The following is a 922,746-nucleotide window of genomic DNA, read 5'->3' as shown; positions in this document are numbered from 1 at the left end:
GGGCGAGCATCGCGGCGAGCAGCGCGGCCTCCACCACGAGCAGGCCACCCAGCCGCAGGGCGCTGACCTGGTGCCAGATGCCGCGCACCATGCCCTCGCTGAACGCGGTGTAGACGACGAGCAGGATCGAGCCGCGGTCGACGAACCCGAGCACCTTCTTGTGCCGGGTCACGAAGCCCCCGATCCAGCGGCGCAACAGTTGCCCCGCGACGAACGGCACGAGCAGTTGCAGCACGATCGTCACCAGCGAGTGCGCCGAGAAGCCGGCCCCGCTGTTGCCGAGCAGCACCGCCGCGAGCAGCGGGGTCAGCACGATCCCGATCAGCGAGGAGAAGGAGCCGGCGCAGATCGCGGCGGGCACGTTGCCGCGGGCGATGGAGGTGAAGGCGATCGACGACTGGATGGTCGACGGGACGAGGGTGAGGAAGAGCAGGCCCTGGTAGAGCGGCTGGTCGAGCAGGACCGGGACCAGCCCGCGCGCGGCCAGACCGAGCAGCGGGAACACGACGAAGGTGCAGGCCAGCACGGTGGTGTGCAGCCGCCAGTGCTTCAGTCCGTCGAGCGCCTCGCGGGCGGAGAGCCGGGCGCCGTACAGGAAGAAGAGAAAGGCGATGGCGGCGGTGGAGGCGCCGGAGGCCACGTGCGCGGCGGCCCCGCGGGCCGGCAGCAGCGCGGCCAGACCCACCGTCGCCAGCAGCAGCACGATGTACGGGTCGATCGGCATCCGACTGGGCCGGCGCAGGCGTTTCACGGTGCTCCACTCGTCGATTCTCGGTACTTGGCTTCTCGGCGCCCGACCGCACCCGCCCGCATCCGACCGCGCTCACCGGCCCTCGTCCGTGCTCGGCAGCGCTTGTCGGTGCTTGTCGGTGCTTGGCGGCGCTTGTCGGCGCTCTCGTCCGCTCCATGCTCCTCTCCCCCCGGCGATCGGGAAACCGCGACACCGCTCTGACTGTCATCACGTTCCGCGATGAGCGCGGGTAGCCTGGGGCCGTGTACGACCCCGCTCAGCTGCGTACGTTCCTCGCGGTCTCCCAGACGCTCAGCTTCACCCGGGCGGCCCGGCGGCTCGGGCTGCGCCAGTCGACCGTCAGCCAGCACGTGCGGCGGCTGGAGGACGCCACCGGACGGGCGCTGTTCACCCGGGACACCCACTCGGTCGAGCTGACCGAGGACGGCGAGGCCATGCTCGGGTTCGCCCGCCGGATCCTGGAGGTGCACGAGCAGGCCACGGCGTTCTTCACCGGCACCCGGGTGCGCGGCCGGCTCCGCTTCGGCGCCTCGGAGGACTTCGTGCTGACCCGGCTGCCGGAGATCCTGGAGGGCTTCCGCCACGCGCACCCCGAGGTCGACCTGGAGCTGACGGTGGAGCTGTCGGGCACCCTGCACGAGCAGCTCGCCGCCGGGAAACTGGACCTGGTGCTGGCCAAGCGGCGCCCGCAGGACCCCCGGGGGGAACCGGTCTGGCACGACCGGCTGGTGTGGATCGGCGCGCGGCGGCTGCGCCTGGATCCCGGGCGCCCGGTGCCGCTGATCGTCTATCCGCCGCCGGGGATCACCCGGGCGCTCGCCTTCCGGGCGCTGGAGCGGCAGGGCCGCCCCTGGCACGTCGTGTGCACCAGCGGAAGCCTCAACGGGCTGATCGCCGCCGCCCGTGCGGGCCTCGGGGTGATGGCCCACGCGCGCGGACTGGTCCCGCCGGGCCTGGTGCCGGTCCCGGAGCGGGCCGGGCTGCCGGAGCTGGGCGGGGTCGACTTCGTCCTGGTCCACGGCCGCCACCGCCCCTCGGCCCAGCACGCGGCCGACGCGCTGGCCGCGGCGGTCCTCGCCGGGGGCGAGGGCCTCCACCACCGCTGACCGGCCCTCCCCCGCCCCGGCCCGCTCCCCGCCCCCGACCCCGTCAGTGCGCCGGGCGCGGATACGTGAGCTGTTTGACGCGCCGCAGATACGGCGTGGCCTCCACGTGCCGGACGCCCGGCAGGGCGCCCAGGGGGCCGCTGAGGTAGGCGTACAGGCCCGCCGTGTCCCGCGCCACCAGGGTCGCCATGATGTTCGACTGCCCCGCGGTGGCCGTGACATAGGCGATCTCCGTGTGGGCGGCGAGGGCCTGCCCGACGGAGTGCAGGGCGGCGGGCGCGGTGGTGATCCACAGGGCGGCGCCGATGCGCTGGCCGAGGGTCTCGGGGTGGTACTCGACGTCGATGTAGAGGGCGCCGGAGGCGACGAGCGCGGACAGCCGGCGCTTGACGGCGGACTCGGAGCGGCCGGTGGCGCGCTGGAGTTCGGGCAGCCCGGCCCGGCCGTCGCGCTCCAGGACGGCGACCAGCGGTTCGTCCTCGGGGTCGATGCGGGGTGGTCCGGCGGTGGGGACCGGGGCGGGCAGCAGGGCAGCGCGTTCGGCGTCGGTGAGCGCGCGGAACTTGCGCAGCCAGCCGTCCGGGCCGCCGAAGAAGCGGTGCAGCAGCTGGTGGGCGCGGATCTCCACGATGCTGGGGGTGCGCGGCAGCTTGCCGAGGAGCAGGTCGTCGCGGTCACCGGCGCTGCGCGGCCGCATCCCGCAGACCACCTCGGTGCCGCCGGACGCGAGCCCGATCCAGCTGGTGTCGGGGCGTTTGGCGAGCGCGTCGGCGATCGTCTGGGCGGTGTCCGGGACGCAGCGCAGCCGCAGCATCCACTGGTCCTGCCCGAGCCGTTCGGGGTCGCGGACCGCCACCACCCGCAGCCCGCCCTCGGCGCTCAGCCTGCGGTAGCGGCGGGCCACGGTCTGGTCGGAGACGCCGAGCACCGCGCCGATCCGGCTGAAGGAGGCCCGTCCATTGACCTCCAGCGCGGACAGGATCCGCAGGTCGAGCCGGTCGAACAGGTCCGAGTCCAGCACCGGCGGCGCGATGGCTCCGACGGAGGATTCCACTGTGACTGTCCTCTCCGCTGTCGGGTTCCGGCGCTCACCGGCCGCTCTCCGCCGGGATCCGCCGTGCGCCGCCCATCGTACGGGGGAGGCGCGCGGGCCCCGGTCCGGCGCGGAGTACCGGGTGACGGAGTACCGGGTGACGAGGAACGAGGGAGAGACATGCGTACGTGGGGGCCGCTGGCGGCGGTGTGCCTGGGCACGTTCATGCTGTTGCTGGACGTGACGATCGTGGTCGTCGCGCTGCCGGACGTGGCGCGGGCGCTGGACGCGTCGCTGGGCGATCTGCAATGGGTGGTGGACGGCTACGCGCTGGCGCTGGCCGCGCTGCTGCTGGGGCTGGGGGCGGCGGCCGACGCGCTCGGGCGGCGGCGGGTGCATGTGGCCGGAGTGATGCTGTTCGCGGTGGCGTCGCTGCTGTGCGGCCTCGCGTCCGGGCCGGGCACGCTGGTGGCGGCGCGGGCCGTGCAGGGGGTGGGCGCCGCGGCGATGTTCGCGACGACGCTGCCGCTGCTCGGCTCGGTCTACCAGGGGCGGCAGCGGTCGGCGGCGCTCGGTGTGTGGGGCGCGGTGAGCGGCGGTGCCGCGGCGGTCGGGCCGGTGCTGGGCGGGGTGCTCACGGAGGGGCCCGGCTGGCGGTGGATCTTCTTCGTGAACCTTCCGGTGAGCGTCGCGTCGATCTGGCTGACCCTGCGGCTGGTCCCGGAGTCGAAGGGGCGCGCGGGGGCGCGGATCGACTGGGTGGGCACGGTGGCCTTCGCCGCCTTCGCGGGCGGGGCGACGTACGCCGTGGTGCGGGCCGGGGAGGACGGCTGGGCTTCCGCGGCGACGCTGGGCGCCTCGGCGCCGGCCGTGGTGGCGCTGGTGTGCTTCGTGCTGGTGGAGCGCCGGGCGGCGCATCCGCTGCTCGATCTGTCGCTGCTGCGGGTGCCCGCGTTCGTGGGGGTGATGGCGGGCGGGTTCGTCTTCAACGGAGTGGCGTTCGGGACGACGCCGTACCTGTCGCTGTGGATGCAGACGCTGCTGGGCATGAGCCCGGTGCGGGCCGGTCTGACGCTGCTGCCGATGACGGTGGCCGCGATGGTGGTCGCGATCGCGGCCGGACGGCTGCTGCACGGGGCACCGGCGCGCCGGACGATCGGCGGCGGGCTGCTGCTGATCGGCGCGGGGTGCCTGGCGCAGGCGGTGCTGGGCGCGGGCTCGACGTGGACGGCGCTGATCCCGGGGTTCGTGCTGGTCGGTGCGGGCACCGGGCTCGTCTCGCCGACCGTCGCCGGTGCGGCGCTGGCCGCGGTGCCCCCGGAGCGGGCCGGTATGGCGGGCGGCGCGGTGAACACCGTGCGGCAGCTCGGGTACGCGCTCGGGGTGGCCGTGGCCGGAACCGTACTGGCCTCGCGGATGCGGGACACGCTGCCGCGCGAGGCGGCGCACACACTGGCGGGCGGCGGCGCCGGGGCGCTGCGCGGCTCGTTCCCGGAGCACACGCTGCGGGCGGCCTTCGCCTCGGGTCTCGACGCGGCGCTGGTGGTGGCCGGGTGCGCGGGGCTGGCGGCGGCGGTGCTGGTGGCGGTGCTGGTCCGGCCGCCGCGCGGCCCCCGGGGCGCGGCGGCCCGGTCCGGGGCGCGCCCGCTGCCGGGGAAGCGGCCGGGGAAGGAGACGGTGTCCCACGGGTGACCGGGCGTCCGTCCGCCAATACGTCCATGCGTCCGCCCGCCCGTCCGCCCGGCCGCCCGGCCGCCCGGCCGCCCGTCGATCCGGGCGCCAGTCGATCCGGGCGCCTTTACACCCGTACACCGTCCGCCGGAGGTGCCGATCCGGCCACGGAAGGGTCAGGGGGTCGTACAGATTCGGTGGAGATACCGGCACCGAAACTCACTGAACCGTGGGATCTTCTGTCCGGCCCTGCCCCATGTGAGCGCTTTTTCCGCCGCTGACCTGGGCGGACGCCACCACCGTCCGCTTCCGGTCCGCCCCGGGGCCCCGGTTTCCGTGGGGTAGCTTTCACGGCGCTGTGCGGAGCGTCACGGGCGTCCGGGAGTCGGACCGGAGCGGGAACGGGAGCGGGAGCGGGGTTTGCGCGAGTTCACCAGCCCTCCGTCGGCGTCGGCACCGCCGGTGGGCGGCCTGGCCGACGTCGTGTTCCAGCATGCCGAGGACGACCCGTCGCACATCGCGCTCGGCCGCAAGGACGCCTCGGGCGGCTGGCGCGAGGTGACCTCCGCCGGCTTCCGCGACGAGGTGCTGGCCCTCGCCAAGGGACTGCTCGCCCAGGGCGTGCGCTTCGGCGACCGGGTCGCGATCATGTCGCGCACCCGCTACGAGTGGACGCTGTTCGACTTCGCGCTGTGGACCATCGGCGCCCAGGTGGTGCCGGTGTACCCCACCTCCTCGGCCGAGCAGTGCTTCTGGATGCTGTACGACGCGGAGGTGTCGGCGGCGGTCGTGGAGCACGAGGACCACGCCATGACGATCGCCACCGTGATCGACCGGCTGCCCCGCCTCGGCAGGCTGTGGCAGCTCGACGCGGGCGCGGTGCGGGAGCTGAACGAGGCGGGCACGCACCTGGACGACGAGGTGGTGCACCGGCACCGCGAGGCGGTGACGCCGGAGTCGGTCGCCACGGTCATCTACACCTCCGGCACCACCGGCCGCCCCAAGGGCTGCGTCCTCACCCACGGCAACTTCATGACCGAGGCGGACACGGTCCTCGACCGCTGGGAGCCGGTGTTCCACTCGCGCCGCGGCGACGAGGCGTCGACGCTGCTGTTCCTGCCGCTCGCGCACGTCTTCGGCCGGATGGTGGAGGTGGCCGCGGTCCGCGGCCGGGTGCGTTTCGGCCATCAGCCGCACCTGCACGCCGCCGCGCTGCTGCCGGACCTCCAGGCGTTCCGGCCGACGTTCGTCCTGGCGGTGCCGTACATCTTCGAGAAGGTGTTCAACGCGGCCCGGCGCAAGGCGGAGAAGGAGGGCCGGGAGGGGGCCTTCGAGAAGGCCGTGGACGTGGCCGTGAAGTACGCGGACGCGGTCGAGGCGAAGGCGTGGGGCATCGGGCCGGGCCCGTCGGCCGCGCTGCGCGTGCAGCACCAGCTCTTCGACAAACTCGTGTACGCCAAGGTGCGCGCCGCGATGGGCGGCCGGATCCGCAACGCGATGTCCGGCGGCTCGGGCATGGACCGGCGGCTCGGCCTGTTCTTCGCGGGCGCCGGGGTGCAGATCTACGAGGGCTACGGGCTGACCGAGACGACGGCGGCGGCCACCGCCAACCCACCCGACCGCACCCGCTACGGCACGGTCGGGCAGCCGATCCCGGGGGTCACCGTGCACCTCGCCGACGACGGCGAGGTCTGGCTGCGCGGCGGCAATGTCTTCCAGGGCTATCTGAACGACCCCAAGGCCACCGACGAGGCGCTGCACGACGGCTGGCTGGCCACCGGTGACCTCGGCGTCCTCGACGACGACGGCTACCTCACCATCACCGGCCGCAAGAAGGAGATCCTGGTGACCTCCGGCGGCAAGAGCGTGGCGCCGGGTGTGCTGGAGGAGCGGGTGCGCGACCATCCGCTGGTCGCGCAGTGCATCGTCGTCGGCAACGACCGCCCGTACATCGCCGCCCTGGTCACCCTGGACCACGAGGCAGTCGAGCACTGGCTCCGGATGCGCGACAAGCCGCGGCGCAGCCCCGCCGAGCTGGTGCACGACGCGGACCTGGAGACCGAGGTGCGGCGCGCGGTGGTCGCCGCGAACACCCTGGTGTCCCAGACCGAGTCCATCCGCACCTTCCGCATCCTCGCCCAGCCCTTCACCGAGGAGCACGGGCTGCTGACGCCGTCCCTGAAGCTGAAGCGCCGGGCGATCGAGGACGCGTACGCGGCCGAGGTGGAGGCGCTGTACCGGGGGTGAGCCCCGGGTGCGGGTGAGCTCGCGCGGGCTCGCGCGGTGGTGATTCCGGCCGGATCGCACGGTCAGGAATGCGGCACGGCTCGTGATCGTTGACGATAGGAGTACCACTTCACGTCGACCGAAGGATCCACACCTCGTGAGCAGCCAGGTCCCCCCGATCATCCTCAACAACGGCGTCGAGATGCCCCAGCTGGGCTTCGGCGTCTGGCAGGTGCCGGACGACGAGGCAGAGCGCGCGGTCACCACCGCTCTGGAGGCCGGGTACCGCAGCATCGACACCGCGGCGATCTACGGCAACGAAGAGGGCACCGGCCGGGCCGTCGCCGCCTCCGGCCTGCCGCGCGAGGACCTCTTCGTCACCACGAAACTCTGGAACGGCGACCAGGGGTACGACAGCACCCTGCGCGCCTTCGACACGTCCCTGGCCAAGCTCGGCCTGGAGTACGTGGACCTGTACCTGATCCACTGGCCGATGCCGTCCAAGGGCACCTATGTGGACACGTACAAGGCGTTCGAGAAGCTGCTCGCCGACGGCCGGGTCCGGGCGATCGGCACCTCCAACTTCCTGCCGGAGCACCTGCGGGAGCTGATCGCCGAGACCTCGGTGATCCCGGCGGTCAACCAGATCGAGCTGCACCCGCACCTCCAGCAGCGCGCCGCCCGCGAGTACCACGCGGAGCAGGGCATCGCGACCGAGGCGTGGTCGCCGCTGGGCTCGGGCAAGGGCCTGCTGGAGGTCCCGGCGATCGTGGCGATCGCGCGCAAGCACGGCCGCACCCCGGCCCAGGTGGTGCTGCGCTGGCACCTCCAGCTCGGCAACATCGTGATCCCGAAGTCGGTGACGCCGTCCCGGATCAAGGAGAACATCGAGGTGTTCGACTTCAGCCTGGACGACGAGGACCTCGCGGCGATCAGCGCCCTGAACGAGGACCGGCGGCTCGGTCCGCATCCGGCGGAGTTCGAGGTCGTCTGACCCGGCGGGCCGGCCCCGGCCCGTTCCTCCCGAGTGCCCCGGCACCACCGCCGCACGGCGGTGGCGGCGGGGCACTTCCCGTCCCCGCGGTCCGAACATCCCCGTACGCCACCCTTGACGCGCACATGGCCAAGGGGCCACCTTGTATCGCACCCGGTCAGGAAAGTTTCCTAACAGAAGGGTTCCCCCCACCGTGCGCGTACGAACTCTGGCCCTCGCCGCCGCCTCCGGAGCCGCCCTGCTCGCCGCCGGAGTGCTCCCCGCCAACGCCTCCGGCGCCACCGCGCCCCGCGCCGCCCAGGAGGGCTCGGTCAGCGCGGCCGACCTGCTCGCCAAGGTGAAGTCCTGTTCGCAGATCTCCAACGGCAAGTACAAGACCGACGACGAGACCTCGGCCACCGTCCCCGTGTGCGGCAAGAACGGCGCGGTGTTCTGGAAGGCCGACATGGACATCGACTGCGACGGGCAGCGCACCACCAACTGCAACGAGGACCGCGACCCCTGGTACCAGGACGACACGCGGTTCCACCAGTCCGACGGCAAGCCGCTCAAGGCGGAGTCGCTGCCGTACGTCGTGGTGCCCAGCTCCAGCAGCATCTGGAACTACGCCGACTCCGGCATCAAGGGCGGCGGCGTGGTCGCCGTCATCTACAACAACAAGGTCGAGTACGCCGTCGTCGGCGACACCGGACCGAACAAGATCATCGGCGAGGCGTCGTACGCCACCGCCAAGGCCCTCGGTATCGACCCCGACCCGGAGACCGGCGGTGCCGACTCCGGCGTGACGTACATCCTGTTCAAGAACTCCAAGGCGTCGCCCATCGAGAGCCACAGCGCGGCCGTCACCCTCGGCGACCAGCTCGCCAAGCAGTTCATCGCGGCCAACTGAGCGGCCGGGGCGGGCGGGTCCGGTGCACGGCACCGGGCCCCGCCCGCCCCCGTCCGCGGTGCCGTGCGCTTCATGCCATATGTGTCCGGCCATACGCGTCGGGCCATACGTGCCGGGCCGTACGCGTCGGGCCGTACGCGTCGGGCCGTACGCGTCGGGCCGTACGCGTCGGGCCGTGGGCGTCAGGCGGTGCGGACGGCCGTGTGCACGGTGTGCGCCTTCAGTACGAAGACGTCCTTCCTGCGGTGCACGCTCGCCTCGTCCTCCGGGTCCAGCAGCCGGTCGAGGGCGGCCAGGTCGTCGGCGGCGAGTTCCTCGGCCGTGCCCTCCCGCATCCGGGCCAGGGTCGCGGCCACATAGGCGCGGGCCGGCCCGGAGACCGGGGCCGGCAGGTCCAGCAGGAAGGTGCGGGTGCCGGTGGGCTTCAGCCCTGCCGAGGCCAGCAGCTCCGGCCAGTCCTCGGTCTCGGCGACCGAGCCCGGCAGCCCCTCCCGCATCCGGGTGAACCACTCGGCCTCGACGGCGTCCAGCCGGGCCTGGAGCCCGGGGCGGCCGAAGCCGATGTCGCGGGGCAGGAAGCGGGCCGGCAGACCGCCCTCCAGCAGGGCGAGCGTGCCGCCGGGAGCCAGCCGCTCGGCGAACGCGGCCAGCGCGGCCCGCTGGTCGCCCAGGTGGTGCAGGCTGTTGCTGGCCCACAGGAGGTCGGCCGGGTAGCCCACCTCGTCCAGCGCCCCGGGCAGTTCACCGGTCACCGTGGTGAGGCGGTCGGCCAGGCCCAGCCGGCCGGCGCGGGCGCGGGCCAGCTCCAGCAGCGGGGCCGAGCCGTCCACCGCCGCCACCCGGGCGCCCGGGAACGCCTCGGCGAACAGACAGGACACCACGCCGGGACCGCTTCCCGCGTCCACGATCAGACCGGGCTCGGGCGCCAGCTCGCCCAGCCAGGCCATCGCCTCCCGGTACATCGGGGCGAACAGCTCCGCCTGGGACTCCAGCAGCGGCGCCAGCACGGCCCAGTCGAGGTCGCCGTGATCGTGGTGGTGCCCGGGGCGGGCCCCCTGGGCACCATCCTGGTGGCCGTGCTGGCCGTGCTGGCCGTGGTGGTGCGGACCCTGGTGGCCCGCGTGCTCCTGCGCCATGGTGGTCTGCCTCTCGTCTCGGTGCGGCCAGCGTGCGCCGCCGCCCCGCGCCGGGGCCAGTTCCCTTGCCGGGACCGCAAAAAACAGGCACGGATTTCCGCTCCTGGCAACGAGCGGCGGGGACCTGCGGTGCGGCCGGGTGATCCGCCGGGGCCGGTCCGGACCGGCCCCGGCGGATCACCCGCGCTCCCTCGGTCAGGGCAGCGGCGGGTAGGCGTTCTGCATCAGCTGCCGGAACTGGGCGGAGAACCAGTGCCCGGCCAGCGGCGCGTCGGCCAGCGCGCCCGAGGGACTGTTGCCGTTGCGCGCGTTGCCCCCGTACGTCGGGTCGCACATCCGGTCGAAGCCCTTGCCCTCGTCGTTGGAGACGGCGGAGCTGGACCCGTCCGACTCCCCCGGCGGCTTCACCCACACATAGGCGTCGATCCCGGCGGCCGGGGCCGCCACCGGCCGTTCGCCGAGCCCCGCACCGCTCTGGTTGCACCAGTTGCCCGCGTGGACACGGCGGTCGACACGGCCCCCGTCGACATAGGCGTCCACCGAGGTCAGCGGCCCGGCCCCGGCCGGACGCGCGGAGCCGCCCCAGCCGTTGCGGGAGGTGTCGATCAGCATGCCGATGCCGGAGTCGAACCCGGCCGCCACCAACTGGCTCCGCAGCGCCTGGGCGTAGGACTGCTCGTCCACGTACTGGTTCCAGTCCACCCACTTGGACTGGCGCACGGTCTGTCCGTTCACGCTGTCGGTGATCTTGAGGTACGGCTCGGTCGTGGGGCTGTAGTTGGCCGTGTTGACGATGAAGCCGGCCACGTCGCCCACGCTCGCGCCGTTGCTGGTCGCTGCGGCACGGAACTCCTGCACGGACGGGCCGAGATTGGAGTCCCAGCCCAGCCAGCCGTGGTGGGCGGCGTCGATGTAGTTGTAGACGTTGGGGACGGCGCCGAGCCTGCTCAGGGCGTAGCCGACGCCCTTCTCGTAGTTGCCGTTGGCCTTCATGGTCACGCAGGCGTCGGTGGTCGTGTCGGTGCCGCCGGCGTTGGTGACCAGGTTGGGCAGCGAGTCGGGTTCGATCACGGTGGCGATGCGCAGCCCGGCGTACTCGGGGTCGGCCAGGATCGCCGCGATCGGGTCGATGTACTCGGTCTCGTACCTGCCGAGGTCGGCGGGGCCGAGTTCGCCGTTGGAGGCGAGGGCCGCGCAGTCGCGTCCCGGCAGGTCGTAGACGACCAGCTGGACGACGAGTTCGCCCGATCCCTTCTGCTTCAGCGCCTCGTCGAGGTGGTCGCGCAGGCCCATGCCGCCGTCGACGCCCCCGATGGCGGCGATCCGGTCGAGCCAGACGGCGGTGGGCTGGCCGGCGACACGGCTGCCGCCCGGTTCGGCTGCGGCCTTCGCGGACCACTCGGGGTTCACATAGACCTTGGCGCCCTCGTACGGGTTGGCCACGCGTCCGCTCGGGTCGGTGCCGCCGCCGGGGCCGGTCGTGCCGCCGCCGGGGTCGGTCGTGCCGCCGCCCGGGTCCGTGGTGCCGCCGCCCGGGTCCGTGGTGCCGTCGCCGACGATGTCGCAGGCCGCTCCGTCGAGGGTGAAGGCGGCCGGGACGGCGTTGGTGCCGCTGTAGGTGCCCTGGAAGCCGAAGGTGGCGCCGGCGCCGGGGGCGAGGGTGCCGTTGTAGCTCTCGTTGGCGGCGGTGACGGCGGTACCGCTCTGGGTGATCCGCGCGTTCCAGCCGCTGGTGACCTTCTGGTCCCCGGCGTAGGACCACTTCAGGGTCCAGGCCGACTTGGCGGCGCCGTGGTTGGTGACGGTGACGGCGGCCGTGAAGCCGGTGTTCCACTGGTTCTGCACCTGGTAGTCGACGGTGCAGGGCGCGGCGGCGGCGCTCGCGCCCGCGGGTACGGCGGTGAGCGCCAGCCCCGTGCCCCCGGCGACCAGGGTCAGGGCGGCGAGCATCGCTGTTCTGCTGCGGCTCATGGGTGGGGGACTCCTCCTGTGGGATGGGACCTGGGACCTGCTGACGTGCCGGTGCCGCGGGGATCCGCGCGACCGGCACACGGGCGTCCGGCGCGCCCGGCGTACGGAAGGGGCGTGCCGGCGGGGAGAGGTGTGTCAGGGGGTGCGGGCGCGCAGGTGACCGCGCGGTCCGGCGGCCGGGCGGCCGGGGTCCGGGAAGGCGCCGTCGTCGCACCGGCCCGTGCGGGCGGGCGGCGGCGAGGAGCGGGAAGAGCGGGGGTGGCGCATGAGCGACTCCTTGCAGACCGGGCGCGTCGCGAGGGACGCACCGACTGATGGAACCGCTCCCACTGGTGCGAGTGAAGGTAGCGCCAAGTCCCGCCGGAGAACAGGGGGCCGGTGACTTTCCGTTGCCTTTTCGTCAGCGTTCCGTCGGCGTTCCGTCGGCGCCCCGCCGGTCCTGCGCCGATTTCCCGACGTCACGGCCTGTCAGCCGGGGCTCGCATGTTTTCGCCTCGTCCAGCTCTTGACCGTGCCCTGACACATCCGCACTATGGGAGCGCTCCCACTGGTCAAGGTCTGTCGTTCCTCCCCCGTTGTCCGAGCCGCACGGAGAGGATCCCCCGCCCATGCCTCCCTGACATCAGCAGGACGCCGAGCACCGCCCGCGTGCACGCCCGGCGTGCGGGAACAGCGCGGGCCGGACGCTCAGCCGTCGGCCGGCCTGCGGAACGCCCGCAGGCTGAAGACCGGGTCAGGCCGCGGCCGGTCCTGGTCGGGAAGGGCCGCCAGCCGGGCGGCGAAGCCGTCGGCGAGCGGGTCGCCCGGCGGCAGCGTGACGAACCAGCCGCGCCGCAGGTCGGCGACGGTGCCGCGCGGGCTGCGGCCCTGGCCGAGGCCGGGGAAGCGGGCCTGTCCGGCCGGGACCAGGCCGTGCGCCGCGGCGTGCCCGGCGACCAGCCGGGCCTCGTCGCGGGCGGGGCTGGGCGGCCGGGAGGCGAGGGCGGCGTCGATGTCGCTGCCCACGTTGTGCGCGGCGGCCTTGTCGACCGTGGTGACGTACACCCCGCCGGGGCGCAGCACCCGGGCGCACTCGGCGACCATGGCGCGGGCGTCGGCGTCGCTCGGGGCGAGGTGCAGGAGCCAGACGCTGACGACCGCGTCGAAGGCGCCGTCCGGGAAGGGCAGGTGCCGCAGGTCGGCGCGGACGACGGCGCCGGGCAGCCGCGCCGCGGCCCGGCGGGTCATCTCGGGCGCCAGGTCCACGCCGGTCACCCGTCTCCAGGGGCGGGCGGCGGCGAGGCGGCGGGTGACGATGCCGGTGCCGCAGCCGGCGTCCAGCAGGTCCGTGCCGCCCGGGTCGAGCAGGCTCAGGACGGCGTCGGCCGCGGCGGCCGCCCGGGGCTCGCCGCCGCGCGCCGCGTCGTAGCGTTCGGCTTCCTCGTCGTAGTCCAGCACGCGGTTCCCCCCTGGTCCTGGCGTGGTTCAGCTCGCTCCGTGGGCCGGTGCGAGGTCCTGGACGCGGCGGGCGAGCCGGAGGTCCAGTTCGGTGACGGCGCCGCCCGCGCTGTGCGTGTTCACGCTCAGCTGGACGGTGTGGTAACCGAGGGTGAGGTCGGAGTGGTGGTCGAGTTCGTCCTGCACCTGGGCGATGTGCACCACGAGCGCGGCCGCCGCGATGTGCGAGCCGAGCCGGTAGGTGCGGGTCAGGCGGTCCCCGTCGAGGGACCAGCCGGGCAGTTCGGCCAGCCGGTCCTCGATCTCCTGGTGCGGCAGCGGTGCGACGGCCATGGGCCGGCTCCCTTCCTGGGCGCCGCGGGGCGGCGCGCACCCGCGGCGGCAATCTCGGGGCCTGCCGGTGCGGCCTGCCCCGTTCAGCCTCCCACAGGAAGGCCGCCGGGAACCGGCCCGGCGGGTACGGCGAGTACGGCGAGTACGGCGGGCGTCAGCCGGGCAGGCACGCGGCCGCGAGGTCGTCGGCCAGGACGGCGATCCGGGCCCGTCCCTCCACGCGCTCCACCCAGGCGTGCGGCAGGGCGTGGTCGCCGTGCCGGGCGCCGAGGATGTTCCCGCAGACCGACCCGGTGGAGTCGCTGTCGCCCGAGTGGTTGACGGCCAGCAGCAGCGCCTCCTCGGTCCCGGGGGCGGCGAGGGCCGCGTAGACGCCGATGGCCAGGGCCTCCTCGGCGATCCAGCCGGCGCCGAGCCGCTCCACCTGTTCCGCGCTCGGGGTGCCCTCGGCGGCCAGGTCGAGGGCCTGGGTGAGGGCGGCGGTGGTCTCCTCGTGGCCGGGGTGGCGGCCGAGCAGGCGCAGCGCGCGCAGCACCGCGCCCTCCACGGACTCCCCGTCCACCAGGTGCGCGACGATCGCGGCGAGGGCGCCGGCCGCGTAGTAGCCGGTGGGGTGGCCGTGGGTCGTCTGGGCGCAGCGGGCGGCGCTGTCGAAGGCCTGCTCGGCGGTGGCGCCGGTGAGCCCGAAGGGCGCCGAGCGCATCACGGCGCCGCAGCCCTTGGAGTCGGAGTTGACGGGTCCGGGCGGACCGAACGGGGCGGCCGGGTCGGGCACGAGGTCCAGGGCGAGGCCGGACAGGCAGGCGTTGCCGGGCGCGCGCCGGGAGTACAGCCACCCTTCGGTGACCAGTCCGCCGCGCGGGCCCGCGTAGGAGCCGCCGGAGGGCTGGGCGAGTTCGCTCTCGTGCGGTCCGGTGCGGCGCTGGGTCTCCAGCCAGCGTTCGTAGGCCCAGCGCACCAGCCGGAAACCGGCGCTGCCCAGGCGCGGGCCGTGGCCCTGCTGGTGTGCCTGGCGCAGGCCCTCGACGGTGAACAGGGTCATCTGGGTGTCGTCGCTGACCAGGCCGACGGCACCGGCCCCGGCGGGCGCGGTGACCAGGCCGGTGAGGCCGCGCGGGCCGTGGGTGGCCCGGATCCGCTCCAGGGTGCTGAACTCGATCGGGTAGCCGAGGGCGTCACCGACGGCGCCGCCCAGCAGGCAGCCGCGGACCCTCGCCCGGTACATGGCCACCGCTTCCCCGGACGGCTTCCCCAGCTCGTTCATGCGGTCACTCCTCGACAGCGCTTCGACTACGGTCGTACGTATGACCATTCTCGCGACCGGTGACGTCCGGGTTCCCACCGCCCCCTCGGGCCGCGGTGCGGGGCCGCTGCTGCGGGCCTGGCGGGAGCGGCGGCGGATCAGCCAGCTGGAGCTGGCGCTGCGCGCCGACTCCTCGGCCCGGCACATCAGTTTCGTCGAGACGGGCCGCTCCCGGCCGAGTGAGGAGATGGTGCTGCGGCTGGCGGAGCATCTGGAGGTGCCGGTGCGCGAGCGCAACGCGCTGCTGCTGGCGGCCGGTTACGCCCCGCGCTATCCGGAGACCCCGCTGGACGATCCGGCGCTGGGCACGCTGCGGGAGGGGCTGGAGCGGCTGATCCAGGGGTACGAGCCGTATCCGGCGCTGGTGGTGGACGCGGTGTACGACGTGGTGACGGCGAACCGCGGGGTGGCGATGCTGCTGGAGGGCGTCCCGGAGCGGCTGCTCGCGCCGCCGCTGAACGCGATGCGGCTGACGCTCCACCCGGAGGGTCTGGCGCCGCGCATCCGCAATCTGCGCGAGTGGCGGGGGCATCTGCTGGCGCAGATGGAGCGGCAGATCGCGCTGGACCGCTCGGACGCGCTGCGCGCGCTGTACGAGGAGGTGGCGGCGTACCCGGTGCCGGAACCGGAGCCGGGCGGCGTCCCGGAGGAACCGGCCGGTGACGTGCCGTACTTCGCGCTGCCGATGCGGATCGAGCACGAGGGCCGGGTGCTGTCGTTCGTGTCGTCGATCTCCACGTTCAACACGCCCATGGACGTGACGGTGGCGGAGCTGGCGATCGAGACGTTCCTGCCCGCCGACCCGGCGACGGTGAAGTACCTTCGTTCGCTGTCGGCCTGAGGTGGTGTGACAGACTGCTGCGCGGTTGTCGGCGCATGTCGGGAGGCGTGGCGTGAGTGAGCGGCGGCCCGCGCCCACCGTGGGCCAGGTGGTGCTCGGCAGAAGGCTCCAGGAGCTGCGGGAGGCGGCCGGCCGCACCCGCGAGGAGGCCGCGCAGGTGCTGCGGGTGACCGCGGCGACGGTGCGGCGCATGGAGCTGGCCGAGGTCTCCCTGAAGATCCCCTATGTGCAGATGCTGCTGGCGACGTACGGGGTGGGCGAGGCGGAGGCGGCCACCTTCGTGCGGCTGGCCGAGGAGGCCAACGAGCCGGGCTGGTGGCAGCGGTTCCACGACGTGCTGCCGGAGTGGTTCAGCCTGTACGTGAGCCTGGAGGGAGCGGCCCGGCTGATCCGCTCCTACGAGCCGCACTTCGTGCCCGGACTGCTCCAGACCGAGGAGTACGCGCGCGCCGTGCTGGAGGCCGGGACGGTGGGGCAGACGGGCCCGGAGGCCATCGAGCGGCATGTGTCGCTGCGCATGGCCCGCCAGGAGCTGCTGGAGCGCCCGGACGCGCCGCACCTGTGGGTGATCGTCGAGGAGACGGTGCTGCTGCGGCCGGTGAGCATCCGCAGCGCGGTGATGCGCGAGCAACTGGACAAGCTGCTGGAGTACACCGAGCGGGACCGGGTGACGGTGCAGGTCGCGGAGTTCGCGGACGGCCCGCATCCGGGGACGTACGCGCCGTTCTCGCTGTTCCGCTTCGCCGAGCCGGAGCTGCCCGACCTGGTCTACACCGAGTATCTGACCGGCGCGCTGTATCTGGACTCGCGCAAGGAGGTCTCCGCGCATCTGGAGGTCCTCGACCACATGACGGCCCGCGCGGCGACCGCCGAGCGCACCCGCAAGCTGCTGCGGGAGTGCCGCGAGAGGTACTGACCGGGGGACGACCGAGGAGCCGTACGACGGGTCCGGCCGGACCGGACGCCCGCGCGCCTCGGCACCGGCCGTCCGCACCCGGTGCGGGTCTACGGCCGGTGGCCGGGCGGCGAGGGCGACCACCCGGTGGACGAGGAACCGGGCCGCCGGGTCCCGGCCGTCGGCGGCACCGCGTGCGCGGGGCGCGGGGCGCGGGTCGACCTGGCGGTCCATGCAACGGGCGACCCGGGTGGCCGCCGAGGCGGGGACGCGGCAGTGTGGACGACGCGCACGGTCTGGGTGCGGCGTTACGTCGACGCCCTGGCCCCGGGCAGTCATCTGCCGCTGTCGCAGGGGACACGACACCGGACCTGAACCCGGAGGCGGCGGGCCGGGCCCCCGAGCTGTTCCCTCCCAAGGGGGGCGGCCGGAGTCGGCGGACGTGGCCGCGCGGGCGGGGGGTGCCTCTATGTCCTTCGTCAAGCGAGGCGAGGGCTGCGGGGTTCGTAGAAGGTTCCGTCGCGGAGCATGGCGAACAGGACGCTGATGCGGTGGCGGGCGAGTCGGAGGAGGGCCTGGGTGTGGGTTTTGCCGCGGGCTCGGCAGCGGTCGTAGTAGGTGCGGGAGGCGGGGGTCGTGGAGGGCTGCGAACGCGGAGAGGAACATCGCGCGTTTGAGCTGCCGGTTGCCGCCTCTGGGGGCGTGCTCGCCGTGGAGCGACGTGCCGGACTGGCGGGTTGCCGGGGCAAGGCCGGCGTAGGAGGCCAGGTGGGCGGCGGTGGGAAAGCTGCTGCCGTCGCCGATGGTGGCCAGGAGGACTGCGGCGGTCCTGACGCCGATGCCGGGCATCGAGGTCAGGACCTGGGAAAGAGGGTGGGCCTCCAGCAGTGCCTCGATCCGCGTTTCCAGGGCCCGGCGTTGTTCGTGGACGGCGGCCAGCGACTTCGCCAGCGACGGCACGATCACGTCGAGGGTGCCGGTGCCCGGGACGACGACGGTCTGCTCGTCGAGCGCGGTGAAGATGTCGTCGACCAGCCGCTCGGCCATGCGCGGCGCCCGGGGCCGGACGACCTCGACCAGTTTGCGGCGGCCCGCTTTGCGGAGTGCTTGTGGGGATCCGTAGCGCTCGAGGAGCCAGGTCACTGCCGGATGGTCCAGGCGCGGGCCCAGGACGCGTTCGAGGCTGGGGTGGAACTGGGTGAGCAGGCCGCGGATGCGGTTGGAGGTGCGGTTGGCCTCGCCGGCGAGGTCCTGGTCGAAGCCGGCGAGCATGGTCAGCTCGGCGGTGACCTCGTCGGTCAGGTCGAGGGTGCGCAGGGTGTGGGGCATGGTGCGGGCGGCGTCCGCGATGACGGCGGCGTCCTTCGCGTCGGTCTTGGCTTCGCCGGGGTAGAGGTCGGCAATCCTGCGCATCGCCAGGCCGGGCAGGTAGGCGACCTGACAGTCGGCGTCCCGGGCGACGGTCAGCGGCAGGGCGCCGATGGAGGCGGGCTGGTCCACGACCACCAGGACGGTGCCGAACTTGGCCTTCAGCTTGTCGAAGACCGCCCGCAGCTTCGGTTCGCTGTTCGGCAGCGGCTTGTCGAAGACCGTCTTCCCGGCCGGGGTCAGTCCGTGTCCGTGATGGGTCTGCTTGCCGACGTCCAGGCCCAGGAAGACGCCCACCCCGTCGATGCTGATCACCGTGCCCCCACATGTGTCGACGTGTGCCGGCCCCGAGGTCGGGAGCCGTTCTCGCGCAGCCACGTTATGCAGACCTGCCGCCCGCGAGCAGCCGGGCATTTCGCCCGGCCAGGCGGTGGCCGGACCTCTGATCAGCGTCTCCGACGGCACCCCTCGGGCCCGGTGACACCACCCCCCAGGTCATCCGATCGACAGGGGGCAACAGTCATGCCGGGCCCGGAGGCCAGCGGCCCTCTTGCAGGACCGCGAAGAAGATAACGGGGCATCTGCCGGTGTACGCGGGCACGGCCGGCCGACCCTGGCCCGGGGCGCCCGTACGGAGGCCGCCGGGGCGTCGGCCCCGCGCGCGGGTCAGGAGGTGCCGTCCTTCGGCGCCCGGCCGTCGTCGCGTTCGCCGCCCGTGCCGCGGTCGTCGTCGACGATCTCCGCGTCCACCACGCCCTCGTCGTCCTGGGTGCCGCCGGTCCCGGCCGGTCCGGTGCCGCCCTCGGGCGGGCTCTGCTGCTGTGCCTGGGCGTACAGGGCCTGGCCCATCTGCTGGCTGACGGCGGCGAGCCGGTCGACGCCGGTGCGCAGGGCGGTGGTGTCGGCGTTCTTCTCCAGCAGGGACTTCACCTCGGCGGCGGCCGCCTCGACCTCGCTCCTGGTCGCGGCGGGCACCCGGTCCCCGTTGTCGCGCAGGAACTTCTCGGTCTGGTAGACGAGTTGCTCGGCCTGGTTGCGGGTCTCGGCGGCCTCGCGGCGGGCGCGGTCCTCCTCGGCGTACTGCTCGGCCTCGCGCATCATGCGGTCGATGTCGTCCTTGGGCAGGGCGGAGCCGCCGGTGACGGTCATCTTCTGCTCGCGGCCGGTGGCGAGGTCCTTGGCGGACACGTGCATGATGCCGTTGGCGTCGATGTCGAAGGCGACCTCGATCTGCGGCACCCCGCGCGGGGCGGGCGGCAGCCCGGTGAGGTCGAAGACGCCGAGCTTCTTGTTGTAGGCGGCGATCTCGCGTTCGCCCTGGTAGACCTGGATGCCGACCGAGGGCTGGTTGTCCTCGGCGGTGGTGAAGATCTCCGAGCGCCGGGTGGGGATCGTGGTGTTGCGCTCGATCAGTCTGGTCATGATGCCGCCCTTGGTCTCGATGCCGAGGGACAGCGGGGTGACGTCGAGCAGCAGCACGTCCTTGACGTCGCCGCGGATCACCCCGGCCTGGAGGGCGGCGCCGACGGCGACCACCTCGTCGGGGTTGACGCCCTTGTGCGGGTCCTTGCCGGTGAGTTCGCGGACCAGGTCGGTGACGGCGGGCATCCGGGTGGAGCCGCCGACGAGGATCACGTGGTCGATGGCGGACAGCTTGACGCCCGCGTCCTGGACGGCCTGGTGGAACGGCTTCTCGCAGCGTTCCAGGAGATCGGCGGTGAGTTCCTGGAACTGGGCGCGGGTGAGTTTCTCGTCCAGGTGCAGCGGGCCCTCGGCGGAGGCCGTGATGTAGGGCAGGTTGATGGAGGTCTCGGTGGACGAGGACAGCTCGATCTTGGCCTTCTCGGCGGCCTCGCGCAGCCGCTGCACCGCCATCTTGTCGGTGCGCAGATCGATCCCGTACTGCCCCTGGAACCGGCTCGCCAGGTGCTCGACGATCCGCTGGTCCCAGTCGTCGCCGCCCAGGTGAGTGTCGCCGTTGGTGGCCTTGACCTCGATGACGCCGTCACCGATCTCCAGCAGGGACACGTCGAAGGTGCCGCCGCCGAGGTCGAAGACGAGGACGGTCTGCTCCTCGCCCCGGTCCAGGCCGTAGGCGAGCGCGGCGGCCGTGGGCTCGTTGATGATCCGGAGCACCTTGAGACCGGCGATGTCCCCGGCCTCCTTGGTCGCCTGCCGCTGGGCGTCGTCGAAGTAGGCGGGCACGGTGATCACCGCGTCGGTGACGTCCTCGCCGAGGTAGGACTCGGCGTCCCGCTTGAGCTTCTGGAGCACCCGCGCGGACAGCTCCTGCGCCCGGTAGCGGGTGCCGTCGACCGACCCCTCCTCCGGGAAGCGCCAGTGGGCGTCGCCCATGTGGCGTTTGACGGAGCGGGCGGTGCGGTCCACGTTCGTCACCGCCTGCCGCTTGGCGACCTCGCCGACGAGCACCTCGCCGCTCTTGGCGAACGCCACGACCGACGGGGTGGTCCGCGCGCCCTCCGCGTTGGCGACGACCGTGGGTTCGCCGCCCTCCAGGACGGCCACCACCGAGTTCGTCGTCCCGAGATCGATCCCGACCGCGCGTGCCATGGCCGTCCCCTTTCCCTGCTTTCCCTGCGCTGCTTTCCCTGCGCTTCTTTCCCTGCTTCCCCTGCGCTTCTTTCCCTGCTCTTCCGCCGCTTTCCGCCACTGTGCTCCGCCTCGTCCGGGTACCCAGGCGGGCGGGGAACACGACGGCGCCGCGCCCCCCTTCGCGAGAAGCGGGGGCGCGGCGCCGGGCGATCCGGGGACGCGTCAGGCGAGCTTGGCGTCCAGGGTGATCGTCGTGCCGGTCAGGGCCTGGCTGACCGGGCAGTTCTTCTTGGCGTCCTCGGCGGCGGCGACGAACGCGTCGTTGTCGATGCCGGGGACGGAGCCCTCGACGGTCAGATGGATGCCGGTGATGCCCTCACCGGGCTGGAAGGTCACGTCCGCCTTGGTCTCGATCTTGGTGGGCGGGGTGCCGGCACCGGCCAGGCCGTGCGACAGCGCCATCGAGAAGCAGCTGGAGTGGGCGGCGGCGATCAGCTCCTCGGGGCTGGTCCTCCCGTTGGCCTGCTCGGCGCGCGACGGCCACGACACCGGCTGCTCGCCGATACCGGAGGAGTCGAAGGTGACGACGCCGTTGCCCTGAAGCAGGTTGCCTTCCCAGACGGTGTGAGCGGTGCGCGTGGTTGCCACGGTGTGTTCCATACCTTTCGCCTAGGTACCCGTTTCCGGGGTTCGTTCGCCCCCATCCGATCACATCCGCGCCGCGCGTACCCGCCGAACGGGGTGCGCCGCCCGACGTTCTCCGTCCGGCCTCGTGCGCGGGCCGAGCGGTCAGGCGGCCCGCTCCTCCTCCGGCCGGGCCGGACGCGGCACCCGCGGGGCGGCCTCGGCGTCGGCGGCGGCCTCCGCCAGCCAGCGGCGCAGGACCCGGTGGACCTGCTCCGCGCCGACGATCTCGGCGCCGCCCTCGGCCGGCGGGGAGCACAGCAGCGGCGACAGCAGGAACGGGCGGCCCTGCTGCCCGCCGAGCCCGCCGTGGGAGCCGATCTGCTCCTCGAAGGCGAGCACCTCGCCGTCGTCCGGGTCGTGGCAGGAGTTGACCATGATGTCGGCGGTGTGCGGGAAGGAGTGGGTGCGGCGCACCGCGTCGGCCGCGCCGGGCCCGAACACGGCCAGCGGTCCGGGGTCGGTGTCGAGGGCGGCGAGGGGTGTCTCAGCGCCGCGCGCGCCGAGCACCACGCCGCCGTGCTCCTCGCTGCGCACCAGCAGGAAGCCGATGCCGGGGTGGTTGGCGAGGGTGGGCAGCAGCGCGGGGTGGCGGGCGTCGATCTCCTCGCGGCTCATGCGGTGCGGGACGTCCGGGAAGGAGACCAGGCCCAGGTTGCCGGAGGCCAGGACGACGGGTTCGCTGCGGCGGCCGGCGGGCCGCCGCTCCCGCGGCTCCTCGGCCGGGCGGCGCAGCGCGGCGCGTACGGCGGCCCGCGCCTCGGCGCCGCTGCGGGTGCGCTCGGCCCTGCGGGGCACATGCAGTCCGCAGCCGGCCCGGACCAGGTCGCCGAGGGTGAGTCCGTAGCGGGCGTGGAAGGTCTCGCCGGGGCTCTGCCCGTGGTCGGACAGGACGACGATCCGGTAGGGGCGCGGGGCGTGCTCGGCGACCTTCTCGATCAGCGCCAGGGAGCGGTCCAGGCGGCGCAGCACCTTCGCGGCGTCCCTGCTGTGCGGTCCGGAGTGGTGGGCGACCTCGTCGTAGGCGACCAGGTCGGCGTAGACGGCGGTGCGGCCCGCGAGCAGGTCGCCCACCACGGCGGCCACGACGACGTCCCGTTCGACGACGGTCGCGAAGGCGCGGACGAGCGGGTAGAGGCCGCCGCGGGAGACGCGCGGGCGCTGCCCCCGCATCCGGGCGCGCAGCGACTCGCCGATCTCGCGGCCGACCTCGGCGCCGAAGGACAGGGCGGTGCGCACCGCGTTGGCGGGGTCGCAGAAGTAGGCGAAGTAGCCCGCGCGGGAGCGGGTGCCGCGGCCGCGGCGGGCGGAGACGGACAGCACGAGGGCGAGTTCCCCGGCGCCGCCGCTGAACAGGTTGCCGCGGCTCGCGCCGTCGTCGCCGAGGAGTCCGCCGTCGCCGGTGCGGGCGACGGCGCGGCGCTGGAGTTCGACCGCGCTCGACGGCCGGTTGCAGACCATGACCTCGCCGGTGTCCTTCTCGTACCAGCGGAAGGCGGGGACGTCGTGGTTGCTGCCGTGCAGGATGCCGAGCTGGCTCGCGCCGGTCTGGCTGGACCAGTCGGTGCGCCAGGGCGTGAGCCGGTGGGTGGGCGGGTGCGCCGGGGTGATGTCCGGGGCGGTGTCCGGGCCCGTGCCCTTGCCGTTGCCCGTGCCGGTGCCCAGCCAGCGGGCGACGGTCGGCATGAGGCCCCGGTCCACGGCGTCCCGCAGCACGTCGTGGCCGACGCCGTCGAGCTGGATCAGGACCGTGCCGGGCGTGCCCGAGCAGGGCGGCTGCCGTCTGCGGCGGCGGTCGGCGAGCCGGTGGAGTCTGCGCCGGTACGCCTCGTCGTCGCGCACGGCGAGGGCGCCGCCGGTGGCGGAGGCCACCGCGGACATCACCGCGGCCACGATGACGGCGGTCTCGGGGGCCGCCTGCGGGTTCCCGGAGGGATTGACGCGCAGGGCGAGCAGGAGCAGCGAGCCGTTGAGGAAGAACACCAGCAGGCCGAGGACCAGCGCGGGCACGAGCAGCAGCAGCCGGACCAGCAGCGGCCAGACGACGGCCGAGAGCACACCGAAGGCACCGGCACCCAGGGCCGCGGTCACCGCGATGGTGGTCGCGCTGTCGCCGTCGGCCGACTGGAGCCGGAAGTCCGGCAGGATCCCGGCGAGCACCAGCATGGTGACCGTGGAGACGGCCCACACCGTGATGCTCCGTCCCGCCTGACTGGCGGCCCGCCGCCACCACCCGCCTCGCACGTCCGCACCTCACGTCCCGGCCCGGGTCGTCCGCACGGGCCCGGTCCAGCTTGTCACACGGCGGGAGCGCACCGGCCCGTCGTCCACAGGCCGCGGCAAGGCACCGTCCCGTTGTCCACAGGCGGCCGGGCCCGTCGGGCCGGGCGGCGCGTCACAGCCGGTCAGCGGCCGTCGTAGCCCGCCGTCGGCATGGACAGGCGGCGGTGGACGCGGGCCTTCATCTGGGCGTCGTAGCAGGGTTCGGCGGTGCCGACCGTCTCCACGCGCACCCCGCGCCGCGCGCACTCCGCGGTGAACTCCTCCACGGAGGACAGCGCCCGCTCCAGCACCCGGCGGCTGGGCGCCACGAACAGGTCCAGACCCGGCCGTACGCCCTCCCACAGGGCGCGGTGGTCGGTGCGCAGCCCGCCCACGAGCAGTTCCCGCGCGATCACATAGCCGTGCTCGGCGGCCCAGCGCGCGCACATCGCGTGCTGACTGCGGGAGTCCACGAGGAAGGGGTCCTCGTTCAGCTCCTCCAGGGGGGTCAGACTGGCGATCGCCGTCACACGGACCGGCGTCGCGACGCCCTGGCCGCGAGCGTCCCGCACATCTCCCATGGAGTCTCCCTCACCTCCGGGTTCTGCCCGCCGACCCTACCCCTGCACGTAGGCTCAGGGGGAGTCGCGCGAAGGAGGCAAAGAAGGTGCCGGTGGAGATCACCTGGTGGGGTCACGCGACGTGCACGGTCGAGGATTCGGGCGTGCGTGTGCTCACCGATCCGCTGTTCGCCCGCCGGCTCGCGCATCTGCGCCGCCGCCGGGGCGCACCCCCGCCGCCGGACGCCTGGCGGGCCGACCTCGCGCTCGTCTCCCATCTGCACGCCGACCATCTGCACCTCCCCTCGCTGGCCCGGCTCGCCCCGGGCACCCGTGTGCTGGTGCCGCGCGGCGCGGCGCGGGCGGTGCCGGGGCTGCGCCGGCTGGCCGGGCTGCGGATCACCGAGGTGGCGCCCGGTGACCGGTTCGAGGCGGGCGGGCTCGTGGTCCGGGTGGTGCCCGCGCGCCACGACGGGCGGCGGCTGCCCGTGGGACCGCACCGCTCACCTGCGCTCGGCTACGTCGTCGAGGGCGCCGCCCGGACGTACTTCGCCGGGGACACCGGTCTGTTCGAGACGATGGCCGAGGAGGTCGGGCCGGTGGACGTGGCGCTGCTGCCCGTGGGCGGCTGGGGGCCGTACCTCGGGGAAGGCCATCTGGACGCCGGGCGGGCGGCGCAGGCACTGGCCCGGCTCGCGCCGCGCAGCGCCGTCCCGGTGCACTACGGCACGTACTGGCCGATCGGGATGGACGCCGTGCGCCCCCATGAGTTCTACGCGCCGGGCGAGGAGTTCGTGCGCCATGCCGCGCTGCGCGCGCCCCAGGTGGCGGTGCACCGGCTCGGGCACGGGGAGAGCGTACGGCCGGAGGTCGCCCGGTGATACGGCTCGCCGCCGCCGTCACGACGGTGGTGCCGCCGGAGTCCACCCAGCAGGCGCTCGGCTATCCCTCGCTGTTCCTGCTGGTGCTCATCGGGGCGCTGGTACCGGTGGTGCCGACCGGGGCGCTGGTCAGTTCGGCGGCGGTGGTCGCCGTGCACCAGACGGCGCCGTTCTCGCTGGGGCTGGTGTTCGTGACGGCGTCGCTGGCCGCGTTCCTCGGGGACGCCGCGCTGTACTGGCTGGGGCGGCGCGGGCTCGGCTCGAAGAACGGCTCGCGCTGGCTGGAGGCGATCCGCTCGCGCGCCCCCGAGGACCGGCTCGCGCAGGCGCAGGAGAAGCTCACCGAGCACGGTGTGGCGGTGCTGGTCCTGTCCCGGCTGGTGCCGGCCGGGCGCATACCGGTGATGCTGGCCTGCCTGCTGGCCGGCTGGCCGCTGCGCCGCTTCTCCCGGGGCAACCTGCCCGCCTGTCTCGCCTGGGCGGCGACGTACCAGGTGATCGGCATCCTCGGCGGGTCGCTGTTCCGGGAGCCGTGGGAGGGCGTGGCCGCCGCGATCGCCGTGACCGTGCTGGTCGGCGCGGCCCCGGCGGTGTGGCGCCGGCTGCGCCGCTCGGCGCCGGTGCACCGCTCGGGCTGACCAGGAGGGGCGGGCCAGGGCCCTGCCGAGAGTGCGCGGGGATGCCTGGCGAGGCCGCGCGCCGGTCAGGACGGCAGGACCGCCGAGGCGCCCACCGGAAGGTCCCACAGGTCCTCGCGGGCCAGGCCCGCCCGGTGCCAGGCGGCGCGGACGCGGGTGAGGGGTTCCAGCACGGGCTCGGCGGAGAGCACGAAGGTGCCCCAGTGCATCGGGGCCATCCGGCGCGCGCCGAGGTCCTGGGCGGCGCGGACTGCCTCCTCCGGGTCGCAGTGCACGTCGCTGAGCCACCAGCGCGGGTCGTAGGCGCCGATGGGGAGCAGGGCCAGGTCGATGCCGGGGTAGCGGCGGCCGATGCGTTCGAACCAGTGGCCGTAGCCCGTGTCGCCCGCGAAGTACACGCGCTGCCCGTCGGGTGCGGTGAGCACCCAGCCGCCCCACAGGCTGCGGCAGGTGTCGGTGAGGGTGCGCTTGGACCAGTGGTGGGCGGGGACGAAGTCGACGCGTACCCCCGACAGTTCGGCCGCCTCCCACCAGTCCAGCTCGGTGACGCGGGTGAACCGGCGGCGGTGGAACCAGCGGCCGAGTCCGGCGGGCACGAACACAGGGGTGTCGCGCGGGAGCCTGCGCAGGGTCGGGGCGTCCAGGTGGTCGTAGTGGTTGTGGCTGACGACGACCGCGTCGACGGGCGGCAGCGCCTCCCAGGGGACGCCGACGGGGGTGATGCGGGCGGGGGTGCCGACGATGCGGCGGGACCACACCGGGTCGGTCAGGACGGTCAGCCCGCCGATCCGCACCACCCAGCTGGCGTGCCCGGCCCAGGTGACGGCGACGGTGCGGTGGTCCACGCGGGGCAGCGGCCCCGGCTCGTACGGCAGCAGCGGGACGTCGGCCAGTCCCTCCCGGCCCGGCCGTACCGCGCCCTCCCGGGCGAACCGGGCGAGGGCCTTGAGACCGGGCAGCGGGGCGGTGAGCCGGTCGTGGAAGGCGCGCGGCCACACCCGCCGCTCCCCCAGCGGGCGCGGTTCGGCCAGCGGCGGGAACGGGGCGGGGGCGGGAGCGCCGCCGGGGCGGGTGGCCGTGGGGGCGGCGGTCGGGGTCGGCTCGGTGGTCGCGGTCGCGGTCGGGGTCTTGGTCGGGGTCGTGGTCGGCTCGGACTGCTGCGTCATCGAGGAGGCTCCCATCGCTGAGCGTCGTCACGGAGACCGTCGAAGACGGACCTCAAGGAGATCAACGCGCTTCGCGGGTGCGGCAGTTCCAGCGGATCGGGGCACGTGAGGCACGCCGCGCGTTCCTCGTCCGTGCCGCCGAGCAGGTCCGCGCAGGACAGCCGGACCCGCAGGGGGCCGAGGCCGTCCCCGAACCGGTGGCCGCCGGGCGCGGCGATGCCCAGCCGGGCGCCGAGGAAGTCCTCCAGTTCCTGCGCGTCGCCGACCCCGAGGGCGGTGAGCGCGGGGCGCAGCGGGCCGAGGTCGGCGTACAGGTGGCGGCCCGCCTGCGGCGGCGGTGCCAGGGCGCCCGCGGCGACCACAGCGGCGTGCGCGGCGCGGGCCACGCGCGCGTGCAGGCGCACGGTGGCGGCCCGGCGCTCGGTCACGGGCGCGGGTTCGTCCAGCGCGTAGGCGGCAGCGGCGGCGACGGGTTCGGCGATCCGGGCGTCCAGCGCGGTGAGGACGTCGAGCACGCGCGCGTGCAGGGCGTCGCCGGTGGCGCCGGCCGGGAAGCGGGCGAGGGCGGCGGGCCAGCCGGCCGGCAGGAAGGCCCCGGCGAGGTCGGTGACGACGGTGACCCGCTCGGGCAGCATCTCGGCGGGGCTGAGCAGCACCGTGCCGTGCGGCGCGTGCACGGTGTCGCGCCAGGTCTCGTCGGCCACCAGGTGCAGTCCCTCGCCCGCCGCGGCCTCGACGGTCTGGTGCAGCAGTTCCGGCGGGGCCACGGTGGCGGTCGGGTCGTCCGCGACGGACAGCACCAGCAGCCGCGGGTCACCGCCCTCGGCGCGGACCCTGCGCACGGTCTCCAGCAGGGCGTACGGGTCCGGTACGCCGCCGCTCCCGGCCGGTGTCGCGACGGAGAAGGCGGGCCTGCCGAGCAGCCGCGCGGACGGCGCCCACCAGGCGGCGCAGGGCCGGGGCACGAGGACGTCGCCGCCGAGCGCGGCGGTCAGGGCGAGCAGCAGCGACGGGGCGCCGGGCGCGGCCGCCACCCGCTCGGGCCGGGTCGCGAGCCCGCGCCGCGCCCAGTATCCGGCGGCGGCGTCCAGGAGCGCGGCGGCGCCGCCGATCGGCCGGTCGCGGCGCCGGCCCGCGGCGGCGGCCAGCGCCTCGCACAGCTCCGGCAGCACCGGCAGCCCGTCGTCGGGCAGCGCCGAGGGCCCGTAGCGCACCGGCCCGTGGCCCCGCCCCTCGGGGACCGTCCGCCGCATGGCCGCCACCTCCGCGCAGTCCCTGACTCCCGGCCGGACACCGGGTCCGGCCCGGCTGCCGTGCCGGACACCGTGCCCTGCCTCCGTGGTGCCGTACGGGCCCGGCGCTTCGGGCTCGGGCCGTCCGGCGGCACCCGGCACCGCCGGTCCGCCGCCGCGTCCCGCACGGAAGAGGTTCCCGCACGGTCCGGACCGGCACACCTGGCGTGCGGGTACCCCGCGGACCGGCCTCCCATGGGAGGCCGGTCGCGGCGCGGCGGGTGCGGCGGCCGCGGAGCGCTCGGTTCCACGCGGGGGCATGCCGTGTCCCGCGGGCCCGGTCAGCCGTCCGCCCGCCTGCGCCGCCACATCCGGTGGGCGGCACCGCAGAGCGCGCTCGCGACGAGGAGGCCGCCGCCGATCAGGGCGGGCAGGGACGCGGTGAAGGAACCGCCCGTACCGGCCTGCACCCCGTGCTCGGCCGCCGCCCCCTGGCACGAGTCGTCCGCCCCCGGCCGGTCGTCCCCGCCGCCGTACCCGCTCCTGCCCGGGACGCCGCCGGGTCCGCCGTCCCGGTCCGCGCCCATGTCCCCGGCGCAGCCGGAACCCGGGGTGCGGCCCGACTGGTCGCGCGGAGGCGTGTCGCGGCCCGGGGCCCGGGTGGCGGCCTCGTCCCGGCCGGGCGCACGCGAGGGCGTGGCGTGGGGCGTCTGGTCCCGGCCGTCCTGGGCCGGGGAGGTGCCGTGCGCGGGGTCGTACGCGTACGGGGACGGGCCGGTGACCGGGTCGCCGGGCACGGTGCCGACCTGGGGGCCGGTGTCGGCGAGCGGGTCCTGAAGGGGGTCCGGGGAGGCCGCCTCGCGGGCCGGGTCGTGGGCCAGCGCGTCCTGGAGCACCGGGTCGTCGGCGGGGTCCTGGAGCGCGCCGTCGTCCCCGCCGGACACGTCCGGCGGGTCGGGTACGCGGGCGGGGGCCGGGGCGGCGTCCCGGACTCCCGCACCCGGCCCGCCGTCCGGCGGACCGTCCTGCGCGGGCGTGGGCCCGACCGCCGCGCCGCTCCGCGCCCCGGCCGCACGGACCCCGGCGCCCGTGCTCCCCACCTTCACGGCTGCGTCTTTCACATCTTTCGCGTCTTTCACGACCCCGACGTCGCCGACCGCCCGTACCCCTCCGGCCCGACCGGCATCACCACCACCGCGGACACCGCCTCCCGCGCAGGAACCGGCCTCCGGCAGCCCGCGACCGGCGGCGTCCGCCGCGACCGGCCCGGCCGTCGCCGGGGCGCAGGCCGCGCGGCCCACGAGGGCAGCGCCGGGGCCCGCCGCCCGCCGGACGGGGTCCGGGGGCACGGCCGGGGACGCGGCGGCGGCCTGCGCGGCGGAGCCCGCTATGAGCCCCAGCGCGGCCAGGGCGGCGGCGGGCAGGACGCGGGGGGCGGTACGGCGCATGGGCGGAACTCCTCGGACCGGCGGACGACGGACGACGGACGGTGAGCGGTGAGCGGTGAGCGGTGAGCGGTGAGCGACGGACACTGCGGCACGGGACGGACGGCGGGCGGCGGACAGCGGGGCACGGGACTGGACGGCGGGCGGCGGACAGTGGGGCACGGGACGGACGGCAGACAGAGGGCAGGGCCAGGGGCCCGGAAGAGGCGAGCGCGGTGGCCGTGCCTCTCCCTTCCGCCATCACAGCCCCGGGCGCCGCCCGGCGCGCGCGGCCGGGCACCATTCGCGGGACGGCGGCGGCCTATCGGGTGACCTCGCGCGCCGGTGGGCGGCGCGGGCTCCGGCGTGTTCCGGCGGGCGCCGCGGGCTGCGGCATCCGGTCCGGAAAGGCCGTGTCGGCCCGGCGTGCACGGGTACGCGGCAGCCACCCCCGACGATCTGGAGGGAGACATGCAGCGAGGCAGCGACCGGCTGAGTGTCCACCGTGACGACGAGATGAAGCACGAGTTGCAGGGCCTGCTCCGGTCCGGCCATCCCACGCGGAGCGAGGAGTGGCACGACCCGGAGCCGACCGCCGAGGACGACCCCGAGGTGTGGGGCGGACCGGTGGCCCCGGGCGGCTCCCGGGCCTCCCTGGAGACCGTGCGCCTGGAGCTGGCCAGGATCCTCGGCCGCAGCGCCTTCCCGGCGGACCCGGGCGAGCTGGCCCGCGTACTGCGCCGCAAGAACGCGCCGGACGCGCTGGCCGACGCCGTGGAGCGGCTGCCGCGCCGGACGCGGTACGCCAACGTCCAGGAGCTGGCCGAGGAAGTGACCCACCACGAACGCGCCTAGGACCTGGCCGACAGGCGGCGGAACGACTCCGAACAGGCGACGGAAGGACTCCGAACCATCATGCGCATCGCATTTCTGACCGCACCCGAGGGCGTGGAGCAGATCGAACTGACCGAGCCGTGGAAGGCCGCGAAGGGCGCCGGGCACGAACCCGTGCTGGTGTCCACGCGGGCGGGCGAGGTCCAGGGCTTCGACCACCTGGACAAGGCGGACACGTTCCCGGTCGACGAGGTCGTCGGGGAGACCTCCGCCGACTCGTTCGACGCGCTGGTCCTGCCGGGCGGCGTGGCCAACCCCGACTTCCTGCGCACGGACGAGCGGGCCGTGGCGTTCGTCAAGGGCTTCTTCGACCGGGGCAGGCCGGTGGCGGCGATCTGCCACGCGCCCTGGACCCTGGTCGAGGCCGATGTCGTGCGCGACCGCGTGCTGACCTCCTGGCCGAGCCTGCGCACGGACATCCGCAACGCGGGCGGCACCTGGGTCGACGAGCAGGTGCAGATCTGCACGAACGGCCCGAACACGCTGGTCACCAGCCGCAAGCCGGACGACCTCAAGGCGTTCGACGAGGCGTTCCTCGACGTGCTCGCGCAGCAGGGGCCGACCGGCGGCTGAGCCGGTCGCCGGCGCGGCGCGGACAGCCTCCGCCGTGCCCGCCGCCCGCGGCCGTGCAGAGCGGCGAGCGGGCCGGCGGGCACGGCTGCGCCCGTCGCCGGGGCGAGAGCCCACCGGGACGCCCGGACACTCACGGGACGCCCGGACACTCACCGGTACGCCGGACGCTCACCGGTACGGGGCCAGTTCGGGGCCTCAGCGCTCCCGGCGCTCCCGCGCGCCCTCCCGGGTCCGCCCCGCCGCGACCAGCCGCCGCGGGTTGCGCCGCAGGAACTCGCCCTCCAGCTGGGCCATACGGCCGTTGTGGGCCCGCAACGCGTCGTCGGAGCCGTACAGCAGGGTGTCGTGGCGCGTGCGGTGGATGGTCTCCAGCTCCTTCATGAGCTGCTGGTCGTCCAGGCGGCCCGGGTCGACTCCGGTCATGGTGGTGCCCCGCTCGTCGTGTTCGTCCATGCGGCCCGGGTACCCGCCCGGCGCACACCGCCACCGAACGGCACCCGGGAGGGAGCCATGGATCTCGCCTTTCTCCATCCACTGTACGAACACCCGGGCCCCTGGGCGTCGGTGTACGTCGACACCTCCCGTCCCACGCAGGACAGCGCGCGCGAGCTGCGTCTGACGGCGCGGGCGATGGCCGGCGACCTGGCGCAGCGGGGCGCGGACGAGGCGACCTGCCGGGCCGTGGAGGAGGCGGTCGAGGAGCTGCGCCACTCCCCCGACCCGCACGGGAGGGCCTTCTTCGCACGGGCCGGGACGATCGTCCTGGACCCGCGTCTCGCCCGGCCACCGCTGGGCGGCAGCCGGGCCGAGTGGGGTCCGCTGCCCCGGGTGGGGCCGCTGCTCGACCTGGCGGGCGAGGACCCGGTCGCGATCGTGGCCTACGTCGACCGCAAGGGCGCCGACTTCGAGCTGCGCAGCGCGCTGGGCCGCCGGGAGGCGGGCACGGTGACGGGGCGGCAGTGGCCGCTGCACCGCACGAGCAGCGCCGACTGGTCGGAGCGGCACTTCCAGCTGAAGGTCGAGAACACCTGGGAGCACAACGCCGCCGAGATCGCCGACGCGCTCAGCGTCTGCCAGGACGAGACCCGGGCCGATCTGATGATCATGGTCGGTGAGCAGCGGGAGCGGCACGAGGTGCGCGAACGGCTGCCGGAGCGGCTGCACGACCGCGTGGTGGAGGCCACCCACGGCTTCGGGAGCAGGCTGCTGGACGAGGACGTGGAGCAACTGCGCGCCGAGCACGTACGCGACCGGATCGACGGGGAGCTGGACCGGTTCCGGGCCGCCCGCGCACCCGACGACGCGGGCCGCGCCGGTGCCGTGGAAGGGGTGCCCGCGCTGGTCGAGGCGGCCCGCGAGCACCGTATCGAGGAGCTGCTGATCCGTCCCGAGGCGGCGGACGCCCACCGCGAGGTGTGGGTCGGCGAGGACCCCGACCAGCTGGCGGCGCGCCGCGGGGAGCTGCGGACGCTCGGTGAGCGGCACGTGTGGGCGACGCGCGCGGACGACGCCCTGATCCGCGCGGCGGTGACCACGGACGCCGCGGCCCTTTCCCTGACGCCGGTGTGCCCCCTGCCGACGGGCGCCGCGCCGGCCGGGGGCCTGGGCGCCCTCCTGCGCTGGCGCTGAGCACTCCTCCGCCTTCTCACCGCCGGTCCGGCCGCGCAGGAGGGGCTACCGGGCCCGCTCCACACGCCGCTCGTCCCAGACCGGTTCCGCCGTCTCGCGGAGCCGGCCGTCGCTGCCGAAGACCAGGTAGCGGTCGAAGGAGCGGGCGAACCAGCGGTCGTGAGTGACGGCGAGGACGGTGCCCTCGTACGCCTCCAGGCCCTCCTGGAGGGCCTCGGCGGACTCCAGGTCGAGGTTGTCGGTGGGCTCGTCCAGGAGCAGGGCGGTGGCGCCCGCCAGTTCGAGCAGCAGGATCTGGAAGCGGGCCTGCTGGCCGCCGGAGAGCCGGTCGAAGGACTGCTCGGCCTGGCCGGTCAGCTCGTAGCGGCGCAGCCGGGACATGGCGGCGCCCCGGTCCTGGGAGTGCTCGGTCCACAGGATGTCCAGAAGGGTGCGCCCGACCAGCTCGGGATGGGCGTGGGTCTGGGCGAAGTGGCCGGGCTCCACGCGCGCGCCCAGCTTCCACGCGCCCGTGTGCGCGACGTCCCCGCCCGCCAGCAGCCGCAGGAAGTGCGACTTGCCGGAGCCGTTGGAGCCGAGGACGGCGACCCGTTCGCCGTAGAAGACCTCCAGGTCGAACGGTTTCATCAGGCCGGTCAGCTCCAGGCCCTGGCAGGTGACGGCCCGGATGCCGGTGCGGCCGCCCTTGAGCCGCATCCGGATGTCCTGCTCGCGCGGCGGCTCCGGCGGCGGCCCGGCCTCCTCGAACTTGCGCAGCCGGGTCTGGGCGGCCTGGTAGCGGGAGGCCAGCTCATGGCTGACGCTGGCGGCCTGGCGCAGGTTCAGCACCAGCTTCTTCAGCTGGGCGTGCTTCTCGTCCCAGCGCCTGCGCAGCTCCTCGAAGCGGGCGAAGCGCTCGCGCCGGGCCTCGTGGTAGGTGGCGAAGCCACCGCCGTGCACCCAGGCGTCGGCGCCGGCCGGTCCCGGCTCGACCGAGACGATCTTCTCGGCGGCGCGGGCGAGCAGTTCCCGGTCGTGGGAGACGAACAGGACGGTCTTGCGGGTCTCCCGCAGCCGCTCCTCCAGCCAGCGCTTGCCGGGCACGTCGAGGTAGTTGTCGGGCTCGTCGAGCAGCAGCACCTCGTCGGTGCCGCGCAGCAGCGCCTCCAGGACCAGCCGCTTCTGCTCGCCGCCGGACAGGGTGCGCACCTGCCGCCACTGCGCCTTCTCGTAGGGCACGCCGAGCGCGGCGGTGGTGCACATGTCCCACAGGGTCTCGGCCTCGTAGCCGCGGGCCTCGGCCCAGTCGGCGAGCGCCTGGGCGTACCCCAGCTGGGCGGCCTCGTCGTCGACGGTCATCAGGGCGTGCTCGGCGGCGTCGACGGCGCGGGCGGCCTCCCGCACGCGCGGCGGCGCGACCGACACCAGCAGGTCGCGTACGGTCGTCTCGTCCCGGACCGAGCCGACGAACTGGCGCATCACGCCCAGGCCGCCGCTGACGGTGACGGTGCCGCCGTGCGGTTTCAGCTCGCCGGAGACCAGCCGCAGCAGGGTCGTCTTGCCCGCTCCGTTGGGCCCGACGAGGGCGACCACCGCTCCCTCGCCCACCCGGAAGGACACGTCGCCGAGGAGCGTCCTCCCGTCGGGCAGGTGGTACTCCAGGTGCGCGGCTTCCAGATGTCCCATGGTCACGCATTGTGCGGGCGCGCCCGGGGCGGCGGCAAACCCTTAACGGGTCACCGGCCCGCACGCCCGGTCATCCGGCGTCGACCGGGCGGCCCGCGGGTCCGCCCTCGCGCGCGGGCGTGACGAGCGCGCCCGCCCAGGACAGCGCCTGCCACCCGTCGTCGGGCGAGCCCTCCAGGACGACCACGCCGGTGTTGCGCAGCGGGTGGGCGGCGGCGAAGTCCGCGTCCAGGTTGCGGGCGCGGACGGCGGTCCACAGGCGGATGGCCGCGCCGTGGCTGACCATGGCGACGGTCCGGGCGCCGCTGCCCGCGGCCTCGGCGACGACCGCGTCGTAGCGGGCCAGCGCCTCGGCGCCGCTCTCGCCGCCCGGTCCCGGCATCCGCAGGTCGCGCTCGCCGTCCGCCCAGGCCAGGACCGTACGCATGTAGAGCCGGCCGCGTTCGGTGTCGCCCGGTTCGCGCTCCAGGTCGCCTGCGGCCAGTTCGCGGATGCCGTCGCGGATGTGCACGCCGAGGCCGCGGGCGGCGGCGAGCGGGGCGGCGGTGAGCTGGGTGCGCACCAGGGTGGAGGCGTACAGCGCCTCGATGTCCTCGTCGGCGAGCGCCTCGGGCAGCGCGGCTGCCTGCCGGGTGCCGAGTTCGGTCAGGCCGGGCCCCGGGGCGGCCGTGTCCAGCAGCGAGGCGACGTTGGACGGGGTCTCGCCGTGGCGGACGAGGAGCAGGCGCATAGGTGGTCCCGGGTGCGGAGGCAGTGGCGTGCCGTGCGCGCCCGGGGCGGGGTCCGGCCCGCGCACAAGAAACGGCCGCTTCAGGGTAACGGTGCCTGTATGAGCCCAGACCTCGACCTCACCTCCCCCGCCGCCGCGGGCCGCGGCGCCCGTACCGGCCTGACCCGGCTGCTCGCCGCGGACGCGTGGCTGTTCCGCGCGGCGGCCGGACGCCGCTGGCCGGGCGCGGGCCCGGTGCTGCCCCGGCTGAGCCGGAGCGCCGACCACGGCGTGCTGTGGTTCGCGACGGCGGCGGCGGTCGCGGCCAGCCGCAGCCCGCGCGCCCGCCGGGCCGCCGTACGGGGCCTGGCCTCGCTGGGGCTGGCCTCGCTGACCGTGAACACGCTCGGCAAGCGCTCGGTGCGCAGGCCGCGCCCGGACCTGGGCCCGGTGCCGCTGGTGCGCCGACTGGGGCGGCAGCCGATCACCACCTCCTTCCCGTCCGGGCACGCGGCCTCCGCCGCCGCCTTCGCGACCGGGGTGGCCCTGGAGTCCCCGGGGTGGGGCGCGGCGGTGGCGCCGCTGGCCGTCTCGGTGGCGGCCTCCCGCGTCTACACCGGCGTCCACTTCCCGAGCGACGTGCTGGCGGGCGCGGCCCTCGGGGCGGGAGCCGCGTTCGCCGTACGGGGACTGGTCCCGGCGCGCGCCCAGCTGGTGCCGCCCGCCCGGCCGCGCGCCGAGGTGCCCGCGCTGGCGGAGGGCGAGGGGCTGGTGCTGGTCGCCAACGACGCCTCCGGCACCTCGGACCGGGCCCGCGCCCTGCTGGACGTGTTGCCGAAGGCGGAGGTCGTCGAGTGCGCGCCGGAGGACGTCGGGGACGCGCTGGAGGAGGCGGCGGGCCGGGCCGTGGTGCTCGGTGTGTGCGGCGGCGACGGCACCGTGAACACCGCCGCCCGGACGGCCCTGCGCCATGGCCTGCCGCTCGCGGTGCTGCCCGGCGGCACGCTCAACCACTTCGCGTACGACCTGGGCGTGGAGGACGCCAAGGACCTGGGCCGGGCGGTGCGGCGCGGGCACGGGGTGCGGGTGGACGTGGGCCGCTTCACCTCGGGGCGCGGGCAGGGGATCTTCCTCAACACCTTCAGTCTCGGGGTGTACCCGGAGCTGGTGCGGCTGCGCGAGCGGTGGACGGACCGGATCGGCGGCTGGCCGGCCGGGGTGCTGGCGGCGCTGCGGGTGCTGCGCGCGGACCGCCATCCGCTGGAGGCGGAGGTGCAGGGCCGCTGCCGCCCGATGTGGCTGCTGTTCGCCGGGAACGGCACCTACCACCGCATGGGGCTCGCGCCGGGCCGCCGCCTCGACCTGGCCGACGGGGTGCTGGACGTCCGGGTGGTGCACGGGGGCCGCAGGCCCGCGCTGCGGCTGCTGTCGGCCGCGCTCGCGGGCCCGCTCACGCGCTCCCCCGCCCACGCGGCCGTCCAGGTGCGCCGGCTGCGGCTGGCCGGTCTGGAGCCGGGCACCCTCCTCGCCTACGACGGTGAGGTCACCGAGGTGGAGGGCGAAGTGCGCCTGGAGAAGCTGCCCGAGGCGCTGACGGTCTACCGGCCGCTGCCCGGCGCCTGACCGCATCGGCACTGCCGAACCGTCAGTCCGTATGGTGAAACGCAGGTCTCATCATTCGGCATGCGCGCGTACCGTGATCCGTACCGCCCCGGGGCCGCGCGGCCCGTGCGGGGACAGGTCAGGAGAAGGGGTACCGCCATGCCGGAACCGCGGGAGACGGCCGTCTACACCCATGGGCACCACGAGTCCGTGCTGCGCTCGCACACCTGGCGCACCGCCGCCAACTCGGCGGCCTACCTGCTCGGTTCGCTCAAGCCGCACATGAAGGTGCTGGACATCGGCTGCGGCCCCGGCACCATCACCGCCGACCTGGCGGAACTGGTGCCCGACGGCCATGTCACGGGCGTCGACCGGGCGCCGGGCGTCCTGGAGCAGGCCCGCGCCACGGCGGCCGGACGGGGACTCGGCAACATCGACTTCGCCGTGGCGGACGTGCACGCCCTGGACTACCCGGACGACACGTTCTGCGTGGTCCACGCCCATCAGGTGCTCCAGCACGTCGGGGATCCGGTGCGGGCGCTGCGCGAGATGCGGCGCGTGACGCGGCCCGGCGGGATCGTCGCGGTCCGGGACGCGGACTACGCGGCGATGACCTGGTACCCCGAGATGGCGGGTCTTGACGACTGGCTGGACCTGTACCGGCGGGTGGCGCGGGCCAACGGCGGCGAGCCGGACGCGGGGCGGCGGCTGCGCTCCTGGGCGCTGCGGGCGGGCTTCCCGGAGTCCGCGGTGGCGGCGACCTCCGGCACCTGGACCTACGCCACCGCCGAGGAGCGGGAGTGGTGGAGCGGGCTGTGGGCCGACCGCACACTGGCGTCGGCCTACGCCGAGCGGGCCACCGCCGGCGGCCACGCCACCGAGGAGGAGCTGCGGGCCGTGTCCGGAGCCTGGCGCGCGTGGGGGCGGCGGGAGGACGGCTGGTTCGCGGTCCTGCACGGAGAGGTTCTGTGCCGCAAGGAAGGCTGATTCCCTCGCGGACTCTCCGACTCCCCCGGCCCCGGAGCGTTCCCGGTCGTCCCGGTTCGTTCCCGGTCGTCCCCGGGGCATTGCCAGGTCATTGCCGGGTCATTGCCGGGTCATTGCCGGGGAAGCAGCGGTCCCAGCGGCCCGAGGTCCAGATTCAGGTCCTCGGGCCGCAGTCCGTAGCGGTCGCGCAGCTCGGCCATGCGGTCCTCCAGCAGCATCAGCGTCAGACCGATCCGCTCCTCCTGGTCCTCGGACAGGTCCCCCACGTCGAAGCGGCGCACGGCCTGCCGCTCCATGAGCTGGCGCAGCAGCTCGACCACGGTGAGGACGAGCTTGACCAGGTCGCGTTCGACGGTGTCGGGTTCCAGCTCCAGACGCTTGCGCGCGCTCACGACGGTTCCTCCAGGGGTTCGCGGGGCTCCTGCGGCCCTTCGACGGCCATGAGAGGGTCGAACGGCGAGGGAACCTGTGCGTTCACCGAGCTGATCAGCGCGTTCAGGTCGATCCGGACCAGGTCGACGTCCGCAATCCGCAGCGTGACGTCGCCCGTGATGACGACCCCGCCGGCCAGCAGCCGGTCCAGCAGGTCGACCAGGGCGATCTCCCGGCGCTCGATGACGGTCATGGGTTCTCCCCGGCATCACCCTCGGGGTTCTCCCCGGCGAACGAGTACGCAGCCCAGGGGCCCGTCAGTTCCACCCGCAGCCCCGGTGCCTCGTCCTTCGTGCGGTCCACGAGTTCCACGAACTCCTCGGAATGCGCGCGCGGCACCAGATAGGCGGCGTTGAGCACGTTCTGCCCGGCGGCGCCGGAGAGCGCGGGATTCTGCGGGGCGTGCAGCCGGGACTCCTCGGCGAACGCCGACAGCTTGCCGTGCAGCCGGGTGGCGAACGTCTCGGCCCGCTGCCACCGGTCCTCGTGGGCCCGGGACTCCTGCCGCCGCTGCCGCAGATAGTCCCGGCCGGACGCGGGCCTGCGCCCGGCGCCCGCGGCCGCCGGCTCCTCGGACCGCTCGGGCTCCACATACACCTTGACGCCCCACTCCACCCGGCCCTGGAGGCGCTCCAGGGTCCGCCGGAAGTGCTCCTCGCGGGACTCGATCATCGCGCGTACCCCGCTGTCGTCCCGGAAGACCGTGGCCAGCCGCAGCGGGAGCGGGGTGGTGACGACGGTGAGCGCGTCGATGACGCCCTGATGGGCGCGGGCGGTGGCGGCGAGCCAGTCCAGGTCCTCCAGACGGGCGCGCAGCGCCTCCTCGGAGAAGTCCCGTTCCGGCACCTCACTGACGACGGCGACCAGGCCGTGGTGGGTCAGCGACTTGGCCGGCGCGCCCGCGACCCCGGTCAGCTGCGCCTGGAGGGGCGCGCCGAGGGGGCGGCAGACGGCGTAGACGTACCGCAGTCCCGTCATGGTGCCTCCTTGCGGACCGTGCTGCCCTGTTCCAGTTCCTCGAGACGCGCCAGCCGCTCGCGCAGCGCGGCGTTCTCCCGGGTGAGCTCGTCGCGGCGGGCCCGGGAGGAGAGCGCCGGGTCGCTCTCCCACCAGTCGATGCCCATCTCCTTGGCCTTGTCCACCGAGGCGACGACCAGCCGGAGCTTGATCGTGAGCAGTTCGATGTCGAGCAGGTTGATCCGGATGTCGCCCGCGATGACGACCCCCTTGTCCAGCACCCGCTCCAGGATGTCGGCCAGATTGGCGCCGCTTCCCGAGCCGTACGGGTCCGGCAGCCTGCTCGGGGTCGTCATCGACGGCTCCCGCCCTCGGCGTACTCGTCCTCGTACTCGGCGTCTTCCTCGGCGTCTTCCTCTTCCGCTCCGCCCTCGTCGGCGTCCGCCGCCTCGTCCTCCGCGTCGCTCTCCTCCTCGCCCTCGGGCTCGTCTTCGTACTCGTCCTCCGCCTCGTCCTCGTACTCGGGTCCCTCGCCCTCGGGCTCCTCCTCGGGCTCCTCCTCGGGCTCCTCCTCGGACTCGTAGGACTCCTCCTGGTCCTCCTCGGTGCCCTCGGCCTTCTCCTCCTCGGCGACCGCGTCCTCGTGGCTCTGGACGACCTCGCCGTCGCGGATCTCCCCGCGCCAGCCGTCCTCCGCCTCGCCCTTGAGGGTGATGAAGCGGGCGAAGTTCTTCAGGTCGAGCCGGGCGCGGCGGCCCTGGGCCCGCCAGATGTTGCCGGTCTTCTCGAAGAATCCGCTGGGGTAGTACTCCATGACCAGCAGGACGCGGGTCAGGTTCTCCTCCAGCTCGTGGAACGAGACGACCCCCTTCGTGGTGCCCTTGGCGCCCTCCGACGTCCACTGGACGCGGTAGTCGGGGATCTGCTCGACGGTGTGGGCCTTCCAGCTCCGGCTGGACCAGAAGATCTTCGCCTGCCAGTCGGAGTGCGTGTCGTCGGCGCGGCTCGCGCTCTTGACGCCCTTGGCGAAGGTGCTGAAGTCCTGGAACTGGGTCCACTGGTCGTAGGCGGTGCGCAGCGGGACGCCGACGTCGACGGACTCGATGATGACGATCGGCTTGTTGCCACCGCCGCGTTTGCCCTTGCCCTTGCCCTTGCCGCCGCCCAGGTTCTTCAGGGCGCCCATCACACTGTCCTTGGCGTGCGAGGCGCCCAGCTCCAGCACGGAGCGCACCGGCCCCTTGCCCTCGGCGACCTTCCGGCCGCCTTCGAGGGCGAGGCGCGCGAAGCCGGGGCTGTTGCCCTCGGCGATGTCGTTGAGCTTCCCGGTGGTCTCGCCGAGCTTGCGGCCGAGGCCGGCCAGCAGCCGCTCGGCCTGGGCGGACAGGTACTCCTGCGCCTCCGCCTTGAGCCGGTCGGCGGCCTCGCTGTGGGCCAGGTCGCCCAGCGGGCTGCCCTTGGCCGCTCCGCCCGCCGTCCTGCCCGCGGTCGAGGCCGCGGATCCCAAGGTCTCGGTCATCGTTCACCGCCGCCCTTCGCCGACCTGGACCGGGCGGCGCCGGAAGCCCGGCCGGCCGCGGCCGTCTTCTTCGCCGCCGCCTTGCGGGCCGGGGCTGTCTTCTTCGCCGCCGCCTTGCGGGCGGGGGCCTTCTTCGCCGCCTTCTCGGCGGGCTCCGCGGCCGGTGCCTTGCGGGCGGCCTTCTTCGCGGGGTCCGCGGGGCTCTTCTTCGCGGGCGCCTTCCTCCGGGACTCCTCCCGCGCGTCCTGCCCCTGGTCCTCGTCGGCCTCGCGGCCCTCGCCGCGGTCCTCGTAGTCGTCGTCGCCGCCGTCGCCGTCGTCGCCGTCCTGGCGCCCGTCCTCGGCCCCGTCGCCGGAGCCGCCGTCCGGCACCGCGCCGGCCAGTTCGTCGCGCACCTGGGCCGTACGGCCGTGCAGCCGGTCGGCGAGTGCCGTCATCTGCCGCTCGACCATCGCCCCGGAGGCCGCCTTGCTGACACCCCGCAGGTCCTGGCGCAGCTGGTCCCCGATCTCCTTGAACTGGGGGTTGTCCTTGAGCTGCTGGTTGAGCAGGTCCGCCAGGGCGCGCGGACCGAGGTTCAGCTTCTTGCCCGCGACCAGGCTGCCCACCGCGAAGGCGAGTTTCGCCTTCTTCGTCCGCCCCAGCAGATATCCGGCCCCTACCGCGAGGCCCAGTCCCACTCGGTTCATCGTGCCGTCCCCTCACCCGTCCCCGCGCCGCCGCGCAGGCCGATCTCCAGCCGGTCCAGAAGCTCGTCCTCCTGGCGGTCGAACTCCTCCTCGGTGATCTCCTCCGCCTCCAGACGCTCCTCCAGCCGTGCCAGCTCGGCCCGGACGGTGGCCGGGTCGTAGTAGATGCGCTCCGCCTCGCGCAGCACCTGTCTGATCGCCCAGGAGCTGCCGCGCGCCGGTGCGAACGGCAGCAGCAGCACCTCCGAGATCAGTCCCATGGCGTCACTCCGCTCCCGCGTCGGCTCCCGCCGCTGTGCCCGCGGGCTCGGCCGGGCCTGGCTCGACGAAGCTGTAGGGCGGCAACGGGCCGTTGACGCGCAATTCGAGATGGGGCAGGTCCTTGCGGGCCTGTTCGGCGGCCTCCAGGAAGCCGGCCGCCTCGTCCCGGCCGACCAGGAAGGAGGCGTTGACGAGCCAGCCCGTGGACGCCGGGCCCTCGCTGACCGCCGCCGCGTGCGACTCGACCGCCCGGATCACCAGGGCGCCGTCCTCCGCCTCCCGGGCCTTGACGGCCGCGGCGACCATCTCGCCCAGCCTGATCTTGTCGTCGTAACTGCCGCCGCCGGCCTGCCGGTTGGCCTCGGCCTGGGCCCTGATCTCCGGGTTGTCGGCCATCACGTGGTGCAGGACGGCCTCCTCCACATGGCTGGCCTTGATGTTGTACTCGACCTTGCCGTCCAGTGCCCGCAGGCGTTCCTTGTAGTGCTCGGCGCGCTCGGTGAGCACACCGGTGACGGCGTCGTCGTCCGGTGCGACGCTGCCGAACCGCATGGGCAGCACACAGCCGGCGGCGCCCGCCTCCCCGAGCACGCCCTGGTGGGCGAGGAGTTCCCGGCGCTTGGGGCGCAGGTCCTCGGGTGCGTCGCTGACCACGGCGGCCAGTTCGCCCGCCGTCAGGACGCGGACCGGCCGGGGCGGGTCGCCGATGCCGGTCAGTCCCTCGGGCAGCGCGGGGTGCGAGGCGGCGGTGATGCCGTAGACGTACGTGCTCACTCCTGCTCCTCCTTCCGGCGCGCCGAGGACGTCCTGCGCGGTCGCGGACGGGACTCCGACTCGCCCGAGCTCTCGGAGCGGGCCTGCTTGAAGGCGTCGGAGACGGTCTGGGCGGCGCCGGACAGCGCCCCCTTGGACTTGCCGCGCGCGCCGGACTCGGTGACCTCGCCGACGAGGTCCGGCAGGCCCGGACTCTTGTGCGGGCCGGACTCCAGGTCGAGCCGGTTGCACGCCTCGGCGAAGCGCAGATATGTGTCGACGCTGGCCACGACGACGCGTACGTCGATCTTCAGGATCTCGATGCCCACCAGCGAAACCCGCACGAACGCGTCGATCACCAGTCCCCTGTCGAGGACGAGTTCCAGTACGTCGTAGAGGCCACTGCTGCCGCCTCCACCACCGGACGTCTGTGCCGGGACAACGGTCATGCCGACCGTGCCTCCTCTTCTCGTGTGAGGGTGTGTTTCCCGTGTGGAAAAAGGTGTGTTTTCCGTGTGAAAATGGATTGCCTCGGGCTGCCCCGGAGGTCACCGGCCGCCGTGCTTGCGGGCGTCGGACCGGCCGCGTTCGTAGCGGCTCAGCCGCCGGTATCCGGTGAGCTGGCCCTCGGGGTCGAGTTCGACCTCGTAGCTCGCCATCAGGCTCATCGTGTCGGGCACGCGGGCCAGTTCCAGGACCTCCAGCTCCAGCGACCAGCCGTCCCCGGTCCGCTCGAAACTCGTGACGGACTCCGGGACGAGGCCGGTCAGCTCGCCGAACTGGGCGCGCGCCTCGCGCAGCACCTCCATCGGCCGGGGCCGCGGCGAGGCCTGGCGGTCCTCGTGGTGGCCGCTGCCCGACTGCTGTGACTTCTGTGTTTTCTGAGGCTTCTGTGCTGTCTGGGATCCCCGGGGCTTCCGGGGCTCTTGTGGTTCCTGCGACTCCGCCGCGTTCTCCGGCTCTTCCGGATCCTCCGGCTCTTCTGGGGTCTCTGTGTTCGCCATGACCACCTCTCCTCTTCGTGTGGCCGCAGGTTCCTTGGCCAAACCTCAGTCACGCAGCGCATCCAGCCGCCGCCGGGCGGGACCCAGCGCCCGGCCGCGTGCGGGCAGCCCGGACCAGGGCCGCGTGCGGGCCTGGTCGACGGCGTCGGCGACAGTCCAGCGCCGCGGCCCGAGCGCCGGATCGTCGAGCTGGTCCCAGGAGAGGGGTATCGCGACGGGCGCGCCCGGCCGGGCCCGTACGGCGTAGGGCGCCACCGCGGTCTGGGCGTAGCCGTTGCGCTGGACGTCCAGGTAGAGCCGCTCGCCGCGGTCCTTCTTGCGGGCCGCGGTGGTGAACCGGTCGGGGTGGCCGGCGACCAGCAGTCCGGCGGTGTCCCGGGCGAACTCCCGCACCTCGTCGAAGCCGCACCGCCCGTCGAGGCGCACGGTCACGTGCAGTCCGCGGGACCCGGTGGTCATCAGGGCCGCGGGCAGGCCCAGCTCGTCCAGGAGCGTGCCCAGCAGCCGGGCCGCCTCGCGCACCGGCGCGAAGTCGTCGCCGGACGGGTCGAGGTCGAAGATCATCAGGTCCGGCCGCTCGGGCGCGCGGGCCCGGGAGAGCCAGCGGTGCGGGGTCAGGCACGCCTGGTCCGCGAGGTACACCAGGGTGGCGGTGTCGTCGCAGACGGTGTGCGTGACGGTGCCGTCCTCCTTGGCGACCTCGGCGCGGGTGATCCAGTCCGGGTAGTACGCGGGCGTGTTCTTCTGCATGAAGACGGGGCCGTCCAGGCCGTCCGGGCGGCGCTCCAGCATCAGCGGCCGGCCGCGCAGGTGGGGCAGCATGAAGGGGGCCACGGCGCGGTAGTGGCCGACCAGGTCGGCCTTGGTGTAGGCGGGGCAGCCCGCGGTGGCCGGGAACAGAACCTTGTCCGGCCGGTGCACCTCGAGGGTGCGCCGGCCGGCCCGTACCGTGCGGGGGCTTCCGCTCACGGCACCACCGCTTCCTCCACCAGGAGCCGGGCGGAGGCGGCGATGGACTCCGCGTCGATGCCCGCCGCGTGCAGCTGCTCGGCGGGAGTGGCCGAGCCCGGCATGCTGCGCACCGCGAGCCGGACCAGGCGGGGCACCGGGCGGCCGTCGAGGAAGGCGTCGAGCACCGCGTCGCCGATGCCGCCCTCCTCCCGGTGGTCCTCGACCGTGAGCAGGCACCCGGTGTCCTCGGCGGCCTGGCGCAGGGTGGCCCGGTCGACGGGCTTGACGGAGTACAGGTCGACGACGCGCACGGGGATGCCCTCCCGGTCCAGGGAGTCGGCGGCGGAGAGCGCCTCGTGCAGGGTGACCCCCGCGGCGACGATCGTCAGCCGGTCCCGGTCCGAGGAGCGCAGCACCTTGCTGCCGCCGACCGGGAACTCCTCGTCGGGCCCGTACAGCACCGGGCTCTCGCCGCGCGAGGTGCGCAGATAGCGGATGCCGTCCAGGCCGGCCATCGCGGCGACGAGCCGCGCGGTCTGGTTGGCGTCGCACGGGTAGAGCACGGTCGAACCGTGCACGGTCCGCATCATGGCCAGGTCCTCCAGGCCCATCTGGCTGGGCCCGTCCTCGCCGATCGACACGCCCGCGTGCGAGCCGTTGAGGTTGATCCCGGAACCGCTGACGGCGGCCATCCGCACGAAGTCGTACGCCCGGGTCAGGAACGCCGCGAACGTGGAGGCGTACGGCACCCAGCCGCGCCGGGCCATGCCGACCGCCGTGGCGACCATCTGCTGCTCGGCGATGTAGCACTCGAAGTAGCGGTCGGGGTGTTCCTTGGCGAAGAACTCCGAGCGGGTGGAGTCGCCGACCTCGCCGTCCAGGGCCACCACGTCGCCGCGCGCGGTGCCGAGCGCGGCCAGCGCGTGTCCGTAGGCGTCGCGGGTGGCGACCTGCTCGCCGCGCTCCCAGCGGGGCAGTTCGAGGCTGCCGTCGCCCACGGCGTGCAGGGAGCGCGCGGAGGGCGGTTCGTGGACCTGGACGCGCAGGTCGCGCGGGCCGCCGAGTTCCTCGATCGCCTCGTCGGCGTCCTTCAGCGGCTTGCCGTGCAGTCCCTCGCGGTCCTCGGTGTCCTTGACGCCCTTGCCCTTGAGGGTGCGGGCGATGATCGCGGTGGGCTGGCCCTTGGTGGAGGCGGCCTCGCCATAGGCCCGGTCGATCGCGTCCACGTCGTGGCCGTCGATCTCGATCGTGTGCCAGTCGAAGGCGCGGAAGCGGCGGGCGTAGGCGTCCAGGTCGTGGCCGTGCCGGGTGGGACCGCGCTGGCCGAGCCGGTTGACGTCCACGATCACGGTCAGGTTGTCCAGGTGCTCGTACCCGGCGTGCTCGGCGGCCTCCCAGATCGATCCCTCGGCCATCTCGCTGTCGCCGCACAGCACCCAGACGCGGTAGTCGGCGTGGTCGAGGCGCTTGCCCGCCAGGGCGATGCCGACACCGATGGGCAGGCCCTGGCCGAGCGACCCGGTGGCGGTCTCCACCCACGGCAGCCGTTGCGGGGTGGGGTGGCCCTCCAGACGGCTGCCCAGCTTGCGGAAGGTGAGCAGTTCGTCGTCGTCGACGGCGCCGGCCGCCTTGTAGGCGGAGTACAGCAGCGGGGAGGCGTGCCCCTTGGACAGCACGAAGCGGTCGTTGCCGGGGTGTTCGGGCCGGTCGAAGTCGTAGCGCAGATGGTGGGCGAGCAGGACCGCCATCAGGTCGGCGGCCGACATGGAGGACGTGGGGTGCCCGGAGCCCGCCGCGGCGGCGGCCCGCACACTGTCGACGCGCAACTGCTGGCCGAGGTCGACGAGTTCGGCGTGGTTCATGAGTCTCCTTCCGCGGGGATGTCGGCCCGCTTGACCGGGCCGGGAGCGGGGTGGTGCTCGTGGTGCGCCGCCGGGCCGGGGTCGGGGCCCCTCGGGCTGTGCCGGCGCGCGGACCGGTTCGGCACGGACTCCCGGCCGGTCTCCGGGGGCCGCTTCGCACCGGTCCCGGGGCCGGACCGGCCGGACCGGGAGCCGGTCTCCGGGGCCGGGGTGTGCGGTGCCGGAGTGTGCGGTGCCGGAGTGTGCGGTGCCGGAGTGTGCGGTGCCGGTTCGGCGCCCGCCAGTTGGGCCTTCTCGGTGTTGTCGATGATCTCGGTGACGCTCTCGCCTTCCGCGCCCTCCGCGCCCTCCGCGCCGTCTGCTGCGTCCTTGCCGTCCTCGCCGTCCTTGCTGTCCTTGCCGTCCTTGCCGTCCTTGCAGGTCCCGCCGCTTCTGCCGCCCGGCCCGCCGCCCACCCGGGCCAGTTCCGGGGAGGCGGTGTCCAGCGGCACGGACCAGGACCGTACGAGTCCCAACTGGACGGCCTGGCGCGGCAGTACACCGCCCAGCAGCCAGTCGGCGGCCACCCGGACCCGGTTGCCCGGCATCGCGGCCAGGTGGTAGCCGCGGGTGACGGCGGCGGCCGGCAGCCCGGACAGCGGGAGGCCCAGCGGGTTGGCGGCGGCCCGCGCACCGCCGAGGTCCACGACGAAGCCCAGGTCGCGGTGGCGGTAGGGCCGCCGTGCGCAGGCGCCGAGCGAGGCGGCGACGTTGATCGCGGCGATCCGGCCGTGCCGCCAGGCGTGCTGGGCGGTCATCGGGGTGAAGGAGCCGGGGTGGTGGGCGTCGGGCACGGCCGCCGCGTCGCCGCAGGCGAACACCTCGGGCCGTCCCGGCACCTGGAGGTAGGGGTCCACGACGATCCGGCCGCGTTCCAGGTCCTGCCCGGTGCTCTCCACCAGCGGGTCGGGGCGTACGCCCACGCACCACACGAGGGTGCGGGTCGGCACGAACCCGCCGTCCGTCAGCAGCACCCCCTCGTGGGTGGCCTCCTTCACCGAGGTGCCCATGCGCACCTCGACGCCCCGGTCCCGCAGCGCCCGGTCGGCGGTGCGCGAGAGCCGCTCGTCCAGCTCGGGCAGGACGCGCTCCGCGATGTCCAGGAGCAGCCAGCGGGGCCGCGTCCCGTGGTGCGGCGGGAGCCCGTGCGCCTGCGCGTCGGTGTACATCTTGCCGTGCGCGGCCACCTCGGTCCCGGTGTAGCCCGCGCCGACCACGACGAAGGTGCGGCGGGCGGCACGGAGCGCGGGATCGTCCTCCGCGGCGGCCAGTTCCATCTGGCGGGTCACGTGGTCGCGCAGGTACAGCGCCTCGGGCAGGCCGCGGAAGCCGTGCGCGTGCTCGGCGACACCGGGGACCGGGAGCAGCTTGTTGACGCTGCCGACCGCCAGCACCAGCCGGTCGTAGCCGAGCGTGCCCGGATCCCCCTCGGGGCCGGTGAAGTGCACGGTGCGCGCGTCCAGGTCGACCCGGCCGGCCTCGCCGAGCACCAGGCGGACCCCGGGCAGGGCGGCGGAGAGCGAGACGGCGACCCGGCGCGGCTCCAGCACACCCGCGGCCACCTGGGGCAGCAGCGGCACGTACAGGAAGTAGTCGGTCGGGTTCAGCACGGTGATGTCGGCCCTGTTCCGGGACATCCGGGACAGGGTCCGGGCCGCGTGGAAACCGGCGAAACCGGCGCCCACGATCACGATGCGGGGTCGACCCACGGTTCGCCTCCTCCGGCGCTCTGGCGTACCTGGTACGGAGCTTTCCGCGTCCCCCGGGCCGGGGCGCCCAAACGTGTGCGCGGCCCGGCGCCGCGCGCCCCCGCCCGGCGGTCCCACGCCGGTTTCCGTCCCCTCGCCCGGGTACTCGGGTGCGCGGTCCCGCCCGCCCCTTCGTGGAGGTTCGCCCCATGCCCGAGTACGGCTACTTCCTGTCCTGCGAGCAGCACAGCCCGGCGGAACTCGTCGAGCAGGCCAGAATGGCCGAGCAGGCCGGATTCGAAGCCCTGTGGATCTCCGACCACTACCATCCGTGGAACGGCGCGCAGGGTCAGAGCGCGTTCGTGTGGTCGGTGATCGGGGCGCTGTCCGAGGCGGTGTCGCTGCCCGTCGAGACGGCGGTGACCTGTCCCACGGTGCGGATGCACCCGGCCGTGGTGGCGCAGGCCGCGGCGACCGCCGCGGTGATGGCCGAGGGCGGCTTCCGGCTCGGTGTGGGCACCGGGGAGGCGCTCAACGAGCACATCCTCGGCGACCGCTGGCCGCCCGCGCATGTCCGCCTGGAGATGCTGGAGGAGGCGATCCAGGTGATGCGCCGGCTGTTCACGGGCAAGGAGGTGAACCATCACGGCACGCACTACACGGTGGAGAACGCCCGCCTGTACACGGTCCCCGAGGAGCCGGTGCCGATCGACGTCTCCGGCTTCGGCCCGAAGGCGACCTCGCTCGCGGCGCGGGTGGGCGACGGGTACATCACGATGACGCCGGACGAGGAGATGGTCACGCAGTACCGCAAGGGCGGGGGCGGGGCCAAGCTCGTCAGCGGCGGGACGAAGGTGTGCTTCGGGCACGACCGCGAGGAGTGCGTCCGCACCGTGCACCGGCTGTGGTACAACGAGCAACTGCCCGGCGAGATGGGCCAGGTGCTGCCCACACCCCGCCATTTCGAGCAGCTGGAGCCGCTGGTCACCGAGGACATGGTCCGTGCCAACGTGGTGTGCGGCGACGACGCGGACCGGCATGCGGCCACGCTGCGGGAGTACGCCGACGCGGGCTTCGACCGGGTGTACGTCAACCAGATCGGCCCCGACCGGCGCGGCTTCTTCGACTTCTACCGTACGAAGGTGCTGCCGCAGCTCCCGCACTGACGCGCCCCGCCCGCACCGGCGTCCGCCCCATCGAGATCAAGGCGGACGCCGGATGCTGCTGTCGGGGTGCCGCTCAGGACACGTCGTCCCCCCGGGTGTGCGGCGGACGCGGCACGGCGGGCGGGCTCGGCGGCATCGGCGGCACGTGCGAGGCCGCCGGGTGCGGCGCACGGGCCGCCTCCGGACCGCCCGCCACCCCCGCTGCCGCTGTTCCCGGTGCCGCCCCCGGTGCCCCCGGCCGCGCGGCGCGGCGCAGCGCATAGGCCGCCGCGCCCAGCACCGCCGCCGTGATCAGGGCGGCGGCCCAGCCGGGCAGTCCGATCGCGAGGGCCAGTCCCACGGCGAGCGCGACGGCCGCGCCCGCGTACAGGGCGACCGCGCCCGACGCGGCGTACAGCAGGGCCGTACGGCGCTGCCTGCGGGCCTGCTCGCGCAGTTCGTCGCGCACCGTCTCGCGCGCCACCTGCGCCAGTTCGTCGACCAGGTGCTTGTCCAGATGCTCCATGTGTTCGAGGCGCTCCATGGAGCTGCGGGTACCCGCGCATGGACGCGTCACGCGTGGCCGGTCCGGCGGCCCCGCGGCAGTCGGCGCAAACGATCTCCGCCGGGCCGGGCGTCCAACTAGGCTCCCTGGCATGGAGATTCTGGGAACCAGCCTGCGCGTCTGCGTCGACGACCTGGAGACCGCCGTCCCCTTCTACGAACGTCTGGCGGGCACCCCGGCCCTCCGGTTCGAGCGCGGCGGGGTGCGGGTGGCCGCGGTCGGCTGCTTTCTGCTGATGAGCGGGCCCGCGGCCGAGCTGGAGGTGCTGCGCAAGGTGTCGGCGACGATCGCCGTGGCGGACGTCGAGGAGGCGGCCCGGGTGCTGACCTCGCTCGGCGCCCGGGTGATCGCGGGCCCGGTCGGCACCCCGGCGGGCCGCAATCTCATCGCCGTGCATCCGGACGGGTCGGTGTACGAGTACGTGGACCGCCGCGGCTGACCGGCACCGGGGCGCCCGCCCAGGGCGGTCAGTGCGACGACGGCCGCATCCGGAAGTCGTGGCGCTCCGGCAGCGGTGTGCCCACCGCCCGTTCCCACACCCGGCCGATCCGCTCGTCGCCCTCCCTGAGGTCGGCGACCTCGAAGCCGTCCTCGAAGACGGCGCGGGCGCGGTCGCGGTGCCCCTCCGCGAGCAGCAGTTCGGCCTCCAGCAGCCGGAACCGGCCGCGTGCGCGGGTGGCGGCGCGCAGCCGGTCCCACACGGACCGCGCACCGGCCGCCCGGCCCGAGTGCAGCAGCGCCTCGATCGCCTCGCGGCCCAGGGCGGCGACGGCGACGGCGGCGCTGACGTCGCCGTCCTCCCCGTCCTCCCCGTCCTCCCCGTCCTCCCCGTCCTGCCCGTCCTGCCCGGTGGCGGCGCGGCACAGGTCGTCGAACGCCTCGGTGTACCGGTCGGCGGCCCGCTCGTGGTGGCCCGCCTCCTGGTCGGCGACGGCCAGGCAGCGCAGCGACGGCCAGCGCAGCGCGGCGCGTTCGAGGGCGCGCTCCCAACTGCGCACCGCCTGCGCGCGGTCGCCCGCGTGCCACTGGGCGACACCGAGGTGGTACTCGGCCAGCGGACCGACGGGCGCCGTCTCCAGCAGGTCCCGCCAGTGCGGGGCGACCAGGCTCTCGCCGGGCGGGTCCTGCCGGTGCCGCTCGGGGAAGGAGCCGGTGCGCAGCAGTTCCCGCCAGGGCTCCTGGGCGGCGCCGAGGGCGGACTCGGAGAACGGCGTGCCGGGCAGCTTCCAGCCGGAGCGCAGGACTTCGAGCGCGCCCCAGCCGGACCCGGCGCTGAGGATCTCCTCCGGTTCGGTGTCGGCGTACGGCCGCCAGGCGGCGTGGGCGGCCTCGACGGCCGCGCGCGGCAGGACCTCTTCGAGACGCTCCTCGGTGCGCCGTACGGCGGCGTCCCACTCCCCCGCCGGGGCGGGCGCGTCGAGCGGTCCGTAGGACTCCAGCCACGCCACCTCGCTCTCCGGCTCCAGGCGTACGTGTTCGAGCTGGGTGCGGGCCAGACCGGCCTGGATCTCGCAGTAGCCGCCGGTGCCGGGCTCGGTCAGCCACTGCTGCCAGCGCCGTCCGCCGGGCCCGGAGCCCCAGACGAACAGCTTGCGCCCGCGCAGCGCGTCGGTGGAGGTCTGCACCAGACCCGTGCCGTCCTCGTCGAGGGCGGCGATCCAGCGGCGCCGCTCGTCGGGCACCTCGTAGAAGTAGTCGGCGGCGTAAGGGCTGTTGAGGGGGTAGGTGCGGTCGGTGCCGTCGTGTTCGGGGACGGGGACGCGGGTGAGGCGGCGTTCGTAGCCGATGGGGGTACCTCCCACGCCGTTCAGGCAGTGGGGGAGCCATGCCTCGTCGGCCGGGGCGAGGACCCGGCGCTCCTCGGGGACGGCGATGTTGGACCACCAGTAGGTGGGCACGGGCCGCTCGTGCGGGTTGCGGACGCGGACGCCGACGTGCAGGAAGTCGGAGCCCTCGGGCAGCCACAGGTCCACCTGGAAGGGCAGGTCGCGCAGCCGCTCCCACTCCCACAGGCGCAGCATGGCGCCGCCGTCCGGGGCGGGGACGCGGGCGGCGTGCACGGGTGCGCAGGACAGGGTGGTGTGCCCGGTGGCGCCGATGTTCCACTCGATGCCGCCGGAGAACCAGGCGCCGTTGAGGGCGAAGTTGGCGGGCTGCAACACCGGGTTGCGGTAGAGGAGTTCGCGGCCGGTGGACTTGTGCACGAGGGAGGCGACGCGGCCGCCGAGGCCGGGCAGGACGGTGGCGCGCAGCCGGTCGTTCTCCAGGACGAGGGCGTCGACGGCGGCCGGCCGCCGGGTGCGGCCGTAGCCGTCGCGGATCCGCGCGGGCAGCAGGCTGTGCAGGGGGGCGTAGCCGATCTGCCGGGCCATGTCGTGCGGCAGGCCGGCCCGGTCCCGGTCCTCGATGCGGTGCGCCTCGTCGAGCGGGCGCAGCGCGGGCAGCGGGTTGTCCGGGCCCAGTGGTGCGGCGGGGAGCGTCAGTACCTCACGTCGGATCGTCGTCACGATCACCATGGAACCCGGTGAGCGGGGAGCTGACCAGGGGCGGCACACGTCAGGATTGCGCAAAGCGTGCGGGCGGGCCCGTGCCGGGCGGCGGGGAAATCCCGTGGGCCGCGGCCCGGCGGGCGACGTACAGTCGGGGCTTCGGCCGTGTCCGCGCGCGCGGACACGCACGGCACCGAGGAGTACGGGACGCGATGAGCGAGCAGCACACCTACCGGGTCATCGTCCGGGGTACCTGGGACGGGCTGACCGACGAGGCGCGGGCGCGGCTGCTCGCCGAGGCGGGCGACCACGGCATGACGAGCATGCGGTTCACCGAGGAGGGTTCGCTGTCCTACGAACCGGTTCCGCTGAAGCACTTCTCGATGCGCTACGTGGTGGTGTCGGACGCCGCGGACGGCGAGGAGATGGCGGCGGCGCTCGCGGAGGACCGCGCGGAGGGTGCGCTGCGGGCGCTCGGCTGCGGCTTCCGGGACCTGCGTTCGACCGTCACCGACCTGGACACGATGAAGATCAACCGGAAGTCGGCGTCCCGGCGCTGAGCGCCCGGCGTTCCTGGTCGCGCCAGGCCCCGTCGGCGTACGGCGTCTTCGGCGAGCAGCCCTCCCGCCGGAAGCCTCAGGAGCGGGCGAGCGCGAGGGAGGCCGTGTTGTTGATGCTGATGGGTCCGGCGATGGCGCCGCCGGGTCTCTCGCAGAACCAGGAACCCGGCCCGGTCCTCGTCCGTGATCAGCCGGGCCCCTCGGCGGGACGCGGTGTGCGGCGTTCCGCCGGGCTGCGCGGGCACCGGTGGCGCCGGTCAGCGCAGCGCGGGTGTGTCCAGCGTCAAGGTGCCCGCGTCCGCGTCGAGTTCGGCGGCCACCCCGAAGGGCATCGTGCGGGCGCCCGCGCAGTGCCCGAACCCGAAGTCGGCCGCGACGGGCACACCGAGTCCGCCCAGCCGGTCGGCGAGCAGCGCGCGCACCCGCTCGGGTTCGCCGCAGTCCTTCCACGAGCCGAGCAGCACCCCGCCGACCCGCTCCAGCCAGCCGGCCCGCAGCAGTTGCGTGAGGTAGCGGTCCAGGCGGTACGGTTCCTCGCCGACGTCCTCCAGGCAGAGCAGGCCACCGGCGGCGGACGGCCGGGCGTGCGGCGTGCCGAGGTCGGCGGCGAGCAGGGCGAGGCAGCCGCCGAGCGTGACGCCCCGGGCCCGCCCGGGGACGAGGGCCGTCCCGTCGGAGGGGATCACCCGGACCGCTTCGGGCGTGAACAGGGTGGCCCGCAGATGCTCCTGCGCGCGGGCGTTCTTGAGGAAGTCGATCCCGGCGGCCATGGGCCCGTGCAGGGTGGCCAGGCCCAGCCGGACGGCGAACGCCTCGTGCAGCGCGGTGATGTCGCTGAAGCCGACGAACACCTTGGGCCCGGCCGCGCGCATGGCCTCCCAGTCGAGCAGGTCGGCCATGCGCTGCGCCCCGTAGCCGCCCCGGGCGCACAGCACCGCGTCCACCGACGGGTCGCACCAGGCCCGCTGGAGGTCGGCGGCCCGGTCGGCGTCGGCCCCGGCGAGATAGGCGAACTCCTCGTGCCGGTCGAGCACATGGGGTGCCACGACCGGGTCCAGGTCCCAGCCGCGCAGTACGTCGAGACCGGACTGGAGCCGTTCCTCGGGGACGGGCCCGCTGGGGGCGACCACGGCGACGCGGGCGCCGGGGGCGAGCCGGGCGGGACGCAGCAGTTCCTTCATGTGCCCAGCTCCAGGGTGGGGATCCCGGCCGGCTCCAGGCCGAACACCTGGGCGTACAGGGAGAGTTCGGCCTCCAGGGCGCGCACCATCGTCTCGGCCCGCCGGAAGCCGTGCCCCTCCCCCTCGAAGGTGAGGTAGGCGTGCGGTACGTCGCGTCCGCGGAGCCGGGCGAGGAAACGTTCGCACTGCACGGGCGGGCAGATCACGTCGTCCAGGCCCTGGAGCAGCAGGAACGGCGCGGTGATCCGGTCGGCGTGCTCGGCGGGCGAACGCTCGGCGTACCGCTCGGGCACCTCGGCGAGCGGTCCCACCAGGCTCTCCAGGTACTGCGACTCGAAGTCGTGCGTCTCCCCCGTGCCCCAGCCCGTCAGATCGAGGATCGGGTAGAGGACGGTGCCGCAGGCGTAGACGTCGGTGCCGGTCAGCGAGGCCGCGGTGGTCCAGCCGCCCGCGCTGCCGCCCCGGATCGCCAGCCGGTCGCGGTCGGCGGTGCCCTCGTCGGCGAGGGCGAGCGCGACGGCCGCGCAGTCCTCGACGTCGACGACGCCCCACTGTTCGCGCAGCCGCTCGCGGTACTCGCGGCCGTATCCGGTGGAGCCGCCGTAGTTCACCTCGGCGACGCCGATGCCGCGTGAGGTGAAGTAGGCGATCTCCAGGTCGAGGACGAGCGGGGACCGGCTGGTGGGCCCGCCGTGCGCCCACACCACGTAGGGCGGCAGTTCCCCGGCGGGCGCGGAGAGGCCGGGGTGGTGCGGCGGGTAGACGTGGGCGTGCACCTCGCGGCCGCCCGGTCCGGTGAAGGTGCGCACCCGCGGTTCGGGGTAGTGGGCGGGGTCGACCGGGTCGCGGTGGGCGGCGCCGACGACGCGGGCCCGTCCGGTGCGGGTGTCCAGTTCGACGACCTCGTGGGAGCCGTGCGGTCCGGCGCCGACGCCGATCACCCGCCCGCCGTGCACCGCGAGAGTGGCGTCGAACTCGCCCCAGGGCCCGGCCGCGTCGACGACCTCGCCGCTCTCCGGGTCGAGTATGCCGAGGGCGGTGGCGCCGCGGCCGTGCACGACGGCGACGAGACCGCTGTCCAGCGGCGCGAACCAGCGCTGCCCGAGCTTCCACAGCGGCCCGGCGAACTCCTCCTCGCGCGGGCACAGCGGACGCCCGTCGCGGTAGAGGTTCCACCAGCCGCCGCGGTCGCTCGCGTACAGCAGGGAGCCGTCGGCGGCCCAGTCCGCCTGGGCGACGGACTCCTCGGGGCCGCCGGCGACGGTTCGGGGCGCGGTGAGGCGGCCGTCGTCGCTGACGTCGGCGACCAGGAGTTCGGTGCCGTCCCAGGGCATCCTCGGGTGGTCCCAGGCCAGCCAGGCGGCCCGGCGCCCGTCCGGCGACAGGCGCGGCCCGGTCACGAACCGGTGCCGTTCGGCGGTCAGTTCGCGCACCGCGTCCCGGTCCTCGGCGGCCGATCCGTCCAGCGGTACGGCGGCCGGGACGCGCCGCACGTCGGTGGGTCCCTCGCCGGTGAACTCCTCCAGTACGCACCAGACTTCGCCGCGGTCGACGAGCAACTGCGGCTCGGCCCAGCGCAGTCCGCCGCCCACCGCGGAGACGGGGGTGAGCGGGCGCGGGGTGCCGCCGGGCTCGTGGCGGTAGAGCCGCTGGTCGGCGAAGTTCACGAAGACGACCAGCGGGGTGCCGTCCACGACCGTCCCGTCCCAGGGCCGGCCGCCGTACTCGATGACCCTGCTGCGCACGTTCCACGGCGGCGGCAGGACCGGCTCCTCGGTGCCGTCGGCACCCCGCCGCACCAGCGTCCGCCGCCCGCCCTCGGCGGGCCGGGGCGCGGTCCACCACACCTCGTCGCCGACGAAACCCACGAACTCCGGCTTTCCGTCGTGCGCGGCGGCGAGCGCCGCGTCGATCGGCGAGGGCCAGGAACCGTACGGCAGGGTCTCCACTGTTTCCTTCTCCCAACTCGCTCAGGACGTCCGCAGGAAGCGGTCGAGCACACGGACACCGAAGTGCAGCGCCTCGACGGGGACACGTTCGTCGACGCCGTGGAACAGCGCGTCGTAGTCGAAGCCCGCGGGCAGTTTCAGCGGCGAGAAGCCGTAGCCGGTGATGCCGAGCCGCGAGAACTGCTTGGCGTCGGTGCCGCCCGCCATGCAGTACGGCACGACATGGCCCTCGGGCGCGAACTCCTGGACGGCGGCGCGCATCGCGGCGAACGTCGGGGAGTCGACGGGGGCCTGGATCGCCACCTCGCGGTGGTGGAACTCCCAGTCCACGTCGGGCCCGGTGAGCCGGTCCAGGGTGGCGCGGAACTCGTCCTCGCCGCCGGGCAGATACCGTCCGTCGACATGGGCGACGGCCTCGCCCGGGATGACGTTCACCTTGTAACCGGCGTCCAGCATGGTCGGGTTGGCGCTGTTGCGCAGCGTCGCCTCCACCAGGCGGGCGGCGGGGCCGAGCTTGTCGAGCAGCACGTCCACGCCGTCCGCGCCGTCCGCGCCGTCCGCGCTGTCCAGGCTGGCCGGCTCGGCCTCCAGGCCGTACAGGGCGGCCAGTTCGGTGAGGGCGGCGCGGACCGTGGGGGTGAGCCGCAGCGGCCACTGGTGGGCACCGATCCGGGTGATCGCGGCGGCGAGCCGGGTCACCGCGTTCTCCGTGTTCACACGGGAGCCGTGGCCGGCCCGGCCGCGCGCGGTCAGCTTCAGCCAGGCGGTGCCGCGCTCCCCGGCGGCGATCGGGTAGATCTGCCGTCCGGCGCCGTCGTGGAAGGTGTACGCGCCGGACTCGCTGATGCCCTCGGTGCAGCCCTCGAACAGCTCGGGGTGCTCCTCGGCGAGGAATCCGGAGCCGTCCTCGGCGCTGGCCTCCTCGTCGGCGGTGAAGGCGACGACCAGGTCCCGGCGGGGCCGCACCCCCTGGCGGGCCCAGGAGCGGACCACCGCGAGGATCATCGCGTCCATGTTCTTCATGTCGACGGCGCCCCGGCCCCACACGACACCGTCGCGGACCTCGCCGGAGAACGGGTGCACGCTCCAGTCCGCCGCCTGGGCCGGCACCACATCGAGATGACCGTGGACGAGCAGGGCGGGCGCGGACGGGTCGGTGCCCTCGATCCGGGCGACCACATTGGTCCGGCCCGGGGTCCGCTCCAGGAGCACCGGCCGCGTACCGGCCGCCGCGAGCTGCTCGGCGGCGTACTCGGCTGCCGGGCGCTCGCGGCAGTCGCCGCCGCCCCGGTTGGTGGTGTCGATGCGGATCAGGTCGGAGGTGAAGCGGACGACCTCGTCCAGTGCCTGCGCGTCAGCCATACTGCTCCTCGATGGCGGCCGAAGCGATCGTGGTGACCGCCTTGAACGTGCGGATTCCCTCGTACATGGTCGCGCTGGTGTAGGCCACCTTGCGCTCACCGGCCCGGGTGACGCCCGGCACCACGGTGGCGGCCATGGCCAGGTGCTCGGCGTCGAACTCGACCGCGACGGTGAACGGGCCGCCCGCGACCGGCGGACGGCGCACCGCCAGGGCGGCCGCCTCACGGGCCGCCGCGCGGATGTCGGCGGCGGTGCGGGCCGGGGTGCGGCACACCGCCGCGTACCGCGACACATGGTCCTTGACGGCGACCTTCAGCGCCTCGGGCGCGTACCCGAGCGCGTCCTCGCAGGCCACGTCGTCGCCGGTGACGAGGACCACCGGCACGCCGTACTCGGCGACCACATGCGCGTTGAGCAGTCCCTCGCTGGCCCGTACGTCGTCGATCCACACCCCGGTGATGGAGTTGGCCAGGTAGGTGTGGGCGAGGACGCCCTCCATGCCGGCGCCCGCGTGGTAGCCGACGAAGGCGATGCCGTCCACGTCGCCGTGCTGCACGCCCTCCACCATGGACAGCGACTTGTGCCGCCCGGTGAGCATCTGCGCCCGGTCGTCCAGCTCTTCGAGCAGCAGGTTGCGCATCGACCAGTGGGCCTCGTTGATGAGGACCTCGTCGGCGCCGCCGTCGAGGAAGCCGAGCACCGCGGCGTTGACGTCCGAGGTGAACATCGACCGGCACCGCTCCCACTGCGGCGTCCCCGGCAGCACATCGGCCGGCCAGGTCACACCGGTGGCGCCCTCCATGTCCGCGCTGATGAGGATCTTCATGGGGCGCCAGGTTACGCGCCGGGGCTGCAACTTCCTACCAGGTGGAGCGCAGGAAACGGAACGCCCCGAGCCTGGCGCCGACGAGCCCGGATCACTAGGTTTAAACTCGAACTCCCGAACGGGAGTTCACCCAGCAGAAGGAGTTCGCTTCCGTGGCGTCCCACCGTCGACCCAAACAGCCCAGCCGTGCCCGGGTGACCATGCTCACCACCGCGGCAGCCGCCGCCGTCGCGATCAGCGCGCAGTCGGCCAACGCGGCACCGAGCGAGAAGCCCAGCAAGGACGAGGTCAAGTCCAAGGTCGACACGCTCTACGAGCAGGCGGAGCAGGCCACCGAGAAGTACAACGGGGCCAAGGAGAAGCAGGAGAAGCTCCAGAAGGAGATCTCCACCATCCAGGACAACGTCGCCCGCGGCCAGCAGGACCTCAACAAGCTGCGCGACGGCCTCGGTTCGATGGCCGCGGGCCAGTACCGCAGCGGCGGCATCGACCCCTCCCTCCAGCTATTCCTGTCCTCGCACCCGGACGAGTACCTGGACAAGGCCGCCACCCTCAGCCAGGTCAGCGGGCAGCAGGCCGACTCCCTGAAGAAGATCCAGGACAAGCAGCGCCAGCTCGCCCAGCAGCGCGCCGAGGCCACCGGCAAGCTCAGGGACCTCGCCGCCACCCGCACCGAACTGGGCCGCCAGAAGCAGCAGGTCCAGGGCAAGCTGGCCGAGGCGCGGCAGTTGCTGAACACGCTCACCGCGCAGGAGAAGCAGCAGCTCGCCCAGGCCGAGCAGACCCGAGCCACCCGCGGCACCGAGCGGGTCGACCTGGGCAACATCACCCCGGGCAGCGGCCACGCGGGCGCCGCCTTCGCCGCCGCCCAGTCGAAGATCGGCAGCCCGTACCAGTACGCCCACAACGGGCCCTCGACCTTCGACTGCTCGGGCCTGACCTCCTGGGCCTACGCCCAGGCGAACATCACCATCCCGCGCCAGTCCGAGGCCCAGGCCAACGCCGGCCAGCGCATCTACTCGCAGAGCCAGCTCCAGATCGGCGACCTGGTCTTCTTCTACGGCGACCTGCACCACGTCGGCCTGTACGCGGGCAAGGGCATGGTCCTGCACGCCCCGCACACCGGCGCCGTCGTGCGGTACGAGTCGATGAGCAACATGCCGTACCAGTTCGGCGTCCGCATCTGACACGGCGTCGGTCCGGCCGTCCTCCGGCCGGGCCGCACCGCACCGTGCCGTGCCGTGCCCGCCGGAGGGTCAGGCGGCCTTCTGGGACGCGGCGGCCTCGGGACGCAGATCGGCCAGGGTGAGCCGGTGCGCCGGCGGGTCGGGCAGGACGGTGTGCGCGGTGGTGGCGAGGTCCGGGCCGACGTGCAGGAGTTCGCCCGGTGCCATGAGGCGCCAGCCGGGGTTGTCGTCCATGCGTTCGCTGGCGACGACCACGGCGGGCAGCCCGGCCAGGTCGGCCGAGTGCACCCGCATCCGCCCCCGGGCCCCGCTGTGGTCGAGGTGGCGTCCCCCGTGCGGGCCGCCCACCGGGCGCTCCAGCACATACAGCTCGTGGGTGTCGGGGTAGCGCAGCGCCCACAGTTCGTCCGGGGTGACGAGGATCAGATTGAGGGCGTAGACGGGCAGGTTCGCGGCGATCCAGCCGGCCGCCCGCCGGACACCGGCGCCCACGTCGCCGCCGTGCTCGCGGATCTCGCGGGTGATGAGCGCGAAGAACCGCTCGGAGTCGGTGTCACCGGTCACCAGTGACCGGTCGGCGCCCAGGTGCGCGTCGAGCCGGTCCAGGCCCTCGATGACGCCGTTGTGCGCGAACAGCCGCCCGTCCTGCGCGAACGGATGGGTGTTGCGCGCGTCCAGGCCGCCCGTCGAGGCGTAGCGGATGTGCGCGAGGAAGGTGGCGGACTCCGCCCGCCGGGCGTCCTCGGCGAACGCCCGGTCCTCGAAGGCGGCGATCGGGGCCTTGTCGATCCGCGGGGTGCCGTCCGGGGCGAAGTAGCCGAGGCCGGTGCCGTCCGGGTCCCGGTGGCTCTGCTTGCTGAGGCTGTCGGGGGCGTCCAGGAGCCAGAAGGTGGCGCGGGTGCGGCGCGGGGCGCTGCTGAGGCCGAACAGACGGCACATCGGGTACCTCCTCGGTCAGTCGCGGCCGGGGCTGCGTGGGTTCTTGGTCTCCGCGCCGTGCGCGAACCCGCCGGCGTCGTCGGCGGTGCGGTGCGGCTCGTTCTGCTTGTCCAGCCGGGGCAGGACGCGGCGCAGATCGGCCAGGAGCAGATCGGCGAGGTCGTGGCTGAAGCCGTTGCGGACCACGATCCGCAGCACGGCCAGATCGGTGCGGTTCTTCGGGAAGGTGTACGCGGGCACCAGCCAGCCGCTCTCGCGCAGCGCGGCGGAGACGTCGAAGACACTGAAGTGGTCGGTGCCCGCGCTCATCCGGAACGCGAAGACCGGGATCTCGCTGCCGTCCGTGATCAGCTCGAACGGGCCGAGCCGCGCGATCTCGGCGGCGAGCCGGGTGGCGACGTCGCGGCAGGTCTGCTGGACGCGCCGGTAGCCCTCGAAGCCCAGCCGCAGGAAGTTGTAGTACTGCGCGACGACCTGGGCGCCGGGCCGGGAGAAGTTCAGCGCGAAGGTCGGCATGTCGCCGCCGAGGTAGTTGACGTGGAAGACGAGGTCGTCGGGGAGGGCCTTCTTGTCCCGCCACAGGGCCCAGCCGACGCCGGGCATGACGAGCCCGTACTTGTGCCCGGAGGTGTTGATGGAGGCGACCCGCGGCAGCCGGAAGTCCCACTCCAGGTCCGGGTCGAGGAAGGGCGCGATCATCGCGCCGGAGGCGCCGTCGACATGGATCGGGATGTCCAGGCCGGTGCGGGCCTGGAGGTCGTCGAGCGCGGCGGCGATGGCGGCGACGGGCTCGTAGCTGCCGTCGAAGGTGGAACCGAGGACCGCGACCACCCCGATGGTGTTCTCGTCGCACAGCTCGACGGCCTGCTCGGGGGTGAGGTGGTAGCGGTCCCCCTCCATCGGAACGTAGCGCGGCTCGACCTCGAAGTAGTCGGCGAACTTCTCCCAGCAGATCTGGACGTTGATGCCCATGACCAGGTTGGGCCGGTCGGCGGGCTTGCCCTCGGCGCGGCGCCGGTGCTGCCAGCGGCGCTTGAGCGCGAGCCCGCCCAGCATGGCCGCCTCGCTGGAACCGGTGGTGGAGCAGCCGATCGCCCGGCGCGGGTCCTCGGCGTGCCAGAGCCGGGCGAGCATGTGGACGCACCGCGTCTCGACCTCGGCGGTCTGCGGGTACTCGTCCTTGTCGATCATGTTCTTCTCGGCGCACTCGTCCATCAGCCGCCGCGCCTGCGGCTCGGCCCAGGTGGAGACGAACGTCGCCAGGTTCTGCCGGGCGTTGCCGTCGAGCATCAGCTCGTCGTGCACGATCTGGTACGCCGTGTCCGGGTCCATCTCCGCCCGGGGCAGCGCGTACCGCGGCACCTGAAGGGGCTCGCGGCTGAAGACCGGGTTGACCGCCAGATCACGGCTGTCGCCCCGGTCGTCACGAGAATGCCTCACCGTCATGCGCGCTCCGTCCTCCGCCTGTCGTCGGTGTACCTGGGGCCGGCCCGGTCGAGGGTGCTCGCCGCTACCGCTCCAGGAAGTCGAAGAGCCGCTCCCAGCGGTCGGTGATCGCGTCCGGGTCGAAGCGCCGCACACTCCGCAGGGCCTGCTCGCCCATCCGGTCGCGCAGTTCCTCGTCGGACATCAGCCGCACCAGATGGCGGGCGAGCTCGGAGGTGTTGCCGGGCCGGGCCAGCAGCCCGTCCTCCTCGTGGCCGACGATCTCGCGGACGCCGGGCGCGCAGTCGAAGGCGACACAGGGCACCCCGCTCGCCATCGCCTCCAGCAGCACCAGCGGGAAGCCCTCGCCGCGGGAGGACTGCACGAAGACGGAGGAGGCGCGCAGCGCGCCGGGCACGTCGTCGGTCTGCCCGGCGAAGTCCACCGAGTCCTCGACGCCCAGTTCGGCGCACCGGCGGCGCAGGTCGGCCTCGGACTCGCCGCGGCCGTAGATCCGCAGGGTCCAGCCGGGCTGCTGGGGCGCGGCCTCGGCCCAGGCGTCCAGGAGCAGGTCGACGCCCTTCTCGTGGGAGAGCCGGCCGATGCTCGCCACGACCTTCTCGGTGCGCGGGGACGGCGCGCCGGGGGCCAGGGGCAGCGGGTTCGGCATGAAGCCGAGGTTGTTCATGCCCTCGCCGACCCAGCGGTCGGCGTCCTCCTGGGTGAGGGCCAGCAGCCGGTCGACGGTGCCGTAGTACTTCTTCACCCGGCCGAAGCGGGACGACTTGCGGGCCGTCTCGAAGGACTCGTGGGTCATGCCGATCACGGTGTGCCCGGCGGTGTCCGCGAGGGCCACCCACTCCATCGCCCACACCTGCGTGACGATGATGACCGCGCCGGGCGCTGCGGCCCGGAAGAGGCCGGTGAGGCGGCTCGCGGCGGCGCGCATGTGGGCGTCGTGGCGGCGCACGGCCGGGTCGGCGGAGCCGAGCAGTCGGCGGGGGCGCGGGCGGCCCGGCGGGCGGCGGGCGTACAGCGTGACGGTGCGGAACGGCGGGTTCTCGCCGAGGTCCATCGGGTGTCCGGCCGGGGCGATGCCGGCGATGGTGACCCGGTGGCCGCGGCCCGCGAGCAGTGTCGCGAGCTGGGCCTGCCAGCGGCCGACGCCGCCGAGTTCGTCGACCTCGTTGGCCACGAAGAAGATGTCGCGCTGGGTCATCGGGCCTCTCCCGCGGGGCCGAAGAAACGGTCCACGATCTGCGCCGCGGCGTCCCCGCGGTCGTACTCGCCGTACTTGTCCACGAACTCCTTCAGCCGCGCCTCGTACGTGGCGTGCACGGCGTCCAGGTCGCCGATGGCGGCGAACAGCTCCTCCGGTGTGCGCGGTGCCGGGCCCGGCGCCTCCGCGAGCAGGTCGAAGTAGGTGCCGCGGGTGTCCCCGGCGTACTCCTCCCAGTCGTGGACGTAGAACACCAGGGGGCGCTGGAGCAGGGCGTAGTCGAACATCACCGAGGAGTAGTCGGTGATCAGGGCGTCGGCGAGCAGCAGCAGCGGGGTGATGTCCGGCTCCGCGCTGACGTCGATGACGCGCCCGGCCACCGAGGGGGGCAGGGTGAGCCGGTTGAGGTAGTGGGCGCGCACCAGCAGGACGTGGTCGTCGCCGAAGCGGTCGGCGTACTCCTCGACGTCAAAGGGGAACGCGAAGTCCCGTACCCGGCCGTCGCGGTGGGCGCGGAAGGTGGGCGCGTACAGCAGCACCTTCTTGGCCGGGTCGATGCCGAGGCGCTCGGCGAGGCGCCGGGCCCGGGGGTCGGGCGCGGTGGACTCGCGGGCGCGGACCAGGGCGTCGTTGCGCGGGTAGCCGGTGCGCAGGAGCTTGTGCTCGGGGATGCGGTAGGCGCGGGCGAGGGTGCGCACATCGTGCTCGCTGCGGACCACGAAGTGGTCGAAGCGGTCCAGGGCCTGCTGGTAGGAGCGCTGCTCCTGCTCGGACTGCATGCGCTGGGAGGGCTCGTCGAAGCCCATCCGCTTGAGCGCGGAGCCGTGCCAGGTCTGGATGTACGTCGTGCCGGGTCGCTTGGCCAGGCGCAGCGGGAAGCCCTGGTTGTCGATCCAGAACTCGGCCTGGGCGAGCGCCTTGAGGTACCGCCACGACCAGCGGCGCACCAGCTCGGCGTCCTCGGGGAAGCCCTTGGGCCTCTCGCCCGCGTAGGACCAGATGGCGGTGACGGGCACCTCGCGGCGGCGCAGCTCCTCGTAGATGGCGCGGGGGCTGTCGCTGTACTGCTTGCCGAGGTGGCTCTCCAGGACGACGGTGCCCTTGCGGATGGGCAGCCTGGTCAGCATGCGTTCGTAGACCTGGAGCTTGCGGGCGCCGGAGTTCAGGTCGCGGCGCACGGCGCGCAGCTTGCGGTAGGCGCCCTTGGCGGCGCGCGCGGGGCGGCCGTGCAGGTTGCGCCGGACGGCGGCGTGTCCGGCGCGGGCGGCCTGGCCGTGCTGGGCGAGCCGGAAGGCGAGGTGGCCCTTGGCGGACACCTGGGCCTCGATGCGGTCGGCCAGCAGCCGGGTCAGCCGCGGCCGGACGGGCAGGGCCTCGGTGTTCTCCAGGTCGACCGTGCCGACGGTGAGCCGGCTGGTGGTCCTGGTGCCGTCCGCGGTGAGGTGCAGCCGGACGTCCCAGACGTCGTCGATGATCCCGAGCGGCCGCAGGCGGCGGCTCAGGGGCACCTCGGCCCGCCAGGCGATGGTGTCGCCCTCGTGGCTGAGGGCGGTGACCGGGAAGCTGAACGTCTGCAGGCTGCGCCGCCTGGCCCGGAACTCCAGCTCGGCCGAGAGCTTCGCGCCGGGGGCGATGACACCCAGCGGGTTGACGATCTCCCCGGCGAGCCGGACGTCCCCGTCGTGCGCGGTGTAGTCGGTGAGCCGGTTGCGCAGGGACATCTGGTTCAGGCGCTTGGCGTGGTAGCCGAGGGTGGTGACGTCCAGTACGGCGCGCATCTCGGGGTCGTCGAGGTGGCGGTCGGTCCAGTAGATCCGGCCGTCCCGCTCGGCCAGCGGGGTGGCGATCTTGTGCCGGTTGATCAGGGTGTCGATGGCCGGCATCAGGCCGGCCCAGTCCTCGCGCAGCAGCAGCTGGGCGCAGATGGCGTGGACGCGGTCCAGCTCGGCGTAGGCGGCCTCGGGGAAGTCCTGGACGTAATCGCGGGCCAGTTCGGCGAAGCCGTGCCGGTAGTCGTCGTCGAGGAAGGGCAGTTCCCGCAGGTAGAGCACGAGGTCGTGCTTGAGGAACTTGATGTCCTTCCACAGCTTCAGCCGCTCCTGGCCCTGGCGGTCCAGGAGGGCGTCGATCCGGCGGTGGATCTCGACCCGGTCGGCGAAGTTCCTGATCTCGCCGCGCCGGTTGCTGATCGACTTGGCGGCGGTCTTCTCGACCACGTTCCAGTGGTAGACCGTGTTCGGGATCAGGGTGATGCGCCGGGCGGCCAGATACGCCTGGGCGGAGAACAGCAGGTCCTCGTAGTGGATGCCGCGCGGGAAGGCCAGGTCGTTGTCGACGAGGAAGCCTCGCCGGTAGCACTTGTTGGTCGACAGGGTGTCGAAGACGAACAGGTCGGGCAGCTCGGCGACCGATTCGAGGGTGCGGGTGGTGCGGTACATCCACGGGTACCAGGCGACGCGCTTGCCGTGCCGGTTGTCGGTGTACACCCGGACGCACAGGCCGGAGACGAGGTCGGCCTCGGTGCGGTCGGCGGCCTCGACCATGTTGCGGCACGCGTTGCGTTCCAGCGTGTCGTCGCTGTCCAGGAACATCACGTACCGGCCGCGGGCGGCCTTGACGCCCTGGTTGCGGGGCTCGCCGCAGCCGCCGCTGTTCTCCGGGAGCCGGATGGCGCGCACCGTGCCGGGGTGGGCCGCGGCGAGCGCCTGCGCGACAGCGAAGGAGCCGTCCGTCGAGCAGTCGTCGGCGATGATCACCTCGACATTGCGCAGAGTTTGCTCGAGAACGGAACCGACGGCCGTGGAAAGTCGCTCCTCGTCGTTGTAGACGATGACGACAACACTCACGTCCGGCTCGGGCGCGACGCTCGACACGGCCACCTCTCGTCTCTGTACCGTGGGGGGTTTGCGATGGGGCGGACGCCACCCTACAACCCGTAGGGTCCGCACCGGCCCCCGCCCCCTTCAAACTACGTCAATGCGACAATACGCCGCTCCGCTGACACGCTGGGTCGCGGACCGCGCGTCCGTCCGCCGCCGGGCACGCCCGCCGCGCGTCGGCGCGCACGCGGGTCGGCCGGGCGGCGCGGGGGCGCGAACTGCGGCCCGCCGGGCGGTACTTCACCGTACGCCGGGGCGGCGGCCCGGGGCTCGACGGTACCGTGCCGCCGCGGCACCGGTCCGCCGGGTCCCGGGCCGCCGGGTCCCGGGCCGCCGGGTCCCGGGCCGCCGGGTCCCGGGCCGCCCGGGGGTCACCTGTGGATCACGGGCGGCACGGGTCAGTCCTCGTGACCGAGCTGGAGATCGCGTTCGGTGCGTCCGCCGCCCGCGACCTGGAGCACCGTGGCGACCGGCGGGTACCCGGCCGCGATCACGGTGTACTCGCCGGAGGACAGGTCCACGAACCGGAACGTTCCGTCGGGTCCGGTGGTGAGTGTGTCGACGACGTTGCCCGCCGCGTCGAGCAGCGTCACGCGCGCGTCCTCGACGACACGGCCGCCGCTCGCCCGTACGGTGCCGCGCAGTACGGCGCCGCCCGCCAGCTCGACGTCCTGGCGGGTCTCGCGGGCGGCCTGCACGCTGACCGGCAGCGCGGCCGGGCGGAAGGCGGGCGCGCTGGCGGCGAGGGTGTACTCCCCCGCGACCAGCTCCGTGATGACGTAGCCGCCCTCGCGTCCGCTGCGGGTGCTGGCGACGACCTCGCCGTGCACATTGGTGAGGGTGACGGTGGCCTCGCGCACCGGGCTGCCGTCCGCGGTGCACACGGTGCCCGCCAGGCGTCCGGCGCCGCCGAGGACCACGTCGAGTTCCACGGGGCGCTCGCCGACGGTCACCGAGACGGCCTGCGGCTGGTGGCCGCCGGCCGAGGCGATCAGGACGTACGAGCCGCTGCCCGGCGTGGACAGCGCGTACCGGCCGTCCTCGCCGCTCGCGCCCCGCCCGATCTGGAGGCCGCCGACGTCGATCAGCGTGAGGGCCGCGCGCGGCACGACGGTCCCGTCCGCGTGCTGCACCGTGCCGCACACGGGGACTCCGGCCGGGTGGGGCACCCGGGCCGGCGGCACGTCGGCGGGGACGTACGCCACCGGCTCGGTCTCGAAGGCGGCCGGGGCGTGGGTGTTGTGGGACACCAGCGGTTTCTCCTTGAGGAAGAAGGCGATGATCAGGCCGAGGACGAGCACCGGGACCAGATAGAGGAAGATGCGCGGCATGGCGTCGGCGTACGCCCGGATGTAGGCGTCGCGCAGGGCCGGCGGCAGCGCGCGGACCGTCTGGGGGGTGATCGACTCGGGGTCGGGGAGGGCGGCGCCCGCGCGCGCGGGCAGGCGCTCGCGCAGGGCGTCGGCGAGGCGGCCGGCGAAGAGGGTGCCGAAGACGGCGGCGCCGACGCTGCCGCCGATCTGCCGGAAGTAGTTGTTGGCGCTGGTCGCGGTGCCGAGGTCGGCGGGGCGCACGGAGTTCTGCACGGCGAGCACGAGGACCGGCATCACCAGGCCGATCCCGGCGCCGAGGACGGCCATCCACAGGCTGTACGCCGCGCGGGAGGTGTCGACCTCCAGACGGGACAGCAGCCACATGCCGACGGCGGACAGGGCGCTGCCGAGCAGCGGGTACATCCGGTAGCGGCCGGTGTGGCTGATGAGCTGGCCGGAGACGATCGACGCCACCACGATGCCGCCCATCATGGGCAGCATCAGCAGTCCGGACTCGGTGGCCGAGGCGCCGTCGACCATCTGGAGGAAGGTCGGCAGATAGCTGGCCGCGCCGAACAGGGCGACGCCGATGACCAGGCCGACCAGGCCGCTGATGTTGAAGACGGAGTCGCGGAAGAGCCGCAGCGGGATCAGGGGCTCGGCGGCGAAGCGCTCGGCGACGACGAAGAGGACGCTGGCGGCGGCGGCGCCCGCGCCCAGGCCCAGGATGACGCGGGACCCCCAGGCGTACTCCGTGCCGCCCCAGCTGGTCAGCAGGACCGCGCAGGTGGAGGCGGCGCCGAGCAGCAGGGTGCCGAGGAAGTCGAAGCGCGCCCTGGTGCGCGGCCGGGGCAGCTTCAGCACCAGGGTGACGACGAGCAGCGTGACCAGGCCGAAGGGCACGTTGACGTAGAAGCACCAGCGCCAGGACAGGTGGTCGGTGAAGTAGCCGCCGAGCAGGGGTCCGGCGACGGAGGCCAGTCCGAAGGCGGCGCCGATGAGCCCCATGAACCGGCCGCGCTGCCGGGGCGGCACGATGTCCGCGATGATCGCCTGGACGCCGATCATCAGACCGCCGGCGCCGAGCCCCTGCACGGCGCGGTAGGCGATCAGCTGGTCCATGCTCTGCGCCCGGCCGGCCAGCGCGGAGCCGATGACGAAGACCGCGATGGCGAACTGGAAGACGCCCTTGCGGCCGACCAGGTCGCCGAGCTTGCCGTAGACGGGCAGTCCCACGGTGGCCGTGAGCAGATAGGCGGTGATCGCCCACGACATCTTGTCCAGGCCGTGCAGTTCCCCGACGACCTTGGGGAGCGCGGTGGCGACGATCATCTGATCCAGGGCGGCCAGCAGCAGCGCGAGCATCAGACCGACGAAGACCAGCCGGACCCGCCGCGGGCTGAGGGCGTCGGCGCCGGCCGGGGGCGCGGCGGGGTCCGGGCCGGCCGCGACGGGATGCGGACCGGTCGCGGCGCGGGTCCCGGCCCGCGCCACGACCGGTTCGTCCTGCGCCAGAGTGATCCCGCCCACGTGTCCTTCTCCCTCGTCGCACCGTCGCGCTCGTCGCACTCGCGCGGATTGCGCGCGTAAAGCGACAACTGCGGACAGCGCGCCGGGTTACGGCGCCGGGCGGGGCGGTGCGGAGATCACCCGAACCGGTGAAGGAGTCAACATGGGCGGGGAAGAGGCGAGTTGCCCCGGCGGTGCTACTTCTCGACCTCGGTGGCGAGGTTGGCGAGCAGGGCTTCGTAGATCCGGCCGAGGCCCTTGGGGGCGAACGTCTTCTCGAAGAAGCCGCCGATACCGCCCGCGCCCTGCCAGGTGGTGGTGACGAGGACCCGGGAGCTGCCCTCGCCGGCCGGGGTGACCCGCCAGGTGGTCACCATGGACGAGTTGCGGTCCTTCTCGACCAGTTCGCCGTCGGTGGGCTCGCTGACCTCCAGGAGGCAGTCGCGGATCCGCTTGCTGGTGGCCTGGAGCTTCCAGTGGACGAGGGTGCCCTCGCCGTCGCCGCCCTCACGTACCTCGTACTCGCTGAAGTGCTGGGGCAGCAACCGCCCGCGGGTGCCGCTGTAGTCGGCGAGGGCGTCGAACACCTTCTCCGCGTCCGCCGCGACGACCCGCTCCGTAGTGGCCTCGACCTGCGCCATGGGGTTCCTCCAGGACATCCGTTCTCAGGGTGGGGGGCAAGCCAACCACCCCGCTCGCCGGGCACCCAAATCGGGGTGCGGCAAGTGATCGGACCCGGCGCGCGGGGCGATCGGGAACGGTGCCGGAACGGCCCGGCCGCGGTCGTCCGCACGATCAAGGGAACAAGTGTTCTATTCTGTGGGCAGTGCTACCGAGGAGGCGTCATGCGCTGGGACAACCTCACAGCGGGCCCCGTGAACCCCGAAGACCCGGCGGGCCCGGCAGAACCGGCAGACTCCCGGGACCCCGGCGAGCCCGCCGTCGAACACGGCCGGGCGGACGCGGCGCTGTTCGGCGCCGACGCGGTCACGGTCCGCACGTTCGACACCCCGGAATTCGCCGGGATCACCTTCCACGAGGTCCGGGCCCGTTCGATCGTCAACCGGGTGCCCGGCGCCTCCCGGATGCCGTTCGAATGGACGGTCAACCCCTATCGGGGCTGCACGCACGCGTGCGTCTACTGCTTCGCCCGCAAGACGCACAGCTATCTGGACCTGGACACGGGCCTCGGCTTCGACACCCAGATCGTGGTCAAGGTGAACGCCCCCGAGCTGCTGCGCCGCCAGCTCTCCGCCCGCCGCTGGCGGGGCGAGCACATCGCGATGGGCACCAACGTCGACTGCTACCAGCGCGCCGAGGGCCGCTACCGGCTGATGCCGGGCATCATCTCCGCGCTGCGCGATCACGCGAACCCGTTCTCGATCCTGACCAAGGGCACGCTGATCCTGCGCGACCTCGATCTGCTGAAGCAGGCCAACGAGGTCACCGACGTGGGCATCTCGGTCTCCGTGGGCTTCACCGACCCCGGGCTGTGGCGCACCGTGGAGCCGGGCACGCCCGCGCCGGAACGCCGCCTGGACGTCGTGCGCACCCTCGGCGAGCACGGCATCGGCTGCGGGGTGCTGATGGCGCCGGTGATCCCCTTCCTCGGTGACGACCCGGCCCAGCTGCGGGCGACGGTGCGGGCGATCGCGGCGGCGGGCGCCACCTCCGTCACACCGCTGACGCTGCACCTGCGGCCCGGCGCCCGCGAATGGTTCATGGCCTGGCTCGCCGCGCACCACCCGCATCTGGTGCGCCGCTACGAGCGCCTGTACGCCGACGGCTCCTACGCCCCCAAGTGGTACCAGCGCCGCATCACCGGCCAGGTGCACGAACTGGCCCAGGAGTACGGCATCGGCCCCGCGCGCGCGGGAGCGGCCCGCCGCATCCGCCCGGACCGGCCGCTCGCGCATCCGGCGGACACGGCCGGGCCGAGCGAGCCCGTACAGCTCTCGCTCCTCTGAGACGGTGCCGGTGATCGTTCGAGGGCACCGGCCCGACCAATCGGGTCAATAAGGTTCATAATGCGGCGCACCGGAGGCGCCTTCCGGGACGATGCGGCGAGGATCGCGGGACGCGCGGTCCGCAGCCTCTCCGTCCTGGGAGGACGCATGAGAAGACGCGCCGCCGTACTGTGCGGTGCCGCGCTCGTCGTGGCCGGCTCTGTCACCGCCGCCCCCGCCGACGCGCGCACCGCGCACCCCGCAGCCGCCCCGACCGCCGGGATCAGCTGGAAGAAGTGCGGCACCACCGACCGTCCGACCCTCCAGTGCGGCACCGTGCGGGTGCCGCTGGACCGCCGCGCCCCGTCCGGGCGGCAGGTCTCGCTGGCACTGACCCGCATCCCGCACACCGCGCGGACCTCTCAGGGCCCGCTGCTGGTCAACCCCGGCGGCCCCGGGGGCAGCGGGCTCTCCCTCGCCGCCTTCGTCGCCTCGGCGCTGCCGAAGGCGGTCGCGGCCCAGTACGACGTCGTCGGCTTCGACCCGCGCGGGGTGGGCGAGAGCGGCCCGGCGCTGGACTGCGCGCCGGGCCACTTCAAGGCGGTGCGCCCGGACTCGGTGCCCGCCACCCCGGCCCTCGAACAGGCCGGCCTCGCGCGGGTGCGCTCCTTCGCCGACGCCTGCGCGCGCAAGTACGCGAGCGTGCTGCCCCACATCGACACCGTGGACGCGGCCCGGGACATGGACGCCGTCCGCGAGGCCCTCGGGGCGCCGCGGCTCAGCTACTTCGGCTATTCCTACGGCACCTACCTCGGCGCGGTGTACGCCAAGCTGTACCCGCACCGGGTGCGCCGCCTGGTGCTGGACTCGGTCGTCGACCCGGCCGGGATCTGGTACGAGGACAACCTGCGGCAGGACGTGGCGTTCGACGCCCGCCACCGGGCGTTCCTGGCCTGGGTCGCCCGCAACGACGCCGCCTACGGGCTGGGCACCGATCCGGCGGTGGTCGAGGCGAAGTGGTACGCGATGCGGGCGGCGCTCGCGCGCGAGCCCGCGGGCGGGAAGGTGGGCGCCTCCGAACTGGAGGACACCTTCATGCCCGGCGGCTACTACAACGGCTACTGGCCGCTGCTCGCCCAGGCGTTCGCCGCGTACGCGAAGGACGGGAAGAGCGACGCGCTGGTCGCGGCCTACGACGACCTCGGCGCCGTGGACGCCTCCGGGGACAACGGCTACAGCGTCTACACGGCGGTGCAGTGCCGTGACGCCGCCTGGCCGCGCGACTGGCGGCAGTGGCGCGCGGACACCTGGGCGGTGCACGACAAGGCGCCGTTCATGGCCTGGAACAACGCCTGGTACAACGCGTCGTGCGCGTTCTGGCCGGTACCCGCCGAGCGTCCTCTGGACATCGCCAACGACGCGCTGCCACCGGTGCTCCTGTTCCAGGCGACCGACGACGCCGCCACGCCGTACGAGGGCGGGGTACGGGTGCACCGGATGCTGGCCGGGTCCCGGCTGGTCGTCGAGGAGGGCGGCGGCAACCACGGCGTCACGCTGAGCGGGAACACCTGCCTGGACGGGCATCTGGCGGCGTATCTGCGCGACGGCACCGTGCCGCGCGCCCAAGGCGGCGCGGCGGCCGACGCCGTGTGCCCGAAGACGCCCGACCCGAAACCGCTGAGCGGCAAGGCCGCGGCGCCCGCGCACGGCACGGGTGGGGCGCGCGGGGCCGCGGCCCTGCACGACCTGGTCCGCTTCCGCGGCTGACCACCTGACGCACCCTCGGGGCGGGGGCGGGGTCCGGCTGTCACACCCATGGTCCACCATGGGGGCATGAGCGAGCTGACCAGAATTCCCGCGCCCGAGGGCGTCGCCCCCGCACCCCCGTACTCCCACGTCGTCATGGGCACCGGCCGCCTCATCGCCGTCTCGGGCCAGCTCGCCCTGGACGAGGACGGGCGGCTGGTCGGCGAGGGCGACCCGGCGGCCCAGGCCCGCCAGGTCTTCGAGAACCTGCGCCGCTGCCTGGCCGCCGCGGGCGCCGGCTTCGACGACGTCGTCAAACTCACCTACTTCGTCACGGACATCGCCCACCTCCCCGCCATCCGCACGGCCCGCGCCGCCCACATACCCGACGATCGCCTCCCCGCCTCCTCCGCCGTCCAGGTCGCCGCCCTGGTGCGCCCCGAATTCCTGATGGAGATCGAGGCGTTCGCGGTCGTGAGCGGGTGAGCGGGTGAGCGGGTGAGCGGACCCCGGGTGCGCGAGACGGCCCTCGCCGGCTGCGACCGCGTGGCCGAGATCCGCGTCCACGGCTGGCGCACCGCGTACCGGGACCTGATGCCGCGCTCCTTCCTGGACGCGCTCAGCGTGGAGCGGGACGCCGAGCTGCGCCGCGCTCTGCTCGCGCGGGAAGACAGCAGGACGGTCGACCTGGTCGCCGTGGGAGCGCCTCCCGGCGAGCCGGGGCAGCCGGGGCAGCCGGGCGGGGACGGTGAAGTCCTGGGCCGGGCCTGCCACGGACCCCACCGGGACGGTGAGGTCGCCACCGATGACGCCGAGTTGTACGCCCTCTACGTCGATCCGCGGTGGCACGGCCACGGCATCGGGCACGGGCTGCCGGCGGAGTCCGTGCGCCGGTGCGCCGCGGCCAGACACCGCGGATGTCCCCGTGGGTGGTGGAGGGCAACACCCGCGCCCGGCGCTTCTACGAACGCGCCGGGTTCCGGGCCGACGGTGCCGTCGTCTCCTCCGAGGGTCGACGGTGTCGCCGTGCCCGAGGTGCGGTATGTCCGGGGGCTGAGCGGCTGAATGTCCGGGGGCTGAGCGGCTGAGGCGCGGTCAGTTGCGTTTCGGGAGACGGGCCAGGGCGTGGACCGCCGCTTCGGCCAGCGGGGGGTGGGCCAGGGCCTCGTCGAGGACCGGGCGGGCGCGGGCGTCGCCCAGGGCGCCGAGGCCCTCCACACAGGCCAGCGCCACCCGGCGGTAGGGGTCGTGCGGGTGCAGCCGGCGGCGCAGGGTGGTGATCAGCGCGGGCACGGACTCCGGGGCGCGCAGGGTGACGAGCAGGCGCACGGGGTGCAGGGCGTAGGCGACGCGGAGTTCGTTGGTGGCGAGGGCCGCCGCCGCGCGGGCCGTGCGGGGGTCGCCGAGGCGGCCCAGGGCGTACGCGGCGCTCGCGCAGCGCGGCGGGTCGCGGTGGTTGAGCAGCAGGACGAGGGACTCGAAGGCGCGCCGGTCACCCGCGAGGCCCAGCCGGAAAGCGGCCAGTTCCCTGGCCCACAGCGGCCGTCCCGCGGCGGTCAGGACGGCGGCCAGCTCGTCCGGGTCCTCGGTCCGCGCCAGTCGCCGGTACTCGGCCGTCCCTCCGGACTCCTGCCGTAAGCGTTCCGTGAGTGATCGCAACTCTTCGTCCACGAAGGCCACGATAGAGGCGTGCCGGGCCGCACGGGACACCCCGCGCGCAGCAAACTCAGGGGGCTAGCGCGCTCGTTACCCACGGGTTAAGCTCAGACGAGCGAGTTACCCACTCGCATCGACTCGTGGCGGCCTGGTGACGCAGCCACCGCGAGTGCCGTCGGTCCGGTGCCCCCTGGTACCGGCGCGTGTACCGCTGTACGACCCGGCTCCGGGACAGAGCCGGCCGGCCTCGTGCCGCACGGGCGTGTGCGCGTCCGCGGCGCGGGCTCCCGGGCGTGTGCGCCAGGACCTGACGGTCCTCGGCAGCCCGGCAACACCCGCACCCCCTCCCTCCGCACCCGGTGCGCCCGCTCGGCGCACCCGGTCGCGTTCCCAGTCGTCACCCCTCATTCCTGGAGTCCCGCGATGGCCGCTCCCCGCCCCGACACCCCCCTGTCCCCGCTCAAGACCGTGGCCGTCGTCGGCCTCGGCACCATGGGCACCGGCATCACCGAGGTCCTGGCCCGCGCCGGCCGCGAGGTCGTCGGCATCGACATCGACGAGGCCGCGACCGCCCGGTCCGTCGCCGCCCTGGAGTCCTCCACCGCCCGCGCCGTGGCGCGCGGCCGGCTGACCGAGCAGGAGCGCGCGGACGTCCTCGCCCGCGTGCGCACCTCGGCCGATCTGTCCGCCGCCGCCGACGCCGACCTGGTCATCGAGGTCGCGCCGGAGTCGTACGAGATCAAGCAGCAGATCTTCCGCGAGCTGGACCGCGTCGTGCGGCCCGGGACCATCCTGGCGACCGGCACCAACGCGCTGTCGGTGACCCGGCTCGCCGCCGACTCGGCCCGTCCCGAGCGCGTGCTCGGCCTGCACTTCTTCAACCCGGCCCCGGCGATGCGGCTGGTGGAGGTGGTCTCCTCGGTGCTGACCTCGCCACAGGCCGTCGCCGCCGTCACCGACCTCGCCGCCGAACTGGGCAAGGAGCCGGTCGCGGTCGGCGACCGGCCCGGATTCGTCGCCGACGGGCTGCTGTTCGGCTACCTCAACCAGGCCGCCGCGATGTACGAGGCCAAGTACGCCTCACGGGAGGACATCGACGCCGCGATGCGGCTCGGCTGCGGCCTGCCGATGGGCCCGCTCGCCCTGCTCGACCTGATCGGCGTGGACACCGCGCGCACCGTCCTGGAGGCCATGTACGCCGCCTCGCACGACCGGCTGCACGCGCCCGCGCCGATCCTCAGGCAGCTCAGCGAGGCGGGCCTGACCGGCCGCAAGGCGGGGCGCGGCTTCTACACCTACGAGTCGCCGGGCAGCGGCACCCTCGTGCGGGACGCCCTCACCCCGCCGGAGGGCGACGCGCCCGCCCCCGGCCGGCCCGTGCGCGTGATCGGGGTGGCCGGCTCGGGCACCATGGCGTCGGGCATCGCGGAGGTGTTCGCGAAGGCGGGCTACGAGGTGGTGCTCGCCGCGCGCACCGCCGGGAAGGCGGAGGCGGCCAGGGCCCGGATCGGCGGCTCGCTGGCGCGCTCGGTGGACCGGGGCCGGATGAGCGCCGAGACCGCCGCGCAGGCCCTCGACCGGATCACGGCCACCGGCACGTACGACGACTTCGCGGACGTCGACCTGGCGGTGGAGGCCGTCGCCGAGGACCTGGCCGTCAAGCAGCAGGTGTTCGCGACGCTGGACAAGGTCTGCAGGCCGGGCGCGGTGCTCGCCACCACCACGTCCTCGCTGCCGGTGATCGCCTGCGCCCGTGCCACCTCGCGCCCGCAGGACGTGGTCGGCATGCACTTCTTCAACCCGGCCCCGGCCATGAAGCTCGTCGAGGTGGTGCGCACGGTGCTGACGGCGGACGACGCCCACGCCACGGTCCGCGAGGTGTGCGCCGAGGTCCGCAAGCACCCGGTGGACTGCGGCGACCGGGCCGGTTTCATCGTCAACGCGCTGCTGTTCCCGTACCTCAACAACGCGATCAAGATGGTCCAGGAGCACTACGCGAGCCTCGACGACATCGACGCGGCGATGAAGCTGGGCGGCGGCTATCCGATGGGGCCCTTCGAACTGCTGGACGTGGTCGGTCTGGACGTCTCGCTGGCCATCGAGAAGGTGCTGCACCGCGAGTTCCGCGACCCGGGCCTGGCCCCGGCGCCCCTGCTGGAGCATCTGGTGGCCGCGGGCTGCCTCGGCCGCAAGACGGGCCGCGGCTTCCGTGAGCATGCCCGGCGCTGACCGCTCCGGCGGCCGGTCCCGGCCCGCGGAGGGACGATCGCGGCCGGCAGAGGAGCGGTGCGGGCCGGGCAGCGAGCGGTTCCGGGCCGCGAGGGAGTGGGGCGGTCTGCTGGACCCGGCCGCCCCGCCCCCGCCCGGCCAGGGTGGTGAAGGCCGGGGACCTGCGCATCGGGCCGCGCCCATGCAGTACGTTCAGGTCATGCCCCAGCCCGCCAAGTCCTCACGCACCCCCGCCACGCCCGACGCGCCGGAGAGCGCCGCGGGCTCCCGCGCCGCCGCGCAACGGCTCAAGATGCGCCGGGAGCTGGCCGCCGCCGCGATGGAGCTGTTCGCGACGAAGGGGTACGAGGCGACCACGGTCGACGAGATCGCCGCGGCGGCCGGGGTCGCCCGCCGCACCTTCTTCCGCCACTTCCGCTCCAAGGAAGAGGCGATCTTCCCCGACCACGACGACACCCTGATCCGGGCCGAGGCGGTGCTGAACGCCGCCCCCGCGCACGAGCATCCGCTCGACACGGTGTGCCGCGGCATCAAGGAGGTCATGAAGATGTACGCGGCGCGGCCGGAGATCTCGGTCGCCCGCTACAAGCTGACCCGCGAGGTGCCCACGCTGCGCGAGGCGGAGATCGCCTCGGTGGCCCGCTACGAGCGGCTGTTCACCCGCTATCTGCTGGGGCACTTCGACGAGCGGGCGCACGCCGACGACGCCAACGACGATCCGCTGCTGGCCGAGGTCGCCGCCTCGGCGGTGGTCACGGCGCACAACCACGTGCTGCGGCGCTGGCTGCGGGCGGACGGCCGGGGCGACGTGGAGACCCAGCTCGACCACGCGTTCGCGATCGTCCGCAGGACCTTCGGGACCGGGATCGGGGCCGGCCGCACCACGGCGGCGCCGGCCACCGCCGCCTCCTCGGCCGGGGCGCCCGGAGCGCCCGTGTCGCCCGCCGCCGTCTCCCGGCAGGGCGAGGTGCTGGTGACGGTCGCCCGGACCGACGCCCCGCTGGACGAGGTCATGCGCGCCATCGAGGAGGCACTGAGGGAGCGCTGAGCCACGACCGCTGTGCCGACGGCCACCCCCTCGGGGGTGGCCGTTTTGGTGTGTCCGGGCCTGTTTTCGAGCGATCCTCCACCCGCGCACGATCGATCATCGCTCATCTGTCGGGTAAAGATTTCACCTGAGCGCAATATCTGGCACTCAGTGCCTTGTCAGCTGACACGCGGTGTCATACGTTGAAGGTGTCCGGGCTGTCCCGGCAGGCCCACCGCCTGCGCGCCCTGACGCCTGCGTCACAGGCACCCTCCCGCGCCACAAAGCGCCGCCACGCACCAGCCGCCGCACCCGCGGCAACCGCCGGACCGACGGCACCTCCTCTGCACCCCTCAGCAGCACCGACGTACCCCTCAGCGCCCCTCCCTCAGGGCGCTCACCGCCGGAGGCAACACCGTGACCGTGAAGGACATCCTGGACGCGATCCAGTCCCCGGACGCCACGTCCGCCGACTTCGCCGCCCTGCCGCTCCCCGAGTCGTACCGCGCGATCACCGTGCACAAGGACGAGACGGAGATGTTCGCCGGGCTGGAGACCCGCGACAAGGACCCGCGCAAGTCGCTGCACCTCGACGAGGTGCCCCTGCCCGAACTCGGGCCGGGCGAGGCCCTGGTGGCCGTCATGGCCTCCTCGGTCAACTACAACTCGGTGTGGACCTCGATCTTCGAGCCGCTGTCCACGTTCGGCTTCCTGGAGCGCTACGGCAAGGTCAGCGAGCTGACCCGCCGCCACGACCTGCCGTACCACATCATCGGTTCCGACCTCGCGGGCGTGGTCCTGCGCACCGGGCCCGGCGTCAACGCCTGGCACCCCGGCGACGAGGTCGTCGCGCACTGCCTGTCCGTCGAACTGGAGTCGTCCGACGGCCACAACGACACCATGCTCGACCCCGAGCAGCGCATCTGGGGCTTCGAGACCAACTTCGGCGGCCTGGCAGAGCTCGCACTGGTGAAGTCCAACCAGCTGATGCCCAAGCCGGACCACCTCAGCTGGGAGGAGGCCGCCGCCCCCGGCCTGGTCAACTCCACCGCCTACCGCCAGCTCGTCTCCCGCAACGGCGCCGGCATGAAGCAGGGCGACAACGTGCTCATCTGGGGCGCGAGCGGCGGACTCGGCTCGTACGCCACGCAGTTCGCGCTGGCCGGCGGCGCCACCCCGATCTGTGTCGTCTCCTCGCCGCAGAAGGCCGAGCTGTGCCGGGCCATGGGCGCCGAGGCGATCATCGACCGCACCGCCGAGGACTTCCGGTTCTGGAGGAACGAGCACGAGCAGGACCCGCGCGAGTGGAAGCGCTTCGGCAAGCGCATCCGCGAACTCACCGGCGGCGAGGACGTCGACATCGTCTTCGAGCACCCCGGCCGCGAGACCTTCGGCGCCTCCGTCTACGTCACCCGCAAGGGGGGCACCATCGTCACCTGCGCCTCCACCTCGGGCTACCACCACGAGTACGACAACCGCTACCTGTGGATGTCGCTGAAGCGCATCATCGGCTCGCACTTCGCCAACTACCGCGAGGCGTGGGAGGCCAACCGCCTGATCGCCAAGGGGAAGATCCACCCGACGCTCTCCAAGGTCTACGCCCTGGAGGACACCGGGCAGGCCGCCCACGACGTGCACCGCAACGCCCACCAGGGCAAGGTCGGCGTGCTCTGCATGGCCCCCGAGGAGGGCCTCGGGGTGCGCGACACGGAGCTGCGCGCCCGGCACGCCGACGCCATCAACCGCTTCCGGAACGTCTGAGGGACCCATGACTGAGCGTCAGACCGCGCAGCCGCCGAAGGAGCGCGACCGGCCCTGGCTCATGCGCACCTACGCCGGCCACTCCACGGCCGAGGCGTCCAACGAGCTGTACCGGCGCAACCTCGCCAAGGGCCAGACCGGCCTGTCGGTGGCGTTCGACCTGCCGACGCAGACCGGCTACGACCCCGACCACGTCCTCGCGCGCGGCGAGGTCGGCCGGGTCGGCGTGCCGGTCGCGCACCTCGGTGACATGCGCCGGCTGTTCCGGGACATCCCCCTGGAGCAGATGAACACCTCGATGACCATCAACGCCACCGCGATGTGGCTGCTGGCGCTCTACCAGGTCGTCGCCGAGGAGCAGGGCGCGGACATCACCCGGCTCCAGGGCACGACCCAGAACGACATCGTCAAGGAGTACCTGTCCCGGGGCACCCATGTGTTCCCGCCGGGTCCCTCGCTGCGCCTGACGACGGACATGATCGCGTACACCGTCTCCCACATCCCCCGGTGGAACCCGATCAACATCTGCAGCTACCACCTCCAGGAGGCCGGGGCCACACCGGTGCAGGAGATCGCCTATGCGATGTCCACGGCGATCGCCGTCCTGGACGCGGTGCGCGACAGCGGCCAGGTGCCGCCGGAGCGCATGGGCGAGGTGGTGGGCCGGATCTCCTTCTTCGTGAACGCGGGGGTCCGCTTCATCGAGGAGATGTGCAAGATGCGCGCCTTCGGCCGCATCTGGGACCAGGTCACCCGGGAGCGCTACGGCATCGAGAACCCGAAGCACCGCCGCTTCCGCTACGGCGTCCAGGTCAACTCGCTCGGCCTGACCGAGGCGCAGCCGGAGAACAACGTCCAGCGGATCGTCCTGGAGATGCTGGCCGTCACCCTCTCCAAGGACGCCCGCGCCCGCGCCGTGCAGCTGCCGGCCTGGAACGAGGCCCTGGGCCTGCCCCGCCCCTGGGACCAGCAGTGGTCGCTGCGCATCCAGCAGGTGCTCGCCTACGAGTCCGACCTGCTGGAGTACGACGACATCTTCGAGGGTTCGAAGGTGATCGAGACGAAGGTGGACGAGCTGGTCCGCCCGGTGCTCGGCGAGATGGACCACATCCAGCGCCTCGGCGGCGCGCTGGCCGCCGTGGAGTCCGGCTATCTGAAGTCGCAGCTGGTCGCCTCGCACGCCGAGCGCCGGGGCCGGATCGAGTCCGGCCAGGAGAAGATCATCGGCGTCAACGTCTTCGAGGGCACCGAGCCGAACCCGCTCACCGCCGATCTCGACACGGCGATCCAGACGGTGGACCCGGCGGTCGAGGACCGCGTCGTCGAGGCGGTCGAGCAGTGGCGCACCACGCGACAGGAGTCCTCCGACCGGCAGGGCATGGGCGATCCGTTCCACTTCCCGACCGTGCGGCAGGCGCTCGACCGGCTCAAGGAGGCGGCCGCGGGCACGGAGAACCTGATGGAGGCCACTCTGGAGTGCGCCCGCGCCGGGGTGACGACCGGCGAGTGGGCCGGGGCGCTGCGCGAGGTGTTCGGCGAGTTCCGGGCGCCGACCGGGGTGTCGTCCGCGCCGGTGGCCGTCACCGCCGAGGAGGGCTCGGCCCTGTCCGGGGTGCGTCGCAAGGTGGACCTGACCGCGCGCGAACTGGGCGTGGGCAAGCTGCGCTTCCTGGTCGGCAAGCCGGGTCTCGACGGCCACTCCAACGGCGCCGAGCAGATCGCCGTACGGGCCCGTGACGCCGGGTTCGAGGTGGTCTACCAGGGCATCCGGCTCACCCCCGAGCAGATCGTGGACGCGGCGCTCGCCGAGGACGTGCACGCGGTCGGCCTGTCCATCCTGTCCGGCTCGCACGCGCGGCTGGTGCCGGACGTGCTGGAGCGGCTGCGTGTGGCCGGTGCCACAGACATCCCGGTGATCGCCGGTGGCATCATCCCAGGCGGTGACGCCGAACAGCTGAGGGCCGCCGGAGTGGCCGCCGTCTTCACCCCGAAGGACTTCGACATCACCGGCATCATCGGTCGCATCGTCGACGAGATCCGGAAAGCGAACAAGCTCGACCCCCTGGAGGTTCCCGTATGACCAGCCCCGCTCCCCAGGCCGACCGTCTGCGTCCGCGGCGCTCGTGCCTGGCCGTCCCGGGCAGCAACCCGCGCTTCCTGGAGAAGGCGCAGGGACTTCCCGCCGACCAGGTCTTCCTGGACCTGGAGGACGCGTGCGCGCCGCTGGCCAAGCCCGAGGCGCGGCACACCATCGTCAAGTTCCTCAACGAGGGCGACTGGACGGGCAAGACCCGGGTGGTCCGGGTCAACGACTGGACGACCGAGTGGACGTACCGGGACGTCGTCACCGTGGTGGAGGGCGCCGGCCAGAACCTGGACTGCGTCATGCTGCCCAAGGTGCAGAGCGCCCAGCAGGTGGTGGCGCTCGACCTGCTGCTGACGCAGATCGAGAAGACCATGGGCTTCGAGGTGGGCCGTATCGGCATCGAGGCGCAGATCGAGAACGCGCAGGGCCTCAACCACGTCAACGAGATCGCCGCGGCCTCCCCGCGCCTGGAGACGATCGTCTTCGGACCGGCCGACTTCATGGCCTCCATCAACATGAAGACGCTGGTCGTGGGCGAGCAGCCGCCGGGCTATCCGGCGGACGCCTACCACTACATCCTGATGAAGATCCTGATGGCCGCCCGCGCCCACGACCTCCAGGCGATCGACGGCCCCTATCTCCAGATCCGCGACGTCGACGGCTTCCGCACGGTCGCGGGGCGCGCCGCCGCGCTCGGCTTCGACGGCAAGTGGGTGCTGCACCCCGGCCAGGTCGAGGCCGCCAACGAGGTCTTCTCGCCCTCGCAGGAGGACTACGACCACGCCGAGCTGATCCTGGACGCGTACGAGTACTGCACGTCCGAGGCGGGCGGCAAGAAGGGCTCGGCGATGCTCGGCGACGAGATGATCGACGAGGCCAGCCGCAAGATGGCCCTGGTCGTGGCGGGCAAGGGACGGGCGGCCGGGATGCGGCGCACGTCGAAGTTCGAGATCCCGGAGGGCTGAGCGCGATGCGGTTCGGACGCACCTACGAGGAGTTCGAGGTCGGCGCGGTCTACAAGCACTGGCCCGGCAAGACGGTCACCGAGTACGACGACCATCTGTTCTGTCTGCTCACCATGAACCACCACCCGCTCCACCTGGACGCGCACTACGCCGAGTCGACGACGGACTTCGGCAGGAACGTCGTCGTGGGCAACTACATCTACTCGCTGCTGCTCGGCATGTCCGTGCCGGACGTCTCCGGCAAGGCGATCGCCAACCTGGAGATCGAGTCGCTCAGGCACGTGGCGCCGACCTTCCACGGCGACACGCTCTACGGCGAGACGACGGTGCTGGACAAGTGGCCGTCGAAGTCGAAGGACGACCGCGGCATCGTGCACGTCGAGACCAAGGGCTACAAGCAGGACGGCACCCTCGTGTGCGTCTTCCGCCGCAAGGTGATGGTGCCGACCGGGACGTACATCGAGGAGCGCGGCTGGGGGCCCCTCCCAGGCCATTCAGGCACTGGGGGAGAGCAGCCCGGCCGGCCCGAGCTGAAGGAACAGGGGAAGTAGATGAGCCGTCTCGCCCAGACCCACGGTCTCACCGACGTCCAGCAGGAGATCGTCTCCACCGTGCGGGACTTCGTCGACAAGGAGATCATCCCGGTCGCGACCGAGCTGGAGCACCGCGACGAGTACCCGCAGCAGATCGTGGACGGCCTCAAGGAGCTGGGGCTGTTCGGTCTGATGATCCCCGAGGAGTACGGGGGCCTGGGCGAGTCGCTGCTGACGTACGCGCTGTGCGTGGAGGAGATCGCGCGCGGCTGGATGTCGGTGTCCGGCATCATCAACACCCACTTCATCGTCGCGTACATGCTCAAGCAGCACGGGACGCGGGAGCAGAAGGACCACTTCCTGCCGAGGATGGCCCTCGGCGACATCCGCGGCGCCTTCTCGATGTCGGAGCCGGCGCTCGGCTCGGACGTGTCGGCCATCACGTCCAAGGCGGTGCGCGACGGCGACGAGTACGTCCTGACCGGGCAGAAGATGTGGCTGACCAACGGCGGTACGTCCTCGCTGGTCGCGGTGCTGGTGCGCAGTGACGAGGGTCACCCCGAGGGGACGGCCCCGCACAAGTCGATGACGACCTTCCTGGTGGAGAAGGAGCCCGGCTTCGGCGAGGTCCGGCCCGGTCTGACCATTCCCGGGAAGATCGACAAGATGGGCTACAAGGGCGTCGACACCACCGAGCTGATCATGGACGGGCTGCGGGTCCCGGCCGACCGGGTGCTCGGCGGCGCCACCGGCCGGGGCTTCTACCAGATGATGGACGGGGTCGAGGTCGGCCGGGTGAACGTGGCGGCCCGCGGCTGCGGGGTCGCCCGGCGCGCCTTCGAGCTGGGTGTGGGCTACGCCCAGCAGCGGCACACCTTCGGCAAGCCGATCGCCCGGCACCAGGCCATCCAGTTCAAGCTGGCGGAGATGGCCACCAAGGTCGAGGCGGCCCATGCGATGATGGTGAACGCGGCCCGGAAGAAGGATTCCGGACAGCGCAACGACCTGGAGGCGGGCATGGCGAAATACCTGGCCTCCGAGTACTGCAAGGAGGTCGTCGAGGACGCCTTCCGGATCCACGGCGGCTACGGCTTCTCCAAGGAGTACGAGATCGAGCGCCTGTACCGCGAGGCGCCGATGCTGCTCATCGGTGAAGGTACCGCCGAGATCCAGAAAATGATCATCGGCCGGCGACTGCTCGAAGAGTATCGAATCCAGGGCTGAATGTCCGCATACGGGGTGTTTTCACCGAGAAGAAGATCACACCCCGTCAGCGGTCTTCGGCCGCCGACTCGGCTTCCCGGCTTACCCAGTTGTGGCCCTTAACCGCTACGATCGCGGAAAGCCGCCGTCCCCCGTCGAGAGCGCGGCATCATCCGCTACGAAGGTCATCCATGCCCCACAGCCAAACCTCTGCACCTCGCGACAGCCTCGCCGGCGTACGCCTCGCGCGCGGAGCATCGCCGTGGCTTCTGCCGACCGTCGCCACCGCAGCCGTCAGCCTGGTCCGCGCCCGCCGCTCGGGCGTGGCCAAGGCCGTGGCCGTCCCCGCCACCGCGCTCGCGGCGGGGATGCTGTGGTTCTTCCGCGACCCCGAGCGCGAGATCGCCCAGGGCCGGGTCATCTCGCCCGCCGACGGTGTGGTGCAGAGCATCATGCCGTGGAAGGACGGCCGTACCCGCGTCGCCATCTTCATGAGCCCGCTGAACGTCCATGTGAACCGCGCCCCGCTCTCCGGCACGGTCACCTCGGTCGAACACGTCCCCGGCGGGTTCGTTCCGGCGTTCAACAAGGAGAGCGAGAACAACGAGCGGGTCGTCTGGCACTTCGACACCGAGCTCGGCGACATCGAGATGATCCAGATCGCCGGCGCGGTGGCCCGCCGCATCGTCCCCTACATCCCGTCCGGCACCAAGGTCGAGCAGGGCGAGCGGATCGGTCTGATCCGCTTCGGCTCCCGCGTCGACCTGTACCTGCCCGAGGGTGTGGAGGTCGCGGTCGAGGTCGGCCAGAAGACCGTGGCTGGGGTGACTCGCATTGACCGTGATTGATCCAGAGACCCAGGCCGGCTGGGTGCCCGAGGCCGACGAGCTGGACGACGAGGAGGAGATGCCTCTCTCGCTCCGCCTCTCGATAGCGGACACCCTCACCCTGGGCAACGCCACGTGCGGCTTCATGGCCGTCTACTTCACCACCACCGGCATCCTGATCCCGCACCTCACCGGGAGCCAGGAGAACGGCATGGCCCGGCACAGCGCCGCCACGGCGGTCATCCTGATGCTGTGCGCGGCGGTCTTCGACCTGTTCGACGGCCTGGTGGCGCGCAAGCTGCGCTCCTCCCCCATGGGAGCGGAGCTGGACAACCTCTCCGACCTGATCAGCTTCGGCCTGGCCCCGGCGTACTTCGTCCTGGTCTACGGCATGGTCGCCGACGACGCCCACCAGCGGATGGCGGCGCTCGGCGCGATCGTGGTGCTCCTCGCGGTCGTCCTGCGCCTGGCCAGATTCTCCTGCGTGACCATGAAGGACGGCGTCTTCCAGGGCATGCCCTCGCCGTTCGGCGCACTGACGGTGGTCTCCGTCGTCCTGCTGGAGCTGCCCTTCGTGGCGACGCTGCTGGCGATCGTGGGCACCGCGTGGCTGATGGTGAGCCGCGTGGAGTACCCGAAGCCGCGGGGCCGCCTCGCGGTGGCGATGCTCTCCTGGATCGTGCTGTCCATGGGCCTGCTGGCCGCCTGGGCCTTCGACGCCCCGAGCGGTCAGCTGCTGCTCCAGACCGGCTGTGCGCTCCAGCTGGTGATGGGCGCGGTCATCCCGCTGTTCGCCACGGCCCGCCGGGTGAACAACTTCCGCGACAACCGGCGCGAGGCACGCGCGGCCCAGTTGCCGTAGCCGCCGCGACCCGCGAGAGGGAAGGGCCCCGGAACCGTACGGTTCCGGGGCCCTTCCCTCTTACGTGCGGCAGCTCAGCCCAGGAAGTCCGCGCCGATGCGCTCGGCGACCCGCTCCAAGATCGGACCGGCCTGCGCGATGCACCGGGCCACGTCCGGCTCGATGTCCGTCAGCGCGTACGCCCGGCGGATTCCCGCCCGGCCCAGCGCCTCCGGTGCCAGCGCGAGCCGCCCGCACACCGCGACGACCTCCTTGCCGGCCGCGCGCGCGGCGGCGGCGACCCCGGCCGGCGCCTTGCCGTGCAGGGTCTGCTCGTCCAGCGAACCCTCGCCGGTGATCACCAGGGACGCCCGCTCCAGCGCGGGCGCGAAGCCGAGCACATCGAGCATGACCTCGATCCCGGCGCGGAACCGGGCGCCGACGATCAGCGCGCCGTAACCGATGCCGCCGGCCGCCCCGGCGCCGGGCGAGGCCGCGTACGCGGCGGCCCGGGGCCCGATCGCCTCCTCCAGCACCTTCGCGTAGTGCGCGAGGGCCGCGTCCAGGGCCGCCACGTCCTCGGGCGAGGCGCCCTTCTGCGGCCCGTAGACCGCCGGGGCGCCCTTCGGGCCGGTCAGCGGATTGTCGACGTCGCTGGCGAGCACGAACTCGGTCTCGGCGAGCCGCGGGTCCAGGTCCGACAGATCCGCGTGCGCGAGATCGGCGAGACCGCCGCCGCCGGGCGCGAGCGGCGTACCGTCGGCGCGCCGGAAGCGCGCGCCCAGCGCGGACAGCATGCCCGCGCCGCCGTCCGTGGTCGCGCTGCCGCCGACGCCGAAGACCAGGGTGCGCGCCCCCGCGTCGAGCGCGGCCCGCAGCAGCTCGCCCGAGCCGTACGTGGACGCGGTCAGCGGCGCGAACACTCCCTCCGGGAGCCGCTGCAACCCGCTGGCCTCGGCCATCTCCACGACGGCGGTGTCGCCGCGCAGCGCGAACGCCGCCGTCACCTGCTCGCCGAGGGGCCCGGCGACCCGTACCTCCCGGCGCTCGAAACCGGCCGCGACCGCCGCGTCCACGGTGCCGTCCCCGCCGTCGGCCACGGGCAGCGCCTCGACCTCCAGGTCCGGCACGACCCTGCGCAACCCGGCCGTCACCCGCTCGGCGACCTGTACGGCCGTCAGCGAGCCCTTGAACTTGTCCGCGGCAACCAGCACCCTGCGGGTGCCCTGCACTGGAGCGTCCGCCACCTTGCATTCCCCTTGCTCTCCGGGCCCCGCACGTCAGGGGGCCAGTCGCGCCGCTGCGACCATAACCGGCGACGCCCCCCGCCGTCATGCCCCGCCCGCCGGCTGAGAAGGGGCGGACGGCCCGGGAGCGGGCCCGCCCGTGACCTCGGCGGCCCCGGCGGTGCCACCCCCGCTACCCTTCGTCGGATGACGACTCCTGACCTCCCCGACTACGCCACCTACATCGCCGGTCTCCCCCGCGTCCTGGCCGGTGCCGCCACCCTCTTCCGCGACGAGCGGGGCCGCGTGCTGCTCGTCGAGCCCAACTACCGGGACGGGTGGACGCTGCCGGGCGGCACCATCGAGTCGGACACCGGCGAGAGCCCCCGCCAGGGAGCCCGCCGCGAGACGCTGGAGGAGATCGGCCTGGACCGCGAACCGGGCCGGCTGCTCGCGGTCGACTGGGTGCCCGGCACCGCCCGGCCGCCGCTGGTCGCCTACGTCTACGACGGCGGGGTCCTGGCCGCGGAGGACCTGAAGGCGATCCGGCTCCAGGAGGAGGAACTGCTCTCCTGGCGCCTGGTGGCACGCGACGACCTCGCCGCCCATCTGCCGGGGTCCCTGGGCCGCCGTGTCCTGACCGCCCTCGACGTGCTCACCCGCGGCGGCGACACGGCGGAACTGGAGAACGGCCACCGCGTCGGCTGACCCGGCACCGGCCACCGGGCCGCCGCCGGGCCGCTTCCGGATATCCGTTCGCCCGGCCGCCCGGCCCGCCCTACCCTCGGTCGCATGACCAAGCCCCTCGTCGCCCTGCTCAGCGGGGCCGGGATCTCCACCGACTCCGGCATCCCGGACTACCGCGGCCCGAACGGGGTCTGGCGCAAGGACCCCGAGGCCGAGAAGCTCGTGACGTACACGTACTACATGGGCGATCCGGAGATCCGGCGGCGGTCCTGGCAGCTGCGGCGCAAGAACCGCGCGCTGACGGCCGAGCCGAACGCCGCGCACCGGGCCGTGGCCGAGCTGGAGCGGGCCGGGGTGCCGGTCCGGGTGATCACGCAGAACGTGGACGGGCTGCACCAGCTCGCCGGGATGCCCGCGCGCAAGGTGCTGGAACTGCACGGCAGCGTGCGCTCCGTCGTCTGCACGCGGTGTCACGCGCGCGGCTCCATGGCCGACGCCCTCGCCCGGGTCGAGGCGGGCGAGGACGATCCGCCGTGCCGGGAGTGCGGGGGGATCCTGAAGTCGGCCACGGTGATGTTCGGCGAACGGCTCGATCCGGTCGTGCTGGGCGAGGCCGTCGCGATCACCAAGGCGTGCCAGGTGTTCATCGCCGTCGGGACCAGCCTCCAGGTGCAGCCGGCGGCCGGGCTGGCCGCTCTCGCCGCCGAGCACGGCGCCCGGCTCGTCATCGTCAACGCCGAGCCGACCCCGTACGACGGCATCGCCGACGAGGTGATCCGCGAGCCCATCGGGACGGCCCTGCCCGCGCTGCTGGCCGCTCTGCGCGACGGCGGCGCCCGAGGCGCCTGAGGGCGGGGCGGGCAGGGGGGCCGGTCAGGGCGGGCGGACCTCAGAAGAGGCCGGCGCCGGCGCCCTGTTCGAAGTCGAGCAGGCGGCGCTTGCGGGCGAGGCCGCCGCCGTAGCCGGTGAGGCTGCCGCCGGCGCCGATGACGCGGTGGCAGGGGACGATGATGCCGATGGGGTTCTTGCCGTTGGCGAGGCCGACCGCGCGGGAGGCCCCGGGGGCGCCGAGGGCGTGGGCGAGTTCGCCGTAGGTGCGGGTCTCGCCGTACGGGATCCGGCGCAGCTGCTCCCAGACCCGGCGCTGGAAGGGCGTCCCGGCCAGCCGCAGGGGGAGGGTGAACTCCCGCAGGCGGCCGGAGAAGTAGGCGTCGAGCTGGTCCGCCGCCGCGCCGAGGGGTCCGGTGCCGTCAGCGGGTTCACCGAAGGACTCCTGGGGCGGGCGGTGGCGCTGGTCGGTCATGTACAGACCGCACAGGACCCCGTCGTCGGCGACGAGGGTGAGCGGGCCGTAGGGGCTGTCGATGACGGTGTGCTGCTTCATGGCGGTGCGTCCTCGCACGGGCGGATCGGACGGGCGGGTGGGACAGGCAGGTGGGACGGGCGGGTGGAACAGGCAGGTGGGACAGGCTCGGCGGGCGGGTCAGACGGGCAGGAAGTTGATCGGGTGGTTGTCGGTGGCCCACAGGTACTGCACGGCGTAGGCCCGCCAGGGGCGCCAGGCGGCGGCGCGCGCGGTGAGGGCGGCCGGGGTGGACGGCAGGCCCAGCTCCCGGGCGGCGCGGCGGATGCCGAGGTCGGTGGGGAGGAAGGCGTCCGGGTCGCCGAGGGCGCGCATCGCGATGACGTCGGCCGTCCAGGGGCCGAAGCCGGGCAGGGCCAGGAGCTGGGCGCGGGTCTCGGGCCAGTCGCTCTCCACGCCCAGACGCAGGCTGCCGTCCGCGAGCCGGCCGACCAGGGTGGTGAAGGTGGCGCGCCGGGTTCGGGGCATGGCCAGCGACTCCGGGTCGAGGGCGGCCAGTGCCCCGGGGGCGGGGAAGAGATGGGTGAGGCCGCCCTCGGGGTCGTCGACGGGCTCGCCGTGCGCGGTGACCAGGCGGGCCGCGTGGGTGCGCGCGGCGGCCGTGGAGACCTGCTGGCCGAGCACGGCCCGGACGGCGAACTCGGCCTCGTCGACCGTGCGCGGCACACGGCGGCCGGGAGCCTTGTCGACCAGGGGCGCGAGCACGGGGTCGGCGCGCAGCTGGTCGTCGACGGCGACCGGGTCGGCGTCGAGGTCGAGCATCCGGCGGCAGCGGCTGATGGCGACGGGCAGATCCCGCAGATCGCTGAGGGTGAGCCGGCAGGCGATGTGGTCCGGGCGCGGGGTGAGCGCGGTGATGCCGTGGCCGTAGGGCAGCCGCAGCGTCCGGCGGAAGGCGCCGTCGCGCCACTCCTCGACGCCGGGGACGGCGGTGGCCGCGAGATGGCCGAAGAGGTTGTCCGGGTTGAGCGGGGCGCGGAAGGGGAGGCGCAGGGTGAGCGCGCCCGGGGCGGCGGGCTGCGCCGCCCGGCCGGCGGGGGCCTTCGGCGCGCGGGTGCGCAGGTCGCTCGGGGTGAGCGCGAAGACCTCCCGCACGGTGTCGTTGAAGGAGCGGATCGAGGAGAAGCCGGCGGCGAAGGCGATCTCCGCCATCGGCAGCGCGGTGGTCTCGATCAGCAGCCGGGCGGTCTGGGCGCGCTGGGCGCGGGCGAGCGCGAGCGGTCCCGCGCCGAGTTCGGCCAGGAGCTGGCGTTCGATCTGGCGGGTGCTGTAGCCGAGGCGGGTGGCGAGGCCCGGTACGCCGTCGCGGTCCACGACGCCGTCGGCGATGAGCCGCATGGCGCGCGCCACCAGGTCCGCGCGCCGGTTCCACTCCGGTGAGCCGGGGCTCGTGTCGGGGCGGCAGCGTGTGCAGGCGCGGAACCCGGCCTGCTGGCAGGAGGCCGCGCTCGGCAGGAAGGTCATGTTCTCCGGCTTGGGCGGCACGGCGGGGCAGCTGGGCCGGCAGTAGATGCGAGTGGTCAGGACGGCGGTGAAGAACCAGCCGTCGAAGCGTGCGTCCTTGGACTGGACGGCGCGTACGCAGCGCGTCCGGTCGGTGTGCATCCCCTTCTGCATGGCTCCAGGAAACAGCATCGGCGCCCCGCTGGGCTGGCGAGAATCCGACATGGACCTTGCGTGCCCAGGGCGGCTCCGGATCACGCCCCGGGAGACGGCCCTCCTCCCCCTCCTCCCCCCCTCCCCCTTCTCCGGCCGCTCCTCCACCGCGCCCCGCCGCTCCCCCGGCTGCTCCGGGGTGGGCCGGTGCCGGGCGCCGTCGCGGTGCGCGGCGCCCGGCCGGACTCAGGTGGACGCCTGGCCGCTGTCCTTCAGGGCGCCCCAGCCGTGCCAGCGGTCCACCTCGATCCACGCGCTGACGCGGGGCCGGACCCGGTCGGGGTAGGGCTCGCCGGTGTAGTGCCGGGCGATCCGGTCGATGTCGGCCAGGCCGTCGTCCGGGCGCAGCTCGGCGACCCGGCCGATCAGGGTGACGTGCGTGTACCAGTCGTCGCCGTTCAGGACGGTGAGGGTGACGCGCGGGTCGCGGCGCAGATGCCCGAGGCGCACCCGGCCCTCGTCCAGGCTGATCAGCACGCGCGGGTCGTCCCACACGTACCAGGTGGGCGTGGACACCGGCGCGCCGTCCGCGCGCAGGGTGGCCATGACACAGGGGTTGGGACGGCGCAGCAGGGCGACGGCCTCGGCGGGCAGCGGGGGCTTGGACATGAGGCGGCTCCTGTGGGGTGGGGGGAGGCGTTCCGTCGGTCGTGAGGTCATGAGGTCATGAGGTCATAAGGTCGTGAGGTCATGCGGTCGTGAGGGCTGGGCTTGGGGATCATCGTGCCCGTCCCGGCCGCCGGTGCGGCGGGGCGGGGGGTCCGGGGGCGGGGTGTCCGGGGGCCGGGGGTCCGATCGGGTCGGCTCAGTCGAGCTGGGCCGCGAACGCCTGGTACGCCGGTTCGTCGAAAAGGACGAACCTGATCTCCGCCACCGCGGTCCGCGTCCCGCGCACCGTCTCGACGGCGACGCGGGCGGCGTCGTCGAGCGGCCAGCGGTAGACACCGGTGGAGATCGCGGGGAAAGCGACCGTACGGGCGCCCAGCTCGTCGGCGACGCGCAGGGACTCGCGGTAGCAGGAGGCGAGGAGCGCCGGGTCGCTGCCCGGCCCCTGGTACACCGGGCCGACGGTGTGGATCACCCAGCGGGCGTCCAGCGCGCCCGCCGTGGTGGCGACGGCCTGTCCGGTGGGCAGCCCCCTGCCGTACCGGGAGGCTCGCAGGGCGCGGCACTCCTCCAGGACGGCGGGTCCGCCGCGGCGGTGGATGGCGCCGTCGACCCCGCCGCCGCCGAGCAGGGAGGAGTTGGCGGCGTTGACGAGGGCGTCGGCGCTCTGCCGGGTGATGTCGCCGCGGACGAGGACGAGGGCGGGAGCGGACGGGGGCACGGGCGCGGGACCATGGGTCATGTCTGGCGCAGCCTCCTCCACACGGCCTTGGCCGCGTTGTGCCCGGACATGCCGTGCACACCCGGTCCCGGCGGGGTGGCCGAGGAGCAGATGAAGACGGCCGGGTGCGGGGTGTGGTACGGGAACAGGGTGAGCCTGGGCCGCAGCAGGATCTGGAGCCCGGAGACCGCGCCGGTCGCGATGTCGCCGCCGACGTAGTTGGCGTTGCGGTGGGCGAGCTGGGCCGGGCCCGCGGTGGCGCGGGCGAGGACGCGGTCGCGGAAACCGGGGGCGAAGCGCTCCAGTTGGCGTTCGATGGCGTCGGTGAGGTCGCCGTCCCAGCCGGCCGGCACATGTCCGTACGCCCAGAAGACATGCTTGCCCTCGGGGGCGCGGGTGGGGTCCACGACCGTGGGCTGGACGGTGATGAGGAAGGGTCTCTCGGGTGCGCGGCCCTCGCGGGCGGCGGCGCGCAGGGCGGTGCCGATCTCGGCGCTGTCCGCCCCGATCTGCACGGTCCCGGCGGTGCGGGCCTCCTCGGCGGTCCACGGGACGGGTCCGTCCAGCGCGTAGTCGATCTTGAAGACGCCGGGTCCGTACCGGTACGCGTCGTAGTAGCGGCCGAGTCCGGCGATCCGGGCCAGGGCGGTGGGCGAGGTGTCGAAGACGTAGGCGCGGGCGGGCGGCAGGTCGTCCAGGCGCTTGACCTCGTAGTCGGTGTGCACGGCGCCGCCGAGGTCATTGAGGTACGCGGCGAGGGCGTCGGAGATCGACTGGGAGCCGCCGCGGGCCAGCGGCCAGCCGCGGGCGTGCGCGGCCAGGCAGAAGACCAGGCCGACGGCGCTGGTGGCCAACCCGCCCAGGGGGGCCATGACATGGGCGACGAGTCCGGCGAAGAGCGTCCTGGCCCGCTCGTCGCGGAAGCGGCGGCTCAGCCAGGTCGAGGGGGGCAGTCCGGCGAGTCCGAAGCGGGCGAGGGTGACCGGGTCGCGGGGCAGTGCGGTCAGCGGCAGGGACATGAAGTCCCGGGCCAGGGTGTCCCAGTGGGGCAGGAACGGCTGGACGAGCCTGCGGTACGTGCCCGCGTCGCGCGCGCCGAAGGAGGCCGCGGTCTCGGCGACGGAGCGGGCCAGGACGGCCGCGGTGCCGTCCGGGAAGGGGTGGGCCATGGGCAGCTCGGGATGGAGCCACTCCAGCCCGTACCGCTCCAGGGGAAGGGCGCGGAACGCCGGTGAGTTGACGGCGAGCGGGTGGGCGGCCGAGCACGGGTCGTGCCGGAAGCCGGGGAGGGTCAGCTCCTCGGTGCGGGCGCCGCCGCCGACCGTGCCGCGCGCCTCGAACACAGCTGTGGAGAAGCCGCGGCGGGCCAGCTCCACGGCGGCGGTCAGGCCGTTCGGCCCCGCGCCCACCACCACGACATCGAGCATCGACGGCACCTTCGGACCCCTTCGTCAGCCGATGGCCACGCGGACCTGTCGTCGGGGGCCAGGATATGCCGCCGCACCGACACACCCGACCGCAGGGCGCCACGGCCGACCGGGGCACCCGCCGGACCCACCGGGCGGCAACCGGAGCGACCGCGCACGCCCGCGCACGCCCCGGCCGGGGAGGGGCAGGATCGAGTGGGCCGGCGGTCTCAGACGGGACAGCGGACTCGGACGGGACAGCGGACTCGGACGGGACAGCGGACTCGGACGGAACGGCGGGCTCGGACGAGGCGGCGGACTCGGACGGGACCGGCCGATCTCCCCTCACGCGGCGGTCCGCGCCCAGCTCACCCACCGATCCGCGCCCTGCTCACCCACCGGCCAGCCCCCTGCTCACCCACCGGTCAGCCCCCTGCTCATCCAGCGGCCAGCGCCTCGATCACCCGGCGGGCGGTGGCCTCGTCCCGCGCGGCGGTGAACGGCAGGGCGTTGCCCCCGGTGAGGCGGAACGGCTCGCCGGTGCGGGTCAGCTGGATGCCGCCCGCCTCCTCGACCAGCAGCAGACCGGCCGCGTGGTCCCAGGCTGCCTCCCAGGTGAACGCGGTGGCGTCCAACGCGCCGCTCGCGACGGCGAGATACTCCAGCCCGGCCGAGCCGCAGGGGCGCGGCGCCAGGCCGTCGGTGCGCAGACCGCGCAGGGTGCGCTTCTGCTCGTTGGTGGTGTAGTCCGGGTGGGAGTGCGCCACTTCGAGGGCGCGGCCCGGCTCGGGGCTGCCGGAGCGCAGCGGCCGGCCGTCGAGGCGGGCGCCGTGCCCGCGGACGGCGGTGGCGAGCCGGTCCTGCGCCGGGGCGTAGGTCCAGGAGGCCAGGACCGCGCCGCGCAGGGTGAGGGCGACCAGCGTGCAGAAGCCGGGGTCGCCGTGCACGAACTGCCGGGTGCCGTCGACCGGGTCCACGATCCAGACCGGAACGTCGGCGCCTATCGCGTCGTAGACCGCCGGGTCGGCGTGCACCGCTTCCTCGCCGACGACCAGGGAGCCGGGCAGCAGGTCGGCGAGCGTGTCGGTGAGATAGCGCTCGGCGAGCCGGTCCGCGTCCGTGACCAGGTCGTGCGGTCCGGACTTCTGGTCGACCTCGTGCTCGGCGAGCCGTCGGAAGCGGGGCATGATCTCGGCCGCGGCGGCCTTGCGGACCGCCTCCTCGACGTCGGACGAGCGCTCCGCGAGAAACTCTTCGATGGTTTCCGTCTCTTCGATCATGCCTCCATGAGAGCACAGCCCACTGACAACGCCCCCCGCACCGGTGTATTCCAGGTGGAATCACCGTGAACTCCCGGCGCCGACCGCCCGAAGCCCGCTACCCCTTCTATCCCGTTCCGTCCCATTCCGGCCGCCGTGTGAAGCCCCCTCAGCGGCCGACCGCGTAGCCCTGCATCCCGCGCGGGTTGGCCGCCGCCGACAGGATGCCGGTGCGCGGGTCCCGGGCGACCGCGCACAGCCGCCCCTCCGACCAGGCGCCGCCGACCGTGACGTCGTGTCCGCGGCGGCGCAGCCCGGCGACGACCTCCGGGTCCGTACGGGACTCCACGGTGACGGACCCGGGGCGCATGCCGCGCGGGTAGAAGGACCCGGGGAAGGAGTCGTTGTGCCAGTTCGGGGCGTCGACGGCGCCTTGCAGGTCGAGGCCGCCGCGGACGGCGGGGCGCAGCGCGAGGGCCAGGAAGAAGTGCAGTTGCCACTGGTCCTGCTGGTCGCCGCCGGGTGTGCCGAAGGCCAGGACGGGTTCGCCGTCGCGCAGGGCGAGCGAGGGCGTGAGGGTGGTACGCGGCCGGCGGCCGGGCGTCAGAGTGTTCGGCAGACCCTCCTCCAGCCAGGTCATCTGGAGCCGGGTGCCGAGCGGGAAGCCGAGTTCGGGGACGACGGGGTTGGACTGGAGCCAGCCGCCGCTGGGCGTGGCGGCGACCATGTTGCCCCAGCGGTCGACGACGTCGAGGTGGCAGGTGTCGCCGCGGGTCGCGCCGTCCGCGCCGACCTCGGGTTCGCCCGGCACGGGCGAGGTGGAGGGCTTGGCGACGGTGGGCTCGCCGACCCCCAGGGCGTCGAAGTCGCCGGGCTCGGCGGCGGCCCGGCAGGCGTGCGCGCTCAGCCGCGGCTCGCGCCCGTCCGGACTGCCGGGGCGCAGCTCGTAGGAGGCCCGCTCCCCGACCAGGGCGCGCCGTCCGGCGTTGTAGGCGTCGCCGAGCAGCGTGTCCAACGGTACGTCGGCGGCGTCCCCGTACCAGGCCTCCCGGTCGGCCATCGCGAGTTTGCAGTTCTCGATGAGGAGATGGACGTAGTCGGCCGAACCGTGGACCGGCGGCTCGGGCGGCAGCAGGGCGAGCTGCTGGAGGAAGGCGGGCCCCTGGCTCCAGGGTCCGGCCTTGCACAGGGTCCAGCCGTTCCAGTCGTACGTCACCGGGTCCTCGTACGTCGCGGACCAGCCGGCGAGGTCGGCGGCCGTGAGGGTGCCGGTGTGGTGTGCGCCGCTGGTGTCCAGCGTGGGGCGGCGGGCCTGGCGGACCAGTGCCTCGGCGATGAAGCCGGAGCGCCACACCTCGCGCGCGGCGTCGATCCGCGCCTCCCGGTCCCCGGCTCCCGCCGTCTCGGCCAGCAGCCGCTTCCAGGTGGCGGCGAGCGCGGGGTTGCGCAGCGGTTCGCCGGGACGGGGCGCCCGGCCGCCGGGCAGGTAGACCTCGGCCGAGGACGTCCACTCGGTCTCGAACAGCTCCCGCACCGTCTCGACGGTCTCCCCCACGCGCTCCACCGGCGGGTGCCCGTGCTCGGCGTATCCGATGGCGTACGCCAGGACGTCGTCGAGCGGCTTGGTGCCGTGGTCACGCAGGAGCAGCAGCCAGGCGTCGAAGGCGCCCGGGACGGCGGCGGCGAGCGGCCCCGTGCCCGGCACCAGATCGAGTCCGAGCCCCCGGTAGTGCGCGGCGCTCGCCCCCGCCGGGGCGACCCCCTGCCCGCACAGCACCCGCACCGCACCGCCCGCCGGGGCGAGCAGGATCGGCACCTCCCCGGCCGGTCCGTTGAGATGCGGCTCCACCACATGCAGCACGAACGCCCCGGCCACGGCCGCGTCGAACGCGTTCCCGCCGCCCTCCAGCACGGCCATAGCCGACTGCGAGGCCAGCCAGTGCGTGGAGGACACCATGCCGAAGGTGCCCTGGAGGGTGGGGCGGGTGGTGAACAATCTGCCTCTCACCTCACTGTCCGCTGGTGTCGACATGAATGAGCGACCGCAGGACCGACGGCCGTGAACAGGTTCCACAGAGTCCCTCAGAGGTCGTCCCCATGTGCGGCATCAGTTATCCCGTGGTGCGGTCGAGTACTTCGATGGCATCCGACGGCGCTCGTACGGACACTGCCCCCACCGCCCAGACCGTGGCCGTCGCAAAGTACGCAACGGAAGCCCACTCCTCTCCCCCTCCATCACCCCGGGCATTTCCGAGCCGCTCTCAACTCTCTGGACGTTTGTTCCTGGCGGCTGCGGCGCCGGCCTCCATGGCCAGGCCGCCCCACACCGCGTAGTGATCCGGCTCGGATCCGGTGGTCTCCGGCTCCACCACCGCCGGACCGGGCGCGAAACAGCCGGCCCAGCCGTCCCTTTCCATGGGCTCCGCCGCAGACCCAGGCCCTCACCGACTTCATCCGCACCCGACCCATACAGGACACCGTCTGATGACCACACCCCACGCCCCGCGCCTCCCGCCGCAGCCGTGCCAACGGCGACGGCACCGTCTACCAGCCCAAGGACGGACGCTGGGAAGCCGCCGGATACGTCCTCGCCCCCGGCAACACCCGCAAGCGCATCCGCGTCTACGGCACCACCCGCAAGGATGCGCTCGCCAAGCTCACCGAGAAGATCGCCACCAGCAACCGCGGCGTCCCCATACCCACCGCACAAGGCAGTGTCGCCGCCTACCTGACGTACTGGCTGGAGAACGTCGCCGTCCACCAGCTCCGCGAGACCGCCCACACCCGCTACACCACCTGCGTCACCCAGTACCTCATTCCCGGTTCGGGTAAAAGGAAGTTCGCCAAGCTCGCCACCGAGGGCGTCCGCACCTCGCTGATCGGGCTGCGGACCGTCTGCCAGTGCTGCGCGCGGCATCGACGCCGACGCCAGCCCGACGCCCAGGCCGACCGTCGGCCGCGCTGCTGCGCCGTCGGGAGGTGCTGCCGCAAGCACCTCTCCCCGCCGACCCTCGCCTACGTCCGCTCCGTCCTCAAGTCCGCGCTGAAGCACGCTGTCCGTGAGGAGGAGATCCCGCGCAACGTCGCCCGCAACGTCCGCACCGGCGCTCCGCGCCCCGCCGCTTCGCCCCCCTCACCGCCGACGAAGCCCGGCACTTCCTCGCCGCCGCCCACGGCCACCGTTTCCAGACTCTGTTTGTACTCGCCCTTCGCACCGGCCCCGCAAGGGCGAACTCCTCGGCCTGCGCTGGGAAGACCTCGACCGCGACAACGACACCGCCAGCATCCGTCGCACGCTCCAGCGCACCTGCACCGGCGGCCTTACCACCCTGCCGACCAACACCAACAGCTCAGAACGCCGCATCGCCCTCCCAGCCCCTTGCCTCATCTCACTCACGGCGCACCGTGACCAGCAGGCTCGCAAGAAGCACCAGGCCAGCGCAGACTGGATGGACAGCGGCTCGTCTCCACCCACCTGGACGGCCACCCCATTCCACACGCTGCTGCACCGCTCCCGCATGCGGGCGATCCGGTTCCACGACCTATGGCACTCGACCGCGACGTTCCTCCTGGAGTAGAGCGTCGAACTCGTCGCCATCAAGGAACTGTTGGGGCATGCCACATCGGCGTCACCGCGACGGTGTACGCACACGTCCGCCTCCGCCTCCAGCGCCAGGCCATCGACCTCCTCAGTCAGACCCTCCAGACCCGCGCGAAGCCTGCCGCGAACTCCGACGGCGACGACGATCAGTTGCCTTGTGCAGCACTCGTCCGCTGACGTTGCCGTCAGAACACATGAAATACCCCACCGGAGAACACTTCGGCGGGGTATTTCATTGGCGTCGGCGAATCAAATCAAATTTCGCCTCGGCGGCCACAAAATCAGCAGTGTCCCGATTTAGCTAGATCGCCACGACCGGCCGCTTCAACTACTAGATCAGAGCGGAGGAACAAGCACAATAAGGAAATTGGGAACCTCCGTCGGTTCGGAATAGACGCGGACGCGAGTAGGCCCTGGCGTCAATCCGATTGTGACAAGGCTGTCCCCAGGGACATCTCGGACACGGAGTCGGCCATACTGGAATTCCAGGGTGCCGTCAAAGAACCTCACCAGACCCTCTGGCTCTTCCTCCCCTTCTTGAACCTCGATTGAAACGAGGCCATCCATCGCGTGCACAACGCCGACAGTGACAGACCTAGTCGGGTCAGGCTCCGCAAGCTCGCCAGATGAACCGATCTCTGCGCTCAGCGACCTGTCTGCGTCCTCGATGAGGATCACTCCGTTGGGGGCAGCAAACTGCAAGGCTGCAAGCTTCTCGTTCATCGTCACTCCTCGGGCAATCCATTGGGTCGCGGAGCATATGGGACTCCGCTACCAGCCGGCATGTGACCCACGAGCCCTCCCTGACGGCTGGAACAGGCTATGCAGTGAAGGTACAGCCGCTGCGGCGTTCCCGGCAGAACGAACCTGGAAACTGGCTGATGATCCGGAGTCCAGTTAGGACGCCCCGGCGAAGTAGCCCCACAACTGTGGCAACCAAACCAGTCTCCGATCCGATTGATCGCATCCTTTTCGGCTTGCGTAAAGCGCTGGGACTGAGAACGTGCAGGTATTGATTCGACTGCATACGGACTCGGCTTAGTGAGGTCACAGAGGGGACTATAAAACGATTGGTGTAACTCCTGATCAAGGAAGATGCATCGATGACCAGCGACGACGTGACCGAGGCCGAGCCTGTCAAGGCCGCTGAGCCGCAGCCGGCGAAGTAGGTGGACGACCAACTCATCGACGAGTTGGTCGGCCGCGCTCAAGCTGAGGGCCTGCAGCTGACCGGTGAGGGTGGGCTGTTCCAGCAGCTGACCAAGCGGCTTCTGGAGTCCGCCCTGGAAGGCGAGATCACCGACCACCTTGGCTATGACAAGCACGGTCCCGCCGGGAAGAACGGCGGCAACAGCCGCAACGGGACCCGGGCCAGGACCGTGCTGACGGACGTCGGCCCGGTCGAGACAGCTATGCCCCGCGACCGCGAGGGCAGCTTTGAACCGAAGATCGTCAAGAAGCGGCACAAGCGCCTGACCGGCGTGGACGAGATGGTGATCTCGCTGTCCGCGAAGGGCCTGACCACCGGCGAGGTCCAGGCCCGTCTGGCCGAGGTCCACGGCGTCGAGGTCTCCCGCCAGACCATCTCCACGATCACCGACGAGGTCATGGACGGCATGGCCGAGTGGCAGAACCGGCCCCTCGGCCCGGTCTGTCCGGTGATCTTCATCGACGCGGTCCACGTGAAGATCCGCGACGGTGCCGTCGCGGATCGGCCGGTCTGCGTGGCCCTGGCCGTCACCGTCGGGGGCCGACGGGACATTCTGGGGCTGCGGGCCGGCGACGGCGGCCAGGGTGCCGAGCACTGGATGCATGTCCTGACCGAGATCAAGAACCGCGGCGTGAACGATGTCCTCATGCTGGTCTGCGACGGACTCAAGGGCCTGCCTGAGGCGGTCGAGGCCGTCTGGCCCCGCACCACCGTCCAGACCTGCGTGGTCCACCTGCTGCGGAACTCCGTCCGCCATGCCGCCCGCCAGGACTGGGACAAGATCGCCCGCCTCCTCAAGCCCGTCCACACCGCCGCGACCGAGGAAGCCGCACTCGAGCGGTTCGCGGAGTTCGCCGACGCGTGGGGCAAGAAGCATCCGGCGATCGTCCGGCTCTGGGAGAACGCCTGGGAGGAGTTCACTCCGTTCCTCCGGTCCGACACCGAGATCCGCCGCATCGTCTGCACCACGAACGCCATCGAGTCCCGTGAACGCCCGGATTCGGCGGGCAGTCAAGGCTCGCGAGCACTTCCCGAACGAGCAGGCCGCCTTGAAGTGCGTCCACATGGCGATCATGTCGCTGGACCCGACCGGCAAGGGCCAGGCCCGCTGGACCATGCGCTGGAAGACCGCCCTGAACGCCGTCGACATCACCTTCGACGGCCGCCTCTCCGCAGCCCGTCAGTACCCCTCACCTCAACAACCCCAGTTACACCGCCCATTTGACAGGCCCACGACGAGTGGACCCGCGACGACGGCGACGACCCGCCGCTGTGCGGAGCCACCGTCCGCTGACGTTGCCGTCAACTACTGCCGTCACCGCATGCAGAGGCCCCGCCAGGGCGCACCTGGCGGGGCCTCATTTTTGCTGACGCTAACAGATCTTCTGCTTACCCGTGCGCCTCAGCGCCTGTCACTCCGCAAAAACCGGATTAAGCCAGACTGCCACCAGATTACCGTTGTCGACACCCAAGACAGTTCCGCTAGCGATTTGGACGAACTTAGCATAGGATCATACGAAACCCACCACCTGTCTCCAGGAACCTCGAAAGAAACCCCAGGCTCGAAAGAGTGGTCCGACGAGATGAATACCCGCCCGGGATTGAACTGTGGAGCAGCCAACTCGGCCACCACACCCGGGACGTTCGGGAAGTATCCCCAGGCGAACAGGACTTCCCGGGACTCAATATCGACCTCAAGTTGGAGCGTGCCGATCAGCACACTCGCAACCCCTACCGAGCCGAGCCTCTCGCTCAACGACTCCCCGCTCTGCGCACTGAAAGAGAATCCGTACTCGGACTCGTCGTAGGTGAGGACACCCTCAAGAGGAGATCCGTCTTGGATGGAGAATTTCATTTCGGGCTAGCCTTTTGTGCTCTTGAAGAGGAAGTGGACGATTCTGTTGGAATTTGCGTCGATGTTGAGCTCCCAGATCCCGTTGCTTCCGTTCATCGTTCCGGGCGTTCTCCACTCGACGACTCCAGGAGCGCCACGGGGATCCATCCTAGGCGCAGATCCCTCCATGATCTCCCGAAGGAGCATCCCGTTATTGCCGTTCATGTATGGACGTGCTGCCTTACCGAAGTTCGGGGCTTCGACGTCCCGAGTACCAGCAATGTCCCAGGTGTGATTTTCGACGGTCTTGGTCATCGAAATGTTCTCGACATCGATCTTCGACGCCAGATCCGAGACGTCACAGTTGCTGTTGTGAACGAGAACCGGAGTCTCGCCCGCCAGCACATAGTACGTGTGTTACGCGACCCCTCTCTATCTGCGTATTCGCAGATCAGCGGTGGTTTCGGGTTTCGCTGGTGTCCGTGGTTGTGCGGGGGAATCCGTCGGTGTTGCCATCGCTACTGCCGTCAGAGGGTCCTGGCCGCGCGGTCGCGCTATACCCGAAGCGGTGCTGGCCCAGGGGGCTTTACTGCCACGCTCCGGGCTCGGCGCGGAGGAGGGTGCGGGTGGTCTGTTCGTACAGCTCGTGGCCGGTGGCGGCGCAATGGCCTGCGATCCAGCGGGTCAGAGGTGACACCGCAGTTGTGGTCATCGCCGGTGACGCACTCCGCCGTGACGGTCGGCAGAGCCATGGCGTCCGGAACGGTGGTCACGTGGTACTCGCGGAATCGAAAGAGGCCACGGGCAGTCCTGCGGGCCGGTGCGCCGGTGTTCGTGGCGTCAGGCATCTTCGCTCGCTTCCTCATCCTCCTGCGGGCCCGGGAGGCGTTGTCCGCGTGAGTCGGCGGCCCGGAGTGCGTCGGAGAGGGCTTCGGTCAACCGGCGGGCCAGCCAGCGGTATTCGGTCGCCGTCAGGATCTTCGCGCCGGGGGCTGTGGTGTCTCGGGCGTACTCCAGCAGTTCCTTGCCCATGCCGAGTTGCACCGACTCCATGTTGTCGGCGAGGGCGGCGAGGTAGCCGCGGACGTCGGTGCTGAGGTAGCAGGGTTTCCCCTCGGCGGTGGCCCACGGCAGCAGGCGCGGCCCCTGCATAGCGGGTCCCTCTGGCCATGGCGTCGCGTGCTCAGCCATCGTGTTGCCCTCTCCTCGACTCGATCCGGGGTTGTTGATCAGCGTCTCGCTGGCGTGGACCTTGCGGAGGAGCCAGCGTGTCTGCCTTGATGTCTGCCAAGCTGGTGGGGTGCGCGAGACGGTCGGGGAACTGGTGAGGCGGGCGCGTCTGGCGCGTGGTTGGAGTCAGCGGCGGCTCGCCGAGTCGCTGGCTGAGGCTGCTCCTGGGCGCGTTCCGCCGACGCGAAATGACGTGTCCCGTTGGGAGTCGGGACGCGGTCTCCGCGGGAGCTCCCTCGAACAGCACCGCGAACGGCAGCGTCAGGAACGCGAAGCGGCGGGAAGCCGCTGGAAAGCGAGCGGCTACGTCTTCACCCGGCCCGACGGCTCCCCGATCGAGGGAGCTACCCTCACCAGGCACTTCAACACCCTGCTCCGCCGCGCACAGCTACGCCGCATCCGTTTCCACGATCTCCGGCACTCGGCGGCGACCCTCCTCCTGGAGCAGGGCGTCGAACTCGTCGCGATCAAAGAGCTGTTGGGGCACGCCCACATCGGCGTCACCGCCACCGTGTACGCCCACGTCCGGCTCCGCCTCCAACGCGACGCCATCAACCTCCTCGGCCACGCCCTCCGCAACCCCAGCGAGACCACCAGCAAGCCCAACGACGGCCACAAGCCACCCTCCTGCGCAACCCCCGTCCGCTGACGTTGCCGTCAACTACTGCTGTCAGACACCGCTACGGCCCCACCGGGAACATTCGGTGGGGCCGAAATAACTTTGTATACAAGTAGAATCTACGCCTCACCTGACGAGAACGAAACACTGTCAGCCCATTCCCAAAAAGCCCGAGACGCAGCCTCTTCTCGTTCGAGGAGGCCGATAAGACTAGCAACGTCGAAGCCAATCGGAACGTCGATTGCAGCGTGCCTATCACCACTCCACTCGCTCAACAGGCCGAGCCGCGAAATCTCAATATCAAACTCCCTCGCTACGCTTGAAGCGCTCGGTGTTTCCAACAGGAAAACCCGCAGGGCTCTCCGCCCTGACTTGCGGACCACGTGGGCGACCGTGGTGCCGTCCGGGGAAAGAGTAACGATATCTCCGAGGGAAATACCGTAAACCCGGAAAGGGATGCAGCATAGCTCAAGTGAACCGTCTTCAAGCTTCTTGAGCCAAAGCTGTTCTACCTCTCCCTCCAATCCGAACGGCGCGAGATCGGCCCGTGCGATGTAGTCGCTGTCGCCCCGGCGAACTGGGCTCTCATGGACAATGAACTTCATGTGACGCTCCAGGTCGAATCCGGATGGAAGGTGGCTACAGTCCCACGCAGTCTAGGCGGTCGGGCGACGCGACCACGCGCCCCCGCCCAGCGAGATGGCCCGCGACGGCCGATCTTCCTCCCAGTCGTCGCGGGCCATCTCTCACCTACACACCCCTAGGGCGGTGTCATTCTCGAAGGCCACCACGGCGGCGGCCAGGAACCAGTGTAATTGGGTGGAGGGTTCAATGGAGCCAATCGATCCCTCTTCGAGCTATTGCAGAATGTGCAAGCCGGCGTGGTATTCGCATCGGTGAGGTCACCGCCACCGATCCTAGGCTCGACGTGGTCAATCGCCGTGGCTGGATTCGTCCGGCAATACGAGCACAACGGGGCGGTCGTCCCAGGAGCCGCATTCTTACCGACATCGTAATCCTTGAGGAGGTTTGGCGGAATCCTCTTCCCGGCACCAGCGCCACCACTCGAACCAGCTGGGATATCGTAAATCGGCTCACCATTCACGCCACAACCAATCGGAGAATTGGTGTTGTGAACTAGAACAGGCGTGCTGCCAGCGAGTACATAGTACGTGTGAAGATTCGCGACCGTCAGGTTGTACATGTCCGCTGCGCCCTTGACGTGGCGGACTGCAGCGACCTTGACATGCCGGGCGTCGACGGTGTTGAGGTTGTCCCCCACCGCGAGGTCGGCAGTGTCGACCCACTTCTTCTTGGTGTCGTCCCAGAAGGGGTGGTGGGCCGTGGTGTGCAGGGTCGACTTCCGCCCCAGGGGATCCTGGACGGTCAGGTCCACAAGATCGGCGTCGTGGTGTACGTGTTTGGCCGTGACCGTGCGGGCGGCTTCGTGTCTCCCCGTCTCCGGGTCAGCCGCCTCGACCTCGTCCCCGGCCTTGACATCAGAGATCTTCTTGGCCCTGCCGTTCTTCAGCAGAACAGGTGTGTCGGGTTTGAAGCTGTTGCGCCCGGTGATGCAACTGAGGGATCCCTGCGTCTTGCCCCCTCCAAGGAAACCCCTGAACATCTTCAGTGCGCCATTCGCGTCGACCAGTTGGGACAGCGCTTCGCGATAATTTCCCTGCCGGGCTGAATTGTACGCCAGGATGGTATTGGTGAGTGGAGTCAGCTCCGGGTTGACAATCGCTACGGCCCCCACCACGTCGGTCCATTTGGTGTGGGCGGGGCTGCCGTATTCCCAGTTGCATCCGACGCACGCACTACGGTACCAGCGCTTGCCGTTCTTGCTTTCGTCGTAGCTCTGCCAGATCCACCCGCTCCTGGTCTTCTGCCAGGACTCGTGATAATCCTTCTCTTCATGACTCGGCGAATTATCAGGCTCGCATCTGCTGGTATTTCCCCCGCAGATACCTTCGGGCCGTGTTCCAGCCGGGTCACTGAGGCTGACCGGATTGTTGTCGCCGTAGGTGTAGCCGTTGATCTGTTGTGGGTCGTTGAGGTCCATAAGTGGGTCGACGCTGATGAAACGTCCCGTTGACGGGTCGTATTCGCGTGCGCCCAAGTGGACCAGGCCTGTATCCGCATCATTGGTACCGCCGACGAATCCCTTGTCGCCCGCCCATTTGGGTGGCTGGGTGCCTCGGGGGCCGCCGAAAATGTTTGTCTTGCGGTGCGTGACCTCTTGCGCAGCGTCGGCGGTGACTTCGGTGGTGGCGGTGCCGTGCTGATCCGAGAGGAGGAAGAAGAGCTTGCCTCCGGTACGCACGGCGAGGGCACCGCCGGCAGTGTAATAGCGGGTTCCGGTGACGGTCCCGGACTCGTCCCTGTGAAGTTCGTTGCCGTTGGGCAGGTACAGAGTGGTGCCGGTGGAGTCCCGCCGGACGAGACGCTGGCCGTCGGCGTCGTAGAGGTATCCGCTGCTCGCGGTTCCCTGAGCAACGTTCTTCAGATGTCCTTCGTCGTCCCAGGAAAACCTCTGGACCGTGCCGGAGCCGGCGCTGCGCGTCTCGAGGTTCCCTGCGGAGTCATAGGTGAAGGTCTCGTCGTGTGCGTCGGTCCCGGACTGCGAGACGGCGGGCAGGTCATGGGTGCCCGACCGCGGGGCCGTGTATGTGCGGATCGTGTCGTTCGCCGGCCCGGAGGGAGTCTGATGCTGCGTCTCCGTCCTGCGGTTGCCCACCGCGTCGTAGGTGTAACTGGTCCAGTAGGCGTCAGGGCCGCCGACGACAGCATTCGACGGAGCTGACGCGCACACGGTGCCGGTACCGGTCCAGGCGTCGGTGATGCGCCCCAGCAGATCGAGGGTGAAGCACTGGGTGTCGGTCGTGCGCGCTGCGTCCTGACCGTATGCGGTCGCGACAGCGGTGACGAGGCCTGCGGGGTTGTAGGTGTACTGCGCGTCGTCGATCCGCTGGGGCGCGACCTCGCGGTCATTGTAGGTATGGACCAGTTGGCCGGTGTGTTCGTCGAACTCGTTGCTGGTGAACAGCCGTTGACCGAAGGCCCCCAGTTGTTGCCGGGTGTTGCGGCCATAGTGGTCGTAGGTCATACCCGACACGAGCGGATCGGATCCCGCACCGACGGTGGACAGCAGGCCGGAGACGGACAGGTAGGAGTTGGCGACCTTTTCGGGCGGAAGACCGCCGATGCCTGGTTGCTGCGTCCAGAGCACCTGACCGGTGTTGGGGTTGTAGGAGGTCGTCCACTTGTAGACGCCCGCCAGTGGGCCCTCGGTGTCAGGAACGGTGATCTGGGAGCCGATCGGCTCGTAGAGAGCGTTGTACGACGTGACCGCCGACTCGTATGCTCCGCCGTCGACCCATCGAGTCGACGTCGCCGGTTGCCCCTTGCCGTTCGAAGCCGTGTCGTATGTCCACGAGGCGAGCTTCGTGGTGTCTTTCCTCAGTGCGGTCTTGCGGCCGAGTGCGTCGTAGTCGGTGTGCAGGGTGATCCCCCTGCCGACATCCGTGGTGTCGGTGGCTCGATCGCCCTTGTCGTAGACGGTGGTCGTGGTGCCCTTGTCCGGGTCCTTCGTTTCCGTCCGACGGCCACGGACGTCATAGACGTAACTCCACTGCGCACCCGAGGGGTCAGTGACGAGGTCCAGGAGACCCCGCTTGTCGTAGCGGTAGGTCGTCGACTGTGATGCCGTTCGTTCGGCATTGGTGTACTGCCTGAGCTCGACCGTACGGCCGCGGGCATCGACGACCGTGGTGGTCGGGGTTCCGCCTCGGGGAGGAATCACGGTCGTGGTGTCGCCGCCGTACACGGTGACCGACCGCTTCGTCTCGTCGCCGAACCTCTTGGAGATGACAGCGGTGGCACGGCCGGCACCGTCGTACTCGGTGTCTGTCGAAGCCGGATAGTTCAGCTCTTGTCCCGTGACGGGAACCGCTTCCGGAGATCCGTCGGCGAAATAGGTACCGGAAGTCCGCCAAACAAGGCCACGCGAGTCGTAGAGAGTCTCCGTCACGAGGCGCCCGGCACCGTCCGGGGACCGTGCCTGGGTCTGCAGGGGTCGCATGAGACCGTCGGCGAACGAGTAGGAGGTGTCGAACCTGCTGTCGTGCGTCAGGACCTTGGTCGTGGTGACGATCGGAGCGTCATTTCGTACGAGGTAGTCGAATGCGTAATTCGGCGAGTCCGGGGAGGTCGCCGCCGACCGAGTGGGGAGCCAGACCTTGGTGGTACGGCCCAGCGGGTCGTACGCCGTCGTGGTGATCCTGCCGTTGGCATCCTCCACCTGGACGGGCTGCCCGCGAAGCGGATCAAGCGTGGTCGTGGTGGTGTGGCCGAGCGGATTGGTGGCGGTGGAACTGGTCGGCGCCTCGCCGGTGGCGGGGAGATACGTCGTCGTACTCGTCTTGCCGTACGCGTCGCTTGCGGCGAGAGCGCGGCCGTACTGGTCGTAGCAGAGCTGGTTCTTGTTCGGCCCGCACGAGCCCGGGACGCTGGAGGTGACCTCGTAGTCACTTCCTGTGCCGTTGACCCGCTCGGTCCGGGTGATGTCGCCAATGGTCGGAACGGCTCCGAACGACTTGCCGTCGTAGGAGGTACGGACATCGTCGACGACGTCAGCCGGTCGGCTCACGGCTGCGCCACAAGGCACTGCGACCTTCTCCACCCGTGCGACGAGGTCAAGTAGATGCTCGTCCGCGTTACGGGCGTAAGTGGTAGTGGTGCACGTCTCGTCACCTGCCTTGGAGGTGTCCCCTGTCTCGAAGACTGATGCCACCAGGCCGTACGAGTCGAAAGTCCGGTCGGTCTCCGTGACCCGCGTCTTGCCGCCCGATATCGTGGTGCGGGTCTCCTCCTTGCCGATATCCACCATGTAGGCGTTGAGGTCTGGCAGGCCAGGGCGGACCCGGGTCGCCGTAACACCGGATCGCCATGGTGTGTAGGACGTGGAGGTGACCGTCTGAGACGTGTTGTCGCCGTTGTACGTGGACTGTTCTCGGAGCTGACCGGCGAACTGCTCACGATCGGTGACGTTGGCACCGGTGGAGTCGGCGACCTCCTTGCCGTCCAGTCCTCGGAAGTAGCGCTTCTCACTCAACAGAAGCGGGTCGGATCCGGCTCCGGAGCGTATCTGCACTCGCCCGTAGCCACGGGCCGTGGAGTAAGTCCGGTCCTCGGCCTTGGTGAATTCGTCCGTACTCTTGGACCAGGCAGCACCGTCGAGGTAACTGTAGGTAGTGATTTTGTCTGGGGTGCTGGCGACGTTATCGCCTTCCAGAACGCGCGTCACCACATAGGAGTTGAACCAATCCTTCTTGGCCGTTTCGCCCTCGAAGGCCCATTTGATGGGATAGCAGCGAGTCGCGTTGGCACTGTCCTCCGGAGGCAGGGTCGAAGCGGTGCAGTCGGACTTGCTGTAGTAGACGGCGATCGTGCCGCCTGTCTCGGTGGTGATCTGTGAGAGACGCAGACGGACGAACGGCGCGAGGCCGTCGCCCAGCGCGTCCACCCGGTTGGCCAACTGCTCACCGCTGAAGGTGACGGGCGGCAGTGCGGCCGTGCCGCCGGTCTTGCCGACGTGGGTGATGGACTGCAACCACATGGGGGTGGAGATTCCGTCGCCAGCTGCGGGAAAGCCCTGCGCCAGCTGCCAGACGTCTACGTCTTCGTATGCTCCCCCCGTCAATACCCTGGTGGTGATCGTGGAAAGGCGCTTGCGGGTCCAAAAACTTGGAGCGTTCTGGCCCTTGCACTCCGTGGCATCGGGCTTGCAGTAAAGATCGAATGGCACGTCGGGCCAGTTACCGGCGTTCTTCTCGTCAAAGGTGCTGCAGGCAGTGAGGCACCTCTCGCTCACCCCGAAGTCCACCCGCCCCATGGCCTTAGCCGTGTACACGGTGCCGGAGCGCAACCCATAGTCGATGTGATTCAGGTAGGCAGCCCGGTCGTAAGGGGTCACAGTACTCTTACCGGTGGACTGTGACCAGTTCCGGCCGTAACTGTTTGACTCTTTGTTCCAGTAGAAAGCCATCGCGTTGCCATGGGTGTCGACCACGTAGTCGAGCTGCCAACGCCATGCTTGCTGGCACCAGGCATCCGAGAAGGCCGGCTTGTAGCAAGGCTCGCCGGACTGGTTACCGAACACGGGCATGGTGAGGGTGGAATCGGTGACCGGGTCATCCTCTGCCGAGCCGTGATCACTCCATCCCGGCAGATGGTTCAGGCCGAAGAAATACTGAGTTCCGTCCTGGGTCGTGATCTTCCAATGCTCACCAACCCCGTCGACGCCGTCGACACCCTTGTCGCCGTTGACCGCTCCCGTGAGCTTCTCGACCTTCTCGCCCGAGTCGGTCGCCGGGTGCCAGCCCTTGCCTTTTTCCCAGACCAGGTCGGTGTACGTACCGTTCAGGGAGAGGATGGCATTGTCGTTGTACCAGCAGAGGTCCCCGACCTTGCTCGTGTTGGTCCCGCCTGTCTGATCGTCGTTGCACACCTTGTACCGACGCTCGATATAGCCAGGCTCCCATGACCAACCGTCACCGACCCAAGACGGTTGGTTGTTGCTCGCCGCGGTGCGCCCGTCGACGGACTGCGAGCTGTAACTCAAAGCGACGGGCGGCTTCTGCCCACCCGGCACATCGGGAACTTCTATGGGGTAGGACCAGGTGAACGCCCCGGTCGAACCGCCGGCGCTCCAATTCCCTGAAGCCGTCAAGGGAGTCGCCCGGTAGTTACCGGTCGTTCCTTCCACGCCGGCGGTAGCCGCCAGCACCGTCGGGACGGCAGCCGCCTCATCCTGGCCCTTGACCCGCGCCGACGACGTCGGGGCGATCTGCGCCGTCAGACGGCCGGTCCTCGGGTCGTTCGTCGTCCGCAGAGGTGTGCCGATCCGGCACTTGCTCAGCTGCGGCGTGCTCCATGCGCAGGCAGGCATGCGGACCAGTCGCAGCCGCGCGGCCCAGTCACCGCCGTAGGCGTTGCGAAGGGCGGAGTAGTCGACCTCCACTCGCAACTTCCTCTGACGGGACGAGTCGACATCTCGCTCAAGGGTCATCAGCAGCCCGTCGATGCCTGCCTGACGTGCCGTCTCCCGATCCGCGAGCGCCACCTTCAGTTTGCCGGGTGCTTTCAGGGCAGCCGAACCGCGCCCGCCGGACAGCTCGCCGAAATACAGCGGCAGTGTGCCCGCGCGCCGAACCCCGCCGTCGCTCAGTTCGACCTCGGCCGCACCCTTCGAGGGCCAGGCAACCTGCGGGGGCTGACGCCACGCGTGCTCTGCCGCGGCATCGGGCCGCTTGCTTCCCCCCGCTCTCACCGGCTGCACCGGCACAGCCCTGGGCTGTTTCAGCTGCGGCAGCGAGATCCCCCGCTCGTTCCCGGTAACAGCAACCGAATCGGCCGGAACCATGCCCGCCATCACCACGGCAGCCAGCGAAACTGCCCATGCACGCACGCCGAAGCGTCTCACGCGCCCCTCCCCAGTGATCCGCAAGATCAACCTTTGGAAGGTAACAGGACTGTGCCTCTACAGGGCAGCATTTAGTCGCCAATTTCTTGGTCAGACCGAACAGCTTGCCCTAATTTCACTCCAAAGCATGCTCATTAACTGCATGATGACGCACACACCACAAAAAGAGTCGATTTGCGCTTTTTCGGCTGAACCATACTGGAAAAGTGTCACGAAGTGAGCGAATTTCCGGCTCCGCAGATATAGTTCCGGGCGACTTGTCGAGTCGAAAGGATTGACATGCGAAAGATGAGGCCCGGACAGGGATGTCCGGGAAGCGAGAAATCCGACTGGCAGGCGGTGAAGGGGCGATTCTTTTCCGCCATTGTCTGCTTCTCGCTTGCCGCTGCGATTGCCACCCCCTGGGCAGTTTCGCTCCCGACACCCGCCGCCGCCGCGCCGGCGGAGGCAGACCCGGTCGGCGACGGTTCGATGAGCGAGGAGGAGTACGCGCTCGAGCAGGCTGTCGTCACCGGTCACCCCTACGAACTGGTTTCGGCGCGCACCGAGACCACGGACACCTGGGCCCTGCCCGACCGAAGCTGGTCCGTGAAGCGGTACAGCACCCCGGTCCGGCTCCTGCGCAACGGCGCGTGGGTGCCCACGGATCCCACACTGGCCTTCGCCGCCGACGGAAGTGTTGCTCCCCAGGCGTCCACCGTCGACGTGAGGTTCTCCGGTGGCGGCAGCGGTCCGCTCCTCACCGGGGTCAGGGACGGCCGGACGCTTTCTCTGACCTGGACGACGGCACTGCCCAAGCCGACACTCGACGGCAACGTAGCCACTTACAGCGAAGTGCTGCCGGGCGTCGATCTCCAGCTCAAGGCGGAGGTGGAAGGGTTCTCACAGCTTCTTGTCGTCAAGAACGCCCAGGCGGCCACTAATCCAGCACTCGCGTCGCTGAAGTACAAGCTGGACACCGTGGGCCTGGACATATCGACCGATCCTGAAACGGGAAGTGTCACTGCGGTGAATCCCGCAGGACAGACGATTTTCACCAGCCCCTCACCGCTCATGTGGGACTCCTCGACCATCTCTTCCGCTTCCACTTCCGCTGCCCGTGCGACCGCCGCAAAATCGGAGGTTGGTTCACCGGACGAGGGCTTCGACCCTCCGCCCGGCACACAGGAAGCCCAGATGTCTACCACGGTTTCGGGAGACACGCTGGAGATCAGGCCGGACGAGGGCCTGCTGACCGGCGGCGACACCACCTACCCCGTATTCATCGATCCATCCTGGGCCTGGGGTGAGAAGCAGAATTGGACACGCGTCTACAAGCACTACCCGAACACCTCCTTCTGGAACACCAAAGATCCCGTGCGAGTCGGCTACGAGGCACAGTCGGGGGGCTCCGACCGCGTCTCCGAGTCCTTCCTCCAACTGGACACCAGCGAGACCAAGCACACGCAGGTGAAGAATTCGGTCCTGCGAATCCGCAACATTTGGTCCTGGTCATGCAAGGCGCGCCCCGTGGAACTATGGCTCACCTCCGCCATAAACAACAAGACGACATGGAACCATCGACCCCAAAAAAAGGCTAAAGTATACACGGTCAATGAGTCCAAGGGCTGGGGAAAGGATTGCGCGGCCGGAAATCTAGAGTTCGACACCACTGCTCAGATCCGGGACGCAGCCTCGAAAGGCCAGTCGAATATCACCTTCGGACTTTACGCATCGGACGAGACCGACACATTCGGTTGGAAGAAGTTCGATCCGAAGACCGCAGTTTTGGAAACCATATACAACAATATACCGAAGCCCCCGACCGAAATGGGCACGAACCCCCGCACAGACTGCAAGGCCGGTGGGCTGATCGGCAACGCGCGGGTCAGCCTCTACGCGAGGATCGACGACAAGGACGCCGGGAACCTCACCGCCGAGTTCCAAATTCTCAAGGCAGGCTCCGACACACCGTCCGCCAGTACGTCCCTGCCTGCTGCAAACGGGAAGATCGCCACCTGGCTGGTCCCGGATGCCTCGCTGACGAGCGGCGACTGGACCTGGAGAGTACGGGCAAAGGACCAGGACGGCGCGCCCTCTCCCTGGTCCCCGACATGCAAGTTCGCCGTGGACCGTACACGGCCGAGCAAGCCCCCGGTGATCAACTCGGCGGACGGCAAGTTCCCCTCCGGTGAGAACGGTTGGCCCACCGCAACCGGGAAAGCACGCGACACAGGTACCTTCTCGTTCTCGGCAAACGGCGTGACCGACGTCAGCCACTACGTCTGGTGGACCGACTACGACCCCAGCCTCCACGAAGCCCAGTCAGACGTCGCCGCCACCGTACGTCCGCCCGGCTACGGGCCTCACTTCGTCTACGCCTACAGCGTCGACCGGGCCGGAAACCGATCCGACACCGCGACATACCTGTATTACGCCGGCCGCTCCCAGGAGCGCGACGGGCCGACTGATCTCAACGGCGATGCCAACAGCGACATCTGGAGCACGGACTCGAACGGCACACTGCTCACCTACGCAGGTCAGGGCAACGGCACCTTCGCCACGGCCACGAACGGTGGCAGGCCTTTCGAAGGCTCAAGTATCGGTTCGCGTGGTGACTGGGGCCAAGACGGCTACAACGATCTGATCGCCCTGGAGTACAACAGCGCCGAGAAGAAGAAACTGCTGCGGATCTATCCCAACGACGGCAGCGGCGTCATCAGCGACGAATCCACCGAGCTCGCGGTGTCGTGTCCTACGGTTGACGAGGATCTGGGTTGCGTCGGCGATGACAAATGGACCGGAGACGATCACTGGTACAACGCCGAACAGGTCATCACGCCGGGCGACATCAATGGCGACAACGCTCCGGACCTTCTCGTCAAGCAAGGAAAGTACCTTTGGGCCTATTACGGCTCACAGTCTGCCAACCTGCTGGACCTCTACGGTGCGCCCGTACTCGTCGGCGGAGCCGACTGGAACAAATTCACCGTGATCGCACCGGGTGATCTCAACGGTGACAACATGGCCGACCTATGGTTGCGCGAGGACGCCACAGGTGACATCTGGAGGTCGTACGGCAACAAGGGCAGCAACGGGCGTCTCGACCCGACGACGTGGGGCGACACCGCCGCTCGGGTCAAGATCGCTTCTGGCTACCCTGCCTCCAGCTATCCCGTCATCGGCTCCGTCGGTGACGTCACCGGCGATGGACTGCCGGATCTATGGGCACGTAAGAACGACAACACCATGCTCGGCTGGTACGGCACAGTTCCCGGAGCCGACAACAAGTCGATCGGAGCCTCCTTCGTCATCGACGGCATCACTGGTGGAGCGCGTATCCCGACGGGCACCACTCTCACCGCAGATCAGTCACTGACCGCTCGATCCAACAGGCTCACCATGCAGGGCGACGGCAATCTCACCGTCACTTCCCACGCCGGCAAGGTGATCTGGCAGACCAACACCGCGGGCAATCCTGGCGCAACGGCTCTGATGCAGAGCGACGGAAATCTCACGGTGATCAGCAGTTCGGGCAGCAGGCTCTGGAGCAGCAACTTGGTCCGGTCGGCCGCCGATGGCCCAGGCATCGTCACCCCCGAACTCACCGACAACGGCTACGCCGTCCTCCAGGACCGCGGAAACCTCGTGCTCTACAACGCCAAGGGCCAGTCCGTCTGGGCCGCTGGAACGGAGACCAGACATGATTACAACAATGACGGGCGCAGCGACATCGGTGTCTGGTACGACTACGCCGACGGGCACTCGGCCACTCACACGTTCCTGACGAACACAGACGGGACGTTCCAGAAGCCCTTCATCTCGTACCAGTCTGTTGCCGGGAACTGGCCCAAGCAGAGCACCAAGACATTCACGGGTGACTTCAACGGGGACGGAATCGGTGATGTGGCAGTACTCCGGTCCTACGACAGCAACCACACCATCCGGCTGTTCACCGCGTTGGGGAAGGCCGACGGAACTCTCGGCACACCTTCTCCGTCCTGGACGTCACAGCCTAACAACTGGTCGTTGCAGCATATGACCCTGCAAGCCGGAGACTTCAACGGCGACGGCCGCGACGATCTCATGGCCTGGTACGACTACGCCGACGGCCACGACACACTCTTCACCTTCACCACCGATGTCCGCGGAGGCTTCAACGTTCCCTTTCCCTCCCTCAACCTGCTCGCTGGGGTATGGGAGACCTCCCGCAGCAAATTCGTCACCGGTGACTTCGACGGTGACGGCCGCGACGACCTCGGGGCCCTGTACGGGTACGCCGACGGCTCCCTCAAGATGCACACCCTGCGCACCACCCCGACCGGCGGATTCACCGCAAGCGTCGTCTCATGGGGCAGCACGATCGCCCGTTGGGGCGACTGGCACCGTACCTATGTCCATCCGGGCGACTTCAACGGTGACGGCATCGACGACGTCACTGCTTGGTACGACTACGCGGACGGCCACGATGCTCTGCACACTCTGATCAGTACCGGTACACGAGGAGGCGAGTTCGCCACTCCGACTCAGGGGTGGGAATCAGCGGCCGGCAACTGGTCCTACTCCCAGATGAAGATCGTCGCCGGCGACTACGACGGCGACGGCCGCGACGACCTCGGCGCCGTCTACGGGTACGCCGACGGCTCCGTCCGCATGTTCACCTGGACCGCGACCGCCCCTGGTGGCTTCAACCCCGCCGTACCCGGCTGGAGCACCGCAACCGGGTGGACCTTCAGCGACTTCACGCTGATCCGTCCCTACAGCTGAGCGAGGGCCGAGTCCGTTCCGCAGCAGGGCGCCGCCCCGGTCGGTGTGACCGAAGAGTCGCTGGGGCGGCGCCCGACGGACCGGGATTCGTGGTCCGTTTGCGCCACGGTTCTCATGCGGAGGGCCCGCTGCCCGGCGTCTCGCGGTTGCGGAGTGGGCGCGTGACCTGTTTGGCGACGCAGGCCGGCATGCCCTCCACGGTGAGGGCGGGACGCGGTCCGGTGGGTGCGGGGTCGGCCGGTGGGTGGGCCGCGAGGCGGCGGAAGGCGCCGGGCGGCATGCCGACCAGTTCGGTGAAGCGGGTGGTGAAGGTGCCCAGCGAGGCGCAGCCGACGGTGAAGCACACCTCGGTGACGCTGAGTTCGCCGCGGCGCAGCAGGGCCGCCGCGCGCTCGATGCGGCGCGTCATCAGGTACGCGTACGGCGACTCGCCGTAGGCCGCCCGGAACTGCCGGCTGAGGTGTCCGGCCGAGATGTTCTCCCCACGGGCGAGCGCCTCCACGTTCAGCGGCTGCGCGTACTCGCGGTCGATCCGGTCGCGGATGCGGCGCAGCCGGGCGAGGTCGGTCAGGCGTTGCGCCTCGACGCGGGCGTCGCGCCAGTCGGGCCGGCACATGGGCAACTCCCCTTTCCCGTGGGATGGTTCAGCGCAGTTCCTGGATGCGGACCAGGTTGCCCGCGGGGTCGCGGAAGGCGCAGTCGCGGATGCCGTACGGCTGCTCGGTCGGCTCCTGGACGACCTCGGTGTCACCGGCCTGCACCCTCTCGAAGGTACCGTCGAGGTCGGGGGTGGCCAGCAGGATCCAGCCGTAGGTGCCCTTGGCCATCATCTCGGCGATGGTGCGCCGTTCGTCCTCGGTGACGCCGGGGTCGGCGGCGGGCGGTGCCAGGAGAAGGGACGTACCCGGCTGACCGGCCGGGCCGACCGTGATCCAGCGCATCCGGCCCTGCCCGACATCGCTGCGCACCTCGAAGCCGAGGACGTCGCGGTAGAAGGCGAGCGACGCGTCCGGGTCGTCGTGCGGCAGAACGGTCGTGTGAATGATGATGTCCATGACGGCAGGCTAGGCGGCCGTCCCGCCCCGCGCTTCTCGATTCCTGATCACCGGCGGCCGTCGGCGGTCGCCTCGGTGCCGCGCAGCGGGAGTGTCTCGGCCTTGGCCCGCATCTCGGCGGCGCGGCGCACCCGCAGGGCGTCGAGGAGGTCCGCCGCCAGGGACCAGTTGGCCCGCGCCTGCTCGCTCCTGCCCTGCTCCAGCTGGGCGGAGGCGAGGTGGTCCAGGACGTCGGCGCGGTTGTAGTCGTCGTGCTGTTCCTCCCACAGGCGCAGCGATCTCTCGTAGCCGGCGACGGCGGCGTCGAGGTCTCCCAGGCCCTGCTGGGCGTAGCCGATGGCGTCCCAGGCGCCGGCCTGGAACTTGACGTCGCCCACCGCCCGCAGCAGGGGCAGTGCCTCCTCGCAGGTGGCGATGGCCTCCTCGTAGGCGCCGGTGTGGGCGAGGACCCAGCCGATGTTGCTGAGAGTGGACGCCACCCCTTCGCGGTTGCGCGCCACGCGGTACAGCTCCAGGGCCCGGCGCGGATGCTCCAGCGCCTCGGCGAAGCGGCCCTGGCGGATGCGGAAGAAGCCGATCTCGCACACGATGCGGGCGCGCAGCTCCAGCGGCACCCGGGGCAGCTCCCCGAGGAGCACCTCGATCTGCTCGTCGACCTCGTCGGTGTGCCCGGTCTCCAGGAGCGCGCGGGTCAGGTTGGAGCGGCTGCGCACGGTGGCGACCGGGTCGCCGAGCGCGAGTCCGGCCTCCAGGCCGATCCGCGCGGCGGGCATCTCCTCGGCCCAGCGGCCCACGATCACGTTGTAGGCGATCCACTCGCGCGCGCAGGCGCCGCGCAGGCGCAGCAGCCGCGGATCCTCCAGGGACTGGAGGGCGGGCCCCACGGCCGGCTCCTCCTGGCGGTACCAGTCCAGTGCCTCGTCGCGGCTGTCGATCGCGACGTGGACGATGCCCTCCAGAGGTTCCTCGGCGGGCTCGGGTTCCAGCCAGGAGGAGTGCCGGTTGGCCAGGTGGGCGTTGTGCCGCAGATAGTCCAGCAGGCGTGCCTGGGCGCCGACGCGGTCGTCCTGCTCCTCGGCCGCGAGTTCGCCGCCGTAGTCCCGTACGAGGTCGTGCAGGACGTAGCGGCCGTCGGCGTCGCGGGCGAGCAGGCTCGCCGAGGTCAGCTCCCGCAGGCAGCGGCGGGCCGCCGGCATCTCGACGCCCGCGAGCGAGGCGGCGGCCTCGGCGGTGGCGCTGGGGCCGGGGGTGCAGGCACAGGTGGCGGAAGAAGCGGGCCGCGTCATCGGTGAGCGCCCGGTAGGACCAGGAGAAGACCGCGCGGACGTCGGCGCGCTGGTCGTCGGCGGCGAAGGCATCCAGCCGGGGCCTGGACTCCTTCAGCTCGCGTGCCGCCAGTCTGAGCCGCATCCGGGGCGCGGCGCTCAGCTGGGCGCCGACCACGGCGACCGCGAGCGGCAGGAACCCGCACAGCTCGACCAGCTCGGCCGCCGCGGCGGGTTCCGCCCGGCAGCGCTCCTCGCCGATCCGGGCCGCGAGCGCCTCCAGCGCCTCCTGCGGCGTCCAGACGTCGAGGCTGATGACGAAGGCGCCCTCGGCGGCGGCCAGGCCGGCCAGCCGGTTGCGCGAGGTCACGATGGTCAGGCAGCCCGCGGAGGCGGGCAGCAGCAGCCTGACCTGCTCGGCGTCGGCCGCGTTGTCCAGGACGGCGATCAGTTGCCGGGAGGCGGTCTTCTCCCTGAACAGGGCGCTGCGCCGCTCGGTGCTGGCGGGGATGTCGCCGCTGGGCACGCCGAGGGCGCGCAGGAATCCGCCGAGGGCCTCGCCGGGGTCGAGGGGGCGTTCGGAGGCCTCGAAGCCGCGCAGGTTCACGTACAGCTGGCCGTCGGGGAAGCGGTCGGCGACCTGGTGCGCCCAGTGCACCGCGAGGGCCGTCTTGCCGACGCCGGCCATGCCGCCGATGGCGGAGACGACGAGATGCCTGCCGTGGGGTGCCACGTCGCCGGTGATGCCCCGGGCGGCCGCGACGGCGGTCTCGCGGCTGCGGAACACCGCGAGGTCGGGCGGCAGTTGCCGGGGCACCGTGGCGTGGGCGGCGGGCGGGTGACGGACTGGAGCAGCCGGCGCCGCTCGTCCTCGTCCAGTTCGAGCGCGTCCATCAGCTCGGTCAGCGTCGACTGGCGGGGCAGGCTGTGGCCGCGTTCGATGTCGCTGATGGCCCGCACGCTCACGCCGGACGCCTCGGCGAGGCCCTCCAACGTCAGCAGGGAACGCTGCCGCGCCTCGCGCAGCAGCCCGCCGAACGCCTTCTTGTCCATCCTCACCCCACCGGATCCCGCACCGGCGGACCGGCCGGGGCCGCGCCGGGGCTACAGGGAAGAGGAGGAAACTAGCACAGTTGTGGATTGAACGTTCAGGGTGTTCCGGTGGCCAGGACGTGCCCGGCGGTGCGGACGGCGGCCCGCTCGCGGGCGCGGTGCCGGTCCAGTTCGGCGCGGTGGCCGGCGATCACGCGTTCCTGGGCGCGTATGTCCAGGGCGCGCACCGTGCCGAGGTAGCCGGTGCGCTGTTTGCAGCGGGCGTCGGCGACGGCCGTGCGCTTCTCGGTCTCGGTGGGCAGGTCCGCCTCGCCGCGCCCGCCGGAGAGCCGCAGCCGCAGTTCCTCCTCGCGGCGGTCGTCGCCGCGCTGGGCGTCGGCGGGGGTGGCGTAGTGATAGCCGGCGCCGCGCATGCAGGCCGACCAGGTCCGGTCGGCCCGCCGCCAGGCCGGGTCCTGCTCGGCGCTGCGGCGGCTCTCGCCCCGCAGGACCGACACCGGGTCGGGTTCGGTGCGGGGGCCGGTGCCGCGGATCCGCCGCTCGGCCTGGCCCAGGCAGCCCCCGTCGGGGACCGGCCTCTCGTGCGCGCGGGCGGGCCCGCCGTCCGCCGAACTGCCGGTGAGGGCCACGTACTCGGGCATCGTCCAGGTCTTCGCGCGGACGTGGGCGCGGTACGCGGCGAGGGCGCCCCGGTAGCCGTGGGCGGCGGCGTCCTCGGGGTCCTGGACGCCGTAGCGGTGGGCGTCGTCGCTGACGGCCACCAGGGTGAGGACCGTCCCGGAGGCGTCGGCGGGGCGCTGCGGCCAGCCCGGCGGGTGGTACGGGTCCACGTCGGCGAGGCTGTCGAAGCCGAGGCGGCGCATGCACTGCGCGGCGAGCGTCCAGCGGGCGGCGGTGACCGTGTCCTGCTCGGCGTCCGTCAGCTCGAAGGCGTCCAGCGGCTGGGCGTCCCGGCCGCCCGCCGTGGGGCCGCCCGGGGGCCAGGTCCCGGGCCGGTCGCCGCACAGGGTGAGGCCGAGGCCCGCGGCGAGGAGCAGGACGAGAGGGAGGGCTCTGCGCATCCGCTCAGCCGATCAGGGCGACACGGCAGGGGGCTGTGACGGAAGCCACAGTTCCGGGTCACAGGGGCATCACAGCGGGCGGGAACACCGGGGCCGTGCCGGGCGTTGGTCCCTGCGGCAGCAAGGGAGGCCCGGGAAGTGCACGGTGAGTACAAGGTGCCCGGCGGCAAGCTCGTCGTCGTGGACGTGGAGTCCGAGGACGGCGTGCTGCGGCGGGTGCGCGTGGCGGGAGATTTCTTCCTGGAGCCGGACGAGGCGCTCGACGCGGTGAACGGCGCGCTGGAGGGCGCACCGGCGGACACCGACGCGGCGGGCCTGGCCGCCCGGATCGACGCCGCGCTGCCCGCGGGCACGGTCATGTACGGGCTGACCTCGGAGGGCGTCGGCATCGCGGTGCGCCGGGCGCTGGCCCACGCCACCGACTGGACCGACTACGACTGGCAGCTGATCCACGAGGGCCCGCAGGCACCCGCGCTGCACATGGCGCTGGACGAGGTGCTGACCGCCGAGGTCGCGGCCGGGCGGCGGCCCCCGACACTGCGGGTGTGGGAGTGGGGCGCCCCCGCGGTGATCATCGGCAGCTTCCAGTCGCTGCGCAACGAGGTGGACGCCGAGGGCGCCGCGCGGCACGGCATCGAGGTGGTGCGGCGGATCTCCGGCGGCGGCGCGATGTTCGTCGAGCCCGGCAACACCATCACCTACTCCCTCTCGGTGCCCGAGGCGCTGGTGCAGGGGCTCTCCTTCCAGGACAGCTACGCCTACCTCGACGACTGGGTGCTCGGCGCCCTGGGCGACATGGGCATCCGCGCCTGGTACCAGCCGCTGAACGACATCGCCACCGACCAGGGCAAGATCGCGGGCGCCGCGCAGAAGCGGATCGTCGGGCCGGGCGGCGGGCCCGGTGCGGTGCTGCACCACGTGACCATGTCGTACGACATCGACGCCGACAAGATGCTCGACGTGCTGCGGATCGGGCGGGAGAAGCTGTCCGACAAGGGCACGCGGAGCGCGAAGAAGCGGGTGGATCCGCTGCGGCGGCAGACCGGTCTGGCGCGCGAGGCCGTCATCGAGCGGATGATCGAGTCCTTCAACGGGCGGTACGGCCTGACGGCGGGCAAGGTCACCGACGAGGAGCTGGCCCGCGCCCAGGAGCTGGCACGCACGAAGTTCGGCGGGCCCGAGTGGACGGCGCGTGTGCCGTGACACGCTGACCGGACGGCCTGTCCCGGTTGCCCTCCGGGAGGCCGCCGGTGCCGGGCTCAGTGATCGGGCGGGCACGGAGCGAGTTGGCACTTCCGCCGCACAGGCGGGCGTGTGACACTGTCGTCCCCGTCCGCCATCCGGACGGCCCCCGCATCGTCCGTCCCCCCACACGAGAAGTGTGCCGTGCGTGAACTCCCCCTGCCGCTCGCGCTGTCCGCGCGGCTGGCCCCGGTCGTCGTCCTCGCCTGTGCCGGCTGGGCGCTGACGTCCGGCCCGCTGGCTTCCCCGTCCGACGGCGGGCCCGAGGCGGGCGGAGCGGGGGCCGGCACCACCGGCACCCGGTCGGCCTCCTCGTCCGGTGCGCCCGGACCCTCCTCCGCGCCGTCCTCGTCCGCCGGTGCCGCCGTCTACACGACGGCTCCCGCGCCGTGCACCGCCATCTCGGCGAAGACCGTCGGGGCCCTGGTGCCGGGGGCGAAGACGGCGGGCAAGGAGATCGCCTCGACGGACAGGAACGTCCGCCGCACCTGCTCCTGGAACGCGCTCAAGGGCTACGACTACCGCTGGCTGGACGTGTCCTTCGAGGTGATGCGGTCCCAGGAGGCGGCGACCACCGCCTACCAGCAGCGGACCGGTGAGAAGAGCGGCGGCGGCGCGGTGCCCGGCCTCGGCGACGCCGCGTACTCCGTCGTGAACCTCACCACCGAGGACAAGCAGCAGACCCGGGAGGGCGTGGTCCTGGTGCGGGCCGCCAACGCGCTGGTGGTCGTGACGTACAACGGCAGCGACTTCGAGTCGAAGAAGGCCCCCGACACCGACGTGATCAACAAGGGCGCCATCAAGGCGGCCAAGGAGGCGGTGGCCGCGCTGCTGGGCAGCCGGTCCCAGGGGAACTGAGGACCGGCTGCCCGGCCGCGCGCCGACCGCCCGGCGGCGTGCCGTCTCTCACCCGGCCTCCCGCGCCTCCCGCACCTTCCGCGCCTCCTGCCCCTCCTGTCCGGCGGTCCGGCCGCGCAGTCCGGGCAGGGTCAGCAGCAGGTAGAGCGCGGCCGAGGTGCCGAGGCCCACCGCCCAGCCGTAGTCGGCCAGCGGCCGCAGCGCCGGGACGGGGCGGCCGTCGACGAGCGGATGGAAGTCGGCGCCGCCGACGGCCAGCACGCCGCCCACCGAGAAGGCGGTGACCGCCCGCCAGTTCCAGCCGCCCGCGTACCAGTAGCGTCCGCCCGCGCGGTACAGGTCGGCCAGCGCCAGGCGGCAGCGGCGCACCACCCAGTAGTCGGCGACGAGAATGCCCGCCACCGTGCCGAGCAGCCCGCCGACCAGGCCCAGCCAGGTGAAGATGTAGCCCTGCGGGTCGGCGTACAGCTTCCACGGGCAGATCGCCACCGCGAGCACGGCCGTGATCAGGGCGCCGGTGCGGAAACTCACCTTGCGCGGCGCCACGTTGGAGAAGTCGAACGCCGGGGAGACCAGGTTGGCGGCGATGTTCACCGAGAGCGTCGCCACCAGCACGGTCACCAGCGCGTACAGCAGTCCGGCCACGTTGTCCGTCTTCGCCGCCAACTGCACCGGGTCCCAGACCGGTTCGCCGTACACCGCCTGGGAACCGGAGGTGACCAGCACCGACAGGAACGCGAACAGCGTCATGGTGGTGGGCAGTCCGAGGGCCTGTCCCCAGGTCTGCGCCCGCTGGCTCCTGCCGTAGCGGGTGAAGTCCGGGATGTTCAGGGACAGCGTCGACCAGAAGCCGATCATGCCCATCAGGGAGGGGGCGAACAGCTTCCAGAAGTCCGCTCCCCAGCCCAGCTTCGAGGGCTGGTCGAAGAGCGGGCCGAAGCCGCCGGCCTCGACGCTCATCCACCACAGCATCACGAACGCGCCGACCAGGACGAACGGCGCCGCCCAGTTCTCGAACCGGCGGATGGTGTCCATGCCCCGGTGGATGATCGCCACCTGGATCGCCCAGAACACCGCGAACGACAGCCACATCGTCCAGGCGTACCCGCCCACCCGGGAGGCGTCCGTCCAGCCGTCGCCGATCAGCTTCCCGGCCAGCAGGTAGATCGCCTCGCCGCCGATCCAGGTCTGGATGCCGAACCAGCCGCAGGCCACCAACGCCCGTACCACGGCGGGCAGGTTGGCGCCGCGCACGCCGAAGGAGGCACGCGCGAACACCGGGAACGGGATGCCGTAGCGCGGTCCGGCATGGCCGGTGAGCAGCATCGGCACCAGCACGATCAGATTGGCCGCGGCGATGGTGAACACCGCCTGCTTCCAGTCCATGCCGACGGCGATCAGCCCGGAGGCGAGGGTCCAGGAGGCCGTGTTGTGGGCCATGCCGACCCACAGGGCGGAGAAGTTGTAGGTGGTCCAGGTGCGTCCCGCCACCGGGACCGGGAGCAGGTCGGCGTTGGCGTAGGGGCCGGTGGGCGGTGCGGTGCCGGGGGCGAGTTCCACCCGCCCGTCGGGCAGGGTGACCTGGGTGGACGGCGGTATGCCCGGGGACGCGGTGTCGGTCATGGGGTGCTCCCGGTCGGCAGGAGTGCGGGCTATCTGGGGTCGACGGCGGGGATGACCTCGCGGCCGTACGCGTCGATCACGGCTTCGCGCGCGTCGTGCATGGCGTACAGGGCGAACTGGTCGACGCCCAGGTCGCGCAGCGCGTTCAGCTTCTCGATGTGCCGTTCGGCCGGTCCGACGACGCAGAACCGGTCGACGATCTCGTCGGGCACGAACTCGGTGTCCGGGTTGCCGCTGCGCCCGTGGTGGGCGTAGTCGTAGCCCTGGCGGGCCTTGATGTAGTCGGTGAGTGCCTCGGGCACGGCGGCGGAGTGCTCGCCGTAGCGGGCGACCAGGTCGGCGACGTGGTTGCCGACCATCCCGCCGAACCACCGGCACTGGTCGCGGGCGTGGGCGAGCGCGGCGGGCGAGTCGTCGTCGGTGACGTAGGCGGGGGCGGCCACGCAGATCCGCACCTCGGCCGGATCGCGTCCGGCGGCGGCCGCGGCGTCCTTGACCGCCTTGACCATGTACTCGGTGAGATAGAGGTCGGAGAGCTGGAGGATGAAGCCGTCGGCCTCCTCGCCGGTCATCTTCAGCGCCTTGGGCCCGTACGCGGCCATCCAGACGGGCACCTCGGCGCCCGGACGGATCCAGGGGAACCGGACGACCGTGCCGCCGAGGTCGGCCTCCTCTCCCCTGCCGAGTGCCCGGATGACCTTCATGGCCTCGCTGATCCGGGCCAGGGTGTTGGGCTTGCGGCCGGCCACGCGCATCGCGGAGTCGCCGCGTCCGATGCCGCAGACCGTGCGGTTGCCGAACATGTCGTTGAGGGTGGCGAAGGTGGAGGCGGTCACCTCCCAGGTGCGGGTGGACGGGTTGGTGACCATCGGGCCGACGGTCAGGTGCCGGGTCCGCGCCAGGATCTGGCTGTAGATGACGAACGGTTCCTGCCAGAGCACGGCGGAGTCGAAGGTCCAGCCGTAGCGGAAGCCGTTCTCCTCGGCGCGCCGCATCAGGTCGATGACACGGGAGGCCGGCGGGTCGGTCTGGAGGACGAGTCCGAAGTCCATGGGCACCGCTCCTAGTCGAGGTACTGGCAGGTGGAGCGCGGGGTGTAGACGCCGTGGCCGGCGTGTCCGGTGTACGCGCGCTCGGTGATGACGGGCTCGCCGCGCGACAGGACGGTCTCCACCCGGCCGGTGACGCGCCGGCCCTCGTACGCCGAGTAGTCGACGTTCATGTGGTGGGTGCGCGCGGAGACGACCTGTTCGGCGTGCGGGTCGTAGATGACGACGTCGGCGTCGGCGCCGGGCGCGAGGGTGCCCTTCTTCGGGTACAGGCCGAACATCCGGGCCGGGGCGGCGCAGGCGATGTCGATCCAGCGGCGGCGCGTGAGACGGCCGTCGACGACGGCCTGGTGGAGCAGGTCCATGCGGTTCTCCACGCCCGGCAGTCCGTTGGGGATCCGGGAGAAGTCGCCGCGGCCCAGCTCCTTCTGGCCGCTGAAGCAGAACGGGCAGTGGTCGGTGGAGACCACCTGGAGGTCGTCGGAGCGCAGCCCGCGCCACAGGGCGGCCTGGTGGTCCCGGGGCCGCAGCGGGGTGCTGCACACGTACTTGGCACCCTCGAAGTCCGGCTCGGCGAGGTTGTCGGTGGACAGGAACAGGTACTGCGGGCAGGTCTCGCCGAAGACGGGCAGCCCCTCGTCGCGGGCCCGGGTCAGCTCGGCGACCGCCTCGCGCGCCGAGACGTGCACGACGTACAGCGGCGCGCCCGCCACCTGGGCCAGCCGGATCGCGCGGTGGGTGGCCTCGGCCTCCAGCAGGGCCTTGCGGACCTCGCCGTGGAAGCGCGGGTCGCTCTCGCCGCGGGCGAGGGCCTGTTCGGCCAGGACGTCGATGGCGATGCCGTTCTCGGCGTGCATCATGATCAGCCCGCCGTTGTCCGCGGCCCGCTGCATGGCGCGCAGGATCTGCCCGTCGTCGCTGTAGAAGACGCCGGGGTAGGCCATGAACTGCTTGAAGGAGGTCACCCCCTCCTCCACCAGCAGGTCCATCTCCTTGAGCGTCTCCTCGCGCACATCGGAGACGATCATGTGGAAGCCGTAGTCGATGGCGCAGTTGCCCTCGGCCTTGGCGTGCCAGGCGTCCAGTCCCTCGCGCAGGGTGCCGCCCTTGGTCTGGATCGCGAAGTCCACGACGGTGGTGGTGCCGCCCCAGGCGGCGGCCCGGGTACCGGTCTCGAAGGTGTCGGAGGCGTAGGTGCCGCCGAAGGGCATCTCCATGTGGGTGTGGGCGTCGACGCCGCCCGGGATGACGTACTTGCCGGTGGCGTCGAGGGTCCGTTCGGCGGTGAACGCCTCGGCGGCCGGGGTGCCGGTGGCGGCGAGCGCGGCGATGCGGCCGTCCTCGATCAGGACGTCGGCGTGGATCTCGTCGGCGGCGGTGACGACGAGGCCGCCGCGGATGACGGTACGGCTCATGCTCCCTCTCCTTCCGGTCGTGCGGGCACGGCGGGTCCGGGGTGCCGGTCAGGGCGCGGTCAGCGGCGTGTACGCGCCCGGCGCCCGGTCGCGGTAGAACTGCCAGCGGTCGCGGACCTCGCGCAGCTTGGCCAGGTCCAGGTCGCGCACGAGGAGTTCGGACTCCTTGTCGCTCGCCACCTCGCCGACGAACTGGGCCTCGGGGTCGACGAAGTAGGAGGTGCCGTAGAAGTCGTCGTCGCCCAGTTCCTCGATGCCGACGCGGTTGATCGCGCCGACGAAGTACTCGTTGGCGACGGCGGCGGCGGGCTGCTCCAGCTGCCACAGGTAGCCGGACAGGCCGCGCGAGGTGGCCGAGGGGTTGAAGACGATCTCGGCGCCGGACAGGCCCAGCGCCCGCCAGCCCTCGGGGAAGTGCCGGTCGTAGCAGATGTAGACGCCGACCTTGCCGACGGCGGTGTCGAAGACGGGCCAGCCGCTGTTGCCGGGGCGGAAGTAGAACTTCTCCCAGAAGCCGTGCACCTGCGGGATGTGGGTCTTGCGGTACTTGCCGAGGTAGCTGCCGTCGGCGTCGAGCACGGCCGCGGTGTTGTAGAGGACGCCGGGCTGCTCCTCCTCGTACATCGGCAGGACGAGGACCAGGTTCAGTTCCCGGGCGAGTTCCTGGAAGCGCCGGACGGTGGGGCCGTCCGGGATCCGCTCGGCGTACTCGTAGAACGCGGGGTCCTGCACCTGGCAGAAGTACGGGCCGTAGAACAGCTCCTGGAAGCACAGGATCTGGGCGCCCTGGGCGGCCGCGTCGCGGGCCGCCTGCTCGTGCGCCCTGATCATGGACTCCTTGTCGCCGGTCCAGGCGGCCTGGAAGAGGGCGGCACGGATCACTCGGCTCATCGGGACCTCCGCTGCTCGGTCGGTGTGGGGTGAGCGTAGGGAGGCGGCGGGCCCGGTTTTGAGGTGCACGGTGTCACGTCCGCGCGGGCGGGACGTGCCACCGTGTCACCCTGGCGCCGTCCCATGTCCCACCGCCGTTTCCCCTGGTCGTCGCGGGATGCGCTGCCGTTCAGCGCTGCTGCGCATCATGCGCGAGGAGCGCGATGTGCACGGACGCGGCCTGCTCGAAGTCGTCGAGGTCCACCCCGAGGCGGCCCTGTATGGCTTCCAGACGGCGGTACAGGGCGGGCCGCGAGACATGGTGCAGCCGGGCGGTGCGGGACTTGTTGCGGCCGGTGGCGAGGTAGGTGCGCAGGACGTCCAGCAGGTCGTGGGCGGTGCCCGTGGCGGTGGCCTCGCACAGGAGTCCGTCCAGTTCCCGTTCGGCGAAGGACTGGACCCGCGGGTCGTCGCGCAGCAGCCGCATCAGGCCGCGCAGATGGACGTCGCCGAGCCGGACGACGGCCGGCAGGTCACGCGCCGTGGCGGAGTCCGCCACCGCGTCCGCCACATGCCGGGCCTCGCGCAGTCCGGCGGGCACCTCGTCCCAGTCGGTCCGGGCGGCCGCCGCTGCGACCACGGCCCGCACCCGGCCGGACGTCCCGCCCGCCCGCGCCCGCGCCGCGCCGGGGTCCGGCCCGTGGCCCGGCGGGGGCGGTGCGCCGGTGCCGGTGTCCGGTCCGGCCACCGGTCCCGGCCTGGCCGCCTCCCGGTGCAGACGGGCCGCGAAGTGGGCGGTGAGGGCGTCGGCGTCCTGGTCGCGGGGCAGGCTGAGGAGGATCGCGGTGAGGCCGTCGGACAGCTCGGCGACGAGTCCGGGCAGGCCCAGCAGGCGCAGCAGCCGGTCGAGGCCGGCCGGTTCGGCGCCGCGCGCCACCAGGGGCACGAAGGTGCGCCGGTTGACGGGCAGTCCGGCCGCCCGCGCCCGGGGCAGCAGCTGCCGTGCCGGTACGGCCTCGCCGACCAGGTCGGTCAGCAGGCTCTGCGCGGACTGCTCCTCCCAGGTGCCGCCGCCGTGGCCGCCGAGCATGCGGTGCAGGACCAGGGCCTCGGCGGCACGGTCGGCCAGCAGCCGCCCGGTGGCGGCGTCGCCGCGGTGGCCGCAGAGCACCAGCCGGCCCCAGATCTCCCCGCGCCCGCCGAGCCCGGCGCGGATCCAGCCGTCGCCCTCGCTGCCGCCTGCCTGCCGGGCGATCCGCTCCCAGTCGCGCAGCACGTCGTCGACCGCGGAGCGCTCCCCGGCCGTGGCGAGCACCCGGTGGGCGAGGTTGGTGACGACGACGGGGCAGGCGCTGTGCCGGGCGATCTCGTCGAGCAGCGCCTGGAGCGGGGCGCCCGCGGTGATCAGCGCGGTGAGCGCGGTGCGCACCGCCTCCGAGAGGCTGACCGAGGCGAACTTCTGCCGCACCAGCCGGGACTGCACCTCCTCGGTCAGCTCGGCGAACGGGAAGGGCCGGTGCAGGACCACCAGCGGCAGCCCGCACCGCTCGGCGGCGCGGCGCATCATGTCGGGCGGCGCGGGGAAGGCCCGGCCGAGGCCGAGGACCACGGCGGCGGCGTCCGCCCGGTGCAGCGAGCGGATGTACTCGGCCTGCTTCTCCTCGTCCCCGGCGAGCAGCACCCCGGTGGTGAGGACCATCTCGCCGCCGCTGAGCATCACGCCGACGTCCGCCGCCTCGGCGACGTGCACCCAGCGCACCGGCCGGTCGAGCCGGTCCGCGCCCGCCACCACCTCCGGCTCCCCGGCGAGGACCCGTTCCAGGGTGAGGACCTGGCGCACGGACAGGGCGGTCTCCGGCGCCGTCCGGGGGACCGGTCCCGGGCGGTCGCGGGCGGTCAGGGATCCGGCGTGGGCTGCCGGAGGACCGGCGGGGGCTGCCGGAGGACCGGCGGGGGCTGCCGAAAGTCCGCCGTGAGCTGCCGGGGGACCGTCGTGGGCTGCCGAAAGTCCGCCGTGAGCGGTCAGGGGTCCGTCGTGAGCTGCCGGAAGTCCGCCGTGGGCGGTCAGGGGGCCGCCGTGGGCTGCCGGGGGCCCGCCGTGAGCTGCCGGGGGCCCGCCGTGGGCGGTCAGGGGTCCGTCGGGGGCGGTGGTCATGGGCGACACTCCCCTCTTTCTCGTCCTTCTCGCGGCGCTCCTCCCCCGGCCGGGTCCCGCCCGGGGGCCGCGTGTGCGTTCAGTACGCCGCGCGCAGCGCGTCCTCCAGCAGGGCGGCGCCCTCCTCGGCCTCCGCGACGGTCAGCGACAGCGGCGGGGCGATGCGCAGGGCGCTGGTGGCGTGGCCGCCGCCCTTGCCGATGAGCAGGCCGCGCTCGCGGGCCGCCTCCAGCACGGCGGCGGCCGCCCGCGGGTCGGCCTCGTCGGTGCCGGGTCTGACCAGTTCGACGCCGATCATGAGTCCGCGGCCGCGCACCTCGCGTACGCCGGGCAGCCGGGCGGCGACGGCCCGCAGCCGCTCGATGAGCAGGCCGCCGACCCGGCGCGCGTTGCCCTGGAGGTCGTGTTCGACCAGGTGGTTGAGGTTGGCGAGGCCCGCGGCCATGGTGATCTGGGTGCCGCCGAAGGTGGAGATGCTGTTGGCGTCCAGGCAGTTCATGATCTCGGCGCGGGCGACGACCCCGCCGATGGACATGCCGTTGCCGATGCCCTTGGCGAAGGTGACGATGTCCGGCGGTCCGCTGCGGCCGTGCGCCTGCCAGCCCCAGAAGTGGTCGCCGGTGCGGCCCCAGCCGGTCTGCACCTCGTCGGCGATCCACAGGACGCCGTGCTCCGCGAGGACCTCGCGGAAGGCCGCGTACAGGCCGTCGGGCGGGGAGGTGAAGCCGCCGACGCCCTGGATCGGTTCGGCGATGAGCGCGGCGGGCGGCCGGGTGTGGCCGAGGAGGTCCCTGAGGTCCTCGACGCAGGCCGCGACGAAGCCGGCGTCGTCCAGGTGGGCGAAGGGTCCGCGGGTGCGGACGCCGCCGTGGACGTAGAGCGTCTGGAGCGGGGAGAGGGAGCTGGGCGACCAGGAGCGGTTGCCGGTGACGCCGATCGCGCTGAAGGAGCGGCCGTGGTAGCTGTTGCGCATGGCCAGGACCGTGTTGCTGCGCCGGAGGGCGGTGGCCAGCAGCAGCGCGGTGTCGTTGGCCTCGGTGCCCGAGGTGGTGAAGAACACCCGGGCGTCCGGGATGCCGCTCAACTGGGCGATGCGTTCGGCCAGTTCGACCATCGGCCGGTTGAGGTAGAGGGTCGAGGAGTGCACGATCCTGGCGGCCTGCTCGCTCACCGCCTTGGTGACCTCGGGCAGCGCGTGGGCGGTCATGGTGGTCAGGATCCCGCCGAAGAAGTCCAGGTAGCGGCGGCCCGCCGCGTCCCAGACGTACCGGCCCTCGCCGTGGGTGATCTCCAGCGGGTCCTCGTAGTAGAGGGAGAGCCAGTCGGGCAGGACGGCCCGGTGACGGTCGTAGAGGTCGTTCACGGCGTCCCTCCTCGTACGCCCGGCCCGCGCGGGCCGGGGAGGCGATCGGGTCACTGCGCGGCGGACATGGCGCGGGAGAGTCCTCTACGCCCGTAGAACAGGCCCGGGGGCACGAACGTAAGCCTCCTGGCGCCCCTTGCCAAGACCATCGTCGTGAACCCGCGGAGTCGATCGTGTTTCACACTCCGCCGGGTGAGCCCGCGGCCTCTGCCGGGCCCGGCAGGGCGTGCTCACACCTGGACGGGCACGCACCGGCCCACCAGTTCGTCCATGGACAGGCCCAGGGCGTGCGCCAGGGCGGCGACCGTGAAGAACGCCGGGGTCGGCGCCCGGCCGGTCTCGATCTTGCGCAGGGTCTCCGCCGAGATGCCCGCGCTCGCCGCGACCTCGGCCATGCTGCGGCTCCCGCGCGCCTCGCGCAGCAACCGCCCGAGACGCTCGCCGCGCTCGTGCTCTTCCGGAGTGAGAGGGGTGCGCACCATGACGCCATCCTAGCGCGTCGGCCGGTATTGAAATACCGGTATAGTAATTGGCATGGTGGAACTGAAGACAGACACATCGATCGACGCCATGCACGAGACCGGCCAGGTCGTCGCGCGCGGACTCACCGCCGCCCGCGAGGCCGCCGCGGTGGGGGTCTCCCTGCTGGAGCTGAACGAGGTCGCGCACGACGTGCTGCGCGAGGCCGGGGCGACCTCGCCCTTCCTCGGCTACCGGCCCTCCTTCGCCCCGACCCCCTTCCCGGCGGTGCTCTGCGTCTCGGTGAACGACGCGATCGTGCACGGCGTCCCGACCCGCTACCGGCTGCGCGACGGCGACCTGGTCTCCCTGGACTTCGGCGCCCACCTGGGCGGCTGGGCGGGCGACTCCGCGCTCAGCTTCACCGTCGGCCGGGCGCGTCCCGCCGACGCCCGGCTGATCGAGACCGCCGAGCGGGCCCTGGCAGCCGGCATCGGCGCTGCCGTCGTCGGCAACCGCGTCGGGGACATCGCCCACGCCATCGGCACGGTGTGCCGTACGGCGGGCTACGGCATCCCGCAGGACTTCGGCGGCCACGGCGTGGGCCGCCACATGCACGAGGACCCCGGCGTCCCCAACGAGGGCCGCCCCGGCCGCGGCATGCCGCTGCGCCACGGCATGGTCCTCGCCATCGAGCCCATGCTGATCGGCGGCGGCACCGACGGGTACCACCCGGCTCCCGACGGCTGGACCCTGTGCACGGACGACGGCTCCCGCGCCGCCCACGTCGAGCACACGGTCGCGATCACCGACGACGGCCCGCGCGTCCTCACCCAGCGGTAGCCCGGCACCTCGGCAGCCGCGCCCGCCCCCGCCCCCGCGCTCGACGTGCCCGCCCGCTCCCGCGCCCGACGTGCCCGGACAAATGGGACGTGTCATCGTGGCATGACCGCATCTCATCCGGTTACCCGTCGAAAGCCACCCGTCAGCGAAGGAACGGAAAGCGATGACCAGCGGCTTCGTCGGCCCGGAGGGCGAGGGCGACCCCTTCGGCGAATTCTTCGCCCGGTTCTTCGGCGGCACCCGCCCCGGGCCCCGGCACGTCGACATCGGCAGGCTCCTCAGCCGGCCCGCCCGCGAACTCGTCAAGGGCGCGGCCCAGTACGCCGCCGACCACGGCAGCCGGGACCTGGACACCGAGCACCTGCTGCGCGCGGCGCTCGCCACCGAACCCACCCGCTCCCTGCTCAGCAGGTCGGGCGCGGACCCGGACTCGCTCGCCACCCAGATCGACGAGCGGTCCGGGCCCGTGCAGAACCCACCGGGCGACGCCTCCCCGCCCCCCGCGCTGTCCCTCACCCCGGCCGTCAAGCGTGCCCTGCTGGACGCGCACGACATGGCACGGGCCGGCGGCGCCGGCTACATCGGCCCGGAGCACGTGCTCAGCGCGCTGGCCGCCAATCCCGACTCGGCGGCCGGGCACATCCTGAACGCGGCCCGCTTCGCCGCCTCCGGTCTGCCGCCCGAGCAGCCGGACACCGCGGCGGCGCCGGGCGCCGAGCGGCAGCGGCCCACCGGCACGCCCACCCTGGACAAGTACGGCCGCGATCTCACCGAGCTGGCCCGGCAGGGCCGGGTCGACCCGGTGATCGGACGGGACCAGGAGATCGAGCAGACCGTCGAGGTGCTGTCCCGGCGCGGGAAGAACAACCCCGTGCTGATCGGGGACGCGGGCGTCGGCAAGACGGCCATCGTCGAGGGGCTCGCCCAGCGCATCGCCGACGGCGACGTGCCCGACATCCTGCTCGGCCGCCGGGTGGTGGCCCTGGACCTGACGGGCGTGGTCGCCGGCACCCGCTACCGCGGCGACTTCGAGGAGCGCCTGAACACCATCGTCACCGAGATCCGCACCCACTCCGACCAGCTGATCGTCTTCATCGACGAACTGCACACCGTGGTCGGCGCGGGCGGCGGCGGCGAAGGCGGCTCGCTGGACGCGGGCAACATCCTCAAGCCCGCCCTGGCCCGCGGCGAGCTGCACATCGTGGGCGCCACCACCCTGGAGGAGTACCGGCGCATCGAGAAGGACGCGGCGCTGGCCCGCCGCTTCCAGCCCATCCTGGTCCCGGAGCCGACCCCGGCGGACGCCATCGAGATCCTGCGCGGGCTGCGCGACCGCTACGAGGCCCACCACCAGGTCCGCTACACCGACGAGGCCCTGGTGGCGGCCGTGGAGCTGTCCGACCGCTATCTGACCGACCGGCGGCTGCCGGACAAGGCCATCGACCTGATCGACCAGGCGGGCGCGCGGGTACGGCTGCGGGCCCGCACCAAGGGCACGGACGTACGGGCCCTGGAGCGCGAGGCGGAGCAGCTCGCCTGCGACAAGGACCAGGCCGTCGCGGACGAGCAGTACGAGCGGGCCACCGAGCTGCGCGACCGCATCGGGGAGCTGAAGCGGCGCATCGCCGAGGCGGGCGGCGGCGAGGAGGCCGACGAGGGCCAGCACCTGGAGGTGACCGCCGAGGCAGTCGCCGAGGTGGTGTCCCGGCAGACCGGCATCCCGGTCAGCAGCCTCACCCAGGAGGAGAAGGAACGCCTGCTCGGCCTGGAGGAGCATCTGCACCGGCGGGTGGTCGGCCAGGACGAGGCGGTCGCCGTGGTCTCCGAGGCCGTACTGCGCTCCCGTGCCGGGCTCGCCAGCCCCGACCGGCCGATCGGCAGCTTCCTGTTCCTCGGGCCGACCGGCGTCGGCAAGACCGAGCTGGCCCGCGCGCTGGCCGAGGCGCTGTTCGGCAGCGAGGACCGCATGGTCCGCCTCGACATGAGCGAGTACCAGGAACGGCACACCGTCAGCCGCCTGGTGGGCGCCCCGCCCGGCTACGTCGGCCACGAGGAGGCCGGGCAGCTCACCGAGGTGGTGCGCCGTCACCCGTACTCGCTGCTGCTGCTCGACGAGGTGGAGAAGGCGCACCCGGACGTCTTCAACATCCTGCTCCAGGTGCTCGACGACGGGCGGCTGACCGACTCCCAGGGCCGCACGGTGGACTTCACCAACACCGTCATCGTGATGACCAGCAACCTCGGTTCGGAGGCCATCACCCGGCGCGGCGCGGGGATCGGGTTCGGCGCGGGCGGTGCGGAGGCCGACGAGGAGGCGCGGCGCGAGCAGATCCTGCGCCCGCTGCGCGAGCACTTCCGGCCCGAGTTCCTGAACCGCATCGACGAGATCGTCGTCTTCCGGCAGCTCAGCGCCGAGCAGTTGCGGCAGATCACCGATCTGCTGCTGGAGCGCACCCGGCGGCTGCTGCACGCCCAGGGCGTGGCCGTGGAGTTCACCGACGCGGCCGTCGAGTGGCTGGCGCGGCGCGGTTACCAGCCGGAGTACGGGGCGCGGCCGCTGCGCCGCACCATCCAGCGCGAGGTCGACAACCGGCTGTCCCGGCTGCTGCTGGACGGGCGGCTCGGCGAGGGCAGCCGGGTCACGGTGGACGTCGAGGACGACCGCCTCGCCTTCCGCACCGAGAACGGGGAGGCCGGGGACCGGGAAGCGGCCCCCGCCCCCGTCGAGTGACGGAGCCCGGCGCACGCGCGGGGGCCCCGGACGGTGAACTGCCTTCCGGGGCCCTCGCGTCGGGTGTGTTCCGGTGGCCTGCCGGTCCGGGTGGGCGGCGGCCTCCGGCCTACCGGTCCGGGTGGACGACCATCGCCGAGCCGCCGCCCCTGCGCACCTTCTCCGCCGCCGCCAGCCACCTGCCGTCCGGCAGGCGCTGCACCCCGGTGGCCGCGCCGATCTCCGGGTTGAGCTTGAAGGAGTGGCCGATCGCCTCCAGTTGCTTCCTCGACGGACTGTCGTAGAGGGCGGGTTCGAGTTCGGTCTGCGCCGCGTTGCGCTGGCTGGCGCGGGGCGCGGCGATCGCGTCGACCAGCGGCAGATGCCGGTCGAGGAGCCCGGTGAGGGTCTGGAGCACGGTGGTGATGATGGTCGCGCCGCCGGGTGAACCCACCGCCGCCACCGGCCGGTTGGCGCCGTCCAGCACGATCGTCGGCGCGATGGAGGAGCGCGGCCGCTTGCCGGGACCGGGCAGGTTCGGGTCGTGCACCGCCGGATTGGCGGGGGTGAAGGAGAAGTCGGTCAGCTCGTTGTTGAGCAGGAAGCCCCGGCCGGGGACGGTGATGCCGCTGCCGCCGGTCTGCTCGATGGTGAGCGTGTAGGAGACCACGTTGCCCCACCGGTCGGCGGTGGTCAGATGGGTGGTGTTCTCGCCCTCGTAGGTGGTGGGCGCGGCGGTGCCGCCGGTGCCGCAGGCGGCGGGCCGGCCCGGGTCGCCGGGCGCGAGCGGGCTGGTGAGGACGGCGTCGTCCTTGATCAGGCAGGCCCGGGAGTCAGCGAACCGCTGGGAGAGCAGCCCGGCGGTGGGGACCTTCTCGAAGGAGGGGTCGCCGACCCAGCGTCCGCGGTCGGCGAAGGCGATCCGGCTCGCCTCGATGAAGTGGTGCAGGTACTGGACCTCGCTCGCCCTGGACAGCTTCGTGTTCTCCAGGATGTTCAGCGCCTCGCCGACGGTGGTGCCGCCGGAGGAGGAGGGCGCGATGGAGTACACGTTCAGACCGCGGTAGGACGTGCGCGTCGGGGCCTGGAGCTTGGCGCGGTAGACCGCGAGGTCCTTCTCGGTGAGCTTGCCGGGCCGGGCGTTCCAGCCCGAGGCGGGGTCGACGGGCGGGTGCTCGACCGTGTCGACGATCTCGTCGGCGAGGGCGCCGTGGTAGAGCGCGCCGACGCCCTTGCGGGCCAGTTCCGCGTAGGTGCGGGCGAGGTCGGGGTTCTTGAGGACCGAGCCGACGGCGGGGAGCGCGCCGTTCGGCAGGAAGAGCTTCGCGGTGTCCGGGAAGGCGCGGAAGCGGGTCTCGTTGGCGGCCGTCTGCGAGCGGAAGGTGTCGTCGACGGTGAAGCCGTCGCGGGCCAGCCGCTCGGCGGGCCCGAGCACCGTACCGAGCCGCTTGCTGCCCCACTCGTCCAGGGCCTTCTGCCAGGTGGCGGCCGTGCCGGGGGTGCCGACGCTCAGCCCGCTGGTGACGGCGTCGTCGAAGGAGAGCGGCTTGCCGTTCTCCTTGAACAGGTCCTCGTCGGCGCTGAGCGGCGCGGTCTCGCGGCCGTCGATCGTGTGCACCGTGCGGGTCCTGGCGTCGTAGTAGACGAAGTAGCCGCCTCCGCCGATGCCCGACGAGTAGGGCTCGGTGACGCCGAGGGCGGCGGCGGTGGCCACGGCCGCGTCGACCGCGTTGCCGCCCTTCTTCAGCACCTCGATGCCGGCCGCGGTGGCGTCGGCGTCGACGCTGGCCACGGCGCCGCCGCGGCCGACGGCGACGGGCACCTTCTTCCCCGCCGTCCCGGCCGGTGTCCGGCCCGTGTCCGGGTGCGCGGCGGGCGGCGCCGCCGCTCCCACCGACACCACGGCGGCACAGACCGCGAGAACCGTCAGCTTCCGTGTTCCTGGGCGACGCATCCGCACCTCCAGTCAGAGACCGTCCGTGCAGCCTATGGCATTGCCATGATCGCGTCAGGACCGTCTCGAACACAGTACCGTCCGAGCCGCTAGCATGCGCGGCCATGAACGACGACGTGCGCAACATCGTCCTGGGCGTGGTCGCCGCCGGCGTCAGCGCCGCGCTCGGCTGGCTGGCCCGTACGTTCCTGTGGCGGCGCGGGCTCCGCCGCAAGCAGGCGTTCTTCGGGCTGCCCGACAACTCCGAGTCGCTGCTGGTCGTCAACCGCGACCCGGCCGCGAGCGAACCGGCCGTCCACCGATTCGACGTCTTCGCGCTGATCGAACTGTCCGCGCTGATCAAGGAGTGCGGTGCGCACCTCCAGGTGGTCACCCAGGACATGGTCCATCAAGGGGTGGGCGAGCGCACGGAGTTCTGCGTGGGCGGGCCCGGTTCCAATCGCCGGATGCTGGCCCACATGGCGGCCATGCTCCCCGGGGTCCGCGTCAACATCGACCCGGAACCGGGCCCGGACCGGGGCGCCTTCCAGATCGGCACCGAGCGCTACCGGATGGACCCGGGCGTCACGGAGCATGTGCTGCTGGCCCGCCTGGTTCCGGGAGAGCGCCGCGAGGCACGGCCCGTGTTCCTCTTCTGCGGCCAGCGCGCCATCGACAACCAGGCCGCGACCCGCTATCTGGCCCGCCACCACGAGCGGCTCGCCCGCAAGTACGGCACGCGCCCCTTCGTGCTGCTGCTGAAGGTGGTCAGCTCCCAGTCCTACGGCCCCGATGTGGTCGAGCTCGTCGCGGACGTGACCCGCGCGGCCCAGGCACCGCTGCCGGCCCCGGCCGATCCCGCCGCGAGCACAACCCGCCCGGCGCGCAGCTGACCTTCTTCTCGCCTGCGGACGGTGCGGAGTGGCTGTCCGTACCGCCGCGCGAGCAGTGATCTCCGGCTGCCGCCGGCCGGGTATGGCTCTGTGGACCGCTGCCCCCTGCGACGGTCGCGAACGCCATATCGTAGTCGAGGTTCGGCGCGATGGGCCCGCCGACGTGGAGGAAGGGCCCCGGGCGACGGCGCCGGGGCGGCCCGGATCCGGCTTTGCGACGGTTGCAGCAACCGCCGTACGGCGCCGGTTCCGGCCGGTCCGCTGCCGTGTCTCAGCCCTCGGCGACCTCCGCGTACAACTGGGACAGTTCCGGTACGCCCTCCTCGGCCCAGGTGTGTCCGGCCTCCACCACGACGATCTCCCGGCCGGAGGCCAGCCGTACGACGGGGTGGCCGCTCGGCCACAACTCCCAGACGGCGCCCGGCACGGTGCGCACGATGACCGTGCCCAGATAGAGCCCGGCGTCGATGCCCAGCCACGACACCGTCTCGGCGTCGTCCCGCCAGCGCGGCAGCAGCTGGTCCAGCGCCTCCAGGGAGGCGGGCGACTCGTCGAGCCGGACCCCGGACGCGGCCACCAGGGCGCGCAACTGTTCGCAGGTGGAAAAGAGAGAGGCGAGATCCTCCGGGGCCGGGGGTCCCTCCCCGGCCGTGACCACCGTGACGCCGACGGCCGTCGCGTGCCGCTTGTGCCAGTTGCCCGTGAAGCGGAAACCCATGCACCCAGCGTGGCACCGCGGCCACCGTCCGCGCCACAGGGCGGCACGGACGGCGCGTCCCGGGTGCCGCCGGTCCGCAGCGGCGTCGGGCCCGCGGCGATGCCGGGTCCGCGGCGGTGCGCCGGGTCCTCAGCGGTGCGCCGACCCGGGGCGATGCCTCGGCCCGGGGCTACACGTCCAGGTCGACCACCACGGGCGCGTGGTCCGAGGCGCCCTTGCCCTTGCGTTCCTCACGGTCGACGTAGGAGTCGGTGACCGCCTTGGCGAAGGGCTCGTTGCCGTAGACCAGGTCGATGCGCATGCCGCGGTTCTTCGGGAAGCAGAGCTGGCGGTAGTCCCAGTACGTGTACGGGTGGTCGTACTTCAGGGGCCGGGGCACCACGTCGGACAGGCCCGCCTCGCGCAGGGAGGCGAGGGCGGCGCGCTCGGCGGGGGTGACGTGGGTGGCGCCCTCGAAGGCCGCGCGGTCGTAGACGTCGTCGTCGGTCGGCGCGACGTTGTAGTCGCCGAGGACGGCGAAGGGGCGACTGCCGGCGGCGTCGCCCGCGACGGCCGCCCGCAGCGCCTCGAACCACTGGAGCTTGTAGGCGTAGTGCGGGTGGTCCACCTCGCGGCCGTTGGGCACGTACACCGACCAGACGCGCAGCGGGCCGCAGGTCGCGGAGACGGCGCGGGGCTCCTGGACGCCGTCGTAGCCAGGGTCTCCGGGCAGGCCCTTGACCACGTCGTCGAGGCCGACGCGGGAGAGCACCGCCACGCCGTTCCACCGGCCGGTGGCGTGGACCGCCGCCTCGTAGCCCAGCTCGCGCAGGGGTTCGAACGGGAACTGGTCCTCGGCGATCTTGGCCTCCTGGAGGCAGAGCACGTCGGTGCCGCTGCTCTCCAGCCAGGCGAGCAGCCTGGGGAGGCGGGCGGTGATCGAGTTCACGTTCCAGGTCGCGATGCGCATGCCTCACAACCTACCCGCCGCGACTGACAAGCCCGCCCGCGTCCGTTCACACGTCGGCGGAGTCCCCCGGCGTCAGCCGCAGGTGCTCGGCGCCGCCCAGGCTGCCGATCTGGTGGTCGTAGATCGGGCGGGCCAGGTCGGTCAGAAGGGCGTCGTGGATGTCGTAGGCCCGGCGCGGTTTGACCTCGCGGACGTACTCGATCACCTCGGCGATCTTGTTCCAGGGGGCCATCACGGGCAGCATCAGCGTCTCGACCGGCTGGTCGGGCACGGTGAGCGCGTCGCCCGGGTGGAAGATCTTGCCGCCGTCGATCAGATAACCGACGTTGGTGATGCGCGGGATGTCCGGGTGGATCACGGCGTGCAGCTCGCCGTGCACCTGCACGTCGAAACCGGCCGCGGTGAAGGTGTCCCCGTGGCCCACGGTGTGCACCCGGCCCGGGAAGGCCGCCGAGATCTGCTCCGCCACCGACCGCAGCGTCCAGATCCCGGCGCCCGGGTTCGCCTCCAGGCCGGCCCGCAGCCGGTCCTCGGCGAAGTGATCCAGGTGCTCGTGCGTGACCAGGATCGCGTCGGCGCCGACCGCGGCGTCCTCCTCACTAAAGGTGCCGGGGTCGATGACGAGCGTCCGCCCGTCCTTCTCCAGGCGGACACAGGCGTGCGACTTCTTCGTGAGCTTCATGGCTCCCATCCTGCCGCGCGGGGCGCACGGACGGCGCGGCGGAACTGGTGCTCCTGGCACCCGGCTGGACGATCACCCCGCTCCGTGGGGCCCGGAGTCCCGGAGTCCGGGGCCCGGACTGTCCTCCGGAGCGCGGGCTCGGTGTCACTCCGTGGGGGTCGTCTCCTCCTGTATGACCCGCTGGGCCACCCGGAAGGCGCTGCCCGCGGCCGGCATCCCGCAGTAGACCGCCGTCTGGAGCAGCACCTCCTTGATCTCGTCGGGGGTGAGGCCGTTGCGCAGCGCGGCCCGGGTGTGGGCGGCCAGGTCGTCGAGATGGCCTCCGGCGACCAGGGCGGTGAGGGCGACGCAGCTGCGAGTGCGCCGGTCGAGCCCCGGGCGGCCCCAGACACCGCCCCAGGTGCTGCGGGTCAGGAACTCCTGGAAGTCCCCGCCGAACTCGTCGGCCTGCGCCAGCTCCCGGTCGACGTGCGCGTCGCCCAGCACCTCGCGCCGGATCTTGAGTCCGGTGTCGTACGCGTCCGGCCCGCCGGCGGGCTGCGGCGGCACCGCCGCCGGGGCGATCTCGGCGATCGGCGCGCTCTGCGGGGCCTGCGCGGGGGCGGCCAGTACGGGCCTCGGCGGGGCCGCGACGATCGCCATCTGGCCGGTGCTCGACTCGAAGGCGGGCTGCCACGCCGTGGAGAAGTGCCGCACCAGCAGGTCGGTCACGGCGGCGGGCTGCTCGACCGGCACCAGGTGGGAGGCGCCCGGCACGACGGCGAGCCGCGCGTCCCTGATCCCGGCGACCAGGGTGCGGGCCTCGGCGGGACCGGTGACCTGGTCCTCGGAGCCGACCAGCACCAGCGTCGGCACGCCCACCCGGCCGAGTTCGGCGCGGACGTCGAAGGAGGCGAGCGCCTCGCAGGCGGCGATGTAGCAGCCGGGGTCGGTGGTGCGCACCATCTGCACGGCCCAGTCGGTGATCGCGGGCTGGGCGGAGGCGAACCCGGTGGTGAACCAGCGGTCCGGGGAGCTGCGGGCGATGGGGTCGAGCCCGTTGGTCCGGACGATCACCCCGCGCTGGCGGAACTCGTCCGCCGTGCCGAACCGGGGCGAGGCCGCGATCAGGGCGAGCGAGGCGAGCCGCTCCGGGTGCCGCAGCGCCAGCTCGACGCCGATCGCGCCGCCGAGGGCGCAGCCGGCGTAGCCGAAGCGCTGCACCCCGAGCCCTTCGAGGGTCGCCAGCAGCCGGTCGGTCAGGTCCCCCACCGACCCGGCCGGATGCGCGGGCGCGCCCCCGTGCCCCGGCAGATCGAACCGGAAGACCCGCCACTGCTGCGTCAGCTCGGGCACCTGCCGGTCCCACATGTGCCATGTGGTACCCAGTGAGGGACCGAGGATCAGGACGGGAGCCTCTTCTGGCCCGTCAAAGCGGTATTGCAGGGTGTTCGACGGTGTCTCACTCACGCCGTAGACCCTCTCACGACTCACAAAATCTCACACAGCCGAAGGAAGCCAGCTGGCCCGATGCATCTGCGGCTCGGCTCGTCGAGCACCGCCGACGGCCTCATCGATCGGGTCCGAGCATCTCAGGATACACGGGCGCCGTTGACGCAGCGTGTCCTGCTGGCCGCGCTCGCGTCTGGTCCCCGCGTCGACACACTGCTTCCTTCGTCAACATAGCTGCCGACAGTTCCCAGTTTGCAGCAAAGCGTGTGGCACCGTCCCGAAGGCCGGGACGGGGAGGCGAGAATCCGTTCGGGCCACTCCGGTCAGCACCCGATAGCCCCCCTTGGGATACGCCGCCGGCCTCACGGGCGACCGTTCACCCCGCCGTGCAGGCGATCCCATGCGGTGGCGGCTTCGCGGAGGTCTTCCATATCTGGCTTCACGTACCACTTGTTCGCAAGTACGGTCTCGGTCGATCCGGTGATCGGCGGCGATGCTGAGGCTGAAGTCAGAGCCTGAGATCGACCGCGGCTGCCTCTCCCGTGCCACCAGCAGTCTGCACGCGTATCGACTCGGGCGGCAGCTGCTCGCTCTCTGCCCTCCGACTGGATGGAAACAACAGGGCACCACAGCCCGGAGCCGTCGATCGGTCACAGCTCGGTCAGAAGCACATGGCAGCGTGTCCAGTGGACCCTCCAGTCGCCATCGGGCGTGGTGTAGGCGGCCTCCCGCACCCGTTCCGTCGCCTGTTCCAGGTGGCTCCGCAGCATCCCCGTTCCTTCGGCGAAGTCGTCCACAACCGTCAGAACGCAGCCGACTTCCTCCTGGTACACCAGAGCCTCGCCTTCCTTGCAGAATCCACCCGACATCGAAGTCGTGAGCGCTCAATGGGTCAGGAACGGTACGTCGAGGAACCCAACCAGGTACTGTCCCCTGGGAAGTACCAGGGCGACGTCTCCCAGGCACCCCGCGCTCCCGCCGCCCAACCGTGGGCTCAGCCCGCTGCCGGGCCGCTGTGGCCGCTGCACCAGCGGCTGGCGAGGCGGCGGCCTACTACGAGATCGCCGACAACCACCTGCAGCGCAGCGTGTCCGGCGAGGAGGGCGAGGACGGCGGGGGGAACTCCTTCTCTTCGTGCTGGTCATCGTGGTGGTGCTGGCGTTGGGTCCGCTGTTCCTCGGAGCATGGATGGTGCGCCTTGCAACGGCGGTCGGCAGGAGCCTCACGCACGGCAGGTTCGTACTTCTGATGGAGGTTCCCTGGCTGGCTGTTCGACGGAGACATGGCGGCGTGGATCACGGTCGTGGGCACCGCGGGCGCGCTCAGCCTCTGGTACGGCCTGACTCTGCGGGACGAGGCGCGCTGGCGCCGTGGGGACGCTGAGCCGACGTAGCCGCATGGCATCGCACTCCGGCCGCCGGTGAGTACAGGTAGCGTCGGTTGCCAGGTCGGTGGCGTGGGTTCCTGGACGAGAGGGCTGAGGGGACCGTGGATGTCCGTGGGAAGCCCTATGGTCGTTCCTGCGCCGCAACCGAATCAGTCACCGAGGGGGGAGACGATGCAGGCGAAGGAGACGTTGTTCGCTGATCTCATGCAGGGGAGGGCCCAGCAGTTCCAGGTGCCTCTCTATCAGCGGACGTATTCCTGGACGGAGAAACAGCTGGGACAACTGTGGAGTGACATCCTGGAGCAGGCGGAGCTGCTGGAGTCCGGGGACAAGGCGAGCACGCACTTCCTTGGTTCCGTCGTGCTCGCGCCGTCTCCGCAGAACGAGGCGACGTTCCCCCGCTGGCTTGTCGTCGACGGTCAGCAGCGGCTGACCACGCTCTCCCTCGCCCTGGCCGCGGTCCGCGATCACATCGCGGACACCGATCCGGAGGAGGCCGAGCGCATCGACGAGGAATACTTGATCAACAAGCGCAAAGCCGGCAACGACCACTTCCGGCTGCTGCCGACACAGGCCGACCGGCCGCAGTTCGCCGCGCACGTCCGAGGGCCAGGCGTGGAGCAGAATGTCGGTGGAAGCGTCGCGACGGCCTATGCCTTCTTCCGCCGCAAGCTCGTCGCGGCGGCCGATCCGGCTGCCCCGCAGGATGTGTTCCGTATCGAGCAGGCCATCACCTCACGGCTCACACTGGTGGCGGTGACCGCCGAGCGCGGGGACAACGTGCACCGCATCTTCGAGTCGCTCAACAACACCGGCCTCAAGCTCAGCCAGGCCGACCTGCTGCGCAACTACCTGTTCATGCGGCTTTCCACCCGCAGTGAGCACGTTTACGAAACCTACTGGCTGCCCCTGCAGGACAGTCTGAGCAACGACGAGCTCGAACAGCTCATGTGGCTCCAGCTGGTGCTCGACGGGGACGACCGGGTGCGTCGCCAGGACCTGTATGCGGCTCAGCAGCAGCGCTTCGAGCGCGGGGAGGTGAGCGAAGAGGAGATCGAGGCGTACATCAGGGAGCTGCACCGTCGCGGCGCTCTCTTCCGCCGGCTGCTCCACCCCGAAGAGGAGCCGGACGCGGCGGTCCGCGCCCATCTGCACCGTCTGGACACCTGGCAGGCCCAGGTCACCTATCCCGCGCTCATGCTGCTGCTCGACCGGCGCGAGAGCGGGGAGCTCGACTCCGCGGACACGGCCCGCGCGATGTCGTACATCGAGAGCTTCCTGGTACGCCGGATGATCGGCCGGGTACCGACGAACAACCTCAACAGGATCTTCCAGGCCATGCCCGGACAGCTCCCACTCGACATGCCGGTCGCCGACGGCCTGCACCAGCTCCTCTCCGCCACCAACCGCTTCTGGCCCGACGACGAAGAGCTGCGGGAGAAGATCCGGACCGCGCCCTTCTACCAGTACGGGCGCTGGCACCAGCGCAAGCTGGTGCTGCAGCGGTTGGAGGAGAGCTACGAACATCCCGAGCCGGTGGACTTCGCCGCCGCGCAGCTCACCATCGAGCACGTCATGCCGCAGTCTCCCGGCAGTGAGTGGATCCGGATGCTGAGCGAGGACGTGGCCGACGGGGAGAGCGCGGAGGACCTCCACTCCCGGTTGCAGCACACGCTCGGGAACCTGACACTCACCGCGGTCAACTCGGAGCTGTCGAACCACCCCTTCGAGCGCAAGCAGGACTTGCTGCAGAGCAGCCACCTGGAGATGAACCGCCGCATCGCCGCCACCGAGCGCTGGGGTGCGAAGGAGATCCGCGCCCGCGCCGACGAACTCGCCGACCGTGCGATCGCGGTGTGGCCGGCCCCGCTGCGCGGAGTGGGCCGCGCGGAACGCAGCCGCGACTGGCAGCTCGTCCACCAGGTCCTCGCCGCGCTCCCCCACGGCACCTGGACCTCGTACGGAGACCTCGCCGCGTTCGTCGGCTCCGGCGCCCAGGCCGTGGGCAACCACCTGGCCAACGCTCGCGGAGTGGCATACGGGTACCGGGTCCTCACCTCCGAGGGCAAGGTCTCCGACGGCTTCCGGTGGGCGGCGCCCCAGGAGGCTGGGAACAACGACGTCCGCGCCCGGCTGGCCGCCGACGGCGTCCGCTTCACGGCCACCGGGTCCGCCGACCCGGCCCAGCGGCTCACCGCCGACGACCTCGCCGCGCTGCTCGCCGGCACGGACGACGACCGAATGGACAGTGAGGGCACCGCTCAGGACGTCACCATGGAGGCGCCTGGCGAGGAGACCCGTGCCGAGCGGTTCTTCCGCCAGCTCACCGCGGACGACTCCCCCGAAACGGTCGAAGCGGTGCGCGCGCTCTTCGCTCACTGGGAGGGACTCGGCGGCTGGATCGGTCACGGCGCGGGTCGCCACACCACCAGCGCGTTCCTCATGCTCGGCGAAGCGGGCAGCCCCGGCCGCGGCGTCTGGCCGATGACGCTCTACCCCGGCACCGGGCGCGGCGGCACGGCGGAAATCGTCTTCCAGTACCTCGCCACGAGGGAGCCGTTCACCGACCGCCCACTGCGCGCCGAACTTCTCACGCGTCTCAACGCTCTGGACGGCGTCGACATCCCGGAGGGCAAGCTGGAGCTGCGCCCGAACATCCGGCTGTCCCTGCTGGAGAAGGAGCGCAACCGCGAAGTCCTCGCTGAGACGCTGACGTGGTTCCGAGACCGGTGGGAAGACCGGGGCACGTCCTGAGGAAAGTTGCGGTGAGCGGGACCAGGTGCTTCCTGACGGCAGGAGACCGGACGGGCCCGCCGTTCGCACCGGCGCCCCGCGGCATGGGGCGTGCGGTGTACGCGATACGCGCCTCGTGCGGTCATGTGGAGCAAGGAACGCTGCGGTCTCCAGCTCGCATTCACGCAGACCGCACGGTCCGGGTTCGTCGTGGGCATGGGGCGGGGTGGGCCTGATCTGACCCGCCTGTCCGTCTGAGGCCGTGATCAGGTCGAAGAGCGGGACGGGGGTCCCTCCGGTTTACTTCCAGGACTAAGGTGTAGGTCTGGTGAAGGCCGCTTGGGGACATGCGGGGCGTCGAGAGGATATGTGCGGTTCATGAACGGGGTGCCCGAGCAGATCGGCCGATATGTGGTCGAGCGGGAGCTGGGCTCGGGGGGAATGGGCGAGGTCTACCTGGCCTTCTCGCCCGCCGGCGACCCGGTCGCCGTGAAACTGATCCGCCCCGATCGGCTGGACCCGGCCACCCGGGCGCGCTTCGAGAAGGAAGCGCTCATCGCCAGGACAGTGGTGGGGACCAACCGAGTCGCCCGGTTTCTCGACGCCGATCCCTACGCGGAGCGGCCTTGGCTGGCCATGGAATACGTGCCGGGCCAGACGCTCCTGACGTACGTGGACGGACGCGGTCCGCTGTCCGCTCCCTTGGTGGCGAGCCTCGGCGCCCTGCTGGCGGAAGGGCTTCAGGCCGTCCATACGGCCGGGCTGCTCCACCGCGACCTGAAGCCGCAGAACGTCATGCTGGGTGCGTACGGCCCCATCCTGATCGACTTCGGCCTCGGGGCGTTCCTCGACACCGCCAAGGACACGTTGTCCCACAGCGGAATGATCATCGGCACCGTGCGGTGCATGCCGCCCGAGCAGGCTCTGGGGCGGACGAAGGTCGAGGAGTCCGCCGACGTGTACGGGCTCGGCACGGTGCTGCTGTACGCGGCCACCGGGCACTACCCCTACGACGGAGCGCGCTGGGAGGCGATCGTCGGGCAGGTCGCCAGTCCCGACCACGCCCCGGACCTGAGCGGGCTCCCGCAGGCCCTGGTACCACTGATCGGCTCCATGCTGGCCCACGACCCGGTCGACCGGCCCTCCCTCGATGCGGTGATGGCCGGATGCACGAACGTGCTGTCCGCGGCGGCCCTGTCTCCCATGGCGGCCCGGCACGCCCTGATCGACGCCACCGCGGTGGACGGGACGGTATCGGCCCCCGGGAATGAACCGGCAGGGACAGGAACGTGGAAGAGGATCGCCGAGCAGGCGGCCGAGCTCGGCGATGACGAGTCGGCCGGGCCTCTGGACAGCCCTCGGCCGACCGCGCCGCAACCGGATGGGGAGGACGCCTCCGAGGCTGAGAACGTGCCCAGCCCGTCCGCGGACAGCACGGCGGCGTCCCCGGCCCCGGTGGCCGATGTTCCCGCGCCCGTACCCATAGCTCGGAAGCCGGGACGGCCACCCGCGTCACAGCGCGTGGCCGAGGAGCTGCGGAGTCGGTACGCCGCCCAGCCCGGCCTCTGAGCCCCGGCTTCCGGCGAAGCCGCGGGGCGGTGTCAGTGGGGCGCGGTACAGGCAGGCAGCATGGACACGGACGAACCGTGCACGACGGTGGTCCAGGAAGATCAAGGGCGGGAAATGGAGCAGCACGTGACCACCGTTGCGGAGGCCGATGACAGCCAGGGCGTGCTCGACGTGGTGAGTGAGGACGGGCTCGCGCTCGACGCGTCGGGGGATGTGGCACGGCCGGGGGGCGGAGCGGTCGCCTATGCTCCGGGCGCCCAGGTCCGGGTCCGTGACGAGCAGTGGCTCGTCCGGAAGGTCGCGGCCACCGCCCGGGACGGCTGGATGGTGGAGGTCACCGGCGTCTCCTCGTTCGTGCGGGGCACCGACGCCGTCTTCTACAGCCTGCTCGACGACATCCAGGTGCTCGACCCGCGGAGGACCGAGCTGGTCTGCGACGACTCCCCCAATCACCGCAAGGCGCGCCTCTACCTGGAGGCCGTGATCCGCAAGACGGCGCTGCCCCAGACCGAGCACGGGCTCGCGCTGGCCGACAGCTTCCTGATGGACAAGCAGACCCACCAGCTGCGGCCGGCCCAACTCGCCCTCTCGATGAAGAACCCGCAGCCGCGCGTGCTCATCGCGGACGTGGTGGGCCTCGGTAAGACACTGGAGATCGGCATCCTGCTGGCCGAGCTGATCCGGCGCGGGCGGGGCGAGCGCATTCTCGTGGTCTCACCTGCGCACGTCCTGGAGCAGTTCCAGCGCGAGCTGTGGACCCGGTTCTCCATCCCGCTCGTCCGGCTCGACTCCACGGGCATCCAGCGCATCCAGCAGGACATCCCGGCAGGGCGGAACCCGTTTGCGTACTTCAAGCGGGCGATCATCTCCGTGGACACGCTCAAGAGCGACGTGTACGCCCACCACCTGGACTCAACCGAGTGGGACGCCGTCGTAATCGACGAGTCCCACAACCTGGTGAACCGCGGTACGAAGAACAACGACCTCGCCCGCCTGCTGGCCCGCCGCACCGACGCGCTGATCCTCGCCTCGGCAACTCCGCACAACGGCGAGACCGAGTCGTTCGCCGAGTTGATCAAGATGCTGGACGAGGCCGCGATCGCGAACACCTCGGACTATGAGGTGAAGGACCTGGACCACCTCTACATCCGGCGCACCAAGACGGACAAGGAGGTGCGGGACTCCCTCAAGGGTGTGTGGGCCGACCGCGGCCCGTCCGAGCTGGTCCCCGCGCAGGCCACCGAGAAGGAGCGCGCGGTCTTCGAGGAGCTGGCCGCCCGCTGGATCCCGCGTGACCCGACCGCCTCCTCGGTCTGCGCCGACCCGCTCGCCGCGTACAACTTCTTCAAGGCCTTCCTCTCCTCGCACAAGGCGCTCCAGAAGTCACTGGATGCACGGCGCCGCTACCTGGCCGGCCCCGCGAAGGTGAGGAAGGGCGAGGACCTGGCCGCCCGCGAGGCCGCCCTGCGGGTCGAGCGCGAGGCGATCGTGGAGCTGGAGCGGCTGGCCGACGAGATCGGTGACGAGGACTCGGCGAAGCTGGACGCGCTGGTCGAGCAGCTGAAGAAGATCGGGGTCGGTCCGGGCTCGGACACCCGCGTCGTCGTCTTCTCCGAGCGCATTCCCACCCTGACATGGCTCGCCGAGGCCGTCCCCGCCCGGCTCGGGTTCCAGAAGAGCGGCTCTGTCGAGGCGGGCGACAAGAAGAACCGGCCCTGGCTGGCGTACGGCGGCGTGGTGCAGGTGATGCACGGCGAGGCCACCAACGAGGACGAGCAGAAGCGGATCGTCGAGAAGTTCGGGCTACGCGACGACCCGGTGCGCATCCTGTTCACAGGCGACGTCGCCTCCGAGGGTGTCAACCTCCACCAGGAATGCCACCAGCTCATCCACTACGACCTGCCCTGGTCGCTGATCCGCATCGAGCAGCGCAACGGCCGTGTGGACCGCTACGGACAGAAGGAGAAGCCGCAGTTCCGCGCTCTGGTGCTCACCAGCGACGTGGAGTGGCGCCGCGCCCCGGAGACCGGTGAGGCCCTGCCGCTCGACGACCGGCTGGTCGGCGCCAAGCTCCTCGAGCGCGAGGCGGAAGCGCACCGGATCGACGGCTCGGCCGAGGCGGTCACCGGCCTGTACCGGGCGCAGGAGGAGGAGAACCGCCTCACCCGCGACCTGCTCGCCGGCCGCACCGTGGAGGAGTCCATCAAGCGCTCCAGCGGCAGCGCCCCGTCGATGCTCAGCAGGATGATGGGCAACATCGGCGCCAAGTCGGCCCAGGACGACATCGCGTACGCGACGGTCCCGAGCGTGTTCCGCTCCACCTCCGCGTACTTCGAGGAGGCTCTGCGCCAGATCTGCCCGACCGGGGCGGACAACGAGCTCAAGCTGCGCCACGAGGACGACGGCACCATCGCGTTCGAGCCGCCGGCCGACCTCCAGTACCGCTTCAAGGCACTGCCCAAGTCGTACCTGACTGAGCAGAACATCCTGCCCACGAGCAAGGCCCCAGGCCGGCTCCGGATCACCTTCGACAAGCGGCTCGGCGAGCAGCGGCTGAAGGCGGCCCGCGAGTCCTCCAAGACCCAGTGGCCCAACGTCGGGTACGTCTCGGACGTGCATCCCGTGCTGGACTGGGTGACCGACAAGGCCCTGGCATCTCTGCGTCACGACGAGGCGTTCGTCCTCGCGTACCGTCCCGACGCCACTGCGGCGGCCAAGCTGGACTCCCGCCTTCCGGCCGAGCTGACCGGCCCGGTCTACCTGGTGCAGGGCATCCACTCCAACGCGCTGGGCCGTCCCACCGTGGTGGAGTGGATGGCCGTCGTCGGCCTGCCCGCCGCGCCCCGCGTCGTACGGATGGACGCGGCCTTCCTCGACGCGTGCGGCGTCGGTCCGAAGATGCCTGGCCGCGCCGTCCCCCGGGAGGAGCGCGAGGTGCTGCAGCGCCTCGTTCCCGTGGCGGTCGACGAGGCCGCGCGGTACCTGCGCGAGCAGGAGGCGGAGTACGCGCGCAGGATCGAGGAGATGCTCGCCCCGTACGAGAAGCGCGTGACGCGATGGCAGCAGGACGCCCTGTTCGCCTCCGCCCGCTCGGCGAAGGGCCGCAACGACGTGAACCTCACGGCGAGCCGCCGCAAGACGCTGATCAAGTCATTGAAGACCTCCGGGGCACCCATGCTGCGCCTGCTGTGCGTCCTGGAGCCCCTGTCCGCCGCCGCTGGAGACACCACCCGATGAGCACCGACTTCGACTCCTTCTCCAACCGCGGCGAGTACCTGTCGGCGCACTACTTCGCCGAGCAGCTGGGCCAGGACCTCAAGAAGGGGCTCTTCGCCACCTGGACCGGCCGCGAGACCGACGAGAAGGACCCGCGTGCCACGCCCAGGGAGATGCTGCGCGCCCTGCGCGGCACGTACCTGTCGGAGGAGTTCCGCAACTTCTTCGCCGAACGCGCCAAGCTGGACGCCGAGGACGACGTCGACGAGAACAGCGCCGCCGCCGGAGCCCGTCTCAACACCTACAACGACGGCGACTGGTGCGAGCGGCTCGGCGCCTGGCACGACAAGGTGCTCGGGGCCCTCGGATTCTCCGGCGGCGCCGAGCGGCGGCAGCTGGCCGTCCACCGCGCCGGACGCGAGCACACCGTCGCCACGGCCTGGCACGGTGACGGCATCGTGGCCGTCGAGTGCGGCTGGGCCGCCGGGAATGACACGGCCCTGGACGCAGCCGGCCCCGGCCGGCTGCGGCACCCGCTGCGGGTGAGCGGCAGCGAGGTCTACGAGACCGGCCAGTCCCTCGCCACCTGGCTCTTCCAGAGCGAGCTGGGCGAGCCCGGTGGGGAGCCGCCCCGCTTCGTGCTGCTGCTCTGCGGCGGCGTCCTCGTCCTGGCCGACCGCCAGGTGTGGGGCGAGGGCCGCTTCCTGGCCGCCAACCTCGACGCCGCGCTGGAGCGCAACGACCGCAAGCAGGGCGGCGAACTGGCCACCATCGCCGCCCTGTTCAGCCACGACATGCTCGCCCCCGCCGAGGACGGCAAGGGGCCGGGCATCGACGCCCTGGTCAAGGCATCCCGCGACAACGCGGTCGGCGTCTCCGGGGAGCTGCGCGAGGGCCTGCAGCGCTCGGTCGAGATCATCGCCAACGAGGTCCTGGACCGGCTGGAGGAGGCCGATGTCGAGCCTCGTCAGATCGAGGACCCGAAGCTGCCGTTCGCCAAGGAACTCACCCACGAATCGCTGCGCTACCTCTACCGCATCCTGTTCCTGCTGTACGCCGAGGCCCGCCCGGAGCTGGGTATCCTGCCCGCTGACGACGGCACCTACGAGGCCGGCTACTCGGTGGCGCGGCTGCGGGAGCTGGTCGAGCGCGACGAACAACTCGTCGAGGAGGAGGCCCGCAACGGCTTCCACCTCTTCGCCTCCCTCGACGTCTTGTTCAACAAGGTCAACCACGGCCACCGTCCGTATGGCACCGAGCCCGACGACGAGCTGCCGGACGACGACGAGGAGACCCGCAAGCTCAAGGCCAAGCGCCGCAGCGAGGACCGCGGTCTGCGCTTCGAGCCGCTGCGCAGCGAGCTCTTCGAGCCCAAGTCCATCCGCCTCATCGGCCGCGGTGTCCTCGACCCTCGCAGCGACGAGGACACCGAGCCGAGGTGGCTGGACCTGCGGCTGCGCAACAGCGCCCTGCACGAGGTGCTGCGGCTGCTGACGATGAAGAAGGCCAAGCGGCGCGGGGAACGCGGCGGCTTCATCTCCTACCGCAACCTCGGCATCAACCAGCTCGGCGCCGTGTACGAGGGCCTGATGTCGTACACCGGCATCATCGCCGAGGAGGGGCTGTCCGAGGTCGCCAAGGGCGGCGACCCGGAGAAGGGCTCCTGGCTGGTGCCCGCGCACCGTTTGAAGGAGTACCCGGAGAAGACCTGGGTCGAGTACGACGAGCACGACGCGGTCAAAGGCCTGCGCGGCCCGAAGAAGTACAAGGTGGGCGAGTTCGTCTACCGGCTGGCGGGCCGCGACCGCGAGACGTCCGCCTCGTACTACACCCCCGAGTCCCTGACCAAGGTCACCGTCGAGCTGGCGCTCAAGCACCTCCTCGACCAGGAGCGCGACGAGAGCGGCGAGATCGTCCGGACGCGGGCCTCGGAGCTGCTGAAGTACAAGATCTGCGAGCCCGCGCTGGGCTCCGGCGCGTTCCTCAACGAGGCGATCAACCAGGTCGCCGAGGAGTACCTGCGCCGCCGACAGGACGAGCTGGGCGTCTCCGTCCCGGCCGCGGACGCGCTGACGGAGAAGCAGAAGATCAAGGCGTACGTCGCCCTGCACAACGCGTACGGCGTCGACCTGAACGCCACGGGAGTGGAGCTGGCCGAGGTCTCGCTGTGGCTCAACACCATGCACCCGGGGATGCGGGCGCCGTGGTTCGGCCTGCACCTGCGGCGGGGCAACTCGCTGATCGGCGGACGGCGGGCGGTGTACGCGGGCGAGGACGTCGTCTCCCCAGCCAAGGCCTGGCTCGCGGCGAAGAACACCCTGGCACCGACGCCGCTGCCGTTCCTCAAGGACGGCGAGCCACAGCCGCTGCCCGAGGACGCGGTGCACCAGTTCCTGCTACCGACCCCCGGATGGGCGGCGGTGACCGGCTCGAAGGAGGCCAGGGAGCTCGCCAAGGACCAAGTGGCGCAGCTGGCCGCCTGGAAGAAGGGCATCCTCCAGCGCCCCAAGCGCAGCACCGCGCACCTGAACAAGGACGGCACGCCCAAGCTCGACAAGGCGGGCAAGCCGAGGAAGGAAGCGTCCTCCCAGTTCACCCGGCTGCGGGACGCGGCCAAGCGGGCCGAGTTCCTGTGGTCGCTCGTCATCAAGCGCATGCAGCTCTCCGAGGCGGCGATCGCGCGGAAGATCGACGTGTGGGGCGCGGCGCCGGACGACCCCGAGTACGACTTCCTGCGAACGGCGGCGGGCGCGGTACCGAAGGAGCAGGTCATGACCGACCTGTTCCTGGCCACCGAGACGCCGTACTGGCGGCTGAAGAAAGTCATGGACGCCTGGTGCGCCCTGTGGTTCTGGCCGGCGGAGAAGGCGTCCCTGCTGGACGGCACGGACGGGGTGTACGACGACACGGTGCCGGCGGTGGCCTCGGCGGACGCGCTGGGTGATCTGTTGGGGGTGCCGCTGGTCGGTGGGGAGGCGGGAGCGGTCTCTCCGGGAGGGGGGAGCGAGTCCGCGGCGACGATCCCGGGGCCGCGCTTCACCGAGCAGACCATGCTGTTCGCGTCGAGGCCGACGCAGGGCACCCTGACGTCCGCCCTGGCGGAGGACGAGCCGCTCATCGACCTCCAGACGGTGGAGGCGGCCGGTCAGTCCAGGCGCAATGCGCCGAAGCAGTCCAAGCAGCGGACCTGGCGGGACACCATCCCGCTGGTCGAGCTGGACGACTGGCTGGACTTCCTCGAAGCCCTCCTGGGCACGGTCGACCCCGACGAGGAGAACCTGATCACCGAGTTCGACAACCTGGACGCGCTCAAGGACTTCGAGAAGAACCTCCCCCGCCTGATGGGGATGGACCTCGCGGACCCGGAGACCCGCTTCCCTTGGATGCACACGGTCACCAACATCGCGGAGGAACAGGGATTCCTGCACTGGGAGTTGGACTTCGCGCTGGTCTTCGCGCAGGGCGGCGGGTTCGATCTGCAGGTGGGTAACCCGCCTTGGGTGCGGCCCCGATGGAACGAGAGTTCGGTGCTGGCTGAGCATGAGCCGTGGTTCGCACTGACTGAGCGAGCGTCGACTGCGGAGAAGCACGAGCGGCGGGCTGAGCTTCTGCGGCTGCCGACGGTCCGTCAGCACGTGCTCGACGAGCTGACCAACGTCTCTGGGCAAGTAGCGGTCTTGGGAGCGTCGCAGCTCTACCCCTTGCTAACCGGCACGCAGCCGGACCTGTATCGGGCCTTCATGTGCCAGGTGTGGGACCACGTGTCGGCGTCGGGAACCACGGGGCTGGTTCACCCCGACAGCCACTTCACCGGCGACAAGGAAGGCGCGCTGCGGGAAGCTGCCTACCGGCGGCTGCGTGTTCACGGCGACTTCGTCAACTCGGGACAGAAGTTCTTCCCGCGACCGGTGGGCGACACCGCTCACTTCGGTGTGCACGTGTACGGCCGTCAGCAGCAGATCGTGTTCGACCACCTGTCCTGGCTGGTCTCGGCAGACGCCTTGCGGTTCTCCGCCACGCATGACGGCAGTGGCGAGGTGCCTGGCATCCGGTACCGCAACGGCGAGTTCGACGAGCGACCGCACCGGTCGCGGGTAGTCCGAGTCGATACGGGCCTGCTGGCTGTATGGCAGCGTCTGCTGGATGAAGAAGACAAACCGGTTGAACAGGCACGGCTGCTTTTCCCTGTGAGCATCGCGGAAACCACCGCCATTGCGTCGCTGGCAGACTACCCAATGCGTTTGGGGAGCCTCTCACCCGAAATCACCGATGGCTGTACCGAGGTGACCTCTAAAGCAAATGGCTTGATCGACTACAATCGGGCGTCCGGCTCTGACGGATCGGAATACACACCTAAGGCATGGCGCGAGGTGATCCTGAAGGGGACCCAGTTGAGTGTCGCAACCCCTGCCTTCAAGCGCCATGACGCAAACAGTAACGATCCGTTCGGCATCGACCTAGTATCTCTTTCAGAGAGCTTTGTCCCTGATTCCGCCTTCGTTCGCATCAAAAACAAGACGATCGATTACCTCGCCGATCAAGATAGGTGGCTTTCTAAAGATGCGCTGAAGCGTCTACGGCATAGCGAGACAGCACACAGATGGGCCAAGCAGGAGATCGCCCAGACCCGAAAAATCCCGCTGGAGGACGTTGATACTAAGAGCATTAATACCATGCTCGCTAAATGGGCACACCGCAGGCACACTTCCTTCCAGCGGCTTGCATGGCGCCGCCAAATTGCCCCCAATACGGAACGCGCTCTGTATGCTGCTCTAATTCCACCCGGAACCGCCCACGTGGATACTGTCTATAGCCTTGCCATGCAAGACACTCGCATGACCGCTCTAGTGGCTGGCTTTTGGGCTTCCCTCCCTCTGGATTACTTTCTGCGTATCACTGGACGTAGCGATCTCCGAGGCGCTGGAGCAAAGGCAATGCCCGCGCCTCGCCAAGGCCACCCGCTGGCCGCAGCTCTACTGCTCCGCACCCTCCGCCTGAACTGCCTCACCACCGCCTACGCCGACCTCTGGCGAGAGCTCTACGACCCCACCTGGCCCGCCTACGAGCCCTGGGCCCTGCCCTGGCCCGGCCTGCAGCCGCTCCAAGACGTCACCGCCGACTGGCGCCCCGACACCCCCCTCCGCACGGAACGTGCCCGCAGGTCCGCCCTCGTCGAGATCGACGCCCTCGTCGCCGTCTGGCTCGGCATGGACGCCGACGCGCTCATCGCCGCCTACCGCGGCCGGTTCCCCGTGCTGCAGAAGTACGAGGCCGTGACCTGGTTCGACGCCGAGGGCTGGAAGCTCGCGGGTAACGCCCGCACCATCGGTCAGCGCCAGACCAAGGAGACCTGGGGCCAGTTCGAGGCGTACCTCGCCGACCCCGACAACAACCCTGTCCCGGACGGCTACACCGCCCCCTTCTACAAGGCCGACCGGGAGAAGGAGATGCGTGAGGCGCACGCCTACTTCCAGAAGCGGCTGGACGACGCCGTCGCCCATGGTGAGTGGGACCCGGTGAAGCAGGAGGTGCCCACCCCGTGAGGCCGACGCTCGAAGCGCAGGGGCTCAAGGAGAGCCTGCTTCAGTACCTCTCGACGACCTACGCGCTGACCGACGAAGGCGCCCGGGAGTCGCTGCACCGGTTCCTCGGGGACGAGACGTCCGGCATGTTCCGGGGGCCGTTCCTGCGGATACGGACGCCGTTCACGCAGGCCGACGACTCCTGGAAGGAACTGCTGGACTGGCGGCGGACGGACGGCTGGACCCCGTACGCCCACCAGGCGAAGGCGTTCCAGCGGCTGTCGTCCGCACGCGGACGGACCCCGCGGCCGACCCTCGTCACGACCGGTACCGGCTCCGGCAAGACCGAGTCGTTCCTCTACCCGGTCCTGGACCACTGCGCGCGCGAGCGCGACGCGGGGAACCAAGGCATCAAGGCCGTCTTCCTGTACCCGATGAACGCGCTCGCCACCGACCAGGCACAGCGCATCAACGACCTGCTGTGCGAGTACGACGCCGATCTCGGCAAGCTCCGCGCCGGCCTGTACATCGGCGACCGGGCGGAGACGAAGTACGACCGGGTCTACACTCGCCGCTCCGACATGTGGGTGTCGCCGCCGGACATCCTGATCACGAACTACAAGATGCTGGACCTGCTCCTCCAGCGCTCCCAGGACGCCGCGTTGTGGAACGGCGCGGACATCCGGTACGTCGTCGTGGACGAGTTCCACACCTACGACGGCGCCCAGGGCACCGACGTGGCCATGCTGCTGCGACGTCTGGCCGCCGCAGTCGGGGCGTCGGAACCCGGAAACCCGCTGGGGCGGATCTGTCCGGTCGCCACCTCCGCGACCCTCGCTTCCGGAAAGGACGGGGACGGCGTGCGCCGGCTCCTCACCGTCGCCACCCAGGTCTTCGGGACCGAGTTCACCGAGGACGCGATCATCGGTGAGGACCGGCAGAGCGTCGACGAATTCCTTCCGCCCGACGACTTCGACCCGGCGCTGCCGGATCCCTCCCCGGACGAACTGGCGCTGCTGCCCGATCCGACCCTCGGCAGTGATGAGTTCGCTCACCTCGTCGAGACACTGACGGGCACCTGCGATGCGGACCCGTTCCTGCTGGGCCGGAACCTGAAGCGGCACACGCTCACCTCCGCCGTCATGCAGGCGCTCGACGGCGAGGTCCGCACCACCGGCGAAGTGCTCGACCTGATGTGGCGCAAAGGCGCGCGTTCGTGGGGCAGGACCATCACCGAGCGGCCCGAGGTCGCCGCCTCCGCCCTCGCCCGCTTCGTCGCGCTGATGGCCGTCGCCCGCGATCCCGAGTCGACTCCGGAGCGTCCGCGGCCCTTGGTGCAGATCGAGGTGCACCAGTGGGCCCGCTCGGTCTCCCGCCTTGTACGGGGCGTGCTGCCGTGGCCGAAAGCTGAGTTCCAGTGGGACGCTGCCGGCGCGTCGGACCGGCAGGGTGACCAGCACGCCCGGACGGCGCCGGTCACCACGGCAACTGGGGGCCAGGCCTCGAACCTGTTCCTGCCCGCCGTGTACTGCCGTGACTGCGGGCGTTCGGGCTGGGCGGTGTTCTCCCCCGGAGACGGACGACACCCATGTCCAGGTCGACTCGCACAAAATCCGGCGGGCCTCGGTCAGCCAGGACAAGATGCGGGTGCGCAACCTGATCGCAGCGACAGACGCCGAGGCCCGCGAGGGCTCCGGCACCGCGCCGATGGCTTCGGCCGGGCGAGGCGCGGACGGCGGCCGCGGCACGTCCGTTCTCTCCTCGGGCCGGGGCGGGCAGTTGCGCGTGCTGGACGGGCCGAACCGAAAACTACGCCTGCCCGATCCCGTCAGGGACTACGCCTCCTCGACCGGACAGCCGCGCCCGGCGGCCGGCGACTCCGCCTTCGTCCTGGTGAACCTGGGTGAAACGGCGAACACGGCGGCCCGAGGAGGACTGGTGCCCGGCGTGCGGGTCGCGCAACGCGATCCGCTTCCTCGGCACCGGTGCGGCGGCGCTTGCCGCGGCCTCGGTCACCCAGCTCTTCACGGGGGGTGAGATGGACGAGGAGCAGGGCGAGGGCAAGACGCTGATGTTCAACGACTCTGTGCAGGACGCCGCGCACCGGGCCGGGTTCGTGGCCTCCCGCTCGTATACCTTCTCGCTGCGCGCCCTGTTCAAGAAGCACCTGTCCGAGAACCGGCCGACCGCGCTCAACGACCTGATCGCGGACGTCGTCGCGGCCACCACCGACCGCACGACGCTCGCCGCCGTCGTCCCGACCGACCTGCACGACGTCGCGGGCGTCCAACGGCTGCTGTCCGGCCAGGGCCGAGGCGGCGACCGCAGGACATGGAACCTGATCGGTGAGCGCTTCGCGTTCGAGGCCCTGATGGAGTTCGGCTTCCGCTCCCGCAACGGCCGGACCCTGGAGCTGACCCGTACGGCGGCGGCCCAGGTACGCATCGCGGACGTGACGGCGGCGGTCGCGGTCGTCAAGGCCGCGCATCTGGCCGAGGAGGGCCCGCGCGGCGGGCTGCCGCCCGTCGAACAGGACGACGCCCGCTACCTGGCGTTCCTGCGGATCTTCCTGGAGCGGCTGCGCACCAGAGGCGCGATCGGCCACAAGTGGCTGGACGGCTATCTGAAGGAGGCCGGGACCAGCCGCTACTTCATCTGGGGCAGGCGGCCGGTCGGCATGCGCGCCTTCCCCAGGGGCGTCGCGGCGCCGGTGTTCCTCCTAGACCAGCCCAAGGCCAAGAGCGAGTTCGACTTCGCCACGGGACGGCTGTCCTGGTACGAGCGGTGGGCACAGCGCTGCCTGGATCTGCCCCGCGAGCAGACGGCCGGGTTCTGGAACCGGCTGCTGCCGGACCTGGTGGCGGCCGGACTGCTTTCGGTGCGCACCCCGGCCGACAGCAGCCTGCGGATCTACGGGCTGCAGCCGGGCGCCATCGACGTGCGGCTCCTCGCCGACGACATCGTCAACGACGCCTTCGTGCGCTGCCCGGTCTGTTTCTGGGAGCAGACGGTCCACCCGGACGTCCTGGACCAGTGGCACGGCCAGCCGTGCCCGTCGTACCGCTGCCGCAGGGGCCGCCTGGTCGCCGGGAACCGCCCCGAGGAGCTGGGCAGGCACCACCGGGACCGGAACCACCGAGATGACTACTACCGGCGCCTGTACCGCAAAGCGGGCACCTACCAAGTGATCACCGCAGAGCACACCGGCATGCTCACCCGCCCGGAGAGGGAGCGGGTCGAGGCGGCGTTCAAGCACGGCACCGGCTTCAAGGACCCCAACGTGCTGTCTTGCACGCCCACCCTGGAGATGGGCATCGACATCGGCGACCTGTCCGCCGTCGTGCTGGCCGCGCTGCCGCGCCGGCCCGCCAACTACGCCCAGCAGGTGGGCCGGGCCGGGCGGCGTACGGGCAACGCGTTCCTGCTGACCATTCCCGACCGCAGCCGCCGCGACCTGTACTTCCTCGACCAGCCGCGCGAGATGATCGCCGGCCGGATCGTGCCGCCGGGCAGTCATCTGTCGGCGATCGAGATCCTGCGCCGCCAGTACCTGGCCCACCTGCTGGACCTGGCCGCGCGCGGGCGCCTGCCGCGTCCTGACGGCAAGCCCCTGGCCGCGATCCCGCCCCGGGCCCCGGAGCTGTTCGGCCCCTCGGGCTACCTCGCCGACCTGGTCGAGGCCGCCCTCGCCCATGCTGACCAGCTCGTCGACGGATTCCTGGGGTTGTTCCCCAGCGGAGTGAGCGACCAGGCACGGGCCGAACTGCGCGACTACGCCACCCGCAAGCTGCGCAGCGCGGCTGAGGAGGCCGAACGGCAGTGGCGGCGCGGTGAGGAGGTGCTGCGCCGCCGGTTGAAGATGATCGGCGAGGCACGCGACGAACTGCACGACAGCGACGACGAACAGGCCCGGCAGAAGGCCGAGCTGGACGCCGAGCACCGGTCGGTCGGCAAACGGCTGCTGTCGCTCGGACTCACCACCGCCCAGCAGGCCCTGTGCGACCTCGGGCTGCTGCCGAACTACGCCCTCATCGACGCGGCGACCACGCTGAACGCCACGCTGTACTGGCCGGACGGCGCTGACGAGAAGACCGGCAGGGAGACGTACAGGTCCAAGCCGCGCGCCTACGAGCGGCCACGCCGCTACGCCTTGTCCGAATTCGCGCCCGGTAACACGTTCTACGTCAACGGCTACAAGCACCAGGTCACCGGCCTGGAGATCGGGACCGCCACCGATCCCGACTGGCGGCTGTGGCGGTTCTGCCAGGAGTGCGGGTACGTGCGCACCCAGAACGCCCAGGACGACCGCTCGCCGTGCCCGCGCTGCCGCAGCGCCCGGATCGCTGACGACGGCTCCTGCCTCCACAAGGTCGTCGAGCCTGTCGTCGTCACCTCCCGGGACAAGCGGGAGGACGCCCGGATCAGCGATGACAAGGACGACCGCGAGCAGCGCCACTACACGGTGATCGACGCGGTCGACATCGCGCTGGAGGACATCGAGCCGAAGACGTCCTGGCGGCATCAGACCCAGGCGTTCGGCATCGACTTCTGCCGCACGGCACTCATCCGGCGGATCAACGTCGGCCCGATGCGGTTCGACGCCAAGGCTGAGGACGACTTCGCCGGGCACAGTGTGCGGATGGCGCCCTTTCACGTCTGCACGGGCTGCGGCGCGGCGACGGCCGACGGGCGGCCCGTCTTCGACCACGACACCGACGCCCTGGACTCCGCGGCGGCGCGCAATCCCAAGCTCAAGCACCACCAGCCGTGGTGTCCGCTGCGTCGGGGGAAGAAGCCGCAGAGCGTGCCGCAGGAACCGGTGCTGCTCGCCCACCAGCTGCGCACCGAGGCGCTGCGGGTGCTGCTGCCGGCCGCCACCGTCCTGGTCGACGAGAAGATCCACTCCTTCCGGGCAGCCCTGCGCCTCGGCGTCGACCATCACTTCGGTGGCGATCCGCAGCATCTGGACTCGACTCTGGCGCGCATGCCCGACAAGGCCACCGGCGAGACACGGCACTTCCTGGTGCTCTTCGACCGCCTGCCGGGTGGCACCGGTTACCTGCACCGGCTCACCGACCCGGCGCACTTCCGGGCCGCCCTCGCCGACGCACGGCGGGCGCTGCTGAAGTGCCCCTGCCGCGACGAGGGCCAGCTCGCCTGCCACCGCTGTCTGCACCGCTACACCGAGGAACGGCACCAGGACATCGTGTCGCGCCTCGAGGCCCTGCAGATCATCAACGATCTGCTGGGCCCGGTCGACCAGGACGGCGAGCCGGTGCTCGGCGAGGACGGGCACCCCGTCGACCTGTGGAAGGTCGCGCAGTTGCCCAGCACGGACCTGATCGGCTTGGACAAGCAGGTCGAGTCCGATCTGGAGGCCCGGTTCCTTGCCGCGCTGCGGACGTGGACCGGCGGGGAACAGGACGCCGTACTGGAGGAGAGCAGTACGGCCAGCGGCTACCTGCGCTTCAGCCAGGGCGCCAACTGGCGGCTCACGGCACAGCGGGACATGGAGTTCACCCGTACCGACTTCACCTTCGAGTCCACGGACGGCCCCAAGGAGTACGTCACCGTCTACCTCGACGGCCACCGCTACCATGCCACTCGCGCCCATAACCGGATCGCAGCGGACTGCGACAAACGCAACCAGCTGCGGAGCAGCAACCACATCGTCTTCCAGCTCACCTGGGACGACCTGGAGCTGTTCGAGAAGGGCGAGGCCGCGAAGGCCGAGCCGGTCTGGCCGCCGTACCCGCGCAGCGCTCAGGACGCGGCCAAGGACTGGTACGAGGAGATGGGCGGCGAGCGTGCCGAGTTCCCGGAGGCCGTGTTCGCCAACCCCGTCGACACGCTCCTCGCCTACCTGCGCGAGCCGGCCAAGGAGCGCTGGGGACGCCGTGCCAGGGCTCTGGTGGGCGGTCTCATGGCCGAGCCCGCCGCCCTGGCGATGCAGGCGGACCGTTCCCAGGCGCGCCAGGTGCTGAGGTCCGCGCTCGATGCGTACGGCGCGGGCCGGGAGCCGTTGTCCGCAGAGCCCGTCACGGGGGACGGGGCCGTCCTGGTGCTCCGCGCGACCGACGGGTACGGCCTGTCCCTCCTCTTCACCGTCGACGCGAGCGACGGCGAGGACGCGAACGCGGTGCGGTGGAGCGCGCTCGCCGTGTTGGACGACCGTGACGAGGTCCTGGGCACCGACGAGCACAAGCTGCGCTGGCGATCCTGGCTGTACTGGTCGAACCTGCTCCAGTTCCTCGCGTTCGCCGGCGGGGACGGCGTGCAGCTGGCCGGAAGCCGTGCGCGCACCTTCCCCGTCGATGTACTCGCCGTCACCGGCGGTATCGGCGAGCTCGACTCGCTCATCGCCGTCCGCCGGCCGCGGGAACTGCCGACGGCGGTGGCACAGGACGCGCCTGCCGCCACCGCCTCCGGGGCGGAAGCCGGCGACTCCGTGGCCGAGCAGGCCGTCGCCCGGCTGCTGCGCGACGCCGCCTGGGACGAGGACATCCTTCCACTGCTGGAAGAGGACGAGCCGGATTCGGCGCTCACACGGCTCGGCCGCGAGCTCGCCGGACACGGCAAGCAGGCCCCCGTCTTCGGCTTCGAGCTCGGTGAGCGCGGCTGGCAAGCCGACTTCGCCTGGCAGGAGCCCGGCGTCCGGGTCGCCGTCGTCGCCGCACCGCACGGCGAGGACGACGAGGAAGCCCTCCGGCGCGACCATGCCTACGCCGACGCGGGGTGGACGGTCCGTACGGCGGCCGACTGGCTCGTCCACCTCGACTCTCTCATCGGCGCGCTTCCCGACGTTCCGCAAGCGCGCGGTACCAATGACGCGCCCGACTCCTTCAACTTCCCCCGCGACGGAAGGCAGAACTGATTCCATGGCCGCCCGGCTCAGCCTGTACCAGAAGGCCGAACAGGAGCTGTACAAGCTCGACCGCTCGGTCAAGGGCAAGTTCTACGACTTCTGCCACCGCTTCCGCGAGGACCCGGACCACCCCGGCCTGGACCTCAAGCCCCTCAAGGGCGACGGCCGGGTCTTCCGCGCCAGGATCGACCCGTCCTACCGCGCCCTGCTGGCCAGGGCCGGTGTCGACGACAAGGGCCAGGAGAACTGGCTCGTCATCGCGGTACGCCACCGCAAGCACGTCTATGAGGAACTCTCGGTCGCGATCAACAGGATCACGGGCGAGATCGAGTTCGTGGACCTCTCCGTCGTGGGCGGGAGCGTGCTGCAGCGCGCGGGCATCACCCTCACCCCCACCGAACCCGAGCCGGCTCCGGAACCCGCACCCGAGCCCGCGCCGGCCGTCGCCGAACCCCTCCTCACCGGTGTCACCGCCGACGACCTACGAGACCTGGGCGTCGCCGACCAGCTCATCGACCTGGCGCTCGCCGTCACCGACAGCGACGAGCTCGACCAGCTGGTCGCAGGCGCGCCGCTGCTGTCCAAGGACATCCTGTACGGGCTCGCCGCCGGCATGTCCCTCGACGAGGTCCGCAAGGAGATCACCGCCCCGGTCAAGGTCGACCTCGGCCAGGACTACGAGCAGGACCTCGGTGCCGCGCTCGCCCGCACCACCGTCACCACCATCGACGCCGACATCCAGGCAGCCCTGGAAGAGGGCGACTTCCGCGCCTGGAAGGTCTTCCTGCACCCCACCCAGGCCAGACTCGTCAACCGCGCCTACAACGGGCCGGCCCGCGTCTCCGGCGGTCCGGGCACCGGCAAGACGATCGTCGCCCTGCACAGGGTCGAGCACCTCGCGCGGCAGCTGTCGCCCGGGCACAACAAGCCCATCCTCCTGACGACGTTCACGAAGAACCTCACCACCGACCTGCGCGCCCGGCTCGCCTCACTGATGGACCCCGAACTGCTCGCCCGCGTCGAGATCGCCCACATCGACCAGCTCGCCGCGCGTGTCCTCAGCGAGAACGCCGTCAAGGGTGCAGCCAGGCAGCGCGTCTACGACAGCGCCGCACTCAACGTGCTGCGCCAGTTGCTGCTCGAACTCGACGAGCGCCGCTGGGACGCCGAGTTCCTCTACGAGGAATGGGATCAGGTGCTCCTCGGACAGTCCATCGGCAACCGGAAGGCGTACTTCGAAGCCCGCCGCGCCGGCCGCGGCCGTTCCGTCACCCGGCCCGAGCGGGCCCAGATCTGGAAGATCCTGGAGCAGTTCACCGCCCGCCTGGACAAGGAGGGTCTGGAGACCTGGGGGCAGGCCGCCGAGCGCGCCGCCCGCCTCGAGATGGAGCGCGACGCCAAGATCAGGGCCCGGCAGGAACACAAGGAAGCCGTCGGCGGCAAGGACCTCGTCCACCGCGACGACGGCTCCGGCATGCACTTCCTGCACCACCGCTACCGCCACATCGTCGTCGACGAGGCCCAGGATCTGCGCGCCGCCCACTGGAAGATGCTACGCGCCATGGTCGCCCCCGGCGCCGACGACCTGTTCATCGCCGGCGACACGCACCAGCGCATCTACGACCAGCAGGTCACCCTGGGCACCGTCGGCATCCACATCCGCGGCCGCTCGTCCAGGCTCACCCTCAGCTACCGCACCACGAAGGAGATCCTCTCCCGGGCCATGCAGGTGGTGAACCTCAACGGCAAGAAGCTCGCCTACGACGACCTCGACGACAGCACCGACAACCTCGACGGATACCGCTCCGTCCTGCGCGGCCCCGTGCCCGACCTGGTGCCCTGCGTCTCCTGGGACGACGAACTCGAACGGCTCGCCGCCACGCTGACCGCCTGGCGCGAGGAGATCGCGACGGGCAACGGCGGCACCGGCCCGCGCCGCGACCCGCGCGGCAGCATCGCCGTGTGCGTCGCGGAACGGGACATGGTCAGCCAGGTGATGTTCCACTTGGCCACCAAGGCGGGGATCACCGTCGCCGAACTCACCAAGGACGGCCCCAAGGGCGACGGCGAGGTGCACGTCGGCACGATGCACCGTTTCAAGGGCCTCGAGTACCAGAAGCTGGCCATCGTCGGAGCCCGCGACGGCGTCATCCCCCGCACGGCGGTGATCGAGCGCTACCGCACCACCGACCCCCAGCGCTGCGCCCGCGAGGAGCTCAGGGCACGCTCGCTGCTCTTCGTGGCCGCGACCCGAGCCCGCGACGCCCTCCACATCAGCTGGCACGACAAGCCGAGCCCGTACCTGCCGATCTGAGCCGAGTTCCGGGTCCGGGGCATTCGGGAGGAGAACACGGTCATACCGTGCCCCAACGCCGGGGTGGCGACGCGGCCCCAGGTCAGTGCGCACTACAGGGCGGCCTCCGCACACGTCTTGGGCCCTGCTCCCCCGAAGCTACGGCGAAGTGACAAGTAGCTCTCTATAGCAGATCCTGGATGTGCTTGTCAGCGTTTTTGATCTTCTGAGCCCATCAGGGAGCGCGTTCTCGGCGAGTTTGATCCGGCCCATGGCTACTGGAGGGAGCGCGGGGTGCCGCAGGAGTGGGGCCGAAGAACCAGATCGAGGTCTGGAGGCTGCTGGAGGAGGATCAGGAGCGGCTGCGGAAGAAGTCGGGGACGAACCGGTTGGGGTAGCGGACCGCCCCGCTGTACGAGCGGGCCCGTTCCGCCGCCGGCGTCCTGGCGAAGACGCCACGCATGACGTACGCCACGGCGACGGTGTCCACGGCGGCCAGGAGGACGTCGACCGCCGGCCGCACCCGCGCCCACACCGCCGCGGTCGCCATCCGCGCCCACTCTGCGAGCCGCGGCTCATCCCCATGCCCGCCCTGACTCCCGACGCCCCGCGTGCCACCGCCGAACAACTCACGGCGCGCCCCGGCACGAGCAGTGCGTCTACGTCTGCGACATCGTCTGGAACGAGTGGCGGTCCGTCGCTGGCGGGGATGGTTCGGGAAATCGGTCTCGCCGGTGGTTCAGCTCCGCCCGGACGGTCTCACCGCCCGGGGGGTAAGGGTCGCTGGTGGCCGGCTTGTCAGTCTTGGTCGTGGAGGCCGTGGATCCGAAGTCGCCTCCGCCGCTCGCGACGGAACCGACGATGCCGATCAGGACGAACAGTGCGACGACATCCCACGGGCACGACGACTTGTTTGCGTTGCGCGATTTAAATAGATCTGTTGCCGACGCCCACGCCTCTTCGGTCCGTGTGCACCCGGCCGCGTGCGGGGAGCAACCGGGCCCGTCCGACAGACTGCGGACCTTCGGTGCCGTCGTCCAGGCCCTGCGTGTTCCGGGTTGAGCAGGGCGGAGCTCGGGGAGTTGCTCTGTTTCTCCAACCGCACGGTCCGCTGCTGTCGGAGGCGCAGGCGGTCGCCCGGCCGCAGCGACAGAGGATGCTGTACGAGCGCCACGACGTTCCGTTCAGCTTCATCGTCGAGGAGCACGTGTTCCGGCGGAGGCTGGGCGGTACCGGAGTGATGCGTGGGCTGTTCGACCACGCGCTGGAGCGGGGCGCGGTACGCGGGGTTCGCGGCGGGAGCCCGAGTCGCGTTCGTCCCGGCGGTCGCGTGACCACGTTCACTGCCAGGACACCGGCCCGCCGGGTCAGTCGGCGGTCGGCCTGACAAGCTTCTCTGCCTCGGCGCGGAGGCTCTTGATTTCCTCCAACGCTGTTTCACGCACAGCCGTGATCTCCGAACCCGGCTTCGTGAGCCCGCTGAGCGACTGCTCCACCTCCGCGATCCACTCGTTCAGGTGCTGTCGGCCAGCGTCAGTAAGACAGGTCCGCTGTCTGCGTGCTTCTTCGTCGTAGTGATCCCTGATCATCTTCCGGCGCTTGTTGAGCGTCCTCCACTTGCCTTGGTCCTGCGCGACACTCAGCAAGTCCATCGTCGGCCCCATGGCCGCCAGCACCCACTGCACCTTGCCAGCCGCACTGGCGACCTTGTCGGTCGCCTTGCCTTTGCCCCAGGGCTTGAACTTCTTCGGACCGTTGGTGATCTTCCCGTTGGCGTCGAGCAACTTCTGGCCGACTCTGCTCTTGTTGAGCCAAGCGGCGATGTCGGAGGCCACGCTTCCCTGCTCGCCACCGCCGTCCGCGACCTTCACGACCCATTCGTGCAGCGTTCCCGTGGCCGCCTTCGCGGCCTTCTCCGCGGCTTCCCTGACCGCACGTGCAAGCGGTGATTCGTCATCCGGGGACGCGTCGATCGTCGTCTCGGGTGCGTCGAGGTCGTTCACCCAGGCTTCAGGCTCAGGTACTCCGATTCCGTACTCGGAGACCAGCGCATCGAACGCTGTCCGCATCGATGAAGCGAACTTGGCGTCGAACTCGGCGCTCGCACGCATCAGTTCTTCGACGACATCACCAGCGACGCCGACGGAGACCTTGTCATCCTTCTCCGAGACGCCGGCAGCAAGCCTTCTTCCCGCTGTTCTGAGTTTGGCGGCGACGACGTCGCTTCCCCTCTCCAGCGTGCTCAGCACACCCTCCTTCGCCTGGAAGATCGCGTCATCGACCTTCTTCGCGGTCTCCGCGGCCCTGAGTTCCTCGCCGTCCAGCACCCACATCCCCTCGGCGTCCGCCAGAACCCGGAGGAGTTCGAACGCCTGCGCCCGGGGCCGGACACCGCTGACACCAGGCGCGGTGATTCTCCGCAACTCGGCTGTGAGGGTGTCGATGCCGCTCTCCGCGACAAGCAACTCACGCTGAGCGGCCGTGAGGTCGGGGTCGTTGACCGCATCGACGTAGTCGCGGGCGTCGGTCGGGACGATCGGGACACGGTCGGCGAAGGGACCGAGCCGCTCGCGGATCTCGTCGAGGATGACGTCCCGATCACTGTTCTCGGCGTTCATCTTGTTGACGACGACCACACTTCGGTCAGCGAACCCGTCGGCGTCGAGCGCACGCAGAATCGCCCCGGTCTCCGCTTCGCCCGGTAGCTCGCTCGTTGTCACGATCATCAGGGCGTCAGCGCCACGCACACCTCGCCGCGCCGCGTCGGAATGCTCGTCGTTGCCCGACAGCGTGCCAGGCAGGTCGACCAGCGTCACGCCGTTCCACCGGTAAGGCGTCGCCTCGTGTGTCTTGGGGGCCGCGTCGACGAGTTCCTCGACCTCGGACGGCGGGAGCCGGAGCAGCGCCGCGATGAGCGTCGACTTCCCGGCGCTGTACGGGCCCAGGAGCGCGATGCGCAGCGGACTCGTGTCCGCACGGGGCAGGCCCTCTGCCAGGTCCCGAGTCCGCGGGTGAGCGTTCAGGACACTCTCAGCCCGTGCACTCAGCGCGGGTACGAAGGCGTTCAGGCCCTCGTCGCTCTCCGCTGCGTCAACCGGATTGCCGTCAGTCATCTGTGTTCCCATCGTGTGCACTGCGGATCTCGATCCGCTCGGTGAGGACATCCGCGAGCCGCTCCTGCAAGCACGCCCACACATCCGCGACGCTGGACGCGTCGGTCCAGACGCGAAGTTCGACGCCTGGCGTTCGCCGTGCCGAGCGGACGGTCGCCGGATCCCTATCCGCAAGGGTCAGGAGCCGACGCACCAGTACGAGGTCGATCGCATCAAGGGCGGAGCGCACGCCCGACCGCAGCTGACGGAGCTGCTGGAACCGGCCCCGTGTGCGAGCGATGTCCGCGAACTGAGCTTCGAACTGGACACCAACCTGAGTCGTCGTGTCGTCAACGATCCGAGCCACCTGTGCTTCGCGCCCGCCGAACACCTCATCGAGCCTGGCCTCGGCTGCGGCCGTTGTCTCGCTGCTCCACTCGTCCCTCGCCTGTCGCAGGCGATCAACCTCGCCGCTCACCGCCTTCGCCGCTCCGACCAGGGGCGTCAGTACGTAATCCGCGACCACCACGGGAGGGGGAGCCAGCTTCTTGGGGATCCCCTTCGCGGCGACGGAGCCCAAGAGGGCTGCCCCCGCCCCTTTGGCGGCGGCCGCGCTCACGCTGCCGGCCTTCGCGTCAGGACGCGGTCGTACTTCCAGGTGCTCGTCCTCCTGCGGATCCGGGGCGCTTGCCCGCGCGCGCAGAACCTTCCCCCGTTTCCGCGTCTCCCGCTCGAGCTCACATTCGAGACTCGAGACGAGTGCCTCCAGCTTCAGACCGGTGACGAAGTCGCTCCACCGCTGCGCGTGATCCGCGCCGCCCAGCTCCCGAACCACTTCCGGCAACCGCTCTTTGGCACGGTGCCGCTCGGCTTCGAGCCGGTCGCGTGTGTTCCGGCCCACGGTCCGGAAGGCTTCGAGCAGCCCGGCTTGTTCACTCGGCGCCGAGCGTTCGAGTTCGCCAAGAGCGAGGTCGATGTGGGGGAGTTCCTCGATCAGCCGACCGTGGATCGCGGCGAGCGGCGTCCGTACGCCTTCGGCCAGCCGGACGGCACGAAGGGGAATCGCGCGCTCGGCCAGGAGCTGTTCGAGGGAGCGCTCCAGGTCCGGAAGCCTGCTCGCCCGAAGGGCCTTGTCCGCCAGCTCGCGATCCTCTGTGGACAGCGCCTCGTGCGCGGCGCCGGAGTGGACCGCGAGGATGACGGGCGGCGCGACTCCGACCGCTGTGGCGACCTGTTCGATCCGGGCGGCGTGCCCGGCCACCGACTTGAACTCTCTGTTCGGGCGTTCGGCGAAGAGCTCAAGACGGACAGGCGTGTTGACCAGTCCCTTCACATTGACGACAGCCAGCAGAGGTTTCCCCGAGAGAAGAAGCCGCTGGAGTTCGGCGGACTCCTCCTCGCGCAACGTGTCGGCGTAGTTCCAGATGACCGCGTCGGCGACGTCGCACGCGGCCTGGGCATGCTGGGCGTCGAAGTCGTCGTCCTTCGCGGCGACGCCGGGCGTGTCGAGGTAGGTCACGGAGCCGATATCGAACGCGGAGGTCTTCCGTGTGGTGCGGTGTGCGCCTCGCCCGATCCCGGTCCGGTCCGCATCGCGCGTGAGGGCTTTGCGGAGCGTGGTCTTCCCGGACTTGGTCCTGCCGACGATGGCCACGAGCAGCCTGCCTCTGACCGCGGGCAGGGGCCGTATGGCATCGCGCAGTTCGCGCTCGAGTGTTCCGATGCGACCGATGACCCCCAAGAGGTCCTCGCTCTCCATCGCGTGCTCGGAGTACGGCGTCCGCTTCAGGTCGGCTTCCACTTCGGCCCGAAGAGCGGACTGGATATCGCGGTAGTCCGAACGGCTCGTGTCCACTGCCCCGGACGGCAGCGCCAGTTCCCCGACCAGAGGATCGAGGGCTTCACGGAGTCCGGGATCGGCTCTCCGTGCGTCCATGGCCGCTGCCACGCGGTCGAACAACGCGGCGTTCCTCGTGTACCAGGACTCCAGAGCGCGCAGCTGGTCGGCGTCGTGCCGGGAGGCGACCGCCAGGAGCCCTGTCACGAGCCGTGCGGCCGAACTCTTGGCAGGTGGCGCGGGCAGGGAAGCGATCGGAGCCACGGAGGCCGTCACTGCGTGTTCGATCACAGCCCGCGCGTCGTCCGCCGCGAGCAGCTCCAGAGCGCTTCCCGGCACGGCACCGGTGTCGCGGGCCTCGATCGCCCACACCAAGGCGTCACGCCGGTCGGATCTGAACCCGGACCGCGCGTCCGGCCCGAGCCAGCGCCACCACCCTGGTCGTACAGAGAGGAACGCTTCGTAGGCCTTCTCCGCCGCGACGAAGTCCCGCACCTTCTCAAGCCGCGTCACCAGATCCCGGTTCCGCAGATCCCGCGCTGCCGAGATGCTGTGCTGGAGGACGAGTTCCCGCGCGGCTGCCGCCTGCCGGATGATGCGAGGACGGCTCAGATCGGCCAGCGCGCTGTCGACATCGATCTCGCGGATCGACTGCCAGATCTCCTCGGGCCAGTCCTGGCCCGCGCGACTGCATGGTTCAAGGGCTTCGGGCAGCAGCCGTTCCGCGACCGCCACCGCCGCGAGGTCCGACCGAAGCGCGTCCACCGGCACACCATCAAGCGTACGAAGACGAGGCAGTAGTCCTTCGAGGTGCGTCAACTCCCGCAGGGCTCTGGCCTCTCCCAGCGTCGGAATCCCGCCCCGGGCTATGGCCAGACGAACCAGTTCGTGTTCCTCGACGCACGCCGCCACGGCCTCTGAGACCCACGGAAGAGTGCTCCCGGACGGAGGCAGGTCGGAACACCCGCACGCCTGGGCCACCGTGTGCAGGTTTTCGGCGAGCCACCGGAGCGCGGCCTGCCCGGCCATGGCGTCGACACCCAACGGTTCGAGCAGGAGGGCCAGCATCTCGGTTCGGAGGCTCGTCGTCCTGTCGTGCACTGCCCGGTCACTCACCGCTACTCCTCATGAGGGCGGTGGTACCGGAACGTGGGGAGCGGGCCGGGGCCCGGGGGAATCAGGGCTTGGGGCTGCCGAGGCACCGTCGCCTGTGCGATCCGGTGGCGGGGCGGCACGCAGGTGCGCGGCGTGAACACCCACCTGCCCTGGGTCAGGGTGGCCCCGAGTACCCGGTCCTTGTTCCGCAACCAGGAGTATCTGCCCTGCAGTTCGACGTAGTTGTCGTTGGTGACGACGGTTCCGTGCGTGTCCTCCGCGATCGCTGTGACAAGCGCGTCGCCCTTGCCCTCGGTTCCGGCCGGAGGCTGGATGAGGTCCCCCTTGCCGAGCGCCGCGGCGACCGCCGCGCGTTCCTCCTCCGCGACCTTGTGCCGGAACGTGGCATCGACGACCACATGGAGCACGGCGTCGGGATACCGCGACGTGAGGGCGTCGCGCGCGGACAGCAGCTGGGCGTAGGACGGCCGGTCGTCGTTGCCGTACACACCGGGTTGCCGCGGTGATCTGCCGATCCACGCCAGGTTGGAGCCGTCCACCACGAGCACCGCGGGACCCGGGCCCGTGGCTCGCTTCCGCATCCGTGCCAGCAGTGGGCTGGTGATCGTGGTGTTGCCCGCGAGCAGATCATCGAGTTCCCGGCGTACCGCTGGCGTCGGACCGCCGGAACTGAAGCTCTTGATCTCCTCGTTCAGCACCTCCTCGCCGGTGCGCTCAAGGGTTGCCCTGACGTGCAGGAGGCCGTTCGTGTCGTACGTGTACTCCAGTAGGAAGCGGGAGTCCTCACGAGCGCGCGGATCCGCGTAGGTGAGACGGAGATTCGTCAACTGCACGTTGTCGGGGTGGTCCAGGGGCCGGTCCGGGTCGCCTTCCCAGATCTCCACGGCGAGGCTGCGGGCGTTGTCCCGGCGCGGCGTGTAGTTCTTGCGCTCCTTCCAGGGCAGCGGCGAGTTGCGCGGGATGATCTGACTGAACTTCCGCTGTCCGGTGTCGTCCATGACGACCGTGCCCAGGGCGTGGCTCGTTGCCACCTGGATCACGCCGTCGGCCTCCCCTGACAGCACAGCCGCCGCGATGGAGGCGCCGCGGGCCACCGTCGTCATGGGATCGCACAGGTCGACACCGACGGGCTGCTGCTGCATGACCTCGGCGACCGCCGCCCGCACGCTCGGGATGTGGCTCGTGCCGCCGATCATCAGCACCGCGTCCACGTCCAGCGGCGCCATGTGCAGGTCGGTGAGGCACTGTTGGACCGGCACCAGAGCGCGGTCCACGAGGTCGGTGATGGCGTCCTCCAGTTCCTCCTGCCACACCTCGACGACGTCACCGTCCGGAGTTCTGACGGTGACCGAGTCCTCGGAAGACAGGCGGATCTTGCTGCGCTCCACGTCAAGACCGAACTGCCGCTCCTGCGCGGGCGTCCACGCCGATCGCGCCGCAGCCCGTTCGAGGACGAGGTCGCGCAGCCGACGGTCGATCTCGAGACCGCCCAGCTCGGTGACACCCCGTGACGCGAGCTCCTCGAAGAAGCCGTCCTGGTAGTCGAGCACGGTGACGTCGATCGTGCCGCCACCCCAGTCGAAGACCAGAATCGTGCGGGCCTCCTGCAACTCGTGCACGTACGAGATCGCGGCCGCAGTCGGCTCGTTGAGCAGAGCCAGGACCTCGATTCCCGCGAACTGCGCTGCGGCACGCGTGCGGTAGCGCGCGGCACCCGTGGCGTTGGCGGGCACGGTGATCACGGCGCGGTCGATCGCGGTGAGGTTGTGCTCCGCGCCCTTCCGCATGGCCTGGAACACCCCGGCGGCCACCGTCGTGGCCGCGAACCTGCGGCCATGGATCGTGACGTACTCGTCGCTCTTGAGGAGTCGCTTGCAGGCCTCGGCCGCCTCCTCCGAGCGAAGCTTGGCCTCCCAGCCGAACAGAGCGCCCCGGCGCAGCGAACTCATGCCCACCACCGACGGAAAGAGATACTCGAAGCCGGGATGGCGCCAGTCGGCGTCGATGTGGTGAGCGTCCAGCAGCAGTACGTCGGCGTCGTCACCCAGCCACTGGGCGACGACGGAGTTGGTGGTGCCGAAGTCGATCCCGGTGGCGGTCACACGCCCTCTCCGTTCGCCGTGTCGTCGTCACCGGTGGGGTGGTCCGCTCCGTCCGGCACGGGCAGGCGCCGCAGTTGTCCCGACAGCACCAGCTTGCCGGTGGACTGGTCCACATAGGCCGGACGCAGCACCTCGAACGCTTCACCGTCGCCTTCCACCACCACGAACAACTCGCGTTCGCCGTCCGGTGAGTCCACGCAGCGCACGCCTTGGTCCAGCAGGGCGGTACGGATGCCCTTCCGAAGCGAACGGGCGCTCTGGTTGGGCGCGCCCGCCAGCAGATCGACCTCGACCATCCGGGCCACGTACTCCTCCCGGGAGCGGAACGCCTCCAGCACGGCCTGACGCAAGGCAGCCGTCACAGCGGCCTGTGTGGGCCGCTCCTGTTCCGGGAGCGCCGTCAGGAGCTCGGTCGCCCGCTCGGTGAAGCGGGAGAGCAGCATCGGGGGACTGAGCAGTTCCTCGGGGCGGTAGTAGGTGAGCTGTGAGTCCTCGGGGGCATCGGCTGCCGCCCGCCGCTTCTCCCGTCGATGTTTCAGACCGTTGTTGCCCTTAGGGGTGACCCTCGTGGGCGCCGCTGTGGTCTTCCGCCGGCTGCGAGGCACCTTTTTCACTGTGTGTGCATCCTTGCGTTGCGATCGGGGCGCCGAGGCGCGCTGAGCAGGTGGGGCAGCAGACCCGCCATCGCCCGCTCTCGCACGAGCGCCAGGCTCTTTGGGGACTGAGGCGTCGTCCGCCTGGTCAGCGGGGCCAGGGGCGGGACCAGACTGACCGGCACCTCGTCCGGAAGCGCGAACACGTCCAGGTCGAGCGGCAGCACGAAGAAACCGGACCAGACCTCGTCGCGCTCGGCGTCTCTGATGCGTTTCATCGCGCTGTTGAGCCGCGCGCTCATGTCCACGTCGTGCACATGCTCCCGGCGGAGGTCCCGGTAGCGCGTCTCCCAGCTCTCCGCGCCGTGGGGCAGCCCAAGGTCCAGATAGGGATTGGACGCCGCCGGTCGGTCGTTGCGGGGAACCGTCCGACGCTGCCGGACCATGCGGAGGTTGGACTCGGCGGACGTGTGCGATGCGCTGATCTCCTCCAGGACGGCGGCCGCGGCGTCCAGATCCTCCCGGAGCAGCAGCGTGTACGCATGGAGGTTGAGGGCCTCGGCCCGGTAGGCCGGATCAACGGTCTCGAACGACACCAGTTTGTCTGTCTGCGCCGACGCTCGCACGAGGTCGTTCAGACACAGCAGGTCGTAGGCCTGACGCAGGGCCATGAGCGCGTGCAGCGGCGACCGCGCCGGGTTGACGGCCGCCTTGGGCTCCCACAGAGAGAAGATGAGCCGCCACAGGCCCCTGTCCTCCCATATGTCCCGGTCCCAGTGGCCGACGGCGACTCCGTCCAGGAGCCGACGCAGCCGGAGGACCAGATCGCGGGGCAGGCTCCACTCGAGCTCCTTCACCACTGAGGTGTCGCCGTCGGCAACTCGCTCCAGGAGGTCGTAGACGTCACCGGCCCGGGGCAATGGCTCGTAGCCTGCGAGGAACGCGTCACGCCGCTGCCGGGCGGTCCACTCCAGCGCGGTCGCCTGCTCGGTGGTCACCTGATCGGGAACCAGCCGGGCCTTGAGGTACGTGTGCTCCACCTCTTCGGCCCGGTACTGCCAAGGCTGGTGCTCCGGGCCGACCGCGCCGGCGTCTATGAGGTCATCGAGGATGCTGATCGGTATCCAGGGCAACACACGCGGCAGCATGCGAGGCGGGAATGCGATGGCTGTGCCATTCGCCGCGAGCGCGGTGAGGAGAGCGAAGGCCCCGGCCGGGTCCTCGCTCCCGGGAACGGCGAGTGTGTTGTCTCCCGATGCCAGGGCGGTGAGCCGTTGCTCCCCGACCTCCGACAGCCACAGGAAGCCGCCGGCGTGGACCGCTGTGAGCGTCGTGGCAACCGTGGCCGGGTCAGCCTGTTCGAGGACGTCCCGCACAGCGGGGAGCAGCCGGTCGTCCGGTTCGTCGCGCAGGGCGTGGGCCAGGGCGTCGTGCGTCGCGTCGTGTGCGAAGGAAGCGAGTTGCTGGAGTACGGCGTGGGCCTGCAATACCGCCTGGGCTCCGAACACCCCGACCTTTCGCCACCTGCGCACGGTGAACCCGTCGACTCCCGCGGCCGCGCTCTGGGCGTCCCGGCGCTCCCTGAGTGCCTTCAGCCGTTCCCGCTCTCGGGCCACGGCCTCGGCCCTGCGCATCGAAGCCGACTGCCCCGGACCGCTTGCCGACGGCGGGCTTGTCACTGTCTGAGCCCTTCGTGGCGGGGGCCGTGGCCCTGAGACGAGGTGAGGGGCGAGGTGTAGGTCTCGCCGTCCGTGAGGGGCTTGTCCAGGCTCAGGCCGGCGGTGGCCGTGCGGTCGTACTCCATGAGGACGAGCCGCTTGGTGCGGTACTCGCCGTACTTGGCGATCTCGTTGTTCTTCAGGCCACCCGACTCCGACTGGAAGGTCTCCAGGATGTAGTCGGTATCTTCGGCGGAGATGCCGTACAGGTGGAAGAAGCAGGCTTCCGATTCCGTACGCAGTCGGATCCGTCGTGCTTCGTCCCAGCGGAACGGTTCACCCGCGTCGCCCAGGTCGTGGGCGAGGAGGGTCACGTCGTAGGCCTCGTAGGCGAGTTCGCTGCCGATGACGCGCCCGATGCGGAATCTGCCGTCGACGAGCTCGTGAGTCACTGCCGCTCCTCTGTTCTCTGCACGCGTCCCACCGTCCCCCGGGTGAACGCGCCCCCCTCTGCACGCTGCCGCGCGGCCCATCATTTCAGAACTGAGGGCGCGACGCGGTCGTCGGTAGACGGTGCCGCCGAACGCCTGTATCACTGAGGTGCGCCATCGCGTCCACAGCTCGGTCAGCGACAGCTCGGTGCGCTGGGCGAGCAGGTCTGGTCGGCGGCCTGGCAGGCCAGCGCGTAGTCGGCCCGCTCCCCCGGCGGGTGCCCCTGCCGTTCCTCGTAGTTGGCGGTGAGGGTCCGCCGCATGTTGAAGCAACTGATCTACGCAGACCCCTACCCGCTGTGCTCGCAACCGATGGAGCCCAAGTTCCGCAGCACCGTTCCTGCCAGTCGAGATGGCCTCGGCCATGAGGCGGTCGTCCCCGCGCCCGTGGGGGTAGCTCCCCACGCAATAACCTCGATGCGGAGCAGTCGCTGTCGTCCCCGCGCCTGCGAGGGTAGCTCCCGCCAGCGTCGTCTTGGACCAGTACGCCGTGGGTCGTCCCCGCGCCTGCGTCGAGGCCCCCTTCTCCCGCGTGAAGAATTTACAAGATCCTCCGCGACTGCCGGCAACGCGGCGACAGCCTCCACCGCGCCGTCCAGGCAGTCGCCCGCATACGCAACCTCGCCCTCGCGGCATGACCGCACAGCCCCGGGCACCCACTCCGACCTGCCTGATCACGGCCTTTTGCAACACCCTTCAGCCGGAGCCGCATAACCCGTGTGCAGGGTCAGGGGTCAAGGCCCATTGAGACGACCGCAAAAGTTCAGCGCCGCTCCGCCAGAAATGGAGCCGGTATGTGACTCAAGTCCCGGCGGTCCTCCTGAACCAGCCGGTAGACCTCACGGGCCACATACCGGTTCAGGCAACGGATGACCTCCCGCTGCGTCTTGCCCTCCATCACGCGTCGCTCGTAGTACGCCTGAGTCCGCGCATCCCAACGCAGCCGACTCAACACGATTCGGTGCAGCGCAGCGTTCGCCCGCCGGTTCTCGCCGCGATTGAGCCAGCGATGCTGCCTGTTCCCGGACGAGTACTCCACCGGGCTCGCTCCGCACAACGCGGCAAATGCCTCACCGCGCAGGCGGCCGTTGTCGTCACCCATGGCGGTCAGCAATACCGCTGCGCTATGCGGGCCGATGCCCACTGCGTCGATGGGAGAAGAGATAGCGCGACAGGTCCGCGCCGTAGTTACCGGAGGATTCCGCTCCGGCGCGACGGATGCCACCCAAATGAGTCGCCCAGGCGTGCAGGTGCTGATAACGACTCACAGCGGCCGGGAAACGCTCGATTCCCAGAGTTCTTTCGGTCACGGCAAGAACGGCCGCAACACGAAAATCGCCATGCATTTCCACTCCGAGTACCGCCTCCGTGGCGCCCGAGGGAGGTTCTGTGGAGCGGGCAGATTCTGGTGAAATGATCGCCCTCCATTGGTGGTTCACCATGTTCGCAGTGCCGTCGGCCCGGACAAGCGGTCACCAGTGAGAAAGTGCACGTACGCCGTGCAAGACAGTGCTCTGGACACGCTTGCCCGACCCTGCGCCCCAGCGCACCGCCCGACCCCGTGAACGACGCAGGATCATCAGGAAACTTTGGTCCAGAAATATCAGGAGTCAGCTCCGACGCTGCGACGGTACTCCTCCATCTTTCCCGCCCCCCCCGCCCGCCGTACACACAAGCACTCCCCCGTGACAGGCACATTGATGCGCGGCAGTGCTCACGCCCTCAGGGGCGCGAGATCGCGCCCTCTTGAGAGACCACACGCCCGCGCACGCTGCACGCATGGGCGGTCTGCATTCCCGCATGAGTCTGATAACTGCGGGCATGAAACAGGCTCGATACCGACGGTGGCGGACGACACTTCAGTGCCGCCATGATACGGCGATCTCTTCACATCGCCTTCTCCACCAGCAGCAGGGGCGATGCTCCGCTAAAGCGCGGGGCGGCCTGGGATAACGGACGTGAGGGCCCAGGCCACGGGAACATTTCAGCGAACCGTCGGTTAGCCAAACCGGCAGCTTCGCGGACAATTGAGGGCTACCGCGCTTACCCGGCCTGCGCACTGCATACCTGACACGAAGCGCCCCCAACGAAAGAAGCCGATGCACATACGGGAGAGTGGGCCTGTGAGCGCCCAATATTGTCTGCGCACATTCGTGCCACATGGAACGGAACGGGGAGCGTGGAGGGCGCCTCAAGGGCGCTTGGATTCTCACGGGCCAAGGGATACGACCTGATCCGCAGCGGGCAGTTTCCGTGCCATGTGCCGCGCATCGGGCGTAAGACACGTGTCGTCACGGCGTTCCTACTCCGCGTCCTCGAAAGCGGAGATCTGACTACAACAATGCCCGCGCCAGATGCCCCCGATCCCTAGGCCAGTTACTGCGGCCTCCACCTACAGTAACTTCCGGCGGGACCTCGTCGTCTCATGGACGCCCCTATACTGACTTCGGCTCGTCAGGGTGAACTTCGGCGAAGTCCCTGATGGGTTCGGAGTGGCTCCTGTATCCCGTGGTGGGTGAGGTATGCGGATGGGGGCAGACTGACCCCTGCGGGACGGCAGCGCCGGGAGTCGGTGCGGATGCAGGCGGCCGAGCTGTTTGAGCAGAAGATCAAGCCGCCGGGGGTGGCACGGCGCCTGAGGGTGAGTGCGAAGTCGGCCTACCAGTGGCATCAGTTGTGGCGGGACGGCGGCGTGCAGGCGCTGACTTCCCGTGGCCCGAGTGGATCGCGGTGCCGTCTGTCCCCGCGCTGCCTGGAGAAGTTGGCCGCGTATCTGGAGCAGGGTCCGGCCGCCCATGGCTGGGTGGAGGACCAGGTGTGGACCGCATCGAGGGTGGCCACGCTGATCGGCAGGAAGTTCCACGTCTCCTACAGCGTCTCGGGTGCCACTCGGCTGATGCACCGGCTCGGCTTCTTCGCGTCGGCCGTTTCCGGTCACGCCTCCGGGACGGCCTCCAGGCCGCTCAGCGCGTCGACCGGGTCCGGGGCCGGGGTGCCGCGCGGCCACCAGTCGTCGCGGCCGGGTTCGGACTCGTACGCGTACCAGAGGTGGTCCCTGCCCAGGCGGAGCTGGAGCCGGCCGACGGGGTGGGTGAGGCGGTTGCGGTGGGGGCGGAAAGGCGGCAGGCCGGCGGCGAGGAGCAGGGGGCGGGCCCGGTCGAAGCGGCCGGCCGGAGGGTCCCAGGGATCCTCCAGGACCGCGAGCCCCTCGGCGCCGCCCTGGCGCCAGGCGGCCACCGCGCGGGCCAGCTCCGCCGTGGTGCGGCCGGTGGCCGAGGCGAGCGAGGCGTAGAGGGAGCGGGTGGCGGCGGTCAGTCCGGAGCCGGGTCGGGCCGCGGCCAGGCGCACCGCGTCCTGCCAGAGCGTCAGCCCGCCGACCGGATCGCGGCCGGTGGTGAGCAGGGCGTGGGCGCGGGCGGCCGCGTCGGTCGCCAACTGGTCCAGGGCGAACGGGTCCGGGCCGCCCGGTGCCGACGGATACGCCGGGGGCTGCCCGGGGTGCGGCGGGGGCGGCAGCGGGGCGGGCAGCGGCAGCGGGCGGCGCGCGAGGGCTTCGGTGGCCCGCTCCCCCGGCAGCGGCTCCGGGGCCCGGCCCTGCGCGTCGCGGGCGGCACGGGCCGCGCTGCGCCGGGACAGGGCGTCCAGCAGTTCCCGCTCGCCCCGGCCGCGGAGCAGCAGCAGGACGAAGGGGTCGGCGTCCAGCAGCCGCGCCGTCTGGTAGCACAGGGCCGCCGCGTGCTTGCAGGGGTGGCCGCGGTCGGGGCAGGAGCAGTGCGGGTCGAGGTCGTACGGGCCGGGCAGCAGCGGGACACCGCAGTCCGCCAGGGACTGCGGCATCTCCTTGTCCAGGAGCGCGGCGATATGACCGGGCCGCTCGGCGGCGGCGTCCAGGAACCGGTCCCACTCGGCGTCGTCCAGGGTGCGCATCCGCACCTGGACGCGGTACGGACGCGGACGGCTGCCCTGTACGTACGCGAGGACCAGGCCGGGGGTCACGGTGATGGCGTCCACATGGCCGGTGCGCGCGTAGTCACGGCCCCGGGCCAGCCGGGCCGCGTCCAGCGCGCCGTCCTCCAGGGCGCTCGTCCATGCCTCGCCCCACCAGGTCTGTGCGAAACCGGGTCCCGTCCGGCCTTCCGGGGCGGTGGCGGGCGGCGCGGGGAGCGCCGGAAAGGTGCGGCGCAGTTCGCCGTCACGGCGGGGGGAGGCCATGCCGCCGGGGGCGCGCACGGCGGGATGGGACGCGGTGGGCTGGGGACTGGTGGGGTGGGCGCTGGTGACTTGAGCGCTGGTGGGCTGCGGACTGGTGGGCCCGGCCGGGGCGGGGTCGCCTTCGGGGGTGGCCGTGGTGCCGGTCCCCGTGCCGGGGGGTGCGTCCTCGGTGCTGTCGTCCGGTTCGTCGTCCGTCTCCGCTGCCGGGGGCATCCGGAAGGCGTGCGCGAGGAGTTCCGCCACGGCGCGGACGGGGGCGGAGGTGCCGGGGGCGGAGGTGCCGGGGCCGGTGTCCGGGGCTCCGTCGCCCGGTCCGCCGACGCCCTCCGCCCGGCCGCCGGTTCGAGGCAGGCGGGCGCGGGACGTGCCGGGCTGTGCGGCCGTACGGCGTGACGGGCGGGCGTCGCGGGCGGTACGCGTGCCACGGGCGGCGGCCGGCCGGGGCCGCGCCCCTCCCTCGGCCGGCGCGGACGGCTGCTCCTCCTCCGGTCCGCCTCGGGCGCGCGCCGCGCGCAGGGCCTCGCGCGCGATGTCGGCGGGGCGGGCGCCGGTGGTCTTCGCCGGTGCGGGGTGGTCTGGCGCCAGGGTGTCCGGCGGGGGGGACGGGGCCGGTTCGGTGTGCTGCGGGGTCGGGGGCTGTGCCGAGGACGGGGATGGGGCCGGGGCCGGGGCCGCGGCCGACTGTGCTGTGCGCCGTAGGGCCGCGCGCGCCGCGTCGCCCGGCCGCGACGGCTCCTGTGACAGGCGTGGCCGCTGCGGCGGCGACGGCTGTTCCGGGGACGGCTCGGTGACCGATTCCGGTCGCCCTTCGGATCCCGGCTCCTCGGCCCCGTCCGGCGCGGAAGCGGTCGGGTCGACGGACCGCGTGGTCGGTGTGCCGGGCGGCTGCGGTCGATGCCGTCGCGCCGCTCGCAGCGCCTCGCGCGCCACGTCACCGGGGCGTGGCGGCTGAGGCTCCGCGGGCGTGCGCGGCCCAGGAGCGTCGGAGGTCTCGGAGGCAGCAGAGGCTTCGGTCCGCGTCGGCTCGGCTCCGCCGACCGCGTCCGACCGTCCAGTACGTCCAGCACGCCCGGTCTGTTCGGTCTGTTCGGTCGTGTGCATCAGGCCCCCCTCCGCAGCGACACTAGGTCGGACAGCTCCCGGTCGGACAGCTCGGTGAGGGCGGACTCGCCGGTGCCGAGGACGGCCTCGGCCAGGGCGCGCTTCGCGGCGAGCATCTCGGCGATGCGGTCCTCGACGGTGCCCTCGGTGATGAGGCGGTGGACCTGGACGGGCTGGGTCTGGCCGATGCGGTAGGCGCGGTCGGTGGCCTGTTCCTCGACGGCCGGGTTCCACCATCGGTCGAAGTGGACGACATGGCCCGCGCGGGTGAGGTTCAGGCCGGTGCCGGCCGCCTTCAGGGAGAGGACGAGGACGGGGGTGGCGCCCTCCTGGAAGCGGTCCACCATGCGTTCGCGCTCGGGGACCGGGGTGCCGCCGTGGAGCAGGTCGACGGGGACCGCGCGGGCGGCGAGATGGGAGGTGATCAGCCGGGCCATGCCCACGTACTGGGTGAAGACGAGGGCGGAGCCGTCCTCGGCGAGCAGGGTGTCCAGCAGTTCGTCGAGCAGGGCGAGCTTGCCCGAGCGGGCCGCCGCCCGGTCGCCGCCGGGCATGTCCCCGTCCTTCAGGTAGAGGGCCGGGTGGTCGCAGATCTGCTTGAGCGAGGTGAGCAGTTTGAGGACCAGGCCGCGGCGGGCGATGCCCTGCGCGGTCTCGATGGCCAGCATCGATTCCCGTACCACCGCCTCGTAGAGCGCGGCCTGTTCGCGGGTGAGCGGGACCGGGTGGTCGGTCTCGGTCTTGGGCGGCAGCTCGGGGACGATGCCCGGGTCGGACTTCCTGCGGCGCAGCAGGAAGGGCCGCACCAGCCGGGCCAGCCGCCGGGCGGCGTCCTCGTCCTCGCCGTTCTCCACGGCGCGTGCGTGGCGGGCGCGGAAGGAGGTGAGGGGGCCGAGGAGGCCGGGGGTGGTCCAGTCGAGGAGGGCCCACAGTTCGGAGAGGTTGTTCTCCACTGGGGTGCCGGTCAGGGCGACGCGGGCGGGCGACGGGATCGTGCGCAGGGCCTTCGCGGTCGCCGAGTGGGGGTTCTTGACGTGCTGTGCCTCGTCCGCGACGACCAGACCCCAGGGCTGCTCGGCGAGCAGGGGCGCGGTCGAGCGCATGGTGCCGTACGTGGTGAGGACGAAGCCGCCGTCGAGGCCGTCCAGGGTGCGGTCCGGGCCGTGGAAGCGGCGGACGGGGACGCCGGGCGCGAACCGGGTGATCTCCCGCTGCCAGTTGCCCAGCAGGGAGGCCGGGCAGACCACCAGGGTGGGTTCGCGGCGGGCCCGCTTCAGATGCAGGGCGATGAGGGTGACGGTCTTGCCGAGGCCCATGTCGTCGGCGAGGCAGCCGCCGAGGCCGAGGGAGGTCATGAGGTCGAGCCAGCCGAGGCCGTGCAGCTGGTAGTCGCGCAGGGTGGCGCGCAGGCCCGGGGGCGGTTCGGCCGGGCGTACGCCCGCGGTGATGCGGTCGCGCAGGGCGGCGAGGGCACCGACCGGCACGGCCTCGACCGTCTCGCCGTCGACCTCGGTGGTGCCGGTGAGGGCGGCGGAGAGCGCGTCGACCGGGTCGAGCAGGCCCAGGTCGCGGCGGCGGGCCTTGCGGACCAGGGCCGGGTCGACCAGGACCCAGCGGTCCCGGAGCCGGACGACCGGGCGGTGGGCCTCGGCGAGGGCGTCCATCTCGGCCTCGGTGAGCGGGTCGCCGCCGAGCGCGAGCTGCCAGGAGAAGCGCAGCAGTTCCTCGCTCTCGAAGAAGCCGGTGCCGTCGGTCGCGGAGCCGGGAGCGGACCGCACGACCGCGGTCGCGGTGAGGTCGTCGGCCAGGTCGCGCGGCCAGTGCACGGCGACGCCGGCCGCCGCCAGCCGGGTCGCGGCGACGCCGAGCAGTTCGCCCGCCTCCTCCTCGGACAGGGCGAGCACGTCGGGCACGTCCTGCTCGGCGAGCCGGTCGAGCGGCGGCCAGACCCGGGCCGCGCGGCGCACGGCCAGGGCGGCGTCCACGCGCGCGCGGGGGCCGAACGCCGCGTCGGCCTCGCCCGCCCACAGGGACGTCGCGTCGGCGACGAGGGTGGGGTCGGCGAGGCTGTGCACCTGGACGATCGCGGTGCCCGACCTGCGCGTCGGCCGTCCGCCGACGCCGCCCGCCGGGCTGTCCGCCGGGTCCGCGTCGAAGAGGTCGTACGCCGACAGGTCCAGGCGCAGGGAGATCCGGACTCCGGCGTCCGTGCCCGCGGCGACCTGGGCCGCCCAGTCCTGCGCGGCCGGGAGGTGCTGGGGAGCGCGGTGGGCGAAGGGCCGGCCCGCGGTGTGCGGGGCGGCCGGGGTGCGGGGCAGGGTGTCGGCGACGGCGTCGAGGAAGGCGCGCAGCAGCGCTTCCGGTTCCGGCAGCCGGAGCGGGCCGGTGCCGGGCAGCGGCACGGCGTGTCCCTCGGGGGGCAGGGCCGCGGCGACGGCCCGCAGGTGGGCGATGTCGTCGGGGTCGAGCGGCCCGGCCCGCCAGGCGTCGTGTCCGGTGGCGGTCAGGCCCGGCAGGAGGCGGCCCCGCGCGCTCAGCCGCAGCGCGTGCAGGGCGGCGGCGCCCCAGCAGGCCGTGGCGGGGTGGGCGGCGGGGTCGTGGCGGGCACGCAGCAGGTGGGGCAGGGCCGCCTCGATCGGCAGGGACAGGGCGGGGACGGTCCTGCGGCGGAGGGCGGCGCCGTGCGGCCGGACCACCGTGAGGGTCGTGGGGACGGGCGGGGCGCCGACGGCAGGTGGGACGGGTCCCGGCAGGGCGTCGGAGGCCGGCGCGTCCGGGTCCCACAGGACGATGCGGCCTTCGCGCGGCAGCGGCGCGGGCGCGAAGACGGCGGGGAGGCGGACGGACACGGCGGGTCCGTGCGCCGCCAGTGCCGAACCGGAGCCTCCGGCCGCGCCGGACATCCCCGGCGAGCCCGGCATTCCCGGCGAGACAGGCGTCCCCGGCGAGCCGGGTGTCCCGGCCGCCCCGAGCCGTCCCGCCCCGGGCACGCCCGGCCCGGGGACGGTCCCGGTCGTCTCCGTCACGGCCATGTCGCTCATACGTCCTGTCACCTCCCGCTCGCCGGTCGAGTCAGTCGTCTTCGACTCTACGGTCGGGGTCTGACAATCGGCTCCGGGCCCGGTCAGGGGACCGTCTGGGAGACCACGTAGACCATGGGCAGCACCGGGTCGGCGAAGTTCACCATGATGTCCTGGCTGGGCGCGGGGTTCTCCTGGCCGTGGCTGAGGCCGTACCAGGATCCGGGGCCCTTGAAGTTCCAGCCGGTGATGTCGCGGTCCCGGTGGCCGAAGCTGATCTCGCCCTTCTTGAGGTCGCCGCGGTTGACCCCCATGGCCTCCAGGAAGGTGTCGAGTCCGGGCTGCGTGGTGCGGAACTGGACGTAGAGGCGGCTGGTCTTCCAGTTGTTGGTCTCGTAGGAGGCGACCCGGTCGGCGGGGTGCGGGATGGGGACCTGGTAGAGCCGGCGCTGCACCTTGGCCGGGTAGGTGGGGGTGAGGCCGGTCGCCGCGTACTTGGCCTCCTTGTCCTTGCCGCTGGCGCGGCTCTGGGCGGCGGAGAGGACCAGATAGCCGGCCGGGACGCCGATGAGCAGCATGATGATCAGCAGGGTGAGCGCCCGGCGGCGGTCGCGGTGGCGGCGGTCCTCGGCGGGCGGGGACGGCGGTTCGTCCGGCGGCGCGGCCTGGCGGGGCACGGACATCGTCACAGCGCCTCCCGGGCGTCGTGGCGGGACTGCGCGTACCGCTCGTAGCGCTCGTGGCGCTCCACCCGGCGGCGCTTGGCGCGGCGGAAGCGGCGGGCGACCAGCCGGGCGAGGTCGGCGGCGCCGACCATGCCGGCCTCGGGGCCGAGCTGGGCGCGCACGACGCGGGCCTCGGGGCGGTAGCCGCGGCCGGTGAGGTGGCGCTTGAAGGCGTCCCGGGCGGGGCCGATGAGCAGGTCGTCGGCCGCGGAGACGCCGCCGCCGACGACGAAGCAGGACGGGTCGAGGGCGGCGGCGAGGTTGGCGATGCCGACGCCGAGCCACTGGCCGATGTCCTGGAGGAGTTCGACGCACATGGCGTCGCCCCCCCGGGCCAGCTCGGTGATCATCGGACCGGTGATCTCGGAGATGCTGCCCTTGACGTGCTCGATGAGGCCGTAGGCGACCGGGGAGTCGGCCGCGGCCAGTTCGCGGGCCTCGCGCACCAGGGCGTTGCCGGAGCTGTACTGCTCCCAGCAGCCGCGGTTGCCGCACGGGCAGCGGTGGCCGCCGGGCACCACCTGCATGTGCCCGAACTCGCCGGCCACGCCGTACTTGCCCCGCTTGACCTGGCCGTCCTCCAGGATCGCGCCGCCGATGCCGGTGCCCAGCGTGATCATGACGAGGTGGTCCTCGCCGCGGCCGGCGCCGAAGCGCCACTCGGCCCAGGCGGCGGCGTTGGCGTCGTTGTCGACCAGGACGGGCACCGACAGGCGCTCGGAGAGGCGGTCGCGCAGCGGTTCGTTGCGCCAGGACAGGTGGGGGGCGAAGAGCACGCGGTTGCGGTCGGCGTCGACCCAGCCGGCCGCGCCGATGCCGACGGCGTGCACGTCGTGCCGGTCGGAGAGGTCAAGGACCAGTTCGGCGATGGTGTCCTCGACGACCTTCGGGCTCTTGGACTTGTCGGGGGTCTCCGTGCGCAGCCGCTCCAGGATGTTGCCGTCGGCGTCGACGACGCCCGCCATCACCTTGGTGCCGCCGATGTCGATGCCGACCGTGGGGACCCGGGGCGCCGTCAGGTGGGAACGGCGCTCCCTGGTGCCCACGGTGCGCAGGACCGTGGCCCGGCGGGAGCCGATGGGGGCGGTGAGGTCGCGGTAGGTGCTCATCGGCCCCGATTCTGCCGCACGCGCGGTGTGCGTGTCGTACGGGGCACCGGGCGGCCGGTGCCCCGGGCGGGCTCCACGCGCGCGCGTGGAGGTGCGCCGCCCGCCCAGCCGCTCTCCTCAGGGAGTGCTTTTCTCCAGCTCGTGCCGGAGGTCGTCGAGTTCGCTGCCGCCCGCCATCTGCCGGGTCAGTTCGTCGAGGGTGATCTCGTCCCGTGTGTGATGGCCCACCATGGTGCCCCGCTTCAGCAGGACGAAGCGGTCACCCACGAGGTACGCGTGATGCGGGTTGTGGGTGATGAGTACGACACCCAGCCCCTGGTCGCGAGCCGCGGCCACATACTTCAGGACGACGCCGGACTGCTTCACACCGAGCGCCGCGGTGGGCTCGTCGAGGACGAGCACCTTCGCGCCGAAGTGAACCGCCCGCGCGATGGCCACGCACTGGCGTTCGCCGCCCGAAAGGGTACCGATGGGCTGGTCGACGTCCCTGAGGTCGATGCCCATGCGCAGCAGTTCGGCGTGTGTGGTGCGGCGCATGAGGTCGACGTCCATGCGCTTGAAGGGGCCGGTGCCCCGGGTGGGTTCCGAGCCGAGGAAGAAGTTGCGCCAGACCGGCATCAGGCCGACGACGGCCAGGTCCTGGTAGACGGTCGCGATGCCCCGGTCCAGGGCCTCGCGCGGGGAGGACAGGGTGGTCTCCTCCCCTTCGACGCGCAGCACGCCGCCGTCGTGCCGGTGCAGTCCCGCGATCATCTTGATCAGCGTGGACTTGCCCGCGCCGTTGTCGCCGAGGACGCAGGTGATCTCCCCGGCGTGCACCTGGAGGGAGACGCCTTCGAGGGCGCGGACGGTGCCGTAGTGCTTGCTGACGCCGGACAGCTCCACCAGGGGCGTGCGTGTGTCGGTCTGCGTCATGTGGTGGCCTCCGCCCGCTTGCGGACCCAGGCGTTGAGCAGGGTCGCCAGGAGCAGCATCGCTCCGAGGAAGAACTTGAACCAGTCGGGGTTCCACTCGGCGAAGACGATGCCCTTGCTGGTCATGCCGAACAGCAGCGCGCCGACCGCCGAGCCGATGGCGCTGCCGTAGCCGCCGGTGATCAGACAGCCGCCGATGACGGCGGCGATGATGTAGATCAGCTCGTTGCCGACGCCCTCGCCGGACTGCACGGCGTCGAAGGAGAACAGCAGGTGCTGGCCGGAGATCCAGGCGCCGAGGGCCACGCCCATGTACAGGCCGATCTTGGTCCGGGTGACCGGGACGCCGACCGCGCGGGCGGCGTCCTGGTTGCCGCCGACGGCGAAGATCCAGTTGCCGGTGCGGGTGCGCAGCAGGATCCAGGAGGCGACGGCCACCAGGGCGAGCCACCACAGGATGGTGATCTTGAAGTCGACGCCGCCGACGCTGAGCGTGGAGGCGAAGACGGCGTGGGCGGCCGGGAAGCCCTCCATGTCGCCGATGGTCTTGGTGGAGACCGTGCCGTCGATCAGTTTGGTGAAGCCGAGGTTCATGCCGGTCAGCATCAGGAAGGTGCCCAGCGTGATGATGAAGCTGGGCAGTCTGGTGCGGGTGAGCATGAAGCCGTTGAACGCGCCGATGGCGAGGGTGACCAGCAGGGAGACGCCGACGCCGACCCATACGTTGGCGGTCAGCTGGTAGCTGAACATCGACGACAGGAGCGCGGAGGAGGTCACCATGACGCCCGCGGACAGGTCGAACTCGCCGCCGATCATCAGCAGCGCGACCGGTACGGCCATGATGCCGATGGTGGAGGACGCGTACAGCACGGTGCTGAGGCTGGAGGCGCGGACGAATCCGTCGGCGATGACGGCGAAGAAGACGAAGACGGCGACGGCGCCGACGACCGAGCCCAGCTCGGGCCGGGCGAGCAGCTTGCGCAGCGGGGAGGTGCGCAGCAGCCGTTCGTCGGCGACCGCCTCGGCCCGGTTCGCGGTCGCGCTCATCGGGTGCCCCGCTGCGCGTACTGCTCCAGGGCGCCGGCCTGGTCCTTGGTGACGATCTGCGGGCCGGTGAGCACCGGCTTGCCGCCGCCGAGGACGTCGGCGTTGTACTTGTAGAGCCACAGCAGGTCGACGGCCTGGTAGCCCTGGAGGTAGGGCTGCTGGTCGACGGCGAAGCCGAGGGTGCCGTCCTTCAGTTCGGCGGCGACCTTGGCGTTGAGGTCGAAGGTGTCGATCTCGGCCTTGCTGCCCGCGTCCTGCTTCGCCTTCACGGCGGTGTCCGCGTAGGGCGCGCCGAGGGTGACGACGGCGTCGACGGCCTTGTCGGCCTGGAGCTTGGCGCCGACCGCGGACTGCACGTCGGGCATGTTGGTGCCGTTGACGTAGAGGTTGTCGACCTTGCCGGAGAAGGTCTTGGCGACTCCGGCGCAGCGCTGCTCGTGGCCGACGTTGCCCTGCTCGTGCAGGACGCAGAGGACCTTCTGCCTGCCGCGCTTGTTCAGCTCCTCGCCGACGGCCTCACCGGCGACGGTCTCGTCCTGGCCGACGTGGGTGAGCGCGCCGAACGCCTTGGACTCGGCGGAGCCGGAGTTCACGGTGATCACCGGGATGCCGGCCTTCTCGGCGCGGGTCACGGCGGCCTTCATGGCGTCGGGCTTGGCGAGCGTGACGATGATGCCGTCGACCTTCTTGTCCACCGCTGCGTCCACGAGCTGCGCCTGTTGCTGCGCCTCGTCGTCGTGGGAGTACAGGAAGTTGATGTTGTCCTTGACCGCGGCCTGCTTGGCACCGTTCTGCACGATGTCCCAGAAGGTGTCGCCGTCCCCGGAGTGGGTGATCATCGCGAAGGTCCAGCGGGGGGTGTTCACCGCCGCCCGGCCCTGGGCCGCCGCGGCCTTGCGGGCGTCCTCCGCCCGCTTGCCGCCGGTGCTGCTGCATCCCGCGAGGGACAGCGACAGCGCCCCTGCGAGCGCCATGCCTACCCAGGTTGGAAACCGTGCCACGAGGCCGTGCCCTTCTCGCCGTGTTCGAACGTACGCGCGGGGCCGATGAGCGTTCCATCAGCCCCGAACATCGCATTATCTGACACGAGCGTACGAGGGTGAGAGGCCGGGCCGTGTGCCCTGGCTCACTTGTCCGGACATTGTGACGACCCGGGGGTCTGCGTTCAAGACCGTACGAGCAGCTGGAATTCGAAGGAATAGCGGGACGGCCGGTAGGTGTGGGTGCCGAACTCCACCGCGCGACCGGTGTCGTCGAACGTGACGCGTTCCATGGTGAGCAGCGGGGAGCCCTCGCTCTCGCCGAGCCGCTCGGCCTCGGGCGCGGAGGCGGCGCGGGCGCCGATGGACTGCCGGGCGCTGTGCAGGGTGATCCCGGCCGAGCGCAGCAGGCGGTACAGGCCGGTGGCCTCCAGCCGCCCGGTGTCCAGGTCGAGCAGACCGGCCGGCAACTGGTTGACCAGGTACGCCATCGGCTCGCCGTGGGTGAGGCGCAGCCGCTCCACCCGGTGCACCTCGTCCCCCTCGGCCACCCCGAGCGCGGCGGCGGCCTCGGCGGACGCGGGCACGACGGTGTTGACCAGGACACTGCTGGTCGGGCGCTGCCCGGCCGCCTCCAGGTCGTCGTAGAGGCTGCTCAGCTCCAGCGGGCGTCTGACCTGGCTGTGCACGACCTGGGTGCCGACACCGCGGCGGCGCACCAGCAGGCCCTTGTCGACGAGCGACTGGATGGCCTGGCGGACGGTGGGACGGGACAGGCCGAGCCGCGCGGCCAGTTCGATCTCGTTGCCCAGCAGGCTGCCCGGCGTCAGGGCGCCCCGCTCGATCGCCGCCTCCAGCTGCTGTGCCAGCTGGTAGTACAGCGGCACGGGGGAACTCCGGTCGACGCCGAGCGCGAGCGACACGGTGGGGTCCACATCTGGTTTGGGCACCCGCCGAGCGTAGCCCGGTGGCCGGTTGACGGGAAGTCGTGTAGTCAGATTGTCCTGACATACAGATTGACAGGGTCAGGGGTGGGCCCCCACTTTGTTCCCATGCGCATCGGGATCATCGGAACGGGCCGGATCGGCACCGTTCACGCGAACACGCTCAGCCGCCACCGCGAGGTCGGCTCACTGATCCTCACGGACGCCGATCCGGCGCGGGCCCAGGCTCTGGCGCACCGGCTGGGCGAGACGGCCGCGCCCGGCGCCGACGAGATCTTCACCTGGGGCGTCGACGCGGTGGTGATCAGCACGACGACCCAGGCGCACGCCGACCTGATCGGCCGGGCCGCGCGCTCCGGACTCCCGGTGTTCTGCGAGAAGCCGATCGCCCTGGACCTGCCGGGCACCCTGCGGGCGCTCACCGAGGTGGCGGCGGCCGGGACGGTCCTCCAGATGGGCTTCCAGCGCCGCTTCGACCCGGGGTACGCCGGTGCGCGCGCGGCGGTGCGCGCGGGACGGCTCGGGCGCCTGCACACCGTGCGCGCGCTGACCTCGGACCGCACACCGCCGCCGGCCGACTGGCTGCCGCTGTCCGGCGGCCTGTTCCGCGACACGCTGATCCACGACTTCGACGCGCTGCGCTGGGTGACCGGCCAGGAGATCACCGAGGTGTACGCCCGGGGCTCCGACGCCGGTCCCGCCATGTTCCGGGAGGCCGGTGACGTCGACACCGGCGCGGCGGTGCTCACCCTGGACGACGGCACCCTCGCCACCGCGACGGCGACCCGGCTGAACGGCGCCGGCTACGACGTCCGTATGGAGCTGGCCGGGGAACGCGACCAGATCGTCGTCGGCCTCGACGACCGTACGCCGATCGCGTCCACCGAACCGACCGGGCCGCCGGCCGCGGACAAGCCGTGGACCGGGTTCCTGGAGCGCTTCGGCCCCGCCTACGAGGCCGAGCTGAACGCCTTCGTCGACGTCCTGCTCGGCCAGCGCACCAACCCCTGCGACGGCCACGAGGCTCTCCAGGCGCTCCGGATCGCCGAGGCGTGCGAGCGGTCCCGCCGCGAGCACCGGCCGGTGCGGCTGGCGGAAATCCCGGACGGCACGGCGGGCGGCTGAACGGGCCGCGGCCGACCAGCCGGTGGCCCGGTCCGCCGTGGCTACCAGCGGACCGGCAGGCTCCTGGTGCCGCGGATCAGCATGCCCGGGAGCCATTCGCCCGGCGGGCCGTCCAGTGCGAGGGCGGGGGCGCGGCGCAGGAGTGTGTGCAGGGCCGTACGGGCCTCCAGACGGGCCAGCGGGGCGCCCAGGCAGTAGTGGATGCCGTGACCGAAGGCGAGGTGGCCGCGGGTGTCGCGGTGCGGGTCGAAGCGGTCCGGCGCCGGATGGCGGGCGCCGTCCCGGCCGGCCGCCGCGAGCCCGATCAGCACCGGCTCGCCCTGCGCGATGGCGGTGCCGCCGATCTCCAGCGGCCGGGCCGCGTAGCGGAAGGTGGCGTTCTCCACCGGGCCCTCGTAGCGCAGGGTCTCCTCCACGGCGGCGTCCACGAGCGCGGGGTCGGCGCGCACCTCGGCGAGCTGCGCGGGGTGTCTGAGCAGGGTGTGCACGGTGTTGGTGATGAGATTGACCGTGGTCTCGTGGCCCGCGATGAGCAGCAGGAAGGCCATGCCGCGCAGCTCCCCGGGGGAGAGCCGGTCGCCGTCCTCCGCCGTGGTGCGGATCAGCGCGCTCAGCAGGTCGTCGGCGGGGCCCGCGACCCGCTTGTCCTCGATCAGCTCGGTGAGATAGGCGCCGAGCCGCTCCACGGAGCCGAGGAAGCCCTCCTCGCTGGTGGGCGCCACGAACTCGTTCGACATGTCCCGGAACGCGGTCCGGTCCATCTCCGGCACCCCGAGCAGCTCGCAGATGACCGTGATCGGCAGCGGATAGGAGAACGCCTCCACCAGATCCGCCCGCCCCAGCGGCAGCATCGCGTCCAGCAGCTCATCGGTGATCGCCTGGATCCGGGGCCGCATCGCCTCGATGCGCCGTGCGGTGAACGCGCGGGTGACCAGGGACCGCAGCCGGGTGTGGTGCGGCGGGTCGGCGATCAGCAGATGCCGGCCGATCGCCTCCTCCTCTATGGGCCGGATGTCGAGTCCGGCGACGTCCTTGGCGAGCCGCGGGTCGGCGAGGGCGGCGCGGGCCTCCTCGTGGCCGACGACGAGCCAGGTGTCGTAGCTCTCCGGTGGTGGCAGCCGCACCCGGTGGACCGGGCCGAGTGCGCGCAGTTCGGCGTAGACGGTGTGGGGGTCCGTGCGGAACCCCTCGCCGTACTCCGCCAGATCGATCACGTCCGCCATGCTCGCTCCCCTCCGGGGCGCGCGCACCGTCCGGCACCGCCCCGTGTCCCATACAACGCGGGGCGGCGGGGCGAAGTGCCCCCGCCGCGCGCCCTCTTCGGGACGCCCCTCAGCCCGCTTCCTCGTCGAGCAGTCCCGCGTCATGGGCCAGCAGGGCGATCTGCACCCGGTTGTTGAGGGAGAGCTTGGCGAGGATGCGGGAGACGTGTGTCTTGACGGTGGCGACGCTCATGTAGAGCTCGCCCGCTATCTGGGCGTTGGCCAGGCCCTGTCCGACCCGGACGGCCACCTCGCGCTCGCGCGCGTTGAGCGCGGTGAGGCGCTCACGCGCGCGGGTGCGCCGGTCCTCGCCCGCGCCGCCCGCACCGCCCGCGGCGTGCCGGATGAGCTGGCGGGTGACCGTGGGCGAGAGCACCGGGTCACCGGCGGCCACCCGGCGCACCGCGGCGACGATCTCGGCCGGCGGGGTGTCCTTGAGGACGAACCCGGCGGCGCCCGCGCGCAGCGCGCGCAGCACCTGGTCGTCGGCGTGGAAGGTGGTCAGGACCACGACCTGCGGCGCCTTCGGACGGGCGCGCAGGCGCTCCGTCGCGGTCAGCCCGTCCATGCCCGGCATGCGGACGTCCATCAGGACGACGTCCGGCCGGGAGCGCTCGACCAGTGCCTCCACCTCGTGCCCGTCGGCCGCCTCGCCGACGATCTCGATGTCGTCCGCGCCTCCCATCATGAAGGACAGACCGGCTCTCACCAGCGGGTCGTCGTCGACGAGGAGCACTCGGATCGCGGTCATGGGCCAAGCCAATCAAAACGCCCGCGCGGTGACCACACCGGCTCGCCGCCCCGCACCGGACGGCCGCCGGCGGCCCGGCCGGTCCCCCGCCGCCCCGGCCGCCGGGCGAGCGCCGTCACGCCGGCCACGGCAGGAGCGCCTTGACCTCGAATCCGCCCTCCGGGGTCGGCCCGTGGCGCAGGGTGCCGCCGGCCAGCGCGGCCCGCTCGGTCAGGCCGATCAGCCCCTGGCCCGAACCGGGGACGTGCGGGACCTCCCCCTCGGGCGGCGGATTGCGCACGTGCACGGCGAGGTCCCGGCCGGGTGCGCCGGTGACGGTCACCGCGACCTGTGCGCCGGGGGCGTGCTTGCGGGCGTTGGTCAGCGCCTCCTGCGCGATGCGGTAGGCGGTGCGGCCCACGGAGGCGGGCACGGCGGCCGGGTCGGTGACCTGTCCGGTCAGCACCACCTTCATGCCGGCCTCCCGCGACTCGGCCACCAGCGCATCCAGCGCCGCGAGGGTGGGCTGCGGGCGGCCCGCGTCGTCGGAGTCGCCCGCGCGCAGTACGCCGATGATCTCCCGCAGGTCCTGGAGGGCCTCGTGCGCGCTCTCCCGGATGACCCCGGCGGCCCGCGCGACCTCCTCGCGAGGCGCGTCGGGCCGGAACTCCAGGGCGCCCGCGTGCACGCTCAGCAGGGTCAGCCGGTGCGCGAGGACGTCGTGCATCTCCCGGGCGATGGCCTCGCGGGCGAGCCGCTGCGCCTGCTCGGCGCGCAGCCGCGCCTCCGTCTCGGCGCGCCGCGCCCGGTCCCGCAGGCTCAGCATGAGCTGCCGCTTGGACCGCACGAACATGCCCCAGCCCATGACCGACAAGGTCAGCAGCACGGCGAAGGCGAGGACGGCCGGGTAGGACAGGTCGGGGTCGGGGCGCAGCCAGTAGTAGAGCGGGAGCAGCGCGAGCTGTGCGCCGCCGACCCAGGCCCCGTACCGGAGGGGGCGGTGCACGGTGAGTGTGAACAGGGCGAGCAGACCGGCGCCGCCCGCGGTGTTCGAGACCAGGCCGACGGGGACCATGGCGACCGCCAGCGCGAAGGGCCACCGGCGGCGCAGCCAGAGCGCGGCGCAGGCCAGCGCCCCGATCACCTGGTCGGCGAGGGAGAAGGCGCGCGGCAGGTGCTCCGCGTCGAGCGAGCTCGCGGCGGCGAGCCCGAGGAGGACGGCCAGGAAGAAGCAGAGGAAGTCGACGATCCAGTCGCGCGCCGTGCGCCGGGGCCGGCCGCCGCCGCTGGTGCCGGGGTCGAGTTCGTCGGCCACGGCGGACGGCAGCCACCACCGCCGTCCGGCGAACGCCACCGGCTCCTGGAGCGTCGTGTCAGTCTTCACAGTCGACAAATCTACGCAACGCGGGTGGCCCGCTTCACGGGTCCGGAACGGTTGTGCGACCAAAGTCGCGACGCAGGAGACTTCCGGCTCACCGGCCCGGCGGGAACGTAGACCTCCGGCGGCCGGACCGCGCCCCGCGGCCGATGCGCGCGGGCGTCCGGCGGGGGGAGGCTCGCTTCCATGAAGAAGGTTCTGGAGGTCGCCGGGTTCGTCGCCGTGGCGCAGGGCGTACTGGGTTTCGTGCAGGATTTCACCCACTGGCACGTGGGCATGGTGCAGCGCCTGTCCTTTCTCCATGGCTACGAGGTGTTCGCGAGCTTCGTGCTGATCGTGCTGGGCTGCGCCCTGTTCGCCGCCGCCGAGGGCCGCGGGCGGTGAGGCACCGCGGCTCTGCGGCGGCGGCCGTGCGGGCCGTGCTCAGCAGCCGAAGTCGACCAGGTCGAACGTCGCGTAGTGGTCGGCGGTGTAGTAGTCCTCCTGGTTCTTCTCACCGGTGACGATCCGTCGCGCGCCGCGGGTGGGGGAACCGGGGGTGACGACGGTGTACTCGTGGTAGTAGCCGCTGGACCGGCTGGGCAGGACGCCTTCGCGGTTCTGGAAGACGACGCCGTCCTGGTCGTAGGGGAAGGGTCCGCCCTGGTCGATCAGGTCGAGCGTGTGGTGCGCCTGGGAGGGCAGGTCGCCGTAGCAGATGCTGCCGACCGAGGCCGTGGCGGCGCCGGCCGGGGCGGCGGCGGAGACGGTGCCGCCCACGAGGAGGGCGGACAGGAGGGCGCCTGCGGCGCCGATGCGGGTCATGCGTGGGGGGAATCTCATGCCTCATGATGACGCGCGTAGACAGTGGCATGTCAATGACAAGACTGTGGAGCTTCCCGGCATGTCCGGTGAATTCACCGGCCGTTGACCGAAGGCGGTCAGGTGTTCCCGGGACGTTCACGCGAGCCGCTCTTCCGGGGGCGCTCCCGGGCGCTTTCCCGGCCCACGTCGGCGTCCGAAGGCCGCCAGCGCCGGGGCGGCCCGGCCGCTGGGATGGGGGCATGACTTCGACAGCTTCTGCTTCTGCTTCTGGTTCTACTTCTGGTCCTGCTCCTGGTCCTGCGACCACGCCCGCTGCTTCCGGGGCTTCGCGGTGGCCCCTCGACGGCAGAGTGGCGCTCGTGACCGGCGGCAGCCGTGGCATCGGCGCGGCGACGGCGGTGCGGCTGGCCCGCGCGGGCGCCGATGTGGCGCTCACCTATGTGAACGGCAAGGACGCGGCGGACGAGGTGGTCCGGACCGTACGGGGACTCGGACGGCGGGCGGTGGCCCTGCGCGCGGACGCGGCCGACCCGGCGCAGGCGTCGGCCGTGGTCGACCGCGCGGCCGACGCACTGGGCACCCTCGACGTGCTGGTGAACAACGCGGGCGTGGGCGTGCTGGGCCCGGTGGAGAGCCTCTCGCTCGCCGATGTGGACCGGGTGCTCGCGGTGAACGTGCGCGCCGTCTTCCTGGCCTGCCGCGCCGCCGCCGTACGGATGGCGGACGGCGGCCGGATCATCACCATCGGCACCTGCATGACCCAGCGCGTGCCGGGGCCCGGCGGCACCCTCTACGCGACCGGCAAGTCCGCCCTGATCGGTCTGACCAAGGCGTTCGCCCGGGAGCTGGGACCGCGCGCGATCACCGCGAACCTCGTCCACCCGGGTCCGATCGACACCGACATGAACCCGGCCGACGGGCCGCTCGCCCCCGGCCAGGCGGCCATGACGGCGCTGGGCCGCTTCGGCACCGCCGACGAGGTGGCGTCCATGGTCGCGTTCCTCGCGGGAGCCGACGCGGCCTATGTCACCGGCGCGGAGTTTGCGGTGGACGGCGGGCACGCCGCGTGAGCCGAGGCCCCTCGGGCGGCGGGGCGCACCGGTGCTGTCGGGCCGGTGCGCCCCGCCGCCGCGGGCCGGGAGCGGGGCGGGTCAGCCGCCCAGCTCCTGGTGGCGGGCGGCCAGGCCCGCGGCGCCGTCCTCGGTCAGCGCACCGAACAGGCGCAGCCGGGAGATGCCGCCGTCCGGGAAGATGTCCACGCGCGCGTGCGTGCCGACGACGGGCTCGGGCAGGACGAAGCGGTGGTTGGTGTCGGGCTGGCAGCGGGTGCGCGGCAGCACCTCGCGCCACTCGCCGTCCTCGCCGTCCTTGACGGACACCGAGGCCCAGCCCGCGCTGTTGCCCTTGAGGTAGGCGGTGTCGATCTCCAGGGCGCGGATCTCGGACCGGGCGACCAGCCGGTAGCGGATCCAGTCGTTGCCCTGGTCGCGGCGGCGCCGGGTCTCCCAGCCGTCGTCCATCTTGCGGGAGCGGCCCGGCTGGATGGTGTTGGTGGCGGGCGAGTAGAAGAGGTTGGAGGCGTCCTCGACCCGGCCGCCGTTCTCCAGGGCGACCACGTCGAGGGTGCCGAGCGCCGCCAGCCACGCCGGGTCGGGGACGACCTCGCCGTACACGCGCAGCCGCGCGATGCCGCCGTCCGGGTGCTGGTTGACGCGCAGGTGCGTGAAGCGCTGCTCGACGCCGACCTCGAAGCCATTGGCCGCGTGGCCGCCGATCGGGGTGCGCGGGACGAGGGTCGTCCACTTGACGTCGTCGGCGAGGAGTTCCGCCGGGGAGGGCGAGCCCGCCACGCAGGTGCCCTCGACCGACACGGCCTGCGGGTAGTTGCCGCGGAAGTGGGCGGTGTCGACGACGACACCGCGCACGACGCCGGGCGCGCCGAGGCGGACCAGCGCCCAGTCGTGGTCGTCCTCGGTGGGCCAGGGGTGCTCGGCGGACACACCGCGGCGGCGGCGGGTCTCCCAGCCGTCCATGACCTTGCCCTTGTGCCCGAAGTGCTCCGGGTCGAACTCGGCGCGCTCGGGCACCAGCAGGTTCTCTCGCTGGGCGAAGAACTCGTCGTTGGCGGCGACGACACCGGCGCCGAGCCGGCGGTCGGCGAGGTTGGCGTACTGGGTGAAGGGGAAGTCGGCGGTGCGGTAGTCCGCGTACGGGTCACCGCCTCCGTAGGGGTTCGCGTCGCCGGTGAAACGAGGAGTCGCCGTCACGGTGATCAGTGCTTCCTTTCGGGAGTCGGCCGGTGCGGTGGGGGCGCGGGTGCGGGAACGGGTCACGCGTCCGCGCGTACGGGAGGTGGCTCAGTGGGGCCTGGTCAGCAGCCGGCCCTTCGGCTCGGTGAACTCGCCGTCCGCGACGATGCGTTCACCGCGCAGCCAGGTGGACCTGACCACGCCGTGCAGCGTGCGGCCCGCGTAGGCGGTGACGCGGTTGCGGTGCTGGAGTGCCGCCGGGTCGACGGTGAAGGTCTCCTCGGGGGCGAGCACGGCGAAGTCGGCGTCCCGGCCGGGCTCGATGGCGCCCTTGCGGTCGAGGCCGACGAGGGCGGCGGTGCGGGCGGACATCCAGCGTACGACGTCCTCCAGGCCGTACCCGCGCTCGCGCGCCTCGGTCCAGACGGCGGCCAGGCTGAGCTGGAGGGAGGAGATGCCGCCCCAGGCGGTCGCGAAGTCGCCGGTCTTCAGGTCGGCGGTGGAGGGCGAGTGGTCGGTGACGACGCAGTCGATGGTGCCGTCGGCCAGCGCCTGCCAGAGCAGGTCCTGGTTGGCGGCCTCTCGGATCGGCGGGCAGCACTTGAACTCGCTGGCGCCGTCCGGCACTTCCTCCGCGGTCAGGGTCAGGTAGTGCGGGCAGGTCTCGACGGTGATCCGTACACCCTCGGCCCTGGCCTCGGCGATCAGCGGCAGCGCGTCGCTGGAGGAGAGGTGCAGTACGTGCACGCGCGCGTCCAGCCGCTTCGCCTCGGCGATCAGGGTGGCGATGGCGGTGTCCTCGGCGTCGCGCGGCCGGGAGGCGAGGAAGTCGGTGTACCGGGGGCCGCCGTGCTGCGGGGCGGCGTCCAGGTGGTGCGGGTCCTCGGCGTGCACGATCAGCAGACCGCCGAAGCCGGCCGTCTCGGCGAGCGAGGTGGCCAGCGCCTCCCGGGTCAGGTGCGGGAACTCGTCCACGCCGGAGGGCGAGAGGAACGCCTTGAAGCCGAAGACCCCGGCGTCGTGCAGCGGGCGCAGGTCCTTGACGTTGCCGGGCAGGGCACCGCCCCAGAAGCCGACGTCGATGTGCGCCTTGTCCCGGGCCACGTCCTGCTTGATCCGCAGGTTGTCCACGGTGGTGGTGGGCGGCAGGGAGTTGAGGGGCATGTCGATCAGGGTGGTGATGCCGCCGGCCGCCGCGGCGCGGGTGGCGGTCCAGAAGCCCTCCCACTCGGTGCGGCCGGGGTCGTTCACATGGACGTGGGTGTCGACCAGACCGGGCAGCAGCACGTCGTCGCCGAGGTCCTCCAGACGGGCACCGGCGGGGACCTCGGCGTCATGGGGCAGGACGGCCGTGATCGTGCCGCCGGTGACCGCGACGGACGCGGCGCGCGTCCCCTCGGGCGTGATGACTCGTGTCGAGCGCAGCACCAGTTCGGCGTCGGACACCGGGACCCCTCTCTTCTCGTCTCTTCTCGTCTCTTTGCCGGCTCTTCGCCGCCGCCGCGGGCCCGGGAGGCGGATCGCGCGGGCCCGGGGGCGGGTCGCGCGGCGCCGTCGGTCCGCGGACGCGCGGAGCCGGGACACGTGAGAACACAGACGTGACGACAAACGTGACTACAGACGTACGGGTACAGGGATGGGCAGGTGAAATACGCCCATTTACACCCATGTAACGGACTTCAACGTTCTGTTGAAGGAGTCTTCACTCCCGCCCTCACCCCGTCAAGAGGCACACTGCTGGACAGCCGGCCGGCGCGTACACTCTGGACGTTTCCACAAAGCGGAATTAGAATTCCAACAGACAGAACGTAGTTCCGTACAGGCAGGGAGTCAACCGGCCCCCGGGTAGGCTTTGGCCCTTCCTGCCCGCCCCGAAAGGAACGCGCCGTGCCGACGTCCAGCGCCAGCACCACCGACTCCGCCAAGTCCTCCGCGAGCGGTGGGGTCCAGTCCCTCGAGCGCGCCTTCGATCTGCTCGAGCGGATGGCGGACGCGGGCGGCGAGGTGGGCCTCAGCGAGCTGTCCGCGGCCAGCGGCCTGCCCCTGCCGACCATCCACCGCCTGATGCGCACGCTCGTGGCCTGCGGCTACGTCCGCCAGCAGCCGAACCGGCGGTACGCGCTCGGCCCCCGGCTGATCCGCCTGGGCGAGTCGGCCTCGCGGCTGCTGGGCACCTGGGCCCGCCCCTACCTCGCCCGGCTGGTCGACGAGACCGGCGAGACGGCGAACATGGCACTGCTCGACGGCGACGAGATCGTGTACGTGGCGCAGGTGCCCTCCAAGCACTCGATGCGGATGTTCACCGAGGTGGGCCGGCGGGTGCTGCCGCACTCGACGGGCGTGGGCAAGGCACTGCTGGCGCACACCCCGGACCACGAGGTGCGCGCCCTGCTCGCCCGGACCGGCATGCCCGCCACCACCGAGAAGACGATCACCACCCCCGAGGGCTTCCTCGCGGCCCTGGCGGACGTGCGCGAGCTGGGGTACGCCATGGACGACAACGAGCAGGAGATAGGAGTCCGCTGCCTCGCGGTCACCGTGCCCGACTCCCCCACCGCCGCCGCGATCTCCATCTCGGGCCCGGCCGGCCGGGTCACGGAGGCCGCGACCGAGCGCATCGTCCCGGTGCTCCAGCAGGTGGCGGCGGAGCTGTCCCAGGCACTGACCAGCGCCGGTCCGGCGGCCTGAGCCACCCGGCCAGGACCGCCGCGCCCACGCCGGGGGCCGATGCCCTCAGGCGGTGGTCGCCGCCGCCGCGGTGAGCCGTCCGTCCCGCATCTCCCGTACCGCGTCCACGGCGTCGAGGTGGGCGCGGTCGTGGGTGACCAGGACCGTGGCGGTGCCCCGGTCGCGGGTGAGACGGGTCAGCAGGCCGAGGACGGCCGCGCCGCGTTCCTGGTCCAGGGCGCTGGTGGGTTCGTCGACGAGCAGCACCGAGGGCTCGTTCATCAGCGCGCGGGCGATGTTCACCCGCTGCCGCTGGCCGCCGGAGAGCTGGTGCGGGCGGCGGTGCGCCTGATCGGCGAGGCCGACCGCGGCCAGCAGGTCCCGGGCGCGGGAGCCCGCCGCCCGGCGGCCGTCCAGGCGGGCCATCAGCTCCAGCTGCTCCAGCGCCGTCAAGGACGGCAGCAGGTTCGGCTGCTGGAAGACGATCCCGATGTCGCGGCGGCGCAGTACGGCCCGCTCGGCGGCGCTCAGCAGCCCGGTGGGCACGCCCGCCACCCGCACGCTTCCGCTGTCCGGGGTGATGAGCGTGGCCGCGACCGCGAGCAGGCTCGACTTGCCCGATCCGGAGGGCCCGGCCACGGCCGTGACCGTGCCCGCGGGCACCTCCAGGCTCACCCGGTCCAGCGCGGTCAGCCGGCTGTCGCCGTCGGGGTAGGTCAGGGTCACGTCGTCCAGCAGCAGGCTCATCGCACGCCTCCCAGCGCGGTCAGCGGATCGACGGCGGTGATCCGCCGCACGGACAGTCCCGCGCCCAGCGCACCGAGGGCGGTCATCACCGCGGCGGGCACCAGGACGGTGGGCAGGTCGAGCACGAAGGGCACCGTCCCACCGCGCACCAGCGCGCCCGCCAGGCAGGCCAGCCCGGTGCCCAGCGCGGTGCCCGCGGCCAGCAGGACCAGCGCCTGCCCCAGGGCGTCGGCCAGCAGATGGCGGGTGGAGGCGCCGAGCGCCTTGAGCACGGCGATGTCGGGCGAGCGCTGGATCGTCCACACCGTGAAGAAGGCCCCGACGACCAGCGCGGAGATGACGAAGAGGAAGCCGCGCATCAGTTGCAGGGAGCCGTTCTCCGCCTGGTAGGAGCCGATGGCCGTCAGGGCGTCGTCCCTGGTGAGCGTGCGGGTGCCGGCGGCGCGGTCCCCGGCGGCCAGGTCGGCGCCGTGCGCGCGCAGCGCGATCACGGTCGCCCGGCCGCCGTCCCACGCCGTCCACACCACGGGCACATGGCTGTAGGAGGAGCGCCCGGAGACGGCCGCCACCGTCCAGGACCGCTCGCCGAGCCGGATCCGGTCCCCGGCACCGGCGCCCAGCGCGGCGGCCGCCCCGGCCGACAGCACCGCGTGTCCGGGCGCGACGCCGGACGGGGCGAGTCCGGAGGCGGGGCGTACGGCGAACACCGCCAGCGCCGCCCTGCGCCCGCCCGCGCCGGTGCCCGCGCCGGTGCCCGCGCCCGTGCCCGCCTCGGCGGTGGCGTCGACGGTGCGGATCGCGACCGGTTCGGCGTACGGCACCCGCCGGGACCACCGGTCCACGGCCTCGGGGGCGAGCGACGAGCCGGTGAACGACACCGCCTGCCCGGCCGGCGGCGCGGCGAAGGCGAGATGGTCGGCGGACAGCCCCTTCACCGCCGAGGTGTTCTCCTCGGCAAGCCCGGCGGTCAGCCCGGACAGCAGCCCCACGAGCAGGGTGATCAGTGCGACCACGGCTCCCATCAGGGCGAACCGCCCCTTGGCGAACCGGAGGTCTCTCCATGCGACGAACATGTGCCCAAGCCTCGGCCGCGCACCCCTCGCCGGGCATCGCCCCGGGGCACGCTCGTGCCGGTCCGAAGGGAGCAGCCGTCTTTCCACCTTTCGGTTGACCGGCGCGGCGCCCGGCCCGCTTACGCTGGACGGGCCATGGACCTCCGCCCCCGCTCCCCCGTCGCCGTCATCCTGCGCCTGTGCCTGTACGCCCTGTTCGCGGGGCTGCTCGGGCTCGCCGCGGCCCATGCGACGGGACCCGGCACGGTGGCGGCGGCGCTCGGCACGGGCGCGGTGTTCGCCTTCGGTGTGCTCCAGCCCGCCGTGCTGCGCTCCCGGCGCCGGTCGGCGGTGTGGCTCGCGGCGCTCGGCGCGGCCTGGCTGGTCCTGCTGGCGTACTCCCCCCAGGCCGTGTGGGCGGCGTTCCCGCTGTACTTTCTGCTGCTGCATCTGCTGCCGGTGCGCTGGGGCCTGCCCGCGGTCGCGGCGACCGCGGCGGCGGCCATCGCCGGGTTCGCCGGACACGCGGAGCGGATCAACGCGGGGGTGTTCATCGGCCCGCTGCTCGGCGCGGCGGTCGCCGTGGCCACGGTCCTCGGCTACGAGGCCCTGTACCGGGAGAGCGAGCGGCGCCGCGAGCTGATCGAGGAGCTGGTGGCCACCCGCGCGGACCTGGCCGCCGCCGAACGGGCCGCGGGCACGCTCGCCGAGCGGGAGCGGCTGGCCCGGGAGATCCACGACACGCTCGCCCAGGGCCTGTCCAGCATCCAGTTGCTGCTGCGCGCCGCCCAGCGCGAGGTGCCCGCCGGTTCGCCGGCCGCCGCGCACATCGAGCAGGCCCGCGGCGCCGCGCAGGACAATCTCACCGAGGCCCGCCGTTTCGTCCGCGCCCTGACCCCGCCCGACCTGGAGCACGGCTCACTCACCGGCGCGCTGGAACGGCTCTGCTCGCGCGCGGTGGGCCCGCCCGCGGTCCGCTTCTCGGTGAGCGGCAGCCCGGCGGCGCTGCCCACTCCGTACGAGGTGGCGCTGCTGCGGATCGCGCAGTCGGCGCTCGGCAACACCCTGCGGCACGCCCGCGCCGCCCGTGCGGAGGTCACGCTGAGCTTCATGGACACGGCGGTGGCGCTGGACGTCGTCGACGACGGGACGGGCTTCGTGCCGGACGCGGTGCCGGCGGGCGCGGGAGCGGGGGGCGCGGGGGCCGCGGGCGGGCGCCGGACGGAGTCCCCGCGCGCCGGAGAGGACGGCGGTTTCGGGCTGCCCGCGATGCGCTCGCGCGCCGAGGCGCTGGGCGGCACGTTCGCGGTGGAGTCCGCGCCGGGCCAGGGCACGGCGGTGGCGGTCACCCTGCCCTGGCCGGTGGCCCGGGACACGGGAGGCGGCGCGTGAGCGTGCGGCTGCTGCTCGCGGACGACCACCCGGTGGTCCGCGCCGGTCTCAAGGCGGTGCTGTCCGCCGAGCCCGACTTCGAGATCGTCGCGGAGGCGCCGACGGCGGAGCGCGCGGTGGAGCTGGCCGCCGAGGGCGGGGTCGACGTGGTGCTGATGGATCTCCAGTTCGGCCCGCGGGGGATGCACGGCGCGGAGGCCACGGCGGCGATCACCGCCCGGCCCGGCGCCCCGCGCGTCCTGGTGCTCACCACGTACGACACCGACGCGGACATCCTGGCGGCGGTGGAGGCCGGGGCGGCGGGCTATCTGCTGAAGGACGCGCCGCCGCAGGAGCTGGCCGCGGCGGTGCGCACCGCCGCCTCCGGCCGTTCGGCGCTGGCCCCGGCGGTCGCCCACCGGCTGATGGACCGGATGCGCACACCGGCCGCCGCGCTCAGCCGCCGTGAGCTGGAGGTCCTGGAACTGGTCCGCGACGGCCTGTCCAACCTGGAGATCAGCAAGCGCCTGTTCCTGAGCCAGGCCACGGTGAAGTCCCATCTGGTGCACGTCTACGCCAAGCTGGGCGTCGACTCCCGTACGGCGGCCGTGGCGGCGGCCACCGAGCAGGGGCTCGTACGGCGGCGCAGGCCCTGAGGCACGGGTCCCGGGGGTGGCCCGGGGGTGGAGGACCCCGACGGCGCCCTCGGCGCACACGCCCGGGAGGCGTACGCGGCGCGGAGGCGTACGCGGCGCAGAGGCGTGCGTGACCCGCAGGCTTAGGTGACCCGCAGGCTTACGCGGCGCGGAGGCGTACGTGACCCGCGGGCGTACGTGCCCCGCAGGCGTACGCGGCGCGCGAGCCCTCGATGTGCGGCGCGCGCCCCCGGGCGCGTACGTCAGCGCAGCGGCGGCGGTCCGAACAGGTCCACCGCGGCGCGCACCTCGGCCAGGCCGGGGCGCAGGGCGCTGACGGAGCCGATCGAGCCGGCGATCAGCAGCAGGGAGCGGCGCAGCCGGGGAATCTCGGGGATGCCCGGAGCGGTCGCCGCCGAGAGCGCGGCGAGTGCCGCGAGCTCGTCCTCGGCTATCGCGCGGTCGGGGAACTCCCCTGGATGCGCGGCGAGTTCACGACGCAGACGGGATACGGCGGCGCGCAGCCCCACCACCCTCGGATCCTCTTTGCCGCCGGTCACCGGCCGCTGTTCCAAGCTCCGCAACACAGCCCTCCCCCTCGCACGTCGCCGCGCGCAGTCCCCGGACCCGGGTCAGTAAACGCCACCGGAACGGGGTGCGCCAGCGTGCGGACCGAAATTCAGCCTCGCTCGCCCGGCGCGTTCGACGGGCCGTCAGGTATGCAGGACGTATGACACGTACGGATGACGAGGTGGCCGGTCTCGTCCTGGCGGCCGGCGGCGGCCGGCGGCTCGGCGGCCGGCCCAAGGCACTGCTCACCCACCGGGGCCGGCCGCTGGTGGAGCACGCGGTCGGGGTGCTGCGCGCGGCGGGCTGCGCGCGGGTGCACGTGGTGCTGGGCGCGCGGGCGGACGAGGTGCGGCGGCGGGCCCGGCTGGAGGGCTGTGTGCTCGTGGACAACGCGGACTGGGAGCAGGGCATGGGCTCCTCGCTGCGGGCCGGACTGGATTCGCTCGCGGGTTCGGGGGCGCGGGCGGCGCTGGTCTCGCTCGTGGACCAGCCCGGCATCGGAGCCGTGGCGGCGGCCCGGGTGCGGGCGGCGTTCCGGGACGAGACGTCGCTGGTCTCGGCGGCGTACGACGGGGTGCGCGGGCATCCGGTCCTCTTCGGCGCCGCGCACTGGGCGGGGATCGCGGCGAGTGCCACCGGCGACCGGGGGGCACGCGGCTATCTGAAGGAGCACGCCGGGCGGATCGTCCTGATCGAGTGCGCGGACGTGGCGCAGCCCTACGACATCGACACGGAAGCGGACCTGGCGCACCTGGAGTGAACGGGCTGGCACCGAGCGCCAGCTTCCCTCGACTCAGAGAATCTCGACATCAACAAACCATTGAAGTTCCACGATAAGGAAACTACTATCCACTGATCAGAAGCACCCGACCGCACAGCGGGTGCGAATCGCCCCATTCGTACTCCTTGGCACCCGGTGCCACCGCTGAAGGAAGTGACAGCTCATGTCCGCACCAGCGCCGTCCCCGCTGGCCATCGTCGACGCCGAGCCCCTGCCCCGGCAGGAGGAGGTCCTCTCCGACGCGGCGCTCGCCTTCGTGGCGGAGCTGCACCGGCGGTTCACGCCGCGCCGCGACGAACTGCTCGCCCGCCGCGCCGAGCGCCGCGCCGAGATCGCCCGTACCTCCACCCTCGACTTCCTCCCGGAGACGGCCGCGATCCGCGCGGACGACTCCTGGAAGGTCGCCCCCGCCCCCGCGGCCCTGGACGACCGCCGGGTCGAGATCACCGGTCCCACCGACCGGAAGATGACCATCAACGCCCTCAACTCGGGCGCCAGGGTCTGGCTCGCCGACTTCGAGGACGCCTCCGCCCCCACTTGGGAGAACGTCGTCCTCGGCCAGCTCAATCTGATCGACGCCTACACCCGCAGCATCGACTTCACCGACCCGCGGTCCGGCAAGTCGTACGCGCTGCGCCCGGCCGGCGAACTCGCCACCGTCGTCACCCGCCCGCGCGGCTGGCACCTGGACGAGCGCCACCTCGTCGACGCCGACGGCAGGCCGGTCCCCGGCGCCCTCGTCGACTTCGGCCTGTACTTCTTCCACAACGCGCGGCGCCTGATCGACCTCGGCAAGGGTCCGTACTTCTACCTGCCCAAGACGGAGTCGCACCTGGAGGCCCGCCTCTGGAACGAGATCTTCGTCTTCGCCCAGGACGCGCTCGGCATCCCGCAGGGCACCGTGCGCGCCACCGTGCTGATCGAGACGATCACGGCCGCGTACGAGATGGAGGAGATCCTCTACGAACTGCGCGACCACGCCTCCGGGTTGAACGCCGGCCGCTGGGACTACCTGTTCTCCATCGTCAAGAACTTCCGTGACGGCGGCGAGAAGTTCGTCCTGCCCGACCGCAACGCGGTGACGATGACCGCCCCGTTCATGCGCGCGTACACCGAACTGCTGGTGCGCACCTGCCACAAGCGCGGTGCGCACGCCATCGGCGGCATGGCGGCGTTCATCCCGTCCCGCAAGGACCCCGAGGTCAACAAGGTCGCCTTCGAGAAGGTCCGCGCCGACAAGGACCGCGAGGCCGGCGACGGCTTCGACGGCTCCTGGGTCGCCCACCCCGACCTGGTGCCGATCGCCATGGAGTCCTTCGACAAGGTGCTCGGCGACCGGCCGAACCAGAAGGACCGGCTGCGCGAGGACGTGCACGTCGAGGCGGCCGACCTGATCGCGGTCGACTCGCTCGACGCCAAGCCGACCTACCCGGGCCTGGTCAACGCCGTGCAGGTGGGCATCCGTTACATCGAGGCGTGGCTGCGCGGCCTCGGCGCGGTGGCCATCTTCAACCTGATGGAGGACGCGGCCACCGCCGAGATCTCCCGCTCGCAGATCTGGCAGTGGATCAACGCGGGCGTCGAGTTCGAGAACGGCGAGAAGGCCACGCCCGAGCTGGCCCGCAAGGTCGCCGCCGAGGAGCTGGAGAACATCCGCGCGGAGATCGGCGACGACGCCTTCGCCGCCGGTCACTGGAAGCAGGCCCACGACCTGCTGCTCCAGGTCTCCCTCGACGAGGACTACGCGGACTTCCTGACCCTGCCCGCCTACCAGCAGCTCAAGGGCTGACCGGCGGCGGCGTCACGGCCGTACGGCCCGGAGGCGATACCCCCCCCGCCGGGCCGTACGGCCATTCGCCCCTCCTCGGCCTTCTCCTCAGTCCTCGCGCCCCAGGTGCACGGACCAGTCCTGCTCCGCGGCCGGCTTGCCGTGCAGGTCAGGGACCCGCTTGAGCCAGTCCGGCCGCCCCCGCTGCGCGCGCGCCGCGCGCCGGGCCTCCTCGGCGGCCAGTTCGTCGTGCCCGGGGAAGTCCGTGGGCAGCCAGGACGCGGAGGCCCGCACGCGCGCGTGCAGATGCCGGACGTAGGTCTCGCGCACCTCCTCGGGCGCGCGGAACCCCGGCTCGTCCCGCAGCCAGCCGTCCGGCACCTGGGCGACGACCTCGCGCAGCAGCTCCTCGGTCACCCGCGGGGCCAGCTCGGCGTCGGCCGCGCGCACATCGGGCGCGTACCGGCCGAGCGCGTGGTGCCGGAAGTCGTACGCCTTGCCCGGTGCCGTCAGGTCCCAGCGGTGGTGGAAGACCAGCGCGGCGCCGTGATCGATGAGCCACAGGCGCGGCGGCGCGACCCCGAGGGTCGGCCAGACCATCAGATTGGAGCTGTGGACCGTCCGGTCGACGTTCGCGGTCAGCGCGTCCAGCCAGACGATCCGCCCCGCCTCCAGCGGATCCACCGGGAACGTCCGCGCCACCTCCGGGGTGAGGTCCCGCGCCCCCGGCAGATAGTCCATCCCCAGGTTGACCCCCGCGCTCGCCCCGTGCAGCTCCCGCACCTCCTGGTACGGCTCGTGCGCGGCGATGGCCGGATCGAAGTGCACCAGCACCAGCTCCGGGAACCGCAGCCCGAGCGCACGCGCCAGTTCCCCGACGATCACCTCGGCGACCAGCGCCTTGCGCCCCTGCGCGGAGCCGGTGAACTTGACGACGTACGTCCCGAGGTCGTCGGCCTCGACGATCCCCGGCACCGACCCGCCCGAGCGCAGCGGCGCGAGATAGCGGGTGGCGGTGACCTCGGTCAGCATGGCGGTACACCCCTCGTCCCCGGTCTGCGGCGTGCAGTGCGCATAGTGACCGAGCGTAACAGCCGGGGAGGACGCCTCGGGCGCGGGCGCTTGACCTTACCCTCAAGGGCAAGGTTTAGCGTTCTTCGAGGTGAGAGGCGCGCGAATCGGCGAACTGGCCCGGCGGGCGGGTGTGACGACCAAGGCGGTGCGCTACTACGAATCGCTGGGGCTGCTCGCGCCGGTGCGGCTGGCCAACGGCTATCGGGACTACGGCGAGCACGACGTACGGCTCGCGCGAGAGATCCGGGCGCTGAGTCTCCTCGGCATCCCTGTCGAGGCGACACGGCCGTTCCTGGAGTGCCTGGCCCTGGGGCACCGGCACGCGGACGACTGCCCGGCCGCGCTGGCCGGGTACCGGGACGCCATCGACGAGCTCACGCGGCGGATCGAGGGCCTCACCGCCCGCCGGGCGGCGCTGGTGACGCACCTGCACCGGGCCGCCCACCGCAACAGCCGCCTGTCACCGACCGAAGGAGAGGAACCGATGACCGATTACACGCGCCTGCCTGCCGGCCTGCCCGTTCCCGAGGACGACGGGGCCGCCGACCACCTGCGCGGGGCGCGGATGCCGCAGCTGGAACTCCGTGCCACCGACGGCGCCACCGTCGGCCTCGACGCGCTGGGCGCGGGTCGCACGGTGCTCTACGTCTACCCGCTCACGGGCCGCCCCGGCACCGATCTGCCCGAGGGCTGGAACTCCATCCCCGGCGCCCGTGGCTGCACCGCCGAGGCGTGCGGCTTCCGTGACCACCACCAGGACCTGCTCGCAGCCGGCGCCGCCCGGGTGTACGGCCTCTCCGGTCAGGACGGCGACTACCAGCGCGAGGTCATCGAGCGGCTCCGCCTGCCCTTCCGGATGCTGTCCGACCCCGCACGGAGCCTGGCTCGGGCACTGGACCTCCCCACGTTCACCACCGGCGGGCAGACGCTCTACAGGCGGCTCACCCTGATCATCGAGGACAGCGTGATCGAGCACGTCTTCTACCCGATCTTCCCTCCGGACAGGCATGCCGGCCAGGTCCTGGCCTGGCTCGGCGACAACACTCACCGGCCCTGACACATCGGGACAGCTGTCGCCGAAGCCCGGGATGACGCGGAAGGCGTACGCCCTCAACGGAACGGGGCCGAGGCGGAGCACTCCCGTCGAAGGGCACCGGATCCACCGGGCAGGGTGCCCGCCCCGATCGTCGTCGGCCGCCTCCTCCGGCGGCCCACCGTCGGCCACGGGCCTCAGACGTGGAGTTCCGGCGGGAAACCGGTCCAGCGCAGCCCGGCGGGGAGATGGCCGGTGTCGTTGAAGAGGAGAACCGCCGGGGGCCGCTCGGGTGTGTAGCGGATGACGGTCAGGGCCGCGTGGGCATGGTTGATGCCCAGCCATCGCCACTTCGGCGCCTCGAAGGCGGCCCGGACGAGCCAGCCGACGAGGAAGTTGTGCGTGACGACGAGTTCGTGGCGCGGTTCGTCTCCGCCGACGGGCCCGGTGAACTCCGCGAGTGCCTTCGCCGCCAGCCCGGGACCCTGTTGGCGCTCCTCGGCCGTGAACCGGTCCAGGAACTCGCCCCAGTCATCGGCGGCCTCCGGCGGCAGTTCCGCCCGCGTCGGCAGGTAGGGGACGTAGTCGCCCGCCGCTTCGGAACGGTGGCAGGGAACTCCGTCGAGCTGCTCACCGGCCAGCCGGGCGGTCTGTTCGGCACGGGCGAGGGGTCCGTGGTGGATCGCAGTCAGCGGGATCCCGCGGAGCCGCTGGCCCAGCAGGGCGGCCTGGCGGCGGCCCGTGTCCGTCAGTTCGCTCTCGTCCGGCGACGCCTCGCCGTGACGCGCGAGATAGAGGTAGCGGGCGGCCGTACCGGTCATGGACGCGTCCTTCGAAGAAGTAGATCTTGCGGACCCACGGAAGGACGCCGGCCCACGCGGACCGGTTCCAGCAGGGCCGGCGCCGTCTCCGGTCCGGCGCGCCCGCCCCGGCGACGGACACTGGATCTCCGGACGTGTCCCGCCTTACGGTGGCGCCATGACCAGTGATCGGACAGCGCCCGCCGTGCCCGTCCCGGCTTTCGAACTCCCTTACTACGTCGCTGTCTTCACCACGGTGCGGACCCCGGACCAGGACGGCTACCGCGAGACCGACGACCGTATGGAAGAGCTGGTGAAGGAGGTCCCGGGGTACCTGGGGATGGACCATGCGCAGACCCCCGGCGGGCTGGGCATCACGGTCGGCTACTTCCGCGACGCGGAAGCCCTCGCGCGGTGGCGGGGCGACGCCGAGCACCGCGCGGCGCAGAAGCGCGGGCGGGCCCAGTGGTACGAGACCTACACGCTGCACGTGGCGAAGGTCGAGCGCAGCCACGGCTTCACGCGGGCCCAGGCGCCGGGCGTGCGCGGCGACGGGGAGACCGCGTGACGGCGGACCGGTTCCCGGATCCCGGCGATCCGGAACGCGACCTCGACTGCGCGGTCTTCGTGGCGGTGCCCTACCGGGACGAGCTGTGGGAGCGGGTGGCCCGCGCGGTCCCGGGCGCGGTGCGCCGGGGCAGGACCCTGCATCTGCCGTCGCTGCGGGCCGACTGGGGGCGCAACGACCACGCGGGGGACGGCCTGCCCGACGACGACTTCATCGGCTGGCCCTCCGTCCTGGTCTGCGAGCCGGTCGACGACCCCCCGGCCGCCGAGATGATCGACGCGGTCTCGCGGCTCCTGACCGCCTTCTGGACGCTGGAGGTGCGCGCCGTGGCCAGTTGCGACTACGAGCGGGAGCTGCCGGCCGACGGCGGCGCTCGGTACTGCCGCCCGCCCTGGCCGCCGGCGGCCCCGCCCCCGCCTCCGACCGGGTGAGCCGCCGGGACGGGCCCTGCCGGGTGCCTATCCGCCGGCCAGCGGGTTGGGCAGCGGGCGGTAGCGGGCGTCGGCGCCGTCCGCGCCCGTCCAGCGCAGCAGCAGGTTGGTCTTGCCCGGCAGGGTCGGCGCGGTCAGCAGGGCGGGCACCTCGGGCAGGGCGTGCCGGGACAGCTCCTGCCGGACGGCGGGCCACGGGTCGAAGCCCGGACGGCGTTCGGCCAGGGCGGCGGCGATCTCGGCGAGGTGGTTGACGACCAGGCAGTACACCAGCCGCTCCCAGCCGGCCGCCCGGTCCACCTCGGAGAGCAGCTTGACGCCCTCCGCGTCCCGGAACAGCGCCTGCACGGGCAGCCCGGCGCCGTCCAGGGCGACCAGCGAGTTCTGCAGGTGCGCCTCCAGCACCACTCCGTGCCGCGCGAAGGCGGTGAGGGCCGGGGGCACGACCTGGCGCAGATACGCCGCCCACCACACCGCCGGATCCAGCGGGCCGTCCAGCGGATTGCCGGCGAACTCCTCGGTCAGGGCGGCGGCGAGCAGCGGGGTCGCGCCGGGCAGCAGATGCCGCCGCAGTCCGTCGCGGACGACGACCGCGAGTTCCTCGAAGGCGAAGGCGGCGGTGCGGTGGCCGCGGTCGCTCAGCCAGGCGGCCGGTCCGCCGAGCCGGGCGAAGGCGGCGGTGACCGCTGTGTCGGTGCGGCGCAGTGTCAGCAGGTCGTGCCGCCACAGCCGCCGTACGTCGTTGGTGATGCGCACGTCCAGGCTGAACTTCAGGAACAGGTCGGCCTCCGGCACGTGGACGGTGCGGATCGCGGCGGTGGGCCGCACGTCGAAGCCGGTCGTGCCCAGCCGCAGCAGCCGTCCGTCGGCGAACGCCCCGGCCAGGGCCTCGGCCGCCAGGTCGAGCTGCCAGGGGTGGGCGGGCAGCAGCCGGTAGCCGGGCGGGGCCTGGCCGAGGGCGTCCAGCGCCGAGGTGTCGCCCTCCTCCACGACCTGGTCCTCGCGCAGCCCGAGCAGCACCAGCGGGAAACGGGCGTACGCCTCGGGCGCGTACGGCAGCCAGGAGGTGACCGGGCCGCCGCCGCGCGCCTTGGGCGCCGGGTGGCAGGGGTGCCCGGTGACGAGGGACTGCTCGGAGCGGGTGTAGAGGTCCCCGGGCGGCGCGGTCCGCTCCCGGGCGGCGAGCAGTGCCGCCACCGCCTCCCGGCTGTCGATCATCTCGGCGGAGAGTTCGTCGTTGGTGACGCCGGTGTGACGGCGCAGTTCGTCGGCGACCAGTTTGACCAGTTCGGTGTGGCCGAGCCGCTGCCAGCGGCCGTCGGCGGCCACCTCGGGCGCGGCGGGGCGCCGCCCGGCGCGCACCCGCAGCAGCCGCCCGGTGCCCGGCAGCCGGTAGAGGGCGTGCCCGGCCGGTCCGCGCCGTCCGGCCTGCTCGGGCTGGCCGTTCCCGTGCTCCGGGCAGGGGTGTGCCACCTCGCGGATCAGGCAGTTCAGCAGGGGCGCGACGGCGTGGGCGTCGGCGCGCGCGCCGTTGTCGGCGGCGGACGCGCCGGTGCCGTCGGTGGGGGGCGTCAGCTCCATGCGTTCCATTCGTTCCATACGTCCACACGGTGCGAAGGTGATCAGTATGTCTGCCCGCGCGCTACCGTGGCGCCCGCGCGTCCGATCCGTACCCGAGGAGCCCGACCGTGCACCGTCTCCCGACCGCAGAGGCCGAGATCGGCGAGGAACTGGCCGTGGTGCGTCCCGGCCTCGTCCCACGGTACGCGCGCGAACTGGCCGGCGCGCGGGCTGCCGTGCTCACCCGGCTGTGGCGGGCGCTGGCGCACGAGCCGCTGCCGTGGATCGGCGGCCGGGAGCGGGTGCGGGACGCCCTGGTGCTGCGGCTGTCCGACGGCCGGGTGCTGGAGGGGCCGCCGGCCGACCCGTACGCGACGGACGCGTACGTCACCGCCGTGCGCCTCGACGGCGAGGTCCACGACGATCCGGCGCGGCTGACGACCGCCCTCGCGGTGCCGCACGGCGGCGCGCTGGCCGCCGAACTCGCGCACAGCGCGGCGTCGTTGGCGCTGTCCCGCGCGGACCGGCCGTCGCCCGCCGGGGGGCCGCTCCCGCCGGAGGAGTGGCCCGGCCGGGACTGGGAGTGGGAGCAGCGGGTGGTCGACGGCCATCCCTTCCACCCCAACTGCCGGTCCCGGCCCGGTTTCTCGGTGGCCGAGCAGCTGGCGTACGGCCCGGAGCACCGGCCTGTGGTGGAGCTGCGGCTGCTGCCGGTCGCCGCCCGGGAGTGCCTGGTGACCGGGGAGTGGCCGCGGGAACTGCGGGACGGCGGGCGCCTGTTGATGCCGGTGCACCCGTGGCAGGCGGAGCATGTGCTCAAGCGGCCCGGCGAGGGCGACCGGCTCGCCGCGCATCCGCTGATGTCGCTGCGCACCCTGGCCCTGCCGGACGGCCCGCACGTCAAGACGGCGCTGTCGGCGCGGCTGACGTCGTCGGTGAGGGACATCTCGGTCGGTTCGGTGACCGCCTCGGCGGTCCTGTCGGCGTTCGCGCAGGACCTGGCGGCCCGCACCGGCGGTCTGCTGCACCTCACCCGCACCCTCGGCGCGGCCACCGCGCACTCCCCCGACCTGGCGGCCCTGTGGCGCGAGTCGCCGCAGGAGTACGTCCGTCCCGGCGAGCGCGTCCTGCCGGTGGCGGCCCTGCCGGGCACCGGGCTGCCGGACTCCCCCGCCTGGCTGGCCGGCTTCACCCGGCTCGCGCTCACCGCCGGTCTCGGCCTGCTGGAGCTGGGCGTGGCGCTGGAGGCGCACGGCCAGAACCTGCTGGTGGTGCTCTCCCCCTCCGGTGCGCCGCTGCGCCTGGTCTACCGCGACCTGGCCGACATCCGGGTCAGCCCCGCCCGGCTGGCCCGGCACGGCATCGCGGTCCCCGCGCTGCCCGAGCGCAACCTCACCGACGACCCCACCGCACTGCGCCGCAAGCTGTTCGGCTCGCTGGTGGCGGGCGCGCTGGCCGGTGCGGCGGGCTCCGGTCCGGCGCTGTGCGCGGCCCTGGAGGCGGCCCTGCCGGACCTGCCGCGCACGGCGGACGTCCGCGCCCTGCGCGAGGAGCCGCTGCCCGTCAAGGCGTTGACGCTGATGCGGCTCTCCCCCGGCCGCAGCGGCGACATCTGGACCGAGCTGCCCCGGCCGGGCGCGACCGGACTGTGACCTTCCGTCCGGCTATGAGACAACTTTCCGGCCAAACAACGGCGTTGTGGTCCTCATCACGCCGCGGCGGTGTAGCTGTGGGGCGTTCGTCGGACACCCACGGCCCCGAGAGCGGAAGATGACTGACGTCGACAGCAGTGACGGTCTGATGAAGCCGATCCGTCCCGAACAGCTCGACCCGGGTGCGGTGATCGCGCAGTCGCTGGACAACCAATGGGTCCCGGCGCAGCTCACACGGCAGATGATCGAGCGGGGCGAGTCCCTCGACCAGGTCGGCCTGCTGCGCCGCCAGGAGGTGCGGGCCGAGTACTTCCGCAGCCTGATCAACGCCGGCCAGGTCGTGATCAACCGCGCGTACTTCTACAACAACGACGCGATCAACTGCGACCTCGTGGAGCAGGGCGAGTCCCGCACGGCGCACCAGCGGCTGCTCGCCTCGGGGGCGATCGTGCCCTTCCTGCTCGGTGAGCGGCATCCGGCCGAGGAGCCGCCGGGCCGTCTGCATGTGCGGCGCGACGGGTTCACGGCCTGGCAGGAGACCCTGGAGGGGCTGCCCGCCACGGACCGGGTGCGCTGTGTGCGCATGTCCTGGGACGACTCGGCGGACGACCACGAGAACCGGGAGAGCACCCGGCTGCGGCTGTTCCAGCCGTTCGCCGAGAAGGTGCAGGGCCTGACCGCCAAGGACATCGACGTCCTGGCCGCCCAGACGGGGGTGGCCCGCGAGGACGCGGACCGGTTCGGGCGGCGACTCGGCGAGGTGGTCGCCTTCAGCAACGACCTCAGGGTCAGCCGGCGGCCCGTGGTGCGCAACGCCCTGTACGAGGAGTTCGTGACGGTCCCCGGGACCAATGTCGCCGAGGGCAGGTACGACCGGAGCAAGCCCTTCGCGGCGCAGATCAAGCAGCTCCTCGACCTCGTCTACAACGTCAACCTGGCGGACGCGCTGGGCCGTTACCCGCTCACGCCCGGCGACAGCCTGCGGCGCGTGGTGCTCCAGGAGGCCCGGGAGGCGCGGGCCGCCACCGGTTTCGTCGAGGACCCCGAGCATCTGCTGACGTTCCTGCGGCGGCACGCCTTCGCCGCGGTCCAGGACCGGCTGACGCCCGCCGCGGTCAACGCGCTCACCCTCCAGGACATCTGGCGGCTGCGGCAGACCTCCGTGTGGAACGAGTACGTGCGGGCGTTCGGCGCGCTCACCGCCGCTCCCGACACCTTCGACGAGCGGGTGGGGCAGGTCTTCGACCGCTACGTAGGGCTCAACTCGGAAATCCTCAGGCTGGCCAGGAAGCGCGAGCGGGCCAGACCCGCCCCGTGGCGGCCGGTCGTGGAGGTCGTCGTCACCGTGGGGGCGGCCGTGTTCACCGCCGTCAGCGGCAGCGACCTGTGGGAGGTGGCGGGTTCGGTCCTGCCGCTCACGGTGAGCGGTTCGCTGACGGGCTCGGTGCAGCTGGTGCTGCGCAACCGGATCGCCGGGCGGCAGGAACAGAGGTTCGCCCGGGAGATCGCCTCCGTGCGGCTGGCGAGTGAACGAGAATGGACCCAGTTCCACGATCTGGTGCGGCGCCTGCCCGGCTACCGGGACGCGTCGGGCCCCGCCCCGACCGGCACGGCGTCCGCCACCACCCAGGACAACGAAGACCTGCCCGAGTACTGAGAAGGCCGGAGTCAGCCCTTGCACTGCCCGCGGAGCATCCCATGAACCGGTACGAGGCCCTGCGGCGGGCCGTTCCGCGGTGGTTCCGCGACGAACCGGGGGGCATCGGCATCCTCACGGACCCCGCCCTGGTCCGCCGGGCCCGGCGCCAGGTCACGGCGGCCGGACGGCAGCCGGCAAGGGGCTTCCTGGGGACCCTGCGGGCCCGGCTCGCGGTGCTGCTGCGGCCGGTTCCCGCGGGCGTGGTGTCGGCCAACCGCCATCTGTGGTACCTGCGCGACCCGGTGCGTTTCCCGGACGGGCGGCTGGGCCTGTACGACCGGCTGCTGCCGCCGCCGGACGCCTCCCCGGGCGTGGTGGTCCTGCCGCTGCTCGGCCCGGAGAGCGATGTCGTGCTGATCGAGCACTTCCGGCACGCCACGCGGACCCGGCACTGGGAGGTGGTGCGCGGTTTCGGGGACCCGGGGGCCGGTGGCGAGGAGAACGTCACGCGGGAGCTCCGGGAGGAGATCGCGGCGGTGCCCACGGCGGTGGTCCCGCTCGGCGGACTCCATCCGGACACCGGGCTGCTGGCCCACCGCGTCGAGCTGTACGCCGCCCGGGTGGACGGCTTCGGCGACCCGGAGCGAGGCGAGGCGATCGACCGGATCCGCGCGGTGCCGTGGGCCGAGGCCGAGGCGATGGTGGCGGACGGGCGGATCACCGACGGGTTCACGGTCGCGGTGCTCTACCGGGCGCGGCTGGCGGGCCTGTTCGGCAAGGAGCCGGGGCCGGGGGCGGAGTAGGCCGCCGCCGCTCGTTTTGGAGCAACCACCGTCGGGTCAATAGGATCCGCCGATGATCACAAGACAACGGCTGGCGGCAGGAGTCTGTGCTCTGCTCGCCGCCCTGACGGCCGGGATCGCCTTTCCCGCCGGCGCGGTCGCCGACGAACCGGACGGCCGGGCAGCGCCGAAGGTCGAACTCGTCCTGGACGTCAGCGGCTCCATGCGCGCACGGGACATCGACGGCGGGACGCGGATGGCCGCGGCCAAGCAGGCCTTCAACGAGGTGCTGGACGCGACCCCCGAGGAGGTCCGGCTCGGCATCCGCACCCTCGGCGCCAACTACCGCGGCGACGACCGCAAGACGGGCTGCAAGGACACCGCGCAGCTCTACCCGGTCGGCCCGCTGAACCGCACCGAGGCGAAGGCGGCGGTGGCCACCCTGGCGCCGACCGGCTGGACCCCGATCGGGCCCGCGCTGCTGAAGGCGGCGACCGATCTGGAGGGCGGCGACGGCGCCCGCCGTATCGTGCTGATCAGCGACGGCGAGGACACCTGCCAGCCGCTGGACCCGTGCGAGGTGGCCCGCGAGATAGCCGCCAAGGGCATCGGCCTGACCATCGACACCCTGGGCCTGGTGCCGGACGCCAAGACCCGTGACCAGCTCAGCTGCATCGCCGACGCGACCGGCGGCACCTACACCTCCGTCCGGCACAAGGAGGAACTGTCCGACCGGGTCGGTCAGTTGGTGGACCGCGCCGCCGACCCGGTGGTGACGCCGGTCGCCACCCAGGGCGCCGCCGACTGCACCAGGGCGCCCGCGCTCAAGTCGGGCCTGTACACCGACCGCGAGGAGTTCGGGCAGCAGCGCTGGTACCGGGTGGACGTCAAGCCCGGCCAGGAGCTTCGGGCCTCGGTCAGCGTCGCCGACGACCGCGCCGTGCGCCCCGACCACGGGATGCTGCTGCGGGCGGTGACCGTGCACGGGCGGGAGATCGTGCGCGGGGAGGCGGCCGGCACCGGCCGCACCGACGTGGTCTCCACGGGCCTGCGCTATCCGAAGCCGAAGAGCGACGACGACAACGCCCCGGCGGAGACGGTGTGTCTCCAGGTCACCAACTCCTTCGCGCCGACCGCCGGGGTGAAGACCACGCCGGGTCTGCCGCTGGAGCTGACCGTGGACGTGGTGGGCGCCCCCGACCCGTCGGGCGACGTGGCGGCGTTCGGACTCGGCCGCGGCTGGTGGCTGCTCGGCCTCCTGGTGCTGACCGGCTTCCTCGCCGGAGTGATCTGGGGCTGGCTCTCGCGCTGGCGCGTGGCGATCTGGAGGACCAACTGATGCGTCTCACCCGTGCGTTCGGCGCCGCGCTGCTCGTCCTGGGGCTTGCGGCGGCCCCCGCGGCGGCCGACTCCTCGCCCTCGGCGAGCCCGTCCGGCGACAGCAAGGCCCCCTCCCAGGCGGGCACCTCCTTCCGTACGGCGACGGAGATCGAGCAGGGGCAGCGGGCGACCGCGAGCGCCTCCACCGGCGACTACCTGTACTGGTCGTTCCCCGCGGACGCCGGTCAGCGCCCCACCGTGCACGCGACGGTGAAGCTGCCCGAGCAGCACACCACGCAGACCTGGCAGGTCGACGTCTACGACGGGCTGCGCCGCCGCCAGTCGTGCCAGTACGGCGCCCAGACCCGCACCGCCGCGGCGGGCACCGCCTCGGTGGAGCTGGCCTGCGTCCTGCGCACGGTCCGCGCCTGGTCGGAGCCGTGGGCCAACGACCCGCTGCCCGGCACGTACTACATCCGGCTCACCGTGGTCGGCCTCCAGGCGTCGGACCTGGGCCTGCCGGTGAGCGCCGAGGTCCGGGCGGAGTCCAAGCACATCGGCGGCCCCGCGGCCGTGGACGGTTCGCTGTCCCAGCCGCTGGTCCCCGGGATCGCGGTCACCTCGCAGCACGACGGCGGTGACAGCGGCGACGGCAAGAAGAAGACGGCGGTGCTGTCGAGCATCGAGCCGGACGGCGGCTGGTCCTCGGGCTGGTGGTCCGACCGGTGGGTGTGGTCCGGGATCGGTGCCGTGCTGGCCGCGCTCGCGGGCATCGGCGGCTACGCGCTGACGCGGGGTTCCGGACGGCCGTCTCGGGTGCCGCCCGGCGCCTGACGGTACGTCACCCCACTGATCCAGGAGGTCCGTTCCGCGTCGGCGGGGCGGGCCTTCGCCGTGCCTCCCGCAGGTGCGTCACGCCTCCCGCAGGGACTTGGCGAGCGGGCCGTCCCCGGTGACGGTCACCCGGCCCGCGCGCACCGCGTCCGCGAGGTCCAGCTCCCCGCGCGCGATCTCCGCGCAGGTGGCGGAGTCGAGGGACAGGCGGGCGTCGGGCTCCCGGGGGGCGGGCCCGTCGCCGTACACGGCTCCCGCCTCCTCCCGCGGGTGCAGGTGGAAGACGCCCTTCTCCAGGCGTACTTCGACGATGCCGTCGCCCGCCAGCGCGCCCAGCAGGGGCAGCGCGAACCAGTGCGCGCGCACCGCGTCGGTGGGGCGCGGCTCGCCCAGCTCCGCCCGCCCCCACTCCCCCAGCGTCCGCAGCACGGGCAGCAACGCACGCCCGCGCGCGGTGAGTTCGTAGACATGGGCGGCCCCGGGCGGCGGCAGCCGGCGCCTGCTCGTCAGCCCGTCGCGCTCCATGTCCTTCAGCCGGGAGGCGAGGACGTCGGTGCTCACCCCGGGCAGATCGGCGTGCAGGTCCGTGTAGCGGCGGGGACCGGCGAGCAGTTCCCGGACGATCAGCAGGGTCCAGCGGTCGCCGACCGCGTCGAGCGCGCGGGCCGCGGAGCAGTACTGGTCGTAGCTTCGGCGAGGTGACATGCGACGCAGTCTAGACATGTTGTTGGACTTTCCAAGCTCGCACTTGGTAAAACCAAGCAACAACACGAACCGGAGGGGCGCATGGAGTTCCGGCAGTCGAGCAAGCTCAACGAGGTCTGTTACGAGATCCGCGGCCCGGTGATCGAGCACGCCAACGCGCTGGAGGAGGCGGGCCACAGCGTGCTGCGCCTGAACACCGGCAACCCGGCGCTCTTCGGTTTCGAGGCGCCCGAGGAGATCGTCCAGGACATGATCCGGATGCTCCCGCGGGCGCACGGCTACACCGACTCGCGCGGGGTCCTCTCCGCCCGCCGCGCGGTCGCCCAGCGCTACCAGGCACGCGGCCTGGAGGTCGGCGTCGACGACGTCTTCCTCGGCAACGGCGTCTCGGAGCTGGTCTCCATGGCCGTACAGGCGCTGCTGGAGGACGGCGACGAGGTACTGGTCCCCGCCCCGGACTACCCGCTGTGGACGGCCGTGACCACCCTGGCCGGCGGCAAGGCGGTCCACTACCTGTGCGACGAGCGGGCCGACTGGTACCCGGACCTGGACGACATGGCGTCGAAGATCACCGACCGGACCAGGGCCGTCGTGATCATCAACCCCAACAACCCGACGGGCGCGGTCTATCCGAAGGAGATCCTGGAGGGCATCCTCGACCTCGCCCGCAGGCACGGCCTGATGGTGTTCGCCGACGAGATCTACGACCAGATCCTCTACGACGACGCCGTGCACCACTCGACGGCCGCGCTCGCGCCCGACCTGGTGGTCCTGACCTTCTGCGGCCTGTCGAAGACGTACCGCGTGGCCGGGTTCCGCTCCGGCTGGCTGGTCGTGACCGGACCCCGGCAGCGCGCCAAGGACTATCTGGAGGGCCTGACCATGCTGGCCTCCATGCGCCTGTGCCCCAACGCGCCCGCGCAGTACGCCATCCAGGCCGCGCTCGGCGGCCGCCAGTCCATCGGCGAGCTGACCGTGCCCGGCGGCAGGCTGCACGAGCAGCGGAACATCGCCTGGGAGAAGCTCAACGAGATCCCGGGCGTCTCCTGTGTCAAGCCCCGGGGCGCCCTGTACGCGTTCGCCCGGCTCGACCCAACGGTCCACAAGATCCACGACGACGAGAGGTTCGTCCTGGACCTGCTGCTCCGCGAGAAGATCCAGATCGTGCAGGGCACCGGCTTCAACTGGCCCACGCCCGACCACTTCCGCATCCTGACGCTCCCTCACGCGGATGTGCTGGAGACGGCGATCAGCAGGATCGGGCGGTTCCTCGACGGCTACCGGCAGTAGTGCCGGTGATCGCTCGGCGAGATCCCGTAGGCCGCCTTGAACGCGCGGGTGAAGGCGGAGGGGTGGGGCATTCCGCACCGCGCGGCGACGGCGTGGATCGGCAGGGCGCTCAGGGCCGGGTCGACGAGATCGCGGTACGCCTTCGCCAGCCGCTGCCGGCGGATGTACGCGGCGAGGGTCGTGCCCTGCGAGCCGCGGGTGAAGAGCCGGTGCAGATAGCTGACGGAGACGTGGTGCGCCGCGGCGACCTTCGACGGGGTCAGGCCGGGGTCGTGCAGGTGCCGCCGGACGAAGGCGCGCACATCGTGGAGCATGGCCCGGTGCCGCGTCTCCTCCGGCAGCGCGTCCTCGGCGTCCAGCTCCCGCGCCAGGCAGGCGGACAGCAGGTCGACCGCCACGGCGCCGAGCCGGGTCGCCTCGGCGGGCCGGAGCGCGGGCAGTTGGCGGTCCAGGGTGAGCAGGAACGCCGCCAGTACCGCGCCCGTGCCCTGCTGTCCCGACAGCACCCGGCCGAGCAGGTGGCGGACCCGGTGCGGCGGGATGGGCAGGGACGACGCCGGGAGGTCGATGCCGATCCCCTCGGCGCGCGGTGGCGCCCCTCCGGTGCCGGGGGTGCCGGCGAACCAGGAATCGTAGGGCTGTGAGCTGCTCACCAGGTGGAAGTGGCCCGGCGTGAGCCGCTGTGTCCCTCCCGGGCCGACCGAGGCCACGGTTCCGTGGCCGGCCGTCAGCATCGTCAGGTGGTAGAGCTCGTCGTCGCACCGGCGGATCATCCGCTCGGTCCGCCTGACCCGTATCGAGGGGAACGCCGTCCTCAGGACGGCCACGGGCCCGAGCTGCGCCTGCCGCACGGTCGCGCTGAAGGTGGTGACATGGTCGCTGGTCATCTCGGCGGCCCGTGACCGCCCCATCACCTCCCGCCAGTGCTCGAAGCACTCGACCCCGTCCAGGACGTCGCTCCCGGCCGTCTCGGGTGTCACCGGCATCTCGTTCTCCCATCGCCCCTCCCCTCCTCCTGGCGGCCGCGAGGGAAGAAGTACTTCACAGGTGAACAAGCGTATCGGCTCGAATCCGCGGGTCCCGTGGCGCGGGAGGTGGCCGTATCGGCTCTTGTGTGGACGCGATGGCAACAAGAGTCGACTCTGTGTCAACTCGGCGGAGCGGCTCCTTGGCATGCTTCCCCGTGCGGCGCCGGTCCCGTACGGCTCGGGCCGTCAGGGGCCCACCTGTACGGGGGACAGGTGGACCCCTGGCCGGCACCGCGGTGAACGGCCCCGTACCGGCCGTACGGCGCACTCCGGCTGCGGACCTCCCCGGGCCGTGTCAGGGTGTCGTCGGCGGCGACGCGGCGACAGGGAAGGGACGGCCGGCATGGGTGACCTCTTTCTCGTCCGGCACGGGGAGACCGCGTGGTCGCGCTCCGGGCGGCACACCGGCCGTACGGACGTGCCGCTCACCGAGCACGGGCGGGAGGAGGCGCGCCGGCTGGTGCCGCTGATCCGGTCGCACCGCATCGGCGCCGCGTTCGTCAGCCCGCTCCAGCGGGCCCGGGAGACGGCCGAGCTGATCGGTGTGCCGGACGCCCGCATCGACGCCGACCTGCGGGAGTGGGACTACGGGGGCTACGAGGGGGTGACGACGCCCGAGATCCAGCGGACCCGGCCCGGCTGGTTCCTGTTCACCGACGGGGTCGCGCCGGGCCCGCCGGAGCACCCCGGCGAGACGGTGGAGCAGGTCGGGGAGCGCGCCGACCGGATGCTGGCCAAGGTGGACGCCGCGTTCGCGAACACCGAGGGCGTCGTGCTGCTCGTCGCGCACGGGCACTTCCTGCGGGTGCTGACGGCCCGGCGGCTGGGTCTGCCCCCGGCCTCGGGCGCGCTGTTCCAGCTCGCCACCGGCACAGTGTGCCGGCTGGGCACGGAACACGACCGGCCGGTGGTCGCGGGCTGGAACATCCGGCCGCCCGCACCGGCCGGATCATCGCACTGAGGGTCCGTTCAGAAAACCACGGCGCGTTGTCAGACCCGCGCCGTAGCCTTCTGATCGGGCCGGAGATTCCTTCCCGGTCCGCTCGCCCATGCCGGGCCCCGGGGAGGGAGCACGCCGTGACACGACCGCCGACCGCCGCGCAGCGCCGGGTCGTCGACGCCGCCGATCCGGTGACCGGGCGGCTGCGGGGCACCGAGGCGCAGCTCGCGGCCCTGGTGGCGCGCGGGCTGGCCTTCCGGCACCCGCGCCCGCCGCACGACCACTTCCTGACCCCGGCGGGCCACCGGATACGCGAGACGGGGCCCGCACCGGCTGCCTCCGCTCCCCCACCGGCTGCCTCCGGTCCCCCGGCGGACACCCCGCCGCCCGCCGGTGTGTTCGCCGCCCGGGTCGGCGGCGAGGAGGACGAGGAAGCGGCGGGGACGGCGGGGGCCTCCGACGGGGCCGCGCGGGCGCGTGAGGTGCACAGTGCCTGGCAGGGGCTGCTGGAGCTGCGCCGGATGACCAACCCGGACGGCGCGGTGGAGCGGCCGTGCGGCTGGGAGCGGGCGCATCTGGTGCGGGCCGCCGCGCTGGCCCTGGAGGCGGCCGGGCTCCGTCCGGCGGGAGCGGCGGCCGACGGTTACCGGGTGCGGGCGACCCCGCAGCCCGAGGCGGTCGCGGTGTACGCGCCGGACGCGGAGCCGCTGGCGGCCTGCGCGGCGGCGCTGGAGCGGGCGGGCTGGCAGCCCGGCGTGTGCACGGAGCCGCGGACCCGGGTGCGCTACCTGCTGGCCTCCCCGCGCCGGGTGTGAGGGGCGTGCCAGGATCGGGGCGGTCGGACGAGGACAGACGTCACCGGCGTGACGTGCGAGAAGGGGATGCAGTGAGCGAGCCGTTTTCCGTCCCGGTGACCGTCCGGGGCTACGAGACCGATGTGCAGGGGCATCTCAACCAGGCCGTGTACCTCAACTACGCGGAGCACGCACGCTGGTCGCTGCTCCAGGCGGCCGGCATCAGCCAGAGCGGCCTGATCGCCACGGGCGTGGGACCGGTGGCGCTGGAGACGACCATCGGCTTCCGGCGGGAGCTGCTCGCCGGTGACGAGGCCGTGGTGAGCTGTGTGTTCGAGTGGGGCGAGGGCAAGACGTTCCGGATACGGCAGACCGTCCGCAAGGCCGACGGCACGGTGGCCGCGGAGATCACCGCGGTCGGCGGGCTGCTGGACCTGAAGGCGCGCAGACTGGTGGCCGCTCCCCGGGACCGGTTCCGGGACCTCGCGGAGGATCCGGTGCTGCTGGGCCTGTGAGACCGCCGCGCGGTGCCGCCCGCGGGGGTGCGGCACCGGGCGGTGCCGCACCCCCGCGGGCGGGCGCGGTCAGTGCGTGGGGGCCGGCTGGGCGGCCTCCGCGATCTCCGTGCCGCTCTCCATCGGGTGGGTGACGTCCTCCGCGTCCTGGCCCTTGCCGATGTGGTTGAAGAGCAGGTTCAGCGCGACGGCCACGACGCAGCCGGTGGAGATGCCCGAGTCCAGGACGATCCGGGCGGTCTCGGGGAAGGCGTGGTAGAACTCCGGCGCGGTGATCGGGATGATGCCGGCGGCGAGCGAGACGGCGACGATCAGGACGTTGTTGTCCTTGTCCAGGCCCGCCCTGACCAGCGTCTGGATACCGCTGGCGGCCACCGAGCCGAACAGCACCACGCCCGCGCCGCCCAGCACCGGCCGCGGTACGACGGCGATGAGGGAGGCGGCGGCCGGGCACAGGCCCATCAGCACCAGGAAGCCGCCGCCCGCGGCGACCACGTAGCGGCTGCGGATGCGGGTCATCGCGACCAGGCCGATGTTCTGGGCGAAGGCGCTGCACATGAAGCCGTTGAACAGGGGGCTGAGGGCGGAGCCGAGGGTGTCGGCGCGCAGGCCCGCAGCGATGGTCCGCTCGTCCGCCGGGCGTTCGACGATCTCGCCGAGGGCGAGCATGTCGGCGGTGGACTCGGTCATGCAGACCACCATGACGACGCACATCGACAGGATCGCGGCGACCTGGAACTGCGGGGCGCCGAAGTGGAAGGGCGTCGGGAAGCCGACCACGTCGGCGTCGGCGACCGGGCCGAAGTCGGTGGCGCCGAACGGGATGGCGACCAGGGTGCCCAGGACCAGGCCGATCAGGACGGCGATCTGCTTGACGAAGCCGCGGGTGAAGCGGCGCAGCAGCAGGACCAGCAGAAGGGTGATGCCGGCCAGGGTCAGATTGGTGGCCGAGCCGTAGTCGTGCGCGGCCGGGTTGGGGCCCTGGGCCCAGCCGAAGGCGACCGGCAGCAGGGAGACACCGATGAGGGTGATCACGCTGCCGGTGACGACCGGCGGGAAGAAGCGGATGGCCTTGCAGAACAGCGGGGCGCAGAGGAAGCCGAGGAGTCCGGCGACGATGACCGCGCCGAAGATGACCGGCAGCGCGTCGGACTTGTCCTTGGTGGAGGCGACGATCGCGGTCATCGGGGCGACACCGGCGAAGGTGACGCCGTTGACGAAGGGCAGCCGGGCGCCGATCTTCCAGATGCCGAGCGTCTGGAGGAAGGTGGCGAGGCCCGCGGTGAACAGGCAGGCGCCGGTGAGGAAGGTGAGGTCACGGGCGCTCAGGCCGATGGCCGCGCCGACGATCAGGGGCGGGGCGACGACCCCCGCGTACATGGCGGCCACGTGCTGGAGGCCGCTGGTCGCCATCTTCAGGGCGGGGAGCTTCTCGTCGACTGGGTGGACGGGTGTCCTGGCTGGCGCGTCCGGCGCGTCGGCGGTCGGTGCGGGCACGGCGGTTCCTCCGGTCGGTTGTCACGTCGGCTCCGACGTGGGTGTCAAGGAGGTGATGCGTGGGCGTGGGGGGCCTCCCGCGCGAGCGGGACCGGGAGCTCACGAGCGGGACCGAGAGCTGGGGAGGGGGCGGCCGGCGGACGGGCCGCTCCGGGTGACGGTGACCGGCCCGGGGCGCGCGTGTGCACGCGCGCCCCGGGGGCGGCCGCCGCGGACCCCGCTCGGGTCCGCGGCCACCGGCCGGGAGCCGTCCCTCCTGGCCGGAGTTCTTCGTCCGGCGGGGCCGCTTCGTGCTGTGCGGCCGGCCGGGACCGGGTCAGTGCTGTGCGGCGATCCGCGCCAGACGGCGGGCCTCTTCGCGGGTGGCGTGCGCGATGGCGTCCTCGTCGGCGTGGAGCAGGCGGCCGTTCTCGACGATCTGCCGGCCGTTGACGAAGGAGGCGGTGACCGGGGCGGCGGCGCCGAAGACCAGAGCGGTCACCGGGTCCGCGATGGAGGCGTGGGCCAGGGTGTCCAGCTTCCACAGCACGAGGTCGGCGAGCTTGCCGGCCTCCAGGGAGCCGGTCTGCCCGGCCCGGCCCAGGACCTGGGCGCCGCCGTAGGTGCCCAGGCGCAGCGCCTGCCGGGCGTTCAGGGCCGCCTCGCGGTGCGCGCCGAGACGGTTGATCAGCAGCGCGTTGCGCAGTTCGGTGTGGAGTTCACCGGACTCGTTGGAGGCGGTGCCGTCGACGCCGAGGCCGACCGGGACGCCCGCGGCGAGCATGTCCGGGACCCGGGCGATGCCGGCCGCGAGGCGGGCGTTGGAGGACGGGCAGTGCGCCACGCCGGTCTTCGTGCGGCCGAAGGCGGCGATGTCGGAGTCGGTCATGTGGACGCAGTGCGCCATCCACACGTCCTCGCCGAGCCAGCCCGTCGACTCGAAGTAGTCGGTGGGGCCCATGCCGAACAGCTCGTGGCAGAACTTCTCCTCCTCCACGGTCTCCGAGCCGTGGGTGTGCAGGCGCACCCCGAGCCGCCGGGCGAGTTCGGCGCCCTGGCGCATCAGTTCGGTGGAGACGGAGAAGGGCGAGCAGGGGGCGACGGCCACCTGGGTCATGGCGTCGAAGGAGGCGTCATGGTGCTTCTTGACGGTCTCCTCGGTGGCGGCGAGGGCGCCCTCCAGCGTCTCCACGGCGAAGTCGGGCGGCAGCCCGCCGTCCTTCTCGCTGCGGTCCATCGAGCCGCGGGCCAGCGTGAACCGGACGCCCATCTCGGAGGCGGCCCGGATGATCGCGCCGGACAGGTCGCCGGAGCCCCGCGGGAAGACGTAGTGGTGGTCCATGGCGGTGGTCACCCCGCCGCGGGCCATCATGGCGAGCGACCCCTGCGCCGCCGCGTACACCATCTCCTCGTCGATGCGGGCCCATGTGGGGTAGAGCGCGACGAGCCAGTTGAACAGGTTGTGGTCGGTGGCCAGGCCCCGGGTGATCCACTGGTAGAAGTGGTGGTGGGTGTTGACCAGGCCGGGGGTGACGAGGTGGCCGCCGGCGTCGATGCGCCGTGTCACGTCCGCCAGGCCGGCGGGGGCCGGTCCGGCGCCGACGGACTCGATCCTGTTCCCGGCGATGACGAGGTGTCCGGAGGCGTACTCGGTGTCGTTCGCGTCGACGGTCGCGATGGCGGCGTTCTCGATGACGATGCGCTGGGCTGCCGATGGTGCCATGGCGCTTTCCTTGTCTTTCGGTGGCGGCCCGTGGACGGGGATGGCCCACGGGGAGGGCACGGCAGGACCCTAGGAGGATTTGAGTGCCGGGGCCGTGCGGCTCCGGGTGCCGAGATGGTGGAAGAAGAGGTTGAGCAGGACGGCGACGAGTGCGCCGGCGCTGATCCCGGAGCCCAGGACGGTCTGCGCCCAGGCCGGGAACTCGGCGTAGAAGGTGGGCGCGGCCAGCGGGATGATGCCGGCGCCCAGGGCGACGGCGACCAGGATGATGTTGGAGCTGTCGTCGAGTCCGGCCTCGGAGAGCGTACGGATGCCGCTGACCGCGATGGAGCCGAACAGGACGATGCCCGCGCCGCCCAGCACCGGCATGGGCACCAGGGAGACCACCGCGCCGAGCACGGGGAAGGCGCCGAGGACGAGCAGGGCGGCACCGGCGGTGGCGACGACGTAGCGGCTGCGCACCCGGGTCAGCGAGACGACGCCGACGTTCTGGGCGAAGGCCGAGGTGGGGAAGCCGCCGAAGACGGGGCCGAGCAGGGTGGCGATGCCGTCGGTGCGCAGTCCGCGGGTGATGGTGCGGGCGTCGGCGCGGCGGTCGCAGATCTCGCCGAGGGCGAGCATCCCGGCGCTGGACTCGGTCATCAGCACCAGCATCACGATGCACAGGGAGAGGATCGCGGCGGGCTCGAAGACGGGGGCGCCGAAGGCGAAGGGGGTGGGCAGCGCGGCGACGGGTGCGGAGCGGATGCCGCTGAAGTCGGCCATCCCGAAGGGCATGGCGGCCAGCGTGCCGATCAACAGGCCGAAGAGCAGGGCGACTTGCTTGACGAAGCCGCGGCCGAAGCGCTGGATCAGCAGGATGACGACCAGCGTGAAGGCGGCCAGCGCGAGGTTCCTCATGGAGCCGAAGTCGGCGGCGGTCTTGTCGCCGCCCTGGGCCCAGCCGACCGGCACGGGCATCAGGGTGACCCCGATGAGGGTGATCACCACACCGGTGACCAGCGGCGGGAAGTAGCGCAGCAGGCGCCCGAAGAACGGCCCGACGGCCAGGCAGAAGACGCCGGCGACCATCACCGCGCCGTAGACGGCGGGGAGTTGGCGGCCCGGTGAGTTGGTCTCGGCGATCGCGAGGATGGGGGCGATGCCCGCGGAGGAGGCGGCGTTGACGAAGGGCAGGCGGTTGCCGACCACACCCTTGACGCCGATGGTCTGGAGAACGGTGGCCACGCCGGCGATGAGCAGGGAGGCGGCGATCAGCCGGGTGCGGGCCGCGATGTCGAGCCCGCAGGCCTGGCCGATGATGAGCGGAGGAGTGACAACGCCCGCGTACATCGCGGCGATGTGCTGGAGCGCGGCGGGGACGAGCCGCGAGGGGTGGAGCTTCTCGTCCACCGGGTGCACGGACGTGACGGCGTCCTCGGTGTGCACCGGCGGGGTGGAACAGGAGCCTTTCGCCGGCTCCGTTGCAGGCTGTGCCATGGTGTTCCCTCCGGTGTGGCGTGCCGCCGGCCCGGTGGGGCCGGGCCGGCGGCACGCGTCCCGCGTCAGAGGTTGGTCATGTCGACCGGGATGAGTTGCTCGGCTCCGTCGCGCAGGATGGTGGCCTCGATCAGGCCGTAGGGGCGGTCGGCGGCGTAGTAGACGGCGCCGTCCTTGGCCTCGTTGTCGATCCCGAACGGCGAGAGGTCCGAACGGAAGTGGTGCTTGTTGGGCATCGAGAAGCGGATCTCGTCGACCTCGTCACGGGAGTTCAGCACCCGTACGCCCATCTCGAACAGGGTCTGCTGGAGGGAGTACGAGTAGGTCTCGGCGAACGCCTGGAGGGCGTGCTTGCGCACTCCGCCGTAGGAGCGGTCCCAGTCGGGGGCGTGCGAGTCGACGCCGTCCCAGTTGTGCCGCCACCAGGTGGCGACGGTGGTGGCGAGGATGCGGTCGTGGTCCTCGGGCAGGGTGGTGTACTTGTCCTTCAGGAAGCCGAAGAACTCGGAGTTGGTCGAGTTCAGGACGGTGAGGTCCTTGAACCCGGAGAGCACCTGGATGCCGTGGCCGTCGTAGGTGATCTGCGCGACGCGGGTCTCCTGGCCCTTGCGGACGAAGGAGTGGGCGATCTCGTCGGCGCCGACGAAGCGGGCGCCGCCCTTGGAGGTCTCGATCCGCTCCCAGGAGTACTCCTCGATGCGGATGCGGGCCCGGTGGATGGGCTCGTTGTGGTCCACGAAGTGGCGGGCGAGCTTGACGCCGAGGTCCTCGGCGCTCTGGATCCCGTGCTCCTTGGCGAAGGCGAACACCGTGTTCTTGGTGGTGTCGGTCGGCAGGACGTTCGCGTTGGAACCGCTGCGGTGGACCTCCTCCATGTCGCCGGAGAGGGCGACGGAGACGTTCAGGTCCTTGATGTGGTGCGTGTCGCCGTCCCGCGTGATCTTGACGACGCGGTTCTCTGCCTTGCCGTACTGGTTCTGTCCCAGGACGAAACGGGTCATGTGTCGGTCAGCTCCCTCGGTAAACGGAGTAGCCGAACGGGTTGAGCAGCAGCGGAACGTGGTAGTGCTCCCCGGGCACCACCGCGAAGGCGATGGTCACCTCGGGGAAGAACACCGGCCGGCCGTTCTCGCTGTCCCGGAGCGCGGGGGCGTCCTGCTGGGCCGCGGCTTGTTTCTTGGCGAAGTACGTCTCGGTGTCGAAGCCGAGCCGCACGTGTGTGGTCCCCTCCGGCAGGGCCGGCAGGTCCTTGCACCGCCCGTCCGCGTCGGTCGCGGAGCCGCCGAGCGTCTGCCAGTCCGCGTCCCGGCCCGAGCGGGCGGAGAGCTGGACGGCGACGCCCCCGGCGGGGCGGCCGACGCTGGTGTCCAGGATGTGGGTGGACACGGAGGCGGTGGTCTCGGTGCTCATGGTTTCCTCTTCGGGCGTCTTCGAGAGGTGCTCAGGCGTCTTCGAGCAGGCGCGCGAGCCGGATGCGGTTGATCTTCCCCAGCTCGGTGCGGACGATCTCCCGTTCCTGCTCCGGCGCGTTGCCGATCCGCTCCTTCACCGCGTCCCGCATCTGCTCACCGGTCCGGCCGGTGGCGCAGATGAGGAACACATGGCCGAACTTCTCCTGGTAGGCCAGGTTCAGTTCGAGCATCTCCTCCTTGAGGGCCTCGGAGGCGCCGGCCATACCGCTCTGTTCGCGGGCCGAGGTCGGGTCGCCGGGCTTGGGGCGGCCGATCGGCGGGTGGCCGGACATGGCCTGTGCGAGGTCCGCCGCCGTCAGCTCGGCCATGGCGGCGTCACTGGCGGTGTACAGGTCCTCGGCACTGGCGTGGGGGCGGGCGGCGAGCAGCCGCTCGGCCCATGCCGTGGAGGCGCACGCCTCCAGGAGCGCGGCGCGGGCCGCGGCATCCGGGAGAGTGTTGAAGCGGGCGAGGCCCGACGGCGTGGAAGTCGTAGTCACGGGAGCCTCCGTGGCCGCGAACGGCCTGTGTGCTGAACGGGCTGCGGATAGCTAACGCTCTCCGAAACACTGCGTCAACAGTTTGTTGAAAATTCCGCGCAAAGCCCGGAGAGGCCCCGCTGCACTCCTCCCGGTCGGGGCGGCTCAGCCCTCCTTGTCCCGGTTGAGGTAGTTGTAGACGGTGAAGCGGCTGACCCCGAGCGCGCTCGCCACGGTCTCCACCCCGTGCCGCACGGAGAAGGCGCCGCGCGCCTCCAGGACCCGTACGATCTCCTGCTTGGACCTGCGGTCCAGGTCGGCGAGCGGCACACCCTCGCGGCGCTCCATGGCGGCCAGGATGTGGTCGAGGGAGTCGGCCAGCTGGGGCAGGCGCACACCGACGGCGTCCACCCCCTCCCAGGCGAGCACGACGTCGTCGGGTCCGGCCTGCTCCGGCGGGAGCAGCTCGCCGCCGATCGCGTCGATCAGCGGTTTCACGGCCGCGATGAACGGCTCCTGACCGGTCACCTATCGCCCTCCCCGATCACGTTGACCTGGAGCGAGATCCGGGTGGCGCCCGCCGCGAGGCTCCTGCGCAGCAGGGTGTCCACGGCGCTCAGCACGGCGTCGGCGCCGCCTTCCGCGGTGTTGCCGAAGGGGCCGACGTCCACGGCGTCCAGCGCGGCGCCCTCCACGACCTCGCGGGCCACCACCGCGTGCGCGGGGGCCTGGTCCAGGTCGAAGGGTTCGGTCGTGAACTCCACTCTCAATCGCACGCGCTCAACCTAACGCGCAAGGCCGGTTTCCGGGCGGGTCCGGGCGATCCGGGGACCGTCCGCCGCCGGCGCCCTCTTGACAAGCCGCGACACCCGACGGCAGTCTTCCATTAAGCAGAAACGAACTTCCGTCATACGGAATAACGACACGGAAGGGAGCGCGGCCCCGATGGGATTCGCAGACCAGCGCTTCAACGTCAACCTGTCGATCCTCTTCACGGAACTCCCGCTCCTGGAGCGCCCCGCGGCCGCCGCCGCGGCCGGCTTCACCGCGGTCGAGCTGTGGTGGCCCTGGATCGACACCCCCACCCCCGAGCAGTCCGAGCTGGACGCCCTCAGGAAGGCGATCGAGGACGCGGGCGTCCGGCTCACCGGCCTGAACTTCTACGCCGGCAGGCTCCCCGGCCCCGACCGCGGCGCCCTGTCGATCCCCGGCGAGGAGTCGGAGCGGTTCCGCGCCAACATCGACATGGCCGTGGAACTCGCCCGCTCGCTGGGCTGCACGGCGCTCAACGCGCTGTACGGCAACCGGGTCGAGGGCGTGGACCCGGCCGAGCAGGACGCGCTCGCCCTGGAGAACCTGGTCCTGGCGGCCCGCGCCGCCGACCGGATCGGCGCGACCGTCCTGATCGAGGCCCTGAACAAGCCCGAGTCGCCGCTGTGCCCGCTGGTGAGCGCGCCCGCCGCCGTCGAGGTCGTGGACCGGGTGAACGCCGCGACCGGCCTGGGCAACGCCCGCTTCCTGATGGACCTGTACCACCTGTCGATGAACGGCGAGGACCTGCCCGCGGTGATCGACCGGTACGCCGCGAGGACCGGGCATGTGCAGATCGCCGACAACCCCGGGCGCGGCGCCCCCGGCACCGGCTCGCTGCCCCTGGAGGACCTGCTCGACCGGCTCGCCAGGGCCGGTTACGACGGGTGGGTCGGCCTGGAGTACAAGCCCGGCGACCGGCCGAGCGCCGAGACCTTCGACTGGCTGCCCGCCGGCGCCCGCGCGGCCCGCTGACCCTCCAAGACACCAGAGCTTTTCAGAGAGGCACCCCCGTCATGAGCACTCTTCCCAAGGTTTCCTGGATCGGCCTCGGCATCATGGGCTCCCCCATGTCCGAGAACCTGATCAAGGCGGGCTACCAGGTCACCGGCTTCACCCTGGAGCAGGAGAAGCTGGACCGGCTGACCGCCGCCGGCGGCACCGCGGCCGGTTCGATCGCCGAGGCGGTCGCGGACGCCGACGTGATCATCACGATGGTGCCCGCCTCCCCGCAGGTCGAGGCCATCGCCTACGGTCCGGACGGCATCCTGGAGAACGCGCGCTCCGGCGCGCTCCTGATCGACATGTCCTCGATCACCCCGCAGACCTCGATCGACCTGGCGAAGGCCGCGCAGGACAAGGGCATCCGCGTGCTGGACGCCCCCGTCTCCGGCGGTGAGGCGGGCGCGATCGAGGCGGTGCTGTCCATCATGGTCGGCGGCGGTCAGGCCGACTTCGACGAGGCCAAGCCGCTCTTCGACGCCCTGGGCCGGACCATCGTGCTGTGCGGTCCGCACGGCTCGGGCCAGACCGTGAAGGCGGCCAACCAGCTGATCGTCGCGGTGAACATCCAGGCGTGCGCCGAGGCCGTGGTCTTCCTGGAGAAGTCCGGCGTGGACCTCGCGGCGGCCCTGGACGTGCTGAACGGCGGGCTGGCCGGCTCCACCGTGCTGACCCGCAAGAAGGACAACTTCCTCGACCGGGACTTCAAGCCGGGCTTCCGCATCGACCTGCACCACAAGGACATGGGCATCGTCACCGACGCCGCCCGCGGCGTCGGCGCGGCCCTGCCGGTCGGCGCCGTGGTCGCCCAGCTGGTCGCCTCGCTGCGCGCCCAGGGCGACGGCGGTCTGGACCACTCGGCCCTGCTGCGGGCCGTGGAGCGCCTGTCCGGCGCCCGGGTCTGACCGGCGCCCCCGCAGGCCGGTCCCACAGCTCCGGGGGACGCCGCCGCCGACACCTGTCCTGTCGCGCCCAGGCGGCGGCGTCCACCCGGTCAGCCTCCGGCAGCAGCCCCGCGCGCGGGAATTCAACAAACTGTTGACGTCCCGAACGCCCAAATCTAGGCTCCACGAAGCGGAAACAAGTTTCCGCTGCCCCTCGCATGGAAGGTCCACGATGTCGCAGCGCGTGCTCACGACCGAGTCCGGCGCCCCGGTCGCCGACAACCAGAACTCCGCCTCCGCCGGCATCGGCGGCCCGCTCCTCCTCCAGGACCAGCACCTCCTGGAGAAGCTGGCGCGCTTCAACCGCGAGCGCATCCCGGAGCGCGTGGTGCACGCCCGCGGCTCGGGCGCCTACGGCCACTTCGAGGTGACCGACGACGTCACCGGGTTCACCCACGCCGCCTTCCTGGACACGATCGGCAAGCGCACCGAGGTGTTCGCGCGCTTCTCCACGGTGGCCGACAGCCTCGGCGGCGCGGACGCGGTGCGCGACCCGCGCGGCTTCGCGCTGAAGTTCTACACCGAGGAGGGCAACTACGACCTCGTCGGCAACAACACCCCGGTGTTCTTCATCAAGGACCCGATCAAGTTCCCCGACTTCATCCACTCGCAGAAGCGCGACCCGTTCACCGGCCGCCAGGAGCCGGACAACGTCTGGGACTTCTGGGCGCACGCCCCCGAGGCCACGCACCAGGTGACCTGGCTGATGGGCGACCGCGGCATCCCGGCGTCGTACCGCCACATGAACGGCTACGGCTCGCACACCTACCAGTGGACGAACGCCGAGGGCGAGGCGTTCTTCGTCAAGTACCACTTCAAGACGGACCAGGGCATCCGCTGCCTGACCGCCGAGCAGGCCCAGGAACTCGCCGGCAAGGACGGCAGCTCCCACCAGACCGACCTGCTTCAGGCCATCGAGCGCGGGGTGCACCCGTCCTGGACGCTGTACGTCCAGCTCATGCCCGCGGCTCAGGCGGACGGCTACCGCTTCAACCCGTTCGACCTGACCAAGGTGTGGCCGCACCGGGACTACCCGCTCCAGCGGGTGGGCCGCCTGGTCCTGGACCGCAACCCCGACAATGTGTTCGCCGAGGTCGAGCAGGCCGCGTTCTCCCCGAACAACTTCGTGCCCGGCATCGGCCCGTCCCCGGACAAGATGCTCCAGGGCCGGCTGTTCGCCTACGCCGACGCGCACCGCTACCGCCTGGGCGTCAACCACACCCAGCTCGCGGTGAACGCCCCCAGGGCCGTGCCCGGCGGCGCCGCTAACTACGGCCGGGACGGTCTGATGGCGGCCAACTCCCAGGGCCGGCACGCCAAGAACTACGAGCCGAACTCCTACGACGGCCCGGTCGAGACCGGCCGGCCGCTCGCCGCGCCGCTGGCCGTCAGCGGCCACACCGGCACCCACGAGGCGCCGGCGCACACCAAGGACGACGACTTCGTGCAGGCGGGCGAGCTGTACCGGCTGATGTCCGAGGCCGAGAAGGAGCGCCTGGTCGCGAACATCGCGGGCGGTCTCTCGCAGGTCTCCCGCCAGGACGTCGTCGAGAAGAACCTCGCACACTTCCACGCCGCCGACCCCGAGTACGGCAAGCGCGTGGAGGAGGCGGTCCGCGCCCTGCGCGAGGACTGACCCACCAGCCGCGTCCGGCTGCCCGACGGGGAGGTCGGGAGCCGGACGCGTACGCCCCGCGCGGGCGCCGGGCGACCCGGATGAGGGGTGGCCGCCCGGCGCCCCGCGGTCAGGGCGAGGACCGCGGCGGAATCCCCGTGGCCCGGCTTCCAGCGAGGCCGGGGACGCACGGGAGATGCGAGCCAGTGCGGTGGTGAAGGCACCGGAACCGTCTTCTCGACCAGAGGGAAGCGCTTCCGGGGCCGTCGCGCCCGCCGCGGTCCCAGCCCCTCCCCCCTCCCCCTTCTTTTTTCCCTCTCTCTTCTTCCTCTTCTCTCCATGTTCTTCCGCCCCGCGCCCGCGCGAGGCGGTCCCGACTCCGTCCGGCGGCGCGAATGTCCTGTCGCGCCCAGTCTCGCGCCGCCGGGCGGGTTCCACCGCCGGAGAGCTCACCGGGCCGGGCGGTGCCGGATGCGGACGGTCCCGCATCCGGTGCCGCCCGGCCCGGCGTCGTCCGTCCCGGCCCCCGGGGTGCGGACCGGCCCGTCCGGCGGGAGCCTGGGGGCATGGCACACCCCACGCAGCATCCGCACATCGTGGTGCACTCCCCCGCGCTGGACGGCTCCCGCCGGGTCACCGAGGACGACGTGACCCTCGGGCTCGCCTCCCACCTGGACGACGTCATCGAGATCCTCCGGCTGGCAGACCTGGACCGCATCGAGGTCGAGGAGAGCGACCTCATCGAGTGGCAGGGAGGCGGCCCCGACGAGTGGCCCGGCATGGAAGAGCACCCGGAGGGCTGACCCGGCGCGCGTACGGCAGGGGACGTAGGCCGACTACGGCATGCTCAAATCAAGCTCTGAACCGGGCCCGGACAGGCTTCGGACACCCCCCGACCGGGGCACTCACTCAGGAGACGGGGCCCGCCGACACGGGGGCGGCGGGCCCCCGATCCCGTTGTCCGGCGCCCGATTTCACGGTGAACGTGTGGACAACGTATGTTGATCGAGCAGGGTGATCTCCGATTCGTCTCCATAGTGTGACTAATATGCACGCGTCGTAGCACGGATCAGAAATGACCGGCCGTCAGGCCGGCCCTCGTCAAGGAGCATCGCCCTGCGCACGCGCGCGTCACGGCGGACGAGCTCGAAGTCCCTCTCCCTGCGGACCGCTCTGCTCATCCTCGCCTTCGTCCCAGGTGTCGCCCTGGCCGCCCTCTGGGCGGTCACCAGCGGCCAGACCTTCTTCGACTTCCAGCGCCAGGCGGCCCAGGGGCGGCTGGCGGAGAAAGCCGGCCAGCCCTCCAACGCCGTGTACTACAACCTCCAGGAGGAACGGCGGCTCAGCGCCGAGCGGCTGGCCGGGCAGGCCGGCGCCGCCGAGGCGCTCACCCGGCAACGGCACTCGACCGACGGCGCGGTGGCGACGTTCCTGTCGCTCTCCGACGACTCGGCCGTGGGCGACGCCCCCGCCGAGGTGCGGGACGCCGTCGCCGACGCCCGGCAGGCGATCGGGAAGCTGTCCGAGCAGCGGTCCCTCGTCGACGACGGCGACGCCGACCAGCAGGAGGCGGTGTACCGCTACTACACGGACCTGATCTCCGTGGACCTCAAGCTGTTCACGGCGCTGAGCCATGTCGACAACGGCCGGATCACCACCGCCTCGCAGCCGCTCGTCGACCTCTTCTGGACCAAGGAGATGGTCTCCCGCTCCGACGCGCTGCTGGCCCGCGGCTGGAGCCGGGGCAGGCTGAGCGCCACGGACTACCAGCAGGTGCAACAGGCCGTCCTGGACCAGTCGTTCCTCCAGAACGCGAAGCTCACCCCCTATCTGCCCGCCGACCTGGTGGCGGTCTGGCAGAAGATGACCTCCGGGGCCGCCTGGCAGAGCAAGACCCGCGTCGAGCAGACCCTGCTGCACCCCGCGGCGCCCGACGCGTCGGGGAACGTCCGGCTGCCCGCCGACCGGCAGAAGCCCTGGCGGCTCGCGATGGACGCCCTCAAGCCCCAGCTCGAAGGGGTCATCGAGGAGCGCACCGACCAGGTCGTCGCCGAGGGCAAGGACAGCGTGCTCTCCCTGCTGCGCCGCCTGGTGCTGACCTCGCTGATCGGCCTGGCCGCCGTGGTCGCCGTCATCCTCACCACCTGGCGCCTGACCCGCAGCCTGCGGCTGCGCATCCGCCGCCTCCAGGAACAGGCCGAGGCGCTGGAGAAGGCGCTCCCCGAGGTCGTGGAACGGCTGGGCCGGGGCGAGGAGATCGACGTCGAGACCGAGGCACGGGCCATCCGGCCGCAGGCCGAGGACGGCGCGGCCGACGAACTGACCCGGCTCGGGCAGGCGCTCAACCTCGCGCGCACCAGCGCCCTCCAGGCCGCGGTCAACCAGGCGGACCAGCACCGCGGTTTCGAGCGACTGCTCCAGCGCATCGCCCGCCGCACCCAACAGCTCATCGGACAGCAGCTGAAGAAGCTGGACGAGATGGAGCGCAGGCACGAGGACTCCGAGGTGCTGGACGGCCTCTTCGACCTGGACCACCTCACCGCCCGGCTGCGGCGCTACGAGGAGAACCTCGTCATCCTCTCCGGCGGTACGCCGCACCGGCGCTGGCGCAAGCCGGTCGCCCTGCTCGACGTGATGCGCTCGGCCCAGGGCGAGGTGCAGGACTACCAGCGGGTCGTCCTCGATCTCGACGGCAGCCCGTGGCTGGCGGCCCGCGCGGTGGGACCCGTCTCGCACGTGCTGGCGGAACTGATCGAGAACGCCCTCGCCTTCTCCCGTCCGCCGAGCCCCGTCGAGGTGCGGGCGGCGACGGTCAGCCGCGGCCTCGCCATCGAGGTCGAGGACCGCGGCCTGGGCATGGACGAGGAGCAACTGGCCGAGGCCAACGCCCTGATGCTCCGTCCGCCCCGGCTCGACATCCTGGCGCACGCCGAGGACATCCGGCTCGGCCTGCACGTGGTCGCCCGGCTCGCGGCCCAGTACGGCCTGGGCGTGGAGTTCCGTTCCTCCGCCTATGGCGGCACCCGCGTCGTCGTCCTGGTCCCGGGCGAGCTGACCGTCGCCGAACCGGCGCCGCGCGGCCCGGTGGGCGTACCCGCCCCGGAGCCGGTGCCCGCGGCGGCGACGGCGACGGCCGGCCCCCAGGACCCGCTGCCCTCGCGGCGCCAGGGCCAGGCCCTGGCCGCCGTCACCCCGCTCGTCCCGCACACCGCGGCGGCGCCCGCACCGGGTGAGCCGGCCGAACCGGCGTACGCCGCTCCCGTCCGGGACGACGACGCCTACGCCGGTGCCGGTACCGCCCACGGCCGGGACGACGTCTACGCCGGTCCGGGCCGGGAAGCCCCGTACCCCGGCGCGGGGCAGCCCCCCACCGGGCCCTCCGACCTCTTCACCCCGCCGGACGCGCCCTTCCCCGGCGCCACGGACCACGCGCGGCACGAGATCCCGGCCCCGCTCCCGGCTCCGGAGGGCGGCCGGGTCCCGTACGGCCGGGCTGCGCACCCGCCCGCGGCCCCGGACGCCTTCGGCGCCCACCCGCACCCCGGACCGGACGCGGGCGGGTACGGCGACCAGAGCGCGTACGGCAACGCACAGACGTACGGCGATCAGGGTGCGTACGGCGACCAGGGCCGGTACGCCGGCCCGGCTCCGTACCAGCAGGGGGCGAACCCGTACCCCGTGCCGGAGCAGCCGGCGCACACCACGCCGCCCGCACCGGCCGCACCGGCCGAGGAGCCGGGGCACCCGGTGCGGTACGTGACACCGCTGCCCTCCCACACGGGCACCAGCGCGCCGCTGCCGCCGGCCCCCGGTGCAGAGCCGCCGCTGCCGCGCCGCGTCCGGCAGGCCAGCCTGGTCGACGAACTCCGGCTGGACCCCGGCGCCCAGAACGACGCGGCACAGCCGCCGCGCTGGCAGGACGACCCGATGCTCCGGCCCGTACCGCGCCGTGCCGGAGCCACGATCGGCGCCTTCCAGCGCCGCTCGCGCGCGGCGCGGGCGAACGCCGAGCCGCCGGCCCCCGCGCCCGGCACGCCCGGCCACCCCACGAGAGATGAGGACGGATCATGACACGTACCACCGCAACCCACCAGGACCTCGACTGGCTGCTCGACGGCCTGGTCGACTCGGTCGCCGAGACCAGGAACGCGGTCCTGCTCTCCGACGACGGCCTGGTCGTCAGCCACTCGCGGAGCATCGGCCGGTCGGACGCGGAGCGGCTGGCCGCCATCTGCACCGGTCAGCAGAGCCTGGCCCGCGGCGTCGGCCAGCTCTTCCGCGGCGGTGCGGTGCACCAGGTGATCGTCGAATTGTCCGACCTGTGGCTGTTCATCATCTCCGCTGGCCAGGGCACGCACCTGGCGGTGGTCGCCTCCCAGGACGTCGACGCCGAGGTGATGTCGCTGGCCATGCACAACCTCGTCCAGCAGGTCGGGCAGAAGCTGGGGACCGCGGTCCGCGGGGAGTTCGACGCCTTCGGGACCGGACCGCGCCCGTGAACACGCACTGGGAGCACGAGGACACGGGGGACGACGCCGAGGAGAGCATGGTGCGCCCCTACACCATCACCCGCGGCCGGACCGCTCCCGAACGCGACGACCTGACCCTGATCACGGTGCTCAGCACGCTGGACGAACCCCTCGACGAGCGGGGCGCCCCGCTGCGTCCGGGCAGGCTCCAGCCGGAGCACCGGCTCATCCTCGCCCGCTGCCGCCGCCCCGTCGCCGTGGCGGAGGTCGCCGCCGGGCTCGATCTGCCCGTGTCGGTGACCAAGATCCTGGTGGGCGATCTGGTCAGCCAGGGCCTGCTGGGCGCCCGCGCGCCGATCTCGGTGGCGTGGGCGGCGGGCGGCGCAGACCGGCGGCTGCTGGCCGCCGTCCGTGACGGACTTCGGAGACTGTAGAACACCATGAGCAACAGACAGGCGGACCCCGCCGCCGTCAAGATCCTTGTCGCCGGCGGGTTCGGCGTCGGCAAGACCACCCTGGTGGGTGCGGTCAGCGAGGTCACTCCGCTGCGCACCGAGGAGTACATGACGCAGGCCAGCGTCGGCGTCGACGACCTCGCGGGCATCCGCGAGAAGGAGACGACGACCGTCGCCCTGGACTTCGGACGCATCACGATCAGCGACGAGGTCGTCGTCTACCTCTTCGGCACCCCGGGCCAGGAACGCTTCTGGTTCATGTGGAACGACCTCGTCAACGGCGCCCTCGGCGGTGTCGTCATCGCGGACACCCGGCGCCTGGAGACCAGCTTCGCCTCGATCGACTTCTTCGAGAGCCGGGGCATCCCGTTCGTGGTCGCCATCAACTGCTTCCACGGCCACAACACCCGTACGGCGGTGGAGATCAGGACGGCGCTCGACCTCGATCCGCAGGTCCCGCTGCTGATCGGCGACGTCAGGCAGCGCGAGTTCGCCAAGGAGACGCTGCTCGCCCTGGTCGACCACCTGATGAGCCTGCCGGTCCCGGCCGGTTGAACCACCCCTTCTGTTCCCCCTGTTCCCCTCTTCGCTCCCCTCTTCTTCTCTTTCCCTCTTCCTCGTTCTGGAGACACCCGAGATGACGACACCCCTGCACGTGCTGATCCACGGTGGTGGCATCGGCGGACTCACTCTGGCCACGGCGCTGGCCCGGCGCGGTCACACCGTGGAGGTGGTCGAGGCCCGGCACGAACTGGACGCGCTCGGGGTCGGCATCATCCAGCCGTCCAACGCGCTGCACGCCATGGACGAGATCGGGGTGCTCGACGACTGCCTGCGGGCCGGCTTCGAGTGGGAGGTGCTCACCATCGCCGACCCGACGGGCACCACCCTGGCCGAGATACCGCAGCCGCGCATGGGCGACACCCCGTCCAACAACGGCATCCCGCGCCCGGCACTGGCCCGGGTGCTCGGCGCCGCGGCGACAGCGGCCGGCGCCACGATCCGCTTCTCGGCCACCATCACCGAACTCACCGACGACGGCGCGGGCGTCGACGTCACCCTGTCGGACGGCTCCTCGGGCCGCTGGGACGTGGTGGTCGGTTTCGACGGCATCGGCTCGCCGCTGCGCTCCCGGCTGTACGGCGACCGGTACACCCCGCAGTACACGGGGTTCGCCAACTGGCGGGTGACCGTGCCGCGGCTGCCCGAGGTGCGGGGTGTGGTGATGGGGGTCGCCGGGCAGGAGGCGAAGGCGCTGCTCACCCCGATCACGGACGAACTGATGTACCTGGGCGCGGTGTTCGCCGAGGCCGAGGACTTCCGGCCGGACCCGGAGCGCGCCCTGGAGCAGTTGCGGGAGCGGCTGGCCGCCTTCTCGGGCCCCGTGGCCCAGGCGCTCGCCTCGGTCACCGACCCCGCCGGTGTGGTCTACTCCCGTATTTCCCAGGTGACGGTCGAGGAGGCGTGGCACGTGGGCCGGGTCGTGCTGGCCGGTGACGCGGCGCACGCGAGCACCCCGCACCTGGCCCAGGGCGCGGCCATGGCGGTCGAGGACGCGGTGGTGCTGGCCCACGCGCTGGACGCCCAGGCCGATGTGCCCGGCGCGCTCAAGGCGTGGGAGGAGCGGCGCCGGCCCCGGGCCATGTGGGTGCAGGCGCTCTCGCGCGCGGTGCTCAAGCAGGAGATGGGCGCCGCGACGACGCCCGAGGAGGACGAGCTGCTGAAGGTGGGCGTCCCGGGCGCCGCGCACGTCCTGGTCAAGCCCTACTGACCGGCCCGGCCGGGTACGACCGACGGCCCGCCGCCCCGCACGGGGGCGGCGGGCCGTCGCCGTCTCACGGACCCTTCGGCACCGCCCGGACGTCGCCCGGCTCGACGGCCGTGCTCAGACCTTCAGCGGCTCGACGGCGTGCTCAGACCCTCAGTGGCTTGAGGGCCGTGCTCAGACCTTCAGCGGCTTGAGGGCCGTGCTCAGACCTTCAGCGGCTTGAGGGCCGTGCTCAGACCTTCAGCGGCTTGAGGGCCGTGGGCGCGTGCTGCGGCTCGGTGGCCAGTTCCTCGAACTCCACGACGTTGCTGATGTCGTTGGTGCCCGACATGGAGATGTTGGTGACGCGCTCCAGGATCGCCTCGACGACGACCGGCACCCGGTGCTCGGCGGCGAGCTTCTTGGCCTCCTCGAAGGCGGCGCCCAGTTCGTTCGGGTCGGTGACCCGGATCGCCTTGCAGCCCAGGCCCTCGGCGACCCGGACGTGGTCGACGCCGTAGACGCCCAGCTCGGGAGCGTTGATGTTCTCGAACTCCAGCTTGACCTGGAAGTCGATGTCGAACGCCCGCTGCGCCTGCCGGATCAGGCCCAGGTAGGAGTTGTTCACCAGGACGTGGATGTAGGGGATCTTGTGCTGCGCGCCCACGGCCAGTTCCTCCAGCATGAACTGGAAGTCGTAGTCGCCGGAGAGGGCCACGACCGGGGACTCCGGGTCGGCCTTGGCGACGCCGAGGGCGGCCGGGACGGTCCAGCCGAGCGGTCCGGCCTGGCCGCAGTTGATCCAGTGCCGCGGCCGGTAGACGTGCAGCATCTGGGCGCCGGCGATCTGGGAGAGGCCGATGGTGGAGACGTAGCGCGTCTCCGGGCCGAAGGCCTTGTTCATCTCCTCGTAGACGCGCTGCGGCTTGATCGGGATGTCGTCGAAGTGCGTACGGCGCTGGAGGGTGGCCTTGCGCTCCTGCGCGGCGGCGGCCCAAGCGGAGCGGTCGGGCAGCCTGCCGGCCGCCTTCAGCTCCCGGGCCACCTCGACGAACAGCTTCAGCGCGGCCTTGGCGTCGGAGGCGATGCCGTAGTCCGGGGCGAAGATCTTGCCGATCTGGGTCGGTTCGACGTCGACGTGGACGAAGGTGCGCCCGGCGGTGTAGACGTCGAGCTTGCCGGTGTGGCGGTTGGCCCAGCGGTTGCCGATGCCGAGGACGAAGTCGGACTCCAGGAAGGTCGCGTTGCCGTAGCGGTGCGAGGTCTGGAGGCCGACCATGCCGGCGTTCAGCTCGTGGTCGTCGGGGAGGATGCCCCAGCCCATCAGGGTCGGCACGACCGGGGTGCCGGTCAGCTCGGCGAACTCGACCAGGAGGTCGGCGGCGTCGGCGTTGATGATTCCGCCGCCGGCCACGATCAGCGGCCGTTCGGAGGCGGTCAGCATGCCGATCGCCTTCTCGATCTGGGCGCGGCTGGCGGCCGGCTTGTAGACGGGCAGCGGCTCGTAGGTGTCCGGGTCGAACTCGATCTCGGTGAGCTGGACGTCGATCGGCAGGTCGATGAGGACCGGGCCGGGGCGGCCGGAGCGCATCAGGTGGAACGCCTGCTGGAAGACGCCCGGGACCTGGGCGGCCTCCAGGACGGTGACGGCCATCTTGGTCACCGGCTTGGCGATGGAGGCGATGTCGACGGCCTGGAAGTCCTCCTTGTGGATCACCGCGGTCGGGGCCTGGCCCGTGATGCACAGGATCGGGATGGAGTCCCCGATGGCCGAGTAGAGGCCGGTGATCATGTCGGTGCCGGCCGGTCCCGAGGTGCCGATGCAGACGCCGATGTTGCCCGGGTGGGTGCGGGTGTAGCCCTCGGCCATGTGCGAGGCGCCCTCGACATGGCGGGCGAGGGTGTGGCCGATGCCTCCGGAGGCCTTGAGCGCCGCGTAGAAGGGGTTGATCGCCGCGCCCGGCACACCGAACGCGTCCGTGACGCCCTCGCGCTTGAGGATCTCAACTGCCGCGCGGGCAGCGGTCATTCGAGCCATCGAGTACTCCTGCTTCGGCTGTCTTCTGCTGTCTCGGCTGCCGGATTCGCACTCCGTCGCGCCCCGCGGTGAGCTTCTTCCGTACTTCCGTATAGCGGAAAGTAGTTTCTACGATCTGGAAGCAATGTAAGCGGGCGCCCGAGAGGCGTCAAGGGAGGAGGGAGCGGACCGGCCGCGGCAGGGCAGGCGTGAGCGCCCGCCGGGCGGCTGCCCGGCGGGGCCGAGGCGCGCGGACGCGCGCGAAGAGGAGAGAAGAAGAGGAGAGGGGAAGAGAAGAGAGGAGAAGAGAGGAGGGGGGAGGGAGGAGGGGAGGCGGGAGGAGGCGAGGACGGCGCGGAACAGGGCGGCGCGGTGCGGTGCGTCGTGGTGCGGGGCAGGCCGGGGCGACGGTCGCCACGCGCCCGGCCTGCCCGTTCTCCCGCCCCCACACGGCGGGATCCACGGTCGGGCCCGGAGGGTTCCGGGTGTCAGGAAACTTTCCTAACAGAAGAGGGATACTGAAACCGGACCCGCCCCGTCAAGGGATACGACCGGATGCCCGCGGGATCCGCCGGGACCGTTGACAGGCGCGCGCCACAGGGCGTACCTATTCCGTCGGCGGCCTGGCGCGGACGTTCCGAACCCGACGCGCTCACCCGTCCGCACCCGTGCGGACAGCGGTGCCCCGGCCGTCCGCGGTCCCATGCCGCTTTCCTTGCCTGTTGCTGCACGCGCACGTCCCGCGACGCACCCCCACACCGCGCCGCACCGGACCCCGGCCTGCCGCAAGTCGCCCAGGCGCTGCTCACCTCTGTTGTCCGGGGGCCCCTCGCCCCTCCTCAAGGAGATCAGCATGACGCCTACCCCACCCCTGAGGCCGCCCGTGCGCCCCGGCCGCCGTGCCCGGCGCACCGCCGTCGCGGCCGGCACGAGCATGGCGCTGGCCCTGCTCGGACTGACCGCCGCGGCCGGCGCCCCCAGCGCGCAGGCCGAACCGTCCGCAGCGTCCGCCGCCGTGCCCGCGACGTTCACCGCGAGCGGTGTCCCCAAGCTCGACCACGTCGTGGTGGTCATGGAGGAGAACAAGTTCTACGAGGACGTGATCGGCAGCTCCCAGGCGCCGTACATCAACTCCCTGGCCAAGCAGGGCGCTTCGTTCTCCGACTTCCACGGCGTCGTCCACCCCAGCCAGGGCAACTACGTGGCGCTCTTCTCGGGTTCCACGCACGGCATCAAGGACGACGACTGCCCGCACGACTACTCCTCCGACAACCTCGGCAACCAACTCCTCACCCACGGCAAGACGTTCGTGGGCTACTCCGAGGACCTGCCGTCCGACGGGTCGAAGGACTGCGGTGACGACGGCGACAGCGGCTACGCGCGCAAGCACAACGGCTGGGTCGACTTCAAGAACGTCCCGGCCTCCTCCAACCTGCGCATGAGCCGCTTCCCCTCGGACTACAGCAAGCTGCCCGACGTCTCGTTCGTGACGCCGAACCTCACCAACGACATGCACGACGGCACCGTGCGCGAGGGTGACGACTGGCTGCGCAAGAACCTGGACGGGTACGTCCAGTGGGCCAGGACGCACAACAGCGCGCTGGTGCTGACCTGGGACGAGGACGACAGCGACGACGACGTCAACCACATCCCGACGCTGGTGGTCGGCGCCCATGTCAAGCAGGGCTACAAGGGCAAGAGCCGCGGCGACCTCTACTCGCTGCTGCGCACCCTGGAGGACATGCACGGGCTGCCCGCGCTGGGCGAGGCGGCCTCGCGCCAGCCGCTCACCGACATCTGGGACGACGGCGGCACCACCCCGCCCGGCTCCTCGGACGACCTGGCGCTGAACCGGCCCACCAAGACCTCCTCCACCGAGAGCACCTCCTACTCCGGTGCCAAGGCGGTGGACGGCGACCCGGCCACCCGCTGGGCCAGCAAGGAGGGTTCGGACCCGCAGTGGATCCAGGTGGACCTGGGCGCGGACACCGACATCAACCGGGTGAAGCTCACCTGGGAGGACGCCTACGCCAAGGCGTACACGGTGCAGACCTCGAAGGACGGCTCCTCCTGGTCGACGGTGTACTCCACGACCAGCGGCGACGGCGGCACCGACGACCTCACGGTCAGCGGGAAGGGCCGGTACGTGCGCGTGAACGGCACCAAGCGCGGTACGTCGTACGGGTATTCGCTGTACGGCTTCGAGGTGTACGGCAAGGCGGGCTCCTCCACCACGCCGCCGGTGGAGTCCGGGGCCGACCTGACCGACCCGGCCAAGAAGGAGATCGCGATGGAGCTGGTCTCCAGTGCGGAGAACTCCTCCCTGGACTGGAAGGCCCAGTACACCTACATCGAGGACATCGACGACGGCCGCGGCTACACCGGGGGCATCGTCGGCTTCTGCTCGGGCACCGGCGACATGCTCGACCTGGTCGAGCACTACACCGACCTGAAGCCGGACAACGCGCTGGCGAAGTACCTGCCCGCGCTGCGCAAGGTCAACGGCAGCGACTCGCACTCCGGTCTGGGCTCGGCGTTCGTCTCGGCCTGGCACACCGCGGCCAAGGACGCCGTGTTCCGGCAGGCGCAGGACGACGAGCGCGACCGGGTCTACTTCGACCCGGCCGTCCGGCAGGCCAAGGCCGACGGGCTCCAGGCGCTGGGCCAGTTCGCGTACTACGACGCGATCGTGATGCACGGTCCCGGCGACGACGCGACCAGCTTCGGCGGCATCCGGGCGACCGCGCTGCGGCACGCCAAGCCGCCGTCCCAGGGCGGTGACGAGACGGCGTACCTGAACGCGTTCCTGGACGCGCGGGTGGCCGCGATGAAGACCGAGGAGGCGCACAGCGACACCAGCAGGGTCGACGCCGAGCAGCGTGTCTTCCTCAAGGCCGGCAACCTCCGGCTGAACCCGCCGCTGAAGTGGAAGGTCTACGGCGACCCGTACGAGATCGACGGCTGACCCGACCGAACGCCCCGGGCCCGCCGGCCGCCGCGCCGGCGGGCCCCTGTCCGGGCGACACCCCCCACGACGGGACAGGCACGAGAGGACACGTCAGCCATGTACATCTCATCGAGCCGGGCGACCGCGACCCCCCGGTCCCCCGGAACCGGCACCGAAACCGACCCGGCCACCGCCACCGGCGCCGCAGGTCCGGAAGGCCCGGCCGGTCCGGCCGGGCCGGGAGCACCGGCGGAACCGGGTGCCCCGCCGAAGGCCACGGCCCGGACCCGTGCCACCGCCCGGGTCTCCCCCAATGTGCTCGCGCTCGGCTCGGTCAGCCTGGTCACCGACATCTCCTCCGAGATGATCACCGCGGTGCTGCCCATGTACGTCATCTTCACCCTGGGCCTCAGCCCCCTCCAGTTCGGCGCGCTCAACGGCATGTACGTCGGGGTGACCGCGCTGGTGCGGGTGGCCGGCGGGCACGCGGCCGACCACTGGCAGCGCCGCAAACTGGTCGCGGGCGGCGGCTACGCGCTCTCCGCGGTGTGCAAACTGGGCCTGCTGGCGGCGGGTTCCTCGGTGCCGGTGCTCGGCGCCGTGATCGCCGCCGACCGTACCGGCAAGGGCCTGCGCACCGGCCCGCGCGACGCGCTGATCTCGCTGAGCAGCACCCCGCAGGCCCTGGGCCGCTCCTTCGGCGTGCACCGGGCGCTGGACACCGTGGGCGCCTTCCTCGGTCCGCTGGTGGCCTTCGCGCTGCTGCTGGCCACGCCCGGCCGCTACGACACCGTGTTCGTGGTGAGCTTCGGCATCGCCGCGCTCGGTGTGCTGATGCTGGTCCTGCTGGTCCGCGAGCGGCGCACCCCGGCACCGGCCGGAGCTCCCGCCGAACGGGCGGGCCTGCGCGATGTGCTGGCGCTGCTGCGCCATCGCGCCTATCTGCGGGTGGGCCTGGCCGCGGTGCTCCTGTCCGCGGTGGTCATCGGCGACTCGTTCGTCTATCTGCTCCTCCAGGAGCGGCTGGGCGTGCCCGAGCAGTACTTCCCGCTGCTGCCGCTCGGCACGGCGGGCGGCTATCTGCTGCTCGCGGTGCCCATGGGCCGGCTGGCCGACCGGGTGGGCCGGCTGCGGGTGTTCGCGGCCGGTCATGTCGCGCTGCTGGCGGGCTGTCTGCTGCTGTTCCTGCCGTGGGGCGGGATCGCGCCGATCGTCGCGGTGCTGGCCCTGCACGGCGTGTTCTACGCCTCGACGGACGGGGTGCTGATGGCCGCGGTCGGCCCGATGGTGCCCGAGCGGCTGCGGGCGGGCGGCCTGTCCCTGATCCAGACCGCCCAGTCGGTGGCCGCGCTGGCCGCCTCGGTGCTGTTCGGGGCCTGCTGGTCGCTGTGGGGGCTGCGCACCGCGCTGGCCGCGGCGCTGGTCGCCCTGGCCGTGGCGAGCGCGCTCGCGGTGTGGATCCTGCCCTGGCGCACCGAGCGGCGAGGTCTTGACGGGGCGGCCGGGACGGACAGGACGGCCGGGAACACCGAGGCCACCGGCACCGGCACCGAGGCCGCGGCCGCGGCCAGGGGCCGGGAGAACAGCGAGGGGAACGCCGAGTGAGCGGCAGGGCAAGGCTGTTGACGGTCGTCGCGGCCGTCCTGCTGGTGGTGGGCGCCAGCACCGGATATGTGTGGCACGTACGCGGCGGTACGAAGGCGGACACCGGGAGCGGGACCGTCCGGCTGGACGCGCGGGGGCGGATCCTGTTCCGCGACACCGCCCCGGGGTCCGGGTTCGGCAAGGTGGCGACCGTACCGCTGGACCGGCCCGGTGCCGCCCGCACGGTCGGCGGCACCCGCTGCGACCGGGTCTACGCGGCCCGGGGCACCGGGGTGTGCCTCCAGCGCACCGGCCCGGTGCCGGGCACCTATGTCACGGTGCTGGACCGCGAGCTGAACCGGGTCCGCCGGGTACGCACCGAGGGCTTCCCCAACCGGGCCCGGGTCTCCGGGGACGGCCGGATGCTGTCGTGGACGATGTTCGTGCGCGGTGACTCCTATCTGCGCGACGACTTCTCCACCCGCACCGGCATCCTGGACACCCGGACCGGCAGGCTGACCGGGAACATCGAGCGGATCCCGCTCACCCTGGACGGCCGTCCCTACGAGGCCGCCGACGTCAACTACTGGGGCGTGACGTTCGCGTCCGACGACAACACCTTCTACGCCACGGTGCGCACCGCGGGCCGCACCTATCTGGTCCGCGGCGACTACCGCGCGTGGACGGCGCGCACCCTGCGGCAGAACGCCGAGTGCCCGTCGCTGTCGCCGGACGGGACGCGTCTGGTGTTCAAGAAGCGGGTCAGCGCGGGCAGCGGGCGGCCGTGGCGGCTGTACTCGCTGGACCTGGCGACCATGCGGGAGACACCGCTGGCCGAGGCGCGCAGCGTGGACGACCAGGCGGCCTGGCTGGACGGGCACACCGTGATGTACGGGCTGCCCCGCCACGGCGGCGGCTGGGACGTGTGGTCCGTCCCGGCCGACGGGAGCGGGGCGCCGCGGCTGCTCATCCGAGACGCGAGTTCTCCGGCGGTGCTGCCGCGATGACGGCGCCGGCCGCGGCGGTGGTGGCGGCACCGCCGTGGTCGGCGCGCAGTTCGACCTTGCGCACCTTGCCGGACACCGTCATCGGGAAGGACTCCAGGACGCTCAGCCGGCTGGGCACCTTGTAGTGCGCGAGCCGGCCCCGGCAGAAGGACCGCACCTCCTCCAGGGTCGGCGGGTCGGCCGCGTCGAGCGGGATCACACAGGCCAGGACCTCCTCGCCGTACTCCTCGTGCGGTACGCCGACGACCTGGACGTCGCGGATCTTCGGGTGGCCGTACAGGAACTCCTCGATCTCGCGCGGGTAGATGTTCTCGCCGCCGCGGATGATCATGTCCTTGATGCGGCCGACGATCTCCACATAGCCGTCCTCGCGCATCACGGCGAGGTCGCCGGTGTGCATCCAGCGGCCGGGGTCGACGACCTCGTCGGTGCGCACCGGGTCCTCCCAGTAGCCGAGCATCACGCTGTAGCCGCGGGTGCACAGTTCGCCCGCCGTGCCGCGCGGCACGGTGGCCCCGGACGGGTCGACGACCTTGACCTCCAGGTGCGGCAGCACCCGGCCGACGGTGGCGGTGCGGTGTTCGAGGTCGTCGTCGGCGCGGGTCTGGAGGGACACCGGGGAGGTCTCGGTCATGCCGTAGCAGATGGAGACCTCGGCCATGTGCATCTCGGCGACCACCCGCTTCATCACCTCCACCGGGCAGGGGGAGCCCGCCATGATGCCGGTGCGCAGGGTGGACAGGTCGAAGGAGGCGAAGCCGGGGAGGTTCAGCTCGGCGATGAACATGGTCGGGACGCCGTAGAGCGAGGTGCAGCGCTCGCGCTGGACCGCCTCCAGGGTGGCCTCGGCGTCGAAGGACGGGGCAGGGACGACGACGCACGCGCCGTGCGAGGTGGCCGCCAGGTTGCCCATCACCATGCCGAAGCAGTGGTAGAAGGGCACCGGGACGCAGATCCGGTCCTGCTCGGTGTAGTTGACCAACTCCCCCACGAAATAGCCGTTGTTGAGGATGTTGTGGTGGGAGAGGGTGGCGCCCTTGGGGAAGCCGGTGGTGCCCGAGGTGTACTGGATGTTGATGGGGTCGTCGCAGGACAACTCGGCGGCGCGCTCGTCGAGTTCGTCCGCGTGCTCGGGTGTGCCGCGGGCGATCAGCTCGTCCCAGGTGGGGTCGCCGATGTAGACGGTCCGGGTCAGCCGGGGGCAGGCGCCGCGCACCTCCTCGACCATCGCCCGGTAGTCGCTGCTCTTGTACCGCAGCGAGGCGAAGAGCAGGGAGATGCCCGCCTGCTTCAGGACGTACTCGACCTCGTGGGTGCGGTAGGCCGGGTTGATGTTGACCATGACGGCGCCGATGCGGGCGGTGGCGTACTGGACGAGCATCCACTCGGCGCAGTTGACGGCCCAGATGCCCACCCGGTCGCCCTTGGCGACGCCGGTGGCCAGCAGCGCGAGCGCCAGCCGGTCGACGTCGGCGGCGAACTCGGCGTAGGTCCAGCGCCGCCCGGAGGGGACGTCGACCAGGGCCTCCCGCTCGGGCCAGGCGGCGACGGCCCGGTCCAGGTTCTCGCCGATGGTGTCGCCGAGCAGGGCCGTGCCGCCGGTCCCGTGGCTGTACGACAGTGCGGAAGTCACCGGAAGTCCTCCTCGCGGTACTCGTGGTCGGAGCCCTGGGCCGTGGCCTCGCGCAGTTCGATCCGGCGGATCTTGCCGGAGACCGTCTTGGGCAGATCCCCGAACTCCAGGCGGCGCAGCCGCTTGTAGGGGGCGAGGACCTTGCGGGAGTGCTCGAAGAGCACCTTGGCGGTGTCCGGGCCCGGCTCCCAGCCCTCGGCCAGCACCACGTACGCCTTGGGCACGGCCAGGCGCACCGCGTCGGGGGCGGGCACCACGGCCGCCTCCGCCACCGCCTCGTGCTCCAGCAGGGCGCTCTCCAGCTCGAACGGGCTGATCTTGTAGTCGGACGCCTTGAAGACGTCGTCGGAGCGGCCGATGTAGGTCAGATAGCCGTCCGCGTCGCGGGAGGCCACGTCCCCGGTGCGGTAGTAGCCGCCGGCCATGGACGCGGCGGTGAGGTCGGCGTCGCCGTGGTAGCCGGCCATCAGGCCGACCGGGCGGGCGGACAGGTCGAGCGCGATCTCGCCCTCGGCGGCGCCCGGCGCCCCGGAGACCGGGTCGAGCAGTTCGACGCGGAAGCCGGGGCTGGGCCGTCCCATGGAACCCGACTTCAGCACCTGGCCGGGGCTGTTGGAGACCTGCACGGCCGTCTCGGTCTGCCCGAACCCGTCCCGGACGGTGACGCCCCAGGCCCGCCTGACCTGCTCGATGACCTCCGGGTTGAGCGGTTCGCCGGCCGCGGCGACCTCGCGCGGCGGGGTGGCGAGACAGCCCAGGTCGGCCTGGATCAGCATGCGCCACACGGTCGGCGGGGCGCAGAAGGTGGTGACGCCGACGCGGTCCATCTCGGACATCAGCCGGCCCGCGTCGAAGCGCGTGTAGTTGTGGATGAAGACGGTCGCCTCGGCGTTCCACGGCGCGAACAGGTTGGACCAGGCGTGCTTGGCCCAGCCGGGCGAGGAGATGTTCAGATGCACGTCGCCGGGTTTCAGGCCGATCCAGTACATGGTCGCCAGATGCCCGATCGGGTACGAGGTGTGGGTGTGCTCGACCAGCTTGGGGCGGGCGGTGGTGCCCGAGGTGAAGTAGAGCATCAGCGGGTCGTCGGCGAGGGTCGGGCCGTCCGGCAGGAACCCGGCCGGTGACGCGTACGCGTCCTCGTACGGTTCCCAGCCCTCCTCGGGCAGCCCGCCGACCGCGATCCGGGTGTAGGCGCCGGGCACCTCGGCGAACTTGGCGGTGTCCTCGGCGCGCGCGATCACGTGCCGGACCCGGCCGCGCTCGACGCGGTCGCGCAGGTCGGCGGGGCCGAGCAGCGGGGTGGCCGGGATGACGACCGCGCGCAGCTTCATCGCGGCGAGCGCGGTCTCCCACAGCTCGGCCTGGTTGCCCAGCATCACCAGGATGCGGTCCTCGGCGCCGACGCCCCGCGCGCGCAGCCGGTTCGCGACCCGGTCGGAGCGCTCGGACAGCTCGGCGAAGGAGAGCCGGACCTCGGTGCCGTCCTCCTCGGCGATGTGCAGGGCGGTGCGGTCGTTGCCCTCGGCGATGACGTCGAACCAGTCCAGCGCCCAGTTGAACTGCTGGGGCCGGGGCCACTCGAAACCGGCGCAGGCCGTGGTGTAGTCCTCTCGGTGCGCCAGCAGGAAGTCCCGTGCCCCGCGGAAGGTCTCCGTCGCCGTCGTCATCTGTCCTCCATGTGCGGTCCAGCATCCGGACCATTGCCGTGCGGCTCGGCTCCATCGTGTAATCCGTGATGCAGGTCTCACTACCCCCGAACGGGGGTGTGGTGGGCGCGGGACCGTGACGAAGGGGCGAGCGGGTGACGGCGGACGGGTCCGGGGCGGCGGAGATCCGGGGTGCGCTGGTACGGCTGCGGCATGCGACGGGCCTTCCGGTCGCCTTCGGCGGCCTGGTCGAGCCGGGCCGGCCACGGGTGCGCATCAGCGAGCTGACGGGGACCTCGACGCTCGCGCTGAGCGCGCTCGCGGTGGTCTCGGGCAACGGTCTCGGCGGGCGGGCGGTGGCGCTGGCCCGCCCGTGCGCGGTGACGGACTACTCGCTGTCCCGGCAGATCAGCCACGAGTACGACGGGCCGGTGGCCGCCGAGGGCCTGCGGTCGATCCTGGCGGTGCCGGTGGTGGTACGGCGCCGGGTGCGGGGCGTGCTGTACGGCGCCCTGCGCACGGCCCACCCGCTGGGCGACCGCACGCTGAGCGCGGCGGTGGCGGCGGCCCGGGACGTGGAACAGGCGCTGGTGGTGCGCGAGGAGGCGCAGGGGCTGCTGGCCGCCGCCGCACCGGAGCCGGGGGCCGGGACCGGGACCGGGGAGAGCGGGGCCGTCTGGGAGCAGGTCCGCGAGGCGCACGCGGCGCTGCGCGCCCTGGCCCCGCGGATCGGCGACCCGGCCCTGCGCGCCGAACTGCTGGCGGCGTGCGGGCTGCTGACCGTGGCGGAGGAGCCGGAGTCCGGGGTGCGGCTGGCGCCCCGGGAGGTCGACGTGCTCGCCTGTGTGGCCGCCGGCGCGACCAACGCGGGCGCCGCCGCCCGGCTGGGCCTGGGCGCCGAGACGGTGAAGGGCTATCTCCGCTCGGCCATGCGCAAACTGGGCGCGCACACCCGTGGCGAGGCGGTCGCCGCGGCCCGCCGGGCGGGGGTGCTGCCGTAGCCCGCAGGCGCCGCCGCGGACGGCGAGCCGCGCCCCGCGGGCGCCGCGGCGGGCGGAGAGCGGTGGCCCGCGAGCGCCGCGGCGGGCGGAAATGCGCGGCACCGGGAGTACCGTCGGTCAGATGGTCGCGGTACGGTCGAGGGACCGTGCGGAGGGCAAGCGTATTCCATCGGCACGGCCCCGAATTACGCCGTGCCACCGCCGCTGTTATTTCCCTCACCACCCCGGCAGTCCGGAATTCACCGGCTCGATGCCTAGAATTTGGCCCGGACACGACACGAGGGGAGCGGTGACCGTGCGACGGGACTCCAAGGACCCTGCGGGCTGCCGCTCCGACCTGGTCATCGGCCGGGCCGAACCGTCCGCCGCCGCCCGTGAGCAGCTCGGACGCGGCGGGAGTGTGCTGCTGCACGGACCGGCCGGAATAGGAAAGTCGACGGTGCTGCGGGCATTGGCGGCGGAATACTCCGCCGCGGCCCGCACCGTTCTGCGCTGCTCCGCCACCGAGTCCGAATCCCATCTGCCGTTCCTGGCCCTGGCCGATCTCTTTGGTCTGGTCCTTCCGGAGGTGGCCGGGGAACTGCCCGCGGCCCAGCGCACCGCACTGGAGTCGGCGCTCACCGGACGCGGCGAGTCCACCCTCCAGCGCGACGGGCTCGCGCTGCGCCTGGCCGTGCTCTCCACCCTGCGCGCGCTCGCCGCGCGCGGCCCGGTCCTGATCGTCGCCGACGACCTCCAGTGGCTGGATCCGGCCAGCGCGGAACTTCTCGGGTTCGCCGCCCGCCGACTGGGCGGCACCCCCGTACGCATGCTGTGCGCGGTGCGCACCGAGGACCAGGACTACGCCCGCCAGCTGCGCGCCTGCCCGCCCGACACCCTCTCCGTGCGGCTGGGCCCGCTCTCCCGCGCCCAGGTCTCCGCGCTGCTCGACCACCGCGGCTACACCGGGCTGCCCCGCTCCACGGTCCGCGAGATCCACCGCACCAGCGGCGGCAACCCGCTGTTCGCGCTGGAGCTGGGCCGGGCGCTCGCCGAGAGCCCCGCCTCGCCCCGGCCCGGCGAACCGCTGCCGGTGCCGACCTCGCTGCGCGCCCTGGTGCTCAGCCGGCTGGAGATGCTGTCCGAGGAGGCCCGCCGCACCCTCCTGGTGGCCAGCGCGGGCGCCCGGCCCACCCCGGCGCTGCTGCACGCGGCCGGCCGGGAGAACGCCGAGGCCGAGTGCGCCCAGGCCGCCGGGCTCGGACTGCTGGCCACCGAACCGGAGGGCCCCGCCGTCCGGTTCGCGCATCCGCTGATCTCCGCCGCGCTGTACGCCGAGGCGCCCGCCCAGGAGCGGCGGGCCGTGCACGCGGCGCTGTCCACCGCGGCCTCCGACCCGATCGAACGCGCCCGCCATCTGGCCCTGGCCACCACCGGCACCGACCCGGACGTGGCCGCCCGGCTGGCCGAGGCCGCCGCGCTGGCCCGCGACCGCGGCGCCCCCTCGGTGGCCGCCTCGCTCGGGCTGCTCGCCGCCCGGCACACCCCGGCCGACGGTGAACCGGGCCCCGACGAACGGCGGTTGGCGGCCGCCGAGGACGCCATCACGGCCGGTGAGGTGGACCTCGCCCGGGACATCGCCCGGGAGGTGCTGACCCGGGCCGCCGTGCCCGCCCAGCGGGTGCGGGCCTGGATGGTGGTGGTCGAGGCCGCCGGGCAGGCCCTCGGGGACGTGGACGCGGTCTTCCCGCAGGCGCTCGCCGACGCCGGTGACGACCCCGGGCTGCTCGCCCAGGTCCACTACCAGCTCGCCTGGCGGGCCCTGGTCGTCGAGGGCGACTTCGCCGAGGCCCGCCAGGAGGCCGCGCACGCCGCCGAACTGGCCGCGCGCGGCCGGGACCGGCGCACCGAGCTGATGGCGCTGGCCTTCCAGGCGTCCACCGAGACCCTGATGGGCCATCCCGACGCCGCGGAGACCATCGCCCGCGCCACCCAGGAGCCCCAGGACCCCTACGTGGCCTGCCACCACAACGGCGTCGGCTCGGCCCGCTACCGCTGGCTGCTGATGAGCGACCGGCTCACCGAGGCGCGGGCCACCATCACCGCGCTGCTCGGCGAGGTGCGGCGGCGCGGCATGGTGGAGAGCGAGGTGCACTACCTGCGGCTGCTCGCCGAGACCGAACTGCGCGCCGGGCACTGCGGGCGCGCCCTTGACCTGGCCCGCGAGAGCCTGCGGCTGGCCCGGGACACCGGGATCGGCGAGGGCGCCTCCGCCATGCTGGCCTGCTTCGCCGAGGCGTCCGGCGGGGACACCGAACGGGCGCTGGGCCTGGCCCGGGACGCGGTCAGGCTCGCCGAGGAGGACGGCGACCAGATGTACCTCTCGCGCGCGCTGGCGGCCCTCGGCTACGCCCAGTTCGTCGCGGGCGACGCGCGGGCGTGCGCGGCGACGCTGCGCCGGGTGCGGGAGCTGGAGCAGGGCCTCGGCATCACCGACCCGGCCCGGGGCCGCTGGCACGGCGACCTGGCGGAGGCGCTGGTGCTGGCCGGCGAGCCGGCCGAGGCCCAGCAGGTCATCGACACGGCCCGCGCCCACGCGCTGCGGCTGGGCCGCGAGAGCGTGCTCGCCGTGCTGGACCGGGCGGAGGCGCTGGTCCGCGCGGCCCACGGCGAGACCGAGGCGGCCGTGGCCCGGCTGACGTCCGCGCAGGACCGGCTGGCCAAGCTGGGCAACGGCCTGGAGGAGGCGCGGGCCGCCTTCGCGCTCGCCGGGCTGCACACCGTCCCGCGCGCGCCCGGTGCCGCCCGCGCGCCGGGCGCCGCGGCCCCGGGCCCCGCCGCGTACGACGAGGCGGCGCGCCTGTTCCGGCGCTGCCGGGCCCGGCCGTGGCTGCGCCGGGTGGACGCCGCCGCCTCGGCCCGTCCGGCCCGGCCGGAGCCCGAGGCGGTGCCGCCGGTGCTGGACGGACTGGCCTCGATGGAGCGTCAGGTCGCCTCCCTCGTCATGGAGGGCGCGACCAACCGGGAGATCGCCGGGCGGCTCTTCATCAGCGTCAAGACGGTGGAGGCGACCCTGACCCGGGTCTACCGCAAGCTGGGCATCCGTTCGCGCGTCGACATCGTCCGTTTGGCGGCAGGCCGGCGCGCGAAGTGAGCACGGCCCGGGTTGACTGACCGGGTGGAACACAGTGCGGACGGCCGCGGTCACCGGTGCGGGGCCACCGAGGGTTTTCCCTGTGCGGGCGGGCTAGGGGGTTCCCTCATTGGGGCCGTGCGGGACGGGCCCTAGCGTGAAGGACGTGCCGCTCGCCCGGATCCACGGGAGTCCGGACCGGGTCCCTCGGCCCGCCCGGTCCCCCGCACCTGTGCGACCCCCCACCGGCCAGCCCACGAGGAGACGCATGTTCGGCCTCACCCGCGTCCGACCCAGGCGACTGGGACGCGCCGCCGCCGCGCTGTCGGCCGGTGCCGCCACCGCGCTGCTCACCGCGCCCGGAGCGGCCGCCGCCGTACCGGAGTCCGTCGTCGGCGGCACACCGACCACGACCTCGGCGTACCCCTTCGTCATGCAGGTCACGGACGCGTCCGGCAAGCAGTTCTGCGGGGGCACGCTGGTGGCGGCCAGGAAGGTGGTCACCGCGGCGCACTGCGTGGCCGGGGAGAGCGCGGGCGGGGTGCGGGTGGTCGGGGGCCGCACGAACCTGCACGGCAGCGACGGCAGGGTCGGCAAGGTCAGCGGCATCTGGGTCGACCCGGACTTCACGGACGCCGCGAGCGGTTCCGACGTGGCCGTGCTGACGCTGGCGGCGGCGATGCCGTACACCCCGGCGCCGTACGTCTCGGCCGCGGACACCTCGGTGTACGCGCCCGGCAGCACCGGACGGGTGCTGGGCTGGGGCACCACCGCCGAAGGCGGCGGCGCCTCCGAGCAGTTGCGGACGGCGACCGTCCCGGTGATGTCCGACACCGGGTGCGCGGACGCCTACGGCTCCGACTTCGTCGCGAGCGACATGGTTTGCGCCGGGTACGACTCCGGCGGCACAGACACCTGCCAGGGCGACAGCGGCGGTCCCCTGCTAGTCGGGGGCGTCCTGGCAGGGATCACTTCATGGGGCGACGGCTGCGCCCAGGCGGGCCGGCCGGGTGTCTACACCCGGCTGGCCACGTTCTCGGACCTGGTCACCGCGCAGCTCGGCTCCTGAGGTCTCCCGGGGCTGGTCCCCCGGGGTGCGACCAGGGGGCGCTGCGGGCCTCCACGAGCGGCCCGCAGCGCCCCCTCCAACGCCCGGCACCCGCGGCCCGGCCTCGCATCACGTCCGGACGGCGGCACGGAACCGGATGCCGTACGCCTCCCCGGGGCGCGGCCGGCGTGCAGCCGCTCGCCGCCCTCCTCCGCCCCGGCCTGACGCTGGGCGCGGGTCGGTTCGCCGGACGGCTCGACGACGAGGAGTTCGGTGCCGTGACCGTCGCCGAACCGGTGCTCGGCGGTGGTCAGGGCGACCTGGCCGCCACGGCCCCACAGCCCGCGCGGGGTGGGCGAGCCGGGCGAGGTCGACGCCGGTGAGTCCCTCGTGGAACTGGGCCGGTTCGCGGGTGCGGGCGCTCTGCACGAGGGCGCGAAGGGCCAGGCAGTCGGCGGCGGTGTGGATGTCCAGGGTCGACCGCGGGGTGACGATGCGGGCCACGGCCCGGTCGGCCATCAGCCCGGCCAGATGCGGCACGAAGCCGTCCAGGCGGGCGGCCGGCGCGTAATACGGCGGCCGGACGTTCTGCGTCTGGAGCCCGACGAGCTGGCCGACGGCGGCTTCGGCGGGCAACGGCGAGCGGCACGGCGGCAGTTGGCGGGTGAAAGTTGCGCGAGCGTCCGTGTACGCGTCTCCCAGTGCGGCGCGGGAGGCGGCGAGGTCGTGCCAGCGCACGCGCAGGGGGCGGTCGCTGTTCCGGCGCAGGGAGCGCAGGCAGTCGTGGAGCGCGTCGAGGTTGGAACCGAAGTAGCCGCCCGGCCCGTTGACCGCTTCTCCGAGGGCGCAGTAGAAGGATTCCTTGGTGGTGAGGGCAGAGCCGTCGAGCACGGCCGTCTCGGTGGTGCCGTACCGCGTGGCGCGGCGGCCGGAGGTGAACCAGGCCGTCTGGACCACGTGCAGCCAGCTTCCGTGCGTCCGGGCCGGCCCGCGGGCCCACTCGCCGGGTCCGGCCGGACCGCCCTCGGCCCACAGCGGCCAGATCCGGCCCGCATCGGGGTACTCGCAGGTGTGGCCGAGGAAGTCCCAGTCGGCGCCGGGTCGTTCACCGGCGCCGGAGGAGGGGTCCGGCAGCACGGGCGACACCCGGCCGATGACGTACTCACCGACCGCGCTGCCGTCCCGGCCGACCACCTCCAGCCGCGCGTCCTCGGTCCGGGCAGCGGACCGGGTCCGGACGGCGGCCCGGCGGCGGTGTTCAGAGTGTCCGGCCCGTCCAGCCCGTCCAGCCCGTCCAGCGCCGGACGGTGATCTCGACGACCGCGCCGTCCGGTGGCTGGGCCGCGTACTGCGGGTAGGTGTGCCGCAGGAGTTCCAGCGCGCCCAGGCGCGGGACTGACGTGGCGTCAGGTCTGTCCGGTGGCAGGATGCGGGCGTGGCCGTCGGCGCGGGCCCACCACAGCCGGGTCCAGTCCTCGTCGTAGGCGTCGGCGAGCAGGCACACGGCCGGGTGGGCAGCGATGTTGCGCAGGCGTCGCAGGGCGGTGGTGGTCTTCGGCTTGTGGTCGACCGCCGTCACGATCGTGTCGCCGCGCACGGCGAACACCACCGGCACCAGGTGCGGGCGGCCGTCCGGGCCGACCGTGGCCAGGTGCGCCACCCGTGCGGCCGCGAACCGCCGCCGGGCCTCTCGCGCGTCCAGACGTGGCACGTCGGGGCCTCCTTCACCGCCGGGTGAGCGCGTCCCGCCTCCGGGTACCCCCTCGGAGCCGTACGGGGCGGACAATGAGGTCCGTACGCCGAGGTGAGGGCGACGAAGGGAGACGCATGCCGGGGCTCGCGGTTCCGCTGTGGGACGTGGCCAATGGACAGGGACTGCGCCAGCTCGCCGAGCTGGGGCTCGCGCTGCTGCTGTCGAGCCTGATCGGCTGGGAGCGGGAGGCGCACCAGAAGAGCGCGGGGCTGCGCACCCACACTCTGGTCGGGGTCGCCAGCGCGCTGATGATGGAGGTGTCGCAGCACGGGTTCACCAATGTGCTGGGCCTGGACCACGTGTCCTTCGACCCGTCCCGGGTGGCGGCCCAGATCGTCTCCGGCATCGGCTTCATCGGTGGCGGCCTGATCTTCGTACGGCGGGACGCGGTGCGCGGGCTGACGACCGCCGCCACCATCTGGCTGACCTGTGCCGTGGGCATGGCCTGCGGGGGCGGTCTGCCGATCCTGGCGCTGGCCACGACGGTGCTGCACTTCCTGGTGGTGCGCGGCTATCCCCGGCTCTCCGGCCGGCTCACCCGCCGCGGCGTGCCGGGCACGGTGGAGGTGCGGCTGACGTATCTGACGGGCCGGGCGCTGCTGCCGCGGCTGATGGAGCGGTGCACCGGCCGGGGCTTTCGCATCCTGGAGTTCAAGGCCGACCGGCTGCCCGGCCGCACCGACGCCGCCGCCCGGGTACTGCTGCGCCTGGAGGGCACCGCCGACACCGGGCTGCTGGCGTCCGAGCTGTTCCAGGAGGACGGCGTCGTCGACGTGGAGCTGGACCTCGGCGCGGAGGACGAGCAGGACGCTTAGCCCCCGCTCCCCTTTTCCCACTCCCCTGCTCCCCGGTCGCCGGTGCGTGCATGGCGCCGGGCCGGGCGGGCACCCGGGGCGCACTGTGCACCAGGAACGACAGCGCCAGGAACGCCGGGACCGGGAACAGCACGGCTCGCGCACGCTGCTCACCGGCTGGTTCAGCTTCCCGGACGGGGAGGCGACCGCCGGGGACGTGCTCGCGCTGCGCCGCGTGGAGGACGTGCTGCGCCGGGCGGGCGTGGCCTACGACGTCGCCTGGAGCCCCGGATTCCGGCCGGGCGCGCTGCACCTGGCCGATCTGTCGCCCGCGCGCTACGGACATCTGGTGTTCGTGTGCGGTCCGCTGCACGGGCCGCAGGTGGCCCGGCTGCACCGGCGGTTCGCGCACTGTGTGCGGATCGCCGTGGGCACCTCGGTGCCCGACCCCGGCAGCGAGGCCGTCACCGGCTTCCACCGGGTGCTGGCCCGGGACGCCCCGGGCGCCGGGCCCCTACCGGACCTGGCGGCCTCGGCGCCCGCGCTCCCGGCCCGGCCGGTGGTCGGGGTGATCCTCACGCACGGGCAGCACGAGTACGGCGCGGCCCGGCGGCACGGCGCGGTCGCCGCGGCGGTGACGGGCTGGCTGCACGGCAAGGACTGCGCGCGCCTGGAACTGGAGACCCGGCTCGACGCGCACGACTGGCGGCTGTGCGCCACCCCCGCGCAGCTGGAGTCCGTGCTGCGGCGCCTCGACCTCGTCGTCACCGACCGGCTGCACGGGCTGGTGCTCGCGCTGCGCGCGGGTACACCGGCGCTGGCGGTGGACCCGGTCGCCGGGGGTGCGAAGGTGAGCGCCCAGGCGCGGGCCTGCGGCTGGCCGGCGCTGGTGGCGGCCGAGCGCCTGGAGTCGGCCGGCGCGGTGGAGCTGGAGCGCTGGTGGGGCTGGTGCCTGACGTCGGGACGGGTGGCAGCGCGGCAGGCGCGGGACGAGTTCGCGGCGGGCGCGGGCCCGGACGGGGCCGAGGAGCTGCCCGCGCTGCTGGGGGCGCGGGAGCGGGGCCCGCGGCGGGCCCGTCACGGTTAGCCGCAGGACCGCGCGGGCACCCGGAACGGGACGCGGCAGGCAGCTCGGTCCCCGTAGGAGCAACAGTGTCGACATACCGACTTCCCGATCACGAGCAGCGGATCCTGGACGAGATAGAACGCGCTCTGAGCCGTGACCGCAGACTGGCCCGGCGGCTGAGCGCCACGCACCGGCGCCGTGGCCCCGACCCGGCCCGGGTGGCGGCCTACGCGCCGCGGCCCGTGACCGTGATCGCGCTGCTCGCGGTGGCCGTGGCCCTCCTCGCGGCCGGGGTCGCCACCGGCGAGCCGGGGGTGATCTGGGCGTTCGCCGCGGTGTGGCCGGCCGCGCTGTTCGCGGCCCTGCGCCTGTGGTGCCATCGGGCGCGGATACGCTGACCGGCGCCGCACCGGATTCGTCCCGCACCCGATACGTCCCGCGCCGCGCCCGGCAGGTCCGGCCGGGCGGTCTCAGGACGCGGTGGCCCCCGCCCCGGTCGTCAGCAGGCGCAGCGCCTCGTGGGACGGGCTGCCGGGCTCCGCGGTGAGCACCATCAGGCGCTGGCCCGAGTCGTCCGGGCTGTTCCAGGTGTCGCAGTCGAGCGTGAGGTCCCCGGCCACGGGGTGCCGGTACTGCTTGGTGCCGTGGCTGGAGGTGGTGACGCGGCGTTCGGTCCACCAGGCGCGGAAGTCGGGGTCCGCGGCGGAGAGTTCGGCGACGAGCCGCCCGAGGCCGGGGTCGTCGGGGCCGGCCGCGCCGCCCATGCGCAGGGCGGCGACGGTGTCGCGCGCGTCGTGCCGCCACTCGCGGTGCGTCCCGCGCACCACCGGGTCGGTGAACATCAGGCGCACATAGTTGCGCCGGTCCCGCGGTATCTCCGCGAAGTCGGTGTAGAGGGCCACCGCCGCCGCGTCCCAGGCCAGGACGTCCAGATGCCTGCCCAGGACGATCGCCGGGGCACCGGGGAGCTGGGCGAGCAGGCGCCGCAGCGCGGGCCGTACGCGCTGGGCAGGGCGCCGCCGGTCCGGGCGGGCGTCGGTCTTGCCCGCCGGCTTGTACAGGTACGTCTCCTGGTCCTCGTCCAGGCGCAGCGCGCGGGCCGGCACGGCGAGCACGGACGCGGAGGCGGGGGCCCGGCCCTGTTCCAGCCGCGTGTAGTGGTCGACGCTGATCGCGGCGATCCGCGCGACCTCCTCGCGGCGCAGTCCGGCGACCTTGCGGCGGGACTCGGCCGGGGGCAGCCCGAACGCGTCCGGCGCCAGCACGGCCCGGCGGGCCTTGAGGAAGGCCCCGAGTTCGCGGGGGTCGGCTGCCGTGTCCACGGCTCCATTGTCACCCGGTGCGCGGGCGGCGCCCGGCCGACCGCGCCCCGGCCGCGCCCCGGTGCGCGGTCAGCCGGTGTAGCGGCGGGCCTTCGACCGGCGCTGGCTCTCCTCCAGGAGCCGCAGCCCGTCCTCCACCTGCGGCGGCAGCACCCGCCGCTCGCGCAGCACCCACGGCAGGGCGCCGGCCGCCTCGGCGAAGGCACGCAGCGACGCGGTGTCGCGCGGCACCGTGCGCGCCAGATGGGCGGTACGGCGCAGCGCGGGACCGAGCGGGCGGCGCAGCCAGGTGAACCACAGGGTGTTGCGGATGCCGTCCCGGCGGCGGCGCGTCGGGTCCCGTACCTCGGAGGGCTGGTGATGGATCGTCAGCTCCTCGGCGTACGTCAGCCACCAGCCGTCCGCCGCCAGGTCGGCGGCCAGCAGTTCCTCCTCGCCGCCGAGCCACAGCCGCGGGTGGAAGCCGCCGGCCCGGCGGAACGCGTCGGTGCGCAGGACGGTCGCCGCCGCGAGGAAGGAGCCCAGCGCCGGGCCGGGCAGCCAGCGGGGGCCGGGCACGGGCGAGTTGCGCAGTTCCTCGACGATCGGGTCCTCGGTGCCGTCCGGCTCGACGACGATGCGGGCGGTGACCGCGCCGAGCGCGGCGTGCCGGTCGAGCAGGTCGGCGGCGCCGGCCAGCGCGCCGGGCGCCCACCAGGAGTCGTCGTCGCAGAAGGCCACGTAGGGGGTGCGGACCCGGCGCACGGCCAGGTTGCGGCCCACCGCGCCGAGGTTGCGGCCGGGGCGCAGCAGCAGGACGCGCGGATGGTGGCGGGCCACGGCGGCGGAGGTGCCGTCGGTGGAGCCGTTGTCGGTGACGATCACCGCGGGCCGCTCGGGGAGTTCGGCGAGGCGGTCCAGGGTGCGCAGGAGTTCGTCGCGGCGGTTGTGGGTGATGACCACGACGGTGGTGCGCGGGTCGGTCACGGGGTGCCTCCCCGGTCCTGGTCCAGTTCCCGTACGGCGCGTTCGACGTACGGGGGAAGGGGGTGCCGGGCGCGCAGGGCGCGGGGCAGGCGGTGCAGCGCCTCGCGCAGGGCGCGGCGGGCGTCCGGGTCGTGGCGGGCGTCGGCGGCCAGGGCGCGGGTGCGGGCGAGGGCGTGTGGCAGCGGGCGGCGCAGCCAGGCGGTGAGGAGTTCGTTGCGGCGTACCAGGGCCCCGCGGCCGGTGCGCGGGCCGGACGCCGGGTGGTGGTGGGCGACCACCTCGGGGCAGTGGGTGACGCCCCAGCCGCGGGCGGCGAGGTCGTAGGCGAGCAGGGTCTCCTCGCCGCCGAAGAACAGCAGCGGGTGGAAGCCGCCCGCGTCGAGGTAGGCGGTGCGGCGGGTGACGGCGGCGCAGGCGAGGAAGCCGAGCACCTGGGTGCCGGGCAGGTCGGTGGCACGGCCGAGCGGCGAGTCGGCGAGCACCTTGTCCAGCGGGTCGGGTTCGTCCTCGGGACCGACGAGGGTGCGGGCGGCGAGCAGGCCGAGCCGGGGATGGCGCTCCAGCAGGCGTACGGCCTCGGCGAGCGCGCCCGGTTCCCACCAGGAGTCGTCGTCGCTGAAGGCCACGTAGGGCGTGTGCAGGGCGCGGACGCCGTGGGTGCGGGCGCAGGCGCCCCGGTTGGACGGCAGGGCCAGGACGCGGACCTGTGGGAAGTCGCGGGCCAGGCGGGCACGGGTGTCGTCGGTGGAGGCGTTGTCGGCGACCACGATCTCGGGGTGTTCGGGCAGGTCGAGCAGGTGGCGCAGGGTCACGGCGAGGCCGGCCGAGCGGTTGCGGGTGGCGATGACCACGCCGACGGGTGCGTGTTCCATGTCCGGGTCGTCCTTCGGTCGTCCTGCGGGTGTCCTCGGTCAGCGCGCCGGTCCGGGGAGCGCGTCGAGGGCGTCCAGGGCTTCGTCGGGGCTGATCCTCAGCAGCGCCGGGTCGGGGTCGCTTCCGTGCGGGTCGCCCTCCGGGCCGTGCCAGAGGGCGCGGTGGCGGGGGTCGCCCGGCGGCGGGCCCCAGCGGCTGGGCGGGACCGGGCCGCACAGGGTCACCGACGGGGTGGCGTGGGCGACGGCGAGGTGCGCGATGCCGGTGTCGCCGCTGAGGACGGCGCGGGCGGCGGCGACGAGCGCCGAGAGCCGGCCCAGCGGCAGGCCGCCGGCGAACACGTCGGTGCCGGGCAGCCCCGCCCGCGCGGCCACGGCCGCTGCCAGGCCGGACTCGTCCGGCCCGCCGGTGACGACGACGCGGTGGCCGCGGGCGCGGGCCGCGGCGGCGACGGCCGCGAACCGGTCGGGCGGCCAGCGGCGCGCGGGAGAGCCCGCACCGGGGTGCACGACGAGCGCGCCCGGGGCCGGGGAGGGCTCCGCCGGGCGGGGCAGCCGCAGGTCGGCGGGGTCGGCGTCGACGCCGTACCAGCGCAGCAGCCGGCACCAGCGGTCCCGTTCGTGCTCCTCGGCGAACCAGTTCGGGCCCTCGATGCCCGGGGTCCAGGGGTGCGCGAACGCGAACAGCCGTGCGGGGCGGAGCGCGGCGAGCAGGCGGTGGCTGGGCGGACCGTTGCCGTGCAGGTCGACGGCGACGTCCGGGGGCGGCCCGGCCCAGGCCAGCTCACCGGGTACGGCGCGGCCGGGCGCCGAGGCGGGCAGCAGCCGGTCGACGGCGCCCGTCGCCGCGACGAGCGGCGCCAGCTCCCGCGGCGCGGCGAGCACGATCTCGTACCCCGGGAACCCCCGCCGCAGGGCACGCAGCGCCGGTACACCCGCCAGCAGATCCCCGACCCCGAGGGCGCGTAGGACGAGCAGACGGGGCGGGCGGGGCGGCTGGGAGGAGGTGCGGGGCGCGGGCGAGGGCGCGGTGTCCGGGGCCGTGGGGGTGGTGGGGACCACGGGGGCGGTGCCGCGGTCGGCCGTACGAGGTGAGGAGGACGCCCCGACGCGCCGGGCGCCGGGCTCCTGGGGTGCGAGGGAGGTGCCTGCGGGAACGGTGCTCAGAGGAGGCCCCTCGGCCGCGGAGACCGCGCTTCGCGCTCCCGCCGCCGGCGGATCGGCGGCGGCACGGGACACGGTGGCTCCGCGCGGTGGGCCGTGACGCCCGGTACGGGTGATCCGGGGTCCCGGCGACGCGCCCCGCAGGGCGGTGTCCGGCCCGGCGCCGCCGGACCGCGGCACCTGGGCGGCCCCCGCCGGACCGGCGAGCCCCGCCGCACCGGCCGACCGCGGCGCAACCGCGGACCGCGGCGTGCCGTCCCCGTGCCGGGCCGCGCCCCTCACCGTGCTCCCTCCGCCGCCCGTGCCAGCAGTGCCGTGGAGGAGTGGCCGTCCAGGTACGGGAGCAGGACGGCCTGGCCGCCCCACTCCTGGAGGAGGGCGGCCTCGGGGAGTTCGGCGCCTGCGTAGTCGCCGCCCTTGACCCAGACGTCGGGGCGGAGGGCGGCGAGGAGGCGTTCGGGGGTCTCCTCATCGAAGACGGCGACGGCGTCCACGCAGGCCAGGGCGCGCAGGACGCGCAGGCGGTCGGCGAGCGGGTTGACGGGGCGGCCCTCGCCCTTGCGGCGCCGTACGGAGGAGTCGGAGTTGACGCAGACGACGAGGCAGTCGCCGATGCGCCGGGCGGCCTGGAGCAGGCCGACGTGTCCGGCGTGCAGCAGGTCGAAGCAGCCGCCCGCGGCGACGACGGTGCCGCCGGCGGCGCGGACCCGGGCGATCAGCTCGGCGGGGTCGTCCCGGCGCGGCGGGGCGGCCGGGGCGTGCGCGGCGCGCGAAGCGTCCAGCAGTCCGCCCGCCCCGCCCGCGCCGACGAACGCGCTCGCCGCGGTGACGGCGCCCTCGACGGCCTCCTCCACGAGCGCGCCGTCCGCGAGGAGTCCGGCCGCGGTGGCGGCGAAGCGGTCCCCGGCGCCGCACGGGTCTCCGTGGTGGGCGACGGTGGCCGGTACCAGCAGCGGGTGCTCGCCGTAGGAGAGCAGGGCGCCGCGGTCGCCGAGGGTCACCGTGACGGCGGCGACGCGCCAGTGCCGTACCAGCGCGGCGGCCTCGTGGGCGACGGTGCGCAGGGCGCTGCCCGCGCCGCCGGACCCGGCGCCGTCCCCGGAAGCGGAGGCCGGGGCGCGGTCCGCTTCCGCGTCCGCCGGGCGCAGCGCCGTGGCGAAGCCGTGGGCCTCCGCGCGGGCCGGGGTGGCCAGGCGGGTGCCCGGTACCGGCGGGCCGCCGCGCGGGTGCGGGTCCCACAGGACGGGGGGCCGGCGCCCGAGTTCGGCGCGCAGGGCGTCCGCGGCGCCACGTCCGTAGTCGGAGACGAGGACGGCCGCCGCCCCGGCGAGCGCCGCCCGCGCCTCTTCGGTGGCGCGCCGGGCGCGGCCGGAGCCGTGGTCGAGGCGGACCACGGGGCGGCCCTGGGCCAGGACGCGGGTCTTCTCGGAGATCTCGCCGCTCATCGGGAGCGGCACGAGGGTGAGCCAGGGTTCCAGCAGGCGGCGCAGTTCGCGCGCGGCCGGGCCGTCGTCCAGGCCGGTGACCAGGGTGACGTCGCGGCCGTCGCGGGCGGCGAGGTAGGCCGTGAGCGCGGCGCCGCCCGGCCGCAGCCGTTCCGCGCAGTCGGCGACGACGGGGACGGGCGCGTCGGGTGCGAGCCGGTCGGCGTGTCCGGTGAGGTCGCGGTCCAGCAGGGCGTCGCCGACCACGACCAGGGGTGCCTTGCCCGTCATGTCACCTCCCGCCCCGCTGGAGGGCGTCCTGTTCGAGGGCGCCGTCGAAGGCCGCGCAGAGCATGTGCACGGCGACCAGGTGGAGTTCCTGCACGGTGGCCGTGGAGGGGCCGTCGGCGCACAGCGCCTCGTCGCTGCCGGCGCTGAGCGGGTTGGGTGCCGGGCCGGTCAGCGCCCACACCCGCAGTCCGGCCGCGCGTCCCGCGTCGGCCGCCGAGAGCAGGTTGGCGCTGGCGCCGCTGGTGGACAGCAGCATCAGTACGTCGCCGGGCCTGCCGTGGGCGCGCACCTGGCGGGCGAACACCTCGTCGACGCCGTAGTCGTTGGCGATGGCGGTGGTGCTGGAGGTGTCGGCGTGCAGGGCGATCGCCGAGTAGGCGGGGCGGTCGTCGCGGTAGCGGCCGACGAGTTCGGCGGTGAGGTGCTGGGCCTGGGCGGCGCTGCCGCCGTTGCCCGCGGCGAGCAGCCGCCCGCCGCCGCCGAGGACGGCGGCGAGGCGTTCGCCCCAGCGCTGGGTGATGTGCGCGTGGCCGCGGAACCGGCCCAGGGCGGTGAGGAGTTCGTCGCAGTGGCCGACGACGGCCGGGGTCTGTGTGCTCATGGCGTCACCTCCGCGGGTGCGGTGGGGGTGCGGTGGGGCAGGGAGGCTCTGTGGGGGCCGGCGGCCCGGCGGACGGTGCCGTGTCAGGCCACCTCCGACCTGACCGCGCGGCCCGCGGTGACCTGCCGGTAGACCTGTTCGGCGCCGTCGGCGACGCGCCCCCAGGTGAACAGGGTCAGCACGCGTTCGCGGCCGGCCGTCCCGTAGCGGCGGCGGGTGCGGTCGCTGCCGAGCAGGTCGCGTACGGCGGCGGCGAGCGCCGGGGTGTCGCCCTCGGGGACGAGGCGGCCGGTGCGCCGGTCGGCGACCGAGTCGCGGTGGCCGCCGACGTCGTGGGCGACGACGGGAACGGCGCACGCCATCGCCTCCAGCGGCACGATCCCGAACGGCTCGTAGGTCGGGGTGCACAGCACCAGGTCGGCGCTGCGCATCAGGGCGGGCATCAGGGCCGGGTCGACGGCGCCGAGCAGCCGCACCCGGTCGCCGACGCCCTCGCGCCGGGCGAGGTCGAGCAGCCGCCGGGCCTCGGGGTCGGTGCCGACACCCGCGCGGGGCGGGCCCCCGGCGATGAGCAGTTCGGCGCCGGGGATCCTGGTGAGGGCGCGGATCGCCTGGTCGTAGCCCTTGCGGCGGACCAGCCGGCCGCAGGACAGCAGCCGGTGCCGGTGGCTGCGCTCGGGCGCGGTCGCGGTGTCCGCGTCGGGGTGGAAGTGGGCGGAGTCGACGCCGCAGGGGACGACGGAGACCCGGCTCGGGGAGACGCCCAGGCCCGCGAGTTCGTGCACCTCGTCGGAGCAGGTGGCCAGGACACGGTCGCAGGTGCGGCCGATCTGCCGTTCCACACCGATGCGTTCGGGCGGGCTGGTGTCCTCGCTGCCCTGGTGGCGGCGCTTGACGGTGCCGAGGGCGTGGAAGGTCTGGACGACGGGGACGCCGTGCGGGCCCGCGCCGAGCAGGGACGCCATGCCGGACATCCAGAAGTGCGCGTGCACCACGTCGGGCCGGCCCTTGCGCCAGGCGCGGGCCAGTTGGGCGCCGAAGGACGGCATGTGCGCGAACAGGTCGTCCTTGGGCAGGACTTCGGGCGGTCCGGCCGCTATGTGCTCGACGACGGCGCCGCCGGGCAGCGGTACCCGCTCGGGCAGGTGCGGGTCGTCGCGCCGGGTGTAGACGGTGACGTCGTGGCCGCGGCGCGCCAACTCCTCGGTGAGCCGGGCGACGTACACGTTCTGGCCACCGGCGTCGACCCCGCCGAGCGCGGCCAGCGGGCTGGCGTGCTCGGACACCATGGCGATCCTCATCGGGTGACCTCCTTCAGCAGCCGCTCCCAGTCGTCCAGGAAGCGGGTCAGTCCGTAGCGGGCGAGCGCGGCGGCGCGTGCCGCCTCCCCGGCCGTACGGGCGTACAGCGGGTCGGCGACGAAGTCCCGTACGGCGTCGGTCAGTACGTCGATCCGGTTGGACACCACTCCGGCGCCGGGCGGGACCGCCTCGGTGACCTCGGTGGTGGCGAGGGCGACCACGGGCATACCCAGGTGCATCGCCTCCAGCAGGGACAGGCCGAGGGAGGTCCAGCGGACCGGGTGGAGGTAGAGGCGGCGCCGGGCCATCTCCCGGTGCAGCTCGCGCTGGACGAGTTCGTGGCCGCGGCACCGGCCGGGCGGCAGGCCCAGGTGGGCGGCGATCGTGTCGGTGCCCATGCCGAAGACGTCCAGCGGGGCGGCCCGCGCGAACGCGGGCAGCAGGTCGGTGCCGGTGGTGCGGCCGCGCCGGACCGGCTCGTTGACGACGACGGCCGCGTGCGGCACCTCGCCGGTCCACAGCGGGCCGGGGTCGACGATGCCGTGCTCGACGACGGCGGTGTCGGCCGCTCCGGCGTCCCACATCAGCCGGTTGAAGTGGGTGACGTGGACGAGCGGGATGCCCGGGGGCAGGTCGGCGACGGGGTGCCGGGTGTCGGGCACGTTCCCGTGGGGGGCGTTGTGCTCCAGGTACACCATGGGCGGGGTGCGGCCGAGCCACCGCCGTACCAGCTCGTACTCGTGCGGGCGTTGCAGCACCACGAGGTCGATGCCGGCGTCCGGGAGCTGTTCCGGGGGGAGTTCGAGCACCGAGTCCGGCCAGTCGAAGGTGCGGGCGCGGCCGAGGCCGTCGGGTCCGCGGCCGGGGGTGACGGGCACGACGTAGGTGTGCGGGCCCTGGACGAACGCGGTGGTCCAGGAACCGTGCACGTGCCAGATGAGGATCCTCACGGCTGCATCACCTTCTCCACGGCGGCGAGCACGTCGGTGGCGGTCACCGATTCCAGGCAGGGGTGTCCGGGCACCGGGCAGGTGCGGGCGCGGCTGTCGGCGCACGGGGCGCTCTGGTCGCCGAGCAGGACGTACGGGACGCCGTAGGGGCGCCAGCGCTCGGCGGGCACGACCGGCGCGAACAGGGAGACGACGGGGGTGCCGACGGCGGCGGCGAGGTGGGCGGGGCCGGTGTTGCCGGTGACGACGGCGCGGGCGCCCGCGAGGACCCCCGGCGAGTTCGGGCGCCTGGGTCCGGCCGCCCAGGTCCAGGCCGTGCGTGCCCGCGGCCTCGGCGGTCAGCTCCCGCTCGCCCGCTCCCCCGGTGACGACCACCCGGTGCCCGGCCGCGGCCAGTTCGCGTACGGCCTGGGCGCAGCGCCGGGTGCTCCAGGCACGGGCGGGCACGCTCGCCCCCGGGTGCAGGACGACGTACGGCTCTTCTCCGGTGAGGTGCGCCGTGTCCGGCGGGGGCAGCACGCGCAGCCGTCCGTCGTCGGCGCGCGGGAACCCGGCGGCCTCGGCGAGGTCGAGGGCGGCCTCGGCCTCGTGGGCGTGCGGGGCGCGCTGGTGGCGTACGTCCAGCAGGGAGCCGGGGTGGTCCACGCTGTCCGCGGCGATGAACCCGACCCCGGCCAGCCGTAGCAGCAGTGCGGTGGGCAGCGGGGACTGGTGGAAGGAGGTGAGGACGAGCGCGGTGTCGGCGTCGACGGCGTCGAGCAGCTTCTCGATCTCCGGCCGGTCGACGGGCGGTGGCTCGAACCCGGCCCAGGGCGCGTCCCAGACCAGGATGTCGTCGATGCCGGGCAGCATCCGCGCGGCCGGTTCCCCGCGCGGCCCGCACAGCAGGGTGACCCGCTCGGCGCGCGCCGCGACGGCCCGCACGGCGGGCCCGGCGAGCAGTACGTCGCCGAAGCTGTCGAGGCGGCTGACGAGTGCCTTCATCGCCGCCTCCGTCCGCCGGGCGCGCCCGCGCCGGTCCGGCCGCCGGATCCGCTCGTGCCGGTCCGTCCGGCGGCGGCCGGGACGGCGGGCGCCGCGGCGGCGCGGGGTGCGGCGCCGCCGGTGCCGGTGCCGGTGCCGGTCCAGGGGTCGGTCAGGGCCGTGCGGACCGCCGTCAGCAGGTCCGGGGCCGTGCGGGGGGCGACGGCGGTCTCCTGGGGGCGGGTGACCGGGGTGGGGACGAGGATGCCGCGGGCCCCGGCGCGACGGGCCGCCTCCATGTCGGAGCCGATGTCGCCGATGACGACGGTGTCGGCGGGCGGCACGCACAGCCGCCCCGCCGCCCACAGGATCAGGCCCGGCTGCGGCTTGCGGCAGCGGCAGCCGTCGCCGGGGCCGTGCGGGCAGACGGCCCACACGTCGAAGGGGCCGAGCAGCGCGTCGACGCGCGCGTGGACGCGGCGGACGTCGGCGACCGAGATCAGGCCGCGGGCCACGCCCGACTGGTTGGTGACGACGCCGGTGGCGACACCGTGCGCGCGCAGCAGCCGCACGGCCTCGCGCGCGCCCTCGACGGGCCGGACCCGGTCGGGGTCGCCGTTGTAGGGGACGTCCTCGACGAGGGTGCCGTCGCGGTCGAACAGGACGGCGCGGACCGGGTTCACGGGGCCACCTCCCGCCAGGCGGGGGCGGCGCGGTGGCGCCAGCGTCCGCTGAGCCAGTGCCAGGTGGCGGCGGGCGGGATGAGGACGCTGGTGACGGCCATGGTGGTGACCTCGTCGCGGGTGCGCGGACCGGGCAGGATCCGGGAGCGGGCGAACTCGGCGGTGCCGGCCGCCCAGCCGAGCGCGGCGAGCGCGGCGGGCCGGGGCCGCCCGGCCGCGGCGAGCGCGCAGGCGGCGACGCCCGCGGCGGTCACGGCGAGGTGGGCGCGGATGCGCCCGCGCGGGGCCACCGCCCGCTGCCACCAGCCGGGGCCGTGCAGCCGCAGCATCAGCGCGTCGTCGGCGTTGCCGCGCTGGGCACGCAGGGACACCCAGCGGTCGGCGGGGCGTACGGGGTGGCGGGTGGTGCGGCGGCCCTGCCGGATGCGCCACCCGGCGTCGAGGACGCGCAGCGCGAGGTCGGCGTCCTCGCGGAAGGCGCGCCGGAAGCGTTCGTCGAACCCGCCGACCTGCGCCAGCGCGTCGGTGCGGTACGCCATGTCGGCGGTGATCCAGCGGGCCCCGGCCAGTCCGGCGGTGCCGCGCTCCCAGTCGGTGGGGCGCCGCTCGCCGGGCAGCGGCACCGCGATGACGCCCTGGACGGCGGCGGTGTCCTCGTCCGCCTCGGCCAGGTCCTCGCTGAGCTGGTCGCACCAGTGCGGGCCGACCTGGACGTCGTCGTCGAGGAAGGCGACCCAGGGCGCGGTGACGGCGCGCAGCCCGGTGTTGCGGGCGGCGGCGGGTCCGCGTCCGCCGCTGGTGAGCACGGTGGTGCGCGGGCGCAGGTCGCCCAGCACGGCCAACGCGTGCTCCAGCGCGCCCGGTTCGGGCTCGCCGCGGTCGTCGACGAGGACGATCTCGTCGGGCCGGGGCCCGTGCGCGGCGGCGAGCGCGGCCAGGCAGTCGGCGAGGGTGTCCCGGGCGAGCGTGGGGACCACCACGGCGTAGGCGGGGTGCGTGAGGGTGCCGTTCATGCGTACGCCCTCGCCCTGCGCACCGCGTACGGGCCGAGCGCCAGCAGGTCGACGGGGGCGGAGCCGAAGCACTCCAGGGCGTCGCGCGGGTCGTCGACCATGGGGCGGCCCGCGGTGTTGAGGCTGGTGTTGACGACGACGGGCAGCCCGGTGCGCCGTTCGAAGCCGCGCAGCATCCGGGCGACGAGGGGTTCGTCGCGCTCGTCGACGGTCTGGATGCGGGCGGTGCCGTCGACGTGCACCACGGCGGGGATCCGGTCGCGCCAGTCGCGGTGGACGTCGTGCACGAAGAGCATGTACGGGCTGGGCAGCGGCCCCTCGAACAGCTCGTGGGCGCGGTCGGCCAGCACCATGGGGGCGACCGGGCGGAACTCCTCGCGGCCCTTGACCCGGTTGAGCCGCTCCAGGTTGTCGGACCGGCCGGGGTGGGCGAGCAGGGAGCGGTGGCCGAGGGCGCGCGGCCCGTACTCGCTGCGGCCCTGGAACCAGGCGACGACGCCGTCGCGGGCCAGTTCCTCCGCGACCGTCTCGGCGATGTCGTCGGGCCGTTCGTAGGGCACACCGGCCTCCTCCAGCCGGTGGCGCAGTTCCTCGTCGCTCCAGCCGCGGCCGAGGGCGGCGCCGGGCATGGGCGCGGGGACGGCGCCCTCGCTCGCGGCCAGGTAGAGGGCGCCGCCGAGCGCGGTGCCGGCGTCACCGGCGGCGGGCTGCGCCCACACGTGCCGGTACGGGCCCCGCGCGGCGATCTTCGAGTTGGCGACGCAGTTGAGGGCGACGCCGCCTGCCAGGGCGAGGGCGTCGCCGCCGGCCTCGCGGTGCAGCCAGTGGACGAGTTCCAGCAGGACCTCCTCCAGGGCGGCCTGGCAGCTGGCGGCGAGGTCGGCGTGGTCCTGGGTCCAGGGTTCGTCCTTGCCGCGCGGCGGGGCGAGGTCCGCCCAGTCGACGCCGTGGGCGCGGAAGCCGCCGTCGCCGGTGGCGTGGACGTGGGTGCGCAGCCGGGGCAGGAAGCGGGGCCTGCCGTAGGAGGCGAGCGCCATGACCTTGTACTCGTCGCTGCTGCGCAGGAAGCCGAGGTGGGCGGTCAGCTCCTCGTAGAGCAGGCCGAGGGAGTGGGGCAGCGCCTGGGCGGCGAGGGTGTCGAGCTTGCCGTCGTGGAAGCGGCCCGCCAGGTGGGAGGCGGCCTCGCCGCGGCCGTCCAGGACGAGGACGGCGCTGTCGGGGTGCGGGGAGGCGGGCCCGGCTGAGGCGGCGTGCGCGATGTGGTGCGGTACGAAGACGACCTTGGCCGGGTCCAGGCCGGGCAGGGCCTCGGCGAGGAACTCGGGGGCGCGGCGGGCGTACTCCTGGCGCAGCGGGTCCCACGGGTCGAAGAGACCGAGTTCGGCGGCGGGGCGGGCCAGGGCCGGGTCGTAGGAGTAGGTGACGGCGTCCAGCTCGGCGGGGCGCAGTCCCGCGTGCTCCAGGCACCAGCGGGCGGAGAGTTCCGGCAGTTCCCAGGCGGAGAACGGCACCGGGCGCTTGCCGTGCTTGCGGCGGCTGAAGCGCTCCTCCTCGCCGGCCGCGACCGTCTCGCCGTCGACGACGAGGGCGGCGGCGGGGTCGTGGAACAGGGCGTTGATTCCAAGGATGCGCATGGGGGTGGGCTCCGTCCCGTTGCGGCGGGGTCCTGCGGGGCCGGTCGGACCTACTGGAACTTCTTGGACATTCCGGGCTTCTGAGTGCCGCGCCTCAGCTGTCTCAAACACCTGAAGACGACTCGGCACCGTACGGCTCCGCTCACGCTGCGTGAGCGGGCCGCCGGGGGCGGCTTCAGGCCGCGACCGACTGCGCGAACCAGCCGATGGTGCGTTCCAGGCCCTCGGCCCAGGGCACGCGGGGCTGCCAGCCGAGCCGTTCCCGGGCGAGCCGGGTGTCGGGGCGGCGGCGGCCGGGGTCGTCCACGGGCCGGTCGACGAACCTGATGCGGGAGGCGGAGCCGGTCAGCTCCACGACCCGGCGGGCCAGCTCCAGCACGGTGATCTCGTCGGCGCCGCCGATGTTGACCGGGCCGGTCTCGTCGGCCGCGGCCAGGGCGAGGACGCCGCGGACGGTGTCGTCGACGTAGCACAGCGACCGGGTCTGGCCGCCGTCGCCCGCCACGGTGAGGGGGGCGCCGTCCAGGGCCTGGGCGATGAAGGTGGGCACGGCGCGGCCGTCGCCGGTGCGCATCCGGGGGCCGTAGGTGTTGAAGATGCGCACGATGGCGGCGTCGGTGCCGTGGACCTGGCGGTCCGCGGTGACCAGCGCCTCGGCGAAGCGCTTGGACTCGTCGTAGACGCTGCGCGGGCCGACCGGGTTGACGTTGCCCCAGTAGGTCTCGCGCTGCGGGTGCTCCAGCGGGTCGCCGTAGACCTCGGAGGTGGAGGCGAGCAGGAAGCGGGCGCCGTCGGCGCGGGCGCGTTCCAGGACGTTGCGGGTGCCGGTGCTGCCGACGTCCAGGGTCTCCAGGGGCAGCCGCAGATAGTCGGCGGGCGAGGCCGGGCAGGCGAAGTGCAGGACCAGGTCGAAGGTGCCGGGCAGCGCGCGCAGGGCGCCGGGGTCGGTGGCGTCGGCGCGCACGAAGCGGAAGCCGGGGCGCCGTTCCAGCTCGGCCACGTTGGCGAGGCTGCCGGTGGCCAGGTTGTCCAGGCAGACGACGCCGGTGCCGGCGTCGAGCAGCCGCGCGCACAGATGGGATCCGACGAAACCGGCCCCGCCGGTCACCAGGGCCCGGCGCCAGATGCGTCCGCTCACAGGGCTCTCCTCCCTCTCGCCTCTCACTTCTCGCCGCCGCCCATGCGCCGGCGTCATGTGTCGGCTTGAGTAACCCGGTGACGGAACGGCACACATCACCACGTTTCCGGCAGATCACATGTACGACGTTCAGCTATTCGACCCCGCTATACACTGCGTCTATAGCGTCTCTGTAGAGTCCCCGGCATGCCTTCCTTGACCAAGAAGACCTGCACGAACGGGAGAACCGGGAAAACGGGGACGAGGTCCCGCGTGATCGCCGCACTCGTCGCCGCGGCCGGCCTGACGCTCGCGCTGAGCGGCTGCACCACAGTGGACGCGACCAGTCCGAGCACGGCCAGGACCCAGGCGGCGGACGGCGCGCCGGGCCGCTTCGGCTCGGTGGACTGCCGCCAGGCCAAGTGCATCGCGCTGACCTTCGACGCCGGTCCGAGCGAGAACTCCGCGCGGCTGCTCGACATCCTGAAGGAGAAGAAGGTGCCCGCCACCTTCTTCCTGCTCGGGGCGCGGCACATCGACACGTACCCGGAACTGGTCAAGCGGATGGCGGCCGAGGGCCACGAGGTGGCCAGCCACACCTGGGACCACGAGATCCTCACCGAGATATCCGAGGCGAAGATACGCGACGAGCTGAAGCGGCCCAACGACGCGATCGAACGCCTCATCGGGCACAAGCCCACCCTGATGCGCCCGCCGCAGGGCCGGACCAACGACACCGTGCAGCGGATCTCCAAGGAGATGGGCATGTCGGAGGTCCTGTGGAGCGTGACCGCGAAGGACTACACGACGACCGACTCCGAGCTGATCAAGAAGAGGGTCCTCGACCAGTCCTCCCGTGACGGGATCATCCTGCTGCACGACATCTACAAGGGCACGGTGCCCGCCGTCCCCGGCATCATCGACGCGCTGAAGGAGCGCGGGTACGTGTTCGTCACCGTGCCCCAGCTCCTGGCCCCGGGCAAGCCGGTGCCGGGCAAGGTGTACCGCCCTTAGGGCCTGTCGTCCGGATCGGGCCAGGGCGCGTCGCGGGCGTCGAGCACGCGCAGGAACCGCAGCCCCGGCCGGCCGGTGATGCTCACCTCGCCCGTCTCGGCGAAGCCGTTGCGGGCGAGCACGGTCCTGGACGCCGGGTTGTCCAGCGTGGTGACCGCGGTCAGTTCCCGCAGCCCGTACGCGGTGGCGGCCAGCCGGCACACCTCCCGTACGGCCGCCGTCGCGACACCCCGTCCGGCGGCCCGCTCGCCGACGCGGTAGCCCAGTTCGGCACGGCCGTCGGCGACGTCGACGAGGTTCACCCGGCCGAGGATCGTGCCCTCGGTGTCCAGGACCAGATGGAAGTGGCAGACACCGGCGTCCTGTTCGGCGAGCCGGGCCCGGTGCACACCGGCGAACCCGGCGAAGTACGCGTCCCCGCGGTCCGAGATCGTCCGGGTGAACCAGCGCCGGTTCTCCCGCTCGAAGGCGAGGAGCGCGTCGGCGTGGTCGGGGCGCAGCCGCTCCAGTGTCAGCATGGGCGCAGCATACGGCCGCCCCGGGTGGCCCGGCCGCGGTCGGGTGGCCGCGGGGCCGCGGCTGTCTACGATCGTGCCGTGGTCACCTTCTGCCTGGAACGCACGCCGTCGCTGGCCCCGGACGAGACCTGGCGGCGGCTCACCGAGTGGCCGCGGCACGGCGGCGCGGTCCCGCTGACCCGCGTCACCGTGCTCACCCCGGCGCCCACCGGCGAGGGCACCCGCTTCGTGGCCCGGACCGGCCTCGGCCCGCTGGGCTTCGACGACCCCATGGAGGTCACCCTCTGGCGCCCGCCCGCCGGTGGTGAGCCGGGCCTGTGCCGGCTGGAGAAGCGGGGCCGGGTGATCCTCGGCCGGGCGGAGATCGAGGTGCGGCAGGACTCCGGCGGCCGTACGCGGGTGCGCTGGCGGGAGGAGCTGCGGGTGCGGTTCCTGCCCGCCCTCTTCGATCCGCTGCTGGACCGCGCGGCGCGGGCTGTGTTCGGCCGGGCGGTGGACGGGCTGCTGCGCCGCCCCTGAACGCGCCTGCCGTCCGGGGCGCTACGGCCGCCCGTCCACCGCCTCTTCCCGCTCCGGCAGCGGCGCCCACGGTCCGCGGGCGGCGGTCGCCAGGAGCAGCCGCTCGCGGGGCGGTTCGGGGCCGACGGGGCGCCAGAGGAGGTCGGTGTCGGTGGCGGCACCGGCGCGGGTGCGCAGCGCGACCAGGTCGTCGTGGCCGAGCAGCGCGTGCCGGAACAGACCGTGGCTGCCGGTGTCCTCGACGAGGAGGCCGGGGTGCCAGCCGTGCCGCGCGAGCCGCTCGCGGACGGCCGAGGCGTAGCCGGGGGCCCGCCGCCCGGGGAACCACAGCAGCCGCTGCCCCGCCAGATCGTCCCAGGTCAGCTCGGTGTGTCCGGCCAGCGGATGGCGGTGGCCCAGCAGCACGCCGAGGGGCTCGTCGGCGAGGGTGCGCAGATCGAGGCCCGCCGTGTCGTCCACCGGTGCGCGCAGGATGCCGTAGGCCAGGGCTCCGGTGCGCAGCAGTTCGCCCTGGCGGGCGGAGTCGGCCTGTTCGTGGACCAGCCGCAGTGGCCGGGCACCGGTCAGGATCCGCTCGGCGCGGCGCAGCACCTCCCCCGGTACGCCCCGGCAGACGCCGAGCGCCGCGGTCACCGGGACGGCGCGGGCCGCGGCGACCGAGGAGCCCAGCGCGTCCAGCGCCCGGCGGACCCCGGCCAGCAGCAGCCGGCCCGCCTCGGTGAGCTCCATGCCCCGGGGCAGCCGCCGGAACAGCGGTGCGCCCACGCGCCGTTCGAGCTGCTTGATCTGCTGGCTCAGGCTGGGCTGGGCGATCCGCAGCCGCCGCGCGGCCTCCGTGACGGTGCCCGCCTCGGCGACGGCGGCGAAGTACCGCAGCGGGCGCAGCTCCAGTTCGGGGATCTCCTCCGGCTCATCCATAGGCGCCAGCCTATGGCTACCCGGCTGACCGGTCCTGGTGCGGGGCGGTCCGCGTGCCCTTGAGTGGAGCCATGTACGTCATCGTGTTCCGATACCAGGCCCCGCTGGAGACCGTCGACTCCCTCAAGGAGGCTCACTACACCCACCCCGAGGGGGTGTTCGCACAGGGCCTGGCCCAGGTCGCCGGGCCGCTGGAGCCGCGCCGGGGCGGGGTGGTCCTGGCCGAGGGCCCGCGCGAGGTGGTCGAGGCCGCCGTCGCCGCGGACCCCTTCGTCACCAGCGGCGCGGCCACCGCGGAGATCCTCTGCTTCCGCCCGACATGGCGGCGCGGCGGTTCCTCCTGACCGGAGCGCGGTCGCGCACCGGTGTCATGGCTCAGGTCCGGGAACGCCGCAAGCGCGCACCGCGATGCGAACTCCGCTGCGGCGGGCTGCATCTGACCGTCCAACCGTTCCCGCCGGGGGACGCGTGCGTCCCCCGGCCCGGCGGGGCCACCCCGCCTGCCCCGCCTAGGCGACCGAGCCGATGCGGGCCGCCGGCCGGGTCGCCGGGTCGTGGTGGATGGGGGTGTGCGCGCCGGTCAGGGAGACGCCGCTGCCGCCGCGGCGGGCGGCCACGATCTCGGCGGCGATGGACAGCGCGGTCTCCTCGGGGGTGCGGGCGCCCAGGTCGAGGCCGATGGGGGACCTGAGGCGGGCGAGTTCCAGTTCGCTCACGCCGACCTCGCGCAGGCGCGCGTTGCGGTCCAGGTGGGTGCGCCGGGAGCCCATGGCGCCGACGTAGGCGACCGGCAGCCGCAGGGCGAGTTCCAGCAGGGGTACGTCGAACTTGGCGTCGTGGGTGAGGACGCACAGCACGGTACGGCCGTCGACCTGGGTGTCCGCCAGGTAGCGGTGGGGCCACTCGACGACGATCTCGTCGGCCTCCGGGAAGCGGGCGCGGGTGGCGAAGACGGGGCGGGCGTCGCAGACGGTGACGCGGTAGCCGAGGAAGCGGCCGATCCGTACCAGCGCGGAGGCGAAGTCGATGGCGCCGAAGACGATCATGCGGGGCGGCGGTACGGAGGACTCGACGAGGAGGGTGAGCGGGGAGCCGCAGCGCGATCCCCGTTCGCCGATCTCCACGGTGCCGGTGCGGCCGGCGTCGAGCAGGGCGGCCGTCTCGGCGGCGGCCGTGCGGTCCAGTTCGGGGTGGCCGCCGAAGCCGCCCTCGTGGGTGCCGTCCGGGTGCACCAGCAGGGCGCGGCCCGTCAGTTCGGCCGGTCCGGACACGATCCGGGCCAGGGCCGCCGCCCGGCCCCGGGCGGCGGCGGTCAGCGCGGCGGCGAGCACCGGACGGACCGGGTCGCCGGCCCGTACCGGTGTGACCAGGATGTCGATGACTCCGCCGCAGGTCAGGCCGACGGCGAAGGCGTCCTCGTCGCTGTAGCCGAACCGCTCCAGGACGCTCTCGCCGTCCTGGAGGGCCTGTCGGCACAGCTCGTAGACCGCGCCCTCCACACAGCCGCCGGAGACCGAGCCGATCGCGGTGCCGTCGGCGTCCACCGCGAGGGCGGCGCCGGGCTGGCGCGGGGCGCTGCCGCCGACGGCCACCACGGTGGCGACGGCGAAGTCACGGCCCTGCTCGACCCACCGGTCCAGCTCCTCGGCGATGTCCAGCATCTGTCGTTCTCCTTACAGCGGTCGGGTGGAGGGCGCGGGGCTCGGTCAGTGGACGCCGAGCCAGCCCTCGATCGGGTTGAGGGCGAAGTACACGAGGAAGACCGCCGTCAGGACCCACATGAAGGCCCCGATCTCCCGGGTCTTGCCCTGGGCGACCTTGATGACCGTGTACGAGACCACACCGGCGGCGACGCCGGGCGTGATGGAGTACGTGAACGGCATGATGACCACGGTCAGGAAGACCGGGATCGCGGTGGCGCGGTCGCCCCAGTCGACGTGCCGGGCGTTCATCATCATCATCGCGCCGATGACGACGAGGGCGGCGGAGGCGACCTCGGAGGGGACGATCGCGGTGATCGGGGTGAAGAAGAGGCAGGCCGCGAAGAAGAGGCCGGTGATCACGGAGGAGAAGCCCGTGCGGGCGCCCTCCCCCACGCCGGTGGCGGACTCGACGAAGACGGACTGTCCCGAGCCGCCCGCGACACCGCCGACCACGCCGCCGGCGCCGTCGATGAACAGCGCCTTGGACAGGCCGGGCATCCGGCCCTTGTCGTCGGCGAGGTTCGCCTCGGTGCCGACGCCGATGATGGTGGCCATCGCGTCGAAGAAGCCGGCCAGGACCAGCGTGAAGACGATCACGGTGACCGTCATGACGCCGACGTCGCCCCAGCCGCTGAAGGACACGTGCCCGAAGAGCGAGAAGTCGGGCATGGACACGGGGCTGCCGTGGAGTTCGGGGGCGCCGTTCACCCACTGCTTGGCGTCGATGGCGCCGGTCGCGTTCAGGACCGCCGCCACGGCGGTGCCGCCCACGATGCCGATGAGGATGGCGCCGGGGATGTTGCGGGCCTGGAGCGCGAAGATCAGCAGCAGGGTGGCGGCGAAGAGCAGCACCGGCCAGCCGGACAGCTCACCGCCGGGTCCGAGGACGACGGGGCCGCCGCCGGGCGACGGGTTGCGGCCGACGAATCCGGCCTTCACCAGTCCGATGAAGGCGATGAACAGGCCGATGCCCATGGTGATGCCGTGCTTGAGCGGCAGCGGGATCGCGTTCATGATCATCTCGCGCAGGCCGGTGACGACCAGCAGCATGATGACCACGCCGTAGGCCACGCACATGCCCATGGCCTGCGGCCAGGTCATGTTCGGCGCCACCTGGGTGGAGATCACCCCGGACACCGAGAGTCCGGCGGCCAGGGCGAGCGGCACCTTGCCGACGAAGCCCATGAGCAGCGTGGTGAACGCCGCGCCGAGCGCCGTCGCGGTGATCAGGGCCTTCTGGCCCAGGGTGTCCCCGGCGACGTCCTTGCCGGAGAGGATGACGGGGTTGAGCAGCAGGATGTACGCCATCGCCATGAAGGTGGTGACGCCGCCGCGCACTTCACGCGCGATCGTGGAACCCCGCCGGGTGATGTGGAAGTACCGGTCGAGCCAGGACCGTCCCGCCGGGACGCGGCTGCCCGCGCCCGCGTCTTCGGCGGCGGTCCTCGGCTCCACAGACTGCTGGGTCATGGGGCCAACTCCCAAGGTTCATAGGTGCACCCGTGAAAGCCCTTCCTGGGCACGGGATTTGGGAATGGACGGCCCGGGGGACGGCCCGAGACGAACTGGTGCTGGTACTTCAAGGGCCGCGAGCGGAGCGGAACTCGAAGGGGGTGCGGGGGGAGTGCTCCGGGCGGCGCGGAAGTGTGACGTTCCGGTGCGCCGCCCGGAGGGTCTGCCGGTTCTCCGGTCCGGGCCGGCCGGAACCCGTGGGCCCGGCCGCTCCGTTCCGGAGTCCTACGCCCGGCCGGTCAGGTGCTCGGGCCGGACGGGGGTGCGGGGGAGTTCGAGACCGGTCGCGTTCCGGATCGCCGCGAGGACGGCCGGGGTGGACGACAGGGTGGGAGCCTCGCCGATGCCGCGCAGCCCGTACGGGGCGTGCTCGTCGGCGAGTTCGAGCACGTCGACCGGGATGGTCGGGGTGTCGAGGATGGTGGGGAGCAGGTAGTCCGTGAAGGAGGGATTGCGGACCTTCGCCGTCTTGGGGTCGACGATGATCTCCTCCATGATGGCGATGCCCAGGCCCTGGGTGGTGCCGCCCTGGATCTGCCCGATGACGGAGAGCGGGTTGAGCGCCTTGCCGACGTCCTGCGCGCAGGCCAGTTCGACGACCTTGACCAGGCCGAGTTCGGTGTCGACCTCGACGACGGCGCGGTGCGCGGCGAAGGAGTACTGCACATGGCCGTTGCCCTGGCCGGTGCGCAGGTCGAACGCCTCGGTGGGCCGGTGGCGCCACTCCGCCTCGATCTCCACGGCCTCGTCCTCCAGGACGTCGGCCAGGTCGGCGAGGACCTCGCCGCCGTCGGTCACCACCTTGCCGCCCTCCAGCAGGAGTTCGGCGGTGGCCCAGGCGGGGTGGTAGGAGCCGAACTTGCGCCGGCCGATCTCCAGGACCCGTTCGCGCACCAGCTCGCAGGAGTTCTTGACGGCGCCGCCGGTGACGTACGTCTGCCGGGAGGCCGAGGTGGAACCCGCCGAACCGACCTGGGTGTCGGCCGGGTGGATGGTCACCTGGGTGACGCCCAGCTCGGTGCGGGCGATCTGGGCGTGCACGGTGACGCCGCCCTGGCCGACCTCCGCCATGGCCGTGTGCACGGTGGCGACGGCCTCGCCGCCCACCACCTCCATGCGCACCTTGGCGGTGGAGTAGTCGTCGAAGCCCTCGGAGAAGCCGACGTTCTTGATGCCGACCGCGTAGCCGACACCGCGGACGACGCCCTCGCCGTGCGTGGTGTTGGACAGTCCGCCGGGCAGCTGGCGCACGTCGGCGCCCTCGCTGGACTCCCACTGCCGCTCGGGCGGCAGCGGCATCGCCTTGACACGGCGCAGCAGTTCGGCGACCGGGGCCGGGGAGTCGACCGGCTGCCCGGTCGGCATGATCGTCCCCTGCTCCATGGCGTTGAGCCGGCGGAACTCCACCCGGTCCATGCCCACCTTGTCGGCGAGCTTGTCCATCTGCGCCTCGTAGGCGAAGCACGCCTGGACCGCGCCGAAGCCGCGCATGGCGCCGCAGGGCGGGTTGTTGGTGTAGAGGGCGATGGCCTCGATGTCCACGTCGTCGATGACGTACGGTCCCGCCGACAGCGAGGAGGCGTTGCCGACGACCGCCGGGGAGGCGGAGGCGTAGGCGCCGCCGTCCAGCACGATCCGGCACTTCATGTGGGTGAGCTTGCCGTCCTTGGTGGCGCCGTGCTCGTAGTGCAGCCGGGCCGGGTGGCGGTGGACGTGCCCGAAGAAGGACTCGAACCGGTTGTAGACGATCTTGACGGGCTTGCCGGTGCGCAGCGCCAGCAGACAGGCGTGGATCTGCATCGACAGGTCCTCGCGCCCGCCGAAGGCGCCGCCGACGCCGGCCAGGGTCATGCGGACCTTGTCCTCGGGCAGGCCGAGGACGGGCGCGATCTGGCGCAGGTCGGAGTGGAGCCACTGGGTGGCGACGTAGAGGTGGACGCCGCCGTCCTCCTCGGGCACGGCGAGGCCGGACTCCGGGCCGAGGAACGCCTGGTCCTGCATGCCGAAGTAGTAGTCGCCCTCGACGATGAAGTCGGCCTTCTTCGCGGCCTCGTCGGCATTGCCGCGCACGATCGGCTGGCGGTGCACGATGTTGGGGTGCGGGACGTGGCCGATGACGGGGGCACCCCCTGGACCGGAGCCTGCCGGAGGTCCTTGGGGGAGGTCGACGCGCGTCTCGTGGACGAGGACGGCGTCCGGGGCGGTCGCGGATGCCTCGTCGGTGATGACGGGCAGCTCCTTGTACTCCACCTTGATCTTGGCGGCGGCGCGGCGCGCGGTCTCGGGGTGGTCGGCGGCCACGATGGCGACCGGTTCGCCGTGGTGGCGCACCTTGCCGTGGGCGAGCACCGGGGTGTCCTGGATCTCCAGGCCGTAGTGCTTCGTCTCGGCGGGCAGGTCGTCGTAGGTCAGCACGGCGTACACGCCGGACAGGGCGAGCGCCTCGGAGACGTCGATGGAGACGATCTCGGCGTGCGCGACGGTGGAGCGCAGGATCTGGCCCCAGAGCATGTCCTCGTGCCACATGTCGGACGAGTACGCGAACTCGCCGGTGACCTTGAGGATGCCGTCGGGCCGGAGCGTGGACTCGCCGACACCGCCCTTGGTGCGGTAGCCCTGGGTGAGTTTGGTGGGAGCACCGTTGGCCGTGGTCATGTCAGACCCCCTCGGACTGGCGGGCGGCCGCCAGGCGCACCGCGTCCATGATCTTCTCGTAGCCCGTGCAGCGGCACAGGTTGCCCGACAGCGCCTCGCGGATGTCCGCGTCGGTCGGGTTGGCGTTGCGTTCGAGCATCTCGTCGGCGGCGACCAGCAGGCCGGGCGTGCAGAAGCCGCACTGGACGGCGCCCGCGTCGATGAACGCCTGCTGCACCGGGGACAGTTCGGTGCCCTCGCCGGTCTGCGAGTCGGTGCCCTGGGCGCGCCAGCCCTTGGCCTCGTCCAGCGAGGTGCCGCAGGCGCCGCTCGCGCAGCCGGCGCCCTCGGCGCGCTGCCGGGCGAAGTCCGCCAGGCCCTCGACGGTCACGACCTCGCGGCCCTGCGCCTGTCCGGCCGCGACCAGGCAGGAGCACACCGGCACGCCGTCCAGGCGCACCGTGCACGAGCCGCACTCGCCCTGTTCGCAGGCGTTCTTGGAGCCGGGCAGGCCCAGGCGCTCGCGCAGCACGTAGAGCAGCGACTCGCCCTCCCAGACGTCGTCGGCCTCCTGCGGGCGTCCGTTGACGGTGAAGTTGACGCGCATCACGCAGCTCCCTCGGTGGCGCGGCGGGTGCCGCGGTACGACTCCCAGGTCCAGGTGAGTGTCCGGCGGGCCATCACGCCGACCGCGTGGCGGCGGTAGCTCGCGGTGCCCCGGACGTCGTCGATCGGGTTGCAGGCGGCGGCGCACAGCTCGGCGAACTGCTTGGCCACCGACGGAGTGATGATCTTCCCGTTGTCCCAGAAGCCGCCCTCCTCCAGGGCCGCGGCCAGGAACTCCTCGGCGGCGGCGGCCCGCACCGGGGTGGGGGCGGCCGAGCCGATGCCGGTGCGGACGGTGCGGGTCCCGGGGTGCAGGGCGATACCGAAGGCGCAGACCGCGATGACCATGGCGTTGCGGGTGCCGACCTTGGAGTACTGCTGCGGGCCGTCCGCCTTCTTGATGTGCACCGCGCGGATCAGCTCGTCCGGCGCGAGGGCGTTGCGCTTGACGCCGGTGTAGAACTCGTCGATCGGGATGCGGCGGGTGCCGCGCACCGACTCGGCCTCGACCTCGGCGCCCGCGGCGAGCAGGGCGGGGTGGGCGTCACCGGCGGGAGAGGCCGTGCCGAGGTTGCCGCCGACGCCGCCGCGGTTGCGGATCTGCGGGGAGGCCACCGTGTGCGAGGCGAGCGCCAGGCCGGGCAGCTCGGCACGGAGACTGTCCATGATGCTGGTGTAGGGCACCGAGGCCCCCAGCCGCACGCTGTCCTCGCCGACCTCCCACTCGTAGAGGTCTCCGATGCGGTTGAGGTCGAGGAGGTACTCGGGCCGGCGGTGGTCGAAGTTGATCTCGACCATCACGTCGGTGCCGCCCGCGATCGGTACAGCGGTGGGGTGCTCGGCCTTCGCGGCGAGCGCCTCCTCCCAGCTGGCGGGGCGAAGGAAGTCCATGACCGGCTCTCTTCTTCGTCTCGGAAGGTCGTACAGATTGAGCCAATCCGTGTGCGGCGGGCCAGGCTCGTTCATGTGCTGTTCACGTGGAGTGGAGTCAGTACACAACCGAGTACTCCGGCGGGGTCAGTCACCGAAACCATGAAGGGTTTGGCTGGCCGCGGGATGCATCTTGTAGATTCGTATGAACGAAGGCCGTCACCCGCATCTTCGTTTCCCCCGGGAAACAGAGGTCACGGCCCGGCGGGGCCCCACCAGCGGCCGAGTCGCCGGCCGGCCATCGGGCGGTCCCCTCGCCCACAAGATCCATCATAGATTTCGAGACAAGAGAACGGCGGCGACGAGACATGCGGCTGCGCGCACTGCTGGACACCGACGCGCTGGGCCTGAAACTGCTCGGCGGCGAGGAGGAGCTGGACCGCACCGTCCGCGGTGTGATGACCACCGACCTGCGCGATCCGAGCCGCTACCTCTCCGGCGGCGAGCTGGTGCTGACGGGCCTGGCCTGGCGCCGGGACGCCGCCGACGCCGAGCCGTTCGTCCGCACCCTGGTGCAGGCCCAGGTCGCCGCGCTGGCCGCGGGCGAGGCCGAGCTGGGCGAGGTGCCCGAGGACCTGGTGCTGGCCTGCGCCCGGCACCGGCTGCCGCTGTTCGCGGTGCACGAGTCGGTGGCGTTCGCGACGATCACCGAGCACGTGGTGCGGCAGGTCTCCGGCGAGCGCGCGGGCGATCTCGCGGCCGTGGTGGACCGGCACCGCCGGATGATGACCGCGGGACCGGCGGGCGGCGGCCCGGACGTGGTCCTCGACCTGCTCGGCTCCGACCTGGACCTGCGGGCCTGGCTGCTCTCCCCCGCCGGACGGCTGATCGCCGGACCCAAGGTCGGCGGGCCCGCGCTGCCCCCGCAGACCTGCCGGACGCTGGCCGCCGGGCAGCTGGCGGCCGCCCGCACCGGACGGCGCGGACCGCACCGGGTCACGCTGGAGGGCACGACGTACTCGCTGTTCCCCATCCCGCGGCGGCGGGCGCGCCCCAGGCCGGACGGGACGTGCGCGAGACGGTGCTGTCGGACTGGCTGCTGGCCGTCGAGGCGGACGCCGGCGACTGGGCCGAGGAGCGGCTCGACCTGCTCCAGGGCGTCACCCAGCTGATCGCGGTCGAGCGGGACCGGCGGGACGCGGCGCGCACGGTGCGCCGACGGCTCGCGCAGGAAGTGCTCGAGCTGGTGCAGAGCGGCGCGCCGCCCGCCGAGATCGCCGCGCGGCTGCGGGTGGCCGCGCCGGTGCTGCTGCCCGGCCTCGGCTCGGCCCCGCACTGGCAGGTCGTGGTGGCCCGCGTCGAGTGGGACGGCCGCGGCGAGGAGAGCGGCCCCATCGCCCAGTCCCTGCTGGAGGAGATCCTGGTCGACCCGCACAGCACCGGCCCCGAGCCGTCCGACCGGATAGCCGTCGCGCACAGCGGCGGCGAGGCCATCGCCCTGGTGCCGCTCCCCGCCGTCCCCGCCGAGCAGGAAGGCCCGGGAGCCGGGATCCTCGCGGACGCGCTGCTGCGCTCCGTGCGGGACCCGCTGGCCGCCGGTCTGGACGACGACGGGCGGCTCACCCTCGGCGTCAGCGCGGCCGTGCACTCCGCCGAGGGGCTGCGCGGCGCCCTGGAGGAGGCCCGGCACGCCCGCCGGGTCGCGGCGGCACGCCCCGGCCGGGTCTGCGCGGCCGGGCACCAGGAGCTGGCCTCGCACGTGCTGCTGCTGCCGTTCGTCCCGGACGACGTGCGCCGCGCCTTCACCGCGCGGCTGCTGGACCCGCTGCGCGACTACGACCGCAGGCACCGCGCGGAGCTGATCCCGACCCTGGAGGCGTTCCTCGACTGCGACGGCTCCTGGACGCGCTGCGCGACCCGGCTCCACCTGCACGTCAACACGCTGCGCTACCGGGTCGGGCGGATCGAGCAGTTGACGGGCCGTGACCTGTCGCGCCTGGAGGACAAGCTGGACTTCTTCCTGGCCCTGCGCATGAGCTGAGGCCGGCGCGCGGGCCGCCGCCGGTGGCGCGTACCGGCCACCGTCCCACGACTTTGTGAAATCCTTCACCCGCCCCCTTGGCCGGGCCGCCGGATCCATGCTGAGATGCGGCCACCACTCAAGGCTCGAAGGCGTGCTCGGGGAGGGCAACGTGGCGCATACCGCCATGTCTGGTAACGGAACGACCGCTGGTGACGATCCACTCCAGACCGCGGTATGGCGGCTGCGCTCACGCGCGTGCTGGGCCGACGCGGCCGCGCTGCTGCCGGTGGGCACCGCCGCCGCAGCGCTCCAGCGCACCGTGCTGCTGGTGGAGCGCTGCCTGTACACCGAGGCGGGCTGGGAGGAGGCCGAGGACGCGCTGCGCACCGCGGAGGCGCTGGCCCACTCCGACGAGGAGCGCGGCGCCGCCGCTTGTGAACGCGGGTACTTGGCCTACTCCGCGACGCTGCACGGCGTACGGGACCGGGCCGACGAGGCGCGCTCGGCGCTCGGCCGGGCCGCCGCGCTGATCGAGCCGGGCGGGGCGGGGCGGGCGCTGCTGGACTTCCGGCGCGGGCTGATCGCGGAGAACCTGACCCGCTCCGCGCAGGCCGCGCGCGCCGCCTACCGCCGCGCCCACGCGGGCGCCACCGCCCGGCCCGACCCGCTGCTGCTCTCCTTCACCTGGCGCCATCTGGCCGGACTCGCCCTGCGCGAGGGCGAGTTGGCCGAGGCCCGGCACGGGTTCGCCGAGTCCCTGCGGATCCGCGAGGAACTGGGATACCTGGTCGGCACCGCCCCCGCCCTGGTCTCCCTGGCCGACACCGAGGAGGAGCCCGAGGCGTCCCGGCTGCGCGAGGAGGCCCGCCGGCTGTTCCGCCTGCTGGGCGGCGTGCCCACCTGGCTGTCCCGGCAGCTCGCCCCACCACCGGGCGCGGCCACGGCCTGATCCCCCAGGGCCACGGCCCGATCCGGCGGGCACGGGACCGCCCGGCGAGCACGGGCCCATCCGGGGAGCACGGGACCGCCCGGCGAGCACGGGCCCATCCGGGGAGCACGGGACCGCCCGGCGAGCACGGGACCGTCCGGCGGGCGCGGGCGCCCGGTCCGCGCCGGTCAGCCGGGGGTGGCGAAGTGGGCGTCCACCAGGGCGCGCACCGCGGCGCCGTCGCGGGCGATCAGGGCGTCCAGGAGGGCGCCGTGCTCGGCGGCGTCGGCGACCAGACCGGCGCGGGCGGCGCGCGCGAGGGCGCCGGGCGGCGGCCACTGGGCCCGCCGGTGCAGGTCGCCGGCGACCCGGACGAGCTGCTCGTTGCCGGACAGGGCCAGCACGGCGCCGTGGAAGGCGCGGTCGGCCTCGGCGTAGGCGGCCGGGCTGCCCGAGGACGCGGCCCGGACGGTGGCCTCGGCCAGCGGGCGCAGCCCGGCCCAGCGTCCGGCGGGCACGGTGCCGGCCAGCCGGAGCAGCACGGGCACCTCGACCAGGGCCCGCACCTCGGCCAGCTCGGCGGCCTCGCGGGCGTCGCGCTCCACCACGCGGAAGCCGCGGTTGGGCACCACCTCGACGGCGCCCTCCAGTGTGAGCTGCTGCATCGCCTCGCGCACCGGGGTCGCCGACACCCCGAGCCGTTCGCCGAGCGCGGGCGCCGAGTACAGCTCGCCGGGCCGCAGCTCCCCCGTCACCAGGGCCGTGCGCAGCGCGTCGAGGACCTGTCCGCGCACGGAGGCGCGCCGCACCTCCCGTGGCGGCGGCACCGCCGGTACCGTGCGCGAGATTCCCGCCCCGGCGGGGGCCGGTATGCCCTGCTCCACGGTCCTCCTCCGGGTCCGCTCGTCTGTTCCGCCCTGGCATGAGGCCATATGACGCGATTCAGGACGACGAGTTGTCACTCGTCCGTCAAGGCACCTTAGGCGCAAGGGGCCGAGGGTTCACATTCCGGAGAAGTTGAGTAAGGTAAGGCTTACCTCTCACCCAGCAGCCCTTCGAACGCTGATCGGCGGTCCCGCATGCCTGTGCACCCTTCGGCCGTGGCGGACGCCTACGCCCGCCTCACCGAGGCCCTCCCGTCCTTCACGGTGACGGAGACCGGCCCGGCGGACGAGGCCCCCGCCGGGGGCGCCTGGGTGTCGGCCGCGGCCCTCGCGGCGGGCGGCGACGCCCTGGACGCGTATCTGGCCTGGGACGACGCACAGGTCCTGCGGGACTACGGCACCCCGGCCCGCCCGGACGTGGTGGCGAGCTTCGGACTGCACCGGTACGCCTGGCCGGCCTGCCTGCTGTTCACGATCCCGTGGTTCCTGCACCGCCGCGTGCCGTATCTGCCCCCGGAGCGCGTCTGGTACGACCGCACCGCCGGCCGCATGGCCGTGCGCCCCGGCTCCTTCGCCTGCCTGCCGGACGACCCGGCGGCAGCCCTGCCCGGCGCCCGCGTGGTGCCCGACGAGGACACCCTGCGGGCCGAGGTGCGGGCGGCCGTCGCCGAGCACCTGGAACCGCTGCTCGCCGGGTTCGGACCGCGCATGCGGCGGCGCGGCCGGGCCATGTGGGGCATGGCGACCGACGAGGTCGTCGAGGGCCTGCACTACGTAGCCCAGCTGCTCGGCGAGCAGGAGCGGGCCCGGCGGGAGCTGGAGCTGCTGCTGCCCGGCACCACCCGCCCCTTCGTCGGCTCGACGGCCTTCCGCGAGCCGGCCGGGCCCGGCGACACGGCCTCGCCCGCCCGGGACCGGGTCAGCTGCTGCATGTTCTACACCGTGCGCCCCGAGGAGATCTGCGCCGGCTGCCCGCGCACCTGCGGCACGACCAGGGCCCCCAAACTCACCGCCGCCGCGGCCGCTTGAGCCTCCTGACCGCCCGTCAGGCGGTACGGAGCACAGCCGTGCGTCCCGTAAGATCATCCGCGAACAGGGCACCCTTGCGGGCACCGCGGTCACGGGAGATTCACGATTTCCCCACCCGGCACGGGAACTTTCCGCGGAACCATCCGTACGGGTAGTCTTATTCGAACTCAACTCCCGCCCCTCATGCGGCAGTTCGAGCAGAACGCCGTCCTCGGGCAGCCCCTTGCACCCCCTTGGCGGTCTCTTGCCCCGAAACCCCCTGAGGGCCGGTGGGATTGGGACACTATGGCGGGCGTTACGCCCTATCCCCATGCAAGGGACCCCAGATGAGACTGACCGACATATCGCTGAACTGGCTGCTTCCGGGCGCCGTACTGCTCCTGGGCGTGCTGGCGGCGGTGGCGGTGCTCGCGCGCGGCAAGCGGTCCGAAGGGAAGACGAGCACGGACGACTCGTGGGAGCGCAGCGAGGAGCGCCGCAGGCGCAAGGAGGCGGTCTACGGCACCGCCTCCTACGTCCTGCTGTTCTGCTGCGCGGCGGTCGCCGCGGCCCTCTCCTTCCACGGCCTGGTCGGCTTCGGCGAGCAGAACCTCGGCCTGACCGAAGGCTGGCAGTACCTGGTGCCGTTCGGCCTGGACGGCGCCGCGATGTTCTGCTCCGTGCTCGCGGTGCGCGAGGCCAGCCACGGTGACGCGGCGCTCGGCTCCCGCCTGCTGGTGTGGCTCTTCGCCGCTGCCGCCGCCTGGTTCAACTGGGTGCACGCGCCCCGGGGCGTCGACCACGCGGGCGCGCCCCAGTTCTTCGCCGGCATGTCGCTGTCCGCGGCGGTCCTCTTCGACCGCGCGCTGAAGCAGACCCGCCGGGCCGCCCTGCGCGAGCAGGGCCTGGTCCCGCGGCCGCTGCCGCAGATCCGTATCGTCCGCTGGCTGCGGGCCCCCCGGGAGACCTACCGCGCCTGGTCGCTGATGCTCCTGGAGAACGTGCGCAGCCTGGACGAGGCGGTCGAGGAGGTCCGCGAGGACGCCCGGCAGAAGGAGGAGAACCGGCGGCTGCGGCGCGAGCACGACCGGGTGGAGCGCGCCCAGCTCAAGGCGATCAGCCGGGGCCACCGCGGCTTTCCCGGCCGGGGCGGCCGGCAGGGCGAGGCACAGGCCCTGGAGCGCGGCTCCTCCCAGGCCGCCACGGAGCCTGCCATAGCGGCGGAACCGCTTCCGGTGCGCGCCAGGCCCTCGCTCCAGCCCGTCCGCAAGGGCGGTGACGCCATCACCGTCGACCTCACCGCGGAGGACGACACACAGGCGCTGCCGCGGCTGGACTCGCTGGAGCGCAAGCTCAAGGACCTGGAGCAGCAGTTCGGCTGAGGGTCGTACGGTCACCGAGTGACCGTGGGGGAAGGGGGCGCGGACCGCGAGGTCCGGGCCCCCTCCCCGTTGTCCGGGCCCGCGCCGCCCCGCCGTCCGTCGTCCGGCGCCCGGCTTCCGTCCCGGGTCAGGCGGCCCGCCCGCCCAGCTCGAACCAGACGGACTTGCCGATCTCGTGCGGGCACACGCCCCAGTCGTCCGCGAGGGACTCGACCAGCACCAGTCCCCTGCCGTTGGTGTCCTCGGCGGCGACCGGCACCCGCGGCCGCGGTCCCCTGGCCACGAAGTCCCGTACCTCCACGCGCAGTCCGTCCGGGGAGACGGTGGCCGTCAGGATCGCGTCGTCGTCGGTGTGCACCAGCGCGTTGGTCACCAGTTCGCTGGTGAGCAGCTCGGCGACCTCCGACCGCTCCGGCGGCCCCCAGCGGTGCAGCAGCTCCCGCAGCGCCCGCCTGGCCTCGGGCACCGCCCGCAGATCCGCGCGGCCCAGCCGGCGTCTCAGCTGCGACGCCGCCGCCCGGTCCGCCTCACGGTCCGCCTCTCCGAATTTCTCGTCCCCCGCCGTCCTCACCGGGGAGGCCCCCGCCGTCATGGGCCCGCCCCCTCGTGCCTGACTCGTCATCTCCCCCGCCCGCGTGCCGATGTCGGTTCCCCTCCAGCTCGAACACGTTCACGGGGATCCATGCCCCGTGAGGTCCGGGGCAGTCATGTCGAATCGTCAACGACCGTGTGTTCGGCCATGTCCGGGCACTCCCGGCAGCGCCCCACGGGGGCGTCGCGGACCGCCCTGCCGTGGGCCCCGGGCAGGGCCGGTGCCCCACCGGACGCGCCCGGGATGCCCGGCCGCCCGGCCCGCGGTTCCCGGGCCGGGCCGCCGCCGCCCGCACCCGGCCGATTCCGGCCACGCATGGGCCCGTACGGGTCTGTACGGGCCTGTACGGACACTCATGGTCGCTCAGGTGTACGACAGCCGGGCGGACGCGCCGCGGCCGGAACTTGGCCGGAGTACGACGCTCTCCACGGGGGCGCCCTCAGGGCCGCGGCACGTTGCGCAGGTTCGACCGGGCCATCTGGAGCATCCGCCCCACCCCGCCGTCGAGCACGATCTTGGACGCCGACAGGGCGAAGCCGGACACCATCTCGGCGCTGATCTTCGGCGGGATGGACAGGGCGTTGGGGTCGGTGACGACGTCCACCAGCGCGGGACCCTTGTGTTTGAACGCGTCCTTCAGGGCGCCCGCCAGCTCCTTGGGTTTCTCCACCCGGACACCGTGCGCGCCGCAGGCACGGGCGACGGCGGCGAAGTCCGGGTTCTTGTTGGTGGTGCCGTACGAGGGCAGGCCCGCGACCAGCATCTCCAGCTCCACCATGCCGAGCGAGGAGTTGTTGAACAGCACCACCTTCACCGGCAGGTCGTACTGGACCAGGGTCAGGAAGTCCCCCATCAGCATGGCGAAGCCGCCGTCCCCGGACAGCGAGACCACCTGCCGGTTCCGGTCGGTGAACTGGGCGCCGATCGCCATCGGCAGCGCGTTCGCCATGGACCCGTGCGAGAAGGAACCGATGATCCGGCGGCGCCCGTTGGGCGAGAGATAGCGGGCGCCCCACACGTTGCACATGCCGGTGTCGATGGTGAACACGGCGTCGTCGGCGGCGAGGTCGTCCAGTACGGCGGCCACGTACTCGGGATGGATCGGGACGTGCTTGTCGACCTTGCGCGTGTACGCCTTGACGACCCCCTCCAGCGCGTCCGTGTGCTTCTTGAGCATCCGGTCCAGGAACCGCCGGTTCGTCTTCTCCCGCACCCGGGGGATCAGACAGCGCAGCGTCTCCCTCACATCGCCCCACACGGCCAGGTCGAGCTTGGACCGCCGGCCCAGCACCTCGGGCCGCACGTCGACCTGTGCGATCTGCACGTCGTCGGGCAGGAACGCGTTGTACGGGAAGTCCGTGCCGAGCAGGATCAGCAGGTCGCACTCGTGGGTGGCCTCGTAGGCGGCGCCGTAGCCGAGCAGCCCGCTCATCCCGACGTCGTACGGATTGTCGTACTGGATCCACTCCTTGCCGCGCAGCGCGTGCCCCACCGGTGACTTGACCTTCCCGGCGAACTCCATCACCTCGGCGTGCGCGCCCGCCGTGCCGCTGCCGCAGAACAGGGTGACCTTGCCGGCCGCGTCGATCATCCGGACCAGCCGGTCGATCTCCGCGTCGCCGGGCCGGACGGTGGGCCGCGAGGTCACGATGGCGGTCTCGGCGGCCTTGTCGGGCGCCGGCTCGGCCGCGATGTCGCCGGGCAGCGTGACGACGCTGACCCCGCTGCGGCCCACCGCGTGCTGGATGGCGGTGTCCAGCAGCCGGGGCATCTGCTTGGCGCTGGAGATCAGCTCGCTGTAGTGGCTGCATTCCTGGAACAGCCGGTCGGGATGCGTCTCCTGGAAGTAGCCGAGGCCGATCTCGCTGGACGGGATGTGCGAGGCGAGGGCGAGCACCGGGGCCATGGAGCGGTGGGCGTCGTACAGACCGTTGATGAGGTGCAGGTTGCCGGGGCCGCAGGAGCCGGCACAGGCCGTCAGCTTCCCGGTGATCTGTGCCTCGGCACCGGCCGCGAACGCGGCGGTCTCCTCGTGGCGTACGTGGATCCAGTCGATGGCGGAGTTGCGCCGGACCGCGTCGACGACCGGGTTGAGGCTGTCCCCGACGACGCCGTACAGGCGTTTGACACCGGCACGGACGAGGATGTCGACGAACTGCTCTGCGACGTTCTGCTTGGCCATGCTCCCGGTACCCTTCGGTCTTTGGCCGACTGCCGCCGACCACTGCGGACTCCTGGGTCCATGAATTCACAGCCCCGTCGCTCACGCCTCCCAGATGGCGGCGGCGCTGCGGTCGTCCGCGTAGCCCTTCACCCGCACCTGGGCGTCCGCGAGGAACGCGGCGAGACCCGGCACGGCGGAACCGGCCCACCGCCGGGCGAGATACACGCCCAGTTCGGCCTCGCCGCGCAGCGGCTCGGCGAGGCCGCCGGTGCACATCAGGAGGGTGTCACCCGGCCGGGCTACCCCGGCACGGAAGCGGAAGGGCTCCGCGTGGGGCGGCCGAGACTCCTCCGCGTGCGCGGACCGCGGGTCCTGCGGGGCCGGGGCGCCGAGATCCAGGGTGAACGGGTCGGTGGGCCCGGCGGCCTGTCCGGACGGCTCGGGCGGACCCAGCGACTCGGGCGGCTGCGGCGGGTGGGGAGGCTGCGGCCGCTGGTGGGGGCCCGGCTGTCCGGACGGGTCCGGTTCGTCGGTGACACGGGGTTCGATGTCCTGCCAGGCACCGTCCCGCAGCCGGAAGAGGCCGCCCCCGCCCACCCCGAAGAAGACCCGCGTCCGGCAGTGCGGGTCGGCGGGCAGCAGCAGACAGCGCAGCGTGGCCGCGTACTCCTCCGGGGCCAGGCCCTGTTCCACGGCGCTGGCGCGGAGTCTGCCCAGGCTGCGGTCGGTGAGCCGCTGGAGACCGGACTTCAGCTCACCGCGCCGGGCCGCCCGGATGTCCTCGGCCAGCCGGACGTGACTGCGGCCGACCGCCCGCGCGATCCACCGGCACACCTCGGCCGCCGCGCGGTGCGCGCCCGGTCTCGCGCGCACGCCGGTGGCCATCGCGACGAGGATCAGCGCCTGCTCGCCCGCGCCGAAGCGCGCGGTGAGCAGCGCGTCCCGGCGCGGCTCGCCCCGGTAGCGCGGCGAATCGCCGCGGACCGAGACGGCACGCAGCGTACAGGCGCCGTACCGGGCGCCGTCCACCACGGTGTCCGGGACCAGATCGTCGAGCGCGTCGGGGTCGGCGGCCGGGAGCGCGGTGGGCTCGGCGTCGTACGTCGGCGGCCCGGACCCCACGTGGGCGACGACGAGCGAGGCGGGGGCCGGCGGGCCGTCGGGGCCGTCGGGCCCGGTCGGCGGGGACGGGGGCGCGGCCGGTGGGGCCTCCCAGGGGGCCCGCTGCCACCAGGAGGCCGGTCCGGGACCCGGCCCGCCGGGAGCCGGCCCGTCGAGACCCGGCCCGTCCGGAGCCGGTCCGTCCGGAGCCGCAGCGGGGCGCGGGGCTGCCGCCGGGGATCCGGTGGGGGCTCCGGTGCCGGATGCCGTTCCAGCGCCGGATGCCGTCAGTCGCATGGTCGGCGGGCCGTCCGCGAGCAGGTCCGGGCACATGTCTGGTTCCGGGTCCAGTGCCGGTGCCCGTGCCGGGTCCAGGTCCGGTACCGGGTCCAGGTCCGATGCCGGGTCCAGGTGCGGGTCCGGGCCCAGGTGCGGGTCCGGAACGGGATCCTGGCCTCGGCCGGAGTTCTGGTCCTGCCCCTGCTCCCGGCCCCTGTCCAGGCCGTTGCCCAGTCCCAGTCCCTGGTCCTGGCCCACGTCCCGGTCCAGGTCCAGGTCCAGGGCCGGACAGGGGTACGGGCCCGGGTCCAGATCCAGGTCCGGGCGGTCGGACCGGTCCCCCTCCCCCGCAGGAACTGCGGCCGGGCCCGCGGCCCGGTCCAGCGCCCCGGACGCCGAGGCGAAACGGTCGTCCAGGGAATCGGCCGCGGCCGTGGGACCCGTGTCCTCGGTGGAGTCGTCGTACAACTGCCGCCACCAGTCGTCCTCATGACCGGTGGGCCTTCCCCCCTGCTGGCTCATGCCCCCGATTGTTCACCGCGCGGGCCGGAGGAAAACGGGGCATCGGGAAAATCCGGCCCCGGCGGACGACCGGAACGGCCTGCCGGGCTACGTATCGAACTCATGTACGGAAGGTGCCGCCGGGCGGTCCCACCCCCCACGGGAGAACCGCCCGGCGACGTCTGGTGGACCCGGGTCAGGGTCAGGTTCCGGACGGCCGGAACCAGGCCGTCCAAGAGGTCCGCGGCCGCCGGTCGCGGCTGCCGGACCGAGTCGTACGGCGAGCCGCGCGCCGGTGTGCGCGCTGAGGCGTGCGCCGGAGTGGCCGGCCGTGTCCCCGCAGGCCACCCGCGTGGGCCACCCCGGCGAGGCCGGCTGACGAGCCGCCGTCACCGGCTCCTCGGTGGTGCCACCTTGTCAGGATGACCAGGGCTACGGCGATGATGTTGGGCGGCGGGTTTGCGCCGTGGCTGTTTCCCGCCACCGCGGCCCGCCGCCGGCCGGCGGCGGGCGACCGGCGACAGGACCCGAAGAGCCTGAAGAGGAGGAACCGCAGCTGATGCTGGCAGCGATAGGGCTGGACGAGAGGCACGAGTCGGCGTACCGGGCGCTGGTGGCGGTGGGCGCCGCCGACGTGCCCGACCTCGCCCGGCGGCTGATGCTCGGCGAGCACGACACCGAGCGCGCCCTGCGCCGGCTGGAGCGGCACGGGCTCGCGGCCCAGTCCTCGGCCCGGCCGGGCCGCTGGGTCGCCGCCCCGCCCGGGGTGGCGCTCGGCGCGCTGCTCACCCAGCAGCGGCACGAGCTGGAGAAGGCGGAGCTGGCCGCCGCGCTGCTCGCCGAGGAGTACCGCGCGGCGGCGGCCGAGCCGTCGGTGCACGATCTGATCGAGGTGGTCACCGGCGCCTCCGCGGTCGCCCAGCGCTTCCTCCAGTTGCAACTGGGCGCGGCCGACGAGGTGTGCGCCCTGGTCACCGGCAATCCGATGGTGGTCTCCGGGATGGAGAACGACGCCGAGGAGCAGGCGGCGGGCCGCGGTGTGCGCTACCGGGTGGTGGTCGAGCGCGCGGTGCTCGACCTGCCGCACGGCATCACGGAGCTGACCGCCGCGCTGGGCCGCGACGAACGGGTGCGGGTCGTCGACGAGGTGCCGACCAAACTGGTCGTCGCGGACCGGGCGCTGGCCATGGTGCCGCTCACCTCCCGCATGGCGGAGCCCGCCGCGCTCGTCGTGCACTCCAGCGGTCTGCTGGAGCTGCTGTCGGGGCTGTTCGAGTCGGTGTGGCGGGGCGCGCTGCCGCTGCGCCTCGGCGCGTCCGGTGTCGTCGAGCAGGGCCCGCACGCCCCGGACGCCACCGACCTCCAGGTGCTCTCCCTGCTCCTGGCGGGGCTGACCGACGCGAGCGTCGCCAAACAGCTCGACCTGGGCCTGCGGACGGTGCAGCGGCGGGTGAAACGGCTGATGGAGCTGACCGGTGTGAGCACCCGACTGCAACTGGGCTGGCACGCCTACGAACGCGGCTGGGTGGCCCGGGAACCGCACGATGTGTGACCCGCCGGGCGGCCCGCCCGGCAGGTGGGCCGGGCCGGGCCGCCCGTTCGCGGCGTGCCCCGGGGAGGGCGCGGTGCGCCGGCCGCTTCCGAGGTGCTTGGCTGCTGCCATGACCGAATTCACCGAGGCGGAGCGCGCCTATCTGAGGACCCAGCGGCTGGGGCGGCTGGCCACCGTCGATCCGCGCGGCCAGCCGCAGGCCAACCCCGTCGGCTTCTTCCCGCAGGACGACGGCACCATCCTGATCGGCGGCCAGGCGATGGGCCGGACGAAGAAGTGGCGCAATCTGCGGCAGAACCCCAAGGTCGCCCTGGTCGTCGACGACATCGTCAGCCTCGACCCCTGGAAGGTGCGCGGCGTGGACATCCGCGGCGAGGCCGAACTCCTCACCGGGACGCACACCCTGGGTCCGCGGTTCAGCGAGGAGGTGATCCGCGTCCATCCGCGGTGGATCCACAGCTGGGGGCTGGACGACGGCCGGGACGGCTGACCCCGGGGCCCGGCCCACGGCGGCGGTACGTCCTACGGCAGCGGTACGCCCTCCAGCGCGAGCAGCCGCACCTTGCGGTCCAGCCCGCCGGCGTACCCGGTGAGCGTGCCGTTGGCGCCGATCACCCGGTGGCAGGGGCGCACCACGAGCAGCGGGTTGGCGCCGATGGCGCCGCCGACGGCGCGCACGGCCGCCCGGGAGGCCCCGATCCGCGCGGCGATCTCACCGTACGTCGTGGTCGTGCCGTACGGGACGGCGTCCAGCGCGGCCCACACCCGCTCCCGGAACGCGGTGCCCTCGCTGCGCAGCGGCAGGGCGAACTCCCTGAGTTCACCGGCGAAGTAGGCCCGCAACTGCTCCTCGGCCGCCCGGAACGGGCCGGTGTCGTGCCGCCAGTCGTCCCGCACGGTGCGTCCGCCCTTCTGGCCGGGCACGGACAGGGAGGTGAGGACACCGTCCGTGTCGGCGGTCAGGAGCAGTTGTCCGAGCGGGCTGTCGCAGCGCGTCCAGTAGGTCGCTCCCGCCTCGGCGAGGGGGGCGCCGGGGGCCTCGATGACGGTCTCCATGCTGGTCACGGTGGTCACGGTGGTCACGGTGTCTCCAAGTCGTCTGCCACCCGCAGGTGGAGGAGTGCGTACGAGCGCCAGGGGCGCCAGTGGTCGGGGACCGGCACGCCGGGCGGGGCCACGTCGGGGTCGCCGAGGGCGCGGGTGCGGACGGCGGCGGCCGTGGCGGCGTCCAGGCCGGGCACCGCGAGCAGCGCCCGGTGCGCCTCGTCCCGGTCGGCGCCGGGGTCCAGCCGTACCGCGCCGTCGGCGAGGGCGGCGGCCAGCGCGCCGAGGGTACCGCCGGGCTCGGCGCCCGCGAGCGCGGCGGGTTCCGGGAACAGATGGGTCAGCGTGCCGCAGGGCGCGTCGAGCGCCTTGCCGTGGCGCCGCACCATTTCCCCGGCCGCCTCCGGTCCCGTCAGCGCCCGCAGCGCCGTCTCGTCGGGGTCGGCGGAACCCGGCGACCGCAGTCCCGGCCTGGCCGCGACCAGCGGGGCCAGCCGGGGGTCGGCGCCGAGCCGTTCGTCGACGGCGTACGGATCGGCGTCGAGGTCGAACAGCCGCCGCAGCCGCTGGACGGCCGTCGTCAGGTCGCGCGGGTCGGTCAGGTGCAGCCGGGCCTCCAGCCAGCCGCCCGGGTGGGCGCAGGAGGCGGTGCGCGGTCCGCCGGGGCGCTCGTCGACGGCGACGGTCCCGGTGCCGTGGGGCAGCCGCAGGGTCCGCCGGTACGTACGCGCGCCCGGCCGGCCGCTCACCTCCTCGACGCCGGGCACGGCCTCGCGGCTCAGCAGGTCGAAGACGGGTCCGACCTGGTAGGGGCCGCGGTGGGCGAGCCGCAGCGGTATTCCGGCGGTGGGCGTGGCCGCCCGCCGGTGCCTGGTGCGGGGCGCGGCGGCCCGCAGCTCGCTCGGGGTCGCGGCGTAGACCTCCCGGATCGTGTCGTTGAACTGCCGCACGCTGGCGAACCCGGCCGCGAAGGCGATCTCGGTCACCGGCAGACCGGTGGTCTGGAGCAGCACCCGGGCGGTGTGCGCGCGCTGCGCGCGGGCGAGGGCGACCGGCCCGGCGCCCACCTCGGCGGTGAGCTGGCGCTGCACCTGCCGTGCGCTGTAACCGAGCCGGGCGGCGAGCCCGCCCACGCCCTCGCGGTCGATCACGCCGTCGCCGATCAGCCGCATGGCCCGGCCGACTACGTCGGCCCGCACGTTCCACGCGGCCGAGCCGGGCACCGCGTCCGGCCGGCACCGCCGGCAGGCGCGGAAGCCCGCGCCCTGGGCGGCGGCGGCCGTGGCGTAGTAGCGCACATTGCGTTGTTTCGGGGTCACGGCCGGGCAGCTGGGACGGCAGTAGATCCCGGTCGTCTCGACGGCGAAGAAGAACTCTCCGTCGAACCGGCCGTCCCGGCTACGGACCGCCTCGTACCTGGTGTCCTCGTCCATCACACCGTCCAGTGTCCGCCCCCCTGCCGTCCTCGGCTGGCGGGAATCGGACACGGGCTTCGAGGCCGCTGCCAGGCTCCGCCGCGGCCCCGCTATCCCCAGCGCCCCCGCTTCGCCTCCATGGCGGCCCGGCCCTCCGCCCCCTTGCGCTTCCAGTCGCGGCGGATCTCCGCCCGCAGCCGCGCGTCGGTCTTGGCGACGATGCGCTGGTTCTCGCGCATCAGCTTGCGGTAGCTCTCCAGCCGCCGCTCGGGCAGCTCGCCCGAGTCGATGGCGGCCAGCACCGCGCAGCCCGGCTCGCTGAGATGGGCGCAGTCCTGGAACCGGCACCCCCCGGCCAGCTCCTCGATCTCGGCGAACACCTGTCCGACACCGCTCTCGGCGTCCCACAGGCCGACCCCGCGCAGCCCCGGCGTGTCGATCAGTACGCCGCCGCCGGGCAGGGCGAGCAGATTGCGGGTGGTGGTGGTGTGCCGGCCCTTGCCGTCGACGTCCCGGGCGGCCCGCACCTCCATCACCTCCTCGCCCAGCAGCGCGTTGGCGAGGGTCGACTTGCCCGCACCGGACTGCCCCAGCAGCACGGACGTGCCCCCGGAGACGGCGGCGAGGAGCGCGTCGAGCCCCTCCCCCGCCATCGAGCTGACCGCGAGCACCGGCACCCCGGGCGCCGCCGTCTCCACGTCCTGGACGAGGTACGACAGCGCCACCGGGTCGGGCACCAGATCCGCCTTGGTCAGCACGACCAGCGGCTGCGCGCCCGACTCCCAGGCCAGCGCGAGGAACCGCTCGATCCGGCCGAGGTCCACCTCGACGGCCAGCGACACGGCGACGATCGCGTGGTCCACGTTGGCGGCGAGGATCTGCCCCTCGGACCGCTTGGAGGAGGTGGAGCGCAGGAAGGCGGTCCGGCGCGGCAGGTACGTACGGACGTAGCGCGGGTTGCCGCCGGGTTCGACGGCGACCCAGTCACCGGTGCACACCACCCGCATCGGATCGTGCGGCGTCACGAACGCGGTGTCCGCGCGCAGCACACCGCCCGCGGTGACGACGTCGCACTGCCCGCGGTCGACCCGCACCACCCGCCCGGCGAGCAGCCCCTGCTCACCGTACGGGCCGAACTCCGCCGCCCAGCCCTCGTCCCAGCCGTACCGGACGAGCGCCGCCTCACCGGCGGAGGAGGGAGCGGAGGAGGAAGAAGACGCGGAGGAAGAACTGGCGGAAGAAGAAGCAGAAGAAGACGAAGCATGGAGAAACAAGGGGAACCCTTCACAGGGCGGCCCCGGGCTCGCGCAGATGCGCGCTGGGAGAAGAGGTCAGCCGGAGACCGCGGAGATGCAGTGGATGCTCTGGTGGTTGCGGGCAGCGCCCATCACGGAGACAGCCATGGGTCACACCTCCTGGTCGGATCCGGTCGACGGGGGCGGCGGCAGCCGATGGCCACCGCCCGTTGCGTCCCTCACCCTAGGGACTCGCTCCTCCCCCGCGCCACGGAATTTCCCTCAGCCGACAGCCAGCAGGATCACCAGCCCGATGAACGCCGCGAATGTGCCCGCGATGGCCCACAGCACCCAACTGGCCGGCCGCGACGGGGACGCCGCTCCTCCGACGCGCTCCTCCGGGTGCCCCGCTTCCGTACCGGCGGGACCGCCACGCTTGATCACGTCCTCCAGGACCTGCTGCCACAGGCCGGGCGGCAGGTCGGGCACCGGATGGCGCCCCGGCTTGAGGAACGCGCCCCTGAGCCAGTTGCCCGAGGCGCCCTCCCGGGCGTGGTCCATCTTGTGCAGCAGTTCCCGCAGATCCTGGAAGTAGCGCACGTCCCTGGCCCAGGGGGCGACGGCCCAGTGGAACACCTCCACCGCCCGCTCGGTCATCTCCACCAGGGAGATGTCGTCGGCCCCCGGGCCCCGCGGTCCGAAGTACAGGCCCTTGCGCAGCGCCTCCGCGCACAGTTCGTGGTGCATCTCCTCGCTGCGCTCGTTCCAGCGCTCGGGCTTGCCCAGCTCGGTCAGCAGCAGCCCCAGAGAACTCTGCGGAAGCTGCTCGGAGCGCAGTTCGGCCAGCAGGAACTCGTCGGGCTGCTCGCTCAGGGCAGACGCCAGGGTCCTGCGCCATTGACGGTCACCGGGCCGGCGGTCGCGCAGCGCCCGGCTGAGGTCGGACGCCCCTGCGGCGGCCGGGACGCCCGTTCCGCCCGGCGTCGGACCGTCCCCGGGCACGGGCGTCCGGGGGGCGGCGGATGCCGGTGCGGGGCCCGGAGGGTACGTCGGGTGGTACGGGGCCGGGGGGTGGACCTCAAGGTGTCCGGCCGCCGTCTGTCCGGGCGGACGGGTGGGGGGCGGGGGTGACGGGGGCGACGACGGTGGCGGCGGTGCGGATCCCGGGTGCCCGGCGGCCCCGGACCCGGCCGGTCCGGGCCCGGCTTGCCCCGGCAGCACCGCGGGCGCGCGCCCACCGACCCAGCCGGTGCGGTCGGGGCGGCCGGGGTGGCCGGGGTGGCCGGGGTGACCGGACGGGTCGAGGTGGTCCGGGCGCTCGGGGTGGTCGGGCCGGGGCCGGTCAGGGTGGTCGGGCCCGGCCGGCCGGCCGGACCGGTCGGCCGGGGCGGTCGGAGTGGCCGGGAGGACCGGGGCGGGCCGGTCGGCCTCGCCGACCGTGCCGTCCCGGGGATCCCGTTCAGTCCCGCCGGCCCAGACGCCCCTGTCACCCCTCCCGCCCCTCGCGCCCCTCGCGTCTCTGTCGTCCCCAGCGTCCCGGGCGTCCCGGGCGTTCCCTTCGGTCGGGGCGTCCCGTTCGCGTGGGTCGAGCCGTGCGGGAGTAACGGGCCGGTCGGAGCGCTCCGGGTGCTCCGGGCGCTCCGGGTGCTCTGGGTGCCTTGGGTGCTCTGGATGCTCCGGGCGCTCGAAGCCTTCGGGCCATTCGGCCCGGCGGGGCCGGTCGGTCTCCTCGGGGCGTTCGCCGCCGAGAAGGCTGGACCGGGTCGCGGGGCGGGGGGCCACGGGCCGGGAGTCCAGGATGTCCCGGAGGTGGGCTCTGCGAAGGGGCCAGTCCAGGGAGCGCCCGTCGGGGAGGTCGTCGACCAGGTGGGGGACGCCCGGGAGGCCGTCCGGGTGGTCGAGGAGGTACTTGACCAGTTGGGCGGCCTCGCGGCCGAAGTGGAGGTCCTCCGGCCTGCGGCCCATGACCCGGGCCAGCGGGCCCGAGCCGCCGGTGTCGGTTTCCCAGCGCGGTACGGCGGTCAGCCGCAGCGGGTGGGTGTCCGTGGTGTCGTACGTGGCGAACGTCCACTCGTGGCCGAGCCAGGAGCCGAAGAGCAGGAACAGGCCGAGGTAGACCAGCGGCACGGCGGCCCGGTCCGGCCAGGGGATGGGCGTGCGTTCCTCCAGGAGCAGCGAGACCCGCTGGGTGGGGTCGCGCAGCAGCTCCGCCGTGATCTGGGTGAGCGCGTGTCTGACCTCGGGCAGCCCGCCCAGCATGTCGGGCAGCCGGGCAATGGCCAGGTCGTTGAGCTCGGCGGCGTCGACCACCGACTTGTGTCCCGAGGCCCGCTCGGCCTGTTCCCGGGTGCTCCAGCCGCCGTGGGCGAGGCCCAGGCACTGGCGGGTCTTGAGGGTGCCGGGCGGACCGACCAGGACATGGCTGACCGTGCTGGGCCGGCCGCCCGGGTCGGTGGTGGGCCAGCGCTGGACGAGCATGACGTGCTCGTCGCTGGACACGGTGCGGACGACGCTCGGGCGGGCCGCCGCGCCGGACATCCACAGCAGCGGGCCCAGTTCACGGCCCAGCTCGGCGGCTCGCTCGGGCGTGCAGGAATGGGCGACGGCGTTCATGCCGGTGCCCTGGCGTCCGTGGTTGCCGTCCCAGCGGAAGACGACCTGGTGCACCGGGTCCCGGTCCTGGAAGTCGCTCACTGATCGTCCCCTCCGGCCGGTCCTCCGGCTCCCGCGGATCGTGCTCTTCGCCGCTGCCCGGGTACGGTCTCGAACCCGGGTGTCTCCCCCACCGCGAGCGCCTCCGCGCCCCCGGGCACCTCGATCAGCCCGTGCATCGCCAGCAGCGCCAGCAGCGGTTCCAGCACTCGCCGGGGCCCGGTGCCCGCCGGGTAGCGGCCGCGGTCCTCCTGGCCGCCGGTGGCGGAGGCGATGTGCAGGGTGCAGCGGCGCATCGTGTCGAAGGGCCGTAGCCACGCCTGGCCCGCGTACCGGCGCAGCAGGCTGTGCACGTCCCGGCTCTCCGCCCGCACCAGCGCGGGATCGAGAGCGGTGGCGGGCGGGCGGCTCAGCCAGCGGTCGACGGGCGGCTGGAACCGCAGCAGGTCGGCCTTGCCGAGCACCATGGCGGCCGGGACGTCGAGGTACGGGCCGTTCTTCGGCAGCCGGTCCAGGACGGTCCCGAAGGCGAGGTCGCCGTCGCGGTTCACCTCCACCCCCCAGCGCTGCCTGGCGTGGTCCAGCGTGGGCAGCGGCAGCGCCAGCGCCGGGTCCACGACGAAGACCAGGGCGTCGACGCCGAGCAGGAACCGCAGGGCCGAGTCGGTCCGCACCAGGTCCTCGCCGCCGAGGTCGAAGAAGGCGACGGGACGCACCTGGCCGCGGGCGTCGGTGATCAGCAGGGACTCCACGAAGCGGGCGAAGTCGTCCAGGCCGAGGGCTGCGGTGTGGTCCAGCACATTGCCGTTGCGCAGCGGCTGCACGCGTTCGCGGACGAAGCGGGCGTGCTGTTCCGGGTTGACCGACTGCCAGGTCAGGCCGAACGGCTCCAGGCCGCCGTCGGTGATCGCGGCGATCATCTGGGTGAGCAGATGGCTCTTGCCGGTCGAGGACTGCCCGACCATCGCGACGGTCAGCGGCCGGCCGTTCATCAGGTACGGGACGGGGATGACGTGTTCGGGGAAGTCCGGGTCGGCCGTGCACTTCTGGACCGCGCCGCGCATGACGTCGTCGCGGACGACCGGGTTGGTGATGCCGGAGACGTCCAGCGGCTTGCGGTACTGCATCTTGTTGTCGGCCACGAACAGTTTGCTCAGGTCGAGCTGGATGGTCTGGAGGCAGTAGGGGCACAGGACTTCGCCGGTGCCGTGCCCGGCGTCCGGGCCGCTCTCCTCGCCGGGGCGGGCGAGCGGGACCTGCCGCTTGAGGCGCAGCGCCTCCTCGAACGCCTCCCGGTGCGGGCGCGTCTCGTCGGCGGGCACGAGGAGCCGGAGGCGCTCGACCTCTCCCGGCCGCAGCACGTCGAGCACCTGGGCGGGTGTGGGCCGACCGCCCGCGCGCGGGGCGAAGGCGGCGCGGAACGTCCGGTCGAGCACCCGGTGTTCGCCGAGGTCGGCGGGCGGCCCCTCGGCCGGTCCGTCCCGTCCGGTCACCAGCCGGTAGAGCAGCTGTGCCGCGCTCCACACCGCGTCCCGCGAGTCCACGGTGCCCTCGCCGAGGCGCTGTTCGGGCGAGGCGTACGGTGCCGCGCCCCACGGGGCCCGCTGCCGTCCCGCCCGTTCGACCGCGTCCAGGCCCCAGAGCTGGAGTTCGCGGCTGTTCCACAGGACCGTCTCCGGAGAGATCCCCCGCGGCACCAGGCCCTGCCCGTCCAGCAGGACCAGGGCCCGCATCAGGGCCCTGGTGAAGTCCTGCTGTTCGCTCGCGGGGATCACCTGGGTCAGCGCCACGCGTTTCCCGCGCGGCGGGGCGTACAGCAGGAAGGGCTCCGCCGTGTCCAGTTCGTACCCGACGACCTGCGGGAACAGCGATTCGCAGCCGGTGCCGGCGAACGCGCGGTGCAGGTGCAGCGCGGTGCCGGTCTCGTTCTCCAGCAGGGTGCGGGTGGCCGGGTCGGCGGCGCCGGGGACGGCCAGGCGCACCTGGACGCACCGCTCCGCCTTGTCGTCCAGGATGCAGTTGCGGATCAGCGGGGGCTCCAGCCGGTCCCGGCGGGCCTCGGGGCCGAAGCGGGCGGGAGCGCTGCGGCGCCGGCCCTCGGGGGTGGTGAACGCGAGCTTCACGGGCGGCGGACCGCCCTGTCCCGGTCCGGTGGGATGTGTGGTGCTCGTCACCGGCGGCCCTCTCCTTCGTACCCGTGCCCGTCGGTGCCGTACTCGCCGGTCCCGTACTCGCCGGTGCCGTACTGGCCGCCGTCGTGCTCGTACGACGGCCCCGCCTCATATGACGGCCCCGCCTCGTACGTCGGCCCTGTCTCGTACGTCGGCCGTGTCCCGTACGGTTCGGGCGTGCCGTGCTGGGGGCGGACGCTGTCCACCACCTCCGGCCGCAGCGGGGTCAGCCGGACCAGGCCGGCGTACCGTCCCGACGACGTCCACAGCACGTCCGCGGGCTGGCCGGAGCCGTCCGCCTCCCAGGCCCGCTCGATCTCGGCGCGCACCGCCCGCGGCGCGAACCTGATCCACACCCCCGCCCCCGGGTTCCGGTCGAGCAGGGCGCCCTGCTCGGGCGAGGAGAGCTGGACCACGGCCTGCCGGTCCGCCTCCGCGCCGACCAGCCGCGCGGGCCGGTACGGGTCGGTGCCGAGCAGCCCGGCCGAACCGGGGCGGACCCGGCGCGGCGCGGCGAACGGTGGCGCGGCCAGGACGCCGTTGCGGCTGAGGTGGTGCCGGGCCGCGGACAGCAGCAGCCGGACGCGTTCCTCGGTGCGGCCGACGGCGGAGGTGCCGCCCTGGTCGTGCGTGACCGAGCCCCAGTAGGGGGCCAGCGCCTCAAGGGCCGCGTCCGTCAGGTCCCCGGCCAGGGTGGTGACCAGGTCCGGGCCGCCCTCGCCGTTCTCCCGGTCCAGCCAGCGCGGCGCCGATTCCGTGTCCTGCGGGGCTCTCGTCTCCCCGGCCCGGCCGCCCGCCGGGCCCGCGCCCCATGAGCCGTCCGCCGCCGGTTCCCCCCCGGGGTCGTCGAAGGGGTCGCTCCCGGCGGCGTACATGCGCGTCCAGTCGGCTTCCTCGTCGTCGTACCCGCCGGTGTCCTTCAGCGTGGAGGGCTCGTCGATCCAGCCGCCCTCGGCGTCCACGTCGCCGGTGACGTGCGGGGCGCCGCCGTCCGGGGCGCGCCGCTCGTCGGGCCGTGCCACGGCCTCGGTCTCGGCGGCGGCGGCCGTCGCCCGCAGCACCCCGGCCACGGACCGGGCCGCGTCCGCGCAGTACAGGCGCTCCTCGACGGCCCAGTGCTCATGGACCGCCTCCGCGAGCAGCGCGTCGAGGCTGTCCAGGGAGCGCCGCAGTACGGCGGTCACCCGGCCGGGGCCCCAGGCGTCGGCCGCCGTCCGCCAGAGCCTGCGCGCCGTCTCCGCCGAGAGGGCGAGCCCCAGCAGCAGCCCGATGGTGCCCAGCCACACCGGCGGCTCGGTCGCGTACGCCGCGCCCGCGGCGGCCACCGCGCCGCCCAGCGCCGCGACCCGGGGCGCCACGGCCCAGCGGCCGCGCCGGCCCGAGCCCCGCAGCCGGGACGCGCCGAGCGCCGCCACGGCGGCGAACAGCGCCGGAACGGCCAGCGCCAGCGGGAGGAACGGCCAGCACCACAGGGCGCCGAGCACTCCGGCCCCGGCGGCGGCGAGGCCGGCCAGGGGCGGTCCGGGGACCGCAGCGGCGGCCCCGGACAGGTCGCCGGGGGGCCGGCCCGGCGGCTGCGGGAGGGCGGCGAGCTTCGGCAGCAGCGCCGAACCCGGCAGCGGCTCCACGCGTCCGGCGAGGCCGGTGAAGCGCTGCGCCACCGCGCGCAGGGAGAAGCCCTGCTCCAGCAGTCTGACCGCGAAGTCCTTCAGGCCCGCGCCGATGGCCAGGCGCGCCTGGTGGGCCGGCTCGGCGGCGCCCCGCGCGGCCGGCACCCCCAGGCCGAGGGCGGCGAAGCGGGCGGTGGAGTCGGCGGTGGACCGCGCCGACCCGCCGCCGCTGCGCAGGGCCGTGTCCACCAGCTCGCGGTACTCGCCGAGGGCCTGGCGCGCCTGTTCGACGTCCGTCTCGAAGGAGGCGCGGCGCGCGGGCCGCAGCAGCCCGGGGACGCTCCCCAGCCCGGCCAGGGCCTCCTCGGCGTGGTCGAGGGCGTCCGCGCAGGCGCGGTACGCCTCGTCCGCGACCCCGCCGCGGATCCGGTGCGGCTGGTCCCGGCCGCCCCGGGCCGTGACCAGGTCACGCAGCGCCACGGGCAGGTCCACGCCGGAGGAGGCGGTCGCCATGACGTCGGTGGGCAGTTCGGTGTCCTCGCCCGCGAACCGGGTGAGCGCGGCGCGCCAGGCCCGGTCGCGCACCTCCGGCGGCAGGTCCTGCTCCAGCAGCCGTACGCCGGGCGCCGCGGCGGCCTCGGGCAGCGAGCAGGTCTTCTCCAGCACCTCGTCGTACAGGCTCCGCACCGACAGCACGTCCACCAGGACCGCCAGGGCCTCCGGGTCGTCCGGCGCGGGGTGTTCCAGCGCGGTGCGGGCCGAGCGCAGGTCACCGGCCCAGAGCAGGCCGGTGTTCGAGGAGCGCAGCGCGGCCGGCCGGCGCAGCCGCCTGTCGGGCTGGAACGCCTCGTCGTCACGGGCGTACGAGCCCGGGGCGCTGCCCACCAGCAGCACCAGCAGGCTGACCGAGCCCACGGCCGGGTAGCCGACGAGCAGTTTGTACTGCTTCTGGTGGTCGGTGAGTCCGGCCGGGGTGTCGATCACCAGGAACCTGGGGCTGTCGGGTTCCGGCAGCCCGGCGCGGCCCAGCTGCCGGGCGACCCGGGCCCGCAGCGCCGCCGCGTTGTCCAGTTCGGCGGCCCCGGCGCGCAGGTCCAGGTGGATGATCTCGCACGGGTCCTCGGGGACGCCTGAGCTGTCGGGAGTGCTCACTGGGCGTCACCGTCCCAGGGGTTGGGCCGGTCGCGGTCGCGGGACCGGTCGTCGTCGGCGGCGTCGGCGTAGGACGCCCGCGGGTCGGCGGGTTCGTCCCACGGCGCCCGGCGGAGACGGACGTCCTCGTCACCGGGCTCGTCGCGGTCCCCCGCGTCCCGGTCCCGGCGGCGGTCGTCCGTACGGTGCTCGTCCGCCCGGTAATCGTCCGCTCGGTACCCGTCCGTGCGGTACTCGTCCGTACGGCGGTCGTCGGCGCGAGGGGCGTCCTCGGCGGGGCGGCGGGTGCTGCCGGTCCCGGGCTTGTCGAAGTCGAAGGAGGGGCGGTCGCCGCTCCGGCCGCGGTCGCCGCTCTCGGGCGGTTCGTACTCGTTGCGCCGCGGTTCGTACGCGCCGGGCGTGCCGTACGCGCCGCGGGCGCGGTCGCGGTCGGCCCGCCGCCCCTCACCCCGTTCGCCGCGTCCGGCCCGCTCCTCGCGCTCGGCCCGCTCGTCGCGGTAGCGGTCCGCGTGTCCGTCGCCGTACCGCTCCTCCTCGTCCCGGTCCGTGCCGGGACGGGCCCCGCGGCGCCGGTCGGAGCCGGAGCGGTCACCCTCGTACCGGTCGCTCTCGTACCGGTCGCCCTCGTAACGGTCCTCACGGACCGGCGCCGGGTCGCGGTGTGCGGCGCGGGGGCCGACACCGTCGCGGGCCGCTGTGCCGTAGTCGTCGGCCGGTTCGGCCCACACGTCCCGGGTGTCCCGGGCTTCCCGGGTGTCCCGGACGGCTTTCTCACGCTCGGCGCGCCGGGTGACGGGTGCCGTGCCGAAGTCGTCGTCCTCGGGCACCGCGCGGCGCGGCGCGGGGAGGGCGTCCCGGTCCTGGCGGGGCCGGGCGGGCAGCCCGCCGCGTACGTGCTCCAGAAGGGTGCGCAGGGTCGGCTGGACGGCGCGCTGGTCGCCGAACTCCTTGTCCAGGGCGGCCGGGAGGGTCTCCGCCCAGAACTCCCAGAGCGGCCGCACCCAGCCCTCGACGCGTTCGCCGCCGCGCTCACGGCGGTCCGCCAGCAGCTCCAGCTGGCGCGGGGCGATCTTCTCGACCAGTTCGACGAAGAGAGGGTGGGGTTCGCTGCCCGTGCGGGCCAGGCCGAGCGGCTGGGCACCCATCAGCTCGCGGCAGTAGTCCTCCACGGTCGACTCGTCGTCGAGGACGGTCCAGCGCTCGTAGGAGCGCAGCAGTTCCGCCCAGCTCGACACGCCGCCGGGGAAGTCGCCGAGGCGCAGCCGGACGCCGGGCACGTCCGGGGCCTTCTCGGGGAACAGGCGCAGCCTGACCCGCTGCGGCGAGGCCGGTTCCCCGTCCAGCACGTCGACCTGGCCGTTCCACAGGCAGCACAGCAACCGGTGCAGGATGGTGCGCCGGTCCTCCTCGGCGCTGACCATCCAGGTGTCGCGGAAGCCGAGCCGCTGGCGCCACCGCAGGACGTCCTGTGCCTGCTCGTTCTCCTTGGCGCGGGCCCACTGGCGCAGCACCTTGCGGGCCTCGGGCACCTGGGTGAGGCTCATCTCGCTGCGGAAGAGGACGACGGTGACGGAGTCGCTCTCCACGCCCCGGTACTCCACGGAGTTCTTGGCGTCCGAGGGCAGCCGCAGCGTCTTGCCGAGGAACTCCTGCACCTCGTCCACGGCCGTCACCCGGGGGTGGGTGACCAGGACCCGCAGCGGTCCGGTGCCCTCCGGGGCGAAGCCCACCGGCAGCAGCCCGGCCAGCTTGCGGCCGAACATGTCGAGCGCGTCCTTGCTGACCTGGTCGCGGGCGTCGGTGTCGCCCGCCGCCGCGGCCAGCAGGGTGCCCATGGCCGGGAGCAGCGGACGCTCCTCCAGATGGGTGCCGCTCTCGGCGAACAGCCGGGTGACGCGGCCCTCCAGCTGGCTCTTGATCCGGGCGACGGCGCCCTCCGGGTCGCGGCGGCTGACGGTGTGCACCTGGCGCCAGGTGTCGCCGTCGATCAGTTTGAGCAGCAGTGTGGAGACGTGGTCCTGATCGCGCAGTCCCTCGCGGCGCAGCAGCCGGTCGACCACGTCGTCGTAGAAGTGGTTGAGGTTGCGCTGCGGCGGCAGCAGGTAGGAGATGCCGGTGCGGTCGTCGTAGAGTTCGCGGGCCTTCTGCTGGGCCGCCTTGGGCTCCTGGTCGCTGTGGCGGCGGAAGGCCCGGACGAGGCGGTCGAGGTCGACGCCCGCCACGTCGGCCTGGGGCTGCCAGTGCTGCTGCTGGTCGCGCCAGGCCTCGTGCCAGATCGAGCGGCAGCGCCACTGGTACCAGGTGTTCTGCTCCTGGAGGGCGGCCTGTACGTCGTCGTCGCCCCAGCGCGCGGGCGCGAGTCCGCCCAACTGGCCCTTGATGCGCGGGATCTTGGGCGGCTGCTCGGTGACGCCCGGCGGGCGCTGCGGGGCGCGGGCGCGGTTGTCCAGCATGCCGAGGAAGCCGAGCCGGGTGATCTGCTCGTCGCTGTCCGGCACGCCCCGCACGACGCGTTCGACGAGGAACGGGTCGGCGCTCTGGAGGAGCTTGTCGATGGCGGGGCGCGGGGAGAAGCGGTCGGCCATCACGGCTGCCTGCCGGCCGGCCTCGGCGCGCAGGTCGGACAGCAGGGCCTGCATGTCGGCGACGCGCTGGCCGAGGGCCTGTTCTATGTTCCGGCCGCCGCGGGGCAGCGGTTCGGGTTCGGGCACGGGCAACTGCCGCCGTTCCCACAGCTCTTCGAGGTGGGAGTCCGCGAAGAGCCGGCGGATCATCGGGGCGGCGCCCTCGCGCAGTTCGACGCGCGGCCGTTCCACCAGGTTCGTGACGGCCTCGCGCAGCATGCGTCCGGCCACGAGGTCGGCGAGCTGGTCCATGGGGGCGGTCATGGCGGCGACCAGGCTGGTGGAGACGCCCCGCCTGCCGATGCCGGTGGGTGAGACGGAACTGCGGGCCACGCCGCGGTTGATGAAGCTGGCGGCGAAGGTCTGGTAGTCGTCGTCGGTGGCCATCTTGCGGCCCTGGGTGCTGCGGCCGTCGCCCAGTTCGGTGCCGATCAGCGACATCACCAGGGAGACGATGGAGCGGCGCAGGTCGTCGGCGCGGATCCCGGCGGTGGGGCTGAAGAGGAACGCGGTGGGCAGGATGCCGGTGCGCAGCCGGATCGGTGTGGTGCCCGGGTAGCGGATGCCGAACTTGGCCTCGTGGTCGAGGTCGCCGATCTCGGCGCGTTCGCTCGGCGCGTTCTGCTGGTCCACCAGGCGGAACAGGTCGACCAGGGCACGGGCGGCGTTGAGTTCGGCCTCGCGCCCGCCGCCGGTGGCGGCGGAGAACGAGGACGGCATCACCACGAGCGGGTAGATCTTCACACCGTCGAAGCGGCGTAGCTGGAAGGCGTAGTTGATGAGGTGGAGGTAGTCGAGGAAGATCCCGGCGCCGGTGCCGCCGGCCACCGAGAAGGCGACGAAGACATCGCAGCCGTTGACCTTGCCGCCGCCCAGTTCGCTGAGGTCGCCCGCCGCCTTGGCCATGGCGTCGATCGCCTGGAGCAGCGGTTCGAGGACCGGGGCGAGGCTGTGGCGCAGGGTCGCGAAGAGGGCGGCGCGGCCCACGGTGGGCAGTTGGCCGGCGCCGTTGTGCAGCGGGGTGACCTCGGGTTCGCCGATGATCGGCGGGAGCCAGCCGGCCACCTCCTCGCGCAGGCTAGCCCGGAGCATCTTGGTCACCTCGGGCGAACTGTCGAAGTTGGGCAGCAGGTTGTGGGTGGCCCGTGAGGTGCGGGAGTAGGCGGCGCGCAGCGACGGGTCGACATTGAACTGGGGCAGCCGCTGGAGGTCCGACTCGCTGTAGTCGGCGTACACGAACTGGAGGCAGTCGGGCAGTTGGAAGGGGGCGTGGCCGCTGAGCCGGCTGAGCGCCATGCCGTCGGGGCCGCACAGTTCGACGCGGAGCCGGCGTTCCAGTTCGGCGCCGACCAGTCCGCCGGTGCCGCCCAGGCCGACGAAGAGCATCGGCTGGAAGATCTTCATGGTTTCCTCCCCGCTCGCGGCCGGGCCGGCCGCGGTTCGTGCTCGGTGCGTTCGTGGATGGCGTGCGGCGCGGCGGCCGCGATGTCCGCCGCGCGCGGGCCGGTCACAGGTAGTCCTCGTAGGCGCCGCCGCCGCTGCCGCCGTCGGGGGCGGGGACGGTGGCGGACCGGGACGCTCTGCCGCCCGAGGGGGTGTCCTCGGCCAGTTCCAGGTGGAGCAGGTCGGTGAGCGCGACACGGCCGCCGACCCGCAGCGGGGTCCGGCCGCCCTGGGTGCGCAGGACCGCTCCGCCCTCGGGGTTGCGCCGGACGGCGTACGGGCCGTGGGCGCGCTTCTCCAGGCGGGGGCTGCGGTGCGCCTCGGCGACGGCGAACTCGTACCACTGCTTCTTGTTGCCGTGTCCGGCCTTGTGCTCGCTCAGCACGTCGCCGTCCTCGGAGACCAGGCGCAGCCTGAGGCCGTACGGGTCGCGGCGACGGCGGCGCAGCCCGATCCAGGCGGCGACGAGGGCGGCGGCGACCACGAGGGCGACGGCCGCGCCGACGAACGCCCACCAGAACCGGTCCCAGATGCCGGGCTCGGGGGTCACCCGCAGGGACAGCGGGGACGCCACGAGGGCGCGGTCGCCGTCGGTGGTGTCGGTGACCCGGACGGTGGCGGCGAGGCTCAGTCCGTCGCCGAGGCGGTTGCCGAAGACGCTCGCCGGGGCCACCTCGACGCTGACCTCGCGGGTGCCGGACTCGCCGGGCTTGAGGATGAGCTGCGCGGGGCTGAGGGTGAGCAGCCCGGTGCGGACGTCGGCGGTGGTCAGGCGCAGGGTGTGCGCGGTGGAGGTGGTGTTGTGGACGGCGAGGGTGCCGGTGACGGTGGCGCCGGGGTGGGTGTCGGCGGCGGGCAGGTCGAGCGCGGCGGTGACGGGCGGTGTGCCGGGCGCCACGTCGACGCCCAGGTCGCGGGTGTCGGCCTTGAGCCCGGAGGCGGTGAGGGTGGCGCTCACCTTCAGGGTCCCGCGGGCGGCGGCGGGTATCCGCACGGTGCCGGTGAAGTCGCCGTCGCCCGCGGTGCGGTCGGGCGCGGTGCCGTCGTCGGCCAGGCGCAGCGGCAGCGCGGTGATCCCGGTCCCGGTCAGTTCACCGGCCACGCGCAGGCCGGCGTAGTCGCGCGGGTCCTTGATCTCGTAGCCCTCGCGGGTCTGGAGGCGCATGGTGACGGTGACCTTGTCGCCGGTCTGCGGCGAGGGCGGGTCGGCGGTCAGGGCACCGCGCAGTTCGCCCTGCCACAGCACGCTGACGGCGACGGGCAGGGAGCGGTGCCCCTCGGGTGCCTCGGCCTTGACCTTCCAGGTGCCGGGCAGCGGGTCGACGACCTTGAGGGCCTCCACCGGGCCCGAGCCGCCGGCGAGTTCGAAGGCGGAGTTCTCGTAGGTGCCGTGGGTGGGCACCTTGTGGCCCCGCGGGTCGAAGTAGGTGATCTCGACGGCGGGGTCGCCCTTGTCGACGACGATGCTGCCCACGGTCGCCAGCGGGGAGATGCCGATCTCCAGGGTGGCGGGCGGGCGTTTGCTGGGGCCCTGTTCGTGGCGCAGGCAGTGGGCGGCGGCGAAGATCTCCTCCAGGGTGGCGCCGATGTCCTTGGCGCCGGACACCTTGTGCGCCTTGGGCGCGGCGGAGGGCAGGGCGACGCAGCCCTTCTGGTAGCCGCCGGCGGCCATCCGGTCGAGCTGCTGCTTGTCCGGGTCGGGGCCGAAGCCGAGCGGCCAGACCTGCACGCCGTGGGCTGCGGCGTTCGCCAGTTCCTGCTTGAGCTGGCGTTCGCCCTCGGCGGTGCGGTGGGCGGGGTCGCCGTAGGCGGGGCTGCCGGTGACGTCCAGTTTCCCGTCGGTGAGCAGGAACAGCACGCGGGGCTGGGCCGGGTCGGTGCCGTCGGTGAGGTCGTGCACGCCCTGGCGTATCGCGCTCGGGAAGTCGGTGCCGGTGCCCTCGTCCTTCTTGCGGGCGCGCAGCTTGCCCACACAGGCGTCGATACTCTCGCGGCCCGCCGCGTCCAGGCCGGTGCGCGGGCAGACCGGGTCCACGGCGCGCTGGTCGGCGGACTCGGCGGCGGCGAACCCGTAGACCGTGACGTGCGAGTCGGAGGAGACGTCGCCGAGCGCGATGCGCGCGGCGGCGGCCTTCTCGGCCTTCAGGTCGGCGGCGGCGAGGCTGGCCGACTCGTCCACGGCCACGGCGTAGTTGACGGCCGGGAACGCCGGGACGGCGTCCGCCGCCGGCACCGGGTCCCGGCCGGCAGGTGCCAGCAGCGACATGAGCACCGCGGTGCCGCCCAGCACCGAGACCGCGGCGCGGCGCACCCGGCTCCTGCCTGTCTGCCGTCTTCCCGTGACTCTTCCCACGGCGTCCCCTGTTTCGTCGTTCGTGTCTGTCTTCGGTGCGGGGTGCGGGCCCCGCCGCGCGCGTCAGCGCGAGGCGAGGCCCCAGACCAGTGCCAGTGCCGAGGAGGGGGCGAGCGAGCCCACTCCCCAGCGGATGGCCCGGTACTTGGCGGACAGGATCGAGCTGACGTCCACCGCCTGGACGAGCAGCCACCGGGTGGGGTCGCGGCCGGCCTCGGCGACCCGGGCGGACAGTCCCGCGAGGTCGCGGGGCGCCACCAGGTCGCCGAAGTACGTCACCCCGTCCCCGCCGCGTACGGTGCCGGTGCGCGGCAGCAGCGCGCCGACCAGCGCGCCGACCGCGACGGCCCAGAACACCCCGGCGAGCACCAGCCACACGTCCGCGGGGCCGTGCCAGCCGGGTGTGCCGTGCCAGCCGACCAGGAACGCGGGCAGGGCCAGCGTCCCGGACAGCAGGACGGCGGCTTTCGAGTCGGCGCGTCCGAGGTCCTCGCGGACCGTGCCGAGCAGCCGCTCGGCGATGCGCTCCTCCGCCCGGTCGTGGCTGTGCCGACCCCCGTTCGGCACGGGCACGACCGGGTCGGAGGAGGTTCGGGGGCCCCCGTCGGCGGTCACCGGTCCTCGTCCGCCCAGGACCAGCCGTCGTCCCGGGAGCGGCGGGGTGCGCGGTCCGGGTCGTCCTCGTACGGGTCGTACGGCTCGGGCCGGTGGACCCGCGGGGGCGGATCCTCGTCGTAGCCGTCGGCCGGGCGGCGGTCCGTACGGTCGGGCCGGTCGCCTCCGCGGCCGGATCCGCGGTCCGACCCGCGGCCGGATCCGTGGTCCGATCCGCGGCCGGGTCCGCGGTCGGGTCCGCGGTCGGGTCCGCGGTCGGGTCCGCGGTCGGGTCCGGGCTCGTCCCACGGCGACCGGTCGCGCGGCGGCCTGCGCCGGGGCGGGTCGTCCGAGGCCCAGTCCGGGGTGAACGGCCGCTCGCCGCCCGGCTCCAGCGAGCGCGGCTGCCGGCGGGCGGGCACCGCGCCGATGGGGCCCTGGAGGGGACGTCCGCGGCCCTGGTTGAGCAGGTTGAGGACCTGGGTCTCCACGTCGGCGGCGTGCAGTTCGCCCGCCATGGCCATGGAGTACAGCCGGTCCAGGCGGTCCTTCTCGTCCTGCCTGCCCTCCTGGCGGATCTTCTCCAGGAAGTCCTTGGCCCCGTCCGGGTCGGCGGCCAGCATGTAGGTGAGCTGCTCCATGTCGCCGCCGCGCAGCATCCGCCGGAACTCCTCCTGGCGCACCCGGGTCACCTCGGCGTCGGCGTACACCTCGCGCTTCTTCTGCGCGTACGTGATGGCCTCGTCGTCCACCCCGAGCCGGACGTAGAGCCGTACCCGCAGCCCGAGTTCGGAGCCCAGGTCGCTCCACCGGCCGCCGACGCACTCCTGGGTCACGACCCGGTTGGCCTGGTCGGCCTCGGTGACCTGGTAGCCGAGGGTGACCTCGCGCAGCCGTTCCAGCACCGGCGCGGTGAGCCGTTTGGCGACATCGGTCACCACGTTCACGGCGACCAGGTGGGGGTCGGTGGCCTCCCACTCGATGTCCACCTCGGCCTTGAAGAAGCTGGTCCCGCCGGCCGCCGGCAGTTCCAGGCCGAGGGTGCTCACGAACGTGCCCTGGGCGATCTCGCACACCGTGTACGGCCGGGCCAGGGCGCGCTTGCCGACGTGCTGGATCCCGGCGACGGTGATCACGCTGTAGCCGCCGTTGCGGTAGAAGACCACGGAGGCCCGCTGCGCGCTGACCGGCGGATACCCGCCCGTCGGCGCGTACTCCCGCAGGAACGGCCCCGCGGGCGGGCCCTCGTTCCCGGCGGCCCGCTTCTCGTCGTCAGCCATGCCTCTCCTCCTCGCGCGTCCTCTCCCGGCGGGTCCGCTCCGGGCGGGTCCCTTCCTCGCTCCGCGCCGAGGGGCGCGGGCGCGGGGGCGGGGTCACGGCGAGCCACCACAGGTCGCGCGCGCGTGCGTCGGGGAGCGGCTTCTCCGGGTCGTTCATCATGCGGCGCAGCAGCCAGTCGAGACGGCGCCGGTCGTACTCGTCGGCGGCCAGCGCGGGCAGCAGCGCCGCCAGCCCCGGCCGGGTCCACTCGGTGCCGTCCTTGCGCACCGCCGACCGCAGCAGGGACTCCAGCGCGTCCGTCGCCACCTCCTGGGAGCGCGCGGTGTTCTGCGCCGTCCACATCAGGTCGGCCATGGGCTCGACGAGTTCGGGGCGGTCGGCGGCGAGGGCGAGCGGCAGCGGCCAGTCGCCGCGGCCGGCGGGCCGCGCGTCGGGGGCGTCCGTCAGCATCTCGTCGACCGTGGTCAGGGCGAGCCGGACGGTGGTGACGAGGCCGAGGTCCTGGTACGGCTCGCGCTTGTGGTGGGTCCACTCGGCCATGCGGGCGAGCACCTGGGCCGCGTCCGGCAGCGTCAGCAGCCGGACGACGTTGAAGCTCGCGACCGCGAGCTGGTCGCCGTCGCCGTGGATGCCGATGCGGGCCAGGGCGTCCAGGGTCTCGTCGGTGCTCTCGGCGGCGTTGCCGTAGCCGAGGGCCATCGCGGCACTCCAGCGCAGCGACTTGGTGCCGTGCCTGCTCCAGTCGCCGACGATCCGGTGCACGGCCTTGCGGTGCGAGTCGTGCCGGGCGGCCTGGTCGAGCGTGGTGGCCGCGAAGATCCGGCGCAGCGGGGTGGGTGCCTCGGCGAGCGGGCGCACCAGTTCGGTGTAGCCGTGGTCGAAGTCCCGTACGCACAGCTCGCCGGCGGCGACGGCGGCGCGCATCCACACCTGGGGGCGCGGGTCGTCGGCGAGCTGGCGCAGCCAGCGCACCACCGGGCCGCGGGCCGGGAAGTGCCGGTCCCACAGTTCGGTGAGGACCGCCGCGGGCAGCGCGGAGCCCCGGTACCAGATCAGCCGGGCGGGTACGTCGACTCCGGCGACCTCGACCCGGCCGTCGCGCACCTCGGCCCGGGACAGCGCGACGTCGGCGTCCGGGTCGTCGCAGAACAGCGGGCGGGCCGGGGTGTTGTCCGGGTCGCACTGCACGGACAGTTCCCAGGTCAGCAGGTGGGCGGCGGCGGCCACGGCGCTGTGCGGGGCGCCGCCGAGGACGGCGAGGGCGATCCGGAAGGCCACCGGGTGGAACAGCTCGGCGGTGCCCGGCCGTCCCGGTTTCCCGTCCGTCCCCACCGCCGGTGCGGGCGCGGTGAGCGCGCGGTCCACCCCGGCGAACCACTCCTGGGCCTGGGCGGCGGCCAGGCTGCGGCAGCCGGACAGCAGGTCCTCGCGGGTGACGTCGCCGAGCACGTGCCCGGCCAGCAGCGAGGCGAGCAGTTCGGCCTCGGCGGGGCGCAGGTCGTCCAGGCCGAGGGCGTCCTTGACGTCGGCGCGGGCGTACAACTCCTCGCTCCGGGCGAGCAGTTCGGCGGGTTCCGGGCCGTCGGCGCCCGGCGCGGCGGCATGGTGCTCCAGCCGTTCGCGCAGCCGGGTGCGCAGGAGTTCCGCGGTGGGCGCGGGCGGGCAGAGCATGCCGTACCGGCCGGCGAGCAGCGGGCCCGCGGCCGAGCCGAGGGTGACCACGACCACCGCGAAGGCTTCCCGGCGGGCCAGCGCGGCGGCCAGCTGATCGAGGTCCATCTCGGCCGGGAGCGGGCCCCCGGGCCGGTCCAGGGGCACCTCCAGCAGATAGCCGCGGCTCTCGGTGTGCTGGTCGGCGCTCGGCTCGCCCAGGGAGTCGGCCAGTTTGCGCAGCCCGTCGTCGTCCGGGTCGACGCGGCGCACCCGGTGGCCGTTCCCGGTCTCCGGCCCGGTGGTGCCGGGCCCGCTGATGGTGACCTCGTCGAGCAGGGAGAGCGCGGTGCTGGTGCGGCCGGTGCCGGGGGCCGCGCCGAGCACCAGCAGGCGGCGGGCCCGCAGCGCGGTGCGCAACTGGACGTAGCCGGCGGGTTCCACATGGACGAGACGCAGCCGGTGCAGCTCCTCGTCGGGTACGGGACCGCTGCGCATGCCCGCGCCGACGCGGCGGCTGTCCAGCATCAGGTTGACGTCGCCGATGAGGGCGCTGTGGAAGTAGGAGCGGTCGAAACTGGTGAAGTCGCGTCCTACGTCGAACAGTTGCTGGATCGCGCGGCGGGCGCGGGCGGCGGCGGCGAGGTCGGTGGGGCCGTCCTCGCTCTCCTCCTCGGCGAGCGGATCGCGGGTGAGCTCCCTGAACCGCCCCGCGGCGCGCTCGCGTTCGCGCTCGCGCTCGCGCTCCTCCCGCTCCTCCTGTTCCTTGTCCTTGCTCCTTTCGTCCTTGCTCCTTTCGTCCTTGCTCTTGTCCTTGTCGCCGTCCCCGTGCTCGGCGGCGTCCTTGCCGGGGGCGTCCCGCTTGCCCGCCGGGCGCCTGCCCGCGCCGGACCCGCCGTCGTCGCGGGACCGTTCGCGCCTGCCGTGCCGCTCGTCGCCCTTCGGGGAGCGGCCCTCGTCCGGCCTCTCCCGGCGTGCGGGGCGCTCCGGCGCGTCCTGGGCCGGGCCGTCCGCCTGCGGTTCGTCGCTCACTCGGCTCAGCCCCTCCCCCGGTCGGCGTCGCGGTCGGTGACCCGGCCGATGTGCACGCGGTCGTGGTAGACGTTGCCGCTGTGCTCGGACATGTCGCCCTGCACGGTGTACTGCGTCCGGGGCGCCTCGGAGGGTGATGCCTCCGACGGGACGTCATCAACCTTCTGTACGGCATCCGTTCGCTCGTTCCCGGGCGTCGGAGCCTCGGCGGGCGGATCGGCGGGCGGGTCGGCGGGGAGCTGCGGGGCGGGTCTGCCGGGCAGGTGGAACCAGGCGGTGACCTCGCCCTCCTTGAGGCCGAGCCGGGCGGCGGTGTGGCGCTCGGGCTCGATGAACTTGCCGCCGCTGCTGACCACGTCCTCGTACAGGGACGAGGAGGTCACCAGGACCAGGTCGGCGCCCTCGGCGTCCAGCAGCCGCCGGGCGGGCGCGGAGTCGGCGAGCCGGCAGGCGAGGTCGACCGCGCGTCCGCTGATGCCCCGCCCGTCGTGGCGGACCGGGCCGACGTGCATGCCGATCCGCAGCCCCAGCGGGACGCGCAGACCGCGGTTCTCGTCCCGCAGCTTCTCGTGCACCTCGACGAGCCACAGGCCGAGCATGCGGCTGGCCGCGATCCGGCCCTGCACCGCCACCAGGACACCGTCACCGCGGTCCTCCAGGTGCAGGGCGTCCCGGGCGACCGCGGCGTGGGCGAACGCCGTCTCCAGCACCCGGTAGATGCGGGCGCGCATCCGCTGCTTGTCGACGTCGTCGTACTGACCGGATCGTCTGGCGTCGACACTGATCACCAACTCGTAGTGTTCCTCGGTGAGTCCGGTGGCGTCGTGGTTCACCCGTGTCCCCCTGCGGTGTTCTGTGCGCTTGCCGAAGAAGAGGTGGCGGTCCTCCCGTCCCTCCGGAGCCTCCTCCTGGGGGCGGGGGGACGTCTGTAGCCGTTTACACACGGCGGGGATCTACTCCTGGTGGCCGTCCGCGAGGAGCGCGAGCAGCCCGGGGTCGAGGATCTCCACCATCCGGTTGCCGGTGCGCACGACGTTCTGGGTGCGCAGCAGGCGCAGGGCCTTGGCGACGGCCTCGCGGGTGGCGCCGACCGTGGCGGCCAGTTCGTCCTGGGCGAGGTGGACGACGGGCCCGGCCGGGCGGATGCCGCTCGCGGGGCCCGCCCGGGAGGAGGGGGCATAGGGGCCCGAGGGCGCGGCCGAGGAGAGTTCGGTGAGCCGGCTGGCGAGGCGTTGCAGCACGGTGAGGGAGGCGAGCGCGGACCGTTCCTGGTCGGCGCTGCGGAGCCGGAAGGCGAGCTGGCGTATGACCAGACCGCTGACGCGGGGCTGGAGGGCGAGGAAGCGGCGGAAGGCGTCCCCGGGTATGACCTGGGCCTCGGCCGGTCCGAGCGCGCGTACGGTGGCGCTGCGCGGATGCGGGTCCAGGGCGGCCATCTCGCCGAGGAGTTCGCCGGGGCCGCGCAGTCCGAGGATGAGCCGGGTGGCGCCGCGGTCGGTGGAGACGGAGACGGTCACCCAGCCGGATATCATGATCATCACATGGGTGGACCGGTCGCCCTCGGTCAGGAGATGGCCGTCGGCCGGGTAGCTCCGGCGGCTGCCGAGCGCCATCACACTCTCGCGTTCCGGGGGCGTCAGGGCGTGCGCGAATGCCAGCTCATCGCCGAGCAGCCCCATGCCACGCCCCCCGCCGCAGTCCGGATGCCTGTGCCTCGTTGGCGATGATGGTGACAGAGAGTCGATTCAGGACGAGTGAATTACGCCACATTGGCATACCGGCCGGTAACAGCGGACTCGGCAGGTAGATCGCTTCCAGGGCCCCGCTTCCCCCGTCGCCCCGGCTCTCCTCTCCCGCTCCCTGCCCGCGGCGCGGCCCGTCCGCACGCGGACGACGGTGAGGTCAGCACCGGCGCGACGGCTCTCCGCGGCGCGGTCGTCGTGAATCGGCCGATGAGCCGCCTTTGGCGAAAACTCAGGTTTTCCCGTCGCGGAAGCGGTGACGACGCCGTGTCGAGCACGTGAGAGTACGGTGACGCACCGGCCACCGGACGCGTTCCGCTTGCCGTGCCGGTGCGCGGACCCGCCCCGCCGCTCGGTCCTGTCGGCGGGGCGATCCGGCGGCCACTCCATCCTGCCGGGGGTGATCCGGCGGCCGGTCAGTCCTGCCGAGGGGGCGATCCGGCGACCGCTCAGTCCTGCCGAGGGGTGATCCGGCGGCCGGTCAGCCGCTCCGGGCGGATCCTGATCCACAGGTCGCGGGGGCCGCCCGCCCAGGGCGTGGAGCGGGCCCGCTCCTCCAGGCGGCGCACCGCGTCCGGATCGGTGACGGCCTCGCCGCGGCCGACGGCGAGCACGCTCCACCCCCGGCTCATCGCGTCGTCGATGTGGTCGACCTCGAAGGCCGCCTCGGCGCCCGCCGCCTCGGCGGGGGCGGAGCCGGGGGCGGTGCGGAAGACCAGGTCGCCGTCCACCACGTCGTAGTTGACCGGGAAGACGGCCGGGCCCCGGGACGTGGACAGCGCGAGCCGGCCCACACCGTGCGTGGACAGCAGCTCACGGCACTCCTCGGGACCGAGGTCGCGCAGCTCTGGCCGCGGCAGGGCGTATCCCTGGCCGGGCGGGAGGTCCTGGCCGCCGCCGCGCAGCGCGTCGAGCGTGGTGCCCAGCACATCGGCCAGGCGCAGCAGCGTCGCCGGGTTGGGGTCGGAGGGGTACTCCTCCAGATACGCGAGGTACTGCGGGGACATCCGCGCGCGGTCGGCCGTCTCCTCGACGCTGAGCCCGCACCGCTCCCGGGCGGCCGTCAGCCGGCGCCCGATGTCCCCGGGGCGCCCCGGACGCGCCTCGGCAGGCGGCGCCCCGGAGGAGCCGTGCGCGGAGGGAGGCGCCGGGGCGTCGTCCGGTCCGGACAGGTGGTCGATGTGCGCGTCGGGGCCGGGGAACACCAGCGTCACCTCACCCGTGTCGGACCAGCGCACGTCGTAGGGCGGCGTGCCGTCCTCGTGGTGCAGGGCGACGATCTCGCCGTCGCGCCGGGTGGCACCGGTGGCCGGGCTCTCCACGACGAGCCGGTCGCCTGGCTGAGCGTGCATGGCCGCGCCCTCCCTCGTCAGGGGTCGGTCCGCTCTCCAGGATCGCCCGCGCTCCCCTCCGGCGCCAACGGACCGCTCAGCCCGTCGCGCAGTCCTGGCCGTCGAGCGTGAAGTCGTACGGCGCGGAGTTGCCGCCGTGCCGGGAGCCGACGAAGCCGAAGGTGACGGTGGAGCCCGCGGCGACGGAGGCGTTGTACCGCGCGGCGGTGGCGGTGACACGGGAGCCGCTCTGGGCGGCCGTGGCGTCCCACATGCGGGTGACGCGCTGGCCGTCGCCGAAGGTCCAGGCGAGCCGCCAGGTGTCCAGCGGGCGGCCGGTGGTGACGGTGACGGTGGCCTCGAAACCGTCGGTCCACTGGTCGACGACGTGGTAGCCGACCCGGCAGGCCGCCGGGTCGGGCCCGGTCGGTCCGGGCGTGCCGGCGACGGCCGAGGGGGTGCCCTGGGGCTCGGGGTCGGGGTCGTCCCCCGAGGGCACGGGCGCCTCGGTGCCGGTGAGGGACCCGCCGGGACCGGAGGCGGACGCCGAGGAGGCCGGGGCCGGGCCGTCGCCGGGGGCCTGGTCCGCCTTGTGGTCGGCGGGCGGCGGGGTGACGGCGGCGGCCGTCCGGCGGTCCGTGGCGCCGTGCGCCGCGTCGTCGGCCGCGCCGTCGAACGGCATCAGCGACACCGTCAGGGCCACCGCCGACAGCACCACGGCGGCGGCCAGCAGCCCGCCGCGCACCAGGCGCGCCCGCACCGCCCCCGGCTGCCCCGGGCCCCCGTCCGCCGCGCCGGGCGCGGGCCGGCGCGCGCCGAGGCGTACGTCGGCGGCCCGGCGGCGCCGCTCCAGATAGGCGAGGCCGCCCCAGCCGATCACGCCCTGGGCGAGGGCGACGGGCAGGGCGCCCGCGCGCGGCTGGAGGCAGGCGGCGGCCTCCGCGCAGCGGGCGCAGGTGGCGAGGTGGCGGGAGAGGTCCTCGGGGACCCTCAGGGGCGCGGCGGAGCGGGTGACCGCGTCCAGCAGCCGGGCGTAGCCGCGGCACTCGCTGTCCAGCGGCGAGTCGAGGTGGGCGCGGCGGCAGCGGTCCCGGAACAGGGCGCGCACCTGCTCCAGTCCCTCCGACACCCCGGCCGGGTCGAGGCCGAGCCGCCGGGCCACCACGACCAGGGGCAGCGCCTCCACCTCGGCCAGCCACAGCAGCGCCGCGTCCGCCTCCTGGAGGTCGCGCAGCCCGCGCAGCGCCAGCGGACGGTGCCGGGGCGGGCCCGGATAGCGGGCGGCCTGCGGGGAGTTGAGCCACAGCCGCAGGTCGTTGTCGAGCCGGTCGCCGAGCCCGGCACGCTCCCAGGCGGCCGCGGTGGTGCGCACCGCGGTCAGCATCAGCGGTACGGCGGGCAGCCGGGGCGTACGGCGGCCGCGTAACGCCCCGGCGTCGGCGGCGCGCACCTCGCGCAGGCCGAGCGCGAAGGACTCGGTGGCCAGTTCCCCGGCCGCCGCGGAACCGGAGGCGCACAGGCCGGCGTAGGAGAGCACCGCGTCCCAGCACTCGGCCGGCAGCGCGGCCTCGGCGGCGTCCTGGGGGCTCGGCTGGTCGGGCATGGGGCTCCTGCGTCCACGGGCGGGAATCGACCGGCCCCGGTCCTGGGCCCTGACGGCGGGCGGTTCGCGGGGATGCGCGAGCTTTTCACGTCCGCGGCACGGCTGACAAGGCGCGTGTCCGCCCGCCGTGGCGCACGGATGCCCGTGCGGGCGCCCGCCCGCACGTCAGCCGCTCCGTGCCCGCCTTCCGCGGCGCCCGCCGCGCGTCACCCTCCTGTGTGTCTCCCGTACACGGTCCTGGGTCGCGCCGCGCTCCGGTACGTACGCCGCGCGGGCTTCGGACGCGCCGTTCAGGCCCCGGCCCCGCTGGGCTCGGCCGCGTCCTGCCCGGTGCTCTCCCGCTCGTCGTCCCGCGCGGGCAGGCTGTCCATGAAGGAGCTGACGGAGAAGACCGCCCGGCCGGGTCCGGGCGGGCCGTAGCCGGGGGGCGAGGAGAGGCCGAAGTCGTCCATGGTGGCGCGGTAGGCCTCCAGCAGACGGATGTGGTACTCCAGCGGCGCGCCCTGCGGGTTGGCCTTGCCGAGCGGGGTGGTGGGCTCGGGGCACCAGGTGGTGAAGCGGGGCGTGATGCCGTGGGACATGAAGAAGCGCAGGCCCTCGGTGGTGGACGCGATGGCCTCGTCGACGGTGGTGAATCCGAAGGGCTCCGCCATCTCCACGCCCGCCACGAAGTTGGGGATGACGTTGCGGGCGCCGAAGATGTCGGCGGAGTCGAGGATCCGCTTGTGCCACTCGTCGCGGCCGACGTAGCGCTCCTTGCCGGGGCAGTACATCTTGAACAGATACTCGTCCCACACCTCGAAGTTGGGGTGGTAGATCTGCACGCCGTAGTCCTTGAACCGCTGCACGTCGTCCCGGGGCAGCGCCTGGGCGACGACCTTGCCGATCCAGCGGCCGGGGAAGCGCTCCTCGATGGCCTTGGCGTAGTGGCCGTAGAAGTCGGCCTCGTCGCGCCCTGCGACGGTCTTGGTGATGGCGCCGCCGGTGAGGGTGTAGGCGGTGGACGCCTTCTGGGTGTCGTACCGGTCGATGATCTCCAGCGCCTCCAGGACCTCCTCCACGTCCTTGACGCCGGTGTAGGGCCGACCGGCCGCCTTGTGCTGGCGCCAGTTGTGGTTGATGTCGCAGTACTGGCACTCCTCCTTGGCGCCGAAGTACTGGCAGACCCGGAAGACGGTGAGGTAGATCAGGTAGCCCCACTGGATGGTGGGCGCCACCTCCATCACGGACTTCCCGTTGGAGAGGGTGTGCCGGTAGTACTCCGGCATGGGCGGCACACCGACGTCGGCGATCCGCTTCCCGTCGAGGTAGAGCCCGAGCAGGCCCTCCTCGTCGGCGGCCACCCGGTAGGGCGAGGCGGGATTCACCCGTACGGAGACGACGGTGCGCCGCAGGCCGTACGGACCGCCGGTGAGGATGATCTCCTCGGGCGGGCGGCGCAGCGCGGCCTCGCCCAGCTCGGGCAGGGTGCTGTGGTCGAAGGAGAAGATGAAGTACGACTTCGGTTTCACCTCCCCGCTCTCGTTGTCGCTGAGCGCGGAGGGGTCGAAGGCCACACCGCCTCGCAGCAGGTCCTCCTTGAAGACCGCTTCGCGCGGCACGTGCGGGAAGCGCTCCATCAGATCCTCGACCAGCGCGGTACGGCTGCCCATCCCGTCTCTCCTCCCAGCTCCGACGTACGACTCCTCACGGTATGCCCCCGCGTGCGGGCGGGCGGTGCCGGGTCCCCCGCCGGCGCACGGCGCGCTCCGTCCGGCACCTCGCCGGGCAGCTCGCCCGGTACCCCGCCCACCAATTAGTATGCTCGGTTGACAAATATGGCGGGAGGGGCGGGACGATGGCCGGGGCCGTGACCAACTGGGCGGGCAACATCACCTACAGCACCGGGCGGGTGCACCGGCCCGGGTCGGCCGACGCCCTGCGGGCGCTGGTCGCCGGGAGCACGAAGGTGCGCGCCCTGGGCAGCGGGCACTCCTTCAACACGATCGCCGACCCGGGCGCCGACGGCGTGCTCCTCTCGCTCGCGGCGCTGCCGCCCGAGGTGGAGGTGGACACCGCGGCCCGCACGGTCCGGGTCGGCGGCGGGGTGCGGTACGCGCAGCTGGCCCGCCGGGTCCACGGGCACGGCCTCGCGCTGGCCAACATGGCCTCGCTGCCGCACATCTCCGTGGCCGGGTCGGTGGCGACCGGCACGCACGGCTCCGGCGTGGCCAACGGACCGCTGGCCGCCGCCGTCCGCGAGGTGGAACTCGTCACGGCGGACGGCTCCACGGTACGGATCGGGCGGGGCGACGCCCGGTTCGGCGGGGCCGTCACCTCCCTCGGGGCGCTCGGCGTCGTCACCGCGCTGGTCCTCGACCTGGAGCCGGCCTACGCCGTGGAGCAGCACGTGTTCACCGAACTCCCCCTGGAGGGGCTGGACTTCGAGGCGGTGGCCGGTGCCGCGTACAGCGTCAGCCTGTTCACCGACTGGCGGGACGCGGGGTTCCGGCAGGTGTGGCTCAAGCGGCGCACCGACCAGCCCCTCGCGGACTTCCCGTGGGCGGTGCCCGCGAAGGCCGCGCTGCACCCGGTGCCCGGGATGCCGGCGGACAACTGCACCGCGCAGCACGGCGTGCCGGGCCCCTGGCACGAGCGGCTGCCGCACTTCCGGGCGGAGTTCACCCCGAGCAGCGGCGCCGAACTCCAGTCGGAGTACCTGCTGCCGCGCGGCGACGCCCTGGCGGCCCTGCGCGCCGTCGAGGCGGTCCGGGACGCGGTGGCGCCGGTGCTCCAAACCTGCGAGGTGCGCACCGTCGCCGCCGACGGGCAGTGGCTGAGCCCGAGCCACGGACGGGACTCGGTGGCGCTGCACTTCACCTGGGTCGAGGACACCGCGGCGGTGCTCCCGGCCGTACGGCGCCTGGAGGCGGCGCTGGAGCCGTTCGGCCCGCGTCCGCACTGGGGCAAGGTGTTCACCCTGCCGGCCGCCGCGCTGCGCGAGCGCTGTCCGCGGCTGGCGGACTTCCGGGCGCTGGCCCGCGAACTGGATCCCGCCGGGAAGTTCACCAACGCCTTCGTCCGCGATCTGCTCAACGGCTGAGACGCGCGGCCGTCCCTTGATTCCTGGCGGTCCAAGGCTGCACCCTAGAGACTCTAGGCAACAGGTGTCGCTGGGACAGCCCGAGGGGACGGAACCGTATGGCCCGAGCCGGACTCACCGCCGACCGCGTCGTCGCGGCGGCGGCCGAACTCGCCGACGAGGCCGGGCTCGACGGCGTCAGCCTGTCCGCGCTGGCCCGGCGCTTCGGCGTCAAGGACGCGAGTCTGTACTCGCACGTGAAGAACCTCCAGGACCTCCGCACCCGGCTGGCCCTGCTGGCCGGCGGCGAGATGATCGAGGCCATCGCCGCGGCCGTGGCGGGCCGGGCCGGCAGGGACGCGCTGGCCGCGTTCGCCGGTGCCTACCGGGAGTACGCGCACCGGCACCCCGGCCGGTACGCGGCCACCCGGCTGCGGATCGACCCGGCCCTCGTCACCGACCTCTCCGCCATGCGGCGCACCACCGAGATCACCTACGGGATGCTGCGCGCCTACGGCCTGGAGGAACCCGACCTCACCGACGCGGTGCGCCTGCTGCGCAGCACCTTCGACGGCTTCTGCGCGCTGGAGGCCGCGGGCGGCTTCAACGCGGCCCGGGACGTGGACGCGTCCTGGGACAAGGCCGTCGACGCTCTGCACACCGCCCTCACCCACTGGCCCAGGGAGCATCCGCGACATGACTGACACCGACGGCACCCGCGCGTACCACGACGTCCGGGGCGGCGGCCCCGTCCTGCTCGTCCTGCCGGGCGGGGCCGGGCACCCGATGGGGCTCGACGCGCTGACGGCCCGCCTGGCCCGGCGCTTCACCGTCGTCACCCACGACCCGCTCGGCCTCGCCCACGGCCGCCTCGGGCTGCCCGTCGCCGACCAGCGGCCCGGGGACTGGAGCGAGAGCGCCCTCCGGGTGCTGGACGAGGTGTCGCCCGGCGGCGAGCCCGCGTACGTCTTCGGCACGAGCGCGGGCGGTGTCGTGGCCCTCGATCTGTGGGCCCGGCACCCGGAGCGGCTGCGGCACGTCGTCGCGCACGAGCCGCCCTGCGTGGCGGCACTGCCGGACGGGGCGGCGCTGCGGGCCCGCTTCCGCGAGGTCCGCGCCGTCCACCGCACGGCCGGTCCGGCGGCCGCCGCGTCCCTGCTGACCGCCGTCCTGGAGGAACGCGCCCCCGATCCCGCCCCCGGCCCCGCGCCCGCCGCCGCCCCCCAACCCCTGACCCGCGAGGAGGAACTCGCCTCCCCCATGGCGATCTTCCTGGCCCATGTCCTGGTGCCCTTCACGGCCCACGGTCTTCCCGTACGGGGCCCCGGCGCGGGCGCGTCCCTCACCCTGGCCGCAGGCGAGACCTCCCGCGGCCTGCTGCTGCACCGCACCGCGACGGCCCTCGCCGAGCGGCTGGGCGCGGGCCTCGCCGCGTTCCCCGGCGGCCATCTCGGCGCGCTCGAACACCCGGAGGACTTCGCGGACCGGCTCACCGCCGTGTTCGACCGGGCCCCGGCCCGCCCGGAGGCCGGGCGCGGCTGAGATGCCGCGCGCCCCCTGTCCGGCCCGCCGGGGACGACCATGGACAATACGTCCATGCGCATCCGAGCCGTACGCACCGCCGAACTGCCCCTGCTCCAGGACATCGAGAGGGCCGCGGGGCTGTGCTTCGCGGACGTCGGCATGCCGGAGATCGCGGCGGACGAGCCGCCCGCGCTCGACGAGCTGGCCCGCCACCAGGAGGCCGGTCTCGCCTGGGTGGCGACCGACGAAGCCGACGCCCCGGTCGCCTATCTGATCGCCGACCGCGTGGACGGCGCCCTGCACGTCGAACAGGTCTCGGTGCACCCGGCGCACGCCCGCCGCGGCATCGGCCGGTCGCTGCTGGAGCACCTGGCGGACCGTGCCAGGGCCGAGGGCGCGACCGCCCTCACCCTCACCACCTTCGCCGAGGTGCCGTGGAACGCCCCCTACTACGCGCGCTGCGGCTTCGCGCCCCTGGCCGACAGCGCGCTCACCCCCGGGCTGCGCGAGATCCGCGCCCACGAGGCCGCCCTCGGCCTGGACCGGTGGCCGCGGCTCTGCATGCGCCGCACCCTGTGACCCCGGCCGGCCGCCCCGCCGGGGCGCTCAGTCGAGGCAGAACTCGTTGCCCTCGATGTCCCGCATCAGGATGCACGACTCGTCGTACTCGTCGGCGAGCAGCACGCGGTCACGGGTCGCGCCCAGCGCCACGAGCCGCTCGCACTCGGCCTCCAGCGCGGCCAGCCGCTCCGCTCCCGCCAGCCCGGTGCCGACACGCACATCGAGGTGCACCCGGTTCTTGACGACCTTGCCCTCGGGGACGCGCTGGAAGTACAGCCGCGGCCCCACGCCCGAGGGGTCACCGCAGACGAACCCCGCGCCCTGCCGCTCGGGCGGCAGCGACCGCCCGTACGCGTCCCAGCTCCCGAACCCCTCCGGCGGCGGTGGCACGACATACCCCAGCACCTCGCACCAGAACCGGGCCACGCGCTCGGGCTCCGCGCAGTCGAACGTGATCTGAACCTTCTTGACCGTGGGCATCGGCGCACCTTAGCAGGGGAGTTCGAGCAGTTCCGGGAGTTTTTCCGGCCCTACTCCAGCATGCGTTCCGCGTCGTCCGGAACCCAGGGGAAGGGCACGTCGGGCCATCGTGCGCGGGTCCAGGGCCCGAGGTCGAGCGCGAGGACGGCGTCGCCGAAGACCCGCGGCGGCCGGTAGCGGTGGACGGTGACGTAGTGCGTGATCAGGAACGGGGCGGCGTAGGCGATGCCGGGCCCACCGGGGACGCGGATCTCCCCGTTCCCCTCCGGGGCTCCGGGCCCCGGGCACAGGTCGCACTCGTGCACGCCCAGGCAGACGTTCATCCACTGGATCTCCTGAACGGCCCTCAGCTTGTCCACGAATCCCGGGGGGACCGCTCCGGTCGGATACGGCCTGCCCGCCTCCAGCCATCCGACGTTCAGACGGGCGTACGCCGGCCGGTACCAGAGCGCGTGGAAACCCGACTCCCTGTCCGTGAAGGCGTCGTGGTCCAGGTAGGCGTACGTGCTGAGGTCCTCGTAGAACACCCCGGTGCTCAGCCTGCCGTCTCGGCGGCGGAGCGCTCCACGCAGAACTCGTTGCCCTCGGGGTCGGTGAGGACGGCCCAGCCCCGGCCGTCCGGGCGGCGGCGGTCGTCGGTCAGGGTGGCGCCGAGGGCGAGGAGGCGTTCGATCTCCTGGTCGCGGGTGCGGTCCTGGGGCTGGAGGTCGAGGTGGACGCGGTTCTTGGCCCGCTTGGGGTCGGGCACGCGGACGAACAGCAGGCCCGCGCCCTCGATCAGCGCCTCCGGGTCGCCCGGGTGGTCGTCGTCGTGCAGCGGCAGGTCCAGCACCTGGGACCAGAAGCGGGCCAGGATGTAGGGGTCGGAGCAGTCGATGGTCACATGGCGGATCCTGGAGGTCATGCGGGACATCGTGGCAGCCGCCCGGAAGCCGGTGAAACGGGTTTTCGGCGCGGCCGGAACACGTCAGGAGCAGATCGTGCCGCGCGCCGGGGGCGTGCCGTCGAGGAGGTAGGTGTCGACGGCCCCGGTCGCGCAGTCGTCGTAGCCGTAGGTCCCGGCGATCCGGGCGGCGGGACGGTCGGGGCAGCGCTCGGTTAGCGTCGTGGCATGACATGTGGCACGGGCGGCGCGGCCTCGGACGGTCCCGCCGGGACTCTCGCCGAGGCCCTGGCCGTCGGGACGGTGGTGCTCGACGGCGGGATGTCCAACCAGCTGGAGGCGGCCGGGCACGACCTCGGGGACGAGCTGTGGTCGGCCCGGCTGCTGGCGGAGCGGCCCGAGGCGGTCACCGAGGCGCACCTCGCCTATCTGGAGGCGGGCGCGGACGTGCTGATCACCGCCACCTACCAGGCCACCTTCGAGGGGCTGGCGCGGCGCGGGTTCGGCCGGGAGCGGGCCGGCGCGCTCATGGCGTCCGGTGTCGCTCTGGCGCGGGAGGCGGTGGCGCGGGCGCGGGCGCGCGGGGTGGCGCGCCCGCTCTGGGTGGCCGCGTCGGCGGGTCCCTACGGGGCGATGCTCGCGGACGGTTCGGAGTACCGGGGGCGCTACGGGCTCAGCGTCGCCGAGCTGGAGCGCTTCCACCGGCCCCGGCTGGAGGCGCTGGCCGCCGCCCGGCCCGACGTGCTCGCCCTGGAGACGGTCCCGGACACCGACGAGGCGGTGGCCCTACTGCGGGCCGTGCGGGGCCTCGGGGTGCCGGCCTGGCTGTCGTACACGGTGGACGGCTCGCGCACCCGGGCCGGGCAGCCCCTGGAGGAGGCGTTCGGCGCGGTCGCCGACGCGGACGAGGTGATCGCGGCCGGGGTGAACTGCTGTGCGCCCGAGGACGTGGCGGACGCCGTCGCGGTGGCCGCGCGGGTCACCGGCAAGCCGGTGGTGGCCTACCCCAACAGCGGGGAGAGCTGGGACGCCACGGCCCGCTCCTGGACCGGGCGCTCCACCTTCACCCCGGCCCTGGTCCACCGCTGGCGCGCCTCGGGCGCACGCCTGATCGGCGGCTGCTGCCGGGTCGGCCCGCCGGTGATCGGCCGGATCGCCCGCTCTCTGGGGGCCGGGTGACCCGCCCTCCCCTGCCCGGGGGGCCGCGGTTCACGTTCCGCGGACACCGCCCGAGCGGCGCAGGCGCCGTATCACCGCGCGGAGTTCCGCGGCGCGGGCCGGGGAGCCGTCGGCCGCGGGGGGCGGGGCGGGAAGCGCGGGCAGGGGGTCGGGGACCGCGGCGGCGGGCGGGGCGGTCCACAGGGCCAGTTCGGCGTCCCGGGGGCCGTACGCGGTGTGCGCGGGGCCGTCGCCGAAGACCCGGACCGGGTGGTCCGGGCCCCAGGCCGCCCAGCCGGGGTCGCCGTCGGCGGCGAAGCGGACCCAGGCCGCGTGCATCGCGTCGGCCAGTTCCTGCGGGGCGCCCTCGCCCGCGAGCCGGCGCGCGTCGGGGACGTCGCCGGTGTCGAAGACGAAGCCCAGTTCCAGGGCGTGGCAGGCGCCGAGGCCGGGCAGCCGGGACGGCCAGGCGAACTCGTACAGGTGGGCGGCGCCCGGCCGGGCCTCGGCCAGCCGGTGCAGGGGGCGGCGCAGCATGTGGTCGGTGACCAGCTGGCCGACGATCTCGGCGGCGCCCGCGCGGGGCCGCAGCGACCGGTAGCCGCGCACCACCTCGTGTCCGCAGTGGCAGCGGGCCATGGCACCGGCCAGGGCGACCGCGCCGAGCCGGTCGACGCGCTCGATGAGGCCGCCCGGCACCAGCCACAGCCGGTACTCGTCGCGGGTCCAGCCCATGAGCAGGTCGGCGTCGCGTGCCGCCTCCCCCTCGATCAGCGCCTCCAGCGGATCGCGCGGGACGAGGTCGCCGTCGACGACGATGCCGAAGGCGGGGCCGCCGAGGACCGGGCTGCTGAGCCTGCCCGTCTCGGCCTGGGTGCGCAGCAGCAGCTCGCGGTCGACGGCGGCGAACGCCTCGGCGGTGGCGGGCACCTTCAGCCGGGCCGCCATCCGCCGCACCATGCGCCGCACCCTGTCCCGGCCGGACGCCTCCGGCGCACCGCTCTGGAGCACGGCCCGCCGGAACAGTCCCTGGGCCTGCGGGGCGGCGATCAGGGCGCCGACGCTGATGGCGCCCGCCGACTGGCCGCACAGGGTGATCCGGCCGGGGTCGCCGCCGAAGGCGCCGATCGCCTCGTGCACCCAGCGCAGCGCGGCGAGCTGGTCGCGCAGACCGGCGTTGGCGGGGGCGTCCGGGAACAGCCCGTAGCCCTCCACACCCAGCCGGTAGTTGACGGAGACGAGGACGACCCCGTCGCGGGCGAAGGAGTGGCCCTCGTAGACGGGCACGGCCGAGGAGCCCCGGGTCAGCGCCCCGCCGTGCAGCCACACCAGCACGGGCAGCCGGGCGCCGGGGTCCGGTTCGGGCGTCCACACGTTGAGGTTGAGGCAGTCGTCGCCGGGAACGGCCGGATCGGACAGGTACGGGGCGAAGGCGTCGGAGTACGGGGGCTTGGGCGCGGTCGGGCCGTAGACCTGCGCGTCGCGCACGCCGTCCCAGGGCTCGGGCGGCTCGGGCGGCCGGAACCGCCGGGGGCCGAAGGGGGGCGCCGCGTACGGGATGCCCCGGAAGGCCGCGACCCCGTGTTCGTACCGTCCGCGTACCGCCCCGTACGGCGTTGCCACCACGGGAGCCGTCCGGTCCGCCGCCATGTGACCACCAGCCCTTCAGCGCGCTCGCACCCCGCTCGTGCGCGGGCGTCAGCGCTCGCGCACCGGTACCTCAAGAGCACCACGGCGGTGCGCGGTATTCCGCCGCTCGGGCCCGGAACGGGGCTGTCCGGAGTACGGCAGCCTGCTCGGTGCCGCTCGCGCGGCGCCCCATCGCCACCGGAGCCACCACCGGAGTCACCACCGGAGCCGACGCCGGGGTCGGCTCCGGGACCGACGCCGGGGCCCTCACCCGGGCCGTCACCGGGGCCGCCCCGCACGGCGGCGCCCGGTGCGGTCCGTGTCGCTGTCGTCGCTGCCGCTGTCGCTCAGTCGCCGTCCTCCTCCCCGTCGCGGCCCACGCCCATGAGGGCCTCGATGGCGTCGACGGCGCTGCCGTCGTGGTCGCTGCCCGCGGTGCCGTGGCCGGTCTGGAGGTTGGCCGTGCGGTCGACCTCCAGGATGGAGTCGGAGTGCGAGTTGTCCAGGACGGTGATGAGGCTGCCGGCCGCCGCGGCGGGGGCCGCACCCGCCACCAGGGCCAGGGCCAGGACGGCCGCGGTGCGCAGCCGGGGCGGGCGGGCGCTCACACGCCCACGCCTTCTTCCGCGCCCGCCTGCGCGCCCACCGCCGGTGCGCCCACGCCCGCCCGCGCGCCCGCGCGTACGGGACGCCGGTGCGCCAGGTTGCGCTCCAGCAGGCTGGTCGCGGCCTGTACGCCCACGCCGCCGGCCGCGTCCACCTCGGGCAACCGGCCGTCGGCGCGGCGCAGTTCGGCGAGCGCGGAGTCCATCGCCTGGTGGGCGGCGAACAGGCACGGGGTGCTGTAGATCGCGACGTCCACACCCAGCTCGGACAGCTCGCCCAGCGACAGGCGCGGCGACTTCCCGCCGCCGATCTGGTTGAACAGCAGCGGCTTGTCGCCGACCACGGCGCGCACCCGGCGGATCCAGTCGACGGAGCGGATCCCGTCGACCAGGATGACGTCCGCCTCGGTCGCGGCCAGCGCCTCGGCCCGCAGCAGGATGTCGGCCTCGTCGGTGGCGTCGGTCCGCGCCACCACGACCAGGTCCTGCCGGGTGGCCAGCACCTTCTCCAGCTTGGCGAGGTACTCGTCGAGCGGCAGCACCTGCTTGCCGTCGGCGTGTCCGCAGCGGCGGGGCCGCTTCTGGTCCTCCAGGATCACCCCGGACGCCCCGATGCGCTCCAGCCCCTCCACCACGTGGCAGGCGACCTCCGCGTCGACATAGCCGTCGTCGATGTCCACCAGCAGGTGGTGGGCGGGGAAGGCGCCCCGCAGCCGCTGGACGAACGCCACCATGTCCGGCCAGGCGATGAACCCGATGTCCGGCAGGCCGTAGTAGGAGGCGGCGAAGCCGAATCCGGAGACGAACATGCCGTCGTAGTGCTCGGCGGCGATCGACGCCGAGTACATGTCGTACACACCGATCAGCGGGGTGGTACCCGGCCCGGCGATCTGCGCGCGCAGCTTCTTGCCGTAGGTCAACGTGACTCCTCTGATGGGGGGTCGGGCGCGGGGCGCGCCCTCAGGAGCGGCCGGATTCCGGTGGCCGGCGGCACCCGGTCCTTTGCCGAGACATAAGCATCCCTAGACCGCACCGAGAGCGGTACTTGAGATGCCCTTTACTCACTCGGACGGGCGTACGCCGTCACCGGAGAAACGTCACTGACCGGCGTGTCGCGGAGCCGGGTTGATGAGCGCCCCGGGGACCGGCGGGAGGGCGGCGGCGTCGCGGAGGTGTCCGATTCCTTCAAGACCGGGTGCCGGGGCCGCGCCTACGGTGACGGCATGACTCCACGATTCGCCGTGGTCGGCCTGGTCGCCTCGGACCTGGCCGCCTCGCTCGCCTTCTACCGCCGCCTCGGGCTCGTCTTTCCCGAGGACGCCGAACAACAGCCGCACGTCGAGGCCGAGTTGCCCGGCGGTCTCACCCTCGCGCTGGACACCGAGGACACCGTCCGCTCCTTCCATCCGGACTGGCGCCCGCCGGCCGGGGGCGGCCGGTGCGCGCTCGCCTTCCACTGCGGCACACCCGCCGAGGTGGACGCCCTCTACGCCGACCTGGCCGGCGCCGGGTACCACGGGGAGCTGAAGCCGTGGGACGCGTTCTGGGGGATGCGGTACGCGGTCGTGCACGACCCGGACGGCAACGGCGTCGACCTGTTCGCCCCGCTGCCCGCACCCAGCGCGTAGCGCCCGCACCCCCCGCGCGGAGCCCGCGCCTGCCGAGTGGCACTCGCGGCGCTGTCAGCGCCCACCCAGAAGTCCGCTCAGCGGCATCCCGGCCAACTCCCTCACGTCCCGGGCCAGATGCGCCTGGTCGGCGAAGCCCGCGCGGAGGGCCGTCTGCGCGAACGGGACTCCGCTCCGGGCCAGTGCCAGGGCGCGCTGCAACCGCAGCACCCGGGCCAGCGTCTTGGGCCCGTAGCCGAAGGCGGCCAGGGAGTGGCGGTGCAACCAGCGCGCGCCCACGCCGAGTTCGTCGGCGGTAGCGGCGACCGGGCGGCCCGCGTCCAGCGCCGCGACCAGGCGCCGCAGCCGCGGGTCCGGCGGCCCGGTGCGTTCCGCGCGTTCCAGGGCCGCGGCCTCCAGTGCGGCGGCCGGGTCCGCCGCCGCCTCCAGGCGGGCGCGCAGCCGCCGCACCTCGGCGGCGGGCCACAGCTCGGCCAGGTCGGTCCGCCGGTCGCGCAGTTCGTGCGCGGGCACCCCGAGCCAGCCGGGCGCGGTGCCGGGGAAGAACCGCAGCCCGGTCCAGTGCGCGGGCGGGCCGCCGGGGGCGTGAGCCCGGGTGTCGGGCCCGGCGACGAGCAGCCGGCCCTCGCTCCACAGCAGGTCCATGCAGCCGTCGGGCAGGACGAGCCCTGCCCCGGCGCCGGACCCGCCGGGTGTCTTCGTCCACAGCACCGCGCCCGGCAGCCGCGCGGGCCGCTCGGCGTACCCGCCCGGCGCCCGGCCGGCGCGCACGGACGCGGGCGCGGGCGCAGGAGCGGGCGCAGGCGCAGGAGCGTGCGCGGGAGCGGGGGCCGCACGCGCCCCGCGCGCCGCCTCCACAGCGTCCGCCGGGACCACGGGGACCACCGAGTTCACCGGCTCCGGCGAGGCCACCGGGCCCACCGGGCCCACCGGACGGGCGCCGTACACCCTGCTCACCCGCCCGCGCGCGCCGCCCCCGCGCGCGCCGTCCGCGTCCGGTGCTCCTGCGGGCTGACGCCGTAGGAGCGTTTGAACGCCGTGGAGAGCGCGAAGGCGCTGCCGTAGCCGACCAGGCGGGCGACGGCGGCGATGGTGTCGTCGGTGTCGCGCAGCCGGTCGGCGGCCAGCGCGAGCCGCCAGTTCGTCAGGTACGCCATCGGCGGCTCCCCGACCAGCGCGGTGAAGCGGCGGGCCAGCGCCGCCCTGGACACCCCGGCCTTCGCGGCGAGCGCGGCGACCGTCCAGGGGTGCGCCGGGTCGTCCTGGACGAGCCGCAGCACCGGGCCGACGACCGGGTCGGCGAGCGCCCCGTACCAGGCGGGCGCCGCCGCGTCGGGCCGGGCGAACCAGGTCCGCAGCGCGGCGATGACCAGCAGGTCGAGGAGCCGGTCGAGGACGACCTCCTGGCCGGGCTCGTCGCGCACGATCTCGTCGGCGAGCACCGGGGTGAGCGGGCACGTCCACATGTCCGAGGCCAGGGTCAGCAGCGGGGGCAGCGCGTCCAGCAGCCGGCCGTTGATCTCGCCCTTCATGAGGTAGGTGCCGATCAGCACCACCGTGCCGCCGTCGAGGCGGTCGCCCCAGGTGCGTACGCCGAGGTCCATGGAGCCGTTCAGCGAACGGCCGTCGGGGTAGGCGCACTCGCCGCCGGGCAGGATCAGCGCCTGCGGGGCGGTGCCGGGATCGTCGGCGCAGGTGTACGGGCCGGGGCCGCGCGCGATGGCCAGGTCGCCGGGGCCCAGCCGCACCCGCTCGCCGGTGTCCGGCATGATCCAGGCGTGGCCGCGGATCATCAGCATCACCGTGAGCGGGGCCTCGTCCTCGACGCGTACGGCCCACGGCGGGTCGAGGCAGGCGCGGATCATGAAGGCGCCGCGCGCGCGGGGGCCCTCCAGGAGGCCGGCGAGTGCGTCCATGGGGACAGCGTAGACGCGCGCTTATGCGGGTGAGCGGTTCGGCGATGGATCCCGTGCGGGGCAGGGCAGTTGACTGCTCCCATGACACAGAACACGCAGGGCACGGACGGTACAGAGGTCGGGCAGGGCACGCAGGACGCGGTCCGTGCGGCGGGCACGGGCGGGGCGCGGGCGGCGACGGTGGTGGTCACCGGCGCGTCCGGCCGTACGGGGAGCCGGGTCGCCGCGGCGGCCGCGGCGGCGGGGCTGACGGTGCGGGCGGCGTGCCGGGCGCAGGGATTCGACTGGCACGACGAGACGACCTGGGCGCCGGTGCTGCGCGGCGCGGACGCCGCCTACCTGATGTATCCGTCGGACATCGGCGCGCCGGACGCGGCACAGCGGGTGGGGAGCCTGGCCCGCGAGGCGGTCGCGCTCGGGGTGGAGCGGCTGGTGCTGCTGTCGGCGCGGGGCGAGGAGCAGGCCCTGCCCGCCGAGGAGGCGCTGCGCGCTTCGGGGGCCCGGTGGACGGTGGTGCGCGCCGCGTGGTTCGCGCAGAACCTCAGCGAGGGCCCGCTCCTCACGGAGCTGCGGGAGAGCGGGGAACTGGTGTTCCCGGCCGGTGACGTGCGCGAGCCGTTCGTCGACGTACGGGACATCGCGGACGTCGTCGTGACGGCGCTGACCTCGGGCGACCGCTGGACCGGGCGGATCGTCGAGGTGTCCGGGCCGCGGCTGCTGACGTTCGGCGAGGCGGTCGCGGAAGTCGCCGCCGCCGCCGGGCGCGAGCTGGTGTACCGGCCGGTGCCGGCGCGGGCGTACGGGGAGGCGCTGGCCGGGTTCGGGGTGCCCGCCGAGGAGGTGGAGTTCCTGGTCGGTCTGTTCGGGACGCTGCTGGACGGGCGCAACGCGCACCTGTCGGACGGGGTGCGGCAGGTGCTGGGGCGCGCGCCGCGCGACTTCGCCGACTTCGCCCGGGAGGCGGCGGCCGCCGGGGTGTGGAAGCAGCCCTGACCGCGCCCCGGGGCGGTCACTTGTCGGGCTGGGCGCCGTCGCTGTCGTCCTTGTGCGGGCCGCGCACGTGGGCGCTGCGGGCGTGGGCGCGCAGGCGCGCGGTCACGTCCTCCGGGGGCAGGAAGCGCGACCAGCGCTCGGGGAACTCGGAGGGCATGTCGGCGTCGTCGGTCTCGTCCATGTCGTCCATGTCCTCCAGGCCGTCCGGGTCGCCGAGGGATGCGCGGTACGCCTCGCGGGCGGCGGCGGCGCGTGCGACGTACTCGGCGATCTGCGCCTCGCGCACCCGCTCGTTGGCGGCGCGGGCCGCGGCGGTCGCGGCGGCCGGCCAGACCCGGTCGATGGCGGCGTTGACCGCGGCCCCGACGAGGACGGCGAACGCGGACACACCGATCCACAGCAGCACGGCGACCGGCGCGGCCAGCGATCCGTAGATGGTGGGGCCCTCGACGGTGCTGGTGAGGTAGATGCGCAGCAGGAAGCTGCACACCACCCACATGGCCAGGGCCACCAGCGCGCCGGGCACGTCCTCGATCCAGGGGGAGCGCACGGGGACGGACACGTGGTAGAGCGTGGTCAGGAAGGCGACCGACAGGACGATGACCACCGGCCAGTACAGGACCTGCACGACGGTCGTCGACCACGGCACGATCCGTACCACCGCGTCCGGTCCCGCCACCATCAGCGGCAGCGCGACCGACCCGATGAGCAGGGCGACGACGAAGAGCAGGAAGGCCATCAGGCGGGTCCTGACGATGCCGCGCACCCCGTCCAGGCCGTACATCACGGTGATCGTGTCGATGAAGACGTTGACCGCGCGGGAGCCCGACCACAGCGCGAACACGAACCCGATGGAGATCACGTCCGGGCGGCCGCCCTGCATCACGTCCCGCAGGATCGGCTGGGTGATCTCCTTGACGCCCTGGTCGGACAGGACGGTGCGGGAGGCGTCCATGATGTTGCGCTCCAGGCTGGCGATGGTGTGCGCGCCGGTCCAGGAGTCGACGTAGAAGAGCAGGGCGATCAGGCTGAGCAGCAGGGGCGGCACGGAGAGCAGGGTGAAGAACGCGGCCTCGGCGGCGAGGCCGAGGATGCGGTACTCCATGCACGAGTTGACGGTGTCCTTGAGCAGCAGCCAGGCGGTCCTGCGCTTGGAGACGTTCCGGTAGAGGGCGCGGGCCCGGTGGAAACGGCCGGTCGGCCTGTCGGGGGTGTCACTGGCTGGCTGCACGACCCAAAGGTATCCCTGTCCCGGCCCGTCCCCCTCATCCACGGGCGCCGCTCCGCGATCTTCGGCGGTCCGCCGCCGCCCCGGCGGGGGACGGTACGGCGCCCCGCCGGGCCCGGTGCCCGTCCGGGGCCGCCGATGTGGTGACGGCGGTCGTGGCGCGGGTAGGTTCCGTGCCATGGCAGCCAGCACTCATTCCGTGACCAACCAGGTGCCGCCGCTGGTCGGCTACGACCTCTTCGCCGCCGACCGGGCCCTGTCCGAGGCGGTCGGGCGGCATGTCGCCCCCGGTCTGCTCGACGAGGTGCGCGCCGAGCTGTCGGCGCTCGGCCGGGCCGCGGGCTCGGCCCAGGTCCAGGAGTGGGGCGCGCAGGCGAACGAGAACCCGCCCCGGCTGCGCACCCACGACCGCTACGGCCGGCGGATCGACGAGGTGGACTTCCACCCGGCCTGGCACCGGCTGCTCGGCAAGGGCGTCTCGGCCGGTCTGACGGCCGCCTGGACCCGGCCCGCCGGTCAGGTGCGGCGGGCGGCGGCCTTCCTGGTGTGGACGCAGGCCGAGGCGGGCAACTGCTGCCCGCTGTCGATGACCCACGCGGCGGTGCCCGCGCTGCGCGCCGACCCCGCGCTGGCCGCCGAGTGGGAGCCGCGGCTGACGTCCATGGTGTACGACCGCGGGCTGCGTCCGGCCGCGCGGAAGGCCGGCGCCCTGTTCGGGATGGCCATGACGGAGAAGCAGGGCGGCAGCGATGTGCGCGCCGGTACGACGCGGGCCCGGCCGCTGGCCGAGGACGGCACCTACGAGCTGCGCGGGCACAAGTGGTTCTGCTCGGCGCCGATGTCGGACGGCTTCCTGGTGCTCGCACAGGCTCCCGGCGGGCTGACCTGCTTCCTCGTGCCCCGGGTGCTGGCGGACGGCACGCGCAACGTGTTCCTGGTCCAGCGGCTGAAGGACAAGCTGGGCAACCGGTCCAACGCCTCCGCCGAGGTCGAGTTCGACGGGACGTGGGCGCGCCGGGTCGGCGAGGAGGGGCGCGGGGTGTCCGTCATCATCGAGATGGTGGCGGCGACCCGGCTGGACTGCGCGCTCGGCTCGGCGGGGCTGATGCGGCAGGCGGTGGCGCAGGCGGTGCACCACTGCACGTACCGGGAGGCGTTCGGCGGGCCGCTCGCCGGCCGGCCGCTGATGCGCAACGTACTGGCCGACCTGGCGCTGGAGTCGGAGGCGGCCACCGTGCTGGCCCTGCGGCTCGCGGCGGCCCGGGACGACGACGGCGAGCAGGAGCGGGCGCTGCTGCGGATCGCGGTGCCGGTGGCCAAGTACTGGGTGACCAAGCGGTGCGCGCCGGTCGTGGTGGAGGCCGCGGAGTGCCTGGGCGGCAACGGGTACGTGGAGGAGTCCGGACTGCCCAGGCTGGTGCGGGAGTCGCCGCTGAACTCGGTCTGGGAGGGCGCGGGCAATGTGCAGGCGCTGGACGTGCTGCGGGCGCTGCGGCGCGAGCCGCGGGCGTTCGACGCCTTTCTGCGCGAGGTGGGTCTGGCGCGCGGCGCCGACCACCGGCTCGACGCCGCCGTCAAGGACCTGCTCACCGAACTGGCCGACCTGGACGGCATCGAGGCGCGCGCCCGGCGGGTGGTGGAGCGGATGGCGCTGGTCCTCCAGGGCGCGCTGCTCGTCCGGTACGCACCGCCCGAGGTCGCCGACGTGTTCTGCGCCTCCCGCCTCGGCGGCGACCACGGCACGGCGCTGGGCACCCTCCCGCACACGCTGGACCTGGCCGCGCTGGTGGAACGCGCCCGCCCGGTGGTCTGAGCGCGGCGGGTCACGGAGGGGCGCGGGGGGCGCGGGGGTGCGTCGGGGCGCGGCGAGGGCGGCGGGCGGCCGGAACACCGGCGGCCGGGCGCGTACGGGTGGTGGCCGGGACCGGGCCCGCGCCGCGCCGAACCCCTGCCGCGCCGACCCCCTGTACCTCCTCCGCCTCCGTCTCCACCTCCTCACGTGCCTCCTCACGTGCCTCCTCGCGGTGCACCGGTCCGGGCGCGGCGCGGTGGGTTCGGCCGCCGAGGTGTCCGGCGGCCCGGCACGCACAGTGACCGTCCGGACCGAGATGCCGTGGGTGCGGCGCTGTCCGGGCGTACTGCTCGAACACCGGCCCGACCGGTGCGGTGAGAACACCGGGGCGCGCGTGCCGCTCCCCCGCGACCGGCGCGATCTGCTGCCGTACCCGGCCGCTCCCGCGGTGTGCCGGGGCCGGGCGGCGTCCGCCGTGTCCCGAAGAGGGCGGCGGGGCAAGGAATCCAGGGGTGCGGGCACGGCATCTCGGGGCCGTTTGCCGGGTCTTCGCCATACGGCGCGCCGGACTGCCGTAGCATCACTGTGGGTCGCCCCATCCGCTCCTCGCTCAACGCTGGGAACCCGCGGCGCAGTTGGCCCGCCCGGTCGGCAGGCGTCCCGGAGGCGAACCGAGCCCTGGACTAGGGGGGTTGGATGAAGCAACGCGGGCGACACCGCCGGCGCAGGCAGGGCAGGGCGCTGCGCGCCGTGCTGGCCGGTGCCGGACTGGCCCTGACCGCCGCCGCCACGCTGATCAGCGCCTCGCAGGCCACGGTCACCGACGATCCCGGCGCGCTCAGGCCGCTCACGTCGGCCGCCGAACTGGGCGGGCTGCGGCTGACCGAACAGCCCGTCCCGGCCGGTTCGCTGGACCGGCTCGCCGCGGCGATGGGCCGACCGGTCGACGCGGGCACGGTGCTCGGCGACACCGACCGCACCCTGCGCGACGCCGACGACTGCACGGGCACGGAGCGCAGGGCCCTGCCCGTCGAGCCGTCGGCCGCCCGCGCGTACTGCTGGGACACCGAGGACGCCGAGGACGCGGAAACCCGGGAATGGCGGCCGCAGTCGGTGGCCACCTCCGGGGACGCGGACGGCGGCAGCCGGTGGGGCGCGCACCGGGTGATCCTGTCCGGCTGGACGCACCGCGGCGACGACGCGGACCCCCGCCGTATGGCCAAGGTGGCGTTCGTCGACGCCGCCGACCCGGCCCGCCTCACCTACACCTGGGCGCTGCTCGCCGTCCCGGTGGACGGCGGACGCGACTACCGCGCGCTCGCCTCCCGTGTGTCGGGCATGGTCCGCTACCGGGACAAGCTGCTGGTCACCGCCTCCGGCGACGGCCGGCAGGCGCTCTACGTCTACGACCTGCGCCGCATCCAGCGCGCCACCGTCACCGAGGACGCCGTCGGCCGGGTGCCGGGCGGCTGGTCCGCGCACGGCTACCGCTGGGTGCTCCCGGCGGTAGCCACCTACCGTCCGGCCGAGGGCGCCTGCGGCCGACCGGCGAGCGCGGCCGGTTCGTCCGGTTCATCCGGTACGGCCGGCACGTCCCGGGCATCCGGCGCATCCGGCCGGGACGGCGTCGCCCCGGCCTGCCCGAGCAGCCTCTCCCTGGATAGCAGTTCCGTACCGGACAGCCTGGTCGCGGGCGAGACGACCCGCACGGACGGCGACCGGCGCACCCGGCTGTGGCGCTACTCCTTCAGCGCGGACCCGGCCCGCTCCGGGCTGCTGGCCGCCGACGCCACCGGGACGGTCCGGGCGGAGGAGGCGTACGAGACGGATGCGCCGGGCGTGCGCGGGGTGCTGTCGCACCGCACGGGCCCGGCCGGCCACACCGACTGGTACCTGGGCCGGACGGCCGGGAAGCGGGGCGGGCACGGCACGCTGTGGCGGCAGGACACCCAGGGCGCCGAGGCGACCGAGTGCGGCACCTCGGACGACACGCACCGCTGCTGGGGCGACGGCGTCGGCTCCCTGTCCTACGCTCCGGCGACCGGCGAACTGTGGTCGGTGTCCGGGCGGACCCTGTTCGCGGTGCCGCTGTCCGCACTCGAACACGAGCTGCACTAGACCCACCGGGGCGGCCCGGCCCGCGCGATCGACAGGAGCCCCGGCCGGATGATTCCCTGGCCGGCATGACGAACATCGCCGTGACCACCTGGTCCCTGGAGCAGACCGCGCCGACCGACCTGCTGCCGGCCAGCGCGCCCGAGGGGGACGTCCGGATCGTCCGCGCCGAGGTGCCCTCCCCCGAGTTCAACCGCTTCCTGTACGCGTCGGTGGGCGGCGACATCCGCTGGACGGACCGGCTCGGCTGGACGTACGCGCGGTGGCGGGAGTACCTGGAGCGTCCGGCGGTCGAGACCTGGGTGGCGTACGACCGGGGCACACCGGCGGGCTACATCGAGCTGGAGGCACAGGACGACGGGGTCGTGGAGATCGTCTACTTCGGCCTGATCCCCGCCTTCCGGGGCCGCCGGATCGGCGGGCACCTGCTGTCGTACGGCACCGCCCGCGCCTGGGACCTGGCGGACCGCTGGCCGGGACTGGCGCCGACCAAGCGGGTGTGGGTGCACACGTGCAGCGAGGACGGCGAGCACGCGATGGACAACTACCAGCGGCGCGGGTTCGTCCTGTTCGACACCAAGGTCGAGGAGGAGCCGGCGCTCACCGCTCCGGGCCCCTGGCCTGGCGCGTTCCCGGCCTGAGGGCCACCCGCCCACGGCCCGTTCCCGGGCCGGACAACCGCTTTCCCCACCGCGGCTCCACTGTGACCGACGACACCCTTGTCCACACTCCGGGACAAGGGTGTCCACACTTTGGATAAAGGTGGACTGTGTCCAGATCGCCGTGCCACGCTGCCGTCATGTCTGGAACTGGAACCGCCTTGGTGAGCCGACGGCACGTCGACCACGGCCGCATGTCCAGCGCCATCTGTCCGGCGAGCTGACTCGCCCGCAGTGGCCTGGGGCCACGGGCACAGCACCACCGGATCTTCAGCCTCCTCCCTCCCGAGCGCAATGACGCGCCTGCCTGCCTGACTGCCCATGCGCCCGCATCCGCGCAGGTCAGAGCCGCATCTTCCGCTGTCCCGAAGGACGTATCACCATGGCCGCCGCCGCTTCACAGAACTCCGTCGCGCCCCGCCGCAAGGTGAGCCGCCACCGTGGCGAGGGCCAATGGGCCGCGGGGCACCTGACCCCGCTCAACGGCAACGAGCAGCTCAAGAAGGACGACGACGGTCTCAATGTGCGGACACGCATTGAGACGATCTACTCCAAGCGCGGATTCCACGCCATCGACCCCAACGACCTGCGGGGGCGCTTCCGTTGGTGGGGGCTGTACACCCAGCGCCGCCCCGGGATCGACGGCGGGCGCACCGGCCTCCTGGAGCCCGAGGAGCTGGAGGACGAGTACTTCATGATGCGCGTCCGCATCACGGGCGGACGGCTCACCACCGAGCAGCTGCGGGCCATCGGCGAGGTCGCCGAGACCTACGCGCGGGGCACCGCGGACATCACCGACCGGCAGAACATCCAGTTCCACTGGGTGCGCATCGAGGACGTGCCCGCCATCTGGGAGCGCCTGGAGGCGGTCGGGCTGTCCACCACCGAGGCGTGCGGCGACTGCCCGCGCGGCATGCTCGGCTCCCCGGTCGCGGGTGTCGCCGAGGACGAGATCATCGACGGCACGGCGGCCCTGGACGAGATCGTCCGCCGCTACATCGGCGACCCGCGCTTCTCCAACCTGCCGCGCAAGTTCAAGACGGCCGTCTCCGGCTCGCCGCTCCTCGACGTGGCGCACGAGATCAACGACATCTCCTTCGTCGGCGTGATCCACCCCGAGCACGGCCCCGGCTTCGACCTGTGGGTCGGCGGCGGCCTGTCCACCAACCCCCGGTTCGGGGTGCGGCTGGGCGCCTGGGTGCCCGAGGCCGAGGTGCCCGACGTCTGGGAGGGCGTCACCTCGATCTTCCGCGACTACGGCTACCGGCGGCTGCGCAACCGGGCCCGGCTGAAGTTCCTGATCGCCGACTGGGGCGCGGAGAAGTTCCGCCAGGTGCTGGAGGACGAGTACCTCGGGCGCAAGCTGATCGACGGGCCCGCGCCCGAGATGCCCGCCCGGCAGTGGCGCGACCACATCGGCGTGCACCGCCAGAAGGACGGCCGCTTCTACGTCGGTTTCGCCCCGCGCGTGGGCCGGATGGACGGCTCGCTGCTCACCAAGGTCGCCGCGCTGGCCGAGGAGCACGGCTCCGGGCGGGTCTCCACCACCGTCGAGCAGAAGATGATCGTCCTGGATGTGCCCCAGGACCGGGTCGACTCGCTGGTCGACGGTCTTGAGGCGCTGGACCTGCGGGTCAGCCCCTCCCCCTTCCGGCGCGGCACCATGGCCTGCACGGGCATCGAGTTCTGCAAGCTCGCCATCGTGGAGACCAAGGAGCGCGGCAGCGACCTCATCGACGAACTGGAGCGCCGGCTGCCCGACTTCGAGGAGCCGGTCACCATCAACCTCAACGGCTGCCCGAACGCCTGCGCCCGTATCCAGACCGCGGACATCGGTCTCAAGGGGCAGTTGGTCACCGACGCCGAGGGCAACCAGGTCGGCGGCTACCAGGTGCACCTGGGCGGCGCGCTCGGCCTCGAACCGTCCTTCGGCCGCAAGGTCCGCGGTCTGAAGGTGACCTCCGCCGAACTGCCCGACTACATCGAGCGGGTCCTCAAGCGCTTCCAGGCGGAGCGCGCGGACGGCGAGCGCTTCGCGGCCTGGGCGGCACGGGCCTCGGAAGAGGCCCTGTCGTGAGCGAGCGGGCCGCGCCCTTCTACTGCCCCTACTGCGGCGAGGAGGACCTGCGTCCCGGAGAGCAGGGCCACGGCGCCTGGGAATGCGGGGCGTGCAACCGGGCCTTCCAGCTGAAGTTCCTCGGGCTGCTGGCCCGGGGCTTCACGGGAAGTGCCGACGACGGAGGGGACAAGCGCACATGACGGCCGTTCAGGACGAGTGCACGGACGAGGAGTTGAAGGAGCTGGCCGAGCGGGCGGGCCGCGAGATGGAGGACGCCTCCGCGCCGGAGATCCTCCGGTGGGCCGCCGACACCTTCGGCGAGCGGTTCTGCGTGACCTCCTCCATGGAGGACGCGGTCGTCGCCCACCTCGCCTCCCGGGCCATGCCCGGCGTGGACGTGGTGTTCCTCGACACCGGCTACCACTTCCCGGAGACCATCGGCACCCGCGACGCGGTCGAGGCCGTGATGGACGTGCGCGTCATCACCCTCACCCCGCGCCAGACGGTCGCCGAGCAGGACGCCGAGTACGGTCCGAGGCTGCACGACCGCGACCCCGACCTGTGCTGCGCGCTGCGCAAGGTGGGCCCGCTCCAGGAGGGCCTGGCGGGCTACCGGGCGTGGGCGACCGGGCTGCGCCGCGACGAGTCCCCGACCCGGGCGCACACCCCCGTGGTCGGCTGGGACGAGAAGCGGCGCAAGGTCAAGGTCTCCCCGATCGCCCGCTGGACCCAGGACGACGTGGACGCCTACGTCACCGAGCACGGCGTGCTCACCAACCCGCTGCTGATGGACGGCTACGGCTCCGTCGGCTGCGCGCCCTGCACCCGCAGGCTGCTGGCGGGCGAGGACGCGCGCGCCGGCCGCTGGGCGGGCCGCGCCAAGACCGAGTGCGGACTGCACGGCTGACCGTGACCGAGATACAGGAGACACACGTGACGACCGGAGCCACCGTCTGGCTCACGGGTCTGCCGAGCGCCGGCAAGACCACCATCGCGCACGAGCTGGCCACCCGGCTCCGCGAGGAGGGCCACCGCGTCGAGGTCCTCGACGGCGACGAGATCCGCGAGTTCCTCTCCGCGGGCCTCGGCTTCGACCGCGCGGACCGGCACACCAACGTGCAGCGCATCGGCTTCGTCGCCGAACTGCTCGCCCGCAACGGCGTCCTCGCGCTGGTCCCGGTGATCGCGCCGTACACGGAGAGCCGGGACGCGGTGCGCACGCGGCACGTGAAGAACGGCACGGCCTATGTCGAGGTCCATGTGGCGACCCCGGTCGAGGTGTGCTCCGTACGCGATGTGAAGGGCCTGTACGCCAAGCAGGCGGCGGGCGAGCTGACCGGTCTGACGGGCGTCGACGACCCCTACGAGGAGCCGGTGTCGCCCGATCTGCGGATCGAGTCGCAGCACCAGAGCGTGCAGGAGTCCGCGGCATCGGTGTACGCGCTGCTCAGCGAAAGGGGACTGGCATGACGACGACCGTCACCGAGACCGAGGAGGGCACGGCCGGGCCGTACGCCCTCTCGCATCTGGACGCGTTGGAGTCGGAGGCGGTGCACATCTTCCGTGAGGTGGCGGGGGAGTTCGAGAATCCGGTGATCCTGTTCTCCGGGGGCAAGGACTCGATCCTGATGCTGCGTCTGGCGTTGAAGGCGTTCGCTCCGGCGCCGGTGCCGTTCGCGCTGCTGCATGTGGACACCGGTCACAACTTCCCCGAGGTGCTGGCCTACCGGGACCGCACGGTCCAGCGGTACGGGCTGCGGCTGCATGTGGCGTCGGTGCAGGACTACATCGACCGGGGTGTGCTGCGCGAACGCGCGGACGGGACGCGCAATCCGCTGCAGACCCTGCCGCTGACGGAGAGGATCCGCACCGAGCGGTTCGACGCGGTGTTCGGCGGGGGGCGCCGCGACGAGGAGAAGGCACGGGCCAAGGAGCGGGTGTTCTCACTGCGCGACGAGTTCTCCCAGTGGGACCCGCGCCGCCAGCGCCCCGAGCTGTGGAACCTCTACAACGGACGCCACGCACCGGGCGAGCACGTACGCGTGTTCCCGCTGTCGAACTGGACCGAGCTGGACGTGTGGCAGTACATCGCCCGCGAGGACATCGACCTGCCCGCCATCTACTACGCGCACGAACGCGAGGTGTTCGAGCGGGGCGGGATGTGGCTGACCGCCGGACAGTGGGGCGGCCCGCGCCAGGGCGAGAGGGTGGAGAAGCGGCAGGTCCGCTACCGCACGGTCGGCGACATGTCCTGCACCGGCGCCGTCGACTCCGACGCCACCACCATCGAGAAGGTCATCACCGAGATCGCCGCCTCCCGCCTCACCGAACGCGGCGCCACCCGCGCCGACGACAAGCTCTCCGAAGCCGCGATGGAAGACCGCAAACGCGAGGGGTACTTCTAGAGATGACCACCGTGACACCCGAACACCTCGCGGCCACCACCCTGCTGCGCTTCGCCACCGCCGGATCCGTCGACGACGGCAAGTCCACCCTCGTCGGCCGCCTCCTGCACGACTCCAAGTCCGTCCTGACCGACCAGCTCGAAGCCGTCGAACGCGCCTCCGCCGGCCGCGGCCAGGACGGACCCGACCTGGCCCTGCTCACCGACGGCCTGCGCGCCGAGCGGGGAGCAGGGCATCACCATCGACGTCGCCTACCGCTACTTCGCCACGCCCCGGCGCCGGTTCATCCTGGCCGACACTCCGGGGCATGTGCAGTACACGCGGAACATGGTCACCGGTGCCTCCACCGCCGAACTGACCGTGATCCTGGTCGATGCCCGCAACGGTGTCGTCGAGCAGACCCGCCGTCATGCCGCGATCGCCGCTGCTGCGGGTGCCGCACGTGGTGCTGGCGGTGAACAAGATGGACCTGGTGGGCTACCGGGAGCCGGTGTTCGCGGCCATCGCGAAGGAGTTCACGGCGTACGCGACCGAGCTGGGCGTCCCCGAGGTCACGGCCGTCCCGATCTCCGCGCTGGCCGGGGACAACGTGGTGGAACCCTCCGCGGTCATGGACTGGTACGGCGGACCCACCGTCCTCGAACACCTGGAGACCGTCCCGGTCAGCCACGACCTGGCGCACTGCCACGCCCGGCTGCCCGTGCAGTACGTGATCCGGCCGCAGACCGCCGAGCACCCCGACTACCGCGGGTACGCCGGGCAGATCGCCGCGGGCTCCTTCCGCGTCGGTGAGGAGGTCACCGTGCTGCCCTCCGGGCGCACCTCGCGGATCTCCGGCATCGACCTGCTGGGCGAACCGGTCGAGGCGGCCTGGACGACGCAGTCGGTGACGGTGCTGCTGGAGGACGACATCGACGTCTCGCGCGGCGACCTGATCGTGCCGAGCCAGGACGCGCCGGCCACCACCCAGGACGTCGAGGCGACCGTCTGCCATGTGGCCGACGCCCCGCTGACCGTCGGCCACCGGGTGCTCCTCAAGCACGGCACCCGCACGGTCAAGGCGATCGTCAAGGACATCCCGTCCCGGCTCACCCTGGACGACCTGTCGCTGCACCCGCACCCGGGACAGCTCGCCGCCAACGACATCGGCCGGGTCAAGATCCGCACCGCCGAGCCCCTGCCGGTCGACTCCTACGCCGACTCGCGCCGCACCGGCTCCTTCATCCTGATCGACCCCGCCGACGGCACCACCCTGACCGCGGGCATGGTCGGCGAGTCGTTCGCCGCGCCCGACCCCGTCAAGGACGCCGCCGACGAGGGCGGCTGGGACTTCTGACGATGAACTGCTTCGATTACTACTCGCTGTTCGCCAAGGAGGGCGGCCGGGTCGGCAGCGGTGCCCTCGGCAGCGGGCAGGGCGGAGTGGCGCGATGTGTGCGCTGACGTACGCGCACCGCTCGCGCGCCCTCACCCCCCACCGCAGTAGACGAAGACCTGCCGACCTCCCGGCCACGACCTGAGAGACCGTGACCGCCGGGCCTCCGAGAGGACAGCCTCCCGTGCCTGTCAACCGCTCGACCACCTTGCGCCGCGGCCTCGCCGTGGCCACCGCGCTTCCGCTGCTCGCCCTGGCTGCCTGCAGCTACGGCTCCAAGGCCGCGGACGACCCCGCCGACCAGAAGATCGCGGCGGGCGCCCAGAAGACCGACGGCCTGGACTCCGTCAAGATCGGCTACTTCGGCAACGTGACCCACGCGACCGCCCTGGTGGGGGTGCAGAAGGGCTTCTTCCAGAAGGCGCTGGGCGCCACCAAGGCCAAGTACCAGGTCTTCAACGCCGGTCCGTCCGAGATCGAGGCGCTGAACTCCGGTTCCGTCGACATCGGCTGGATCGGCCCGTCCCCCGCGATCAACGGCTACACCAAGTCGGACGGCAAGAGCCTGCGCATCATCGGCGGTTCGGCCTCCGGCGGCGTCAAGCTGGTGGTGAACCCGGACAAGATCAAGTCCGTCGCGGACGTCAAGGGCAAGAAGATCGCCACCCCGCAGCTGGGCAACACCCAGGACGTGGCGCTGCTCAACTGGATCGCCGAGCAGGGCTGGAAGGTCGACGCGCTAAGCGGCAAGGGCGACGTGTCGGTGGTCCGCACCGACAACAAGGTCACCCCGGACGCCTACAAGGCCGGTTCCCTGGACGGCGCCTGGGTGCCGGAGCCGACCGCCTCCAAGCTGGTCGCCGAGGGCGCCAAGGTGCTGCTGGACGAGTCCGCGCTGTGGCCGGACAAGAAGTTCGTGATCACGAACATCATCGTGTCGCAGAAGTTCCTGAAGGCGCACCCCAAGGCCGTCGAGGCGGTCCTGAAGGCGTCCGTCGACACCAACAAGTGGATCAACGCCAACCCGGACGAGGCGAAGGCGGCGGCCAACAAGCAGCTCGCGGCCGACTCCGGCAAGGCACTGCCCACCGACATCCTCGACCCGGCGTGGCAGTCCATCAAGATCACCGATGATCCGCTGGCCGCCACCCTGGAGAGCCAGGCGCAGCACGCCGTGAAGGCCGGCCTGCTCAAGCAGCCCGAGCTGAACGGCATCTACGACCTCACCCTCCTGAACAAGGTGCTCAAGGCCGAGGGCGAGCCCACCGTCAGCGACGCCGGTCTCGGCGTCAAGCAGCACTCCTAGCCCACGAGTTCCCAGGAGGTGACGACCATGGCCACGACCACTCTCGCCAAGGCCCCCGAGGCCGTCGAACACGCGGCACGCCTCGAGCATGTCTCGAAGTCCTTCGCGGCTCCGCGCGGGCAGCAGCTCGTGCTGGACGACATCAGTCTCGATGTCGCCCCGGGCGAGTTCGTCACCCTCCTGGGGGCCTCGGGGTGCGGCAAGTCCACCCTGCTGAACCTGGTGGCGGGTCTGGACCGGCCCAGCGCCGGGTCCATCACCACGGACGGCCGGCCCGCGCTGATGTTCCAGGAGCACGCCCTGTTCCCGTGGCTGACCGCGGGCAAGAACATCGAACTGGCCCTGCGGCTGCGGGGCGTGACCAAGCAGGACCGGCGCGGCCGCGCCGAGGAACTGCTCGCGCTGGTCCGGCTCTCGGGCGCGTACGGCAAGCGGGTGCACGAGCTGTCGGGCGGGATGCGGCAGCGGGTGGCGCTGGCCCGCGCGCTCGCCCAGGAGAGCAACCTGCTGCTGATGGACGAGCCGTTCGCCGCGCTCGACGCCATCACCCGGGACGTGCTGCACGACGAGCTGACCCGGATCTGGCAGGAGACCGGCGTCTCGGTGCTGTTCGTGACGCACAACGTGCGCGAGGCGGTGCGGCTCGCGCAGCGCGTGGTGCTGCTGTCCTCCCGGCCGGGGCGGGTGGCCCGCCAGTGGACGGTGGACATCCCGCAGCCGCGCCGCATCGAGGACGCGCCCGTCGCGGAACTGTCCCTGGAGATCACCGAAGTACTGCGTGGGGAGATCCGCCGCCATGGCCAGCACTGAGACGACACCGGCGCGCGACGCCGAACCGGACGGCCGGGACGAGGGCCTGGGCGGGGTCGAGGCCGGACTCGACGCGCTGGAGGACACCCCGGGCGGCCGTACCCCGCTGCGGAAGACCTTCACCGACAAGATCCTGCCGCCGATCACGGCGGTCGTGGTGGTCCTGCTGCTGTGGCAGGGGCTGATCACCTTCCATGTGGTCGACGACCCGACCAAGCTGCCCTCCCCCGCCGACGTGAGCCGCGAGTTCAAGGACGCCTGGCTCCAGGGCACCCTGCTCGGCTTCATCTGGACCTCCGTCTCGCGCGGTCTGCTGGGCTTCCTGTTCGCGCTGGCCATCGGCACCCCGCTGGGCCTGGTGGTGGCCCGGGTGAAGTTCGTGCGCGCGGCCATCGGACCGGTGCTGTCGGGGCTCCAGTCGCTGCCGTCGGTGGCGTGGGTGCCGCCCGCGGTGATCTGGCTGGGCCTGAACAACTCGATGATGTACGCGGTGATCCTGCTCGGCGCGGTGCCCTCCATCGCCAACGGCCTGGTGTCCGGCATCGACCAGGTGCCGCCGCTGTTCCTGCGGGCGGGCCGCACCATGGGCGCGACCGGGCTGCGGGGCGCGTGGCACATCGTGCTGCCGGCCGCGCTGCCCGGCTATCTGGCGGGGCTGAAGCAGGGCTGGGCCTTCTCCTGGCGCTCGCTGATGGCGGCGGAGATCATCGCCTCCTCGCCCGACCTGGGCATCGGTCTGGGCGCGCTGCTGGAGAACGGCCGCAACGCCAGCTCCATGTCGCTGGTCTTCCAGGCCATCGTCCTCATCCTGTTCGTCGGCATCGCCATCGACCTGCTGATCTTCAGTCCGCTGGAGCGGTGGGTGCTGCGCAGCCGCGGTCTCTTCGTGAAGAGCTGAACGCCCATGTCCGCGCAGCCCGTCCTCCTCGTCGTCGCCCACGGCAGCCGCGATCCGCGGCATGCCGCGACCGTGTACGCCCTGGTGCGCCGGGTGCGGGCGCTGCGCCCGCACCTGCGGGTGGAGACCGGTTTCCTGGACTTCAACGTGCCGTCCGTACCGGCCGTCCTGGAGTCGCTGGCGGCCGACGGCGTACGGGACGTGGTGGCGCTGCCGCTGCTGCTGACCCGCGCCTTCCACGCCAAGGCGGACATCCCGGCGGTGCTGCGCCATGCGCCGCCGCGGCTGCGGATCCGGCAGGCCGACGTGCTGGGGCCCTCGCCGCTGCTGACGGCGGCCCTGGAACGGCGGCTGCGCGAGGCGGGGCTCGCCCCCGCCGACAGGTCCTCGACCGGGGTCGTGCTGGCCTCGGCGGGGTCCTCCGACCCGGAGGCGATCGCAGTGATCGCAGACATCGCGCGGGAGTGGCGGCGCACCGGTTGGTGTGCCGTGCGGCCTGCGTTCGCCTCCGCCTGCCTGCCGCGCACCGAGGACGCGGTGCGCGAGCTGCGGGAGCAGGGCTGTGCGCGGGTGGCCGTCGCCCCCTACGTCCTGGCGCCCGGCTTCCTCCCGGACCGGATCGCCCGGGGCGCGGCCGGCGCCGATGTCCTCGCCGAGGTGCTCGGCCCGGCCCCCGAGGTGGCCCGGGTGCTGCTGGAGCGCTACGACGCGGCGCGGCTGCCGAGGGTGGCGGCCGTGGGCGCTTAGGACCTGTCCTGGGCGCCTCTCGCGGGGGTCGCTATCGTGGCGGCCAAGGTCGAGAGGAGAGGGGTCGGTCGCGATGGCGGACGGCTTGGCGTGGATGGGTGAGCACTGGTACAGCGGTGCGGTCGCCAAGGACGGGATGCTCTCGGACATCAGCCTCACGGCGGTGCGGGGCGTGGACCCGGTGGACTTCGCGGTGCGCCTCGGTGCCGACCGGGCCATGGCCGAACGCCCGCCGCTGTTCAAGGACTTCGACCGGCTGAGTGTGGATCTGGGCGACAGCGTGGCGATGTTCGGCCGCGCCGGCGAGTGGTCGTACGTCCTGGAGGTCGAGCGGTCCACCTGGCACCTGGTCCTCCTGGACCGGCTGGGCCAGGACACCCTGCTGGGACCGGGCGAGGAACTCGTGTGCCTGGACCGCTTCCTGGACGAGGAGCCGTGGGTGTGCCAGGTCGACGCGGCGGGCGAGGTGGGTGCGGGCGGGCTCGGTGACAGCCTGCTGGAGAGCGCCGTCGCGGTCGAGGACCGGCTCGGGGCGTTCGCCGGGCTGGACGCGGCCATGCGCCGGGCCGGTGCGGTGCGGGACACCTTCCCCGGCTGCGAGGACCCCGAGGACGAGGCGGAGGAGCTGGCGAAGCGGCTGTTCGCGGCGGTGGGCGACGAGCTCGGGCTGTCGCTGCCGCGCCGGGAGATCGAGCTGGGCCTGCTGCCCGCGGTGCATCTGCCCTCACCGGTGTGAGCCGCGGCGGGGGCGCCGTGCCCGCTCGGCACGGCGCCCCCGGTGAGTGAGTGAGTGAGTGAGGTGGTGCTGCTACTGGTTGTTCGCGGTCATGGTGCACCGCACGGCGGTCGCGCTGTCCTCGGAGCACGCCGCGCGCACGTTGGTGTCCAGCCAGTACGGATCCCGGTCCAGCAGGCGCTGGTTGGCGTTGAAGGAGCCGAAGGCGGCCATCGAACCGCTGTTGTCGTTGCCGGAGATCGCGGACCGCCCGCAGACCTCCTTCCACGTCGGGGTGTGGCCGTCGATGTTGAACAGGTGCACGGTGCCGCCCTGCTTGCTCGCCAGGGTCTGCACACAGGCGTCACCGCTGCCGACCGGGTTCAGGCCGCCCGCGAGCGAGGGCATGCCGCCGCTGTTGTAGGTGGCGTTGAACGCGAACTCGTCGCAGTTCAGCTCCTTGTCCGTGGCGCCGTTGAGGGCGCTGGTGTCGCCGTTGGCGGCCGCCCATCCGGTGGGGCAGATCACCGTCCGGTTGCCGCTGATGTCGCCGTCGGGCAGGAAGTACAGCGGCTTGCTGTCGGCCTTGCTGCCGGGGTGGTTGGACAGCTTGTGCTGGATGAGCCAGGCGTGCGACGAGGCCTGCGGGTACTTGGCCGCGTTGAAGGTGTAGGTCGGCACGTAGTTGTGGAACACGCAGCCGGTCGTCGGCACCTTGCTGACGATCTTGGTGTTGTCGCAGCGGATCTGGTCGGGAGCCCCGCCGTTCTCCAGGTCGCCGCCCGCGACGTCCATGAAGACCGCGGGGGTCGTCTGCACCGTCTGGCCGGGGATCTTCGGGTTGCCCTGGAGGGCGACCGCGACGCCGAGCTTCATCACCTGCGGCTTGCTGGTGTTCGGCCCGGACAGGTCCGGCGCCCAGAGGTAGGAGGCGTCGGCAAAGACGCTGTGGTGGTCACCGGGCACCCAGGCGGCCGCGCCGGTCCAGCCGCTGACGTTCTGGACGCCGCAGTTGCCGGAGGGCTCGCAGTCGATCTTCGGGGCGTCCAGGGTGAACGCGGGGATGGTCGCCGGGACGTCCACGTCGGTGACGTTGATCCGCTCGGTGATGTTCCCCGACTTCGGGTCCAGCTTGCGCTCGTTGACCACCAGCGCCTTCACGGTGCCCACGGGGGCGTCGTTGAGGGTCGCCTCCCACGCCATGGTGAACGAGGAGCACTCCTCGAAGCGCGTCGTCCACAGCCCCTTGCGCGGGGCGGCCGGGTCGCAGTCGCTGACCAGGGACGCCTGCGCGGCGGCCCGCTGCCGGGCGCCGGCCGCCCGGTGGAGGGTGAAGTTGCGGCCGTCGTAGGGCTCGGCGCTGCCGCACACCTTCACCCCGTCGGACGAGGTGGTGCAGTGGGTTCCGGACGTCCCGAGGACGGTGGAGGGGGTGCGGCTCGCGCCGGCCGCGGTCTGCCACGGGGAGGCGGGTGCCAGGGTGTCGGTGTACGGCTGCGCGGTCTGGTCCGGGTTCGCCGCCGAGGCGTTGGGGGCCGGCAGGGCGAGGTCGACGGGCATCCTGACGCGGAAGCGCGCCCACGGCGACCACGACGTCTCGTACAGGCCGCTTTCCTTGGCGTAGGCGGAGGTGTGGAAGACGTAGTCGGTGTTCGGCTTCAGCCGGCCCGCCCCCACGCTCACGGAGGCGGTGGCACCGGACTTGACGAAGTCGGACACCAGGACGCCGTACTGGTTGTCGCTGATCTTCACCTGGGTCTTGGCGTTGCCCGCGGAGTCGGCGGTCCAGACCTCGAAGGTGAGGTTGGCGGTGCCGCCGTCGGCGTTGGTCACGGTGTTGCTCAGCTTGACCTTGGGGGTGCTGACCTGCCAGACGCCGGAGGCGTCCTTCTTGCCCGGCCCCGCCGAGGGGTTCTTGCCCGACACCGGCCGGGACGCCGCGGCGGCGGTGGCCTTCAGCGCGGGCCCGGCGGCCGGCCGGGACGACGGCGCGGCGTTCGGGTCCGGGTTGCGCACGAAACCGCCGCCGTCGGCCGCGGTCGCGCTCGCCATCCCGGATCCCGCGAACAGCAGCGCCGCGGTGGCGACGGCTGCCCGGTGAAGGATGAGCTTTCTTCTGGACGTACCAGACAAGACGTTTCCCTTCTGGCTCCGTCCCATGGGTCCCCCCGGGGCGGAGCTGGTTCCTTCTCTGCTGCTTCCCGTACACGGGTGCCGGTCCGCTCGTGCCGCTCGCGCCCACGGCGACGAGGCCCGGCCGCGACGTCCGTGCGACGCCGCCGCACCTTCCTATGCCGACGGGCACATGACAAGCCAGCAGATAAACCACGGCGCACCGGACAAGGAAGGCGCAACGCGACTGTGTCCATCCCCATGTTTGGCCGTGGTTGTGCGCTCGGGCGTGAAGGTTCCATGGGGATCGGCGGCGTGCACCGGCCGGAAGGTGACGGTCAGTCGAAGCGCAGGGAACCCGTGCGGGTGCGCTTGAGTTCGAAGAAGTCGGGGTGCGCCGCCAGGACCCGGAAGCTGTCGAAGAGCCGGGCCGCCTCGGTGCCGCGCGGCACCGCCCGCAGGACCGGTCCGAACCAGACCGTGCCGTCGACATGGAGGGTCGGCGTGCCGACATAGCCGCCGGAGCCGGGTTCCGTGCCCGCCCGGTGGCTGCGGCGCACGGCGTCGTCGTACGCCGGGTCGTGCGCGGCGCGCGCCAGGTCGGCGGGCAGGCCGAGTTCGGCCAGGGAGTCGGCGACGACCGCGTCGAAGTCGTCCTGGCCGCCCTCGTGGATGCGGGTGCCGAACGCGGTGTAGAGGTCGCGCAGGACGACGTCCCCGTGGCCCTCGCCGAGCCGTTCGGCGGCGGCCACGGCCACCCGCACCGGGCCGATCGACCGGTCGACGAGGTCGCGGTACCAGTCGGGCAGGTCGTTGCCGGTGTTGTGCAGGTGGAGGCTCATCACGTGGAAGCGGAGGTCGAGCGGGCGCTGCCGCTCGACCTCCAGCAGCCAGCGGGAGGTGATCCAGGCGAAGGGACAGGCCGGGTCGAAGAAGAAGTCCACCCGCGCGGGCGCGGTGGTGTCCCCGCCGGACCGGCCGGACCGGCCTTGCTGGTCGTGTCGGTCCGGCTGGTCGTGCTGATCGGGCTGGTCGGACTGGTCGTGCTGACTGGGCTGGTCGGGCTGACCGGAGTGCGTCATACCGACGACGCTAGGCGCCGGGCGGTACCGGGGCACGGCCCAATCAGCGGCTCGTTTCCTGGTCCTCTTCGACCGCCCGGTCGGCGAGGCGGACCAGTTCCGCGATCGGCAGCGACCCGGCCTCCCGGCGTTCGGCGGCGAAGGCGCCGGCCAGCCGTTGCAGCAGTTCGTTGAGCGGGACCGGCACGCCGTGCAGCCGCCCCAGCAGGACGATCTCGCCGTTGAGGTGGTCCGCCTCGATGCTGCCGGTGCCCCGGGTGAGGGACTGCCACGAGGAGCCGCCGCCGCGCGGGACACCGGGCAGCGGCACCAGGGTCATCCGGCCCTCGCGGGCCGCCTGCTGCTCCTTCTCGCTCGCGTACGCGATCCCGGCCGCGTCCAGCACCGCCTCCCCCTCGGCGCGCACCCTGGCGTACAGCTCTCGCGCCGCCTCGCTCTCCAGGGGGCCGCTGACGGCCTCCATGGCGTTGGCGAGGTTGCTCAGGAGCTTGGCGTACTGCCAGCGGGCCACGTCCGGGACGACCGGTGCCCCCAGCCGGGACGCCTCCAGGTCGGCGGCGATCGCCCGCAGGGTGTCGTCGGTGCCGTGCGGGTACCGGCCCAGGTGGAGGATGCCGGTCAGGGGGCTTCCGGCGGCGGAGACGGCGCCGGGTTCCAGGTGGGTGGCGGGCAGCCAGATGCAGACGCCGTACACCCGGCGGAAGCGGCGCAGGGCGCGGCGCTGCCCCTCGACGCCGTTCTGGGCGCACAGCAGCGGCAGCCGCTCGGCCGCCGTGCCGCCGCCCTCGACCGGCGCCGGTCCCCAGGCGTCGAGCGCCGCCTCGGTGTCCTGTGTCTTGACGGCCAGGATCAGTACGTCGTCGGCGCGCAGCGCGCCCAGTGCCGCGGGTCCGTCCACGGCGGGCAGCCGCAGGACCGTTTCGCCGTCCGGCACCGTCAGCCGCAGCCCGTCCGCGCGCAGTGCCGCGAGGTGCGCGCCGCGCGCGACGAGCACCACCTCGCGCCCGCTCTGCGCGAGCCGCCCCCCGACCGCTCCGCCGACCGCCCCTGCCCCGATGATGATGTAGCGCATGGGAGGAGCCTCCCACAGCGCCGGCCGTGGTCCGTCGAGAGATCCAGGAGTTTCCGTGCAGCCCTTCGATTCCTTCCTCCTCGGCGGCGAGCTGCCCGTGCGCCGGCTCGGCTATGGCACCGCGCAGCTCACCGGCCCCGGCTACTGGGGCCCGCGCGGTGCCGCCCGGGACGCGGTGGCGGTGCTGCGGCGGGCGGTGGAGCGCGGGGTGACCCTGATCGACACCGCCGACAACTACGGCCCCGACATCGCCGAGGAGTTGGTGGCCGAGGCGCTGCACCCCTACCCGGAGGCCGTGGTGGTGGCCACCAAGGGCGGGGTGGTGCGCACCGGTCCCGCCGCCTGGCACGTGGACGGGCGGCCGGAGGCGCTGCGCGCGACGTGCGAGGCGAGTCTGCGCCGGCTGCGCCGGGAGCGGATCGACCTGTACCAGCTGCACCGGCTGGATCCGGCGGTGCCCCTGACCGAACAACTGGGCGCGCTGGCCGAGTTGCGGACCGAGGGCAAGATCCGGCACATCGGTCTGGACACCGTCACCGCGGACCAGCTCACCGCCGCGCTGGAGGTGACGGAGGTGGTCTCGGTGCAGAACCGCTACCACCTGCTCGACCGGGCCGGAGAGCCGCTGCTGCGGCTGTGCGAGGCGCGCGGCATCGCCTTCCTGCCGTGGTTCCCGCTGGGCAACGGGGAGTTGACCGGGCACCCGGTGTGCGCGGAGACCGCCGCCCGGCACGGGGCCGCGCCGGGACAGATCGCGCTGGCCTGGCTGCTGCACCACTCCCCCGTGCTCTGCCCGACCCCGGGCACGGGCACGCTCGGTCATCTGGAGGAGAACCTGGACGCGGCCGAGGTGCGGCTCACGGCGCCCGACCTGGCCCGCCTCGACGCCCTCGCCGCTCCCGCCCACCGCGGTTGACCTTGCCCCCGGGGCAGGGTGGAGCGTCGCGGCATGGACCAGAGATATCTGCGGCAGACGCCGTACAGCGATCCCGGCGGGCTCGACGTGCGGGCGCTGCCGCGCGATCCCGGCCGGCTGGCGGGGCTCGTACGGGACCTGATCATCCACCGGGGCGAGGGCGAGCGGTTCGGCTGGACGGTCCCCCGCGACCGGCTGCAACATGACGCGGAGGCGCGGTACGTCACCGACATCCTCCGCCTGCTGGCCGAGCGCGGCGCCGCTCCGCTCACCGAACCCCGGCCGCCCGCACAGCGGTTCGTGGGCACCTGCCGGGACTTCGCCCTGCTGCACTGCTCGCTGCTGCGGGCGACCGGGACGCCCGCCCGGATCCGCTGCGGCTTCGCCACATACTTCGAGGACGGCTGCTTCGCCGACCACTGGGTCACCGAGTTCCGCACGCCGCAGGGCACGTGGCGGCTGGCCGACGCCCAGCTCCACCACACCTACGAGGGCCTGGACTTCGATCCCGTGGACGTGCCGCGCGACCGGTTCCTGGCGGCGGCGGACGCCTGGCGGGCCTGCCGCTCGGGGCGGGCCGACCCGCGGCGGTTCGGTGTGATCGGCCTGGAGGGGGTCGCCGGGCTGTGGTTCGTCGGCGCCGACCTGCTGCGCGACCTGGCCGCGCTGAACGGCGTCGAACTGCTCCCCTGGGACATGTGGGGCCCGGGGGCGGCCGACGACTCGGCGCTCGACGCGGCGCACCTCGCCCTCCTCGACACCGTCGCCGCCGCCCGCACCGAGGAGGAACTGCGGGAGCTGTACGCCCGGGAGGCGCGGCTCACCGTCCCGGAGGTGATCACCTCGTACACCACGCACACCGGGGTGCGGGAGGTCACCCTGCGGTCAGCTCCACGAGTCTGAGGACGGTGTTCCAGTTGCGGCTGGTGGCGATCAGGCCCTTGTTCACCCCGGCCCCGGACAGCCGCTGGGCGAGCCGGGAGCGGCCGATGCCGTCGGGCGCGTAGAGGTACAGGGCCCGGTCGCCGAGCCGGAACTCCTCGGGCAGGAAGGCGGCCCGGTCGATGCCCTCGTAGCGGGCCGGGCCGGGGTCCGCGGAGAAGTAGGTGACGTGGAGCTGGCGGGGCTCCAGAGCGGCGGCCGGGAAGGGGCACGCCTCGACGACGGCCCGCAGATAGGCGTGGTCGCGCACCAGGACGTCCACCGGGAAGCCGAACCGCTGCTCGACCGCCGCCCCGAGCCGGGCCGCGAGCGCCTCCTCGTCGCCGTCCGCCGCGGTGAAGACGGCCTGGCCGCTCTGGAGGTGCGTGCGGACGTCCCCGAGGCCCAGCTCGCCCATCAGGGCACGCAGCCCGGCCATCGGGAGCTTCCGGCTGCCGCCCACGTTGATCCCGCGCAGCAGCGCCGCGTACGTCGTCATCGCCTCAGCCTAGGGCCTCTCGTTTGGATCAGGCCGGGCTCGCTCCCCCGACCCTGATCAACTGCCCCGAGAGGCCCGGGTAGATGTAAGGGGCCGGGGTCCTCCCTGGTGCGGAGGGGGCGGGGACCCGGGGGAGGAGCGGCGGCGGTCGCGGTTCACCTGGCGGTACGACGATCCGGGCGCGGGCGGCCCCTAGCGTCGTTCCCGGAGGGTGGCGGCAGGGGGCCGCCGCCGCGCACGAGCCCCGTGGAACACCGCCGTCGGGGCCTGGAGGGGACAGGGCCGTCATGGGGAGACGAGGGGGCGGGGCCGTCATGGGACGACCGGACGCACGGGTACGGGGGTTCGCCGCGCGGGCGGGCGGCTGGAGCGCCCGGCACCGCTGGGCGGCGGTGGGCATCTGGGTGCTGTTCGTCGTCCTGGCGCTGGGGCTCGGCCCGGCCGCCGGGCGGCTCGACGTCAAGGACAGCGACCAGCTCAAGGGCGAGACACACACCGCCGCGAAGATCATCAAGGACGCGGGGATCAAGGAGCCGGCGGGCGAGAGCGTCCTGGTGCAGGCGAGGGACGGCTCCGTCAGGGCCACCGACGCCGCCTTCCGGGCCGCGGTCGCCGACGTGGTGAAGGCGGTCGGGGCCACCGGCGAGGTCACGGGGGTGAAGTCGCCGTACACGACGGGGACGGTCTCCGAGGACGGCCGCAGCGCGCTGGTGCAGTTCGACATGCGCGGTGACGCGGAGAGCGCGGGCGAGCGCGTCGGGACCGTACTGGACGCCGTCGGGAGGGTGCAGCGCGCGCACTCCTCGCTGCGGGTCGAGGAGATCGGCGCCGCCAGCATGAACAAGCAGTACTCCGACGCCTTCGGCAACGACTTCAAGCAGGCCGAGTACTCGGCCGTGCCGGTCGCGCTGGGCATCCTGCTGATCGCCTTCGGCGCGCTGGTCGCGGCGCTGCTGCCGGTGGCCCTCGCCGTCACCGCGATCATGGCGACGATGGGTCTGATGGGCCTCGTCAGCCACCTCCAGCCGATGAGCGACACCGCCAACTCGGTGATGCTGCTGGTCGGTATGGCGGTCGGGGTCGACTACTGCCTGTTCTATCTGCGCCGCGAGCGCGAGGAGCGGGCCGCCGGGCGCGACGCGGGAACCGCGCTGCGCATCGCCGCGGCCACCAGCGGCCGGGCGATCGTCGTCTCCGGGGTCACGGTGTGCGTGGCCATGGCGGGCATGCTGTTCACCGGGCTCGCCGAGTTCGAGGCGATGGGTCTGGCCTCGCTGATCGTGGTGGCGGTGGCCATGGTCGGTTCCGTCACCGTGCTGCCCGCGCTGCTGTCGCTGCTGGGCGAGCGGGTGGAGAAGGGCCGGCTGCCGTTCCTGCGGCGGCGCGGGAGCGGGCCACGGGAGAGCAGGTTCTGGGCGGCCGTGGTGCGCCGGGTGCTGGCCCGGCCGGTGGTGTCGGTGGCGGTGGCGCTCGGCGCGCTGCTGGCGGTGGCCGCGCCGGCGCTGGGCATGAAGACGTCCCAGCTGACGCTGGACCAGGAGTTCGGTGACTCGCTGCCCATCGTGCAGACGTACCAGCGGGTCAACGAGGCGTTCCCGGGCGGCTCGCAGCCCGCGCAGGTGGTGGTCTCGGCGCGGGACATCCAGGCACCCGAGGTGCGCTCCGCGCTGGCGGAGTTCAAGGAGCGGGCGATCGGCTCGGGCGCCTCGCGCGGTCCGGTGGACGTCAAGGTGTACGCGGAGCGCAACGTCGCCCTGGTGTCGGTGCCGCTGGTCGGCGGCTCCGACTACGACCGGGCCGGCGCGAGCCTGGAGAAGCTGCGCGAGGAGGTGCGACCGGCCACGCTCGGCGCGGTGGCGGGGGTGCGGGCGCCGGTCACCGGGCAGGTGGCGGGCTCCCACGACTTCAACGACCAGCTCGTCGGCTCGGTCGTCCCGGTCTTCGTGTTCGTGGTGGTCTTCGCCTTCCTGCTGATGCTGCTGTCGTTCCGCTCGCTGACGGTCGCCGTCACCTCGATCGTGCTGAACCTGCTGTCGGTGGGCGCGGCCTACGGCATCCTGGTCGCCGTCTTCCAGCACGGCTGGGGCGCGTCCCTGGTCGGCGCCCACGGCGTCGGCGCGATCGTCACCTGGCTGCCGCTGTTCCTGTTCGTGATCCTGTTCGGCCTGTCGATGGACTACCACGTGTTCGTGGTCTCCCGGATCCGCGAGGCGCGGGCGCGCGGGCGCGGCACCCGGGACGCCATCCAGCACGGTGTGGTCACCACGGCGGGGGTCGTCACCAGCGCCGCCGTCATCATGGTCGCCGTGTTCGCGATCTTCGGGACGCTGTCCATGCAGTCCATGAAGCAGATGGGCGTGGGCCTGGCCGCCGCGGTCCTGATCGACGCCACCGTGATCCGCGGTGTGCTGCTGCCCGCGGTGATGTCCCTGCTGGGCGAGCGCAACTGGTACCTGCCCAGGTGGCTGCGCCGGATGCCCGACCTCACCCACGACGAGGCGCCCGAGCCGGTGGTCCGGCCGGTCCCGGAGGACCGGGGCGAGCCGGTCGGCGTGTGAGCCGCTGACCCGCGGCCGGTGTGCGGCGGTGGGCCCGCCGGTTCCGAGGGGAACCGGCGGGCCCTCGCGCGTCCCGGTCTGGCCGGTCAGGCGCCGGCGCGGACCGCCGCGAGTTCGGCCTCGATCAGGTCGGCCGCCCGGCGGGTGCCGCCCTCCCCGGCCATCTCCTCGCGGATCTGTGCCAGCCGCCGCGCCACCTCGGGGTCGCCGACCAGGGCGAGGGCGTTCTCGCGCAGCGCCTCGGCGGTGGCCTCCTCGGTGGGCAGCTGCCGGGCGACGCCGAGCGCCTGGAGCATGTCGGCGTTGCCGAACTGGTCGACGGCCTGCGGTACGGCGATCATCGGGGTGCCGGTGGCCAGCCCCTCCTGGCTGCCGCCCGCCCCGGCGTGGGTGACGAACAGGTCGGCCTGCTTGAGGACGGCCAGTTGCGGGACCCAGGAGCGGACCTCCACGTTGTCCGGTACGTCGCCCAGTTCGGCGGGGTCGACGTGGCGGCCGATCTGGAGCACCAGGTGCCAGCCGGGCAGGGTGCCGAACGCCTCCACGCAGGCGCGGTAGAAGGCGGGCTGCTTGGTGAAGGACGAGCCCAGCGAGACGAGGACGACCTTGTCGGCGCCGGCGGGCCGCTGCCAGTCGCCCTCGGCGCTCCGGTCGCCCTGGCAGGCGCCGACGAAGGTGTACGTCGTCTCGTCCACCCGGTCGGCGTTCGGCTGGAGCGCCTTCGGGATGAGCACCAGGGAGCGGGCGGGGCGCCCGGCGAACACGTCGGGGTGCAGGGTGATGCCGTTCTCCTCCAGCCAGGCGCCGAAGCGGGCGTAGTAGGCCCGGCCGCGCTCGGTCTGGAGGGGCTCGCGCCACATCGGCTCGGCGATCTCCTGCTCGTAGCCCTCCCAGGCGACGAGGTTCGGGGAGAGCGAGACGACGGGCACGCCCCAGCGGTGGCCCAGGACCCGGGCCGGGTAGGAGGTGATGTCGTGCAGGACGAGGTCCGGTTCGTCGCCCTCGTAGGCGTCGAGGAGCTGCGGGAGCGCCTGGATCGCGTCGGCGAGGAACGGCTCGACGTTGTCCAGCAGGGTGCTCCCCCAGGCTTCCGGGTCGGCGTCGGGCCCCGGCAGGGTGCTGTTCCACAGCTTGGGTTCGGCGCCGGTCTCCGCGACCTTCTCCGCGAAGGACGGCGGGATGGCGTACGTCACCCGGTGGCCCCGCGCGACGAGTTCGCGGATCACCTCCAGGCTGGGGTTCACGTGGCCGTGGGCGGCGACGGAGAACATGGCGATGTGCGCGGGAGTGGTCATGTCCCCGACCCTAGGCGAGACGAGACGTCTCGTACAACTCATTTCAGCGCTGGTAGCGGGCGAGGACGCGATTGCCGTCCCGTTCCAGCCGTTCACGCAGCTCACCGAGGCCGATGGCCCCGCTGTAGTACTCCTGGAACGCCGGTGTCGCGACCTTGTCCTTCCACTCCGCGTAGCCCCGCACGGACTGCGCGGGCGCGCTGCGCAGCCCGGCGGCGAGGGCGGTGCCGGTCGCCCAGCCGTAGCGCTCCGTGTGCAGGGCGGGGTCCTTCAGGGCCCGGGTGCCGGTGGGCAGCATCCAGTCGCCGAGGGCCAGGCGCACCATGTGGCCGGGGCGGAGCAGGAAGCCGAGGAACGCGGCGGCCTCCTTCTTGTGCGGGCTGTCGGCCGCGACGGACAGCGTCTGCGGGCTGACGCCCTGGGCGGGTCCGCCGGCGCCGGCCGGGGCGGGCAGCACCCGCCAGGCGAAGCCCTTCGGCGCCTGCTGCTCGATCTGCTGACGGTAGGAGAAGCCGAGCGGCACCATCGCGTACCGGCCCGCGAAGAAGCCGGGCAGGGTGTCGGAGCCGCCGCTGCCCAGCGTCGTCGGGGAGGCGCTGCGGTCGGCGCCGATCTGGGCGCGGACGGTGCGCGGCACCACCTGGTCGGCGTCCTCGAACCGCACGGTGACCTTGCCGTCCGCGTCCCGGTGGAACAGCCGCCCGCCGGTGGACAGCGACAGGTTGAGCGTGGCGGAGACGGGTTCCTTCAGCGGCCAGGCCACCCCGTATCTCCCGGGGCCGCTCAGCCTCTTCGCCACCTGCCGGAACTCCTCCCAGCTCCAGGGCGCGGCGGGCGTCGGTATCCGCACGCCGGCCCGGTCCAGCAGCCGGGAGTTGGCGATGAGCACCCAGGGCTCCTGGAGGAACGGCACGCCGTAGACGCCGCCGCCGAAGGTGGCCGTCTCCCAGCTCCGCCCCGGTATGTCCGCCGTCAGGTCCCGGGGCAGCAGCCCGGTCAGGTCGGCGAGGTAGCCGCCGTGGGCGAAGTCGGCGAGGTCGTCGGAGGCGTCATGGACGATGTCGGGCGCCTCGCCGCCCTCGAAGGCGGTGAGCAGTTGGTCGTGGACGCTGTCCCAGCTGCCCTGGACGTACTCGACGCGGATGTCCGGATGGGCGGCGTTCCACTCCGCCACCAGCGCCTTGGTGGCCGCGACGGACTCCCGCTGCCAGGCCGGCGACTGGAAGCGCAGGGTGATCGGGCCGCCGTCGGCGCGGGGGTCGGCGGTGCAGCCGGCCAGCAGCACGGCGAGGACCAGGGCCACGGCCGCGGCGGCGCGGGCGCGCATCAGCTCTTCACCGCCCCGGCGAGCAGCCCGCCCGTGATCCGCCGCTGGACGATCGCGAAGACCACGAGGGAGGGCAGGGTGGCGAGGAAGGCCGCGGCGGCGAGCGGCCCGAGGTCCGCGACGCCCTCGGCGCCGATGAAGTGGGTGAGGACGACGGGCAGCGTCTGCTTCTCGGGGGACTTCAGCAGCACCAGCGCGAAGAAGAACTCGTTCCACGCGGTGACGAAGGCGAACAGCGCGGTGGCCGCGATGCCCGGCGCGAGCAGCGGCGCCGTCACCGACACCAGCGTCCGCAGCCGTCCGGCGCCGTCCACCGCCGCGGCCTCCTCCAGTTCGGCCGGGACGGCGCGGACGTATCCGGCGAGCATCCACAGCGCGAACGGCAGCGACCACACCACGTGGACCAGGACCAGACCGGCGAGGGAGTCGATCAGCCGCAGCTCCTTGAGGACGAGGAAGAGCGGGATGATCAGCAGGACGAAGGGGAACGCCTGGCTGACCACCACCCAGCCGGTGGCGGCGCGCGCCAGCCGCCCGCGGCCACGCGCCATGACGTAGGCCATCGGGGTGGCGAGCAGCACGGCGATCACCGCCGCGCCGAACGCGGCCAGCAGGGAGTTGAGCGCGGCGTGCGGCAGCGGCTGCTCGTCGAAGGCCAGCCGGAAGTTGCCGAGGGTGGGGTGGCGCGGGATCCAGGTGGGGTGCGCGGCGGCCAGTTCGCGCGGGGGTTTGAACGCGGTGGACAGCAGCCACAGGAACGGCAGGGCCAGGAAGGCGAGATAGGCGAGCAGCGCGGCGTACTGTCCCGCGCGGGCGCCGGGCGAAGTCCTCATGCCCGTCACGTCCGGTCACCTCCCTTCAGTCGGCCGGCGAGGAAGACCGCCAGCAGCACCGAGACGACGGCGACCATGACGCAGCCCATCGCCGCCGCGTATCCGAACTGCCCGTAGCGGAAGGCCTCCTCGTAGGCGAAGAGCATGGGCAGCCGGGTCCGGCCGCCCGGTCCGCCGTTGGTCAGCACATAGACCAGGGCGAAGGAATTGAAGTTCCAGATCAGGTTGAGCGCGCTGATGGCGAGGGCGACGGGTCTGAGGGCGGGCCAGGTGACCGCGCGGAAGCGGCGCCAGGCTCCGGCGCCGTCCACGGCGGCGGCCTCGTGCAGTTCGCGCGGGGTGTTCTGGAGGCCGGCGAGCAGGGCGACGGTGGTCTGCGGCATCCCGGCCCACACACCGGCCACGACGACGGCGGGCAGCGCCGTGGCCGGGTCGCCGAGCCAGTCGTGGCCGCCGCCGAGGCCGAGGCCGCGCAGCGTCTCGCCGAGGATGCCGGCGTCGGGGTGGTAGAGGAGCCGCCACATGATGCCGACGACGACCTCGGGCATCGCCCAGGGCACGATGGCCAGGGCGCGGGCCGCCCAGCGCAGCCGCAGGTCCTGGTCGAGCAGGAGGGCGAGACCGAGCGCGAGCAGGAACTGCGCCGCCGTGACCGTGAGCGCCCACACGAGTCCGATCCGGAACGACTCCCGGAACAGCCGGTCGTGCGCCAGGTCCTGGAAGTTGAGGGTGCCGGTCCACCGGGTGGGCTCGGTGCGGCCGGACTGGGCGTCGGTGAAGGCGAGCAGCACGCCGTGCAGCAGCGGGCCGACGCTCAGGACCAGGATGGGCACGAGCGCGGGCAGCACCAGGAACCAGGCACCGGGCCCGTGCGGGCCCCGCCCGGGTCGGGGCGCCCCGCGCACCGGCGGTCGTGCCTCGGTCACCGCTGTCACGTGATCAACCCCCTGGTCGGCCGGGGCGGGCCCGGTCATGGTCGTGAAGGCGCGGTGCCCCGTCAAGAGCCCGCGCACACGCTCCCACCTGTACGAATGCGACACTGTCCGGCGGAGAACGGGATCCGGGCGGACACGGAGGCGGGCGACATGGACGAGGCGAGGGCGCGCGAGGTGCTGGTCGCTGCCGGGGTGCTGCCGGTCCCGGCGGCGCGCGGGGCGCGGCTGCTGGCGCTGGGCGAGAACGCGGTGTTCGCCGCCGGTGACCTGGTGGTCAAGGTGGGCCGCGACGCCGAACTGTTCGACCGGGCCGGCCGCGAGCTGGCGGTGGCCGAGTGGCTGGCCGGGGCCGGGGTGCCCGCGGTCCGGGCGGCCGACCCGCGGGCGCGGCTCGTCGAGGGTCATCCGGTGACCGTGTGGCACCGGCTCCCGGATCCGGTGCGTCCGGCCGAGCCGGGTGACCTCGCTCCCCTGCTCCGGGCCGTCCACGCCCTGCCCGCCCCGGACTTCCCGCTGCCGCCGCGCGAACTGCTGGGCGGGGTGGAGCGCTGGCTGCGGCTCGCGGGCGACGCGATCGACCCGGCGGACGCGGCGTATCTGCGCGAGCGTCGCGACGGTTTCGCCCCGGCCGCCGCCGCGCTCGCCCCGCAGCTGCCGCCCGGCCCGATCCACGGCGACGCGCTGCCCCGCAATGTGCACATCGGCCCGGACGGACCGGTCCTGGTCGACCTGGAGACCTTCTCCTTCGACCTGCGCGAGCACGACCTGGTGGTGCTGGCGCTGTCCCGGGACCGCTACGGGCTGCCCGCCGCCGCCTACGACTCCTTCACCTCGGGCTACGGCTGGGACGTACGGGAGTGGGCGGGGTGCACGGTGCTGCGCGGGGCGCGGGAGACGGCCAGTTGCGCCTGGGTCGCCCAGCACGCGCCGAGCAACCCCAGGGCGCTGGCCGAGTTCGAACGCCGGGTGGCGTCGCTGCGGGACGGGGACGAGTCGGTGCGCTGGTACCCCTTCTGAGCCGCCCCGGCGCGCCCCGCCCCTCCGCGCGCCGCTCCTGTCGCCCCGGGGGCCGTCAGACGGTCTCGCCCGCGGGCTGCCGCAGCGGCCAGGTCCCGTCGACCACCGCTCCCGCGTCGCCCTTGCGGCGCAGGAAGCTCTGGAAGTCCGCCGCCCAGGCCGCGTACCACTCGATCTGACGGCGGTGCAGCTCCGCCGGGCCGAGGGCCGCGACCTTCGGGTGGCGGCCGGCTATCGCCCCGGCCAGCCGGGCCGCCGCGAGCGCGTCCGCCGAGGCATCGTGCGCGGAGCCGAGGACCACGCCGTACTCCGTGCAGACGGCCTGGAGGGTGCGCTTGCCGCGTCGGTAGCGGTCGACCGAGCGGTCGATGGTGTACGGGTCGACGACCGGGCCCGGCTCGGCCCCGCCCAGGCGGTCGCCGAGCGACGGCAGCCCGTGGCGCCGCAGTTCGGCGGCGAGCAGGGTCAGGTCGAAGGCCGCGTTGTACGCCACGACGGGCACGCCCGCCCTCCAGTACCCGGTCAGCGCCTCCGCCACCGCGTCGGCGACCCGGTCGGCCGGGGCGCCCTCGGCGGCGGCCCGCTCATTGCTGATGCCGTGCACGGCGACCGCGTCCTCGGGGATCGGGACCCCCGGGTCGGCCAGCCACTGCCGGTGGCCGAGCGGCTCTCCTCCTCTGACCTCGATCACGGCCGCCGTGACGATGCGCGCCTCGTGCGGATCCGTCCCGGTCGTCTCCAGGTCGAAGCCGATCAGCAGCTCCTGGTGCCAGCCCATGGCGGCCCCCCTTCTCGGTGGTGCTTCCCCCAGTGGTCCCCACCTTCGCACGGGCCACTGACAACGCGAGGAGCGCGTTCCGCTGATCGGCGGGATGATTCAGGACACTGGGCGCGAATCGGTCCACATCAGCTCGAACTCCTCGCGGTAGGTGGAGAAGAGGCCGCCTTCGCCCACGTCGCCCACCTCGTCCGGCTTGACCGTCCTGGTCCCGTGCCTGTTCCCGTTGCGCAGCACGAACACCGGCGCCTCCATGCCCCGGCTGCGCCGCAGGTGCGACTGGACGACCGCGACGCCATCGGAGCCGTCGCCGTCCACCAGGTAGGCCGTCAGGCGCGGTGTCTCGTCGTAGACCTGGATCTCGAAGGCGTCCGGGTCGCGCAGCCGGGAGCGCACCCGGCGCATGTGCAGGATGCCCATCTCCACCGACCGGCTCAGCTCGCCGCGCTTGAGGCCCAGTTCCCGCTCGCGCCGCTTGACCGCGCTGGAGGCCGGGTTCAGGAACAGCAGCCGCACCCGGCAGCCGGACTCGGCCAGCCGCACCAGGCGGCGGCCGGAGAAGTTCTGCACCAGCAGGTTCAGGCCGATGCCCATGGCGTCCAGGCGGCGGGCGCCGCCGAAGATGTCCTCGGCCGGGAACTGCCGCAGCAGCCGCACCCGGTCCGGGTGCACGGCGACCACGTCCGCGTACCGGTCGCCGACCAGGTCCTCCACGGCGTCCACCGGCAGCCGCCGGGCCGAGGGCACGTCGCCGCCGGTGCCGAGGATCTCCAGCAGCCGCGCGGAGGCGCGCTCGGCCTGGCTGAGCACGGCCTTGGACAGGGCGCGGTTGCGCGAGACGACGTTGCGGGTGACCTCCAGCTCGTCCAGGGCGAGTTCGACGTCCCGGCGCTCGTCGAGGTACGGCTCGAAGCAGGGCCAGTGCTGCACCATCAGCTCGCGCAGCTGGGGCAGGGTGAGGAAGCTGATGACATTGTCGTCGGCCGGGTCGAGCAGATAGCCCTTGCGGCGGCTGACCTCCCGGACCGCGACGGCGCGCTGCACCCACTCCTGCCCGGCCGGTCCGGCGGCGGCGACCACCCAGTCGTCGCCGTGGACGGGCTCGTAGACGGGCCGCAGCACGGCCGAGACGACCGAGCGCAGCCGCTGTTCGACGAGGTTCAGCCAGATGTAGGCCCGGCCGGCCCGCTGGGCGCGGGTGCGCACCTCGCGCCAGGCGTCCGCGTCCCAGTCCAGCTCCGGGCCGATGGCACCCGCGTCCATCGGCCGGGCCAGGGACACCGCGCCGGGCGGGACGTCTGCGGAGTTCCCCTCGTGACCCTCGTCACCAGGGGGAAGCTCCAGGCCTCCCGAGCCCACCCGTGCACCGCCTTCCGCTCCCCCGAGCATCCCCGTCCCAACGATCAAGGAAGGGTACTCCGGGAGCGGTACCGGGTGCAGCCGGATGGACAGCTCCTTTCCCAACTTCCCCCGGTCACTCACGTGTTCCGGCCGCGACGGGCGGCGCGGTGAGCGGATTCACGGGGTTGACGGGAGCGGCGGACCCGGCGCCGGGGTTTTCGAACAGCTTCGGACAGAACGCGGCCGGACGACGCACCCGTGGCGAAGTCATAGGTGGCGGCCGCACTTTCGGGGACACTCGGGCCAGGGGCGCCACCCGGGGCGCCGCACACCACAGAGGGTCGTGTCCATGCAGGTCTGGCCTGGAGAGGCGTATCCGCTCGGCGCCACGTACGACGGCGCCGGCACCAACTTCGCGGTCTTCACGGAGGCCGCGGACCGAGTGGAGCTGTGTCTGCTGCACGACGACGGCTCGGAGACGGCGGTGGAGCTGCGGGAGAGCGACGCGTTCGTCCGGCACGCGTACCTGCCGGGCGTGATGCCCGGCCAGCGGTACGGGTTCCGCGCGCACGGTCCGTACGCCCCGGAGCGCGGGCTGCGCTGCAACTCGGCGAAGCTGCTGCTGGATCCGTACGCGCGTGCGATCAGCGGCTCGGTCCGGTGGGGCGAGGAGGTCTACGGCTACCACTTCGGCGACCCCGGCCGCCGCAACGACCTGGACTCCGCCCCGCACACCATGACGTCGGTGGTGGTGAACCCGTACTTCGACTGGGGCGACGACCGTCCGCCGCGCCGCGGCTACCACGAGACGGTGATCTACGAGGCGCACGTCAAGGGCCTCACCATGCGCCACCCGGGGCTGCCCGAGGAGCTGCGCGGCACCTACGCGGCACTGGCCCACCCGGCGGTCATCGAACACCTGACGGAGCTGGGGGTGACGGCCCTGGAGCTGATGCCCGTACACCAGTTCGTCAACGACCACCGTCTGGTGGACATGGGCCTGAACAACTACTGGGGCTACAACACCATCGGCTTCTTCGCCCCGCACAACGCGTACACCTCCTGGGGCGACCGCGGGCAGCAGGTCCTGGAGTTCAAGTCGGCGGTCAGGGCGCTGCACGAGGCCGGGATCGAGGTCATCCTCGACGTGGTCTACAACCACACCGCGGAGGGCAACCACCTGGGCCCGACCCTGTCCTTCAAGGGCCTCGACAACCCGCGCTACTACCGCCTCGCGGACGACCCGCGCCACTACACGGACACCACCGGCACCGGGAACTCCCTGCTGATGCGGTCCCCGCACGTGCTCCAGCTGATCATGGACTCGCTGCGCTACTGGGTCACCGAGATGCATGTGGACGGCTTCCGCTTCGACCTGGCGGCCACCCTGGCGCGGCAGTTCCACGAGGTGGACCGGCTGTCGTCGTTCTTCGACCTGGTGCAGCAGGACCCGGTGGTCTCCCAGGTGAAGCTGATCGCCGAGCCCTGGGACGTGGGCGAGGGCGGCTACCAGGTGGGCAACTTCCCGCCGCTGTGGACCGAGTGGAACGGCAAGTACCGCGACACCGTACGGGACCTGTGGCGCGGCGAGCCACGGGCGCTGGCGGAGTTCGCCTCCCGGCTGACCGGCTCCTCCGACCTCTACCAGGACGACGGCCGCCGCCCGCTGGCCTCGATCAACTTCGTCACCTGCCACGACGGCTTCACCCTGCACGACCTGGTGGCCTACAACGACAAGCACAACGCGGCCAACGGCGAGGACAACCGGGACGGCGAGAGCCACAACCGGTCCTGGAACTGCGGGACCGAGGGCCCCACCGACGACCCGGAGGTGCGGGAGCTGCGGGCCCGGCAGATGCGCAACTTCCTCTCCACGCTGATGCTGTCCCAGGGCGTGCCGATGATCAGCCACGGCGACGAGTTCGCGCGCACCCAGCGGGGCAACAACAACGCCTACTGCCAGGACAACGAACTGGCCTGGGTGCGCTGGCCGGAGCCCGGCGAGCCGGACGGCGAGCTGCTGGAGTTCGTCCGGGCGATGGCCCGGCTGCGCAAGGAGCACCCGGTCTTCCGGCGGCGCCGCTTCTTCCACGGGCGGCCGGTGGAGGGCACCCACGACGAGCTCTCGGACATCGCCTGGTTCACCCCGGAGGGCAAGGAGATGACCCAGCGGGACTGGGACTCCGCGTCGGCCTCCGCGCTGACCGTGTTCCTCAACGGCAACGCGATCTCCGAGCCGGGCCAGCGCGGCGAGCGGATCACCGACGACTCGTTCCTGCTGATGTTCAACGCGGCGGCCCGGCCCCTGGACTTCGTCGTGCCGGTCGACCACGGGCGCCAGTGGCGGGTGGTCGTGGACACCGCCCGCTCCGTCCCGGTCCCGCCCGGCACCGGCCGCGGCGCGCAGGCGGGCGACCGGCTCACCCTCACGGACCGGAGCCTGGTCGTCCTGCAACGCCCGGCGTAGTCCTCCGGGCGCGGTCGTCGGCGCCCACGCGCGCGGGGAGGGTGTCCGGCGAGGCGGGCGCGCGGGGCACCGGCCGCGCCGCCAGCGCGAGCACCGCGGCGAGCGCGGCCGCCGTGCTCGCCACGGCGAAGGCGGCGCCGGGCCCGTGGGCACCGGCCAGCCGGCCGCAGACGGCGACGGCGACGGCCTGCCCGGCGACGATCGCGCTCGTCGCGTACGCCATCGCCTCGGCGAGCCGGGCGGGCGGCACCGCGCGCTCGGTCAGCGCGAACACCGTGATCAAATGCGGGGCGTAGGCCACCCCGAGCACGGTCACCACGGTGTACAGCGCGGCCAGGCCATGGGTGACCAGGAGCGGCAGGGACAGCGCGAACGCCGCCGCCGTGGCCGTCCGCCATCTGGCCCGCAGTCCGAAGCGGGCGGGCAGCGCCGCCATGGACAGCCCGGCGACCGCGCTCATCACCCCCATGGCGGCGTACACCAGACCGGCCTGGTCCTCGTGGCCCAGCCGCCCGGTCAGCGCGGTGATGCCCGCCTGGCAGGCGCCGAACATCGCCCCCTGGAGGGCCAGCGCCGCCCGCAGCGCGTGCACGGCGCGCGGCATGCGCGGACGACGGCCGGTGTCCTCGCCGCGGCCGGCACGCGCGCGTGCGTCGGCCCTCCGCCCGGCACGCGCGCGTAGGACGGGCGGCCGTCCGCCACGCGCGCGCGTGGCGGCCCGGTGGCCGCTGGCGGCCGGGCGGGTCGCCGCGGCCGTCGGGTGCAGGGCGAAGCCGGTGCCGCACACCGCCACCAGCACCGCCGCCGCGCCCAGGGCGTACGCCGGGTGCGCGAGGACCGAGGCGACACCGACCAGGGCGGGGCCGAGGACGAACGAGATCTCGTCGAGGGTGCTCTCGAAGGAGAGCGCCGCGCCCACCGTGTCCTCGGACGCCCCGGCCCCGCGGGCGAGGGCGACGAGGCGGGCGCGGGCCAGCGGGCCGATCAGCGGTACGGTCGCGCCCGCGCCCGCGCCCAGCAGCGCGAGCGCGGGCGCGCCGAGCCCCGCGAGCGCCCCGGCGACCAGCGCGGTGATCGCCACCGCGTTGGCCCAGGCGAACAGCAGCACGACGGCGCGCTGTCCGTGCCGGTCGGCGAGCCGCCCCACGAGGGGCCCGCACGAGACCTGCCCGAGGGCGAGCGCTCCTCCGGTCAATCCGGCGGCGGCCAGCGAGTCACTCGTCCGGGCGACCAGCAGCACACTGCCGAACTGGATGGTGGCCGTGGGCAGCCGCCCGGGGAACGACACCGCAGGAAGCAGCGGTCCGGTCAGGCCGATCACGTCACGGTAGGTCTCCCGGGCGCCGCGCCGCCGCGCTGTGGTCATCGTCCGAAGCTAGCCATTCACACCGCGCACGTGGACGGACCGATGACACGAAACCGGGCCAGGCGGGTACGTAGCATCGCATGACACCCGAGCACCCCGTACCCGCCGTGCCCACGGCCACCTACCGGCTCCAGCTCCAGCCCGCGTTCCCGTTCGAGGCCGCCGCGGCGGCCGTGCCGTACCTGGCGTCGCTCGGCGTCTCGCACCTGCACCTCTCCCCCGTCCTGGAGGCCGTCCCGGGTTCGCCGCACGGGTACGACGTGGTGGACCACTCGCGGGTGCGCGGCGAACTCGGCGGCGAGGAGGGGCTGCGCGCGCTGGCGCGCACCGCGCGGGAGCACGGTCTCGGCCTGATCGTGGACATCGTGCCGAACCACATGGCGATGGTCCCGCGGCACAACCCCGCCCTGTGGGACGTGCTGCGGGAGGGTCCCGCGTCCGCGTACGCCCGCTGGTTCGACATCGACTGGGAGGCCGGGGGCGGCAAGGTGCTGCTGCCGGTGCTCGGCGGCCCGGTCGGCGCGGAGGCCGGGCAGCTGAAGGCGGACGGCGACGTGCTGCGCTACTACGACCACGCCTTCCCGCTGCGGGCGGGCACCGCGCACCTGCCGCTGCCGGAGCTGCTGGACGCGCAGTGGTACCGGCCGGTGTGGTGGCGGCTGGCCCGTACGGAGCTGAACTACCGCCGCTTCTTCAGCATCTCGGAGCTGATCGGGGTGCGGGTGGAGGACCCGGAGGTGTTCGACGCGACCCACGGCAAGATCCTCCAGCTGCTGCGCGAGGGCGTGGTCGACGGGCTGCGGATCGACCACCCCGACGGCCTCGCCGACCCCGACGGCTACCTCGCCCGGCTGCACCGGGCGAGCGGCGGCCGCTGGACGGTGGTGGAGAAGATCCTCTCCGCGGGTGAGCACCTGCCGCCCTCCTGGCCGGTCGCGGGCACCACCGGGTACGACGCCCTGCGGCACGCCGACGGGCTGTTCACCGATCCGGCCGGCGCGGACGAACTGCTGGACCACTACCGGAGCTTCGCCGCCCCGCAGACCGACCGCGGCGGCGACTGGGCGGCCACGGTCCGGCGGGCCGCGTACCAGGTGATCGGCCACGAGCTGGCCGCCGAGAGCGCGCGGCTGACCCGCGCCGCGGACCGGGTGTGCTCGTCCGCGCCCGACCCGGCGCTGCGCGACCGCGCGCCGTGGGCGCTGCGCACCGCGCTCCAGGAGCTGCTGGTCCGTCTGGAGGTGTACCGGCCCTACGCCTCCGTGGACGCGGCCTCGGTGGTCACCGAGGAGGCCGCCGGACGGGCCCGGCTCGCCTTCGCCGTGCCCGAGGAGGCCGACGCCGTGGACGTGGTGCGCGACCTGGTGGTCGGCCGGGCCGGCGAGGGTGCGGGGGCGGCGGAGCTGCGGACCCGGTTCGCGCAGGCCGCCTCCGCGCTGCGCGCGAAGTCCGTGGAGGACACCGCGTACTACCGGTACGTGCCGCTGCTGTCGGCCAACGAGGTCGGCGGGGACCCGGGGCGCCCGGCCGTGCCGCCCGAGGACTTCCACGCGTACTGCGCGCGCGTGCAGCGCGACTGGCCCGGGACCGGGACGGTGGTCACCACGCACGACACCAAGCGCAGCGCGGACGTGCGGGCGGCCCTGACCGTGCTGACCCAGTGCCCGGGGCGCTGGGCACGGCTGCTGGCCGAGGTGACCGGCGAGGACGCGCTCGTGCCCGACGCGCAACTGGCGTGGGCGGCCTGGCAGACGGTGTTCGGGCTGGGTCCCGCCGATCCGGAGCGGGTGCGCGGCGCGCTGCTGAAGCATGTGCGCGAGGCGGGTCTGTACACGAGCTGGACGGAGCGCGAGGCGGCGTACGAGAAGGCGGTGGAGCGGTTCGTCGCCGAGGGGCCGTGCGGGGCGCCGGGCGCGCGGGTGAGCGCCTTCCGCGACGAGCTGGAGGCCCATGTCGCGGCCAATGTGCTGGGCACGGCCCTGGTGCACCTGACGATGCCGGGCGTGCCCGATCTCTACCAGGGCACGGAGGCCGAGTACCGGGCGCTGGTCGACCCGGACAACCGGCGGCCCGTGGACCTGCCGCCCGCCGACGCGGGGGTCAAGGGCGCGCTGACGGCGGCGGCGCTGCGGCTGCGGGGGCGCCGGCCCGAGGTGTTCGGCGCCGCGGGGACGTACGAGCCGCTGCGCGCCGAGGGCCCGGCGGCGGAGCACTGCGCGGCCTTCACACGCTCCGGTGAGGTGGTCACGGCCGTGACCCGGCTGTCGCTGCGCCTGGCGGAGGCGGGCGGCTGGCGCGGCACCCGGCTGCCGCTGCCGCCGGGCCGCTGGGCGGACGTCCTGGCTCCGGGACGGCACTTCGAGGGGCACGCGCGCGTGGCGGAGCTGTTCGCGGCGCTGCCGGTGGCGCTGCTGGAACGGGTCGGCGGACCGGCCGGCGAGGACTGAGCGCGGGGCGCCGGGAGGGGGTGCCCGGTCCGTCGTCGAGCATGCCCTTGACAGCCGTCACCGGCCGTGGGGTACTGCGGAATGCGAAACCGGGCGGACGCGTACGGGGGTGAGTCCTCTGCCGGAGACGCGCTACCCCAGTGTGCCCGAACTGGTGGCCGGTGCCCGAGCGCTGGCCGCGCACCGGCCGGACCTGTGCGCCCTCGACCGGGTCGGTCTCTCCCGGGCGGGCCGGCCGCTGCACCTGCTGTCCGTGGGGCACGCCCGCCGGGCCGTGCTGGTGGTCGCGGGCGCGCACGCCAACGAGCCCGCGGGCGGTTCGACGCTCCTGGCGCTGGCCCGGCGGGTGCGGGACGAGCGGGAGCTGCGGGCGGACACCTCCTGGCACTTCCTGCTCTGCGCCGACCCGGACGGGGCGAGCCTGCACGTGACCCCGGCGCCGCGCACGCTGCTCGACTACCACCTGGGCTTCTTCCGGCCGGCCGGGGCCGAGCAGCCGGAGTGGTCGCCGTCCGTGCTGCCGCCCGGCCGGCTGCCGCCCGAGACCCGGGCGCTGACCGGGGTGATCGACGCGCTGCGCCCCTACCTCCAGGTGACGCTGCACGGCACCGAGCTGGGCGGCAGCTGGGTGCAGCTCACCCGCGACGTGCCCGGTCTGGCGGAACCTTTCTGCAAATCGGCGGCGGAGCTGCGCATCCCCATCGAGACGGGGGCCTGCGACGCGGCGGGCTGGCCCGTCTCCGGGCCCGGGGTGCGGGTGATGCCGGCGCCCGGCGCGGCCCCGGCCCACCCGAGCCTGCCCGACGACGCCCGGCACAGCACCTGGTACCACGCGCACCGCCACGGCGGTCTGACGGCGGTCGTGGAGATCCCGATGTGGGCGAGCGACCTGGTCGACGACCCGGCACCGCACCCCGCGCCCGAGGCGGAGCTGCGGCGGCTGGCCGCCCGGCTGCTGCGGGACGCGCGGGCGGTGGAGGCGGTGCTCGCCGACGCGCTGCCCCGGCTGCGGGGCGCCGACGGGCCGCTGCTGCGCGCGGCCCGCTGGGGTCTCGGCGTGGTGCCGGGGCTGGCGGCGGACTGGACGGACGGCCCGCCCGCCGACACGAGCAGGGCCTACGTCGGCAGTGTGGACGCCTTCGGCCGGCGGCTGCCGCTGCGGGCCGCCGCGATGCTGCTGCGGGTGCTGCGCGCGGCCGACGACCGGGCGGCACCGGCGCTCGCCCGTCTCGTGGCGACCTGGAGCGTGGCCTTCGCCGACCGGTTCCGGGCCCGCTGGGTGCCGCTGGAGCACCAGGTGGAGCACCAGTCCCGCACGGTGGTGGAGACGGCCCGCCACGCCCGTGACGTGGCCGGCTGACGGTGGCGGCGCGGACGCCCGCGCCGCCACCGGTACGGGAGGCCCGCCCCGCCGCGCGCCGCTCACGCGTCCAGCGCGAACACGTCCCCCGTCCGGGCGTTCATCTCGCAGCCGTTGGCGAAGGTCTCCGTGTAGTCGACCGCGCGGCCCTGCCACTCGCCGCGCGCCTGCACGGTCACCGGCGCGTAGATCATCGAACAGAACGCGTCCTTGCGGGGGATGCCCCGGATGTCGCCGCGCGCCGAGCGCAGCTCCGCGCACGCCTCGGCCGCGTGGGCGTGGCCGTGCGGCGGGTCGCACAGCAGCAGGGTGCCGCGCGTGTCGCCGCCGCCGGAACGGGTGTCGCCGTGGGTGACGGTGACATAGAGCCAGTCGCCCCGGTCGTGGTGCCGGGCCCACCCGGCCGCCTGGGCCGGGACCGCCGTGCCCGCGAGGAGGACCGCCGCGGCCGGCACTGCCCGGCGCAGCCACCGGGTCGTCGCCTTGCTGATGAAGTGGGTCATGGCGGGTGTATCGGCACACCGGTGCGCCGCCCCCAGTCCGGCTCACCCGAACGGGAGCGCCCCCGCCCGGCGCGCGGACCGCGTCAGTGCGCCGACAGCCGGTAGGACACCTGCCCGAAGCCGACCTGGTCGCCCTCGCGGACGACGGCCGCGCCGGTCACCCGCCGCCCGTTGACGGTGGTCCCGTTGGTCGAGCCGAGGTCGCGCAGGACCCACAGGCCGCTCTGGTGGCGCAGCTCGGCGTGGGTGCGCGAGACCGTCTCGTGGTTGAGCCGCAGTCCGCTCGCCGGGTCGCGCCCGATGCGCAGCGGATGTCCGCTGTCCGCGTGCGGCAGCAGCAGCTTGGGCAGCCGCTCGGACTGCCAGGCCCGGCGCAGCCGCACGGTGAAGCCGGAGACGGCCCCGACGGCGCCGAACAGCGCGCGCGAGAGCCGTCCCTCGGTGGACAGGTCCGAGGTGAGCACGGCGAGCTCGTCCGGGCGGCGGGCGGCCAGCGCCCGTTCCATGCGGTGCGCGAACGTGTCGTACGACAGCCGGCCGGCCGCGACGCCGTCGCGCAGCACCTCCAGCGCCCGGTCGCGCTCCGCGTCGGACACCCGCGCGGAATGGGTGTGGAACTCGAAGGACGACGTCACGCTGGTGATTGTCGGACAACCGGCCCGGGGTGTCCAGAAAACGGGAACGGCGCCGCGGTGTGCCGAGTTGACGACATCTCCCGCGAAAGGGTGGAACCGAAAGCGGACTGATCGTCTTTGCAGGACCATGGGGACGCCAACACGGTGAAGCAGACGAAGGGGAACCGTCCGTGCATTTCGAGGTGTGGGCACCGCAGGCCGGCCGGGTGACGCTCCGGTGCGACGGCGCCACGCGCGCGCTGGAGCCCGATCCGGAGCGTCCTGGCTGGTGGAGCGGCGAGGCCGAGGCGCGGGACGGCTCGCGCTACGGCTTCGCCCTGGACGACGGCCCGGTGCTGCCCGATCCGCGCTCGCGGCGGCAGCCGGACGGACCGGACGGCCTGAGCGCCGTCGTCGACCAGGGGCGGCACACCTGGCGCGGCGACGGCTGGGCCGGGCGCCCGCTGCCCGGGGCCGTGCTCTACGAGCTGCACGTCGGCACGTACACACCCGAGGGCACCTTCGACGCCGCCGCGGGCCGCCTGGAGCACCTGGTGGAACTGGGCGTCACGCACGTGGAGCTGATGCCGGTGTGCCCGTTCCCCGGGCGGCACGGCTGGGGGTACGACGGGGTGTCGCTGTGGGCGGTGCACGAGCCCTACGGCGGCCCCGAGGGGCTGAAGCGCTTCGTCGACCGGGCGCACGAGCTGGGCCTCGGCGTGGTCCTGGACGTGGTGCACAACCACCTGGGCCCGTCCGGCAACCACCTGCCGAAGTTCGGGCCGTACTTCACCGACACCCACCACACGCCCTGGGGCTCGGCCGTCAACCTGGACGCGCCCGGCTCCGACGAGGTGCGCGACTACCTCCTGGGCAGCGCCCTGGCCTGGCTGCGCGACTACCGGCTGGACGGGCTGCGCCTGGACGCGGTGCACGCGCTCGTGGACACCCGCGCCCGGCACTTCCTGGAGGAGCTGTCGGCGGCCGTGGACGCGCTCGCGGCGGACCTGGGCCGGCCGCTGTTCCTCATCGGCGAGTCGGACCTGAACGACCCGCGGCTGATCACCCCGCGCGCGGAGCACGGCCTCGGGCTGCACGCCCAGTGGAGCGACGACTTCCACCACGCGGTGCACACCGCCGTCACCGGCGAGTCGCAGGCGTACTACGCCGACTTCGCGCGCGCCCCGCTCGCCGCGCTCGCCAAGACCCTCACCGGCGGCTACTTCCACGACGGGACGTACTCCAGCTTCCGGGGCCGCCACCACGGCCGCCCGCTGGACCGCACCCGCACCGCCGGGCACCGGCTGCTCGGCTACAGCCAGACCCACGACCAGATCGGCAACCGGGCCCGGGGCGACCGGCTGTCGGGGCTGCTGGCGGACGCCCCCGGGCTGCTGGCGTGCGCGGCGACACTGACGCTGACCGCGCCGTTCACGCCGATGCTCTTCATGGGCGAGGAGTGGGCGGCGGGCACACCGTGGCAGTTCTTCACCGACCACACCGACCCGGAGCTGGCCGAGGCGGTGCGCCAGGGGCGGCGCCGGGAGTTCGGGGCACACGGCTGGGCGGCGCAGGACGTGCCCGACCCGCAGGACCCGGCGACCCGGGACCGCTCCTGCCTCGACTGGTCGGAGCCCGGACGCGAGCCGCACGCGCGCGTGCTGGACTGGTACCGGCGGCTGATCGCGCTGCGCCGCGGGCTGCCCGACCTGACCGATCCGGACCTCGCCGCCACCCGGGTCGCCCACGACGAGGAGGCCGGCTGGCTGGCCTTCCGGCGCGGGGACGTACGGGTGGCCGTCAACCTGGGCAGCGCGACGGCGGCGATCCCGCTGGGCACCCGTCCGGCCCGGGTGCTCGCCGCCTGGGAGCCGGTCGAGGCGCCCGGCGGGACGGGGCTGCTGCGGCTGCCCGGCCGCTCCTGCGTGGTGCTGGCGCAGAGCTGAGCGCGGCCCGCCCCGCGCGGCTAAGGCTGCCCGCCCCCGGCGCCTTCCTGCCCGTCGTCCTGCGTGTCGTCCTGCGTGTCGTCCTGCGTGTCGCCCTGTTTGCCGTCCTGCTCGCCCTCTTCGCGGAACTCGGTGACCCGCTCCAGCAGGATCGCCTCCCAGGAGTGGCGCAGCTGGACGCGCAGCAGCGGCAGCGGGCTCTCGTCGCGGCCCGCCAGGCGGCCGGCGAGGCGGACCACCGTGTCGCAGCGGGCCAGCCACAGGCCGCGCAGGCAGGGGCGGGCGCCGTAGCCCGCGAGGGTGGCCGCGCGCACGGCGGCCGGTGATCCCACGGCCAGGGCGAGCCCGGCGATGTCCTCGGCGGGGTCGCCGATCACCGCGTCCGTCCAGTCCAGGACGCCGCGGACCCGGCCGTCCGGGGAGAGCACCAGGTGCTCGCCCTTGAGGTCGTGGTGGACGAGGACGGCGGCGTGGGACTGGGCGGCCAGCTGGGCCGCGGCGGGCGCGGAGAGCTGGGCCATCCGCGCGGGTTCGAACTCGTCGGCCGCGCCGAGCTCCTCCGCGGCGTGCACGGCCATCCGGCGCAGCGCCTCCAGGGAGCGGGGCGCGGTGCGCGGGACGCCGAGCGTCCCGGCCTGCCGCACGGGCACCGCGCGCAGCCCGGCCAGCAGCCCGGCCAGGTCGTCCTCGCCGAGCGCGGAGACGTCCAGCTCGTCGGCCGTGCCGCCGGTGATCCTGGTGTCCAGGGTGTACGCAAGTCCGGGCGCCCACTCGCCGTGCGCGGCGCTCGTGGGGACGGCCACCGGCAGGTGCGGGCGGGCCAGATCGCGCAGGCGCAGTTCGCGGCGCAGCCGCGCCGAGGCGTCGCGGTCGGGGGCCAGCCGCAGCACATGGCGCGCGCCGACCCACCAGGTGGAGTGCTCACCGCCCGTGGTGACGGGCCGTACCTCGGGCACCCCGGCGGCGGCGTAGCCGTCGCACGGGGCGTCGGGGAGCAGGGTGCGGACCAGCCTGCGGACGCTGTCCGCCGTGGGTGTCGGTGCCTGGGTCATCGTCGCGCCGTGTCGTCGGGTCGGGTCGGGTCGGGTGGAATCAGTCGGCGGATCAGTCCACCAGGACCAGCTCCCGGGTGGTGTCGTTGAGGCGGCGGCCCCCGTCCGCGGTGACCGTCACGATGTCCTCGATCCGGACCCCGAAGCGGCCGGGCAGATAGATGCCGGGTTCCACGGAGAAGCACATGCCGGGCACGAGGGGCTGCCGCTCCCCCTCGATCATGTACGGCGGCTCATGGGTGGTGACGCCGATGCCGTGGCCGGTGCGGTGGATGAAGTACTCGCCGTAGCCCGCCTCGGCGATGACCGCGCGGGCGGCCCGGTCCACGTCCTGGCAGGCCGCGCCCGGCCGTACGGCCGCGAAGCCCGCCTCCTGGGCCTCGCGCACGACGTCGTGCACCCGGCGCTCCTCGTCGGTGGGTTCGCCCACGTGCACGGTGCGGGTGGTGTCGGAGCCGTAGCCGTCCTTGAGCCCGCCGAAGTCGAGGACGACCATGTCGCCGTGTTCGATGACCCGGTCCCCCACCTCGTGGTGCGGGTCGGCGCCGTTGGGCCCGGAGCCGACGATGGTGAAGTCGACCTGGGAGTGGCCGAAGCGCCGCAGCAGGTCGGCGAGGTCGGCGCCCACCTCGCGCTCGCGGCGCCCGGCGAAGCGTACGTGCCTGATCTCCTCGAACGTGCGGTCGGCGGCGGCGCCCGCGGCGGCGAGCAGGTCGAGCTCGGCCGGGTCCTTCACGGCGCGGAGCATCGGCAGGGCCTCGGTGAGGGCGGCGTAGGAGGTGCCGGGCAGGGTCTGCTGGAGGCCGAGCAGGTGCAGGGCCCAGGCGTTGTCGCTGACGCCGAAGCGGCCGCGGCCGTCGAGGAGGGCGGCGGTGAGGGCGTAGGGGTCCTTGCCGTCGGTCCAGTCCCGCAGGGTCAGCGCGGGGGCGCCGGTGGCCTGGGCGGCGTCCGGGGCCTCCAGGGTGGGCACGACGAGGACGGGGTCGCGGCCGGGGACCAGGACCAGCAGGGTGAGCCGTTCGGTGGCGGCGGGCGGCGCGTAGCCGGTGAGCCACACCAGGTCGGGTCCGGGGGCGACGAGCAGTCCGGCCAGTCCGGCGTCCGCCGCCGCGCGCTCGGCGCGCGCCATCCGGGCCCGGTAGTCGTCGGCGGTGAAGGGCGCGGGCGCGGTGCCGGTCATCCGGGCCTCCGTGTGCGGCTGAAGGGGCGGGTGGGACGAACAGTCGGGCGTCGGGCAGGGCCCACGGGCAGCATCCTGCCCGCGCGGAGTGGGCGGCGCGAGCCGGTCGGTCCGGCCGTCCGCTCCCTCCTCCATCCTCGCTGCCCGGGTGTCCGCACGACCACCGCTTTCCCGGACTCGATCTCACGGTCGGGGCTCGCACGGCCATGAGCGCTGATGGCGTGATCACCGTCAGCCACGAGGACACCCTGAAGGACGACCTGACGGAAGACCGTCCAGAAGACCTGCCGGGACGGCCTGACGCGACGATCTGGACGGCGGCCGTCGATCCGACGACGGGGGGCGTGCGGCCGTACCCGTCGTCACGTACGCGGCGTGGTCAGGTGACGACGCCCGGGGTGACGTCCAGCTGCTGGTAGCCCCCACCGCGGTGGCGCACGGTCAGCACCACCGAACGGCCGGGGTCGGCCTTCGCCACCGCGCGCGCGAGGTCGGCCGCCGAGTCGATCCGCGTCCGGTCGAACACGAGCAGCACATCGCCGCGGACCAGCCCGGCCGAGTAGCCGGGGCCCGGCACATGGACGCCGACGACCCGCGCCCCGGGCTTCCCGTCGTCCACCGCCTCCACCCCGAGGGTCGGCCCCACCGGAACCGGCGCCGACCGCACCGCCGCGGCACCCTCCGGGCCGGTTCCGGACCCGGCCCCGGAACCGGAAGCCGACACCGCCGGGGCCGCCGCCGGACCCGCGAGGCCCGCGTGCCGCTGGGCCTCGGCCAGCCTGCTCGCACCGATCACCGTGGCGCCCACCGCGCCCAGCCCTACCCCGGCCAGCAGCAGCACCAGCCCGGCGCACAGGCCGCACAGCGCGCCCGCGAACCGGCGGCCGGGCCGCCGCTGGCCGGTGCCGGAAGGGCTCCGCTCGCGCGAGACGCCGCCCGCGGGCTCGGCACCGGGCAGGGGCTTGGGACGCAACGCAGTCTGTTCCATTCGTTCTCCTCCGGCTGGTGCCTACCCGGCGACCTGGTCCGCCACGAGCCACGAAAGGGTGAGCACGCGCCACGAAAGAGTGAGAACACGGGCGCCTGCCACGTTCGGCCGTATGAGCGATCACCTCCTGCGGCTGCTGCGGGACAGCCCGCGTCTGGCCGAACTGGCGGCCTTTCCCTTCGCGTTCGACCTCGCGGGCGCCGAACACGTCGAGGAGGTACGGCTCGCCGACGGCGGACCGCTCGAACCGGTCGCGGGCGACGGCTCGGGCGGCACGTACTTCGTGTGCGGCGACGGCTCCGTGCTCTGCGCTCCGCGCTCGGACTGCCCGAGCACTCCCCGGTGGAACTCGTCGCCCTGCTGCACGAGTCGCTGCTGCGCACCGAGCCCGGCTTCCTGCTGCTCAACGCCGAGGAGGGGTGCGCCTACCGCCTGCTGGACCCGCTGCCCCGGCCGGCGCTGCGCGAGGTGGTCCTCGCCCACGCCCCGGACACCGGCGCCCTCGTCGCGGCCGGTCCGGACGAGGACGGCGCGTCGCTGTTCACCTGGGCCGGGCACGCCCTGGACCTGGGGCTGACGGAGCACGCGCGGGCCGCCCTGATCCGCGCGCTCGACGAGATCGTCATGAACCAGGGCGCGCCGCGCCGGACCGGCGCGCCCGGCAGTCGCGCACGGCCCTGGACCGCCCCGCCACCACCACGGCCGCCGTCACCGGGCGGCGCTGAACCGGATGCGGTCCGGCGCCGGTTCAGCTCCGGCCCGGCTTCTGTTCAGCCGACGGGCAGCGCGCGGGCCGGGGCCGGCAGCACGGGAGCCGGCGGGTGGTCCGGGAGGAAGGTGTGGGCGCGGCGGCCCAGCCACTCGGCCTTGTAGCGGTTGACGCTGCGGTGCCAGTTGAGGATGCCCGCCAGCCAGTTGCGCAGGTCGGCCACATAGCCGTCCATGGTCGCCCGCGCCTCGTCGGACAGCGCGAAGTCGTCGCAGACGACGGGAAGTTCGTGTGCCACGACATGCTCGAACTGGCGCATCCGCTGGGTCATCAGGTCGTGCACCACGGTCAGCGCCGCCGGGTAGTCGATGCCGAAGAAGTGCTGCACGACGAGGATCCCGTTGTGGATCTCGCCCTCGTACTCGATCTCCTTCTGGTAGGAGAAGACGTCGTTGAGCAGGCAGGCGTAGTCCATGGCGGCGTTCTCCAGGGACCGGACCGGGCCGCTGCGGTACACCTCGGGCGGGATCGACGGGCCGTGTCCCAGCCGGCACAGGCTCAGGGTGAGGTCGGAGCCGAAGGTGGCACGCCGCATCTCCAGGTAGTCGACGGGGTCGGGCACCCGGTTCTGCAACTGGTTGGCCAGCTCCCACACCCAGCTCTCGGTCATCGAGTCGATGGCCTGCTTGAAGGTGCGCCGCTGGCCGGGGGTCATCTCGGCGGTGGTCCGCGCCCACAGGTCGGACAGGCCCCGTTCCATGGCGTTGCCGGGGACGGCGGCCTCCTCGCCGTCGACCGGCATGCAGGCCGACAGACGGGCGGTGGTCAGCCGGGCGGCGGCGAGGTCGCGGCGGTGGCCGTAGACCAGCGGGTAGTAGTCGTCGCCGTAGGTGCCCCAGGCGAGCCACTGCGCGCTGAGGTCCAGGGCCTCGGGTGTCGCGTCCGGGTCGAGTCCGGCCGAGCACAGCGCCAGGTCGTAGGCGTCGAGCTTGTCCTCGTCCCAGACGCCCTCGGCGAGGATCCCCATGCGGTGGCACCAGTCGGCGAGCCGCAGCCGGGAGCGGTCCAGATGCGGGCACAGCTCCAGCCGGAAGGGCATGTAGAGGTCGGGGATGCGCGAGGGGCCGACCTTCTCGTACGGGACGTGGCTGTGGGCGCGCAGCCGTTCGGCGCCGGCCGCGGCGAGCAGCGCGGCCATGTCGACGCCCGAGGTGCCGGGCCCGGTCGGGGCCTGCCAGGGGTTGGCGGGGCGCGCGCGTTCGTTCATGTACCGGCTGGAGCGGGTGTGCCATTCGTGGCCGCCGGACTGCCAGTCCTGGAGCCCCTTGGTGTACGCCGCCACCGCCGCGACCTGGTCGGGGGTGAGGCCCTTCTCCACGGCCAGGGCGGGCACTTCGGTGAACGCGGTGTGCTCGAACTGGTGCAGCCGCGAGGTGAGGACGTCGTTGACGGTGTCGGCGGCCTCCTGGGTGGTGCAGCCGAAGAAGGTCTCCAGGACGAGCACGCCGTTGCTCAGCTCGCCCTCGTCCTCGACCTCCCGCTGGTAGGAGAAGAGGTCGTTGCGCAGGTGCACGGCGTCGGAGAAGGTCTCCATCAGCACCCGCAGCGGCCTGGAACCGGCGACGGCGGCGGGCACTTCGGCGGTGGCGTACTCCACGAGCCCGGCCGACCAGGGGGCGCCGCCGACCTTGCGGCGCATCTCGATGTACTCGACGGGGTTGGCGACCCGCCCCTCGTTGATGTTGGACAGCTCCCACAGGGACTCGTTCAGCAGGTGCTCGGTGGCCACCGCGAACCGGCGGCGCCAGTCGGCCGACATCGCGGGGACCGTACGCGCCCACAGGTCGGCCAGGCCCGCCTCCACCGGGTTCTGCGGCTCGGGCACCTCGGCGGTGTCGTCCAGGGGCATGAACAGGGGCAGCCGGTCCAGGTACGCCTTGCCGCCGGTCCGGTCCTGGCTGCGCTTGAAGGTCTCCAGGAAGTGGTCGTCGAAGAAGAAGACCCACACGTACCAGTCGGTGATGAGGGAGAGGGCGGGGCCGTCGCAGTCGGGATGGGTGTAGGCACAGAGCAGTCCGTAGTCGTGCGCGTCGAGGTCGGACTGCTCCCAGATCCCGGAGCCCTCCAGCATGCCCATGTCGCGGGCCCAGCGCGTGGCATGGGCGCGGGCCTCGTCCAGGTGCGGGTTCAGCCGCGCCGGGTGCGGCAGGTAGAAGTGCGGGAGTTCGAAGGGCTGCTGCGTCATGGCCGGGCCCTACCCGGGACGCTCCGGGACCATCCTCCGCCACCCATTCGATCACACCATCGCGTGAATCACCGCCGAACACCCTTCCCGCGGGGGCCGGTTCCGGCAGGCGCCTCCGGCGGCCGGGCCGCCCCGGCCCGGCCGGGTCCGGCCGCGGTCAATCGTGGTCCAGTTCGGCTCACCGGGGACCAGGTCGGCTCAGCCGGGCTCAGGTCGGCTCAGCCGGGCTCGATGTCGCGCTCCAGCTGCACCGCCAGGCTCAGATAGCGAGGCCGCCGGGGCACGGGCACCAGGCCGCGGATCAGCAGGTGCCACATCTCGGCCGTCCGGCGCGGCAGCCGGGCCACCGGCTCCAGCGGGCGGCCGGTGACACGGGTGCCGACGAAGAAGGAGACCAGGGAGCGCGCCGCGGCCTGGACGTCGACGTCGGGATGGATGTCGGCCTCCTTGACCGCGCCCAGCAGCCGGTGCGTGGCGATCTCCAGCCACTCGGTGAAGGGGTGGCGCAGCGGCGCGCGCACCTCGACCCCGCCGGTGGCGAGCCGCAGTCCCGCACGGGCGATCGGCCCCTCCACGGAGAGCCGGGTGAACGCGAAGGTGATGCGCATCAGCGCTTCCAGGGACGAGCAGTTCCGCCCCTCCACCTCTCCGGTCACCTGCCGCAGGGCCGCGGCCTGCAACTCCATGATGGCGTGGGCCAGATCGTCCTTGGCCGCGAAGTGGAAGTACAGGGCACCCTTGGTGACCTGCGCGTGTTCGACGATGTCACTGAGGCTCGTCCGTTCGTAGCCGTTCCGGTCGAACAGGTCGGCAGCCGCCGTGATGATCGTCGAGCGCGTCTGCTCGGCCCGTAACTGCCTCGCCATGGCCAGAACACTCCAGGGATGTAACGAACGGGGCATGCTGTTTGTTTCTCGTTCGAGCCTACGATAGCCCACTCGCCCGGTCCGTCACCAGGCGAACGGCAGTCCCGTTTACCCCGAATAATCAGCGGAAAAGCCCTCAAAGCAAGGCGAAAGCAGACTCGATAAAAACAGGGCGCGCGGTTTTATTTTGATCAACGTGGGCGCGGCACGGGGGCCACACGTCGACATCGGCGCACGCGCACGTCGGTCCGCCGCGCGGCGGCACTCGACGGTGCACGGGAAGAGGTCCGCCGCCGCACTCCACGCCTCGCCATGGACGCGATCGTAGCGGCGGCGGCCGGAGGCCCCTCGCGGACCGGTCCCGGCCTCACGGGCGGCGGGCGGAACTTATCCGGCGCCCCGCTAGTTTCTACGTTGCTGTAGATCTGACCTGACCGTCCCGGCCGCACCGGTTCCCGTGCGCGGCCGGTGCGGACTTCCGACCTTTTGGAGAGCGACCATGGCCCTGTGGGACCGCATCAAGGACTCCGCGACGCAGATGCAGACCCAGTTGACGGCGAAGAAGAACGACCTGAAGAGCGGTGCGTTCCGCGACGCGAGCATGGCGATGTGCGCGCTCGTGGCCGCCGCCGACGGCACCGTCGACCCCTCGGAGCGGCAGCGCGTCGCCCAGCTGATCGCCACCAACGAGGTCCTGCAGAACTTCCCCGCCGACGATCTGCGCCGCCGTTTCGAGGACAATCTGAACAAGCTGACCGCCGACTTCGCCTTCGGCAAGGTGAGCGTGCTCCAGGAGATCGCCAAGGCGAAGAAGAAGCCCGCCGAGGCCCGCGCGGTCGTGCAGATCGGCATCGTCATCGGCGGCGCGGACGGCGACTTCGACAAGACCGAGCAGGCCGTGGTCCGCGAGGCGTGCTACGCGCTGGACCTGCCGCCGCACGAGTTCGACCTCTGAGCGGCCCGGTCGGGGCGATGGCGGCACGCGGGCGGCGGTGGACCCGGCCGGTCCGGCGGAACCGGACGGCCGCCGCGCCCGGGTGCGCGCCGCCGGTGTGCGGTCACAGCCCGGCCAGCACCGGGAGGAGCCGGGTGGCGGCCGTGACGTCGGCCGTCAGCGGCCGGTCCTCCGTACCGGCCGGCAGCGCGGCGGCGGCCACGGCGAACACCGCGCGGCGCGGCGGCTCCCGGAAGCAGCGCAACGCGCGCACGGCGGTGACCAGTTCGCAGGCCAGGACGGTCGCGTAGGCGTCCGCCGCGCGCAGGGTCTGGCGGGCCGCCTGGGGCGCGAAGCTGGCCGCCTCCTCCAGTCCGTGGGAGAGCACCGCGTGACCGGCCGAGGCGGGCAGCGCGCAGGCACGCAGCTCGGCCAGGGCCGAGTTGGCGGTGTACTCCAGGATCATGGTGCCGGAGCTGCCGGCCGGTCCGGAGGCGAGGAAGGCGGGCAGTCCGGTGAGGTCCGGGCGGCCGAGCGCGGTGAGGCGGGCGGCGGACAGCTGGGCGGTCTGGAGCAGCGCGAGGTTGAGTCCGTCCAGGGCGAGGCTCAGCGGAGCGGCGTAGAAGCCGCCGTGGTGGTGGGCGGTGGTGCCGTCGGCGCCGATGAGCGGGTTCTCCGAGGGGCAGTTGACCTCGGCCCGCACGACACGGCGCAGCGCGTCCGCCGCGTCCAGCGCGGGACCGTGCGCCTGCGGGAAGGCCCTGAATCCGAACGGGTCCTGGATCCGGCGCGCACCGCCGCTGCCCGTCCCCCCGGGCTCTCCGAGCAGTCGCCGCACCTCGGCGGCGGCACGGGTGGCTCCCGGGTAGGGGCGCAGGGCGTGCACCTCGGGAGCGTACGCCTCCAGCGAACCGGAGACGGCGGCCAGCGAGAGGGCCGCCACGGCGTGGGTGGCCCGCAGCAGCACGTCGAGGTCGTGGCAGCCCAGGGCCGCCTGGCCGAGGGTGAGCGCGTTGCTGCTGAGCAGCGCGAGCGCGTCACCGGGCCGCAGGACGACCGGAGCGGGCAGCTCGGGGACGACGGGCGCGACCACGGCGGGGCTCGTGGCGGCGGCCGCGGTGGCCGGTGCGGGGCCGGTGGGTGCGGCGGCCGGTGCGGGGCCGGTGGGCGGCGCGGGCGTGGACGGCCCGCCCGCGCCGTCCGGGACGGCGGCGGGGCCGGGGGCGGGAGCGGCTCCAGGGTCGGAAGCGGAAGCGGGGCCGGGGGCGGGGGCGGCGGTCCGCCAGGGGCGTTCACCGATCAGGGTCAGGCCCGTCTGGGCCAGGGCCGTCAAATCGCCGGTGCCGAGACCGCCGTACTCGTTGACGGCCGGGTGGACGCCGAGGCGCAGCGCCTCGGCGAGGGCGGTGACGAAAGCGGGCTGGATGCCGGAGCCGCCGGCCAGGAGCTGGTTGGCGCGGACCGCCAGCATCGCCCGGACATGGCGGGCGGGCAGCTCGGCGCCCGCGCCGCCCGCGTGACTGCGCAGCAGCCGCAGGCCGTGCCCGGTCCCTTCCGGATCCTCCACCGGCACCGAGCGGTGCGCGCCGACCCCGGTGCCGCGGCCGTAGAGCCGGCCGGCGCGGGCCAGCCGGTCCGCCGCCTTCCAGGAGCGGTGGGCACGCGCCAGCGCCTCGGCCGGTACGACGGGTTCGGCCGAGGCGTCGGCGAGGCGGACCACGTCGTCCAGGGTCAGCTCGCGCCCGTCCAGCACGACGCGGGCCCGGCCCGCTTCCCGGGGCGCCCACGCCGTGCTGCTCATCCCTGCGTCCTGATGGTCCTGTGTTCCGGTGGTCCCGCGGTGGCGCCGTGCTCCCGCGGTGGTGCGGTCCGCGCCGGTGCGCGGTGGCGGGTCAGACGAGGCCGGCCGACTTCAGCCACGCCTTGGCGACGTCCAGCGGGTCCTTGTTCTGCGACTGCACCTGGGTGTCCAGATCCAGCAGGGTCGCCGTGTCCAGCTTGGCGGAGAGCGCGTTGAGCGCGTCGACGCCCTTCTTGTCCAGACCGCTCTTGTGGACGAGCGGCTGCACGTTCTCGAAACCGAAGAGGTTCTTCGGGTCCTGGAGGACGACGAACTTCTCCTTGGCGATGGTCGGGTCCGTGGTGAACACGTCCGCCGCCTGCACGGTGTCCTTCTTCAGCGCGGCCTGGGTCAGCGGGCCGCCCGCGTCCAGCGCCTTGAAGGACTTGAACTCCAGGCCGTACAGCGACTTCAGGCCCAGCAGGCCCTGCTGCCGGGTCTGGAACTCCGGCGAGCCGCCGATGACCATGTCCTTCGCCGCGTCCTTGAGGTCGGCGATGGAGGACTTGTCGGTCAGCTTGTACTTGTCCGCCGTCGCGGCGTTGACGGTGACCGAGTCCTTGTTCTGCGCGGGCGAGGGCTCCAGCAGCGTCAGCTTGGGGTCGAGCTTGGCGCCGATCGCGGCCGTGGTGGCGGCGACCGTCTTGGGAGCGGCGTCCTTGTCGAGATAGGCCAGCAGCGCCCCGTTGTACTCGGGCAGCACGGTGACGGAGCCGTTCTTGAGCAGGCCGTAGGTGGTCTCGCGGCTGCCGATGTTGTGCTTGTAGGTGACCTTGACGCCCTTCGCCTTCAGGGCCTCGCCGTAGATGTCGGCGAGCAGGATGCTCTCGGCGAAGTTGTTGGAGCCGACGACGACGCTGTCGCCACTGGCCTTGCCGCCCGCGAGCGGGTCGCTGCCGGACTTGTCGTCGGAGGACGAACACCCGGCGACGAGTGCGGCGGTGGCGGCGAGGGTGACGACGGCCGTGCCGGTGCGCCTCGTGCTGGACCTGGTGCTCTTCGCGTAAGAAGTCACAATTCTCGTTCCGGGTCGGAAAGTCATGGGGGCGGTACATGGACGGTGCGAGCCGCGTGGGCCGCCTGAACTACGGGGACAAACACGTACGGCATGCGGAACGCCGCACTTTACTGATCCAATCCAGCCGCTTCTCGATCGGTCAAGGGCAGCCAGGTCACCGATTGGCGTCGATCCTGGCGCACTTGTGAAGCGCAAGCGATTGCTTCGTAATGCATTCTTGACATGGGACGCGTCGGACCGGGCTGCGAAGAAGCGATAGATTCCAGCGCAGTTGACATCGGTCACAGCGGTGGACTCGGGCCGCTCCGGTGTCGTCGCGCATCATCGTTGTCACGACCGTCCGGGTGGAGACACCCGTCGAAGGAGGCCCGGTGTCCACGAACGAGGTGGACGCGCCCGCCCGGCAGGTCCCGCCGCCGCCCCCGGCCGGCGGCATCAGGGGATTCGCCGACCGGTGGCCCTTCCGGCGCAAGCTCAACGTCCTGGTCGGTGTCCCGCTCGCCGTGGTCGGCCTGCTGCTCGCCTACCTCATCGCCGGGCAGGTCGGCCAGGCCCGGGACGCGGCGGCCGCCGCCCGGCTGGTGCGGGACAGCGCGCAGGTCGCCGCGCTCGTCGACCGGGTGGAGGCCGAGCACCAGCAGGCCGTCCTGCTCTCCGTGCGCTACGAGGCCAAGGGCGTCGGCTCCCGGCCCTCCGCCACCGCCTACCGCGCGGCGCAGGCCGCCGTCGACGCCCAGGTGGCCGCCGTCCGGCGGGCGTTCGGCGACCGGCTGCCCGCCACCGAGGCGCAGGCCCTGAAGGAGATCGAGGGCCTGACCAGTCTGCGCGACACCGTGGAGCAGAGCTATCTGCCCGCCGACAACATCGACCCGGCCTACACCGGCGCCGCCAAGAACCTGATCGACGGTCTCGGCCTCGACCGCAACCCGGCGCTGGCCGCCACCTTCACCGGCAATCTGCTGGACTCCCTGCTGCGCGCCGACGCCGCCCACAGCTCCTTCGAGACGAGCGTGTTCTCGGCGACGACCGGTGACACCAACGCGCTGATCGAGTTCACCGGCGCGGTCGGCGCCTACGAGCTGTACACCTACCAGGCCGACCGCTTCACCCGGTTCGCCACCGCCGCCCAGGCCGACCGGCTCGCGGGCATGGAGCACACCGCCGACCAGCGCCGGATCGCCGAGGCGTACGCCGAACTCCAGATCGACCCGAGCGGTCTGCAGGCCAACACCCCGGACAAGATCCGGCGGGCCTTCCAGGACGCGCTGGCCGACTACCCGTCCTACCCCCGGCAGGCCGCCGCCCGGCTCCAGATCGCCTCCTCACTCATCGGCGAGATCGCCGACACCGCCGACACCGCCTCGTCCGACGCGTGGTGGCGCGCCGCCGGGCTGCTGGCCGCCGCGCTGCTCGGCTTCCTGTTCTGGCTCGGCTTCTCGGTGGCCGTGCGCCGCTCGGTGGTCCGGCCGGTGCAGGCACTGACCGGGGCGGCGCAGGAGGTCTCCGCCGCCACCGGACGGGAGCTGGCCCGGGTCGCCGACGACGACGCCGACGACAGCGGACCGCCCCGGCTGAGGGACGTGCCGGTCACCGCACGCGACGAGATCGGCGACCTCGCGACGGCCTTCAACCAGGTGCAGACCACCGCCGCCGCACTGCTGGAGCGCCAGGTGCTCAGCCGCCGCAACGTCGCCGAGATGTTCGGCAACGTCGGCCGCCGGGTCAGCAACCTCACCACCCGCCAGCTCGCGCTGATCGACGCGGTCGAGCGCGGCGAGACCGACCCGGCCCTGCTCGAACGCCTCTACTCCATCGACCACATCGCCGTACGCCTGCGGCGCAACGCCGACAGCCTGATGCTGCTGGCCGGCATCCGCGAGACCGTCCTGGACGCCGGACCCGCCGCCCTGACCAACGTGGTGCGGGCCGCGCTCGGCCAGATCGAGGGCTATCAGCGGGTACGGCTGTACGCCGAGACCGAGGTCATGGTGGCGCCGGACATCATCGGCGACCTCACGCTGATGGTGGCCGAACTCCTGGAGAACGCCGTGTCGTTCTCCCCGGCGGGCAGCCCCGTCGAGGTCACCGTGCGCTCGAACGCCGAGGGCGCGTCGATCGCGGTCGCCGACCACGGTCTGGGGATGAGCGCCGAGCGCCTCGCCGAGGAGAACGCCCGGCTGATCCGCCGCGAACGCCTCGACGTGGTGCCGACCAAGGTGCTGGGCCTGTTCGTGGTGGGCACGCTGGCCCGCCGCTGGGAGATCGAGGTCGCCCTGACCCGCACCCCGGGCGGCGGTGTCACGGCCGAGGTCGTGATCCCGTCCGCCCTGCTGCTGTCACTGAGCGCGGTGGCCATGGCGGGCCCGGCGGAGGCCGCGGGAACGGCCGGACGGCGGACCGGCGCGGACACCGCGCCCGGGGCGGCCCCCGCTGACGCGCCCGGCGCCGCCGGAGCGTCCGGTGCCGGCGGACCCAGGCCCGCGACCGCCGTGGCGCCCGCGCACGCCCCGGCCGACGAGGACGAACCCGGCCCGCTCCCGCGCCGGCTGCCCCGGCGCGAGCCCGCCGACGAGGTCACGGCCGGTCCCGGCACGAGCGACACCGATACGACCGGTACCGATACGACCGGCACTGGCACGATCGGCTCCGGTACGGCCGGTGCCGGTACGGCCGGAGAGGCGGCGGTCGAGACCGTACCCGCCCCCGAACCCCCGGCGGCGCCCGCCCCGTTCATCCCCCGGGCCCGCAAGGAGGCCACGCCCATGGAAGCGGCGCCCGACCGGACGGCGTCCGGCCCGGAACCCGCCTCCCGGCCCCTGCGCCGGCGGGTGCGCGGCGCGACCCTGCGCACCACGGCGGACGCCTCCGCCGCGAACGCCCACGAGAGCGCGCGGCCGGCCGACGCCGAGGCCGTACGGTCCGCGCTGGAGGAGTTCGAGGAGGCGGTGGAGCGCGCCCACCGCGACACCGCCACCCCGCCCGCCACCCCGCCCGTCGGCCCGGAGGACGCCGGCCCGCCGGACACCGCCCCGCCCGCCTCTCCCCCCGCCTCTTCGCGTCCCGCCACCCCCGGCACGCCCCGCCAGAACGACCTCCCGGAAGGAGCCGAGCAGTGAGCACGTCGACAGGTGACACTCCGACGGGAGGCACCACGCCGACCGATCTGCAGGCCGCCGCAGCCGACTTCACCTGGCTGCTCAACCGCTTCGCGACCGAGACCGCAGGTGTCGTCGACGCCATCGCGGTCTCCTCCGACGGTCTGCTCATCGCGGTCTCGCAACTGCGCGAGCACGCGGACTCCGAGCGGCTGGCCGCCATCGTCTCCGGCATCACCAGCCTGGCCGCCGGTGCCTCCGGCAACTACCGCCTCGGCGCCCTCAACAAGGTCATCATCGACCTGGAGGGCGGCCACGTCCTGGTCTCCGCGATCGGCAGCGGCGCGGTGCTCGGCGTGGTCACCGACAAGGAGGCCAAGCTCGGCAACATCGCCTACGAGATGACGCTGTTCGCCAACCGGGCCGGTGCCGCGCTCAGCCCGCAGCTCGTCCTGGAACTGAAGAACAACGTCGGCGCCACGTCGGCGCGCTGACCGGCCACCGCCGGTCGAGGAAGGAAGTAGGACCCATGGCGGACGGCTCCCCGCCCCCGGGAGGTGACCCGGTGGGCCCCGCCCCCGCCGTACGGCCGTTCCTGGTCACGGCCGGCCGGGTGGCGCCCACCGCCGCGGGCCGGCCGGTGCCCGTGGAGACCCAGGTGGTGGCCACCACCGCCGGGCTCGCGGCGCTGGACGGCCTCTCCTTCGAACAGCGTGACATCATCGCGGCCTGCCGCGTGCCGCAGTCCATCGCGGAACTCGCGGCCCGGCTGCGGCTGCACCTCAACGTGGTACGGGTGCTCGCCGAGGACCTGCGGGCCGCCGGGCAGCTGACGGTGCACGTGCCCGACTCCGGCGCCACCCACGACGCCTCCGTCCTGCGCAGGGTTATCGATGGCCTGCGGGCCATCCCCGACTCCCGGGGAGTACTCCGTGACACCGACTGAACAACTCGCCCGCGGTGCCGCCGCCGGGGCGGCCGGGCAGAGCGCCGTACGGCCGCCGCTGCCGGTCAAAATGGTGATCGCGGGCGGCTTCGGCGTGGGGAAGACCACCGCGGTCGGCTCCATCTCCGAGATCGAGCCGCTGACCACCGAGGCGGCCATCACCGAGGTCGCCGCGGGCGTCGACGACCTCACCCACACACCGCGCAAGACGACCACCACGGTCGCCATGGACTTCGGCTGCCTCACCATCGACCCGACGCTGAAGCTGTACCTGTTCGGCACGCCCGGACAGGAGCGGTTCGGGTTCATGTGGGACGACATCGTGGAGGGCGCGGTCGGCGGCCTCGTCATCGTCGACACCCGGCGCCTGGACGACTGCTACGCGGCCGTCGACTACTTCGAGCACCGGCAGATCCCGTTCGCGGTGGCGCTCAACGCCTTCGACGGCCGCGTGGAGCACTCCCTCGAAGAGGTCCGCTGGGCACTCGACGTGTCCGAGCACGTCCCGGTGGTCGTCTTCGACGCCCGTGAGCGCGGCTCGGTGCGCGACGCGCTGCTGGTGGTGCTGGAACTGGCGCTGGCCAGGACCGGGGCCTGACGGCGGCCCGGCGCGGGCGCGGCGGGCCGCGCCCGCCCGGTCCCCGCGCCGGACTGCCCGTCGTCGGGTGCCCCGCGCCGGGCAGCGGGTGTCAGGCGCCGCGCCGTACGCCCCGGGACACCGCGAACCGCGCCGCCGCCCAGAACAGCACCAGGGTCACCAGCGCGAGACCGGCGACCAGACTGGCGCCGCCCACCACCTTCTCGTAGTTGCGCTGGTAGAGCCCGTCGATGACATAGCGGCCCAGGCCGCCGATGCCGACGTAGGCGGCGATCGTCGCCGTGGACACGATCTGGATGGCGCCCGAGCGCAGGCCGCTCAGGACCAGCGGGAGCGCGACGGGCAGTTCGACCTGGAAGAGGATCCGCGACTCCTGCATGCCCATGCCGCGGGCCGCGTCCACCGGCGACGGGTCGACCGAGCGCATCGACTCGTAGGTGGTCACCAGGATCGGCGGGACGGCGAGGACGACCAGCGGCACCATGACGGGCAGCAGCCCGAAGCCGACCAGGATGGTCATCAGGACGAGCAGTCCGAAGCTGGGCAGCGCGCGCCCGGCGGTGGCGAGGAAGGCGAGCGTGTTGCCGCCGCGCCCGTAGTGCCCGGTGACCAGGCCGACGGGCAGCCCGATGGCGGCGGCGATGCCGAGCGCGATCAGGCAGTACCGCAGGTGCTCGGCGAGCCGGGTGGGGATGCCGTCGTAGCCGTGCCAGTGGGCGCTGTCGCTGAAGAAGGCGTTGACGAAGTGCAGTACGTTCACCGGGCGGCGTCCTTCGGTGCGGGTGCGGCCGGCTCCGGCTCGGCCTGCGGTCCGCGGCGGCGGGTGCCGCGCGGCATCCACGGGGTCAGCAGGAGCCGTACGCCGACCAGCGCGGCGTCGGCGAGGATGGCCAGGGCCGCCGTGGTGACCACGGAGTTCACCGCCAGCTCGGGGCGGTGGTAGATGTTCGCGTCGTTGAGCAGGTTGCCGAGCGCGCCCTGATTGCCGATCAGCATGCCCACGCTGACCAGGGAGATGCTGGACACGGTCGCCACCCGCAGACCGGCGAAGATGGCGGGCACCGCGATCGGCAGCTGCACCTGGAAGTAGCGCCGTACGGGGCCGAGGCCCATGGCGGTGGCGGCGGCCAGCGTCTCCTGCGGCACCGCGCGCACACCGTCGACGATGGCCGGGACGAGCACCACCAGGCTGTAGACGGCGAGCGGGATCATCACCGTCAGCTCGGTCTGGCCGGTGTAGTCGATGAGGAAGACGATGAAGGCCAGCGACGGGACGGCGTACAGCACGGTCGTCAGACCGAGCACCGGCGGGTAGAGCCAGCGGAAGCGCACGCACAGCTGGGCGATCGGCAGGGAGACCAGGAGTCCGGCCAGGACCGGCAGCAGCGCCTCGCGCAGATGCAGGCCGATCAGTCCGAACCAGCTGTGCTGGAGGTCGCTCGGCAGGTCGAAGAAGCGGTTCATCCGGCGACCCTGGCGTCGGTGGCGGCGTCCTTGTGGCCCTCGGCGTGGGCGGCGCGGATGGCGGCGCCGATGGCCTGCTGCGAGACCACCCCGGCCGCGCGTCCCGACTCGTCCACGGCGACCGCCCAGCCGGTCGGCGAGAGCACCGCGCAGTCCAGGGCGGCGCGCAGCGACTCGCCCCGCGCGAAGGGCCGCCCGTGGGGCAGCAGCCGGTCCTGGTCGATCCGGCCGGGCGTCAGACCGTCGGGGTCACTCCAGCCGAGGGGGCGTCCTTCGAGGTCGGTGACGAGGAGGTAGGGCACGTCGGCCCGGGTGCGGGCGGCGATCTGCTCGGCGGTGGAGTCGACGGCGACGATCGGCCCGGTCAGCAGCTCCAGTTCGTCGGTGCCGAAGAAGGAGAGCCGGCGGATGCCCCGGTCGGTGCCGAGGAAGTCCTCGACGAAGGCGTCGGCGGGGTGCGTCAGCAGCTCGGCGGGCGGGGCGTACTGGGCGAGCCGGCCGCCGGTGCGCAGCACCGCGACCATGGTGCCGAGCTTGATGGCCTCGTCGATGTCGTGGGTGACGAAGACGATGGTCTTGCCCAGCTCGCCCTGGATGCGGAGCAGTTCCTCCTGGAGCCCCTTGCGCACCACGGGGTCGACGGCGGAGAACGGCTCGTCCATCAGCAGTACCGGCGGATCGGCGGCGAGCGCCCGCGCCACGCCGACGCGCTGCTGCTGGCCGCCGGAGAGCTGGTAGGGGTAGCGCTTGGCGAGCGCCGCGTCGAGGCCGACGCGCTCCATCAACTCCACCGCGCGCGCCCGGGACTTCTGCTTGCTCCAGCCCAGCAGGCGGGGCACGGTCGCGATGTTGTCGACGATGGTGCGGTGCTGGAAGAGCCCGGCGTTCTGGATGACGTAACCCATCGACCGGCGCAGGGTGTTGACGGGCTGTTCCCTGATGTCGGCGCCGTCGAGGAGGATGCGGCCCTCGCTCGGGTCCACCATGCGGTTGATCATGCGGAGCGTGGTGGTCTTTCCGCAGCCGGACGGTCCGACGAGGACGGTGATCGAACGGTCCGGTATCTCCAGCGAGAGCCGGTCGACCGCCACGGTGCCGTCCGGGTACCGCTTGGTGACTGAATCTATGCGTATCAAAACGCCGCATACCCTTCGGGTCTGGCAGGAGTTGCCCGCTCTCGGCCACGGTCGCGCGGGCCGTTGCGGAGAGAGTCTAGACGCCTGTGATTGCGGCGGGGTTGCGGCATCGGTGCCGGGCCGGGGCCCCGGGACAGGGGCGCACGGCCGTACGCCGCCCCGGTGCACGGCCGTACGCCGCTGCCGGGCGCGGGAGACCGCCGGACTCCACGGCGGAGCCACCGGGTCCCGGAACCCCCGCGTCCCGGCGCCCCGGGGCGCGCGGGGCCGCCGCCCTGGGAACGGCCGCCCCCCTACGCGCCTGGCACAGGACGAGATCCGGCCGCCCGCGCGCAGGGCGCGGCCTCTGCCGGTCCACGCGCCGGGCGCGCCCGGAGGCCGCACCTCCGGTCCGCGCACCGGACCGCCCGCCGGGGCCGTCGGACCGGTCGGCGGGCGGGTGCGGTGCGGGACGCGGGATGTGGGTTGTCGTGCGGTGCGGTGCGGGTCGCGTCGGGAGGGGAATCGGTCGGGATCAGGTGCGGCCGGGGCCTCCGCTGCCGAAGGAGCCGCTGCCGCCCGGGGCCCAGCGGCTGCGGTGCTGGTCCTGGCTGCGGCGGGTGCCGGCGCCGTGCAGTTCGTGCGGCAGGATCCGCTTGCCGTCGTCGCCGCAGTGCACCTCGTCCGGCTCGCGCTTCTCGCTGATCTCCTCGATCGCGCCGGTGACCGGAAGGTGCGGCTGCTCGGACGTCTCGGGCCGCTTGGGCTCGCGGCGCATCACGCCGATGCCCATGCCCACGGCCCAGACGAGCGCCACCACGACGACGAGCCCGCCGATGAAGGCACCGAACGTGGCCCAGATGTGCGGCGCCACGGCCAGTACGACGTTGGACGCTGTGCCCATGTCTTCCACCCGCCTCTGCGGAGATGCGGCGAAACAACCGGTGGCGCCAACGACGCCACCTGTGTCCTATATTGTCCCACCACAATCAGTGTCCCACCACAGCGGACCGCCGCAAAGCGCCGTGGGCGACGGCCCGCTCAGCCCTCCGCGGGCCGCAGCCGCAGCGAGATGCTGTTGATGCAGTAGCGCTGGTCGGTCGGGGTCGGATACCCCTCGCCCTCGAACACATGTCCGAGATGCGAGCCGCAGCGCGCGCACCGCACCTCGGTGCGCACCATGCCGTGGGACCGGTCGTGCAGCAGCTCCACGGCGTCGCTGTCCTTCGGGTCGAAGAAGGACGGCCAGCCGCAGTGGGACTCGAACTTGGTGTCCGAGGTGAACAGCTCGGCGCCGCACGCCCGGCAGGAGTAGACACCCTCGGTCTTGGTGTCGGTGTACTCACCGGTGAAGGCGGGCTCGGTCGCGGCCTGCCGCAGCACGGCGTACTCGGCCGGGTTCAGCTCCGCGCGCCACTGCTCGTCCGGCTTCTCCACGTCGTACGCCATGAGCCCTCAGCTCCTCACTCAGTTCTTCAGACGGTCCAGGATGCACGGTCCGAGGTCGGTGACGTCGCCCGCGCCCATGGTGAGAACAAGATCACCGCCCTTCGCCATTCCCGCGACCGCGTCCGGCACCTCGGCCTTGTCGTGGACCGCGGTGACGTCGGCGCCCGCGGCCCGTGCCGCCTCGATGATCAGCTCGCTGGTGACGCCGGGGATGGGGTCCTCGCGGGCCGGGTAGATGTCCAGCACCACGCAGGCGTCGGCCAGCGCCAGCGCCTGCCCCATCTCCTTGCCCAGCTCCTGGGTGCGGGAGAACAGGTGCGGCTGGAAGACGACCAGGATCCGGGCGTCGCCCACGGCGCCGCGCATGGCCTCCAGGTCGGCCGTCATCTCGGTGGGGTGGTGGGCGTAGGAGTCGATCACCTGGACACCGGCGGCCTCGCCCTTGAGCTGGAGGCGGCGCTTGACACCGGTGTAGGCCGCGAGCGCCGGGGCCAGCTCGGCGGCCGGGATCCCGAGGGCGGCACCTGCGGCCAGCGCGGCGACCGCGTTGTGCGCGTAGTGGCGGCCGGGCACCGAGACCGTGAAGGTCAGTTCGGCGCCGTCCAGCAGGACGGTGACCTCGCTGCGCAGCCCCTGCGGCCGCACGGACAGGACGCGCACGTCGGCGTCCTCGGACTCGCCGTACGTCACCGTGCGCACCGAGCCCGCCAGGCGCCGGGTCAGCTCGCGGGCGCCCTCGTGGTCGGCGGTGATCACCAGCGTGCCGCCGGGCACGATCTTCCCGGCGAAGGTCTCGAAGGACTCGTAGATCTCGTCCATCGAGGCGTAGTTGGCGTGGTGGTCGAGTTCCACGTTGAGGACGATGGCGACCTCGGGAGCGTACTTGTGGAAGCTGCGGTCGGACTCGTCCGCCTCGGCGACGAAGATCTCGCCGGTGCCGTGCAGCGCGTTGGAGCCGGGGGCGTCCAGGTCGCCGCCGATGGCGTACGAGGGCTCCCGGCCCAGCGCGGTGAGGGAGACGGCCAGCATCGAGGTGGTGGTGGTCTTGCCGTGGGTGCCGGCCACCGCGATCGGGCGCAGGCCGTGCATCAGGGCGGCCAGCGCGTCGGAGCGGTGGACGACCGGGATGCCCAGCTCGGCCGCGCGCACCAGCTCCGGGTTGTCCGGCCGGATCGCCGAGGAGACGACGACGCAGGTCGCGTCGTCGGCGAGGTGCCCGGCCGCGTGCCCGATGTGCACCGTGGCGCCCAGCGCGCGCAGCGCCTCGGCGGTCGCCGACTCCTTGGCGTCGCTGCCGGCCACCTCGGCGCCGCGCTGGGCGAGGATCTTGGCGATGCCCGACATTCCGGCGCCGCCGATGCCGATGAAGTGCGGTCGGTCCATGGCGGTAGGAAGGCCGGGTGCCATGCGCTGTTCTCCCCAGGTGGTGCGGCAGCTGTACGAGGTGCGCCGGCCGCGGGCGCGGGGCGCCGCCCCAGCCTATGCCTTGCTGTGGGAGAACAGCTTCAGGACCGGCACGCCGACCTTGTGGCGGGCCCGGGAGGCCCAGTCGCGGTGGAAGAACTCCTCCACATAGTGCGGATCGGTGAGCACGATCACCTCGTCGGCGCCCACCTCGGCGACCAGGGACTTCAGCGCGTCCAGCGGGTGGTCCTCGACGAGTCTGCCGTCGGCCTGCCGGCCGGCGGCGTGCAGCGCGGTCAGGGAGACCTCCAGGGCCTGTTCGCCCTCGGGCTTGGCCGCCTCGCCCTCCGGGGTGCCGCCCTCGCGCGCGGCCTCGTCGATCTCGCCGAGCGCGATGTCGTCGATGGCCCGCAGCAGCCGGTCGGCCTGGTCGCCGCGCGGCTGGAGCAGTACGTGGAAGGCGACCTGCTCCTCCCCGTGCAATGTGGTGACGAACTCCACGTCGGCGGACGTCAGGGCCTTCTCGATCATCAGTACGCTTGTGAACACCAGACGCCCTTTCTCGTGTGAGGGCCGCGCCCTCTCTGCTACCTCCGTGTGGGCCGAAGCAGCCCCCGCAGAAACCATCCTGCCCTGTGATCGCACGGGTATCGCGGCTTTTCCTCCGCCTGCCACCACCTGAACGGAATTACCAATTCCGTTTCCTGGACACGGCGGGCCGCGCACCGCTCGCCGCGGATCCTCCGGGGCCGCCGTCAGGCCCGCCGGTACCGGCTGAACAGGAAACCCTCCTCCTCCAGCAGGGACGCCAGGGCGAACCGGTGCGGGACGGCGACCGAGGGGCCGCCGGCGATGCGCTGCGCGTCGCCCGCGGTGAGCATCGGCGCGACGGTCAGGCACAGCTCGTCGAGAACGCCGGAGGCGACCAGCTGGCCGAGCAGCCGCGGGCCGCCCTCGGTCAGCAGCCGCGTGTGCCCGAGACCGGCCAGCGCCCGCACGGCCCGCGGCGGGTCCACCCCGACCCCGTCACCGGCGACCACCACCCGGGCGCCCGCCTTCTCGGCCGCCGCGATGCGGTCCGGGGCCGCCGCCGCTCCGGTGAGGACCAGCGTGGGCACCAGGGGCGAGGTGAACAGCGGCAGCGAGAAGTCCAGTTCGAGACTGGCGGTGACGACCGCGATGGCCGGGGCGGGGCCCTGCCCGGCCGCCGCCCGCAGCGCGGCGAACTCCGGCCGCGCCCGCGCCGGGCGATAGCCCTCCTGCCGTACGGTCTCGGCGCCGACCACCACCACGTCGGCCAGCGCCCGCAGGGTGCCGAAGATCCGCATGTCGGCGGCGCCGGAGATGGGCTGCGAACGGCCCTCGTGCTGCGCCGCCCCGTCCAGCGTGGAGACCATGTTGGCCCGCAGCCAGGCCGTACCGCCGCCCGGCGCGGGCTCGGGATAGGCGTAGGCGGCGGCCAGCTCGGCCAGGGTCCACTCCCGGTCCGCGAGGGCGTCCGGCACACTCCCCGGGCCGGTCCCGTCGGCCCCCTTCGCTGGCTGGGCTGGTGTTTCTTCGGTCACAGGGAACAGGCGTCGCATGCCGTGCAGTGTTCCACGCGCCTTACCATGGGGAACCGTGTCGTCCTCCACAGCCGGCTCCCGGCTCAGCCCCGTGACCGGTGCCGCCCCCGCCGCCCCCTTCTCCCTGTGCGCCCGCGAGCCGCACGTCCCGGCGGACCGGCTGGTCGCCGAGATGGTGCCGCCGCCGCGGTTCGACTCGGTCCGCTTCGCCACGTACATCCCGGACCCGAAGCAGCCGACGCAGACGGAGGCCGTGCGGGTCCTGGAGGGCTTCGCCGCCGGACTCGGCGGCGCGCACGCCGCCGGTCCCGCCCGGCGCGGGCTCTTCGGCTTCGGCCGCGCCAAGGCCCCCAAGGTGCCCGCCGGGCCCCGCGGCGTCTATCTGGACGGGGGCTACGGCGTCGGCAAGACGCACCTGCTGGCCTCCCTGTGGCACGCCACCCCGGCCGAGCCCGCCCTGAAGGCGTTCGGCACCTTCGTGGAGCTGACCAACCTGGTCGGCGCCCTCGGCTTCCAGCAGACGGTCCGGACGCTGTCCGGGCACCGGCTGCTGTGCATCGACGAGTTCGAGCTGGACGACCCCGGGGACACCGTGCTCGTCTCCACCCTGCTCGGCCGGCTGGTCGACGCGGGCGTCGCGCTCGCCGCCACCTCCAACACCCTGCCGGGCAAGCTCGGCGAGGGCCGGTTCGCCGCCGCCGACTTCCTGCGCGAGATCCAGGGCCTGTCGGCGCACTTCCGCCCGCTGCGCATCGACGGCGAGGACTACCGCCACCGCGGCCTGCCCGAGGCACCGGCCCCGTTCTCCGACGAGCAGGTCACCAAGGCGGCGCACGCCACCGAGAACGCCTCCCTCGACGACTTCACCGACCTGCTGGGACACCTGGCCCGGGTGCACCCCAGCCGCTACGGCGCGCTCACCGACGGCCTCGGGGCCGTCTGCCTGACCGGGGTCGGCCCGGTGCCGGACCAGTCGACCGCGCTGCGGCTGGTGGTCCTCGCCGACCGGCTCTACGACCGCGAGGTGCCCGTCCTGGCCTCCGGACGGCCCTTCGACCGGCTGTTCAGCGAGGAGATGCTGAACGGCGGCTACCGCAAGAAGTACTTCCGCGCGATATCCCGGCTCACCGCGCTCGCCCGGGACGCCAAGGTCCTCGTCGAACCCTCCTGACCGGCGGCCCCGCCCGTCCGCTCCCGGCCGCCGGGACCGTGGCGCTCCGGGGACTCGACCGTCCTCTCGGGCCGGGCCTATCGTGGAGTGAGGCCCGGCAACGGGCGCGGGACGACTGCCGAGGAGTCGTCATCATGCTTCAGGACGTACTGACCGCCGTGGTCGCCGCGGGCTGCGCCGGTCTCGTGTACCTCGCGGCGGCGGCCCGGGTCGTCAAACAGTACGAGCGCGGGGTGGTGCTGCGGCTCGGCCGGTTCGTCGGCCCGCGCGATCCCGGCTTCACCATGATCGTGCCGTTCGTGGACCGGCTGTACAAGGTCAACATGCAGATCGTCACGCTGCCGATCCCCGCCCAGGAGGGCATCACCCGGGACAACGTGACCGTGCGGGTGGACGCGGTCGTCTACTTCAAGGTGGTCGACCCGGCCAGCGCGGTCATCCAGGTCGAGGACTACCGGTTCGCGGTGTCCCAGATGGCCCAGACCTCGCTGCGTTCGATCATCGGCAAGAGCGACCTGGACGATCTGCTGTCCAACCGGGAGAAGCTCAACCAGGGCCTGGAGCTGATGATCGACAGCCCGGCGATCGGCTGGGGCGTGCAGATCGACCGGGTGGAGATCAAGGACGTCTCCCTGCCGGACACGATGAAGCGGTCCATGGCCCGGCAGGCGGAGGCCGACCGGGAGCGGCGGGCCCGGATCATCAACGCCGACGCGGAGTTCCAGGCGTCGAAGAAACTGGCCGAGGCGGCCCAGCAGATGGCCGACACACCGGCCGCGCTGCAACTGCGGCTGCTCCAGACGGTGACCGCGGTGGCCACCGAGAAGAACTCCACCCTGGTCCTGCCCTTCCCGGTCGAGCTCCTGCGCTTCCTGGAACGGGCCCACCAGCAGCCACCGGGCCCCGCCGGGACCGCAGCGCCCGCGGCACCGGCACCGCCCGCGCCACCGGCGCACGCCCTCGGCAACGGCGACGCCCCGGCCGGGGAGCCTCCCCCGGCCGCGCCCGGCGGCACCGCCGTACCGGGCGCACCCGACGGGCCTCCGGCCGAGGCACCGTTCGATCCCCCGGCCGACGCCGCCTCGGTGACCCCGGTCAGGGCGGCGGCCGACGCCGCGGCACCCGACCGCCCCGAGCACTGACCCGCCCGTCCGCTCCTCCCGCGCCCGGCCGATCCGCCCCGTCGTGACCCGCCCGGTCGTGACCCGCCTGCGACGGGGTACCCGGCAGCCATGGACGACGCACAGCGGCAGGAACAGCACCCCGGGCAGGCGCACGGGCGGCGGCGTGTCAACGGCTCGTACTGGGTCGAGACGGCCCCGGGCCCCGAGCGCCCTGCGCTCGCCGAGGACCTGGACGTGGACGTGGTCGTGATCGGTGCCGGCATGGCCGGGCTCAGCACGGCGTACGAGCTGACGCGGGCGGGGCTCGGCGTGGCGGTGCTGGAGGCGCGGCGGGTGGCGGCGGGCGTCACCGGGCACACCACGGCCAAACTGACCGCGCTGCACACCCTGATCTACGACCGGCTGCGCCGGACCCGGGACGCGCGGGCGGCCGAGCTGTACGCGCGCTCGCAGTCGGAGGCGGTCGAGCGCGCCTGGTCGCTGGTGGACGAGCTCGGCATCGAGTGCGAGTGGGAGACCCGCAGCGCGTACACCTACGTCCGGGACGCGGACCGGGTGGCCGAGGTGCGCGCCGAGGCGGAGGCGGCCCGGGAGGCGGGTCTCGCGGCGTCGTTCGTGACGGAGACCGGGCTGCCGTTCCCGGTGGCGGGCGCGGTGCGGGTGGCCGGGCAGGCGCAGTTCCATCCGCGCAAGTACCTGCTGGCCCTGACGGCGGACCTGGTGGCGCGGGGCGGCCGGGTCTTCGAGAACACCGTCGTGCGGGGCCTGTCGGAGGGCGAGCCGTGCCGGGTGACGACCGCGGGGGGCGCCACGGTGCGGGCCCGGCACGTGGTGGTCGCCACGCACTACCCGGTGTTCGACCGGGCGCTGCTGTTCGCCCGGCTCGCCCCGCGCCGCGAGCTGGTCGTGGCCGGATCGGTCGACGCCGCCGAGGACCCGGACGGCATGTACATCACCCCGGAGGAGAACACCCGTTCGGTACGGACGGCACCGTACGGCACGGACGGACAGCGCCTGCTCGTGGTCACCGGCGAGCACTTCACCCCGGGCACCGGCGACAGCCAGGCACGCTTCGACCGGCTGGCGGCCTGGGCGGGAGAGCACTTCCCGGGCGCCGACCTCGCGCACTCGTGGGCGACCCAGGACATCGACCCGACCGACACCGTGGCGATGGTCGGCCCGCTGCACCAGGCGGCCCGCAACACCTATGTGGCGACCGGCTTCGGCGGCTGGGGACTGAGCGGCGGCATCATGGCGGGCGGACTGCTCACGGCCCTGATCACCGGGCGGGACTGCCCGTGGCGCGAGCTGTACGACCCGCGCCGGCTGCGGACGGCCGTCCGGGAGGCGCCGACGTTCCTGAGGAACCAGGCCGAGGTCGCCCGGCACTTCGTCGGCGACCGGCTGCGCCCCTCCCCGCCCGTCGAGGCGATCGCACCCGGCGAGGGCGCCGTGGTCCGGTCCGGCCTGGACCACCTCGCGGTGTACCGCGACGACGAGGGCACCGCCCACACACTGTCCGCCCGCTGCACGCACCTGGGCTGCCTGGTCGCCTTCGACTCCGCCGAGCGCGCCTGGGAGTGCCCCTGCCACGGCTCGCGCTTCGACACCGAGGGCAGGGTGCTCCAGGGCCCGGCGACCGAGCCGCTGGAGCGGCGGGAGCTGTGAGCCACCGCGGCCGGAGCCGCCCCGGGCCGGGATCCGCCCCGGCCGCGGCGGGCCGTTCGGTGGGTGACCACCGGCCGGGTGACCGCACGGCCCCGCTGCCGTTCATATGACTGGAAGACGTCCTACTTTCGTCGGGTGATCCCACTTGTACGACGTATCGCCCGTTATGCCGCCGCCGGCGTCCTGAGCACCGCGCTCGCCTCCCTCGCCGCCTGCGGCTCCGCCCAGAGCACCCAGGCCGCCCGCGCCGGGCACCCGGATTCCCCCGCCTCCCCCTCGTCCGCGGCCCCCGCGAAGCCCTCCCCCACCGCGCCGTCCAAGCCGCCCCGCCTCACCCCCGGGCCCGGCGGGCTGACGCCCGTGTTCACGCACGGCCCCCGGGACCAGGGCAAGACCGTCGCCTTCACCTTCGACGCCGACATGACCGCCGACGAGGGGCGGCGCGCGGCCTCCGGCGAACACTTCGACAACCCGGAGCTGATCGCCGCGCTGCGCGCGCTCAAGGTGCCCGCCACCGTGTTCATGACCGGCAAGTGGGCGGAGACGTACCCCGAAGAGGCCCGTTCCATCGGCACGGACCCGCTGTTCGAACTCGCCAACCACTCCTACAGCCACTACGCGTTCACCCGTGACTGCTACGGCCTGCCGACCGTCACCGCCGACCAGGTCCGCCCCGACGTGGAACGCGCGTACACGGCCTTCGCCAAGGCGGGCGTCCCGCACCCGATGCCCTACCTCCGCTTCCCCGGCGGCTGCTACGACTCCCAGGTGCTGCGCACGCTCGCGCCCCTCGGCGTCACCGCCGTGCAGTGGGACGTGGTGAGCGGCGACGCGTTCGCCACCGACGCGGACGCCGTGGTCCGGCAGGTGCTCGACGGGGTGAAGCCCGGCTCGGTCGTGGTCATGCACTGCACGCGCAGCGCCGCCCCGACCACCGAGCGCGTGGTCCGGGCGGTCGTACCGGAGCTGCGCAAGCAGGGCTACCGCTTCGTGAAGGTGTCCGACATGATCGGCGCCTCGGCGGGCCGCACCTGAGTCCTACGCTGGAACCATGAGCGTGGACCACGGGACCGGCACGAACGGCACGAACGACACGAACGGCGGCGGCGCGGCCCGCGGGGACGGCGGCACCGGCTGCTGCCCGACCGACGCGACCCGGCCGCCCAGGGCCGACGGGCCGCCGTACGCGGAGTGCGTGCTGTGCCGGGAACCGACCGAGTACCCGGAGTCGTACAAGGGGATCACCCTCTGCCCGGTCTGCGAGTGGCAGGAGGCGCAGCGCACGGCCTGCTCGGGCTGACCTCCGCCGCTCCGGCGGTCCCTCCACCGGGTGCACCGGGCGCGTGCCGCGGTTGGCACACTGGGGTGCGTGACCTATGAGACCTCCGTTCCCGAGAGCCCGTTCCGTGCCGAGCCCAGCGCCCGGGACGAGGCGCCGCAGTTCGTACTGCCGCTGGTCGTCCGGATCGAGCGGGCCGCTCCCCCGGCCCGTACCGACGCGCTGGAGACGGCGGCCCGCGCGGTGCTGGTGCTGCTGAGCGACGAGCGCGCCCTCGGTGACGGCGCCTGGGCACAGGCGGTGCGGGACTGGCAGGACGCCCGGATCCGCAAGGTGGTGCGGCGGGCGCGCGGCGCGGAGTGGCGGCGAGCCGAGGCGCTGGACGGCGTCACGGTCACCGGAGCCGCCGCCGAGGTACGGGTCTTCCCGCCCGTGCCGCTGGACGGCTGGCCCAAGGACCTGGTCAAGCTCCAGGTCTCCGGCACCGACCTGGACGACCCGGAGCCGCCCGCCCGGCCCGCGCCCGGCACGCCGGTCCTGTGGTTCAACCCGGGCCTCGAGATGTCCGCGGGCAAGGCGATGGCCCAGGCCGGGCACGGCGCCCAGCTCGCCTGGTGGGAGCTGACCGACGAGCGGCGCGCGGCCTGGCGGGACGCCGGCTTCCCGCTCGCCGTGCGCACCGCCGCCCCCGGCCGGTGGCGCGAACTGGTGGACAGCGGGCTGACGTTGGTGCGGGACGCGGGCTTCACCGAGATCGCGCCCGGCTCGTGCACGGTGGTCGCCGACCATCCGGCGCTGCGGTAGCCACGGCCGGGGCCGCACCGGGAAACCTCAGATGTTGCTCTGAAGGAGTCCGCCGCGCGGTTCACCGCCGCCCGGCGGGGCCATACCCCTCGGGTGCGCCGTGCGCGGACGTCGGTGCGCGGGGCGGGGGGACGCGGGGACGAGGGACGAGGGGGACGAGGGACTCATGGAACGACTGGGGACGGGCATCGGATGGCGCCCGGAGATCGCGGACGCCGTGGAACGCATGCCGGGCCTCGACTGGGTCGAGGCCGTGGCCGAGAACGTGTGCCCGGATCATCTGCCCGCGTCGCTGCGGCGGCTGCGCGAGCGCGGGGTGACGGTGGTGCCGCACGGCGTCTCGCTCGGACTCGGCGGCGGCGAACGCCCCGACGAGGGGCGGCTGAAGGCGCTCGCCGAGCGGGCCCAGGCCCTCGGCTCGCCGCTGGTGACGGAGCACATCGCCTTCGTCCGGGCGGGCGGCCCGCTGACCGCGTCGGACCGGATCGAGGCGGGCCACCTGCTGCCCGTGCCGCGCACCCGCGACGCCCTCGACGTGCTGTGCGAGAACATCCGCATCGCGCAGGACGCGCTGCCCGTGCCGCTCGCCGTGGAGAACATCGCCGCGCTGCTGGCCTGGCCCGGCGAGGAGCTGACCGAGGGGCAGTTCCTGTACGAGCTGGCGGACCGCACCGGCGTGGGGCTGCTGATCGACGTGGCCAATCTGCACACCAACCACGTCAACCAGGGCGAGGACCCGGCCGAGGCGCTGTCCGAACTGCCGCTGGAGGCACTGGCGTACGTCCATGTGGCGGGCGGCTTCGAACGGGACGGCGTCTGGCACGACAGCCACGCCCACCCGGTCCCCCGGCCGGTGCTCGACATCCTGACCGACCTCGCCTCGCGCGTCGCCCCGCCGGGGGTCCTGCTGGAACGCGACGAGAACTTCCCGGCGCCGGAGGTGCTGAAGGGGGAACTGGACGCCATCGCGGAGGCGGTGGAACGCGGGCGCGCGGCGGCTACGGGGCGACCGCGCGGCACCGCCGCCGCCCGGACCGGCACCGGCACCGACGCCGGCTCCCGGCTCGTCAGCGCCACCGTCCCGGGCCCCCGCTCCGGCTGCTCCGCCCCGGACGCCGCTTCCGGGACCGGGACCGGTACTGGTACCGGTACCGCTTCCGGGTCCAGTTCCGGTTCCGGGTCCGAGCCCGTCCGGCAGCGGCTGGCGCTCGCGCAGACCGCGCTGCTGTCGGCGCTGGTGGCGGGGACGCCCGCGCCGGAGGGGTTCGACCGGGCGCGGCTCGGGGTCCAGGCGCGGGCGCTGGCGTCGAAGCGGGCGGGTGTCGTGGCCAAGGTGGCACCGGAGCTGCCGGTCATCCTCGGGGACGGGTACCGGCCCGCCTTCCTCGCCTACGCGCAGCGGCACCCGATGCGCGGCGGCTACCGGCTGGACGCGATGGCGTTCGCGGAGTCCCTGCTGCTGGCCGGGCGGCCCGAGGACCCCGCGGCCCGCCGGAAGCTGCACCACTGGTGGCGGGAGCGCTCGGGGCCCGTCCCGAGGTCGCGCAGGCCGGCGGTCCGGGTGGCGCGGGCGGCGCGCCGGATGCTGCTGCGCGGCACCGGGAGGACTTCACACACCGGGCACACCTCGTCCGCGATGTGAAAAGGCGATGGATTTTCCCAGGTCACTGGCATAGAAACAGGTCATGCTCTGGGTTCTCCTCCTGCTCCCGGCCTGGGTCGTCGCCGGTGTGGCCTGTACGCGGCTGTGCCTGGCCGCCGTTCGCGCGGCGGCCGAAGAGACCCGGGACCCGGTGGTGGACCGGGACCACGACCTCACGCTGTACGAGGCGGCGTTCCTGTCCGGCGGCCCCGCCCGGGTCGCCGACGTCACGCTGGTCGCCATGGCACGCGAGCGCAGGCTGCTGCTCGCGCACACCGGCTGGGCCACCGTCGTCGACCCGTGCGGGCGGGACGAGATGGAGCGGTCCGTCATAGGGGCCATCGGCCCCGAGGGGCAGTCCCGGATCGCTCCCGTACGGTCCGCGACGGCCGCCGCCGAACCCGTCCGCGGGCTCGCCGAGCGGCTGGTGCACGCCGGGCTCGCCGTACCGGAGGACGCGCCGGGCGCGTCGGTGGCGGCCGGGACGCGCGGGGTGCGGGCCGCCGCGCTCACCGTGACCGCGCTGGGCGTGGCCGCACTGCTGCTGCCCGCCCCGACCGGGATGCCGCGCCCGCTGATCGCCCTGTGGTTCGCGCTCCCGCTGGCGCTCACCGCGGGCTGCCTCGCCATCGCCCGGTTCGAGATCCACCCGTCCGCGCGCTGGGCGTCCCCGGCGGGGCAGCACCTGCTCAGCTCCCTGGCCCGGCGCGCGCACCGCACCGGCGACGAACGCGCCTACCTGGCCTCCGTGGCCGTACGGGGCATCCGCGCGATCGGCGAACCGGAACTGCGCGCGGCCTTCGCCCATCGCGACCAGCCCTACCGGGAGTGACCGGCCGGGCAGACCGGGACCGGCCCGGCGGGAGTGAAGCCGCCGGGCATCCGCACGCGCAGGCGTGCACTCCGCGCGCCCCGCAGGCCGCGCGCCGGGGCGTGCGGCCCGCGGGAGGGGCGCATCGGGCGCACCCGCGGCGACACCGGCCGCCGGTGCTTGCCTTCGCGCGCGAGTGGCCGAAGCATCCCTTGGTGCCGCCGTGCGCCGAAGGGATACGCCGATGAGAGCCGCCGCCGTCCACACGGTCGCCGCGTCCTTGGTCCTGACCGCCCTGGCCGCCGCCCCCTCGGGCGGCGCTCCCCGGGCGGCCGACGGCCCAGGTGTGCACGCGATTCCCGAAGTGCCCGGCGGGGCGGCCGAGTTGCGGGGCACGGCCGTGGCCGCCGCACGCGCCCGGGTGGCGGGCATCGGGTTCGGCGCCTGTCCGGGCGGGCGGGACCTGCCCGCCGTCATGGAGTGCGGGACCGTCTCCGTGCCGCTCGACTACGCGCGCCCCGACGGCCCGCAGATCCGCCTCACCGTCAGCCGGGCGCGGGCCGGCGGCCGGGACCCGGCCGCCGCCGGGCGGCGGGTGCCGCGCCAGGGCGCCCTCGTCTTCAACCCGGGCGGGCCGGGCGGCGACGGCATGTCGTTCCCGCTGATCGGGCTGCTGCCGGAGTGGAAGCGGGTCGCGGCCGCCTACGACCTCGTCGGCTACGCCCCGCGCGGGGTGGGCCGCTCGGCTCCGCTGTCCTGCGAGGACCCGAAGAGCTTCTTCAAGGGGCCGGACCCGGCGCCGACGCACCCCTCGGCGGCGTACAAGCGCCGCCGCGTGGCCGAGGCCAGGGCCTACGCCCAGGGGTGCGCCCGGCGCACGGGCGCCGCCCTGCGCTTCTACACCTCCCTCGCCAACGCCCGCGACCTGGAGGTGCTGCGGGCGGCGCTCGGCGAGGACCGGCTGACCTTCATGGGCGCCTCCTACGGCACTTATCTGGGCGCGCTGTACGCGACGCTGTTCCCGGCGCATGTGCGGCGGATGGTCCTCGACTCGGCGGTGGACCCGGACCCGTCCCGGGTCTGGTACCGCGACAACCTCGACCAGTCGGCCGCGTTCGAGACCCGCTGGGCGGACTTCCGGGACTGGGTGGCCCGGCACGACGACGTGTACGGTCTCGGCCGCAGCGCGCGGGCGGTGCGCGCGGCCTACGAGCGGGCGCGCACCCGGCTGGCCGCGCGTCCGGCGGGCGGCACGGTGGGACCGGCGCAGTTGCAGGGCGCCCTGCTGAACGCGGGCTACTACGACGACTTCTGGCCGGGGGCCGCCGAGGCTCTCTCGGCCTATCTGAGGGGCGACGAGAAGCCGCTGGTCGCGCTGGCCGCGCCGTACCGGGCGGGGGCCGCCGAGGCGGAGAACAGCGCCGCCGTCTACACGGCCGTGGAGTGCAACGACGCGCCCTGGCCGGGCGACTTCCGGGTCTGGGACCGGGACAACACGCGGCTCGCGCGGGTGGCGCCGTTCGAGACCTGGGGCAATGTGTGGGCGAATCTGCCCTGCGCCTACTGGCCGGTGCCCCGGCAGCGGCCGCTGGACGTGCGGACCGTGCCGGGCGCGCTGCCGCCCACGCTGGTCCTGGCCGCCGAACGGGACGCGGCCACCCCCTACGCGGGCGCGCTGGAACTGCGGCGGCGGCTGGCCGGCTCCGTGCTGGTGACCGAGCGGGGCGCGGGCACGCACGGCATCGCGTACGGCCCGAACCGGTGCGTCGACGCGCGGGTGGACGCGTATCTGCTGGAAGGGCGGCTGCCGGACCGGGACGCGGACTGCGCCGCGCGCCCCGAGCCGCTGCCGGGCCGGCCGACCTTCCAGGAGAACCGGGCGCGCGAGCTGCGGGACGCCCTGGGGCGGAAGGACGGCCGGGGGCCGGCCGGGACCTGACCGGGAGCGGTCAGGCGAGCCCGGCGACCAGGTCCGCCACGTCCTTGCGGCGGCCGGTGAAGAACGGCACCTCCTCGCGCACGTGCCTGCGGGCCTCCGAGCCGCGCAGGTGGCGCATGAGGTCGACGATGCGGTGCAGTTCGTCGGCCTCGAAGGCGAGGATCCACTCGTAGTCGCCCAGGGAGAAGGACGCGACGGTGTTCGCCCGGACGTCCGGGTAGCCGCGGGCCATCTTGCCGTGGTCGGCGAGCATCCGGCGGCGGTCCTCGTCGGGCAGCAGGTACCAGTCGTAGGAGCGGACGAACGGGTAGACGCTGACGTAGTCGCGCGCCGTCTCGTCGGCGAGGAACGCCGGGATGTGCGAGCGGTTGAACTCGGCGGGCCGGTGCAGCGCCATGTTCGACCACACGGGCTCCAGCGCGCGGCCGAGCCGGGTGCGGCGGAAGCGGCTGTACGCGTCCTGGAGCAGGTCGCTGGTCTCGGCGTGCCACCAGATCAGGATGTCGGCGTCGGCGCGCATCCCGGACAGGTCGTAGGTCCCGCGGACGGTCACGTCCTTCGCGGCGAGCTGGTCGAACAGCTCCTGGACCTCGTCGGCGTAGCCGGTGCGGTCCTCGGGGAGGACGTCCTTCAGCTTGAAGACGGACCACAGGGTGTAGCGGATGACCTCGTTGAGGTCCTTGGCCAGCTTGCCCTTGTTCGGGATCCGGCCGGCGTCGGTGGTGGAGGCGTCGTCACTCATGGGGCTATTCTCCCGCTCCGCCGTGCAGACTCCGCACCGGGTGGGCGGTGAGTTCCCGCACGGCCGCGAGGTCGCCCGCGAGCTGGTCCACGGCGGCGTTCGCGCTCGCCACGCAGGCGGGGATGCCGACGCCGTCGTAGGCGGCGCCGCACACCGCGAGGCCCGGGAGCCGGGCGACGTGGTCGCGGATCCGGGCCACGCGCGCGTGGTGGCCGACCGGGTACTGGGGCAGTCCGCCGTCCCAGCGGGTGACACGGGTGCGCAGCGGTACGGCGTCCAGGCCGGTGGCCGCGCGCAGGTCGCGGCGGGAGAGGTCCACCAGGCCGGCGTCGTCGCGGTCCAGGATCTCCGTCTCGCCGTACCGGCCGACCGAGGTGCGCAGCACCAGCACGTCCGGGTCCTCCTCGGCGATCCAGCCCCACTTGCGGGAGGCGAAGGTCGACGCCTTGATGGTGTGTCCGTCGACGGGCGGCACGAGGAAGCCGCTGCCCTCGGGCAGCGCGGCGCCGGCACGGCGGTAGGCGAGGGTGATCAGGGCCATGGAGGCGTACTCGACGGTCCGCAGCTCGGCCGCCGCGCCCGGGGACTCGGTCTCCAGCAGGGCGGCGGCGGCGGGCGCGGGGGTGGCGACGACGACCGCGTCGGCGTGCAGGACGCGGTCCCCGGCGAGCAGGCGCCAGCCGCCCTTTGGGGTCCTGCGCAGTCCGCTCGCCGGGGTGCCGGTCAGGATCTCGCCGCCGCGCGCCCGTACGGAGGCGGCGACCGCGAGCGGCAGCGTGCCGACGCCGCCCTCGATGCCCAGGAAGACCGGGCCGGTGGCCGGTGTCCGCGCCGCGCGGTCCTGGAGGGCGCGGACCGCCTCGGTCAGGGAGGTGTGGGCGCGGGCGGCCTCGAAGAGCTGGGGCACCGCCGAGCGCATCGAGATGCGGTGGGCGTCGCCCGCGTAGACCCCGCCGAGCAGCGGTTCGACCAGGCGGTCGACGACCTCGCGGCCCAGCCGCTCGGCGACGTACGCGCCGACCGCCACGTCGTCGCCGACCTCGGTGCGCGGCAGTTCGGCGTCGCGCTCGATACGGGCCAGGCCCTCGGCGGAGAGGATCCCGGCGAGGGCGGCAGCGGTGCCGGGCACGCCCATCACATGGCCTTTGGGCATCGGGCGCAGGGCGCCGCGGGTCCACAGGGAGGCGGTCGCGGTGGCGGGCGGCCGGAGCCGGTCGGCGAGGCCCACCTCGCGGGCGAGGCCCACGGCCTCGGGCCGCCGGGCCAGCATCGACTCGGCACCCAGGTCGACGCGGACGCCCGCGATCTCGCCGGGCAGCAGCTTGCCGCCGACGCGGTCGGCGGCCTCCAGCACGGTCACCCGCGCGCCGCGCTCCAGCAGCCGGTGCGCGGCGGCCAGCCCCGCGATCCCGCCTCCGACGACGACGACCTGCCGCGTGTCCGTGCCCGTTGCGCTCATGGCCTCCACTCTCTCAGACCCGTCCGGCGCGCCCGCGGGGCCCCGGTGTCCGGGACGAGTCCTGACCGTGACCGCATCGGGACCGCGCACCGGCAACGCATCGGACCGCCGCCGAGTCGAAGGAACGTCAGAGGTCACCACGCCCCGGGGGGTACGCGACACATGCGCGCACAGCACCGCGCTCGACGCTCCGTTCGAGCCATATCCGCTTCTCCGTCCGCTTCTCCGTCCGCTTCTCCGTCTGCTTCGCCGTCCGCGTCCCGGTCCGCCGCCAGGACCGCTGCCGCTTCGACCGGTGTGCTGCTCGCGGCGGCGCTCGCGCTCACCGGGTGCGGCGAATCCGGCGGTTCCGGCAGTTCCTCCCACAAGGCCGCCGGGAGCGCGGCCCAGCGGGGCGTCCCGGCCAGCGGGAACGGCGGCGGAGGGTACGCCGACCGGGGCACCGCGCCCGGTGCCGGGGCCACCACCGCGCCGAAGGCCCCGGCCGCCCGGATCGTCCGCACGGCCTCGCTGACGGTGGAGGTGCGGGACGTGGCGAAGGCCCTCGCCACGGCGCGCGCGGCGGCCCAGGATGCCGGGGGCTACGTGGGCGACGAGAACACCGACCGGGACGCCGAGGGACACGAGCGGACGCGGGTCGTGCTGCGGGTGCCGGTGGACCGCTACGACGCGCTCCTCGCCCGTCTTGAGGGCACCGGGCGGCTGGTCGAGCGGTCGGCCAAGGCCGAGGACGTCACCGGCCAGGTCGTGGACGTCGACAGCCGGATCCGGTCGCAGCGCGCCAGCGTGGCCCGGGTCCGCGCGCTCATGGACAAGGCCGGCAGCCTCGGCGACGTCGTCTCCCTGGAGAGCGAACTGAGCCGCCGCGAGGCCGATCTGGAGGCGCTGCTCGCCCAGCAGGCGTCCCTGAAGGACCGTACGAGCCTGGCCACCGTCACCCTGTCGCTGTCCTCGGCGTCCGCGCCGGCGCACGAGCCCGCGGACGACGGTCCCGGGTTCCTGGACGCGCTGGCGGGCGGCTGGCACGTGTTCGTGACCGTGGTCCGCTGGCTCGCCCTCGCCCTGGGCGCGGTGCTGCCCTTCGCCGCCGCGGCGGCCCTTCTCACCGTGCTCTGGCTCCGGGCCGTACGCCCGCGCCTGCCCCGCCACGCCCCCTCCGGAGCGCCGGTGACCGCCCTGGGACCGCTCGGCGCCCCGGCTCCGGCGGGCCCCGGCCTGCCGGTCCACCCGGCGACCCCGACAGCCCCGGCGACCGCTGCCGGTACGGACGGCACCGGTACGGACGGCACCGGTACGGACGGCACCGGTACGGAAGGCGGCGGTACGGAAGGCGGCGGTGCGGACGGCGGCCGGGAGCGGTGAACGCGGCCGTCGTAGCGTGTGCGCATGAGCATGAGCGACGGCACGGGCACGGACGGCGGCGGACGGCGGGAACGGCTGGTCGTGATCGGGGGCGATGCCGCGGGGATGTCCGCGGCGTCGCAGGCCCGGCGGCTGCGCGGACCGGACGAGCTGGAGATCGTGGCGTTCGAACGCGGCCACTTCAGCTCGTACTCGGCCTGCGGGATCCCCTACTGGGTGAGCGGTGACGTCGAGGAGCGGGATCAGCTGATCGCGCGCACGCCCGAGGAGCACCGCGCGCGCGGCATCGACCTGCGGATGCGCACCGAGGTCACGGAGATCGACGCGGCCGGGCGCCGGGTCCGCGCGCGGGACGCCGTGTCGGGGGCCGAGTCCTGGACGTCGTACGACAAGCTCGTCGTCGCGACCGGGGCCCGGCCGGTGCGCCCGGAGCTGCCCGGTATCGACGCGCCCGGGGTGTACGGCGTGCAGACCCTGGACGACGGCGAGGAACTGCTCGACGGCCTGGCCCGCACCCGGGGCCGCCGGGCGGTCGTGGTGGGCGCGGGTTACATCGGCGTGGAGATGGCCGAGGCGCTGATCAAACGCGGCTACGAGGTGACGGTCGTCAACCGGGGCGCGGAACCGATGGCGACGCTCGACCCGGACATGGGCCGCCTGGTGCGCGAGGCGATGACGGGCCTGGGCATCACCATGGTGGGCGGCACCGAGGTGACCGGGGTGCTGACCGGGGAGGACGGGCGGGTGCGGGCGGTGGCCACCGGCGACGCCGAGTACCCGGCGGACGTGGTGGTGCTGGGCATCGGGGTGCGGCCCGAGACGTCGCTGGCGCGGGCGGCGGGGCTGCCGCTCGGCGACCACGGCGGGCTGCTCACGGACCGGGCGATGCGGGTGCGCGGGCACGAGGACATCTGGGCGGGCGGCGACTGCGTCGAGGTGCTCGACCTGGTCTCCGGGCAGCAGCGGCACGTGCCGCTCGGCACCCACGCCAACAAGCAGGGCCAGGTCATCGGCACCAACGCGGGCGGCGGCTACGCCACCTTCCCGGGCGTGGTCGGGACCGCGGTGAGCAAGGTGTGCGACCTGGAGATCGCCCGGACCGGGCTGCGGGAGCGGGACGCCCGGCGCGTCGGGCTGCGCTTCGAGACGGTCACCGTCGAGTCGACCAGCCGGGCGGGCTACTACCCGGGGGCCTCCCCGATGACCGTGAAGATGCTCGCCGAGCGGCGCACGGGCCGGCTGCTGGGGGTCCAGATCGTGGGCCGGGAGGGTGCGGCCAAGCGGGTCGACATCGCCGCCGTGGCGCTCACGGCGGGGCTGACCGTGGAGCAGATGACCGCGCTGGACCTCGGCTACGCGCCGCCGTTCTCCCCGGTGTGGGACCCGGTGCTGGTGGCGGCCCGCAAGGCGGCCGCCGCGGTCGACCGGGCGCGCTGATCCGGCGGGCCGGTTCACCGGGCGCATCCCGGGAAGGACTTCTTCGTGGTCATCCCCGTCCATGACGTCAATCCGGTGCGGCGCACCCCCTGGGTGACGTACGCCCTGATCGTCGCGAACGTCGTCGTGTTCCTCGCCACGCCGGGCGTCACCGGCTCGGTGACCGGGGGCGGCTCGCTGGCGCAGCTGTGCCATCTGGAGGCGTTCACGCAGCACTACGCGCTGGTGCCGCGCGAGCTGATCCACGGCCGGGTGCCGTCGCTGGTGCCGACGGGCGCGACCGGGGTGGGCGTGCACGGTCCCGGCTGCGTGCTGGGCCCTCCGGGCTACCACAAGTCGCCGGTGCTGTCGGTGCTGACCTCGATGTTCCTGCACGGGAGCTGGCTGCACCTGCTGGGGAACATGCTGTTCCTGTTCATCTTCGGCAACAACGTCGAGGACCGGATGGGCCGCGTCCGCTTCCTGCTGTTCTACGTGGTGTGCGGGTACGCGGCCGGGTACGGCTTCGCCCTGCTGGACGCGGATTCCGGCCAGCCGCTGATCGGCGCCTCGGGGGCGATCGCCGGGGTCCTCGGCGCCTATCTGGTGCTCTATCCCCGGGCCCGGGTCTGGGTCCTGGTGCCGTTCCTGATCTTCCTGCCGCTGCGTCTTCCGGCCTGGATGGTGCTGGGGTTCTGGTTCGTGCTCCAGGCGTTCTACTCCGCGGGCGAGGGCGTCTCCGACGCGGGCACCGTGGCGTACACCGCCCATGTGTTCGGCTTCGTCGTGGGCATGCTGCTCGCGCTGCCGCTGCGCCCCGGCACGCCGCCCCCGCCGGAGCCGCGCGGTCTGCTGTTCGGCCGGCGGGCCCGGACCGGCTGGTGACCGCCGGCCGGTGAGGGCCGCCGGGGGTACCCCTGACCCCCCGGAGTCCGGCCGGACCTGTTGACGCATTGGTCCAGACCTTCTACGTTGTGGGCGCCCCGATCGAAGGCGGCAGCGCGCCGTGTCCCGGCCCGCCGGCCTGCCTCCCCTCCCGGCACACGCACGCGCACGCGCACGGTTCACCTCACCCCTGTACCACCCATCACCACAGGGAGAGCCATGTTCCACAGGCGCAGACCACTTTCCGAGAGAGGGCCGGACCGCGGGCGAGGACCGCTGTCCGGCATCAGGACGCCGCGCCGGCCCGGCTCAGGGGCCGGACGGCTGCGGCGGCGGATCGCCGCCCTGGGCGCGACCCTGGTCCTGCCGCTGGCCGGACTCACCGCCCTCGCCGCGCCCGCCCACGCGGCCGGCACCCTCACCGCGACCTTCTCCTCCCAGGACAACGGCTCCGGCTGGCAGGGCAAGTACGTCGTCCACAACAGCGGCTCCGCCGCCGCCAGCGGCTGGACCCTGGAGTTCGACCTCCCGGCCGGGGCGACCCTGACCAGCAACTACTACGCCGACGTCACGGTCTCCGGGCAGCATGTGACCGCGAAGAACGCCTACTACAACGGGAACGTCCCGGCCGGCGGCAGCACCGAGCCGTACAGCTACTGGTTCACCGCGACCGGCAAGGCCGCCGCGCCGACCGGCTGCACCATCAACGGCGACAAGTGCGACGGCAGCCCCGACGTCCCGCCGACCGCGCCCGGCACCCCCAAGGCGACCGCGGTCACCGCGCACTCGGTGGCGCTGAGCTGGACCGCGGCCCAGCCGGGCGACCACACCGTGGCCTCCTACGACGTGCTGAGCGGCACGAACACCGTGGCCACCGTCACCGGCACCTCGGCGACCGTGACCGGCCTGACCCCGGCGACGAACTACACGTACACCGTGCGGGCCAAGGACACCCGCGGCAACATCGGACCGGCCAGCCAGCCGCTGACCGTGAAGACGGTGGACCCGTCGACCGACCCGACACCGCCGACCGCGCCGGGCAACCTGCGCTCCACCGGCAAGACCTCGTACAGCGTCGGCCTGGCCTGGGACAAGGCCACCGACAACGTGGGTGTGGCCGCCTACGACGTCTACCGCGGCAGCACGCTGGCGAAGTCGGTCGGCGCGGACACCACGACGGCCACGGTGGACGGCCTCTCCCCGGCCACCGCCTACACCTTCACCGTCAAGGCCCGCGACACCGCGGACAACCCGTCGCCCGCCTCGAACGCGGTGAAGGTCACCACCGACGACGTGGCCGGGCAGGGCAAGCAGCTCAAGGTGGGCTACTTCGTCCAGTGGGGCATCTACGGCCGTCAGTACTTCGTGAAGAACCTGGACACCTCCGGTGCCGCCGCCAAGCTTGACGTCGTCAACTACGCCTTCGAGAACCTGGATTCGAAGGACCTCACCTGCAAGGCGGGCGTCACCAAGGGCACGTCCACCGACCCGGAGGACCCGGACCAGGGCACCGACGCGGGTGACGCGGACGCCGACTACGCGCGCCCGATGTCCGCCGACCAGTCGGTCGACGGCGTCGCCGACGACGGCTGGGGCAAACTGCGCGGCAACCTCAACCAGTTGAAGAAGCTCAAGGCCAAGTACCCCAAGCTGAAGATCGTCGCGTCGATCGGCGGCTGGACGTACTCGAAGTTCTTCTCCGACGCCGCCGCCACCCAGGCCAGCCGGGAGAAGCTCGTCAAGTCCTGCATCGACGTGTGGATCAAGGGCAACCTGCCCGTCTACAACGGCGCGGGCGGCCCCGGCACCGCGGCCGGCATCTTCGACGGCTTCGACATCGACTGGGAGTGGCCGGGCTCCGAGGGCCACCCGGGCAACCACTACGGCACCCAGGACAAGGACAACCTGACCGCGCTGCTCGCCGAGTTCCGCAAGCAGCTCGACGCGCTCGGCGGCGAGCACAAGCTGCTGACCGCGTTCACCCCGGCCGACCCGGCGAAGATCGCCGCCGGCTGGGACCTGGGCCGGATCTTCGACTCCCTCGACTACGCCGATGTCCAGGGCTACGACTTCCACGGCTCGGGCAGCGACAACTCCTGGGAGCCCAACCGCACCGGTGACGCGTCCAACCTGTACACGGACGCGCAGGACCCCTACTCGTTCCACTTCAGCATCGAGAACGCCATCCAGGCGTACCTAGACGCCGGGGTCAACCCGCGCAAGCTGGCCGTGGGCTTCCCGTTCTACGGGCGCGGCTGGCAGGGCGTCACCGACGGCGGCGCGGCCGGTGAGTGGCAGGCCGCGAACGGCGCGGCGCCCGGCCAGTTCGACACCGAGGCCGGGGTGCGCGGCTACAACAACCTGATCGCCAGCTTCCCGTCGATGACCGTCCACCACGACGAGCAGTCGGTGTCGACGTTCGGCTACACCGGCGCGAACGGCCAGTGGTGGTCCTTCGACGACGCCTGGTCGATCGGGAAGAAGACGGCCTGGATCAAGTCCAAGGGGCTGCTGGGCGGCTTCGTGTGGGAGATGTCCGGTGACACCTCGAACGGTCAGCTGATGACCGCGCTCGACACCGGGCTGAAGTAGCGGAGCGGGCCGGCCCGGGACTCCGGGCCGGCCGGGAACTCCCGGGCGGGCGGCCGGCGGACCGCCCGCCCGGGTCCGTGCGGGTCCGTCCGTCCGAACGGCGGCCGCCTCAGCGGGCGGTGCGGGTGTGCACGTACTCCACGAGCCGGGTCAGCGCGTCCGGGTCGGTGGACGGCATGACCCCGTGGCCGAGGTTGAAGACATGGCCGTCCAGGCCCTGAGCCGCCGCCAGCACCTCGCGCGTCTTGTCCTCCACGGCCTCGCGGGTCGCGAACAGCACGGTCGGGTCGAGGTTGCCCTGGAGCGCCTTGCCGGGGCCGACCCGGCGGGCGGCCTCGTCCAGCGGGACCCGCCAGTCGACACCGACGACGTCCGCGCCCGCCTCGCCCATCAGGCCCAGCAGCTCACCGGTGCCGACGCCGAAGTGGATGCGCGGGACGCCGTACCCGGCGACGGCCTCGAAGACCTTCGCGGAGGCGGGCAGCACCGAGCGGCGGTAGTCGGCGGGGGCCAGCGCGCCGGCCCAGGAGTCGAAGAGCTGCACGGCGCTCGCGCCCGCCTCGATCTGCACCTTGAGGAAGGCGGCCGTGATGGCGGCGAGCCGGTCCAGCAGGTCGGCCCAGAGCTCCGGGTCGCCGTACATCATCGCCTTGGCGTTCTCGTACGTGCGCGAGGGGCCGCCCTCCACGAGGTAGCTCGCGAGGGTGAACGGCGCCCCGGCGAAGCCGATCAGCGGGGTGGCGCCCAGCTCGCCGGTGAGCAGGCCGATCGCCTCGGTGACGTAGGAGACGTCCTCGGGGGTCAGGTCGCGCAGCCGGGCCAGGTCCGCGCGGGTGCGCACCGGGCGCTCGACGACCGGGCCCACGCCCGGCTTGATGTCGAGGTCGATGCCGATGGCCTTCAGCGGGACGACGATGTCGCTGAAGTAGATCGCCGCGTCCACGCCGTGCCGGCGGACCGGCTGGAGGGTGATCTCGGTGACCAGGTCGGGCCGCATGCAGGAGTCCAGCATGCCGATGCCCTCGCGCACCTTGCGGTACTCCGGCAGCGAGCGCCCGGCCTGCCGCATGAACCACACGGGCGTGTGCGGCACCGGTTCGCGCCGGCACGCCCTGAGGAACGCGGAGTCGTGGGCGGCCGTCGGCGGCCGGTGGCTGGCAGGCGTCTCGTTGGCACTCACGCGAGCAAGTTTCGCACGGCGCCGGGGGCGCGCGGGCCGCGGTGTGCGGCCCCCGGGCGGCGCTCCTGCCTGCGGCGGGGTGTCTTGCCCTGCACAAAGGCCCGGTTCCCCTTAATCTTCCCGGCATGGCTGCGGCTCAGGGACGACTGTCGGACGGCGCTGGCGGGATGGACGACGCGAAGGGGGCGAAGAAGGAGGCGAAAGACGGCGACGGGAATGCGGGCAGGGCGGATCAGGTGCCGTTGCCGTTCAGGGCTGCCGTCGACGCGCTGAGAGCCGCGCGGCTGCGGCCGCAGGTGGAGATCGACCAGGTACCGCCGCCGCAGCGGCTGGCGCCGTACGCGTACGCGCTGGAGGCCACCGTCGTCGACGGCGAGCAGGACCTCGCCGACGGCCGGCTGGTGCTGCTGCACGACCCGGCCGGGCACGACGCGTGGCGGGGCACGTTCCGGCTGGTGACCCTGGTGCGCGCGGAGCTGGAGCCGGAGATGGCCGCGGATCCGCTGCTGCCGGAGGTGTGCTGGTCCTGGCTGACCGGGGCGCTCCAGGCGCGCGGGCTGACGTACGGGGAGCCGAGCGGCACGGTCACCCGGGCCGGTTCGCACTACTTCGGCGGACTGTCGGCGCGGCCGCCGGCCTCGCAGATCGAGATCCGGGCCTCCTGGACCCCGCGCGAGAGCCTGGGCGGGGTGCCGGACACGGGGGCGCATCTGGCCTCCTGGTGCGATCTGCTGGCCCAGGTGGCGGGGCTGCCGCCGGCCGGGCCGGGTGACGCGTCCGTGGTGACACTGCCGCAGCGACGGGATCCGCAGTCGCGCTGAGCCACGCCGACCGACGGCTCCTGTCCTTCCCCTTCGTCCCTCCTTTCCTCTCTTTCCTCTCTTTTCCCTCTCCTTCTCCTTCGAACGGCCCGGACGGAACACCGTCCGGGCCGTTCGCCGTGCCGGGCCCCGTGCGCCGTCCCCGCCGCCGTCCGGCGTCTTACCGGTCCCTTGCCGTGTCTTTGTCGATACGGCCACTTTCGGGCAGGTAACGACCCCGAACGGCCCCGAGTGAACCGATTCGACCTTCGGATGATCGACAGTATGTCCGAATTGAACGCATTGTTACTCACCAGATCGTGATCATTCTCTAAAGGACAAGGGGTTTGATGCCGAAGACGACTGTGACCTAGCAAGCACGGTTCGTACCGGCTTCCTCCCCACAAGCCGGCCCCGTCCCCCACCCCCCAGGAGGCCTGGTGTCCGTTCTCCTCGAGCAGCCCGCAAGCCTGGTCGCCTACCGCCCGAACAAGCCGACCGCCATGGTCGTCGTGGCGGACCCGCGCGTCCGGTCCACCGTCACCCGTCATCTGTGGGCGCTCGGAGTCCGTGACGTCATCGAGGCGTCGTCCGTCGCGGAGGCCCGTCCGCGCATCGGCAACCCGCGCGACATCTGCGTCGCCGACGTGCACCTGCCCGACGGCTCCGGGCTCACCCTGCTCTCCGAGACCCGAGCCGCCGGCTGGCCCAACGGCCTGGCCCTGTCCGCCGCCGACGACATCGGCGCCGTCCGCAACGCCCTCGCGGGCGGAGTGAAGGGCTACGTCGTCACCGGCACCCGTACCAACCTCGGACTGCCCACCCGGCCCGGCGCCGCCCCCATCGGCGCCGCCCGGCTGCACCGCCGCCCCCCGGGCGCCCCGAGCCACCCGGGCGGCTACCGCGAACTGTCCGGCCGCGAGGTCGAGGTGCTGCGGCTGGTCGCCGAGGGCCAGTCGAACAAGGCGATCGGCGTCTCGATGGGCCTGTCCGCCCTCACCGTCAAGAGCCACCTGGCCCGCATCGCCCGCAAGCTCGGCACCGGCGACCGCGCCGGGATGGTCGCCGTGGCCCTGCGCACCGGCATCATCCACTGACCCCGCCCGGCGCCCGGCCGCCCACGCTCCCCCGATCGGCCGTCCGCCCGTCACTCCACCGCCCGATCCCGCGAATCCCCCGACCCCCCGCCGTCCGGTTCGGCGCCCCACCGCGTCCGGCCCCCGGGCACCGGCCTGTCCCGTGTACCGGCCGTGAACCGGACGTGTCCCCGACCTGACCGGTTCACGACCCCCGGCGCCCGCCGACGGAACGTTCCGTCGGCGGGCGCCGCCCATCCACCGATACCCTTGACAGGTGACCGACGCCCAAGAAACCGCAGCAGACAGCCCACTGCGCACCACCGGAGGCGCCCCTCCGGACGACGGCGGAACTCCTGACACCGGGGCGCCGGTCCCCTTGCTCGAACCGCGCGAGGGCATTCCGGCCGTGATCGCCTCCCCCGAGGCGCTCGCCGAGGCGGTCGCCGCCTTCGCCGCCGGCTCGGGCCCCGTCGCCGTCGACGCCGAGCGCGCCTCCGGCTACCGCTACGGCCAGCGCGCCTATCTGGTCCAGCTGCGCCGCCAGGGCGCCGGGACCGCGCTGATCGACCCCGTCGGCTGCCCCGACCTCTCCGCCCTCGGCGAGGCGCTCACCGGCGTCGAGTGGGTGCTGCACGCGGCGACCCAGGACCTGCCGTGCCTGCGCGAGATAGGCATGGTCCCCACCCGCCTGTTCGACACCGAACTGGCGGGCCGGCTGGCCGGATTCCCGCGCGTGGGCCTGGGCGCCATGGTCGAGAACGTCCTCGGCTTCGTCCTGGAGAAGGGCCACTCCGCCGTCGACTGGTCCACCCGCCCGCTGCCCGAGCCCTGGCTGCGCTACGCCGCCCTCGACGTGGAGCTCCTCGTCGACCTGCGCGACGCGCTGGAGAAGGAGCTGGACCGGCAGGGCAAGCTGGACTGGGCGCTCCAGGAGTTCGACGCCATCGCCTCCGCGCCACCCCCCGAGCCCCGCAAGGACCCCTGGCGGCGCACCTCCGGGATGCACAAGGTGCGGCGCAGGCGGCAGCTCGCCGTCGTACGGGAGCTGTGGGAGACCCGGGACCGGATCGCCCAGCGCCGGGACGTCTCCCCCGGCAAGGTGCTCCCGGACGCCGCCATCGTGCAGGCCGCGCTCGCCGTGCCCGCCAATGTGCACGCGCTGGCCGCGCTGAACGGCTTCGGGCACCGCACCGGGCGGCGCCAGCTGGAGCAGTGGCAGGCCGCGGTGGACCGGGCCAGGGCGCTGCCCGAGACGGCGCTGCCGCAGCAGGGCCAGCAGGTGACCGGTCCCCCGCCGCCGCGGGCCTGGGCCGACAAGGACCCGGAGGCGGCGCAGCGGCTGAGCGCCGCCCGCGCCGCGGTCTCCGCGCTCGCCGAACGGCTGAACCTGCCCCAGGAGAACCTGGTCGCGCCGGACACGGTGCGCCGGCTGTGCTGGGAGCCGCCGAAGCCGGCCGACGAGGCGGCCGTGGGCGCGGCCCTTGCCGGGTACGGCGCGCGGCCGTGGCAGGTGGAGCTGGCGACGCCCTCGCTGGTCGCCGCGCTGGCTGGTGCGGGCGCCCAGACGCCGTAAGGGCGCGTGCCAGGGAGCGGGTGCGGGTCGCGTGGTGGTTGCTCGCGCAGTTCCCCGCGCCCCTTCCGGGGCGTTCCGGTGCCGTGGGGTGTGATGTTCGCCGCTTGGGGCGGGGGGACTGGGCAGTTACATTACCCGCGAGTAGCATGAGCGCTGAGCGCGCGCTCAGCTCCGCGCGCCGCAGCAGTGCCATCCCGCACCCTGGAGGAGAGCCATCGTGCCTCGTACCGTCAGGGACGTCGTCTTCGTCGACGGCGTCCGCACCCCGTTCGGCAAGGCGGGCCCGAAGGGCATCTACCACGAGACCCGCGCCGACGACCTCGTCGTGAAGGCGATCCGGGAGCTGCTGCGCCGCAACCCCGGGCTCGACCCGAAGAAGGTCGACGAGGTCGCCGTCGCCGCGACCACGCAGATCGGCGACCAGGGCCTGACCATCGGGCGCACGGCGGGCATCCTGGCGGGCCTGCCCACCTCGGTGCCCGGCTACTCGATCGACCGCATGTGCGCGGGCGCGCTGACCGCCGTGACCACGGTGGCCGGCTCGGTCGCCTTCGGCGCGTACGACGTGGCCATCGCGGGCGGTGTGGAGCACATGGGACGCCACCCCATGGGTGAGGGCGTCGACCCCAACCCGCGCTTCGTCAGCGAGAAGCTGGTCGACGAGTCCGCGCTGTTCATGGGCATGACCGCGGAGAACCTGCACGACCGGTACCCGGGGATCACCAAGCTGCGTGCCGACGAGTACGCGGTGCGCTCCCAGGAGAAGGCCGCCAAGGCGTACGCGAACGGGAAGATCCAGGCCGACCTGGTGCCGATCTCGGTGCGCCGCACCAGCCCCGAGGGCGGCGAGACCGGCTGGGGTCTCGTCACCGCCGACGAGCCGATGCGTCCGGGCACCACCCTGGAGAACCTGGCCGGACTCAAGACGCCGTTCCGGGTGCACGGCCGGGTCACCGCGGGCAACGCGGCCGGTCTGAACGACGGCGCCACCGCCTCCGTGATCGCCAGCGAGGAGTTCGCCCGCGCGAACGGCCTGCCGGTCAAGATGCGCCTGGTCTCCTACGCCTTCGCGGGCGTGGAGCCCGAGGTCATGGGCTACGGCCCGATCCCGGCGACCGAGAAGGCGCTCGCCAAGGCCGGTCTGGCCATCTCCGACATCGGTCTGTTCGAGATCAACGAGGCCTTCGCCGTGCAGGTGCTGGCCTTCCTGGAGCACTACGGCATCGCGGACGACGACGCGCGCGTCAACCAGTACGGCGGCGCCATCGCCTTCGGTCACCCGCTCGCCTCCTCCGGTGTCCGGCTGATGACGCAGCTGGCCCGGCAGTTCGAGGAGCAGCCGCACGTCCGCTACGGCCTGACCACGATGTGCGTCGGCTTCGGCATGGGCGCGACGGTCATCTGGGAGAACCCGCACTTCGAGAGCGCTGCCGGAGGCGACAAGTGAGCACCACCACGGAACTCCTGAAGGGCGCGGCCGAGCTGTTCCCGGGCGAGGTCGTCACCCAGGCGCACGTACGCCACTTCGACCTGCCGCTGGGTGCGGGCCGCTTCGCGCTCATCACCCTGGACAACGGCCTGGACCACACCAAGCCGACCACCTTCGGACCGGCCTCGCTGGCGAACCTGGACGCCGCGATCGACCAGGTCGAGAAGGAGGCCGCGGACGGCACCCTCGTCGGCGTCGGCATCACCGGCAAGCCGTTCATCTTCGCGGTCGGCGCCGACCTCAAGGGCGTCGAGCTGCTGGAGCGGCACGAGGACGCGCTCGCCATCGGCAGGGGCGGCCACGAGGTCTTCAAGCGGCTGGCGAAGCTGGCCGTGCCGACCTTCGCGTACTACAACGGCGCGGCCATGGGCGGCGGTGTCGAGGTCGGTCTGCACTGCACCTACCGCACGGTCTCCGCCGCGCTGCCGGCGTTCTCGCTGCCCGAGGTCTTCCTCGGTCTGGTGCCCGGCTGGGGCGGCTGCACCCTGCTGCCGAACCTGATCGGCGCGGACAACGCGGTCACGGTCGTCATCGAGAACAGCCTCAACCAGAACCGGCAGCTCAAGGGCAAGCAGGTCTACGAACTCGGCATCGCGGACGCGCTGTTCGAGGGCGCCGACTTCCTGGAGCAGTCGCTGATCTGGACGGCGTCCGTCCTCAAGGGCGAGATCGCCGTGGAGCGCCCCGCGGTCGACCGCGGCGAGGCGTGGGACCGGGCCGTCGCGCGCGGCCGGGCCATCGCCGACTCCAAGGTGCACGGCGCGGCCCCGGCCGCCTACCGCGCCCTGGAGATCGTCGCCGCCGCGAAGGACGGCGACCTCCAGGCCGGTTTCGACGCCGAGGACCGGGCCCTCGCGGACCTGATCATGGGCGGTGAACTGCGCGCCGGTATCTACTCGTTCAACCTGGTGCAGAAGCGCGGCAAGCGCCCCGCCGGTGCCCCGGACAAGAACCTGGCCCGTCCGGTGACCAAGGTCGGCGTGGTGGGCGCGGGCCTGATGGCCTCTCAGCTCGCCCTGCTCTTCCTGCGCCGCCTGGAGGTCCCGGTCGTCCTCACGGACATCGACCAGGACCGTATCGACAAGGGTGTGGGCTACGTCCACGCCGAGATCGACAAGCTGCTGGGCAAGGGCCGGATCAACCAGGACAAGGCCAACCGCCTCAAGGCGCTGGTGACCGGTGTCCTGGACAAGGCCGAGGGCTTCGCGGACGCCGACTTCGTCATCGAGGCGGTGTTCGAGGAGATGGGCGTCAAGCAGCAGGTGTTCGCCGAGGTCGAGGCGGTCGCCCCGGCGCACGCGATCCTCGCCACCAACACCTCGTCCCTGTCGGTGTCGGAGATGGCCTCGAAGCTGAAGAACCCGGAGCGGGTCGTCGGCTTCCACTTCTTCAACCCGGTCGCGATCCTGCCGCTGCTGGAGATCGTGCGCGGCGAGCGGACCGACGACGCCTCCCTGGCGACCGCGTTCGCGGTGGCCCGGAAGCTGAAGAAGACCGCGGTGCTGGTCAAGGACGCCCCGGCGTTCGTGGTCAACCGCATCCTGACCCGCTTCATGGGCGAGATCCAGAACGTCATCGACGAGGGCACCCCGGTGGAGGTGGCGGAGAAGGCGGTCGAGCCGCTCGGTCTGCCGATGTCCCCGCTGGTGCTGCTGGAGCTGGTCGGCCCGGCGATCGGGCTGCATGTCTCCGAGACCCTCAACCGGGCGTTCCCGGAGCGCTTCACGGTCTCCCCGAACCTCAAGGCGGTCGTCGGGGCCGGCAAGCGCGGCTTCTACGTCTACGACAGCGGCAAGCCCGAGCTGGACCCCGAGGTCGCCGCGCTGCTGGAGCAGGGCGACACCGTCCTGACCGAGGAGCAGGTGCGGGCCCGGGTGCTCGACGCGGTGGCCCAGGAGATCGGGCTCATGCTGGAGGAGGGCGTCGTCGCCGAGGCGCAGGACATCGACCTGTGCCTGATCACCGGCGCGGGCTGGCCCTTCCACCTGGGCGGCATCACGCCGTACCTGGATCGCGAGGGCGTCAGCGAGCGGGTCAACGGCAAGCGGTTCCTGGCGCCGGGCGTGGCGTCGGTCCCGGTGTGACCGATCCGCACTGACGGGGTGTGCCGCACGGACCAGCGCCGTGCGGCACACCCCTTTCCCGTGCGTGGGAGGCTGAGCGCATGACGGAGGACGGAGCGGGCGCGGTGCCGCCGCTGCTGGTGGTCGTGGACGGGGCCAATGTCGTGGGGTCCGTGCCGGACGGCTGGTGGCGCGACCGGCGCGGAGCCGCCGAGCGGCTGCGGGACCGGCTGGCGGCCCACGCGGGTCCGGGGCTGCCCGGACATCCCGGGCCGGTGGAGATCGTGCTGGTCGTCGAGGGCGCCGCCCGGGGCGTGCGGCCGGTTCCGGGGGTGCGGGTGGAGGCGGCGCCCGGCAGCGGCGACGACCTGGTGGTGGCGCTGGTCGAAGAGGCCGCGGGCCGCCCGGTGCTGGTGGTGACGGCGGACCGGGAACTGCGCCGCCGGGTGGCGGAGCGGGGCGCCGAGGTCACCGGTCCGCGTACGGTACGGGGCTGAGCCGCGCCCGCGCGGGCGGGCTACGGCGTCCCGCCGGGGGGCGGCCCGCCGGGCGGGGTGTCCGCCGCCGCGCGGGCGCGCTGGGCGAGGCGGCTGTGCGAGCGGCCGTAGAGGAAGTAGACGACGAAGCCGATCGCCATCCAGACGGCGAACCGCAGCCAGGTCTCGGCGGGCAGGTTCAGCATCAGCCACAGCGAGGCGAGGACGGAGACGACCGGCACGAAGGGCACCAGCGGGGTGCGGAAGGCGCGGTGCAGGTCGGGGCGGGTCCTGCGGAGGATGATCACGCTCAGCGCGACGACGATGAAGGCGAACAGAGTGCCGATGTTCACCAGTTCGGCCAGTTCGCTCAGGCTGGTGAAGCCCGCCACGATCGCGATGATCGCGCCGAGCAGGATGGTCGGCCGGTAAGGGGTGCGGAAGCGCGGGTGGGTGTGCGAGAAGAAGCGGGGCAGCAGACCGTCCCGGCTCATCGCGAAGAACACCCGGGCCTGACCGAGCAGCAGGATCATGCACACCGTGGTCAGGCCGATCGCGGCGCCGAAGCTGATCAGCCCCGCGAACCAGGGGTGCCCGGTGGACTTGAACGCGTCGGCGAGCGGCGCGTCCACGGACAGCCTGCTGTACTTCTGCATGCCGGTGACCACGATGGACACGGCCACGTACAGGGCGGTGCAGATGACCAGTGAGCCGAGGATGCCGCGCGGCACGTCGCGCTGCGGGTTGCGGGTCTCCTCGGCCGCCGTGGCGACCACGTCGAAGCCGATGAAGGCGAAGAAGACCACGGAGGCGGCGGTGAAGATGCCCATCACGCCGAAGTCCGAGGGCGCCCAGCCGAACATGAGCTGGACCAGTGGGGCCTGGAGGTCGCCGCCCGCCGTGACCGGCCGGGCCTTGGGGATGAACGGGTCGTAGTTGCCGCCCTTGACGAAGAAGGCACCGGCGATGATCACCACGAGCACCACCGCCACCTTGATCGCCACGACGACCGCGGTGACCCGTGCGGAGAGCTTCATGCCGACCACGAGGATGGCGGTGAGGACCAGGACCAGGACGGCGGCGAGGATGTCGAAGCCGAAGCCGGAGGCGGCGTCCCGGCCGCCGAGGTAGGCGGGCAGGTGCCAGCCCGCGTTGTCGAGCAGCGAGTGGATGTAGCCGGACCAGCCGACGGCCACCACCGCCGTGCCGAGCGCGAGTTCGAGCACCAGGTCCCAGCCGATGATCCAGGCCGGGAACTCGCCGAGCGAGGCGTAGGAGAAGGTGTACGCCGATCCGGCGACCGGGACCGTGGAGGCGAACTCGGCATAGCACAGCGCGGCGAGCGCGCACACCACGCCGGCCACCACGAACGACAGCGACACGGCCGGTCCCGCGGTGTTGCGGGCGGCCGTGCCGGTGAGGACGAAGATGCCGGTGCCGATGATGACACCGACGCCGAAGACGGTCAGGTCGAGGGCGGACAGCGACTTGCGCAGCGCGTGCTCGGGGTCCTCGGTGTCCTGGATCGACTGCTCGATGTTCTTCGTCCGGAACAGCGAATCGGTCACGGGCCTACCTCCCACGCTGCTCGCCTCGACCTGGCTCGACGTGATCGAGAGGGCTGGGGACGCGAATGTCCCGGCACTGGCAGGTTCACTCAGAAGGACCGGTTCCGCCACCTGTGGGAGGGTGACGGAACCGGTCCTTCCGGTGTGCGCGGGGTGTGGCTGCCCGCCGGTCAGTCGCGGGCGGGCTGCACCGCCTGGTCGACGTCGGCCGCCGTCCGCGCGAAGCGGCCGTCCAGCTCGGAGACCAGGCCGGTCACCTGGCGGGCGATGTCGGGCGCGGTCAGGCCGATCTCCGCCATGACCTCGGCGCGCGAGGCGTGGTCGAGGAAGCGCGGCGGGATGCCGAAGTCGCGCAGCGGCACGTCGACGCCCGCGTCGCGCAGCGCCTGGGCGATCGTGGAGCCGACACCGCCGACGCGGGAGTTGTCCTCGACGGTGACGACCACGCGGTGCCGCTCCGCCAGCGGGGCCATGGCCTCGTCGACGGGCTTGACCCAGCGCGGGTCGACGACCGTCGTGGAGATGCCCTGCTTGTCCAGCAGCGCCGCGATCTCCAGGCACATCGGGGCGAGCGCGCCGACGGAGACGAGCAGCACGTCGGGGGTGGCGGTGCCGGGCTCGCGCAGGACGTCCATGCCGCCCACCCGGCCCACGGCGGGCACGGCGGGGCCGACGGCGCCCTTGGAGAAGCGGACCACGGTGGGCGCGTCGTCGACCGCGACGGCCTCGCGCAGCTGGGCGCGGACCTGGTCGGCGTCGCGCGGGGCGGCCAGCCGGAGGCCGGGCACGACCTGGAGGATCGACATGTCCCACATGCCGTTGTGGGAGGCGCCGTCGGTGCCGGTGACCCCGGCCCGGTCCAGGACGAAGGTGACGCCGCACTTGTGCAGGGCCACGTCCATCAGCACCTGGTCGAAGGCGCGGTTGAGGAAGGTGGCGTAGACCGCGAAGACCGGGTGCACGCCCGCGTGGGCGAGGCCGGCGGCGGAGACCGCGCCGTGCTGCTCGGCGATGCCGACGTCGTAGACCCGGTCGGGGAAGGCCTTGGCGAACTTGTCCAGGCCGACCGGCTGGAGCATGGCCGCCGTGATGGCGACGATGTCCTCGCGCTCCTTGCCGAGCCTGACCATCTCCTCGCCGAAGACGGAGGTCCAGTCGGCGCCGGAGGCGGCGATCGGCAGGCCCGTGTCCGGGTGGATCTTGCCCACGGCGTGGAAGCGGTCGGCCTCGTCCTGGAGGGCGGGCTGGTAGCCGCGGCCCTTCTCGGTGAGGCAGTGCACGATGACCGGGCCGCCGAAGCGCTTGGCGCGCGTCAGCGCGGACTCCAGGGCCTCGATGTCGTGGCCGTCGATCGGGCCGACGTACTTGAGGCCCAGGTCCTCGAACATGCCCTGCGGGGTGATGAAGTCCTTCAGGCCCTTCTTGGCGCCGTGCAGCGTCTCGTACAGCGGGCGGCCGACGACCGGGGTGCGCTCCAGGACCTCGCGGGTGCGGGCGAGGAAGCGCTCGTAGCCGTCGGTGGTGCGCAGAGTGGCCAGGTGGTCGGCGAGGCCGCCGATGGTGGGCGCGTAGGAGCGCTCGTTGTCGTTGACGACGATGACGAGCGGGCGGTCCTTGGCGGCGGCGATGTTGTTCAGCGCCTCCCAGGCCATGCCGCCGGTCAGGGCGCCGTCGCCGATGACGGCGGCGACCTGGCTGTCGCGCCGCAGGATCTGGTTGCCCTTGGCGATGCCGTCGGCCCAGCCGAGCACCGTGGAGGCGTGGCTGTTCTCGATGACGTCGTGCTCGGACTCGGCCTGCGCGGGGTAGCCGGACAGGCCGCCCTTCATCTTCAGCCGGGAGAAGTCCTGACGGCCGGTGAGCAGCTTGTGCACATAGGACTGGTGGCCGGTGTCCCAGAGCACCTTGTCCTTCGGCGAGTGGAAGACCCGGTGCAGGGCGATGGTCAGCTCCACCACACCGAGGTTGGGGCCGAGGTGACCGCCGGTCTTGGACACGGCGTCGACCAGGAAGGTCCGGATCTCCTCCGCCAGCTGGTCCAGCTCCTCCATGCTGAGCCGGTCCAGATCGCGCGGTCCCCTGATGCGGGTCAGCAGCGGCACCCGTGCCTCCTTGCAGTAGAGCTGATCGAGCTGTTGCCGGGCTTGTCGAGTCTAATGTTCCGCTCGGGCGCCCTGCGGCCGGGCGGTGCGTCGTAGGTCACGCGAACGGCTGTACCCCGGCCGGGGCCGTTCCATGGCCGGGGCCGGGCACCGGCTTTCCCGACGCGGCTGTGCCCGGCACCGCAGGGGCGCCGGGCACAGGTGTTCGGGTCGGTCGCGGTCAGGCGCGGCCGGCCGTCTTCTGGGTCTTGCGGGTGACCGAGTCGATGACGACGGTGGCCAGCAGGACCGCCGCGGTGATCATGTACTTCACCGGCTCGGCGATGGACTCCAGCTGGAGGCCGTACTGGATCGAGACGATGACGAGGACACCGAGGAGCGCGTTCCAGGTGCGCCCGCGGCCGCCGAAGAGGGACGTGCCGCCGATGACGGCCGCCGCGATGGCGTTCATCAGCAGGTCACCGGTGCCGGCGCTCTGGTTGGCCGAGGCGATCTTGGAGGCCAGGAAGAGGCCGCCGATCGCGGCGAAGCCGCCCGAGATGCCGAAGACGGAGATCCGGATGGCGGTGACGTTGATGCCCGCGCGGCGGGACGCCTCGACGCTGCCGCCGAGCGCGAAGATCTTCCGGCCGAAGGCGGTGCGGCGCAGCAGGAAGTCGGTGCCGATCAGGAACACCAGGAAGATCACCGTGGCCAGCGGCAGCCCCTTGTACTGGTTGTACATGAAGGCGGCGGCGAAGGAGATCACGGCGAGCAGCACGGTGCGCAGGACGGTGTCGCTGAGCGGGCGGGAGGGGATGCCCGCGGCCTCCCGGCGGCGGTTGCCGAGGAAGGAGGTGACGAAGAACACCACGACCACGATCAGGGCCAGCCCGTAGGCGGCGGCCACGTCCGCGAAGAAGTACGTCGTCAGCTTGCCGATCAGGCCGTCGCTGTCGAGGTTGATGGTGCCCTGGGCGCCCAGGATCTTGAGCATGAAGCCGAGCCAGAACAGCAGGCCGGCCAGGGTCACGGCGAAGGCGGGGGCGCCCAGCACCGCGAAGAAGAAGCCGTGGGCCGCGCCGATGGCCGCGCCCGCGGCGACGGCGATGAGCACGGCGGCCCACTCGGGCCAGCCCTGGTTGACCGCGAGGACGGCGGCCAGGGCGCTGCCCGCGCCGCTGACGGAGCCGACCGACAGGTCGATCTCGCCGAGCAGCAGCACGAAGACGATGCCGACGGAGATCATGCCCGTGCCGACCATCGTGACGGTGATGTCGCTCAGGTTCTGCGCGGACAGGAACTGCGAGTTGAGGCTCTGGAAGACGACGCAGATGATGATCAGGCCGAGGATGACCGGGAGCGAGCCCAGTTCACCGGCCTTCATCTTGCGCTTGAACTCGCCGAAGTAGCCGGCCAGTCCCTGCTCGCGCACCAGGAGGCGCGGGTCGACGGCGGTCACCGCCGCGGCCGCGGCCTCGGTGTTCTCCACGGTCGGCCCGTCCTGCGCGGTGGCGGAGGTCTTGTCGATGCTCACTTGGATACCTCCCCGTTCGCGCGCGCCGCACGGCGGGTCACGGCGTTGTCGGTGGCGCCGGTGATGGCGGAGATGATCTCCTCCTGCGAGGTCGTCCTGACCTCGAAGACACCGTTGTTGCGGCCCAGTCGAAGGACGGCGACCTTGTCCGCCACGGCCTTCACGTCGGCCATGTTGTGGCTGATCAGGATGACGGCGTGGCCGCGCTCGCGCAGCCGCTCGACGAGGTCGAGCACCTGGGCGGTCTGCTCGACGCCGAGGGCGGCGGTGGGCTCGTCCAGGATGACCAGCTTGGGCTCGCCGAGCATGGAGCGGGCGATGGCCACGACCTGGCGCTGGCCGCCGGAGAGCGAGGCGATCGGGATGCGCACGCTCGGGATGCGGATCGACAGGGTGCGCAGCAGCTCCTGGGAGCGGCGCTCCATCTCGACCTCGTCGAGCACGCCGAACCGTTTCAGTTCGCGGCCCAGGTAGAGGTTGCCGACGACGTCGATGTTGTCGCACAGCGCGAGGTCCTGGTAGACGGTCGCGATGCCGAGGCTCTGGGCGTCGTGCGGCTTGCCGATCTGGACGGGCCTGCCGTCCCACTCGATGACGCCCTCGTCGATGGGGTGGACGCCGGCGATCGTCTTGACCAGCGTGGACTTTCCGGCGCCGTTGTCGCCGACCAGGGCGACCACCTCACCGGCGTGGACCTCAAGCTCTACGTCGGTGAGCGCCTGAACGGCACCGAACCGCTTGGAGACCCCGCGCAACGCCAGCACGGGCGTAGCGGACACGTGAACCATCTCCTTCGCCGCCTGACCCGGCGGGAGGTTGTGCAGAAGTTTGGGGGGAGGGTGTTCCGTCCGGCGCCCCGCGCCGAGCTTGCGGGGCTGAATGGCGCGCGGGGCGCCGGCGGAGCCATGGGGCGGCCGCGGTCCGTGCGGGAGGTCGCTGGCGACTCCCGCTGCGGACCGGTGCGGGCCGCTCGACGGCGGTCCGGTGGGACCGGCGTGTGCGGTCCCGGCCGGGCCGCTTACTTGACGCCGGCCTTGTCGCAGTCGGCCTTGTACTTGCCGGTGCAGATCTGGGCGGCGGTGTAGAAGCCCTCCTTGATGACCGTCTCGTTGACGTTGTCCTTGGTCAGCGAGATGACCGGGACCAGCAGCGCCGGGACGCCCTTGGCGCTGTCGCTGTCGACCTTGGTCTTGGCGATCGAGTCCAGGCTGGTGCCCTTGGCGAGGGCGACCGCCATCTCGGCGGCGACGTTCGCCTCGGTCGGGTAGGACTTGAAGATGCTCATGTTCTGCTCGCCCGCGAGGATGCGCTGCACACCGGCGAGTTCGGCGTCCTGGCCGGTGACCGGGACGCTGATGCCCGCGGCCTTCAGGGCGGTGATGGCGCCGCCGGCCATGCCGTCGTTGGCGGAGTAGACGCCCGCGATGTTCTTGGCGCCGATCGCGGAGATCGCCGCCTCCATCTCGGAGTTGGCGTTGTCCGGCGACCACTCCTTGGTGTCGTACTCCTTGGCGATGGTCACCTTGCCGTCGAGGGCGGAGTGGGCGCCCTTCTTGAACTGGGCGGCGTTCGGGTCGGTCACCGAGCCGTTGATCATGACGATCTTGCTCGCCTTGGTGGCCTTGCTGCCCATGGCCTTCAGCAGCGCCTCGCCCTGCGCCTTGCCGACCTCTTCGTTGTCGAAGGTGGTGAAGGCGTCGATGGGGCCCTCGGCCAGGCGGTCGTAGGCGACGACCTTGATGCCCTGGTCCTTGGCCTTCTGGATGGAGTTCTTGATGGCCTTGGCGTCCACCGCGTCCACGATGAGCACGTCCACCTTGTTGGTGATCATCGTGTCGACCTGCTGGCTCTGCAGGTTGGCGTTCTGCTGGGCGTTGTTGTAGAAGACCTTGCCCTTGTTGTTCGTCAGCTCCGCGACCTTCTTCTCGATCAGGGGCTTGTCGAACTGCTCGTAACGAGCGGTCTTGTTCTCCGGCAGCAGCAGGCCGACCTTGATGTCGTCGCCCTTCTTGGCCGCGGGGGCGGACGACGAGGTGTCCTTGTCCTTGGACTCCTTGGCACTGCCACAGGCGGCGAGCGAGACGGCCATGGCACCAGCGGCAACGGCGAAGGCCGCACGACGCATACGCGTGTTCACTTCCTCAAACCTCCCTGACGAGGCCGCGTCGTTGCGGCCGAGGTGGCTGGAAGTCAACTCGGCCGCACGTGCGGCGTCAAGAAGTAAATCCTTAACGAGATGGCAACGGTGCCATACGTTCTCTAAGTGAAGGCAGGGGTCGCCGCGGTCAGGGTTCCGTCCAAAAGGGTCGAATCCCCCATCTCGCTGAGCGCCAGCGCGAGGGCGCCCAGCACCTCCGCACGGCCGCCGAGTGCCCCGGGGAGCACGGACAGTTGACGGGCGGCGCTGGGGATGGCGTAGCGGCCCACGGACTCCCGGATGGGGCCGAGGACCAGCTCGCCCGCCTCCGCGAGATCACCGCCGAGGACCACCCGGCTCGGGTTGAGCAGGTTGCAGAGATTGGCCACCCCGCTGCCGATGTGCCGGCCGACGTCGGCGATCACCCGGCGGCAGCCCGGGTCCCCGTCCCGGGCCAGCCGCACCACGCCCTCCATGGTCAGCTCGGTGCCGTGGCTCGGCTGGAGCAGCGGCAGCACGTAGCGGGCGGCGGTGAAGGTCTCCAGGCAGCCGCGGTTGCCGCAGCGGCAGACCGGTCCCGCCTCGTCGAGCGTGATGTGCCCGATCTCGCCTGCGGTGCCGCCGGGGCCGCGGTAGATCTTGCCGTTGATCACCAGGCCGGCGCCCACACCGCTGGCGATCTTGATGTACGCCAGGTCGCGCACCCCGCGCCCGCTGCCCCAGACCAGCTCGCCGAGGGCGCCGAGGTTGGCGTCGTTGTCCACGTGCACGGGGACGCCGAGGCGCCCGCGCAGCTCCTCGGCGGGCTTGATGCCGCCCCAGCCCGGCAGGATCGCGGTGGAGCCCAGCGTGCCGGACTCCACGTCGATCGGTCCGGGCACGCCGAGGCCCACCCCGGCGATCTTGGCGCGGTCCACCCCGGTCGCCGTGATCAGCCGGCTGACCAGCTCCTCGGCCCGGTCGAAGCCCTCACTGGAGGAGGCGTCCACGTCCAGCGGCTCGGACTCCTCGGCGAGCACCTGGTGGGCCAGGTTCCCGATCGCGACCCGCAAATGGGTGTGCCCGAAGTCGACCCCTATGACGATCCCGGCGTCCCCGCTCAGGGACACGCTGCGGGCCCGGCGCCCGCCCGCCGACGTGGGGGTGACCTGGACCGTCCCCCCGTCCTTCAGCTCCCGCACGATGTTGGAGACCGTCGCCGCGGACAGACCCGTGGTCCGCGCGATCTCCGCCTGGGTGAGGGATCCGGCAAGACGCACGGCACGTACGACCCGCTCCAGGTTGGCTCGGTGCAGCGACGACTGCGACCCTGGAGTCTCCACGACGACCTCCTGAGCGCGGGGCCGCTTCGGCGAGGCCCCGTCCATGTCCAACAAGTGAACTCTAAGATGAGCCGTTCGGGTCGCCTCCCGTCAAGAGGTTGAACCGTTTCAAGGGCCACGGAGAATGACACTGGCATGCACAGGACAGCACGTCAGGGCACCGGAAACCGTCTCGCGGACATGCAGAGGACCGCCCCCGGCATATCGCCGGGGGCGGTCCTGGAGCGGCGGGGCCTCGCGGCCCCCGAAACTATTTCAGCGCACCTGCGGTGAGCCCCTGCACCACCTGTCGCTGGAAGATGATGTACGCCGCCAGCACCGGCAGCATCGCCATCACCAGACCCGCGAAAAGGCCCGACCAGTCGCCCTTGTAACCCTGGCTGACGGCCAGCTGGACCAGGCCCTGGGTGAGGACGCGTTTGTCCGGGTCGGTGTTCAGCACGGTCGGCAGGATGTACTGGTTCCACTGCCCCAGGAAATTGAAGATCCCGACGCTGATCAGGCCGGGCTTCGCCATCGGCAGCATGATCTGGAAGAACGTCCGGGTGTGCGAGGCACCGTCCACGAAGGCGGCCTCCGCCACCGAACTGGGCAGCGACCGGAAGAACGCCGTCAGGAAGAACACCGTGAAGGGCAGCGAATAGGCGATATAGACCAGGATCAGCCCGTGGATGGTGTTCAGCAGCCCCATGTTGTTCACGACGTAGAACAGCGGGACCAGCGCCAGAATGACGGGAAAACTCATGCCGGCGATGAACAGGTAATAGATGAACCGGTTGCCCGGGAATTCGAAGCGGGCCAGTACGTAGGCCGCCATCGAGCCGAGCACCAGCGTGCCCACGAGCGAGCCGCCGACCACCAGGACGGTGTTCAGGAAGTAGTCGCTCATATGGGCGTCGTTCCACGCCCGGGACCAGTTGTCGAAGTGCAGCTTGTCGGGCAGCGCCCAGGGCGAGCTGAAGATGGCCCCGTCGGACTTGAAGGAGGTCATCACCGCCCACACCAGCGGCAGCACGACCATGATCGCCCAGATGATCAGGACCCCGTGCGAGAAGACGTTGAGGATCCCGCCCTCCTTCTTCTGGCGGGGCTCCTTCTTCGCGCCGGGGGTGCCGGTCTTGGTGACGGCGACGCCGGACTCGGCCGGCACGGGGGCGGGGGTCTCGGTGGTTTCCATGCTCAGAACTCCAGCCGCTCGCGCCGGCCCAGCTTCATCACGAGGGCCGAGAAGGCCAGCGTGACGACGAGCAGGGCGACGCCGATCGTGGTGGCGTAGGCGGCCTGACCGTCACGGAACGCCTTCTGGTACACGTACAGGACCATGACGGTGGTCGAGTAGTCGGGGCCGCCGGGGCCGGTCGTCATGATCTGCACGACGGCGAACGACTCCGCGCCGAGCGCGAGGATGCCCATGTAGACCCAGCCGGACTGCACGGTGTCCCACAGCAGCGGCAGGGTGATGCGGAAGAAGGTGGTGAAGCGGCTCGCGCCGTCCAGCAGCGCCGCCTCGTACAGGTCCGCCGGGATGGAGGCCATCGCCGCCGAGAAGAGCACCACGAAGAAGCCGGTGGTCGACCAGACGAGCACGGCCATGACGCACCACAGGGCCAGGTTCGGGTCGCCCAGCCACAGCGGCTGGAGGCTGCCGAGCCCGATCCCGCGCAGCAGGGAGTTGATCGCCCCGCTGTCCGGGTTGTAGGCGAAGGCGAAGAGCAGGGCGACGATGGCGATCGACAGCACCTGCGGGAAGAAGTAGACGATCTTGTAGAAGGAGGAGCCGCGGACACCGCTGATCGCCGGTCCGCCCCTTCTGCGCCGCCCGCCGACATTGATCATGAAGGAGAAGAACAGCGCCAGCCCGATCGTCACCACCGGCAGTACCAGGGCGAACACCAGGCTGTGCTGCAACGACTTCCAGAAGATCTCGTCGTCGAACATCCGCTTGTAGTTGTCGACGCCGACCATCTTGAAGTCGGGACTCAGGCCCGTCCAGTCCGTGAACGAGTAGTAGATGGACTGGATGAACGGCCAGACGACGAAGAGCGCGTACAGCCCCAGGGGTACCACCAGGAACCCCACGATGAACCGGTACTTGCCGTGCTGCATTGCTAGCGACCCCGATCTGAAGGGCGGGCGGTGCCGCCAGGGTCCGTCCGGCGGCCTGACCGACCGCCGGACGGACCCTGATGACGAGCCCTCACTGGTGCTTGTAGTGCTTGATCGACGTGTCCTTGGCGGCCTCGTCGGCGAAGCCCTGGATCTTCTTGATGGTCTCCGCCGGGGTGGCACGGCCGGCCATCATCTCGCCGAGACCGGACACACCGATCTTCTCCTTCTGGAGCTGCACGTACCAGTCCTGCATGCGCGGGTTCACCACATTGGTGCCCGCCTTCTCCAGCGCCGCCACACCCGACTTCAGACCGGGGGTCAGGTCGATGCCGGTGGTGCCGCCGTTGTACGCGGTCAGCGACTTCACCTTGGCGGTGAAGTTCTTGGAGGACGCCTCGCTGAGCATGATGCGCAGCTGCTCCATGCCGCCCTCGGTGTTCGCGGCCTTGGCCGGGACGATGAAGGGCTCGCCGCCGGAGGCCCAGATCGTGCCGAACGGCATCTTGTCGGAGCTGTCGAGGCCGGTGGGCGCGGAGACGGCGAGGTCGAAGTCCTTGGGGATGACGTTCGCGGACTCGTTCTCCACCCAGGAGCCGTTCGGGATGAACAGCGCGTTGCCCTTGGCCCACGCGGTCTGCGACTGGATGTGGTCGAGACCGGGGGTGCCCTTGAGGATGAAGCCCTTCTTGTACAGCTCGTAGTACGCCTCGAAACAGGCCTTGACGGCCGGGTGCTTCCAGGCGTTCGGCTCCAGGTTGTCGATGGCGTCCAGGACCTCGCGGCCGCCGACCTTGCCGATCATCGGGTAGAGCGAGAACGGCAGGTAGTACGGGTACTTGCCCGCGTAGGTCCAGCCGGCCATGCCCTTGGCCTTGGCCTTGGTGCAGACCTTGATCATCTCGTCCCAGGTCTCCGGGTACTTCTCGTCCAGCGCGTCCAGCGCCTTCTGGGAGTACCAGACACCGTAGACGGTGTAGGCGTAGTAGAAGATCCAGACCGGCTTGCCGTCGAACTGGCCCATCTCGACGATGCCCGGCCGCAGCGTGTCACGGACCTTCTTGCTCGGGTCGTCGTAGGACGGCGCGTCCAGCAGCGGGGTGAGGTCCGCCAGCTGGTTCTTGCCGACCAGCACACCCATGTCCATCTGCTCGGCGCCGGAGTTGTCGATGAGGTCCGGCGGGTTGCCCTGGTTGAACCGGGGCTGGAGCGTGGACTGGATCTTCTGGGTGGTGGTGAACTTCACCTTCGCCTTCGGGAAGTTCTTCTGGTAGATCCCGGTCGCGTCCTTGGCGTACTCCGAGCCGAAGCCGCCGTCGAAGAGGACGAATTCCATCTGCGCGGTGTCGTTGACACCGAGCGGATTCTTCGCCGTCTTCTTGCCCGCCTTGGCCTTGTCCTGGCCGTCGCCACCGCCGCTGGCGCAGGCGGACAGGAAGCTCATCGCGGGCACGGACGCGAGTCCGAGGGCCGCGGACCTCTTGATGAGGGAACGGCGGCCGACGCCCCCGTGGTTCTCGGCGGAAGTGGATCCCATGCGCAAGTCCTCGCCTTCTCCAGGACTCAGGCGGTGAACCGGATCCTCCCCGGCACCGCGGTAGGCCAAGCTGGGTCATGCAAAAAGTACTTCGTTGCGTCATCCACCGGGAGCGCTGGGAAAACAAGGAGGCCGACGCGTTTCGCACGTCAAACCACCTTTCCGGCTCCCCCCGGCGGCCGCGGCCGAGCAGTCGAACGGCTTCGCGGACGCCGACAGGTATAGTCCACTTCAGGCGGACGGAGCAAGATCGAACGCAAGGTTCACTGTCGGTCTTTTCCGAGTTGAGACCTCACGGAAATATGAACCCCCTGTGGGGGTCCTTGACGGAAATATCCGGGACTTCACGCCCGAATGCCGCACCCAACACCCTTGACATCCCTGGCCACTTGACTCCCTACTGGTGCTTGCGCCGAATTTGACAACGTTGTCCGGCGCCAGAAGAACCAGGGAGGGTGCCCTCATATGCAGCGCAGAGTACGGCACAGATGGGGTCCGGCGGTCGTGGTCACGGCCGCCTTCGCCTTGGCCGCGGGTTCCCAGGGGGCGGCGGTGGCCCTGCCGGGCAAGGCCCCGGCGGCGGACCGGGAGTTCACGTCCTCGTTCGAGTCCGGCGACCCGGCACCGGACTGGCTGAACACGGTCGACACCGGGCGGGACGGCGGCAAGCGCGCCTCGGGCGTGGACGGCGGCTACAGCACCGGTATCCCGGGCAATGTGGACGACCATGTCACCGGGTTGCGGGCCAGCGCCGAGAACAGCGGCTCGGGCGAGGTGAAGGAGAACCTGGTCGACAGCGAGCCGGGCACCAAATGGCTCGCGTTCGAATCCACCGGCTGGGTGGAGTTCGACCTCGACAAACCCATAAAAATCACTCGATACGCTCTCACGTCCGCCAATGACTACGGCGAGCGCGACCCGAAGGACTGGACGCTCCAGGGCTCCGCCGACGGCAAGGACTGGAAGACCGTCGACAGCCGCTCCGGGGAATCCTTCGCCCAGCGGCTCCAGACGAAGACCTATGACCTCGCCGCGCCGGCCGAGTACCAGCACTTCCGGCTCGACATCAGCAAGAACAACGGCGCCTCGGGCATACTCCAGCTCGCCGATGTGCAGTTCTCCACCGGAGACGACGGCGGGTCCACCCCGCCGGACATGCTCTCACTGGTCGACCGCGGCCCCAGCGGCTCGCCGACCGCGAAGGCCGGCGCCGGCTACACCGGCACCCGGGCCCTGCGCTACGCCGGCCGGCACACCGCCAAGGGCCGCGCCTACTCGTACAACAAGATCTTCGACGTGAACGTCAAGGTCACCCGGGACACCCAGCTGTCCTACCGCCTCTTCCCGTCGATGGCCGACGGCGACCGCGACTACGACGCCACGAACGTCTCCGTCGACCTCGCCTTCACCGACGGCACCTATCTGAGCCGTCTCGGCGCCACCGACCAGCACGGCTTCGGACTGAGCCCGCAGGCGCAGGGCGCCGCCAAGACGCTCTACGTCAACCAGTGGAACAACGTCTCCTCGCGGATCGGGTCGGTCGCGGCCGGCAAGACCGTCGACCGCGTCCTGCTCGCCTACGACTCCCCCACCGGCCCGGCGAAGTTCCGCGGCTGGCTGGACGACGTGTCGATCAAGCAGGCCGCTCCCGAGCGCCCCAAGGCGCACCTGGCCGACTACGCGCTGACCACCCGCGGCACCAACTCCAGCGGCAGCTTCTCGCGCGGCAACAACTTCCCCGCGACCGCCGTGCCGCACGGCTTCAACTTCTGGACCCCGGTCACCAACGCGGGTTCGCAGAGCTGGCTGTACGAATACGCACGTGCGAACAACAGCGACAACCTGCCCACCATCCAGGCGTTCGCCGCCAGCCACGAGCCCAGCCCGTGGATGGGCGACCGGCAGACCTTCCAGGTGATGCCGTCGGCCGCGTCCGGCACCCCGGACACCGGCCGGGCCGCCCGCGCGCTGCCCTTCCGGCACGAGAAGGAGACCGCGCACCCCTACTACTACGGCGTCACCTTCGAGAACGGCGTCAAGGCCGAGATGGCCCCGACCGACCACGCGGCGGCGCTGCGCTTCACCTACCCCGGTGACGACGCCAGCGTCCTGTTCGACAACGTCACCGACCAGGCCGGCCTGACCCTGGACAAGGAGCACGGTGTCGTCACCGGCTTCTCGGACGTGAAGTCCGGGCTGTCCACCGGCGCCACCCGGCTCTTCGTCTACGGCGTCTTCGACAAGCCCGTCAAGGACGGCGCGTCCTCCGGCGTCAAGGGCTACCTCCGCTTCGACGCGGGCAGGAGCCGCAGCGTCACGCTGCGCCTGGCCACCTCGCTGATCAGCGTCGACCAGGCCAAGGACAACCTGCGCCAGGAGATCCCGGCGGGCACCTCCTTCGGCACGGTCGAGCACCGCGCCCAGCGCACCTGGGACAAGCTGCTCGGCAAGGTCGAGGTCCAGGGCGCCACCCCGGACCAGCTGACCACGCTGTACTCCAGCATGTACCGGCTGTACCTGTACCCGAACTCGGGCTTCGAGAAGGTCGGCGGCAAGGACCGCTACGCCTCCCCGTTCTCGGCGATGACCGGCGAGGACACGCCGACGCGGACCGGCGCGAAGATCGTCGACGGCAAGGTGTACGTCAACAACGGCTTCTGGGACACCTACCGCACCACCTGGCCCGCGTACTCGCTGCTGACGCCCTCGCAGGCCGGTGAGATGGTCGACGGGTTCGTGCAGGGCTACAAGGACGGCGGCTGGACCTCCCGCTGGTCCTCACCCGGCTACGCCGACCTGATGACGGGCACCTCCTCGGACGTGGCGTTCGCCGACGCGTATGTCAAGGGCGTCCCCATGGACGCGAAGGCGGCGTACGACGCGGCCGTCAAGAACGCCACCGTGGTGCCCCCGTCCTCCGGGGTGGGCCGCAAGGGCATGAGCACCTCGCCCTTCCTCGGCTACACCAGCACCGCCACCGGTGAGGGCCTGTCCTGGGCCATGGAGGGCTACGTCAACGACTACGGCATCGCCAAGATGGGCGAGGCCCTCTACAGGAAGACCGGGCAGAAGCACTACCAGGACGAGGCGCAGTACTTCCTCAACCGCGCCCAGGACTACGTGAAGATGTTCGACCCGAAGGCCGGCTTCTTCCAGGGCAAGGACGCCAAGGGCAACTGGCGCGTCGACTCCGCGAAGTACGACCCGCGCGTGTGGGGCTACGACTACACGGAGACGGACGGCTGGGGCTACGCCTTCACCGCCCCGCAGGACAGCCGGGGCCTGGCCAACCTGTACGGCGGCCAGAAGGGCCTGGCGGACAAGCTCGACACGTACTTCGCCACCCCGGAGACGGCCACCTCCGAGTTCGCCGGATCCTACGGCGGGATCATCCACGAGATGACCGAGGCGCGGGACGTGCGGATGGGCCAGTACGGCCACTCCAACCAGGTCGCCCACCACGTCACGTACATGTACGACGCGGCCGGGCAGCCCTGGAAGGCGCAGGAGAAGATCCGCGAGGTCCTCTCCCGGCTGTACGTGGGCAGTGAGATCGGCCAGGGCTACCACGGCGACGAGGACAACGGCGAGCAGTCGGCCTGGTACCTCTTCTCCTCGCTCGGCTTCTACCCGCTGGTCATGGGCAGCGGCGAGTACGCGATAGGCAGCCCGCTGTTCACCAAGGCGACCGTGCACCTGGAGAACGGCCACGACCTGGTCGTCAAGGCGCCGCGCAACAGCGCCCGGAACATCTATGTGCAGGGCGTCCGGTTCAACGGCAAGAAGTGGGACTCGACGAACCTGCCGCACTCGCTGCTGTCCAAGGGCGGGGTCCTGGAGTTCGACATGGGCCCGCGGCCCTCGAAGTGGGGCACCGGCAAGAACGCGGCGCCGGTGTCGATCACGACCGGCGACAAGGCGCCCGCCCCGCGCGCGGACGTGCTCAAGGGCGAGGGCGCGCTGTTCGACGACACCTCGGCCACGGACGCCACGGTGACCTCGGTGGACCTGCCGGTGACCGGCGCCGCCAAGGCCGTCCAGTACACGCTGACCTCGTCGGGCGACCGCACGAAGGCGCCGAAGGGCTGGACGCTCCAGGCGTCGGCGGACGGCACGCACTTCAGGACGCTGGACCGGCGCTCGGGCGAGTCCTTCGCCTGGGACAAGCAGACCCGGCCGTTCACCATAGCCTCGCCGGGCACGTACCAGAAGTACCGGCTGGTGCTCGACGGTTCCGCGACGCTGGCGGAGGTGGAGCTGCTGGCCTGACGCGCACCCGGTGCGCGGCACAGCACAAGGGGCGGGTCCCGGCGGGCCCGCCCCTTCGTGCTGCCGCCGTGCGGCTCAGCCGGTCACTTCACCGCGAGGGCGAAGACGTGCAGGTCGGTGTCGGACGGCAGCTTCACCGAGCGGATCCGCTTGCCCGCCGGGGCCGTGAAGGGCCGGGTGGCGAACACATAGGTGGCCACCGGGTCCTTGTCGGCGCCCGCGACATTGCGGTACGCGGTCTTCGCGACCACCGTGTTGCCGTACTGGACGGTGCCGCCGCCCCCGCCGACGGTCCAGTCGGTGAAGGCGAGGTCGGTCTCGGCCGTGGTGCCGTCGGTGTAGGTGACGGTGGCCTTGGCCTGCTGGTTGCCGTTGACCGCGCTGCCCACGAAGGACAGGGCGGACGCGGGCGCGTCCAGGGTGATGCTCTGGCCGGCCGCGGAGACGTTGTCGGGGCGGCCGTCGGGCGAGCCGGGCCAGGTGAAGGCGAGGCCGTCCGCGGTGCCCCGGCCGCCGGCGGTGAGACCGGCCGCGGCGAGGGCCTGGCGGGAGTAGCTCCAGCCGCCGCCGTCGTAGTCGGCCTCGTCGTGGTCGCCGGTGTCGTCGGAGACCCCGGTGTTGTCGCGGGCGGCGAGCAGGGTGCCGGGGGCCGCGACGGTGAGGGCCACGGGCTGCTCGTAGGACTGCTCGCCGGAGGTCACCGTGACACGCGCGTCGTAGTAGCCCTGCGCGGTGTCCTTCCCGGCGGTGAGGGTGATCTTCTGCGCGCCGCCGGTGACGGTGCCCTCGGCGGGGCTCGCCGTGACACCGGCCGGGGTGCTGACGCGGAAGTGCGCCTCGGGTCCCCGGCCGCCGTTCAGCGCCAGGGCGCGGACGGTGACCTCGGCGCTCTCACCGGGGGCGAGCGTCGCCGTGGTCGGGCCCACGCCGATCTGGTACGGCTGCTCGCCCTGCCGGAAGGACGGCGGCGCGGCGGACGGGGCGCTGCCCCAGGCGCGGTTCGGGGTCGAGGAGAGGGTGTAGTCCAGGCGTCCGCCGTCGCGGACGAAGGAGGCGGGCAGCCACGGCCGGTCGCTGGTGCGGCCGTTGACCTTCAGGGACTGCACGTAGGGCGATCCGGCCGCCGCTCCCCGGGCGCGCACGGAGATGTCGTTGCCCTGCGGGCGGTGGATCTCGGCGCGCTCGAACAGCGGGGAGGCGAGGACCAGTTCGGAGCGGGAGGGCACCTGCGGGTACATGCCGAGCGCGGAGAAGACGTACCAGGCGGACATGGCGCCCAGGTCGTCGTTGCCGGGGATGCCGCCGGGCTCGGTGGTCCACAGCTGCCGCATGGCGGCGCGGACGGTCTCCTGCGCCTTGTAGGGGGCGCCCGCGTAGTCGTAGAGGTAGGGGACGTTGATGGACGGCTCGTTGTCCATGGCGGCCTTGTCGCCGCCCTGGCCGGTGAAGGCCCAGCCGCCGTCGGCCGTGTGGAAGAAGGCGTCGAGGCGGTCGAGGGCCGCGTCCCGGCCGCCCATGGCCGCGAACAGTCCGGCCGGATCGTGCTGGACCATCCAGGTGTACTGGGCGGCCGTGCCCTCGACGAAGCCGTTGCCGGTGTCCGGGGTGAAGCCGGTCACCCAGCTGCCGTCGGCCTTGCGGTTGGCGATGTAGCCGCCGGCGGGTGTGGCGGCGACGTTGAAGTTGTTCTGCCACCACTGGGCGCGGCCGGCGAAGGCGTCCGCTGTCCTCTTCTGCCCGGCCGCCGCGGCGAGCTGGGAGAGGGAGAAGTCCGCCGTGGACATCTCCAGGGTCTCGGCGGCGCCGCCCCAGGCGTTGGAGACGGACGGCATGTAGTGCAGCTTGAGGTACTTGTCCAGGGAGGGCCGCTGACCGGCGGAGAGCACCGGCTTGCCGGCCGGCGAGAGGTCCTGCTCCGTCGGTACGGTGGCCGCCTTCACCAGGGAGGCCAGCGCGCCCCTGAGGTCGAAGTCGGTGCCGCCGAAGGCGCGGATGCCGGCCAGCGCGGTGGGCGAGGGGTCGCCGTTCATGACGTGGGTGCCGCTCGCGCCGTGCAGCCAGCGGTCCCACACGCCGCCGTTCTGCCGGGACAGCTCGTACAGCGACTGGGCGATGTCGGAGCCGGTGCGCGGGCTGAGCAGGGTGAGCAGCTGCACCTGGTCGCGGTAGACGTCCCAGCCGGAGAAGGTGCCGTACTGCGCCTGGTGGCCGCGGGCGACGGTGTGCACCTTGTCGTCCGGGCCCCGGTAGCGGCGGTCGGTGTCGCTGATGACGTTGGGGTGCAGCAGGGCGTGGTAGAGCGCGGTGTAGAAGGTGGTGCGCTCGTCGGTGGTGCCGCCGCCGACCTGGATCGCGCCCAGCCGTTCGCGCCAGGCGCGGCGGGCCGCGTCGCGGACGGCGTCGAAGGAGCGGCGGGGCGGGTTCTCGGCGGCGAGGTTGGCCGCCGCGCCGGCCTGGCTGACGTAGGAGATGCCGACCTTGACGCCGACCGGGCCGGTGCCGGGCGCGAACTCGACGTAGCCGCCGGCGCCCTTGCCCGCCACCGGCCGTCCTCCGTGCGAGAAGCCGCCGGTGCCGCCGGTGGCCTTGGTGGCGCCGGGGGTCAGCTTGTCGTCCTGCCAGGTGCCGGTGGCGGTGAAGGGCCGGTCGAAGCGGGCGGTGAAGTGGAGGGTGTAGTAGGCCCGCTGGCCCTCCGGGTCGAGGTAGCCGCAGAAGTTGCCGGAGGTGACCGAGCCGGACACGGTGCGGGTGGCCGGGTCGATGGTGACCGAGGAGTCGGTGGAGCCCAGCTCGGAGTTGGCGGTGCGGATCAGGAGCGAGGCGGGCTTGTCCGCGGGGTAGGTGAAGCGCGCCGAGCCGGTGCGGGCGGTCGCGGCGAGGTCGGCGGTGACCCCGGAGGCGAGGCCGACCTTGTAGTGGCCCGGTTCGGCCTGCTCGTCGCGGTGCTGGAAGTCGGCGGCGTAGACGGCGTCCTTGGTGTCGCTCGCCGGTGAGGTGGTGACCTTCCCGGCGTACGGGAAGAACGGGATGTCACCGCTGCCGCCCGCGCAGCCGGTGCCGGACATGTGGGTGAGGCTGAAGCCGCGGATGCGGGTGGCGTCGTAGTGGTAACCGCCGGGGGCGGTGGTGCGGGTGGCGTCGCCGCGGGTGTTCTCCGGGCTGAAGGAGAACATGCCGAAGGGCGTGACGGCGCCCGGGAAGGTGTCGCCGCCGTTCTTGGTGCCGATCAGCGGATCGACGTACGGCGTCGGGTCCTTCACCAGGGCGGGCCCGGATCTGCCGGGCGCGGTGGTCGCCGCGAGGGCGGGCGTGGCGCCGCCGGCCGCGAGTACCGCGGCCAGCAGCAGGGACATGGGACGGAAACGCATGACGCGGCCCCTCCTCCTTCAGGACGGGTCGCGCACCACGGAGCACACAAGCCGCAGGGACAGTAGCGCGCGCCGGTGGTACAGCGGAAGACCGCGCGCTCCACCGGCGTGTGCCGCGCCCCCTGGTGGACGGCGGTCGGCCAAGGTGCTTGACATCGTTGTCCGTTACGGCGGTACAGTCATGTACAGACCAGTCAGACAACGTTGTCGCACCACGGCACCACAAGCCAGCACTGCCCCGGACCGGCGTCGTCCCCCGGCGCCCGCCCGGCTGCTCGCGGACCCGGCGGGCACGCTCCCCCGGCCGCCGCGCCCCGCACGCGCGAGGGCCGCACCCCCTTCGCCGGGGGTGCGGCCCGAGTGCGCCCGTGCGCCTGCCGGTTACTTGCGGATCAGGCTGCGCAGCACGTGCTGAGACATGCTTCCGCTACTCGGTAGTTCTGCAGGATTTCGAGGATGATGGCATTCTGGCAATGATCCTCGCATCAGATCGCCACAATGACCATGGATTCCGGGCATGGAGAGTACACTTGGCCGGGTTTGCCTACCGCTGACGCAGCACCTCGACACGCGCGACACGGGTGAGTCAACGTGCTTCATTGGCGATTGTCGGCGGCGTGAGGTCTCAGGAGATGCTTGACGGTTTGCGCTCTGGAGATGGTTGACTTGTTCGGCTGAACGCCCGCTGTCCCACCTGCCAGCGCAGCAGGGTTGCTTCCGTCGGAGTCATGGAGATGCAGCAGCTGGCCGAGTACCGCAACCGGGCTGCCCTCGAAGTGCTCGGCGGATCTCCCATGAGCTGTCCGGCTGCGGGCTGGAGTCGGCCCCGTCGCGGGCAACGGCTCACCGGGTGCTGTGCCGCATGGCCTGGTCCGTTCCCAGGAACAGCAGCAGCCGCGCACGTACCGCCGATGGCAGCGTGAGGCGCCGCTGTACCTGCGGCAGAAGGACCTGGTTGAAATGGGGCAATTGCTGGGTCCATCAGCTGCAGCAGGCAACACAGCCGAGAACAGCAGCGATACACCACGGTCAGTTCGACACTCGGCACGCACGGCCGTGAGCGTGGAGCACGCCCCACAAATCAGAGCGCTTCGCGAACACAATGGCCTCGCCACCCGGCCTCTCCGGCCGTACTCGAGGACCTTCCGGCCGTACTCGAGGACCTCCGGAAGGCGGGAGCCGCCGAGGCCCAGGGCGCGCCTCCGCTGTCACAGGCGCAAGTCGACTGGATCGTCGCCATCCTGCGCCAGGTAGGCTCTCGGACCAGTGCACGTCATGGACGCGGAGCGCCACGCCGGACATCTGGAGGGCCGCAGGAGCGGTACTCGACACCGGCGGAACAGGGCGCGGTCACGCTCCTCTCGCGTTAGCGCTCGCCCACTGCCGCAGCGCGATCCCGCCGGTCTGGTTCTCCCTGATCGCGACCGAGGCGGACCTACTACCGGGATGGCACCGGCGATGCTGGTGATCGCCGGATGCGCGCTCACCGACGATGTGCGACGCTGCGACGCCCGCCTACTTCGTCTCGTTCGGGTGGCTCGTGTGCACCTGCTCAAGGAAGACCGTGCGCTCGTGGACGTAGAACCAGATGCGCGCGGTGCCTTTCGCAGTGGGTTTGTGCTGCCACCGCTCATGGGTCGCGCCGCCACGCTCGATGACGCCGAGCTCACCCTTGAGCCGATAGTTCGTCGGCGTCGTGGACAGCGGCGTCCGCGTGAGAAAATCCCAGGTCTCCGTCATGGGGTTGCGGATCGTCGCGACGAGGTCGCGCCATCCCTTCTGCGCGTCGGCTGTGGCGAAGCGGATCTCGTACTCGATCTTCTTCGGAGGGCGAGGAACCAGCTCACCCTTCCTGGCGGCCGCCACGGCTACGGACGCTCCACGGTCTCATCGTCGTCGAGCCACTCCAGACCGGCGCTGCCGCTGCTGAGCCCGGCCGCGACGGCGGTGGCCGTCTCCTTCCACGAGGTAAGCTCTCCGATCGCAAGGTGCGGCTGGCTGGTGGAGAAAGACGCGCGCGCCGCATCGACGAGGTCCTGCGCGCAGGACTCCCGGTCGGCCGGCGACAGCGCGAGCATCCAAGGGAAGACCTTGGACATCCGCTCGGCGAGCGATCCGCGGTCGTCGAGGGCGACGGTGATGAGCTGCGCGGCAAAGTCCAGCAAGCGGACACGACCCTCGGCCTCGCGCTGCGACATCAGGACCAGAGCCTCGCCGTCGCGCCGGGTCACCGTCACGGGGTGGTCCTCGGCCTCGGCGAAGACCTCGGCGGAGTGCTTGCTCAGGTCCGAGGAGCGCCGAGTCGCCACGGGGAGTTCCGCTGCGGTGGTCATGGATCCATAGTATTCGGAACGTATTCGGAAGTCCAGTGGAGGCTGTGGAGTGCGTGCGCCAGACTCGACCTCCGGATGCGGTCCGATGTCAGATCTCAGCTTTCCTCGATGCTTGGATAAGACCGACCGCACAGCCGGTCGATCATCGAGATGGGGAGCGGATTCACAGAGCCGCCTACCAGCCATGCATGAATCAGGTCGCGGGTCTCGTCCGTGGGCAGCGCTGGTGCACATCCAGGGGATCGACTACCGGGTTCGCAGCGCGGAAGAGCGCGCTGCGAAGGAGAGCAATGGAGGCTCCACGGCATGAAGTACAAGAACGAAGCCGAGATCATGCGCGCGCTCGGGATCGACACCTGGAGGCACCTCTCCAAGGAGAAGATGGTCAGGTTCGCGGCCATGATGCCTGACATGGACACCGAAGTGGCCATGAAGATCGTCGAACAGTTCCCCGAGTTCAGGAAGTTCGCCACGGACGCCTTCGGCGCCATCGAGAAGGCCCACGAGGCCACGCTCGCGGACGGCAGGCACAGCCTGGATCAGGTCTACCAGGCCCTCCGGGAGAACCGGGAGATCTTCGAGCGGGAACTCCGCAGGGACGACCTGACCTGGGAGCAGAGGAAGCACCTCCTCGAACTCATCCAGGAAACGGCAAGACTTGCTTCTCAGAAGGACACCGAGCACAAACGCCACGTGGACGGTCTGCTGAGGAAGACCATGGTCGGTGTCGGTTCCGCGCTCGCTCTGGGTGTGGTCTTCGTCGGAGGCCGGATCTTGGCCCAAGGCAAGGAAGAACCCGATGACACCGGGGAGTCGTGAGACCCGATGGGCGGCGCCGTCCCGTGATCTCGGTGACCGTCTCGTCGACCGGGCCGCGCCGGGTTATGACCCCCGCCGAGCGCGGGGGCGTTGTCAGTGGCGTGCGTCAGACTCGGAGCACGGCACACACCGTGCCGACCGTCTGTCCACGCACCTCACTCCTCTCCACCCGCAAGGAGCGGTCATGGCACATCTGCACAAGCAGTTCGACGACTTGCTCACCCTAATCAACGTAGATCCCGATGTCCTCACAGCGACGCGCGAACGTCTCGCGCTGGCACGCACCTTGGCAGAGCAGCACCCCGAGGGCCGTACGTCGTACAGCTCGGGTTCGATCCCCGTGGGCACCCACATCCAGCCGCACGCGGGAGCGGTCAGCGACGGGGACGGCGGGATCATCCTGGACCGTGTCCGGCACCCGGAGCTCGGTCCTGACGGCGAGGGGGAGGCCCCGCACGCCGTCACCGACGAACTCGTCGCGTTCATCGGTCCGAGGCTCCGCGACCCGGAGCGCACCCCGTCCTACCCCAAGGCGCGGGTGTGCACCTCCCGGCGGGGCCTCAAGATTCACTTCGGCGCTCCGGTCAACGGCACGGATGTCACGGTCGATCTCATCGTAGCGCTGCGCCGCCGCGAGGGGCGCGGGCTCTGGATCCCCGACCTGGAGCGGGCCCCGGGCTCCAAGAAGTCCTGGAGTGCCAGCGACCCCCGGGGCCAGGTGGAGCTGCTGACGTCCGGCGCCGACGCCCTGCGGCGCACCCGGCGCCGCGCCATCCGCATCCTCAAGGCGTGGAATGCTCAGGCCACGAAGCCAGGCTTCTCCTCGCACCAACTCTCCGTGTGGGCTTACGAGTTCGTCGAGTCGGGAATGGGCCTCGTCGGCGCGGTCCACACGGTGCTGCTGAAGGCCGCCCTGCGCCTCCAGCGCGGCGAGCCGACCAAGGATCCGCGCTCCGTCTCGCCCGACCTCAAGCCGCTGATCCCCGGTGCGGACGCCGAGCGGCGGCTGCGGGTCGCCGCCGACCAGCTCGCGAAGGCCATCGCCGATCCCGACGACATCGACACGGTGGCGGAGGTCCTGGAGCATCTCTTCCCCAAGACGATGCGTGAACGCGAGCGCGCCTTCTCCGCCGCCTCCACTCCCCTGAGCACCACCGCCAGCCTCGGTCTCGCGGGCGCGAGCCTGCTCATCCCGAAGACGCGCTCGTGGCGGGAGGACACGGCCGTTGAGCGGTGACGGGCGTCCCGCGCGCCGTCCTTGGTTCGCCCGTCCCATGGCCCGCGCCGAGCTGCTGACCGGGATGCGCTCAACGGGGCTCGACGTGCGCGAGGTGGACAGGCCCGCCGACTTCGCGTCCGGGTTCACCGTCCAGGTCTACCCGCACGTTCGGATCCTGCCCTCACACAGCCTCCGCATCGTCTTCGCCCCCGGCGATCCGGCATTCCCCCGCGTCCATGCACGCGGACCCGACTGCCCCGCCCACCGCAACCCCGACGGTTCCCTCTGCCTCTGGTACCCGAAGGACGCGCCCTCGCGCCGCTGGTCGCCCGGTGACGGCGGCCGGCTCCTCGTCGCGATCATCGTCCGCCATCTGCGATGGGAATCTGCCTATCGCGCCACCAACATCTGGCCGGGCTTCGAAGCACCCCACGGCCATGGTTCGCCGGGCCTCGACGAACAGGACCACATCATTGGCTGACGCGATCAAGGTCTTCGGCCCCTACGCCGCCGTTCTCGCCGCACTCGTGACCGGCCTCGTCCTCGGCGTCCAGGCGCGGATCAGCCGCAGCGCCCAGCTGCGGGAGCGGAAGCAGGAACTGTTCGCGAGCGCGTACGAGGTGAGCATCCAGTACGCGGAGATGGCCTACGCCGTGCGGCGCCGCCGCGCGGACGCCGCCGCCGAGGAGCGCGTCCGCCTGTCGGAGCAGCTGCGGGAGATCCAGGCCGGACTGACCTGGCACGAGGCGTGGGTCCGCTTCGAGGCCCCGGAGGTGGGCGCCGCATATGACGAACTCGTCGCCCGTACGCGGACGGTGGTCGGACAGAGCATGAAGGATGCGTGGCTCTCGCCCCCAGTGGCGGACGACACGGCGATGGTGATCCCGACGTCGGTCATCGACCTGCGGGCGCTGGCGGATGTCCGCGAGCGGTACATGGCCGCAGTGGAGGCACACCTTCGCCCTCGGGGACGCTCCCGCCTCCTTCGCCCGCGCGTCCCGCGCCCGCGCCGCGCTATGCCAACCCCACCCGCGTCTGCTCCCCCGGCCGCTGGGACGGCCCCGGGTGCTTCCGGCGGCCCGGCGGACGGGTCGCCATGAGACGAAATGCTCGTACGCCCCCGTCCCGAGCCCCTCTCCCTCCCCCTGACCTACACAACCTTCACCACCCCCTCCCGCCGGAGGCAGTTGACCACACACATACGCGCATTCCGTCTCACCCTCGCCCGCAACATCAAAAGGCCCGCCATGACCGTGACCCTCGGCGACCTCCTCTCTATCGCCCTCCTCGCCGCCTCCGACGGCGGGCTACTGCGTGTCAGAGCGCTCGCCCACGCCTCGCAGTACGCGGCAGCAAGCCCTGCGGCGGCCACCAGAACCAGTGCTATCCATTCTCGTCAGCATCGCATCACGCATGACGGTCGAGCAGCTCAGTCTCCGGGCGGGGGGGGTGTGTGACGTGCATGCTCTTCAAGATGCAGACGTTGCGCCTTCTGGAAGCGGTGCGCGCCGGGGAGCACGTTGCGATTCGCGGAATCTACGATGGCCTCGACGGTCGCGATACGGCGGCACTCGACCGGGGTAGCGAAAGCGGATGGGAACGACTTTCCCAAGCCGGCATCGCCTCCGCGGTCAGTATGACGACGCAGCATGTTGTGGACAGCGGCCTCGTACGTTCCGACGTGAAGGGCCTTCGCCCGATGGCGCGCGGCCCACGCGGCAACCCGCTGCTCTCCACCCACCATCTTGCGGGTCTCGGGAGTCAAGACGGCTGCCGGGGCGAAGTCCCGCGTCGGTCAGTCCGGCTGCGTGCTCGTGTGGTACCAGGAGAACTGCGCGACCCTGTCGTCTTCGAGCGCTGGATCGCCGGAGTCTAGCGTCACCCGAGGCGAGTCCTCGTGCTCGCAGGTAATGCCGCAGCCGGGGCAGGTCTCCTGCGCCTGCTCCCACCGATCGATCCAGTCCGGTTCGACGCGCCACCGATGATCGCAGCGCCCACAAAGTATCTGCCGCTCGCGCGTGAAGTCGATCCGCCGTTCCACGGCACCATTCTCCGGAAGCGTCCGACGGAGAACCAGCCTCAGCCAAGGTCTCGAAGCCGCCGGAACGCCGCTTCCGCGGCATCTGCTTCGTCGCGGAGCTTCCGCGACGACACGCAACTGCAGCACATCGCCTAACGGCGCTCCTTCGCCACACGCTCGCAGGAACAGAAGAACCCCGCACCTGATACAGGTGCGGGGTTCTTCGTCGTCGTAGGATGCTCAGCTGCACCCCGGGAACAGATCGCGTGCGTTCGTGATCGCCCGCGCACCTTCCCCCCGGCGAGCGCGAGGGCCGCACCCCCTTCGCCGGGGGTGCGGCCCGAGTGCGCCCGTGCGCCTGCCGGTTACTTGCGGATCAGGCTGCGCAGCACGTACTGCATGATGCCGCCGTTGCGGTAGTAGTCCGCCTCGCCGGGGGTGTCGATGCGGACGACCGCGTCGAACTCGACACCGGTGTCGGTGGTGACCTTCACCGTGCGCGGGGTGGTGCCGTTGTTCAGCTCCTCGACACCAGTGAAGGAGAAGGTCTCCTCGCCGGTCAGGCCGAGGGACTCGGCCGTGCGGCCCTCGGGGAACTGGAGCGGCAGGACGCCCATGCCGATGAGGTTGGAGCGGTGGATGCGCTCGTAGGACTCGGCGATGACGGCCTTGACGCCGAGCAGCGCGGTGCCCTTGGCGGCCCAGTCGCGGGACGAGCCGGAGCCGTACTCCTTGCCCGCGAGGACGACCAGCGGGATGCCCTGGTCGATGTAGTTGCGGGAGGCGTCGTAGATGAAGGAGACCGGCGCGCCCTCCTGGGTGAAGTCGCGCGTGTAGCCGCCCTCGGTGCCCGGCGCGATCTGGTTGCGCAGGCGGATGTTGGCGAACGTGCCGCGGATCATGACCTCGTGGTTGCCCCGGCGCGAGCCGTAGGAGTTGAAGTCACGACGCTCCACACCGTGCTCGGTGAGGTACTTGCCGGCCGGGGTGTCGGCCTTGATGGCGCCGGCCGGGGAGATGTGGTCGGTGGTGACCGAGTCGCCCAGCTTGGCCAGCACCCGGGCGCCGGAGATGTCGGAGACCGGGGTGGTCTCCATCGTCATGCCTTCGAAGTACGGGGGCTTGCGGACGTAGGTCGACTCGGCGTCCCACTCGAAGGTGTTGCCGGTCGGGATCGGCAGCGCCTGCCACTGCGCGTCGCCGGCGAAGACGTCCTGGTAGGACTTGTTGAACATGTCCTCGCCGATGGCGTTGGCCACGACGTCGTTGACCTCGGCCTCGGAGGGCCAGACGTCCTTCAGGTAGACCGGGTTGCCGTCCTGGTCGGTGCCGAGGGCGTCCTTGGTGATGTCCACCTTCATGGAGCCCGCCAGGGCGTACGCGACGACCAGCGGCGGGGACGCCAGGTAGTTCATCTTGACGTCGGGGTTGATCCGGCCCTCGAAGTTGCGGTTGCCGGACAGCACCGAGGTGACGGCCAGGTCGTGCTCGTTGACCGCCCGGGAGACCTCCTCCGGCAGCGGGCCGGAGTTGCCGATGCAGGTGGTGCAGCCGTAGCCGACCAGGTTGAAGCCGACCTTGTCGAGGTACGGGGTCAGGCCCGCCTTGTCGAAGTAGTCGGTGACGACCTTGGACCCGGGGGCGAGGGTGGTCTTGACCCACGGCTTGCGGGTCAGGCCCTTCTCGACCGCCTTCTTGGCCACCAGGGCGGCGGCGACCATGACGTACGGGTTGGAGGTGTTGGTGCAGGAGGTGATGGCCGCGACCGTCACCGCACCGTGGTCCAGCGTGTAGGTCGTGCCGTCGGGGGCGGTGACCTGGACCGGGTTGGACGGCGCGCCGTTCGGGGTGACGGCCGGGGAGTCGGAGGCCGGGAAGGACTCCTTGCCCGCCTCGTCCACGACGTCCACGTAGTTGAGGACGTCCGACTTGAACTGCTGGGCGGCGTTGGCCAGGACGATGCGGTCCTGCGGGCGCTTGGGACCGGCGATGGACGGGACCACCGTGGAGAGGTCCAGCTCCAGCTTCTCGGAGAAGTCCGGCTCGGCCTTCGGGTCAAGCCAGAGGCCCTGCTCCTTGGCGTACGCCTCGACCAGCGCGACCTGCTGGTCGCTGCGGCCGGTCAGCCGCAGGTACTTCAGGGTCTCGTCGTCGATCGGGAAGATCGCGGCGGTGGAGCCGAACTCCGGCGACATGTTGCCGATGGTGGCGCGGTTGGCCAGGGAGGTGGCGGCCACGCCCTCGCCGTAGAACTCGACGAACTTGCCGACCACGCCGTGCTTGCGCAGCATCTCGGTGATGGTCAGCACCAGGTCGGTGGCGGTGGTGCCGGCCGGGAGCTCGCCGGTCAGCTTGAAGCCGACGACGCGCGGGATCAGCATGGAGACCGGCTGGCCGAGCATCGCGGCCTCGGCCTCGATGCCGCCGACGCCCCAGCCGAGGACGCCGAGGCCGTTGACCATGGTGGTGTGCGAGTCGGTGCCGACCAGAGTGTCGGGGTAGGCCTTGCCGTCACGGACCATGACGACGCGGGCCAGCTTCTCGATGTTGACCTGGTGGACGATGCCGGTGCCCGGCGGGACGACCTTGAACTCGTCGAAGGCGGTCTGGCCCCAGCGCAGGAACTGGTAGCGCTCGCGGTTGCGGCCGTACTCCAGCTCGACGTTCTGCTGGAAGGCGTCGTTGGTGCCGAACTTGTCGGCGATGACGGAGTGGTCGATGACCAGCTCGGCCGGGGCCAGCGGGTTGATCTTCGCCGGGTCGCCGCCCAGCTCCTTCACGGCCTCGCGCATGGTCGCGAGGTCCACGACGCACGGGACACCGGTGAAGTCCTGCATGATCACACGGGCCGGCGTGAACTGGATCTCCTGCGACGGCTGGGCCTGGGAGTCCCAGGTGCCGAGGGCGCGGATGTGGTCGGCGGTGATGTTCGCGCCGTCCTCGGTGCGGAGCAGGTTCTCCAGCAGCACCTTCAGGCTGTAAGGCAGTCGGGCCGAGCCCTCGACCTTGTCAAGCCGGAAGATCTCGTACGACTCGTCGCCCACCTGCAGCGTGCTGCGGGCGTCGAAGCTGTTCGCCGACACGACAGTCTCCTTCATTGATGTGCGCGTACCACCACGATCCTGCCGCCACGCCAACTCGGCCAGTCCGCTAAGGTAGACCTAAGTTAGGTAGCCCTTACCCAGGTGACGGCGGTGGTGCTCCTCGGCAGATATCTCGATGTCGAGATAACTCTAGTACATGAGACCCGGAAGGTCATGCGCGCCCCGCGCCAGAGGCCCGTTCCGGAGTTCAGACACGCCCCGACGCACCCCGGGCCGCCCGCCGCGCGACCGCGCCGAAACCCCGCGACACACCCACCACAACAGCGGATGTCGTACGACATCGGGCGATTTGCCGGGTCCGTTCGAGTGACGCGGAACCCTTGTGAGCAGGGCGGACTGACGGCACATCACCCGAACGGACCCCCCGAGAGGTGCCATCTCATATCTGAGATAACCTCAACCCCATGGCAGACGACTACCTCGTACGCATCGGCAAGCTCATCCGCGACGCCCGGCAGCACCGCGGCTGGACGCAGGCGCAGCTCGCCGAGGCGCTCGGCACCAGCCAGAGCGCCGTCAATCGCATCGAGCGCGGCAACCAGAACATCAGCCTTGAGATGATCGCCCGGATCGGCGAAGCGCTCGACAGTGAGATCGTCTCGCTCGGCTACGCGGGCCCGATGCATCTGCGGGTGGTCGGCGGCCGCCGGCTGTCCGGCGCCATCGACGTGAAGACCAGCAAGAACGCGTGCGTGGCGCTGCTGTGCGCCTCGCTGCTCAACAAGGGGCGCACGGTGCTGCGCCGGGTGGCCCGGATCGAGGAGGTCTACCGCCTCCTGGAGGTGCTGGGCTCCATCGGCGTGCGCACCCGCTGGATCAACGACGGCACCGACCTGGAGATCGTGCCGCCGGCCGACCTCGACCTGGGCACCATCGACGCCGAGGCCGCCGTCCGCACCCGCTCCATCATCATGTTCCTCGGTCCGCTGCTGCACCGCCTGGACCGCTTCAAGCTGCCCTACGCGGGCGGCTGCGACCTCGGTACGCGCACCATCGAGCCGCACATGATCGCGCTGCGCCGGTTCGGTCTGGACGTGGCCGCGACGGAGGGGCAGTACCACGCCGTGGTCGACCGCTCCGTCCGCCCGGACCGGCCGATCGTGCTGACCGAGCGCGGGGACACGGTGACCGAGAACGCGCTGCTGGCCGCCGCCCGGCACGACGGCGTGACCGTCATCCGCAACGCCTCCTCCAACTACATGGTCCAGGACCTGTGCTTCTTCCTGGAGGCGCTGGGCGTGCGGGTGGAGGGCATCGGCACCACCACGCTCACCGTGCACGGCGTGCCCGTCATCGACGTCGACGTCGACTACTCCCCCTCCGAGGACCCGGTGGAGGCGATGAGCCTGGTGGCCGCCGCCGTCGTCACGGAGTCCGAACTGACGGTCCGCCGCGTCCCGATCGAGTTCCTGGAGATCGAACTGGCGGTCCTGGAGGAGATGGGCCTCGACCACGACCGCACGCCCGAGTACGTCGCGGACAACGGCCGCACCCGCCTGGTGGACCTCACCGTCCGGCCCTCCAAGCTGGAGGCGCCGATCGACAAGATCCACCCCATGCCGTTCCCCGGCCTGAACATCGACAACGTGCCCTTCTTCGCCGCCATCGCGGCCACCGCCCAGGGCAAGACCCTCATCCACGACTGGGTCTACGACAACCGCGCCATCTATCTGACGGACCTCAACCGCCTCGGCGGCCGCCTCCAGCTCCTCGACCCGCACCGCGTCCTGGTCGAGGGCCCCACCCGCTGGCGCGCCGCCGAGATGATGTGCCCGCCGGCCCTGCGCCCCGCCGTCGTCGTCCTCCTCGCCATGATGGCCGCCGAGGGCACGTCCGTGCTGCGCAACGTGTACGTCATCAACCGCGGTTACGAGGATCTCGCGGAGCGGCTGAACTCGATCGGGGCGCAGATCGAGATCTTCCGGGACATCTGAGACCCGTCAGAAAAAAATACCGCCAAACCCCTCCTGATCTGCGTGTATCCGAGGCAGGAGGGGTTTCGCTCGGGCTCTGTGGGACTTCTCAGGGACTTTTGATCCAAGGCCCGAGACTGCGGGCCTCACGGACCGGGGGAACGGACTGCCCGGCACTCCAGGTGATGCGTCACCGGAAGGGCGTCGGCCTACGCAGGTCATGGAAAGGCAGAGTTGAGGGCCGGTTCTTCGGCTCACCGCCCCGCTGTCACGCCCAGGCACCAGGCACGAGCCCGTCCCCCTCACTGCGGGCACAAGCGGCGCATCACGACTCGTACCCCTACCCCGGCGGCCATAATGGAGGCATGTCCTCCATCCCACAGCACTCCGAATCAGCGCGGAGCCGCCTCCCAGGGGCGGTCGCCGAGGATCTCGCGCTGTACCGGGAGAAGTTCCGGCGGCGTCTACCGAAGTCGCTGGACGAGCTGCACGGCCCGGCCCAAGGGATCGTGGAGCTGCCGCTGCACATCGCCTGGTCGGGGATGACCTCGTACGACATGGGCAAGCCTCGTCAGCGCATGGGCCTGTACCGCACTGTCCTGCACGAGGGCCTGCACGACGACCTGCCCCGTTACCTCAACCAGGACCTGCTCCTCCAACTGTGGCCGGTGCTGCGCACCCTCGTCGGCCGCACCGTGCGCACAGTGTGGGAAGACGCCTTCCCACAGCTCGCCTCGCGCACACGGGCAGCCGCGTGACGGACATGCCGGAGCTGCACGTGCGGCTTCTGGCGGATGTGATCGCGCTCGGCTCGCCGTATCCCCTGGTTCTCACCGGCGGGTATGCCGTGCGGGCGCACCGTCTCGTGAACCGGCCCAGCCAGGACCTCGACGTCGCCACCGAGAACCCGGCACCCATGGCCGACATCGCCGCCGCACTCCGCGCCGGCCTGGAAGCTCGCGGCTGGACGGTGCACGCGCTGGAGACCGCTCCGCTGTCCGCCCGCTTCACCGTGACCGACCCTGTCACCGGGCAGGACTGCGAAGTCGACATCCTCAAGGAGATCTTCTGGCGACCGGTCGCCGAGAGCCTGTACGGGCCCGTCCTCGCGGAGGAGGACGTGATCGGGACCAAGGTTCGCGCCCTCGCCGACCGTGGAGCGCCCCGCGACCTGATCGACGTGTACGCAGCCTCCCGCCGCTGGGCCAATGCCCAGCTCGAGGAGTTCGGCCGCCGCCACGCCCGCGGCCGCTTCGAGCGCGAAGATCTGCAATCAAACCTCACAGGCGCCGAGTGGACCGACGACGACGCCTTCGCCGCCTATGGACTCGATGACGCCACCATCACCGCTCTCCGTACGTGGGCCGTGGAGTGGGCCGACGACCTCGCGGTCCGTCTCCTCGAAGAGGCCGATGATCCGGACATCGAGTAATCACGTCCGAATCGGATCGCATCTGCAAGCAATCGAAGCAAGAACCGGGGAATGAGCAGGGGGCTTGTTCCACGTCAAGCATGCCGGGCAGATTCGGGGCACAGGTCAGCCGGAGGTCAAGCTCCCATCCCCTATTTGCGTGGCTGATCCACTGGAGCCGACCCTCGTGCGTCCCTACGCGCTCGCCTCCATGGCCTCGGCCTGGAAGTCGGCGTGAAAACAGGACTGTGTGCCGTGCGGGCCATGTCAAGCCCCGGGTTTCGTGAAGACTGAGTTAACTGGATTTCTTGAGTGACGCAGCAGGTTCGGCCGCGAGGTAGTGGGTACCTTCGTGCTCGGCCGGGGTGACGTGGCCGAGAACTCCATCAAGGCGGCGCTGGTTGAACCGGTCGGCGTACTCGACGACCGCGACTTCGACATCGTTGATGCCGGTCCACGACCCCTGGTTTCGGATCAGTTCGGCCTTGAACAAGCTGTTGAACGCCTCGGCCAGGGTGTTGTCATACGAGCCACCCTTAAGAACCGACCGAGGCCAGTGCCGGCTCCCGTTCGAGGCGTTCCGTGTAGCGCAGAGCGCGATATTGGACGCCGGGGTCCGAGTGGTGCGTAAGGCCGTTGAGGTCGGCGCCGGTGTGCCGACGGCGCCAGATCGCCATCTCTGGCACGTCAAGGGTGAGGACGCTATGGAGGGAGGTGGCGGCCTGCCAGCCGACGGCTATGCGGGAGAAGACGTCGCCGACGAAGGCGGCGTAGACCCAGCCGGAGAAGGTTCGGATATGGGTGATGACCGCGACCCACAGCTGGTTCGGCGTGCCCGCGGTGAACTGCCGCTCGACCAGATCAGCGGGCCGGGCTGTCCCAGCCGCGAGGCGGGTGGTGCGCAGCTCTTGGCCCAGATCACTCCACGCGGTCCGACCGCACACATGAGCCAATCGACCGTGCAACGGGCCACCGTGAACCCCCTCGGGTATCAGGGCAGCGTGGACCTTGCAGCCCGAACCAGCCACTACAAACGACGCGGACACAGTCCGTGAACTGACCAGCCGTCACGGCAAGCACCGTTGCAGTACTAGCGGGGGCTAAGAGAGCATCTGATCAATATTCACGCGGATGTGAGTGGGATGTCCGTTTCGATTCGCCACGTTGGTGCCGATTCTCCGGTCAGTTCGCGGGACATTTTGTTAGACATCGGCCACCGTCGGCCCAGACCTTCGCCACTGAGGGGTGGGCGGCGGCCAGGTCGTCGAGCAGGAACTTGCCGCCGGTGGTGCCGTGCACATTCGCGGCGGTGACCAGCACGGCCAGGACCAGGCCGAGGGTGTCGGTGATGACGTGTCGCTTGCGCCCTTTGATCTTCTTGCCGGCGTCGATGCCCTGGCTGGTCTCGGCCACGTGTGCCGAAGTCTCCACGCTCTGCGCGTCGATCACAGCCGCGGTCGGCTGAGCGCTGCGACCGTGGGATCGACGGATCTCGTCGCGTAACAGGTCGTGGACCTGCTGGGTGGTGCCGTCGGCTTCCCACTTGGCGTGGTAGTCGTAGACGGTCTTGTACGGCGGGAAGTCGTGGGGCAGGTATTCCCACGGGGTACCGGTGCTGTTGACATAGAGGATCGCGTTGACGGTCTCCCGCAGCTCGTGTACCCGGGCCGCCGTGCCGGGACCGGTTCTCCTGGCTCGCCAGGCGACGAAGACGGGTTCGATCAAGGCCCAGCGGGCGTCGGAGACATCACTGCGGTACGGACGACGAGCACTCACACCCCGCCCAACGACCGCCAACACCAACAGTCACAAAAACATCCCTAACTACCAACTACATAGATCAGACGCTCTCTAATTGGCGGCCCTGCGCGGGCGGCCCACGTTCTCCTCCAGGAAGCGGCCCAGGGTGTCGTCCACCTTGTTTTCGACGGCCAGTTGGTGGCAGGCCTGCCGACCGCTGCTGGTGGCGCTGATCATCTCGCTGCGGCCGCCCTTGACGATCAGATAGTCGCAGCCGAAGAGGTACTCCAGGAACTTACGGGCCAGCGGCACGTTCCGCTCGGCGGCGCCCCGCTGCTGGACCCCACGGCGCTGGTGCTGCGCCCCGTCTGCGAGGACCTTGCAGATCTTCTGGATGACCTCGAAGTCGGGGTTGGTGGCGAACACGTAGTACGGGTTGACGTCATCGGTGATCGCACCCTGCGCCCGCAGATGGCCCACGAGGTACTCTCCGGTGATGATCTGGGTGCCCCGGGAGGTCTTGATTACGGCGGTCGAGTCCCGGTCCAGGTCGGTGAAGTCGGCCTCGGCACACCGCAGGCCGGTGATGTCGCAGTCCATGATGAGGGCCCGCTCGAACGAGGCCCCGTCGGCCACCGCCTGGGACAGATTGCACGCCTCGAAGATCGAGTCGGAGAAGTTGGACCGCTCGATCCGGGCCCCGCGGAAGGAGACCCCCGACAGTTCGGTCTCGGAGGCGCTCAGCCGGTGCAGGTCCGAGGGCCGGGCGTCGACGGAGAAGTCCACCTGGCTCAGCCGGGACTTGGAGATGTCCAAACGAGGGCCGACGATCCGGGCGAGGATGTCCCGCTTGTCTTCGGTGGCGGGGGCGTTCTGGAGAAGGGCGGGCCAGAGCAGCGTCAGGATGCGGTCCAGGCTCTTGCTGTAGCTGCGGTTGGGCCAGCCCATGGCGAGCTGCGCGAGGGAGCCCTCCAGGACGTCCTTCGGCATCGACCGGGCGAAGGTCAGCATCGCGTCGGTGAGCTGGATCTGCCGGGGCAGTGAGCGACCTGCCTGGTGCTCGCTGACCATGAAGGTGAGGGCGAGGTACTCACGCAGGGAGTTGTGCGAGAACTGCCAGGCGTACTCGCCGGGTTCACGCGAGCGGGTGAGCGTAGAGGAGGAGCGCAGGTCGTCGAAGAGGGCGTCGGCGGCATCGGCGGCGTCAACGGCCCGTTGTTTGGCGAGATAGCCGGGGAAGCGCTCTTCGATGAGTTCCCGGAAGGCGGCCTCGCGGATCGACCGGCGGCTCTCGGAAGAGAGCCGGACCGCGAGATGCTGGAGAAACTCAAGGCGGTCCGACGGGGGGATGTTCTTCACCCGGGCCCAGTCACGCAGCATCAACTTGTTGATGATCAGCTCGTAGATCTGCCACTCGGTGAGCTTGCCCCCGCTGCCGCTGGCCTCATCGCGTTTGAGTTCCTCGACGACGTCCAAGAGATAGCTGACGATGACAGGTTTGCCGCTGAGGGAGTGCTCGCGGGTGCTCTCGGGGCGGAAGACCCGGCTGAGGATGCCGGTGACCGCCTTCTCGCCCGCAGGGTCGTCCCCGAGGCGTTTCTTCACCAGATGGAACGTCTGGTCCGGACTGAGGTCGCGCAGTTGCCGCTCGGCGCGCTGGATGACGAACTGCTCCAGCATCCGGTCGACCTGCTGCTCCTGTTTCAGAACCTCCTTGTCGAGGGCGGCGGCGCCGATCTGGGGCCGGGTGTCGAGGTTCCGGTAGAGCACCTCGAAGACCTGGAGTTCCTCGGCCTCGGTGAAGTAGTTGGGCCGACTGGTGAGGATACCCCGGACGCCGTCGCCGGAGAGTTCGGTGAGCGCCTGCAGGCAGGCTCTACGTTCCCTCACGTTGAGGAACTGGGCCATCTCGTCGTAGCCGTCGAGGATAAGCATGACACGCCCGTTGGCGATCATGGACTCCACGAAGCTGATGTTGAGGTGGGCCAATTCGTTGCGGTCGAGGAAGTGGTGGAGCAGGCCCCGGGCGTCGAACTGGCGACTGAAGTCCCTGAGTTCCACCCGGAACGGCAGCCTGGTCAGTCGGCCCTCGCGGTAGTCGCTCATCCAGCGCCGCTGGAGGACCCGGGTGAGGGCAGTCTTCCCCGTGCCGTACTCGCCGACGACCACCACCCAGCGGGACGGCTCGGCGTCGTCGCCCACCCAGCGGGTCAGCCACTCCGTGGCGCGGTGCACGCCTTGGTCGTCGTCGAAGTCGGGTTCCTCGTAGACCTGGTCAAGGTCGCGCAGGGACTCGGCGAAGTCACCGTCCCCCAGGACGTGCTCGATATACGGGTCGGTGCGCTCAAACTGCCGGAAAAGTTCCTGGAAAGTGTAGACCAGAATTCCTTCCATTTTCGCATATTCGCGCGCCTCGTCGGTGAATCCACCTGACGACACGAGAACCTGCTGCGAACCGAGCACCTGTTTCCGCGCCATGGCCAGTTTCGCCATCAGCCCCTCATGCTTGACCATGTTCACATGATCGATCGTGACTTCAATGAATACCTTCTGCTCGACCAGTCCCGCCATCTGTTTTGCAAGGAGCGGGAAAACCACGTCATGGACGGTGACATCCTCGGTGACCGAGTAGCCGTTCGACTCGAAGAGCCAGGCCACCGCGCGGGGCAAGGTCTGCTCGGTATAAGTGAAGTCCACTGATCAACCCCCCGGTTCCGTGTACTTTCACCCGCCAGCATAGTGGCCCGTGGAGCGCCTGTCTGCGCGTAGCACCGAGTGCAATCTACCCGATATCGGGTTATTTCCCATCAGATATGATGAATACTCGAAGAGTGCGACGCCATATACTGCCGCTGCTCACTTCATGGACCTGGGGGGAACATGGAAACGCCAGCCGCGACCCACCGCTGTTTCTACATAGCGCCGATCGGAGCGACGGGCTCGGACATCCGGCGACGCAGCGACCAGATTCTCCGACACATCGTGAAACCAGCCGCCCTGGACTGTGGATATCAGGCGACCAGGGCAGACGAGATCGACTCCTCGGGGCTGATCAGCACACAGGTCCTCGAGCGGATTCTCGGCGACGGACTGGTGATCGCCGATCTGACCGACCAGAACCCGAACGTCTTCTACGAACTCGCGGTGCGGCACACCACGGGCAAGCCCTTCATCCAGATCATCTCCGAGGGCCAGACCATTCCGTTCGACGTACAGGGTCTGCGGACCATCGAACTGGACCACCGCGATCTGGACAGCGCCGCTGAGGCCCGGGAGGCGATCGTTCGGGCAATCAAGGCCGTCGAGGCGGGCGAGGCCGTGAACACACCCATGACGTACACGATGGATCTCGCCGAACTCCGCAGCTCGGACAAGGCGGAAGAGCGCGGGGTGGCGGACATCCTCGAGGTGGTCAAGGGCATCCAGCGGCAGCTCAGCCGACCCGCCAACGAGACCTCTACCCGGCACGACCTGGCCCTCCTCCAGAACGTCATCGGGATATGGGTCCAGCAGGGCCACCTCCAGCGAGACAGCCTGATGGTCCTCATGGGCGAGCTGAAGTCAAAGAACGGCTCCGCCTGGCTCCAGGACCTAATGCACAGCACGTCCCCGGGGACCATGGCCTCGGCGCAGGACGTTTGAGCAGCCCCCGTACACCTCCGTACGTTCCTCCCGCAGAAGAGAAGAGAGTGCCGTGACCGACGACCAGAGCCTGCGCAGCTCCGATCTCCCCGAACTCTTCCGGGTTGCCGACGCCGCCTCCCTGGAAGGGCAGCGGCTCTACATCCGCGGCACCCGGCTCAGGCTCGTCCTGGCGGTCACCGCCGCGGTCCTCGCCGCCGTCAGCCTGGAGATTGGGGACGGCTGGGACCTGCCCGCGCTGATCGTGGCCGTCGTGTTCCTCGGGACGCTGGTCCTGGAGATCTGGTTGTTGGGCCGCAGCCCCGAGCGGGACTGGTACGACGGCAGGGCGCTCGCGGAGTCCGTGAAGACACTCTCTTGGCGGTACGCCGTCGCCGCCACCCCGTTCTCGGCGTCCTTGTCCGACGAGGAAGCCGAACGGCACTACGTCTCCGAGGCCGAGAAGCTCATTGACGACGCCCCGGCGACGTCCGTCATCGTGACCGCGCCGCTCGGTGTCACCGACGTGATGTGCGACCTCCGGCACACCGGCCTCACCATCCGCCGGGACCTCTATCTGAAGAACCGCATCGGCGACCAGCTCACCTGGTACTCCACCAAGGCCCGCTTCAACGCGAACCGGGCGCGCCGCTGGCGGCTGGCTCTCATCCTCATCGAGGCCCTCGGGGTGATCGCCGCCGCGCTGCGGGCCTTCGGTGTCGTCGATGTCGACCTGCCCGGCATCCTCGCCGCGCTGCTGGGCGTCGGGACGGCATGGCTGGCGGTCCGCCAGTACGACGCTCAGTCACGGGCATACGCTTTCGCCGCCAAGGACCTCGGCACCATCCACAACGGGCTTCGCACCATCGACTCCGAGACCGAGTGGGCCGTGCACGCGGCCGACGCCGAGGAGGCGATCAGCCGCGAGCACACCATGTGGCGGGCCTCCCGCGGGGCGTACGGCGGATGACGGCCCCGGCAGTCAGCGCGCCAGCCACACCATGGTGTGCGGGCCCAGCCGGCCGTCGTCTAGCAGCGCGCCGCTCAGCAGGACCTCGCCTGCTGGGAGGTCGACGTCAAAACCGGGACAGATTGGTGACGCAGCACCAGCCCGCCGACCGGTCGAACCGCAGTACTCCGTCCGGCGCCTCGTCCGGCCAGGTCAGCGTCTTCCCATCGAGCAGCTTGCGGTGCAGCCTGAGGGCCGCGCGGTACAACTTCGGGGTGGAGCCCGCCGCCCCGTCCTGTGCCTCGCCAGAGTACTCAGCGAAGGCGAGCGGCTGCGGCAGCCAGGCACCGGCCAGGCCGAAACCGTACGACGGCCCGTCCTACGTCCAGGGCAGCGCCACCCGGCAGCCGGCACGGCCCTTGCCGACACGTCCGGTCTGCTCCCAGATTGGGTCTCGGAGGACCTCGGTGGGCGAATTGGCCACCGAGGACAGGCACAGTTCCTCGTCCTGGTAGACGTAGGCCGCGCCGGACAGCGCCAGCATGATTGCTCAAGGAGAGTTCCAAAGCGAAGACCGCCGAGACCCACCTCAAAGAGGCCGGAGGTCGCACGAACCCTGGCCAGCCGACATGCGGATGAGTCCTCCGCCGCACTACTGGCACGGATCGCTGAGCTGACAGGACAGAAGGAGGAGACCCAGGCTGACTTCGAAGTTTCGTGACGGTACACCGACTCTACCGGTGGACCGTCACGAAACTTCGAGGCTAGGGCGCCCGAGGCTTGTAAGACAACGCCGGCTCCCTGCCGCCAGCAGCGGCCACAGAGTCATCGTCGATCACCAGGAACCCACGATCCCGCAAGGCATCTCCTGAGCGCCAGTCACCCGACACCAAGGTTCCAGCACCCTCGTGACGAACAGGGCGCTCGTCGAGCTCGCCTGGCGTACAGGGCTGAAAGGGCGCCCGTCCAGCAGTGGGAGTCCTCTGGGACTTTTCTGGGACTTCCGGCTGCGTCAACGGGCACGGGCGTGAAACAACCGAAAGGCCATTTCCGCAGGTCAGCGGCACATGATCGGCCGAGGGCGCGGGCCACAGCCCCAACCGGTCTCTCCCGGGGCATCCATGGGGCGCCTCCGGGACTCTGCGACGATGACCCCATGGACGAGGAAGTCACTCCCATTCTCCGCGTCGAGGACGCCGCGGCGGCGGTCGCCTGGTACGAGCGGCTGGGCTTCGCCCAACAGTCCGAACACCGATTCGAGCCGGGGTTCCCCGCGTTCGTCGAGGTCGCCCGGGGCCGCATGCGGCTGTTCCTGTCCGAGCACGAGGGCGATGCCCGGCCCGACACGTTGGTCTACCTCCGTGTTCGTGATGTCGAGGCCGTCGCCGCCGAGTTCGGTGTGCGGGTGGACGATGCTCCGTGGGCGCGTGAGATCGAGCTGCGCGACCCCGACGGCAACCGGCTGCGGATCGGCACGCCGAGGGAATGACCGCCGCCGTCGGCGCGCGGCACGGAAGCCGTGTCGGCGGCTGGGCGCGTACGCGTCCACGGGGTCCGTGGCGACGGGGGGGCGGCGCCTGCCGCGGGTCGTGCGCCGACGAGGCGTCAGCTCAGGAGCTCGTGGGCCATCTCGATCATCGCGCGGGCCGCGGTGCCGGGGCGGTGGGCGCTCGGGACGGCCAGGGAGAGGGGCCAGTCGAGGTCGGCGTCGCGGACGGTGAGGACGGCGACGCCCTCGGCGGCGCCGAGGGAGAAGCGGGGCAGGAGGGCCACGCCCAGGCCGTGGCGTACGTAGTCGGCACCGGTGGCGATGTCGGTGTTCTCGACGGTGACGCGGCGGGGCACGGAGGCGGCGGCGAAGGCGCGGTCGGCCACGGTGCGGTTGCCGTAGCCCAACGGGGAGTCCACGAAGTCGAGTCCGGTCAGCTCGGCGATGGAGACACTGCCCCGCCCGGCCAGCGGATGGCCGGCCGGGACCACGAGGTCGAGCACCGAACTGGTGAGGTGCGTCAGCGAGATGCCGTCCGGGCAGGGGCCCGGCAGGGAGACGAAGGCCAGGTCGAGACGGCGGTCGAGCAGGGCCTCGACCAGGCCCTGGGAGCCGGTGGGCACGGCGCTGGTCCGGAGCAGCACGCCGGGGTGGCGGCGGTGGAACTCGCCGAGCAGTGCGGGGAGGTCGAGCAGCCGGACCGAGGTCAGGGTGCCCAGGCGCAGGGTGCCGCGCAGCCCGCCGCGGACCTCGGCGACCGCGTCGGCGGCCTCCTGGGCGGCGTGCAGCGCGGCGCGTGCGCGCGGGAGCAGCGCGGCACCGGCGTCGGTGAGCAGCACCCGCTTGGAGTTGCGGTCCAGCAGGGGTGCGCCCAGCTCGCGTTCGAGGCTCTTGATCGTGCTGGAGACCGCGGACTGGACGATGTGCAGCCGGGCGGCAGCGCGGGTGAAGTTCGCCTCGTCGGCCACGGCGACGAAGCAGGCGAGCTGGCGCAGTTCCATGGCTCGATCATCTCATCCAGAGATGGTCACGGTCTCCAGCTTTCGTTGGACGAGATGATCGCCGCGGACCGACGCTGTGGGATGTCCGACCCTCCCCGCTCGCCCCAGGTCTGGAGCACTCCCCCATGGCGCAGTCGATCTCCGCGGCACCCGAACACCGGGCCGCGTCCGTGTCCGGCGGCACGAAGGGCGGCTCCCGGCGCCATGGTGCCGGGTTCTCGCTCATCGCGTTCGTGTTCCTGACGGCGATGGCCTTCTCCACCGTCCCCACCCCCCTGTACCCGCTGTACATGGCGAAGGACGGCTTCTCCACGTTCATGGTCACCGTCGTCTTCGCCGCCTACGCGGTGGGTGTCGTGATCAGCCTGGTCCTGGCGGGGCACATATCCGACTGGGTCGGCCGCAAGAAGGTGCTCGTGGCCGCGATCGGCCTGGAACTGATCGCCGCCGTGCTCTTCATGACGAGCACCTCGCTGCCCGTCCTGCTGACCGCCCGGGTCGTCACCGGTCTCGGCGTCGGCATGGTCACCGCCACGGCGACGGCCCATCTGCACGACCTGCACGCCGCGCACCGGCCCGGGGCCTCCAGCCAGCGTTTCGAGCTGGTGTCGACCGCGGCCAACATCGGCGGCCTGGGCGTCGGGCCGCTCGTCTCGGGCCTCCTGGCGCAGTGGGCCGGCGGTCCGCTGCGCACCCCGTACCTGGTGTTCGCCGCCCTGCTGCTGGTGAGCCTCGCCGCCGTCGCACTGGCGCCCGAGACGGTCGAGGAGCAGCTCGTCAGGCCCGCCTACCGGCCCCAGCGGATCTCGGTCGACGGCGACCGCGCCCGGTACGCCGCGGCGGCGGCCGCCGGGTTCGCGTCCTTCGCCGTCCTCGGGCTCTTCACCTCCGTGGCCCCGGGCTTCGTCGCCGGTTCCCTGCACCACCCCTCGCGGGCGCTGGCCGGGCTGATCGTGTTCGCCGTCTACGGCGCCTCGGCCACCGCGCAGAGCCTCACCGCCGGGCTGAGCACCGCCGCCCGGCGCGGACTCGGGCTGCTCGCGCAGGCGGCCGGCGCGGTCACGCTCGTCGTCGGCACGCACACCGCCGACCTGGCCACCTTCCTCGTGGGCGGCGTCGTCGCCGGGACCGGCGCGGGCGTGCTGTTCAAGGCGTCCCTCGGCACGGTCGCCGCGCTGGCCACGCCCGCCAAGCGCAGCGAGGCCCTCGCCGGGCTGTTCCTGATCTCCTACCTCGGTCTGGCCGTGCCCGTCGTCGCCGTCGGCGTGGCCTCGCGCTCCTTGCCCATGCCGGACGTGCTGACCTGGTTCACCGCCGTGCTGCTGGTCCTCCTCGGTGCGGTCGCCGTCCTGTCCCGGCGCCGCCCGGCCGCCGCCGTCTGAGGCGGTACGGCCCGCTTCTGTGCCGCCCGCTTCTGTGCCGCCCGCTTCTGTGCCGCCCGCTTCTGTACGGTGGCCCCGACGCTCCCCGACCATCCGCCGAGCCCCCCGCAGGAGTTCCCGTGTCCGTCGATGACCGCGAGGACGGCGTGCCCGCCGTGCAGGATCGGGGCGGCAGGCCCGTACGGCTCTCCAGCCGCCCGCGTACGGACCGGCCGCCCGTGCCGCACGCGGCCGTCGGGGTGGGGGCCGTCGTCCTCGGCGAGCGGGGCCTGCTGCTGGGGCGCCATCGCCACGGGACGTACGAACTGCCGGGCGGCACCGTGGAGCCCGGGGAGTCCCTGGAAGAGACCGTGGTGCGGGAACTCGCGGAGGAGACCGGGCTGCGCGCCGGGACCGAGGACGTCTCCCTGCTCGGCACGCTCGTCGACCATGTCGAGGACGTGGTGCGGATCACCGTGGGCGCGGTGGTGCACGCCTGGACGGGCACACCGTCCACCCAGCCGGACGAGCGGGTGGGCGACTGGGACTGGTATCCGCTGGACGGGCTGCCCGACGGCCTGTTCGTGTGCAGCGCGCAGATCCTCACCGCGTGGCGCCCCGGTCTGCCCGTCGACCACACCCCGGCGCACTTCACCCCGTACGCGTCCCGCGCGCCGCGCTCGCCGGACGTCTCGCGCGTGCCCGGCGCCCGGACCCCGTAGCCGCCGGGCGCCGCCGCGTCCGGCTCCGGACACGGCGGCGCCGCCGCACCCTGCCCGCTCCCGCCGGGGCGGATGGGGAGGAGTGCGGCGGCGTGCGCCAGGGGTCCGGTTCCGGTCTCCGGGGTTCGGGGGTCGGTCTCCGGGGCCCGGGGTTCGGGGTTCGGTCTCCGGGGCCCGGGGTTCGGGGTTCGGTCTCCGGGGCCCGGGGTTCGGGTCCCGGGGCCGGTGCCCGGGTCAGGACTCGGTGGCCGGTCGCGGGACCAGCAGGTGGACGACACCGGCGACCACGGCGATGGCGACGCCGGTCAGGCACAGTGCGCGGGCGGTGACGTCCTGGTCGATGAGGATGCCGCCGAGGGCGGCGCCGAGCGCCTGACCGAGGTAGATGCCGGAGGAGTTGAAGGAGATGACGACGCTGGGCAGCGTCGGCACCAGCTCCGTCAGCCGGTGGTTGTTGGGCGTGGCCAGGGCCCAGCCGGCGGCGCCGTTGAGCGCCATCACGATGATCACCGGCACGATCGAGGTGCAGACCGTCAGCAGGGCGAGGGTCACCACCAGCAGGACGACGGCGTAGGTGAGGGTGCGGGTCGCGCCCAGGCGGTCGGTGAGGAAGCCGCTGCCGAAGGAGCCGAAGATGCCGCCGAAGCCCCAGGCGAGCAGTGCGGTGGCGAGGGCGGTGCCGTGGATGTGGGCGATGTCCCCGAGCACGGTCGAGGTGTACGTGTAGACCATGATGCTGGCGCCGCTGGCCAGCAGCATGAACAGGACCATGACGACGACCCGGCGGTTGGCCAGCACCGCGAACCGCTGCGCGAGCGGGATGGCCGGCGGGATCGGCAGGGCGGGCAGCACGGCCAGGACACCGAGCAGCGCCAGCGCGCCGACGGCCGCGACGAAGACGAGGCTGGCCTCCCAGGACACGTGCTGTCCGATGGCCGTGCCGACGGGGACGCCTAAGACGGTGCCCACCGTCAGGCCGCCGAGGATCACCGACAGGGCGCGCCCGCGGGCGGCCGGTCCGGCGAGCGCGGCCGCGGCGGCGGAGGCGTTGGGCGTGTACAGGGCCGCGCCCAGACCCGCGACGACCCGCGCCACCAGCAGCAGCGTCAGGTTCGGTGCGACGGCGGAGGCGAGGTTGGCGAGGACGAACAGGGCGAGCGCGACCGCCAGCAGGGGCTTGCGGGGCAGCCGGCTGGTCAGCACGGCCAGGAAGGGCGCCGCCAGGCCGTAGGTCAGGGCGAAGGCGGTGATGGTCTGGCCGGCGGCGCCGGTGGAGACGTGCAGACCGTCGGCGATCTGCGGCAGGATGCCGGCCAGGACGAAGGAGTCCGTGCCCATGGCGAAGGAGCCGAGGGCGAGTACGGCGACGGGCCTTCCCCAGGACGGCGCTGCCGTGGTGGGGCTCTTCGTGCCCGTGGTGGTCGATTCGGTAGTCACACAAGAAGCGTGGCGCTTGTCGCGATGGGGGTACAGAGGGCCAATCATGCTGGTGTAATGACCACCAGGACACGCCCGGAAGGCGGATGCTTGGATGGCCGGCATGCAGCGAGAACTTCTGGCGGCGTTCCTCAGGTCCCGACGGGAAGCACTCTCCCCCGAACAGCTCGGGTTGAACCCAGGACCGCGCCGCCGCACGCCGGGGCTGCGCCGCGAGGAGGTCGCCCAGCTCTCCGGCGTCAGCCTGACCTGGTACACCTGGCTGGAGCAGGGCCGGGACATCCGGGTGAGCCGCCAGGTCCTGGAAGCGCTCGCCCAGACGCTCCAGCTCACCCCGGACGAGCGGCGGCACCTGTTCACCCTGGCGGAGACGGCGCTGCCGGTCGAGCCGCCGCGGCCCGCGACGGTCCACCCGACCCTGCGCAAGCTGGTGCAGACCCTCGACCCCAACCCGGCGCACGTCATCAACGACCGCTGGGACGTGCTGGCCGCCAACCGCGGCTACGCCTCCCTGGTGGGCGGTCTGGAACAGCTGCCGCAGGAGGAACGCAACAGCATCTGGCTGCTGTTCACCCGCCCGCAGATGCAGTCGCTCCTGGTCGACTGGCAGAACGAGGTGCGCGACATCCTCGGCCAGTTCCGCATCGCCGTCGGGCAGCACCCCGACGATCCGCGCACCGCCGCGCTGATCGACACGCTGACCCGGTCCAGCGGCCAGTTCCGCGCCCTGTGGTCCGAGCATCCCGTACGGGCGTTCCGGCCGACCATGAAGCGCTTCAGCCATCCGACGGCCGGGCGGCTGGATCTCAACTACACCAAACTGGACGTGGCGGAGGCGCCCGGCCAGCACCTGGTGGTGTTCATGCCCGCGTCCGAGACGGACGAGCGGTCGCTGGCCCGGCTGGTCGCCGAGTCCCCGCAGGAGGCGCTGCTCTAGGACCTGTCCCCGGGGCGTGCCGGGAGCAAGGCGCTCCCGGGGACGGTGCCGGTGACCGGCCGCCGCCGTGCCGTGGTGGCCGCGGACAGGGCCAGGGCCGCCAGTGCCTCGGGGGCGCCCGCCTGGCCGCGGGCTCCGGGGAAGGCGTTGATGTCGACGATCAGGGCGGTGCCGTCGCCGCGGTCGATGATGTCGACGCCGTAGACCTCCAGGGCGAAGACCTCGCCGACCCGGTGGGCGAGGGCGGCCCAGCCGGGCGGCAGGGCGTCAGCGGCGAGCGGCACGGTGGGGCCCCGCCCCTCGGGGGAGAGTTCGGAGCGGCGCAGGGCGGCGAAGAGGCGGCCGCCCACCACCCAGAGTTTGTGGTCCCAGCCGTTGTTGGGCGCGAAGTCCTGGACGACGACCGGTTCTCGCGGGTGCGCGGCGGCGAGCCGGGCCAGTGGTGCGGCGCCGTCGACGCGGGCCACCAGATCGTGCCGCCTGCTGTGCCGGCTCTTGATCACCACGGGCGCGGACGGCGGTGGTCCGGCGGCCAGTTCGGCGAGCGCGGCGAGGGTGCGGGTGGCCGCGAAGGGCAGTCCGGCGCGCCGGGCGTGCTCGGCCATGGCCGTGCGGTCCTGGCACAGCGCCGTCGCCGCGGCCGAGTTGACCACGGGCGCGCCGCGCCGCTCCAGTGCGCGGGCGAGACGGAGGGCGCCGGGTGTGCGCGCCTTCAGGAGGTAGACGTCGGCGAGCGGCCCGGCGGCGTCGGCCGTCTCCGGGTGCAGGACGTCCACCTGGTGTGCGGGGGTGAGCAGCGCGGTCGCGTCGGCCAGCAGGGGGTGGCCGGGGTCCGCGGTGACCAGGCCGATCCTCATGCGGTCTCGCCCACCGTGACGGGGACCTGTCCGGGCAGGTGGGGCAGCGTCACCGGCAGCGCGGGCGCGGGCGGCTCCGTCCGCTGCGCCGCGGGACCGGCGTCGGGGCCGGGGACGGCGTCGAGTCCCGGCGCGGGCGCGGGGGCCGGGGTGTCCGTGCGGGCGGCCAGTTCGAGTACGGCGCGGGCGACGCGGGACACCGCGTCGGGGACCTGGCGGAAGCTCGGGAAGTCGTTCACGTCGACGACCACGGGACCGTCGGGGCCGAGCACCACGTCCACGCCGTACAGGTCGAGGCCGTAGACGGCGCCGACGCGGGCGGCCAGCGCGGCGACCTCCGCCGAAAGGGGTACGCGGCGTTCGCGCAGAGCGTGTTCGGGGTGGAGCGGGGAGCGGCGCTCGGTCGCGTACAGCTCACCGGCGACGCTGTACACCTTGACGTCGGTGCCCGGGTTGGGCACGTACGGCTGGGCGATGAGCAGGCCCTCACCGGCCAGTTGGGGCAGGAGCGCGGCGAGCCGGTCCGGTGCGGGGACCAGGTGCACCGCCCGGCCCGAGCTGCCGTCGGCGGGCTTGACGACGAGCGGGTACTCGGACGGCGGTATCTCGGCGAGCAGTTCGGGGCGGGCCGCCGCGTACGTCCGGGGCAGCGGGAGTCCGCGGCTGCGGCCGATGGCGGCGGCGAGCGCCTTGTCGCGTACGCCGCGTATGGAGCGGGCGTCGTTGACGGTGGTCGTCCCGGCGGCCGCCGCGGCTTCGAGCAGGGTGAGTCCCGGGCCGCCGGAGACCGTCTTGAGCACCCAGGCGTCGTGGGCGCCGGTGCGCAGTTCCTCCGTCATGTCCAGCAGGGAGCCGCCCGGCCGCACCACGTCCACCTGGTGTCCCCAGGAGGTCAGCCGGCGGATCACCTCGACCGGCATGCCGTCGCGGCGGTACTGCTCCTCCACCAGAAAGCAGAGCTTCATCGATCTTCCCCGTAACCGCCGGGCGCCGGCCCTTGTCGCCGGCGCCCTGTGACGTCCTGTGGCGACACAGGATGTCATGGACCGTCAGGCGGGCGGGTGGCGGCTTCCCCGCCCGGGTGCGCGGGCGGCCGGGGAGGCCGCCGTGCCGTGGTGCGGCCGGGGCTCAGACGCGGGTCAGGGTGACGTCCTGCTGTCCGACCGCGTGGAAGCGGGGCATCAGCGGCAGCCCGCCCTGGGTGGTGAGTTCCATGACGGTGGCCTCGACGCGGGCCGCGCCCGGGTCCAGGGCGTCCGCGGGGGCGCCCGTGTTGGACCAGGTGTGCCGGGCGCCGTCGCAGACCGCGCGGGTGCCGCCGATGCCGTAGCGGGTGGGTGAGTCGTTTCTGCTGAGGGCGGAGCTGACGAAGACCGGGCCGTCGGCGCCGGTGCAGCGGTAGGTGCCGGAGAGCGTCACGGTGCCGTCGGCCGCCAGGCGGGCGGTCGGGTCGACGGTGACGGTGTCGGTGCCGGTGCCGGTGTCGGTGCCGTCCGCGGCCGTCGCCGCGTGCGGTGCGCTCAGGAGCAGCGCGGCGGCGGCCAGTCCGAGGGCGCCGAGCAGAGGTCGTACCGGGGTGAGGGACATCGGGTGCCTCCCGGGGCGGGTGAGCGGAACGGGGGCCTCCACTGGTACCCGGCGGCCCGGCGTTCCGCCGTGATCCTCACCCCTTCGGTGGCGAGTCCGCGCCCCTGTGGCCTCAGGCGAGGACCGCGAGACCGTCGATCTCCACCATCGCCTCCTCGTCCCACAGGCGTACGACCTGTACGACCGCCATCGCCGGGTAGTCGCGGCCCGCCAGTTCGCGCCAGAGGCGGCCGAGGGCGGGCGCGTGGGCGCGGTAGGCGGCGACGTCGGTGGCGTAGACGGTGACGCGGGCGAGGTCGGCGGGGGTGCCGCCGGCGGCGCGCAGGGCGGTGAGGAGGTTGGTGAGGGCCGTCGCGAACTGCTCGGGCAGGGTGGTGCCGGTCACCTTGCCGTCCGCGTCCAGCGCGGTCTGCCCGGCCAGGAACACCACGCGGGAGCCGGTGGCGACGACGGCGTGCGAGAAGCCGGTGGGCGGGGACAGCTCGGGCGGGTTGACGCGCCGGACGGTCACGGGGCCTCCTGGGTCGCGAGCCGGGCGTAGGTCTCCTTGGCGATGATCGAGCGCTGGACCTCGCTGGCGCCCTCGTAGATCCGGGGCGCGCGCACCTCGCGGTAGAGGTGTTCGAGGAGGTGGCCGCGGCGCAGGGCGCGGGCGCCGTGCAGTTGGACGGCCGCGTCGACGACGTACTGCGCGGTCTCGGTGGCGAGCAGTTTGGCCATGGCCGAGCGCCGGGGCACGTCCGGGTCCCCGGCGTCGTACGCGGTGGCCGCCGCGTACACCATCAGGCGGGCCGCCTCCGTGCGCAGGGACATCTCGGCCACCCGGTGGGCGACGGCCTGGAGGTCGCTGAGCCTGCCGCCGAAGGCGTCGCGCCGCGCGGTGTGCGCCACGGTCGCCTCCAGCGCCGCCTGCGCCATGCCGACGGCGAACGCGCCGACGCTCGGGCGGAACAGGTTGAGGGTGCCCATCGCGACGCGGAACCCCCGGTCCGGCTCGCCGAGCACGTCGTCGCCGGTGACGGGGACGCCGTCGAAGTCGAGCGTGCCGATGGGGTGCGGGGAGAGCATCTCCAGGGCGCTGCCGGTGAGCCCGGGGCGGTCGGCCGGGACCAGGAACGCGGTCACGCCCCGGGCACCGGCGCCGGGCGTGGTGCGGGCGAAGACGGTGTAGAGATCGGCCTCGGGGGCGTTGGAGATCCAGCACTTGGTCCCGGTGAGCCGCCAGCGGCGGGGGCCGTCGGGGCGGGCGGCGAGGGACCCGCCGGTGCCGTCCGGGGCGGTGGTCCCGCGCTGCTCCCCCCGGCCGTCCACCTCCGGTGCGGTGCCCGCCTCCGGCTCCGCGCGCAGGGCCAGGGCCGCCGCGTCCGAGCCCGCTCCCGGCTCGCTCAGCGCGAACGCCGCCACCGCCTCGCCCGCCGCCACCGCGGGCAGCCAGCGGGCGCGCTGGGCGGGGGTGCCGTGGGCGTGGACCGGGTGGGCGCCCAGGCCCTGGAGGGCGAGGGCGGTCTCGGCCTCGGTGCAGCTCCGGGCGAGGGACTCGCGCATGAGGCAGAGGTCCAGCGCGCCGGAAGTGAACAGGCGTTCGAGTAAGCCGAGGCGGCCCAGCTCGGCGAGGAGCGGGCGGTTGACGCGGCCCGGCTCGCCCTTCTCCGCGAGGGGCCGCAGCCGGTCGGCGGCCTGTGCGCGCAGTTCGGCACACCAGGCGATCCGGTCCGGTTCGAGCGAGAATGCGGGCATTCGCCGGTCCTCCCTCCCCCGGGGCGACCGGGGTCCACGGCCACCGTATCGCGCCCCGTTGACTGTCGTCATCAACACGATACGCTCCCTGTGCGAGCCCACCACGACAAGGGGGCGAACCGCCATGAACCCGACGGATCCCAGCTGGGACGACACCAGGGCGGACATCGGGGAGACCGAGTCCGCCGGTGCCGGGGGCGGCCCGCGGCCGCCGGTTCCCTCGGCCCACGTCGACACCTTCGCGCGCGACCATCTGCCGCCCCCGGACCAGTGGCCGCGGCTGCGCTTCGAACTGCCGGAGCTGCGCTACCCGGACCGGCTGAACTGCGCCGCCGAACTCCTCCACCCGGCCGGCACCCCCGGCACGCGCCCGGTGTTCCGCACCCCCGCGGGAGCGGTCTGGACGTACGCCGACCTGCGCGCCCACGTCGACCGCGTCGCGCGGATCCTCACCGCCGACCTCGGTGTGGTGCCCGGCAACCGGGTGCTGCTGCGCGGGCCGACCACGCCCTGGCTGGCCGCCTGCTGGCTCGCCGTCCTCAAGGCGGGCGCCGTCGCCGTCACCGTGCTCGCCCAGCAGCGGGCCCACGAACTGCGCACGATCTGCGAGATCGCCCGGGTCCGGCACGCGCTGTGCGACGTACGGGCCGTCGACGACCTGGTCAAGGCGGAGGTCCCCGGGCTCTCGATCACCGCGTACGGCGGGGACGCGCCCGACGACCTGCTGCGCCGCGCCGTGTCCGAGGTGCCCTTCCGGGCGGTGGACACCGCCGCCGACGACGTGGCGCTCATCGCCTTCACCTCCGGCACGACCGGGCGGCCCAAGGGCTGTGTGCACTTCCACCGGGACGTCCTGGCCGTCGCGGACACCTTCTCCCGGCATGTGCTCAGGCCGCGCGCGGACGACGTGTTCGCGGGCAGCCCCCCGCTCGGGTTCACCTTCGGCCTCGGCGGTCTGGTGGTCTTCCCGCTGCGGGCGGGCGCCAGCGCCCTGCTGCTCGAACAGGGCCGTCCCGAGCAGCTGCTCGCGGCCGTCACCGAGCACCGGGTGTCCGTGCTGTTCACCGCCCCCACCGCCTACCGCACGATGCTCGACCGGCTCGGCACCCAGGACCTCTCCTCGCTGCGCCGCTGCGTGTCGGCGGGCGAGAACCTGCCCGCGGCCACCTGGCACGCCTGGCACGAGCGCACCGGCCTGCGCATCATCAACGGCATCGGCGCCACCGAGCTGCTGCACATCTTCGTCTCGGCCGCCGACGACGACATCAGACCCGGCGCGACCGGACTGCCCGTACCGGGGTGGCACGCGCGCGTGCAGGACGAGTACGGCCGGCCGGTGCCCGACGGGGAGCCGGGACTGCTCGCCGTCCAGGGGCCCGTCGGCTGCCGCTATCTGGCGGACCCGCGGCAGCACGCGTACGTGCGCGACGGCTGGAACCTCACCGGGGACACCTATGTCCGCGACTCCGACGGGTACTTCCGCTACGTCGCCCGCGCCGACGACATGATCATCTCGGCCGGGTACAACATCGCCGGGCCGGAGGTCGAGGACGCCCTGCTGCGCCACCCGGACGTGGTCGAGGCGGCGGTCGTGGGACGGCCCGACGACGCGCGTGGCGAGGTCGTGGTGGCCTACGCCGTGCTGCGGCGGGGCGCGGCCCGGGACGCGGAGGCGCTGCGCGCCTTCGTCAAGTCCGAGCTGGCGCCGTACAAGTGCCCGCGCGAGATCGTGTTCCTGGACGCGCTGCCGCGCACGGCCACCGGCAAGCTCCAGCGCTTCCGGCTGCGCACGGCCACCGGCGGGGCCGCGGACGCCGACCCGGACGCCGGTGACCAGCGGTGACAGCCACGACCTAAAATGATCAACGTGTCCGAGCAGCCCGTACCGCATGCCCCGAGGTCCCTCATCGTCACGCTCTACGGGGCGTACGGCCGCTTCGCGCCCGGCCCGGTGCCGGTCGCCGAACTGATCCGGCTGCTGGCCGCTGTCGGGGTGGACGCGCCGTCCGTGCGCTCCTCGGTGTCCCGGCTCAAGCGCCGCGGGCTGCTGCTCCCCGCGCGCACCGCGCAGGGCGCGGCGGGCTACGAACTCTCGCCACAGGCACGGCAGTTGCTGGAGGACGGCGACCGCCGCGTGTACGCCGACGCGCCGCCGGACGACGCGGGCTGGGTGCTGGCGGTGTTCTCCGTACCGGAGTCGGAGCGGCAGAAGCGCCATGTGCTGCGCTCGCGGCTGGCCGGGCTCGGCTTCGGCACGGCGGCGCCGGGCGTGTGGATCGCCCCGGCCAGGCTGCACGAGGAGACCCGGCACACGCTGCGGCGGCTGCGGCTGGACGCGTACGTGGACTTCTTCCGCGGCGAGCACCTGGGGTTCGCACCGACCGCCGAGGCGGTGGGCCGCTGGTGGGACCTGGCGGCGATCGCCGCGGAGCACGAGGCGTTCCTGGACCGGCACGCGGGCGTGCTGCGGGCGTGGGAGCGGCGGGCGGACACCCCGCCCGAGGAGGCGTACCGCGACTACCTCCTCGCCCTGGACTCCTGGCGCCATCTGCCCTACACCGACCCGGGTCTGCCGGCCCGGCTGCTCCCGGCCGGCTGGCCCGGCGCCCGCTCGGCCGCCGTCTTCCGGGCTCTGCACGAGCGGCTGCGGGACGCGGGCGCCGAGTTCGCCGATCTGGCCTGAGGACGGGCCTCGTCAACCGCCCGGCCTGATGCGTGACTTGGGGTCGTCCGCGCGGCCGGTGCGCGGGGGTCTGCTGCCCGCGCGGTAGGGGGCGGGCCAGACGGCGCCGGGGCCCTGGTAGCCCTGTTCGGCGGCGGCGTGCAGGGTCCAGTGCGGGTCGTACAGATGCGGGCGGGCCAGCGCGCACAGGTCCGTGCGTCCGGCCAGGATCAGGGAGTTGACGTCGTCCCAGGAGGAGATCGCGCCGACCGCGATCACCGGGACCTTCGCCTCGTTGCGGATGCGGTCGGCGAAGGGCGTCTGGTACGACCGCCCGAACTCGGGCCGCTCGTCGGCGACCACCTGTCCGGTGGAGACGTCGACGGCGTCGGCGCCGTGCGCGGCGAAGGCGCGGGCGATGGCCACGGCGTCCTCGGCCCCAGTGCCGCCCTCGGCCCAGTCGGTGGCGGAGACGCGTACGGTCATGGGCCGCTCCTCGGGCCACACCGCGCGCACCGCGTCGAAGACCTCCAGCGGGAAGCGCAGCCGTTTGTCCAGGGAGCCGCCGTAGGCGTCGGTGCGGTGGTTGGTCAGCGGTGAGAGGAAGCCGGAGAGCAGATAGCCGTGGGCGCAGTGCAGTTCGAGCAGGTCGAAGCCGGCCCGCGCGGCGCGCCAGGCGGCGGAGGTGAACTGCTCGCGGACATCGGTGAGCTGGGCCCGGGTGAGCTGCCGGGGGACCTGGCTCCGGGGCGTGTACGGCAGCGGGGAGGCGGCCGCCAGCGGCCAGTTGCCCTCGGGCAGCGGCTCGTCCATGCCCTCCCACATCAGCCGGGTCGAGCCCTTGCGTCCGCTGTGGCCGAGCTGGACGCCGATCGCGGTGCCGGGCGCCTGCCGGTGCACGAAGTCGGTGATCCGCCGCCAGGACTCGGTCTGCCGTCCGGTCCACAGGCCGGCGCAGCCGGGGGTGATCCGCCCCTCGGGGCTCACGCACACCATCTCGGTCATCACCAGGCCCGCGCCGCCCAGGGCGCGGGCGCCCAGGTGCACCAGGTGGAAGTCGCCGGGCACGCCGTCGACCGCGGAGTACATGTCCATCGGCGAGACGACGACCCGGTTGCGCAGGGTCAGCCCGCGCAGCCGGAACGGGGTGAACATCGGGGGTGTGCCGGGCGGGCAGCCGAACTCGCGCTCCACGGACTCGGTGAAGGCGGCGTCGCGCAGCCGGAGGTTGCCGTGGGTGACGCGGCGGCTGCGGGTGAGCAGGTTGAAGGCGAACTGGCGGGGCGGGCGGTCGAGGTACAGGGCGAGGTTCTCGAACCACTCCAGGCTGGCCCGCGCGGCGCGCTGGGTGGAGGCGACGACCGGGGCGCGCTCCTGCTCGTAGGCCGTCAACGCCTGTTCGAGCGTGCGTTGTCCGGTGAGGCAGGCAGTGAGGGAGAGGGCGTCCTCGACGGCGAGTTTGGTGCCGGAGCCGATGGAGAAGTGGGCGGTGTGCGCGGCGTCGCCGAGCAGCACCAGATTGCCGTGCGACCAGCGCTCGTTGACCACCGTGCGGAAGGTGGTCCAGGCCGAGTCGCGCGAGCGCAGCGGGCGTCCGCCGAGCGCTTCGGCGAAGATCTTGGCGCAGCGCTCGACGGAGCCCTGCTCGTCCAGGGCGTCGAACCCGGCGGCCCGCCACACCTCTTCGCGCATCTCGACGATCACGGTGGACGCGTCCGCCGCGTAGGGGTAGCCGTGCAGCTGCATCGCACCGTGCTCGGTCTCGGCGATCTCGAAGCGGAACGCGTCGAAGGCGAAGTCGGCGGCGAGCCAGATGTAGCGGCAGCGGTGGCCGGTGATCCGGGGCCGGAACACGTCGGCGTGGGCGGTGCGGACGGCGCTGTGCACCCCGTCGGCGGCGACGACGAGGTCGTACTCGCGCGTCAGCCGGCCGGTGTCCGGGGCCGGGGTGCGGAAGCGCAGGTCGACGCCGAGTTCGCGGCAGCGTTCGTGCAGGATCCGCAGCAGGCGGTGCCGGCCGAGCGCGGCGAAGCCGTGGCCGCCGGAGGTGTGCCGGGTGCCCCGGTGGACGATGTCGATGGCGTCCCAGCGGACGAACTCCCGCTGGAGCGAGCGGTGGACGGCCGGGTCGGCGTGTTCGATGCCGCCGAGGGTCTCGTCGGAGAGCACGACGCCGAAGCCGAAGGTGTCGTCGGGGGCGTTGCGCTCCCAGAGGGTGATCTCGCGGGCCGGATCGAGCCGTTTCAGCAGGGCCGCCGTACAGAGCCCGCCGGGTCCGCCGCCGATGACGGCGACCCGCCTCGCAGCGGTCATCGCCCGCTCACCTCCCCTGCCACTTCGGCGGGCGCTTCTCGGTGAAGGCGGCGTGGAACTCGGCGTAGTCCGCGCCGTTCATCAGCAGGGCCTGGGTGGCGGCGTCCAGCTCCACGGCGGCCGACAGCGGCATGTCCAGTTCGGCCGTGAGCAGGGCCTTGGTCTGGGCGTGGGCGAGGGCGGGGCCGTCGGCGAGCCGGCGGGCCAGGGCACCGGCCGCCTCGTCGGCACGCCCTTCCTCGGTCAACTCGCTGATCAGGCCGATGCGTTCGGCCTCGGGGGCGCGGACCGGCCCGCCGAGCATCAGCAGCCGGGTGGCGTGGCCGAGGCCGACCACGCGGGGCAGCAGATAGGCGGCGCCCATGTCGCCGCCGGAGAGGCCGACGCGGGTGAACAGGAAGGCGAAGCGGGCGCTGGGGTCGGCGACGCGGAAGTCGGCGGCCAGCGCCAGCACGGCCCCGGCGCCCGCCGCGACACCGTGCACGGCCGCGACCACCGGGAACGGGCATTCGCGCACGGCGCGGACCACCTGGCCGGTCATCCGGTTGAAGTCGAGCAGTTCGGCGGTGTCCATGGCCAGGGTGGCGCCGATGATCTCGTCGACGTCGCCGCCCGAGCAGAAGCCGCGCCCCTCCCCGGCCAGCACCAGGGCGCGCACGGCCCGCTCCCGGGACAGCTCGGCGAGCAGGTCGCGCAGGTCGGCGTAGGCGCCGAAGGTGAGGGCGTTGAGCTTGTCGGGGCGGGCCAGGGTGACCGTGGCGACGCCGTCGTCCAGCACCACGCGCAGATGGCGCCACGCGGAGGTGCGGGCGGCGGAACCGGTGAAGGGACTCATGACGTACGGCCTCCTCGGCGGCTGTCCGTTTCGTCCAGGGCGTCCGGGTCGTCCGGCGCCGGTGGTGCCGCGCCCGGCGCTCGCTCCGAAGCTATCACTCATCCGTGACTGTCGTCACGAGGGCGCGATAGAGCCTGTGACAATGTGGCCGCCGTCCCGGGCTTCGTCACAGCTCCTCGATGGGGCGGTAACGGCGGGAGGGCGCCGGGCGGGAGAGGCGTTCCCAGGGGTAGTGCCCTCCGTGCCGGGGCCCGGATCCCGGCACGGAGGGCACCGGGAGCCGCCGCCGACGGCCCCCGTACCATTCCCTCGTCGAGAGCAGGACAGCCTGATGGTGACCACCGGTGCGGCCTGCGTCATGAACGGACACACGTTGCACGAGCCCCCCGCCTCCGCCTGGCGCATCGCGCTGCCGCACTCGGCCGCCGCCGTCCCGGTGGCCCGCGCCCTGGTCCGTACGGCGCTGGCCGAACGGGAGCACACGGCCGACAGCGACACCGCGGAGCTGCTCACGGCCGAACTGGTCGCCAACGCCGTGGAGCACACCGCGGGCGGCGGCCCGATAGAGCTGCTGCTGGAGCTGGAGCCGGGCGGCTGCCGGGTGGAGGTGCGCGACCCGGATCCGGCGCCGCCGGGCGCCCTGACCCGGCCCGGTCTCGCCCCGCCCGATCCGTGGCGGGAGGACGGGCGCGGTCTGCTGCTGATCCGGGCGCTCAGCTCGTCCTGCGGGCACCGGCCGACCGCGTCGGGCAAGGCGGTGTGGTTCCGGCTGGCCGCGCCGCCCCGGGAGCCGCGCCCCGCGTGAGCGGCGCCGGGGAGACCAGAGAGACCCGGGAGAACGGCCGGGCGGGGGTCAGCCGCGCGCCAGGGTGGCGACCAGGACCGCCTTGATGGTGTGCAGGCGGTTCTCGGCCTCGTCGAAGACGACCGAGTGCGCCGACTCGAAGACCTCGTCGGTGACCTCCAGCGAGCGCAGCCCGTACCGCTCGTGGATCTCCCGGCCGACCGCGGTGCCGAGGTCGTGGAAGGCGGGCAGGCAGTGCAGGAACTTCACGTCCGGCTCGCCGGTGGCGCGCAGCACGTCCATGGTCACCGCGTACGGGCCCAGCGCCTCGATGCGCTCGGCCCAGACGTCCTTGGGCTCGCCCATGGAGACCCAGACGTCGGTGGCGACGAAGCCGGCGCCGCGCACGCCCTCCTCCACGGACTCGGTGAGGGTGATCCGGGCCCCGCTGGCGGCGGCCAGCTCGCGCGCCCGGTCGACGACGTCCTGAGCGGGCCAGTAGGTCTTGGGGGCGACGAGCCGGACGTCCATGCCGAGCAGGGCGCCGGTGACCAGATAGGAGTTGCCCATGTTGAAGCGGGCGTCGCCGAGGTAGGCGAAGGCGGTCTCGGTGAGCGGCCGGGCACTGTGCTCGGTCATGGTGAGCACGTCGGCGAGCATCTGGGTGGGGTGCCAGTCGTCGGTGAGCCCGTTGTAGACGGGCACACCGGCGTGCGCGGCCAGTTCCTCGACGGCCGCCTGGCTGTCCCCGCGGAACTCGATCGCGTCGAACATCCGGCCGAGCACCCGGGCGGTGTCCTTCAGGGACTCCTTGTGCCCGATCTGCGACCCGGACGAGTCGAGATACGTGGTCGAGGCGCCCTGGTCGGCGGCGGCGACCTCGAACGCGCAGCGGGTGCGGGTCGAGGTCTTCTCGAAGATCAGCGCGATGTTCCGCCCGGTGAGGTGGCGCGTCTCCGTCCCGGCCTTCTTGGCCGCCTTCAGCTCGGCGGCCAGCTCGATCAGACCGCGGAACTCCTCCCCGGTGAGGTCCAGCTCCTTGAGGAAGTGGCGGCCGGCGAGGGCGGTCGGGACTGTCGCCATGGGGCGCTCCAACAGATGAGGGACAGGGACTGTTGGAATTCTATGCGAGGCTCAGAATTTCTATTCGACGGGATCCCGCTCCACGGGGCAGCTCATGCAGCGCGGCCCGCCCCGGCCCCGCCCCAGCTCGCTGCCGGGGATCTCGATCACCTCGATCCCCTGTTTGCGCAGATGGGTGTTGGTGGTGGCGTTGCGCTCGTAGGCGACGACCACGCCCGGCTCCACCGCGAGCACATTGCAGCCGTCGTCCCACTGCTCGCGCTCGGCCGCGTGCACGTCCTGGGTGGCGGTCAGCACCCGGATCCCGTCCAGTCCGAGCGCGGCGGCGATCGCCCGGTGCATGTGCTCGGGCGGATGGTCGGTGACCTTCAGCTCCTTGTCGCCCACGCCCGGCTCGATGGTGTACGAGCGGAGCGTGCCGAGCCCGGCGTACTGGGTGAAGGTGTCCGCGCCGATCATGGTCATCACCGTGTCCAGGTGCATGAACGCGCGCCGCTTGGGCATGTCGAGCGCCACGATGGTGCGCGCCGAACCGGCGGCGAACAGCTTGTGCGCCAGCATCTCCACGGCCTGCGGGGTGGTCCGCTCGCTCATCCCGATGAGCACCGCGCCGTTGCCGATGACCAGTACGTCCCCGCCCTCGATGGTGGACGGGTAGTCGGCCTGTCCCTGCGACCACAGGTGGAACGCCTCGTCGGCGAAGAGCGGGTGGTGGCGGTAGATCGCCTCGAAGTGCACGGTCTCGCGCTGCCGGGCGGGCAGCCGCATGGCGTTGATGGAGACGCCGTCGTAGATCCAGGCGGAGGTGTCGCGGGTGAAGAGGTGGTTGGGCAGCGGATCGAGGAGGAAGTCGTCCAGGTCCATGACGTGGAACCGCACGGAGGCGGGCTCGGCGTGCCCGGCCAGGAACTCCCTCTTGGTCATGCCGCCGACCAGCGCCTCGGCCAGTTCCCGCGCGTCCAGCGTCTCGAACGCGGCCCGCAGGTGGTCGGTGGCGAGCGGGCCGTACTCCTTCTCGTCGAAGACGCGGTCCAGGACCAGCGACCGGGCCGGGGCGATCCCCATCGTCTCGGTCAGCAGCTCGCCGAAGAGGTGCACGGCGACCCCGCGGTCGCGCAGCACGTCGGCGAACCCGTCGTGCTCGGCGCGCGCCCGGCGCACCCACAGCACGTCGTCGAAGAGAAGGGCGTCCTTGTTGCTGGGCGTGAGCCTCTTGAGCTCCAGGTCCGGGCGGTGCAGGATGACGCGGCGCAGCCGCCCGGCCTCGGAGTCGACATGGAATCCCATGCCTCCATCCTGACCACTGCCGGGCGGCTTCACCCCCCTGCTCCGCCGATTCCGCCGCACTCCCCGGTTCGGGCCGCGTGTGCGCGGCCCGGTCCCGGCCGGGTCCGGTCAGAGCCGGGGGTCCACCGGCTCCGACTCCAGGGCGAGCACCGCGAACACCGCCTCGTGCACCCGCCACAGCGGTTCACCGTCCGCCAGCCGGTCCAGGGCCTCGAGACCGAGGGCGTACTCGCGGATCGCCAGCGAGCGCTTGTGGTGGAGGAAGCGCTGCCGCAGCCTGGCGAGGTTGTCCGGGCGGGTGTACTCGGGGCCGTAGATGATCCGCAGGTACTCCCGGCCGCGGCACTTGACGCCCGGCTGGACCAGCCGGCCCTCCGGGGTGCGCACCAGCGCGCCGAGCGGCTTGACGACCATGCCCTCGCCGCCGCGTCCGGTCATCTCCAGCCACCAGTCGACTCCGGCGCGCACCGACTCGGGGTCGGCGGTGTCGACGTACAGGCGGCGGGTGACCTGGAGCAGCCCGCTGGTGTCGTGCTCCACGAGCCGGTCCACCAGCGCGAGCTGCTCGTCGTGCGGCAGCGCGGCCAGGCTGCGGCCCCGCACGGCCAGGAGCTGGAACGGCGCCAGGCGGACGCCCTCCAGACCCTCGGTGGGCCAGCAGTACCGGCGGTAGGCGGCGGTGAACGCGGCGGCGTCCTCGGCCCGCCCGCGCTGGCGCTCCAGCAGACCGGCGACGTCGACGCCCCGGGCCGCGGCGCCCTCCAGCGCGGCCAGCGCCCCGGGGAAGGCGGCACCGGCGGCCGCGCCGACCGCCGCGTACTGCGAACGCAGCAGACCGGACGCCTTCAGCGACCACGGCATCAGCTCGGCGTCCAGGAGCAGCCAGTCGGTGTCCAGCTCGCTCCACAGCCCGGCGTCGCCGGCCGCCGTGCGCAGCCGGCCGAGGATCTCCTCGGTGACCGCCGGGTCGTCGAAGAACGGGCGGCCGGTACGGGTGTAGAGGGCGCCCGTGGGGCCGTCCACGCCGAAGCGCTCGCGTGCCGCGCCGGCGTCCCGGCACACCAGGGCCACCGCCCGCGAGCCCATGTGCTTCTCCTCGCACACCACCCGCGCCACGCCGTCCTCCCGGTACTGGGCGAAAGCCTCGGCCGGGTGCTCCAGGTAGCCGTCCTCGCGTGAGGTGGCGGTCGGCGCCATGGTGGGCGGCAGGTAGGGCAGCAGCCGCGGGTCGACGGCGAAGCGGCTCATCACCTCCAGGGCCGCCGCCGCGTTCTCCTCGCGGACGGCCACCCGGCCGGTGTGCCGGGTCTCCACGCCGCGCCGGCCCTGCACGTCGCCGAGGTCCAGCGGACGCCCGTCGTGCCCGCCGGGCGCCTCGGAGCGCAGCGGTCTGACCGGCTCGTACCAGACCTGTTCGGCCGGTACGTCGACCAGCTCGCGCTCCGGCCAGCGCAGCGCGGTCAGCCTGCCGCCGAACACGGCGCCGGTGTCCAGGCACAGGGTGTTGTTGAGCCAGGTGGCCTCCGGGACGGGGGTGTGGCCGTAGACCACGGCCGCCGAGCCCCGGTAGTCCTCCGCCCACGGGTAGCGCACCGGCAGGCCGAACTCGTCGGTCTCGCCGGTGGTCTCGCCGTACAGGGCGTGCGAGCGGACCCGGCCGGAGGTGCGGCCGTGGTACTTCTCGGGCAGCCCCGCGTGGCAGACCACCAGCCGGCCGCCGTCGAGCACGTAGTGGCTGACCAGGCCGTCGATGAACTCCCGTACCTCCGCGCGGAACTCCTCGCTCTCCCGCTCCATCTGCGCGACCGTCTCGGCCAGTCCGTGGGTGTGCTGGACGGTGCGGCCCTTGAGGTGGCGGCCGAACTTGTTCTCGTGGTTGCCCGGGACGCACAGCGCGGTACCGGACTTCACCATGCCCATCACGCGGCGCAGCACGGCGGGCGAGTCGGGGCCGCGGTCGACGAGGTCGCCGACGAAGACCGCGGTACGGCCCTCGGGGTGGACGCCGTCGGTGTAGCCCAGCCTGCCGAGCAGGGCCTCCAGTTCGGCGGCGCAGCCGTGCACGTCGCCGATGATGTCGAAGGGGCCGGTGAGGTGGGTGAGGTCGTTGAAGCGCTTCTCGGTGACGACGGTGGCGTGCTCGGCCTCCTCCTCGCCGCGCAGTACGTGCACCTTGCGGAAGCCCTCGCGCTCCAGGTGGCGCAGCGAGCGGCGCAGTTCGCGGATGTGCCGCTGGACGACCCGGCGGGGCAGCCCGGCCCGGTCGGCGCGGGCCGCGTTGCGCGCGGTGCAGACCTCCTCGGGCAGGTCCAGGACGATGGCGATCGGCAGCACATCGTGCCGCCTGGCCAGGTCGATCAGCTGCCGCCGGGCGTCCTGCTGGACGCTGGTGGCGTCGACGACGGTCCGGCGGCCCGCTGCGAGCCGCTTGCCCGCGATGTAGTGCAGGACGTCGAAGGCGTCGCGGCTGGCGCTCTGGTCGTTCTCGTCGTCGCTGACCAGGCCCCGGCAGAAGTCCGAGGAGAGGACCTCGGTGGGCTTGAAGTGGCGGCGCGCGAAGGTGGACTTGCCCGAGCCGGTGGCGCCGACGAGGACGACGAGGGAGAGGTCGGTGACGGGCAGCACGCGTCCCCGCGTGGTGCCGCTGGTCTCGTTCTCGTGCTCGTTCTCCGGTGTGCCGGTCATGCCGCCTTCGCCTCCTTCTCGTCGGTCTTCTCGTGCTGCTCGTGCTGCTCGCGGGTCCCGCGGGGCTCGTGGGGCCGCTCGCCGGACGCGAGGGTGAACACGGCCATCTGGGTGGGCGGGCCCACCTCGGGGTCGTCGGGGCCGACGGGCCGGAACCCGACGGTGTAGCCGTGCCGGGCCGCGACCTCCCCCGCCCAGGTGCGGAACTGCTCCCGGGTCCACTCGAAGCGGTGGTCGCCGTGCCGGACGTGCCCGGCGGGCAGCGTCTCCCAGCGGACGTTGTACTCGACGTTCGGCGTGGTGACCAGGACCGTACGGGGCCGGGCGGCGCCGAACACCGCGTACTCCAGGGCGGGCAGCCGGGGCAGGTCGAGGTGTTCGACCACCTCGCTGAGCACGGCCGCGTCGTACCCCTTGAGCTGCTTGTCGGTGTAGACGAGCGAGCCCTGCCGGAGCGTGACGCGCGCGGCCTGCCGCTCCCCCATCCGGTCCAGCCTGAGGCGCCGTGCGGCGATGGTGAGCGCCCGCACCGACACATCGACGCCGACGATCTCGGTGTAGCGGACGTCCTTGAGCAGCGCCTGCACCAACTGGCCCTGGCCGCAGCCGAGGTCGAGCACCCGGGCGGCGCCCGCCGCGGCCAGCTCGGCGAGGATCGCCTCGCGCCGCTGGACGGCGAGCGGGACGGACCGCTCCCCGGTACCGGCTCCGGTCTCCGTGTCGGCGCCCGGCCCGCCGTCGGCGCCGGTCCCGGGACCGGCTTCGGTCCCGTCGCCCGCTCCGGTGTCGGTGCCGGTGCCGGTAGGGGGCTCGGTGTCGGTGTCGGCCGCCACCGCGTTGTCGATCTCCTCGACGGCGCTGTCGTCCGACTCGGCCAGCCGCGCCAGTTCCAGCCGCTCCCTGGCCTGCCGGGTCAGCGACCAGCGGCGGCTGAGGTAGCGGCTGGTGATCAGGTGCTGCTCCGGGTGCGCGGGCAGCCAGCCCTCGCCCGCCCGCAGCAGCTTGTCGACCTCGTCGGGGGCGACCCAGTAGTGCTTGGCGTCGTCGAGGACGGGCAGCAGCACATACAGGTGGCGCAGGGCCTCGGCGAGGGTGACGGTGTCCGAGTCCAGCACCAGGCGCACATAGCGGGAGTCGCCCCACTGCGGGAACCGGGTGTCCAGCGGTACGGCGTCGGCCGTCACCGTCCAGCCGAGCGGGGCGAACAGCCGCTGCACCAGGGCCGCTCCGCCGCGCGCGGGCAGGGCCGGTATCTCGATGCGCAACGGGCGTGGCTGTCCCGGCAGTTCGGGCCGGGCGCGGCACACACCGCGCAGCGCGCTGGAGAACACCGCGCTCAGCGCCACGGCGAGCAGCGAGGAGGCCGCGTAGGGGCGGTCGTTGACGTACTGCGCGAGCGCGGCGTCGGGTGCGCCGCCGCGGCCGCCCCTGCCCTTGCTCCGCCGCACCAGCGCCACCGCGTCGACCTCCAGCAGCAGCGCCGCCGTGCAGCGTTCGTCGTCCGCCTCGGGGTAGAGGACGTGCGCGGTGCCGAAGGAGGTGGAGAACGCCTGCGCCTTGCCGGGATGCTTGTGCAGCAGATGGCCCAGGTCGGTGGCGGGGCGTTCGGGTGTGCCGGTGGTGCTGACGGTCAGGAACATGGCGGTGGCCTCTCCGGCCGGTCGGGTGGATGGGTGCCGGGCGTGCGCGGGCCCCCGGGACGCAGATCCCGGGGGCCCGGCAGGACGGTGCCTCCACCTTGGCACAGGGCGGCGGACCCGCGCCCGCCTTTAATTCACGCCAACTGCGCCTGGACCTGGGAGGAGATCAGCTCCAGGTGGTCCAGATCGGAGAGGTCGAGCAGCTGGAGGTAGAGGCGGCTCGCGCCGATCTCGGCGTAGCGGCCGATCTTGTCGACCACCTCGGCCGGGGAGCCGGCCAGGCCGTTGGCCTTCAGCTCGTCCACCTCGCGGCCGATCGCGGCGGCGCGGCGGGCGACCTCCTGGTCGTCGCGGCCGACGCAGACGACGAGGGCGCTGGAGTACGTGATGGCGTCGGCGTCGCGGCCGGCCGCCCGCGCGGCGGTGCGCACCCGGCCGAACTGCCGCTCGCTGTCCTCGACGGAGGCGAAGGGGATGTTGAACTCGTCGGCGTACCGGGCGGCCAGCCGCGGGGTGCGGACCGCGCCGTGCCCGCCGATGAGGACGGGGATCTTCGCCTGCGCGGGCTTGGGCAGCGCGGGCGACCCGGTCAGCTGGTAGTGCTCGCCCTGGAAGTCGAAGGTCTTGCCGGTCTCGGTGGCCCACAGGCCGGTGACGACGGCGAGCTGCTCCTCCAGGCGGGCGAACTTGTCCTTCGGGAAGGGGATGCCGTACGCCTTGTGCTCCTCCTCGAACCAGCCCGCGCCCAGGCCCAGCTCGACCCGGCCGCCGGACATCTGGTCGACCTGGGCGACCTGGATGGCGAGGACGCCGGGGAGGCGGAAGGTGGCGGCGGTCATCAGCGTGCCCAGGCGGATGCGGCTGGTCTCGCGGGCGATCCCGGCGAGGGTGATCCAGGCGTCGGTGGGTCCGGGCAGGCCGTCGCCGCCGCCCATGCGGAGGTAGTGGTCGGAGCGGAAGAAGGCGTCGAACCCGAGGTCCTCGGTGGCCTTGGCGACGGTGAGCAGGGTGTCGTAGGAAGCCCCCTGCTGGGGCTCGGTGAAGATGCGCAGATCCATGGTCCCATCCTGCACGTCCGGCACCCCGGCGGGCCCGCCGACCCCGCCGCCCGCCCCGGACGCGCCGTCCGTCCGGCTCCGGACGGGTGAAGGACCACGGGTGAGGGACCGGCGCTCGGGCGCTCAGCCCGCCTCGCGCTCCGGCAGGACCGCCTCCTCGCGGGCGGCCAGCTTGCGCAGCATCTCGCGGACCCGGTCCCGGGACTCGTCGGCCGCGTCGATGGCCTCCATGCACTGCCAGTACGTCCGCTCGTCGGCGGCCGAGCTGGCTATGCCGACGAGGGCTATCCCGACCTCGCCGAGCAGTCCGCCCAGGCACAGCAGCACCCGGCGCTCGTCGGCCAGTTCGGTGAGCTGGGCGGCGCGCGAGGCGCCGGGGTCCAGGTCCGGGGCGTCCAGCACCCCGCAGCCCCGGCCCGCCAGCTCGGTCAGTCCCAGGGCCTCGCCCCGCAGCTCGGGCGGACCGGTGACCGCGATGCGGCTGCCGACCGCCTGGGCCAGGGCCTGCGCCTGCCACACCTCCGCCAGGATGGCGGGGGCCTCGCCGCTGCCCGCCAGCGCACGCCTGCTCGCCAGGATGAGCCGCATCGCGTCCATGCGCTGCCCCCGCTTCCTCCGACGTACTCACCGCACGTCTGCCCGAACTCCCTTGTTCACTACCCAGAGTGAAGGCGCCTGGCACAAAAAGCCAGAGGAAGACGGAAATCTCTGGACAACAAATCGATTTCGACCGGGTGAACGACTCCGGAGAGTAATACCGGAATGCTCAACTCCGGCTGTTTTCCCCCGTGCTCCCGGTGTCCGTGCGCCGCGCCGGGAACCGGTGTTCGTTGCGATCGATCTTCGCGGCGAGCGCCGTCAGCGGATCGACACCGAGCACCTCGCAGAACTGGAGCAGATACGCGAGGACGTCCGCGACCTCGTCCCGCACGCGGTGCGCGGTGTCCGGGTCGTCCATGACACGCGCGGACTCCTCCGGAGTCAGCCACTGGAAGATCTCGACCAGTTCGGACGCCTCGACGCTGAGCGCGGCGGCCAGGTTCTTCGGGGTGTGGTACGGCTGCCAGTCCCGCGCGGCGGCGAACTCGGCGAGCCGCCGTTGGAGTCCGGCCAGCTCGGGGCCGGACCCGGTGGCCGGGGCGGCACCGGCGGGGGCGGGGGCGGGGTTCGGCTGTGCGGAGGGGTCGGGGTGCTCGGTCACCTCACCAGGTCTATCACCCGTGTCACCGGGTCCGTCACCCGTGCCGTCCCGGCGGGCCCCGGCCCCGTTCACACGCCCGGGACGGCCGCCCCCTGCATGAGTCCGCTCACCTCGGTGCCCGGCGGGGTGAGGAGGAACACATTGCGGTCGACCCGGTGCATCCCGCTGCCCAGGCCGAAGACGACGCCGGTGCTGAAGTCCAGGACCCGCTTGGCCACCTCGCCCTCGGCGCCGGTGAGGTCCAGCAGGACCGGCACCCCCGCCATCAGCGTCTCGGCCACGTCACGGGCGTCCGCGAACACATTGACCCTGAGGACGACGAACCGGCGGCGCATCTCGGTGTCCGCCTCCGGGAGGGAGCGGTGGTCCACCGCGGACGGCCAGGAGTCCCGTCCGCGCAACGGAACGACCTGGGCGAGCCCCTCCCACTGTTCATCGGTGACGTCGTGGCTGTTCACCGGCTCCCCCCGACCTGACTCGCACTCATCGCCTGCACTGGCCAATTCTTACGCCATGTCACCTGTTCGGCCCAACTGCGACACGGCCGGTGCCGGAGCCGGTGGCGGACCCGGGGCGCGGCGGCGGGTTCTCCGGGGGCCTCAGCCGCCGGTGAGGACGACGAGCTGCCGGGTCGCCCGGGTCATGGCGACATAGCGGTCGACGGCGCCCGCGACGCCGGTGCCGAAGCCCTCCGGGCCGACGAGGACGACCAGGTCGAACTCCAGTCCCTTGGCCAGCCGCGGGGACAGCGACCGCACCCGGGGGCGCGGCCGGAAGGACGGGTCGCCGATGACGCACGCGGTCCCCTCGGCGTGCTCGGCGAGCCAGGCGTCGAGGACCGGGCCGAGGTCCGCGCGGGAGCGTGGCCGACCGGGACGCCGGCGTCCCGCACGGAGACCGGCACTCCGGCGTCCGGCAGGACGGCCCGGATGACCGGCTCGGCCTCCTCCATGATCTCCCGCGGGGTGCGGTAGTTGACGCTCAGGGAGGCCAGGTCGATCCGGTCGAACCCGACCCGCCGGAGCCGTTCGTGCCAGGACTCGGGGAAGCCCTGCGGGGCCTGGGCGCGGTCCCCGACGACGGTGAAGCTCCGCGACGGGCACCGCACCAGCAGCATCTGCCACTCGGCGTCGGTCAGCTCCTGGGCCTCGTCCACGACGATGTGCGCGAACGGCCCGGCGAGCCGGTCGGGTTCGGCGCCGGGCAGCGCGTCCTCGTCGGCGAGCGCGTCCCGCAGGTCCTGGCCGCGCAGCATCGCCACCGCGCCCTCGCCGTCGTCATCGGCCGCCAGGACGTGTTCGATGACACCGGCCATCCGCTCGCGCTCGGCCGCGGCGGCGGCCCGCTGCCGCCGCCCGCGCCGGGACGCCTCCGGGTCGCCGAGCCGCTGCCGGGCCGCGTCGAGCAGCGGCAGGTCGGACACGGTCCACGCCCGGGGATCGGCGCGCTGCAGCCGCCGTACGTCCCGCGGTTCGAGCCAGGGCGCGCACAGCCGCAGATAGGCGGGCACCGACCACAGGTCCTCCACCAGGTCGGCCGCCTCGATCAGCGGCCAGGCGCGGTCGAAGGCCGTGCGCAGGTCCCGGTCGCGCCCCAGGGCGGCGCGCAGCGTCTCGGGGGCGGTGGCGCCGTCGTGCTTGTCGGCCAGGACGGTGAGCAGTTCCTCCCAGACCTGGTCGCGGGCCTCGTTGTGCGGGGCGCCGGGTCCGGCCGACTCGAAGGCGACGGCCCAGTCGTCCGGGCCGAGCGGGATGTCGGACCAGGGGGTGGAGACCGTCATCGCCTCGGTGGGCGGCTCCTCGTAGAACCGTACGGCCGTCTCGATCGCGCGCACCAGGCCGGCCGAGGACTCCAGCCGGGCCGCCTCCGGGTCGGTCTCGGTGCCCGCGCCGGCGCCCTCGGGGACGAGGTCGCGCAGGGTGCAGGTCCGCACGCCCTCCTCGCCGAGGCCGGGCAGGACGTCGGCGACATGGCCCAGGTAGGGCTGGTGCGGTCCGACGAACAGCACGCCGCCCCTGCGGTGCCCGAGGCGCGGGTCGGAGTACAGCAGGTAGGCGGAGCGGTGCAGCGCGACGACGGTCTTGCCGGTCCCGGGGCCGCCGTCGACGACGAGGGCGCCGCGGGAGCCCGCGCGGATGACGGCGTCCTGGTCGGCCTGGATGGTGGCGAGCACGTCCCGCATGCGCGGGGAGCGGGTGGCGCCGAGACCGGCGATGAAGGCGGACCGGTCGTCGAGCGCGGCGTGTCCGGCGAGGGCGTCCTCGGCGAACACCTCGTCCCAGTAATCGCTGATCCGGCCGCCGGTCCAGCGGTACCTGCGGCGGCCGGCCAGCCCCATCGGGTCGGCGTGGGTGGCGCCGAAGAACGGCTCGGCGGCCGGTGAGCGCCAGTCGACCAGCAGCCGGGCGCCCGAGCCGTCGGTGAGGCCGAGCCGTCCGACGTAGACCGGTCCGGTGCCGTCGGCGCCGACCATGCGGCCCAGGCACAGGTCGAGTCCGAAGCGGCGCAGGGTGCGCAGCCGGGCGGTCAGCCGGTGGACCTCCGCGTCCCGGTCCATCGCCTGCCGGCCGAGGCCGCCGGGGGCGCGGCGTTCGGCGTCGAGGCGGTCGGTGAGTTCGGCGACGGACCGCTCCAGGCACCGGGCGACGGCCGCGAAGTGCCGCTCGTCGGCGGCGATCAGCGCGGGGTCGGCCTTGGCGGCCAGCCGCTCGGGGAGGTCGAAGGCGTGCGTGGTGAGAGGGTTCACGGCCTGGGGGCTCCCGTTCCTCGGGTGTGCGGGGGTGCGGGGGTGCGGTGCCATGCGTCCCACGGGCGGCCAGCGCGCCGAGGCAGTCCGGCGTTTTCGCAGGTCATGAGCTTCGGCCGGACATTCTGCGGGGCAAGGGGGGCCTTGCCGCAAGCCCCCCGGTGCGCTATACGTTGAGAGTGGCGAGGAGTGGGTCGGTCCTCCCGCCGTCTCCCCCGCGCCGCGGGCTTCCCGGACGCACCGGGGACACGACGCACCAGGGATACTCCGTGGGTGATCCCCCGTCGAAACCCTGTTCGTCGTCCCTCCTGGGCCGGGCGCAACTACACGCTGCTCACCGCCGCCGCCGTCGTCTCGGGTCTCGGCAGTTCCGGGGCGCTGGTCGCGGGGGCCTTCGCGGTGCTGGCGGCCGGCGGCTCGGCGACCTACGTGGGGCTGGTCGCGGCGGCGCGGACCGTGCCGCTGGTGCTGTTCGTGCTGATCGGCGGGGCGCTGGCGGACCGGCTGCCCCGGCACCGTGTGATGGTCGCGGCGAACGCGCTCAACTGCGCCTCGCAGGGCCTGTTCGCCGTCCTGGTGCTGACCGGCACCGCGCAGGTGTGGCAGATGGCGCTGCTGGCCGCGCTGGGCGGCACCGGCCAGGCGTTCTTCTCCCCGGCCGCCGAGGGGATGGTGCTGGCCACCGTCTCCGGCAGCGAGTCCGGGCGCGCCTTCGCGGCCTTCCGGATGGGGGTGAACGGCGCGGGCATCCTCGGCACCGCGCTGGGCGGGGCGCTGGCCGCCGCGACCGGGCCGGGCTGGGTGCTGGCGGCCGACGCGGGGGCCTTCGCCGTCGCGGCGGCGCTGCGGGCCTTCCTGGACGTGCGGGACGTGCCGGGGCGGCGGGGCGGCGCCGGTCTCCTGACGGATCTGCGCGAGGGGTGGCGCGAGGTGGCCGGGCGGCCCTGGCTGTGGTCGATCGTGACGCAGTTCGCCGTGGTGAACGCGGTGGTCGCGGCGGTCGAGTCGGTGTACGGGCCGCTGGTCGCGCGGGAGCGGCTGGGCGGCGCGGGACCGTGGGGTCTCGCGCTGGCCGCCTTCGGGGTGGGCACGCTGCTGGGCGGGCTGCTGATGACGCGCTGGGCGCCGCGCAGGCTGCTGCTGGTGGGTGTGCTGGGCGTGCTGCCGCTGGCGCTGCCGTCCGCCGCGCTGGCCGTGCCGGTGGCGACGCCCGTGCTGGTGGCGGTGCTGTGCGTGACGGGGGTGAGCGTCGAGGTGTTCGCGGTGGCGTGGATGTCCGCGCTGCACCAGGAGATACCGGAGGAGAAGTTCTCGCGGGTGTCGTCCTACGACTGGCTCGGATCGCTGGCGCTGGTGCCGGTGGCGACGGCGGCGGCCGGTCCGGTGCAGGACGCGGTGGGCCGGCCGGCCGCGCTGTGGGGGTGCTCGGCGCTGGTGCTGGTGCTGACCCTGGCCGTGCTGTGCGTGCCGGACGTACGGCGGCTGGCCCGCCGTACCGGCGACGGTGACGGGGCTGGCCGTGGTGATCGCGATGACGACGGCACCGCGACGCTGGGTCCTGCCGCTCCTGGGCAGGTCGCCCTGGGTACGGCCGTGCCCGGTCCGGCCGTGCCCGGTCCGCCGCCGGGGCCGGCGGCGCGGCCGGGAGGGCGGCGCTCAGGGCACGGCCGGGCCGCTGAGGTAGCGGCCCTTGGCGTCGTAGGGCCAGGCGTTGGCGACGCACCCGTGCAGCCCGTCGATCTGCTGCATCATGGCGGGCGCGGGCCGCCCGGGTCCCGGGCACGCCTCGTGGCCGTGGCCGATGCGGTGGCCCACCTCGTGGTTGACGATCAGGGCGCGGTACTCGTGGAGGGGGCCCGGGAACTCGGGCGAGCCCTGGTTCCAGCGCTTGAGGTTGACGATCACCTGGCTGCCCACGTCGCAGTTGACCTCCCCGTGGGTGTGCAGTCCGGCCGCGCCGCAGAGGCGGTCCACGGTGTCGGGCGTGGCGATCCGCACGACGAAGTCGAGGGGGCCCTGGGAGACGAGCTGGAAGGCGTCGTGCCCGTCGGCGGTCCAGCCCCGCCGGTCGGCGAGGATGCCCTCGATCTCGCGGGCCGCCTCGTCGGGCGCGATGTCCGTGCCCTCCTCGACCTGGACCTCGTACCGCCGGAGCGTGCCCGTGCCGGCCTGCTTTCCGGTGGCGTGCGCGGTGTGGAAGACGCCGTTGCCGGTCTTGTGCGGGTCGGAGCCCTTGCCGCTCGCGCCCGGTGTCGCGCCCGCGCCGCCGGTCGCCTTCCCGGACGGGGCGGGCCGGTCGTCCGCGTGCCGTCCGGTGTCCGCCGCCTGCGTACGCCCCTTCCCGGCGGACGCGGACGAGGTCGCGCCGTTCCCGGCCGCCGACGCGCGGTCGGCGCCGTCCGAGCCGCCGGCGAGCAGGGCCGCGGCGCCGAGCGAACCGGCCGCGGCCAGCGCGCAGAGCAGGTACACCCGGCGGCGGTGGCGGGTGCGTCGGCGGGAGGCGCGACGGGCGGTGCGGCGGCTGCGGATGCCGTCAGCGCCGGGGCCGGCGTCCGGGCTGGGCGTGGTTCTGGGCATGGCGCACAGGCTGATGACCTCATGTGATGCCCTCGGGACCGAAAGGTCACGGAAACGTAACGGCGGCTCTCCGGAGCGCCGTCGGGGTCTTCATATGATCCTTCGGTAACAGATTCCGGCCGCGGACGGCCCCGGCGGCCGGCACCGCCCGCGGCCCGCACATACTGGGCGTCATGCCCCGGATCCTGCTCATCGAAGACGACGCCGCCGTGCGCCAGGGCGTCCGGCTCGCCCTGCGCCACCAGGGGCACGACGTCTGCGCCGCCGCCACCGGCGAAGAGGGCCTGGAGCAGCTCGGCGCCTTCCGCCCGGACGTGGTCGTCCTCGACCTCATGCTGCCCGGACTGCCCGGCCTCGACGTGTGCCGGCGGATCAGGGACCGCGAGCAGGTCGGGATCATCATGATGACCGCCAAGGGCGACAGCGTCGACATGATCGTCGGCCTGGAGGCGGGCGCCGACGACTACGTGGTCAAGCCCGTGCAGGCGCGCGTCCTGGACGCCCGCATCCGCGCCCTGCTGCGCCGTCTGGACGCCCCGCACACCGGCGCCGCCAGGCCCCGCGCCGAGACCCACGGCGAGCTGGGCATCGACCGGACCGGACTGCGCGTCACCCACCGGGGCCACCCGGTCGACCTCGCCCCGTCCGAACTGCGGCTGCTGCTCGCGCTGTCCGCCTCCCCCGGCCAGGTCCTCAGCCGCCAGCAACTGCTGGAGGCGGTCTGGGAGCACAGCTACCACGGGGACATACGCCTGGTGGACGCCTGTGTGAAGCGCCTGCGCGGCAAGCTCGGCGAGCCCGGCGGCACCCCGCGCTACGTCCACACCGTGCGCGGCTTCGGCTACTGCTTCCGGTCGCCGTGAGACTCCGCCGCCCCTCGCTCCGCGGCGGTCTGCGGCTCCGGCTCGTCGCGGGCTTCACCGTCGTCGCCGTCGCCAGCTGTCTGAGCACCGGTGTGCTGACCTTCCGCGAGGCCCGCACCGGAGTGCTCCAGCAGAGCCAGGACGCGGTGGTCCGGCAGTTCCGCGACAGCGTCGACGCGCGGGCGCCCGGCTTCCCCGACGCGCCCGGCAAGGCCGACCTGGACAGCATCGTCGCCGACCTCGCCTACACACACCGCTCGCAGCAGTGGCGCTTCCTGGCCACCTACGGCGGCCTGCGCGCCGTCTACGGACCGCAGGACAGCTTCGACGTCCTCACCCCCGAACTGCGGCGCTCCGTCAGCACCCGGGCCGCCGCCGTCTTCCAGCGGGTGCGCCACGACGGCCGGGCGTACCTCGTCGTGGGACTGCCCGTCACCTACGCCTCCTCGGGCGGCGTCTCCGCCACCCCGACCGGCCTCGTGCTCTACCTGGTCGTCCCGCAGGAGACCGAACAGCTCTACGTGCAGGCCCTGATCACCGCCATCGAACGGGCCACCCTGCCCGCGCTGGGCCTCGCCGTGCTGATCGCGCTGCTGGTCGCGCGCGGGGTGCTGCGCCCCGTACGGGCCCTGGGCCGGGCCACCCGGCGGATGGCCGCCGGGCACCTGGACACCCGGCTGGCCGTGAGCGGTTCCGACGAACTGGCCGAGCTGTCGCGGACGTTCAACGACACCGCCGCCGCGCTGGAGCAGTCCGTGGCCGAGCTGCGCCGCATGGAGGAGCGGGCCCGCCGCTTCGCCGCCGACGTCTCGCACGAACTGCGCACCCCGCTCGCCGCGATGACGGCGGTCACCGACGTGCTCGACGAGGAGTCGTCCCGGCTGGACCGGGTCACCGGCGAGGCGGTGCGCCTGGTCAGCGAGGAGACCGCGCGGCTGGCCCGGCTGGTCGACGACCTGATGGAGATCTCCCGCTTCGACGCGGGCGCCGCCGAACTCGGCGCCGACGACATCGATCTGGCCGAGTCGGTGCGGCACACGCTCGCCGCCCGCGGCTGGCTGGACCGGGTGGCGGCGGACCTGCCGGAGCCGGACGGCCTGCGGGCCCGGGTCGACCCGCGCCGGGTCGACGTGGTGGTCGCCAACCTGGTCGGCAACGCGCTGCGGCACGGCGCGCCGCCGGTGGCCCTGCGGCTGACCGCCGAGGGCGGCTGGGCCGTCCTCACCGTGGCCGACCGGGGGCCCGGCATCCCCGAGGCGGACCTGCCGCACATCTTCGAGCGCTTCTACAAGGCGAGCCGGGCCCGTACCCGCAGTGAGAGCAGCGGACTCGGGCTCGCCATCACCGCCGAGAACGTACGCCTGCACGGCGGACGCGTCCGGGCGGCCAACGCCCCCGGCGGCGGCGCGGTGTTCACGGTCGAACTGCCGCTGCGGCACGGCCGGCCGGCCGGAACGGCGACGGCCGGGGCAGAGCACGACGGCACGGCCGCCGAAAGGGCTGAAAAGGCCGAAAGGGCTGAAAGGGCTGAAAGGAAGGACGGCGTATGAGACGCGCCCCGCGCACGGCCGCCGCCGCGGCCCTCACCGGCGCTCTGCTGGCCCTCGCGGGCTGCGGGGTGCCCACCTCGGGGGTGATCGACGTCGGGGCGCCCGCGGTCGGCGTCTCCGCCCGGACCATGCTCTACTTCGTCGCCGGCGGGACCCTGCGGCCCGTGCCCCGGCGGCTCCCCGAGGGCGCCGGCGACCCGGTGGAGGGGGCGGTACGGCTGCTGCTGGCCGGGCCCGTCGGCGACGAGGCCCTGAAGCTGACCACCGCTCTGCCCGCCGTGCCGGGCCGGGCCGCCGTCACGGTGGCCGGGGACGCCGTCACCGTCCGCTTCCCCGCCGGGGTGGAACGGCTGGACACCACGGCGATGGAACAGCTGACCTGCACCGCCGTGCGCGCCCTGCGCTGGAGCGGGCAGGGCGCGAGTCCGTCGCCGACCGGTGCCGACACCGTCTCGCCGGGCTCCGCCGGACCGGGCTCCGCGCTGCCGGAGTGGGTGGGGCCGGGCGCCGTGGGCGGCATGCCCACGGAACCGCCGTGGCAGCCGGGGCCGCAGCCGCACGTCAGCGTGCGCGCGGTGGGCGAGGGCTGGGCCACGGCCCGGCCGGACACCGTCTGCCCGCCCGGATGACCTGTCCGTCCGGACGGCGCGGGGGCCCGGCACTCCCCCGTGCGGTCACCCGTCCTGCCGTGCGTCCCGCTGCCCGTCCCGTCCGGCGATGCCGTCGAAGAGGTTGGCGATCAGCCGGTCGGCGAACGCGGTGTCCAGCGGCTGGGCCGGCATCAGCAGCCGGTGGTAGCAGGCGCCCCAGAGCTGGTCGACGACGGACTCCAGGTCGGCGTCCGCGCGCAGTTGCCCCGCGCGCCGGGCCAGCTCAAGCCGTTCCACGGCGAGTTCGCGGCGCTTGCGGACGTACTGCTCCGACAGCGCCTCGGCCAGCGAGGCGTCGCTCTGCGCGGCGCCGATGATCCCGGCGAAGGCGGTGCCGTTGCGGCGCAGCAGGTCGACGAAGGCGTGGAGCTGGTCGGTCAGGTCGCGCCGGACGTCCCCGGTGTCGGGGAAGGCGAGCGTGGACTCGGAGGCGCTGAAGTAGGCGTCGAAGGCGAGACTGCCCGGTGAGGACCACCACTTGTAGACGGTCATCTTGCTGACCCCGGCGCGGGCCGCGACCTTCGCGAAGGTCACCCCCGGCATGCCCTCCGCGAGCAGCAGTTCGGCCGCCGCCGCCAGCGTGGCCCGCCGCACGTCCTCGGCCCGGCGGCGGCCCCGGCCCGGTGTGAGGGCGGGGGGCGCGGCGCGTCCGCCCGCTTCGGCCCGCTCGGCTCTGTCCATCCGCGTACTCCCGGTCCACTGGGCGCCCTAGTGTACAAGAAGTCCACATGATCGGCCGGGCGGGCGCCGCTCCGTACCGCCCCCTACTCCTGTCCGGTCTCCGGTGCGGCCGGTGTGGCCGCCGGGCAGGAGGGGCCGGTGGTGGGGTCGGCCGTGGGATCGCCGGTGGCCGGCTGTCCGGTGCCGTCCTGGGACGGGCTCGCCGAGGGCGACGGGCAGTTTGTGGGGGACGCCGAGCCGCTGGGCTCCGGCGAGGAGGTGGGCTCGCCGGTGCCGGAGTCCGAGGGGTCCGGCGTGGGCGATCCCGGAGCCGACGGGGACGGGCCGCCGCTGGAGGTGGGCGCCGGGGAGGACGGTCCGGACGAGGCGGAGCGCGACGGCCTCGGCGTGCCGGGGCCGGAGGCTCCGGGGTCGGGGCCGATGATGATCCCGCCGCCGCCCTTGCCGCTCCCGCCGTGCCCCGCGTCCCCTCCGCCGTGGTCCACGGGCCTGGTCGCCGGGGTGTCGCCGCCCGCGCCCGGGGACTTGGGGATGACGCCCTTCCCGTCCGGCACGCTGTGCACGCCATGGCGGTAGAAGTCCAGCCAGTAGCGGACCAGGTCCAGGTACTCCCGGGAGTTGTTGTAGCTGAGCACCGCCCGGTCCAGGTCGGCGGCCCGGCCCAGGTCCCGGCCGCCCGCGCACAGGTAGTGCCCGGCGGCCAGGGCCGCGTCGAAGACGTTGTCCGGGTCGGCGCGGCCGTCGCCGTTGCCGTCGGCGCCCCAGCCGTTCCAGGTGGAGGGCAGGAACTGCATCGGACCCACCGCGCGGTCGTACACCGGGTCGCCGTCGAGGACCCCGCCGTCGGTGTCCCTCACCAGCGCGAAGCCCCGGCCGTCGAGCGCCGGGCCGGTGATCCGCCCCAGCGTCGTGCCCTGCCGGTCCACCGCGCCGCCGCGCGCCTGCCCGGACTCCACCTTGCCGATCGCGGCGAGCAGTTGCCAGGGCAGCCGGCAGCCCGGGTCGGTGCGGGCGACGGACCGCTCGGCCGCGCGGTAGGCGGCCAGCACGGTACCGGGGATGCCCGACTCGGCGCGTACGTCCGCTGTCTGACGTGCCGTCAGCGGCCTGCCGCCGGACTGCGTGACCAGGGGCGGTAGCTCGGTGTGGTACGAGCCGTCACCGGGTGCGGCGCCGGGGGCGGGGGCGGCGGACGCCGGGGCGCCCGGCGCCGCCGTCGCCCGCTCGTCGTCGGCCGCCGGGCGGCCGGTTTCCCGGCCGTCCGGCCCCAGCGCGCCGGGGGCCTGCGAGGCGGTGAGCGCCGCGACCGCGGCCACGGCGACGGCGGTGGCGCGCAGGCCGTGCCGGGTGCGGGCGCTCAGACATCGTACGCGGCGTACGGGCATGGCTCTCACTCCGTGTCGATGAGGCGGGCGGGACCGGACGGATGTGTGCTCAGCGGCCGAAGGTGTCGATGCCGGAGACGAGCCAGCGGCCGTCGCGCAGGACGACGTCGACGGCGAACATGGCACCGGCGTACGTCCCCTGGTCCTGCGCCTGCTGCCCGCCCTTCGCTCCCCCGGCGCCCTTGGACTCCTTGGTGCCCTTGGTCCCGGCGGTGCTGACGCTGCTCTGGTCGGCGTAGACGAGGACCCGTGCCCGGTCGCCGTCGATGCGCTCGACCGCGCTGTCGGTCACGGTGGTGGTGATGACCGCCTTCTGCTGGTCGGCGCGGGTCCGTACGGCGTCCAGCAGGGCCCGGTGCTGGGCCACCGCCTTCCCCGTGAGCAGCGTCTTGACGGCCTTGTCGTACGCGGCGGGCGCGGCGTGGTCGTAGGAGAAGAGCGCGGTGACCGCCTTCTCCGTCTGGGTCTTGATCTCGCTGGTCCGGGCGGGGTCGGTCAGGGCGGTGTTGCGTACGGCCGGATCGTCCCGCAGGCTCTGGGCGTGCCCGTGCGCCCAGCCGGCGAAGCCGCCGAGGACGAGCGTCAGCAGGCACAGCAGGGCCAGGACCAGGTTGCGGGACGGACGGCGCTTCCCGGGGCGGCGGCTCGGGGCGGCCGTGTCCGTGCCGGAGTCGGCGGCCTTGTCCGCGGTGGCCCGGGTGGTGTTCTCGGTGGCCGCGTCGGGCGCGGTGTCCGGGCCGGGCGAGGAGGTGCGCGCGGGCAGCACGGCCACGGCGGCGGAATGCCGGGCGGGCTCCTGCCCGGCCGCGCCGGCGGTCTCCGGCGGGAGGCCGCGGGCCTGGCGGCGGCGCTGGCGGTTGATGTGGTGACGGGTCGTCGACATCGGTGTCGTCCTCTCGTGCGGCGGCCGGCCGCCGCGGGGCGGGCAGGGGTCAGCCGGCCGAGGTGCCGCCCACGGGTGCCTGGCCCAGGGCGCTCAGCTTCCAGCCGCCGCCGGTGCGGGTGAGTTCACCGAGCATGCGGCTGTCCTTGTCGGTGCTCTGGCCGCCGGGCGCCTTCACCGTCACCCGCAGGGCCACGAGCACCCGGGCGCGTCCGGCCCGGTCGTCGAGTTCGGTGACGGCACCCGAGAGCACCCGGGCGGTGGTGACCGTCTTCGCCGACTTCACCTGTGTGGTGAACTCCTTGCGTCCGGAGACGAGTTGGTCGTGGAGGTCGCCGGTCGTCGAGGACTCCCACAGGTCGAGTCCCCGGTCGACGCTGCTGTGGTCCAGGGTGTTCAGGTTCTGCACGGCCTGCTCACCGGCGGCCAGTGCCTTGTCGCGCTGGACGGCGTACGCCGCCGAGTCGTCGTGCGCCGCGCCGTACCAGTCCCAGCCCGCCCACGCCGCGAAGCCGCCCGCGAGGAGCGTGAGGGCGAGGGCCGCGGCCGGCAGGGCGCGGGGACCGGCCGCCCATGTGCGGACCGTGCGTTTCATCGGGTGCTCCCGTCTGCCGTTCCCGTCCGCCGTCAGCGGGTCTGCATGTCGACGATCCGCCACTGGTCCCCCTCCTTCTGGGCACTCACCACGAGCTGGGCCGCCGCGGCGGTCGCCTTGCCCTTGTCCCGGCGGGACACCTGGTCGAGGAAGACCAGCAACGTGGCTCTGCCGCCGTGGAGTTCGACCACCCCGACGCGTACGGCCTGGGTGCTGAGTGTGACCCGCTGCTTGGCGACGTCCGCGCGGATCCGGCCGACCAGCTCGGTGTACTGCCGTGCCGCCTTCCCGGTCAGGACGGACCTGGCCGAGCGCTCGGTGGCGTCGAGGCCGTCCGGTGAGTACGAGAAGACGCGGGCGAGGTCGTTGCCGATGTCCCCGGCGACCCGGGTGGTGGCCTCGTTGTCGGTCAGCGCGGTGTTCCGGGCGGAGGGTGCCGAGCGCAGGTGGTGGGCGCCGTAGAAGAAGGCGCCGCCGGCCAGAACGAGCACGACCGCGAGCGCGGCGAGCGCGGACCGCCGCAGCAGCGTGCGGCGGGAGGGGCGGGAGGGTGCGGCAGGCGCCTCGGCCGCGTCGTCGGCGTCGGCCGTGTCTTCCGTGTCGGCCGCGTTCTCGGCGCCCTCCGCCTCGTCGGCCGTCCCCGGTGCGGCGGGCGCCTCGTTCTCGTCCCGTGGCTCGGGCGCCGCCGCTTCGTCCGCCGGGTCCGCCTTGTCCGCCGGGGCCGTGGTGTCCGTCGTGTCCCCCAGGTCCCCCGGGTCCCCCGTGGCGGACCCCCTACGCGTCGTGCGCAGCAGCCGGGTCATCGGGCGTCACCGTCCTCCGCCGTCCGGGCGAGCGGTACCGCGTCCAGTGCCTTGACCTTCCACTCGTCCTCGCCGGTGCGGGCCAGCACCGCTTCCAGCCGTTTGCGGTCCGTGGTCGGGGTCTTCGAACCGGCGGGGGTGACGTCCACGCGGACGGTCGCGATGAGCTTCGCGGTACCGGCCCGGGTGTCGAGCGCGGTGACGGCGGCCTCGGTGACCGTGCCGCGCGCCGAGGCACCCGTCTTCGCCTCGGTGCGGCCCAGTTCCTCCTGGAGCGGCCCGGTCGAGGCGGCCCGCCAGGCGCTGACGCCCGCCTGCGCCGTCTGCCGCGTGGACGCGTCGAAGGTGGTGAGGACGGCGATGTTGCGGCGTCCGTCGGCGAGCACCGCGTCGCGGGCCCGGCCGTAGGCGAGCGAGTCGTCGCCACGGGCCTGGGCGTACGTCCACGCGCCCGCGCCGCAGAACGCCAGCGCCAGGGCGAGGGCGGCGCCCGCCAGGACGCGCGCCCGCCTCACCGGTCCCCCTCGCCGGCCGGGGCGAGCAGGTCCGCGAGGCCGGCCGGGGCGCCGCCGCCGACGCCCGGCAGGGCGAGCGCGCCCGGCAGCGGTGCGGCGGATCCCGTACCCGCCGTGCCCGCTCCTGTGCCCGTGGCGGCCGTGCCGCTGCCCGAGGGCAGGGAGGCGGGCCTGGCCGGGTCGGGCACCGCGCCGCTCCCGGGGGCGTGGGCCGACCCGCGTACGCCGATGCCGCTGGAGGCGGGCGCGGTGCAGGAGGCTCCGGTGTTGAGCGGGGGCGCGGTGCCGAGGTCGAGGCCGTTGCGGTAGCGGGTGGCGCCGTAACCGGCGGTGCAGGGCAGGGGTTTGAAGAAGGTGACGGCCATGCCGAGGTTGACCTTTCCGCCGTCGACCGCGGTGGCGCCCGCGGCGACGGCCGCCGGGTACTTCACGAGCAGCTCCTCGATGCCGTGCTGCCGGGTGACGGCGACCTCGGAGGTGGTGAGCAGGTTGGCGAGGACCACGCCCAGGCTGGGGTCGAGGTCGCGCAGGACGCCGCTGATCTGGGTGGCGGCGTCGGGCGCGACGGTCAGCAGCCGGCGCAGGTCGGCGTCGGAGCCCTTGAGCGTGGCGGCCAGTTGGGTGGCGCCGGTGGCGAAGTCGCGTACGGCGCGGCCTTCTTCGGCCTGGGTACGCAGCACGGTCTCGCCGTCGTTGATCAGCCGGGTGGTGGAGGGCAGCGCCCGGTCGGCCGCCTGGACGAACTCGCTGCCGTTGTCCAGGAGCACCTGGAGGTCGTCGCCGTGGCCCTCGAATGCCTTGCCGAACTCGTCGACGACGGTGCGCAGATCGTCCAGCGGCACCGACTTGGTGAGATCGTCGACGCTGGTGAGGACGTCGGTGACGGGCGCGGGCACCTCGGTGTCGGACTGCTCGATCCGGGCGCCGTCGCTGAGGTAGGGGCCGTCGTCGCCGCGCGGGCGCAGGTCGATGTACTGCTCGCCGACGGCGGAGAGCCCGGCGACGACGGCCCGGGTGTCGGCGGGGATGCGCGGTGCCGACTTCTTCAGGCGGAGTTCCGCCGTGACGCCGTCCGCGGTGAGGTCGATGGGCCCGACCCGGCCGACGGACACGCCGCGGTAGGTGACGTCGGAGTGGGTGAAGAGGCCCCCGGTGCGCGGGAGTTGCACATCGACGGTGTAGTAGTCGGCGACGCCGACGTAGCGGCCGAGGTCGGCGTAGCGGATGCCGACGAAGCCGAGGACGAGGACGGCGATGACCAGGAAGGCGAGGTTCTTCAGCCGTACGGCGAGGGTGATCACCGGTGGGTGCCTCCGTCCTTCGCGGGGGTGGGGACGGAGGGCAGGGGCAGCGGTGCGGACGGGACGGACTTCGGCGCCGGGTCGCGGCCGAGGCCGCGGCGGGCCGCCTCGGGCGCGGAGGCCGTGCCGGTGGGTGCGGGCGAGGCGGTGGATCCCGGTACCAGCGGCGGGATGATCTGGGTGCCCGGTACGGCGGCCATGTTCAGGTACACGTTGAGGTAGTCGCCCTTGATGCCGGTCATCACCTCGTCGGTGAACGGGTAGGTCAGCAGCACCTGGAGCGAGTCGGGCAGATCGGCGCCCGCGTCGGCGAGGGCCTTCAGGGTGGGCGCGAGGGCCTTCAGGTCGGCGACCATGTCGTCCTTGCTGGCGTTGACGGTGGAGACGGCGACGCCGGACAGCGTGTCGAGGGAGCGGAGCATCGTCAGCAGGGCGCCGCGCTGCTCGTCCAGGGTCTTCAGGCCCGGTGAGAGGCCGGTGAGGACGGTCTGTACGTCGGTCTTGCGGTGGGCGAGGGTGGCGGCGAGCCGGTTGACGCTGTCGAGGGCGTCGGTGATGTCGTCGCGGTGCTGGTCGAGGTCCGTGACGAGGGTGTTGACGCGCTGGAGCATGGAGCGGACCTGGGGTTCGCGGCCGCCCAGGGCGGTGTTCAGTTCCCGGGTGATGGTCTTGAGCTGGTTGACGCCGCCGCCGTTGAGCAGCAGGGACAGCGCGCCGAAGACCTCCTCGACCTCGGTGTTGCGGCCGGTGCGCGAGACGGGGATGACGCTGCCGTCGGTGAGGTGCGTGGTGCTGGTGTCCTTGGCGGGGGCGACGAGCTGGACGTACTTCTCGCCGAGCAGGCTGGACTGCTCCAGGCGGGCGCCGGCGTCGGAGGGCAGCCGCACATCGCCGTTGATCTTCATGGTGACGCGGGCCTTCCAGCCGTCGAGGCTGATGGCGGTGACCCGGCCGACGGCGACGTCGTCGACCTTGACGGCGGCCTGCGGGACGAGGCTGAGGACGTCGTCGAGTTCGGCGGTGACGATGTAGGGGTGGGACCCGAGGTCGGCGCCGCCGGGCAGCGGCAGGTCCTCGATGCCGTCGAAGCGGGGCGCGTCGACGGAGAACGCGCCGAAGGCCAGGGCGAAGCCGAGGGCCAGGGCGACGAGTCCGCCCACGGAGACGCCCAGGGCCGCGCCGCCCCTGCGGATGGAGCGCATCATCGCTCCCCCTTCCCCGCGGCGCCGTCCGTGGCCGCGGCGCCGCCGGTGGCGGGCAGCGGCAGCAGCGGGCCGCCCATGCTGATCTCGTTGAGGTTGGCCCGGCCGTCGAGGCTGCGGTGGTCGGGGTCGTAGGCGCCCACGACGTTGCTCGCGGCCAGCGGCGCGACGTCCAGGGCCTCGGCGAGCGAGGCCCGCTGCCGTACCAGGGTCTGGGTGAGGGGCACCAGCTTGTCGACGTTCTTCTTCAGTTCGCCCCGGTTGTCCTGGATGAACTGCTTGACCTGTCCGAGGGCCTTGCCGAGTTCGGCGAGCGCTCCGGCGAGGTCGTTCTTGTTGTCGGCGAAGAAGCTGACGACGGTGTCCAGGCGCTCCTGGGCGGTGCGGACGTCGGCGTCCTTGTCCTTGAGCATGGTGGTGAAGGTCTGGAGCCTGCCGAGGCTGGCGAACAGGTCGTCGCTGGAGCCGTTGAGCGTCTTGGCGGCCTTGCCGAACTGCTCGATGCTGTCGCCGATGGCCTTGCCGTTGCCGTTCAGGTTGGCCGCGCCGGTCTTCAGCAGGTCGGACAGGGCGCCGGTGGAGTTGGCGCCGTCGGGGCCGAGCGCCTTGCTGAGGTCGGTGAGGGAGGCGTAGAGCTGGTCGATCTCGATGGGGGTGCGGTTGCCGGAGGCGGGCAGCACGGCCCCGTCGGAGAGGGCCGCCCCGGACCGGTAGGCGGGGGTGAGCTGCACGAACCGGTCGGCGACGACGCTGGGCGCCACGATCACGGCGTGCGCGCCCTTGGGGACCTGGATGCCGTCGTCGAGTTCGAGTTCGACCCGCACCTGGGTGCCCTGCGGCCGCACGGACGTCACCTCGCCCGCCCGCACGCCGAGGATGCGCAGGTCGGAGCCTGCGTAGATGCCGACCGCGCGGTCGAAGTAGGCGGTGACGCGGGTGCCGCCGGAGTCCAGGACGCGGGCGACGGCGAGGCCGGCCGCGACGACCACCAGGGCGACGGCCGCGGCGAGGAGTCTGCTGCGCTTGCTCATCACTGACCGCTCCCCCGGTTCTGCGCGGACTGCTCGGGCGGCATGCATCCGGTGGCGGGCTGGGACCCGGCGGGCAGGTAGTCGCGCGGGACGACTCCGCACAGATAGCTGTCGAACCAGCGTCCGTTGCCGAGGGTGTTGCCGACGAGCCGGTAGTACGGGCCGACCAGGGCGAGGGTCCGGTCGAGCTGGGTGTTGTTCGCGGCCAGTACGTCGGTGACGCGGCCGAGTGCCTTTAGGGTGGGCCCGAGCTGTTTGTCGTTGTCCTGGACGAGGCCGCTGAGCTGGGTGGCGAGTGCCCTGCTGCCGGTGAGCAGGGCGCGGATGGCGTCGCGGCGGTCCTGGAGCTCGCCGAGCAGGGAGCCGCCGTCCTCGATGAGTGTCTCGAAGCTGGACTTCTTGTCCTTCAGGGTCTGGGTGAAGCGGGCGCTGCCCTTCAGGAGCTGGGAGAGTTCGGCGTCGCGCTTGGAGACCGACCTGGACAGGGCGGACAGGCCGGTGGCGGCGTTGCGCACGGCGGGCGGCGAGTCCTTGAAGGTCTGCGAGATGGTCTCGAAGCTCTTGGCGAGCTGCTGGGTGTCGATCTCGTCCACGGTGGAGCTGAGGTCCTGGAACGCCTGGGTGACGTCGTAGGGCGAGGTGGTGCGGGAGAGCGGGATGCGGTCGCCGGGGTCCTGGCGGTCGGTGCCCAGCGGGTCGAGCGCCAGGTACTTGTCGCCGAGCAGGGTCTTGATGGCGATGGCGGCGGTGGTGCGGTCGCCGATCCAGGCGTTCTTGGTCTCGAAGGTGACCTTCACCCTGCCGCGGTCCAGGGCGACCCCGGTGACCTTGCCGACCTTGACGCCGGCGATGCGCACCTCGTCGCCCTTGTCGAGTCCGGCGGCCTCGCTGAAGTCGGCGCTGTAGGTGGTGCCGCCGCCGATGAGGGGCAGCCGGTCGGCGTTGTAGGCGAAGACGGTGAGCAGGGCCAGCAGGAACAGTCCGACCAGGGCGACGGCGATCGGGTTGCGTTCCTTGACGGGCTTGAACAGGGGCCGGCGGGCGCGGCGCGGTGCGGCGTCCCGCTCGACGGGGCGGGGGCGGTTCAGGAGGGTCATGCGCCGCACCTCGGTTCCGTGACGGCGATGCCGGTGGGCGGCTTCGAGCCGTCGGAGGTGCTGACTCCGCTCACGCGCGCCTCGCAGAGGTAGAGGTTGAACCAGGATCCGTAGGAGGACAGCCGGGCCAGGGCGGTCATCTTGGCGGGGCTCTTGGCCAGGAAGTCCTGGATCTGCCCGGTGGCGTCGCCCAGGTTGCCGGAGAGCCGGCCCAGTTCGCGGATGTCCTGCTTGAGGGGGGCGCGTCCGTCCTGGAGGAGTCCTGCGGTGACGGTGGTCAGATCGCCCATGGCGGCGACGGCCCGGCCCAGCGGCTTGCGGTCGTCGTTGAAGCCGCTGACGAGCCGGCGGAGGGTGTCGACGAGGGTGTCGAAGCCGGCCTCGCGTTCGTTGAGGGTGGTCAGCACGGTGTTGAGGTTCTTCACCACGGCGCCGATGACCTGGTCCTTGGCGGCGACGGTGGTGCTGAGCGAGCCGATGTGCCGGATCAGGCTGTCGACGGTGCCGCCCTCGCCCTGGAGGACCTGCACGATCGAGCCCGCGAGTTCGTTGACGTCCTTCGGGGAGAGCCCTTCGAACAGCGGCTTGAAGCCGTTGAAGAGCAGCGTCAGGTCGAGGGCGGGCGCGGTGTGGTCCAGCGCGATGGTGTCGCCGGCCCCGAGGGTGCCGCCGATGTCGCCGCTGCCCTGGTCGAGGGCGATGTAGCGCTGGCCGACCATGTTGAGGTATTTCACGGCGGCCGTCGTGGAGCGGGGCAGGGTGCGGTCGTCGCGGACGCTGAAGGTGATCTGGGCGGTGCGCCGGTTCACCACGCGGATGTCGGTGACCTCGCCGACCTTCACCCCGGATACGCGCACGCTGTCGCCGTCGACGAGTCCGGTGACGTCGGTGAACAGCGCCTTGTAGGAGCGGGTGCCGTCGCCGACGCCCCGGTTGGCGACGCTCAGTCCGAGGACGGTGGTGGCCAGCGCGGTGACCAGGACGAAGACGAGGGACTTCAGCACGGGGCCGGTCAGCGGGCGGCGCCGGGTGTGCGCGCTGCGCGGGGACGTCATTTCAGGGTCACCTCCGCGCCGCGCAGGGCGGGACCGGCGAGCAGGCTGCTCCAGTCGGGCAGGTCGGCGGACGGCTTGCCGGTGGCCGGGGCGAGGAGCTCCTTGACGAGGTCGTTCTCCTGCGCAGAGTTGGCGGGTCCGAGGTCCTGCCGCGCGGTGGCCGCGACCTGTGCGGCGGGCCGCGCGGGTACGCCGAGGTAGGGCACCGGGTAGCAGTGCGGGCCGCCGGAGGCGTCGTAGGAGGGGGTGTCGCGGCCGGGGACGTAGGCGCCGCGCGAGGGGACGGTGGTGACGTCGACGTGCAGGCCGGGCCGGTCGGTGCCCTTGCCGAGGGCCTTGTCCATCCGGGGCACGAAGTCGGCGAGGGTGCGCAGGGTGCACGGGAAGGACGAGGAGTACTCGGAGAGCAGCCGCAGGGTGGGCTTGGAGGTCGCGCTGAGCCGGATGATGTTGTCCTTGTTCTGCCGCAGGAAGGAGGTCAGGTCCTCGGCGGTGCGGGTGGTGGCGCCGAGGGTGCCGGCCAGGTCGGCGTCCTTCTCGGCCAGGGTGCCGGTGGTGGTGGTGAAGTCGGTGAGCGCGGTGACGATGTCCGGGGCCGCGTCGGCGTAGACCTGGCTGACCTTGACGAGTTCCTTCAGATCGCGGTTGAGGGCGGGCAGGTCCGGGTTGAACTCCTTCAGGTGCGCGTCGAGTTGCGTGAGCGTGTCGCCGAGTTTCGCGCCCCGGCCCTGGAGCGCCTGGGAGACGGCGGACAGGGTGGCGGAGAGCTTCTGCGGCTGGACGGCGGTCAGCATGGGCAGCACGTTGTCCAGCACCTGCTGGAGTTCGACGGCGTTGGCCGAGCGGTCCTGCGGGATGGTCGCGCCGGCGGTCAGCGGGGTGGAGGAGGGGTGCGCGGGCGGGACCAGGGCGACGAACCGGGCGCCGAACAGGGTGGTGGGCAGCATCTGCGCGCTCACGTCGGAGGGGATGTCGCTCAGGACGCCGGGCCGCAGCGCGAGGGTGAGCCGGGCACCGTGGTCGGTGGGTTCGATGGAGCGGACCTCGCCGACGACGACGCCGCGCAGCTTCACCTCGGCGCCCAGGTGCATCTCGTTGCCGACGCTGCCGGTCTCCACGACGACCGGGTCGGAGTCGGTGAACTGCTTGTCGTAGACGGCGACGGCGAGCCAGATCAGCAGGGCGGGCACCACGAGGAACACCACCCCGGCCAGCCTCTGGCTCAGTGTGCCGGTGCTGGGTCTGCTCATCTCACCCCGCCACCTTCACGGTCGTCGTGGCGCCCCACAGGGCCAGCGAGAGGAAGAAGTCGGTGACGCCGATCAGCACGATGGCGTTGCGCACCGAGCGGCCCACGGCGACGCCGACACCGGCGGGGCCGCCGGTGGCGCGGTAGCCGTAGTAGCAGTGGGCGATGATCACCATCACGCTGAAGATGAGCACCTTCAGCACGGACAGCAGGACGTCCGTGGGCGACAGGAACAGCCCGAAGTAGTGGTCGTAGGTGCCCCGGGACTGGCCCTTGAACAGGACGGTGACGTAGCGGGAGGCCAGGTAGGAGGAGAGCAGCCCGATCGCGTAGAGCGGGATGATCGCGACGACCCCGGCGATGATGCGGGTGGTGACCAGGTAGGGCAGGGAGCGGATGCCCATGCCTTCGAGGGCGTCCACCTCCTCGTTGATGCGCATGGCGCCGAGCTGGGCGGTGAAGCCGGCGCCGACCGTCGCGGACAGCGCGAGCCCGGCCACCAGCGGGGCGATCTCGCGGGTGTTGAAGTAGGCGGAGACGAACCCGGTGAACGCGGCGGTGCCGATCTGGTCCAGGGCGGCGTAGCCCTGGAGGCCGACGACGGTCCCGGTGAACAGGGTCATCGCGATCATCACGCCGATGGTGCCGCCGATGACGCCGAGGCCGCCGGTGCCGAAGACGACCTCGGCGAGCAGCCGCTGCACCTCCTTGAGGTAGCGGCGCAGGGTGCGCGGGATCCACAGCAGGGAGCGCAGATAGAACAGGAGCTGGTCGCCGGAGCGGTCGAGCCAGACGAGCGGGGAGGCCACGGCCTCAGCCTCCCTTCGGCGGGACGATCTGGAGGTAGACGCCCGTCATCACCATGTTGACGAAGAAGAGCAGGAGGAAGGTGATGACGACGGACTGGTTGACGGCGTCGCCCACGCCCTTGGGGCCGCCGCGCGGGTTGAGCCCGCGGTAGGCGGCGACGATGCCCGCGATGAACCCGAAGACGAGCGCCTTGAGTTCGCTGACGTACAGGTCGGGGAGCTGGGCGAGCGAGGAGAAGCTGGACAGGTAGGCGCCGGGGGTGCCGTCCTGGAGGTACACGTTGAAGAAGTAGCCGCCGAGGATGCCGACCACGGAGACCAGTCCGTTGAGCAGGACGGCCACGCCCATGGCGGCGAGCACGCGCGGGACGACCAGGCGCTGCACCGGGGAGACGCCCATGACCTCCATGGCGTCCAGCTCCTCGCGGATGGTGCGCGAGCCGAGGTCGGCGCAGATGGCGGAGCCGCCGGCGCCGGAGATCAGCAGGGCCACGATGAGCGGGCTGGCCTGCTGCACCACGGCGAGCACGCTGGCGCCGCCGGTGAAGGACTGCGCGCCGAGCTGCTGGGTGAGCGAGCCGACTTGGAGGGCGATCACCGCGCCGAACGGGATGGACACGAGGGCGGCGGGCAGGATGGTGACGCTGGCCAGGAACCAGAACTGCTCGATGAACTCGCGGAACTGGAAGGGCCGTCTGAAGATGGCCCGGCCGACCTCCGCCGCGAGTGCGAAGAGCCGGCCGGTCTGCCGCAGGGCACCGGTGATCACGAGCCGCTCCCGCCGGTGGGCAGCGTGAGACCGGCCGTGCCCGAGGCGGCGTAGGTGCGCTCGATGGCGGCGCGGGCGGCGGGCGGCAGCCGGTCGAGCATTCCCAGGACCCGTTCGCGGCGCCGCAGGACGGCGCGGCGCGGCGGCAGTCCGGGGGACGGTTCGAGCTGCGGGACGATCTCGCGCGGTCCGTCCGGCTCCGGCAGGGCGGCGGCCTCGGCGGCGAGGGTGGCGGCGTCCTTCTCCTCGGACATGCCGATGGGCCCCTCGCGCCGGGCGGCGAGGAACTGGGCGACCACGGGTTCGTCGCTGGTGAGCAGCACCTCGCGGGGCCCGAAGGTGACCAGTTCGCGCCGGAAGAGCATGCCCATGTTGTCCGGGACGGTGGCGGCGATGTCGAGGTTGTGGGTGACGATCAGCATCGTCGCGTCGATCTGCGCGTTCAGGTCGATCAGCAGCTGCGAGATGTAGGCGGTGCGCACCGGGTCCAGGCCGGAGTCCGGTTCGTCGCACAGGATGATCTGCGGGTCCAGGACCAGCGCGCGGGCCAGCCCGGCGCGTTTGCGCATGCCGCCGCTGATCTCGCCGGGCAGCTTGCCCTCGGCGCCGAGCAGGCCGACGACCTCGATCCGCTCCATGACGACGCGGCGGATCTCGGACTCCTTCTTGCGGGTGTGCTCGCGCAGCGGGAAGGCGATGTTGTCGAAAAGGGACATGGAGCCGAAGAGGGCACCGTCCTGGAACATGAGGCCGAAGAGTTTCCGGGTCTCGAAGATGTCGCGTTCCGGGCCGTTGACCATGTCCACCCCATTGATGAGGACACGGCCGTGCTCCGGCTTGAGGAGCCCGATGAGCGACTTCAGGAAGACGGTCTTTCCGGTTCCGGAGGGCCCCAGCATCACACTGACTTCCCCGGCCGGAAGGGTGAGGGTCACATCCTGCCAGATGTTCTGCTTGCCGAAGGACTTGGTCAGACCCTCGACCACCACTTCGATTCCCATATCACCTCCGACAAGGGTGGGTCAGGTGTGCACCGAGGAGCGCACGTTAAGTCGGTGCACGGTTCACTGACAATAGGCGGGCACCGGGTTCCTGCCGCGCTTCCCGTCTTTGTCACCGCGCAGACAAAAAGCGGCCCGGCACTTGTCTCCGACAGACAGGGCAGGGCCGCGCGCCTCCGGGGGGACTGGATCCGCGGGCCCTGCCTGCGGACGTCCGGACCCGAAGGAGGGCAAGGGCCGGAAATCGCCCGTCGTGTCTCCGGCCGGCGGTGGGCCACCGACCTGGAGATCAGCGCCGTACCCGGCACGTTACGGCCCGGTAACCTCGGCAGGCAAGAGCGGATTCTGACTTTTCGACGACATTCTCTTCGGCCATCCCGGGCCTGTCAGAGCGCCTATAAAAAGAGGCCCCCGATTTATCATCGCGCTGCGTGTCGGACGCCCCGGAAGGCGTTCGGTGCGGCACATTCCGGACTTCTCGCCCGCATCGGCGGGGCGGACCGGGGACGAATCGGCCTTAGCAGCGGATGACTAAGGCCGCGCGCCGACTGCTCACCCACTGGACAGATGATTGCCCTTTTCAAAGAATCATGGTCGGCGGCATTGTTCGGCCAAGTTTCCCGCAAGTAACGTCGGTGCTCGCGATCGAGGTTTTCCGATCCCCCGGACCGCACGACTCCCGCTCCATCCGTTCCGCGGCGGTCCGTCTCTGCCGGTCAATCCACGAGGAGAGTCCCAGAGCCATGAAGAAGTCCATCAGAAGGATCGCCGTCGTGGCGGGCGCGGGCGCGGCAGCGTTCGGCATCGCCGTCGCCCCCGCCTCCGCGAACGCGTCCACCGTCTGGACCGTCAGCCCGACGCCGTCCAACTTCACGGCGACCAACAGCGGGAACATCGTGCTCACCGCCAACATCCCGATGACGTGTACGACGTCGGGCGCGTCGGGCACCATGGCGAGCGCCACCGGCAACCCCGCGTCGGTCGCCGACATCACCGCCATCAACTTCGGCACCACGGCGTCCCCGTGCACCAGCATCCTGGGTGCCGTCACCGCCACCCCGATCGGGACCTGGCACGTCGTCGCGCAGGACTACACCGCCGCGACAGGCGTCACCAAGGGCTACGTCGGCAGCGTCCAGGCGAACGTGGTCGCGGGCGCCTGCCACTTCACCGTGGCGGGCAAGGCGTCCGGCACGTACACCAACTCCACCGGCATCCTGGCGGTCAACAGCGTCGCCGGTGACCTGGCCGTCACCGCGGCCAGCGGGTGCGGCACGGTCGTCACCACCGCGACCAAGCCCACCTTCAAGGGCAACTACGCCGTGAAGGTGACCGGCACCAGCACCATCCCGACGATCGTCGGCTCCAACCCGTAAGACGCCCGCCGTTCGCAACCGCCCGTCCGGGACACCCCTGGCCGGGCGGTTGCGGCCGGTTCGGCGCCCCTGTCCGTGAACGACCCGAGTGGAGCAGCAGATGACAGGCCCCCGTGCAGCCGAGCGGTGGACCCGGCGGGTCCGGGTCCGGGGCGCGACGACCGCCGCGTTCGTCGTGCTCGCCGCCATGGTCCCCGCCGCCGTCGCCGCGGCCGGGACCCAGCAGGTGGACACGGCACTGCCCTATGTGTGCGCCTTCCCGTCCGGGCACCAGCAGCCGGCGACGGTACGGGTCACGGCGGCGTTCCCGGACCGGGCGGCACCGCGCCGGACGATCCGGCCCACGGATGTCACCACCACGGTGGAGCTGCCGGCCGCCGCCGTGGCGGAACTGGGCGCTCCCGAGAGCGCCGAGGTGCGGGCCGCGACCCGGCTGAGCGTCGGCGTCACGCAGAACACCGCCTCGGCGCAGGCGACCTGGCGCGGCACCGCAGAGCCCGCCGCCGTGCCCGGCTCCGGGCCGCTCACGCTGACCGCCACCGGCGACGTGCCCTCGATGACCGCGCAGAGCGCCGGCGATCTGACGCTGACGGCCCAGGGTCTCGACATCGACCTGGCGGTGTCCCCGGCGGACGCCACGGCCACCGCCCCGCCCCCGGTCACCCTGCGGTGCACCCTGGGCGAGGACGCGCCCGGCAAGGGGCTGCTGGCCACCGTGCCGGTGGACGGTCCGACGGCGGATCACTCCGGTGCGCCCTCCGGCTCCCCCGGCGGGCCGTCCACCGGGCCCTCCGGCTCCGGCGCCCCGTCGGCGCCGTCCTCGGCCGCCGGGCGCTCCGCCGCGCCGGACGGCAACCCGCAGAGCGACCGGGCCCCGAAGCTCACCGGCAGCCTCTCCGATGCCACCACCGGCGGCACGAACGCCCCGCCGTGCCGCTTCGACGCCGGGCACCCCGCGGACGAGATGTCGCTGAACAGCTACATCACCGGCTACGCCAACGTACGCAAGCAGAAGGGCGCGTCGCTGATCCCGGTGTCCTGCGCGCTGATCGAGCAGGGCCAGCCGGACTTCCAGTTCCCCGAGGACGGCGGCCCGGCGGTCATCACCCAGCACTCCGACGGTCAGCTCTCCTACCAGGGCAAGCAGCAGACCCCGCCGTTCAAGGCCACCTTCCTGACCTTCGACTTCGCCCCGGCCACGGCCACCATGGTGCTGGAGGAGACGGGTCCGCTGTCCATCGACTCCCGCGGCGAGATGGACATGACGACCTTCTACACCACGATGGACACCTACATCCGGGTCCCGCTGGTGCTCAGGGTCACCTCCCTGACCGTCAACGGCACTCCCCTCGACGTCGGTTCGTCCTGCCGGACCCGCACCTCGCTCAGCTCGGCCGACCCGGACCCGGCCAAGCACCCCGGCGACCACCTGGTGCTGCACGGCAGGGGCGAGTACGCGCTGGGCGAGCCGGCCACCGGCTACATCCTGCTCTCGGGCGGCCCGCTGACCGGCGAGACGACGATCCCCGCGTTCACCGGCTGCGGCGCGGGCGGCGAGGACCTCGACGGCCTGCTGACGGCCTCGGTCTCCGGGCCGGGCAACTACATCAAACAGATCCAGGGCCAGACCTGCGGCCAGGCCAATCCGGTCGAGGGCCAGTGCACCAAGGACCTGGAGCCGGCGCAGATCCCGGTGCCCGAACGCTGACCCGCCGTCCGCCGCGCTCGCCCGGCACCCCCGGCACCCTGAACTCCCCTTCTCCGCACTCGTCCCCCGTACTCCCATGGAAGGCCATGCCATGAACCGGTTGTCCCGCCGCACCAGACTCGCCGCCACGACCGTCACCGTGCTCGGCACCGCCCTCGGCTCCTTCGCGGCCATGGGCACGGCCACCGCCGCGACCACCCAGCTGAACGGCGAGTGGGGGCCCTTCACCCGCTGTCCGGTGGGCGCCTCCGCGATGCTCGCCGCCGACGGTCTGGTCCAGACCCCGCAGTGCGTGGTGTCCACCTCGGCCGGCGGCTCCATCAAGCTGGGCAACACCACGGTGACGACGGGCCGGACCGAGCTCCAGATCGGGGTGGTGCAGAACGCGGACGGCACCAGCTCGGTGGTGGCCCCGCCGACCGGGGCGCTCATCGCCGACTCCGCGACCGTGCCCGGCGGTCTGCTCGGCCTGATGTGCCCGAGCAACATCCCCGCCGTCACGGCCATCTGCAACCAGATCGCCGACAGCAGCCTCAACAAGATCACGGCCACCGTGGAGTCCGTGGGCGCGCCCCACGACTTCAACCAGACCGCGGGCATCCTCACCGACGAACCGATCGTCGCCATCCCGGTCCGCGTCCACCTGCAGAACCCGTTCCTCGGCTCCAACTGCTACATCGGCACCAAGTCGAACCCGATCGTGCTGCGCCCGCACAACGTGAACCTGCCCGACTTCGGCATGACCTTCTTCAAGGGCGACGGCACCCTCGCCGACGACGGCGACATGAGCCGGATCAACCTCACCGGCGCCACCCAGAACGACAGCACCTTCGCGGTGCCCGGCGCCAGCGGCTGCGGACTCGGCCTGCTCGGGCTGATCGACGCGGCCGTCAACCTCAAGACGGGCCTGCCCTCGGCCGCCGGGAAGAACAGCGTCACCCTGAACAACGCCCAGACCTACCTGGCCGGTCTGAACGCACCCGGTGCCGCCGCCCCCGACGCGGGCAAGATCCTCTCGCAGAACTGGAACTCCGCCGTCAAGTAATGGCCGTACGGCGGCGATTATCAGCCGTCCCGGCCGGCCGCGCCGGTGCCTCGGCACCAAAGTGTGTCCAACCTGTGTACGGATCAAGGAAGTTGATTTAGCTTCACCTTTCACACAGGTCTGCACCTGGACCGGCCGCCTGTCACGCCCCGCGACGGCGGGTGACAGACGGCCGGTTCCCCACCGGGCGCGTCGGAAGAGCAAGGGACGACCAACTCATGCCTTCACCCGTACGGACACCGGAGGTCGGTGAACCGCTCGACCCCCTGCCCAAGGAGTTCGCGGCCTTCATGCGTCCGGAATTACCCGGACTCATGAAGGAGATACGCATCGAGGTCACCCGCGCCTACCCGGTCTACGGCCGACTGCTCAACGGCCCCAACGCGGACGCCATCCGGCAGGGCGTCGAACAGGCCCTGTCCGCGTTCGTGGACCGGGTCGCCGAGCCCGGCAAGAACTCCGCCCTGCGCGACGAGCTGCTGCGCAAGTTCGGGCGCGTCGAGGCGTACGAGGGCCGCGAACTGGACACGCTCCAGGGGGCGTACCGGCTCGGCGCCCGGATCGCGCTGCGCCGGGCCAAGGCCGTGGGCCGCCAGTACAACCTGTCGCCCACGGTCATCCTGGCCTTCGCCGACGCCCTGTTCGCCTACGTGGAGGAGCTGGAGGCGGTCTCCCGCGAGGGCTACGTCGAGGTGCAGTCGCGGGCCTCCTCCGAGGTCTCGGCGCTGCGCAGACAGCTGCTGCACCTGATCCTGGCCGCTCCGCCGCTGCCCCAGTCGACCGTGTCCGGGCTGTGCGAGGCCGCCGCCTGGACGCTGCCCTCCCATGTCACCCTGGTCGCCCTGCGCTCCCCCGCGCCCGACCATGTGGAGGCGGGCCTCGCCGGGGACGTCCTCGCCGATCTGGACATCCCCCAGCCGCATCTGCTCGTCCCGGGCGAACTGACCGCCGAGCGCCTGGCGATGCTCGACTCGGCGCTCGGCGGCACACACGCCGTGGCGGGCCTGACCGTGCCGCTCACCCAGGCCGCCGACTCCATCCGCTGGGCGCGGCGGGTGCTCCAGCTGATCGACGAGGGCGTCGTCGCCGACGCTCCGCTGGTCCGCTGCGAGGACCATCTGGTGACCCTCTGGCTGCTGTCCGACCCGCCGCTGGTCTCCCACCTGGCGGCCAGGGAACTCGCCCCGCTGGACGGGCTGCCCGCAAGCCGCCGCGACCGGCTCGTGGAGACGCTGCGCGTGCACGTCTCCACCCGGGCGCCGGCGGAACAGGTCGGCGAGATCCTCGGTGTGCACGCCCAGACCGTCCGCTACCGGCTGCGGAACCTGGACGCCCGCCTCGGCGACCGCCTCGCCGACCCCGGCCACCGCTTCGCCCTGGAAGCCGCCCTGCGCTCCCTGCACCTGCGCGACGGCGCCAAGGAGTGACGTACGCGGGCCCGACGGGAAAGAACCCGCACCCCGCCGCGTACCCCTGACCCACCCAGCAGAAAGCCCCGCGCCCTACACACCGACCCGCCCGGACGACACGACACACACCGCCGCACACCGCGCCCGCCGAGGCCGCGGGACGTCATCGCCGCGCGCACCGGGCCGGACAGACGGAGAACCGGACGCCGTCGCGCACCGGGCCATGCGGGGAGAGGCCCCGCGCGCCCGCGCGCACCGCTCGCACCCAGCGGGAAGCCGCGCCCTCGCGCACCGCGCCCGCCGGGGTCCGGGGCACCCCCGTCGCGCGCCGGGGCGGGGCGGTCAGGTGGGGTCCGGGCCGCGGGTGTAGCGTGCCCTGGCCGCCAGGAGGGCCGCGGCGTAGAGCGCCAGGACGGCGGTGAGCAGCAGGTAGTACTCGCCCGGCAGGGCGGTCAGGCCGAGCGGCGGGCCCAGCGGGGAGGGTGGCAGGGTCAGGCCGATGGCGGCGAGCGCGCCCGCCGCCCACACGACGGGGCCGGGTCGGCCGGCCCCGGCCGTCCGGCGGCCGACCCGCAGCAGCACCATCACCAGCGCCTGGGTGAGCAGGTTCTCGGTGAACCAGCCGGAGTGGAACACCGCCTCGTCGTCCCCGGTCCCCGGGCCGTGCAGGGTGAGCGCGAGGACGGCGAAGGTCGCCAGGTCGGCGACGGCGTTCAGCGCGCCGAAGCCGGTGATGAAGCGCAGCAGGTCCCGCGGGTCCAGCACGGCGGGGCGCCGCAGGACCGCCGGATGCGGCCGGTCGTGGGCGAAGGCGAGCTGGGCCGCGTCGAAGCACAGGTTCTGGATGAGGACCTGCGCGGGGAGCATCGGCAGGAAGGGCAGCAGCAGCCCGGCCGAGAGCATCGCGAGCACATTGCCGAGGTTGGACGACAGGGTGACGCGCAGATAGGTGGCGATGTTGTCGCCCGCGTGCCGCCCGGCGGCGACGGCGTGCGCGACGGCGGTGAGGTCCTTGCGCGCGAGCACCACGTCCGCGCTCTCCCGGGCCACGTCGGCGGCGTCCCGGGGCGCGATGCCGACGTCGGCGGCGCGCAGCGCGGGCAGGTCGTTGACGCCGTCGCCGAGGAAGCCCACGGTGTGTCCGGCCCGGCGCAGCGCCCGGGTGATCCGGGCCTTGTGCTCGGGGGTGCAGCGCGCGAAGACGGTCGTACGCCCGGCCGCGGCGGCGAGTTCGCCGTCGGTGAGGGCGTCGACGCGGTCGGCGGTGAGCACGGCGTCCGGCTCGACGGGTATCCCGAGGTCGAGGCAGGCGCGCACGGCCGTGCCCGGATGGTCGCCGGTGAGCACCTTGACGGTGACGCCCCGGTCGGTGAGGACCCGCAGCGCGTCGGCGGCGGTGGGCGCCAGCGCGTCGCGCAGGGTGACCAGGCCGCGGAAGGTGAGCCCGCGGACGTCGGCGGGTGTGTAACCGCGCGAGCGGGCCGGGCGTTCGGCGGTGGCGACGGCCAGCACCCGCGCCCCGCGCCCGGCGTGCCGGACGGCGAGGCCGGACAGCTCCGCGCGCTCCTCCTCGTCGAGCGCGCAGCGCTCCAGGACCGCCTGGACATCGCCCTTGACGACCAGGGTGTGGCGGCCGAGCCGTCCGGGGGTCCGGATGACGGCGGTGGCCAGGCGGTGCGCGGGGGCGAAGGCGAGGGCCGCCGTGCCCTCGTACGCGGTGAGCGCGTCCTCGTCGGCCGCGTCGAGGATGGCCTCGTCGAGGGCGTCGGGTTCGGGCAGGTCGGCGAGTTGCAGCGTCCACCAGGCGTTGACGGCGGCCCAGTGCAGCACCTCGGGGTCGTCGCGGCCGTCCGGACCGAGGGCGCGGTCGAGGACCGGGCGGTCCTGGGTCAGGGTGCCGGTCTTGTCCAGGCACAGCACGTCGACGGCGCCGACGTCGTGCAGGGCGGGCAGCCGTTTGACGATCACGCCGTGCGCGCGGGCCAGCAGCGAGGCGCCCCTGGCCAGGCACAGGGTGACGAGGACCGGCAGCATCTCCGGGCTCAGCCCGACCGCCACCGCCACCGCGAACGGCAGGGTCTCCAGGCCGCGTCCGCGCAGCGCCGCGTTCGCGGTCAGCACCAGCGGCGGGGTGAGCAGCATGAAGCGGATGAGGATCCAGGAGATCCCGTGCACGGACCGGTCGAAGGCGCTCGCGGCGGGCCGGGCCCCGGCGCGGTCGTGGGCGGCGGCGAAGCGGACGTGCGGGCCGGTCGCGGTGACGACCGCCGTGGCGCCGCCGGAGGCCACGCTGCTGCCCAGGAAGCAGAGCTGCGGCTGTTCCAGCACCCCGCCGCCCGGTTCCGGCGGCAGATCGTCGGCGGTCTTGGCGACGGGCGCGGACTCCCCGGTCAGCGCGGCCTGGTGCACGGTGAGGCCGCTCGACCGCAGCAGTCGTACGTCGGCGGGGACGACGTCGCCGGGCCCGAGCCGGATGACGTCGCCGGGCACCAGCTCGGCCACGGGTGTCTCGCGGGCGACCGGTACCCCGGCCCCGGCCCCGGCCCCGTCGTCATCCCCGTCCTCGCGCCGGACCACCGTGGCGGTGGTGGCGACCAGTTCGCGCAGCGCGGCGGCGGAGCGGTCGGCCCGGTGCTCGCCGGAGGCCCGCAGGGCGCAGCTGACCACGACGAGCAGCAGGATCACCGCGGCGGTGCCCCAGGCGAGGACGGCGGCGGAGACCAGTCCGAGGCAGCCGAGCACGGCGGTGAACGGATCGCGCAGGCTGCGGACGAACAGGCGCGGCCAGGACGCCTCGCGCCGGGCCGGGACGGTGTTCTCGCCCAGCAGCGCCAGCCGCTGCGCGGCCTGGGCCTCGGTCAGCCCGCGGGGGCCGCTGTCCAGCCCGCGCAGCACCTCCAGGACGGTGGGCACGGGACGCCCCGGCGCCCATCCGGGCGGGGCCGCCGTCAGGATGGGCCGCCCCTGGTCCCCGTCCTGCCGCCGGCCCGGCGCCGCGCTGGTCTCAGCCACCGGTCCCGCGCAGCGCGCGCACGGGCGCCGCGGAGGTGCGGGAGCGCGCGGTCAGCTGCCCGACCATCACCCGTACGACGGTGACGACGTCCGGGTCGTCCACGTAGTACACCTGTCTACGGCCCTCGCGGCGCGAGCGCACCAGACCGGCGAGCTTCAGCTTGGCCAGGTGCTGGCTGACCGCGGGCAGCGCGCCGCCCACCCGGTCGGCGAGATGGGTGACGTCGCTCTCGCCCTGGGACAGCGCCCACATCAGGTGCAGCCGCGCCGAGGAGGCGAGCAGCCCGAACGCGGCCGCCGCGGAGGCCAGCACCTCGGCGGGCGGGTCCTCGAATCCCCCGGCGTTCCCCGTCACAGCGCTCTCCCGTCCGCCCGTCACCGTCCACCGCGTATGCGCCCACCAGTGTAGGTGTCCGCCGGGCCGCCGCGGGCCGCCGCGCCCCCGGGGTCCGGTGCGCGGTACGGCGTGGAGGTGGTTCGAGAGTTGCGCAATCCGCCCACCGAGGTGACCGGGCACGCTTTGCGCGGGCCTGTTCCCGTCGCCTGCCTGGAAGCGCTGTTGGCGGTAGTTCGAGCGTGCCTCTAGGCTTGCGCAATCACGCAAGCGGAACATCTGGAGCGGAACAGCGGACCGTGCGGCCACCGGGCCGGGCGGACCGCCGCGACCCGACTCGTCTGGAGGACGACAACGTGGGCGTCATCAGCTGGATCATCCTCGGCCTGCTCGCCGGGGCGATCGCCAAGATCCTGCTGCCCGGCCGCGACCCGGGCGGCCTGATCGGCACGACCCTCATCGGCATCGCGGGCGCCTTCGTCGGCGGCTGGCTCTCCGCCCGCTTCCTCGACCGCCCGGTGGAGAAGCACTTCTTCGACCTGCCCACCTGGGGTGCCGCGATAGGCGGTTCCCTGGTGCTGCTGGCCCTCTACCGGCTGCTGTTCGGCAACTCGCGGGACTGACCGGGGGTTTATCGGGGTTCACCGGGGTTCACCGGGGTTCACCGGGCCGGAGCGCCCGGCACGGCACGGCAGGTGGGGCGGCGCGTGACGCGCCGCCCCACCTGCCGTGCTCAGGGCCGCCGGGGCCGAGGGCTCACGCCGGGCAGGCGCCCAGGTCCTCCCAGACGCCCCACTGACCGGTGGTGCCGGGCTTGTCGCCGGTCACCCACCACTTGGCGCGCCAGGTGTGGCCGCCGTAGGAGACGCTGTCGCCGCCGTTGTAGACGTGCGCGGCGTCCCAGGCCGGGGCGGTGCAGGTGTCACCGCCGCCGGGGTTCCCGGGGTCACCGCCGCCGGGGGTGCCGCCGATGTTGACGTCGACGCAGGAGTAGAAGGCGTTGCCGGTGTCCGCGATGTTCCAGACGGCGAGCACCTTCTGCTTGCCGGTGTAGCTGCCGAAGTTCACCTGCTGGCTGACGTCGGCGGGCGGCTGCTGGCTGTGGCCGTCGAACTCGGCGATCTTCTGGCCGCCGATGAAGTACTGCCAGTTGGCCGTGGCGTGACGGGCGGTGTTGTGCCAGGTGAAGGTCGCCGAGCTGCCGACCGCGGTGACCTTCCAGCCCTTGCTGTCGTCGTCCAGCTCGGCGTACTCGGCGTGCCCGCCGCTGCAGCTCTGGAGGCCCTTGGGGCCCTCGACGCTCTGCGGCTCGTACTTGATCTGACCGCAGTCGACGACACCCTCGGCGCACTGCTCCTGACGGCTGGTGGGCAGGGTGACCCAGCCGTGCGCGCTGGCCGAGGCCGCGGGAAGGCTGACGGCGAGCACCGGGGCGACCAGGGCCCCGATCGCGACAGCGACTCGTCTTTTCGTGTTCATGCCACATCACTACCTTCGATGTACGGAACCGGCGCGCCGCCGGAACCGACGCCTGCGAGGCCACGTCGATGTAGGTCTAGACCTACGAAACTTGGTCTAGACCATACTCAAGGACCGGGACTGGTCAAGGGATTGGGCGATAACCAACTGGCAAAGCAGTGAGCCCACTTCACGGACGCCGGCCCGAAAGGTCGCCCTGACCCCGTCCGGCGATCGAGTTGACGCCCTGACTGAGGGCCCTGAGTTCGACGGGTGTCCGGTGTTCCGGGTGCTGTTCCTGGAGGACGGCGCGGTGGTGGAGGACGGGAGCGTGGACGCGCTGCCGGCGTCCGGCGGGCGCTTCCACGACGTCCGGCGGCGCCAGGAGCGCAGCGCGTCCTGGCGGCCGCGGGCCGCGCAGACGGCCGGTGGTCCGGGCGCGCCGTGAACGGGACGCCGTGAAGGCGACACCGTGAACGGCGGGCGGTACCGCGCCCGCGCCGCACCGCCCGTCGTCCGGGGCCGCGCGGCCGGGGCCGTGTTCTGTTTCAGCGCCGGCCGAACGCCACCTCGCCGAGCACGTTCACGCCGTCGGCCACCGGCACCCCGGCGTTGGCCAGCCGCAGGCCGTATCTCCCGTCCCGGCCCTCGTCGGTGACGAGCAGTCCGAGGCGGTACGTGCCCGGGTGGCGGGGCGCGGGCAGGGTGGCGCGTACCCGGGTGACCGGGACGGTGCGGTCCTCGCCGTCGATCTCGGCGCGGCCGGAGGGCAGCCAGGTCCGCCAGTCCGTGCCGGCGTCGGCGCCGGAGGCGACGCGGCCGGACCGGTCGAGGAGCACGAGGCGGACCGGGCGCGGCCGCTTGGGCGCGGCGAACCCGGTGTTGGCCACGTCGAGTTCCACGTCGAGTCCGGCCCCGGAGCGCCGCCAGCGGGCCTGCCGGGCCTCGATGCGGTAGCCCAGGTGGTCGCGGAGGTACTCGAAGGCGGTGCGCTCGACCGCGCTGCCGTCGCGGCGGCGGAAGTAGCCGGTGGCGGCGGGCAGTCCGGCGGCCGCGACCTGTCCCTCGGTGAGGCGGGCGGTGCGCCAGCCCGGGATGGTCACGGTCGCGTTGTGGACCATCGACAGGGTGTCGAAGCGCAGCGTCTGGAGCCGCCGGGCGGCGGCGATCGGGTCGATGACCTCGCTCCAGGCGTACGGGTCGGTGCTCTGCCCCTTGTCCCAGGGCATCTCGCCGTCCACCGGGTGGTGCGGGGACACCGCCAGGTAGTCGGGCCAGCCGGGGTTGCCCGGGACGTAGTAGTCCCACTGCCCCTCGCCGAGGGTGAGGTAGTCGTTGTGGTAGCCGATCCGGTCCCGGGTCTGCCGGTCGGCGACCAGCTGCCGCTTCTCGGCGTAGCGGACCTGGGTCTGCACCATCGGCGGCAGCGCCGCGACCAGGCCGCGCATGATCTCGGTGACCGCGTCCGGGTGGTCCTCGTGGTCGTAGTAGCTGCCGTGCCACTCGCCCCAGGCGCCGAGGAAGCCCGCCTGCCAGACGGTGACCACGTCGCTGTACCGGCCGACCAGCGGCGCCAGTTGGCGCAGATGCGCCTGGATGTGCTGGACGGTGTAGCGCCGGCCCTCGCGGACCCCGTCGTCGTAGGCGAAGCGCAGCACGGCCGTGGTGCGGGCCCGGCGCAGGCCCGCGAGGACGCGTTCGATGTTGGCGAGCGCGCTGTCGGGGAGCGCGGTGGTGGCGAAGTCCCAGAGGTAGAAGTACAGCTGGGTGACATGGGCGCCCTCGCCGTACTCGGCGCGCAGGGTGCGCAGGGTCTCCTCGACGTCCGGGCTGTGGTTCTGCTCGTTGGCCCACGGGCTGGTGAGGTCGATCGCGTTGTACGACATCTCGTAGCGGAAGCCGCGGTGCGGGGCGGCCAGGGCGTCCCGGCCGCCGGGGTCGTCGGCGCACAGGCCGCGGTAGCGCACCGAGGTCCAGTCGCCGCGGCGGAGCGGGGCGGCGGCGGAGGGGGTCGCGAGCACCGGCGCGGCCGCGGCGGCGGCACCGGCGAGCAGGGTGCGGCGCGTGATCCTGGAGGGAGGAGTCATGTGCCGCACCCTAGAGAGTGTTCTTTTCTGCTCGCAACGGGTGAGTAGCGATCACTTTTGAGCATTCCTGAGCCGTTCCCGGGCTCAGCGACACTCAGCGCGCGATCGGCACCGGCCGCTGTCCCGGGCCCGCGTAGGCGGCCAGCGGCCGGATCAGGGCGTTGTGGGCGAGCTGTTCGGTGATGTGGGCGGTCCAGCCGGTCACCCGGCTCATCACGAACACCGGGGTGAAGACGGGGGTGTCGAAGCCCATCAGGTGGTAGGCGAGCCCGGCCGGGTAGTCCAGGTTCGGGTGGATGCCCTTGCGGGCCCGCACGGCGCGGCGCAGTGCGGCGTGCAGCGTGGCCAGGCGGGTGACCTCGGGGTCGGCGGCGCGGGCGACCAGCCGGTCCAGGGCGTCCTGCATGATCGGGACGCGGGAGTCGCCGTGCCGGTAGACGCGGTGCCCGAAGCCCATGATCTTCCGCTTGGCGGCCAGCGCCTCCTCCAGCCACTCCTCGGCGCGCGCCGGGTCGCCGATCTCCTCCAGCATGTGCATCACGGCCTCGTTGGCGCCGCCGTGCAGCGGTCCCTTGAGGGCGCCGACGGCGGCGGTGACCGCGCTGTAGAGGTCGGAGAGGGTGGAGGTGACCACGCGGGCGGTGAACGTCGAGGCGTTGAAGCTGTGTTCGGCGTACAGGACGAGGGAGATCTCGAAGCAGCGGACCACGTCCGGGTCGGGCACGCCGCCGAAGCACATGTGGAAGAAGTTCTCCGCGTACCCGAGGCCGGGGTCGGGCGCGACGGGGTCGAGTCCGCGGCGGCGGCGCTGGTCGGCGGCGACCACGGTGGGCAGCTTCGCCAGCAGGTTCAGGGCCTTGGCGTGGTGGGCGGCCGGGCTGCCGTCGTCCTCGGTGGGGTCCTCGGCGCCGAAGAAGCTGACGGCGGTGCGCAGCACGTCCATCGGGTGGCAGGTCTCGGGCAGCCGGGCCAGCAGTTCGGCGGTGGTGCGGTCCAGCGGGCGCAGGGCGCGCTCGGCGGCCCGGAACTCGGCGAGCCGTCGCGCGTCGGGCAGTTCGCCGTACCAGAGCAGATGGGCGACCTCCTCGAAGGAGTACCGGGCGGCCAGGTCCTGCACCGGGTAGCCGCGGTAGGTGAGGGAGTTGGTCTCCTGGATGACGGTGGAGATCTCGGTGGTGTCGACGACGACACCGGCGAGTCCGCGGTGGATCTCGGCGCTGGTGGTCATGGGTCTGCCTTCGGGTCAGGTGCCGGGCGGGAGGGTGAAGTCGAAGACGGCCGAGTCGAAGGCCGCGTACTCCTCGTAGCCGAGGAGCTCGTAGAGCCGGGAGCGGGTCTGCATCCGGGGCAGCAGGGACTCCTGGGTGCCCTCGGCGGCCAGGGTGCGCAGGCCGTCCTCGACGGCGCCCATGGCGAGCCGGAGCAGGGTGACCGGGTAGAGCGCGATGTCGTAGCCGAGGTTCGACAGGGTGCGGGCGTCCAGCAGGCGGCTCTTGCCGAACTCGGTCATGTTGGCGAGCAGCGGCACGTCGACCGCCGCGCGGAACGCCTCGAACTCGGCCTCATCGGCGAGGGCTTCGGGAAAGATCGCGTCGGCGCCGGCGTCGACGTACGCCTTCGCCCGGTCGATCGCCGCGGCCAGGCCCTCGACGGAGCGGGCGTCGGTGCGGGCCATCAGCAGGAAGTCCGGGTCGCGGCGGGCGTCGACGGCGGCCCGGACCCGGCGGGTCATCTCCTCGCGGGGCACGACGGTCTTGCCGTCGAGATGGCCGCAGCGCTTGGGGTTGACCTGGTCCTCCAGATGGAGTCCGGCCAGTCCCGCGTCCTCCATCAGCTGGACGGTGCGGGCCGCGTTCATCGGCTCGCCGAAGCCGGTGTCGGCGTCGATCAGGACGGGCAGGTCCGTCACCCGGGTGGTCTGCCGGGCGCGGTCCGCGATCTCGGTGGAGGTGGTCAGGCCGATGTCGGGCAGGCCCAGGTCGGCGGCGAGGACGGCACCGGAGAGATAGGCGGCCTCGAAGCCGGTGTCCTGGATGAGCCGGGCGGAGAGCGGGTTCAGCGCGCCCGGCACGGCCAGCAGCCGGCCGCTCGCCAGCCGCTCGCGCAGCGCGCGGCGGCGCCGCTCGGGCGTGGTGCGGGTGTGCAGCAGCATCAGAACAGCCCCTTCGGCAGCCGGGCGTCGTATGCGGCGACGGCCTCGGTGCCGACGGCCGGGAACAGCCCGTCGAGACCGGCCGGGCCCAGATCGGCCAGGTGCTCGGCGGCGCTCAGGAAGCGGTCCTGGTCGGCGGGGGCGACGACGCCCTCGGCGAGGGTGCGGAACTTGGCGGCATAGGCCGGGCGGCCGAAGGGCCGGGCGCCGGCCGGGTGGGCGTCGGCGACGGCGAGTTCGTCCTCGACGACCGTGCCGTCCTCCAGGGTGATCACCGCGCGCCCGCCGAAGGCCCGCCGGTCCGGGTCCGGGTCGTGGTAGCGGCGGGTCCACTCCGGGTCCTCGACCGTGCTGATCCTCCGCCACAGCGCGACCGTCTCCGGGCGGGCGGCCCGCTCGGGGGCGTAGGAGCGCTCGTGGTGCCAGGTGCCGTCCTCCAGGGCGACGGCGAAGATGTACGGCACCGAGTGGTCCAGCGTCTCGCGGCTGGCCCCGGGGTCGTACTTCTGCGGGTCGCCCGCGCCGGAGCCGATGACGTGGTGCGTGTGGTGGCTGGTGTGCAGCACGACCGAGCGCACCCGCTCCAGCGGTCCGGCCTTCTCGCGCAGCCGCCGGGCCAGGTCGATGAACGCCTGCGCCTGATACTCGGCGGAGTGCTCCTTGGTGTAGGTGTCGAGGATCGCGCGGCGCGGCTCGCCCGGCTCGGGCAGCGCCACGGTGTAGTCGGAGTCCGGCCCGTCCAGCATCCAGGCCAGGAAACCGTCCTCGCCCTCGTAGACCGGCGACGGGGAGGTCTCGCCGCGCATCGCCCGGTCCACGGCCTCGATCGCGGCCTTCCCTGCGAAGGCGGGCGCGAACGCCTTCCAGCTGGAGATCTCGCCCTTGCGGGACTGCCGGGTCGCGGTCGTGGTGTGCACGGCCTGCTGGACCGCCTGGTACACCGTCTCGGTGGGCAGCCGCAGCAGCGCGCCGAGTCCGCACGCGGTGGCCGCGCTCAGGTGCGCCACGTGGTCGATGCGGTGCTCGTGCAGGCAGATGCCCTTGACCAGAGCGACATGGATCTCGTACGCGGCGACGGTGGCGCGCAGCAGATCGGCGCCGCCGCGCCCGGTGTGCTGGGCGACGGCGAGCAGCGGCGGGATGTTGTCGCCGGGATGGGAGTAGTCGGCGGCCAGATACGTGTCGTGGAAGTCGAGTTCGCGCACGGCGGTGCCGTTGGCCCAGGCCGCCCACTCCGGGGAGACGCGGGCGCGGCTGCCGAAGACGGCGGCGCCCGGGGCGGCCCCCCGGTGGGCGGTGGCCTGGGCGCGGGCGACGGCGACCGGGCGGCGCAGCAGCGAGGCGACGGCGACCGAGGCGTTGTCGATGACCCGGTTGACGGCCATCGCGGCGCTGCCGGGGTCCGGTTCCCCGGTGGCGGTGGCCACCGCCGCGAGCTTCCAGGCGAGCTGCTGCTCGCGCGGGAGCCGGTCGGCGCTGGGACGGACGCGGACGTGGTGCTCGATCACAGGACTCCTCGGAGGGCACGCCGGGACGGACAACCCTCAGCCTTCCCGGCGGCCCACCGCCCGGCCACCGCTCCACGCTGTGTAATCCGTACATCCGCGAGCTGCGGATCTGCGGAATCTGCGAATCCTGCGGATGCTATGTTCGCAGCCGGGTCGGGCGGGAGCGGGAGGTGCGCGCATGGCGAGGGGACCGGCCGCCCGGAAGATCTACGCCCATGCCAAGCTGCGCCGGCTGCGCCGCGAGCACGGGATGAACCAGGTCGACATGGCCCGCGCGCTGGGCCTGTCCACCAGCTACGCCAACCAGCTCGAACAGAGCACGCGGCCGCTGACGGCGCCGGTGCTGCTGCGCATCGCGGAGGTCTTCGGGGTCGACGCGGAGTTCTTCTCCGAGGCCGCCGAGGACCGGCTCGCCGCCGAGCTGCGGGCCGCGCTCGCCGACGAGGCGTGCGGGGTGCCGCTGCCCGCGCCCGAGGAGTGCGCCGAGGCCGCCCGCGACCATCCGGAGGTGGCCCGCGCCCTGGTCGCCCTGCACCGCCGCTACCGCGACGCCGCCGAGCAGGCCGCCGCCCTGGCCGCGCCCGGCGGCGGCCCGGAGGACCTGCTGCCGCCCGGTGAACCGCACGACGAGGTACGGGACTTCTTCTACGCCCACCACAACCACTTCGAGCCGCTGGACACCGAGGCCGAGCGGATCGCGGCCGAACTCGGCCTGCGGCCGGGCCGGGCCGCCGATCCGCTCGCCGTCCGGCTGGCCGAGCGGCACGGCGTGCGCGTGGTGCGGGCCGCCGCAGCGGGCCGCTCGGTGGACGCCCGGCGCTACGACCCGGAGACCGGGCTGCTGTTCCTCTCCCCCTGGCTGAGCGACGGGCAGCGCGCCTTCCAGCTCGCCACACAGCTCGCGCTGCTCGGCCACGGGCCGCTGCTGGACCGCCTCGCCCAGGGCGCCCTGGGCACCGCCTCGGCGGAGTCGGCGGCGCTCGCCCGCATCGGCCTGGCCAACTACTTCGCCGGGGCCCTGCTGATGCCGTACACCGCCTTCCACCGGGCCGCCGAGGAGACCCGCTACGACATCGAGCTGCTGTCCGCCCGCTTCGGCGTCGGCTTCGAGACGGTCTGCCACCGGCTGAGCACCCTCCAGCGCACCGGGCGGCGCGGTGTGCCGTTCTCCTTCCTGCGCGTGGACCGGGCCGGCAACATCTCCAAGCGGCAGTCCGCGACCGACTTCCACTTCTCCCGGCTCGGCGGCACCTGCCCGCTGTGGACGGTGTACGAGGCGTTCTCCGCGCCCGGCCGGATACTGACCCAGGTCGCGGAGATGCCCGACGGCAAGCGGTACTTCTGGGTGGCGCGGACCATCACCCGCGGCGGCTCCGGGCACCACGCCCCGCGCGCCGAGTTCGCCGTCGCGCTCGGCTGCGAGCTGCGCCACGCCCACCGGCTCGTCTACGCCGAGGGCATCGCCCTGGACGATCCGCGGGCCGCCACGCCCATCGGCCTGGGCTGCCGGATCTGCGAGCGCCGCGACTGCGCGCAGCGGGCCCGGCCCCCGGCGGGCGGCCGGCTGGCCATCGACCCCGACCGGCGCACGTACGTGCCCTACCCGGTCGAGTCCCGTACGTCCGACCCCGTCCGCGGCCCGTGGGCCGCACCCCAGGAGTGACCGCGTGACCAGCCGGATGCTGCTCGTCTCCCCCGCCATGAACGCGTCCGTGCGGCAGGCCCGCTTCGACGACGGCGGCCCGCTGGAGGAGGGCGGCGCCGCGGCGGCGCGGTCGGCGGCCGGGTCGCTGCCCGCCGCCGCGCGCGTCCTCGTCTCCCCCGGCGCGCGGTGCCGGGAGACGGCCGACGCGCTGGGCCTGGACGGCGTACGTGCCCCGGCGCCCGCCGGTCTGGACGTGGGCCGCTGGCGGGGGCTCGCGCTGGACGAGGTGGGCGCCGCCGAGCCGCAGGCCCTGGCCCGCTGGCTCGGCGACCCCGCGAGCGCCCCGCACGGCGGTGAGTCCGTGGCGGATCTGTGCGGCCGGGTGGCGGAGTGGCTCGCGGAGGCGGCCGGGGCCGAGGGGCGCAGCGTCGCGGTGGTCGAGCCGGAGGTGGTGCGGGCGGCGGTCGTCGCGGCGCTGGGCCTGGACGCGGCCGTCTTCTGGCGGCTGGACGTGGCCCCGCTGACGGTGACCGAGGTCAGTGGCCGGGCGGGGCGCTGGAACCTGCGGCTGGGGCGGCCGCTGACCGCTCCCGCCGCGCCGTAGCACGCGCGTCGGCGCGGTCCCGGCGGTTCAGGACACCGTGTCCCGGTGGGCGCGCAGCAGGGACTCGACGTCGCCGCACAGACAGCGGCCGGGGACGTCCTCCGAAGGGGTCTTCGGGGTGGTCCCGTCCTCGGGGCGGTCCGCCGGGGACGGGCGGGTGTGCCCGGGGCAGCCGGCCCGGTGCGCGGTGATCAGCGCCTCCAGGTCGTCCAGCAGTTGTTCGGCCTGCTTGGCCCGCTGTGCGAGCACCCGCACCCGGGCGCTCTGGCCGCCGATCTGCCGTCGGCTGGCGATCAGTTGGTCGTACTCCTCCACGGTCAGGGCGACCGCCGCACGGCCGCCGAGTGTGATGTGACGCGGCCGGGGGGCTCTGGCCACTCGGTTCCTCCGCTTCTGGCTGGGGTCCGCACACGGTCGGCGGACGCTGTGCCGTGCCGGGCGCCGTACTGGGCCGGGGCCGCGTGCCGTGCGGGCCGGTGTCCCGGAGAACGGCAGAGGGCCCCCGGTGGTTCCGAAGGGCCCTCTGGTGTCCGGAAAAGCGTCAGCGCGCGGCCGGAACCGCCCGCCCGGCGCCGGACCCGGCCGGAGCGGGGGCCAGCAGCCGCTGGGCCAGCTCGCCGAAGAGCAGGCCGAAGCCGCCCCACAGCACGGACTGGATGGCCAGGGCGGAGAGCCGGAAGCGCCACAGCAGAGCGGCCGGGAAGTCCTGCGGCACCTCGTTGATGACCGGCAGGAAGGCATAGGCCAGGCCGATCACCACGGCGAAGGCGGCGACGGCGGCCACGGTCGCCCACCAGGTGCCCAGAGCGGGCGCCAGGCGCTTGCCGAGCAGCGTCGCGGCGACCGCGAGGAGCACGCTGAGGACCATCATCAGGAAGTACAGCGCGGTCCGCTTGCCGATGGTGTCGGGGTCGCCGACCGACGGCGGGTTGGCCGGGTACTTCAGGAACGGCACGACGTACACGGCGAGCAGGGCGCAGCCCGACAGCAGCAGCGCGGTCGCCCGCGGGCTGAAGCGGCCCACCCGGCCCAGCGCGAAGCAGAAGGCGAGCGCGGCGATGCCGCCGAAGGCGACCCCGTAGACGAGGACACCGGTGGCCAGGCCCGCCGTGGACTGGAGCGAGCGGGAGACGACCTCCATCTCGTGCTCGTGGGAGTGGGCGTCCTCGAAGGCGATGGCCTTGTCGACACCGGGCTCACCGAGGAGATAGGCGACGACCAGCGCGAGCACGCCCGCCGCCAGGCCCGCGAGCATGCCGCGGACGAGGAGGTTTCGCACAGTTGCGGAGTTCATGAGTGTGCGGCGCCCCTCGCGTCAGTGGCAGGGGAAGCCGAGCAGGTGGCGGGCGTCGTGCACCCACTCGTGGACGTCCGTGCCGCTGAACACGGAGGTGGCGCCCTGCTCGGCGCCGACGAAGTAGAGCAGGATCAGCATCAGGATGCCGAAGAAGACCGCCCAGGGAGCTATCGCCTTCAGCGGCAGCTTCGCGGGCAGGACAGGTGCGTCGGCGGTCGGCTGGGCGACATGCTGCGCCATGGCAGGGGCCTCCTCTGGGAGTTCGCGTCCCATCTCGGTGGTGCGCTGGACGACGGCCACGGGTCTGACTCGCGAGCGGCTCCGGGGAGCCGTCGCACACAGTGGCGCGACCGTGCCGGTTTCCCACCGGCTTCCGTCTCGCCGTCGTCGATATCGAACAGACGGTACCGCGTGCCGCCGCCCCGGCCAAGACCGCCTCCGGGAGGTGATCCCCGAACGTGATCTCCCCTCCCAGCAGGGCGGACCGGGCGCGGCGGCATGCGGGCCGCCGCTCAGCGGTGGCGGAACTCGGGCGCTCTGCGCTCGACGAAGGCGCCCATGCCCTCCTTCTGGTCCTCGGTCGCGAACACCGCGTGGAAGAGCCGTCGTTCGAAGCGGACGCCTTCGGCGAGCGTCGTCTCGAAGGCCCGTCCGACGGCCTCCTTCGCCATCATCGCCACCGGCAGCGACATGCCCGCGACGGTCTCGGCGACGGCCAGCGCCTCGCCGAGCAGATCGTCGGCGGGCACCACCCGGGAGACCAGTCCGGCCCGCTCGGCCTCCGCCGCGTCCATGGTGCGCCCGGTCAGGCACAGCTCCATGGCCTTGGCCTTGCCCACCGCGCGGGTCAGCCGCTGGGAGCCGCCGATGCCGGGGATCACCCCGAGCTTGATCTCGGGCTGCCCGAAGACGGCGGTGTCGGCGGCGAGCAGGATGTCGCAGAGCATGGCCAGCTCGCAGCCGCCGCCCAGGGCGTAGCCCGCGACGGCGGCCACCGTCGGGGTGCGCAGCTGCCCGAGCCGGTCCCAGGCCGCGAACCAGTCGCTGAGGTACATGTCCAGATACCCCTGGGGCCGCATCTCCTTGATGTCGGCGCCCGCCGCAAACGCCTTCGCCGAGCCGGTGATGACGACGCAGCCGCACTCCGGGTCCCGGTCCAGCGCCTCGGTCGCGGCCACCACCTCGCGCATGACCGTCAGATTCAGGGCGTTGAGGGCCTCGGGCCGGTTGAGGGTGAGCAGGGCGGTACGCCCCTTGCGTTCGACGAGGATGGTCTCGTACGCGGGAAGCCCGGTGCCGTTCCGCGTGCTCATCGCTTCTCCCCTTCCCCTTCTCGTTCTTGCCGGGTGCCGCGGTCCCGGATGGTGCGGACGATGCCGGAGAAGTCCTCGGTGGCGCCGACGTGTTCGGCGTACTCCTCGTACAACCGGGCTGCCGCGAGGCCCAGTCCGGTGTCCACCCCGCTGTCGCGGGCGGCCCGCGCGGCGAGTCCGAGGTCCTTGGCCATGAGGGAGGCGGCGAAGCCCGGCCGGTAGTCGCGGTTGGCGGGGCTGCCCGGGACCGGGCCGGGGACCGGGCAGTTGACGCTGAGCGCCCAGCACTGCCCGGACGCCGTGGACGCCACGTCGTAGAGGGCCTGGTGGGACAGGCCCAGGCGCTCGCCGAGCACGAACGCCTCGCTGACGGCGATCATGGAGACGCCGAGGATCATGTTGTTGCAGATCTTGGCCGCCTGCCCGGCTCCCGCGCCGCCGCAGTGGACGGCCTTCTTGCCCATGGCCTCCAGCAGCGGCCGGGCCTCGGCGAACTCCGCCTCGCCGCCGCCCGCCATGAAGGTGAGCGTGCCGGCCTCGGCGCCGACCACCCCGCCGGAGACAGGGGCGTCCAGCGACCGCATCCCGGCGGCGGCGGCCCGCTCGTGGGCCGTACGGGCGTCGGTGACGTCGATGGTGGAGCAGTCGACGAAGAGGGTGCCGGGCCGGGCCGCCGCCAGGACGGTGCCGTACAGGCCGAGGACGTGCCGTCCGGCGGGCAGCATGGAGACGACGACGTCGGCGTCCGCGACCGCCGAGGCGGCGTCGGCGGCGGGCTCGACACCCGCGCGGACGGCGCCCTCCAGGGCCTCGGGCACCAGGTCGTGGCCCCGTACCCGATGCCCGGCCCTGACCAGGCTGGCGGCCATGGGCGCGCCCATGTGCCCGAGTCCGATGAACGCGACGGTCAGGCTCACCAGGCCACCTCCACGGTGCTGTCGGATCCGGCGAGCCCCAGTTCGCGGTCGCCGAGCGGGGCGAAGAAGCGGTCCACGTCGGCCGCGCTGACCTCGGCGAGGGTGCCGGGCGACCAGCGGGGCCTGCGGTCCTTGTCGATGACCTGGGCGCGGACGCCCTCGACCAGGTCGGGGGCGGCGAGCGCGGCGCAGGAGACGCGGTACTCCTGGTCGAGGACCGCCTCCAGCGGGCCCAGGTGCCGGGCGCGGCGCAGCGCGGCGAGGGTGACCTTCAGCGCGGTGGGCGACTTGGTGAGCAGGGTCTCGGCCGCCTCCTTCGCGGCGGGCTCGCCGCGGCCGAGGAGGCGGTCCAGGATCTCCTCCACGGTGTCGGCCGCGTAGCAGGCGTCGATCCACTCCCGCTGCCCGGCGAGTGCGCCCGGCGGCGGCGACTGCACATGCCGGGCGAGCGCGTCGTGCACGGACAGCACGGCGAGGTCGGCGGTGAAGGCGCCGAGCGCGGCGGCGGGCACATGGTGGTCGGCGAGCCCGCACAGCAGGGCGTCCCCGGCGCCGGTCTGCGCGCCGGTCAGCGCCAGATGGGTGCCCAGTTCACCGGGGGCGAGGCTCAGCAGATAGGTGCCGCCGACGTCGGGGACGAAGCCGATGCCGGTCTCGGGCATGGCGACGCGCGCGCGTTCGGTGACGACGCGGACGCTGCCGTGGGCGGAGACGCCGACGCCGCCGCCCATCACGATGCCGTCCATGACGGCGACGTACGGCTTGGGGTAGCGGGCGATCCGGGCATTGAGGCGGTACTCGTCGCGCCAGAACGCGGCCGCCGCGGTGCCGTCGCCGGTCTTGGCGTCGTCGTGGATGGCCCGGATGTCGCCGCCCGCGCACAGGCCGCGCTCGCCCGCGCCGCTGATGACGACGGTGGCCACCTCCGGGTCGTGCTCCCAGGCGGTGAGGGCCGCGTCGATGCGGCGGACCATCTCGTGGGTGAGGGCGTTGAGGGCCCGGGGCCGGTTGAGGACGATGTGGGCGGCCCGGCCGTCGGTGCGCAGGAGGACGGGGTCCTCGGTGCCGGTCACCGGAACGCCTCCGTCAGGCCGCGGGCCACGATGACGCGCATGATCTCGTTGGTTCCTTCCAGGATCTGGTGGACGCGCAGGTCACGGACGATCTTCTCGATGCCGTACTCGCTGAGGTAGCCGTAGCCGCCGTGCAGCTGGAGCGCGCGGTCGGCGACCGTGTACCCGGTGTCGGTGGCGAACCGCTTGGCCATCGCGCACAGGTACGGCGCCTGCGGGTCGCCGGCGTCCAGGGCGCGGGCGGCCTGCTGCACCAGGGCGCGGGCGGCGGCGAGTTCGGTCGCCATGTCGGCCAGCCGGAAGCGCAGCGCCTGCGCGTCGAGCAGCCGCTGCCCGAACGCCTCCCGGTCGGCGAGGTGGGCGAGGCTGCGGTCCAGGGCGCTGCGGGCGCCGCCGAGCGAGCAGGCGGCGATGCCGAGCCGGCCGCCGTTCAGGCCGTTCATGGCGATGCGGAAGCCGTCGCCCTCGCGGCCCAGCAGCCGGTCGGCGGGCAGCCGTACGCCGTCCAGGATCACCTGGCGGGTGGGCTGGGCGTTCCAGCCCATCTTGCGTTCGTTGGGGCCGAAGCCCACCCCGGCGTCGTCCTTGTCGACGACGAAGGCGGAGACGCCGTCCGCTCCGGTGCCGCCGGTGCGGGCCATCACGACGTACAGCTGGGAGGCGCCCGCGCCGGAGATGAACTGCTTGACGCCGCTGAGCACATAGGTGCCGCCGTCGCGGACGGCCCGGCTGGTGAGGGCGGCCGCGTCGGAGCCCGCGCCGGGTTCGGTCAGGCAGTAGCTGGCCAGGTCGTCCATGGCGCACAGCCGGGGCAGCCACCGCTCGCGCTGGGCCGGGTCGCCGTAGCGGTCGATCATCCAGGCGACCATGTTGTGGATGGAGAGGTATCCGGCGATGGCGGGGCAGCCGGAGGCGAGGGTCTCGAAGACGAGGACGCCGTCGGCCCGGCCGAGGCCGGAGCCGCCGGACTCCTCGCGGACGTAGACGCCGCCGAGGCCGAGCCCGGCCGCCTTGCGCAGGACGTCGACCGGGAAGTGCTTGTCGCGGTCCCAGTCCAGGGCGTGCGGTGCCAGGTGGTCCTGGGCGAAGTCGAGGGTGGTCTCCACGAGGGCCTGCTGGTCCTCGGTGAGCAGGGTGTGGGTCATGGTCGCTCAGCCCATCGTGGGAATGGTGAAGCTCGCGCCCTCGCGCAGCCCGGCGGGCCAGCGGGACGTGACGGTCTTGGTACGGGTGTAGAAGCGGACGGCGTCCGGTCCGTGCTGGTTGAGGTCGCCGAAGCCGGACCGCTTCCAGCCACCGAAGGTGTGGTAGGCGACCGGGACCGGGATGGGCACGTTGACGCCGACCATGCCGGTGTCCACCCGCCGGGTGAAGTCGCGGGCGGTGTCTCCGTCCCGGGTGAAGATCGCCACGCCGTTGCCGAAGGCGTGCTCGCTGGGCAGGCGCAACGCCTCCTCGTAGTCGGCCGCGCGGACCACGGACAGGACGGGACCGAAGATCTCCTCCTGGTGGATGCGCATGTCGGGGGTGACCCGGTCGAAGAGGGAGGCCCCGGCGAAGAAGCCGTTCTCGTGCCCGGGGAGCACGAAGTCGCGTCCGTCCACGACGAGTTCGGCGCCCTCCTCCACTCCGAGGTCGACGTAGGACCGTACGCGCTCCACCGCGTCCCGGGCGACCAGCGGGCCGAAGTCGGCCTCCGGGTCGTCGCTGCGGCCGATGCGCAGCGTGCCGATGCGCTCCTTGAGCCGGGCGACCAGGGCGTCGGCGGTCTCCTCGCCGACCGGCACGGCGACCGAGATGGCCATGCAGCGCTCGCCCGCCGAGCCGTACCCGGCACCGACCAGCGCCTCCACGGCCTGGTCGAGGTCGGCGTCCGGCATCACGATCATGTGGTTCTTGGCGCCGCCGAAGCACTGGGCGCGCTTGCCGTGGGCGGCGGCGGCGGCATAGACGTGCGCGGCGACCGGGGTGGAGCCGACGAAGCCGAGGGCGGCCACGCGGGGATCCTCCAGCAGGGTGTCGACGGCTTCCCGCGCGCCGTTGACGACATTGAGGACGCCCGGCGGCAGGCCCGCCTCCAGGAAGAGTTCGGCGAGCCGCAGCGGCACCGAGGGTGCCCGCTCGGACGGCTTGAGGACATAGGCGTTTCCGCAGGCCAGGGCGGGGGCGGCCTTCCAGAGCGGGATCATGGCGGGGAAGTTGAACGGGGTGATGCCGGCGACCACACCGAGCGGCGAGCGCAGCGAGTGCACATCGATGCCGGTGCCCGCGTTGTCGGTGAACTCGCCCTTGAGCAGGTGCGGGATCCCGGCGGCGAACTCGACGACCTCCAGGCCGCGCTGGAGGTCGCCGTGCGCGTCGGCGACGGTCTTGCCGTGCTCGGCGGAGAGCAGCCGGGCCAGGTCGTCCTTCTCCTGCTCGACGAGCTGGAGGAAGCGCAGCATGACCCGGGCGCGGCGCTGCGGGTTCCACTCGCCCCAGGCGCGCTGCGCCTCGGCGGCGACGGTGACCGCCGCCTCGGTCTCGGCCCGGTCCGCCAGCGGTACCCGGGCCTGGACCTCTCCGGTGTTGGGGTCGTACACGTCGCCCTGGGCCCCCGAGGTGCCCGGGACGTTCTCGCCGCCGATGAAGTGGGTCAGTTCCCGTACACCGGCGGGGTGGTTCGGACGGATCATGGGTGCCTGCTCTCGTCAGGTGGGGGTGATCCAGGACGGCGCGCGCGACCGGCGCACGGCCCGCTCATGGACGCGGGCGTGCGCGAGGGCGGTCGGCGCGGAACGCTGAGGACGCCGGACCGTCAGGCCGTCGGGCCGGGGCGGGTGAGGCCGGTGGCGGAATGCGGGGAACTCCCGCGGCGCAGCTCGCCGGGATCGTGGAAACGCACCGGTGCCATGCGTGTCAGCTCCATCCTCGTGGACCACACGGAACATCCCACGGCCGGTATCCTGACTCCCGGATCAGCGCGCGCCGTCCGCCTTCCCGACATCCAGCTCGTCAGTGGCGTCCTGCTCGACGGCGTACTCCCCGGTCACAGTGGCGGGACCGTGCCGGAATCACACCGGCTTCCCTGCACCGCGGGCCTACGTCCCTAGAATATAGTTGGACGTCCTAGTAAATCCAGTGCCACGGGTGGAGCCGTACCGGATTCCCGCCGAAGCGGACCCCCGCCGGGGCGCCGGACCGGCCGGAGGAGCGGCGCTCCCCCGGCCGCCGGGCGGCGGGCGGCCGTCAGAAGGCCGTCCAGGTGAACGCCACCGTGTCCCCGGCGTTCAGCTCGAACTGGCAGCCGCCCACCGGGGTGGGCGTGCCGTTGACGGAGATGTTCCAGTACGCCGAGCCGCCGCCGCTGACGTTCTTGATGCTGTCGACCGCGTAGTCGTCGAACGACGCGTACCAGGCACCGTCCCAGCCGAAGTGCCGCTTGCGGGCGGCGTCGTCGAGGGCGGCGGTGGGCGTCGGCACGGCGGAGGCGTGGGCGCTCCCGTTCGTCCCGTCGCATCTGTGCGTACCGCCCGTCGCCGTGGTGACGTCGTGGCCGCGCGTCCAGACCTTCCCGTGGAACAGCGGCCCGTCGGGGCCCTGCACGGTCAGCGTCACCCTGACCGGGGTGTTCGTGCCGTGCACGGCGTGCGTGCCCGGTACGCCGTGGGCCTGGGCGGTGGCCGGCGCGGCGGCCAGGGCCACGCCGAGGGCGACGGAGGCGATGAGCGTACGGCGCAGGGAGGTACGGGAGACGGCTGAGGTGCCGGAGGTGTGTCGCACGGCGGGAGCCTTCCTGGTGTGGGCGGCCCGCAGCCCCGTCGCCGAGCGGACGGAGCGGACACCGCCGCCGCCTCGGGCGAGACTCTCGGCTTCGCGCTGCAGACCATGACAGGGGAAGCGGTTCACGGCGCGCCCCGGGTGTCCCGACTCGCGGCCCACCGGCCGCACACGGTTGCAGGTCAGCGCCGGAATCCCACCGGCTTCCCCCAGTCACGCGCCCTATGCGGTTGTCGTACACACGGTCCGTCCGCCGAACGCGCGGGCGAACCGCCGTCATCCTAGGGCCGGTCGAGCCCGGCCGGGGGGCGTTTGCCCACTCCTCGTCCGGGCGGGTCGAAGGCGTACAGCTCCAGGATGTCCGGCAGCGGGGCCACCCCCGGGCCACCGGCCCGCACCCAGCCGACGATGTCCTCCGTGGCCTCCGCGTCATTGACCAGCCCCAGCCAGACCGGCCGCGCACCGGCCGCCCGGCCCGCGGCCGACGGCTGCACGACCACGACATTGGCCTGATCGCACACGTCCAGGCACGCGGAGATCCGCACCGGCACCCCGGCCCGCAGCCGCGCGGTCTGCGCCGCGTGGTCGACGCCGGTCACCTTGGGCGTACCGCAGCAGCAGTCCCGGCACACCACGACCCGGCACGGCACGGGCACGGGCTCCGGCACGGGCTCCGGCTCCGGCTCCGGCCGCACGGACGACGGCCGCGCGCGGCGGTATGCCGCCGGACGGGTCCTCGGACACCGCGGTACCTCCCTGATCGGCCGACCGTCGCTCACGCCGGGACCGAGTATGCCTGTTCCCTCAAGACACAAGCTCTCACCGCAGCTCTTCCAGACGGTCCCGCACCTCCTGGGTGCCGTGTCCGCCCATCAGTTCGCGCAGCACGAGGACGCGTTCCAGCGCCTCGACGGCCTCGGACGAGCGGCCGGCCGCCACCAGGACATCGGCACAGAGCCACAGGAGCTTGGCCTCGTCGTGCCAGTGTTCGAGGTCACACAGAATTCCGCAGGCCTGCCGGAGCAGCCTGAGCGCCTCCTCCCCCTCCGACCTGGAGAGGTGGATCTGGGCGAGTGTGTACAAGACGTCCGCCCTGCACCTCCGGTCCGTCGTCCCCTCCGCGATGCGCAGCGCCTCACCACACGCGCGGAGCCCTTCGTCGTACTCCCCGCGGTCCCGGTGGAGGGTACCGATGCCGTTCAGCGCCGCCGCTTCCCCGCTGTGCTCGCCCAACGCCCGGTACAGCTCAAGAGCCTGACGGTGATGCTCCTCCGCCGCCGCTCCGTTCCCCTGTTTGCGCATCGTGAGCGCGAGCGTGTGCAGGGAGTGCGCCAGGCTCAGTCTGCCGGTCTCGGTGTCGTCCTCCTTGCTCAGCCGGACGGCCCGGTACAGATGGCCTGCCGCCCGCTCGAACTGCTCCTGCCGCCAGTAGGTCCCGGCCAGCATCCGGTGCACCATGGCGCACTGAGCGGGCTCGGCTTCCTTCTCCGCGACCTCCCGCGCCAGCGTCAGCCCGCGCAACGCGTCGTCGAGGCGGCGGCGGGACCATTGATAGGTGACGAGAGCCATCGGCAGCAGCCAGACGTAGCGCCGCAAACCTTTCTGGTGGGCGAGTTGGACACCGAGCTGGACGGTGTCGTACTCCACGTCCAGTACGGCCAGCGCCTGTTCGAGGTCCACCGGCTCGAACACTCTCACCCCGGCGGGATCACCCACGGGAAGCACTCGCCGCTCATGGAGCCGGCGGTCACAGGCGTGGACGTTGTGCAACTGGTGTTCCAGCACCCGCCGTACGGTCGTGTCCTCGAAGTCCTCCGAGGAACCGCCGACTTCGGGGTCCACCTCGTAGCGCGCGAAGGCGCGCACCAGGTCGTGCAGGCTGTAGCGGTCGGCCCGGAGTTCCACCAGACTGGCCGCCACCAGTTCCTCCAGGGCATGGTCGGGACGCATTCCGTCGCCGGCCGGACCGAGGTCCATCACGGCGTCCCAGCCGGCACTCGGGCCGGGGTGCACGGCGAGTTGCCGGAGCAGCCGACGCGCGGCCGGCGACAGCGCGCGGATGGAACAGGCCAACGCCATCCGGACGGACAACTCCTCCTCGGGCAGGTGCAGAACGCCCAGCTTCTCTTTCTCCTCCCGGAGATCCCGCACAAGGTCGCTCGTGCCCCGGACCGACCGGTTCTCCAGGCGCCGGGCGACCACGGTGAGAGCGAGCGGGTGCCGGCCGCACAGCTCGACAAGGGCACGGATGAGTGGCTCACGGCCTCTCGGGTCGCCCTCCGGGAGCTTCTCCCGGAGGATGGCGGCGGCGGACTCGTCGTCCAGGAGGTCGACCTTGCGGAAGTACGGGTCCTGTCCGGCACCCAGACCTCTGAGTGTGTTACGGCTCGTGACGATCACCGCGCTGGTGCCGTTCCCGGGCAGCAGCGGACGCACCTGGGCCACGTCCACCGCGTCGTCCAGCACGATGAGCACCGACTTGTCCGCCAGGACCGAACGCAGCGCCGCGCTCTTCGCCTCGATTCCCTCCGCTCCCGCATAGGGCGGGAACTCGGCCAGGAACCCGTCCAGGACGTGTTCCGGTTCGGCGGGCCGCACGTCGGCGCCCGCGAACCCGCGGAGGTTCGCGTAGAGAGCGCCGTCCGGGAACCTCTCCCGCAGGACCGCCCCGAGCCGGTACGCCACCAGGCTCTTTCCGACACCGGCCATTCCGCTGAGCACGATCAGCGTCGGCCTTTCCGCCTCCTGCCGCGTCCGGGCCACCCCGGCGAGTTCATCGATGAGTCCGTCACGCCCGAAAGGACGGTGCTTTCCCGCGGGGAGCTGGTCCGGGACACGACGAAGAGATGTACCGCGTGAACGCCGCGGGGTACCACGCAGGTCGTCGACGATTTCCTGTAGTTCCGGGTCCTGTTCCGTCTTCCCGTGGTCCGCCTCCCATTTTTCGATCAGCCTCTCCAGTACCCCTCTCGCCATCGCCTGTCCATGGGCGATCAGATAGAACCCGAAGGTCCGGGACCGTTCCGGCATGCGCTCATACCATTTCTTCGTTTCCATGCGAAGCCATGTGTCTTCGCCGGCCCGCAGTGCGGCCTCCATCTGGTCGCAGACGGCGGCCATCAGCTCCTCCCGCAGCTCGGCCCTGCGTCCGCCGAACGTTTCCTCCGGCAGCCCGCGCAGCGGTTCGTCGTCCTGCCATTCCGCCAGGGCCGTGCACAACTGCGCGAATTTCTCCGGCCACTTGAGGTGAGCGGCCTTCCGCACCCCTTCACGGAAGCGGAGCAGATCGACACTTCCTTCCGGAAGGTTCATCACACAGACGCTCGATCTCAGATCGGGGAGGACCTCATCCCCCAGCACGCCCCTCAGCAACGAGGCGACCTTGTACACCCGTTCTCGCGGGCACTCCTGGCCCGGCCAGAGGTGCTCGGCGATCTCGTCGGTGGTACAGCGGTACTGCGGCGAGGTCACCAGCAGTCCGAACAGCGCGGTCGCCTTCTTCACCCCACAGATCCCCTTTCCGTTCGATCCCCTGACACTGATCAGGCCGAGTACACGCGCCTCCACTGCCTGTCCTCCCTCACGCACCGAAGCAGCAGCCATGACGAGAACACTCCTGCATTCGGGCGCACTTGGGCGCTCGTCGACACGCTCTACCGCTTCAGACCCGCGTCAGGTTTTCGTCAGATCCGGTGCCGCGGCGGACCCCGCGGGCCCGGCACGATGGCGTCAGCCGCTCGCCGGACAGGGCGATACCGGCTCCGTCTTCGTCCGAAGGGATCGATTGCCATGAAGAAACACCTCCCCAGCCACCTCAGGCGGTCCGGCGGCTTCCCGCCCACCCCGCGACGCACCGGCCGCACCGTGCGGCCCGAGAGCCTCGCGGCGCCGCAGACCGCGGCGCCGCACGAGGCACCACCGGCCAAGACCGACTGAGGCGGTCCGCTCCACAGCCCAGCGGGGCGCCCGCCTGCGGGCGGGCGCCCCGCGCCCGGGAGCACGCCGCCCGTCCTCCGAGCCGGCCCGGTACACGTACGGGCCGGCCGCTCCGCCACTCGGCCGAGGACCCGACACGACAGCACGCGTGTGTAATTCTGAGGCAGGTGGGACTCATGACCGCTTTGCCCCTTTTTCGGGGATGAGCGGTCGGGCGCCCGCGCTCACCACCCGGCCTCTGTTCACCTGGCCCCGGCGTCGGTCCGCGGGCCCAGAGAGGACGTTCCATGGCCCTTATCGCCCCCGGCGGCCTGTTCGCCGCGGTCACCCGGCACTTCGAGAATCCCCGCGCGGCGGAGGAGGCACGTCTGAGTGTCAGCACGGAGGACGGCGCAGCCCCGGTCCCGCTCTCCCCCGCCGAAGCCCGTGAGGCCCTGTACGGACCGGCGGCCGTCCCGGCCCTGGCCTCCTCGATCTGGCAGGAGGCCCTGGGCGCGGCGCGCGCCGAGACCGCACCGGGCGGCCCCTGGCGGCTCCTGGTGATCTGGCTGGCCCTGCCGCAGCTCACCGGCACCGTCCGGCGCATCAGCACGCGGCTGGGTGTCGACCGGTCCGACGTGGAGTCCGAGATGGCACTCGCCCTCCTGGAAGGGCTGCGGAGCGGGGAGCACGGTCCGCCTCCCCCGGTCCGGACCTGGCTCGGTGCGGCGCGCAGCAGCGCCTGGCGGCTCGCCCGCGCAGGGCTGCGGGAGATTCCCTCCACCCTGCCGGAGAACATCGCGGACGACGACGAGCAGACCGCGCCGGACGGACCGGCGGCGGACCCGTGCGGGCGGGAGGACTTCGCGCTGGAGATCCTCCGTCCGGAACGGGCCGGGCTGCACGCGCCGCTCCGTTTCCGGATCGCCTCGCAGCAGGTGCGGAAGGAGATGCTCGGCAAGCTGACCGGGCACCTGGAAGCGCGTCCCGGCTCGTACCGCGTGGCACCGTGCGACCGGAGGCGGCAGATCGGCACCTTGACGCTCCGGCGCGGGGCGAGGCAGGCATGAAGCAGGCGCTGTCACGTCGGCTCGGCTTCACCGAGATCTTCGAACTGCCGGTCACGGTGGATCTGCGGACGGCCGCACGCGCGCTCGGCATCTGCCGGGGAACCGCGTACCGGCTCGTCTACGAGGGCACGTTCCCCTGTTCCATCATGCGGGTCGGACGCCAGTACCGGATCCCGACGGCCGAGCTGATGCGCCTGCTCGGCATCGACGAACGGCCCATGTACGCCGTGGATCTCGACGCCGTCCCGGAGCCACAGCAGAACGCCACCCCGGCATGACCCGGTCCGGTCAGCCCTCCCGCGCGACTCAGCCCTCCCGCGCGACTCAGCCCTCTCCCACGACCGGATCAGTCGTCCGGCGCCGCGAGCTTTCCGTCGATCAGAGCCGCGGTGAAGGCTCGGGCGAGCGCCTGCCCGGCCTCGGCGGTACGCGTCAGCTCCGCCCCCCATCGGTCGAGACCGCGCAGTACGCTGCCCCGGCGGCGCTGCACGTCGACCGGCAGGAGCGGAAGGCGCAGCCGTTTCACGTCGATACGCGGGGCACCGCTCGCGGTGACGGACGTACGCGCGGCTCTCGCCGCGTTGTCGGGGTGGGTGACGGCGCCCGCCACGAACCACGGGTCGAGAAGGTCCCGGTCGACGCGTACGGCATGGACGCCGGGGCCGAGCCGGGCCCCGATCTGCTCGTCCGTCGCGACCTTGGCCACCAGGTCTCCGGCGAGCGACGGGACGAGGATGTCGTGGGCCTGTACCCGGGCGGCCGGCTCGGTGCCGGGGCGGACGGGGACGGATCCGCTAGCGGGTCGCCCGGTGGCGACGTCCTGTCCTGTGAGGGCAGGCTCCACCCGGTCGGTGCCGGGAGATTCCTGGCCCGCGGCACGGGCCGGGTGGCGGTGCAGGGTGAGGGCTCCGGTCCGCGAGAGCTCTCCCAGCGTCGCCGTGGACACGTCCTCCGGCTCGGGCCGAGGGGCGCGGTCCGGCCGGGGCAACGCGACGCGGAGCGCGGCGAGTCTGGCCTCCAGCGCGGCGGGCATCCTCAGCACGGCGTCGAGCGCGTACGCCCCGCCCTGCCCCGGCACATGACGTCGCGGAGTGAGGTCGGCGTCCTCGTCGAGCAGCTCGGCCCGCGGTACGCGCCGGGCGATGACCCCCTCGGTGCCCGATGCCCCGTGTCCGGTGCGGTGACCGGCCCAGAGGTCCCTGACCCGTCGGCGGAGCACGTCGAAGGGGTCGCCCGGCGACGCGTGCCGGTCTCCGCGCACGGCCTCGCCGGTCACCAGCAGCACCGCCGCGTCCGGGACACCGGCTGCCTCCGGACGTTGCAGCACCCACAGGTGGGCGCCGTTGCTGTTCCCGGCCGCCGTCGTCGGGGGCAGTCCGACGACGGCCCGGAGCACACCGCGCCGGACGAGCTCGCCGCGGATCCGGCGCCCCGTGGACCGTCCGGCCACGGCCGCGGGCATGAGCAGGGCGGCCCGGCCGCCGGGCCTGAGGCGCGCCAACACCTGCTGAGCCCAGGCGAGTTCCGGCTCGGAGCGCGGCGGAGGACCCCCGTACAGCCACCGGGAGTCAAGGGCGAACCGGTCCTGGGTCCAATCCTGGAGGCCGTCCGGCGGAGGACCGCCGACGACGGCGTCGACCGTCTCTTCGGCGAAGGCGTCCTCCGGGAACGGACCGCCCACCCCCAGGCGCAGCCGTCCGTCGGCCTCCGGATCGGCCCCGGCCCCGGCTCCGGCTCCGGCTCCGGCCCGCGAGCGAAGCAGCAGAAGACGAAGGAGCGCGATGCGCACGTACTCGGGACGGCGGTCCTGCCCCAGGATCCGTGGCGGCCTGCCGGGCAGACTCTCCTCAAGGGCGGGACGCAGGAACGTACCGGTTCCGCAGGCGCTGTCGAGGACCGAGTCCGCCGGGCCGGTGAGGTCCAGCATCAGACCGGCCAGGGGGGTGGGGACGTCCGTCAGTCCTGCCGTGCCCCGGGCCGTCGCGTACCACGCGTGGAGGTGCTCCAGGACGCGGACGCGATCCTCCTCGCACGCCACCAGCCGGGCGGCTTCGAGGAGTTCCCGCTGGTCCGCCGACCACGCGGGGGGCAGCCCGGTCATGAGCAGGCCGGCATGCCGGGGCGACACGACCGCCCGTACCGCGTCGCCGAGCCGGTCCGGGGTGGGCGCCTCGGCGGGTGCGGTCAGCAGTGCCAGCCCGGCCAGGGCGAGGGCCTCCGCGGGCCGTCCTGCCGCGCCGAACGTCTCGGCGCACCGGGTGAGGCGGCCGAGCGGTGCGAGGGGGCGGAGCTTTCCCTGCCGGTCGAGCCATCGCTCCACCTCACGCAGGTCGAAGGCGGGACTGGCGGACGTCCCGGCGACCGGCCGGGGGAAGTCCTGGTGGCGGCGGCGCCAGTTGCTCACCGCGGGCCGGCCGACACCGGCGATCCTGGCGATTCCGGTGGCCGTCACCGTGGTCGGTTCTTCTGCCACGCCTGTCTCCCTGCATCCCGCCGTGTCCCTCGGGGAAGACGTGAAGCGTACCGGCGTTCCCCCGGGCGGCCGGGTCCCGCGCGGTCCGGCGGCCACCTCCGCCCGGCTCGGGTCGTCCCGGTCAGGGCGGCCCGCCGTCCTGCGCGCACCGCTCGATGCCGTCGTCGATCTCCCGGACCTCCGGACTCGGCTCCCCGAAGGCCCGTACGGCATCAGGGCGTACCTCGGTGTACGCGGAGTGCGCGTCCCGCGGCAGTCCCTCCTGGCGCAGCAGTGCGGCGCGGTCGATGCGCAGCCGTACGACACCCGACTCGATACGGCCGAAGCGGCCCACCGCGCTGTCGAGGCACTGGTCGATCAGCTGGACGGCCCCGCGCAGATCGCCGTCCCTCGCGAAGGCGCCGGCCTCGGCGCGGATGCGGGAAAGGTCGTCCCGCCGCAGTTCCGTGGTGCGCTTCTGGCGGCGTGCCAGGTCGTCGAGGTCGGAGCCCTGCCGACGCCGCGCGTCCGACGGGGACTTCTTCGGCAGGGGCGGCGGAGAGCACGGCCGCACCCACGGCAGGGTCGGGTCGTAGTCCCCGAGTCCGGGGCAGCCGGCCGATTCGAGGACCGCCAGGTGCGGCCGGATCAGGTCGAACAGCGCCCTCGCGTCGCCCGGCCGCAGATCCGGGTTCTTGCACAGCAGCCGGTCGACGGTCTCGGCCAGCCACGGCGGTGTCTGCGGGCGTACGTCCGCGATCCTGCGCGGTGGCTCGTCGGCGTGGCAGCGGGCCATCGCGTACGCGGTCTCCGCGGTGAAGAGGTACTCCCCGGTGACGAGTTCGAAGACGATGCAGCCGAGCGAGTAGAGGTCGCTGCGCGGCTCCGCGCGCCCCTCGGTCACCTGCTCGGGGGCCGCGTAGGCGACGGTGCCCGGGGCCGCGCCGCCCGTGGTGGTGATACGCGTCGCGAAGGGATCGGTGTGGGCGACGATGCCGAGATCCATCACCTTGACGACGCCGCCCGGCGCGATCATGACGTTGGACGGCTTGAGGTCACGGTGCACGAGTCCGGCGTCGTGCAGCGAGGCGAGGGCGGTGGCGAGCTGGGCCAGGATCGCGACGACGCCGCGGAACGGCAGCGGGTGATGCTGCTCGGCCAGCTCCTCCAGGGTGGGGCCCTCGATGAACTCCATGACGAGGAAGGGCTCGCCCTCGTGCTCGCCGAAGGCGTGCACCTGGGGGAAGTGCCGGGAACGGCCGAGTGTGCCGGTCGTCCTGGCCTCCCGCCGGAAGCGGTCCCGGTGTCGGCGCTCCTCCCGTTCGACGTTGTTCGGGAGCAGCAGCTTGACCGCCACCTGCCGGGCGAGGTTCAGATCCTGGGCCAGGTACACCTCGCCCATCCCGCCGTACCCCAGCCGGTTCACCAGGTGGTACTGCCCGGCGATGACATCGTTCTGCGAACCCACCTGAGAACCGCCCTGTGCCTGGGATCTGACGGAACGTCCGTACACGGATGGTAGCAGTGAGTAGCATCCCGTGAATGTTGTTCACAGGGGAACAGATGAGGAGAGAGAGTGACCGACTGGCCGCTGCCCGAAGGACTCACCGGTGACCCCCGCCTGATCAGGGTGTTCGCCGGAGGCGCGAAGGAGGGGGCGGAGGACTGCCCCACGCTGCGCGCCGTCAAGGCCCGGCCCCGTCTCCGAGCCGCGCACCGCACTCCCTACAAGCCGGACGACCTGGAGACGTTCGCCCTCGCCCCCGTGATGCGCAGGCTCGATCTCCTGGAGTTCGGCCGGATCCGCGACGATCCGGCCCGGGTGCGCCCGTCCCACCCGGGTCTGGAGCGCTTCGCCGAGCATGCCGCGGCGCAGTACCTGACCGCGGCGGAATCACTGGATCCGGAAGGGCGGTTGCTGCCCGACCACAAATACTGGGTCAGGCAGACGCGTACACCGGCCGGCTCCGGTGGCGGTCGCACGGTGTACGAACTCCGGGCGTGGGGGCGGTGTTACGCCGACCGCGAGCGGACGGTGTGCGAGCTGCGGCTCCTCAGGTTCGGGTCGGTGCGCCGCGGGGGACGCCCACGGGCCGAACGGGATCCGGCGGAGACCGCCATGGCGGCGTACGTCGCCGCCTACGGCGGCCGTGCGGCGGAGCCCGCCCGGTGGGGGGACGAGCACGAGGTGCAGGACGTCACCGCGCCCCGGCGGATCCGGGTCGTGGAGATCGGGTGTCTGGACGGCTCGGTCGGTGAACCGCTGTTCGACGGGACCCCCGAGGAGGCGGAGGCCGCGTACCGCCGGCTCGCCGCACCCCGGCTGCGGGCCACCGTCGACGCCGTGCACCGGCGACCGGGGCCCGGCTGCGCGGTCTGCCGGCTGACCGCCTCCTGCCCCGACCTGCCGCGTGCCCCCGGCGTCCTCGGCGTCGCGGATGTCTCCCGCCCCCGCCGCACCCTGTCCGTCACGGATCTGCGCAGGTACGCGAAGTGTCCGGCCCAGGAGCATCTGCGGCGCCTCCACCTGCCGTACGACGAGAGCCTTGAGCACGACCGCCACGTGACACGGGGGCACGCCGTGCACGCCTGGCTCCAGCGCCTGCACGAGCGGACGCCCCGGCGCCCCTGCACACCCGCCGACGCGCCCGCCGACCCGACGGACTGGGAGGCCGATGGCTGGCACCTGACCGGCGCCGACGCCGAACTCGGGGCCCGGCTGATCGGCCGCCATGCCGCCGTGTGCCCGCTGCGGCACGCCGATCCGGAGGCGCCGGTGGTCGCGGAACGGCTCCTCGCCTTCCAGGACCCGGAGGCCGACGTCGTCCTCGTCGCCAAGCCCGATCTCGTCTACCGCAGCGGCGGAGCGGTGGTGTGGCGGGAGATCAAGAGCACCAGATACCGCGCGCCGCGGGGTGACGAGGACGTCCTGGAGCGGTACCCGCAGGCGGCGCTCGCCCTGGTGCTGCTGGCACAGGGCGTGTTCGGCGGCGACGTGCGCCGCTCGCGCGTCGAGGTGGAGGTCCTGCGGCCGACCGGCTCCGACCTGGAACTCGTCTCGCCCCGCCAGGCCGACCGGGTCGCCACCGCCCGGCGGGTGATCCACGGCCTCGCCGCCCCGTGGCACCGGGACGCCATCTCGGCGCCGAGGCCGGGGCAGCACTGCGCCCGCTGCGAGGTGGCCCGCTGGTGCCCGGCCGTACCACCGTCCTCGGGTGCGGCTGCCGTCGGGGAGCAGCGGTGACGCGCACCGCCGCGGGCGCCGCCCGCTCCCCCCTCGTCCCGCACGACGGACTCACCCTGCTGCGCACCGTGGCGACCGCCGTCCTCGACCTGGACGCCCTGACCGGGCTGGGCACCTTCACCCTCCCGTATCCGGCCGAGGCGCAACGGGCCCTCGACCGCACCGCGCTGGCCTGTCTGCTGCGCGGCGCCGACCCGCCCCTGAGCGTCAGCGACCTGCTCATCTGGTGCCGACGGCGCCCCGTGACGGAATGGCCGCTCGACCTCCCCGACGGTCTGGCGGCCCCGGAGGACAGACTGATCGACAAGGACGCCTGCGTCCCCACCGACCTGTGCTACGAGTGGGCCGTGGACCGGCCGGACTCGGCCACCGAACAGATCGACCGCGCCCTGATCGCCCTGGCGATGGACCGCTGCCGCCTCGCGAACGCCCCGGCGAGCTATGTCGCCTTCCGGCGCCTGCTCGTCGAACACCCCGTGCTCACCCGGGACAAGGCCGCCGAGATCTCACTGGAACCGGCCTTCACCCCACTGGACGGGCTCCTCCGGCAGATCTACCTGCCCGCCCCCGTCGGCTGGGTACGGGGCGGCCGGTTCACCCTGTGCCGACGCTGCCGGACCCTGCTCGCGCCGATGCGCGACGGTGGCTGGTGGTGCGAGAACGCGCGCTGCCGGCACAAGGGGGACGCTCCCGTGGGCCACGCGTACGCGGAGGCCGAGGGCGGTGGAGTACTCCTGCTCACCAGGCCGCTGCGCCTGTTCGTCACCGCCCCGGGCTTCGCCGAGCTGCGCCTGGAGCGGGCCCTGACACGCCTCGGCCTCACTCCCGAGCTGTGGCCGGACTACGACGCGTACGACCTGCGGATCACCCTGCCGGACGGACGGGTGTGGGCCGTGGACGTCAAGGACTGGGCGAATCCGGCGCTGCTCGGACGCAACGCCCTGCTCCTGCCGGACAGGCCACCGCACGACCGGGCCTTCCTCGTCGTCCCCGACCACAGGACAGCCCTGCGCCGGGACTACGTGGCCGTGGTCCGCCGCTTCCTGGACCCCGACGTGCGGCGTCGCACCACCGTGGTCAGCCACCGGCAGTTCATGACGAGGGTGCGCGCCGCTCTCGAAGAGACCCGCGGCGGAGCCGTGGACGACGACCGACCGGAGGACGACCATGCGTGACCGCATGCAGTGGCGCGGCGACCTCATCCAGGAGTTCGCTCCCCACTTCGCGGACGACGCCGATCCGGAGCTGGGCGCGTCCCGGCTGTGCGAGGTCGAGTTGGGGCTCCACCTGGTGGAGCGCCTGCTGCCGGGCCATCCCGCCCAGGCGGGGTGGACCCTCTTCGGCGGGTATCCCTTCGCCTCGGCCCTCGGCCATGCCCGCACGCCCGAGGAGCAGCGCATGCTGCGGATCGGACGGCATCTGCTGTGGCCCCTGCGGCGGCGCCGGATCTGGGCCCAGTCCCTCGACGCCTATCTGTCCCTCCCGCCCGAGCTGCGCGGATACGACCTCGACAGCAGGGACGACCCGCCCCGGCGCCGGAACGTGTCGGTGGCGCACGGCCGATGGGCCGTCTACGCCCGTGCGCTGGCCGACGCCCCGCCGTACCGGACACGGACACTGCCGCCGGCCGAGCCCGGCGGCTGGCGCTTCCTGGAGGGCCAGGCATGGACCTCGGTGGTGCTCCCCGAGGAACTGCCCGCCGAGGAGAGCGCCGGGCATGCCCTCGGACGAGCCGCGGCCTCGGACGGCAAGCCCCTGGAGGTCCCCTGGGACGAACTCGTCGCGACCGCCGCGCGGATGGAGGACAAGCTGCGCGGACCTGGGAATCCCGACGGGGGCGACTGGCGCCGCAGGCTGGAAAGGGTCGAACTGTTCGTCCGGGACACCGAGTCGGACGACTTCGTGCCGGAGAGGAGGATGCTGCGGATCGACCGGATGCTCCATCTCCTCGGGATGGTCGGGGCCGGGAAGAGCACGCTTCGCGACATCCTCGCGGTCTGGGCCGCCACCGATCACAAGCGGGTCACCCTGGTCGTGGGTGACGTCGCCGAAGCCCTGCACCTGACGTCCCTGTTCTCCGCGCTCGGTCTCCGGGCCGCCCCCGTGCTGGGAGCGACCACACGAGAACAGCATCTCCAGCGCACCCACCGCCGCCTGGCCGCCCAGGACGACGGGGCGTCCCTGCTCACCCACGACGCGCTGAGCTTCGACTACCTCAGCACCGCCTGCCCCCTCGACGCACTGCGCGGAGTGGAGGCGGCGGAGCCGCTCGCCCACCGCGACGCGCCCTGCACCCAGCTGTTCCCGCCGAAGCGGCGCCCGCCCCGGCGCCCGCTGACCGCCCTGGCCGTCGACGAGTCGGAGCACGGCCAGGCGCCGAACCTGCGCAAGCGGCACGGCTGCCCCCTGTGGAACAGGTGCCCGCGTCATCACGGCACCCGCGAGCTGGTCACGGCGGACATCTGGATCGCCACCCCCGCGGCGCTGGTGCACAGCGCCGTGCCCGCCCACCAGAACGAGGAACGCGTCCGCTTCCTCGAACTCGCCTGCCGCAGAAGCGATGTGATCATCGTCGACGAGGCCGACCGGGTGCAGATGCAGCTGGACACCATGTTCGCGCCCGCCGCCGTGCTCACGGGGCGCGCGCCCAACTCGTGGCTCGACGAGATCCACCGGCACAAGATCGACGAGCTGGCGCGGGGCGGGCGCATCCAGTTGTCCGACTCCATCGTCATGCAGTGGACCGCCGCCCTGCACACGGTGACGGTCGCCGCCGACCGCATCTATCACATGCTGCTGCGCCACAAGAGTCTGCGCTCATGGGTCGAGTCCGACTACTTCAGCTCCTGGACCCTCCAGTACAAACTGGTCGCGGAATGGTTCGGCAGCCCGTCCGACGCCGACACCGACGCCGCCGACACCCCCGACCGCCCCACCCCCGAATGGGACGAGGAGATCGGCCGGATCGCCGACGAGGACGACGAGGCGGAGGCGGCCGGGGCCCGGAAGCCGGACGTGCCGGGCCCGGCGGGCGCGGCGGGCGGCACGGGCCGCGACGGGGTCGTGACCGTCCTCGACGCGTTCCGGGACGACCCGCTCGGCGACCGGGAGCACGACGACCCCCGGGCCGACGCACTGGTGCGGCTCACCCGCCAGCTCCTGCACACCATGCGCCCCCGCAACGCCCGCCGCCTCGTCGAGCGGGAACTGCTCGCGCTGGCGGGCGATGCCGTGTCCAGGGCGCGGAGCAGCGTCTCGGAGCAGGTGCTGCGCTTCGAGTTCACCCTGCTCCTGTCCGCCCTGCACACCCGGCTCGACCAGCTGACCGAGATGTGGCCGCGGATCGAGGCCGCCCTCAACTTCGAGGCGTCCAGCAACGTACTGTCCCGGCGTCCGCCGGAGGACTACCGTCCGCTGGTCCCCGAATCCCCCATGGGCAACATCCTCGGCTTCCAGTTCCTCCCCGAGAACGCGGGCCTGGGCCGGCTGCGCAGCGGCGAACTGCGCTTCTTCCGCTGTGCGGGCAGCGGCCGCGAGCTGCTCCTGCACCTGCCCGATCTCACCCTCGCCGACGGCCTCCCCGGGCCGAACGTGCTGCTCATGTCGGGGACCAGCTGGGCCGGCCGGTCCACCCGCTTCCATGTGCTCACCGAGGTCGGCGCACTGCTCAAGCCCCCGCCCGCGGAGCGTGAGGCCATCAAGCGGACGGTGTTCCGCACATGTTTCCTGACCGGTCCCGACGGCAGGCCGCTCAGGCTGTCCGGCGCCAAGCCCCATCTGCGTCCCCTCGCTCTCGAACACATGCTGGACCAGCTGGCCCGCCGCTCCGCCGACGGCAAGCCCAGTGTGTTCGAACGGGAACTCGCCGCCCTGGACGACGACGAGCGGCGCGGCCGGCTCCTCGTCCTCACCGGCTCCTACGACGAGGCGCGCCGCGCGGCGGAGATCCTCAACCGCATCCCGCGCTGGGCCGGGAAGGTGTGCCGCCTGATCTCCGACGACGCGGAACAGGAGCACGAGTGGCACTCGGGCCCGGACACGGGGCCCGACGGCGGTGCGGTGGTGGCGCTGCGCCGCGGTGACGTGGCGAACTTCGCCTCGACCGGGACGCAGATCCTCGTCGCGCCGCTCCTCGCCGTCGAGCGCGGCCACAACATCCTCGACCGGGGAGTCGCCGCGATCGGCTCGGTGTTCTTCCTGGCCCGGCCCCACCCGCGCCCCGACGACATCGCCCTGGCCGTGCAGGCCGTGAACGACTGGGTGGCGCGTATGCAACGGGACGGCAGCTTCGCGGAGTTCGTCCGCGCGCAGCCGGGTCTTGACGAGGCCGGGGCGGAGTTCCGGACCCGGGCCCGCGCGCGCTGGCGGTATCTCCTCAACCATCCGCCGGCCTGGAGCCGGCTGAACGAGGAGGAGAAGATCTCGTTCACCTGGGACCAGCTCGTCGTCATCTGGCAGGTCATCGGCCGGCTCGTACGCGGCGGTGTCCCGGCCCGGGTCGTCTTCGTGGACGCCCCGTTCGCCAGCCGGGCGGCCGCGCGCAAGAAGCTGCCGGACACCTGGCACACCAGTCTGCTCCTCGCCATGCGGCACGTGCTGGACCCGTACCTCGCCCCGTCGCCGGGAGACGCCACCACCGCCGACGGTACTCCGGTGACCGCGCTCGACCGGGCGCTCGTCAAAGCCCTGTACGAGCCCTTGCACGCCGCCCTCACCGGACTCGTCCCGTCCGGCCCGGACCCGCGCGGCTGAGCCGCGGACAGGGCCCGTCACCCGAGAACACGAAGGGATTCCCCATGCCCTCCTACTCCACGATCCGGCTCGCGGCCTTCGAACGCGTCCGCGGCGCCGAGTTCGTCCGCCGGCCGCACGGTCTCGCGTTCCCCGCGGCCTGGCGCAAGGAAGTGCTGGACTTCTACCGGATCGGCAGACGCGAACCGCAGAAGATCAACCAGGTACCGGTCCGCCGCCTGAACGAGGTCATCCGCGCGGTGGCTCCCGAACTCCTGTGCGTGGCCCGCAAGGCCACACTGCACGACGACACCCCCTGGCTGTACGCGTACGACCCGCTGCCGGTCCCCGTCATGCGCCAGTTGATCCACTCCTGGATCCGCGACCTGCACCCGCCCCGCACGCGCGCGGAACATCCGGAGCTCACCGAGCGGGCCGTGGAACTCGGCGCGGCGCTGGACGTGGCCGGACTGAGCTGGCAGCCGCAGGAGGTGGACCTCTTCTCGGGCCGTACGACGCCCGGCGGCACCTTCGAACCGGACGCGCTGGTCCACCAGCTCCTGCCGGACGCCCTCGCGCAGGACATCACCCGGCTGGATCCGTACCGCTTCGAGGGCGTCGAGATGGAGTTCCGCATCGCCGCGACCACGCGGGGGGCGGAACTCGTGTCCTGGCCGCCCCGGGACCACCAGGACGACGACGGAACCTGGTGGAAGTTCTCGTTCGTCGTCGCGCTCACCGTGCAGACCGTGCCCTTCTCCGACTTCCGCCTCCATGTCGCCACGGGGGTGCGCCGATGGCGTACCGGCGGTCCCGTTCCGATGCCCTTCCGGCGGTCGGTGTCGGCGTATCTGCTCGGCCGGGATCCGTGGTTGGCGCAGGCACCAGGGACCGGTCGCCTGGCGGTGAGCCGGATGATCAACGACCGCCGCACCGACTCGACCGAGTGGGCGCGCGGCGGCCCCGAGGGGATGCTCGGCCGCCTCCGCTTCTCCCACGGGCTGCCGGACGCCGCGACTGTGCGGGAGGACCCTGACGTCTGGATGTCGGGGAAGGACGGCGTCCAGATCGGTGTCGTGCACGCGACGTCCATGGGCGGACACGGCGTCGGAACCGGCCTCATGCCGCGCGACCGTTCCCCGCTCACCGACTGGGCGGCCGAGGCGTTCGCCCCGCGTCTCACCCGCCTGGACGACTTCACCCGCAGCCGTCACCCCGTCCTGCCGCGGAACCTGCCGAAATCCCCGACGGGCCGGACGAAGGAGGAACGGGCGCTCAAGAAGGAGGAGTTGACGCACGCGCGACGGCAGGAGCGGCGCCTCGCCCTGGCACGGACGCTCGGCGGCGCGCCGCTGGTCGTGGAGGCGCGATGGCAGAACCCCCGCACCCGTGACGCGCTGGTCGAGCAGTTGGCGGACCTCCTCGGCCTGGACGGAGCGGGCGGGGCGGGTGCGGTGCGCTCGTGGTCGACACCGCAGTTGGAGGTGCGTCTGTACCTGGAGGACGCCTCTTTCGTCGCCGCCCGGCTCGACTTCCCGGAGGGTCGGCCGCGGCGCAGGCACCTCGCCTCGGCGATCGGCACACGACGGCGGGAGATCGCCGAGCTGTGTGCGCGTGACGGACGCCCCGACGTCCAGGCGGTCGTGATCGAGATCGGTCACCCGAGCTCGTTCCGGCCCGACATGGTGGATCCCAAGTTCGCCGCGCGTCTCGGCTACGCCGACGCCGGACGGCTGACGAAGTTCATCACCGTGCCCAGCTCGAAGCGGGGTACCGCCACGAAGAAGAACATCGCTCACCGCGCCCACCAGACCTGGTCGCACGTCTTCCGGCAACTGGGCTCGTGCACCGTCCCGGAGCACAGTGCGGACGACGTGCCCGACGACCTGGACCACGTGGCGCTGTGGATGGTCAAGCGCCGCGCCGACGGGCCGACGTACACCCGCGGGACCGTACCGGTCGCCGTGCGGGTGAGCGCCGCCGACGGCTCGGTCACGGGCTGGGACCCGGAGAGCGGGGACTGGATCCCCTACCGGAAGCTGCTGCTCTCCCTGGCCCGCCACGCCGAAGTCCCGGGAACGTACCCGCGGTTCGAGAACCTCGATGACACCGACGACACCGACGACGAGGGTTCGGGCGCCGACGGGGCGGCGGAGGAGGTGACCGGGGACGCGGAGGTTCCCGCCGCCGGGGCCACGAGCGGCGATCAGCGGCGCACCACGGCCTGGGTCCCCGACCTGGAGGAGGAGCGGGCGCGGACGGCGCAGTTCGTAAGGTCGATGCTCTACAGTCTGCGCGACCGGAACGTCCTGCTGCTCTCCCACGCCCAGAACGCGCGGCTGCACTGGCCGTGGCTGGCCAACGGCCGGCTGGTCCCGGACGCACTTCAGTTCGGAGGCAACCCGGCCCAGCACATCTCTCTGTACGGCGAGCGGCTGTGCCATGTGCGGGTGCGCGACGACATGTCCGACGAGACCCCGCAGTGGTTCGCCCCGGACGACGAGTCCCACGAACACGGCTTCGCCAGCGGTCTGTGGCACCGTTCGGAGGCCACCGGCGACCACCGCGTCCACTACAGCACCGGCGAGAAGCCCCACACGGCCAAGCACGCCGTGAAGACCGCGTCGAAGATCGCGACCCGGATCCCGGTGCGGAAGAAGCCGGAGAACGGCGACGAGGACCAGGAGCCGGAGCCGGTCATCGACACGGGGACCAACGCATGGAACCCCGCGGCGCTGGAGATCGCCGTGCTCGCGGTGCCGGAGGAGGGGACGGCCGAGGCGGGGGCCTGGACCGCCGTGGCCCACCAGCTGCGGAGGGCCCCGGACTACGACGTCACGCTGAAGCTTCCGCTCCCGCTCCACCTGGCCAGGAAGACCGCGCAATACGTCCTGCCGCACGAGGACGACACCGAGGGGGCCGCGCCCGAGGAGGGGGCCGGACAGTGACCCGGGGCCCCGGCCGGCAGCCGTGAGAGGGCCGGGGCCCCGGAGCCGTCAAGATCCGTTTTCAGGCATTCACCAGAAGAGATCATTATCGGAACACCAGCACGCCATACCGATCGACGATCATCAAATCCCGCAGCTCACACACGAATTGCACACACCCTCTCTCCATATCGTTCCCGATGGTCTAGATTGACCGTGCTTCAGCTGTTCATGCTCGGTACGGCCATTGATGATCAATGGATCCGGCGCCGCGGAAGACCGGCGGCCGTTTCCTCGGTACCAGACGTGGGGTGATCGTTCTCCGGGGCGCGAAAGGAGTCGAACAGCTCTTGAACAGCCGCGATGTGCTGCGGGGGCGGGAGAGGCGGGGGCCTCTCCGGGGGAGGAACAGCGCGGCGCGGGGGGCGGGGGCCTCCCGCGGACAGGGTGCGACGACGACGTCGGACCACTGCGGACCTGGGGGGGTTCTGTGCGGCAAGGGGAGTTGGTCAGCCCGTTTCCGTCTGCGCGCGAGCGGCCGTCGGACGGGTCACTGGGCCAGTCCGCCATCGACTGGGAACAGCGGTACCGACGTGCCGTGATCGCGGGTGACACCGCGGCCACCGCCTGCGTGGTGGCGGCCATCGGCAACTTCTTCGGGGCCCGGGACGCGGCCAACTGGCACGAGAAATGGGGAATTCTCGCATTCGGCACCGAGCTGCTGGTGCTGGGCTCGCTCGCGGTGAGCCGGGCGTGGGCACCGGCCGTTCTCGGCCAGGGAGCCGAGGAATTCCGCCGGCTCGGACGCTCGCTTTTCATGGCGACCGTCGCCCTGGCACTCGGCGGAATCGCGCTCACCTCGCGCAACATCAAACTCTGGATCTTCGTCGCGATTCCCGCCATCGCGCTGGTCACCATGACCGAGCGGTATCTGCTGCGCCTGTGGCTGCACAAACAGCGCAAGGAAGGGCGCTGCCTGCGGCCGGTCCTGGCCGCCGGAAGCCCCGCCACCGTGCGCGACCTGATCACCCGCACCCGCAAGTTCCCGCACCTGGGCTGGCGGGTGGACGCGGTGTGCACGACTCAGGGCCCCGGGCTCGACGGCGACCGGCTGGACGGGGTGCCGGTCGTCGGCCGGCTGGCGGACGTCTCCGGCCATGTCCGGCGCGACGGCTACCGGGTCGTGGCGGTGACACCGGACCCGCACTGGTCACCGGACCGGCTCCAGCGGCTGGCCTGGAACCTGGAGGGCAGCGACGCCGAGATGGTCGTGGCCCCGGTGCTGATGGAGGTGGCCGGACCGCGGCTGCACGTCGACGCGGTGCTCGGGATCCCGCTGCTGCGGGTCAGCATGCCGGCCTTCACCGGCGGGCGGCGCGCGGTCAAGGGCGTCGTGGACCGGCTGGGCGCCGCGGTCCTGCTGCTGCTGTTCGCACCGCTGATGGCGGCCGTCGCGCTGCTCGTGCTGGCGGACAGCCGGGGCGGGGCGTTCTACCGGCAGCGCAGGGTCGGCAAGGACGGCCGCGAGTTCACCATCCTCAAGTTCCGCACCATGGTCGCCGGCGCCGACCGCGCACGCGCCGCGCTGGCCGACCGCAACGAGGGCGCGGGACTGCTGTTCAAGCTGCGCCGGGACCCGCGGGTGACCCGGGTGGGAGCGGTGCTGCGCCGCTACTCGATCGACGAACTGCCGCAGCTCTTCAACGTGCTCACCGGCTCCATGTCGCTCGTCGGCCCGCGCCCGCCGCTCCCGGAGGAGTCCGCCGCGTACGGCCCGGACATCCGGCGACGGCTGCTGGTCAAGCCGGGACTCACCGGCCTGTGGCAGATCAGCGGCCGCAGCGACCTGTCGTGGGAGGAGGCGGTCCGGCTGGACCTGCGGTACGTGGAGGACTGGTCGCTCGCCCTGGACACGGTGATCTTGTGGAAGACGCTGCGCGCGGTGCTCTACGGGCAGGGGGCCTACTGATGCGCGGCGACCGCCGTCCGGCCGGTGTACGAGGAGCGGGCCGCCACGGCCTGCCCGGGGGGAGGAACGGGACATGAGGGTCAGCGTTCTCGGGCTCGGCTACGTGGGCTGCGTGTCGGCCGCGTGCCTGGCCCGCATGGGGCACGACGTCATCGGGGTGGACGTGAACCAGGTCAAGGTCGACCTGGTCGCCGACGGCAGGGCCCCGGTGGTCGAGGAGGGGATCGGCGAGCTGGTCGCCGAGGTCGTACGGAGCGGAGCGCTGCGCGCCACCGCCGACGTGCGCGAGGCGATCCGGGAGAGCGAGGTGTCGCTGGTCTGCGTGGGCACCCCCTCGGAGCCCAACGGCTCCCTGTGCACCACCTATCTGGAGCGGGTCACCGAGGAGATCGGCGCCGCGCTGGCCGAGCGGGGCGGGCGGCACACCGTCGTGTTCCGCAGCACCATGCTCCCGGGCACCTGCCTGAACCTGCTGGTGCCGATCCTGGAGAAGCACCTCGGCGGCACGGCCGGGGTGGACGTCGGGGTCGCGGTCAACCCGGAGTTCCTGCGCGAGGGCACCAGCGTGCGGGACTTCTTCGACCCGCCCAAGACCGTCATCGGCGAACTGGACCCGACGAGCGGCGACATGGTGGCGGCGCTCTACGACGGCCTGCCCGGCGAGGTGTTCCGGGTGCCGGTCCCCACGGCCGAGGCGATCAAGTACGCGGACAACGCCTTCCACGGCCTCAAGATCGGCTTCGCCAACGAGTTCGGCGCGGTGTGCCAGGCGCTCGGGGTCGACTCGCACCAGGTGATGGACGTGTTCCTGGCCGACCGCAAGCTGAACATCAGCCCCGCCTATCTGCGGCCCGGCTTCGCCTTCGGCGGCTCCTGCCTGCCCAAGGACCTGCGCAGCCTGGTCCACGCGGCGCGGCGGGCCGATGTCTCGGTGCCCATCCTCGCCCATGTGCTGCCCTCCAACGCCGACCACCTCCAGCGCGCGGTGGAGCTGGTGGAGCGCACCGGCAGGCGCCGGGTGGGCCTGTTCGGGCTGTCCTTCAAGCCCGGCACCGACGACCTCCGCGAGAGCCCGCTCGTCGAGCTGGCCGAGCGGCTCTTCGGCAAGGGCTACGACCTGCGGATCCACGACGCCAACGTGAGCCTGTCCCGGCTGCTCGGCGCGAACCGCGAGTACGTCGAGAGCCGGCTGCCGCACCTCGCGCAACTGCTCGCGGACTCCGTGGAGGAGGTGCTCGACCACGCCGAGGTGTGCCTGGTCGGCACCAGGGACCCGGCCGTGCTGTCGGCGCTGCCCCGCGGTGGCGGCGGCCCGGTGATCGTCGATCTCGTCCACCTTCCCGACGCCGACGCGCGCCGGGCCGAACCGGGGTACGTGGGCCTTGCCTGGTGACACGTCGTTCGACCGCGCGTCCGCCGACGACCGGCCGGGGCGGCGCGCGCTGATCCTGGTGGAGAACCTGTCGGTGCCGTTCGACCGGCGGGTGTGGCAGGAGTGCACGACGCTGCGCGACGCGGGCTGGGAGGTGCACGTCATCTGCCCCCGGGGCGGCAAGCGGGACACCGAGCCGGAGGCGGAGATCGACGGGGTGCGGATCCACCGCTACCCGCTGCGCGCGGCCACCGGAGGCCCGGCCGGCTATCTGCGGGAGTACGGATCGGCGCTGTGGCACACCTTCCGGCTGGCCCGCGAGGTCGGCCCGGTCCATGTGGTGCACGCCTGCAACCCGCCCGACCTGCTGTTCCTGCCCGCGCTGTGGCTCAAGCGGCGCGGCGCGCGGTTCGTCTTCGACCAGCACGACCTGGTGCCCGAGCTGTATCTGTCCCGGTTCGGCCGCGGCGAGGACCTGCTCTACCGCGCCGTGTGCGCGCTGGAGCGGCTGACCTACCGGGCCGCGGACGTCGTCCTGGCCACCAACGAGAGCTACCGGGACGTCGCGGTGCGCCGGGGCGGCCGGCGCCCCTCGGACGTCTTCGTGGTGCGCAGCGCGCCGGACACCGACCGGTTCCGGCCCGTGCCGCCCGAGCCGGAGCTGAGGCGCGGCAAGCCCCATCTGCTGTGCTACCTGGGCGTCATGGGCCCGCAGGACGGCGTCGACTACGCGCTGCGGGCCCTCGCGAAGCTCCGGGACGAGCACGGGCGCACCGACTGGCACGCGGTGTTCGTCGGCGCCGGTGACACCTTCGACGCGATGGTGGAGCTGTCCCGGCGGCTCGGCCTCGCGGACCGGGTGGAGTTCACCGGACGCGTCCCGGACGCCGATCTGGTGCGCTACCTGTGCACCGCGGACGTGTGCCTCTCCCCCGACCCGCACAACCCGCTCAACGACGTGTCGACCATGAACAAGGTCCTGGAGTACATGGTGATGGGCCGCCCGGTGGTCTCCTTCGACCTCCGGGAGGCACGGGTCTCCGCCGGGGACGCCGCCGTGTACGCGCCCGGCAACGACGAGAGCGAGTTCGCCCGGCTCATCGCGCGGTTGCTGGACGACCCGGAGAAGCGGGACCTGATGGGCAAGGCAGGCCGCGAGCGGATCAGCGGGCCGCTGTCCTGGCGGAACTCGCAGGCGGCGCTGCTCGCCGCCTACGCCGCCGCCTGCGACGGCCGTACCCCGGCGCCGAAGGGCGGCCCGCTCCGGGCGGGACGGAGGCCGCGCCGTTGAGCGACGACACGATACGCCTGGTCACGGTCGGCCGGATCCTCCGTGGCCGCTGGCGGCTGCTCCTCGTGCTCACCGTGCTGGGCGCGCTCGCCGGATACGGCGCCTCCCTGCTGTTCCCGCCGCGCTACACGACGTCGGCGTCGGTGCTGCTGCCCGGGGCGTGGGAGGAGCGCGAGCTGCTGACCCAGCAGGAGATCGCGACCAGTTCGGCGGTGACCGACCGCGCCGCCGCCGCGCTGCACTGGTCCGGGGTCGGCGGAAAGGACCTGCGGCGCCGGGTGAGCGCCAGGACCGCCGACGGGAACATCATCACGATCTCGGGCACGGCCTCCACCCCGGAGCGGGCGCAGCAACTGGCCGACCAGGTGGCCCAGCAGTTCGTCGCGTTCGCCGCGCACGTCGTGGACGCCGGCACCGACTCCGACGCGGCGGCGCAGCTCGACACGCTGCGGCAGATGGTGGTGCAGTCCAGCCGCCGTATCACCGAGCTGGCCGACGCGGCCGATCCGGGGCGGACGGTGGAGAGCGTGCAGACCCGCACCGAGCTGGAGAAGCTGCGCACCTCGCTGCGGGAGGCCATCACCAAGCTGGACCAGGCCGACCCGGCGGCCGGCAAGGCCACCATGGTCGTCATGGGCCCGGCGGCCCGGCCGTCCGGCGAGGCACCGCCGACCCGGTGGCAGCTCGTGGGCGCCGGGGCGCTGCTCCTCCTCCTGCTCGCGGTCCTCGGCCAGCTCGCCGCCGCCCGGATGAGCCGTCGGCTGCGCACCGCGCCGGAGATCGCCGCGGCGCTGGGTTCGCCGCTGCTGGGCACCGTCGACGTACCCGGTGAGCGGTCGGCGCACCGGCCGGGCGGCCGTGGCGCGCGGGCCCGGCTGCGCCGGGTGCTGGGCACCGACGTCCGGTGGGACGTACCGGTGCCGCGGGTCGCCGCCGACGAGGCGGGGCGGCGGATCCGCCACCGGCGGGTGTGGGCCCGTCTCCAGGACCGGCTGACGTCCCCCGGGCGGCTGCTGGTCCTCGTCCCGGACGGTGACGAGGTCGCCCGCCGGGCGGCCGGGCAGCTCGCCGCCGAGGCCTGGAGCGGTCCGGCCGCCCCGGATTCCCCGGTTTCCGCGGCTTCCCCGGTGTCCGCGGCTTCCCCGGTTTCCCCGGGCTTCAGGGGCTCCTCGGGCTTCACGGGCGGGGAGCGCGCCGAGCCGCAGGTGGTGGCCGTCTCCGTGTCGCGGCCGCTGGTGCCGGACCGCGACGACGAGTCGGGTGCCCTGGTCGTGCTCAGCGCGGGCCACTGGACCGCGGACGAGCTGGCGGGCGTCGCCGAGGCGTGCGCGGACGCCGGGCACGAGATCGTCGGCGTCGTCCTCGCCTGCCCGGTCCGGTCCCGTCCGGCGCGGTCCGCCGGACGTCCTCCGAAGGCCGCCGCGACGGGGTCCGCGACCGGCGGCGACGCGAAGGGAAGCCGAGGGTGACGACGAGCAGCACCGTGGAGTCGCCGGCCGCCGCTCCGCTGCTGGACCTGCACGCGCTGGTGGTGGCGGTGCGCAGACGGCGCCGTCTGTGGTGCGCCCTGGCGCTGCTGGGACTGCTCGCCGGTGCGGCGGTCGCGGTCCTGCGGCCGCCGCCGCCCACCGCCGTGACCGAGGTGCTGGTCGCGCACCAGGAGGACCAGCCCAACGACCCCGGGACGCTCATCCGCACCGATGTCGCGCTGCTGCACACCACACGGATCGCCGGTGCGGCCCTGAAGTCCCTGCACTCCGCCGAGGCGCCGGAGGACTTCATGCGGGACTACCAGGGGGCCGGTCTGACCAACAACCTGATGCGGATCACCGTGACCGGTGCCAGCGACGCGGAGGCGGTGGCCCGTGCCGGGGCGCTGGCCGACGCGTTCGTCGCCGACCATGTGCGGCGGATCCAGGAGGCCGCGAACGCCGAGGCCAAGGCGCTGCTCGACCAGCGGGACCGGATGCAGGGCGAACTCGCCCAGGTCAACAAGGCGATCGGGGACGGTACGCCGCAGAGCGGGCCGAAGGAGTCGGCCGACCTGGAGTCGCTCTTCGCCCGCCGGGCCGAACTCACCTCGCGGATCACCGACTTCAGCCAGCGTGCCGCCGACGCCCGCATCGGCACGCCCCGGCTCGTCGCCGGTACGCAGATCGTGGACGCGGCACGCCCGGTGCGGCACTCCCTGCCCCGGGCCGCCGCCACCGACGCCGCGATCGGGCTCGTCCTCGGGCTGGCCCTCGGGCTCGCGGTGGCCGCCGTGGGCGCGGTGGTGGCCGACCGCCCCGTACTGCGCCGGGAGATCGCGGCGCACCTCGGCGCCTCGGTGCTCGCGGAGCTGCCCCACCGCCCCGGACGGCGCCGCAGGACCCGGGCGGCGCACGAACGGCTCACCGCGTTCCTGGCCCGCACCGTGCACGGCTCGCCGGAGCCGGTGTCGCTGCTGGAGCTGGGCTGCGCGCGCACCGCGAGCGCGCTCGCGGTGGACCTCGCCCGCGCGCTGGCGGAGCGGGGGCGGCCGGTGACCGTCGTGGACGGGCTGCCCGGCACCCGGCTCCCGGGCCGCCGCCCGCGCCCGGACGACCCGGCCGTGATCAGCGGCGACGAGGCCGCCGGACTGCCCCGCCACGAGCGGTGGATCGGCGTGGGCTCGGTGGCGCCCGGCACGGCGTGGACCGACCTGCGCCGTCTCGGCACGCGGACCGTGCTCGTCGTACGGGCCGGGCACGCGGGCACCGCCTGGCTGCACACCGTGGCCCGGCACCTCGCCGACCAGCATGTCCCGGTGCTGGGCGTGGTGCTGGTCGACCCCGATCCGCGCGACCGCACCGACGGCACGCTGTGGGACGGGCCGCACACCGCGCTGCGCGGCGCGGGCGAGCGCACGGCCCGGCTCAACGGAACGGGTCCGCGGTGGACGGAGCTGCCGCCGACGCGGGCGGCACGGGTCCCGGACAGCGATCAGGAGGCGCGGTAGCACATGTGCGGCATCGCAGGCACGTACCGGTGGCCGGACGGCAAGGCCGTCGCCGACCGGCTCACCGAGGTCCTCGCCCACCGCGGTCCGGACGGGGCGGGGCGCTACAGCCACCCCGCGGGGGACGGTGAGGTGCACCTCGGGCACCGCCGGCTGGCCGTCGTCGACCTGTCGCCGACCGGCGCCCAGCCGATGGTCTCCGGCGGCCTGGCCCTGACGTACAACGGCGAGCTGTACAACGCGCCCGAGCTGCGCGCCGAACTGGCCGCCGCCGGGGTGCGCTTCCGCGGTACCTCGGACACCGAGGTGCTGCTGGAGGCGTGGCGGCGCTGGGGCACGGACTGCCTGCCCCGGCTGCGCGGCATGTTCGCGTTCGGGGTGTTCGACGAGCGGTCCGGCGATCTGGTGCTCGCCCGCGACCAGTTGGGCATCAAGCCGCTGTTCGTGCTCCGCCGGGGCGAGGGCCTGGTGTTCGCCTCCGAGCTGAAGGCGCTCGCCGCCGTGAGCGGCGGTTCGCTCCAGGTGGACCACGCGGCGCTGGTGGCCTCGCTGCTGTACTACTGGGTGCCGGACTCGCGGTGCGCGTTCCGCGAGGCGGAGAAGCTGCCGCCGGGGAGCTGGCTGAGGTGCCGGGCCGACGGGCGGGTGGAGCGCGGCCGGTACTGGCGGCTGAAGGACGTCGCCGCCGAGGGCGCCGAGCGGGCCCGAAGCGGCGAGCGGCCGGATCTCGCCGCCGTGGTGGAGGAGTCGACGCGCCGCCATCTGCTCTCCGACGTGCCGGTGGCCGCCTTCCTCTCCGGCGGCCTGGACTCCAGCTATCTGACCGCGCTGGCGGCCCGCGAGCGGCCGGGCCTCTCGGCCTACACGATCGGGTTCCGCGCCGAGGACGCCCGGTTCGAGGCGATGCCGGACGACCTGCGCTACGCCCGGCAGGTGGCGGAGCGGTTCGGGGTCGACCTGCACGAGATCGAGATCGCCCCGGACGTGCTCGACCTGCTGCCCCGGATGACGTACCACCTGGACGAGCCGATCGGCGACCCGGCGGCGATCAACACCTTTCTGATCTGCTCGGCCGCCCGCGACGCCGGGGTCAAGGTGATGCTCTCGGGGATGGGCGCCGACGAGCTGTTCGCCGGGTACCGCAAGCACCTGGCCAATCTGCTCGCGCTACGCTACCAGCGCGTGCCCCGGCCGCTGCGGCGCGGTCTGTCGCGGGCCGTGGACCGGCTGCCGGTGGCCTCGGCCCGCCGGGGCTACCGGTCGGTGCGCTTCGCCAAGCGGTTCCTGTCCTTCGCCGGGCTGCCGGAGGAGACGGCGTTCCGGCGCAGCTACACCATGTACGACCGGGACGAGCTGCTCGCGCTGGTCGACCCGGACCTGGCCGGGGCGGTCGAGGACGTGCTGACCGAGCACGCGGACGTGTACCGGGACAACACGCTCGACGACTTCGTCAACCGCATGTGCCTGGGCGACGCCCGGATGTTCCTGCCGGGCCTGAACCTCGCCTACACGGACCGGTCGAGCATGGCCGCCTCGACCGAGGTGCGGGTGCCGTACGTGGACGTCGAGGTGGTGAAGGCCGCGTTCGCGGTGCCCGGCGACCGCAAGATCGTCGGGCGGCAGGGCAAGGCGGTCCTCAAGGAGGCGGCGGGCACGGTCCTGCCCAAGGAGATCGTGTACCGGCCCAAGGGCCTGTTCAGCGCCCCGCTGCGGGCCTGGATGAGCCGGGACCTGGCGCCGCTGGTGCGCGAGGTGGTGCACGACGGCGAGCTGGTCCGCTCCGGGTTCCTGCGCCGCGACGCGCTGGCGCGGATGGCCGCCGAGGACGCCGCCGGGCACCGGGACTTCTCCAAGCATCTGTGGCATGTGCTGACCCTCGAACACTGGTATCGCGGCGCGGTCACGGGGACCGGCCCGCACGCTCCTTCGACGTCGACGGCTTAGAGACAGCAGAGACATGAGAGACAAGGGACTTCGGTGAAACAGGTCGTGCAGAACTACCGGAGCGGCGAACTGGCGCTGCTCGACGTGCCGGTGCCCGGGTGCAAGCCGGGCGGAGTGCTGGTGCGGAGCGCCTACTCGCTGATCTCCACCGGGACCGAGCTGATGAAGGTGTCCGAGGCCGGCATGTCGATGCTGGGCAAGGCCCGTTCGCGTCCCGACCAGGTGGCCAAGGTCGTGCAGAGCGTCGCGGCCAACGGGGTGCCGGCCACGTACCGCAAGGTGATGGGCAAGCTGGACTCCTACACGCCGCTGGGCTACTCGCTGTGCGGGGTGGTCGAGCAGGTCGGCGCCGGGATCGACGAGGTGAAGGCCGGTGACCTGGTGGCCTGCGCGGGCAACGAGCACGCGCTGCACGCCGAGCTGAACTGGGTGCCGAAGAACCTCTACGCACCCGTGCCCGACGGCCTCGCGCCCCGGCACGCGGCCTTCGGCACCGTCGGCTCGATCGCGTTGCAGGGCGTGCGCCAGGGCGAGTCGCGGCTCGGCGAGGTGGCCCTGGTCATCGGCCTCGGGCTGATCGGGCAGCTGGTGGTGCAGTTGCTGACGGCCTCCGGGGTGCGTGTGGTCGGGGCCGACCCGGATCCGGCGCGCTGCGAACTGGCCGCCCGCCTCGGCGCGGTGGCCTGCGGCGATCCCGGCTCGGCCGCCGTGGAGAACTCCGTCGCCGAGCTGAGCGGCGGCCACGGCGCCGACCAGGTGTATCTGGCCGCGGGCGGCGGCAGCAACCAGCCCGTGGAGCTGGCCGCCCGGCTCGCCCGGGACCGGGGCCGGGTCGTCGACATCGGCAAGTGCCGCCTGGACCTGCCCTGGAACGCGTACTACGAGAAGGAGCTGGACGTCCGGTTCTCCCGCTCCTACGGCCCCGGGCGCTACGACCCGGAGTACGAGCTGGAGGGGCGGGACTACCCGATCGGCCATGTGCGCTGGACCGAGCGGCGCAACCTGGCGTGCTTCCTCGATCTGCTGGCCCGCGGCCGCGTCGACGTGGAGCCGCTGATCTCCCATCTGGCCGACTTCGACGACGCCGTGGAGACGTACCGGCGGCTGGAGGGCGGCGAACTGAAGGCCGTGGCCGTGCTGTTCCGCTATCCGGGGCAGCCCGCGGCGGCCCCGGAGACGGCGGCACCGGCGGTGGCCGTGCCCGCCGTGCGGCGCGGCGGCGCGGCGCAGCCACCGGCCCGGCCCGCCGGGACTCCGGTGCGGCTGGCGTTCGTCGGCGCGGGCAACTACGCGACGTCGATGCTGCTGCCGCACCTGGCGGGCCGCGAGGGCGTCGAACTGTCCGCCGTCGTCACCACGACGGCGCTGTCCGCGGCCAACGCCCGGCGCACGTTCGGCTTCGCCCGTGCCACCACCGACCTCGACACGGTGCTCGGCGACCCGTCCGTCGACGCGGTGTTCGTGGTGACCCGCCACCACTCGCACGCCGAGCTGACCCGCAGGGCGCTGCTGGCCGGCAAGGCGGTGTTCGTGGAGAAGCCGCTCGCGCTCACCGAGGACGAGCTGTCCGGGGTGCTCGCGGCGGTGGAGGAGTCCGGCAACGACCGGATCCAGGTGGGCTTCAACCGCCGGTTCGCGCCGCTGCTCCAGGAGGCCAGGAAGCTGCTCGGCACCCGGACGGGACCGGCGAGCCTGCGCTACCTGGTCAACGCCGGGCGTCTCGAACACGGCAGCTGGTACCTCCAGCAGGGCACGGAGGGCTCGCGGTTCACCGGTGAGGGCGGGCACTTCATCGACACGGCGAGCTGGCTGCTGGGCGCCGACCCGGTCTCGGTGTACGCCGTCGCCCCGCCCGGCCAGGAGGACCTCCAGGTCGTGCTGTGCTACCCGGACGGCTCCACCGCCACCGTCAGCTACGTCACCGGCGGCGCGCCCGGCTTCCCCAAGGAGACGCTGGACCTGGTCGCGGACGGCAAGGTGCTGCGCCTGGACGACTTCGTCCGGGCCGCCGTCCACGAAGGGCGCCGCAGGCAGTGGGCCGGGTCCCGGCTGCCCCGGGCCCGGGACAAGGGGCAGAACGCCGAACTCGCCGCGTTCGTGCGGGCGGTGCGCACCGGTGGACCGATGCCGGTGCCGCTGGAGTCGCTGGTCGCGACCACGTCGGCCACCCTCGCCGTGCGGGCCTCGCTGGCGGCCGGCGCGCCGGTGGCCCTGGCGGCGGCGCGATGACCATGGGCGCGGGCTGGTACCTGCGGCGGCTGTCCCGGATGGGGCCGCGGGAGATCGGCGGCCGGACGGCCGACGCGGTGCGCAGACGGCGGTGGCGGTCGGCGGCGCCGCCGAGGCGCCCGGAGGTGACCGGCGCCCGGTTCACGGCGGTGCTGCCCGCGGGCACGGCCGCCGCGGTGCCTCCGGACGCCGCCAAGCGCCTGCTGACCGAGGCGGACCGGCTCATGGCCGGGCACGGCGGCTGGTTCGGGGTGGCCCGCGAGGACCTCGCCGACCCGGACTGGTCGTACGACCCGAGGACCGGGCGCCGGGCCCCCGGCGGCTACGCCTTCGACGTGCCCTACCGGGACGAGGACGCGGTCGGGGACATCAAGCAGATCTGGGAGCCGTCCCGGCACCAGTACCTCACCGTGCTCGCCGCCGCCCACGCGCTCACCGGCGACGAGCGGTACGCGGAGCGGGTGGCCGCCCTGCTGCGGTCGTGGTGGGCGGCCGAGCCGCCGCTGCGCGGGGTGCACTGGACCAGCGGCATCGAGCTGGGGATCCGGCTGCTGTCGTGGGTGTGGATCCGGCGGCTGCTGGAGGGCTGGCCGGGCGCGGCGGCGCTGTTCGAGGACAACCCGGTGGCGCTGGACCAGATCTGGCACCACCAGCGCTGGCTGGCCGCCTTCCCCAGCCGGGGCTCGTCGGCGAACAACCATGCCGTCGCCGAGGCCGCCGGGCAGTTGGCCGCGTCCTGTGCGTTCGGCTGGTTCCCCTCCTCGCCGCGCTGGCGCGCCGACGCGCTGGCGTCGCTGGAGCGGCACCTGAGGAGCAACACCTTCGGCTCCGGTCTCAACCGCGAACTGGCCACCGAGTACCACGGTCTGGTCCTCGAACTGGGGCTCGCGGCCGTGGCGGAGGCGGACGCCGCCGGTGTGCCGGTGCCCGCGGTGGTCCGGCTGGTGCTGCTGCGGATGACGGACGCGCTCGCGGCCGTCGTGGACAGCACGCTGCGGCCGCCGCGCCAGGGCGACGCGGACGACGGGCACGGCCTGGTCGTGGACGGCGCGGGCACCGACCGCTGGGGCTCGCTGCTGGCCACCGGGGACGCCGTGTTCGGGCGGCTGGACTGGTGGCCGCAGGTGCCCGGCACCGATGTGCGCACCCCGCTGCTGGCCGCCCTGGTGCGGCCCGGCGCCCCGGCCGTGTCCCGCCCGACTCGGCGGCCGGACCACTTCGCCGACGCGGGCCTGACCGTGCTGCGGAGTCCCCAGGGGATCTGGTGCCGCTGCGACGGCGGCCCGCACGGCTTTTTGTCCATCGCCGCGCACGCCCACGCGGACGCGCTGTCCGTGGAGGTCCGGCACGACGGGGTCGACGTGCTCGCCGACCCGGGGACGTACTGCTACCACGGGCAGCCCGCGTGGCGGCGGTACTTCCGCTCGACGCTCGGCCACAACACCCTGGAGCTGGACGGCGCCGACCAGTCCGGCTCCGGCGGCCCGTTCCTGTGGACGCGTCAGGCCCGCAGCCGGGTCCTGGCCGCGGACCCGTCCGGCGCCGAGAGCGGGGGGACCGCCCGCTGGTGCGCCGAACACGACGGCTACCGGCCCTCCGTGCACCGCCGCCTGGTGGAACTGGACGGCAGCACAGAGGAGTTGCGCGTCGTCGACGAGGTGCGCGGACCGCACCGCGCCGTACGCCTGGCGTTCCATCTCGGCCCGGCGGTCACCGCGGACCTGGCGGGGCACCGGGCCGTGCTCACCTGGACCCGGGACGGCGAGGACCGCCGCGCGGTGCTGGACCTGCCCGCGCGGCTGGACTGGCGGGCGCACCGCGGCGAGAGCGACCCGCCGCTCGGCTGGTACTCCCCCGGATTCGGCCGCAGGGAGCCCGCCACGACCCTGGTCGGCACCGGATTCACCGACGGCACACAGGAGTTCACCACCGTGCTCGGGTTCGGCGGCTAGGGGGGCGTGTGGGGAACAAGTGGCGGCACCGGAGGCTGCCCGCGGCACTGCTGGCGCTGGCCCTGTCGGCGGCGGCCGGCTGCGACGGCACACACACCGCGCGGCCGAAGCCGACCGCCGCGCCGTCCGCGGCCGCGGCCCGGGTGTGCGCCGAGCCCGCGCCCGGTCCCGCAAAGGCACCGGCGGGCGCGGTGACCGTCGACCCCGCCGTCACCGGCGACCTGGCCGCCCAGACCAGGAACAGCCCCCCGCACACCACCTTCTGGCTCCGGCCGGGCACGCACCGGCTCGGCCCGGACCGCTACGCCCAGGTCCTGCCCAAGGAGGGCGACACCTATCTCGGGGCGCCGGGCGCGGTGCTGGACGGCCGGAAGACCAACCAGTACGCGTTCGGCGGCACCGCCCGCGACGTCACCATCCGCTTCCTGACCGTGCGGGGGTTCGCCGCCCCGCAGAACGAGGGCGTCGTCAACCACGACTCGGCCGACGGCTGGGTGATCGAGCACACCACGATCCGGGACAACTCCGGTGCCGGGCTGATGGCCGGGGCCCGCCAGCAGGTCCGCGCAAGTTGTCTGCGCGGCAACGGCCAGTACGGCATGAACGCCTACAAGGGCACCGGGCGGATCACCGGCCTGGTGCTCGACGGCAACGAGATCACCGGCAACAACACGGACGACTGGGAGCGGCGGAAGCCGGGCTGCGGCTGCACGGGCGGCGTCAAGTTCTGGGACGTCGACGGCGCCGACGTACGCGGCAACTGGGTGCACGACAACCGCGGGGCCGGGCTGTGGGCGGACACCGACAACAACGACTTCCTCGTCGAGCAGAACCTGATCGAGGCCAACGACGGCGCCGCGCTGATCTACGAGACCAGCTACAACGCGGTCGTCCGCGACAACACGATCCGCCGCAACAACCTGGTGGAGGGCCACCGTTACGCCGATCGCGGCGACACCTTCCCGTTCGCGACGGTCTATGTGTCCGAGTCCGGCGGCGAACCGCGGATCCCGGCCCGTACGGACAAGATCGAGATCTACCGGAACGTCCTGGAGGACAACTGGTCCGGCATCACCCTGTGGGAGAACGCCGACCGGTTCTGCAACAGCCCGGCCAACACCTCCTCCGGCTCCTGCACGCTGCTGGTGAAGGACGCCCGCCGCTGCGCGCGGCCCGCGATCGCCCGCGCGCCGCTCTACTCCGACTGCCGCTGGAAGACCCAGCGGGTGGACATCCACGACAACCGCTTCGTGCTGGACAAGGCCGCCGTCGGCTGCACGGTGAAGTGCGACCGGATGGCGGTGCTCGCCAACTACGGCACCTACCCGGACTGGTCGCCGTACCAGGGCGAGCGGGTGGCCGAGGCGATCACCCTGGGGCAGCACAACCGCTGGCACGACAACGTCTACGTCGGGCCGTGGACGTTCGTCGCGCACGACCCGAGCCGGACCCTGGACCGGACGCAGTGGCAGGGCGCGCCCTACCGGCAGGACGCGGGCAGCACCTTCCCCGCACCACCGGGAGGTGACCGCGATGGCGGCTGACCGCACGTCGCGGATCGTCGGGGCGTCCTGGGGGCTGCTGGTCCTCAACACCCTCGGCTCCGCCGGGGCGCGCACCATCGTGCCGCTGCCCCGCTCGCTCATCCAGATGGTCACCATGGGCGCGCTGGTCGCCGCGTTCGCGCTGGCGCTCGCGGCCAATCCCCGGGTGCGGATCCGTCCCGGCGCCTATCTGCTGCTGCTCACCCTGCTGCTGGTGCCGAGCGTGATCTCCAGCGTGCATCTGGCGTCCGGGTTCGGCGCGCTGTTCCGCTGCGGCCGGCTGGCGCTGTTCGTCAGCACGCTGTGGCTGCTCAGCCGCTGGTGGGACGGCGGCAGGACGTTCGTACGGCACCACATCCGGATGTATCTGGCGGTGCTCGCCTCGGTGGCCGCCGGTCTGGTCGCCTCGCCGGGCGCGGCCCTGCCCGACCTCTACGGCGGGCGGCTGGTCGGCGCGTGGTGGCCGCTGACCCCGCCGCAGATCGGGCAGTACGCGGCGGTGATCATCGGGCTGACCGTGCTGCTGGTGCTGGGCCGCCGCACCGACCGGACCAGTGCGGCGGTGGTCGTCGTGCCGTCCCTGGTACTGCTGGCGCTGACCCACACCCGCACGGCCACGCTGGGGCTGCTCGTCGGGCTGGCGGCGGCGATCGGCTCGCTGGTGCTGACCAGCGCCGCCGCCCGCCGGTTCTTCGCCTGGGCCCTGCTGTGCGGCGCGGTGGCCGCGGTGGGCTTCTCCTCGGCGGTGCGGACGTGGTTCCTGCGCGGGCAGAGCCAGGAGAACTTCTCCAGCCTCACCGGCCGCGCCAAGGTCTGGCACGCGCTGCTGACGGCGCCCCGGACGACCACGGAGTACCTGTTCGGCGCGGGCCTGGGCGACAAGTCCTTCGACGGGCTGCCGATCGACAACAGCTGGCTTGCCGTCTACAACGAGCAGGGCGTGCTGGGCGTCGCCCTGGTCGCGGCGGTCATCGCCGTCCTCGGCGGTGTCGCGCTGCTGCGCCCGCCGTCGCTGTCGCGGGCCTGCGCGATCTTCCTGATCACCTACTGCGCCATCGCGTCGTACACCGAGGCCGGGCTGGGCGACGCCTCGCCGTATCTGCTGCATCTGGCCGTGGCCGCCTCGCTGCTGGCCACGCCCGCCGAGGCCGCCGCGCTCCCGGCGCCCGGCGTCCCCCGGCGGCACGTGCCGCGCTGGGCCGAGAGTGGGGAGGTGACCTGAGCATGCGTGTCCTCGTGGTGCACAACCGCTACGCGTCGGCGCAGCCGAGCGGGGAGAACAAGGTCGTCGACCAGGAGGTGGCGCTGCTGCGCGAGGCCGGGCACCGGGTCGAGGTGTTCGAGCGGCGCAGCGACGACATCGCCGCCCGGTCCCTGCCGGGCAAGGCCGCCGTCCCGCTGCTGGTGCCGTGGAACCCGGCGGTCCGCGCGGAACTCGCCGCCCGGCTGCGTACGGCACGGCCGGACGTGGTGCACATCCACAACGTCTTCCCGCTGCTGTCCCCCGCGGTGCTGGCCGCCTGCGCCGACACCGGGGTGCCCGCCGTCGCCACGCTGCACAACTACACCCAGGTCTGCCCGCCCGGCACGCTGCACCGGGACGGCCGGGCGTGCACCGAGTGCGTCGGGTCCACGCCGCTGCCCGCCGTCCGGCACGGCTGCTACCGCGGCTCCCGGCTGGCGACGGTGCCGCTCGCGGTCGGCATGGCGGTCAACCGGCGGCGGTGGTGGACGGGCGTGGAGCGGTTCTTCTGCATCTCCGCGGCGCAGCGCGAGGTCCTGGTGCGGGCCGGGATGCCGGCCGAGCGGCTGGCGGTGAAGCACAACTTCGTGCCCGAGCCGGGCGTCCGCCGCGACGGCCCCGGCGAGCACCTGCTGTACCTGGGCCGGCTCGCGGAGACCAAGGGCGTACGGCTGCTGATGGCCGCGTGGGACGAGATCGCGGCCGGCGGCGGTGCGGGCGTACCGCTGGTGATCGCCGGGGCGGGGCCGCTGGAGCGGGAGGTGACCGCCTGGGCGGCGGGCCGCGACGACGTGCGTTACGCCGGTCTGCTCGATGGGGACGAGTGCCGCCGGGCCGTCGCCCGGTCGGTGGCCGTGGTGGCGCCGTCGACCTGGCTGGAGGCGTTCGGCCTGGTGGTGGTGGAGGCGATGGCGGCGGGCGTCCCGGCCGTCGCCGCCGCACACGGCGCCTTCACCGAACTCGTCGAGGACGGGGTGACCGGGCTGCTGCACCGGCCGGGCGAGGCCGCCTCGCTCGCGTCCTGCCTGCGCCGGATCACCGCCGAGGGCGCGCCGGGCGAGGCGATGGGCCGGGCGGCCCGGCTCCGTTACGAGCAGGGCTTCAGCCCGGCCGTCGGGCTGGAGCGCCTGCTGGAGGGGTACCGCACCGCGATCGCGGGACGGACGGCACTGGCCCGTGGCGGGGGTTCCCGCGCGGGCAGGGGGGATGGGGACAGCGGATGACACGATGCCGACTCTGCGGCTCCGAGGCGATGGCGAGCGTCGTCGACCTGGGGGCGACACCACCATGCGAGAGCTTCCTCGCAGCGGACCAGCTGGACGAGCCGGAACCGGCGTACCCGCTGCACCTGCGGGTCTGCACCGACTGCTGGCTGGCGCAGCTCCCGCCGCTGATCACCCCGGAGGAGACGTTCAAGGAGTACGCGTACTTCTCCTCGTACTCGGCCTCCTGGGTGGAGCACGCGCGCGCGTTCGTCGACGGCGCCGTGCGGCGGCTGGGCCTGGGCGAGGGCTCCTTCGTGGTGGAGGTCGCCAGCAACGACGGGTATCTGCTGCGGCACGTGGTGGACCGCCGGATCCGCTGCCTGGGCGTCGAGCCGTCGGTGAACGTGGGCGCGGCGGCGCTGGAGGCGGGCGTGCCCACGCTCACCGCGTTCCTCGACCCGGACACCGGAGCGGCCGTCCGCGCCGAGCACGGCCCGGCCGACCTGGTCGTGGCCAACAACGTGTACGCGCACATCCCCGACGTCACCGGCTTCACCCGGGGCCTGCGCGCCCTGGTCGCCGACGACGGCTGGGTCTGTGTCGAGGTGCAGCACCTGCTGACCCTGATCGAGGAGAACCAGTACGACACGATCTACCACGAGCACTTCCAGTACTACACGGTCGCCTCCGCGATCCGCGCGCTGGCCGGCGGCGGGCTCGCGCTCGTGGACGTCGAGCTGCTGCCCACGCACGGCGGTTCGATCCGGCTGTGGGCCCGGCCCGCCGAGGCGGCCGGTACGCCGTCGCGGCGCGTGGCCGACGTGCTGGCCCGGGAGCGGGCCGCCGGGCTGCAGGAGCTGTCCGGGTACACCGAGTTCTCCGCCCGGGTGGCCAAGGTGCGCCGCGATCTGCTGCGGTTCCTCGTCGAGGCGGCCGACCGCGGCGAGACGGTGGTCGGCTACGGCGCCCCGGGCAAGGGCAACACCCTGCTCAACCACTGTGGCATCCGGCCCGATCTGCTCCCGTACACGGTCGACCGCAACCCGTACAAGCACGGCAGGTTCACCCCCGGCACCCGCATCCCGATCCTGCCGCCCGAGCGGATCGCCGCCGACCGGCCCGACTACGTGCTGGTCCTGCCGTGGAACCTGCGGGCCGAGCTGGTCGAGCAGCTGTCCTATGTGCACGACTGGGGCGGCCGGCTGGTCTTCCCCATACCGGAACTGAGCATTGTCGAGGTCAGGCCATGAAGGTCGTTCTCTTCTGCGGCGGCTACGGGCTGCGCATGCGCAACGGCAGCTCCGACGACGTGCCCAAGCCGATGGCGATGGTCGGTCCGCGCCCGCTGATCTGGCACGTGATGCGCTACTACGCGCACTACGGGCACACGGAGTTCATCCTGTGCCTGGGCTACGGGGCCCACCACATCAAGGAGTTCTTCCTCCGCTACGAGGAGACGGCCTCCAACGACTTCGTGCTGCGCGGCGGGCGGACCGAGCTGCTGTCCACCGACATCTCCTCGTGGACGATCACGTTCGCGCAGACGGGCCTGGAGTCGCCGATCGGCGAGCGGCTGCGCCGGGTGCGCCACCATCTGGACGGCGACGAGATGTTCCTCGCCAACTACGCCGACGTGCTCACCGACGCGCCGCTGCCGGAGATGATCGACCGGTTCGCGCGGCGCGACGCGGGCGCCTCAATGATGGTGGTGCCGCCGCAGTCCTCGTTCCACTGCGTGGAGCTGGGCGACGACGGCCTGGTGGGCGGCATCACCGCGGTGAGCGAACTGCCGCTGTGGGAGAACGGCGGCTACTTCGTGCTCCGCCAGGAGGTCTTCGACCACATCCCGGAGAACGGGGACCTGGTGGCCGACGGCTGCGCCCAACTGGCCAAGCGGGAACGGCTGACGGCGTACCGGCACCGCGGTTTCTGGAAGCCGACCGACACCGTCAAGGAGCGCGCCGCGCTCGACGAGGCGTACGCCCGGGGCGAGCGGCCGTGGGCCGTGTGGGAGCGGGCCGGCGCCGGAGCGCGGGCGTGATCCGGCTCGGGGCCGGGCCCCTGGACCGGGTCGTCGCGGTCGGCGCGCACTGCGACGACATCGCCATCGGCGCCGGCGGCACCCTGCTGACGCTCTGCCGCGCCCGGCCCGGCGTCCGCGTCGACGCGCTGGTGCTCTCGGGCGGCGGCGGCGAGCGGGAGCAGGAGGAGCAGGCCGCGCTCGCCGCCTTCTGTCCGGGCGCCGACCTGCGGCTGACCGTGCTCAAACTGCCCGACGGCCGCATCCCGGCCCGCTGGGAGGAGGCCAAGGCGGCGGTCGAGGAGCTGCGCGCGCGCACCGAGCCGGACCTCGTGCTGGCCCCGCGCGCCGACGACGCGCACCAGGACCACCGCACCCTGGCGCGGCTGCTGCCCACCGCGTTCCGCGATCACCTCGTGCTCGGCTACGAGATCGTCAAGTGGGACGGCGACCTCGGCCGTCCGGCGGTGTACCAGCCGCTGTCACCGGAGACCGCCGAGCGGAAGGTGCGGCTGCTCCAGGAGCACTATCCCTCGCAGCGGCACCGGCCCTGGTACGACCGGGAGGCCTTCCTCGGGCTCGCCCGGATCCGCGGCATCGAATGCCACGCGCGCTACGCCGAGGCGTTCGCCGTCACCAAACTCACTCTCGACCTGGGGGAATGAACCTTGCGCGTACTGCTGACCGGCCACCTGGGCTACCTGGGCACCGTGATGGCCCCGGTGCTGACCGCCGCGGGGCACGAGGTCGTCGGGCTGGACGCCGGCCTGTTCGCCGACTGCGTGCTGGGCCCGGTGCCGGACGACCCGCCGGGGCACCGGGTGGACCTGCGTGACGTCACCGCCGACCAGGTGGCCGGGGTGGACGCCGTGATCCACCTGGCCGCGCTCTCCAACGACCCGCTGGGGTCGCTGGCGCCCGACCTCACCTACGACATCAACCACCGCGCCTCCGTACGGCTCGCCCGGCTGGCCCGCGACGCCGGGGTGCGGCGCTTCCTGTACGCGTCGACGTGCTCGGTCTACGGCGCGGCGGGCGGCGACGACCTGGTGACCGAGGACGCCCCGCTGCGCCCGGTGACTCCGTACGCGGAGTCCAAGGTGCGGGTGGAGGACGATCTGCACGCGCTCGCCGACGGCGACTTCAGCCCGGTGTACCTGCGCAACGCCACCGCGTTCGGCCACTCGCCCCGGCTGCGCGCCGACATCGTGCTGAACAACCTGGTGGGCCACGCGCTGCTGTCCGGGGAGGTGCTGGTGCTCTCCGACGGCACGCCCTGGCGCCCGCTGGTGCACGCCGCCGACATCGCACGGGCCTTCACGGCGGCGCTGACCGCGCCCCGGGAGGCGGTGCACGACAAGGCGTTCAACATCGGCAGCGAGACCAACAACGTGACCGTCGCCGAGATCGCCGAGCAGGTCGCGGAAGCCGTGGACGGCTCGCGGGTGGTGATCACCGGGGAGACCGGCGCCGACCCGCGCTCCTACCGGGTGGACTTCTCCCGGTTCCGGGCCGCGGTGCCCGGCTTCGACTGCGAGTGGACGGTGAAGCGGGGCGCGCTCGAACTCGCCGACGCCTACCGCGAGCACGGGCTGACCCGGGAGGACTTCGAGCGGCGCTTCACCCGCCTGGCCGTGCTGCGCGCGGCCGCCGCGGCGGGCACCGTCGACGACACCCTGCGGTGGCGCCGGTGACCGCCGCGGGCGAGGAGATGTACGCGCTGGTGGAGCGGCTGTACCCGCTGTGCCGGAGCATCACCGGCGACGGGGTGCGCGCCACGCTGGAGATCGTCGGCGAGTACGTCCCGCTGCGCGTGCACGAGGTGCCGACCGGCACGCAGGTGCTCGACTGGACGGTGCCGCAGGAGTGGAACATCCGGGACGCGTACGTCGCCGACGCCTCGGGCCGCCGCGTCGTCGACTTCGCCGCGTCCAGTCTGCATGTGCTCGGCTACAGCGTGCCGGTGGCGGCGACCCTGCCGCTGGCCGAGCTGCGCGAGCACCTGTACACCCTGCCGGAGCACCCGTCCTGGGTGCCCTACCGCACCAGCTACTACAAGCCCGAGTGGGGATTCTGCCTGGCCCAGGAGACGCTGGACGCGCTGCCCGAGGGCGAGTACGAGGTGCGCGTCGACTCCACCCTGGCCGACGGCCACCTCACCTACGCCGAGCACGTGGTCCCGGGGCAGGTCCCCGACGAGGTGCTCGTCTCCGCCCATGTCTGCCACCCGTCGCTGGCCAACGACAATCTGGCCGGTATCGCGGTGGCGGTGTTCCTGGCGCGGGCGCTGGCGGAGCAACAGCCCTACTACACCTACCGGTTCCTCTTCGCGCCCGGCACCATCGGGGCGATCACCTGGCTGGCCCGCAACGCGGAGCGCGTCGGCCGGGTCAGGCACGGACTGGTGCTGGCCTGCGCCGGTGACCCGGGCCGTCTGACGTACAAGCGGAGCAGACGCGGCGACGCGGAGATCGACCAGGTGCTGCGCCATGTGCTGACCACCTCCGAACGGCCGCACGAAATAAGGGAGTTCACCCCGTACGGCTACGACGAGCGGCAGTTCTGCTCGCCCGGGTTCGACCTCGGCGTGGGCTCGCTCAGCCGGACCCCGTACGCCGGATACCCGGAGTACCACACCTCGGCGGACGACCTGGACCTCGTCTCGCCCGAGGCGATGGCGGACACGCTCGCCGTGTGCCGCGAGGCGTTCGCCGTGCTGGACCGCAACCGGCGCTACGTCAACCTCAGCCCGTACGGAGAACCGCAGTTGGGCCGCCGCGGTCTGTACGACTCGCTCGGCGGACGCAGCGACGCCAAGGAGGCCCAGCTCGCCATGTTGTGGGTGCTCAGCCTCTCCGACGGCGAGCACAGCCTGCTGGACGTCGCCGAGCGGTCCGGGCTGCCCTTCGACGCCGTGGCCGCCGCCGCCGACGCCCTGCACGGCGCCGGACTGGTCAAGGCGTGACGCCGGTGACCACCGGGGAGGAGCAGACGGCGGCACCGCCGGCCGGGGCCGCGGACGGCGGGCGGTCCGCCAGGCGCGCCCTCGTCGGCCGGCTGTCCTGGGGACTGGCCGACCAGGCGGCCTCCAGCGTCACCAACTTCGTGGTGGGCGCGTATGTGGCGCGCTCGCTGGGGGTGACCGCGTTCGGTGTGTTCAGCCTGGCCTGGGTGACGTACGGCGTGGTGCTCAACGTCTCCCGCGGGCTGGCCACCGACCCGCTCGTGGTGCGCTTCAGCGGCGTACCGCAGGCGTCCTGGCGCGCGGCCGTGGAACGGTCGGCGGGCACCGCGCTCGGCGTCGGCGGCGCCATCGGCGCGGCGTGCCTGGTGGCCGGGCTCGGCCTCGGCGGCCGGGTGGGAACCGCGTTCGCCTGCCTCGGCGTGATGCTGCCGGGGCTGCTGCTCCAGGACTCCTGGCGGTTCGCGTTCTTCGCGGCGGGCGCCGGGCGCAAGGCGTTCGTCAACGACGTCGTGTCCGGTGTCGTGCTCGTCCCGGCCATGGTCGTGGCGGCGCGGGTGGGCAGCGTGGCCGCCTTCGTGCTCGCCTGGGGCGCGGCCGCCACGGTGGCCGCCGGTTACGGCTGCCTCCAGTCCGGCATCCGGCCCCGGCCGGGCCGGGCGCGCGGCTGGCTGCGCGAACAGCGCGACCTCGGCTACCGGTATCTGGTCGAGAACGTCAGCCTCAGCGGCGCCGGCCAGCTGCGGGCGTACGGGCTCGGCGCGATCGCCGGGGTGAGCGCGGTGGGCGCGGTACGCGGCGCCGAACTGCTGCTCGGCCCGTTCCTCGCGGTGCTGATGGGCCTGTCGCTGGTCACCGTCCCGGAGGCGGCCCGGGTGCTGCGCCGGGCCCCGCACCGCCTCGGCTCGTTCTGCCTCGGCCTGGGCGGCGGGCAGGCCGCCGCCGCGCTGCTGTGGGGCGGGGCGCTGCTGCTGATGCCGGACCGGCTCGGCGAGCTGGTGCTCGGCGACGTCTGGCACTCCTCCGCCGTCCTCATCGTGCCGGTCACCCTCAGCGTCGCGGGCGCGGGCCTCGGCACCGGCGCCGCGGCCGGGCTGCGCGCGCTCGGCGCGGCCCGGCGCAGCCTGCGCTGCCAGTTGTTCGCCTCCGCCTGCTACGTCGGCGGCGGTCTCGGCGGCGCGGCCCTCGCCGGCACCGTCGGCTCGGCCTGGGGCGTCGCCGCCGCGACCGTCGGCGGCTCGGCCCTGTGGTGGCGGCAGCTGCGCTCCGCCCTGCGCGAGCGGCACCACAACCCCGTACCCGAAGTGAGGAACCCATGACCGCCCGCCCCCGGCTGAGCATCGGCCTGCCCGTGTACAACGGCGAGGAGTACCTGGCCGAGTCCTTCGACGCGCTGCTCGGCCAGACCTACGAGGACTTCGAGCTGATCGTCTCCGACAACGCCTCGACCGACGCGACCGAGGACATCTGCCGGAAGTACGCCGCGCGGGACCCGCGCGTCCGCTACCTCCGGCTCCCCCGCAACATCGGCGCCACACCGAACCACAACCGGGTGTTCGCCGAGGCGCGCGGCGAACTGTTCAAGTGGGCCTCGCACGACGACCTGTACGGCCGGGACCTGCTGCTGCGCTGCGTCCAGGCGCTGGACGAGCGGCCGGACGTGATCCTCGCGCACACCGGCCAGGCCGTCGTCGACGGCGACGGACGGCTCAAGGTCCCCTACGCGTACGGCCTCGCCACCGACTCGCCGCACCCGCCGGAGCGCTTCCGCAGCCTGCTGTTCGAGCCGGGCGGCGACGACTTCTACGGGGTGATGCGGGCCGACGTGCTGCGCCGGGTGAAGCCGCTGGACAGCTACCACCACGCGGACCGCACGTTCGTCGCCGAGATCACCCTGCACGGGCGCTTCCACCAGGTGCCGGAGCTGCTGTACTTCCGCCGCGACCACCCGCACCGCGCCGAACGGGCGAACCCGGGCAAGCGCGCCCGGTGCGTCAATCTGGACCCGCGCCGGGCGGGCCCGCTGCACCCGGTGCCCCGGCTGCTCGCCGAGTACGTCTGGGGCTTCGTCGCCGCGGTCCGGCGGGCGCCGCTGTCCGCGGCCGACCGGCGGGCCTGCTACCGCCATCTGGCCGCGTGGGCGAGCAGCCGGGTCCGGCCGGGCGCCGGCGAGCGCGTCGAGGACCGCGCCCCCGTCGACCCGGAGCGGCTCGACGTGTCGGTCGACGCCCTGGTCGCCGGGCGCGAGGGGAGGCGGGCATGACGTCTTCCGCCCAACGCCCCGTACGCGTGGGGGTGTTCGGCCTGCTCGGCTCCGGCAACCTCGGCAACGACGGCTCGCTCGAAGCCGTCCTCGGCCACCTCGCCGCCCGGCACCCGGACGCTGCCGTGGACGCGCTGTGCGGCGGCCCGGAAGCCGTCACGGCCCGGTTCGGCATCCCGGCGACGCGGCTGCACTGGTACCGGGGCGAGTACCGGACCGCGTCGCGCGCGGGCGCGGTCGCCGCCAAGGGCGTCGGCAAACTCGTCGATGTCTTCCGCACCGCCGCCTGGGTGCGCCGCCACGACGTGGTGATCGTGCCGGGCATGGGCGTCCTGGAGGCCACGCTGCCGCTGCGCCCGTGGGGCTTCCCGTACGCGCTGTTCCTGCTCTGCGCGAGCGGCCGGCTGTCCGGCACCCGCGTCGCACTGGTCGGCGTCGGCGCGGCGCCGATCGGGAACCGGGCGACCCGCGCCCTGGTGCGCTGGTCGGCGCGGCTCGCCACGTACCGCTCGTACCGCGACGCCCCGTCGCGCGACGCGATCCGGGCGATGGGCGTGGACACCTCGCGCGACCGGGTCCACCCGGACCTCGCGTTCTCCCTGCCGGTGCCGCCGGACGGGCCCGCGGCGGAGCCGGGCCGGGTCTGCGTGGGCGTCATGGACTTCCACGGCGGCGACGACGACCGCGACCGCGCCGACGAGATCCACCGCCGCTACCTCGACGGGACGATCCGCTTCGTCCGCGCGCTGGTGGCGGAGGGCAGGCCGGTCCGGCTGCTCACCGGCGACCGGTGCGACGCGCCGGTGGTCGCCGCGATCCTCGACGCCGTGGACTCCCCGCTGGTCAGCGCCGCCGAGACGGCCTCCCTCGCCGACCTGATGAGGGAGACGGCGGCCGCCGACAGCGTGGTGGCCGTCCGCTACCACAATCTCATCTGCGCGCTGCGGACCGGCACTCCGGCCCTGGCGCTCTGCTACGCGGCCAAGAGCGACGCGCTGATGGCCGGGATGGGGCTCGCCGCGTACTGCCATCCGGCGCGCGAGGTCGACGCCGACCGGCTGCTGGAGCAGTTCCGGTCGCTGGAGAAGGAGTCGGCCGGGCTGCGCCGCACCCTCGCCGAACGCAACCGGGACGCCGCCCGGCGCCTGGAGGACCAGTTCGACGCCCTGACCGCGGCCCTGTTCCCGGCGGCCGGCCCCGACCACGCCCTGCGGGAGGCTCCATGAAGGCGATCGACGTACCCGAGATCGACGGCGCGTACCTGTTCGAACCGACGGCCCACGCCGACGAACGCGGCTTCTTCTGCCGCACCTTCGACGCCGACGTGCTGCGCTCGGTGGGCCTGGACCCGGACGCCTTCGTCCAGGACAGCCTGTCCCGCTCGGCGGGCGGCGTGCTGCGCGGCCTGCACCTGCGCTCCGGCGCGGGCGAGGCCAAGCTGGTGCGGTGCTCGTACGGGAAGGTCTACGACGTCGTCGTGGACCTGCGCCCGCACTCGCCGACCTACCTCGGCCGGGCCTCCTTCGAGCTGTCCGGCGAGACCCAGGTGACCCTCTACGTCCCGGCCGGGTGCGCGCACGGCTTCCAGGCCCTCACCGACCCCGCCGACGTCTCGTACCGCATCGACCGCCCGCACGATCCGGCCGAGGACGTGACGATCGCCTTCGACGACCCGGAGCTGGCCATCCCGTGGCCGCTCCCGGTCACCTCGACGTCCCGGCGCGACCGGGAGGCACCGGGCCTCGCCGAGGCCCTGCGGCAGAAGGAGAGCTGAGGCAGGAGTGCACACCGAGAACACCGAATGGACCGCGTTCCAGGGAGACTTGGACCTCCCCCGGTCACGCGCGGCGAACGAACGGCTGCACGCCCTGATCCCGGGCGGCGCGCACACCTACGCCAAGGGCGACGACCAGTATCCCGAGAACCTGGCCCCGGTCATCAGCCACGGCCACGGTGCCCATGTGTGGGACGTGGACGGCAACCGGTACATCGAGTACGGCTCCGGCCTCCGGTCGGTCAGCCTCGGCCACGCCCACCCGCGCGTGACCGAGGCGGTGCGGCGCCAGCTCGACCGCGGCAGCAACTTCGTCCGGCCGTCCATCGTGGAGGTCGAGGCGGCGGAACGCTTCCTGGCGACGGTGCCGACCGCCGAGATGGTGAAGTTCGCGAAGAACGGCTCCGACGCCACCACAGCGGCGGTGCGCCTGGCACGCGCCGCCACCGGCCGCCCGAAGGTGGCCGTCTGCGCCGACCACCCCTTCTTCTCCGTCGACGACTGGTTCATCGGCACCACACCGATGAACGCCGGTGTCCCGGCACCCACCGGTGACCTCACCCTGGCCTTCCCCTACGGCGACCTGACCGCCACCGAGGAACTGCTCACCCGCCACCGGGACGAGATCGCCTGCCTGATCCTCGAACCCGCCACCCACACCGAGCCCCCGCCCGGCTACCTCGCCGGACTGCGCGACCTGGCCGACCGGCACGGCTGCGTCCTGGTCTTCGACGAGATGATCACCGGCCTGCGCTGGTCCGAGGCGGGCGCCCAGGGCCTGTACGGCGTCGTCCCCGACCTCTCCACGTTCGGCAAGGCCCTGGGCAACGGGTTCGCCGTCGCCGCGCTGGCGGGCCGCCGCGACCTGATGGAACGCGGCGGACTGCGCCACCCGGGCGACCGGGTGTTCCTGCTGTCCACCACGCACGGCGCGGAGACCCACTCCCTGGCCGCCGCGACGGCCGTGCTCACCACCTACACCGAGGAGGGCGTCACCGCCCGACTGCACGATCTCGGCGAGCAGTTGGCCGCCGGTGTGCGCGCGGCGGCGGCCGCGGCGGGCGTCGCCGATCACGTCGTCGTCCGGGGCCGGGCCAGCAACCTGGTCTTCGCCACCCTCGACGAGCACGGCCGGCCGTCGCAGCGCTACCGCACCCTGTTCCTGCGCGGGCTCCTCGCGGGCGGGGTGCTGGCCCCCTCGTTCGTGGTGAGCAGCGCGCTCGACGACGCCGACATCGCCCAGACCGTCGACGCCGTCTCCGGTGCCTGCGCGGTCTACCGGAAGGCCCTGGACAACGGCGACCCGACCCCGTGGCTCGGCGGGCGCCCGGTGAAACCGGTGTTCCGGCGCTGGGCCTGAGCTGACGCCGGATCAGCGCGGCCGCCGCCACCGTCCGGCGCCGGCCGCCCGGTCGACCGTCCACGCGGCGACCGGCACCACCGCCAGCGCGGTGCACCAGCCGCCGAGGGCGTCGCTCGGATAGTGCGCGCCCAGGACGACCTCGGCCCACCCCATGACACCACCGGCGACCAGCGCGGCGCCCAGCACGAGCGGCACACCGGCCGCCCGGCCGAGCCCGAGCCGACCGGCCACGGTCAGCGCCACCACGAGAGCGACGGCGGTGGCGAAGGCGGTGTGCCCGCTCGGGTACGACAGGTTGTGGTCCCCGTGAATGGTCCGCCCCACCACGGACTTGAGCCCCGTGGCCACGACCACGGCCGCCCCCGGCCCGGCGACGGCGAGCACCGCCGCCCGCCGGGACCGCAGCAGCACACACCCCCCGACGACGGCCAGTACCAGCAGCACCGCCCCCGCCGGCTCCCCCAACGCGTCGACGGCGAGGGCGACATGCCGCCAGAACGCCCCGGCCCCCTCGGCTCCCGCCGTGATCCGCGCATCCACCGCGGTGGGCCCGCTCTGCCCGGCGTACGCCACCCCGAGCACGACGACGACCAGCGCACCGAGAGCGACGACCGCCCCGAGCGGGGCACGCAGCACCGATGGCAGCACAGGGTTCGCCGCCCCCCGCCCGCTCATGCGATGCGTCTCCCCCCGCCGGCCCCGCCTCGCCACACTAGCCAAGAACTCGCCACACTAGCCAAGAACCCGGCCCTCAGCACCGCCTTCGACGGCCCTGCCACGGACCGATCGACACGCCCGCTCAGGAAGCCTTACGGCGGCGTCTGCGGGCCACGACGGCCAGACCCGCACCGACAGCGATCGAGGCACCGCCGGCACCGAGCATCGCGGGCCAGGCGGCGCCGCCTCCGGTCTCGGCCAGCGCCGCGCCACCAGCGCCGGTACCGTCCTGACCGACCTGGTCGTCGCCGGGCTCCTGAGCGCTCCCGGGGGTGCCGTCGCCTCCAGGTGTCTCCGGGACGGCAGGCTTCTCCTGGTCGGCAGGCTTTTCCTCGTCGCCGGGTTTCCCCGGGCCGACGGGCTTCTCCCCGTCACCGGGTTTCTCCCCTCCGCCGGGCTTCTCACCGTCACCGGGATTCCCGCCCCCGCCGGGCTTCTCGCCTCCGCCGGGCTTCTCCCCCTCGCCCGGCTTCTCCCCCTCGCCGGGCTTCTCGCCGCCCTCAGTGGGAGCGCTGATCTTCGAGGCCACCCAGTAGTCCGGGTCCGACTGAACCTGACCGTCATAGATCCGTGGCCCCATGAAGAACTCGACGAGCGGGGCGTCCGCTCCGGCGCGGATGCGGACAGGAACGGTGGTACGCCCCTCAGGCACCGAGAACGCTTCCAGCAGCGCGACATCGAAGTTGCCCAGCTCCGGATCGCTGTCGACCTGTGCGTCACGCCACACGCCGTCGACATGGACCTGGACCTGGAGGTCGTCCCCGTACACCTGAGGACCGTCCGTGTTGAGAGCCATGTCGAGCATCCAGACCTCGCCCCCGTCATGGGCGTTGTCGATGACGACGGAGAATTCCGCCCAGTCGCCGCCTGCCTCGACGGTCTCCGGGACACCTTCGAGCCTGAGGTCCGGGGCCGTGTCGGCATGTGCCTGCCCGCCCCGGGGCCCCGGACCCTCCGCCGCGCTCCGGTCGGGCGCCGCAAGGACCGTGCCGGGCCCCTCACCCGCTGCCGCGGGCGCGGCCCCGAGGACCACCGGAGCCATCGCGGCGGCAGCCGTCATCACGGCCATGTATGTGCTTCTCACTGCCCTACCCCTTGCGTGACGTCGTGCGATGCTGCTGAAGCCAGCTTCCTGTCCGGCGAACCGCCCGAGTAGGACGGTCCGGCCGATGCCGTCATAAAGGGGAGCTATGGGAGCCGCGTCCTCGGCGTGCCCGCTTCAAGGGGTGGACCGCGGCGGCAACGCCGCTTCAGCGCACCGCGACGGCCTCGATCTCGATGAGCATGTCGGGGTCGGAGAGGGCGCTGACCTCGGCCAGCAGGCTGGCCGGGCGGCACTGCCGCGCCGCGAGTTCGTCCATGAGCACGCCGTACCGGGCCTTGCAGGTGGCGAGGTCGGTGGTGACGACCCGGATCTGCACCACATCGGCCATCGTCATCCCCGCCTCCGACACGGTCTCACCGAGCCGCCGCAGCGCGAGCCTCATCTGCCCGGCCATGTCCCCGCGGTGGGTGATGTTCCCGTCGTCGTCCCGCGCCTCGTGCCCGGAGACGAACAGCATGCTGCGCGGCTCGTCGATCCGGACGGCCCGGTTGTACATCAGCTTTCCGCCCACCGTCCGCGGGCCGATCTCCTCAACGCCCATCATGTTCCTCCTCGCTCGTTGCCGACGCTGTCCCGGTCCCGCTGCTCCGCGCCCGCCATTCGGCGGCGTAGGCGTCGAAGATGTGCCGCAGATGGTGTCCGATCCTCAGGTAGTCGAGGTCGTCGAGGTTGGCCAGGGACACCCGCACCGACCACTCGGGTCCGTCGAAGCCGCCGCCGTTGAGGAGGACGACCCCCGTCTGCTCGGCGAGGCGCAGCAGCGGGTCGATCGGCTCGTGGGCCGTGGTCAGGAACTGGGCGAAGCCGGGGCCGTGTTCGCGTTCCGCCTCGGCGAGCAGGTCGAGTTCGACGTAGTAGCTCGCGCGCCCGGGGTCGTGGGCGATCTTCATGTGCGCGCCCTCCAGCAGCAGGGCGAGCCGCCGCCGGACGGTGTCCCGGATCCGGTGCTTGTACTCCTGTCCCTGCTCCAGCAGGCCGAAGAGGGAGAAGAGCACCATCATGACCTGCTGCGGGAGGGAGAGGCCGGCTGTGTGGTTGAGCGCCACCTGACGGGAGTCGGCGACCATACGGTCGATGAAGCGCATCTTCGCCGGTTTCAGTGTCAGGGTGCCGTACCGCCGCTCCAGGCGGTCCTGTTCCGGCCGCGGCAGCTCCGCGATCATCTCGTCGATCACGTTGTCGTCGTGCAGGCCGATCACACCGAGCCGCCAGCCGGTGGCGCCGTAGTGCTTGGAGTACGAGTAGACCAGCAGCGTGTTGCGGGGCAGGTCGGCGGCGAGCGAGCGGAAGCCTTCCACGAAGGTGCCGTAGACGTCGTCGGTGACGATCATCAGCCGCGGGTTCGCGGTCCGCACGATGTCCTTGATCTGGTCCCTGACCCGGTCGCTCAGGGCCAGTGACGGCGGATTGGAGGGGTTGACCAGGCAGACCAGCCGGATGGACGGGTCGGCCAGCTTGGCGACCTCCTCGGCCGGGTAGCGCCACTCGCGCACACCCGTCTCGGCGAACATGTCGGCCTTCACATAGGTGACGTCGAAGCCGTAGGTGTCGAGTTGCGGGATCTCGATGTACGGGGTGAAGACCGGCACCATGAGCGCGATCCGGTCCCCCTGGTGCAACAGGCCGTTCTTCATCAGGGAGTCGAAGATGTAGCACATGGCGGCCGTGCCGCCCTCGGTCGCGAACAGGCTGAGCCGGTCACCCGTGGGCGCCTGCCCGCCGAGGAGTTCGTCGGCGAGGTAACCGCGGACGATCTCCTCGGCGTGCGGGAGCATGCGGTCGGGCACCGGATAGTTGTCGGCGACGGCCGAGTCGGCCAGTTCATGGACGAAGGAGTCCTTGTCGAAGCCGAAGCGCTCCAGCGCGTACGACACACAGGTGGCGAGGAGTTCGATGCCGGGCATGCCCGGGTGCTGCCTGACGAACGCGTCGAAGCGGTCCCCGGCGCGCTGCCGCTCCGGCATCCCGCCGAGGTTGTCGGCCGTCCAGACCCGCTTGGACTCGGTGAGGGCGAAGTAGCCGAGGGCGTGGAAGGCCTCGCGCGGTCCGGTCGCCACCCAGTTGGGGTTGCCGCGGCCCGCGTTGAGCATCTGGGCCTGCGACTTGCCCTTCTGGCCGGGCTCGTTGAGCTGGGCGTGCTCGGCCAGGCCGACGAAGACGTTCTTCAGCTCGAACGGGGAGAGCCGGGCGTACGCCTTGATCTGCTCGTGGGACAGGCTCACCTCGGTCAACGGTTCCTCCTGGGTGTGCGGGCCGGGGGTGCGGGCGGTGTCCGGCCGTCCGGTCAGGCTCCGAGGACACCGACCAGGAGCGGGCCGGTGAGCGGGAGCAGGAAGTTCGACAGGGTGTAGGTGATGGTGTAGCCGAGCATCGGGACGGAACTGCGGGCGACCTGGGTGATGGAGGTGATCGCCGGGGTGGAGCACTGCTGGCCCGCGATGGCGCCGATCAGCAGGGGTTTCTCGATGTGCAGCAGCGTGCGGCCGACCACGAGCGAGACGGACGCCGGCACGAGCACCATGGCGATCCCGGCGACCGGCAGCAGTGCCCCGTACTGCTTCAGCAGCGGCCACGCCTGCGGACCCGCGGTCAGGCCGGTGCAGGCGATGAAGACGGCGAGGCCCATGTCCTTCAGCGTCGTCGCGGCCTGCGGCGGGAAGGCTCCGAAGGTCTGCCGGCGCGAGCGGAACCAGCCGAACAGCAGCCCGGAGACGAGGCAGCCGCCGCCGGTGCCCAGGGACAGCGGGACGTCGCCGAGACGGACCACGACCTGGCCCAGCAGGGAGCCGGCCGCGATCCCGAGACCGAGGTAGACGAAGTCGGTGGTGTCGTTCCTGACGAGCGCGCCCAGCTTCGCGGTGATCCGGCTCAGCCCGGAGCGGGCGCCGACCAGCGTCAGTACGTCACCGCGGTGCACGACGGTGTCGGCGGAGGCGGGCAGCCGCAGATCACCGCGCACCACCTCGGTGACGTAGACGCCGTCGCGGGCGAACTCCGGATGGTCCTGGCGCAGCGCGCCCAGGGTACGGCCGTCCGTGGCCTTCTCGGTGACGGCGACCTGGCTGGTGGCCAGGTGTGTGTCCAGGTCGGGCAGCCCGGCGGTCTCCGGGCCGATGACCCGGCTCGCCTCGATGACGTCGGCCCGGCGTCCGACCAGCAGCACCAGATCGGACAGAGTGAGTTCGAAGCCGGGCGCGGGCGCGGTGAGAAGCTTGCTGCCCCGCCGCACCGCCTCCACCGTGACCCGCCCGTCCAGCTCGCGCTCCAGGGATTCGACGGTACGGCCGTCCGCGTGCGTGACGAAGAAGGTACGGCCGACCAGCGCGGGCAGAGCCTCCTGCTCGTCCCCCTCAAGCCCGCCACCGCCGCCCCGCATCCGCTCCCACAGCGCACGGGAGGCGTCGGCGAGATCGATCCGCATCAGCATCGGCATCAGCTGGCTGGTGTAGATCACGACGGTGATCAGGCCGAACAGATAGCAGACGGTGTACGCGGTGGCCACATGCCCCTGGTACTGGCTGACCTGGGCCGGGGTGAGCCCGCTCAGCTTGGCGATGGACTCGGTGGCCGTACCGACCACGGCGGACTCGGTGGCCGCCCCCGCCAGGATCCCGGACGCGGTGCCGACGTCCAGCCGGAACGACTTGGCCAGCCCGAAGGCGATCCCGAGCACACAGACCAGCTCGATCAGACACAGACTGAAGTACCGCAGGCTGCGCCGGTTGAGATGAGCGAAGAACTGCGGACCGGCCATGTATCCCAGCGCGAAGATGAAGATCGCGAAGAACACGGTCTTCACATCCTCCGCCACCGCGACCTTCGCCCACGCCCCCAGCAGCAACGACACGATCAGCGTGCCGCAGATACCCCCCAGCGTGATCGGCCCCACCCGCAGCTTGCCGAGCAGATAGCCCACGGCGAGACACAGGAACAGCGCGAGCTCCGGGTGATCGCGCAGGACGCCCATCCATCCACCAGCCACTCAGCACACCGAAGGGGTGAAACATGGCAGAACACACCAGAACCGAACAGACGCAACAAGCAGCAACATATCCATAGCTGATCGCATCCGCACCTGGGGCGCGTGGTCCTCGCACATGCGGGGTGCCGCCCACGGTCCGTATCCCTCGTCCGCCGAGTGGGTCTCCGACGTCCGCGAGACATGACGCGAGGAGGTGCGTCCGCAGAGACCGAAACCGGGCGTCTGGCTCCGCCCGCCGACAGCCCGATATAGGTGTGCCCCCGGTCCGGACCGGGGGCACACCTGCCGCCTACTGAGCGGCGAAGCCGACGAACGTCGTCCAGGCCTCGGCATCGACCGCGAGGCCACTGCGGGCCACGTCCTTGGAGTCGCGTACGTGGACGGCGCGAGGGCCGACGGCGACCTCGATGCACTCGCCGCCCGCCCCACTGCTGTAGCTGCTCTTGAACCACGTGAGACCAGGGCCGGACTGGTCAGGCTTCATCGTCATCTCTCTCCCAGCAGCTTCTCAACGAACGCAAGCGATTCCCGGGGAGTGAGTCCTTGAGCGCGGAGAATCCCGTACTGCTCCTCGAACTCGCGCACCGAGCTGCGCTCCGTGTAGAGACGGCTCTCCTTGTGCGCCTCCACGTACGCGATCCTGCGCCCTTCTTTCGTCTCGATCAAGGTGAACGGCCCACCGAGTGAGGCATGTTCCTCGCGTTGAGTCGGCATCACCTGCAACTCGACGTTACGCTGCTGCGCTACCAATAACACGTGCTCCAGTTGTCCGCGCAGGACACTGTCACCTCCCAACGGACGCCGTAGCGTCGCCTCCTCGATGACGAAGCTGATGGTGGGCATCGGCCTACGCTCGAAGATGTTCTGCCGAGCCAGCCGAGCCGTCACGCGCTGGACGATCGTCTCCTCGTCCAGCAGAGGGCGCCACATGCCGAACACCGCCCGCGCGTACTCCTCGGTCTGCAACAAGCCCGGCACCGCCTGATTGGCGTACACATGCAACTCGACCGCCCCCGCCTCCAACCGCGCCGCACCCCGGAAGAACGCCGGATACTGTGCCCGAGCCACCTCCTCCTTCATCTCCTGGAGGACCCCGCCCGCGTCCAGCACCTCGTCCGCCTGGTCGATGAACCTGGGGGGCGGCACCCGGCGCCCCTGCTCGTACGCGGCGATGGTCGACACCGAGTACCCGGTCAGCGCGCCGAACTCGGGCCGTTCGAAACCCGCCCGCACCCGAAAGCGCTTCAACTGGCGCCCGAAGACGCGCAGGACACCGGGTCCGGCATCCGCTTCGGGCTCGTCACCGCTCTCGGCGTCGGACACCTCGTCCGCCAGTCCCGCCGGTTCACTCATCCTCGCACCACCTCCCTCGGCCAACGCGTCCCCGCGCCCACCGACACGCCCTGCCCGCCTACACCCGCGCACACGTCACCTACAGCAACTCTCCGTGTGCGCGTCGCATCTGGTCACGCTAGGACGGCACCGGCAGCGTGGGCCACATGAACAGCTGAATCTCCACCCCCCGGGTGCACTCCACCGGCCCCCGGCCCCTCCCCGAGTTCGCGATGGCGTTCACCTCCTCGTCCCGCGGCGCCCGCCTCGCCCGCAGGCTGGTCTCCCAGCGGCTCGCGGCTCGACCCGTGGGGGCATCCGTACGGCGGCCGGGTCAACGACACGCTCACGCTGATCCGGGTGGTTCCTACCGGAGGGCGGAGGCACACGTTCCGGCCGGATGTCGGTGACCTCGACGCGCAGGGCGGCGGTCGGCAACGCGGAGTCCGGCCAGGGCCTGCTGATCGTCGCGGAGCTGGCGACGCGGTGGGCCGCCGCCCCGCGCGAGGGTGCGCCCGGCAAAACGGTCTGGGCGGAACTCCGGCTGCCATGAACCGGCATGGGCTGCCTCAGCGGTTCGCCACCTGCGGCGGGAGAATCCACCGTATTGCACTTTCCCGTTGAGATGGCGCCACGTTGCGGCTGCGCAGCACGGCGGTGAGGTCGGCGCATCGCATACGCCATGTCACGCAGCCCCAGATCCGGACGTGCCGCCCAGCACCCCCGCGCCGCCTCCACCGCTCCGGGCAGGACGTCGGCATCGGCCCCCGCCCGCTGATCCCCTGGTCCGCAGAGAGCAAGGACGATTCACCTACTCCTCACGCCCGCTCTATCCGGGGGACTTCAGTCCGTAAAAGCGTTAGCCCTTCACCCTCGGAACACAACTCACGCCAACAACGCCCTGCCGTACCGCCACTGCTGCGGCAAGTCGACCTTTTCGGCAGCATCTACAGTGGGTTCGTCGTCGAGAATGCCGAGGCCGTCCCACTGGGCCTGTCCGAGCTCCCCGGGTACGTGGGGCGCGTGTACGACGACATGGCGTGGTACGCAGTCACGGGGATCTCACCGAGTGGACCGACCCGGCCGACCTGCTTCCGCGCCGACGCGCATCGCCGAAGGCATGGACCGATACCGAGCAGGAACCAGGACCGCACCACATCGTCGCCACGCCCACAGACACCACATTGGGGCCCTGTCTGACGATCACCTGGAGGACCATCCCTTGCGGGTGCGGGGAGCAGTTCTGGGGCACGGTGCAGCGCTTCACATCCCCTGGGACCATCCCCGCGGGTGCGGGGAGCAGGCGTACTTGTTGTAGTTGTTCCAGGTGCCGTCGGGACCATCCCCGCGGGTGCGGGGAGCAGTCCTCGTGATCGATGCGGGCCAGTACCAGGAGGGGACCATCCCTGCGGGTGCGGGGAGCAGGTGCCGTCGTAGACGGTGAGCTGTTTGGCGTCGGGACCATCCCCGCGGGTGCGGGGAGCAGGGAAGCACGCCGAGCCTCATCGGGCACGGAGAGGGACCATCCCCGCGGGTGCGGGGAGCAGTCGCCGAGCTTCCACGGGCCTGCGGGCGCGCAGGGACCATCCCCGCGGGTGCGGGGAGCAGTCCCGAACCCAACCACCATCGTTGCGATGCGGGGGACCATCCCCGCGGGTGCGGGGAGCAGTTGATCCACAGCTCCTCCTACAGGTCGTGGCGGGGACCATCCCCGCGGGTGCGGGGAGCAGATGAGGTGGCGGACGGCATCGTCCACGCTGCCGGGACCATCCCCGCGGGTGCGGGGAGCAGTCAAGGATTTCGGTGCTGCCGGTCCTCCCGGCGGGACCATCCCCGCGGGTGCGGGGAGCAGTTCCAGCTCCATGAGACGCAGTGCGCCTACCTGGGACCATCCCCGCGGGTGCGGGGAGCAGGCTGAATGACCTGCGGTTCTACTGGGACCGAGAGCCGTTTCGGAGTACTTTCCCCGACTCCGGCATAAAGGATAAAAGCCTTGCGATGCGCATCACCCTCTCCCAAAGCGTCGTCGTTTGGCGGCCCGGCTCCAGCCGGAGGGGGATCCGTTTCGGAGATCCGTACCGGCGGGAGGTGCGTTCGGGTCGGGGCGGCGGATCAGGGTGACGCCCTCGTGGTCGGCCGGATGCCACGTGTGGTCGTGGGTGCGGAAGGTGAAGCCCTGCTCGTTGTTCGTGGTGTGGGCCAGCAGAGCGCGGCCCTGCCCCGCGTACTGCTGGATCTCGCCCCAGAGCACATCGCGGATGCGAGCTGAGGGATTGCCCACGAACACGCCGGCGGAGATCTCCAGCATCCAGCGCGTGAGGAAGCCGCGTAGTCCGGCCGGGCAGTTGGTGAGGACGATGACGGTCACCAGAGCTCGTCCCCGTAGTCGGGCCCGTCGTAATTGACGCCGGAGGCGACCTGGTGGTTGTGATCGCTCTGGAGTGTGACGACGTCCCGGTCGTCGCCGGAGTCCGAGGAAGTGGCCGTCTCTGGCAGCAGGAGGCGTTTGATGTCGTCGACGCACCGGTGCAGCAAGGATGTCTCGGTGATGCGGTCCCGCAGTGCACGCCGGGTGCGGGAGCCTACGTCCTCCTCACTCTGTGCGGCCACGTCGAAGGCGAGCGGGATGCCGATTTCCGTCTTGTAGAGGTCGGCGATGTCCAGGACGAAGGAGAGTTCGTGGCCGGAGTGGATGAAACCGAGGGCCGGGCTGCATCCCAGGGAGGTGACGACGGCGTGGGCGATGCCGTACATGCACTGGGCGGCGGCGGTGACGGCCTGGTTGACGGCGTCGCCGCTGCTGAAGTCGCCGGGGATGTAGCGGCGGCCCCGCCAGGGGACGCCGGTGCGGGCGGCCTGGGCTCGGTAGCAGTCCTTGAGTCGCCGTCCCTCTCGGCCGAGCAGTTCGTTCCTGGTGAGACCGGCCGGGTCCTCGTCCGGGAAACGCAGCCGGTACATCTCTCGCGCCACGGCGAGGCGGTTGCGTGGGTTGGCCCACTGCCGGGCCTGGGCCTCCATGAGGTGGGAGGAACGGCTGAGGGCGCGGCCGGAGGCGTAGTAGCGGACGCCGTGTTCGCCGACCCAGCAGACTGCCGCTCCGGTTTCGCCGAGCACGCTCATGGCCTGGTGGGTGACGCGTGTTCCCGGGCCCAGGAGGAGGGTGCCGATGGTCGCCGAGGGGATGTGGGTGGTGCCTTCGGCATCCTGGGCGGTGATGGCGTTGGCGTCGCGGTGGACGGTGCAGCGTTCCAGGTAGACGAAGGAGAGCCGTTCGTCGGTGCGGGTGAGCTGGCGCGGGGTCAGTGCCGGCCGCTGGGAGGGGGTGCTCATGGCGTATTCGGGGTGGGACGGGTGAGGGGGGCGAGGGTGAGCAGGCCGCAGCCGTAGGCGCGGGCGCGGCCGACGCCCTGGGTGAGGGTGCGGCGCAGGACGTCGGGGTCGGTGATCTCCATGCGTCCTTCGAAGGTGACGGTGACGACGGTGACCGGCTTGTCCCGGCGGCCGCCGGGGTTGCGGTTCTTGTCGAAGACGAGCGACTTCGTGTCTCGTATGGCCAGTTCGAAGCGATCGCCCGGGGAGGGGCGCCCCCCGTGGGTGGTGCCCTCGGGCAGTAGCCGGCGGTCGGCCGGCTTCTCGCAGACGCGGAAGCCGAGGCGTTCTTGGCGTTTCTCGTCGAGCAGCCATCCCATTTGGTGGATGGGTGTGAGATGGGCGGTGACCTTGCGGGGTTCGCCTTCTTTGCGGCGGATGGTGTGCACGGGGTTCGCGGTCAGGCGGAATGCCCAGCGGTCACCGGCGGTCAGCCGTTCAAGGAGCGGGGCGTAGGACCGGGTCTGCCAGCCGGGGTTCTCGGGGCCGGCAACGGCGGGCCATCCGGCCTGCTCGACCAGGTGGGTCAGGTCGGGGCGGTCGGGGCTGACGATGTACAGCAGTACCTCGGCGCGGGCTTGCTGGTCCAGCCGCCACAGCACGCGTGGTGCGCTGGGCTGCGGGCTGTCGGAGGGCAGGATGTGCGGGAAGGACGACATGACGGCCGCGTGCATGACCTGAGGTGAGGACAGCAGGCGGCGGGCGCCGGGCCGCGCGCTGTTGACGCGGAAGCGGGTGATGAACATCAGGCGCTGTCATCCTCCAGGACATCGAGGGCGGCGAACGGATCATGCGTCTCCTGCGGGCCGCCGCCGGCCGGAACGGGGGTGGGCACGGAGGCGGTGGCGACGGTGCGCAGTGTGTGCCGCCGGTGCGCGGCGTCGAAGCTGACCGGCTGGTCGCGCAGGACGTCTGCCGCTGTGACGGGCTCGCCGGAGGCTGTCTCGCGCAGCACCGTCAGGTTCTGCGGGATGGGGCGGCTTCTGCGATACCAGGCGGATGCCTGCCAGGGCAGGTACGTCAGTACCTCCTCCAGGCGGGTGTCCTCGTGCAGTCCGAGGCCGACCGGTTCGGTGGGCGGGCAGGAACGCCGTCCGAGGTAGGGCGGGTACGCAGGGGTGCGCAGGGCATCGTGCAGACTGGTGAGCAGGGTGTGGTCGCCTTCGAGTGCGGCGACGAAGACAGCGTCGGCGAGGTAGAAGCGTTCGGACAGGGGCATGGACGCGCCACTGACACCGTGGTGAGCGGTGTGGAAGTCCCGGATGCGGGTGCCGGGCTGGTCGACGCGGACACCGAAGCGGAGCGCCGACAGGGGGGCCAGGCGTGTGTCGTCGCCGCGTTCGACGCCGGCCACCGCGGCGAGCAGGCCGACGACGCCGCTCTTGGTCGGGGCCGATTCGGTGGTGCGGCGGGTGAAGCGGGAGGAGGCGCCCCAGGACTGCAGGGGACCTGCCAGGCGGAGAGCGAGGACGCCCGTGCGGCTCATGCGGGCCTCTCCAGGCGTTCGGCGACGGCCTGGCCGACGGCTGCGGCGAGTTCGCGCTGTGTGCCGGTCTCGGTGCCGAGCTCGGCGAGCTCGTGCGTGGCGGGGCCGACGCGCAGAACCCAGGTGAGGGTGGTCTCGGGGTCGCCGTAGGCACGCTCGACATCGGTGGCGTAGGCGGCGAGCCGGTCGGCTGCCTTGCGCAGGTGGCCGCCGCCCTCGCTGCGGACCGGGTCCTCGAAGGCGGCGACGTAGCTGATCGGCCGGGTGGTGCGAAGCCTGACGACGACGGCGTCGGGCTGGGTGTGGTGCCCGAAGGCGTTGATCTTCCCGGTGGGCAGGGAGGAGACGAAGGCATGGACGAACGCCTCGACGGCGCGGCGTACCGGCTCGGTGCGCGGTTCGTCCTCGCGCAGGCCCTGGCCGAGGTTGGCGGCGAGCTGGTGCACACCGAGGGCGGCGTAGCGGTAGAGGGTCGCGGAGTTGAAGTCGACGGTGCCGATCATTCCGGCGCCGGTTTCCCCGTCCTTGTTCTCATCGTCGACGGCGGTGTAGTAGTCGGAGTCGTTGTCCACCCGGTGGACGCTGAGGGCGTGCGCGACCTGCACGGCGGCGTCGACGTTGATGTCGGCGGTGTCGGCGACCATGCGGCCGAACAGGGCGATGTCCACGGAGTGGCGGGTGTCCGCGAGTTCCTTGGCGCGCGCCTTGTTCTCCTTGGTCTTCAGAAAGGCCGTGATGTCGGCGGCACCTTCGAGGGCGTGGCGGGCCAGGCCGTCGAGTTGCCGTGAACTGAGGAAGACCAGGTACTTGCTTTCGGGGGCGGGGAGGGGCCCTGCCTCCTTCTTCGCCTGATCGGCCTTCCGCTTGGGAACTTCGGTCTTGATGCCCGCGGCCTTGATGATCTCGTCGGCGAGGGTGAGGGCCGTCTCGCGCCCGACGGACGAATCGAGGCCGGTGATCCGGTCGGCCAGGAGTTCCACGACCTTCTTGGTCCGCACGCCCAGCTCGGCGGGGTCGAGGAGGTGCTCGTCCTTGAAGTAGGTGCGGATGGCCCGCTTCCACGCCTGGCTGGAGACGCGCGCGCGGGGGACGCCGCCGTAGACGGCCGTCTTGGGCACGCCCGTGTCGTCCCGGTTGAGGTTGCTGGGCGGGACGGTCTGCAGGGCGTGCACGTCCAGGAAGATGCGGTTCACAAGGCGTCCTTATTCGCTGTCCGGGGTGGTGTTCTCGTCCGGGGCCGGGCGGGATTGTCGCTGCTCGTGGAAGGAGCGGCCCCATGCGCGGCGGACTGTGGCGGGACCGTCGGGCCACTGCCAGAGGTAGAGCTGGCCGGCGAGGAGGGCGTAGTCGAGCGGGATGTCGTCGCGGCGCAGCAGAGCGACGATGTCGCGCAGCCGCTGGGCGAGCGCGACGAGGTCGGGGGCAGTGCCCGCGCGGACCAGACGCTTGCGGATGGGCTCGTCGGTGCCGTCGGCCGGCATCATGCGCCGGACCGCCGCGCCGAGGCCACCGGGCCGTTCACGGGTGTGCCGGCGGTGCATGGGCGTGCCGCGGGACTGCTGGTGGAATGCCCACAGGGTGCAGGCGGTGTGCAGCGCATTCTCGGCGCGCACCAGCTCCGGCTCGCTCAAGGGCCGGGTGTTGTCGGGCTGGGTGTGCAGCGGGTCGGTGTCGATCAGGCTCCACAGGTCGGGTGTCTGGCCCGCCTCACAGCCTGCGCCGCGGCGCAGGCGGGCAAGGGCTGCCACGGCCTGCGGCCTGTCCTGGAGGTAACCCTGCTGCCAGGGTCCGATGTGCGTGGCGGCGAGGTCTGCGACCCGTCGGTGAACCGGGACCGCGACGGGCGTTGCGGCTGGGGACAGGGGCGTTGCTGGGGTCATGCGTGCACCTCCGGGTCGGTCGCGGCGTGGTCGGATTCCGGCTGACGGGCGGGCCCCGGCCGGGACGGACCGTCGCCATCCGGAACGGCGTCGCTTTCGCCGGGGCCCGCAGAGCCGGGCGAGCCGGGGTCCCCGAGCGCTCTGGCCAGGCGTTGCCGGAACCGCACGTCGGCCAGGCCCGCGTTCAGCCAGTGGGTGCCGCCCTTGTCGCCGGTGTGGATCCGGCCCTGCCAGGCCGCGTCACCGGCGGCGGCGATGAGATCGTCCCCGAGACGGCTCACCGTCTGCCGTACCAGACGCTGCCAGGTGTGGCGATGCTCGAACGGGTCGTCGACTTCCGCAAGGTCGGACAGCCAGCCTCGGTAGGGATGGTCCAGCGCGTCGAACCCCCCGGCACGGGCTACGGCCTTCGGACCTTCCGGCTCGGCCCCGGTCGCCCGGGCCAGGTCGACCGCGAGGTCCCCCAGGGCCCGCACCGCCCGATCGGCGTCCTCGGCGGCGGAGATGGCCTGCCGGGCGTAGGCGGGATCCTGCCCGTGGAGCAGGACGACCGGCATGACCAAGCGGTCGTCGACGGCCTCGTCGATCACGGACTGCTGGGTCCCGTAGCTGACCCCGGCCACCCGGGCACGGATCAGGAAACGGCGGGGCAGGTGCCCTTCGGTCACCAGACGGGCGACCCAGTCAAGGATCCGCGGCCGCAGACGCGACGGCCCGCCGGCGCCGCCGGACTCCTCCAGCCGGTCGGCCACAAGCGCGGCGATCCCCCGCCAGGCCGAGCGGGCCGGGTCGTGCTCCAGGGGCAGGTACACGGGTGACTGCCCCAGCTTCTTCTCCTGAACAGGGCTGCGCCGCCATGCGGTCATCGGTTCACGGCGGTGCATGTTCCGCCAGGCGAGCGGGTCGCCGTAGCCGAGGACGACACCGTGGACGCCGTCCGCGTCATGATGCAGCCGCACCCGGCGCGACTGCCAGGTGTACAGGTCGCGCGGGCCGCTCGCAGCACGGCCGTCGGATCCCGGCCCGACCGGCTCACGGCGCCAGGCCGGCCGGTCATCGGCAGAGAAGTCAAGCGCTTCGGTGTCCGCCGCCACCAGGTTGAGCAGCAGCGTCTGGCGCAGCGTCGCGCCCTCCACGAAGACGCCGCCGAGCCCGCCCGCCCAGCCGGTGCCGAGCGGATACACCTTGCCGCCCTTGACCCGGTCGTCGCCCACCATGCCGGTCTTGATGCCGGAGGTGTCGTAGGCGTGGACGTGCACGACCCACCGAGCGGCCTCGGCGAAGGACAGCCGCTCCACGTCCGGCATCCGCGACGTGAAGAACGGCTCCCCGGCGGGCACGTCGGCCACGATCCGGTTCAGGGAGAACACCTCGTCCTTCGCGGTACGCAGCCCGGCGGCCTGCAGAAACGGCGTGCGCGGATGCAGAAGGTCGAACCGCTCGCGGTGATCGGCCAAGTACGCCTGGACGGAGGCGAAGCAGTCGGGGTCCTCCCACAGCTCCGCCCACTCCTCGGCGCTATCCGGCCCGTCCAGGGCATCGTGCGCGATGGCCAACAGGAGGCGGATCAGGGCAAACTCCTGCGTGGCGAGGTCGCCTACGATGCGCTGGAGGTCAGCGGCGTGGGTGAAGACTTGAGACAGCGATAACTCGTGTGAAGAACCGTCGCTGTTCAGCACCGGGATCCACGGCTGACGGACCAGGTCGAAGGACAGCGCGCCATCGCTGCTGGAACTGTTCTCAGGCAATGCTCACCTCAAGACGGTGGCTGGGACTGTATCGGGGACAGAAGCCTGTCAGACCGGTCTGACAATGCCCGCCGCGGAGACGAACAGCTGGACGATGCCGGCCGTCCACGCATACCTCTGCGGCAGGCGGCCGTTGAGCGCACGGGACATCCGCCCGCCGTCCACCAACCGTGTTCCGTAGGCATGAAGGTGCTTCACTGCTCCCCGCCCGCGCCGGGATGGCTCACCCATGAATTCACGTAGGCGACTCTTCAGCACGGGTCACCTCCAGGCCGTCACTTGGGCTGTACCGGAGCGAGAATCCTGCCAGCCGTGTCTGACAATTCTCGTCAAGGGCGAGAATGAGCTGGTCGGAGAGCCAAGGGCTGTCTTTGCCCTGCCACTTGGGCATGTACAACTGCTCCAGCTCCTGGATGGCTCGGTCCATGGTCTCGCCGGAGAACTGCCTGGGAAGCCGCAGGGCGCAGCTCGCGGCCGTACGGGCCGCGAACCGCGTCGGCGTGGCATCCTGCGGCAGTGCGAGACCGGCTCGTTGCCGCTTCTTGCTGTCCGGCTTGAGCCAGGGCAGGGTGACGAGATGCCCATCGCCGCGGCGCTGGACGACGACGACTTCCAGGCTGTCCCGGCTGTCCCGGACCTGGGCACGTCCGGCGGGGGTGTCGTCCGTGTCCCCGACTCCGGCGGCGACCCAGCCGAACAGCGGGCGTCCCGGCTTGCCGACGCCCCCGAGCCGGAACACGGCGGCGCGCTCGGCCTGATCGTCGCGGTGCCGCTCGAACTGTTCGCGTGCCCTCTTCATCGCCTCCTGCCAATGGTCCGGCCCGACCGGTGCCTCCCCGTACGCGCTCTGCACGAGCGGGCTGATGTCGGTCGGAAGCCGCACCGGCCGCCCGGGCCCGCCGTCAAGGTGAGGAAGGAGCACTGCGGCCGATCTCAGCAGGGTGTACTGCCCGTACACGGCGACCGAGCCCCGCACCGGGGCGGGCACATGGGCCGTCCAGTCGGCTCCCGTCACCAGGCAGCGCGCCGTCCGCAGCCGCCCGGGCCGCTCCTTCTGCCCCGGGCCGCGCTGGTGGCGATGCAGCCGCCCCATGCGCTGCAACAGCAGGTCGACGGGGCACAGGTCGCTGACCAGCAGGTCGAAGTCAACGTCCAAGGACTGTTCGGCGACCTGGCTGGCCACCACGACATGCCGGCCCGTGGGCCTGCCATCCGTCTTCTCCGGTGGCCCGAACAGGCGCAGCAGCGTGCTGTCCTTGTCCGCCCGGTCGAGGTCGACGAAGCCCGAATGGGCCACGGTCACGTTCTCGGCCCCGAACCTGTCGCGTAGCGCACGAGCCGTCTCCAGCACACGCCTGACCGTGTTCCGGATCACCAGGGCGCACCCGCCGTCGGCCAACTCGTGCTCCAGCCGGTCACCGAGGACATCCGGGCCGTCGTCGAGGCGTTCCAGGCAGACCGCCGTCGACCGGGCTGACGCCTGGGGGCGGCGGCACAGTGCGGAGCCGCCCGGAGCCACTGCCGTCAGCAGCGGGTACACATCCGATGCGGCCGTCTCCGGCTCGGCATCGGCCCGGCCGGAGTACGCCTGGACGAGTTCCCGCCTGCGTGAAGCCGGCAGGGTCGCTGACAGCACCACCACCGGGACCCGGTAGGCCCCCAACCAGGACAGCACCCGGTCCAGGTACACACTCATGTACGTGTCGTAGGCGTGGGCCTCGTCGATGACGATGACCTTCCCCGCCATGGCGAGGTGCCGCAGTGCCAGGTGTCTGCTCTTCAATCCGGCAAACAGCAACTGGTCGATGGTGCCCGCGACGAACGAGGCCAGCATGGCCTTCTTGTGGCCACGCAGCCATGCGTGCGCCACGAGTTCGGCAGCCGCGCGGTGCTGCGTGTGGTGCCGCTGCCGAGGCGCGGACGTCGCTTCGTCCACCCCGACAGCCGCGACCCGCCCGGCACGGGCCATCAGGCCGGCGAAGTCCTCGTTGAGAGCGGCCTTGGAATGCGCCAGATGTACCGAACGGCGAAAGCCGGCCACCCCCGGCAATCGCTCCAGCCAATCCAGAAGGCGCGGGAACATGGCGTTACCAGTGGCCATGGTGGGCAGAGCGAAGAACACGCCTCCCGCCCCCGAACGCGCCGCGAAGATCTCCGCCACGGCAAGCGCCGCCTCCGTCTTCCCCTCCCCCATCGGTGCCTCGACGATCAACAGACCAGGCGTCTCCATGGCCCGGGCGAGTTCCACGGCCGTCTCCTGGACCGGGCGTATCCGCGCTCCCGTCGGCAGTTCGAACCGGGAAGCGAACAACTCCTGCGCACTTCGGCGTGATTCCTCGGCCCGCCAGACCCCCGGCAGGTCCAGTCCCTGCCAGGCTGTGGTGAGACGCTCCTGGTCATCGCGGGACGCGCCATCAGGGAAGTACGGGAAAAGATCCGGGTTGCTGGCGATCCAGTCGGAGACGATGACCAGCGCGGTGAGCAGCACCTGCACCGGCTGCGGCAGCTTCACCGCCCGCCATGCCGCGAGCCGTTGTGCCACACCGAAACGCTCGGCGCAGGCGTCGAGCAGCTCTGTCTGCACCTGCCGCCAGACCCGGCCGCTCGCACCAGGAGTACGCAGCAGCTCTTCATGCTCGTACAAGGCTGTGATCTGGGCGTGTTCGGGCGGCACACCGTGGTGGCCGCCCACAGCAACCGTGAACTGCCCGGTCCGGGCGGGCACCCACCCGTGCCGTTCCTCCAGCCACTCCCCCAGCAGCACCTGTCCAGCCAGTCCGTGCGGCGCGATCCGACGGTCCGGCCCCATCGCCCTCGCCGAGCGCATCTCCAGCCCATGCTGACGCATCGTCTCGGCAAGCTGGTCCACCTGGCAGGCGAACGCCGGCGTGGCCTTACCGATGTCATGCACACCGGCAAGCCACACAGCGAGGGCACGTGCGTCTGCATCACCCTGCGGCAACGCCTCGGCCACCAGCCTGCGCACCCCTACCGGCAGCCACCGGTCCCACAACAGGCCCGCCACCGCAGCGGCATCCTCCATGTGCCGCCACAACGGCAACCACCCATCGGTATCGCGGTCATACTTGGCCCACACCGACCGGGCGGACCCCCCGATCCGACCCAACAGGCCGGCACAAGCGCTCCCCTCACCACTCATGAGCGATTGATACAGGCACCGACCACCACCTCACACCAAAACAAGCCAACAGAAGCAACTACAGGCAAACGGCCACCCCCGTCACATAAGATCGTCGGCTTCCCCTGATCCATCGAGAACCGCCCACGAGACCGATTACCACAAATGCCCTATTGGTCGGAACCTGCGAAAGTCACTGAGATCGTGTCCCTGCGGCAATAGACTCGCAGGTCAGCAAGTCTGCTCCCTGCACGCGCGGGGATGGTCCTGCACCCCGGTCAGGACCGCGACCGTGAGCAGGCTGCTCCCTGCACGCGCGGGGATGGTCCCAACGACGTGCCGTGGGACCGGACCAAGAACTTCTGCTCCCTGCACGCGCGGGGATGGCCCCGAGTCGGCGTAGGCGAGCACGATCGGGTCGTTCTGCTCCCCGCACGCGCGGGGATGGTCCCGCGGACCCGGACGCGTTCCGGTTCTCGGTGTGCTGCTCCCCGCACGCGCGGGCATAGTAAGGCCCAGGAGATACAGACGGTTAACCGGACCGAGCCCGGCGCTGCGGTTCCGCTCCCGTTCGGCGCAGCCCGTAAGGACGAGCCGTCCCCCTGCGGCAAGCCGGACGCGGAAGGCAACAAGCTCTGCTGGGAATTCAAGAAGCCCGAGAAGGGCAGCAAGTCTTCCCTCGCGCCCGCAGCTCTTCCCGGACGGCAGTACGACCTGCTGACCTGGTGCCAGGATCAGGCCGACAACGGGGTCTACATGACCCGTACGGATGCCTGCATGCGCGACCTCGGGGAGGGCACCCTCATCTTCGTGGACACCGACCCGAAGAAGCCCGCTCTCGGTATCGCCACCTTCGATTTCGAACAGCGTATCAAGGCGTACCCGACCAAGAGCGAAAGCGGCAGCGACTTCGCCGAATTCGATCAGCAGATGATCGTCATCCCGAAGTTCATCGACCCGAAGCTCCAGATCGTGCGCATGAAGTGGGAGATCGGCAGCAGTTGCAAGAGCTGCGTGACCACCCGGCCGGTGTGGAAGGACGAGTACGGCCAGACCGACGCGGACCTGTGGTTCACCCCCGCTCCCACGGACATGGGGCACCCGGTCTACGGCACCTCGCAGACCCGCTGGACGGGCACGGGCAAGGAGACCATCGACCTGAGCTGGAAGGTGACCGCCACCGTGGACGCGGGCGGTAACCCCGCCACCGCAGACTTCGGCGGCACAGGCATCGACTCCGTCCGTGAGCTGGCCCCGCGCTGCGACGACTACAACATGGGAGTCGCCCCCGGCTGTGTGCTGCCCTACTTCAAGCTGAAGTGGACTGTCGACACCAACAAGTACCCGGCGGCCGGCGGCTACTACTGGCTGATGCAGGAGCGCATGAAAGACCACGCCGGGGCCCAGCGCTGGGACTCACTGCTGAGCTACCTCGGCCCGGACACGATGGTCAAGAACGCCCAGGGAAAGACCTGGACGTCCGACGACAGCCGCTACCAGATCTGCGGGAAGAAGTGGAACCCGCACAAGGTCCCGGCTGCGGTGGGCGCCACGGACTGTGACGAGTACGCGATGGCCTCGACCCAACAGTCCGGAGGCTTCCCCAAGTCGCTGAACAAGGTCACGGACGGCTCGGAGTGCGGCGCGGTCTACACCGATGTCGTCTCCAGCAAGTTCGGTTTGCTCTCCGACGTCGGCCAGGACCCGTACACGCTGAACTACAGCGAAAAATGCGGCCGTGGGTCGATCTCCTCGGATCAGAACCGCAACGCGTTCAAGGGCTTCCCAGCTCCCGCGTGGCGGATGCTCGACGGGGACGAGTTCTTCGTGGACACCCCCGGCTTCAACCACTGCGCACGCGGCATCGTGACCTGTGACTGGAAGAAGATCAGCTGACCAAAGCCACACGAAAACCCCTCTCCGTACACACGCGGAGAGAGGCTTTCCCTTTTCTCGCGCTCAGGCCGGCTGCCAGCTCTCGTCTTCACCCACGAAGGAACGCCACGCCAGGGCACCTTCGACCGTTCCAGGCCGATCGGGAGCCATGTCGGGGTACTCCAGATAATCGGCGAGCTTTTCCAGGTAGGTGACCACAGAGTCCTGCTCGTCGTCACCGGGGGGTTGGTGGGCGAATTTCGTCCAGTTCCACAGCAGGCCGGTCTTTGTGTTGAGGTAGGCGCCGGAGACGGTGTCATGACAGTTGGGGGAGAAAACGGGAATCCATGCGGAATTCCAGACGATGTCCGCGTATTCCTCATCGACTTGTCCCCGCATTTTGCTGCGGTATACCTCTGCGGCCTCGTCCAGGCCGATGAGCATCGCGTTGCCGAGAAAAAGCCCGTAGCCCCCCGCGCTTCCCCCTGAGACCAGACCCCACAGCGTGCGCAGCTCTACGGGGACAGCGATTCCCAGGGCGGCCTCTGCGGCGTCGATCTCCTCCTGGGTGCCCCCAGACCCCAGGGCGGCGTGTGTGGCGGGGGCGTGATGCTCCAGCCAGGCTTCGATCCGGCGCCAGGAGTCGGTGATCTGCCGTATGACGATGTCATCACTCATGCCGGCGAGGGTAGCGCGCCACGCGTCTGGCTCCTCGCCGGCCTCGGGCCAAGAATTCGCAGGGTCCACAAACTTCCCCTGTCCGCCCTGCACAGCACCCCGAAGATCCCCGACTCGCCCAGCGGCCCCCAAAGGCTCCACGCAGCCCGCCAGTCCCGCTTCCCGTTCCGCTCCGTGAGGCAGCACTCCTGGGTACACCGCCGAATCCGCTCCTGCATGTCCGCGGCTTCGTGAAGGGATACGCCTTCAGTCCTCCCGAGGGTGCGACTGTGTATGACGTCTCAGCGCATGACGTCTCAGCGCCACATCTGGCTGATGCCAGGGGGCCGAGTAGAATCGAATGACGGCTTTCAGGGCAGCGGCAATTCGGCTTGGATATTTCACTAAGGAAAGTTAATGAAATAAATGCGGCCGTTTTCGCAGGTCGGCACCAGCACCAAGGGCCGGATGCACTTCATGGTCTCCATCGAGAGCTTCACCGCCGAGGTGATGTGCCGCTTCCTGGACCGGCTCGCCGGTCACTTCGACGATGTCGAGCTGCACTTTCTGCCGTCGTACTCGCCCGAGCTCAACCGTGACGAGTTGGTCAACGCCGACCTCAAGCACAGTCTGCCCGCACAGCACAGGGCCCGGAACCAGGCCGGACTCGCCGCCGAGACCCGCCGCTTCTTCCACAGACGCCAGCGGCAACCGCACCTCGTCCGCGACTACTTCGGCGGCCCCACCGTCCGCTACGTCCTGGACGAGAACCCCATGAGTTTCCAAGATCCGGACCATACCCGGACCAGACGTCCACAGCCTGTGGCGATCGGAGCTGTTTCCGCTGGTCGCACCGCATCTGAGCCGTGTACCACCAGCAGAGCGTCATTTCAGCGTCAAGATATCGCCCGTAACGCCCACATCGCACATCATGCGCACGCACAATACCGCAGGTCAGGAGCCCTTCGCCGCCGGTTCGAGGATCGCCACACACTCCACATGGTGCGTCATCGGAAACACGTCACGCCGAGACTCATCGAAGAGGGCGCAGGTCAGGGGTGCTCTCGACGCTCCGGACTGGGCGCGAGGCATCGGAGCGTCATACGAGCGTCAAGACTGTCGGGGCCATGCGGCAGATGAGGGTCGAACGCGTGCGCTGCTCACTCATGGCCTCGTCGTCGGTGTGATCACCCGAGCCACGGACCTCCCCCCGGTCTCCGCCGGCCGTACCCGGTCGGTCAGGTCGTCCCGATGGCGTGGGTGGCCAGGTCGAGGGCGATGTCGGTGATCATGTCCTCCTGGCCGCCCACCATGCCCCGACGGCCCGCCTCCACCAGGATGGTGCGGGTGTCCAGGCCATGGCGGGCGGCAGCCGCCTCGGCGTGCCTGAGGAAGCTGGAGTAGACACCGGCGTACCCGAGGGTGAGGGTCTCCCGGTCGACGCGCACCTCGCGGTCCTGGAGCGGGCGGACCAGGTCGTCGGCGGCGTCCATGAGCGCGAACAGGTCGCAGCCGTGCTTCCACCCCATGAGGTCGGCGACCGCGACGAACGCCTCCAGCGGGCAGTTTCCGGCACCGGCGCCCTGGCCGGCGAGGGAGGCGTCGACGCGGGTGACACCGTTCTCGACGGCGACGACGGAGTTGGCGACCCCGAGGCCGAGGTTGTGGTGGGCGTGGACGCCGAGGCCGGTGGCCGGGTCCAGGACATCGCGGTAGGCGCGCAGGCGGTCGCGCACGCCGTCCATGGTCAGTCGGCCTCCGGAGTCTGTGACGTAGACGCACTGGGCGCCGTAGGACTCCATCAGCTTGGCCTGGCGGGCCAGTTCGGCGGGCTCGACCATGTGGGACATCATCAGGAACCCGGCGACGTCCATGCCCATGTCCCGCGCGGCGGCGATGTGCTGGGCCGAGATGTCGGCCTCGGTGCAGTGGGTGGCCACCCGCACCGAGCGGATACCGAGGGCGTGTGCCTGACGCAGGTCGTGCAGCGTGCCGATGCCGGGGAGCAGGAGGGTGGTCGGCACGGCCCGGCGGGAGGCGTCCGTGACCGCCTCGATCCACTCCCAGTCGGTGTGGGCGCCGATGCCGTAGTTGATGCTGGAGCCGGCCAGTCCGTCGCCGTGGGCGATCTCGACGGCCGTGACGCCGGCCGCGTCCAGGGCACCCGCGATGGTGCGGGCCTGTTCCACGGTGTAGCGGTGGCGTACGGCGTGCATGCCGTCGCGCAGGGTGACGTCCTGGACGTACAGGGCGGGTGGCGCGGTGTCCCCGGACGCTCCAGGCGTGCGCGCGTCGTCGGTGTTCGGTGTGGTCATCGTGCGGCCCCTTCGGTGGAGCGGTGTGCGGCCATGCGCTCGGCGGTGCGCAGTGCTGCCGAGGTCATGATGTCGAGGTTGCCCGCGTAGGCGGGCAGGTAGTGGGCGGCGCCCTCGACCTCCAGGAAGACGGAGACGCGCAGGGCGTCCCCGGTGGTGCCGGCGGGCAGCAGCCCGCGCAGCGGGTCGTCCGTGCTCACCCGCTCGAACTGCACCTTCTGCTTGAGCCGGTAGCCGGGCACGTACGCCTGGACCCGGCCCACCATCTCCTCCACGGAGGCGGTGATCCGCTCGGTGTCGCAGTCGGACACCAGGCAGTGCACGGTGTCACGCATGATCAGCGGGGGTTCCGCGGGGTTGAGGACGATGATCGCCTTGCCCCGTGCCGCGCCGCCGACCTGTTCGATGGCGGACGCGGTGGTCGCGGTGAACTCGTCGATGTTCGCGCGGGTTCCAGGGCCCGCGGAGCGCGAGGCGATGGAGGCGACGATCTCGCCGTAGTGCACGGGGGTCACCGCGGCGACGGCGGCGACCATCGGGATGGTGGCCTGGCCCCCACAGGTCACCATGTTGACGTCGGGGGCGTCGAGGTGGGCGTCGCCGTTGACCGGGGGGACCACGTAGGGGCCGAGGGCGGCGGGGGTGAGGTCGACGAGGGTGCGGCCGAGCGGGCCGAGGACGTCCGCGTGGTGGCGGTGCGCACCCGCCGAGGTGGCGTCGAAGACGATCTCCACGCCGGCGAACTCGTCCATGGCCACCAGGCCCTCGACGCCCTCGTGCGTGGTGGCCACCTTCAGGCGGCGGGCACGGGCCAGGCCGTCGGAGGCCGGGTCGATACCGGCGACGGCGGCCACTTCCAGGCTGCCGGAGAGCCGCAGGACCTTGATCATGAGGTCGGTGCCGATGTTTCCCGATCCGATGACGGCCACCTTGGTGCGTGTCCCGGCGGCGCTGCTCTCGCTGCTCATCGGCTCTCTCCTTCTGTCACTGCGGCACGTGCGGTGTCCTCGGGGGCGAACTCGACCTGTACGGAGCCCAGTCCGCCGATGTCCGTCCGGAACCGGGCTCCCGGTGCCGCCGGGGCCATCGGACCCAGCGCGCCGGTCAGTACGACGTCTCCGGCCCGGAGCGGGTCGTTCACTGCGGCGAGGGCCGAGGCCAGCCAGACGGCCGCTTCGAGCGGGCTGCCGAGGCAGTCGGCACCGGTCCCGCGGGACACCTCCTCGCCGTCGCGCGTCATGGTCATCGCCAGCGCGGGCAGGTCGAGGCGGCCGAGGGGGACGGGGGTGCGGCCGAGGACGTACAGGCCACTGGAGGCGTTGTCGGCGACGGTGTCGACGATGGAGATGTCCCAACCCGCCACCCTGCTGTCGACGATCTCCAGGGCGGGCAGCACGTACTCGATGGCCCGCAGCACTCCGGCGCCGGTGCAGTCCGACGCCGGCAGGTCCGCGCCGAGGACGAAGGCGACCTCGGCCTCCACCTTCGGCTGCAACAGCAGTCCGGTCGGCACCCGGCCCCCGTCACGGATCTGCATGTCCGCGAAGAGCGCCCCGAAGTCCGGCTGGTCGACCCCGAGTTGCCGCTGCACGGCCGGGGAGGTCAGGCCGATCTTCCGGCCGGTGAGCCGACGGCCCGCGGCGAGGGCGCGTCGCACGTTGAGCCGCTGGACCTCGTAGGCGGCGTCGACGTCGCCCTCGGCGAACAGCGCGCGCACCGGGGCGCAGGGCAGTCCGGTACGGGCGGCCTCGGCGAGCGTGTCGGCGGCGCGGACCACGCGCGGGTCGGCACCGTCCGGCCGGACTCGCTCGGGCGGGGAAGTCATGTGAAGCCTCCAGGATGAAGATGACCGGTCGTCCCGCTGGGCCCCGGGCGGGCCTCGGTGACGAGTCCGGTATAGACAGCGGAGCACAGGGCAGGCAAAGTTCGTTCCGTGACACGGAACAATGACTCCGGCAACATGCTCGACAAAGCCGCACAGATCCTCGAATGCCTCGACCCCACCGTCGAGTCGTACCGCCTGTCGGAACTCACGCAGAGGACCGGTCTGCCGAAGCCGACGGTGCACCGGCTGGCCGCGGACCTGGTGCGGCTCGGCTGGCTGGAACGCTCGGGGGCGCGTTACCGGCTGGGGGCCAAGCTCTTCGAACTCGGTTCCCGGGTACCGCGCAGACGCGATCTCCGGGAGGCGGCCCTGCCGTTCCTCCAGGACTTGTTCGAGGCGACCCGGGAGACCGTCCACCTCGGCGTCCGGGAGGGCCGGGAGGTCGTCTACCTCGAACGCATCCACGGCCACGACGCGCTGCGGCTGCCGTCCCGCATCGGTGGCAGTCTGCCGCTGAGCTGCACCGCCGTGGGCAAGGCGCTGCTGGCCTTCTCCGGCACCGAACTGACCGACGAGGTCCTGGCCGGGCCGCTGCCCAGCCTCACCGCCCACTCCCTCACCGACCCCGCACGGCTGCGCGCGGCCCTGGAGAAGACCCAGGTGGCCGGCCTCGCCTACGAAGAGGAGGAAGCCGCCGAGGGGGTGAGCTGCATCGCCGCGCCCGTCTTCGCTGACGGGGCGGCCGTGGCCGCGCTGTCGGTAGCGGTGCCGCGGGAGCGGTTCAGCGCCGCCCGACTCGCCCCGGCGGTGCGCACGGCGTCCCTGGGGCTGTCGCGAACGCTGCGCGGTGGGCGGACGGAGGGAGGACTCCGGTTCGGTTAGTGTCGGGCTGTGGAGACACCCCGCCTGTTCGACGGCCGCCTCAAGCTGCGTCACCTGCTTCTCGTGGACGCGCTCTCCCGGCAGGGTTCGGTGGTGGGCGCGGCGGCCGAGCTTCACGTGACCCAGCCCGCCGCGACCCGGAGCCTGCACGAGGTGGAGGAGATCCTCGGCGTGCGGCTCTTCGAGCGCGGTCCCCGAGGAGTCAGCGCCACGGTCTTCGGCGAGGCGTTCACCCGGCACGCTCGGGCCGTCCTCGCGCAGCTCACACAGGCGGGCCGGCACGTCGTCGAGCTGGCGGCGGCCGACCGGGGCACCGTCGTCGTCGGCACCCACCTGGCCGGCTCGAACATCCTGCTGCCGCGTGCGGTGGCCGCACTGAAGCGGGACCATCCCTTCCTCACGGTGGTGGTGCACGAGGCGTCTCCCGAGGAGTTGCTGCTGGGTCTGGAGGCCGGGCGGATCGACCTGGTCGTGGGCCGGCTGACCGCTCCGTCGGGCGAGGGCCTGGTCCGGCGCCCGCTGTACGACGAGTTCGTCGGGCTGGTGGTGCGGGCCGGGCACCCGCTGACCGGACAGCCGGGCGCCGGGCTCCACGACACGCTCGGCTTCCCGTGGATCCTTCCCGGACCGCAGACCGCGCTCCGCCGCGAGGTGGAGGAGCTCTTCACCCGCCGCGGACTCGAACTGCCGCGCAACCGGGTCGAGGCGACGTCCTTCCTGACCGTGCGCCAACTCCTGCTGGAAACCGACGTGGTGGCCGTACTGCCCGGCTCGATCGTGTGGGACGACGGCCGTCTGGCGCGGCTGCCCGTGCCGCTGGAGCAGGTCGGCCACCGGGTCGGTCTGACCCTGCCCGCGGAGCGCACCCTCAGCCCGTCGGCCCGCGCGCTGATCCAGAGCTTGGAGGAGACCGCCGACGCGATGCGGGAGAGCCCGAGCGACGACGACGGCGGCCGGGGAGACGGCGGTGCCCTCCGCAGCGTCGTCGACACCGGCTGAGCGCACCGGTCCCCGCACCCGCGTGGAGCGGGCCGGGGAGCCGGGAGCCGGGAGCCGGGAGCCGGGGACGCGGCAGAGATCAGAAGCCCAGATAGCGTTCCGCGTTGCCACGGGTGATCTTGTGCCGGGCCTGCTCGGTGAGGAAGCCGCTCTTGCGCACGACCTCGCCCACCGGCCGCTCCCCCAGCGGGTAGGGGTAGTCGCTGCCCACCATGACGCTGTCCTCCCCCAGGGTGTCCACGAGCAGCCGCAGCGCACGGTCGTCGAAGACCACCGAGTCCACGGAGAAGCGGCCCACGTAGTGCGAGGGCGGGTACTCGGAGGTGCCGACGACGTCGTTGCGGGCGTGCCAGGCGTTCTCCATGCGGCCCAGCCAGAAGGCGAACGAACCGCCACCATGGGCGAAGCAGATCCTCAGACGCTCGTCGATCCGGTCGAAGACACCGCCGAGGACCAGCGCCAGGATCGACAGGTGTGTCTCGGCCGGCATGGCCGTCAGCCACCGTGCCATCCACCGGTCCAGGCGGGGCGAGCTGTCCATGTCCCACGGGTGGACGAAGACCGGTACGTCGAGGGCAGCGCAGTGCTGGAGGAAGGTCACGACGCCTTCGCTGTCCAGGTCCTGGTCGCCGACGTGGTTGCCGATCTCGACGCCCCGGTGGCCGGCGGCGACCGCCCGTTCCAGTTCGCGGCAGGCGGCGTCCGGGTCCTGGAGCGGTACCTGGCAGAACGGGATCAGCCGGTCGGCCGCGGGGGCGGTGATCTCCAGGGCCAGGTCGTTGAAGATCCGCGCGATCCTCGCAGCCTCGGCACCGCTGCGGCCGTAGTGGAAGAAGGCCGGTGTCGGGGAGACCACCTGGGCACGCACACCGTCCGCGTCCATGTCGCGCAACCGGACCTCCGCGTCCCAGCAGTCGGACCGGATCCGCCGGAACTCGGCGGACCCCGTCATGATGACGGCCTCCTTCTGCGTCTCGACCCTCAGCCAGGGGGCGTCGGGCCCGCCGAGGCCCCTCAGGTCGGGCCAGCCCCTCGGCACGTAGTGGGTGTGGACGTCGATCAGCTCTGCCATCGGTCAGCCCTTTCCGGGGTGGAGGGTCCCGCAGGCGGAGCAGGTGCGGGCCTTCTCGTCGCCGTAGAACCGCTCGAAGACCGGCGGCAGGTCGGCCACAATGTCGGTGACCTGGAGCTCCACCTCGTACACGCGCGCGGAGCAGGACGGGCAGAACCAGAGGAACTTCTCCAGCGTGCCCTCCTCGCGGACCCGCTCGATGACCAGGCCGATGGAGTCCGGGTCGGGGCGCTGCGGGGAGTGCGGCACGTTGCCGGGCAGCAGCCACGCCTCACCCTGCCTGATGTGTACGGTCCGGGGGCCGTCCTCGGTCATGAGGTTGACGTGCATGTCCCCCTTGACCTGGTAGAACCACTCCTCGTACGGGTCGAGGTGGAAGTCGGTGCGCTGGTTGGGGCCGCCGACGATCTGCACGATGAAGTCGTTGCCGAGCGACATGGTCCGGTTGTTCACCGGGGGCTTCAGCAGATGTGCGTGGTCGTCGATCCAGCCCTGGAAGTCGATGACCTCGGGGATGTCGGTCATGGTGTCTCCTCCGCGGTGTCGCCGGCCGTACGGGCCACCGGCAGGTGGGCCACGGCCTGGATCTCGATGAGCAGGTGCGGGTGGGGCAGTTGGTGTACGGCCACAGTGGTCCTGGCCGGCCCCGTCTCGTCGAAGTACTGGCCGTAGACCTCGTTGTAGCCGCCGAAGTCGTTCATGCTGACCAGGTACGCGGTTACCTGGACGACTTCGGCGAGCGAACCGCCGGCGTCGGCGAGGATGTCACCGATGTTGTCGAGGACCGCGCGGGTCTGCGCCCGGATGTCGAGGTCGGTCGTGCCCATCTCGTCGGTCGCGACGCCCACGAAGGAGTTGTCGGGGCGGCGGGAGCTGGTGCCGGAGACGAAGACGAGGTCACCGGCGCGGCGGAAGTGCGGGAAGCGCCCGCGCGGCTTCGCCCTCCCGGGGATGACACGTGCCGTGTCCATCACACGCTCCTCACGCTGACGCGGCCGAGTCCGGCGACCTCGCAGGTCGTGACGCCGGGAGTCAGTGCGACCGCCGCGGTCGCCGCGCCCGCGAGCACGGTGTCGCCGGCGCGCAGCGGGACGTCGCGGCGGCGGGCCATGTCGAGCAGCGCGCGCAGCGCGTTGACCGGCGCCCCGAGGATGGCCGCGGTGGTGCCCTCGGCCCGGTTCTCGCCGTGGGTGAGGTGCACGGCGAGGTCGGAGACGTCCCGCACGGGGAGCCAGGGGCCGACCGCGTAGCCTGCCGCGGAGGTGTTGTCCGCGACCACGTCCTCGTAGGTGAAGCGGAAGTCCCGGTAGCGGGAGTCGATGATCTCCAGGGCGGGGGCCACGGCGTCCACGCAGTCAGCGAGGTCGGCGTCGGGGTCGTGCGGGTCGACGTCCCGGCCGAGCCGGAAGGCGACCTCCGGCTCCACCTTCGGGTGGATGAACCGGGCCAGCTCCACCTCTGCGCCGTCGACCACGCGCATGGCGTCGGTCAGCCTGCCGACGATGATCTCCGAGACGCCCATCTGGGCCATCTTCGCCTCGCTGGTGAAGCCCAGCTTGACGCCGGTGGGGCGTTCGCCGCGGGCGGTGCGCCGGGCGAGGAGCGCGGCCTGGACCGCGTAGGCGTCGTCGACGGTCAGGGTGTGGGTGTCGGCGAGGCTCGGTGTGTCGGACACCGACGTCTGGGCGTCGTCGAGGACGGCGGCCAGGGCTCCGACCGTCTCCTGGGTGATCATCGATCGTCTCCTTCGGCTTCGGGGTGGGGTCACGGTGTCCGTCACAACTGCACGCACACGTTGGTCGGTTCGGTGTAGAAGTGCAGCGACGAGGCGCCTCCCTCGCGGCCGAGGCCGGAGAGGCCGACGCCGCCGAAGGGCGAGCGCAGGTCCCGCAGGAACCAGGTGTTGACCCAGGCCATCCCCACGTTCATCGCCTGCGCCACCCGGTGGCCGCGCCTGAGGTCCCGGGTCCACACCGAGGCGGCGAGGCCGTACTCCGTGTCGTTGGCCAGGGCGACGGCCTCCTCCTCCGTGTCGAAGGGGATCAGCGCGGCGACCGGGCCGAAGACCTCCTCACGCACCGGCCGGTCGGCGTTGGTCAGGCCGGTCCACAGGGTCGGCTCGATCCAGGAGCCGCCGTCGAGTTCCGCGCCGAGGTCGGGAGTGCCCCCACCGGTGAGCACCTCGGCGCCCGCCTCCTGGGCGAGCCGCATGTAGCCACGCACCTTCTCGCGGTGGCCCTGGGAGATGAGCGGGCCCGTGGTGGTCGCGCCGTCCCGCGGGTCGCCCAGGCGCAGGGAGCGGGCCCGCTCCACGAGCCCGTCGGCGATGTCGGCGAAGACCTCCCTCTGGACGTAGACCCGCTCGGTGCACAGGCACACCTGGCCGGTGTTGGCGAACACCGACCGGGTCAGCCCGTCCAGGGTCTCGTCGAGGTCCGCGTCGGCGAAGACGAGCGCGGCGTTCTTGCCGCCCAGTTCGAAAGAGACGGGACGCACCCGCGGCGCGACCGTCTTCATGACATGCGCTCCGGTAGCCGACGAACCGGTGAAGGTGACGCCGTCGATCCCCGGGTGCGAGGTGACGTACTCACCGGCCGAGCCCCCGCCGAAACCGTGCACGACGTTGTAGGCACCGGCTGGCAGTCCCGCCTCGGCGAGCACCTCGGCCAGCAGGGTGGCGGTGCCCGGGGTCTCCTCGCTCGGCTTGACGACGACGGTGTTGCCGCAGGCCAGCGCCGGGGCGATCTTCCAGGTGAGCAGCAGCAGCGGCAGGTTCCAGGGGACGATGACGGCGACCACGCCGAGCGGCTTGCGCACCGCGTAGTTGAGGGCCTGGCGGCCACCGGGCAGGTCGGTCAGGAAGGACTCCTGGCCGGCGGCGGCGACCACGTCGGCGAACGTGCGGAAGTTGGCCACGGCTCGGGCCACGTCGAGGTCGCGGGCGAGAGCGAGGGGCTTGCCGGTGTCGGCGGACTCGGCGGCGACGAACTCCTCGAACCGGGCCTCGATCAGGTCCGCCGCCCGGCGCAGCACGTCGGTGCGCTCCCGGACGGGTGTCGCCGACCAGGGGGTCAGCGCCCTGCGGGCCGCCGAGACCGCCCGGTCCACAAGGGGCGCGTCGGCCTCGTGGACCCGGCCGTGCACCTGGCCGGTGGCCGGGTCGATCGCGTCGAAGCATCGGTCGGTGGGGTCGACGAAACGCCCGTCGACGAAGTTGCGGATCCACCGCGGAGTCTGTGCCGTCATGGCCCCACACTGGAACTGGCGGGCCATGCCTGACAAATGAAGAATTCGCCGCGCCCCATCACAGGATGGGTATAACTCTCGTCTTCCGTCCACGCGCACACCCGTGCGCCGCCGGGGCGGTGCCCCGCCGGACGGCTCCCCCGGGCAGCTATACCCGGATTGCAATACTGGCAGGCCAAAACGGCATTTGTGACCTCTGCGGGGAGGACACAGGATCCCTCGACAACGGGCGTCCACCCGTCCCTCCCCCAGCGAACGAGGTATCCCATGAGCGACGACGCGAGGCGTCGGGGCGCGAGCAGGACAGCGCTGGCCACCCTTCTGGGCACCACCCTGGAGTGGTACGACTTCTTCCTCTACGGCACGGCAGCCGCTCTCGTCTTCGACAAGCAGTTCTTCCCGTCCTTGAGCCCCGCCGCGGGGACGCTCGCCGCCTTCGGCACCCTCGCCGTGGGTTTCGTGGTCCGGCCACTCGGCGGGCTGGTCTTCGGCCACTTCGGCGACCGTCTCGGCCGCCGCTCGACCCTGGTGGTGTCCCTGCTCCTGATGGGGGTGGGCTCCACCCTCATCGGGCTCGTGCCCAGCTACGACACCATCGGCCTGTGGGCCCCGGTGCTGCTGGTCCTGCTGCGCGTGGTCCAGGGAATCGGGCTCGGCGGCGAGGGCGCCGGTGCGACCCTGATGTCGATGGAGCACGCTCCCGAGGGACGTCGCAATCTCTACGCGGGCTTTCCTCAGATGGGCACTCCGGCCGGCCTGGTGCTGGCGAACGTGGTCTTCCTGGTCACCCAGTCCCTGGCCGGGGACGGCACGTTCACCGACTGGGCGTGGCGTGTTCCGTTCCTGCTGAGCATCGTCCTGGTCGGGGTCGGTCTCGTGGTCCGGCTAAGGGTCACCGAGTCGCCGTCCTTCGAACAGACCAAGGAGCAGCACGAGGTCGTCCGTTTCCCGCTGGCCGCCGCGCTGCGGACCGGTCGGGTCCGCCTGCTCGTCACCCTGCTGGCCGTGGTCGCGAACTCGGCGGTCGCCTACGTCTTCATGGTCTTCACCCTGTCCTACGGCACCGACCACCTCGGTTACGACCAGCGGTTCCTGGTCCTCGGGGTCAGCGGGGCGGCCGTGCTGTGGGGCGTGTCCATCCCCGTGTGGACCCGGATCGCCGACCGCAGCGGCCGGCGCACACTCTTCATCGGCGGCTCCGTGGCCGTCCTTGTCTGGTGCGCGGTGTTCTTCCCGCTGCTGGACACCGGTGACACCGCCATGGCGCTGCTGGCGCTCGCCGGGATGGGCCTGATCATCGCGCCCACCCACTGTGTGCAGGGCGCCATCATCGCCGACACCTTCCCGGTGCGGGTGCGGTACTCCGGCACGTCGCTCATCCTCCAGGCCGGTGCCGTGCTCGGTGGTGGCCTGGCGCCCGTGATCTCCAGCGCACTCCTCGACTCGGTCGGCTCCTCGACGGGCGTGACGTGGTATCTGGTGGGTGTCTGCGCCCTGAGCCTGGCCGGCGCGGTGGCGCTCTTCCGCGTCGCCCCGGTAGCGCCGGCCGAGCCGTCACCGTCGCCCTCCGAACTGGCAGGTAAGGCATGATCGACCGCCCCGTCTTCCGCAGCGGCCCCCTGCGGTACGCCACCGCCGAGCGCTTCGCCCGGCCCCGCCCCCCGGTTTCCGGGGCCCCCGCCGGGCCGGTCGGCACCGTCTGCCCACAGCCTCCGTCCCGTCTGGACGCGGTGATGGGCCCGCCCCTCGACCGGCGGCCGCAGAGCGAGGACTGCCTCCAGCTGGCGGTCACCGCTCCGCGGGGCGGCCCGGCACCCGGCTCGCCGGGCCTGCCGGTGCTCGTCTGGTTCCACGGCGGCGGCTTCAGCAGCGGCGCCGGCATCCGCGACTGGTACGACGGCGGCGCCCTCGCAGCGGAGCAGGACGTGGTCGTCGTCAGCGCCGGCTACCGGCTGGGCGCCCTCGGTTACCTCCTCCTCGACGGCGTCAGCGAGGGGAACCTCGGGCTGTGGGACCAACTGGAGGCGCTGCGCTGGGTGCGTGAGCACATAGCCCGCTTCGGCGGCGACCCCGGGAACATCACTCTCTTCGGCCAGTCGGCCGGCGCGCTGTCCATCCGGCTGCTGATGGACGTGCCCGAGGCGAGCGGCCTGTTCCGCCGGGCGATCCTGCAGAGCGCCCCACTGGCCATCGCCACCCGGCCGGTGGACGAGGCACGGGACCTCGGCCGCTTCTTCGCCGCCCGCCTCGGCACCGACCCACGGACCGCCGCCCCCGAGCGGCTGCTGGCCGCACAGGCCCTGACCGCCGCCGAGCAGCAGCGCCGTACGGGGAACTCCCTGGCTCCCGCCTTCGGACCGGTCAGCGGCACCGGACCACTGCCCGCCGAGGCCGGGCCGCTCGACTCCCGCAACGGCGCCGTGGACGTCCTGTACGGATGGAATGCCGACGACATGTCCGCCTTCCCCGAAGGCCCGGACGACTCCGGGAGCGTCGCCGAGCGCACCCGGCGCGTGTTCGAGAGGCCGCTCACAGCGCTGCGCGGCGAACTGGAGCGGGCCGGTGCCCGCGCGTACGGCTACCGCCTGGACTGGCGCCCGCACAACTCACCCTTCGGTGCCACCCACTGCGTCGAGCTCCCCCTGCTCCTCGGCTCGGCCGGGGCCTGGCGGAGCGCGCCGATGCTGGGCGACGCCGACTGGGCGGAGGTGGACGCGATCGGCCGCCGGGTGCGTACCACCTGGGCCGCCTTCGCCCGCGACGGAAGTCCAGGCCCGATGTCGGCACCACTGACCGCTCTCACCGGCTGAGGATCGGGCGTCACCCTGTCACCGAGACTACTGCGGCACGTCCGCTGCCCCCGGTCGGCGACGTCTCCTACGGCCTGAACCGCCTCGCGGGACACCGCAGTGCGACGCCCGCACGGCGCAGGGCACCTCTGCCGCGGGGACTCGGCTCGTGCTTCCGCGGCCCTCCACGGACGGAGGCCGCCGGTCTCAGCGCACCGCAACGGCCTCGATCTCGATGAGCATGTCCGGGTCGGACAGGGCACTGACCTCCGCCAGCAGGCTGGCGGGCCGGCAGCGCACGGCCGCGAGTCCGTCCATGAGCACGTCGTAGTGGGCCTTGCACGAGGCGAGGTCGGTGGTGACGATCCGGATCTGCACGACGTCCGCCATCGACATGCCGCCCTCCTCCACGGTCTCCCCGAGTCGCCGCAGCGTGAGCCTCATCTGACCCGCCATGTCACCCCGGTGCGTGATGGCGCCGTCGTCGTCCCGCGCTTCGTGCCCGGACACGAACAGCCAGCTGCGCGGCTCGTCGACCCGCACGGCCCGGTTGTACATCAGCTTCCCGCCCACCGTCCTCGGGCCGAACTCCTCGGTACTCATCTGCCTGCCTCCCGCCATGGACCGAAACGTCAATGTACCGACGCGGCCGGCCCCGGGAGCGGCAGCGCGCATGGGCCAGACCGCGGCGCGAAGCCCGTGCCCCAGCCACGCACCGGGGACCGGGGACCGGGGCAAGGTACGCGATCCGTGGGATGGAAGTACTGGGAAACCTCATCGTGACCGCCATCGGCAGCCTGCTGACGGGACGCGGTCAACTTACGGTCGGGGTTGCTCTGGTGTCGGGTTTGCTCCTCGTGGGCTGCTCATCGTCCCATGACGAACACGCATCCAGCCGGACCACTCACACCACACCTTCGCCCTCCGCCAGTAGCACGGCGCCATCACAGCAAGCAGCAGAGCAACGGCTCATTGCTCAGGCGCAGAGTGCCCTGGACACCACCGCTGCTGATGAGAAGGGGAAATTCGTCGCTTCGGGAGCGGAGCGCGTGCACGATGGACTGCATACGCAGCTCGGACTGAGCAAAGGGCTTGAGTCCCGCGTGGCGGTCGTGTGCGTCGGGAGCGACGACGTGGAGGTCTCATTCCATCCTGCGGAGGGAACGAAGCCCAAGACCGTTCCATGCGATCAGTCCATGGAGATGGTTCGATTCCCAGGTTCTCCTGACCTACTGCTCGAAGTCTCCGGGAAGTCCAACGCAACAGGAGCAATCGCCTGGCGTGTCAGTAAAGTCTGACCGCAGCTTTCTGCAAGAAGAGGCGTGGCGGCGTTCGCGAACTTGCCGGTGATGTGCGAGGCGGACACTCAACCCGGCATGGCCATAGACACCCCCGCCTCGTACCTCCAAATCCGGCAGCAGCGCTGCCGGACGGTCGGTCCGAGGGATGCGGACCGGCACGAAGTCGCCGGGATGCTCGGCACGCCGCTTCTTCCATCTGGTGGCACCTCCCCGCACGCTGGCACCGTGCGCTGCCGCACCTCCCCGCGACGGGACAGCGGGCGGTTCACTCACGGGCGCGGTCCGGTGACCCGCACTGTCCCTCGTTCGGGTGGGCGCGATGCAGCTTCGCAGTTGCCCCGTGGAACGGGCATTTCTACGGCGATCTTTCCCGCCGGAAAGGAAGTGCCCCCACGTTCTGTGTGACCTCTCGCGTGACCGGTGCCGCTCTCGCAGCGCTGGCCCTGGCCGCTTCGGTCGCCGCCCCCGTCTTGGCCACCGAGCAGGTCCAGGCCTCGCAGGTCCGCAGCGTCGAGCTGTTCGGAATCAACCTGCCGGTAGGCAACTGCGCCAGCGTGCGCGGATCCGACCTCGCCCGCCTCTGACCCCGCTGTGGCCGGGCGGATCTGGCACTGATTCTCACTGTGTCGCGCTACTGCAGCTGTGTCGGCATCCGGATCAGGCAGCCGCAGGTGCTGTCGTGGACAGCAGCGGCGACGGTCCCACCGTCAGGAGCTTCTGAATGAAGCGGACACCGAAGCCACGCAGACGCACGTCGCCGACTCCTCCCGCGCCACCCGCAGGACGTCGTCAGCCAGTTGCTCCGCGGGGGTGCCCCTATGACTTCGGTCAAGGGAAACGGGGGTGCGTCGAGTCGGTGAGCCGGGGCAGCATGGCGGGGTGGCTGATCTGCTGTGGGATGACGTGAAGTGCTTCTTCGACCCGGACTTGATGGGGTCGCTGCCGGACGTGCGTGTCCCGGATGCCTCGGTGGAGGACTGGCAGACGGTCCTTGATCTTGTCGCGGAGAAGGGCTGGAAGTGCCAGTACTCCGAGGGAGAGACGGTGTTTCCAGTGCCCCGGGCGAAGGCCGTGCTGTCGCGCCCGGGGGATGCCGAGCGCCCGGACTTGCGGGTCTGGCCGACTGCAGATGTATTGGCGATCTTCCGCTTCCATGCTGCCGATGAAGTCGACTTCGACGTCGACCTGCGGGAGTTACAGGGCCAGGAGCGGCTGGATGTGTTCTGCGACTTCCTCCGGGAGATCGGCCGACGGCTGGGTAAGCCCGTGCTGATGGACCCGGAGGGCGACGATGGCCATCCGGTGATCGGCTTCGACGTCGAGGCCGATCGAATCGTCCTCCTCGCAGACCCGCAGGTCAGGTGACTGCGGCGGGCGAGGCAGAGCAGGGCCTGGGTGTGTGGTCCCCGCGCACGCGGGGTGTTTCCTGGGCGCGGTCCTGGCCGGCTCGAATCACGTGGTGGTCCCCACGCACCAGCTCACACGGCGCCTCCCAAGCGGCATAGAGCCGAAAGAGTGGCTGCGGACCGTGGGAGCGCCTTGGGACCTCTCTGGGACTTCCGGCTGCATCAACGGACACGAGCGGAAAACAGCGGAAAGACCATTCGTGCAGTTCAGTGGCCACCCGTGATCGGCCATCACTGGAGATCCCACCGCTGGCTGGTTTCTTCCGGGACATCGACCATCGAGGACCCACTGCCCCGCGCAGAGCGTCGCCCCCGTCAGCGGCCCCACTGATATACACCATCCTGAACAGGCCGTGACCTGCCCAACAGAACTCTTGACGCCCCACCAGAACGAGCGCCAAATGAGCGTCATTTCGGCGTCAAGATATCGCCCATAACGCCCGCACTGCACGTAACGCACACGCATAAAACCGCAGGTCAAGAGCCCTTCGCGGCCGGTTCGAGGATCGCCACGCACTCCACATGATGCGTCATGGGAAACAGATCGAACGCCCGAAGCATCCGCACCCGGTACCCGCCCTCCCGGAAGTACCCCAGGTCCCGGGCCAGGGCTGCCGGGTCGCAGGCTACGTAGGCGATGCGGCGGGCCGCGAGGGTGGTGAGGTGGGTGACCGTGGCGCGGCCGGCGCCGGCGCGGGGTGGGTCGAGGACGATGAGGTCGACCTCGGTGATGCCGGTGCGGGGCAGGACGGAGTCGACCTTGCCCTGTTCGATGCGGACGCGGGGGAAGTCGGCGAGGTTGTGGCGGGCGTCCTCGACGGCGCGCTTGCCGGACTCGATGCCGAGGACGGCCCCCTTCTCGCCGATGCGGTCGGCGAGGGCGCCGGCGAAGAGGCCGACGCCGCAGTACAGGTCGAGGGCCATGTCGCCCTTGCGGGGCAGCAGGCCCTGCATGACGGCGGTGACGAGAGTGTCGGCCGCCTTGGGGTGGACCTGCCAGAAGCCGCCGCCGCCCACCCGGTGGGTACGGCCGTCGGCGCGTTCGCGGACGAAGGGGCGGCCGTGGACGCGGTGGACGCCGCCGGTCTTCTCGTCGACGCGCAGGACGGAGACCGGCTTGTCGAGTTCGACCAGCGGGAGGCGGCCGCCGGGGCGCGGGGTGAGGACGACCTGGCGGTCCTGGGAGCCGGTGGCCGCGATCGCCTCGACCGTCTCCATGCCCGTCCAGTCCCGCTGCTCGATGCCCAGCTCGGACACGCCCTGCGCGGCGATCATGCAGTGGTCGATGCGCTCGACCTCGTGCGAGCGGTGCCTGCGCAGGCCGGCCCGGCCCTCGGCGTCGACGGCGTACTGGACGCGGGTGCGCCACTGCGGCACCTCGCCCGCGGGCAGCTTGTCGCCCTCGGCCGGCATCACCGTGCCGTCCCAGCCGGCCTCCTCGGGGGTGAGCCCGGCGAGCCGCTTCAGCTGCTCGGCGATCACCTCGCCCTTGAAGCGGCGCTGGGCGCCCGGCTTGGCGTGCTGCCAGTCGCAGCCGCCGCAGCGGCCGGGGCCGGCGTAGGGGCAGGGCGCCTCGATACGGTCCTTGGACGCCTCCAGGACGCGTACCGCGTCGGCGCGCAGGAAGCGGGCGCCCGTCTCCCCCTCGGTCACCCGGGCCACCACGCGCTCGCCGGGCAGGGTGTGCCGGACGAAGAGGACCTGGCCCTCGGCGGTGCGGGCGATGCAGTGGCCGCCGTGGGCGACCGGGCCGACCTCGACCTCGTACTCCTCGCCGACCAGGGACCGCGGCTCGGCCGACGCCTCCGGCTGCGCGGGACGCTCCCGCTCCCTCTCCCGCCCCACCTGCTTGTTCTTCGGTTCTGCCTGCATGGTTGGGGTGTCTCCAGATCGGAAAGCGGGGAACGGCCGGACAACAGCCCACCAGTCTACGTGGGAGTCGACCGGCCGTTCACCACGAGGCCGGGGCCCTCACGTCCCCGGGCGCCCAGCCCTCGGGCGCTCAGCCGCCGGGCGCCCAGCCGCCGGGCGCCCGGCCCCGGGACCCTCAGCCCTTGGACGCCGGGGACTCCTTCGGCTCCTTCGGCTCCTTCGACGACTCCTTGCGCACCTGCGCCGGACCGCGCCGCACCGCGCCGGGCGCGCTCCAGTCCTGGCGCCTGCGGGCGCGCACCTTCGCCGCCTCGGAGGAGGCGAGCTGGTAGGGCACCGAGGTGACCATCACACCGGGTGTGAAGAGCAGCCGGCCCTTCAGGCGCAGCGCGCTCTGGTTGTGCAGCAGGTGCTCGTACCAGTGGCCGACGACGTACTCGGGGATGATCACCGAGACCGCGTCGCGCGGTGACTCCTTGCGCAGGTTCTTGACGTACTCGATGACCGGCCGGGTGACCTCGCGGTAGGGCGAGTCGAGGACCTTGAGCGGGACGTCGATGCCGCGCCGCTCCCACTCCGCGCGCAGCGCCTTCGTCTCGGCCGGGTCGACGTTGACGGTGAGCGCCTCCAGGGTGTCCGAGCGCATCAGCTTGGCGTAGGCCAGGGCGCGCAGGGTGGGGCGGTGGATCTTGGAGATCAGGACGACCGAGTGGATGCGGGAGGGGCGCACGAGGTCGTCGCTGGGGCCCTCGGGGGCGGCGATCTCCTCGGAGACGCGGTCGTAGTGCTTGCGGATGGCCGTCATCGTCGCGAAGAAGATGCACATGCCGAGCAGCGCGACCCAGGCGCCGTGGGTGAACTTGGTCAGCAGGACGACCACCAGCACCAGACCGGTGAGGAAGGCGCCGAAGGCGTTGATGGCGCGCGAGCGGATCATGTGGCGCCGCTTGGCCTGGTCGCGCTCGGCGGCCAGATGGCGGTTCCAGTGCCGGACCATGCCGATCTGGCTGAGCGTGAAGGAGACGAACACACCGACGATGTAGAGCTGGATCAGCCGCGTCGAGTCGGCGCCGTAGACGACGACCAGGAGCGTCGCCGCGCCCGCGAGCAGGACGATGCCGTTGGAGAAGGCGAGGCGGTCGCCGCGGGTGTGCAGCTGGCGGGGCAGGTAGCGGTCCTGGGCGAGGATGGAGCCGAGGAGCGGGAAGCCGTTGTACGCCGTGTTGGCCGCGAGGAAGAGGACCAGGGCCGTCGCCGCCGCCAGGACGACGAACAGGAAGCTGCCCTTGCCGAAGACGGCCTCGGCGACCTGGGAGATCACCGGGTTCTGGACGTAGCCGGAGCCGAGCGGGTTGCCGTTGTGCAGCAGGTCGGCGGCCGGGTTCTCGGCCATGTGGACCTTGGTCGTCATGGCCAGCACGATGATGCCGCAGAACATGGTCACGGCCAGCAGGCCCATCATCGCGAGCGTGGTCGCCGCGTTCTTGGACTTGGGCTTGCGGAAGGCCGGGACGCCGTTGGAGATGGCCTCGACGCCGGTGAGGGCGGCGCAGCCGGAGGAGAAGGCGCGCAGCAGCAGGAAGACGAGGGCGAAGCCCGCGAGCCCCTGGTGCTCGGCCTTGATGTGGTAGTCGGCCGTCGGTGCCCGCATGGTGTCCCCGAGGGCCAGCCCGCGGAACGCACCCCAGATGATCATGATGAAGACGCCGGCCACGAAGACGTACGTCGGGATGGCGAACAGCGTGCCCGACTCCCGTACGCCGCGCAGGTTCATCACGGTCAGCAGCACGATCACGACCACCGCGCAGAGCACCTTGTGCTCGACCACGAAGGGGATCGCGGAGCCGAGGTTCTCGATGCCGGAGGAGATCGAGACGGCCACGGTCATGACGTAGTCGACCAGCAGGGCGCTGGCGACCGTCAGGCCCGCCTTGGCGCCGAGGTTGGTCGTCGCCACCTCGTAGTCGCCGCCGCCGCTGGGGTAGGCGTGGACGTTCTGCCGGTAGGAGGCGACCACCGTGAACATCAGCACGACGACCGCGAGCGCGATCCAGGGGCTGAAGTGGTACGCCGACACGCCCGCGATGGACAGGACCAGCAGCACCTCGCCGGGAGCGTACGCCACGGACGACAGCGGGTCGGAGGCGAAGACGGGGAGTGCGATGCGCTTGGGCAGGAGGGTCTCCCCCAGCCGGTCGCTGCGCAGTGCGCGCCCGATCAGAATGCGTTTGGGCACGTCGGTCAGTTTGGACACAACAGAGGATCGTAGGCCGTCGAACAGGGGCTCGCCCACCTGCCACCCGAGATCTGCCTCACGAGTGAAAACGGGGACGGCGGAGGCTGCGGATTCCGCAGGTGGGGGCGGGGCCGTGCCTAGATGACTGAATTCGGCCTTCTTCAGCCCCTCTTCGGCCGCCGCCGACCCTCCGGAGGTCCCATGCCCCCGTTCGCGGAGCTGATCGGCGCGGCCCTCGCGCTGCTCGGCCTCGGATTCCTCACCGCGTGCAGCGTGCGCAGTATCACCAGGCGTCCTCCTTCCGAGGTGGAATAGGGGTCCCGGCGCCGCCGTCCGTCCGGCATGCGGCAGGGGGGTGCACACCCCGGACCGCGCATGTGTAGCTTGTCCCTCTGTCTGAGACCCTGATGGGGCTGAGCAGTAGCTGTTGACACCGGAAGGACGGTCGTGCACATCGTCATCATGGGCTGCGGGAGAGTGGGTTCCGCTCTCGCCCAGACCCTGGAGCAACAGGGGCACACGGTCGCCGTGATCGACCAGGACCCCACCGCCTTCCGCCGGCTGGGACCGGGATTCGGCGGCCGCCGGGTCACCGGGATCGGCTTCGACCAGGACACCCTGCGCGAGGCGGGCATCGAGGAGGCCGGTGCCTTCGCGGCGGTCTCCAGCGGCGACAACTCGAACATCATCTCGGCCCGGGTGGCGCGCGAGATGTTCGGCGTGCAGAACGTCGCGGCCCGGATCTACGACCCGCGCCGCGCCGAGGTCTACCAGCGCCTCGGCATCCCGACGGTGGCCACGGTCCGCTGGACCGCCGACCAGATGCTGCGCCGGCTGCTGCCCTCGGGCGCGGAGCCGCTGTGGCGCGACCCCACCGGCGGGGTCCAGCTCGCCGAGGTGCACACCTCTCCGCAGTGGGTCGGTCACAAGATCAGTCGGCTCCAGGAGGAGACGGGCGTCCGGGTGGCGTTCCTGACCCGCCTCGGCGAGGCGATGCTGCCCTCCTCGCAGACCGTGCTCCAGGAGGGCGACCTCGTGCACGTGATGATGCGGACGGACGACGTGGACAAGGTCGAGGCGGCGTTCGCCGAGGGCCCCGAAGAGGAGAGCGGTCACTGATGAGGGTCGCCATTGCCGGTGCCGGCGCGGTCGGACGCTCGATCGCGGGCGAGCTGCTGGAGAACGGCCACGAGGTCCTTCTCATCGACAAGGCGCCGACCGCCATCTCGGTCGAGCGCGTCCCGCAGGCCGAGTGGCTGCTCGCCGACGCCTGCGAGATCACGTCCCTGGACGAGGCGGCGCTCCAGCGCTGCAACGTGGTGATCGCCGCGACGGGCGACGACAAGGTGAACCTGGTCGTCTCGCTGCTGGCGAAGACGGAGTACGGCGTGCCGCGCGTCGTCGCCCGGGTGAACAACCCGAAGAACGAGTGGCTGTTCAACGAGGCGTGGGGGGTGGACGTCGCCGTGTCCACGCCGCGGCTGATGTCGGCCCTGGTCGAGGAGGCGGTGAGCGTCGGCGACCTGGTGCGGCTGCTGCGCTTCAGCCACGGCGACGCGAACCTGGTCGAGCTGACGCTGCCGGAGGAGTCGGCGCTCGCCGGGATCCAGGTCGGTGACGTGCGCTGGCCCGAGGACACCTCCCTGGTGACCATCATCCGCGGCACCCGGGTGCTCACCCCGTCGCAGGAGGACTCGCTGGAGGTCGGTGACGAACTGCTGTTCGTGGCCGCGCAGGCTCGCGAGGAGCAACTGGAGGACCTGCTGTCGAAGCGGCGGCGCGAGGACGCCGAGGGCTAGGGCCTGTCGGCCGTCCCGCGTGAGCGGTGGTACGTCGGTGGGGGCGCCCGGAGATCTCCGGGCGCCCCCACCGACGTACCACCCCCACCGACGTACAGGAGGATCCGTCCGCTGCGGAGCCGGGTGCTACGCGCCGCGGCGGTGGCGGCCCACCGCCGGGGACGTGTCGCCCTCGGGGCCCGCCGTCTCGGCCGCCAGGGCGGCCCCGCGCTCCTCCTCGGCCTTTTTCTCGGCTTTCTCGGCTTCCTCGGCCTTCTCGGCCTGCTCCTCCGCCTCCATCTCCGCGAACACGTCGATGGGCGCGGGCGCCTTCGCCAGGAAAACCCAGGTCAGCCAGACCGCCAGCAGGAACGGCGGGATCTTCAGGGCGACCAGGATCCAGCCGAGCTGGGTGGTGTCGGCCCACCAGTACAGCGGGAAGAGGATCGCGCACTTGGCGAGCAGGATCAGGCCCCAGGCCCAGCTCGCCTTGGTGTACGCCTTCTTGCGGCCGGGGTTGCGGGTGCGCCAGGAGAGGTTCTCCTTGAAGACCGGGCCGAGGATCAGTCCGATCAGCGGCACACCGGCCAGCGCGGTGACGATGTAGGCGAGGCTCAGCCCGAGGGTGTAGAGCATGCCCGGCAGGTAGAAGTCCTTGGCGTTGCCGGTCATCATCGCGAAGACGACACCGAAGACCACGCCGAAGACGCCGCTGAAGGCGTGCTTGACGGTGTCCCGCATCACCAGCCGGACGGCGACCAGCACCACGGAGACCGCGAGGGCGGCGACGGCCGACCAGTGCAGGTCCTTGTTGACGGTGAAGATGCTGACGAAGAGCAGGCCGGGCAGCACGGTCTCCACCATGCCCCGGACCCCGCCGAACGCCTCGAACAGCGCGGCCTCCGTCACCGCCCTCGAGTCGTCGGCGGCGGTCGTCTCTTCGGTCGGCTTGTCGAGTGACGTCACGGGCTACTCCCGTCCGAGGGGTCGCAGTTCGTACTTGGGGTTGAACAGCACCCGGCGGCCCCGGCTCATGGAGATCCGGCCCGATGCGATCAGCTTGCGCCCCGGTTCTATACCCACGATGGAACGCCGGCCGAGCCACACCACGTCCAGGGCGGCGGAACCGTCGAACAGCTCCGCCTCCAGGGCGGGCACTCCGGCACGCGGGCGCAGGGTGACCGTGCGCAAGGTACCAGTAACCGTGACGACCTGGCGGTCGTGGCAGTCACCGATGCGGGTGCAGCCGGCGGTCTCGGTGTCCTCGCGCAGCTCCTCGGACTCCAGGTCCTCCTGCGAGGAGGAGAGCCGGTCGAGCATGCGCCGGAACCGGCCCGCGGGCTTCTCGGATCGGGGAACGGCACTCATGTCTGAAGGGTACCGGGGCGGGCCGACAGGACCGTAACCGCGCTCACTTCTCGAAGCGGTAGCCCATGCCCGGCTCGGTGAGGAAGTGCGCGGGGTGCGAGGGGTCGGCCTCCAGCTTGCGGCGCAGCTGGGCCATGTAGACGCGCAGGTAGTTCGTCTCGGTGCCGTACGACGGCCCCCACACCTCCTGGAGCAGCTGCTTCTGGCTCACCAGGCGGCCGGTGTTGCGCACCAGCACCTCCAGCAGGTGCCACTCGGTCGGGGTCAGCCGTACGTCCTTGCCGCCCCGGTTGACCTTCTTCGCGGCGAGGTCGACGGTGAACTGCGCGGTCTCCACGGTGGTGACGTCGTCCTCGCCGCCGCCCACGGGCTCGGCCCGGCGGACGGCGGCGCGCAGCCGGGCCAGCAGCTCGTCCATGCCGAAGGGCTTGGTGACGTAGTCGTCGGCGCCCGCGTCCAGCGCCTCGACCTTCTCGTCGGAGGAGTGCCGGGCGGACAGCACCAGGATCGGCACCCGGGTCCAGCCGCGCAGGCCCCGGATCACCTCGACGCCGTCCATGTCGGGCAGGCCCAGGTCGAGGACGACCACGTCGGGGTGGCGGGAGGCGGCGAGGTCGAGGGCGGTACGGCCGTCGGGCGCGGCGTCGACCTCGTACTTGCGCGCCTTGAGGTTGATCACGAGGGCCCGCACGATCTGCGGTTCGTCGTCGACCACCAGCACCCTGGTCATGAAACCTGCCTTTCTGGGTGTACGGGGTCCGGGTGTCCGGGGTCCTGGGGTACGGGGTCCTGAGGTACGGAGCTGCCCGCGCGGGGCGTCCGCTCGGCGCGGCGCGGTCCGGGGTCCGGGGGGCCGGAGCCGGTGCCGGGGCCGGATTCCGGCCGGGTGCCGGTGCCGGTGCCGGTGCCGGGCGGGGGCGGCCCGGTGTGCTCCGTCGCGACGCGGGCCGTCGCCGCGCGCAGGCTGAGGACCATGGTGAGGCCGCCGCCGGGGGTGTCCTCGGCGGCGAGCGTGCCGCCCATGGACTCGGCGAAGCCGCGGGCCACCGCGAGGCCGAGGCCGACGCCCGCGCCGCGCGGGGCGTCGCCGTGCCGCTGGAAGGGCTCGAAGATACGGTCCTTCGCCTCGTCGGGCACGCCGGGGCCGCGGTCGACGACCCGCACCTCGACGCGGTCGGCGATCGCGCTGGCCGACACCAGGACCGGGGTGTGGGCCGGGCTGTACTTCACGGCGTTCTCGACGATGTTGGCCATGGCGCGTTCCAGCAGCCCGGCGTCCACGGCGACCATCGGCAGCGTCTCGGGGACGTCCAGGTCGACGCTGTCCTCGGGCACTCCGCCCAGCGCCATCGGCACCACCTCGTCGAGGTCGATCTCGCGGATGAGGGTGGTGACGGTGCCGGTCTGGAGGCGGGACATGTCCAGCAGGTTGCCCACGAGGTGGTCGAGCCGGTCGGAGCCCTCCTCGATGCCTTCGAGGAGTTCGGCCCGGTCCTCCTCGGACCACTCGACGTCCTCGGAGCGCAGCGAGGAGACGGCGGCCTTGATCCCGGCGAGGGGGGTGCGCAGGTCGTGGCTGACGGCGGCCAGCAGCGCGGTGCGGATGCGGTTGCCCTCGGCCAGGGCGCGGGCCTGGTCGGCCTCCTCCTGGAGCCGGCGGCGGTCCAGGACGACGACGGCCTGGGCGGCGAAGGCGGCGAGCACCCGGCGGTCGGAGGCGGGCAGGACGCGCCCGGTCAGCGCCAGCGCCATGTGGTCCCCGACCGGCATGTCCACGTCCGCGTCCTCGGGGCGCTGGAGCGGCCGGTCGGTGCCGACCCGGCCGGCGCACGTCCAGGGGTCGACGTCGCTCCTGCGTTCGAGGAGTGCCACGGACTCCATGCCGAAGGTCTCGCGCACCCGTTCGAGCACTGCCTCCAGGCTGGTCTCGCCGCGCAGGACGCTGCCCGCGAGGAAGGACAGTATCTCGGCCTCGGCGCGCAGCCGGGCCGCCTGGTGGGTGCGGCGGGCGGCCAGGTCGACCACCGAGGCGACGGAGACGGCGACGCCGACGAAGATCGCTATGGCGACGATGTTCTTGGGGTCGGCGATGGTCAGCCGGTGCAGCGGCGGTGTGTAGAAGTAGTTCAGCAGGAAGGAGCCGAGGGCCGCGGAGCCGAGCGCGGGCAGCAGGCCGCCCAGCAGGGCCGCGGCCACCGTCAGGGCGAGGAAGAGCAGCATGTCGTTGGCCAGGCCCAGTTCCACGGTGCTGAGCAGCAGCGCGAGGGCCACCGGGCCGGCCAGCGCCATCACCCAGCCCCAGGCGATCCGGGCGCGGCCGAGCCGGGCACCCCTGGCCACGGGCAGGCCGCGGCCCTTGGCGATCTGGCCGTGGGTGACGATGTGCACGTCGAGGTCGGGGCCGGACTCGCGGGCCACCGTGGCGCCGACGCCGGGGCCGAAGACGTACTGCCAGGTCTTGCGGCGGGAGGAGCCCAGCACGATCTGGGTGGCGTTGACCCCGCGCGCGAAGTCGAGCAGGGCGGCCGGTATGTCGTCGCCGACGACGTGGTGGAAGGTGCCGCCCAGGTCCTCCACGAGGGTGCGCTGGACGGCCAGCTCCTTCGGGGAGGCGCCGGTGAGTCCGTCGCTGCGGGCGATGTAGACGGCCATGACCTCGCCGCCCGCGCCCTTCTCGGCCAGCCGGGCGGCGCGGCGGATCAGGGTGCGTCCCTCGGGGCCGCCGGTCAGGCCCACCACGATCCGCTCGCGCGAGCCCCAGATCTTGGAGACGCGGTGCTCGCTGCGGTACTGCTGGAGGTACTCGTCGACCCGGTCGGCCACCCAGAGCAGGGCCAGCTCGCGCAGGGCGGTGAGGTTGCCGGGGCGGAAGTAGTTGGACAGGGCCGCGTCGACCTTGTCGGGCTGGTAGATGTTGCCGTGCGCCATCCGGCGGCGCAGCGACTCCGGCGACATGTCGACCAGTTCGATCTGGTCGGCGCGGCGCACCACCTCGTCGGGGACGGTCTCGCGCTGGCGCACTCCGGTGATCGACTCGACGACGTCGCCGAGTGACTCCAGGTGCTGGATGTTGACGGTCGAGACCACGTCGACACCGGCGGCGAGCAGTTCCTCCACGTCCTGCCAGCGCTTGGCGTTGCGGGAGCCGGGGACATTGGTGTGGGCCAGTTCGTCCACCAGGGCGACGGCGGGGGCGCGGCGCAGCACCGCGTCGACGTCCATCTCGGTGAAGGCGGATCCGCGGTGCTCCAGCGTCCGGCGCGGCACCTGCTCCAGGCCGTGCAGCATCACCTCGGTGCGCGGCCGGTCGTGGTGCTCCACGAACGCGACGACGCAGTCGGTGCCCCGCTCCACCCGGCGGTGCGCCTCGGCCAGCATCGCGTAGGTCTTGCCGACGCCCGGTGCCGCACCGAGGTAGATCCGAAGCTTGCCGCGTCCCATGACCTCATTGTCTTCCTGTCACACCGTGCACGCTGCGTCGACCTTACGGCCAAGAATCGCGGCGGGAGGATCCGGGCCGCGGCCCGGGACGGTCCTTGACGCAACTCTGACGCGACCTGGGCGAAGCCCGCGGGGAGCGGGGCCTGGTGCGGGTGGGGCAGGGGGCTGCCGGTGGGAGCGGTGGTGACGCTGAGTGAGATGCGGGGTGAGGCGCGAGGTGAGGCGCGGGGCGGGCGGGCGGCCGGGAGGCCGGTCGGCTCAGTGCTCGACTATCTCGCCGTCGCGCAGTTCCAGGACCCGGTCGGCCAGGTCGAGGAGGGTGAGGTCGTGGGTGGCGACCAGGGCGGTGACCTGCTGGCTGTGCACGACGGCGCGCAGCAGCTCCATCACGGCGAGGCCGGTCTCCGCGTCGAGCTGGCCCGTCGGCTCGTCGGCGATGAGCAGCGCGGGGTCGTTGGCCAGGGCGCGGGCGATGGCGACGCGCTGCTGCTGGCCGCCGGAGAGCTCACCGGGCCGCTGCCCGGCGTGGTCGGCGAGGCCGACGAGGGAGAGCAGCAGCTCCACGCGCTCCTCGCGCTCGCGCGGGTCGGCGCGGCGCATCCGCAGGGGGACGCCCACGTTCTCCGCGGCCGTGAGGATGGGGATGAGGCCGAAGGACTGGAAGACGAAGCCGACGCGGTCCCGGCGCAGCGCGAGCAGGCCGTCCTCGCCCAGCTCGGAGAGGTCGCGGCCGTCGACGTGGACCCGGCCGCGGTCCGGTGCGTCGAGGCCGCCCACGATGTTGAGCAGGGTGGTCTTGCCGGAGCCGGAACGGCCCTTGAGCGCGACGAGTTCGCCGCGCGGCACCTCGAAGGAGACCCCGCGCAGGGCGTGCACCGCGGCGGCGGCCTGCCCGTACGACTTGTGGACGTCCTCCACGCGCACCATCGTCTCGGTGGCGACCTGGCTCATGTGCCCTCCCCGCTGTGCTCCCCCGTGGACCGTGCGCCAGTATCACGAGCGGCGGCCGTCCCGATCAATCCCTGAACGGACGGCGTCCCGTATTGGTTTCCGTTCGTTACGGGTTTTCCCGGGGCGCCCTCACGGGTTTCCCCGGGCCGCGAAACCGGTGCTCACGGGCGCGCGGGAGACCGCGGGCGCGCGAAGGGCCGCACCCGGCGGGGTGCGGCCCTCGGTGTCCCGCGGTCTCGCGGGGACGTGGCTGCTCGCGGGGACGTGGCTAGCGGACCTCGGTGATCTCCGGGCCGCGCTGGAGCTGGCCCATGCCGCCGGAGAAGCGGGACTGGCCCTCGTCCTGCTGGACGCCCTCGGGGACCATCTGGGCGTCGTTGGGCAGCTTCAGCACGATCGGGTCGCGGGGCGCCATCGGGCCCTCGCCGCGGACCACGACCGTGTCCCGGAAGATCTGCTCCAGGAGTCCGGCGGCCTGCGGCTGCACCGCGCCCTGCCCGGAGATCACTCCGCGCAGGAACCAGCGGGGGCCGTCCACACCGACGAACCGCACGACCTGGAAGCCGCCCGTGCCGTCCGGCAGCTGCACCGGGACCTGGGCGCGCAGCTCCCAGCCGAGCGGGCCCTCGGTCTCGTCGACGATGCCGCCCTGCTGGGTGATGCCGGTGGCGATCTCCTCGCGCACCTCGCCCCAGATGCCCTCGCGCTTGGGTGCGGCGAAGCCCTGCAACTGGACCGCGCTGTCCCCCAGGACGACGGTCGCCGCGACGATCGCGTCGCCCGCGACCTCGACCCGCAGCTCCATGCCGTCCACGCCGGGCACGAGCAGACCGCCCAGGTCCACCCGGCCCTCGTCCGGGTCGCTCACCTCGGAGCTGTCCCAGGGGCCGTCGGGGCGGGGCTCGGGTTCGAGCCGCACCCGCTCGCGCTCGGTCTCTTCCTCTTCGTCCGCCTCGGTGCCGACGCTGTCGACGACCTGCTCGGCCTCGCCGGCCGCGTCCTCGGCGGCACCCTTCTTCTTGCGACGTCCGAACACGTCACTGTCCTTCCCGGTCGGATACGACCGAAGCGTATCGATTCCCACCCGCCGGGCCGCTTCTGGCAGCCCGGCCGCTTGTGCCGCTCTCACCGCCCACCGAGGCATGGCCACCGGTGGACCCGAAGCCCCCCTCGGCCCGCGCCGAGCCGGGAAGTTCCGCCACCTCCTGGAAGCGGACCCTCTCGACCTGCTGGACGACCAGTTGGGCGATCCGGTCGAAGCGCTCGAACCGCACGGACTCGCGCGGGTCGAGATTCACCACGATCACCTTGATCTCCCCACGGTACCCGGCATCAACCGTCCCTGGGGCATTCACCAGGGCGACACCGCACCGGGCGGCCAGGCCGGACCGGGGGTGCACGAAGGCCGCGTACCCCTCGGGGAGGGCGATGGACACTCCCGTGGGCAGAACGGCCCGCTCGCCGGGGGCCAGTTCGCACGGGTCCGTGGTGCGCAGATCGGCGCCCGCGTCGCCCGGCTGCGCGTACGCGGGCAGCGGTACGTCGGGGTCGACCCGGCGGATCAGCACGTCCAGGGGCGCACGGCCGGCGGGGTGCGCGGGGGGCGTCGTCCGGTTCACGGGTTCACCTCGAAGGCGCGGGCGCGGCGCATCTGGTCGGGGTCCTCCATGGCGGCCCGGATCTCCTGCGGGCGGCCGTGCTGCGCGAAGTGGTCGATCTTGACCTCGACGAACAGGGCGTCGGCGCGCACGGCGACGGGCCCGTCGGGGCCGCCGACCCGGCCGGTGGCCGTCGAGTAGATCTTCCGGCCGGCCACCGCGACGACCTCGGCCTCCAGGTGGAGCGTCGTGCCGACCGGGACGGGCCGCAGGAAGTCCGTCTCCAGGCGTCCGGTCACGGCGACGGTCCGCAGCAGCCAGTTCAGCGAGCCGAGGGTCTCGTCCAGGGCGGTCGCGAGGACTCCGCCGTGCGCGAGGCCGGGGGCGCCCTGGTGGGCCGCCTGCACGGTGAACTCGGCCGTGATGCGGACGCCTTCCCCGGCGCGTGCCTCCAGGTGCAGTCCGTGCGGCTGGTCGCCGCCGCACCCGAAACACCCGCCGTAGTGCGCGCCGAGGAGTTCTCCGGGCGCGGGGGCGTCGGGGTGCCGTACGGGTTTCACCGCGTCGGCGGGGGGCTGAAGGGCTGCGGAACTACCACTCACAGGCGCAGACCTTACCCGCGCGTCGGCGTCGGCAGGGCACCGTGCCAAGCTTGGTTTCATGCAGCTCTCCGCCCAGCCGTACGAAGAACGCCTCACCGCGCCCCGCTCCTGGTGGCTGATCAGCTTCCTGATCGGTGTCTCGTGCGCCCTGATCCTGCTTCCGTTCGGCACCCTGCCGCTGCTCGGCGGCCTGGTCGGCGGCACCGCGGTGGCGGCGGTGGTGGCCAGTTCCTACGGTTCGGTGCGCATCCGGGTCGTGGGCGGCTCGCTGATCGCGGGCGAGGCGAAGGTGCCGGTCACGGCCCTGGGCGAGGCGGAGATCCTGGACGCCGAGGAGGCGCGGGCCTGGCGCACGTACAAGGCGGACACCCGGGCGTTCCTGCTGCTGCGCGCCTACATCCCCACGGCGCTGCGGGTGGAGGTCACCGACCCGGAGGACCCGACGCCCTACCTGTATCTGTCGACGCGGGAGCCGCAGCTGCTGGCGGAGGCCCTGCGCGCGGCCCGGACCGCCGCGTCCGGTGCGGAGGCCGGGGGGACGACGGCCGCGTAGCGCGCGAAGCGCACGCGGGGGGGTCCCCGGGGGGGGCGACCGCTCCTGCGGGCCCGTCCTGGGCGTCTCGGCGCGGCCCTGGAGCGCCCGGAGCGGCCCCGGGTCGGACGGGCCCAGGCGAGCCTCCGAGGGCGTACGAGGCCGGTCTCCGTGCTTTTCCCGGCTTTCCCGGCCTTCCGGCCTTCCGCGCGCGTCGGAGGCGTGCTCAGGACTGCTGCTGCTCCGGGCCTTCGTCCAGCGGGAGGGGGCCCTCGGGGGCGTCCAGGGGCGGCAGCGCGGGCAGCCGGTCCCAGGGGACCTGGATCTTGCGCAGGTCGGCGCGGACGAGGGCCGCGAGTCTCTTGGTGTCGCGCCGGTTGATGACGGCGCCGACGGCGGCACCGACCAGGAAGGGCATCAGGTTCGGCAGGTCGCGGACCATGCGTTTCATGATCTGCTGGCGCAGCCGCCGCTTCATCTGGCCGCCGAGGGCCGAATCGACGGTGGACGGCCTGGTGACGTCGATGCCGCGCTCCCCCGACCAGGAGGACAGGTACGCGGTGCTGCGGACGGCGAGTCCGCCGGGCGGCCGTACGCCGTAGACCTCGTGGAGTTCTGCGATCAGCTTGAGTTCGATCGCGGCGACGCCGGTGATCTCCGCGGCCAGTTCGGTCGGCATGGCGGGCGGTACGGGGAGCATCGCGGCCGCGCCGATGCCGGCGCCCACGGTGGAGGTCGCGTGGGCGGCGCCCGCGACGAGCTTGTCCGCCAGTTCCTCGGGTCCGAGGCCGGGGAACTGCCTGCGGAGCGTGTCGAGGTCGCGGACCGGGACGCGGGGTGCGAGGGCGATGATCCGGTCGGCCAGGTGGGACAGTGCCGCTCTGGCCCGGCTGCCGCTCTTGCGGACGCCGTTCCTCGCGGCCTCGCCTGCCCGGTCGCGGAGCACCGCGATACGGCGGCGGGCGAGCGGCGCGGGCCGAGCCGCCGGGGCGGCCTGATCATCACGTCCGGACACCTGCGCGAGCGAGGCCGATCCCGTCGATGCTGTCGCATCTGTCCGGTCGGACGGACGGGATGGGCCTCGCTCGTGGTCACGCGCGCCGTGGGAGCCGTCGGACGGCTCCGGGTCCGCTCCCCCGTGGGAGAAGCGGCGCTTCCAAGGAGGGGTCGAGCCGGTCACGGCCGACCCTGCCTCAGTCGCAGTCGCGGCAGATCGGCTGACCGTTCTTCTCCCGGGCCAGCTGACTGCGGTGGTGCACCAGGAAGCAGCTCATGCAGGTGAACTCGTCCTGCTGCTTGGGCAGCACCCGGACGGCCAGTTCCTCGTTGGACAGGTCGGCGCCGGGCAGTTCGAGGCCTTCGGCGGCCTCGAACTCGTCGACGTCCACAGCGGAGGTCGACTTGTCGTTCCGCCTGGCCTTCAGCTCTTCCAGGCTGTCCGAGTCGACGTCGTCGTCGGTCTTGCGTGGAGTGTCGTAATCGGTTGCCATGTGTCGCTCTCCCCCTCTGGGTGTCTGCGGTGTCTCCAGCGCACGTAACGCGTGAGAGGCCGGACTTGTGCCCGACCTGAGGCGGAGATTTTGCCTCACATCAAGGTCTGTTACTCAATCGACACCCAACCGGACTCCTCAAGAGTGATCGGCTTGGATGGCGATGGGGACCGTACACGGTCCTAATGCCGCACTTCAAAGCGGTCTCACCGTGTACTTCCCGTGATCAGGACCCCTGAAAACCCGGACTTTCCGGACTTTTCACCAGGCTTCATGATCACTGACGGTAGGTGGCCGGAAATCCGCCCATGTGATCGATCACACAGCAAGAGGTCGGTGAGAGCCTCCGGAAATTCCGCGCAAAGCGAACATCCTCCGTGCGGAGGTCATGATCTCAGACCGGCAGGGTGACACGCATCACGAGGCCGCCGCCCTCGCGCGGCTGGGCCGCGATGTGCCCGCCGTGCGCCCGTGCCACCGAGCGCACGATGGACAGGCCGAGGCCGACGCCCTTGTCGCTGCCGGTGCGCTCGGTGCGCAGCCGCCGGAACGGCTCGAAGATGTTGTCCACCTCGTAGGCCGGGACGACCGGTCCAGTGTTGGTGACGACCAGGACGGCCTGGCCGTGCCGCACATCGGTGGTGACCTCCACCCAGCCGTCCTCGGCCACGTTGTACCGCACCGCGTTCTGCACCAGGTTCAGCGCGATCCGCTCCAGCAGGACGCCGTTGCCCTGGACGACGGCGGGCTTGCACTCACCGCGCAGCTCCACGCCCCTGTCCTCGGCCTCCGCGTGCACCTGGTCGATCGCCCGGGAGGCGACCTCGGCCAGGTCCACCGGCTTGCGCTCGACGATCTGGTTGTCGCTGCGCGCGAGCAGCAGCAGGCCCTCCACGAGCTGCTCGCTGCGCTCGTTGGTGGCCAGCAGCGTCTTGCCGAGCTGCTGGAGCTCCACGGGCGCCCCGGGGTCGGAGAGGTGCACCTCCAGGAGGGTGCGGTTGATCGCGAGCGGGGTGCGCAGCTCGTGCGAGGCGTTGCCCACGAAGCGCTGCTGGGCGGTGAAGGCCCGCTGGAGCCGCTCCAGCATGTCGTCGAAGGTGTCGGCCAGCTCCTTCAGCTCGTCGTCGGGGCCGTCCAGCTCGATCCGCCGGGACAGGTCGGAGCCGGCCACCGCGCGCGCGGTGCGGGTGATCCGGCCCAGTGGGGCCAGCACCCGGCCGGCCATGGCGTAGCCGAAGGCGAAGGCGATCACGGCGAGTCCGAGCAGGGCCAGCAGCGAGCGGCTGAGCAGGTCGTTCAGGGCGTGCTCGCGCTGGAGGTTCACGCAGTCGTTCAGGGCGCGGTTGAGCTCGCCGGCCGGAGCCGAGGACGGGAGGTTGCACGTGTCGCTGGAGACGCCCCCGGAGACGATCTCGAACGGCAGCTTGCTGCCCACGTTCAGCGCGTTGGCGGCGAGCAGGTAGATGATCGACAGCAGCAGGATCCCGGCGATCAGGAACATGCCGCCGTACAGCAGGGTGAGCCGTATCCGGATGGTGGGGCGCAGCCACGGGAAGGGCGGCTCGGGCCGCCGGGGGTCCCAGGTGGGCTTGGGGGGCGCCTGGGGCGGCGCGGGCGTCGCGGCCACGGCGGATCAGATCCGGTAGCCGGAGCCGGGCACGGTGACGATCACCGGGGGTTCGCCCAGCTTGCGGCGCAGGGTCATCACCGTGACCCGGACCACGTTGGTGAACGGGTCGGTGTTCTCGTCCCAGGCCTTCTCCAGGAGCTGCTCGGCCGAGACGACCGCGCCCTCGCTGCGCATCAGGACCTCCAGCACCGCGAACTCCTTGGGCGCCAGCTGGACCTCCCGGCCGTCGCGGAAGACCTCGCGGCGGTTGGGGTCGAGCTTGATCCCGGCGCGCTCCAGGACGGGCGGCAGGGGCACACTGGTGCGCCGGCCGAGGGCACGCACGCGTGCCGTCAGCTCGCTGAACGCGAAGGGCTTGGGCAGATAGTCGTCGGCGCCGATCTCCAGGCCCTCGACGCGGTCGCTGACATCGCCGGAGGCGGTGAGCATCAGCACGCGCGTGGGCATGCCCAGCTCGACGATCCGGCGGCAGACGTCGTCGCCGTGCACCAGCGGGAGGTCGCGGTCCAGGACGACCACGTCGTAGTCGTTGACGCCGATGCGCTCCAGGGCGGCCGCGCCGTCGTACACGACGTCGACGGCCATGGCCTCCCGGCGCAGTCCGGTGGCCACCGCATCGGCGAGCAGCTGCTCGTCCTCGACGACGAGTACGCGCACGTCGCTTGTCCTTCCTGTGTCCGCCCGCGCGGCATTGTTCGGGCACACGCGGGCAGGGGTCTTCATGAGTGTGTGCCTCCATCCTGCCCTTTTCGGCCATAAGTCGGCTGTAAGCCGGGGTCCGGGGCGGGACGTGCGGGCGGTCGGGGGGCGGGAATGGAGAAGTTTCTCGGGGTGTTGAGGTTTCCGCGGGAGGGAGCGGGGGGAGGACGGCTTTACACCCCGCGATCACGCTCTGCATGTACCGCACCACCATGCGGTACACCGCGTTCCGCTTCGGCAGAGTGGGCGTGGGTGTCCGGCACGGTCGCCGCCCGGCAGGGCAGCGCTGGGCACCTGATGGAGACGTGATCGCCCCTTCCCGACGGCACACCCCCGTGCCACCGACCCACGACCCAGGACGAGGGGGCGCAGCATGGACGCATTCACCGCAGGACTTCTGCAGCGCATAAAGACGACCGAGTCCGACCTCACGCGGGCCCGCGACGAGGGCGACGACTTCCTCGTCGAGGTGGAGCTGGCCGAACTCGACGACCTGCGCCGCCTCGCCGCCGAGCACGGTGTGGAGGTCGGCATGTCCGGCGTCTGACCGGACCGCACGCGGAACGGGGCCCCGGCGAATCCAGCGCCGGGGTCCCGTTCCGCTGTGCGGGGCCGGGTTCTCAGTCGTGCCAGGCGCCGAGGTTCTCCAGATGGCCCTGGAGCGGCCCGAACACGCCGGGGGTGGCGGCCACGGCCAGTTCGCCGGAGACGCGCTGTCCGGGGCGTCCGCCGGTCAGGGCGCCCGCCTCCCGGGCGATCAGGTCGCCGGCCGCGTGGTCCCAGGGGTGCAGTCCGCGCTCGTAGTAGCCGTCGAGGCGGCCCGCGGCCACGTCGCACAGGTCGAGCGCGGCCGAGCCGGCCCGCCGGATGTCGCGGACCAGCGGGATCAGCCGCCCGGCGACCTCGGCCTGGTGGCGGCGGACGTCGGTGACGTAGTTGAAGCCGGTGGAGACCAGGGCCCGGTCCAGCGGGGCGTCCGGGCGGCAGGTGAGCCGGCGTTCCCCGGCCCAGGACCCGGTGGCCCAGGCGCCGCGGCCGCGCACCGCGCGGAAGGTCTCCGCGCGCATCGGTGCGGTGACGACGCCCACCAGGGTCTCGCCGTCCTGTTCGGCCGCGATGGAGACGGCCCAGGAGGGCAGCCCGTAGAGGTAGTTCACGGTGCCGTCGAGCGGGTCGATGACCCAGCGGATGCCGCTGGTGCCCTCGGTGGCGGCGCCCTCCTCACCGAGGAAGCCGTCGTCGGGGCGCCGGTCGGCGATCAGGCCGGTGATCAGCTTCTCGGCCGCGATGTCCATCTCGGTGACGACGTCGACCGGGCTGGACTTGGTGGCGGCCACCCCGAGGTCGGCGGGGCGGCCGTCCTTGAGCAGCTCACCGGCGCGGGCGGCGGTCTGGAGGGCGAGCTGGAGCAGTTCCGTGTGCAGGGCGTCGGTCACGGTGTTCCTCACGCGTACGGGCTGTCGGCACCCGCGGCGGCGGGGCGGGCGGTGCGGGCCGGGCAGCAGCCCACCGGGCACAGGTCGTGGCTCGCGCCGAGCGCGCCCAGGGCGCACGGGGCGCGCTCGGCGACCGCCCGGCCGCTCTCGCGGGCGGCCCGCTCCAGGACCAGGTCGCGCACGGCGGCGGTGAAGCGCGGGTCGGCGCCGACGGTGGCCGAGCGGCGCACCGGCAGGCCCAGCTCGGCGGCCTTGGCGGTGGCCTCCGTGTCGAGGTCGTAGAGGACCTCCATGTGGTCGGAGACGAAGCCGATGGGCGCCATGACGACGGCGGGCACCCCGGCGGCGTGCCGCTCCTCCAGGTGGTCGCAGATGTCCGGCTCCAGCCACGGGATGTGCGGGGCGCCGGAGCGGGACTGGTAGACGAGCTGCCAGGGGTGGTCGACGCCGGTGCGCTCGCGGACCGCTTCGGCGATCAGCCGTGCCACGTCCAGGTGCTCGCGGACGTAGGCGCCGCCGTCGCCGTGCTCCTCGGCGGGGCCCGAGGTGTCGGCGGCCGCGGTCGGGATGGAGTGGGTGGTGAAGGCGATGTGGGCGCCGGCCCGGACGTCCTCGGGGAGGTCGTCGAGGGAGGCGAGCACACCGTCGGTCATGGGCTCGACGAAGCCGGGGTGGTTGAAGTAGTGCCGCAGCTTGTCGACCCTCGGCGGCTCCAGGCCCTCGGCCGCAAGGGCGGCCAGGGAGTCCGCCAGGTTCTCCCGGTACTGGCGGCAGCCCGAGTAGGAGGCGTAGGCGCTGGTGGCCAGGACCAGGACGCGGCGGCGGCCGTCGTGGACCATCTCCCGCAGCGTGTCGGTCAGGTACGGCGCCCAGTTGCGGTTGCCCCAGTAGACCGGCAGGTCCAGGCCGTGCCCGGCGAAGTCCTTGCGCAGGGCGTCCAGCAGGGCGCGGTTCTGGTCGTTGATGGGGCTGACCCCGCCGAACAGGAAGTAGTGCTGCCCCACTTCCTTCAGTCGTTCCTTGGGGATGCCGCGCCCGCGCGTCACGTTCTCCAGGAACGGGACCACGTCGTCCGGCCCTTCCGGACCGCCGAAGGAGAGCAGGAGCAGGGCGTCGTACGGAGTGGGATCCAGCGCGTCTGACATGTCTCGATCCTGCCACCTGGCACCCGCGGCCCGGATTCCGACCCGCATAAGCGGGTGCGTCCCGGGGCGGCGGGGCCGTAAGCTGTATCGACCACCTACACGCCTTACCGGATACCCGGAGACCCCGTGCCCAGCCCCTACCGCGCCCTGTTCGCCGCTCCCGGCTCCAAGGGCTTCTCCGCCGCGGGGTTCCTCGGCCGGATGCCGCTGTCGATGATGGGCATCGGCGTGGTCACGATGATCTCCCAGCTCACCGGGCGCTACGGGCTCGCGGGCGCGCTGTCGGCCACCATCGCGCTGGCCGCCGCCGTGCTCGGACCGCAGATATCCCGCCTGGTCGACCGGCACGGGCAGCGCCGGGTGCTGCGCCCGGCGACCCTGGTCTCGCTGACCGCGGCGGCCGGGCTGCTGCTGACGGCGTACTTCGGCTGGCCGGACTGGGTGCTGTTCGTGTGCGCGGCCGGGATCGGTTCGGTGCCCTCGCTGGGCGCGATGGTCCGGGCCCGCTGGGCGGCGCTGTACCGGGGGACCCCGCAGCTGCACACCGCGTACTCGTTCGAGTCGGTGGTGGACGAGGTCTGCTTCATCTTCGGGCCGATCGTCTCCATCGGGCTCTCCACGGCCTGGTTCCCGGAGGCCGGGCCGCTGCTGGCCGCCTGCTTCCTGGCGGTGGGCGTCTTCTGGCTCACCTCGCAGCGGGCCACCGAGCCCGCGCCGCACCCGCGCGAGCAGCACGGCGGCGGTTCGGCGCTGCGCTCGCGCGGACTCCAGGTGCTGGTGGCCACCTTCGTGGCGACCGGGTCGATCTTCGGCGCGGTGGACGTGGTCACCGTGGCCTTCGCCGACGAGCGCGGGCATAAGGGCGCGGCGAGCGTGGTGCTGGCCCTGTACGCGGCCGGGTCGTGCTCGGCGGGTGTGCTCTTCGGGCTGCTGCGCCCGTCCGGGGCGCCCGGCCGCCGCTGGCTGCTGGGCATATGCGCGATGGCCGTGAGTATGATCCCCCTCCTACTGGTCGGAAACCTGCCGTTTCTGGCCGTGGCGCTGTTCGTCGCGGGCCTGTCCGTCGCTCCCACCATGATCACGACGATGGCCCTCGTCGAAGAGCACGTACCCCGCGCACATCTGACCGAGGGCATGACCTGGGTGAGCACCGGGCTCGCGGTGGGGGTGGCGCTCGGTTCGTCGGTGGCCGGCTGGGTGATCGACGCGGCCGGCGCGCGTTCGGGGTACGGGGTTCCGGCGGTGGCCGGGGCCGTCGCGGTCGCGGTCGGTTTCCTCGGTTACCGCCGGCTGAGCAGGCCGGCACCGGGTCGGGGAGGCACCGTTGAGCAGCACAGCGCGCGCGAAGAACGGCATGTGGCGTAACTGGGGCGGAAACGTCCGGTCTCGTCCGGCGCGGGAGGTGACGCCCGCCTCGGTGGCGGAACTGGCCGCCGCCGTGCGCGGGGCCGCCGAGGACGGACTGCCGGTGAAGGCGGTCGGCACCGGGCACTCCTTCACCGCCATCGCCGCCACCGACGGCCTGCTGGTCCGCCCCCAGCTGCTGACCGGCATCCGCGGCATCGACCGCGAGGCCATGACGGTCACCGTGGAGGCGGGCACCCCGCTCAAGCGGCTCAATCTGGCCCTGGCCCGCGAGGGGCTGTCCCTGACCAACATGGGCGACATCATGGAGCAGACGGTGTCCGGGGCGGTCAGCACCGGCACCCACGGCACCGGCCGCGAGTCGGCCTCCATAGCAGCCCAGATCAAGGGCCTGGAACTGGTCACGGCGGACGGTTCGGTGCTCGCCTGCTCCGAGAAGGAGAACCCCGAGGTCTTCGCGGCGGCCCGGGTGGGGCTCGGCGCGCTCGGCATCATCACGGCGATCACCTTCGCGGTGGAGCCGGTCTTCCTGCTGACCGCCCGCGAGGAGCCGATGCCCCTGGACCGGGTGCTGGCCGAGTTCGACCAGCTCTGGGCGGAGAACGAGCACTTCGAGTTCTACTGGTTCCCGCACACCGGCAGCACCAACACCAAGCGCAACAACCGCAGCGCGGGCCCCGAGGCGCCGGTGGGGCCGGTGGCCGGCTGGTTCGAGGACGAGTTCCTGTCCAACGGCCTCTTCCAGGTGGCCAACTGGGTGGGCCGCGCGGCGCCCGCCGCCGTCCCCGGGATCGCCCGCCTCTCCAGCCGGGCGCTGTCCGCGCGGACCTACACCGACATCCCCTACAAGGTCTTCACCTCGCCGCGCCGGGTGCGCTTCGTGGAGATGGAGTACGCCGTCCCGCGGGCGGCGCTCGCGGACACGCTGCGCGAGCTGAAGGCCATGGTCGACCGCTCCGGGCTGCGGGTGAGCTTCCCGGTGGAGGTGCGCACCGCGCCCGCCGACGACATCACCCTGTCCACCGCGTCCGGCCGGGACAGCGCCTATGTGGCGGTCCACATGTTCCGGGGCACCCCCTACCAGCGGTACTTCACCGAGGCCGAGCGCATCTTCACCGCGCACGAGGGCCGGCCGCACTGGGGGAAGATCCACACCAGGGACGCGGAGTACCTCTCCGGGGTGTATCCGCGCTTCGGCGAGTTCACGGCGCTGCGGGACCGCCTCGATCCGGACCGGCGGTTCCAGAACGACCACCTGCGGCGGGTGCTGGGGCGGTAGCCGAGCCGCCGGGCGCCGGGGTGGTGCCGCCACCGGTGCCCGGGGTGCTGTGCGTGCCCTCGCCCGGGGTGCCGCCCGGGTCCGGGCTCGTCCCGTCCGTGCCGTCCGTGCCGTCCGGGTCACCGCTTCCGGTGCCGGTGCTCGCGCCGGGGGTGGGCGTCGGGCTCACGGACGCGCCCCCGCCGGGGCCGTCGGACGGGTCGCCGTCACCACCGGGGGTGGCGCCGTCACCCGTTCCGGTACTGCTTCCCGGGGAGCCCGGGGAGCTGGACGGCTCCGGGGTGCCGCCGTCCGAGGGCGAGGAGGGTCCGCGGTGGCGGCCGGTGACGGCGTCACCGACCGTGGTGCCATGGCCGCCGCTGAAGCTGCTGCCGGAGAGCACCTCGTAGGCGGTGATGCCGCCCATGGTGACGCCGAAGACCAGGGCGGCGGCGACCAGCGGCCGCTTCCAGCTCTTGACCCGGGCCCGGTAGACGGTGCCCTCGGAGAACTCGCCGGGTACCGGGCAGGACGGGAGCGGCGGGGTGCCGGACGGCTCGTCCACCACCGGCCGGACCGGGACGGTCACGGTGCGTATCTGCTCGCCGGTGCGCCGGAAGAAGTGCTGGAAGACCGAGCCGCCGCAGGTGGCGACCACGCTGACCAGGCCGGCTCCGAGGATCGTGCCGTAGACGCCGAAGTACGAGGCGAGTTTCGCGGCCACCACCGCCGCCACGGCACTGCCCGCGACCTGGGGCACGCTCAGATCGATCCGCCGCCTCGGCGCCTCCTCCCCCGCGCCCGGCTGACCACCGTTCTCCGGCCTTTCACGCATACCCGGACCTTGCCTCCCTTTCCCGTACGCGACCGAATCTTCGGGATGAGATCGGCCGACTGCACGAGAAAGGGACGTACGGACGAAACCCTTAGTTCCGTTTCTGGTGATTACGTGAAGTACGCCACGTTCATGATCGCGAAAACGGGTCAGGGGCGGCCAAGTCCCGCCCGGCGCCAGAAGTTGGGCGGCGCGGCGATCCACGCACGTGGTCCGAATGGAGTACTGTTGCGAGCCCTGGGTCCGGTCTCCCGCCGGGGTGTCCGAGACCTACTGGAACGCCGGGAGGGGGCTGGTTGCACAGGGTGACGCGGTTGGTCACTGAGCGTTGTGAACAGGTAACCGTGCCATAACGGCGATCCAGGGCCCGCGCCCGACACGCCGGGCAACTCGGCAAGGTTGTGGCAGGCTGCACCCGGGCAGGCCACACTCGACTAGCGGAAGCAGCGACGCACGTGACGTCGGCAGGCACCACCCGGGAGGTCCCCATGCCCGAACTGCGTGTCGTGGCCGTCTCCAATGACGGCACACGGCTGGTGCTGAAGGCTGCGGACAGCACGGAGTACACGCTTCCGATCGACGAACGGCTCCGCGCCGCCGTGCGCGGCGACCGTCCCCGCCTCGGCCAGATCGAGATCGAGGTGGAGAGCCATCTCCGCCCACGTGACATCCAGGCGCGGATAAGAGCGGGAGCGACCGCGGAAGAGGTCGCCCAGCTCGCCGGCATCCCCGTGGACCGCGTCCGCCGCTTCGAGGGCCCCGTGCTCGCCGAGCGCGCCTTCATGGCCGAGCGCGCCCGCAAGACCCCGGTCCGCCGCCCCGGCGAGAACTCCGGCCCGCTGCTCGGCGAGGCCGTGCAGGAGCGGCTGCTGCTGCGGGGCGCCGAGAAGGACACCGTGCAGTGGGACTCCTGGCGCCGCGACGACGGCACCTGGGAGGTGCTGCTCGTCTACCGGGTCGCGGGCGAACCGCACTCGGCGAGCTGGACGTACGATCCGCCGCGGCGCCTGGTGCAGGCCGTCGACTCGGAGGCGCGCGCCCTGATCGGCGAGTCCGACGACCTCGGCACGCCCGAGCCCAGCTTCCCGTTCGTGCCCCGCATCGCCCGGCTGCCCCGCGACCGCCCGCTCGACCGGGAGCGGGACCGGGACCGGGACCGTCCCGCGCTGCCCGCCCAGGCGCTGGAACCGGCCGCCGAGGAGGCTTCCGGTGAACGCGACTCGCTGACCAGCCTGCTGGAGGCGGTGCCGAGCTTCCGCGGCGACATGGTGGTGCCCGAGCGCACCCCCGAACCCGCGCAGGAGCCCGACCAGGAGCCGGAGGTGGAGGAGCCGCCCGCGCCCGCCGCGTCCGCCGGGGCCGGGTCCGCCTACGCCGATGTGCTCATGCCCCGCTCGGTCGGCAGCCACCGCGACCGCCTCGTCGGGGCGACCGACCGGCAGGCCGAGGCTGACGGCGTCCGGCCGGGCCGCCGGGCCGCCGTCCCGAGCTGGGACGAGATCGTGTTCGGCACCCGGCGCAAGAAGCAGGAGTGACCGCAAGCGTGTACGGGTGAGGGCCGCACCGGAAGGCGCGGCCCTCACCCGTACGCGTACTCCCCGTCGGCTACTGCGGCTCCGCGCCCGTCGCCACCGGGCGGGACGGGTCCGCGGACCACTCCGACCAGGAACCGACGTACAGCGCGGCCGGGATGCCCGCGACGGCCAGGGCCAGCACCTCGTGCGCGCCTGAGACGCCCGAGCCGCAGTACACACCGACGTGGGTGCCGTCCGCGGCGCCCAGCTCCCCGAACCGCTCGCGCAGCCGCCCGGCGGGCAGGAACCGGCCGTCCGGGCCGACGTTCTCCGTCGTCGGCGCGGACACCGCGCCCGGGATGTGGCCGCCGACCCGGTCGATGGGCTCGACCTCGCCCCGGTAGCGCTCCCCGGCGCGCGCGTCGAACAGCAGTCCGGAGCGGGCCAGCTCCCCCGCGCCGTCGGCGTCGAGCAGTTCCAGGGCGCCGGGCTCCGGGACGAAATCGCCCTCGGCCGGTTCGGGAACCGTCTGCTCCAGCGGGCCGTCCCAGGCCGCCAGGCCCCCGTCGAGCACCCGGACGTCGGGGTGCCCGGTCCAGCGCAGCAACCACCAGGCGCGCGCCGCCGCCCAGCCCTGCCCGCCGTCGTACACGACGACCGGACGGCCGGAGCCGACCCCGGCACGGCGCATCGCCGCGCCGAACTCGGCGGTGTCGGGCAGCGGGTGGCGGCCGTGCGCGCCCGGCGCGGAGGCGAGTTCACGGTCCAGGTCGACGAAGACGGCGCCGGGCAGGTGGCCCGACGCGTAGGCCGCGCGCCCGTCGAAGGGCGGTTCGCCCGCGGCCTTGGCCGTGCTGAGCTGCCAGCGGACGTCGAGCAGGACCGGCGCCCCGGGGCCCCCGAGGGCGGCCGCCAGATCGGATGCGGAGATGATGGCGTTCATGGCCACCATCCTTGCGCACGGGGTGGCCGCGGCGTCCAGGTCCCGCTACTCTGCTCGGCCGGACAGGTCCGGTCACCAGGCGTACGGGATCAGCCACATGCTGTGCAGCCGATCGACATCCGTCGGCAAGCGCGCCGAAACGGACAGGACACCGCACACGGGGCATCCTCCGGTCATCGTTCCGAGTCCGGAGAGCGAGCGGAATCGACGCGGCCACCGCGAGGGGCCGAGAAGAGAGTGACGATGACTCAGGCACCGTATCCGGCCGGCCGGGACAGCCGGGCGAGCGCCCGGCACACGCCCGGGACACCCTGCTGGGTGAGCCTGATGGTGCACGACATGACCGCGACCCAGACGTTCTACGGCGAGCTGTTCGGCTGGGAGTTCGAGCCGGGGCCCGCCCAGCTCGGCCCCTATGTCCGGGCCCGGCTGGACGGGCGGCAGGTGGCGGGCATCGGCCTGCTGCCGCCCGACCGCCATCTTCCGGTCGCCTGGACCCCGTATCTCGCCTCGGACGACGTGGATGTGACGGCCGAAACGGTACGGCTGTGCGGGGGCACGGTCGGGGTGGGACCGCTCGACGCGGGCGAGGTCGGCCGGCTGGTGCTCGGCTCCGACCCCTCCGGGGCGGTCTTCGGTGCCTGGCAGGTGCCCGGGGAGCGCGGGGGCGCCGCCGACGGCCGGCCCGGCGCGCCGCTCTGGAACGAGCTGCGCGCCTTCGAGACCGCGAACGTCGCCAAGTTCTACGCCTCGCTGTTCGGTTACGAGGAGCGGCGCCCGGAGCCCGGGGGTGCCGGAGCGGGCGAGAAGGCCGCCGACCGGGTGACGCTGTGCCTGGACGGCCGGCCGGTCGCCGGGATCCTCGGCGCGGGGCCCGCGCTGCGGCACGACGGGGGTCCGCACTGGCTGACGTACTTCGAGGTCGCCGACACGGACGCTGCGGTGGAGCGGCTGACCGGGCTCGGCGGACGTGTCGTCGCCCCGGCCCATGACACCGCCCGCGGCCGCACCGCCACGGTCACGGACCCGGAGGGCGCCCGCTTCGCGGTGCTCCAGCGCGGCGGCACGGGAACGGACGGGCGGCGCGCGGCCGGGTGAGATGAGACGCCGACGGCCGTGCCCCGGCCTCGGGGGGCGGCGGATCCGCGGCCGGTTCCGCACGCGGGGCGTGAGGCCCGGGGCCGGTCCCGCGCGTGGGGCCCGGGGCCCGGGGTCTCGGTGCTGCCGCCGCCCTGGTGTCCGTGGCGGGGGCGGGACAGCCGTCGCGGGGTCCGGCTCAGGGGGTCCGGCTCGGGGCATGGGGCTCGGGGGGGGCGGGCTCGGGGCATCGGGCTCGGGCGCCGTGTCCCGGTGCGGATCAAGGTCGTGTGCGTGGTTCAGCGGGGTGGCGGGTGGCCCGGTGGCCGAGGTGGCGGGGTGGTGGCCGCGCTGCGGCGGGGGCACAGGGCGGGCAGTTCGTGCCGGGGGCGGCGGGCGCGGGCCGGTGGGCGCGCCGGGCGGCAGACCTGGACTCGTGGCCGCGCCTCGGCGGGCGACGGGATGGTGGCCGCGTCTCGGCGGGGCGACGGGTGGTGACCGTACGGCGGCGGGATGGGGCGGGGGTGGTGCCCTAGCAGGGGCGAGCGGCGGTGGTGGACGTCAAGGGCCGAGCGGCGCCGGGGCGCCATCGACCTGCTGGACATCCTGGAGTACTGCTCCGGGCCGCGCCGGTGCACGTCGACACGGTACTGACGCAGGAGGTCCTGGCCGACCGACGCGAAGTGGGCGGGCAAGCTCACCGGCGCGGACCGCAGCGCGCTGTCGCCGCTGTTCTGGACCCATGGGCATCCGTACGGCCGGTTCGAGCCGGACATGAACAGCCGCCTGGGCCTGGACCTGCCCATCCAGGCTACGGTGCGTGCCCGGCCCGCGGACTCCGCAGGACGAGGAAGCCGCGATCCCGGCGTGACAACCGGTTCCGGGCCGCCGCCCTACCTGGGGAGGGGCTCCACTCCGAGGAGAGCTGCGGTCTTGGTGTAGACGGTCCGGGCGAGAGCGTCGTTCAGGGCCAGGCGTGAAGGAGTGTCCGGCTGGGACTCGCTGAAGAAGCCGCCGCTGGGGTGCGGTGCGGGCGAGGCGCCGGCGAGCCAGACCGGGGTTTGCACGCCTTCGTCCGGGGTGATGGCGAACGGGCGGAACAGCGGGGCGGTCAGCCGCATCAGACCGCCGGCGTTGCTGTTCATCGCGGTGCCCTTGACCATGCCAGGGTTGGCGTTGTAGATGCTCATGCCGTCGGGGAGGCGGTGTGCGAGTTCTCGCGCGGCCAGGAGGCTGACGAGTTTGCTCGTGGCGTAGACCTTGGGCTGGTTGTAGAAGCGCTTGCTCCACGATGTTCCCGCGACGTCCGGATCGGTGGCGTCGAGCTTGCCGCGTCTTTCCACGAACGAGGACATGTTGATGATCCGCGCTTCGAGCGCAAGCACTCCTTCGGCGAGGAGAGCGTGGGTGAGGAGGAACGGGGCGTGGTGGTTGAGCGCGTAGGTGCGTTCCACACCGTCCGGTGTCTGCTCGTATCGGGGAAACGCTGCTCCTGCATTGTTGATGAGGACGTTCACCGGGTTTCTGTCGGCGGCCAGTTCCGCTGCCAGTGTCTGTACCTGCGACCACTGCCGCAGGTCAGCGGTGTAGGTCCGCGGCGGTGCGGTGTCGCTGCCCGCTGGGGCCAGGCCGCGCAGGCTGTCGGCGGCGGCCCGGGTGCGCGTCGCGTCCCGGCCGACGAGGACGACGCTCCGACCGGCCTTGATCAGGTGGCGTGCCATCACCAGGCCCAGGCCCGAGGCTCCGCCCGTGATGACCGCGGTCCCGCTGCTCATCGCTGCTCCTTGTCCACGTCCACGGTTTCCTCGTCGCCGCCGGCCTGAGCTGTCGGGTGGGGGCCGTCGATCACTTCGCGGAGAAGCGTGTGCAGGCGCAGCCTGCTCTCGTGGTCGAGGCGGGCGAAGGGTGAGTACTCGGTGGTGTGCCGGATGACGCGATCGCGCAGCGCGCATCCCTCGGGGGTGAGCTGGATGAGTTTCGCGCGGCGGTCGGTGGGGTGGGGCACGCGGCGGACCAGGCCGCGCTTCTCCAGCCGGTCGATCATCGACGTGGCGGTTGATGCGTCGCACCGCAAGAGGTCGGCCAGACGGCGCGCGGTCATCTCGCGCCCGCGACTCAGCCTCCACAGCGCATCGGTCTGCGTGTCGGTCAGTCCCGCTTCCTGGGCCAGCTCCTTGAGCTCGGCATGCACCTGGGTGCGGATTGCGAACAGGTAGTCGTGAAGCTCTTCGGTCAGCTGCCGATCATCCATCACCGCACAGTACATGGGTAATCCAATCATTGGAAAGTCCATGTACTTACTTCTGGAAGTCCTCTCGGCACGACAACCGGCCCGCCGCAACGCTCAAGCCGCCCCACCCTTTCCGCTCCTGGACGCAGCGAACCGGCTCCTGGAGATGCTCGACGGACCGCCGGCCGGGATCTACGACCCCACCGGTCCGGGCCGTCTGCTGTCCGGCTTCTTCGCCGCGGTGACCGGGACCGAGCGGGAGAACATCGCGAGGCCACCCCCGAAGGGCTCGATGCCGCCTCCCGCAAAAGCAAGCACGGGCGGCCGGCCGCCGGTCATCACCGACGACACGCCGCACTCTCGGCGGATCGGCAAGGTGGTGGGCGTGCGGCGGCGGATCCGTGTGGTGGGCAGGTCGTGTCTGGGATGGTGGGGTCAGGTGGGTGGGATGCGTATCGTTTCCGCCCAGTGCGGGGGGTGGGGGGCGTCGGGGCCGATCAGGGCCGCTATCAGGCGGCAGGAGGTGGGCTGTTCGGGCCAGGGGGTGAGGCCGTCGGTGAGGACGATGACGATGCCCGGCCGGTCGGGGGCGGTCAGGGCGGCGTGGATGCCGACGCGCAGGTCGGTACCGCCTCCGCCGCCGAGGACGACCTGTTCGGTGGCCGTCACCCGGGACACGGCCTGTACGTCGGCGTCGCAGGCGAGGACGGTCACGCGGTTGCCGCGCACGCCGACCTCGCGCAGCACGCCCGTCACCTCGCCCAGGGCGGCGGCGAGTTCGGCCTCGCCCATCGAACCGGAGGTGTCGACGACCACGGCCACCCGGGGCAGCGGGCGGCGCAGGCTCGGCAGCACGACCCCGCGCAGCGCCGGGGTGCGGCGCGAGGGGCGGCGGTAGGTGTAGTCGACGGCGCCTGCGGCCCAGGCGGCGGCCTCGCGGACCGCGCCGGACAGCGCCTGGCGCCAGTCGACCGTGGGTTCGAGGATCTCCTCGGCCCAGCGCCGCCAGCCTCCGGGCAGGGTGCCGCGGCCGCGCTGGTGGGCGCGCATCGCCTCGGCGGTGTGCCGGCGCAGCGCCTGTGCCTCGGTCTCCCCGAGACGGGCGGGACCGGCGGGGCCGGTGATCTCCCAGGGCACCGGACGGCCATGGGCGCCCGGTCCGCAGTCGTGTGCCTGGCGGTGGGCGGGCAGCCCCGGCAGATACGCCTCGAACAACTGCCCGTCCGGCAGGCCGAAGAGGCGGGGCTCGACGCGTCCGGCGGGCAGCCGCAGACCGTCGGCGAGGAGGTCGTCGTTGATCTCGCAGTCCTGGGCGATGTTCACCCGGTGCGCGTCGCGCTGGTCGGCGGCGGGCAGCCGCTCGGCGCGGCCGTGGTGGTCGCGCAGCAGGTGCGCGGCCTCGTGCACCCATACGCCCGCGAGTTCCGCGACCGGGGTCGACTCGACGAAGGCGGGCGACACGTAGCAGCGCCAGTGCCGGTCCACGCCCATGGTCGGCACCTCGTGGGAGGGGACGACCGTCAGGGCGTACAGAGCGGAGGCGAGATACGGGCGGTCGCTCGCCGCGCGGTAGCGGGCGGCGAGCAGCTTGGTGGTGTCCAGTTCCCGGCGGGCGTCCGTCATCGCCGTGCCCTCATGGGCTGCCGGGCAGGGCCCCGGAGAGCTGGAGCAGGTCGAGGAAGCCGTCGATGCCGGGCGGCACCGGCCAGTCCGGGTGGCGCATCGCCGCGAGGTCGGTGGCGGCGCGGGCGGCCACGTCCGGTACGCCCGCCTCCACGGCCTTGCCCAGCACCGTCCAGCCGGCCTCCCAGCGGGGCCGGGTGAGGTCGCTCCGGACGGCGGCGACCACCGCGATGAGGAAGGCCAGTTGGCGGTCGCCGCGCTCGGGCAGGGCGAACGCGTCGGGGTCGGCGAGGACCCGTTCGGGGTCCGGCAGGTCGAGGTGCTCCAGGTACGACAGCAGTTCGATGCCCGCGCCGTCGCCGACCGCGCCGGTGAGCGCGGCGGCCACCGCCTCGCGCCCGGCGCCGGTCGCGTAGCCGGTGGCGAGCAGCCGCAGCGCCATCTCCCAGGTGCGCGGGGACGGCCAGGAGCGGCCCCGGCTCTCGGCGTCGGCGGGCAGGTGGTGGACCAGTCCCGGCCGGGCGGTGAGGAAGCCGGAGACGGCGCCGCGGGCCCGTGCCACGGCGCCGGGCACCTTGCCCGCGTCGACCGTGGGGACGGCCGCCTCGGGCCAGGTGCCAGCCATGCCGCGGGCGACCGTGCGCGGGTCGTGCGTCCAGTCCAGGTGGACGAAGCGGTTGGCCAGCGGCGGGCTGAGGTGCCAGCCGTCGGCGGCGCTGGAGGGCGGGTTGGCGGCGGCGACGATCCGGACCGCGTCGGGCAGGGCGAGGCTGCCGACCCGGCGTTCGAGGACGACGCGCAGCAGCGCCGCCTGCACGGCCGGGGGCGCCGAGGAGAGTTCGTCGAAGAAGAGGAGGCCCTGTCCGGCGCGGGTGAGCCGGACCGCCCAGTCGGGCGGGGCCATCGGCACTCCGGTGACCGCCGGGTCGTCGCCGACGATCGGCAGCCCGGCGAAGTCGGAGGGCTCGTGGACGCTGGCGATGACCGTCTCCAGCGGCAGGCCGAGCCCGGCGGCGAGCTGTTCGAGGCCCGCGGACTTGCCGATGCCCGGCTCACCCCACAGCAGGACGGGCTGATTGGCCGTCACCGCGAGTGCCAGCGCTTCCAGTTGGGTGCTGGCGGCGGGCTCGGTGTGCCGGATGCGCAGCCGGTCGACCAGGTGGTCGGCGGCGGCCAGGGGGCCCGGGGGGAGGGTGCCTGTGGGGCGGGTGGTGCTCACGGGGTCCCGTCCTCGCCGTCGTGGGCGTCGTCGGTGTCGTCGGTGTCGTACGGCTGCCGCTCCCGTTCCTTCTCGTCCAGCCACCGGTCCAGCCAGGCGACGCCGAGGTCCGGATGCTCCGCGTGGACGCGCTCGCGCAGGTGGGCCAGGTCGGTCCGCCGGTAGCGGCGGATGATCTGGGCCAGGGAGAACGCGGACTCGTCGACGACGTCGAGCCGGGCACCGGCGGCGACGAGCGCCTCCACCAGGGCACGGGAGCCGCCGTCGTTGACCGCGGTGAACAGCGGGGTGCGCTCGCGCCGGTCGCGGGCCTCCAGGTCGAGCCCGTGCGCGAGCAGCCGGGGCAGCAGCGTCTCGTGGTCCAGCAGGTGCAGGACGTGCAGCAGGGTGCGTCCGGAGGCGTCCCGCACCCCCGGGTCCATGCCCAGGTCCAGCAGGGCGAGCACCCCGTGGGTGTCGCCGTGCTGGGCGCGCAGGAACAGTTCCCGCCGCTGGGCGCGCAGGGCCTTGGGCAGCCGGCCCTCCCCCGATGTCCAGGTCTGCCGGACGGCGAAGCAGCCGGTGACGGCGCCGCCGAAGGCGCGCAGGGCCTGCTCGCGCCGCTGCTCCTCGTCGCTGTGCGGCATCTGGAGCAGGCCGCCGCCCGGCCGGAAGCCGACCTCGTGCCACGCGCCGCGGCAGCGGACCCGGACGGGTGCGGGGGCGCCGGGTCCGGGCGGTCCGCCGGGGCCGCCGGTGGCGCGCAGCGCGGGGAACAGGGCGTCGCGGACCAGCGGGTGCAGGTGCTCCGTGGTGATCCCGCCGTCGCGCAGCAGGTCGAGGTCGGGCAGGCGGCGCCAGCGCGCCTCGGCCAGGAGCGGCACGCCCTGGGCCTTGGTCCGGTCGACGAGCCGGGCCCTGAGCCCGGTCCCGCCGGACGGGGGCGTCTCCAGCAGGAGGTGGGTGCGGGAGTCGCTGCCGAGGAGGAAGCGGTGTCCGGCGCCCGCCTCGGCCGACCCGCGGACCTCGCGTTCCAGCCGGGTGTGGTCGAGGGCGAACCGGCCGAGGAACGCCTCGGGGTCGGACCGGTACCAGCGGAAGCCCTGCGGTGGCGGGGTCAGGTCGGCGTCGACACCGGCCGCCGCGAGGGCCGCGTGGCATTCACCGCGCTGGTGCAGCACGGTGATCCATTCGGCGCGGGCCGCCGGGTCGCCGGGGCCGGGGTCGGCGGTGGGCAGTTCGTCCACGGCGCGCGAGGTGCCGTCGGGGCGGAGGAACGGGAGGCGGTCGTGGGCGCCGCCGCAGCGTTCGCGCAGTGCGGCGGTGTGCCGGGCGTCCCACAGGTGCCGGGCGTGCCGCCAGTCCTCGGTCCGGGGTCCGAAGACACCGGGGGCCCGCTCGTCCTCGACCGTCCGGAACCGCAGGGCGACCCGCTGCGGGCCCTCCCGCATCGCGGGGGTGGTGACGTACAGGTACGGGGTCGTGCCGGGGCGTTCGGCCCGGTCCACCGGGCGGTAGCGGGCGAGGACCACGGTCCGGCCGGTGTCCAGGGTGGTCCAGCCGCCGAGCAGCCGGGGCAGGTGCCAGTGCAGCAGGTCGGGGACGAGGTGGCGCAGGTCGTCCGTCAGGGCGTCGGCGACGTCCCGGCCGCAGTGGGAGGCGATCTCCGCGAGGTCGAGGGCGAGGTCGACGCGGGCCGCCGCGCACGCGCCGCGCCAGTCACCGGCCAGGCGGCGCCCGGTGGCCTGTTCGATGGTCGTGCGGGTCACCGCGTGGCGGCGGATCCGCCGCCGGGCCGCCGCCTCCTCGGTGGAGAAGCAGGGCGGTGCGGGGCACGGGCTCACCGGTAGACGCTCCCTATCGCGCGCAGGTCGGGGTGGGTGCCGGTGCCGGGCCGCAGACGGCGGGTGAAGGACCGCTTGACCTTGCGGGGCAGTCCGGGGCCCAGACCGACGTACTCCAGCGGCGAGTCGTCCGGTACGGCGGCGAGCAGGGACTTGGCGCCGCGTCCGGTGAGTCCGGTGTGGCGCAGTTCGAGGCGGCGCAGCGGGCTGCCCGGCAGGGCGGCGGCCAGGGCGTGGGCGCCTTCGTCGCCGGTGGCGTTGGCGGGGGCGCCCAGGCTCCGTTCGGAGGGCGGGCGGCCCAGGTCGAGCGTCTCGATGCCGGTCAGGGCGTCCGCGAGGGCGCGCGCCCCGGCGGGTCCGATGCCGTTGCCGCCCAGGCCGAGCCGCAGGGGGCGGGCGGGGTCGGCGGCCGCGGCGAGGACGGCGGCGCCCTCGTCACCGAGGTGGTTGGCGGGCAGGTACAGCTCGCGTACGCCCGCCTCGCGCACGAGCGCGGCCAGCGGTCCGGCGGCGTCGGCGGTCAGGCCGTTGCCGCCGAGGAAGAGGCGTTCGACCGGCTGCGGGCGGTCGGTGAGGGCGTCCAGCAGGGCGCGCAGTCCGGCGGTGGTGAGGCCGGTGTTGACCAGGTCCAGGGTGCGCAGGGCGGTGTTGCGGCGCAGCAGCGCGGCGAGCGCGCGGGCGCCGTCGTCGCCGACCGGGTTGCGTTTGAGCCACAGGGCGCGGACGGTCGTGTCGGCCGCCAGCGCTCCGGCGAGCGCGGTGACGCCGTCCGGGCCGATGCGGTTGCAGCCGAGGTAGAGGGTGTGCAGCCCGTGCGGTCCGGAGCCGACGGCCCGTGCCACCGCGGTCGCGCCCTCGTCCCCGATGGCGTTGGTGCCGAGCAGGAGGTGCCGGGCGTGCGGCGAGGCGGCGGCCACGGGCAGCAGGCGGGCGGCGCCCGCCGCGCCGAGTCCCTGCTTGCACAGGTCGATCCGGCCGTCCGCGCGTACGGTGCCGAGCGGGAACGTCTCGTCGTCCGCCACCGGGCGTGCCGAGTCCAGCCGGGCCAGCAGCGGGTCCAGCGCGGCGGGATCGCTGATCGGGATGTCCGGGTGCTCGATCGCCGGGCAGCGCACGGGTGTCGGCTGCGTCATCACCACTCCACCGGTCCGTCGCCGGTGCCCGCCTCGCCGGGGGCGGCACCGCTCCCGGCCGTCCGGGGCCGGACCGACGCCCATCGACTTCCTCCACGACAAGGGTGGCAAGGCTGGTCGGATTCGAACCGACGTCCTCCAGCTTGATGCGTGGGCGCGACGACCACTGCGCTACAGCCTTGCCGGGGAGATCATAGCCATATCCGCCTGGCCGCCGTTCAGTTGGCGGCGGGGCCGGGTCCCGCGTACTCGGCCCAGACGGTCTTGCCCGGTCCGTCCGGGCGCGGCTGCCAGCCCCAGCGGGTGGCCAGGTGCGCCACGAGGAGCAGCCCGCGGCCGGACTCCTCGGCGCCGGCGGCGCCCTGCGGCGGGCCGGGGCGGCGCGGGAGGCGTTCGGCCCGGGTGTCGGTGACCTCGACGCGGACGGTACGGGCGCCCGCGGCGGCGTGCAGAGCGAGCCGGAAGTCCCGGCCGGGCACATGGCCGTGCCGTAGTACCGGTAGGCCACAGGCGAGGTGGCTGCCGCGGCAGCTCCTTTTCTGTGGCCCCCGGCCCGAACCCGCCGTGCACCTTTCGGTGCAGCGGGCTCTCCAGCGATTACTGCGTGATCCTGGGCCCGGTTATGCGTGGATGTTTTCATGGCAGGGCGGACAGACCACCAGGGTTCTGCGTCGCTTCTTGACCATTAGCTGCATCCACGGAGGCTGCTCTTTCCGCGCCTGGAGCTCTGCAAGGTGGCGAACTTGGTGGACTTGCACGGCTGTTCGCTTGTTGCAGAGTTCGCACCGTCCTTTGCGGAGCCGGTCGATGAGCTGGCTTCCGCGCGGGCGGCTGCGGGGAGTGAATTGAGTAGGCGGAAGGTCGTCAATGACGGCTTTCCGCTGCCGGATCAGGGGAATACCACCGAACCGTGCGATCAGCGGTTTCCTGCCCTCACGTTTGATCCTGGCCTCAAAACATCTGCGTGGTCCGACGGGTGTCCGGATGGTTGTTTTGTACTTGTTGGCCATCGCGGTCACCCGTGACCGATGCCTGGCGGCCAGGGTCTTGAGCATGGAGGTCAGCATGACCCCCTTGAGCCGGTCGAGTTTCCAGACATCGCCGGCCAGCAGGTAGTACTGAACGATGCCCCGGTACTGCGCTCCGTAAATGCCGATGATGTCGAAGGGTGTGCAACTCGTCAGCGGGAGCAGGTGTGTGGGTTTGCCACGGTGGAGGAACGGGGCGCATTTGGCCTTGATCACACCTTTGGGTACGCGGAGTTGGATCTTCCCGTTGATGGAGCGGAGACCGCGATTGATGCGGCCGCCCCTGGAGACCTTTTCATCTGCGTGCTGGACGGTGATCTCGTAGCCGAGGAAGCGGGCCGCTTGGGTGCGGCCATGGGTGATCAGCGTTTTGCCCTGGTTGAGTTCCAGCTTGAGGTCGTCGCGGAGGAATGCGGCCAGGCGCTGTTTGATCGTCTCGGCTTCGGCCTTGGGTCCGATGAACCCGAGGAGATGATCGTCCGCGTAGCGGATGTAGCGTAGCCGCCGGTAGCCGGGATCATGCGGATCACCGACCGGATGGTGGCGCAACTCCTTTCGCCATTGGCGGACTTGAGCGGACTCGGTATTCTCCTTCCTGTAGGCGAGTCGCTTCCGGGCAGTGCCGATTGCGTTCTCCAGCTCCTTATAGGCCGGATTCTTGCGGCGAGCTGCTCCTCGGGTGAATTCCGGGATGAGAACTGTCTCGACGAATGTGTCCAACCGGTCCATGTAGATGTTGGACAGGAGTGGGGAGAGCACACCGCCTTGCGGGGAGCCCGACAGGGTGGCGTGCCATCTCCAGTCCTCCAGGTATCCCGCCTTCAGCATCTGTCGGATGAGGCGGAGGAACCGGTTATCGTGGATCTTCTCCGATAGAATGGCCAGCAGAATCTCATGATCCAGCGAGCCGAAGCAGTCGGAGATGTCTCCTTCGATGAACCAGGTTGTCCCGGTCCAGTTGTATGTCACTTCGGACAGTGCCGTGTGACAGCCCCGGCCGGGGCGGAAACCGTGAGAGCGGCTGGAGAAACGCGGCTCGTAATACGTTTCCAGAAGAAGGCGTATCACTTCACCGACGAGTTTGTCCGACCAGGACGGCAGGCCGAGCGGGCGCGTCTTTCCGTTGGATTTCGGAATGTGGACGCGCCGCACCGGGCGGAAGCGATAGCGCTCATGACGCATGGCTTCGATGATGTGTCCGATCTTGGCTTCGGACATGCCGTCAGCGGTTTCCCCGCAGACTCCGGGTGTCATCGCGCCGTGGTTGGCGTAGATGCGCCCGTAGGCCAGTAGATACAGGCTTGGATTGAACAACTGTCGATACAGTTCATCACACGGCAGGCTTCGCCTGCCGCGTTCACGCAGGACATCAAGCACCGTTTCGGCGTTCTGCATTACGCATACCTCCCAGCATCGTGATGTCCGAATCACCTGGCCCCCTTCGCCCTGTGGACGGCTTTCCCGTCCTCCTTGGCAGGTCGTTACTCCTACGACTACTACGGGGCCTCCGTCACCTTGAGGCTCGCGCCTTTTAGGTGATCCCATGTTCGTCTCTGTTGTACGTGTCTAGCGCGAGTTAGGCGCCCCACTCATCCCCTTGAATTCCCTCACTGGGAATCATTCCGCGACCCGAAGGGTGCGATGGATACGCAGTTACTCCACCGCAGGGTGCGGCGCCGGTGTCACGTGTGGCTTTCCGGCGGATGCAGTCCATTTCATCCTTTGGAGATTGGAGTTCAGGCAGTACAGCTTTCGCCATATCGCGCGGGTCCCTCAGTGCCTCGCTTCCACACGTGAACACGAGCACTGATTTCCTGGCATGCTGCTGTCCCCTTCACCTTTCGGTTCCAAGTAAGCCATCAGACCCAGAAACCTCCCTTCAGTTCCTCCCGGTTGAACCGGGGATACAACAGAGCGCCTCATGGCGCACCGGCGTTCGCGGCCAGCTCCGCGACGATCAGCACGATCGCGTCGTGCGCGTCGGTGCCGTACGGGATGTCCCACGCGTGCAGGCGGACGGCCGCGAGGCGGCGGGCGAGGCGGGCCCCTCGGGGCGTGGAGGTGAACCGCATCTCGAAGGTGTGGTCCGGCGGCGGCGCGGGGCGGGCGGGGTCGTGGCCGGTGCTGGTGGGTTCGATGGGTTTCGTCGTCACGCCGTCCAAGGTCCCGTTGCTCGCGTAGCGTGACCAGTGGTGACGCAGCGACAGGAACCCGCTGTACGCGCGTTGTACGCACGAGTCGGCGCTGTGCGCCGTGACGGCGTTCCTCGCGGGGGCGTTGGGCCGAGGAGGCGGTGATGCACATGGCGGAACACGCGGAACACAAGGATGCGGACGCGGAGCCCGAGGTGGGCTCCGGGGAGCGCGAGAACGACACCGGCCGGGGTGTCGTGGTCGCGTTCGGGCAGACCATGAAGATGCTGCGGCTGCGCGAGGGGCTGGAGCGCGAGGAGTTCGGGCGGCGGCTCGGGTACTCGGCGTCCACGATCGCGTCGTTCGAGCAGGGCCGGAGGATTCCGACTCCGCAGACGATCGAGCGGGCGGACGAGGTGCTGGGGGCGGGCGGGTTGCTCTGCCTGTGGCAGGAGCAGGTGGAGCGGGCTCAGTATCCGGTCCGGTTCCGGGGCATGGCCAAACTGGAGAAGGAGTGCATCGAACTGCTCATGTACGACGCGCTCATCGTCAACGGTCTGCTCCAGACCGAGGAGTACATGCGGGCGCTGATTGGCATGAGGCGCCCGCCCCTGGCACAGGAAACAATCGATCAGCGTGTGACTGCGCGGTTGGCCCGGCAGCGCATCTTCGACCGACAACCCGCGCCACTAGTGGGGTTCGTGATGACCGAGGCGGTGCTGCGGCAACGCTACGGCGGCAAGAGCGTGTTGCGCGGACAGTTGGAGCACCTCCTTCTGATCGGGCAGAAGCGGAACGTCGAGATCCAGGTTCTGCCACTCAACTGCGAGGACAACGCGGGTGTGAACGGGCCGTTCACCGTCGTCGCTCGGAAGGACGGCAAGAAGTTCGTCTACTCCGAGGCTCACGCGATCAGCACACTCGAAGCCGACCCCCAGCAGACGGTTCTCGCTGCCGCACGCTATGGGATCATCCGATCACAGGCTCTCAGTCCGCGAGAGTCCTCGCAATTCATCGAGAAGTTGCTGGGAGAGCTATGAACACCGTCGAGTCCGAACTCACCTGGTTCAAGAGCAGCTACAGCGACACCGAAGGCGCTCAGTGCGTAGAGGTCGCACCCGCCACGGCAGTCATGCACGTCCGCGACTCGAAGGTTACCGCTGGCCCCATGCTCACGGTCTCGCGCAAGGCTTGGACGGACTTCGTCGGGCTCACCTGGACCAAGAGCAGCCACAGCGGGACCGAAGGCGGTCAGTGCGTCGAGGTCGCGGCCGCCCCGGCAGCCGTGCACGTCCGTGACTCGAAGGCCGCCGCCGGGCCCATGCTCACCGTCTCGCGTGCGGCCTGGGGCGGGTTCGTCGGGGCTGTCGCCTCGTCGGAGGGGCGGGGCTGACGCTCGTACGGATGGGGCCGCCCTGTCGGCGGGGTCAGGCCGGGGTGACCGGGAGGACGTCCGGGGACAGGGCCGCCGCGCGGGCCGAGGCCGCGGTCATGCGGCGGCGGTGGTGGCGGCGGCACAGCACCTCGTAGCCGATCTCGTCCGGGGACTGGTCGACGTCGCCCACGACCACCTGGGCGCCCTCCACGACCATGACACCGCCGACCGTGCGGGCGTTGTGCGTGGCGCGGGCGCCGCACCAGCACAGGGCCTCGACCTGGAGGACCTCCACGCGGTCGGCGAGTTCGACCAGGCGCTGGGAGCCGGGGAACAGCTTGGAGCGGAAGTCGGTGGTGATGCCGAAGGCGTAGACGTCGATCTCCAGGTCGTCCACGACGCGGGCGAGCTGGTCGATCTGCTCGGGCGCGAGGAACTGCGCCTCGTCGGCGATCACATAGTCGGCCCGGCCACCCTGGGAGAGGTGGTCGACCAGGTAGGAGTAGAGGTCGACACCGTCCTCCACCTCCACGGCGTCGGTGACCAGGCCGAGGCGGGAGGACAGCTTGCCCTCGCCCGCCCGGTCGTCGCGGGTGAAGATCAGACCGGCGAGTCCGCGCGCCGAGCGGTTGTTCTCGATCTGGAGAGCCAGTGTCGACTTCCCGCAGTCCATCGTTCCGGAGAAGAACACCAGCTCGGGCATGAGGGGGCGGGCACCTTTCGGCGAGGTCGCGGGTCGGGGAAGGGGACGGGTACGGGCGGCGAGGGTCAGGGGCGGGCTTCGAGCAGCGGGACGAACTGCTCGGCCGGGGTCATGGAGCCGTGGTTGCCGACCATCAGGGACTCCTTGGGCTCCCGCTCCGAGGCGATGAGCAGGACGTCGTCCCGGGCGGCCGCGATCACGTCGCCGAGCCGCCCGTACACCCGGTCGTCGATCCGGGGCCCGAACCAGCCGGCGTCGATCGCCTCGTCCCGCGAGGCCACCCAGAACTGCTCCCCCAGCACCTCGCGCCAGCAGGTCAGCACGTCACCGGCGGCGCCGGGCACCGCGTACACGTGCCGGGCGCGGCCCTCGCCGCCGAGCAGGGCGACACCGGCGCGCAGCTCCCAGTCGGCGTCGAAGTCGATGCGGTGCTCCTCGTCGAAGACGATGTCGACCATGCCGTGGTCGGCGGTGACGTAGAGCGCGCTGCGCGGCGGAAGCTGCTCGGCCAGCCGCTGGGCGAGCCGGTCGACGTGCATCAGCTGGCCGCGCCAGGCGTCGGAGTCCACGCCGAAGCGGTGGCCGGCGCCGTCGAGTTCGGAGTAGTACGTGTAGACCAGGGCGCGGTCGGCCGCGGCGAGCTGCCCGGCCGCCACGTCCATGCGCTCCTCGCCGGTCAGCCGGCCCAGGAAGGTGCCGCCGCTGAGCGCGACCTTGGTGAGCGGGGTGTTCTGGAAGGCCGGGGAGGAGACCTGCGCGGCGTGCACCCCGGCGCGGTGGGCCAGCTCGAAGACGGTGGGGTACGGCTGCCAGGCGCGCGGGTCGGTGTAGGGCTGCCAGCGGAGCTGGTTCATCAGCGCGCCGGTGGCCGGGTCGCGGACCGTGTAGCCGGGCAGTCCGTGCGCGCCCGGGGGCAGGCCGGTGCCCACGGAGGCGAGGGAGGTCGCGGTGGTGGCCGGATAGCCGGCGGTGAGCGGACGGCCGGTGCCGCCGCGCGAGCTGCCCAGCAGGGAGGTCAGGAAGGGCGCCTCGTCGGGGTGTGCGCGCAGCTGCTCCCAGCCGAGGCCGTCGATCAGGAAGACGCAGGCGCGGTCGGCGGGGGTCAGCTCGGGGATCGCGGCCGTCGTCCCGGGGACGTCCATCCCGGCGGCCAGGGTGGGCAGCAGGTCGGCGAGCGAACCCGTGCCGTAGGCGGGGACGGGCGCGGAGGCGACGGCGAGGGGCTCGGGGTGGTCCCAGGCGGTGGGCTGGGCCGGCATCAGCGGGTGACGTCCGCGGTGGCCTCGGAGACCGCCTGGGCGAAGGCGAGCGTCTGGCGCACGGTCTCCGGGCCGTCCCCTGCCTCGCTGACGCGCAGGCTGAGGTCGTCGGCGGTGGAGTTCCCCGTGTAGCCGTGGTCCGCCTCGCAGTTCGGGTCGCCGCAGGCGGCGGGCTCCAGGTCGATGCGGGAGACGGCGCCCCAGCCGATGGTGAGGACGACCTCGCGGGGCAGCGTGCCCGGCGTGTACTGCTCCGGGTTGGCGACGACCCGGCTCACCACGACCGACGAGATCCGGCCGAGCTTCACCGATTCGGTGGACGTCGTGGCGTACGGCGTCGGGGAGGTGCTGTCGGCCGCCTGCTCGTCGGTGTGGCTGACGATGAAGCGGTTGCCGGTGAGGACGAGCACGGTGACGTGCCGCCGCACCTCGTTCTGGTCGAAGGTGGTCTCCTGGTGGACCAGGTACGACCGGATGGGCTCGCCGCCCACGGCGGCCTCCACCGCCTCGGCCACGAGAGCCGGGTAGTAGCCGCTGCGTTCGATCGCCGCCCGCAGCCCCTGGGTCGTCGTACTGGTCTTGGCCATGCCGTCCATCCTACGGGGAGGCACTGACTGCCAGGCACCGGTTCGTCGCGGGGAACGTCCGGGCGAACCGGTGGGCGGGCCGTCGGCGGGCCGTCAGTACGCCGGAGGGTCAGTACGCCGGGAGGGTGCGCGGGCCGAGGTCGTCGCGGACGGGCGGCGGGGCCAGGCGCACGCTCGCGCCGAGGACGCTCACCCCGTGCGGGGCGACGACGACCGGCTCCAGGGTGACGGCGGCGACCTCGGGGTGGTCGTCGACGAGCCGGGAGACGCGCAGCAGCAGCTCCTCCAGGGCGGGGGTGTCGACCGGCGCCGAGCCGCGCCAGCCGAACAGCAGGGGGGCGGTGCGGATGGAGCGGATCATGGACGTGGCCTCCCGGCCGGTGACCGGGACCAGGCGGTGCGCCATGTCGTCGAGGAGCTGGGAGGGGGCTCCGGCGAGGCCGAAGGAGAGCACCGCACCGGCCGCCGGGTCGATGACCGACCGCACGACGGTGTCGACGCCCCGGGGCGCCATGGTCTGCACCACCGGCCGCACCTCCTGCGGGCTGCCGAACAGCTCGGTCAACTCGGCGTAGGAGCGGCGCAGTTGCTCCTCGTCGGCGAGGTCGAGGCGGACGCCGCCCAGGTCGGCGCGGTGGCGCAGGTGCGGGGCGGTGGCCTTCAGGGCGACCGGGTAGCCGAGGGTGCGGGCGGCCTCGGCGGCGGCGTCGGCGGTGGGCGCGGGGACGGCCCGGCGGACGGGGATGCCGTAGCGGGCGAGCAGCGCGCAGGTGTCCTCGGCGCCGGGCGTGAGGCCCTCCCCGCGGTCCAGGAGGCCGGTGATGAGCGCGGCGGCGCCCTTCTCGTCGATGTCCTCGTACTCCGGCACCCTGCCCGGTTCGGCCGCCTCGCGCCGCCACTGCCCGTAGCGCATCGCCTCGGCGAGCGCCCGCACGGCCCGCTCGGCGGCGGGGTAGGCGGGGATGAGGCGGGGGGCGGGTGTCTCCGGGTCTTCGGGGGTCTCCGGGGCAGGCGGTGTCTCCGGGGCGGGGGGTGTCTTTGGGCCCGGTGGGGTGTTTGTGGCCGCGGTGGCTTCCGCGTCCGGCGGGACGCCGGGGGTGCCGGTGACCGCGGAGGCACCCGGGAGCGGAGGCTGCGGAAGGGAGCCGCCGGGCTGGGGGCCCGTGCTGGCCGCCGCCGACAGGGCCTCGGCGAGGCCGCCCAGCTCGACGTGGACGACGAGGACCGGCTTGGCCGGGTTCGCCAGGGCGGCCGAGCGCAGCGCCCCGGCGAGGGCGGCGTCCTGCGCGGCGCCCTCCCCCACGGCCGGGATCGCGGTGACGACGACCGCGTCGCTGCTCTCGTCGGCCAGCGCCCGCGCCAGCGCGGCGCGGAAGTCCTCCGCCGAGGCGGCCGTCGTCAGGTCGTGCGGCGGCTGCGGCCGCAGCCCCTCGGCCAGGCAGCGGTCGTAGGTGAGCACGCCCAGCGACTCGGAGTTGCCGAGGATCGCCACCCGCGGCCCGGCGGGCAGCGGCTGCCGGGCCAGCAGCAGCCCGGTGTCGACCAGTTCGGTGATGGTGTCCACCCGGATCACCCCGGCCTGGCGCAGCAGCGCGGACACCGTCGCGTGCGGCAGCCGGGTCGCGCGCACGGCGTGGCCCTGCGGGGCGCCCGCGGCCTGCACCACCACCAGCGGCTTCACCGCCGCCGTGCGCCGGGCCAGCCGGGTGAACTTGCGCGGGTTGCCGATGGACTCCAGGTACATCAGCGCCACATCGGTGCCGGGGTCGTCGTACCAGTACTGGAGGACGTCGTTGCCCGAGACGTCCGCGCGGTTGCCCGCCGAGACGAAGGTGGAGACGCCGGTCACGCCGGTGACCCCGCCGCCGCGCCGGTGCAGCCGGGAGAGCAGGGCGATGCCGATGGCGCCGGACTGGGTGAACATGCCGATCCGGCCGGGCCTGGGCATCTCGGGGGCGAGCGAGGCGTTGAGCCGGACGCCGGGCGCGGTGTTGATGATCCCGAAGGCGTTCGGGCCGATGATCCGCATACCGTACGCGCGTGCCTGCCGGACGAGGGCCCGCTGCCGCTCGCGCCCCTCGGGCCCGCTCTCCGCGTACCCGGCGGAGATCACGACGAGCCCCTGCACCCCGTGCTCGCCGCACTCGGCGACCGCCTCGGGGACCCGCTCGGCCGGGACGGCGACCACGGCGAGGTCGACCGGCCGGGCGATGTCCCGCACCGAGCGGTGGGCGGGCACCCCGTCGATCTCCGCGCGCTCCCGCTCGAAGGCGCGGTTGACGGCGTACAGCGGGCCGGTGAACCCGGCCTCGCGCAGATGGCCGAGGATGCCGCGGCCCACGCTCCCGGGGCCGCGGCCGACGCCGATCACGGCGACCGAGCCGGGCAGCAGCAGCCGCCGCACCGAGCGCCCCTCCGCGCGCTGCTCCCGCGCGCGCTGCACGGCCAGCGAGCGGTCCGTCGGCTCGATGTCGAACTCCAGTCGGACGACACCGTCCTCGAAGCTGCGCTTCTGGGTGTACCCGGCGTCGGTGAACACCTTGATCATCTTGGTGTTCGCGGGCAGCACCTCGGCGGAGAAGCGGCGGATGCCGCGCTCGCGGGCGACGGCCGCGATGTGCTCCAGCAGGGCGGAGGCGACCCCGCGGCCCTGGTGGGCGTCCTGCACCAGGAAGGCGACCTCGGCCTCGTCGGCGGGCGCCGGGCCGGGCGCTCCGGCGGGGCCGATGCGGTCGTAGCGTACGGTGGCGATGAACTCGCCGCCGACGGTGGCCGCGAGCCCCACCCGGTCCACGAAGTCATGGTGCGTGAAGCGGTGGACGTCCTTGGCGGACAGGCGCGGGTAGGGCGCGAAGAAGCGGTAGTACTTGGACTCGTCCGACACCTGCTCGTAGAAGCTGACCAGCCGGTCGGCGTCCTCGGCGGTGATGGGCCGGATCCGTGCCGTGCCCCCGTCGCGCAGCACCACGTCGGCCTCCCAGTGGGCGGGGTACGCATGCCGGTCCGACGAGGTCTGCATGGGGCCCAGCGTACGGCTCGCCCCGGGCGGCGGCGCGAGGCGGTGTGTGGCGTACCCACACGGTGCCGCACGTATGGGAAACTGGTCTAGACAACCTGCTACACCTGAAGGGCAGCATCACATGGCTGAGCGCCGCGTCAACGTCGGCTGGGCCGAGGGTCTCCACGCCCGCCCCGCTTCCATCTTCGTCCGGGCCGCCACGGCCGCAGGGGTCCCCGTGACGATCGCCAAGGCCGACGGCAACCCCGTCAACGCGGCCTCCATGCTGGCCGTGCTCGGCCTGGGCGCGCAGGGTGGCGAGGAGGTCGTCCTCGCCTCCGACGCCGAGGGCGCGGAGGCCGCCCTGGAGCGGCTGGCCAAGCTGGTCGCCGAGGGCCTGGAAGAGCTTCCCGAGACCGTCTGAGCGGCCGGAGGGAACACACAGCGCGTCCGGGAACCGCGTCTCCCCCTGCGGGGCGGCGCGGTTTTCGTGTGTCCGCGTGAATTCCCCGCGCGGGAAACGGAAATAGGGCGCGGATATCGGCGGAACATTCCTTCCCGGCCCCTGCCGGTCCCTGCCGATTCCTGTCGGTTCTTTTCTACGGCACGCGTGTTAATTCCGTGTGCTCGATGTGTTGACGGGATGTTTCCGGGCGCTCGCCCGCTGCGCGGCGGTCATCCGCTCGGTGTGCAGGGCGGTCAGGGCGCGGGCGCGGGCGGCGTCGCCGCGTGCCACCGCGTCGACGATCGCCCCGTGTCCGGCCCAGGTCTCGGCCGGGTCGGCGGGGTCCGGCGCCCCGTACATCCAGGTGATCTTGTGCCGCAGCTGGGCCAGGGCGGCGGTCAGCGCGGGGCTGCCGCAGGACTGGGCCAGGGTCTCGTGGAACCAGGCGGCCAGGGACCACAGCTCCTCGCCGCCCCCGCCCGCGGCCCGCTCCTGACCGAGCCTGACCAGGCCGCGCAGCACCTTCAGATGGCCCTCGGTGCGCCGCTGGGCGGCCCGCTCGGCGCCCAGCGGCTCCAGCAGCAGACGCATCTCCAGCAGGTCGGCGCCCTCCTGCTCGGTCGGCTCGGCGACGCACGCGCCCGCGTGCCGCCGGGTCACCACGAAGCCCTCGGCCTCCAGGGTGCGCAGGGCCTCGCGCACCGGGACGCGCGAGACGCCGTAGCGGCGGGCCAGGACCTCCTCGGTGAGCCGGCTGCCGCGCTCGTGCACCCCGGCGACGATGTCGTCCCGGATCGCCGTGCACACCGAGTGCGCCGGAACACGCATGTCCGACCTCCGTATCCCGTCCCGTGACCGTGGCCGTGCCCATGGCCGTGGCGCGCCCGTGGCGGACACGCCGCGGACGCGCATTCCGACGACTCTAGAACAATGCGCGGGAATTTCCGACGGCGTGACGGAATCCAGGGATATTTTTTGGACAGCCGGGATGCAGTGCGGCGGAGAAGAATACGGAGCGTGCCCGGAGCCGGAATTCAGACCTGCACGCCGTGCGTGCGGAGGTAGGCGATCGGGTCGACGTCCGAGCCGTACTCCGCGCCGGTGCGCGCCTCGAAGTGCAGATGCGGACCGGTGACGTTGCCCGTGGAGCCCGACACCGCGATCTGCTGGCCCGCGACGACCTGCTGGCCCACCGTGACCCCGATGGACGACAGATGGCCGTACTGGGTGTACATGCCGTCGGCCATCCTGATGACGACCTGGTTGCCGTACGCCCCGCCCCAGCCGGTCTCCACCACCGTGCCGACGCCGACCGCGTGGACGGGGGTGCCGGTCGCGGCGTGGAAGTCGATGCCGGTGTGCGAGCCGGAGGACCACAGCGAGCCGCCGGTCTTGTAGCCGGTGGAGACGTAGGAGCCGGCGATGGGCGGCACGAAGGTGTTGAGGCGCTTGCGCTCGGCCTCGCGGTCGGCCCGCTCCTTGGCCTCGCGCGCCTGCTCGGCGCGCTCGGCGGCCAGCTTGCGCGCGGCCTGCTCGGCCTGCTTCTGCTGGGCGGCCTCCCACTGGGCGGCGGCCTGCGCGTCGACCCGCTCGGCGACGGTGTCGCCGAGGCTGATGACCGGGGTGAGGCCGGTGTCCGCGGGGGCGGGGGTCTCTGCGGCGAGGGCCGGGGAGGCGGCGAGGGTGCCGATGACGCCGGTGGTGGTGAGGGCAGCGACACCCGCCGCGCGGGCGGTGGTGCGCTGCACTCGGCCGGGACGGCGGTGCTTCCCGGTGGCGCGCGTGAACGCCATGTGGTGGCTGGTCCTTTCCTTCCCTCTCGCCTACCGGGTTAGCTGACGGGTTCGGAACAGGAAGGTCTCCTACGGGTGCCGTGCGCGGCGCACGGTGCCCGATTCACCCCAGGGACTGAGTGGGTCCCCGGCTCCCCTGGCTCGCGCCGTACGGGGACTCGGCGATGACTGTCCGGTGCCGCGGCTGCGGCGCACTGCCCGACGAACAGCCGGACCGACGCTAGACGGGGCCGTGTTCCGCGCCCAAACGGATCCGGGTTTTTGTAGCGCACGCCACAGGGCAGACAGGGCGCCTCCTGCCCAATACGGACATGCCGGGGCCCCGGTGACGCTCCGGTCACCGGGGCCCCACGCGCGCGCGTGCCGCGCGGTGCGTCCTACTCGGCGGCGACCACGGTCACCGGGCCGACGCCGAGCGCCTCGACCGGCTCCTTGATCTGCGCCGCGTCCCCGACGAGCACCGTCACCAGGCGGTCCACCGGGAAGGCGCTGACGACCGCGGCGGTCGCCTCCACCGTGCCGGTCTGCGCGAGCTGCTGATAGAGCGTCGCCTGGTAGTCGTCGGGCAGGTGCTGCTCGACCTGGTCGGCGAGTGTGCTCGCCACGGCGGCGGCCGTCTCGTACTTGAGCGGCGCCACCCCCACCAGGTTCTGCACGGCCACGTCCCGCTCGGCCTCGGTGAGCCCCTCGGCGGCGAGCTTGCGCAGCACCGTGAAGAGGTCGTCCAGGGCCGGTCCGGTGTTCGGCGTGTCGACCGAGCCGCTGATGGCGAGCATGGCCGCGCCGGTGCCGTCGGGCGCCGAGCGCAGCACCTGGCCGAAGGACCGCACGCCGTAGGTGTAGCCCTTCTCCTCGCGCAGGACGCGGTCCAGACGGGAGGTCAGGGTGCCGCCCAGGCAGTAGGTGCCGAGCACCTGGGCGGGCCACACGCGGTCGTGCCGGTCGGGTCCGATCCGGCCGATGAGCAGCTGGGTCTGGACGGCGCCGGGGCGGTCCACGATCACCACGCGGCCGGTGTCGTCGGCGGTGACCGGCGGCACCGGACGCGGCTCGGCCGGCGAACCGGTCCAGGCGCCCAGGGTCTCGCCGAGCAGCTCGTCGAGGTCGATGCCGGTGAGGTCGCCGACGACGACCGCGGTGGCCGTGGCGGGGCGCACGTGCCGGTCGTAGAAGGCGCGGACGGCGGCGGCGTCGACGGCGGCGACGGTCTCCTCGGTGCCCTGGCGCGGGCGCGACATGCGGGCGGTGGCCGGGAACAGCTGCCGGGACAGCTCCTTGGCGGCGCGGCGGGAGGGGTTGGCCAGCTCGTGCGGGATCTCGTCGAGCCGGTTGCGCACCAGCCGCTCGACCTCGGACCCGGCGAACGCGGGCGCCCGCAGCGCGTCGGAGAGCAGCGCGAGCCCCTTGGCCAGCCGGGAGGCCGGGACCTCCAGGCTGAGCCGTACGCCGGGGTGGTCGGCGTGCGCGTCCAGGGTGGCGCCCGCCCGCTCCAGCTCGGCGGCGAAGTCCTCGGCGGAGTGCTTGTCGGTGCCCTCGGAGAAGGCCCGCGCCATGATCGTGGCGACGCCGTCCAGGCCGGCCGGCTCGGCGTCCAGGGGCGCGTCGAGCAACACCTCGACGGCGACGACCTGCTGACCGGGGCGGTGGCAGCGCAGCACCGTGATGCCGTTGTCCAGGGTGCCGCGCCCGGGGGCCGGGAACGCCCACGGCCTGGCCTCGCCGGCCTCGGGGCGGGGGTGGAACTCCATGGTGGCCAGCTCGGTCACTTCGCCGTCTCCTCGGTGTCGTCCTGGGCGTCGGGGGTGTCGTCCTGGGCGTCGGGGGCGGTCGGCTCGTAGACGAGGACCGCGCGGTTGTCGGGGCGCAGCCGGGCCTTGGCGACCTCCTGGACCTCCTCGGGCGTCACCTCCAGGACGCGCTGGACGGCGGTGAGGGCGAGCTGCGGGTCGCCGAACAGGACGGCGAAGCGGCACAGTTCGTCGGCGCGGCCCGCGACCGTGCCGAGCCGGTCCAGCCACTCGCGCTCCAGCTGGGCCTGGGCGCGCTCCAGCTCCTCGGCGGTGGGGCCCTCCTCGGCGAAGCGGGCCAGCTCCTCGTCGATGGCGGCCTCGATGACGGGGACCTCCACGTCACCGGAGGTCTTGACGTCGAGCCAGCCCAGGGAGGGCGCTCCGGCCAGCCGCAGCAGGCCGAACCCGGCGGCCACGGCGGTGCGGTCGCGGCGCACCAGCCGGTTGTAGAGCCGGGAGGACTCGCCGCCGCCCAGGACGGTCAGGGCGAGGTCGGCCGCGTCGCACGCGCGTGTGCCGTCGTGCGGGAGGCGGTAGGCGGCCATCAGGGCGCGCGCCGGGACCTCCTCCTCGACGACCTCGCGCAGTTGCTCGCCCATCACCTCGGGCAGCGAGCCGTCGCGGGGCTCGGGCTTGCCGTCGTGGGAGGCGATGGAGCCGAAGTACTTCTCGATCCAGGCGAGCGTCTGCCGCGGGTCGATGTCGCCGACGACGGACAGGACGGCGTTGTTGGGCGCGTAGTACGTGCGGAAGAACGCGCGGGCGTCCTCCAGGGTGGCCGCGTCCAGGTCGGCCATGGAGCCGATCGGCGTGTGGTGGTACGGGTGGCCCTCCGGGTAGGCCAGGGCGGTGAGCCGCTCGAAGGCCGTGCCGTAGGGGACGTTGTCGTAGCGCTGGCGGCGCTCGTTCTTGACGACGTCGCGCTGGTTCTCCATCGACTCGTCGTCCAGGGCGGCGAGCAGGGAGCCCATGCGGTCGGCCTCCAGCCAGAGGGCCAGTTCCAGCTGGTGGGCGGGCATGGTCTCGAAGTAGTTGGTGCGCTCGAAGCTGGTGGTGCCGTTGAGCGAGCCGCCGGCGCCCTGCACCAGTTCGAAGTGGCCGTTGCCCGTCACCTGGGCCGAGCCCTGGAACATCAGGTGCTCGAAGAGATGGGCCAGGCCGGTGCGCCCCTTCACCTCGTGGCGGGAGCCGACGTCGTACCAGAGGCACACCGCCGCGACCGGGGTCAGGTGGTCCTCGGAGAGCACCACGCGCAGGCCGTTGGCCAGGCGGTGCTCGGTCGCTGTCAGGCCGCCGGAGCCTGCCTCGGCTGTGGCGGTGTGACCCTTGGGCATGTACGTCCCTTCGATCGCGGTGGCGGTCCGGAATCCGCCCTGTTCCTGCCGGTCCTGCCACTGTATGCAAGCGTGCGAGCCGCTGGCGAAGTTCCCGCTCCCCGTACGCCCTGAGCGAGATCGAACGGGGGACGGGGCGGAGCGGGCGGGGCGCGCGGCCCGGCGGGCGCGCGCGGGGCGTGCGAGGGCGCGCGGCGCGGGGCAGGGGCGCGGAACCGTGCGGAACAGGGCGGGGCGCGGGCGGGAGCCCGCGTGGCGACGTCCGGGGGCCGACACGCGGGCGGCGGGCGGGACTTCGGGGACGGCGGGCCGGACTTCGGGGACGGCGCGGTCCGGGCCGGGTGCCGCGGGGCGCTCCGGCGCCTTTCGCCGGGGCCCGGGAAGGGGCCCGCGGACCGTCGGACGGGCCGGTCCGGGGGCTCCGCGAGGGGTCCGGGGAGGCTCGTGGGGCGGGGTCCGGTCCACGTTGTCAGTCCGGCGGTCCACAATGGTCGGCGTCAGATCCCGTTCCACGCTTCAGCAAGGAGCCGGCAGCGATGGCCCGCCGCAGCACGAAGACCCCGCCGCCCGACGACCCGTACGAGGAGAAGATCCTCGACATCGACGTGGTCGACGAGATGCAGGGCTCCTTCCTCGAGTACGCGTACTCGGTCATCTACTCGCGCGCCCTGCCGGACGCCCGGGACGGACTGAAGCCGGTGCACCGCCGCATCGTCTACCAGATGAACGAGATGGGCCTGCGCCCCGAGCGCGGCTATGTGAAGTGCGCCCGTGTCGTCGGCGAGGTCATGGGCAAGCTCCACCCGCACGGCGACGCGTCGATCTACGACGCGCTGGTGCGGCTGGCCCAGTCCTTCTCGATGCGCGTCCCGCTGGTCGACGGCCACGGCAACTTCGGCTCCCTGGGCAACGACGACCCGCCCGCCGCGATGCGGTACACCGAGTGCCGCATGGCCGAGGCGACCAGCCTGATGACCGAGTCGATCGACGAGGACACGGTCGACTTCGCGCCCAACTACGACGGCCAGGAGCAGGAGCCGGTGGCCCTGCCCGCCGCCTTCCCGAACCTCCTGGTGAACGGCGCGTCGGGCATCGCCGTCGGCATGGCCACGAACATGCCCCCGCACAACCTGGGCGAGGTCGTCGCGGCGGCCCGCCACCTGATCCGCAATCCGAACGCGGACCTGGACGCGCTGATGAAGCACGTCCCGGGTCCCGACCTGCCCACCGGCGGGCGGATCGTGGGCCTGTCCGGGATCCGGGACGCCTACGAGTCCGGGCGCGGCACCTTCAAGATCCGCGCCACGGTCTCGGTGGAGACGGTCAGCGCCCGCCGCAAGGGCCTCGTGGTCACCGAGCTGCCCTTCGCGGTCGGCCCGGAGAAGGTCATCGCGAAGATCAAGGACCTGGTCGGCGCGAAGAAGATCCAGGGCATCGCCGACGTCAAGGACCTCACCGACCGCGAGCACGGGCTGCGCCTGGTCATCGAGATCAAGAACGGCTTCGTGCCGGAGGCCGTCCTCGAACAGCTCTACAAGCTGACGCCGATGGAGGAGTCCTTCGGCATCAACAACGTGGCGCTGGTCGACGGCCAGCCGCTCACGCTGGGCCTCAAGGAGCTGCTGGAGGTCTATCTCGACCACCGCTTCGAGGTCGTACGGCGGCGCAGCGAGTACCGGCGCGGCAAGCGGCGCGACCGGCTGCACCTGGTCGAGGGCCTGCTCACGGCGCTGGTCGACATCGACGAGGTCATCCGGCTGATCCGCTCCTCGGACAACTCCGCCGAGGCCAAGCAGCGCCTGATGGAGCGGTTCTCGCTGAGCGAGGTCCAGACGCAGTACATCCTCGACACGCCGCTGCGCCGGCTGACCAGGTTCGACCGCATCGAGCTGGAGGCGGAGAAGGACCGGCTGACCGCGGAGATCGAGGAGCTGACCCGGATCCTCGACTCGGACGCCGAGCTGCGCAAGCTGGTCTCGGCCGAACTGGCGTCCGTCGCCAAGAAGTTCGCCACCCCGCGGCGCACGGTGCTGCTGGAGGCGGGCGCCGTGCCGGTGGCGGCGGTGCCGCTCCAGGTGGCGGACGCCCCGTGCCGGGTGCTGCTGTCCTCCACGGGTCTGCTGGCGCGTACGGCGGACGACCGGCCGTTCCCGCGCGCGGCGGACGGCAGGCGGCACAAGCACGACGTGATCGTCTCGGCGGTGCCGGCCACCGCGCGCGGCGAGGTGGGCGTGGTCACCTCGGCCGGGCGCCTGCTCCGGGTGAACGTGGTCGACCTGCCCCAGCTCCCGGAGACCGACGCGGTGCCGACCCTGTCCGGCGGGGCGCCGATCGCGGAGTTCATCTCCCTGGAGGACGACGAGTCGGTGGTGTGCCTGACCACGCTCGACGAGTCCTCACCGGGTCTCGCGCTCGGCACCGAGCAGGGTGTCGTCAAGCGGGTGGTGCCCGACTATCCGTCCAACAAGGACGAGTTGGAGGTCATCACCCTCAAGGAGGGCGACCGGATCGTCGGCGCTGCCGAGCTGCGCACCGGCGAGGAGGACCTGGTCTTCATCACGGACGACGCGCAGCTCCTGCGCTACCAGGCGGCCCAGGTCCGGCCGCAGGGCCGCCCGGCCGGCGGCATGGCGGGGATCAAGCTCGCCGAGGGCGCCAAGGTCATCTCGTTCACGGCGGTGGATCCGGCCGTGGAGGCGGTGGTGTTCACGGTCGCGGGCTCGCGCGGGACGCTGGACGACTCGGTGCAGACGACGGGCAAGGCGACGCCGTTCGACCAGTTCCCGCGCAAGGGCCGGGCCACCGGCGGGGTGCGCTGCCAGCGGTTCCTGAAGGGCGAGGACTGTCTGTCGTTCGCCTGGGCGGGCCCCACCCCGGCGCGGGCCGCGCAGAAGAACGGCAACCCGGCCGAGCTGCCGGAGATCGACCCGCGCCGCGACGGCTCGGGGCTGTCGCTGCCGAAGACGGTGGGGGTGGTGGCGGGACCCGTCTAGACGGGCGGGTCCTCGATGTCCGGGGCGTCCCCGGGGTCTTCGGCGGCCCCGGGGTCCTCAGGGGCCTCAGGGTCCTCAAGGGCCTCTGCGGCTCCGTGAGCCCCGGCGGGGGCCTCCTCCTGCCCGGGGCCCCGGACGTAGCGCAGGACGCCCCACATGCCGTGCTCGTCGGCGTGCGGGGTGTCCTGCTCGCACTCCTGGAGCTCCCCGGCGAGGGCGGGCATGTCGGTGCCGGATCCGATGAGCACGAGCTGGGTCCGCCGCGGTCCGCCGGCCGGCCAGGGCTCGGGGTAGAAGCGCAGGAACCGGCCCACGGCGTGCACGGCGTAGCGGTTGCGCGGGTCGTACGGCCCGAAGCCGACGTAGCCCTTGATGCGGTAGAGGCCGTCGGGACGGCTGTCCAGGAAGCGCATCAGGCGGCGCGGGTCGAGCGGCACGTCGGAGACGAAGGAGAGGGTGTCGTAGCCGGCGTGCAGATGGCCGGCGTGGCGGTCCCCGCCGGACCCGCCGCCGGGCCCGTCCTCGCCCCCGCCCCCGTCCTCTTCGGCGAGGTGCAGGTCGTCGAAGGAGAGCTGCCCGACGCGTTCCTCACCGGGCCGGCAGTCGAACAGGAACTCGGGGTCCACCCGGCCGTAGGTGGCCGGGACGACGGCCGCCCGGTCGACGAGCGAGCGCACGGTCGCGAGCACCCGTTCGGCGTCGTCCGCGCGGTCGGCCTTGTTGACGACGACGAGGTCCGCGAGGGCGAGGTGCCGGTCGATCTCGGGGTGCCGGGCGCGGGTGCCGTCGAACTCGGCGGCGTCCACCACCTCGACCAGGCCGCCGTAGACGACCCGGGGGTTCTCGCTGGCCAGGACCATGCGGACCAGTTCCTGGGGCTCGGCGAGGCCGCTGGCCTCGACCACGATCACGTCGATGCCGGCCCGGGGGCGGGTGAGCCGGTCCAGGTACTGGTCCAGCTCCCCCGCGTCCACGGCGCAGCACAGGCAGCCGTTGCCCAGCGAGACGGTCGAGTCGCCGAGGGCGCCCGCCACCGCCATCGCGTCGATCTCGATGGCCCCGAAGTCGTTGACGATCGCACCGATACGGCTGCCGCCGCTGTGGTGCAGCAGATGGTTGAGCAGCGTCGTCTTGCCGGATCCGAGGAACCCGGCGAGCACGACGACGGGGATCTGCCCGCCGGGGTGGGCGGGGTCCGCCTCCGGGGCCCGGTCCTGCGGGGCGGTCCCGGACGGAACCGGGTTCGGGGGCGGCTGGTTCACCGTGCGACCTCTCTCCGAGCGCGACTGGCGCCGGAGCGGCCCCGGACCAGGCGCGCGACCTGACTGCCGCCCCCAGGATACGAGCCGCAGAGGGGCCGTTCACCGCCCCCCCGGGGACGGTGAACGGCCGCGCGGGTCAGCGGATCGGGTCGATGCGGTGGATGGAGTCGAGGGTGTCGGGGCCGGCCGCGGCCTTGTCGACCACGTAGGCGACGCCGTGCGCGACGGTGACGTGGTCGGTGTTGGCGCCGGTGGCGAGGTCGGCGACGATCGTGCCGGTGCGGGGGTCGAGGACGGTGGTGGTGCCGGCGTCCTTGTTGGCGGCGTAGACCCGGCCGGTGCACGGGTCGGTGGCCACCGCGAGGGTGCCCGCGCCGGTCTTGATCTCCCGGGTCACCTCGCCGCTGGCCAGGTCGACGACGGAGACGGAACCGGCGGCCTGGTTCGCGGTGTAGGCGGTGCGGCCGTCCGCGGACAGGGCGACGTCGATGGTGCCCTCGCCCACGGGCAGGATCCGCGGCCGGTCGGAGCCGGGGCTCACCTCGAACAGGCGGCTCTTGGCCAGGTCGGCGGCGTAGACGTGGCCGGTGAAGGGGTTGACGGCCAGTCCGGCGGGCCAGCTGCCCTCGACGGTGACGCGCTTGCGCTCGGCGTGCGTGCGCAGGTCGAACGCGACGATGCTGCCCTCCTCCAGGGCGGTGCACCAGACCAGACCGCGCGGGATGTCGACGGCGACGTCCCGGGTGTGCTGCACGCCGGGCACCGTCGCCAGGTGCTGGCCGGTGCGCTGGCTGTAGACGGCGAGGGCGTTGTTCAGGGTGGCGGCGACCCACACGGTGTCGTGGACGTCGTCCACGGCGATGCCGTAGACGGCCTCCAGGGTGCCGGTGGCCTCGTCGGTGACCGGCGGGGTGTAGGAGGCCAGCGTCTTGAGCGTCCTCGGGTCCACCTTGAGCAGCTGGGACTGGGTGACCGGCGGGTAGCCGATGGAGCTGGTCACCCACAGCGCGTTGTGGCGGGTGGAGTGGGCCACCTGGTAGAGGCCCTGGGCGAGTTCGGCGGACGTCACGGCGTAGGTCGTCTCCTTGGTGCGGTTGCGGGTGCGGTCGCGGGCCTGGTCGGGGGTGGCGGCGGCGGCCGTACCGGCCGTGCCGAGCACGCCGCCCGCGGCGATCGCCGCGCCGAGCACGGTGCGGCGCTGTATCGGGTTGCGGGAACCGGACATGGTGTTTCCTCCAGGGATCGGGGCGGCGCGGGGCCGGGTGGGTCGGGGCGGGGATCCGGGACCGGGCCGGGCCGGGTCGGGTCGGGGCCGGGGTCCGGGGATCGGGTCGGGTCAGGTCAGGGCCGGGGGTCCCGGGTCCGGACCTGGTCCGGGGACGCGGGCCGGGGCGGGGGCGCGTCGAGCCGGTGCAGGCAGTCGGCGTACGGGGCCGGGCCGTACGCGGTGCTCCAGCCGGGCGGGACGGGCAGCCAGCGCGGCCACAGCGAGCGGCGGCCGGCCGGTCCGGCGAGGACCAGGTGGCCGGGCTCGCCGGGTGCGGCCGCGTCGGACGGGCCCAGCTGATCGAACGGGTCGAAGGGCGAGGTCATCCGTCCAGCTCCTTCAGCCGGGCCCGCGAGCGTGGCGGCGATCTCGTCCAGCGGCCCCGGCCGGGTCATCTCCGGGTGCAGGCAGTCCAGCCGGTGCTCGTCGAGGGTGCCGGTGAGGTACGGCGCCCAGGCCCGCGGTGAGCCAGTGCTCGGCGCGCGGCGCGGCGGCCGTGAAGAACAGCAGGTCGCCGTCGAAGGCGCGGTGCCGCTGGGTGCGCATCAGGCGGGCGTTGTTGGTGACGATGCCGACGACGGCGTCCAGGACCCGTTCGGGCAGGGCCGCCAGCGCGCTGCCCTCGCGGCGCAGCACCGTCAGGACCTCCTGCCGGGTCAGCCCGGTGCCGCCCTCGTACCCGGCCATGCGCAGCAGGGCGTTGAGGGCGTCGGCCTCGGTCGGTCCGGCCAGGTCGCGCCACTGGTCGGAGGGGTAGGCGTCCATCAGGGCGAGCAGTTCCACGCGTTCGCCCGCCTGCTGGAGGTGGACGGCGACGGTGTGGGCGACGACGCCGCCCACGGACCAGCCGAGCAGCCGGTAGGGGCCGTGCGGCTGGACGGTGCGCAGCTGCTCGGCGTAGTCGGCGGCCATCTCGTCCATGGTGGCGGGCAGGTCCTCGCCCGGTCGCAGTCCGCGGGCCTGGAGGCCGTGCACGGGCTGGTCGGGGCCGAGCCGGGAGAGCAGGCCCGAGTAGCACCAGCTGATGCCGCCGGCCGGGTGGAACACGAACAGGGGGGTGCGCCGGCCCGTGGCGCGCAGCGGCAGCAGCACGTCGAGCGCGGTGTCCTCGCCGTCGCCTTCGGTGAGCCGGTCGGCGAGGGCGGCGGGCGTGGGCGCCCGGAAGAGGGTGCCGAGCGGGGCGGTGGTGCCGAGCATGTCGCGGATGCGGGACATCAGGCGGGCGGCGAGCAGGGAGGTGCCGCCCAGGTCGAAGAAGGCGTCGTCGACGCCGACCCGGTCGACGCCGAGGACCTCGGCGAACAGGCGGGTCAGCAGTTCCTCGGTGGGGTTGCGCGGCGGGCGTCCGCCGGTGCCCGCCGCGGTGGCGGGAGCGGGCAGCGCGGTGCGGTCCAGCTTGCCGTTGGGGCTGAGCGGGAAGTCGTCGAGGACGACGAAGGCGGAGGGGACCATGTAGTCGGGCAGGGCGGCGGCGAGGCGGGCGCGCAGGGCGTCCGGGTCGGGGGCGTCGCCGGTGACGTAGGCGACGAGCCGCTGGTCGCCGGGGCGGTCCTCGCGCAGCAGGACGGTGGCGGCGGTGATGCCGTCGGCGGCGGTGAGGTGAGACTCGATCTCGCCGGGTTCCAGGCGCTGGCCGCGCAGTTTGACCTGGTGGTCGGTGCGGCCGAGGTAGACGGCCTCGCCGTCGGGGGTCCAGCGGGCCAGGTCGCCGGTGCGGTACATGCGCGCCCCGGCGGGGCCGTACGGGTCGGCGACGAACCGGGTGGCGGTCAGAGCGGGGCGGCCGAGGTAGCCGTCGGCGAGCTGGGCGCCCGCGAGGTACAGCTCGCCCGCGACGCCGGGCGGGCAGGGCTTCAGGGCCGCGTCGAGGACGTACAGGCGGGTGTTCCAGACGGGGCGGCCGATGGGCACGGGGCCGGTGGCGCCGGGGACGCAGGTGTGGTGGCTGACGTCGACGGCGGCCTCGGTGGGGCCGTAGAGGTTGTGCAGGGCCGCGGCGGGCAGCACGCGGTGGAAGTGGTGGGCGGTCTCGCGGGGCAGGGCCTCGCCGCTGGCGAAGACGTGCCGCAGTCCGGTGCAGCGGGCGGCGTCGGGTTCGGCGAGGAACACCTGGAGCATGGAGGGCACGAAGTGGCAGACGGTGACGCCCTGTTCGCGGATGACCCGGGCCAGGTAGGCGGGGTCCTTGTGGCCCTCCGGGTCGGCGAGGACGAGGGTGGCGCCCTCGCGGAACGCCCAGAAGAACTCCCATACGGACACGTCGAACCCGGAGGGTGTCTTCTGCAGGACGCGGTCGCCGGGCACCAGCGGGTAGGTGTGCTGCATCCAGCGCAGGCGGTTGTCGATCGCGGAGTGCGGGACGACGACGCCCTTGGGCAGGCCGGTGGAGCCGGAGGTGTGGATGACGTAGGCGGGGTGCTGCGGGGTGAGGGCGCGCGGCGGGTCGACGGCCGGGAGGTGGCCGAGGCCGGTGCGGTCCAGCAGGACGCGGTGGTGGCCGGTGGCGGGCAGCCGGTCCGCGGTGGCCGTGTCGGTGACGACGCAGACCGGGTCGCCGTCGTCGAGCAGATGGCGGAGCCGGTCGGCCGGGTAGCCGGGGTCGAGCGGGAGATAGGCGGCGCCCGCCTTGAGGACGGCGAGCAGGGCGGTGATCAGCTCGGCGGAGCGGGGCAGGGCGACGCCGACGAGGGTGCCGGGTCCTGCTCCGCGGCTGATCAGGTGGTGGGCGAGCCGGTTGGCCCGGGTGGTGAGTTCGGCGTAGCTGAGGGTGCGGTCGCCGTGGACGAGGGCGGGCGCGTCGGGGGTGCGGCGGGCCTGGGCCTCGATGGGGCCGATGAGGGTGGTGGGCGGGAGGTCGCGGGCGGTGGCGTTGAACTCGGTGACCACCTGGTGGTGTTCGGCATCGGTGGCGACGCCGAGCGCGGCGAGCGGCGTGGTGGGGCGGTGGCCGGTGAGCCGGGTGAGCAGGGCGAGGAACCGGTCCTGGTGGGCGGTGAGTTCGGCTCGGGTGTAGAGGGCGGGGTTGGCGTCGTGGTCGACGCGCAGACCGCGGCCGTCGGCGCGGTCGTAGACGTTGACGGTGAGGTCGTCGACGGGTCCCGCGGAGAGATTGTGCGGGACGGCGGTGGCCCCGGCGAAGGTGAGGTCGTAGTCGAAGGGCATGACGTTGACCAGCGGGCCGACGAGCGGGCGGCTCTCGCCGAGCAGGCCCAGGTCGCGGCGGATGTCCTCGAAGCGGTAGCGCTGGTGGCGGCGGGCGGCCCGGATGCCGAGGACCACCTGGCGGGTCAGCTCGGCGAGGGTGTCGGCGGGCCGGACGGTGAGGCGCAGCGGCAGGACGTTCATCACCATGCCGGGCACCCGCAGGGCGACGGAGCCCATCCGGCCCATCAGGGGCAGGCCGAGGACGACGTCGTCGCGGCCGGTGGCCCGGGAGACGTACAGGGCCTGTGCGACGACGATCAACTCGGCCCAGGTCGCCTTGAGTTCGCCCGCCAGCTCGCGCAGGGAGGCGGTGGTCGCGTCCGGGACGCGGGCGGTGGCCCGCAGGAAGGTGTGGGAGGGCAGCGCGCTGCGGCCGGCCAGGGTGGGGGCCTCGGGCCGGTCGGCGAGGAGCTGGTTCCAGTGGGCGCGGTCGCGTTCGTACTGTTCGCCGGCGCGGTAGGCGAGGTCGTCGCGGACGAGGTCGTCGAGACGGCCGAAGGGGCTGTCGGCCGGGGGCAGTCCCGCGGCGAGCGCGGTGTAGATCTCGGCGGTGCGGCGGGCGACCAGGGAGTAGCCGAAGCCGTCCAGGGCGAGGTGGTGGACGCGCTGGTGCCACAGCCAGCGGTGCTCGCCGAGGCGGAGCAGGGCGTGCCGGAACAGCGGCCCGGTGGTGAGGTCGAAGGGCCGGGCGAGGTCGTCGTCGGCCCAGGCGCGGGCGGCGGCGACCGGGTCGGGGGCGTCGCGCAGGTCGGCGGTGTACAGCGGGAAGCCGTCCCCGGGCGGGGGCACCGGGCAGCGGAACTGCCGTGGCCCGTCCGGCGTATCGGCGACCCGCACGCGCAGAACCTCCGCCTCGCGCGCCGTGCGGTACAGGGCCTGGGCGAACAGGTCGGGACGGAGGTCGCCGTGGATCTCCAGGTGTTCGGCGGTGTTCAGCGCGGGACTGTCCGGGTCCAGGGCCTGGGCGTACCACATGCCGCTCTGGGCGGCGGTGAGGGGGAGGCCGGGGACGGCGGGGGCCAGCGCGGCGGCGGGCGTGGCTTCGGGGGCGCGCCCGGCCTCGGGCGCGGGCGCGGGGCCGGCCTCGGGCGCGGAGCCGGCCGAGGGGGCAGGCGCAGGCGCGCTTCCGGGCGCGGGCACACGCCCGGCCTCGGGCGCGGGCGCGGCTTCGGGGGCGGGCGCGGGCCCGGCCGAGGTTGCGGCCGCAGGCGCGCTCTCAGGCGTGGCCACACGCCCGGCCTCGGAGGCAGGACCGGCCTCGGGCGCAGACGCGGGTCCGGCCGAGGGGACGGGAACGGGCCCGGCCTCGGGCGCGGACGCGGCCTTGGAGGCGGGCGCAGGCCCGGACTCCGGCACGGCCCCGGCCGAAGGGGCGGCCGCAGGCGCGAGCGCACGCCCGGCCTCGGGCGCAGGCCCGGCCTCGGGCGCAGACGCGGGCCCGGCCGAGGTTGCGGCCGCAGGCGCGCTTTCAGGCGCGGGCGCACGCCCGACCTCGGGCGCGGGCCCAGCCTCGGGGGCGCGCCCGGCCCCGGGGGCAGGTCCGGCCTCGGGTACACGTCCCGCATCGGGCGCGGGCCCGGCTGTGGTCTCGGGGGCGTGCCCGGCCTCGGGGGCGGTGGTCATTCGCGGGCTCCCAGGAGCGGGGCCCATGCCTCGATGGCGGGGCGGGTGGCGAGGTCGACGAAGGAGATGTCGGCGGCGTGGTCGCGGCGCCAGCGTTCGACGAGGGTCATCAGCCGTACGGAATCCAGGCCGTGGTCGGCCAGGTTCTCGTCGACGGGGATGTCCTCGGGGTCCTCCCCCAGGACGTCCGCGACGTCCTCGCGGATGCGTCGCACGGTCAGGGTCATGGCCGGTCCCCCAGGTCGAAGACGGTGTCGGCGGTGGTGACGCGGGCGCAGGCGCGGGCGGCCCAGCGCAGCGCGTCCAGGTGTTCGCGCGGCCCGAAGTCGGCGACCGCGTCGGCGACGACGAACGCCTGCACATCGCGCATCCAGGCGTCGCAGGCGGTCATGTTGACGCCGAGGTGGGCGTAGACGCCGGTGATGACGAGCTGGTCGCGGCCCCGCTCGGTGAGGAGGGCGGCCAGGTCGGTGCGGACGAAGGCGCTGTACTTCCACTTGGTGAGCACGGTGTCGCCGTCCCGCGGGGCGACCTCGGCGGCGATGGCCTCGGCGTGGACGTCGTCGGGCAGCCCGGGTCCCCAGAAGTCCATCTGGAGGCCGCGCAGTTCGGGGCTCTGGCCGCCGGTCTGCGCGGAGTAGACGACGGGGATGCCGAGGGCGCGGGCCCGGTCAGCCAGGCGGGCGGTTGCGGCGAGCAGTCCGGTGAGGGGCTGGGCGCCGGGGGTGAACGCGGACAGGAAGTGGTTCTGCAGGTCGTGCACGAGGAGCACGGCCCGGTCCGGGTCGACGGTCCAGTCCACCCGGTTGGCGGGCAGGTCGGCGCCGGACGGCAGGTCGTACGGCGCGATGGAGGGAAGTCCCATGGTGAGATCGCCTAGTCGTGGGGGCCGTGGGGGCCGTGGGGGGCGCTGGCGGAGTCGGCGGCGGTCGTGCGCAGGTCCCTCTTGCTGACCTTGCCGACGCCGGTGTGCGGGAAGGCGTCGACGAACTCGACGCGGTCGGGCACCTTGTAGGCGGCCAGTCCCCGTTCGCGCACGAACCGCCGCAGGGCGGCGGCCCGCAGCTCGGCGCCGCGGCGCAGGATGACGTAGGCGCAGCTGCGTTCGCCGAGGTAGTCGTCGGGGACGGCGACGACGGAGACGTCGTGGACCGCCGGGTGGCCGAGGATGACGTTCTCGACCTCCTCGGCGGCGATCTTCTCGCCGCCGCGGTTGATCTGGTCCTTGCTGCGTCCTTCGACGACGAGGTGGCCGCTGCCGGTCAGCCGGACGAGGTCGCCGGTGCGGTAGAAGCCGTCCGCGGTGAAGGAGCGCGCGTTGTGCTCGGGGGCCCGCCAGTAGCCGCGGATGGTGTACGGGCCGCGGGTGAGCAGGTGTCCGGTCTCGCCGGGGGCGACGTCGCGGTCGTCGTCGTCGACGACGCGGATCTCGTCGTCCGGGCAGATGGGCCGGCCCTGGGTGGTGACGACGGTCTCCTCGTCGTCGTCCAGCCGGGTGTAGTTGACCAGTCCTTCGGCCATGCCGAAGACCTGTTGCAGGGCGCAGCCGAGGGCGGGCCGGACGCGGCGGGCGGCGGCCTCGCTGAACTTGGCGCCGCCCACCAGCAGTACCCGCAGGCTGCTGAGGTCGTACGGGGTCGCGGCCGCCGCCTCGGTCCACACCAGGGCGAGCGGCGGGACGAGCCCGGTGTGGGTGACGCGTTCGCGTTCGATCAGCGGGAACGCGGTGTCCGGGTCGGGGCGCGGGCAGAGCACGACGCGGCCGCCCGCGGCCAGGGTGCCGAGCGAACCGGGCGAGCTGAGCGGGAAGTTGTGCGCGGCGGGCAGGGTGACGAGGTGGACGCTGTCCTCGTCGACGGCGCAGATCTCGTCGGAGGCGCGCACCGAGTAGAGGTAGTCGTCGTGGGTGCGCGGGATGAGTTTGGGTACGCCGGTGCTGCCGCCGGAGAGCTGGAGGAAGGCGAGGTCGCCGGGCGCGGGCTCGTCGTGCGGGACGGGTTCGCGCGGCACCTCGGCCAGCGGGGTGTGCTCTCCGGGGTCACCGACGACGAACACGTGCCGCAGTGTGGGGGCGTTGGCGCGGACCCGGGTGGCCAGGTCGCGGTAGTCGTAGCCCTCGTGGACGTCGGCGACGACGTAGGCGACGGCCTCGCTGAGCACGCAGAAGTGGGTGATCTCGGTGTCGCGGTGGGCGGGCAGCGCGAAGACGGGCAGCGCGCCGATCCGGAAGAGCGCGAAGAGCACCTCGAAGAACTCGGCGACGTTGGGCAGTTGGAGCACGACGCGGTCGCCCCGGCCGATGCCGGCGGCGAGCAGTCCGGCGGCCGTCCGGTCGGCGCGGCGGTCGAGTTCGGCGTAGGACCAGCGGCGTCCGGCGCCGGCCGGGTCGACGACGGCGGTGCGGTCGGGGTGGCGGGCGGCGCGGGCGCGCAGCATCTGCCCGAAGGTCTCGCCGCGCCAGTAGCCGGCGGCGCGGTAGCGCTCGGCGTACGCGGCGGGCCAGGTGGGGGCGTCGGGCGCGGCGGCGGCTCCGGCGGGGGCCGGTGCGGTCTCCGGTGCGGTGTGCGGGGCCGGTGCGGTCACAGTGCTGCTCCCACGGCGTCCAGGAACGTACGGAACTTGGCGCCGGTCTCGGCGGTCTCGGCGGCGGGGTCGGAGTCGGCGACGACCCCCGCGCCGGCGTACAGGCGCAGGTCCTGGCCGCGGGTCTCGGCGCAGCGGATGGTGACCACCCACTCGCCGTCGCCCGCGGCGTCGCCCCAGCCGACGATGCCGGTGTACAGGCCCCGGTCGAAGGGCTCCAGCTCGCCGATGACCCGGCGGGCGTGGGCGGTCGGGGCGCCGCAGACGGCGGGGGTGGGGTGCACGGCGCAGGCCAGGTCCAGCGCGGTGGCGGCCGGGTCGGCGAGGGTGCCGGTGAGGGTGGTCGACAGGTGCCACATCGCGGCGGTCTTCACCAGGGTGGGCCGCGGCGGTACGTGCAGGGCGGCGCAGTACGGGGCGAGGGCGGCGCGCATGGCGTCCACGACGACGGCGTGCTCGTGCAGGTCCTTGGCGGACCTGAGCAGCGCGGCGGCGCGCTGCACGTCCTCGGCGAGGTCCGCGCTGCGCGGGGCGGAGCCGGCCAGCGGGTTGGCCACCAGGGCGGTGCCGCGCCGGGAGACGAGGAGTTCGGGGCTGGCGCCGAGCAGGGTGCCGCCGGTGGCGGTGGGCACGGCGAAGGTGTAGCCGTGGGGGTCGCGGCGGGCCAGGCGCTGGAGCATCGCGGGCAGGCCGGGCGTCCGGTCGGCGGTGAGGTCCAGGGCGCGGGCGAGGACGACCTTGCCGAACTCGCCGTCCCGCATGCGCCGTACGGCGGCGGCGACGGCCTCGGCGTACCGCTCGGGCTCGGGCACGGGCCGCAGGGTCCAGGCGACGGGTTCGGGCGGGGGCGCGGGCAGGGCGATCAGCGGGTCGGCGGCGAGGGCCGGGGCGCGGTGCAGCGCGGCGGGCACGACGAGTGCGGCGGGCGCGGTCCGGTCGAAGGGGATGGCGCCGATCACCACGGGGTCGGCCGCTCCCCGGGCGGCGGCGGTGCCGAGGGCTTCCCGTACGCGGTCGGTCAGCGGCCTCTCGTCGTGCGCGACCCGGGTGTGCGTGCCCTCGGCGAGGAGGGTGCGGGTCGGGGAGGCGAAGAAGCGGTGGGCGCCGGGCCGGTAGGCGTCGAGGAGAGCGGTCGCCACGCCGACGGCACCGGCTGCGGTCTCGCCCCTGACGAGCGTCTCGTGGACCGTGGTCACGTTGGTTCTCCGGGTTCTCCGGTACCGGGGTACCGGGGGGAAGAGGTGCGGCCGGTGCGGGGTGCGGACTGCGGGATGCGGGATGCGGGATGCGGAAGTGCGTACGGCGGCCGGGGGCGCGCGGACGGGTCGACATGTCGACCCCGGGTGCCGGGGGCGGCGCCGGGCGCCGGGCTCGTCCGCCGGACGGCCCGGCGAGTGGCCCGGCGGGAAGCGTAATGAGAGTGCGGGCGCCGGGGCCCGCGGGCTGACAGCGCCTGACAGGCGGGGCGCGGGTCACGGCCCCGTTCGGCCAAGGAATGGCAAAGGGCTCAACCCGGGGTGGCGGGGCGCGGGTCCGGGCGGGCGGGGACCCGGCCCGAGGGCGGGGGCGTCCTCGGGCCGGGGGCTCAGGGGACCGGAGGCTCAGCGGGCCGGGGGCCCCGGTGGGCCGGAGGCTCAGTGAGCCGCGCGACCGCCGGCCGCCGCGTCGGCGCGGGCCTTCTCGTCGATGCGGCGCTTGGCGTCCTTCCAGTCGATCGGGAGGCCGGTGACGGGCACCTCCCAGAAGATGAACGTCGAGCGGCGCATGGTGGAGCGCACATTGCCCATGACGCCCTTGTGCGGTTCGGTCCTGGCGTACGTGTACAGCGCCTCGCGGCTCTCCCACGCGCTCAGGGTGAAGAAGGTCCTCTTGAACGGCTGGGCCTCCAGGGACGCCCCGAGCGCTCCGGGCGCCTTGCGCACCTGACCCCAGGCGGCGAGGGACTTCCAGAAGAAGCGGGGGACGTCCTTCAGGGACCGCACCTCGAAGCGGGAGGCCATGACGAAGGCGGTGGTGTCGGGCCGGGCCGGGTTCGGCGTGACCCAGGGAAGAGTGGGCACGGTAGTCTCGCCTCCACGGTTGGTGAGTGACACTATCCATCTTAGACAGTGGCACTACCCAATTGCCAGTGGGAGAGCGGAGAAGCTGATGCGGATCTCGGAACTCAGTCGTCGCAGCGGGGTGCCCAACGCCACGATCAAGTACTACCTGCGCGAGGGCCTGCTGCCGCCGGGCCGGGCGACCGCCGCGACCCAGGCCGAGTACGACGCCACCCACCTCAGGCGGCTGCGCCTGGTCAGGGCGCTGATCGGGGTGCGCGGACTGTCCGTCGCCGCCGCCCGGCAGGTGCTGGACACCGTCTCCGAGCACCAGAGCGACGTGCACGAGGTGCTCGGTCTGGCCGTCGGCATAGACCCCTCCGGCAGCGGCGCGCCCGGCGGCCCCGAGGAGGGCCCGGCCGCCGAGGACTGCCACGAGGCGGCCGCCCTGCTCGACGCGCTGGGCTGGTGCGTCTCCGCGTACAACCCCGCCCGGCGCGTCATCGACCAGACCCTGAGCACCCTGCGCTCACTGGGCATGGAGTACGACTGGCGGCACCTGCTCCCCTACGCCGAGCTGGCCGCCCGCGCCGCCCGCCTGGACCTGGACGAACTCCAGGCGTTCGAGGACCCGTTGGAGAAGGCGGAGCGCGCGGTGCTGCTGACGTTCCTGCTGGAGCCCGCCCTGATGGCGCTGCGCCGTCTCGCGCAGGAGGCCGAGTCGGAGCTGCGGCACGGCGAGAGCGCGGCCGGCGAGGACACGATCTGCGCCGGACCCGTCGAAAGCGCCGCGGCGGCGGGCGGGCGTGAGTGAGGGCTACTCATGTCCGCCCCGTGCGCACGCCCGCCCCGGCACACCGCGCCCCCTCCCCCGCGCCGCCGCGGCGCCGGAAGGTGAGTGGCCGCGACTCAGGCCCGCGCAATGCCCCGCGTGTTCTTCTCGTGTGCGGAATTCAGTACACCGCGCACGGGAGGCAGGAGAATGCAGTTCCGGATTCTGGGCCCGCCCGATCTCTACGACGAGAACGGCGACCGGAGCGTGCCCCTGAACGCCCCGAAGACTCGGCTGCTGATCGGCGCTCTGCTCGCCCAGCCGAATTTCCCCGTCCCCCGTTCCCTGCTGATCAGGGAACTCTGGGGCGCCACTCCCCCGCGCCAGGCCGCCCATACCCTCAACGCCCATGTCTCCACGCTCAGGAAATCGCTGCTGCGACTGGAACCGGAAGGCGCCGAAGGGCAGCGGCTGAGCGCCCGCGAGGCGGGCTACGCGCTGCGCGCCGCCCCCGCCGAGACCGACGCGGGACGCTTCCGCGAGGCCGTGACGGCGGCCCGCCGCACCGCCGAGCGCGACCCCGGGACCGCCTGTACGGTTCTGGGCGCGGCCCTCGCGCTGTGGCGCGGTGACGTCCTGGGCGGCGGCACCCGCGGCCCGGTCTGCACCCCGCTGGCGGCCCGCCTGGAACGCGAGCGCCAGGAGGCTCTGGAGATCTACTTCGACTGCGCGCTGCGCACCGGGCGCCACCAGCAGGTGGTGCCCGAGCTGGAGGCGGCCGTCGCCGCCCACCCGCTGCGCGAACGCTTCCACGACCAGCTCATGCTGGCCCTGTGCCGGTGCGGGCGCGGCCCGGAGGCGATCGGTGTCTACCGGCGCGCCCGGCGCCGGCTGGCCGCCGTCGGCGGCGCCGCCGCCACGCCGCTGCTGACGGCCCGCCTCGAGCAGATCAGCGTCTGCTCCCCCGTCCTCACCGACCCGGGCGCCGCCGCGCCGGAGAGCGCCGTCCCGCGTCCCGGCACGGGCGCCGCCGAGGAGCCCGAGGAGCCCTCGGCGCTCTCGGTGGCGGGCTATCTGACCCAGCTGCTCAGCGGCCGGGTCCTCGCCTCCTGATCCCGCCGCGCACCTCGCACACGCACGAAGCGCGCCCCCCGCCACAGGCGGAGGGCGCGCTTTGCGTCACGGAACGCTCAGAGTTCGGAGATGAGCTGGCGCGCCGCCTCCATTCCGGAGGAATAACCGGCCTCGTGCGAACCGATCTGGTCCACGCCGTGCCGCTTGGCGTGGAAGTAGGAGCCGCACAGCTTCACACGGCTTCCCACATTCACGTCGTAGATGCTCTTCTGCATGTCACGGACGTGAATGTCGATGATCGGGTGGGTGTACGGGAATTCGGCGATGACCGTCTCCGGGTCGACGTCCCGCGGATAGTCGAGGGTGACGAAGTAGTCCTTCTCGGAGGTGAATCCGTGGAGCTTGTTCATGTAATAGGCGACATAGGTGCGGGCCTCGCCGTCCACGTCGACCTTGCCGTAGTTCCACGCCTGCCAGCGCTCCCGGTCGGCTGGCATCACGGACGGGTCGGTGTGCAGCACGACCGAGGAGCCGTTGTAGCGGACCTTGGAGAGCACCTCGCGCTGGTGGTCACTGGCGTTGTCCAGCAGGGCCAGCGCCTCGTCGGCGTGGGCGCCGACCACCACGTAGTCGTAGCGCTCGCTGCCGCGCGCGGTGGTCACCGTGACCCCGTCGTCCTCCTGGTGGATCGCGGTGACCGGGTCGCCGCTGCGGATCTCGGGGCCGATGGCGGCCAGCGCCTTGCGGACGTAGGAGATGGAACCGCCGCCGACGGTGCGCCAGTCCACCTGGCGCCCGCCCAGGCCGCCCTCGTCGTGGCCCATGAAGAAGGCGATGGCGGTGCTGGCCGGCATCTCCCAGATCAGCTCGGCCGGGATGGACCAGACGGCGGAGCACAGCAGGATGACGTAGGAGTTGCGGAACGCCTGGCTGTAGCCGCCCCGGTCCAGGTACTCGCCGAGCGGGATGTCGGCCTTCTTGCGGACGAAGTCCTTGCGGCCCTCGGTGTGGAAGCGGCGGGCCTCGCGCCAGATGGTCAGGAACTCCTCCGTGTAGCGCTCGGCCACCTCCTCCTCGGTCAGGGCGAGTTCGGCGGTGCCGTACTCCAGGCCCGAGTCCAGGTCGAAGAAGTTGAAGGCGCCCTGGTGCTCGACCGCCTCGACGCCCAGCTCGTCGAAGAACTCGCACAGGTTGGTGTACGCGGGCCGGTTGAAGACGACGAAGGCCGTGTCGATGCCGAGCGTGCGGCCGTCGTCCTCCACCTCCACCGTGTTGGCGTGGCCGCCGAGGCGGTCCTCCCGCTCGTAGATCGTGATCTGGGCGCGCTCGCGCAGGTGGTAGGCGGCGGAGATACCGGAGACTCCCGCACCGACGATGGCGACACGCGGGGTGGTGGGTTGCGTCATGGTGATGTCCTTCATGCGGTGGTCAGGGCGGTCAGCGAGAGGTCGGACAGGTCGGTGCGGCGCAGGGCCCCGGGCCGGCCGTGCTCGGTGGCGACGGCGACGACGTGCCGGGGCCCGGCGTGGATCAGGTCGAACCACCAGCGGGCGTCCGCGCCCGGCTGCCGCGGGTCGCGTACGGCGATGCGGTCCCCCGGCCCGCGGACGACGCCGAAGCTCGCCAGGTCCCGGGTGAGCCCGGTGCCCAGCGCCTTCAGATACGCCTCCTTGAGCACCCACAGCTCGCTCGCCAGGGCGGCGCGCGCGCCGGGCGCGGCCCCGGCGAGCCGGGCCCGCTCCTCGGGGCCGAGCCGCCGGGCCAGGTGGCAGGTCAGCTCCGGGGAGGCGGTGACCGGGGCGACGTCCACACCGCAGCCGCGTCCCCGGGTGACGACGCAGGCGATGAGTCCGTCGTGGTGCGAGAGGTTGAACCGGACGCCGTCGGTGGCCGGTTCGGGCTCGGGCCGCCCGTGGGCGCCGTGCGTGAAGCGCCAGCGGTCCACGGGCCGGCCGGTGCGGGCGGTGAGCGCGTAGCGGCACAGCAGCCGCCCGCCGAGGTAGCGGCGGCGCGCGCCCTCGGTGCGCCGCCGGTCCAGCGCGGCCCGCTCCTCGGCGGTCAGCAGGCGGGGACCGCCGAGCGCGGCGGCGAAGGAGGCCACGGCCGGTTCGGGCAGCAGCCACAGGAACGCCCGGTCGTCACTGCGGATCACGCGACACCTCCCTGGTGGACGGACGACGGTTCAGCGGCGGGCGGCGGACTCGTCGGTGAGCCGCTTGGCGAGCGGGAACTGCCAGTACGAGAAGAGCCGGTTGTCCTGGTGCAGGCCGCGCAGCACCTCCATCACCTCGTCGACGACCGCCTGCGAGGTGACCTGCTCGTGCGGGAACAGCTGGCGGCGGATCCGCTCCAGCTGGAGCAGCAGCAGGGACGCGCTGGGCAGCGGCGCCTCCACGGCGTCGGCGGAGTGGACATGGGTGAGCACGCAGGCCGCCGCGGCGTGCACCAGGCAGTACTCCTTGGCCAGTTCGAACAGCTCGGGCGACTGCGCGTAGTCCTTGCCCAGTTCGGCCTTCAGGGCGGCGGCGCGCTCGCGCAGCGGCCCGGCCCGGCCGGTCAGTTCCCCGGCGAGGTCCGCGGCGGCACGCAGCCGCTCGGCCTCGGTGCTCGCGGCGCCCTCGGCCCGGTCCGCCAGGGCGCGCAGCCGGGCGATCCCGTCGGGCGCGGCCAGCACCGCGTCGTCCAGGCCGCGGCTGAACAGCTCCTGCTTGACCGGCTCGTACACCGGCAGCTCCCGGTCCAGGCCGTAGAGCACGGCGGCGCGCTCGGCGGCGGCCTCGCGCACCCCCTCGCCGGGCTCGGCGGCCCTGTCGAGCAGACCGGCGAGCTGGTGGCCGAGGTTGCGCAGGTTCACCACGGTGTTGCCGTCGGCGATGTCCGTGATCAGGATGTCGCGGACCATCTTCTGGTGCATGCCGTAGTGCGGGTGGTCGCGCAGGAAGGTGCGCGCGCCCAGGACGACGGTCAGCTGGGACATCGTCTTCTGGAGCAGCGTCGGCACCTGGTACTTGACCACCGACGACCAGACGCTGATCTGCTCGGGCGCGGCCTGGAGGGCGCGGGCGGCGCCGAGGACCATCGCGTCGGCGATCATCAGGTCGGCGAACGCCTCGGTGAGCTGGCGCCGGGTGTAGGGCACATCGCTGATCCGGTCGCCGAACAGCACCCGGCGCTCGGCGAAGTCGAGGGCGAGCCGCAGGCTGGTGTCGACGGCGGACAGCGCCAGGTGCATCAGCACCACCCGCGCGGTCTGGCTGGTCTTGAGCGCGATCTCCAGGCCCTGGCCCTCGCGCCCGATCATCGCCGAGTCGGGGACGAACGCGCCGTCCAGGCGGACCCCGCTCAGGTCCAGGGCGCGGGTGCCGTACAGGTCCTCGAAGGGCAGGTCGGCCACCGTGCCGGGCTCGGCCCGCCACTTGTCCAGGACGAACAGCGAGTAGGCGGCCGGGCCGGGGCGCTTGCCGGTGCGGGCGAAGACGACCATCTTGTCGGCGACGGTGGCGTTGCCGATCGGCCACTTCTCACCGGTGAGCAGCCAGCCGCCCTCGGTCCGTTCGGCCAGCACCTCGTTGGCGACCAGGTCGCTGCCGTGGACGCGCTCGGACAGGCCCCAGGAGACCGAGCTGCCGCGCTTCATGTCCTCGATCAGCGCGCCCTTCTGCTCGGGCGTGCCCAGGATCCAGGCGGGCATGAAGCCGAGGCTGTTGAGGGCCAGGCCGACCGCGGTGGACGGGTCGCGCCGGGCGACCAGGCGCATCAGGCCCATCCCGGTCTCGACGTTGCCGGCCAGACCGCCGTCGCTCGCGGGCAGACAGCGCAGGTGCAGGCCCCAGCGGCGCAGCAGGGCGACGAACTGGTACGGGTACTCGCCGCGGACGTCGTGGTCCAGGATCTGCGCGAAGGGCATCCGGCTGTCCGCGTCGTGCGGGTCGCCCAGGTACTCCTCCAGGCTCGCGGCCAGCTCGGTCACGTCGGACTTGGGCATCTCAGGGCTCCTTACGGGGGGTGGCCAGCCGGACGGGCAGGGCGGTGAACAGCCGGTCGCCGGTGTGCAGGGCGCGGACGGCGTCCAGGGCGGGCGCCAGCAGGGCCGCGTCGCGGCGCGGGTCGGTGCCCTCGGCGCGGGCGAGGAGGTAGGCCAGGGCGGCGCCCAGCCAGCCGGTGGCGCCGGGCTCGGCGCCGTACAGGGAGCGGTCGCGGTTCGCCTGCCACAGGTGCAGGCAGCAGGCGGCGGCGTGCAGCCAGGCGTAGCGTTCGGCGGCGTCCACGAGCGCGTTCGGGTCGGCGCCGGGGCGCTGCGCGGCCCGGGTCAGCTCGCCGAGGTCCGCGACCGCCGCCACCAGGCGCGCGGCCGGCCGGGCCGCCTCGCCGAGGCCGTCGGGCAGCGCGTCGGCGGTGTCCGGCAGCCCGGCCAGGACCGGGTCCTGGCCGCGCGCGAACATGTCGAGCCGGGCCGGTTCGTACGGCGGCAGCGGCGCGTCCAGGGAGAAGACGCTGTGCACCGCGTCCTCGTCGGCGGGGGCGGTGCCCTCGGTGAGAGTGGGCAACTGGCCCGCATAGGAGCGGAGGTTGGCCAGGGTGCTCGCGTCGATCACCCGGACCACCTGGGAGTCCCGCTGGAGCTTCTGGAAGAGCCCGGCGCCGGGCGCGCCCTCGCGCAGCACGGAGCGGGTGGCGAGCACGGTGCCCGAGCGGCGGATCAGGTCGTCGGTGGCCTCGGCGACGACGTGCTTGGCGGACAGCGCCCACACGCTGAACGCCTCGGGCACCACGTGCACCCCGCGGGCCGCGCTCAGCGCGACCGCGTCGGCGGCCAGCAGCGCCGCCGCGGCGACCGACAACTCCCGCTTGGACCACGGGGACTCGACCAGCTCGGTGCGGCCGGTGCGGCGGCCGGTGGCGAAGTCGAGGGCGATGCGGACGGCGGTGTCGGCGATGCCGAGGCTGCCGGCCATGCTCATCAGCCGGACCGCCTGCTGCGCCTTGACGGCCACCTCCAGGGCCTCGCCGCGCCGGCCGACGAGCGCGTCCTCGGGCACGGGGGTGTCGTGGAAGCGCAGGGTGGCCAGGTCGATGCCGCGCATGCCGCCGGTGCGCGGCGCGGGCACCCGCTCCAGGCGGCCCTCGGGGATCCGGTCGGTCTCCAGCAGCACGGCGGAGAAGGCGCCGGGGCCGCGTTCGCCGGTGCGGGCGACGACGTAGACCGCCTCGCCGCGCAGGCCGAGGCCGACCAGCCACTTCTCGCCGGTGAGGGTGGACTCGGGGGTGAGCCGCACCTCGTTGGTGAGCAGTTCGCTGCCGTGCGCGGCCTCGGTGAGCGCGAAGGCGACGGCGCCGCCGGAGCGCAGGATCTCCGCGGCCCGCTGCTGCTGCTCGACGCTGCCGTGCAGTTGCAGGCAGGTCGCGGCGATGATGCTGAACATCGTGCCGGGCATGACGTTGACGTCCCGGCGGGCGGCGGAGCGCACCAGGGTGAGGCTGCGGTCGAAGGACTCGAACGCGCCGCCCCACTCCTTGGGCAGGTAGTTGCGGTGGAACCCGGCGCGGACCAGCTCCGCGCAGAGCTCCTCGGGGAACTCGTCGCGCTCGTCGCGGGCGACGGCGGCGGCGAAGCCGTACGGGTTGGTGTCGTCGGCGGGGTCGCCGAGGCGTTCCTCCAGCTCCTCGGGGGTGAGTGTGCTCATCGCAGCCCCACCGAGGAGCCGTGGGCGGGCGTCTCCAGCGGGACCGGCCGGTAGTCGGCGGCGGTGGCCGGGATGTGCACGCCGGCGGTGCGCAGCTGGGCGAGCCGGGTGTGGAAGGCGGCGCCGCGCATCAGGTGGTGGGCGACGTCGGCGACGCGGCGGTTGCCGGGGGTCTTCAGATAGCTGCCGGTGACCCAGTCGTTGAAGCTGCCCATGGCCGGGCCGCACCACACCTGGTAGTCCATGGCGCGGCCCTCGTCGCCGGTGACCGCCCAGCGCGAGGACATGCCCAGGTACCAGCGGAAGACGAGGGCCATCCGGCGCTTGGGGCTGCCGGCGGCGCGGGCGAGCTGCTCGGGGTCGCGGCGGGTGAAGTAGGTGACGCACTCCTGCCAGACGTCCTCCAGGGAGCGGCGGAAGATCTGCTGCTCCAGGCGGGCCCGGTCGGCGGGCGGGATGGACTCCAGGCTGTCGCAGCTCTGGTACAGCTCGTACAGGCGCTTGGCCCGCATCGGGAAGAGCGTGCCCTTCTTCAGGACCTGGAGTTCGACGCCCATCTCGAACATGTCGGCGGCCGGGGCCATCTCGCAGTCGGCGATGCCCGCCTCGGCCAGCATCTCCTTGGACTTGGCGGAGGCGCCGGACTCCAGGCAGGACTGGTTGACGGAGCCGGTCACCACATAGGCGGCGCCCATCGCGAAGGCGGCGGCGACCGCGACCGGGGTGCCCAGGCCGCCGCCCGCGCCGACACGCACCGGCACGGCGTAGCGGAACTCGCGCTGCACGCTGTCGCGCAGCCGCAGGATGGTCGGCAGCAGCGCGGGCAGCGGGCGCCGGTCGGTGTGGCCGCCGGAGTCCGCCTCGACGGTGATGTCGTCGGCGAGCGGGACGTGGTGGGCGAGCGCGGCCTGCTCGGCGGTGATCAGGCCCTGCTCCAGCAGGGCGCTGACCAGGGTGGCCGGGGCCGGGTGCATGAAGCGTTCGGCGGTCTCGGAGCGGGAGATCTTGGCGATCAGCCGGTTGTCGGCGACGACCCGTCCGTCCGGGCCGCGGCGCAGTCCGGCCAGCCGGTAGCGGACCACGTGCGGGGTGAGGTCCATGTACGCGGACGCCTCCACGCAGCGCACCCCGTGACGCAGGAACAGCTCGACGGCCTCCCGCTCCAGCCGGTCCTCGCTGGGGCTGTGGATGAGGTTGACGGCGTAGGGCAGTCCGGGGATCTCGGCGGCGAACCGGGCGAGGGTGCGCTCGATGGTCTCGGGCAGCAGTCCGGCGGCGCCGAAGGAGGCGAGGAAGCCCTCGCGGGCCAGGGCGATCACCAGGTCGGCGGAGGCGATGCCGCCGGCCATGGCGCCGGCCATGTACGGCTGGGCGACGCCGTGGGCGGTGCGGAAGGCGGCCGAGCCCAGGCGCTCGGGCGGCAGCGGTTCGGCGGCGGCGAGCAGCGGCAGTCCCTCACCCTCGGCGGAGGCGAAACCGCCGGAGACCGCGCCGATGCCCTCGGGGGTGACGGCGATGAAGCAGGGCTGCTCCAGGTCGGCCAGGACGTGGTAGATCCCGGCGGGGTCCGTGCTGGGGTACCGCTCTCCGTACCAGCGGAGAGGGGTGTCGCGAACGTCCATCGTGAAACGAAGCTCCTTGGCTGAGCGGCGGGTGCGGGCGGGGGCCTGTCGTTCGGATCGGGAGGCGGGGCCCCGGCGGCGCCGTGTCCGCCGGGGCGGGCGGGGTCCGGCGGCCGGCCGCGCGGACGGCCGGCCGCGCCGGACCCCGCGTCCGCGGCGGGGTCCGAACGGCGGGCCCCGGCGTCACCCCTCGGTGGGGCGGACCTCGATGGCCACGTCGGTCAGTTCGTAGATGCGCAGGCCCGGCTTCCACAGGTCGGCGTCGGCGATGACCAGCAGGCGGTCGTCCTCGCGGCGGATCTCCTTGACGTGCACGTCGAAGAAGAGCTCCTTGTCGTGGCGCAGGATCTGGCCGCGGTACTTCCAGGACGTCTCGACCCCGGTGGCCATGGCGAAGCGGGGCCGGGCGTAGCCCTCGGCGAGGTTCTGCTCCAGCACGTACAGGCGCAGCGCCTGGAGGACGGCCTCGACACCGAGCGAGCCGGGCATCACCGGGTCGCGGTGGAAGTGGCAGTCGAAGTACCACTCGTCGGGGCGGACGGCCCGCTTTCCGTGCAGATAGCCCTTCCCGTGCCGGCCGCCGTCGGTGACCAGGTCGACCCGGTCGACGAGGGCGAACTTCTCGCCGGGCAGATACAGGTGGCCGCCGTCCGGGTCGGTGAACGCGGGCGCGCCCTCGGGGAGTTCGATGCGGCGGACGCGGTCGGCGGCCGGCTTCTCGGACTCGATCCAGGGGGCCACGTACTGGCCGTTGTCCAGGCCGACCTGGTTGGCGAGGGCGGCGGCGTTGAAGTAGCCGAAGAGCGACTCGCCGGTGTAGAAGACCTCGCCGTCGGCGGAGAGTTCGTAGCTGAAGTTCTGCAGCACCGCGCCCTGGACGGCGCTGGTCATCAGCAGCTTCGAGTGGTGCTTGATGGTCTTGCCGCGCAGGTCGATGTCCTTGACGAGGGTGGCGCGGCCGTCGAGGTTGCGGATCGCGTACTGCTCCTCGGGGTTCTTCAGGGTGGCGCCGAGGTAGTAGCCGAGGAAGATCGCCGCCTGGAGGGAGGACTCCATGTAGACGGCGTTCGGCATGTGCGGGTGGGAGTTCTGCTCGTAGTACCAGGCGTCGGCCGGGGAGTCGTACTCGGTGACCATCTCCGAGCCGGGCGAGAGGTCGCCGCGGGTGCCCTTGAGGGACATGACGCGGTCGACGAACTGGAAGTCGCCGTTGGGGATGTAGGGGGCGCGGCTGTCGCGGTAGACCTCGAACTCGGGGCCCATCGCCATGTCGAGCAGGCCCTTGGCGGCGTGCGCCAGGTGCAGTTCGTTGATCATCGCCGGTTCGCCGGAGCGGTTGCGGCGGCCGAGGAACTCGGGGAACCCGCCGGCCTCGGGGCGGTAGGGCGAGCCCTCCTTCTCGCGGACCTGGAGGCCGAGGTTCTTCATCCGGATGACCGGCTTGTCACCGAGGTAGATCAGGACGTCGGCGATGACGGTGGCGCGCGGCAGCAGCGTCAGCTCCATCACCTCGACCTCGTAGCGGATCTCCTCGTGGGCCTGGGTGATCTGGCCGCGGACCTGGACCTCGATGGGGGTGTCCGTGACGCACTGGAAGCGGGCGTCGGGCAGGGTGAGGTGCAGGCCCTGGTGGAGCAGGTAGATCTGGAGGAGTTGGACGGCGCCCTCGGCGACCAGCGAACCGGCCAGCACGTGGTCGTCCGGGAAGTGGCAGGTGAAGTACCAGGCGTCGGGCTGGAGCTTCTTGATCGCGCTGAGCGTGCCGAGTCCGCGCGGGCCGCCCTTGCGGTCGATGACGACGTCGTCGACCATGCGCAGCTTCTCGTCGGGCAGCCGCAGCGCCGGGTTGATCCCCGGGTCCTGGGCGTGGTCGGGGCCGAAGACGTCCCCTGGCCTGCCCTGGGCGAGCAGGTCCAGGTCCTCGCGGGTGAGGTGGTTCTTGTCGGTGTACGCGAGGGGCTTGAAGTAGCCGCGGGGCAGGGCGGCGCGGGCGGCCTTCTCCTTCTCGGTCATCACCACGCCGAGCGGGGTGTCCAGTTCGGCCTGGCTGAAGAACCCGGCGCAGGCGTCGTGGAGTTCGAGGATCAGCTCGCCGTCCGCGTAGCACTTGTAGCTGAAGAAGAAGAGGGTGGTGTCGCCCTGGTGGACGAAGCGGTCGATGGAGATGTCGTAGCGCAGGGTCTGGCCCACCCGGGGCAGGTTGCCGCGGAAGATCAGGGTGCTGTCGAGCAGCCGGTAGACGCGCTCGCCCTTGTTGCGGAAGTCGATGCCGAGGTAGCTGACCAGCAGCAGGTCGCACTGGCCCGCCTCGACGGTGACGGCCGGCGGGACCCCGCCGTCCACCGCGTACCAGGCGTCCTCGGGGACGTCGTACTCGGTGGTGATGGTGGCGGGCTTGAACTCGCCGGTGGTGCCCTCGATCGCGGTGACGCGGCTGACGAAGTGGTACGGCGGCGCGGGCAGCCGGACGCGCTTGCCGTAGCCGTCGATCACGCCGAACTCCGGTCCGAAGACCTTGGCGACCGAGCCGACCGCGAACTCCAGCAGGTCCTTCTCGTCCCAGATGACGCCTTCCTTGACCTCCCGGGCGGGCTCGGCGGGCTCGGCGGGAGCGGCCTGCGCGGGGGCGGGCGCGACGGTCTGCCGCGGGGCGGGCGCGGGCGGGACGGCGGGCAGTTCCGGCAGCGGCGCCGGGGCGGGCACGGCCGGGGCCTCCTGCCGGACGGTCACCTCGGGGACCGGCTGCGGCCGCGCGGCGTCCCCGTCGAGGAACGCCTCCACCCGGGAGAGGGTGGCCGACTGGAGGATGTGCTGGGTCTCCATCACCACCGAGTGGGTGGCGACCATCTGGCGGCGCATCTCGCGTACGAGGTCGGCGGCGACGGCGGCCGAGGCCGTGCCCTCCTGGTACGCGGTGGGGGCGGCCGGCGCGACGGGCCGCTGCGGCGCGGCCGGTGCCGGGGCGGACGGCTGCTGCTCCTGCGGCGGCGGTGCGGCCGGGGACGTGCCGCCGGGCGCGTGCTGTGCCCAGGGCAGGTACGTGACCGGGGTGCCGTCGAAGGCGATGACCTCGGCGTCGGCGAGGGTCGGGTCTGCGGGCATGAGTGCTGAGTCCTCCGGCGGTACGGGCTGGACGGGGTCGGGGGCGGGGGCCGGCACGGCGGCCGCGGCGTGCGGGGCGGACCCGGCGGCCGACGGGGGTGTGGCACCGGCGCGCGGGCCCGTTCCGGCCGGGCCCGGGGCGGGCGCCGGGGCGGACGGCGGTACGGCCGTTCCGGTGCCCGCGAGGCTCGCGGCGGGAGCGGCGGCGGCCGGAGGGGCGGCGTGCGCGGCGGGTGCCGGAGCGGTGAGCGAACCCACCGGAGCGGCCGGGGCCGTCGCGTGGGCCGGGGCGGCGGAGACGGCGGCCGGGACCGCGCGGGGTGCCGTGGAGGTGACGGAGACCGCGCCGGGCACGGCCGTCGCGCCGACCGCGGCCGGGACCTGCGGCGCGGCGGCGCCGGCCAGTTCGCGGGCGATCCGGGCCGGGGCCGGGTCCGCGCCGCCGACCCGGAACCGGGCGGGGCGGGCCGGACGGGCCGGGACTCGTTCGGCGGCCGGGCCGAGCAGCACGGCCAGGTCGAGGTCCAGGCCGTGGGCGGTGAGCCGGGCGGCGAGCTGGGCGATCGACTTGGTGGCGGCGACTCCGCGCCGGTCGACCGGCACCGCGACGTGCGCCGCCTCGCCCAGGGTCTCGCGGACCCAGCGCGAGCAGGTGGCGCTCGGCCCGACCTCCAGGAAGTAGCGGAAGCCGCGGTCGTGGGCGCCGCGCACCAGGCGCGGGAAGTCGATCGGGGAGCGCAGGGTGTGCGCGATGCGGCGGGCGATCTCCGCGCGGTCCAGGGCGGGCAGCGCCTCGTAGTCGTAGGCGCTGAGCAGTTCGAGGTCGCCGAAGGAACCGGTCGGGTAGTCGTTGAGCCCGGCCAGGCCCTCGGACTCGGCGTCCACCACCGGGCAGTGCATGACCGCGTTGACGGGCGAGCGCGCGGCCGGGCAGCCCAGTTCCTCGATGAGGGCGCGGCACTGGGCCGGGTCGCCGGCGACGACCAGTTCGGCGGGCGTGTTGACGTGGGTGAGGTGCACCCGGTCGTAGCGGGGCAGCGCGGCCCGTACGGTGTCCGCGTCGGTGAGCAGGACGTGGCTCGCCCACACCTGGGCGTCCGGGGTGTCCTCGGGCAGTCCCCATGCCTCGCGGACCGTGCGGCGCGGTCCGCACAGCCGGTCCTTGAAGATGGGGGTGTTGCTGATCAGCGCGTCGTCGCGGCCCTCGGGCCGCCAGCCGCCGGTGGCGAACAGCATGCTGGACTCGCCCAGGCTGTAGCCGAAGCCGCCGTGCGCGGTGATGCCGAGGATGTCGCGCACCAGGTCGGTGTAGAGGATCGCGAAGCTGGTGCCGGTGGCCAGCATGAACGGGATGTCCTCGCCGAGCCCGGCCTCCAGGGCCATCAGCTCCCGGCGGCCCGGGGCGGCCTGGCCGCGCGGGTGGAGCGCGGCGGCCCGCAGATGGCGTTCGGGCGCGTCGGCCTGGGACTCGAAGCGTTCGAGCAGTCCGGGGAAGGCGCGGAACAGGTCCTGGCCGAGGCCCGGGTAGGAGTTGAAGGCGCCCGGGTAGACCAGGGCGACCTTGCCCTCGGGGCCGATCGGGCGGGCTGCGAAGCAGCTGCCCGCCGGGGTGGTCCACTCGCCGCCCGAGGCGTGCACGGCGGGCAGGTCCCGGGCGGCCAGGGCGAGCTGGGCGCCCAGTTCGGCGCGGTCGCGGCCGACGAGCACGGCCCGCACGGTGCGGCCGGTCAGCTCCCGGGCCGCGTCGCGGGCCAGGGCGTACGGGTCGGAGCCCGCGTCGAGCAGCTCGCGGTGCCGCTCCACGGCACTGAGCAGTCCGTCGAAGGTGTCGGCGGACAGCGGCAGGACGACGGGACCGCCGGCCCGCTGCCAGTCGCCGGGCACCAGCGCGCCCCGGGTGGCCTCGGCGGAGAGCGTGAGGTGCCCGTGGGCGCCGGACGCGCCGATGAAGCCGACGGACGCGTACCGGCGCGATCCGGCCGTGCGCCGCAGCCAGGGGCGGGAGGCGTCGGGGACGTAGAGCGCGGAGGCGGCGAAGTCGTCGGCGAGCGCGGCGGCCGGACGGCGCCAGCCGCTGGTGCCGGGCACATAGCCGTGGTGCAGGCAGAGCACGGTGCGGATGAGTCCGGCCATGGTCGCCGCGCAGCCGGTGTCGCCGAGCTGCGCCTTGGCGCTGCCGAGCGCGACCCGGCCGGTGCGGCCGAGCGGGCCCGCGGACGCCTCGGGGGCGTCGGCCGCCGGGAACACCCGGGCCAGCGCGGCGATCTCGGCGCGGTCCTGGTCCGGGGTGCCGCCCGCGTGGGCCTCGATGTAGCCGATGTCGTCGGCGGTGACGCCGGCCTCGGCGAGGGCGGCCTCGGCCGCCGCCACGTAGGTGTCGGCGTCGGCCTCGGGCACCCGGCCGTCCACGGGCGGCGCGTGCCGTACGGCGACCGCGTCGATGCGGGCGTACACGGGCGCTGCGGCCTCGCCGGGCCGGGTGACGACGATCGCCCCGGCGCCCTCGCCGATCCGGCGGCCGGCCGCGCCCTCGTTGAAGGTGAGCCCGGCCTCGGCGACCACGTCGGGTCGCAGCAGCAGGTTCTCGGCGGAGCCCGCCAGGTCCACGGCGCCGACCAGGACGGCTTCGATGCCCGGGTCGAGCAGCAGCAGCCGGGCGACCTGGAGGGCCTCGGCGGTGGCGGAGCCGTCGGAGGAGACGGTGAAGGAGGGTCCGGTCAGGTTCCACAGCGAGGAGATGCGGCTCGCCATGACGTTGCCGATGTAGCTGAGCACCTCGTTGGCGACGATCGGGTCGACCACCGCGTCCCGGCCCGCCGCGGTCAGCCGGGCGAGTTCCGCCTCGTCGACCTCGATGCCGGCGCGGGCGAACTCCTGGCGCACGAAGGTGCCCAGGCCGTAGCGGGTGATCCGCAGATGGGTGGTGGGCTCCGTCTCCATGCCGACGACGACCGCGATGCGGCGCGCGGCGGGCGCGGACTCGCCCTTGGGCACGGCGCGGCTGTAACCGGCGTCGTGCAGCGCCTCGTCGGCGACCTTGATGGCCAGGGCATGCTGGAGGTTGTAGGTGCGCAGGTCGGCCGGCGGGATCCGCAGGTCCATGGGGTCGATGCCGAGCCCGTCGACGAACGCGCCGTGCGGCAGCGCGTCCGGGGAGACGCCCGCGCCGTGTTCGAGGGAGCCGCCGCGGGTCTGGTCGAGGCCGCGCCAGCGCCGCTCGGGCAGCGGACCCAGGGCGTCGCGGCCGGTGTGCACGGCGCGTTCGAAGGCGTCGACGGAGTCGAACGAGCCGAAGTGGGCGCCGAGTCCGGCGATGTCGAGCGCGGGCACGGGCGTCTCGGCGGGCGGCGCGGTGGCGGCGCTGCCGGCGCCGGCGGCCGGGTCCGCCTGGGAGAGGACGACGTGCGCGTTGGTGCCGCCGAAGCCGAAGGCGGAGACCGCCGCCCGGCGCGGCCCGGTGCCCTCGGGCCAGGCGCGGCCGGTGCGGACGAGGGCGTCCTCGCCGACCCGGCCGTCCTTGGAGCGGACGGGCTGCTCGACACCGATGGTCGGCGGGATGTGCCCCTCGCCCATGGCGAGGACGACCTTCAGCATGCTGCTGAGTCCGGCGACGGTCAGCAGATGGCCGATGTTGCCCTTCACGGACCCGATCAGCGGGATCCGGCCGGCCGCGCCGAAGAAGTCGGCGACGGACTGGGCCTCGGTGGCGTCCCCGATGGGGGTGCCCGTGGCGTGGCATTCGAGGTAGTCGATGGTGGTGGGGTCGATGCCGGCCTGCTCGTAGGCGAGCCGGTAGGAGCCGAGCTGCCCGGCGCCCTGCGGGACGAGCAGATGGCGGCCGCTGCCGTCGTTGGTCAGGCCGATGCCGTCGACCACGGCGTGGATGCGGTCGCCGTCGCGCAGCGCGTCCTCCAGCCGCCTCACGACGACCATGCCGGCGCCCTGCCCGGTGAGGATGCCGCCGGAGCGGGCGTCGAAGGGCTGGCTGAAGCCGTCGCGCGGATAGGCGTTGAGGTCGCCGAAGGAGAGGTGGATGAGGGTGGGGTCGGGGGCGCAGACACCGCCCGCGAGGACGACGTCGGCCTGCCCGGCGGCGAGGTGGTCGCAGGCCAGCTTGAGCGCGTACAGCGCGGAGGAGCAGGCCGCGTCGAGGGCGTAGCGGGGACCGCCGAGGCCGAGCGCGGCGGCGGCGACCCCGGCCGGGGAGCCGCTGACGCTCAGGTCCTCGGGGTGCAGCCGCTCGCGGTCGATGCGGTCCTCGGCGCGGGCGAGCGCGCCGAGCGCCGGGTGCCCGGCCCGGCGCAGCCCCTCCAGCACGGCCTCCTGGACGAGGGGCACGCTGACCTGGGCGGACGTCGGGGTGGGGAAGGAGTAGTTGCCGAGGACGAGGCCGGTGCGGGCCAGGATGTCGGGGCGGTCGGCGTGTCCGCTGTCGCGCAGCGCCTCCCTGGCCACGTGCAGGGACCAGTGGAAGATCCGGTCGAGTCCGGCGAGGTGCTCGGCGTCCAGCAGGTAGCCCTGCGGGTCGAAGTCGAAGTCGGTGACGAAGCCGCCGCGACGGCAGTAGATGTCGTGCTGGGGGTCCAGGTCGCGGGGCTCGGGCGGCTGGCCGAAGACCTCCTCGCCTCCCTCGCGGCGGCTGTCGGCGCCGGAGCGGAGGTTCTGCCAGAACTCGGCGGGCGTCTCCGCTCCCGGGAACAGGCAGGAGAGGCCGACTATGGCGTACTTGCTCATGAGAGCTCTCGGGTCCCTTCTGACGGGCGGCCGGCCCGGACGGCGGCAAGGTGAGGTTCCGTCCGGGCCGGCCCGATCGCTTGCGCTGGCTGTGGCGTGGTGCGGCTTCGCCGCGGCGGGGCGAAGGTCAGCCGCGGATGAACTTGGCCGCCAGTTGCGGGGCCGAGACCACGCGGACGCCGTCGAAGCGGGTCAGTACGGTTCCGTCGGGTGCGCAGGCCGTGATGGTGAGCGACGCGGTGGTGGAGGTGCCGCCCGCGGCGGGCTCCACCACGATCAGGAACGGCTCGCCGTCGGGCAGCGGGTGGTGCAGGTCGACCCGGCCGACGCCGAGCGGCAGGGACGCGGTGCCCTGGACCAGCCGGACCCAGACCAGACCGGCCTGGAGCAGCAGGTCGGCGGTGCCGGGCGCGAACCGGGCGCCGCCGAACGCGCCGCCCTCGGGCCGCAGTTCGGGCAGGGCGCATTCGAGGACGAGCCGCGAGGAGTCCTCGGCGAGCACCCGGCGCACCCCGCGAAGCGCCGGACCGTGGAAGAGGGTGCCGTCGGTGTAGAAACCGGCCGCGTCGCGTCCGCCGCCGAGGGCGGGCAGCCCGGTGACGGTGGCCGGGGCGGGCGCGGTGCCGGGGACGGCCACGGCCGCGTAGTGCGGACGCGGGGCGCCCTTGGCGTCCGTGGAGCGGATGTCGACCTGGACGCCGTCGGCGGCCGTCGTCAAGGTCAGCGCGAGCCGGGCGGGCTGGCTGCCGTCGAAGACGATGCCCTTGTGGACGGCGAAGTCCCGCAGTTGCCGGACCTCGGTGCCCGCGGTGCGCTCGACCGCGCCGATCGCCCAGCCCAGGGCGGCGACAGCGGGCAGGACCGGTGCGTCGCCGATGACGTGGTCGGTGACGATCGTCTCGGCGGTGAGGGTGCTCAGGCCGCGCTCGACGGTGACCGGGCCGGTGGCGGCGGGCCGCTCGGGCTCGGACAGCGGGGTCGTCGGGCCGAGCACCGTCACCACGTCGGCGGCGCGCCCGGCGTCGAACTGCTCGGTGAACAGCTTCACTCCGGTGTCCACCGGGATCAGGGTGATGCCGCGCTCCTCGAAGACCGCCTTGATCTCCGGGGAGACCATGCCGCTGTCCCAGGCGCCCCAGTTCAGCGAGGTGACGCGGGCGGCGGGGTGGCGCTGCTTGAAGGAGGAGGCCCAGGCGTTCAGGGTCTCGTTGGCCATCGCGTAGTCGGACTGGCCGCGGTTGCCGAAGAACCCGGCGACCGAGGAGAACAGCAGCACGTGGCGCAGCCGTCCGGCGTCCAGGGCGGCGGTGACGCCGCGCAGTCCGGTCAGCTTCGGCGCGAAGACCCGCTCGATCTCGGAGGCCTTCTTGTTGGCGATGAGCTGGTCGGCCAGGACCCCGGCGCCGTGCACCAGGCCGGTCACCCGCTCCTTGTACGGGGCGAGGGCGGCGGCGGTGGCGGCGGCGTCGGTGATGTCGACGGCCAGGTACTCGGCGGTGCTGCCGGCCTCGCGTATCGAGGCGAGGGTCCGGCGGATCTCCCGGGCGCCGGTGACGGCGCGGAAGAGCTGCTCGACGCGCTTGGGGGTGGGCTTCTCCCCCGACGCCTTCAGCTGGGCCGCGGCGGCGGCCTTGAGCCCGGCGTCGTCGACGCCCTCGGCCCAGGCGGGCTCGTCCTCCAGCGGGGTGCGGCCGAGCAGGAGCAGTCCGGGCCGGTGCCGGGCGGCCAGCTCGGTGACGCAGGAGGCGGTGATGCCGCGTCCGCCGCCGGTGACGACGAACAGGTCCTCGGGGCCGACCTCCGGGATGTCGGCGAGCGGGTGCAGCGGCAGCGGCACCTCGGCGACGCCGAGTCCGACCCGGCGGGTGCCGTCGTGTCCGGCCTGGGTGAGGTCGGCGGCGGCGTCCTGCGTCTCGGCGAGCAGCAGCGCGGCGCCGGTCTCCGGGGTGAGCTCCGGGGCCAGGTCGACGGCCCGGCAGAACAGCTTCGGCGCCTCCACGGCCAGCGTCTTGACGAGGCCGGCGACACCGGCGGCCGGGGTGTGCTCCTCGGTGACGCCGGTGAGGCCGAAGGCGCCGTCGAGGCGGGTGGCGGTGACGAAGGCGGCGCGGCCCGTGTCGGCGGCGGTGTTCAGCGCCTCCACCGCGTGCTTGGCGACGAGGAGGGTGTGCGCGAGGCGGCGGGTGCCGTCGGCGAACTCGTCGTGGTGGGCGGCGGAGAGGTCGACGACCAGGCTGATCCGGTCGGCGAGGACGAGTTCCATCCGCTCGGCGAGCTCGGTGACGCCCCAGCCGGACAGGGCGTGGTCCTTGACGCCGCTGATGCGCTGCGGCACTCCGGGCAGCCGCAGGACGTGCACGTGCCGTCCGGACTCGGTCAGCCGGGCCGCGACCGCGGGGGCCAGCTCGGAGCCGTCGTCGACGATCAGCGCGCCGGACCCTTTGGCGTAGGCGCCGACCAGCTGGTCCGGCACGGGCAGTTCGACGAGTGCGGCCTGCGCGCGGCCGATGCCGCCGCGTGGGCCGCCGGTGGCCTCGGACTCACCGCCGAAAGGGGCGGAGGCGGCGGCTCCTTCCGTGGCGGTGGTGCCGCTCTGGGCGCCGGACATGAAGTCGACGATGTCGCGCAGGGTGCGCAGTTCGGCGAGCTGCTCCGGACCGGCGGCGACACCGCTGCCGAACCGCTCCTGCATGACGCCCATGATCTCGACCCGCTTGATCGAGTCGATCCCCAGGTCCGCCTCGACATCCATGTCGAGATCCAGCATGTCCGCCGGGTAACCCGTCTTCTGGCCCACGACCTCCAGCAGCGCGCCCTCCACAGCGGCGGCGTCGGCCACCGGAGCGGACGCTGCGGCCGGGGCGGGGGCGGCGGGCGCCTGCGGGGCGGCCGGCGCGGCGGGGGCGGAGGAGGACATGAACTCCACGATGTCGCGCAGGGTGCGCAGCTCGGCCAACTGCTCCGGACCGGCGGCGACACCGCCGCCGAACCGCTCCTGCATCACACCCATGATCTCGACCCGCTTGATCGAGTCGATCCCCAGATCCGCCTCGACATCCATGTCGAGATCCAGCATGTCCGCCGGGTAACCCGTCTTCTGGCCCACGACCTCCAGCAGCGCGCCCTCCACAGCGGCGGCGTCGGCCACCGGAGCGGACGCTGCGGCCGGGGCCGCGGCGGCGGGCGCCTGCGGGGCGGGCGCGGCGGGGGCGGAGGAGGACGACGCCGAGGAGGCCATGAAGTCGACGATGTCGCGCAGCGTGCGCAGCTCGGCCAACTGCTCCGGACCGGCGGCCACTCCGCCGCCGAACCGCTCCTGCATCACACCCATGATCTCGACCCGCTTGATCGAGTCGATCCCCAGATCCGCCTCGACATCCATGTCCAGTTCGAGCATGTCCGCCGGGTAACCCGTCTTCTGGCCCACGACCTCCAGCAGCGCGGCCTCCACAGCGGCGGCGTCCACCGCCGGGGCGGAGGCGGCGGCCGGGGCGGGGGTCTGGGACTGCGGGGCGGGAGCCGAGGACGCCGAGGAGGCCATGAAGTCGACGATGTCGCGCAGGGTGCGCAGCTCGGCGAGCTGCTCCGGACCAGCGGCCACTCCGCCGCCGAACCGCTCCTGCATCACACCCATGATCTCGACCCGCTTGATCGAGTCGATCCCCAGATCCGCCTCGACATCCATGTCCAGTTCGAGCATGTCCGCCGGGTAACCCGTCTTCTGGCCGACGACGTCCAGCAGCGCGGCCTCGACAGCGGCGGTGTCCGCGACGGGCGCGGCGGGGGCCGGGGCGGGCGCGGCGGGGGCCGGGGCGGGCGCGGCGGCCGGGGCCGGGGCGGCGGGCAGCGGACGGGCGGCGGGCGCGGGGGCCGGGCTGCCGGCCGGGGCGGTGGCCAGGGCCTGCGGGGCCGGGGCGGGCGCCGCGACGGCGGGGGCCGGGCTGGGCAGCGCGGGCTGCGCGGCCGGCTGGGTGGCGGTGACGCGCGGGGCGGCGGGCTGGGCCGGGACCGGGCGGGGCGCCGTGGCCGGGGCGGCGGTGCCCAGCTCCAGGCCGGCCAGGTCGCGCAGGATCTCGTTGGCGCGCAGGTGGCTGCGGCCGATGTCGAGGCCGTGCTCCTTGACGGCGTTGATCCCGGGCAGGACCTGTCCGAGCCGGCCCTGTTCGGCGGCGCGCTCCAGGAGGCCGGTCAGGCGCTCGGCGCTCTGCAACTGGCTGTTCAGATAGTCGTCGTGCAGGGCGAGATGGTCGGCCACGAGATCGGCCAGGCGGTCACTGTCCACGTGAGCTGTCTCCATGACGGTGGGAGCAGAGGCGGGAGCGGGGGTCGGGGCGGGCGCCGCGGCGACGGACGTGGCGGCCGGGGCCACCTGGCCCGGCGTGCGCACGGCCACCGCGGCGGAGGAGGTCACTCCGGCGGGGACGGGCGCGGCGGACGCCACGGCGGCCGGGACCGGCGCGGGCGCCGGGGCGGGCAGGCGGGTGGGCGCGGCCGGGGCGTGCGCGGGAGCGGCGCCCGGTCCGGCGGCGGCGCCGCGGCCCGTGCCGCCGTCACCGTCGCCGTGAGCGGGGCCGGTCCCGCCGGTGCCGTTCACGGCGGTGCCGGGCAGGGTCGGTACGGCGATCCGGTAGCCGTTCTCGATGGCGTCCCGGTACTTCGCCTTCCGCTCCGGCGAGACGTAGTTGATGCCGTTGAGCAGGATGGACATGCCCTTGGCGGGGGCCTGCTCGGCCACCGGCTCGACATAGCGGTCGGCCGTCGCGAGGGGCAGTCCGTGCACGGCGAGCTGGGCGACGGCCTGCTTGAGGGCGACGTCCGCGTCGCGGCCGGGTCCGCCGTCCAGGGCGATGGCGGTGTGCTCGCGGTCGCCGAGGATGCGCCGTACGAGCTGGGTGAGCACGTTCTTGGGGCCGAACTCCACGAACACCCGGTGCCCGGCCTCGTACAGCTCCTCGACGCGGGTGGCGAAGTCCACCGGGTTGATGAGCTGTTCGGCGAGGACCGCGCGGTTGGCGGCGATGTCGTCGCCGTACGCGGCGCCCGCGGTGTCGGCGAGGACCGTGCCCTCGGGCGCGGTCACCTCGTAGCGCTCCAGGTCGGCGCGGAAGGCGTCCAGGGCGTGGCCGACGAAGGGGGTGTGGAAGGCGGCGGAGACGGGCAGCCTGCTGGCACGCAGTCCGGCGTCGCGGGCGTCGGCGACGAGGCGGTCGATCTCGGCGGTGGGGCCGCCGACGACGATCTGGTCGGGGGCGTTGCGGTTGCAGACCACCACGCCGTCGCGTCCGGCGATGAGTTCGGTGACCTGCGCCTCGGAGACGGACAGGGCGGCCATGGCGCCGGTGTCGGCACCGGCGTCGGCGGGCGGGGCCATCGCCCTGCCGCGGGCACGGGCCAGCGCGTGGAACGCCTCGTCGGTGAGGGCGCCCGCGGCCCACAGCGCGGTCAGCTCGCCGAAGCTGTGGCCGAGGAAGCCCTCGGCGCGGAAGCCGAGTTCGCTGAGGTAGGCGAACTGCCCGGCGGACAGCGCGCCGATGGCCGGCTGGGCGTACGCGGTGGCCCGCAGCGCGCTCTCCTGCGCGGTGCGCTCCTCCTCGCCGAAGGCGGGCGGCGGGAAGGCGACGCGGGACAGCGGCTCGGCGCCCTCGAAGTGGCGGTTGGCGGCGTCGAAGGCGGCGCGCAGCGGCGGCAGCGCCATCACGGCGGTCCGGCCGGGGTTGACGTACTGGCTGCCCTGTCCGGCGAAGAGCGCGGCGACCTTGCCCTGGGCGGCGGCCGAGCGGCGGAAGTACACGCCCTTGGGGTGGGACCAGGTGTCGGCGTCGGGGCGGGCACGCAGTTCGCCGAGGGCGAGGGCGCGCAGGTCGGCCAGTTCCCCGGCGGTGCGGGCGACGAACGCGACGCGGGCGTGGCCCTCGGGGGCCGGGCCGCCGGTGGCGGGCGCGCCGGAGGCCAGCGCCTCGGTGAGCTGTGCGGTGTCGGGCGCGTGCCACAGGTGCACGGCCGCGACCGGGTAGGAGACGCGCAGGTCGTCGCCGTCGCCGTACTCCTCCATGACCACGTGGAAGTTGGTGCCGCCGAAGCCGAACGAGGAGAGCGCGGCGCGGCGCTTGGGCCGCTCCGGGGTGCGGATCCAGGGCCGGGCCTCGGTGTTGACGTAGACCGGGCCCGAGGTGAAGTCGATGGCCGGGTTGGGCTCGTCCACGTTGATGGTGGGCGGCAGCACCTTGTGGTGCAGGGCGAGCGACAGCTTGATCATGCCGGCCGCGCCGGCCGCCGCCTTGGTGTGCCCGATCTGCGACTTGATGCTGCCCAGGGCCGCGTAGCGGCGGTCCTCGGTGGACTCGGAGACGACCGCGGACAGCGCGCTCAGCTCGGTGGCGTCGCCGACGGCGGTGCCGGTGCCGTGCGCCTCGAACAGCTCGATGCTGGACGGCGAGCAGTCGGCGTCCTCGTAGGCGCGGCGCAGCGCGACCATCTGGCCCTCCTTGCGGGGGGCGTAGATGGACTTGAAGCGGCCGTCGCTGGAGGTGCCGATGCCGCGCAGCACGGCGTAGATCTTGTTGCCGTCGCGCTCGGCGTCGGAGAGGCGGCGCAGCGCGAGCATGCCGATGCCCTCGCCGATGAGGGTGCCGTCGGCGTTCTTGTCGAACGGGCGGATGTTCCCGGACTTCGACAGCGCCGGGGTCTTGCTGAAGCACAGGTACATGAAGATCGTGTTCTCGGCGTCGCAGCCGCCGACGAGCATGGTGTCGGCGCGCCGCTCGACCAGTTCGCTGACCGCGGAGCGGACGGCGCCCAGGGAGCTGGCGCAGGCGGCGTCGATCGTCATGTTGATGCCGCCGAGGTCGAGCCGGTTGGCGATGCGTCCCGCGACGACGTTGCCGAGCATGCCGGGGAAGGAGTTCTCCTCCCACGGGGCGTAGGCCAGGCGGAACTTGGCGACGATCTCCTCGGCGTCCCGCTGGGACAGGCCGCAGCTGCGCACGACCTCCTTGAGCACACCGCTCTGGAGGCGGGCGGTGAGCGGCTGGGTGAGCTGGTTGGCGCCGGTGATGCCGAGCACGACGCCGGTGCGCGCCTTGTCGTACCAGCCCTGGTCGGCTCCGGCGTCCTTCAGCAGGTCGCGGGCGACCACCAGGCTGAGCAGCTGGAGGACGTCGGTGACCTCCAGCGTGTTGGGCGGCAGCCCGAACTCCAGCGGGTTGAACGGCGTGTCCGGGATGAAGCCGCCGCGCCGGGCGTACGTCTTGTCCGGCACGGTCGGGTCCGGGTCGTAGTGCTCGTCGACGTCCCAGTGGTCGGCGGGGACGTCGTCGATGCAGTCGGCGGCCGAGACGACGTTCGACCAGAACTCCCGCAGATTGCTGGACTTGGGGAAGAGCGCGGAGAGGCCGACGATGGCGATGGGTTCCCGGGCGAGCCGACGGTCGAGGTCGGATTCCTGCGAAGAGTTCACGGCGAGTCTCTCTGGATCTGGAGCGAACAGGGAGGTCGGGAGCGGCGGGCGGTCGGTCGGTGGCGGTGCGGTGCGGTCCGGTGGCCGCGTGACCGCCCTCGCGGCTCGGTGGCCGGACGGGACGGACCCGTGGCCCCGGTGAGCGAACGGACGGGCCGGTCCCGGTGAGCGGACGGACCGGACGAGGGGCGTGGCCCCGGTGGACGGACGGTTGCTCAGGTGCTCAGGTGCTCTGGCGATCGGGCGGTACGCCGGCGGGGCCGGCGGACGGACGGGTGGCCGACGGCCGGACGGGCTGCGGCCCGGCCGCCTGGGCGGCCGGGTCGGGCGTCCGGCCCCCGGGGCCCGGCTGTCGCGGATCCGGCTGCCGGAGGGCGGAGCGGTGGCTCCGCCCGTCCGCCGGGCGGCGGCGGTGGTCCGCCCGCCGGGGGCGGGGCCGGTGCCCGGCGGGCGGACGGTTCGGGGTGGCGGCCGGTCGCCCCGGCCCGGCGACCGCACTCGCGGGCCGGGGCGACTGGCGCCGTCGGGGGCCTGAGGCCGGGCCTCGTACGGTTCCCGGTGACCGGTCTCGGTGACCGGTCCCGGTGACCGTCCCGGGGCCCGTAGGCGGTGGCCCGTGGTCTCGTGGTCCGTGGTGCCCGTGACCGGCGTCCCGGTCGGTGGCCCCTCGTGGCCCCTCGGATCCCGGGCGGCCGGTGGCGGCCCGGGAGGAGCCGGGGAAGGCCGGGGCGGCGGTACCGGTCCCGCTCCCCCGCCGTCACCCGCGCCCGGCGCGGCGTCCGGTGGCCGTCCGGCGTCCTCCGGACGTCAGACCGCGGCGGTGCGCCGCTCGGACTCCTCGGCGATGTGGGCCGCGAGCGCCTCGATGGTCGGGTGGTACCAGAGGGCCGTGGTGCCCAGCTCGAAGCCGAGCCACTTCTCCATCTCGCCCGCGATGATCAGGGCGGCGGTGCTGTCGAGGTCCAGCTCGTCGAAGTACTGGTCCGGCGGGACCTGGGACGGGTCGGTGCCCAAGCGCTGTGCGATCTCATCGATCAGCCACTTCTGGGCCTCCTCGGCCGTGATTTTCACCATTTCCGATCCTCTCCGAACGGCTTTTCGCGCGTTGCCGGGGGTGGGTGGAATTCCCGGAGGACGCCCCCTGTGGAGGCGCGTAGATTCTTGAGCTAAGAGGGCCACAAGGGGCCGGACGGCGGACCCTGTCCGCGACATCGAACCTATGACCGCGGACCTCTTCGGGCAACTGCGAGCGGCCCCGGGAAAACCTTCCGGGGCCGCGAGGAAAGGGCAGGCGTGCGCCGTCCTCCGGTATTCCACGCGCTGAGCTGGGGCGTTCCCCGGAGGCGGGGTAATACTGATAGCGATGTCAGCCTGGGGCGCCGCTGTCAGCGCCCGTGTCAGCCCTGACAGCCGAAGACGCGCGACGAGGCGTCCGCGTTGCGCGCGGCGCCGGAGCGGCCGGGCACGAGCGGCGGCCGGCGGGTGCGGCCGGATCCCGGGCCGGTGCGGACGAGTTCGTCCACCAGGGCCCGCAGGGACAGCCGCGGCTCGGCCGCCAGACGCACGGCCGCCTCGCGTAACGGCACGGGCAGCGAGCCGCAGACCGCGACGAGTTCGGCGACGGCCCCGGGTTCGGCGGCCGTGCGTTCGGCGCCGAGGCGGGCCTCGATCAGGGCGTGCGCCTCGGCCGGCGACAGCGCGTCCACGGGGATCGGCACGGCGCCCTCGCGGGTCACGAGGTCGGCCAGCGGGGTCCTGCTGGTGATCAGCACGAGGTTGCCGGGGGTGCCGGGCAGGAGGGAGCGGACCTGGGCGGCGTCGGCGGCGTCGTCGAGCAGGACGAGGAAGCGGCGGCCCGCGACCATGCTGCGGAACAGCGCCGCCGCCTCCTCGCAGGTGCCGGGCACCCAGGCGTCGGGTACGCCGAGCGAGCGCAGGAAGCGGGTGAGCACCGTCGCCGCGGGCACCGGTCGGCCGGAGCCGCCCTGGAGGTCGGCGTAGAGCTGGCCGTCCGGGAACGCCTCGTGCCGCTGGTGGGCCCAGCGGACGGCGAGCGCGGTCTTGCCGACCTCGCGGGGTCCGTGCAGGACGCCGATGCTCACCGAGGCGGTGTCCGACTGCCGTCGTGTCAGCAGGGCGTTCAGCGCGCCGAGCTGCTGGTCGCGGCCGACGAACCAGGGCGTGGTCGCGGGCAGTTGCGCCGGAGGCGCGATGACCCGCAGCGGGCCGTGGGAGGGCGGGCCGGGCGCGGGCTGCGGGCGCGGCCCGGCGGCCGGCTGGGCGGGTGTCCCGGACGACAGCCGGGCCGGGAAGCCCAGGGGCGGCTGGGGTCCCGGGCCCGGGAACGGCGGGGCCACCGGCATGCCCAGGGGAGACGGGGGCGCCCCGCCCGGAGAGCCCGGGGACGACCGGCGCGCCGCGCCCCCGGCGGACCGGGCCGGCGGCGTGCCCGGAGCCGGCCGGGGCGCCGTACCCGAGGAGGGCCGGTCCGGCGCACCGGAGGCCGGGGACTCCTGCGCATCCGGGACCGGCACGTCCCGCACCCGGCCGGTCCGCACATCCTGCGCGTGGCCGGTCCACACGTCCTGCGCGTGGCCGCCGGACACCTCCCCGGGCGCGCCCAGGGTCTCTTCGCCCGAAGCGCCCGAGGCGCCCGGAGCACCCGAGGCGCCCGGCGCCTGCTCGGGCAGCCTGTCCAGCGGATACGCCGTCAGCGGCTCCCGCGCGGTCCCGGCCGGCGCGCCGTGCGCCCCCGCGCCCGGCGGGCGGTCCCCCGCGGCGGCCGCGGCCCGGAGGCCGCGGGACCCGGCGCCCGGCAGGTTCCGCGGTCCGCCGGGCGCGGCCGGGGGCAGGCCCGGCGGTGCGGTCCGGGACCCGGCGGTCGGCTGGCGTCCGATGGCGGAGAGCAGCTTCGGGGCGCGCCGCGGGTGCTGGGGCGGCGGCCAGGCGGCCGGGGCCGCGAGGGCGGCCGCGCCGGGCTGGGGCAGCGGCTCGGGGGTGTCGGCGGCGATGACGGCGTGGCGGGCGCGCCAGACCTCGTCGCTCGGCTCGACGCCCAGTTCCTTGCGCAGCCGGGAGCGCAGGTCGGCGAAGAGCCGCAGGGCGGCGGCCCGGCGGCCGGACCCGGCCAGGGCGAGCATCATCCGCGCCTGGAGCCCTTCGTGCAGCGGGTCCTCGTGGGTGGCCGTCACCAGGTGCTCCACCGCGTAGCCGGGGCGGTTCAGCCGCAGCGCCAGGTCGGCGAGGTCGCTGGCCACGTCGATGTGGCGCTGGGCGACGCGGACGACGGCGGGGTGCTGCCACAGCTGCGGCACGTCCTGGAGGATCCGGCCCTGCCGGCCGCGCAGCGCCTGGCCGTACAGTTCGAGCGCGCTGAGCGGGTCGAACCCGGCGGTCCGGGCGGCCCGTGCGACGCGCTCCTCGAACTGGTGCAGGTCAAGCCGGACGCCGGTGCTGTTGAAGACGTAGCCGCCGCGTACGGTGCCGATGCGGCGGCCGCCGCCCCGGCCGCCGGTGCCCTGGCCGAAGACGCGGCGCAGCCGGGCGGCGTAGGTGTGGACCAGTCCGGCGTATCCGGGCGGGGCGTCGCCGGGCCACAGGGCGTCGGCGATCTCCTCGTGCCCGACGACCTGGTCGGGCTGGACGGCCAGCAGGCCGAGCAGGGCGCGGAGTTTGGGCGGGGCGGCCACCGGCAGTCCGGCGCGGAACAGGGTCAGCGGTCCGAACAGGCGTATCTCGTAGGGGGCCGCGGCCCGCTCGTCGGGCCCGCCGCGGGGGCGGGGGCCGTGGGCGGCCAGGTCGTACCCGACGACGCGGGCGAGGCGGTCGAGCGAGTCGTGGCGCGGGGTGTGCACCTCGCCGCGCTCGATGTGCCGTACGGTCCTGACACTGATCCCGGCCCGGCGGGCGACCTCTTCCTGGGTCAGTCCCGCCTTGATACGAGCGGCTCGCAGGCCGTCTCTCTCGCGCCCCGCAGTCATCCCCCACCCTTCACGTGCATTCTCGAGCACACATCCGGACAACAGAATCTCTACCGCACGCTCGGAGCGTTCGGTGGGCGAAGCGTAAAAGGGAGGGATTCGTCACGCGGAACTTGCCCCCCTGACAATGAGTGAATCCCAGGGGCATATTTCCGGAACGAATCCCTCCGCTTTAAATCCGGGCTTTCCCGGACGCGTCATGCGGGTTTTCCCGACGGTTACGCGGAAAGTTACCGAAACCGTCTGTCACACCGCCGGGACGCCCTCCTCCGACGCCTTGACCCCGGGGGCGCCCGGACGGTCCCCGCCGGACGCGGGAGCCGCGGCACCGCGTACCAGGAGCAGCACCAGGGCACCGGCGACGACGGCCACCAGACCGCCGAGCAGGAAGACCCGGTCGAGGCCCGCCGCGTAGGCGTCCTCGACCACGCGCTGCGCCGCGGCGCGGGACTGCGCGGGGAGCGCGCCGAGCACGGCGCCGGACTGCCCGCCGGTGACCAGCTCGGCCGCGGCGTCGGCGTCGGCGAACAGCTTGCTGTCGGTCAGCTTGGCCGCCACGGCGCCGGACAGGATGGTGCCGACGGCCGGGATGCCGAGCGCGAAGCCGAGCTGCCGGAAGGTGTTGGCCGCACCGCCCGCCATGCCCGCGCGGTCCGGTGGCGCCGCCGCCAGCGCGGCCGAGGCGAGGATCGGCGAGGCGATGCCGACGCCGACACCGGCCACCAGGAAGCCGGCCAGCAGCCCGGTCCAGCCGGAGGTGCCGGAGACGAACATCTCCAGGAACGAACCGCCGCCGATCAGCAGCAGTCCGCCGCCGATCGGGTACTGCGGCGGCACGTTCGCCAGGAACCGGCCGCCCAGTCCCGCGGCGAGGAAGGACACACCGCTGAACGGCATGAGGATCAGTCCGGCCTTGACCGGGCTGAAGCCGAGCACCGACTGGGCCCACACCGACACGAACACCAGGTTGGCGAAGGCGGCGGCACTGAAGATGACGGCACCGGCCATCAGGGTGGCGAAGGACGGCGTACGCATCAGCCCGAGGTCGAGCATGGGGTCGCGCCGCCCGCGTTCGACCAGCAGGAAGACGACCAGCGCGAGCGCCGAACCGCCGAACAGGGCCAGGGTGTTGCCGGCGCCCCAGCCGTCCTCGCCCGCGCGGATCAGGGCGAAGATCAGCAGCGTGGCGACGAGGGTGAAGCCGAGGGTGCCGGGCAGGTCGACGCGGCGGTCGGTACGGGTCTCCGAGCCGGCCAGGAAGCGGGCGCCGATGTAGAGGGCGACAGCGGCCACGGGCAGGTTGACCAGGAAGATCCAGCGCCAGTTGAGGTGCTCGGTGAGGATGCCGCCCAGGATCGGTCCGGCCGCCGCGGCGGCGCCGTTGACCGCGCCCCACATGCCGAACGCGATACCGCGGTCGCGTCCTTCGTAGTTGCGCGCGATGAGCGCGGTGTTGGTGGCGAACATGGCGGCGGCGCCCAGGCCCTGCACCCCGCGCGCGGCGATCAGCGCCTCGCTGCTGGTGGCCAGGCCGCAGGCGAGCGAGGAGAGGGCGAAGACGGTGAGTCCGGCGAGGTAGACCCGCCGGTCGCCGACCAGGTCGGACAGCGAGCCGAGCGCCATCAGCAGGGCGGCGAGGACGAGGACGTAGACGTCGACGACCCACTGGAGGGCGGAGAAGGAGGTGTCCAGCGAGTCGGTCATCTGGGGCAGGGCGACGCTCACGATGGTCACGTCGATGAGCAGCATGAAGGTGCCCAGGCACACGGCCAGCAGCGGCATCCATTTGCGCATGGCGTGGAGCCTCTCGGGGAGGGGGGCCGGCGCGGGCGGGGAAGGGATGGACCCGCGCCGGACGCACACAGGGACGGGAAGGGGAAGCAGGAGGCGGGGAGACAGGTCCCGGCCGCCGGGCCGCGGCGGGTCGTCCACCCTCCGCGCACAGGTGTGCGCACAGGGCGTCCGAAGAGGCCGGAGGACCTCTCTTAGCCACTGTCTAAGACTCTACACCAGACTCTTAGACAGTGGCTAATAGGTTAGTGTTGACCTTGCCTTGCGAGCCGCCTGGCATCCCAGCGCTGACAGAACAGCGCCCCAGTGTGAGGTCTTTCGTCATGTCAGACTCAGCTCCCCGCCGCCGCTCCCGGGCGTCGGCGGGTCTGCCGCCGATCACGGCAGAGAAGATCATCGACGCCGCGGTCGAACTGACCGGGGAGCGCGGGCTCGACGGCTGGTCCATCCGGCAGATCGCCACGCGCCTCGACGTCTGGCCGGGGGTGATCGCCCACCACGTCGGGGACCGCGAGGCGGTGGTCATGGGCGTGGCCGACCGCGTCATCTCGCGCATACCCGTGCCCGACGACGACGTCCCCTGGCGGGACTGGTTCCGCTCCGTGATGTCGGAGGGCCGCACCGTGCTGCGCGAGTTCCCGGGCGTGGCCCGGCGGCTGTGCGTCGTCGGCCCGAACGTGCCCGCCGCGCTCCCCACCATCGACACGGGCATCCGGGTCCTGCTGAAGGCCGGGTTCGGCGCGCACGCGCCCGAGGTCTACCGCTACCTGTTCAACTGCGCGTTCACGCTGGTCGCGGTCGAGGACGACCGGGGCAGCTTCCCCACGGCGCGGGCCGAGATGGGGCGCGCGATGGCCGCCTTCGCCGAGGACGAGACGCATCCGGGTCTCGCCGCGGCCGGCACCACGGCCCGTTCCCGCAGCACCGACCCCGCGGCCGTCGCCGCGCAGGAGACGGAGTTCTTCCGCTTCACGGTCGAACGCTCCCTGGACGGCGCGGAAGCCATGCTGACGTCCCGCTGAAACAACCTGACGGCGCGGCGGGGAGGCCCGGACGACCGCCCGTCCCGGCGCCCCGGCCGCGCCGCCCGCGTCCTCGCACCCTCGCCCGGCTCCCTCGGACAGCGGCACCCCCCACGCACAGCCCGCTCAGCGCCCGTACGGCCGCGCCGCGCCGCCCGGCCCCGCCGTCCCCGGCCCGGCACCTCCGCCCCGTACATACAGCCGTGCGGCCGTACGGCCGCACAGTCGCCACAGGTGCAGCCACACAGCCGAACGGCGGCAGCCCCGGCCCCCCTCGGAAGGGGCCGGGGCTGCCGCCGTCGTAGCGGTCGGGTCAGGCCGTGGGCTGGCCCTGGTCGGCGTGGTCGTCGCTGAGGACGGCCGTCAGATAGCCCGCTATCTCGCCCACCGTGGGGTAGTTCCACAGCAGCGTCGCGGGCAGTGCGACGCCCAGGTCGCGTTCGAGCGCCACGCGCAGCGCCGCGGCCAGCAGCGAGTCGACGCCGGCCTCGCTCAGCGGGCGGTGGTCGCCCACGGCGGCGGGCTGGACCCCGAGGACGGCGGCGACCCGGGCGCGGACCCCGTCGAGCAGGTACGCGGTCAGTTCGTCGCCGCTCAGACCGACCCAGTCGGGCACCTCGGCCGGCTGCCCCGCCTCGCCGAGGGCCAGGTCGGACAGGAGCGCGGGACGCGGTCCGGTGTGCCCGGGGCGCAGGCCCAGCACGGCGACCAGGGCGCTCGACGGGTGGCCCACCGTCTGGTCGAAGGCCCGCAGCGCGCGGTCCGGGGCGATGTCGGTGGTGCCGCGGGCGGCGAGTTCGACGTCGGTGGCCTCCGCCGACGTGGCCATGCCGAGCCCGCGCCAGCTGGTCCAGGCGAGGGACACCGTCTCCCCGTGGCCGCCCGCGCGCCGGTGCGCGGCCAGCACGTCGAGGAAGGTGTTGGCGGCGGCGTACGCGCCCTGGCCGGGCAGGCCGAGCAGCGGTCCGGCGGAGGAGAACAGGACGAAGAAGTCGGTCGAACCGGGCGGGAACAGTTCGTGCAGGACCAGCGCGCCGTCCGTCTTGGGCCGCATCACGGCCCGCAGGTCGTCCGCCTCCAGCCGGTGCAGCAGCGCGCTGTGGACGGTGCCCGCGGCGTGCACGACGCCCCGCACCGGGGGCAGTTCGAGCGCGTCGAGCGCCGCGCGGGTCGCGACCGGGTCGGTGATGTCGGCGGCGACCGTGCGGACGGTGACCCCGGCCGCCTCCAGCCGCCGCAGCGCCGCGACGCGCGGGTCGTCGTCGGACCACCGCGACCGCGGCGGCACCGGCGTACGGCCCAGCAGCACGATGCGGCGCGCGCCGCGCTCGGCGAGGTGCCCGGCCAGTTCGAGTCCGAGCACGCCGAGACCGCCGGTGATCAGATAGGTGCCGTCGGGCCGGCAGGCGAACGGCTCGCCGCCCGGGACGAGTTCGGCCGGGGCCAGCCGCGGCACCCGTACGCCCTCGGCGGTGAGCGCGACCACGGGCTCGGCCGGCCGGAGGTGCAGCAGCCCGAACAGCAGCCGGACCGGCAGCTCGGCGGGCGGTCCCGACGGGAAGTCGACGACCCCGCCCCAGAACTCGGGGTGCTCGCTGGCGGCGACCCGGCCCATGCCCCACAGCGGGGACTGGGCGAGCGCGTCGGCGTCCACGGCCTCGCGCACACCCGAGGTCAGGCACCACAGCAGTGGCCTGCGGCCGGGCAGCGCCGCGATGTCGGCCACCAGCCGCGCGAACTCCACGGCCACATCGGCCGGTTCGGCGCCCTGGGTGCCGTCCGGCAGTCCGGGGGCGAACAGGACGTGGTCGGCCTCGGCCAGGGCTGCCCGGTCGGCGCTCACGGTCACCCCGTGGGCGGCGGCCTCGGGCACCAGCGCGCGGGCCGCCTCGGTGGAGCCGAGCACCAGCACGGTGCGGCCGGTCAGCCGGGTCGGGGCGGCGGCGTCCACCGGGAAGGGCTGCCAGACGACGTCGAAGCGGCCGTCGGTGCTCTGCTCCTCGCCGGACAGGTCGCCGTCCAGCTCGCCGTAGTGCAGACCGCGCAGCGACAGCAGCGAGTCCGCGTCCTCGCCCTCGCCGCGGATGTCGACGTGCACGGAGGTGGGCCGGTCCGCGTCCAGGCGTACGGCGATGACGGCGCGGCGCGGCGCCGGGCCGGTCCGGGTGACCTGGTCGACATGGGCGGGCATGCGCAGCACGGCCGGGCCGGAGAAGATCACCGAGGCCATGGACAGCGCGGCGTCCAGGATCGCGGCCCAGCTGCGGTCCAGCGGGGCGCTCGCGACGGCGGTGAGGGTGCCCTCGCCGCGGTGCAGGGTGTCGATGGTCCAGGGGTATCCCATGTCGGCGACGCCGAGTTCGGCCAGCCGCTCCACGACGTGACCGGGGTCCAGCTCCTCGGGGCCCCGCACGACCGGGAGCGGGGTCGCCGCCTCCTCGGTGCCGTCGGCGCCGGCGGTGGCGAAGGTGTGCGTGGACCAGGCCGTGTCGGGGGCGCCGAGGCGGCGGGAGACCAGCCTCAGCGCGGTGCCCTCGCGGACGATCTGCACCTCGCGCGTCTCGGTCTGCGGGACCACCACCGGCTGGCGCAGCCTGAGGTCGGACAGGGTGTCGGTGCGGCCCGCGGTGAGGAAGGTGTTGATGAGGACCGCGGCCGGGACGATCTCGGTGCCGAGGACCGGGTGGCGGCGCGGGTAGGGGCGGGTGCGCAGGTCGAGCGTGGTCTGCCAGACCCGGGTGCGCGAGCCGTGCACCGCGGTCTCGGTGCCGAGCAGGGTGTCCACCGGGGACTCGGTGCCGGTGCGGGCGTCGACCCAGTGCCGTTCGTGCTGCCAGGCGGCGGTGGGCAGGGCGGTCAGCGTGCCCGCGGGCTGGAGCACCGACCAGTCGACGGGGACGCCGTGGCAGTGCAGCCGGCCCAGCGAGGTGAGCAGCGCGGTCCGCTCGGGCTGGCGGCGGCGCAGGCTGGGGATGACGAGGGCGCCGGGCAGGTTGGCGACGACCTCGGTGATCGAGTGGCTGACCACCGGGTGCGCGGAGATCTCCAGGAACAGCCGGTGACCGTCCTCGACGGCGGCCTGCACGGCCTGGTGGAAGCGGACCGGGTTGCGCAGGTTGGCCGCCCAGTAGCGGGCGTCCTGGCGCTGCCCGGAGCGCGGGTCCTCGACGGCGGTGAGATAGAGCGGCACCTCGGGCGTACGGGGTTCGAGGTCGGCGACGGCCACGGCGAGGTCGGCGGCGGCGCCGTCCATGTGCGGGCTGTGGAAGGCCACGTCGGAGTCGATGCGGCGGACGGTCCAGCCCAGCGACGCCCACTGCTCGGCGGCCCTGTCCACGGCCGGGACGTCACCGGCGACGACCGTGGAGGAGGGCGCTGCGGCGATGGCCGCGCACAGGGTGGCGTCGTCGCCGATGTGCTCGCGGACCTCGTCGAACGGCCGGTCCACCATGATCATCGCGCCCTTGCCCGCGGCCCGGCGCAGCAGCACGGAGCGGCGGCAGACCAGCCGGGCGCCGTCCTCCTCGCTGAGCACCCCGGCGGCGACCGCGGCGGCGATCTCGCCGACCGAGTGGCCGATGACGGCGCCCGGCCGCACGCCGTGGCGGCGCCAGACCTGCGTCAGACCGACCTGCACGGCGAACAGCATGGACTGGATGATGTCCACCGAGCCGAGGTCGTCGCCGGTGAGGACCTCGCGCGGGGTGACGCCCAGCTCCTCGGCGTAGACGGGACCGAGGCGGTCGATCGCGGCGGCGAACACAGGCTCGGTGGCGAGCAGTTCGCGGCCCATGCCGGCCCACTGGGCGCCGTGCCCGGAGAACACCCACACGGGGTGGCGGGCCGGTCCCGAGGTCTCGCCGGTGAGGACGGCCGGGTGCGGGCGGCCCTCGGCCAGCGCGGCGAGTCCTTCGGCGAGTTCGTCCCGTCCGGCGGCGACGACGGCCGCGCGGGCGCCCAGGTGGGCGCGGCGGTGGGCGAGGGTGTGGCCGGTGTCGGCGAGGGTGTGGCCGTCGAGCGCGGCGGCGAGGCGGGTGGCCTGGCCGACGATGCCGAGTCCGGTGCCGGAGGAGAGCGGGTACAGGGTCGCCGTCCCGGCCTCGGCGAGCTCCGCCGCGGGCTCGGCGGCGGGGGCGGCGGCGGGGGCGGGCGGCGCCTGTTCGAGGACGACGTGCGCGATGGTGCCGCCGTACCCGTAGCTGGCCACGCCCGCCAGGCGGGCGCGGTCGGAGCCGGGCCAGGCGGTCGCCTCGGTGACCAGGCGCAGTCCGGCGGTCTCCCAGGGGATGTCGCCGCGCGGGCCGCGGGTGGACAGGGTGGGCGGGATGGTGCCGTGCTCCATGGCGAGCGCGGTCTTGATGAGCCCGGCGATGCCGGCGGCGGCCTCGCAGTGCCCGATGTTGGACTTCACCGAGCCGATCAGGCACGGCCGGGCGCCCTCGGGCCGGTCGCCGACGACCTCGGCGAGCGCGCTCGCCTCGATGGGGTCGCCGACCCGGGTGCCGGTGCCGTGCGCCTCGACGTAGTCGACGTCGTGCGGGGCGACGCCCGCTGCCTCGTACGCCTTGCGCAGCAGGTGGGCCTGCGCGGTCGGGCTGGGCGCCATGATGCCCTCGGTGCGGCCGTCCTGGTGGACGGCACTGCCGCGGATCAGGGCCAGCACGCGGTCGCCGTCGCGCCGGGCGTCGGAGAGCCGCTTGAGGACGACGATGCCGCAGCCCTCGCCGCGGCCGTAGCCGTCGGCGGCGTCGTCGAAGGCCTTGGAGCGGCCGTCCGGGGAGATGGCGCCCGCCCGGTCCAGGACGGTGGTCAGGCCGGGGCCCGCCATCAGCATGACGCCGCCGGCCAGCGCCACCGGCACCTCACCGGCGCGCAGGCTCGCGCACGCCTGGTGGACGGCGACCAGCGAGGAGGAGCAGGCGGTGTCCACGGCCAGGGAGGGGCCGCGCAGATCGAGCGTGTAGGAGATGCGGTTGGGCACGCCGCACAGCGAGGAGCCGATGCCCGTCCACGCCTCGACGCCGGGCAGGTCCTCCAGCAGCCGGCGGCCGTAGTCGTCGGTGCCGACGCCGACGAACACACCCGTGTCGGTGCCGGCCAGGGAGGTGGGCGCGATACCGGCGTGCTCCAGCGCCTCCCAGGCGACCTCCAGCGCGATGCGCTGCTGCGGGTCGAGCTGGCGGGCCTCGGTCGCCGAGATGCCGAAGAAGGCGGCGTCGAAACCGGCGATGTCGCCGAGGAAGGACCCGTTCGGGGTGACGCGGGTCAGCACGGCCGCGTTCTCCCGCGACTGCGCGCGCTGCGGCGCCCACCGGTCCTCGGGTACGGGGCCGGACGCGTCCACCGCGTCCATCAGCAGGTCCCACAGCGCCTCGGGCGAGTCGGCGCCGCCGGCGAAGCGGCAGCCGATGCCGATGACGGCGATGGGTTCCGTGGGGCTCGGGGGCAGGGGGGACAGCTCACTCATGGGTTCACCGCTCACGAGTCGGCGCCGTCCGTGGCGGACGGCGTGGGAAAGGAGGCGTCGGGACGGGGCAGGGAGACGGGCGGGCGGACGGGCGGCGGAACGAACGGGACGGGTCCGGCGCCGGGCGTCCCGGGACGGGACGGGGCGGGGCGGGCCCGTATGGGCCGGGGCGGAACGGGGCGGGCGAGGCATCGGACGTCCCGTCCCAGGGCGGGGCGGGCCTGTACCCGGGGCCGGTACGGGGCAGGCCCACCGGTCCCGTACCGGGGGGACCGTCTCGGGGCGGGCCGACCCCGGATGGGTCGGCCCCGGGCGGGCTGGTCCCGGGCGGGCTGGTCCCGGATGGGCCAATTCCGGGCGGGCCAGCCCCGGACGGGCCGGCCCCAGGTGGACCAGTCCCGGACGGGCTGGCCCGGGGCGGGCCGACCCCGGATGGGTCGGCCCCGGGCGGGCTGTTCCCGGACGGGCCGGCCCCGGGCGGACCGGACCTGGGCGGACCGGACCCGGATGGGCTGGCCCTAGGTGGGCCAGTCCCGGGCGGGCTGGCCCTAGGTGGGCCAGTCCCAGGTGGACCGGTCCCGGACGGGCCAGCCCCAGGCGGGCCAGCCCCAGGCGGGCCAGCCCCAGGTGGACCGGTCCCAGGCGGGCCGGTCCCGGACGGATCAGCCCCAGGCGGCCCCACGCCGGGCCGGACCCGGACGGACCGGACCCGGCCGGCCCCGCGCCGGGCCGGACCCGAACCGGACCCGGGCGGGCCGGTCCGGCGAAGGCCGGGTCCGGTGCGGGACTGGCCGCCGCGCCGCCCGTCCGCCCGCGCGCCGCCCCCGCACCCGCGCACCGCCCCTCCGCCCGCGAGGCGTCAGAAGTACATGACCGCCTTGTCCCAGTCCTCGTCCTCCGCGAAGAGGTAGCGGGCCTTGAGGATGTCGCGCTGGGCGGTGAGGGCCTCCGCCGGGACGAGGGTGCCCGGGGCGAGGCCGGTGATGCGGTGCGGGACCCCCAGTTCGCGGTCGAGCGAGGCGCCGAGCTCCTTGACGGCCCGCTGCCGCACCGGCTCGGGCGCCTCGAACTCCAGCTCCAGCACGTCCGGGTGGGCCTTGGCCCGCCAGAACATCACCTCGTACGCGGCCGGCAGGGAGAACACCAGCTCCTCCAGCCGCTGCTGGGTGACGGTCGCCGGACCGATCCGGTGACCGGTTCCGGCCCGCCCCAGCACGGTGACCGTGGGCAGCAGCCAGCCGCAGCCGCACGGGTCGGTGGACACCTCGACGTCGTCGGCGAGGTTGTAGCGCAGCAGCGGCATCGCGTCCCGGTACAGCGGGGTGACGACCATCTGGCCGCGGCCCGCCTCGGAGAGCGTGCCGGTCCTCGGGTCGTACACCTCGAAGATCGCCCGGTCCGCCCACAGGTGCATCCGGCCCTCGGGGCACTGCCCGGCGATGGTGCCGGTCTCCGTGGAGCCGTACTCCTCGACGACCGGGATGCCGCCCCAGATCTCGCTGAGCCGGCGGCGGCGCACCTCGGTCAGCGGCTCGGCGGCGGTGAACATGGCCCGCAGATGCGGGAAGTCCTGGTCGGGGCGGAGCCCGGCGGCCTTGGCGGCGGCGGCCAGCATGGTGATCTCGGTCGGGTTGCACCAGGTGAGCGTCACGTCGAGGGTCTTCAGGACGCGCACCATGCGGGAGAGCGGGGTGGCCAGCGAGCGGGCGTCGCCGGGGACGACGGTCGCGCCGCGCAGCCGGCCGGCGGCCTGGGCGAGGTGGCCGGTGATGACCAGGCCGTAGGGGGTGCGCACCAGGAAGGTGTCGGAGGGGTGGATGCCGGTCCACTTGCGGGCGAAGCGCTCGGCGAGGTCGGTCCAGTCCTCCTCCGTGTAGTAGGAGGCGGTGGGTTCGCCCGCGGTGCCGCTGGACTCGTGGTAGGTGGCCAGGTGTTCGCGCCCGACCGCGAGCATCCCGAAGGGGTACTGGTCGCGCAGGTCCTGCTTGGCGGTCACCTCGACGCCGGCGAAGTCGTCCGCGGTGCGCGGCGGTGTGGTGCCGCGGTAGCGGGCCGCGTAGAAGGGCGAACGGAGTGCCTGCGCGAGGACCCTCGGCAGCTGGGACCGCTGGAGCTCGGCCAGTTCGGCCGGGCTCGACCAGTCACCAAGTTCCGGACGCGAGCGCGACATTGGGATCTCCCTCGTGTGTGCCCTGGGGCCTGTCGTACGGATCAGCCCGGGGCCGCGGGGCCGACGCGCGCCCCGCTCACCGGCGTTCGCCCGGTGCTGTCCTGTGCTCCGCGGAACCCGCGGGCCGCGGATCCGTGGGGATCCGCGGCCGCTGGGGGATCCGGGAGGACAGGCCCCGGCCGCGCGAGGTGTCACGCGGCGGCTGCGCTGAAGGCAGCACATCACCGGGGGCGGGGCGGCAACGCGAGTAGTCGCCACTCAATTCGCCCACCGGGGCCGTCGGGCGGCCCGGGGCCCCGCCGCCGCACGTGGGCGCCCTGCCGCCGCCGTGGCCGGGGCCGCTGCGGGCCCGCCGGGTCCGGGCAGCGGCCGAGGACCGGTTGAGTACCGCCTACTCATGAGGGTCCGGCGGCCCCGGTGCTGTGCTTGCGGCCGAGACACCCGGCGGCCACCGGAGCACGCCCGGCACCTGTCCGGCCACCGCCCGCACCGCACCACCCGCACCACCGCCACCGCCGCCACCGGCACCACCGCCGCCGCCGCCACCGGCGCCGCACCACCCGCACCGCCGTACGCCTCTCCCCCACCTCTTCCCCCACCCATTCGCCAGGACACGCACAGGACATGAAGGAGTCGGCTCGATGAGGACTGCGAACCTGTATCTCGCCGGGATCGGCAGCCACCTGCCGCCCCTGTTCCCGGCCGAGCGGGCGGTCGCGGAGGGGCTGTACGACGAGGAGGCGCGGCAGTCCTCCGGGATGCGCTCGGCCGCCGTCAGCGCCTCGACCCCGGCCCCGCAGATGGCGATCGACGCGGCGCGGGCCGCGCTGGAGTCCTCCGGGCACGACGCGGACGACATCGGCATCCTGCTGCACAGCTACACCCACCACCAGGGCCCCGACGGCTGGTCGGCGGTGCACTACATCCTGAACAACACCGTGGACCGCCCGGTGCCCGCCGTGGAGATCAAGCAGGGCTGCCTCGGCATGCTGGCCTCGCTGGACGTGGCCGCCGCACGGCTGATCGCCAACCCGACGCACGACGCCGCGCTGATCACCACCGGCGACAACTACTCCACCCCCGGAGTGGAACGCTGGCGCGCCTCGGGCCTGTTCGTGCTCGCCGACGCGGGCTCGGCCGTGGTGCTCTCGCGCCGCTCCGGCTTCGCCGAACTGCTCGCCCTGGACTCGCTGTCGGACTCGTCCATGGAGATCCTGCACCGGGCCGGCGAGGAGCTGTTCCCGCCCGGCGTCACCCGGGGCCGCGGGCTGAACTTCGCCGAGCGCGCCGAGAAGGTCCGCGAGCAGTGGGCGGCCGGCCAGGCCCCGCCGATCAAGAACTTCGGCGACCGGGTCGCGGAGGTCACCGAGCGCGTCCTGAAGCAGGCCGACGTGTCCTGGGACCAGATCGCCAAGGTGTGCCACGTCGGCTTCGGCCGGCCTGCGCTGGAGGCGATGTTCCTGCTGCCGCTGGACGTCCCCGAGGAGAAGACGGTCTGGGACCACGTCAACACGATCGGGCACACCGGCGCCGCCGACCTCTTCCTGGGCCTGGAGCACGTGTGGCGCACCGGTCAGGTCGGGCCCGGCGACCACGTCCTGCTGATCGGCGCGAGCACCGGCATGGAGGCCGGCGCCGCCGTCGTGCGGATCGCCGAGGCCGCTCCCGGGTCCGCCGCCGGCTCCCAGGGGGGCGGCGATGCTTGAGGGTTGCGTCCCCTGGCCCGAGGACATCGCGGCGCGCTACCGCGAGGAGGGCATCTGGCGCGGTGACACGCTCGGCACGGTGCTGCGCGAGGCCGCCCGCCGCCACGGCGAGCGGACCGCGCTGGTGCACGGCGAACGCCGCATCAGCTACGCCGAACTCGACCGCTGGGCCGACCGGCTGGCCGCCGGGTTCGCCGCGCACGGGCTGAGGGCCGGCGACCGGATCGTGGTGCAGCTGCCGAACGTGCCCGAGTTCGTGGCGATCGCCTTCGGGCTGACCCGGCTCGGCGCGAAGCTGGTCTTCTCGCTGCCCGCGCACCGGGCCACCGAACTGGTCCACCTGGTCGAGCTGAGCGGCGCCGTGGGCTTCCTGGTGCCCGAGTCGCACCGCGGCCACGACCACCGCGAGCTGGCCCGGCAGGTGAAGGCCGAGACCACCACCCTGAAGACGCTGTTCGTGCTGGGCGCCAAGACCGAGGGGTTCGTCTCGGTCGCCGAGCTGGAGACGGCGGTCCCCGACCCGCGGCCGCTGCCCGAACCCGACGCGTCGGACGTGGCGTTCTTCCTGCTGTCGGGCGGGACCACGGCCCTGCCGAAGCTGATCCCGCGCACCCACGACGACTATGTGTACATGTCGGGCCGGGCCGCGGCGGTGTGCGAGCTGGCCGAGGACGACGTGTATCTGGCCGTGCTGCCCATCGAGTTCAACTTCGCCTTCGGCTGCCCCGGTCTGCTCGGCACGTTCCTGACCGGGGGCACCGCCGTCCTCGCCGACACGCCCAACCCGCTGGACTGCTTCCCGCTGATCGAGAAGCACGGCGTCACCGTCACCGCGATGGTGCCGTCCATCATGACGCTGTGGCTGGAGGCGGCCGAGTGGTCCGGGGAGGACCTGCCGACGCTGCGGCTGGTGCAGGTCGGCGGGGCCCGGATGACCCGCGAGTTCACGGAGCGGATCCAGCCCGTGCTGGGCGCCCGGCTCCAGCAGGTGTTCGGCATGGCCGAGGGCCTGCTCACCTTCAGCCGCCCGGACGACCCGGCCGACGCGGTGCTCACCACGCAGGGCCGGCCGGTCTCCGACGCCGACGAGGTGCTCATCCTCGGCGAGGACGGCACCCCGTTGCCGCCCGGCGGCATCGGCGAGCTGGTCACCCGCGGCCCGTACACGCTGCGCGGCTACTACCGGGTGCCCGAGTACAACCGGCGGGCCTTCACCCCGGACGGCTTCTTCCGCACCGGTGACCTGGCCCGGCTCACCGAGGACGGCGACCTGGTCATCGAGGGCCGGATCAAGGAGACCATCATCCGCGGCGGTGACAAGATCGCCGCCGGTGAGGTCGAGGACCTGCTGCTCACCCACCCGGACATCGCGGCGGCGGCCGTCATCGGCGTACCCGACGAGTTCCTGGGCGAGCGGATCTGCGCGTTCCTGGTGGCCGGCGGTCCCGAGCCGGCCCTGGCCGACCTCAAGCAGGCGGTGCACGCACGGGGCGTGGCCGACTACAAGCTGCCCGATCTCGTGCACTACCTGCCCGAACTCCCCCTGACCCCGCTCGGCAAGGTCGACAAGAAGGCGCTGGCCCGACATGCCGCGTCCGAGCAGGAAGGCTGACGTGGACATCACCGCATTCCCGACCGAAGACGAACTGCGCGCCACCGTCGCGCCCGTACTGGGCCTCGCGCCGGAGCGGATCGAGCCGGACGCCAGTCTGGTGCTGCTCGGGCTCAGCTCGCTGGAGATCATGCGGCTGGTCAGCCGCTGGCGCAAGGCGGGCGTCCCGGTGCAGTTCGAGGCGCTGGTCGCGGCGCCGACCCTGAGCGGCTGGCTCGCCCACTTCGACTCGCTGCGCACCTCCGCGCCGACCGCGCCCGGAGCGGCGTGATGGGGGCCCGGCTGATCACCGGCGGCACCGTCTACACCGCCGACGCCCAGGAGTCCGTGCACGCCCGCGGGGCGGTGCTGACCGTGGACGACAAGGTCGTCGCGGTGGGTCCGGCCGCCGAGGTGGAGCACGCCGTCCAGGCGCTGGACCCGGCCGTGCGCTCGGAGCTGCGCCGCCTCGACGCGAGCCGGATGATGGTGCTGCCCGGCTTCGTGAACGCCCACTGGCACGAGATGTTCGCCATGGGCTTCACCATGCGCGGCGCGCTGCGCCCGCCCTCCGACCGCGCCGACCAGGTCGCGTTCATGGGCGGCGGCGGTGACATGCACCAGATCTCCGCCACCTTCGACCGGTTCGACGGCCTCATCGAGGCGATGACCGAGGACGAGGCGCGGGCCATCGCCGAGTACTCGATGTGGATCCAGTTGCGCGGCGGTGTCACCACGCTCGGCGACATGGGCTCGCTCAACCGGCCGCTGGCCATGGTGGAGGCGGCCCGCCGCCTCGGGATGCGCTTCTCGGCGTCCACCTGGGCGAGCGACGCGGTGCTGGCGCCGGACCGGTCGCGGTTCGTGCGCACCCGGGACGCGGACACGGTGCTCGCCTCCTTCGAGGCGCTGCTCGGCGCCGTCGCCGCCGACCCCACGGGCCGCATCCGGTGCCGCCCGAACGTCTCGTACGTCACCAACATGACGGACGAGCTGGCGCGCGGCATGGCCGAACTCGTCGAGCGGCACGACCTGCCGTTCGCCACGCACGTGGGCGCGCTGCGCAACGAGGCCGACGCGATGCGCGCCTACCACGGGGAGACCGGGGTACGCCGGCTGGCGGAGGCGGGTCTCGTCGACGAGCGGCTGATGGCCGGGCACAGCGCCTTCCTGGACGACCAGGAGCAGAAGCTGATGCTCGCCGGGCGGGCGCACATCTCCCACTCCCCCGGCAAGTACGGCCCGTCGGGCGAGTCCGCGCTCACCGAGACCGGTGTCGTCCCGGCGCTGCGCCGGGCCGGTCTGGACGTGTCGCTGTCGACCGACGCGGCGGCGCTGCCGGGTGCGGGCATCGCCGAGACGATGCGCGCGGCCTGGCAGATGTACAACGAGATGAGCGCCGACCAGACCGAGGTGCTGCCCACCGACGCGCTGGCGATGGCCACCCGGATCGCGGCGAAGGGCCTGCGCTGGGACGACGCGGTCGGCAGCCTGGAGCCCGGCAAGCAGGCCGACCTGCTGCTGGTGCGCACGGACGACTGGCGCTATCTGCTCAACCCGCGGCCGCTGGAGAGCTTCCTGTGGCTCGCCGGTTCGGCGGACGTGGACACGGTGATCGTCGGCGGCCGGACCCTCGTGGAGGGCGGCCGGGGCGTGGAGGTCGACGAGGCGGCGCTGCGCGACCGCTACCTCCAGGCACTGCGCGGCTTCACCACCCGCGCCCTGCGCGTTCCCGCGGAAGCGGTCGACCCGGTACTGGCGGAGGTGGCCCGATGAGCGACACCCTCACGGCGACAGGAACAACAGGTACGGCGGGCACGGCGGGCGCCGAGTGGTCCGGCAGCGCGGTGGTCACCGGCGCGGCCGGCGGCATCGGCGCCGAGATCGCCCGCGCGCTGGCGGCGGCCGGTGTCCCGGTGGCGCTGCTGGACCGCGAGCCGGGGGCGCTGCGCGAGCTGGCGTCGGAGCTGAGCGCGGCCGGCGGCACGGTGCTGGCGGTGGCCGCCGACGTCACCGACAGCGCGGACGTGGACGCCGCCGTCGCCAAGGCGGAGGCCGAACTCGGCCCGGTCGCCTACCTGGTGAACGGTGCCGGGGTGCTGCACAGCGGCCCCGCCGAGGAGTTCTCCGACGAGGACTGGGACCACACGCTCGCGGTCAACGCGGGCGGGGTGTTCCGGGTGAGCCGTGCGGTGGCCCGGCTGATGGTTCCGCGCGGGCGCGGCTCGATCGTGACGATCGCCTCCAACGCGGCGCTCACCCCGCGCACGTCGATGGCGGCGTACGCGGCGTCCAAGGCCGCCTCGGCGATGTTCACCAAGTGCCTCGGTCTGGAGCTGGGGCGGCACGGCATCCGCTGCAACGTGGTGGCGCCCGGTTCGACGCGTACGTCGATGCTCACCGCCCTTCAGGGCGACGCGGCCGTGCGCGCCTCGGTGGACGGGGTGCCCGACGCGTACCGGGTCGGTATCCCGCTGGGCCGGATCGCCGAGCCCGCGCACATCGCCGACGCGGTGCTGTTCCTGCTGTCCGACCGGTCCGCGCACATCACGCTCCAGGACCTGACCGTGGACGGCGGCGCGGCCCTGGGCGCCTGAGGCCCGCCGCGCCGGCCGTCCCGTACCACCCCCCGGACCGGCCCCGCCACGGGCCGTGCGCCCGGACCGACTTCCCCGAGGTCCGGGCCGGGATGCGCCCGGGGCCGAATCCCCCGCGGCCCCGGGCGCACACCCCATCCCCCCGCTCCTCCCGACATCCCCTCGCTTCCCCCGACGCGCTCCCCCACGCGCATCCGCCGCCCCACCGGTACTTCAAGCACCACCGGCACCACCGGCTCACCCCCGCCGGGCCCCCGGTCACCGGGGCGCACCCGGCACCGGACGCCGGCCGTTCTCCGACCAGGAAAGGAACCAGACGTGGCGATCGCACCGATCGACCCGTATCCGATGCCACGGACCGCAGAGCTGCCGCCCAACACCGTTTCCTGGAGCGTCGACCCGCACCGGGCGGTGCTGCTGGTGCACGACATGCAGCACTACTTCCTCGCCCCGTTCCGGCACGGCGCGCAGCCGCACACCGACCTGGTCGCGAACGTGGCCCTGCTGCGCGAGCGGTGCGCCGCCGCCGGCGTCCCGGTCGTCTACTCGGCGCAGCCCGGCGACATGACCCCCGCCCAGCGCGGTCTGCTGGCGGACTTCTGGGGCGCGGGCATGTCCGCGGACCCCGAGGACCGGGGCATCCCCGAGGTCCTGGCACCCGGCGAGCGGGACACCGTCCTGGTGAAGTGGCGGGCCAGCGCCTTCCACCGCACCCCGCTCCTCGAACTCCTGCGCGAGCAGGGCCGTGACCAGCTGATCATCTGCGGTGTCTACGCGCAGGTGGGCATCCTGCTGACCGCGTGCGACGCGTTCGCGCACGACATCCAGCCGTTCGTGGTCGCCGACGCGGTCGCCGACTTCACCCCGGACCGCCACCGGATGGCGCTGGAGTACGCCGCCTCCCGGTGCGCCGTGGTGGCACAGACCGGGACGGTGCTGAGCGGACTGGCGGCCCCGGCCGCCGCCTTCGCCGGCGAATTCGCGGGAGATCCCGTGGGAGGCCCCTCATGACACCCCCGTACCGGCCCGGGTCCGCGCCCGAGCCGCCGTCCCTGACGGAACTGGCCGAGGGCGGGCAGCCGTTCGCGGTGCTGCACCGGCCGGAGAGCGGCACAGCCGGCCAGGTGGACGTGCTGGTCGGCGACTTCGGCGTGGTCGCGGGGACGGCGGACCTGCCGGTTCCCGAGTCCGGCGAGCCGGGCCGCCACGAGGTGCTGGCCGTGCTGCCCTACCGGGTGATCGGCGAGCGCGGCTACGACCACCACAACGACGGCGAGCCGCTGCTGGTGATGCCGGTGCGCGCGCAGTCGCAACTGCCGGTGGACGAGGTGCTGGACACCGTTCTGGCCTGGCCGTTCGTCACCGGCGAGGGCCGTTTCGACCTCGACGACGAGGAGTACGGCGACCTGGTGCGCCGGGTCCTGGACGAGGAGATCGGGCACGGCTCCGGCGCGAACTTCGTGCTCAAGCGGACCTTCGTCACCGAGGTCCCGGACTGGTCGGCGCGGACCGCCCTGGCGTTCTGGGGGCGGCTGCTGCGCGGCGAGCCCGGCGCGTACTGGACGTTCCTCATCCACACCGGCAGGCGCACCTTCATCGGGGCCAGCCCGGAGCGCCATGTCAGCCTCGACGACGGCGTGGCCGTGATGACGCCGATCAGCGGCACCCACCGCTATCCGGCGGGCGGTCCCGATGCCGGCTCGGTGCTGGACTTCCTCGCCGACGGCAAGGAGACCAACGAGCTGTACATGGTGCTGGACGAGGAACTGAAGATGATGAGCCGCGTGTGCGACGACGCGCACGTGGTCGGGCCGCTGCTGAAGGAGATGGCCCACCTCGCCCACACCGAGTACCGCATCGTCGGGCACAGCGGCCGGGACGTGCGGGAGATCCTGCGCGAGACGCTGCTGGCCCCGACGGTGACCGGCAGCCCGCTGGAGAGCGCCTCCCAGGTGATCGCCAAGTTCGAGCCGGACGCCCGGGGCTACTACGCCGGGGTGGCCGCGCTGATCGGCCGCGACGAGGCGGGCCGGCGGCGGATGGACTCGGCCATCATGATCAGGACGGCGGACGTCGACGCGGCGGGCCGGGTCCGGATCGGGGTCGGCGCCACGCTGGTGCGCGACTCCGACCCCGCCCGGGAGGCCGCCGAGACCTCGGCGAAGGCCGCGGGGCTGCTCGACGCGCTGCGCCGGGTCGCCGACCGGCGCGCGCCCGCGGGACTCGGCGCGGACCCCCGGGTGCGGGCGGCGCTGGCCGCGCGCAACGCGCCGCTGTCGCGCTTCTGGCTGGCCCCGCCGCCCGCCGGGTCCGCCACGCGCGGCAGGATCCTCGTCATCGACGCCGAGGACACCTTCACCGCGATGGGCGCGCTGCAACTGCGCAGTCTCGGCTACGACGTGACGATCCGCCGCTACGACGAGCCGTACCGGCTCACCGGCCACGACCTGGTCCTGCTGGGCCCCGGGCCGGGCGACCCGCGCGAGGTGAACCACGCCAAGATCGCCCATCTGCGGGCGGTCACCGGCAGCCTCCTCAACCTGCGGATCCCGTTCGTCTCGGTGTGCCTGAGCCACCAGGTGCTCGCCTCGCTGCTCGGCCTGGAACTGCGCAGGCTGCACCGCCCGAACCAGGGGGTGCGGCGCACGATCGACCTGTTCGGCGCCGAGCAGCCGGTGTACTTCTACAACACGTTCGCCGCGTACAGCGACAGCGCGCTGCTGGACAGCCCGCACGCGCCCGGTCTGGTCGAGGTCGCCCGCGACCCGGCGAGCGGCGAGGTGCACGCGCTGCGCGGGCCGGGCTTCACCTCGGTGCAGTTCCATCCCGAGTCCGTGATGACCCTGCACGGCGCGGCCATTTTGGACGACCTGGTCACCGGTGCCCTCGCACCTCACCGAGCGGAGCTGACGGCGTGACTTCCCTGCTCGATCCGCCCGCCGCGCACGCGGCGCAGACCAGCTGGCGCCGGCTGCCCGCCGGGCAGCAGCCGTCCTGGTCGGACGCCGCCGCGCTGGACGCGGCGGTCACCGCCCTCGCGTCCGCCCTGCCGCTGGTGACGGCCCGCGAGTGCGATCTGCTCCGGGCCCGGCTCGCCGCCGTGGCGCGCGGGGAGGCGTTCCTGGTCCAGGGCGGCGACTGCGCCGAGGAGTTGGACGCCGTGAACGCGGCGTCCATCGGCCGGACCGCCGGCACCCTCCAGCAACTGGCCGCCGTCCTCGGGTACGCGCGCTCGCTGCCCGTGGTGACGCTGGCCCGGATGGCCGGGCAGTACGCCAAGCCGCGCTCGTCGCCCACCGAGGTGCGCGGCGGCGTGGAGCTGCCGGTGTACCGGGGCGACGCGGTCAACGGGCACGCCTTCACGGCCGCCGCCCGCACCCCCGACCCGCACCGGCTGGTGCGCGTCCACCACACCTCCGCCGCCACCTTGAACCTGGTCCGGGCCTACGGCGCAGGTGAGCACGCCGGGCCCGGCCAGGTGCTGGCGGCGCTGCGGGAGTTCACCGACTCCTCGCCCGAGCGGGACCGCTACGAGGCGCTCACCGCCGAGATCGAGCGGGCGGGCGGCTTCACCGGCACCGGCGACGGCTGGCACACCCCCGGCGAGCTGTTCATGTCGCACGAGGGGCTGCTGCTGGACTACGAGTCGGCGCTGGTCCGCCTGGACCCGGCCACCGGCGGGGCGTACGCCACCTCGGGGCACCTGCTGTGGATCGGGGAGCGCACGCGCCGCCTGGACGGGGCGCACGTGGAGTTCTTCTCCCGGATCAGCAACCCGGTCGCCGTCAAGATCGGGCCGTCCATCGGGACGGACGAACTGCTGCGGCTGATCGGCCGGCTGTCGCCCGAGGGCGAGCCGGGCCGGCTCACCCTGGTGGTCCGGATGGGCGCCGGGAAGATCCGGGACGTGCTGCCGGGCCTGGTCGAGCGGGTCACCGCCGAGGGGCTGCCGGTGGCCTGGGTGTCGGACCCGATGCACGGCAACACGATCAGCGCGCCCAGCGGGCACAAGACCCGCCGGTTCGACGACGTGCTCGACGAACTGGCCGGGTTCTTCGAGGTGCTGACCGGTCTCGGCGCCCATCCCGGCGGTGTCCACCTGGAGCTGACCGGCGACGACGTGACGGAGTGCGTCGGCGGCGGCGACGGGATCGGCTTCGACGATCTGCCCGCTCGCTACCGGTCGGTGTGCGACCCGCGGCTCAACCGCGGCCAGGCGCTGGATTTGGCCTACCGGCTCGCCGAACTCCTCGACAGCGCCCGCCCGTCCGGGGCGGTCCGGGAGAGCCGGTGACGACGGAGGTGTGGCTGCTGCCCGAGCCCGCCGCGGCGTCCTTCGTCGCCGGGCTCGGCGGCGATCGGCTGCTCGACGCGACGGAACGCGGCCGCCTGGCCCGGATGCTGACCCCGCGCCAGCGGGGCCACTTCCTGGCCGGGCGGCTGCTGTGCCGGCACGCGCTCAGCGAACGCACCGGGCATCCGGTCGACGGCTGGCGGTTCCCGGTGAACGCGTACGGGCGGCCCGAGCCGTGGCCCGAGCGGTACGGGGTGCGGTTCAGCATCTCGCACACCGACGGGCTCGTGGTCTGCGCCGTGACGGACGGACCGGCGTGCGGGGTGGACGTGGAGGGCCCGCTCTCCGTGGAGTCGGCGGCCCGCGTCGCCCGCTTCCTCGCCCCCTCCGAGCAGGCGGAGCTGGCCGCCCTGCCCGCCGCGGAGCGGCCCGAGCGCACCCGGGAGCTCTGGGTGCTCAAGGAGGCGTACCTCAAGGGGCTGGGCACCGGCGTCCGCCGCGACCTCGACACCTTCACCTTCACCCCGCGCGGCACGGCTCCCCCGCGCGTGCGCGACCCCCTGCACGACACCACCTTCACCTGGCACTTCAGTCTGTTGCGGCCCACCGCGGAGCACACCGTGGCCCTCGCCGTGGAGACGCCAGGGCCCGAGCCGGCGCGGCTGCGGCTGCTGAGCCCGGCGGAGGCGTCCGGCACCGGCGCCTGAGCCGGGCACCGGCCCCCCGGAGCCGTACGCCCCACGGGTCCGAGGGGCCGCTGTCATGCCCGCGAAGGGGTGCGCGGCCGGAGCGGTACGATTCCCGCCCGCACACGCCCCCTTACGCCCCGCGCCTCGCCCGCGCGCCCCTCAGACGGCCCGCCAGCCGGTCACCACGGCGTCCAGCATCCGCTCGTAGGAGTCGGCGATGGGCAGGCCGGGCGGCTCGTTGCCGGACAGCTCCAGGGAGACCAGGCCGTGGGCGGTGGCCCAGCACGCCAGGGCCACGACCTCGGGTTCCAGCGCTTCGGTGAACTGCCCCGCCCGCTGTCCGCGGCGCACCGCGTCGACCAGCGGCTGGTACATCTCCAGCATCTCGCGCTGCCCCTCGGGGGCGGGCTCGAACTGGGCGAGGCTCTCCAGGAAGAGGATCGCGTACAGGTGCGGGTTCGCGAGCGCGTAGGCGCGGTAGGCGATGCCGAGGCGGATCACGTCGCGCGCCGGGTCGTCGGTGGAGGGCACACCGGCCAGCCGCACCACGAAGAGCCGGGCGGCCTCCTCGTAGAGGCTGGCCAGCAGCCCTGCCTTGTTGCCGAACAGCGAGTAGACCGCCGTGGTCGAGGTCTTCACGTCCGCCGCGAGCTGTCGAAGGCTCAGCGCCGCGGTGCCCCGGTCGAACACCGTGGCGGCCGCGCGGTTGATGAGCCGCTGCCGGAGCGCTTCGTCATGTGTCTTGAGCCTGGCCATTGTCCCACCGTATTGCAACAGCGTTATGAATGGCCCCTGACATCACGTCAGTCTCGTGTCAGGACCGGCCATCCCCTCAGGCGCAAGCCCCTGTGAAGAAGTTTTTTCCAGCGAACCCGCAGGTCACGAGGGGTGTCCTGGGGCCCTTCCGGTTAGACAGTGTGCAAGAGCCCTGGAAGGGGCATTCAAAACGCTGTTACGGTTGGCGCGGCGCCGGACCCTGGCAGGCCTGCGGCGCCCGCCTACTACCCCTAGGGAGAACCATGTTCGAGGCGCTGGGGCGATTCCTCTTCCGCAGGCGCAAACCGCTCCTTGTCCTGACGTTGCTGTTCGCCGTCCTGTCCGGTGCCTACGGCGTCGGCGTCTTCGGCGACATGAAACCCGGCGGGTTCGAGGACCCCGGGTCCGACAGCCGCAAGGCGGCCCAGATCGCCGAGCGGGCGTTCCCGCAGCGGGCGCCGGACGCCGTGGTCGTCTACCGCGACAAGACCCGCACGGTCGACGACCCCGCCTTCCAGAAGTCGGTCAGCGAGACGGTGCAGGCCCTGCCGAAGTCCTCGGTCAGCGGCTACTCCACCTTCTGGATGACCAAGATGCCGGCGCAGGTCAGCCACGACCGGCACGCCACCTATGTGGCGATCAACCTCCAGGGCTCCGACGACAACGCCAAGGAGGTCTCGTACAAGGCGATCAAGGACAAGCTCGCGGCGCCGGGCCTGGAGACCCTGCGCGGCGGTCCGGTCCCCACGGGGCACCAGGCCAGTGACGAGATCGGCAAGGACCTCGGCCTGGCGGAGGGCCTGTCCTTCCCGGTGCTCTTCATCCTGCTGGTGATCGTCTTCGGCGGTCTGGCCGCGGCCAGCCTTCCGCTGTTCGTCGGCGGTCTGTCCATCCTGGGCTCGATGGCGGTGCTGCGGGTCATCGCGCAGCTCACCGACGTGTCGGTGTTCGCGATGAGCCTGGTGACGATCCTCGGTCTCGCGGTCGCCATCGACTACGGACTGCTGATCGTGAGCCGCTACCGCGAGGAGCTGGAGCGCGGCCATACCGGCGAGCAGGCGCTGTCCCGCACGGTCGCCACGGCCGGGCGCACGGTGGTGGTCTCCGGCACCACGGTCGCGGTGGCACTGGCCGGCATGACGTTCTTCCCGTTCGGCTTCCTGAAGTCCATGGCCTACGGCGGTGTGGCCGCGGTCGTGCTGTCCGTCTTCTTCTCGCTGATCGCCCTGCCCGCGGTGCTGGGCGTGCTGGGCGCCAGGGTCAACGCCCTGGCGCTGCGCCGGAACAAGGCGCCGCGCAAGGACGGCCAGGGCGGCTGGTACCGCCTGGCGCAGGGCCTGATGCGGCGTCCGGCGATCGTGGCGGTGGGCACGCTGGCCGTGCTGCTGGCGCTCGCGGTGCCCTTCACCCGGGTCGAGTTCGGCGCCAACGACGCCCGCCAGCTGCCCAACAGCGCCGAGGGGCGGCAGGTCGGCAACGCCCTGGACCGCGACTTCGACAGCGACGCCACCAAGTCCATCGACTCGCTGCTGGTGCTGAAGGGGGACGCCACCTCCCCCCAGCAGGGTGCCGCGCTCAAGTCCTACGCCAACCGGCTGGCCGCCACCAAGGGCGCGACCGGCGCGCAGATCAGCGGCGCCACCGGCACGAACGCGCGGATCTCGGTCACCTTCGACGGGCCCGCGGTCTCCACCCCGGCGCGCGACCTGGTGAACCGGCTCAAGGCGGTGCCGCCGCCGCCCGGCGCCCAGGCGTACTTCGGCGGTGAGACGGCGGTCTTCGACGACACGCTGGACGCGCTCGGCGAGACGCTGCCGTGGATGCTGCTGTACATCGCGGTGGCGACCTATCTGCTGCTGTTCCTGGCGTTCGGCTCGCTGCTGCTGCCGCTCAAGGCCATCGTCATGAACCTGCTGTCGCTGTCGGCGACCTTCGGTGTGCTGGTGTGGGTCTTCCAGGACGGCCATCTGGAGGGCCTGATCCGCTTCGACTCGACCGGCAACATCGAGCCGAACATGCCGATCATGCTGTTCGCGCTGATCTTCGGCCTCTCCATGGACTACGAGGTCTTCCTGGTCTCCCGCATCCGCGAGCAGTACGACCTGCTGGGCGACAGCACCGCCGCCGTGGCGTCCGGGCTCCAGAAGATCGGCCGGCTGATCGTGAACGCGGCGCTGCTGATGTGCGTGCCGCTCGCGGCGATCGCGACCAGCGGGGTGCTCACCATGAAGCTGTTCGGCGTCGGCATGGTGTTCGCGATCCTCGCCGACGTGGCGATCGTGCGCATCCTGCTCGTGCCCGCGGCGATGAAGCTGATGGGCCGGGCCGCCTGGTGGGCCCCCGGGCCGCTGGCCAGGTTCTACAGCAAGTACGGCATCAAGGAGTCCGACGAGGCTCCGGAGGTCAAGCAGCCGGTGCCCGTCGCGGGCTGACGCCCCTCCCGGCGCCGAAGTGCCTTGGTCTCCAAGGCACTTCGGCGCCACTGTTCATCTCCCGCTCACCTTCGGGCACCCTTGCGCGCTTGACATGAAACGCCGGTGGGCGGGTACAGTCGTCCCGGCGTTAGACAGCGTCTAACAGCCGTCCAATCGAAGCGCTTGGAGGCCCGCATGCCCGCGGGAAAGACCGCACTCGGCGCGATTCTCGGCCCGGTCAGGGGAAAGCTGCGCTGGGCGATCGCCGCCCAGGCCGTCTCGGCCGCCGCCGGCGTGGTGCCGTTCATCGCCGTCGCCGAACTGGGCCGGGTGCTGCTCGGCGACGGGGACGACCGCACCGACCGCGCCTGGACGGTCACCGCGATCGGCGCGGGAGCGCTGCTGGTCCGGCTGATCGTCGCGCTCGTGGCCGGCGGGATCTCCCATCTCGCCGACAACGACCTTCAGTTCCACATCCGGCGCAGGCTCGTCGACCGGCTCGGCCGGGTGCCGCTCGGCTGGTTCTCGTCCCGCAACTCCGGCCAGGTCAAACAGGCCGTGCAGGACGACGTCGACGCGATGCACCATCTGATCGCCCACTCGCTGCTGGACATCACCACGGCCACGGTCGTCCCGGCCGCCTCCCTGGCGTATCTGTTCTGGGTGGACTGGCGGATGACCCTGGTGGTGATCGCGCCGCTGCTCATCGGTCTGACGCTGTACAGCGCCACCATGGCGGGCCTGGCGAAGAACCTGCCCGAGTACGACCGGGCGATGGGCCGCATCAACGGCAGCGCGGTGGAGTTCGTGCAGGGCATCGCCGTCGTGAAGACCTTCGGCCAGGCCCGCCGCGCGCACCGCGAGTTCAGCGAGGCCGCCGACGACTTCTCGGAGTTCTTCCTGAAGTGGGTGCGCTCCACCCAGTACTCCAAGGCGGCGGCCGAGATCGTGCTGTCCCCGATCGCGGTGCTGGTGGCCACCCTGGCGGGCGGCGCCCTCTTCGTGACGCGGGGCTGGCTCGACGCCGTGGACCTGCTGCCGTTCGCCCTGCTCGGCATCGGCCTGACCGCGCCGGTGCTGTCCCTGTTCTACGCCGGGTACGAACTGCGCGTGGCCCGCGGCGCGGCCGACCGGGTCGCGGGCATCCTGGACACCCCCGAACTCCCGGTGCCCGAGGCGCCCAGGAGCCCCGAGGGCGACCGGGTCGTCTACCGGGACGTGCGCTTCTCCTACGACGGCGAGCAGGACGCGCTGTCCGGGATCGACCTGGAGCTGGCGCCGGGCACCGTCACCGCGCTGGTCGGGCCCTCCGGTTCCGGCAAGAGCACGCTGGCGGCGCTGCTGCCCCGGTTCTGGGACGTCACCGGCGGCTCGGTCAGCGTCGGCGGCGTCGACATCCGGGACATGGCCCTCGACGACCTCTACGGCCGGGTCGCGTTCGTCTTCCAGGACGTGCGCCTGAGCCAGGACACCATTGCGGCCAACATCCGCATGGGCCGCCCGGACGCCGGAGCGGACGAGGTCCGCGCCGCCGCCCGCGCGGCCTGCGTGGACGACGTCATCGAGGCGCTGCCGCGCGGCTACGACTCCGTGATCGGCGAGGACGCGCGGCTCTCCGGCGGCCAGGCGCAGCGGGTGTCCGTGGCGCGGGCGCTGCTCGCCGACGCCCCGGTGATCGTGCTGGACGAGGCCGCCGCGCACGCCGACCCGCACTCCGAGGCCGCCGTGCAGGACGCGCTCTCGGAGCTGACCCGGGGCCGGATCGTGCTGATGATCGCGCACCGACTGTCCAGCGTCGTCGACGCCGACCAGATCGTGGTGCTGGACGAGGGCCGGATCGTCGAGCGCGGCCGGCACGCGGAACTGGTCGCGGCCGGCGGCCGCTACGCCCGGATGTGGCAGGCCCATGAACGTACGGCCCGCTGGCGCCCGCACGGACCGGGACCGGTGCCCCGGGAACCGGCCGCGGAGCCGGCGGCGGATGTCACGGCGGACGTCGCCGCGACCGGAGGAGTGAGCTGATGATCCGTCGACTCCTGGAGGTGCTGGGGCCCGAGCACGCGCGCCCGGTGCGCCGGATGCTGGTCGCGCTGGTGACGGGCGCGGTGCTCCAGGGCATCGCCTTCGCCCTGCTGGTGCCCGTGCTGGAGGCGCTGTTCGGCTCCGACCCGGACGAGGTCTGGCCGTGGCTGTGGACGCTGGTCGCGGTGGCCGTGCTGTACTGCGCGGTCTACTACTGGAGCCTGCTGGCGGGCTTCGAGGCCGGTGCCGGCCTGGCCAGGAGCCTGCGCCATCGGATCGGCGACCGGGTGGCCGAACTGCCGCTCGGCTGGTTCGCGCCGGAGCGGGTGGGCCAGCTCGGCCAGCTCACCACGAAGAGCGTCATGGACATCATGGGCGTACCGGCGCATCTGCTGCGGCCCCTGGTGACCAGCTTCGTGACGCCCGCGACCGTGACCGTGCTGATGTACCTGTTCGACTGGCGGCTCGCGCTGGCCGCCACGCTCACCGTGCCGGTCATCGTCCTGGTGTACCGGTGGAGCACCGCGCTGAGCCGGCAGGCGGACCGGGAGCGTACGGCGGCGCGGGCCGTGACCGGCGGCCGGGTGGTGGAGTTCGCGCAGCTCCAGCCGGTGCTGCGGGTGTTCGGCCGGGGCGAGGCCCGCTCGGGGGCCCGGCTCGGCGAGGCGCTGCGCACCCAGCGCGAGGCGTCGCGCCGGGTGCTGGTCACCGGGGTGCCCGGACTGATCGGCTTCAGCCTGGTGATCCAGGCCGCGTTCACCGCGGTTCTGCTGACCGGCACCTATCTGGCGCTGCACGGCGGTCTGGACGCGGCGAAGCTGCTGGCGCTGCTGGTCCTCGCGGTGCGGTTCACCGAGCCGATCGCCGAGACCGCGATCCTCGGTTCGACGCTGGGCACGGCGCGCTCCGCGCTGGCCCAGGTCGCCGACCTGCTGGCGCAGCCCACGCTGCCGGCGCCGGTCTCGCCGCGCGTCCCCGAGGGCAACCGGGTCGAGTTCGACGACGTCACCTTCGGCTACGACGACGGCAGGCCGGTGCTCTCCGGGGTGTCGCTGACGCTGGCCGAGGGCACGATGACCGCGCTCGTCGGCCCGTCCGGCTCCGGCAAGACCACGGTGAGCAAGCTCGTCCCCCGGTTCTGGGACGTGGACGGCGGCGCGGTCCGGGTGGGCGGCGTGGACGTCCGGGAGATCGACCCGGAGGTGCTGATGTCGCGCGTCTCGGCGGTCTTCCAGGACGTGTACCTCTTCGAGGGCACCATCGCGGACAACATCCGGGTCGGGCGTCCCACGGCGACCGACGCGGAGGTCCGCGAGGCGGCCCGGCTCGCCCGGGTGGAGGAGATCGTGCACCGGCTGCCGGACGGCTGGGACGCCCGGGTCGGTGAGGGCGGCGCGCTGCTGTCCGGCGGTGAGCGGCAGCGGGTGTCGATCGCCCGCGCCATCCTGAAGGACGCACCGATCGTACTGCTCGACGAGGCGACCGCCTCGCTCGACCCGGAGAACGAGCAGGCGGTGCAGGACGCGCTGAGCGCGCTGACCGCCGGCCGCACCCTGCTGGTGATCGCCCACCGGCTGCGGACGGTCGCCGCCGCCGACCAGATCCTGTTCCTCGACGAGGGCCGGATCGTGGAACGCGGCACACACGACGAACTCGTCACAGCGGACGGCCGGTACGCGTCGTTCTGGGCCCGGCGCAGCCGGGCACGCGACTGGAGTCTGGCCGGACAGAATTCTTGACGCAAGGCCGATGAGGGCCTCCGCCGGGTAATCCCGGGGAGGCCCTTCGGCGATCCTGGAACATGGAATAAAACCAGCCGGTCCGCTTTATTCATAGCGCCGCCGAAGCGATGTCAGAATTGCCGGTGAGAGCTGCCGCTTACTCGCGAGTTCACCGCACAGCCCAGGCCCCCACCTGGGCATTTAACTTTTTTACTCAATGTTCCGGGAATACAGATTGACCTACGAGCTGCCGGTCTATACTGGCCAAAGTCCAGCGAACGACCCGCTTGGAACATCTCGGCCTGACGGGATGCGACCGGTTCATGGGCACCCCCGGAAAGCTTCCCGGAGGACCGCCTTCACCTCGAATTGATCAAGTGTTCAAATATTCAGGGGAGAACCAAGGCGGCGCGTTCAGGACACGCATGGCAAGATGGCCGAAATCATTCGACCGCGGGGGCGTAAAAAGATGTCAACGAGTGATTCCTTCGACTGGCCGATAACTGCGCGAGACACCGAACTGCGCACCCTCCGGAACGCCGTGCAGCGCCGTGGCGGCGCGCTGCTCGTCGGTCCGCTGGGCGTCGGCAAGAGCGTTCTGCTGGCCACCGCGCTGCGCCGGGCCGCCGACGAGGGCCGCACGGTCCTGAGCGTCGGCGGCGCCGGCTGGAGCAGTGGCACCCGGATCCGGGGCTTCGGCACACTGACCGAGTGCCTGGAGGCCGTACGGCCGGCCGCGGCGGACGGCACCGCCGCCGACCGGCCCCTCGTCGCCGTCGACGACGTGCACCTGCTGGACACCGCCGTCAGCGTCCGGCTGCACAGCCTGGTCGCCGCGGGGCGCCTCAGCGTCCTGGCCGCGGCCCGCCAGGACGCGCCCACCCCGACCGGCATCGACAAGCTCTGGGTGGAACGGCTCGTCGAGCACGTCGAGGTGGCGCCCTTCGACCGCACCGCGATGGACACCGTGCTGCGCGCCCGGCTCGGCGGCCACACCGACACCGCCACACTGGAACGGCTGTGGGCGGCCACGCACGGCAACGCGCTGATGCTCCGCGAACTCGTCGAACACGCGCTGGAGGACGGCTCCCTGACGTGTGTGGACGGCACCTGGCGCTGGCCCGGCCTGACCCGCCGGCCCGGCAAACGGCTCTCGGACGTCATCCGCGTCGGCCTGCGCGACCTCAGCCACGAGGAGCACGAACTGGTCCAGATGCTCGCCGTCGCCGAACCGCTGGAGGCGGAGATCGTCGCCGCGGCCGGCCTCTCCCGCGCGGCCGAGGCGCTCGACCTGCGCCGCATCGTCACCGTCGAGCGCAGCCGCTCCCGGGTCCGGCTGCGGCTGGCCGTCCCGCTCAGCCGGGTCGTCATCGCCTCCCGGATGTCCGACCTGACCGCCGCCCGGCTGCGCCGCGAGGTCGCCGACTCCCTGGAGCGCACGGGCGCGCGCCGGGAGGACGACGTCCTGCGCATCGTCACCCTGCGCACCGAGGCCGGGCTCGTCCCCGAGCGCGAGCAGCTGCTCGGTGCGGCCCGGATCGCCCTCAGGCGGCGGGAGTTCCCGCTCGCGGAGCGCCTGTGCCTGCTCGCCCTCCAGGAGGAGGCCGGCGACCTGGACACGCCCGCGCTGCACGGTCCGGTCCCGGACTCGGCGCTCTTCGGAGCCGATCTGCGCCGTCTGGTTACGCGCGTAGTGCGGGACCCGGAGCAGGCCGTGCCCCGGGTCCGCGCGGCCCTGCTGCTCGGCCAGGTGCTCGTCGGCAGGGACCGGCCCGCCGAGGCGGAGACGGTGCTGAAGGCGGCGCTGGAGTCCGGGGTGGCGGTCCCGCTCGACGAGTACGTCGGCGCCGTGCACACCCGCGTGACCAACCTGGCCTGGAGCCTGCGGCGGGTCCAGGAGGCCGGGGAGCTGCTGGACCGCACCGTCGCCGAGGTCGGCGCGGACCGGGCCGGGCTGCTGCACGGCACCCGGGTGCTGATCGCCGTGATGTCGGACCGGCTCCAGGAGGCGGTCGCCCTCGGCGACACCGCGCTCGACGCGACGGCGCCCGACCTGCCCCTGGCCCAGTCGGTGGTGCCGACCGTGGCCTTCGCCCGCAGTGAACTGGGCGACCCGGCGGGCGCGCTGAACCTGCTGAACCGCTACCGCGACGTGTGCGACGAGTGGGACACCGACGCCCAGCTCCTCGCCAACTCCGTCTCGGCCCGCTGCTCCTCCCTGCTGGGCCACCTCAGGAGCGCCGCCGAGGCGCTCGACGCGGTGCACCGCTACGACCCGGGGCACGGCCGACCCGTCCTGCTCCAGGCGCTGCTCGACCGCTGCCGGCTGCTGCGGATGCTGGGGCAGTCCGAGCAGGCCGTCGCGCTGCTGCGCGGGGCGATCGCCTCCGAGGCCGCCCACGAGTACCCGGTGACCAGCGCCTGGCCGCTGGCCCAGCTCGCGGGGGCGCTGGCCGAGTCGGGCAACCACTCGGAGGCGCTGCGCACCCTGGTCGAGGTCCGCGCGCTGCGCGGCGAGGTGCTGGGCTTCCCCATCAGCGAGGACGAGATCGCCTACGAGAGCGCTCTCGTGCTCGCCTACACCGGGGACCACTCCAGCGCCGCCGCCCAGGCCGTGGCCCTGGCCGAGCGGGCCGGCGCGGCCGGACGCACGGTCCGCGCCACCAACGCGCTGCTGCTGGCCGCCCGGGTCACCGAGGGCGCCGCGGTCCGCTTCCCGCACCGGGCGCTGCTGCGGGCGGCCCGGACCGCGGGCGGGCTGACCCGGGTGCTGGCCGACTACGCCGAGGCGCTGGCCGACGGCGACGGCGCCGCGCTCACCGACGTCTGCGACCGCCTGGTGGAGATGGGGGCGCTGCCGCTGGCCGGGGAGGCCGCCGCCCAGGCCGCGCGGGCGTTCCGCGCCTCCGGACAGCACCGCAAGGGCCGCGAGGCCCAGGCCGCCTGCCGGGAGCTGCTGCCCGGCTCCGGTGTGGCGCTGCCGCCGTGGGTGGAGGCGGACACCCGCCCCGAGCGCGACTCGGCCTCGCTCACACCCCGGGAGCGGGAGGTCGCCGTACTGGCGGCGACCGGGATGTCCAACCGCGACATCGCGGACCGGCTGGTGGTGTCGGTGCGCACCGTGGAGAACCATCTGCACCGCATCTACCACAAGCTCGGCATCACCGCCCGCAACGACCTCCAGCGCGGCCTGGACAAGCTGATCGGCCGCCCGCGGGAGACCAACCGCATGGCACCGCTGCGGCTGTACGAGGGCGGCTCCGAGCACGTGGCGTAGGCGCGTACGGCAGCGCGTACGCCGACGACACGTACGGCAGGCGCACACGGCGGTGCCCCGCGAGGACGGCTCTCGCGGGGCACCGCCGTGTCACGGGGCATGCTCGGGGGGCGGCCCGTCACTCCTGCGGAGCCGGCAGCACACCGGCCCGCACGAAGTAGGCGATGTAGCCGCCGAACACCTTCTCGTCGATGTCGGGGCAGACGATCCCGGTGTCCTTGAGCAGGTCGCGGGTCAGCTCGTCGGCGAACTCGGCGACCTCGACCTTCTCCGACTCCACGAGGATGCTCAGCAGCGGCGCCATGGAGTTGGTGACGTCGGCGGCGACGGCCTTCATCCACTTCAGGATGCTGACCTCCTTGAGGTCGTACCCGGCGCCGCGCAGCAGCCGCAGGATCCGCTCGGAGTCCAGCGTGTCCGGGCTGACCTGGTGGTAGGTGCCGCCGGTGCCCTCCGGGTGCCGGGAGGCGGCGACGATCACGGCGGACACGTAGTCGACCGGGACCATGTTCATCGCCAGCCGGAACCTGCGCGGGTACAGGCCCACCTGGAGCGAGCCCTTGATGAAGCGCCACACGAAGTCGTTGGGCTGGCAGGCGCCGGTGACCGAGTCGCCCCAGACCTGGCCGGGCCGGTGGATGGTCACCGGCACGCCCCGGCGGGCCGCCTCGCGCACCAGCTGCTCGGCCACCCACTTGCTCTTGGTGTAGCCCAGCGACAGGTTCTCCGGCGGTCCGGTCGGGTCGAGCTCGCCGCGCGGCTCCCGGTCGGCGCCGGGCTCGAACACGCCGGTGGTCGAGACGTGGTGCAGGGTGGCGCCGGCCGCCTGGGCGAACCGCAGCACGCCGTGCGTCGCCTCCACCGTGGACTTGCGCAGCCACTTGTAGATGGTCAGGAAGTTGACCTTGGCGGCGGAGTGGTAGACGGCGCCGACCCGCCCGGCCAGCGCGTCGTACTCCGCGCGCTCCATGCCGAGCAGCGGCCGGGTGATGTCCCCGGTGTGCACCTCGACGCGGTCCGGGTCGATGTCGTCGAGCAGTTCGTAGGTGCGCAGGTTCTCCTCCAGCCGGGCACGGGCGGTGCCGGTGTCGGCGCCCCGCACCAGGCAGTGCACGACCAGTCCCTGCCGCAGCAGGTCCCTCAGCAGGAACGCGCCGAGGAACCCGGTCGCGCCGGTGAGGAACACCTCGGTCACCGCGCCCGGCTGCGGTGCCGTGTAGCCCGTGATGTCGTCGGCCAGCACGACATCGGCGGCGAACTCCTCGGAGATCTCCATGGGTATCGTCGAACTCATCAGTTATCCGTGGTCCTTCCGGAATACGTGTCCGGGCTAGGCGCCGTCGGCACCGGCGGCGGCCGTGGCGTAGGAAAGAAGGCTCATCGCCTCCTTGACGTCGGCGTCGGTGGCGACGATCGGGGGCAGCAGGCGGATGGTGGTGGGACGGCTCAGGCAGGGCGAGACGACCAGGCCCCGCTGGGCGAGACCGGTCAGGACGTCGCCGGCCACCTCGGGCGAGCGGAAGTCGACGCCCCACAGCAGACCGCGGCCGCGCGTCCCGACCACCTTGTCCGGGTGTTCGGCGCGCAGCTCGGCCAACCCGTTCTCCATGGCGAGGGCGATCCGCTCGCCGTCCGCCGCGTACCGTTCGATCAGGTCGAGGGCGACCGGGACGACCGCCGTGGACAGCGGGTGGCCGCTGAAGGTCGCGGTGTGCACCATCGGGTCGGCCAGCAGCGGGGCGAACAGCCGGTCGTTGCCCACCGCGGCCGAGACCGGCAGGACGCCGCCGCCCAGCGGCTTGCCGAGCAGCACCGCGTCCACGTCGAGGCCGTCGGCCAGCGCCACCGACCGTTCGCCGCACCGGCGCAGACCGACCTGGATCTCGTCGGCGATGACGAACGCGCCGTGCTCGTGGGCGTCCCGGCACCAGGTGCGCAGCACCTCGGTGTCGAGGATCCGCACACCGTTCTCGGCCTGGACCGGCTCGAAGACCACGGCGGCGACGTCGTGCTCGCGCAGCGCGTCCGCGACGGCCTGCGGGTCGTCGCCGCTGACCCGGACCACGCCCTGGAGCAGCGGTTCGAGACCGGCCCGGAAGCGGGGGTTGTCGGTCAGCGCGAGGGCGCCGAGGGTCTTGCCGTGGAAGGCGCCGTCGACCGCGACGACGGTGGTGCGGCCGGTCGCCATCCGGGCGAGCTTGACGGACACCTCGACGGCGTCGGCTCCGCCGCAGCCGAAGTAGACCCGGCCGAGGCCGCCGCCCACGTACGCGGCCAGGCGCTCGGCGGCCAGCGGGGCGACGGGCGTCTGCACCGAGCGGGTGGAGGCGGGCATCAGGTCGAGCTGCGCGCGGACGGCGTCCGCGATCTCGGGGTCACGGTGGCCGAGCAGGGCGACCGCGTAGGAGCCGAAGTCCAGCATGGTCCGGCCGTCCGAGAGGGTCACCCGGGAGCCCTCGGCCGACGCCTCGACGGCGCCCTGACCGGTGAACTTGCCCGCCACCGCGAGCGCGGGCGAGAAGTGGCGTCTGACCCGCCGGAAGGTCTCCTTGGCGTCGACGGCGTGCGTCTCAGTCATGATCTGTCCCCGCCCCTACGCGCTCTGCTCGACGATGTCCCGCTGGTAGCGCTCCAGCGCCTTGGCCACCGCGGGGTGGATCATCTCGGCCACCATGGGCAGGCCGACGTCGAACTCCACCTTGAGTTCGAGGGCGGCCGTGCCGCCGTCCTCGACGACCTGCCAGTAGCCCTCGTAGTGGGCGAGGTCGCCGTCGCTCTGGCGGAACTCCCAGCGGCGCCGCTCCGGGTCCAGGACGTCCTCCTGGTCCCACTCCATCTCCGAGCCCTTCAGCTCCACGACCCAGCTGCTGGTGCGGCGGTCGCCGTCCTCGCCGCTGATGGTGACCTCGTTGACGCCCTCCATGAAGTCGGGGAACGCCTCACAGTCCGTGAGCACCTTCCACACGGCGTCCGCGGTGCCGGCGCCGGGGCATGTGCTGTGCACTACATGCATGAACTCATCCTCACTCGATCCCTGAATCCCGTGATCTCTTGCGCCACTTGCGCATCTCCCGTCACGTACGTCTCGTGGCCCTCGGCTCCCGGCGGGCCGGGGCCCGGCGGGAGCGGGCCGTCACGCGGAGTCCCGCCGGCGCGCCGGGACCCGCTCCTCCAGCAGCGCCGTCAGGCGTTGCAGCTCCGAGCGGAGCGCGTGCTGCTGGGAGGTCAGCTCCTCCACCCGTACGCGCAGCCGGTGCAGTTCGTGCCCCTGGGTGCCGGGGCCGTCGACGAGATCCCCCTCGGCGGGCCACCCGGGCGCGGGCTCCATCGTCGCGACGGCCGTGCCGGTCCCGGCCGGGGCCGGCTCCGTGGCGCGCAGGCTGCCCGGTTCGCGCAGCACCCGGACGTTGCCGGTGCGCACCGGCGTCCGGTCCTCCGCCTGGTGGGCGGCGCCCCGGCGCACGGCGCGCGCCTCGCCCTGCCGTCCGCAGCGCTGGAGCGCGAGCGCCAGCTGGTCGCGGAAGCGCGCGCGGGCCGGGTGGGCGACGACCAGCTCTTCCAGCCGGCGGACCACCTCCTCGTGCCTGCCGATGCGCAGCGAGGCGTCGCACAGGTCCTCCAGGGCGGTCAGCCGCTCCTCCTCCAGGCGGGCGGCGGCCGCCGCGCACAGCGGCCCGTGGGAGCCGCCGTCCAGGGCCGGTCCGCGCCACAGCCCGAGCGCCTTGCGCAGCAGCAGCGCGGCGGCCCGCGGGTCGGCGGCCAGCAGGCGCTTGGCGCGGGTCACCTGGAGCCGGAACTGCACGCTGTCCAGTTCCTCGGGGCGCGCCTGGAGCACATAGCCGGGCCCGCGCACCACCAGGCGGGGGGTGTTCGCCCGGGACGGCTCCGCCTCGATCAGCTGCTGGCGCAGCCGCGAGACATGCGCCTGGAGGGCGTTGCCGGCCTTGTCCGGTGCGTTGTTCCCCCACAGTTCACGGATCAGCTCCTCGGTGGGCACCGGGGTCCCCAGGCGCACCAGCAGAGCCCCGAGCAGCGCCCGCTGCTTGGGACTGGTCAGCTGCACGCTGGCACGCCTGACGTCGTCGTAGATCCCTGGGGGTCCCAGTACCCGGAACTGCATCGAAACCTCCACCAGTCGTCGCGGCCCGGACCACGCCGCACTCCGAGGTGATCACGCGCGCCGCCCCGGGCGCATGAGTACTCAGGTACTCCAAACCGGGGGCGCCGCCGGGCCGCGCACGGGGTCGGGCGGCCCCGGCCGGGACCCCGCCGGGGGCGCGCGGAGCCGCGAGCTGAGTGACGGTTACTCATGCGCGGGCGCACGGAGCCGTGTTCGGCTGGACCGGGCACCGTGACACGACCCAGGGAGCAGGCGGACATGACACGTTGGGATGCCGAGACCGCGGTGGTGGGTCTGGGAAGTTGGGGGGCGTCGGCCTTATGGCGGCTGGCGGCCCGGGGCGTGGACGTCATCGGTCTGGAACGCTTCACGCCGGGGCACGCGCTCGGCTCCTCGTACGGCGGCGCCCGCATGGTCCGCCTGACGGGCGCCGAGCATCCCGGTCTGCTGCCGCTGGCGCGCAGATCGAGGCAGCTGTGGGCGGAGCTGGCCCGCGCGGGCCAGGACGGGCTGTTCACGCCCTGCGGCGGTCTGCTGATCGGCCCGGAGAACGGCCCGCTCGCGGGCGGCGCGCTGCGCACGGCCCGCGCGCACGGCGTCCCGGTCCGCACCTTCACGGCGACCGCGCTGCGCTTCCGCTTCCCGCGCCACACCGGGGTGCCGGCCCATCACATCGGCGTGTGGGAGCCCTCCGCCGGGCTGGTGCGGCCGCGGCACGCGGTACGGGCCGCGGTGGCGCTGGCCGAGCGCGCCGGTGCCCGGGTGCACACCGACTCCCGGGTGGTCCGGGTCGAGCGGGTGCCGGGCGGGGTGCGGCTGCACACCGCCACGGGCTCGGTGACCGCGCGCCAGGCGGTGCTGACGGCGGGCGCGTGGCTGCCGGGGCTGGTGCCCGGACTGCCGGTGCAGTCGGTCCGCGCGCCCTTCTCCCGCTTCCGTCCGCTGGACGCGGCGGACAGCGGCTTCGACCTGGAGGGCTTCCCGGTGTTCCGGCGGGAGCTGGACGACGGCCGGATCCTGTGGGGCAGCGGCGCCCAGGGCGGCGATGACGTCGGCCTGGGCCTCGAGGACGGCGGGGCGGCCAAGCCGGTCGACCCCGAGGACACCGACCGCTCGGTGACCGCCGACGACTGGTCGGACCTGGCGCGGCTGCTGCCCGCCAAGGTGCCCGGCCTGGAGACGCTGCCCGCCCGTACGGCGGTCGGCACCCGTACCCGGACCCCGGACGGCCTGTTCGTGTGCGGCCGTCCCGGCGGCGACCCGCGGCTGGTCGTCGCGGGCGGTGGCGGCGCGCACAGCCCGGCGTACGCGCCGGGTGTCGGCGATGCCCTCGCCGACCTGGTGCAGGGCGCGCCGGGCGCCGCCGGGCTGGACTTCCTCTCGCCGGACCGCTTCAGCTGAGCGCCGCAGGGCGCCGGGCTGCCGGACCCCGCCCCGCGGGCCGCGCGCGGGGCGGGAGTGTCGGGAGCGCACCCGCGCTTCAGCCGGTGAGGCTCTGCGGAGCGGGCGCGGCCGGGCGCGGCGCCGTTTTGAGCACTTTGCGGCAGATCCGTTCGCCGACCCGGGCCACCAGGGTGCGGGGGCGGCGCGGCGTCAGATGCGCCATCAGCGCGTTGCCGAGGCCGGGCGTCACATAGGCGCGGTTGCGGTCGAGCGCCGCCAGGGCCGCGCGCACCACCGGCTCGGGCGTGGTGAAGCTGCCCGCCACGGCGGCGTCGCGGGTGCCGAGGACCTCGAAGAACCGCGTCTCGACCGGTCCGGGGCACAGCGCGGTCACCCGCACGCCCCGCCCCCGCACCTCCTCGCGCAGGGCCATCGAGAAGTTCAGCACGAACGTCTTCGAGGCGCTGTAGACCGACAGGTAGGGGCTGGGCTGGTAGCCGGCGGTCGAGCCCACGTTGAGGACCGCGCCGGTGCCGCGCTCCAGCATGCCGGGCAGCAGGGCGTGGGTGAGGTCGACGAGCGCGACGACGTTCACCATCAGCAGGTCGTGGTCGCGTTCGGGGCCGATCTCCTCGAACCGGCCGCCGGTTCCGAAGCCCGCGTTGTTGACCAGCAGGTCGACGCGGATCCCGCGGTCGGCGAGTTCGCGCGCCACCTGCCGTCCGGCGTCGGGCCGGGCCAGGTCCTGCACCACCACGTGGGTCTTGACGCCGTGGACCCGCGCCAGCTCGGCGGCGACCTCCTCCAGCCGGTCCCGGGAGCGGGCCACCAGGACCAGGTCGTGGCCCCGGGCGGCGAGCTGGGCGGCGAACTCCTTGCCGAGCCCGGAGGACGCGCCGGTGACCAGCGCGGTGCTCGGGACGGCGGGGGCAGTGCTCATGGCTGTTCCCTTTCGGCAGGACGGCTGACTCCTCGCACCCTCACGGCAGGCGTGGCCGGCACATCGTCGATCGTGCGGGGATCGGTCCGCCGCCCCGGTCGCCCCCCTCATCCAAGGAACTCAGCACCACGGCCCACCCCGTGGCGAACGGAACCGACGTGCCGCCCACGCCTGCTCCGTCACCCTAGTGAGACCGCCGCGCCGGGGCCCCCGACTCTGACAGGAGCTGACATGTCAGGGCGGGCCGGGCCCACCCGGCGGACCTCCGGCGGGACGTCCGGCGGACCTCCGGCGGGCCCTCGGCGGGACGCCCGGTGCGGGCGCGGGTGCCGGGCGCGGGTGCCGGGCGGTCGTGCGGCCCGCGGGCCGCAGTAGGCTCGCCCCTGTGAGTACGTGCACGACCGTTTCCCGGCAGCTCGGCGAAGCGCAGGGCGCCACCGCGCCCACGGCGACGACCTGGCTGCTGCTGGAACAGCCCGGCCCCTGGGGCGCCAAGGCGCTCACCTCCAGCCATCTGGACCCGGAGCTGGGCCGCGCGCTGGAGCGGGCGGCCGAGGGCACCGGCGTACGGATCGCCCTCGTCCGGCGCCCGGGGCGGCACGCCGACTGCCGTACGCGGTCCGTGCGACAGGTGTACGCGGCCCACACCCTGCCCGGCAACAGCTGGGTGCGCTCCGCGGATACCGCCGCACCGGAGGAGTTGCTGCGTCTCGACTTCGCCGCGCTGGGCAGGGGCGAGCACCACACCTTCGACACGGTCCTGCGGGGCGTGCCGCACACCGCGGGCCCGCTCGCCTTCGTCTGCACCAACGGCAAGCGCGACCGCTGCTGCGCCCTGCTGGGCCGGCCGCTGGCCGCGGAGCTGGCCGCCGCCGGGGAGCACGGCGTCTGGGAGGTCTCCCACCTCGGCGGCCACCGCTTCTCCCCCACGCTGCTCCTGCTCCCGCACGGCTACGCGTACGGCCGCGCCGAGACCGGCGCCGTCCGCGGCGCCCTGCGCGGGCTGCGCGAGGGCCGGGTCGACCTCGACGGCTGCCGGGGCCGCAGCGCGTGGGAGCGGCCCGCACAGGCCGCCGAGCTGGCCGTGCGCGCCCTGAGCGGCGAGTACGGCGCGGACGCGCTGACCGTCGTCCGCACCGAGGAGCTGCCCGCCCCGGCCGTGCCGGGCCCGCACGGCGCACCGGCGCCGGAGGACGGCACCCCGTTGTGGGAGGTGACCGTCGCCCACACCGACGGCCGCCGCTGGCACGTCACCGTGGCGCGCGGCGCCGCCGAGCCGCCCCGCCCGGAGAGCTGCGGCGCCGCGGTCCTGGGCACCCCGGCCCGCATGGACGTCCTGGCGGTCCGCGAACTGTCCCTGCCCCACGCACCCCGCTGAGCCCGCCCGGCCGGGCCGCCCGGATCCGCGGCGCACGAGACCTGGGACGGCCGCGCCGCGCACCGTACGGTCGTCGCCATGAGCACCACCGCCCCCGTACGCCGCCGTCGCCTGGGTCTGCCCCGGCGGGCGTTCGCCCAGGTCCTGCTGACGCAACTGGCGATCGCCGCGTCGGTCGCCGTCCTGGCGACCGGGCTGTTCCTGGCCCCGCTGAGCCACCAGCTGGACGACCAGGCGATGCGCCGCGCGCTGGCCATCGCCGAGACCACCGCCGAGAACCCGCAGATCGTCCACGACCTCCTGCACACCGCCCCGAGCGTGAGCGGGCCCGTGCAGCGGGAGGCGGAGGCGATCCGGCGGGCGACGGGCGCCGAGTACGTCGTGGTGATGGACACGGCCGGCACCCGCTGGTCGCACGCCGAACCGGACCAGGTCGGCAGGCCCGTCTCCACCGACCCGACGGCCGCTCTGCGGGGGCGGGAGGTCATGCAGATCGACACCGGCACCCTGGGCCGCTCCGCCCGCGGCAAGGTGCCGCTCTATGACGGCGACCACCGCATCGTCGGCGCGGTCTCGGTCGGCATCGCCTACGACAGCGTGCGCGCCCGGCTGGTGGACGCCATCCCCGGGCTGCTCGCGTACGCGGGCGGCGCGCTCGCGGTCGGGGCGCTGGCCGCCTGGCTGGTCTCGCGCCGGGTGCAGCGGCAGACCCGGGACCTGGCGTTCTCCGACATCGCGGCGCTGCTCGCCGAGCGGGAGGCCATGCTGCACGGGATACGGGAGGGCGTCGTGGCCCTGGACCGGGGCGGCCGGGTCCGGCTGCTCAACGACGAGGCGCGACGGCTGCTCGGCATCGGCGACGAGGCGCTCGGCCGGTTCCCGGACGAGGCGCTCGGCGCGGGCCGCACCACCGATGTGCTGGCCGGGCGGGTGACGGGCACGGACCTGCTCACCGTGCGCGGCCAGCGCGTCCTGGTCGCCAACCGCATGCCCACCGACGACGGGGGCGCCGTCGCCACCCTGCGCGACCGCACCGAACTGGAGCAGCTGGGCCGGGAACTGGACTCCACCCATGGTCTGATCGACGCGCTGCGCGCCCAGGACCACGAGCACGCCAACCGGATGCACACCCTGCTCGGCCTGCTGGAGCTGGAGATGTACGACGACGCAGCGGAGTTCATCGGCGAGGTGGTCGGCGACCACCGGGCCACGGCGGAACAGGTCACCGAGAAGATCCAGGACCCGCTGCTCGCCGCGCTGCTGGTCGGCAAGGCGACCGTCGCCGCCGAACGCGGGGTGGCGCTGTGGATCTCGGACCGCACCTGGCTGCCGGACCGGCTGGTCGACCCCCGGGGCCTGGTGACGGTCGTCGGCAACCTGGTGGACAACGCGCTCGACGCCGTGGCGGCGACCCCGCACGCGCGCGTGGAGGTCGAGCTGCGCACCCGGGGGCGCACCGCCGTCCTCCGGGTCCGCGACACCGGGCCGGGGATCCCGCCCGAGCTACGCGAATCGGTCTTCACGGAGGGCTGGTCGACCAAGCGGCCCCCGGCACACGGCAAGCGCGGCATCGGGCTCTCCCTGGTGCGCAGGCTCGCCGAGCGGCAGGGCGGCTCCGCGACGGCGGGCGCGGCGCACGGCGGCGGCGCGGAGTTCACGGTGGTGCTGCCCGAGGCGCTGGAGGAGCCCGCGGCCGCCCCGGGCTGAGCCGCGGCGGCCCGCGCCGGTGTGCGGCGCGGGCCGTGTCCTCGCTCGCGTACCGGTACGGGCCCGGTGCCTTTGTGCCGGTACGGGCTCAGCCCGCGGCCTTCTCGACGAACTCGGTGGTGAACGTCCTGCTCAGATCCACGGTGGCGTTCTTGACGGCGGGGTTGAACGCCTTGAGGACCTTCTCCACGGTCTCGGGGCCGTTCGCCGGCATGACGCCGTCCTTGGTGAACATCGGCAGGGTGCTGCGGATCGAGTCGGCGTAGAGCTTCTTGTCCCCCTGGGAGTAGTCGGCGGGCATCTTGGCGGCGATCTCGTCGGCGCTGTGGGCGGACATCCAGCGGAGGGTCTTCACGAACGCGTTCGCGAGCTTCTGCACGGTGTCCTTGTGGCCGTCGACCCAGCTGGACTGCATGTAGAGGCTGGACGACGGGTAGGGGCCGCCGAGCGCCTGCCGGGAGCCCTCCGGGGTCCGCATGTCCACGAGGACCCGGCCCGCCTTCTTGGCCAGGATGGTCGCGACGGTCGGGTCGGTGGTCATACCGCCGTCGATGGAGCCCTGCTGGAGCGCGGAGACGAACGTCGGTCCGGCGCCGACGGCGACCGGGGAGAACTCGCCGACGCCGACGCCGTTCTTGACCGCCAGGTACTTGGTGAGGAAGTCGGTGGAGGAGCCGAGCCCGGTGACGCCGAGCTTCTTGCCCTTGAAGTCCTTGGGCGAGGTGATGTCGGCCGCCGCCTTCTCGGAGACCACCTCCACCTCGCCGGGCGCGTGCGAGAACTGCACCACGGACTCGATGTCCTTGCCCTTGACCTGGAGGTCGAGGGTGTGGTCGTAGAAGCCGACGGCGGCCTGGACCTGGCCGGAGACGAGCGCGGTCTCGGCCTGGACACCGGCGGGTTCGCTCAGCAGTTCCACGTCCAGGCCCTCGGCGGAGAAGTAGCCGAGGCGCTGGGTGAGCATGGCGGGCAGGTAGATGACCTTGTCGAGGCCGCCCACCATGATCTTGACGTGCTCGCCCTTGCCGTCTCCCCCGCCGCCGCTGCCGGACGCCGAGCCGGCCGCGTCGTTGGCGCAGGCGGTGAGGGAGGACAGGGCGAGCAGTCCGGCGGCGGCCGACGCCGCGAGTCTGGTGGTTGTGCGCATGGCGGATTCACGTCCTTGGGGAGGCCGGTACACGGCGGCGGGGTGCGGGTGCGTCCGTACGGAGGGGCGAGTACAGGCGGGGTACGGGCGGGGAGGGGCGGGCGAGGGCGGCTCAGTGGCCGGAGTCGGCGGGCTTCCAGCGGAAGATGCGGCGCTCGGCGAAGGTGAGCAGCCCCTCGGCGACCAGGGCGACCGCGGCGAGGATGACCATCGCGGCGTACACACCGGCCGCGTTGAACGTGCCCTGGGACTGCGCGACGAGCAGTCCGATGCCCTTGGTGGCGCCGATGTACTCGCCGACGATGGCGCCGATCAGCGCGAAGCCGAAGCTGACGTGGAGGCTAGTGAAGATCCAGGAGGTGGCGGACGGGACGACCACCTGGAGCGTGACCCTGCGGTCGCTCGCGCCGAGGATCCGCGCGTTGGCGACCAGATCGCGGTCGACCTCGCGGGCGCCCTGGAAGGCGTTGAAGAACACCGGGAAGAAGACCAGGACGACGGCCGAGGCGATCTTGGAGACCGGGCCGAGCCCGAACCAGATCACGAAGATCGGGGCGAGCACGATCCTCGGGATGGAGTTGAGCACCTTGATGTACGGGCCGAGGACGTCGGCGAGGAAGGCGACGCGCCCGAGCGCGATCCCGAGGACCACACCGGCCACCACGCCGACCACCCAGCCGAGCAGCGCCTCGTAGAGCGTGTACCAGATCTGCTCGCCGAGCGAGCCGAGGGCGGTGCCGTGGGTGATCCAGGTCCAGATCTGGTCCCAGATCTTCGAGGGCATCGAGAAGTTGAACGGGTCGATGGCCTCGGCCCGGGACAGCGCCTCCCACAGGCCGAGCACGGCCACCAGGAGCAGGACGCGGCCGGCGGTGACGATCACCTTCCGCCTGCGGGCGGCGCGGGCCCGGGAGTGCGCCCGGCCGGGTGTCTTCGCGGTCTCGGCGACCGGTGTGCTGAGCACCTCAGGCGACATGGGCGGCACCTCTTTCCCGGGTGATGCGGACCTCTTCGCCCAGGGACTCCCAGATCTCGCGGTAGATGTCGATGAACTCGCTCCGCAACCGGACCTGCTCGACCTTGCGCGGCCGGGGCAGTCCGATGTCGAAGACCTGCCTCACGGTGGCGGGTCCCGCCGTCATCACGACGACCCGGTCGGCCAGCGCGATGGCCTCCTCCAGGTCGTGGGTGACGAAGACGACCGAGGATCCGGTGCCTTCCCACAGCTCCAGCAGCTCGTCCGACATCAGCGCCCGGGTCTGCACGTCGAGCGCCGAGAACGGCTCGTCCATGAGCAGGATCTCGGGGTCGTTGACGAAGGTCGCGGCGAGCGCGACGCGCTTGCGCTGGCCGCCGGAGAGCTGGTGCGGATAGCGGTCCTCGAACGCGGCGAGCCCGACCCGGGCCAGCCACGCCCGCGCCTTCTCCTTCGCCTCCGCCTTGGGGACACCGCGAAAGCGCGGCCCGGCCGTGACGTTGGACAGCACCGTGCGCCAGGGGAAGGTGGCGTCCTGCTGGAAGACGAAGCCGACCTTGCCGCCGACGCCGGCCACCGGCTCCCCGGCCACCAGCACCTCGCCCTCGGTGGGCTCCTCCAGACCGCTGACCAGCGTCAGCGTGGTCGACTTGCCGCAGCCGGTCGGACCCACCACGGCGACGAACTCCCCGCGCCGCACGGTGAGGTCGAGATCCCTGACCGCGGTGTGCAGGCCCCCCGACGGGGTCCTGAACATCTTGCTCGCGCCCCGCAGCTCGATGGCGGGGCTGGTGTCTGCGCTCATGCCCCGGGACGGTAGGTGTGGCCCCCGCCACGGCAGCAGTCTTCTGGGCGCAACCTGTTCTTTTGCTCGCAGGCACCTGTTGTGCTCGTTCTGCTCGCGCTACAACATCGGAGCCGGAACACGGGCTCGACGCCGGCCCGGCCTTGACGGAGAGAGGCCCGATGATTGACGTCCTGGTGGTCGACGACGACTTCCGTGTCGCTGAGATCAACGCGAGATACGTGGGGAAGGTTCCCGGATTCCGGGTGACCGCCCGCGCGCACAGTGCCGACCAGGCACTGGCCGCCGTGCAGCGCGGCGGCACCGACCTGGTCCTGCTCGACCACTACCTGCCCGACCGCACCGGCCTCGAACTCGTCCACCGCATGCGCGACCAGGGCCTGCGCACCGACGTCATCATGATCACGGCGGCCGGCGACGTGGCGACCGTGCAGCAGGCGATGCGCCTGGGCGCGCTGCACTACCTGGTCAAGCCCTTCACCTTCGCCGCGCTCCGCGTCCGCCTGGAGTCCTACGCCGCCCTGCGCCGCACCGTCGACCGGGTCGGCGGCCGGGGCGTGGCCGGGCAGGAGCAGGTGGACCGGATCTACGGTGCGCTGCGCACCGCGCCCGCACCGGCCTCGCCCGGCCTGCCCAGCGGCCACTCCGAGCCGACGACGGACCTCATCTGCGGTGTCCTGCACGGCGCGGCACGGCCCCTGTCGGCCCACGAGGTGGCCGCCCGCACCGGTCTGAGCCGCTCCACCGCCCAGCGCTATCTGCGCCACCTGGAACAGGCCGGCCGGCTGCGCCTGTCCCTGAAGTACGGCGACACGGGCCGCCCGGAACACCGCTACGCCTGGGTGACGCCATAGCCGTAGCGGCGGCGAGGGCGGGACGGACCGCGTCCCCGGGTGCCGACGCGGGCGCAGGGGTACGACCGCAGACGCAGGGGTACGACGCGCCCGAGGCCGCTCACACGGCGCCCGCCCCGGTCAGCGAGCGCACCTCCGTCTCCGCGTGCCGGGCCTCGTCGGGCGGCTCGGCGGAGGTGACGGTGCCCAGCCAGCCGGCCAGGAAGCCCAGCGGGATGGAGACGATGCCGGGGTTGTGCAGCGGGAAGTACTGGAAGTCCACCCCCGGGAAGAGCGAGTCGGGGCTGCCGGAGACCACCGGGGAGAGCACGACGAGCCCCAGCGCCGGAACCAGCCCGCCGTACACGGCCCAGACCGCGCCCCGGGCGGTGAACCCCCGCCAGAACAGCGAGTACAGCAGCACCGGCAGGTTCGCCGAGGCGGCCACGGCGAAGGCGAGACCCACCAGGAAGGCCACATTGAGGTCGCGGGCGAGCAGGCCGAGGGCGATGGCGACCACGCCGACGCCCACGGCGGCGATCCGCGCCACGGCCACCTCGCCCCGCCGCGTCCCGCCCCGGCGCCGCAGCGACGCGTACAGGTCGTGGGCGACGGACGCCGAGGAGGCCAGGGTGATCCCGGCGACCACCGCGAGGATGGTGGCGAACGCGACCGCGGCGACCACCGCGAACAGCACCGTGCCGCCCGTGGAGTCCGCGCCGCCGCCCAGATCGAGCGCGAGCAGCGGCACCGCGGTGTTCCCGGCGGCGTTCGCCCCGCGGACCGCCTGCGGGCCCACGATCGCGGCGGCCCCGAAGCCGAGCACGATCGTCATCAGATAGAAGCCGCCGATGAGCCCGATGGACCAGAGCGCCGAACGCCGCGCCGCCCGCGCGGTCGGCACCGTGTAGAAGCGCGACAGGATGTGCGGGAGCCCGCCCGTGCCGAGCACCAGCGCGAGTCCGAGGCTGAGGAAGTCCAGCCGGGCCGTCCAGTCGCCGCCGTACCTGAGTCCGGGTGCCAGGAAGGCGTCCCCGTGCCCGCTGCGCCCGGCCGCGACGCGCAGCAGCTCGTCGAGGTCTCCGTGGAAGCGGACCATGACGAGCGCGGTCAGCACCACGGTCCCGCCCAGCAGGAGGACGGCCTTGACGATCTGGATCCAGGTGGTGGCCCGCATCCCGCCCAGCGACACATAGACCACCATCAGCGCGCCGACGCCGATCACCGTCCATGCCTGTGCCGCCCCGCCCGCGCCCGTCCTGCCCAGCAGCAGGGCCACCAGGCTGCCCGCGCCCACCATCTGCGCCACCAGGTACAGCACGGACACCGTGACCGAGGACGTGCCCGCTGCGATCCGCACCGGCCGCTCGCGCATCCGCGCCGCCACCACGTCCGCCAGTGTGAACCGCCCGCAGTTGCGCACCAGTTCGGCGACGAGGAACAGCACCACCAGCCAGCCCACGAGGAAGCCCACCACATACAGCACCCCGTCGTAGCCGAACAGCGCGATCAGCCCGGGGACCCCGAGGAAGGAGGCGGCCGACGCGTAGTCCCCCGCGATGGCAAAACCATTCTCCATCGGGGAGAACAGCCGCCCGCCCGCGTAGAACTCCTCCGCCGAGCCGTGCCGCCTACGGCTCACCCAGGTGGTGATGGCCAGCGTGACGGCCACGAACACGCTGAACAGCACCAGCGCCCACCTCTGATGATCGCCGGTCACGCCCCGCCACCCCCTTGCACCGCACTGCGCGTCAGCTCCTGTGTCTCCCAGCGCAGTTCGAGCGCGGCCCGGTCCCTGCGCAGCCGGGCGTGCCGCGCGTACGCCCACGCCAGGAGGAACGTACTGAGGAACTGCCCCGCCCCCGCGACCATCGCCACGTTCACCGCGCCCGCCACCGGCCGCGCCATGAACCCGGGCGCGGACGTCGCGGTGACCACGTACACCAGGTACCAGCCCAGGAAGGCCACCACCGCCGGCACCACGAACCTCCGGTAGCGGCTGCGCACCTCCTGGAACGCCGCGCTGCGCTGCACCGCGAGATACACCTCGGCCGCCGCCGCACCGTCCCTGTCCCGGTCCGGCCGGGCCCCGCGCGCGACCGGCACCCGCAGGCCACGAGCCCCGGCCCCCTCTCCACGGCCTCCCCGGCCGGTCCCGGGCTCCTCGGACCACGGATCGCGCTGCCGCAGATCCTCGGGCGCCGCCCGCTCCCGGTCCTGCCCCGGCTCCGACCGTTCCTGCCCCTGGCCGCTCCCGAACCGGTCCCCGGGACCGCTCCCGTCCCCGCCCCCGCCGGGACGGCCGTTGTTCGACTCCATGCCCCAGCATGGTCAGAACCGCCGGACCCCCCGCCTCGCTTCTCCCCGCGCTTCACCCCATCAGGTGACTCAGCTCGCCGGCGGACGCGCCAGGCCCTTCGTGTACGCGTACCGCACCGCCTGTGCACGGTCCTTCAGCCCCGTCTTGGCGAACAGGTTGTTGATGTGCGTCTTCACGGTGGCCGTGGAGACATGCAGCCGCCGGGCGATCTCCTGGTTGCTCAGCCCCTCGGCGATCAGCACCAGCACCTCGCACTCCCGCGTCGTGAGCCCGTCGGGCGGTTCATCGGCGGACGCGTGGCGGGACTCGGGCTCGGACAGCCGCTCCAGCAGCCGCCGCTGGATGCCGGGCGAGAGCCCCGCGTCCCCGGACAGCACGCTGTGCACCGCCCGGACGATCTCGTCACCACCCGCGTCCTTGGTCAGATAGCCCCGCGCCCCCGCCCTGAGCGCGGGGAACAGCGACTCGTCGTCCGCGTACGTCGTGAGGATCACCACCTGCGTCCCCGGGTGCTGCGAGCGGATCCGCCGGGTGGCCTCGACACCGTCGCAGCGCGGCATCCGCAGGTCCATGAGCACCACGTCCGGCGCGACCTCCGCGACGAGCCGCACGGCCTCCTCGCCGTCCCCCGCGGACCCCACGACCTCGACGCCCGGCAGCAGCCCCAGCAGCATCACGATGCCTTCCCGGACCACCGTCTGGTCGTCCGCCACCACCACCCGCGCCGGCTTCCCGACAGCCTCCTCGGTCATACCGGCACCTTCAACGTCACCGCGAACCCCTCCTCGTGCGGCCCTGCCTCCAGCGAGCCGCCCAGCAGCTCGGCGCGCTCACGCATGCCCAGCAGACCGTACCCGCCGCCGGCCCCGGCCAGTTCGCCGGGCGAACCGCCCGAGTCCCGCACGTCCAGCACCACCTGGTCGTCGCGGTAGTCCAGGCTGAGCCTGACCCGGGCGCCCGGAGCGTGCTTGCGGACATTGGTCAGCGCCTCCTGAGCGACCCTGCGGACGGCCTGGGACGCCTCGGCGGGGAGCCGTCTGCGTTCACCCGAGACGGTGACCTCCGCGCCGTCGTTCGCCGCCACGAGCTGGCCGAGGAAGTCCTCCAGCGGGGTCAGTTCGCCGCGCAGCGCGGACAGCGCCTGCCGGGTCTCGGAGAGTCCGTCGCGGGCCATGCCCCGGGCGGCGACCACCCGCTCCAGGATCTGGTCCCGGTCCGCGCCCCGCTCGATGAGGAGCCGGGCGGCCTCCAGGTGCACGAGCTGGGCCGAGAGGCTGTGGGCCAGCACGTCATGGATCTCCCGCGCGATCCTGGCCCGCTCCCCCAGCGCCGCCGACTCCGCCTCCGCCGCCCGAGCGGCCCGCTCCTGCGCGAGCAGCCGCTGGGCACCGGCGCGGGCCTCGGCGTCGAGCCGCAGGACATAGCCGGCGAGCGCCAGTCCGACCGCCGTGACGACGGTGGTGAGCCACCGGTCGTCGTTGGCCGCGGCGAAGGCGCCGAGCGCGATTCCCGTGAGCGGGGTGGCCACCGCGAGCGGCAGTCTCTCCAGCGCGCCGACCGCGCAGGCGCACCAGATGACGAGGGCCGGATCGTGGAAGTTCCCCGCCTGGGCGGCGGCGCCGACTGCGAGGAGCAGCACGAACAGCACCAGGGACGGTCCGAGCCGGTGGGCGAGCGTGGTCCGGAAGAAGGCCCAGGACGCGCCGGCGGCCACCAGCACGCCCGCCGCGGCCGCCGCGGCGCCCCAGGCGTGGACGTGGCTGTTGCGGAAGGCGCCCCACAGCAGGATGGCGGCCAGCATCAGCCGCACACACCAGCCCAGGAGGCGCCGGGGCCGCGAGATGCCCTCGCGGCCCAGTGCTTCCGGAGAGGGCCAGCGCGTCCAGACGTTCTCCGTCATGCGTGTTCCTTCCACGCGGGGCGGGGCCTGCCGTCACCGTACGCCGCGGTCCGGCCGTCCGCCGCCGCCAGGGCGCCGGAGCGCAGGACCAGGACTCCCGAGCGCACCAGCAGCGTGGCGGCGAGCGCGAGCATCAGTGCCGGGCTGCCCTGATGCACACCGAGCAGCTCGCCCAGTCCGAACAGAGCGGCGCGCAGGGCGATGCCTCCGCTCCAGACGGCGATGCCCGCCTTGGTCGTACTGGTCCAGACCGCGCCGTCCGGCTCCACCCATATCCGGGAGGTCCAGGCCCAACCCGCTCCGATCCCCAGGCCGATGATCAGCTCGGCGACCAGGAGCGCGACGGCCTCGCTCTGATGGTGGGCGTCGATCAGGTGCGGGTCGCGCAGGGCGACGACGGCGAGGATCGCGGGCAGCAGCCACCAGCGCCGGTCCGCGTCGATCCGGCGGGCGCGGAACTGCCTGAAGATCACGAGCGCGGCGACCGCGACGATCACCAGCACGTTGACGAGCCCGGACATCAGAGCCTCCATGAGCGGGAAGGAGAGGCCGGCGGCGAGAACCGCCGACGCCTTCGACGCTACGGAAAATCACGGGCGGACTGATCGGACCGGGGGTGGATCGAGGGTGGATCCCCGGCGCCGGAATTCTCCACCCACGGGTGGACAACCGGGCCCCCGGCCCCCGAGCCCCCGTGCACCAGACTCCGGGCACCAAACCCCGGGCCCCAGACTCCGGCCCCCGGGCCCCCGGACCTCGTCGGCGCCCCACCGCCGTGCCCGCCGGGGGCACCCGCCCAGACGGCACAACGGCATCGTGGCCGCGACCGCGACCGCGACCACGACCGCGGCACGGTCCGGCGACCGCAGCCACCAGCCACGGCCACAGCCACAGCCACAGCCACAGCCACAGCCACAGCCACAGCCACAGCCACAGCCACAGCCACAGCCAGGGTGCCGTGAAGCCCCTGCCGGCCGCTACGCGTCGATGCGCGAGCGGTCCAGCGTGGCGGCCGAGCTGGCGATGAACTCCTTGCGGGGGGCCACGTCGTTGCCCATGAGCAGGTCGAACACGCCCTCCGCCGCTTCCAGGTCGGAGAGGTTGATCCGGCGCAGGGTGCGGTGGCGCGGGTCCATCGTGGTCTCGGCCAGCTGGTCGGCGTCCATCTCGCCGAGGCCCTTGTACCGCTGGATCGAGTCCTTGTACCGGATGTTCTTGCTCTGGAACTCCAGCAGCCTGTCCCGCAGCTCGCGGTCCGAGTACGTGTAGACGTACTTGTCCTGGCCCTTCTTCGGCTGGACCAGTTCGACCCGGTGCAGCGGCGGCACGGCGGCGAAGACCCGGCCCGCCTCGACCATGGGCCGCATGTAGCGGTGGAAGAGGGTGAGGAGCAGGGTGCGGATGTGGGAGCCGTCCACATCGGCGTCGGTCATCATGATGATCTTGCCGTAGCGTGCCGCGTCCAGATCGAAGGTCCGGCCGGAGCCCGCTCCTATCACCTGGATGATCGCGCCGCACTCGGCGTTCTTCAGCATGTCCGTGACGGAGGACTTCTGGACGTTGAGGATCTTGCCGCGGATCGGCAGCAGCGCCTGGAACTCGGAGTTCCGGGCGAGCTTGGCGGTGCCGAGCGCGGAGTCCCCCTCGACGATGAACAGCTCGCTGCGGTCGACGTCGTCGCTGCGGCAGTCGGCGAGCTTGGCGGGCAGCGAGGACGATTCCAGGGCGGTCTTGCGGCGCTGGGCGTCCTTGTGCTGGCGCGCCGCGATCCGGGTGCGGGCGGCGGCGACGGCCTTCTCCAGGACGACGCGCGCCTGCTGGGCGGCGTCCCGCTTGGTGGAGGTCAGGAACGCCTTGAGTTCCTTGGTGATCACGTTGTTCACGATGCGGCGGGCCGCCGAGGTGCCGAGCACCTCCTTGGTCTGCCCCTCGAACTGCGGTTCCGCCAGGCGGACCGTGACGACCGCGGTGAGGCCCTCCAGGGCGTCGTCCTTGACGATGTCGTCCTCGGCGACGCGCAGCATCTTCTTGGCCCGCAGCACCTCGTTCATCGTCTTGGTCACGGCCTGCTCGAAGCCGGCGACATGGGTGCCGCCCTTGGGTGTGGCGATGATGTTGACGAAGGACCGCAGCGTGGTGTCGTAGCCGGTCCCCCAGCGCAGGGCGACGTCCACGCCGAGGTCGCGGGTGACCTCGGTGGGCGTCATCTGGCCGTGCTCGTCCAGGACGGGGACGGTCTCCTTGAAGGTGCCCTGGCCGCTGAGGCGGAGGACGTCGCAGACGGGCCTGTCGCTCGCCAGGTACTCGCAGAACTCGCTGATGCCGCCGTCGAAGCGGAAGGACTCCTCGCCCTTGCTGCCGCCCTCGCCCAGTCCGTACTCGTCGCGCACGACGATGGTCAGGCCGGGCACCAGGAAGGCGGTCTGCCGGGCGCGCTGGTGCAGGTTCTCCAGGGAGAGCTTCGCGTCCTTGAGGAAGATCTGGCGGTCGGCCCAGTACCGCACGCGCGTCCCGGTGCGCGACTTGGGGATCTTCTTGGCCTTGCGCAGCCCGCTGCCGGCCTCGAACCTGGCCTCGGGGCCGTTGCCCGTGAACGCCCCGGGCACCCCGCGCCGGAAGCTGATCGCGTGCGTGTGGCCGCCGCGGTCGACCTCGACGTCCAGCCGGGCGGAGAGCGCGTTGACGACGGAGGCGCCGACGCCGTGCAGACCGCCGGAGGCGGCGTAGGAGCCGCCGCCGAACTTGCCGCCGGCGTGCAGCTTGGTCATGACGACCTCGACACCGGACAGGCCGGTCCTCGGCTCGACGTCGACCGGGATGCCTCGGCCGTTGTCGCGGACCTCCACGGAGCCGTCGTCGTGCAGGACGACCTCGATGTGGTCGCAGACGCCCGCCAGGGCCTCGTCCACGGAGTTGTCGATGATCTCCCACAGGCAGTGCATGAGACCGCGGCTGTCGGTCGACCCGATGTACATGCCGGGGCGCTTGCGCACGGCCTCGAGCCCCTCGAGGACGAGCAGGTGCCGCGCGGTGTAGTTGGAGCCGTCACGGTCTGCTCCTGCCAGCAGCGCTGTGGACGGCACGGACGTATCGGCGGTCACGCGGTTCGCTCCTCGCTGAATTTCAGGTGAGGCCCTGATGGGTAAGGGCGCGGCTTGGGTTGCCGCTCAGAGGGTACCGAGCCCTGGTAGAGCCCTTGTAACGCAACCCTCGACGGCGCTTCAGACTAGTCGAGGAGTCGCATGTACGTTCGATCCCTCGATGGAGTGAAGCACATATCACGTTCCCTTCGGGGCATGAACCATTTAGGCTCCGGGCACGTCCTCATGAACAACCGGCAAGCCGGCCGGGGAGGACCGACCATGACCGACAGCGCGAACCCGTAAGACACACAGAAACGTAATACGGCACATTCGCCGCCAAACCGGCAACGGACAGCCACCTCGGGAAGATTTTTCGAGGAAAAGCCGCGAGCGGGAACGTTTGGGGCTGGTTGGATGTTGACCCTGGTACGACAGCTCGTCGAGCTAGAGAAGAGGCGACGTGACTACTGTTCTGACCCCCGCGAGCCCGCTGACGGCCGCTGATCGCTGCGACCGCTGCGGCGCCCAGGCATACCTGCGCGTCGTCCTGCTGAGCGGCGGAGAACTGCTCTTCTGCGCCCACCACGGTCGCAAGTTCGAGCCGGAACTCAAGAAGATCGCCGCTGAGATACAGGATGAGACGGAGCGCCTCACCTCCGTGCCTGCGACCACGCCCGACGAAGAGCGCTGACCATCTCGCACGACGAGCCAGCTCCGGCACAGGCCGGCGAAACGGGCGGTTGCTCCTGATCCACAGGAGCGACCGCCCGTCGTCATGTCCGCCCGAGGCCGCTCAGGCCACGCCCATGGACGGCCGCAGGCCCTTGGCCCCCCACGCGGCACGCAGCGTCCGCACCACGTCGGACACCCGCGTGTAGACGCCTGGGCTCCCCGCCTCCCCGCAGCCGTCCCCCCAGGAGACCAGCCCGATGAGGCGCCCCTGGGCCACCAGCGGTCCCCCGCTGTCGCCCTGGCAGGCGTCCCGTCCACCGGCGCTCTCGCCCGCGCACAGCATGGTCCGGGGCACGTAGGTGCCGTTCGTACTGCCCGGATACGCCCGCTCGCACTGGGCGTCGGGCAGCACATGCACCCGCGCCGCGCGCAGGCTGTGCGGGTAGGCCGCGCCGCCGGTCGTGTCGCCCCAGCCGTAGACGAGGGCGCTCGTCCCCGGCGCGTACGCGGGGTCGCCCGCGCCCGCCATCGGGATGACGGCGCGCTGGGGCAGCGGCTCGGCCAGCGTGAGCACCGCGAAGTCGCCCGAGTTGGTCGTACGGTCATAGCGCGGATTGACCCAGGTGGCGCGTACGCGGATCTCCTTGCCCTGTCCGGACAGCAGGTCCGTACGCCCCTCGATGACCTTCAGATCCCGTGTCGGCGGCGCACCGACCACATCACCGGACAGGCAGTGCGCGGCGGTCAGTACGGCATTGCGGGCGACGGCCACGGCCCCGCAGAACTGTCCCGCGCGCGTACCTCCGAACCGGTCACGGCTGGACAGCGCCACGGTCCACGGACTCTGGGCCACATCGACGGGGAAACCCCCGACGACAACGCTGTCAGCGGCGGCGGGGGCGGCGTTGACCAGCGGTATCGCAGCTCCGGTGGCCGCCAGCACCAGCGGCCCGGCCAGGGCGCGGGCAATACGGCGTCGCATACGCACTCCTCACTCTGTGGTGATCATCGAACACCCAGAGTCGGGCACGTGGGCGCACGCCGCAGCACGAAGGCCCGGTCCCCCGCACGGGAGAACCGGGCCTCACGGTGTCGCGCGGGTCCTAGTCGAGGTAGTCGCGCAGCACCTGCGAGCGCGACGGGTGGCGCAGCTTCGACATGGTCTTGGACTCGATCTGGCGGATCCGCTCACGCGTGACGCCGTAGACCTTGCCGATCTCGTCGAGGGTCTTGGGCTGGCCGTCGGTGAGACCGAAGCGCATGGAGACGACACCCGCCTCGCGCTCGGACAGGGTGTCGAGCACCGAGTGCAGCTGCTCCTGGAGCAGCGTGAAGCTCACCGCGTCGGCCGGGACGACCGCCTCGGAGTCCTCGATGAGGTCACCGAACTCGCTGTCGCCGTCCTCGCCCAGCGGGGTGTGCAGCGAGATGGGCTCGCGGCCGTACTTCTGGACCTCGATGACCTTCTCCGGGGTCATGTCGAGTTCCTTGGCCAGCTCCTCCGGAGTGGGCTCGCGGCCCAGGTCCTGGAGCATCTGGCGCTGCACGCGCGCGAGCTTGTTGATGACCTCGACCATGTGCACCGGGATACGGATGGTGCGGGCCTGGTCGGCCATGGCGCGGGTGATCGCCTGCCGGATCCACCAGGTGGCGTACGTGGAGAACTTGTAGCCCTTGGTGTAGTCGAACTTCTCGACCGCGCGGATCAGACCGAGGTTGCCCTCCTGGATGAGGTCCAGGAAGAGCATGCCGCGGCCGGTGTAGCGCTTGGCCAGGGAGACCACCAGACGGAGGTTGGCCTCCAGGAGGTGGTTCTTGGCTCGGCGGCCGTCCTCGGCGATGATCTCCAGCTCGCGCTTGAGCTTCGGCGCCAGCTTGTCGGAGTTGGCCAGCTTGTCCTCGGCGAAGAGACCCGCCTCGATGCGCTTGGCCAGTTCGACTTCCTGCTCGGCGTTGAGCAGGGGGACCTTGCCGATCTGCTTGAGGTAGTCCTTGACCGGGTCGGCGGTGGCGCCGGCCGCGGCGACCTGCTGGGCGGGGGCGTCGTCCTCGTCCTCGTCGGAGAGCACGAAACCGGCGCTCTCCGCGCCCTCCGGCTCCTCCGTCGCGCCCTTGGGGTCCTCCAGCACCTCGTCCTCGAGGAGCTCGGCGTCGTCCTTCTTGCCCGCGGTCTTCTTGGCCGTCGTCTTCTTGGCGGCGGCGGTCGTCTTCTTCGCCGCCGTCTTCTTCGCGGCGGCGGTCGTCTTCTTGGCGGCGGCCTTCTTGGCGGGAGCGTCGTCCTCGACCGGCGTGTCGGCGGCGGGCGGCGCCGTCGGAGTGGCGGTGGCGGTGGCCTTCCTGGTGGTCACCGTCTTCGCCGCGACCGTCTTGGTGGCGGTGCGCTTGACCGGACTCTTCGCTGCGACGCTCTTTCGGGTGCGCTTGTTTGGCTCCGCGGCACTGACCATCAGCGTCACACCCTCTTCCTCGAGGATCTGGTTGAGGCTGCGCAGTACGTTCTTCCACTGAGTGGCCGGGATCTGGTCAGCTTCGAAGGCCCGACGCACATCGTCGCCGGCGATCTGCCCCTCAGCCTTTCCCCGCTCAATGAGCGCCATGACAGAGACGGACTCGGCGATCTCCGGCGGGAGCGTACGGGATGTGCTGGCCGACACGAACAACCTCTCGGAACGTTGGAAAACGGCTTCCGGCCCCGTCCTCTGACGGACAGGAGCCGACCACCGGCCTGGGGATTGGGCCGACGGGACGGGCGGGGGCCGGGAAGATGCACAGCGCCATGAACGGCGTCCGTATTCCCTCCGCGGCTGTCACCTCTTAGGTCATCGCGTTGTTCCCATGAGCGTTACGCCCAATCCGCGTGGCCCGAGTCACACCCCGTAAGCGCTTAAAAACGGTCAGAAGTGGACACATGAGATCAGCCGGGGCGGACAGGCTCTCACGAGGGGCCGCCCGCCCGTCGCGCGCGACCCCGCCGGGCGCGCGGAGGCGGAGGCGGAAGATCCGGCCGGGTCCCGACCGAGGCCACTCGCCCGCCGGGGCCACCCGTCGGCCGAGGCGCCGGGAGGGTGACACGAGGACAGTGCGACGGCGCGAGGACGACGAGACGGCGAGACGGCGAGACGGCGAGACGGCGAGGAGAGGACGACGGAGGGACGGGCTGGAGCGGCGGAGCCGAGGGAGGCGAGCCGCGGTCCGGGGGCACGGGAGGGCGGCAGGTCTCCGGCCGTGCCGCCCGCGCCCCGGCGCGTCGCCCGCGGTTCAGTGCTCGCGCGGCGCGGGCACCACTCGCTCGATCTCGGGGTGCACCGTGAGGAGCTGGCGCATGGCGCCCTCCGCCGCGGCGCCGTCGCCCGCCGCGAGCGCGTCGACGATCCGGGCGTGCTGCCCCACCGAGGCGTCGTTCGGCCGGTCGCAGCCCGTGACGGGGCCGCCCGACACGTGCAGGGCGGACGAGACGATCCCGGAGAGGTGCTCCAGCATCCGGTTGCCCGCGACCTGGATGAGCAGGCCGTGGAACTCCGTGTCGGCCCGGGAGAAGGTCAGCGCGTCACCCTGCGCAAGGGCGTGGCCCATGATCTCGACCATGTCGGCGAGGCGCTGCTGGACGTCCTCGCGTCCGTGTCCCGCGGCGAGGCGCGCGGCGAGTGGCTCGATCGTCCAGCGCAGCTCGCTCAGCTCACGGCGCTGGTCGTCGCGCTGCGGCCCGAAGGCCCGCCACTCGATGATGTCGGGATCGAGGAGGTTCCAGTCGCTGACCGGGCGCACCCGCGTGCCGACGTTGGGACGCGCGCTGACCAGGCCCTTGGCCTCCAGCACGCGGAGCGACTCCCGGACGACGGTGCGGGAGACCTCGAAGCGCTGGCCGATCTCCTCGGGAACCAGCGGGCGGTCGGCGCCCAGGTCGCCCGAGACGATCATCTGACCGAGCTGCTGGACGAGTTGGCCGTGCAGGCCGCGGCCGCGGCTGCCGGCGGCGCGCCGGCCGACGCGCCCCAGCTCGGGGTCCGCGCCCTCCCAGGCAGGACTTCCGACGCGGTCGGGGACGGGCGCCTCGGCGTAGGGGTAGCGGTCGAGTCCGCCCGGTCCGGCCAGGCCGGAGTCGGTGGAGCGGGCGGCGGTCATCATGGTGTGCGCAAGGGTACTCACGGATCCTTTGTCGGCGCTGCCTCCAACTCCCTTGAGGTCTTTGGTGAAAAGCACACGAAAGGGTGATCGCTCACTCCGTCGCAATTGACGCCTTATCGGAAAGAAATGTGCTTTCCGCGGGGAGTTGCGCCCGATGCACGATCGAATGAGCGCGAACCCTGCTCATCGGGCTCTGCTCCGCAGGACCGTCAGCAGATACCCACCGAGCAGCGCACCGAGCGACAACACCAGGGCGCTGCCCATCGGTTGGGCGACCACGCGGGCCGCGGCGGAGAGCCAGCGATCCCCGCCGAAGGGCCACGGCAGCAGGAACGTCTCGTGCAGCCGCGCGGGCAGTCCGGCGGTGTCCCAGGCGGCGCCGCCCAGCGCCTCCTGCACCAGCGGTACGCCGACGACCGGCACGGCGAGCACCGCGGCCAGCCCCGCGGTCGCGGACCGGAACACTCCCGAGGCCAGCACCCCGGTCCAGCCGCAGCCGATCACGAGGCCGGTCCAACTCGCGGCCGGGGCGAGCCAGTCACCGGGGACCTGGGTCAGTTCCCCGCCGTAGACGAGGTACAGCAGCTCGGCGTCGCAGCCGATGGTGAGGAAGGCCAGCAGCGCCGCCGTGGCCGTGGCGACGAGGAGCTTGGCGGCGAGCAGTCCCAGGCGGCGGGGCACGGTGCCCCGGTCCGCCGCCAGCGCGGGGTGCCGGAACTCGTCGCCGAAAGCGAGCGCTCCCAGCAGTCCCGCGCCGAGCGCCGCCGGCGGCAGTGGCAGCTGCTGCGGCCACGCCGCCAGCAACCGGGGCTGCGGCGTATGGCCGATGCGCCCCATGACCAGGGCCGTGAGGGCGGAGACGACGAGCACGGCCGCGCAGACGGCGAATCCGGTGCCGATGCCCAGAGCGCGGCGCAGTTCGTAGCGCACGGGGCGCAGCGGTCCCGCGCCGGGGCGGACGGCGATGGGGGGCGGCAACGGCGACGAGGCATCCGCCGTGACGACCTCGGCGGGGCGGGGCGTGGGGATCGAGGGCTGCGTGGCGGACGGGTGTGCGGTGGCCGAGTGCGTGGCGGACGCCTGCGGGCCCGGTGCCCGAGCAGTCCCTTGTGGCTGGGGATCCGGCTGCGGGCTGGGCTGCGCTCCTTGCGGGTGCGGGTGCGGGTGCGGGCCGGGGCGCCGTCGTGCCGAGGGCCGCGTGCCGGGGGTGCCCTCCGGGGACTGCTCCGGCGCGCCGGCGCGATCCCCGCGGGCGGTGCGGGGTGCATCGCCGGGACGGGCCCGTACGCCACCGACGTGCGGGCGTGCCGCCGTGGGCACGCCGTCGGCGGGTGCGGCGGCCGTCGTCGAACCCTCGGCGTGCGCGGCGACGGAGACGGCCTCGGGGCGGCCGTGGTCGAGGAGAGCGGCGGCGACCGTCTCCTCGGCCTCCTTTCGAGACGTGGCGCCCGGCCCGCCCGGAGCGGTGGCGGCGACGGCTCCGCCTCGGTCCGCTGCGGCACGCGCGTTCCCTCCCGGCTCGCCGACCGCTCCGCCGCCGTCGCGCACCAGGGATGCGGAGGGAACGGAGGGGACGGCCCCCGACCCCGGGGCCTGCCCCGAAGCCGGAGCAGCCGAAGTCTCTCCGGCGGCGGGGGCGCCGGGCTCCGCGGCCTGCGCCCGTTCGGCGAAGGGGTGCTCCGCGGTGGGGCGCTCGGCCCCGGCACCGGCGCCCATGTCGCCCACCTCGTCGGCGAGTTGGTGCACCAGGATGCCGTGGCGGAACGCGGCCTCCCCGACGTCGGCGCACGTACTGCCGTAGACGGACAGGCGATTGCCGTCCTCCCGCACGACCTCCACGGAGCGCTGGGCGGTGCGGGCCTCCTTGGCCAGCAGGGCGGCGAGACGGGCGGCGTGCGGACTGAGGACCGCGACGCGAGGACGCAGCCGGTGGCGGGCGAAGTCCGTCGCCTCCTGGTCGGCCACGACGCTGCCGCGCTCCAGCGTGACGACCCGGTCTGCCGTACGCGCGGCCTCTTTGGGGTCGTCCGTGGCGAACAGCACCGTGCCGCCCCGGCTCGCGTGGGCCCGCAGCATGCCGTGCAGCCAGCGGCCCTCCCGCGGGGAGACGCCGCCCGCCGGATGGTCGAGCACCAGTGTGTGCGGGTCGGACAGCAGGACGCACGCCAGGCCGAGCCGCCGGTCCATGCCGCGCGACAGCATGCCCAGACGTTCGTCGCGGAAGCTGACGAGTCCGACCGCCTCCAGCACTTCGTCGGCCCGCCGGGCCGGAAGTCCCGCCGCCGCGCACAGCATCCGCAGATGGCCCCGGACCGAGCGGGAGGGATGGCCGGGCACGTCACCGAGGAGGACACCGACCTCACGCGCCGGATGGGCGATGCGATGCAGGGGCCGCCCTTTGAAGTAGGTGATTCCCCGGCCCTGTTGGAGTTCGAGCATGAGTCTGAGCGTGGTCGTCTTGCCCGCGCCCGCGGTCCCCAGGAGCGCGGTGACACGCCCCGAGTGCGCCTCGAAGGAGACGTCGTCGACGGCGGGCGAACGGCCCTTGCGGGAGTCGCTGGTCAATCCGAAGGCCTGGATCACCCGCAGCAAGATAGCCGTTATGTACCTTTTTGCCGGTTTGCAACGCGCGTACGGCCGACACCGCCGCCCTCGGTCCCCGTCTCAGACCTCCGGGCGCAGCATGGGCGGGTTGAGCAACGTGGCCCCGCCCGCCCGGAACAGCTGGGCGGGCCGGCCGCCCTGCCGCGTGGTCGTGCCCCCGGTCGGCACCAGGAAGCCGGGCGTCCCCGTCACCTTGCGATGGAAGTTGCGCGGGTCGAGCGCCACTCCCCACACCGCCTCGTAGACGCGCCGCAGTTCACCGACGGTGAATTCCGGCGGGCAGAACGCGGTCGCCAGCGACGAGTACTCGATCTTCGACCGGGCCCGCTCGACCCCGTCGGCCAGGATCCGGGCGTGGTCGAAGGCGAGCGGTGCCGCGGCTTCGCCGTCCCGGCCGTAGCCGCCGTGCTGGAGCAGCTCCGCCACGGACGCCCAGCGGGCGTCACCGGCGTCACCACCGGGCCGGGGCGCGGGCAGATCGGGCGCGAGGGCGAGGTGGGCGACGCTGACGACGCGCATCCGCGGATCACGGCCCGGGTCGCCGTAGGTCGCCAGCTGCTCCAGGTGCGCGCCGTTGTCCTGGACCGGTGCGGCGGGGTCGTGGACGCACAGGCCCGCCTCCTCCTCCAGTTCGCGCGCCGCGGCCTGCGCCAGATCCTCGTCCTCCCGCACGAAGCCCCCGGGAAGCGCCCACCGCCCCTGGAACGGAGGCTCTCCCCTGCGCACCGCCAGCGCGCACAGGGCGTGGCGGCGCACGGTCAGCACGACCAGGTCCACGGTGACAGCGAAGGGCGGAAAGGCTGACGGGTCGTAGGGCATGCCGTGATCATAGTCGTCTGCCTGACGATAAACACTCCCTTCGCCGGTCGCAGCGACGCGTGGTCCGCGCGGCCGCGCCGGACGCCCCGTCCTCGCGTCCCGGCCACTCTGGGCACCATGCCGGGCAAGGTCATACCCCCAGTTGCAGCCCCTCGGCCGCCTCCTCGACCAGGGCGAGGCCGAGCCTGCTGACCCGTACCGAGAAGGGGGCGCCGGCGACCCGCAGCCCGGTGAGGCCGATCTCCCCGAGCGGCGCCGCACGCACCGGCCGCAGGGTGACCGTCCCGGCGGGGGTGTCGGGCCGGATGCCGACGAGCGCGGTGAGCAGCAGGACCGCGGCGGACGCGGCCGTCGCCGAGGGGCGGCAGGCCGCCGGGTGCGGAACGGGCGCGCCACCGTCCGTGCGCTGCTCTCCGGCGAACATCTCGGGCAGCCGGTGTCCGAAGGCCCCGGCCGCCGCCAGGATGCCCCGCAGCAGGGCACCGGCCTCCTCCTCGTGGCCCGCCGCCGCCAGACCGGCGACGGCGACGGCCGTCTCGGCCACCCGCACCGCCCCGGCACGGTGGCCGAAGGGGTTGTAACCGGCCTCCTTTGCGGCGAGCCCGCGCAGTCCCCAGCCCGAGTCCATCGTGGGCCCGCGCAGCAGCCGGGCGAGCTGACCGGTCCGCGCCTCGTCGAGGAGTCCGGGCGCCTGCCGTCCACCGCCCAGCAGGCCGGTGTCGAGCAGGTGCGCGGCGGAGGCGTCGAGGTGCGTGAGCAGCCGCCCGTCGGGTGCCCTGCCGGCCGCGGGTCTGCCGCCGCCGCGGTCGTCGACCCAGAAGTCGTCCCGGAACGCCGTGCGCAGGTGCTGGGCCCACTGCCGCAGCTCGTCCGCGCCCGGTCTGCCGAAGGCGTCGAGCAGGTCCGCTCCGAGCAGCGCCGCCCGGTGGGCGTGCGCCTGGATCTCGCAGCGCACGGGTCTGCCGGGCAGTTGATCGCACAGATATGTGCCGTCCCCCACGGACGCGCGCAGCCAGGTGAGGCAGCCCTCGGCCGCGGGCAGCAGGTCCTCCGCCTCCCGCTCGGGAAGGCCCCAGCGGCGGGCTTCGGCGAGCAGCGCGGGGAAGAGCAGGGTCGCCTCCGTGCCGGTGCAGCCGGGCGGCAGGTGGGGGCCCGCGTCGCGGCGCGGTCCGGGGATCATCCCGGTCCGCCGGCCCGGACCGGTGTGCTGGGTGCGGGCCAGGGTGCGCAGGGTGCTCACGGCCAGCCGGGTGCCCAGGGGCAGCGCCATCCGGGCGGCGGCCAGCGCCTCGGCCGGGGCCAGGCCGCACCGCCACGGGGCCCCGGCCGCCAGGTGCAGGTCGGACGGAGCGGCCGGGTCGCGCAGCAGCAGGGCGTGCAGGTCGTCGATGCCGGTGCGCAGCAGTTCCGCCACCCCCGGGGTGTCGCCGGTGGCCCGCGCGGGCGCCAGCGGACTCGTGGCGGTGCGGCCCACGGCCCGCAGGGGGCCCGCGCCGTCCTGCCGCACCCGCAGTTCCACGGTGGCCGTGCCGCCCGGGGGCAGCTCGAACTCCCAGCGCAGCAGGCCCGCGGAGGCCAGTGCTTCGGCGGGCGGCGGGTCCGCGGTGACCGATGCGCTGGTGGCGCCGCGAGACCAGCGCAGACCGGAGCCGCGTACGCTCGCGGGCCGTTCCTCGCCCGCGCCTCCACGGGCGATCTGGCCGAGGTCCGCGAGGTCGGTACCGAGGGCCACCTCCACGGGGAGCCGCAGCGGGCGCGGCGAGGTGCTGCGCAGGGTGATCCGCTCCGTGCCGTCCGCGTCCCGTACGCGCTCCACCAGCACATCGGGGTCCGGGCCCGTGCCCGGCGAGGCGCGCAGGGTGCCGACGAAGCGGACCCGGTCGGCGGCGGTCATCAGGGCGTGGACGCCGAGCGGTTCACGCCCGGCGACGCGTACCTGGCAGCGGGAGAGGAGGCGCCGTCCGGAGCGGTAGAAGCCCTCCAGACCGCGCCCGCTCAGCTGCCCCTGGGCGGACGAGACCGCCAGCCCGGGGAGGGCCACGCAGATCATGGCGTCATGGGCGGCGGGCAGCTCCGCGGGACTGCCGGGGAGCGAGCGCGGCGCCCGGGTCCGGGATTCACCCGGCACGAGCGCGGCGTACCGCGGGGGCGCGGCGAGGCGCTGCCCCACGGGGCTCACGGGGGTGCTGAAGACCGCGGCGCCGCCGGTGGGGCAGGGCGGAGTCGGCTGGTGCATGGGACGGCTTCCTCTGCGCTCTCGGGGCCTCGGCGAGTACGGCGCCCGGCACCGGGGGCGGCTCCGAAGCGACCTGGGGTGGCGGGGTGGCCTGGGCAGGTGTTCCGCCACTCAGGTGAACGGCGCGGAGCGGGGCCGGGTCACGCCCGGGACCGGTGAAGCCGACCGAATGGCGGCGGTACGGAGGGCCGGGAAGTGTGACGAGAGGGGTGGGAGAGGTGGAGAGGCGAGAGGTGGGAGGGATGACAGGGGTGGGAGGGATGAGAGGGGTGAGAGAGGTGGAAATGCAAGGGGTGGGAGGGATGACAGGGCCGGGAGGGATGAGAGGGGTGCGATAGTTCGGGCCGTACGGCGGGTTCATGCGCCGTCCCCGGACGGGTCGGGCTGCGGCTCATGGATCGGTCGGCGGCCGCCGCGGCGGCCCGGATCCGCCGCGCCCGCGGCACGCGGGCGTGTGCGGCCGGACGGCCTGACGGTGCCGGGGCCGGACGCCGCCGCGGCACCTCGTACGCGACGCCGCCGGCCGGACGGGGCCGCTGCCACCGCCGGTGCGCACCTGCTGCGGGGGCCGGGCGCCGGATGCCGCTCCGCGTCGGTGCCGGGCGCCGCGCCCTGAGGACCCTTTGCCCTCCTTGTGCCCTGCGCTTCCGTCTCCGCTTCCGCTTCCGGGCCGTGCTGCTCGCCGGACGATCGCGGGGCAGGCCCCTCGGGCGGGTCCTCGACGGCTGCTTCTTCCACCTCGGCCGGCTGCAGGCGTCCCGTGCGCTCCGCGCGGAGGCAACGGCGGACCGACTCCGGGTCCAGCCCCTCGTTGCACGCTTGGTGGAGGAGGCGGGCGAAGAGGTAGTCGGGGTCCGCGCCCAGCGCCATGGCGAGGGCTTCACGGGCCTCCAGGCCGTCGCCCGAGGACCAGGCGACCCAGCCCGCCAGGGTGAGCGGCGCGGCCGCGTGTTCCCCGTAGGGGCCGACACAGCGGCGGGCCAGGGCCCGCCAGAGGCGGAGGGCAGGGGCCGCTTCGTCCCCCTCCATCCACTCGGCCGCGCGGTCGCGCGTCGTGCGGTCCTGAAGGCCGAGGATCAGGACGGCCGCTTCACCGTCGTCGAGCAGCCGGTCGTCGCGGAGGTCGGCGGCGACCGTGCCCGGGACGACGGGTGCGTCGGCGAAGCGGCGCAGGACGCGCCCGGCGAGTCCCAGCGTCTCCTCGGCCACCCCGGCACGGCTCACCTCGTCGAGGATCCTCGGCACCAGGGCCCGGCCCGCCGTGTCCAGCGCGGTCTCCTGCGCGCGTGCCGCCGAGGTCTCCATGGGGAGCAGCCTGGCCCGCAGCTCCTTCAGGCTGCCGCGCACCTGAAGTCCGGCGTACGCCGCCGCCGCGGCCAGCACCGAGGTGCCGGGCAGGCCCATGGGCCATCCCTCCTCGGGGCAGCATCCGTCGGTCGGGCAGCAGTACGACCAGAAACGGCCACCGGAGATGCACAGGGCCTCGATCACCGGGACGTCGAGGAGACCGCACTGCCTGCGCAGCATCTGGGCCAGTGGCTGCAACCGCCGCGCGACCTCCCGCGCCGTCTCGCCGTTCGCCGGCTCCTGGCAGAGGAAGGCGACCAGTTGCTCGGGCATCACCCCTCTGCGCTCGCTGCCCGTGATCAGTCCCCGCGCCAACTGCCGGGCCGCCTCCGGCCAGTCGTCGTGGTCGGACGGGATGCCGACCCTGGCCCTGCCGCCGAACCTGCCGTGGCCGTCCTGGTCGTGCAGGGCGACCAGGACGATGCTGTCCTCGGGGCGGTAGCCGAGCAGATACGGCAGGGCGTCGGCCAGTTCGGCCGGGGTGCGCAGGGTGATCTGGTGGTTCGGTCCGGTTCCGTCGTACGTGATGTCACCGGAGCCGAGGGACCCGCTTCCGAAGGGCTCGGTCCCGGAAGGGCCCACCCCGAAGGCTTCCCCACCGAATGGTCCGTCTCCGAAGGAAGGTCCGTTTCCACACGATCCAGTCGTTTCACCGTGATTCGTCATGCCCTGACGATCTCGCGGAATCCAGCATTTCGCTTTCGCCTGTGGATAAGTCGGGCCAGGGACACGTCAACCCACGACAACCCTGGCCGAACCTCGCCGAACCGCGCCTGGGCCGCCGGGAGTGGGGCGACACCCGACACCGCCATCCCCCTGCCCCTGCCCCTGCCCCTGCCCCTGCCCCTGCCCCGTGAACGCCTCTCCCGCTGCTTCCTCTCCCGTGGCTCTTGGCGAGAGGTGGAAGCGCATCGCGTGACCCGGGAACCGGGCACCGAGGTCCAGGTCCCCGCCACCGGATCAGCCCGCCGTCGCGAGGACCAGCGGCAGGACCGGGCCGCTGCCCGCCCGGCGCAGCAGGCGGGCGGCGACCGCCAGGGTCCAGCCGGAGTCGGTGCTGTCGTCCACGAGCAGGACGGGGCCGGGAGAGCGGGTCAGGGCGTCCGCCAGCTGCTCGGAGATGGCGAACGCCTGGGACAGCGCCTTGAGGCGCTGCGCGGAGTTGCTGCGGCGCACCGCACGGCCGTCGTCCGGTCCGGTGTACGTCAGGGTGCCGAGGAAGGGCAGGCGGCCCACGGTCGCGATGCCCTCGGCGAGGGAGCCGACGAGCCGCGGGCGGGTCGTGGACGGAACCGCGACCACGCCCGCCGGGCGGGCCAGGGCGTCCGGCGCGTCCGTCGCCCAGCCGCCCGGGGAGCGCGCCCAGTCCGCGAGGACGGCGACGGCGGCCCGCAGGACGTCGTCGGGAACCGCGCCGTCCGGCGCGTTCTCCGCGAGCAGGGGGCGCAGCCGGTTGCCCCAGCCGATGTCGGACAGCCGTCCCAGGGCGCGCCCGGCCGAGCACTGCTCGCCGGGCGGGATGCGGCCCTTGAGGTCGACGCCCAGCGCGGGCATGCCCGTCGGCCACATCCGGCGCGGCTCGATCTCGGCTCCGGGGCGGTCCAGCTCCTGCGCGGCGGTCGTCAGCGACTGGTCCGAGACGGACACGTCGGCCCACGGTCCCGCGCAGTTGTCGCAGCGGCCGCACGGGGCCGCGCCCTCGTCGTCCAGCTGCCGGCGCAGGAACTCCAGCCGGCACCGCGACGTGGTCACGTAGTCGCGCATGGCCTGCTGCTCGGCCGCCCGCTGCCGTGCCACCCAGGCGTACCGCTCGGCGTCGTAGCTCCACGGTTCGCCGGTGGAGATCCAGCCGCCCTTGACGCGCTTGACCGCGCCGTCCACGTCCAGCACCTTGAGCATGGTCTCCAGTCGGCTGCGCCGCAGGTCCACCACCGCCTCCAGCGCCGGGACGGACAGCGGGCGCCCCGCGTCGGCGAGGGCCGTGAGGGTCTGGCGCACCTGGGCCTCGGGCGGGAAGGCGGTGTCGGCGAAGTACCGCCAGATCGCCTCGTCCTCCTTGCCCGGCAGCAGCAGTACGTCGGCGTGTGCCACACCGCGCCCCGCCCGCCCGACCTGCTGGTAGTAGGCGATCGGGGAGGACGGCGAACCGAGATGGAGCACGAAGCCCAGGTCCGGCTTGTCGAAGCCCATGCCGAGCGCGGAGGTGGCCACCAGCGCCTTGACCCGGTTGGCGAGCAGGTCCTCCTCGGCCTGGAGGCGGTCGGCGTTCTCCGTACGACCGGTGTAGGAGGCGACCGTGAAGCCGCGCTGGCGCAGATGGGCGGCGGCCTCCTCGGCCGCGGCGACCGTGAGGGTGTAGATGATCCCGGAGCCCGGCAGCTCCTCCAGGTGCTCCGCCAGCCAGGCGAGGCGGTGCGCGGCGTCCGGCAGCCGGACCACGCCCAGCCGCAGGCTCTCCCTCTCCAGGGAGCCGCGCAGCACCAGGGCCTCGCTCGCGCCGGTGCCCAGTTGCTCGGCCACGTCCGCGGTGACGCGCGCGTTGGCCGTCGCGGTGGTGGCCAGGACCGGCACGTCGGGGGCGAGCCCGGCGAGCACCGACCGCAGCCGCCGGTAGTCGGGGCGGAAGTCGTGTCCCCAGTCGGAGATGCAGTGCGCCTCGTCGACCACCAGCAGGCCGGTCGTGGCCGCCAGCTTGGGCAGCACCTGCTCGCGGAAGTCCACCGAGTTCAGCCGCTCCGGACTGACCAGGAGGACGTCGGTCTCGCCGCGCTCGACCTCCCCGTAGATCGTGTCCCACTCCTCCGGGTTGGCGGAGTTGATCGTGCGCGCCCGGATGCCGGCCCGCGACGCGGACTCGACCTGGTTGCGCATCAGCGCCAGCAGCGGCGAGACGATCACCGTCGGACCGGCGCCGCGTCTGCGCAGCAGAGCGGTGGCCACGAAGTACACCGCCGACTTGCCCCAGCCGGTGCGCTGCACCACGAGGGCACGGCGCCGATCCTCCACCAGGGCCGCCACAGCCTGCCACTGGTCTTCCCGCAGCCGCGCCGAACCGCCCGGGTCGCCGACCAGCTCGGCGAGGACGGCATCGGCTTCGGCGCGGAGGTCCAGTTGTTCCATGCCCCCATGCAACCCGATGCCACTGACAACCGGCCACCTCACCCACCGGGACCGGCCGGACCCGCACGGTGGCCGCGCCGTCGCCCGGCCGCCGCGAAGGGCGTGGCGGGGGTGTGGCGCGGGCGTGTCGGGGGCGTGGCGGAGCGATGCCCGCGCGGGGACGGTGTCGGGCAGATGACGGGAAGACGACGGTAGGGTGTCCGACCGGCCGCCCCGGGCGTCATGCGGTGGACCGCTGGGTAGGGATATAAGGCGCGGGTCAGCCGATAAAGGTCGGCGGCCTCAATTGCTCGTTGCCGCATTCCGGTTCGACAGGAAGAATTGAAGTCCGCTCCCCGCTCGGCTCGGCCGTGACCCGGCAGTGCTCTGCTGCGGTGTGCGCTCTCCTGCATCCGCCCCCGCCCGCAGTCATGGGCGCGTAGCCGAAGGGAGGAACGTGACCTTCGGATTCGCTCCGTCCTCGGCGGCCTCGCTGTCGACGTCCCCCGCCTCCGCCCATCGCGTGCTCGAACCCTCGGAGTGGGCCGCCGCGGGAATCCCCCTGCTGCGCAACCCCCGTGAGGTCGTCAGCGGACTCCACGCCCGGCACCGCCCCGGTCCGGCCACCGCCGTGGTCGCCGTGCTCGATCCCGACGAGCGGCTGCGTGCCAGCGCCTCGTTCGTGCGCCGTGCCGCGCCCGCCGACGGCTGGATGCTCCGCAACGCCCTGCTCGCCCAGCTCCGCCGCGTGATACCGCACGACCTGCGACGCCGCACCCCGGTGCGCACCGCCGTGCTGCTCTACTGCCGTGAGGGCGACGCGCGGTGGACGGAGGAGGACGGCGCCTGGATGTGGGGGCTGCGTGACGCGTGCACCCTGCACGGGCTGCGCTGCGGCGCGTACATCACGCTGACCCGGGACGGCTGGCAGGTCCTCGGCGAGGGGCGCGGTGGCCGCAGACCGAGCGCCCTCTCGGCGCCCGAGGCTCTCGGTACGACGGAGAGCCGGCCACCGTCGCCGCGCACCGGGGGCCCGGCCTCCGAGGTGCTGAGCCGCGCGGCGGCCCGCTGACGCCCGCAGCGGCTCCCGGCCGCCGCCCTTGAGCGGACCGGGCCGCCTGGGATCCGTCCCGCCCGCACGTCCGCTCGGCTCGCGCACGCCCCCACACGCACTCGCGCACCCCGCACCCCCCACACGCCACTCACGCACCCCGCACGCCCCCAGACACCTGTCCCCCCGGACGCCCACGCGGCGTCCGGGTACGCCGAAACAGCCGTCGTGCGATGTTCCGCAACGACGGCTGTCGCCCTGCGCTCCCCCGTGATCAGGACGTCCTGGCCGACGCGTGCGCCGGGGACAGGACGTCTCAGACGCCGGCGCCCAGCACCGAGTTGATCTGCTGCGGGTCGCCGCAGACGATCAGCAGGGCACCGGCCCGTGCGTGGGCCAGCGGCAGTGCGGTGGCGACGGCGTCACCGGTGCCGCCGTTGACGGCGACCACGACGACGGCACGGGACGCGGCGCGGGAGGTTCCGGCGGCGTCCGTGTAGAAGACGTCGTCACCCGCGTCGTGCTGCGCCCAGTAGGACGTCTCACCGAAGGACAGCTCGTGGGTGGCCCACGGGTGCGGGTCACCGGTGGTGACCACCAGCACCTCCCCGGGGGCGCGACCCGACTCCAGGAGCAGGTCGACCGCTTCCTCGGCGGCGTCGAGCGCTCCCTCGGCCGAGGCGGGGATCAGCTGGATCTGCGGAGCCGCCGGGGCGGCGGGGACAGCCGGCCCCGAAGGGGCGGGCTTGGCGGCGGCCGTGTCCCGCGGCGTCCGCTGCGCCGGCGGAGCGGGCCGCACGGGGCCGGGACGACCGGGACGCGGCGGAGCCGCGGGACGGGGGCCGGGTACGGGACGGGGGGTCGGCGCGGTGCGGCCGGTGGCCGGAGTGGCGCGGGGACCCTGGGCACTCTCGTGAATCTGAGGCTCCTCGGGAATGAGAGGCATGAGCTGATATCTATCAAACGTCGGTGCGGCCCGCGGCGGCGGGTGGCACTTCCGGGCGGGCGGTCCCGTCAGAAGTCGAAGCCGAGCTGGCCCTCGATCTCCGGAACGCTTCCGTCCGCCCAGATCCGGGCCTTCTTGAGGTGCTGCCACCGCGGCAGCGCATCAAGATACGCCCACGACAGCCGGTGGTACGGGGTGGGCCCCCGCTCCTCCAGCGCGGCCTTGTGCACAGGCGACGGATACCCGGCGTTGGCCGCAAATCCGAAGTCTGCATGGTCGGCACCCAGTTCGGCCATCATTTTGTCGCGACGCACCTTGGCGATCACCGAGGCCGCCGCGACGGCCACACAGGACCGGTCGCCCTTGATGACCGTACGGACCCGCCAGGGCGCGCCGAGGTAGTCGTGCTTGCCGTCGAGGATGACCGCGTCGGGACGGACCGGCAGGTCCTGGAGCGCGCGGCCGGCGGCGAGCCGCAGTGCCGCCGTCATCCCCAGCTCGTCGATCTCCTCGGGCGAGGCGTGCCCGAGGGCGTAGGCCGTCACCCACTTCTCCAGCACCACGGCGAGTTCGGTCCGCCGCTTGACGGTGAGGAGCTTGGAGTCGGTGAGACCGGCGGGAGGCCGGCGCAGTCCGGTGACCGCGGCGCAGACGGTGACGGGCCCGGCCCACGCGCCGCGCCCCACCTCGTCGACACCTGCGATGACCTTCGCTCCGGTCGTGGCGCGAAGGGAGCGCTCGACGGTGTGAGTGGGTGGTTCGTACGGCATGGCGCCCTTAGCGTACGCCGCCCGGAACCCGGTGCGACACCCCGGTTTCCCTCGGCATCCGCACCGCCGCCGCCGATGCCCCGCCGGGTCCCCGCGCAGCGGACCGGCGGGGCCGTCGCCGGGGCGTCCGGAGGCGCGCGATCAAGGCCGCCGTCTTCACACACGCGTACAGCTTCGCAACCGGCGTACGCCTGCGCTGCGGACGCACGCCTGCGCTCCCCGCAGAACCAATGCGCCGTCAGGCGAGGGCGCCACCGGGAGCACCACCGGGCCGGAACGCCGCCGGGGTACGGCGGGCGTCGGCCCCGTAGCCTGCCGTCCCGCACCGCGGCGCCTCCGGCGCTGACCCGCACTCCCGCCGCCCTGGATCGCATTCGTGAATCGCGGCGCGAAGGGAGGTGCGGTGGTCCGGCGGACCCGCTCAGGCGGGTACCGACAGCCAGCCCGGCAGCGCCTCCGTGCCGTGGATCCACTCGGCGGGCGGGCGGCCGGACTCCGCCCCGGCGAGGATCCCGCCGACGATGGCACACGTGGTGTCCACGTCACCGCCGGCCTGGGCGGTCCGCCAGAACGCCTCCTCGAAGTCGCCGAGGTACCGCGCGGCCGACCAGAGCGCGAAGGGCACCGTGTCGTGCGCCGTCGTACGCCGTCCGCAGCCGAGGACGGCGGCGACCGTGTTCGCGTCGCCGTAGTCGAGCATGTCGCGGGCGCGGCGCAGTCCCGCGCCGACGGCGCTGCGCGCGGGCACCAGGGCGATCACACCGTCCAGCAGCGCCTCGGGCCGCGGCGGTCCGCCGGGCGCCGCGGCCAGGGCCGCCGCGGCGGCGACCGCCATGGCGCCCACGACGGCCTCGCGGTGCTGATGCGTCGGGTAGGCCGAGATCTCGGCCTGATGGGTGGCCTGCTCGGGGTCGTCGGCGTACCAGGCGCCCAGGGGGGCGATGCGCATCGCGGCGCCGTTGCCCCAGGACCCCTGGCCGTTGAAGAGGGACGAGGCCAGTTCGCGCCAGTCGCCGCCCTCGCGGACGAGGCGCAGCAGCCGGTTGACGGCGGGGCCGTAGCCGCGGTCGAAGTCGTGGTGCCGGGCGAAGGACTCGGCCAGGGCGTCCTGGTCGACGCGGTGGTGCGTGGCGAGCACGGCCACCACGGAACAGGCCATCTCCGTGTCGTCGGTCCACTGCCAGGGGCCCGGGGGCAGCTCCCTGCGGTGCAGGAGCGGATAGACGGCCGGTACGAAGAACTGCGAGCCGAGCGCGTCACCGACCGAGAGTCCGCGCAGACTGGCGAGGGCGCGCTCCAGGCGCCCGGAGGAAGAGGAGTCAGAGGTCATCGTCCGGCCACTCTATCCGGAGATCCCGTACGGTCTATCCGGATATGCCGTACGGTTCCGGGTCCCGCCACCGGTCGAAGGGCCGGTCCATGGTGTAGCGGCCGTCGTCCCCGAGGACGAGCATCCGCGTCTCGCCGTTGCCGGGGTTGGACAGGGCCTCGAACTCGGCCACGGTCCAGTGGAACCACCGCATGCAGAACAGCCGCATGGCCAGGCCGTGGGTCACCAGGAGGACGTTGGGCGGGTGGTCGGGGGCCTCGAAGCTGCGGAAGAGGCTCTCCAGGAAGCCACCGACCCGGTCGTAGACGTCGGCTCCGGACTCGCCCTGGGCGAAACGGTAGAAGAAGTGGCCGTAGGCGTCCCGGTAGGACTTCTGGAGGCGTACGTCGTCGCGGTCCTGCCAGTTCCCCCAGTCCTGCTCGCGCAGTCGCGGCTCCTCGCGGACCCGGATGAGGCCGGGGTCGAGATGGAAGGCGCGGAGGGTCTCGTGGGTGCGCCGGTAGGGGGAGACGTACACGCTGACGCGTTCGCGCCCGAACAGGTCGCGCAGTTCCTTGCCGGTCTCCTCCGCTTCCCGGACGCCCCGCTCGGTCAGCGCGAGCGCGTGGTCGGGCTCGCGCTCGTAGACGGAGTCATCGACATTGCCCGTCGACTCGCCGTGCCGGACAAGAACGATGCGCCGTGGTCGTGCCATGCCAAAACACTAGAGCGGAGGAGGGCCGACCGGAGAATCGAGCGGCCCTCGTACGGCGGAGGTCACACCGTCCAGGCGGGTTCCAGCTCCACGATGTCACCGGTCATGGCGGCCACGTCGGCCTCCGTCTGGGCGCGCAGGGCGAGGCGCTCCACCCGTTCGGTGCGGTACTTCCCGTGCTCGGCGGCCGACTGCCACATGGACAGCACCAGGAACTCGCTGCCCGGCGCCTCGCCGAACAGACCGCGGGTCATGCCGGGCGAGCCGGCCATCGCCGGGTTCCAGACCTTCTCCTGCATCAGGGTGAAATGCTCGGCGCGCTCCTCGTGGACCCGGCAGAGCGCCACCCGCACCAGGTCGGCGTCGGTGAAACGCGGCTCGAAGCCCGTCTTCACATCGAACCGGTGATCGAAGAGCCGGACCTGCATGTCCTTGAAGGTCCCGGCCTGGGCGGCGGCGAGCCGGTCGTGGGACCGGGCCATGAAGGAGTCGTAGAAGGCGCGGCTCTCCCAGAAGGCGAAGATGTGCGCCACCCCCTGCCGTCCCCGGCTCCAGCCACCCCCCTGCCCCCGAAACCCCGGCTCACCCAGAAGCCCCGCCCATTTCCGCTGCCCGCGCTCGAACCCACGGCGGTCGACCACGGTGCAGCGAATCCACTTGACCAGCACCGCGCCATGGTACGGCCCTGGGGCGTGGCACCGGTCACTCTCGCGCGGACAGCGCCCGCGCGTGCGCCCCCGACTCCGTGGCACGATGGACAACGAGCGTGCGCGGTCCGGTGGTTGGGACAGTCAGGGCGCACGCCGACGGGGAAGAGGAGGTCCGGTGAGCGGGCTCAGCAAGGGGATCCGCAAGGTCGAGGTCGCGCTGAAGTGGGATCCGAGTCCCACGGGGCAGCCGCCCACCGACCTGGACATAGTGGCGGGCACCTACGTGGCGGGCGATCCGTACGGCGCTCCGGACTATCTGGTGCATTTCGACAGCCGTTCGCCCGACGGCACGATCACTCTCAACCGGGACAGCACGGACGGCAAGGGCTTCGGCTGGGACGAGGTGATGACCCTGGAGCTGGACCGGCTCTCCGAGCGCTACGCGCGCGTGGTGGTCGGCGTGGTCATTCAGCAGACGGGCGCGCACCGGCCCTTCGCCGACGTGCTCGACCCGGGGCTGCGCATCCGCGAGGGCTACACCGTGCTCGCCGAGGACGACTTCGGCGGCGTACTGGGCGCGACCGCGGCCGTCGTCGCGGAGTTCGCCCGCGACGGCTCCGGAAGCTGGCAGTTCCGCCCCGGCATCCGCGGCTACGAGGGCGACCCGGCGCAGTTCACCGCCGTGATGGGCGCGGACCGGCCGTAGGCGGCACGGGCCGTACCGCCAGCGGGCGGTACGGGCACTTGGGTCACATGGGTAAGGGGCGTCGGCCATGGCCGACGCCCCTTACATGTCACCTCACGGTGCGGTTGTCAGCTCAGCTGCAACCGCTCGTCGAGCCGCAGCCCTCGCAGATGTAGCAGGAGCCGGCCCGCTGCATCTTGGTGCCGCAGGAGAAGCAGAGCGGGGCGTCTGCCTGGATGCCCAGCTGCATCTCGACCAGTTCGGCGCTGGTGTGCGCCTGCTGCGGGGCGGGCAGGGCCGCCTCGGCCGCCGCCTTCGGCGTGGCGACGGCCTTCAGGTCGGTCTGGCGCGGCGCCGACTGGGCCAGGCCCTCGACGTCGACGTCCTCGTCGATCGGCTCGTAGGAACCGGTCTCCAGGTGACGCTGACGCTCCTCGGCGGAGTGGATGCCGAGCGCCGAGCGCGTCTCGAACGGCAGGAAGTCCAGCGCCAGGCGGCGGAAGATGTAGTCGACGATCGACTGCGCCATCCGCACGTCCGGGTCGTCGGTCATACCGGCCGGCTCGAAGCGCATGTTGGTGAACTTCGAGACGTAGGTCTCCAGCGGCACGCCGTACTGGAGGCCGACGGAGACCGCGATGGAGAAGGCGTCCATCATGCCCGCCAGGGTCGAGCCCTGCTTGGACATCTTGAGGAAGACCTCACCGAGACCGTCGTCCGGGTAGGAGTTGGCGGTCATGTAGCCCTCGGCGCCGCCGACGGTGAAGGAGGTGGTGATGCCGGGACGGCCCTTGGGGAGGCGCTTGCGGACCGGGCGGTACTCCACGACCTTCTCGACCTTGGGCTGCGCGTCCGCGGCGGCCTCGGTCTTCTTGCCGGAGTCCTTGGTCTTGGCGGAGAGCGGCTGGCCGACCTTGCAGTTGTCGCGGTAGATCGCGAGCGCCTTGACGCCCAGCTTCCACGCCTCGTAGTAGATCTCCTCGACCTCCTCGACGGTCGCCGACTCCGGCATGTTGACCGTCTTGGAGATGGCGCCGGAGATCCACGGCTGGATCGCGGCCATCATGCGGACGTGGCCCATCGGGGAGATGGCGCGCTCGCCCATGGCGCAGTCGAACACCTCGTAGTGCTCCTGCTTGAGGCCGGGGGCGTCGATCACATTGCCGTTCTCGGCGATGTGGGCGACGACCGCCTCGATCTGCTCCTCCTGGTAGCCCAGGCGGCGCAGGGCCTGCGGGACGGTGCCGTTGACGATCTGCATCGAGCCGCCGCCGACCAGCTTCTTGAACTTGACCAGGGCGAGGTCGGGCTCGACACCGGTGGTGTCGCAGGACATGGCCAGGCCGATGGTGCCGGTCGGGGCGAGCACCGACGCCTGGGAGTTGCGGAAGCCGTGCTTCTCGCCGAGGCGCAGCACGTCCTGCCATGCCTCCGTGGCGGCGGCCCACACCGGGGTGTCCAGGTCGTCCATGCGCACGGCGGTGCCGTTGGCGTCGGCGTGCTGCTTCATGACGCGCTGGTGCGGCTGCGCGTTGCGGGCGTAGCCGTCGTACGGGCCGACGACCGCGGCCAGCTCGGCGGAGCGCTTGTAGGCGGTGCCGGTCATCAGGGAGGTGATGGCACCGGCGAGCGCGCGGCCGCCGTCGGAGTCGTAGGCGTGGCCGGTCGCCATCAGCAGGGCGCCGAGGTTGGCGTAGCCGATGCCGAGCTGGCGGAAGGCGCGGGTGTTCTCGCCGATCTTCTGGGTCGGGAAGTCCGCGAAGCAGATCGAGATGTCCATCGCGGTGATGACCAGCTCGACGACCTTGGCGAAGCGCTCGGACTGGAAGGACTGGTTGCCCTTGCCGTCGTCCTTGAGGAACTTCATCAGGTTCAGCGAGGCGAGGTTGCAGGACGTGTTGTCCAGGTGCATGTACTCGCTGCACGGGTTCGAGCCGTTGATCCGGCCGGACTCCGGGCAGGTGTGCCAGTGGTTGATCGTGTCGTCGTACTGGATGCCCGGGTCGGCGCAGGCCCAGGCGGCCTGGGCCATCTTGCGGAACAGCGACTTGGCCTCGACCTCCTCGATGACCTCGCCGGTCATCCGGGCGCGCAGACCGAACTTCCCGCCCTGCTCGACCGCCTTCATGAACTCGTCGTTCACACGGACCGAGTTGTTGGCGTTCTGGTACTGGACGGACGTGATGTCGTCGCCGCCCAGGTCCATGTCGAAGCCCGCGTCGCGCAGGGCGCGGATCTTCTCCTCCTCCTTCACCTTGGTCTCGATGAAGTCCTCCACGTCGGGGTGGTCGACGTCGAGGATGACCATCTTGGCGGCGCGGCGGGTGGCGCCACCGGACTTGATGGTGCCGGCGGAGGCGTCGGCGCCGCGCATGAAGGAGACCGGTCCCGAGGCGTTGCCGCCGGAGGAGAGCAGTTCCTTGGAGGAGCGGATGCGGGAGAGGTTCAGGCCGGCCCCGGAGCCGCCCTTGAAGATCATGCCCTCTTCCTTGTACCAGTCGAGGATCGACTCCATGGAGTCGTCGACGGACAGGATGAAGCAGGCGGAGACCTGCTGGGGCTGCGGGGTGCCCACGTTGAACCAGACGGGGCTGTTGAAGCTGAAGACCTGGTGCAGGAGGGCGTACGCCAGCTCGTGCTCGAAGATCTCGGCGTCGGCGGGCGAGGCGAAGTACTTGTGGTCCTCACCGGCCTTCCGGTACGTCTTCACGATGCGGTCGATCAGCTGCCTGAGGCTGGTCTCGCGCTGCGGGGTGCCCACGGCACCCCGGAAGTACTTGCTGGTGACGATGTTGACCGCGTTCACCGACCAGAAGTCGGGGAACTCGACGCCACGCTGCTCGAAGTTGACCGAGCCGTCGCGCCAGTTGGTCATGACGACGTCACGGCGCTCCCAGCTCACCTCGTCGTACGGGTGCACGCCGGGGGTGGTGTGGATGCGCTCGATGTGCAGTCCCTTGTTCCCCGCCTTGCCGCCCTTGGCGCGGGAACCTCGTGCCGGACCGCTCGCCGTCTCTGTCATGCCGCCTCCCTGATACGGGCGAAAACGCCCAGAAGTGCCCCGAATGTTCCGAGACACGGTGTTCTGTCTGGTGCTGCGGGCACGTCTGTCGCCGCCGCCCGCAGCCGTCTTCCTCGCCGCCGCCCGGCCGGGTCCGGACACGCGGTCCGGACCGGGCCCGCCGATCAGTCGGCGGCGCGCGCGGGCAGGGGGACCTCAGCCGTCCCGCCGCGCCCGCGATCGTCTTCCTGGCCCCCCGTGACGGCGCTGTCGCCGTCCTCCGCGCCGGGGGGTCGCGCGTCTTCCCTCAGTTCCGCGATGGCCGACTCGAAGTCGTCCAGCGAGTCGAACGCCCGGTACACGGACGCGAACCGCAGGTAGGCGACGAGATCGAGGTCCCGCAAGGGGCCGAGTATGGCGAGCCCCACCTCGTGGGCGGCCACCTCGGCGCTCCCGCTGGCCCGGATCGCCTCCTCCACCCGCTGGCCGAGCTGGGCCAGCGCGTCCTCGGTGACCGGGCGGCCCTGGCACGCCTTGCGCACGCCGTTGATCACCTTGGTGCGGCTGAAGGGTTCGGTGACCCCCGACCGCTTGACCACCATGAGCGAGCACGTCTCGACGGTCGTGAACCGGCGAGAGCAGTCGGGGCACTGGCGGCGCCTGCGGATCGACGTGCCGTCGTCCGTCGTACGGCTGTCGACCACACGGCTGTCGGGGTGCCTGCAGAAGGGGCAGTGCATGGGCTCCAACCCTCCTCACAGCAGACTCGATGGCCTCGCCGGGCCTCATGGGCCCCGCCGAAGCAGCCCCCAGCATAGGCGATGACGAGAGGGTCCAAGACCCGGGGCACCACAACTTCTGGGCTGCTGTAGCTATCCAACCACTAGATGTAGGGATCGGTCCGTACGGGCTGCGAAATCCGCGCGTGTCGCACGGCCGCCACGGGGGCACTGCCGGGGCACGGTCACGCACCGTACGTCCGCACACGCGGAACGGGACACTCCGGCGCCCGCCCGTACCCGCGCGCGCGGGTACGGAGATACCGTGAACGCCGCACGGAGGACGCGTGGGACTCCCGGGCGGAAGAGGGCTCGGCGCCCTGTCCGCGGGCCCCCGGTGGCAGACTGGGGCCGCGACCGCACCGGGCCGCGCCCCGGCGGTGAAGAGTACAGCAATAGGCCCTTTTGTCCGCCGGACACCGCGCCACCCATACACCGACACACATGATCAAGTCACGCCATCCTCGTTTTTTCACTCGAACGTGTGTTTGGCGCAACCTTTCGAAAGCAACTACCGTTGTGCCGGAGGGAGACCATCGAGAGGGGCCGACGTGACCACCACCGCAGACAGTGCCACCATCACCGCCCAGGACCGCTCCCAGGGCCGACTCGAGCCGGTGCATGCGATGAACGAAGCCGCGAATCCCGAGGCACACAAGCGCTCTCTGCCCGGCCGACCTCCAGGCATCAGGGCGGACAGTTCGGGACTCACCGAGCGGCAGCGCCGGGTGATCGAAGTCATCAGGGACTCCGTGCAGCGGCGCGGCTACCCGCCGTCCATGCGGGAGATCGGCCAGGCCGTGGGGCTGTCCAGCACCTCCTCGGTGGCGCATCAGCTGATGGCCCTGGAGCGCAAGGGCTTCCTGCGGCGCGACCCGCACCGCCCGCGCGCGTACGAGGTCCGCGGATCCGACCAGGCGGCCACGCTCCAGCCCACGGACACCGTCGGCAAGCCGGCCGCGTCGTACGTCCCGCTCGTCGGGCGGATCGCGGCCGGTGGCCCGATCCTCGCCGAGGAGTCCGTCGAGGACGTCTTCCCGCTGCCCCGGCAGCTGGTCGGCGACGGTGAGCTGTTCGTCCTCAAGGTCGTCGGCGACTCGATGATCGAGGCCGCGATCTGCGACGGCGACTGGGTGACGGTCCGCCGCCAGCAGGTCGCCGAGAACGGCGACATCGTGGCCGCCATGATCGACGGGGAGGCCACCGTCAAGCGCTTCAAGCGCGAGGACGGCCATGTGTGGCTGCTGCCGCACAACGCCGCGTACGAGCCGATCCCCGGTGACGACGCGACCATCCTCGGCAAGGTGGTCGCGGTGCTGCGGCGCGTCTGAGACCGCCGCCGGGCGGGCTCACCCCCCGCCCCCTGACCGGGCCCCGGAACCTCTGCGCCGGTTCCGGGGCCCTGTGCTGCCCTGCCACGGGCATGGGACGCGGCGCCGCCCGCACGGACGAGCGGCTGGGCACGCTCACATGAGCCGTCGTACAGGCACCACCCGCCCGCGCAGGCACCACCCGCCCGCGCGCCGCTCACGCGTCGAACGCGTGGAACGGCACCGGCCGGAGGCCCGGCCGGGCCTCCGGCCCCGGATCACTCGTCCGCGGCCCGCTCCGTCTCCGCGGCCTTCGCCGCCACGTCGATGGCCGTGAGCGACTTGCGCACCTGGTTGCGGTCGGTGGTGTACCAGAAGTCCGGCAGCGACGCCTTCAGATAGCTGCCGTAGCGCGCGGTCGCCAGCCGCGGATCCAGTACGGCGACCACGCCCCGGTCCCCGGAGGCGCGGACCAGACGCCCGGCGCCCTGGGCCATCAGCAGGGCCGCGTGCGTCGCCGCGACCGCCATGAAGCCGTTGCCCCCGGCCTCCTCGACCGCCTTCTGCCGCGCGCTCATCAACGGATCGTCGGGACGCGGGAAGGGGATCTTGTCCATCACGACCAGCTGGCAACTGGCGCCCGGGACGTCGACGCCCTGCCAGAGCGAGAGGGTGCCGAACAGGCACGTTTGCGGATCGGCCGAGAAGTTCTTGATCAGCTCGCCCAGGGTCTCCTCGCCCTGGAGCAGGATCGGGAACTCCGGCACGCGCGAGCGCAGCTCCTCGGCGGCGAGCTGGGCGGCCCGCATCGAGGAGAACAGGCCCAGTGTCCGGCCACCCGCCGCCTGGATCAGCTCCGTCAGCTCGTCGAGCATGTCCGTGCGGTCGCCGTCGCGCGCGGGCCGCGCCAGGTGCTTGGCGACGTACAGGATGCCCTGCCTGCGGTAGTCGAAGGGGGAACCGACGTCCACGCCCTTCCACTGCGGCACGTCCTCGCCCTCCGTGCCCTCCGGGGCCAGGCCCAGTGACGCCCCGACGCCGTTGAAGTCGCCGCCCAGCTTCAGCGTCGCCGAGGTGAGCACCACGGAGCGGTCCGTGAAGAGCTTCTCCCGCAGCAGGCCCGACACCGACATGGGGGCCACCCGCAGCGAGGCGCCGAAGCGGTCGTGGCGCTCGTACCAGACGACGTCCCACTCGGAGCCGTTGGTGATCCGCTCGGCCACGTCGTGCACGGATTCCACGGAGGCCAGGGCCTGCTTGCGGACGGCGTCCTCGTCCTGGACCGACTTGTCGCGGGTCGCGCCGATCCCCGAGATGACATTGCGCGCCGCGTCCCGCAGGGCCAGCAGCGCGTAGCCGAGGTCCTCCGGGATCTCCTCCAGGCGGCCGGGCAGGGCCAGCTCCATCAGCCGCTCGAAGCCCTCGGCGGCGGTCTGGAGCTGGTCGGCCGTCTTCTCGTCGACCAGCTTCGCGGCGCGGCGCACCGCGCGGTTGACCTGGCCGGGGGTCAGCTCACCGGTGGCCACACCGGTCACCCGGGAGACCAGTTCGTGCGCCTCGTCGACGATCAGGACCTCGTGCTGCGGCAGGACCGGCGCGCCCTCGATGGCGTCGATCGCGAGCAGCGCGTGGTTGGTGACGACGACCTCGGCCAGCTTGGCGCGCTCGCGGGCCGTCTCGGCGAAGCACTCCGCACCGTAGGCGCACTTCGAGGCGCCCAGGCATTCCCGGGAGGAGACCGACACCTGCGCCCAGGCCCGGTCCGACACACCCGGGGTGAGGTCGTCGCGGTCCCCTGACTCGGTCTCGTCCGACCAGTCGCGCAGCCGCAGCAGGTCCTGTCCCAGCTTGCTGGTGGGCGCCGCCGCCTCGAACTGGTCGAACAGGCCCTCCTCCTCGTCCTGCGGGACGCCCTCGTGCAGCCGGTGCAGGCACAGGTAGTTCGACCGGCCCTTGAGCATCGCGAAGTCCGGGCGGCGGCGCAGCAGCGGGTGCAGCGCGTCCACCGTGCGCGGCAGGTCGCGCTCGACGAGCTGGCGCTGGAGGGCGAGGGTGGCCGTCGCCACCACGACCCGCTCCCCGTGCGCGAGCGCGGGCACGAGGTAGCCGAGGGACTTGCCGGTGCCGGTGCCGGCCTGGACCAGCAGGTGTGAGCCGTCGTCGATCGCGTCGCCGACGGCTTGGGCCATGGTCACCTGGCCGGGGCGCTCTGTACCGCCGACGGCTGCGACGGCGGCATGCAGGAGTTCGGGGAGTGAGGGCTTCGTCATAGCGCGACCACCCTACGGGGCGGCACTGACAATCGGTGCCCCGAAGCCGGACACCGGCGGCGGTCCGCGGTCATCGCGGCCGCTGCGGGAACCGGTCCCGCATCATCAGGGCGGCCCGCTTGCCGGGCAGCTCCACCTCGGCCGCCTGCCGGAATCCCGCGCGCAGGAAGGCCGCCACCGAGGGTGCGTTGCGCAGGTCGGGTTCGGCGACGACGCGGGCGCAGGCCGGGCGCCGCGCGAGGACCAGTGCGGCCACGGCCCGCAGCAGCGCACCGCCGGTCCCCCGGCCGCGGTCGGCGGCGGCGCCGATGAGGAGGTGGAGGCCCGTGTCGTGCGGGCGTGCGCAGTAGTGGCGGGCCAGCGGGTCGAGATCGGCCCGGTAGATCTCCCAGTAGCTCATCGGCATGCCGTCCAGCAGGCCGATGCAGGGGACGCTGCGTCCGTCGCCGTCCACCTGTGCGCACAGGTGTTCCTCGGTCGCGCTCGGTGGCCCGGCGAGCTGCCAGAACGCGTCGACCGCGGGGTCGTTCATCCAGCGGCTGACGACCGGCAGGTCCCGTTCGATCCGGACGGGCACCAGGCGGAAGGTCCCCACCGGGGTGACGACGGGGCCCCAGTCGCCCACACCGTCCAGGAGGTCGGCCGGGCCGGTGGCGGCGGGAGCGGTCCCGGCCGGGTCAGCGAAGAGCGCGACGAACTCCTCGGGCAGCCGCAGGTCGAGCGTGTCCTCACCGTCGCCGCCCGCCTCGGCGGGGCGCCGCCGCGGCGGGGGCCCGGTCGGGGGGCGGGGCTCGGGGCGGTGCCGGTGTCGGCGGACGGCATGGGCGGTCCTCTCGGAGGGATCCGTGGCACTCGGGAGCGGCCGGGGGCCGGAGCGTCACGGCATCAGGGCATCAGGGCGTCAGGAGTGGAGGGGGTTGGCGACGGTGACGTAGACGGACTGGGTGTCGACCGGACCGGCCAGTTCGTCCAGGCCGTGCAGCCGGGTCAGCAGGTTGGCCTTGCAGCGCAGCACCGGCGCGTCGAGCAGACGGGCGGGCAGCGTGGAGCGCAGGCGTCCGGGCCCTCCCGCCGCGGTGGCCAGGAAGCGGCGGAAGGCGGCCAGCAGCAGCCGTTCGTCGGCGAGCCGCTGGGAGCCGAGGGCGCCGATGAGGCCGCACACGTTGTTGAGGGCGAGGTAGTACGCGAAGCGCTCGTCGGCGACCTCGTCGGGGACGAAGGTGTCGCTGCGGGCCCCGATCCCGGGCAGCGCCGCGTCGAGTTCCGCGTGCCGGGAGGCCCGGAAGTAGTACCCCTGGTTGTCGCGGTAGCGGCCGCCCGCCGGCCAGCCCTCCGGGTCCAGCAGGACCAGGGTGTTCTGCTGGTGCGCCTCCAGGGCGATGCCCGCCTCGCCGTCCAGCCACAGCACGGGACGGATCACCTGTTCGAGGTAGCGCAGGAACCACTCGGCGGCGACGGCCCCCACCGGCCGGCCGCTGCGGGCGGCGAGCCGCGCGACGATCTCCGCGAGGCGGGAGCGCGTCATCCGGCCGCTGTCCGTCCGGGCACGGCCGCCGTCCGGGTCGCCCGCCGCGCTCGCGGTCGAGTCGTACGCCGTGTTTCCGGCCGGGCCGTACGGTGCGGGTGCGCCGTCTGCCCGGCTGAAGGGCATGCCGTCGGGGCTCGGCCGGGGAGCGACCAGTCCGGCGACGCAGGAGACGTCGTCCGCCGGGGCGAACGGGTTGTGCCGGATCATCACGTCGAGGCCGGGCACGGGGGCGCCGTCCTGGCCGTCGACGGCCAGCCAGGCCGGATCGCGCACGATGTCGAAGCCGGGGTGGGCGGTCCGCCACCGCGCGGCGAGCCCGGCCCGCAGCAGCCGGTGCACCTCCACTCCGCGGTGGAGTTCCTTGCGGAGGTTCTCCCGGCGCGAGTTGGTGATGCGCAGGGCGAGGGACAGTTTGAGCATGGCGGGCGCGCCGCCGCGGTGGACGGTGCGTACGGAGGAGGTCGGGTGCCAGGACGGGCCGTGCGGTCCGAGGTCGCGCAGCAGTCCCGCGTCGAGCAGAGCGGCCGTGCCGGGGCGGTGCCGCACCTCGCGCGCCTGCCACGGGTGCAGCGGCAGCGCCGCGTACCCCTCGGGCAGGGGCAGTCCCGGGCCCGCGAGCCGGGCCGTGATCCGGTCGGCCGGGACGCGGCGGCCGCCCTCGGTCCACGCGGAGTCGGTGGCGAGCACGGCGGGGGCGACGGCCATCCAGTGCAGCGGGAAGGCGCCGCGCGACTCGGGCGAGTACGGCCGTGCCTCGGCCTCCGACAGGCCCTCGCGGCTCTTGGGCGCCGGGTGCAGCGGATGTCCGAGCAGGAGGGCCTGCTCGGCGGAGAGGAAGAGGTCGGGGCGGTCGGCCGGGTCCGCGCGGCGGTCGGCGAGGAAGAGCGCGGTGCGCCGGACGGAGTCGGCGACGCGCGCCACCAGGTCGACCGCGTCGGCACCGGCCATGGCGTCCGCCGGGCCGGAGCCGCCGCGGGGTTCGGTTCCGCCGCGGGGCCCGGAGCCGCTGGTGCCGTCGCTGTCGGCGGCCGGGACCGCGGCTTCGCGGGCGAGCAGCGCGGCGACCGTGACGGCGTCCGCCGGTGGGGCGGTCGCCGGGGCACCGGCCAGGCGCGGCGGGCCGAAGCGGTGCCAGCCCGTCGGCGACCAGTGGCGGACCGGTACCAGGAGGGCCGTTCCGCTGCTCGGCAGGGGGACGCGGAGGGTGCCGCCGCCGGGGTCCTGGACGCCGGTCTCGCGGACCCAGCAGCGCAGCAGGTTCTCGACGCCGGCGATCTGGGCGGCCGTGTGCGGGTCGGGGTGGTCGAGCGGGTCGGCCGGGGACGGACGCGGGTCCGGTGACCGGTGGGCGGGCAGAGCGCCCGTCTGGTGGGGGACGGTGGGGGTGGCGTGCACGGCGGTTCCTCGGCGTGGGGGTGAGGCGGTGGCGTCTGCGTCGTCCATGGCGTCCGGTACGTCGACGGCATCCGGTACATCGACGACGTCCGGTACGTCGGCGGAGGCGCCCGGGGGCTGCGGCGTCGTCCCGGGTGGTCGCCCGCCCTGCCGCCGACCGGGCACGGCGGCGGGCTCCGGCCCGGTCATTGGGCGCCCCCCGCTCCTCGCACCGGCCCGGCGGTGCGGTGCCCCTGTCCGGGCGGCCCGAACCGCTCGCCCACGCGCGCGGGGCGCTCACCGGCCACCGCCTCGACCGCGTCGGCCAGCCGGTCGAGCACCGCGGCGGACTGCTCGTCGGTGAGGGTCAGCGGCGGAAGCAGCCGGACGACGCTGCCGTGGCGGCCGCCGAGTTCGACGATGAGGCCCCGCCGCAGGCATTCCCGCTGCACGGCGGCGGCCAGGGCGGGAGCGGCGGGGGGCGGGCGCCGCCCGGGAGCGGTGAGCGGCGCGGCCCCCGTCTCCGCCGCGGACCCCGTCTCCGTCCCGTCCCCGGCCGCCGTCTCGCGCTCCGTCTCCGCCTCGGCCGTCGGATCGACCAGTTCCAGGCCGAGCATCAGCCCGCGCCCCCGCACGTCGCCCACGCAGGCGTACCGCTCGCGCAGTTCGCCCAGCCGACGCAGCATGCGGGCGCCGAGGTCGGCGGCGTGTTCGTCGAGCCGGTTCTCACGGACGTACGCCAGGGTGGCGGTCCCGGCGGCCATGGCGAGCTGGTTGCCGCGGAAGGTACCCGCGTGGGCGCCGGGTGCCCAGACGTCGAGGTCGTCCCGGTACACGACGACGGCCAGCGGCAGGCTGCCGCCGATGGCCTTCGACAGCACCATCACGTCCGGTGTGATGCCGCTGTGGTCCACCGCCCAGAAGGCGCCGGTGCGGCCGACGCCGGTCTGGACCTCGTCCGCGATCAGAGGCACGGACCTGTCCTCGGTGAGCCGCCGGACGCGGCGCGTCCACTCGTCCGGCGCGGGGAGCACCCCGCCCTCGCCCTGGACGGGTTCGAAAATCATCCCGGCGGGCAGCGGCACCCCGGACTTGGGGTCGTCCAGCAGGGACTCCGTCCAGCGGGCGGCGAGTTCGGCCCCGAGCGGGCCGCCGACGCCGAAGGGGCAGCGGTAGTCCTGCGGGTAGGGCAGCCGGGTGACGCGTACGTCCCGGGCGTGCCCGGAGGCGGCGAGCGCCGCGTCGGTCATCCCGTGGTAGGCCCCGGTGAACGCCATGATGCCGGTGCGTCCGGTGGCGGCCCGGACGAGCTTGAAGGCGGCCTCGACCGCGTCCGTCCCGGCCGGACCGCAGAACTGCACGCGCGCGCGTGCGGCCAGTCCGGCGGGCAGGGTGCGGAACAGTTCGGTGACGAACGCGTCCTTGACGGGCGTGGCCAGATCGAGGGCGTGCAGCGGCGCGCCCGAGTCGAGGACCTTGCGGACGGCTCCCAGGACGACGGGGTGGTTGTGGCCGAGGGCAAGGGTGCCCGCGCCGGAGAGGCAGTCCAGGTAGCGGCGGCCGTCCGCGCCCTCGATGGTGAGGCCGCGCGCCCGGACCGGCACGATCGGCAGGGCGCGCGCGTAGGTGCGGGCCGCCGACTCGCGCGCGCACTGGCGCCGCAGGATCCCCTCGTGAAGGGCGTACGCGCCGTCCCCCGCGCACCCCTCCTGCTCCCGCGCGCGTCCCTCGCGCTCCTCGCGCTCCCCCTGCTCCGCGGAGGTCCCGGGTCCCCCGTGCGTCCCGTACCCCCCGTCCGCGGCCACCGTCACGGCTCCCTGCCCTCCCGCTGTCCCGAGGCGGCGGCCTCCTCCGACGGGAGGGGCCGCGTTCCGGGTCCCCCTGCGGCACGGCGTCGCTCGCCCGTGCACTCCCCGGCCGGGCGCGCATGGGCCTGGCCGGGGGCAGCGGGAACCCCACCGGTACAACCGCCCGTGATCCGTACGGTTACGGGCCGCCAGGAGGGAGTTTCCGGCGGCCCGGCGCCGACCGCCGGGGAACAGCCGGCAACCCGTCGGGGAACAGCCAGGGACCCGCCGGGGAGCAGCCAGGGCCTCGCCGGAGAAGAGCCGAGATCCAGCGGAGAACAGCCATGGCCCCGCCAGGGCGCAGCCGCGCCCCGTCAACCCTCAGCCCAGCTCCTCCCCCGACGCCACGACGACCCCGTACAGATCCCCGACCGTCGCCAGCGCGGCGGCGTGGATCTGGCCGGCGTCCAGCAGCGTGCCCCCGGACGGGAGCGGACGCGTCGCGCACGCGTCGGCGACGACCGTGGGCCGGTTGCCGCGCAGGAAGGCGCCCTCGGCGGTGAACTGCACGCACATGTGCGTCATGAAGCCGATCACGACGACGTCCTGGTGCCCGGCCGCGTCGACCAGGTCGCCCAGTTCGGTGCCGACGAACGCGTTCGGGGCCTGCTTCACCACGATGGCCTCGCCCTCGGCCGGGGCCACGCTCGGGTGGATGGCGCCGATCTCCTCCCTGATGTCGTACGCGCTGCCCGGTCCGCCGTCGTGGACGACGTGGATGACCGTGGCTCCGGCCTGCCGGGCCCGCGCCAGCAGGGCGGCGGCGGAGTCGAGCGCGGGCCGCCAGCCCGTCAGCTCCATCACGCCGCCGACGTAGGTGTTCTGGTAGTCGACCAGGATCAGGGTCGCGTCCGCGAGCGAGGCCGGGGTGTCGTCGAGTCCGTTGAGCGCGCGCAGCGTGGTCGTGGTCATGGGTTCCCCTCGGGAAGAGCGCCGGGCCGTGCGCCCGGAGTCGTCGTCAGTGGCCCGCCCGTGCGGTGGCCGGCCCGGATACGAACGTACGATCATGCTCTGCGTGTCGGCAATGTCGCCCAACCCGCAGATCCGGACATCGCCTGCCCCGCCGAACGGACGGAGACCCCCTTGAGCGCCGCCACCGGACGCCTCATCGTCGTCGTGCTCTTCGAGGGCGTCGACCTGCTCGACGTCACCGGCCCGCCCGAGGTGTTCTCCCTGGTGCGGCGGGAACTGGCGGACCCGGCCTGCTACCGGGTCGTCCTGGCGGCGGAGACCCTGGATCCGGTCACCACCTCCGCCGGGGTGCGGGTGGTGCCCGACACCACTTTCGAGGAGCTGTCGGACAGCCGTGTCGACACCCTCCTGGTGCCCGGTTCGGTAGCGGCGGACGGCTCCGCGCGGGTCCGGGCGCTCGCGGAGCCCGCCGTGGTCGACCGGGTGCGGGATCTCGCCGGACGGGCCCGCCGGACCGCCTCCGTCTGCGTCGGCGCGCACATCCTGGCCGCCGCCGGGCTGCTGGACGGCAAGCGCGCCACCACCCACTGGTCGACGGCACGGCAACTCGCCGACGAGCACCCGGCGGTGGAGGTCGACGCCGATCCGATCTTCATCCGGGAGGGCGACACCTGGACCGGTGCGGGGATCAGCGCCTGCCTCGACCTCTCGCTCGCCCTGGTCGCCGAGGACCACGGCGAGACGGTGGCGCTGCGGGTCGCCCGCCAGCTGGTGATGTATCTCAAACGGCCCAGCGGGCAGAGCCAGTTCAGCGTGCCGCTGGAACCGGTCTCCGGGACGCGCCGCGTGGAGGAGCTGCGCCATCACATCCTGAACCGCCTCGGCGAGCGGCTGACCGTGGCGGACCTGGCCGCGCACGCCCATCTCAGCGAACGGCAGCTGACCCGCGTCTTCCGGTCCGAACTCGGCATGACGCCCAGCGCCTATGTGGAGGCCGCCCGCGTCGAACGGGCGCGCGCCCGGCTGGAGTCCACCGACGCCACCCTCGAACGGATCGTCACGGAGTGCGGGTTCGGCACGGTGGACACGCTGGTGCGCGCCTTCCGCCGACGGCTCGGCACGACGCCCACGGAGTACCGGCGCCGTTTCCGCCCGTCCGGCGCCGAACCGTCCGTGAGCCCGTAGGCCGCCGGACGGTTGTCCAGGTCAGGCGGCTTGTAGCCGAACCGTTGCCGTTCCGTGGGCAGTCCCCCACAGCGAGCGCATAGTGTGTGGTGCCGTTCCAGCAGCCGTACCACGCGGCCGGCACCGGTCCACCGGCGGTCCGTCATCGGTCCGCCGACGGTCCGTCATCGGTCCGGCCACGGTCCGTCATCGGTCCGCCGTCCGCCCGTGTCCGGCGCCGGAACGCAGCGCGTCAGCACGTCCGTTCACCACAGGGGGAACCGAAGCATGCGATCCATACGCCCGTCCGCCACCGCTCGCCGGGGAGGGCGCTCCCGGCGCACGGCCGGCCCCGTGCTGGCCACCGTCGCCCTGGTGTCGACGCTGGCGCTCACCGCCACCGGCTGCGACGGCGACGACACCGACGCGAGCGGGCAGCCCACGGCCGCCGCGCAGACCGGCGACGCGGGGGCCACGGACGACGGAAAGATCACGATCCCGGACGACATCCGCAAGAAGCTCAAAGAGCACGGGATCGACATCGACAAGTGGAAGAACGGCGCCTGGAAGAACTGGGACAAGAGCGACTGGCTGCGCGAGGCCAACGACTTCGTCAACCCGATCATCCAGGGCCTGTGGGACCCGGACCGGATGCGCCGCGCCAACGATCCGGACAAGGGCGTGGACGACAACGACATCTCCGGTGACCAGGGCGTCACCGACCCGACCCCGGTGCCCGTGCGGGCCGCGAAGGTCGCGCCGCCGTACCACTCGGGCGCCGCGACGGCGGGCAAGGTCTTCTTCGACTCCCCCGAGGGCACGATGGTCTGCTCGGCCACGGTCGTCGAGGACCCGGCCCACCCCGGCAAGTCCAACATGGTGTGGACGGCGGGCCACTGCGTGCACGCGGGCAAGAAGGGCGGCTGGTACCGCAACATCGCCTTCGTGCCGTCGTACAACGACGCGGGCCGCAGCGCCGCCCAGCTTCAGGGTGCCACCCGGGAGCAGGTCGCCCCGTACGGGGTGTGGTGGGGCGACTGGGCGCAGACCTCCGACCAGTGGATCGAGCAGGGCGGCTCCACCGGCGGGCAGGGCGCGAGCTACGACTTCGCCGTCATCCATGTGACGCCGGAGAAGGGCGGGAACGGCAAGTCGCTGGAGGAGACCGTCGGTTCGGCGCTCCCGGTGAACTTCGACGCCCCCGCGGTGCCGAAGGTCCAGAGCATCACCGCGACCGGCTACCCGGCCGCGCCGCCCTACGACGGGCAGCTCCTCTACCAGTGCCAGGACAAGCCGGGCCGGCTGTCGGTGGCCTCCGCCGACCCGACGATGTACCGCATCGGGTGCAGCATGACCGGCGGTTCCTCCGGCGGCGGCTGGGTCGAGAAGGGCGCCGACGGCAAGCCGGCGCTGGTCTCCAACACCTCGATCGGTCCGGTCACCTCGGGCTGGCTGGCCGGTCCGCGGCTGGGCACGGTCGCCAAGGGCGTCTACGACTCCGTCAGCAAGAAGTTCGCCGGGCGCTGAGCACGGCACCGCGCACCCGCTGAACGGGGCGGCGGCGGGGTGACCGGCACCCCCGGCACCCCGCCGCCTCCCGCAACCGATCCCGGCCGGTGAGCACCGCCGGCCGGGCAGCTCAGACACGAACCAACGGGGGTTCCTCGCACCATGCGTTCACTGCGTACGTCCCAGACGCCCCGGCGCGCACGCCGGCGCACCGCACTCGCCGCCACCGGGCTCGCGGCGGCCCTGGCGCTCACCGCCACCGCCTGCGGCGGCTCGGACTCCGACGACGCGAGCGGCCCGCCGTCCGCCGCCGCCGCCCAGAGCGCGGGCAGCGGCGGCGACGGGAAGGCCAGGATCCCTGCCGGTCTCGCGGACAAGCTGAAGGAACACGGCATCGACGCCGACAAATGGCGCGACGGCGGCTGGAAGAACTGGGACAAGGACAAGTGGCTCAGTGCCGCCAAGGACTTCGTCAACCCGGTGATCAAGGATCTCTGGAAGCCTGAGCGGATGAAGTCCGCCAAGGAGGCCAACAAGACGGTCACCACCCAGGACGCCGCCGGCCAGGGGGTCAGCGACCCGGCGCCGCGCGCGGTCCCGGCGCAGGCCGAGAAGACTCCGTACCACCAGCACGCGGCCCCGGTCGGCAAGGTCTTCTTCGACTCGCCCCAGGGCGCGATGGTCTGCTCGGGCACGGTCGTCAAGGACGTCAACCACCCGGGCAGGTCCAACCTGGTGTGGACGGCCGGGCACTGCGTGCACGCCGGCCGGGGCGGCGGCTGGTACCGCAACATCGCCTTCGTGCCCGCCTACAACGACCTGGGCAAGTCCGCCGGCCGGCTGAGCCAGGCCGCTCCCGCCGAGGTCGCCCCCTACGGCGCCTGGTGGGCGGACTGGGCGTCCACCTCGGGCCAGTGGATCCAGGGCGGCTCGGAGACGGGCGGCGCGGGCGCCGCGTACGACTACGCGGTGCTGCACGTGAAGCCGGAGGCCGGGACGAAGTCGCTGGAGGAGACGGTCGGGGCGGCGCTCGACGTGGACTTCTCCGCACCGCGGGCGCCCCAGGTCGCCACCATGGGCGCGTGGGGCTACCCGGCGGCGCCGCCGTACAGCGGGCTCCGGATGTTCCGGTGCCTGGACCGGCCCGGCCGGCTGTCGCTCAGCCCGTCCCTGCCGACAATGTACCGGATCGGCTGCACCATGACCGGCGGCTCGTCCGGCGGCGGCTGGTTCCGCGTGGTGGGCGGGAAGACCGTCCTGGTGTCCAACACCTCGATCGGCCCGTCCGACAACACCTGGCTCGCCGGCCCGCAGCTCGGCCGGGGCGCCGAGGCGCTGTACCAGAACATGAGCCGGACCTACGGCGGCCGGTGACCTCCGCGCCGCTCCCGGCGCGACGGCGGGCCCGCCCCCTTCCGGTGAAGGGGACGGGCCCGCCGTGCGGTGTGCATCCGCCGGGTGTGTCCGGCGCGCCGGAGATACCCGGCGGCTGTGTCCGGCGCCCCGTCGGTGCCCGGAGGTCAGAGCGCGGGAACCGGCGCGTACGGCGTCAGCTCCGCGGCCAGTTCCTCGTGCACCAGGGCCTTGAGCAGGGTGCCCTCCGCGGTGTGCTCCTCGGAGATCACCTCGCCCTCGGTGTGGGCGCGGGCGACCAGCTTGCCGTGCGTGTACGGCACCAGCGCCTCGATCTGCACGGCGGGCCGGGGCAGCTCGGCGTCGATCATGGCGAGCAGTGTGTCGATGCCCTGGCCGGTCCGGGCGGAGACCGCGATCGAGTGCTTCTCCCGCCGCAGCAGCCGCTGGAGCACCAGCGGGTCCGCCGCGTCCGCCTTGTTGACCACGACGATCTCGGGCACGTCGGTGGCGCCGACCTCCCTGATCACCTCGCGCACGGCGGCGAGCTGCTCCTCCGGGTCGGGGTGCGAGCCGTCCACGACGTGCAGGATCAGGTCGGAGTCGCCGACCTCCTCCATGGTGGAGCGGAACGCCTCGACCAGGTGGTGCGGCAGGTGCCGGACGAAGCCGACGGTGTCCGCCAGCGTGTACAGCCGCCCGCTCGGTGTCTCGGCCCGGCGCACGGTCGGGTCCAGGGTCGCGAACAGCGCGTTCTCGACCAGGACGCCCGCGCCGGTGAGACGGTTGAGCAGGGAGGACTTCCCGGCGTTGGTGTAGCCGGCGATGGCGACGGAGGGCACCTTGTGGCGGCGCCGCTCCTGGCGCTTGATCTCGCGGCCGGTCTTCATGGCCGCGATCTCCCGGCGCATCTTGGCCATCTTCTCGCGGATGCGGCGCCGGTCGGTCTCGATCTTGGTCTCACCGGGACCGCGGGTCGCCAGACCGCCGCTGCCGCCGCCCATCTGCCGGGACAGCGACTGGCCCCAGCCGCGCAGCCGCGGCAGCATGTACTGCATCTGCGCGAGCGCGACCTGCGCCTTGCCCTCGCGGGACTTGGCGTGCTGGGCGAAGATGTCCAGGATCACGGCCGTACGGTCGATGACCTTGACCTTGACGACGTCCTCGAGGTGGATGAGCTGACCGGGGCTCAGCTCACCGTCGCAGACGACGGTGTCGGCGCCCGTCTCCAGGACGATGTCCCGCAGCTCACCGGCCTTGCCGGAGCCGATGTAGGTGGCCGCGTCGGGCTTGTCGCGACGCTGGATCACGCCGTCCAGGACGACCGCGCCCGCGGTCTCCGCGAGGGCGGCCAGCTCGGCGAGGGAGTTCTCCGCGTCGTGCACGGTCCCAGAGGTCCAGACGCCGACGAGCACCACGCGCTCCAGGCGGAGCTGCCGGTACTCGACCTCGGTGACGTCCTCGAGCTCGGTGGACAGGCCCGCGACGCGGCGCAGGGCGGCCCGCTCGGAGCGGTCGAACTGGTCGCCGTCCCGCTCTCCGTCGATCTCGTGGCTCCAGGCGACGTCCTCTTCCATCAGGGCATCGGCCCGAAGTCCATCGGGGTGGGTGTGCGCGAGGCGCTTGGTGGCCTGGGAAGAGGAAGAAGAGGAGGTCATTGGGTCCTTACGTCGTTGGGAATCCGTGGTGCGGCGACGGGGCCGCGCCGGTGACGGCCGGGCTCCGGCACTCCTGCCGCAGTCCTTCCGTCATCCGTGACAACGCACGGATACCCGGGGAGATTCCCGTGCACCGCGCCGCGCCGACCCGACGATGGTCGCACGGCACGGCCCGTCTCGTCACGGCGTTATTCGCGCCCCGTCCGCCCGCTCAGCCCCGGGCCGTCCCCGCCCCGGCCGGCCGCGCGGACGCCGCCGCCTTCACGGTCCGGCCCGCCTTGTCCGCCGCGGGCGGCGGCGCCTGCTTCCAGTCCGGGTGACCGGGCATGGGCGGGGTCTTCTCGCCGTACAGCCACGCCTGGAAGAAGCCGCTCAGATCGCGTCCGGCGACGGTGGAGGCCAGGTGCTCGAAGTCGGCCGTGGCAGCCGTGGAGTCCCGGTGGTCACGCACCCAGGAGCGCTCCACGCGCTCGAAGGCGTCCTTGCCGATCTCCTGGCGCAGCGCGTAGAGCACCAGGGCGGCGCCGTCGTAGACGTTCGCGCGGAAGATGCCGACCTTCTGCCCTGCCTTGGGCGGCTTGGGCAGCGCGGGCGGGCCGCCGGCCGCGCGCCAGCCGTCGGAGGCGCCGTAGGCGGCCTTCATGCGCGCGTCCATGGACTTGTGCGCCGTCTCGTCGGCGTACAGCGCCTCGTACCAGGTCGCGTGGCCCTCGTTGAGCCAGAGGTCCGACCAGGAGCGGGGGCTGACGCTGTCGCCGAACCACTGGTGGGACAGCTCGTGCACCATGACCGACTCGACGTACCACTGGGGCCAGGCGGGGTCGGTGAACAGCTCCTTCTCGAAGAGGGAGAGGGTCTGCGTCTCCAGCTCGAAGCCGGTGGTGGCGGACGCCATCAGCAGGCCGTACGTCTCGAAGGGGTACGGCCCGACCTTGCTCTCCATCCAGGCGATCTGGCCGGGCGTCCTGGCCAGCCACGGTTCGAGCGCCTTGGCGTCGGCGGCGGGCACGACGTCGCGCACGGGCAGGCCGTGCGGTCCGGTGCGGCGCAGCACGGCCGAGCGCCCGATGGAGACCTGCGCCAGCTCGGTGGCCATGGGGTGCCGGGTGCGGTACGTCCAGGTGGCCGAGCCGCCGGTGCGGGTCACCCCGGCCGGCAGACCGTTGGCGACCGCCGTGTATCCCTCGGGGGCGGTGATGTGGAAGGTGTACATCGCCTTGTCGGAGGGGTGGTCGTTGCACGGGAACACCAGGTGGGCGGCGTCCGCCTGGTTGGCCATGGCGAGGCCGTCCGCGGTGCGCACCCAGCCGCCGTCGCGGCCCTTCTCGGACACCGGGTCGCTGGTGTGGTGCACCGTGACGCGGACCCAGCTCTGCTCGGGCAGCGGGACCCGCGGGGTGACCACCAGGTCCTCCCCGGCACTGGCGAAGTCGGCGGGCAATCCGTCGACCTGCACGGAGTCGACCGTGCCGTGGGTGAAGTCGAGGTTGATGCGGTCCAGGTCCCGGGTCGTCCGGGCGTCGATGGTGGTGACGGCACGCAGCGGCTTGCCGTTGTCGCCGGAGTAGGCGAGGGAGAGGTCGTACGACGTCACGTCGTACCCGGGGTTGCCCAGGGTCGGGTAGAGCCGGTCACCGAGGCCGAGCGCGGCGGGCGGTGCGCTCGCGGCGAGCAGGCAGACGGAGACGGCGGACGCGAGGAGGGTCCCGGTGAGGGCCCTGCGACGGCGCGGGAGGCGGGATCGGAGGGTGCGCGGCATGCACCACGGCTATCAGCGCGCGGGCCCGCCACGGCGGCGGCGCGCGCCCGGCCCACCCGAACGGGGCCCTCGGGAGCGCGCGGTGTCGCGGGAGCGGGGTGCGCGCGGGCGTGCGCGCCGGAGCGGCGGCCTCTGCGCCGGCCCCACGCGGGCGCTACCGGGCGCGGCTCACGTCGTACACGCCGGGCACGTTGCGCATCGCCCGCATCAGGGCGGGCAGGCGCGCGGCGTCGGGCAGTTGCAGGGTGTACGTGTGGTGGACGCGCTGCTGGGCCGGCGGGGCGACGGTGGCCGAGACGATCTCGACGCCCTCCAGAGCGATGGCCTCGGTCAGATCGGCCAGCAGATGGGGGCGGCCGAACGATTCGGCGAGCAGGGTGACCCGGCACGCGGCGTTGTCGCCCCAGCGCACGTCGATCTCCGCGCGCCCCGTGCTCTTCATCCGCACGACCGCCGCGCACTCGACGCGGTGCACGGTCACCGCTCCCCCGCGCACGGCGAAGGCGGTGATGCGGTCGGGCGGCACGGGGGTGCAGCAGCCCGCGAGCCGTACGGTGGCGCCGGGCCGGTCGGCGGCCACGGCCGCCGCCGGGCCGGGACGGCCCGCGGGGGTGTCGGGCGAGCCGACGGGGACCGCCGAGGAGACCGGGTGCGCGTCGGGGGCGTCCTCGCGGGTCTCGGGCGCGTCGTCGGCCGGGGCGGGGTGTGCGGTGAGCCACCGCTGGATGGCGATGCGCGCGGCGGGCGTACGGGCGTGCTCCAGCCACTCCCTGGACGGCTCGGAGGCGGGGTCCTGGCCCATCAGGAGCTGGACGGTGTCGCCGTCCTTCAGGACGGTGCTCAGCCGGGCCAGGCGGCCGTTGACGCGGGCGCCGATGCACGCGTGCGCGTCCTCGCCGTACTGGGCGTAGGCGGCGTCGATGCAGCTGGCCCCGGCGGGCAGGCCGAGGGTGCCGCCGCCGGGGCGGAAGACGGTGATCTCGCGGTCCTGGGCGAGGTCCTCGCGCAGGGTGGACCAGAAGGTGTCCGGGTCGGGCGCCGCCTGCTGCCAGTCGAGCAGGCGGGAGAGCCAGCCGGGCCGGGTCGGGTCGACGCGCTCGCCGTCGCCCGCCGCCGGGTCCTCGGCGGGCGGGGCGTAGGGGTTGCCGAGCGCGACGACCCCGGCCTCGGCGGTCTTGTGCATCTGGTGGGTGCGGATGAGGACCTCGACGATCTGGCCGTCCGCCTGCGCGTCCTCGGGCGCGTCCGGCCGGGCCGCGGGCAGGGCGACCGCGGTGTGCAGCGACTGGTACAGGTTGAACTTGGGGACGGCGATGAAGTCCTTGAACTCCGAGACGACCGGCGTCATACAGGTGTGCAGTTCACCGAGGACGGCGTAGCAGTCGGCGTCCTCGTGGACCAGCACCAGCAGCCGGCCGAAGTCGCAGCCGCGCAGCCGGCCGCGTTTGCGGGACGCCCGGTGCAGGGAGACGAAGTGCCGTGGCCGGACGAGGACTTCGGCGGGGATGCCGGCCTCGCGCAGCACGCCGCGCACCTGTTCGGCGACCTCGGTGAGCGGGTCGTGCGGGCGGCTCGCGTTCTGTGCGATCAGCTCGCGGGTGTGCGCGTACTCCTCGGGGTGGAGGATGGCGAAGACCAGGTCCTCCAGCTCGGTCTTGAGCGCCTGCACTCCGAGGCGTTCGGCGAGCGGGATGAGCACGTCCCGGGTCACCTTGGCGATGCGGGCCTGTTTCTCGGGGCGCATGACGCCGAGCGTGCGCATGTTGTGCAGCCGGTCGGCGAGCTTGATGGACATCACCCGCACGTCGTTGCCGGTGGCGACGAGCATCTTGCGGAAGGTCTCCGGTTCGGCGGCGGCGCCGTAGTCGACCTTCTCCAGTTTGGTGACGCCGTCGACGAGGTAGCGGACCTCCGCGCCGAACTCCTCGCCCACCTGGTCGAGGGTCACCTCGGTGTCCTCGACCGTGTCGTGCAGCAGGGAGGCCGTCAACGTGGTGGTCTCGGCGCCGAGTTCGGCGAGGATGAGGGTGACGGCGAGCGGGTGCGTGATGTACGGCTCGCCGCTCTTGCGCATCTGGCCGCGGTGCGAGGACTCGGCCAGCAGGTAGGCGCGGCGCAGCGGTTCGAGATCGGCGTCGGGGAAGTGGGCGCGGTGCGCCTCGGCGACATGGCCGATGGCGTCCGGGAGCCGGTCCCGGGCGGTGGGGCCGAGCAGGGCGGCCCGGCCCAGGCGGCGCAGGTCGATCCGCGGGCGGGCTCTGCGCCGGGGCGCCGACGGCGCCACCGGGCCCGGGGCCGCAGGGTTTGTGGCATCCGCACTCATGGGCACCTCCGGCTGTCTCGACCGGTGGACGGGGGTGCCCCAGGGCGTACGCGGCTCAGGGGTTGGCGTCGGATCCCCCGTCCGGGCCGGTGCTTGATGCTACCGAGCCCAGCACACCGAGCCGACCGGCTCTCGGAGAGCGTGAAACGGATCACCCCATCGAGCGACGGCGTGTCAGGTTTACGGTTTTCGGTCACGGGACAGACGAGCGGCCGTGGATTCCCGCCCGCACCGGTCCCGACGACGTGGATCCTGGCCGGTCGCGACGGCTTGCGGCCTGCGATGTCCGGGCGGTCCCGCAGTCAACCGGCCGCTGTTTCCAGCCATTCCCGGTCGATCTCACCCTCGGCGACGATCACCGCGGGGCCGGTCATCTCGATCTCCCCGTCCGCCCGCTCGGTGATGACGAGGGTGCCGCCGAGCACATCGACCCGGTACGTCACCGGGGTGCCGGTGACGGCCGGGTCGGCGCCGTCGCGGCGGGCCGCCGCCACGGCGACGGCGCACGCGCCCGTGCCGCACGAGCGGGTCTCGCCGGATCCGCGCTCGTGCACGCGCACGGCGACGTGACCGGGGCCGCGGTCGGCGACGAACTCGACGTTTACCCCGTCCGGGTAGGCGGCGGCCGGGTGGAACGGCGGCGCGGAGAGCAGGTCACCGGCGTCCGCCAGGTCGTCGACGAAGGCGACCGCGTGCGGGTTTCCCATGTTGACGTTGCGCGCGGGCCACACATGGGTGCCGACACTCACCGCGACGTCGCCCTCGGGGAGCCGGGCCCTGCCCATGCCGACGGTGATGTCGCCGTCCTTGGCGATATGCACGCTCTTCACACCGCCCCGGGTCGCGACGGCGAGGTCGCCCTCGGCCACGAGCCCGGCGTGCCGGAGGTAGCGCGCGAACACCCGTACGCCGTTGCCGCACATCTCGGCGACCGAGCCGTCGCCGTTGCGGTAGTCCATGAACCACTCGGCGTCGGCGGCCATCGCGCGGGCCTCCGGGTGCGCGGCCGAGCGCACGACGTGCAGCACGCCGTCCCCGCCGATGCCCGCGCGGCGGTCGCACAGGGCGGCGACGGCTGCCGGGGACAGCTCCACGGCGTTCTCCGGGTCGGGGACGATCACGAAGTCGTTCTCCGTGCCGTGACCCTTGAGGAAGGCGATACCGGTGCTCATGCCTCGATCGTACGGGGTGGGTCCGACATCCTCGCGGGGCCGCTCGGCGCAGCCTCGTCCTTGCGGGGCCGCTCAGCGCAGCCTCGTCCTCGCGGGGCCGCTCAGCGGAGCTTCGCGACCCGCCAGACGGCGAGGACGACGACCACGGCCACGAGCAGGACGTACGCGGCGACGAGCCGCCAGGCGGGCCGCCGTCCCGAGCCGCGCGGCGGCAGTCCCGGCCAGGTGTAGCCGACACGGCGGGCGGCCATCGTGCCCCAGCCGGCCGCGCAGAAGCAGATCAGCAGCCCCAGCATGGCGATCATCGCACCGCTGTCGCCGTCGAAGGCCAGCGGGAAGGCGAACATCAGGGAGCCGACCGCCGCCAGGCCCACGATGGGCGCGAGCTGCCAGATGCGCAGCCGCCGCTGCGGGCGCAGCTCGACCTCCACCTCGGGCCCGGCGAACATCTCCTCGGGCTCCGGTCCGTCGGCGGTCACCCCGCCCTCGGACTCGTCGGGGCCGTCGGGGCTCAGCGAGTCCTCCTCGGGCTCCGGATCGGTGCCCTGCACGGTGATGCTCTCGGTGCCTTGTGCGGTGTCGCGAGGGCCGGCCTCCATCGCCACGCGCCCTCCCAACTAGGACTCACTTGTCGATCAGAGCTCGATGATGGCACGGCGCCGCAGGCCCGGATGACGGCCTGGGCTTCCCGATGCCATCACGTGATCAGGCTGTAACCGGTCGTTCCACCAACGCCAGCGCCAGGTCCGGAAGTTCCGCGAGGTCCGCGGCGGCTCCGCTCAGCCAGTGCACGCGCGGGTCGCGCCGGAACCAGGAGTCCTGACGGCGCGCGAAGCGCTTGGTGGCGCGCACGGTCTCCGTGCGCGCCTCGTCGAGCGTGCACTCCCCCGCGAGCGCCGTGAGCACCTGCTGGTAGCCGAGCGCCCGGGACGCCGTACGCCCGGAGCGCAGGCCGTGCGCCTCCAGCGCGCGCACCTCCTCCACGAGCCCCGCCTCCCACATCCGGTCGACCCGGCGCGCGATGCGCTCGTCCAGCTCGGGGCGCGCGACATCGACCCCGATCTGCACCGTGTCGTAGACGGAGTCGTGGCCGGGCAGATTGGCCGTGAAGGGCTGACCGGTGATCTCGATCACCTCCAGCGCGCGGACGATGCGGCGGCCGTTGCCCGGCAGGATGGCGCGCGCGGCCTCCGGATCGGCGGCGGCGAGCCGTGCGTGCAGCGCGCCGGAGCCGCGCAGCGTCAGCTCCTCCTCCAGCCGGGCCCGCACCACGGGGTCGGTACCGGGGAACCTGAGGTCGTCGACGGCCCCGCGCACATAGAGCCCGGAGCCGCCGACCAGGACCGGCCAGCGCCCCTCGGCGAGCAGGGCGTCGATGCGCTCCCGGGCGAGCCGCTGGTACTCGGCGACGGAGGCGGTGACGGTCACGTCCCAGACGTCCAGCAGGTGGTGCGGCACACCGCCGCGCTCCTCGGGCGTCAGTTTGGCCGTGCCGATGTCCATCCCTCGGTAGAGCTGCATGGAGTCGGCGTTGACGACCTCACCGCCGAGGCGTTGGGCCAGGAAAACGCCCAGATCGGACTTTCCGGCCGCGGTGGGGCCGACGACGGCGATGACGCGGGGGGCGGGGGGTGCGCTGCTCACGGCACCAGTCTCGCAAACCTCCGGCGGGCGCCTCGAACGAGTTACGTGACGGCGTGCGCGCCGGGTCGTTGCCCGTTGCGAGGTTCCCGCGGCCGGACGCCGGCGGGCGGCGGTACGGGGCGCCGCGAGCGGAACACCGGGCTACGCGGGATGCCGCCCGCACGAGTAACGTATGGAGTTGACATGGGCGTTTTTGCGCGACTTTTCCGGAGGTCGAAGGCCACTGAGGAGACGTCGTCCGCGGCGGAGCCTGCCGACGCGGCCCAGGCGGCGCAAGCCGCCCCCGGGACGGACGGCGACGCGGCCGACAAGAGCGGCGGCAGCAGCGCGGACGGCATGGCGGAGCCGGCGGACACGGCGACGGCGCGGACACCGGACGCCGGATCCGGGAGCGCTGCCGAAGAGGGAGCCGCGGACGCCGCCGCCGAAGCCGTCGACATCCCCGGGCAGCAGTCCGCCGACGAGGCGGTCGAGCACACGGCCGGCGAGGGCGTCCGCAGGTAACTGCCCCGTCAGGGAAGGTGAACCATGGGTCTGCTGGACAACGTGAGGGCCAGGCTCGGCCCGGCCAGGGACAAGGTGTCGGACCTCGCGCAGCGGCACGGGGGCTCGATCGAGCAGGGGCTCGACAAGGCCGCGAAGATGGTCGACGAGAAGACCAAGGGCAAGTACAGCGACAAGATCCACGCGGGCACGGGCAAGGCCAAGGAGGCCGTGGACCGGCTCGCCCACCCGGGCGGCGCGGACACCGGTGCTCCCACGCCGGAGTCGGCCGCACCGGCCCAGGAGCCTCCGGGGACGTCCCCGGGTTCCGGCTCCGGCACTGACCGGACGCCGCCTCCGCAGACACCGCCGCAGGGGCCGCCGCCCGCGTCGTGACGCGGAACAGCGCGCGGACGATGCGTGGACCGTGTGCGGACAGCGCGCGGACAGCGCGCGGACAGCGCGCGGACAGCGCGTGCGGTGGGGGCCGGGAGCTTACGTCTCCCGGCCCCCACCGCACGCCCGCGTGTGCGCCCCCTTGTCGCGTTATCGCGCCTCGTACGCCGCGCTCGCGCCGGCGCGGTCGCTCAGGACCGCCGGGTGCTCAGGACCAGGCCGCCACGAAGTAACCCACGCCGTACGGTGCCTCGTCGTACAGCAGCGTCCCGGCGAGCCCGGAGTCCTGCGCCGCGCCCGCGAGCACCTGCCACGGGGCCCGGCCGGACACCTTGAGCGCGTACGCCAGCTCGGCGTCGAGCGAGGTCAGGGACGTCACGTCCGCCGCGCCGAGCGCGCGGGCGGCCGCCGCGTCGAAGGGCTCGGCCCGCTCGTCCAGGTACCCCGGCGCCTTGAGCGAGCGGCAGGCGCTGCCGTCGCCCATCACCAGGAGGGCGACCCGCGCGGACCGGGCGGCGAGGTCGCGGCCGGCCGCGACGCACCGCTCGGGCGCCAGGGGTTCTCCCACGCCCAGCCCCTCGACCGGGCAGTCGGACCAGCCGGTCCGCTCCAGCAGCCACGCGGCGACGGCGAGCGACGGCGGCAGCGCGCGCTCGGGCGCGCCGGAGCCCGTGCCCTCGCCCCGGTCCGGGCCGAGCCGGACGTCGAGGTCCACGCCGAAGCCCCGGAAGGAGCCGCGGGCGCCTTCGGGGTGCGGGCCCCGACCGGACTGCTCGGCGGGGCCGACGGCCACGAGCAGGTCGGGCCGGGCGGCGGCGAGCACGCCCAGCGCGTCCGTGCACGCGGCACGCGCGGCATCCAGCTCGGGCGCGGCTCCCTGCGCGACCGCGGGGACGAGGAGGGGCGGACAGGGGCAGACTGCGGCGGCGACAAGCATGCCCGGCAGCGTAACGCGCGGCGCCGGGGCGCCGGACTGCCGTCCCCGCCGCCGGCTACGGATGGGCTCGGGACGGCCCCGATCCGGCTGTGACCTGCCCGTGACGGCTCGGCACCGCTCCCGCTGCCCGTACCGGACGATCCGATCCCGGGACCCTACTCGGGCAGCAGCCCGGCCACGGACGGCACCGGGAGCCGCCAGGGCCCGGCTCGGGCCCGGCCAGGACGCAGGGCAGAACCGCTCCCGTTCGGCGCACACGACGCGGCACAGGCTCGCGCCCCACTCCTGGGCGCGAGCGCCCGGACGCGCTCCGGACACGCCCGAGGCGGCCCGGACCAGCCCGCATCCCGCATTCCACATCCCGCCCAGGGCGGCTCCCGGACCGGCCGGTCACGAAACCGGTCCGGGCGGGCCACGCGTCAGGACGGTCGCCGGGACCGTCCCGCCGGGCCGGTCCCGCAGCCGGTCTCCGGGTCAGTCGCAGCCGCAGCCGCTGTTCGCGGCGACCGGCAGCGGTTCCGGGACGCCGATCTTCGGCAGGCCCAGCATCACACCGGCGGGCTTGGCGGCCGCCTCGGCGGTGCGCTTCTCCCAGGCGTCGCCCGCGCGGGTGCGGCGCACGTCCAGCACCGGGCCCTCGGCCAGCAGGTGGTGCGGGGCCGCGTAGGTGATCTCGACCGTCACCACGTCACCGGGGCGGACGTCCTGGTCCGGCTTGGTGAAGTGGACCAGGCGGCTGTCGGGGGCGCGGCCGGAGAGCCGGTGGGTGGCGCCGTCCTTGCGGCCCTCGCCCTCGGCGACCATCAGCTCCAGGGTGCGGCCGACCTGCTTCTTGTTCTCCTCCCAGGAGATCTCCTCCTGGAGGGCGACAAGACGCTCGTAGCGCGCCTGGACGACCGCCTTGGGGATCTGGTCGGCCATCTCGGCGGCCGGGGTGCCGGGGCGCTTGGAGTACTGGAAGGTGAACGCCTGCGCGAACCGCGCCTCGCGCACCACGTGCAGCGTCTGCTCGAAGTCCTCCTCGGTCTCGCCGGGGAAGCCCACGATGATGTCGGTGGTGATCGCGGCGTGCGGGATGGCGGCGCGCACCTTCTCGATGATCCCGAGGTAGCGCTCCTGGCGGTAGGAGCGGCGCATCGCCTTCAGGACCGTGTCCGAACCGGACTGGAGGGGCATGTGCAGCTGCGGCATCACGTTGGGCGTCTCGGCCATGGCCGCGATCACGTCGTCGGTGAAGTCGCGCGGGTGCGGGGAGGTGAAGCGGACCCGCTCCAGGCCGTCGATCGCGCCGCAGGCCCGCAACAGCTTGCTGAACGCCTCGCGGTCGCCGATGTCGGAGCCGTACGCGTTGACGTTCTGGCCGAGCAGGGTGATCTCGGAGACGCCCTCGCCGACCAGGGCCTCGACCTCGGCGAGGATGTCGCCGGGGCGGCGGTCCTTCTCCTTGCCGCGCAGCGCGGGGACGATGCAGAAGGTGCAGGTGTTGTTGCAGCCGACCGAGATGGACACCCAGGCCGCGTACGCGCTCTCACGCCGGGTGGGCAGCGTGGAGGGGAATGCCTCCAGGGACTCGGCGATCTCGACCTGGGCCTCCTCCTGGACGCGGGCGCGCTCCAGCAGGACGGGCAGCTTGCCGATGTTGTGCGTGCCGAAGACGACGTCCACCCAGGGCGCCTTCTTGACGATGGTGTCGCGGTCCTTCTGCGCCAGGCAGCCGCCGACCGCGATCTGCATCCCGGGGCGCCCGGCCTTCTTCGGCGCGAGGTGGCCGAGGTTGCCGTAGAGGCGGTTGTCGGCGTTCTCCCGGACGGCGCAGGTGTTGAAGACGACGACGTCCGCGTCGCCGTCCGCCCCCTCGGGCGCCCGCACGTACCCCGCGTCCTCCAGCAGCCCGGCCAGCCGCTCGGAGTCGTGGACGTTCATCTGGCATCCGTAGGTGCGGATCTCGTAGCTGCGCGTGACGCCCACTTCTCGGCTCCGGTCGATGCTGCTCATGCCCCTAAGGGTAGGCGCTCGCGGAAGTGCACCCGGACGGCCGATCCGGCGGCGCGGGCCGAAGGGCGCACGGCGCGCTGCGCGGCGCGTGCGCGGTCTGTGCGTCGCCGCTGCGCGGCGCGACACGAGCGGCGTGTGCGCGGCCGGTGGCCCCGGGACGGCGAGGGCGGACCCAGAATGGGCCGAACCCATCCAGCCGAACCCATCCAGTCGAACCCACCCATAGGCCACCAGACGCCTGGATACCCCTGGATACGCCCATCGGTCCCTCCCGGTCGCGCCAGGAAGAACCGGTTTCCACCAGGGCGTCCGGCTCGTGGCGGCCTCTCCCGGACAGGTGTCCAGTGATGCAGCTTCGTGATGCCCTGCGGACCTCCGCCCCGGACCCGGCCCCGGCCGCCGCGCCACGGGCCTGGCTGCTGCGTCCGGCCGGTGCGGTGTGGTTCGTCCTGCTCGCCGCGGTCCTGGCGGCCCGCGCCGCGCACGTTGCGGTGACGGACGCCCAGGGGGGCATGGACAACGCCTTCGTCGTCCATGCCGGGCAGGTGTGGCTGCACGGCGGCGCTCCGTACGGCGACCGGCGCTTCCTCTACCTGCCGAGCGCGGTGCTGTTCGCGGCCGGGCAGGCGCTGCTGCCCGCCGCCGTGCTGCGGGTCGCCGCTCCCATGGTGTGCGTGGGGCTGGTCGCGGCGGGCTGGTGGTGCGCGCTGCGGCTGTTCCGGGTGCCGTCGCGCAGCCGGTTCGCGGTGCTGGGGCTGCTCGGTCTCGTGCTGTGCTGGGCACCGGTGGGCCATCTGATCGACCTCGGCAACTGGACGGCGGTCGGCGCGCTGGCGCTGCCGCTGGCGCTGCTGCTGGCCGACCGCGGGCGCTGGGGCGCCGCCGGTGTGGTCCTCGGGCTCTCCGTGGCGGTGAAACCGCTGCTGGTGCCCGTCGCCCTCCTGCTGGTCCTGGCCCGGCAGTGGCGCGCCCTCGCCTGGACGGTGGCGCTGCCGCTGGCGCTGTCCGCGGGCATGGCGCTCGTCATGCCGGATACGGGCGGGTTCTTCACCCGCACGCTGCCCTTCCTGCTCAGGGGCGGTGACGCGCTGATGCGTCCCTTCGACTGTTCCCTGCCCGCGGTGCTGCCCCGGCTCGGGGTACCGCGATCGGCGGCCGAGGCGCTGGCGCTCGCGGCCGCCGCGGCCGGGGTGGTGTGCGCCGGGCGGCGCTGGCGGCGCGCGGACCCCGGTCCGGCCCGGCTCGCGGACACCGCCGCCATGCTCATGCTCGCCTCGTACCTGGTGTCCCGGCCGTCCTACGAGCACTATCTGGTGGTCGTGGTGCCGCTGCTGGTCGCCGGGGTGTTCGACGCCGGTTCGGCGGCGTGCTCGCCGTGGTTCTGGGCCGCGCTGATGCCGCAGGCGCCGGGGTTCGCCTTCCCGGCCCTCGAGGCGTCGACCCGGCGGGCGTTCAAGGACGTGGTGAGCCTGTGCGGGCTCGCGCTGGTGCTGGCGCTGCGGTGCGTACGCCCGTGGCCCGGCGAGCGTGCCTCCGGGGCCACCGGGACCGGGGGCCCGGCGGCGGCCGAGCCCGCGCCCCTCGGCACGGGTCCGGGCTGAGCTGCACCGCCGCCGCTGAGCGCGCGGCGGACCGCTCCGGGCCGCCCGCGCCGGCCGACAGGCCCGACCGGGTCCGACCGGTCCCCGGCGGTCCGGCCCCGCTTCGGCTCGGCCGGTCAGCCCCGGTCGGTGGCCTCGGGGTCCCAGCCCTGGCCGCGCAGGACGGCCGCGACGTCCGGCGCCCGGTAGTGCTCCCCCTTGAGCACCTTGCCGTCGGCCCGGCGGGCCACCTGTCCGTCGGGGCCCAGCTTGCTCATGTTCGCGCGGTGGATCTCGGCGATCACCTCGTCGAGGTCGATGCCGTGCACCAGGGCGGTGCCGTACGCCACGTAGACCACGTCGGCCAGTTCGTGCGCCAGGTGGTCGAGCGGTCCCTCGACGGAGACCTCGGCGACCTCGGCCGCCTCCTCGGCGAGCAGTTCGCCCCGGTGGGCCGCCAGCTGCGGCGGCACCCGGGCGGGAGTGCTGCGGACGTCGAGCCCGAAGGCCCGGTGGAACTGTCGGACGAGGGCGGCGGGCGAGGAACTCATACGGCGACTCTAACCGGCACCTGTGACAGCGCCCGCGCCGAGCGTGCGCGGTGGGCGCCCCCGCCGCCGCGCGTCCGTCCCGCACCACGGGAACGGCGGACCGGCCCTGGTCAGGGCGGCGCCCGGCTGGCAGGATCGCGCGCATGCCCAAGCTGTTCTCCTCCACCCGCAGGCGCCGGGGCCTCATGGGCGCGGCCGCCGGTGCCGTGGTCCTCGGGCTGCTGCTGTGGTGGCTGCTGCCGCTGGGTGACGGCCCGCCGCGGGGGACGATCGCCTTCAGCACCGGGACCACCCGCGGTGTCTACCAGGAGTACGGCGTACGGCTGCGCACCGCGTTCGCCAAGGACATGCCGGACCTGAAGGTGCGGCTGCTCACCAGCGACGGTTCACAGGAGAACGTCACGCGCGTGGCGACCGGCAAGGCCGATTTCACCATCGCCGCCGCCGACGCCGTGGAGACGTACGTCCTGGACCACGGTCCGGGCGCGTCCGACCTGCGCGGTGTGGCCCGGCTCTATGACGACTACGTGCAGCTCGTGGTGGCCCGTGACTCGCCGATACGTTCGGTCGCGGACCTGCGGGGCAAGCGGGTCGCGGTCGGTCCCCCGGAGTCGGGTGTACGGCTGATCGCGAACCGGGTGCTCGCCGCCGCCGGGATCGATCCGCAGCACGGCATCGAGCCCGTGGCCGACGGCATCGACACCGGCCCCGGACGGCTGCGTACGCACGCGATCGACGCGTTCTTCTGGTCGGGCGGGCTGCCCACGGACGGGCTCACGCAGCTCGCCTCGAAGTTCGCCTTCCGGTTCGTGCCGATCGACGCCGGTCTGGTGGCGCGGCTGCACGCGGAGGGCGGCGCCACGCGCTACTACCGCGCGACCAACATGCCGGAGTCGGCGTATCCGGCGGTCCAGGACGGTGCGACCGTGCCGACCATCGCCGTGTCCAACCTGCTGATGACCCGCGCGGACGTGGACCCGCGGCTCACCGAGTGGCTGACCCGGACCGTGATCGACAGCCGCGACCGCATCGGCGCGCATGTGCACTCCGCCCAGCTCGTCGATCTGCGCACCGCGATCTACACCGATCCGCTGGTGCTGCACGAGGGCGCCCGGCGCTACTACCGATCCGTCAAGCCCTGAGGCTCGCGGCCGCGTCCGCCTCCGCCGCGAGCCCCGAGTCTCCTCAGGTCGCCGCCGCTGCGGAACCGGGCCGGCCGGGCGGTTCGGTCCTCGGTACGGTCACCGTCACCTTCAGTCCGCGCGGCTCCTCGGCGCGGTGGGCCGCGTAGCCGATGGAGCCGCCGCCAGCGGCGAGCAGCGCGCGGGAGATGGACAGGCCCAGACCTGAGCCCTTGATGTTCTGGTGGCGGCCGCTGCGCCAGAACCGGTCGCCGACCCGGGCCAGTTCCTCGTCGGTGAGGCCGGGGCCGCGGTCGGCGACGACGATCGTGGAGGTGGCGCCGCCGCCGGAGACCGCCACGTCGACACGCTCTCCCGCCGGGGTGAACTTCACCGCGTTGTCGATCACCGCGTCCAGCGCGGAGGACAGCGCCACCGGGTCGGCCCAGGCGGTGGTGGCCGGACACTCCCCCACCAGCCGCACCCCCTTGGCCTCGGCGGTCGGCGCCCAGGCGGCCACCCGCTCCCCGGTCAGCGCTCCGATGTCGATGAGCCGCAGATCGGCCTCGGCGTGCTCGGCGAGCGCCAGGTCCAGCAGGTCGTCCAGGACTTGGGCGAGGCGCTTGCCCTCGGTGCGGACGGAGGCGATCTCCTCGTTGTCCTCGGGCAGTTCGAGGGCGAGCAGTTCGATGCGCAGCAGGAGCGCGGCCAGCGGGTTGCGCAGTTGGTGGGAGGCGTCGGCGACGAAGGCGCGCTGCTGCTCCAGCACGTCCTGGACGTGGTCGGCCATCTCGTTGAACGACCGGGCGAGGCGTCGGAGCTCCGGCGGACCACCGGCCACCGCCACCCGGGACTTGAGCCGTCCGGTGGCGATGTCGTGGGTGGTGGCGTCGAGCACCCGTACCGGACGCAGCACCCAGCCGGTCAGCCGCAGCGCCGCGCCGACGGCGACCAGCATGGCGGCGGTCTCGCCCGCGCCGAGGATCAGCCAGTCCCGCAGGGTCCGCGATCGGGTCTGCCCGGTCGGCGAGTCGGTGACGACGACCGCGACGACGTCGCCGTCGCGGATGACGGGCGAGGCGACGACGAGCCGGGTGTGCTGCCAGGGCCAGACCTGCGCGGGGTCGTGGCTGCGGCGGCTCAGCTTGGCCTCGTCGAAGGCCTCGCGCACCTCGCCCCCGGCGGGCAGGGCCCAGTCGGCCGGCGCGCTGGCCATGGGCATGCCGGTGCGGTAGAAGACACCGGCCCGGATGCCGTACACCTCGTGGTAGCTGGCGAGTTCGCGGCTGAGCGTCTCCAGGCGCTCGTCGGGGACGGTGCGGCGGGAGCCGGTGGGCGGGTCGGTGACGAACTGGGCGAGCGCGGCGAAGCGCGCCGTGTCGTCGATGCGGTCGACGACGGCCTTCTGCTGCTCGCCCGCGGCGAGGCTGACGGCGAGCGGGAAGCCGAGGGCGAGCAGCACCGCCGCCATCAGGACGATCAGCAGCGGCAGCAGCCGGGTGCGCACCGGTGCCCGCTACGCGGCCGGGGCGACGAGGCGGTAGCCGACGCCGCGGACGGTCTCGATCAGGGCCGGCATCCGCAGTTTGGAGCGCAGCGAGGCGACGTGCACCTCCAGGGTGCGGCCGGTCCCCTCCCAGCTGGTGCGCCACACCTCGCTGATGATCTGCTCGCGGCGGAAGACCACGCCGGGGCGCTGGGCGAGCAGGGCGAGCAGGTCGAACTCCTTGCGGGTGAGCTGGACGGCCGTGCCGTCCACGCTGACCTGCCGGGTGGGCAGTTCGATGTGGACCGGGCCGAGCCGCAGGTCGCCCTCACCGCCGCCGCCCGTGTCCTCGTGGGCGGTGCGGCGGCTGACGGCGTGGATCCGGGCGAGCAGCTCCCCGGTGTCGTAGGGCTTGACGACGTAGTCGTCGGCGCCGAGGTTGAGGCCGTGGATGCGGGAGCGGACGTCGGCGCGGGCGGTGACCATGATGACCGGGGTGCTGGTGCGCTTGCGGATCTTGCCGCAGACCTCGTAGCCGTCCTGGTCGGGCAGGCCGAGGTCGAGCAGGACCACGCCGAAGCAGGTCCCCTCGGGGACGAGCGCCTGGAGGGCCTCCTCGCCGCTGCGGGCGTGGGTGACGTCGAAGCCGTGCCGGGCCAGGATGGCGGACAGCGCGGCCGCGACGTGGTTGTCGTCCTCGACCAGGAGCAGTCTCAACCCGGCCCCTCCCGTTCATCGTGATGTCGTCCCGCGTCGGTCGCGGCGAAACGGTGTGCACGCGCGCGTGGGTGCACCATGGCAGTGACGCCGATGGACGAGGACCCCGTCAAGGGGCTGCCGGGCGCGGGTGCCGGTCGTTATCCAGCCGGTACGCGCCCCGTGGGGCGCGCTACGACGCGTGTCCGATTGCTATCGGATCGTGATGCTCAGATGTACCTCAGATGTAATGACGCTGGTCGCGCGGCGTGGCTACTGTCCTGCGAAACCGATGAGGACGGAGCCTGAAAGCGATGACCGAAGTATCGGTGGCCAAGGAAGACGTGGCCGCGACCGGCGATCTGGTCGTCCTGAAGAGCGTCAACAAGCACTTCGGCGCGTTGCACGTGCTCCAGGACATCGAGCTGACGATCTCCCGCGGCGAGGTCGTCGTGGTCATCGGGCCCTCCGGGTCCGGGAAGTCGACCCTGTGCCGCACCATCAACCGGCTGGAGACCATCGACTCCGGCACGATCACGATCGACGGCAAGCCGCTGCCCCCCGAGGGCAAGGAGCTGGCCCGGCTGCGCGCCGACGTCGGCATGGTCTTCCAGTCCTTCAACCTCTTCGCGCACAAGACCGTGCTGGAGAACGTGACGCTGGGCCAGGTCAAGGTCCGCCGCACGGACAAGCAGGCGGCCGAGGAGCGGGCGCGGGCCCTGCTGGACCGGGTCGGCGTGGGGGCGCAGGCGGACAAGTACCCGGCGCAGCTCTCCGGCGGCCAGCAGCAGCGCGTGGCGATCGCGCGGGCGCTGGCGATGGAGCCGAAGGTCATGCTGTTCGACGAGCCGACCTCCGCGCTGGACCCCGAGATGATCAACGAGGTGCTGGAGGTCATGCAGCAGCTCGCCCGGGACGGTATGACGATGATCGTCGTCACCCATGAGATGGGATTCGCCCGATCGGCTGCCAACCGGGTGGTCTTCATGGCGGACGGCCGGATCATCGAGCAGGCTGCGCCCGACCAGTTCTTCAGCAATCCGCGCAGCGACCGGGCCAAGGACTTCCTCTCGAAGATCCTGCACCACTGACGTCCGTACCACCGCAGCACCGCGACACGCAGCACCGCGTCACCGCGTCACCGTGCGGCCGGTCCGGCCCCGGGCGTCCCGTACCTCCCACCGCCGGGCGGTGCGCCGCCGGCCGGCCGCCCCCGGTGCGGACGTCGCGGCCGGCGCCCGGCCCGCGCCGGCACCCGCGCCGTCCGTCCCCGCCGGTCACACCGGCCCCCGTTCCTGCCCCCGCGGCACCCCAGACCACCGCCGGGGCCCCGGCTCCGCACCAGGTCCCCGCGTCTTTCAGCAAAGGAAGTCCAGCATGAAGCTCCGCAAGGTCACCGCCGCCTCGGCCGTCGTGCTCGCCCTCGCCGTCTCGGCGACCGCGTGCGGTTCGGACAAGAAGGACGGCGGGTCGTCGGGCGGCGGCAAGAAGATCGCCATCGGTATCAAGTACGACCAGCCGGGCCTCGGCCAGAAGACGCCGCAGGGCTACTCCGGCTTCGACGTGGACGTGGCCAAGTACGTCGCCAAGAAGCTCGGTTACAACGAGGACCAGATCGAGTGGAAGGAGTCGAAGAGCGCCGACCGCGAGACCATGCTGGCCCGCGGTGACGTGCAGTTCATCGCCGCCACCTACTCGATCACCCCGGCCCGCGAGCAGAAGGTCGACTTCGCCGGCCCGTACCTGCTCGCCCACCAGGACGTCCTGCTCCGCGCCGACGACACCTCGATCAAGTCGGCGAGCGACCTGAACAGCAAGAAGCTGTGTTCCGTGACCGGTTCGACCTCGGCGCAGAACGTCAAGGAGAGGCTGGCCCCGCAGGCGAACCTGCTGAAGTACCCGACGTACTCGGCCTGCCTGAACGGTCTGCAGAACAAGGCGATCGACGCGCTGACCACCGACGACTCGATCCTCGCCGGTTACGCCTCCCAGCCCCAGTTCAAGGGCAAGTTCAAGCTGGGCGGCCTGAAGATGACCAACGAGAACTACGGCATCGGCGTCAAGAAGGGCAGCGACCTCAAGGCCAAGATCAACAAGGCTCTCGAGGAGATGGTCTCGGACGGTTCCTGGGAGAAGGCCGTGAAGGCCAACTTCGGCCCGGCCAACTACCAGTACGAGCAGGCGCCGAAGATCGGCGACATCAAGAGCTGAGCCAGCGCCCGCCCGGTGCGCCGCTCCTTCGCGGGCGGCGCACCGGGGTCCACCACACGCGGAAGCACGGGAGATCGTGTTCGACTTTCTTGAAGGCTACGACCTGCTGGGGGCCTTCTGGGTGACCGTGCAGCTCACCCTGCTCTCGGCCGTCGGCTCCCTCGTCTGGGGCACCCTGCTGGCCGCCATGCGCGTCGGCCCGGTCCCGCTCATGCGCGGCTTCGGCACCGCGTACGTCAACACCGTGCGGAACATCCCGCTGACGGTGATCATCCTCTTCACCTCGCTGGGCCTGAACCAGACCCTCGGTGTCCGCCTCGGCTCCGAGAACTTCGACACCATCAACTTCCGGCTCGCCGTGCTCGGACTGATCGCCTACACCTCGGCGTTCGTCTGCGAGGCGCTGCGCTCCGGCATCAACACGGTGCCGGTCGGCCAGGCGGAGGCGGCCCGCGCGCTCGGGCTGAACTTCACCCAGGTGCTGACCCTGGTGGTGCTGCCGCAGGCGTTCCGCTCGGTCGTCGGCCCGCTCACCAACGTACTGATCGCGCTCACCAAGAACACCACGGTGGCCGCCGCGATCGGTGTGGCCGAGGCGGCGCTGCTGATGAAGGACATCCTGGAGAACGAGGCACAGCTCCTGCTGACCGCGGCGGTCTTCGCGTTCGGCTTCGTGTGCCTGACGCTGCCGACCGGTCTGCTCCTCGGCTGGGTCAGCAAGAAGGTGGCGGTGAAGCGATGAGCTCCTCGGTGCTGTACGACGCGCAGGGCCCCAGGGCCAAACGGCGCAACATCGTCTACTCGATCGTGTTCGTCGTCGCGGTCGCCGCGCTCGTGTGGTGGGTCTACCAGGGCCTGAACGACAAGGGGCAGCTCGACTGGGAGAAGTGGAAGCCGTTCTTCGCCGGTTCCGAGGCATGGACCACGTACATCCTGCCGGGCCTGAAGAACACGCTGATCGCCGCCGCCCTGTCGATGGTCATCGCGCTGCCGCTGGGCGCCGTCCTCGGTATCGCGCGGCTCTCCGACCACGCCTGGATCCGGGTGCCGGCCGCCGTGATCGTGGAGTTCTTCCGCGCCATCCCGGTGCTGATGCTGATGATCTTCGGGGTGGCGCTGTTCTCCCAGTACACCGATGTCAGCTCGGACGACCGCCCGCTGTACGCCGTCGTCACCGGCCTGGTCCTCTACAACGCCTCGGTCCTCGCGGAGATCGTCCGGGCGGGCATCCTGTCCCTGCCCAAGGGGCAGGCGGAGGCCGGTCAGGCCATCGGTCTGCGCAAGACCCAGATCATGACGTCGGTCCTGCTGCCGCAGGCGGTCACCGCGATGCTCCCGGCGATCGTCAGCCAGCTGGTGGTGATCGTGAAGGACACCGCGCTCGGCGGCGCGATCCTCACCTTCCCCGAACTGCTGGCGTCGGTCTCCCCGATGAGTTCGTACTACGGTGCGAACACCATCGCCAGCTTCACCGTGGTCGCCGTCATCTACATCGTGCTGAACTTCAGCCTCACCAGCTTCGCGAGCTGGCTGGAACGCCGGCTGCGGCGCGCCAAGAAGTCCACCGGCGCGGTGCTTCCGCCGACCGCGGTGGCGGGCGCGGAGTCGACGGGGATCGCCGCCTGACGGACGGTCACCGCACGGGCGCGACACGGGGGCAGCGGAGTGATCACCGCTGCCCCCGTCACTTGACGCAAGCACCGGCAATAGGTTGCATACGTTCTGTGATCGTGCACCCTGCTCCAACCGTCTGTTCACGTCTGTCCGTCAGGACACCGCTGCGGGCAGGGGGCGCCGCGCCGTGGATCCGGTGATCGTCGTCGGAGCGGGGCCCGTCGGGCTCACGCTCGCCCTGGCGCTGGCGCGTCAGGAGGTGCCGTCCGTCGTCCTCGACGAGACCCCGGGCACCGACCCGGCGCGGGCCGCGCGCACCGTCGTCCTGCGCGAGGACACCGCGGCCCTCGTGGAGCGGCTGGCCGGTGCCCCGCTCGGCCGGGCCGGGCTGCGCTGGGCCGGATGGTGGTCGATGCGGCGCAAACAGGTGACGGCCGAGGTCGCCTTCGGCGAGACCGAACCGGCGCCGCTGCACATCGCCCAGCACGTCCTGACCGGCGCCCTGCGCGCCGCCGTGGCCCGCGAACCGCTGATCGAACTGGCCACCGACAGCCGCCTCGACGCCCTGGAGCAGGAGGCGGCGGGCGTGAGCGCCCACACCCGCGGCCCGGACGGCACCTGGTGGCGCGGCAGCCATCTCGTCGGCTGCGACGGACCGCGCTCGACCGTGCGCAAGCTCCAGGATATCCGCTTCCCCGGCCGCACCGCCGTCGAGCGGTACGCCGTGGCCGCCCTGCGCACCGGACTGCCCCGGCCCGAGGAAGCGTTCCTCCATCGCACGCCCCCCTGGCGCACCTCCGGCCCCTTCGCCGGGGAGATCACCGCGCGCCCGCTGCCGGACGACGTGTGGCGGCTGGACTGGCTGCTGCCGCCCGGCAAGGACCTGATCACCCCCGAACTGCTGATCGCCCGCATCCGCGAGACCCTCACCGGCTGGACCGGCGAGAGCGCACCGGCCTACGAACTCCTGGACACCGGGGTGCACACGGTCCACCACCGGGTGGCCCGGCGCTGGCGCAACGGGCGCGTGTTCCTCGCCGGGGACGCGGCGCATCTGCTCGGCGCGTTCGGCACGCAGGGACTCGACGAGGGTCTGCGGGACGCCGACAACCTCGCCTGGAAACTGGCCCTGACCTGGCATCACGGCCCGCACGAGGCCCTGCTCGACAGCTATCAGAGCGAGCGGCGCGCGGTGGTCGCCGCCCGGCTGCGCGCCGCCGACCAACTGCTGCCGGTGCTGCGCGGCGGCGGGCTGCGCTCGTACGTCCCCGGGGCCGCGCGCGGGCACGACATGGCGCTCATCGAGGGCCACCTGGGGCGCGGCGCATTGGGCGCGCCGGGGACGTACGCCGACTCGCCGCTCGCCCCCGGGCCCTTCGACGCGGAGGCACCTCTGGACACGCCCGTCGGAGCACCGGTGGAGGACGTGGTGGTGACGGCGGAGGACGGCTCGTTCGTCCCGCTGCGGGACCGGCTGGGCCGCGGTGTGCTGCTGGTGGTGCTGGTCGCGCCGGGTACGGGGGTGTGGGAGCGCCGGCACTGGGTCAGCGCCGGGATCATGCCCCGGCTGGCCGCCGCGGTGACCGCGCTGCCGCATCCGGCCGAGCTGCTGGTCGCCGAGAGCTATCCGGGCGCGGCCCCCCACACCGTGCTGCTGGTGCGGCCGGACGGGCACCTGGTCACCGCCCTGAGCGGGGTGCGCCCGGCCGACCTCTACTCGGCGGCCGAGGCCGCCCTCGGCGGGACGGCGGCGACGGAGGCGCACGCCGAGGCGGGCGCGCGCTGACCGCACGCGGTCACGCGCAACGCGCCGCTCGGGCACTCATCGTCACCGCCGTCCGGATGGTGACGGTGAGTTGACCGTCTCCGGCCCTCATGGTGTACTCCCGATCGTGACCGACACCGATGTGCGCCTGTGGCGGAGGGTCCATATGGACCTCGTCCGCTATGCGGGCTGCGTGTGTCGTCCGTCCTGCTGAATTCGCCTCTCCTTTTTCCGCGCGCGCCGCAGCCGTGTCCGTCGTGCTGTTCCGTTCCGCACTCATGCTCATGCTCATGGGTGCCGCCGCGCGCGCTCCGCGAACGCTCTCCAGGACGGTACCCGTGTCTGCTTCTGCCTCCGCTGCCTCCGCGTCGGCTTCCGCCGCTCCCGCCCCCGCCTCCCCTGCCCCGCGCTCCTCCACCGCTTCCACCGCTCCGCCCACCGAGGCGGAGCTGCTCGACTTCGTCCGGCGCGCCGCCGCCGACACGGAGCTGATCGCCTCGCTGCCGCTCGATCCCGAGGGCCGCACCTGGATCCGTCTGGACGGGCCCGGGGGCAGTGAGGCCTGGCTGATCGGCTGGCCGCCCGGCACCGGCACGGGCTGGCACGACCACGCCGACTCGATCGGCGCCTTCGTCACCGCCGCCGGTGAACTGGCGGAGAGCTCGCTCGCCGCCCGGCTGCCCACCGACGGCTGGCAGACCCTGGAACTCACCGAGGGCGTGGACCGGGAGCGGCGGCTGCCCGTCGGCCGGGGCCGCGCCTTCGGCCGCCACCACGTCCACGAGGTGCGCAACGAGTCCGCTGCCGTGCACGCTGTCTCTGTGCACGCCTACTACCCGCCGCTGCCGCGGATCCGCCGCTACAGCCGCGCCGGGCAGACCCTGCGGCTGGAGCAGGTCGAGCGCCCCGAGGACTGGCAGTGAGCCGTCCGTACCGCACGAGAGGACCGGCAGCGACGTGAACGACCTGAACCACATGAGCGGTACGGACCTGAGCCACGTGAGCGGGACGGACACGGACCGCGTGAACGGCCCGGGGGAAGAACCGCCGGCCGGGATCGACGAGCTGCTGGAGCGGGTGCGCCGGGACTATGTGCGCGTCGGGCCGCGGGAGGCGTACGACGTCGCCCGCGCGGGCGACGGCCTGCTGGTCGACATCCGGTACGCCGCGCTGCGGGAGCGGGACGGGCTGATCCCGGGCGCCGTCGTCGTCGAACGCAACGAGCTGGAGTGGCGGCTCGACCCCCGGGGCAGCCACCGCCTGCCCGAGGCCACCGGTCACGATCTGCGGATCGTCGTCATCTGCAACGAGGGCTATGCGTCGAGTCTCGCGGCCGTCTCCCTGCACCAGCTCGGCCTGCGCCGGGCGACCGATCTGATCGGCGGGTTCCAGGCGTGGCGGGCGGCCGGGCTCCCCGTGGCGGCACCGTCGGCGCCGTCCGTGCCTGCGGGGGCGCGCGAGGCGTAGGCACCACGCCTCGTCCCCCGGGAAGGCGTCAGTCGCCGTCCTCCAGGAACCCGGTGTCCTCGCCCTCCTCCTCCAGGGCCTGCCGCACCAGCCGCAGGGCCAGGCCCTGGGAGTAGCCCTTGCGGGCGAGCATGCCGGCCAGCCTGCGCAGCCGCTTGTCGCGGTCGAGGCCCCGGGTGGAGCGCAGCTTGCGGGCGATCAGCTCGCGGGCGGTGGCCTCCTCCTGCTCGGCGTCGAGCCGTCCGACGGCCTCGTCGATCAGTGCCGTGTCGACGCCCTTGGTGCGCAGCTCCTGGGCGAGCGCGCGGCGGGCCAGTCCACGTCCGTGGTGCCGCGACTCCACCCAGGCGTCCGCGAACGCGCCGTCGTCGATCAGCCCCACCTCCTCGAAGCGGGACAGCACCTCCTCGGCCACCTCGTCCGGGATCTCCCGCTTGCGCAGGGCGTCCGCCAGCTGTCTGCGGGTGCGCGGGGTCCCGGTGAGCTGGCGCAGGCAGATCGCCCGCGCCCGCTCCACCGGGTCCCCCGGAGACTCCCCCTGTTCGGCCCTCGGCGAGGAGATGTCTCCGTCCGCCACGGGCGTCCCGCCGGAACCCCTCCGGCGACGCCCGCGCCCGCCGTACGGCCCGCCGTCACGCGAACCGCCCCGGCGTGCGCCCCCTGTACGGGAGCCGGTCGCGGTGCCCTGCCCGTCTCCGCCGTCCGTGTCCGGTCCGTTGCCGCCCTCCGTGTCCGGTCCGTACAGGCCGTACGGCTCGTACGGCCCGTCGTCCGCCCGAAGGCCCGGGTCCGGATCCGGGACCGGGACCGCGCCGGTGCCGGAGCGGTCCCCGGTGCCCCTCCCCCGTGGGGCACCGGAAGCCGTGTGCGCGTGTCCGGCGTACCCGTCCTCGTGTCCGGAGTACTCGGGCCAGTCCGTTCGCCGTGTCACGGATCAGCTCTTGGCTGCGGCGGCCTTGGGCTTGGTGGCCTTGGCGGTCGCCGGGGCCGGCACCGTCTTGGCCGCGTCGCCCGAGGCGGCGGGGGCGGCGGCGTCCGCGGCAGGCTCGGCGGCGGGCTCCTCCGGACGCACGCCGACGCCCAGCTTGACCTTGATCTTCTTCTCGATCTCGTTGGCCAGGTCGGGGTTGTCCTTCAGGAAGTTGCGGGCGTTCTCCTTGCCCTGGCCGAGCTGGTCGCCCTCGTACGTGTACCAGGCGCCGGCCTTGCGGACGAAGCCGTGCTCCACGCCCATGTCGATCAGGCCGCCCTCGCGGCTGATGCCCTGGCCGTAGAGGATGTCGAACTCCGCCTGCTTGAAGGGCGGCGCGACCTTGTTCTTGACGACCTTGCAGCGGGTGCGGTTGCCGACCGCCTCGGTGCCGTCCTTCAGGGTCTCGATGCGGCGGATGTCGATGCGCACGGAGGCGTAGAACTTCAGCGCGCGGCCACCGGTCGTGGTCTCGGGGGAGCCGAACATCACGCCGATCTTCTCGCGCAGCTGGTTGATGAAGATCGCGGTGGTCTTGGACTGGTTGAGCGCGCTGGTGATCTTGCGCAGGGCCTGGCTCATCAGGCGGGCCTGGAGACCCACGTGCGAGTCGCCCATCTCGCCCTCGATCTCCGCGCGCGGCACGAGGGCCGCGACCGAGTCGATGACGATGAGGTCGAGCGCGCCGGAGCGGACCAGCATGTCCACGATCTCCAGCGCCTGCTCGCCGTTGTCCGGCTGGGAGAGGATGAGGTTGTCGATGTCGACGCCGAGCTTCTTCGCGTACTCGGGGTCGAGGGCGTGCTCCGCGTCCACGAAGGCGACCTGGCCGCCGGCCCTCTGCGCGTTGGCCACGGCGTGCAGGGTCAGGGTCGTCTTGCCGGAGGACTCCGGGCCGTAGATCTCCACGACTCGGCCGCGCGGCAGCCCGCCGACGCCGAGGGCCACGTCGAGCGCGGTCGACCCGGTCGGGATGACCTCGATGGGCTCCATCGACCGCTCGCCCATGCGCATGACCGCGCCCTTGCCGAATTGCCGTTCAATCTGTGCGAGCGCGGCGTCGAGCGCCTTCTCGCGGTCGGTTCCTGCCATGGGTTCCACCCGATTTGCTTGAGTCGATCGCTTCACGTCAAAGACGCTAACGCCTGCCACTGACAATGCGCCTCGACGCACGTCCGGCCTGTGGATAACCAGGGGGCCAACTACCGCATACTCGGGCGAAACCCCCTCGGCTGCGCCCCGCCGGAGCCTCCATAAGAATGGATGTTCGATTTTCGTGTCAAGCGCACCACGCGGCACCCCGGTCAGGGCCAGGCGCTCAGCGCCCAGGCCGCCGGGACGAGGCAGAGCACCAGTTGAACCGTCCCGAGACCCCGGTGTCCGAGCCGCAGCAGCACGGCACCCGTCACACCGACGGCCAGGCTCAGCGCGCCGAAGCACAGCACGGGTGCCCAGTCCGCGGGCGGTGGGCCGGCCGCTGTCCGCGCGGAGTCCGTGCCCCGGCTCATCCCACGCGCCACGAGCAGGACGAGGCTCAGGAGACCGGCCGCCACATCCGCCACCAGGACGAGCAGCAGGAGACAGCCCGAAGTGAAGGCGCTGTTCACGCTGGAGGACCGCATGCCGACAGGTTCACGCATGCCCGTACGGTCACACGGAACACCTCCCTCCGGACGGACCGTCACCGATCCGCGTCCCGGGCGTACTCCGCTCTCGACGAAGCCGCCCGGTCCCGCGCCCGGCACGCGGGCCGCCCTCCTGACGCACAGGGGGGTCTGGCCGACGGCTCGGAGGTCTTCCTGCGCCCGCTCACGCACGCCGACGCGGACGGCGTGGCGGCCTTCCTCGCGGGGCTGTCCGCCGAGACCCGGCGGCTGAGCGCCTTCGACGGGTACGACCTCGCGGCCGCCCGGGAGCTGTGCGACGCGATCGCCCGGTACGACAAGCTCAGGCTGGTGCTCGCCGAGGTGCCGTCCGGCAGGATCGCCGGCCTCCTGGAGATCAGCCTCGATCTCCACCCCTCGGACATCGCCCGCTACCGCGCGGCCGGCGTCCCTCTGACGGCGACGGACTGCCGCTTCGGCCCGACCCTGGCCGACGACGGCCAGGGCCGGGGCGTCGGGACACGCGTCTTCCCGCTCGTCGCGGACGCCGTCAGGCGCTTCGGCAGGAAGAGGATCATCCTGTGGGGCGGCGTCCTCGCCGACAACGCGCGCGCCATCCGCTACTACGAGAAGCAGGGCTTCCGGACTGTCGGCCCGTTCACCGGGGCCGACGGCACGCGGTCCCTCGACATGATCCTCGACCTGCGTCCGGCACCGGACCGGTGACCGCACCGGCCCCCCTCCTGACCCTCGGCGTGATCCCCGTCCTGATCACCGTCCTGGGACGATCGGCGGTAACGAGGGACGCGCGCACTATCTCGGCTGACCGGTGCTCCCGGGGACGGCGAAGGGCCCCCCTCCGGGCCCGGACGCGGATGCGGTGCCGGTTGCGGAGGGAAGGCCCGGTGGGCCGTGGCCGTCGTGCCGTCTCAGCAGGCGACGACGTACCAGACCGGGGTCCAGTTGACCGTGCGTGACTGGTACGCCTTGGAGGTGAACAGGAGCTTGTGGTTCTTGTCGTAGAACTTCGCCACCGTGCCGGGCGTCTGGTTGTTGACGAGCGGTCCGGAGCCGACCAGGTTGGGCAGCTGGAAGGTGAAGTTGCAGGTGGTGTACTGGAACCAGCTGCCGTTGGCGGCCTGGCCGCAGACGGAGTAGTACGGACAGCTCAGCTGGGCTCGGGCGGGAGCGGGCTGTTCGGCGGCGGAGGACGCCGCCGCCCCCGCCAGTGATCCGCCCAGCAGTGCTCCGGTGGCGAGCACGGTCGCCGCCAGTTCGCGCAGTGCCATGGTTCTTCCCCCTTGAAGGTGCTCCGAATGAAGGTGCTTTGAAGGTGCTTCGCGCACGGTCCTGTGACCGGCCGGGCCGAGGACTCCGGCCCTTCCTCAGCGTGCCGGGCGGCGCACCGGCTCCGCCATGCTCTTCGGGCAGGAGCGAAAACCCCAGGTCGGAGCGTATGCGCGGGAACCCCTGAGTGAGCGGGGCCTACTCCGCGCGGCGTACGGGAGGTGCCTTCACGCGGACGACGCCGGGGCGGGGCCCGGTCGGGAGGCTGGTGCCATGGCAGTCTCCGCTCCCCCGTCGCGCCCGTCCGCCCCGTCCCTGGCCGCGCACGCCCGCGCACTGCGCCCCGTCGAACGGCTGTGCCACATCACGGGGCTCCTCCTCGTCGTGTCGGGCCTCGTCCACGTGCTGGTTCTCGCGGTCGACGGCGGCCCGTGGGACGGGCCCGTGTCCTGGCGCAAGCCCATCACCTTCGGACTGTCCTTCGGGCTGACGCTGACCGCGCTCACCTGGGTGACGTCGTACCTGCGTGTGGCGGACCGGCGGCGCACCGCGCTGCTCGCCGTCCTCGCCGCCGACTGCGTCGTCGAGGTGGGCGGCATCACCCTCCAGACATGGCGCCGGGTGCCCTCGCACCTGAACATGGAGACGCCCTTCGACACGGCGGTGTCGATGACGCTCGCCGTGGGCGGCGGGGTGCTCGTGGTCCTGCTGACCGTGTTCGCCGTCGCGTCCTTCCGGCACCGTCCGGCGGGGCCCGCCGGGATGCCGCTCGCGCTGCGCTCCGGGTTCGCGGTGCTGCTCGTCGCGCTCGCCTCGGGCGCGGCGATGATCGCGCGCGGAGTGGTGCTCACCCGGACGGGGCACCAGGAGGCGGCGTACCACTCGACGGCTCCGCTCAAGCCGCTGCACGGGGTCGGTCTGCACGCGGTGCTGGTACTGCCCGCGCTGGCCCTGCTGCTGTCCCGCACCTCCTGGGCCGAGCGGACGCGCCGGCGGATCGTGGCCGCGGCGGTCGGCTGCTACGCGGCCGCGGTGGCCGGTGCCGGGATCTGGGCGGCCGTGCGCCTGTGAGCGGCAGAACGCCCCGGCGCCACGGCTCCGGCTCACTCCGCGGCGGAGCCCTCCTCCGCCACCACGACACCACGGGTGGCCGCCGCCGTCCCGGATCCGTCCTCGGCGGTGTCCGGTCCGGCCGCCGGCTGCCGCACCAGACGCCGTATGCGCGCGAGCGCGCCCGGCGCCGGGACCCGGGTGCGGTGGCCCTGGACGCGGGGGTCGTCGGTGACGTCGTACCGCTTCACGTACGCCCCGAGGAACGCCTGGAGCGTGGCGACCGCCGGGATGGCGATCAGCGCGCCGACGGCGCCGAGCAGGGCGGTGCCCGCGATGACCGAGCCGAAGGCGACGGCTGGGTGGATGTCGACGGTCTTCGCGGTCAGCTTGGGCTGCAGCATGTAGTTCTCGAACTGCTGGTAGACCACGACGAACGCCAGCACCCACAGCGCGTACCACGGGTTGACGGTGAACGCGATCAGCATGGGCAGGGCGCCCGCGAGGTAGGTGCCGATGGTGGGGATGAACTGCGACACCAGGCCCACCCACACACCGAGCACGGGCGCGTACGGAACGCCGAGGGCCTGGAGCAGGATGTAGTGGGCGATTCCCGAGACGAGCGCCATCAGGCTGCGCGAGTACAGATAGCCGCCGGTCTTGTCGACGGCGATCTCCCACGCGCGCAGCACCTCGGCCTGGCGGGCGGGCGGCAGCACCGAGCACAGGGCACGGCGCAGCCGGGGTCCGTCGGCCGCGAAGTAGAACGAGAACAGCGCGACCGTCAGGATCCGGAACAGCCCGCCGAGCACCTGGGCGGAGACGTCGAGCACACCGGCGGCGCTGTTCTGCGCGTACTTGCGCAGCCAGTCGGAGTGCAGGAGCCCCTCCTGGATGTCGACACGCCGCAGCTCGGTGTGGAACGTGGTGTTGATCCAGTGGATGACCGAGTCCAGATACTCCGGGAAGCTCTCGATCATCTTGATGATCTGCCCGGCGAGCATGGACCCGAGCAGGGTGACGAAGCCCGCCGTGGCGATCGTCAGCCCCAGGAAGACCAGGAAGGTCGCGAAGCCCCGGCGCATGCCGCGCGCCGCCATACGGCTGACCGCGGGCTCGATGGCGAGCGCCAGGAAGAACGCTATGAGGACGTTGATCAGCAGGCCGGTCACCTGGTGGAAGGCCCAGCTGCCGAACTGGAAGGCGGCGACCAGCGCGAGGGCGAGCACCATGGCGCGCGGCAGCCAGCGCGGCATGCGGGCGCCCGGCCCGGCAGCGCCCGCGGCGGGCGGCCGGGCGGGCGGTGTCGTACCGGTCGGGGCGGTGTGCGGGGCCGTCGGCCCGGACTCGTCAGTGGGTGCCACGGTGCAAGTGTCGCCGATGCCACCGACAGTCCCGCACAGCCCGGTGCGCGCGGTGCCCGGTCACCGGCGTTCCCCCGGGACGTCCATCACCTGGCAGACCACGCGCCAGACGTCCTTGGCGTCCCAGCCGGCCGCCAGTGCCTCCTGCACCGTGCGCCCGTCCAGCTCGGACATCACGTGATCGCGTGCGAAGGTTTCGGCGTACCCGGCACCGAAGTGCTCCGCCATCCGCTCCCAGAAGACCGTCAACCGCATGCCCCCAGTATCCAGCCCCTGGGAGTGAGACCGGCCCGGGAGCGCCTGCCGGGGCCGCGGGGCGCCTTACGGTCTGATCCATGGCCGAGACACGATCTTCCCCCGCTCCCGCGCCGCCCTCGGCGGCCTCCCCGCTCTTCCGCGCCGAGCACTTCGTGTGGCTCACCGCGCGCGTGCTGGAGCAGCGGCTCTTCGCGCACCTCTTCCTGAACGGCGCCGCCGACCCGGTGGAGAGCGCGCTGGACGCCTACGGCAACGACGACGGCGGGTACGGCCACGCCCTGGAGCCGGATCTGCGGGGACCGGTCAGCCAGCCGTTGCACACCGCGCTCGCGCTCCGTGTCCTGGACCGGGCCGGGCGCTGCGGTGGCCGCCGGGTGGAGCGCGTGTGCCGCTATCTGACCTCCGTCTCCACCCCGGACGGCGCGCTGCCCGCGGTCCGTCCCGCCCAGCGCGGCTATCCCACGGCGCCCTTCGTGCCGGTGCCGGACGATCCGCCGGGCGACCTCCTGGCCACCGGGCCGGTGGTCGGTCTGCTGCACCGCAACGAGGTGTGGCACGCGTGGCTGTTCCGGGCGGGCGACTTCTGCTGGCAGCGGATCGAGTCGCTGGAGGCGTCCCACCCGTACGAGGTGCGGGCCGCCGTCGCCTTCCTGGACCATGTGCCGGACCGCACGCGCGCGCGTGCCGCCGCCGACCGGCTGGGCCGCCTGGTCCGCGAGCGGCGGCTGGCGGTCCTGGACCCGGACCGCCGGGAGGACCGGCCGGTCGCCCCCGGCCACACGCCCGGCGAGCACCGCTTCCCGCACGACTTCCCGCAGCACTTCCCGCACGACTTCGCGCGCACGCCCGGCTCGCTGGCGCGCGCGTGGTTCACCGACGAGGAGATGGCCCGCTCGCTGGACTTCCTCGCGGACGGGCAGCAGGAGGACGGCGGCTGGCCGGTCACCCGGCGCCCCTGGTCCCCGGCGGCCGTGCTGGAGGCGCGGCCCATGGTGACGATCGAGGCGCTGCTCACCCTGAGGGCGTACGGCCGCGTCATCGGCTGAGCGTCCGCCGCGGGCGGTCCTCCCGAAGGAAGTGCGCTCAGCCGCCCAGGGCCCGCACCCCGGCCGTCACCGCCACGGCCGCCGCGACGACGAGCAGGAAGGGCGCCCGCAGCACCAGCGCCACGGCGGCCGCCGCGAGACCGGCCGCCCTGGCGTCCAGGACGAGCACGCGCCCGTCGGCGAACGTCTGCTGGGCGGTGAGGGCGGCGAGCAGGGCCACCGGGAGCAGCGCGGCGAGCCGTCGCACCAGCGGCCGTTCCAGGGCACCCGCCGGGACGAGCAGCCCGGCCAGCTTGACGGCGTAGCAGCCGAGTGCGGTCGCTACGACCGCGGTCCAGGTGTTCACCGGTCTGCCTCTTCTTCTGGCGTCTGGTCTTCTCGCGTCTTGTCTTCTCGCGCCGTGTCCCGTTGTGCCTCGGCGCGTACGTCCCGGGTCTCGTCCCGCACAGGGTCCGGGGCACCGTCCCGTACGTCGTCCTGTACGTCGTCCCGGGTGCCGCCCCGGCGGCGGCCCTCCAGGTACAGCACGGCCGGCGCGGCGAAGGCGGCGGCGAGCACGGGCACCCCGGCCGGCAGGACGGGCAGCAGCCCCAGCCCGAGGAGCACCGCGAGCGCGGCGGCGGTCCGCTCGGTGGTGCTCCGCAGCATGGGGGCGAGCAGCGCCAGGAAGACGGCGGGCCCGGCCGCGTCCAGGCCCCAGGCGTCGGTGTCGCCGATGGCCTCGGCGCCGAGCGCGCCGAGCAGCGTGGTGAGGTTCCACAGCACGTAGAGGGTGACCCCGGTGACGGTGAAGCCGATCCGCGCCGCGCGCCGGGTGGGCTGCGCCAGCGCCACGGCGGTGGTCTCGTCGATGACCCACTGGGCGGCGAACGGCCGGCTCCTGCGCGGCAGGGCCAGCACCTGGGACAGCCGCAGCCCGTAGAACGCGTTGCGCACCCCCAGGAAGAAGGCGCCGGCCGCGGCCGTGAGCGGGTTGCCCCCGGCGGCCAGCGCCCCGACCAGCGCGAACTGGGAGGCGCCGGTGAACACCAGGAGGCTGAGCGCGCAGGTCTGCCAGAGGGTGAGGCCGCTGCCCGCCGAGGTCACCCCGAAGGCGAACCCGGAAAGGCCGACGGCGACCCCGACCCCGAGGGCGTCCCGGACGACGGCGGCGTCCGGTTTCCCGCCGCCGTCCCCTGCCGCGCCCGCCGCTCCTGCGCGCCCGGCGCGCGTGTCTGCGAGAGCTGTCTCTTCTGCCACACCCCGGACGGTAGAAGCAGCCGTGACCGCGCGTCTTGTACGTTCTTGCGCTCCCGCTGGTACGCGCCGGGCGGCACGCCCACGATCCGGGAGAAGTGCCTGCTGAGGTGCGACTGGTCGGTGAAGCCCACGGCGGCGGCCGTGGCGGCGGGCGCGGTGCCCTCGTCCAGCAGCCGTCTGGCCCGGCGCACCCGGGCGTCGGTCAGCCAGGTGTGCGGCGGCATCCCGTAGGCGCTGCGGAAGGCGCGCAGCAGTGCGAACGGGCTCGTCCCGAGGTCCGCCGCCAGGCGTTCCAGGGTGGGCGGCTCGGCGATACGGTCCTCCAGCACGGCACGCGCGCGTGCCGCGAGGCCGTGTCCCGCCGTGCGGGCCGCCCGCTGCGGCAGCACGCCGCCGTTGCGCCGGAGCAGCCGGGTCACGGCGACCCGCAGGAGGGTGTCGGCGGCGAGCGCGTTGCCCTCGTCGGCCGCGCGCAGCACCTGGTGCACCAGACGGGCGGCGCCGGGGTCGTCGAGGACCGGGCTGACGAAGCCCGGTGTCCCCCGCAGGGTCGTGGTCTCGGCGGCGATCTCGGCCACCAGGTCGGGCGAGGGGTACACGGCGCCGTACCGCCAGCCCTCGGGGACACCGGCCCGGCCCGTGTGCGGGGTGTCCGGATTGACCAGCGCGAGGGTGCCCGGACCCGCGTACTGGTCGGCCCCGCGGTGGTGGAAGACCTCGACGCCCTCCGCGATGGCGGCGATCACGAAGTGCTCGTGCGTGTGGCGCACGAACTCCTTGCGGACGTACCGGGCGCGCAGCAGATCGACACCGGGCAGTTCCTCGTACCGCCAGTGCCGTGCCCGCTCCTCGCCGGATGCCGCCATACGCCGATTCTCCGCCGCCGCGGGCCCTCCGGCCGCACCGGGCAGGTCGGACCCCGTTGTCAGTGGCCGGGTGCAGGATGGACGCATGGTCAGCGACGCACACCGGGCCCTCGACGGCTTCTCCCCCGCGACCCGCGGCTGGTTCACGGGGGCGTTCTCCGCGCCCACCGCGGCCCAGGCGGGCGCGTGGCGGGCCATCGGCGCGGGCTCGGACGTGCTGGTCGTGGCCCCCACCGGTTCCGGCAAGACGCTGGCCGCCTTCCTCGCCGCCCTGGACCAGCTGGCCTCGACACCGCCGCCGGCCGACCCGAAGAAGCGCTGCCGGGTGCTCTACGTCTCCCCGCTCAAGGCGCTCGCCGTCGACGTGGAGCGCAATCTGCGCAGTCCGCTCACCGGTATCCGGCAGGAGTCCGTCCGGCTGGGGCTGCCCGAGCCCGAGGTGAAGGTCGGCATCCGCTCGGGCGACACCCCGCCCGCCGAGCGCCGCGCCCTGTCCACCCGCCCGCCGGACATCCTGATCACCACCCCCGAGTCGCTGTTCCTGATGCTCACCTCGGCCACCCGCGACGCGCTGACCGGCGTCGAGACGGTGATCCTGGACGAGGTGCACGCCGTGGCGGGCACCAAGCGCGGCGCCCATCTCGCGCTGACCCTGGAGCGCCTGGACGAGCTGCTGCCGAAGCCGGCCCGCCGGATCGGGCTGTCCGCGACCGTCCGCCCGGTCGACGAGATCGCCCGCTATCTGTCCCCGCGCGGCAAGGTGGAGATCGTCCAGCCCGCGTCCGGCAAGGAGTTCGACCTGTCGGTGGTCGTCCCGGTGGAGGACCTGGGCGAGCTGGGCGCCTCCCCGGCCGCCGACGGCGACGACGGCGCGGAGCGCCCCTCGATCTGGCCGCATGTGGAGGAGCGCATCACCGACCTGGTGCAGGCGCACCGCTCCACCATCGTCTTCGCCAACTCCCGCCGCCTCGCCGAGCGCCTGTGCAACCGCCTCAACGAGATCGCCTACGAGCGGGCGACCGGCGAGCCCCTGGACGAGCACCACTCCCCGGCCGAGCTGATGGGCGGCTCGGGCGCGGCCCAGGGCGCGCCCCCGGTGATCGCCCGCGCCCACCACGGCTCGGTCTCCAAGGAGCAGCGCGCCCTGGTCGAGGAGGACCTGAAGGCGGGCCGCCTCCCGGCGGTGGTCGCCACCTCCAGCCTGGAGCTGGGCATCGACATGGGCGCCGTCGACCTGGTCGTGCAGGTCGAGTCGCCGCCGTCCGTCGCCTCCGGGCTCCAGCGTGTGGGCCGCGCGGGGCACCAGGTGGGCGCCGTCTCCACCGGCGTGGTCTTCCCGAAGTACCGCGGCGACCTGGTGCAGGCCGCGGTGGTGACCGAGCGGATGCGCACCGGTGCCATCGAGTCCCTGAGGGTGCCCGCCAACCCGCTGGACGTCCTCGCCCAGCAGCTCGTCGCGATGACGGCCCTGGACACCTGGCAGGTCGACGACCTGCTGGCCGTGGTGCGCCGGGCGGCGCCGTTCGCCTCGCTGCCCGAGTCGGCGTTCACCGCCGTGCTCGACATGCTCGCCGGGCGCTATCCCTCGGACGCGTTCGCCGAGCTGCGCCCGCGCGTGGTGTGGGACCGGGTCGCGGGCACCGTCACCGGCCGGCCCGGCGCGCAGCGCCTCGCCGTCACCTCCGGCGGCACGATCCCCGACCGCGGCCTCTTCGGTGTCTTCCTCGCCGGTTCCGACCCCAAGAAGGGCGGCGGCCGGGTCGGTGAGCTGGACGAGGAGATGGTCTACGAGTCCCGGGTGGGCGACGTCTTCACCCTGGGCACGAGTTCCTGGCGCATCGAGGACATCACCCGCGACCGGGTGCTGGTCTCGCCCGCGCCGGGCGTGCCGGGCCGGCTGCCCTTCTGGAAGGGCGACCAGCTGGGCCGCCCGCTGGAGCTGGGCCGCGCGGTCGGCGCGTTCCTGCGCGAGGTCGGCTCGCTGCCGCAGGAGGACGCGCGGCTGCGCCTGCTCGCCGCCGGTCTCGACGCGTGGGCCGCGGACAATGTGCTGTCGTATCTGGCCGAGCAGCGCGAAGCCTGCGGCCATGTCCCCGACGACCGGACCATCGTCGTGGAGCGCTTCCGCGACGAGCTGGGCGACTGGCGGGTCGTCGTGCACTCCCCCTTCGGCGCCCAGGTGCACGCCCCGTGGGCCCTGGCGCTCGGCGCCCGCCTGGCCGAGCGGTACGGCATGGACGCGCAGGTCATGCACGCGGACGACGGCATCGTGCTGCGCCTTCCCGACGCCGACCTCATGAACCTGGACCTGCTCGACCAGGATCCGTCGAAGGCCGGTACGGAGTACGACGCCGAGCAGGCACCGGTGGGCGCGGCGGACGTCGCCTTCGACAAGGGCGAGGTCGACCAGGTCGTCACCGACCAGGTCGGCGGCTCGGCCCTGTTCGCCGCCCGCTTCCGCGAGTGCGCCGCCCGCGCGCTGCTGCTGCCCCGCCGCAACCCGGGCCGGCGCACCCCGCTGTGGCAGCAGCGCCAGCGCGCCGCCCAGCTGCTCCAGGTGGCGAGCGAGTTCGGCTCGTTCCCGATCGTCCTGGAGGCCGTCCGCGAATGCCTCCAGGACGTCTTCGACGTGCCGGGGCTGGTCGAGCTGATGGGGGACATCGAGTCCCGCAAGGTCCGGCTGGTCGAGGTGACCACCCCCGAGCCGTCCCCCTTCGCCCGTTCCCTGCTCTTCGGCTATGTCGCCCAGTTCCTGTACGAGGGCGACTCCCCGCTGGCCGAGCGCCGCGCCGCCGCGCTCTCCCTGGACTCCCGGCTGCTGGCCGAGCTGCTGGGCCAGGCGGAGCTGCGCGAGCTGCTGGACGCCGACGTGCTGGCCGAGCTGGAGCGGGAGGTGCAGTGGCTGACCGAGGACCGCCGGATCAAGGACATCGAGGGCGTCGCGGACCTGCTGCGGCTGCTCGGACCGCTCACCGCCGAGGAGCTGGCCGAGCGCGGCGCGGAGCCCGGCTGGGCCGAGGAGCTGGCCGCCCGGCGCCGCGCCATCCGGGTCAGGATCGCGGGCACCTCGCAGTGGGCCGCGGTCGAGGACGCCGGGCGGCTGCGCGACGCGCTGGGCACGGCGCTGCCGGTCGGCGTCCCGGAGGCCTTCACCGAGCCGGTCAAGGATCCGCTGGGCGACCTCCTCGCACGGTACGCCCGCACCCACGGACCGTTCACCTCGGCGACCGCCGCGGCCCGTTTCGGTCTGGGGACGGCGGTCACCGAGGGCGCGTTGCAGCGGCTGGCCGCCGGGGGCCGGGTGGTCCAGGGCGAGTTCCATCCGGCGGGCATCGGGCAGGAGTGGTGCGACGCGACGGTGCTGCGGCGGCTGCGGCGCCGCTCGCTGGCCGCGCTGCGGCACGAGCTGGAGCCGGTCCCGCCGCCCGCGCTCGCCCAGTTCCTGCCGCAGTGGCAGCACATCGGCAGGGGGCACGGGCTGCGGGGCGCCGACGGACTGGTCCGCGCGGTCGAACAGCTCCAGGGCGCCTCCGTACCGGCGTCCGCCCTGGAAAGACTCGTCCTGCCGTCCCGGGTCGGCGACTACACCCCGGCGATGCTCGACGAGCTCACCGCGGCGGGTGAGCTGGTGTGGGCGGGCGCCGGGGCGCTGCCCGGCAAGGACGGCTGGGTCTCGCTGTACCTGGCGGACGCGGCGCCGCTGCTCCTGCCGCCGCCGCACCCGCTGGAGCAGACCGCGCTGCACGCCTCCGTGCTGGACGCCCTCTCGGGCGGGTACGGCCTGTTCTTCCGCCAGATCGCCGACCGGGTCCGCGCCACCACCCACCCGGAGGCCACCGACCCCGAACTGGCCGACGCGCTCTGGGACCTCGTCTGGTCCGGCCGGCTCACCAACGACACCCTCGCCCCGATGCGCGCCCTGCTCGGCTCGGGCCGTACGGCCGGTTCCACCGCCCACCGCGCCAAGCGGGCCGTCCCGCGCGGGCGCTACGGCTCCCTGACGGCGGCCCGCACCGCCTCGCGCACCGGACCGCCGACCGTGGCCGGCCGCTGGTCGCTGCTGCCCGCCCACGAGCCGGATCCGACCGTGCGCGCCCACGCGCTGGCCCGCACCCTGCTCGACCGGCACGGCGTGGTCACCCGGGGCGCGGTCGCCGCTGAGGGCGTCGAGGGCGGCTTCTCGGCGGTGTACCGGATCCTGTCCGCCTTCGAGGACAGCGGGCAGGCGCGCCGCGGATACGTGGTCGAGGGCCTGGGTGCCGCCCAGTTCGCGATGGACGGCGCCGTCGACCGGCTGCGCGCGGTGGCGAACGCCCGCGAGCGCGGCGAGGGACTGCCCGGCGCCCGTTCCGGGGACGGTGTCCCGGACTCCTTCGGCCCGGCCGCACCGGCACCCGCCGTCGCACCCGGGCGAGCCCCCGGCGGCCAGGCGCCCGCCGACGGCTCCCCGACCGCCGTGCCCGACCGGACGTCCGCCTCCGACTGGACGTCCGCTCCCGACTGGGCGACCGATGTCGACTGGCCGCCCGCCGACCCCGGCGCTTCCGCCCCCACCCCCTTCTCCCCCGGTGCCCACGTCTCCCCGGCCGATCTCGCCGCACCCGGCGTGGGCGGCCCGCGCGGCGGCGACCGGAGAGGCGGCGGCCCCTCCTTCCCGTACGGTCCGGGTCCCGGCGGACGACGGGGCGGCGGGCGGCAGGACACCCCCGGCTCCCGCGCCGTGGTGCTCGCCGCCGCCGACCCCGCGAACGCCTACGGCGCCGCCCTGCCCTGGCCCGAGCCGCCGACCGGTGCCGGGCACAAGCCGGGACGCAAGGCCGGTTCCCTGGTGGTCCTCGTGGACGGCGAGCTGACGCTGTACATGGAGCGCGGCGGCAAGACCGTGCTGGCGTGGCCCGCCGGCCCGGACACCGCGGACACCGCGCCCCTCGACGACCCTCGTCTGACGGCGGCGGCCGAGGGACTGGCCGCGGCGGCGCGCGCGGGCTCCCTCGGCACCGTCACGGTGGAGCGGATCAACGGCGCTCCCGCCCTGACCTCCCCCTTCGGCGCCCTGCTGGAGACGGCGGGCTTCATCGCGACCCCGCGCGGACTGCGGCTGCGCGCCTGACGCGGGCGTGGGCCGTCGGCGCCGTACACCCGGCGCCGTGTCACCCTTGACGCATGCCCGAGGGTGACACGGTCTGGCAGGCCGCGAAGCGTTTGCACGACGCGCTCGCGGGACAGGTGCTGGTCCGCAGCGACTTCCGGGTGCCGCGCTACGCCACCGCCGACCTGTCCGGCCGTACGGTGCTGGAGACCATCGCCCGTGGCAAGCACCTGCTCACCCGGTTCGAGGGCGGTCTGACGCTGCACTCGCATCTGCGGATGGAGGGTGCCTGGAAGGTGTTCGGCGGCGGCGAGCGCTGGAAGGGCGGCCCCGGGCACCAGATCCGCGTCGTCCTCGCCACTGCCGAGCGGTCTGCGGTCGGCTACCGGCTGCCCGTGCTGGAGCTGCTGCGCAGCACCGAGGAGGGCCGTGTCGTCGGTCACCTCGGCCCGGACCTGCTCGGCCCCGACTGGGATCCCGAGCTGGCCCTGTCGCACCTCCTCGCCGACCCGGCCCGCCCGCTCGGCGAGGCCCTGCTCGACCAGCGCAACCTCGCCGGGATCGGCAATGTCTACAAGAGCGAGCTGTGCTTCCTGCTCGGTGTGACACCGTGGCTGCCCGTGGGCGCCCTGCCCGCCGACCGCGCGGCGAAGCTGCCCGCCCTCGCCCGGCGGCTCCTGGAGGCCAACCGCGAGCGCGTGGTCCGGCAGACCACGGGCCTGCGCGGTCAGGACCTGTTCGTCTACGGCCGTGCGCCCCGCCCCTGTCTGCGCTGCGGCACCTCGGTGCGGGTCGCCGACCAGGGCGACGGCTCCCAGGAACGTCCCACGTACTGGTGTCCGTCCTGCCAGGCCGGGCCCGCTCCGCCGCCGGGTTCCCCGCAGCGGTGGCGCGACCGCTACCACCGCTCGCCCCGCTGACGCGCCGTCACCCGGAGGACCGGCCACAGCGGACCGCCGCGGCCGCGCACTCAGCCGGACAGCTCCCCGGGCCCGTCCCCCGGCGGGCCCCCCGGGCCGTCCTCCGTCCGCTCCAGCCCTGGGCCCGCACCGGCCCCGGCCGCCGGACCGCCTCCCTCGCGGGCCGCCGGCCACCCGCCCGCGGCGGACGGCGCTCCCCCGCCGTGCCCGTAGGGCCAGCCGTCGGCCTCGGCCCACACCGAGCCGCCGAGATCCCGGGGCGCGGCGAACCCCTCACCCCCGCACCGCCCGCCCCCGAGCCGCTCACCCCCGTCGGCGCACACAGCGGGCAGCCCGAGCACCGGACCGGACGGGCCCGCACCGGGGCCGTCGACGGCGCGGTCCGGAGAACCCGGAGAAGGGGACGCGGACGGCGACGGAGACGCGGACGGCGACCCCACGCAGTGCAGCGGCAGCACGCTCAGCCCCCAGCCGCCCGCCGCGACCGCCGCCTCCAGCACCCCCGCGCCGTCCGTCAGCACCAGGCGGAGCACTGCCCACCACCACAAGGCTCCGAGCGCCAGGGCGGCGCCCCAGCGCAGTACCTGCCCCGCCGTCGCACCCACGCGCCCACCTCCAGCCCGACGCTAGAACGCCGCCCTCGCCCGCAGGAGGGCGCACCGGGGCACGCGGAGGCGCTCCTTCCACTCCCTTGCGCCGGTCGACCGGAATTCGGTCCGTTCTCCACCCTCACCGGAGCGCAGCGCCCCGGCAAACGCGAGCGCCCCTCGCTCATGCCTCCGGGGACGCCCCGGTTCCGCACGGCCCGGTGCACACGAAAGGCCCCGGCCGGTGCCTCCCCGGTCTCCCGGAGACGCCCCGGCCGGGGCCTCACGACGTCTTACGTCAGTTCACGCGCACAGAGCCGTCACGCGGCGACCACGTCCACCGCCTCGGCGGCGGGCGCCTTGATCGTCACCCGTTCCGGTGGCACACCGGTCACCGAAACGGAACCCAGCATCGGGCGAACCGGCGTGGGCACGGTATCGCTGGCCGCAGCGGACTGGGCCAGCTCGGCAAGGGCGAGTTCGTCGCTCACTTCCCGCATGAGCTCGGACATCCGTACGTCCAGCGCGTCGCAGATGGCGGAGAGCAGCTCGGAGGAAGCCTCCTTCTGCCCCCGCTCCACCTCGGAGAGATAGCCGAGCGAGACTCGGGCGGACGAGGAGACTTCGCGCAGAGTACGGCCCTGGCGTTGGCGCTGCCGACGCAGCACGTCACCCAGCAGGCGACGGAGCAGAATCATCGGTGGCTCCCTCCTCGGACCGCGTAGCCGCATCCTTCACGCCCCACCGTACCGCCTCGCGACGCGGCCGTGCGGGGAGCGATGTCGTGTTCACTCAGGGCTGCAAACATCAGAACCCCCCGTTCCGTTCCGTATCCTGTGCCCGCTCATTTCCGGTGTGTTCGCCCGCAGTCCGCTCCAGAAGCAGCGCGAGTACGCTCCGTACACTCTCCATACGAATGTCCGCCCGGTCGCCGTTCAACCGCAGTGCGGCTGTTTTCCCGCCACCCGTCGCGCCGTCCTCGGCGTGCGGCGGGCCCGCCACGGCCACATAGACCGTGCCGACCGGCTGTCCGTCCTGGGGCTCGGGGCCGGCGACGCCCGTGGTCGCGATGCCCCAGTCCGCACCCAGCGCCTCGCGCACGCCGGCGGCCATCTGGGCCGCGACCTGCGGATCCACCGCCCCGCGCTGCGCCAGCAGAGTGGCGTCCACGCCGAGCAGGCGGTGCTTGAGGTCCGTGGCGTAGGCGGTGACCGAACCCCGGAAGACCTTGGAGGCCCCGGGGACCGAGGTGATGTCCGCCGCGACGAGGCCACCGGTCAGCGACTCCGCCACTGCGAGCGTCTCACCCCTCACGGTCAGTAGTTCCACCACGTCGATGGCGTACGAACTCACGCTTCCGGTTCCTTCAACGCCGCCGTGCGCTCGGCGATTCCCTGCCTGCGCAGCACAATGGCCTGTTTCACATAGTCCAGGCCGGTCACCACGGTCAGCACCACGGCCGCGGCCATCACCCAGAACCTCAGCGTGGCCAGCCAGCCGGTCAGCGCCAGCACGTACATCCCGACGGCCACGCCCTGGGTGAGGGTCTTGAGCTTGCCGCCGCGGCTCGCGGGGATGACGCCGTAGCGGATGACCAGGAAACGGAGCAGGGTGATGCCGAGTTCCCGGCCGAGGATCACCGCGGTCACCCACCAGGGCAGGTCGCCGAGGGCGGAGAGACAGATGAGCGCCGCCCCCATGATCGCCTTGTCGGCGATGGGGTCGGCGATCTTCCCGAAGTCGGTGACGAGGTCGTACGTACGGGCCAGATGACCGTCGAACAGGTCGGTGATCATGGCGACGGCGAACGCGGCCCAGGCGAACGAGCGCCAGGCCGGGTCGTAGCCGCCGTCGGCCAGCATCAGGGCCACGAAGGCGGGCACCAGCAGCAGCCGCAGCATGGTCAGCAGATTGGCGACGTTCCACACGCTCGCCTGGTTGACGGCGGCGGCGGTGATCTTGCCGCCGCGCGCGGGTCTGCCGGCGTCCTGCTCCGGCTCGGCGCCCTCGGCTCCCTGCCCTCCGGTGCCGGAGGTCATGGCGGCGGACACCTGCTGGGCCGTGGGCCGCGCCCCGGGGGCGCCGCCCGCCGCGGATGCCGGGACTCCCGTCATCTGCCCGCCTCCTCACTCCACCCGAGCGGATCCGCCAGCGGCTCGGCGACCAGGTCGACGCCCTCGGTGCCGACCACCTTCGCCTCGACCATACGGCCGACGGCCAGGCCCGTGCCGCCGGTGAGCAGCACCTGGCCGTCGGTCTCGGGCGCCTGGTGCTCGGCCCGGCCGTACACCCCTTCCCCGGGGTCGACGGACTCGACGAGTACCCGCACGGTCTCGCCGACGCGCTCCTCGGCGCGCTGGGAGACGAGTTCCTCGGCCAGCCGGGAGACCTGGGCAAGCCGCTCGGCGACGACGTCCTCGTCCAGCTTGTTCTCGTAGGTGGCGGCCTCGGTGCCGTCCTCGTCGGAGTAGCCGAAGACGCCGATGGCGTCGAGGCGGGCGCCGGTGAGGAACCGCTCCAGCTCGGCGAGGTCGGCCTCCGACTCGCCGGGGAAGCCGACGATGAAGTTGGAGCGCACGCCGGCCTGGGGCGCCTTGGACCGGATGGTGTCCAGCAGTTCCAGGAAGCGGTCGGTGTCGCCGAAGCGGCGCATGGCGCGCAGCACGCCGGGCGCGGAGTGCTGGAAGGAGAGGTCGAAGTAGGGGGCGACCTTCGGGGTGGAGGTGAGGACGTCGATCAGGCCGGGCCGCATCTCGGCGGGCTGGAGGTAGCTGACCCGCACCCGCTCCAGGCCGTCGACCTCCGCCAGCTCGGGCAGCAGGGACTCCAGCAGGCGGATGTCGCCGAGGTCCTTGCCGTAGGACGTGTTGTTCTCGGAGACCAGCATGATCTCCTTGACGCCCTGCTCGGCCAGCCACCGCGTCTCGTTCAGCACGTCGCTGGGGCGGCGCGAGATGAAGGAGCCGCGGAAGGAGGGGATGGCGCAGAAGGAGCAGCGGCGGTCGCAGCCGGAGGCGAGCTTGACGGAGGCGACCGGGGCGCCGTCCAGCCGGCGGCGCAGCGGTGCGCGCGGCCCGGAGGCGGGCGCGACGCCCTCAGGCAGGTCGGCGGGTCCGTGGCCCGGGATGGCGACCTCGGTGCCCGCTTCCTGGCGCTGGGCCGGGCTGATCGGCAGCAGTTTGCGGCGGTCGCGGGGGGTGTGGGCGGCGTGGATGCCGCCGCTCAGAATGGTCTGGAGGCGGTCGGAGATGTCGGCGTAGTCGTCGAAGCCGAGCACGCCGTCGGCCTCGGGAAGGGCCTCGGCGAGTTCCTTGCCGTACCGCTCGGCCATGCAGCCGACGGCGACCACGGCCTGGGTTCTGCCGTGGTCCTTGAGGTCGTTGGCCTCCAGGAGGGCGTCGACGGAGTCCTTCTTGGCGGCTTCCACGAAGCCACAGGTGTTGACGACGGCGACATCGGCGTCCGCGGCGTCCTCCACGAGCTGCCAGCCGTCCGCCTCCAAACGGCCTGCGAGCTCCTCCGAGTCCACCTCGTTACGGGCGCAGCCGAGAGTGACGAGTGCGACGGTACGGCGTTCAGGCATGGGCTCAAGACTACTTTGTCCCGCCGACACCCCACGTCGACGGGGTTGGCCGAGTGTGGCCGGTCCCGTCTTCTCCTGCCTGGCGGGATCCCGGTCGCGGGCCGGTCGCGATGTCACCCGACCTGGGGGTCGCCCTTGGTGTACGTGAGGCGTTCCACCGCGCCCGACTGGAACTGGTCCTCGATCTTCTTGCCGTTGACGTAGAGCTGCACCGCCCCGGCGTCGCCCAGGATCAGGTTGATCTTGGTGCTGTCCTGGAAGGTCTTGGACTCGCCCTTGTTCAGCAGGCCGTCGAAGAGCATGCGGCCGTTGTGGTCCTTGGCCGAGACCCAGCTGCGGCCGTCGGGCGCGCTGACCTGGACGGTCACCTTGTCCTGGGGCGCGGCGGCGATGGCGCTGTCCGAGGGCGCGGGCTTGGGGTCGGCGGGCTTGGTGTGCTTGGGGGCGGGCGAGGGCGGGGTGCTCGTGGAGGCGGTGGAGCCCTCGGCGGCCTGCGCCTTGGCACTGGCGTCGCCGTCGTCGCCGCCCTTGAAGGCGGTGAAGCCGACGAAGCCGACGACCACGACGATCGCGGCGACCATGGCGGCGGTCCAGTTGGGTCCGCGGCGCTCGGGGCGGATGCGTTCCGCCTCGAAGAGCGGGGCGGCCGGGGTCGGCGCCGGGCGGCCGCCGTGGCCGGCGTCGAAGCGGGCGAGCAGCGGGGCGGGGTCGAGGCCCACCTCGCGCGCCAGGGCCCTGATGTGTCCCCGGGCGTAGACGTCCCCGCCGCACGGGGCGAAGTCGTCGGCCTCGATGGCGTGCACGATGGCGATACGGACGCGGGTGGCGGTGCTGACCTCGTCGACGGTGAGCCCGGCGGCAAGCCGGGCGTCCTTGAGGGATCGGCCGACGGAGGGGCCGGCTTCCTCGGAAACGTCTTCGAACGGACGCTCGTCTTCAGGGGAGTTGCCGATGGACACGGGGGCGCCTTTCGAGCGTGTAGCCGCCTGTGCTGGAGGTTCAGTCTAGGGGTGTGCCGAAGGGTGGAGCGACCCGGCGGCGGTACTTTGTACGCCATCGGAATGGCCGGACAATCCGATGGTGGGACGGGTGCGGAGCCGATGGGGGGACCCGCATCCGGTGTCCTGCCCACGTTGACGTACGGCCAGGCGAAACGGTTGCCCGGCGCCGGCTAACGGGTGGATCACGACGGGTGACCCCGGCCGGCCGGACCACCGGGCGGCCCGACCGCCGCCCGCTCGCGGCACCGGTGTCCGCCGGGCGGCCGTCGGCCCCGGCGGACTCCTTGCGCCTACCCCTCGCCCTCGCCCCGAATCACGGCCAGCACACCGTCGAGCTCGTCGGCCTTCACGAGCACGTCGCGCGCCTTGGACCCCTCGCTGGGCCCGACGATGTTCCGCGACTCCATCAGGTCCATCAGCCGGCCGGCCTTGGCGAAGCCGACGCGCAGCTTGCGCTGGAGCATGGACGTCGACCCGAACTGCGTGGAGACCACCAGCTCGGCCGCCTGGCACAGCAGGTCGAGGTCGTCGCCGATGTCCTCGTCGATCTCCTTCTTCTGCTTGGTGCCGACGACGACGTCGTCCCGGAACACCGGCGTCATCTGGTCCTTGCAGTGCTGGACGACCACCCCGACCTCGGCCTCGGTGACGAAGGCGCCCTGCAGCCGGGTCGGCTTGCTCGCCCCCATCGGCAGGAACAGCCCGTCGCCCTTGCCGATCAGCTTCTCGGCGCCGGGCTGGTCGAGGATGACCCGGCTGTCGGCGAGCGAGGAGGTGGCGAAGGCCAGCCGGGACGGCACGTTCGCCTTGATCAGACCGGTGACGACGTCCACCGAGGGCCGCTGGGTGGCGAGCACCAGGTGGATGCCGGCCGCGCGCGCGAGCTGCGTGATGCGCACGATCGCGTCCTCCACGTCGCGCGGCGCGACCATCATCAGGTCGGCCAGCTCGTCCACGATCACCAGCAGGTACGGGTACGGCTGCAGCTCGCGCTCGCTGCCCTCCGGGGACTTCACCTTGCCGCTGCGCACGGCCGCGTTGAAGTCGTCGATGTGCCGGAAGCCGTAGGCGGCCAGGTCGTCGTAGCGCAGGTCCATCTCGCGCACGACCCACTGGAGCGCCTCGGCGGCCCGCTTGGGGTTGGTGATGATCGGCGTGATCAGGTGCGGGATGCCCTCGTACGCGGTCAGCTCGACGCGCTTGGGGTCGACCAGGACCATGCGGACGTCCTCCGGGGTCGCCCGCATCATGATCGAGGTGATCAGGCAGTTGATGCAGGACGACTTGCCGGAGCCGGTGGCACCGGCCACCAGGATGTGCGGCATCTTCGCGATGTTGGCCATCACATAGCCGCCCTCGACGTCCTTGCCGAGCGCGACGAGCATCGGGTGGTCGTCCTCGGCCGCGGCCGCCAGGCGCAGCACGTCACCGAGGTTGACCATCTCCCGGTCGGTGTTGGGGATCTCGATGCCGACCGCCGACTTGCCGGGGATCGGGCTGATGATCCGCACGTCCGGGCTGGCGACGGCGTAGGCGATGTTCTTGGCCAGCGCGGTGATCCGCTCGACCTTCACGGCCGGGCCGAGTTCGACCTCGTAGCGGGTGACCGTCGGGCCGCGGGTGAAGCCGGTGACGCGCGCGTCGACCTTGAACTCGGTGAAGACGGTGGTCAGCGCGTGCACTATGGCGTCGTTCGCGGCGCTGCGCGCCTTGCCGGGGCCGCCCCGCTCCAGCAGGTCCAGGGACGGCCGGGCGTAGGTGATGTCGCCGGAGAGCTGGAGCTGTTCGGCGCGCGGCGGCAGGTCGTGGGTCTGGGCGGGCGGGGCCTTGGTGAGGTCGGGGACCCCGGCGGGCGGCTTGCCGGCCGCCGGGCGCGCGGGGGCGCCCGCTCCGGTGGGGCCCGCCGTGGCACCGCTCGGCGCCGGCTCGCTCGGGGGGCGCGCGGCGGGCGCGTCCTGCTCGGGGCGGGCGGCCGGGACCGGGGTGGGCGTGGGGGTGGGGGTCTCGGCGCGGTCGCCGACGGTGACGCCCTGGGTGAGGTCGGCCACCACCGGGGAGGGCGGCATGCCGTGCAGGACGGCGCCGTCGAGCGCGGCGGCGGCAGCGGCGGCCACGTCCACCGCGTCCATCTGCCGTTCCATGTCGGGCTGCGGCACGGCGGAGCGCCGGGGCCGGCCGCGCCGCTTGGCGAGCGCCTCCTGCTCGGCGCTCTCGGGGTCGTAGCCCTGGTCCTGGGGGGCGCTGCGGCGCTTGCGGGGGCGCGCGGGCAGGGCCTCGCGCCACTGCTCGTCGTAGCGCGCGTCGTCCTCGCTGTACTCGCCGTACCCGGCGTCCTCGTAGTCCTCCGGGTCGGGCAGCAGGCCCAGCTTCACGCCGAGCAGCCGCAGCCGCTGCGGGATGGCGTTGACGGGGGTGGCGGTGACGACCAGCAGTCCGAACACGGTCAGCAGTACCAGCAGCGGGACGGCCAGCACCTCGCCCATGGCGTACGTCAGCGGGGTCGCCGCGCCCCAGCCGATGAGACCTCCGGCGTCCCTTATCGCCTGCATGCCCTCGCTGCGGGCGGGCGAGCCGCAAGCGATGTGCACCTGGCCGAGCACGCCGAGGACGAGCGCCGACAGGCCGATCACGATCCGGCCGTTGGCCTCGGGTTTCTCCGGGTGCCGGATGAAGCGGACGGCGATGATCCCGACGAGGATCGGCACCAGCAGGTCGAGCCGCCCGAAGGCGCCGGTGACCAGGATCTCGACCAGATCGCCCACGGGACCGCGCAGATCGGCCCAGGTGCCGGCGGCGACGATCAGCGCGACGGCGAGCAGCAGCAGGGCGATGCCGTCCTTGCGGTGCGCGGGGTCGAGGTTCTTCGCGCCCTGCCCTATGCCGCGGAAGACGGCGCCGACGGCATGCGCGAGGCCGAGCCAGAGGGCGCGTACGACGCGGAGCACGCCCCCGGTGGGGTTCGGCGCCGGCCGGGGCGCGGGCCTGGCCGCGGCGGCTTTCCTGGCGGGTGCCTTCTTCGCGGGAGCCTTCTTGGCCGGGGCTTTTTTGGCGGCGGCCTTCTTCGCCGGAGCCTTCGCGGAAGCGGCCGCCTTCTTCGCGGGCGGCTTGTTGGCTGCGGAGGGACGTGAGGCCATAGGGGCGAGATTACCGCCGGAGGCGGCGCCGGACACGTGTGCCCTCTGCTTCACCCGTTCGTGTCGTGGCTGTCGTTGCGGCAGTTGACCAGGGCTCACATGCCGTACGGCCGCGCCCCGGACGCCCGGTGGGCGCTCCCCCCGGCTCCACCCGGCGGCCCCAACGCGCCGCCGGTGGCCGTCAGTTCTGCGACGGGAGCGAGGAGGCGCTGCCCGTGCCCGGCTCCAGCGCGTCCAGTGCGCGGCGCAGACCGGTGAGCTTGCGCTCCAGATGGGCCGCGGTCGCCACCGCCGCGGCGTCCGCCGAGTCGTCGTCGAGCTGCTTGGACAGCGCCTCCGCCTGCTCCTCGACCGCGGCCAGGCGCGCGGACAGCTCGGCGAGCAGTCCGGCCGCCTCCTTGCCCTCGCCGACGGCGCCCCGGCCGCCGCCCTCCAGCTGGAGCCGCAGCAGCGCCGCCTGCTCCTTCAGCTGGCAGTTCTTCATGTACAGATCGACGAAGACGGAGACCTTGGCGCGCAGCACCCACGGGTCGAACGGCTTGGAGATGTAGTCCACCGCGCCCGCCGCGTAGCCGCGGAAGGTGTGGTGCGGTCCGTGGTTGATCGCGGTGAGGAAGATGATCGGGATGTCCCGGGTCCGCTCCCGCCGCTTGATGTGCGCGGCCGTCTCGAAACCGTCCATGCCCGGCATCTGGACGTCCAGCAGAATGACCGCGAAGTCGTCCGTGAGCAGCGCTTTGAGCGCTTCCTCCCCGGACGATGCCCGCACCAGCGTCTGATCGAGCGCGGAGAGGATGGCCTCCAGCGCCAGCAGATTCTCCGGCCGGTCATCGACCAGGAGGATCTTGGCCTTCTGCACCATGGCCCGCCCTCCTCGCCCCGGCTTGGGGCCGCCCCTGTCCGCAGGAATCGGGGCAGCACCGGTGAGTGCCGCCCAGGGGACGACTTCCTTGCGCCGCCCGTCCTTGTGCCGGTCATCGTAGCCGCACCCCGCCTGTCACCACACCCTGTCACCGCGATGTCACAGTGCACGCAGCGGAAACGCGACGCGAGACCAGAAGGTTCCCCGAATCCCGTGTCTCTACACGGCATCGGGGACCCCGAACCGACAACTCCCGGCTGTCCGGGAAAGTTCCCGGAACCGGGACCCGGATCACCGCGGGCCCCGCAACCGTGTCACTCCTCGCCCATCCAGTGCCGCATCACGCCCAGCAGATGATCGGGATCGACCGGTTTGGTCACATAGTCGGAGGCGCCCGACTCGATCGCCTTCTCCCGGTCGCCCTTCATGGCCTTCGCGGTCAGCGCGATGATCGGCAGCCCCGCGAACTGCGGCATCCTGCGGATCGCCGTGGTCGTCGCGTACCCGTCCATCTCCGGCATCATGATGTCCATCAGCACCACCGCCACGTCGTCGTGCTGCTCCAGGACCTCGATGCCCTCGCGGCCGTTCTCGGCGTACAGCACCGACAGACCGTGCTGCTCCAGGACGCTGGTCAGCGCGAAGACGTTGCGGATGTCGTCGTCGACGATGAGCACCTTCTCGCCGCCGAACCGCACGTCCCGGTTCTGCTGCGGCGTCCCGGACGGCTCCGCGATCTGCGGCGACCACTGCTCCGGCCCGTCCTCGGGCCCCTGCTGCCCGGCGGCGGGCAGCGCCCTGCGGCGGCGCCGGAACAGCGCGGCGGCGCCGTTCTGCGTCTCCTGGTACGACTTCACCTCGGCCGGTGTCTCGACCTGGGCCGCCGACAGCTCGGAGGCGTGCGACACGCCGGGCAGCTCGGTCAGCCGCGGCTCGCCGGCCTCCACCAGGTCGTCGGTGTCCAGGGCGGACACCGGCTGCTGGTAGCCGTGCGGCGGCAGGTCCCCCGGGTGCAGCGGCAGATAGAGCGTGAACGTGGAGCCGCGGCCGGGCTCGCTCTGGGCGTGGATCTCGCCGCCCAGCAGCTGCGCGATCTCCCGCGAGATGGACAGCCCCAGGCCCGTACCGCCGTACTTGCGGCTGGTGGTGCCGTCGGCCTGCTTGAACGCCTCGAAGATCACACCCATCTTGCTGGCCGCGATGCCGATACCGGTGTCGGTCACCGAGAACGCGATCATCTCCATGTCCGGATCGGACAGCGAGCCGACCTCCAGCAGCTGTTCCCGGATCGCCTGCGGCACATCACCGCGCGCGGGCCGGATGACCAGCTCGACGGAGCCCGAGTCGGTGAACTTCACCGCGTTGGACAGCAGATTGCGCAGCACCTGGAGGAGCCGCTGCTCGTCGGTGTGCAGCGTGGCCGGCAGCTCAGGCGACACCCGCACCGACAGGTCCAGGCCCTTCTCCGCGGTCAGCGGCCGGAAGGTGGCCTCCACGTAGTCGATCAGCTCGACGAGGGCGATGCGCGTCGGGGAGACGTCCATCTTGCCCGCCTCGACCTTCGCCAGGTCCAGGATGTCGTTGATCAGCTGGAGCAGGTCCGAGCCCGCGCCGTGGATCGTCTCGGCGAACTCCACCTGCTTCGGGGAGAGGTTGCCCTCCGCGTTGTCGGCGAGCAGCTTGGCCAGGATCAGCAGCGAGTTCAGCGGCGTGCGCAGCTCGTGCGACATGTTGGCCAGGAACTCGCTGCGGTAGCGCATGGACACCGCGAGCTGCTCGGCGCGCTCCTCCAGGACCTGCCGGGCCTCCTCGATCTCGGAGTTCTTCGCCTCGATGTCGCGGTTCTGCTGGGCCAGCAGCTCGGCCTTCTCCTCCAGTTCGGCGTTGGACGCCTGGAGCGCCTTCTGCCGCTGCTCCAGCTCCTCGGAGCGCAGGCGCAGTTGCTCGGTCAGCTCCTGGGACTGCTTGAGCAGCTGCTCGGTCTTGGTGTTGACGGAGATGGTGTTGACGCTGGTCGCGATCATCTCCGCGATCTGGTTGAGGAAGTCCTTCTGGATGTGCGTGAACGGCGTGAACGACGCCAGCTCGATCACGCCCAGCACCTTGCCCTCGAACAGCACCGGCAGCACGATCACCTGCGCGGGCGGCGCCTCGCCGAGCCCGGAGGAGATCTTCAGATAGCCGCTGGGCGCCCGCTCCACCAGGATCGTGCGCTTCTCCTCGGCGGCCGTCCCGATCAGCGCCTCACCGGGCCGGAACGAGGTCGGCATGGAGCCCATCGAGTAGCCGTAGGAGCCGAGCATCCGCAGCTCGTAGGCGTCCTCCTGGTCACCGCCGAGGTCCTTGTCGTCGGCGAGCGGCATGGCGACGAAGAAGGCGCCGTGCTGCGCGGAGACCACCGGAGTCAGCTCGCTCATGATCAGCGAGGCCACGTCCACCAGGTCGCGGCGGCCCTGCATCAGCGCGGAGATCCGGGCCAGATTGCCCTTGAGCCAGTCCTGTTCCTTGTTGGCGATCGTGGTGTCGCGCAGATTGGCGATCATCTTGTTGATCGAGTCCTGGACCTCCTGGATCTCCCCGGAGGCGTCCACGTCGATCTTCAGGTTGAGGTCGCCGCGGGTCACGGCGGTCGCCACGCGCGCGATGGCCCGCACCTGCCGGGTCAGGTTCCCGGCCATCTCGTTCACCGACTCGGTCAGGTCCCGCCAGGTGCCGTCGACGTCCCGCACCCGCGCCTGGCCGCCGAGCTGCCCCTCGGTGCCCACCTCGCGGGCCACGCGCGAGACCTCCTCGGCGAAGCTGGACAGCTGGTCGACCATCGTGTTGATGGTCGTCTTCAGCTCCAGGATCTCCCCGCGCGCGTCGATGTCGATCTTCTTGGTGAGATCGCCCTTGGCGATGGCCGTGGTCACCATGGCGATGTTGCGCACCTGACCGGTCAGGTTGGACGCCATCTGGTTCACCGACTCGGTGAGGTCCTTCCAGGTCCCCGCCACACCCGGCACGTACGCCTGCCCGCCCAGGATGCCGTCGGTGCCCACCTCGCGGGCCACCTTGGTCACCTGGTCGGCGAAGGAACTCAGCGTCTTCACCATGGTGTTGAAGGTGTCGGCGAGCTGCGCGACCTCGCCGCGCGCCTCGATCGTCACCGTCCGCGTCAGATCGCCGTTGGCGACCGCCGCCGCGACCTGGGAGATGTTGCGCACCTGCATGGTCAGGTTGTTGGCCATCAGGTTGACGTTGTCGCTGAGGTCCTTCCAGATGCCGACGACGCCCCGCACGTGCGCCTGACCGCCGAGGATGCCTTCCGTGCCCACCTCGCGGGCGACCCGCGTGACCTGCTCGGCGAAGGACGACAGCTGGTCGACCATCGTGTTCACCGTGGTGACGAGTTCGAGGATCTCTCCCTTGGCGTCGACGGTGATCTTCTTCGACAGGTCGCCCTTGGCGACGGCGGTGGTGACCTCGGCGATGTTGCGGACCTGGATGGTCAGGTTGTTCGCCATGAAGTTCACCGACTGGGTGAGGTCCTTCCAGGTGCCGGCCACGCCCTGCACCTCGGCCTGGCCGCCCAGGATGCCCTCCGTGCCCACCTCGCGGGCCACCCGGGTGACCTCCTGGGCGAACGAGGAGAGCTGGTCCACCATGGTGTTCAGGGTGTTCTTGAGCTCCTGGATCTCCCCGCGCGCGTCCACGGTGATCTTCTGCGAGAGGTCGCCCCGGGCCACGGCGGTGGCGACCTGCGCGATGTTGCGCACCTGCGAGGTCAGATTGCCCGCCATGCCGTTCACGGAGTCGGTCAGGTCCCGCCACACACCGGCGACGCCGGGCACCTGCGCCTGGCCGCCGAGCCGCCCCTCGGTGCCCACCTCGCGCGCCACCTTGGTCACCTGGTCGGCGAAGGCGGAGAGCTGGTCGACCATCGTGTTGATGGTGTTCTTCAGCTCCAGGATCTCGCCGCGCGCGTCCACGTCGATCTTCTGCGAGAGATCACCGCGGGCCACCGCCGTCGTCACCTGGGCGATGTTGCGCACCTGGCCCGTCAGGTTGGACGCCATGGAGTTGACGGAGTCCGTCAGCTCCTTCCACGTGCCCGACACGCCGTCCACCCGCGCCTGGCCGCCCAGACGCCCCTCGGTGCCCACGTCACGGGCCATCCGGGTCACCTGGTCGGCGAACGAGGACAGCTGGTCCACCATCGTGTTCACGGTGTTCTTCAGCTGGAGCATCTCACCGGAGACGTCCACGGTGACCTTCTGGGAGAGGTCGCCGTTGGCCACCGCCGTCGTCACCTGCGCGATGTTGCGCACCTGGCCGGTGAGGTTGCGGAACGCGGTGTTGACGGAGTCCGTCAGGTCCTTCCAGGTGCCCGCCGCGCCCGGCACCTGCGCCTGGCCGCCCAGCTCGCCCTCGACGCCGATCTCCCGCGCGACCCGGGTGACCTCGGCGCCGAACGCCGACAGCTGGTCGACCATCGTGTTGACGGTGTTCTTCAGCTCCAGCATCTCGCCGGCCACGTCCACGGTGACCTTCTGCGACAGGTCACCGCTGGCCACCGCCGTCGTCACCGCGGCGATGTCCCGCACCTGCGTGGTCAGGTTCCGGAACACCGTGTTGACGGAGTCCGTCAGGTCCTTCCACGTCCCGGCCACGCCCGGCACGATCGCCTGCCCGCCGAGCCTGCCCTCCGCACCGACCTCGTTGGCCACCCGGGTGACCTCGTCCGCGAAGATCCGCAGCGTCTCGGTCATCTGGTTGATCGTCTCGGCAAGCCGCGCGACCTCGCCGCGCGCCGGAACGGTCACCTTCTGCGACAGATCGCCGTTGGCCACCGCGGTGGTGACCTGCGCGATCCCGCGCACCTGGGCCGTCAGGTTCCCGGCCATCAGGTTCACCGAGTCGGTGAGCTCCTTCCAGGTGCCGTCGACACCCGGCACATGCGCCTGGCCGCCCAGGATGCCGTCCGTGCCCACCTCACGGGCGACCCGCGTCACCTCCGAGGAGAACGCGGACAGCTGGTCCACCATCGTGTTGACGGTGTTCTTCAGCTCCAGCATCTCCCCGGCCACGTCCACCGTGACCTTCCGCGACAGATCGCCCTTGGCCACCGCCGTGGTCACCAGCGCGATGTCCCGCACCTGCGCCGTCAGCCGGGACGCCATGGTGTTCACCGAGTCCGTGAGGTCCTTCCAGGAACCCGACAGACCGCGCACCCGCGCCTGACCGCCCAGCTTGCCCTCGGTGCCCACCTCGCTGGCCACGCGCGTGACCTCGTCGGTGAACGCGGACAACTGGTCGACCAGGTTGTTGACGGTCCGGCCCACCTTCAGGAACTCGCCACGCAGCGGATGCCCGGCCCCCTCCGGAGCCTGCGTGCGCAGCTCCATCCGGGGCGACAGATCACCCTCGGCGACCGCCGACAGCACCCGGCCGACCTCGGAGACCGGCCGTACGAGATCGTCGACCAGCGCGTTGGAGTTCTCGATCGCGGCGACCCAGGAGCCCTCGCAGGCGCCCGTCTCCAGCCGCTCCGTGAGCTTTCCCTCACGTCCCACCACGCGCCGTACCCGCGACAGCTCACCGGTCAGGTGCAGATTGCGGTCGGCCACCTCGTTGAAGACCGCGGCGATCTCCGACATCACGCCGTCCCCGGACACCGTGAGGCGCTTGCGGAAGTTCCCGTCCCGCATCCCCACCAGCGCGGCCAGCAGCCGGTTCAGGGCGGCCGTGTCGACCGTCGTCGTCGCGCCCCTCGGCGTGCGCCGACTGCTCAGGGACTGCCCGGACTGACCGCCTTTCGCGCGCGTCTTCGTGCCCCGCGTCGCTGCGCCAGACTCCACTGTGTCCCTCCCGCAGGGGTCGACCGTCACTGCTGTGCTCCGGATACTGCTGCCGGTCCTGCCGATCCGATGACGCCGCTCCGGTACGACTGGTCCGTCGTCCCGGCACGTGCCCTCGTCACTACCGCGCCGCTTCCGCCCCGGTACGACCGGGCCGCACCCGGGGTCACAGCCCCACCAGGGGTTGCTGCCCCGCATACGGGGACCGCACTCGGCCCGTCCGCACCGTCAACAGAAGCCTGCCCAGTGTTTCACCCCTGCGGAACCAGGCCATAACAGTTCGGCAGCTTCGCACACCGTCCGCACACCCTCCGGGCGAAAACACTGGTGACCGGCATCCGCACGGACGGCGAAGGTAAGTAACCTTGCATGCGGCTGTCCAGCCACGGTCCGTCCGGCCTGGACGGTGGCAGGGAGACAAGCGGGCATCGGAGGGCATCCGCACACATGACCACCGGAGTGATCCCCGGGGGACAGCCCCCGGAGCCACGGCCGACGGGGCCGAACGCTCACCAGCTGCCGGAGCAGCGGGGCGAACCGGGCGGCCGCGGGGGCCGAGATGCCGACGACCGGACGAGGAGTTCTGTGATCACCGCGCGCGCGGCCGCCAGCTTCGAGCCACTGGGGCGATCGGTCGCGACCGCCCGCTCCTTCGTCCGCGACACCCTGCAAGGGTGGGGCTTCGGCGACATCGTCGACGACGCCGTGGTCCTCACCAGCGAGCTGGTCACCAACGCCGTCGTGCACGCCGGCACCGCGGCGGACGTCCTGTGCCTGCGCAGCGACCACGGGGTGCGCATCGAGGTCTCCGACCGCTACCCCGAGCGCGAGGTCCCGCTGCAGAGCGCGGCCGTCTCCATGGGCAGCCCCGACCGCGAGGGCGGACGCGGGCTCCAACTGTGCGCGGCCCTCGCCGGCCGCTGGGGCGTGGAGTACACGCCCACCCACAAGAACGTCTGGTTCCGCCTCGACCTGCCCGAACGCCCGGTCGGCACCCGCACCGCCGGACCCTCCCTGCCCGCCGAGATGCTCCCGCTCGCCGACGGCCGGGTCCGCGTCGCCGTCGTCCAGATCGACCGCGGCGGCGCCATCACCGCCTGGAACGACGACGCCGAGGAACTCTTCGGCTACTCCGCCGAACAGGTGACCGGCAAGCCCCTCACCGACCTCGCGGCCTGGCCGCACACGCCCGGCACCGGCACCGGCATCGCCGAGGCGCTGCGCCTGTCCCGCTGGGAGGGCAGCTACGGCATCCGCGGCGCCCACGGCCGGGTCATCCCGGTCTACGCCTCCCATCTACGCGTCCGCGACACCGGCGGCGAACCCTCGACGGTCTGCCTGCTCGTCCGCGACCACGAGCGCGCCGTGCTCCAGACCCCGGTCCGCGCCGCCTCCTCCGGCGACACCAAGTCCGGCTCGGCGGACGGCAGCGGCACCGACCCCTTCGAGGTCTTCATCGGCTCCCCCGCCCCCGACGACCTCGACGGCCTCCTCCAGCGCACAGTGGAACGCGCTCGCGACATGCTCGACGGCGACGCCGCCTTCCTGCTCCTGGCGACCGACGACGAGACGGAACTGGAGGTCCGCGCCTCCACCGGCCTGCCCTCCGCCCGCCAGCGCTTCGCCCGCGTCCCCGTCGAGGCCGGCCCCGGCCGCTACGGCTCGGCCCGGATGCCCGCCGTCCACGAGGACCTGACCGCCGCCCCCGGCGCCGTGCCCCTGCTCGGCGGTACGGGCATGCGCTCCGTCGTCACGGTCCCGCTGAAGGTCGAGGGCCGCCTCACCGGATCCCTCGGCGTCGCCGCAGAGGCGTCCGGCAGATACTCCAACGAGGAGGCGCTGCGCCTCCAGTTCGCCGCCGACCGCATCGCCCTGGCCGTCGAATCGGCCCGCCTCGGCGAGCTGGAACGGCTGCGCCGCGGCTCGCTGAGCTTCCTCGTCGAGGCGTCCGACCTGCTGGCCGGCACCCTGGACCGCGACCAGACCCTCGCCCTGATGGCCCAGATGACGGTCCCCACCCTGGCCACCTGGTGCGCCGTCTACACGATCGCCGACCAGGCGTCCGAGCCCTACCTGTCCTACGTCCTGCACGAGGACGAGGAACTCATCGACGGCATCAAGTCCCTGCTGTCGAAGATCGCCCCACCCGACCCGGTGCCGACCCCCGGCGCCCGCGTCTGGTCCGCGCCCGGCGAGGCGGCCCACCAGGCAGCCCTGCGCACCTCCATGCGCAGCCTCAGCCTGGGCGACTCGCACCACCGCATCGGTACGACCATCGGCCCGACCCTCGCCACCGCCGCGGCGGTCGGCGGCGAGACGGTCGTCCTGCCCCTGGTCGCCCGCAACCGCGTCATCGGCATGCTGACCCTCGGCAAGCCCACCGACGAGCACTTCCGCCAGGAGATCCTCGAACTGGCCGAGGACCTCAGCCGCCGCGCCGCGCTCGCCCTGGACAACGCCCGCCTCTACTCCGAGCGCACCGCCATCAGCCAGTCCCTCCAGCGCAGCCTGCTGCCGCCGGGCCTGCCCCAGATCGACGGCGTGGAGGTCGACGTCATCTACCGCGCGGCCGGTGAGGGCAACGAGGTCGGCGGCGACTTCTACGACCTCTTCCCCATCCGCGACGGCGCCTACGGCTTCGCCATCGGCGACGTCTGCGGCACGGGCCCGGAGGCGGCGGCCGTCACCGGCCTCGCCCGGCACGCCCTGCGGCTGCTGGCCCGCGAGGGCTACGGCGGCCCCGCGGTCCTGGAACGCCTGAACTCCGCGATCCTCGACGAGGGCGCCCGCAGCCGCTTCCTGACACTCCTCTACGGCGAGCTGTGGCCCCAGGAGGACGGCAGCGCCCAGCTGAAGGTGGTGTGCGCCGGCCATCCGCTGCCGCTGCGCCTGCGCCAGGACGGCACCGTCGAACCGGCCGCCGAACCGCAGCCGCTGCTCGGCGTCATGGAGGACCTGGAGCTGTACGAGCAGTCGGTCACGCTCGACCCGGGCGATGTCCTGCTCTGCGTCACCGACGGCGTCACCGAACGCCGCGAGGGCACCCGCATGCTGGGCGACGACGGCCTCGCGGACGTCCTCACCACCTGCACGGGACTGACGGCCGGCGCGGTCGCCGCCCGCATCATGCGGGCCGTGGAGCGCTTCGCGTCTGACGCGCCGTCCGACGACATGGCGATCCTGGCCATGCGCGTCCCGGAGGTGCTCAACTCCTGACCCCGGCGGGTCCCCCGCCGGGGGACCCGCACCCTCCCCCGCTCACCGAAACCCACCGAAAACGCAAAAGACCCCGCCCGAAAGGGCGGGGTCTTTTCTGTCGGAGCCCCCAAACGGAATCGAACCGTTGACCTTCTCCTTACCATGGAGACGCTCTGCCGACTGAGCTATAGGGGCCTGTCACCTTTTCGGGGTTTCCCCCTCGGCAACGGAATAGATCATACCCCGAACACAGCCGTGCTCCCAACCACGACCGGTCCGCCGAGCGCATTGCACGCGGTGACGATCCGCTGCATCTCCCGCCGCGTCAGAGAAGCGTCCACCGGCAGCGCCAGCGTCTCCGCCGCGGCCCGCTCCGTCTCCGGCAGCGACACGCAGCGGCGGAACCCGGGCAGCCGGTGCACGGGCGTCTTCACGGGGACCCGGCAGTCGACTCCCTTGGCGCGTACGGCCCGTGCGAACGCGTCGCGATCCGGCCGGCCGTTCCCCGGTACCCGCACCACGTACTGCTGGTAGGTGTGCCCGTCGCCCCCGTCGGGCGTCCGTACGCCCCGCAGCCGCGCGTCCAGATAGGCGGCTCGCTCCCGGCGCTGTGGCGTCTCCTCGTGCGGCGCCTCGGACTCGCCGTGCTCCAGCACCAGCAGTCCGTGCCGCTGTCCGGCCGCGTGCAGCCGCGCCCGGTCCGCTGACCGCCCGAAGCGGTGCACGACGACCACGGCCGCCGTACGCGCGGTCAGGGCCGTCTCGACCGCCGACGCGTCGAGGCAGTACGTCACGGGGTCTATGTCGGCGAACACCGGCAGCGCACCGGTCTGGACGACCGCTTCCGCGACCTCCACGTTTCCGAACGCCGGCACGACGACCTCGTCACCGACTCCGACGCCGGCGGCCCTGAGCAGTGCAGCAGTACCCATGCCGCGGATGCTGGCCCGGCCATGTGAACGCCAAGTGGCCGGAAACAAAAAAGGGTTGGACCCGGAACCGAAGTTCGGGGTCCAACCCTTTTGAATAATTGTTCGGCGGTGTCCTACTCTCCCACAGGGTCCCCCCTGCAGTACCATCGGCGCTGTAAGGCTTAGCTTCCGGGTTCGGAATGTAACCGGGCGTTTCCCTCACGCTATGACCACCGAAACACTATGAAACAATCAACCGCACCATGTGTGGCACATGGGGTTGTTCGTGGTTTCAGAACCAACACAGTGGACGCGAGCAACTGAGGACAAGCCCTCGGCCTATTAGTACCGGTCACCTCCACACGTTACCGTGCTTCCAGATCCGGCCTATCAACCCAGTCGTCTACTGGGAGCCTTACCCCATCAAGTGGGTGGGAGCCCTCATCTCGAAGCAGGCTTCCCGCTTAGATGCTTTCAGCGGTTATCCCTCCCGAACGTAGCCAACCAGCCATGCCCTTGGCAGAACAACTGGCACACCAGAGGTTCGTCCGTCCCGGTCCTCTCGTACTAGGGACAGCCCTTCTCAAGACTCCTACGCGCACAGCGGATAGGGACCGAACTGTCTCACGACGTTCTAAACCCAGCTCGCGTACCGCTTTAATGGGCGAACAGCCCAACCCTTGGGACCGACTCCAGCCCCAGGATGCGACGAGCCGACATCGAGGTGCCAAACCATCCCGTCGATATGGACTCTTGGGGAAGATCAGCCTGTTATCCCCGGGGTACCTTTTATCCGTTGAGCGACGGCGCTTCCACAAGCCACCGCCGGATCACTAGTCCCGACTTTCGTCCCTGCTCGACCCGTCGGTCTCACAGTCAAGCTCCCTTGTGCACTTACACTCAACACCTGATTACCAACCAGGCTGAGGGAACCTTTGGGCGCCTCCGTTACCCTTTAGGAGGCAACCGCCCCAGTTAAACTACCCATCAGACACTGTCCCTGATCCGGATCACGGACCCAGGTTAGACATCCAGCACGACCAGACTGGTATTTCAACGACGACTCCACACACACTGGCGTGCACGCTTCAAAGTCTCCCAGCTATCCTACACAAGCCGAACCGAACACCAATATCAAACTGTAGTAAAGGTCCCGGGGTCTTTCCGTCCTGCTGCGCGAAACGAGCATCTTTACTCGTAGTGCAATTTCACCGGGCCTATGGTTGAGACAGTCGAGAAGTCGTTACGCCATTCGTGCAGGTCGGAACTTACCCGACAAGGAATTTCGCTACCTTAGGATGGTTATAGTTACCACCGCCGTTTACTGGCGCTTAAGTTCTCAGCTTCGCCCCACCGAAATGGAGCTAACCGGTCCCCTTAACGTTCCAGCACCGGGCAGGCGTCAGTCCGTATACATCGCCTTACGGCTTCGCACGGACCTGTGTTTTTAGTAAACAGTCGCTTCTCGCTGGTCTCTGCGGCCACCCCCAGCTCACGGAGAAAATCCGATCACCAGACATGGCCCCCCTTCTCCCGAAGTTACGGGGGCATTTTGCCGAGTTCCTTAACCATAGTTCACCCGAACGCCTCGGTATTCTCTACCTGACCACCTGAGTCGGTTTAGGGTACGGGCCGCCATGAAACTCGCTAGAGGCTTTTCTCGACAGCATAGGATCATCCACTTCACCACAATCGGCTCGGCATCAGGTCTCAGCCATATGCAAGGCGGATTTACCTACCTCGCGCCTACACCCTTACCCCGGGACAACCACCGCCCGGGATGGACTACCTTCCTGCGTCACCCCATCACTCACCTACTAACCGCTCGGTTCAGCGGCTCCACCACTCCCCTCAACTCCGAAGAGATCAGGGCGGCTTCACGGCCTTAGCATCACGATGCTCGATGTTTGACGCTTCACAGCGGGTACCGGAATATCAACCGGTTATCCATCGACTACGCCTGTCGGCCTCGCCTTAGGTCCCGACTTACCCTGGGCAGATCAGCTTGACCCAGGAACCCTTAGTCAATCGGCGCACACGTTTCTCACGTGTGAATCGCTACTCATGCCTGCATTCTCACTCGTCAACCGTCCACGACTACCTTCCAGTGCCGCTTCACCCGGCAGACGACGCTCCCCTACCCATCACACCCGTTGGGCTATTATGTGAATGACACGACTTCGGCGGTACGCTTGAGCCCCGCTACATTGTCGGCGCGGAATCACTAGACCAGTGAGCTATTACGCACTCTTTCAAGGGTGGCTGCTTCTAAGCCAACCTCCTGGTTGTCTCTGCGACTCCACATCCTTTCCCACTTAGCGTACGCTTAGGGGCCTTAGTCGATGCTCTGGGCTGTTTCCCTCTCGACCATGGAGCTTATCCCCCACAGTCTCACTGCCGCGCTCTCACTTACCGGCATTCGGAGTTTGGCTAAGGTCAGTAACCCGGTAGGGCCCATCGCCTATCCAGTGCTCTACCTCCGGCAAGAAACACACGACGCTGCACCTAAATGCATTTCGGGGAGAACCAGCTATCACGGAGTTTGATTGGCCTTTCACCCCTAACCACAGGTCATCCCCCAGGTTTTCAACCCTGGTGGGTTCGGTCCTCCACGAAGTCTTACCTCCGCTTCAACCTGCCCATGGCTAGATCACTCCGCTTCGGGTCTTGAGCGTGCTACTCCACCGCCCTGTTAGGACTCGCTTTCGCTACGGCTACCCCACAACGGGTTAACCTCGCAACACACCGCAAACTCGCAGGCTCATTCTTCAAAAGGCACGCAGTCACGAGATACAGCAAGCTGCATCCGACGCTCCCACGGCTTGTAGGCACACGGTTTCAGGTACTATTTCACTCCCCTCCCGGGGTACTTTTCACCATTCCCTCACGGTACTATCCGCTATCGGTCACCAGGGAATATTTAGGCTTAGCGGGTGGTCCCGCCAGATTCACACGGGATTTCTCGGGCCCCGTGCTACTTGGGTGTCTCTCAAACGAGCCGCTAATGTTTCGACTACGGGGGTCTTACCCTCTACGCCGGACCTTTCGCATGTCCTTCGCCTACATCAACGGTTTCTCACTCGTCCCACGGCCGGCAGACCGTAGAAGAGAGATCCCACAACCCCGCATACGCAACCCCTGCCGGGTCTCACACGCATACGGTTTGGCCTCATCCGGTTTCGCTCGCCACTACTCCCGGAATCACGGTTGTTTTCTCTTCCTGCGGGTACTGAGATGTTTCACTTCCCCGCGTTCCCTCCACACTGCCTATGTGTTCAGCAGCGGGTGACAGCCCATGACGACTGCCGGGTTTCCCCATTCGGAAACCCCCGGATCAAAGCCTGGTTGACGACTCCCCGGGGACTATCGTGGCCTCCCACGTCCTTCATCGGTTCCTGGTGCCAAGGCATCCACCGTGCGCCCTTAAAAACTTGGCCACAGATGCTCGCGTCCACTGTGCAGTTCTCAAACAACGACCAACCACCCATCACCCCGGGACAACATCCCGAGTGCACTGGGGCCGGCAACCCGAAGACAGACCTTACGGCCATGCCCTCAGACACCCAACAGCGTGCCCGACACAGACTCACCCTCAGACCCACGTTCCACGCCGAAGCAGTACTAGTGATCCTCAGAACCATCCGTGCCGAGTAGTCAACGTTCCACCCATGAGCAACCAGTCGACATTCGCCGATGTACTGGCCTCTGCAGCCGAAACGGTGAGAATGTGCTCCTTAGAAAGGAGGTGATCCAGCCGCACCTTCCGGTACGGCTACCTTGTTACGACTTCGTCCCAATCGCCAGTCCCACCTTCGACAGCTCCCTCCCACAAGGGGTTGGGCCACCGGCTTCGGGTGTTACCGACTTTCGTGACGTGACGGGCGGTGTGTACAAGGCCCGGGAACGTATTCACCGCAGCAATGCTGATCTGCGATTACTAGCGACTCCGACTTCATGGGGTCGAGTTGCAGACCCCAATCCGAACTGAGACCGGCTTTTTGAGATTCGCTCCACCTCACGGTATCGCAGCTCATTGTACCGGCCATTGTAGCACGTGTGCAGCCCAAGACATAAGGGGCATGATGACTTGACGTCGTCCCCACCTTCCTCCGAGTTGACCCCGGCGGTCTCCCGTGAGTCCCCAGCACCACAAGGGCCTGCTGGCAACACGGGACAAGGGTTGCGCTCGTTGCGGGACTTAACCCAACATCTCACGACACGAGCTGACGACAGCCATGCACCACCTGTACACCGACCACAAGGGGGACCCTGTCTCCAGAGTTTTCCGGTGTATGTCAAGCCTTGGTAAGGTTCTTCGCGTTGCGTCGAATTAAGCCACATGCTCCGCCGCTTGTGCGGGCCCCCGTCAATTCCTTTGAGTTTTAGCCTTGCGGCCGTACTCCCCAGGCGGGGCACTTAATGCGTTAGCTGCGGCACGGACGACGTGGAATGTCGCCCACACCTAGTGCCCACCGTTTACGGCGTGGACTACCAGGGTATCTAATCCTGTTCGCTCCCCACGCTTTCGCTCCTCAGCGTCAGTATCGGCCCAGAGATCCGCCTTCGCCACCGGTGTTCCTCCTGATATCTGCGCATTTCACCGCTACACCAGGAATTCCGATCTCCCCTACCGAACTCTAGCCTGCCCGTATCGACTGCAGACCCGGGGTTAAGCCCCGGGCTTTCACAACCGACGTGACAAGCCGCCTACGAGCTCTTTACGCCCAATAATTCCGGACAACGCTTGCGCCCTACGTATTACCGCGGCTGCTGGCACGTAGTTAGCCGGCGCTTCTTCTGCAGGTACCGTCACTCTCGCTTCTTCCCTGCTGAAAGAGGTTTACAACCCGAAGGCCGTCATCCCTCACGCGGCGTCGCTGCATCAGGCTTTCGCCCATTGTGCAATATTCCCCACTGCTGCCTCCCGTAGGAGTCTGGGCCGTGTCTCAGTCCCAGTGTGGCCGGTCGCCCTCTCAGGCCGGCTACCCGTCGTCGCCTTGGTGAGCCACTACCTCACCAACAAGCTGATAGGCCGCGGGCTCATCCTGCACCGCCGGAGCTTTACAGTCTCCAAGATGCCTTGGAGACTCGTATCCGGTATTAGACCCCGTTTCCAGGGCTTGTCCCAGAGTGCAGGGCAGATTGCCCACGTGTTACTCACCCGTTCGCCACTAATCCCCACCGAAGTGGTTCATCGTTCGACTTGCATGTGTTAAGCACGCCGCCAGCGTTCGTCCTGAGCCAGGATCAAACTCTCCGTGAATGCTTCCCCGTAATTGGGGCGACACCACGAGAGCGGAACCAAGGGAAGGAATGTTCCCCCGGTTCACAGCGTCCTCGCTGTGTTTTCTTCAAAGGAACCTCGTCCCGACCATGGCGGCCGGAGACGGGGTATCAACATATCTGGCGTTGACTTTTGGCACGCTGTTGAGTTCTCAAGGAACGGACGCTTCCTTTGTACTCACCCTCTCGGGCTTTCCTCCGGGCGCTTCCCTTCGGTCTTGCGTTTCCGACTCTATCAGATCCTTTTCCGATCCGATTTCCTCGGTGCTTTCCAGGTTCCCGCTTCCGCGTTTCCCTTTCCGGCGGATCCGACTTTATCAGAGATTCTGAGTCGGATTTCCCGCCCCCTCCGGCAACCATGTGGAGCGCCTGAAGCGTCCTGGTTCCCGGCTGGGCGGAGCCGTAAACGTACTGGAGCGGGGCGCCCCGATGCAAATCGAGGCGCCCCGCTGCCTGTTCGGGCTCAGACCTCCACGACCACCGGGAGGATCATCGGCCTGCGCCGGTAGGTGTCGGAGACCCACTTGCCCAGCGTGCGGCGGATGAGCTGCTGCATCTGGTGGGAGTCGGCGACGCCCTCCTGGGCGGTCTTCTCCAGAGCCTGCGTGATCTTGGGCATGACCGCGCCGAAGGCGGAGTCGTCGATGCCCGAGCCGCGGGCCTGGACGTGCGGGCCCGCGGTGACCTTGCCGGTGGTGGAGTCGACCACCACGAAGACCGAGATGATGCCCTCGTCACCGAGGATCTTGCGGTCCTTCAGCGCGGGCTCACCCACGTCGCCGACCGAGAGGCCGTCGACGTACACGTAGCCGGCCTGGACCTTGCCGGAGATCTTGGCCTTGCCCCCGACGAGGTCGACGGTCACGCCGTCCTCGGCGATGACGATCCGGTCGTGCGGCACACCGGTCAGCGCGCCCAGTTCGGCGTTGGCGCGCAGATGGCGCCACTCGCCGTGCACCGGCATCAGGTTCCGGGGGCGGCAGATGTTGTAGAAGTACAGCAGCTCACCGGCCGAGGCGTGCCCCGAGACGTGCACCTTGGCGTTGCCCTTGTGCACGACGTGGGCGCCCCAGCGGGTCAGGCCGTTGATGACGCGGTAGACCGCGTTCTCGTTGCCGGGGATCAGGGAGGACGCCAGGATCACCGTGTCGCCCTCGACGATCCGGATCTGGTGGTCCCGGTTGGCCATGCGGGACAGGGCCGCCATCGGTTCGCCCTGGGAGCCGGTGCAGACGAGGACCACCTCGTGGTCGGGCAGGTCGTCCAGCGTGCGGACGTCCACGACCAGGCCCGGCGGGACCTTCAGATAGCCGAGGTCCCGGGCGATGCCCATGTTGCGGACCATGGAGCGCCCGACGAAGGCGACCCGGCGGCCGTACTCGTGGGCGGCGTCCAGGATCTGCTGGATGCGGTGGACGTGGCTGGCGAAGCTCGCCACGATGATCCGCTTGCCGGCGCCGGCGAAGACCTGGCGCAGCACTCCGGAGATGTCCCGTTCGTGCGGCGTGAAGCCGGGGACCTCGGCGTTCGTCGAGTCGGAGAGGAGGAGGTCGATGCCCTCCTGGCTCAGCCGGGCGAAGGCGTGCAGGTCGGTGAGGCGGTTGTCCAGCGGAAGCTGGTCCATCTTGAAGTCGCCGGTGTGGACCACCATGCCGGCCGGGGTGCGGATGGCGACGGCCAGCGCGTCCGGGATGGAGTGGTTGACCGCGACGAACTCGCAGTCGAAGGGGCCGATGCGCTCCCGGTTCCCCTCCGCGACCTCCAGCGTGTACGGCCGGATGCGGTGTTCCTGGAGCTTGGCCTCGATGAGCGCGAGGGTCAGCTTGGAGCCGATCAGGGGGATGTCCGGCTTCTCCCGCAGGAGATAGGGGACGCCGCCGATGTGGTCCTCGTGGCCGTGCGTGAGGACGATGCCCTCGATGTCGTCGAGGCGGTCCCGGATGGATGTGAAGTCCGGCAGGATCAGATCGATTCCGGGCTGCTCCTCCTCGGGGAAGAGCACTCCGCAGTCGACGATCAGCAGGCGTCCGCCGTACTCGAAGACCGTCATGTTGCGGCCGATCTCACCGAGACCGCCGAGCGGGGTGACGCGGAGGCCACCGTCGGCGAGCGGCGGGGGCGGCGCGAGTTCAGGATGCGGGTGACTCAAAAGACCCTCCTCACCACACGCGCCACGTACCGGTGGGCACGTGGCGCGCGTGACTTCGTGCTGAAGCAGTTGTCGTTGTGGACTGCGCAGGCACCGGTGGCCTGCGGTTTCTCGTGCGTGTTCAGTTGTGGTGCCCGGTTCCCGGATGTGGTTTCCGGGTGGATCCGGGCGGTGCGAGAGAACTCGCGAAGTCCTGTTGTCAGAGCTGTACCCCGCCGGCGGCAAGATCGATCTTGAGCTGCTCGGTCTCTTCGGACGTCAGCTCGACCATGGGCAGCCGCAGCGGCCCGCCGGGCAGGCCCTGGAGGGCGAGCGCGGCCTTGGTGGTCATGACGCCCTGGGTGCGGAACATGCCGGTGTAGACCGGCAGCAGCTTCTGGTGGATCTCGGTGGCCTTCTGGACGTCGCCGGAGGTGTACGCGTCGACGAGGGTGCGCAGCTCGGGGGTGACGAGGTGGCCGACGACCGAGACGAAGCCGACCGCGCCGACCGAGAGCAGCGGCAGGTTCAGCATGTCGTCGCCGGAGTACCAGGCGAGCCCGGAGCGGGCGATGGCCCAGCTCGCGCGGCCGAGGTCGCCCTTGGCGTCCTTGTTGGCGACGATCCTCGGGTGCTCGGCGAGGCGGACCAGGGTCTCCGTGTTGATGGGGACCCCGCTGCGGCCGGGGATGTCGTAGAGCATGACGGGCAGGCCGGTCGCGTCGGCGATCGCCGTGAAGTGCCGGTACAGGCCCTCCTGCGGGGGCTTGTTGTAGTACGGCGTGACGGTGAGCAGGCCGTGCGCGCCGGCCTGCTCGGCGGCGCGGGCCAGCTCGACGCTGTGGTGGGTGTCGTTGGTGCCGACGCCGGCCACGACGTGGGCGCGGTCTCCGACGGCGGCCACGACCGCGCGTACCAGCTCCGATTTCTCCGCATCGCTGGTGGTGGGGGACTCGCCGGTGGTGCCGTTGACGACCAGGCCGTCGTTGCCTGCGTCCACCAGGTGGGCGGCGAGCCGCTGCGCGCCGTCGAGGTCGAGTGCGCCGTCCGCCGTGAAGGGCGTGACCATGGCGGTGAGGACCCGCCCGAAGGGGGTCTGCGGAGTCGAGGTCGGAGCCATGGGTAACACGCTACTCGCTGCTCAGGCCGGGGTCTGCCCTCGGGGCGGGCGACAAGTCGTGACAAGAGTGGAGCCCGGCACTGCCTGCTCGGGGGTTCAAGCAGTGCCGGGTCCGTTCGATCAGGCTAGATAACTTCCATAAATGCCGCAATACGGACACTTCGCACGGTCGATCCGCACATCTGTGCCTGGCTGCGCCCCGGGGAAGGACGGGGGCGCGCGCCGCCGGTGCGGGCTACGGGGCCACCCGGCCGTTCGCGTTGAACGCGGCGTACGTCAGGGGCATGAGCTTCGCCCACTCGGCCTCCATCCGCTCGCCGACCATCTCGATCTCCCGCTGCGGGAAGGACGGCACCTTGGCCAGCTCGTGCTGGGTGCGCAGCCCCAGGAAGTGCATCAGCGAGCGAGCGTTGCAGGTGGCGTACATGGAGGAGAACAGCCCCACCGGCAGGACGGCCCGCGCGACCTCGCGGGCGACCCCGGCGGCCAGCATCTCCTGGTAGGAGGCGTACGCCTCGCGGTAGGTGTCCTCCATGACCCGGCCGACCAGTTCCTGCTGGGCCTGGGTGCCCTCGACGAACTCGTACTTGCCGGGCCGGCCCTGCTGGACCAGCTTGCGGGACTCGTCGGGGACGTAGAACACCGGCTGGAGCGTCCGGTAGCGACCGGATTCCTCGTTGTAGGACCATCCGACCCGGTGCCGCATGAACTCGCGGAAGACGAAGATCGGGGCGCTGACGAAGAAGGTCATCGAGTTGTGCTCGAAGGGGCTGCCGTGCCGGTCCCGCATCAGGTAGTTGATCAGGCCCCGGGAGCGCTCGGGGTCCTTGCCCAGTTCGTCGAGGGACTGCTCGCCGATGGTCGAGACGCGGGCAGCGAAGAGCACGTCCGCGTCCGAAGCGGTGTGCTTGACCAGCTCGACGGTGACATCGCTGCGGAAGCTGGGCTTCTGGTCGTCGGCGGGGGTGTCGGTCACGGCGCGGGGGGTCCTTCCTTGCACGGCTGTCGGGCGGCGCCCACTCTACGGGGGCCGTCCCACGGGTAACGGTTCGCCCACGCGCCCCATGAATTTTCCGGAAAAGGGCACCTTTCCGGTCACTCATGCGTCTGTATGAGTGAGACACGCCCGTTCGAGTCCGCGCGGGGCCGACCGACCCCCGAAGGGAGCCGTACCTCCATGTTCCGTCGACGCGAGCCCGTCCCGTTCGCCTTCGTCGCAGAGGCCGACCGGTTCCGCAGCAATGTCGCTCCCCCGCCCCGGCGGCGGGCGTCCGTCGCACAGCTGGCCGGCCGCTGGCTGCTGGGCCTGACCATCGTCGCGGGGCTCGTGGGCTCCCTGGTGCTCGGGATGCCCGCGCTGAAGACCACGGACTCCCCCACGCAGACCCAGCAGGCCTCCGACGGCCGCTGAGACCGCCGACCTCTCGGATCCCCTTCCCCTCCCGCGCCCAGCCACCCCCTTGGCCCCCCGCGGGTGGTGAGCGGCGACACGGCCGGATAGCCTCACCGGGCACAGCCCCAGCGTGGATTGAGTGAGGACCCGCCGTGCCCCTGCCCTTCCTGACGGCCGAACGCGCCTTCGACGCAGCGGACGATGTCGCGCTGCCGTTCGACGACCGTGAGCGCTGGCGGCGGCCCTACCGCCCCGGCCCCTGGCGGGTGGGGGTGGCCGCGCTGGTGCTGCTGATCGCCTCGTTCATCATGCTGTCGGCGGTGGTCATCGCGCTGACCGGCGCGCTGACCGGCGGCGCGGTCTGCCTGCTCGTGGGCGTCCTCGTCATCGCCGCGGCGCTGCGGCTGCTGCGCATGGGCGTGTGGGTGAGCGCGCGCGGACTGCGCCGGACCGGCTTCCTGGTCACCCGTACGATCCCGTGGGCCCAGGTCGTGAGCGTCCGTACCGCCCAGCAGCCGGTGCGCTGGCTCGGGCTGCCGCGGACGGTGCAGGGCCAGGCCCTGCTGCTGGTCCGCAGGGGACGCCCGCAGGAGTCCGTACCGCCGCTGCTGACCACGCACAACGCCGACTTCCTGAGCCGGATGCCGGCGTTCGACCGGGCGGCGGACACGCTGGAGGCGTGGGCGGACGAGTACCGGCAGCGCTGAGCCGGTACGCGTCGCCGGGCCGTTCCTCGTCCCGGTCTCAGGCCGCCTGGACGGGCTTGCCCCGGTGCAGGGCGATGGCGCGCTGCATCGCCTTGCGTGCCCGGGGGGTGTCGCGGGCGTCGTGGTAGGCGACGGCCAGGCGGAACCAGGTGCGCCAGTCGTCGGGGGCCGCTTCCGTCTCGGCCTTGCGCAGCGCGAAGACCTCGTCGGCCGAGTCACGGTCGATCCGTCCGCTGGGCGTGCGCCTGAGCTGGTCGACGGGCAGGCCGCCCTCGGCGTCGAGTTCGGCGGCGAGCTGGTTGGCCCGGCGGACGAACTCGGTGTTCTTCCACAGGAACCACAGACCGATCACCGGCAGGATCAGTACGGCGATCCCGAAGGTGACCGTCACGAGCGTGCCGGACTCGATGAGCAGGACGCCGCGGCTGCCGACCAGGACGAAGTAGAAGACCAGGACGGCGGCCGTGACGAGGTAGGTGATCTTCGCGCGCATGGGTCTGGGGCTCAGTTCAGGTCGAGGAAGTGCTCCAGGCCGAAGGTCAGGCCCGGAGTGGTCACCACGCGGCGCACGCCGAGCAGGATGCCCGGCATGAAGCTGCTGTGGTGGAGCGAGTCGTGGCGGACGGTGAGCGTCTCGCCCTCGCCGCCCAGCAGGACCTCCTGGTGGGCCAGGAGCCCGCGCAGCCGCACGGCGTGCACGGGGACACCGTCGACGTCCGCGCCGCGGGCGCCGTCCAGGGCGGTGGCCGTGGCGTCCGGCGCCGGGGCGGTGCCGGCCTCGGCGCGGGCCGCGGCGATGAGCTGGGCGGTGCGCGTGGCCGTGCCGCTGGGGGCGTCCACCTTGCCCGGGTGGTGCAGCTCGATGACCTCGACGGACTCGAAGTAGGGCGCCGCGATCTGGGCGAACTTCATGGTGAGCACGGCCCCGATGGAGAAGTTCGGGGCGATGAGCACACCGGTCTGCGGGGACCGGTCGAGCCGGCCGCGCAGCCGCGCGAGGCGGTCGTCGGTCCAGCCGGTGGTGCCGACGACGGCGTGGATGCCGTGGTCCACGCAGAAGTCGAGGTTGTCCATCACCGAGTCGGGGGTGGTCAGCTCGACGGCGACCTGGGCGCCGCACTCGGTGAGCGTCTCCAGCTTGTCCCCGCGGCCGAGGGCGGCGACCAGCTCCATGTCCTCGGCGGCCTCGACGGCCCGTACGGCCTCGGAGCCGATCCGGCCCCCGGCACCGAGGACCGCCACGCGCAGCTTGCTCATCTCTTGCTTCCTTTGACCGAAGGGGTGCGGCAACCGGGCGTCAGGCGACCGCGTCGTGCAGGCGGGCGGCCTGCTTGTCCTTGAGCGGGCCGATGACCGACAGGGACGGGCGCTGTCCCAGGATGTCGCGGGCGACCTCGCGGACCTCCTCGGGGGTGACCGCGGCCATCCTGGCCAGCATGTCGTCGACGGAGAGGTGCTCGCCCCAGCACAGCTCGCTCTTGCCGATGCGGTTCATCAGCGCGCCGGTGTCCTCCAGGCCGAGGACGGTGGAGCCCCGGAGCTGGCCGATGGCGCGGTCGATCTCGTCGTCGGACAGGCCGTGCTCGGCGACGTGGTCGAGCTCGTCGCGGCAGATGCGCAGCACGTCGTGCACCTGGCTGGGCCGGCAGCCGGCGTAGACGCCGAAGAGGCCGCAGTCGGCGAAGCCCGAGGTGTAGGAGTACACGCTGTAGGCCAGGCCGCGCTTCTCGCGGACCTCCTGGAAGAGGCGGGAGGACATGCCGCCGCCGAGGGCGGTGTTGAGGACGCCGAGGGCCCAGCGGCGCTCGTCGGTGCGGGCCAGGCCCGGCATGCCGAGCACCACGTGGGCCTGTTCCGTCTTCCTGTTCTGGAGTGCGACGCGGCCCGCGGTGCGCAGCGCGCGGCGGCCGTCGCGCGGGGCGATCGGCTCGGCCCCGGTGTTCGCGAGGGCGCCGGCCTTCTCGAAGGCGGCGCGGACCTGGCGTACGACCTTGGCGTGGTCGACGTTGCCGGCGCAGGCGACCACGAGGTGGGTCGGGTCGTAGTGCTTCTTGTAGAAGCGGCGGATGCGGTCGGCGGTGAGGGCGTTGACCGTGTCGACGGTGCCGAGGACCGGGCGGCCCAGCGGGTTGTCGCCGAACATGGTGTGCGCGAACAGGTCGTGCACGCAGTCGCCGGGGTCGTCCTCGGTCATGGCGATCTCTTCGAGGATGGCGCCGCGTTCGACGTCGACGTCCTCCTCGCGGATCAGCGAACCGGTGAGCATGTCGCAGACCACGTCGATGGCGAGCGGCAGGTCGGTGTCGAGCACGCGTGCGTAGTAGCACGTGTACTCCTTCGCCGTGAACGCGTTCATCTCGCCGCCGACGGCGTCGAGGGCGGCGGAGATGTCCAGGGCGGAGCGGCGGCCGGTGCCCTTGAAGAGCAGGTGCTCCAGGTAGTGGGTGGCGCCGTTCAGCGAGGGGGTCTCGTCGCGCGAGCCGACGTGCGCCCAGATGCCGAAGGTGGCCGAGCGCACGGAGGGCAGGGTCTCGGTGACGACGCGCAGGCCGCCGGGGAGGGTGGTCCTGCGGACGGTGCCGATGCCGGCGGTGCCCTTGATCAGGGTTTGGGTACGGGCGACGGCCCGCGCCTCCGAGGAGGTGCGGGCCGTCGCCTTGAAGCCACGGGACGTCACTTGGCGGCGTCGTCCTTCTGCTCCGAGCCCGCGGCGGAGCCGCTGTCGGACGCGGTCTCTTCGCCCTCGATCACGGGGATCAGGGAGAGCTTGCCGCGGGAGTCGATCTCGGCGATCTCGACCTGGACCTTCTGGCCCACGCCGAGGACGTCCTCGACGTTCTCCACGCGCTTGCCGCCGGCCAGCTTGCGGATCTGCGAGATGTGCAGCAGTCCGTCCTTGCCGGGCATCAGCGAGACGAAGGCGCCGAAGGTGGTCGTCTTCACGACCGTGCCCAGGTAGCGCTCGCCGACCTCGGGCATCGTCGGGTTGGCGATGCTGTTGATCGTGGTGCGGGCGGCCTCGGCGGCCGGGCCGTCGGCGGCACCGATGTAGATGGTGCCGTCGTCCTCGATGGTGATCTCGGCGCCGGTGTCCTCCTGGATCTGGTTGATCATCTTGCCCTTGGGGCCGATGACCTCACCGATCTTGTCGACCGGGATCTTCACGGTGATGATCCGCGGCGCGTTGGGGGACATCTCGTCCGGCGTGTCGATCGCTTCCATCATCACGTCGAGGATGTGGAGGCGCGCGTCACGGGCCTGCTTGAGGGCGGCGGCCAGGACGGAGGCCGGGATGCCGTCCAGCTTGGTGTCGAGCTGGAGGGCGGTGACGAACTCCTTGGTGCCGGCGACCTTGAAGTCCATGTCGCCGAAGGCGTCCTCCGCACCGAGGATGTCGGTGAGGGTGACGTAGTGCGTCTCGCCCTCGATCTCCTGGGAGATCAGGCCCATGGCGATGCCGGCGACCGGGGCCTTGAGGGGCACACCGGCGTTCAGCAGGGACATGGTGGAGGCGCAGACCGAGCCCATGGACGTCGAGCCGTTGGAGCCGAGGGCCTCGGACACCTGGCGGATCGCGTAGGGGAACTCCTCGCGGGTGGGCAGCACCGGCACGAGCGCGCGCTCGGCGAGGGCGCCGTGGCCGATCTCGCGGCGCTTGGGCGAGCCCACGCGGCCGGTCTCACCGGTGGAGTACGGCGGGAAGTTGTAATTGTGCATGTAGCGCTTGCGGGTCACCGGGGAGAGGGTGTCCAGCTGCTGCTCCATGCGGAGCATGTTGAGGGTGGTGACGCCCAGGATCTGGGTCTCGCCACGCTCGAACAGCGCGGAGCCGTGCACCCGCGGGATGGCCTCGACCTCGGCGGCCAGCGTACGGATGTCCGTGACGCCGCGGCCGTCGATACGCTTCTTCTCCTTGATGACGCGCTCGCGGACCAGGGTCTTGGTCAGCGAGCGGTACGCGGCGGAGATCTCCTTCTCGCGGCCCTCGAACTCGGGCAGCAGCTTCTCGGCGGCCAGGCCCTTGACGCGGTCCAGCTCGGCCTCGCGCTCCTGCTTGCCGGCGATGGTGAGCGCCTGGGCCAGCTCGGGGCGGACCGCGGCGGTCAGCGCCTCCAGGACGTCGTCCTGGTAGTCGAGGAAGATCGGGAACTCGCCGGTCGGCTTGGCGGCCTTGGCGGCGAGGTCGGACTGGGCCTTGCACAGCACCTTGATGAAGGGCTTCGCGGCGTCCAGACCGGCGGCGACGACCTCCTCGGTGGGGGCCTCGGAGCCGCCCTTGACCAGCTGGATGGTCTTCTCGGTGGCCTCGGCCTCGACCATCATGATCGCGACGTCGCCGTCCTCCAGGACACGGCCGGCGACGACCATGTCGAAGACGGCGTCCTCCAGCTCGGTGTGGGTCGGGAACGCGACCCACTGGCCGTTGATCAGCGCGACGCGGACGCCGCCGATCGGGCCGGAGAAGGGCAGACCGGCCAGCTGCGTGGACGCGGAGGCGGCGTTGATCGCCACGACGTCGTACAGGTGGTCGGGGTTGAGCGCCATGACGGTGCAGACGACCTGGATCTCGTTGCGCAGGCCCTTGCGGAAGGACGGGCGCAGCGGGCGGTCGATCAGGCGGCAGGTGAGGATCGCGTCCTCGGAGGGGCCGGCCCTCCCGGCGGAAGAAGCTGCCGGGGATCTTGCCGGCCGCGTACATCCGCTCCTCGACGTCCACCGTGAGGGGGAAGAAGTCGAGCTGGTCCTTGGGGTTCTTCGAGGCGGTGGTGGCCGACAGCACCATGGTGTCGTCGTCCAGGTACGCCACGGCGGAACCGGCGGCCTGCTTGGCCAGGCGGCCCGTCTCGAAGCGGATGGTGCGGGTGCCGAAGGAACCGTTGTCGATGACGGCTTCGGCGTAGTGGGTCTCGTTCTCCACCAGCGTTTTCTCCGTTTACTTGTCGTCTTTCGTCCCACTCCGCCCGTGTGGCGGGGGGGACGGTGGCGGAGAAGCGCTCCGTCTGGTGCGGGCCGGTCTTCGATCGAAGCTCCCGGGGCTCGTACGCCCGGAGGCCACTACCGAGGACCGGCGGCGGCGGGATGCGCTCCTCCTCATTGCGTGTTTCGTACTGTCTGGTACGCACCGTCTCGTGCTGGTACGTACCGTCTGTGCCGCGGTCCGTGTGCTGCGGCCCGCGCGTCGTGCTACCACACTACAAAGCGTGAGTGACACTCCGCACGTTTCCGCACGTACGGCAAAGGGAGCGGTCCCCGATCCTCACCGGGAACCGCTCCCTTCACGGCGTCCTACTTGGCGCCCGCCGCACCGCGGCGGATGCCGAGGCGGTCGACCAGCGCACGGAAGCGCTGGATGTCCTTCTTCGCCAGGTACTGCAGCAGCCGGCGGCGCTGACCGACCAGGATCAGCAGGCCACGACGGGAGTGGTGGTCGTGCTTGTGGGTCTTGAGGTGCTCGGTCAGGTCGGAGATCCGACGGGACAGCAGAGCGACCTGGACCTCGGGGGAGCCGGTGTCGCCCTCCTTGGTACCGAACTCGGAGATGATCTGCTTCTTCGTGGCGGCGTCGAGCGACACGCGTACTCCTCATGGTCTGTGAGCGGCCACCGAGTGCCCCAGGTCTGTGTCTCCGGGGAGCTTCCGTTACTCGGGAGGCGGGGTCCGCTGGGCGCGGTCTCCAGGGCCTGTGCAGGGATGCCTGCGGCGGCGCCGGGGGTGCGTACACAAACGGCCGTCACTCAGGTTACCAGGCGGCGGAGGCCGTCCCTCCCCGGGTTCGCGGAGCGTCCCGCGGCACGCGCCCGCGGCCACTAGGGTGGGTCGCTGGCACCGTAGGGCTACGTCGGAAGGGGTCGCCGCGAGATGGCGGAGACGGCAGCGGAGATCAAGGCACGCAAGGAGCGCGAGCGCGACGAACTGTACGCGCTCGACATCTCGGGCGTGGAGTGGCACTGCGCACCGGGTACGGAGGAGCACGAGGAGCGCGTGGAGATCGCCTATCTTCCCGACGGCGCGGTGGCCATGCGGTCCTCCCTCGACCACGGCACCGTGCTGCGCTACACGGAGGCGGAGTGGCGGGCGTTCGTGCTGGGTGCCCGGGACGGCGAGTTCGACCTGGAGCCGACCGAGCGCAACGGCGGCCTCGACGCGCAGTGAGGGGCCCTCGCGCACCCCGTGCGGGTGACGGGCGGTGAACGGCTGACGGGCGGCACGCGTGCGCGTGCCGCCCGTCAGCCGTTCACCGCCCGCGGGGGCACCGCCTCGGTGCCCGGAGCCGCGGTGCCCGGGGCCGTGTCCGTCAGTCCGGGGCGCCCGCGCTGCCGATGCCGACGACGGCCGTCACCGGGTACTTCGGGTGCTTCTCGTCGGCGGTCAGCTCGCGCTGGGCGAAGTAGACCCGGCCCTGCCCCACGAGGATGTCCGACCGCTCGATGTCGGCGAGACCGCCGTCCTCGTCGGGGAGGCCGAAGTACAGGAACGGCGTCTCCTTGCCGGTGGCCGGGTTCCAGCGGATCACCGAGGAGGGCTCGATCGTGGAGTAGCTGCGCCGGAAGACCAGCAGGTCGTCCCCGCTCATCTGGAGCGGGGTCATCGGCTGCGCGATACGCGCGTCCAGCTTGCGGCCCGCCTTGCCGGTGCGGACGTCGAAGGCCACGATCCAGTTGGCCGCCTGGCGCAGTTCGGTGGTCTCCTTGCTGACGACGTACAGGTGGTCGCGCCCCACGACGACGCCGTCGCAGTACTCCACCTTGCCGAAGTAGCCCGCGCCGAAATCGCGTTCGCCGCACTTGGGTTCGTAGCCGGTCATGGAGACGGTGGCCAGGCGCCTGCCGGTGCCGTCGAGGGTGATCAGGTCGGTCACCGAGGTGTCGCCGGCCGCGACCGCGAGCACCGCCGGGTCGGACGAGGGCAGGAAGACGTCCTCGATCCCGCCGGCCACCTTGTACGTCCACAGGGGCTTGCCGGTGCGCGGCTCCAGCTTCTCGACCCGGTAGGTGGGCTCGGAGGACTCGCGGCCGCACTTCTCCAGGACGAGCAGTGCCCGCCCGCCGGCGAAGCCGCTGTCCTCGCAGGCGGAGACGGTCGTGCTGTTCCAGAGCTGCTTGCCGTTCTTCATGTCGTAGGCCACCGAACCCTGGCCCCAGGCGACGGCCACCACGCCCTTGGTCATGGTCAGGTTGGTGTTGGTGACGAAGGCCCTGTCGGCCGAGGGCATCGTCGCCTGCCACAGCTTCTTGCCGGTGTTCACGTCGAAGAACACCACCTGGTCGCAGACGCCCGACTTCTCGGAGGAGTCGGACCGCACGGGCTGGACGACGACCGCCGTGCGTCCGTCGGCGGTGATGTGCTTGCTGGTGGCGCACAGGGGGCCGCCGAGCTTGAGGGTCCACGCCTTCTCGTCGCCCGTGGCGGCGGTGGTCAGGCCCTCGATCCGGTTGCCTATGCCCTTGGCGAGCACCTTCTCGGTGGCCCAGGTGCCCGGCGCGTACCGGGGGTCGCCCTTGACGGTCTTGGCGAGGTCCCCCTCCCGGTACTCGACCAGCAGCTTGCCCTCGGGGGTGGCCGGGGTCTTCTCCGTCAGTTCGCGGATGTCGTCGGGGCTCTGCGGCGCGGCCGACGGACGGGGGGCGGCCGCGGGCCTGTCGTCCCCCGCGGACGACAGGATCCAGCCGCCCACACCGACGGCGGCGGCCACCACGACGGCCAGTCCGCCCAGCATGCGTATGCGGCGGCGTCTGCGGGTGCGGTCCGCGGTGAGCGCGGACTGGGTGTAGGGAGAGGGGGGCGGGCCGAAGCTCACGCGAGGGAATCCCTTCGTGCGGGTCGTCACCCGGGGCCGTCGTACGCCGGACGGGCGTCGCAGGCGGGCCGGGCAGGGGTCTGCGGTGCGGCACGCGCGCGTGCCGCACCGCCGTGCGGTCGTGCGGTCGTGCGGTCGTGCGGTCGTGCGGTCGGGTCAGCCGGTCATCGAGCGCGCGGCGGTGTACACACCGAGCACGGCGAGGGCCAGCGGTACCAGGGTCAGCAGGACGAAGCCCTCGGCGATCTCCATGAAGCGGCCCCAGAAGGGGCTGAGTCCGCCGCGCGGGACGATCAGGCCGATCGCGGTGACCAGGAGGGCTCCCGCGGCGACGGCGGCGGTGAGCCAGAGGGTGCGCAGGTCGAGGGCGCCGCGGTCGCCGTGCAGCGCGAAGTCGCGCAGGGCCTCGGCGGGCGGGTGCAGGGCGAGGCCGAGCAGCAGCAGGGCGACGGCGGCCAGGCCCGCGACCAGGACGCAGGACACCTGGGAGGTGTAGCGGAACAGCCGTGCGCGCAGCAGCATGGCCAGGCCCGTCGCCAGGGCGAGGAGTTGGGCCCACACGTCGTCGGAGAAGCCCAGGACCGCGGCGGAGGCGACCACGACCGCCGCGGTGCCGCCGACCAGTCCGAGCAGCATCTCGTGGCCGCGCCGGGCCTGGGCCGCGATGTGCTCGGCGTCGAGCGGACCGGTGTCCGGGCCGTCCGAGCCGTGCGCGGGGCCGGGGCCGAAGTCGTCCTGCGCGGCCGAACGCGGCGAGGCGTAGCCGATCGGCAGCCGGGCGAAGCGGCTGGAGAGCCCCGGCAGGAAGGCGACCAGGCCGACGGCGACGGGGGCGCAGCCGGCGGCGGTCGCGGTGGCCGAGGCGTCGGCGAGGACGGCGGCGAAGGTGGCCAGGGTGCCGGCCAGTGCCGCGCAGGCGGCGGCGACGAAGGGCGCGTCCCCGCCGGGGGTGAGGGCGACCAGGGTCACGGCGGCGACCAGGACGGTCGCGCAGCCCAGCAGGAACTGGAGCTTGCCGGGGCCCTGTCCGGCGGCGGGTCCGACGATGCCCGAGCCCGCGATCAGCAGCAGCGGCAGGGCGCCGAGGCCCAGGCAGGCCGCTGCGGCCCGGTCGGCGTACACGCGGGCGCGTACGCCGGCGAAGGCGGTCAGCAGCACGCCGAGGGCGCCGGCGACGACGCCGGGCAGCCCGTGCATGTCGTGGCGCACCGGGTCGGCGTACCAGAGGACGAATCCGCACAGCAGCAACAGCAGCGCGCCCGCGGCCAGTCCGGCGGCCCGCAGCAGGTCGTCGCTCCACAGGTGCCGGTCGCGCACGACGGCGGAGGCGACGGCGTCCGAGACGTCGTCGTGGACCGCGGGCGGCAGGGACTCGGCGAACGGCCTGAGGCCGAGCACCTCTCCGTCCAGGACCCGTTCGTCCGCCAGGGTGCGGGCGCCGTCGAGGACACGGCCGTCGCGGCGCACCAGGTGGTATCCGGTGGGGGCGCCCACGGGCTGGGTCTGACCGGTCAGGCGCAGGATCTCCGGGTAGATGTCGGCGACGGCGATGTCCTCCGGGAGGGCCACGTCGATCCGGCTGTCGGGTGCCACGACGGTGACTCGGCAGAATCCCGTCGCCGCGGACGTACTCACCTTCACTGACCCCCTGTTCGCGGATGCGCACGCTGCGGGCGTCACCCTACCGGCACGCTCCGTCGGCACCGGCCAGTAGGATCGGCGCAAAGCGAAGGGCGACCGTCGCCACGGGGGTGCCGGTGAGCGGCCGTTCGTCCGTATCGAGGGATTGATGCTCCGGTGAGCCAGATCGTCATCAAGCGCCCACCACGCACGCTACCGCCCGAAGTGCCCTCGGATGACCTGCAATTGGAGACTCCTCCCGAGCTGCCGCGCGGTCAGCAGGAGGGCATGCTGATGCAGGTCCTGCCGACGCTCGGCATGGGCTCGTCGGTGGTGTTCTACTTCGCGTCGCCCAACGCCCATCCGTTCATGCGGATCATGGGTGTGGTGATGCTGGTGTCGACCGCGGCGATGGTGGTCTCGCAGATCGTCCGGCACCGTCGCGGTACGCAAGGGCAAATGGCCGATGTGCGCCGCGACTACCTCCGCTATCTGGCCCAGACCCGGCGCGCGGTGCGCCGGACGGCGCTGCGCCAGCGGGACGCGCAGCTGTATCTGCACCCGGCGCCGGAGCAGTTGTGGTCGGTGGTCGCCGAGGGCAGCCGGGTGTGGGAACGCCGTTCCGGGGACGACGACTTCGGGCAGGTGCGCATCGGTCTCGGCCCGCAGCGGCTGGCCACTCCCCTGGTGGCGCCGCACACCGCGCCGGTGGACGAACTGGAGCCGCTGTGCGCGGGCGCGATGCAGCGGTTCCTCGCGGTGCACGGCCAGTTGGACGGGCTGCCGGTGGCGCTGTCGCTGCGCGCCTTCTACCACGTGACCGTGTCCGGCGAGCCGGAGCGCGCGCAGGCGGCGGCCCGCGCGCTGGTGGCCCAGGCGGTCACCCTGCACTCCCCCGACGACCTGGTGGTCGCCGTGGTGACGTCACCGGGCGCCCTTCCCCGCTGGGACTGGACGAAGTGGCTGCCGCACTGCCAGGTGGCGGGCCAGTTCGACGGCGCGGGCACACGCCGGCTGTTCGGCGACGACCTGGGCGAACTGGAGCGGTTGCTGGCGGGCACCCTGGAGGGACGTCCGCGTTTCTCCCGGGACGGCCGGCCGCTGCTGGACCGGCCGCACGTGCTGGTCGTGTTGGACGGCGGCATGGTCCCGCCCGCCTCGGCGTTCGCCGCCGTGGAGGGGATGCAGGGGGTGACGGTCGTCGAGGTCGTCCCCGGTGAGCTGGACCAGCCGCGCGGCGATCTGTCGGTGGTCGTGCGCCCGGAGCGGCTGTTGCTCGACTCCGGCGGCGGTGTCGCCTACGAGGGCGTACCGGACGGGCTGTCGCTGCCCGCCGCCGAGGCCCTGGCCCGGCAGCTCGCCCCGCTGCGCATGGGCGGCCAGGACGACGACGAACCCCTGCTGGCCAACCTGGACTTCACCGAGCTGCTGGGGCTCGGCGACGCCTCCTCGGTGGACGTCGCCCGCACCTGGCGGCCGCGTTCGACACCGGAGCGGCTGCGGGTGCCGATCGGTGTCGGCGAGGACGGCCGGCCGGTGATGCTGGACCTCAAGGAGGCCGCGCAGGAGGGCATGGGACCGCACGGCCTGTGCGTGGGCGCGACCGGCTCCGGCAAGTCGGAGCTGCTGCGCACCCTGGTGCTGGGCCTGGCGGTCACGCATTCCTCGGAGACGCTCAACTTCGTCCTCGCCGACTTCAAGGGCGGCGCGACCTTCGCCGGCATGTCGCAGATGCCGCACGTCGCCGCCGTGATCACCAACCTCGCGGACGACCTGACTCTGGTCGACCGCATGGGCGACGCGATACGGGGCGAGCTGCAGCGGCGCCAGGAGCTGCTGCGCTCGGCCGGCAACTACGCCAACATCCACGACTACGAGAAGGCGCGTGCCGCGGGCGCCCCGCTGGAGCCGCTGGCCTCGCTCGTGCTCGTCATCGACGAGTTCAGCGAACTGCTCACGGCCAAGCCGGACTTCATCGACATGTTCATCCAGATCGGCCGGATCGGCCGCTCGCTGGGGGTGCATCTGCTGCTCGCCTCGCAGCGGCTGGAGGAGGGCCGGCTGCGCGGTCTGGACACCTATCTCTCGTACCGGATCGGTCTGCGGACGTTCTCCGCCGCCGAGTCCCGTACGGCGCTGGGGGTGCCGGACGCGTACCACCTGCCGTCCGTCCCCGGCTCCGGGTACCTGAAGTTCGGCACGGACGAGATGGTGCGCTTCAAGGCCGCCTATGTGTCGGGCGCGTACCGCGCGGGCGGGCCGGACGTCGCCCGCGACAGCAGGCCGGCCGAGCGCCGTCCCGCGCTGTTCACCGCGCAGGCCGTGCCCGTGGCCGCCCCGGCGCCCGGACCGGCGCGTCCGTCACCGGCGGCCCGCCCCGACGACGACGCGCTGGCTGACACGGTCCTGGACGTGATCGTGCAGCGGCTGGAGGGCCAGGGGGTGCCCGCGCACCAGGTGTGGCTGCCGCCGCTGGACCGCGCGCCGACGCTGGACCAGTTGCTGCCCGGTCTCGCCGTGTCCGCCGAACGCGGCTTCCGGGCGGCGGAGTCCGCGCGTCCTGGCGCCCTCACCGTCCCGCTCGGTCTGATCGACAAGCCGTTCGAGCAGAAGCGCGAGGTGCTGTACCGGGACTTCTCCCGCGCGGCCGGGCACATGATGGTCGTCGGCGGTCCGCAGTCGGGCAAGTCGACGGTCCTGCGGACCCTGGTCACCTCGTTCGCGCTCACCCACACACCGCACGAAGTGCAGTTCTACTGCCTGGACTTCGGTGGCGGCGGCCTGATGGCGCTCAGCGACCTGCCACATGTGGGCGGGGTCGCCTCGCGCCTGGACCCGGAGCGGGTGCGCCGTACGGTCGCGGAGGTCGCCGGCGTCCTGAACCGGCGCGAGCAGTTCTTCCGGACGCACGGCATCGACTCCATCGGCACGTACCGCAGGCGGCGCGCGGCGGGCGAACTGCCCGGCGAGCCCTGGGGCGACGTCTTCCTGGTCGTCGACGGCTGGGGCAACTTCAAGTCGGAGTACGAGGGCCTGGAGGCCGTCGTCCACGACATCGCGGGACGGGGCCTGGGCCACGGCGTGCACGTGGTGGTGACGGCGTCGCGCTACATGGAGGTGCGGGCGGCCCTGAAGGACCAGATCCTCGGCCGGCTCGAACTGTGCCTCGGCGACGCGATGGACTCCGAGTTCGACCGCAAGGTGGCCGCCAACGTGCCGGCGGGTGTGCCGGGCCGCGGCCAGGTGCCCGAGAAGCTGCACTTCATGGCGGCCCTGCCGCGGATCGACTCCTCGTCCGCGCCGGACGACCTGGCGGACGCGACGGCGCGGCTCGTCCGGTCCGTGCGGGACGGCTGGCAGGGTCCCGCGGCCCCGGCGGTCCGGCTGCTGCCCCGCAGGTTCCCGGCCGACCAGTTGCCCAAGGGCTTCGAGTTCCCGCAGCACGGCATCGCGATCGGCATCGACGAGGAGAACCTGGAGCCGGTCTTCGTCGATCTCGACACCGACCCGTTCTTCCTGGTCTTCGGCGAGAGCGAGTCCGGCAGGACGAACCTGCTGCGGCTGATCGCCCGGCAGATCAGCGAGCGCTACACGCCCGCCGAGGCCCGCATCGTCGTCGGCGACTACCGGCGCACCATGCTGGAGGCGGTGCCCGAGTCGCATCTGCTCGAGTACGCGCCCATGGCGTCGGCGATGCAGGTCCACATGGACGCGGTGCGCCAGTTCATGGAGATGCGGGCGCCGAAGCCGGACATCACCCCGCAGGAGCTGCGCGACCGCAGCTGGTGGAGCGGCCCGCAGCTGTTCGTCATCGTCGACGACTACGAGCTGGTGGCCACCAACGCCGGCAATCCGCTTGCCCAGTTGGTGGAGCACCTGCCCTTCGCGCGGGACGTGGGCGTCAAGTTCGTCGTGGCGCGCAGCGCGGCCGGTGCCTCGCGGGCCATGTACGAGCCCTTCATGCAGCGCGTGAAGGAGCTGGGCGCCCAGGGCCTGGTCCTTTCGGGCGACCCGAGCGAGGGCGACATCCTCGGCACCGTCCGGGCCCGTCCGATGCCGCCGGGCCGCGGTGTGTTCGTGTCCCGCAAGCGCGGGTCGTCGCTCATGCAGGTGGGCCTGCTCACGCAACGCCACTAGGGTTTTCGCGAAGACCTAGAGTGACAGGCCGGGTTACACGCTCCGTTCGGCCGAGCGGAGCTCACGGGGAGACAACGGGGAGGCGGCTGAGGTGAGTTCGCACGGGGGCGGCAGGCCGGACGGGGCGCGTCACGCACCGGACACCGGGGCGTCGTTCGACAGCCTCGCGGGGGTGAACCCGCAGCTGGCGCTGTACATCCAGCACAGCGCCATGAAGAAGTTCAAGCAGCGCGTGGACGAGCTGCTCACGGAGCTGGACACGTCCGAGGCCGCGCCCGGCAAGGTCGGCCAGGACCGCCTGACCCGCGCCCAGCTGGGCTCCGCCGACTTCAAGGAGGCGCAGTTCCTCTACGACTCCTACGCGGCCGTCCACGACGAGCTGGAGAACCTCTCGAAGGCCCTCAGCGCCCAGATCGAGGGCATGGGCCTCGCGGTCCACGCCTCACGCGTGGGCTACGCGGACCTCGACGAGGACATCAAGGCGCGGATGCGGGCGGTCAACGCGGAGACGGAGAGGTATTACGTGGTGGGGCGGGATCCGTACGTGAGCCGGCGTACCGATGACCCGGCGTCTGCCGCGCCGGCCGGCAGCGGTGACGAGGAGGGTCTGTGATGACCGGACGGCCCGAGCGCCGCGAGCCGACACCGGTGCGCACGGACTTCGAGTCGATGACGCACGAGCAGCTGGCGACCTTGCTGGACTCGGCGACCACCGCCGGCGCGTCCCACCTCGCCGCCCGGCTCTCCAAGGCGGCGTCCACCATCACCAAGATCGGCTCCGATCTCATGGACCACGTCAAGTCCCTGGAGTGGCAGGGCGAGGGGGGCGACGCGTTCCGCGACTGGGGTGGTCAGACGGCGAGTTCGACGCTCCGTCTGGGCCAGTACGCGGAGGTGGCGTCCCGCTGGATGGGCACCGTGTCCCAGGCCATCGCCGAGGCCAAGGCCGCCATGCCCGACACCTCGGAGACGGCACGCGCCAAGACGGACCTCGCCGACGCCCACAAGACCATCACCGCACTCCAGCAGCCCGGTGTCCACAACGACCCCGACGCCCAGCAGGCCGCCCGCACCGCCCGCTCGGACGCCACGGCCGCCCAGCACCGCATCGACGCGGCACGCCACGAGGCCATTCAGCAGCTGCGGAAACTGGCGCAGACGTACGAGTACTCGGCCCAGCAGGTGAACGGCGTGCAGCCGCCTACGTTTCCGCCGCCGGCCGAGAACACCGGTTCACCTGACTGGTGGCGCGGCGACAAGACCCATGCGTCGGGCAGTTCCGAGCAGACAGGCGCCGCACTGCCAGCAAGCCACCACGTAGCCCGAAGCGGTGCGGCGGGGCCTCACCCGATGACACCCGTGGGCTCATCGGCCGTCACTGGTCAATCGCCTTCCGGTCCGGAGAAGCACCTGGGACAACAGCACCAGCCGGTCTCCCTGGACATCGACGGGCTGGACACACTTCCTCGGCAGACCCAGCCTCCCGCTCCCCCGGCCACCGCAGAAACGAACGTCCCGCATCAGGGCCCGCCGATCACAGCTACGCCGCCTCCGTTGCCGCCCGCCTTCACAGGTGGCGGGCGCGGTCCCGCTCCGGTTCCTCCCTCACGCGCCTCCACCCCCGGCCGATCACCGCAGGGCCCCTTCGTCAGCAGGCCGGCCGGGAACACCCCTCGGACACCGCAGGGGCCCGGCATCGTCGGAGGCCGTCCTGTGCCGGAGGCCGGTCGCTCTGCGAGCAGGCTTCCCCAAGGAACCGTCATCGGCAGGGAGAACACTCAGGGGCGCGTCCCCATGGGCCGAGGCATTTCCCCGGGCGTCCCTGCCGACGGGAGCGGCCGTTCCGGCACAGGCTCAGTGGGTGGCCGGCGCCTCGCCTCGGAGACCGGAGGCCTGATCGGTAACCGCCCCGGCCAGCCGGTACGCGGCAGTGGGCGACCCTTCACCGCCGGTGGGTCCGGACTGGTCCGTCCGTCGGCGAATGCCTCGGAAGCAGCCCGAGGCTCCGCGGTGGGTGGCACCACGTCAGGCAGCCGTTCCTCGAAGCCCCGCAAGGAGCAGCAGCCGAACGGTCGACGTCCGGACTACCTGGCCGAGGACGAGGAAACCTGGACGCGGGACAGGCAGCGCCCCCTTCCGCCAGTGATCGACTGACCCGGGCCGCCGACTCCAGGAAGACATATGCGTACCAGAGGCAAGCAGACACAGTGGCGCGTGCCGACAGCATCAGTTGTCCTCGGCCTGCTCCTCGTGGCCATCGCTGCCGCACCGGCTCAAGCAGCTTCGGTCCGGGCACGCCAGTGGCACCTCGACGCGATGCACGCCGAGGAGATGTGGAGGACAAGCACCGGCCGGGGCATCACGGTCGCCGTGATCGACTCGGGTGTCGACGACTCTTTGGCCGATCTCAAGGGCCAGGTGCTGCCAGGCAAGGACTTCTCGTCGCAGCGCGGCGACGAGCACACGGACATCGGCGCCCATGGCACCGACATGGCCGCACTCATCGCGGCAGCAGGCGCGCGGGGTTCCCTGAACGGCTCCTACGGGCTCGCACCCGGTGCCAAGATCCTGCCCATCCGGATGCGCTACGCGACGGAGGACTACGGACAGGGCGACAGCAGAGCGGTGTTCTCCCACACCCTCAGTCAGGCGATCCGCTACGCCGCGGACAGTCCCGCTCAGGTCATCAACATGTCATTGGGCGCTTCGAACTCTCGCGGTGAGCACGATGTGGGGACTCCTGAGCTGGAGTCAGCGGTCAAGTACGCCATCGGCAAGGGGAAACTGCTCTTCGCGGCCGTCGGGAACAGCGGGGACAAGGCCAACCTGCCCGAATACCCGGCTTCCGCACCCGGTGTCGTCGGAGTCGGCGCGATCACGGAGAAGATCAGACGGGCGCCGTTCTCCCAGCACGGCGCGGAAGTCGACATGACCGCCCCCGGCGTGGACATGTACCGCGCTTGTCTCGACGGAACCGAGATCTGCAAGGGCCAGGGCACCAGCGACGCCACCGCCATCGCCTCGGCCTCCGCCGCCCTCATCTGGGCCGCGCACCCCGACTGGACGAACAACCAGGTGCTGCGCGTCCTCATCAACACCATGAAGGGCAACGAGAAGAGCTGGACCCGTAACGACGACTTCGGCTACGGCATCGTCCGCCCACGCGCCGCCCTCGAGAACCCAGGCGATCCGGGTCCCCCTGACGAATACCCGCTCCCCGACCTCGCCGCCGCGGCATCGCACGCTCCTTCCCCGAAGCCGACCGAGTCCCCGGACGCGTCAGGCACCGACCAGGCTCACACATCTCCCCAGGCCGCTGCGGCCGAGCCCGGCGAGAGCGGCGGCGCCCCTGTCCGGATCGGTCTGGGCATCGCAGCCGCCGTGCTGCTCGGGGGCGTCACCACCGTCGCGGTCCTGCGTGCACGCGGCCGTCGGCGGACTCCGGTACCGCCTCCGGTCCCACCCGCGTATCACCAGCCGTACGCGCAGCCCCAGCAGTACCCGCCCTACGGTCCGCCGCCCGGCCATACGGCCCCGATGCCGCCCGAAGGGGCGCCGCGACCGGGGCACCACCCATGAACGGGCGGGGCCGTATCGACCCGCCGGCCCCGGTCCGGGCGGGATCCGGGCGGTCACGGCTGTCATCGGCCCTACACCGGAGATGAGAGGCACATGTCCTTCGACGACGCATGGTCGGCGGCCCGCTCAGAGGCCGTCGCCAAGAGCTCCACACAGATCGACGGCGTCGCTCCCGGCGGCGCCGGGAGCGGACCAGACCTCAGGCTGAACAAGCCGGGGAAGAAGGTCGCTGTCCAGTCACTGCAGAACGACATCCGGCCGGGAACGACGAAGGCCGGTGTCCACGCCGACGAGTCGTCGTCCGCGGCGGTCAAGGAGTTCAGCGGATGGGAGACCGGTGCCGGCCTCAAGGACGCGCACGCGGAATGGGAGCGTCAGGTCAAGAGCCTTCAGGCGCGGCTGGAGAAGGACCAGTCGGACCTGGAGGACACCCATCGGGACTTCCAGTACGTCGATCACGGCATCAGGAGCCGGATAGCGGGTCTGGGCGCGGGTCCCGACCCGCGGCGGGAAGCCTAGAGCGCAACTGAACGAGGAAAGTGCGGGGACGGGGAGCGGGCATGCTCAGCTATCAGGACGTAGTCACCATCAACCTCGGCACGCTCACCACGGCGGCCACCGACTGGGATGAGATGGCCGGTGGCTTCGAGGAGTTGGAGAGGCTGTATGCGGCGCAGGTGGAGTCCGTCGCCACCGACGGCGAGTGGGTGGGTCTCAGCGCCGCGGCCGCGGGCGGACAGTTCGCGTCGACCCGCAAGCAGTTCGCGGACGCGCAGACCGAGGCCCGTGCCATCGCCTCACTCCTGCGCGACGCCCACCAGCAGTTCTCGGAGCTGTGCGGCCAGGTCAAGGACCTGGTCGAAGAGGCCAGGAAGAACGACATGTCCGTCGACAGCAAGGGGGAGGCTGCCTATGACTTCGGCAAGCTGACCCCGATGCGGCACGATCCGGACTACTCCACATACGTGTCCAAGGCCAAAGCGGCCGAGGCGAGTTACACCAAGGCCATCAAGGACGCCGTACGGGCCGTCGACGACGCCGACCAGGGGGTCAAGCTGGCGCTCCACAAGGCGGCGGGCGTCAAGAGCTGGTTCGAGCGTGCCATCGGCCAGGCCGGCGGTGCGGGAGACTCCTTCAACGGCTCCGCGGTCGGTGACATCGAGATCTACGAAGCTCGCGAAGCCAAAGCGTATGCGGATCAGATTCTGGGCGGCGACAAGCTGGACGGTGCAGACCTCAGGGAGTACCAGCGTCTGCTGCGCGACAACTCCGGTGACAAGGTCTTCAGCCAGACCTTCCTCGACTCGCTCGGCCCCGACAACACCCTCAAGCTCTCCAACAGGACCGACGATCTGGCCTACTTCGGCGACACACAGAACAAGAAGGCCTACCTGGAGCTCAACGGTGGTGTATCCGACGCACTCGCCACGGCTACTCGCGTGCCCGACTTCAAGGATCCCCACGGCAAGCCTTTGCAGTTCGGGACGAAGGCCTACAGCGACGCCTTCGAATCCTGGACGAAGACGGGCGACGCGCAGTTCTACAACAGATGGCGCCAGGAACTGCGTGAGCACGGCGACGACAAATACGACCTCCAGGCGGCGCACGACAAGATCGATGTAGGCCGTGGGCACGGCCAGCAGATCCGCGGCTATCAGAGCCTGGCCACACTGATGCAGCAGGGACACGGCTACTCGCCCCAGTTCGTCGCGGACGTCACCGATGACATGATCGCCATGGAGAAGAAGCATCCCGACATCTGGGATCTGCAGGGAGACTTCAGCAAGAAGGGTGGCGATGGCTGGTTCGCCAACGATCCCGTCGACGGCGCGCTCGACGTGATATCACGCGATCCGGCAGGAGCCGCGGGTTACCTAGACCCGGATTCCGCCGCAGGAAAGGAGCGTTTCGAGTACCTCCTCGGGAACGGCCACGGCAGCCGCGACTGGAATGTGGTCGACACCACGAACTTCGACAATCCGAAGGTCGAGACGGCCGGCCCTGACACAGCGGACACCGACACCCGTAAGGGATTGGGCAATGCGCTCGCGGCGGCGGCCACCGGCGTCGATCCCTCCTCTCCGGCCGGTCCGCAGGGGCCGACACAGCACACGGCGGCCAACGACCGGATCTTCGTCCACGCCCTGGACGTTTTGTCCGCCCAGGGCGATGACATGCCGCCTTCCTTGCGCGACGACATGGCGAAAATCCTGACCAATCACGGTCATGAGGTGTACGTCGCGATGAGCGATCCCAGCGGGAAGCGCGATCCGGATCAAGGGCCTCGCCTCGACAACAGCCAGATCATGGAGATCACGAAACAGGTATCCCGCAGCCAAGGTTCCTACGGTCTGCTCCATGAAGGAATGAACCACGCCATCATGGATGACGTCCACAACAGTTCACGTAAACCGGAAGACACGCTCAATTCGGCCGGTTACGCGGTCGGTTTCATGGAGGAAGCCCGGTACAACGCCCTCAAGGGCGACCAGCACGACTACACCTGGGACAAGGCGTGGAGCTATCACGGCTCCGGCGCTCTGCTCAATTTCATTCCGATCTACGGCGATCTCGCACAGCGCGGTGCCGACGTGGTCACCAGCGCATGGATCATGGATGAGCAGCAGGATCAGGCGGCGAAACTGACGGGCGACAACCAAGCGACGTACGAGCTCCGCCGTCACCAGCTCAACGCCATCGCCGAGCAGTGGTACGCGACCAACTCTGGCTGGGCCCATGACCACGTCGGATACTCACAGGACGACGGGATCTACAAACAGATCGCTGCGGCCGCCAATCAGGGAAACAAGATGGCAGACGGTATTGCGGGAGACCAGTAGTGAAAAAATTGCGTTCTACAGTGGCGGCCGCCGTGTGCGCGGGGCTGCTGGGAGCAGCAGCGGGCTGCAGCGACACCAAGCTTGCCGTACCGGATGATTTCTGCCGGACCTCGGTGGATCATTCTTCCCTTTCTCCGCTCCTGCCGGGAAGCGGAGAAGTCAAGCAGACGCACGAGGATTTCGATCCCCCCCGAGCGGGATCCGCTTGTACCCTCAAGGTGGACGGCCATCTCGTCCTGTCCGTCAATGCTCTGCGATCGGACGGGAAGCCCGATCCGAGGGACTGGAAAAAAGTGGCGGACACGTACGAGTACGCCGCCGAGCGGGAGGTGACTTTCCCTGGTACCGCGGTCATCGGCAGTAACCGCGCCGTGGTTCAGGCGCTCTGCACCAAGCGCTCCGCCTATATGTCGTTCGCAGTGTATTTGTACGGCGACCGTGTGGAAAATACAGCCGCTGGCTACAAGAAGCTCCAGCGGTTCCTAGATGATTTCGTACCCCAGGTGACCAAGCGATTCGAATGCACAAAGTGAGCCGGGAGGGCAGGAAGCGGAAAGGGAGGCAACGCACGGCGTCGCCTCCCTGCTGGGGTACGGAAGGGCTGCTCAGCCGCCCATCAGCATCCGGAAGCGGGCCGCGTTGCCCTTGTCGGTGTCCTGGTAGCCGATGACCGACTCGTCCAGGAGCATGGCGACACGGCCGAGCTTCTCGGTCATCGCGGCCATCTCCTGGCTGTTGCTCTGCTGGATCGCCTCGAAGGCCGTCTTGGCCTCGCCCTGCCACTCCGCGGACCGCTGCCTGACGGCACGCATCAGCGCCTCGAGGTGCTCGTTGAGGTTCTTGACCGTGGTGCGCACATCGGCGGCGGCCTGGGTGACGGTGTCGTAGTTGACCGCTGTCCGGTCGAAGCTGCTCGACATGTTCAACGTTTCATCCTTTCCAGCGGTGTTAGCGGTAGTTGACGCCGACCTGGCCGAGGATCCTGCTCTGGACCTCTCCGGAGTTGTCGACCTTCCGGATCTGGGCGATCCGCTCCTGCTCGTGCGCGTCGAACTTGCCGGCACTCATACGGACGATCTCCTCGAGGTCGGAGAGGTTGTCCTGGATCTTCCTCAGGTTCTGGTTGATCCCTCGCTGGAGCGAGTCGAACTCCTTGCCCGCGGCGCCCTGCCAGCCCGCCTGCACCATGTCGACGACCTGGTTCAGCGAACCGATGCGCTTGCTCAGCTCGATGTTGAACTCATCGATGTGACGAGCCAGTTGCGTGACATCGTCGTGGCTGTAGTCGAGCTGCTGCTTCTCCATCGCCTCTTGCCCTCCTCTTGTCCTGAACGTGGCGACAGCCACCGGGCGGGGACTGCAGAGGGGTCTCTGAGGCTTCCGCCCGTGGGCAAGAGGTGTCAGCTCCTCCCGCGTGTGCGACGCAGGACGCTCACACCGCGCCGCCCCCGTGACGTACCACTCGCGTGGCACCGGACGTCACTCTAATCACTCCACGAGGCGCTTCCAACTGCAAAGCGTAAGCAGTGAAGTTGGCTTGCCGGTCGGACGAGCGCCCCCGTCAGTGTCCCAGTCCCGCGCTCCCCACCCCGACGACAGCCGGGACCGGATCGGCGGGGTGTGCCTGCTCGGCGACCAGTCGGCGCTTCGCGAAGAAGACCCTGCCTTGTTCGACGAGGATGTCCGACCGGCGCGGATCGCTCAGTTCCTCCTCCGCCTGGTCGGGAAGGTGGAAGAAGAGAAAGGGCTTCGCCGTGTCGGTGCGCGGATTCCAGCTCATCACGGCCGCGGGCTCGACCCCGGTGAGGCTCCGCCGGTAGAGGAGCAGATCGTCTCCGCTCGCCCGCAGCGGGACGACGGGCTGCGCCGTGTGCCCCTCGTACTTTCCGGCGGTTCTACCTGTCCTCACATCGAACGCGACGATCCAATTGGACACCTTCTCGGTGGCGTTCGCGTCGAACGCGGTGGCGAGGAAGATCCGGTCCCGTCCCACAGCCATGCCGTCGCACACCTCCGTGGTGCCGAAGTACGTGCTGCCCGCATAGTTGCGGCCGCACCCGGGGTCGTACAGGCCGCTGTCCAGCGGGACGGTGGCCTGGTAGGAACCCCTGCCGTCGAGGGTGATGAGATGGGTCACCGTCGCGTCCCCGGCGGCCACCGCGAGCACCGGTGGATCGGACGAGGGCAGGTACACCGTCCTGACGCCCTGGGTCACCTTGTAGGTCCAGGTGCTCCTGCCCGTGCGCGGCTCGATGCCGCGCACCTGGTAGGCGGGATCGCCCGAGTCGCCGCAGGCGACGAGCGCCAGCAGGGCGTGCCCGCCCGCGAAGCCTCGTTCACGGCACCCGGAGCTGTCCTCGTGCGCCCAGAGTCGGCTGCCGTCCCGCATGGCGTACGCGACCGAACCGTGCCCCCAGGCAGCGGCGACGACTCCCTTGGCCAAGGTGAGGTTCGTGTGGGAGATGTCCGCGGCCCCCTTGGCGGGAAGGGGCTGTTGCCAGAGCTTCTTGCCGGTGTCCACGTCGAAGACGACGACCTCGTCGCAACGGGTCCCGTCGGCGGAGCCGGCGTGTCTGCCGCCCTTCTGGACGGCTACCGCGGTGCGGCCGTCCTGCGTGATGCGCCCGGTCGTGGCGCAGATGTCACCGTCCAGTGCGAGCGTCCATGTCTCCTGGTCCGAGTCGGGCAGCAGCCGGTACCCCACGATCCTGTCGGCGACTCCCTTGGCCAGGATCTTGCCGGTGGCCCATGTGCCGGGAGCCAGGCGAGGGTTGCTTTCCGTGTTCCCGGCAAGTCCCTTCTCGCTGTGCGCGACCAGCAGTTGTCCGTCCGGTGTGTCCGGTGTTCTCTCCACCGTCTGCCTGATGTCGTCCGCCGAGGGCGCCGGCGGCCGACGGTGCTCACCGGCCGCCGCGTCGTCGGATCCGGTCGAGAACATCCACACCCCCACGCCGCACAGTGCCAGGAGCGAGACGGCCACGGCGGCGGCAACACCCGCCCTGCGGCGCCTGGCCCGGCGCTCCGCGCCCAGCGCCGAGGCGGTGTAGGCGGACGGCGGAGGCCCGAAGCTCATGAGATGCGGTCCTTTCGGCGTTCGTCGGGTCAGGTGCTGACCGGTGGTGGATGCCCGTCCCGCTTCAGGACGGCGCGTTCCCGCCGCGGCGGCGGCGCAGGTCGCGGAGGACGAGCGCGGTGCCGGTGATGGCGGCGACCAGGATCGCCGCTGTGGCGAGGGTGTAGGTGGCGTAGCGGCGGTCGCGTTCGTGAGGGGTCTCGGCGAGGGTGAAGGGGGGCACGTCGGGGAGGGGGGCCTTGGCGGGGCCCGGGTCGGGGGTGGGGGCCGAGGGCGGGTGGGCGAGGTCCGACTCCTGGACGGCGCGTACGGGGTCGACGATGCCCCAGCCGACGAAGTCGTCGTGGCCGTTGACGGAGCGTTCGGCGGTCTGCTCGATCTGGGTGACGATCTGGGCGCTCGTCCAGTGGGGGTGCTTCTCCTTGAGGAGGACGGCCACTCCCGCGACGAAGGGGGCGGAGAAGCTGGTGCCGTTGTCTGTGCACTGGCCGCCGCCGGGCACGGTGGAGACGATGTCGACCCCGGGGGCGGCGACGCCCACGAAGGGGCCGGACTGCGAGAAGGAGGCCCGTTCGTTGTTGCGGTCGGAGGAGGCCACCGCGAGGACGCCGTCGAAGGCGGCGGGGTAGGTGTTCCTGGCGGTGCCGTCCAGGCCGTCGTTGCCCGCGGAGGCGACCACGACGACACCGTGGCCGATGGCCTCGCGTACGGCGCGGGCGAGGGCGGAGGTGCCGGACAGGGGCTTGGTGGTGTCCTGGGAGATGTTGATGACCTGGGCTCCCCGGTCGACGGCGTAGGTGATCGCCGCGGCCATGGTGTCCGAGTCGCCGCTGTTCTCGGCGTCGTTCTGGCGGATGGGGATGACGGTGGCGTTGGGGGCCAGGCCGACGAAGCCGGTGCCCTTGCGGGGACGGGCCGCGATGATGCCGGCCACCTTGGTGCCGTGGCCGACCTGGTCGTTCGTGGGGTCACCGCCCTTCCCCTTGGTCAGGAAGTCGCGCCCCGCCTTCTTGTCGACGGCGGGGGCGAGCTGGGGGTTCTCGGTGTCCACACCGGTGTCGATGACGGCCACCCGCACCCCCTTGCCCTTGTCGGTGCCCTGCCACAGTTCGTCGAGCAGGACCCGCTGGAGCGACCAGGGGGTGCCCACGATCTGCTCGGCGGGGAAGGTGCACGCACCGCTGCCGTCCAGACGGAGGGCGGACACGGGGGCCGCGGGGGGCGCGGGGGCCATGGGGGGCGCGGCGCCGGAGCCGGTCAGCAGGACGGTCGCGGTCAGCAGGATCGCCTTCGTCGGCAGCACGCGCTCGGCACACTCCTCGTTCTTCTGTGGGACTCGTTCTTCTGTGGGACTCGTTCTTCTTTGGGATTCGTCTGCGGGCTCTGCGCGATCCACGGGCTCTACCGGCGTCTCAGGACGCCTTCCACGGGCTCCTCGCCCAAGCGCGGGTCACGAACCCTGGGGGCGGCGGGCGCTGTTGGTGTCCAGGCGGGGCCCCTTCGCCAGGAACTCCGACCAGACGGCCGGCACCTTGGCGGGCCGCACGTTCTGGTAGCCGAGCTTGACCTGGGCCTCGCTGGGCTCGGGGGTGCCGTCCCGGCTCTTGCCGCTGTCGGCGCCGATGCCCGACCTGCGGCTGTCGCTGTCGCCGTTGGCCTGGACGGCGTACCGCAGGCCGGTGTCGGTGACCAGGAAGAGCGCTCCGGCGCCGGTCTCGGTGCCCTGGAGCTGGGTGTACAGCAGGCCGGTGCCCGGGGTGACGTAGGTGCCGGTGCCGTCGGCGGTGATCTCGGCCGGGTAGTCGGTGCCCGCCCAGGTGCTGAGCGATGTCGTGTTGTCGCCGCCGACGCCGCGCAGCACGCTGCACACGGTGTCGCGGCCCGACGCGGTGGAGACGTCGTTGACCTGCCGGGCGCGCCGCAGGGGCCAGTGGGCCGCCTGTCCGGCGAAGGTCTCGGGGTCGGCGGTGAAGTCCTGGAGGCCGACCGTACGCGCAGCGCCGTCCATGTCCAGCGGGGCCGTCTGCGGGGAGGAGACCAGGAGCCAGGCGGTGAACTCGCTGACGGGCTGCGCCTTCCCAGGCAGCACGACGTAGTACCGGGTGCCTTCGCCGGTCTCCGTCCTGAGGACGGTGCCGACCTTGTTCTCCTGCTCGGACAACTGGCCGGGCACATGGGCGGGCGAGCCGACGCCGTCAGGCAGCCGGGGGAAGCCGATGGGGTCGCCCGGGTGGAGCGTGGCCAGCCACTCCTTGGTGACGAGCTGCGGCCTGCGGGAGCCGACGAGCGCCGTCGTCAGCGCGTCGGACTCGCTCCCGGTGATCGCGTACGAGGTGCCCCGGGCGTCGACGAGGTAGCGCTCGCCGGTGCGGGTCCTGACGTAGAGCACGTCCCCGGCGGTGAGGCGGCGGGAGTCGTCCGTCCTCTTCTCGTCGCGCGGGGCCAGGACGAAGGTCGCCTGCTGGGTCGTCTCGCCCTTGCCGCCGGGCTGTTCGCACACGGCCCAGCGCTTGGCCCGGCCGGCGTCGTCGGCCGCGGGCAGCCGGTCGGGCGCGTAGGGGATGCCGAGGATCGGGCCGCGCGGCGGCTTACCGGAGTCCAGGATCTTGTCGCCGACCTGGATGACCTGGTAGTCGGCGTCGTTCATGAGCAGGCGCGCGGAGGCGAGGTTCAGCACCGGGTGGAGCCGGGTGGTGCCGCCGGTCCTGAGGACGACGTAGCGGGTCGTGGACTGCTTGCCGACGATGACGCGGGTGCCGGGCTTGTCCCAGCCGGACGGCGCGGTGGGCTGGAACATGCCCCAGGCGCCGAAGACCGCCATGGCCAGCGCGCCCGCGACCAGGCCCGGCACGACGGCGCGCAGCGGCCTGGGCGCGCCTTCCTCGGATCCGGACGGCGACGGCTGGAGGAAGGCCGCGAGGGTGCGCCTCTTCGCGAAGGTGTAGGCGTTGAGTTCGTCCCGCCGTGATGCCATCTCTGCCTGTGTCTCCCCGTTGTCCCCACCCGCGGGCACCCGTCCCCGCCCGGCGATGTCAGACCGGCCCCCTACTATGCATGGTGTCTGGACGAACTGGAGGAGCGGGTAGGGTACCGGGGCCTCGCGGCGGCCCAAGTACGCCGTCGCGAGCGGCGAGTTGTGAGCACAACGGGGAGAAGCGGTGATGGCATCCGGTACGCGGTCGCGACGCGGGGCCGAGGAGGGGCCGACGGCGCCGGGACGTCCGGTTCCGGGCCCGCCGGTGCCGGGCCCGGGGCGCCTCCCGCGGCGCGGGACGCGGGCGCGGCGCAGCCGCGTGTCCGGCAGGGGCCGGGCGGCGCGTTCCGGCTGCGACGGCTGGTGCTGCTGGAGCTGGCCGCGGCGGTTCTGGTGGTCGGCTGGGCGGTCGGACCGATGGCGCTGGCCGCCGCCGTAGTGGTCGCGGCGCTGCTGGTGGTGTCGGCCGTGGCGCGCCGAAGAGGCCGCTCGCTGCCCGAATGGGCCGCCACCGCACGCGCGTTGAAGGTACGGCAGCGGCGCGCCGCGGGCACACCGGTCCCCGCGGGCACGGAACCGGCGCTGGTCCCGGCCGTGGAGTGCGAGCCGAATCTGCGGACGTACGCGCACGGGGCGCGGGACCGGCGCCTGGTCGGCATCGTCGGGGACGGTACGTTCGTGACGGCGCTGCTCCAGGTGGAGGCCGACGCGACGGCGCTGCGCGCCGAGCGGACCCGGCGGCCGCTGCCGCTGGCGCTGGTGCGCGACGTCCTCGAAGTGGACGGTATCCGGCTGGAGTCGGCGCAGATCGTGCAGCACACCCAGCCCGCGCCCGCGCTCCATCTGCCGCAGCAGTCCGTGGCGGTGGCCAACTACCAGCCGCTCCAGGCGCTGACGGGTGCCCCCGCGGTGCGCATCACCTGGATCGCGCTGAAGCTGGACCCGGAGCTGTGTCCCGAGGCCGTCACCGCGCGCGGCGGAGGTCTGGCCGGAGCGCGGAAGTGCGTCGTGCGCGCGGCGGACCATCTGGCGAGCCGGCTGACCGGGGCGGGCTTCCGGGCGACCGTCCTCGACGAGAAGGAGCTGATCGCCGCGCTCGCCACCTCGGCCTGCGCCAATCCGCTGGTGACGGCCGAGGCGGGCCGGACCGGGGCGCTTGAGCGACGGACGCAGGAGTCCGCCCGCGACTGGCGGTGCGACAACCGCAGACATACGACGTACTGGATCCGGCGCTGGCCCCCGCTGGGCGGTGACGGCGGCGCCTCGCTGCCGCAGCTGCTCGCCGGGATCACGGCGATACCCGCCCTCGCCACCACCTTCAGCCTCACCCTCTCGCCCGGCGAGCGAGGCGATGTGGCGCTGTGCGGGCATCTGCGGGTGACCGGCCGCAGCGACGACGAACTGGTGGCGGCCCGGCAGGCGTTGGAGAGCGCCGCCCGGCAGGCGGGCGCGGGTCTGAGCAGGCTGGACCGGGAGCAGTTGCCGGGCATGCTGGCCACACTGCCGCTGGGAGGTGTGCGGTGACGTTCCCCGCTTCGGCACCCGCGGCTGTTCCGCCGGGCGCGGCGGTTCCACCAGGCGCGACGGTTCCTCCGGGCACGGCTGTTCCTCCCGGCACGGCAGCTCCGTACGGCACGACAGCTCTGCCCGGCGCGGCGGTTCCGCCCGGCACAGCAGCTCCGTACGGCGTGACGGCTCTGCCGGGTCCTGACGGTGGAGTGGTCGCGAGCGGCGCCGTGCCGTCCGTCGTCCGCCGGGCCGGTGAGCGGCTGCGGTACGGCCTCGGCCTGATCGGGCCCCGCCACGGGCGGCATGTCCTGTCCGCCCCGCAGCTCGACGCGCTCGCGCTGCCCATCGGGGACGACGGCGTGGTCGCGGGTGTCGACACCGAGGGACAGCCGGCCGTGCTCGGCATCAACCGGCCCACGCCCTACGACGTCGTGCTCATCGGCGGGCTGTGGACGGCGCAGGTGCTCGCGCTGCGCACCGCCGCCACCGGGGCGCGGGTCGCCGTGGAGACCGGCCGGCCACAGTCCTGGATGCAGATGGTGCACGCCATGGGCGGCGGGCAGAACGGGCTGTCCGTGTACGAGGTCGGGCGGGTCCCTCCGCAGGGCGCGTCGGCGGGCACTCCGGTGCTCGTGGTGCGGGACTGCGGGATGCGGCCGCCGCGCGGGCGGGTGGGCTCGGGCCCGTGGCAGTCGGTGCTGACGCTGCTGCCGTATCTCAGTCCGGTGGCCCCGCGCCTGCTGCGGCAGGCGCGGCTCGCGGGCGTCCAGCGGGTCTCACCGGACGAGGCGGCGGAGCTGGGGCGCGTCATGGGGCTGTCCCGGGCGGAGCGGGAGTCCCTGCCCGCCCTGCCCGACGGTGTCACCCTCTGGTGCGGCGACCGCGACCGGCAGTACGTGATGACCCAGCCCACCGACGCCGAGACCGGATTGTTGGGCACGCCTCGCAGAATGGACTGAACTGCCCCTGCGTGACCGTTTTGTTCAGCGGGTGCGCCGGGCGGGCGGGACCGACTCCGGTCTCCCGCAAGCGTGGTGTGACCTGGTGCGCGCGTGCCCGGGGGTGGCTGGGCCTGACGGGACCCGGCTCACGGTGATTAGGCTGGTACCGGACGCGATGCCACAACCCGTGGAGCAGGCGTCGACGGCCCAGGGGGAGCCGGCGCGATCGGACTGCCTCGAACCACTACGGACGACTCGGAACCACACGACATGGTCGCCCCGGCAGCATGAGCGTGCCCGACCACACCAGGAGGAACTGTGAGCAGCGATCGGGACGGGATCCGCGGGGGCTGGGCCACACCCGGCGATGACCAGCCCGACGCGGACTCGGCCATCGAGACGACCGGCGAGTTCACCATCGACTACGCGCCGCCCGCCTGGTACACGCAGAACGCGTACGGGACCTCGGGGGAACAGCAGGCCCCATCGCCGCCGGAGGCGCAGCAGCCGCAGGGCACCTCCGAGGGAGGTGCCGGTGGCGGCGCGGGCGGCTCCGCGGGCCCCGGGGCCGGGGCCTTCGGCGGGGCGGCCGGTGATCCTCGCGAGACCGGTGGGGCCGCCGGGATTGCCGGGGCTCCCGGGGGTCTGTCGTTCCCGCCTCCGCCGCCGCCACCCTCGCCCGGCGCGGGTACGCCGGGAGCGCCCGGTGCGCCTGCCGCGTTCGGTGCTCCCGGTACGCCCGGCGCTCCTGCCGCGTCCGGTGCGCCCTTCGCTCCGGCCGGGCCGCAGCCCGGTGCGCCGTTCGCTCCTCCTCCGCCGCCCCCGCCTCCGTCTCCGTCCGCTTCTCCGTCGCCGTCGCCGTCGCCGTCGCCGTCTCCGTCTCCGACCGCGGCCGAGACGCCTTTCCCGGCTCCGTTCACGGCTCCGCCGCCGGTGGGCGAGCCGGTGGTCGTACCCGGGCTGCCGGCGGACGGCGGGTTCGCGCCGCGCCATGAGCCCGCGGAGCAGGATCCGCGGCAACAGGGTGCGGGTTCCGGCGGTGGTGACCTCGAAAGCGGTGCCACCATGCGGTTCTCCGCCATCTCCGTGAAGCGGGACATCGAGGAGCAGGACGCCTCGTCGGACGACGGTTCGACCGAGGTCGGGGACGCTCCCGAAAGCGAGTCCGCGCACATCTCCGCGGACGCCTCCCCCGGGACCCCGGAGGACGTCCCTGGCGGGGCCTCCGGGGCGGCGGACCCGGATGACGCCGCGTCGGCGGAACCCGATGCCGTCGACGAGACGGGCGCGTCCGAAAACGTCGGCACCGACGACGTGAATGGCGCCGATGACGCCGACGGCACCGACCAGGCGGAGGACAGCGAAGCGAGCGACCCGCGCGCCGACGCGCCGGAAGCACCGGAAACGCCGGGCGCCCCGGAGGACTCCGCCTCCCCCGCGCCCGACGACCGGCCCGACGCAGTTGCCGCGCCCGCTGCCGTTCCTGCCCCGGCGCCCCAGGACGCGGCGCAGCCCGCCGGGCCCACCGCTCCGGGTGCGCCGAGTGCGCCGGGGGCCTGGTCGCCTCCGCCGGTGCCACAGGGTCCCGTACCGCCGCTGCCGCCGTCGTACCAGCCGGCCGCGCCCGCACCGGCGGCCCAGTGGCCCGCGCAGCCGCAGCCCCAGCCCCAGCCGCCGTTCCAGGCGCAGCCGCAGCCCGGACAGCCCGCGCCGGCCGCCGCGCAACAGCAGCAGGGATACGGCTTCCCGCCGAACGTCCCTCAGCCGCAGGTCCCCGGCCAGGCTCCGCCGCCGCCCGCGCCCCCCGCCCCGGCCGGCTACGGCTTCCCGCACTCCCCCGCCGCCGAGGCCGCGGGCGTTCCCGGCAGTCCCGTACCGCCGTCCCAGCCCCAGCCCCAGGCCCATCCCCAGCCGGACGGCTACGGCTTCCCGCCCGCGCAGCCGGGCGCACCCCTGCCGCCCGCCGCACCGGGCCAGCCCGGCGGCTACGGCTTCCCCCAGCAGCCCGCACAGCCCCAACTCCAGCCCCAGCCCCAGCCGTCCCAGCCTCAGGCACCGGCCCAGGCGCGGCCCCAACCCGACAGTGCGCAGCAGCCGGGTGGTGCGCAGCCGGACGGATTCGCGCTCCAGCAGCCGCAGCCCCCGGTCGACCCGCGCACCGGTGCCGCCTGGCCGCAGCCCATACAGCACGACCAGCGGCAGCCCACCAACCCCGGTGTCGCACCGCTCGGTTACACGGCGGCCGTGGAGCTGTCGTCCGACCGGCTGCTCAACAACAAGCGGCAGAAGGCGCGCAGCGGGCGGCCGACGGCGGCCGGCGGCAGGTTCCGGCTCGGCGCGAAGAAGGAGGAGGCCGAGCGGCAGCGGAAGCTGGAGCTGATCCGCACGCCGGTGCTCTCCTGCTACCGGATCGCGGTCATCAGCCTCAAGGGCGGCGTCGGCAAGACGACGACGACCACCGCGCTGGGCTCCACGCTCGCGACGGAACGCCAGGACAAGATCCTCGCCATCGACGCCAACCCGGACGCGGGCACGCTCGGCCGCCGGGTGCGGCGGGAGACCGGGGCCACCATCCGCGACCTGGTCCAGGCGATCCCGTACCTCAACTCGTACATGGACATCCGGCGGTTCACCTCGCAGGCGCCCTCCGGTCTGGAGATCATCGCCAACGACGTCGACCCGGCGGTGTCCACGACGTTCAACGACGAGGACTACCGGCGCGCGATCGACGTGCTGGGCAACCAGTACCCGGTGATCCTGACGGACTCCGGCACGGGCCTGCTCTACAGCGCCATGCGCGGTGTGCTGGACCTCGCCGACCAGCTCATCATCATCTCCACACCGTCCGTCGACGGTGCCAGCAGCGCCAGTACGACGCTGGACTGGCTGTCGGCGCACGGGTACGCGGATCTGGTGGCACGCTCGCTCACCGTGATCTCGGGTGTCCGCGAGACCGGGAAGATGATCAAGGTCGAAGACATCGTCTCCCACTTCGAGACGCGCTGCCGCGGTGTGGTCGTGGTGCCGTTCGACGAGCATCTGGCGGCCGGTGCCGAGGTCGACCTCGACATGATGCGGCCGAAGGTGCGGGAGGCGTACTTCAACCTCGCGGCCATGGTCGCCGAGGACTTCGTCCGGCACCAGCAGGCGCACGGGCTCTGGACCTCGGACGGGAACCCGCCCCCCGTGGCGGCCCCGCCGATGCCGGGCCAGCCCATGCCGAACCAGCCGTACCCCGGACAGCCCATGCCGGGACAGCCCATGCCGGGACAGCAGGTACCTGGTCAGCCCGCGCCCGGCCAGCCCTTCCCGGGCCAGCCCTACCCCGGCCAGCCGGGGCAACCGTACGCGGACCAGCAGGGCCGGCCGTATCCCGGCCAGCCCGGACACCCGGGCCACCCGGCCCAGTTCCCCCCGCAGCCGCCCCAGCACCCCGGACAGCCGTACGGGCAGCCGGGCCAGCCCGGCCCCTTCGCCCCACCGCAGCACCAGCACCAGCACCAGCCCCACCCGCAGGCGCAGCCCCAGCCGCCCCACCACCCCGGGCACCCCTACCCGCCGCAGGCGCAGCCCCAGCAGCAGCCCGCCTCCCCGCCGGGGCAGCCCTCCCCCCACCCCCAGCCCGGAGACCCCCTGCCGGGGCACCCCCAGGGTGGCCAGAATCCGCCGCCTCCCGCGCCGCAGCAGTAGGCGGACCCGCACCGGTGTGACCGCCCGAACCTCCTGAAGACCCGCTCCGCCCCCCGGCGGAGCGGGTCTTCGCACGTTCGCAGGCAGAACCGGCGGGAATCGGCCGCCACTCTGTCACCAGCAAGGCTTCAATGGTCTCCACCAATGTGGGTGAACCTGCGGTCGACTTGTTGTTTCCGCAGGCCACATGGGGTTTGACATACCGTTGACGCGCGCAGACTGCCGCTGATAGACACACTTTTCATTCCGTCGGCGTCACCCGATCAAGCCCGATCAAGCGCGCTCCAGCGCCCGCACAGCTCGTTCCAGCCTGTTCACATCTGTTCAAGCCCGCCTCGCGCGGGGCGCGCCGCGTCCCGCGCGTGCGACGACGCGAGGTCACCGAGCCATGAGCACACAAGATCAGCACGGCAGTGGACGCCACGGCGCCCGCCCGACGAGAACACGGCTGCTGGCCACCGCGGGCGCCGCCGCGCTCCTCCTCGCGTCCGGGCTCGCCGCGTCCGCCACCGCCTCGGCCGCTCAGCAGGCCGGTGCCGCGGCGTCCGCGCGGGCCGGGGACGCGGGACGAGCGGCGCGGGCCGCGGGCGGCGCGGACGACAAGCAGGCCGGCAAGAAGGTCCTCACCGTCGCCGTGGCGCAGAGCGTCGACTCGCTCAGCCCGTTCCTCGCGGTCCGGCTGGTCAGTACGAGCATCCACCGGCTGATGTACGAGTACCTGACGAGCTACGACCCGAAGGACAACCACGTCATCCCGGGCCTCGCCACCAAGTGGCAGTCGTCGCCGGACAAGCTGACCTGGACGTACACGATCCGTACCGACTCCAAGTGGTCGGACGGGCAGCAGGCCACCGCCGAGGACGCGGCGTGGACGTTCAACAAGATGATGACCGACGACGGCGCCGCCACCGCCAACGGCAGCTTCGTCACCAACTTCGCGGAGGTCACCGCACCCAGCCCCACCCAGCTGGTGATCCGGCTGAAGAAGCCGCAGGCCACGATGACCGCGCTCGATGTGCCGATCGTGCCCCAGCACGTCTGGGAGAAGGTCGGCGACCTCTCGAAGTTCAACAACGACAAGACCTTCCCGATCGTCGGCAACGGGCCGTTCGTGCTCACGGACTACAAGCCGGACAGCTATGTGCGGCTGAAGGCCAACAAGGACTTCTGGCGGGGCGCGCCCAAGTTCGACGAGCTGGTGTTCCGGTACTACAAGGACCAGGACGCCGCCGTCGCCGCGCTGCGCAAGGGCGAGGTGTCGTTCGTCGCCGGTTCGCCCTCGCTGACGCCCGCTCAGGCCGCCTCGCTCAAGGGCGACAAGGACATCCACGTCAACGACGCACCGGGCCGCCGCTTCTACGCCCTCGCCACCAATCCGGGCGCGCGGGCGAAGGACGGCACGAAGATCGGCGACGGCGATCCGTCCCTGCTGGACGAGCGGGTGCGGCACGCGCTGTTCATGGCGGTGGACCGCAAGGCCATCGTCGACAAGGTCTTCCAGGGCCACGCGGTCGAGGGCCAGGGGTACATCCCGCCGCGCTTCTCGCAGTACTTCTACAAGCCGACCGCCGCACAGGAACTGGCGTACGACCCGGCGAAGGCCGGGCAGCTCCTCGACCAGGCGGGCTACAAGAAGAACGCGGACGGCAAGCGCGTCGGCAAGGACGGCAGGCCGCTGAACTACCGCGTGCTGTGCCACGCCACCGACCCCAACGACAAGGCGGTCGGCAAGTACCTCCAGGAGTGGTGGGGCAAGCTCGGCATCGGGGTCACCCTGAACTGCCTGGACAACGTGACCGACCCGTGGCTGGCCGGGAAGTTCGACCTCGCCTTCGACGGCTGGTCCGTCAACCCCGACCCGGACTTCGTGATGTCCATCCACACCTGCGCCGCCCGCCCGCAGACCCCGAAGGACACCGGCGCCACCGACGACTTCATCTGCGACAAGACCTACGACGAGCTGTACGCGCGCCAGCTCGCCGAGTACGACCCCGCCAAACGGGCGGACCTGGTCCGGCAGATGGAGTCGCGGCTGTACGACCTGGGATACATGAACGTCATGGCCTATCCCAACGCGGTCGAGGCCTACCGCACGGACCAGATCAAGTCGATCACCACCATGCCGTCGGCGGCGGGCAACATCTACGGGCAGGACGGCTACTGGAGCTGGTGGTCGGCCGTCCCGGCGGACTCCGACGGCTCCTCGGGCGGCTCGTCGTCGACCGGGGTCGTGATCGGCATCGTCGTGGGCGTCGTCGTCATCGCCGGACTGGCGGTGCTCTTCGCGGTGCGCCGCCGGGCGACGGCGGAGGACCGCGAATAGACCGGGAACAGACCGTTGTGCCGACCGCGGACCCACCGCGAACAGACCGTTGTGCCGACCGCGGACCCACCACGAACAGACCGTTGTGCCGCCCGGGAACAGCGCGAGCGGACCGGGAGCAGAGTGTGCGGCCGGGAACAGACCGTGCGGCCGTGAACAGGACGACGACCGCGACCACGTGTACAGGTGCAGGTGCTCATGACCACTGAAGCGACATCCTCACCGGCCGGGGGCGCCGCCGTCCCCGGCCGGGCGGGGCCCGCGCCGGCGGACGGGGGGCGGACGTCCGGGCCGGGGCGGAGGCTCACCGGCGGCGGCTATCCGCGGTATGTGGCGGGCAAGCTGGCCGGGGCCGCCGTGTCCCTGCTCGCCGTCCTCGTCACCAGTTTCTTCCTCTTCCGGCTGATCCCGGGCGACCCGGTGAAGTTCATGACCGGGGGCCGCCCGGTCTCGGCCGAGCAGATCGCCGTCTACCGGCGCGAGTTCGGGCTCGACCTGCCGCTGTGGCAGCAGTTCACGCACTACTGCGGCAAGGCGCTGACCGGGGACCTGGGGACGTCGTACCAGTTCCGGGCGCCCGTCGTGGACAAGATCACCGAGGCGCTGCCGAACACCCTGCTGCTCACCGGCACGGCGTTCGTGCTCTACACCGCGCTGGGCGTCTTCCTCGGCACCCGCTCGGCGTGGCGGCACGGCAAGCTGGGCGACCGGCTCAACACCGGGCTCGCGCTGACCCTCTACTCCATCCCGTCCTTCTGGCTGGGCCTGCTGCTCATCATCGTCCTGTCGGTCGGCGTGGGCCCGGTGCCGGGCCTGTTCCCGACCGGCGGCATGGAGTCGGGCGGCAAGGAGGGCTTCGCCTACGCCGTCGACGTCGCCCACCACCTCGTCCTGCCGGTGGTGACGCTGGTCGCCGTCGAGTACGGACAGACGCTGCTGGTCACCCGGTCGGCGCTGCTGGACGAGATGGGCGGCGACTATCTGACGACGGCGCGGGCCAAGGGCCTGCGGGACGACCTCGTACGGCGCCGGCACGCCGTGCCGAACGCGCTGCTGCCGACCGTGACGCTGATCTTCGTCAATCTGGGGCGGACCGTGGCCGGTGTCATCCTGGTCGAGACGGTCTTCTCCTGGCCGGGGCTCGGCGGGCTGTTCTACCAGGCGCTGAGCGTGCCCGACCTGCCGCTGGTGCAGGGGCTGTTCTTCGTCTTCGCCGCGGCGGTGATCGTCATGAACACCCTCGCCGACCTGCTGTATCCGCTGCTCGATCCGAGGGTGGGCCGATGACCGCCGAGACCACCGAAGCCGCCGACTCCCCGGAGGCTTCCGGGGACGACCGCACTCCGCCGGACGCCGCGACCGGCGGGAAGCCGGCCGCGCCGGGGCCGCGCGCGTTGGCGTGGCGGCGCCGCCGGGCCTCCGCCGCGCGCTTCTGGAAGGAGTACCGCGGGCATCGCGCGGGCGTGGCCGGGCTCGCCGCGCTGGTGCTGTTCGCGCTGGTGGCGCTGACCGCGCCGCTGACCGTCGGCTCGGACGTGGAGAGCGTGACCGACGCGCCGGGCCGGCCGCTGGAGAGCCCCAGCGGCCACTTCCCGCTGGGCACCGACCAGTTCGGGCGGAACCTGCTGGGCCTGGTGATCTGGGGTTCGCGGGTCTCGCTGCTCGTCGGACTGCTGGCCGCCGTGCTCTCCGTGGCGATCGGGGCGCTCATCGGGGTCACCGCCGGGCACTTCCGCGGCTGGTACGCCACGGTGGCGATGCGGGTCACCGACTGGTTCCTGGTGATGCCGACGCTGGTCCTCGCCATCGCGCTCGCCACGGTGCTGTCCCGCTCGCTCGGCACGATCGTGCTCGCGATCGGCGTGACCACGTGGCCGACCACCGCCCGCCTGGTGCGGGCGCAGACACTGGCGGTGGAGTCGCGGCCGTACATCGAACGCGCGAAGGCGCTCGGCGGCGGCCACTGGCACGTCATGTCCCGGCACGTGCTGCCGAACGTCATGCCGCTGGTGCTCGCGCAGACCACCTTGATCATCTCCTCCGCGATCCTCGCCGAGGCGACCCTGGCCTTCCTCGGCCTCGGGGACCCCACGGTCGTCTCCTGGGGCGGGCTGCTCCAGGACGCCCGGGAGGCGGGGGCCGTCAGCTCCGGCGACTGGTGGTACCTGGTGCCGCCGGGCATCGCGATCGCGGTCGTGGCGCTGGCGTTCACGCTGTGCGGGCGCGCGGTGGAGGCCGTACTCAACCCCAGGCTGGGGGTGTCCCGTTGACCTTGCTCGACGTACAGGACCTGGAAGTGACGTACCCGGGCGGAGCCTCCGCCGTGCGCGGGGTCGACCTGACCCTGGGCGCGGGCGAGAAGCTCGGCATCGCGGGCGA

General features: G+C 72.8%; 707 protein-coding genes, 1 tRNA gene, 3 rRNA genes, 25 pseudogenes, 1 CRISPR repeat array and 3 riboswitches (2 of these 740 running past the window's edge). Of the genes and pseudogenes, 297 read left to right on the top strand and 439 right to left on the bottom strand.

Translation table 11 applies throughout. From position 1 onward, the window contains the following. On the bottom strand, positions 1-751 hold the 5' portion of the coding sequence (locus R4Z62_RS28605) for a bile acid:sodium symporter family protein (protein WP_491521297.1). Its footprint begins 329 nt before the window's first position; only the first 751 of its 1,080 coding nucleotides appear in the window; it begins with the start codon at positions 749-751; its stop codon lies beyond the left edge, outside the window. 242 nt (positions 752-993) lie between these two features. Between R4Z62_RS28605 and R4Z62_RS28600 the strand changes: the two genes are divergently transcribed. Continuing rightward, on the top strand, positions 994-1,857 hold the full coding sequence (locus R4Z62_RS28600; protein ID WP_064536152.1) for a LysR substrate-binding domain-containing protein: 864 nt from the start codon (positions 994-996) through the stop codon (positions 1,855-1,857). A 43-nt stretch (positions 1,858-1,900) separates the two neighbouring features. Here the strand turns inward: R4Z62_RS28600 and R4Z62_RS28595 are convergent, their stop codons facing one another. Further along, positions 1,901-2,911, bottom strand: coding sequence for an Lrp/AsnC family transcriptional regulator (locus R4Z62_RS28595; protein WP_237305457.1), 1,011 nt, complete (start codon positions 2,909-2,911; stop codon positions 1,901-1,903). Between the two features lie 159 nt (positions 2,912-3,070). Between R4Z62_RS28595 and R4Z62_RS28590 the strand changes: the two genes are divergently transcribed. From R4Z62_RS28590 to R4Z62_RS28575, 4 genes are all read left to right on the top strand, one after another. Then, positions 3,071-4,582: an MFS transporter gene (locus R4Z62_RS28590; RefSeq protein ID WP_491521296.1), complete on the top strand. Its 1,512-nt coding sequence runs from the start codon at positions 3,071-3,073 to the stop codon at positions 4,580-4,582. A 399-nt stretch (positions 4,583-4,981) separates the two neighbouring features. Beyond that, on the top strand, positions 4,982-6,808 hold the full coding sequence (locus R4Z62_RS28585) for an AMP-dependent synthetase/ligase (protein ID WP_491521295.1): 1,827 nt from the start codon (positions 4,982-4,984) through the stop codon (positions 6,806-6,808). A 136-nt stretch (positions 6,809-6,944) separates the two neighbouring features. After that, positions 6,945-7,781 carry an aldo/keto reductase gene (locus R4Z62_RS28580; RefSeq protein ID WP_064536146.1) on the top strand — a complete coding sequence of 279 codons (837 nt, stop codon included), beginning with the start codon at positions 6,945-6,947 and terminating at the stop codon, positions 7,779-7,781. A gap of 193 nt (positions 7,782-7,974) precedes the next feature. Next, positions 7,975-8,670, top strand: a complete 696-nt coding sequence (locus tag R4Z62_RS28575) for a glycoside hydrolase family 75 protein (protein ID WP_491521294.1) — start codon at positions 7,975-7,977, stop codon at positions 8,668-8,670. Between the two features lie 182 nt (positions 8,671-8,852). Here R4Z62_RS28575 and R4Z62_RS28570 read toward each other — a convergent pair whose 3' ends face one another. The 6 genes from R4Z62_RS28570 to R4Z62_RS28545 all read right to left on the bottom strand — a co-directional run bounded on the left by R4Z62_RS28570 (position 8,853) and on the right by R4Z62_RS28545 (position 14,811). Next, entirely contained in the window at positions 8,853-9,806 is a 954-nt protein-coding gene (locus R4Z62_RS28570) for a class I SAM-dependent methyltransferase (protein WP_491521293.1), read from the bottom strand. A gap of 195 nt (positions 9,807-10,001) precedes the next feature. Further along, positions 10,002-11,777, bottom strand: a complete 1,776-nt coding sequence (locus tag R4Z62_RS28565) for a glycoside hydrolase family 6 protein (RefSeq protein WP_491521292.1) — start codon at positions 11,775-11,777, stop codon at positions 10,002-10,004. Positions 11,778-11,912: 135 nt separating this feature from the next. Continuing rightward, on the bottom strand, positions 11,913-12,044 hold the full coding sequence (locus tag R4Z62_RS28560) for a hypothetical protein (RefSeq protein ID WP_257784419.1): 132 nt from the start codon (positions 12,042-12,044) through the stop codon (positions 11,913-11,915). 420 nt (positions 12,045-12,464) lie between these two features. Further along, positions 12,465-13,214 carry a class I SAM-dependent methyltransferase gene (locus R4Z62_RS28555; protein ID WP_382845871.1) on the bottom strand — a complete coding sequence of 250 codons (750 nt, stop codon included), beginning with the start codon at positions 13,212-13,214 and terminating at the stop codon, positions 12,465-12,467. Between the two features lie 27 nt (positions 13,215-13,241). After that, complete coding sequence (locus tag R4Z62_RS28550; RefSeq protein ID WP_064536136.1) at positions 13,242-13,547, bottom strand: 4a-hydroxytetrahydrobiopterin dehydratase; 306 nt, start codon at positions 13,545-13,547, stop codon at positions 13,242-13,244. Between the two features lie 154 nt (positions 13,548-13,701). Beyond that, entirely contained in the window at positions 13,702-14,811 is a 1,110-nt protein-coding gene (locus R4Z62_RS28545) for an ADP-ribosylglycohydrolase family protein (protein WP_064536134.1), read from the bottom strand. 40 nt (positions 14,812-14,851) lie between these two features. Between R4Z62_RS28545 and R4Z62_RS28540 the strand changes: the two genes are divergently transcribed. Next, positions 14,852-15,691: a helix-turn-helix domain-containing protein gene (locus tag R4Z62_RS28540; RefSeq protein ID WP_064536132.1), complete on the top strand. Its 840-nt coding sequence runs from the start codon at positions 14,852-14,854 to the stop codon at positions 15,689-15,691. A 52-nt stretch (positions 15,692-15,743) separates the two neighbouring features. Further along, on the top strand, positions 15,744-16,607 hold the full coding sequence (locus R4Z62_RS28535; protein ID WP_064536130.1) for a Sco1979 family transcriptional regulator: 864 nt from the start codon (positions 15,744-15,746) through the stop codon (positions 16,605-16,607). Between the two features lie 458 nt (positions 16,608-17,065). Here the strand turns inward: R4Z62_RS28535 and R4Z62_RS28530 are convergent. The 5 genes and pseudogenes from R4Z62_RS28530 to R4Z62_RS28510 form a co-directional block, all read right to left on the bottom strand. Beyond that, positions 17,066-18,269 (bottom strand): annotated as a pseudogene (locus R4Z62_RS28530) (IS110 family RNA-guided transposase). A 351-nt stretch (positions 18,270-18,620) separates the two neighbouring features. Then, positions 18,621-20,525, bottom strand: coding sequence for a molecular chaperone DnaK (dnaK, locus tag R4Z62_RS28525; RefSeq protein ID WP_389600984.1), 1,905 nt, complete (start codon positions 20,523-20,525; stop codon positions 18,621-18,623). Between the two features lie 204 nt (positions 20,526-20,729). Beyond that, positions 20,730-21,155 carry an OsmC family protein gene (locus R4Z62_RS28520; RefSeq protein WP_064537733.1) on the bottom strand — a complete coding sequence of 142 codons (426 nt, stop codon included), beginning with the start codon at positions 21,153-21,155 and terminating at the stop codon, positions 20,730-20,732. Positions 21,156-21,296: 141 nt separating this feature from the next. Next, positions 21,297-23,435, bottom strand: a complete 2,139-nt coding sequence (locus R4Z62_RS28515) for an alkaline phosphatase family protein (protein WP_491521291.1) — start codon at positions 23,433-23,435, stop codon at positions 21,297-21,299. Positions 23,436-23,596: 161 nt separating this feature from the next. Further along, entirely contained in the window at positions 23,597-24,034 is a 438-nt protein-coding gene (locus R4Z62_RS28510; RefSeq protein ID WP_064536124.1) for a hypothetical protein, read from the bottom strand. Positions 24,035-24,120: 86 nt separating this feature from the next. Between R4Z62_RS28510 and R4Z62_RS28505 the strand changes: the two genes are divergently transcribed. Both R4Z62_RS28505 and R4Z62_RS28500 read left to right on the top strand, forming a co-directional pair. Then, positions 24,121-24,894: an MBL fold metallo-hydrolase gene (locus R4Z62_RS28505; RefSeq protein ID WP_064536122.1), complete on the top strand. Its 774-nt coding sequence runs from the start codon at positions 24,121-24,123 to the stop codon at positions 24,892-24,894. Beyond that, complete coding sequence (locus R4Z62_RS28500; protein WP_064536120.1) at positions 24,891-25,532, top strand: DedA family protein; 642 nt, start codon at positions 24,891-24,893, stop codon at positions 25,530-25,532. Before R4Z62_RS28505 ends, R4Z62_RS28500 begins: the two co-directional genes overlap by 4 nt. 65 nt (positions 25,533-25,597) lie before the next feature. On the opposite strand, the gene R4Z62_RS28495 is transcribed toward R4Z62_RS28500, so the two are convergent. The 3 genes from R4Z62_RS28495 to R4Z62_RS28485 form a co-directional block, all read right to left on the bottom strand. After that, positions 25,598-26,698, bottom strand: a complete 1,101-nt coding sequence (locus R4Z62_RS28495; protein ID WP_491521290.1) for an MBL fold metallo-hydrolase — start codon at positions 26,696-26,698, stop codon at positions 25,598-25,600. Beyond that, a complete protein-coding gene (locus R4Z62_RS28490) occupies positions 26,695-27,951 on the bottom strand; it encodes an aminotransferase class I/II-fold pyridoxal phosphate-dependent enzyme (protein WP_491521289.1) in 1,257 nt (418 codons plus the stop codon). Before R4Z62_RS28490 ends, R4Z62_RS28495 begins: the two co-directional genes overlap by 4 nt. A 320-nt stretch (positions 27,952-28,271) precedes the next feature. Next, positions 28,272-29,378, bottom strand: coding sequence for a hypothetical protein (locus tag R4Z62_RS28485; RefSeq protein ID WP_491521288.1), 1,107 nt, complete (start codon positions 29,376-29,378; stop codon positions 28,272-28,274). 447 nt (positions 29,379-29,825) lie between these two features. Between R4Z62_RS28485 and R4Z62_RS28480 the strand changes: the two genes are divergently transcribed. Together R4Z62_RS28480 and R4Z62_RS28475 are read left to right on the top strand one after the other, a co-directional pair. Further along, positions 29,826-30,209 carry a DUF2795 domain-containing protein gene (locus R4Z62_RS28480; RefSeq protein ID WP_064537731.1) on the top strand — a complete coding sequence of 128 codons (384 nt, stop codon included), beginning with the start codon at positions 29,826-29,828 and terminating at the stop codon, positions 30,207-30,209. A 60-nt stretch (positions 30,210-30,269) separates the two neighbouring features. After that, the gene (locus tag R4Z62_RS28475; protein WP_064536113.1) at positions 30,270-30,821 is read left to right on the top strand and encodes a type 1 glutamine amidotransferase domain-containing protein; all 552 of its coding nucleotides are present in this window, start codon (positions 30,270-30,272) and stop codon (positions 30,819-30,821) included. A 195-nt stretch (positions 30,822-31,016) separates the two neighbouring features. Here R4Z62_RS28475 and R4Z62_RS28470 read toward each other — a convergent pair whose 3' ends face one another. Then, complete coding sequence (locus R4Z62_RS28470; RefSeq protein ID WP_064536111.1) at positions 31,017-31,274, bottom strand: DUF6158 family protein; 258 nt, start codon at positions 31,272-31,274, stop codon at positions 31,017-31,019. Between the two features lie 57 nt (positions 31,275-31,331). Between R4Z62_RS28470 and R4Z62_RS28465 the strand changes: the two genes are divergently transcribed. Then, a complete protein-coding gene (locus tag R4Z62_RS28465) occupies positions 31,332-32,450 on the top strand; it encodes a baeRF2 domain-containing protein (RefSeq protein ID WP_491521287.1) in 1,119 nt (372 codons plus the stop codon). Between the two features lie 45 nt (positions 32,451-32,495). Here R4Z62_RS28465 and R4Z62_RS28460 read toward each other — a convergent pair whose 3' ends face one another. Together R4Z62_RS28460 and R4Z62_RS28455 are read right to left on the bottom strand one after the other, a co-directional pair. Further along, entirely contained in the window at positions 32,496-34,115 is a 1,620-nt protein-coding gene (locus R4Z62_RS28460) for an ABC-F family ATP-binding cassette domain-containing protein (protein ID WP_491521286.1), read from the bottom strand. Positions 34,116-34,185: 70 nt separating this feature from the next. Further along, positions 34,186-34,845, bottom strand: coding sequence for a histidine phosphatase family protein (locus R4Z62_RS28455; RefSeq protein ID WP_064536105.1), 660 nt, complete (start codon positions 34,843-34,845; stop codon positions 34,186-34,188). A 99-nt stretch (positions 34,846-34,944) separates the two neighbouring features. Between R4Z62_RS28455 and R4Z62_RS28450 the strand changes: the two genes are divergently transcribed. Then, positions 34,945-36,447 carry a bifunctional phosphatase PAP2/diacylglycerol kinase family protein gene (locus tag R4Z62_RS28450; protein ID WP_355484145.1) on the top strand — a complete coding sequence of 501 codons (1,503 nt, stop codon included), beginning with the start codon at positions 34,945-34,947 and terminating at the stop codon, positions 36,445-36,447. 138 nt (positions 36,448-36,585) lie between these two features. Further along, on the top strand, positions 36,586-37,413 hold the full coding sequence (locus R4Z62_RS28445) for a class I SAM-dependent methyltransferase (protein WP_491521285.1): 828 nt from the start codon (positions 36,586-36,588) through the stop codon (positions 37,411-37,413). A 110-nt stretch (positions 37,414-37,523) separates the two neighbouring features. Here the strand turns inward: R4Z62_RS28445 and R4Z62_RS28440 are convergent, their stop codons facing one another. From R4Z62_RS28440 to R4Z62_RS28380, 13 genes are all read right to left on the bottom strand, one after another. Further along, the gene (locus R4Z62_RS28440; RefSeq protein ID WP_064536099.1) at positions 37,524-37,805 is read right to left on the bottom strand and encodes a gas vesicle protein K; all 282 of its coding nucleotides are present in this window, start codon (positions 37,803-37,805) and stop codon (positions 37,524-37,526) included. Then, positions 37,802-38,038, bottom strand: coding sequence for a gas vesicle protein (locus tag R4Z62_RS28435; RefSeq protein ID WP_064536097.1), 237 nt, complete (start codon positions 38,036-38,038; stop codon positions 37,802-37,804). Before R4Z62_RS28435 ends, R4Z62_RS28440 begins: the two co-directional genes overlap by 4 nt. Continuing rightward, positions 38,035-38,823, bottom strand: coding sequence for a GvpL/GvpF family gas vesicle protein (locus R4Z62_RS28430; protein WP_064536095.1), 789 nt, complete (start codon positions 38,821-38,823; stop codon positions 38,035-38,037). Before R4Z62_RS28430 ends, R4Z62_RS28435 begins: the two co-directional genes overlap by 4 nt. Next, positions 38,820-39,158 carry a gas vesicle protein gene (locus tag R4Z62_RS28425; RefSeq protein WP_018571748.1) on the bottom strand — a complete coding sequence of 113 codons (339 nt, stop codon included), beginning with the start codon at positions 39,156-39,158 and terminating at the stop codon, positions 38,820-38,822. Before R4Z62_RS28425 ends, R4Z62_RS28430 begins: the two co-directional genes overlap by 4 nt. After that, a complete protein-coding gene (locus tag R4Z62_RS28420; RefSeq protein WP_491521284.1) occupies positions 39,155-40,321 on the bottom strand; it encodes an SRPBCC family protein in 1,167 nt (388 codons plus the stop codon). The genes R4Z62_RS28425 and R4Z62_RS28420 overlap by 4 nt, the downstream gene beginning before the upstream one ends. Continuing rightward, positions 40,318-41,010, bottom strand: a complete 693-nt coding sequence (locus R4Z62_RS28415; RefSeq protein ID WP_491521283.1) for a DNA primase — start codon at positions 41,008-41,010, stop codon at positions 40,318-40,320. The genes R4Z62_RS28420 and R4Z62_RS28415 overlap by 4 nt, the downstream gene beginning before the upstream one ends. Beyond that, positions 41,007-41,270, bottom strand: coding sequence for a gas vesicle protein GvpG (locus R4Z62_RS28410; protein WP_064536091.1), 264 nt, complete (start codon positions 41,268-41,270; stop codon positions 41,007-41,009). The genes R4Z62_RS28415 and R4Z62_RS28410 overlap by 4 nt, the downstream gene beginning before the upstream one ends. Positions 41,271-41,274: 4 nt before the next feature. After that, the gene (locus tag R4Z62_RS28405; RefSeq protein WP_064536089.1) at positions 41,275-42,045 is read right to left on the bottom strand and encodes a GvpL/GvpF family gas vesicle protein; all 771 of its coding nucleotides are present in this window, start codon (positions 42,043-42,045) and stop codon (positions 41,275-41,277) included. Then, the gene (locus tag R4Z62_RS28400; RefSeq protein WP_064536087.1) at positions 42,042-42,473 is read right to left on the bottom strand and encodes a gas vesicle structural protein GvpA; all 432 of its coding nucleotides are present in this window, start codon (positions 42,471-42,473) and stop codon (positions 42,042-42,044) included. Before R4Z62_RS28400 ends, R4Z62_RS28405 begins: the two co-directional genes overlap by 4 nt. A 99-nt stretch (positions 42,474-42,572) precedes the next feature. Beyond that, a complete protein-coding gene (locus tag R4Z62_RS28395) occupies positions 42,573-43,028 on the bottom strand; it encodes a gas vesicle protein GvpO (RefSeq protein WP_491521282.1) in 456 nt (151 codons plus the stop codon). Positions 43,029-43,073: 45 nt separating this feature from the next. Next, positions 43,074-43,997, bottom strand: a complete 924-nt coding sequence (gene ligD, locus R4Z62_RS28390) for a non-homologous end-joining DNA ligase (protein ID WP_389600963.1) — start codon at positions 43,995-43,997, stop codon at positions 43,074-43,076. Beyond that, positions 43,994-45,841: a transketolase gene (locus R4Z62_RS28385; protein WP_491521281.1), complete on the bottom strand. Its 1,848-nt coding sequence runs from the start codon at positions 45,839-45,841 to the stop codon at positions 43,994-43,996. The genes ligD and R4Z62_RS28385 overlap by 4 nt, the downstream gene beginning before the upstream one ends. After that, positions 45,838-47,589 (bottom strand): NAD(P)/FAD-dependent oxidoreductase, encoded by a 1,752-nt coding sequence (locus R4Z62_RS28380; protein ID WP_491521280.1) that lies wholly within the window; start codon positions 47,587-47,589, stop codon positions 45,838-45,840. The genes R4Z62_RS28385 and R4Z62_RS28380 overlap by 4 nt, the downstream gene beginning before the upstream one ends. A 188-nt stretch (positions 47,590-47,777) precedes the next feature. On the opposite strand from R4Z62_RS28380, the gene R4Z62_RS28375 reads away from it, so the two are divergent. Then, positions 47,778-48,734 carry a TIGR03557 family F420-dependent LLM class oxidoreductase gene (locus tag R4Z62_RS28375; RefSeq protein WP_491521279.1) on the top strand — a complete coding sequence of 319 codons (957 nt, stop codon included), beginning with the start codon at positions 47,778-47,780 and terminating at the stop codon, positions 48,732-48,734. A gap of 73 nt (positions 48,735-48,807) precedes the next feature. Here R4Z62_RS28375 and R4Z62_RS28370 read toward each other — a convergent pair whose 3' ends face one another. Next, positions 48,808-49,257: a phage holin family protein gene (locus tag R4Z62_RS28370; RefSeq protein WP_381740110.1), complete on the bottom strand. Its 450-nt coding sequence runs from the start codon at positions 49,255-49,257 to the stop codon at positions 48,808-48,810. A 112-nt stretch (positions 49,258-49,369) separates the two neighbouring features. Between R4Z62_RS28370 and R4Z62_RS28365 the strand changes: the two genes are divergently transcribed. Beyond that, positions 49,370-49,717, top strand: a complete 348-nt coding sequence (locus tag R4Z62_RS28365; protein ID WP_491521278.1) for a VOC family protein — start codon at positions 49,370-49,372, stop codon at positions 49,715-49,717. A gap of 28 nt (positions 49,718-49,745) precedes the next feature. Here R4Z62_RS28365 and R4Z62_RS28360 read toward each other — a convergent pair whose 3' ends face one another. Further along, positions 49,746-51,794 carry a DUF5107 domain-containing protein gene (locus tag R4Z62_RS28360; RefSeq protein ID WP_491521277.1) on the bottom strand — a complete coding sequence of 683 codons (2,049 nt, stop codon included), beginning with the start codon at positions 51,792-51,794 and terminating at the stop codon, positions 49,746-49,748. A 185-nt stretch (positions 51,795-51,979) separates the two neighbouring features. On the opposite strand from R4Z62_RS28360, the gene R4Z62_RS28355 reads away from it, so the two are divergent. Continuing rightward, positions 51,980-52,327 (top strand): DUF6204 family protein, encoded by a 348-nt coding sequence (locus R4Z62_RS28355; RefSeq protein WP_064536072.1) that lies wholly within the window; start codon positions 51,980-51,982, stop codon positions 52,325-52,327. Positions 52,328-52,584: 257 nt separating this feature from the next. Here R4Z62_RS28355 and R4Z62_RS28350 read toward each other — a convergent pair whose 3' ends face one another. The 4 genes from R4Z62_RS28350 to R4Z62_RS28335 are packed head-to-tail and all read right to left on the bottom strand — an operon-like array spanning position 52,585 to position 57,645. Beyond that, the gene (locus tag R4Z62_RS28350; RefSeq protein WP_491521276.1) at positions 52,585-53,508 is read right to left on the bottom strand and encodes a S66 peptidase family protein; all 924 of its coding nucleotides are present in this window, start codon (positions 53,506-53,508) and stop codon (positions 52,585-52,587) included. Next, entirely contained in the window at positions 53,505-55,457 is a 1,953-nt protein-coding gene (locus tag R4Z62_RS28345) for a dipeptidyl-peptidase 5 (RefSeq protein ID WP_491521275.1), read from the bottom strand. Before R4Z62_RS28345 ends, R4Z62_RS28350 begins: the two co-directional genes overlap by 4 nt. A 21-nt stretch (positions 55,458-55,478) precedes the next feature. Next, complete coding sequence (locus R4Z62_RS28340) at positions 55,479-56,819, bottom strand: M20/M25/M40 family metallo-hydrolase (RefSeq protein WP_491521274.1); 1,341 nt, start codon at positions 56,817-56,819, stop codon at positions 55,479-55,481. Further along, positions 56,812-57,645, bottom strand: a complete 834-nt coding sequence (locus R4Z62_RS28335; RefSeq protein ID WP_018571731.1) for a M55 family metallopeptidase — start codon at positions 57,643-57,645, stop codon at positions 56,812-56,814. Before R4Z62_RS28335 ends, R4Z62_RS28340 begins: the two co-directional genes overlap by 8 nt. Before the next feature lie 152 nt (positions 57,646-57,797). Between R4Z62_RS28335 and R4Z62_RS28330 the strand changes: the two genes are divergently transcribed. Next, positions 57,798-58,832: a C40 family peptidase gene (locus R4Z62_RS28330; protein WP_491521273.1), complete on the top strand. Its 1,035-nt coding sequence runs from the start codon at positions 57,798-57,800 to the stop codon at positions 58,830-58,832. A 69-nt stretch (positions 58,833-58,901) separates the two neighbouring features. Here R4Z62_RS28330 and R4Z62_RS28325 read toward each other — a convergent pair whose 3' ends face one another. The 6 genes from R4Z62_RS28325 to R4Z62_RS28300 all read right to left on the bottom strand — a co-directional run bounded on the left by R4Z62_RS28325 (position 58,902) and on the right by R4Z62_RS28300 (position 68,757). Next, positions 58,902-59,771, bottom strand: coding sequence for a class II glutamine amidotransferase (locus tag R4Z62_RS28325; protein WP_491521272.1), 870 nt, complete (start codon positions 59,769-59,771; stop codon positions 58,902-58,904). A 15-nt stretch (positions 59,772-59,786) separates the two neighbouring features. Then, positions 59,787-61,217 (bottom strand): glutamate decarboxylase, encoded by a 1,431-nt coding sequence (gad, locus tag R4Z62_RS28320; protein ID WP_491521271.1) that lies wholly within the window; start codon positions 61,215-61,217, stop codon positions 59,787-59,789. A 64-nt stretch (positions 61,218-61,281) separates the two neighbouring features. Beyond that, complete coding sequence (locus tag R4Z62_RS28315) at positions 61,282-62,415, bottom strand: glycosyltransferase (RefSeq protein WP_064536059.1); 1,134 nt, start codon at positions 62,413-62,415, stop codon at positions 61,282-61,284. Further along, positions 62,412-65,294 carry a bifunctional glycosyltransferase/CDP-glycerol:glycerophosphate glycerophosphotransferase gene (locus R4Z62_RS28310; RefSeq protein ID WP_491521270.1) on the bottom strand — a complete coding sequence of 961 codons (2,883 nt, stop codon included), beginning with the start codon at positions 65,292-65,294 and terminating at the stop codon, positions 62,412-62,414. Before R4Z62_RS28310 ends, R4Z62_RS28315 begins: the two co-directional genes overlap by 4 nt. Before the next feature lie 398 nt (positions 65,295-65,692). After that, positions 65,693-68,137 (bottom strand): MFS transporter, encoded by a 2,445-nt coding sequence (locus R4Z62_RS28305; RefSeq protein ID WP_355485309.1) that lies wholly within the window; start codon positions 68,135-68,137, stop codon positions 65,693-65,695. 176 nt (positions 68,138-68,313) lie between these two features. Continuing rightward, entirely contained in the window at positions 68,314-68,757 is a 444-nt protein-coding gene (locus R4Z62_RS28300; RefSeq protein ID WP_355485311.1) for an SRPBCC family protein, read from the bottom strand. 204 nt (positions 68,758-68,961) lie between these two features. On the opposite strand from R4Z62_RS28300, the gene R4Z62_RS28295 reads away from it, so the two are divergent. From R4Z62_RS28295 to R4Z62_RS28280, 4 genes are all read left to right on the top strand, one after another. Further along, positions 68,962-70,083 (top strand): Rv2578c family radical SAM protein, encoded by a 1,122-nt coding sequence (locus R4Z62_RS28295; protein ID WP_216826781.1) that lies wholly within the window; start codon positions 68,962-68,964, stop codon positions 70,081-70,083. Positions 70,084-70,230: 147 nt separating this feature from the next. Next, the gene (locus R4Z62_RS28290; protein ID WP_491521269.1) at positions 70,231-71,829 is read left to right on the top strand and encodes an alpha/beta hydrolase; all 1,599 of its coding nucleotides are present in this window, start codon (positions 70,231-70,233) and stop codon (positions 71,827-71,829) included. Between the two features lie 66 nt (positions 71,830-71,895). Next, positions 71,896-72,294, top strand: coding sequence for a RidA family protein (locus R4Z62_RS28285; protein ID WP_491521268.1), 399 nt, complete (start codon positions 71,896-71,898; stop codon positions 72,292-72,294). 12 nt (positions 72,295-72,306) lie between these two features. After that, positions 72,307-72,873: a GNAT family N-acetyltransferase gene (locus R4Z62_RS28280; protein ID WP_491521267.1), complete on the top strand. Its 567-nt coding sequence runs from the start codon at positions 72,307-72,309 to the stop codon at positions 72,871-72,873. 30 nt (positions 72,874-72,903) lie between these two features. On the opposite strand, the gene R4Z62_RS28275 is transcribed toward R4Z62_RS28280, so the two are convergent. Beyond that, the gene (locus R4Z62_RS28275; protein ID WP_355485317.1) at positions 72,904-73,479 is read right to left on the bottom strand and encodes an adenylosuccinate lyase; all 576 of its coding nucleotides are present in this window, start codon (positions 73,477-73,479) and stop codon (positions 72,904-72,906) included. Positions 73,480-73,887: 408 nt separating this feature from the next. On the opposite strand from R4Z62_RS28275, the gene R4Z62_RS28270 reads away from it, so the two are divergent. The 9 genes from R4Z62_RS28270 (at position 73,888) to pssA (ending at position 84,957) form a co-directional block, all read left to right on the top strand. Further along, positions 73,888-75,693: a 3-hydroxyacyl-CoA dehydrogenase family protein gene (locus tag R4Z62_RS28270; RefSeq protein ID WP_064536052.1), complete on the top strand. Its 1,806-nt coding sequence runs from the start codon at positions 73,888-73,890 to the stop codon at positions 75,691-75,693. A 199-nt stretch (positions 75,694-75,892) separates the two neighbouring features. Then, entirely contained in the window at positions 75,893-76,741 is an 849-nt protein-coding gene (locus R4Z62_RS28265; RefSeq protein ID WP_064537725.1) for a TetR family transcriptional regulator, read from the top strand. Positions 76,742-77,143: 402 nt separating this feature from the next. Beyond that, on the top strand, positions 77,144-78,481 hold the full coding sequence (gene ccrA, locus R4Z62_RS28260; RefSeq protein ID WP_355477396.1) for a crotonyl-CoA carboxylase/reductase: 1,338 nt from the start codon (positions 77,144-77,146) through the stop codon (positions 78,479-78,481). Between the two features lie 7 nt (positions 78,482-78,488). After that, positions 78,489-80,561, top strand: a complete 2,073-nt coding sequence (locus R4Z62_RS28255; RefSeq protein WP_355477313.1) for a protein meaA — start codon at positions 78,489-78,491, stop codon at positions 80,559-80,561. Continuing rightward, positions 80,558-81,532: an HpcH/HpaI aldolase/citrate lyase family protein gene (locus R4Z62_RS28250; RefSeq protein ID WP_355477311.1), complete on the top strand. Its 975-nt coding sequence runs from the start codon at positions 80,558-80,560 to the stop codon at positions 81,530-81,532. Before R4Z62_RS28255 ends, R4Z62_RS28250 begins: the two co-directional genes overlap by 4 nt. A gap of 5 nt (positions 81,533-81,537) precedes the next feature. Next, positions 81,538-82,083, top strand: a complete 546-nt coding sequence (locus tag R4Z62_RS28245) for a MaoC family dehydratase (protein WP_064536047.1) — start codon at positions 81,538-81,540, stop codon at positions 82,081-82,083. Then, on the top strand, positions 82,084-83,289 hold the full coding sequence (locus R4Z62_RS28240) for an acyl-CoA dehydrogenase family protein (protein WP_064536045.1): 1,206 nt from the start codon (positions 82,084-82,086) through the stop codon (positions 83,287-83,289). 170 nt (positions 83,290-83,459) lie between these two features. Next, complete coding sequence (locus R4Z62_RS28235) at positions 83,460-84,116, top strand: phosphatidylserine decarboxylase (RefSeq protein WP_026253206.1); 657 nt, start codon at positions 83,460-83,462, stop codon at positions 84,114-84,116. 22 nt (positions 84,117-84,138) lie between these two features. Beyond that, positions 84,139-84,957, top strand: coding sequence for a CDP-diacylglycerol--serine O-phosphatidyltransferase (pssA, locus tag R4Z62_RS28230; protein ID WP_018571711.1), 819 nt, complete (start codon positions 84,139-84,141; stop codon positions 84,955-84,957). A 74-nt stretch (positions 84,958-85,031) separates the two neighbouring features. Here the strand turns inward: pssA and R4Z62_RS28225 are convergent, their stop codons facing one another. Continuing rightward, a complete protein-coding gene (locus tag R4Z62_RS28225) occupies positions 85,032-86,150 on the bottom strand; it encodes a glycerate kinase (RefSeq protein ID WP_491521936.1) in 1,119 nt (372 codons plus the stop codon). Positions 86,151-86,369: 219 nt separating this feature from the next. Here R4Z62_RS28225 and R4Z62_RS28220 point away from each other — a divergent pair, with 219 nt between their 5' ends. Together R4Z62_RS28220 and R4Z62_RS28215 are read left to right on the top strand one after the other, a co-directional pair. Beyond that, positions 86,370-86,870: an NUDIX domain-containing protein gene (locus R4Z62_RS28220; RefSeq protein WP_018571709.1), complete on the top strand. Its 501-nt coding sequence runs from the start codon at positions 86,370-86,372 to the stop codon at positions 86,868-86,870. 84 nt (positions 86,871-86,954) lie between these two features. Next, positions 86,955-87,698: a Sir2 family NAD-dependent protein deacetylase gene (locus R4Z62_RS28215; RefSeq protein WP_064536043.1), complete on the top strand. Its 744-nt coding sequence runs from the start codon at positions 86,955-86,957 to the stop codon at positions 87,696-87,698. Positions 87,699-87,738: 40 nt separating this feature from the next. Here R4Z62_RS28215 and R4Z62_RS28210 read toward each other — a convergent pair whose 3' ends face one another. The 7 genes from R4Z62_RS28210 to R4Z62_RS28180 all read right to left on the bottom strand — a co-directional run bounded on the left by R4Z62_RS28210 (position 87,739) and on the right by R4Z62_RS28180 (position 95,892). Next, the gene (locus tag R4Z62_RS28210) at positions 87,739-88,233 is read right to left on the bottom strand and encodes a methylated-DNA--[protein]-cysteine S-methyltransferase (RefSeq protein ID WP_491521266.1); all 495 of its coding nucleotides are present in this window, start codon (positions 88,231-88,233) and stop codon (positions 87,739-87,741) included. Between the two features lie 99 nt (positions 88,234-88,332). Further along, on the bottom strand, positions 88,333-89,829 hold the full coding sequence (locus R4Z62_RS28205) for an AlkA N-terminal domain-containing protein (RefSeq protein WP_491521265.1): 1,497 nt from the start codon (positions 89,827-89,829) through the stop codon (positions 88,333-88,335). Positions 89,830-90,054: 225 nt separating this feature from the next. Further along, positions 90,055-90,477: a PPOX class F420-dependent oxidoreductase gene (locus R4Z62_RS28200; protein WP_064536040.1), complete on the bottom strand. Its 423-nt coding sequence runs from the start codon at positions 90,475-90,477 to the stop codon at positions 90,055-90,057. A gap of 196 nt (positions 90,478-90,673) precedes the next feature. After that, positions 90,674-91,216 carry an O-acetyl-ADP-ribose deacetylase gene (locus tag R4Z62_RS28195; protein WP_491521264.1) on the bottom strand — a complete coding sequence of 181 codons (543 nt, stop codon included), beginning with the start codon at positions 91,214-91,216 and terminating at the stop codon, positions 90,674-90,676. Next, positions 91,213-92,622, bottom strand: a complete 1,410-nt coding sequence (locus R4Z62_RS28190; protein ID WP_491521263.1) for a phytoene desaturase family protein — start codon at positions 92,620-92,622, stop codon at positions 91,213-91,215. Before R4Z62_RS28190 ends, R4Z62_RS28195 begins: the two co-directional genes overlap by 4 nt. A gap of 416 nt (positions 92,623-93,038) precedes the next feature. Next, positions 93,039-93,881, bottom strand: a complete 843-nt coding sequence (locus R4Z62_RS28185) for an inositol monophosphatase family protein (RefSeq protein WP_491521262.1) — start codon at positions 93,879-93,881, stop codon at positions 93,039-93,041. 148 nt (positions 93,882-94,029) lie between these two features. Beyond that, positions 94,030-95,892 carry a gamma-glutamyltransferase family protein gene (locus tag R4Z62_RS28180; RefSeq protein WP_491521261.1) on the bottom strand — a complete coding sequence of 621 codons (1,863 nt, stop codon included), beginning with the start codon at positions 95,890-95,892 and terminating at the stop codon, positions 94,030-94,032. A gap of 456 nt (positions 95,893-96,348) precedes the next feature. Here R4Z62_RS28180 and R4Z62_RS28175 point away from each other — a divergent pair. Further along, a pseudogene (locus R4Z62_RS28175) lies at positions 96,349-97,638 on the top strand (tyrosine-type recombinase/integrase); the annotation flags it as partial. 159 nt (positions 97,639-97,797) lie between these two features. On the opposite strand, the gene R4Z62_RS28170 reads toward R4Z62_RS28175, so the two are convergent. Beyond that, positions 97,798-98,184, bottom strand: coding sequence for a hypothetical protein (locus R4Z62_RS28170; RefSeq protein WP_491521260.1), 387 nt, complete (start codon positions 98,182-98,184; stop codon positions 97,798-97,800). A gap of 446 nt (positions 98,185-98,630) precedes the next feature. Between R4Z62_RS28170 and R4Z62_RS28165 the strand changes: the two are divergent. After that, positions 98,631-99,858, top strand: a pseudogene (locus R4Z62_RS28165) (IS256 family transposase); the annotation flags it as partial. A gap of 674 nt (positions 99,859-100,532) precedes the next feature. On the opposite strand, the gene R4Z62_RS28160 reads toward R4Z62_RS28165, so the two are convergent. Further along, positions 100,533-100,910 carry a hypothetical protein gene (locus tag R4Z62_RS28160; RefSeq protein ID WP_491521259.1) on the bottom strand — a complete coding sequence of 126 codons (378 nt, stop codon included), beginning with the start codon at positions 100,908-100,910 and terminating at the stop codon, positions 100,533-100,535. A 435-nt stretch (positions 100,911-101,345) separates the two neighbouring features. After that, entirely contained in the window at positions 101,346-101,696 is a 351-nt protein-coding gene (locus R4Z62_RS28155; RefSeq protein ID WP_491521258.1) for a hypothetical protein, read from the bottom strand. Between the two features lie 271 nt (positions 101,697-101,967). Here R4Z62_RS28155 and R4Z62_RS28150 point away from each other — a divergent pair. Beyond that, a pseudogene (locus R4Z62_RS28150) lies at positions 101,968-102,384 on the top strand (tyrosine-type recombinase/integrase); the annotation flags it as partial. A gap of 89 nt (positions 102,385-102,473) precedes the next feature. Here R4Z62_RS28150 and R4Z62_RS28145 read toward each other — a convergent pair. Then, complete coding sequence (locus R4Z62_RS28145; protein ID WP_355477292.1) at positions 102,474-102,959, bottom strand: DUF4265 domain-containing protein; 486 nt, start codon at positions 102,957-102,959, stop codon at positions 102,474-102,476. 155 nt (positions 102,960-103,114) lie between these two features. After that, positions 103,115-109,837, bottom strand: coding sequence for a polymorphic toxin-type HINT domain-containing protein (locus tag R4Z62_RS28140; RefSeq protein WP_491521257.1), 6,723 nt, complete (start codon positions 109,835-109,837; stop codon positions 103,115-103,117). A gap of 279 nt (positions 109,838-110,116) precedes the next feature. Here R4Z62_RS28140 and R4Z62_RS28135 point away from each other — a divergent pair, with 279 nt between their 5' ends. After that, positions 110,117-114,583 (top strand): FG-GAP-like repeat-containing protein, encoded by a 4,467-nt coding sequence (locus R4Z62_RS28135; protein ID WP_491521256.1) that lies wholly within the window; start codon positions 110,117-110,119, stop codon positions 114,581-114,583. A 112-nt stretch (positions 114,584-114,695) separates the two neighbouring features. On the opposite strand, the gene R4Z62_RS28130 is transcribed toward R4Z62_RS28135, so the two are convergent. The 5 genes from R4Z62_RS28130 to R4Z62_RS28110 form a co-directional block, all read right to left on the bottom strand. Further along, positions 114,696-115,199 carry a helix-turn-helix transcriptional regulator gene (locus R4Z62_RS28130; RefSeq protein WP_355477287.1) on the bottom strand — a complete coding sequence of 168 codons (504 nt, stop codon included), beginning with the start codon at positions 115,197-115,199 and terminating at the stop codon, positions 114,696-114,698. A gap of 28 nt (positions 115,200-115,227) precedes the next feature. Further along, on the bottom strand, positions 115,228-115,638 hold the full coding sequence (locus R4Z62_RS28125; RefSeq protein WP_491521255.1) for a VOC family protein: 411 nt from the start codon (positions 115,636-115,638) through the stop codon (positions 115,228-115,230). A 47-nt stretch (positions 115,639-115,685) separates the two neighbouring features. Beyond that, positions 115,686-116,924, bottom strand: coding sequence for a tetratricopeptide repeat protein (locus tag R4Z62_RS28120; protein WP_491521254.1), 1,239 nt, complete (start codon positions 116,922-116,924; stop codon positions 115,686-115,688). 582 nt (positions 116,925-117,506) lie between these two features. After that, positions 117,507-117,956 carry a helix-turn-helix domain-containing protein gene (locus R4Z62_RS28115; protein WP_491521253.1) on the bottom strand — a complete coding sequence of 150 codons (450 nt, stop codon included), beginning with the start codon at positions 117,954-117,956 and terminating at the stop codon, positions 117,507-117,509. 95 nt (positions 117,957-118,051) lie between these two features. Continuing rightward, entirely contained in the window at positions 118,052-119,017 is a 966-nt protein-coding gene (locus R4Z62_RS28110) for a hypothetical protein (protein WP_491521252.1), read from the bottom strand. Between the two features lie 138 nt (positions 119,018-119,155). Between R4Z62_RS28110 and lplAB the strand changes: the two genes are divergently transcribed. Next, the gene (gene lplAB, locus R4Z62_RS28105) at positions 119,156-120,220 is read left to right on the top strand and encodes a lipoate-protein ligase LplAB (RefSeq protein WP_491521251.1); all 1,065 of its coding nucleotides are present in this window, start codon (positions 119,156-119,158) and stop codon (positions 120,218-120,220) included. Positions 120,221-120,403: 183 nt separating this feature from the next. Next, complete coding sequence (locus R4Z62_RS28100; protein WP_491521250.1) at positions 120,404-121,117, top strand: hypothetical protein; 714 nt, start codon at positions 120,404-120,406, stop codon at positions 121,115-121,117. A 48-nt stretch (positions 121,118-121,165) separates the two neighbouring features. Here R4Z62_RS28100 and R4Z62_RS28095 read toward each other — a convergent pair whose 3' ends face one another. The 7 genes from R4Z62_RS28095 to R4Z62_RS28065 all read right to left on the bottom strand — a co-directional run bounded on the left by R4Z62_RS28095 (position 121,166) and on the right by R4Z62_RS28065 (position 130,074). Next, the gene (locus R4Z62_RS28095; protein WP_491521249.1) at positions 121,166-122,740 is read right to left on the bottom strand and encodes an NCS1 family nucleobase:cation symporter-1; all 1,575 of its coding nucleotides are present in this window, start codon (positions 122,738-122,740) and stop codon (positions 121,166-121,168) included. Between the two features lie 29 nt (positions 122,741-122,769). After that, entirely contained in the window at positions 122,770-123,792 is a 1,023-nt protein-coding gene (locus R4Z62_RS28090; RefSeq protein ID WP_355477261.1) for a TIGR03842 family LLM class F420-dependent oxidoreductase, read from the bottom strand. 11 nt (positions 123,793-123,803) lie between these two features. Next, on the bottom strand, positions 123,804-125,204 hold the full coding sequence (hydA, locus tag R4Z62_RS28085) for a dihydropyrimidinase (protein ID WP_064536018.1): 1,401 nt from the start codon (positions 125,202-125,204) through the stop codon (positions 123,804-123,806). Between the two features lie 48 nt (positions 125,205-125,252). Next, a complete protein-coding gene (locus R4Z62_RS28080; RefSeq protein ID WP_026253201.1) occupies positions 125,253-126,095 on the bottom strand; it encodes a nitrilase-related carbon-nitrogen hydrolase in 843 nt (280 codons plus the stop codon). A gap of 169 nt (positions 126,096-126,264) precedes the next feature. Continuing rightward, entirely contained in the window at positions 126,265-127,914 is a 1,650-nt protein-coding gene (locus tag R4Z62_RS28075) for a PucR family transcriptional regulator (protein WP_491521248.1), read from the bottom strand. 394 nt (positions 127,915-128,308) lie between these two features. After that, positions 128,309-129,592 carry an aspartate aminotransferase family protein gene (locus R4Z62_RS28070; RefSeq protein ID WP_064536014.1) on the bottom strand — a complete coding sequence of 428 codons (1,284 nt, stop codon included), beginning with the start codon at positions 129,590-129,592 and terminating at the stop codon, positions 128,309-128,311. Between the two features lie 230 nt (positions 129,593-129,822). Beyond that, the gene (locus tag R4Z62_RS28065; protein ID WP_064536012.1) at positions 129,823-130,074 is read right to left on the bottom strand and encodes a helix-turn-helix domain-containing protein; all 252 of its coding nucleotides are present in this window, start codon (positions 130,072-130,074) and stop codon (positions 129,823-129,825) included. A gap of 52 nt (positions 130,075-130,126) precedes the next feature. Between R4Z62_RS28065 and map the strand changes: the two genes are divergently transcribed. Both map and R4Z62_RS28055 read left to right on the top strand, forming a co-directional pair. Next, positions 130,127-130,894 carry a type I methionyl aminopeptidase gene (gene map / locus R4Z62_RS28060; protein WP_382843494.1) on the top strand — a complete coding sequence of 256 codons (768 nt, stop codon included), beginning with the start codon at positions 130,127-130,129 and terminating at the stop codon, positions 130,892-130,894. A gap of 163 nt (positions 130,895-131,057) precedes the next feature. Continuing rightward, entirely contained in the window at positions 131,058-133,625 is a 2,568-nt protein-coding gene (locus tag R4Z62_RS28055; protein ID WP_491521247.1) for an ATP-dependent Clp protease ATP-binding subunit, read from the top strand. A 109-nt stretch (positions 133,626-133,734) separates the two neighbouring features. On the opposite strand, the gene ggt is transcribed toward R4Z62_RS28055, so the two are convergent. Next, positions 133,735-135,558, bottom strand: a complete 1,824-nt coding sequence (ggt, locus tag R4Z62_RS28050) for a gamma-glutamyltransferase (protein ID WP_491521246.1) — start codon at positions 135,556-135,558, stop codon at positions 133,735-133,737. Between the two features lie 104 nt (positions 135,559-135,662). Here ggt and R4Z62_RS28045 point away from each other — a divergent pair, with 104 nt between their 5' ends. Further along, positions 135,663-136,430 carry a hypothetical protein gene (locus R4Z62_RS28045; RefSeq protein ID WP_064536005.1) on the top strand — a complete coding sequence of 256 codons (768 nt, stop codon included), beginning with the start codon at positions 135,663-135,665 and terminating at the stop codon, positions 136,428-136,430. Between the two features lie 271 nt (positions 136,431-136,701). Here the strand turns inward: R4Z62_RS28045 and R4Z62_RS28040 are convergent, their stop codons facing one another. From R4Z62_RS28040 to R4Z62_RS28020, 5 genes are all read right to left on the bottom strand, one after another. Further along, positions 136,702-137,148 (bottom strand): DUF6278 family protein, encoded by a 447-nt coding sequence (locus R4Z62_RS28040; protein ID WP_491521245.1) that lies wholly within the window; start codon positions 137,146-137,148, stop codon positions 136,702-136,704. A gap of 169 nt (positions 137,149-137,317) precedes the next feature. Next, the gene (locus R4Z62_RS28035) at positions 137,318-138,097 is read right to left on the bottom strand and encodes an exodeoxyribonuclease III (RefSeq protein ID WP_491521244.1); all 780 of its coding nucleotides are present in this window, start codon (positions 138,095-138,097) and stop codon (positions 137,318-137,320) included. Positions 138,098-138,143: 46 nt separating this feature from the next. Beyond that, the gene (locus R4Z62_RS28030; RefSeq protein ID WP_491521243.1) at positions 138,144-138,779 is read right to left on the bottom strand and encodes an MBL fold metallo-hydrolase; all 636 of its coding nucleotides are present in this window, start codon (positions 138,777-138,779) and stop codon (positions 138,144-138,146) included. A 144-nt stretch (positions 138,780-138,923) separates the two neighbouring features. Next, positions 138,924-140,228: a bifunctional 3-oxoadipate enol-lactonase/4-carboxymuconolactone decarboxylase PcaDC gene (pcaDC, locus tag R4Z62_RS28025; protein WP_491521242.1), complete on the bottom strand. Its 1,305-nt coding sequence runs from the start codon at positions 140,226-140,228 to the stop codon at positions 138,924-138,926. 632 nt (positions 140,229-140,860) lie between these two features. Continuing rightward, complete coding sequence (locus R4Z62_RS28020) at positions 140,861-141,043, bottom strand: hypothetical protein (protein WP_491521241.1); 183 nt, start codon at positions 141,041-141,043, stop codon at positions 140,861-140,863. A gap of 725 nt (positions 141,044-141,768) precedes the next feature. Here R4Z62_RS28020 and R4Z62_RS28015 point away from each other — a divergent pair. The 7 genes from R4Z62_RS28015 to R4Z62_RS27985 all read left to right on the top strand — a co-directional run bounded on the left by R4Z62_RS28015 (position 141,769) and on the right by R4Z62_RS27985 (position 163,816). Further along, positions 141,769-144,351 (top strand): GmrSD restriction endonuclease domain-containing protein, encoded by a 2,583-nt coding sequence (locus R4Z62_RS28015; RefSeq protein ID WP_491521240.1) that lies wholly within the window; start codon positions 141,769-141,771, stop codon positions 144,349-144,351. A gap of 357 nt (positions 144,352-144,708) precedes the next feature. Then, on the top strand, positions 144,709-145,899 hold the full coding sequence (locus R4Z62_RS28010) for a serine/threonine-protein kinase (protein WP_491521239.1): 1,191 nt from the start codon (positions 144,709-144,711) through the stop codon (positions 145,897-145,899). A 126-nt stretch (positions 145,900-146,025) separates the two neighbouring features. Then, a complete protein-coding gene (locus R4Z62_RS28005) occupies positions 146,026-149,136 on the top strand; it encodes an SNF2-related protein (protein WP_491521238.1) in 3,111 nt (1,036 codons plus the stop codon). Continuing rightward, positions 149,133-154,658, top strand: a complete 5,526-nt coding sequence (locus tag R4Z62_RS28000) for a hypothetical protein (RefSeq protein WP_491521237.1) — start codon at positions 149,133-149,135, stop codon at positions 154,656-154,658. Before R4Z62_RS28005 ends, R4Z62_RS28000 begins: the two co-directional genes overlap by 4 nt. Next, positions 154,655-156,544, top strand: a complete 1,890-nt coding sequence (locus R4Z62_RS27995; protein WP_491521236.1) for a DEAD/DEAH box helicase — start codon at positions 154,655-154,657, stop codon at positions 156,542-156,544. Before R4Z62_RS28000 ends, R4Z62_RS27995 begins: the two co-directional genes overlap by 4 nt. Further along, positions 156,541-161,511: a DUF1998 domain-containing protein gene (locus R4Z62_RS27990; RefSeq protein ID WP_491521235.1), complete on the top strand. Its 4,971-nt coding sequence runs from the start codon at positions 156,541-156,543 to the stop codon at positions 161,509-161,511. The genes R4Z62_RS27995 and R4Z62_RS27990 overlap by 4 nt, the downstream gene beginning before the upstream one ends. A 4-nt stretch (positions 161,512-161,515) precedes the next feature. Further along, positions 161,516-163,816 (top strand): UvrD-helicase domain-containing protein, encoded by a 2,301-nt coding sequence (locus R4Z62_RS27985; protein WP_491521234.1) that lies wholly within the window; start codon positions 161,516-161,518, stop codon positions 163,814-163,816. 331 nt (positions 163,817-164,147) lie between these two features. Here the strand turns inward: R4Z62_RS27985 and R4Z62_RS27980 are convergent, their stop codons facing one another. Then, positions 164,148-164,345, bottom strand: a complete 198-nt coding sequence (locus R4Z62_RS27980) for a hypothetical protein (protein ID WP_491521233.1) — start codon at positions 164,343-164,345, stop codon at positions 164,148-164,150. Positions 164,346-164,762: 417 nt separating this feature from the next. Here R4Z62_RS27980 and R4Z62_RS27975 point away from each other — a divergent pair, with 417 nt between their 5' ends. Then, positions 164,763-165,182 (top strand): Scr1 family TA system antitoxin-like transcriptional regulator, encoded by a 420-nt coding sequence (locus R4Z62_RS27975; protein ID WP_491521935.1) that lies wholly within the window; start codon positions 164,763-164,765, stop codon positions 165,180-165,182. Here the strand turns inward: R4Z62_RS27975 and R4Z62_RS27970 are convergent. The 7 genes from R4Z62_RS27970 to R4Z62_RS27940 form a co-directional block, all read right to left on the bottom strand. Continuing rightward, positions 165,163-166,908, bottom strand: coding sequence for a GTPase (locus R4Z62_RS27970; protein WP_491521232.1), 1,746 nt, complete (start codon positions 166,906-166,908; stop codon positions 165,163-165,165). The two genes, R4Z62_RS27975 and R4Z62_RS27970, sit on opposite strands and share 20 nt — an antisense overlap. Beyond that, entirely contained in the window at positions 166,901-169,840 is a 2,940-nt protein-coding gene (locus R4Z62_RS27965) for a GTPase (protein WP_491521231.1), read from the bottom strand. The genes R4Z62_RS27970 and R4Z62_RS27965 overlap by 8 nt, the downstream gene beginning before the upstream one ends. Positions 169,841-169,842: 2 nt before the next feature. Next, complete coding sequence (locus tag R4Z62_RS27960) at positions 169,843-171,942, bottom strand: Hsp70 family protein (RefSeq protein WP_491521230.1); 2,100 nt, start codon at positions 171,940-171,942, stop codon at positions 169,843-169,845. Then, positions 171,939-172,547 carry a hypothetical protein gene (locus R4Z62_RS27955; RefSeq protein WP_491521229.1) on the bottom strand — a complete coding sequence of 203 codons (609 nt, stop codon included), beginning with the start codon at positions 172,545-172,547 and terminating at the stop codon, positions 171,939-171,941. Before R4Z62_RS27955 ends, R4Z62_RS27960 begins: the two co-directional genes overlap by 4 nt. A gap of 5 nt (positions 172,548-172,552) precedes the next feature. Then, the gene (locus R4Z62_RS27950) at positions 172,553-174,169 is read right to left on the bottom strand and encodes a hypothetical protein (RefSeq protein WP_491521228.1); all 1,617 of its coding nucleotides are present in this window, start codon (positions 174,167-174,169) and stop codon (positions 172,553-172,555) included. Between the two features lie 41 nt (positions 174,170-174,210). Then, positions 174,211-174,645 carry a hypothetical protein gene (locus R4Z62_RS27945; protein WP_491521227.1) on the bottom strand — a complete coding sequence of 145 codons (435 nt, stop codon included), beginning with the start codon at positions 174,643-174,645 and terminating at the stop codon, positions 174,211-174,213. A 173-nt stretch (positions 174,646-174,818) separates the two neighbouring features. After that, positions 174,819-174,947, bottom strand: coding sequence for a hypothetical protein (locus R4Z62_RS27940; RefSeq protein WP_491521226.1), 129 nt, complete (start codon positions 174,945-174,947; stop codon positions 174,819-174,821). A gap of 233 nt (positions 174,948-175,180) precedes the next feature. Between R4Z62_RS27940 and R4Z62_RS27935 the strand changes: the two are divergent. Then, positions 175,181-175,322, top strand: a pseudogene (locus R4Z62_RS27935) (IS5/IS1182 family transposase); the annotation flags it as partial. Between the two features lie 125 nt (positions 175,323-175,447). On the opposite strand, the gene R4Z62_RS27930 reads toward R4Z62_RS27935, so the two are convergent. Further along, entirely contained in the window at positions 175,448-175,828 is a 381-nt protein-coding gene (locus tag R4Z62_RS27930) for a transposase (RefSeq protein WP_491521225.1), read from the bottom strand. A gap of 1,371 nt (positions 175,829-177,199) precedes the next feature. Between R4Z62_RS27930 and R4Z62_RS27925 the strand changes: the two are divergent. Continuing rightward, positions 177,200-177,598 (top strand): annotated as a pseudogene (locus tag R4Z62_RS27925) (helix-turn-helix domain-containing protein); the annotation flags it as partial. 20 nt (positions 177,599-177,618) lie between these two features. Here R4Z62_RS27925 and R4Z62_RS27920 read toward each other — a convergent pair. From R4Z62_RS27920 to R4Z62_RS27885, 8 genes are all read right to left on the bottom strand, one after another. Beyond that, positions 177,619-179,826, bottom strand: coding sequence for an SWIM zinc finger family protein (locus tag R4Z62_RS27920; RefSeq protein WP_491521224.1), 2,208 nt, complete (start codon positions 179,824-179,826; stop codon positions 177,619-177,621). Positions 179,827-179,996: 170 nt separating this feature from the next. Then, positions 179,997-182,900, bottom strand: coding sequence for an SCO1167/SCO6262 family helicase (locus R4Z62_RS27915; RefSeq protein ID WP_491521934.1), 2,904 nt, complete (start codon positions 182,898-182,900; stop codon positions 179,997-179,999). 221 nt (positions 182,901-183,121) lie between these two features. After that, complete coding sequence (locus R4Z62_RS27910; RefSeq protein ID WP_355477240.1) at positions 183,122-183,706, bottom strand: sugar kinase; 585 nt, start codon at positions 183,704-183,706, stop codon at positions 183,122-183,124. Continuing rightward, a complete protein-coding gene (locus R4Z62_RS27905) occupies positions 183,703-184,851 on the bottom strand; it encodes an ROK family glucokinase (protein ID WP_064535995.1) in 1,149 nt (382 codons plus the stop codon). Before R4Z62_RS27905 ends, R4Z62_RS27910 begins: the two co-directional genes overlap by 4 nt. A 117-nt stretch (positions 184,852-184,968) precedes the next feature. Further along, complete coding sequence (locus tag R4Z62_RS27900) at positions 184,969-185,766, bottom strand: ATP-binding cassette domain-containing protein (protein WP_064535994.1); 798 nt, start codon at positions 185,764-185,766, stop codon at positions 184,969-184,971. Further along, positions 185,763-186,812 (bottom strand): ABC transporter permease, encoded by a 1,050-nt coding sequence (locus R4Z62_RS27895; RefSeq protein ID WP_037889527.1) that lies wholly within the window; start codon positions 186,810-186,812, stop codon positions 185,763-185,765. The genes R4Z62_RS27900 and R4Z62_RS27895 overlap by 4 nt, the downstream gene beginning before the upstream one ends. Continuing rightward, complete coding sequence (locus R4Z62_RS27890) at positions 186,809-187,813, bottom strand: sugar ABC transporter substrate-binding protein (protein ID WP_491521223.1); 1,005 nt, start codon at positions 187,811-187,813, stop codon at positions 186,809-186,811. The genes R4Z62_RS27895 and R4Z62_RS27890 overlap by 4 nt, the downstream gene beginning before the upstream one ends. A gap of 164 nt (positions 187,814-187,977) precedes the next feature. Then, the gene (locus R4Z62_RS27885) at positions 187,978-188,715 is read right to left on the bottom strand and encodes a GntR family transcriptional regulator (protein WP_107440828.1); all 738 of its coding nucleotides are present in this window, start codon (positions 188,713-188,715) and stop codon (positions 187,978-187,980) included. A gap of 129 nt (positions 188,716-188,844) precedes the next feature. Between R4Z62_RS27885 and R4Z62_RS27880 the strand changes: the two genes are divergently transcribed. Then, entirely contained in the window at positions 188,845-189,861 is a 1,017-nt protein-coding gene (locus R4Z62_RS27880) for a Gfo/Idh/MocA family protein (RefSeq protein ID WP_491521222.1), read from the top strand. A gap of 41 nt (positions 189,862-189,902) precedes the next feature. Here R4Z62_RS27880 and R4Z62_RS27875 read toward each other — a convergent pair whose 3' ends face one another. From R4Z62_RS27875 to R4Z62_RS27865, 3 genes are all read right to left on the bottom strand, one after another. Next, a complete protein-coding gene (locus R4Z62_RS27875; RefSeq protein WP_491521221.1) occupies positions 189,903-191,084 on the bottom strand; it encodes a cytochrome P450 family protein in 1,182 nt (393 codons plus the stop codon). A gap of 109 nt (positions 191,085-191,193) precedes the next feature. Further along, complete coding sequence (locus tag R4Z62_RS27870) at positions 191,194-191,874, bottom strand: response regulator (protein ID WP_491521220.1); 681 nt, start codon at positions 191,872-191,874, stop codon at positions 191,194-191,196. A 115-nt stretch (positions 191,875-191,989) separates the two neighbouring features. Continuing rightward, positions 191,990-193,246 (bottom strand): sensor histidine kinase, encoded by a 1,257-nt coding sequence (locus tag R4Z62_RS27865; protein ID WP_491521219.1) that lies wholly within the window; start codon positions 193,244-193,246, stop codon positions 191,990-191,992. 171 nt (positions 193,247-193,417) lie between these two features. Between R4Z62_RS27865 and R4Z62_RS27860 the strand changes: the two genes are divergently transcribed. Continuing rightward, on the top strand, positions 193,418-193,615 hold the full coding sequence (locus R4Z62_RS27860; protein ID WP_064535987.1) for a hypothetical protein: 198 nt from the start codon (positions 193,418-193,420) through the stop codon (positions 193,613-193,615). 39 nt (positions 193,616-193,654) lie between these two features. Here R4Z62_RS27860 and R4Z62_RS27855 read toward each other — a convergent pair whose 3' ends face one another. Continuing rightward, entirely contained in the window at positions 193,655-194,053 is a 399-nt protein-coding gene (locus tag R4Z62_RS27855) for a guanyl-specific ribonuclease (RefSeq protein WP_026253193.1), read from the bottom strand. Between the two features lie 221 nt (positions 194,054-194,274). On the opposite strand from R4Z62_RS27855, the gene R4Z62_RS27850 reads away from it, so the two are divergent. Then, entirely contained in the window at positions 194,275-195,105 is an 831-nt protein-coding gene (locus R4Z62_RS27850) for an SDR family oxidoreductase (RefSeq protein WP_491521218.1), read from the top strand. 81 nt (positions 195,106-195,186) lie between these two features. Here R4Z62_RS27850 and alc read toward each other — a convergent pair whose 3' ends face one another. Beyond that, complete coding sequence (gene alc / locus R4Z62_RS27845) at positions 195,187-196,302, bottom strand: allantoicase (RefSeq protein ID WP_064537719.1); 1,116 nt, start codon at positions 196,300-196,302, stop codon at positions 195,187-195,189. 90 nt (positions 196,303-196,392) lie between these two features. After that, complete coding sequence (gene allB, locus R4Z62_RS27840) at positions 196,393-197,730, bottom strand: allantoinase AllB (RefSeq protein WP_064535984.1); 1,338 nt, start codon at positions 197,728-197,730, stop codon at positions 196,393-196,395. 441 nt (positions 197,731-198,171) lie between these two features. Here allB and R4Z62_RS27835 point away from each other — a divergent pair, with 441 nt between their 5' ends. Then, a complete protein-coding gene (locus tag R4Z62_RS27835; RefSeq protein WP_064535983.1) occupies positions 198,172-198,972 on the top strand; it encodes an IclR family transcriptional regulator in 801 nt (266 codons plus the stop codon). Positions 198,973-199,017: 45 nt separating this feature from the next. Here R4Z62_RS27835 and R4Z62_RS27830 read toward each other — a convergent pair whose 3' ends face one another. Further along, positions 199,018-199,698 carry an ABC transporter ATP-binding protein gene (locus R4Z62_RS27830; RefSeq protein ID WP_491521217.1) on the bottom strand — a complete coding sequence of 227 codons (681 nt, stop codon included), beginning with the start codon at positions 199,696-199,698 and terminating at the stop codon, positions 199,018-199,020. After that, positions 199,695-200,771: an ABC transporter permease gene (locus tag R4Z62_RS27825; protein ID WP_491521216.1), complete on the bottom strand. Its 1,077-nt coding sequence runs from the start codon at positions 200,769-200,771 to the stop codon at positions 199,695-199,697. Before R4Z62_RS27825 ends, R4Z62_RS27830 begins: the two co-directional genes overlap by 4 nt. Before the next feature lie 135 nt (positions 200,772-200,906). Here R4Z62_RS27825 and R4Z62_RS27820 point away from each other — a divergent pair, with 135 nt between their 5' ends. Then, the gene (locus tag R4Z62_RS27820; protein ID WP_491521215.1) at positions 200,907-202,142 is read left to right on the top strand and encodes a sensor histidine kinase; all 1,236 of its coding nucleotides are present in this window, start codon (positions 200,907-200,909) and stop codon (positions 202,140-202,142) included. Next, positions 202,139-202,777, top strand: a complete 639-nt coding sequence (locus tag R4Z62_RS27815) for a response regulator (protein ID WP_064535979.1) — start codon at positions 202,139-202,141, stop codon at positions 202,775-202,777. The genes R4Z62_RS27820 and R4Z62_RS27815 overlap by 4 nt, the downstream gene beginning before the upstream one ends. Positions 202,778-203,019: 242 nt before the next feature. On the opposite strand, the gene R4Z62_RS27810 is transcribed toward R4Z62_RS27815, so the two are convergent. Then, complete coding sequence (locus R4Z62_RS27810; protein ID WP_173860907.1) at positions 203,020-203,316, bottom strand: DUF5955 family protein; 297 nt, start codon at positions 203,314-203,316, stop codon at positions 203,020-203,022. A gap of 170 nt (positions 203,317-203,486) precedes the next feature. Here R4Z62_RS27810 and R4Z62_RS27805 point away from each other — a divergent pair, with 170 nt between their 5' ends. Together R4Z62_RS27805 and aceB are read left to right on the top strand one after the other, a co-directional pair. After that, entirely contained in the window at positions 203,487-204,086 is a 600-nt protein-coding gene (locus tag R4Z62_RS27805; RefSeq protein WP_491521214.1) for a nucleotidyltransferase family protein, read from the top strand. 184 nt (positions 204,087-204,270) lie between these two features. Further along, positions 204,271-205,896, top strand: a complete 1,626-nt coding sequence (aceB, locus tag R4Z62_RS27800) for a malate synthase A (RefSeq protein WP_064535976.1) — start codon at positions 204,271-204,273, stop codon at positions 205,894-205,896. Positions 205,897-205,983: 87 nt separating this feature from the next. Here the strand turns inward: aceB and R4Z62_RS27795 are convergent, their stop codons facing one another. Continuing rightward, entirely contained in the window at positions 205,984-206,907 is a 924-nt protein-coding gene (locus R4Z62_RS27795) for a HipA family kinase (protein WP_491521213.1), read from the bottom strand. A 130-nt stretch (positions 206,908-207,037) separates the two neighbouring features. On the opposite strand from R4Z62_RS27795, the gene R4Z62_RS27790 reads away from it, so the two are divergent. Continuing rightward, the gene (locus tag R4Z62_RS27790; protein WP_491521212.1) at positions 207,038-208,006 is read left to right on the top strand and encodes a MerR family DNA-binding transcriptional regulator; all 969 of its coding nucleotides are present in this window, start codon (positions 207,038-207,040) and stop codon (positions 208,004-208,006) included. Positions 208,007-208,179: 173 nt separating this feature from the next. Here the strand turns inward: R4Z62_RS27790 and R4Z62_RS27785 are convergent, their stop codons facing one another. Continuing rightward, entirely contained in the window at positions 208,180-208,803 is a 624-nt protein-coding gene (locus R4Z62_RS27785) for a histidine phosphatase family protein (RefSeq protein ID WP_491521211.1), read from the bottom strand. A gap of 157 nt (positions 208,804-208,960) precedes the next feature. Between R4Z62_RS27785 and R4Z62_RS27780 the strand changes: the two genes are divergently transcribed. Next, on the top strand, positions 208,961-209,350 hold the full coding sequence (locus R4Z62_RS27780) for an antibiotic biosynthesis monooxygenase family protein (RefSeq protein WP_491521210.1): 390 nt from the start codon (positions 208,961-208,963) through the stop codon (positions 209,348-209,350). Further along, entirely contained in the window at positions 209,347-209,781 is a 435-nt protein-coding gene (locus R4Z62_RS27775; protein ID WP_491521209.1) for a hypothetical protein, read from the top strand. The genes R4Z62_RS27780 and R4Z62_RS27775 overlap by 4 nt, the downstream gene beginning before the upstream one ends. 27 nt (positions 209,782-209,808) lie before the next feature. On the opposite strand, the gene R4Z62_RS27770 is transcribed toward R4Z62_RS27775, so the two are convergent. Beyond that, entirely contained in the window at positions 209,809-211,371 is a 1,563-nt protein-coding gene (locus R4Z62_RS27770; protein WP_491521933.1) for an IucA/IucC family protein, read from the bottom strand. 98 nt (positions 211,372-211,469) lie between these two features. Between R4Z62_RS27770 and R4Z62_RS27765 the strand changes: the two genes are divergently transcribed. The 5 genes from R4Z62_RS27765 to R4Z62_RS27745 all read left to right on the top strand — a co-directional run bounded on the left by R4Z62_RS27765 (position 211,470) and on the right by R4Z62_RS27745 (position 217,568). Next, positions 211,470-212,993: an IucA/IucC family protein gene (locus tag R4Z62_RS27765; protein ID WP_491521208.1), complete on the top strand. Its 1,524-nt coding sequence runs from the start codon at positions 211,470-211,472 to the stop codon at positions 212,991-212,993. 118 nt (positions 212,994-213,111) lie between these two features. Continuing rightward, positions 213,112-214,650: a hypothetical protein gene (locus tag R4Z62_RS27760; protein WP_491521207.1), complete on the top strand. Its 1,539-nt coding sequence runs from the start codon at positions 213,112-213,114 to the stop codon at positions 214,648-214,650. A 41-nt stretch (positions 214,651-214,691) separates the two neighbouring features. Next, the gene (locus R4Z62_RS27755) at positions 214,692-215,435 is read left to right on the top strand and encodes an NUDIX hydrolase (RefSeq protein ID WP_491521206.1); all 744 of its coding nucleotides are present in this window, start codon (positions 214,692-214,694) and stop codon (positions 215,433-215,435) included. Positions 215,436-215,487: 52 nt separating this feature from the next. After that, a complete protein-coding gene (locus tag R4Z62_RS27750) occupies positions 215,488-216,753 on the top strand; it encodes a VWA domain-containing protein (RefSeq protein WP_491521205.1) in 1,266 nt (421 codons plus the stop codon). Next, the gene (locus R4Z62_RS27745) at positions 216,753-217,568 is read left to right on the top strand and encodes a hypothetical protein (protein ID WP_491521204.1); all 816 of its coding nucleotides are present in this window, start codon (positions 216,753-216,755) and stop codon (positions 217,566-217,568) included. Before R4Z62_RS27750 ends, R4Z62_RS27745 begins: the two co-directional genes overlap by 1 nt. A gap of 78 nt (positions 217,569-217,646) precedes the next feature. On the opposite strand, the gene R4Z62_RS27740 is transcribed toward R4Z62_RS27745, so the two are convergent. Next, a complete protein-coding gene (locus R4Z62_RS27740; RefSeq protein WP_064535964.1) occupies positions 217,647-218,273 on the bottom strand; it encodes a winged helix-turn-helix transcriptional regulator in 627 nt (208 codons plus the stop codon). Positions 218,274-218,354: 81 nt separating this feature from the next. On the opposite strand from R4Z62_RS27740, the gene R4Z62_RS27735 reads away from it, so the two are divergent. Further along, on the top strand, positions 218,355-219,563 hold the full coding sequence (locus R4Z62_RS27735; protein WP_491521203.1) for a pyridoxal phosphate-dependent aminotransferase: 1,209 nt from the start codon (positions 218,355-218,357) through the stop codon (positions 219,561-219,563). Here the strand turns inward: R4Z62_RS27735 and R4Z62_RS27730 are convergent. Next, positions 219,551-220,549 (bottom strand): AraC family transcriptional regulator, encoded by a 999-nt coding sequence (locus tag R4Z62_RS27730; protein WP_491521202.1) that lies wholly within the window; start codon positions 220,547-220,549, stop codon positions 219,551-219,553. The two genes, R4Z62_RS27735 and R4Z62_RS27730, sit on opposite strands and share 13 nt — an antisense overlap. A 385-nt stretch (positions 220,550-220,934) precedes the next feature. Between R4Z62_RS27730 and R4Z62_RS27725 the strand changes: the two genes are divergently transcribed. The 3 genes from R4Z62_RS27725 (at position 220,935) to R4Z62_RS27715 (ending at position 222,840) form a co-directional block, all read left to right on the top strand. Next, positions 220,935-221,552, top strand: a complete 618-nt coding sequence (locus tag R4Z62_RS27725; RefSeq protein WP_389598908.1) for a histidine phosphatase family protein — start codon at positions 220,935-220,937, stop codon at positions 221,550-221,552. Positions 221,553-221,668: 116 nt separating this feature from the next. Then, entirely contained in the window at positions 221,669-222,346 is a 678-nt protein-coding gene (locus R4Z62_RS27720; protein WP_064535960.1) for a hypothetical protein, read from the top strand. 71 nt (positions 222,347-222,417) lie between these two features. Then, positions 222,418-222,840: an acyl-CoA thioesterase gene (locus R4Z62_RS27715; RefSeq protein WP_382843438.1), complete on the top strand. Its 423-nt coding sequence runs from the start codon at positions 222,418-222,420 to the stop codon at positions 222,838-222,840. A gap of 69 nt (positions 222,841-222,909) precedes the next feature. On the opposite strand, the gene R4Z62_RS27710 is transcribed toward R4Z62_RS27715, so the two are convergent. The 8 genes from R4Z62_RS27710 to R4Z62_RS27675 form a co-directional block, all read right to left on the bottom strand. Continuing rightward, positions 222,910-224,253, bottom strand: coding sequence for a nucleobase:cation symporter-2 family protein (locus R4Z62_RS27710; RefSeq protein WP_064537718.1), 1,344 nt, complete (start codon positions 224,251-224,253; stop codon positions 222,910-222,912). 400 nt (positions 224,254-224,653) lie between these two features. Next, the gene (locus R4Z62_RS27705; RefSeq protein ID WP_064535958.1) at positions 224,654-226,039 is read right to left on the bottom strand and encodes an 8-oxoguanine deaminase; all 1,386 of its coding nucleotides are present in this window, start codon (positions 226,037-226,039) and stop codon (positions 224,654-224,656) included. 69 nt (positions 226,040-226,108) lie between these two features. Continuing rightward, a complete protein-coding gene (locus R4Z62_RS27700; RefSeq protein WP_355485270.1) occupies positions 226,109-227,518 on the bottom strand; it encodes a nucleobase:cation symporter-2 family protein in 1,410 nt (469 codons plus the stop codon). A 65-nt stretch (positions 227,519-227,583) separates the two neighbouring features. Further along, the gene (gene pucL, locus R4Z62_RS27695; protein WP_064535956.1) at positions 227,584-228,519 is read right to left on the bottom strand and encodes a factor-independent urate hydroxylase; all 936 of its coding nucleotides are present in this window, start codon (positions 228,517-228,519) and stop codon (positions 227,584-227,586) included. 7 nt (positions 228,520-228,526) lie between these two features. Beyond that, on the bottom strand, positions 228,527-228,928 hold the full coding sequence (gene uraH / locus R4Z62_RS27690; RefSeq protein ID WP_018571610.1) for a hydroxyisourate hydrolase: 402 nt from the start codon (positions 228,926-228,928) through the stop codon (positions 228,527-228,529). A gap of 31 nt (positions 228,929-228,959) precedes the next feature. Continuing rightward, positions 228,960-229,469, bottom strand: coding sequence for a 2-oxo-4-hydroxy-4-carboxy-5-ureidoimidazoline decarboxylase (gene uraD, locus R4Z62_RS27685; protein WP_018571609.1), 510 nt, complete (start codon positions 229,467-229,469; stop codon positions 228,960-228,962). Between the two features lie 144 nt (positions 229,470-229,613). Further along, positions 229,614-229,976 (bottom strand): helix-turn-helix domain-containing protein, encoded by a 363-nt coding sequence (locus R4Z62_RS27680; RefSeq protein WP_064535955.1) that lies wholly within the window; start codon positions 229,974-229,976, stop codon positions 229,614-229,616. Continuing rightward, complete coding sequence (locus R4Z62_RS27675; protein WP_037874618.1) at positions 229,973-230,224, bottom strand: hypothetical protein; 252 nt, start codon at positions 230,222-230,224, stop codon at positions 229,973-229,975. The genes R4Z62_RS27680 and R4Z62_RS27675 overlap by 4 nt, the downstream gene beginning before the upstream one ends. Before the next feature lie 169 nt (positions 230,225-230,393). Between R4Z62_RS27675 and R4Z62_RS27670 the strand changes: the two genes are divergently transcribed. The 9 genes from R4Z62_RS27670 to R4Z62_RS27630 all read left to right on the top strand — a co-directional run bounded on the left by R4Z62_RS27670 (position 230,394) and on the right by R4Z62_RS27630 (position 240,514). Continuing rightward, positions 230,394-231,233, top strand: a complete 840-nt coding sequence (locus tag R4Z62_RS27670; RefSeq protein ID WP_385501631.1) for a TIM barrel protein — start codon at positions 230,394-230,396, stop codon at positions 231,231-231,233. 41 nt (positions 231,234-231,274) lie between these two features. After that, complete coding sequence (locus R4Z62_RS27665) at positions 231,275-232,165, top strand: 2-hydroxy-3-oxopropionate reductase (RefSeq protein ID WP_385501632.1); 891 nt, start codon at positions 231,275-231,277, stop codon at positions 232,163-232,165. A 211-nt stretch (positions 232,166-232,376) separates the two neighbouring features. Then, entirely contained in the window at positions 232,377-233,840 is a 1,464-nt protein-coding gene (locus R4Z62_RS27660; protein WP_355485266.1) for a catalase, read from the top strand. A 545-nt stretch (positions 233,841-234,385) separates the two neighbouring features. Beyond that, positions 234,386-234,622 (top strand): hypothetical protein, encoded by a 237-nt coding sequence (locus tag R4Z62_RS27655; RefSeq protein WP_064535952.1) that lies wholly within the window; start codon positions 234,386-234,388, stop codon positions 234,620-234,622. 508 nt (positions 234,623-235,130) lie between these two features. After that, positions 235,131-237,890, top strand: coding sequence for a nitrate- and nitrite sensing domain-containing protein (locus tag R4Z62_RS27650; RefSeq protein ID WP_385501633.1), 2,760 nt, complete (start codon positions 235,131-235,133; stop codon positions 237,888-237,890). Continuing rightward, positions 237,887-238,318 carry a roadblock/LC7 domain-containing protein gene (locus R4Z62_RS27645; protein WP_018571600.1) on the top strand — a complete coding sequence of 144 codons (432 nt, stop codon included), beginning with the start codon at positions 237,887-237,889 and terminating at the stop codon, positions 238,316-238,318. Before R4Z62_RS27650 ends, R4Z62_RS27645 begins: the two co-directional genes overlap by 4 nt. Positions 238,319-238,365: 47 nt before the next feature. Then, a complete protein-coding gene (locus R4Z62_RS27640) occupies positions 238,366-238,722 on the top strand; it encodes a DUF742 domain-containing protein (RefSeq protein WP_064537717.1) in 357 nt (118 codons plus the stop codon). Between the two features lie 6 nt (positions 238,723-238,728). Then, entirely contained in the window at positions 238,729-239,298 is a 570-nt protein-coding gene (locus R4Z62_RS27635; RefSeq protein ID WP_355485259.1) for a GTP-binding protein, read from the top strand. A gap of 82 nt (positions 239,299-239,380) precedes the next feature. Continuing rightward, on the top strand, positions 239,381-240,514 hold the full coding sequence (locus R4Z62_RS27630) for an FAD-dependent monooxygenase (RefSeq protein WP_385501634.1): 1,134 nt from the start codon (positions 239,381-239,383) through the stop codon (positions 240,512-240,514). Between the two features lie 229 nt (positions 240,515-240,743). On the opposite strand, the gene gcl is transcribed toward R4Z62_RS27630, so the two are convergent. After that, positions 240,744-242,528 (bottom strand): glyoxylate carboligase, encoded by a 1,785-nt coding sequence (gene gcl, locus R4Z62_RS27625; RefSeq protein ID WP_355485301.1) that lies wholly within the window; start codon positions 242,526-242,528, stop codon positions 240,744-240,746. Between the two features lie 682 nt (positions 242,529-243,210). Here gcl and R4Z62_RS27620 point away from each other — a divergent pair. The 4 genes and pseudogenes from R4Z62_RS27620 to R4Z62_RS27605 all read left to right on the top strand — a co-directional run. Beyond that, a pseudogene (locus R4Z62_RS27620) lies at positions 243,211-244,692 on the top strand (alkaline phosphatase family protein); the annotation flags it as partial. Between the two features lie 75 nt (positions 244,693-244,767). Continuing rightward, a pseudogene (locus R4Z62_RS27615) lies at positions 244,768-245,472 on the top strand (chitosanase); the annotation flags it as partial. Positions 245,473-245,571: 99 nt separating this feature from the next. Next, entirely contained in the window at positions 245,572-247,059 is a 1,488-nt protein-coding gene (locus R4Z62_RS27610; RefSeq protein ID WP_491521201.1) for an MFS transporter, read from the top strand. Then, the gene (locus tag R4Z62_RS27605) at positions 247,056-248,045 is read left to right on the top strand and encodes a TolB-like translocation protein (RefSeq protein ID WP_064535946.1); all 990 of its coding nucleotides are present in this window, start codon (positions 247,056-247,058) and stop codon (positions 248,043-248,045) included. The genes R4Z62_RS27610 and R4Z62_RS27605 overlap by 4 nt, the downstream gene beginning before the upstream one ends. On the opposite strand, the gene R4Z62_RS27600 is transcribed toward R4Z62_RS27605, so the two are convergent. Together R4Z62_RS27600 and R4Z62_RS27595 are read right to left on the bottom strand one after the other, a co-directional pair. Next, on the bottom strand, positions 248,005-249,678 hold the full coding sequence (locus R4Z62_RS27600) for an AMP-binding protein (protein ID WP_491521200.1): 1,674 nt from the start codon (positions 249,676-249,678) through the stop codon (positions 248,005-248,007). The genes R4Z62_RS27605 and R4Z62_RS27600 overlap by 41 nt on opposite strands. Next, positions 249,675-251,348, bottom strand: a complete 1,674-nt coding sequence (locus R4Z62_RS27595) for an AMP-binding protein (RefSeq protein WP_491521199.1) — start codon at positions 251,346-251,348, stop codon at positions 249,675-249,677. The genes R4Z62_RS27600 and R4Z62_RS27595 overlap by 4 nt, the downstream gene beginning before the upstream one ends. A 134-nt stretch (positions 251,349-251,482) precedes the next feature. Here R4Z62_RS27595 and R4Z62_RS27590 point away from each other — a divergent pair, with 134 nt between their 5' ends. The 3 genes from R4Z62_RS27590 (at position 251,483) to R4Z62_RS27580 (ending at position 256,509) form a co-directional block, all read left to right on the top strand. Beyond that, positions 251,483-252,328, top strand: coding sequence for a helix-turn-helix transcriptional regulator (locus R4Z62_RS27590; protein WP_064535943.1), 846 nt, complete (start codon positions 251,483-251,485; stop codon positions 252,326-252,328). 289 nt (positions 252,329-252,617) lie between these two features. Further along, entirely contained in the window at positions 252,618-255,461 is a 2,844-nt protein-coding gene (locus R4Z62_RS27585) for an ATP-binding protein (protein WP_491521198.1), read from the top strand. Between the two features lie 247 nt (positions 255,462-255,708). Then, entirely contained in the window at positions 255,709-256,509 is an 801-nt protein-coding gene (locus R4Z62_RS27580) for a S1 family peptidase (RefSeq protein WP_018571588.1), read from the top strand. A gap of 266 nt (positions 256,510-256,775) precedes the next feature. Here the strand turns inward: R4Z62_RS27580 and R4Z62_RS27575 are convergent. The 3 genes and pseudogenes from R4Z62_RS27575 to R4Z62_RS27565 all read right to left on the bottom strand — a co-directional run. Continuing rightward, a pseudogene (locus tag R4Z62_RS27575) lies at positions 256,776-257,190 on the bottom strand (DNA glycosylase AlkZ-like family protein); the annotation flags it as partial. Positions 257,191-257,211: 21 nt separating this feature from the next. Continuing rightward, positions 257,212-257,379 (bottom strand): annotated as a pseudogene (locus R4Z62_RS27570) (barstar family protein); the annotation flags it as partial. A gap of 367 nt (positions 257,380-257,746) precedes the next feature. Beyond that, on the bottom strand, positions 257,747-258,199 hold the full coding sequence (locus R4Z62_RS27565; protein ID WP_382851192.1) for a TIGR03668 family PPOX class F420-dependent oxidoreductase: 453 nt from the start codon (positions 258,197-258,199) through the stop codon (positions 257,747-257,749). Positions 258,200-258,315: 116 nt separating this feature from the next. Here R4Z62_RS27565 and R4Z62_RS27560 point away from each other — a divergent pair, with 116 nt between their 5' ends. The 3 genes from R4Z62_RS27560 (at position 258,316) to R4Z62_RS27550 (ending at position 260,499) form a co-directional block, all read left to right on the top strand. Then, complete coding sequence (locus tag R4Z62_RS27560; RefSeq protein WP_064535938.1) at positions 258,316-259,056, top strand: MgtC/SapB family protein; 741 nt, start codon at positions 258,316-258,318, stop codon at positions 259,054-259,056. An 85-nt stretch (positions 259,057-259,141) separates the two neighbouring features. Further along, positions 259,142-260,122 (top strand): polysaccharide pyruvyl transferase family protein, encoded by a 981-nt coding sequence (locus R4Z62_RS27555; protein WP_355485071.1) that lies wholly within the window; start codon positions 259,142-259,144, stop codon positions 260,120-260,122. Between the two features lie 65 nt (positions 260,123-260,187). Next, positions 260,188-260,499, top strand: a complete 312-nt coding sequence (locus R4Z62_RS27550; protein ID WP_018571585.1) for a DUF3040 domain-containing protein — start codon at positions 260,188-260,190, stop codon at positions 260,497-260,499. A 72-nt stretch (positions 260,500-260,571) separates the two neighbouring features. On the opposite strand, the gene R4Z62_RS27545 is transcribed toward R4Z62_RS27550, so the two are convergent. The 13 genes and pseudogenes from R4Z62_RS27545 to R4Z62_RS27485 form a co-directional block, all read right to left on the bottom strand. Further along, positions 260,572-261,423, bottom strand: coding sequence for a helix-turn-helix domain-containing protein (locus tag R4Z62_RS27545; protein WP_491521197.1), 852 nt, complete (start codon positions 261,421-261,423; stop codon positions 260,572-260,574). A gap of 69 nt (positions 261,424-261,492) precedes the next feature. Then, positions 261,493-262,389, bottom strand: a complete 897-nt coding sequence (locus R4Z62_RS27540; RefSeq protein ID WP_491521196.1) for a glycosyltransferase family 2 protein — start codon at positions 262,387-262,389, stop codon at positions 261,493-261,495. Continuing rightward, a complete protein-coding gene (locus tag R4Z62_RS27535) occupies positions 262,386-263,261 on the bottom strand; it encodes a glycosyltransferase family 2 protein (protein WP_382851198.1) in 876 nt (291 codons plus the stop codon). Before R4Z62_RS27535 ends, R4Z62_RS27540 begins: the two co-directional genes overlap by 4 nt. A gap of 39 nt (positions 263,262-263,300) precedes the next feature. After that, positions 263,301-264,239, bottom strand: a complete 939-nt coding sequence (locus tag R4Z62_RS27530; RefSeq protein WP_355485075.1) for a glycosyltransferase family 9 protein — start codon at positions 264,237-264,239, stop codon at positions 263,301-263,303. A 464-nt stretch (positions 264,240-264,703) separates the two neighbouring features. Continuing rightward, complete coding sequence (gene rfaE2, locus R4Z62_RS27525; protein WP_389598884.1) at positions 264,704-266,140, bottom strand: D-glycero-beta-D-manno-heptose 1-phosphate adenylyltransferase; 1,437 nt, start codon at positions 266,138-266,140, stop codon at positions 264,704-264,706. A gap of 1 nt (position 266,141) precedes the next feature. Beyond that, a complete protein-coding gene (locus tag R4Z62_RS27520; protein WP_064535933.1) occupies positions 266,142-266,741 on the bottom strand; it encodes a D-sedoheptulose-7-phosphate isomerase in 600 nt (199 codons plus the stop codon). An 83-nt stretch (positions 266,742-266,824) separates the two neighbouring features. Continuing rightward, positions 266,825-268,042, bottom strand: a complete 1,218-nt coding sequence (locus R4Z62_RS27515) for a glycosyltransferase (protein WP_491521195.1) — start codon at positions 268,040-268,042, stop codon at positions 266,825-266,827. Then, on the bottom strand, positions 268,039-268,992 hold the full coding sequence (locus tag R4Z62_RS27510; RefSeq protein WP_064535931.1) for a glycosyltransferase: 954 nt from the start codon (positions 268,990-268,992) through the stop codon (positions 268,039-268,041). Before R4Z62_RS27510 ends, R4Z62_RS27515 begins: the two co-directional genes overlap by 4 nt. Beyond that, positions 268,989-269,976 (bottom strand): annotated as a pseudogene (locus R4Z62_RS27505) (glycosyltransferase family 9 protein). The gene R4Z62_RS27510 and the pseudogene R4Z62_RS27505 overlap by 4 nt, the downstream one beginning before the upstream one ends. Further along, positions 269,973-270,638, bottom strand: a complete 666-nt coding sequence (locus R4Z62_RS27500) for a D-glycero-alpha-D-manno-heptose-1,7-bisphosphate 7-phosphatase (protein WP_491521194.1) — start codon at positions 270,636-270,638, stop codon at positions 269,973-269,975. Before R4Z62_RS27500 ends, R4Z62_RS27505 begins: the two are co-directional and overlap by 4 nt. Beyond that, positions 270,635-271,651 carry a glycosyltransferase family 2 protein gene (locus tag R4Z62_RS27495; RefSeq protein ID WP_355485054.1) on the bottom strand — a complete coding sequence of 339 codons (1,017 nt, stop codon included), beginning with the start codon at positions 271,649-271,651 and terminating at the stop codon, positions 270,635-270,637. Before R4Z62_RS27495 ends, R4Z62_RS27500 begins: the two co-directional genes overlap by 4 nt. Further along, the gene (locus tag R4Z62_RS27490; RefSeq protein ID WP_355485052.1) at positions 271,648-273,285 is read right to left on the bottom strand and encodes a carbamoyltransferase family protein; all 1,638 of its coding nucleotides are present in this window, start codon (positions 273,283-273,285) and stop codon (positions 271,648-271,650) included. The genes R4Z62_RS27495 and R4Z62_RS27490 overlap by 4 nt, the downstream gene beginning before the upstream one ends. Before the next feature lie 175 nt (positions 273,286-273,460). Continuing rightward, a complete protein-coding gene (locus tag R4Z62_RS27485; RefSeq protein WP_491521193.1) occupies positions 273,461-274,480 on the bottom strand; it encodes an NAD-dependent epimerase/dehydratase family protein in 1,020 nt (339 codons plus the stop codon). A gap of 129 nt (positions 274,481-274,609) precedes the next feature. On the opposite strand from R4Z62_RS27485, the gene R4Z62_RS27480 reads away from it, so the two are divergent. Further along, a complete protein-coding gene (locus tag R4Z62_RS27480) occupies positions 274,610-275,416 on the top strand; it encodes a polysaccharide deacetylase family protein (protein WP_491521192.1) in 807 nt (268 codons plus the stop codon). On the opposite strand, the gene R4Z62_RS27475 is transcribed toward R4Z62_RS27480, so the two are convergent. Continuing rightward, positions 275,413-275,934, bottom strand: coding sequence for a GNAT family N-acetyltransferase (locus R4Z62_RS27475; protein ID WP_491521191.1), 522 nt, complete (start codon positions 275,932-275,934; stop codon positions 275,413-275,415). The two genes, R4Z62_RS27480 and R4Z62_RS27475, sit on opposite strands and share 4 nt — an antisense overlap. A 78-nt stretch (positions 275,935-276,012) precedes the next feature. On the opposite strand from R4Z62_RS27475, the gene R4Z62_RS27470 reads away from it, so the two are divergent. Beyond that, positions 276,013-276,453 (top strand): SRPBCC family protein, encoded by a 441-nt coding sequence (locus R4Z62_RS27470; RefSeq protein WP_491521190.1) that lies wholly within the window; start codon positions 276,013-276,015, stop codon positions 276,451-276,453. Positions 276,454-276,474: 21 nt separating this feature from the next. Here the strand turns inward: R4Z62_RS27470 and R4Z62_RS27465 are convergent, their stop codons facing one another. After that, complete coding sequence (locus R4Z62_RS27465) at positions 276,475-277,371, bottom strand: LysR family transcriptional regulator (protein ID WP_491521189.1); 897 nt, start codon at positions 277,369-277,371, stop codon at positions 276,475-276,477. Positions 277,372-277,442: 71 nt separating this feature from the next. Between R4Z62_RS27465 and R4Z62_RS27460 the strand changes: the two genes are divergently transcribed. Further along, positions 277,443-277,715: a YciI family protein gene (locus R4Z62_RS27460; RefSeq protein WP_491521188.1), complete on the top strand. Its 273-nt coding sequence runs from the start codon at positions 277,443-277,445 to the stop codon at positions 277,713-277,715. A gap of 165 nt (positions 277,716-277,880) precedes the next feature. Here R4Z62_RS27460 and R4Z62_RS27455 read toward each other — a convergent pair whose 3' ends face one another. The 5 genes from R4Z62_RS27455 to R4Z62_RS27435 all read right to left on the bottom strand — a co-directional run bounded on the left by R4Z62_RS27455 (position 277,881) and on the right by R4Z62_RS27435 (position 284,717). Then, a complete protein-coding gene (locus tag R4Z62_RS27455) occupies positions 277,881-279,032 on the bottom strand; it encodes an XdhC family protein (protein WP_355481090.1) in 1,152 nt (383 codons plus the stop codon). Positions 279,033-279,077: 45 nt separating this feature from the next. Next, the gene (locus R4Z62_RS27450; protein ID WP_491521187.1) at positions 279,078-280,544 is read right to left on the bottom strand and encodes an NCS2 family permease; all 1,467 of its coding nucleotides are present in this window, start codon (positions 280,542-280,544) and stop codon (positions 279,078-279,080) included. Positions 280,545-280,811: 267 nt separating this feature from the next. Further along, positions 280,812-283,241 (bottom strand): xanthine dehydrogenase family protein molybdopterin-binding subunit, encoded by a 2,430-nt coding sequence (locus R4Z62_RS27445; protein WP_491521186.1) that lies wholly within the window; start codon positions 283,239-283,241, stop codon positions 280,812-280,814. A 1-nt stretch (position 283,242) separates the two neighbouring features. Next, a complete protein-coding gene (locus R4Z62_RS27440) occupies positions 283,243-283,827 on the bottom strand; it encodes a (2Fe-2S)-binding protein (protein WP_491521185.1) in 585 nt (194 codons plus the stop codon). Further along, positions 283,827-284,717 (bottom strand): FAD binding domain-containing protein, encoded by an 891-nt coding sequence (locus R4Z62_RS27435; RefSeq protein ID WP_355481095.1) that lies wholly within the window; start codon positions 284,715-284,717, stop codon positions 283,827-283,829. Before R4Z62_RS27435 ends, R4Z62_RS27440 begins: the two co-directional genes overlap by 1 nt. Positions 284,718-285,064: 347 nt before the next feature. Between R4Z62_RS27435 and R4Z62_RS27430 the strand changes: the two are divergent. Together R4Z62_RS27430 and R4Z62_RS27425 are read left to right on the top strand one after the other, a co-directional pair. Next, positions 285,065-286,737 (top strand): annotated as a pseudogene (locus tag R4Z62_RS27430) (PucR family transcriptional regulator). 166 nt (positions 286,738-286,903) lie between these two features. Further along, positions 286,904-287,668: a hypothetical protein gene (locus R4Z62_RS27425; RefSeq protein ID WP_037874612.1), complete on the top strand. Its 765-nt coding sequence runs from the start codon at positions 286,904-286,906 to the stop codon at positions 287,666-287,668. Between the two features lie 167 nt (positions 287,669-287,835). On the opposite strand, the gene R4Z62_RS27420 is transcribed toward R4Z62_RS27425, so the two are convergent. Further along, positions 287,836-288,579, bottom strand: coding sequence for a GntR family transcriptional regulator (locus tag R4Z62_RS27420; RefSeq protein WP_491521184.1), 744 nt, complete (start codon positions 288,577-288,579; stop codon positions 287,836-287,838). Positions 288,580-288,726: 147 nt separating this feature from the next. Between R4Z62_RS27420 and R4Z62_RS27415 the strand changes: the two genes are divergently transcribed. Next, a complete protein-coding gene (locus tag R4Z62_RS27415; RefSeq protein WP_491521183.1) occupies positions 288,727-289,560 on the top strand; it encodes a (2Fe-2S)-binding protein in 834 nt (277 codons plus the stop codon). A 326-nt stretch (positions 289,561-289,886) separates the two neighbouring features. After that, complete coding sequence (locus tag R4Z62_RS27410) at positions 289,887-290,921, top strand: DUF2637 domain-containing protein (protein WP_064535914.1); 1,035 nt, start codon at positions 289,887-289,889, stop codon at positions 290,919-290,921. A 127-nt stretch (positions 290,922-291,048) separates the two neighbouring features. Here the strand turns inward: R4Z62_RS27410 and R4Z62_RS27405 are convergent, their stop codons facing one another. The 3 genes from R4Z62_RS27405 to R4Z62_RS27395 all read right to left on the bottom strand — a co-directional run bounded on the left by R4Z62_RS27405 (position 291,049) and on the right by R4Z62_RS27395 (position 295,579). Further along, positions 291,049-291,513 carry an ATP-binding protein gene (locus R4Z62_RS27405; RefSeq protein WP_389598866.1) on the bottom strand — a complete coding sequence of 155 codons (465 nt, stop codon included), beginning with the start codon at positions 291,511-291,513 and terminating at the stop codon, positions 291,049-291,051. Between the two features lie 439 nt (positions 291,514-291,952). Further along, complete coding sequence (locus R4Z62_RS27400; RefSeq protein ID WP_064535913.1) at positions 291,953-293,695, bottom strand: pyruvate dehydrogenase; 1,743 nt, start codon at positions 293,693-293,695, stop codon at positions 291,953-291,955. Positions 293,696-293,776: 81 nt separating this feature from the next. After that, positions 293,777-295,579, bottom strand: a complete 1,803-nt coding sequence (locus tag R4Z62_RS27395) for a protein phosphatase 2C domain-containing protein (protein WP_491521182.1) — start codon at positions 295,577-295,579, stop codon at positions 293,777-293,779. 538 nt (positions 295,580-296,117) lie between these two features. Between R4Z62_RS27395 and R4Z62_RS27390 the strand changes: the two genes are divergently transcribed. Both R4Z62_RS27390 and R4Z62_RS27385 read left to right on the top strand, forming a co-directional pair. Next, on the top strand, positions 296,118-297,110 hold the full coding sequence (locus R4Z62_RS27390; protein WP_064535911.1) for a helix-turn-helix transcriptional regulator: 993 nt from the start codon (positions 296,118-296,120) through the stop codon (positions 297,108-297,110). A 109-nt stretch (positions 297,111-297,219) separates the two neighbouring features. Next, positions 297,220-297,600 carry a PPOX class F420-dependent oxidoreductase gene (locus R4Z62_RS27385; protein ID WP_064535910.1) on the top strand — a complete coding sequence of 127 codons (381 nt, stop codon included), beginning with the start codon at positions 297,220-297,222 and terminating at the stop codon, positions 297,598-297,600. Between the two features lie 32 nt (positions 297,601-297,632). Here R4Z62_RS27385 and R4Z62_RS27380 read toward each other — a convergent pair whose 3' ends face one another. The 16 genes from R4Z62_RS27380 to R4Z62_RS27305 form a co-directional block, all read right to left on the bottom strand. Then, positions 297,633-298,166, bottom strand: a complete 534-nt coding sequence (locus tag R4Z62_RS27380) for a methylated-DNA--[protein]-cysteine S-methyltransferase (RefSeq protein ID WP_491521932.1) — start codon at positions 298,164-298,166, stop codon at positions 297,633-297,635. Between the two features lie 23 nt (positions 298,167-298,189). Next, entirely contained in the window at positions 298,190-299,587 is a 1,398-nt protein-coding gene (locus R4Z62_RS27375) for a bifunctional transcriptional activator/DNA repair enzyme AdaA (protein ID WP_491521181.1), read from the bottom strand. Between the two features lie 92 nt (positions 299,588-299,679). Then, on the bottom strand, positions 299,680-300,843 hold the full coding sequence (rsgA, locus tag R4Z62_RS27370) for a ribosome small subunit-dependent GTPase A (RefSeq protein WP_491521180.1): 1,164 nt from the start codon (positions 300,841-300,843) through the stop codon (positions 299,680-299,682). Positions 300,844-301,086: 243 nt separating this feature from the next. Then, positions 301,087-303,498 carry a hypothetical protein gene (locus R4Z62_RS27365; RefSeq protein ID WP_491521179.1) on the bottom strand — a complete coding sequence of 804 codons (2,412 nt, stop codon included), beginning with the start codon at positions 303,496-303,498 and terminating at the stop codon, positions 301,087-301,089. Next, the gene (locus tag R4Z62_RS27360; RefSeq protein WP_491521178.1) at positions 303,495-305,630 is read right to left on the bottom strand and encodes a hypothetical protein; all 2,136 of its coding nucleotides are present in this window, start codon (positions 305,628-305,630) and stop codon (positions 303,495-303,497) included. The genes R4Z62_RS27365 and R4Z62_RS27360 overlap by 4 nt, the downstream gene beginning before the upstream one ends. Then, entirely contained in the window at positions 305,627-308,389 is a 2,763-nt protein-coding gene (locus R4Z62_RS27355; RefSeq protein WP_491521177.1) for a hypothetical protein, read from the bottom strand. Before R4Z62_RS27355 ends, R4Z62_RS27360 begins: the two co-directional genes overlap by 4 nt. Continuing rightward, positions 308,386-312,417, bottom strand: coding sequence for a tubulin-like doman-containing protein (locus tag R4Z62_RS27350; protein WP_491521176.1), 4,032 nt, complete (start codon positions 312,415-312,417; stop codon positions 308,386-308,388). Before R4Z62_RS27350 ends, R4Z62_RS27355 begins: the two co-directional genes overlap by 4 nt. Positions 312,418-312,520: 103 nt before the next feature. After that, positions 312,521-314,767 carry a choice-of-anchor X domain-containing protein gene (locus R4Z62_RS27345; RefSeq protein ID WP_491521175.1) on the bottom strand — a complete coding sequence of 749 codons (2,247 nt, stop codon included), beginning with the start codon at positions 314,765-314,767 and terminating at the stop codon, positions 312,521-312,523. 105 nt (positions 314,768-314,872) lie between these two features. Beyond that, complete coding sequence (locus R4Z62_RS27340; protein ID WP_355481138.1) at positions 314,873-315,424, bottom strand: Pycsar system effector family protein; 552 nt, start codon at positions 315,422-315,424, stop codon at positions 314,873-314,875. After that, positions 315,421-316,683, bottom strand: a complete 1,263-nt coding sequence (locus R4Z62_RS27335) for a hypothetical protein (protein ID WP_491521174.1) — start codon at positions 316,681-316,683, stop codon at positions 315,421-315,423. Before R4Z62_RS27335 ends, R4Z62_RS27340 begins: the two co-directional genes overlap by 4 nt. Continuing rightward, positions 316,676-319,366 carry a hypothetical protein gene (locus R4Z62_RS27330; protein WP_491521173.1) on the bottom strand — a complete coding sequence of 897 codons (2,691 nt, stop codon included), beginning with the start codon at positions 319,364-319,366 and terminating at the stop codon, positions 316,676-316,678. Before R4Z62_RS27330 ends, R4Z62_RS27335 begins: the two co-directional genes overlap by 8 nt. 5 nt (positions 319,367-319,371) lie before the next feature. Further along, positions 319,372-320,199, bottom strand: a complete 828-nt coding sequence (locus R4Z62_RS27325) for a nucleotidyl cyclase domain-containing protein (protein WP_491521172.1) — start codon at positions 320,197-320,199, stop codon at positions 319,372-319,374. A 120-nt stretch (positions 320,200-320,319) separates the two neighbouring features. Further along, positions 320,320-321,045 carry a Crp/Fnr family transcriptional regulator gene (locus R4Z62_RS27320; RefSeq protein ID WP_491521171.1) on the bottom strand — a complete coding sequence of 242 codons (726 nt, stop codon included), beginning with the start codon at positions 321,043-321,045 and terminating at the stop codon, positions 320,320-320,322. A 512-nt stretch (positions 321,046-321,557) separates the two neighbouring features. Continuing rightward, positions 321,558-322,460, bottom strand: a complete 903-nt coding sequence (locus R4Z62_RS27315) for a pyridoxamine 5'-phosphate oxidase family protein (RefSeq protein WP_491521170.1) — start codon at positions 322,458-322,460, stop codon at positions 321,558-321,560. A gap of 76 nt (positions 322,461-322,536) precedes the next feature. Then, complete coding sequence (locus R4Z62_RS27310; RefSeq protein WP_491521169.1) at positions 322,537-324,042, bottom strand: cellulose binding domain-containing protein; 1,506 nt, start codon at positions 324,040-324,042, stop codon at positions 322,537-322,539. Positions 324,043-324,332: 290 nt separating this feature from the next. Further along, positions 324,333-325,694 carry a radical SAM protein gene (locus R4Z62_RS27305; RefSeq protein WP_491521168.1) on the bottom strand — a complete coding sequence of 454 codons (1,362 nt, stop codon included), beginning with the start codon at positions 325,692-325,694 and terminating at the stop codon, positions 324,333-324,335. Positions 325,695-325,879: 185 nt separating this feature from the next. Here R4Z62_RS27305 and R4Z62_RS27300 point away from each other — a divergent pair, with 185 nt between their 5' ends. From R4Z62_RS27300 to R4Z62_RS27285, 4 genes are all read left to right on the top strand, one after another. Further along, entirely contained in the window at positions 325,880-327,124 is a 1,245-nt protein-coding gene (locus tag R4Z62_RS27300; protein ID WP_491521167.1) for an FAD-binding protein, read from the top strand. 98 nt (positions 327,125-327,222) lie between these two features. Next, a complete protein-coding gene (locus R4Z62_RS27295) occupies positions 327,223-327,807 on the top strand; it encodes a TetR/AcrR family transcriptional regulator (RefSeq protein ID WP_355481152.1) in 585 nt (194 codons plus the stop codon). Next, a complete protein-coding gene (locus R4Z62_RS27290; RefSeq protein ID WP_064535892.1) occupies positions 327,800-328,645 on the top strand; it encodes an alpha/beta fold hydrolase in 846 nt (281 codons plus the stop codon). The genes R4Z62_RS27295 and R4Z62_RS27290 overlap by 8 nt, the downstream gene beginning before the upstream one ends. Before the next feature lie 54 nt (positions 328,646-328,699). Continuing rightward, the gene (locus tag R4Z62_RS27285; RefSeq protein WP_064535891.1) at positions 328,700-329,206 is read left to right on the top strand and encodes a GNAT family N-acetyltransferase; all 507 of its coding nucleotides are present in this window, start codon (positions 328,700-328,702) and stop codon (positions 329,204-329,206) included. A gap of 27 nt (positions 329,207-329,233) precedes the next feature. On the opposite strand, the gene R4Z62_RS27280 is transcribed toward R4Z62_RS27285, so the two are convergent. From R4Z62_RS27280 to R4Z62_RS27270, 3 genes are read right to left on the bottom strand one after another with little or no spacing between them, the layout of a single operon-like run. Then, positions 329,234-329,668 carry a VOC family protein gene (locus R4Z62_RS27280; protein WP_064535890.1) on the bottom strand — a complete coding sequence of 145 codons (435 nt, stop codon included), beginning with the start codon at positions 329,666-329,668 and terminating at the stop codon, positions 329,234-329,236. A 50-nt stretch (positions 329,669-329,718) separates the two neighbouring features. Then, on the bottom strand, positions 329,719-330,195 hold the full coding sequence (locus R4Z62_RS27275; RefSeq protein ID WP_491521166.1) for a DUF7919 family protein: 477 nt from the start codon (positions 330,193-330,195) through the stop codon (positions 329,719-329,721). A gap of 8 nt (positions 330,196-330,203) precedes the next feature. Continuing rightward, on the bottom strand, positions 330,204-330,572 hold the full coding sequence (locus R4Z62_RS27270; RefSeq protein ID WP_064535888.1) for a VOC family protein: 369 nt from the start codon (positions 330,570-330,572) through the stop codon (positions 330,204-330,206). Between the two features lie 207 nt (positions 330,573-330,779). Here R4Z62_RS27270 and mmuM point away from each other — a divergent pair, with 207 nt between their 5' ends. After that, positions 330,780-331,730, top strand: coding sequence for a homocysteine S-methyltransferase (gene mmuM / locus R4Z62_RS27265; protein WP_385501675.1), 951 nt, complete (start codon positions 330,780-330,782; stop codon positions 331,728-331,730). Positions 331,731-331,760: 30 nt separating this feature from the next. Here mmuM and R4Z62_RS27260 read toward each other — a convergent pair whose 3' ends face one another. The 3 genes from R4Z62_RS27260 to R4Z62_RS27250 form a co-directional block, all read right to left on the bottom strand. Then, entirely contained in the window at positions 331,761-333,359 is a 1,599-nt protein-coding gene (locus R4Z62_RS27260; RefSeq protein ID WP_355481164.1) for a carboxylesterase/lipase family protein, read from the bottom strand. Between the two features lie 326 nt (positions 333,360-333,685). After that, complete coding sequence (locus tag R4Z62_RS27255; protein ID WP_355481166.1) at positions 333,686-333,946, bottom strand: hypothetical protein; 261 nt, start codon at positions 333,944-333,946, stop codon at positions 333,686-333,688. Further along, the gene (locus tag R4Z62_RS27250; protein ID WP_064535885.1) at positions 333,943-334,863 is read right to left on the bottom strand and encodes an isocitrate lyase/PEP mutase family protein; all 921 of its coding nucleotides are present in this window, start codon (positions 334,861-334,863) and stop codon (positions 333,943-333,945) included. The genes R4Z62_RS27255 and R4Z62_RS27250 overlap by 4 nt, the downstream gene beginning before the upstream one ends. A gap of 303 nt (positions 334,864-335,166) precedes the next feature. On the opposite strand from R4Z62_RS27250, the gene R4Z62_RS27245 reads away from it, so the two are divergent. Then, entirely contained in the window at positions 335,167-335,571 is a 405-nt protein-coding gene (locus R4Z62_RS27245) for a VOC family protein (protein ID WP_064537710.1), read from the top strand. 54 nt (positions 335,572-335,625) lie between these two features. Here the strand turns inward: R4Z62_RS27245 and R4Z62_RS27240 are convergent, their stop codons facing one another. Both R4Z62_RS27240 and R4Z62_RS27235 read right to left on the bottom strand, forming a co-directional pair. Continuing rightward, positions 335,626-336,342: a helix-turn-helix transcriptional regulator gene (locus R4Z62_RS27240; protein ID WP_491521165.1), complete on the bottom strand. Its 717-nt coding sequence runs from the start codon at positions 336,340-336,342 to the stop codon at positions 335,626-335,628. 182 nt (positions 336,343-336,524) lie between these two features. Continuing rightward, entirely contained in the window at positions 336,525-337,487 is a 963-nt protein-coding gene (locus R4Z62_RS27235) for an AraC family transcriptional regulator (RefSeq protein WP_385501678.1), read from the bottom strand. 81 nt (positions 337,488-337,568) lie between these two features. On the opposite strand from R4Z62_RS27235, the gene R4Z62_RS27230 reads away from it, so the two are divergent. Next, positions 337,569-338,480 carry an NmrA family NAD(P)-binding protein gene (locus R4Z62_RS27230; RefSeq protein ID WP_491521164.1) on the top strand — a complete coding sequence of 304 codons (912 nt, stop codon included), beginning with the start codon at positions 337,569-337,571 and terminating at the stop codon, positions 338,478-338,480. A gap of 16 nt (positions 338,481-338,496) precedes the next feature. On the opposite strand, the gene R4Z62_RS27225 is transcribed toward R4Z62_RS27230, so the two are convergent. Continuing rightward, positions 338,497-339,711, bottom strand: a complete 1,215-nt coding sequence (locus tag R4Z62_RS27225) for a YihY/virulence factor BrkB family protein (protein WP_491521163.1) — start codon at positions 339,709-339,711, stop codon at positions 338,497-338,499. A 175-nt stretch (positions 339,712-339,886) separates the two neighbouring features. On the opposite strand from R4Z62_RS27225, the gene R4Z62_RS27220 reads away from it, so the two are divergent. The 14 genes and pseudogenes from R4Z62_RS27220 to R4Z62_RS27155 all read left to right on the top strand — a co-directional run bounded on the left by R4Z62_RS27220 (position 339,887) and on the right by R4Z62_RS27155 (position 354,610). Beyond that, positions 339,887-341,521, top strand: a complete 1,635-nt coding sequence (locus R4Z62_RS27220) for an acyl-CoA dehydrogenase family protein (protein ID WP_491521162.1) — start codon at positions 339,887-339,889, stop codon at positions 341,519-341,521. A gap of 675 nt (positions 341,522-342,196) precedes the next feature. Then, on the top strand, positions 342,197-343,618 hold the full coding sequence (locus tag R4Z62_RS27215) for a hypothetical protein (protein WP_491521161.1): 1,422 nt from the start codon (positions 342,197-342,199) through the stop codon (positions 343,616-343,618). Between the two features lie 65 nt (positions 343,619-343,683). Beyond that, positions 343,684-344,256, top strand: coding sequence for a GNAT family N-acetyltransferase (locus R4Z62_RS27210; protein ID WP_018571531.1), 573 nt, complete (start codon positions 343,684-343,686; stop codon positions 344,254-344,256). A 400-nt stretch (positions 344,257-344,656) separates the two neighbouring features. After that, positions 344,657-346,351, top strand: coding sequence for a nitrite/sulfite reductase (locus R4Z62_RS27205; protein ID WP_491521160.1), 1,695 nt, complete (start codon positions 344,657-344,659; stop codon positions 346,349-346,351). Beyond that, positions 346,348-346,533, top strand: a complete 186-nt coding sequence (locus tag R4Z62_RS27200; protein ID WP_491521159.1) for a hypothetical protein — start codon at positions 346,348-346,350, stop codon at positions 346,531-346,533. The genes R4Z62_RS27205 and R4Z62_RS27200 overlap by 4 nt, the downstream gene beginning before the upstream one ends. Further along, complete coding sequence (locus R4Z62_RS27195; RefSeq protein ID WP_491521158.1) at positions 346,530-347,240, top strand: phosphoadenylyl-sulfate reductase; 711 nt, start codon at positions 346,530-346,532, stop codon at positions 347,238-347,240. The genes R4Z62_RS27200 and R4Z62_RS27195 overlap by 4 nt, the downstream gene beginning before the upstream one ends. A gap of 26 nt (positions 347,241-347,266) precedes the next feature. After that, positions 347,267-347,803: an adenylyl-sulfate kinase gene (gene cysC / locus R4Z62_RS27190; RefSeq protein ID WP_491521157.1), complete on the top strand. Its 537-nt coding sequence runs from the start codon at positions 347,267-347,269 to the stop codon at positions 347,801-347,803. Next, a complete protein-coding gene (gene cysD / locus R4Z62_RS27185) occupies positions 347,800-348,738 on the top strand; it encodes a sulfate adenylyltransferase subunit CysD (protein ID WP_491521156.1) in 939 nt (312 codons plus the stop codon). The genes cysC and cysD overlap by 4 nt, the downstream gene beginning before the upstream one ends. A 2-nt stretch (positions 348,739-348,740) precedes the next feature. Continuing rightward, positions 348,741-350,074, top strand: a pseudogene (locus R4Z62_RS27180) (sulfate adenylyltransferase subunit 1). Positions 350,075-350,297: 223 nt separating this feature from the next. Next, positions 350,298-351,419: an aliphatic sulfonate ABC transporter substrate-binding protein gene (locus tag R4Z62_RS27175; RefSeq protein WP_491521155.1), complete on the top strand. Its 1,122-nt coding sequence runs from the start codon at positions 350,298-350,300 to the stop codon at positions 351,417-351,419. A 27-nt stretch (positions 351,420-351,446) separates the two neighbouring features. Then, positions 351,447-352,229 (top strand): ABC transporter ATP-binding protein, encoded by a 783-nt coding sequence (locus R4Z62_RS27170; protein ID WP_491521154.1) that lies wholly within the window; start codon positions 351,447-351,449, stop codon positions 352,227-352,229. Continuing rightward, complete coding sequence (locus tag R4Z62_RS27165; protein ID WP_491521153.1) at positions 352,216-353,127, top strand: ABC transporter permease; 912 nt, start codon at positions 352,216-352,218, stop codon at positions 353,125-353,127. The genes R4Z62_RS27170 and R4Z62_RS27165 overlap by 14 nt, the downstream gene beginning before the upstream one ends. A 6-nt stretch (positions 353,128-353,133) precedes the next feature. Then, positions 353,134-353,874, top strand: coding sequence for a sirohydrochlorin chelatase (locus R4Z62_RS27160; RefSeq protein ID WP_491521152.1), 741 nt, complete (start codon positions 353,134-353,136; stop codon positions 353,872-353,874). A gap of 73 nt (positions 353,875-353,947) precedes the next feature. Beyond that, entirely contained in the window at positions 353,948-354,610 is a 663-nt protein-coding gene (locus R4Z62_RS27155; RefSeq protein ID WP_491521151.1) for a hypothetical protein, read from the top strand. Between the two features lie 72 nt (positions 354,611-354,682). On the opposite strand, the gene R4Z62_RS27150 is transcribed toward R4Z62_RS27155, so the two are convergent. From R4Z62_RS27150 to R4Z62_RS27140, 3 genes are all read right to left on the bottom strand, one after another. After that, entirely contained in the window at positions 354,683-356,641 is a 1,959-nt protein-coding gene (locus R4Z62_RS27150) for a hypothetical protein (RefSeq protein ID WP_491521150.1), read from the bottom strand. Positions 356,642-357,039: 398 nt separating this feature from the next. Continuing rightward, positions 357,040-357,783 (bottom strand): mycothiol-dependent nitroreductase Rv2466c family protein, encoded by a 744-nt coding sequence (locus R4Z62_RS27145; protein WP_491521149.1) that lies wholly within the window; start codon positions 357,781-357,783, stop codon positions 357,040-357,042. A gap of 43 nt (positions 357,784-357,826) precedes the next feature. Then, entirely contained in the window at positions 357,827-358,855 is a 1,029-nt protein-coding gene (locus R4Z62_RS27140) for a ketopantoate reductase family protein (protein WP_491521148.1), read from the bottom strand. Positions 358,856-358,910: 55 nt separating this feature from the next. Here R4Z62_RS27140 and R4Z62_RS27135 point away from each other — a divergent pair, with 55 nt between their 5' ends. Continuing rightward, positions 358,911-359,771 carry an aldo/keto reductase gene (locus R4Z62_RS27135; protein ID WP_491521147.1) on the top strand — a complete coding sequence of 287 codons (861 nt, stop codon included), beginning with the start codon at positions 358,911-358,913 and terminating at the stop codon, positions 359,769-359,771. 33 nt (positions 359,772-359,804) lie between these two features. Then, on the top strand, positions 359,805-360,674 hold the full coding sequence (locus R4Z62_RS27130) for a transglutaminase-like domain-containing protein (protein ID WP_491521146.1): 870 nt from the start codon (positions 359,805-359,807) through the stop codon (positions 360,672-360,674). Here R4Z62_RS27130 and R4Z62_RS27125 read toward each other — a convergent pair. After that, complete coding sequence (locus tag R4Z62_RS27125; RefSeq protein WP_355481995.1) at positions 360,646-361,191, bottom strand: DUF1697 domain-containing protein; 546 nt, start codon at positions 361,189-361,191, stop codon at positions 360,646-360,648. The genes R4Z62_RS27130 and R4Z62_RS27125 overlap by 29 nt on opposite strands. 314 nt (positions 361,192-361,505) lie before the next feature. Between R4Z62_RS27125 and R4Z62_RS27120 the strand changes: the two genes are divergently transcribed. Beyond that, positions 361,506-363,749 (top strand): MMPL family transporter, encoded by a 2,244-nt coding sequence (locus R4Z62_RS27120; protein WP_491521145.1) that lies wholly within the window; start codon positions 361,506-361,508, stop codon positions 363,747-363,749. 86 nt (positions 363,750-363,835) lie between these two features. Here the strand turns inward: R4Z62_RS27120 and R4Z62_RS27115 are convergent. The 4 genes and pseudogenes from R4Z62_RS27115 to R4Z62_RS27100 all read right to left on the bottom strand — a co-directional run bounded on the left by R4Z62_RS27115 (position 363,836) and on the right by R4Z62_RS27100 (position 368,139). Continuing rightward, positions 363,836-365,081 (bottom strand): annotated as a pseudogene (locus R4Z62_RS27115) (glycosyltransferase). A gap of 6 nt (positions 365,082-365,087) precedes the next feature. Further along, the gene (locus tag R4Z62_RS27110) at positions 365,088-366,371 is read right to left on the bottom strand and encodes an ABC transporter substrate-binding protein (protein ID WP_491521144.1); all 1,284 of its coding nucleotides are present in this window, start codon (positions 366,369-366,371) and stop codon (positions 365,088-365,090) included. Further along, positions 366,371-367,204: a carbohydrate ABC transporter permease gene (locus tag R4Z62_RS27105; protein ID WP_491521143.1), complete on the bottom strand. Its 834-nt coding sequence runs from the start codon at positions 367,202-367,204 to the stop codon at positions 366,371-366,373. The genes R4Z62_RS27110 and R4Z62_RS27105 overlap by 1 nt, the downstream gene beginning before the upstream one ends. Before the next feature lie 5 nt (positions 367,205-367,209). Beyond that, positions 367,210-368,139 carry a carbohydrate ABC transporter permease gene (locus R4Z62_RS27100; RefSeq protein ID WP_385487956.1) on the bottom strand — a complete coding sequence of 310 codons (930 nt, stop codon included), beginning with the start codon at positions 368,137-368,139 and terminating at the stop codon, positions 367,210-367,212. A gap of 150 nt (positions 368,140-368,289) precedes the next feature. Here R4Z62_RS27100 and R4Z62_RS27095 point away from each other — a divergent pair, with 150 nt between their 5' ends. Then, positions 368,290-369,156 (top strand): phosphotransferase enzyme family protein, encoded by an 867-nt coding sequence (locus R4Z62_RS27095; RefSeq protein ID WP_382847039.1) that lies wholly within the window; start codon positions 368,290-368,292, stop codon positions 369,154-369,156. A 55-nt stretch (positions 369,157-369,211) separates the two neighbouring features. Here R4Z62_RS27095 and R4Z62_RS27090 read toward each other — a convergent pair whose 3' ends face one another. Further along, positions 369,212-369,934 carry a 3'-5' exonuclease gene (locus tag R4Z62_RS27090; protein ID WP_491521142.1) on the bottom strand — a complete coding sequence of 241 codons (723 nt, stop codon included), beginning with the start codon at positions 369,932-369,934 and terminating at the stop codon, positions 369,212-369,214. Between the two features lie 99 nt (positions 369,935-370,033). After that, a complete protein-coding gene (locus R4Z62_RS27085; RefSeq protein ID WP_491521141.1) occupies positions 370,034-371,323 on the bottom strand; it encodes a DUF5919 domain-containing protein in 1,290 nt (429 codons plus the stop codon). A gap of 301 nt (positions 371,324-371,624) precedes the next feature. Here R4Z62_RS27085 and glgX point away from each other — a divergent pair, with 301 nt between their 5' ends. Further along, positions 371,625-373,742: a glycogen debranching protein GlgX gene (glgX, locus tag R4Z62_RS27080; protein WP_064535856.1), complete on the top strand. Its 2,118-nt coding sequence runs from the start codon at positions 371,625-371,627 to the stop codon at positions 373,740-373,742. Here the strand turns inward: glgX and R4Z62_RS27075 are convergent. Next, a complete protein-coding gene (locus R4Z62_RS27075; RefSeq protein WP_491521140.1) occupies positions 373,702-375,108 on the bottom strand; it encodes an MFS transporter in 1,407 nt (468 codons plus the stop codon). The genes glgX and R4Z62_RS27075 overlap by 41 nt on opposite strands. Before the next feature lie 80 nt (positions 375,109-375,188). Between R4Z62_RS27075 and treY the strand changes: the two genes are divergently transcribed. Next, complete coding sequence (gene treY, locus R4Z62_RS27070) at positions 375,189-377,555, top strand: malto-oligosyltrehalose synthase (RefSeq protein WP_491521139.1); 2,367 nt, start codon at positions 375,189-375,191, stop codon at positions 377,553-377,555. Positions 377,556-377,664: 109 nt separating this feature from the next. Next, positions 377,665-378,915: a M14 family zinc carboxypeptidase gene (locus R4Z62_RS27065; RefSeq protein WP_491521138.1), complete on the top strand. Its 1,251-nt coding sequence runs from the start codon at positions 377,665-377,667 to the stop codon at positions 378,913-378,915. A gap of 62 nt (positions 378,916-378,977) precedes the next feature. Here the strand turns inward: R4Z62_RS27065 and R4Z62_RS27060 are convergent, their stop codons facing one another. Together R4Z62_RS27060 and R4Z62_RS27055 are read right to left on the bottom strand one after the other, a co-directional pair. Continuing rightward, positions 378,978-379,418 (bottom strand): SSI family serine proteinase inhibitor, encoded by a 441-nt coding sequence (locus R4Z62_RS27060; RefSeq protein WP_064535852.1) that lies wholly within the window; start codon positions 379,416-379,418, stop codon positions 378,978-378,980. An 83-nt stretch (positions 379,419-379,501) separates the two neighbouring features. After that, positions 379,502-380,053, bottom strand: a complete 552-nt coding sequence (locus R4Z62_RS27055) for an FHA domain-containing protein (RefSeq protein ID WP_491521137.1) — start codon at positions 380,051-380,053, stop codon at positions 379,502-379,504. Positions 380,054-380,223: 170 nt separating this feature from the next. Between R4Z62_RS27055 and treZ the strand changes: the two genes are divergently transcribed. Next, positions 380,224-381,978: a malto-oligosyltrehalose trehalohydrolase gene (treZ, locus tag R4Z62_RS27050; protein WP_382847031.1), complete on the top strand. Its 1,755-nt coding sequence runs from the start codon at positions 380,224-380,226 to the stop codon at positions 381,976-381,978. Positions 381,979-381,998: 20 nt separating this feature from the next. Here treZ and R4Z62_RS27045 read toward each other — a convergent pair whose 3' ends face one another. The 3 genes from R4Z62_RS27045 to R4Z62_RS27035 form a co-directional block, all read right to left on the bottom strand. Further along, positions 381,999-383,030 (bottom strand): phosphotransferase family protein, encoded by a 1,032-nt coding sequence (locus R4Z62_RS27045; protein WP_491521136.1) that lies wholly within the window; start codon positions 383,028-383,030, stop codon positions 381,999-382,001. A 52-nt stretch (positions 383,031-383,082) separates the two neighbouring features. Further along, positions 383,083-384,210, bottom strand: a complete 1,128-nt coding sequence (locus tag R4Z62_RS27040) for an aminopeptidase P family protein (RefSeq protein ID WP_355481970.1) — start codon at positions 384,208-384,210, stop codon at positions 383,083-383,085. Positions 384,211-384,589: 379 nt separating this feature from the next. Continuing rightward, positions 384,590-385,198, bottom strand: coding sequence for a PDZ domain-containing protein (locus R4Z62_RS27035; RefSeq protein WP_491521135.1), 609 nt, complete (start codon positions 385,196-385,198; stop codon positions 384,590-384,592). Positions 385,199-385,483: 285 nt separating this feature from the next. Here R4Z62_RS27035 and R4Z62_RS27030 point away from each other — a divergent pair, with 285 nt between their 5' ends. Further along, positions 385,484-386,071 carry a hypothetical protein gene (locus R4Z62_RS27030; protein ID WP_491521134.1) on the top strand — a complete coding sequence of 196 codons (588 nt, stop codon included), beginning with the start codon at positions 385,484-385,486 and terminating at the stop codon, positions 386,069-386,071. Here the strand turns inward: R4Z62_RS27030 and cyc2 are convergent. Next, positions 385,969-388,152: a germacradienol/geosmin synthase Cyc2 gene (cyc2, locus tag R4Z62_RS27025; protein WP_491521133.1), complete on the bottom strand. Its 2,184-nt coding sequence runs from the start codon at positions 388,150-388,152 to the stop codon at positions 385,969-385,971. The two genes, R4Z62_RS27030 and cyc2, sit on opposite strands and share 103 nt — an antisense overlap. 218 nt (positions 388,153-388,370) lie before the next feature. After that, positions 388,371-389,018 (bottom strand): ScbR family autoregulator-binding transcription factor, encoded by a 648-nt coding sequence (locus R4Z62_RS27020; RefSeq protein WP_018564390.1) that lies wholly within the window; start codon positions 389,016-389,018, stop codon positions 388,371-388,373. Positions 389,019-389,517: 499 nt separating this feature from the next. Here R4Z62_RS27020 and R4Z62_RS27015 point away from each other — a divergent pair, with 499 nt between their 5' ends. Next, positions 389,518-389,973, top strand: a complete 456-nt coding sequence (locus tag R4Z62_RS27015; RefSeq protein ID WP_018564391.1) for a tellurite resistance TerB family protein — start codon at positions 389,518-389,520, stop codon at positions 389,971-389,973. A 103-nt stretch (positions 389,974-390,076) separates the two neighbouring features. On the opposite strand, the gene R4Z62_RS27010 is transcribed toward R4Z62_RS27015, so the two are convergent. Both R4Z62_RS27010 and R4Z62_RS27005 read right to left on the bottom strand, forming a co-directional pair. After that, the gene (locus R4Z62_RS27010) at positions 390,077-391,753 is read right to left on the bottom strand and encodes an aromatic amino acid ammonia-lyase (RefSeq protein ID WP_491521132.1); all 1,677 of its coding nucleotides are present in this window, start codon (positions 391,751-391,753) and stop codon (positions 390,077-390,079) included. A 91-nt stretch (positions 391,754-391,844) separates the two neighbouring features. Continuing rightward, positions 391,845-392,807 (bottom strand): ABC transporter substrate-binding protein, encoded by a 963-nt coding sequence (locus tag R4Z62_RS27005; RefSeq protein ID WP_064535842.1) that lies wholly within the window; start codon positions 392,805-392,807, stop codon positions 391,845-391,847. 374 nt (positions 392,808-393,181) lie between these two features. Here R4Z62_RS27005 and R4Z62_RS27000 point away from each other — a divergent pair, with 374 nt between their 5' ends. From R4Z62_RS27000 to R4Z62_RS26985, 4 genes are read left to right on the top strand one after another with little or no spacing between them, the layout of a single operon-like run. Next, entirely contained in the window at positions 393,182-395,926 is a 2,745-nt protein-coding gene (locus tag R4Z62_RS27000) for a sensor histidine kinase (protein ID WP_491521131.1), read from the top strand. Beyond that, positions 395,923-396,399, top strand: coding sequence for a roadblock/LC7 domain-containing protein (locus tag R4Z62_RS26995; RefSeq protein ID WP_018564395.1), 477 nt, complete (start codon positions 395,923-395,925; stop codon positions 396,397-396,399). The genes R4Z62_RS27000 and R4Z62_RS26995 overlap by 4 nt, the downstream gene beginning before the upstream one ends. A 35-nt stretch (positions 396,400-396,434) precedes the next feature. Next, a complete protein-coding gene (locus tag R4Z62_RS26990; protein WP_018564396.1) occupies positions 396,435-396,851 on the top strand; it encodes a DUF742 domain-containing protein in 417 nt (138 codons plus the stop codon). After that, positions 396,838-397,449 carry a GTP-binding protein gene (locus tag R4Z62_RS26985; RefSeq protein ID WP_064535840.1) on the top strand — a complete coding sequence of 204 codons (612 nt, stop codon included), beginning with the start codon at positions 396,838-396,840 and terminating at the stop codon, positions 397,447-397,449. The genes R4Z62_RS26990 and R4Z62_RS26985 overlap by 14 nt, the downstream gene beginning before the upstream one ends. Positions 397,450-397,540: 91 nt before the next feature. Here R4Z62_RS26985 and R4Z62_RS26980 read toward each other — a convergent pair whose 3' ends face one another. The 8 genes from R4Z62_RS26980 to R4Z62_RS26945 all read right to left on the bottom strand — a co-directional run bounded on the left by R4Z62_RS26980 (position 397,541) and on the right by R4Z62_RS26945 (position 404,464). Then, the gene (locus R4Z62_RS26980; protein WP_491521130.1) at positions 397,541-398,209 is read right to left on the bottom strand and encodes an ABC transporter permease; all 669 of its coding nucleotides are present in this window, start codon (positions 398,207-398,209) and stop codon (positions 397,541-397,543) included. Then, entirely contained in the window at positions 398,206-398,913 is a 708-nt protein-coding gene (locus R4Z62_RS26975; RefSeq protein ID WP_064535838.1) for an ABC transporter permease, read from the bottom strand. Before R4Z62_RS26975 ends, R4Z62_RS26980 begins: the two co-directional genes overlap by 4 nt. Then, complete coding sequence (locus R4Z62_RS26970) at positions 398,910-400,049, bottom strand: ABC transporter ATP-binding protein (protein ID WP_491521129.1); 1,140 nt, start codon at positions 400,047-400,049, stop codon at positions 398,910-398,912. Before R4Z62_RS26970 ends, R4Z62_RS26975 begins: the two co-directional genes overlap by 4 nt. A 514-nt stretch (positions 400,050-400,563) precedes the next feature. Continuing rightward, positions 400,564-400,932, bottom strand: a complete 369-nt coding sequence (locus R4Z62_RS26965) for a DUF6479 family protein (RefSeq protein WP_018564401.1) — start codon at positions 400,930-400,932, stop codon at positions 400,564-400,566. A 137-nt stretch (positions 400,933-401,069) separates the two neighbouring features. Next, on the bottom strand, positions 401,070-401,477 hold the full coding sequence (msrB, locus tag R4Z62_RS26960) for a peptide-methionine (R)-S-oxide reductase MsrB (protein WP_064535836.1): 408 nt from the start codon (positions 401,475-401,477) through the stop codon (positions 401,070-401,072). A gap of 18 nt (positions 401,478-401,495) precedes the next feature. Further along, positions 401,496-402,884, bottom strand: a complete 1,389-nt coding sequence (gene murC, locus R4Z62_RS26955) for a UDP-N-acetylmuramate--L-alanine ligase (RefSeq protein ID WP_491521128.1) — start codon at positions 402,882-402,884, stop codon at positions 401,496-401,498. 72 nt (positions 402,885-402,956) lie between these two features. Continuing rightward, positions 402,957-403,430 (bottom strand): indole-3-glycerol phosphate synthase, encoded by a 474-nt coding sequence (locus R4Z62_RS26950; RefSeq protein ID WP_173860903.1) that lies wholly within the window; start codon positions 403,428-403,430, stop codon positions 402,957-402,959. 206 nt (positions 403,431-403,636) lie between these two features. Beyond that, complete coding sequence (locus tag R4Z62_RS26945) at positions 403,637-404,464, bottom strand: pyrimidine reductase family protein (RefSeq protein ID WP_491521127.1); 828 nt, start codon at positions 404,462-404,464, stop codon at positions 403,637-403,639. A 37-nt stretch (positions 404,465-404,501) separates the two neighbouring features. On the opposite strand from R4Z62_RS26945, the gene zapE reads away from it, so the two are divergent. The 9 genes from zapE to R4Z62_RS26900 all read left to right on the top strand — a co-directional run bounded on the left by zapE (position 404,502) and on the right by R4Z62_RS26900 (position 414,884). Beyond that, a complete protein-coding gene (gene zapE, locus R4Z62_RS26940) occupies positions 404,502-405,617 on the top strand; it encodes a cell division protein ZapE (protein ID WP_491521126.1) in 1,116 nt (371 codons plus the stop codon). A 134-nt stretch (positions 405,618-405,751) separates the two neighbouring features. Next, entirely contained in the window at positions 405,752-406,759 is a 1,008-nt protein-coding gene (locus R4Z62_RS26935; protein ID WP_491521125.1) for a slipin family protein, read from the top strand. A 90-nt stretch (positions 406,760-406,849) separates the two neighbouring features. Further along, a complete protein-coding gene (locus R4Z62_RS26930; protein WP_491521124.1) occupies positions 406,850-408,409 on the top strand; it encodes an FAD-dependent oxidoreductase in 1,560 nt (519 codons plus the stop codon). Between the two features lie 135 nt (positions 408,410-408,544). Further along, on the top strand, positions 408,545-409,444 hold the full coding sequence (locus tag R4Z62_RS26925) for a polysaccharide deacetylase family protein (RefSeq protein ID WP_385488003.1): 900 nt from the start codon (positions 408,545-408,547) through the stop codon (positions 409,442-409,444). Between the two features lie 16 nt (positions 409,445-409,460). Then, positions 409,461-409,709 (top strand): hypothetical protein, encoded by a 249-nt coding sequence (locus R4Z62_RS26920; protein ID WP_064535830.1) that lies wholly within the window; start codon positions 409,461-409,463, stop codon positions 409,707-409,709. Between the two features lie 69 nt (positions 409,710-409,778). Continuing rightward, complete coding sequence (locus R4Z62_RS26915; protein ID WP_385488006.1) at positions 409,779-410,492, top strand: peptidyl-tRNA hydrolase; 714 nt, start codon at positions 409,779-409,781, stop codon at positions 410,490-410,492. Between the two features lie 166 nt (positions 410,493-410,658). Further along, positions 410,659-412,134 (top strand): MbnB/TglH/ChrH family RiPP precursor modification enzyme, encoded by a 1,476-nt coding sequence (locus R4Z62_RS26910; protein ID WP_491521123.1) that lies wholly within the window; start codon positions 410,659-410,661, stop codon positions 412,132-412,134. A gap of 43 nt (positions 412,135-412,177) precedes the next feature. Continuing rightward, positions 412,178-412,966 carry a TIGR04222 domain-containing membrane protein gene (locus R4Z62_RS26905; RefSeq protein WP_491521122.1) on the top strand — a complete coding sequence of 263 codons (789 nt, stop codon included), beginning with the start codon at positions 412,178-412,180 and terminating at the stop codon, positions 412,964-412,966. A gap of 223 nt (positions 412,967-413,189) precedes the next feature. Further along, the gene (locus tag R4Z62_RS26900; RefSeq protein WP_491521121.1) at positions 413,190-414,884 is read left to right on the top strand and encodes an alpha/beta hydrolase; all 1,695 of its coding nucleotides are present in this window, start codon (positions 413,190-413,192) and stop codon (positions 414,882-414,884) included. 10 nt (positions 414,885-414,894) lie between these two features. Here the strand turns inward: R4Z62_RS26900 and hemQ are convergent, their stop codons facing one another. Together hemQ and hemG are read right to left on the bottom strand one after the other, a co-directional pair. Further along, positions 414,895-415,626 carry a hydrogen peroxide-dependent heme synthase gene (hemQ, locus tag R4Z62_RS26895; protein ID WP_064535825.1) on the bottom strand — a complete coding sequence of 244 codons (732 nt, stop codon included), beginning with the start codon at positions 415,624-415,626 and terminating at the stop codon, positions 414,895-414,897. A gap of 4 nt (positions 415,627-415,630) precedes the next feature. Then, positions 415,631-417,085 (bottom strand): protoporphyrinogen oxidase, encoded by a 1,455-nt coding sequence (gene hemG / locus R4Z62_RS26890; protein WP_491521120.1) that lies wholly within the window; start codon positions 417,083-417,085, stop codon positions 415,631-415,633. Positions 417,086-417,382: 297 nt separating this feature from the next. Here hemG and R4Z62_RS26885 point away from each other — a divergent pair, with 297 nt between their 5' ends. From R4Z62_RS26885 to R4Z62_RS26870, 4 genes are all read left to right on the top strand, one after another. Then, on the top strand, positions 417,383-418,447 hold the full coding sequence (locus R4Z62_RS26885) for a DUF4349 domain-containing protein (protein WP_491521119.1): 1,065 nt from the start codon (positions 417,383-417,385) through the stop codon (positions 418,445-418,447). Between the two features lie 24 nt (positions 418,448-418,471). Beyond that, a complete protein-coding gene (locus tag R4Z62_RS26880) occupies positions 418,472-419,884 on the top strand; it encodes an FAD-dependent oxidoreductase (protein WP_385488021.1) in 1,413 nt (470 codons plus the stop codon). A gap of 45 nt (positions 419,885-419,929) precedes the next feature. After that, positions 419,930-420,748, top strand: coding sequence for a rhomboid family intramembrane serine protease (locus R4Z62_RS26875; protein WP_064535821.1), 819 nt, complete (start codon positions 419,930-419,932; stop codon positions 420,746-420,748). 219 nt (positions 420,749-420,967) lie between these two features. Further along, the gene (locus R4Z62_RS26870; protein ID WP_491521118.1) at positions 420,968-423,340 is read left to right on the top strand and encodes a glycosyl hydrolase family 18 protein; all 2,373 of its coding nucleotides are present in this window, start codon (positions 420,968-420,970) and stop codon (positions 423,338-423,340) included. 109 nt (positions 423,341-423,449) lie between these two features. On the opposite strand, the gene hemE is transcribed toward R4Z62_RS26870, so the two are convergent. Then, positions 423,450-424,520 (bottom strand): uroporphyrinogen decarboxylase, encoded by a 1,071-nt coding sequence (gene hemE, locus R4Z62_RS26865; protein WP_064535820.1) that lies wholly within the window; start codon positions 424,518-424,520, stop codon positions 423,450-423,452. 125 nt (positions 424,521-424,645) lie between these two features. Here hemE and R4Z62_RS26860 point away from each other — a divergent pair, with 125 nt between their 5' ends. From R4Z62_RS26860 to R4Z62_RS26835, 6 genes are all read left to right on the top strand, one after another. Next, positions 424,646-425,341 (top strand): DUF3000 domain-containing protein, encoded by a 696-nt coding sequence (locus tag R4Z62_RS26860; protein WP_037872557.1) that lies wholly within the window; start codon positions 424,646-424,648, stop codon positions 425,339-425,341. 419 nt (positions 425,342-425,760) lie between these two features. Further along, complete coding sequence (locus R4Z62_RS26855) at positions 425,761-426,417, top strand: response regulator transcription factor (protein WP_018564425.1); 657 nt, start codon at positions 425,761-425,763, stop codon at positions 426,415-426,417. A 256-nt stretch (positions 426,418-426,673) separates the two neighbouring features. Next, on the top strand, positions 426,674-427,972 hold the full coding sequence (locus tag R4Z62_RS26850; RefSeq protein ID WP_385488031.1) for an HRDC domain-containing protein: 1,299 nt from the start codon (positions 426,674-426,676) through the stop codon (positions 427,970-427,972). Positions 427,973-428,189: 217 nt separating this feature from the next. Beyond that, positions 428,190-429,419, top strand: a complete 1,230-nt coding sequence (locus R4Z62_RS26845) for a thiolase family protein (protein ID WP_064535818.1) — start codon at positions 428,190-428,192, stop codon at positions 429,417-429,419. Beyond that, positions 429,416-431,545: a 3-hydroxyacyl-CoA dehydrogenase NAD-binding domain-containing protein gene (locus R4Z62_RS26840; RefSeq protein ID WP_064535817.1), complete on the top strand. Its 2,130-nt coding sequence runs from the start codon at positions 429,416-429,418 to the stop codon at positions 431,543-431,545. The genes R4Z62_RS26845 and R4Z62_RS26840 overlap by 4 nt, the downstream gene beginning before the upstream one ends. Positions 431,546-431,625: 80 nt before the next feature. Continuing rightward, positions 431,626-432,021 (top strand): NYN domain-containing protein, encoded by a 396-nt coding sequence (locus R4Z62_RS26835; RefSeq protein ID WP_064535816.1) that lies wholly within the window; start codon positions 431,626-431,628, stop codon positions 432,019-432,021. A 20-nt stretch (positions 432,022-432,041) separates the two neighbouring features. On the opposite strand, the gene R4Z62_RS26830 is transcribed toward R4Z62_RS26835, so the two are convergent. From R4Z62_RS26830 to ngcE, 9 genes are all read right to left on the bottom strand, one after another. Beyond that, positions 432,042-433,568, bottom strand: coding sequence for an amino acid permease (locus tag R4Z62_RS26830; protein ID WP_491521117.1), 1,527 nt, complete (start codon positions 433,566-433,568; stop codon positions 432,042-432,044). Positions 433,569-433,738: 170 nt separating this feature from the next. Beyond that, complete coding sequence (gene dxs / locus R4Z62_RS26825) at positions 433,739-435,670, bottom strand: 1-deoxy-D-xylulose-5-phosphate synthase (RefSeq protein ID WP_018564433.1); 1,932 nt, start codon at positions 435,668-435,670, stop codon at positions 433,739-433,741. A gap of 220 nt (positions 435,671-435,890) precedes the next feature. Further along, positions 435,891-437,186, bottom strand: coding sequence for a sugar ABC transporter permease (locus tag R4Z62_RS26820; protein ID WP_018564434.1), 1,296 nt, complete (start codon positions 437,184-437,186; stop codon positions 435,891-435,893). Then, positions 437,183-437,974, bottom strand: coding sequence for an ATP-binding cassette domain-containing protein (locus R4Z62_RS26815; RefSeq protein ID WP_064535813.1), 792 nt, complete (start codon positions 437,972-437,974; stop codon positions 437,183-437,185). Before R4Z62_RS26815 ends, R4Z62_RS26820 begins: the two co-directional genes overlap by 4 nt. Before the next feature lie 230 nt (positions 437,975-438,204). Then, the gene (locus R4Z62_RS26810; protein ID WP_355479755.1) at positions 438,205-439,311 is read right to left on the bottom strand and encodes a sugar ABC transporter substrate-binding protein; all 1,107 of its coding nucleotides are present in this window, start codon (positions 439,309-439,311) and stop codon (positions 438,205-438,207) included. 134 nt (positions 439,312-439,445) lie between these two features. Beyond that, positions 439,446-440,645, bottom strand: a complete 1,200-nt coding sequence (locus tag R4Z62_RS26805; protein ID WP_064535811.1) for an ROK family transcriptional regulator — start codon at positions 440,643-440,645, stop codon at positions 439,446-439,448. A gap of 250 nt (positions 440,646-440,895) precedes the next feature. Then, the gene (locus tag R4Z62_RS26800; protein ID WP_064535810.1) at positions 440,896-441,822 is read right to left on the bottom strand and encodes a carbohydrate ABC transporter permease; all 927 of its coding nucleotides are present in this window, start codon (positions 441,820-441,822) and stop codon (positions 440,896-440,898) included. Positions 441,823-441,824: 2 nt separating this feature from the next. After that, complete coding sequence (locus tag R4Z62_RS26795; RefSeq protein ID WP_064535809.1) at positions 441,825-442,751, bottom strand: carbohydrate ABC transporter permease; 927 nt, start codon at positions 442,749-442,751, stop codon at positions 441,825-441,827. A gap of 91 nt (positions 442,752-442,842) precedes the next feature. Then, the gene (gene ngcE, locus R4Z62_RS26790; RefSeq protein WP_064535808.1) at positions 442,843-444,288 is read right to left on the bottom strand and encodes an N-acetylglucosamine/diacetylchitobiose ABC transporter substrate-binding protein; all 1,446 of its coding nucleotides are present in this window, start codon (positions 444,286-444,288) and stop codon (positions 442,843-442,845) included. A gap of 465 nt (positions 444,289-444,753) precedes the next feature. On the opposite strand from ngcE, the gene R4Z62_RS26785 reads away from it, so the two are divergent. Then, the gene (locus R4Z62_RS26785; RefSeq protein ID WP_491521116.1) at positions 444,754-448,557 is read left to right on the top strand and encodes a GH92 family glycosyl hydrolase; all 3,804 of its coding nucleotides are present in this window, start codon (positions 444,754-444,756) and stop codon (positions 448,555-448,557) included. Between the two features lie 83 nt (positions 448,558-448,640). Here the strand turns inward: R4Z62_RS26785 and R4Z62_RS26780 are convergent, their stop codons facing one another. The 3 genes from R4Z62_RS26780 to R4Z62_RS26770 form a co-directional block, all read right to left on the bottom strand. Then, positions 448,641-451,925, bottom strand: a complete 3,285-nt coding sequence (locus R4Z62_RS26780; protein ID WP_389598662.1) for a GH92 family glycosyl hydrolase — start codon at positions 451,923-451,925, stop codon at positions 448,641-448,643. A gap of 1,515 nt (positions 451,926-453,440) precedes the next feature. Beyond that, entirely contained in the window at positions 453,441-453,791 is a 351-nt protein-coding gene (locus R4Z62_RS26775) for a hypothetical protein (RefSeq protein WP_076094230.1), read from the bottom strand. Positions 453,792-453,793: 2 nt separating this feature from the next. Continuing rightward, positions 453,794-454,258 (bottom strand): prevent-host-death protein, encoded by a 465-nt coding sequence (locus R4Z62_RS26770; RefSeq protein WP_389598658.1) that lies wholly within the window; start codon positions 454,256-454,258, stop codon positions 453,794-453,796. A gap of 306 nt (positions 454,259-454,564) precedes the next feature. Between R4Z62_RS26770 and R4Z62_RS26765 the strand changes: the two genes are divergently transcribed. From R4Z62_RS26765 to R4Z62_RS26745, 5 genes are all read left to right on the top strand, one after another. Then, a complete protein-coding gene (locus tag R4Z62_RS26765) occupies positions 454,565-455,077 on the top strand; it encodes a hypothetical protein (RefSeq protein ID WP_389598656.1) in 513 nt (170 codons plus the stop codon). Between the two features lie 184 nt (positions 455,078-455,261). Continuing rightward, positions 455,262-456,314: a hypothetical protein gene (locus R4Z62_RS26760; RefSeq protein WP_491521115.1), complete on the top strand. Its 1,053-nt coding sequence runs from the start codon at positions 455,262-455,264 to the stop codon at positions 456,312-456,314. Positions 456,315-456,351: 37 nt separating this feature from the next. After that, positions 456,352-456,777, top strand: coding sequence for a hypothetical protein (locus tag R4Z62_RS26755; protein WP_389598652.1), 426 nt, complete (start codon positions 456,352-456,354; stop codon positions 456,775-456,777). Then, positions 456,770-457,396, top strand: a complete 627-nt coding sequence (locus R4Z62_RS26750) for a hypothetical protein (protein ID WP_491521114.1) — start codon at positions 456,770-456,772, stop codon at positions 457,394-457,396. The genes R4Z62_RS26755 and R4Z62_RS26750 overlap by 8 nt, the downstream gene beginning before the upstream one ends. Before the next feature lie 362 nt (positions 457,397-457,758). Then, positions 457,759-458,172 (top strand): hypothetical protein, encoded by a 414-nt coding sequence (locus R4Z62_RS26745; protein ID WP_491521113.1) that lies wholly within the window; start codon positions 457,759-457,761, stop codon positions 458,170-458,172. A 509-nt stretch (positions 458,173-458,681) separates the two neighbouring features. Here R4Z62_RS26745 and acnA read toward each other — a convergent pair. After that, positions 458,682-461,399, bottom strand: coding sequence for an aconitate hydratase AcnA (gene acnA, locus R4Z62_RS26740; protein ID WP_491521112.1), 2,718 nt, complete (start codon positions 461,397-461,399; stop codon positions 458,682-458,684). A 425-nt stretch (positions 461,400-461,824) separates the two neighbouring features. Between acnA and R4Z62_RS26735 the strand changes: the two genes are divergently transcribed. The 3 genes from R4Z62_RS26735 (at position 461,825) to R4Z62_RS26725 (ending at position 464,765) form a co-directional block, all read left to right on the top strand. Beyond that, positions 461,825-463,354: a helix-turn-helix domain-containing protein gene (locus tag R4Z62_RS26735; RefSeq protein WP_018564444.1), complete on the top strand. Its 1,530-nt coding sequence runs from the start codon at positions 461,825-461,827 to the stop codon at positions 463,352-463,354. Positions 463,355-463,698: 344 nt separating this feature from the next. Continuing rightward, positions 463,699-464,091: a hypothetical protein gene (locus tag R4Z62_RS26730; RefSeq protein ID WP_491521111.1), complete on the top strand. Its 393-nt coding sequence runs from the start codon at positions 463,699-463,701 to the stop codon at positions 464,089-464,091. 5 nt (positions 464,092-464,096) lie between these two features. Then, complete coding sequence (locus tag R4Z62_RS26725) at positions 464,097-464,765, top strand: nucleotidyl transferase AbiEii/AbiGii toxin family protein (protein WP_491521931.1); 669 nt, start codon at positions 464,097-464,099, stop codon at positions 464,763-464,765. A 274-nt stretch (positions 464,766-465,039) separates the two neighbouring features. On the opposite strand, the gene R4Z62_RS26720 is transcribed toward R4Z62_RS26725, so the two are convergent. From R4Z62_RS26720 to R4Z62_RS26705, 4 genes are all read right to left on the bottom strand, one after another. Continuing rightward, a complete protein-coding gene (locus R4Z62_RS26720) occupies positions 465,040-465,345 on the bottom strand; it encodes an integrase core domain-containing protein (RefSeq protein ID WP_491521930.1) in 306 nt (101 codons plus the stop codon). Continuing rightward, positions 465,281-465,709 (bottom strand): DDE-type integrase/transposase/recombinase, encoded by a 429-nt coding sequence (locus tag R4Z62_RS26715; protein ID WP_491521110.1) that lies wholly within the window; start codon positions 465,707-465,709, stop codon positions 465,281-465,283. Before R4Z62_RS26715 ends, R4Z62_RS26720 begins: the two co-directional genes overlap by 65 nt. 217 nt (positions 465,710-465,926) lie before the next feature. Then, on the bottom strand, positions 465,927-466,520 hold the full coding sequence (locus tag R4Z62_RS26710; RefSeq protein WP_491521109.1) for an IS5 family transposase: 594 nt from the start codon (positions 466,518-466,520) through the stop codon (positions 465,927-465,929). 75 nt (positions 466,521-466,595) lie between these two features. Beyond that, a complete protein-coding gene (locus R4Z62_RS26705) occupies positions 466,596-468,998 on the bottom strand; it encodes an NACHT domain-containing protein (protein WP_491521108.1) in 2,403 nt (800 codons plus the stop codon). Between the two features lie 6 nt (positions 468,999-469,004). On the opposite strand from R4Z62_RS26705, the gene R4Z62_RS26700 reads away from it, so the two are divergent. The 3 genes from R4Z62_RS26700 (at position 469,005) to R4Z62_RS26690 (ending at position 471,075) form a co-directional block, all read left to right on the top strand. Next, on the top strand, positions 469,005-469,184 hold the full coding sequence (locus tag R4Z62_RS26700; protein WP_491521107.1) for a hypothetical protein: 180 nt from the start codon (positions 469,005-469,007) through the stop codon (positions 469,182-469,184). A 282-nt stretch (positions 469,185-469,466) separates the two neighbouring features. After that, positions 469,467-470,126 carry a hypothetical protein gene (locus R4Z62_RS26695; RefSeq protein ID WP_491521106.1) on the top strand — a complete coding sequence of 220 codons (660 nt, stop codon included), beginning with the start codon at positions 469,467-469,469 and terminating at the stop codon, positions 470,124-470,126. A 52-nt stretch (positions 470,127-470,178) separates the two neighbouring features. Continuing rightward, the gene (locus R4Z62_RS26690) at positions 470,179-471,075 is read left to right on the top strand and encodes a DUF4231 domain-containing protein (RefSeq protein WP_491521105.1); all 897 of its coding nucleotides are present in this window, start codon (positions 470,179-470,181) and stop codon (positions 471,073-471,075) included. Between the two features lie 12 nt (positions 471,076-471,087). Here R4Z62_RS26690 and R4Z62_RS26685 read toward each other — a convergent pair. Then, positions 471,088-471,601 (bottom strand): annotated as a pseudogene (locus R4Z62_RS26685) (alpha-amylase); the annotation flags it as partial. 609 nt (positions 471,602-472,210) lie between these two features. Between R4Z62_RS26685 and R4Z62_RS26680 the strand changes: the two are divergent. Continuing rightward, positions 472,211-472,543: a glyoxalase superfamily protein gene (locus R4Z62_RS26680; RefSeq protein WP_064537703.1), complete on the top strand. Its 333-nt coding sequence runs from the start codon at positions 472,211-472,213 to the stop codon at positions 472,541-472,543. Positions 472,544-472,659: 116 nt separating this feature from the next. On the opposite strand, the gene R4Z62_RS26675 is transcribed toward R4Z62_RS26680, so the two are convergent. After that, the gene (locus tag R4Z62_RS26675) at positions 472,660-473,544 is read right to left on the bottom strand and encodes a LysR family transcriptional regulator (RefSeq protein WP_064535805.1); all 885 of its coding nucleotides are present in this window, start codon (positions 473,542-473,544) and stop codon (positions 472,660-472,662) included. Positions 473,545-473,669: 125 nt separating this feature from the next. Between R4Z62_RS26675 and R4Z62_RS26670 the strand changes: the two genes are divergently transcribed. Both R4Z62_RS26670 and R4Z62_RS26665 read left to right on the top strand, forming a co-directional pair. Beyond that, a complete protein-coding gene (locus tag R4Z62_RS26670; protein ID WP_491521104.1) occupies positions 473,670-474,926 on the top strand; it encodes an MFS transporter in 1,257 nt (418 codons plus the stop codon). Positions 474,927-475,099: 173 nt separating this feature from the next. Further along, a pseudogene (locus R4Z62_RS26665) lies at positions 475,100-475,627 on the top strand (nucleotide triphosphate diphosphatase NUDT15); the annotation flags it as partial. Between the two features lie 234 nt (positions 475,628-475,861). On the opposite strand, the gene R4Z62_RS26660 reads toward R4Z62_RS26665, so the two are convergent. After that, positions 475,862-477,064 (bottom strand): MFS transporter, encoded by a 1,203-nt coding sequence (locus R4Z62_RS26660; RefSeq protein ID WP_398337551.1) that lies wholly within the window; start codon positions 477,062-477,064, stop codon positions 475,862-475,864. Positions 477,065-477,167: 103 nt separating this feature from the next. Between R4Z62_RS26660 and R4Z62_RS26655 the strand changes: the two genes are divergently transcribed. Further along, complete coding sequence (locus R4Z62_RS26655) at positions 477,168-478,001, top strand: helix-turn-helix transcriptional regulator (protein WP_398337550.1); 834 nt, start codon at positions 477,168-477,170, stop codon at positions 477,999-478,001. Here the strand turns inward: R4Z62_RS26655 and R4Z62_RS26650 are convergent. From R4Z62_RS26650 to R4Z62_RS26630, 5 genes are all read right to left on the bottom strand, one after another. Then, positions 477,998-478,858: an ATP-grasp domain-containing protein gene (locus R4Z62_RS26650; RefSeq protein ID WP_491521103.1), complete on the bottom strand. Its 861-nt coding sequence runs from the start codon at positions 478,856-478,858 to the stop codon at positions 477,998-478,000. The genes R4Z62_RS26655 and R4Z62_RS26650 overlap by 4 nt on opposite strands. Next, complete coding sequence (locus R4Z62_RS26645; protein ID WP_491521102.1) at positions 478,855-479,823, bottom strand: ATP-grasp domain-containing protein; 969 nt, start codon at positions 479,821-479,823, stop codon at positions 478,855-478,857. Before R4Z62_RS26645 ends, R4Z62_RS26650 begins: the two co-directional genes overlap by 4 nt. Before the next feature lie 163 nt (positions 479,824-479,986). Next, entirely contained in the window at positions 479,987-480,445 is a 459-nt protein-coding gene (locus R4Z62_RS26640) for a DUF6299 family protein (RefSeq protein WP_491521101.1), read from the bottom strand. A gap of 112 nt (positions 480,446-480,557) precedes the next feature. Next, a complete protein-coding gene (locus R4Z62_RS26635) occupies positions 480,558-480,956 on the bottom strand; it encodes a RidA family protein (RefSeq protein WP_037889271.1) in 399 nt (132 codons plus the stop codon). Further along, on the bottom strand, positions 480,953-482,182 hold the full coding sequence (locus R4Z62_RS26630) for an acyl-CoA dehydrogenase family protein (RefSeq protein WP_491521100.1): 1,230 nt from the start codon (positions 482,180-482,182) through the stop codon (positions 480,953-480,955). Before R4Z62_RS26630 ends, R4Z62_RS26635 begins: the two co-directional genes overlap by 4 nt. Positions 482,183-482,306: 124 nt before the next feature. Between R4Z62_RS26630 and R4Z62_RS26625 the strand changes: the two genes are divergently transcribed. Together R4Z62_RS26625 and R4Z62_RS26620 are read left to right on the top strand one after the other, a co-directional pair. Next, complete coding sequence (locus tag R4Z62_RS26625; RefSeq protein WP_491521099.1) at positions 482,307-484,025, top strand: AMP-binding protein; 1,719 nt, start codon at positions 482,307-482,309, stop codon at positions 484,023-484,025. A 15-nt stretch (positions 484,026-484,040) separates the two neighbouring features. Beyond that, the gene (locus R4Z62_RS26620) at positions 484,041-484,865 is read left to right on the top strand and encodes a PaaX family transcriptional regulator (RefSeq protein ID WP_064535796.1); all 825 of its coding nucleotides are present in this window, start codon (positions 484,041-484,043) and stop codon (positions 484,863-484,865) included. A 12-nt stretch (positions 484,866-484,877) separates the two neighbouring features. Here R4Z62_RS26620 and R4Z62_RS26615 read toward each other — a convergent pair whose 3' ends face one another. Together R4Z62_RS26615 and R4Z62_RS26610 are read right to left on the bottom strand one after the other, a co-directional pair. Continuing rightward, the gene (locus R4Z62_RS26615) at positions 484,878-487,157 is read right to left on the bottom strand and encodes a bifunctional salicylyl-CoA 5-hydroxylase/oxidoreductase (RefSeq protein WP_491521098.1); all 2,280 of its coding nucleotides are present in this window, start codon (positions 487,155-487,157) and stop codon (positions 484,878-484,880) included. Between the two features lie 7 nt (positions 487,158-487,164). Next, on the bottom strand, positions 487,165-487,992 hold the full coding sequence (locus R4Z62_RS26610; protein ID WP_064535794.1) for an enoyl-CoA hydratase family protein: 828 nt from the start codon (positions 487,990-487,992) through the stop codon (positions 487,165-487,167). Positions 487,993-488,323: 331 nt separating this feature from the next. Between R4Z62_RS26610 and R4Z62_RS26605 the strand changes: the two genes are divergently transcribed. Next, positions 488,324-488,797, top strand: coding sequence for an ATP-binding protein (locus R4Z62_RS26605; RefSeq protein WP_237305449.1), 474 nt, complete (start codon positions 488,324-488,326; stop codon positions 488,795-488,797). Between the two features lie 48 nt (positions 488,798-488,845). Here the strand turns inward: R4Z62_RS26605 and argF are convergent, their stop codons facing one another. From argF to helR, 9 genes and pseudogenes are all read right to left on the bottom strand, one after another. Next, on the bottom strand, positions 488,846-489,859 hold the full coding sequence (gene argF, locus R4Z62_RS26600) for an ornithine carbamoyltransferase (RefSeq protein ID WP_064535793.1): 1,014 nt from the start codon (positions 489,857-489,859) through the stop codon (positions 488,846-488,848). Positions 489,860-489,919: 60 nt separating this feature from the next. Continuing rightward, complete coding sequence (locus R4Z62_RS26595; RefSeq protein ID WP_491521097.1) at positions 489,920-491,146, bottom strand: arginine deiminase; 1,227 nt, start codon at positions 491,144-491,146, stop codon at positions 489,920-489,922. 108 nt (positions 491,147-491,254) lie between these two features. After that, entirely contained in the window at positions 491,255-493,831 is a 2,577-nt protein-coding gene (locus R4Z62_RS26590) for a polynucleotide kinase-phosphatase (RefSeq protein WP_491521096.1), read from the bottom strand. Next, on the bottom strand, positions 493,828-495,471 hold the full coding sequence (locus tag R4Z62_RS26585) for a 3' terminal RNA ribose 2'-O-methyltransferase Hen1 (protein ID WP_491521095.1): 1,644 nt from the start codon (positions 495,469-495,471) through the stop codon (positions 493,828-493,830). Before R4Z62_RS26585 ends, R4Z62_RS26590 begins: the two co-directional genes overlap by 4 nt. A gap of 134 nt (positions 495,472-495,605) precedes the next feature. Continuing rightward, positions 495,606-496,529 carry an LLM class F420-dependent oxidoreductase gene (locus R4Z62_RS26580; protein WP_355479684.1) on the bottom strand — a complete coding sequence of 308 codons (924 nt, stop codon included), beginning with the start codon at positions 496,527-496,529 and terminating at the stop codon, positions 495,606-495,608. 123 nt (positions 496,530-496,652) lie between these two features. Beyond that, on the bottom strand, positions 496,653-497,126 hold the full coding sequence (locus R4Z62_RS26575; protein ID WP_018564475.1) for a DUF6099 family protein: 474 nt from the start codon (positions 497,124-497,126) through the stop codon (positions 496,653-496,655). Between the two features lie 169 nt (positions 497,127-497,295). Beyond that, a complete protein-coding gene (locus tag R4Z62_RS26570) occupies positions 497,296-497,643 on the bottom strand; it encodes a nucleotide pyrophosphohydrolase (protein WP_398337713.1) in 348 nt (115 codons plus the stop codon). A 155-nt stretch (positions 497,644-497,798) separates the two neighbouring features. Next, the gene (locus R4Z62_RS26565) at positions 497,799-498,188 is read right to left on the bottom strand and encodes a cell division protein SepF (RefSeq protein WP_064535788.1); all 390 of its coding nucleotides are present in this window, start codon (positions 498,186-498,188) and stop codon (positions 497,799-497,801) included. A gap of 141 nt (positions 498,189-498,329) precedes the next feature. After that, positions 498,330-500,476: pseudogene (gene helR, locus R4Z62_RS26560) on the bottom strand (RNA polymerase recycling motor ATPase HelR). Between the two features lie 273 nt (positions 500,477-500,749). On the opposite strand from helR, the pseudogene R4Z62_RS26555 reads away from it, so the two are divergent. Beyond that, positions 500,750-501,973: pseudogene (locus R4Z62_RS26555) on the top strand (MFS transporter); the annotation flags it as partial. A gap of 159 nt (positions 501,974-502,132) precedes the next feature. Here R4Z62_RS26555 and R4Z62_RS26550 read toward each other — a convergent pair. Further along, positions 502,133-503,053 carry a DUF3152 domain-containing protein gene (locus R4Z62_RS26550; RefSeq protein WP_491521094.1) on the bottom strand — a complete coding sequence of 307 codons (921 nt, stop codon included), beginning with the start codon at positions 503,051-503,053 and terminating at the stop codon, positions 502,133-502,135. 173 nt (positions 503,054-503,226) lie between these two features. Here R4Z62_RS26550 and R4Z62_RS26545 point away from each other — a divergent pair, with 173 nt between their 5' ends. Genes R4Z62_RS26545 through R4Z62_RS26535 form a run of 3 tightly spaced genes read left to right on the top strand, consistent with a single transcriptional unit; the run spans position 503,227 to position 506,095 of the window. Continuing rightward, the gene (locus R4Z62_RS26545; RefSeq protein ID WP_064535784.1) at positions 503,227-503,916 is read left to right on the top strand and encodes a response regulator transcription factor; all 690 of its coding nucleotides are present in this window, start codon (positions 503,227-503,229) and stop codon (positions 503,914-503,916) included. Continuing rightward, complete coding sequence (locus tag R4Z62_RS26540) at positions 503,913-505,466, top strand: ATP-binding protein (protein ID WP_491521093.1); 1,554 nt, start codon at positions 503,913-503,915, stop codon at positions 505,464-505,466. Before R4Z62_RS26545 ends, R4Z62_RS26540 begins: the two co-directional genes overlap by 4 nt. After that, a complete protein-coding gene (locus R4Z62_RS26535) occupies positions 505,463-506,095 on the top strand; it encodes a GerMN domain-containing protein (protein WP_355479675.1) in 633 nt (210 codons plus the stop codon). Before R4Z62_RS26540 ends, R4Z62_RS26535 begins: the two co-directional genes overlap by 4 nt. Before the next feature lie 45 nt (positions 506,096-506,140). On the opposite strand, the gene R4Z62_RS26530 is transcribed toward R4Z62_RS26535, so the two are convergent. From R4Z62_RS26530 to R4Z62_RS26460, 15 genes are all read right to left on the bottom strand, one after another. Continuing rightward, positions 506,141-506,797: a TetR-like C-terminal domain-containing protein gene (locus tag R4Z62_RS26530; protein ID WP_064535781.1), complete on the bottom strand. Its 657-nt coding sequence runs from the start codon at positions 506,795-506,797 to the stop codon at positions 506,141-506,143. An 83-nt stretch (positions 506,798-506,880) separates the two neighbouring features. Further along, positions 506,881-508,182, bottom strand: a complete 1,302-nt coding sequence (locus R4Z62_RS26525; protein WP_491521092.1) for a lytic transglycosylase domain-containing protein — start codon at positions 508,180-508,182, stop codon at positions 506,881-506,883. 49 nt (positions 508,183-508,231) lie between these two features. Further along, the gene (locus tag R4Z62_RS26520; RefSeq protein ID WP_355479671.1) at positions 508,232-509,065 is read right to left on the bottom strand and encodes a hypothetical protein; all 834 of its coding nucleotides are present in this window, start codon (positions 509,063-509,065) and stop codon (positions 508,232-508,234) included. A 49-nt stretch (positions 509,066-509,114) separates the two neighbouring features. After that, positions 509,115-509,660, bottom strand: coding sequence for an Rv1363c family protein (locus tag R4Z62_RS26515; protein ID WP_064535778.1), 546 nt, complete (start codon positions 509,658-509,660; stop codon positions 509,115-509,117). A gap of 32 nt (positions 509,661-509,692) precedes the next feature. Continuing rightward, positions 509,693-510,463, bottom strand: a complete 771-nt coding sequence (locus R4Z62_RS26510) for a hypothetical protein (protein ID WP_064535777.1) — start codon at positions 510,461-510,463, stop codon at positions 509,693-509,695. Further along, positions 510,460-510,978 carry a hypothetical protein gene (locus tag R4Z62_RS26505; protein ID WP_355479667.1) on the bottom strand — a complete coding sequence of 173 codons (519 nt, stop codon included), beginning with the start codon at positions 510,976-510,978 and terminating at the stop codon, positions 510,460-510,462. Before R4Z62_RS26505 ends, R4Z62_RS26510 begins: the two co-directional genes overlap by 4 nt. Then, positions 510,975-512,279: an MCE family protein gene (locus R4Z62_RS26500; protein ID WP_064535775.1), complete on the bottom strand. Its 1,305-nt coding sequence runs from the start codon at positions 512,277-512,279 to the stop codon at positions 510,975-510,977. Before R4Z62_RS26500 ends, R4Z62_RS26505 begins: the two co-directional genes overlap by 4 nt. Then, positions 512,276-513,484, bottom strand: a complete 1,209-nt coding sequence (locus R4Z62_RS26495; RefSeq protein ID WP_491521091.1) for an MCE family protein — start codon at positions 513,482-513,484, stop codon at positions 512,276-512,278. Before R4Z62_RS26495 ends, R4Z62_RS26500 begins: the two co-directional genes overlap by 4 nt. Then, positions 513,481-514,512: an MCE family protein gene (locus R4Z62_RS26490; RefSeq protein ID WP_491521090.1), complete on the bottom strand. Its 1,032-nt coding sequence runs from the start codon at positions 514,510-514,512 to the stop codon at positions 513,481-513,483. The genes R4Z62_RS26495 and R4Z62_RS26490 overlap by 4 nt, the downstream gene beginning before the upstream one ends. Further along, positions 514,512-515,609 carry an MCE family protein gene (locus R4Z62_RS26485; protein WP_491521089.1) on the bottom strand — a complete coding sequence of 366 codons (1,098 nt, stop codon included), beginning with the start codon at positions 515,607-515,609 and terminating at the stop codon, positions 514,512-514,514. The genes R4Z62_RS26490 and R4Z62_RS26485 overlap by 1 nt, the downstream gene beginning before the upstream one ends. Beyond that, positions 515,606-516,664, bottom strand: coding sequence for an MCE family protein (locus tag R4Z62_RS26480; RefSeq protein WP_491521088.1), 1,059 nt, complete (start codon positions 516,662-516,664; stop codon positions 515,606-515,608). Before R4Z62_RS26480 ends, R4Z62_RS26485 begins: the two co-directional genes overlap by 4 nt. Then, a complete protein-coding gene (locus R4Z62_RS26475; RefSeq protein WP_491521087.1) occupies positions 516,661-517,914 on the bottom strand; it encodes an MCE family protein in 1,254 nt (417 codons plus the stop codon). The genes R4Z62_RS26480 and R4Z62_RS26475 overlap by 4 nt, the downstream gene beginning before the upstream one ends. 1 nt (position 517,915) lies before the next feature. Beyond that, positions 517,916-518,722 (bottom strand): MlaE family ABC transporter permease, encoded by an 807-nt coding sequence (locus R4Z62_RS26470; RefSeq protein ID WP_064535770.1) that lies wholly within the window; start codon positions 518,720-518,722, stop codon positions 517,916-517,918. Positions 518,723-518,726: 4 nt separating this feature from the next. Continuing rightward, entirely contained in the window at positions 518,727-519,491 is a 765-nt protein-coding gene (locus R4Z62_RS26465) for an MlaE family ABC transporter permease (protein ID WP_018564496.1), read from the bottom strand. Then, positions 519,488-520,492 (bottom strand): ABC transporter ATP-binding protein, encoded by a 1,005-nt coding sequence (locus R4Z62_RS26460; protein ID WP_064535769.1) that lies wholly within the window; start codon positions 520,490-520,492, stop codon positions 519,488-519,490. Before R4Z62_RS26460 ends, R4Z62_RS26465 begins: the two co-directional genes overlap by 4 nt. A 743-nt stretch (positions 520,493-521,235) precedes the next feature. On the opposite strand from R4Z62_RS26460, the gene R4Z62_RS26455 reads away from it, so the two are divergent. The 4 genes from R4Z62_RS26455 to R4Z62_RS26440 all read left to right on the top strand — a co-directional run bounded on the left by R4Z62_RS26455 (position 521,236) and on the right by R4Z62_RS26440 (position 526,048). Then, entirely contained in the window at positions 521,236-521,868 is a 633-nt protein-coding gene (locus tag R4Z62_RS26455) for a hypothetical protein (RefSeq protein ID WP_064535768.1), read from the top strand. Between the two features lie 100 nt (positions 521,869-521,968). Continuing rightward, on the top strand, positions 521,969-523,576 hold the full coding sequence (locus tag R4Z62_RS26450; protein ID WP_491521086.1) for a DUF6801 domain-containing protein: 1,608 nt from the start codon (positions 521,969-521,971) through the stop codon (positions 523,574-523,576). Between the two features lie 91 nt (positions 523,577-523,667). Then, positions 523,668-524,621: a hypothetical protein gene (locus R4Z62_RS26445; RefSeq protein WP_064535766.1), complete on the top strand. Its 954-nt coding sequence runs from the start codon at positions 523,668-523,670 to the stop codon at positions 524,619-524,621. A 218-nt stretch (positions 524,622-524,839) separates the two neighbouring features. After that, on the top strand, positions 524,840-526,048 hold the full coding sequence (locus R4Z62_RS26440) for a PucR-like N-terminal domain-containing protein (RefSeq protein ID WP_355479649.1): 1,209 nt from the start codon (positions 524,840-524,842) through the stop codon (positions 526,046-526,048). A gap of 324 nt (positions 526,049-526,372) precedes the next feature. Here R4Z62_RS26440 and mgtA read toward each other — a convergent pair whose 3' ends face one another. Together mgtA and R4Z62_RS26430 are read right to left on the bottom strand one after the other, a co-directional pair. Further along, a complete protein-coding gene (gene mgtA / locus R4Z62_RS26435) occupies positions 526,373-529,042 on the bottom strand; it encodes a magnesium-translocating P-type ATPase (protein WP_491521085.1) in 2,670 nt (889 codons plus the stop codon). Then, positions 529,035-529,397 (bottom strand): ArsR/SmtB family transcription factor, encoded by a 363-nt coding sequence (locus R4Z62_RS26430; RefSeq protein ID WP_018564503.1) that lies wholly within the window; start codon positions 529,395-529,397, stop codon positions 529,035-529,037. Before R4Z62_RS26430 ends, mgtA begins: the two co-directional genes overlap by 8 nt. Before the next feature lie 335 nt (positions 529,398-529,732). On the opposite strand from R4Z62_RS26430, the gene R4Z62_RS26425 reads away from it, so the two are divergent. Further along, entirely contained in the window at positions 529,733-529,999 is a 267-nt protein-coding gene (locus tag R4Z62_RS26425) for a GlsB/YeaQ/YmgE family stress response membrane protein (protein ID WP_491521084.1), read from the top strand. Between the two features lie 133 nt (positions 530,000-530,132). On the opposite strand, the gene R4Z62_RS26420 is transcribed toward R4Z62_RS26425, so the two are convergent. Then, positions 530,133-530,855: a lytic polysaccharide monooxygenase gene (locus tag R4Z62_RS26420; RefSeq protein WP_037889239.1), complete on the bottom strand. Its 723-nt coding sequence runs from the start codon at positions 530,853-530,855 to the stop codon at positions 530,133-530,135. Positions 530,856-531,123: 268 nt separating this feature from the next. On the opposite strand from R4Z62_RS26420, the gene R4Z62_RS26415 reads away from it, so the two are divergent. Then, positions 531,124-531,282 (top strand): hypothetical protein, encoded by a 159-nt coding sequence (locus tag R4Z62_RS26415; RefSeq protein ID WP_491521083.1) that lies wholly within the window; start codon positions 531,124-531,126, stop codon positions 531,280-531,282. Between the two features lie 100 nt (positions 531,283-531,382). Here the strand turns inward: R4Z62_RS26415 and R4Z62_RS26410 are convergent, their stop codons facing one another. The 4 genes from R4Z62_RS26410 to R4Z62_RS26395 form a co-directional block, all read right to left on the bottom strand. Further along, the gene (locus R4Z62_RS26410) at positions 531,383-532,921 is read right to left on the bottom strand and encodes a DUF4874 domain-containing protein (protein ID WP_491521082.1); all 1,539 of its coding nucleotides are present in this window, start codon (positions 532,919-532,921) and stop codon (positions 531,383-531,385) included. A 94-nt stretch (positions 532,922-533,015) separates the two neighbouring features. Beyond that, positions 533,016-534,149, bottom strand: a complete 1,134-nt coding sequence (locus R4Z62_RS26405; protein ID WP_491521081.1) for a bifunctional 2-methylcitrate synthase/citrate synthase — start codon at positions 534,147-534,149, stop codon at positions 533,016-533,018. Positions 534,150-534,164: 15 nt separating this feature from the next. Beyond that, positions 534,165-535,070, bottom strand: coding sequence for a methylisocitrate lyase (gene prpB / locus R4Z62_RS26400; RefSeq protein ID WP_491521929.1), 906 nt, complete (start codon positions 535,068-535,070; stop codon positions 534,165-534,167). A gap of 2 nt (positions 535,071-535,072) precedes the next feature. Then, a complete protein-coding gene (locus tag R4Z62_RS26395) occupies positions 535,073-536,581 on the bottom strand; it encodes an MmgE/PrpD family protein (RefSeq protein ID WP_491521080.1) in 1,509 nt (502 codons plus the stop codon). Between the two features lie 178 nt (positions 536,582-536,759). Here R4Z62_RS26395 and R4Z62_RS26390 point away from each other — a divergent pair, with 178 nt between their 5' ends. Together R4Z62_RS26390 and R4Z62_RS26385 are read left to right on the top strand one after the other, a co-directional pair. Beyond that, positions 536,760-538,244 (top strand): short-chain fatty acyl-CoA regulator family protein, encoded by a 1,485-nt coding sequence (locus tag R4Z62_RS26390; RefSeq protein ID WP_491521079.1) that lies wholly within the window; start codon positions 536,760-536,762, stop codon positions 538,242-538,244. Between the two features lie 4 nt (positions 538,245-538,248). Continuing rightward, a complete protein-coding gene (locus R4Z62_RS26385; protein ID WP_381739677.1) occupies positions 538,249-538,830 on the top strand; it encodes a histidine phosphatase family protein in 582 nt (193 codons plus the stop codon). 27 nt (positions 538,831-538,857) lie between these two features. On the opposite strand, the gene R4Z62_RS26380 is transcribed toward R4Z62_RS26385, so the two are convergent. The 11 genes from R4Z62_RS26380 to R4Z62_RS26330 form a co-directional block, all read right to left on the bottom strand. Beyond that, positions 538,858-539,208 carry a hypothetical protein gene (locus tag R4Z62_RS26380; RefSeq protein ID WP_491521078.1) on the bottom strand — a complete coding sequence of 117 codons (351 nt, stop codon included), beginning with the start codon at positions 539,206-539,208 and terminating at the stop codon, positions 538,858-538,860. A 163-nt stretch (positions 539,209-539,371) separates the two neighbouring features. Beyond that, a complete protein-coding gene (locus tag R4Z62_RS26375; protein WP_389468524.1) occupies positions 539,372-540,124 on the bottom strand; it encodes a CbtA family protein in 753 nt (250 codons plus the stop codon). A 21-nt stretch (positions 540,125-540,145) separates the two neighbouring features. Next, positions 540,146-540,367 (bottom strand): CbtB domain-containing protein, encoded by a 222-nt coding sequence (locus tag R4Z62_RS26370; RefSeq protein WP_018564517.1) that lies wholly within the window; start codon positions 540,365-540,367, stop codon positions 540,146-540,148. 272 nt (positions 540,368-540,639) lie between these two features. After that, positions 540,640-541,440 (bottom strand): enoyl-CoA hydratase, encoded by an 801-nt coding sequence (locus R4Z62_RS26365; RefSeq protein WP_491521077.1) that lies wholly within the window; start codon positions 541,438-541,440, stop codon positions 540,640-540,642. Further along, the gene (gene mmsB, locus R4Z62_RS26360) at positions 541,437-542,357 is read right to left on the bottom strand and encodes a 3-hydroxyisobutyrate dehydrogenase (RefSeq protein ID WP_491521076.1); all 921 of its coding nucleotides are present in this window, start codon (positions 542,355-542,357) and stop codon (positions 541,437-541,439) included. The genes R4Z62_RS26365 and mmsB overlap by 4 nt, the downstream gene beginning before the upstream one ends. After that, positions 542,354-543,430, bottom strand: a complete 1,077-nt coding sequence (locus R4Z62_RS26355) for an enoyl-CoA hydratase/isomerase family protein (protein WP_491521075.1) — start codon at positions 543,428-543,430, stop codon at positions 542,354-542,356. Before R4Z62_RS26355 ends, mmsB begins: the two co-directional genes overlap by 4 nt. Continuing rightward, a complete protein-coding gene (locus tag R4Z62_RS26350) occupies positions 543,427-544,575 on the bottom strand; it encodes an acyl-CoA dehydrogenase family protein (RefSeq protein WP_491521074.1) in 1,149 nt (382 codons plus the stop codon). The genes R4Z62_RS26355 and R4Z62_RS26350 overlap by 4 nt, the downstream gene beginning before the upstream one ends. 6 nt (positions 544,576-544,581) lie before the next feature. Beyond that, positions 544,582-546,105, bottom strand: a complete 1,524-nt coding sequence (locus R4Z62_RS26345) for a CoA-acylating methylmalonate-semialdehyde dehydrogenase (protein WP_491521073.1) — start codon at positions 546,103-546,105, stop codon at positions 544,582-544,584. A gap of 243 nt (positions 546,106-546,348) precedes the next feature. Beyond that, positions 546,349-546,522: riboswitch (cobalamin riboswitch) on the bottom strand. A 136-nt stretch (positions 546,523-546,658) separates the two neighbouring features. After that, positions 546,659-547,192 carry a DUF4430 domain-containing protein gene (locus R4Z62_RS26340; protein WP_491521072.1) on the bottom strand — a complete coding sequence of 178 codons (534 nt, stop codon included), beginning with the start codon at positions 547,190-547,192 and terminating at the stop codon, positions 546,659-546,661. Positions 547,193-547,328: 136 nt separating this feature from the next. Further along, positions 547,329-547,399, bottom strand: a riboswitch (cobalamin riboswitch). Between the two features lie 71 nt (positions 547,400-547,470). Next, positions 547,471-547,857 (bottom strand): hypothetical protein, encoded by a 387-nt coding sequence (locus R4Z62_RS26335; RefSeq protein ID WP_491521071.1) that lies wholly within the window; start codon positions 547,855-547,857, stop codon positions 547,471-547,473. Positions 547,858-548,008: 151 nt separating this feature from the next. Then, the gene (locus R4Z62_RS26330) at positions 548,009-550,693 is read right to left on the bottom strand and encodes an AfsR/SARP family transcriptional regulator (protein WP_491521070.1); all 2,685 of its coding nucleotides are present in this window, start codon (positions 550,691-550,693) and stop codon (positions 548,009-548,011) included. Between the two features lie 285 nt (positions 550,694-550,978). Here R4Z62_RS26330 and R4Z62_RS26325 point away from each other — a divergent pair, with 285 nt between their 5' ends. The 3 genes from R4Z62_RS26325 to R4Z62_RS26315 all read left to right on the top strand — a co-directional run bounded on the left by R4Z62_RS26325 (position 550,979) and on the right by R4Z62_RS26315 (position 552,452). After that, a complete protein-coding gene (locus tag R4Z62_RS26325) occupies positions 550,979-551,125 on the top strand; it encodes a hypothetical protein (protein ID WP_018564527.1) in 147 nt (48 codons plus the stop codon). Between the two features lie 287 nt (positions 551,126-551,412). Continuing rightward, the gene (locus R4Z62_RS26320) at positions 551,413-552,174 is read left to right on the top strand and encodes a hypothetical protein (RefSeq protein WP_491521069.1); all 762 of its coding nucleotides are present in this window, start codon (positions 551,413-551,415) and stop codon (positions 552,172-552,174) included. Further along, positions 552,171-552,452, top strand: coding sequence for a helix-turn-helix domain-containing protein (locus R4Z62_RS26315; RefSeq protein WP_381739659.1), 282 nt, complete (start codon positions 552,171-552,173; stop codon positions 552,450-552,452). Before R4Z62_RS26320 ends, R4Z62_RS26315 begins: the two co-directional genes overlap by 4 nt. 68 nt (positions 552,453-552,520) lie before the next feature. Here R4Z62_RS26315 and R4Z62_RS26310 read toward each other — a convergent pair whose 3' ends face one another. Then, the gene (locus R4Z62_RS26310; protein WP_491521068.1) at positions 552,521-554,647 is read right to left on the bottom strand and encodes an N-6 DNA methylase; all 2,127 of its coding nucleotides are present in this window, start codon (positions 554,645-554,647) and stop codon (positions 552,521-552,523) included. 121 nt (positions 554,648-554,768) lie between these two features. Then, positions 554,769-556,094 (bottom strand): serine/threonine-protein kinase, encoded by a 1,326-nt coding sequence (locus R4Z62_RS26305; protein WP_491521067.1) that lies wholly within the window; start codon positions 556,092-556,094, stop codon positions 554,769-554,771. Between the two features lie 108 nt (positions 556,095-556,202). Here R4Z62_RS26305 and R4Z62_RS26300 point away from each other — a divergent pair, with 108 nt between their 5' ends. The 25 genes from R4Z62_RS26300 to R4Z62_RS26180 all read left to right on the top strand — a co-directional run bounded on the left by R4Z62_RS26300 (position 556,203) and on the right by R4Z62_RS26180 (position 593,636). Continuing rightward, entirely contained in the window at positions 556,203-557,870 is a 1,668-nt protein-coding gene (locus tag R4Z62_RS26300; protein WP_491521066.1) for a PD-(D/E)XK nuclease family protein, read from the top strand. Next, a complete protein-coding gene (locus R4Z62_RS26295) occupies positions 557,867-559,045 on the top strand; it encodes a pPIWI_RE_Y domain-containing protein (protein WP_389468558.1) in 1,179 nt (392 codons plus the stop codon). Before R4Z62_RS26300 ends, R4Z62_RS26295 begins: the two co-directional genes overlap by 4 nt. Beyond that, entirely contained in the window at positions 559,038-562,622 is a 3,585-nt protein-coding gene (locus R4Z62_RS26290) for a pPIWI_RE_Z domain-containing protein (protein ID WP_491521065.1), read from the top strand. The genes R4Z62_RS26295 and R4Z62_RS26290 overlap by 8 nt, the downstream gene beginning before the upstream one ends. 44 nt (positions 562,623-562,666) lie before the next feature. Next, a complete protein-coding gene (locus R4Z62_RS26285) occupies positions 562,667-565,549 on the top strand; it encodes a pPIWI_RE module domain-containing protein (protein ID WP_491521064.1) in 2,883 nt (960 codons plus the stop codon). Between the two features lie 469 nt (positions 565,550-566,018). Next, on the top strand, positions 566,019-567,497 hold the full coding sequence (locus R4Z62_RS26280; RefSeq protein ID WP_355481788.1) for a sugar transferase: 1,479 nt from the start codon (positions 566,019-566,021) through the stop codon (positions 567,495-567,497). 73 nt (positions 567,498-567,570) lie between these two features. Then, the gene (locus tag R4Z62_RS26275; protein WP_491521063.1) at positions 567,571-568,890 is read left to right on the top strand and encodes a nucleotide sugar dehydrogenase; all 1,320 of its coding nucleotides are present in this window, start codon (positions 567,571-567,573) and stop codon (positions 568,888-568,890) included. Next, positions 568,880-570,160: a glycosyltransferase family 4 protein gene (locus R4Z62_RS26270; RefSeq protein WP_355481786.1), complete on the top strand. Its 1,281-nt coding sequence runs from the start codon at positions 568,880-568,882 to the stop codon at positions 570,158-570,160. Before R4Z62_RS26275 ends, R4Z62_RS26270 begins: the two co-directional genes overlap by 11 nt. Next, positions 570,157-571,629: a Wzz/FepE/Etk N-terminal domain-containing protein gene (locus R4Z62_RS26265; protein ID WP_491521062.1), complete on the top strand. Its 1,473-nt coding sequence runs from the start codon at positions 570,157-570,159 to the stop codon at positions 571,627-571,629. Before R4Z62_RS26270 ends, R4Z62_RS26265 begins: the two co-directional genes overlap by 4 nt. After that, positions 571,626-573,140, top strand: coding sequence for a Wzz/FepE/Etk N-terminal domain-containing protein (locus tag R4Z62_RS26260; protein WP_491521061.1), 1,515 nt, complete (start codon positions 571,626-571,628; stop codon positions 573,138-573,140). The genes R4Z62_RS26265 and R4Z62_RS26260 overlap by 4 nt, the downstream gene beginning before the upstream one ends. Positions 573,141-573,143: 3 nt before the next feature. Beyond that, positions 573,144-575,084: an asparagine synthase (glutamine-hydrolyzing) gene (gene asnB, locus R4Z62_RS26255; RefSeq protein WP_491521060.1), complete on the top strand. Its 1,941-nt coding sequence runs from the start codon at positions 573,144-573,146 to the stop codon at positions 575,082-575,084. 33 nt (positions 575,085-575,117) lie between these two features. After that, positions 575,118-577,313, top strand: coding sequence for a bi-domain-containing oxidoreductase (locus R4Z62_RS26250; RefSeq protein ID WP_491521059.1), 2,196 nt, complete (start codon positions 575,118-575,120; stop codon positions 577,311-577,313). Continuing rightward, complete coding sequence (locus R4Z62_RS26245) at positions 577,310-579,265, top strand: heparinase II/III family protein (protein WP_491521058.1); 1,956 nt, start codon at positions 577,310-577,312, stop codon at positions 579,263-579,265. The genes R4Z62_RS26250 and R4Z62_RS26245 overlap by 4 nt, the downstream gene beginning before the upstream one ends. An 8-nt stretch (positions 579,266-579,273) precedes the next feature. Beyond that, on the top strand, positions 579,274-580,809 hold the full coding sequence (locus R4Z62_RS26240) for a right-handed parallel beta-helix repeat-containing protein (protein WP_491521057.1): 1,536 nt from the start codon (positions 579,274-579,276) through the stop codon (positions 580,807-580,809). Further along, positions 580,799-582,031 (top strand): O-antigen ligase domain-containing protein, encoded by a 1,233-nt coding sequence (locus R4Z62_RS26235; RefSeq protein WP_491521056.1) that lies wholly within the window; start codon positions 580,799-580,801, stop codon positions 582,029-582,031. Before R4Z62_RS26240 ends, R4Z62_RS26235 begins: the two co-directional genes overlap by 11 nt. A gap of 2 nt (positions 582,032-582,033) precedes the next feature. Further along, positions 582,034-583,275 (top strand): glycosyltransferase, encoded by a 1,242-nt coding sequence (locus tag R4Z62_RS26230; RefSeq protein ID WP_491521055.1) that lies wholly within the window; start codon positions 582,034-582,036, stop codon positions 583,273-583,275. Continuing rightward, positions 583,272-584,507 carry a class I SAM-dependent methyltransferase gene (locus tag R4Z62_RS26225; protein WP_491521054.1) on the top strand — a complete coding sequence of 412 codons (1,236 nt, stop codon included), beginning with the start codon at positions 583,272-583,274 and terminating at the stop codon, positions 584,505-584,507. Before R4Z62_RS26230 ends, R4Z62_RS26225 begins: the two co-directional genes overlap by 4 nt. Further along, entirely contained in the window at positions 584,504-585,298 is a 795-nt protein-coding gene (locus R4Z62_RS26220) for a sugar phosphate nucleotidyltransferase (RefSeq protein ID WP_491521053.1), read from the top strand. Before R4Z62_RS26225 ends, R4Z62_RS26220 begins: the two co-directional genes overlap by 4 nt. After that, complete coding sequence (locus R4Z62_RS26215; protein ID WP_064537693.1) at positions 585,295-585,942, top strand: PIG-L deacetylase family protein; 648 nt, start codon at positions 585,295-585,297, stop codon at positions 585,940-585,942. Before R4Z62_RS26220 ends, R4Z62_RS26215 begins: the two co-directional genes overlap by 4 nt. A gap of 3 nt (positions 585,943-585,945) precedes the next feature. Beyond that, positions 585,946-586,971: an NAD-dependent epimerase/dehydratase family protein gene (locus R4Z62_RS26210; RefSeq protein WP_491521052.1), complete on the top strand. Its 1,026-nt coding sequence runs from the start codon at positions 585,946-585,948 to the stop codon at positions 586,969-586,971. Beyond that, on the top strand, positions 586,959-588,242 hold the full coding sequence (locus R4Z62_RS26205) for a DUF4910 domain-containing protein (protein ID WP_491521051.1): 1,284 nt from the start codon (positions 586,959-586,961) through the stop codon (positions 588,240-588,242). The genes R4Z62_RS26210 and R4Z62_RS26205 overlap by 13 nt, the downstream gene beginning before the upstream one ends. 5 nt (positions 588,243-588,247) lie before the next feature. Continuing rightward, on the top strand, positions 588,248-589,558 hold the full coding sequence (locus R4Z62_RS26200) for a hypothetical protein (protein ID WP_491521050.1): 1,311 nt from the start codon (positions 588,248-588,250) through the stop codon (positions 589,556-589,558). Next, positions 589,555-590,502, top strand: coding sequence for a glycosyltransferase family 2 protein (locus tag R4Z62_RS26195; RefSeq protein WP_491521049.1), 948 nt, complete (start codon positions 589,555-589,557; stop codon positions 590,500-590,502). Before R4Z62_RS26200 ends, R4Z62_RS26195 begins: the two co-directional genes overlap by 4 nt. Then, positions 590,499-591,728, top strand: coding sequence for a polysaccharide pyruvyl transferase family protein (locus R4Z62_RS26190; RefSeq protein WP_491521048.1), 1,230 nt, complete (start codon positions 590,499-590,501; stop codon positions 591,726-591,728). Before R4Z62_RS26195 ends, R4Z62_RS26190 begins: the two co-directional genes overlap by 4 nt. Continuing rightward, positions 591,725-592,276 (top strand): dTDP-4-dehydrorhamnose 3,5-epimerase family protein, encoded by a 552-nt coding sequence (locus tag R4Z62_RS26185; RefSeq protein WP_381739628.1) that lies wholly within the window; start codon positions 591,725-591,727, stop codon positions 592,274-592,276. Before R4Z62_RS26190 ends, R4Z62_RS26185 begins: the two co-directional genes overlap by 4 nt. Before the next feature lie 7 nt (positions 592,277-592,283). Then, on the top strand, positions 592,284-593,636 hold the full coding sequence (locus R4Z62_RS26180; protein ID WP_491521047.1) for a glutamate-1-semialdehyde 2,1-aminomutase: 1,353 nt from the start codon (positions 592,284-592,286) through the stop codon (positions 593,634-593,636). A gap of 12 nt (positions 593,637-593,648) precedes the next feature. Here R4Z62_RS26180 and R4Z62_RS26175 read toward each other — a convergent pair whose 3' ends face one another. From R4Z62_RS26175 to R4Z62_RS26145, 7 genes are all read right to left on the bottom strand, one after another. Then, complete coding sequence (locus tag R4Z62_RS26175) at positions 593,649-594,314, bottom strand: phosphatase PAP2 family protein (protein ID WP_491521046.1); 666 nt, start codon at positions 594,312-594,314, stop codon at positions 593,649-593,651. 124 nt (positions 594,315-594,438) lie between these two features. Next, positions 594,439-595,152, bottom strand: a complete 714-nt coding sequence (locus R4Z62_RS26170; protein WP_491521045.1) for a hypothetical protein — start codon at positions 595,150-595,152, stop codon at positions 594,439-594,441. A gap of 454 nt (positions 595,153-595,606) precedes the next feature. Next, positions 595,607-596,002 (bottom strand): Rid family hydrolase, encoded by a 396-nt coding sequence (locus tag R4Z62_RS26165; RefSeq protein WP_491521928.1) that lies wholly within the window; start codon positions 596,000-596,002, stop codon positions 595,607-595,609. Then, positions 595,992-597,692: a bifunctional aspartate transaminase/aspartate 4-decarboxylase gene (locus R4Z62_RS26160; protein ID WP_491521044.1), complete on the bottom strand. Its 1,701-nt coding sequence runs from the start codon at positions 597,690-597,692 to the stop codon at positions 595,992-595,994. Before R4Z62_RS26160 ends, R4Z62_RS26165 begins: the two co-directional genes overlap by 11 nt. Positions 597,693-597,745: 53 nt before the next feature. After that, complete coding sequence (gene aspT, locus R4Z62_RS26155) at positions 597,746-599,428, bottom strand: aspartate-alanine antiporter (protein WP_491521927.1); 1,683 nt, start codon at positions 599,426-599,428, stop codon at positions 597,746-597,748. Between the two features lie 304 nt (positions 599,429-599,732). Then, entirely contained in the window at positions 599,733-599,933 is a 201-nt protein-coding gene (locus R4Z62_RS26150) for a DUF397 domain-containing protein (RefSeq protein WP_491521043.1), read from the bottom strand. Continuing rightward, positions 599,930-600,796: a helix-turn-helix domain-containing protein gene (locus R4Z62_RS26145; protein ID WP_389468633.1), complete on the bottom strand. Its 867-nt coding sequence runs from the start codon at positions 600,794-600,796 to the stop codon at positions 599,930-599,932. Before R4Z62_RS26145 ends, R4Z62_RS26150 begins: the two co-directional genes overlap by 4 nt. 379 nt (positions 600,797-601,175) lie before the next feature. Between R4Z62_RS26145 and R4Z62_RS26140 the strand changes: the two genes are divergently transcribed. After that, positions 601,176-601,328, top strand: coding sequence for an ATP-binding protein (locus R4Z62_RS26140; RefSeq protein WP_491521042.1), 153 nt, complete (start codon positions 601,176-601,178; stop codon positions 601,326-601,328). 721 nt (positions 601,329-602,049) lie between these two features. Further along, positions 602,050-602,688: direct repeats of the CRISPR family, unit length 29 nt; unit sequence GGGACCATCCCCGCGGGTGCGGGGAGCAG. A gap of 92 nt (positions 602,689-602,780) precedes the next feature. Here the strand turns inward: R4Z62_RS26140 and cas2e are convergent. The 8 genes from cas2e to cas3 form a co-directional block, all read right to left on the bottom strand. Then, on the bottom strand, positions 602,781-603,143 hold the full coding sequence (gene cas2e / locus R4Z62_RS26135) for a type I-E CRISPR-associated endoribonuclease Cas2e (protein ID WP_491521041.1): 363 nt from the start codon (positions 603,141-603,143) through the stop codon (positions 602,781-602,783). Next, entirely contained in the window at positions 603,140-604,105 is a 966-nt protein-coding gene (gene cas1e, locus R4Z62_RS26130) for a type I-E CRISPR-associated endonuclease Cas1e (RefSeq protein ID WP_491521040.1), read from the bottom strand. The genes cas2e and cas1e overlap by 4 nt, the downstream gene beginning before the upstream one ends. After that, complete coding sequence (gene cas6e / locus R4Z62_RS26125; protein WP_491521039.1) at positions 604,102-604,890, bottom strand: type I-E CRISPR-associated protein Cas6/Cse3/CasE; 789 nt, start codon at positions 604,888-604,890, stop codon at positions 604,102-604,104. Before cas6e ends, cas1e begins: the two co-directional genes overlap by 4 nt. Next, on the bottom strand, positions 604,890-605,630 hold the full coding sequence (gene cas5e / locus R4Z62_RS26120; protein ID WP_491521038.1) for a type I-E CRISPR-associated protein Cas5/CasD: 741 nt from the start codon (positions 605,628-605,630) through the stop codon (positions 604,890-604,892). The genes cas6e and cas5e overlap by 1 nt, the downstream gene beginning before the upstream one ends. Then, a complete protein-coding gene (gene cas7e, locus R4Z62_RS26115) occupies positions 605,627-606,823 on the bottom strand; it encodes a type I-E CRISPR-associated protein Cas7/Cse4/CasC (RefSeq protein WP_491521037.1) in 1,197 nt (398 codons plus the stop codon). The genes cas5e and cas7e overlap by 4 nt, the downstream gene beginning before the upstream one ends. Positions 606,824-606,832: 9 nt before the next feature. Then, the gene (casB, locus tag R4Z62_RS26110; protein WP_491521036.1) at positions 606,833-607,510 is read right to left on the bottom strand and encodes a type I-E CRISPR-associated protein Cse2/CasB; all 678 of its coding nucleotides are present in this window, start codon (positions 607,508-607,510) and stop codon (positions 606,833-606,835) included. Next, a complete protein-coding gene (gene casA, locus R4Z62_RS26105; RefSeq protein ID WP_491521035.1) occupies positions 607,507-609,258 on the bottom strand; it encodes a type I-E CRISPR-associated protein Cse1/CasA in 1,752 nt (583 codons plus the stop codon). Before casA ends, casB begins: the two co-directional genes overlap by 4 nt. A gap of 235 nt (positions 609,259-609,493) precedes the next feature. Then, positions 609,494-612,301 (bottom strand): CRISPR-associated helicase Cas3', encoded by a 2,808-nt coding sequence (gene cas3 / locus R4Z62_RS26100; RefSeq protein WP_491521034.1) that lies wholly within the window; start codon positions 612,299-612,301, stop codon positions 609,494-609,496. Between the two features lie 873 nt (positions 612,302-613,174). Between cas3 and R4Z62_RS26095 the strand changes: the two genes are divergently transcribed. Further along, positions 613,175-614,293 (top strand): hypothetical protein, encoded by a 1,119-nt coding sequence (locus tag R4Z62_RS26095; protein ID WP_491521033.1) that lies wholly within the window; start codon positions 613,175-613,177, stop codon positions 614,291-614,293. 63 nt (positions 614,294-614,356) lie between these two features. Here R4Z62_RS26095 and R4Z62_RS26090 read toward each other — a convergent pair whose 3' ends face one another. Then, complete coding sequence (locus R4Z62_RS26090) at positions 614,357-614,950, bottom strand: SMI1/KNR4 family protein (RefSeq protein WP_491521032.1); 594 nt, start codon at positions 614,948-614,950, stop codon at positions 614,357-614,359. Positions 614,951-615,355: 405 nt separating this feature from the next. Here R4Z62_RS26090 and R4Z62_RS26085 point away from each other — a divergent pair. Beyond that, positions 615,356-615,529 (top strand): annotated as a pseudogene (locus R4Z62_RS26085) (hypothetical protein); the annotation flags it as partial. Positions 615,530-616,167: 638 nt separating this feature from the next. On the opposite strand, the gene dmpG reads toward R4Z62_RS26085, so the two are convergent. The 3 genes from dmpG to R4Z62_RS26070 are packed head-to-tail and all read right to left on the bottom strand — an operon-like array spanning position 616,168 to position 619,069. Next, complete coding sequence (gene dmpG / locus R4Z62_RS26080) at positions 616,168-617,244, bottom strand: 4-hydroxy-2-oxovalerate aldolase (protein ID WP_491521031.1); 1,077 nt, start codon at positions 617,242-617,244, stop codon at positions 616,168-616,170. Next, on the bottom strand, positions 617,241-618,212 hold the full coding sequence (locus R4Z62_RS26075; RefSeq protein ID WP_491521030.1) for an acetaldehyde dehydrogenase (acetylating): 972 nt from the start codon (positions 618,210-618,212) through the stop codon (positions 617,241-617,243). The genes dmpG and R4Z62_RS26075 overlap by 4 nt, the downstream gene beginning before the upstream one ends. After that, positions 618,209-619,069: a 2-keto-4-pentenoate hydratase gene (locus R4Z62_RS26070; protein WP_491521029.1), complete on the bottom strand. Its 861-nt coding sequence runs from the start codon at positions 619,067-619,069 to the stop codon at positions 618,209-618,211. The genes R4Z62_RS26075 and R4Z62_RS26070 overlap by 4 nt, the downstream gene beginning before the upstream one ends. Before the next feature lie 135 nt (positions 619,070-619,204). On the opposite strand from R4Z62_RS26070, the gene R4Z62_RS26065 reads away from it, so the two are divergent. Then, positions 619,205-619,951 carry an IclR family transcriptional regulator gene (locus tag R4Z62_RS26065; protein ID WP_385488831.1) on the top strand — a complete coding sequence of 249 codons (747 nt, stop codon included), beginning with the start codon at positions 619,205-619,207 and terminating at the stop codon, positions 619,949-619,951. Between the two features lie 9 nt (positions 619,952-619,960). After that, entirely contained in the window at positions 619,961-620,950 is a 990-nt protein-coding gene (locus R4Z62_RS26060; RefSeq protein ID WP_064535721.1) for a LysR substrate-binding domain-containing protein, read from the top strand. A 79-nt stretch (positions 620,951-621,029) separates the two neighbouring features. On the opposite strand, the gene R4Z62_RS26055 is transcribed toward R4Z62_RS26060, so the two are convergent. Genes R4Z62_RS26055 through R4Z62_RS26035 form a run of 5 tightly spaced genes read right to left on the bottom strand, consistent with a single transcriptional unit; the run spans position 621,030 to position 625,268 of the window. Then, positions 621,030-622,022: an amidohydrolase family protein gene (locus R4Z62_RS26055; protein WP_064535720.1), complete on the bottom strand. Its 993-nt coding sequence runs from the start codon at positions 622,020-622,022 to the stop codon at positions 621,030-621,032. Positions 622,023-622,025: 3 nt separating this feature from the next. Beyond that, complete coding sequence (locus R4Z62_RS26050) at positions 622,026-622,547, bottom strand: 3-hydroxyanthranilate 3,4-dioxygenase (RefSeq protein ID WP_064535719.1); 522 nt, start codon at positions 622,545-622,547, stop codon at positions 622,026-622,028. Beyond that, positions 622,544-622,993: a RidA family protein gene (locus R4Z62_RS26045; RefSeq protein WP_064535718.1), complete on the bottom strand. Its 450-nt coding sequence runs from the start codon at positions 622,991-622,993 to the stop codon at positions 622,544-622,546. The genes R4Z62_RS26050 and R4Z62_RS26045 overlap by 4 nt, the downstream gene beginning before the upstream one ends. Continuing rightward, the gene (locus tag R4Z62_RS26040) at positions 622,993-623,757 is read right to left on the bottom strand and encodes a 2-keto-4-pentenoate hydratase (protein WP_355481741.1); all 765 of its coding nucleotides are present in this window, start codon (positions 623,755-623,757) and stop codon (positions 622,993-622,995) included. Before R4Z62_RS26040 ends, R4Z62_RS26045 begins: the two co-directional genes overlap by 1 nt. A gap of 41 nt (positions 623,758-623,798) precedes the next feature. After that, positions 623,799-625,268: a 2-hydroxymuconic semialdehyde dehydrogenase gene (locus R4Z62_RS26035; RefSeq protein ID WP_064535716.1), complete on the bottom strand. Its 1,470-nt coding sequence runs from the start codon at positions 625,266-625,268 to the stop codon at positions 623,799-623,801. 267 nt (positions 625,269-625,535) lie between these two features. Here R4Z62_RS26035 and R4Z62_RS26030 point away from each other — a divergent pair, with 267 nt between their 5' ends. Together R4Z62_RS26030 and R4Z62_RS26025 are read left to right on the top strand one after the other, a co-directional pair. Next, entirely contained in the window at positions 625,536-626,858 is a 1,323-nt protein-coding gene (locus tag R4Z62_RS26030) for an MFS transporter (protein ID WP_491521028.1), read from the top strand. Beyond that, positions 626,855-628,078: a carboxylesterase family protein gene (locus tag R4Z62_RS26025; RefSeq protein ID WP_491521027.1), complete on the top strand. Its 1,224-nt coding sequence runs from the start codon at positions 626,855-626,857 to the stop codon at positions 628,076-628,078. The genes R4Z62_RS26030 and R4Z62_RS26025 overlap by 4 nt, the downstream gene beginning before the upstream one ends. Before the next feature lie 186 nt (positions 628,079-628,264). Here the strand turns inward: R4Z62_RS26025 and R4Z62_RS26020 are convergent, their stop codons facing one another. Then, a complete protein-coding gene (locus R4Z62_RS26020) occupies positions 628,265-628,660 on the bottom strand; it encodes a Rid family hydrolase (RefSeq protein WP_382844597.1) in 396 nt (131 codons plus the stop codon). A 152-nt stretch (positions 628,661-628,812) separates the two neighbouring features. Between R4Z62_RS26020 and R4Z62_RS26015 the strand changes: the two genes are divergently transcribed. The 3 genes from R4Z62_RS26015 to R4Z62_RS26005 all read left to right on the top strand — a co-directional run bounded on the left by R4Z62_RS26015 (position 628,813) and on the right by R4Z62_RS26005 (position 630,723). Next, complete coding sequence (locus R4Z62_RS26015) at positions 628,813-629,355, top strand: DUF6023 family protein (protein WP_491521026.1); 543 nt, start codon at positions 628,813-628,815, stop codon at positions 629,353-629,355. Between the two features lie 416 nt (positions 629,356-629,771). Next, the gene (locus R4Z62_RS26010) at positions 629,772-629,942 is read left to right on the top strand and encodes a hypothetical protein (protein WP_385571502.1); all 171 of its coding nucleotides are present in this window, start codon (positions 629,772-629,774) and stop codon (positions 629,940-629,942) included. Positions 629,943-630,237: 295 nt separating this feature from the next. Further along, positions 630,238-630,723: a hypothetical protein gene (locus R4Z62_RS26005; RefSeq protein WP_064537688.1), complete on the top strand. Its 486-nt coding sequence runs from the start codon at positions 630,238-630,240 to the stop codon at positions 630,721-630,723. A 518-nt stretch (positions 630,724-631,241) separates the two neighbouring features. Here the strand turns inward: R4Z62_RS26005 and R4Z62_RS26000 are convergent. Both R4Z62_RS26000 and R4Z62_RS25995 read right to left on the bottom strand, forming a co-directional pair. After that, positions 631,242-632,636, bottom strand: a complete 1,395-nt coding sequence (locus tag R4Z62_RS26000) for a class I SAM-dependent RNA methyltransferase (protein WP_491521025.1) — start codon at positions 632,634-632,636, stop codon at positions 631,242-631,244. A gap of 175 nt (positions 632,637-632,811) precedes the next feature. Next, entirely contained in the window at positions 632,812-634,890 is a 2,079-nt protein-coding gene (locus R4Z62_RS25995) for an APC family permease (RefSeq protein ID WP_381739572.1), read from the bottom strand. Between the two features lie 429 nt (positions 634,891-635,319). Here R4Z62_RS25995 and R4Z62_RS25990 point away from each other — a divergent pair, with 429 nt between their 5' ends. Next, complete coding sequence (locus tag R4Z62_RS25990; RefSeq protein WP_018564576.1) at positions 635,320-635,991, top strand: potassium channel family protein; 672 nt, start codon at positions 635,320-635,322, stop codon at positions 635,989-635,991. Continuing rightward, the gene (locus R4Z62_RS25985; protein ID WP_398337437.1) at positions 635,991-636,671 is read left to right on the top strand and encodes a potassium channel family protein; all 681 of its coding nucleotides are present in this window, start codon (positions 635,991-635,993) and stop codon (positions 636,669-636,671) included. The genes R4Z62_RS25990 and R4Z62_RS25985 overlap by 1 nt, the downstream gene beginning before the upstream one ends. Before the next feature lie 126 nt (positions 636,672-636,797). Here R4Z62_RS25985 and R4Z62_RS25980 read toward each other — a convergent pair whose 3' ends face one another. The 8 genes from R4Z62_RS25980 to R4Z62_RS25945 all read right to left on the bottom strand — a co-directional run bounded on the left by R4Z62_RS25980 (position 636,798) and on the right by R4Z62_RS25945 (position 644,610). After that, entirely contained in the window at positions 636,798-637,616 is an 819-nt protein-coding gene (locus tag R4Z62_RS25980; RefSeq protein WP_491521024.1) for a DUF3159 domain-containing protein, read from the bottom strand. A 3-nt stretch (positions 637,617-637,619) separates the two neighbouring features. Further along, positions 637,620-638,018 (bottom strand): OB-fold nucleic acid binding domain-containing protein, encoded by a 399-nt coding sequence (locus R4Z62_RS25975; protein WP_078509722.1) that lies wholly within the window; start codon positions 638,016-638,018, stop codon positions 637,620-637,622. 43 nt (positions 638,019-638,061) lie between these two features. Beyond that, positions 638,062-638,748, bottom strand: coding sequence for a response regulator (locus R4Z62_RS25970; RefSeq protein ID WP_018564580.1), 687 nt, complete (start codon positions 638,746-638,748; stop codon positions 638,062-638,064). Further along, positions 638,745-641,459: a sensor histidine kinase gene (locus R4Z62_RS25965; RefSeq protein WP_491521023.1), complete on the bottom strand. Its 2,715-nt coding sequence runs from the start codon at positions 641,457-641,459 to the stop codon at positions 638,745-638,747. The genes R4Z62_RS25970 and R4Z62_RS25965 overlap by 4 nt, the downstream gene beginning before the upstream one ends. 258 nt (positions 641,460-641,717) lie before the next feature. Beyond that, positions 641,718-642,410, bottom strand: a complete 693-nt coding sequence (locus R4Z62_RS25960; protein WP_389468689.1) for an ABC transporter ATP-binding protein — start codon at positions 642,408-642,410, stop codon at positions 641,718-641,720. Positions 642,411-642,678: 268 nt separating this feature from the next. Further along, a complete protein-coding gene (locus R4Z62_RS25955; RefSeq protein WP_018564583.1) occupies positions 642,679-643,446 on the bottom strand; it encodes a DUF3710 domain-containing protein in 768 nt (255 codons plus the stop codon). A gap of 1 nt (position 643,447) precedes the next feature. Further along, a complete protein-coding gene (dut, locus tag R4Z62_RS25950; RefSeq protein WP_018564584.1) occupies positions 643,448-644,029 on the bottom strand; it encodes a dUTP diphosphatase in 582 nt (193 codons plus the stop codon). Then, positions 644,026-644,610: a PaaI family thioesterase gene (locus R4Z62_RS25945; protein WP_026251991.1), complete on the bottom strand. Its 585-nt coding sequence runs from the start codon at positions 644,608-644,610 to the stop codon at positions 644,026-644,028. The genes dut and R4Z62_RS25945 overlap by 4 nt, the downstream gene beginning before the upstream one ends. A 58-nt stretch (positions 644,611-644,668) precedes the next feature. Between R4Z62_RS25945 and R4Z62_RS25940 the strand changes: the two genes are divergently transcribed. Further along, positions 644,669-645,163 carry a DUF3093 domain-containing protein gene (locus tag R4Z62_RS25940; RefSeq protein WP_037889116.1) on the top strand — a complete coding sequence of 165 codons (495 nt, stop codon included), beginning with the start codon at positions 644,669-644,671 and terminating at the stop codon, positions 645,161-645,163. Positions 645,164-645,368: 205 nt separating this feature from the next. On the opposite strand, the gene R4Z62_RS25935 is transcribed toward R4Z62_RS25940, so the two are convergent. From R4Z62_RS25935 to R4Z62_RS25920, 4 genes are all read right to left on the bottom strand, one after another. Continuing rightward, complete coding sequence (locus R4Z62_RS25935; RefSeq protein WP_491521022.1) at positions 645,369-646,322, bottom strand: hypothetical protein; 954 nt, start codon at positions 646,320-646,322, stop codon at positions 645,369-645,371. Positions 646,323-646,335: 13 nt separating this feature from the next. Then, positions 646,336-646,632, bottom strand: coding sequence for a DUF4193 domain-containing protein (locus tag R4Z62_RS25930; protein ID WP_005481602.1), 297 nt, complete (start codon positions 646,630-646,632; stop codon positions 646,336-646,338). Between the two features lie 394 nt (positions 646,633-647,026). Next, the gene (locus R4Z62_RS25925) at positions 647,027-648,259 is read right to left on the bottom strand and encodes a sensor histidine kinase (protein ID WP_355480386.1); all 1,233 of its coding nucleotides are present in this window, start codon (positions 648,257-648,259) and stop codon (positions 647,027-647,029) included. 6 nt (positions 648,260-648,265) lie between these two features. Beyond that, positions 648,266-648,919 (bottom strand): response regulator transcription factor, encoded by a 654-nt coding sequence (locus R4Z62_RS25920; RefSeq protein ID WP_018564589.1) that lies wholly within the window; start codon positions 648,917-648,919, stop codon positions 648,266-648,268. Positions 648,920-649,334: 415 nt separating this feature from the next. Between R4Z62_RS25920 and R4Z62_RS25915 the strand changes: the two genes are divergently transcribed. Beyond that, the gene (locus R4Z62_RS25915) at positions 649,335-649,508 is read left to right on the top strand and encodes a hypothetical protein (RefSeq protein ID WP_018564590.1); all 174 of its coding nucleotides are present in this window, start codon (positions 649,335-649,337) and stop codon (positions 649,506-649,508) included. 73 nt (positions 649,509-649,581) lie between these two features. On the opposite strand, the gene R4Z62_RS25910 is transcribed toward R4Z62_RS25915, so the two are convergent. Continuing rightward, positions 649,582-650,397, bottom strand: a complete 816-nt coding sequence (locus R4Z62_RS25910) for an inositol monophosphatase family protein (protein WP_064537687.1) — start codon at positions 650,395-650,397, stop codon at positions 649,582-649,584. A gap of 8 nt (positions 650,398-650,405) precedes the next feature. Continuing rightward, positions 650,406-651,542, bottom strand: coding sequence for a ferrochelatase (locus tag R4Z62_RS25905; protein WP_491521021.1), 1,137 nt, complete (start codon positions 651,540-651,542; stop codon positions 650,406-650,408). Between the two features lie 126 nt (positions 651,543-651,668). On the opposite strand from R4Z62_RS25905, the gene R4Z62_RS25900 reads away from it, so the two are divergent. Both R4Z62_RS25900 and R4Z62_RS25895 read left to right on the top strand, forming a co-directional pair. Further along, positions 651,669-652,907, top strand: coding sequence for an MFS transporter (locus R4Z62_RS25900; protein WP_018564593.1), 1,239 nt, complete (start codon positions 651,669-651,671; stop codon positions 652,905-652,907). Next, positions 652,867-654,186, top strand: coding sequence for a D-arabinono-1,4-lactone oxidase (locus tag R4Z62_RS25895; RefSeq protein ID WP_381739554.1), 1,320 nt, complete (start codon positions 652,867-652,869; stop codon positions 654,184-654,186). The genes R4Z62_RS25900 and R4Z62_RS25895 overlap by 41 nt, the downstream gene beginning before the upstream one ends. On the opposite strand, the gene R4Z62_RS25890 is transcribed toward R4Z62_RS25895, so the two are convergent. Next, positions 654,110-655,000, bottom strand: a complete 891-nt coding sequence (locus R4Z62_RS25890; protein ID WP_389468706.1) for a hypothetical protein — start codon at positions 654,998-655,000, stop codon at positions 654,110-654,112. The two genes, R4Z62_RS25895 and R4Z62_RS25890, sit on opposite strands and share 77 nt — an antisense overlap. A 488-nt stretch (positions 655,001-655,488) precedes the next feature. On the opposite strand from R4Z62_RS25890, the gene sepH reads away from it, so the two are divergent. Then, a complete protein-coding gene (gene sepH / locus R4Z62_RS25885; protein ID WP_381739550.1) occupies positions 655,489-656,535 on the top strand; it encodes a septation protein SepH in 1,047 nt (348 codons plus the stop codon). Positions 656,536-656,605: 70 nt separating this feature from the next. Here the strand turns inward: sepH and R4Z62_RS25880 are convergent, their stop codons facing one another. Further along, positions 656,606-657,457, bottom strand: a complete 852-nt coding sequence (locus R4Z62_RS25880) for a sulfurtransferase (protein ID WP_491521020.1) — start codon at positions 657,455-657,457, stop codon at positions 656,606-656,608. A gap of 243 nt (positions 657,458-657,700) precedes the next feature. On the opposite strand from R4Z62_RS25880, the gene R4Z62_RS25875 reads away from it, so the two are divergent. Then, positions 657,701-658,555 (top strand): VOC family protein, encoded by an 855-nt coding sequence (locus tag R4Z62_RS25875; protein ID WP_491521019.1) that lies wholly within the window; start codon positions 657,701-657,703, stop codon positions 658,553-658,555. Positions 658,556-659,427: 872 nt separating this feature from the next. On the opposite strand, the gene R4Z62_RS25870 is transcribed toward R4Z62_RS25875, so the two are convergent. From R4Z62_RS25870 to R4Z62_RS25825, 10 genes and pseudogenes are all read right to left on the bottom strand, one after another. After that, positions 659,428-660,309 carry an SDR family NAD(P)-dependent oxidoreductase gene (locus R4Z62_RS25870; protein WP_491521018.1) on the bottom strand — a complete coding sequence of 294 codons (882 nt, stop codon included), beginning with the start codon at positions 660,307-660,309 and terminating at the stop codon, positions 659,428-659,430. After that, positions 660,306-660,785 (bottom strand): MarR family winged helix-turn-helix transcriptional regulator, encoded by a 480-nt coding sequence (locus R4Z62_RS25865; protein ID WP_355480372.1) that lies wholly within the window; start codon positions 660,783-660,785, stop codon positions 660,306-660,308. Before R4Z62_RS25865 ends, R4Z62_RS25870 begins: the two co-directional genes overlap by 4 nt. A gap of 414 nt (positions 660,786-661,199) precedes the next feature. Next, complete coding sequence (locus R4Z62_RS25860) at positions 661,200-662,387, bottom strand: vWA domain-containing protein (protein ID WP_491521017.1); 1,188 nt, start codon at positions 662,385-662,387, stop codon at positions 661,200-661,202. 10 nt (positions 662,388-662,397) lie between these two features. After that, positions 662,398-663,606, bottom strand: a complete 1,209-nt coding sequence (locus R4Z62_RS25855; RefSeq protein WP_491521016.1) for a sigma 54-interacting transcriptional regulator — start codon at positions 663,604-663,606, stop codon at positions 662,398-662,400. Next, on the bottom strand, positions 663,603-665,429 hold the full coding sequence (locus R4Z62_RS25850; RefSeq protein WP_491521015.1) for an ankyrin repeat domain-containing protein: 1,827 nt from the start codon (positions 665,427-665,429) through the stop codon (positions 663,603-663,605). Before R4Z62_RS25850 ends, R4Z62_RS25855 begins: the two co-directional genes overlap by 4 nt. Further along, on the bottom strand, positions 665,426-666,562 hold the full coding sequence (locus R4Z62_RS25845) for a leucine-rich repeat domain-containing protein (RefSeq protein WP_491521014.1): 1,137 nt from the start codon (positions 666,560-666,562) through the stop codon (positions 665,426-665,428). Before R4Z62_RS25845 ends, R4Z62_RS25850 begins: the two co-directional genes overlap by 4 nt. Positions 666,563-666,667: 105 nt before the next feature. After that, positions 666,668-666,743 (bottom strand): annotated as a pseudogene (locus R4Z62_RS25840). A gap of 37 nt (positions 666,744-666,780) precedes the next feature. Beyond that, positions 666,781-667,056, bottom strand: a pseudogene (locus R4Z62_RS25835) (ATP-binding protein); the annotation flags it as partial. Positions 667,057-667,182: 126 nt separating this feature from the next. Next, positions 667,183-668,985 (bottom strand): reverse transcriptase/maturase family protein, encoded by a 1,803-nt coding sequence (locus R4Z62_RS25830; RefSeq protein ID WP_491519784.1) that lies wholly within the window; start codon positions 668,983-668,985, stop codon positions 667,183-667,185. A gap of 536 nt (positions 668,986-669,521) precedes the next feature. Then, positions 669,522-669,743 (bottom strand): annotated as a pseudogene (locus R4Z62_RS25825) (ATP-binding protein); the annotation flags it as partial. A gap of 143 nt (positions 669,744-669,886) precedes the next feature. On the opposite strand from R4Z62_RS25825, the gene R4Z62_RS25820 reads away from it, so the two are divergent. Together R4Z62_RS25820 and R4Z62_RS25815 are read left to right on the top strand one after the other, a co-directional pair. After that, entirely contained in the window at positions 669,887-670,762 is an 876-nt protein-coding gene (locus R4Z62_RS25820) for a helix-turn-helix domain-containing protein (protein ID WP_491521013.1), read from the top strand. Then, positions 670,759-671,115, top strand: a complete 357-nt coding sequence (locus R4Z62_RS25815) for a DUF397 domain-containing protein (RefSeq protein ID WP_491521012.1) — start codon at positions 670,759-670,761, stop codon at positions 671,113-671,115. The genes R4Z62_RS25820 and R4Z62_RS25815 overlap by 4 nt, the downstream gene beginning before the upstream one ends. Before the next feature lie 34 nt (positions 671,116-671,149). Here R4Z62_RS25815 and R4Z62_RS25810 read toward each other — a convergent pair whose 3' ends face one another. The 4 genes from R4Z62_RS25810 to R4Z62_RS25795 all read right to left on the bottom strand — a co-directional run bounded on the left by R4Z62_RS25810 (position 671,150) and on the right by R4Z62_RS25795 (position 676,665). Then, entirely contained in the window at positions 671,150-671,800 is a 651-nt protein-coding gene (locus tag R4Z62_RS25810; protein WP_491521011.1) for a thymidine kinase, read from the bottom strand. 65 nt (positions 671,801-671,865) lie between these two features. After that, the gene (locus R4Z62_RS25805) at positions 671,866-673,059 is read right to left on the bottom strand and encodes an alkaline phosphatase family protein (protein ID WP_491521010.1); all 1,194 of its coding nucleotides are present in this window, start codon (positions 673,057-673,059) and stop codon (positions 671,866-671,868) included. Next, on the bottom strand, positions 673,059-673,655 hold the full coding sequence (locus R4Z62_RS25800) for a DUF5998 family protein (RefSeq protein WP_381740322.1): 597 nt from the start codon (positions 673,653-673,655) through the stop codon (positions 673,059-673,061). The genes R4Z62_RS25805 and R4Z62_RS25800 overlap by 1 nt, the downstream gene beginning before the upstream one ends. Before the next feature lie 100 nt (positions 673,656-673,755). Next, a complete protein-coding gene (locus R4Z62_RS25795; RefSeq protein WP_491521009.1) occupies positions 673,756-676,665 on the bottom strand; it encodes a bifunctional acetate--CoA ligase family protein/GNAT family N-acetyltransferase in 2,910 nt (969 codons plus the stop codon). 121 nt (positions 676,666-676,786) lie between these two features. Between R4Z62_RS25795 and R4Z62_RS25790 the strand changes: the two genes are divergently transcribed. Beyond that, entirely contained in the window at positions 676,787-677,068 is a 282-nt protein-coding gene (locus R4Z62_RS25790; protein ID WP_018564609.1) for an HPr family phosphocarrier protein, read from the top strand. Between the two features lie 189 nt (positions 677,069-677,257). On the opposite strand, the gene R4Z62_RS25785 is transcribed toward R4Z62_RS25790, so the two are convergent. The 4 genes from R4Z62_RS25785 to R4Z62_RS25770 form a co-directional block, all read right to left on the bottom strand. Next, positions 677,258-677,917: a GntR family transcriptional regulator gene (locus R4Z62_RS25785; RefSeq protein WP_491521008.1), complete on the bottom strand. Its 660-nt coding sequence runs from the start codon at positions 677,915-677,917 to the stop codon at positions 677,258-677,260. 206 nt (positions 677,918-678,123) lie between these two features. Next, entirely contained in the window at positions 678,124-678,882 is a 759-nt protein-coding gene (locus tag R4Z62_RS25780) for a M23 family metallopeptidase (RefSeq protein ID WP_018564611.1), read from the bottom strand. Between the two features lie 12 nt (positions 678,883-678,894). After that, positions 678,895-679,056: riboswitch (cyclic di-AMP (ydaO/yuaA leader) on the bottom strand. A 203-nt stretch (positions 679,057-679,259) separates the two neighbouring features. Next, complete coding sequence (locus tag R4Z62_RS25775; protein ID WP_381739528.1) at positions 679,260-680,648, bottom strand: M16 family metallopeptidase; 1,389 nt, start codon at positions 680,646-680,648, stop codon at positions 679,260-679,262. Then, positions 680,645-682,006 (bottom strand): M16 family metallopeptidase, encoded by a 1,362-nt coding sequence (locus R4Z62_RS25770; RefSeq protein WP_064535680.1) that lies wholly within the window; start codon positions 682,004-682,006, stop codon positions 680,645-680,647. The genes R4Z62_RS25775 and R4Z62_RS25770 overlap by 4 nt, the downstream gene beginning before the upstream one ends. 536 nt (positions 682,007-682,542) lie before the next feature. Between R4Z62_RS25770 and R4Z62_RS25765 the strand changes: the two genes are divergently transcribed. Further along, positions 682,543-684,999, top strand: coding sequence for a DNA gyrase/topoisomerase IV subunit A (locus R4Z62_RS25765; RefSeq protein ID WP_355480342.1), 2,457 nt, complete (start codon positions 682,543-682,545; stop codon positions 684,997-684,999). Here the strand turns inward: R4Z62_RS25765 and R4Z62_RS25760 are convergent. The 9 genes and pseudogenes from R4Z62_RS25760 to R4Z62_RS25720 all read right to left on the bottom strand — a co-directional run bounded on the left by R4Z62_RS25760 (position 684,996) and on the right by R4Z62_RS25720 (position 696,998). Continuing rightward, a complete protein-coding gene (locus tag R4Z62_RS25760; RefSeq protein WP_491521926.1) occupies positions 684,996-686,171 on the bottom strand; it encodes a CobW family GTP-binding protein in 1,176 nt (391 codons plus the stop codon). The two genes, R4Z62_RS25765 and R4Z62_RS25760, sit on opposite strands and share 4 nt — an antisense overlap. 226 nt (positions 686,172-686,397) lie before the next feature. Next, positions 686,398-687,486 carry a YncE family protein gene (locus tag R4Z62_RS25755; protein ID WP_491521007.1) on the bottom strand — a complete coding sequence of 363 codons (1,089 nt, stop codon included), beginning with the start codon at positions 687,484-687,486 and terminating at the stop codon, positions 686,398-686,400. A gap of 116 nt (positions 687,487-687,602) precedes the next feature. Then, positions 687,603-687,854, bottom strand: coding sequence for an MbtH family NRPS accessory protein (locus tag R4Z62_RS25750; RefSeq protein WP_382848897.1), 252 nt, complete (start codon positions 687,852-687,854; stop codon positions 687,603-687,605). Further along, positions 687,851-691,707, bottom strand: a pseudogene (locus R4Z62_RS25745) (amino acid adenylation domain-containing protein). Before R4Z62_RS25745 ends, R4Z62_RS25750 begins: the two are co-directional and overlap by 4 nt. A gap of 644 nt (positions 691,708-692,351) precedes the next feature. Then, complete coding sequence (locus R4Z62_RS25740; protein WP_037889082.1) at positions 692,352-692,582, bottom strand: phosphopantetheine-binding protein; 231 nt, start codon at positions 692,580-692,582, stop codon at positions 692,352-692,354. Next, positions 692,579-693,220 (bottom strand): isochorismatase family protein, encoded by a 642-nt coding sequence (locus R4Z62_RS25735; protein ID WP_064535677.1) that lies wholly within the window; start codon positions 693,218-693,220, stop codon positions 692,579-692,581. The genes R4Z62_RS25740 and R4Z62_RS25735 overlap by 4 nt, the downstream gene beginning before the upstream one ends. Before the next feature lie 11 nt (positions 693,221-693,231). Further along, positions 693,232-694,938 carry a (2,3-dihydroxybenzoyl)adenylate synthase gene (locus tag R4Z62_RS25730; RefSeq protein ID WP_491521006.1) on the bottom strand — a complete coding sequence of 569 codons (1,707 nt, stop codon included), beginning with the start codon at positions 694,936-694,938 and terminating at the stop codon, positions 693,232-693,234. After that, positions 694,935-696,134 (bottom strand): isochorismate synthase DhbC, encoded by a 1,200-nt coding sequence (gene dhbC / locus R4Z62_RS25725; protein WP_491521005.1) that lies wholly within the window; start codon positions 696,132-696,134, stop codon positions 694,935-694,937. The genes R4Z62_RS25730 and dhbC overlap by 4 nt, the downstream gene beginning before the upstream one ends. Before the next feature lie 438 nt (positions 696,135-696,572). Then, complete coding sequence (locus R4Z62_RS25720) at positions 696,573-696,998, bottom strand: DUF3291 domain-containing protein (RefSeq protein ID WP_064535674.1); 426 nt, start codon at positions 696,996-696,998, stop codon at positions 696,573-696,575. A gap of 88 nt (positions 696,999-697,086) precedes the next feature. Here R4Z62_RS25720 and R4Z62_RS25715 point away from each other — a divergent pair, with 88 nt between their 5' ends. Both R4Z62_RS25715 and R4Z62_RS25710 read left to right on the top strand, forming a co-directional pair. After that, entirely contained in the window at positions 697,087-697,791 is a 705-nt protein-coding gene (locus tag R4Z62_RS25715) for a MerR family transcriptional regulator (RefSeq protein ID WP_064535673.1), read from the top strand. A gap of 168 nt (positions 697,792-697,959) precedes the next feature. After that, entirely contained in the window at positions 697,960-698,862 is a 903-nt protein-coding gene (locus tag R4Z62_RS25710; RefSeq protein ID WP_491521004.1) for an AfsR/SARP family transcriptional regulator, read from the top strand. Between the two features lie 77 nt (positions 698,863-698,939). Here R4Z62_RS25710 and R4Z62_RS25705 read toward each other — a convergent pair whose 3' ends face one another. The 10 genes from R4Z62_RS25705 to R4Z62_RS25660 all read right to left on the bottom strand — a co-directional run bounded on the left by R4Z62_RS25705 (position 698,940) and on the right by R4Z62_RS25660 (position 727,195). Then, positions 698,940-700,229, bottom strand: coding sequence for an NAD(P)/FAD-dependent oxidoreductase (locus R4Z62_RS25705; protein ID WP_064537679.1), 1,290 nt, complete (start codon positions 700,227-700,229; stop codon positions 698,940-698,942). Positions 700,230-700,240: 11 nt separating this feature from the next. After that, a complete protein-coding gene (locus tag R4Z62_RS25700) occupies positions 700,241-700,975 on the bottom strand; it encodes a 4'-phosphopantetheinyl transferase family protein (RefSeq protein ID WP_064535671.1) in 735 nt (244 codons plus the stop codon). Positions 700,976-701,005: 30 nt separating this feature from the next. After that, positions 701,006-702,808 carry an acyl-CoA dehydrogenase family protein gene (locus R4Z62_RS25695; RefSeq protein WP_491521003.1) on the bottom strand — a complete coding sequence of 601 codons (1,803 nt, stop codon included), beginning with the start codon at positions 702,806-702,808 and terminating at the stop codon, positions 701,006-701,008. Position 702,809: 1 nt separating this feature from the next. Beyond that, positions 702,810-704,507, bottom strand: coding sequence for an acyl-CoA dehydrogenase family protein (locus R4Z62_RS25690; protein ID WP_064535669.1), 1,698 nt, complete (start codon positions 704,505-704,507; stop codon positions 702,810-702,812). After that, a complete protein-coding gene (locus R4Z62_RS25685; protein WP_037889062.1) occupies positions 704,504-706,129 on the bottom strand; it encodes a PfaD family polyunsaturated fatty acid/polyketide biosynthesis protein in 1,626 nt (541 codons plus the stop codon). Before R4Z62_RS25685 ends, R4Z62_RS25690 begins: the two co-directional genes overlap by 4 nt. Positions 706,130-706,312: 183 nt before the next feature. After that, positions 706,313-713,965, bottom strand: a complete 7,653-nt coding sequence (locus tag R4Z62_RS25680; protein WP_491521002.1) for a beta-ketoacyl synthase N-terminal-like domain-containing protein — start codon at positions 713,963-713,965, stop codon at positions 706,313-706,315. 127 nt (positions 713,966-714,092) lie between these two features. Beyond that, positions 714,093-721,421: an SDR family NAD(P)-dependent oxidoreductase gene (locus R4Z62_RS25675; RefSeq protein ID WP_491521001.1), complete on the bottom strand. Its 7,329-nt coding sequence runs from the start codon at positions 721,419-721,421 to the stop codon at positions 714,093-714,095. Between the two features lie 807 nt (positions 721,422-722,228). Beyond that, the gene (locus R4Z62_RS25670; protein ID WP_018564633.1) at positions 722,229-722,495 is read right to left on the bottom strand and encodes an acyl carrier protein; all 267 of its coding nucleotides are present in this window, start codon (positions 722,493-722,495) and stop codon (positions 722,229-722,231) included. Positions 722,496-722,818: 323 nt separating this feature from the next. Further along, a complete protein-coding gene (locus R4Z62_RS25665) occupies positions 722,819-725,401 on the bottom strand; it encodes a BTAD domain-containing putative transcriptional regulator (RefSeq protein ID WP_491521000.1) in 2,583 nt (860 codons plus the stop codon). Positions 725,402-725,647: 246 nt separating this feature from the next. Then, a complete protein-coding gene (locus R4Z62_RS25660; protein ID WP_355480325.1) occupies positions 725,648-727,195 on the bottom strand; it encodes an MFS transporter in 1,548 nt (515 codons plus the stop codon). Positions 727,196-727,515: 320 nt separating this feature from the next. Here R4Z62_RS25660 and R4Z62_RS25655 point away from each other — a divergent pair, with 320 nt between their 5' ends. Then, positions 727,516-728,214, top strand: a complete 699-nt coding sequence (locus R4Z62_RS25655; RefSeq protein ID WP_064535665.1) for a TetR/AcrR family transcriptional regulator — start codon at positions 727,516-727,518, stop codon at positions 728,212-728,214. A gap of 313 nt (positions 728,215-728,527) precedes the next feature. Here R4Z62_RS25655 and R4Z62_RS25650 read toward each other — a convergent pair whose 3' ends face one another. Both R4Z62_RS25650 and R4Z62_RS25645 read right to left on the bottom strand, forming a co-directional pair. Continuing rightward, positions 728,528-733,681, bottom strand: a complete 5,154-nt coding sequence (locus R4Z62_RS25650; RefSeq protein WP_491520999.1) for a type I polyketide synthase — start codon at positions 733,679-733,681, stop codon at positions 728,528-728,530. A gap of 859 nt (positions 733,682-734,540) precedes the next feature. Beyond that, positions 734,541-735,851: a phenylacetate--CoA ligase family protein gene (locus R4Z62_RS25645; RefSeq protein ID WP_064535663.1), complete on the bottom strand. Its 1,311-nt coding sequence runs from the start codon at positions 735,849-735,851 to the stop codon at positions 734,541-734,543. Positions 735,852-736,492: 641 nt separating this feature from the next. Here R4Z62_RS25645 and R4Z62_RS25640 point away from each other — a divergent pair. From R4Z62_RS25640 to R4Z62_RS25600, 9 genes are all read left to right on the top strand, one after another. Further along, complete coding sequence (locus R4Z62_RS25640) at positions 736,493-737,557, top strand: ketoacyl-ACP synthase III family protein (protein ID WP_064535662.1); 1,065 nt, start codon at positions 736,493-736,495, stop codon at positions 737,555-737,557. Next, positions 737,550-739,169, top strand: a complete 1,620-nt coding sequence (locus R4Z62_RS25635; RefSeq protein ID WP_491520998.1) for a (2,3-dihydroxybenzoyl)adenylate synthase — start codon at positions 737,550-737,552, stop codon at positions 739,167-739,169. The genes R4Z62_RS25640 and R4Z62_RS25635 overlap by 8 nt, the downstream gene beginning before the upstream one ends. A 1-nt stretch (position 739,170) precedes the next feature. Continuing rightward, positions 739,171-739,440, top strand: coding sequence for a phosphopantetheine-binding protein (locus tag R4Z62_RS25630; RefSeq protein WP_018564641.1), 270 nt, complete (start codon positions 739,171-739,173; stop codon positions 739,438-739,440). After that, entirely contained in the window at positions 739,440-740,924 is a 1,485-nt protein-coding gene (locus tag R4Z62_RS25625) for an amidohydrolase family protein (RefSeq protein WP_382850900.1), read from the top strand. Before R4Z62_RS25630 ends, R4Z62_RS25625 begins: the two co-directional genes overlap by 1 nt. After that, positions 740,921-741,745, top strand: coding sequence for a 2,3-dihydro-2,3-dihydroxybenzoate dehydrogenase (locus tag R4Z62_RS25620; RefSeq protein ID WP_064535658.1), 825 nt, complete (start codon positions 740,921-740,923; stop codon positions 741,743-741,745). Before R4Z62_RS25625 ends, R4Z62_RS25620 begins: the two co-directional genes overlap by 4 nt. Before the next feature lie 318 nt (positions 741,746-742,063). Continuing rightward, the gene (locus R4Z62_RS25615) at positions 742,064-742,756 is read left to right on the top strand and encodes an isochorismatase family protein (RefSeq protein ID WP_491520997.1); all 693 of its coding nucleotides are present in this window, start codon (positions 742,064-742,066) and stop codon (positions 742,754-742,756) included. Beyond that, positions 742,753-744,663 (top strand): anthranilate synthase family protein, encoded by a 1,911-nt coding sequence (locus R4Z62_RS25610; RefSeq protein WP_079159102.1) that lies wholly within the window; start codon positions 742,753-742,755, stop codon positions 744,661-744,663. The genes R4Z62_RS25615 and R4Z62_RS25610 overlap by 4 nt, the downstream gene beginning before the upstream one ends. Then, positions 744,660-746,039: a 3-deoxy-7-phosphoheptulonate synthase gene (locus R4Z62_RS25605; RefSeq protein WP_491520996.1), complete on the top strand. Its 1,380-nt coding sequence runs from the start codon at positions 744,660-744,662 to the stop codon at positions 746,037-746,039. Before R4Z62_RS25610 ends, R4Z62_RS25605 begins: the two co-directional genes overlap by 4 nt. Beyond that, positions 746,036-746,746: a 4'-phosphopantetheinyl transferase family protein gene (locus R4Z62_RS25600; protein ID WP_491520995.1), complete on the top strand. Its 711-nt coding sequence runs from the start codon at positions 746,036-746,038 to the stop codon at positions 746,744-746,746. The genes R4Z62_RS25605 and R4Z62_RS25600 overlap by 4 nt, the downstream gene beginning before the upstream one ends. A gap of 141 nt (positions 746,747-746,887) precedes the next feature. Here R4Z62_RS25600 and R4Z62_RS25595 read toward each other — a convergent pair whose 3' ends face one another. Further along, positions 746,888-747,484 (bottom strand): TetR/AcrR family transcriptional regulator, encoded by a 597-nt coding sequence (locus R4Z62_RS25595; RefSeq protein WP_018564648.1) that lies wholly within the window; start codon positions 747,482-747,484, stop codon positions 746,888-746,890. A gap of 263 nt (positions 747,485-747,747) precedes the next feature. On the opposite strand from R4Z62_RS25595, the gene R4Z62_RS25590 reads away from it, so the two are divergent. The 4 genes from R4Z62_RS25590 to R4Z62_RS25575 all read left to right on the top strand — a co-directional run bounded on the left by R4Z62_RS25590 (position 747,748) and on the right by R4Z62_RS25575 (position 756,918). Next, on the top strand, positions 747,748-749,916 hold the full coding sequence (locus tag R4Z62_RS25590) for an MMPL family transporter (RefSeq protein ID WP_355480313.1): 2,169 nt from the start codon (positions 747,748-747,750) through the stop codon (positions 749,914-749,916). A gap of 177 nt (positions 749,917-750,093) precedes the next feature. Then, on the top strand, positions 750,094-751,920 hold the full coding sequence (locus R4Z62_RS25585) for an ABC transporter ATP-binding protein (RefSeq protein WP_491520994.1): 1,827 nt from the start codon (positions 750,094-750,096) through the stop codon (positions 751,918-751,920). After that, positions 751,920-753,659, top strand: coding sequence for an ABC transporter ATP-binding protein (locus R4Z62_RS25580; RefSeq protein WP_382852494.1), 1,740 nt, complete (start codon positions 751,920-751,922; stop codon positions 753,657-753,659). The genes R4Z62_RS25585 and R4Z62_RS25580 overlap by 1 nt, the downstream gene beginning before the upstream one ends. A 523-nt stretch (positions 753,660-754,182) precedes the next feature. After that, positions 754,183-756,918: a helix-turn-helix transcriptional regulator gene (locus tag R4Z62_RS25575; protein WP_491520993.1), complete on the top strand. Its 2,736-nt coding sequence runs from the start codon at positions 754,183-754,185 to the stop codon at positions 756,916-756,918. Between the two features lie 118 nt (positions 756,919-757,036). Here the strand turns inward: R4Z62_RS25575 and R4Z62_RS25570 are convergent, their stop codons facing one another. The 4 genes from R4Z62_RS25570 to R4Z62_RS25555 all read right to left on the bottom strand — a co-directional run bounded on the left by R4Z62_RS25570 (position 757,037) and on the right by R4Z62_RS25555 (position 761,038). Further along, the gene (locus tag R4Z62_RS25570) at positions 757,037-758,212 is read right to left on the bottom strand and encodes an SDR family oxidoreductase (RefSeq protein WP_079159100.1); all 1,176 of its coding nucleotides are present in this window, start codon (positions 758,210-758,212) and stop codon (positions 757,037-757,039) included. Positions 758,213-758,248: 36 nt separating this feature from the next. Further along, positions 758,249-759,496, bottom strand: coding sequence for an aspartate aminotransferase family protein (locus R4Z62_RS25565; RefSeq protein WP_491520992.1), 1,248 nt, complete (start codon positions 759,494-759,496; stop codon positions 758,249-758,251). Positions 759,497-759,511: 15 nt separating this feature from the next. Then, positions 759,512-759,931 carry a type II toxin-antitoxin system RatA family toxin gene (locus tag R4Z62_RS25560; protein WP_064535651.1) on the bottom strand — a complete coding sequence of 140 codons (420 nt, stop codon included), beginning with the start codon at positions 759,929-759,931 and terminating at the stop codon, positions 759,512-759,514. Positions 759,932-760,051: 120 nt separating this feature from the next. Continuing rightward, complete coding sequence (locus tag R4Z62_RS25555) at positions 760,052-761,038, bottom strand: AfsR/SARP family transcriptional regulator (protein WP_064535650.1); 987 nt, start codon at positions 761,036-761,038, stop codon at positions 760,052-760,054. A gap of 258 nt (positions 761,039-761,296) precedes the next feature. On the opposite strand from R4Z62_RS25555, the gene solA reads away from it, so the two are divergent. Then, entirely contained in the window at positions 761,297-762,439 is a 1,143-nt protein-coding gene (gene solA / locus R4Z62_RS25550; protein ID WP_491520991.1) for an N-methyl-L-tryptophan oxidase, read from the top strand. Positions 762,440-762,518: 79 nt separating this feature from the next. On the opposite strand, the gene R4Z62_RS25545 is transcribed toward solA, so the two are convergent. Further along, positions 762,519-763,361, bottom strand: a complete 843-nt coding sequence (locus R4Z62_RS25545) for an SDR family NAD(P)-dependent oxidoreductase (RefSeq protein ID WP_064535648.1) — start codon at positions 763,359-763,361, stop codon at positions 762,519-762,521. Between the two features lie 385 nt (positions 763,362-763,746). Here R4Z62_RS25545 and R4Z62_RS25540 point away from each other — a divergent pair, with 385 nt between their 5' ends. Together R4Z62_RS25540 and R4Z62_RS25535 are read left to right on the top strand one after the other, a co-directional pair. Then, positions 763,747-764,739 carry a ferredoxin family protein gene (locus tag R4Z62_RS25540; protein ID WP_491520990.1) on the top strand — a complete coding sequence of 331 codons (993 nt, stop codon included), beginning with the start codon at positions 763,747-763,749 and terminating at the stop codon, positions 764,737-764,739. A gap of 78 nt (positions 764,740-764,817) precedes the next feature. Next, on the top strand, positions 764,818-766,446 hold the full coding sequence (locus tag R4Z62_RS25535; RefSeq protein WP_491520989.1) for an ATP-binding protein: 1,629 nt from the start codon (positions 764,818-764,820) through the stop codon (positions 766,444-766,446). Between the two features lie 88 nt (positions 766,447-766,534). On the opposite strand, the gene R4Z62_RS25530 is transcribed toward R4Z62_RS25535, so the two are convergent. The 3 genes from R4Z62_RS25530 to R4Z62_RS25520 form a co-directional block, all read right to left on the bottom strand. Beyond that, positions 766,535-767,593, bottom strand: a complete 1,059-nt coding sequence (locus tag R4Z62_RS25530) for an ABC transporter substrate-binding protein (RefSeq protein ID WP_491520988.1) — start codon at positions 767,591-767,593, stop codon at positions 766,535-766,537. A 112-nt stretch (positions 767,594-767,705) separates the two neighbouring features. Then, complete coding sequence (locus R4Z62_RS25525) at positions 767,706-768,569, bottom strand: ABC transporter permease (RefSeq protein ID WP_491520987.1); 864 nt, start codon at positions 768,567-768,569, stop codon at positions 767,706-767,708. After that, positions 768,559-769,374, bottom strand: coding sequence for an ABC transporter ATP-binding protein (locus R4Z62_RS25520; RefSeq protein ID WP_491520986.1), 816 nt, complete (start codon positions 769,372-769,374; stop codon positions 768,559-768,561). The genes R4Z62_RS25525 and R4Z62_RS25520 overlap by 11 nt, the downstream gene beginning before the upstream one ends. A 161-nt stretch (positions 769,375-769,535) precedes the next feature. Between R4Z62_RS25520 and R4Z62_RS25515 the strand changes: the two genes are divergently transcribed. Next, the gene (locus R4Z62_RS25515; RefSeq protein ID WP_355480145.1) at positions 769,536-770,228 is read left to right on the top strand and encodes a response regulator; all 693 of its coding nucleotides are present in this window, start codon (positions 769,536-769,538) and stop codon (positions 770,226-770,228) included. Positions 770,229-770,328: 100 nt separating this feature from the next. On the opposite strand, the gene R4Z62_RS25510 is transcribed toward R4Z62_RS25515, so the two are convergent. From R4Z62_RS25510 to R4Z62_RS25485, 6 genes are all read right to left on the bottom strand, one after another. After that, positions 770,329-771,927 carry a monocarboxylic acid transporter gene (locus R4Z62_RS25510; protein ID WP_491520985.1) on the bottom strand — a complete coding sequence of 533 codons (1,599 nt, stop codon included), beginning with the start codon at positions 771,925-771,927 and terminating at the stop codon, positions 770,329-770,331. Beyond that, a complete protein-coding gene (locus R4Z62_RS25505) occupies positions 771,924-772,526 on the bottom strand; it encodes a DUF485 domain-containing protein (protein WP_491520984.1) in 603 nt (200 codons plus the stop codon). Before R4Z62_RS25505 ends, R4Z62_RS25510 begins: the two co-directional genes overlap by 4 nt. A gap of 69 nt (positions 772,527-772,595) precedes the next feature. Then, the gene (locus R4Z62_RS25500; RefSeq protein ID WP_064535639.1) at positions 772,596-773,279 is read right to left on the bottom strand and encodes a response regulator transcription factor; all 684 of its coding nucleotides are present in this window, start codon (positions 773,277-773,279) and stop codon (positions 772,596-772,598) included. Beyond that, complete coding sequence (locus R4Z62_RS25495; protein WP_064535638.1) at positions 773,276-774,427, bottom strand: sensor histidine kinase; 1,152 nt, start codon at positions 774,425-774,427, stop codon at positions 773,276-773,278. Before R4Z62_RS25495 ends, R4Z62_RS25500 begins: the two co-directional genes overlap by 4 nt. Further along, positions 774,424-774,948 (bottom strand): DUF1453 domain-containing protein, encoded by a 525-nt coding sequence (locus R4Z62_RS25490; RefSeq protein ID WP_382847485.1) that lies wholly within the window; start codon positions 774,946-774,948, stop codon positions 774,424-774,426. The genes R4Z62_RS25495 and R4Z62_RS25490 overlap by 4 nt, the downstream gene beginning before the upstream one ends. Positions 774,949-775,404: 456 nt before the next feature. Continuing rightward, entirely contained in the window at positions 775,405-777,528 is a 2,124-nt protein-coding gene (locus tag R4Z62_RS25485) for a DNA gyrase/topoisomerase IV subunit B (protein WP_064535636.1), read from the bottom strand. 442 nt (positions 777,529-777,970) lie between these two features. Here R4Z62_RS25485 and R4Z62_RS25480 point away from each other — a divergent pair, with 442 nt between their 5' ends. Beyond that, entirely contained in the window at positions 777,971-778,201 is a 231-nt protein-coding gene (locus tag R4Z62_RS25480; protein ID WP_018564671.1) for a DUF7455 domain-containing protein, read from the top strand. A 102-nt stretch (positions 778,202-778,303) separates the two neighbouring features. Here R4Z62_RS25480 and R4Z62_RS25475 read toward each other — a convergent pair whose 3' ends face one another. From R4Z62_RS25475 to R4Z62_RS25440, 8 genes are all read right to left on the bottom strand, one after another. Then, on the bottom strand, positions 778,304-779,164 hold the full coding sequence (locus R4Z62_RS25475) for a S1 family peptidase (protein WP_491520983.1): 861 nt from the start codon (positions 779,162-779,164) through the stop codon (positions 778,304-778,306). Between the two features lie 121 nt (positions 779,165-779,285). Next, positions 779,286-780,836, bottom strand: a complete 1,551-nt coding sequence (locus tag R4Z62_RS25470; protein ID WP_491520982.1) for an RNA polymerase sigma factor — start codon at positions 780,834-780,836, stop codon at positions 779,286-779,288. Between the two features lie 604 nt (positions 780,837-781,440). Beyond that, on the bottom strand, positions 781,441-782,328 hold the full coding sequence (locus R4Z62_RS25465) for a FadR/GntR family transcriptional regulator (RefSeq protein WP_079159098.1): 888 nt from the start codon (positions 782,326-782,328) through the stop codon (positions 781,441-781,443). Between the two features lie 162 nt (positions 782,329-782,490). Beyond that, entirely contained in the window at positions 782,491-784,899 is a 2,409-nt protein-coding gene (locus R4Z62_RS25460) for an ABC transporter ATP-binding protein (protein ID WP_491520981.1), read from the bottom strand. Between the two features lie 72 nt (positions 784,900-784,971). Then, positions 784,972-785,730 (bottom strand): NUDIX hydrolase, encoded by a 759-nt coding sequence (locus R4Z62_RS25455; protein ID WP_491520980.1) that lies wholly within the window; start codon positions 785,728-785,730, stop codon positions 784,972-784,974. A gap of 130 nt (positions 785,731-785,860) precedes the next feature. Continuing rightward, on the bottom strand, positions 785,861-787,966 hold the full coding sequence (locus R4Z62_RS25450) for an amylo-alpha-1,6-glucosidase (protein WP_491520979.1): 2,106 nt from the start codon (positions 787,964-787,966) through the stop codon (positions 785,861-785,863). A gap of 357 nt (positions 787,967-788,323) precedes the next feature. Beyond that, entirely contained in the window at positions 788,324-789,979 is a 1,656-nt protein-coding gene (locus R4Z62_RS25445) for a DUF4192 domain-containing protein (RefSeq protein ID WP_491520978.1), read from the bottom strand. Positions 789,980-790,273: 294 nt separating this feature from the next. Further along, on the bottom strand, positions 790,274-792,433 hold the full coding sequence (locus R4Z62_RS25440; protein WP_491520977.1) for a RecQ family ATP-dependent DNA helicase: 2,160 nt from the start codon (positions 792,431-792,433) through the stop codon (positions 790,274-790,276). Between the two features lie 436 nt (positions 792,434-792,869). Between R4Z62_RS25440 and R4Z62_RS25435 the strand changes: the two genes are divergently transcribed. After that, positions 792,870-793,484: a hypothetical protein gene (locus tag R4Z62_RS25435; RefSeq protein ID WP_064535629.1), complete on the top strand. Its 615-nt coding sequence runs from the start codon at positions 792,870-792,872 to the stop codon at positions 793,482-793,484. Positions 793,485-793,779: 295 nt separating this feature from the next. On the opposite strand, the gene R4Z62_RS25430 is transcribed toward R4Z62_RS25435, so the two are convergent. The 5 genes from R4Z62_RS25430 to R4Z62_RS25410 all read right to left on the bottom strand — a co-directional run bounded on the left by R4Z62_RS25430 (position 793,780) and on the right by R4Z62_RS25410 (position 797,871). Continuing rightward, positions 793,780-794,409, bottom strand: coding sequence for a hypothetical protein (locus R4Z62_RS25430; RefSeq protein ID WP_491520976.1), 630 nt, complete (start codon positions 794,407-794,409; stop codon positions 793,780-793,782). A 68-nt stretch (positions 794,410-794,477) separates the two neighbouring features. Then, positions 794,478-795,179 carry a ribonuclease HII gene (gene rnhB, locus R4Z62_RS25425; RefSeq protein WP_037889011.1) on the bottom strand — a complete coding sequence of 234 codons (702 nt, stop codon included), beginning with the start codon at positions 795,177-795,179 and terminating at the stop codon, positions 794,478-794,480. 421 nt (positions 795,180-795,600) lie between these two features. After that, the gene (locus tag R4Z62_RS25420; RefSeq protein WP_491520975.1) at positions 795,601-796,509 is read right to left on the bottom strand and encodes an ADP-ribosylglycohydrolase family protein; all 909 of its coding nucleotides are present in this window, start codon (positions 796,507-796,509) and stop codon (positions 795,601-795,603) included. 34 nt (positions 796,510-796,543) lie between these two features. Continuing rightward, positions 796,544-797,203 (bottom strand): histidine phosphatase family protein, encoded by a 660-nt coding sequence (locus tag R4Z62_RS25415; RefSeq protein WP_064535625.1) that lies wholly within the window; start codon positions 797,201-797,203, stop codon positions 796,544-796,546. Positions 797,204-797,265: 62 nt separating this feature from the next. Next, complete coding sequence (locus R4Z62_RS25410; RefSeq protein ID WP_355480121.1) at positions 797,266-797,871, bottom strand: YdbC family protein; 606 nt, start codon at positions 797,869-797,871, stop codon at positions 797,266-797,268. Between the two features lie 157 nt (positions 797,872-798,028). On the opposite strand from R4Z62_RS25410, the gene R4Z62_RS25405 reads away from it, so the two are divergent. Then, entirely contained in the window at positions 798,029-798,559 is a 531-nt protein-coding gene (locus R4Z62_RS25405) for a TerD family protein (protein ID WP_064535623.1), read from the top strand. Positions 798,560-798,671: 112 nt separating this feature from the next. Here the strand turns inward: R4Z62_RS25405 and R4Z62_RS25400 are convergent, their stop codons facing one another. Together R4Z62_RS25400 and nrdR are read right to left on the bottom strand one after the other, a co-directional pair. Further along, positions 798,672-801,560: a vitamin B12-dependent ribonucleotide reductase gene (locus R4Z62_RS25400; RefSeq protein WP_491520974.1), complete on the bottom strand. Its 2,889-nt coding sequence runs from the start codon at positions 801,558-801,560 to the stop codon at positions 798,672-798,674. A 164-nt stretch (positions 801,561-801,724) separates the two neighbouring features. Beyond that, a complete protein-coding gene (nrdR, locus tag R4Z62_RS25395; RefSeq protein WP_064535621.1) occupies positions 801,725-802,279 on the bottom strand; it encodes a transcriptional regulator NrdR in 555 nt (184 codons plus the stop codon). 590 nt (positions 802,280-802,869) lie between these two features. Here nrdR and lexA point away from each other — a divergent pair. Then, positions 802,870-803,649, top strand: a complete 780-nt coding sequence (gene lexA, locus R4Z62_RS25390) for a transcriptional repressor LexA (RefSeq protein ID WP_018564690.1) — start codon at positions 802,870-802,872, stop codon at positions 803,647-803,649. A gap of 257 nt (positions 803,650-803,906) precedes the next feature. Here the strand turns inward: lexA and R4Z62_RS25385 are convergent, their stop codons facing one another. The 5 genes and pseudogenes from R4Z62_RS25385 to R4Z62_RS25365 form a co-directional block, all read right to left on the bottom strand. Next, positions 803,907-805,898, bottom strand: coding sequence for an ATP-dependent DNA helicase (locus R4Z62_RS25385; RefSeq protein WP_491520973.1), 1,992 nt, complete (start codon positions 805,896-805,898; stop codon positions 803,907-803,909). 70 nt (positions 805,899-805,968) lie between these two features. Continuing rightward, positions 805,969-806,769: pseudogene (locus R4Z62_RS25380) on the bottom strand (GNAT family N-acetyltransferase); the annotation flags it as partial. Between the two features lie 30 nt (positions 806,770-806,799). Further along, on the bottom strand, positions 806,800-809,010 hold the full coding sequence (locus tag R4Z62_RS25375; protein WP_491520972.1) for an IucA/IucC family protein: 2,211 nt from the start codon (positions 809,008-809,010) through the stop codon (positions 806,800-806,802). Continuing rightward, complete coding sequence (locus R4Z62_RS25370; protein WP_491521925.1) at positions 809,007-810,464, bottom strand: diaminobutyrate--2-oxoglutarate transaminase family protein; 1,458 nt, start codon at positions 810,462-810,464, stop codon at positions 809,007-809,009. Before R4Z62_RS25370 ends, R4Z62_RS25375 begins: the two co-directional genes overlap by 4 nt. Before the next feature lie 504 nt (positions 810,465-810,968). After that, positions 810,969-811,559 carry an isochorismatase family protein gene (locus R4Z62_RS25365; protein ID WP_385488735.1) on the bottom strand — a complete coding sequence of 197 codons (591 nt, stop codon included), beginning with the start codon at positions 811,557-811,559 and terminating at the stop codon, positions 810,969-810,971. Positions 811,560-811,730: 171 nt separating this feature from the next. Here R4Z62_RS25365 and R4Z62_RS25360 point away from each other — a divergent pair, with 171 nt between their 5' ends. From R4Z62_RS25360 to R4Z62_RS25350, 3 genes are all read left to right on the top strand, one after another. Continuing rightward, complete coding sequence (locus R4Z62_RS25360) at positions 811,731-812,744, top strand: GlxA family transcriptional regulator (RefSeq protein ID WP_491520971.1); 1,014 nt, start codon at positions 811,731-811,733, stop codon at positions 812,742-812,744. Positions 812,745-813,011: 267 nt separating this feature from the next. Beyond that, a complete protein-coding gene (locus R4Z62_RS25355) occupies positions 813,012-814,250 on the top strand; it encodes a trypsin-like serine peptidase (RefSeq protein ID WP_491520970.1) in 1,239 nt (412 codons plus the stop codon). Positions 814,251-814,394: 144 nt separating this feature from the next. Further along, positions 814,395-815,606, top strand: a complete 1,212-nt coding sequence (locus R4Z62_RS25350; protein WP_491520969.1) for a trypsin-like serine peptidase — start codon at positions 814,395-814,397, stop codon at positions 815,604-815,606. A 146-nt stretch (positions 815,607-815,752) separates the two neighbouring features. Here R4Z62_RS25350 and hflX read toward each other — a convergent pair whose 3' ends face one another. From hflX to miaA, 6 genes are all read right to left on the bottom strand, one after another. Then, positions 815,753-817,243: a GTPase HflX gene (gene hflX, locus R4Z62_RS25345; RefSeq protein ID WP_355480104.1), complete on the bottom strand. Its 1,491-nt coding sequence runs from the start codon at positions 817,241-817,243 to the stop codon at positions 815,753-815,755. 211 nt (positions 817,244-817,454) lie between these two features. Continuing rightward, positions 817,455-819,002, bottom strand: a complete 1,548-nt coding sequence (locus R4Z62_RS25340) for a M1 family metallopeptidase (RefSeq protein WP_355480102.1) — start codon at positions 819,000-819,002, stop codon at positions 817,455-817,457. Positions 819,003-819,156: 154 nt separating this feature from the next. After that, the gene (locus R4Z62_RS25335; protein ID WP_491520968.1) at positions 819,157-821,325 is read right to left on the bottom strand and encodes a RelA/SpoT family protein; all 2,169 of its coding nucleotides are present in this window, start codon (positions 821,323-821,325) and stop codon (positions 819,157-819,159) included. Between the two features lie 302 nt (positions 821,326-821,627). Then, on the bottom strand, positions 821,628-822,497 hold the full coding sequence (dapF, locus tag R4Z62_RS25330; RefSeq protein ID WP_491520967.1) for a diaminopimelate epimerase: 870 nt from the start codon (positions 822,495-822,497) through the stop codon (positions 821,628-821,630). Positions 822,498-822,598: 101 nt separating this feature from the next. Beyond that, entirely contained in the window at positions 822,599-823,096 is a 498-nt protein-coding gene (locus R4Z62_RS25325; protein ID WP_018564703.1) for a hypothetical protein, read from the bottom strand. Between the two features lie 106 nt (positions 823,097-823,202). After that, positions 823,203-824,141, bottom strand: coding sequence for a tRNA (adenosine(37)-N6)-dimethylallyltransferase MiaA (miaA, locus tag R4Z62_RS25320; RefSeq protein WP_491520966.1), 939 nt, complete (start codon positions 824,139-824,141; stop codon positions 823,203-823,205). A 183-nt stretch (positions 824,142-824,324) separates the two neighbouring features. On the opposite strand from miaA, the gene R4Z62_RS25315 reads away from it, so the two are divergent. Beyond that, entirely contained in the window at positions 824,325-824,645 is a 321-nt protein-coding gene (locus R4Z62_RS25315; protein ID WP_491520965.1) for a hypothetical protein, read from the top strand. A gap of 24 nt (positions 824,646-824,669) precedes the next feature. Next, entirely contained in the window at positions 824,670-825,020 is a 351-nt protein-coding gene (locus R4Z62_RS25310; RefSeq protein ID WP_064535606.1) for an antitoxin, read from the top strand. Between the two features lie 208 nt (positions 825,021-825,228). Here the strand turns inward: R4Z62_RS25310 and R4Z62_RS25305 are convergent, their stop codons facing one another. After that, entirely contained in the window at positions 825,229-825,957 is a 729-nt protein-coding gene (locus R4Z62_RS25305) for a class III extradiol dioxygenase subunit B-like domain-containing protein (RefSeq protein WP_064535605.1), read from the bottom strand. 474 nt (positions 825,958-826,431) lie between these two features. Beyond that, positions 826,432-827,952 carry a tRNA (N6-isopentenyl adenosine(37)-C2)-methylthiotransferase MiaB gene (gene miaB, locus R4Z62_RS25300; protein WP_385488759.1) on the bottom strand — a complete coding sequence of 507 codons (1,521 nt, stop codon included), beginning with the start codon at positions 827,950-827,952 and terminating at the stop codon, positions 826,432-826,434. A 347-nt stretch (positions 827,953-828,299) separates the two neighbouring features. Here miaB and R4Z62_RS25295 point away from each other — a divergent pair, with 347 nt between their 5' ends. After that, a complete protein-coding gene (locus R4Z62_RS25295) occupies positions 828,300-829,553 on the top strand; it encodes a glycosyltransferase family 87 protein (protein WP_491520964.1) in 1,254 nt (417 codons plus the stop codon). A gap of 116 nt (positions 829,554-829,669) precedes the next feature. Here R4Z62_RS25295 and R4Z62_RS25290 read toward each other — a convergent pair whose 3' ends face one another. Further along, positions 829,670-830,083, bottom strand: a complete 414-nt coding sequence (locus R4Z62_RS25290; protein WP_491520963.1) for a pyrophosphohydrolase domain-containing protein — start codon at positions 830,081-830,083, stop codon at positions 829,670-829,672. Positions 830,084-830,226: 143 nt separating this feature from the next. On the opposite strand from R4Z62_RS25290, the gene R4Z62_RS25285 reads away from it, so the two are divergent. Then, complete coding sequence (locus R4Z62_RS25285) at positions 830,227-831,225, top strand: TAXI family TRAP transporter solute-binding subunit (protein ID WP_491520962.1); 999 nt, start codon at positions 830,227-830,229, stop codon at positions 831,223-831,225. Positions 831,226-831,268: 43 nt separating this feature from the next. Here R4Z62_RS25285 and R4Z62_RS25280 read toward each other — a convergent pair whose 3' ends face one another. Continuing rightward, positions 831,269-832,711, bottom strand: coding sequence for a sensor histidine kinase (locus R4Z62_RS25280; RefSeq protein WP_491520961.1), 1,443 nt, complete (start codon positions 832,709-832,711; stop codon positions 831,269-831,271). A gap of 9 nt (positions 832,712-832,720) precedes the next feature. Then, positions 832,721-833,407: a response regulator transcription factor gene (locus R4Z62_RS25275; RefSeq protein ID WP_018564713.1), complete on the bottom strand. Its 687-nt coding sequence runs from the start codon at positions 833,405-833,407 to the stop codon at positions 832,721-832,723. 293 nt (positions 833,408-833,700) lie between these two features. On the opposite strand from R4Z62_RS25275, the gene R4Z62_RS25270 reads away from it, so the two are divergent. From R4Z62_RS25270 to R4Z62_RS25235, 8 genes are all read left to right on the top strand, one after another. Then, on the top strand, positions 833,701-834,477 hold the full coding sequence (locus R4Z62_RS25270) for an amino acid ABC transporter ATP-binding protein (RefSeq protein WP_018564714.1): 777 nt from the start codon (positions 833,701-833,703) through the stop codon (positions 834,475-834,477). 286 nt (positions 834,478-834,763) lie between these two features. Then, positions 834,764-835,597 carry a glutamate ABC transporter substrate-binding protein gene (locus R4Z62_RS25265; RefSeq protein ID WP_491520960.1) on the top strand — a complete coding sequence of 278 codons (834 nt, stop codon included), beginning with the start codon at positions 834,764-834,766 and terminating at the stop codon, positions 835,595-835,597. Between the two features lie 76 nt (positions 835,598-835,673). Then, positions 835,674-836,339 carry an amino acid ABC transporter permease gene (locus R4Z62_RS25260; protein ID WP_018564716.1) on the top strand — a complete coding sequence of 222 codons (666 nt, stop codon included), beginning with the start codon at positions 835,674-835,676 and terminating at the stop codon, positions 836,337-836,339. Next, entirely contained in the window at positions 836,336-837,223 is an 888-nt protein-coding gene (locus R4Z62_RS25255; RefSeq protein ID WP_064535598.1) for an amino acid ABC transporter permease, read from the top strand. The genes R4Z62_RS25260 and R4Z62_RS25255 overlap by 4 nt, the downstream gene beginning before the upstream one ends. Positions 837,224-837,398: 175 nt before the next feature. Then, positions 837,399-838,997, top strand: coding sequence for an FAD-dependent monooxygenase (locus R4Z62_RS25250; protein ID WP_355480079.1), 1,599 nt, complete (start codon positions 837,399-837,401; stop codon positions 838,995-838,997). Between the two features lie 106 nt (positions 838,998-839,103). Next, entirely contained in the window at positions 839,104-839,190 is an 87-nt protein-coding gene (locus tag R4Z62_RS25245; protein ID WP_311605579.1) for a putative leader peptide, read from the top strand. 76 nt (positions 839,191-839,266) lie between these two features. After that, positions 839,267-839,899, top strand: coding sequence for a cupin domain-containing protein (locus tag R4Z62_RS25240; protein ID WP_491520959.1), 633 nt, complete (start codon positions 839,267-839,269; stop codon positions 839,897-839,899). A 52-nt stretch (positions 839,900-839,951) separates the two neighbouring features. Beyond that, positions 839,952-840,443 carry a rhodanese-like domain-containing protein gene (locus tag R4Z62_RS25235; RefSeq protein WP_491521924.1) on the top strand — a complete coding sequence of 164 codons (492 nt, stop codon included), beginning with the start codon at positions 839,952-839,954 and terminating at the stop codon, positions 840,441-840,443. Between the two features lie 28 nt (positions 840,444-840,471). On the opposite strand, the gene recX is transcribed toward R4Z62_RS25235, so the two are convergent. The 3 genes from recX to R4Z62_RS25220 form a co-directional block, all read right to left on the bottom strand. Next, entirely contained in the window at positions 840,472-841,374 is a 903-nt protein-coding gene (gene recX / locus R4Z62_RS25230) for a recombination regulator RecX (RefSeq protein WP_491520958.1), read from the bottom strand. A 3-nt stretch (positions 841,375-841,377) separates the two neighbouring features. Continuing rightward, positions 841,378-842,505, bottom strand: a complete 1,128-nt coding sequence (gene recA, locus R4Z62_RS25225; RefSeq protein ID WP_064535595.1) for a recombinase RecA — start codon at positions 842,503-842,505, stop codon at positions 841,378-841,380. Between the two features lie 212 nt (positions 842,506-842,717). After that, positions 842,718-843,053 carry an inner-membrane translocator gene (locus R4Z62_RS25220; protein ID WP_491520957.1) on the bottom strand — a complete coding sequence of 112 codons (336 nt, stop codon included), beginning with the start codon at positions 843,051-843,053 and terminating at the stop codon, positions 842,718-842,720. Positions 843,054-843,245: 192 nt separating this feature from the next. Here R4Z62_RS25220 and R4Z62_RS25215 point away from each other — a divergent pair, with 192 nt between their 5' ends. Beyond that, a complete protein-coding gene (locus R4Z62_RS25215) occupies positions 843,246-843,743 on the top strand; it encodes a GNAT family N-acetyltransferase (RefSeq protein ID WP_491520956.1) in 498 nt (165 codons plus the stop codon). 203 nt (positions 843,744-843,946) lie between these two features. On the opposite strand, the gene R4Z62_RS25210 is transcribed toward R4Z62_RS25215, so the two are convergent. Beyond that, positions 843,947-844,306 (bottom strand): hypothetical protein, encoded by a 360-nt coding sequence (locus R4Z62_RS25210; RefSeq protein WP_491520955.1) that lies wholly within the window; start codon positions 844,304-844,306, stop codon positions 843,947-843,949. A 271-nt stretch (positions 844,307-844,577) separates the two neighbouring features. Between R4Z62_RS25210 and R4Z62_RS25205 the strand changes: the two genes are divergently transcribed. Continuing rightward, on the top strand, positions 844,578-845,375 hold the full coding sequence (locus R4Z62_RS25205) for a hypothetical protein (RefSeq protein ID WP_491520954.1): 798 nt from the start codon (positions 844,578-844,580) through the stop codon (positions 845,373-845,375). 32 nt (positions 845,376-845,407) lie between these two features. Here R4Z62_RS25205 and R4Z62_RS25200 read toward each other — a convergent pair whose 3' ends face one another. Together R4Z62_RS25200 and R4Z62_RS25195 are read right to left on the bottom strand one after the other, a co-directional pair. Then, positions 845,408-846,718, bottom strand: coding sequence for an AI-2E family transporter (locus tag R4Z62_RS25200; RefSeq protein ID WP_491520953.1), 1,311 nt, complete (start codon positions 846,716-846,718; stop codon positions 845,408-845,410). A 60-nt stretch (positions 846,719-846,778) separates the two neighbouring features. Continuing rightward, positions 846,779-846,973 (bottom strand): DUF3046 domain-containing protein, encoded by a 195-nt coding sequence (locus R4Z62_RS25195; protein ID WP_018564727.1) that lies wholly within the window; start codon positions 846,971-846,973, stop codon positions 846,779-846,781. Between the two features lie 80 nt (positions 846,974-847,053). On the opposite strand from R4Z62_RS25195, the gene R4Z62_RS25190 reads away from it, so the two are divergent. Continuing rightward, positions 847,054-848,022 (top strand): hypothetical protein, encoded by a 969-nt coding sequence (locus tag R4Z62_RS25190; protein ID WP_491520952.1) that lies wholly within the window; start codon positions 847,054-847,056, stop codon positions 848,020-848,022. Between the two features lie 37 nt (positions 848,023-848,059). Here the strand turns inward: R4Z62_RS25190 and R4Z62_RS25185 are convergent, their stop codons facing one another. The 3 genes from R4Z62_RS25185 to R4Z62_RS25175 are packed head-to-tail and all read right to left on the bottom strand — an operon-like array spanning position 848,060 to position 850,127. Beyond that, entirely contained in the window at positions 848,060-848,368 is a 309-nt protein-coding gene (locus R4Z62_RS25185) for an AzlD domain-containing protein (RefSeq protein WP_018564729.1), read from the bottom strand. Next, complete coding sequence (locus R4Z62_RS25180; protein WP_491520951.1) at positions 848,365-849,108, bottom strand: AzlC family ABC transporter permease; 744 nt, start codon at positions 849,106-849,108, stop codon at positions 848,365-848,367. The genes R4Z62_RS25185 and R4Z62_RS25180 overlap by 4 nt, the downstream gene beginning before the upstream one ends. Further along, positions 849,105-850,127 carry an AraC family transcriptional regulator gene (locus R4Z62_RS25175; RefSeq protein ID WP_064535589.1) on the bottom strand — a complete coding sequence of 341 codons (1,023 nt, stop codon included), beginning with the start codon at positions 850,125-850,127 and terminating at the stop codon, positions 849,105-849,107. The genes R4Z62_RS25180 and R4Z62_RS25175 overlap by 4 nt, the downstream gene beginning before the upstream one ends. A gap of 85 nt (positions 850,128-850,212) precedes the next feature. On the opposite strand from R4Z62_RS25175, the gene R4Z62_RS25170 reads away from it, so the two are divergent. Both R4Z62_RS25170 and R4Z62_RS25165 read left to right on the top strand, forming a co-directional pair. Continuing rightward, positions 850,213-855,237, top strand: a complete 5,025-nt coding sequence (locus R4Z62_RS25170) for an ATP-dependent helicase (RefSeq protein ID WP_491520950.1) — start codon at positions 850,213-850,215, stop codon at positions 855,235-855,237. Between the two features lie 53 nt (positions 855,238-855,290). Then, on the top strand, positions 855,291-856,136 hold the full coding sequence (locus tag R4Z62_RS25165) for an Fpg/Nei family DNA glycosylase (RefSeq protein ID WP_491520949.1): 846 nt from the start codon (positions 855,291-855,293) through the stop codon (positions 856,134-856,136). 50 nt (positions 856,137-856,186) lie between these two features. Here the strand turns inward: R4Z62_RS25165 and R4Z62_RS25160 are convergent, their stop codons facing one another. The 9 genes from R4Z62_RS25160 to R4Z62_RS25120 form a co-directional block, all read right to left on the bottom strand. After that, positions 856,187-856,741 (bottom strand): hypothetical protein, encoded by a 555-nt coding sequence (locus R4Z62_RS25160; protein WP_491520948.1) that lies wholly within the window; start codon positions 856,739-856,741, stop codon positions 856,187-856,189. Positions 856,742-857,043: 302 nt separating this feature from the next. Continuing rightward, the gene (locus tag R4Z62_RS25155) at positions 857,044-857,421 is read right to left on the bottom strand and encodes a helix-turn-helix domain-containing protein (protein WP_064535585.1); all 378 of its coding nucleotides are present in this window, start codon (positions 857,419-857,421) and stop codon (positions 857,044-857,046) included. Between the two features lie 109 nt (positions 857,422-857,530). Further along, entirely contained in the window at positions 857,531-858,076 is a 546-nt protein-coding gene (locus R4Z62_RS25150; RefSeq protein WP_398337286.1) for a CinA family protein, read from the bottom strand. Continuing rightward, positions 858,073-858,837 carry a CDP-diacylglycerol--glycerol-3-phosphate 3-phosphatidyltransferase gene (gene pgsA, locus R4Z62_RS25145; RefSeq protein WP_491520947.1) on the bottom strand — a complete coding sequence of 255 codons (765 nt, stop codon included), beginning with the start codon at positions 858,835-858,837 and terminating at the stop codon, positions 858,073-858,075. The genes R4Z62_RS25150 and pgsA overlap by 4 nt, the downstream gene beginning before the upstream one ends. Further along, positions 858,834-860,306, bottom strand: coding sequence for a 30S ribosomal protein S12 methylthiotransferase RimO (rimO, locus tag R4Z62_RS25140; protein ID WP_491520946.1), 1,473 nt, complete (start codon positions 860,304-860,306; stop codon positions 858,834-858,836). Before rimO ends, pgsA begins: the two co-directional genes overlap by 4 nt. A 113-nt stretch (positions 860,307-860,419) precedes the next feature. Beyond that, positions 860,420-861,265: a helix-turn-helix domain-containing protein gene (locus R4Z62_RS25135; protein ID WP_064535581.1), complete on the bottom strand. Its 846-nt coding sequence runs from the start codon at positions 861,263-861,265 to the stop codon at positions 860,420-860,422. A 332-nt stretch (positions 861,266-861,597) separates the two neighbouring features. Then, a complete protein-coding gene (locus tag R4Z62_RS25130; RefSeq protein WP_491520945.1) occupies positions 861,598-864,441 on the bottom strand; it encodes a DNA translocase FtsK in 2,844 nt (947 codons plus the stop codon). A 181-nt stretch (positions 864,442-864,622) separates the two neighbouring features. Continuing rightward, on the bottom strand, positions 864,623-865,303 hold the full coding sequence (locus R4Z62_RS25125; RefSeq protein ID WP_064535579.1) for a response regulator: 681 nt from the start codon (positions 865,301-865,303) through the stop codon (positions 864,623-864,625). A gap of 314 nt (positions 865,304-865,617) precedes the next feature. Continuing rightward, positions 865,618-871,143 (bottom strand): HAMP domain-containing protein, encoded by a 5,526-nt coding sequence (locus R4Z62_RS25120; RefSeq protein WP_491520944.1) that lies wholly within the window; start codon positions 871,141-871,143, stop codon positions 865,618-865,620. A 447-nt stretch (positions 871,144-871,590) separates the two neighbouring features. Between R4Z62_RS25120 and R4Z62_RS25115 the strand changes: the two genes are divergently transcribed. Beyond that, the gene (locus R4Z62_RS25115; RefSeq protein WP_064535577.1) at positions 871,591-874,359 is read left to right on the top strand and encodes a SpoIIE family protein phosphatase; all 2,769 of its coding nucleotides are present in this window, start codon (positions 871,591-871,593) and stop codon (positions 874,357-874,359) included. 104 nt (positions 874,360-874,463) lie between these two features. On the opposite strand, the gene R4Z62_RS25110 is transcribed toward R4Z62_RS25115, so the two are convergent. The 8 genes from R4Z62_RS25110 to thyX all read right to left on the bottom strand — a co-directional run bounded on the left by R4Z62_RS25110 (position 874,464) and on the right by thyX (position 884,759). Beyond that, positions 874,464-874,536 (bottom strand) — tRNA-Thr (locus R4Z62_RS25110). Between the two features lie 41 nt (positions 874,537-874,577). Then, entirely contained in the window at positions 874,578-875,258 is a 681-nt protein-coding gene (locus R4Z62_RS25105) for a DegT/DnrJ/EryC1/StrS family aminotransferase (RefSeq protein WP_491521923.1), read from the bottom strand. 115 nt (positions 875,259-875,373) lie between these two features. Then, a 5S ribosomal RNA gene (rrf, locus tag R4Z62_RS25100) occupies positions 875,374-875,490 on the bottom strand. Positions 875,491-875,574: 84 nt separating this feature from the next. Then, a 23S ribosomal RNA gene (locus tag R4Z62_RS25095) occupies positions 875,575-878,689 on the bottom strand. A 301-nt stretch (positions 878,690-878,990) separates the two neighbouring features. Then, a 16S ribosomal RNA gene (locus tag R4Z62_RS25090) occupies positions 878,991-880,515 on the bottom strand. The 16S, 23S and 5S rRNA genes sit together here, the layout of an rRNA operon. 483 nt (positions 880,516-880,998) lie before the next feature. Then, positions 880,999-882,684, bottom strand: a complete 1,686-nt coding sequence (locus R4Z62_RS25085) for a ribonuclease J (RefSeq protein ID WP_064535576.1) — start codon at positions 882,682-882,684, stop codon at positions 880,999-881,001. 199 nt (positions 882,685-882,883) lie between these two features. Next, positions 882,884-883,783, bottom strand: coding sequence for a 4-hydroxy-tetrahydrodipicolinate synthase (gene dapA / locus R4Z62_RS25080; protein ID WP_064535575.1), 900 nt, complete (start codon positions 883,781-883,783; stop codon positions 882,884-882,886). 235 nt (positions 883,784-884,018) lie between these two features. Next, positions 884,019-884,759, bottom strand: coding sequence for an FAD-dependent thymidylate synthase (gene thyX / locus R4Z62_RS25075; RefSeq protein ID WP_064535574.1), 741 nt, complete (start codon positions 884,757-884,759; stop codon positions 884,019-884,021). Between the two features lie 201 nt (positions 884,760-884,960). Here thyX and R4Z62_RS25070 point away from each other — a divergent pair, with 201 nt between their 5' ends. Beyond that, complete coding sequence (locus tag R4Z62_RS25070; RefSeq protein WP_064535573.1) at positions 884,961-885,194, top strand: hypothetical protein; 234 nt, start codon at positions 884,961-884,963, stop codon at positions 885,192-885,194. A 134-nt stretch (positions 885,195-885,328) separates the two neighbouring features. Further along, entirely contained in the window at positions 885,329-885,883 is a 555-nt protein-coding gene (locus R4Z62_RS25065; RefSeq protein ID WP_064535572.1) for an SCO5741 family PH domain-containing membrane protein, read from the top strand. A gap of 37 nt (positions 885,884-885,920) precedes the next feature. Here R4Z62_RS25065 and R4Z62_RS25060 read toward each other — a convergent pair whose 3' ends face one another. The 5 genes and pseudogenes from R4Z62_RS25060 to rpsO form a co-directional block, all read right to left on the bottom strand. After that, entirely contained in the window at positions 885,921-886,376 is a 456-nt protein-coding gene (locus tag R4Z62_RS25060; RefSeq protein WP_018569358.1) for a tetratricopeptide repeat protein, read from the bottom strand. Positions 886,377-886,387: 11 nt separating this feature from the next. Continuing rightward, positions 886,388-887,140, bottom strand: coding sequence for a 4-hydroxy-tetrahydrodipicolinate reductase (gene dapB, locus R4Z62_RS25055; RefSeq protein WP_491520943.1), 753 nt, complete (start codon positions 887,138-887,140; stop codon positions 886,388-886,390). 40 nt (positions 887,141-887,180) lie between these two features. Further along, positions 887,181-888,560 (bottom strand): M16 family metallopeptidase, encoded by a 1,380-nt coding sequence (locus R4Z62_RS25050; protein WP_491520942.1) that lies wholly within the window; start codon positions 888,558-888,560, stop codon positions 887,181-887,183. Next, positions 888,557-890,801 (bottom strand): annotated as a pseudogene (locus R4Z62_RS25045) (polyribonucleotide nucleotidyltransferase). The gene R4Z62_RS25050 and the pseudogene R4Z62_RS25045 overlap by 4 nt, the downstream one beginning before the upstream one ends. A 368-nt stretch (positions 890,802-891,169) precedes the next feature. Further along, complete coding sequence (rpsO, locus tag R4Z62_RS25040; RefSeq protein ID WP_004982702.1) at positions 891,170-891,457, bottom strand: 30S ribosomal protein S15; 288 nt, start codon at positions 891,455-891,457, stop codon at positions 891,170-891,172. A gap of 285 nt (positions 891,458-891,742) precedes the next feature. Here rpsO and R4Z62_RS25035 point away from each other — a divergent pair, with 285 nt between their 5' ends. Beyond that, positions 891,743-892,036 (top strand): DUF397 domain-containing protein, encoded by a 294-nt coding sequence (locus R4Z62_RS25035; RefSeq protein ID WP_064535568.1) that lies wholly within the window; start codon positions 891,743-891,745, stop codon positions 892,034-892,036. 142 nt (positions 892,037-892,178) lie between these two features. On the opposite strand, the gene R4Z62_RS25030 is transcribed toward R4Z62_RS25035, so the two are convergent. Both R4Z62_RS25030 and eccD read right to left on the bottom strand, forming a co-directional pair. Next, a complete protein-coding gene (locus tag R4Z62_RS25030) occupies positions 892,179-893,681 on the bottom strand; it encodes an outer membrane protein assembly factor BamB family protein (RefSeq protein ID WP_491520941.1) in 1,503 nt (500 codons plus the stop codon). A gap of 156 nt (positions 893,682-893,837) precedes the next feature. After that, the gene (gene eccD, locus R4Z62_RS25025) at positions 893,838-895,316 is read right to left on the bottom strand and encodes a type VII secretion integral membrane protein EccD (RefSeq protein WP_491520940.1); all 1,479 of its coding nucleotides are present in this window, start codon (positions 895,314-895,316) and stop codon (positions 893,838-893,840) included. Positions 895,317-895,478: 162 nt separating this feature from the next. On the opposite strand from eccD, the gene eccCa reads away from it, so the two are divergent. The 7 genes from eccCa (at position 895,479) to R4Z62_RS24990 (ending at position 906,390) form a co-directional block, all read left to right on the top strand. After that, positions 895,479-899,438 carry a type VII secretion protein EccCa gene (gene eccCa, locus R4Z62_RS25020; RefSeq protein WP_491520939.1) on the top strand — a complete coding sequence of 1,320 codons (3,960 nt, stop codon included), beginning with the start codon at positions 895,479-895,481 and terminating at the stop codon, positions 899,436-899,438. Positions 899,439-899,529: 91 nt separating this feature from the next. After that, positions 899,530-900,051: a DUF2563 family protein gene (locus R4Z62_RS25015; RefSeq protein ID WP_491520938.1), complete on the top strand. Its 522-nt coding sequence runs from the start codon at positions 899,530-899,532 to the stop codon at positions 900,049-900,051. Further along, the gene (locus tag R4Z62_RS25010; protein WP_491520937.1) at positions 900,051-901,592 is read left to right on the top strand and encodes a WXG100 family type VII secretion target; all 1,542 of its coding nucleotides are present in this window, start codon (positions 900,051-900,053) and stop codon (positions 901,590-901,592) included. Before R4Z62_RS25015 ends, R4Z62_RS25010 begins: the two co-directional genes overlap by 1 nt. A 27-nt stretch (positions 901,593-901,619) precedes the next feature. Then, positions 901,620-903,017: a type VII secretion-associated serine protease mycosin gene (mycP, locus tag R4Z62_RS25005; protein WP_491520936.1), complete on the top strand. Its 1,398-nt coding sequence runs from the start codon at positions 901,620-901,622 to the stop codon at positions 903,015-903,017. Positions 903,018-903,110: 93 nt separating this feature from the next. Then, positions 903,111-903,536: a hypothetical protein gene (locus R4Z62_RS25000; protein ID WP_491520935.1), complete on the top strand. Its 426-nt coding sequence runs from the start codon at positions 903,111-903,113 to the stop codon at positions 903,534-903,536. Positions 903,537-903,577: 41 nt separating this feature from the next. Beyond that, positions 903,578-905,857: a hypothetical protein gene (locus R4Z62_RS24995; protein WP_491520934.1), complete on the top strand. Its 2,280-nt coding sequence runs from the start codon at positions 903,578-903,580 to the stop codon at positions 905,855-905,857. Between the two features lie 20 nt (positions 905,858-905,877). Next, positions 905,878-906,390, top strand: a complete 513-nt coding sequence (locus tag R4Z62_RS24990; protein ID WP_159393116.1) for a hypothetical protein — start codon at positions 905,878-905,880, stop codon at positions 906,388-906,390. A gap of 72 nt (positions 906,391-906,462) precedes the next feature. Here the strand turns inward: R4Z62_RS24990 and R4Z62_RS24985 are convergent, their stop codons facing one another. From R4Z62_RS24985 to eccB, 5 genes are all read right to left on the bottom strand, one after another. Beyond that, complete coding sequence (locus R4Z62_RS24985) at positions 906,463-906,777, bottom strand: WXG100 family type VII secretion target (RefSeq protein WP_064535560.1); 315 nt, start codon at positions 906,775-906,777, stop codon at positions 906,463-906,465. Positions 906,778-906,805: 28 nt separating this feature from the next. After that, a complete protein-coding gene (locus R4Z62_RS24980; RefSeq protein ID WP_064535559.1) occupies positions 906,806-907,162 on the bottom strand; it encodes a WXG100 family type VII secretion target in 357 nt (118 codons plus the stop codon). A 256-nt stretch (positions 907,163-907,418) separates the two neighbouring features. Further along, on the bottom strand, positions 907,419-908,930 hold the full coding sequence (locus tag R4Z62_RS24975; protein WP_491520933.1) for an outer membrane protein assembly factor BamB family protein: 1,512 nt from the start codon (positions 908,928-908,930) through the stop codon (positions 907,419-907,421). A gap of 64 nt (positions 908,931-908,994) precedes the next feature. Beyond that, positions 908,995-910,233, bottom strand: a complete 1,239-nt coding sequence (mycP, locus tag R4Z62_RS24970) for a type VII secretion-associated serine protease mycosin (protein WP_491520932.1) — start codon at positions 910,231-910,233, stop codon at positions 908,995-908,997. A 147-nt stretch (positions 910,234-910,380) separates the two neighbouring features. Beyond that, entirely contained in the window at positions 910,381-911,904 is a 1,524-nt protein-coding gene (gene eccB / locus R4Z62_RS24965) for a type VII secretion protein EccB (RefSeq protein WP_491520931.1), read from the bottom strand. Between the two features lie 162 nt (positions 911,905-912,066). Between eccB and eccE the strand changes: the two genes are divergently transcribed. The 7 genes from eccE to R4Z62_RS24930 all read left to right on the top strand — a co-directional run. Further along, positions 912,067-913,428 carry a type VII secretion protein EccE gene (gene eccE, locus R4Z62_RS24960; protein WP_491520930.1) on the top strand — a complete coding sequence of 454 codons (1,362 nt, stop codon included), beginning with the start codon at positions 912,067-912,069 and terminating at the stop codon, positions 913,426-913,428. Between the two features lie 164 nt (positions 913,429-913,592). After that, on the top strand, positions 913,593-914,372 hold the full coding sequence (locus R4Z62_RS24955) for a hypothetical protein (protein WP_491520929.1): 780 nt from the start codon (positions 913,593-913,595) through the stop codon (positions 914,370-914,372). A gap of 300 nt (positions 914,373-914,672) precedes the next feature. Continuing rightward, on the top strand, positions 914,673-918,044 hold the full coding sequence (locus R4Z62_RS24950; protein ID WP_491520928.1) for an SCO5717 family growth-regulating ATPase: 3,372 nt from the start codon (positions 914,673-914,675) through the stop codon (positions 918,042-918,044). A gap of 388 nt (positions 918,045-918,432) precedes the next feature. Further along, complete coding sequence (locus R4Z62_RS24945) at positions 918,433-920,367, top strand: ABC transporter substrate-binding protein (protein ID WP_491520927.1); 1,935 nt, start codon at positions 918,433-918,435, stop codon at positions 920,365-920,367. A 198-nt stretch (positions 920,368-920,565) separates the two neighbouring features. Next, positions 920,566-921,654: an ABC transporter permease gene (locus R4Z62_RS24940; protein ID WP_491520926.1), complete on the top strand. Its 1,089-nt coding sequence runs from the start codon at positions 920,566-920,568 to the stop codon at positions 921,652-921,654. Beyond that, entirely contained in the window at positions 921,651-922,637 is a 987-nt protein-coding gene (locus R4Z62_RS24935) for an ABC transporter permease (RefSeq protein ID WP_491520925.1), read from the top strand. Before R4Z62_RS24940 ends, R4Z62_RS24935 begins: the two co-directional genes overlap by 4 nt. Continuing rightward, positions 922,634-922,746, top strand: partial view of an ABC transporter ATP-binding protein gene (locus tag R4Z62_RS24930; protein WP_491520924.1) — the 5' end (the start) only. Its footprint extends 907 nt past the window's final position; 113 of the gene's 1,020 nt are visible here — the first part of the coding sequence; it begins with the start codon at positions 922,634-922,636; its stop codon lies beyond the right edge, outside the window. Before R4Z62_RS24935 ends, R4Z62_RS24930 begins: the two co-directional genes overlap by 4 nt.

The sequence above is a fragment of the Streptomyces sp. PL-25 genome (assembly GCF_058344915.1).
This window is presented reverse-complemented; position numbering and strand designations above follow the sequence as displayed.

What these genes read in the sequence shown, in the direction of transcription:
- R4Z62_RS28590 (WP_491521296.1), top strand. Translation starts at nt 3,071, where the DNA reads ATGCGTACGTGGGGGCCGCTGGCGGCGGTGTGCCTGGGCACGTTCATG.
- R4Z62_RS28570 (WP_491521293.1), bottom strand. Translation starts at nt 9,806, where the DNA reads ATGGCGCAGGAGCACGCGGGCCACCAGGGTCCGCACCACCACGGCCAG.
- R4Z62_RS28565 (WP_491521292.1), bottom strand. Translation starts at nt 11,777, where the DNA reads ATGAGCCGCAGCAGAACAGCGATGCTCGCCGCCCTGACCCTGGTCGCC.
- R4Z62_RS28560 (WP_257784419.1), bottom strand. Translation starts at nt 12,044, where the DNA reads ATGCGCCACCCCCGCTCTTCCCGCTCCTCGCCGCCGCCCGCCCGCACG.
- R4Z62_RS28550 (WP_064536136.1), bottom strand. Translation starts at nt 13,547, where the DNA reads ATGGCCGTCGCACCGCTGCCGCACCAGGAGATCGAGGACCGGCTGGCC.
- R4Z62_RS28545 (WP_064536134.1), bottom strand. Translation starts at nt 14,811, where the DNA reads ATGAACGAGCTGGGGAAGCCGTCCGGGGAAGCGGTGGCCATGTACCGG.
- R4Z62_RS28540 (WP_064536132.1), top strand. Translation starts at nt 14,852, where the DNA reads ATGACCATTCTCGCGACCGGTGACGTCCGGGTTCCCACCGCCCCCTCG.
- dnaK (WP_389600984.1), bottom strand. Translation starts at nt 20,525, where the DNA reads ATGGCACGCGCGGTCGGGATCGATCTCGGGACGACGAACTCGGTGGTG.
- R4Z62_RS28510 (WP_064536124.1), bottom strand. Translation starts at nt 24,034, where the DNA reads ATGGGAGATGTGCGGGACGCTCGCGGCCAGGGCGTCGCGACGCCGGTC.
- R4Z62_RS28495 (WP_491521290.1), bottom strand. Translation starts at nt 26,698, where the DNA reads ATGACGCAGCAGTCCGAGCCGACCACGACCCCGACCAAGACCCCGACC.
- R4Z62_RS28490 (WP_491521289.1), bottom strand. Translation starts at nt 27,951, where the DNA reads ATGCGGCGGACGGTCCCCGAGGGGCGGGGCCACGGGCCGGTGCGCTAC.
- R4Z62_RS28485 (WP_491521288.1), bottom strand. Translation starts at nt 29,378, where the DNA reads ATGCGCCGTACCGCCCCCCGCGTCCTGCCCGCCGCCGCCCTGGCCGCG.
- R4Z62_RS28480 (WP_064537731.1), top strand. Translation starts at nt 29,826, where the DNA reads ATGCAGCGAGGCAGCGACCGGCTGAGTGTCCACCGTGACGACGAGATG.
- R4Z62_RS28475 (WP_064536113.1), top strand. Translation starts at nt 30,270, where the DNA reads ATGCGCATCGCATTTCTGACCGCACCCGAGGGCGTGGAGCAGATCGAA.
- R4Z62_RS28470 (WP_064536111.1), bottom strand. Translation starts at nt 31,274, where the DNA reads ATGGACGAACACGACGAGCGGGGCACCACCATGACCGGAGTCGACCCG.
- R4Z62_RS28465 (WP_491521287.1), top strand. Translation starts at nt 31,332, where the DNA reads ATGGATCTCGCCTTTCTCCATCCACTGTACGAACACCCGGGCCCCTGG.
- R4Z62_RS28460 (WP_491521286.1), bottom strand. Translation starts at nt 34,115, where the DNA reads ATGGGACATCTGGAAGCCGCGCACCTGGAGTACCACCTGCCCGACGGG.
- R4Z62_RS28455 (WP_064536105.1), bottom strand. Translation starts at nt 34,845, where the DNA reads ATGCGCCTGCTCCTCGTCCGCCACGGCGAGACCCCGTCCAACGTCGCC.
- R4Z62_RS28450 (WP_355484145.1), top strand. Translation starts at nt 34,945, where the DNA reads ATGAGCCCAGACCTCGACCTCACCTCCCCCGCCGCCGCGGGCCGCGGC.
- R4Z62_RS28445 (WP_491521285.1), top strand. Translation starts at nt 36,586, where the DNA reads ATGCCGGAACCGCGGGAGACGGCCGTCTACACCCATGGGCACCACGAG.
- R4Z62_RS28435 (WP_064536097.1), bottom strand. Translation starts at nt 38,038, where the DNA reads ATGACCGTCATCGAGCGCCGGGAGATCGCCCTGGTCGACCTGCTGGAC.
- R4Z62_RS28430 (WP_064536095.1), bottom strand. Translation starts at nt 38,823, where the DNA reads ATGACGGGACTGCGGTACGTCTACGCCGTCTGCCGCCCCCTCGGCGCG.
- R4Z62_RS28425 (WP_018571748.1), bottom strand. Translation starts at nt 39,158, where the DNA reads ATGACGACCCCGAGCAGGCTGCCGGACCCGTACGGCTCGGGAAGCGGC.
- R4Z62_RS28420 (WP_491521284.1), bottom strand. Translation starts at nt 40,321, where the DNA reads ATGACCGAGACCTTGGGATCCGCGGCCTCGACCGCGGGCAGGACGGCG.
- R4Z62_RS28415 (WP_491521283.1), bottom strand. Translation starts at nt 41,010, where the DNA reads ATGAACCGAGTGGGACTGGGCCTCGCGGTAGGGGCCGGATATCTGCTG.
- R4Z62_RS28410 (WP_064536091.1), bottom strand. Translation starts at nt 41,270, where the DNA reads ATGGGACTGATCTCGGAGGTGCTGCTGCTGCCGTTCGCACCGGCGCGC.
- R4Z62_RS28400 (WP_064536087.1), bottom strand. Translation starts at nt 42,473, where the DNA reads ATGACCGTTGTCCCGGCACAGACGTCCGGTGGTGGAGGCGGCAGCAGT.
- R4Z62_RS28395 (WP_491521282.1), bottom strand. Translation starts at nt 43,028, where the DNA reads ATGGCGAACACAGAGACCCCAGAAGAGCCGGAGGATCCGGAAGAGCCG.
- R4Z62_RS28385 (WP_491521281.1), bottom strand. Translation starts at nt 45,841, where the DNA reads ATGAACCACGCCGAACTCGTCGACCTCGGCCAGCAGTTGCGCGTCGAC.
- R4Z62_RS28375 (WP_491521279.1), top strand. Translation starts at nt 47,778, where the DNA reads ATGCCCGAGTACGGCTACTTCCTGTCCTGCGAGCAGCACAGCCCGGCG.
- R4Z62_RS28370 (WP_381740110.1), bottom strand. Translation starts at nt 49,257, where the DNA reads ATGGAGCGCCTCGAACACATGGAGCATCTGGACAAGCACCTGGTCGAC.
- R4Z62_RS28365 (WP_491521278.1), top strand. Translation starts at nt 49,370, where the DNA reads ATGGAGATTCTGGGAACCAGCCTGCGCGTCTGCGTCGACGACCTGGAG.
- R4Z62_RS28360 (WP_491521277.1), bottom strand. Translation starts at nt 51,794, where the DNA reads ATGGTGATCGTGACGACGATCCGACGTGAGGTACTGACGCTCCCCGCC.
- R4Z62_RS28355 (WP_064536072.1), top strand. Translation starts at nt 51,980, where the DNA reads ATGAGCGAGCAGCACACCTACCGGGTCATCGTCCGGGGTACCTGGGAC.
- R4Z62_RS28350 (WP_491521276.1), bottom strand. Translation starts at nt 53,508, where the DNA reads ATGAAGGAACTGCTGCGTCCCGCCCGGCTCGCCCCCGGCGCCCGCGTC.
- R4Z62_RS28340 (WP_491521274.1), bottom strand. Translation starts at nt 56,819, where the DNA reads ATGGCTGACGCGCAGGCACTGGACGAGGTCGTCCGCTTCACCTCCGAC.
- R4Z62_RS28335 (WP_018571731.1), bottom strand. Translation starts at nt 57,645, where the DNA reads ATGAAGATCCTCATCAGCGCGGACATGGAGGGCGCCACCGGTGTGACC.
- R4Z62_RS28325 (WP_491521272.1), bottom strand. Translation starts at nt 59,771, where the DNA reads ATGTGCCGTCTGTTCGGCCTCAGCAGCGCCCCGCGCCGCACCCGCGCC.
- gad (WP_491521271.1), bottom strand. Translation starts at nt 61,217, where the DNA reads ATGACGGTGAGGCATTCTCGTGACGACCGGGGCGACAGCCGTGATCTG.
- R4Z62_RS28315 (WP_064536059.1), bottom strand. Translation starts at nt 62,415, where the DNA reads ATGACCCAGCGCGACATCTTCTTCGTGGCCAACGAGGTCGACGAACTC.
- R4Z62_RS28300 (WP_355485311.1), bottom strand. Translation starts at nt 68,757, where the DNA reads ATGGCGCAGGTCGAGGCCACTACGGAGCGGGTCGTCGCGGCGGACGCG.
- R4Z62_RS28295 (WP_216826781.1), top strand. Translation starts at nt 68,962, where the DNA reads ATGCGCTGGGACAACCTCACAGCGGGCCCCGTGAACCCCGAAGACCCG.
- R4Z62_RS28290 (WP_491521269.1), top strand. Translation starts at nt 70,231, where the DNA reads ATGAGAAGACGCGCCGCCGTACTGTGCGGTGCCGCGCTCGTCGTGGCC.
- R4Z62_RS28285 (WP_491521268.1), top strand. Translation starts at nt 71,896, where the DNA reads ATGAGCGAGCTGACCAGAATTCCCGCGCCCGAGGGCGTCGCCCCCGCA.
- R4Z62_RS28270 (WP_064536052.1), top strand. Translation starts at nt 73,888, where the DNA reads ATGGCCGCTCCCCGCCCCGACACCCCCCTGTCCCCGCTCAAGACCGTG.
- R4Z62_RS28265 (WP_064537725.1), top strand. Translation starts at nt 75,893, where the DNA reads ATGCCCCAGCCCGCCAAGTCCTCACGCACCCCCGCCACGCCCGACGCG.
- R4Z62_RS28255 (WP_355477313.1), top strand. Translation starts at nt 78,489, where the DNA reads ATGACTGAGCGTCAGACCGCGCAGCCGCCGAAGGAGCGCGACCGGCCC.
- R4Z62_RS28250 (WP_355477311.1), top strand. Translation starts at nt 80,558, where the DNA reads ATGACCAGCCCCGCTCCCCAGGCCGACCGTCTGCGTCCGCGGCGCTCG.
- R4Z62_RS28245 (WP_064536047.1), top strand. Translation starts at nt 81,538, where the DNA reads ATGCGGTTCGGACGCACCTACGAGGAGTTCGAGGTCGGCGCGGTCTAC.
- R4Z62_RS28240 (WP_064536045.1), top strand. Translation starts at nt 82,084, where the DNA reads ATGAGCCGTCTCGCCCAGACCCACGGTCTCACCGACGTCCAGCAGGAG.
- R4Z62_RS28235 (WP_026253206.1), top strand. Translation starts at nt 83,460, where the DNA reads ATGCCCCACAGCCAAACCTCTGCACCTCGCGACAGCCTCGCCGGCGTA.
- R4Z62_RS28220 (WP_018571709.1), top strand. Translation starts at nt 86,370, where the DNA reads ATGACGACTCCTGACCTCCCCGACTACGCCACCTACATCGCCGGTCTC.
- R4Z62_RS28215 (WP_064536043.1), top strand. Translation starts at nt 86,955, where the DNA reads ATGACCAAGCCCCTCGTCGCCCTGCTCAGCGGGGCCGGGATCTCCACC.
- R4Z62_RS28210 (WP_491521266.1), bottom strand. Translation starts at nt 88,233, where the DNA reads ATGAAGCAGCACACCGTCATCGACAGCCCCTACGGCCCGCTCACCCTC.
- R4Z62_RS28205 (WP_491521265.1), bottom strand. Translation starts at nt 89,829, where the DNA reads ATGCAGAAGGGGATGCACACCGACCGGACGCGCTGCGTACGCGCCGTC.
- R4Z62_RS28200 (WP_064536040.1), bottom strand. Translation starts at nt 90,477, where the DNA reads ATGTCCAAGCCCCCGCTGCCCGCCGAGGCCGTCGCCCTGCTGCGCCGT.
- R4Z62_RS28195 (WP_491521264.1), bottom strand. Translation starts at nt 91,216, where the DNA reads ATGACCCATGGTCCCGCGCCCGTGCCCCCGTCCGCTCCCGCCCTCGTC.
- R4Z62_RS28190 (WP_491521263.1), bottom strand. Translation starts at nt 92,622, where the DNA reads ATGCTCGATGTCGTGGTGGTGGGCGCGGGGCCGAACGGCCTGACCGCC.
- R4Z62_RS28185 (WP_491521262.1), bottom strand. Translation starts at nt 93,881, where the DNA reads ATGATCGAAGAGACGGAAACCATCGAAGAGTTTCTCGCGGAGCGCTCG.
- R4Z62_RS28180 (WP_491521261.1), bottom strand. Translation starts at nt 95,892, where the DNA reads ATGTCGACACCAGCGGACAGTGAGGTGAGAGGCAGATTGTTCACCACC.
- R4Z62_RS28170 (WP_491521260.1), bottom strand. Translation starts at nt 98,184, where the DNA reads ATGAACGAGAAGCTTGCAGCCTTGCAGTTTGCTGCCCCCAACGGAGTG.
- R4Z62_RS28155 (WP_491521258.1), bottom strand. Translation starts at nt 101,696, where the DNA reads ATGGCTGAGCACGCGACGCCATGGCCAGAGGGACCCGCTATGCAGGGG.
- R4Z62_RS28145 (WP_355477292.1), bottom strand. Translation starts at nt 102,959, where the DNA reads ATGAAGTTCATTGTCCATGAGAGCCCAGTTCGCCGGGGCGACAGCGAC.
- R4Z62_RS28135 (WP_491521256.1), top strand. Translation starts at nt 110,117, where the DNA reads ATGCGAAAGATGAGGCCCGGACAGGGATGTCCGGGAAGCGAGAAATCC.
- R4Z62_RS28130 (WP_355477287.1), bottom strand. Translation starts at nt 115,199, where the DNA reads ATGTGCCGGCCCGACTGGCGCGACGCCCGCGTCGAGGCGCAACGCCTG.
- R4Z62_RS28125 (WP_491521255.1), bottom strand. Translation starts at nt 115,638, where the DNA reads ATGGACATCATCATTCACACGACCGTTCTGCCGCACGACGACCCGGAC.
- R4Z62_RS28120 (WP_491521254.1), bottom strand. Translation starts at nt 116,924, where the DNA reads ATGACGCGGCCCGCTTCTTCCGCCACCTGTGCCTGCACCCCCGGCCCC.
- R4Z62_RS28115 (WP_491521253.1), bottom strand. Translation starts at nt 117,956, where the DNA reads ATGGACAAGAAGGCGTTCGGCGGGCTGCTGCGCGAGGCGCGGCAGCGT.
- R4Z62_RS28110 (WP_491521252.1), bottom strand. Translation starts at nt 119,017, where the DNA reads ATGCGCAGAGCCCTCCCTCTCGTCCTGCTCCTCGCCGCGGGCCTCGGC.
- R4Z62_RS28095 (WP_491521249.1), bottom strand. Translation starts at nt 122,740, where the DNA reads ATGACCGACACCGCGTCCCCGGGCATACCGCCGTCCACCCAGGTCACC.
- R4Z62_RS28090 (WP_355477261.1), bottom strand. Translation starts at nt 123,792, where the DNA reads ATGGACTTCGGACTCGTCCTCCAGACCGACCCGCCGGCCTCCCGTGTC.
- hydA (WP_064536018.1), bottom strand. Translation starts at nt 125,204, where the DNA reads ATGAGCCGTACCGTCATCCGCGGCGGCCTCGTCGTCACCGCCGCCGAC.
- R4Z62_RS28080 (WP_026253201.1), bottom strand. Translation starts at nt 126,095, where the DNA reads ATGAGCCGAGTGATCCGTGCCGCCCTCTTCCAGGCCGCCTGGACCGGC.
- R4Z62_RS28065 (WP_064536012.1), bottom strand. Translation starts at nt 130,074, where the DNA reads ATGGTGCGCACCCCTCTCACTCCGGAAGAGCACGAGCGCGGCGAGCGT.
- map (WP_382843494.1), top strand. Translation starts at nt 130,127, where the DNA reads ATGGTGGAACTGAAGACAGACACATCGATCGACGCCATGCACGAGACC.
- R4Z62_RS28055 (WP_491521247.1), top strand. Translation starts at nt 131,058, where the DNA reads ATGACCAGCGGCTTCGTCGGCCCGGAGGGCGAGGGCGACCCCTTCGGC.
- ggt (WP_491521246.1), bottom strand. Translation starts at nt 135,558, where the DNA reads ATGCGTCGCCCAGGAACACGGAAGCTGACGGTTCTCGCGGTCTGTGCC.
- R4Z62_RS28045 (WP_064536005.1), top strand. Translation starts at nt 135,663, where the DNA reads ATGAACGACGACGTGCGCAACATCGTCCTGGGCGTGGTCGCCGCCGGC.
- R4Z62_RS28040 (WP_491521245.1), bottom strand. Translation starts at nt 137,148, where the DNA reads ATGGGTTTCCGCTTCACGGGCAACTGGCACAAGCGGCACGCGACGGCC.
- R4Z62_RS28035 (WP_491521244.1), bottom strand. Translation starts at nt 138,097, where the DNA reads ATGCGCATCGCGACCTGGAACGTGAACTCGATCACCGCCCGCCTCCCC.
- R4Z62_RS28030 (WP_491521243.1), bottom strand. Translation starts at nt 138,779, where the DNA reads ATGAAGCTCACGAAGAAGTCGCACGCCTGTGTCCGCCTGGAGAAGGAC.
- R4Z62_RS28015 (WP_491521240.1), top strand. Translation starts at nt 141,769, where the DNA reads ATGCAGGCGAAGGAGACGTTGTTCGCTGATCTCATGCAGGGGAGGGCC.
- R4Z62_RS28010 (WP_491521239.1), top strand. Translation starts at nt 144,709, where the DNA reads ATGAACGGGGTGCCCGAGCAGATCGGCCGATATGTGGTCGAGCGGGAG.
- R4Z62_RS28000 (WP_491521237.1), top strand. Translation starts at nt 149,133, where the DNA reads ATGAGCACCGACTTCGACTCCTTCTCCAACCGCGGCGAGTACCTGTCG.
- R4Z62_RS27985 (WP_491521234.1), top strand. Translation starts at nt 161,516, where the DNA reads ATGGCCGCCCGGCTCAGCCTGTACCAGAAGGCCGAACAGGAGCTGTAC.
- R4Z62_RS27980 (WP_491521233.1), bottom strand. Translation starts at nt 164,345, where the DNA reads ATGGCGACCGCGGCGGTGTGGGCGCGGGTGCGGCCGGCGGTCGACGTC.
- R4Z62_RS27970 (WP_491521232.1), bottom strand. Translation starts at nt 166,908, where the DNA reads ATGACTGACGGCAATCCGGTTGACGCAGCGGAGAGCGACGAGGGCCTG.
- R4Z62_RS27950 (WP_491521228.1), bottom strand. Translation starts at nt 174,169, where the DNA reads ATGCGCAGGGCCGAGGCCGTGGCCCGAGAGCGGGAACGGCTGAAGGCA.
- R4Z62_RS27940 (WP_491521226.1), bottom strand. Translation starts at nt 174,947, where the DNA reads ATGCGGCGGACCCTCACCGCCAACTACGAGGAACGGCAGGGGCACCCG.
- R4Z62_RS27915 (WP_491521934.1), bottom strand. Translation starts at nt 182,900, where the DNA reads ATGTCCGGCGCGGCCGGAGGCTCCGGTTCGGCACTGGCGGCGCACGGA.
- R4Z62_RS27905 (WP_064535995.1), bottom strand. Translation starts at nt 184,851, where the DNA reads ATGAGCACCTACCGCGACCTCACCGCCCCCATCGGCTCCCGCCGGGCC.
- R4Z62_RS27900 (WP_064535994.1), bottom strand. Translation starts at nt 185,766, where the DNA reads ATGACGCAGACCGACACACGCACGCCCCTGGTGGAGCTGTCCGGCGTC.
- R4Z62_RS27895 (WP_037889527.1), bottom strand. Translation starts at nt 186,812, where the DNA reads ATGAGCGCGACCGCGAACCGGGCCGAGGCGGTCGCCGACGAACGGCTG.
- R4Z62_RS27880 (WP_491521222.1), top strand. Translation starts at nt 188,845, where the DNA reads ATGCGCATCGGGATCATCGGAACGGGCCGGATCGGCACCGTTCACGCG.
- R4Z62_RS27875 (WP_491521221.1), bottom strand. Translation starts at nt 191,084, where the DNA reads ATGGCGGACGTGATCGATCTGGCGGAGTACGGCGAGGGGTTCCGCACG.
- R4Z62_RS27870 (WP_491521220.1), bottom strand. Translation starts at nt 191,874, where the DNA reads ATGACCGCGATCCGAGTGCTCCTCGTCGACGACGACCCGCTGGTGAGA.
- R4Z62_RS27860 (WP_064535987.1), top strand. Translation starts at nt 193,418, where the DNA reads ATGAAGAAGGTTCTGGAGGTCGCCGGGTTCGTCGCCGTGGCGCAGGGC.
- R4Z62_RS27855 (WP_026253193.1), bottom strand. Translation starts at nt 194,053, where the DNA reads ATGAGATTCCCCCCACGCATGACCCGCATCGGCGCCGCAGGCGCCCTC.
- R4Z62_RS27850 (WP_491521218.1), top strand. Translation starts at nt 194,275, where the DNA reads ATGACTTCGACAGCTTCTGCTTCTGCTTCTGGTTCTACTTCTGGTCCT.
- R4Z62_RS27830 (WP_491521217.1), bottom strand. Translation starts at nt 199,698, where the DNA reads ATGAGCCTGCTGCTGGACGACGTGACCCTGACCTACCCCGACGGCGAC.
- R4Z62_RS27825 (WP_491521216.1), bottom strand. Translation starts at nt 200,771, where the DNA reads ATGTTCGTCGCATGGAGAGACCTCCGGTTCGCCAAGGGGCGGTTCGCC.
- R4Z62_RS27820 (WP_491521215.1), top strand. Translation starts at nt 200,907, where the DNA reads ATGGACCTCCGCCCCCGCTCCCCCGTCGCCGTCATCCTGCGCCTGTGC.
- R4Z62_RS27805 (WP_491521214.1), top strand. Translation starts at nt 203,487, where the DNA reads ATGACACGTACGGATGACGAGGTGGCCGGTCTCGTCCTGGCGGCCGGC.
- aceB (WP_064535976.1), top strand. Translation starts at nt 204,271, where the DNA reads ATGTCCGCACCAGCGCCGTCCCCGCTGGCCATCGTCGACGCCGAGCCC.
- R4Z62_RS27795 (WP_491521213.1), bottom strand. Translation starts at nt 206,907, where the DNA reads ATGCTGACCGAGGTCACCGCCACCCGCTATCTCGCGCCGCTGCGCTCG.
- R4Z62_RS27785 (WP_491521211.1), bottom strand. Translation starts at nt 208,803, where the DNA reads ATGACCGGTACGGCCGCCCGCTACCTCTATCTCGCGCGTCACGGCGAG.
- R4Z62_RS27780 (WP_491521210.1), top strand. Translation starts at nt 208,961, where the DNA reads ATGACCAGTGATCGGACAGCGCCCGCCGTGCCCGTCCCGGCTTTCGAA.
- R4Z62_RS27770 (WP_491521933.1), bottom strand. Translation starts at nt 211,371, where the DNA reads ATGGAACGCATGGAGCTGACGCCCCCCACCGACGGCACCGGCGCGTCC.
- R4Z62_RS27760 (WP_491521207.1), top strand. Translation starts at nt 213,112, where the DNA reads ATGACTGACGTCGACAGCAGTGACGGTCTGATGAAGCCGATCCGTCCC.
- R4Z62_RS27755 (WP_491521206.1), top strand. Translation starts at nt 214,692, where the DNA reads ATGAACCGGTACGAGGCCCTGCGGCGGGCCGTTCCGCGGTGGTTCCGC.
- R4Z62_RS27750 (WP_491521205.1), top strand. Translation starts at nt 215,488, where the DNA reads ATGATCACAAGACAACGGCTGGCGGCAGGAGTCTGTGCTCTGCTCGCC.
- R4Z62_RS27745 (WP_491521204.1), top strand. Translation starts at nt 216,753, where the DNA reads ATGCGTCTCACCCGTGCGTTCGGCGCCGCGCTGCTCGTCCTGGGGCTT.
- R4Z62_RS27740 (WP_064535964.1), bottom strand. Translation starts at nt 218,273, where the DNA reads ATGTCACCTCGCCGAAGCTACGACCAGTACTGCTCCGCGGCCCGCGCG.
- R4Z62_RS27735 (WP_491521203.1), top strand. Translation starts at nt 218,355, where the DNA reads ATGGAGTTCCGGCAGTCGAGCAAGCTCAACGAGGTCTGTTACGAGATC.
- R4Z62_RS27730 (WP_491521202.1), bottom strand. Translation starts at nt 220,549, where the DNA reads ATGCCGGTGACACCCGAGACGGCCGGGAGCGACGTCCTGGACGGGGTC.
- R4Z62_RS27725 (WP_389598908.1), top strand. Translation starts at nt 220,935, where the DNA reads ATGGGTGACCTCTTTCTCGTCCGGCACGGGGAGACCGCGTGGTCGCGC.
- R4Z62_RS27710 (WP_064537718.1), bottom strand. Translation starts at nt 224,253, where the DNA reads ATGGCGACCAGCGGCCTCCAGCACGTGGCCGCCATGTACGCGGGGGTC.
- R4Z62_RS27705 (WP_064535958.1), bottom strand. Translation starts at nt 226,039, where the DNA reads ATGGCACCATCGGCAGCCCAGCGCATCGTCATCGAGAACGCCGCCATC.
- R4Z62_RS27700 (WP_355485270.1), bottom strand. Translation starts at nt 227,518, where the DNA reads ATGGCACAGCCTGCAACGGAGCCGGCGAAAGGCTCCTGTTCCACCCCG.
- pucL (WP_064535956.1), bottom strand. Translation starts at nt 228,519, where the DNA reads ATGACCCGTTTCGTCCTGGGACAGAACCAGTACGGCAAGGCAGAGAAC.
- uraH (WP_018571610.1), bottom strand. Translation starts at nt 228,928, where the DNA reads ATGAGCACCGAGACCACCGCCTCCGTGTCCACCCACATCCTGGACACC.
- R4Z62_RS27670 (WP_385501631.1), top strand. Translation starts at nt 230,394, where the DNA reads ATGGGATTCGCAGACCAGCGCTTCAACGTCAACCTGTCGATCCTCTTC.
- R4Z62_RS27665 (WP_385501632.1), top strand. Translation starts at nt 231,275, where the DNA reads ATGAGCACTCTTCCCAAGGTTTCCTGGATCGGCCTCGGCATCATGGGC.
- R4Z62_RS27660 (WP_355485266.1), top strand. Translation starts at nt 232,377, where the DNA reads ATGTCGCAGCGCGTGCTCACGACCGAGTCCGGCGCCCCGGTCGCCGAC.
- R4Z62_RS27655 (WP_064535952.1), top strand. Translation starts at nt 234,386, where the DNA reads ATGGCACACCCCACGCAGCATCCGCACATCGTGGTGCACTCCCCCGCG.
- R4Z62_RS27645 (WP_018571600.1), top strand. Translation starts at nt 237,887, where the DNA reads ATGACACGTACCACCGCAACCCACCAGGACCTCGACTGGCTGCTCGAC.
- R4Z62_RS27640 (WP_064537717.1), top strand. Translation starts at nt 238,366, where the DNA reads ATGGTGCGCCCCTACACCATCACCCGCGGCCGGACCGCTCCCGAACGC.
- R4Z62_RS27635 (WP_355485259.1), top strand. Translation starts at nt 238,729, where the DNA reads ATGAGCAACAGACAGGCGGACCCCGCCGCCGTCAAGATCCTTGTCGCC.
- R4Z62_RS27630 (WP_385501634.1), top strand. Translation starts at nt 239,381, where the DNA reads ATGACGACACCCCTGCACGTGCTGATCCACGGTGGTGGCATCGGCGGA.
- gcl (WP_355485301.1), bottom strand. Translation starts at nt 242,528, where the DNA reads ATGGCTCGAATGACCGCTGCCCGCGCGGCAGTTGAGATCCTCAAGCGC.
- R4Z62_RS27610 (WP_491521201.1), top strand. Translation starts at nt 245,572, where the DNA reads ATGTACATCTCATCGAGCCGGGCGACCGCGACCCCCCGGTCCCCCGGA.
- R4Z62_RS27595 (WP_491521199.1), bottom strand. Translation starts at nt 251,348, where the DNA reads ATGACGACGGCGACGGAGACCTTCCGCGGGGCACGGGACTTCCTGCTG.
- R4Z62_RS27580 (WP_018571588.1), top strand. Translation starts at nt 255,709, where the DNA reads ATGTTCGGCCTCACCCGCGTCCGACCCAGGCGACTGGGACGCGCCGCC.
- R4Z62_RS27560 (WP_064535938.1), top strand. Translation starts at nt 258,316, where the DNA reads ATGCCGGGGCTCGCGGTTCCGCTGTGGGACGTGGCCAATGGACAGGGA.
- R4Z62_RS27535 (WP_382851198.1), bottom strand. Translation starts at nt 263,261, where the DNA reads ATGGAACACGCACCCGTCGGCGTGGTCATCGCCACCCGCAACCGCTCG.
- rfaE2 (WP_389598884.1), bottom strand. Translation starts at nt 266,140, where the DNA reads ATGACGGGCAAGGCACCCCTGGTCGTGGTCGGCGACGCCCTGCTGGAC.
- R4Z62_RS27520 (WP_064535933.1), bottom strand. Translation starts at nt 266,741, where the DNA reads ATGAGCACACAGACCCCGGCCGTCGTCGGCCACTGCGACGAACTCCTC.
- R4Z62_RS27515 (WP_491521195.1), bottom strand. Translation starts at nt 268,042, where the DNA reads ATGAGGATCGCCATGGTGTCCGAGCACGCCAGCCCGCTGGCCGCGCTC.
- R4Z62_RS27495 (WP_355485054.1), bottom strand. Translation starts at nt 271,651, where the DNA reads ATGAACGGCACCCTCACGCACCCCGCCTACGCCGTGGTGGTCCCCACG.
- R4Z62_RS27490 (WP_355485052.1), bottom strand. Translation starts at nt 273,285, where the DNA reads ATGCGCATCCTTGGAATCAACGCCCTGTTCCACGACCCCGCCGCCGCC.
- R4Z62_RS27485 (WP_491521193.1), bottom strand. Translation starts at nt 274,480, where the DNA reads ATGACGCCGGCGCATGGGCGGCGGCGAGAAGTGAGAGGCGAGAGGGAG.
- R4Z62_RS27480 (WP_491521192.1), top strand. Translation starts at nt 274,610, where the DNA reads ATGCCTTCCTTGACCAAGAAGACCTGCACGAACGGGAGAACCGGGAAA.
- R4Z62_RS27475 (WP_491521191.1), bottom strand. Translation starts at nt 275,934, where the DNA reads ATGCTGACACTGGAGCGGCTGCGCCCCGACCACGCCGACGCGCTCCTC.
- R4Z62_RS27465 (WP_491521189.1), bottom strand. Translation starts at nt 277,371, where the DNA reads ATGGATGAGCCGGAGGAGATCCCCGAACTGGAGCTGCGCCCGCTGCGG.
- R4Z62_RS27460 (WP_491521188.1), top strand. Translation starts at nt 277,443, where the DNA reads ATGTACGTCATCGTGTTCCGATACCAGGCCCCGCTGGAGACCGTCGAC.
- R4Z62_RS27455 (WP_355481090.1), bottom strand. Translation starts at nt 279,032, where the DNA reads ATGCTGGACATCGCCGAGGAGCTGGACCGGTGGGTCGAGCAGGGCCGT.
- R4Z62_RS27450 (WP_491521187.1), bottom strand. Translation starts at nt 280,544, where the DNA reads ATGACCCAGCAGTCTGTGGAGCCGAGGACCGCCGCCGAAGACGCGGGC.
- R4Z62_RS27445 (WP_491521186.1), bottom strand. Translation starts at nt 283,241, where the DNA reads ATGACCACGGCCAACGGTGCTCCCACCAAACTCACCCAGGGCTACCGC.
- R4Z62_RS27440 (WP_491521185.1), bottom strand. Translation starts at nt 283,827, where the DNA reads ATGCGCGTCAACTTCACCGTCAACGGACGCCCGCAGGAGGCCGACGAC.
- R4Z62_RS27435 (WP_355481095.1), bottom strand. Translation starts at nt 284,717, where the DNA reads ATGGACTTCCTTCGCCCCGCCAGCTGGGAGGAGGCGCTCGCCGCGAAG.
- R4Z62_RS27425 (WP_037874612.1), top strand. Translation starts at nt 286,904, where the DNA reads ATGTCTGGTAACGGAACGACCGCTGGTGACGATCCACTCCAGACCGCG.
- R4Z62_RS27420 (WP_491521184.1), bottom strand. Translation starts at nt 288,579, where the DNA reads ATGGCCTCATGCCAGGGCGGAACAGACGAGCGGACCCGGAGGAGGACC.
- R4Z62_RS27415 (WP_491521183.1), top strand. Translation starts at nt 288,727, where the DNA reads ATGCCTGTGCACCCTTCGGCCGTGGCGGACGCCTACGCCCGCCTCACC.
- R4Z62_RS27410 (WP_064535914.1), top strand. Translation starts at nt 289,887, where the DNA reads ATGAGACTGACCGACATATCGCTGAACTGGCTGCTTCCGGGCGCCGTA.
- R4Z62_RS27405 (WP_389598866.1), bottom strand. Translation starts at nt 291,513, where the DNA reads ATGACGGCGGGGGCCTCCCCGGTGAGGACGGCGGGGGACGAGAAATTC.
- R4Z62_RS27400 (WP_064535913.1), bottom strand. Translation starts at nt 293,695, where the DNA reads ATGGCCAAGCAGAACGTCGCAGAGCAGTTCGTCGACATCCTCGTCCGT.
- R4Z62_RS27395 (WP_491521182.1), bottom strand. Translation starts at nt 295,579, where the DNA reads ATGAGCCAGCAGGGGGGAAGGCCCACCGGTCATGAGGACGACTGGTGG.
- R4Z62_RS27390 (WP_064535911.1), top strand. Translation starts at nt 296,118, where the DNA reads ATGCTGGCAGCGATAGGGCTGGACGAGAGGCACGAGTCGGCGTACCGG.
- R4Z62_RS27385 (WP_064535910.1), top strand. Translation starts at nt 297,220, where the DNA reads ATGACCGAATTCACCGAGGCGGAGCGCGCCTATCTGAGGACCCAGCGG.
- R4Z62_RS27380 (WP_491521932.1), bottom strand. Translation starts at nt 298,166, where the DNA reads ATGGAGACCGTCATCGAGGCCCCCGGCGCCCCCCTCGCCGAGGCGGGA.
- R4Z62_RS27375 (WP_491521181.1), bottom strand. Translation starts at nt 299,587, where the DNA reads ATGGACGAGGACACCAGGTACGAGGCGGTCCGTAGCCGGGACGGCCGG.
- R4Z62_RS27350 (WP_491521176.1), bottom strand. Translation starts at nt 312,417, where the DNA reads ATGAAGATCTTCCAGCCGATGCTCTTCGTCGGCCTGGGCGGCACCGGC.
- R4Z62_RS27335 (WP_491521174.1), bottom strand. Translation starts at nt 316,683, where the DNA reads ATGGCTGACGACGAGAAGCGGGCCGCCGGGAACGAGGGCCCGCCCGCG.
- R4Z62_RS27320 (WP_491521171.1), bottom strand. Translation starts at nt 321,045, where the DNA reads ATGGGGCTGCTCGGCGATGAGCTGGCATTCGCGCACGCCCTGACGCCC.
- R4Z62_RS27315 (WP_491521170.1), bottom strand. Translation starts at nt 322,460, where the DNA reads ATGCACGCTCAGCCAGGCGACCGGCTCGTCGTGGAGAGCCCGGCCACC.
- R4Z62_RS27310 (WP_491521169.1), bottom strand. Translation starts at nt 324,042, where the DNA reads ATGCCCGACCAGCCGAGCCCCCAGGACGCCGCCGAGGCCGCGCTGCCG.
- R4Z62_RS27305 (WP_491521168.1), bottom strand. Translation starts at nt 325,694, where the DNA reads ATGGGCAGCCGTACCGCGCTGGTCGAGGATCTGATGGAGCGCTTCCCG.
- R4Z62_RS27300 (WP_491521167.1), top strand. Translation starts at nt 325,880, where the DNA reads ATGGCCGGGGCCGTGACCAACTGGGCGGGCAACATCACCTACAGCACC.
- R4Z62_RS27295 (WP_355481152.1), top strand. Translation starts at nt 327,223, where the DNA reads ATGGCCCGAGCCGGACTCACCGCCGACCGCGTCGTCGCGGCGGCGGCC.
- R4Z62_RS27290 (WP_064535892.1), top strand. Translation starts at nt 327,800, where the DNA reads ATGACTGACACCGACGGCACCCGCGCGTACCACGACGTCCGGGGCGGC.
- R4Z62_RS27285 (WP_064535891.1), top strand. Translation starts at nt 328,700, where the DNA reads ATGCGCATCCGAGCCGTACGCACCGCCGAACTGCCCCTGCTCCAGGAC.
- R4Z62_RS27280 (WP_064535890.1), bottom strand. Translation starts at nt 329,668, where the DNA reads ATGCCCACGGTCAAGAAGGTTCAGATCACGTTCGACTGCGCGGAGCCC.
- R4Z62_RS27270 (WP_064535888.1), bottom strand. Translation starts at nt 330,572, where the DNA reads ATGACCTCCAGGATCCGCCATGTGACCATCGACTGCTCCGACCCCTAC.
- mmuM (WP_385501675.1), top strand. Translation starts at nt 330,780, where the DNA reads ATGACATGTGGCACGGGCGGCGCGGCCTCGGACGGTCCCGCCGGGACT.
- R4Z62_RS27260 (WP_355481164.1), bottom strand. Translation starts at nt 333,359, where the DNA reads ATGGCGGCGGACCGGACGGCTCCCGTGGTGGCAACGCCGTACGGGGCG.
- R4Z62_RS27245 (WP_064537710.1), top strand. Translation starts at nt 335,167, where the DNA reads ATGACTCCACGATTCGCCGTGGTCGGCCTGGTCGCCTCGGACCTGGCC.
- R4Z62_RS27235 (WP_385501678.1), bottom strand. Translation starts at nt 337,487, where the DNA reads ATGGACGCACTCGCCGGCCTCCTGGAGGGCCCCCGCGCGCGCGGCGCC.
- R4Z62_RS27230 (WP_491521164.1), top strand. Translation starts at nt 337,569, where the DNA reads ATGACACAGAACACGCAGGGCACGGACGGTACAGAGGTCGGGCAGGGC.
- R4Z62_RS27220 (WP_491521162.1), top strand. Translation starts at nt 339,887, where the DNA reads ATGGCAGCCAGCACTCATTCCGTGACCAACCAGGTGCCGCCGCTGGTC.
- R4Z62_RS27215 (WP_491521161.1), top strand. Translation starts at nt 342,197, where the DNA reads ATGAAGCAACGCGGGCGACACCGCCGGCGCAGGCAGGGCAGGGCGCTG.
- R4Z62_RS27210 (WP_018571531.1), top strand. Translation starts at nt 343,684, where the DNA reads ATGACGAACATCGCCGTGACCACCTGGTCCCTGGAGCAGACCGCGCCG.
- R4Z62_RS27205 (WP_491521160.1), top strand. Translation starts at nt 344,657, where the DNA reads ATGGCCGCCGCCGCTTCACAGAACTCCGTCGCGCCCCGCCGCAAGGTG.
- R4Z62_RS27195 (WP_491521158.1), top strand. Translation starts at nt 346,530, where the DNA reads ATGACGGCCGTTCAGGACGAGTGCACGGACGAGGAGTTGAAGGAGCTG.
- cysD (WP_491521156.1), top strand. Translation starts at nt 347,800, where the DNA reads ATGACGACGACCGTCACCGAGACCGAGGAGGGCACGGCCGGGCCGTAC.
- R4Z62_RS27170 (WP_491521154.1), top strand. Translation starts at nt 351,447, where the DNA reads ATGGCCACGACCACTCTCGCCAAGGCCCCCGAGGCCGTCGAACACGCG.
- R4Z62_RS27165 (WP_491521153.1), top strand. Translation starts at nt 352,216, where the DNA reads ATGGCCAGCACTGAGACGACACCGGCGCGCGACGCCGAACCGGACGGC.
- R4Z62_RS27160 (WP_491521152.1), top strand. Translation starts at nt 353,134, where the DNA reads ATGTCCGCGCAGCCCGTCCTCCTCGTCGTCGCCCACGGCAGCCGCGAT.
- R4Z62_RS27155 (WP_491521151.1), top strand. Translation starts at nt 353,948, where the DNA reads ATGGCGGACGGCTTGGCGTGGATGGGTGAGCACTGGTACAGCGGTGCG.
- R4Z62_RS27150 (WP_491521150.1), bottom strand. Translation starts at nt 356,641, where the DNA reads ATGGCGAGCGCGACCGCGGCCGACGGCGGCGGTTTCGTGCGCAACCCG.
- R4Z62_RS27145 (WP_491521149.1), bottom strand. Translation starts at nt 357,783, where the DNA reads ATGACGCACTCCGGTCAGCCCGACCAGCCCAGTCAGCACGACCAGTCC.
- R4Z62_RS27140 (WP_491521148.1), bottom strand. Translation starts at nt 358,855, where the DNA reads ATGCGCTACATCATCATCGGGGCAGGGGCGGTCGGCGGAGCGGTCGGG.
- R4Z62_RS27130 (WP_491521146.1), top strand. Translation starts at nt 359,805, where the DNA reads ATGGACCAGAGATATCTGCGGCAGACGCCGTACAGCGATCCCGGCGGG.
- R4Z62_RS27125 (WP_355481995.1), bottom strand. Translation starts at nt 361,191, where the DNA reads ATGACGACGTACGCGGCGCTGCTGCGCGGGATCAACGTGGGCGGCAGC.
- R4Z62_RS27120 (WP_491521145.1), top strand. Translation starts at nt 361,506, where the DNA reads ATGGGACGACCGGACGCACGGGTACGGGGGTTCGCCGCGCGGGCGGGC.
- R4Z62_RS27110 (WP_491521144.1), bottom strand. Translation starts at nt 366,371, where the DNA reads ATGCGCGCCCGCGCCGCCGCGGCCGTGGCCCTGGTCCTCGCCGTGCTG.
- R4Z62_RS27105 (WP_491521143.1), bottom strand. Translation starts at nt 367,204, where the DNA reads ATGAGGACTTCGCCCGGCGCCCGCGCGGGACAGTACGCCGCGCTGCTC.
- R4Z62_RS27095 (WP_382847039.1), top strand. Translation starts at nt 368,290, where the DNA reads ATGGACGAGGCGAGGGCGCGCGAGGTGCTGGTCGCTGCCGGGGTGCTG.
- R4Z62_RS27090 (WP_491521142.1), bottom strand. Translation starts at nt 369,934, where the DNA reads ATGGGCTGGCACCAGGAGCTGCTGATCGGCTTCGACCTGGAGACGACC.
- R4Z62_RS27085 (WP_491521141.1), bottom strand. Translation starts at nt 371,323, where the DNA reads ATGCTCGGGGGAGCGGAAGGCGGTGCACGGGTGGGCTCGGGAGGCCTG.
- glgX (WP_064535856.1), top strand. Translation starts at nt 371,625, where the DNA reads ATGCAGGTCTGGCCTGGAGAGGCGTATCCGCTCGGCGCCACGTACGAC.
- R4Z62_RS27075 (WP_491521140.1), bottom strand. Translation starts at nt 375,108, where the DNA reads ATGACCACAGCGCGGCGGCGCGGCGCCCGGGAGACCTACCGTGACGTG.
- treY (WP_491521139.1), top strand. Translation starts at nt 375,189, where the DNA reads ATGACACCCGAGCACCCCGTACCCGCCGTGCCCACGGCCACCTACCGG.
- R4Z62_RS27060 (WP_064535852.1), bottom strand. Translation starts at nt 379,418, where the DNA reads ATGACCCACTTCATCAGCAAGGCGACGACCCGGTGGCTGCGCCGGGCA.
- R4Z62_RS27045 (WP_491521136.1), bottom strand. Translation starts at nt 383,030, where the DNA reads ATGACCCAGGCACCGACACCCACGGCGGACAGCGTCCGCAGGCTGGTC.
- R4Z62_RS27040 (WP_355481970.1), bottom strand. Translation starts at nt 384,210, where the DNA reads ATGACCGGCACCGCGCCCGCGCCCTTCACCGCCGACGACTACCGGGCC.
- R4Z62_RS27035 (WP_491521135.1), bottom strand. Translation starts at nt 385,198, where the DNA reads ATGGAACAGACTGCGTTGCGTCCCAAGCCCCTGCCCGGTGCCGAGCCC.
- cyc2 (WP_491521133.1), bottom strand. Translation starts at nt 388,152, where the DNA reads ATGACGCAGCAGCCCTTCGAACTCCCGCACTTCTACCTGCCGCACCCG.
- R4Z62_RS27020 (WP_018564390.1), bottom strand. Translation starts at nt 389,018, where the DNA reads ATGGCGAGGCAGTTACGGGCCGAGCAGACGCGCTCGACGATCATCACG.
- R4Z62_RS27015 (WP_018564391.1), top strand. Translation starts at nt 389,518, where the DNA reads ATGGCCCTGTGGGACCGCATCAAGGACTCCGCGACGCAGATGCAGACC.
- R4Z62_RS27010 (WP_491521132.1), bottom strand. Translation starts at nt 391,753, where the DNA reads ATGAGCAGCACGGCGTGGGCGCCCCGGGAAGCGGGCCGGGCCCGCGTC.
- R4Z62_RS26990 (WP_018564396.1), top strand. Translation starts at nt 396,435, where the DNA reads ATGGCGGACGGCTCCCCGCCCCCGGGAGGTGACCCGGTGGGCCCCGCC.
- R4Z62_RS26975 (WP_064535838.1), bottom strand. Translation starts at nt 398,913, where the DNA reads ATGAACCGCTTCTTCGACCTGCCGAGCGACCTCCAGCACAGCTGGTTC.
- R4Z62_RS26965 (WP_018564401.1), bottom strand. Translation starts at nt 400,932, where the DNA reads ATGGGCACAGCGTCCAACGTCGTACTGGCCGTGGCGCCGCACATCTGG.
- msrB (WP_064535836.1), bottom strand. Translation starts at nt 401,477, where the DNA reads ATGGCGTACGACGTGGAGAAGCCGGACGAGCAGTGGCGCGCGGAGCTG.
- murC (WP_491521128.1), bottom strand. Translation starts at nt 402,884, where the DNA reads ATGGCACCCGGCCTTCCTACCGCCATGGACCGACCGCACTTCATCGGC.
- R4Z62_RS26945 (WP_491521127.1), bottom strand. Translation starts at nt 404,464, where the DNA reads ATGCGACGCCTGTTCCCTGTGACCGAAGAAACACCAGCCCAGCCAGCG.
- R4Z62_RS26935 (WP_491521125.1), top strand. Translation starts at nt 405,752, where the DNA reads ATGCTTCAGGACGTACTGACCGCCGTGGTCGCCGCGGGCTGCGCCGGT.
- R4Z62_RS26930 (WP_491521124.1), top strand. Translation starts at nt 406,850, where the DNA reads ATGGACGACGCACAGCGGCAGGAACAGCACCCCGGGCAGGCGCACGGG.
- R4Z62_RS26920 (WP_064535830.1), top strand. Translation starts at nt 409,461, where the DNA reads ATGAGCGTGGACCACGGGACCGGCACGAACGGCACGAACGACACGAAC.
- R4Z62_RS26910 (WP_491521123.1), top strand. Translation starts at nt 410,659, where the DNA reads ATGGAACGACTGGGGACGGGCATCGGATGGCGCCCGGAGATCGCGGAC.
- R4Z62_RS26905 (WP_491521122.1), top strand. Translation starts at nt 412,178, where the DNA reads ATGCTCTGGGTTCTCCTCCTGCTCCCGGCCTGGGTCGTCGCCGGTGTG.
- R4Z62_RS26900 (WP_491521121.1), top strand. Translation starts at nt 413,190, where the DNA reads ATGAGAGCCGCCGCCGTCCACACGGTCGCCGCGTCCTTGGTCCTGACC.
- hemQ (WP_064535825.1), bottom strand. Translation starts at nt 415,626, where the DNA reads ATGAGTGACGACGCCTCCACCACCGACGCCGGCCGGATCCCGAACAAG.
- hemG (WP_491521120.1), bottom strand. Translation starts at nt 417,085, where the DNA reads ATGAGCGCAACGGGCACGGACACGCGGCAGGTCGTCGTCGTCGGAGGC.
- R4Z62_RS26880 (WP_385488021.1), top strand. Translation starts at nt 418,472, where the DNA reads ATGAGCATGAGCGACGGCACGGGCACGGACGGCGGCGGACGGCGGGAA.
- R4Z62_RS26870 (WP_491521118.1), top strand. Translation starts at nt 420,968, where the DNA reads ATGTTCCACAGGCGCAGACCACTTTCCGAGAGAGGGCCGGACCGCGGG.
- R4Z62_RS26860 (WP_037872557.1), top strand. Translation starts at nt 424,646, where the DNA reads ATGGCTGCGGCTCAGGGACGACTGTCGGACGGCGCTGGCGGGATGGAC.
- R4Z62_RS26835 (WP_064535816.1), top strand. Translation starts at nt 431,626, where the DNA reads ATGACGGAGGACGGAGCGGGCGCGGTGCCGCCGCTGCTGGTGGTCGTG.
- R4Z62_RS26815 (WP_064535813.1), bottom strand. Translation starts at nt 437,974, where the DNA reads ATGGTTCACGTGTCCGCTACGCCCGTGCTGGCGTTGCGCGGGGTCTCC.
- R4Z62_RS26810 (WP_355479755.1), bottom strand. Translation starts at nt 439,311, where the DNA reads ATGCGTCGTGCGGCCTTCGCCGTTGCCGCTGGTGCCATGGCCGTCTCG.
- R4Z62_RS26800 (WP_064535810.1), bottom strand. Translation starts at nt 441,822, where the DNA reads ATGGAAACCACCGAGACCCCCGCCCCCGTGCCGGCCGAGTCCGGCGTC.
- R4Z62_RS26795 (WP_064535809.1), bottom strand. Translation starts at nt 442,751, where the DNA reads ATGCAGCACGGCAAGTACCGGTTCATCGTGGGGTTCCTGGTGGTACCC.
- ngcE (WP_064535808.1), bottom strand. Translation starts at nt 444,288, where the DNA reads ATGGGATCCACTTCCGCCGAGAACCACGGGGGCGTCGGCCGCCGTTCC.
- R4Z62_RS26785 (WP_491521116.1), top strand. Translation starts at nt 444,754, where the DNA reads ATGCAGCGCAGAGTACGGCACAGATGGGGTCCGGCGGTCGTGGTCACG.
- R4Z62_RS26780 (WP_389598662.1), bottom strand. Translation starts at nt 451,925, where the DNA reads ATGCGTTTCCGTCCCATGTCCCTGCTGCTGGCCGCGGTACTCGCGGCC.
- R4Z62_RS26770 (WP_389598658.1), bottom strand. Translation starts at nt 454,258, where the DNA reads ATGACCACCGCAGCGGAACTCCCCGTGGCGACTCGGCGCTCCTCGGAC.
- R4Z62_RS26765 (WP_389598656.1), top strand. Translation starts at nt 454,565, where the DNA reads ATGAAGTACAAGAACGAAGCCGAGATCATGCGCGCGCTCGGGATCGAC.
- R4Z62_RS26760 (WP_491521115.1), top strand. Translation starts at nt 455,262, where the DNA reads ATGGCACATCTGCACAAGCAGTTCGACGACTTGCTCACCCTAATCAAC.
- R4Z62_RS26755 (WP_389598652.1), top strand. Translation starts at nt 456,352, where the DNA reads ATGGCCCGCGCCGAGCTGCTGACCGGGATGCGCTCAACGGGGCTCGAC.
- R4Z62_RS26745 (WP_491521113.1), top strand. Translation starts at nt 457,759, where the DNA reads ATGCTCTTCAAGATGCAGACGTTGCGCCTTCTGGAAGCGGTGCGCGCC.
- R4Z62_RS26735 (WP_018564444.1), top strand. Translation starts at nt 461,825, where the DNA reads ATGGCAGACGACTACCTCGTACGCATCGGCAAGCTCATCCGCGACGCC.
- R4Z62_RS26730 (WP_491521111.1), top strand. Translation starts at nt 463,699, where the DNA reads ATGTCCTCCATCCCACAGCACTCCGAATCAGCGCGGAGCCGCCTCCCA.
- R4Z62_RS26725 (WP_491521931.1), top strand. Translation starts at nt 464,097, where the DNA reads ATGCCGGAGCTGCACGTGCGGCTTCTGGCGGATGTGATCGCGCTCGGC.
- R4Z62_RS26705 (WP_491521108.1), bottom strand. Translation starts at nt 468,998, where the DNA reads ATGGTCAAGCATGAGGGGCTGATGGCGAAACTGGCCATGGCGCGGAAA.
- R4Z62_RS26700 (WP_491521107.1), top strand. Translation starts at nt 469,005, where the DNA reads ATGATCGATCGTGACTTCAATGAATACCTTCTGCTCGACCAGTCCCGC.
- R4Z62_RS26680 (WP_064537703.1), top strand. Translation starts at nt 472,211, where the DNA reads ATGGACGAGGAAGTCACTCCCATTCTCCGCGTCGAGGACGCCGCGGCG.
- R4Z62_RS26675 (WP_064535805.1), bottom strand. Translation starts at nt 473,544, where the DNA reads ATGGAACTGCGCCAGCTCGCCTGCTTCGTCGCCGTGGCCGACGAGGCG.
- R4Z62_RS26670 (WP_491521104.1), top strand. Translation starts at nt 473,670, where the DNA reads ATGGCGCAGTCGATCTCCGCGGCACCCGAACACCGGGCCGCGTCCGTG.
- R4Z62_RS26655 (WP_398337550.1), top strand. Translation starts at nt 477,168, where the DNA reads ATGCAGCGAGAACTTCTGGCGGCGTTCCTCAGGTCCCGACGGGAAGCA.
- R4Z62_RS26650 (WP_491521103.1), bottom strand. Translation starts at nt 478,858, where the DNA reads ATGAGGATCGGCCTGGTCACCGCGGACCCCGGCCACCCCCTGCTGGCC.
- R4Z62_RS26645 (WP_491521102.1), bottom strand. Translation starts at nt 479,823, where the DNA reads ATGAAGCTCTGCTTTCTGGTGGAGGAGCAGTACCGCCGCGACGGCATG.
- R4Z62_RS26640 (WP_491521101.1), bottom strand. Translation starts at nt 480,445, where the DNA reads ATGTCCCTCACCCCGGTACGACCTCTGCTCGGCGCCCTCGGACTGGCC.
- R4Z62_RS26630 (WP_491521100.1), bottom strand. Translation starts at nt 482,182, where the DNA reads ATGCCCGCATTCTCGCTCGAACCGGACCGGATCGCCTGGTGTGCCGAA.
- R4Z62_RS26625 (WP_491521099.1), top strand. Translation starts at nt 482,307, where the DNA reads ATGAACCCGACGGATCCCAGCTGGGACGACACCAGGGCGGACATCGGG.
- R4Z62_RS26620 (WP_064535796.1), top strand. Translation starts at nt 484,041, where the DNA reads ATGATCAACGTGTCCGAGCAGCCCGTACCGCATGCCCCGAGGTCCCTC.
- R4Z62_RS26615 (WP_491521098.1), bottom strand. Translation starts at nt 487,157, where the DNA reads ATGACCGCTGCGAGGCGGGTCGCCGTCATCGGCGGCGGACCCGGCGGG.
- R4Z62_RS26610 (WP_064535794.1), bottom strand. Translation starts at nt 487,992, where the DNA reads ATGAGTCCCTTCACCGGTTCCGCCGCCCGCACCTCCGCGTGGCGCCAT.
- R4Z62_RS26605 (WP_237305449.1), top strand. Translation starts at nt 488,324, where the DNA reads ATGGTGACCACCGGTGCGGCCTGCGTCATGAACGGACACACGTTGCAC.
- argF (WP_064535793.1), bottom strand. Translation starts at nt 489,859, where the DNA reads ATGGCGACAGTCCCGACCGCCCTCGCCGGCCGCCACTTCCTCAAGGAG.
- R4Z62_RS26595 (WP_491521097.1), bottom strand. Translation starts at nt 491,146, where the DNA reads ATGGGATTCCATGTCGACTCCGAGGCCGGGCGGCTGCGCCGCGTCATC.
- R4Z62_RS26590 (WP_491521096.1), bottom strand. Translation starts at nt 493,831, where the DNA reads ATGACCGGCACACCGGAGAACGAGCACGAGAACGAGACCAGCGGCACC.
- R4Z62_RS26585 (WP_491521095.1), bottom strand. Translation starts at nt 495,471, where the DNA reads ATGTTCCTGACCGTCAGCACCACCGGCACACCCGAACGCCCCGCCACC.
- R4Z62_RS26580 (WP_355479684.1), bottom strand. Translation starts at nt 496,529, where the DNA reads ATGGATCTGCGCATCTTCACCGAGCCCCAGCAGGGGGCTTCCTACGAC.
- R4Z62_RS26575 (WP_018564475.1), bottom strand. Translation starts at nt 497,126, where the DNA reads ATGGACGCGATGCGGCTCATCCTGGCGAGCAGGCGTGCGCTGGCGGGC.
- R4Z62_RS26550 (WP_491521094.1), bottom strand. Translation starts at nt 503,053, where the DNA reads ATGCCCAGAACCACGCCCAGCCCGGACGCCGGCCCCGGCGCTGACGGC.
- R4Z62_RS26545 (WP_064535784.1), top strand. Translation starts at nt 503,227, where the DNA reads ATGCCCCGGATCCTGCTCATCGAAGACGACGCCGCCGTGCGCCAGGGC.
- R4Z62_RS26535 (WP_355479675.1), top strand. Translation starts at nt 505,463, where the DNA reads ATGAGACGCGCCCCGCGCACGGCCGCCGCCGCGGCCCTCACCGGCGCT.
- R4Z62_RS26530 (WP_064535781.1), bottom strand. Translation starts at nt 506,797, where the DNA reads ATGGACAGAGCCGAGCGGGCCGAAGCGGGCGGACGCGCCGCGCCCCCC.
- R4Z62_RS26525 (WP_491521092.1), bottom strand. Translation starts at nt 508,182, where the DNA reads ATGCCCGTACGCCGCGTACGATGTCTGAGCGCCCGCACCCGGCACGGC.
- R4Z62_RS26520 (WP_355479671.1), bottom strand. Translation starts at nt 509,065, where the DNA reads ATGTCGACGACCCGTCACCACATCAACCGCCAGCGCCGCCGCCAGGCC.
- R4Z62_RS26515 (WP_064535778.1), bottom strand. Translation starts at nt 509,660, where the DNA reads ATGAAACGCACGGTCCGCACATGGGCGGCCGGTCCCCGCGCCCTGCCG.
- R4Z62_RS26510 (WP_064535777.1), bottom strand. Translation starts at nt 510,463, where the DNA reads ATGACCCGGCTGCTGCGCACGACGCGTAGGGGGTCCGCCACGGGGGAC.
- R4Z62_RS26495 (WP_491521091.1), bottom strand. Translation starts at nt 513,484, where the DNA reads ATGATGCGCTCCATCCGCAGGGGCGGCGCGGCCCTGGGCGTCTCCGTG.
- R4Z62_RS26490 (WP_491521090.1), bottom strand. Translation starts at nt 514,512, where the DNA reads ATGAGCAAGCGCAGCAGACTCCTCGCCGCGGCCGTCGCCCTGGTGGTC.
- R4Z62_RS26485 (WP_491521089.1), bottom strand. Translation starts at nt 515,609, where the DNA reads ATGACCCTCCTGAACCGCCCCCGCCCCGTCGAGCGGGACGCCGCACCG.
- R4Z62_RS26480 (WP_491521088.1), bottom strand. Translation starts at nt 516,664, where the DNA reads ATGACGTCCCCGCGCAGCGCGCACACCCGGCGCCGCCCGCTGACCGGC.
- R4Z62_RS26475 (WP_491521087.1), bottom strand. Translation starts at nt 517,914, where the DNA reads ATGAGCAGACCCAGCACCGGCACACTGAGCCAGAGGCTGGCCGGGGTG.
- R4Z62_RS26460 (WP_064535769.1), bottom strand. Translation starts at nt 520,492, where the DNA reads ATGGGAATCGAAGTGGTGGTCGAGGGTCTGACCAAGTCCTTCGGCAAG.
- R4Z62_RS26455 (WP_064535768.1), top strand. Translation starts at nt 521,236, where the DNA reads ATGAAGAAGTCCATCAGAAGGATCGCCGTCGTGGCGGGCGCGGGCGCG.
- R4Z62_RS26450 (WP_491521086.1), top strand. Translation starts at nt 521,969, where the DNA reads ATGACAGGCCCCCGTGCAGCCGAGCGGTGGACCCGGCGGGTCCGGGTC.
- R4Z62_RS26445 (WP_064535766.1), top strand. Translation starts at nt 523,668, where the DNA reads ATGAACCGGTTGTCCCGCCGCACCAGACTCGCCGCCACGACCGTCACC.
- R4Z62_RS26440 (WP_355479649.1), top strand. Translation starts at nt 524,840, where the DNA reads ATGCCTTCACCCGTACGGACACCGGAGGTCGGTGAACCGCTCGACCCC.
- R4Z62_RS26420 (WP_037889239.1), bottom strand. Translation starts at nt 530,855, where the DNA reads ATGAACACGAAAAGACGAGTCGCTGTCGCGATCGGGGCCCTGGTCGCC.
- R4Z62_RS26410 (WP_491521082.1), bottom strand. Translation starts at nt 532,921, where the DNA reads ATGACTCCTCCCTCCAGGATCACGCGCCGCACCCTGCTCGCCGGTGCC.
- R4Z62_RS26405 (WP_491521081.1), bottom strand. Translation starts at nt 534,149, where the DNA reads ATGACCACCAGCGCCGAGATCCACCGCGGACTCGCCGGTGTCGTCGTC.
- R4Z62_RS26390 (WP_491521079.1), top strand. Translation starts at nt 536,760, where the DNA reads ATGGCGAGGGGACCGGCCGCCCGGAAGATCTACGCCCATGCCAAGCTG.
- R4Z62_RS26375 (WP_389468524.1), bottom strand. Translation starts at nt 540,124, where the DNA reads ATGAACTCCGCAACTGTGCGAAACCTCCTCGTCCGCGGCATGCTCGCG.
- R4Z62_RS26370 (WP_018564517.1), bottom strand. Translation starts at nt 540,367, where the DNA reads ATGGCGCAGCATGTCGCCCAGCCGACCGCCGACGCACCTGTCCTGCCC.
- R4Z62_RS26365 (WP_491521077.1), bottom strand. Translation starts at nt 541,440, where the DNA reads ATGAGCACGCGGAACGGCACCGGGCTTCCCGCGTACGAGACCATCCTC.
- R4Z62_RS26350 (WP_491521074.1), bottom strand. Translation starts at nt 544,575, where the DNA reads ATGACCCACACCCTGCTCACCGAGGACCAGCAGGCCCTCGTGGAGACC.
- R4Z62_RS26345 (WP_491521073.1), bottom strand. Translation starts at nt 546,105, where the DNA reads ATGATCCGTCCGAACCACCCCGCCGGTGTACGGGAACTGACCCACTTC.
- R4Z62_RS26325 (WP_018564527.1), top strand. Translation starts at nt 550,979, where the DNA reads ATGAAGAAACACCTCCCCAGCCACCTCAGGCGGTCCGGCGGCTTCCCG.
- R4Z62_RS26320 (WP_491521069.1), top strand. Translation starts at nt 551,413, where the DNA reads ATGGCCCTTATCGCCCCCGGCGGCCTGTTCGCCGCGGTCACCCGGCAC.
- R4Z62_RS26315 (WP_381739659.1), top strand. Translation starts at nt 552,171, where the DNA reads ATGAAGCAGGCGCTGTCACGTCGGCTCGGCTTCACCGAGATCTTCGAA.
- R4Z62_RS26290 (WP_491521065.1), top strand. Translation starts at nt 559,038, where the DNA reads ATGCGTGACCGCATGCAGTGGCGCGGCGACCTCATCCAGGAGTTCGCT.
- R4Z62_RS26285 (WP_491521064.1), top strand. Translation starts at nt 562,667, where the DNA reads ATGCCCTCCTACTCCACGATCCGGCTCGCGGCCTTCGAACGCGTCCGC.
- R4Z62_RS26275 (WP_491521063.1), top strand. Translation starts at nt 567,571, where the DNA reads ATGAGGGTCAGCGTTCTCGGGCTCGGCTACGTGGGCTGCGTGTCGGCC.
- asnB (WP_491521060.1), top strand. Translation starts at nt 573,144, where the DNA reads ATGTGCGGCATCGCAGGCACGTACCGGTGGCCGGACGGCAAGGCCGTC.
- R4Z62_RS26245 (WP_491521058.1), top strand. Translation starts at nt 577,310, where the DNA reads ATGACCATGGGCGCGGGCTGGTACCTGCGGCGGCTGTCCCGGATGGGG.
- R4Z62_RS26235 (WP_491521056.1), top strand. Translation starts at nt 580,799, where the DNA reads ATGGCGGCTGACCGCACGTCGCGGATCGTCGGGGCGTCCTGGGGGCTG.
- R4Z62_RS26230 (WP_491521055.1), top strand. Translation starts at nt 582,034, where the DNA reads ATGCGTGTCCTCGTGGTGCACAACCGCTACGCGTCGGCGCAGCCGAGC.
- R4Z62_RS26225 (WP_491521054.1), top strand. Translation starts at nt 583,272, where the DNA reads ATGACACGATGCCGACTCTGCGGCTCCGAGGCGATGGCGAGCGTCGTC.
- R4Z62_RS26220 (WP_491521053.1), top strand. Translation starts at nt 584,504, where the DNA reads ATGAAGGTCGTTCTCTTCTGCGGCGGCTACGGGCTGCGCATGCGCAAC.
- R4Z62_RS26195 (WP_491521049.1), top strand. Translation starts at nt 589,555, where the DNA reads ATGACCGCCCGCCCCCGGCTGAGCATCGGCCTGCCCGTGTACAACGGC.
- R4Z62_RS26190 (WP_491521048.1), top strand. Translation starts at nt 590,499, where the DNA reads ATGACGTCTTCCGCCCAACGCCCCGTACGCGTGGGGGTGTTCGGCCTG.
- R4Z62_RS26185 (WP_381739628.1), top strand. Translation starts at nt 591,725, where the DNA reads ATGAAGGCGATCGACGTACCCGAGATCGACGGCGCGTACCTGTTCGAA.
- R4Z62_RS26175 (WP_491521046.1), bottom strand. Translation starts at nt 594,314, where the DNA reads ATGAGCGGGCGGGGGGCGGCGAACCCTGTGCTGCCATCGGTGCTGCGT.
- R4Z62_RS26170 (WP_491521045.1), bottom strand. Translation starts at nt 595,152, where the DNA reads ATGGCTCTCAACACGGACGGTCCTCAGGTGTACGGGGACGACCTCCAG.
- R4Z62_RS26165 (WP_491521928.1), bottom strand. Translation starts at nt 596,002, where the DNA reads ATGGGCGTTGAGGAGATCGGCCCGCGGACGGTGGGCGGAAAGCTGATG.
- aspT (WP_491521927.1), bottom strand. Translation starts at nt 599,428, where the DNA reads ATGGGCGTCCTGCGCGATCACCCGGAGCTCGCGCTGTTCCTGTGTCTC.
- R4Z62_RS26150 (WP_491521043.1), bottom strand. Translation starts at nt 599,933, where the DNA reads ATGACGATGAAGCCTGACCAGTCCGGCCCTGGTCTCACGTGGTTCAAG.
- R4Z62_RS26145 (WP_389468633.1), bottom strand. Translation starts at nt 600,796, where the DNA reads ATGAGTGAACCGGCGGGACTGGCGGACGAGGTGTCCGACGCCGAGAGC.
- R4Z62_RS26140 (WP_491521042.1), top strand. Translation starts at nt 601,176, where the DNA reads ATGTCGGTGACCTCGACGCGCAGGGCGGCGGTCGGCAACGCGGAGTCC.
- cas1e (WP_491521040.1), bottom strand. Translation starts at nt 604,105, where the DNA reads ATGAGCACCCCCTCCCAGCGGCCGGCACTGACCCCGCGCCAGCTCACC.
- cas6e (WP_491521039.1), bottom strand. Translation starts at nt 604,890, where the DNA reads ATGTTCATCACCCGCTTCCGCGTCAACAGCGCGCGGCCCGGCGCCCGC.
- cas5e (WP_491521038.1), bottom strand. Translation starts at nt 605,630, where the DNA reads ATGAGCCGCACGGGCGTCCTCGCTCTCCGCCTGGCAGGTCCCCTGCAG.
- casB (WP_491521036.1), bottom strand. Translation starts at nt 607,510, where the DNA reads ATGACCCCAGCAACGCCCCTGTCCCCAGCCGCAACGCCCGTCGCGGTC.
- cas3 (WP_491521034.1), bottom strand. Translation starts at nt 612,301, where the DNA reads ATGGAGGATGCCGCTGCGGTGGCGGGCCTGTTGTGGGACCGGTGGCTG.
- R4Z62_RS26095 (WP_491521033.1), top strand. Translation starts at nt 613,175, where the DNA reads ATGCGCGACCTCGGGGAGGGCACCCTCATCTTCGTGGACACCGACCCG.
- R4Z62_RS26090 (WP_491521032.1), bottom strand. Translation starts at nt 614,950, where the DNA reads ATGAGTGATGACATCGTCATACGGCAGATCACCGACTCCTGGCGCCGG.
- dmpG (WP_491521031.1), bottom strand. Translation starts at nt 617,244, where the DNA reads ATGACCACACCGAACACCGACGACGCGCGCACGCCTGGAGCGTCCGGG.
- R4Z62_RS26075 (WP_491521030.1), bottom strand. Translation starts at nt 618,212, where the DNA reads ATGAGCAGCGAGAGCAGCGCCGCCGGGACACGCACCAAGGTGGCCGTC.
- R4Z62_RS26070 (WP_491521029.1), bottom strand. Translation starts at nt 619,069, where the DNA reads ATGACTTCCCCGCCCGAGCGAGTCCGGCCGGACGGTGCCGACCCGCGC.
- R4Z62_RS26065 (WP_385488831.1), top strand. Translation starts at nt 619,205, where the DNA reads ATGCTCGACAAAGCCGCACAGATCCTCGAATGCCTCGACCCCACCGTC.
- R4Z62_RS26055 (WP_064535720.1), bottom strand. Translation starts at nt 622,022, where the DNA reads ATGGCAGAGCTGATCGACGTCCACACCCACTACGTGCCGAGGGGCTGG.
- R4Z62_RS26050 (WP_064535719.1), bottom strand. Translation starts at nt 622,547, where the DNA reads ATGACCGACATCCCCGAGGTCATCGACTTCCAGGGCTGGATCGACGAC.
- R4Z62_RS26045 (WP_064535718.1), bottom strand. Translation starts at nt 622,993, where the DNA reads ATGGACACGGCACGTGTCATCCCCGGGAGGGCGAAGCCGCGCGGGCGC.
- R4Z62_RS26040 (WP_355481741.1), bottom strand. Translation starts at nt 623,757, where the DNA reads ATGATCACCCAGGAGACGGTCGGAGCCCTGGCCGCCGTCCTCGACGAC.
- R4Z62_RS26035 (WP_064535716.1), bottom strand. Translation starts at nt 625,268, where the DNA reads ATGACGGCACAGACTCCGCGGTGGATCCGCAACTTCGTCGACGGGCGT.
- R4Z62_RS26030 (WP_491521028.1), top strand. Translation starts at nt 625,536, where the DNA reads ATGAGCGACGACGCGAGGCGTCGGGGCGCGAGCAGGACAGCGCTGGCC.
- R4Z62_RS26025 (WP_491521027.1), top strand. Translation starts at nt 626,855, where the DNA reads ATGATCGACCGCCCCGTCTTCCGCAGCGGCCCCCTGCGGTACGCCACC.
- R4Z62_RS26020 (WP_382844597.1), bottom strand. Translation starts at nt 628,660, where the DNA reads ATGAGTACCGAGGAGTTCGGCCCGAGGACGGTGGGCGGGAAGCTGATG.
- R4Z62_RS26015 (WP_491521026.1), top strand. Translation starts at nt 628,813, where the DNA reads ATGGAAGTACTGGGAAACCTCATCGTGACCGCCATCGGCAGCCTGCTG.
- R4Z62_RS26000 (WP_491521025.1), bottom strand. Translation starts at nt 632,636, where the DNA reads ATGCAGGCAGAACCGAAGAACAAGCAGGTGGGGCGGGAGAGGGAGCGG.
- R4Z62_RS25985 (WP_398337437.1), top strand. Translation starts at nt 635,991, where the DNA reads ATGAGGGTCGCCATTGCCGGTGCCGGCGCGGTCGGACGCTCGATCGCG.
- R4Z62_RS25975 (WP_078509722.1), bottom strand. Translation starts at nt 638,018, where the DNA reads ATGAGTGCCGTTCCCCGATCCGAGAAGCCCGCGGGCCGGTTCCGGCGC.
- R4Z62_RS25970 (WP_018564580.1), bottom strand. Translation starts at nt 638,748, where the DNA reads ATGACCAGGGTGCTGGTGGTCGACGACGAACCGCAGATCGTGCGGGCC.
- R4Z62_RS25965 (WP_491521023.1), bottom strand. Translation starts at nt 641,459, where the DNA reads ATGGGACGCGGCAAGCTTCGGATCTACCTCGGTGCGGCACCGGGCGTC.
- R4Z62_RS25960 (WP_389468689.1), bottom strand. Translation starts at nt 642,410, where the DNA reads ATGAGCCAGGTCGCCACCGAGACGATGGTGCGCGTGGAGGACGTCCAC.
- R4Z62_RS25940 (WP_037889116.1), top strand. Translation starts at nt 644,669, where the DNA reads ATGCAGCTCTCCGCCCAGCCGTACGAAGAACGCCTCACCGCGCCCCGC.
- R4Z62_RS25930 (WP_005481602.1), bottom strand. Translation starts at nt 646,632, where the DNA reads ATGGCAACCGATTACGACACTCCACGCAAGACCGACGACGACGTCGAC.
- R4Z62_RS25915 (WP_018564590.1), top strand. Translation starts at nt 649,335, where the DNA reads ATGGACGCATTCACCGCAGGACTTCTGCAGCGCATAAAGACGACCGAG.
- R4Z62_RS25905 (WP_491521021.1), bottom strand. Translation starts at nt 651,542, where the DNA reads ATGTCAGACGCGCTGGATCCCACTCCGTACGACGCCCTGCTCCTGCTC.
- R4Z62_RS25890 (WP_389468706.1), bottom strand. Translation starts at nt 655,000, where the DNA reads ATGCGTGAAAGGCCGGAGAACGGTGGTCAGCCGGGCGCGGGGGAGGAG.
- sepH (WP_381739550.1), top strand. Translation starts at nt 655,489, where the DNA reads ATGCCCGAACTGCGTGTCGTGGCCGTCTCCAATGACGGCACACGGCTG.
- R4Z62_RS25880 (WP_491521020.1), bottom strand. Translation starts at nt 657,457, where the DNA reads ATGAACGCCATCATCTCCGCATCCGATCTGGCGGCCGCCCTCGGGGGC.
- R4Z62_RS25875 (WP_491521019.1), top strand. Translation starts at nt 657,701, where the DNA reads ATGACTCAGGCACCGTATCCGGCCGGCCGGGACAGCCGGGCGAGCGCC.
- R4Z62_RS25870 (WP_491521018.1), bottom strand. Translation starts at nt 660,309, where the DNA reads ATGAGCAGCGGGACCGCGGTCATCACGGGCGGAGCCTCGGGCCTGGGC.
- R4Z62_RS25865 (WP_355480372.1), bottom strand. Translation starts at nt 660,785, where the DNA reads ATGGATGATCGGCAGCTGACCGAAGAGCTTCACGACTACCTGTTCGCA.
- R4Z62_RS25860 (WP_491521017.1), bottom strand. Translation starts at nt 662,387, where the DNA reads ATGACGGACGCCCGCCGGGAACTGGACACCACCAAGCTGCTCGCCGCC.
- R4Z62_RS25845 (WP_491521014.1), bottom strand. Translation starts at nt 666,562, where the DNA reads ATGACGCAGCCGACACCCGTGCGCTGCCCGGCGATCGAGCACCCGGAC.
- R4Z62_RS25830 (WP_491519784.1), bottom strand. Translation starts at nt 668,985, where the DNA reads ATGCAGAACGCCGAAACGGTGCTTGATGTCCTGCGTGAACGCGGCAGG.
- R4Z62_RS25820 (WP_491521013.1), top strand. Translation starts at nt 669,887, where the DNA reads ATGCACATGGCGGAACACGCGGAACACAAGGATGCGGACGCGGAGCCC.
- R4Z62_RS25815 (WP_491521012.1), top strand. Translation starts at nt 670,759, where the DNA reads ATGAACACCGTCGAGTCCGAACTCACCTGGTTCAAGAGCAGCTACAGC.
- R4Z62_RS25810 (WP_491521011.1), bottom strand. Translation starts at nt 671,800, where the DNA reads ATGCCCGAGCTGGTGTTCTTCTCCGGAACGATGGACTGCGGGAAGTCG.
- R4Z62_RS25805 (WP_491521010.1), bottom strand. Translation starts at nt 673,059, where the DNA reads ATGCCGGCCCAGCCCACCGCCTGGGACCACCCCGAGCCCCTCGCCGTC.
- R4Z62_RS25800 (WP_381740322.1), bottom strand. Translation starts at nt 673,655, where the DNA reads ATGGACGGCATGGCCAAGACCAGTACGACGACCCAGGGGCTGCGGGCG.
- R4Z62_RS25795 (WP_491521009.1), bottom strand. Translation starts at nt 676,665, where the DNA reads ATGCAGACCTCGTCGGACCGGCATGCGTACCCCGCCCACTGGGAGGCC.
- R4Z62_RS25790 (WP_018564609.1), top strand. Translation starts at nt 676,787, where the DNA reads ATGGCTGAGCGCCGCGTCAACGTCGGCTGGGCCGAGGGTCTCCACGCC.
- R4Z62_RS25785 (WP_491521008.1), bottom strand. Translation starts at nt 677,917, where the DNA reads ATGCGTGTTCCGGCGCACTCGGTGTGCACGGCGATCCGGGACGACATC.
- R4Z62_RS25780 (WP_018564611.1), bottom strand. Translation starts at nt 678,882, where the DNA reads ATGGCGTTCACGCGCGCCACCGGGAAGCACCGCCGTCCCGGCCGAGTG.
- R4Z62_RS25770 (WP_064535680.1), bottom strand. Translation starts at nt 682,006, where the DNA reads ATGCCCAAGGGTCACACCGCCACAGCCGAGGCAGGCTCCGGCGGCCTG.
- R4Z62_RS25765 (WP_355480342.1), top strand. Translation starts at nt 682,543, where the DNA reads ATGGCCCGCCGCAGCACGAAGACCCCGCCGCCCGACGACCCGTACGAG.
- R4Z62_RS25755 (WP_491521007.1), bottom strand. Translation starts at nt 687,486, where the DNA reads ATGTCCGGTTCCCGCAACCCGATACAGCGCCGCACCGTGCTCGGCGCG.
- R4Z62_RS25750 (WP_382848897.1), bottom strand. Translation starts at nt 687,854, where the DNA reads ATGACCTCGCCCTTCGACCCGTTCGATCAGCTGGGCCCGTCCGACGCG.
- R4Z62_RS25740 (WP_037889082.1), bottom strand. Translation starts at nt 692,582, where the DNA reads ATGACCCTGACCGTGCGACGCATCCGCGAGGACGTCGCGGACGTCCTG.
- R4Z62_RS25735 (WP_064535677.1), bottom strand. Translation starts at nt 693,220, where the DNA reads ATGGGACTTCCCTCCATCGCGCCGTACGACCTGCCGTCCGGCGCCGAC.
- R4Z62_RS25715 (WP_064535673.1), top strand. Translation starts at nt 697,087, where the DNA reads ATGCGGATCTCGGAACTCAGTCGTCGCAGCGGGGTGCCCAACGCCACG.
- R4Z62_RS25710 (WP_491521004.1), top strand. Translation starts at nt 697,960, where the DNA reads ATGCAGTTCCGGATTCTGGGCCCGCCCGATCTCTACGACGAGAACGGC.
- R4Z62_RS25705 (WP_064537679.1), bottom strand. Translation starts at nt 700,229, where the DNA reads ATGACGCAACCCACCACCCCGCGTGTCGCCATCGTCGGTGCGGGAGTC.
- R4Z62_RS25695 (WP_491521003.1), bottom strand. Translation starts at nt 702,808, where the DNA reads ATGCCCAAGTCCGACGTGACCGAGCTGGCCGCGAGCCTGGAGGAGTAC.
- R4Z62_RS25690 (WP_064535669.1), bottom strand. Translation starts at nt 704,507, where the DNA reads ATGAGCACACTCACCCCCGAGGAGCTGGAGGAACGCCTCGGCGACCCC.
- R4Z62_RS25685 (WP_037889062.1), bottom strand. Translation starts at nt 706,129, where the DNA reads ATGGACGTTCGCGACACCCCTCTCCGCTGGTACGGAGAGCGGTACCCC.
- R4Z62_RS25680 (WP_491521002.1), bottom strand. Translation starts at nt 713,965, where the DNA reads ATGAGCAAGTACGCCATAGTCGGCCTCTCCTGCCTGTTCCCGGGAGCG.
- R4Z62_RS25670 (WP_018564633.1), bottom strand. Translation starts at nt 722,495, where the DNA reads ATGGTGAAAATCACGGCCGAGGAGGCCCAGAAGTGGCTGATCGATGAG.
- R4Z62_RS25665 (WP_491521000.1), bottom strand. Translation starts at nt 725,401, where the DNA reads ATGACTGCGGGGCGCGAGAGAGACGGCCTGCGAGCCGCTCGTATCAAG.
- R4Z62_RS25660 (WP_355480325.1), bottom strand. Translation starts at nt 727,195, where the DNA reads ATGCGCAAATGGATGCCGCTGCTGGCCGTGTGCCTGGGCACCTTCATG.
- R4Z62_RS25655 (WP_064535665.1), top strand. Translation starts at nt 727,516, where the DNA reads ATGTCAGACTCAGCTCCCCGCCGCCGCTCCCGGGCGTCGGCGGGTCTG.
- R4Z62_RS25650 (WP_491520999.1), bottom strand. Translation starts at nt 733,681, where the DNA reads ATGAGTGAGCTGTCCCCCCTGCCCCCGAGCCCCACGGAACCCATCGCC.
- R4Z62_RS25645 (WP_064535663.1), bottom strand. Translation starts at nt 735,851, where the DNA reads ATGTCGCGCTCGCGTCCGGAACTTGGTGACTGGTCGAGCCCGGCCGAA.
- R4Z62_RS25640 (WP_064535662.1), top strand. Translation starts at nt 736,493, where the DNA reads ATGAGGACTGCGAACCTGTATCTCGCCGGGATCGGCAGCCACCTGCCG.
- R4Z62_RS25635 (WP_491520998.1), top strand. Translation starts at nt 737,550, where the DNA reads ATGCTTGAGGGTTGCGTCCCCTGGCCCGAGGACATCGCGGCGCGCTAC.
- R4Z62_RS25625 (WP_382850900.1), top strand. Translation starts at nt 739,440, where the DNA reads ATGGGGGCCCGGCTGATCACCGGCGGCACCGTCTACACCGCCGACGCC.
- R4Z62_RS25620 (WP_064535658.1), top strand. Translation starts at nt 740,921, where the DNA reads ATGAGCGACACCCTCACGGCGACAGGAACAACAGGTACGGCGGGCACG.
- R4Z62_RS25610 (WP_079159102.1), top strand. Translation starts at nt 742,753, where the DNA reads ATGACACCCCCGTACCGGCCCGGGTCCGCGCCCGAGCCGCCGTCCCTG.
- R4Z62_RS25595 (WP_018564648.1), bottom strand. Translation starts at nt 747,484, where the DNA reads ATGGCCAGGCTCAAGACACATGACGAAGCGCTCCGGCAGCGGCTCATC.
- R4Z62_RS25590 (WP_355480313.1), top strand. Translation starts at nt 747,748, where the DNA reads ATGTTCGAGGCGCTGGGGCGATTCCTCTTCCGCAGGCGCAAACCGCTC.
- R4Z62_RS25585 (WP_491520994.1), top strand. Translation starts at nt 750,094, where the DNA reads ATGCCCGCGGGAAAGACCGCACTCGGCGCGATTCTCGGCCCGGTCAGG.
- R4Z62_RS25580 (WP_382852494.1), top strand. Translation starts at nt 751,920, where the DNA reads ATGATCCGTCGACTCCTGGAGGTGCTGGGGCCCGAGCACGCGCGCCCG.
- R4Z62_RS25570 (WP_079159100.1), bottom strand. Translation starts at nt 758,212, where the DNA reads ATGAGTTCGACGATACCCATGGAGATCTCCGAGGAGTTCGCCGCCGAT.
- R4Z62_RS25565 (WP_491520992.1), bottom strand. Translation starts at nt 759,496, where the DNA reads ATGACTGAGACGCACGCCGTCGACGCCAAGGAGACCTTCCGGCGGGTC.
- R4Z62_RS25560 (WP_064535651.1), bottom strand. Translation starts at nt 759,931, where the DNA reads ATGCATGTAGTGCACAGCACATGCCCCGGCGCCGGCACCGCGGACGCC.
- R4Z62_RS25555 (WP_064535650.1), bottom strand. Translation starts at nt 761,038, where the DNA reads ATGCAGTTCCGGGTACTGGGACCCCCAGGGATCTACGACGACGTCAGG.
- solA (WP_491520991.1), top strand. Translation starts at nt 761,297, where the DNA reads ATGACACGTTGGGATGCCGAGACCGCGGTGGTGGGTCTGGGAAGTTGG.
- R4Z62_RS25545 (WP_064535648.1), bottom strand. Translation starts at nt 763,361, where the DNA reads ATGAGCACTGCCCCCGCCGTCCCGAGCACCGCGCTGGTCACCGGCGCG.
- R4Z62_RS25535 (WP_491520989.1), top strand. Translation starts at nt 764,818, where the DNA reads ATGAGCACCACCGCCCCCGTACGCCGCCGTCGCCTGGGTCTGCCCCGG.
- R4Z62_RS25530 (WP_491520988.1), bottom strand. Translation starts at nt 767,593, where the DNA reads ATGCGCACAACCACCAGACTCGCGGCGTCGGCCGCCGCCGGACTGCTC.
- R4Z62_RS25525 (WP_491520987.1), bottom strand. Translation starts at nt 768,569, where the DNA reads ATGTCGCCTGAGGTGCTCAGCACACCGGTCGCCGAGACCGCGAAGACA.
- R4Z62_RS25520 (WP_491520986.1), bottom strand. Translation starts at nt 769,374, where the DNA reads ATGAGCGCAGACACCAGCCCCGCCATCGAGCTGCGGGGCGCGAGCAAG.
- R4Z62_RS25515 (WP_355480145.1), top strand. Translation starts at nt 769,536, where the DNA reads ATGATTGACGTCCTGGTGGTCGACGACGACTTCCGTGTCGCTGAGATC.
- R4Z62_RS25505 (WP_491520984.1), bottom strand. Translation starts at nt 772,526, where the DNA reads ATGGAGTCGAACAACGGCCGTCCCGGCGGGGGCGGGGACGGGAGCGGT.
- R4Z62_RS25500 (WP_064535639.1), bottom strand. Translation starts at nt 773,279, where the DNA reads ATGACCGAGGAGGCTGTCGGGAAGCCGGCGCGGGTGGTGGTGGCGGAC.
- R4Z62_RS25495 (WP_064535638.1), bottom strand. Translation starts at nt 774,427, where the DNA reads ATGACGGAGAACGTCTGGACGCGCTGGCCCTCTCCGGAAGCACTGGGC.
- R4Z62_RS25490 (WP_382847485.1), bottom strand. Translation starts at nt 774,948, where the DNA reads ATGTCCGGGCTCGTCAACGTGCTGGTGATCGTCGCGGTCGCCGCGCTC.
- R4Z62_RS25475 (WP_491520983.1), bottom strand. Translation starts at nt 779,164, where the DNA reads ATGCGACGCCGTATTGCCCGCGCCCTGGCCGGGCCGCTGGTGCTGGCG.
- R4Z62_RS25455 (WP_491520980.1), bottom strand. Translation starts at nt 785,730, where the DNA reads ATGCCCTACGACCCGTCAGCCTTTCCGCCCTTCGCTGTCACCGTGGAC.
- R4Z62_RS25450 (WP_491520979.1), bottom strand. Translation starts at nt 787,966, where the DNA reads ATGCACCAGCCGACTCCGCCCTGCCCCACCGGCGGCGCCGCGGTCTTC.
- R4Z62_RS25445 (WP_491520978.1), bottom strand. Translation starts at nt 789,979, where the DNA reads ATGACGAATCACGGTGAAACGACTGGATCGTGTGGAAACGGACCTTCC.
- R4Z62_RS25440 (WP_491520977.1), bottom strand. Translation starts at nt 792,433, where the DNA reads ATGGAACAACTGGACCTCCGCGCCGAAGCCGATGCCGTCCTCGCCGAG.
- R4Z62_RS25430 (WP_491520976.1), bottom strand. Translation starts at nt 794,409, where the DNA reads ATGCCTCTCATTCCCGAGGAGCCTCAGATTCACGAGAGTGCCCAGGGT.
- rnhB (WP_037889011.1), bottom strand. Translation starts at nt 795,179, where the DNA reads ATGCCGTACGAACCACCCACTCACACCGTCGAGCGCTCCCTTCGCGCC.
- R4Z62_RS25420 (WP_491520975.1), bottom strand. Translation starts at nt 796,509, where the DNA reads ATGACCTCTGACTCCTCTTCCTCCGGGCGCCTGGAGCGCGCCCTCGCC.
- R4Z62_RS25415 (WP_064535625.1), bottom strand. Translation starts at nt 797,203, where the DNA reads ATGGCACGACCACGGCGCATCGTTCTTGTCCGGCACGGCGAGTCGACG.
- R4Z62_RS25400 (WP_491520974.1), bottom strand. Translation starts at nt 801,560, where the DNA reads ATGACAGAGACGGCGAGCGGTCCGGCACGAGGTTCCCGCGCCAAGGGC.
- nrdR (WP_064535621.1), bottom strand. Translation starts at nt 802,279, where the DNA reads ATGCACTGCCCCTTCTGCAGGCACCCCGACAGCCGTGTGGTCGACAGC.
- R4Z62_RS25385 (WP_491520973.1), bottom strand. Translation starts at nt 805,898, where the DNA reads ATGACGAAGCCCTCACTCCCCGAACTCCTGCATGCCGCCGTCGCAGCC.
- R4Z62_RS25375 (WP_491520972.1), bottom strand. Translation starts at nt 809,010, where the DNA reads ATGACCGGGCCGGAGCCCGCCGCCGTGCCCGGTCGGCGGCAGGGCGGG.
- R4Z62_RS25365 (WP_385488735.1), bottom strand. Translation starts at nt 811,559, where the DNA reads ATGACCACGACCACGCTGCGCGCGCTCAACGGACTCGACGACACCCCG.
- R4Z62_RS25355 (WP_491520970.1), top strand. Translation starts at nt 813,012, where the DNA reads ATGCGATCCATACGCCCGTCCGCCACCGCTCGCCGGGGAGGGCGCTCC.
- R4Z62_RS25350 (WP_491520969.1), top strand. Translation starts at nt 814,395, where the DNA reads ATGCGTTCACTGCGTACGTCCCAGACGCCCCGGCGCGCACGCCGGCGC.
- hflX (WP_355480104.1), bottom strand. Translation starts at nt 817,243, where the DNA reads ATGACCTCCTCTTCTTCCTCTTCCCAGGCCACCAAGCGCCTCGCGCAC.
- R4Z62_RS25340 (WP_355480102.1), bottom strand. Translation starts at nt 819,002, where the DNA reads ATGCCGCGCACCCTCCGATCCCGCCTCCCGCGCCGTCGCAGGGCCCTC.
- R4Z62_RS25335 (WP_491520968.1), bottom strand. Translation starts at nt 821,325, where the DNA reads ATGAGTGCGGATGCCACAAACCCTGCGGCCCCGGGCCCGGTGGCGCCG.
- dapF (WP_491520967.1), bottom strand. Translation starts at nt 822,497, where the DNA reads ATGAGCACCGGTATCGCCTTCCTCAAGGGTCACGGCACGGAGAACGAC.
- R4Z62_RS25325 (WP_018564703.1), bottom strand. Translation starts at nt 823,096, where the DNA reads ATGGAGGCCGGCCCTCGCGACACCGCACAAGGCACCGAGAGCATCACC.
- R4Z62_RS25315 (WP_491520965.1), top strand. Translation starts at nt 824,325, where the DNA reads ATGGGCGTTTTTGCGCGACTTTTCCGGAGGTCGAAGGCCACTGAGGAG.
- R4Z62_RS25310 (WP_064535606.1), top strand. Translation starts at nt 824,670, where the DNA reads ATGGGTCTGCTGGACAACGTGAGGGCCAGGCTCGGCCCGGCCAGGGAC.
- R4Z62_RS25305 (WP_064535605.1), bottom strand. Translation starts at nt 825,957, where the DNA reads ATGCTTGTCGCCGCCGCAGTCTGCCCCTGTCCGCCCCTCCTCGTCCCC.
- miaB (WP_385488759.1), bottom strand. Translation starts at nt 827,952, where the DNA reads ATGAGCAGCATCGACCGGAGCCGAGAAGTGGGCGTCACGCGCAGCTAC.
- R4Z62_RS25295 (WP_491520964.1), top strand. Translation starts at nt 828,300, where the DNA reads ATGCAGCTTCGTGATGCCCTGCGGACCTCCGCCCCGGACCCGGCCCCG.
- R4Z62_RS25290 (WP_491520963.1), bottom strand. Translation starts at nt 830,083, where the DNA reads ATGAGTTCCTCGCCCGCCGCCCTCGTCCGACAGTTCCACCGGGCCTTC.
- R4Z62_RS25285 (WP_491520962.1), top strand. Translation starts at nt 830,227, where the DNA reads ATGCCCAAGCTGTTCTCCTCCACCCGCAGGCGCCGGGGCCTCATGGGC.
- R4Z62_RS25270 (WP_018564714.1), top strand. Translation starts at nt 833,701, where the DNA reads ATGACCGAAGTATCGGTGGCCAAGGAAGACGTGGCCGCGACCGGCGAT.
- R4Z62_RS25265 (WP_491520960.1), top strand. Translation starts at nt 834,764, where the DNA reads ATGAAGCTCCGCAAGGTCACCGCCGCCTCGGCCGTCGTGCTCGCCCTC.
- R4Z62_RS25255 (WP_064535598.1), top strand. Translation starts at nt 836,336, where the DNA reads ATGAGCTCCTCGGTGCTGTACGACGCGCAGGGCCCCAGGGCCAAACGG.
- R4Z62_RS25240 (WP_491520959.1), top strand. Translation starts at nt 839,267, where the DNA reads ATGGGTGCCGCCGCGCGCGCTCCGCGAACGCTCTCCAGGACGGTACCC.
- R4Z62_RS25235 (WP_491521924.1), top strand. Translation starts at nt 839,952, where the DNA reads ATGAGCGGTACGGACCTGAGCCACGTGAGCGGGACGGACACGGACCGC.
- recA (WP_064535595.1), bottom strand. Translation starts at nt 842,505, where the DNA reads ATGGCAGGAACCGACCGCGAGAAGGCGCTCGACGCCGCGCTCGCACAG.
- R4Z62_RS25220 (WP_491520957.1), bottom strand. Translation starts at nt 843,053, where the DNA reads ATGCGTGAACCTGTCGGCATGCGGTCCTCCAGCGTGAACAGCGCCTTC.
- R4Z62_RS25210 (WP_491520955.1), bottom strand. Translation starts at nt 844,306, where the DNA reads ATGGCACTGCGCGAACTGGCGGCGACCGTGCTCGCCACCGGAGCACTG.
- R4Z62_RS25205 (WP_491520954.1), top strand. Translation starts at nt 844,578, where the DNA reads ATGGCAGTCTCCGCTCCCCCGTCGCGCCCGTCCGCCCCGTCCCTGGCC.
- R4Z62_RS25195 (WP_018564727.1), bottom strand. Translation starts at nt 846,973, where the DNA reads ATGCGGTTGACGGTCTTCTGGGAGCGGATGGCGGAGCACTTCGGTGCC.
- R4Z62_RS25190 (WP_491520952.1), top strand. Translation starts at nt 847,054, where the DNA reads ATGGCCGAGACACGATCTTCCCCCGCTCCCGCGCCGCCCTCGGCGGCC.
- R4Z62_RS25175 (WP_064535589.1), bottom strand. Translation starts at nt 850,127, where the DNA reads ATGGCGGCATCCGGCGAGGAGCGGGCACGGCACTGGCGGTACGAGGAA.
- R4Z62_RS25170 (WP_491520950.1), top strand. Translation starts at nt 850,213, where the DNA reads ATGGTCAGCGACGCACACCGGGCCCTCGACGGCTTCTCCCCCGCGACC.
- R4Z62_RS25165 (WP_491520949.1), top strand. Translation starts at nt 855,291, where the DNA reads ATGCCCGAGGGTGACACGGTCTGGCAGGCCGCGAAGCGTTTGCACGAC.
- R4Z62_RS25155 (WP_064535585.1), bottom strand. Translation starts at nt 857,421, where the DNA reads ATGATTCTGCTCCGTCGCCTGCTGGGTGACGTGCTGCGTCGGCAGCGC.
- pgsA (WP_491520947.1), bottom strand. Translation starts at nt 858,837, where the DNA reads ATGACGGGAGTCCCGGCATCCGCGGCGGGCGGCGCCCCCGGGGCGCGG.
- rimO (WP_491520946.1), bottom strand. Translation starts at nt 860,306, where the DNA reads ATGCCTGAACGCCGTACCGTCGCACTCGTCACTCTCGGCTGCGCCCGT.
- R4Z62_RS25130 (WP_491520945.1), bottom strand. Translation starts at nt 864,441, where the DNA reads ATGGCCTCACGTCCCTCCGCAGCCAACAAGCCGCCCGCGAAGAAGGCG.
- R4Z62_RS25125 (WP_064535579.1), bottom strand. Translation starts at nt 865,303, where the DNA reads ATGGTGCAGAAGGCCAAGATCCTCCTGGTCGATGACCGGCCGGAGAAT.
- R4Z62_RS25115 (WP_064535577.1), top strand. Translation starts at nt 871,591, where the DNA reads ATGACCACCGGAGTGATCCCCGGGGGACAGCCCCCGGAGCCACGGCCG.
- dapA (WP_064535575.1), bottom strand. Translation starts at nt 883,783, where the DNA reads ATGGCTCCGACCTCGACTCCGCAGACCCCCTTCGGGCGGGTCCTCACC.
- R4Z62_RS25070 (WP_064535573.1), top strand. Translation starts at nt 884,961, where the DNA reads ATGTTCCGTCGACGCGAGCCCGTCCCGTTCGCCTTCGTCGCAGAGGCC.
- R4Z62_RS25060 (WP_018569358.1), bottom strand. Translation starts at nt 886,376, where the DNA reads ATGCGCGCGAAGATCACCTACCTCGTCACGGCCGCCGTCCTGGTCTTC.
- dapB (WP_491520943.1), bottom strand. Translation starts at nt 887,140, where the DNA reads ATGAGCAAGCTGCGCGTGGCGGTCCTCGGTGCCGGGGGCCGGATCGGC.
- R4Z62_RS25035 (WP_064535568.1), top strand. Translation starts at nt 891,743, where the DNA reads ATGGCGGAGACGGCAGCGGAGATCAAGGCACGCAAGGAGCGCGAGCGC.
- R4Z62_RS25010 (WP_491520937.1), top strand. Translation starts at nt 900,051, where the DNA reads ATGACCGGACGGCCCGAGCGCCGCGAGCCGACACCGGTGCGCACGGAC.
- mycP (WP_491520936.1), top strand. Translation starts at nt 901,620, where the DNA reads ATGCGTACCAGAGGCAAGCAGACACAGTGGCGCGTGCCGACAGCATCA.
- R4Z62_RS25000 (WP_491520935.1), top strand. Translation starts at nt 903,111, where the DNA reads ATGTCCTTCGACGACGCATGGTCGGCGGCCCGCTCAGAGGCCGTCGCC.
- R4Z62_RS24995 (WP_491520934.1), top strand. Translation starts at nt 903,578, where the DNA reads ATGCTCAGCTATCAGGACGTAGTCACCATCAACCTCGGCACGCTCACC.
- R4Z62_RS24985 (WP_064535560.1), bottom strand. Translation starts at nt 906,777, where the DNA reads ATGTCGAGCAGCTTCGACCGGACAGCGGTCAACTACGACACCGTCACC.
- R4Z62_RS24980 (WP_064535559.1), bottom strand. Translation starts at nt 907,162, where the DNA reads ATGGAGAAGCAGCAGCTCGACTACAGCCACGACGATGTCACGCAACTG.
- R4Z62_RS24975 (WP_491520933.1), bottom strand. Translation starts at nt 908,930, where the DNA reads ATGAGCTTCGGGCCTCCGCCGTCCGCCTACACCGCCTCGGCGCTGGGC.
- eccB (WP_491520931.1), bottom strand. Translation starts at nt 911,904, where the DNA reads ATGGCATCACGGCGGGACGAACTCAACGCCTACACCTTCGCGAAGAGG.
- R4Z62_RS24945 (WP_491520927.1), top strand. Translation starts at nt 918,433, where the DNA reads ATGAGCACACAAGATCAGCACGGCAGTGGACGCCACGGCGCCCGCCCG.
- R4Z62_RS24940 (WP_491520926.1), top strand. Translation starts at nt 920,566, where the DNA reads ATGACCACTGAAGCGACATCCTCACCGGCCGGGGGCGCCGCCGTCCCC.
- R4Z62_RS24935 (WP_491520925.1), top strand. Translation starts at nt 921,651, where the DNA reads ATGACCGCCGAGACCACCGAAGCCGCCGACTCCCCGGAGGCTTCCGGG.